Genomic DNA, 662,317 nt, shown 5'->3' on the forward strand with positions numbered 1-662,317 from the left:
AGACAAGATGGTGCCTATGCGACAGGCAAACGATCACACGATAGGCAACATCTACCCGGTCGGCTCGATCCACACAGCCTCTTGAGACTGCGTTCGAGCCGTATTGCCCATCGTCACCTCCGAATGAAATGTCAGTGAAGCGCGAGCTTCTTCATCTTGCGGTGCATCGTCGCGCGACTGATGCCGAGCTGCTGGGCTGCCTGGGAGACGTTGCCGTGGTTGCGCGACAGCACGCGGCGCAGGGCTGCGCGTTCGGCCTCCATGAGGTCTGCGCCATCGTCGCTGCGGTCCTCGTGCAAGGCATCGGATGCCGGCAGTCCAGCCTTTATCCGGGCATCGTCGAGTTTGAGCGCCAGCCTTGCAGCGCGGGTGGCGCCGAGAATGAGGTCGTCCTTGTCGACGGCCAGAAGCGCTGCCGCCGGATTGCTGCCGCTTGGAACCATGACGATCCGGGAGCCGCGAAACGCGCTGCGGAAGAGATTGGTCTCGATGCGCAGCGCGGCATCGCGCACCGCCTGCGACAGGATGGCCAGCGCCATTTCGTTGACGTCCTCGCGGCAGGTCGAAATATCGAGCGCGGCCGTCAGCTGCCCGCGATGGTCGCGGATCGGCGCGGACGTACAGCTGAGATTGATGTTCGAAGAGAGAAAATGTTGGTCGCGGTACACGGTCACCGAACGCTCGTCGGCGAGTGCCGTGCCGATGCCATTGGTCCCGGCACTGGCCTCGCTCCAGACGGCGCCAGGCCAAAGCCCGAGGCTGCGAAAATCCTTGTCCTCGCTGCCGGTTCCGCGCCGCTCCAGCGCAACGCCCTTGCTGTCGGTGAGAAGCAGGCAACAGCCGGCCTTGCCGACCGTCAGGAACAGGCGGTCGAGCTCGTCGGTCGCTTCGACGATGAGTTGCGCCGATTGCTCCCTTGCCAGCCGGAACTCCTCATCCGTCAGCCGCAACGGTGCGCGGTTCTGCTCCGGCGCCAGCTGATACATCGACATGCAGCGGTGCCAGGAGGCTATAATCGGCGAACTCGCCGCAGCCGATTTCAGCTGCGCGCTGGCGTAGACCCGCTCCGCATGAGCCATCTCATTGTGCATGCGCCCCTCCCAAGGCTTCGAAGCTGAAATCTTCGCGCGAAACGCCGGCAAGCGCAATGCCTAAGTGCAGCAGGCAGATGGTATCGGACCTTGCAGGCAAGCTCCGCCAAAAGCCGTCGTCATTTTGCCGGGGTGATCACCTGGCCATTGACGGTGAAGGCGCCATCCTCGGTCACCGTGACATCCCAACGCTGCCGGCCGTCCGGATCGGTCTTGGCAAACCCCTTCGCCATCATCATCCCGAAAGAAATCTGGTTGAGCTCAGCGTCGGTCTTTGCGGCATTCTGGACGAAGGCAATAGTCTTGTCGTAGTCGCGGGCAAGCACGCTCATCTGCAACGCGTAGCGATTGGTTTGCTGGAGATTGGAGACAACCTTGCCGGAGACGGCGATATCATAAACGCTGGAAACCGCGCTGATCTCGGGGAAATCGATCGTCAGCTTGTCGTTTGGAAAGATGGCACTGCCGATCTTCCGGCCGCTTTCGGTGGACAGGCCCTCCGGCGTCGAGAAATCGGTGTTCAGCAGTATGTCGGCAGCCGCCGCGAAGTTCATGTCGGGGATACCGACTTCCACCACGGTCGTGTCGGGCACCAGCGCCTCGTAGCCCTCTGGCACCAGGCCGGAAGCAAGCTTCAGCTTTTCCGCCCTCAGCCCGAAGCCGATGCTGGACGCTTCGGTCAGGCCGTTCATCTTGAAGGAGTAGGTGAGCTTGTCCAGCGACGCCGTCCCGACATCGGTCAGTACCGAGAGATTGCTGGCGACGGCGGTTTCCTCGAGCGAGCCGAACAGCGGCAGCGCATTGCGCACCAGCGTCTGGAATTTTTCGCCACCGCGCTTCGACAGCTTCTTGGCTTCGGCGTGTTCGAAAACAAAGCGGATGAGATCGCGCAATGCATTGATCGGTACGCCGGTCGCCTTGGCGTCGAATGTCATATTGTCCGCCTTGATCTCGGCATTGCCCGAGGCCTGGCCAGCGATCTTCTCGTAAAAGCTGGGCATCGCGCCGCTGGCGAGCATATCGACGGTGCCCGGCCTTGCCGTATCGATGGACGAGAACTTGTAGGTCATGCCGGCAGCGCCAGCCTCGACCTTCTGAGCCCCTGAGATCGAGGACATTCTGAAGTCCCTCGCCGTCGCATCCAGCGAGCGCATGTAACTGATCGCAGGATCGAACACCCCGCTATAGACCATCGACCCCATCTGATATTGGATATCGGTCGCCGGCCCGTCGCCCAGCTTGGAATGAGCGGAAATATCGAGGGAATTGTCGCCATCGATGTTCCACAAGCCCTTCTCCGCAGGCGCCGCGAACATCGTGAGCGGCTTAAGGCCGGAAATCGTGAAATCAGGGGAAGGAAACCGGTCGAGCAACTTCGTGAGGTCGTAGGTAACCTCGTAACGATTGCCTACCGGCTTGACGGAGAGGAACGTGCTGGCGACATCGTGGGGAAGGAACGCGCTGAGCGAGTTACGCAGATCCTTGGCACCCTGCTCGTTCACCTCGGCGCCGTAGGATGCGCCCGAAAGACCGGTTGTCAGAACGATTGCAGCAGCGATGGTCCGGTAACGCATAACAACTCTCCCTATGCCGTTGCACCGGGCGACTGTGAAAGACGACGCTACAACCTGTCAACCGTCGATCCGCTGAAACCCCAACCGCCTCCGATATTATCCCGTGTGCCGCGGATCGGTTCTGAACTTCGGTGAATGCCCAAGTCTCGCATTTCGGAGAAACCGTAACCGATTTTCCGTAGAATACCCGGCGCAAATAGCCTGACATTCCCGCCTCCAGAAGACGAGGCCAAACCGCTTTTCGGCATCAATATCGCGCTTTCGTCGCGATGCGGCCGGTAGTCTTGCGTTTTACAGTCTTTTGCCCTATACGCCACGCGTCCGCGCAGACACCCTTGGAGGCAATGCGGATGGGGCCGGTTTCGGCCGTCCTCCGGTCTTGCCACGCGGTTCACCGCAAAGGCCAAGACTCTCCAGTAATCTTGAAAGGAATTGCCATGAGCAACCAAAGCTATCAGCTCAAGGCCGACGCACGCGAACGGGTCGGTAAGGGGTCCGCCCGTGAACTTCGCCGCAAAGGTCTCATTCCTGCTGTCATCTATGGCGACAAGCAGGCTCCCGTTTCCATCACCTTGAACACTAATGAAGTCACCAAGCGCGTTCACGCCGGTGGCTTCCTGACAACGATCGTAACGGTCGAAGTCGACGGCAAGTCCTACCGCGTCCTGCCGAAGGACTACCAGCTCGACCCGGTCCGTGACTTCGTTCTGCACGTCGATTTTCTGCGCGTCTCCGGCAACACCCAGGTGACCGTTGAAATCCCGGTTCACTTCCTCAACGACGACAAGGCCCCTGGCATCAAGGTCGGCGGCGTTCTCAACATCGTTCGCCACGCCGTTGAAGTTACCTGCCCTGCCGACAAGATCCCGGAATCCTTCTCGGTCGACCTGACCGGCCTGAAGATCGGTGACAGCATCCACATTTCGGACGTTACACTGCCGAAGGATGTACAGCCTGTGATCACCGATCGTGACTTCACGATTGCCACGATCGTTCCGCCGGTAGTCGACGTCGTTGAAGACGAAACGACAGAAGAAGAAGGCACTTCGGAAGAGTAAGCTTTTCCGAAAACGTCGAAGAGATCAGAACCCGCCATCCTCAACGGACGGCGGGTTTTTTCGTGCCTGCAACCAAGTTGGGACCATTGGCCTCGGGCACCGCAGTACCACACCGTTAACCCCGCCGTTTCAGCAACCCTTAACAAATCTGTGAAACTTTACGCCACAGAGTTGCAGCCGTCCGATCGACATCGCTCGAGCGCCACCTCAACCAGGGGAAGATTCGGACGCGATGAACAATTCCGTCGAAAACAGGTTTTTTGCGATCGTCTGCGGCGCCCTTCTGGTCTTCGTCGCACCGCTGTTCGTGCTGTTCCTGTTTCTCTCGTCGGAACGCGCCGAGAAGGAAATCCGCGATCACATCACGGTCTTGCTGGCCGCCAATGCACAGGCGCTTGCCAAGCCTCTCTGGGATCTGGACGAGGATACCATCACCCAGGTCAGCGCCACCACCGTCTCCGAGGGCGAGCAGGTTCAGGTCAATGTCCGCGATACATCCGGCCAGTTGGACATCACCCAGTCGACCATTCCCAAATCCTTCGACGGCAAGCTGGAATCGATCTCCCGCGCCATCACCTACAACACGGTGGACGGCAAGAAGACACTCGGCACCATCACCGTTCTCTACCCGCAACTCGGCATCTTCGACGGCCTGAAGCACGAAGAGATCGTCTTCATCTCGATTTTCATCTTCGCCGTACTGACCGTTTTCGGAACAGCCCTGATCGGCAACCGGATATTCGTCATCCAGCCGCTGATGCGGCTCGCCCATGCCATCGAGGCGACACGCCAGCTCGGCTCCCGCCACCACGTCGACTGGCAGTCGAACGACGAAATGGGACGGCTGGCGCGCAGCTTCAACGAGATGCAGATCAAGCTGGAGCGCGAGGAGACGGAGCTGAAGCTCGCCCATCGCGGCGCAACCGATACCTACAACCTCACCCCCGCCATGCTGTTCTCCCTCGACGAGAACGATTGCATTTCCGCCGTCAGCGATTACTGGCTGGCCGCGACAGGCTACCGAAGGGAGCAGGTGCTCGGCCGCCCCTTCGCCAGCCTGCTGATGGAACAGTCCCGCGAGAAATACATTCAGCGAAAGCAGCAACACGGCCGGGCCGCACCGCAGATCGATGTGACGGTCAAGTTCCCCTGTATCGACGGCCGGATCATGGACCTGCTCATCCTGGAATCGACAGCCGTCAAGGGCGGACGGTCGCTGTCGGTCATGACGGATGTCACCGAACTCAAGCAATCCGAAGACCGCAATCTGCGCCAGGCGATCACCGATCACCTGACCGGCCTCCTGAACCGCCAGGGTTTCGAGACCGCGCTCGATGCCAAGATCAACGAGGCAGACCTGCGTCACCGGGAACTCGCCTGCCTGTTTATCGATCTTGACCGTTTCAAGTGGATCAACGACAATCTCGGCCACGCTGCCGGCGATGCAGCACTGTGCGAACTTGTCGCGCGCCTGCAGGCCCACCTATCGCCGGGTGACATCGCAGCCCGCCTCGGCGGAGACGAATTTGCAATTCTGATCTTGTCCGAAGACGCGGAAGAAAAGGCACTCGCCATGGCAGCCAGCGTCGCAGAGATCTTTGCAGCCCCGTTCGTCGGCGACGCCCGCCTGAGCGCCAGCATCGGTATCGCTATCTATCCGCGCCACGCTGCCAACGCCTCCGAATTGCTGCAGAAGTCCGACATGGCGATGTATGCCAAGAAACGCGAGGGCAAAAATGGCGCGCAGATCTTCGACAACAGCATGCTGGACGACGCACGCGGCCGCGCCGAGGTCGAAACCTTCATCGAGACTGGGCTGACCGAAGACTGGTTCGAGGCTTACCTGCAGCCGATCGTCAACATCGAGGATCGCGCGATCGCCGGCTTCGAGGCGCTCATGCGCCTGCATCATCCGCAGAAGGGCATCCTGCCGCCAAAGCCGATCATCGATATCGCCGAGGAAACGGGATCCATCATCCGCATCGGAACGCGGATCATGGAAAAAGCCATCGCCAACCTCGCCCGCATTTCCAAGCTCGACGGGATGCAGGATGTCTATCTCGCGATCAACTTCTCGCCACTGCAGTTCGAGCCGGCACTGCCCGCCCTGATCGCCGGTTTGCTGATGCGCCACGAAATCAAGCCACAGCGGATCGTTATCGAGATCACCGAGGCGGTCCTGATGGACGACAATCCCGAGGTCCGCAACATCATCAACGAGATCTGCAGTTTCGGATGTCGCATCGCACTGGACGATTTCGGGACGGGCTATTCGTCGCTGAGCTACATCAATCGATTTCCAGTCGACATCATCAAGATCGACCAGTCGTTCACCAAGGCCATCAACGACGCGTCTCCGGACGTCCGTCGCAAAAGCCGGATGCTGGTCGAAAGCATCACGACCCTGTCGCACAAGATGAACTGTACGGTGATCGCAGAAGGAATAGAGACCGAAGACGAGTGTGCGACGCTGATCGCCATGGGTATCGACTATGGCCAGGGCTATCTCTTCCACAGGCCACAGCATCCGGATGCGCTGATGGAAACGCTGGCGGGCCGCATGCCCGGCGGTCGCGGCAGCATGGCCATCGCATCCTGAACCTCGCGCGGGAGAAGCCCATGATCAAAATGCTTTTGCCTCTCCTGATCGCCTCCCATCTCACCGTCACGGCCGAGGCGCAGACCGTATCCTTCGTGACAGAAGAATATCCGCCCTTCAGCTACCGCGAAGGAAGCGACATCAAGGGCGCTGCCGTCGACCAGATCAAGCTGCTGATGCGCGGATTGAACGACTTTACCATCGATGTCGTCCCTTGGGCTCGCGCCTATTCACAAGCCCGCACCACACCGATGAACTGCGTATTTGCAACTGCCCATACAACCGAGCGCGACGCCCTGTTCAAATGGGTGGAGCCGCTGCTGATCGACCGCAATTTTCTCGTCAAGCATACCGGCACCGCGGTAAACGCTGCAACCCTCGAGCAAGCAAGGCAGTTTTCCGTCGGTACCTGGCGCGAGGACTATACGGAGACCCTGCTGCGCAATCTCGATTTCCCGAAGATCGACGTTGCCACCACCATGTCGGCGACGCTGAAAAAACTGATGAACGACCGCATCGACATGATGCCGCTGTCAGAACCTTACATGGACAAGCTGATCAAGGAGGGCAAGCCGCTGGAGCGCGTCGTCCTCTTATCGCGCCAGGTGATTGGCATCGCCTGCCACAAGGATTTTCCGGAGGATTTGCGCCAGAAGATGCAGGTTGCCTTGACCGCACTGATCGCCGACGGAACGCAGAAGCAACTCTTCCAGCAATACGGCATGGCGCTCGAAAACTAACGCTTGGCCCACTCACCCGTCAGAAAATCCGTCTTGACTTGACGACCCATTCGCGTCGATGAACGGCTCCGTCATCTGCGAAAGGACGACAGCCATGCTTCTTATCGCCGGCCTCGGCAATCCCGGCCCCCAGTACAAAGCCAATCGCCACAACATCGGCTTCATGGCTGTCGATGCCATCCACCGTCGCCACAGCTTCTCGCCCTGGACGAAGAAGTTCAAGGCCGTCATTGCCGAAGGTGAACTCGATGGCCAGAAGGTGCTGCTGATCAAGCCGCAAACGTTCATGAACCTGTCGGGCGAGTCCGTCGCCGAGGCGATGCGCTTCTACAAGCTGCAGCCCGCAGATCTCGTCGTCATCTACGATGAACTCGATCTCGTTCCGGGCCGCGCACGGCTGAAGACGGGCGGCGGCCATGGCGGCCACAACGGCATCAAGTCTATCGACGCGCATGCCGGGCGAGAATATCGCCGCCTTCGTCTCGGCATCGGCCATCCCGGCGTCAAGGACCTGGTACAGAGCTATGTGCTCGGCGACTTCGCCAAGTCCGACAAGACCTGGCTCGAGCCGCTCCTGGAGACGCTGGCCGATCACGCCGACATGCTGGTGCGCAACGAGGATTCGCAGCTGATGAACAAGCTGGCACTCGCTGTCGGCGACAAGTCGTCGGAAGAAAAGGCACCGAAGCTGGCCGCATCGGGAAAGCCATCAGGCCAGTCGCATATCCGCGCTGCACGCAATTTCAACCAGCCCAAGGCCCTGCCGACGACCGGCCCGATGGCGGACATGCTGAAGAAGTTGTTTGGCGGTAAGGACGGCGACCAATGACCGGCAGTGGGGAAGCAGGGTTTGCCGTACGCCAGGCCGAAGCTTCGGACCTTGACCAGCTTCTCGCCCTCTACCGGGAACTAAACCCCGCCGATCCCGAACCGACGGCGGATGCGACGCAGACAGCTTACGCAGAAATGCTGGCGCAGCCGGGCCTCCGCGTCTTTCTTGGGACCGCCGACCATCGACCGGTGTCCACCGCAACGCTTCTGATCGTCCCTAACCTTACCCGTGAAACTCGACCTTACGCTCTCATCGAAAATGTCGTGACGCTGGAGGAGCAGCGCGGCAAAGGTTATGGGCGCACTGTTATCCTGCACGCCATCGATGTCGCCTTTACCGCCGGCTGTTACAAGGTGATGCTGCTGACAGGGCGGCAGCGCGAACATATTCATCGCTTCTATGAAAGCTGCGGCTTCACCCAGAACAAGGCCGGCTTCCAGATCCGCAACGATTGAACGTCAAAAGAGGATAGCCTCCCAGGCAATAATGCTCTCCCCGCCTATTCCTCCGGCTCGGTGGTGAACATCAGCGGGAAGCCGGCTTCCTTGCCGTAGTCGGTGGCTTCCTTGGCCTTGGTCTCTGCAATGTCCTTGGCGCATACGACGATGACGCAGGAACCCAGTTGATGGGCTGTCATCATCATCCTCGCTCCGGTTTCCTCGCTCATGCGGAACACGGCCTTCAGCACCATGATCACGAAGTCGCGCGGCGTAAAATCGTCGTTGATCAGGATGACCTTGTACATCTTGGGCTGCTCAAGCTTGGGCTTGGTCACGGTCTTGGGTTTGAGGTTTGTACTGCTGTCACTCATGGAAAATCCGTCTCCTGAAGACGCCGGAGCTCTGCTGGGCTCGACTTGGCCTTATATTGCGCTGCGACAGGCTGTGTTCAAGCGGACAATGTTCAAGAACGAACATGCGTGTCTTACAAGCTGAGGCCCCTGCTCGATAACCAGCGCGGCCGATGGGCAAACCATAGCGCCCCCGATAGAATCGGCTGGCCTTTTGACGTTATCGCGCCGCCGTTCAATCCCATCGCCTCGCCCTGGATTGTAGGGCAAATCCGCCATACCTTCAAGACAACGGCCCTGCAGGTGCCGAAAGGCTTGACCGCCCTGCTCCTTTATCTCATACGCACAGCCAAACATTTCCAGTAAATCAGGTGTCACAGCCATGGGCTTCAAATGCGGTATCGTCGGCCTTCCGAATGTCGGTAAGTCCACACTCTTCAATGCGCTGACCAAGACGGCGCAGGCTCAGGCGGCCAACTATCCGTTCTGCACCATCGAACCGAACACCGGCGAAGTCGCCGTGCCGGATCCGCGCATGCAGAAGCTGGCCGACATTGCGGGCTCGAAGGAAATCATCCCGACCCGCATTTCCTTCGTCGACATCGCAGGCCTCGTACGCGGAGCCTCCAAGGGCGAAGGCCTCGGCAACAAGTTTCTCGCCAATATCCGCGAAGTCGATGCTGTCGTGCACGTGCTGCGCTGCTTCGAAGACGACGACATCACCCACGTCGAAGGCCGCATCAATCCGGTCGGCGATGCCGAGACAATTGACACGGAACTGATGCTGGCCGATCTCGAGAGCCTGGAGCGCCGCACCGAGCAGACTCGCAAGCGCGCCAAGAGCAACGACAAGGAATCGATGACGCTGTTGCCGATGATGGACGCGTCGCTCGCGCTCCTCAACGAAGGCAAGCCGGTCCGCACCCTGCTGCCGAAACTCGACGCCGAAGAGCTGGAGATCCTGAAGGGGCTGAACCTGCTGACGTCGCACCCGGTACTCTACGTCTGCAACGTCGCCGAAAGCGATGCGGTCAGCGGCAACGCTCACACCAAGGCCGTGGAAGAAATGGCCAAGGCGCAAGGGTCGCAATGCGTCATCATCTCGGCTGCTATCGAATCCGAAGTAGCGCAGCTGCCGGATGAGGAATCCAAGGAGTTCCTGGAGGCCCTCGGTCTAGAGGAAGCCGGTCTCGACCGCCTGATCCGCGCCGGCTACAGCTTGCTCGACCTTATCACCTACTTCACTGTCGGCCCCAAGGAAACGCGCGCCTGGACGATTGCGCGTGGCACGAAGGCACCGGCAGCGGCCGGCGTCATCCACACCGATTTCGAACGCGGCTTCATCCGCGCCTTCACCATCAGCTACGACGACTACATCAACTTCAAGGGTGAAGTCGGCGCCAAGGAAGCTGGAAAGGGCCGCGACGAAGGCAAGGAATACGTGGTCCAGGACGGCGACGTCATCCACTTCCGCTTCAACACCTGATCCGGCGCAAGCCGTATCGCGCGAAACGGGAGGAGACCGCGATGGGTGACGAGAGACTTGCATTCGAAGATTTCACCGTCGGCCGCAGCTTTCCGCTCGGCCCGATGGCGGTGACGTCGGCGGAAATCATCGCATTCGCTGAGGAATTCGATCCGCAGCCGATGCATCTTGATGAGGAAGCCGCCCGCGCCAGCATCCTCGGAGGCCTTGCAGCGTCGGGCTGGCATACCTCGTCGATGTTCATGCGGATGATGTTCGACAGCTTCCTGTGCCGTTCGCTCTCCGAAGGCTCGCCGGGCATCGACCTCATGGAATGGCGCAAGCCGGTCCTCGCCGGCGATACGCTGTCCGGCCGCTCCACGGTGCTCCAGTCCCGTCCCATGCGGTCCCGCCCGGGGATCGGTATCGTCAAATTCCGTCACGAGGTGGAGAACCAGCGCGGCGAGATCGTCAGCCTCGGGGAAAACTCCATCATGTTCCGCATTGAGACTGCGGCGGGGGGTCCGGCATGACCATGGCGGAGACCTATGCCATCGGCCATAAAGTCGATATCGGCACCTACACCTTCGACGCGGATCGCATCGTCGCCTATGCGACGCGCTTTGACCCGCAGCCTTTCCACGTCGATCCGGAAGCGGCGAAACAATCGCTGTTCGGCGGCCTCTGCGCCTCTGGCTGGCATAGCTGCTCGGCCTGGATGAAGACCTTCGTCGCCTTCTGGACCGAAGAGACCGTCCGCCTCGAAAGCCAGGGCCTGACGGCGCCGAAGCTCGGCCCCTCGCCCGGCTTCAAGAACCTGCAATGGCTGCGACCGATCTTTGCCGGCGACACGGTGCGCTATTCGGTGACGCTGTTGTCGAGCCGCAGCCTAGCCTCGCGCCCGGGATGGATCATCAACACCATCCTCTGCGAAGGCGAGAACCAGGACGGCATCCCGGTTCTCCGTTTTGAAAGTGGCGTCCTCGAATTCGAGTGACGAGGCTCTCGACGGCTCGGGAACCGACTAGTGGCCCGAGAATTCCACCAGCGTGTGCACGGCCACATCCAGCGCTTCGAGCTTGCGGCGACCGCCGAGATCCGGCAGGTCGATGACGAAGCAGGCTGCCACCACCTCGGCGCCCATCTGTCGGAGCAACTGCGTCGCCCCGACAGCGGTGCCGCCTGTGGCGATAAGGTCGTCGATGAGGATCAACTGTTCGCCAGGCATGACCGCATCGCGGTGCATCTCCATTTCATCGAGGCCGTATTCGAGGCTGTAGGCGATGCTGACCGTTTCATGGGGCAGCTTGCCCTTCTTGCGGATGGGAATGAACCCGGCAGACAGCTGGTGAGCCACGGCGCCGCCGAGAATGAAGCCACGCGCTTCCATGCCGGCGACCTTGTCGATCTTCATACCGGCACAGATCTGCACGAGTTCATCGACGGCACGCCGGAAAGCACGGGGATTGCCGAGCAGCGTGGTGATGTCACGGAACATGATGCCGGGCTTCGGATAATCCGGGATGGAACGGATCGATCGGATGAGTTCATTGTCACGGGTCGTCATTGGCGAAGGAGCCCTGCTGCTGTTCGTTGCAAAAAGCCACCAATAGGGTGGAGCAGCCAGCCATGTCCAGCCGAAAGCGTAATCGTCATTGCGCAAGCAGAGACAGCTTCGAACCTAGCAATGACGAGGCCGCCCGAAGCGGCCTCGTCTTGAACCTACCGTCCTGCTCAGTGCTCGGTCTTGGCGTAGACCGACCGCTTTACCAGGTAGATCAGGACGGTGAAGATGAGCAGGAACACCATGACCATGAAGCCGGTGTGCTTGCGCTCCTCCAGATGCGGCTCGGCGGCCCACATCAGGAAGGAAGAGACATCGTGGGCGTACTGGTCGACGGTCTGGGGCGATCCGTCGTCATAGGTCACCTGGCCATCCGACAGTGGTTTCGGCATAGCCAGCACAGCTGCCGCGTGGAAGTACGGATTGTAGTGCCCGTTCGGCGGCACCTGGAAACCGGCCGGAGGCTCCTCGTAGCCTGTCAGCAGCGAGTAGATGTAATCCGGCCCGTTCTCCTGATATTGCGTGAAAATATCGAAGACGAAGCGCGGGAAGCCGCGCTCGACTTCACGCGCCTTGGCAAGCAGCGAGAAGTCCGGCGGTGCGGCACCGTGGTTGGCAGCCTCAGCCGCTTCCTTGTTGGGGAAAGGCGACGGGAAATGATCGGATGGCACAGCCTTCCGGGTATACATCTCACCTTGCGCGTTCGGTCCGTCCTGCGTCTCGTAGTTGGCGGCGAAGGTCTTTACCTGCGCCTCCGAATAGCCGAGATCGCCGAGCATGCGGAACGGCACAAGGCTCATCGAATGACAGGCGGAACAGACCTCAGCATAGACCTTCAGCCCGCGCTGCAGCTGCGTCTTGTCATAGTAGCCGAAGGGTCCGGCGAACGTCCACTTCTGCTCTCGCGGCTCCTTGAGCGGATAGACCGGCGTCGCCTCGGCGGGCGGCTTGGTGTCCTCGGCATGAAGTGCCGTGCCTGCGCCGGCGAGGAGTGCCAGCGTCAGAAAGCCGGCAGCAAACTTGCTCATCATCGTCTTCCCCATCGCCGCGCTCATGCCCCGACCACGACCGCTGGAGCGGACTTGCGGTTCTGCTTCTCGAGTACCGCCTCGGTGATCGAGTTCGGTATTCGTCGCGGTGTCTCGACCAGGCCGAGGACCGGCATGATCACCAGGAAGAAGCCGTAGTAGAAGAGTGTCCCGAACTGCGAGTAGGCGACATAATTGCCCCTGAGGTCGCCATGGAACAAGAGGCCGAAAAGCCCGGTCCCCTCCGCCGGCATAGCTCCGAGCCAACCGAGAAAGATTGCGTTGGCGACGAACAGCCAAAAGCACACCTTGTACCAGGGACGGTAGACAGCCGAGCGAACCTTCGACGTATCGAGCCACGGTACGAAAAACAGCACCAGGATCGCGCCGAACATGGTGAGCACGCCGGCCAGCTTCGAGTCGATAGGCCCGATGTTGAAGGTAATCGAGCGCAGCATGGCGTAGAACGGCAGGAAATACCATTCAGGCACGATATGCGCTGGCGTTTTCAGCGGATCGGCAGGAATGTAGTTGTCGGCGTGGCCGAGATAATTCGGCAGATAGAAAACGAAATAGGCGTAGACCAGCAGGAACACGGAGACGCCGAGCGCATCCTTCATCGTCGCATAGGGCGTGAAGCGCACCGTATCCGTCTTGGTCTTGATCTCGACGCCGGTCGGGTTCGTCTGGCCCGCAACATGCAGCGCCCAGATGTGCAGCACGACGACGCCGGCGATCATGAACGGCAGCAGGTAGTGCAGCGAGAAGAAGCGGTTCAGCGTCGGATTGTCGACGGCAAAGCCGCCGAGCAGGAACTGCTGGACCCACTCGCCGACGTAAGGCAGCGCCGAGAAGAAGCCGGTGATCACGGTCGCGCCCCAGAACGACATCTGCCCCCAGGGCAGCACGTAGCCCATGAACCCGGCCGCCATCATCAGCAGGTAGATGATGACGCCGAGGATCCACAGAACCTCGCGCGGCGCCTTATAGGAACCGTAATACAGCCCGCGAGCGATGTGCAGGTAGACAGCGACAAAGAAGAACGAGGCACCGTTGGCATGCATGTAGCGCAGCAGCCAGCCATGGTTGACGTCGCGCATGATCTTTTCGACGGAGTTGAACGCCACGGTCGTCTCGGCGGCGTAATGCATCGCCAGCACCACGCCCGTCAGGATCTGCAACACCAGCATCACTGCCAGCATTGCGCCGAACGTATAGGCATAGTTCAGGTTGCGCGGCACCGGATAGGCGACAAAGCTGTCATAGACCAGGCGCGGCAATGGAAGCCGCGAGTCGATCCACTTTTCAAGTCCGGTGGATGGCTCGTAGGTTGATTGACCACTCATGATTCAGTATCCCCCTCAACCGATCTTGATCACTTTGTCGGATGTAAATGCAAACGTCGGTATGGCGAGGTTCATGGGTGCGGGACCCTTCCGGATACGACCGGCAGTGTCGTAGACCGACCCATGGCAGGGACAGAACCACCCGCCATATTCCCCCGACGTGCCGAGCGGCACACAGCCGAGATGGGTGCAGGAGCCGATCATGACGATCCAGTTCTCCTTGCCCTTGCCGGCTGAGCGGGCGATATCGGTTGCTTGTTCTTCGGGAGGCAGGTTGGCGTTGCGCGCGACGGGATCTTTGAGGTCGCCGATCGGGGCGGAATTGGCCTCGGCGATTTCTTTTTCGGTCCGGTTGCGGATGAAGACCGGTTTGCCACGCCATTTGACTGTCAAGGACATGCCGGGCTCAAGGCTGGAAACATCGATTTCGACGGAAGCAAGCGCCAGTGTGGATTGATCCGGCCGCATCTGGTCGATAAATGGCCAGACGGCCGAAACGGCACCGACCACGCCGGCCATGCCGGCTGCTATATATAGAAAATCGCGCCGCGTCGGCTCGCCCAAGGTCTCGCTCTTCGTGTCGTTCTCGCTCACGCGGCCCCTCCTCTTCACGCAGAACCGCGGATGTGCCGCGGCAATCCTTCAACTCCGGCGAATCGCCCAGGCCACAATTCTGCCATAGATTTTCTCCGCCCCCAGCCGGTTTCTAAGCTTGATCGAACGCCATGTCCAGTCTTGCCAGCGGAGGTGGGCACAATGTCGCGGGCAAAACTACAGTTTTATGGGCGCATGACAGATCAAAACCGTCTACGCTTGGGCTATTGTGGTAACCGCATGAATTGCCGACGAATTCGCAAAGCAAATCCTCGCGTTGCACTGCAAAAATAACTATCGCAAACTTGCTGCGTTGCAACAACAGGGGCACCGTGCTAGTCGCTCCGCAGAAGCGCGCATCCAGAGGTTACCCAGGGTCATGAGAGATACCATCTACTGCGTGATATCGGTGGTGACCACCTGTATTCTCGGCATCCTGGCGGCCCGTTATGTCACGCACCTGTGGATCCTCGCCTTCTTCGAGAGCCTGCAGACCCACATCGGCATCGCCTGCATTGTCGGAGCGCTGCTGGCGCTTGCCGTGCGGCGCCACCGGTACGCCATCGCCATGCTGGTCGTGGCGATCGCCATCACCGGCCATTCGATCGTCCTGCTTCAGGCCCGCGCAGAAACGCCAGCGCCTGCTGACGCGCAGCCATCCTACCGGCTGCTGTCGTTCAACATCGACGGCGACAACTTTGCTAATTCGGAAAAAATTGCCGATCTCGTTCTCAACTCCAAGGCCGATGTCGTGGAAATGTTCGAGGCGCCGCCGATGCTGTCGCAGATGACGCGACTGGCTGCCGTCTATCCCTACCGCATCGGATGCGGCGTGATGGAGGACAATTGCGACAGCCTGTTGATGTCCAAGCGGCCGTTCCTCTCGCAGTCGATCGGTAGCCTCAGCGGGCTGTGGAGAAACCGGTTCATTCTGGCGACCATCGACATCGATGGCCAGAAGATCGCCTTCGCCTCCGCCCATCTGAGCAAACCCTATTTCGACGATTTCCATGCCGACGAACTGGCCGCCCTGTCCGATGCCTTGAACGCAGTCCGGGAGCCGCTGCTGCTCGCCGGCGATTTCAATGCGGCCGTGGTCGAACCCGACATGCAGGCGTTTCTCCGCCGCAGCAATCTGGCCCACGTTTTCCCGGAGCCCGCGACCTGGCCGATCGAGACCGGCGCCTTTGGCATCGCTATCGATCACGTATTTGCGAGGCCGCCGCTGCAGCTGAAATCCGTGCGTCGGATCGAGGATGCCATGGGGTCGAACCATTACGGGCTCATCACCGACTTCACCATCGTCCGTTAGTCCGACTATTCCGCATCGACGGCAATGAAGCCTCCGGATTGCCTCGCCCAGAGCTCGGAATAGAGACCGTTGCGCGACAGCAGTTCCGCGTGGCTGCCATCCTCGATGATCCGCCCCTTCTCGATGACAACGAGGCGGTCGAGGGCTGCAATCGTCGACAGCCGATGGGCGATTGCCAGAACCGTCTTGCCCTCCATCATCGCCAGCAGGTTGGATTGCAGCGCGGCCTCCACTTCGGAATCCAATGCCGAGGTCGCCTCGTCGAGCACCAGGATCGGCGCATCCTTGAGCATGACCCTGGCAATGGAGATGCGCTGACGCTGGCCGCCGGACAGCTTGACCCCACGCTCACCGACATGGGCGGAGAAGCCTTTGCGGCCATTCTGGTCCTCGAGATCGGCGATAAACGTGTCGGCCTCGGCCCGGCTGGTAGCCTGCAGCAGCAGGTCGGCGCCCGCATCAGGCCGACCAAACAAGATGTTGTCGCGGATGGAGCGGTTGAGCAGCGCCGTATCCTGCGTCACCATGCCGATCGCCGCGCGCAGCGATTCCTGGGTGACGCGGGAAATATCCTGACCGTCGATCAGGATGCTGCCCGCTTCCAGATCGTAAAAACGCAGCAGCAGGTTGACCAGCGTCGTCTTGCCGGCACCGGAGCGGCCGACGATACCGACCTTTTCACCGGGCTTGATGACCAGCGAGAAATCGTCGATTACGCCGCTGCCACGCCCATAATGAAACCTGACCTTCTCGAAGCGAATCTCCGGCCGCGACACCACCAGCGCCTTGGCGTCCGGCCGGTCGACCAGCCCGATCGGCTGAGAGATCATCTCCGCGGCGTTCTGGATGGTCCCCAGATTGCGCATGATCGAGTTGAACTGCGTCATCATCCGGCCGAACAACATGTTGAGGCGCAGCACCATGCTGAGCGTAAAGGCCACCCCGCCCGTCGTGATTGCGCCGGAGAGCCAAAGCTGGATCGCAAAGGCGGCAATGCTGGTGATCATCACACCCGACAGCAAGGCGAGCGACGAGCGCACCCCGGTCAAGAGCCGCGTGAAAGGCATGACCGCCGCCTGGAAGCGGTCGAAGCCGTCGCGGATATAGAGATCATTGCGATCCTCGCGGCCGAAGAGCTTGAGTGTCTGGATATTGGCGTAGGCATCGACCATGCGGCCGTTGAGCATCGACGAGGCCTCGGCGGCATCGCGGGCATGGCGGCGGATGCGCGGGACGAAAAAGCGTGCCAGCAGGCAGAACAGCCCAATCCAGACGGCAACGATCAGCGCCAGCCTCCAGTCCAGACCGCCAACAAGGGCGACCGTGGACGCCGCATAGATGATGATGAACCACACAACCTGCAGCAACGACACCACGAGATCGCCGGTCGACTGGCCGGCAGACCAGACTTTGGTGACGATCCGCCCGGAAAAGTCGTTCTGGAAGAAGCTCAGCGATTGGCGGGCGACATGCACATAGGCCTGCCAGCGAACCAGGTTGAGAAAGCCCGGCACGACCACCTGCTCCTCGACCAGTGCGCCAAGGCTGACGACGATGAAACGCACGACGAGCACGACGAAAACCATGCCCAGCAACGACCACCCGTGACCGGACAGAAGCCCGTGCCAGCCATCGCCTTTGGGAACCGTGTCGAGGATGTCAACGAGATGGCCGACAAACCAGAACAGCGCCGCCTCGAGCATCGCCACGGCACCACCGAGCACCGCCATCGCCAGAAACGGCCCTTTGGCCTGGCGGACATAGTACCAGATGAACGCGTAAAGCGACTGCGGCGGCCGCAGTTCGTCATTGCGATAGAACGGATCGAGCCATGTCTCGAAAAGGCGAACGACGGTGCGGATCAACATGCGTGCGATATAGGCAGTTTTCTACGGAGGGCAAAGGGTTGGTTGGCCCCAAGCGGCTTCACGTCCGTCACGTTTGCGACCGCCTTTCCGCTCGGGAGCAGCCTGCGAACCTAGCGTGATTTTGCCCCTTTTCGGCACAAATTCGCGGGCAGACCAGTCAGCCGGACATCGAGAGTTCACCAAAATCTGACAATGACGCTTGCACTCGAGCGGCGCGCAAACGAAGACGACCTGCCCATCCTCAAGGAGATTTGCCGATGGCCGACGAAATCCTACTCGCCAGGCCAGACCGCAACACATCCATAGATGCGATGCGCTATGTGTTCTCGTTCGTTATCGTTCTGCTGCATTGCCTGCCTCCGGCGCAGCATCCGCCTCACCCCGCATGGGCAGCCCTCGTCGCCATCGCCTGTCGCGTTTCGGTGCCGTTCTTCTTCATCACCAGCGGCTATTTCCTGAAACCCTTGGCGAGGCTCGATCTATCGGTGGTCGTCAAGCCGCTGAAACGCCTGCTGCCGATCTACCTGTTCTGGATGTTCGCATACTTCGTCTTCCTGCAAATCTGTCCGATCCAGCAATGGTCTTTCGGCCCGCGCGACCTGATCTCGGGAGGCACCGCTTTCCACCTCTGGTTTCTGCCGGCACTGGGACTTGCGCTGGTGCTGGTATCGGCGGGGACGAGCCTCATCGGCATCAGGACCACGGGCGCCCTATGCGTCGTCCTTGCAGCCATCGGCGTGATTTTCAGCAGCTATCACAATGTGCTTCACATGCCAGGCAATCCTCAACGCGGGGGCCTGTTCATAGCACCGCTGTTCGTCTACCTCGGCCTCTGCGCCAAGGTCGGAAACTGGAAGCTGGGCAGATGGGCGGCCCCGGCGATCTGTCTCTCCTACATTGGCCTCATCCTGGAGGAATGGATGATCTACCGCGCTTCAAATGCGGCCGTTTTCATCAGCCACGACTTCACCATCGCCACCTATCTGGTCGGCCTGACGTGTTTTCTCGGGGTGCGCCAGATACCGCGTTCACAGTTTGTGGATCGGCTCGCGTGGGCTGGCCGGATTAGCCTGACTGTCTATGCCAGCCACGTCTTCTTCCTCTGGCTGCTCGCGCCCGTCATCGGCAACGATGAGATCTGGAGAGTTGGGCTCCTGACCCTCCTGTGCTTCGGGCTGGCAACACTTCTGAGCCTTGCGCTCATGCGCGTTCCGGGCCTGCAGCGCGTCATCGTGTGACGACGCGCTGCCTTGTCGTTACCGCGCCTATTCCGCAGCCGCTTCCGTCGAATGGTCGGCAAGGAAGCCGCCGGACTGGCGGTTCCAGAGATCGGCGTAGATGCCGCCCCGGGTGATCAGGTCGGCGTGGCTGCCGGTCTCGATCAGCTTGCCCTTGTCGAGAACGACGACCCGATCCATCTCCGTCAGCGTCGACAGCCGGTGGGCGATGGCGATGACCGTCTTGCCCTGCATCAGCGCGAACAGGTTCTCCTGGATGGCCGCCTCGACTTCGGAATCGAGCGCCGAGGTTGCCTCGTCGAGGATCAGGATCGGTGCATCCTTGAGGAACACCCGGGCAATCGCCACCCTCTGCCGCTGGCCGCCGGAGAGCTTGACTCCACGCTCGCCGACCTGTGCATCCAGACCCTTGCGGCCGTTCAAGTCGACGAGGTTCTCGATGAACTCCCATGCATTGGCACGCTTGGTCGCCTCGATGATCTCGGCGTCGGTGGCATCTGGGCGACCGTAGGCGATGTTATCGCGGATGGAGCGATGCAGCAGCGACGTATCCTGCGTCACCACGCCGATCAGCGCACGCAGGCTCTCCTGCGTCACCCCGGCGATATCCTGCCCGTCGATGGTGATCTTCCCGGACTCCAGTTCGTAGAAGCGCAGCAGCAGGTTCATGAGCGTCGTCTTGCCGGCGCCGGAGCGCCCGACAAGGCCGATCTTCTCGCCAGCGTGGATATCCAGCGTCAGATCCTCGATCACACCCTTCGCCTTGCCGTAATGAAAGCGGATATGATCGAAACGGATCGCCCCCTTCTGCGCCACCAGCGTTGGCGCTGACGGACGGTCAATGATGTCGTGCTTCTTTGTCATCATCTCCATGCCGTCATAGACCGTGCCGATGTTCTCGAACAGCGCCGAGACTTCCCACATGATCCACTGCGACATGCCGTTGACGCGCATCGCCAGACCGATGGCAATTGCAATCGAGCCGACCTCGATGGCGCCGTTCAGCCAGAACCAGATGGAAATCGCCGAGATGACGAAGAGCGCCACGCAGTTGTTGATGTAGACCGACGCCTGGAAAAGGCTGACGTAGCGCATCTGCCCGTAAACCGTCTGCAGGAACAGATCCATGCCCGCCTTGGCATAGGATTCCTCGCGGCCGGCATGGGAGAACAGCTTCACGGTCGCGATGTTAGTGTAGCTGTCGACCACCCGACCGGTCATCGTCGAGCGCGCGTCGGCCTGCGTCGCGGCAATCTTGCGCAGCTTGGGCACGAAAAAGCTGACGATCCCGATATAGATCGCCAGCCAGACCAGCAGCGGCAGCAGGAGCCGCCAGTCCGCCGTTCCGACGATGACGATCATCGTAATGATGTATGTGACGACATAGACGAATACGTCGAGCAGCTTCATCACCGTTTCGCGCACGGCAAGTGACGTCTGCATCACCTTGGTGGAAACGCGTCCGGCAAACTCGTTGGCAAAGAACGTCATGCTGTGGCGCAGCAGGAAGCGGTGCATCTGCCACCTGGCGATCATCGGATAGTTGCCGAGCAACACCTGGTGCATGATGATGGAGTCCAGCACGGCTGCGACCGGCAGGCCGACGAGCACCATCGCCGCCATCCAGAACAGCGTCGCGCCTTCCGTCTGCAGGAAGGTCGCCTTGTCGGCATGCGACAGCCAGTCGACGATCTGGCCAAGAAACCGGAAAAGCGTGACCTCGCCGATGGCTATCAGCATCGTCAGGACGCCCATGGCGGCAAGCCAGGGGGCTGCAGGCTTTGTGTAGTGCCAACAGAAAGCAAATAGCCCGTGCGGCGGAACACTGGGTTCCTCGATCGGGAATGGGTTCAGACGCCGTTCAAACCAGCCAAACATGAAATGCTCCAGAAACGTCGAAGCCGCATCCCGCCGCTGCGTCCAATGGTTTCGCAGCGTCATATGGGAGCGGTCGCGGAAAGAACGAGGCCGTATCAGCCGCGCAATGGTTCAAAAAGGGAGAAAGTCGTCAGATCCTGACGGAGACGACCGGATGAGACACCGGCGTACGCACCGGGAGACGAACAGCCAAAAATCGATCCATTAGCGCCTCCTGCTGGTTTGCGTTGTGAACAAGGCGTCTTTTATCGCAAAAGCGACGTCTGCAAAAGCCCCAAAGGAGGTCCGAACACGCAGAACTTGCGATGGGACGCATCACAGACGTTGATGAAAGCACATTTCAGTTGCGGGTTTTGCTGCCGATCGGATAGTCGAGGAGCCATGACCGCCCTGCACATCGCTCTCTACCAGCCGGATATCGCCGGCAACACCGGCACGATCCTGCGGCTTGCCGCCTGTCTCGATCTTGCCGTCGACATCATCGAGCCCGCCGGCTTCGACATCTCCGACCGCAACCTCAAGCGCGCCGGCATGGACTATCTCGCCGCGGTCTCCCTGACCCGTCACATCAGCTGGACGCATTTCGAGGCGTGGCGACGCGGCACCGGGCGCCGCCTGATCCTTGCCTCGACGAAGGCCGCGGACCGCTACACCGATTTCGTCTTCCGCTCCGACGACATCCTGCTGTTCGGTCGGGAAAGCGCCGGCGTTCCGGATGCGGTCCACGAGGGAGCCGATGGTCGCATCCTCATCCCGATGGTAGAGGGCCAGCGGTCCATCAACGTCGCAATGTCGGCAGCAATGATCGCGGGCGAGGCGTTGCGCCAGACACGCTGGGGCTGACGGCACTCGACCATCAGTGACGCAAATTTGACCCCCAGTTGTCGCTACAAGCGTTGATTTACAGCAGGTTTTGTCCATATAATAGTTAGCCGACGAGCAAATTTTGCCGGGTACGGCTCTCTCCAACGCTGAAATTACGTGCCTTTTCAGTCTCCGGTCGATGCCGGAAGCCTACGGCATGAGAAGGAAATCCCGCGAAAAATGGACTCAACCACGGTCATGATCAACCTGTTCGGCGCAGTGGCGTTGCTGCTGTTCGGCCTGTCGCAGGTAAAGGACGGCGTCACCCGCGCTTTCGGTGCCCGCCTGCGGACCGGGCTGGCGACCGGGACACGCAGCAGCGGCCGTTCCTTCGTCTCCGGCTTCGTCGCGACGATCGCGCTGCAGAGTTCGACCGCGACCGCGCTAATGGTCGCATCTTTCGTCGAACGTGACCTGGTGATCCCGTCCATGGCACAGATCGTGCTGCTCGGCGCCAATGTCGGCACCGCCGTGACCGCATGGATCGTCGCAACCGGCATCGAATGGCTGTCGCCGCTGATCATACTGATCGGCATCGTCCTTTACCGCCGCTCGTCGAGCAATCAGCAGGGCGCAGGCACGGCGCTAATTGGCATCGGCCTGATGCTGCTGTCGCTGCAACTACTGAGCATGGCAACGGCACCGATCCGCGAATCCCAGGCGCTTGCCGCCTTCATCGGCCTGCTCGACGGCGCCCTGCCGGTCGCGTTGATTTTCTCGGCCGCCCTCGCCTTCATCTCGTCGTCCAGCCTTGCCGTTGTCGTGCTGATCCTGTCGCTCGCCTCCACCGGCATCCTGTCGCCCGCTCTCTCCATTGTCCTGGTGCTCGGCGCCAACCTTGGTGGCGCCATTCCGCCCGTCGTCGCGACCATGTCCGGTCCCGCAACCGCCCGCCGCGTGACGCTTGGCAACCTCATCGTGCGCGCCATCGGCTGCGCCATTGCCATGCCATTGGCCGGCCACGCTGGCGCCCTTCTACAAGGCCTCGGCTTTGTGCCCGCAAAACTGCCCGTCGACGCGCATCTCATGTTCAACATCGCGCTTGCCGCCCTCGCCTGGCCGTTTTCTCCCCTGATTTCAAGGCTGATGCTGCGGCTGGTGCCCGCCGATGCCGCGACCGATGACAGCCCGAGGTTCCTCGACGAACAGGCTCTCGGGACCCCTGTGGTTGCCGTCGCCAGTGCAACCCGCGAAGTTCTGGCCGTCGGTGATCTCATCGAACGCATGTTGATCCGCACGCAGACCGCATTCGATAACAACGACCTGGCATCGTTGAAGGAAATCCCGCTGCTGGAAAAGCGCGTCGACCGGCTGCACCAGGAGGTCAAGGTCTACCTCTCCAGGCTAGGCCGTGGCGGGCTCGACGAGGAAACCAGCCGCCGTTCGATCGTCATCATCGACTACGCCATCAATCTCGAACATATCGGCGATATCATCGAGAAAGGCCTTTCGGAGCAGGTAGCAAAGAAGATCGGCCACGGCCTCGCCTTTTCCGACGACGGATTTGCCGAGCTGCAGCGCTTGTTCACCATGACCATCGACAATCTGAGGGTAGCCCAGACGATCCTCGTGACGCGCGATTTCAATCTCGCCCGCCAGATGATGGAAGTGAAGGTCGATGTTCGCCGGCTCGAGAAGCAGTCTTCGGATCGCCATATCGCCCGGCTGCGTGACGGTCGAATGGACAGCCTGCAGACCAGTTCGCTGCATCTGGACATGCTGCGCGACCTCAAGCGGATCAATGCGCACATCGTCTCCGTCGCCCACCCCATCCTCGATGAGAGCGGCCTGCTGATCGAAAGCCGCTTGCTGAACGCAGCTGAGTGATAGCTAGCGGGATGAGCCTGGAAATCGGTTGCTAACGAATGAGCTTCAAACGCCGGCGCAAAAAAGCGATCAGTCTGCGGTCGGCAGGCGGCGCATGGTGAATTCGATGCGGTCGCCTTCGACCTGTCGCCAGCTTTCGACTTCCGTCCAATAGGCGGCCTTCGGAAAATCGTCGAACCATTGGCGGGCTTTTTCGCGCGCGTCGGGGCGGCTGAGGCAATAGGTTTCGCGCACGAAATCTCCCTTGCCGCCTGCAAGCTTGCTGCGGCGGTGGCGGTCGATCTGGCGCTTGAGCCCATCAAGGGGCGGCGATCCCGTAATCTTCATGATAAACCTTGCCTTTGTGCCCAAGATAATACCAGACGGTTCATTTTGCGAGTCGATTATGCCGGTGTTCAAGCGGGGGATGCTGGCTGCCACCTTGCTTTGCTGTTATGCAAAAACCGATTTTGAAGGCCGTGCGAGTCGTGGCCGCTGCACACATGGCGCCGGAGATACTTATGGAAAGACCACAGCTTCCAACCGGATTGCCTGACGACATCGAGGAAAAGAAGCTTGCTGCGCGCGGCTGGTTCGAAAGCCTGCGCGACACGATCTGCACGGAATTCGAGGCGCTGGAAGACGAGTTGACCGGCCCGCTGGCCGACCAGGAACCGGGCCGCTTCGTTGCCAAGGATTGGCAGCGCGAAAGCGATGGCGGCGGCGGCAGGATGTCGATGATGGAAGGCCGCGTTTTCGAGAAGGTCGGCGTCCACACCTCTACCGTGCACGGCGAGTTTGCCCCCGATTTTCGCAGCCAGATCCCTGGTGCCAATGAGGATCCGCGCTTCTGGGCCTCCGGCATCTCGCTCATCGCCCATCCCGTCAATCCCAACGTGCCGGCCGTGCACATGAACACCCGCATGGTGGTCACGACCAGCCGCTGGTTCGGCGGCGGCGCTGATTTGACGCCCGTCCTTGATAGCAGACGAACACAGGAAGACCCAGACAGCCAGCTTTTCCATCGTGCCATGGAGATCGCCTGCGGCCGTCATAAGGTTGCAGACTATCCGCGCTATAAGGCCTGGTGCGAAGAATATTTCTTTCTGAAGCACAGAAACGAATCACGCGGCATCGGCGGGATTTTCTACGACTGGCTTCATTCGAGCGAGGAGGACGGCGGCTGGGAGGCCGACTTTGCCTTCACGCGTGATGTCGGACGGGCATTTTCGATGGTCTACCCGCGGATTGTAAGGTCGAACTTCAACAAGCTGTGGACAGAGCAGGACCGGGACGAACAATTGATTCGCCGCGGACGCTATGTCGAGTTCAATCTTCTGTACGACCGCGGCACGATCTTCGGCCTGAAGACCGGCGGCAATGTAGAGTCTATCCTGTCGTCCCTGCCGCCCGTGGTTCGTTGGCCCTGATGTCAACAAAACGTGAGGGTCTTACAAAGTAACGCGTTGCTACTACTTTAACTTGAACATGGTACAGTCAGAGGAGGATTGTCATGTCTACGAAGAGCAGTGCAGCCCCTACCCCGACCACAGCGAGTGCGATGGATACTCCTGATTTTATCAGGAGGCTGGCGGAGGACCAGCGCATCCGAAGCGGCTCCGATCTACCTTTATCCTGCTTCATCGAGCAGGTGAAGATGCAACTGAAAGGCCGGCCGGCCAACGATGTATCCCGTATTCCGCAGGACCGCATCGCCAGGCGCTCCGTCGCCCATGTCCACCAGACGTCGGAGCTTTTCAAAGCCTGGGCAATGCCTGAATAGGCGGAGCGGGCTTCACGACGCATATCGGGCGCAGCTTCCGCGATGAGGCGGAAGCTGCCCTAAAAATCACACCATTTCCCGCAGCCGCGACAGCAGGGTCGCCTTGTCGGTCGTGAAATTCTCTTCGATCCAGTGGCGTTCAAGATCGCCCAGCACCTCGCCCACACGCGGGCCGGCAGCAATGCCTGCCTTCAGCGCATCGGCTCCGCTAATAGGAAAGACCGGCTTCTGCCAGCCGTCTGTGCGATCCAGCAGCTTGCCGATACGCGCTGTGCGTGCCATCTCGGCAAAGTCGCCCTCCGCCTTGCCCCGTGCCACCGCAAGCGCGAGCTTCAGCCTGGTACGGATACCCTCCGCTCCATGGCGGTACAGCAACCTTTGAAATGTTGTATCGGACATCTCGTCGTCGATGACGGGTGCGGCGGCCCATGCGGCAAGCCTCGCCGCCTCTGCCTTCGACAGGCGCAACCGGATCGCGAGCTTTGCCAGCCTGTCGGCATCCGGCGGCACGATGGAAGCAAGCCGCAGCAATGGATCCGGCGACCAGCCAAGCGCCCGTTCGGTGGAAACAAGCGCCGGGATGGCGTCGATGCCCCACTTCTCCGTTTCCGGCAGGATATCGGTGAGCACGCTGATCTGCCGCATCCAAAGCAGCGCACGCCCCGGATCGGGTGCTCCCAGCAACTTCTTCATTTCCGACCAGATGCGCTCGGCCGACAGCGATCCCAGTGTGGCGCGCGCGCCGGCACAGGCCCTGAGGCCCGCAGCATCGGGCCGACCGGTGCCATAGAAGGCAAAGAACCGGAAAAAGCGCAATATGCGCAAATGATCCTCGGCGATCCGCGTCGCCGGCTCGCCGATGAACCGAATGGTCTTGGTCTCTATGTCCGCGAGGCCGCCAACGAGATCGATGACCTCGCCGCTAGCCGTTGCATAGAGCGCATTGATCGTCAGGTCGCGGCGTTCGGCATCCGCCTGCCAATCCGTGCTGAAAGCCACCTCGGCATGACGCCCGTCGGTGTCGACGTCGCGGCGCAACGTCGTTACCTCGAACGGCTTGCCATCGATCACCAACGTCACTGTGCCATGCGCGATGCCGGTCGGTACGGCCTTAATGCCGGCCGCCTTGGCACGGGCGACGACCGCGTCGGGCAGCAGCGTCGTCGCGACGTCGATGTCGGCGACATCGAGCCCCATCAGGCTGTTGCGGACTGCCCCGCCAACGATGCGCGCCTCACCGCCGTCGCTGTTCAGCAGCGCCAGAACCTGTCCGAGCGCCGCATCCGCAAACCACGTCTCTCCGGCAACAGTCGTCATGCGTAAAGCCTCTCGTACAATGTCCGGACGATCCCGGCGGTAATGCCCCAGATCATCCATTGACCGTAGGGCATGCGGTAGAAATGACGCTCGCTGCCCTTCCACTCCATGCTGTCGCGCATATGGTGCGTCGGGTCCATCAGAAACGACAGCGGCACTTCGAAAGCATCCTCGACCTCGGTCGGGCTTAGCGTCAGCTCGAAACCCGGCTTGACGACCGCCAGGATCGGCGTGATGCGGAACCCGGTCGCAGCCAGATAATGCGGCAGGCGGGCCACAGGTTCGACGAACAGATTGGCAAGCCCGATCTCCTCCTCAGCCTCGCGCATCGCGGCAGCCTCCGGCGACGCATCTTCCGGATCTATGGCGCCCCCCGGAAAGGCGATCTGGCCGGAGTGCTTGCGCAGATTTGTCGTGCGCTGCGTGAAGATGACCCGTGCGTCGTCTCCCTCGTCGATGACCGGCACCAGCACCGCGGCGTCGCGCAGCGTCATCCCCTCGACGTCGAGAATTCTCTCGCGGTTGAGAAGGTGATCGCCGTGCTCACGCCAGGCAAGCTCGACGGGGTTACCCGTCTGGTTGAGCGCGCGGCGGCGGAATTCGGCTGCCGAATAAAGCGGAAACTCACTCATCTGCCAGGGCATTCAGCGTCAGCGCCGGCATGATCGGGAAAGTCGCGCCGCCGGAGCGGACGCAGAACATCGCGACGCCGTCGATGTCGAGCGTTTCGCCGAGAGCCGCCAGATCGTACATGACGGCCCGTGACACCAGCGCCTCCAGCCGACCGCGCACATGCAGATAGGGCTTGAGTTCGTTGTTGTCGCCATGCACGACAAAGCGCAACGGATGGGCCTCGCCTGCCTCCACGACGTCCCCAACGTTCGTCCGGAATGTCAGTAGCGGATGGCCGTCAACCTGCGTCATGGTCATCTCGACCGCCAGAAACGGCGCATCGACGACGCGGATGCCGACTTTTTCCACAGGCGTCACGAGATAGGTCTTACCGTCCTCGTCTTTGCGCAACACCGTCGAGAACAATCGCACCAGCGGCGCACGGCCGATCGGCGTCCCCATGTAGAACCAGGTACCGTCGCTGCGGATTTCCATGTCGAGATCGCCGCAGAAGGGCGGGTTCCACTTGTCGACCGGTGGCGGCCCCTTGGTGTGGTCTCCGGCATCTCCGGCGGCGCGCGAAATCAGGGCAGCCAGGCCTGCCGCGTCGGTCGTCGCGCTGATTTCCTCGGCTGCCATTGTTCCGTCCCGGTTCGTCGCTAGTTCTTGCTGTCACACGAGATAGTCATTCGGGACGCGCTTGTCAGCATTGTTGTGAGGGATAAATTCTCTTGAGTATGGGGCAAATCTGTATGAACTGCGAATCGACAAACCCGTCTTTCAGCCGCCGGAGATGCACATGGGCATGATCAATTCGACAGAGGCTAGCCTCGACGACAAGGCCATGATTGCGTCTGCAGAGCGTGCGCTTGCCGATATCGCCGCAATTCGCGACCAGGTATCGAAGGTCATTTTCGGCCAAGAAAGCGTCGTCGAGAAGACTGTGCTCGCGGTTCTGGCCGGCGGTCACGCGCTGCTGGTCGGCGTTCCCGGCCTCGCCAAGACCAAGCTGGTGACGACGCTCGGCGACGTCCTCGGGCTGGGAGCCAGCCGCGTACAGTTTACCCCTGACCTGATGCCATCGGACATTCTGGGCTCGGAAGTGATGGACCAGGACGACACCGGTCGCCGTTCATTCCGCTTTCTCAAGGGCCCTATCTTCGCACAGTTGCTGATGGCCGACGAAATCAACCGCGCCTCGCCCCGCACCCAGTCGGCGCTGCTGCAGGCGATGCAGGAATACCACGTCACCATCGCCGGCCAGCGCTACGACCTGCCGGCGCCTTTCCACGTGCTTGCCACCCAGAACCCGCTGGAGCAGGAAGGCACCTATCCGCTGCCGGAAGCCCAGCTAGACCGGTTTTTGCTGCAGGTCGACGTCGGCTATCCGGAACTCGCCGACGAGCGCCGCATCCTGCTCGACACGACCGGCATGTCGGAAGCCAAGGCCAGTGCTGCCATCGATGCCGGCAGGCTGTCCGAAATCCAGAAGCTGATCCGCCAGATGCCGATCAGCGACAGCGTCGTCGATGCCATCCTGTCGCTGGTCCGCTCCGCCCGACCGGGCCAGGGCAACGCCACGACAGACAAGCACGTCGCCTGGGGACCGGGCCCGCGCGCCGGCCAGGCGATGATGCTCTGCACCCGCGCCCGTGCTCTATACCAGGGTCGCCTCGCACCATCGCTGGACGATGTACACGCGCTCGCCGAACCGATCCTGCAGCACCGCATGGCGCTGACATTCGTCGCCCGCGCCGAAGGCATGTCAGTGCGCGACGTCATTTCCGACTTGGTCAAGCAGGCCAGGACCTAGGGAGAGAGCGCCGCGTGGCATCCATCGGACAGATCGTCAATCCGACATCCGGCAGTGATGCCCTTTCCCGCGCCCGGCAACGGGCAGCTCTCGTCCCCGATTGCCTGGTCGAGGCGAAACGCATCGCCAACACCGTGATTGCCGGCTGGCACGGCCGCCGCAAGCGCGGCATCGGCGAGAATTTCTGGCAGTTCCGCCCCTACAGCGATGGCGAGAGCCTGTCGCGCATCGACTGGCGGCGCTCGGCCCGCGATGACCATACCTATATCCGTGACCATGAATGGGAAGCGGCGCACACCATATGGCTCTGGGCCGACATGTCGCCGTCGATGATGTTCAGGTCGTCGCTCGGTCATGTCTCCAAGGAAAGCCGGGCGCTGGTCGTCATGCTGGCATTGGCCGAAATCCTCGCCCGCTCCGGCGAGCGCATCGGCTGCCCCGGCATCATGGAACCGATTTCCGCCCGCAACGCTGCCGAACGACTGGCGACGGCACTGATGCACGCGCCGCTGGGCGGTGGGCTGCCGCAGACGGCGATGATCCGCGGCTGGAGCGACGTCGTGCTGATCGGCGATTTCCTCGACGATGCCGATAGCATCATGGCCCGTCTCGGCCCACTTGCCCGGCGCGGATTGCGCGGCCATGTGGTCGAGATCGCCGACCCTGCCGAGGAAACCTTTCCCTATAGCGGCCGCACCGAGTTCACCGATCCGGAAACCGGCGAAAAGCTGGTGGCCGGCCGCGCCGAGACCATTCGCGAGGATTACCAGCGTGCCTACCTGGCGCGTCGCGACAGCCTCGGAGAGACGCTGCGCCACCTCGGCTGGACCTTCGTCACCCACCGCACCGACCACCTCGCCTCCGAGGCGCTTGTCGCCGTGCACACCTACCTGTCCGGCATGCCGACCAGAGCCACCCATGGTGGTCAGTTGTGAGCGCGCTGGGCTTTGCCTATCCGGCGATGCTGGCAGCTCTGATCGCCCTGCCGGCGATATGGTGGCTGCTGCGCATGACGCCGCCGCGCCCGCAGACGGAGGTCTTTCCGCCCCTGAAGATTCTGGCCAAGGTGCTCAGACGAGAGGAAACCCCGGCCAACAGCCCGTGGTGGCTGACGCTGCTGCGTATGCTGATGGCGGCAGCCGTGATCCTTGCAATCGCCGATCCCGTCTTCAATCCGCGCACCAACACCTTGTCCAAGGCGGGACCTCTGGTTCTGCTGATCGACAACAGCTGGGCGAGCGCTGCCGATTGGGATCGCCGCGTGCAGACCGCCGACGCGCTGATCGGCGATGCCGATGCCAGCGAGACGCCCGTCGTCATCGCCTTCACCGCCAACCAGACCAACGATGCGATCCCCGGCACCGCGATGGCAGCGCGCGACAAATTACATGCCGCCGCCCCTATGCCGCTGGTACCGGATCGCCCACGCGCCGTGCAGTCCCTGAAGTCGGCTCTCGCTGGCGCCCATCCCGGTACCCTCGTTTTCCTGTCCGATGGAATTGCTGCCGCCGACAAGGACGATACTGTTCAGCAGCTAGCGTCCCTCGCTCCTGCAGACCTCCGCCTGCTGGAGGGCGATGCCAGCGAAGCCATCGTGCTGACCAGAGCCGCCAACGCCGCCGACGCCATGACCGTTACCGCGAGCCGCCTCGATAGCGCCGGCCCCGCCGGTTTCACGCTCAGCGCGCAGGACGCCCAGGGGCGCCCGATCGCTGCCGGCAAGCTCGCCTTTACCGCTGGCCAATCGGTCGCATCGGGCACGATCACCGCGCCCTTCGAGATGCGCAACGACTTTGCCCGGGTCAGCATCGATGGACACACGACCGCAGGCTCGGTTCATCTCCTCGACGACGGCTTCAAGCGTCGCCGCGTTGCTCTGCTCTCCGGCCAGGCCGTCGACGAGTTCCAGCCGCTGCTTTCGCCGCTCTACTATATCCAGAAGGCACTTTCGCCTTTCGCCGACCTCGTCAATCCGGAGGCCGACGATCTGGCAAAATCGATTACCGAGCTGCTGGCTGGCAATCCGTCTGTCATCATCATGGCCGACATCGGTCGCCTGCCGGCAGACGCCTATGCCCCGATGCAGCGCTGGATCGCCAATGGCGGGACGTTGATCCGTTTCGCCGGTCCGCGCCTTGCTGCAGCACCTGCCGACGATCCGCTGGTGCCTGTGATCCTGCGCCAGGGTGAGCGGGCGCTGGGCGGCGCCATGTCCTGGGCCGAGCCTCAACCACTCGCCGATTTCCCGGCTTTCGGGCCGTTTGCCGGCATGCCGAAACCGTCAAATGTGCTGGTCAAGCGCCAGGTTCTGGCCGAGCCGACGCCAGATCTGGCCGAGCGGACATGGGCAAGCCTTGCCGATGGAACACCGCTGGTCACCGAGAAAAACGTCTCCGCCGGCCGCATCGTGCTGTTTCATGTCAGCGCCGAGGCGTCGTGGTCGGATCTGCCGATTTCCGGCGATTTCGTCGAGATGCTGCGCCGTATCGTGCAGATGTCCCGCTCCGGCGGCGTCACTGCCGCCGATGGCTCCGCCAAATCATCCGCCGGTACGCTGCCGCCGTATCGGCTTCTGACGGCCAAGGGGGCGCTGAACGGTGAGACCGGCAGCGCCCGGCCGCTCGACACCGGCAAGAAGGGGCCTCTGCTCGCAAGCTTCGACAACCCGCCGGGTCTCTACGGCTCGGAAGAAGGGTTTACCGCATTGAATGTCCTGCCCGAGGGCGCCGAACTGAAGCCTCTCGACGCATCCGCTTCCATGGTGGTGCAGCGCGAAGGATTGATCGGCGGACAGGCCTGGTCCGCCAAGCCGGTACTGTTTACCATCGCCCTCCTTCTGCTGCTCACCGACAGCATTGCCGTGCTGTTCATGAACGGCGCCTTCAGCGGCATCCGGGGGCTATCTCGCTCAGCCGCAAAGACCGCCGCAATTCTCGCTATCGCGTTCTCTACGGCGGCTTTCCTGCACCCGGTCGACATGCGCGCCGACGATGCGAGGCCCGGCGACGACGTCAACCAGTCACGACTCGACAAGACGCATCTGGCCTATATCGTTACCGGCGAGGACGAAGTCGATCGGATTTCCGAGCGGGGACTTGCGGGCCTCACCGACTTCCTCACCTACCGCACGACGCTCGAACCCGGACCGCCTGTCGGCGTAGATCCCGCCAAGGACGAACTGGCGCTCTTCCCCGTGCTCTACTGGCCGGTGACCTCGACTGCACCGATGCCCAGCACTGCCACGATGAACCGCATCGACGCCTACATGCGCGCCGGCGGCACGGTGCTGTTCGACACGCGCGATGCATTGAGTTCCGTCGGCGACAATTCGGCTCCCGGCCCGAACGGCGAACGGCTGCAGGCGATCCTTGCCAATCTCGACATACCGCCGCTCGAGCCGGTTCCCGCCAAGCACGTGCTGACGAAATCCTTTTATCTGCTGTCGAGTTTTCCGGGGCGCTACACCGGCAGCCCGCTGTGGATCGAATCCCATCAGGACAACCGCGCAGACACCGGTACCAAGCAGGCAGCCACATCGGACGGCGTGACACCGATCATCATCACCGGCAACGATTTTGCTGGAGCCTGGGCTGTCGACGACAACGGCACACCGCTGCTGCCAACGGTGCCGCAGGACGATATGCAGCGAGAATATGCCTTCAGAACCGGCGTCAACATCATGATGTATATGCTGACCGGCAACTACAAATCCGATCAGGTCCACGTTCCGGATCTGCTGGAACGGCTGGGGCAATAGCATGACGCTGGATTTCCAACCCTTTCTCCCCTGGCCCGTCATTATAGTCTTCGCCGCGGTCGTCGCCGTCATCGCCGCCTTTGCCATCTGGCGTCGCCTGCGTGGGGCATGGCTCCGCGCACTCGCAGCCCTCGCATTGCTGGTAGCACTCGCCAACCCGCTGCTGATGCAGGAAGATCGCGACCGGCTCTCGACCATCGTTCCCGTCATCATCGACCGCAGCCAGAGCCAGCTGACGCCCGAACGCATCAAGATGACCAACGATGCCCTGGCGCAACTTAAAGACCGGCTGGCCGCCTTCCCGCGCATCGAGCCGCGCTATGTGGAGGCCAAGGATACGGCGGAAACCGATGCCCCGGCGACGCGGCTGTTCTCGGCGCTTGCCGGTGCCATCGGCGATGTTCCGCCGGCCCGCATCGGCGGTGCCATCTTCCTCACCGATGGCCAGATCCACGATATCCCCTCGACCGCCCAGTCGCTCGGCTTCAACGCTCCCATCCACGGGCTGATCACCGGCAAGGCCAACGAATACGACCGTCGCATCGAAGTGGTGCGCGGCCCCCGCTTCGGCATCGTCAACGAAGAACAGCAACTGACCCTGCGCGTCGTCGACGATGGCCCGAGCCCCGGCGGCGCGGCCCCCGTTACCGTCAAAATGAACGGCAACGAGATCGCCACTCTTCAGGCGACCCCCGGCCAGGAAACGCCCTTCAGCTTCAAGGTGCCGCGTGCCGGCAACAATGTGCTGGAGTTTTCCGTCGCCGAACTGCCCGGCGAGATCACGCTTGCCAACAACCGCGCCGTCCATCTGATCGAGGGCATCCGCCAGAACATGCGGGTGTTGCTGGTATCTGGCGAGCCGCACGCCGGCGAGCGCGCCTGGCGCAATCTGCTGAAATCCGATGCCTCGGTCGATCTCGTGCACTTCACCATCCTGCGTCCGCCGGAAAAACAGGACGGTACGCCGATCAACGAGCTGTCGCTGATCGCCTTTCCGACGCGGGAACTGTTCGTCGACAAGATCAAGGATTTCGACCTGATCATCTTCGACCGTTACCAGCATCGCGGTGTGCTGCCGATCCTCTACTACGACTACATTGCCCAGTACGTTCAGAACGGTGGGGCACTGCTGATTGCCGCCGGACCGGAACATGCCGGCCAGGATTCAATCGCCCTGACGCCGCTGCAATCCGTCCTGCCGGCAGAGCCGACCGGCGAGATGATCGACAAGGCCTTCTATCCCCGCCTGTCGGAGGAAGGCCGCAAACATCCAGTCACCCGCGGCCTCGACGGCTCGGATGTCGAGCCGCCGCATTGGGGCCGCTGGTTCCGCACGGTCGATGTCGAGCCGCCGCAGGGCCAGACCGTGATGGTCGGTGCCGACAACCATCCGCTGCTGGTGCTGAACCGTGCCGGCGAAGGACGCGTCGCCATGCTGCTGTCCGACCAGGGCTGGCTGTGGTCACGCGGTTTCGAGGGCGGTGGCCCGAGCGTGGCGCTCTACAGGCGCATCGCCCACTGGCTGATGAAGGAACCGGCGCTTGAAGAAGAAGCGCTGACCGCCACCGCATCCGGCCGCACGCTTCAGATCGCCCGCCAGACAATCGGCGACGATCCCGGCAGTGCGACGATCAAATATCCTTCCGGCAAGTCGGAAACCGTCAAGCTGGCACAGGGCGAGCCCGGCCTCTATCGTGCCGAGAAGCACACCGACGAGATCGGGCTGTTCCAGATCACAAATGGCAACTTGTCGACACTCGTCCACGTCGGCGCCGTCGATGCACCGGAATTCAAAGCGATGATCTCGACAACGGAGACGCTGAAGCCGCTGGCCAGCCAGACCAAGGGGCTGGTGACGCGCGTGGCTTCGGCCGGCGACAGCGTCGTCGTGCCGCCGGTCCTGCCGGTGCGGGGTGCAGTGCGCATCGCCGACGACCAGCGCATGAGCATCCGGCTGACAGACGAGACGGTTCTGCGCGGCATCAACACACTGCCGCTGTTTGCAGGGTTCCTCGGTCTCGCCGCCCTGCTCTTCCTGTTGACGGCGACCTGGTGGCGCGAAGGACGATAGCCATGGCAACCCTGGACCTGACCGACGCGCCTCTGGACGGCGACATGGCCGTGATCATGAGCGGGTTGATGTCGTTCAACGCATCGGACGTCGGGCCTCCCGAGCGTCGCTCGCTGGCCGTGTTCATTCGCGGAGACGACGGCAAGGTGATCGGCGGCCTGCTGGGCGTGACCGCCTGGGGCTGGCTGTTCACCCAATGGCTGTTCGTTCCCGAAGCGCTGCGCGGCCAGGGAATGGCCGGCAGGCTGCTCGCCAAGGCGGAAGCCGAAGCCCTGGAACGCGGATGCCACGGCGCCTGGATCGACACCTTCAATCCGCACGCGCTGCGAGCCTATGAGCGCCAGGGCTATGTGGCCTTCGGTGCACTCGCCGACTTCCCGCCCGGCCGCAGCCGGACGTTCCTGCAGAAGCAGCTCGCCGTAACATCCTGATAAGCTATGTTATTCCGTCCAGCCGATGGGCCCCTTGAGCCGCGCATGGACGTCATCAGCCATCGGCACGACGAGCACCCGGCGCGGATCGACCGGCCCCGGAAAGGCAAGCGCGTTATAGGCCACCTTCTCGAAACCGAGCGGCTCGTAGTAAGGCGGATCGCCGACGAGGATGACCGCCTCCGAGCCCTTCCGCCGTGCAGCTTCGACGGCAATGCGCACCAGTTCCCGGCCGATGCCCCGGCTCTTGTGCGACGGCCGGACAGCCAGTGGGCCTAGAAGATGGCCCCTGACGCTACCCGCCAGGACGGCCGTCATCCGGACGGATGCCACTGTCTCACCGTCGTCGGCGCAGATGAACGACAGTGACCGGTCGTGCGGACCCTGCTCGCGGATACGCGCTGCCGCCCGGACGAACCGTCCTGGACCAAAGGCTTCTTCGTTGATGAGTTCGATGACGGCGTCGTGGGACGCGTCCTCGGTGAGGTAGACCAGATCGTGCTTATGCATGAAACGTAACAAACCAGATGACAAAAAGGGATGGGTCTCGGAAACGCCGGATGCGGCGTTCGGGTCCATCAGCGTCGTCGCAGGTCTCTGGTTACGGTCATCGATCACAGTCCTTGAAGTGTGCCGAGGCCGATAGCAGGAAATATTTGCCTCGTCCAACGTAAAATGCGGCAAACGCGACAGCAACGGACTGTTCAATCTTTGCACGCTCGAAAATTCCGCCCGGCAGCGTATGTATCGTTCTGGGCAATTCGAAAGGACGATGACATGGGCATGCTGGTTGACGGCGTCTGGCAGGACGTATGGTACGACACCAAGGAAACCAAGGGCCATTTCAAGCGGGCTGCATCGCAGTTTCGCAATTGGGTGACCGCCGACGGAAGTGCCGGCCCATCCGGCACTGGAGGCTTCAAGGCCGAGGCCGGTCGGTATCACCTCTATGTGGCGCTCGCCTGTCCATGGGCCCACCGGGCATTGATCTTCCGCAAGCTCAAGAAACTGGAAAACATCATTTCCGTCTCGATCGTCGATCCGCTCATGCTGGAGAACGGCTGGGAATTCAAGAACCGCGACGGCGGCACGGTCGATCACCTGTTCGGAGCCAATGCCATGTGGGAGATCTATACGAGGGCGGATCCTCATTATTCCGGGCGCGTCACCGTACCCGTCCTCTGGGACACCAGGACCGGCACGATCGTCAACAACGAGTCCTCCGAAATCATCCGGATGTTCAACGGCGCTTTCGACAGTCTTACCGACATAACGCTGGACTATTATCCGGAGCCCCTGCGGACAGAGATCGACGAGATCAACGCCATCGTCTACGACACGGTCAACAACGGCGTCTACAAATCCGGCTTTGCGACGACGCAGGACGCCTATGAAGAGCACGTGCAAAAACTCTTCGCGACCCTAGACAGTCTCGACGCCCGCCTGGGGAAAAGCCGCTACCTTGTTGGCAACACGATCACGGAAGCCGACTGGCGGCTGTTCACGACACTGGTTCGCTTCGACGCCGTCTATGTCGGCCACTTCAAGTGCAACATCCGGCGTATCGAGGACTACCGCAACCTACCCGGCTACTTGCGCGAACTCTACCAGGTGCCGGGCATCAGTGAGACGGTCAACATGGCGCACATCAAGCGGCACTACTACGCCAGCCACAAGACCATCAATCCAACCGGCATCGTGCCTCTGGGCCCGGCACTCGATTTCAACCGGCCACACGGTCGCGGCGCGCTGTAGCGCCCGGCGCCTACCAGTAGCCGGTGGGTGCGAGGTTGCCGTTGATTTCCTGCAGCCGCCGGTGGGTGGCGGCCGTGGTCGTGGGCGGTAGGGCGTCGAGGGCGAAGAAGCCGCTCTCGACAATCTCCCAGTCAGGGTCGCGCAGCGCCGTCTGCTCGACGTCGGCGCGGTAGAAGGCCACGTGGTCACGGCGGCTGACGGAGCGGTTGAAATAGATGCCTATCAGGGTCGGTGTGCCCAGAATGGCCAAATTGCCTTCCTCCCGCAGCTCCTTGGCCAACGCCTGGTCCACGGTCTCGTGCCTTTCGACACCGCCGCCAGGCATGTACCAGCCGGGCAGGTATGAATGGCGAACCAGGAAAATTCGCCCCTCGCTGTCGAAGCAGGCAGCCCGCACCCCGAGCGTCATGCCGCGCGACAGTGCAAAATAGAGATGCGCAAGGGGGCCGGCAAGCCTGTGCTTCCACCCGCGCCCTTCCTGTACCAGTTCGTCGTCCATGCCATCCCTCTCTTAGCGGCCCGTTGGGGCGGGCCTGCCAAAACTTCCCCTTGTGCAGGCATACGAAGCATTTGATTTGAAACGAGACTGTTCTATGTCTCACCCATGTTCAAACTCGCGCATATCTCCGATATCCACCTCGGCCCGCTCCCACGGCTTTCCCTCTGGGAGCTTGCCTCGAAGCGCATCACCGGATTTGTGAACTGGCACCGGAACCGGCGCAAGCACTTGTTCGGCGGCACTCTGGATCTTCTGCTGGCAGACATCAAGGCGAAGGAGGCGGACCATCTTTGCGTCACCGGCGATCTAGTCAACCTCGGCACAAAGATAGAGATCCGCACCGCTGCGGAGTGGCTTGCAACCATCGGGCCGCCGGCAACGACCTCGGTCGTGCCAGGCAACCACGATGCCTATGTGCCGGGCTCCTATGAGAAATCCGTACGCGCCTGGTATCCCTACGTGCGCGGCGATCTCGCACCCGCTGCCTGGGAGGAAGACATGCACGTCTTCCCATACCTGCGCATACGCGACCGCGTCGCCATCATCGGCTGCTCGACGGCCGTTGCCACCTTGCCGTTTTCCGCGAGCGGATTTTTCGGATCGCGCCAGGCGCGCGAAACTGTACATATGCTGCGGGCTGCAGGCGAAGCCGGACTGTTTCGCGTGCTGATGATCCACCATCCGCCGATCCGCGGGGCCGCGTCGTTCCACAAGCGCATGATCGGCATCCGCCGCTTTGCCGCCGCCGTCTCGACCGGTGGCGCGGAACTGGTGCTGCATGGCCATACCCACCGCAACACGCTTCACTGGCTGCGCGGGCCGATAGGCCGCGTCCCGGTGGTCGGCATTGCCTCCGCGTCGCAAGGCGTCGGCGGGTCCAAGCCTCCCGCCGCCTACAACATGTTTTCGATATCGGGCGGTCCGGGCGCCTGGAGCCTGAAAGCCGAGCGCTTCAGCCTCAACCACCGGGGCGATGGCATCTCGGCTGAGGGCACTGATATATTTGCGTCCTGAAGCAGCCATGATAGCCGCTGGATTCTTGCCGGAAACAACAGTTTTATGGTCACCGCGCCTTTTACTTCGGAAAGACTGCGATATCTCCTGCCAATGGTCGTCTGCATCTGAGATCATCTGTCGCACCGGTCAACGAAGCCTTTATGCCGACTTGCGAAACGGGTCGGGAAGTGGTCATATCGCTGTCATGGATGTCTTCTCGATGCGTGGACCGACATCAGCCTTGCAAGGGCTGGTGCGAACGTCCGATGCATTTATCACGTAGTCGAAAATTCAAACCCGCGTCCGGTGACGGTCACTTCATCGTGGAAAGACAATGCGCGCTCCCATCCCTGCCCCGGACATTCGTCGCGACCTCGTCGGCCTGCTGCCAAAATTGCGACGCTTCGCAGTGACGCTGACCGGAGACGTGGCAGATGCCGACGAATTGCTGCAAAAGGTCTGTCAGCGCAGCGTCGCGAAAATCCATCTCTGGAATACGGAAGAGCGGCTGGACAGCTGGCTCTACGCGATGACACGGCAGGTGTGGGTCGAAGAATCTCGCCGGCACCGGGTCCGCGCCGGCGCTCCGAGAGCCGTCGCCGGCCAGAAAGGCGACACCGCAGTGCAGCAGCCGCGCCCGACCGAAGGCAGCGAAAGCCATCAGGCGATAACAGCGCTCCCAGAGGGCCTTGCCAGCGTCTTCCTGCTCGCCGATGTCGAAGGCCACAGCTACAAGCAGACCGCCGATATCCTCGGTATCCCGCTGTCGATCGTCGCCTCCCGGCTTGCCAATGCCCGCCTGGCCTTTGCCGCCGCCGGGCGCAATCGTCTCAGCCAGAGGTCATGACCATGCAGGATATCCGCAAGACACCGATCGAAGCGCGGCTAGCCGCCTATATCGATGGCGAGGCCAGCCCTGAAGAGAGGCGCACGCTGGAGGATCTGATTTCCGCCGATGCCGACACCGGTCGCGTCTATGAAAACCTTCGGCAGGGATCCGACATAGGACGCAAGGTTTTTGACGACCTCCTGAAGGAGCCGGTGCCGCTGGCGCTCGTCCGCTCGATCAAGAGCGCTCCGGCACCGAAGGTCCGCGAAACGCGGCGGCTTTCGCGGCCGGCCGTCAAACTCGCGCCATCGGGCAAGCAGGCGCTGGCGGCGGCCCTGATCCTCTTCGTCATCGGCGGCGGCATCGGATATCTCTTCGGCACCCAGCCGGGCGCTGGCCGCCTCACCCTCCCCTTGGTCCCGAACCAGGCACGAACCTGGCCCGACGACCTTGCCGCTGCCCAACGCATCTATCTGCGCCAGTCCAGCCATATCGTCGAACTCGGCGCCACAGAGAGCGATGAGATCATGACGTGGCTGACCTCGACCGTCGGCGTCAAGTTCAACCTGCCCGATCTGTCGAGCCAGGGCCTGGTTTTTCAGGGCGCGCGTCTGCTGGTAGCGGGCGGCAAGCCGACCGGACAGCTGGTCTACCGCAACATCGACGGTGAAATCGTCTCGGTCTGCTTCTTCAAGGACAGCGCCGGCACCGATGGCAGCGATTTCAACGAGATCATCAAGGACGATATCGGCATCGTTCCCTGGCACCGCGCCGGGGTCGGCTATGCCATCGTCGGCGCATCCTCGGACGCATTGCTCGACGATATCGCCAACCGCGTGTCGGTGGCGATCTGAACTGTGCCAGACGCAAAAATGGCGGCCTGCCGGGCCGCCATTTCGATGAGATGATGTTTCAAGCTGCGAGCGATGGGCTTCAGGAGCCGGCTTTCAAGGCGAGAACCCGGTTGGCGGCCGAGACTATGGCCTCCAGCGACGCCGCAACGATGTTGGTGTTGACGCCGGCGCCGAACAGTTTTCCACCCGGATAGGACGTCTCCACATAAGAGATCGCAGCAGCGTTAGAGCCGTGCTGGAGCGAGTGCTCGGAGTAATCCTCGACCGACATTTCAACGCCGAGATAGGCCGACAGGGCATTGATGAAGCCATCGATCGGCCCGTTGCCACGACCCTCGATCTTCCTGAGCTCTCCACCGTCGGTGATTTCGGCCGTGATGATCCGTTGCCCCTTGTGCTCGGGATCGGCGAAGATGTGGTGATCGACGAACCGGATGCGGGCATCCGGCTGTTGAACGTAAAGCTCCATGAAGCGATCGTAGATACGCTTGGCCGGCAGCTCCTTGCCCTCGACATCGGTGATGTTCTGGATTTCCTGCCGGAACTCGACCTGCAGGTTGCGCGGCAGGTTCAGCCCGTAGTCCTGCTGCAGGATGTAGGCGATGCCGCCCTTGCCGGACTGCGAATTGATGCGGATGATCGCCTCGTAGGAGCGTCCGACATCCTGCGGGTCGATCGGCAGATAGGGAACTTCCCACACCGAGGTATTCGCGACCTTGCTCGCCTTCATCCCCTTGTTGATGGCGTCCTGGTGCGAGCCGGAAAAGGCCGTGTAGACGAGTTCGCCGACATAGGGATGACGCTCGGCAATGGTCATCTGGTTGGAATATTCGTAGACTTCCTTGATACGCTCGATGTCGGAGCAATCGATCTGCGGGTCTACCCCTTGTGTGAACATGTTCAGCGCCATGGTCACGACATCGACGTTACCCGTACGCTCGCCGTTACCGAACAAGGTACCCTCGACGCGGTCGGCGCCGGCCAGCAGGGCCAGTTCGGCAGCGGCAATGCCGGTACCGCGGTCGTTGTGCGGATGCAGCGAGATGATCAGATTTTCGCGATTGTCGAGGTTGCGGCACATCCACTCGATTTGGTCGGCATAGACATTCGGCGTGGCCATCTCGACGGTCGACGGCAGGTTGATGATCAGCTTGTTTTCGGCTGTCGGCCGGATCTCGGCGATGACGGCGTTACAAATCTCCAGCGCCACCTCCAGCTCGGTGCCGGTGAAGCTCTCAGGCGAATATTCGAAGCGATAGTCGCCGCCGGCCTTGGCCGCCATGTCGGTGATCATCTTGGCCGCATCGACGGCAATCTGCTTGATGCCGTGCACATCCTTGGCAAACACCACGCGACGCTGCAGCTCGCTGGTAGAGTTATAGAAGTGCACGATCGGCCGGTTTGCACCCTCCAACGATTCGAAGGTGCGGGTGATCAGCTCGGGCCGGCACTGCACCAGCACCTGCAGCGAGACGTCGTCGGCTACATTGCCTTCTTCGATGCACCAGCGGGCGAAGTCGAAATCGGTCTGCGAGGCTGACGGGAAGCCGATCTCGATTTCCTTGAAGCCCATTTCCAGCAACAGCTGGAACATGCGCGCCTTGCGGTCATGACCCATAGGGTCGACCAGAGACTGGTTGCCGTCGCGCAGATCGACCGAGCACCAGATCGGCGGCTTGGTGAGCGTCTTCGAGGGCCAGGTACGGTCGGGGATGTTGACCTGCGGATAGGCACGGTATTTTTCGGCAGCTTTGGCCATGCCCTTGAAGCGGGACATGGTTGCAGGAGACTTGCCAGCGGGGGAATGAGTCTGCTCGTCCATCGTCTTTTCCTCGTGCCGTCGATTGCCCGCCTCATAGCCGATCGGCTGGGGCTTGGCGATGACAAAAGCGGCTTTGAATGTGGGCCTTGAATGATTGTCGGATGCTAGGTCGAGGAGCGAATGCCGGGCGGGCTTGTCGGCCGCCGGGCGCTCCTCAACGGACCCGGCAACCGCGCGTAAGGCCGAGGAGAAGAAGCGAGGTGAAGGCGCGCGAGTTGTCACGCAGGGCGATGCGGCCGCGTGCAATCTGGCTGGAAATTTTTGCGCCTGTAGACTTCATGATTGGTTGTATAGCGTCGGGGCAAAAAAGAAGCAAGCCCTGCTCAAGACTCGCGCATCTGCACGACTTCTGGCTTCAAGATACCTTTCTCTAATCCTGAGCGGCGGACAGACGCTCTTCGATCCACAAATTGATCAGTGATTGCCGTGTCAGCCCGAGTCGGGCTGCTTCCTCGTCGAGGCTATTGACCACTGAGGTTGCAAAATCCACGCTGACCTTTTGGGTCGCCATGTTTGGGCGGGTTGCCTTGGTGAGGTCGAGATAGTCGAGTATATCCTCGCCATTGTCGAATTTCTCGTCGAGTTCACTTGCCTTCATAGAGAGCTATCTCCTCTTTCCTCGACCTGCGAACCGAAATGATCCTGATATTGTCATGACGTCTCGTGCAAATCGCGGACCAATGCTTCCCGTCTATTTGACCGACCGCGACAAACCGGCTTTCAAGTCCGCCCCGAGCGGGGAATGAAATCAAAAAGCGATCGATCCAAAGACGCTGCGCCTCCACAAGATCAATACCGTGCTTGATTTTGTTTGTTCTGCTTTTGTCGGGATCAAACTCAAAAGCCATGACCGAGAATAGCACCTAAGCGGCAATGCTTCCAGTCTACTTAGACGCGGGACGGGCAGCCACCAAACGCTGCAGCACCAGCATCAGCCCACCAGCAATCAACCCCCAGAACGCGCCCGAAATGCCGCCGAAGGAGACGCCGGAGGCGGTGACCAGAAATGTCACCGCTGCGGCCTCTCGCGTTTCCACCTGCTGGAAGGCTGCCATTGCGGAGCCGGAAAATGCGCCGATCAGCGCCAGTCCCGCCACGGCCTCGATCAGGATAGGCGGTGCCAGCGCGACGAAGGCGGTGACCGCGCCGGCAAGCAGCCCGAAGACGATATAGACGATGCCTGCGACCACGGCCGCCCAGTAACGACGGTCTGGATCGGCGTTGGCATCCTTGCCCGCACACATGGCGGCCGTTATTGCGGCAAGATTGACCGCATGCCCACCGAACGGCGTGCTCGCCAGCGAAAAAAGGCCGGTCATGGCAAACAGCGGACCGGGTTTCGGATCGTAATGGTTAACCTTGAGCACGGCGATGCCGGGAATATTTTGCGATGCCATGGTGACGATGAACAGCGGCAGCGCGATCGACACCAGCCCGGCCATGGTGAACAGCGGCCGAACCAGTTCGACGCGCGGCATGAGCGACTGCTCGAGCGACGATAGCGCTCCAGCCGGCATCTGCACCCCGAACGCCAGCACGGCGACAAAAGCCGCAAGCGCAGCGGGAACCGCCCAGAGCCGCCGGAAAGCGCCGACGACGACCCAGGCAAGCACGATCGGCAAGCCCAGCAGCGGATCGAAGGCGATGGCCTTCACCGGCGCGAAGCACAGGCCGATCAGCACGCCTGCAAGCATCGCATTGGCGAGAGGTGCCGGGATCGATGCCACAGCCCGCCCCAGCGGCCGGAACAGCCCTGCAACGATAATCAACGCCGCACAGACGACGAAGCCACCCACCGCCGCCTGGAACCCGCCGGCAATCGCGCCGGAGCTTGCCAGCAGCGCCGCACCCGGCGTCGACCAGGCAATGCTCACCGGCAACCGCGTCGTCAGGCTGAGCACAATGGCACAGAGCCCCATCGAGATCGACAGCACCGTCAATCCCGAAGCCGCCTGCCCCGGCGTTGCCCCAACCGCCTGCAGCCCATGCAGCACCACTGCAAAGGAACTGGCAAATCCAACGAAAGCGGTGAGGCAGCCCATAAAGACGGCTTGGGCGGAAAGATCTTTGAGCATGGCGGCGGTAATGACTCGTAAGGGCGTGAGAGCTCAATGGAGCATTACAGGCCGGATTGGCGCAAGAGCACTTCACCGTCATTTTGTAACGAAGATGGCTGTTTGAAACGTAAGATCAAAAGGACGAGACGGTGAGTTCTGTGCAGAATAAACGATGCAGCCGAGCACATTGCCAAAAACAAAAAAAGCGCCCTCGCCCGCATTATGCAGGCAAGGGCGCTTGGTGTGCAACGATCAGAGTTCGCTTTGCGATGTCACGATGCGGGAGACCAGACCGTAGGTCTTGGCGTCTTCGGCCGAGAGCCAGTAGTCGCGGTCGGTGTCCTTGGCGATCTTTTCCAGCGGCTGGCCGGTCGCGGCTGCGAAGATCCGGTTCAGGCGCTCGTTCATCTTGATGATCTCGCGGGCCTGGATCTCGATATCCGATGCCATGCCGCGTGTGCCGCCCGAGGGCTGGTGCAGCAGGAAGCGGGTGTTCGGCAGGCAAAGCCGACGTTCCTTGGGAACGCTGACGAAGATCAGAGCGCCGGCAGATGCAACCCAGCCGGTGCCGATGATCCAGACCTTCGGCTTGATGAACTTGATCATGTCGTGGATCGAATCGCCTGATTCGACGTGGCCGCCGGGCGAACTGACATAGATGCGGATGTCTTCGTCGCTGGCAGCAGCGAGAGCGACCAGCTGCGAGCAGACCTTCTGGGCCAGTTCCTGCGTAATGCCGCCGTAGATGAAGATCGAACGCGACTTGAAGAGGTTCGCCTCCGTTTCCTTGCCGAGCGGCAGTTCCGTCTTCTTGTCTTCCTGTTCGTCGTCGTTCATGAACAACTCTCCACCGTGATTTGTCGTATGCCGCACATAATGCTGTTCCATGCGTAAAACAATGCGGGAAAAAGACAAGCCACGGAACCGGTGAAGATATCCTTGCCGCTTTGCCCGATTACCGACCCGATTACCGAAATGTAACTTGGCAGGGCTTTGAAAAGCCGAAATCCCTTCCTACGTCAGGTGATGCGATCCAGAATCGCGTCAAAGTTTTCATGGAGCCGTCATGTCGCCCGAAGAACGTCAACTGCTTAGCTCTCTCTTCGACCGCGTCAAAGCCGCAGCGGCGACCCCGCGCGATGCAGACGCCGAAGCCTTCATCAACCAGTCGGTGCGCGACAATCCCACCGCGCCCTACCTGCTCGCCCAGGCCGTCATCGTCCAGGAGCAGGGCATGAAAGCGGCGGCAGACCGCATCAAGCAGCTCGAGGATCAGGTCAAGGAACTGCAGGACAGTGCCGAACACCAGCCCGCCGCCTCGCAAGGTGGCGGAAGCTTCCTCGGCGGCCTAGGCTCCATCTTCGGCGGCGGACAATCCGCAGCACCGCAGCCACAGCGTGCCGCCCCGCCCCAGCAGGGTTATGGCCAGCAGCAAGGCTATTCGGCTCCACAGCAGGGCTATGGGCAACCGCAGCCGGGCCCCTGGGGCCAACAGAGCCAACAGCAGCCAGTCGGCCCGTGGAGCCAGCAACCGCAGGCCCAGTCGGGCGGTGGCGGGTTTCTGCGCGGTGCGCTCGGCACGGCAGCCGGCGTTGCCGGCGGCGTGATGCTGGCGGAATCGCTGAGCAGCCTGTTCAGTCCGCATATCGGTGGCGCAGCGGCAGGGCTCGGCGGGCTCGGTGCTGCAGCGGCGGCACCGGCGGCGGCGCCCGCCGTCGAGGAAACGGTCGTCAACAATTATTATGGCGACAGCAACGGCAACAACAACGACCAGAACGCCGGAAACGACGACAACGCCAATGACCAGAACCTGGTCAGCGACGACCTCGACAGTGATTTCGACAATTCCTTCGACAGCGGCGGCGACGACAGCTTCAACGTCTGACGTTTTCGCACAGCCCTGATGCAACGCCGCGCTTCACCCGAAGCGCGGCGTTTTCAATGCGGGTCAGCCGCGACCGCGATAGGTCGGGACGCCCTGGTCCGGCAACCATAGGCCCTCCGGCGGCTTACCGGTCTGCCAGAAAACGTCGATGGGGATGCCGCCGCGCGGATACCAGTAAGCGCCGATCCGCAACCATTTCGGCTGCAGCAGGTCGACGATGCGCTTGGCGATATAGACGGAGCAATCCTCGTGGAAGGCGCCGTGATTGCGGAATGCATGCAGGAACAGCTTTAGCGACTTCGATTCCACCAGCCATTCACCGGGCACGTAGTCGATGACGATATGGGCGAAATCCGGCTGGCCGGTCATTGGGCAAAGCGAGGTGAACTCGGGCGCGGTGAAGCGCACGAGGTATTCGGTACCCTGATGGGTGGCAGGCACCTTTTCGAGGATTGCGGTCTCGGGGCTGGTGGGCGTTTCGGTGTGGCTGCCGAGCATGGACAGGCCGGAAACATCGGTATTGGGCATGGCTTCAAGCCTCCTTGTTCGTTCTGACGCTGCGCCCTGGCTTGACCGCCTGGCGCCGTGCTTGTTACTTCGCGGGTCGCTTGGCTATCCCCTATGGCATCTTCGAGGCGATCGCAAATACAAGCGATAGCCTTGGCAAGGTATCGAACCCCTGCCCGCTGAAAAGTGATATGGCCGAAGCGAAAAGCGAAAATCAGGAGAAATCGCCGTGGCGCATATACTCGACCGGCCTGTCTGGAACACGCTGCAGACGAGCCATGCGCCGCTGGCGATCGGCGGCCCCCTTGCCAAGCGGTTTGCGCCATCGACCGTTCCCTTTGCCGCCGCTGCCGACAACGCGTCGGAAAGCCTTCAGGCGCTGGCAAACCTGCCCACTGGAGACGAAAGGATAGTCCTCGTGGAAGCCGGTCCGATTGTGATTCCCGAGGGAATTGTCGTCCTTGCGGAAGGCGAACTCTACCAGATGACAGCCGACCGGCCGCATGAGCGGATCACCGATCCCCGGATCGAGTTGCTGGACGAAAGCGACGCCGACGAGATGCTGGAACTGGCGCTGCTGACCAAGCCCGGTCCATTCACGCTTGGCGCACAAAGGCTCGGCCCATTCTGGGGTGTCAAGATCGAGGGACGGCTGGTGGCCATGGCCGGCCAGCGCATGCGCCTGCCCGGCTTCGGAGAGCTCAGCGGTCTCTGCACCCATCCGGATTTCCAGGGTCGCGGTCTCGGCAGCCTGCTGTTTCGCTTCGTTGCCGGTGAAATCGCCGCCCGCGGCGAGGTAGCCTTCCTGCATGCCTATGTCGGCAACACGGCGGCGATCGCGCTCTACCAGGCACTCGGCTTCAGCATCCGCGCAACGATGAACATGCGCGCCGTGCAGCGGCAGGAATAGCGGCTCCGTCGAGGCGGCGGGATCGTCCGCCGCCTTTCAGAGAAACCTCAGGCCGCCTTGGTCTTTGTCCGCCGCGCGAGGTTTGCCACGACATTCTCGATCATTCGCATGCCGGCATCGCCACCGAGCGTCATGATCGATTCCGGGTGGAACTGCACCGCTGCAACCGGCTCCTTGATATGCTCGATACCCATGATCGTGCCGTCCTCGCTTTCCGCCGTGATCATGAATTCACGCGGCAGGGTCGAGGGGTCGGCGAAGATCGAGTGGTATCGCCCGACGGTCACTTCCCTGGAAAGGCCTGAAAACACGATACCGGGCTCGAGCACGCGGATGCGCGACGGCTTGCCGTGCATCGGCACGGCCAGTTGCCGGAGATCGCCGCCATAGGCTTCGGCCAGTGCCTGCAGGCCGAGGCAGACGCCGAAGATCGGCAGGTTGCGGGCCCTCGCCTTCTTGATCGTCGCCTTGCAATCGAAATCCTTCGGGTTACCGGGCCCCGGCGAGAGCACGACGAGATCGGGGTCGAGGCGGTCGAAGACTTCTTCCGACACGGGCGTGCGGACCGTCGAAACGGTGGCACCGGTCTGGCGGAAGTAGTTGGCGAGCGTATGGACAAAGCTGTCCTCGTGGTCGACAAGCAGGATGCTGACTCCCTTGCCGACCGCAGCAACATCGCGCTTGGTCTTAGCGGAACCGGCAGACTTTGCATCGCGGATGGCAGAGAGCATGGCAGACGCCTTCAGTTCGGTTTCGGCTTCTTCCTCTTCGGGGATGGAGTCGTTGAGCAAGGTAGCGCCGGCTCGCACCTCGGCAATCCCGTCCTTTATACGCACGGTGCGCAGCGTCAGACCGGTATTCATGTCGCCGTTGAAGCCGACCATGCCGATGGCGCCGCCGTACCAGGCGCGCGGGCTCTTTTCGCGGCTTTCGATGAAGCGCATGGCCCAGAGCTTCGGCGCACCGGTGACGGTGACGGCCCAGGCGTGCGACAGGAATCCGTCGAACGCATCCATGTCGTCGCGCAAGCGCCCCTCGATGTGGTCGACGGTGTGGATCAGGCGCGAATACATCTCGATCTGACGGCGGCCGATGACCTTGACCGAGCCCGGTTCGCAGACGCGGCTCTTGTCGTTGCGGTCGACGTCCGAGCACATGGTCAGCTCGGATTCGTCCTTCTTCGAGTTCAGAAGCTTGAGGATCTGCTCGCTGTCGGCAATCGGGTCCTCGCCGCGCTTGATCGTGCCCGAGATCGGGCAGGTCTCGATGCGACGGCCGGACACGCGCACGAACATTTCTGGCGATGCGCCGACCAGATATTCCTGGTGGCCGAGGTTGATGAAGAAGGAATAGGGCGACGGATTGATCGCCTTCAGACGCTTGGAAATATCCGACGGCTTGGAATCGCAGCGCTCCATGAACTTCTGCCCGGGAACGACCTCAAACAGGTCGCCCTTGCGAAAGCTCTCCTTCGCCTTGTTTACCAGTTCGGCAAATTCGCCCGGGCGATGGTCGCTCTTCGGCGGAATGGTGTCCGTGTGGTGGAAGGGTTCCGGCGGGATATCACCGGCCTTGCCCTCGGTGGTCAGCCCGCCTTTTTCGAAGTCGTAGCGGTCGATCCAGGCCTTGGCGGCGTAGTTGTCGACCACGAGGATCTCGTCGGGCAGGTACAGCACCATATCGCGCTGGTCGGCGGGACGCGTCAGTTTCAGGTCGATGGCGTCGAACTGGAAAGCGATATCGTAACCGAAGGCACCGTAGAGCCCGAGGGCCGCGTCAGCCTGCGAGTAGAACAGGTCGGTGACGGCGCGCAGCACGGTGAACACCGTCGGCATCTTCGACCGTTCTTCCTCGGTAAACACCCGGTCGGGCGCCTTGACGGTGAGGTCGAGCCGACGCGGCGTCGACGCACCGAGGGCCACTTCGCGCACGGTTTGCAGCCGCGCCTCGATAAAACCGAGGATGACCTCGCCACGCTCGTTATAGGCTTCGATCCAGACATTGCGGCCAAAGCAGGAGATGCCGATGGGCGGGTCGACGACGGCAGTGTCCCAGCGCGTGTAGCGGCCCGGATACTCGTAGTTGGAGGAAAACACCGCGCCGCGCCGCTCGTCCAGCTTGTCGATGTAGGACGAGACCGCGTCGTCATAGGGGATTGGCCGACGCTGGCGCGTCACGGTGATGCCGCCCTTGGTCTCGTAGATTTCCGCACCGTCATCCCGCAGGATCGTAACCATGACCGTCTCTCCGCTTCTTCAGGCCCGGATGACAGGCGCTTTACATACAAAAAAAGCCGCCTGAAACTCTCGGGCGGCTTACTCGTCGTCTTTGAACACGATTGATCGAGGCCGCTGTTAGCGAGCCCACCACCAAGATGCACTGTTCGAAGACATGTTCATGGACAAATTGTTAGCGCGAGATGCGGCGATGCGCAAGCGCCAATTCGGCTGAAAGTTTCGGGCGGGCGACCGCCGCCCGAAACCGCGCGAACTCAGGCCGACGGCTGTGCCGAGGCGAAAAACGCCTCGGGTCCATCGACCTCGACCAGCTTTTTTCGCTCGATCTGCCAGAAGCGGTTGCCGACCGCCCTGACGAAGCTGCGATCATGCGATACCAGCAGGCAGGTGGAACCCTCCGCCAGCAATTCGCTTTCCAGTGCCTCCTGTCCTTCGATATCAAGATGATTGGTCGGCTCGTCCAGGAGATGGAAATTGGGTTGGCGCAGGTGCAGCACCAGCATCGCCAGCCGCGCCTTCTGCCCGCCCGAGAGCCGGCCGATTGCCCGTCCCTGCATCTCGACACCGATGCCTGCTCCGGCAAGCAGACTGCGCGCCCGGGGCTCACCCAGCGCAAACAGCCGCGACAGCGTTGCCAGCGGCGTATCGGCGTCGGCAAGATTGGCGAGCGACTGGTCGCTGTAGCCGAGCACCAGCGAAGGCGTGGCGCGCACCGGCGCCGCCCCATCGCCTGCCACCTCTATCGCACCCCTGATCATCTCCATCAGCCGTGTCTTGCCGGCACCGTTGGCCCCGAGCAACACGATGCGGTCGCCCTGGCGGATCCAGAGCTTGCCGGTCTTGAAGAGCGGCGTTCCATCCGGTGTGGCAACGGTGGCGTCGTCGAGGGTCACGAGGATCTTCGCCTGGCTGGCGCTGCTGCCAAGCCTTATGGCTCCGGCCGAGCGCTCACGGTGGCCCGGCCGGGACGCATCCTCGAGGCGGTCGGCCCGCTCCTTCAACTGCCTGGTCTTGACGGTCAGCAAGTCGCTGCCGGAGTTGATACCGATATTCTTGAGCTTGGCCGCCTGCCGCCGTAATTGTTGCGCGGCTTTCACATCCTTCTCGTAGCGCTGCTCCTGCGACGCATCGATATTATCGAGCGCGGCCCTCGCCATGCTGTAGGGAAGCTGGAACTGCTGCGACTGCACGGCCCTGAGGAACAGCGTGCGGTTGGTGACGGCATCCAGGAACGCCCGGTCGTGGCTTGCGACAAGCACCGAGACGGTGCGCGGGAGAGCGTTCAGCCAGTTCTCCAGCAGCGCAATCTTGAACAGGTCCAGATGGTTGGTCGGCTCGTCCAGCAGCATCACGTCCGGCTCGGTGACGGCGACGCGGGCCACCAGCGCCAGCCGCTGCCAGCCACCGCTCAGCTGTGCAAGCGGCCGCTCCCGCAAGGCCTCGGGTACGTCGAGCGCATCGAGCACCACATCGACGCGCCAGCTCTCGCTGTCGGCCTGCCCGGGTGCAAGTGCCTGCGCAACCGCCGCATGAAACGGCAATTTCGCCAAGGCGGGCGCGACGTTCTGTTCGACATACCCGATTGTCAGCCCGCGCGACCGCGTGACGTCGCCCGCCGTCGGTTCGAGACGGCCGGCAATGCAGTTCAGAAGCGTGGATTTACCCCGGCCGTTGGCCGCAACGATGCCGACCCGATCTCCGCCATTGAGGCTGAAATTAAGATTGGAAAACAGCGGCTCGCCAAGGGTAACGGCGAGATTGTGCAAGGTGATCGAAGACATTTTCAGTTCTCTGGTCTGACCGGGCAACGACCACCAACCCGCGTCGGCAGTTCGTCTCGGTCGTTATCAGGATGCAGCGCGAACACGAGAGCTCGGCTGCAGGCCAAAAGGGCAGACCAGAAAGGGTATGGGAAAGTGACAGCCTCTGATCAGCCCTGCAAACGCATCCGCAGGGCATCGGTCGGGCCGAACTGGCGATTGCGCCAGAGTGTCGTGATCATTGCGGCCCTCCTTTCTCAAAAGACTGAACCAGATCGATAGCATTCGAGGGCCCGCGAAACAACTGCGGTCGAAACCGTAAAGCGGCAAAGGGCGGCACCATGGCGCCGCCCTTCACCTGCTGGTTTCTAGAACCTCTGCGAAATCGCCAGTTTGATGTAGCGACCGGATTCCGAGTAGATTTCGGTCGCATTGGTGACGTCCTTGACCTCAAGGGCATCGTAGTAGGTCTTGTTGGTCAGGTTGTAGACGCCTGCCTGGAGGGTCATGCCCTTCAGCGTTTCAGGCTTCCACCAGCCGGTGAGGTTGAAGATACCGTAGCCCGGAGGCTTGGACGATGCCGAGGACTTATCGGAGACGGCCGCAGAGGCGACCATGCTCAGATCCGTACCCCATGTCTCGCGCTCGAAGCCCACACCGAGGATGGCCTTGAGCGGAGCGACGGACGATAGAAGTTCATCGGTATCCATGTTCGTCCCGCGGGCGTAAAATGCTGCGGCGTGGACGTTGATACCGTTGTTGAACTTCTTGTGCCCATCGACCTGGATCCCGTTGATGCGGACATTGTCGATGTTGATGTACTCAGCCGTGCCGACCGCATATCCCGGCGTGGGAATAAAGTCGGAGGTGTCGATGAAGTTCTTGTAGCGTGTGCTGTAGGCGCTGACATGACCACCGAAGTCGTCGTCACCAAGGTTGGCACCGCCTTCGAAGCCCCAGCTGGTTTCAGCCTTGAGATCGGGATTGCCGATCGAGCGGTACATCGGCGTATTGTCGTAGTCGACGTAGAGCTGGTAGGCATTCGGGGCCTTGTAGGCCGTGACGAACTGCGCATAGAGCTCGACATCAGGCGTCGCCTGCCAGGCAGCCCGGAGCTTCGGCGAGAAATGGCTACCATTCTGGCCATCCGGCGTGTTGGTGGGATAGGATGCCGTATCCTGCGGGTCCTGCTTGTACCAGTCGAAGCGCAGGCCGGGCGTCAGCGAGAACGGGCTGCCGCCAACACTGATCTTGTCCTCGGCATAGGCACCGAACTTGTAGCCGTTCACATCTGGCGCATAATTCTGGTTGGTGTGGAAAAAGGCACACGAGCCAACCGGCGGCGTGGTGCATGAATCGACGCCCTTCAGATAATAGCTGCTGCTGGCAAACTGGAAGTCGCTACCGAACGTCAGCTTGTGATCGAGCACGCCGGTCGTGAAGTCCGAATTCGCCCAAGCCGTATAGCCGAGATCGCGCTCGTCGCTTTCCATGATGCGATCGTATTCACCCTTTGGCGTCGTCAGCCGGTTTGCAAGGATACCTTCCTCGCGACCGCTTTTCTGCCAGTAGAGGGTAGCAAAGGCGCTGTCGATCCAGCTGTCGGCGGAGGTCGCATCATATTTGTAGTCGAGCGAAACCCGGTCGCGAGACTTGTCCTGCTTGTATTTGTAGTCGTTGTAAGTCGTGCCGTAGAGCGAATAGGACAGGTAGTCCCGGGTCGAGTTATAGCCATAGTGTTCCGCCGTCAGGCCGATCGTATGACCACCTTCGAGTTCCTGGCGGATCTTGAACAGCAGGTTCCGCTGATTGTAGTCCACCGGATCGGCAACTGTTCTCTTGCTGCCGACACCACCGACATCGCCGTTCGATTCTGACTCGTGCCCGTACTTGTAGGAAGACTGGAACAGCACGGACGTGTTCTCGATCTTCTTGGCGACCGCACCGGAAGCGGTGATCGAGTGATCGGAGCCATCGAAGCTGAGCTTGAACATTCCGCCAAAGGTCTGGCCGTCGCCAATCACGTCGTCCGGCTCCAGCGTATGGAGCATCAGCGCGCCACCCAGCGCACCCGAACCGGCGCGGCTGGAATCGGCGCTGTGCAACACGTCGACGGAAGAAAGCGATGTGAAATCGTAGGTGTCCGCGCCGCCGCCGTAGCTGTAGACGTTGTCGAAGAAGTACGGCAGGGGGATGCCGTCGGTGGTCGTCAGCACGCGATCCGCCTCGAGCCCGCGGATGTTGACGCTCTTCGAAACGTCATTATAGGACACGCTCGGATCGACGGTGTTGCCGAAATCCTTGAGGTCGTCGACCTGCTTCTTCTCCAGGGTCTCCCTCGTGGTGTGCGCCGCCAGTGGCGAGTCCGCTACCGAGCCTTTCTGCACCGTGTTGCGGGCGTTCTTCACGACGATTTTCTGCAGCGTCGTGCTGTCAGTCTGCTCTGTGGCAGTAGACGCCGAAGCCGCAGTCCCTGCCTGCTGGGCCAAAGATGCGGTGGGAATGCCGAGCGCTAGAAACGCCGTGCACGTCAAGAGAACCGAGCGGGATCGCCGGAGCACCATAACCAATTCCTTTCAAGGTGATGTACCGGGCTGGCTGGTTGGCACGCTGCAAGGCGCCCAAGGGGCTGGCTAGGCGGACGGAAAGAGGCAGAAATATCCGCCTCCTTTCTGCCCGATAAAAAACATGACTAAGATTGTCAATATATAGCGTCGATATAATCATGAATGCAATGATCATGTTTTAACGACTGCCCAGCTTGTTGCTGATCTGCAACGAATTTGGCTTAGAAACGTTGCGTCCCGTGAGATATCGAAACGGGTGAAACCATATGCTTTTCCGGATTGCCACCGCTGTCGCCTGCCTGACGCTGCTGACTGCTGCATCGCTGCCACAAACCGGCCCGCTGCCAGAGACGCGACCGGACGACAAGCCTGCGGAGACAGCGCAGCCGGTTGCTCCCATCCCCGAGCCAAAACCGCAGCCGGCACCGGCACCGGAAACACCCGCTGCAAAGCCTGGCACCGAAGCCTCGCCCTCCGATGGCACGACCAGCGGAAAGCAAAGTGGCGACGCGCCTGCCACGAAGGCAACGACACCCGATGCCGATACAGGCAAGCCCGATGCCGACGCCGGCAAGGACGACAAGAAATCACCGGTGTCGAACGCCACCGATGGCAAGGGAAATCCACCGGCCGAGCCGCTCACCATCGAACCGGAATCTGACGCGGAGCATCAGGCCTGCCTGAAAGACCTGCAGGCCATGGGCGCGGTATTCAAGGATCTGCCCCGCATCGACGACGGCGAAGGCTGCGGCATCGACAAGCCCATCAGCCTCTCGGAAGCGTTGCCAGGCGTGAAATTCAAGCCTGAAGGCACGCTGCGTTGCGAGGCGGCGCTGGCCCTCTCCCGCTGGATGAAAGAAAGCGTCATTCCGGCAGGCGAGGCTGCGCTAAAGGCCGCCGGCCCGATCGTCACCATCAACCAGGCGTCGACCTATATCTGCCGCCTGCGCAACAACGCGAGCACTGGCAAGATCTCCGAGCACGCCCGGGGCAACGCCATCGACATCGCGAGTTTCACATTCAAGGATGGTACGACTGTCGAGGTACAGCCGCGCAAGGAGGATTCGACGCTTGCCGGTGCCTTCCAGCGTGCCGTCAGTGCTTCAGGCTGCCTTTACTTCTCGACCGTCCTCGATCCCGAAAGCGACGCCGCCCATGAGCATCATTTCCACATGGACGTCCTGAAACGCAACGGTGACTTTCGTTATTGTCACTGAATATCAGGGACTTGGCAGCGCCGCCAGACTCATTTTGGCAGCGTCTTGAATCGATGGATCAAGCCTAGAACAGACCTTCGATACAGCCCTGCTCGTTCAGCATGATCCGCTCGGCGGCAGGCGAGCGTGGCAGGCCGGGCATTGTTCGGATCTCACCCGTGATGGCGACGACGAAGCCTGCGCCGGCCGACAGTCTCACCTCGCGCACATGCACGACATGGCCTTCCGGAGCGCCGCGCAGATCCGCGTCGGTCGAGAACGAATACTGTGTCTTGGCAATGCAGACCGGCAGGTGGCCATATCCCTGGTCCTCCCAGCTCTTAAGCTGGTCGCGAACGGCCTTGTCCGCAGTCACCTCGCCGGCATGGTAGATTTCGGTCGCCACGACGTCGATCTTCTGCATCAGCGGCAGATCGTCCGGATAGAGCGGCGCAAATTTCGCTTCGCCGGACTGTGTAAGCGCCACGACCTTGTGCGCCAGTTCCTCGATGCCGGCCGAGCCATCCGCCCAATGGCGGCAGAGGATAGCCTCGGCACCGAGACCGGCAACATAGGCCTTGACCGCTTCGATCTCGGAGTCCGTATCGGAGGTAAAGTGGTTGATTGCGACGACGACGGGCACGCCAAACTTCCGCACATTCTCGACATGGCGCCCGAGATTGACGCAGCCGGTGACCAGCGCCTCGACATTCTCGCGGCCGAGATCGTCCTTGGTGACGCCGCCATTCATCTTCAGCGCCCGTACCGTGGCGACGACCACCGCCGCATCCGGCTTCAGCCCCGCTTGGCGACATTTGATGTTGAAAAACTTCTCCGCCCCGAGATCCGCGCCGAAGCCGGCCTCGGTGACCACGTAGTCTGCAAGCGTCAGTGCCGTCCGGGTGGCAATGACCGAATTGCAGCCATGGGCGATATTGGCAAACGGGCCGCCATGCACAAGCGCCGGGTTATTCTCCAGGGTCTGCACCAGGTTCGGCTGCAACGCGTCCTTCAGCAGAACAGCCATGGCGCCGTCCGCTTTCAGATCACGCGCGAAAACCGGCGACCTGTCGTAGCGGTATGCAACGATGATGTCGCCCAACCGCTTTTCCAGGTCGGCAAGGTCCGATGCCAGGCACAGGATGGCCATCACCTCGGAGGCAACGGTGATGTCGAAGCCGCCTTGGCGCGGGAAGCCGTTGGCCACGCCGCCAAGCGACGAAACGATATCGCGCAGCGCCCGGTCGTTCATGTCCATCACCCGGCGCCAGGTAATCCGACGGATGTCGATATTCAGCGCATTGCCCCAGTAGACATGGTTGTCGAGCATCGCCGCCAGCAGATTGTGGGCCGAGGTGATGGCATGGAAGTCGCCGGTGAAATGCAGGTTGATGTCTTCCATTGGCACGACCTGCGCATAGCCACCGCCGGCAGCCCCGCCCTTGGTACCGAAACAGGGCCCGAGCGACGGTTCGCGCACGCAGATCATTGCCTTCTTGCCGATGCGGTTCAGCCCATCGCCCAGACCGACCGTCGTCGTCGTCTTGCCCTCGCCCGCCGGCGTCGGATTGATCGCCGTCACCAAGATCAGCTTGCCGGTCTTCTTGCCCGCCTGCCCGGCAATGAAGTCGGCGTTGATCTTTGCCTTGTCGTGACCGTAGGGCACCAGTTGCTCAGGCGGAATGCCGAGCGCTGCCCCGATCTCGTAGATCGGCTTCTTCGTCGCGGCGCGCGCGATCTCGATATCGGATTTTACCGTAGCCATCAGTCAATCTCCATGCGACCGCGCCGTTTATCTCGCTTGCGCATAAACGAATAGCAAACCGCTGTGAACCGGCATGCCGCAGACTTGGGTGAGAAAAAGTCGGCAGCGGACCAAGGAGCGCCACTGGCTTGTTACGGCATAACCATATGGCTAATGCTGCTTCGGAAAATCAAAACCCGTGAGGTCGTCCGTGAAATCCCTGGAAATAATCGTTGAACGCATCATCCTATCGAGCCGCTGGTTGCTCGTCATTTTCTATCTCGGGCTGGCCGCGTCTCTTGCAATGTACGCCCTCTCCTTCTGCTACAAGTTCTACAAGATCGCCATTAGCGTCTTTTCGCTGGAAGAGTCGGACATGATCCTTGCCATGCTCGGCCTGATCGATGCGGCTCTGGTGGCAAGTCTCGTCGTCATGGTGATGATCTCGGGCTATGAGAATTTCGTCAGCCGCTTCGATGAAGCCAATGAAGAGGACGATGAGGTATCGTTCCTCGGCAAGCTCGATTCCGGCAGCCTGAAAATCAAGGTCGCCTCCTCGATCGTCGCCATCTCCTCGATCCACCTGCTGCAGGTGTTCCTGAACATGGCGCAGTTCGAAACCGCCCAGATCATGTGGATGACGCTGATACACCTCGCCTTTGTCGTCTCGGCCCTGATGCTCGGCTACCTCGAGAAGATCATGGGACAGGCGAAGGGCAAGGATAATGCCTAGGCAGCCCGGCCCGACAGAGAATGGACGACCGGCAGCAAAGCCTGCCGCTCGAGCGGCTGCGGCATGCCAGGCTCGGGCTCGTCGGGCAGCGGCTTGGACTGCGGCGTGCTGGGCGGCGGCGGGGGTGGCGCCGGCATCATGGATACGACGCAGTCGGAGATCGTCTTCTCGCGCGGGCAGGCACCGGCTGCGGCGAGCTGGCCGGCGGAAGATTGCTCGGTCATCATTTTCAGATTGAGCGCCTCGACCTGCGTCAGCAAACGGATCGACTGCGGGTTGGCGCTCATCATCAGGTCGAACAGATCCGGATCGACCCCCATCTTGGTGAGGTAGGCGATCAGCGCCGCCTTCTGCTTGTTGCCGAGCTTCGTGGTGTCGTGTTGCCCAACCATTTTCCGGCCGACTTCGCGTTGCGACAGTATCTTCTTCTTGCCGTTCAGCATTTCGTACTCGGTGCGATACTGAACGCGCATTTCCCGGTATGTGGTGGTGATCTGGTGGACGCCGATCAAGGCAAAGGGACTTGCGATCCGCCTGACGCCTCCGGCCAGTAGCAACGGACAGGCCGACAGGCAAACCGCGCCGTTCGAATAGATCTCGCCGGTCATCGAGCCGTCTTTTTGCCGCGCCGCGTCGCATAGCGGTTCGCTGCCGTCGCAGGCATCGGCGCGTGTCCCGCCAACAGCCACTGAAAGCCCCTGGCGCCGGATGATCAGCCCCATCTGCATGGCGGCCGCAACATCCCCGCCCGGCGAGCGGACGACGATCGGCAGCGATTTCTTGCCGATTTTCTTCAGCAGCTTCTGCAGCTTGCGGGGCGAGTCCGACATGATCTGCCCTTCGGCTGCAATCCAATCGGCACAGGATCCGCCATCCCGGCAGTAAGGCGTTCCGCCATGGATCAAAACGAAGTCCATGGGACGATCGATGGGAGGCTCGGCCGCATTTGCCGCTTCAAGGCCGGCGAGCACGAAAACAACGGTCGCCACAATGCGCAAGACCTGGTTTAACCGCGAAGGAACGGCCCGCGTCAGCGAAGTCAGCATCATCAATCGGCTCGGAGGTGATGTTTCGGAGGACAATCGATAGCAACGACGGCGCTGATTTGCAAGGTTGGCAAGCGATCGGTGACAACAGACACTCAGGATGCCGCCGCCGTCCACCCCACCCGCAAAGAGCTTATTCACAGGGAGCGAACGAGGCACCCTGTTGCAAAAGTTGTTTTTTAGCGCAAATGCACCAATTGCGTTACCGCAAGCTTTTTGACTCGTATTCCGGCCTGTTTCGCGTATTTGATAGCGGTAACACAAACTGAATGAGCCGCGCTCGAATGTCATACATGACAGCTTCTGGACGACAAACGTTTCTGTCCGCCGAATTGGCGGCGGCGCGCACCCGCGCCATGCTTCATCAGGCGCTGAACAGGACAGCGGAGTCGTTCGGATTTGCGTCTTTCATGCTCTACAACGCGCCATCGTCCTCGGACATGCTGCTGACACCGCTGATTATCGAGACGTCGGCCCCAGCCCAGAATTTGCGCGACTTCGATCGCGGCCACCTGCTGCGCATCTACCCTCTGGTCGGTCGAGACCGCGATTCGGCAATTCCGCGCTGCTGGAACCTGGCGGAACGGGCACCCTCACCGGAAATGGAATTCCCCCGCGAACTCCGGACGTTTCTCGAAAGCCGCGGCCTGACGATGGGCATGCATTTTCCGGTCAACGCGTCGGACGGCGAGCGGTTGGCTTTTTCGATGGCGGGAAATCGCAACAACCTCTCCCAGGCTGAACTCAACGAACTCTGCATTATCCTGCTGCATGCCGCCACGGCCTACAACAGCATCAAGCGCAACGGCAACGAGCCCGCAGCCATGCTGTCGGCGCGCGAAATGGAAGTCGTTCGCTGGACTGCGCAAGGCAAGACTTCGGTGGAGATCGGCCAGATCCTGACGCTGTCCGACCACACCGTCAACGCCTACATGACCAATGCCATCAAGAAGCTCAATTGCGTCAACCGCACGCAACTCGTGGCCAAAGCCATCCGGCTCAAGCTCATCAGCTGACATAAGCTTCCCGCCAAGAACTTAGCAGCAGACTACCGCCCGCCGAGTACCGCGCGTGTTTCGACCAGGTTGGAGCGCACCCTCAGGATATAGAACCCCATCGTCGCCAGATGGCTGGGCATGATCAGGCCGTCTTCGCGCCCGTTCGAGACGATCCAAGGCTGGATGCGCAGCGCCGCCTGGAACTGCTTCATCGTATCGCCCCAGAGTGCCCCGACGTTGCGCTCGGCGATGACCTTTGAGAAATCGGCGCCGGCAGCGCTGAGGATGCCGTAATATCCGTAGAGCTGTCCGTAGGCGAACCAGAAGCGGTCGTCGGCGCGCGTGTCGAACCAGCCAAAATTATGGTTCTCGGAGCGCTCGGCCAGCACGTCCGACGTACTGCCGAGATCGTTTGAAATGCGGTCGATGAATTCGATCAGGTTGTCGGCACGGCCGTCGAAGGTGGCGTTGCAGGCGCCGAGATCGACATTGAACTTGCGCAGGCTGTTGATCGAGGCGCGATAGTAGCTCGGGGTCGGCGTTTTAGGCCCGAACGGCTGGAAACCGAAATACCAGCTGGACTCGTCGAACTGGAGATTGCCGCGCGCATTCTGAAGGTCCGAATTGATACCCGATGTTCCGCGTACGCGGCCCAGCGCATCTACCAGCTCGATCGAGGTCCTGCGAACCGCTTGGTTGACACCGCGCTGGAAGGACGCCTTGTTGTCGAGGAATGGCGTATCGTCCCAGCTCAGGCCAAAAAACCCGAGCTTGAAGAGGAGCATGGACGAAATCCACGCATTGCGGTTGACGTTGAAATCCACAAGGTCGGCTGTGACATCGACGATAGCGGATGTCTCGCAACGCTTCGGCGTGGCGGCTGCGACCGGCTTCGCATCGGTCGCGACAGGCACCGGGGTCAGATCCTGGCCGGCAGCCTTGCGGTCGGCAAGCTTGTAGCTGTCGATGTAGTGGGTGTTGAAGCCCGTCCAGGACTGGGTCTGAACGAGGAAGTAGCCGTAGAGGCAGACCAGCAGCACGACGAGAGCGGCAACCGGCACCTTGATGATCCAGTTGCGCTGCCGGTACCAGCCATGCGCTGCAAGAAAAGGCCACGTCACCCAGACAAACAGGAGCCCAAGACCACGTCGAATTGCCTGGAGCATCCGTGCAAAAAAGGCAACGATCGGATCAAGCATGCAATGTCTCCTAACGGGCGTGGTGCTCCAGCAGATATGACCTCCCCGGCCACAGGGCAACCGCGTCGGCTGAATTAAATCGTCGCCGGTTGCTGCTGCGGCGCCGCAGGCACATCTTCCTCGTCGTCGACTGCCGGCTCTCGAGGCGACGGCGCCACCTCCAGACGGCGCGCGAAAGCCTCGTCAGCAGCCTGTTTACGAAGCAGCATATCATGTCCGGCAAGGAGGTTGGCCTCGAACGCGGCAACAAGATCCTCGACCCCGGCCGGCAGGTCCTCGCCTTGCGTCGCCGATTGTTCGTTTGCAGCCTTCAGCAACGCGACGCGCTGTTCGACATCGATCGCGAGCTTGGCAGCCATGACGTTCACAGCCGCGATCCCGCTGTTCAACACATCCAGGAAATCCTCGTCGTCTGTCATCAACCGCAACAAGGTCTCGTGCTCTGACCGCAGCATCTTATCCTTAACCTCGGCCGCCTGCCGATCGAGCGCCAGCTCTTTGCGTTCTTCCTCGGATATCGCATCCAGTGACGGACCACGCTGCGGCAGGGTCGCCGAGGCGCGCTCGTGCGTCCGCGCCTTCAGGGACGAAAGCCGCCGACCCGCCTCGTCCAGCTCGCCGTCCAGCTGCCGCCGACGAGTGACCAGTTGCTGCAGGTGGGCTTCGCAAACGCGGTGATGCAGGGCGAGAAAGGGCTTCGCCTCGCCCAGCATCCTGTCCAGCGCTGCCGATACCGAAAGCAGCTCGACCACATCGAGCGCTATCGCTTCCGGCGCCGCATTGCCGAGATGCACGCGTCGTCTGAGAAAACCCTGAGATTGACGCCCCGCAGTCTCGTCGAACAATCGTTCATATTGCAGCAAGGCTGCGGCCGTCTGGGTATCGAGCTGACGCAGAAGGGCTGCTACTCGGTCCCTCCACTCGCTCCATAAACCAACGGCTTCGCCGAGGAGCGTTTCTTCGAGAGGAAAGTTGATTGCCGTCAGCCGCGCCTCCGGCCGCGAGTGATGCGCCAGCGCCGCCTCGGCAGCAGCTATTCCCTTGCAGGCATCGTCCAGCAGTCGCCGAAGCTGTGCGATGTCACGTTCCGGAAAATGGCCGTGCGCCATGAGGGCTCCTGCTGATCGCGGCGGGTGGGTGGATCCAGAGTAGCGCAAACCATCCCCCGATGGCAGGCCTATTGAGCCGCCGCCGGGTTTTTGAGATAGGCGATCAGATTGTCGAGATCGCTGTCGCTTTTGACGCCGGCAAAGCTCATGCGGGTGCCCTTGACGACAGCCTGTGGGCTCGACAGGTATTTGTGCAGCAGCGCCTCGTCCCACACCTTGCCATCGGCCCCGAAGGTCTTCATCGCAGCCGAATAGCTGTAGGTGGCAACCGACGCCACCGGGCGCCCGACCACGCCCATCAGCGAAGGTCCGACCTTGTTCACCGGCTCGGTCGCAGTGTGGCAGGCGGCGCACTTCTTGAAGACGCCCGCCCCGAGCTTCGGGTCTCCATCGGCGAGGGCAGAGGTCGCCGACAGCAGCGCCGCAACGATAATGGTGGAACAGCAGAACGTCTTCATATCGCCTCCCGATTTCAATCCGCGCGAGCCCTGTGACGCTCAACGATAACGGTCCAGCCGCCAGAGCGTTTGACCTCAGACGTCGCCCATCGCCTCTTCCCAATGGCGACGGCAGAGCGAGACATATCGCTCGTTACCGCCAACCTCGATCTGCGCGCCCTCGTGGAGCACCTTGCCGTCGCTGTCGAAGCGCACCACCATGGTTGCCTTGCGGCCGCAATGGCAGATCGTCCGCACTTCACGCAGCTCGTCGGCGATGGCGAGGAGCTCCTGCGAGCCCGGAAACAGCTTGCCGCGAAAATCCGTGCGCAGTCCGTAGACCATGACGGGAATATTGAGGCGGTCGACGACATGCGCCAGCTGCCAGATCTGCGGCGCCGTCATGAAATGCGCCTCGTCGACGAAGACGCAGGCAAGCGGACCCTCGGCGTGCATTGCTTCGATTGTCGCAAACAGATCGTCATCCCGGTCGAATGGCACGGCATCGGCCTCGAGGCCAATGCGCGAGGCAATCTTGCCGCTGCCGGCCCGGTGATCGAAAGCTGCGATCAGGATCGCCGTGCGCATGCCGCGCTCCTGATAGTTGTAGGAAGCCTGCAGCAGCATCGTCGATTTGCCGGCATTCATTGCGGAATAGTGAAAATACAGCTTCGCCATCAACGTCTCCTTTGCGCACTTCATGGAATCGCGAAGCGCCGAAGGAAAGCCATGGCCGACGTAAGCCACAGGAAATCACGCCGGCTGGCTCCACAGCGTGCAAATGCCTGCGCATCAAGCACTGTGAAAATTGGAGGTGTCGCATTCCATACCGCCAAAGCGCCGCAAATGCAGCGAGACCGCTTGTAAATGTCGGTTATTGGTGATTGCTTGGGAACGTAAAACTGGGAGTACACAATGATGAAATTGACTTTGTTCACTTTAAGCCTCAGCACCGCGCTTTTTTCAGCGGTCATCGCCCCCTCTGTCGCATCGGCGGCGGAGCCGGCAAGTTGTTCGACCGTCCATTTCGCCGAAGTCAGCTGGACCGACATCCAGGCCACGACCGGAACTGCAACTTATATCCTCGACGCACTCGGCTATAAGACGGACATCAAGGATCTCGACGTTCCGATCGTGTTCCAGTCGCTTGCCAACAAGCAGCTCGACGTTTTCCTCGGCAACTGGATGCCGTCGCAGGCGCCGATGATCAAGCCGTATACGGACGCCAAGACGATCGACACGGTTCGCGCCAACCTTGAAGGCGCCAAGTACACGCTCGCCACCAATGAGTTCGGCAGCAAGCTCGGCATCAAGGACTTCTCCGACATCGCCAAGCACGAAAAGGAACTGGACGGCAAGATCTACGGTATCGAGCCCGGCAACGACGGCAACAAGCTGGTGCTGGACATGATCAAGGGTCACAAGTACGGCCTCGACGAGAAGGATTTCAAAGTCATTGAATCCTCCGAGCAGGGCATGCTGTCCCAGGTGACCAAGCTCGACAAGTCGAAGAAGCCTATCATCTTCCTCGGCTGGGCCCCTCACCCGATGAACACCAAATACAAGATGACCTACCTGACCGGTGGCGATGACGTTTTCGGGCCGAATTTCGGCGGCGCCAATGTCTTCACCAACACCCGCGCCGGCTATGTCGCCGAGTGCCCGAACGTCGGCAAATTCCTGCAGAACCTCTCCTTCACGCTGCCCATGGAAAACGAGATCATGGGCCTCATCATGGACAAGGGCCTGCAGGGTAAGGCCGCCGCCAAGACATGGCTGAAAGCCCATCCTGAAACCATCAAGCCATGGCTTGCAGGCGTGACGACCGCCGATGGCGGCGATGCAGAAGCGGCCGTGAAGAAGTCGCTCGGCCTCTGAGCCCGACAGCAGAAAGGGCGGCCCCGCCGTCCTTATTCTTGCCGGAAACAATGCGTGTCACCGCTTCAGCCATCACGGAGTGAAGGCTGTGACGCGCATCTATCCGGTGCTGCAGATCTCAGCGAGGGAACGCGATGGATTGGCTCCATACATGGCTACTTGACGAAAACAACAAGATCCAGATCGGCAAGGGCGCACAGGTCGTCGTCGACTGGCTGACGGGAAACCTTAGCGGCTTCTTCGACACGGTGTCCGCCATCCTCGGCGGCGCTATCGACGGGTTGCTCTACGTGCTGCTCGGCACCTTCACCGAGGGCACCGCCTTCGAGGCCTACTACCCCTTTTTCATGATCGCCGTTTTCTGCCTGATTTCCTGGCTAATCCGCCGCCATGTCGGCGTGGTGATCTTCACCGCCCTCGGGATGCTGCTGATCTACAACCAGCTCTACTGGACGGAGGCGATGGAAACTCTCGCTCTGGTGCTGGCGGCGACGCTCGTATCGATGGTGATCGGCGTCCCTCTCGGCATCCTGGCGGCGCGGCGGGCCTGGTTCTACACCATATTGCGACCGATTCTCGACCTCATGCAGACCATTCCCACCTTCGTCTATCTGATTCCAGCCCTTATCCTTTTCGGCCTCGGCGCCGTCTCTGGCCTGGTGGCCACGGTGATCTTCGCGGTGCCCGCACCGATCCGGCTGACACGACTGGGCATCATCTCGACGCCGCCGGCGCTGATCGAGGCCGCACAGGCCTTTGGCGCGGCCCCGCTGCAGGTGTTGACCAAGGTGGAGCTTCCCTTTGCCCTGCCTCAGATCATGGCGGGCGTCACCCAGACGATCATGCTCTCGCTGTCGATGGTGGTCATCGCCTCGATGGTGGGCGCTGCCGGTCTCGGCGCCCTCGTCCAGCGCGCGCTCGGTCAGATGAACGTGCCCATGGGCTTTGATTCCGGCATGAGCATCGTCATTCTGGCGATCGTCCTCGACCGCACCTTCAAATTCTTCGACGAAGGGGAAACCGTATGACGGCCGTGGTCAAGTTCGACAATGTCAGCATCGTCTTCGGCGACCGCCCGCAGGCAGCCATGGCGCTGGTAGACCAGGGCAAGACGCGCGACGAGATCGGCGCCCAGACGGGTCTCGTTCTGGGTGTCGCCAATGCCTCGCTCGAGATCGAGGAAGGCGAAATCCTCGTGTTGATGGGGCTGTCCGGCTCCGGCAAATCGACGCTGCTGCGTGCCGTCAACGGCCTTGCCCCCGTGGTGCGCGGCGGTGTCACGGTGGAGAGCAAGGACGGACCGATCGATCCCTACAAATGCAGTGCCAAGGCGTTGCGCGACCTGCGCATGCATACGGTCTCCATGGTGTTCCAACAATTCGCGCTGCTACCCTGGCGGACGGTGGCGGACAACATAGGTTTCGGCCTCGAACTCGCCCGGGTGCCGGAGATCGAGCGTAAGGAGCGTGTGGCGGAGCAGCTGGAACTGGTCAACCTGACGCAATGGGCCGGCCGCCGCGTCAACGAACTCTCCGGCGGCATGCAGCAGCGTGTCGGCCTTGCCCGCGCCTTTGCCACCGGCGCGCCGATCCTTCTAATGGACGAACCCTTCTCGGCCCTCGACCCCCTGATCCGCACCCGGCTGCAGGACGAGCTTCTGGAGTTCCAGCGGCGGCTCAAGAAGACCATCCTGTTCGTCAGCCACGATCTCGACGAGGCGTTTCGCATCGGCAATCGCATCGCAATCATGGAAGGCGGCCGGATCATCCAGTGCGGCACGCCGCAGGAGATCGTCAGGAACCCGGCCGACCAGTATGTCGCCGATTTCGTCCAGCACATGAACCCGATCAGCATGCTGACGGCCGGGGACGTCATGCAGCCGGGCGTCGGCCACTCCGCCACGCCGGGCACCGTGACGGCAACGGCAAAGGCTTCAACGCCGCTGATCGACATTCTGGATGCGCTCGCCCGCCAGCCCGGCAGCATCGGCATTGTCGATAACGGCGCGATCATCGGCACCATCACCGCGCAGGACGTGGTGGCCGGCCTCACCAGCCATCGCCGTTAGAGGCAAATTTGGGATAGGCCCAGCCGAAAGCGGAGTATCGGAGGAGACAGTTGGCGACTGAAAAACCACTCTCCGTGCTCCGCAAGACGGATGAGGATGCTCGCAGGCTTGGCCGCATCCTGATGCGGTCCGCGCCCTATGCGGCGATGGCCGTCATCGCCCCCGACACCGGGTTTCCGGCCATCAGCCGTGTGCTCGTCGGCACCGATTGGGACGGCGTGCCGGTGATCCTGGTCTCCACCCTTTCAGCCCACACCAGAGCCCTACAGGCGGATCCGCGCGCATCGCTGCTGATGGGGGAGCCCGGCAAGGGCGACCCCCTCGCCCATGCCCGCCTCAGCGTCGAGTGCCTGGCAGAACAGGTGGCACGCGACATGCAAAGTCACCATCTGCTTCGCGACCGCTTTCTCGCCCGTCATCCCCGCGCCAGGCTCTATATTGATTTTACGGATTTCCAGTTTTTCCGTCTGGTTCCGCAGGCCGCAAGCCTGAACGGCGGCTTTGGAAAAGCCTATCGGCTGAGTGGCGACGACCTGGTGATTCGTGGCGTTCTGCCAGAGGCGGAGACGGCCGTTTGGCGTGCGGGAGTACAAGATTTGCTGGGTGCATACCCACACCTTGCGAGCCATATCGCAGCCACGTTAAAGCTTGAAAAACACGAAGCGTGCCACATATATGGCGCGGATTTGGCTGGTTTCGACCTTTTTTGGGGGGATAGGCTGCTTCGCTACGAGTTTAGCGAGCCGGTACAAGATCTTGCGGATCTAGAATTCGTTATCGCTAAAATAGCAAACCGAGTACCTTAAATTTAGGTATATACAATCTTTGCCGCGATTTAGTATCTTTCGGCGTCAGTTGATTTCGCCAATGAGATATTCACCCGCTTCTGATGTACGATCCGCATTGGGAAGATTTGAAAAAATGAAAACAATTAATTTGTCCGACCATTCCACCGTGGCGGCAGCCCTGCTGTCCGCAATGGCAAATCCGAAAAGACTCATGATCCTGTGCAGCCTGGTCAAGGGCGAGGTACCGGTTGGCGTTCTCGCAACCCAGGTAGGGCTTAGCCAATCCGCCCTGTCGCAGCACCTGTCGAAGCTGCGGGCACAGAAACTAGTCAAGACGAGACGTGATGCTCAAACGATTTACTACTCCAGTTCTTCCGAACCCGTCATGAAGGTTCTGTCGACTCTGGAGGACATTTATAGCGAGGCCGAGAAAAGCAAATCTGCTGCCTGACGGCCGGAGATTGGCTTTCGACGGTGAATTGTTTCAGGTTCGACAACAGGCGCCCGCGCCTGTTTTTGCGCCGAGTATGATTGCAGACTGGACCGGCAAGTTCCCCTTGCCGGTCTTTTTCGTTCAGGCCGATCGATCATCCCAGATCGCGGCGTTATAAATGCCGGCATCGGCTTGACGACCCCGGGCCGGCTGATATTTTGACCGAACGATAAATAATCAGCTGCGTCGCCGATCCGGATGACCAGCGGCCGTGGAGAACAGCATGTCCGACCGTATGAACGCAGCGCCCAACGATCTCAGGGCTTTCTGGATGCCGTTCACGGCAAACCGCCAGTTCAAATCGGAGCCGCGGCTTTTCGTCGGCGCCAAGGACATGCACTACACCACCCACGACGGACGCCAGGTGCTGGACGGAACGGCTGGCCTCTGGTGCGTCAACGCCGGACATTGTCGGCCGAAGATCACCGAGGCGATCCGCCAGCAGGCAGGCGAGCTCGACTATGCCCCGGCCTTCCAGCTTGGCCATCCCAAGGCCTTCGAACTCGCCAACCGCTTGGTCGACCTCGCACCCGGAGGCATGAACCATGTGCTCTACACCAACTCCGGCTCGGAGTCGGTCGAGACGGCCCTGAAGGTCGCGCTGGCCTATCACCGGGTCAAGGGCAATGGCTCCCGCTTCCGCCTAGTCGGTCGCGAGCGCGGCTACCACGGCGTCAATTTCGGTGGCATATCGGTCGGCGGCATCGTCTCAAACCGTAAGATGTTCGGCACATTGCTCACCGGCGTCGACCACATGCCGCATACCCATTTTCCGGACAAGAACGCCTTTACCAAAGGACAGCCGGAATTCGGCGGCGACATCGCCTCCGAACTGGAGCGTATCGTCACCCTGCACGACGCCTCGACCATCGCCGCCGTCATCGTCGAACCGGTTTCCGGCTCGACCGGCGTCATCCTGCCACCGAAGGGCTACCTGAAAAAGCTGCGTGAGATCTGCACCAAGCACGGTATCCTGTTGATCTTTGACGAGGTCATCACCGGCTTCGGTCGCCTCGGCACCCCCTTTGCAGCAGACTATTTCGACGTCATGCCTGACATGATGGTGACGGCCAAGGGATTGACCAACGGCGTCATCCCGATGGGCGCAGTGTTCGTGACCTCGGAGATCCACGACGCGTTCATGAACGGCCCCGAGCACATGATCGAATTCTTCCATGGCTACACCTATTCGGGCAACCCGATGGCATGTGCCGCAGCGCTCGGCACGCTCGACACATACAGGGACGAGGGCCTTCTGACACGCGGCGCCGAACTTGCGTCCTACTGGGAGGAGGCAATCCACTCGCTGAGGGATTGCCCCCATGTCATCGACATCCGCAACATCGGACTGATCGGCGCCATCGAGCTTGCCCCGATCGCCGGCGAGCCGACCAAGCGCGCCTTCAGCGCCTTCCTCAAAGCCTACGAGAAAGGCCTGCTCATCCGCACCACCGGCGACATCATCGCCCTCTCCCCGCCGCTGATCATCGAAAAACACCACATCGACCAGATCTTCAGCACCCTGCGGGAGGTTCTGCAGAACAATATCTGAAGGTAGCCTAGAAGCGGGTCGCGACGAGATCTCGGCCCGCCTTTTCGTTACCAGCGAACGACCTCGATCGCGTTATCGGTCTCCGCTGTCAGGCTTTACTGGCAGGAACTTGCTTCCAAACAATGGGAGCGCTTCATGCTGAACCGAATTTTCATCCTCCTTCTTTTACTCGTGGCTTCTTGCTCGGCCCATGCATCCGACGATGTGGGCTTTCGACAGACAACGCTTGCGGGTGATGAACCCCAACGACCGTTGCAGATCGCAATATGGTATCCGACGGACACGGGACAGCAGGCGACCGTCGTCGGGGAAACACCCGCATTTTATGGCCAGCGCGTTATATTGAACGGGGCAATTAAAGCAGGAATTCGCCCGCTGGTAGTGCTGTCTCACGGCTATGGGGGAAGCTGGCGAAATCTCGCCTGGATTGCAGCGGCGCTTGTCTCCAAAGGCTATGTCGTGGCTGCCCCCGACCATCCTGGCACGACGACATTTGACCGCCGACCCGAGGAGGCCGCAAAACTCTGGAAACGGCCAGAAGACCTCAGTCGTGTTGCCAGTGCGATGCTGCAGGATGCGAGTTTGGGCGGCAAGATTGACGCGCACAGAATCGCTGGTATTGGCCACTCACTTGGCGGCTGGACGGTTGTCGAACTCGCCGGCGGACAGTTCGACCCCGCTCTCCTCATGACCCACTGCGCAGAGCAGTTTGGTACCGTCGCGTGCAAAGTCTTCGAATCCCTTGGCTTGCGAGACCCTGCGAACGCTTCGCACTTGGTCGGCACAGGCATGAAGGACCAGAAATTCAGAGCTGTTGTCTCCCTCGACCTCGGGCCGTCCCGGGGCTTTACTCAGCAAAGCCTCGCTGCAGTACAAGTCCCCATTTTGGTGCTCGCAGCGGGGGAGGATATCGGCACAGACGTCGCAAGGACCGCGATGATCGCGGCCACAAACAAGGACTCCGCGTATCTGGCAGCCCAATTGCCGCAGATATCGACGACCTACATGACGATACCTGGAGCCCTGCACTTCAGTTTTATGCAGTTATGCAAATCTGGCGCCGCTGGGAAGATCGAGCAACAATCTCCGGGCGACGGAATCGTCTGTCAAGATGCCGGCGGGCGGGATCGGGAAGCCATTCATAGGCAGGTGCTGGAGCTCATTTTGGACTTTCTCGGCAAAACGATACCAGAAGAATCTTGAGGCTGACGCTACGGCTGCACCGGCTGGGACACAGCGAGGCAGAGGATGAATTTCTTGAGCAATTGGCTGTCGAAGTGACCGTCTCGCTTGATCATCCACTTCAGCGCCTCTCCCGACGACCAGGGCTTCCGGTAAGGCCTGACCGAGGTGACGGCATCGTAGACGTCGCAGATCGCGGCCAGCCGCGAAAAGTAGGTCAGGCTGCGGCCCGAGAGCTTGTCCGGGTAACCCTTGCCGTCGACGCGCTCATGGTGGTGGCGGCAGATGTCCGTGACCATTGGCTGGATGTCTTCCTGCTGGGTCAGAATATCGTAACCCAGCATTGGGTGGTCGCGCATTACGCGCGTCTCGGCTTCATCCAGCACGCCGGGCTTGCAGAGGATCGAGCGGGGCACCTTGATCTTGCCGATGTCGTGCAACAATCCAGCGACGCCGAGCAATTCGACGGTTGCCTCGTCCAGTCGGAGATAGCGGCCGAAATGGATCATCAGCGCGCTGACCGCGACCGAATGGACAAACGTCGCCTCATCCTTGTCCTTCAGGCGGGTGACACTGATGAAGACTGCGGGGTTGTCATCGACCGACTTGGAGATTGCGCTCGCAATCGCCTTGGTCTGATCGACGCTCACCGGGCCGTCGCTGGCAGCTGACGAAAACAGGTCCTTGAGTTGAGTTACCGACTGTCGCACGGTCTGCATTGCGGCAGCGGCTTGCTGCAGGCAGATCTCGCCAGCCCCGCCATGGCGGCTGTCTGACGCTGGGGCCGATGACAGGTCGGCGCCCCTGGCGGTGTTGATCACGACGCCACTGACCTTGCTTGACCGGAGTTGCCTCGCTGCGACGGCATCGAGAACAAACCGCCTCTTCTGCAGGGGATTGCTGGCCCAACTGCCTTCCATGTCCTCGATGAACATTCCGGCCCGCACCTGATCGAGAGCGATACGCTTCAGCATCGGGAGCACGACAGCGCATCGGCTGAGCCGGCCATCAAATTCGGCGAATCCAAGCCATCGTCAATCATCGGCCTGGCACCCTTCTGCAATCATCAAACCTTCTAAAGGTCGACGTATACAATAGAAAGCTTAACAAGCTTGATATCGAACATCTAATTTAACAGGCATTGAAACAGGAGCAGTCGCGGGGGATGCACGTCAGGGGCCGCCCGGCGCTGACAATATTTCGCTCCCCGGCTGGCTGATTACAGGCTAGACTCGCGACGAACGTCCATACTGATTGAAAGCGTATCGCCATGACCAAGCCTCTCGAAGACTTCATCGACCAGGGTGTCGGCAGAAAGCCTGCAGACATCGTCCTCAAGGGCGGGAGGTTCTTCGATCTGGTGACCGGCGAACTCGTTGCCTCCGACATCGCCATCTGCGGCGACCGCATCGTCGGCACCTGCGGCGATTACAAAGGTGTCGAGGAGATCGATATCACCGGTCGCATCGTCGTGCCCGGCTTCATCGATACGCACCTGCACATCGAATCCTCGCTGGTGACGCCGCATGAGTTCGACCGCTGCGTGCTCCCCTACGGCGTGACGACAGTCATCTGCGATCCGCACGAAATCGCCAACGTGCTTGGCACCGAGGGCATCCAGTTCTTCCTCGATTCGGCGCTCGAGACGATCATGGACATCCGCGTTCAATTGTCGTCCTGCGTGCCCGCCACCCATCTGGAGACTTCGGGTGCCGACCTGCCGATCGAGCGGCTATTGCCGTTCCGCGACCATGAAAAGGTCATCGGCCTTGCCGAGTTCATGAATTTCCCGGGCGTGATCCACAAGGATCCCATCTGCATGGCCAAGCTGGAGGCCTTCCAAGGCGATCATATCGATGGCCATGCTCCCCTCCTGCGAGGTAACGACCTGAACGGCTACATCGCAGCCGGCATCCGTACGGAACACGAGGCGACATCCGCCGAAGAGGCAATGGAGAAAATCCGCAAGGGCATGCACATCCTGGTGCGAGAAGGCTCCGTGTCCAAGGATCTGCACGCGCTGATGCCTATTATCACCGAGCGCCTTTCGCCCTTCATCGCCCTCTGCACCGACGACCGCAATCCTCTCGACATCGCCGAGCAGGGCCATCTCGACTACATAATCCGCACGGCCATCGCCGCCGGCGTCGAGCCACTGGCGATCTATCGCGCCGCCTCGATCTCGGCGGCCCGGGCCTTCGGTCTGCGCGACCGCGGACTGGTGGCGCCCGGCTGGCGCGCCGATCTGGTGGTGGTCGACAGCCTCGAAAGCTGCAAGGCAGGCATGGTCTTTGCCGGCGGCAGGCTGGTGACCGATGCGCTGTTTGCCACCCGCAAAAGCATCGCTCCCGTCGGCCTCGACAGCGTCAAGGCGCGCACGGTCAATGCTGCCGATTTTGGTGTCCCCTTCACCGATGGCGAAACCTCGGTCATCGGCGTGCTGCCTGGCAAGATCATCACCGAGCATCGCCGCTTCCGCCTGCCCTCGGTCGGCAACCAGACGACAGTCGACCTTGCCCGCGACATCATCAAGGTCGCCGTCATCGAGCGCCACGGCAAGAACGGCAATCACGCCAACGCCTTCGTCCAGGGCTTCGGGCTGAAGAAGGGCGCAATCGCCTCCACCGTCGGCCATGACAGCCATAACATCTGCGTCGTCGGCGTCAGCGAGGACGACATGGCACAGGCCGTCCAGCGCCTGAGCGAGATCAAGGGGGGCTTCGTCGTCGTCGAGGACGGCAGGATCACCGGCGAGATCGCGCTGCCGATCGCCGGCCTGATGAGCCTGGAACCCTACGAGCGCGTCCGCGACACCTTGCATTACCTGCGCAACGCTGCTTTCGCGCTGGGCTCGACACTGCAGGAGCCCTTCCTGCAACTGGCCTTCCTGCCCCTGCCCGTCATCCCCCACCTGAAGATTTCGGACAGGGGACTGGTGGATGTCGATGCATTCAGGCTGATCGGGTAAACGGGCCTGCAGGGCCTTCAAGCCATGCTTGTTTGGTGGTATCTTCCGTCCATGTTCATCGTCACCAGGATGCTGGATATCTAACCTACGCCAGCATCGGACTGGCGAGGCCGCTGGAGCACAAATGAAAAAGCTTGAGCATATAGAGCGGACCGTCGAGGAACTCGATCCCACGGAATTCGAGGCCTTCAGTAACTGGTTCGAGGCCTTGCAAGCCAGGCGGTGGGACGGTCGCATTGAGGCAGACGAGAAAGACGGAAAGCTCGATCGGCTGGCAGCTGGCGCCCTTTCCGCATTTCGGTCAGGGAAGACCAGGCCGCTTTGAGGCACGTCGCCACTGCTGAATTCTGGCAGGCATACGAGGCTCTGCCAGAACGTGTGCAGAAGGTGGCTGACCAAAATTTCGAATTATTGAAGACAAGCCCGATGCATCCTTCTCTTCATTTCAAGAAGGTCGGCAACCTTTGGTCCGCCCGAGTGGGCTTGTCGTGGAGGGCTCTTGCAGCGCAAGACGGCCAGACCATCATCTGGTTCTGGATTGGATCCCACACAGACTACGACAAGCTGCTGCGCTGACTTTTTTCACACCAGCCCGCAAAACACATCCATCGCCTCCAGCGTCACTGTCGTCGGTGTCGATTTCGGGTTGAAGCCGGGCATCGGCATGGCAGCCTTGACCGTCAGCCCCTGTGGCAGCGAAAGTTCGATCATCGTCCGTCCGAGATTGAAAACAAAGACCAGCGTTTCGCCATTCTTTTCCCGCGTGAAGGCGAGCACATCCTCGTTTGTGGCGAGGAAAGTCAGGTCGCCGTCGAACAGCATCGGGTGCTGCCGTCGGAAGGCCAGCGTCTGGCGATAATGGGCGAGCACGGAAGATCCATCCTCCTCCTGCCGGTCGACCGCCAGTGTCGCATGCTGGTATGGCACCGGCAGCCACGACTTCTCCGCTGTCGAGAAGCCCGCATGGACGCGGGCAGCTTCCCAGGGCATCGGCGTCCGGCATCCGTCGCGTCCCTTGAACGCCGGCCAGAAGCGGATGCCGTAGGGATCGCGCAGGTCCTCGAAGGCAAGGTCGGCTTCGGGTAGTCCGAGTTCCTCGCCCTGGTAAAGGCAGATCGAGCCCCGCAACGTTGCCAGCAGCGAGATCGCCAGTTTTGCGACCCGTGCCCGCTCGGCCTCCGTCTCTGCAAAGCGGCTGGCATGGCGAACGACGTCGTGGTTGGAGAACGCCCAGCAGACCCAGCCGTCGGTAACGCTCTCCTGGAAGGCGCTGACGCAGCGGCGGAAATGCGCCGGCGTGAATTCCGGCCCGAGCAGGTCGAACGTGTAGCACATGTGCAGCTTGTCGCCGCCGGACGTATAGGCAGCCAGCGTCTGCAACGAGCGGGCGCCATCGCCGACCTCGCCGACCGTCGCGCGGTTCTCATAGGTGTCGAGCAGCGCTCGCAAGCGCTTCAGGAAGTCGATGTTTTCCGGCTGTGTCTTGTCGTAGAGGTGGCTTTGCATGCCGTAGGGGTTGGTATCGGGAGCATCCAGCCCGGCGGCATCGTCGCTCGGCAAGGCAGGCGGATTGTCGCGCAACTGCTTGTCGCAGAAGTAGTAGTTCACCGTGTCCAGACGAAATCCGTCGACACCGCGATCGAGCCAGAATTTGACGGCGGCAAGCACCGCATCCTGGACACGCGGGTTGTGGAAATTGAGATCCGGCTGCGATGTGAGGAAATTGTGCTGGTAATACTGGCGGCGGATACCGTCCCACTCCCAGCCGGGGCCGCCGAAAATCGACAGCCAGTTGTTCGGCGCCGTGCCGTCTGGCTTGGGGTTGGCCCAGACGTACCAGTCGGCTTTCGGATTGTCGCGGCTCGTGCGGCTTTCGACGAACCAGGGATGGACGTCCGATGTATGAGAGATCACCTGGTCGATAATCACCTTGATCCCGAGCGCATGGGCGGCGGTCATCATCTCGTCGAAATCGGCCAATGTCCCGAAAATCGGGTCGACATCGCAATAGTTGGAGACATCGTACCCCATGTCTGCCATCGGCGAGGTGAAGAACGGCGCCAGCCAGATCGCGTCTACCCCGAGCGAGGCGATGTAGGGCAAACGCAGCGTGATGCCCTTGATGTCGCCAAGTCCGTCGCTGTTGGTATCTTGGAAGGATCGTGGATAGACCTGATAGATTACCGCACCACGCCACCAGTCCTTCGCCGCCGTTCCGCTCGTTGAATTCATGTAACAATGCGCCTTCGCTTCAATATCCAGGTGTGTCCGCACACTAGCCTGCGGCCGCAAAATTACAAATCGAAACAATCGCGCTGGTGAATTCCCATCCCAGAACGGTTCGTTAAAGCAACAGAAACGCCGTCCACAGACAAATGCATGTCGTTTTCCATATCGCGGTTTTAGGGGTTGAATCGTCGGTAGGCTGCGATACGTTGCGCTCTTGCTTGCGTGACCAGTTCACCTGCGGGAACAAGAACGACCTTGCTAACAAGGCGAACATAGAAAGATCGGCTCCATGACATATCTGACCAAGGTATTTTACGCGTCCGCGCTCGTCGGATCGCTATTGTCCCTTTCGGCGCATGCCGCCACGCTCAACGTCCAGAACGGTGGCGATCCCCAGTCGCTCGATCCGCAAAAGATGTCCAGCGACTACGAGAACCGCATTGCCGGCGACATCTTCGAGGGCCTCACCACCGAAGACGCCAAGGACAACGCCATCCCGGGCCAGGCCGAAAGCTGGACGATTTCTCCGGATGGCAAGGTTTATACGTTTAAGCTGCGCGACGGCATCAAGTGGTCAGATGGCCAGCCGGTAACGGCCGAAGACTTCGTCTTCGCCTTCCAGCGCCTCGTCGATCCCAAGAACGCTGCCGAATACGCTTATCTGCAGTTCACCATCAAGAATGCCGAGAAGATCAACAAGGGCGAGATCACCGATTTCAGCCAGCTCGGCGTCAAGGCCATCGACCCGAAGACCCTCGAGATCACCCTCGACAACGCAACCCCCTATTTCCTCAATGCGCTGACGCACTACACAGCCTATCCTCTCCCCAAGCACGTCATCGACGCCAAGGGCGCCGACTGGGTCAAGATCGGCAACATCGTCACCAACGGCCCATACAAGCCGACAGAATGGGTCCCGGGCTCCTATGTAACGACGGTCAAGAACGATCAGTACTGGGATGCCAAGAACGTCAAGATCGACGGCGTGAAGTTCTTCGTCATGGAAGACCAGTCGGCCGCTCTCAAGCGTTACCGCGCCGGCGAATTCGACATCCTGACGTCCTTCCCTGCAGACCAGTACCAGTGGCTGAAGACCAACATGCCCGGCCAGGCGCACGTTGTGCCGTTCCTCGGCACCTACTACTACGTCGTCAACGCCACCAAGCCTCCGTTTAACGACAAGCGCGTCCGCCAGGCCCTGTCGATGGCCGTCAACCGCGAAGTCATCGGCCCGAAGGTTCTCGGTACCGGCGAACTGCCGATGTATTCCTGGGTCCCGCCGGGCACTGCCCATTACGGCGAGCCGGCCCAGATCAAGTGGAAGGACGAGCCCTACGCCCAGAAGGTCGAGGAAGCCAAGAAGCTGCTGAAGGAAGCAGGCTTCGGCCCCGACCATCCGCTGCACGCCCAACTCCGCTACAATACCAACGACAACCACAAGCGCATCGCAGCCGCGATCGCCTCCATGTGGAAGCCGCTCGGCGTCGAGATCGAGCTCTATAACACCGAGACCAAGGTGCATTACGACGAGATGCAGCACGGCAAGGTCGAAATCGGCCGCGCCGGCTGGCTCGCCGACTACAATGACCCGATCAACTTCCTCAACCTCCTGTCGACGGGCGTCGACATGAACTACGGCCGCTGGAGCAATGCGGAATACGATGCGTTGCTCAAGCAGGGGAATGCGGAGACCGATCTCGACAAGCGTGCTGCCCTATTCAAGCAGGCAGAACAGATCGCGCTCGACGACAGCGCGGCGATCCCGATCTACTACTATGTCTCGCAGAGCGTGGTGTCGCCGAAGATCGCTGGATATGAAGACAATATCCAGGACATCCACCGTACCCGCTGGCTGTCAATCAAAGAGTAAGGGACACGGGCTCCCTTTGGCCTTGCCGGAGGGAGCCTATCCACGCCCATGATCAAATATGCATTTCGTCGTCTTTTATCGACAATCCCAGTCATGTGGATTGCCGTGACACTGAGCTTTTTCGTCCTGCGCCTGGCGCCGGGCGGGCCTTTCGATGGCGAGCGCCCTTTGCCGCCTGTCATCCTGAAAAATCTGGCGGCTCATTACAACCTCGATAAGCCGCTGATCGAGCAGTACTTCATCTACATGTACGACGTCCTCCACGGCGATCTTGGCCCCTCCTTTGCCAACCAGGACTTCACCGTCACCCAGCAGATCATGTCCGGCCTGCCTTATACGCTGACCATCGGCAGCATCGCTTTTGTCGTCGCCGTACTGGTCGGCGTTCTCGTCGGCTGTCTCGGGGCGCTGTACCAGAACCGGCAGGCCGACTACTGGCTCGGCGGCACCCTGCTGATCGGCCTCGTTCTCCCCGGCTTTCTGATTGCGCCGATCCTGCAACTGCTGTTCGGCATCAAACTCGGAATCCTGCCCGTCGGCGGCTGGGGCGACGGCTCGATCAAGTTCCTGATCCTGCCCGTCACGGTCCTGTCGCTGCCCCACGCGGCGCGGATATCGCGGCTGATGCGCGGCTCGATGATCGAGGTGATGAACCAGAACTTCATCCGTACCGCCAAGGCAAAAGGCATCGGTCCGAGACTTACGGTCATGCGTCACGCGCTGAAACCAGCCCTGATGCCGGTCATATCCTATCTCGGCCCGGCGGCCAGCTACCTGCTGACCGGATCGCTGGTGGTTGAAAGCATCTTCGGCCTGCCCGGCATCGGCCGCTACTTCATCACGGCCGCGCTCAACCGCGACTACGGCATGGTTCTCGGCACGGTGATTTTCTACATGGCGCTGATCGTCGTGCTCAATCTGCTCGTTGATATCGTCTACGCCTGGCTAGACCCGAAAGTGAGAACCCAATGATCCTCAATCTCGCTCGCCGCGAACAGCTGGAAGAGGAATTGCGGGCTGCAGAAGGATTGGCTCCCGAAAGCCGGTCGCTGACCCGCGACGCCATGCGCCGGCTGCTGCGCAACAAGGCTGCTGCCATTTCCCTCGTGGTGCTCACGCTGCTGATCCTGGCTGCCCTCATCGCCCCCGCCCTCATTCCGTACGGCTATGAGGATCCCGATTGGGCAGCCTTCCGCACGCCTCCGGATTTCGCCAGCGGCCATTATTTCGGCACAGACCAGAACGGTCGCGATCTGCTTGCGCGCACCCTCTACGGCACCCGGGTGTCGCTTGCGGTCGCCCTCGTCGCCACCCTCGTCTCGGTGATCATCGGCGTCCTCTACGGCGCCGTCTCCGGCTATTTCGGCGGCAAGCTCGACAGCATCATGATGCGCTTCGTCGATATCATGTATGCCCTTCCCTACATCCTCTTCGTCATCCTGCTGATGGTGATCTTCGGCCGCAATGTCTACCTGCTGTTTGCCGCCATCGGCGCGCTGGAATGGCTGACCATGGCCCGCATCGTGCGTGGTCAGACGCTGTCGCTGAAGCACCGCGAGTTCATAGAGGCGGCGCGTGCCTCCGGCCAGCGCCCGTTCAAGATCATCCTGAAGCACATCGTCCCCAACCTTGTCGGCCCGGTCGTGATCTATGCCGCCCTGACTGTGCCAGAAATCATCGCGACGGAAAGCTTTCTCTCCTATCTCGGCTTCGGCGTGCAGGAGCCCCTGACATCGCTGGGGACTCTGATCGCCGACGGTACCAACGCCATGGAAACCGACCCCTGGCTGCTGGCTTTTCCCGCCGCTTTCCTCGTCGCCCTGCTGATGAGCCTGCTGTTCATCGGCGACGGCCTGCGCGATGCATTCGACCCCAAGGACCGCTGACATGTCGGAAGCCAAAAAGAGCGAGACGCTGCTCGAACTCAAGGACTACTCCATCCGTTTCCAGACCCCGGAAGGGGACGTCGCTGCGGTCAACGGCCTCAACCTGACGATCCGCCGTGGCGAGCGCATCGCCATCGTCGGCGAAAGCGGTTCGGGCAAGAGCCAGACCTTTCTGGGCCTGATGGGTCTGCTGGCGAAGAACGGCCACACCAGCGGCGAGGCGCTGCTGGAAGGTCGCGACGTATTGGCGCTGAAGCCCCGCGAACTCGACCAGATCCGCGGCAAGGACATGGCGATGGTCTTCCAGGACCCGATGACCTCGCTCAATCCGACGCTGAAGATATCGCGGCAGCTGACGGAGCAGCTCGAAGTCCATGGCGGACTGACGGCGCGCGCTGCCTCCGCCACTGCCCTCGACATGCTGAAGCGCGTCGGCATCCCCGACCCGGACCGCCGTTTCAATCTCTTTCCGCATGAGCTCTCCGGCGGCATGCGCCAGCGCATCGTCATCGCCATGGCGCTGCTCACCAAGCCGAAGCTGCTGATTGCCGATGAGCCGACGACGGCGCTCGACGTCACCATCCAGGCACAGATCCTCGACCTGTTCAACGACCTGACGTCGGAGATGAACACCGCTCTTGTCATCATCACCCACGACCTCGGCGTGGTCGCCGGCCTCGCCGAGCGAGTGGCCGTCATGTATGCCGGACGGATCGTCGAGGATGCGCCGGTGGACGACCTGTTCGACGATCCGGCCCATCCGTATACGGCTGCGCTGCATGCCTCGATCCCCCGCCCCGATCAGGATGTCGACGATCTCGCCGTCATTCCCGGCCGTCCGCCGAACCTCAAGCACCTGCCGCGCGGCTGCAGCTTCTCGCCGCGTTGCGCCCATGTCGAGGACAACTGTCTCGATGCGCGCCCGCCGCTTGGGCTTCTGGCACCTCAACGCCGCGCGGCCTGCTTCCATCCGCTTATCGGTCACCAGCAACGGAGCCCTGTCCATGGCTGAACAGACCCTGCTCAAGGTCGAGCATCTCACCACCCAGTTCGAGATCCCGTCAAAATCCTTCTTCAAGCCGGCAACCATGCTGACGGCCGTCAACGATGTAAGCTTCGAGCTCAAGGCCGGGCGCACGCTCGGCATCGTCGGTGAATCCGGTTGCGGCAAGTCTACCCTCGGCCGCTCGATCCTGCGCCTGATCCACGCCCAGAAAGGCCGTATCCTCTGGCAGGGCAAGAGCCTGCTCGACCTTTCCAGCGAGGAGATGCGCGCCGCCCGCCGCGACATGCAGATCATCTTCCAGGACCCGATCGCCTCGCTCGATCCGCGCATGACCGTCGGCGACATCATCGCCGAGCCGCTCACTGTGTTCGAGCCGAAGCTGAGCCGCGCAGAACGGCAGGGCCGTGTCCGCGAGATCATGGCCGCCGTCGGGCTGGTGCCCGAAATGATCAACCGCTACCCGCATGAATTCTCCGGCGGCCAGGCGCAGCGCATCGGCATCGCTCGCGCCGTTGTCACCCGCCCTAAACTGATCATCTGCGACGAGCCGGTTTCAGCCCTCGACGTCTCCATCCAGGGCCAGGTGATCTCGCTGCTGCGCAAGTTGCGCAAGGAATTCGGACTGACGCTGATCTTCATCAGCCACGACCTCTCGGTCGTCCGGCTGATCTCGGACGACGTACTGGTCCTCTATCTCGGCCGCATCGTCGAGGCCGGCGATTGCGCCACGGTGTTCCAGCGTCCGGCCCATCCCTATACCCAGGCGCTGTTCTCGGCCGCCCCCGTGCCGGACCCAAAGGTCGCCCGCACCCGCAAGCGCATCCGCCTGCAGGGCGATCCGCCGTCGCCGATGAACCCGCCGCCCGGTTGCGTCTTCGAGCCGCGCTGCTGGAAAGCCACCGATATCTGTCGCACCGCCATGCCGGCGACAGAGCCTGTCCGCCCCGGCCAGACTGCCGCCTGTTATCACATGGATAGCCCGGAAAACTGATCGCCGCTTCCGGTGCACGGCGGCCTTGCCCGCCCTGCGTCGAAGGCCTACAGCAGGCGCAGGAATGCGATGAGGGAGAGTATCGTGGGCGGACATTTTTTGTCGATCGGCGAGTGCATGGTGGAACTGTCGCAGGCGGGCAACGGCCTGCTGCGCAAAGGCTTTGCCGGCGACACGTTCAACACCGCCTGGTACGCCAAGGCCTGCCTACCATCGGACTGGTCCATCGATTATTTTACGGCCGTCGGTGACGATCCGATGTCGGACGAGATGCTGGCCTTTATGAGCGGCGCCGGGATCGGCACATCCTATATCCGCCGCATCCGGGGTCGCACTCCGGGCCTCTATCTCATCAATCTGAAGGACGGCGAGCGCACCTTCAGCTACTGGCGCGAATCCTCGGCCGCACGCCAGCTTGCCGTCGATGGCGACCGTCTGCGCGAAGCCATCGAAGCCTCCGACGTCGTCTATTTCTCCGGCATTACGCTTGCGATACTCGCCCACGACAGCGCCGAAACCCTGCTCTCGGAACTGCGCCGCGCCAAGGCGATCGGCAAGCTGGTGGTGTTCGACCCGAACCTGCGCCCAAGGCTTTGGACCAGCCTCGACACCATGCACGCAACCATCAGCGAGGGCGCCCGCGCCGCAACGCTTGTCATGCCGAGCTACGACGACGAGGCCGCCCATTTCGGCGACCCATCGATTGCCGCCACCATCCGCCGCTACCGGCAGCTCGGCGCTCCCCTGGTCGTCGTCAAGGACGGTGCCAAGGGCGTGACCGTCAGCACGGTCGCTGGCGACACCCTGGTCGAAGCCGAACACGTTGCCGAGGTCATCGACACAACCAGCGCCGGCGACAGCTTCAACGGCGCATTCCTCGCCGAATACCTGAAGAGCAAGGATCTTGTCGCTGCAGCCCGCTTCGCCGTGAAGATCGCCGCCCGCGTGATCTGCGAGCACGGCGCATTGGTGGAGCGAGAGAAGCTCGGACTTGGTTAAGACGTCTTGCCGTCAAGCTGCGCCTCAATGGCTGTCTTGTCGATGACCGACCAGACATGCCGGATCTTGTCGTTGCGAAATTCGTAGAAGACGTTTTCCGAAAACGAGACCTTCCGTCCGTTCACCGCAAGGCCGAGGAACGTTCCCGCTGGCGTGCAGTCGAACTGCAGTCGTGCGGCGATCCTCGGCGGATCGGCGATCAGTAGATCGATGATGAATTGCAGGTCGGGTATTTGCCGGAAATCGTTTTCCAGCATCGCGCGATAGCCGGAAAGACCGATCTGCCGGCCATTGTGCTCTACATCATCGTCAACGAACTCACCGAGGAGCGTCCAATCCTGCCTGTTGAGACAGTCGATATAGCCTCGGTAGAGGGTCGCAAGTTCGGCATCGGCCATGAGATTGACTTCCTTTGCGCATTCCAGAGTACACCGAAGAGACCTAAAGCTGCATTGCCATCGAAGCAAACCGAAGGGTGTAATATTTTCATCATCGACGGTCGTCACAATGGCTAGGCCCGGAATCATCGGATGGCGTGGGATGTTCCGCGCCGCCGCGATCGACCGGGATGGAACAGTCGACCCATGCTGCAACGTCTATCGAACATCGCCCCCGGGAAATCGCCGGCGCCGGACATGGCCCTGGGCGAACGACTGCTCATCGTCACCGATGCCTGGCACCCGCAGGTCAATGGCGTCGTGCGCTCCATCGAGAACACCAATCGTGAGCTGACGCGCATGGGCGTCACCGTCTCCATGCTGACGCCAGAGGGGTTTCGCAGCATCCCCTGCCCGACCTATCCGGAGATCAGGCTCTCGCTTGCAAGCTATCGGCGCGTTGCCGCTGCGATAGAGGCAACGCAGCCATCCTACGTACACATCGCCACGGAAGGTCCGCTGGGGCTGACGGCGCGGCGCTGGTGCGTGCGCAACGGCATGCAGTTCTCGACCACCTACCACACCCGCTTTCCCGAATATGTCGCAGCCCGCCTGCCGATCCCTAAGTCCTGGCTCTATGCCTTCATCAGGTGGTTCCACAATGGCGGCTTCGGCTGCATGGTGGCGACACCGAGCCTTGCCGCCGAGCTCAAGGCCAAGGGTGTGCGCAACCTGCTGCCGTGGAGCCGCGGCATCGATGCGACGCTGTTCAGGCCTCAGGCACAGGAAGATTCGCCCTTCGGCCTGCCCCGGCCGATCTTCATGACCGTCGGGCGCGTCGCCACGGAGAAAAACCTCCCGGCATTCCTGGATCTCAACCTGCCGGGCTCGAAAGTGGTGGTGGGTGGAGGACCTGATCTGGAGGATCTGAAGAAGCGCTACCCGGACGTGCTGTTCACCGGCGCGAAATTCGGCGAAGAACTGGCCAGCGCCTATGCGCAGGGCGATGTCTTCGTCTTTCCATCGGTGACAGACACCTTCGGCAATACCATTCTCGAAGCGCTTGCGAGCGGCGTTCCGGTCGCAGCCTACCCGGTCACCGGCCCGGCCGATATTCTCGGCGATCATCCGACCGCCGGCGCCGTCGACAAGGACCTCAGGAGCGCCTGCCTGCGAGCGCTCTCATGCTCGCGAGAGGCCGCCCGCAAACTGGCACTCACCTATTCCTGGGAAGCCGCAACGCAGCAGTTCCTCGACAACGTGCGGATCGCAAACGGCAAGATCAGACGGCGCTGAGGACCGACGCAGAGGCGCACCGGTCCCGAAGGATCAGCGTTCCTTCTTGCGCTTGCTCGGATAGGGGTTCTTCCGCTTGCGGTTCTCGAACGGATTTTCCGACGCATGGAAATGGATCCGGATCGGCACGCCCGGCATCTCGAAATCCTCGCGCAACCCGTTGGTCAGGTAACGGATATAGGATTCCGGCAATGAGTCCGGCCGGGTGCACGAGATCATGAAGCCCGGCGGACGAGCCTTGACCTGCGTCATGTATTTCAGCTTCAGCCGGCGGCCGGACACGGCGGGTGGCGGATGCTGGACCTGGCGCGCATCCAGCCAGCGATTGAGCTTGGCGGTGGCGATGCGCTTGTTCCAGACCTTGTCGGTATCGATGATCGACTGCATCAGCCGGTCGAGGCCATCGCCGGTCTGCCCGGCAATCGTCACGGCACGAATGCCGCGCGCCTGCGGCAGCAGCCGGTCGGTCTTTTCGCGCAGGTCGGCGAGCACGGTCTGCCGGTCCTCGATCAGGTCCCACTTGTTGAAGGCGATGACGGCAGCACGGCCTTCGCGGATGACGAGGTCGACGATCTGCAGGTCCTGCTTTTCGAACGGGATCGTTGCATCGAAGACGATGACCACCGTCTCGGCAAAGCGGATTGCCCGCAGCGTGTCGGCAACCGACAGCTTTTCGAGCTTCTCGGTGACGCGTGCCTTCCGGCGCATGCCGGCGGTGTCGAACAGCTTGATGGTCCGGCCGCGCCAGGCCCAGTCGACGGAGATCGAATCGCGGGTGATGCCGGCCTCGGGGCCGACCAGCAGGCGGTCCTGGCCGAGGAAGCGGTTGATCAGCGTCGACTTGCCGGCATTCGGGCGACCGACGATGGCGACGCGCAGCGGCTTCGTCTCGTCGTAATCGGGCTCTTCTTCCTTCTCGTCGTCGAACACATCGTCGCCGTCGAGCGGCAGCGAGACATCCGTCTCGGCCACGTCGTCCTCGTCTTCCTCGATTTCCGGCGGATAGGCGCGGTCCTGGCCGATGGCTGCGACGATTGCGTCGTGCAGGTCGATCATCCCCTGGCCGTGTTCGGCCGAAATCGGGCAAGGATCGCCGAGCCCGAGGGTGAAGGCGTCATAGAAACCGCCATCGGAGCCCTTGGCTTCCGACTTGTTGGCAACCAGCACGACCGGCTTGCCGCGCCGCCGCAGAAGCTCGCCGAACACCTTGTCGAGCGGCGTCAGGCCATATTTGGCATCGACCACGAACAGCGTCAGGTCTGCCTCCTCGATCGCAGCTTCGGTCTGGGCGCGCATCCGGCCCTCGAGCGAATCCTCATGGGCTTCTTCCAGACCGGCCGTGTCGATGATGGTGAAATGCAGGTCCATCAGCTTGGCATCGCCCGGACGACGGTCACGGGTGACGCCCGGGGTGTCATCGACGAGCGCCAGCTTCTTGCCAACCAGGCGGTTGAACAAGGTGGACTTGCCGACGTTCGGGCGACCGACGATCGCAACCGTGAAATTCATGGCGATTGGTGTTCCTTTAGCCCTGGGCCTGCGGGGCTTTGCCCGAAGCTTCGATATTATCAAGCATCATCTGGGCACGATTGGCAATATTGCGGGGTGACTGCTGGTCGCTGACGATGGCCTGGAACCACTGCCGGGCCTTGGCGAAATCGCCGGCCTTGTAAGCGGAAAGACCCAGGACTTCGCGTGCGGAATGGCGGAAGGCACTAGCCGGCACGGCCATCTCCTCGGCGAGCGCGGAGACCTGTTGATAAGTCCCGGTGTCGACCAGCAGGAAGGCGGCGCGCAGGCGGGCGGCGTCAGCGATGACGGAGGGAACGCCGGACTGCTTGCTGATCGCGGTGAACGCGGCCACGGCACCGGCCGTGTCGCCCTTTTGCGCCTGCAGCGAGGCGGCACGCATGCTGGCGAGCAGCGGATAGGCGCCCTTGCCGTCTTTTTCGATGGCAGAGAGGGCTGCCAGTGCATCGTCGGTCTTGTTCTGGTCGGCCAGCGCCAGCGCGGCGAGGAACTTGTCGCCGTTGTCGCCGGCCTGATGGGTTGCCCAGTAGCGATAGCCGACATAGCCGGCCGTCCCGATAACGACCAGCACTGCGAAGCCGATGATCAGGCGGCCGAAACGGCGCCAGACGAACTGCATCCGGTCGGAGCGCAGTTCCTCGTTGACTTCGCGGATGAAGCTGTCGTCGTTGAATGCCATTCTCGTCTCCGGCTCCGGCCAAAACTTGCATGCATAAAAGGGAGCGCGCCGGCAGGATGCAGCGCATGAACGCGCCTTCTACCCGATTTTGCGCCCGTTGTAAGGGGGAACCGCAGAAATCACATCATTGCCAGCGGCGAAACGCCGATAAGCCACTCATGCAGCTTCCAGATGATGGCGCCCCAGAGCACGATGCCGAGGACGACCGCCGCCGCATCGTATTTCACTGACACGAACGGGCGTGGGGTGATTTCGCCGGCCCGAGCCCGGCGCTTCAGCGATATCCGCACGACAACGCCCCAGGCGAGGAAGGATGCAAACAGCAGCACGCCGGCGCTGTCGCCGTTTGCCAGAAGATGAGCGAGCGCCCAGATCTTCACCGCCAGCACCGTCGGATGCTTCGTCCTGGCGGCGATATGACCGGCCGGCAGCAGGCCGGCCACGAGACAGATGCTGGCGATCAGCATCAGCGTCAGCGTGATGTGCGAGGCCCAGGCCGGTGGCGAATACAGCACCGTCGTCTCGTAGCGGGCGATGCTGAAGGCATAGATCAGCAAAACCAGCGTCAGGAGGCTGGCGACCGACTGCAGGACGATCCAGGCGGGACGCCCGAGGCGCTCGATCATCGACAGCCGGAACCCCGGCGCCAGCGCCTGGATCAGGTGAACGCCTAGAAAAAGTATGATGCTGACGACAAGCAAAGCCATGGAGAAATCCTTTGAATCAAGACCACCATCCCTATCGGCTCGGGTTGAAAATTGAAAGCAGCATCAAAGCTTCGCCGCATTCCTCATCCAATGGCGTCCATCGAGCAAACTGACACGGTGCTTCTTTTGCGTTTCATCCCCGCCTCCGCCCTCGCCCTTTCCCTCGTGCTGCCGATAGCAGCCCAGGCAGACGAGAAACCGAAGCAGATCGTGCTGATTTCCTTTGACGGCGCCCATGACAACGCGCTCTGGACGAAGAGCCGAGACATGGCCCGGCGCAATGGCGCTCACTTCACCTATTTCCTCTCCTGCACCTTCCTGATGAACCGCGATCAGGCCAAGGCCTATCAGGGACCGGGACACAGGCCCGGCAAGTCGAATGTAGGGTTCGCCCATAGCAACGAGGAAATCCGCACCCGCATCGCCAACATCTGGGGCGCCCACCAGGAAGGCGCCGACATTTCCAGCCACGCCTGCGGCCATTTCGACGGCAAAGATTTCAGCAAGGCCGACTGGCTGCAGGAATTCAAGGCAGCACAGGTAGCGCTTCGCGATGCCTGGGAGAATTCCGGCGTCCCGACCGACGAACCTGAGGGCTGGGAGGACTTCGCCACCCACGACGTCAAGGGATTTCGCGCGCCCTATCTCTCCACCAGCGATGGCCTCGTTGCCGCCGAGAAGGAAATGGGCTTCGTCTACGACGCCAGCCTCGTCACCCGTGGACCCATGCTGCCGAAGACCGAAAATGGCCTGCCGCGTTTCGGACTGCCCCTCATCCCGGAGGGCCCGGACCATCATCTGGTGATCGGCATGGACTACAATCTCTATGTCCACCACTCAAAAGGCGTCGAGGACCCCGCCAATTCGAAAGTCTATGAGGATCGCAGCCTCAACGCCTACGAAGCCGCGTTCAAGACGCAATATGAAGGCGACCGCATCCCCCTTCAACTTGGTTTTCATTTTGTCGAAATGAACGCCGGCGCCTACTGGCAGGCCCTCGACCGCTTCGTCGGCGACGTCTGCCACAAACCGGACGTCGCCTGCGTCAGCTATTCGGAAGCCCTGCCCATGATCGCCGCACGGGGGGGCAAAACGGCGTCCGGGCTTTGAAGCGTCGTACCGTTTGCAGACTCCACGAAAAAAGGCTCCGTCTCCGGAGCCTTTTTGCATTGTCGCTGGAATTCTCAGGTTTCCGGGTTCTCGCTCTGCGCCTGACGCTCCAGATAATGGCGATCAATCGCCGGCAGGGGCTCGTCGTCGATGGCTGCCTCGAAGGACTTGAGGCGCTTGTGGATCGATAGCAGCTCGATGATCGTCGTCCAGGAGTTGACGAGATACTGGAAGGAGTTGCTGACCTGTCCAAACGCTGTCGAGATCTGCTGGAAGATGCCGTAGGTGATGGTACCGGCGACAATCGTCGGCACGAGCATGAAGACCACGAAAAGCGCGTCCGCCTGGACATAGAAATAGCGGGCGACGTTGAAGTACAGGTAGTGGAAATACATCCGGTAATAATTGCGCCGGACGTTTCCGAACAACTCCGTCAGCGTTGCCGGCTGGGCGCGATCCGCGTGGTCCTCGCCGTAGACGAGTTCCTTGCGATAGGCTGCCTCGACACGCTGGTTGCGGAAGTTCAAGCCAGGCAGCTTGATGCCGGCGACAGCCAGCAGCACGGTCCCGAACACAGACCAGAACAAGGCCAGCCAGAACAGCGAATTTGGCACTTTTCCGATAAATGGCAGATCGGTGACGTAGTTCGACAATGCGAGCAGGATAGGCAGGAACACCACCAGCGTCATGACGGAATTGATGAGCGTGATGCCGAGCCCTTCGAGCGTGCTCGAAAAGCGCATCGTGTCTTCCTGAACACGCTGCGATGCACCTTCGATGTGCCGCAACTTTTCCCACTTGGACGCATAGAAATTGTTCATCGCCGTGCGCCAGCGGAAAATGTAGTGGCTGGTGAAGAAGTCGGTGACGATCGAGACGAACATGCTGAGAAACGCGATCTGCGCGAACACAATCATCAGGTCGTAGAAATTCTCGACTGATATACCGGGTTTCTTGGACAACGCATTCTGCAGTAGGTCCCCGAACGGCCGGCGCCAGTTATTGACGACGACGCTGATCTGGACGCCGAAATAAGTCACGAAGATGATCAGCGCAGAGCCCCAGACCGACCACAGCTTCCATGGGTGATTGATCGCCTTCAGATGCCAAAAACCACAGAAGATTATGCCCGAAAGGAAGAAGTAACCGTAGAACCAGAGATTCTCGCGCAGCAGGAAGAACGACAGGTCGATCGGCTGTTGATCTTCCGGAACGGGTCCGAAGCCTAACGTCACACCGAGATGCGCTGCGCCAAGATACCAGCCAAAGATGGCAACCAGCGTCCAGACGATGAGGGAGGTGAAGAACACCTTGGGCTGAGGAAAGAAGGAATGAAACAAAGAGATCGCTTTCCTGAACGGGAAGATGGGAAGCATCAGCCGATGCTGATTTTGCGGGAACCTAAGACAGTTCCAAAGCAGCGGCAACGCTCTTCCCGCTTTCTTACACATTTGTAACGGCTTGTTCCCAGGATATCATCCGATTGCTGAGCGCATCGGCGCCACGCACCGCCGGGAGGTTGCATCTGGCTTCGCGTGCCCGCGTTTCCGAGCGTACGCGCCGATCGGGGCAGGCGCCTTATTCGTCCGCTAGCGTCAAAATCACGGGCCCGTTTCGGGTGGCGATGACGGTGTGTTCGAACTGTACGGTAGGCGCGCGCGGATCGCTGTAGAGGGTCCAGGCATCGTCGCCGCCCTCGGCCCAGCTGGCGCCGAGCGACAGGAAAGGCTCGACGGTGAAGACCAGCCCGTCCTGCATGATCCGCGTCTCGCTCGGATCGGCCCAGGTCGACACCTCGGCCGGCTCCTCGTGCAGCGAGCGGCCGATGCCGTGGCTGGCCAGATTGGCGATCAGCGTGTAGCGGTGCTTTGCAGCAAAGGCGCCAACGGCCTTGCCGATCTGCAGGAAAGGCACGTCGCTGCGCACCTGGTTGAGGCCAACCCACAGCGCCCGCTTGCCATCGCGGCAGAGACGCTCGATCTTCGGCTTGACCGGCGGCACCGTGAAGGATGCGCCCGTATCGGAAAAGAACCCGTCCTTTTCGGCAGACACATCCAGATTGACGAGATCGCCGGCCGCAATGACGCGTGGGCCCGGAATTCCGTGCGCCACTTCTTCGTTGACGCTGATGCATGTCGCGCCGGGAAAGCGATAGACGGTCTCGGGCGCCGACCGTGCACCGGCGTCTTCAAGCGCCTTGCGGCCGATAGCATCGAGCTCCAGCGTCGTGATCCCCGGCTCGAGAGCTGCAGCCATCACCTTCAGCGCATTTGCGCAGATACGGCCGATGTCCTTCATCTTGGTGAATTCGTCGTCGCTTGAAATGATCATCGAAACAGGATTCCGGCTCTAGCGGCCCTGTCGGGCCAAACGGATGGAGCGCTGGCTTTCGCGCCTCCTCACTCGTCCGTCAATGCCTTTTTCCCTGTGCGCCCGTCATTTGCGGCCTATCCAGCACTCAGAGCGTCGCCACCAGCGACGCCAGCTGGTCGGCGCACTGGCCCCAGCCCTCGTAAAAACCCATGTTTTCATGGGTTTCGCGGTCCTCCGCGCTCCAGTGCAGCGCCCGAGCGGTGTAGCGCGTCTGGCCGTTGCCGATGTCGTCGAACGTGACGATGGCGGTCATGAACGGCTTGGCAGAGGGTATCCAGGCGCTGGTGAAGGCGTCGGTGAAGACCAGCTTGCGGTTTTCGACGACATCCAGGTAGACGCCGCGGTTGGGATACTCCACGCCATCCGGCCCGAGCATCACGATAAAACTGGTGCCGCCCGGACGAGGATCGAGCTCGGCAGTCGTGGTCCTGAACGGCAGCGGGGCAAACCATTGCTTCAGCAGTTCCGGCTCCGTCCATGCCCGGAACAGCTTGTCGGGCGTCGCTGCAATGACCCGCGTCAGCGACAACTCGTGACGGACGATATCGGCTTCGCGGACCGTATCTTCTTCGCTCATGGGACATTCCTCCTCGGTGATTGCCTGGACATATGCAGCAGCGGAAGTCTAGGACAAGTCCGGGATCTCGCCAATGGCTGCATGCCTGGACGCAGTGCTTGCACCTTTCCCCGTCAAGCGCGAGAAGAGGCAGAAATCCAATCGGTGAGACGATGACCAGAAAACAAATTGCCATCATAGGCGCCGGCCCCGCAGGTCTCATGGCCGCTGAGGTGCTGGCCAGTTCCGGCCACGCCGTCACCGTCTATGACAGCATGCCGACGGTCGCGCGCAAATTCCTGCTGGCCGGCAAGTCCGGCCTCAACATCACCCATTCAGAGGACCATGCCGCGTTTGCCAGCCGCTTCGGCGGCTCCATTCCCGGGCTTCGCCCTGCCCTCGACGCCTTTGGCCCGGATGCGGTGCGGCAATGGGCGGCAGATCTGGGCATCGAAACCTTCGTCGGCTCCTCCGGCCGCGTCTTTCCCCGCGCTATGAAAGCCTCGCCCCTGCTGCGCGCCTGGTTGAAGCGCCTGCAGGCCGCAGGCGTCACCATCCTTGCGCGACATCGCTGGATCGGCTTTGCCGATAACGGCCATGTTTTCGAGACGCCGGAGGGCAAACGCACGCTACCGTCAGATGCGACATTGCTGGCATTCGGCGGAGCCAGCTGGCCAAGGCTCGGTTCGGACGGCCAATGGACGACAGCGCTCGCAGACTCAGGCGTCGAGATAGCGCCATTCCGCCCGGCAAACTGCGGCTTCGATGTCGAATGGAGCGAGGATATCGTCACCCGCTTTGCCGGCGCACCGCTGAAATCCGTGACGGCCACCTCGGATGCCGGCACGTCTCCGGGCGAATTCGTTATCGGCCAGCATGGCATAGAGGGTAGCCTCGTCTATGCCCATGCCGCAGCCCTTCGCGACCGCCTCGAGAGAACCGGCCGCGCCAGCCTCACGATAGACCTTGCACCCGGGCGAAATGCAAACCGGCTGGCAAAGGACCTGGCCCGCCAGGGCGCTAAAGCCAGCCTCTCCAATCGCCTCCGCAAGGCAGCCGGCATCGAGGGCGTCAAGACCGCGCTACTGCGGGAATTCGTGCCCGCCGCCGATCTTGCCGATCCGGACCGTCTCCCCGGCTGGATCAAGGCGCTGCCGATCCCGGTTCTCCGGCCGAGGCCGATAGCCGAGGCGATCTCCTCTGCCGGCGGCATCGCTTGGGCTGCCATCGACGAGGACTATATGCTGAAGGCCCGCCCCGGGACCTTCGTCGCCGGCGAGATGATCGACTGGGAGGCGCCGACCGGCGGTTACCTGCTGACGGCCTGCTTTGCGACCGGCCGCGCCGCCGCCACCGGTCTGGATGCCTGGCTCAAGCGCTGAATGAAGCAGTTGAATCGGCCTTCCCGCCGAGTGACGCAAGCGATTCATACGATTCGGTTTTTTTCAGATCCTGCGGGGCTTGAGCTCCCGGCCTGACTACCCGCCGCTCAGGGTGCGACGCACAGCGTCCTTCCAGCCCTTGAGCTTGACCGCGCGCGTCGCCTCGTCCATCTCGGGCACGAATTGCCGGTCGACGGCCCAGGCCTTGGCGAAGGCCTCGCGCTGTGGCCAGACGCCGGCGCGGCTGCCGGCAAGCCACGCGGCCCCGAGAGCCGTCGTCTCGAGAATCGTCGGGCGATCTACCGGCGCATCGAGCAGATCGGCCAGCCGCTGCATGGTCCAGTCGGAAGCGACCATGCCGCCATCGACCCTGAGCACCGTCTCGTCCGCGCGCTTCTTCCAGTCCTTGTGCATGGCGTCGAGCAGATCGCATGTCTGGTAGCAGACTGCTTCCAATGCCGCATGGGCAAATTCGGCAGGGCCCGTGTTACGCGTCAGCCCGAAAATCGCGCCGCGTGCATGGGCATCCCAGTGCGGCGCCCCGAGCCCGGTAAAGGCCGGCACGAGGTAGATATCCTGTCCGGGATCGGCCTTGGCCGCCAACTTGCCCGATTCCTCGGCCGAACCGATCAGGCCCATGCCATCCCGCAGCCACTGCACCGCAGCCCCTGCGATGAAGATCGAGCCTTCGAGCGCATAAGTGGTCTTGCCATCGAGCCTATAGGCGATGGTGGTGAGCAGCCGGTTCTTCGAGCGCACCCTGTCCGAGCCGGTGTTGAGCAAGGCGAAGCATCCGGTGCCATAGGTCGATTTCATCATGCCGGGCTCGAAACAGGCTTGCCCGATCATGGCCGCATGCTGGTCGCCGGCAACGCCAAGAATGGGGACCGCCGCGCCGAAGATGTCGGGATCGGTGACGCCGAAATCGGCGGCGCAATCCTTGACTTCGGGCAGCATCGCCGCTGGCACGCGCAGGATGTCGAGCAGCTCCTCGTCCCACTCGTTGTCGGCAATGTTGAACATAAGGGTCCGAGACGCATTGGTGGCGTCGGTGACGAAACTTTTGCCCCCGGTCAGTCGCCAGATCAGGAACGTGTCTATCGTTCCGAAGCAGAGTTCGCCCCTTGCCGCCCGCGCACGGGCGCCTTTGACATTGGCCAGCATCCAGGAAAGCTTGGTCCCCGAAAAATACGGATCGAGCAGCAGGCCGGTGCGCTTCGTGAACAGTTTTTCCAGGTCCTGGCGTTTCAGCTTGTCGCAATAGGCCGCCGTCCGCCTGTCCTGCCAGACGATGGCGTTCTGGATCGGCTTGCCGGTGTCGCGCTCCCAGACGACAACCGTCTCGCGCTGGTTGGTAATGCCGATCGCGGCGATCTGCCCGGCCTCGATGCCGGCAGCGGCTATGGCATCGCGCACGGTCGAAAGCACGCTTTGCCAGATATCCTCCGGATCGTGCTCGACCCAGCCGGATTGCGGATAGATCTGCGGAAACTCTATCTGGCCACCACCTGCCACCTTCATCTTGTCATCGAAGATGATCGCCCGCGTCGAGGTTGTTCCCTGGTCGATTGCCAGAATATAGCCGCTCATATGATGTCCGTCCTTCTCCCGAGACGACACCAATAGGACAGGCTCGCCCGTCTGAACAGAAAGCAAATGGTAAAATTATTGCCGCCGGCGGCAGGTTGTCAGTTGCAGGACTTTGGGACTAACCTCAAATTAAAGTAGCACCGCACGGACAGAGAGCAGAGCATGGCCAGAACAGTCGTCGTCACCGGTTCCACCAGCGGCATAGGCCTTGCCATCGCCAGCGCCTTTGCCGGCAGGGGCGACAATGTCGTCATCAACGGCTTCGGCGAAGCTGACGAGATCGAGGCCATCCGCGCCCGCCTCGAGGCGCCCGGCGGCAGCGTCCTTTACCATCCGGCCGATATGACGAAGCCTGCCGAAATCGCCGACCTGATCGCCAACGCTGCGGCAGCCTTTGGCGGGATCGACGTGCTGGTCAACAATGCCGGCATCCAGCATGTCGCCCCGATCGAGGACTTCCCGATCGACCAGTGGGACCGGATCATCGCCATCAACCTGTCCAGCGCGTTCCACACCATGCGTGCGGCAATTCCCTTCATGAAAGCTGAGCGCTACGGCCGGATCGTCAACATTGCCTCCGCCCATGCACTGGTCGCCTCGCCTTTCAAAAGCGCCTATGTCGCCGCCAAGCACGGCATTCTCGGCCTCACCAAGACGGCGGCGCTGGAACTTGCCGAATTCGGGGTGACGGTGAATGCCATCTGTCCCGGCTACGTGCTCACTCCGCTGGTGGAGAGCCAGATCCCCGACACGGCAATGGCGCGCGGCATGACGGAGGAGCAGGTGAAGACCGAGGTGCTGCTCAAGGCCCAACCGACGCGCGAGTTCGTCAAAGCAGAGGAGATCGCTGCTTTGACGCTCTATCTGGCCAGCGACGAGGCGCGCCAGGTCACCGGAACGCACGTCTCGATTGACGGAGGATGGACTGCAGCCTAACCATGGCAGGTTGAAAGTTTATGACAAACGGCAAGAGGCTCCATGAACGACACGATCCGGTTCATCCTGAATGGCGAAGACATCGCCCTGTCGAGCCTGCGGCCGACGGAGACGCTGCTGGATTTCCTGCGCATCGGCAGGCACATGACCGGCACCAAGGAAGGATGCGCCGAGGGTGACTGCGGTGCCTGTACTGTGCTGGTCGGGAGGCTGATCGACGGCGGCCTGCATTACGAATCGGTCAACGCGTGCATCCGCTTCGTCGGCTCGCTTCACGGTACCCATGTCGTCACCATCGAGCATCTGGCGGCAAAGGATGGCACGCTCCATCCCGTGCAGCAGGCGATGGTCGATTGCCACGGCTCGCAATGCGGTTTCTGCACACCCGGTTTCGTAATGTCACTTTACGGCCTCTGGCTCGCCAACGAAAAGCCAGGCCGCGCCGCCATCGAGAAGGCCTTGCAGGGCAATCTCTGTCGTTGCACCGGCTACGAGCCGATCGTCAAGGCGGCCGAACAGGTGAGCCTGCTGCGCCCGAGCGCGCTGTTCGATCCTTTGCAAAAGACCCGAGCCGACATCATGGCACGGCTCTGGGCGCTGCAGAGCCGCGAGACGATCACCGTATCTTCGGGCGATGAGCGCGTGATCGTCCCCGGCTCCATGGACGATCTCGCCCGCATCCTGGCACAGGAGCCGGATGCCACCGTGGTTGCCGGCTCCACCGATGTCGGCCTTTGGGTCACCAAGCAGATGCGGGTACTGAACCCGGTGGTCTTCATCAATCATCTCACCGAAATGCAGTCGATCACCTCAGGTGACGGCGGCTTTACCATCGGCGCCGGCGTCACCTATACGCGCGCCTTCGAGACTATCGCCTCCCGCGTACCGACACTCGGCCGGCTGATCGACCGTATCGGTGGCGACCAGGTGCGCAATATGGGCACCATCGGCGGCAACATCGCCAACGGCTCGCCGATCGGCGACAGCCCGCCGCCGCTGATCGCTCTCGGCGCCACCGTCAAGCTGCGCTCCGCTGCAGGAACCCGCCAGTTGCGACTGGAAGACTTCTTCATCGCCTACGGCAAGCAGGACAGGCATCCGGACGAGTTCGTCGAGAGCATCTTCGTGCCCTACCCGGCCGACGATGCCAAATTCGCCGTCTACAAGATCACCAAGCGCCGCGACGAGGACATCACCGCCGTGCTCGGTGCCTTCTACCTGACGCTGGACGCTAACAACGACGTTCACGACATCCGCATCACCTTTGGCGGCATGGCCGGAACGCCGAAGCGGGCCCGCACCGTCGAGGCCGAACTGATCGGCAAACCCTGGACCGAGGCCACCGTCGAGGCGGCGCGTCCCGCCTTCGATGCCGACTTCCAGCCCTTGACCGACTGGCGCGCCACCGCCGAATACCGACAGCTGACGGCCAAGAACCTGCTGCTGCGCTTTTATCTTGAGACCACGGGCGAACCGCAGGAACTCAGGCGCTTCGAGGAGATGGCGTGATGGACAAATCCACATTCGAGAAGCGCAAGATCATCAACGGCGCCATGCACGCGTCGCTGAAGCATGATTCGGCTCACAAGCATGTCACCGGCGCTGCCGACTACATCGACGACATTCCGGAGCCCGCCAACCTCCTGCACGGGGCGCTGGGCCTGTCCGACCGGGCCCATGCGGAGATCGAGGGCATCGACCTTTCCGCCGTTGCCGCCGTCCCCGGCGTGATCTGGGTGATGACCGGCGCCGACGTGCCTGGGATTAACGACGTCAGTTCGAACGGCAAGCACGACGAGCCGCTGCTCGCCGAAACAAAGGTCGAGTTCCACGGCCAGCCAATCTTCGCCGTCATCGCCACGACGCGCGAGATTGCGCGCCGCGCCGCACGGCTGGCCAAGATCGACTATCGCGACCTGCCGCACTGGAGCGACATCGATGGCGCGCTGGCCAACGGCGGCCCCGTCGTCTACGAGCCGATGACCCTCAAGCGCGGCGAACCCGAGACCGAGATGGCAAAGGCACCGCAGCGGCTGAAGGGCCAGATGCGGATCGGTGGCCAGGAGCATTTCTATCTCGAAAGCCATATCGCTATGGCTATCCCCGGCGAGGACGACGAGGTGACCGTCTGGTCCTCGACCCAGCATCCGAGCGAAATCCAGCATATCGTCGGCCACGTCCTCAACATTCCGTCCAACGCCGTGACCGTCAACGTTCGCCGCATGGGCGGCGGCTTCGGCGGTAAGGAGACTCAAGGCAACCAGTTTGCAGCGCTCGCCGCCATCGCCGCGAAAAAACTCAACCGCGCCGTCAAGTTCCGCCCAGACCGCGACGAGGACATGATCGCCACCGGCAAGCGCCACGATTTCCTGGTCGATTACGAGGTCGGCTTCGACGAAGACGGCCGCATCCACGCGCTCGACGCCACCTTTGCGGCGCGCTGTGGCTTCTCCTCCGATCTCTCCGGCCCGGTCACCGACCGTGCTCTCTTCCATGCCGATTCCAGCTATTTCTACCCGCACGTCCATCTGGTCTCAAAGCCGCTGAAGACCCACACCGTCTCGAACACCGCCTTTCGCGGGTTCGGCGGGCCGCAGGGCATCGTCGGCGCCGAGCGCGTCATCGAGGAGATCGCCTATGCTGTTGGCAAGGATCCACTGGATATCCGCAAGCTGAATTTCTACGGTCAGCCAGGCTCCGGCCGGACGCTGACCCCCTATCACCAGGAGGTCGAGGACAACATCATCGGCCGTCTCGTCGACGAACTCGAAGCCTCCGCCGACTACCGGGGCCGTCGCCAGGCGATCGTCGAATTCAACCGCAGCAGCCGCTACATCCGCAAGGGCATCGCGCTGACGCCGGTGAAATTCGGGATTTCCTTCACGATGACCGCGTTCAACCAAGCCGGTGCGCTCGTGCATGTCTATCAGGATGGCTCGATCCACCTGAACCACGGCGGCACCGAGATGGGCCAGGGCCTCTATACCAAGGTGGCCCAGGTGCTGGCCGAGGCCTTCCAGGTCGACATCGAGCGGGTAAAGATCACCGCGACGACAACGGCCAAGGTGCCGAACACTTCGGCCACGGCCGCCTCTTCCGGTTCCGACCTCAACGGCATGGCGGCCTATGATGCAGCCCGGCAGATCAAGGAGCGGCTGGTCGCCTTTGCTGCCGCTAAGTGGAATGTCGAGCCGGCAGACGTCATATTCCTGCCGAACCGGGTTCGGGTCGGCGAGATCGAGATCCCCTTCCCCGATCTCATCAACCAGGCCTATTTCGCCCGCGTCCAGCTTTCCGCCGCCGGCTTCTACAAGACACCGAAAATCCACTGGGACCGCAAGGCAGGGCGTGGCACGCCGTTCTACTATTTCTCCTATGGTGCCGCCTGCTCGGAAGTCTCCATCGACACGCTGACCGGCGAATATCTGATCGACCGCACCGACATCCTCCACGATGTCGGCAGGTCGCTGAACCCGGCCATCGACATCGGCCAGATCGAAGGCGCCTTCGTGCAGGGCATGGGCTGGCTGACAACGGAAGAGTTATGGTGGGACGCCAAGGGCCGCCTGCGCACCCACGCGCCCTCGACCTACAAGATCCCGCTCGCGTCCGACCGGCCGAAAATCTTCAACGTCAAGCTCGCCGAATGGTCGGAAAATAGCGAGCCGACCATCGGCCGCTCAAAAGCCGTCGGCGAACCCCCCTTCGTGCTCGGCGTTTCCGTGCTCGAAGCCCTCTCCATGGCCATCGCCAGCGTCGCCGACTACCGCCTCTGCCCCAGACTCGACGCTCCCGCTACGCCCGAGCGGGTGCTGATGGCCGTAGAGCGGCTGAAAGGCCGATGAGGACGAACGACTTGCCGATATCCCGCCCCGGACCGCAACAACCGTGCCGGGAAGCCGAAGCCGCACCGAAAAACCCTCGGCAAATCAACACCTCCCCTCATTCCTGTGCTGGCAACAGGAATCCAGCCACGGCGCGTCTGCGCCGTGAGGGCACGCTTCCACTAGCAACAGAAGATCTTTCGCGCCCAAAGACTTGGGCGCACTGGATTCCTGTGACAGGCACAGGAATGAGGGTAGTGGGAGGCGCTTGTTCCCCTCTCTCCTTGTACGCCGGGGACGGCCGCATTGCACTTATTGTCCAGATCCGCCGCTTGCGCATCACACCGATAAATCTACGGCACACTCACCTCTTCACTCATTCCTGTGCTCGTCACAGGAATCCAGCCATGGCGCGTCTGCGCCGTGAGGGGATGCTCTTCCGGGCCACGATAAGCCCCCCGCGCCCAAAGACTTGGGCGCACTGGATTGCTGTGACTGGCACAGGAATGAGGGAGACCGGGGGGACTTCCTTGATGCTCTCCGTCTATCCGGAGGCCAGGCCATGATCCCCTCCCTTGCCGCCTTCCTCGCGCAAAATCCCGCTGCCGTCCTCATTGAGATCACCGGCACGCAAGGGTCTGTTCCGCGCGAGACGGGCACGTTCATGCTGGTTTCGCAACACGACATCTGGGGCACCATCGGTGGTGGGCAGTTTGAGTTTCTGGCGATTGCCAATGCCCGCGCGATGCTCGGCGGCGGTGGCATCGAGGTGATGGATATTCCGCTCGGCCCTGAGATCGGCCAGTGCTGCGGTGGCCGGACGCAGTTGCGCTGCCGTCTCGCCAGTGCAGAGACCATCGCGGACCTCCACAGGCGGCTGGATAGGGAGGCGGAAGCCTTCCCGCAGGTGACGCTGTTCGGCGCCGGCCATGTCGGGCGGGCGCTGACGGCGGCGCTGAGACCGCTGCCGGTCGCAACCCTCGTCGTCGAGACCCGCAGGGAAGAACTGGATGAGCTGCCCGATGGCACCGCGACACGGCTGCTCGCCATGCCGGAAGCGCTAGTTGCTGAGCTTCCACCCGGCAGCGTGGTGCTGATCCTTACGCATGACCATGCGCTCGATTTCCTGATCGCCCGGGAGGCTTTGGCACGATCCGACCTCGCCTATGTCGGCATGATCGGCTCTGCCACCAAGCGCGCCACCTTTGCCCATTGGCTGACGCGCGAAGGCGGCGACAAATCCTCGCTCGAACGCCTGACGCTGCCCATCGGCGGCGGGGCCGTCAAGGACAAGCGCCCCGAGGTCATCGCCGCCATGACCGCTGCCGAAATCCTGACCGCGCTCGCCGCTTACCGCAGCCACGGGTCCTGATAGCGCGGATCGCGACCGTCGAGGAAACCGAGATCGCGCTTGACGCGGTCCGGCGTGGCATCGAGGTCTAGCTTCCCGCCAGCAGGCAACAGTCTGGTAAAAAAGTGCAGCAATTTTCCACGAATTGATATCCTCCGTCTTGCCATTCCAAGCGGCGAGACTGCATTGCAGGCCATGACTTCACCTTTGTTTAATTGATCTCAGGGATTGCAGTGTGCCGCCGCAAATGCTGCAGTTCCAATCGAACAACCGTCTGTATGCATAAAGAGATCTGATCCATGAAGTTATCGAGGCAGTTTCCCCTCAATGCGCTGCGCGTGTTCGAAACGGTGGCGCGGCTGGGCAGCTTCACGAAGGCGGGCGAAGAGATCGGCATGACGCAGACGGCCGTCAGCTACCAGATCAAGCTGCTCGAGGAGAATATCGGCGAGGCCCTGTTCCTGCGGCGACCACGGCAGATCAGCCTCACTGAAACCGGGCTAAGGCTGCTGCCAAAGGTGACCGAGGCCTTCGGGATATTGAACGAGGCGATGGCGTCCGTGAGGGAGGCGGCCGAGGAGACGCTGATCATTCACTCAACGCCGACATTTGCGTCGCAATGGCTCGCGCGCAATCTGGGCTCGTTTCAAATTCTTCATCCAACGATCGCCGTTCGGCTTAAGACCTCGGATGACCTCATCGATTTCAGCCGCGAAACTGCGGACGTTGCCATCCGAAGCGGTGGCGGAAATTGGCAGGGTCTTGCTGCCAACCGGCTCATCAAGGTCGATTTTACCCCGATGCTCAGCCCACGCCTTGCGGAGGACATTGGCGGGATCCATGCGCCGGAAGACCTGCTGAAGCTCAGGATCATCGATGCCGGCGATCCCTGGTGGGTTATCTGGTTCAAGGCGGCAGGCGTAGAAAACCCTGACCTGGAAAGCCGGCCCCGCAGCCGGCTGGGCGCGCAGTCGTTCGAGGCGAGCGCCGCAATTGCAGGCCAGGGGGTGGCTATCCTGACACCCGAATTCTACCGGGACGATCTGGCCTCCGGACGGCTGCTGCAGCCCTTTCCGCTGGTTTGCGACGATGGCCACGATTACTGGCTGGCCTATCCCGAAAGCCGGCGCAACACGCCGAAAATCAGAGCCTTCCGAAACTGGCTGATGACCGCAATTCACGGCCCGACCGCATGAAAGGCAGGCGCCATCGGCAATCGCCCGGCACGCGTCGCACCAACGACTGTAACCGAACCGTCACATCTTGCCGCCGCGTGTTCGCAGGCGCAACAAACAGCATGGTATTCGCTGCCTTCCCCTTCCCTCCGGGCTGAAAATTTTCCAATGTGAGGCGACTGCGACAGGGGACGAATATGTACGAATACGCCATCGCGTGGGAATGGCTGGCCTTTGCGGCCCGCTGGTTTCACGTCATCACCGCCATCGCCTGGATCGGTTCGTCCTTCTATTTCATCGCGCTGGATCTCGGCCTGGTAAAGCATGCCAATCTGCCTGCCGGCGCCTATGGCGAGGAGTGGCAGGTGCACGGCGGCGGCTTCTATCACGTGCAGAAATACCTGGTCGCGCCCGCCAGCATGCCTGAACACCTAACCTGGTTCAAATATGAGAGCTATTTCACCTGGCTCTCCGGCTTCCTGATGCTGGCGATCGTCTATTACGGCGGCGCCGACCTGTTTCTGATCGATCGGCATGTGCTCGATGTCAGCGCCCCCGTCGCCATCCTGATCTCGCTGGCCTCCCTCGCCGTCGGCTGGATCGTCTACGACCAGCTCTGCAAATCGCCGCTCGGCAAGAATACCTGGGTGCTGATGGGGCTGCTCTACGTCGTGCTGGTCTTCATGGCCTGGGGCTACACCCACCTCTTTACCGGCCGCGCGGCCTTCCTGCATCTCGGCGCCTTCACGGCGACGATCATGTCGGCAAATGTCTTCTTCATCATCATGCCCAACCAGCGCGTCGTCGTCGCCGACCTCATCGCCGGCCGCACGCCGGATGCGAAATACGGCGTCATCGCTAAGCAGCGTTCGCTGCACAACAACTACCTGACCCTGCCGGTCATCTTCTTCATGCTGTCGAACCACTATCCGCTGGCTTTCGGCACCGCCTACAACTGGATCATCGCCGCCCTGGTGTTCCTGATGGGCGTCACCATCCGCCACTGGTTCAACACCACCCACGCCCGCAAGGGCCGTCCGACCTGGACATGGCTCGTCACCGTCATCCTCTTCATCGTCATCATGTGGCTGTCGACGGTGCCGAAGATCCTGTCCGGCGATAAGGACGCAGCAGCCGTCGCGCCGGCCTTCCAGCAGTTCGCCGCTGACGCCCATTTCCCGGCGGCAAAGGCCATCGTTACGACGCGCTGTTCGATGTGCCATGCGGCAGAACCCGCCTACGAGGGGATCGTTCGGGCACCGAAGGGCGTGATGTTCGAGACCGATAGCGAGATCGCCATGCATGCCCGCGAAATCTACATCCAGGCCGGCCGCAGCCACGCCATGCCGCCGGGCAATGTCACCGACGTGACGCCGGAGGAGCGCAAGGTGCTGGTCGCCTGGTTCGAAAGCTCCGTCAATCAAGGCAAGACGCAATGACCTCCACACTTCTGCGCGGCCGGCTTCTCTCCTTCAGCCGCGCGCCGCACGACCTCTCCGACACCGGAAGCTACGTCTACGAAAGCGATGGCGGCCTGCTGCTCGAAGGCGGCCTGATCGTCGCACGCGGCCCCTACGATGCGATTAAGGCCAAGGCCCCAGTCGATGCGGTCGAAATCGACCATCGACCACACCTGATCATGCCGGGCTTCATCGACACCCACCTGCATTTTCCCCAAATGCAGGTCATCGCCTCCTATGCCGCCAATCTGCTGGAATGGCTGAACACCTACACATTCCCCGAGGAGTGCCGTTTTGTCGAAAGCGCCCATGCCGAGCGTATTGCCACCCGTCTCTACGACGAACTGATCCGCCACGGCACGACCACTGCCGTTGCCTATTGCTCGGTCCACAAGACCTCCGCCGATGCCTTCTTCCGCGAGGCGCTTCGGCGCAACATGCGCATGGTCGGCGGCAAGGTGATGATGGACCGTAACGCCCCTCAGGGCCTGCTCGATACGCCGCAGCTCGGCTATGACGAGACCCGCGCCGTCATCGCCGAATGGCACGGCAAGGGTCGCAACCACGTCGCCATCACGCCGCGCTTCGCCATCACCTCGACACCGCAGCAGATGGAGGCGGCAGGCGCGCTTGCCCGCGAATTCCCCGAGCTGCACATCCAGACCCACCTGTCGGAAAACCACGACGAGATCAAGTTCACCGCAGAACTCTACCCCGAGGCGCTGGACTATACCGACATCTACGCCCGCTACGGCCTGCTCGGCGACAGAACGCTGTTCGGTCACTGCATCCATCTCTCGGAGCGCGAGGCGGATGCCATGAGCGAGGCCGGCGCCATCGCCGTGCATTGCCCGACGTCCAACCTCTTCCTCGGCTCGGGCCTGTTTCCGCTGAAGGCGCTGGCACGTCGTGAAAAACCGGTTCGCATCGGTGTTGCCACGGATATTGGCGGCGGATCGAGCTACTCGATGCTGCGCACCATGGACGAGGCTTACAAGATCCAGCAGTTGCTTGGCGAACGGCTGAACCCGCTGGAGAGCTACTACCACATGACGCTTGGCAACGCTGAGGCGCTTGCTCTTGCCGACCGCATCGGCACGCTCGACCCCGGCAGCGACGCCGACCTCGTGGTTCTCGATGCAGCGGCTACGCCTGCCATGGCGTTGAAAATGGAGGTGGTGAAAAGCCTGGTCGAGGAGCTTTTCCTGCTGCAGACCATGGGCGACGACCGGGCCATTGCGGAGACCTATGTTGCCGGCTTAGCATCAAAGACAGCACTGTGACTATTTGGTACCAAATTTAAAAAAGCTCTTATAAAGCAAGTCAGCATTTACCCTTATTTAAAGCCGGCTGACCTAATGGTCTTAGCGGCAAGGGATCGTTTTCGGCCGCCATGATGGCACCTGCCGCTTGCCATTTCACTCATCATTTCGCCGGATCCCCGAGTTGCCCGCTTCGTCAAGAGCCGGAGGCATCGCCTCCTGCTGCCGACGTTTGCGGCCCATTCGTTGCCCGCCCACTCCTCCGAGGACAAATGTCAATTCTCAAGAACGCCAGCATCCGCACCAAGATCCTGTCGCTGATTATCCCGCTTTGCATCGTCGGCATTGGAGCAACGGCTTTCGTCGCAAGCCGCTATAAGGCCGCCGATACGGACTACTCCAAGTTTATTGCGACCGACAACGTTGCGTCCGTCGAAATGGCAAGGGCAAACCGCAACCTGGGTGCGACCGCCTACAATGCTTATCGGGCACTTACCTACTCCGCGAAGGATCCAGCGTTCGGCGCGGCTGTAAACCTCTACGAAACCAGCAAGTCGCAGCTTTTCGGGAAGCTGGATTTTGTGAAGACCAGTCTTCCGGATCGCGCCCGACAGGTCGATGCGCTGATCGTCAGGATCAAGGAAATCATTGCCCTGACAGACGCGTCGGTGCGTGCGAGCCAGGCGGGCCAGAGCGACGAAGCCAAGGCCCTCATGGGCAAGGCCGACAGCCTGATCACTCCCGTTGCCATGGACACAGTAGCGCTCAACGATGAAATCATAGCGGCGGTCGGCGCCAAGAGCGACGAGCTCACGGACCAGACAAACCACACAATCTTGACGTCCCTAACCGTTGTCGGAATCACTTTCGCGCTAGGTATCCTGGCTGCTCTATTCGTGGCCGCGAAAGGCATCACAGCACCGATCGTTCGCCTGCGCGACCGGATGACGTCGCTGGCCCAAGGGCATACCGAGGCCCCGGTCGAAGGTCAGGATCGCCGCGACGAAGTGGGCCAGATGGCAGAGGCTGTCTCCGTGTTCCGCGACAATGCCATCGAGCGCCTTCGCCTTGAAGCCGAGGCAGAGAGCAACCGCAGCATGTCGGAGCGCGAGCGGATGGCACGCGAGGCACAGAAAGCGGAGGAAGCAGCCAACGTGCAGTTCGTCGTCGATCAGCTGGGCGCAGGGCTGGACCGGTTGGCCGGCGGGGATGTCGCCTATCGCATCGAAACACCGTTCGTCAGCCACCTCGATGGTCTTCGCGCCAATTTCAACGGCTCGGTCGCAAACTTGCAGGAAGCATTGCAGGACGTCGGCCGGAATGCGCGCGGAATTGACGCCGGCGCCAACGAAATCCGCTCCGCTGCCGATGACCTGTCGAAGCGAACCGAGCAGCAGGCGGCCTCAGTTGAGGAAACTGCAGCAGCCCTCGAGGAAATCACCACCACAGTCAAGGATTCGAGCCGCCGCGCGGAGGAAGTTGGAAACCTTGTATCAAAGGCCCGGGACGGCGCGGAAAAATCCGGTGCCGTTGTCCGGGAGGCCGTAATTGCCATGAACGAGATCGAACGGTCGTCGGGGGAAATCTCCAACATCATCGGCGTAATCGACGAGATCGCATTCCAGACCAATCTTCTCGCCCTCAATGCCGGCGTCGAAGCCGCCCGCGCCGGAGAAGCAGGCAAGGGCTTCGCCGTCGTTGCCCAGGAAGTCCGCGAACTGGCCCAGCGGTCTGCCAAGGCCGCCAAGGAAATCAAGGCGCTTATCACGGCTTCCGGCGAGCACGTTCGCTCCGGCGTCCAACTCGTCGGCCAGACGGGTCAGGCCCTCGAGGTCATCGTGACCGAAGTTCAGGAGATCAATCGCCATATCCATGCGATGGTCGAATCCACCCGTGAGCAATCCGTCGGCCTTCAGGAAATCAATACCGCTGTCAACACGATGGATCAGGGCACGCAGCAAAATGCCGCCATGGTCGAGCAATCGACCGCCGCAAGCCACAGCCTGGCGCGCGAGGCTGCATCGCTCAACGAACTCCTGGCCCGCTTCAATGTCGGCGGCGAGGCTGTCAGCGCCAAGCCTGCTGTTCGCAGCGTCTCCGCCTCATCCCGCCCCGCACCCTCTCCCGCGCGAGCCTTGGGCCGCAAGGTCGCCAGCGCCTTTGGCGGACGCGCATCGGCCGCCGCTGAGAACGCCTCCTGGGAAGAGTTCTGAGCCGTTATCAGCCAAACGTGAAAGCGGGCAGACCTTGCCCGCTTTCACAGGGACTACCCATGCGGAAACTGCTTTTCTCGAAGACAACCCCGGAGTCGGCACCAAAGCTCGCATTTGCCCTTGACCCGGCGCTCGCAGCGGAAGAAATTCGGCCAGCAAAATCGCCGGAATTATGCATAGGCGAAGCCACCTTTTACCCATGAAGGCAGTTTTGATGTCCACACCGCTCACGATCGCCGATCTCAAGGCCCTGGCGAAGCGCCGCGTTCCCAAGATGTTTTTCGACTATGCCGATTCCGGCGCCTGGACGCAGTCGACCTATGACGCGAATGAGAGCGATTTCCAGAAGATCAAGCTGCGTCAGCGGGTTCTGGTCGACATGACGAACCGATCGCTGCACACGACCATGGTCGGACAGACGGTGTCGATGCCGGTGGCACTGGCGCCAACCGGACTGACGGGCATGCAGCATGCAGACGGCGAGATGCTGGCGGCGCGCGCCGCAGAAGAGTTCGGCGTGCCTTTCACCCTGTCGACCATGAGCATCTGCTCGATCGAGGATGTCGCCTCGGTGACGACGAAGCCCTTCTGGTTCCAGCTCTACGTGATGCGGGACAAGGACTTCGTCATGAACCTGATCAACCGCGCCAAGGCCGCAAATTGTTCGGCGCTGGTGCTGACGGCAGACCTGCAGATCCTCGGCCAGCGCCACAAGGACCTGCGCAACGGTCTGTCCGCACCGCCAAAATTCACTCCGAAACACATCTACCAGATGGCGACGCGGCCGATGTGGTGCCTGCGCATGGCCGGCACCAAGCGCCGTTCCTTCGGCAACATCGTCGGTCACGCCAAGAACGTATCGGACCTCTCCTCCCTGTCATCCTGGACGGCCGAACAGTTCGACCCCAAGCTCTCCTGGGACGATGTCGCCTGGATCAAGAAGCAATGGGGCGGCAAGCTTATCCTCAAGGGCATCCTGGACGTCGAAGATGCAAGGGCTGCGGCAGAAACCGGTGCCGATGCCATCGTCGTCTCCAACCACGGAGGCCGCCAGCTCGATGGCGCTCCTTCGTCGATCTCGATGCTGGGACGGATCGTCGATGCGGTCGGCGACAAGATCGAGGTCCATCTCGACAGCGGCATACGCTCCGGCCAGGACGTGCTGAAGGCAGTCGCACTGGGCGCCAAGGGCACCTATATCGGCCGCCCCTTCCTCTATGGCCTCGGGGCGATGGGCAAGGAAGGCGTAACACTGGCTCTCAGCATCCTGCGCAAGGAAATGGACGTCACCATGGCACTCTGCGGCAAGCGTGACATCAACGATGTCGATAGGTCGATCATCTCGGAGTTGTCGCAAATCTGAGGCTTCGGCCCAACTGCTACCTCAGCCAGCCCGTGGCAAGGCCGCTCGCCCAGTCCGGCCGTCCGTTGGCGAGCGCGAGCCCTGCAGCGGCCATGTGATCGTAGGCAACATTGCGGAAGGTCGCCGTCCAGCCGGTTTCCAGCTTTTCGAGGATCGCGTAGGACGCCAGCGGATGACCCGCCTCCACCTTGTGCGGATAGGGCGCGTCATGATCATAAGCCGGGCAGCCGACACTGCCGGGATTGACGATCAGGCGACCATCGGGCAGGCGCACCATGCGCGGAATGTGGCTGTGCGCGGCAAGTATAAGAGGCTGCGGGATATCGACGGCCAGGGCTTCGATCGCCTCGCTCGGCTTCAGGGAAACCCTTCCATCCGGCGACACCTGCTCCAGCCAGTATAAATTGTCGTCCTCGGGCGTCGCATGGCAGAGATAGGCCTCGCCCTTATAGACGAGGCTCGTCGGCAGGGCGCGGATCCACTCAAGATGGGCCGGCGACATCTGGCGATAGGCGACGCTGTCGGAGATCTCCATCTCGGATAAGGGACGGTCGATCAGATAGCGATCGTGATTGCCAAGCACGGTGACCATGGGCCTCGCCAGCAGCAGGTCGCCGACCTTGCCGGCGTCCAGCGGCCCGCTGAAGCAGTCGCCGAGATTGACGATATCGGAAATGCCCAATGCCGCGATGTCGGCAAGCACGGCCTCGAGCGCAAGGAAGTTGCCGTGGATATCGGCGATCGCGGCAAATCTCATTCTCAGCTTCCCCGATATGTCGAATAGCCGTAGGGCGAGATCAGCAGCGGCACGTGATAATGGGCAGTCGTATCGGCGATGCCGAAGCGGATCGGCACGACATCGAGAAACGCAGGCTCGGGCAATTGGCAACCCGTGCCGCGCAGATAGTCGCCGGCGTGAAACAGCAGTTCGTAGGTGCCCGCTACGAAACTGTCGCCAACCAGCATCGGTCCGCCATCGACCCGGCCATCTGCGTTGGTGACGAGCGTCTTCAAGACCGTCCGCACCTCCCCGCCGATCCGGGAAAGAACGATGTGCAGGCCTTCTGCAGGCTTGCCGAGCGCCGTGTCGAGCACGTGGGTCGTCAGTCCGGTCATGGCGTCGGTGCTCCGATGATATAGGGGGTCTCGAAAAAGAATTCCTGCAGATTGTTGTCCGGCCCGTCCCGGTCGACCACGAGAAAATCGCTGGCCTCTCCGAGCGTCATCAGCGGATGATGCCAGACATTTCTGGCATAGTTCACACCCTGGTCACCTCGGGCGAGAAACACGCGCGGCCGGCCGGGTCGCCCACCCTCGTCATCGGAAACGACCACGAGGAATGGCCTTCCGGACAGGGGCGAAAAGCTCTGGCTGCCGAATGGATGTCGCTCCATCATGTCGACTGCGTAGGGAAAAGCACGAGGCTGGCCCCGAAACAGGTTGATGATGACAACCGCGCCATCCCCATCGACCTCCGCCGTGGCAAGCGCATGGAACCGCTCCGTCGTGCCGCCATTGATGAGGCGCATCCTGGCAGGATCGGCTTCGATGACATCGCCAAAAGGTGCAAAGGCGGATCGGGTGAGAGGCCGAATATCGAGAGATCGGGAAAGGGTCATCATTCGCCTTGAGCACGCCAGTTGCGCAGGCCTTGCAATTGATCGAGCAACTCGGGAAGCATGGTTGCGGCGGTGTACCAGACGGTATCCAGATCCACCTGGAAATACTGATGGGCAATGCGGTTACGCATATCCCGGATGTCGCGCCACGGAATGTCGCTATGCTGGGCAACAAAGTCGGGATGGCCATTAATGATCTTAACGACGCACTCGCTGATCGCCATGATATTCATCACCACCGCGTCCTGAGTTCTCTCGTCCAGCAGAAAAGCGTCGTGCCCTACGTCGGAGGCGTATTTTGACGCCTTGGTTGCGGCTGACTGCATGCGATCGAGATAGGTGGCGAGCCTGTCACCGCTCATATGGCAACCGCCTCGGCGATGATGCGATCCCTGATCCCGGGCGGAAAATCGCCCGGCACCTTGACGTCTACACGTACACCGAGTGCAGCCTCCAGATCACCCTGCAGGCCGCCAAGCGTCAGCAACGTCGTACCGGGCATCGCGTCGACAAGAATATCGAGATCGCTATCGGTCCTGTCCTCACCCCGCAGCACGGACCCGTAGACGCGCGGATTTGCCAGCCGACGATTGGATACGATTTCTCGTATCACTTGTCTGTTGTCTCGAAGGGCATCCGATGGCTTCATATCTAAGCTCCTGACGCCGACATTATAGGCAACAACCCACAGGAACGAAAGGCACGCCGATCAAGCCTTCGTCCCAAACAACCGCAGCCGCATGATGCCGCCGTCCGGGTGCATCGCCAGCCTGACGTGGGTGACCGGGCCGATGTCGGCCAGTGCCTCGTTGCCGAACGGATGGATGTGATCCATCTGCAGCTTGGTGCGTGGCAGGAGCGGCTTCCACTGTTCGGAGGCGGCGATATCGGCCTCCGTCAGGCTATCGCCGAGGTCGGGCAGATAGGCGCCAAGAATCTCGCAGGTATCGGGGAAATTGCCCTTGTAGAATGCCGTATCGACGATGGCGCGATGGATTCTTCCGGCATGGCCGAGGCGAATGATTGCCCAGTCATGGCCAGGCCCGCGACGACGCTTGGTTTCCCAGCCATCGCCCATATTGCGACCGCGGCCCGGGCCGAGCAGCTTGTCCGGATGGCCGTAATGGGCGTCGGACCAGGCCAGTGCCTTGGCACCGTGGAAGACGTAGGCAAGATCGACTTCCTCGGAAGCGCCGACCTTCGACCAGTCGAAATAGGCTGTGCCGTAGACCCGCAGCCGGGCAATGCCGCCATCCGGATAGATGTGCAGCCGCAGATGCGTCCAGACTTTCTGCTTGTCGTCCGTTTCGAAGAAGTGGTGGGCGCTGGGGCCGAGCGGCGACTTTGCCAGCAGTTCCGTCCAGGCGGTCGTTGCATCCGGTTCGCCTGCCTCGACGAAGGCTGCCTCGATCGAGCAATGGGGCGGATAGTTGCCGGTGAAATAGCCGGTATCGACGTCGAAACCGAAGATCTTGCCCGGCATGGCAAGGCGGATTATCGCCCAGTCATGGCCGGCAACGCGCTTGCGGCGGCTTTCCCAGCCATCCATCCACTTGCCGTTGTCGTCATAAGCCGTCGCATCCCAGTGGGGCGGCTCGTCCTGGAGCATGCGGCTGAGCGGCGCGAAGAATTCGTCGGAGACATCGATACCCTTGGCACCGAGGCGGGCGGAGGCAAGGTTGATGGCACCCTCGGTGAAGGATGGCATGTCGGGCAGGTCGGTGTAGGTCATTCAAGTCTCCGGAAGCATGGTTTTAAGGCGCAGCAGGGCAATCTTCTCCACCTGCACGCAAGCGGTCGCGAACTCCGTGTCGCGGTCGTTGTTGATACGCATCTCGAACGCATCGAGTATGTCGTCCTTGGTCAGGCCTTTAACGGCGATGATGAAGGGAAAGCCGAATTTCGAAACGTAGGCCTTGTTCAGTTCGGAAAAGCGAGCGTGTTCATCAGGGCTCAGCCGGTCGAGCCCCGCTCCCGCCTGTTCCTGCCGGCTTTCCATCGTCAGCTTGCCGGCAATGGCCAGCTTGCCGGCGAGATCGGGATGGGCGCGCAGCACGGCCAGACGCTCGGCATGGGTAGCATCACGAAAAACCGACACCATGGCGCCGTGGATGCCAACCGCCGTCAGCGGCTCCTTGATGATGCCGGCATCGACGGCGCGCTCGGCGATATAGGGCGAATGCTCGAAGACGCCGCCGAAGCGCGTCACGAAGTCGTAGCGCATGATCATCTACAGCGTTCCCGGCTGGTGGTGCGCGTGCCAATGGCGGGCGATCTCGATACGCTGCGGGATCCAGACCTTCTCATGGCCGAGAACATATTCGATGAACCGCTTCAGGGCCGCTGCGCGCGCCGGACGGCCGACGAGGCGACAGTGCAGCCCGACCGAGAGCATTTTTGCGCTGCCGGCCTTGCCCTCCTGATAGAGCGTGTCGAAGGCATCCTTCAGATAGGCAAAGAACTGGTCGCCCGAGTTGAAGCCCTGCGGGGTCGCAAAGCGCATGTCGTTGGTATCGAGCGTGTAGGGGATGATGAGGAAGGGCTTCTGGTCGATGCCCTTTACCCAGTAGGGCAGATCGTCGGCATAGCTGTCGGAGGAATAGAGAAAACCGCCCTCCTCCATGACCAGCCGCAGCGTATTGTCGGACGGCTTGCCCTGGTACATCCCGTAGGGCCGCTCGCCCGTCAGTTCCGTATGCAACCGCACGGCTTCGACGATATGCTTGCGCTCGACCTCCTCCGGAAAATCCTTGTATTCGAGCCACCGGTAGCCGTGGCTGGCAATTTCCCAGCCCGCCTCCTTCATCGCTGCTACGGCCTCCGGGTTACGCGCCATGGCCATCGTTACGCCATAGACGGTCGCCTGCACGTTGAGATCGGTAAACATCCGCCAAAGCCGCCAGAATCCGGCCCTCGAGCCGTATTCGTAGATCGATTCCATGTTCAGATTGCGCTGGTTGGGCCAGGCTGCCGCACCGACGATTTCCGAGAGAAGATTTTCCGAGGCCGGATCGCCGTCGAGAATGGAGCTTTCGCCGCCTTCCTCGTAGTTGATGACGAACTGCACCGCGATACGCGCGTCACCCGGCCATTTCGGATCGGGCGTTGTCCGGCCATAGCCGATCAGATCGCGCGGATAGATATCGGATACCATCGAACCACCTCATGAAGTCAGGCAGACGGTAAGCATCGAAAGCGGAGTTGTCGAGACGGAAAGTGAGCGCCTGCAGCACGGCAGACGACGGTTCGTCAGGCGGATTTCCGCGCACTGACCTTGCCCATCGGATGCAGCGAGTGGACGCGGAACGGACCGTCGTTGCTCTCTTCCATCATCAGCGCGATATTGGAGACGACAATCGGTTCAGCCAGAACAGGCTCGAAGAGATCGCGCAGGACCCGTTCCATGCGCGGCATGTCTGCTGAATGCACTGGTCCCGTCAGCGCCATCCTGAAACGGAATTCATCCATCACGTCGGCGCATCCCCAACGATGGAGGTTGGCGAACTGCGTCGCCGACAGCAGGTCGGGATCGCAGCGATCGATTTCCGCCTCGGTCAGCGGTGCGCGGAAATGATCGAACTCCTGCGTCAGCGCCGAAGCGAGATAATTCAGCGCACTAAGCGGATAAGACGGCACGAGCCCAAAGGCATTGCCGAGCCGTGCGACTTCGAGGCGCGGGATTTGAAATGGCTCGAATGTCCCTGAATAGCGCATGAGGTCGCGCAGCAATGCGGCTTCAGCCGTCGGCTCTGCCAGTCGGAACGGTGCTTTGAGCGCTGCATGGAATCCATAGCGACGCGGCAGGGCGGTATGAAAGGCGACCTCGCGCAGGCCGAGACCGCCGATCTCCGGCTCCTCGACCCGTTCGCCCGTATAGACGTTCCGACCCAGCCAGCTCGCCGCAACCATCGTCAGCGGATCGCGCGGAGGTGGTGTAAATCCAATGATATAGCGCATGATCCCTCCTCCGGGCCGCGGCCACACGGATAGGTCCATGCGCAACGATGCAGATAAGCGATTTGCGTGACAGAATGACGAAGCGCCGCCGGCAAATTTCACGCAGTGCGCGAAGCCACGCGAATGTGATTCACCAGGGTGAAGCTTTCGGGCATTTCAGATGCGAAAGCCGGGGCACCGGAGATCTCGCCGATGGCAATGGCAGCAAGCCGGTGTGCCAGTCCGAAGGTGATCTTGAAGCCGCCGGTCAAAGCGATCAATGAAGGGTGATCCGGATGCGGCCCTACCATTGGATCGCGGTCAATGGCTTTCGGGCGTAACCCGGCCCATCGCTCCACGAGTTCCGCTTGTGCCAGCAGCGGCACCATGGCTCGCACCGATGCCAGCAGGGTATCGAGCAGCGCATCGGTCGACAGGGGATCGTCGAACTGGTTTTCGCTGGTGCTGCCCACCGCCACATGACCGCCCTCGTGCGGCACGATGTAAAGACCGTCGCGAAAGATAACAGGGAGATTGGGGTCGACATCCACCTTCATAAGCGCTGCCTGTCCCTTGACCGCCTGCCCCAGCGGCTTTTGCAGATCCGCCGTCAACTGTCCCAGCAATGGAAAGGCAGCATGTCCGGCCGACAGGATGCAATGTCCAAAGCGAATTTCGCCTGCCGTCGTATGCGCCAAGCCGCGGACAGGATCGAGGTTCTCGACTGCCACGCCCTCGAGGATGCGGACATGCCGCGCGCGTTGCAGGAAGGCCGACAGAACCGCGATCAGCCCACGCGGCGCGACCCGCGCGGCCAGCGTATCATGCACAAAGCCGCTTTCCCCCGATGCCGGATCGATCCAGCCTTCTCCGGGATCGTCGATGACATTCCAGTGGAATTGTCTGTCTCCCTCGCGCCAGTTGGCATCGGCATCGCGCGAGTGGCCTTCGGCGATCTTGCGCAGGTGTGGCTTCGGCAAGGGGATAAAACGGCCGGAGCGACGATAACCTGCCGAAAGGCCGGTTTCGAGCTCGAGTTCGGCGATATCGCCTTCGAGCGCCACGAGCGAGGCCAGCTGGAATTGCTTCTTGTTGTCCCAGCGATCCGGCATGTAGGGCATCAATGCGCCGAGCACGCCGCCGCTGGCGCCGGACCCCAGAAGGCCGCAATCGACAAGCAGCGTCTCGATGCCCTGGCGTTCCGCATGGACCGCAGCCCAGAGGCCCATGATGCCGCCGCCGACGATCAGCAGTGCGGTAGACGATTGACCGGCAGGCTTTGCCGGATTAACGGCTCTTGGCATGACAGATCCAGTTTCCGATGACGCGTCGCAGACGATGAGCCAGCCGCTCGAATGGCGCGACGGCGATATGCCTTATTCGTCTGCCTTTGGCGATCATTTTTATTGCCAGACCGATGGCCGCCTCGAATGCAGCCACGTCTTTCTCGACGGTAACAGCCTGCCGGCGCGCTGGCGCGACCGGTCAGAATTCCGCATCGGCGAACTAGGCTTCGGCACCGCCCTCAATTTTTGTGAGACGTGGCGCCAATGGAAGACGGAGCGTTCGGCTGGCGCGACCCTGCATTTCATCTCCTTTGAACTGTATCCGATGCAGGCACAGGAGATCGACCGGGCTTTGTCCCGCTGGCCGGAAATCGATGACGAACGAAGGGCGCTGGTGACCTGCTGGCCCGAGACGCCGGAAGGCATCGTCTCGCTGCAACTGGACGAACAGACGCGACTGAGTGTCGTTTGCGGCCCCGCGCTAGATGGAGTAGGTGCCGCGGAAACGGGTTTTGACGCGTGGTTCCTCGATGGCTTCGCGCCGTCCCGCAACGGCGACATGTGGTCGCCTGAACTGATGCAACTGGTCCACGACAAGACGTCGCAAGGCGGCACATTCGCCACCTACGCCGCCGCTGGTTTCGTGCGCCGCAATCTGCAGGCTGCTGGCTTCGCCGTCGAACGACGCAAGGGCTTTGCCGGAAAGCGCGAAATGCTCTGCGGTGTCAGGGGCCTATCAGACGCTTGATTGCTGATCGGAGCCTTTGGCGTTTCTCATCCACAGCCCGATCTTCGCTTCAAGCAGTTCCGGGCTTATTGGCTTCGACATGTAGTCGTCCATCCCCGAGGCAATGCACAGTTCACGGTCACTTTCGAGCGCATGGGCGGTGACGCCGATGATCGGCACGTGGCGTCCGGCACCGTCCCCCGCTTCGATATCGCGGATGGCACGGGTCGCCTGCAGCCCGTTCATGATCGGCATCGAGACATCCATCATGATCAGCGACGGAGTGCACCGGCGGTAGGCAGCGACCGCCTCCTCGCCGTTCCTGACAATCAGGAAATGAGCGCCGGCCGCTTGCAGGATTTGCGTGAAGACGATCTGGTTGACCTCGTTATCCTCTGCCACCAGGATATCGACACTCTCCGCTGGCCTATCCGTCGCAAAAACTGCAGCAGCCGAGACGGACTGCCCCGCGACGGCCTCCGGGGCCTCGGACACCAACGGGCGCGGCGCCTCGCCGGTCGAGCGACGCTGACGGGCCGTGCGCACGACCTCGATCACTGTGTTGCGGAGTACATTTGCGCGCGCCGGCTTCATCAGGTGGGCGTCGCCGCTCAGCGCTGCATATTCCCTGTCAGCACCGGCAACATCCATCGATGTCAGGAAAATCAGCGGTACCCCGTCGAAACGTCGATCCTGTCGCATCGTGCGCGCAATATCGGCTCCGGTCATGCCCGGCATATTGTAGTCGAGTATGACGGCATCGACCGCGACCCCGATGTCGGCGGCCTCCGACAGGATCGCGAGGCCCGTCCGACCATCGGCAACCGCGACGCTCCGGAATCCCCATTCGGCAAGCTGTTCGGTGAGAATCTGGCGATTGATGGCGTGATCGTCGATGACCAGAATCTGGGCACCCTTGACGTTGACCGGAACCTGCCCTTTGCCACGCGAGCCGGTTGCAGTCGGCAACGGCAGGTGGATCTTGAAGGTCGAGCCGCTGCCAAGGGCGCTTTCAACTTCCAGATAACCCCCGAACAGATCCACGAGCCCAGCGGTGATCGCAAGGCCGAGGCCGGTACCCTCGTGGCGGCGTGTCGACGACGAATCGACCTGCGAGAATTTGTCGAATATCGAGCCTAGCCGATCCTTCGAGATGCCGATGCCGGTGTCGGTCACACGGATGGTGACCATGGTGGCCCTGCCCGGCCCAGGGTCCGCATCGACATCGACAAGCACATGACCGTGCTCGGTGAACTTGACCGCATTTCCGACGATATTGGTGAGGATCTGACGGAAACGCCCGGCGTCGCCGATCACCATCGACGGCAGGCGCGGTGAGACGCGCACCAGTAGTTCGACATTCTTCTCGCCGGCCTGAGACGAAAGCAGCGTCGCGACATCTTCGACCGCTTCCGCCGGATCGAAGCTCGTCTGCCGCAACTGCATCTGCCCGGCATCGATCTTGGAGAAGTCGAGGATGTCGTTGATGATCGTCAGCAGCGCGTTGCCGGATTTGGAGATGATGTCGACGAACGTCGTCTGGCGCGCATCGAGCCCGGTCTTGCCCAGCAATTCCGCCATTCCCAGCACACCGTTCATCGGGGTCCGAATCTCATGGCTCATGTTGGCCAGAAACTCTGACTTTGCCCGGTCCGCGGCTTCGCTGCGGGCAAGCAGGCGCTGCAATTCCGTCTCGCGGTCTTTCATGTCCGTGACGTCGGTGAAAACCACCAGCCATCGGCCGGAAGGGCCCATGGATGCGTTCATGTGCAGCCACGTCTCGCCACGGATATTGAAGTTTGCCGAAATCGGCTGGTGACGACGGATCCTGTCGGCCCAGGCAGCGAGTGCCTCCTGCGGCGCGGATCCAAGGTCGCCCCGCGCGGCACAATGGCGGAAGATCTTCAGCCATCGCCTGCCGACGGACAGCGATGCCGCCTCGATCTGCAACATACCGGGCAACGCATCGTTAGAGAGCATGATGATGCCGTCCTCGACGATCATCAGCCCTTGCGACATGGCATGCGTCGCGTCGGTCATCAGTTCCCCCAGGCGCTCCAGCGCCTCGCGCCCTTCCGATAGCTCCCTCTCCTTGCGGCACAGCGATGAAACGTCGGCGTAGCAGAGCAAGGTCCGGTTGCCGGAAAGCTTGCGACCATCCACCAGCACCCGGCGGTCCACGCCAAAACTGATTTCGGACTGGAGACTGCCGTCCGGCCCGGAAATCGCCTCGATTCGCGCTTTATAGAGCGTTTCCCAGTCAGGGGCGTCCGGGCCGAAATAGCCGCGCGCATGGTTTCGGCGCATCACCTCGCGAAGCGACGTCGCCTCCCGGCGATCCTCCTCGGACATTCCCCATATCTCGTAGAAGGCATCGTTGGCATATTCGAGGTCGAAATTCTGATCGAAGATCAGCACGCCTGTCGGCAGCGAACCTATGATGTTTTCCAGATCCTGACTAAGCTGCTCGGCGCGCGCGCGCGTCTCCGTAAGCTGCCTCTCGCCCAGCTTCAGCGTCGATACGTCATCCATCGAGCCGACGACATAGTGATTGCCAGTGGAGGTGGAAACACCCTTCAGCCGCGTAACGACCGCATGCTGGCGCCCCGGGGCGTAGGCGACCTCGTCCTCGAATTCGAGATGCTGCTGGCTGCGCAACATGGCTTCGTTTTCCGCGAAGAAGGCCGTTCCCTCCTCGCCGAACATTTCCACTTCTGTCTTGCCGAGCGACGCCTCCGCTGTCAGGCCGGTCATCCGGAAATATGCCTCGTTGCCGTACAGGAGCCGGTGATCGGCACCGCGCACGAAGGCAGAGACGGGAAGATCGTGCAGGAGAGTGCGATAAAGCGTCGCCTCGTCGATCTTGTTGCGCAACAGCGCCTCACCTTCCTTGATCGCCGTCACGTCGATGCGCAGCGCGACGATGGATCCATCCGGCAGGCGCTTGTGGATGCAGCGCAGCCATTCCCCATCCGGCGTCCGCTCTACGAGATCGCTATGCTCGGCGCGAAGGATCGACAGTCGCTTTTCGATCCAGCCCTGCTTGTCCTCAGTGATCGAATCGGGGCTCTTCCCGGACCAGAAATCGAAGACGGACGAATAGACGTCGCGCGCGTTCATGCCGAGCGTCGGCCCGCCCACCAGGCGCCGATAGAGGTCGTTCCAGCGTCCGTTGCAGTAGGCAAGCTGCAGATCGGCAGTGTAGATGCCGACTCCCATGTCGAGGAGACCGAAGATATCCTCGACCACGCCCGAACGAAGCAGCGACGTGTCGGCGGCGGCGATTAACCCGGTTTCCAGAGCAACCGCAGGGTCTGCGAGCTGCATTATCGATGTCGCGACATCACCTGGCGAAACACGTTCCACCGAGCGGCTGGCACCGATCGGGGGCGGCGCCTCGGTAAAGATGCCGAAGATATAAGCCCGGTCTTCCGCCGGCATGAAGCTTTCGATCTGCACCTCGAACGCCGACAGGCGATCCCGAGCGAAGCAGATCGACGTTTCTTCCGTTCCGAAGACGATGGCGCGGCGCTCTTTATCCTCGCGGTCTGCATCTTCGACGCGATGGGAGAGCTCGTGACTGCGACAACCGATGAAATCCGAGATTTCGCGGCCGAAAAATGCCGCATAAGCCTCGTTTACCGCGACATATCGAAGATCGCTGTTTTTGACATAGGCAGGCCGGTCGGTCTCTGTGATCCGATGACAGGCAATATCCAGCAGTTCACCACGGCTCTTCAAGAAAGCCTCGCTCGTTCGACGCATACAGTCTGTCTTTTTACCAAGCAGTCCGCTAACAATGCGTTAACCATACGCGTTCTGGTCTTTTGGGCGTGGATCGATGGCATCGGGCTGCGACACAAAGCGCTGCTGCCGACAGCTGGTTTATCGAAGCTGACAGTTGACTTCAGCGACGAATAGGGCCATATGCCCCTCAGCTTTCACCTTCCCGGCCGCCGCGTGAGCGTGCCCTGCGAAAAAAGACGACCCGCAAGAGAAGGACAAAAGCGCTCGAAAAACGACTGCCGAATGGCGGCAGTCCCATGCGCTGGAAAGCTATTTTCCAACTTACAAGTTCCCACTTCACGCGGGGTTCTTGACGCCAGAGACCGACCGGACCGCAAGACGCGTTCCGGCGAACTCGTTTTTGGCGCCTCGAAAGGCAATTGAATTGACCACTTTTAGCGATCTTGGCTTGTCCGAACAGATTGTGACGTCTCTGACCCAACAGGGATATTCGACCCCTACCCCGATCCAGGCGGAAGCCATTCCGCTCGTTCTCCAGGGCCGCGACCTCGTCGGCCTCGCCCAGACAGGCACCGGCAAGACGGCCGCTTTCGGCCTGCCGATCATTGAAATGCTGATGAAGGACGGCAAGCGTCCTGAACACCGCAGCACCCGCACGCTGATCCTCGCGCCGACCCGCGAACTGGTGAACCAGATCGCTGCCAGCCTGAAGGAATACACCCGCAAGACGCAGCTGAAGATCGGCCTCGTCGTTGGCGGCGCTTCAATCAACAAGCAGCAGATGCAGATGGAACGCGGCGTCGACATTCTCGTCGCAACGCCTGGCCGCCTGCTCGACCTGATTGCCCGTCGCGCCCTGACGCTCGGCCATGTGTCCTACCTCGTCCTCGACGAAGCCGACCAGATGCTCGACCTCGGCTTCGTGCATGACCTGCGCAAGATTTCGAAGATGGTGCCTGCCAAGCGCCAGACGCTGCTGTTCTCGGCCACCATGCCGAAGGCCATCGCCGATCTCGCTGCCGACTTCCTGAGCAATCCGGCCCGTGTCGAAGTTTCGCCTCCCGGCAAGGCTGCGGACAAGGTCGAACAGTTTGTTCACTTCGTTTCCGGCCAGAACCATAAGACCGAGCTCCTCAAGGAATCGATGAACGCCAACCCGGACGGCCGCGCCATGGTCTTCCTGCGCACTAAGCACGGCGCCGAGAAGCTGATGAAGCATCTCGAGCACGTCGGCTTCGCGGCGGCCTCGATCCACGGCAACAAGAGCCAGGGCCAGCGCGAGCGTGCTTTGAAGTCCTTCAAGGACGGTGAAACCCGCGTTCTCGTCGCCACCGACGTCGCTGCCCGTGGCATCGACATCCCGGGTGTCAGCCACGTCTACAACTACGACCTGCCGGAAGTACCGGATGCCTACGTTCACCGCATCGGCCGTACGGCCCGTGCCGGTCGCGACGGCATCGCCATCGCCTTCTGCGCTCCGGACGAAATCCGTCTTCTGCGCGATATCGAACGCCTGATGTCCATCGACATTCAGGTTGCCAGCGGCGAAGCCCCGGCAGACCGTGCTCGTCCTGCCCGTGGTGGCGGTGGCGGCAATCGCTCGGGCGCCGGTGGCAACCGTGGTGGTGGCCAGGGCCAGGGTCGTGGCGCCGGATCTGGCGCTCCCCGCTCCGACGGCCGTCCAGCCCGTCGTCCGCGTCCAGACGGTGATTTCCGCAGCGAAACCCGCGGCGATCGCCCGGCAGCAGCGCGCGAAAACAACCGCAATGCCGATTTCCGTGGACAGCGCCCCGCGGAACGCGCCCCGCGTGAGATCGACAACGATCTGGCCTCGACATCGGACTTCCGCCCAGCCAAGGCGCCGCAGCGTGCTCGGCCAGCCGGCGACAACGGCGCACCACGCAGCCGTCCGCCGCATGGCCGCCCAGCTCACAAGGCTGGCGAAGCCCGCGGTCGTCCAGACGGCAACAACGGCCAGGCCCGCAAGCCAGCCGGCGGTCGCCCAGGCCCCCGTCGCGAACAGGCGTAAGCCAGACCATCTGACCTAACGAAGCGGCGGGAGCAATTCCGCCGCTTTTTCTTTGCCTGGCGCATCGACCTCCGGCTGCTGCCGGCAGGGCATCCTGCAGCAAAAATAGCCAGCTGCGCAAAGGATGTGCAGAGCAAACATGCCAGCCGGAACGCTTCGCATATTAGTTATTCTGTCTATGCCAGCTTTTTCAGCGCTTGCCGGGCTTTCCCATTGGTTCCGAAATTCTATCTCCAACTGCGCATGCTTCTTGCATTGCTTCCGCCATTGTATTCAAATGAGAAAAAACGGGGACCGCAGCTTTGGCATTTGACGAAATGATAACGGCCGGTGAAAGCCCGCGCGCGCCTTATCAAACCTATTCGGAATGGTTCAACAACCAAGATCGCGCCCATCTGATTGCCAAGTCCCGCGACGCCGAGAACATCTTTCGCAAAACAGGCATAACCTTCGCGGTCTACGGACACGAAGATTCATCGGAAAAGCTGATCCCCTTCGATATCATCCCGCGCATCATCTCCGGCCGTGAATGGCGAAAGCTCGCGCAGGGCATCGAACAGCGCGTCATCGCACTGAATGCCTTCCTCGACGACATCTACCACAAGCAGGAAATCATCCGCGCCGGTCGGGTGCCGCGTGAACTGATCGAGAAGAATATCGCCTTCATCCCCGAGATGATCGGCTTCCGGCCTCCGGGCGGCGTTTATACCCACATCGTCGGCACCGACATCGTGCGCACCGGCGAAGACCAGTTCTATGTGCTGGAAGACAATGCCCGCACGCCGTCGGGTGTCAGCTACATGCTGGAAAACCGCGAAACCATGATGCAGATGTTTCCGGAGCTGTTCCATCAGAACAAGGTGCGCCCGGTCGAGGACTATCCGAACCTCCTGCGCCAGAGCCTTGCGTCGCTGGCCCCTCCCGGCTGTTCGGGTAAGCCGCGCGTCGCGGTCCTGACCCCCGGCATCTACAATTCCGCCTATTACGAACACTCGTTTCTTGCCGACATGATGGGCGTCGAGCTGGTCGAGGGCTCCGACCTCCGCGTCATCGACGGCAAGGTGAAGATGCGTACCACACGCGGCTATGAGGCAATCGACGTTCTCTACCGCCGCGTCGATGACGAATACCTCGATCCCCTGACCTTCCGGGCGGACTCTGCGCTCGGCATTCCCGGCATCATGGATGTCTATCGTGCCGGCCACATCACCATCGCCAATGCACCCGGCACCGGCATCTCTGACGACAAGGCGATCTACTCCTACATGCCGGAGATCGTCGAATTCTATACCGGTCGCAAGCCTCTTCTGGAGAACGTGCCGACCTGGCGCTGCTCCGAACCCGACAGCCTCAAATACGTGCTCGAGCATCTGTCCGAACTGGTGGTCAAGGAAGTCCATGGATCCGGCGGCTACGGCATGCTGGTCGGCCCGACCTCCTCCAAGAAGGAATGCGCCGAGTTCGCCGAGAAGCTGAAAGCCAGGCCGAACAACTATATTGCCCAGCCGACACTGTCGTTGTCGACCGTGCCGATCATGGTCAACAAGGGCATCGCGCCACGCCACGTCGACCTCAGGCCCTATGTGCTGGTTTCCGACAAGGTGCAGATCATTCCCGGCGGACTGACCCGCGTGGCGCTGAAGGAAGGCTCGCTGGTCGTCAACTCCAGCCAGGGCGGCGGCACCAAGGATACCTGGGTACTGGAGGACTGATACGGACATGCTTGGAAGAACCGCCAATGGCCTCTACTGGATGTTCCGTTACATCGAGCGCGCCGAAAACATTGCCCGCCTCGTCGATGCCGGAATGCGCATGTCGCTGACCCGCATGGGTGCTGTCGAAGACGATTGGGACGGCGTGCTGCAAAGCGCCGGCGTCCGCGAAACGTATGACGCCGGCCACGCCAAGCTCACCGGCGCCGACGCCATCGACTACCTTTTGCGCGACCGCAACAATCCCTCGAGCGTCATGTCCTGCATCGATGCCGGCCGCAACAATGCCCGCATGGTGCGAACCGCGCTGACACGCGAGACCTGGGAAGCGACCAACGAGTGCTGGATCGACCTCAAGGCGCTGCTCGGCAAACGGCTGAAGGCGGCGGAAATGCCTGAAGTCATCGATGCGATAAAGCGTCGCGCCGGACTGATTCGTGGCGCATTCCACGGCTCCATGCTGCGCAACGAACTCTACAACTTCGCCCGCATCGGCACATTCATCGAGCGAGCGGACAATACGGCACGCATCCTCGACGTCAAATATTACGTCCTGCTGCCATCCGTCTCGGCGGTCGGTTCTTCACTCGATAATGTCCAGTGGGAATCGATCCTGCGCTCCGTTTCCGCCCACCGCTCCTACAGCTGGGTCTACGATGCCGAATACAAGCCGTCGAATATTGCCGACTTTCTGATCCTCAACAGCCAGATGCCGCGCTCGCTCGCCTATTGCTACGAGAAGATCGTCAGCAATCTCAGCTATCTCGCCCGCGAGGATGGCGAACGTCTCGCTGCCCATGACACCGGTGAGAGCATCCGCAAAATGCTGCAGACGCTGGAGATCAAGGATATCATGAACAACGGCCTGCACGAATTTCTCGAGAACTTCGTCTGGCGCAATAACCAGCTCGGCCAGGAAATATCCGACGGTTATCGTTTCAATCAATAAGCGGGTTTGATCATGAGACTGAAGATTAGTCACGTCACCGAATACCGCTACGACGAACCGTCGCAATTCTCGTTGCAGAGGCTACGGCTGACGCCGCTCACCGGCCCCGGTCAGACAGTGGTCGACTGGTCGCTGACCGTCGAAGGCGCCAAGACGGAGGTCGAATATGACGACCAGTTCGGCAATCGTACCAACCTGATGTCGCTCGATGGCGCGCAGGATCGCACCCGCATCGTCGCTATGGGCGAGATCGAGACGCACGAGCTGAATGGTGTGATCGGCCCACACTCCGGCTATTGCCCGCTCTGGCTGTTCCTACGCGACACGCCGCTCACCAAGGCCGGCAAATTGACCAAGGAACTGGTGCGTTCGGCGACCGGCGAGAGCGAGATCGGTCGCATGCACGCGCTGATGGGCACCATCAACCGGACTGTCGAGTATATCCAGGGCACCAGCGATACCGAGACGACAGCCGAGCAGGCGCTGGAGAGAAAGAGCGGCGTCTGTCAGGACCACGCCCACATCTTCATCGCTGCCGCCCACGCCATGCGCATCCCTGCCCGCTATGTCTCGGGCTACCTGATGATGGAAGGCATTACCGAGCAGACGGCGACCCATGCCTGGGCAGAAGCCTACATGCCGGGCCTTGGCTGGATCGGCTTCGACCCGGCAAACGACATCTGCCCGGACGAACGCTATGTCCGGATTGCGACAGGCCTCAGCTACCGCGACGCCGCTCCCGTCTCAGGGATGCGCATCGGCACGCCCGGGGAAAGCCTGACGGTGAAGGTAACGGTCGAAGCAGAACAAATGCAGAGCCAGTCGCAAAGCTGAATGCTGCACCACTTCCTTTAGCAATATCACCGCACCATAATTGTATACGCCTGCCAGAAAACCCCTTAAGTTGAATTTTACCGAATTTCTACTATGGGAAGTGTAAGCGATGTCTTTGGTATTTATTAGCCACGCAGCAGTCGATAAGCAGATAGCGAACCAGTTTCAACAGGACGTCAAGGCTGATTTTTTAGGCTTGTGCGACGTTTTCGTTTCCTCGAACCTGGATAGCATCCAAGCGGGTTTCGAATGGAATCAGGTTATTAAGGCTAAGCTGATTGAATGCTCCATCCTCATTGGTCTGCTTTCACCGATCGCTCTTACGCGCGGGTGGGTGTATGCGGAATTTGGAGCCGGATGGGTGCGCGGAATACCCACTGTTCCTGTTTGTCACTCTGGACTTGATAGAGGTCAACTACCTGAACCGATTTCAGCATTCCAGGCATTGAACCTCTCGGAGCCCGACCATCTCGCCCATCTTTACACTTTAGTCGCCAAGGCGGTCGGATGTAATGTTCCGCAGATCGATTTCGTGGGCCGCACGAGCTCATATCTTGAAACAACGGAAGGAATTCGCACTCGGAGATTGGTCACAGATTGGGCAAAGCAGCTCATAAACTGGAATCCTACAATGATGGAATCTCTCAAATTAAATGGCTCAGAAGAAGGAATCATGGTGCCAGCCAATCTTGATCAAGCTTTCCAAGATTTCGTCACGGAAGCGATGTCGCGCGGCTACTTAGTGATAAAGCGGGCGGGAGTTGCGATAGGAACGCGGGTTGGGCCCCAAGCGTCAGTGTTCGATGTCTCCAGAGGAGAAAAATTTGACGAATTGGTAGCCTCTCTCAATTAATGAAGCGTTCCGCCTCGCTGGAATGCTCCATGACACGGACCAACAATTCGTAACAAGCTGCTGGTCGTGGGGCATTTTGATAATGTCGCAGACAGGCTTCAGTCGACCCGCCGCTTGTTCTAATGTCGCCTCACAACACGAAGCGGAGTGGCATTCATGGCAGAGTTCCCGAACAAGGCGAAGGTCGTTATCATCGGTCTAGGGGGCATCGTCGGTGCCTCCATCGTCCACCACCTGATTGAGCGCGGTTGGGACGATATCGTCGGGATCGACAAATCGGGCGTGCCTACCGACATAGGCTCCACTGCCCATGCCTCGGACTTCTGCTACGCCACCAGCCATGATTTCCTCTCCTGCTGGACAACCCTCTATTCCATCGATTTCTACGAGAAGATGGGCCATTACGCCCGCGTCGGCGGCATCGAGGTCGCGCGTGTCGGCGACGACAGCCGCATGGACGAAATCAAGCGCAAGGTCGCCTCGGGCAAGGCCTTCGGTACCCGCGCCGAATTGATCGGCCCGGCCGAGATCAAGGCGAAATTCCCGCTGATCGAGGAAGACCTGGTCCAAGGCGGCCTTTGGGATCCGGATGCCGGCCTCGTCATTCCTCGCTCGCAGACGGTCGCCGGCAAGCTGGTCGACCAGGCCGAAGCCTCCGGCAAGCTCAAGGTGTTCGCCAATACCTCGGCGCGCTCGCTAGTGGTGGAGAATGGCCGGATCAAGGCCGTCGTCACCGACCGGGGCACCGTCGAGGCCGATTACGTCGTCGTCTGCGCCGGCATCTGGGGCCGCCTGATCGCCGAGATGGTCGGCGAGGACCTGCCGGTCATGCCGATCGACCATCCGCTGACCTTCTTCGGCCCCTACACCGAGTTCGCCGGCACCGGCAAGGAGATCGGCTGGCCGCTGATGCGCGACCAGGGCAACTCCGCCTACATGCGCGACACCGGCGACCCGAAGACAGCCGAAGGTGGCCAGATCGAGTGGGGGTATTACGAGGAAACCAATCCGCGCCTCTGTCATCCCCGTGAACTGCTCGAAAAGCACCAGACCCGCCAGTCCCCATCGCAGCGCGATCTCGACCTCGAGCAGGTGCTGGCGCCGCTGGAACGCGCCATGGAACTGACGCCGATCCTGGCCGAACTCGGCTACAACGAAAGCCATTCGTTCAACGGGCTGCTGCAGGTGACATCGGATGGTGGCCCGTCCATGGGCGAAAGCCAGAAAGTGCGCGGTCTCTGGTATGCCGTTGCCATCTGGGTCAAGGACGGCCCCGGCATGGGCAAGCTGATCGCCGACTGGATGACTGACGGACGCACCTCCATCGACCATCACGCCGTCGACTATTCGCGCTTCTATCCGCACCAGATGGAAGAGCAGATGATCTGGGATCGCTGCTCGGAAACCGCCACCAAGGTCTACAATCCCGCCGTCCACCCGCGCGAGCCCTTCTCCAAGGGCCGCAATGTCCGCCGTTCGCCGTTCTGGGAGCGCGAGAAGGAACTGGGCGGCTACTTCATGGAACTGGGCGGCTGGGAGCGCGCCCATGGCTATGCAGCCAACGAGCATCTGCTGGAAAAATACGCCGACCGCGTACCGGTACGCGAGAACGAGTGGGACAACCGCCATTTCTGGCGCGTCTCCAACGCCGAGCATCTGGCGATGAGCGAGGATTGCGGCATCGTCAACCTGTCGCATTTCGCCATGTTCGATATCGAAGGTCCGGATCACGTCGAACTGATGGAATGGCTCTGCGCTGCCAAGATCGGCGGCGACGGCAATATTGGCAAAGGCATCTACACCCACTTCCTCGACGAGGAGGGCATGGTTCGCGCCGACTTTACGGTGATCCGCATGGCTGATCGCTGCCGGATGATCGACGGCGCCGACGCTGGCCCGCGCGATTTCCACTACATGCGCCGCGTCGCAGAGGACAAAGGCTTCGATGTCACCATCACCGACGTCACCGAGAAATACATCACCATCGGCATCTGGGGACCGAATGCTCGAGAGACGCTGCAGAAGGTGGTCGAAGATCCTGCCGCGCTCGCCCCTGAAAACTTCCCATTTGCAGCCATCAAGCCGCTGAAGATCGGCGGCAAAAACGTTACGGCGTTCCGTATCTCCTACGTCGGCGAACAGGGCTGGGAGTTGCACATGGCCTATGACGACGGCCTTGCCGTCTGGGATGCCTTGCGCGCAACCGGCGTGATGGCCTTCGGCGTCGAGACCTATGCCAACTCCCGCCGCATGGAGAAAAGCCTGCGCTTGCAGAATGCCGATCTTCTGACGGAGTACAATCTTCTGGAAGCAGATCTGGCTCGTCCCAAGGTCAAGGAAGCGGATTTCGTCGGCAAGGCAAAGCATCTGGAATATCGCGCCAGAGACCATCAGCCAGCCATGCTCTGCACGCTCGTGATGACGGACAACATCGATGCCAAGGGCGTGGCGCGCTACCCCGTTGGCATCCTGCCGGTCATGGATCCCGAAACCGGCGAGACGCTGGTCGACGAACTCGGCCGACGCTCCTTCACCACCTCCATCTCCTACGGCCCGACGATCGGCAAGAATATCGCGCTTGCCTATCTGCCATGGTCCCATGCCGAGATGGGTCGCAAACTTATAGTCGAGTATTTTGGCGAGACCTACCCGGTCGAGGTGGTCGCCGTCGGCTACAAGCCGCTTTACGATCCCGACAACCTCAAGCCACGAAGCTGATGGGCAATCGGGCACTCCGCAACCGGAGTGCCCGCGCTGCTAACGCCTTCCGGCAAAGAGCTCTCGTTCTTCCACTTCGAAATGCTCCAGAAGGAGCTGGACATTGCGCCGGTTGGATTTGAAATAGACGTCGAAGAGATCGCCGATCAGCGGCACGCTCCCGGCGACCGTATCGAGCCCGATATTGCCCAGCATTTTCAGAAGCAGCTGGTTCGAAACGCCCAACCGTCTCGCCTCGTTGACGATAACGAGGCCGATCAGCGCACCGCCAGCGTCGCCGATGCCCGGGATAAGCCCCATCACCGAGTCGGCGCCGAAGCTTATGCCGGTGCCCGGTATGCGGATGGCGCTGTCCATCAGCCGGGCAATGCCGTGGGCGCGGCGCAATCGGCTGACCAACTCGTGGCGTTGCATCGCCTGGCCCGTGTCAGTTCTTGTCATGAATACCTCTGTCAGCCGCCAGCACGGCGGCAATTTGTGATAGCCTCACTGGGCGCCGGCGTTCGGCGCCGGCTCTTCCGTGGAGATTGCATCCGTCGTCCGCCCAGGCTTCTCGCCGGACCCGTCCGCATGCTCGACGGTGATCTTCACCGGACCGGGCTCCATTTTGCCGAAGGGAGACGCAAAGGCGATTTCAGCCGCGTCACGCCCGACGCCGATCCGCACCAAACCATCGAGATTGGCCTGGCGGGTGGCATCGAACAGCCACCATCGGCCACCCATGTAGGCTTCGAAAACAGCATGGAAATCGCGAGGCTCGAGCCCGTATGCGTAACAGGACACAAAGCGGGCCGGAATATTCAGAGCGCGGCAGAAGGCAATGCCGATATGCGCGAAATCGCGACACACGCCGGCCCGCAACAACAGGCTTTCGTCGGCCGTCGTCTGCTCGTTCGACGCACCCCGGCGGTAATCGATATTCTCATGGATCCAGTTGCAGATCGCCGTCACACGTCTGTGCCCACCAGGCATCGCTCCAAACTCTCGGTTGGCGAAGGCAGCCAGCCGGTCCGAGGGCACGAACCGCGACGGCAGCAGGAACGGCACGATATCGAGCGGCAGTTCGGACAGCGGCGTCTCGTCGATGGTCTCCGGGTCGGCGCGGAAGACATCGAGCGTCACCTCAGCCTCATATGAAAGGTGGAGCGGACCCGGCGACGCGTCGATGCTGAGATAGCGATTGTTGATATCTGGAACCACATGGGTCCGGCGCTTCAGATCAGGGGTGATGATCAAACGTTCGGTGAGCTGCTGATGACGCATCAGTCTCGCAACTTCCAGATTGAAGATGAACGTCGTCGGCTCGAGAACCTCGTACGACAAATCGCAGCCGAGCCTGTATCGTACGGTCATTTCCAATCCCTGACAGCGTGTGTTGTGCAACGCTCCCAAACAGTTCACCCGCCATTTTGTTCCAGCCGATATCAGCGCATGACCTGCAATTATCAGGGCTCAGCGAGTGGCCTCCTTATATTAGACACTTATCGGCGGATTGAAGGAAAGCGATTTAAAACAACGCCCTATGGAACAAAATTCATCTTCAGGAATTTCTTATCCGCACTGGCCGACACGTCGTCGGCCTACATAATCCTAGGGAGTCCTTTATGAAATTCCGTTCGCTCGTTGCCGGTCTGACGCTCACACTCATCGGTGGTGCAGCCTTTGCTCAGACGTCGGCAGCTACCGGGGCAGATGCCACGATGGCAGGCCCAGGCATCACCATGGGCAAGATGGCTAGCGGCCCCCTGAAGTACGTCAACATTCAGGACACCGACATCGTCACTTCGAAGCTGATCGGCGTCGACATCTACAACAAGCAGAATGACAAGATCGGCGAAGTCTCCGACATCGTCATCGGCGGCGGCAAGTCCGTCATCGGCATCGTCGCCAGCGTCGGCGGCTTCCTCGGCCTCGGCGAAAGCTATGTCGTGCTCGACCCATCGTCTGTCGCCCTCGCCGACGATAACGGCACCTGGAAGGCCTATGTCGACACCTCCAAGGAAGACCTGACGAAGGCTCCGAAGCTCGACTACTCCAAGTTCAAGAAATAATCGCCGACAACCGAATTGGGCCAGCCATTGTGCTGGCCCTTTTCGCGTCTCCCGACCCACCTGAAACGCAGCGGAAAGATTAATCCCATGACCTACAAGACATTGATCCTCGCCACCGTCGCCGCTGCCTTTCTGGTGACACCGGCGCTCGCCCAGACCAAGGAAGATCCTGCAGTGACCGCATGCAAGGCCACCGGCCTGATCGCTCTGCAGGCAAAATCGCCCGACATCACCGACATCGTTTTTGACATGGAGAGCCTGGCCGTCAGCGCCGCGGATACCAAGGTCGAGGATGTTTCGGTGAAAACGGTGCTGCTCGGCGAGGCCTATCTCTCGCGCAAGGGCGTGACCGGTAAATCCGACCGCTTCGTCTGCCTTCTCGGCGACAAGGGCAAGGTCCTGCTGACGTTCTTCACCGCGCAGTAAGGTATCAGGCCAGCCGGACCAACGGCTCGGCAGCGATTTTGAACGTCTGAATGGCATCGACTGCAAAACTGTAAGCGGTGCCATTTTCTGTTGCGCCGCAATATCGAGTCTGGCTATAAGAGCTTATTCGACTGGACCCGGTGAAAATCCGGGTGGCTATTCCGGCCGCCGATCCGCCGGACCACGCAAATATGTGCATGCCAGGATACGACCGCATTTTCAGCGGCGATCGCCATGCTTTGCGAGAATTCATCCCATGATCCTATCGTCCTTCAGCCGGGACTGGTCTGCCCGTCCCACGCGTGAAATGCTGGCCGGTGCAGTTGCCACCTTTGCCCTCATTCCGGAAGTCATCGCCTTTTCCTTCGCGGCCGGCGTCGATCCGCAGGTCGGCCTGTTTGCCTCCTTCGTCATCGGCATCGTCATTGCCTTTACCGGCGGCCGCCCCGCGATGATCTCGGCTGCGGCCGGCTCCGTCGCCCTCGTGGCGGCTCCGCTGGTCCACAGCCACGGCCTTCCCTACCTTCTCGCCGCCGGACTGCTCGCCGGCGTAATCCAGATCCTCTTCGGCCTTCTCCGCCTCGGCGTGCTCATGCGCTTCGTCTCGAAGTCTGTTCGGACGGGCTTCGTCAACGCCCTTGCGATCCTGATATTCTCGGCCCAGATGCCGCAAGTCATCGGCGCCGGATGGGCAACCTATGCGGTGCTTGCCGCAGGCCTTGCGCTCATTTACCTGCTGCCCCTGATAACAACGGCTATCCCCTCGCCGCTGATCTGCATCGTCGTTTTGACAGTCGCGTCGGTGATGCTGCACCTGCCGGTGAAGACCGTCGCCGATCTCGGACGGTTGCCCGACAGCCTACCGATCTTTGCCTGGCCCTCCGTACCGTTGACGTTCGAGACCCTCGGCATCATCGCCGGCCCGGCGCTTGCAATTGCCATGGTCGGGCTGCTGGAATCGATGATGACCGCCAGCGTTGTCGACGACCTCACCAATACGCCGAGTTCGAAGAACCGTGAAGCCACCGGTCTCGGCCTGGCCAACGCGGCTGCCAGCCTGTTTGGCGGCATCGCCGGCTGCGGCATGATCGGCCAGACGGTGAGCAATATCAAATATGGCGGTCGCGGCCGCCTCTCGACGCTGTTTGCCGGTGCGTTCCTGCTCATACTGATGGTGCTCCTGAAACCATGGGTATCGCAGGTACCGGTTGCCGCGCTGGTGGCGATCATGGTCATGGTCTCGATCGACACATTCGACTGGTCCTCGCTCAGGGCCATCGTCATCCATCCGAAAATGTCGAGTACAGTGATGCTGGCAACCGTGGCCGTGACTGTCGCCACGTCGAACCTGGCGATGGGCGTCGCGGTCGGCGTGCTCCTTAGCGGCGTGTTCTTCGCCTTCAAGGTGGCGCGACTGATGGACGTGACGCTGGAACCGGCGGCGGTTGACGGTCAATCCACCTTCCGAGTGACCGGACAGGTGTTCTTCGCCTCGGCCGATCTGTTCGTCGATGCCTTCGACGTCGCGGAGTTTGCCGGCAAGTCGGTCGTCATCGACGTGTCGCGCGCACATTTCTGGGACATTACCGCAGTCGCAGCGCTGGACCGGGTAGTTGCCCGCTTCAGGGCGCAAGGCGCGAACGTGGATGTCCGCGGCATGAACAAGGCCAGTTCGACGCTGGTCGAAACGCTCGACCGGCCATCAACCGACAACGCCTCCTGAGGAGCACATCAACAAAAAAGGGCCCGCTGGCAGTTACCAGCGGGCCCTTTGAAATAAGTCCTAAGCTCAGGCGGCCTGCGTCCGGCGCGGCAGCTTCCAGTTCGGACGGATGAAATGGCACGTATAGCCATTCGGGATCCGCTCCAGATAATCCTGGTGCTCAGGCTCGGCCTCCCAGAAATCGCCGACCGGCGAGACTTCGGTGACGACCTTGCCGGGCCATAGCTTGGACGCATCGACATCGGCGATGGTGTCTTCGGCGATCCGCTTCTGCTCGTCGTTGACATAGAATATCGCAGACCGGTAGCCTGGGCCGACATCGTTCCCCTGCCGGTTCGGCGTCGACGGATCGTGGATCTGGAAGAAGAACTCCAGGAGATCGCGGTAGCTGATTTTCGAAGGATCGAAGTTGATCTCGATGGCCTCGGCATGGTTTCCGTGATTGCGGTAGGTCGCATTGCGCACCTCGCCGCCGGAATAGCCGACGCGCGTCGAGACGACGCCGGGCATCTTGCGGATCAGATCCTGCATGCCCCAGAAGCAGCCACCGGCAAGAACAGCACGTTCGGTCATTGGACTTCCTCCGTCTGGTTGATATAGGCGCCGTAGCCTTCAGCCTCCATCTGGTCACGATGGATGAAGCGCAGCGACGCGGAATTGATGCAATAGCGAAGACCGCCGCGATCTTGCGGCCCATCGGGAAAGACGTGGCCCAGATGGCTGTCGCCATGCTTGGAGCGCACCTCGATGCGGACCATGCCATGCGACGAGTCGTGCACCTCGCTCACATAGGCAGGCTCGATCGGCTTGGTAAAGCTCGGCCAGCCGCAATGGGAATCGAACTTGTCGGACGAGGCAAACAGCGGCTCCCCGGAAACGATATCCACATAGATCCCCGGTTCCTTGTTGTTCAGCAAAGGGCCACTGCCCGGACGTTCCGTTCCGCTTTGCTGCGTCACCCGGTATTGCTCCGGCGTCAGCTTGGCCACGGCTTCTGCCGTTTTCCTGTATTCCGTCATTGTAACCTCCAACGGTTTCTTCTGACCAGAGATGGCGATGCAAAGCCGATTTTTCAATCGCCGATGCCAGCAGGATAATGCAATTGCTTATATGCGACAGCAGTTGTTGCGTCGAAGAAGATGCAGTTACCCCCGGTGATGGCTGGCAGAGACAGAGAAGTATATCGATGGCTAATCCGAACCTCTTACGCTTATGCCATTCAGGAACAAGTCCACCAGATGGCCGATACGCGATTTCGATGGATCGTCATTTTCGATGGCAATGGAGATGGCAGTTACAACGTAGATGAAATCCTCGTAAGTGACATCGCGGCGGATGGTGCCAGCTTCTTGTCCACGCTGCAGCAGCCGACGCCCTTCCGCGGTAATCGCATTACATCCGGGCGTCCCGCATTGGATAACAGTCCCGATCGAAACAGCAAGGCTCTGATACGTGCTCGTGTTCCTGGCAAGATCTTCAAGATAAGCTCGCACCGCATCGCCTGGAGTTAGATCTGGGTCGCGCTTACGGCTGGTCTCGGCCAGCGACAAGAAACGCTCGTTGCTGGTAGCTGCCAAAAGTGCCTCACGCGTGGGAAAGCGACGATAAAGCGTGCCGATACCGACGCCTGCGCGCTTGGCAACCTCTTCCAGCGGAACACCAGCTCCTTTTTCGAGGAAGAGCTCCTCTGCGGCAGAAAGGATAAGTTCGCGGTTTTTTTTCGCGTCAGCCCGGAGGGCGGGTTCATCACTCAACTTATTTTCCTCTATCGCTTGCCAAGTGGAGGCTACCTCCATATTACAAGTGGAGCAATCCTCCACTTGTCAAAAAAGGGCAAATAAGAAATGACAAAACGTTTCGAAAACAAAGTCGTGGTGATAACGGGAGGTAGCGACGGCATCGGCCTCGCAACGGCCAAACTTTTCGCCATCGAAGGTGCGCACGTGTACATCACAGGGCGCCGGCAAGAACTACTCGCCGAGGCCGTGAAAGAGATCGGCCACGGGGCGGTCGGCGTGCAAGGTGACGTCACCAAGTCTGCCGACGTCGTGCGGCTTTACGAACGGATCCAAAGCGACCACCAAAGGGTCGATGTCGTCTTCGCCAATGCGGGCATTTACGAGGTCGTTCCGCTCGATGCAATCGACGAAACGCATTTCGACTCGATCTTCAACGTCAATGTGAAAGGTATGGTGTTCACAGTGCAGAAAGCACTGCCACTGATGACAGCAGGAAGTGCCGTCGTCCTCAACGGCTCCATTGCTGGCAGCAAAGGCCTGCCAAGCCAGTCTCTTTATAACGCCAGCAAGGCAGCGGTGCGCTCGTTCGCCCGAAGCTGGACGAATGAGCTTAAGGAGCGAGGCATCCGCGTCAACGTCGTCTCGCCTGGTGGAACAGAAACACGGCTGATACGCAGCTACCTTGACACGCAACCCGAAGTCGAAGAGGCTCTCAATAGAAGCGTGCCGCTTGGGCGGTTGGGGGAACCGGACGAGGTGGCACGCGCAGTCCTTTTCCTGGCATCAAGCGAGAGTAGCTTTGTCGCTGGACATGAACTCTTCATCGATGGCGGTGTTGCCGCGGTTTAGGCCTCGGGCGTCGCAATGCCATTGCAATCCCGGCCTCGCAACAACTATCTGTGATTGCGCTAGTCCGTCTTGCGGTTCCGCAATGCCTCGGCCTGGGCGTAGAATTTCTTTTCCCACTCCTTGTGGTTGTCGAGACCTTCGCGGATGAACGGGGTGAAGATCGCCAGGTTCATCAGCATCCAATTGATGAAATTGGCCGGGAAACGGGTAGGCTTGTTGAAGTCGACAAACAGCACGACGCGGGTCTTGTCGGTGTGGTTCCAGGCCTCGTGCTCATAGGCGTCGTCGAAAATGAGGACCTTGCCTTCCTGCCAGTGGCAAATCTGGTCCTTGACGCGGATCGCCAGTTTGTCAGCCGGTTCAGGCACGATCAGCCCCAGATGAAGGCGCAACACGCCATTATAGGGGCCGCGATGGGCCGGCAGGTGCTTGCCCGGCTCGAAGATCGAGAACATCGCCGTTTTCATGCCGGGAATTTTCTGCACGACCCGCCAAGTATCCGGGCAGGCCTGGATGTTCTGCTCGGATTTCAGCCCGAAGCCGGCGAGAAAGAATGTCCTCCAGTGGCTGTCCGTCGAGATCGTCTTCACATCCGTGGAAATTTCCTGGAAGGTCGGCAATTCGCTCTGGCGCAGCAACACGCGGTCGAGTTCGGCGCGAATCAGCGGCCAGTCCTTCTCGATCTCGGCGACCCAGGGAAAGATCGCATTATCGTAGACGGGGGGATTGCCGAGCTTGGCATATTTCAGGTTCAGCCGTTCGGCCCAGGCAACGATGCCCATGAAGAAGCGCGTCATGGCTCCCGGGCGCTCCATTGGCGCGATGCCGGTCGTGGCGAAAGTCTGGTCGGAAGGCTTTGGCTCTACGGAAGAGGAATTGGTCAGGGTATCGGTCATATCTATCAATTTCTGCTGGAAAGACGATCGTCGAGCGTCGGAGTTGGGCTTATCGAGCCATTCGGTTTGCGGCTAGTATGTATGCAATCGGCTATGATGCGCAAGCATCGCAGTCCGCGATCCCGGCACGCATCACCGCATTCTGATCGCCTCAGACTTTCAGTTCGCGGCGCTCGAGTTCCGTCACAAGCGCCAGATCCAGGACCTTCTGCAGATTGGCGGCATGGCGGAAATTCGGATCCTGAGGCACGCCGGTCCGCACAGCCTCGACAAAGCGCTGGTAGTTGGTCAGCACCGAGGGTACGTCGACGACTTTCCACTCTGCCGTTTCCACGTCGTCGCCAGTGCAGACACGTAGCTCCGAACCGTCCGGACGGTGGATGACTTCAAGCCCGCCGCGCTCGCCATAGACCCGCAACTTCAGTTCGTTGAGATGCCCCGTCGCCCAGCGCGTCGCATGCACGACGCCGAGGGCGCCGTTGGCAAAATCCACCGACATCGCAAAGCTGTCATTGGCATCGAGCCGGTATTCGCCGATCTGGCCGCCCGGGGCCTTGTTGAAGGTCTTCAGTCGCGCAAACACGTGATCGATATCGGTCGCCGCACCATAGGCGGCAAAATCGAGAATGTGGATGCCGATATCGCCCAGCACGCCGTTAGACCCGTGGCCGGTCGATAGCCGCCATAGCCAGGTAGATTCGCTGCGCCAATCTCCCCAAGCCTTGGAAACGAGCCAGCTCTGCAGATAGGACGCCTCGACGTGCTTGACTGTGCCGATCTCGCCGGCGATCACCATCTCGCGGGCCCGCTGCAGCGGCGCGACGTTGCGATAGGTCAGGTTGACCATGTTGATGACGCCGGCCCGTTCAGCCGCCTCCGTCATCTCGAGCGCCTTTTCGTAGTTCTCGGCGAGCGGCTTTTCACAAAGCACATGCTTTCCGGCCGCCAGCAGGGCGAGCGTCGTCGGGTGGTGCATGCGATCCGGCGTGACGTTCGTCGCCGCGTCGAATTCCCCCCAGGCAATCGCCTCGTCCAGCGACGTGAACCGGGTTTTGATATTGAACCGGTCGGCAAAGGTGGCAAGCCGGGTGGCATCGCTGTCGACAGCCGCGACCACCTCCACGCCGTCTATGCGCGCAAAATGATCGAGCTGGTTCTTGCCCATGACGCCGGTGCCAACGATGATGAGACGCATATTCGACCTCAGCGGTAACCGGCTTCGCCGGCCTGGTGCAGTTTCGGGCCACGTTCGGTAATCGGCTCCAGCGCCTGCTCGACGGGAACGTTCGGCGCGTCATGGATGCCGGTCCATGCCGCCTGCGGATTATAGGCCCAGGCAACGGCGTTGATCAGCACGGTCTTGATATTCGGGTCGTAGTAGGTCGGATAGGTCTCATGACCCGGGCGAAAATAGAAGATGTTGCCGGCGCCACGCTTCCAGGTCATGCCCGACCGGAAAACCTCCCCGCCCTGGAACCAGGAAATGAACACCGTTTCGAGAGGTTCCGGCACCGAAAAGGCCTCGCCGTACATTTCCTCGTTTTCGAGCACGAAATTTTCCGGCAGACCGGTAGCGATGGGATGGCTCGGATTGACGACCCAGACGCGCTCCCGCTCGCCGGCCTCGCGCCATTTCAACGCACAGGGCGTGCCCATCATCCGCTTGAAGATCTTGGCGAAATGGCCGGAATGCAGGACGATGAGCCCCATGCCCTCCCAGACGCGCTTGGCGACGCGCTCGACGATCGCGTCGTCGACGGCTCCATGGTCGGCATGGCCCCACCAGACGAGGACATCGGTGTCGTGCAGCCGCGCTTCGCTCAATCCGTGTTCCGGCTCCTGCAGGGTGGCAGTCGTTGCCTCGATGCGCGCATCGCTATTCAGCGCCGCGGCAATCGCCGTGTGCATGCCCTCCGGATAGACCTTGCGAACCACGTCGCTTGTCTGCTCGTGGATGTTCTCGCCCCAAACCACTGTTCGAATTGTTTTTGCCATAGCATCTCTCCCGTGAGTCTCTGTTGTATTGCGGCATTCCCGCCTTTTTCGGGGCATGCCGCCAGCTCGCATGATGTTGAAGCAAATAGAGCGGCCATCCGAGTTGAGAAAGGGCGCCAGGCCTTGCGCTCAATGCGAAATCGATTTGGAAAACAGGTTGACGACGAGCACTCCGGCGATGATCAGCACAAGCCCGATGACGGCCGGCAGATCAAGCCGCTGACGGAAGAACACCAGCCCGACAACCGAAATCAGCACGATGCCGAGCGCGCTCCAGATGGCATAGGCAACGCCGACGGGTATGGCCTTGAGCGTGATCGACAGACAGTAGAACGAAGCTGTGTAGCACGCGACGAGGACGACGATCGGCCAGGGTCGCGTGAACTGCTGCGACAGTTGCAGCGCCGTCGTGCCGATCACCTCCAGCACGATGGCGACCAGCAGCAGGCCATAAACGGATGCATTCGCCATCGGGCCCTCTTCTTTCTATTTGTGCGTGAGACTGACAAGCCGGTCGACGAGCGCCTGTCGGGATGCGGGTGTTGCATCGCCACTGCCGAGAACCTCGGCAAGCCAGATCCCGTCTATGGCAAACCGCACGATCCGGGCATCGACGGACGAATCCGTACCGACGAAATTCTCGCTCTGCTTTTCCACCCAGTCTCGCCAGCGCTGCCGCAGCGCCGGGTCGGTCAGCAGCGTCAGCGTCGCCTGCCCCCAGTCCCCGGAGGCCTCGGTACGCTCTCTAAGATCGACGACCGCACGCAGATAGCCACGGGTGAAACGGCCATAAGGCACTGGGTCGTTGCGCATCTGCCCATCGATAGCCGCATCCAGCTGGTCCAGCAGGCTGTCGAGCATGGCCTCCAGCAAGCTGGCCTTGGTCGGGAAGTGATGCAGGAGCCCACCCTTGCTGACGCCAGACGCAGCCGCCACGGCATCCAGCGTCACAGAGGCGACGCCGCGCTCAGCCGCCAAACGCGCGGCAACCGCGAGCAGTTGCTGGCGGATAAGCAAGGGTTGCTTTTTTCTGTGATGTGCGTCGGACATTCCGCATGACATACCGTCCAGACGGTTTTGTCAATCGTGTAAACCTGTCAACTTGCCGACCTCACCTCGATGCGCCTTTCCGTCGTGACATCGAAAAGATGCACCTGCGATGGGTCGATGGACAGGCCGATGCGATCCCCCGGCCGTACGCCCCGACGGGAGGTCTCGACGATAGTCAGTTCCGGGACCGTGACTGTCGTCAGGAACGTCGAGGACCCCGTCGATTCGACGGTGTCGATGCGGATATCGAACGTCCCTTGCCCTTCGGGCGCGGTGACGAGATGTTCGGGTCGCAAGCCGGCAAGCACCGGTTGGCCGGGGTGCAACTGGCCGGAGATCGGCAGCGTCCGCTGACCTTCTGCAAAATCGAGCACCACGCTCCGGCCATCGGCAGCGGCGCGTGCCGGCACGAAATTCATCGCCGGTGAGCCGATGAAACCTGCCACGAAGCGATTGACCGGCCGGTCGTAGAGATCGAGCGGGGCACCCTGCTGCTCGATAACGCCGTCCTTCATGACAACGACATGATCGGCCATTGTCATTGCCTCGATCTGGTCATGGGTCACGTAGACGAACGTTGCCTTCAGCCGCTCGTGCAGCATGCGGATTTCCTTGCGCATATGGACGCGCAACGCCGCATCGAGGTTCGACAGCGGCTCGTCGAACAGGAAGGCCTTCGGATGGCGGACGATGGCGCGGCTCATGGCAACACGCTGCCGCTGGCCGCCGGAGAGCTCGCGCGGGTAGCGTTTCATCAACGGCGTCAGCCCGGTCGTGGCTGCAACATCGGCAGCGGCCTTGCGGGCCTCGGCTTTCTTCACGCCACGGATGCGAAGGCTGTAGGTCAGGTTCTCCTCGACCGTCATGTGGGGATAGAGCGCATAGGACTGGAACACCATGGCAATGTCGCGCTTGCGCGGCGGCACGTTGGTCATCAGTTCGCCGGCAATGCGCATGTCGCCCGCAGAGATCTTCTCCAGCCCCGCCAGCGACCGCAGAAGCGTGGACTTGCCGCAGCCGGACGGCCCGACCAGCGCGACGAAGGTGCCATCCTCGATGGCCAGATTGATATCCTTCAATGCGTGGAAGGCACCGTAGTACTTGTTGACGCCGCTGAGTTCGATTTGAAGGGTCATTTGAGGGCTCCCGATGTGAGGCCGGAAACGATGCGGCGCTGCAGAAGAACGAAGATGGCAAGGATGGGCGTCACATAGATCGTCGAATAGGCCATGATCTTGTTCCAGTCGGTGGTGTTGGGGCCCATGAAGCTGTTGAGCCCGACGCTGGCGGGCTGCAGGTCCGCCGCCTGGATCATCGACTTCGAATAGACGAACTCGCCGAAGGCCTGCATGAAGATGAGAATGGCGCTGACGAGGATACCGTTGCGGGCCAGCGGCAGGACGATGTTGAAGAAGGCACCGATGCGCGAATTGCCGTCCACCAGCGCAGCCTCCTCCAGTTCCATCGGCACGCTCATGAATGTAGCGCGCACGAGCACCACGAAGAACGGCATCTTGTTCGCGGCGATGGCGATGATGACGGACAGACGCGGGTAGTCGAGCAGTCCGATCTGCGAGAAGCCGACAAATATCGGCGTGATCATCAGCGACGGCGGCAGCACCTGCAGAAGCAGGATCAGGAACAGCCCGACGTCGATCCAGTGGTTGCGGTACCGCGCCAGCACGTACGCGCATCCGCAGCCGAAGATCGAGATCAGCACCACGGCACCGACGGCGATGACCAGCGAGTTCCAGAGATAGCGGGCCATGTTACGGCTCGCCCACACCTCGCCGTAGATGCTCCATTGGGGATCGTGCGGCCAGAAGCTGGGCGGCGTGACATACATCGCCGAGCCGCTTTTCAGGCTGGTGACATACATCCAGTAGAGCGGGAAGAGGTAGATGACGGCAAGCACGATGGCGGCAAACAGCATCAGCCTGTTGCGGAAAGTGTCACTCATCCCCGCACCTCATGGCGTGTTGACCGGACATAGATCACCGAAGCGACAATGACGAAGACCAGCATGATGACCGAAATTGCAGCTCCCTTGGCGAAGTCGTACTGACGGAACGACAGGTCCCAGGCCCAGAACTGCGCGACGTTGGACGAGTTGTTCGGCCCTCCGTCGGTAATCGCCGCAAACAGGTCGAATTGCTGTAGCGTGAAGATCAGCCCCAGCGAGACCACGGCACCGATGGTCGAGCGCATCATCGGCAGCGTGATCGTCCAGAAGCGCTGGAAGACATTGGCGCCATCGAGTTCGGACGCCTCGAACAGATCCTTCGGGATAGCGGCAAGGCCGACCGACAGCAGGATCATGTTGAACGCCGCGCCCAGCCAGATGTTGGCGAGAATGACGGCCCACAGCGAGAAATTCGGGTCCGATCGCCAGAAGATGTTGCTGCTGATGATGCCGGTTTCGCGGAGTATGAAGTTGAAGATGCCGAAGTCGCCGGACAGCATCCAGTTCCAGACCGCGCCGACAACAAGACCGGGCATCACCCACGACACCAGGAACAGCCCGCGCAGCCAGGAGGCACCGGGAAAATTCACCCAGAAGAACAGTGCGAGGCCAAAGCCGATGGCAAACTGGCCGGCAATCGATGCCACGACGAAGATCGCCGTGTTGAAAAGGATGCTGCGCGTCTGCGGCAGCTGGAACAGGTCGATATAGTTCTGAAGACCGGCAAACGGCCTGATGAAGGTGCCCATGCTGAACATGTCGACCTGCTGGAAGCTCATCAGCACATTGTAGATGAGCGGCAGTCCGGACAGCAGGAACAGGAAGGACAGCGGAAAGACGACAAGGGTGATGTCGAAACCGCGACCATCGGTGAGACTGGATAGGATTTTGCGCATGGTCTCCCTGTGGGTCAGCACGGCGGTGCTGCCTTGCAATCTCGAAATGGGGCCATCTCTACATTGGCGACGAGACGGCCCCTTCCGGGAGGAAACTGTGGGGATGGCGGATCTACACCGCCATCCGGCTAGAGTGCTGGTATCAGCCGAGCGCCTTGATCTTTTGGGCTGCCTGGTCGAGCGCGTCCTTCGGCGACATCTGGCCGGTGAGCGCCGCCTGGATGGCATCCTGGATCGCCTTGGAGATCTTCGCCCATTGTGGCGACGGACCACGCGGCTTGGCATATTTCAGCTGTTCGACGAAGGTCTTCAAAGCTGCGTCTTTCAGAGCATTGCCGGTCGGCGGGATGGTGATGTCGGAGCGGGCCGGCAACTGGCCGAAATCCTTGAACATCGTCGGGTCCTGGGACACGAAATATTCCACCACCTTGAAGGCCTCTTCCGGGTGCTTGCTCTTCGAGAAGATCGCCCAGTTATAGTCGCCCATGGCCGACGAGCGTTGCGCACCTTCCTCAGGAACCGGCAGGAGCGCGGTGCCCCAGTCGAACTTGGCATCCTTCAGCATGCGATCGATTTCCCACGGGCCGGAAATGACCATGGCGGCATTGCCGGAGTTGAACGTGGCGGTCGAATCCCATTGCCCGCGTGTCAGCGAATCGCGCGAGGCAAGCTTTTCGTCGATGATCTGCTTCCAGATGGTCAGTGCCTTTACAGCGCCATCCGTGTTGATGTGGTCGTAGGTGGCGCCGCCCATCTGTGCCCAGGGCAGGAACTGGAACGTCCCCTCTTCACCAGCCTTCGCTGAAAACGCCAGGCCGTAGACGTTCTTTGCCGGATCGGTCAGCTTCTTTGCATCCGCAACCAGTTCGTCCCAGGTCTGCGGCGGCTTGGCGGGATCGAGTCCGGCTGCCTTGAACATGTCCTTGTTGTAGTAAAGCGCGATGGTATTCGTCGCCTTCGGAACGCCGTAGTATTTGCCGTCCCACATCACCGACTTCAGCGGACCGGGGAAGTAATTGGCGGGCTTGACGATCGTCGATTTGGAAATCATGTCGGTGAGATCGAGAAAGGCGCCATGCGAGGCGAACAGCGCATGGTCCGGATTGTCTATGGCAATGATGTCGGGCGCCTTGCCGGTCGAATAGGCGCGCATCGCCTCGCTGACCACGTCGTCGAACTGGATTTCGCGATATTCGATCTTGATGCCGTTGTTGAGCGCATTAAACCGCTTCGCAAGATCGGGGGCCGGTTGCCCATCCTTGTCCAGCGACCAGACGGTGATGACTGTGTCCTCCGCCCTCGCAGACAGCCCGAATGCGGACACGCTGGCCAGAGCCAGGACGCCAAGCAACATGATTTTACGGATACCCATGGTTCTCCTCCTTCTTGGTTATCCATTGGACCGGCGTCCTCCCGCCGGCCTTATGCACGTCTTCAGTATCCTGCTAACCTCAGGCGGCGATCGCGACGAAATCGCCACCGCGGCTCTTCTTCAGGTAATTCAGTCCGTGGACCTGGCCGGTCATCTCCAACTCGTTGCGGTAGACCGGATCATGCCAGCCTTCGATGTCGATCGAGCCGGACCAACCTGCCATCCGCAGCTCGGAGATGATGTCGGTCCAGTTGCTGTCGCCAAAACCGGGCGTGCGCATGAGGACGAATTCTTCCTTACCGAAAATGCCATGCTCCTTGATGACATCCCAGCGGATCGTCGCGTCCTTGCCGTGGACATGAAAGATCTTCGACGCCCACTTGCGGATCTGCGGCAGCGGCTCGATCAGGTAGACCATCTGGTGGCAGGGTTCCCACTCGAGCCCAATGTTTTCATCCGGGGTCTCGTTGAACATCAGCTCCCATGCATCTGGATTGTGGGCAATGTTCCAGTCGCCGGTCGCCCAGTTGCCTTCCATGGCGCAGTTTTCGAAGGCTATCTTGACGCCCTTGTCGGCGGCGCGCTTGGCAAGCTCGCTCCAGATCTGCTTGTAGCGCGGCAGGCTGTCGGTCAACGGCTTGTTGCGGACGCGGCCGGTAAAGCCGGCAACGCAAGTAGCGCCAAAATGATGGGCGTTGTCGATGCAATCCTTCCAGCCCTGCAGCGTCTGCAGGTCCATGTCGCCTTCCTCAAGCGGATTGCCGAACATGCCGAGCGTCGACATGGTGATATCGCGATTGCCGATGGCATCGATACAACGTTTGCCGAGCTCGGCAAGGTTCTGGCCGTTTGTCGTCTGCCAGAAGAACGGCTCGAAACTTTCGAAGCCGAGATCGGCGATCTTGGAGATGCGGGCCGCAGCGTCCTCGTCGGAGGCCTTGACCATGGTGCCGATACGGATGGAATTGGCTGGATTATTCACGATCTCTGTCCTTGTACTGAAGGTCTTCAGGCTGAAATGTCGATGCGTTGGCCGGACCTGGCGCTCTCGATGGCGCCAAGCACCATGGCAAGGCTGCGGATATTGTCGCTGCTCACCGTCTCAGGAGGCCGCCCGGTCTTCACGGCCTCGAGGAAGCTGGCGATGACGCTGGCATGACCATGGGTCTCCGCCTCATGCTCGGGTCCTGGCACCTCGATCGGGGTAAAGCCATGCAGCAGCCCCTCCTCGTTGCCGGCGACCGTCGCCTCGAAAGCGTCCTCGCCATCCCAGGTCAGCATGCCCTTCGAGCCCGTCAGCCGCCACTGGCTTTCCCAGCTCGTCCGCCGCCCCTCGGCACACCAGGAGCCGCGATAGGTGAAAGTGACGTCGTCCGAAAATTCGAAGATGGCGTGGGCAGATGCACCGTCGCGGTACCATGAGCCTTTCGGGTTCGTCTCTACGCAATAGACGGCCAGCGGCTTGCGGTCGGCAACGAAACGCGCCGCATCGAAGGTGTGGATCGCCATGTCGAGCAGCAGCACGTGGTCCATCTCATCGCGGAAACCGCCGAAATGCGGCCCGAGGAAGAAATCGCAGTGTATGCCGGTCAGTTCGCCGATGGCACCGCTTTCCACAAAGCGCCGCAGGCGCCGGATGCCGGCGATATAGCGGCGGTTCTGGATGATGGCGTGCACCTTGCCGGTCTCCGCGGCCAGTTCGATCAGTGCCGCGCCTTCCGCCAGCGATGTCGCCATCGGCTTTTCCGAGAGCACATGGCAGCCGGCTTTCAGCGCCGTCGACACGACGCCGAAGCGCGCAGCCGGAATGACGACGTCGAACACCATGTCCGCCTTCGTCCGGGCGATGACATCGCCGAGATCGGAACCTATGACGGTACCTTCGAGACCGAACTCCTTGGCAAGGTTCTCAGCCGTCTCGCGGTTGAGATCGACGAGGCCGACAATTTTTATGGCAGCGGCTACTGCCGGGTCAGATGCGATGGCGCGCAACCAGCCTTTGGACATAGCTCCGCACCCGCACAAAATGGCATTGAATGTCAAAATCTTTTCCTCCGCCGGAGCGCGTCATCTCCCATGACAATGGCTCCGTAAACGTTTACGAGACTAGTCGGAAATGTTTTGCTGTGTCAAGAGAGGGAAAAACGGAATTTGCCGACCGAAGGAAAAACGCCGCCGATGAAGGGTATCCGACAGCTCGCCAAACACCTCGATATTTCGATCGGCACGGTCTCTCGCGCCCTAAATGGCAAGGCCGATGTCAATGCCGAGACGCGTCAGCGTGTGCTCGCAGCAGCCGTCGAACTCGGCTATGTCGCCAACCAATCCGGCAGAAGCTTGCGCCAGGGAACGACCAACGTTATCGGCCTGATGATGGAATCGAGCAAGGAAACCAACGAGAACGGTGACAACTTCTTCCTAGGCCTGACCAGCGGGCTGCAGAGCGTGCTGTCGCGTCACAAGCTCGACCTTATCATGCTGCCCTGCCCCAGTGAGGAGGATCCGACCGAATACCTGCAGCGCATGGTCGCCCGCGGCATCGTCGACGGCATGATCATCTCTGCCACGCAGCGAATCGACCATCGTCTGGACCTCCTGTCGCGCACCAAGATCCCTTTCGTCACGCTTGGACGCAGCCAGTCCGGCGGTGAATATTCCTGGGTCGATCTCGATTTCGACGGTGTCGCAAACAGCTCAGTCGATCGGCTGATCGCCAAGGGCCATCGCCGCATTGCCGTCGCGGCACCATCGAACGACGTCAATCTCGGCTACATCTTTCTCGACGGCTACCGGAATGCCCTGAAGCGCCACGGCATCGCATATGACCCGTCGCTGGTTTTCAGGGTCAAATCCAGCGAGCAAGGCGGCTACCAGGCGGCACACGAGATGCTGTTGCTTGACGACCGGCCAACGGCGATCATCCTCATCTACGAACTGATGGCGATCGGCCTTTACCGCCGGCTGACGGAGGCAGGCGTCATTCCCGGCCACGACCTCGCCGTCATCGGCTTTCGCGAAGAGCCGCGCGCAAAATTCCTGCAGCCAACGCTGACCTGCTTTCGCATGTCCGTGCGCGATCTCGGTGTCGAACTGGCCGAGACCCTGCTGGCCACCATGCCCGCCTACGCGTCCTTCTATCCGAAAGGCGCCTGCAACACGATATGGCCGCTGGAACTGGTGCCGGGCGAAAGCGATGGCTTCGAGCGGAAACCCTGACCGCAGCGCCGAAACGCCGCAGTCAGCCATCTAAGCTTGCGGGATTGTCGACCGCGCGGCATTTAGGATGCAAAGCAGGAGCCGGCGGTGAGCGAAGAGACGACCACATTGTATGAAGCCATCGGTGGCGCGCCAACGGTGCAGGCGCTGACCGATCGCTTCTATGCGCTGATGGATACGCTCCCCGAGGCCGCCCGCTGCCGCGCCATCCACCCGCCGAGCCTCGACGGCAGCCGAGAGAAATTCTACGAATACCTGACCGGCTATCTCGGCGGCCCTCCGCTCTACACAGACAAGCGCGGCCATCCCCGCCTGCGCAGCCGCCACTTGCCGGCAGCTATCGGACCACTTGAGCGCGACGAATGGCTGCTCTGTTTTCGCCGCGCACTGGATGAGACGATTGCCAGCGAGCAACTCAGGGGCATCATCTGGGAACCGGTCGAGCGCCTTGCCCACCACGTGCAGAACAAGGAATAGCAGCCCGATGAACGCCTATGTCCGCCCAACCCTTCTGCTTATGTCCGGTATCTTCGGCTGCGCAGGCGTTGCCTTGGCCGCAGCCTCCGCGCATGCCGGTGGCGATACGCACCTGCTGGCGTCGGCATCGGCAATGTGCCTTGCCCACGCGCCGGCCCTGCTGGCGCTCTACGTCGGATATCGCAGCCTTCGCACCGCGCCGCTTGGCGGCCTGATGATGGGGCTCGGCACACTGCTGTTCACAGCCGATCTGCTGGCTCTTTATGCAAGGGGAACCGGGCTGTTTCCGATGGCGGCCCCCATCGGCGGCTTTGCAATGATGGGCGGGTGGCTGGTCGTGGCAGCAGGCGCCTTCTTGCGGACAACACCTAAGCCCGATTGAGATCAGCCAGACGGCTCAGATGCCTTGGACCACTTTAAAACCCTCGAACACGGGATGGCCGATATAGACCGCCTTGTGATCGCCGGCATTGCGGTGGGACTTCCGAAAGCTCTCGGATTTGGTCCAGTTGATGAAATCAGCCTCGTTGGCCCAGGTCGTGTGCGAGGAAAACAGGGTGTAGCCCTCTTCCTCGTTTGTCTTGCTGCGCAACAGCCGGAACTCGACGAAGCCCGGAACTTCCGGCAGGCTGGAATCGCGATTTCTCCAGATGGATTCGAATTCCGCCTCGGAGCCGACGGCTACCTTGAAGCGGTTCATGGCGATATACATGGTCATCCCTTTCGAGTCCTACGGGCCTTTCAAGCCTTGGAAGAATATCGCCGATGTTTGCCCGATGCAGCGGCAAAGGCAACCACATTTCTCCCCGTCGCGGCATCGCGTCCGAAGGCTGCGACTGGCACCTCGCCCGGCGGACGGGCGGCCTCACGTGGAAAGACAATGACATCAGGCGCATGGGCCGCTGTACCCCGCCGCGCCATCAGCGCAGAAATCTCAGGCACTGCAGCGCCGCCCTCACCAGTCGGCGCCAGCCTGTGTAGGCCGATCATATTCACGCTGTCGGAGCTATCGGTCATTGTGTCGTGACCCGGTCGTTCATGGTGTGAAGGGCGCGCTCGAGGCTGGATTTGCTGCCGTTGCGCAAGGGGATAAAGGTCTTTCCGTAGCGCTTGCAGCCGGTCTTGACCCTGAGGCAGGCGTCGTGGCTGATACAGTCGATCGGGCAGAAGACGCAGTCTACTGACTGCAGTGCGGTGTCGATGCGCGAAACTGCTTCCCGCAGTCCGCCGTCATGGTGCAACAGTTCGGCGCCGAAATTGCTGGCGATCTGGCGAAGATGGGCAACCTGACAATCGCGTCCGCCGACATAGAGAAAGCTGCGGCCGTCCAATCGGGATTTGCCCGTCGCTAGCGGCGCAGCCTCGGTGATCGCCACCTCGCGGTTATCCCTTTTGCTCTTGCGCGCCATGCCATCACTCCGTTTTTCTGGTTTCATTTCGGCCCGATTTCGGCGGGCCTGGAGCGACCTTATTAAACTGGAGTATTCGAGTAAAGTATAAACTTGATTATTTTACTCATCTTATTTGCCTCCCCTAATTGCCTGTGACCTGCACCTCCTGGGTGAAGGTCCAGCTGGGCTTTCCCCACTCCGGCGGCAGCGATGGAAACGGTGCGGCACGGCGAACGCCGTCGAGCACCACACTATCTATTTCGGGAACGCCGGAACTACGCGCGAGCGACAAAGAGGTCAGCTCACCGCTGACGCCGATGGTCAGCCGCACACGCACTGTCAGCGCTGTCGTGATACGGCGATATTGCGATGGCGGCCGCACCGAGCGGCGGATGCGCGACTGTACCTTGCCGGGATAGTTCGCCACGGCGGCGCTGCCCGATCCCTGGCGATTGCCGACTGCTGCCGAATTGCTGTCGGAGCGGGCTGTTTCGGTGCCTTCCGACGAGCCGCGCTTGGTATCCTGCTCGTTTTCCCCCTTCGAGCCAGACTTCATCTTCGCAGCTTTCGGCGGCGGCTTCTTCACCACGTCCTTCGGCTTCTGTACCTTCGGCGGTGGCGTCGGCTTCTCGATAGGCTTAACCGTCGCCTCCGGCGGAATGATCTCCGCTGGCGGCGCGGGCGGGACAGGAGCACTCGCCGCATCTGTCGGAGGTGCTGCCGGCGGTTTCGTTTCCTCGAGTGGGATCTCGGTCGCTTGCGGCTGGACGACGGTGGGTTCGGCCGGCACTTGCGCCGCCAGTACCTCCGGTTCGGGAGAAACGACGGTCTCCGGAGAGACCTGGCTCAACGCCTGCGTCGGCTGCACCGGATCAGGCTGAATAGCTTCCGGCACCGGTTCAGACGGCTGGACAGCGGGTGCGGGTTCCGTCTGTTGCGGCTCGACCGGCGTGACTTCGGCCGTTTCGGTCTTGCTCGGCTGGACGGCCTGGGCAACGATCTCGTCGGGCTTAGGAGGTTCCTTGTTCTCTTCGCCCGAGGCCTGCTGGTCTGCGTCGCCGTTTCCAAGCATGACGACACTGACACTGTCGCCGGCATCCTCGACAGGATCTTCCGGCAACGTCACGACGGCCGTCATCAGCGCCGAAAAAACCGCTACGTGAAAGAGCAGAGAACAAAGGCTTGCCGCAAAACCTGCCGCCCTCCTTTTCGCGCGGACCGTTCTTGGCGCGTCCGGCAGCGAATCGATCGGCGGCGCTGCCGTGCCTGATTCCGTAGCGGCGTCAGGGTGAGCCGGATAGGAGGCGATGCGGGTAACGCGCGCATAGTGGACGACCGCCTCGGCAGCGGGCGGACGCGGGAGTTCGTCTAGTCCCGACAACTCGTGAGCCAGAAAGGTCGGCGGCGTGTTGTCGTTGACAACGGCTCCCATGCGCGGATCGATGCCGGCAAATGGTCTGGATCGGGACTTGGCTGGACTGGTCATGCGCTGCATCCGCCGTTCGGGGAATAGGCGGGCAGCCGGGATCTACCCCGACGCCCGGGATTTCAACCCTCGAAGGGGATTGGCGTCTGCGACCGGGTCGTCAGCGCTGCCTTGCATTCTCCGGCGGCCGGCCCGTCACAAACCGGCGTGTCGTTGACGATGACCCGGGTGACCGCCTCGCACTTGAGGTTCGGCATATCGAACTGCCGCACCCGCTTCTTGCCCACCGGCAACTCGCGGAAATCGAGCACGGTCACTTTGTCGACGGCGTTCTTTTCGTTGAAAAATGCCAGTTCAAAGGAGATCTTCGCAATCGGCGTCGCCATGTCGTTCTCGGCGACGAAGGTCATCATGCATCCCTTTGCCGATGGCGTAAGGGCATTGAGCTCGACATTAAGCCGAGCGGCAACCGGTGTCTGTTGCTGGGCCGAGGCGGATCCCCCCGCCGCCGCGATGACAACATTGCAGACAAATAAACAGACCATCGTCTTCAAGCGCATAGGGCTCTCCCGCACCGGTTCAGGGCGGCAACGACCATGAGGTGCGTCGCCTGCAAATTTAAACTTGACTCAGTTAGTATCCTATTGCGTCTTTAGAAAACCATGACTATGAGAGTCAAGATAAAACTCCGGGTAGACCGGCCCGATCCCATGATTTTGCAGGCAAAAACGAGCCAGATGATTGCTGATAAGACGCCAGCGACCCCGCCGCCGCATGCGGTGCAGACGGTCAGGACGATCGAGAGCGCGGAGATCTTTCGCGGTCAGAACGAGATCGTCATTCGGCATGAAGATTTCACCTACCGACTGAAAATCACCCGACAGGGCAAACTGATACTCAACAAATAGGGCATTTGACGATGACGACCCCAACCCGACCAAGCCCCGCCGAAATCCGCAGCTTCCGCGCCGAAAACCCGAAGATGCGCGAACGCGATATCGCAGCCCGTCTCGGCATCTCCGAGGCCGCCCTCGTGGCTGCCGAAGTAGGCCTCACGGCCATCCGTATCGACGCCAGCGCCAATCGCTTTCTGGAGCATGTGGAAAGTCTCGGCGAAGTGCTCGCCCTGTCGCGCAACGAAAGCGCCGTGCACGAAAAGATCGGCATCTACGAGAACATCAAGTCTGGCAAGCATTCCGCCATCGTCCTGGGGGAAAACATCGACCTCCGGATTTTCCCGTCACGCTGGGTGCACGGCTTTGCAGTCACCAAGACCGGCGGCGATGACATCAGGCTGAGCCTGCAGTTCTTCGACAAGGCCGGCAGCGCTGTCCACAAGGTTCACCTGCGCCCCGCCTCCGATGTTGCCGCCTATCATGCGATGGTGGCGGCACTGCGTATCGAGGACCAGTCCCAGGAACTCGTCGAGGACATGTCCGGCTATGACAAGGGCAGCGTCGACGGCGAGGTCACGCGTGACGAATTGCGCGACCATTGGGGCCAGATGAGGGATACCCACGAGTTCATCGGCCTGCTGAAGAAGCTGAAGATCGGTCGCCAGTCGGCGCTCCGGACTGTCGGCGACGATTATGCCTGGAAGCTCGACGGCAGCGCCGTCGAAACCATGCTGGAGGCCGCCGCCGCAGATGGCCTGCCCATCATGTGCTTCGTCGGCAATGACGGCATCATCCAGATCCATTCCGGCCCAGTCGCCAGCATCAAGACGATGGGACCGTGGATCAACGTGATGGACCCCACCTTCCATCTCCATCTACGCCTGGACCACATCGCCGAGGCATGGGCGGTGCGCAAGCCGACCGCCGATGGCCATGTCAGCTCGCTCGAAGCCTATGGCGCCGATGGCGAGATGATCATTCAGTTCTTCGGCAAGCGCAAGGAAGGCTCCGACGAGCGCCCTGAATGGCGGAAGATCATCGAGGCCTTGCCGAAAATGGCAGCCGAAAGCGTTGCAGCCTGAGGATACGACGATGAAGTCCATTCGGAATTTGTACCGGATCAAGGCCTGGCAGGCAGCCCTCACCCTCAGCGTCATGCTGATGCCGACGATCCCCGGAGCGACGGCATTCTACCACGTCGCCGGTCAGGCCCGTGCGGAGGAGGCGCGCAAGCTGGACACATCGCGGCTCGTGTCGATCGGCGGCGACATCACCGAAATCGTCTATGCGCTTGGCGAGGAACATCGGCTGATCGCCCGCGATTCGACCAGCGTCTATCCGGAAGCCGCCACGAAACTGCCGGATGTTGGCTACATGCGGGCGCTATCGCCGGAGGGCATACTGGCTGTCAATCCGACTGCCATCATCGCCGTCGAGGGATCCGGCCCGCCGGAGGCCGTCGCAGTGTTGCGCAATGCCAGCCTGCCATTCGAAACCGTGCCGCAGGGCTACGACCGGGACGGCATCCTGAAGAAGATCGCCGCCGTCGGCACCCTTCTCGGCGTTCCCGACAAGGCCCGCGCGCTGGATGACAAGGTCGCCGCCGATCTCGACGCCGCCATCGCGGCATCGGACAAGCGGCCGGCCACCGAGCGTAAGCGCGTCCTGTTCATCCTCAATGCGCAGGGCGGCAAGATCATGGCATCCGGCACCGGGACCGCCGCCGACGGCATCATCACGCTCGCCGGCGCCATCAATGCGGTCGGCGTCTTTCCCGGCTACAAGCCGCTGACCGACGAGGCGATCATCGAGGCCAAGCCCGACGTGATCCTGATCATGAACGGCGGCGGCGGACACGCTTTGAGCGACGAGGACCTGCTGAAGCAGCCGGCCCTCGCCCTGACGCCTGCAGCCGAACACAAGGCAATCGTCCACATGGACGGGCTGCACCTTCTCGGTTTCGGGCCGAGGACTGCCAGCGCGATCCGCGACCTCAACCGCGCAATTTACGGAGGCTGAGCCATGGCGATCAGCGATACCGCCGGACACTCGCTCGGGATCGCGGCCAGGAGCCGCGATTGCCTCGCCCGTTATCGTGCCGGCGATCGGTCGCAGATCGCCGTCGTGGTCATCGGCACGCTGACCGCGCTTGCTGTTTTCGCCCTGCTGTTCTCGATCACGACCGGCGCATCCGATGCCTCCGCATTCGATGTGGTCCACGATCTCTTTCGCGGGACCGGAGCCGCCACCGCGCTCAGCATGCGCGACCACATCATCGTCTTCGACATCCGCCTGCCCCGTGCCATCCTCGGCTTCCTGATCGGCGCCTCCCTCGCCGTTTCCGGCGCCATCATGCAGGGCCTGTTTCGCAATCCGCTGGCAGACCCCGGCCTAGTCGGCGTGTCCTCCGGCGCAAGCTTCGGCGCGGTGGTGATGATCGTTCTCGGTGGCACGCTGGCAGCCCCGATCTACGCAGTGCTTGGCATCTACGCCCTGCCGCTCGCAGCCTTTGCCGGAGGCCTCGTGACCACCCTGCTTCTCTACCGCATTGCCACACGGGACGGCCAGACATCCGTTGCAACCATGCTGCTCGCCGGCATCGCGCTTGGCGCGCTGGCGATGGCGGCCACCGGCGTGCTTGTCTACATGGCCGACGACAGGCAACTGCGCGACCTCACCTTCTGGAGCATGGGCTCGCTGGCAGGCGCCACCTGGACGAAAATCGCTGCCGCCGCGCCAATCATCGTCCTCTCGCTTCTCGCCATCCCGGTGATCGCCAGGGGGCTCAATGCGATTACGCTGGGAGAAGCCGCAGCCTTCCACATGGGCGTGCCGGTGCAGCGGCTGAAGACGGTCGCCATCCTCGTCGTTGCTGCGGCAACCGGCGCATCCGTCGCCGTCAGCGGCGGTATCGGCTTCGTCGGCATCGTCGTACCGCATGCCCTGCGCATGGTGATCGGCCCCGACCATCGCTACCTGCTGCCAGCCTCGGCACTGCTCGGCGGAACCTTGCTGATTTTCGCCGACGTGCTCGCCCGCACCATCGTCTCGCCGGCGGAAATGCCGATCGGCATCATCACCGCAGCCGTTGGCGGTCCTTTCTTCCTGTGGATCCTGCTGCGCAATCGCACCCGGCTCAGCCTGTAAGGACAATAAGTGATCGACGTTTCCAACCTCTCCGTCCGGCTTGCGGGCAAATCCGTGGTCGATGGCGTGAGCTTCACCGCCCGCCCCGGCCAGCTGACGGCAATCTGCGGGCCGAACGGCTCCGGCAAGACGACGGTGATGAAAGCGATCTCCGGCGAGCTTGCCTATGGCGGCTCGATCCGGCTTGGCGAGCACGAGGTCAAGACGATGAAGCCTTGGGCGCTCGCACTCTCCAGAGGCGTCCTGCCGCAGGCGAGCATTCTCTCCTTCCCCTTCTCGGTGCGCGAAATCGTCCTGATGGGCCTTACCGCAGGCGCCAACAGCAAGCCGCAACACGCGGAGAGGATCGCCATGGAGGCTCTCCGCGCCGTCGATCTCGCTGGTTTCGAGGGGAGGCTCTATGAGCAACTGTCCGGCGGTGAGCAGCAGCGTGTGCAGTTTGCCCGCGTGCTCTGCCAGATCCCGCAGCCTGTCGTCGACGGCAAGCCCTGCTGGCTGCTGCTCGACGAACCCGTGTCCAGTCTCGATATCAGCCACCAGCTGGCGATAATGCAGCTGTCGCGCGCCTTCTGTGCGGCCGGAGGCGGCGTCATTGCGATCATGCACGATCTCAATCTGACGGCCCTGTTTGCCGACCAGATCGTCCTTCTGAAGGCAGGTCGGCTGGCCGCCACCGGTGCCGTTTCATCCGTTCTCAGCGACGAAAACCTGCATGCGGTGTTCGGCTGCGAGCTCCGCGTCAACCGTGTACCTGACAAGGCGATCCCGTTTGTTCTGCCACACAGCGTGTTCGCCGAAGCAGGCGCCTGAGATGGAACTTTTCCACCGTCGTCGCGTTCAGTTGTCAACGACATAGGTCAATGCCGACGGCTCAGTTTTGCCGTTGGTAGTGGCCTCCCACAAAGAGACGCATTGGCGCGTTGACAATAAGGAGAACAAAAATGGCAAACTCCCTCCTCGATACCATCCGCAGCAAGCGTAACGGTGCTATGAGCGACATTGAAAACACCATCGAAAATCAGATGGACAACCTGCGCGGCGAGATCGCTGAGCTAACCAAGCTCATCAGCAAGAACGGCGCCAGCCAGAGCAAGCGCATCCGTGCGCAGGCCGAATCCGGTTACGAGGACCTGCTTGCCCGCAGCGAAGACCTGATGCACCAGCTGCAGGATGGCTACGCTCGCAGCGCCAAGGAAGTCCGCGCCACTGTACGCGCGCATCCGACGACCTCGATCGGCGCAGTTGCAGCCATCGGCCTGTTGTTTGTCTTGCTCGCACGCCGCTAAGGAGCATCAATGCTGGGTCCCATCCTTGGCTTGCTGCTATCGGGCTCCGTGAAGAACACCGTTGCGCGTACCAAGCGCAACGGTATTTTCATTGCTATTGCAGCAGTCTTCATCCTCACAACATACGTGTTCGGCCTGTCTGCCCTGGCGCTCTGGCTTGGCACGATCTACGGCCCGCTCCACGCGTCGTTGATCATAAGTGGCGGCTGCCTGCTGATCGCAGTTGCCATCCTCATCGTTATGGCTAGCATCAACGCCCAGGAAGCTCGCCGGGCGCGCGAAAAGCGGCTGGCTGCGCAATCCATGGCCACGGTCGGCCTCGGACTGTTGCGCTCGCAGCCCATGCTTGCTGCAGCGGTTGCCGGCGCGTTTCTGCTCAGCACCGTGATGGGCTCGCGCGACGACGACTGAGCGATCTCGCTCAAGCAATCCCGCTAAGCCAATAAAAAACCCGCCGCACCTTAACGTGCGGCGGGTTTTTTTGTTAGACGTCGAAGCTGAAAACAGTCAGTTGATTAAAAGGCGAACGCCCTTGACGTTAGCGGCGAGGATGTTGCATCCGGGCCGAAGTCTGCCTCACCTGTGATCTGCAACAGTTCCTGCAGACGTTGGCGGGCACGATTGACGCGGCTCTTGATCGTGCCGACTGCGCATTCGCAGATTTCTGCAGCTTCTTCGTACGAGAAGCCCGAAGCGCCGACCAGGATGATTGCTTCACGCTGGTCAGCAGGAAGTTGCTCGAGCGCCTTGCGGAAGTCCTGAAGATCGAGGGCGCCGTACTGCGACGGATGGGTCGCCATCGATTCCGTGAACAGACCATCGCTGTCCTGGATTTCCCGGCCGCTCTTGCGCATCTGGCTGTAAAGCTCGTTGCGCAGGATCGTGAAGAGCCAAGCCTTCATGTTGGTGCCCATTTCGAAGTGGTCCTGCTTGGCCCACGCCTTCATGATGGTGTCCTGGACGAGATCGTCAGCGCGGTCGTGGCGACCGATGAGCGATATCGCAAATGCACGCAGGCTTGGCAGCGCAGACAGCATCTCGCGTTTGAAACTTGGTTGCACTTTATCCATGAGCCTACTCCCGCTCGGCCGACTTTGCGGACGCCATTTCGACCTGGTCGAGTTTCTCAAGCAAATCGAGGAAGCGGTTCGGGATGGCTTCGTCCTGTGCAGCGGCATAAAGGCTGCGGAGACGGCTGCCTATCTGGCTGTTTGGATCGAGGAGGTCCGCAACTCTAACATCGGGCCTTGGCTGTTCCGTGTCTTCCTGATGGGACGCTGTCATATATATTTCACTCTCGGACGTGTTGGCGTTAGGCTTGTTTCCGGGTGACACCGGAAACGCGGATTAGGGATGTCAAGGACCGCATTTACGTTGTCATCGAGGCTGGACATGCTAGATCCAATATCACGTGGACGCATAATGCATGCAGCGAAAAAAAGTTCCAGCACCTCGGAACATTTCTGGTTGCCGCCGGTTATAATCCTATTAAAGACGGTTAAACATGCCACGGCTACTGACGGGAGCTATTTTATGACACTTTCCACTCGAATTGCTCCGCATCTCCCCTACTTGCGTCGCTATTCCCGGGCACTTACAGGCACTCAGACCTCCGGCGACGCCTATGTAGCAGCCGTTCTGGAAGCCATTATTGCCGATATCTCCATCTTTCCGGACACTTCGAACGATCGCGTCGCGCTCTACAAGCTTTTCACCACCCTGTTCGGTTCGAGCTCGGTCCAGGTTCCGGAACCGACTTCGCCTTACGCCTGGGAGAAGCGTGCCTCTGCAAACCTTTCGAAGGTTTCGCCGGTAGCCCGGCAGGCCTTCATCCTGGCATCCGTCGAGAATTTCCGCATGCCTGAGATCGCCGAAATTCTTGGCCTCGACGAAGCCGAAACGGCTCGCCTGCTTGACAGGGCGTCTACCGAGATCTCCCGTCAGGTAGCAACCGACATCATGATCATCGAGGATGAGCCGCTCATCGCCATGGACATCGAGCAGATGGTCGAGAGTCTCGGCCACCGCGTGACCGGCATTGCCCGTACCCACGCCGAAGCCGTTGCACTCTACAATGCGACAAAGCCGAGCATGGTTCTTGCCGACATCCAGTTGGCAGACGGCAGCTCTGGTATCGATGCGGTCAACGACATTCTGAAAAACGCCAGCGTGCCGGTCATTTTCATCACCGCCTTCCCGGAACGTCTGCTGACAGGCGAACGCCCCGAACCGACATTCCTGGTGACGAAGCCGTTCAACCCGGACATGGTGAAGGCACTGATCAGCCAAGCGCTGTTCTTCAACGAATCGACGAAAGTCGCGGCCTGACATTCGATCCACGGAACAATAGAAAAGTGAAAGCGTTCCGTCAGCCCGGAGCGCTTTTACAAAACGACTTGCGATTTGGCTGATGTGCCCGCCTAGTCGGACACCCCGGGTTTCAATCCGGTTAGGCGAAGGAAAGGCATCTTGGTGAATAACGTTGATCCATCGTCCAGCTCACCGCTCGGGTTCGAGGGTAAGGCTGCTATGATGGAACGCGCACTCGGAAGTGCGGGCGTTTCGATAATCTATCAGGACGCCTGTCTTCTGGTATCCTATTTCGAGAACCTTCCCGAACATCTGACCGGCATCGCAGCCCTCGGAATTGACGATATCGCGTTGTTCGGCGAGAAGGATGGAAATCACATCCTGGGCCTGAAGCGCGACGTGCTCAGCAGCGGCAAACAGGCCAAGGCGGAAATCTCGATTCCCTCTGCAGAGGGCATAAAGATCTATGAAATCAAGATGGAACGGACCGATGGTGCCAGCCACGGCATCCTTTCCGTGATCTTCGAGGTGACTGAAAGCCGTCATCGCGAAAAGGTCCTGAAATCGCTTCTGCGCGAGCTGTCGCATCGCTCCAAGAACCTGCTTGCCATTATCCAGGGTATCGCCACCCAGACAGCGCGCAACACCCTGTCGCTCGATAACTTCCTGATCAAGTTCCGGGGACGCCTGCAATCGCTGTCGAACTCGCAGGACCTCATCACCGATTCCAGCTGGCGCGGCGCCTACCTGTTCGAGCTCGCCCAGAAGCAGTTTGCCCCCTACTGGCCGGATGCGAGCATTCCCGTTCCGATCCACGGCATCAACGCCCACCTGACGCCGAACGCCGCCGTCCATCTCGGCCTGGCATTGCACGAGCTGATCGTCAATTCCGCCACCCATGGCGCCATCGCCGCTGGCACGACCAGCATCACGCTGGACTGTCAGGCCGTCGAATGGGAAGGCAAGCAGGCCGTCGAAATCGTCTGGTCGGAAACGATCGTGACACCTGGCGCCGCCAATGATTTTGAAGACAACAGTTTCAGCAAGACGGTGCTGGAGCGCGTCGTACCGACGTCGATGAACGGCCGCGCCAAGCTCGGCGTCAGCCCCGAGCATCTCGACTACCGCTTGACGATTCCGGAAACGGAATACGAGATCCTGAAGCAATCCTGATCTCACAGACGCCCCAGAAATAATGCATTTGAAGACGCAGAAAATCAGCCGTTGCGAGGGCGCGCAACGGCTGATTTATGACTCACCGGGAGGGGGACCGTGAGTAGACGTCCGACGACGCTTTGAAGGGGCGCGCACCTGGGTGGGTGCATTCATCATCAGGACACACTTATAACTGTCCAGCGTACCGCTGGTTCCACCGTATTCGAAATAATTCGCTCTTCTGGACAGGAACCGGCTCGGCGCGTCTGCCGTGCAGGACCCGACAGCCGCATGCGGGGAATGGAGAGCGGAGAGCTCTCTAAACATAAGTCAATAAAAACAGATACCTAGAGAATAAATCCCTTCGCTCGGCCGGATTAAAATCTCCAAAAATTTACCGTTTGATAAATTTTTTTTCCTGAGTTAGCTTTTACGCACTGGCCGTTGATAAGAGGGAACTTAAAATGGGACGACTGGAAGCTGGGATTAAAAGTGGCCGACTGACCGCGGCGGAATACGGTCGAAACTTTTCCGACCTGCATCCGCGGCTCGGCGACCACGAGGCGCTCGTCGAATCCGATCGCTGTTATTTCTGTTACGATGCACCGTGCATGACGGCCTGTCCTACCTCGATCGACATCCCATTGTTCATTCGCCAGATCTCGACCGGGAACCCTATCGGCTCTGCAAAAACGATCTTCGACCAGAATATCCTGGGCGGCATGTGCGCCCGCGTCTGTCCCACCGAGCAGCTCTGCGAGGACGTCTGCGTCCGCAACACGGCCGAGGAACGACCAGTGGCGATCGGCCGCCTGCAGCGCTACGCGACGGATGCGGCGATGGCGGCTCAAAAACAGTTCTATACGCGCGCCGAGCCGACCGGCAAAACCATCGCCGTGGTCGGTGCCGGCCCCGCCGGTCTCGCCTGCGCCCATCGGCTTGCCGTCAATGGCCACGCCGTCGTCATCTTCGATGCCCGTGAAAAGGCTGGCGGCCTCAACGAATACGGCATCGCCACCTATAAGGCCGTCGATGATTTTGCCCAGCAGGAAGTCGATTACGTCCTGTCGATCGGCGGCATAGAAGTCCGCAACGGCCAGATGCTCGGCCGCGATTTCACGCTCGGCGAACTCAGCGCCAAATACGACGCCGTCTTCCTCGGCCTCGGCCTTACCGGCGTCAATGCCTTGAGGGCTGAAGGCGAGGATCTCGAAGGCGTGGCGGACGCTATTTCCTATATTTCGGACCTCCGCCAGATTGCCGACAAGGCGGATATCGCTATCGGCCGCCGTGTCGTCGTCATCGGCGGCGGCATGACGGCAATCGATGTTGCCGTACAGGCCAAGCTGCTCGGTGCCGAAGAGGTGACGATCTGCTACCGTCGGGGCAAGGAACACATGAACGCCTCAGAGTGGGAGCAGGACCTGGCCGCCTCGAAGGGCGTCATGATCCGCCATTGGCTGGCACCGAAGCGCATCATCGAAAAGGATGGCAAGGTAGCCGGCATCGAGGTTGAATATACCGAGCTTCGCGATGGCCGCCTCACCGGCACCGGCGATACCGGCGTCATCGCTGCCGACCAGATTTTCAAGGCCATAGGCCAGACGCTTGTGGCGTCCGGCATCGACACGCTGCAGATGGAAGCCGGACGCATTGCCACCGACGCTGACGGAAAAACCTCGGTCGACGGCATCTGGGCCGGCGGCGACTGCATTGTCGGAGGAGACGACCTGACGGTGTCAGCCGTGGCACAGGGCCGCGACGCTGCCGAATCCATCAACCGCACGCTGGCTGCCGTCGCGCACCCCGCCGCTGCCGTCGCCTAAGGGGAGAGTGAACAATGGCTGATCTGCGCAATAATTTCGTCGGCATCAAATCTCCCAACCCCTTCTGGCTGGCCTCGGCGCCACCGACGGACAAAGCCTACAACGTCAACCGCGCCTTCGAAGCCGGCTGGGGCGGCGTCGTCTGGAAAACGCTCGGCGAGGACGGGCCACCGGTAGTCAACGTCAACGGACCGCGCTATGGCGCCATCTGGGGCGCCGACCGCCGTCTGCTCGGGCTTAACAACATCGAACTCATCACCGACCGCGACCTCCATACGAACCTGCGGGAGATGAAGGAGATCAAGATGAAATGGCCGGATCGGGCGCTGATCGCCTCGATCATGGTTCCCTGCGAGGAGCAGGCCTGGAAGGCGATATTGCCGCTGGTCGAGGAAACCGGCTCCGACGGCATCGAACTCAATTTCGGCTGTCCGCACGGCATGTCGGAGCGCGGCATGGGTGCTGCGGTCGGACAGGTGCCGGAATATATCGAGATGGTCGTTCGCTGGTGCAAGCAATACACGCGAATGCCGGTCATCACCAAGCTGACGCCGAATATAACCGATATCCGCAATCCCGCCCGCGCTGCCAAATCCGGCGGAACCGACGCGGTATCGCTGATCAACACCATCAACTCGATCGTTTCGGTGGATCTCGACAATTTCGCCCCGAACCCGACTGTCGGCGGCAAGGGCAGCCACGGCGGCTATTGCGGCCCCGCCGTCAAGCCGATCGCGCTCAACATGGTGGCTGAGATCGCCCGCGATCCGCAGACCCACGGCCTGCCGATTTCCGGCATCGGCGGCATTACCACATGGCGCGACGCCGCAGAATTTCTGGCTCTTGGCGCTGGCAACGTGCAGGTCTGCACCGCCGTCATGACCTACGGCTTCAAAATCGTACAGGAAATGATTACCGGCCTCTCCGACTGGATGGACGAAAAGGGTCACCGGACGCTCGACGATGTCATAGGCCGTGCTGTTCCGAATGTCTCCGACTGGCAGTATCTCAATCTCAACTACATCGCCAAGGCCAAGATCGATCAGGATGCCTGCATCAAATGCGGCCGCTGCTACATCGCCTGCGAGGACACCTCCCACCAGGCGATCACCAACATGGTCGATGGCATACGGCATTTCGAGGTCAAAAACGAGGAATGCGTTGGCTGCAATCTCTGCGTCAGCGTCTGTCCCGTCGAAAACTGCATCACCATGGAGGAACTCCCGGCTGGCGCTCTCGACACGCGAACCGGCAAGATTGTCGACCCGAACTACGCCAACTGGACGACGCATCCCAACAACCCGATGGCACGCCAGGCGGCCGAATAGGCCCCCGTCGTCAGTCAACTGTTACCGATCTTGGAACGGGCCCCACCACATCGTTTTACAACGTGGGGGCCCTTCCTGTATGGTCGACCCTCACGGGAATGCCAGGCCGATAATCGAGACAGGCCTTATACAATTGATAATTCCATGAAAAGTAACCGAAAACTCGGCTTTGACTGGATATAATCCAGCCCTCAGGTATACCGGGTTCTTGGTGCTCTCACTGGGCAGTAAATATGCTGTTCGGACCGACTGAATGACCTTTCGAAATGCCCTCCGTGCCGGCACTGCCGAGTACCATGATGTTGTCGACCATCTGTTTGGTCGCTTCGACATGACCGATCGCGTCCAATATACTGCATTTCTGGCAGGCCACGCGCGCGCCCTTCCGGCAACCGAGCAAGCTCTGGAGGCCGCCGGAATTGCCCGCATCTTCCCGGATTGGCCGGAGCGTCGCCGTAGCCATCTGTTGCGAGCCGACATGGCGACGCTGGAGCTGGTCATGCCCCCGCCTGTCACCTTGGCTGCCTTCTCCTCCGACGATGAAGTCTGGGGCGCAGCCTATGTCATCGAAGGTTCGAAACTGGGCGGCGCGATGCTTGCAAAGCGCGTACCGGAACATTTTCCCTCCGCATATCTCTCCTACCAGGGACCCAAAGGCGCCATGAAAGCGTTTATGGATAGGCTGGATGCGGCTGCACCCGTTGACAGGGAGCGCGCGATAGCGGCGGCTAGGTCTGTATTTGCCGCTTTCAGGGCCGCCGCCGAACTCGAACTGGAGAAATCCGCCTTTTGACCGATGAATTGCAGCGTATCGACCTAACCAATTGCGATCGTGAGCCGATCCACCAGCTCGGCACGATACAGCCGTTCGGCTTTCTCCTGGCATTGTCGTCCGATTGGTTGATTGCACGGGCCTCTGTCAATCTCGGCGAGTTCATCGGCGTGGAGCACGAGCAGATCCTGGGCCGGCCGCTGACGGAATTGTTTACCCCGGACGCTGTGCACACGCTGCGCAACCGGATGGCCGTGATCCGCGGGCAGGATACCGTCGAACGCCTGTTCGGCGTCGTGCTGCGTGAAGGTGGCGCACGCTTCGACATTGCGCTGCATATTTCGGATAGACAGATAATCATCGAGGCAGAGCCGTCGCCTGCGGCCGACGAAAGTGGGGCGATATCGATTCGCAGCATGACCGCGCGCCTCGACCAGACGGACACACAGCAGGCCTTCTTCCGCGAAGGCGCACGGCAGGCGCGCGCACTGACCGGCTTCGACCGCGTTATGATCTATCGTTTCGACGAGAGCGGCGCAGGCGAAGTCGTGGCGGAAGCGGCGCGATCGGGCATCGGCTCTTTTCTCGGATTGCACTATCCTGCCTCCGACATTCCAGTCCAGGCGCGTGCACTCTATCTCCGCAACCTGTTCAGGATCATCTCCGACGTCGATGCCGTTCCTGTGCCGATCGCACCGCAGCTGACCGAACATGGACAGCCGCTCGATCTTTCCATGTCGGTTCTGCGCTCGGTATCGCCGATCCATATCGAATATCTGAAGAACATGGGTGTGGAAGCATCGATGTCGATTTCGATCGTTGTCGAGGGTTCCCTGTGGGGCCTGTTTGCCTGCCATCACTACAGCCCTCGCCTGCCCTCGCTGGAACGACGCGCCAATGCCGAATTGCTCGGGCAGATGTTCGCCTCGCGCCTGGAAAGCCGCGAACGGCGGATTGCGCTTGAATACGAGCGCAAGGCTAAGCAGATCGGCGATCGCCTGCTGACATCGGTCGCCGGCAATACCAGCTTGCTCGATGACCCCGCTTGGCTGATCGACGCTCTCGCCGATGTCATTCCGGCAGACGGAGTGGGCGTCTGGATCGACGGGCGCATGGCTCTGAGCGGCGCCACCGTCTCCGAAGATCAGGTCGCCGAACTGACGTCGCTACTCAATCGAAATGCCGCAGGCAGGGTCTTCGCGACGGACAGCATTCGCAGCTGGTATCCGGACTGGGACGAGAGCACCCATGTCTGCGGCCTTCTGGCTATCCCGATTTCCCGCTCTCCCCGGGACTATGTCATCCTTTTTCGCCAGGAGATCATCCGCTCGGTACGCTGGGCAGGCGATCCTAACAAACCTGCCGAATATGGTCCGGGCGGTCCACGCCTTTCGCCGCGCAAGAGCTTCGAGAGCTGGTCGGAAATGGTGCGCGGCCACTCCCTCGCCTTCACCACCCCTCAACTGCGCGTCGCCGAGACAATCCGAGTGGCCCTGATCGAAGTGATCCTGCGCCTCTCCGAGGAAGCAAATGCGGAGCGGCGTGTTGCGAGCGAGCGTCAGGAACTGCTGATTGCCGAGCTCAACCACCGCGTCCGAAATATCCTCAGCCTGATCGGAGGGTTGATTCGTCACTCGAAATCCGCCGATCTTTCTGTCGACGGCTACATCGAGCAGCTTCAGGGACGCGTGCAATCGCTCGGCCGCGCCCACGACCAGCTGACCCAGGACCAATGGGCGCCGGCCTCGTTCAGGCAGTTGCTCGAAGCGGAAAGTGCCGCGTATCTCGGCAAGACCTCCGGCCGACTGGATATCAACGGCCAGGAGGTGCTGCTGGACCCGAAAGCCTTTACGACATCGTCGCTGGTCTTCCACGAACTCGTTACCAACAGCGTCAAGTACGGCAGCCTTTCGGCTGCGGGCGTCGTTGCGATCGACTGGGATCGGGATGCCGAGGGCAATCTGCGCATCCAGTGGCGTGAAAGCGGCGGCCCTGCCGTGACCACACCAACGCGCGTCGGCTTCGGATCGACGATCATCCGACGCTCGTTCATCTACGATCTGGACGGCGAGACCAGCATCCGCTTTGCCGAAGGCGGCCTGGAAGCCGATTTTGTCATTCCGGCGAAATTCGTGACCTTTGTCAGCGTCGCCGTCCTCACCGCTCCGCAGAAAGAAATGATCGACAGCCAGATTGCTTCCGCGCCGCTCGGCCAACAACCACTCGCCGGAATGTCAGTGTTGCTTGTGGAAGACAATCTGATCATTGCCATGAACGGTGAGGATATTCTGAAAAGCCTCGGCGCTGCCGAGGTCATCGCCGTCCCCAACGTGTCGCAGGCGCTCGCCGCCCTAGACCAGCAGCCGCTCCAGATGGCGCTGCTGGACGTCAATCTCGGCGTGGAGACGAGCTTTCCCATCGCCGACCGGCTAATAGGCATGAATATCCCGTTCGGCTTCGTGACCGGCTACGGAGACAGCATCCCACAGGGCGACACCTATGCGGAGATCCCCGTCCTGCAGAAGCCCTACACCTGGGAGAGCATCGAGGCATTTCTGGCAGTCGTCCTCAGGCCGCGCGACGAGTGAATGCCGGTGATTACGCCTTCTTCTGCGGGATCATCAGTCCGTTGACGAAAAGCTGCTCGAGATAACGGGCGGCATCCTCGAACCGGCCCTCGCCGGAGCTCCCCTGCCCGAGGACCGCGCGCACCTGGACGTCGAAGTCGGCATAGTGCTGCGTGGTCGACCATATCGAGAAAATCAAGTGATATGGGTCGCATTTGGCGATCTTGCCGGCCTTCGCCCAGGCGCGGATCACCGCCGCCTTCTCGTCGACAAGGCTCTTCAGCGGCCCCTTCAGCTCGTCCTCGACATGCGGTGCACCCTGCAGCATCTCGTTGGCAAACAGCCGGCTTTCGCGCGGAAAATCCCGGGCCATTTCCAGCTTGCGACGGATATAGCTGCGGATCTCGCTCTCGGGATTTCCTTCCGGATTGAAGACGCGCAGCGGTTCGAGCCAGGTGTACATAACGCGATCGATCAGGGCTCGGTGGATCGCCTCCTTGGTGCGGAAATAATAGAGCAGATTGGGCTTCGACATGCCGGCAACCTCGGCAATCTGGTCGATGGTGGAACCGCGAAAACCATGCATTGAAAAGACATCGAGGGCGGCCTCGAGAATGACCTCTTCCTTTACTTCCTGGATGCGGGTGCGGCGCTGCGTCTTCGCCGCTCTGGGGGTGGCCATGTCGATTTCGCTTCTCCTTGAAACCCGCGCAGTTGTCACTTCCGCCACGCGCCGGCGCCAAATCTGATCGTCCGGGTATCTGCCTGTATTTTGTCGCCGCTTTTCGCGATTTTCATCTTGAGCACCGGCGTGGAAGCTGTAATGTTTACCAATCGGTCAAATTATCGATGAGTTGCCATACAAAGGCAACCGTCGATTTTCCGGAGCAAGAAAAACAAAAAACGCTCCGCAGCAAGACCAAGGGAACGACCGGTCATGCCGCTCGCATGGCCGCGACAAAACGGGCGAGGATTATCATATGGTGGCCGCACCAGGCGAAAACATGCGTATCAATGGCGACCGCCTTTGGGATGCGCTGATGGATATGGCGAAGGTCGGACCAGGCATTGCCGGCGGCAACAACCGCCAGACGCTCACCGATTCCGATGGCGAAGGCCGCCATCTCTTCCAGCAATGGTGCGAAGCAGCCGGAATGACTGTCGGCGTCGACCGCATGGGCACAATGTTTGCCACCCGGCCCGGTACCGATCCCGACGCACTTCCGGTCTACGTCGGCTCGCATCTCGACACCCAGCCGACCGGCGGCAAGTACGACGGCGTTCTCGGCGTGTTGGCCGGTCTCGAAGTCGTGCGCACCATGAACGATCTCGGTATCAAGACAAAGCATCCAATCGTCGTCACCAACTGGGCCAATGAAGAGGGCGCCCGCTTTGCTCCGGCGATGCTGGCCTCTGGCGTCTTTGCCGGCATTCACGATCTCGACTACGCCTACAGCCGCAAGGATCCGGACGGAAAGACCTATGGCGACGAACTGAAGCGTATCGGCTGGCTCGGCGACGAGGAAGTCGGCGCCCGCAAGATGCACGCCTACTTCGAATACCATATCGAGCAAGGCCCCATCCTCGAAGCAGAAAACAAGGCGATCGGCGTCGTCACCCACTGTCAGGGCCTATGGTGGCTGGAGATCACGCTCACTGGCCGCGAAGCCCATACCGGCTCGACACCGATGGCGCTGCGCGTCAACGCCGGCCTTGCCATGTCAAGAATTATCGAGATGGTCCAGGCCGTGGCGATGGAGAACCAGCCGGGCGCTGTTGGTGGTGTCGGCCAGGTATTCTTCTCTCCCAACTCCCGCAATGTGCTGCCCGGCAAGGTCGTCTTCACAGTCGACATCCGGACGCCGGATCTAGCCAAACTCGACCGGATGCGCGAAAGGATCGAGACCGAGGCGGCAGGCATCGCCGAAGCCCTCGGCGTCGGCTGCTCTATCGAGGCCGTCGGCCATTTCGATCCGGTCACCTTCGATCCAACATTGGTGTCAGCGGTCCGCAACGCCGCCGAAAAGCTCGGCCTCAGCCACATGAACATCATCTCCGGCGCCGGCCACGACGCCTGCTGGGCCGCAAAGGTGGCCCCTGCCACGATGATCATGTGCCCCTGCGTCGGCGGCCTCAGCCACAACGAGGCGGAAGAGATTTCCAAGGAATGGGCGTCAGCCGGCGCCGACGTACTGTTCCACGCGGTGGTGGAGACGGCGGGGATCGTGGAGTAGACGATGCTGGTCACGTCGAGCGATAGCAAGGCTGCGGGGGCTGTGTCTTCTCCCTTCTCCCCTGCGGGGAGAAGGGGACGCATGCCGCACTCCCGGCGAGGCACGATCCTCTCTTAAGAAAACGTTTGAACACCGAAAATTTCACAATCGGGAACGAAAGCCATGAGCACAGTCATTAAGAACGGCACCGTTGTCACGGCCGACCTGACCTACAAGGCCGACGTCAAGATCGAGGACGGTGTGATTGTCGAGATCGGGCCAAACCTTTTGGGCAACGAAGTGCTCGACGCCACCGGCTGTTATGTCATGCCGGGCGGGATCGATCCGCATGTGCATCTCGAGATGCCGTTCATGGGCACCTACTCGGCCGACAATTTCGAAAGCGGCACGCGCGCAGCGCTTGCAGGTGGCACGACGATGGTCGTCGATTTCTGCCTGCCGGAGCCCGGCCAGTCGCTGCTCGATGCGCTAAACCGCTGGGACAACAAGTCCGCCAGCGCCAATTGCGACTATGCCTTCCACATGGCGGTGACCTGGTGGGGCGAGCAGGTCTTCAACGAGATGGAGACTGTCGTCAAGGACAAGGGCATCAACTCCTTCAAGCACTTCATGGCCTACAAGGGTGCCCTGATGGTCGACGACGACGAGATGTTCCACTCGTTCTCGCGCTGCGCCGAGCTTGGCGCCTTGCCGATGGTGCATGCCGAGAACGGCGATATCGTCGCCCAGATGCAGGCAAAGCTGATGGCGGCGGGTAACAATGGTCCCGAGGCCCACGCCTATTCCCGGCCTGCCGCTGTCGAGGGCGAAGCGACCAACCGCGCTATCATCATCGCCGATATGGCCGGCGCGCCGCTCTATGTCGTCCACACCTCCTGCGAGCAGGCACACGAGGCGATCCGCCGCGCCCGCCAGAATGGCATGCGCGTCTATGGCGAGCCGCTGATCCAGCACCTGACGCTCGACGAGACCGAATATTTCGACGAGGACTGGGACCACGCCGCCCGCCGCGTCATGTCGCCACCGTTCCGCTCGAAGCTGCATCAGGACAGCCTGTGGGCGGGTCTGCAGTCAGGCTCGCTGCAATGCGTCGCGACTGACCACTGTGCCTTCACCACCGAGCAGAAGCGCTTCGGCGTCGGCGACTTCACCAAGATCCCCAACGGCACGGGCGGCCTCGAAGACCGTCTGCCGATGCTGTGGACCCATGGCGTCGCCACTGGCCGCCTGACGATGAACGAGTTCGTCGCGGTCACCTCCACCAACATTGCCAAGATCCTGAACATGTATCCGAAGAAGGGCGCGATCCTAGTCGGTGCGGACGCCGATATCGTCGTCTGGGACCCCACGCGCGCCAAGACGATCTCGGCTGGAAACCAGCAGTCGGCCATCGACTACAACGTCTTCGAGGGCAAGCAGGTCATCGGACTGCCGCGCTATACGCTGACGCGCGGTGTCGTTGCCATCGAGGAGACGACGGTGAAGACCCAGGAAGGCCACGGCAAGTTTGTAAAGCGCGAACCCTTCGCCGCCGTCAACAAGGCCCTCTCCACCTGGAAAGACGTCGTCGCGCCCCGCAAGGTCCAGCGCACCGGCATCCCGGCAAGCGGGGTGTAACTGTGCGCGCCCGCCACCTTCTGGTCACCGCCATTCTGCTCGTCCCGACCTATGCCAACGCCGATGGCCTGGGACTGGCCATCGGCGGCAACTATGGCAGCAAGGAAGGATGCATCTATGCAAAGACCGGAGAATCGAGCGGCGCCGATACATTCCTGCTGCTGACGCCGGATGCCGTGACGACGTCCGTTTCTAGCTGCGAGTTCAAGAAGATCGTCAAGACCAGCAACGACAGGTTCACCGTCACTGCCGCGTGCCAGGCAGAAGGTGAAGACAGCGCTGGAGAAGAGAGAGTTGATATCATCCGTGTAGACAAGAGCAGTTACCGCATCCTTTTCGAGGACGGGACAAAATTGGGACCCGTGAAGAAATGTCGGTAATCGCATCCACGCCAGAACAGAAGATCGCGGCATCCGTCGTGTCTGCCCGAAATCTCTGTCTCACCTACCAGACGAGCGATGGTCCGGTGCATGCGCTGAGCAACGTCGATCTCGATGTCCGCAAGGGCGATTTCATCTCCTTCATCGGCCCTTCCGGCTGCGGCAAGACAACCTTTCTGCGCTGCATCGCCGATCTCGAAAAGAAGACCTCAGGTGAAATCGACGTCAACGGCATGACGCCTGAAGAGGCCCGCAAGGCGCGTGCCTATGGCTATGTCTTCCAGGCACCCGCTCTCTATCCGTGGCGTACCATCGAGAAGAATATCTCCCTGCCGCTGGAGATCATGGGCTACGCCAAGGACGAGCGCGACAAGCGCATCGCCCGGACGCTGGACCTCGTCAACCTCACAGGCTTCGAGAAGAAGCATCCCTGGCAACTGTCGGGCGGCATGCAGCAGCGCGCCTCGATCGCCCGGGCGCTCGCCTTTGACGCCGACCTCCTGCTGATGGACGAGCCTTTCGGCGCACTCGACGAGATCGTCCGTGATCATCTGAACGAGCAACTGCTGAAACTCTGGGCCCGCACCAACAAGACGATCTGCTTCGTCACCCACTCGATCCCCGAAGCGGTCTACCTGTCGACGAGGATCGTCGTGATGTCGCCGCGCCCCGGCCGGGTGACCGATATCATCGAATCGACGCTGCCGGCGGAGCGCCCTCTCGGCATCCGAGAAACGCCCGAATTCCTTGCCATCGCCCATCGCGTCCGCGAAGGCTTGCGCGCCGGCCACTCCTATGAGGAATAAGCCATGAACGGCACCTTCCTCCTCTGGCTCGGCGGCGCCATGCTGATCTTCCTCGGCGGCGCCACCGCATCGCGGGCCTATATCGCCACCAGCAATGTCCTGATCCTCGTGCTGTCCCTCGGGCTCTACTGTGTCGGAAACCTGATGATGGTGCGGCTGATGCGCGAGGGCGGCCTTGGCCTTGCCATCTCCGCCTCGGCCATCGTGCAATTGGTCGCCATCAACATCATCGCCTTTGCCGTCTTCGGCGAACGCCTCAGCTTGGCGCAGATGGCAGGCGTCGGGCTCGGCGTCGTCTCGATGGCGCTGATGCTGCTTCCTTTGCAGGGAAAGGCGTGAGCATGGAGAACGAACAGTTTTTCCGGCACAAGTTCATTCCCGTGACGACCGTTCTCCTCGCCATCCTGGCGATCTGGTATGTCGCCACCGTTATCATGAACGCCCCTTTCCAGATCGACCTCGACAGCCGCGCCGGCGTGTCCACAGGCCCACTGGAGTTCATCGGCAGGACGATGGCGCAGCCGAAGCCGACGCTTCCGGCGCCGCACCAGGTGGCAATCGCGGTTTTCGACAACACCTTCCTGCGCGCCATCGATAGCAACCGCAGCCTCGTCTACAACGCCTGGATCACGCTGACATCCACAGCCGTCGGCTTCGTTTTCGGCACGCTTCTCGGCATCCTCATCGCCATCGGCATCGTCCATGTGGTCACGCTCGACCGCAGCCTGATGCCTTGGATCATCGCCTCCCAGACCGTGCCGGTGCTCGCCATCGCGCCGATGGTCATCGTCGTGCTCGCCGCGGTCGACATCACCGGGCTGATCCCCAAGGCACTGATTTCGACCTACTTGTCGTTTTTCCCGGTGACGGTCGGCATGGTCAAGGGTCTTCGCTCACCCGAAGCCATGCACCTAGACCTCATGCGCACCTACAAGGCCACAGCCACCCAGACATTCTGGAAGCTGCGTCTGCCCGCGTCCGTGCCTTACCTGTTCACCTCGATGAAGGTCGGTATTGCGGCGAGCCTGGTCGGCGCCATCGTCGCTGAATTGCCGACCGGCGCTGTCGCCGGCATCGGCGCAAAACTCCTCGCCGGCTCCTATTACAGCCAGACGATCGACATCTGGGCGGCCCTCGTCGCGGGCTCGGTGCTGGCGGCCCTCCTCGTCGGCATTGTCAGCATTGCCGCCCGCATCGTCGACCGTGCGATGGGGAGGCGCCCATCATGAAGAACCTCCAGTATTCCTGGCAAAGCCTCGTGGCGATCCTACTTTGCATCGGCGCCGCCCTCACCTTTCCGCTGATCGAGCCGGGCAGCGGCGACCCCATCCTGCCCGGTATCAGCGCCCTGATCTTCTTCATGATCATCATCTCATGCTTTCTGTCGCAGTTGACACTGCCGCCGGCGATCAGTGCTGCCATCCTGTTTCTGGCAGCCCATGAAGTCGCCTGGCTGCTGTTGACCGCAATCACCGGCAATGAGGGCGCCGCCAGACTGTCATTCTTCCTTTTGCTGGCATCGGCGTGGCTGCTTGCCTGGCGCTGCGTCAGCATTCTTTCGGATATCCGCCCGCACTCGCGCTTTTCCGGTACGGTCCTGAGGCTGCTTATTCCGGCGATCTTCGGTGCCTGGATCCTGATCATCTGGGAGGCCGCTACGCGTGGCGCCGGCATCCCGTTCATCATCCTGCCGCCGCCGAGTGCCATTGCCGTCCGAATTGCCAGCTCCTTGCCGATCCTTGCCGCCGACGTTCGCCAGACGATCTTCAAGGCGGTGATCGCCGGCTACGTCATCGGCTGCATCAGCGGATTTCTGGTGGCGATCCTCGCCGACCGCTTCGCTTTCCTGAGGCGCGGCCTGATGCCGATTGCCAACCTCGCCTCCGCCCTGCCAATCATCGGCGTCGCCCCGATCATGGTCATGTGGTTCGGCTTCGACTGGCAATCGAAGGCGGCCGTGGTTACCATCATGACCTTTTTTCCGATGCTGGTGAACACCGTGGCAGGCCTTGCGGCATCGGGAGCGATAGAGCGTGACCTGATGCGCACCTACGCCTCGAGTTACACCCAGACCCTGTTCAAGCTCCGGCTTCCAGCCGCAGCACCGTTCATCTTCAACGCATTGAAGATCAACTCGACGCTGGCTCTGATCGGTGCGATCGTCGCGGAATTCTTCGGCACCCCCATCGTCGGCATGGGCTTTCGCATCTCGACCGAAATCGGCCGGATGAACGTCGACATGGTGTGGGCGGAAATCACGGTGGCGGCGATTGCCGGCTCCGTTTTCTATGGCGTCGTGGCCTTGGTGGAAAGGGCAACGACTTTCTGGCATCCGTCGAGCCGTGGTGGCTAGACGGCCTGCTATCCTGGCCAGGGATCGCAGGCATAACTTCAGAGGGAAAAGGGAAGAAAATGAAAAAAATAGTCATGACATTGATGGCCGGCACCATGGCCGTTGCCGCAGCCCAGTCAGCACTTGCTGCCGACAAGGTGACGCTGCAGCTGAAATGGGTCGCGCAGGCCCAGTTCGGCGGCTACTACGTCGCCAAGGACAAGGGCTTCTACAAGGCGGAAGGCCTCGACGTCGACATCAAGCCGGGCGGTCCTGATGTCGCTCCTGAGCAGATCATCGCCGGCGGCGGCGCTGACGTGATCGTTGACTGGATGGGCGGCGCCCTGGTTGCCCGCGAAAAGGGCGTGCCGCTGATCAACATCGCCCAGCCATTCGAGAAGTCCGGCCTTGAAATGGTCTGCCGCAAGGACGGCCCGGTCAAGACCGAAGCCGACTTCAAGGGCCACACGCTCGGCGTCTGGTTCTACGGCAACGAATATCCATTCTTCGCCTGGATGAACAAGCTGAAGATCCCGACATCGGGCGGCACGGACGGTGTCACCGTCCTGAAGCAGAGCTTCGACGTCCAGCCGCTGATCCAGAAGCAGGCCGACTGCATCTCGGTGATGACCTACAACGAATATGGCCAGGTCCTCGATGCCGGCTTCAAACCTGAGGACCTCACCGTCTTCAACTATACCAAGCTCGGCGTGAACCTGCTGGAAGACGGCCTCTACGCCAACGAAACGAAGCTCAAAGACCCGGCCTTCAAGGAAAAGATGGTCAAGTTCGTCCGTGCCTCCATGAAGGGCTGGAAATACGCCGTCGAGCATCCTGACGAAGCCGCCGAAATCGTCGTCGACAATGGCGGCCAGGACGAAGCCCACCAGAAGTTCATGGCCGGCGAAGTCGCCAAGCTGATCGGCTCCGGCAAGCTCGACAAGGCACTCTACGAGCGCACCGAGAAGGCCCTGCTGGACCAGAAGATCATCACCAAGGAGCCAAAGGACGCCTGGACGCACGCCATCACCGATGCCGCGCTGAAGTAGTCTCTGAAGCTCGAAAAATCCTGAAACGCGCGGGTCCTCATGCCTGCGCGTTTCTGCGTTTGAGGGGTGGTGAAATTGCGGCGTCAGATCCCGGATCCCGAGGCAAAATAGGCTCGGAAACGATCGGTTCATCAACCACTTTCGCCCGACCCGGCCGAAATGAAGGCGCACGGGCTGTAAACTGATTGTCACCCGCAGCAGCTATCGTCGCGATATCTGGGTCCTCGACCTGCAGATTTTCATCCTGCGGTGGAGCATCCGCTCGGTAGCGGACTGCGTGTTGCCAGCCGCGCCATTTCCAGCGACACTCGCTTTGATCGCAGCCGAACGAGGAGACCGATATGAACAACATCTCCAGCGAAAACGACCCGGATTTCCGCCCGGCGTCCGCCTGCACGCTCTCGGCGATCTTCGACAGCAGGAGCGAAGCTGCATCGGCAGTCGCCCGCCTGCAAGACGCCGGCATTCCGTCCGAAGCCGTCCATTTCCTGCCCAATATCGCCAGCGAAGGCGACGAGCCGGCAACTGCAGCGGAGCCGGTCGACTTCTGGCACAAGCTCGAAAACTGGTTCTTCGCCGACCACGAGCGAGCCGCCTATTCCGAAGGCCTGCGACGCGGCGGTTTTCTGGTATCGGTGATCGACGTCGACAAGGCGCAGTACGACATCGCCCGCAATATCCTCGACGACGAAGGCTCCATCGACATCGACGAGCGTGCGGACCAGTGGCGTCGGGAAGGCTGGAGCGGCAAGCCTTAACACTTGAGGGCTATGGCGTGTTGCAACCTGGAGAATGACATTTGACACGCGAAATCGAACTGAAGCTCGAATTGTCGCAGGAAGCCAAGGACAGGCTTCTGAACTCGCCACTGCTGGGCGAGCCATTGGCGGTCTTCGAGCAGCGCGCGCTCTACTTCGACACCGCTGACCAGACGTTGCGCAACGCAGGCTTTTCGCTTCGCATCCGGCAGGCAGGCGATGTCCGCACCCAGACGATCAAGGCAACGCACCAGAGCACTGCCGGCCTGTTTGCACGCCCTGAATGGGAATCGACCGTCGAGACGGACGTCCCTGTTCTCGATCACACCGCGCCCATTTCCACAGACCTATGGCCCGATCTCGATGCCGATGCACTGGTGGTCCAGTTCATAGTGCAGGTGCAGCGAAAGAAATGGCTGCACAGGGAGGACGGCTCCGAAATCGAGATCGTCGTCGACGAGGGCATTGTCATCGCCGGGGACCGCCGAAGCCCGGTGTGCGAGGTCGAACTGGAATTGAAGGACGGCAACACCCTCGATCTCTTTCGCGCCGCGCGCACCATCCAGGATATCGACGGCCTGCGCCTCGGGGTGCTTTCGAAATCCGAACGCGGTTACGCCCTGATCGCGCCTTTGCAGCATTTTTATAAGGCCGAGCCCGTGCAGCTCGACCGAACGGCCAACGCCGTGACGGCCTTCCAGACCATTGCCCAATCCTGCTTCCGGCAATTTCGCCTGAACGAGACGGTGCTGGCCGATCGACGAAACCCGGAAGTGCTGCATCAGGGCCGCGTCGCCCTGCGCCGGCTCCGTTCGGCCTTGTCGATCTTCAAGCCTATCCTGGTCGATCCCGAGGCAGGCAGAATTGCCGCCGAACTGAAATGGCTGGCCTCGGTCATGGGCGATGCGCGCAACTTCGACATTCTCGTATCGACCGCAGACAACGGCGAGCTTCGCGACCGCCTGAAGGTTCTGCGCACCGAAAAATACGATCACGCCATAGAGGCGATGGCATCTCCGCGCGCACGGCGGTTGGCCATGGATTTCATCGAGTGGCTATGGTGCGGCGCCTATCTGGAGATGGAGGAAACCCGGGAAGCGCGCCACGCGCCGGCCTCGGAGTTCGCCTCCCATGCTCTCGACCGCCTGCGCAAGACCATCAGGCGAAATGCGAGACTTCTGGCAGATGGAACCGACACGGAGCGCCACGAGGTTAGAAAGGATGCGAAGAAACTTCGCTACGCCGCCGAGTTTTTCGCCTCCTTGTTCAGCGACAAGCAAGGACGAAGGCGCCACAGGGAGTTCGTGAAAGCTCTTGAGAAACTCCAGGAACATCTGGGCGGCGTCAACGATCTCGCCACGGCGCCGGCAGTCCTTCGTGATCACGGCCTGGAAGACCACCCGGATGCCGGCAGGCTATCCCCGACAGGAAAGAAGACCAAGTTGCTCCATGCATCCGCGGATGCGCTGGACGATCTGCTCGATGTCAAAAGGTTCTGGCGATGACGTCATCATTGGTATGGGTCCCATTGAAGGCTCCAGGTATGCGCTGCCATGGATGAGCCGACGGTGAAGCTGCAGACGGGGGCGCCTGCCCTGAAGCAGACTGCACAGCCGCTGTTCGAGCAGGCGGGCGCAATCTGCTATCGCCGGATTTCGCGCGAGGTGCTGCTGATCACCAGTCGTCGGAGCGGGCGATGGGGCATCCCCAAAGGCAATGTCGAAGCTGGCGAAACCTCCGCACAGGCGGCGGAGCGCGAAGCTTTCGAGGAGGCCGGCATACGCGGCACGTGCGCGCCCGAGATACTCGGAGCATTTGCCTACCGCAAGGAGGGCACGAACGCGTCCTACCGTGTTTCAGTCCACCTTCTCGATGTCCGCCTTGCCGTTACGGAGTTTCCGGAGAAAGGTCAGCGCATCATGAGATGGGTACCCTTTCCGGAGGCCATTGAAGCCGTGCACCAGCCCGGATTGAGAATGCTGCTCGGTGTCCTTGGAAAGAGCAGTCTTTTCGCCGAAAATTCATAGAGCCGGAACAGCATCCCGACGCCTTGTGGAAGTCCAACGGAGTGTCGCCACCTCCAATCTGGAGGGCGCTCTCAGGAACTTTCAAACAAGGCGCTTTCAAAACTTATTTTTGCTAGTATTGAACTTCATGATCCGAAGTTTGGAACGGGTCGTAACCTTGTCAAAGGGGTCTACGGCGCGTTTTCACAGGTGAGAGCGCTATTGCAGATGGCGAGTAAACCGAGCATCGAGAACTGCCGCATTTCCAAACGCCCGACGATCGACCGCAACATTCGAAAGAACAGCATGTTCCGCACGCCGCTCAAAGCCCAGACCACCGCATTCCTGCTCTTGAGCTTGCTGCCCGCCTTTGCCGCAAGCGCGGAGGAAACTGCTGTTGCGGCTCCCAAGCAGAACCTTCCAGCCATCGTCGTGACGCAGGCCGTGAAGCGCAACATGGTCGAGAAAATCGTCGCCACCGGAACGGTCAAGGCAGTCGAGGAAGTCTACATCCAGCCGCTCGTCGATGGCCTGCCGATCAAGACGTTGCATGCCGACGTTGGCGACAAGGTAACGGCCGGCAGCACGCTGGCGACGCTGAGCGACGATGCGCTGGTGCTCCAGAAAGCCGAGACGCAGGCAACGCGCGCCAAGGGTCAGGCGACGCTTGCCCAGTTGCACGCCCAGCTGATCGAGGCGCAAGCCAACGACGCCCAGACCGAATTGCAGCGCGCACGCTCCGTCGCCATGGGTGAAAAGGGGACCGTCTCGGTTTCGACCGTCGAGCAGGCAACGGCGTCGGCAGCAGCCAACAAGGCAAGGGTGACGTCGGCCGAACAAGCCATCGCCGTCCAGGAAGCCGATCTCAAGGTGGTCGACAGCCAGATCGCCGACATCGACCTGAAGCTTGCCCGCACCGGCGTCAAGACGCCCGTCAGCGGCACGGTCGCTTCGCGCAACGCCCGCGTTGGCGCCATTGCCAATGGCTCAGGCGATCCGCTGTTTACCATCATCCGGGACAGCGCCCTCGAGCTGGTCACCGACGTCTCAGAGAGCGATATAACCAAGATTCAGGCAGGGCAGAAGGCCACCGTCTCGCTCTCCGGCAGTCGCGAAAAGCTGACCGGCTCGGTGCGTCTCGTCTCCCCGACCGTCGATGCCGTCACCCGGCTCGGCGCGGTCCACATTTACATCGACGATGGCAGCAAGGCACGCGCCGGCATGTACGGCAGCACAGAGATCGTCATAAACCAGACGGACGGCATCGCCTTGCCGCTGACTGCTGTCAACAACGAGCCACAGGGATCGTCCGCCCGCAGGGTCGAAAACGGGATCGTCAAGTTCGTCAGCGTTGAAACCGGTATCCAGGACGGCGCCTACATCCAGATCGTCAAGGGCCTGAATGCCGGCGACGAGGTGGTGGCCAAGGCGGGTGCCTACGTGCGCGACGGCGACCACATTACGCCGGTGCACGATATGCCCGCTGCAACCAACTGAACGGGGCTCAGATGAATTTCTCCGCCTGGTCCATCCGCAATCCCGTCGCACCGCTGCTGGCTTTTGTGCTGCTGCTGTTTGTCGGCGTGCAAGCTTTCAACAAGCTGCCGATCACGCGCTTTCCGAATATCGACGTTCCCGTCGTCAACATCACCGTAACCCAGAACGGCGCCTCACCGGCGGAACTGGAAATGCAGGTGACCAAGGAGATCGAGGACGCCGTCGCCAGCATCAACGGCATCGACGAAATCCAGTCGACGATCAATGACGGCGTTTCCCAGACGGTTGTCGTCTTCCGCCTTGAAGTGCCGACGCAGCAGGCCGTCCAGGACACCAAGGACGCCGTCGACCGTATCCGCGGCAGCCTGCCGGGCAACGTCGACGAGCCGATCGTCTCCAAGGTCGATGTCGAAGGCCAGGCGATCCAGACCTTTGCGGTCTCGTCTCCCAATATGACGCTCGAGGAACTCTCGTGGTTCGTCGACGACACCGTCAAGCGCTCGCTGCAGGGCCAGAAGGGCATCGGACGCGTCGACCGGTACGGCGGTGCGAACCGCGAGGTGCGCATCGAGCTCGATCCCGACAAGCTGAACGCCCATGGCATCACCGCGCTCAGCGTCAACCAGCAACTGCGCGGCACCAATATCGATCTCGGCTCAGGCCGTGGCCAGGTGGCCGGCAGCGAGCAGGCAATCCGCGTGCTCGGCGATGCCCGCGACGTGGCCCAGCTTGCCGACACCACGATTGCGCTGTCAAACGGGCGCTTCGTGAAGCTGTCCGACCTTGGCGCGATCAAGGATACTTACGAGGAGCCGAAATCCTTCTCGCGCTTCAACAACAATCCGGTGGTTACCTTCGGCGTCTTCCGCGCCAAGGGCGCCAGCGAAGTCAGCGTCGCAAAGACCGTGTCCGAAAGCCTCGCGAAGGTCAGGACGGAAAACCCGAACGTCAGCATCGAACTGATCGACGATTCGGTCTACTTCACCTATGGCAACTACGAGGCGGCCATCGACACACTGATGGAAGGCGCGCTGCTCGCCGTCATCGTTGTGTTCCTGTTCCTGAAGAACTGGCGCGCCACGTTGATCTCGGCCATCGCCCTCCCCCTGTCGGCCATTCCCACCTTCTGGATCATGGACCTGATGGGCTTCTCGCTCAATCTGGTGAGCTTCCTCGCGCTGACGCTGGCGACCGGCATCCTCGTCGACGACGCCATCGTCGAGATCGAAAATATCGCCCGCCACATCAAGATGGGCAAGACGCCGTACCGCGCGGCAATCGAGGCTGCCGATGAAATCGGCCTGGCGGTCATCGCCACCACCTTCACCATCATCGCCGTATTCGTGCCCGTCTCCTTCATGCCCGGCATCCCCGGCCAGTATTTTATCCAGTTCGGCCTGACCGTCGCCTTCTCCGTGTTCTTCTCGCTGCTGGTCGCCCGGCTTATCACGCCGATGATGGCAGCCTATCTGATGCGTGCCGAAGACGGCATGGACGATCATCACGACAATGACGGACGCATAATGCGCGGCTACACGCGGATGATCCGGGTGACCACGCGCTGGCGCTATACGACGCTGCTGGCGGCCATCGCCTTCCTGATCGGGTCCGTCTATTTTCTCTTCCAAGTGCCGGGCAGCTTCCTGCCGCCTGACGATGCTTCGCGGATCGTGCTCTCCGTCGAACTGCCGCCAAATGCCCGCCTCGACGACACCGACAAAGCGACTGACGCCGTCTACAAGCGGGTCAAGGATATCGCCGGCGTCGAAAGCGTCTTCGTGCTCGGAGGAGCGTCTCCGAAGGGCGACCTGGAATTGCGCCGCGCGACCGTGACGCTCGGGCTTTTCAAGCGCGACCAGTCGCTGGTAACAAGGCTCGTCAACGACGTCCTCGGCTCTATCCCGATCATCGGCCCACATTTGCCGAAGGTCACGCCGAAGGGCCGCGTTAGGCCACAGTGGGATATCGAGAAGGAAGTCTTTGCCAAGCTGCGTGATATCCCCGATGTCCGGATCACCAAGCTGAACGACCGCGGCGAACGCGATCTGTCGTTCAACTTCCTGTCGCGCAGCTCAACCGATCTCAACGGGGCCATTGCGACGCTGGAATCGAAGCTGCGGGCCGATCCGCTTCTGGCAAATGTCAGCCCCGATGGTGCCTTGCCGCGTCCGGAACTGCAGATCCATCCGCGCAAGGACGAGGCTGCCCGGCTCGGCATCACGCCGCAGGCGATATCCGACACCTTGCGGGTGGCTACCATCGGCGACAGCGATTCGTTGCTTGCGAAGATCTCGCTCGACGACCGCCAGATCCCGATCCGCGTTCAGGCATCTCTCGACATGCGGCGCGATCTCGCCGCCATCCGCGCACTCAGGATCCAGACGGCAACCGGCGGCACGGTGCCGCTATCGACGGTGGCCGACATCGACTATTCTGAAGGCCTGAGTTCGATCAAGCGCAACAACCGTTACCGCGTCGTCTCCATCGGCGCCGACCTGCCGCAGGGAGTCGCGCTGAACAGTGCGTCCGACCGTTTCCGCCAGATCGTCGCCGGCGCGAACATTCCGGCAAGCGTCCACCTGGCCGAAAGCGGCGACGCCAAGGTACAGAACGAAATGCAGCAGGGCTTCATCAATGCCATGCTGCTGGGGCTGCTATTGGTTCTGTCGGTGCTGATCCTGCTGTTCAAGGATGTCATCCAGCCCTTCACCATCCTGTTCTCGCTGCCGCTTGCCATCGGCGGCGTCGCAGCAGCGCTGATCGTCACCCACAACCCGCTGTCCATGCCGGTGCTGATCGGCATCCTCATGCTGATGGGCATCGTGACCAAGAACGCCATCCTGCTCGTCGATTTCGCCATCGAGATGATGCACAAGGGCATGCCGCGCGTCGAAGCCATGGTCGAAGCCGGACGCAAGCGCGCGCGGCCGATCATCATGACTTCGATTGCCATGTCGGCCGGTATGCTGCCCTCGGCATTGGGCGTCGGCGAAGGCGGCTCGTTCCGCGCGCCGATGGCAATTGCCGTCATCGGCGGCATCATCGTCTCAACCGTGCTGAGCCTGATTGTCGTGCCGTCCTTCTTCCTCATCATGGACGACTTGTCGCGTCTGCTCGGCTGGCTCTTCGGACGTCTGGTCGGGCGCAGGGATGCCGACGACGTCGTTGTTACCCAGGAAAGTCTCGCAGCAGCCATGGCGGCGAACCGGGCGGAACTCACCGATCTGGAGCGGCGCTTCGAGCGGCTGGAGCAAAAGGATCCTTCCCACCGGGCGGGCGACGATAAACGGTATATCCTCAACTTGCCGCCTCACGCCGCTGAATAATGTGCGATAGTAACAGGCGGGTACGAAAGCGCTGCGATGGCTGGCCGACAGGGGCATCCTTGATCCAGGTCAAGTTGGTGAAAGCCTCGGGTGGCTATAATGAACATTATATTCTTGGAGGGCTTCGTGCATGAGCAGTCTGCTGCCGATGGGCGAGCGTGAGAAGTCGCTTCTCCGAACAATGCCGTTTATAAGTTCGCTGATCGGAGAAGCCTCGGACCAGCTGGTCGAGAGCGCCTCAGCCGTGCACTGCGAAGCGCGCGATATTATCTTCCGCCAAAATGAGCCGTCGGAATTCTTCTACTGCGTGCTGAGCGGCTATGTTCGCCTCTACCGCCTGAACAAGGACGGCAGGGAGGCGGATATCCGCCTTTGCGGCCCAGGAGACACCTTTGCGGAGTGCGTACTCTATGCAGAGGGCGGATACCGCTACAATGCCCAGGCGACGGACACGACGCTCCTCTGCCGGTTCGAGACGCACTCCGTGCGGCGTCTTGCGGAGCGCTATTGCGCGATCGACAAGGCGATGGTGAGCGTCATATCGAGCCACTTTCTAGACAGCATCGATTGCATCGCCAATGACAGGCTGCAGACGGCCCCGCAGAGGGTCGCCAACTATTTGCTGAATGCCTGCGCCGGCAGCGGCGAAGCCGCCCAGCTCCGCCTTCCCTTCCCCAAAAGCCTGCTGGCAGGAAAACTGGGCCTCGCGCCGGAAGCCCTGTCGCGGGCGTTCTCGACCCTCAGAAGCTCCGGCGTTACAGTCCACGGCCGCCTGATCGAGATCAAGGATCCGGAAGCGCTTCGAAACGTCTGAGCTTCAAAGCCCGCCGTGGAGCTTGAGGAAATCGACGATTGTGCCGACACCGTCGCCGCGCTTCATGTCTGAGAAAACGAAGGGCAGATCGGCCCGCATGCGAGTTGCGTCGCGGTCCATGACCTCGAGATCGGCACCGACATGCGGCGCAAGGTCTTTCTTGTTGATGACCAGCATGTCCGATTTCGTAATGCCGGGCCCACCCTTGCGCGGGATTTCCTCGCCCTGGCAGACCGAGATCACATAGATGGTGATGTCGGCAAGATCCGGAGAGAACGTTGCGGCAAGGTTGTCGCCACCGGATTCGATGAAGACGATATCGAGATCCGGAATCCGCGCATTCAGTCCGGCTATCGCCTGCAGGTTGATGGTTGCATCCTCGCGGATGGCGGTGTGCGGACAACCGCCGGTCTCCACGCCGACGATACGATCGGACGGCAACGCCTGCATCCGTACCAGTGCCTCGGCATCTTCAGTCGTGTAGATGTCGTTGGTGACGACGGCGACGGAATACTCGTCGCGCAATGCCTTGCACAGCTTCTCCGTCAGCGCCGTCTTGCCGGAGCCAACAGGACCGCCGATACCGACGCGCAGGGGACCGTTTCTGGATTTCATGGTTCGAACTCCGATAAAACATCAGGATAGTGAAACGCGACGGTGGCGGATAGAGGCAAATGACGTATCCGCAGCCCGCCCCGCCGGGATGGGAGTGGTAAAACGGCGATCACGAGCGGAACAACCTCACCCGTTGCGTTTCGTGTCTGAGCGCAACGATGTCCGCCTGAACAGCGGCCGAACCCAGATCGTCCAAGGTGGAAAACGCTGCTTTGGCGGCGGTAGTCGCAACCATGGCTTCAAGCCCCGCAAGCACCTCGACGCCGTCCCGCTGGCCACAGACACTGAGCCGGATGGACGCCGAGACGCCCTGCGATACGAAAGCGTGCAAATAGGCCGCGATCGCGTCACGTGCCCCGATCCCATGGGCTGCGGCAACCGCGCCGACGGCAACGGGGTAGGCAAGCCTCTCGGGAACCAGCATCGGCATCTGTGGCCATGCGCTCGCAGCCGCCAAGAAAGCTTCCCCCAGTAGCATTGTCTCCTGATGCCGCTCCCGCGAACCGGCCAAAGCTTCTGCGAGTTCGGCGCAGGCAGTAAGCCGCTCGGGATCAGATGCCGAAGTATGCGCCTCCGCCATCAACACCGCATCGTTCCAAACAGCACCATGGGTAAGGACCGAGGATAACCATGCATCGAGATCCTGGACATTGGTCACCAGTCCGTCGTGCACCGCTCTTTCGAGACCTCCGGAATAGGCAAACGAGCCGATCGGGAAAGCCGGCGAAAGCCAGGCCATCAGCCGCAGCAGGGCAGTTGTTTGACTGACGTCACCCATGACGGTCAGTCGTGTGCCGGATGGCCGTGGTCGTGACCATGCGAATGGTAGGCGCCGCGCGCCGGCTGGAAAGGCTCGGTGACATCGGCAACATCGGCACCCAGGCCTTCGAGCATCGATCGAATGACGTGATCGCGCAGGATGAGGATACGATCTTCCTCGATTTGTGCCGGCAGATGCCGGTTGCCGAGGTGCCAGGCGAGCTCGATCAGATGCAACCGGTTGCGCGGCTTGATCTCGAACAGCTTCTCCGGCGCAGCAACGATCTCGATGAGTTCGCCGTCCTCGCGCACCAGAAGATCGCCGTGTGCCAGCAGAACCGCTTCCTTGAGGTCGAGCATGACCATGTCGCCGCTCTCCAGATGCAGAAGCTTGCGGCGAAGATGGCGCAAATCATGCGGCAGGACGACCTTTTCGATCGGATGGGAAGATGGGGTGCCAGCCGGAAGATAGGAGGTGATGCGTTGCATGGAAGGTTCCGTTTCTGTGAAGCGTGACCATGCAAAATAGTCATCGTCTATGCAACAGGAATGCGAACGCGACGTTTGGTTTCCCAGGCGCCAAACCCGGGCCGAGGCATTGCGGTCATATATGTCATGTCGGGATCGAGCAAACTGGAACAGTGCACGACGGTGTGGGGTCTCTCGTTTTCATGCACGACCCGGTTTCGGCCCAGGGCCTTCGCGAGATAAAGCGCGTTGTCGGCAGCCGCATAGACAGCCTCCGGACTGCGCCCCGGGGTGAAGTCGGCAATACCCGCCGAGATGGTGACGGAGATCGCGCCACAATCGATCAAAATACTGGTGTTGCAGACTATGACCTTCGCAGCTTCGATCCGCGCAATACGATCTTCGGCACTGCCTCCGGATAGCAGAACACCGAACTCCTCGCCCCCGAGACGACCGACCACGGCCTGCTCGCTGAAAATTTTCGACAACACCCCGGAGATCGCAACGATAACGGCATCACCGGCGGCGTGACCATAGCGGTCGTTGACCGACTTGAAGCGGTCGACATCGAAGATGACCAGCGATGCATCTTTATCCGCGCCCGCCATGGATTCGGCGAAGGCGCGACGGTTGAACAATCCGGAAAGCGTGTCGGTGCGGCTCAAGCGTTCGAACTCGGCGCGCGACACCGAAATTTCATGGATCGAATAGCCCGTCAGGACCGCGAGAATGGCGGACACGGTCCCCCTGATCAGCCAGGAGAGCATGATGCCAAGCCGGATGCAGTCCGCCAGCGGCAGCCGCAAAATGCCGAGCCACGACATCACCGGCAAGGCCGTCACGACCACCATGAGCGAGAGGAGAACCGATAGAAAACTCGCCTTTAAGGCGAAGATATAGATCGTCCGGCGTTGATGAAAGTTACCGAGCTCGACCTGTAGCGGTATCCATCTAGACATGCAAACCGCCCTCCCAACTCCCGCGACACCCGCATTTGGGATAGCCGCCGTTCTCATTCCAGAGTGTTAAGGAAATCGATAGAATGCGGCCTATCGATAAGTTGTGAACGACCAGCTAACAAACCATAAGCATTTGATTATAATGTTCTAATTTAGACAGAAACGCAATAATTGCCGAAGGTTACGTGCCGCCAAATCCATGCCGGAATTCTGTCTCGCTACGGCACGCAATCGCCTCAAAACCACGCAAAGTATTTACCGCTACAATATCCCTGGTAAACGAATTGAGCCCCGAAGTCGGGGCTCAATCAAGACAGGATATTTTTTGTTAGGCAGCAACCTGAAGCGACTTGAGGTTCTCCAGGATGTTCTGCGGCGAAGAAATGCCATAGGGATCGTTCTCGGCGTTATCCGAGTAGCCCTCTTCTTCAAACCACTGCTCGACGACACCGTCATTGATAACGGCAGCATAGCGCCAGGAGCGCATGCCAAAGCCGACATTGTCCTTGCAGACGAGCATGCCCATCTTGCGCGTAAACTCGCCGGAACCGTCTGGAATAAGCTTGATGTTGACGAGGTTCTGCGACTTGCCCCAGGCATTCATGACAAATGCGTCGTTGACCGAGATGCAATAGATATCGTCGATTCCCGCTGCCTTGAACTCACCGTACAACTTTTCGAAATCAGGAAGCTGGAAGGTCGAGCAGGTCGGCGTGAACGCACCCGGCAGGGAAAACACGATGACGCGCTTGCCGGCGAAATAGTCGGCCGATGTCACGTCCTGCCAGCGGAAGGGGTTGGAGCCGCCAACAGATTCATCGCGAACGCGGGTGCGGAAGGTGACGGAGGGTACTTTTTTCCCGATCATCATAATCATCTCTCCTTCGAAGGATGGGTCAGCAGCAAGTCTTGGGAGAAAATCTGCTGACCCGATTGAATACCCCTCCGTAGCGAAGAAATTGCGGCAGTGCAGCATAAAAATTGGAGTCCACAGGCCCGCATGACAGTCATGCGGGAAGCGCATGGCCTGCTTGTCAATGGATAGGCTGTGACGGCGTCAGGATGCCTGGAGAGACTGCCATTCCCTTAGATCGTCCGTCTGGATCCAGATCGTGTCCTCGTCGCCGGCGCGGCCATGCTCCAGCTTGAAGGCTGCAACCTCGAGAAACAGGGACTGATATTCAAGCAACCGCGAAAGGGATGCATCCGCAGGCTCGGCGACATCTTCGAGCGCCTCGCGGGTGACAATTACCAGCCAATTCTGGCTTTCGTCGCAGACCGAGATATGGCCGTTCTCATCCGACAGAAAGGGTGGGAAACCGTCTCTCAACGACAGCGTCATGACTTCGCCTCTCTCTTGGCCGGCAGTTCCGGGTATTATTTTTGGCGATTGGATTTGCCGCCTGCGCCGTGCAGCTTGATATCGCCGTTGTCGGGAAAGAACTGCGGACCGACGATACGCACCACCCTACTGGGTCGGGCTTCGTTGCCGGACAGGCTTGTGTCGGCCTGAGCTGTCGTCGGCCGTTCCAGCGCAACACTACCGCCAGCGGAAGCCCCGTACACGCCGACGGTCGTTACAGCCGCCAGGAGACCCAGGATGACAACGGTCGTTTTCGAAAATGTATTCATGGTGAACTCGCCAGGGTTGGTGTGTTTGCTGGCGAAATGGTTGAGCGCTCCATAAGTTCCCGCGACGGGCGACTTAAGCGACAGACAGCGAGGCGCATGCGGAAATACTTAACGAAGCAGCCGTAATTCGCGTCGTTATTGCACTGTCCACCCAGCCCCGCCCGGGTTTGCAATCGTCAACCCACGCATTTTGCATGGCTGCAGTGAAATATGAAGGTATTGTGACAATGCCCCGCGCGGCGTACACGCGGCCTCCTCGGAATAAAAGTATACGCAAATCACATGCTCAATATCAAAACTCTTTTAAGCGCCAAGATAGTCAGGCGCGCGATCTGTCGTGCAAACGTCGTTGGCAGACGCCGTCGACGTGCCGAACTGCTGGCGAAGAACGCCGTGCATCCATCGATGTTCGGAGACAGCCTCGGCTGATAGCCGGTATACGCTTTCGTTGAAAGACAAGGCCCGCCAGCATCCATTTGCGATGCTGGCGGGCCGATATGTTTGTAGCCTAGAACAAGAAGTAGCGCTGCGCCATCGGCAGCACCGTCGCCGGCTCGCAGGTGAGAAGCTCGCCGTCCGCCCGCACCTCGTAGGTTTCCGGATCGACCTCGATATGAGGCAATAGGTCGTTGTGGATCATCGATGCCTTGGAGATGCCGCCGCGGGTGTTCTTGACGGCAACAAGCTTCTTGGCGACGCCCAGCCTGTCCTGAAGTCCGGCATCCAGCGACGCCTGCGACACGAAGGTCACCGAGGAATTCGTCAGGCTTTTGCCGAAGGCGCCGAACATCGGTCGGTAGTGCACCGGCTGCGGGGTCGGGATCGAGGCATTCGGATCGCCCATGGGTGCCGCTGCAATCGTGCCGCCGATGATGACCATGTCCGGCTTGACGCCGAAAAACGCCGGGCTCCACATCACAAGGTCGGCGCGCTTGCCGACTTCGATCGAGCCAATCTCGTGGCTCAACCCCTGCGCAATCGCCGGATTGATGGTGTATTTGGCAATATAGCGCTTGACCCGGAAATTGTCGTTTTCACCGATTTCCTGCGCCAGCCTGCCGCGCTGGCGCTTCATCTTGTCGGCTGTCTGCCAAGTGCGGATGGCCACCTCGCCGACGCGGCCCATGGCCTGGCTGTCCGAGGAGATGATCGAAAAGGCGCCGATGTCGTGCAGGATGTCTTCCGCCGCAATGGTTTCCTTGCGGATGCGGCTCTCAGCAAAGGCAATGTCTTCCGGGATAGATGACGACAGGTGATGGCAGACCATCAGCATGTCGAGATGCTCGGCAATCGTGTTGACGGTGTAAGGCCGGGTCGGGTTCGTCGACGACGGAATGACGTTCGGCTGGCCGCAGATCTTGATGATGTCAGGCGCATGCCCGCCGCCCGCACCCTCGGTATGGAAGGCGTGGATCGTCCGGCCCTTGATCGATCCGATGGTATCCTCGACAAAGCCGCTTTCGTTCAGCGTGTCCGTGTGGATCATCACCTGCACGTCGTATTCGTCTGCAACCGTCAGGCAGCAGTCGATGGCTGCCGGCGTCGTACCCCAGTCTTCGTGCAGCTTCAGCGCACAGGCGCCGCCCAGTACCATTTCCTCGAGCGCGCCAGGCAGCGAGGCATTGCCCTTGCCGGCAAAGGCGAGGTTCATTGGAAATGCGTCGGCAGCCTCGATCATCCGCGCGATGTGCCAGGGACCGGGCGTGCAGGTCGTGGCAAGCGTACCGTGCGCCGGGCCGGTGCCGCCGCCAAGCATACAGGTGATGCCGGACATCAGCGCTTCCTCGATCTGCTGCGGCGCGATGAAGTGGATGTGGCTGTCCATGCCGCCGGCGGTGATGATCTTGCCTTCGGCGGCAATCGCCTCCGTGCCCGGTCCGACGATGATGTTGACACCAGGCTGCATATCGGGATTACCAGCCTTGCCGATGGCCACGATGCGTCCATCCTTGAGGCCGATATCGGCCTTGACGATGCCCCAGGTGTCGATGATCAGTGCATTGGTGATGACCGTATCGACGGCACCGTCGGCGCGCGTCACCTGGCTCTGCCCCATGCCGTCGCGGATGACCTTGCCACCGCCGAACTTCACCTCTTCGCCATAGGTGGTGAAATCCTTTTCGACCTCGATAAACAGTTCGGTGTCGGCAAGCCGCACTTTGTCGCCGGTGGTCGGCCCGAACATGTTGGCATAGGCGGCGCGGGAGATCTTGTAGGCCATCGTCTTTTTACCTCTGGAGCTCGGATAGTTGCGTGTCTCTGGCTTATGCCCTGTCTAGGTCGTCGCTGTCGGTCGATGTGTTACCGTGCCATCCGGGGACACCAGCGGGCCCGGCGGCATCGTTCGACGAAGCTCAATTTCCCAAGCCTTCCGCCATTTCCTTCAGTTCCTTCGTCCGCAGCCGGGTCATCGTCGCCTTGCAACTTGATACGAGCATTGGCTCCATCGATCCGCCGCGCGCCTGGAAGCCCTCCGCGTCGCAGTGACCGTCCCGGTAGGCGATCCAGCCGCGCTGTCCGGCAAGCAGTGCCTTTTCAGCACCCTTCATGTCTGCCTCGAGATCGGCATCGACTGCCTGCAGGGATGCCCGGGTCTTCTTGTATTGCGTGTTGAGCTCCGCATCCGCGGTATCGAAATCCTGTTCCGCGCAGATGTTCATATCCATTTGCGTTTCGGCCTTGCTGCAGTCCGGCGTTTCATCGGCCATTGCCACACCATGGGCCATCGCCATCATCATGCCTGCCGCAGCCATCATCAGGTTAAAACGCATCTGAAGTCCTCGGTTGCGGTGGTATCAGAGCTTGCCCATGACCAGCTGGCGAAAACCGTAGACCTCGCGCTTGCCGGACAAGGGAATGAGCGTCACCGAGCGTGTCTGGCCCGGCTCGAACCGCACGGCCGTCCCGGCTGGAATATCGAGCCGCATGCCCCTCGCCTGCTCGCGGTCGAAGGCGAGCCCGCCGTTTGTCTCGGCGAAATGATAGTGGCTGCCGACCTGCACGGGCCTGTCGCCGGTATTGGAGACATCGATCGAGATCGTCGGGGCGCCGGAGTTCAGTTCGATATCGCCGCTGGCGGCAATGATTTCACCGGGGATCATCGGATGTTCCTCCTCATGCGGCTTCAGCGGGCATGCAGCCCCCGGCCTTCAAGATACGTTTCGTCGAGGCCGGATTGGCCGCAAGCTTGGCGGCCGGCCGCACTGGGCGACGGACCAGTTCGCCACCGCAGTTCGGGCATATGCCGGAGAGCGTGCCGGTGGCGCAATCGGCGCAATAGGTGCATTCGAAGCTGCACATCATCGCCGCGAGGCTATCCGCCGGCAGGTCGCGGTCGCAGCATTCGCAATTGGGCCTGAGCTCGAGCATGACAGTCTACCGGATAGGTTCGTGGACGGTGACGAGCTTCGTGCCGTCAGGGAAGGTCGCCTCGACCTGCACATCGTGGATCATCTCGGCGATGCCTTCCATCACCTGGTCGCGGCTGATGACATTTGCACCGGCCGACATCAGGTCGGCAACGGACCGGCCGTCGCGCGCGCCCTCGACGACGAAGTCGCTGATCAGCGCGATGGCCTCGGGATAGTTGAGCTTGACGCCGCGCTCCAGCCGCCGGCGCGCCACCATCGCCGCCATGGAAATCAACAGCTTGTCTTTTTCTCTCGGAGTGAGGTTCATCGTCTGCCTATCGCTTGAACTAGAGATTCCAGACTTTCGGCACTGGCGCGCCATTGCGCAAGGCCGAAATGATCGGGATGAGGATTTTTCTCAACGCAAAGCCATCTGCCGCCGCAAGCCGGATCACCAGCTTGCCGTTCCAGTGGCTGACGCCGCCGTTGCGCCCCTCCAGCATCGGCCGAACGGTCGAGAGATAGCGCTCCGCCGAAGGGCCTGCGTACAGAACCGTGACGAAGGCAACCTGCCCGCCCAGCACCGCCCGCTCGGCAGTCAGTGCCGCGACATCGCCGTCGAACCGCAAGTCCTCGGCATGGGTCAGCTTGCCGTCGCGACGAATGCGCCAGCGGTCGCGGAAAAGTCCGGTCAGCATCGCCTCGCCCATCGCCTTGCGGCCCAGCAATACGGCTTCGACAGCGAGGAATTCCGCCGTCCCGTCGAGGTCGACATCGAGCGTGCGCGACAGCGCAGCGCGGTCGAAGAGGATCGTTTCCTGCGGCAACCAGTCGACCCGCGCTCGGGCGCCGACCTCGATCCTCGTCCTGATTTCGGCAATACCGGCGGATGCCTTGTAGATCTTCTCGCAGGCCTGGGTCGTCACGTCGATCCGCGTCTGCGCCGCCGCCGTGACGCTCCAGTCCATGCGGTCGCCACCGGTCAGCCCGCCCGCCGTGTTGATGATGACGGCTTCCATCGAGCTGTCGAAGGTGTCTGGCAGCCGTATCTTGGCAGCGCCTTCCTGGAAGAATTCGGCAAGCCGGGTACGTCCGTCGAGCCACTTCGCCGCCAGGTGGCCGCGTCCCTCGGCCCTTTGCGGCCTGGTGCTCGCTGCCATCATCGTCATTATGCGATCCTTGCGGTAAACTTACACAATAGCCGCCATTCAACCTCGCAAGCGTCTGAATGCAAGCTCTTTTTCGTTTCGCCGTATTTCTGAGAAGCTTCCATCAGACCGTCAGGTGGCGTCGGGCTTCCGGCTTATCCAGCGTTTCGGCCAACCCTTCATGAACGATCTCGCCGCGGTCCATGATGTAGACATAGTCGGCAAGCTCCCGGCAGAAATCGAGATACTGCTCGACCAGCAGGATCGCCATCCCGGTCGAATCCCGCAGATACTGGATGGCACGGCCGATGTCCTTGATGATCGAGGGCTGGATACCTTCCGTCGGCTCGTCAAGCACGAGGATCTTCGGCCGCGTCACCAGCGCCCGGCCGATGGCTAACTGCTGCTGCTGTCCGCCCGAGAGATCGCCGCCGCGCCGCGACAACATGGATTTCAGCACTGGAAACAATTGAAAAATGTCGTCCGGCACGGTCCGGTCGCGGCGCGCCAGCGGCGCAAAGCCGGTCTCCAGATTTTCCTTCACCGTCAGCAGCGGGAATATCTCGCGCCCCTGCGGCACATAGCCGATACCCTGCTTGGCCCGCGCATAGGGCGCCAGGCCGTCGAGCTTATGATCGTTGAAGCTGATGCTGCCGGCACTCAGCGCATGCTGGCCGGTGACAGCCCGCAGCAGCGAACTCTTGCCGACGCCGTTGCGCCCCAGCACGCAGGTGATCTTCCCCATCTCCGCCTTGATCGAAATGCCCCGGAGTGCCTGGGCGGCGCCGTAATGGAGATTTGCGTTTTCGACGGTCAGCATGGTGCGGGTTCCTCATTCATCGGGGCGGGCGCCCCCCTCTGTCCCTCCGGGACATCTCCCCCACAAGGGGGGAGATCAGCCGAGACCTTTTGGCCAGAAAGGGAAAAGAAGGATCTCCCCCCTTGTGGGGGAGATGTCAGCGAAGCTGACAGAGGGGGGTAAGCCCACCCCAGACTGTGGATCATGCCGTTCATCACCGCCCCAGATAATTCTCGATCACCTTCGGATCTCTGCTGACGAAATCGATCGAGCCTTCGGCCAGCACGGAGCCTTCCGCGAGGCACGTCACCTTGACCCCGAGGTCGCGGGTGAAGCCCATGTCGTGCTCGACGACAACCACCGAACGGGTCTTAGCGATCTCCTTCAGCAGGATCGCCGTTTCCGCCGTCTCCGCGTCCGTCATGCCGGCAACGGGTTCGTCGACCAGCAGCAGCTTCGGCTCCTGCGCCAGCAGCATGCCGATCTCAAGCCACTGCTTCTGGCCATGGCTGAGGTTGGCCGCCAGCTCGTCGCGCCGATGGTGCAGCCGGACGGTATCGAGGATCTCGTCGATGCGGGCGCGGTCGGTCGGGGTCATCCTGTAGAACAGCGTCGCGAACACGCCGCGACTGCGGTTCAGTGCCAGTTCCAGATTGTCCCAGACCGTATGGCTCTCGAATACCGTCGGCTTCTGGAATTTCCGTCCGATACCGAGCAATGCGATGTCGGCCTCGTCCTTCTTGGTGAGATCGACGGCGCCGTTGAAGAACACCTCGCCTGAGTCAGGCTTGGTCTTGCCGGTGATGATGTCCATCATCGTCGTCTTGCCGGCGCCGTTCGGGCCGATGATCGCCCTGAGTTCGCCGGGCTCGATGACCATCGACAGCGAATTCAGCGCCTTGAACCCGTCGAAGGAGACAGACACGTTGTTGAGGTAGAGCATGCTTGTCGGTTTGCCGTCAGTGATCATGCTCTTACTCCGCCGCCTGAATGGGTTCGTCGCTCTCGCCTTTTTCAGCCGCCGCGGACGCCCGCCGCGACCTGCCGCCGCCGGTACCGTAATGGGCAATCGTGCCGACCACGCCACGTGGCAGGAACAGCGTCACGGCGACGAATAGCCCGCCGAGCGCAAACAACCACACCTCGGGGAATAGTCCGGTAAAGATAGTCTTGCCGCCGTTGACGAGGATCGCCCCGATGATCGGGCCGATCAGCGTGCCTCGTCCGCCGACAGCCGTCCAGATGACCACTTCGATAGAGTTGGCCGGTGCGAATTCGCCGGGGTTGATGATGCCGACCTGCGGCACGTAGAGTGCACCGGCAATGCCGGCCATCATCGCCGAGACAACGAAGGTGAACAGCTTGATGTTCTCGACTCGGTAGCCGAGGAAGCGGGTCCGGCTTTCGGCATCGCGCACACCGACCAGCACCTTGCCGAACTTGGAGCGCACGATACCCGACGCGATCAGCAGGGCCAGCGCCAGAAACAGCGCGGTCAGCGCGAACAGCGCCGCACGGGTGCCGTCGGCCTGAATGTTGTAGCCGAGGATTTCCTTGAAGTCGGTGAGGCCGTTATTGCCGCCGAAACCCATGTCGTTGCGGAAGAAGGCCAGCAGCAGCGCGTAGGTCATCGCCTGCGTGATGATCGAGAGATAGACGCCGTTGACGCGCGAGCGGAAGGCAAACCAGCCGAATACGTAGGCGAGCAGCCCCGGCACCAGCAGCACCATCAGGGCTGCAAACCAGAAATGGTCGAACCCGTACCAGAACCACGGCAGCGCCTTGTAGTTCAGGAACACCATGAAATCGGGTAGGATCGCGTTGCCATAGGAGCCGCGGGCACCGATCTGGCGCATCAGGTACATGCCCATGGCATAGCCGCCGAGCGCAAAGAAGGCGCCGTGACCGAGAGACAGGATGCCGCAAAAACCCCAGACGAGATCGAGCGCCAGCGCCAGTAGCGCGTAGGTCAGGTATTTGCCGAACAGCGACATGATGTAGGTCGGCACATGCAATGCGCTCTGCGGGCTCGTCAGGAGGTTGGAGGCCGGGACGAGGATTGCCACTGCAATCAGCAGCAGGATTGCAATGATGATCTTGCGGTCGAGAGACCGGAGCAGGAAGGCCGTTATCATGCTTCCACCGCCCTTCCTTTGAGTGCGAAGAGCCCACGCGGTCGCTTCTGGATGAACAGGATGATGAGGACGAGCACCAGGATCTTGCCGAGCACGGCGCCGGCATAGGGCTCGAGGAACTTGTTGAGGATGCCGAGCGACATGGCGCCTACCAGTGTTCCCCAGAGACTGCCGACACCGCCGAAGACGACGACCATGAAGCTGTCGATAATGTAGGCCTGGCCGAGATTGGGCGAGACATTATCGATCTGACTGAGCGCGACGCCAGCCATGCCTGCAACGCCCGAGCCAAGCGCGAAGGTGAAGGCATCGACCCAGGCGGTGCGGATACCCATCGAGGACGCCATGCGCCGGTTCTGCGTTACCGCCCGCATCTGCAGCCCGAACGATGAGCGCTTCAGCAGCAGCAACAGGGCGACAAAGACGACCAGCGCAAAGGCGATAATCCAGAGCCGGTTCCAGGTGATATCGAGGCCGCCGAGGTCGAACGAGCCGGACATCCAGTTTGGATTGCGGACTTCCCGGTTGGTCGGACCGAAGATCGATCGCACCGTCTGCTGCAGGATGAGCGAGATCCCCCAGGTGGCGAGCAATGTTTCCAGCGGCCGCTTGTAGAGGAAGCGGATGACCGTGCGCTCGATCAAGAAGCCGACGGCGCCGGTGAACAGGAAGGCGGCGGGCACGGCAAAGGCCAGGGAATAGTCCGCAAGTCCCGGCGCATATCGGGTAATGGCCTCCTGCACGACATAGGTCGTGTAGGCACCGAGCATGACCATTTCACCATGCGCCATGTTGACGACGCCCATGACGCCGAAAGTGATGGAGAGGCCGATGGCAGCCAGCATCAGAACCGAGCTCAGCGACAGGCCGTACCAGATGTTCTGCGCGACATCCCAAAGCGCCAGGGTATCCTTGATCGCATCCATATCCTTTTGGATGGCAGGCTGCAGGTCGGCCGATGCCGTCTGCATCGCTGCCGTCAGGATGGTCAGCGCATCGCGGTCCCCACGGGCGGCGATCATGTCGATGGCAGCCTTCTTGTCGGCCGGGCTGGCGTCGGTCTTCAAAAGCACGACAGCGCGCGCCGCTTCCATGGTCTTCTTGACCTGCGGATCTTTTTCCTCGGCAAGCGCGGAATTGAGCAGATCGATATTGCTAGGGTCGGCGTCCTTCAACATGCCCTCGGCTGCCGCCAGGCGGGCGCCGCGATCCGGGCTCAGCAATGTCAGTTGGCCGATGGCGGCGCTGATTACGCCGCGCAGCGAATTGTTGACCTTGACCTTGACCATCGTGTCCGGATCGACGTCGGCCACAGCCTCGCCGGTGAGCGGATCGGCAAAGGTCGGCGCATCGTCGGTGCCACCCTGCAAAAGTACCGGGCCGCCATCCTGGTTGACGAACAGCAGGCCGTCGCCCAGTTCCTGCAGGATCTTGCCGACATGCGGGTCCTTGGAGGCAACCAGCGCCTTGATCGCCGCTTCGCGTTCCGGAAAATCGCCGACGCCGAGTGCATCGATCAGCGGGTGAATGGTGTCCTCGGCCTTCAGCACCGTCGCAAAAGCCGGCATGGCGAGGCAGAGGGTCACAAGGAAAATCTTGATGGCGCGATACATCGGCTCTTTTGCCTCGGTTATCGTGGGAGCCTTCCGGCGCAGCCTGGAAGGACGGTGCTTCCGCCCGGAATAACCGGACGGAAGTGATTGCGGTCGTCGATCAGGCGATCGAATTACATGCCCTTGCCGCCGCACTTGCCGGTAGCGACGTTGAAGTTGCCGCAGGACATTGGCTTGCGCCAATCGGAGATCAGGTCCTTGGAGTCGGGCAGGTAGTCCGACCATTCGTCGCCAACGACAGCAGGCGTCTGCTGGACGATGTCGAACTGGCCGTTGCCCTGGATTTCACCGATCAGCACTGGCTTGGTGATGTGGTGGTTCGGCATGACGGTCGCATAGCCGCCGGACAGGTTCGGCACGGTGGTGCCGATGATCGTGTCGAGCACCTTGTCGGTGTCGGTGGAGCCGGCAGCCTGAACAGCCTTAACCCAGGCGTTGAAGCCGATATAGGCCGCTTCCATCGGGTCGTTGGTGACGCGCTTGTCGTTCTTGGTATAGGCATGCCACTGCTTGATGAAAGCCTTGTTGGCAGGCGTTTCAACGGATTCGAAGTAGTTCCAGGCAGCGAGATGGCCGACCAGTGGCTTGGTGTCGAGACCGGCCAATTCTTCTTCGCCGACCGAGAAGGCGATGACCGGGATGTCGGTGGCCTTGATGCCCTTGTTGCCGAGTTCCTTGTAGAACGGCACGTTGGCGTCGCCGTTGATCGTCGAGACGACGGCGGTCTTCTTGCCGGCCGAACCGAAATCCTTGATCTTGGAGACTTCAGTCTGCCAATCGGAGAAGCCGAACGGCGTGTAGTTGGTCATGATGTCTTCTTTCGGAATACCCTTCGAAATCAGGTAAGCCTCAAGAATCTTGTTGGTGGTGCGCGGATACACGTAGTCGGTGCCTTCGAGAACGAAGCGCTTTACGCCTTCCTTCTGCATCAGGTAATCGACGGCCGGGATCGCCTGCTGGTTAGGCGCGGCGCCTGTGTAGATGATGTTGCGCGAGGATTCTTCGCCTTCATACTGAACCGGGTAGAACAGCAGCGAGTTCAGCTCCTCGAATACAGGCAGAACCGACTTGCGGGACGAGGATGTCCAGCAACCGAATACGGCCGAAACCTTGTCCTTCTGGATCAGTTCGCGGGCCTTTTCGGCAAACAGCGGCCAATCGGAGGCGGGATCGACAACGACGGCTTCGAGCTTCTTGCCGAGAAGGCCACCCTTCTTGTTCTGCTCGTCGATGAGCATCAGCATGGCATCCTTGAGAGTGGTCTCGGAGATGGCCATGGTGCCGGAAAGCGAATGAAGAATGCCGACCTTGATCGTGTCGTCCGCAGCATAGGCGGCGCCGTTGAACAAAGCCGACGTCGACAGGACGGTACCGATAACGGCACCCGTGACGTAGTTCTTGAAATTCATTGTTTTATCCCCTCTTCGAATTCGACAACACCGGCGAAAACCCGCCGTTAACTGTTGCTTGAGGGACTATGGTTTGGCGCGGGAGAAAACCGTATACGCAATTTGACGTAGGCGGTGGGCGAAACGTGCATCCTTTGCGTCGCGCCGCTTTAAGGCCAGCGATGAACCGTGTTAGCTATCCTCACAGCAAATCGCAGAGGACGTCGACAAAGGCATGGCCGCACGCCAACGCATCATCCCCGTCAGGCGCGAATATAATCGCTGGGTCGCCAACCAGACGCTGGAAGACTACGCCCTGCGCTTTACCGCCAAGAGCGCCCGGCAATTCTCCTCGGCGCGGATTTCGCAGACGGCCATCGGCGCCATCTCGTTCCTGGCGCTGGAGGCAATCGGCGGCGCCATTACGCTGTCATACGGCACCACCAACGCCTTCTATGCAATCATCGTCGCCAGTCTGGTGATGCTTGGCGTCGGCCTGCCGATCAGTCGCTATGCCATCCGCCACGGTGTCGATATCGACCTCCTGACCCGTGGTGCCAGCTTCGGATACATCGGCTCGACCGTGACCTCGCTGATCTATGCCAGCTTCACCTTCATGCTGTTTGCCATCGAGGCGTCGATCATGTCCGGTGCGCTGGAGCTGACGCTCGGGATCCCGCTGTGGATCGGTTATATCATCAGCGCCTGCATGGTCATTCCGCTGGTCACTCACGGGGTCCGCCTGATCAGCCGCTTCCAGCTTCTGACCCAGCCCTTCTGGATCGTCCTGAATGTCCTTCCCTTCGTGTTCATCGCCTTTTCCGACTGGGAAAAGTTCGATATTTGGCGGGCCTTTGCCGGCCTCGACCGGCCATCCTCTTCGGGCGCCCTTGCGCCCTTCAACCTGATCGATTTCGGCGCTGCCTCGGCTGTCATCCTCGCGCTGATTTCGCAGATCGGCGAACAGGCAGATTTTCTGCGCTTCCTGCCGCCGGAAGGCCATCGCAAGCTTCGCCACCGGCTGGCGATCTTTCTTGCCGGTCCCGGCTGGGTGATCATAGGCGCGCCGAAGCTGCTGGCCGGCTCGTTCCTTGTCGTGCTGACGCTAAGCGCCGGCGTGCCGCCCGACCGTGCAGCCGACCCGGCCCAGATGTATCTCACAGCATTTGGCTACATGATCCCCTGGCACAATGCAGCGTTGCTGCTGATGGTCGCCTTCGTGATGGTCTCGCAGCTGAAGATCAACGTCATGAACGCCTATGCCGGCTCGCTGGCCTGGTCGAATTTCTTCTCGCGCCTGACCCATAGCCATCCCGGCCGCGTCATCTGGCTGGTGTTCAACGTCGCCATCGCGCTGCTACTGATGGAGCTTGGCATTTACCGGCTGCTGGAAGAGACGCTCGGCATCTTCTCGATCATCTCCATGGCCTGGCTCTGCACGATTTCGGCGGACCTGTTCATCAACAAGCCGCTCGGCCTCGCCCCAGAAGGCATCGAGTTCAAGCGCGCCCATCTCTACGACATCAACCCGGTCGGCCTTGGCGCCATGACCCTGTCGGCCGGCATCGCACTGACGGCGCATTTCGGCCTGTTCGGCGCGGTCGCCGCATCGCTTGCCCCCTACATCACCCTGATCGTAGCGCTGGTCGCCTCGCCTGCCATCGCCTGGGCCACCAAGGGCAAGTTCTACCTCGCGCGCAAACCGCGCCAGAGCTGGAAGAACCTCACCGATATCACCTGCTCGATCTGCGAGCACCCGTTCGAGCCGGAGGACATGGCCTGGTGCCCCGCCTACGCGGCGCCGATCTGTTCGCTTTGCTGCTCGCTCGACAGCCGCTGTCACGACATGTGCAAGCCGAACGCCAACCTCAACGCCCAGATCGGCACCGTCGCCCGCGCCGTGCTGCCGGCGACGGTCATCGCCAAGCTCACCACGAGGCTTGGGCGCTACGGCATCGCCGTTGTACTCGCGCTCAGCGCCGTCGGCGTCATCCTCGCCCTCATCGCCCACCAGGTATCCTCCGCCTCGCCGGAGACGGCCGAAGTGGTCAACCGCACCATCCTGATCGTCTTCTTCGTCTTCGCCGTTATCGCTGGCATCGTCTGCTGGTTCTACGTGCTGGCCCATGACAGCCGCGTCGTTGCTGAAGAAGAGTCCTCGCGGCAGAATACGCTGCTGCTGAAGGAGATCGCCGCCCACAAGAAGACCGACGCGGCGCTACAGTCCGCCAAGGAAACAGCTGAAAGCGCCAACCGCGCCAAGAGCCGCTATGTCGTTGGCCTCAGCCACGAATTGCGCACACCGCTCAACGCCGTGCTCGGCTATGCCCAGATCCTCGAGCGCGACGAAACGATACCGGCTCCGCGCCAATCCTCGATCCGGGTCATCCGCCGCAGCGCAGAGCACCTGTCGGGGCTGATCGACGGACTGCTCGATATTTCGAAAATCGAGGCCGGTCGCCTGCAGGTCTATTCGAACGAGATCAACATCCGCGATTTCCTCGACCAGATCATCGACATGTTTCGGCCGCAGGCACAGGCAAAAGGCCTCACCTTCATCCATGAGCGCGCCGCCTCCCTGCCGGATTACGTCCGCACCGACGAGAAGCGGCTGCGGCAGATCCTCGTCAACCTGCTGTCCAACGCCATAAAATTCACCGACCGGGGAACGGTGCGCTTCGACGTCGGCTATCGTAGCCAGGTGGCGACATTCTCGCTGTCCGACACGGGACGCGGCATCGCCGAGAAGGATCTCGGACGCATCTACGAGCCGTTCCAGCGTGGCGAGGCCGAAACCGTCCGGCCGATGCCGGGCCTCGGCCTCGGCCTGACCATCACCCAGCTCCTCACCAACACCCTGGGCGGCGAGATTTCGGTGACCAGCGAAAAGGATGTCGGCTCGACCTTCAAGGTGCGGCTGATGCTGTCCGCCGTGCAGCGGCAGATGAAGCCCGTGCCGCAGGAGCGCAAGATCGTCGGCTATGACGGCTCGAGGCGGACAATCGTTGTCGTCGATGACAACGAGGATCACCGGGAGATGATGCGCGAGATATTGGTGCCGCTCGATTTCGTTGTCCTGACCGCCGTCAGCGGCCCGGATTGCCTGACACTGATCGAAGGCATCAAGCCCGATCTTTTCCTTGTCGACATCTCGATGCCCGGCATGAACGGCTGGCAACTGGTAGCAAGGCTGCGCGAAAGCGGACAGGCGGGACCGATCCTTATGCTCTCGGCCAATATAGGCGATGGAACCGCCGGTCGCGAAAACAGCAGCGGCCACGACGACGCCATCAGCAAGCCAGTCGATATCCGGCAATTGCGCGACCGGCTGGCGCTGCATCTCGGCCTCAAATGGATCTATGCCGACACCGTTGCAGTCCCTGCCATCAAGGCACCGCTGCCGATGAAGAGCCCCGGCCTCGATCATATCGGAGAGTTGATAAGCCTTGCCGAAATCGGCTATATCAGGGGCATTGAGGCAAAGCTTACAGATCTCGCCAGGCTGCCCGAGAACCAGCCTTTCATCGATGCGCTGCGGGTCTATGTTCAGGCCTTCGATCTGACCGGCTTTCTGGCATTCCTGCGTGAATTCGACATCGAAAAGGTAGAACCGATTGGCTGAACCCGCCCTGCCCCGCGACATCGTTCTGCTCGTGGATGACTCGCCGGAAGCCCTCGGATTTCTGACCGACGCCCTCGAACAATCGGGCTTTTCCGTTCTGATCGCCACTTCCGGTCCGGCGGCGCTCTCCATCGTCGAGCGTATCACGCCCGACCTTATCCTGCTTGATGCCGTGATGCCCGATATGGACGGTTTCGAAACCTGCCGCCGGCTGAAGGCGAATTCCGGCATTTCGCAGGTGCCGGTGATCTTCATGACGGGGCTGACCGAGACCGAGCATGTCGTCCACGCGCTGGAATCCGGTGGCGTCGATTATCTTACCAAGCCGATCAATATCGACGAGTTGCGCGCCCGCATCCGCGTTCATCTGCGCAATGCCCGCTCGGCGCAAAGTGCAAGGGTGGCGCTCGATGCCGCCGGCCGTCACCTGCTCGCCGTCAGAGGCGATGGCAGCATCCACTGGTCGACTCCGCAGGCAACGCGATTGGTCAATGCCGCCACCGGCAGCGACGATGGCCTTGAGCTTGTCGTGGCTGAAATCAGCGGCTTCATGCGAAAAGGCGGGCGCACCCTTCCCACTCGTGACAACGTTCTGTCCATCAGCCCCAACGGCCATGCAGCGCTGCAACTGGCTTTTCTCGGCACGATTGGTCCCGACGAGCACCTGTTCCGGCTGACCGCTGCACGGCAACATGCCGACGACAGCGTGCTGCGTCAGCATTTTTCCCTCACCCAGCGCGAATCCGAAGTGCTGCTGTGGATCGCCAAAGGCAAGGCCAACCGCGATATCGGCGAAATCCTCGGCCTTTCCGCCCGCACGGTGAACAAGCATCTGGAGCAGATCTACGTCAAGCTCGGCGTCGAGAACCGCGCCTCGGCAGCCGTCAAGGCCGCCCATGTGCTGCGCGAGATGTAGCGACGCAATCGATCCTCCATTTTGCAAGCAAGGACCAGCACGATGAACTACCGTGTCGTTCTCTCCGGCTGCTCAGGCGGCGGCAAATCAACCCTACTCGCCGAACTGAAGCGTCTCGGCCACAGTGTTATTGAGGAGCCAGGCCGGAAGATAGTCGCCGAGGAGCGACAGGGCGAGGGCAAAGCCCTGCCCTGGGTCGATCTCGCAGCATTTGCGCGGCGCGCCTTGGTGATGGCCAGGAGCGACTGGAACACTGCCAGCCAACTTGAAGGCTGGGTGTTCTTCGACCGTGGTCTTGTGGATGCCGCCACAGCGCTGGCATACGCGACTGACGAAAATACGCTTTTGCCACTCATCGACGGCTGGCGCTACCACCATCAGGTTTTCCTGACGCCTCCGTGGCAAGAAATCTTTCAGACCGATGCTGACCGCCGCCATGCGTTTGACGATGCAGTGCGGGAATACGAGCGCCTTCTGATTGCTTATTCGAGGCTCGGATATGAAGTCGTCGTCCTGCCGAGATTGTCTGTGACAGAGCGTGTCCGCTTCGTGTTGGAAACGCTGTCGCCATTCGGCGACACGACGTCTCCGGTCGATAACGGAAAAGGCCCGGACGAGCCGGGCCTTCCCAAAATCAACGACAGAAAATGAGTTACTTCACGTCCTGCGGGAAGTAGCTGATCTTGCCGTCAGGACCCTTCTTCCATTCGTACATGATGTAGCCCGGGATCTTCGGGTCGCCCTTGGCGTCAAACGAGATATCGCCGAGAACGGTCGAGAACGGACCCTTTTCGTGCATGGCCTTGGCAACGGTTTCAGCGTCAACCGAAGCAGCAGCCTTGGCAGCGGCAGCGATCGTCTGAACGGCAGCATACGAATACAGCGTGTATGCTTCCGGGTTGAAGCCGGCAGCCTTGAACTTCGCAACGAGGTCCTTGTTGGCCGGGTTCAGTGTCGGATCGGGACCGAAGGTGTTCAGCGTGCCGATGACGGCGTCGCCAGCGATCGAAGCCAGTTCGTTCGAAACGATACCGTCGCCCGAAACGAGTGTAGCCTTGACGCCCTGGTCGGCAGCCTGGCGAATGATCAGGCCGGCTTCCGTGTGCAGGCCACCCCAATAGATGATCGAGACGCCGGCTTCCTTCATCTTGGCGATGAGGGCCGAGAAGTCCTTGTCGCCTACGTTGATGCCTTCGTACATGACTTCCGTCATGCCGGCGGTGTTCAACGCCTTCTTGGTTTCATCGGCGAGACCCTGACCGTATGGGGTCTTGTCGTGAATGATGGCGATCTTCTTGTCCTTGAAATGGGCAGCGAGATAGGCGCCGGCAACGCCGCCCTGCTGGTCGTCACGACCGCAGGTACGGAAGGTGTTCCACAGGCCGCGTTCCGTGAAGGTCGGGTTGGTCGCGGCAGGCGTGATTTCGAGAATGCCGTTTTCGGCATAGACTTCCGATGCCGGGATGGAAACGCCCGAGTTGAAGTGACCAACGACGTACTTGACGCCATCGGCAACGAACTTGTTGGCAACCGAGATGCCCTGCTTCGGGTCGGAAACGTCGTCGCCGAGTTCGATCTTGATCTTTTCGCCATTGATGCCGCCGGCAGCATTGATGTCTGCTGCGGCCTGTTCGGCACCCTTCTGGAGCTGTGCACCGAAGGCTGCGTTCGGACCGGTCAGGGGACCACCGACGCCAATGATGATATCGGCCCATGCAGTACCGCTGAAAGCGACGAGCGCCGTCAGAGCCACTGCCGAAAGAAGAGATTTCTTCATATTATTACTCCCAATTTTTGGGCGGGGACCGGTCAAGAACCCAACGCATTACCCACCATTGTCCGCGTCGGGGAAGCTGTTCCACTCCAGGCAATTCATGCCCAGTTTCAACGGGCTGTCAATGTTTGTCCTTCCACGAAAACGCGGAAGTCCGTTCGTACAGCCAGTAATAGTTGTTGACCATCTGATTGGTGCGGCGATAGCGGAAACCGGCCATCGAAACGATCAGGAGGACAACGAAATCGATGCCGAAATACAAGGCGCTGAGCATGGGCCCATCGAAGAGCGCATGGTGCAGGAACTGCATCACCCACGCCAGAAGAAACGTATAGGCGATGACCAGGCCGTAGCCATCCCAGTTCTCGGCAACAGCCTTGCCGGCCCGCGACGCGGTCCACAGGCCGAGCAGCAAGACGAGGCCCCGGATGATCATCCGCACGCCGGTGTCGGGCTCGAAGAAAAGTCCCTGCATATTAAAGCTCCCCTTCTGTCGGCCTAATGCCGGCCGCCTTCGAGATAGGCCGCGCGGACTTCCGGATTGGCAAGCAGTTCCCTGCCGGAGCCGCTCATCGTCACCTTGCCGTTGACCATCACATAGGCCCGATGCGAAAGCTTCAGGGCTGCGAATGCGTTCTGTTCGACGAGGAAAACCGTCAGGCCTTCCTTCTCGTTCAGCTGCTTGATCGTCTCGAAGATGCCCTTGACGATCAGCGGTGCGAGACCGAGCGACGGTTCGTCCAGCAACAGCAGCTTCGGGCGGGCCATCAGCGCGCGGCCGATAGACAACATCTGCTGCTCGCCACCCGACAGTGTCCCGCCGCGCTGCGCATGGCGCTCCTTGAGGCGTGGGAACATCGTGAAGATCTTCTCGACGTCTTCCTTAAAGTATTTGAGATCGTCCAGGCCTGCGCCCATCTGGAGGTTTTCCATGACTGTCATGCGCGGAAAGATGCGACGACCTTCCGGTGACTGGGCGATGCGCAGCCGGGCGATCTCGTGCATCGGCAGCTTCGTGATGTCGCGGCCTTCGTAGATGATCGAGCCGGAGCGCGCCTGCGGACTGCCGCAGATGGTCATCATCAGCGTCGATTTGCCGGCACCGTTGGCACCGATCAGGCTGACGATTTCGCCGCTGTTGACGTAAACATCGACGCCGGCGAGCGCGCGGATATTGCCATAGTAGGTTTCGACGTTCTGGACGTGAAGCAAGGGTTGGGTTGTCATGTTACTGGGCGCCCCCTTCGAGGTGCTCGACTTCGGCGATCACGTCTTCCACTTCGTCGTCCTCGACGCCGAGATAGGCGGCAATCACCCTCGGGTCGTTCTTGACGTGGTCAGGCGTGCCGTCGGAAATCTTCTGGCCATATTCGAGAACGATGACGTGGTCGGAGATCTCCATCACCACGGACATGTCATGCTCGATCAGCAGGATCGACGTCCCGGTTTCGGCGCGGATGGCACGCAGCAATGCGTTCAGCACCGCCGATTCCCGCGGGTTCAAGCCTGCTGCCGGTTCATCGAGGCAAAGCAGCTCCGGCTCTGTGCACATAGCACGGGCGATTTCCAGACGACGCTGGGCGCCATAGGGCAGATCGCCGGCAGGATCGTCGGCGCGTTCGATCAGATCGGCCTTCTCCAGCCAGAAGCGGGCCAGTTCGATCGCCTTCTTGGCTTCCCGGCTGTATCCGCCGATGCCGAGCAGGCCGAGGATCGTGTAGCCGGAAGCCTTCATCAGCTTGTTGTGCTGCGCCACCAGCAGGTTTTCCAGCACGGTCAGGCCGGAAAACAACCTGATATTCTGGAATGTGCGGGCGACCTTGGCTTCGCGGGTGATGCGGAAATCCGGCAACCGCTCGAGCTGGAAGGTCTTCCCGCTCTTCTGGTTCATGGTGATCATCCCCATCGTCGGCTTGTAGAAACCGGTGATGCAGTTGAACACGGTGGTCTTGCCTGCACCGTTGGGGCCGATCAGTGCTGTGATATTGCCGCGCTTGGCCTCGAAGGAGAAGTCGTTGATGGCCATCAGGCCGCCGAACTTCATCGACAGGTGCTCGACCTTGAGAAGCGTTTCGCTGGACAGGGTGTTCATCAGCCGTGTCCCTCCTTGGTAAAGCTGCCGGAAACTGACTTGCTTTCTTTCAGGAAGGCCGTCGGCGAGCGAGACCCGACAAAGCCGCGTGGCTTGAAGAGCATCACGATCACCATGGCCAGCCCGAACAGCAGCATGCGGTAGAGTTCAGGGGTGAAATCGGGACCGAAGATCGCTTTCAGGAAGTCGAGTTCGCGCAGGATTTCCGTGCCGCCGACCATGACGACGGCAGCGATGGCAATTCCGGTCAGCGATCCCATGCCGCCGAGGACGACGATGGCAAGGATGACGGCCGATTCCAGGAACACGAAGGATTCCGGCGAGACGAAGCCTTGGCGGGCGGCGAAGAAAGATCCGGCGAAGCCACCGAACATCGCGCCTGTTGCAAACGCCGTCAGCTTTGTCGTCACCGTGTTGATACCGAGCGAGCGGCAGGCGATTTCGTCTTCGCGCAAGGCTTCCCAGGCACGGCCGATCGGCATGCGACGCAGGCGGATGGTGACATAGGCGGTCAGCATGCAGAGCGCCAGGATCAGGTAGAACAGGAAGATCTTGTAATAGGCGGACGAAATCGGCAGGTCGAACATCTTGGCAAAACCGGTCGACGTCGCGTCGAACTTGATGCCGAACAGCGTCGCCTTCGGGATACCGGAGATACCGAACGTGCCCTTGGTAACCTCAGTCCAGTTGATCAGCACCAGGCGGATGATTTCACCGAAGGCAAGCGTGACGATCGCGAGGTAGTCGCCGCGCAAGCGCAGCACCGGGAAGCCGAGGATGACGCCCCACAAGGCAGCGAAGATACCAGACAGCGGCAGCAGCAGCCAGAATGACAGGCCGAAATGTGTCGAGAGAAGCGCGTAGGAATAGGCGCCAACGGCGTAGAAAGCCACGTAGCCAAGATCCAGCAGTCCGGCAAGGCCGACGACGATGTTGAGACCCCAGGCTAGCATGACGTAGATAAGGATCTGGATGCCGAAGTTATCGACGTAGAGCAGCGAGCCCTGCGCGCCCACGAGGCCGACGACGATCATCGGATAGAGGATCATCAGAACCAGGGCAGCCTTGAGAAAGTGCTTTTGAAGAAACGTCTTTTCAGTCGATATCGCGAGTTCGCCGGCGCGCGCCTTGCTGAGCTTGCGCTCGTCCAGGTGCGGGCGGAGAAAGACGATGACGGCAAAGCGGCCAACGGCGGCGATGGCGACGAATATCGCCAGCAAGCCCCAACGCTGGACGATGATCAGCTCGTTGTGGATGTTCTGGTCGGTTTTCAGGCCGATGTAGAGAACGAACATGCCGAACGAGATGAGGGCGGCAAAAAAGGCTTCGATGAGGCCTCTCCGGATCAGGCCCGAGGAGGTCTTGCCGGTATCGGTGGTCGCATTTGCCATGTTATTAAACCTTCTCGACTTCAGGCCGTCCGAGGATACCAGTCGGCTTGAAGATCAGCACGAAGGCCAGGATCGCAAAGGTTGCAACGTCTTTGTATGCGATGGTGAAGTAGGCAGACCATAGCGACTCGATGAGGCCGATGAGTACCCCGCCAAGCACCGCCCCCGGGAGGGAACCGATCCCGCCGAGAACCGCCGCGGTGAAAGCCTTGACGCCGGGGGTGAAGCCATCGGTGAAGGAGGCCACACCGTAATACATGAGGTACATGGTACCCGCGACGGCAGCGAGCGCTGCGCCCATGATGAAGGTGATGGAAATCGTCTGATCGACATTGATGCCAAGCAGTGCGGCCATCTTGCGGTCTTGTTCGGTGGCACGCTGGGCACGACCGAGCGCTGTGAACTTGACGATGTACCAGAACACAGCCAGCAACACCGCAGTGATGATCAGGATGATGATCTGCTTCAGCGATACGGAGATGCCGGCAATGGTGTAGACGTCACGCACAAGCGCGGGGATAGGCTTGTTGCGCGGGCCCTGGGCAACCTGGATGAAGTTCGACAGGGTGATGGACATTCCGATCGCGGTGATCAGCGGCGCCAGCCTGAACGATCCGCGCAATGGCCTGTAGGCAACGCGCTCGATGACCCAATTCCAGAGGCTGACGACCAGCATGGCGACGACCATCATGATCAGAAGGATAACGGCAACCGGCAACCCGATGAAGATCGATGTCAGCACCAGATAGACGATGAGAGCAGCAAACCCGCCCAGCATGAAGACGTCACCGTGGGCAAAATTGATCATGCCGACAATGCCGTAAACCATCGTATAGCCAATGGCGATGAGGCCATAGATGGACCCAAGAGTCAGCCCGTTAAGGAGCTGCTGGATAAAGTACTCCATATATCTCTTTCCCCTGGACGCGAATTTTTTTCGCGTCTCTTATTGGTTAACGTTTGCCTGCAAAAGAGGCATCCATTCCTCAAAATCCATAGCGCTTTCGGCGCGAATGTGAAGACAAAAATACAGTACGTTGATAAATTCTTTTCAGAAAATGAGGGATTGGCGCATTTTAATCCACAGGATGGTCAAAAAAAGCACGCTCCGGCTGAAAAATAACCACTGGTGCGCGTAAAAGCATTTTAGGCTGAAAATATTCAAACAGAAACGGGCCCCGCGAGGCCCGTTCGACAGCAAAGCTCAGTGACAATCAGGACCGCATGCGCGAGCCGTCGGCGTCGAACAGCGGCGCAGACTGAAGGCTCGCCGGCAGCAATTCGCCGAGCAATTCGATCGACCAACCCTCTGTCTCATCCGCGATTTCCTTCGGAACGTAGCCGAGCGCCACCGAGACACCGGAGCCATGGGCAAACCCGCCAGATGTCACCCAGCCCTTCACCTCTCCCTGGTAATAGATCGGCTCGTCGCCGATGACGTCAGCATCCCTAGCCGAAAGGATGAAGGTTTTCAGCCGCATAGAGCCGCCTTCCGCCTTTTCCCTGGCCGCCGCCTGCTTGCCAACGAAATCGGCGCCCTTCGACAGAGCCACGAATCGACCGAGGCCTGCCTCGTAAGGACCGTAAAGTGGCCGGTATTCGCGCGACCAGCTGCCATAGGATTTTTCGAGACGCAGCGCATTGAGGGCGCGAAGTCCAAACAACCCGATACCGTACTCTTTTCCCGCCTGCATGATGAGATCGAAGAGATAGTTCTGGTACTCCGGCTTCATCCACAGCTCATAGCCGAGATCGCCGGTATAGGAGACGCGACCGACGATGGCCGGCGCCATGCCGATATCCATTCGCCTGATTTCCATGAACGGGAACGCTGCGTCGGAGATGTCCTGATGAGTAAGCTTTTCCAGCAGCTTTCTGGCATTGGGTCCGGCAATCGACAGGCCGAGCAGCGACAGGCCGAGCGCCCTGAGTTCGACCGAGCCATCCTTCGGCAGATGATCCTCGAACCACCGCATGTGGTAGGATTCGGCGACGCCGGAGCCGACGAGCAGAAAATCTCCCTCCCCGAGTTTGGCGAGCGTGAAATCGCCGATGAGCTTGCCGTCGTCCTTCAGCATCGGCGCCAGCGTCATACGACCGGTGGCTGGCAGGCGGCAGGTCAGCAGGCCATCAAGCCAGGCCTGCGCACCCGCACCCTTGACGGTATATTTGGCAAAGCCGGATGTCTCCATCATGCCGACGCTCTCGCGCACCGCCTTGGCTTCGGCGCCGACCACGTCGAAATCGTTCGAACGCCGCCATGAGAACGCATCCTCCTCGCCTGCAGGCGCAAACCACAGGGCCTGCTCCAGTCCGTAGTAAGCGCCGAACACGCCGCCGGCAGCTTTCAGCTTGTCGTAGATCGGCGTCGTCAGCAGCGGCCGGCCGGCCGGCAATTCCTCATTCGGATAGCGGATGGAGAAGCGGCGCTGGTAGTTTTCGCGCACCTTGGCGTTGGTATAGGCAAGCGTCGCATAATCGCCGTAGCGAGAGACATCCATGGCGAAGACGTCAAAACCCGGGTCGCCGTAGATCATCCAGTTGGCAAGCGCCAGACCGACGCCGCCACCCTGGCTGAAGCCGGCCATGACAGCGCAGGCCGACCAGTAGTTGGTCATGCCGCGCACCGGACCGACCAGCGGATTGCCATCCGGCGAGAAGGTGAAGGGACCGTTGATGATCTTCTTGATGCCGGCATTGTTGAAGGCCGGGAAATGCCGGAAGCCGACTTCGAGCTCGGGTGTGATCCGCTCGATGTCCTCGGCCAGCAGCTCATGGCCGAAATCCCAAGGCGTATTCAGCGGCGACCACGGGCGACAGGCCTTTTCATAGGTGCCCATCAGCATGCCCTGCCGCTCCTGGCGGAGATAGATCTCGCCATCGAAATCGACGCAGTGCATCAGCTCCTTGCCGGTCGCGGCATTGAAGTCGGTGACTTCCTTCATGTCCTCGGTGATGAGGTACATGTGCTCCATGGCGAGAACCGGCAGCTCGATGCCGACCATGCGGCCGACTTCACGAGCCCAGAGGCCACCGCAGTTGACGACATGCTCGGCGATGATCTCGCCCTGGTTTGTGATCACCCGCCAGCAGCCGTCCTCGCGCTGAACGAGATCCTCGACCTTGGTGTGGAGGTAGATGTCTGCGCCGTTCTTCTTGGCGGACTTGGCATAGGCATGCGTCGTGCCGTAGGGGTCGAGATGACCTTCGACAGGATCGTAGAGCGCACCGACGAACTGGTCGGGGTCGAGAAGCGGCATCATCTCGTGCGCCTCTTTCGGCGACAGCAGCGTCGCCTCGAGCCCGTTGTAGCGACCCTTGGCAAGGATGGACTTCAGCCAGTCGAACCGCTGCGGCGTTGCGGCCAGCATCAGGCCGGAGGTCATGTGCAGGCCGATATCCTGGCCGGAATACTCCTGGATTTCCTTGTAGAGTTCGACCGTGTATTTCTGCAACTTGGCGACATTCGGATCGCCGTTGATCGTGTGCATGCCGCCGGCCGCATGCCAGGTCGAGCCGGATGTCAGCTCCGAGCGCTCCAGCAGAACCACGTCGGTCCAGCCGAATTTCGTCAGATGGTAGAGGACCGAGCATCCGACGACACCGCCGCCGATGACGACGACCTTCGTATGGCTTTTCATGGATAATCTCCGGTTGCATGCGCTGGCTGGCAGCGCAATCGAAACAGTCTGGAATGGGTTGGCGTTCGATGCCGGCGAAAGGCCGTTCGGCAAGACAATCCCCGCCGAAAAACTCCCTTCGATCCGTCGAATTGAGGATCAGCCTAGAGGCAAATTTCAGGCCACATAGCCCGAACTGCGAAGCCGATACTCCCATTTGCGACATGGAGATTGTCCTCATCGCGCCATAATCCTAGTCTGCGAAACCAGCCGTCAGGTTGAATTCGCGACCCATCTCCAGCACCTCGTCAAACACCGTTCCCGCGAAGGAGCGCATCACGGCAATCTCGAACGTATCGGGCCCGGTCCGGGCCACATTGGCGCTGACATGGCAGCAGAGCATGGTGCCCGACTGTCCCTCGGCAAAGACGTCGCGGTGCAGATCGACCGGCACGCACTTGGCAAGGATAGCGCGGACATTCGGCCCGGAGAGACGTAGCAGCGTCCGTCCGTCGCTCTGCTCGAAAAAAGACAGCCGTGCCGCGTCGAGCATGGAAAGATCCCGCGCCAGGCTTTCGGCCCCCAGCGTCTCGGAAATCACCAGCCATTCGCCGGGTCCGACGCTGCGCACCGACACATCCTGCATTGCCCCCAGCGCCGCAAGCGCCCAGGCTTCATGACCCGCGTGCGCGAGAACGGAAAAAATGGCGGCGTGGCGGATGATCGACAGGTGATCGGCGCTTGGCTGCGAATGGAAGCCGGCGATCCGCTCTTCCAGGATATGGCGGTTGGTGAATGCGACGCTCATGGCCCGCTCCTCAAACATGCAGTTTCTGGGCGTCCGGATCGACGAATACCGGACTGCAGACCTCGGCCAGGAACTCCTCTCCGCGCAGCCGATCCCACACCAGCACCTTTTCGCCAATCCGCTCGCGCCCTGATTTGAGCATGGCAAGCGCGATGGAATGACCGAGCACCGGTGAGAAGCAGGCAGATGAGACATGCCCCTGGTCGTGGGCTGTCGACGGCGCAGCGCCTTCTTTGAGGATATGCGCGCCCGCCTTGATTTCCTTGTCATGGTCGACCGGCTTCAGGCCAACGAGCTGCCCACGGTCCGCTGCCGTCAGCCCGAAGCGGGTCGACAGTCGCTTGCCGATGAAATCTGCCTTCTGCGTCGACAGCATCCGCCCGAGACCGACGTCGTCCGGCGTGGTGCGACCATCGAGTTCGTTATGGGTGACGTGCCCCTTCTCGATGCGAAGCACATTCAGGGCCTCGACGCCGTAAGCGCAGATGTCGTGTGCCTTGCCCGCTTCCATCACCGCATCCGCCACCGCCTCACCGAAACCTGCCGGCACAGCCAGTTCGAAGGCGAGTTCGCCGGAAAACGAAATCCGGAACAGCCGCCCCTTCAGTCCGCCCTTGAGCGTCACGCTGGCCGCGGCCAGGAACGGAAATGCCTCATTGGAAATATCGTCGTCGATCAATTTCTCCAGCACCAGTCGCGCCTTCGGGCCGGCAACCGACATCTGCGCCCACTGGTCCGATGACGACACGAAGCGCACGTCGAGATCGGGCCAGAGAACCTGCGCGCAGAATTCCATATGGCTCATGACTTCGCCCGCATAGGCGGTCGTCGTCGTCACGAAGAAATGGTTTTCAGCGAGCCGGCTCGTCGTGCCGTCGTCGTAGACGAAACCGTCTTCGCGCAGCATCAGCCCATAGCGCGCCTTGCCGACCGGGAGCTTGAGGAAGGCGTTGCTGTAGATCCGGTTCAGGAACTCGGCGGCATCCTTGCCGAACACCTCGATCTTGCCGAGTGTCGAGACATCGCAGATGCCGACATTGGCGCGGACGTTGAGCACTTCGCGGTCGACGCTTTCGCGCCAGGTCTTTTCGTCGCCCCTCGGAAACCACGAGGAGCGGTACCAGGCACCGGCCTCGACAAAGATTGCGCCGTTCTTCTTCGCCCAGCCGTGCAGCGGCGATTGCCGCACGGGCCGCGCATGCTTTCCACGCGCCGTCCCCGCCATCGCACCGAAGGAGACCGGCGTGTAGAAAGGCCGGAATGTCGTCGTGCCAACCGCTGCCGGGCTGACGCCGCGCATGCCGGCGATGATGCCGACCGCGTTGACGTTGCCGAGCTTGCCCTGATCGGTCGCCATGCCGTTGGTGGTGTAGCGCTTGGCATGCTCGACATGGCCGAAACCTTCGCGCAGTGCGAGGCCCATATCCTTGGCATGGACATCGTTCTGGAAGTCGATGAAAGCCTTGTCCCGGGCGCCGGGCACGTGCCAGGCGGCAGCGAAGGACGGATCGTACTCGCCCTCAACCTCGGGCAAGTCATGGCCCTGAACACTGAAGCCCAGGCTCTCTATGACGGCGGCAGCCTTCGCCGCACCGTCGGAGAGGCAACCAGCGACGCTGTCGATACCGCCGGCAGCTCCGGCCACCACTAGCCCGCCTGTATCCTCCGGCGCCATGAACGCCTGCCGTTCGTCCGACCAGACGGGCTTGGCGCCGCGCTGGCAGGCGAGATGGATGATCGGCGACCAGCCGCCGGACATTGCCAGCGCATCGCAACCGATGAACTCGTCCAGTCCGCCACGATCGGCAAGCAGACCCTCGATCCGGTATTTGCCCTTGGTGGCAACGACCGTGCCGCCATGGATAACGCGCACGCCATTCGGCGCGACATCCGATGTCCCCGGGCGGGTGTCAATGATCGCGGCGATCTCGACGCCTGCGGCGATCAGGTCGTGCGCCGTGCGATAGCCGGAGCCACCATTGGTGAACACAGCAACCTTCTGGCCGATGGCAACACCGTAGCGGTTGAGATAACTACGCGCGGCCCCAGCCATCATCACCCCCGGCCGGTCGTTGCCGCCGAAAACCAGCGGCCGCTCCTCGGCCCCAGTAGCGACGATGGCCCGCTTGGCAATGATCCGCCACAGCCGCTCCACCGGCAGATCCGCCGACGGCATGGCGATATGCTTCTGCACCTTCTCGACTGCGCCGAAAACATTGTCGTCGTACCAGCCGAAAACCGTCGTGCGCGGCATCAGCGTGACGTTGGGGAAGCCGGCGAGTTCGTCGAGCACGGTTCTCGCAAAAGCATCGGCGCTCACGCCGCCGATGGCGAGCCTTTCCGACAGCAGCGAGCCCCCGAGACGAAAGCCTTCGTCGGCGAGGATGACGCGCAGTCCGGCGCGCGCCGCAGTACGGGCCGCCATCAGCCCAGTAGGTCCGGCGCCAACCACCAGCAGGTCGCAATGGGCCCAGGATTTTTCATATCGATCGGGATCGGCCTGCATCACAGCGCGACCGAGGCCTGCGGCCTTGCGGATGATCGGCTCGTAGACCTTTTCCCAGAAGGCCGCCGGCCACATGAAGGTCTTGTAGTAGAAACCAGCCCCGAGGAACGGCGACAGCAGGCTGTTGAGCGAGCCGATATCGTGCTTCAGCGACGGCCAGCGGTTCTGGCTGACCGCATCGAGCCCCTGGTAGAGTTCGGCAACGGTAGCGCGCGTATTGGGCTCGGTGCGCCCACCCTTGCCAATGGTCACCAGCGCGTTCGGCTCGGCGGATCCCGCTGTGACGATGCCGCGCGGACGATGATATTTGAAACTGCGGCCGACCAGCATCTGGTCGTTGGCCAGCAGTGCCGAGGCGAGCGTATCGCCACCCAGCCCCTGCAGGCGCTTGCCGTCGAAGGTGAACCCGAGGGAGGTGCCGCGATCGACAAGACCGCCGGTGGAAACGCGATAGGCCGTCATTCCACGCCCTCCCGCACAGCATCGGCGACATCTGTCACGGAAAACACCTCGTGCGTGACGTTGCTGCGCTCGACGACCAGCCAGCGGCGGCAGCCGGAGGCGTGGTGCCAGTGTTCGCGGTAGCGACCGCGGGGATTGTCGCGGATATAGACGTAGCGGTTCCACGCGTCGTCGGATGCCGTGGGTGACGGGCGCGATACCGAAGCATCGCCGCGGATCGCGAATTCTTCCTTCGGGCGGATGCCGCAATGCGGGCAGTGTATCAAGCTTGCCATTATCTCATGCCCTCAATGCAGGTTCGGCTGCGGGCCCTTGCCGCCTTCGTCGATCTCGAAGCCATGGGCGAAGCGGTCGAGCCGCAAAAACCGGCTGACGTCGTGGGTCTCGTTCCGGGCGATCAGATGTGCAAAGCAAAAGCCGGAAGCTGGCGTCGCCTTGAAGCCGCCGTAGCACCAGCCGCAGTTCAGATAGAGATTGTCGATAGGCGTCCGGTCGATGATCGGCGAACCGTCCATGCTCATGTCCATGATGCCGCCCCAGGCGCGCAGCACCCGCACGCGCGACAGTCCGGGGATAAGCGACACCCCCTCCTCCAGCGTATGCTCGACCGTCGCAAGGTTGCCGCGCTGGGCATAGGAACTGTAGCCGTCGATATCGGCGCCGAACACCAGCCCGCCCTTGTCCGACTGCGAGATATAGAAGTGGCCCGCACCATAGGTGATGACATTGTCGATCACCGGCTTCAGCCCCTCGGTCACGAAAGCCTGCAGCACATGGCTTTCGATCGGCAGGTCGAGATCGGCCATGCGACCGAGCGTCGAGGTATTGCCAGCAGCAGCCAGTGCCAGCTTGTTGCAGCCGATGAAGCCGCGCGTCGTTTCGACCCCGGTGACCTGACCGTTTTCCCGCCGGATGCCGGTCACTTCGCATTGCTGGATCAGATCGACGCCGCGCGTATCGGCGCCGCGCGCATAGCCCCAGGCAACCGCGTCATGGCGGGCCGTTCCGCCACGCTTCTGCAGCAGACCGCCGAGGATGGGGAACCGGGCCTGGTCGTAGTTCAGGTATGGCATCATCTTGCGGACTTGCTCGCGGTCGAGCAAGTCGGCATCGACACCGTGCATCCGCATCGCATTGCCGCGCCGCGCATAGGCGTCGCGCTGGCCGTCGGAATGAAACAGGTTGACGATGCCGCGCTGGGAGACCATTGCATTGTAGTTAAAGTCCTGCTCCAGACCTTCCCACAGCTTCATGGACAGCTCATAAAACGGCTCGTTGCCAGGCAGCAGGTAGTTCGAACGGATGATGGTCGTGTTGCGACCGACATTGCCGGAGCCGATATAGCTCTTCTCCAGCACGGCGACATTGGTGATGCCATGCTCCTTTGCGAGATAATAGGCCGTCGCCAGCCCGTGCCCGCCGCCGCCGACGATGATTACGTCGTAGTGCGGCTTAGGCTCCGGCGTCCGCCAGACCGGCTTCCAGTCACGGTTGCCGGTAAATGCCTGCTTCAAGATGTTGAGTGCTGAATAACGCATGCGATGTCCCAAACTCGATCCCGTCAGACATTCGCACATGCAGCAAAAACAACAAGCCTCCGAAGGACCTAAAATTCGCTGATAAGGACATGATCCCTTTTCTGACCTCAGAGGCGCTTGGACAATACCTTGGGGTCCATCCATACTGCATTCGGTTCAGATTATGGCAAGAAACTGCATCCATCAGAGATTAGCCTGTCTCATTGCAGGACACGCTTCACCAAGAAAAGCGGAGGACATTCCTGAAGCTCGACAAAGCGGCCAACCGCCTTGCACAACGCGCGTGAGAACGTGCGGCTGAGAACGCTTGCGGCCCTAATCGTGCGCTTATTTTCGTCGACTGAAAGAATAAAAGACATTTGATTGAATTGCCTGATTTGCTCTGCAATATGTAGGCTACGAATAAGGGGAACTGAGGATGGCGGACCCGAATGAAGTTGTTAATGCAGCAGTAGCTGCCGCGAATGCAGCGGCATTTGTGGTTCCAAAAACTGTTGAACAGATCGACAAATTCGGTGCTGACGTTGTTAAGACCGTTCGCCTTCTCACGTTCCCCTTCCAGTTCACTGGAGCGCTACAGGCTCGGTTGGAGAGTTACATCGAGCGGGCGATACGCCAGGTTCCAGAAGAGCGGCGCATCGAACCGGTAGAATCCATAGCATATCCCATCGTGGAAAAGCTTCGATTTCAGACCGAGCATGATCCAATCACGAAACTGTATATTCAGCTACTTTCCAGGGCTATGGACCGAGAGCGGGTTGGAGATGCCCATCCTGCATTTTTCAGCATCATCACGCAGATGGCTCCTGATGAGTTGATATTCCTTCAGGATTTCGCCAGCCGAGACGAGACGCTTATAATGTCGCCCACTGGCCAGAAGATCTACCCCGACCCGGCACGGAGACGGGCAAGGCTGGATAGAAGCGAGATATCAGCGGACATTAGGCGGGAAGTGGAGGATCGCACATTCAGCTACGAGGCTCTAAGCCAGCCAGAGATGTTCCCAGTCTATCAGGAGCATCTGCAGCACCTCGGACTGATTGAATATTGTGGCAATAGTGCATATCACCCGCCGCTCGAATTAAAGCAGAGCGACTACTACGAGTTGTCGGTGTTCCTGATGAAGATCACCCACTTTGGCGGCATGTTTCTAAGGGCCTGCACCAATGGAAACTCCAGTTCCGCTGCCAGCACCGACACATCCAATGGCCCGAATTCTTAAGTGGAATTCTCAGCAAGCATTTGCGTCATTAAGGAACCTTTTCAGGGTTTCGTGCGGTCACCCCCACATTTGCCGAACCGAAGATTAATCATGCGCCACAAAATAGAAAACGCATTCATAGAATTCCTAGCCGTGGAAAATCAGCATTATGACGCGAATTTCACATTACCGCTTACCAATCCCCGGTGCCTTGAAGTAAACGACGGATCTCTGAAATTGGTATCGTGTCATGAATACTGTCGTACCCGGCAATAAGGCGAGCAATCGGAGCTTCCCGATACTCATGTATCATCACATCGCCGATGCTCCGCCGCGCGGGGTGGGGTCGCGATATATGTTCGTCAGCAAGCGGCGTTTTCGAAGCCAGATGCAGGCCTTGAAACTGCTTGGCTATACCGGCTGCTCGATGGCGGAACTGGGCCTCTACATGTCGGGCGAGAAGAAGGGCAAGGCGGTCGGCATCACCTTCGACGACGGCTACCGCAACGTTCATCACAATGCCCTGCCGGTTCTGGCCGAGTTCGGGTTCACCTCCACCACCTATTTCGTCAGCCGCCAGGTCGGCGGCTACAACAAGTGGGACGAAGGGAGGATGCCAGTCGACCCTTGCATGACAAAAGAAGAACTCCGGGAATGGATGGCTGGCGGCCAGGAGGTGGGTGCCCATACCCTCGATCACGCCCGTCTGGGCCTGCTCGGCGAGGCCGAGGCACGCGAGCAGATGGCAGGCAGCAAGGCCGAACTCGAGGATATCAGCGGCAGCGCGGTAACGGCTTTCAGCTACCCGTTCGGAAGCCATAATGATCTCGTCGTGGCAATCGCCCGAGACAGCGGCTTCCTGACGGCAACGACCACCATCAAAGGCAAGGCAAACGCCAGCCTTGACCAGATGCGCCTGCCACGCGTCACGGTGCGCCGAAAGGATATCGTTCCTAAATTTCTCTGGAGCCGGATTCTGTAACGAGCCGGATTTCAGTCGCTTCATTCGCCTCGGGCGCTGTGTCAGTCCAATAGGACTGGCCCGCAACCACCTGCTTGACGATATTGCGCTCTTTCCTCCAACTCCGGCCGATATCCTCGATGTAATAAGCATCGATCTCGCCGACGATCAGGTTCCGATATTGCGCTGCATAGCGCTCCAGCGGGCGGTTGACCCCTCGGCAAAATTGCTTTTCCGGATCGAGAGCGAAATCCATCAGTTCGGCAGACCGGTGAGCGAAGGATCCCCTGAGAAAGGATGGCCCCGTCAGAAATGTCGGCTTCTTCTGGCCGATGGAGCATTTTATGCCAATCAGCCGGAAGTGCTTCAGGGCGTAGCAGAATGACCCATTTTTACGGACATCCCATCGCTTGTTGGCGTGATTGAAGCTGATCTGGCCGATCCATGGGTAGTCTACGAAGGCATGCAGGTGATCCGGGCGAACAGGGCGATTGAGAAGCCAGTCGTCTTCCAGATGGAGGATGACGTCGGTTGAACTGGCCAGCCAGTTACTGGCGACAGCCTTCGCGAAATTCGGCCGCTCGGGAAGAGAGATCAAGGCATTCGGGTCATACTGGCGAATGATGGCTATGCATCTATCTTGATCCGCCTCGCTCCCGAACAGCGGATCGATATTTGCAATGATCCTGCGTATCCTGAAGGCACTGAACAGATTTGCGTGGAAAGACCGAAGTGTCCGCTCCAGCAAATCGGGGCGACGCGTTGCAACAATACAGACGTCGATCCACTTCAATTCTGCTGGCATAACAGAAGTATTGTACTCTTCCTGCTGATACATTTTCGCATTTCTCGTAGAGCAAAATAAAATTTTCTTATTCTATCGATCGCATAGATCGAATGGACCTTCAGAAGTGCGGTGAAAAACTTTTATGTTTTAAAATTTAAAATCATAGAAATCAAATGATACTCTCAAGTTTATTTATATATTCGCGAATTTTTTCTGTCATTTTTTTGTAAAAAATCTAAAATTAAGTTTCACCTCATAAAGTAAAAACAATAAGGTATTTTTCGATAGTGAAGCGAAGCTGATTTTTACTAATATTTTTGGCAACAGGATCTCACTCGCCCATGGCGAGTTGAGGCTGCCGCTGCCCAAGCACTCCCTTGGCACCGAGACGAAGGATGGCGTAAAAGAGGAGCATGCTTGCAGTATTTGAAAAAGCCGCGTTGGAAGCGGGTCAAGCCATTCTGGCCGTCTACCGCTCCGGACATGCGGTGACCCGGAAACTCGACCTGTCGCCCGTAACTGTTGCGGATGAGAGGGCGGAGGTGATCATCCTTGCCCATCTTGCGGCGGCTTTTCCGGACATTCCCGTCATCGCGGAAGAGGCAGTGGCCGCCGGCTACAGTCCGGCAACCGGCACGACGCCGTTCTTCCTTGTCGATCCGCTCGACGGCACACGTGAATTCATCGAGCATCGCGACGAATTTACCGTCAACATAGCCTATATCGTTGACGGCAAGCCTGTTGCCGGAATCGTCTATGCCCCTGCCCTCGGCGTCGCCTTCACAGGCGAGGACGGCGTGGCTGAAAAGCTGGTGGTGGATGCCGACTTCAGGATCGCCAGCCGCACGCCGATCACCGCGCGCCAGGCTGGTAAAACGCTGACGGGGCTCGCCAGCCGCTGCAACGGCAACGACCGAACAGACGGTTTTCTCTCCGACAACGCCGTCAGTGCTTGCACGATGATCGGCTCATCGCTGAAATTCTGCCTGCTCGCCGAAGGCAAGGCGGACGTTTATCCGCGTTTCGCAAGGACGATGGAATGGGACACGGCCGCCGGCGATGCCGTGCTTCGCGCAGCAGGCGGAACGACAGTCACCCTCGATGGCAAACCGCTCGGCTACGGCAAGCGAAACCAGCCGACCGACAGCGACTTCGCCAACCCCGACTTCATCTCATGGGGTGCACGGAATGCAGTTTCGGGGGGATAAACCGTCTGGAAAATCCAGCAAAAACAATGCCGACTAGCGTTTTTCATCCCCGCACTCTCCATCGGCTTTAAACTCGACGGTGAATGACGCCGGCAAGCTGACCTGAAAGCTCCGGCCCACACCGCGGGAGATGCCAATGTCAGACCAGACCGCTAACCTATCGCTACCCTATATCCTGCCATCCCAGGCTCAAAAGCACGTCACCCATAACGAAGCGCTGCAACGGCTGGATGCCATCGTCCAGCTCGCCATCACCGCAACCCGTTCATCGCCACCGCCCGACCCCATCAGCGAGGGCGACTGCTATCTCGTCGCGTCGGCGGCGACAGGCATCTGGTCAGGCAAATCCGGACAATTGGCTCTCAGGCAGGACGGAGCCTGGATTTTCCTGCAGCCGCGCACCGGTTGGCGCGCCTGGTTCACGGCCGACAACCGCCTTCGCGTCCTCGAAGGCGGCACCTGGAGCGAAATGAGCCTTCCGTCCGAGGGCACGATGTCTGCGCTCGGCATCAATGCGTCCGCCGATGCCACCAACCGCCTCACCGTCAGCGCGGCAGCAACGCTGTTCAACAATGCCGGCAACGGCCACCAGATCAAGGTCAACAAGAACTCTTCCGGCGACACTGCCTCACTGCTCTTCCAGACCGGTTGGTCTGGGCGCGCGGAACTGGGACTGGCGGGCAACGACAGTTTCTCCATCAAGGTCAGCCCGGACGGTGGGACATGGCAGACCGGGCTGTCAGTGTCGCCGCAGGGCATCGTCGACATGCCGCAACAACCGGCCGCGCGTGCATCGCTCGCCGTCGGCGCGCTGACACCGTCGAGCGGCAGTCAGACCGGCTTTACACAGCTGAGCGCAGCGCGTGGCGGCTTCGCACTCGGTACCAGCCTCGGTGGCAGCCTCGGCAATCGCCTCGTGGTGCCGGTCGCCGGCCTCTATCTTCTGTCGATGAGCGCAAGCATTCTCACCTCCGGTGGGCATTCCGCCAGCCTTGTCGCCAACGGCAGCACCACGCTTGCCACTACCAGTGCAGTGGCGAGCAGCAACCCGTTTCGCCACAGTGGCGTGGGATTGGCCACCCTTAACGCTGGCGATCTGCTGACCTTGCTTCATTCCGGCACGGCGCAATACGATTTCGGCGCCGGTAAAACGGAGATAACCATAGTCCGGCTTTGAGAAATTAACGGAGGGGCCGGCAGATGCAAAAACTGCCGGCCGATGGCGCGGCTGGCGCTGGACGTATCCTCCGACCTCGCCTCCACACCGGAAAGTACGCCCAGTGGCCCACCGGTTTGCGCCAATCTGTGAGAGATCAGCTGGATGCCATTGAAAAAATACAAAATAATTTCAGCTGTTCGCTGCTGCTCAAAAACACAAAATACTGAATTAGCGACTTAAAAGAAATGCCGAGAATCAGCCAGTTTCTGCGCGAACGTAAGGACTTGGCGGCGATCAGCGACGATTGGAACGCCGCCGCAAATCAATTCGGCGCCACACTCCGTAAAATTGTTATCAAAGTGTTACTGAGGGCTTAGTCAATTTTTAAATGTGGCGAGATACAGTCCTGGAAGTGGTCTTGAGTGTGTGTAGAGAGTCCAATGACCGAAATGATACGTCCCCGGGTGAAATACGTCATCGGCCCCGATGGCAGCCCCCTTACGATTGCTGACCTGCCACCGCCCAATACGCGGCGCTGGGTCATCCGCCGTAAAGCAGAGGTTGTCGCGGCTGTGCGCGGTGGCCTGTTGAGCCTGGAAGAAGCCTGTGACCGTTATACGCTGACGGTCGAGGAGTTCCTGTCTTGGCAGTCCTCCATCAGCAGCCACGGTCTTGCCGGCCTGCGCACCACGCGCATCCAGCAATATCGCCACTGACGCGATAACCTGATCTTCGCAGAACCTATTTTTTCGGGCCCGATCCATTCCTCAGTAGGAAATGGAGGAGGCCCGAAATTATTGTCGAGCCCGCGTAAAACCAGAGACCGGGCTGCGTGAAAGCGCTCGCCAGACCACTGGTCTTGGCAGCCGCGATGACAATTGCCACCAGCATCACATCCATCATCGACCAGCGCGAGAGTTGCGGAACGACCCGCTCGAAAAATGCCCCGCCTTCGCCCCTGCCATCGCTGGACAGGGCCTCCATCGCCAGGGCCACGAGCTTCACGATCGGCAACCCGATCGACACCACCGCCACGACAGCCGAAAGCACACCGTTGCCGCTCTGCCAGAGCGATGCGACGATGGCAAGCAACGACGGCGTCTCGCTGAAAAAGTAGAGCCGGTCGAAACGCACCAGCGGCAAGACCAAACCGAGGGCCAGGAAAAATGGCGCCGCAATCAGGAGAACGGCCCTGACGCTCCTGATGTCCATGACCCGACCCCTCCAAGACGATGCTGCGGGTGCAGCGATAGCCTGAAGCCGGCCCGGGGCGCAACTGTGCCCCGAATGTCGAACCGACAGAAAAACACCAAAAGCCGTGCATGGCTGGCCACCAGGCCAGTCATGCACGGCTCTTCGCGGTGACTTTCACAAACCCCAGCGAAGATGCGATCAGGCGCGGGCTCTCGCCCCACCGTCACGCTCTTCCAGCGCTGCCGCCTTGGCATACTCGGCCTGCATCTCTTCGAGAGTGCTTTCCAAGGCCTCCTCCTGCGTCCGCAGTTCCCGGATCGAGACCTGCAGGTTGTCCGCACGCTGCCGCGCAGCCTTGGCAAAAGTCGGATAGGCAAAGTGGTTCGGGTCCGTAATTCCGGACTTTTTCTCTTCCAAGACGATCTGGCTCTCCAGATCCTTGGTCATCCTGTCGAATTCCGCTGTCATCATTTGCAACTGCTGCAACTGGCGACGTTTTTCGTTTACCTGGAACTCTTTCAGACGGACTAGGCTCTCACGTGACTTCATACGCATTACTCCCGTGATGAGAGACCCCGGATCTCTACACATTACCCGCCCACGTCGATTTGAATCGCAATGGGACAAAAAAATTCCGGCGGCGTTAACAAAAAGCTACCTCTGGTAACCTTTCGTTTACGGGCATCGTTAATGATAGGCCCTATCATTTAAGGGTCGGTAAATACCTCGGACGAAATCGAAACAAAGGCATTATCGATTCAAAAGAATCAGTTGGCTTATTTTCTTAATGTAGAAGTTAAGAAAATCAGAATGCTGATTTACGTGGAAAATCAGGGAAGTGAGAAAAATATTTAATAAAGTCGATACAGCTTGCCAGATGGAATCAGAATTTGTTAACCATTCCGTGGCAGCTTTCAAATCAGGCAGTGGTTGAATCGGTATCGCGTAGGAGGCTTTCGACCTTTCGGCGGCGGTAAAGGGGAATATTATGCGGGTTCTACTCATTGAAGACGACAGCGCGACAGCGCAGAGCATCGAATTGATGCTCAAATCCGAAAGCTTCAACGTCTACACGACCGACCTCGGTGAAGAGGGCGTGGATCTTGGCAAGCTGTATGACTATGATATCATTCTACTCGATTTGAACCTTCCAGACATGTCTGGCTACGAAGTTCTTCGTACGCTGCGTCTGTCGAAGGTCAAGACACCGATCCTCATCCTTTCCGGTATGGCCGGCATCGAGGACAAGGTTCGCGGTCTCGGCTTCGGTGCCGACGATTACATGACAAAGCCGTTCCACAAGGACGAACTGGTCGCTCGCATTCATGCGATCGTCCGTCGCTCCAAGGGTCACGCCCAGTCGGTCATCTCGACGGGCGAACTGATTGTCAACCTCGACGCCAAGACCGTCGAAGTCGGCGGCCAGCGTGTCCACCTGACCGGCAAGGAATACCAGATGCTGGAGTTGCTTTCGCTCCGCAAGGGTACGACCCTCACCAAGGAAATGTTCCTGAACCACCTTTATGGCGGCATGGACGAACCGGAACTGAAGATCATCGACGTCTTCATCTGCAAGCTTCGCAAGAAGCTCGCCAATGCGGCCGGCGGTGCGAACTACATCGAAACAGTCTGGGGCCGCGGCTATGTGCTGCGCGAACCGGAAAGCAGCAGCTACGCCGAAAGCGCCTGAGCTACCCGACGGAACCCGACCACTGCCACATATCAAAAATCCCGCCTCGGCAACGAAGCGGGATTTTTAGTGGCAATCGTTGGGGTGAAGGAGATCGGAAACTTGCCTGCTTGATCCTCAGGCGGCGATGGCGCGGTTGCCGAACACGGCCGTCAGGATCTTGCGGTCGAATGGCTTCAGCAGGAAATCTGTCGCCCCTGCCCGCTTGCCGGCCATCAGCTTCTTGAGATCGGCTTCGACGACGCAATAGTAGATCTTGACGTCCTTGCCCTCAGGCATGGCGCGGATCGCGGCGATAAGCTCGAGCACGCCGTCCATGCCGGCATCGACGATCATGTAATGCGGAATACCGGATTCGAAGCGGCTTAGCGCCTCGTGCGCGTTCGATGCCTCGCTGACAAGGAAATCGAGCTCGGACAGGATGCGCATGCCGACCTTGCGCACGACGTCGGATGTGTCGGCTATCATGAACCGCTGCATGGGCAACTCCTTTGCATCGAACCACCGTCCAAGGAACGCGTCTTCGCGAAAGACGATAGTGGCTCGACGCTAAAGAAATCGTTACTTTTCCCCGTCAGCGCAACGCAGGGTTAAGCCGTCCGCATCTCTGCGACGTAGGTTATCTCTTCGGCCGTTGCGGTGTAGGTGATGTCCATCCCGCTCTCGTCGGCCAGCAGCACCGTGTAATAGGGCTGCACGGAATGGGCATCGATCGCTTCCTCGATGACACCATTGCAGATCTCGGCGAATTTCGCCGGAACGCGCATTAGCTTGCCCTTGACGACAAGTGTGAACTTCGCGTCGAATTCTGGATTTTCGAGCGTCACGTCGATAGTGCCGCCGCGCGGGATGGACGCATAGGCGACCAGGAACAGGTTGAGAAGCAGCTTGACGCGATTCTTGGCGACAATCGCCCGCGGTCCGTTCCAGACGACGGTTGCCTTCTTCTCGGCCTCGGCGAAATCCTTGGCGGCGCGCTCGGCTTCGCCCGTATCGATGGAAGCACCGACAGACCCGGATGCACCGAAGGCGATGCGCGCAAACTTCAGCCGTACCGAGGCATTCAGCGCGCTCGTGCGGATGAGATCCATGGCATCCGCGTCAGCGCCGCCCTCGTCCAGCAGTTCCAGTCCGTTGTTGATGGCGCCGACGGGCGAAATGACATCGTGGCAAACGCGGCTGCACAGGAGCGCGGCCAGATCCGTCCCATTCAAAGTCAGATTCGGATTTCTTGACATTCATTGTCTCCTGTATGCCGGGCGAGGTTTCGTGACCTGAGATTGCCACGGCAAGTTTGCACGGGGATTACCAGTTTCGGCATCTGTTGCGCCATAAAGACACCATATTTGGTAAACCGATTGTTAAGAGGATCAACGCAAAATGCGGCCATCGTCGGGCGCATGCTTTGCGCCCACTGAGATGAACGGATGAGCCTATGCGCAATCAAATCCTACGCAGACTATTCGGCCTCGGAATGGTGGCTGCGTTCGCCGCCCTCGTCAGTGTTTCCTTGCCCATGCGCGCGGCGGAAGCAGCGCCCAACAGCGGCCAGTACACCGTTCAGGAGATCATCGACGCGGGCCATTCTTTCTTCGGCTCCACCAGCGGCGGCCTTGCCAAGGTTGTCGAGACCGCCTTTGAGCGCTACGGCCTGCCGAACGGCTACATTCTCGGACAGGAGGGCTCCGGCGCCTTTATCGCCGGCCTGACCTATGGCGAGGGCCAGCTCAATACCAAGAACGCAGGCGAGCACCCGCTCTACTGGCAGGGTCCATCGCTCGGCTTCGATTATGGCGGCCAGGGCACTCGCGTCATGATGCTGGTCTACAACCTTGCCAACACCGAAGCGATCTACACGCGCTTCGGAGGCATCAGCGGCCAGGCATTCGTGATCGCCGGCGTCGGCATGACCGCGCTGAAAAACAACAACATCGTCGTCGTGCCGATCCGCACCGGTATCGGTGCCCGTCTCGGCCTCAACCTCGGCTATCTCAAGGTCACGCCGCAACCGACCTGGAACCCGTTCTGACCGGGCGATCCCTACCGCGATATTAACTGCGCACAGACATGAAGCTTGCCCAATGGCAGGCTTCCTGCTTAATTTCCACCTCCGCTCTATGCCCAAGTACAGGTGATTGCCGCGCCGTGATACAATTTGCGCTACTGTTCGGTTTAGGCTTTCTGACGGCGGTGATCCTCGTATGCATGGTGGCGCCCGCCATCCATCGCCGCATCGTCCACTTCACGGAAAAGCGCCTGCGCGCCACGATGCCCCTCAGCGCCCAGGAGGTGCGTGCCCAGAAAGACATGGCACGGGCCCTCTATGCCGCAGAAAATGCCAAGACCGAGCAGGCCCTCTCCCGTCAGCGGGAAAAGAGCATCGCTCTTCAAATCGCGCAGGAAGTTGTGAAAAAGGAAGCCGGGCGTCTGGCGACGGAAAACGAACAGCTGCATGCCCAGATAAACGATATGAGCGTGGAGGCCAGCGACTTGCGCGCGCGCCTGCGCCGCGAGGAGAGCAACATCAGCCAGTTGCGGTCGGCCCTGCGCGTTTCCGAGCTGGCCCATGCGGAGAAGGAAGCGGATCTCGACAGCCTGCGTAAACGCATCGACAGGATGGCGGTCGATGCCGACAACACGAAGATCGACCTTGCCGCGCGCGAAGCAGAGATCGAGAACCTGCGTGTCCGCTTCAACGGTCTTCGCACCGAAAGGGATGCGGCGCGCAGTGAGCTCGAGACCTTTACGAGGCGCGCAACCGAAGCCGAGATGCGTCTCGGCGAGGAGCAGAACAAGGTAACCCGGCTCGAGGAAAAACTGAGCCGCGAAGTCGCATCCAACGCCGACCAGCAAAACCTTATCGCGCGCCGGGTCGAAGAAGTGACGCGCCTCAAACAGAAACTGAAGATGGCAACGATCGACGCCAGGGAAGCCGCGAAGTCGTCGAGACGTGCGGCAGGACCTGTGAAGGTGACCGCAGCCGATGGGACGAAAAACGTGAAATCCACCAGTAACGCACCGGCTGACACTGACACCGTTGCTGATGACGCCGAACCCGCTTTGGGAGCCGACATCGCGGTGCTCGCCGACGACGCCCGCAATCGCAGCACGGCCCTCTCGGACAGGCTGCTCAAATCCCGCTCGACCGCCCAGGATGGGGCTCTGCGCGAAGAGATCGCCACCATCGCCGCCAGCATGGTGGCGCTTACGGCGCTTACCGAGGGCAAGCAGTCGCCCATCCATGCCTTGCTTGAGAAAAATGGAGAGAGCGACTGCGGCGACCGCAGGAGCCTTGCCGATCGCGCCTCCGAACTGCTCGAGAAACCGTCGGCCTAGATCCTCCCGGCAGACGATGCCATGGCAAACAGCGCAATGCCGGTGGCCGTCGCCACGTTGAGGCTGTCCAGCCCCGGCGCCTGCGGAATGCGCGCGGTCCGGAAGCGCGAAAGGATGGAGCGGGGCAATCCCTCCCCTTCCGTGCCCACCACCAAGGCCAGCCGATCCGATGGCGGCACAACGGCAATCGACGTTTCGCCGCGTGGCGAAAGCCCCCAGATGGCAAAGCCACGGGCATCGAGCGCGTCGAGAATGGCAAGATCGGAGCCGGCCCGACAATAGGGCAAGGTCAGCACCGAGCCGACCGAGACCCGCACTGCCTTGCGATAAAGCGGGTCGCAACTCGTCTCGTCGAGAAGAATACCGTCGGCACCAAAGGCCGCAGCATTGCGAAACATCGAACCGACATTGTCATGATTGGAAATGCCGCACCCGACCAGCAGCAGGGCCGATTTCGGCAGACTGTCGATGAAGGCAAGCGGATCGTCCGTGACTACACGGCGCCCGAGTGCAAGCACGCCACGATGCAGATGGAAGCCGACGATGGCATCGAGCACCGGCGCCTCCGCCACATAGACCGGCACATCACGCGGCAGCGCCGCGATGATGTCGGCAAGTCCCGCCGCACGGTTGCACAGCAACAGCACCTTTTCAGCGACAAAGCCGCGCTCGGCCCGGTGCGCGTCGGCCAGAAGCCGCAACACCACTGTTCCCTCGGCAATGAAGCGGCTTTCACGGCCGGTCAGGTCGCGCTCGCGGATATCGCGGAATTCGGCGATGCGCGGATCGTCGGCATCCGCGATGATGGTCAACCGGTCCTCGCTCATCGGGCTATCCGTCAGGGCGTCGGCAGCGAGACCGTCGAGACGATGCGGCCAACGCCATAGTCGAACACGATCGCCTGTCGCTGGCCGGATATGGTCACGCCGTAAAACAGCATCTGGTTGCCGGAGAGACTGACCGACTGCACCGAAAAGCCCGCCGGCAGCGCCACGGAGGACGAAACCGGAGCATCCGAAGGCACGCCGCTCGTCGCAACACCCTTGGCCGCCGGCCGCATCGCCTTGTAGACAATGGCACCGAACACCGCCATAAGGCTCACCACCATGACGGCACCCGAGACGATCATCAGCCGTACCATCTTGCGCCGCACATTTTCCATTGCCGGATCGAGAGGCTTTTCGTCCTGGTCGTCTGGCTTGAGACTTGTCATGAATACGTCCTGTTCTTGATCTCGCCGGAGAGAAGCGTTTGAACGACCCCTTTAAAGAAGCCGATGCCATTAGCAAAGTGCTGATCGCCGACGAAGCCGCAGAAGGCCGCCTCGATGCCTGGTTGACCGCGCAACTCGGCGACGACATTTCGCGCAGTCGCGTCAAGGTGCTGATCAAGGAAGGTGCGGTACTGCGCAACGGCGAACCGATGACCGATCCGCAGCGCAAGGTCCGGCCGGGCGAGCGTTTCGAGATCACCATGCCGGAACCGGAAGATCCGACACCCCAGGGCGAGGACATTCCGCTCGACGTGCTCTACGAAGACAGCGACCTCATCGTCATCTCCAAGCCCGCCGGCCTCGTCGTTCATCCCGGCGCCGGCAACTGGACGGGGACGTTGGTCAATGCCCTCATTCATCACTGCGGCGACACCCTGTCTGGCATCGGCGGCGTCCGCCGTCCCGGCATCGTCCACCGGCTCGACAAGGACACCACCGGCGTCATGGTCGTCGCCAAGAACGACATCGCCCACCGCCACCTGTCGGCACAGTTTGCCGATCACGGTCGGACCATGCCACTGGAACGGGCCTACCGCGCCATCGTCTGGGGCCGGCCGCGCCAGCTCAACGGAACGATCGATGCGCCGCTTGGCCGCTCGACCGGCGACCGGACGAAACGCGCCGTGCAAAAGCCCGACCGCGATGATTCGGACGAGGCGATCACCCATTACACGGTGCTCGAACGCTTCCACGAGCAGCCGGATGCAACAGCGCTTGCCGCACTGGTCGACTGCCGCCTCGAAACCGGCCGCACCCACCAGATCCGCGTTCACATGGCCCATATCGGTCACCCGCTGCTCGGCGACACCGTGTATGGCGCCGGCTTCCGGACCAAGGCGAACCTTTTGGCGGATGAACGCAAGGACATCGTCAGCCGCTTCCCGCGCCAGGCGCTGCATGCCTACCTGCTGCAGTTCGAACATCCGCGCACCGGCGAAATCCTGCATTTCGAAGCCGCTCTGCCCGACGATATGCTGGAGCTGGCCGAGGCTCTGCGCAAATAGTGGGTGGATCTGGACATCTGAGCGCGAAGAGCTTATAAAAGCGCTGATTGTTCAGGATCTTCGCCAGCATGCCGGTTATGCGCTGGATAATTTCGATATCGCCGATAATAATTGGCCTTTGGTGCATCTCACCGGTCACACATGCGTGACACAGTTCTTGAATCCCAGTTTCGTCATACTTATTTATAACTAGACTTAGTGCGGGGTCTGCCAGAACCGCACGTGCTGGCCCGCTTTTCGCCATGTTGAATGGCGTCTCGAAGGGGCTGGTTTCCAACAAGGAGGGTGCTTCATGGCCCGCAATAACTTGCCATCCATTACCGCCGGCGAGACCGGCCTCAATCGCTATCTTGACGAGATCCGCAAGTTCCCAATGCTGGAACCGCAGGAAGAGTACATGCTCGCCAAGCGTTATGCCGAGCACGCCGACCGTCAGGCAGCCCATAGACTTGTCACAAGCCATCTCCGTCTGGTGGCAAAGATCGCCATGGGCTATCGCGGCTACGGCTTGCCGATCGGCGAAGTCGTGTCCGAAGGCAATGTCGGCCTTATGCAAGCCGTCAAGAAGTTCGATCCGGAACGTGGCTTCCGTCTGGCCACCTACGCCATGTGGTGGATCAAGGCCTCGATCCAGGAGTACATTCTGCGCTCGTGGTCGCTGGTGAAGATGGGGACGACCGCCAACCAGAAGCGGCTGTTCTTCAACCTTCGCCGCCTCAAGGGCAAGATCCAGGCAATCGACGAAGGCGACCTCAAGCCTCACCAGGTGACCGAGATTGCCACGACGCTGAAGGTATCCGAGGAGGAGGTCATTTCGATGAACCGCCGCCTTTCGGGCGACGCATCGCTGAATGCGCCGATCAAGGCTGCGGAAGGCGAAGGCGGCCAGTGGCAGGATTGGCTGGTGGACAACCACGAGAGCCAGGAAGCGGTTCTGATCGAACAGGACGAACTCGAGACACGTCGCAACATGCTGGCCCGCGCAATGAGCGTGCTCAACGACCGCGAACGCCGTATCTTCGAGGCTCGCCGCCTGTCGGAGGATGCCGTGACCTTGGAAGACCTGTCGTCCGAATTCGATATCAGCCGCGAACGTGTCCGCCAGATCGAAGTGCGCGCCTTTGAAAAGGTCCAGGAGGCTGTCCGCAAGGACGCCCTCGACCGCACCAAGGGCCTGCGCGTCGTGGAAGCAACTGCATAAGCATCCGGTCCACAGACCGGATGTGTTGAACTGAAAAAGGCGGGCCCGTCCGGACCCGCCTTTTCTGTGTGGCTTGGAAATCCGCTCGTTACTGGCCGCTAGGACCGGCGATAGCGGCCCATTCGCCAATAACCTTGTTGAAGGCGTCGGTGCCGGTCGTGCCCTTGTCCATGGTCAAGAGGGCGCGACGGCCGTTACGGTAGGTGATCGGAATGTCGATCCAGTTGCGGTTGCGCAAGAGGTCCAAATTGGTCTTGCGAGCATCCGGGAAGTCGTTCAGCGCCACCATGTGGAAATCGTCTGTGATCTTGGCCGGCACACCGATCAGCGCATCGCCACGATCCTGCTCGGTCGCCTTCATCGCAACGCGCTGGACGCTGTCGATGGCACCGCCTTCGAAATTCGGCGGCAGCGAGAATACCAGTTCGATCAGATGGCTTGCCGGCAGCGACGGGTCGCTGTTGCGCTTGAAGGTCACCAGCGCGGTCATGCCACGTTCGGGCACGTTGATGCTGCCCTGGACAGTCGGAGATGGCTTGCCATCGTCGCCCTTGTCCTCATGGACGCTCCAAGTCACCGTACCCTCGATCGCGGTCGGCGACGTCTGGCCAAGACGTTCTTCGTACAGGAACATCTTCTCACCCGTGCCGACAGTCGCCGTCTGCGTCGCTGCCGGCGGCGTAGCCGACGGAACCATTGCGGTCGGCTGTGCGGGAGCCGGCGTCGGTGCAGCAGCTGTCGGCGCAGGCGTTGGAGCCTGTGCCGGCGGCGCGGATGCTGGAGCCGGTACGGATGGATTGGCAGCAGCCGCAGCGGGTGGCGGCGTCGCGGCTGCGACATTCTGCTGGGCGATGGACTTGCCCTCGGCAGCGACCGGTCCACCTGGGACAGGAGGCACGCCTGCATCCACCTCGCTGCCATCCGCCATCAGGCGCTGGGTAAATTTGCTGTTGACGGTGTTGCCGTCGTCAACCGGTGGAGTTTCCGGCGTCGTCGGCTTCGTGGCGACAGGCGTGGTTGCTGCCGGTGTTGCGGTCTTGTCTGCGACCGTTGCATTTTTCGGTGCGGAACTCACCAGTCCGGCGACCATCTCGTTGAGCGCGGTGCGGTTCATCCAGGCGGCATAACCACCGCCGGCGACAACAGCGACACCAGCCAGAGTAAGGAGGATACCTGCGACGCCAAAGCGGCGGCGCTTCGGCTCCATGCGGTAGCTCTTGCCCTGAAGCCCGGCGACACTGACCTGCCCCAGATCCGACGGTACCGAATCGCTGAAATCGGTCTCGGCGGCGAATTTCTCGTAGCCGGAAAGCTCCTTGATCTCGTTCCAGCCGTCCGACTGCCCGGATTGAACGGCAGGTTTGGCAGCATTACCGTGAACATCGGCAAACAGGTCGACATCGTCGAAGTCACCGGCAGGCGTCGGCGCGGCCTGCTTGACAGGCGCAGGCTCTGCGACGGGACCGGATTTTACCGGCGGCAGATCGTCGAACGTCGCAGCTTCCCAGGCGACGTGTTCGCCAGCATCCGGCATGCGGGCGGAGGGATGTTCCTCAGCCGCAAAGCCGGCATCCGGTGGATAGTGAACGGGAATGGCCGTCGGTGCCGGCTGTCCGCCCGGTGCCGCCGTTGGCCACTCATGATGCGGCGAGCCAGCATCCTCTGGTTCCGGGGTTGCGGTTTTCGCCCAGACGTCGTCGAAATGGCCGGCATTGTCCGAATGAGCGGGATCGCTATGCGTCTCGGTGATGCCGTAGCCGGCGTGGTCGGCGGCATCCAGTTCCGGCGCCGGCTCGTGGACCTCGCGTGGGACCTCGTCGACGGAAGAGGAGTGATATGCCTCCGGCTCCGGCTGCCATTCGGCATGCACGGGCTCAACTGCAACCGGCTCGACCTGCTCACGATAGTGCTCGTGCTCGGGCGCTTCGTAAACGGCCTCCAGCGCTTCCAGAGGCTGCGGTTCCCTGTCCGCCTGCCAGTCATCTTCGGCGCGCCAATTATCGTCGACGGTCGGAGCGGTGTCCGGATGTGCACTCTCTTCTGCGTGGTGCACCTCGGCAGGCGCCACGGGCGCGGGTTCCTCGATATGTGTCGGTTCTTCCTGTGCCGCTGCCGGCTCTGACTGCACCGCCGGCTCTGGCTCCGGCTCTGGAACATGCTCCGCCACCGGTTCCGGCTGATGATATGCCTCGTCCGGCTGGGCGTGGAACTCCTCCGCGGCGGCTTCCTCTGCGATTGCAGGCGGCACTCCGGCTTCGGCATGCTCGGCCTCGACGTCGCGAATGGCGGCTTCGAGCTTCTCGAGCTGGCGCTGCAGCATCGTCTCCGGCGGTCGCGGCTTCATGCTTTCCAGCTGGCGCTGTACGGCACCGCGAGCGCGGGCATAAACTTTCACCCGCATTTCGGGTGTATTGTCGGACAAGCCATCTACGGCACGTCGGATGACTGCTACAAAATCCGCCATCAGTACTTTCTCGTGATGTCCAGCAGTAAGGCCGAACAGCGTTTTATCGTTGGCGCGACATTAATCCTCAAACGGATCAGTCACAAGTATGGTGTCGTCGCGCTCCGGGCTGGTCGAAAGAAGCGCTACCGGGGCACCGATCAGCTCTTCCACCTGTCGCACATATTTGATTGCCTGAGCTGGCAGGTCGGCCCATTTGCGGGCGCCGACGGTCGATTCTTTCCAACCCTCAAGCGTAATATAAACCGGCTCGACCCGGGCTTGCGCACCCTGGCTAGCCGGCAGGTGGTCGATCTGTACGCCGTCGAGCATGTAGCCCACGCAGATCTTCAGTTCTTCCAGTCCGTCCAGCACGTCGAGCTTGGTCAGCGCGATGCCGGTAATGCCGTTGGTGGCGACCGACTGGCGCACCAACGCCGCATCGAACCAGCCACATCGACGTTTACGCCCGGTAACTGTGCCGAATTCATGACCTTTCTCGCCGAGAAACTGGCCAATCTCGTCTGTCAGCTCTGTGGGGAACGGCCCTTCGCCAACGCGGGTGGTGTAGGCCTTGGTGATGCCGAGGATGTAACCGAGCGATCCCGGCCCCATGCCGGAACCGGCCGACGCCTGCCCTGCAACGGTGTTCGACGAGGTAACGAACGGATAGGTGCCGTGGTCGATGTCGAGCAGCGACCCCTGCGCGCCCTCGAATAGGATGCGCGCACCGCGACGGCGCTCCTTGTCGAGAAGAAGCCAGACGGTCTCGCGGAATGGCAGCACGCGGTCGGCGACCGACGTCAGTTCTTCCATGATGGTTTCGTGGCTGACCTCGGCAACGCCGAGACCGCGACGCAGCGCATTGTGGTGCGTAAGGATGCGGTCGACCTTGGCGGGCAGGGTTTCGAGATCGGCAAGATCCATGAAGCGGATCGACCGACGGCCGACCTTGTCTTCGTAGGCAGGGCCGATGCCGCGACGTGTGGTCCCGATCTTGGTGCCGCTGTTGCTCGCAGCATCTTCGCGCAGTGCATCGAGTTCACGGTGCAGCGACAGGATCAGCGTGGCATTGTCGGCAACGCGCAGGTTTTCAGGTGTGATCTTGACGCCCTGGACCGCGAGCCTGTCGATTTCGGCCAGCAGCGCATGCGGATCGACGACCACGCCGTTGCCGATGACGCCCATCTTACCCGGCCGCACGACGCCGGAAGGCAGCAGCGACAGCTTGTAGCTGATGCCGTCGATGACGAGTGTGTGGCCGGCATTGTGGCCGCCCTGGAAGCGGACAACGATGTCCGCGCGCTCCGAAAGCCAGTCAACAATCTTGCCCTTGCCTTCGTCACCCCATTGCGAACCGATCACGACCACGTTCGTCATTTGTCTCTTCCTGCTTCCTGCGCAAAGATGCGCCTTGCCCAAACCCGCGCATCTATAAAGCGTTGCTTTTCGGAAAGCGACCCCGTTGTCGGCGGAGATCGCGCTTTTGCAGGGCAAATCAAGAGGAACGACAACAGCCGGCTAGCGACTTCGCCGTGTCTTTGGCCAGTGAGGGGGATGACGGGACCGACGGAACTCTGGAACAGGGCTTGGAGCCTGGCAGGGTCCGGGTCACGCAACCTTGCGAAACGGACCAGCCTGCGAGGTCTGCAGTCCCAGCGCATGCAGCATTTCGGCAAGTTTTACCGCCGCAGCCACACCGTCGATCACGGGCACGCCGTGTTCGAGGCTAAGCTGCCGGGCAAGATCCGCCATGCCGGCGCAACCAAGCACGATGGCATCGGCATCGTCCTTCGCCAATGCGGTTGCAATCTCGAGCGAGATGGTGCGGCAGGCATCGGAGCCTTCACGCTCGAGTTCCAGCACCGGTACTTCGGAAGCCCTCACCCGGGCACATCGGAGACTGAAACCGTAGGCACGAACATTGTCCTCGATGACAGGCACCGACACGGACAGCGTCGTCACGACGCTAAATCTCGACGCAACCAGCGTGGCTGCATGAAAGGCCGCCTCGCCGATGCCGATCACGGGCCGCGCAGTTCGCCCGCGCGCCTCGTAGAGCCCGGTATCGTCGAAGCAGGCGATGATGACGGCGTCGAAATCCTCGACATTGGACCGCTCGATTTCATACAGCAGCCCAGGCAAGGCCGCCTCGCCGTCCTCGGGTCCCTGAATGCTGACGGGGCCGATAACGGGATTGCGGGCAACGACTTCCGTCCCCGGGCTTGCAACCGCCCGCGCCGCGATGCCGATCTTGTCCGTCATCGACGCCGTCGTGTTGGGGTTGATCACCAGGATCCGCATGCGCTCAGACCCCCTTGCCGGCATCCGAACCCACGGCAGCGCGCCGCCGGCTGACATACATGCCGATGCCGACGCAGGAGAGGATGATGGTGAAGGAGAACAGCGTCGTCACCGTGCCGAGCGCATAAAGAACCGGCGTGGTGACATTGGTGGTCATCCCATAGATCTCCAGCGGCAGCGTATTGAACGAGCCCGACGTCATCAGCGTCCGGGCAAACTCGTCGTAGGAGAGCGAAAAGCCGAACAGCCCGACGCCGATCAGGCTCGGCGCGATCATCGGCAGCACGACGTGGCGGAACGTCTGCCACGAACTCGCACCGAGGTCGCGCGCCGCTTCCTCATACGATGGCGAAAAACGGTTGAAGACGGCAAACATGATCAGCACGCCGAACGGCAGTGTCCAGGTCAGGTGGGCGCCGAAGGCCGAGGAGTACCAGGCCGGCGCAAATCCGAGCTGCTGGAAGACGACGCCGATGCCGAGCGAGATGATAATCGACGGCACCACGAGGCTGGCGACCGTTCCGTAGAAGACCAGCGATGCGCCACGGAACTTGCGCCGGAAGGCAAGACCAGCCAGCAGCGACACCACGACGGTCACGACCATCACCATAAGGCCGAGAAAGAAGGAGCGCTGGAAAGCCGCACCGAAATCACCGACCGACTGCTTTTCGAACAGGTTTGCGAACCAGTGGAACGATACGCCGTTGAGCGGAAACGTCAGCCCGCCGTCAGGCCCCTGGAAAGACAGGATGAAGATCGCCGAAAACGGCCCGTACAGGAACAGCACGAACAGGATGAAGAAGGCGGTGAGCACGTAGAACTCGAGAGGGCGTTTGTCGGCGTTCATCTCAAAGCTCCTTGCGGATGTCGACGACGCGCAGGATGGCGGCAACCATCAGCAGCACGAGGACCAGCAGCACCACGGCGTTGGCGGCAGCGGCCGGATATTGCAGCAGCGACATCTGGTTCTTCATCATCAGCGCCACCGAGGCACTCTGGCCTCCGGACATCACCTGCACGGTGGAGAAGTCCGCCATGACAAGCGTCACCACGAAAATCGAGCCGATGGCGATGCCGGGCTTGGCAAGCGGGATCACCACGTTCCAGAGGATCTGCCAACCGGTCGCCCCGGCATCGCGGGCCGCTTCGAACAGCGAGCGATCGATGCGCATCAGCGTGTTGAAGATCGGCGTCACCATGAACAGCGTGTAGAGATGGACCATGGCGAGTACCACGGCGAAATCGGAATAGAGCAGCCACTCGATGGGCTTTGGAATGATACCGGCACTGATCAGCGCAGAGTTGATCAGCCCGTTTCGCCCCAGCACCGGGATCCAGGAGATCATGCGGATGATGTTCGATGTCAGGAAAGGCACCGTGCAGATGAGAAACAGCACCATCTGCGTGGACGGCTTGCGGATGTGGAAGGCGAGGTAATAGGCAACCCAGAACCCGATGAACAGGGTGATCGCCCAGACGATCAGCATGAATTCTATGGTGTGGAGATAGGTCTTCCAGGTAACCCACGATTCAAGGCTGTCCGAATAGTTGGTGAGCAGCATCGCCGGATAGATGCCGGCAAAATCATAGTCCCAGAAGCTGACGACAGCGATCATCAGGATCGGCAGGATGAAGAAGAAGCCGAGAATTGCAAGCAGCGGCAGCGCCTGAAGATAGGACACGAGACCGAGCGGAACCGTCAAGTTGCGCTTCTGAGGCCTGTCCGTCGATGTCGTTGCTAATGCCATTATTCGGTGTCTCCGATTTTTCCTGATCTCCCCCCTTGTGGGGAAGATGTCGGCAGAGCCGACAGAGGGGTGATGGCCGCAGATCTGGAGTTTGCCGCACCGCCCCCCTTTGTCACTTCGTGACATCTCCCCCACAAGGAGGGAGATGAAAAGGTGCCTTAGGCAGCGATGAATTCGTTCCAGCGCTTTACCATGTAGCGGTCCTCGTCCATGACCGAGTTCCAGCAGGCGACGTGGCCCATGCGCTCTTCGAACGAGCCGCCGTCGCGGACTGCTCCGGCCTTCTCCATGACCTTGCCTTCAGGCGACATGATATCGCCCTGTGCCGGCTTGCCCTCGATCCAGTAGCCCCACTCGTCGGCCGTCATGAAGTTCTTGGCGGTGTCCATGCAGGCAGAGTAATAGCCCTGGCGGTTGAGGTAGCCGCCGACCCAGCCGGACGTGTACCAGTTGATGTACTCGTAGGCCGCGTCGAGTTCGGCGCCCTTCAGGTGCTTGGCAAGGCCGAGACCGCCACCCCACGAGCGATAGCCTTCCTTCAGCGGCTGGAACTTGCAGGCGATGCCCTTGGAGCGCACAGCGGCAACGGCCGGCGACCACATCGACTGGATGACGACTTCGCCCGAGGCCATCAGGTTAACGCTCTCGTCGAAGGACTTCCAGAAAGCGCGGAACTGGCCGGCCTGCTTGGTCTTGATCAGGAAGTCGATCGTCTTGTCGATCTCCGCCTTGGTCATGTTGCCCTTGTCGGCATATTTCAGCTGACCGGAGGCTTCCATGATCATGGCAGCGTCCATGATGCCGATCGACGGAATGTTGAGGATCGCCGTCTTGCCCTTGAAGGCAGGGTCGAGGATGTCGGCCCAGGAGGTGATATCGCGACCGACGAGGTCCGGCCGGATGCCCAGCGTGTCGGCGTTGTAGATGGTCGGGACCATCGTCATCCATTCGGTCGGTGTCTTCGAGAACTTCTTGGAGTCCGGGCCGTCGACGAAGCCGACAGTGTGCGGCGCCGTGCCCTGTGCGATGACGCTGTCGGGCTTCAGCTTGCCGGTGATGAAGAGCGGCACGATCTTGTCGAAGTATTTGAGCTTCTTGGTGTTCATCGGCTGCATCACGCCGGCTGGGTAGACCTTCTTGGCGATCCAGTATTCGATATCGGCGATGTCGTAGGAGTTCGGCTGGGTGACGGCGCGCTGGGCGGCAGCGTCCGAATCCGTTGCCGTCATCTGCAGCGTGATGCCGAGGTCGGCCTTGCACTTGTCGGCGATGGCATTGAGGTTCGACACGCCGGTGCCGAACTGGCGCAGCGTGATCGGGTTCTGAGCCCAGATGGTCGGGAAGCCGGTGACGAGGCCGGAGCCGACGACGGCGCCGAGCCCGGCAGCGCCGGTCTTCAGGAGATTACGGCGGGAAATACCCTTGGCCGGCTTGGTAGACTTTGTGTCCTTGGTCATGCTCAGTTCCCCTTCAGGTGGTTGATGGATCAGCCGCGGCCGAGGAGGACTGCGTCCTCCAGGGCCCAGCTCAGTGACAGTGCATCGCCGACCGAAACCGGCTTGGCGAAATAATCGGTGTCGCGAATGATCGCCGTGAAGTCCTCGCTACCGGCGCCGATGACGGTGATTTTCACGGTGGCGCCGCGATATTCGACGTTGGAAACGATGCCGTTGAAGCCGAGGCCCTTCTGCGATGGCTCGGCGAGGCGAACCCGGTCTGTGCGGATACCGATATCCACGGGCGCGCCGACTTCCTTCTGGCCGCGAACGGAAAATGTCTGGCCCTCAGGCGCTTCCAGCGTCACGACCCCGTCCTGGCTGTGGGTCGCGCGACCGGAGAGAACATTGTGATCGCCCATGAAACGGGCGACGAAGGCGGTGGCAGGCCGCTCGAAGACCTCGCGCGCAGAGGCTGCCTGCTCGATGCGGCCGTTGTTCATCACCACGATCAGGTCCGACAACGCCATCGCCTCTTCCTGACTATGGGTGACGTGGACGAAGGTGATGCCCAGCGTCTTCTGCAGCTTCTTCAACTCGGCACGCATGCGAATCTTCAGGAACGGATCGAGCGCCGACAGCGGCTCGTCGAGCAGCAACGCTTCCGGATCGGTGATCAATGCGCGAGCCAGCGCCACGCGTTGCTGCTGGCCGCCGGAGAGTTGCGCCGGACGCCGGGTGGCATAGGGCTCCATCTGCATCAGCGTCAGCATCTCGAGCGCCTTGGCCTGGCGCGCCTGCTTGTCGACGCCCTTCATCTTCAGGCTGAAGGCGACGTTGTCGATGAGATCGAGATGCGGAAACAGTGCGTAGCTCTGGAACATCATAGCCGTCCCGCGCTCCGCCGGACGGGCGTGGGTGATCTGGCTTTCGGAGAGAACGACATCGCCGCCGGAGACACTTTCATGGCCGGCCGCCATGCGAAGCGTCGAAGACTTGCCGCAGCCGGACGGGCCCAGCAAGCAGCAATAGGTGCCGGCTGGCACTTTCAGATCGATCGCGTCGACGGCAACCGTGCCACCGTAACGCTTGGTCAGCCTGATAAGTCCTAGATCGCCCTTAGCCATCGGCCCCTCTTCCGCTTCTTCACAGGAAAGAGGGATTGCAAGGCCCATGCCAAATCTTAAATATTAATTAACATACTGAAATCGTTGACTTCGAAGATAGGTAGCCAACCATAGCATAAAGAATATGCCCATTTATTAGATGCGGCAAATTCAGCAGATGCACACAACGTAAGCAAATATTGTATACAAAACTCACATGGTATTGGACGCAATAATCAGTTATGCTCTCGGCCAAGATCAATACTCGGATTCCGGCACCGCGCCATGCTTGAAAAATCCATCAGGGCCAGAGCGGCGGGGCAACCGCCAGTGCAACAGTCGCCTGTGTATCTCGGCATTCGCAGCGCCATTCTCGGCCACAGCGTGGCGCCTGGAATGAAGCTGCCGGAAGACGAGTTGGCCGAGATCTATTCTGTCAGCCGCACAGTGATACGCGCAGCCCTGCAGGCACTGGCACTCGACCATCTCGTCACGCTCGAAGTCAATCGCGGCGCTTTCGTCGCCAAGCCGACACGGCTGGAGGCCCGCGAGGTTTTCGAGGCTCGCGCGCTGCTCGAGCCGAAAGTCGCCGCCATGGCTGCCGAGATCGCCAAGCCGGCCGACATCGTCCTGCTGGAGCGCCACATCGCCGAGGAACATGCGGCGGTCGCCGCCGGCCGGGACGGCGAAGCGGTCCAGCTCTCAGGTCAGTTTCATGTGGCCATCGCCGAAATTGCCAATCATTCTATCTACATCGACTTCGTCCGCAGGCTTTGCTCACGCTCGTCGCTGATCGTCGCCCTCTACTGGCGCCGCCGCGATGCCATCTGCGAGCACCACGCTCACCATGCGCTGGTCAATGCGATTGCCAGCAACAAGCCGAAGGACGCGTCCGAGCTGATGGTCAGCCATCTCGTCGACCTGTTTTCGGGCCTCGATTTGTCAGAGCGAGAGCCCGGTTCCCGCCGCCTCGCGGAGATCCTCAAGGCGTGACCGACACTGCTTCGCTTCAATGCTCGCTGGCGACCGGCGCGTAGGCAGCAGGATCGACGAAATCGGGCCGCCCGTCGAGCGACAGCCTTGCGCCTCTCGCCGGCGTCTCGCTGATCACCATGCCACGACGAACGACGAACAAACGCGTTGCGCGCAGCCGGATTGCCTCGATCGGGTCTTTCGCCTGCAGCACCACCAGATCGCCGTTGCAGCCGATATCGAGACCATAGCCTTCCAGCCCCATCAGCTTGGCGGGATTTCTGGTGACCGCGTCGAAACAGAAGCGCATTGCCTCGCGAGCCGACAGCTGTCCGACATGCAGGCCCATATGCGCGACGTCGAGCATGTCGCCGCTGCCAAGCGAATACCACGGGTCCATGCAGCAATCCTGGCCGAAGGCGATGTTGATGCCATGCTCGCGCATCTCCCTCACCCGAGTCATGCCGCGCCGCTTCGGGTAGCTGTCGTGGCGCCCCTGCAGCATGATGTTGATCAGCGGGTTGGCGACCACCTGGACATCCGCCTCGGCTATCAGCGGCAGCAGCTTCGACACATAGTAATTGTCCATCGAATGCATCGAGGTCAGATGGGAGCCGGTCGCGCGGCCCTGCAGTCCCAGCCGCTGCGTCTCACAGGCAAGTGTCTCTATGTGACGCGAAAGCGGATCGTCCGTTTCGTCGCAATGCAGGTCGACGCGCAGGCCCCGCCTCGCTGCGATCTCGCAAAGCGCCCGCACCGACCGCGCGCCGTCTTCCATCGTCCGCTCGAAGTGCGGAATGCCTCCAACGATGTCGACACCCAGATCCAGCGCCCGCTCGAGATTGGCGGCGGCCGTCGGCGAACGGTAATATCCATCCTGCGGAAAGGCGACGAGTTGCAGATCGAGATAGGGCGCGACGGCCTTTTTCACGTGCAGCAGCGCCTCGACAGCCAGAAGCCGGTTGTCGCAGATATCGACATGGGTCCGTACCGCCAGCAACCCTTGCGATACGGCGAGATCGCAATAGCGCAGTGCCCGCTCGACCACCGCCTCCTGCGTCAGCAACGGCTTCAGTTCACCCCACAGCGCGATGCCCTCGAGGAGTGTACCGGACGTGTTCAAGCGCGGCAGGCCCAGCGACAGGGTGGCATCCATGTGAAAATGACAATCGACGAAAGGGCTCGAGACCAGCTGGCCGCCGGCATCGATTTCGCGCCCGGCGTTCGCAGCGATCTTCGGCTCGATTGCAGCGATCCTGCCGCCGGCGATACCGATGTCGATCCCCGTGCGGCCATCGGCAAGCGTTGCGTTTCGGATGAGTAGATCGAACGTCATGAACCGGCCCCTTGCTCGACAGGCGCTGCGCCTGAACGTGACAAATTTTTAGCACGCCGACACCACATGCCAACCGTTGAATACGCCGAACATCATGGACAAACTGCATTTTTTCAAACGAGGGCGAAGCCGGGCGACGCTTCCCGCCTATAGGCGGCGGCGGAAACGCTGTGTATAAGCGCAGGCAATCAACTGCTCCTGAAAGCCGGGACCGCTCTACCACGCTCCCGAAGCGTTGACCGGGTGCGACCGGCGCCATCACGAAGGACCTGACATGCGCTACCTGATCACCGGCACCGGTGGCTTCATCGGATTCCATCTCGCCAAGCGACTGCTTGACGAAGGCAATTTCGTTGTCGGCTTCGACGGCATGACTCCGTATTACGATGTGGCGCTGAAGGAAAAACGGCACGCCATCCTCGCGCGCTCGAACGGTTTCAAGCCGGTCATCGCAATGCTGGAAGACAAGGCGGCGCTCGATCGGGCGGCCGAATTGGCGGAGCCTGATGTCATCGTCCACCTCGCCGCCCAGGCCGGCGTTCGCTACAGCCTCGAAAATCCGAAATCCTACGTCGATTCCAACGTCACCGGTTCGTTCAACATTCTCGAACTCGCCCGCGCCATCAAGCCGAAGCACGTCCTGCTCGCCTCGACCTCATCGGTCTACGGCGCCAACGAGAAGATGCCGTTTGCCGAAAGCGACAAGGCCGACGAGCAGATGACGATCTATGCGGCGACGAAGAAAAGCATGGAGCTGATGGCCCACAGCTACGCCCATCTCTTCGACATCCCGACGACGGCGTTCCGCTTCTTCACCGTCTACGGCCCCTGGGGCCGGCCGGACATGGCGCTGTTCAAGTTCGTCGACGCCATCAGGAACGATCGCCCGATCGATATCTACGGCGAAGGCCGGATGAGCCGCGACTTCACCTATATCGACGACCTCGTCGAGGGCATCGTCCGCCTGATCGCGGTGCCGCCGGCGGAGGCCAACCGCATCGTCTCCGATACCGTCATCGATTCGCTGTCGAGCACCGCCCCGTTCCGGATCGTCAACATTGGCGGCGGCGCGCCGGTCGAGCTGATGCACTATGTCGAGACGATAGAGGCAGCGCTCGGCAAGAAGGCCATCCGAAACATGCTGCCGATGCAGCCGGGCGACGTGCATCATACCTACGCCGAACCCGGCCTGCTCGTCGCCCTGACGGGCTACAAGCCTGAGCTGGGCGTCGAGGAAGGCGTCCGCCGCTTTGTCGAATGGTATCTGGAAAACTACTGAGGGGTCAGCCGGCCGTGTGATAATTTCGGTCGAAATAGACGAGGCCCTGCCCGCCATCGCGACGACGGATCGCCTCGACTTCGCACATCAGCACTTCGTGGGTACCCACCTCCGCGCGCTGGGCGATCCGGCAATCGAACGACACCAGCGCGTCCTCGAGCGCCGGCGAGCCGGTCACCAGTTCGGACCACTCGGCGGCTGCAAAGCGCTCGGCAACCGGCGTCTTGCCGCCGAAGAGGCGCGACAGATCCTGATGGCTCTCCGACAGGACGTTCACGCAGAGCACGCCATTGGCAGCGACAGCGGGATAAACGGAGGCATTGCGGTTCAGGCACACCAGAAGCGTGGGCGGGCTGTCGGTGACACTGCACACGGCAGTCGCGGCAAAGCCGGCAAGACCTCCCGGACCGTTGCTGGTGACGATATTGACGGCTGCTGCCATGCGCGCCATGGCATCGCGGAAGGTGAGCCGCAGCGCTTCGGCATCAGCCACGGGTATCTTCTGGTCGGTGGCTGCAGACGTTTTCATGTTCATCCCCATAATTTCATGCGGCAGGTGCTGTTCCGGGCCGCAAACTAGACGCCGGATCGGTGCGTCTCAAGCAAAAGCATTTCGCCCAACGGCGGGCACGAGACAATACATTCCCCTGAATCCTCCATCGTCAACAGCATACTTCGAAAAATGTTGCGATGCACAATGTCGATGACGGCTCTGAAGCCTTCCGGCGCTCAGCCGGGATTGACGACCATCGGCGCCCGGTTGCGCCGGACCTCCGTGAAAATGTGGCCAAACAATGCGACAAGCACGATCGGCCCGCCGATCATCGTCGCGCTCGATGGCGTCTCGCTGAAGAATATCCACACCCAGAGCGGCGTCAAAGGCACCTCGAGCGCGGTCAGCAGGCTGGCATCGGCAGCGGGAATGAGACGGGATCCGAATGTGTAGAGGCTAAGCCCAAGCGCATTCTGGATCAATCCGAAGGCCACGATCAGCCCGGCGTCACTTCCCGAGACGGACCCTGGCGATGCGAACCAGAAACACACCAGTGAGCACAGCCAGCCGGATGCAGCCATGGCCGGCAGCATCGGCACATCGCGGTGACGGCGCATGACGACTGCAAGTCCGGCTACCATCAGGGTCATGATGGCCGCAAGGGCGCGCCCGAACCAGCTTCCACTGCCGGTGCTATCGCCCATTAGCATCACCAGGACCCCGACCAGCGCCACTCCCGCCGCAATCATCGTCGCGGCACTGGGGCGCTCGCGGATATACAGGAAGGCGACGCCGGCGGTGATGAAGGGCACCGTGGCGTAGATCACCATCGAGTCGGCGACGGAGGTGTAATAGATGGAGCCGATGCCGCTGATCATCGCGCCCGTCGAGAAAAACATCGCGGCAAACGACGGCCCGCGCATCGCCCCGATGATGCGCCACGCGCCACCGCGTTCGATGAACAGGAAAAGCAGGAATACCCCGCCGCCCGAGACGATGCCGCGATAGAAGAGGATGGTCATCAGATCGGCGTGGATCGCCCGCATGAACAGCCCGGCCGAGGACCAGGCCAGCGCAGACAGCGCCACATAGAGAACGCCCAGACGATATTGGCTCTGCTCGGCAAGCGTCACAACGATTCCCCCTGGACTTGAGGGCTGACCATTAGCGAGCTACGCAAACACCTGCAAGCAGGCGTTGCGCCCTTTGGGATAACGGATCAGATAACGGCGATTGGTGGCCCAACTGCCACTGGTGACCGCCGTGCTTCTCCATGTCCACGCAAGGCTTTTCATGGTCTTATCGGCAGCGATTCGGGAGAGTAGTATGAATGCTTTGATGGCTGGGCTTATGGCATGTGGCTGCGTCAGCCTGATCGACGCTCCCCTTTGGCCGCCTGCAAGCGACTACATCAACGCCGCCGTCGATTGCCGCCAGAGCAGCAATGCGACAGGATGTGAAAGCGCGCGCAAAAGCTGGAACGGCGATTTCAGAGATGCGATCGCCGGCAAATATCAGGCACAAAGCACCGTCGCCACGTGCCTCAGCACCGGTTGCGACGGCGCCATCAAGCCCGACCCGATGCTCGGCTGCGCCTGGCGCAAGGTGGCGATCAGGACCGCCCACGGGCAAGCGGATGCGCGCGACACCGCAGGCCTGGAGCAATATTGCAGCCAGCCCTATCTCGACGCGGCCGGCCAGCACGCGGCTGACGAAGAAGCACTGGCGCTCCAGCAAATGCTGAGCGCAAAGTAGAGGTGGCTCGCACCGGCGCAACGGCCCTTGAACCGCAGCGCCGGATTGCAGGCCTCATTCAGGCATAGGCTGCAAGCAGCGTCCGCACCGCATCTATCTCGTTCGGCCGGATATCGTGACCGCCCGGGTGCCATTCGAGCGTCGCATCCGCTTTCTGCCGGACAAAGTAGTCCGCAAGCGCCTTCGTCAGGGAAGCCGGTGCAATCGGGTCTCGCGCGCCGGCCGTGATCAGCACCTTCGAGCCCGCCAGTCCGGCATTGTCGCGCGGTTCGAACGGGATGAGCGGATGCATCAGCACAGATGCGTCGAAAAGTTTGCCTTCCTCGATCAGGACATTGGCAAGGATATTGGCTCCATTCGAAAAGCCGAGGCCTATGACTGCCGACGCCTTGTGCTCATCCGCCAGGCTTTTGACGTAGCCGACCATCTTCGTCGTCGCCCGGGCGAGATCGTCCATGTCATAGACGCCCTCGCCGGTGCGACGGAAAAAACGGGCAGCGCCATGTTCGGTAACGTCGCCGCGCGGCGAGACGATGGTCGCCTCCGGCAGCAGCTGGCTGGCAAAGTCGAAAAACTGGTTCTCATCGCCGCCTGTGCCGTGAAAGACGAAGAATGTCGGCTTCCCCGGCGCACCGGCTCGCAGCCGGTGCACATATGTCGATGTCATGATGACCTCCTGCCTCAAGCGTCGAGTGGCTCGAGATGTTCTTCAAGCAGTGGGCGCAGATGCGCGTGCTGCGGTGGCAGCTTTAGTGCCTCGCCGAGATGTGCCGTATCCTCGTCGCGATCGAAGCCAGGTTCATTGGTTGCAATCTCGAACAGGACGCCGCCCGGTGTGCGGAAGTAGATCGCCCAGAAGTAGTCGCGATCGATGACCGGCGTCACCTGATGGCCGGTATCCATCAGCAGCTTGCGCACTTCGAGTTGCTTGGCGCGGTTTTCGACCGAGAAGGCTACGTGGTGGACCGACCCTGCCCCCGGCAGTGAACGGGCGATGTTCGGCATGGTTTCGAGATCGATGAAATCGGCACCATTGCCGCCTGGGATGACCAGCCGCTTTGTGCCCTCATGGGTGTCGGCAACCTGATAGCCCATGTATCGCAGCAGTTCGTCCGTCGCACCGTCGTCGCGCAGGCGCATCGACACGGAGTGAAAGCCGCGGATGGCATGATCGGCCTCTATGCCTCCATGCAGCCAGGGCTGGCGAAGATCGTCCCGGACCTCGACAAGCGCAAGGTCGTCACCATCAGGACCGGCAAAGTGCAGGCGCTTCTGGCCGAAGGATTCGTCGGCCTTCAAACCCCTAATGCCCTGCGCTGCCAGACGGTCCGTCCAGAAACCCAGCGAACCTTCGGGGACCGAGAACACCGTGGTGCCGACCTCGCCCGTACCGGGACGACCACGCGCCATCTTCGGGAACGGAAAATAGGTCATTACCGAGCCGGGTGCGCCGACTTCATCGCCGTAATAAAGATGATACACATCCGGCGCGTCGAAATTGACGGTCTTCTTGACGCGGCGAAGGCCCAGCGTCTGCGTGAAGAACTTATTGTTTGTGCGGGCATTCTCTGCCATCGACGTGACGTGGTGGAGGCCTTTGATCTGGTCAAGCATGTCAAACCCCTTTGTTCTGCCCGGTCGTATCGACCGGTTCCATGGGGTGAAGATGGTCGCTGTCAGGCTTTTGCGATAGACCGCAAGACCCGGACGGATTGTCTCCAGATCGTGAACGATCCATCGATGTCGTTCACGCTACGCGCGATCCGGAACAGTCCAAAGCGTAGTCGGCGCAATTTGCAGCCTTCGATCAAACGCTTGCAGCTCAGGTGCCGCAGCTTCGGATGACGCAGAACACGAACCCGCCTATTCCTCCTCGACCTCTTTATCGCGCTGGCAACAGATTTCGGCGATGGCTTTCACCATCTGGACTGTGTTCGGACATGTGAGGGAATAGCGGACGTTCTTGCCGCAGCGGCGGCTGCGGACGATGTTGTTGTCACGAAGGATCGTCAGGTGACGCGAGACGCCAACCGGAGTTTCATTCAGCTCCCGCATCAGATCGCGAACAGAATGCTCGCTTTCGAGCAACAAAAACAGGATGTGCAGGCGATGGCGGTTTGCCATGATCCCAAGAAAATCGGATTGCGCTGCAGCGGCCCTCTGCATCTCTTCCCCATATATGCCAAAATCATCGTCCCCCGACGGTACCACCAAGAAATCTCCCCAAATCCCGCCTCCGGAATTTTAAACTATTGCTGCTGTTCCACTTCTATTTTCTATTGATTAGAGGAACAAAAGGCAACTTGGCCTTAGAAAAATAAATATCGGGATTTATAGCTATATTTTATATTTGACATGAAAGTATTTAATCGAAGAATTCGCCAACTAGAAATTATGCGATATCGCGTCCAGAGCATTCAGGATGACAACCACGTTGATCGATTTCGCGGCGTAAAAGATGTTTTGAGCTTTCCTGTTGGTGGTGACGACCCGTCCCCGTCTCAGCTTTGCCAGGTGCATGGAGGTGGCATTTTCGCTTAGCCCAACTTGCGTGGCCAGCTGCCCGACCGATCTCTCTTCCTCGAGAAGAAGTCGCAGGATAGTCAGTCTCGCCGGGTTGGCCATCATCGCCAGGAGCGAGGCTTGATCACGCATCAGTTTTTCCTGCTGCTCGGCACCCATGGTCTGCTCCTGTGCTTGTTTTTAATTTCCAATATCTTCCAGGATGAAACAGAAAAGGCCCAGCTGGGATGCCGGACCTTTTCCGTTCGGACCGGAGGTCAACCGATCAGTCTTTCCCCGCAGGCATTCACCCACGGGATCCTCAGCCTGGCAGACGCCAGGTGTCGGGATTAGAAGTTGCGCTGGACGCGGAGAACGCCTGCCCAAACGCTTTTATCGACGTTGTCATAGTTGACGTAGGTGATTTCCGGCTGGAGCTTGAGGCCCTTGACCGGGAAGAAGGCAAGGTTGGTGGTTGCTTCGAAGGTCTTGTTGTCAGCATATGCCAGCTGCACGTTCCAGCTCAGCTTTTCGCTGAACTTTGCAGTGCCGCCGCCCCAGACAGCCCAGTCACCCGTGGTGCCAAAGGGGTCGCCATTGGCGTACTTGTTGGTCGTGTTGCCGTCGGTGTTCCAGGCACCCATCAGGAATGCGCTGACTGTGCCGAAGTCTGCATCGAGGCGTACCTTGACTGCGCCTTCTTCGGCGACGGAGTCATAACCGCCCGCAACCTTGATCCCGAATGCGCCGGCCTTGTAGCCGAGTCCGGCAACGACGTCGGGAGCATAGTGGTCATAGGCTACGCTGGAATAGGAATCTTCGAGCGAGATCACACCGGTGAAGCCGGTGCCGGAGTCGTAGGAATAGGTGAGCTGGTTCAGCTCGTAAGGTCCATCTCCGATCACATCATCGTTGATGACGTTGCCGGCATAACCCATGTATTCGTTATACTGCGAGTCCTGCCGACCGATGAGGAAACCGCCGAGCGAAATATAGGCGATCAGCGGAGAGGCATCCGAATTTACGCCTTCCGAATAGTTGAAGCGCAGCGTCGTCGCCGTCTTCAAGGGACCATATTCAGTGTCCGTTGCGGAGTTGAACGAGAGTTCAGCGCGGGTGTAGTTCTTGGTCCCAAAGGCACCAAAAGGATTGTAGGCATCGTGCCAGTAAGTATCGTTGCGGATCATGCCGCCGATCTTGAGGCAAGTTTCGCTGCCTGGAATGTAGAAGTAGCCGGCGCCGTATGCGTCGCAGATGCGGACATATTCCAGCGGTTCCGGTTCGGCAGCGACGATTGCGTCGGCCGCATGTGCACCAGATACAACAGCGAGCGCTGCAGCGGATCCGAGAAGAAGAGATTTGATATTCATGAAAGCTCCCGATGTGTTATCTCGGCACAATTCTTCGCTTGCGTAAATCAATACACAATTTTGAAAGCACCAATTTGTTGAGACCCTTACAGATCAAAACCGAAGCAGAAGTCTTCGATTTACAATTCGAATATCATCGCATCACGATAATATGACAACAAAGATTTTGTATTAGGTGCGCACTTGAACAATATAAACTTGGATCTATGTTGCAGCCATGTAACTTATTATTATAGTAAATATGTTTGTTATTCTAATAAATTCCCGTAATTGTATTTTATCAAGTCAATATATCGAAAACAAACATATCTGTATCTCTAATATTTTAATTTTTACTTGAGAATCATCGGTAAGGCTGAGCGCTAGTCCGCATCGGGCTAGCGCTGGCCGCCATGGCGTTCGGCACGCCTGGAATTTCGGTGGGAGATCTCTGGCGTCGATTGCGGCCCTAAGCCTGGCCGGCGCCTGGATTTTCCGGGAGCGCCCAGTCAATCGGCGTGCGTCCGTGTTGCTCAAGATAGGCGTTGGCCTTGGAGAAAGGTCTGGATCCGAGAAATCCGTTATGGGCCGAAAGCGGCGACGGATGTGCGGATTTCAGCACCAGATGGCGCGACGCGTCGACGAATGCGGCTTTCTTCTGCGCATAGGCACCCCATAGAAGGAAGACGACATGCTCGCATTGATCGTTGACGGCCCGGATCACGGCATCGGAAAACCTTTCCCAACCCTTGCCCTGATGGGACGCGGCGCGAGACTCCTCGACGGTCAGCACGCTGTTCAGCAAAAGTACGCCCTGCCGGGCCCAGCTTTCGAGAAACCCGTGGCGTGCCGGTGGAATGCCGAGATCGGCCTGCATCTCCTTGTAGATATTGACCAGCGACGGCGGCGTGCGCACACCCGGCCGGACGCTGAAGCAAAGGCCGTGCGCCTGCCCGAGGCCGTGATAGGGATCCTGACCGAGGATCACCACCTTGACATCATGCAAGGGCGTCAGGTCGAGCGCGCGGAAATATTCAGGCCCGCGCGGAAAGATGGTCTTGACGTTTTGCCTTTCCTCAACCAGGAAGGCCTTGAGCTTTTCCATGTAGGGGCTGGAGAATTCCGCCGACAGCGCATTCTTCCAGCTTTCCTCCAGCTTTACTCCCGCCTCCGGCATTCACTTGGCTCCTTGTTAGGCCTCCACCGTGATGGCGAAATGCTGCCCAAGTCAACAAAACGACGTCGGGGATGTCCTTAAAGCCACAGCCTTTAGGCTCTGATACGAGCCATCTGCGGATCGTAGAGCGGCTTCAGCGAGACAGTACAGGGCACGCGTCGCATCGCAACGTCGAGCGTATAGCGTCCCGACATGACGAAATCGGCTGTGACCCCGGCAGCGTTGCGGACGTACCCGTAGCCGATCGGCCGGTCGACCGTGTATCCGAAGCCACCGCTCGACAGCCACCCGACGCGTTGGCCATCGCGGTAGATGGTTTCCCGTCCGAGCAGCACCGTATCGCGGTCCTCCGGCACGAAACAGGCCAGCAGCTTCTTGACGCCGGACTTGCGCTGCTCCTCGATGGCCGCCCGCCCCCTGAAATCAGCGTTCTTCTTTACGGCCCAGCCAAGCCCGGCTTCGATCGGCGTGTGGTCCGGGCCGATGTCGGCACCCCAGGCCCGATAACCCTTTTCCAGCCGGCAGCTTTCGATCGCCCGGTATCCGGCATTGACCAGATGGTGCGCGGCACCGGCCGTCATCAGTGCATCGTAGACCGCCCCGGCATTTTCCACCGGCACATGCAGCTCGAAGCCGAGTTCACCTACATAGGTAATGCGCAGCGCCCGCACAGGTGCCCCGGCGATACCGATGGTGCGCACTTGGCCAAACGGAAAGGCGGCATTCGAGACGTCGGCGCGGGTCACCTGCTGGAGCACGGCGCGCGATTGCGGCCCCATCAGCGACAGCACGCAGTAGCCCGATGTCACCTCCACCAGTTCGGCCTGCAGACCCTTGGGGATATTGCGGCTGATCCAGTCGAAGTCGTGAGTGGCAAAGCCGGTACCGGTGGTGATGTAGTATTCGTTGTCTGCCAGGCGAGCGACCGTCAGATCGCATTCGATGCCGCCCCGGTCGTTGAGCATCTGGGTGTAGATCAGCGATCCGACCGGCCTCGCCACGTCGTTGGAGGCGATCCAAGTGAGCGCCGCTTCGGCATCTCTCCCCTTCAGCACGAATTTCGCAAACGACGTCTGGTCGAAGATGACGACGGATTCGCGCACGGCCTTATGTTCGCGGCCAACGGCATGGAACCAGTTCTGCCGACCGTAGGTGTAGATATCGCGGGGCTCCTCCCCGGCAAAAAGGTCGGCAAACCAGTTCGGCCGCTCCCAGCCGAGTTTTTCTCCGAAGCAGGCCCCTTGCGCCTTCAGGCGGTCATAGAGCGGCGATTTGCGGCAGGGACGTCCGCTCGCATGTTCCTCGAACGGCCAGGCCATGGTGTAGTGCTTGCCGTAAGCCTCCAGCGTCCGGCTGCGCACGCAGTCGGTGTCGAAATGCGGCCGGCCGAAGCGACGAATGTCGACAGGCCAGAGGTCGTAGGGAGGCTGTCCCTTCGAGACCCATTCCGCCAGAGCCATGCCGGCACCGCCGGCAGATGCAATGCCGAAGGCATTAAAGCCGGCGCCGACGAAAAAGTTACGCAGCTCCGGCGCCTCGCCGAGGATGAAATTGCCGTCGGGCGTAAAACTTTCCGGCCCGTTCAGCAGTTGCTTGATACCTGCCGTTTCCAGTGCCGGAACGCGGGCGAGTGCCTGCTCCATGATCGGCCCGAAATGATCGAAATTGGAATCGAGCAGAGAGAAATGGAAATCCTTAGGTATGCCGTCGACTGCCCAGGCGATCGGGTTGGGCTCGTAGCCGCCCATGACGAGACCGCCGACCTCCTCTTTGTAATAGGTGAGCCGATCCGGGTCGCGCAATGTCGGCAGGTTCGAGGGCACGCCGAAGGATTCGGTGATGATATATTGATGCTCGACCGAGACAAGCGGCACGTTGACGCCGAAGCGGGCCGCGAAATCCCGCGTCCACTGGCCAGCGCAGACGACGACCCGCTCGCACTCGATCCGACCGCGATCGGTGAGGACGGCGCGGATGCGGCCCTTGTCGATTTCGATGTCGAGCACTTCCGTATCCTCGAAGATCGCAGCGCCGGCCATGCGCGCACCGCGCGCCAGCGCCTGGGTGATATCGGAGGGATTTGCCTGCCCGTCGGTGGGAAGGTAGGCAGCACCGATGAGGTCGTCGACCTGCATCAGCGGCCAGAGCGACAGCGCCTCCGATGGCGTCAGCAACTGCATGTCGAGGCCGAACGACTGGGCGGTCGTCGCCTGGCGCTTGACCTCGATCCAGCGCTCCTCGTTGCAGGCAAGGCGCAGACCGCCATTCATCTTCCAGCCGGTCGCAAGACCCGTCTCCGCCTCCAGCCGCTTGTAGAGATCGACGGAATAGCCGAGCAGCTGGGTGATGTTGGCGTTGGAGCGCAACTGGCCGACTAGTCCCGCCGCGTGAAACGTCGTCCCGGACGTCAGCTTCCGGCGCTCGAGAAGAACGGTATCCGTCCAGCCGAGCTTGGCGAGGTGATAGGCGGTAGAACAACCGATGATGCCGCCGCCGATGACGACTGCTTTTGCTGTCCCGGGCAGTTCCTTCATCGACGTTCCTCGATATCAAACAGCTGATAGGCGCGCTCGAAACGCGCCATGTTGTCGGCGGTATAGGCGACGTAGTCGAACTCTATCGTGGAATAGGCTTCGGACACCATGCTCCAGAGCGTTTCGCGCAAAAGCGATGCACATTTCATCGCCTCGTAGCGGCGCTTCAATCCTCTTTCCCCGACGCCGTCGTGGTAGATATCCAGCATGGCGGCCTCCTGATCGGCGGAAAATCCGGCATTGGAGGCAAGCCCGCCGAGATCGAACAGCGGCGTATTGAAGCCGGCATAGTCCCAGTCGATAAGCCAAAGCCGGTGACCGTCGTCAAGAAAATTGCTGGCCAGCAGGTCGTTATGGCAGAAGACGATGTCAAACGGTCCCGCCGCCTTCTCCAGCCTCCTCATCTTGTCCAGCAATCCGTGCATCAGGGGCTCGTAGCGGCTCCCGATATCCCGGAGCGTCGATGCGTAGTCGGCAATGATATGAAACGACCAGAACATCCCGGCAGCGCCGCGCAGGTGGCCGCCAACCCTGCGATGAGCATCGCGCACCAGCAGCACGACACGCTCCAGCATATCCGGCCGCCCGAGCACCTCGGCCGACAGCGCCGGCGCGTCGATGTAGTCGAGTACGAGAATGCCGGGCTCATGATAGACGACATCGGGAGACAAGCCGGCAGCATGGGCAGCCAGGCTGGCCGCCAGCTCGTTGGCACGGACGATATGATGAACCGGAATATCGGAGCCGAGACGCACGACACGGCGCCGCGAACCGTCCCTTACAAGATAGTTGCGGTTGGTGATGCCGCCGGTCAGGGCAGCGATCTCGATTGGCCCATGCCAGATATCGAGCGCGCGAATACGATCCTCGGGCTTGTCGATAATGCCGGTTCTCCCATTGCAGAAGAGCTGACCCGAAATTTCGTCACAATTGCCGGACTGTCAAGGATAATGCCGGAAAGTCAAGCATTCTGACCAATTTGGAGCCGCACCGCAGGCGTCTCAAGAGGCGCTGGCTCGAGGTGTAACAACGCGGCACATCTGTTCCAGCGCGATGGACGCCTTGCTGGCGTGCCGTTCCTTGTGGCGCAGCAGGCGAAAACTGCGGGCCGGTAGCTCGAAGGCCGCCTTCACCAAAAGCCCCTGTTGCAGATAGAGACTGGCCGAGACGCTGGAAATCGCCGCCGCGCAGGCGCCTGCCTGCACAGCCGATAGAACCGCTTCGTTGGATGGAAAGACCAGCGCGACCTGCATGTCCTGCGGCACGATGCCGAAGCCCCGCATAGCCTCCTCGAAGGCCGAGCGGGTGCCCGACCCTTTCTCGCGCATCACCCAGAGACTGTCGGCAACGAGGTTGGCTGCTGACAGCGCCCGGCCATCCGCCCACGGGTGGTCCGGCGCCACCACCACCGATAGCGCATCGCTTGCAACAACGGCGGACGACAGTTCCGGTGCGTCGATCTCCCCCTCCACCAGCCCGAGTTCCGCCTCGCCGGCGATGACTGCATCCGCGACGGTGCGGGTATTGCCGATGGTCAGGCTGAGGTCGATGCCGGGATAGGCCTGGTGGAAGCGCATCATGACCGGCGGCAACCAGTAGCTGGCGATGGTCTGGCTGGCATAGAGATTGAGTTGGCCGCGCTGCAGCCCGCCGAGCTCCGACAGCATCAGTTCGGCCGCGCGTACGCGCGCCAATGTCGCCCGCGCCTCGTTCAGAAACACCCGTCCCGTCTGCGTCAGCTCGATCCGCCGTCCGACGCGATGAAAGAGTTCCACGCCATAGAATGCCTCGAGGTTCTTGATCGAGGCGCTGACGGCTGACGGCGTCAGCCGTATGACTTGCGCGGCGCGGGTCAGGTGCTCCCGCTCGGCAACGGCGACGAAGATGGCCAGCTGTTCAAACGTCATAAGCCAACCGTTCGTTTTAATCGAACGAAACATGCCATAATATTCGATGGAAATCTACAACTCGCTGTAGGACAGTCCGGGCACCAGACCAAAGAAGGTGACCCATGTCTATCGCCTCGCGCTCACGTCACATCCTGCCGGGATTGGCACTTTGTCTTGCCGTCGCACTGGCTGCAGTGGCGGTCGAAAAGCTTGAGGTTGTGCTGCTTGGCGGCCGATGGATCGAAGGTCTCATCCTGGCGATTGGCTTCGGCATCGCCGTTCGAACCGCACTGCCGCACATGCCCTCGATGCGCGCGGGTATCGATTTCAGCGCCAAGATCCTGCTGGAAGTGGCTATCGTGCTGCTGGGTGCATCGATCAGCCTGTCGGCAATCCGGGGTGCCGGGTTACCGTTGATCGGCGCGATTGCCGGGCTGGTCCTGCTGTCGATAGCCATCAGTTACGCCATCGGCAGGCTGCTGGGGCTTCCGGGCAAGCTGGCGACGCTGATCGCCTGCGGCAATGCCATCTGCGGCAACTCTGCCATTGTCGCCGTAGCGCCGGTCATCGAGGCCGACGCCGAGGAAATCACTGCCGCACTGGCCTTCACCGCCGTGCTCGGCGTTTTCGCGGTGTTCCTGCTGCCGGTGCTGTTCGTCAGGGCGGGTCTCAGCCCGTCGCAATACGGCGTGCTTGCCGGCTTGACGGTTTATGCCGTCCCGCAGGTGCTGGCTGCAACGGCACCTGCCGGCTTGCTGGCCGTCCAGACGGGCACCTTGGTCAAGCTCGTGCGCGTGCTGATGCTCGGCCCCGTCATCGTCATGATCGGCACGATGATGAAGGGCGTGAAGACGGAACTCCCGGCACAGCACCACTCCATCGTACCGTGGTTCATCGTCGGCTTCGTGCTGATGATGGGCTTGCGTTCATTCGGCCTCATCCCGGAGGTTGCCTTTGTACCGATGAACCTAGTCTCCAACACGCTGACGCTGGTCGCCATGGCAGCACTGGGATTGTCGGTGGACGTTCGGGTCGTCGGCCACGCCGGTGGCCGGGTGATCGCGGCAGCGACGCTATCGTTGCTCGTTCTCGGCGGGCTGAGTTGGATCGTCATCACGTTTCTGCAGATCCAGTAGAACGCCTGCGTCTTCAGCGTGGTCTATGCGCTGTCTGCTGGCATCTTTGACAGCAGCATGAAGATGTCAGCTGCCGGGCTCGGATAACCCAGAGCAAAACCCTGCAAACCGTCGCAACCGATCTCTCCCAGCACCCGGGCATGCTCCTCGGATTCGACACCCTCGGCAATGACTTCGACATTCAGTGTCTTGGCAATCTCGACGATCGACGCGACAAGGCGCCGCTGTTCTTCCGACACGGTAATGTTGGTGACAAGCTGGCGATCGATCTTCAGCCGCTTCGGCCGCAAGCTGACCAAGCCGATCAGCGACGCATGCCCCGACCCGAAATCGTCTATCTCGATATCGACACCTAGCGTCTTCAGACCCGCGATGTTCGAGACGACGATATCTTCGCAATCATCGAGGAAAATCGTTTCAACCAGCTCGAAAACGATAGATTCCGGAGGGATATCGAGCCTGTTCAATTTCTGGATCAGTTGCGGGTCGTTGAGCCGTTTGGCAGACACATTGACCGCAATGCGCGGCGGCACGATACCTTCCGCCCGCCATCGTCCGTAGTCAGCAAGGGCCTGCTCCAGAACCGCGGCATCAATTTCGGCTTCCAGACCGTATTCCTGGGCAACCTTGAGGAAGGTCCCCGGAAGCATCAGGCCATGCACGGGATGCTTCCAGCGCGCCAGGGCCTCGAGGCCAAAGATGCGCCGCGTGCGCGCATCCACCTGCACTTGATAATAGGGGATGATTTCATGGCGCTGCAGTGCCAGCTTGAGGTCGCCGGCCAATTGCCTTTTGCCCAGCAAATCGGATTGCAGCTTCGCACTGAAAAACTGCACCCTGTTGCGACCGAGTTTCTTCGCCTGGTACAGCGCCAGATCGGATTCCGCCAGAATATTCCCGGCCTTTGACGTCATGTTCCAGGCGATACCGACCGAGGCATTCGTCTGCACGACGCCGGCTGCGAAAGGCACATCGGCGCGCAGCGCAGAGAGGGCGCCGTCGGCCAGCGTCTCCAGCGCGCCGGCCTCGGCCACGTTGGTCAGCAGGATCACGAATTCGTCGCCGCCGATGCGGGCAACCATGCTCGCTCCGGAAACGGCGCCGGAAAGACGCGCGGCGGTGGCCTTCAGCATTGCGTCGCCGGCGGCATGGCCAAGCTTGTCGTTGATCTCCTTGAACCGGTCGAGATCGATATGGATCACAGCGAGGCTCTCGACCGTCGGATCGCTCAACAGTTCGGCAAGACGGCGGTCGAAATAGCGGCGATTGGGCAAGCCGGTGAGATAATCGTGGTTGGCAGCGTGCTCGACCAACCCCTTGCTGCGCTCGACCGCAACCGCCCTCGCCTCTGCCACCGACTTTTGCTCCGCCAACTCACGGGTCAGGATGACATCGGCGGTGACGTCCCACTCGGCGCCGATGATTGACAGGGAACCGTCCGGCCCCTCGTAGAAACGCGCGCTCGAGCGGATGTGGCGCGTCTGGCCGTCGGCGAGAATGATGCGGAAATGTGAGTTGTATCGGCCTCTGGAGGCCACGGCTGCATCGAATTCGGCAGAGGCCCTGTCGCGGTCGTCGGGATGAACCGCATTCAGCCAGATGTCACCGGTCACTCTGCCCGACAGGCCTGTCCCGTAGAGCCTGTGCATGGAAAGGTCCCAGACGACGGTGTCATCCCGAAGATCATGCTCCCAGACACCAATTTGCGATGTCTCCAGCGCCAGCTCCAATCTCCTCACGAGATCCTGGAACTCCTGCTCTGTCCGACCTGCATCGATAGATGGTTTCGCGATCGCCGCTCCTCCCGACGCCAAGGCAATGTGACACGCCTTGCCGACATCAGATCACATAGCTTTTAATTAGCTAATTTTAATAAACACAGGAAACGCGAGCGTCTATCTTCGTGATACATCAGACGGGCAAAGCCATGGCATTCCGTGCCTTGATCCTCAAACGAAGATATATCTTATTCCAGAAACGACAATGGGCGGACCCTTGCGGATCCGCCCATTCTGTCTGTTCGAGGAGGTCAAGCGCCGAACAGGCAACTTTTATTCGGCAGCAATCCGGATGATCTCGGCGTTATGCTCTTCATGCTGCTTCAGCGGACGGTTGCCCGATAGCTTGCGGATCAACACATAGAACACCGGCGTCATGAAGATGCCGAAGAATGTCACCCCGATCATGCCGGAGAATACCGCCACGCCCATGGCCGCACGCATCTCGGCGCCCGCACCCGTCGAGGTGATCAGCGGCACGACGCCCATGATAAAGGCCATCGAGGTCATCAGGATCGGCCGCAGTCGCAGACGGCTGGCTTCCATGGCAGCCTGAACGGGCGTCCTGCCGACAAACTCCAGCTCGCGGGCAAATTCGACGATCAGGATGGCGTTCTTCGCCGATAGCCCGACCAGCACCATCAACCCGATCTGGGTGAAGATGTTGTTGTCACCGCCCATCAGCCACACACCGGTTAGCGCCGCAAAGACACCCATAGGCACGATCATGACGATCGCCAGCGGCAGGGCGAGGCTTTCGTACTGCGCGGCAAGCACGAGGTACACGAGCAGCAAGGCCAGCGGGAAGATGATCAGTCCGGAATTGCCGGCGATGATCTGCTGGTAGGTCAGGTCCGTCCACTCATAGCCGATACCCTTTGGCAGAGTGTCGGCCGCAATCCGCTCGACTGCTGCCTGCGCCTGGCCGGATGAAAATCCGGGGGCTGCGCCGCCGTTGATGTCGGCAGCCAGGAAGCCGTTGTAGCGCGTCGTCCGCTCAGGTCCGGTGCTGGCCTCGACCTTCAGCAGCGCCGAAAGCGGGATCATCTGCCCTGTCGACGAGCGCACCTTCAACTGCCCAATATCACCGGGATGGGCCCGAAACTTCGCATCCGCCTGCACCCGGACGCTGTAGGTGCGGCCGAAAGCGTTGAAGTCGTTGACGTAGAGCGAGCCGAGATAGATCTGCAGCGTGTCGAAGACATCCGTTACCGAGACACCCAGCTGCTCTGCCTTGGCGCGATCAAGGTCGGCGTAAAGCTGCGGCACGTTGATCTGGAAGCTCGAGAACAGACCCGCAAGCTCAGGCGCCTGATAGGCCTTGGCCAGAAACGCCTTGTTGGCTTCGTCTAGGGCCTGGTAGCCAAGCCCCGCCTTGTCCTCCAGCTGCAGCTTGAAGCCGCCGGTGGTGCCGAGACCTTGCACGGGCGGCGGCGGGAACATAGCGATGAACGCTTCCTGGATGCCGCCGAACTTCTTGTTCAACTGCATGGCGATGGCGCCGCTCGACAAATCGGGTGTCGTACGCTCCTCGAACGGCTTCAGCTTGACGAAGATAACGCCGGCATTCGAGGAGTTGGTAAAGCCGTTGATCGACAGGCCGGGGAAAGCGATCGAATGCTCGACGCCCGGTTCCTTCATCGCGATCTCGCTCATGCGCTCGATGACATTCTGCGTCCGGTCGAGACTGGCCGCATCCGGCAGCTGGGCAAAACCGATCAGATACTGCTTGTCCTGGGCCGGCACAAACCCGCCCGGCACCGCCTGGAACAGGAAGTAGGTGGCACCGATCAGGGCGAGATAGACGACCATGACGACGCTTTTCATCGACAGGATGCCGCCGACCCCACGGCCATAGCCATTTGAACCGCGCTGGAAGACCGTGTTGAATCCACGGAAGAACCAGCCAAGGCCCTTGTCCATCACCCGCGTCAGCCAGTCCTTCGGGGCATGGTGGTCCCTGAGCAGCAGCGAGGCCAGCGCCGGCGACAGCGTCAGCGAGTTGAACGCGGAGATCACCGTCGAAATGGCGATCGTCAGCGCGAATTGCCGATAGAACTGGCCGGACAGGCCGGAGATAAAGGCGAGCGGCACGAACACTGCGACCAGCACCAGGGCGATGGCAACGATCGGGCCCGACACTTCCTTCATGGCCCGGTAGGTGGCATCCCTCGGCGACAGGCCGTTCTCGATATTGCGCTCGACATTTTCGACCACGACGATGGCGTCGTCGACGACGATACCGATGGCCAGCACCAGCCCGAAGAGGCTAAGCGCATTGATCGAGAAGCCGAACATATACATGACGCCGAAGGTACCGATGATCGACACCGGCACTGCCACCAGCGGAATGATCGACGCCCGCCATGTCTGCAGGAATAGGATGACGACAACGACAACCAGCGCGATGGCTTCGAGCAACGTGTGCACGACCTTGTCGATCGAGGTGCGGACAAACTCGGTGGTATCGTAGACGATCTCGTACTTCACGCCGTCAGGCATCGCCTGCTGCAGCTCGTTCATGGTCTTGTGGACCTCGTCCGAGATGGTGATGGCGTTGGAGCCGGGCGCCTGGAAAACTGGGATTGCGACAGCCGACTTGCCGTCCAGCAGCGAGCGCAGCGAATAGTCGGATGCACCGAGCTCGACGCGGGCGACATCGCGCAGGCGGGTGATCTCGCCATTGGTGCCGCTCTTGACGATGATGTTGCCGAACTCCTCCTGCGTCTGCAGGCGACCCTGTGCATTGACGTTGAGCTGCACGTCGATGCCGGTAAGGTTCGGAGAAGCGCCGATGACGCCGGCGGCAGCCTGAACGTTCTGCGCCCGGATGGCATTGGCGATATCGTCGGCCGCAAGCCCGCGCTCGGCGGTCTTCTGCGGATCGACCCAGACGCGCATGGCATAGTCGCCCGAGCCGAAGATCTCGACCTGGCCGACGCCCTGGATGCGTGCAAGCCGATCCTTTACGTTAAGGACCGCATAGTTGCGCAAGTATGTGATGTCGTAGCGATTATCCGGCGACACCAGATGCACGACCATCATCAGGTCGGGCGAACTCTTGACGGTGTTGATGCCGAGATCGCGGACGTTCTGCGGCAACCTTGGCTCGGCCTGCGAAACGCGGTTCTGCACCAGCTGTTGCGCCTTGTCCGGGTCGGTGCCGAGCTTGAAGGTGACAGTCAGCGTCATCAGGCCGTTGGATGTGGCCTGGCTGGACATGTAGAGCATGCCCTCGACGCCGTTGATCTGCTCTTCGATCGGCGTTGCCACCGTCTCGGATATGACCTTCGGGTTGGCGCCCGGATATTGCGCGGTAACGACAATCGACGGCGGCACGACTTCCGGATATTCCGAAATCGGCAGCAGCCCCATGCCGATCAATCCTCCGACGAGGATCAGGACCGACAGCACACCAGCAAACACCGGTCGGTCGACGAAAAAGCGAGACATGTTCATGATGTGGCCCTCTCCAGGGATAACGGTGGACGCACTGCGCAGGACCACGCGGCAACTCCGCCGCAGGTCTCATGCCATTTGCAATTTTTAACTGACCGGGAGGCCCCCTCCCGGTCTTCAAGGCGCCTACTTCGAAGCGGCGACCTTCTGCTCGGGCTTCTGTTCAGGCTGCGGATCGACAAGTGCACCCGGGCGCACCCGCTGCAGGCCGTTGACGACGATCCGGTCGCCGACCTTGAGGCCCGATTCGACGATGCGCTGGCCGTCATTGAGATCGCCGAGCGTCACCTGCCGATAGACGAGCTTGTTGTCGGCGCCGACAAGAAACACGAACTTCTTGTCCTGATCGGTGCCCACGGCCCTGTCGTTGATGACGATCTTGTTTTCAGACTTCGGCTGGCCCATTCGCACCCGAACGAACTGCCCGGGGATGAGATGGCCGCCCGGATTGGCAAAGACGGCGCGCACACCGATGGTGCCGCTGGCCGTATCGACCTCGTTGCCGATCAGTTGCAGCTTGCCGGTGATCGGCGTGCCGCTGTCGCGTGTCGTACCGATCTCAACCGGGATCTGCTCGACTGGCGGCGCAACGCCGTCATTGGCCGTCAGTTGTCCGAGGGCGCTGGTCACGGCCTGCTCGTCGGCATTGAAGCTTGCGTAGATCGGATCGACCGAAACCAGCGTCGTCAGCGCCGGCGACGCCGAGCCAGCAGCGACGAGATTGCCAACAGTCACCTCAAGCTTGCCGACACGACCGGCAATCGGTGCGCGGACCTGCGTGTAGTCGAGGTTGAGCTGGGCGGTGTGCAGGGCTGCCTGGGCCGCCTGAACATTCGCCTGCGCTTCTGAATAGGCGCTCGCCCTTGTGTCGAGGTCGCTCTGCGAAATCGTCTTGTTGTCGGAAAGGCGACGACCGCGGTCGAGCTCGAGTTTGGCAAGATCGACGCGCGAAGCGGCGGCCTCGACCTGCGCCTTTGCCTGGGCTACGGCCGCCAGATAAGGCGCCGGATCAATGGTCAGCAACAGGTCGCCGGGTTTGACGAGTGCGCCCTCGCGGAAATTGACCGACTGGATGGCACCGGCAACGCGCGGACGGATGGACACCCGTTCGATCGCTTCGAGCCGCCCGGAAAACTCCTCCCAGGCCGTGACATCCGCAGCCGCAACCGTAGCGACTGTCACCGGAACGGCCGCAGGCGCCGCAGCCTTGGCAGGCTCACTGGCAACCGCACCGCGCGGCAGGTCGAGATAGAAGGCTGCCCCGAAAACGGACGCAGCAAGGCTTATGCCGGCGCCCCACAGGGCCCAGCGCTTGTCTTTGGTTGTCATTGCATTCTCTCCTTTTCAGCCCCGGCTTGGGATCCCGGGCTGCAGATCACTGGCTCTAATCAGCCAGGCCGAACACGAATATCGTCTACGAAGCTCTTGAAACTCTTGCAGATATCACCCTGCCAAGTTTGCTCGTCGGCCGATTGTCCGCCATAAATTCTTGCCCAGCCCATACCGGCGGACAGGATACGCTGCTGGACAGAAACGCCTGCCTTTTCCAGCAATTTTCCATATTCCACGCTCTCGTCGCGCAACGGATCATCCTCCGCCGTCAGCAGCAAGGTCGGCGCCACGCCTGAAAGCCGCGAACAGAACCGCGGCGCGGCATAGGGATGGCAGACACCACCGAGGAAACCCAGATAGTGGTTCCAGCCCTCGCTCCAGCGTTCACGCATCCCGCTCTTGTCGGCGCACTGAAACGACTTGCTGCCCATGAAAGGGTCGAGCAGAGGCGAGATCAGCACCTGTCCGTCAAGCATCCCTGGCATCTGGTCGCGCGCCTTTAGAGCGACGCCAGCCGCAAGGTTTCCGCCCGACTCTTCGCCGGCAACAAGCAATAGCGACTTCTTGCCACCCAGCTCGCGCTTGCGGGCAAGATATTCCAGTACGCCGTAGGCATATTCGAGCGACTTCGGAAAACCGTTGTCGGTCGGCCCACTGCAATCCGCGTCAACGACGATGGCACCGGCATCTGCCAGGCACTCCGCAACCGGACGGCCGACATAGACCGCCTTGTCCAGAAACGCGCCGCCGTGAAGATATAGCACGACCGGCGCATTCTTGTCGTCAAGCGAGTCACAGAACACACGTGCGGAAACCGGACCTGTAGCCACGCCTTCCAACACAACTTCCTTAAACGGGGCACGCATCGAGGGGCTCCCAACTGAGTGGACCGATCAAACGAGATCAATTCCGCCTCATCTCTTGGGTGGAACATATTGTTATTCCGTTTTACAGATAAGTCCCCTATATTCGATCAGACTATTCACGATCTCGAACAATGGGCAGCTTTCCGTAAACCGGCTCAGGATTATTACAGGATGGACCAGCTTTCCGCCATGCGCGCTTTCGCCCGTGTTGTCGAAACCGGCAATTTCACGCGCGCAGCCACGACCCTGTCGATGCCGAAGGCGACGGTAACGACACTCATCCAGGGGCTCGAACAGCACCTGCACACGAAATTGCTGAACCGCACGACCCGCCGTGTCATGGTGACCACCGACGGCGCCCTTTACTACGAGCGCGCGATCCAGATCCTTTCGGAAATCGAGGAGCTCGACGGCAGCGTCAGCAATTCGCAGAGCCTGCCGAGCGGCCGGCTGCGGGTCGAAATGGCTGGCGCCTTTGCCGACGAGATCGTTATCCCGGCGCTGTGCGACTTCCACCTGCGCTATCCCGATATCCGCATCGACATGGGTGTCGGCGACCGGCTGGTGGATTATCTCGCCGAGAACGTCGATTGCGCCCTGCGCGCAGGCACCCCCACGGATCAGTCCCTGATTGCCCGGCGCGTCGGCGAAATTCCGATGGTCACCTGCGCGTCACCGCGTTACATCGAAAAATTCGGCACGCTTCAGTCCCCTCAAGACATCGAAACCGGACACTTCGCCGTCAGCTACTTTCGCGCCCAGACGGGAAAGACGATACCGTTCGAGTTCTCCCGTGCCAATGAGACGTTCGAGATCAGCCCCACATACATCCTGTCGGTCAATGATAGCAGAAGCTTCGTCAACGCGGCTCTGAGCGGTCTCGGCATCATCCAGGCTCCTGCCTTCATGATCCGCGAAGCGTTGGCGGATGGGAAGCTTGTGCGAATGCTTCCTGATTGGCACCGCGACCCCTTGCCCCTGCACATCGTCTATCCGCCGAACCGGCATCTCAGCAACAAGGTCCGCGTCTTCGTCGACTGGCTGGCAAAGCTGCTGGTCACCTCCCGCATCGGCGATCTCTGATACATGGCATCGGCAGCGTCACCTGCGCCGCATCTGGGTGGGGCTGCTGCCTGTCAGGCGTCGGAACATGGCAATGAAGGCCGAGGCGCTGCCGTAGCCCAATTCTTGCGCCACCTGCCGCACCGGCATGTCGGCTTCGAGCATCGCCAGCGCCGCAACCAGCTTCAATCGCTGCCGCCAGTCGTTGAACGACATTCCCAGCTCGTCCTGGCATCGCCTCGAAAGCGTCCGCTCGGTGGTTTTCATCATCCGCGCCCATTCTTCCAGGGACCGGCGATCGCCGGGCGCCTCCTGCAAGGCAGACAAAACGGGTCCAAGCAACGCATCGACGGAAAGCGGCAGATAGCTTTCGCAGCGCTCCGCCAGCCGTATCTGGTCGACCAGCACCTGCGCCAGCCGTAGATCCTCCGTCGTTTGTGGCACGCCGACGTCGCGGATCGCAAAGTCCGCCAGTATAGCCTTCAACAGCGGACTGAGGCTGAGCGTCTGCGGAACGGGCGGCAGATCCGCACACAACTCCCGCGCGACATACACCGTGACGTAGCGAACATCATGCCTGATCCACGCTTCATGCAGGGTGTAGGGCGGCAGCCATATGCCGTAATGCGGTGGGGAGAGATAGCGGATACCTTCGATGTCCAGTTCCGCGACGCCGACAAGCGCATAGTTCAGCTCGCCCCACTCCTGGCTCTTGGCCGGAAAGACCGTACCTCCAACGTAACTCTCGGTTCGGAAGGAAACCGGGGCTGGCGGCTCTCCGTCAAGGCGTGGCGATCGAGCGGACATGGCGGAATTCCGGGACTGGCTTTCTGGAATTCGCTATATACCACTAATCGGACAAACGCTAAACACACCCCTGCAGCAGGCATCTCCCTTATTCGTTTTGCGGGAACATCCATGGCCGACGGAAAATCCATCGAGACAGCGACGCCGCTGACCCCGGCTTCGGCCTTCGCGCCGTTTGCAACCGTGCTGATCTGGTCCGGCAACGTCATTGTCACGGAGGCGGCATTCGGCGTCATCGCTCCGGGATCGATCGCATTCTACCGCTGGCTGATCGCTCTCCTCGTCCTGCTGCCCTTTGTCGCCAAGGTAGCCTGGCAACAGCGAGCCGTCGCGGCGCGTCACTGGTTGCAACTGGCAGTGCTAGGAGCGCTTGGCATGGTCGTCTACCAGAGCCTTGCCTATGAGGCGGCGAAGACCACGACCGCCGTCAACATGGGCGTTATGCTGGCACTGATGCCGCTGATGTCGGCGCTGCTTGCAAGCCTGCTTGCCGCCGAAAGACTGTCGTTCAACCGCCTCGCCGGCGGCGGCGTCTCGCTCGCCGGCCTTGTCTATCTCACGTCGCACGGCGACCCCGCCACGCTTCTGACCGGTGGATTTCACATCGGCGATGGCCTTATGCTGATCGCGATAGCAGCAAACTCGCTCTACGGCGTTCTGCTGAAGCGCTGGACAATTCCGCTGTCGCTCTGGCTGCAGCTGTTCTGGCAGATCGCCTTTGCGACCTTGATGCTAGTTCCCGTCTGGCTGATGGGGACGATTTCGCCGATCACGACGGCAAACCTGCCGCTCATCCTCTACGCCGCCATCCCCACATCCCTGATCGCGCCACTCTATTGGATGACAGCGATCCGCAGCCTTGGCGCCGCCCGCACCGCCCTCTTCATCAACCTGCTGCCGGTCGTCGTCGCCATTCTCGCCTGGGCTATCCTGAAAGAGGAGTTGCACGCCTACCACGCCATCGGTGGTGCGCTTGCACTAGCGGGCGTCGGCATCGGCCTTCGCCAGCGCAAGCCCTCTCGCATAATGACAAAAGCCGTCACCAACCCTGCTCAACACAGGTCGTGATCTTCCACCGAATGCAATCTTAAGGCGATTTTTCTATCTTACCCTCATCTACTTCGACTATGCCTGATAGAGTCGGTAGCGAAAGCAGCAGGCACCGTGGCCAGCGGTGCATCGAGGAAGACGGGCCTCCTCGACCCAGGCGAGGGCCTCGTTACTGAAAACGGAGGTGATCTATGTGGTATATACCGCTTAGTTTCACGTTTGTGGTAAGAAAAACCCGCACAGGCTGGTCAATGACGGTGCGGGTTAACTTTTTATCATAAACAAAACGGTGGGTGGAGTTAGCGCTCCGTCCACCACTCCAAGATATGTCGAAACAACCAGTTTTGCAAGTACAGTATCGAGCTCACCGAGCCGATCCCAAGACCAGCCGCGAATTTAGTTGAACTATAAAATATCTCGTGATCATATGCTTGCGAGACGGCAGGGGACCCCGCCTCAAACCGACCAAACGAAACGGCGCCCCCCCGCGAGACACCCATGAACGCTGCAGCTTCCGACACGACGTTTACCGGCGAAAACGGCTTTCCGGTCGAGGAACTGCGCGGCATGTTTCCAGCACTGCAGAAGGCCGGCGATTTTGTCTTTCTCGACAATGCCGGCGGCGCGCAGGTGCCGCAGGCTGTTGTCGACGCGGTTGCAAACCACCTCATCGACTTCAACGTCCAGCGCATGGCCAAATACCAGCACAGCCAAGGTGTCGACCGTAATCTCGATGAGGCACGCGAGACCGTTGGCTTGCTCGTCAACGCCTACCGACCGGAAGAAATCTCCTTCGGCCTGAACGCCACATCTTTCATCCGGCTCGTTAGCCTTGGCATTGCCAGGATGCTGGAGACACGCAACGAGATCATCGTCACCGACATGGACCATGACGCAAACATCGCCACCTGGATGGCGCTGGAGGCCGATGGCGCAACGATCGTCTGGTGGCACATGCGCGAAGACGGTACGCTGCATACGGATGACTTGAAGCCGCTCCTCTCGGAGCGCACCCGCCTAGTAGCCTGCACCGTCACGGCCCATTCGATCGGCACCATCGTCGATGTCAAGACGGTCGGGCAGCTGGCCCATGCGGCCGGCGCCGAAGTCTTTCTCGACAGCGTCCACTACGGCCCGCACGGCCTGATCGACGTGCAGGACTGGAACTGCGACTATCTCGTCTGCTCCGGCTACAAGAATTTCTCGCCGCACATGGGTTTCCTCTGGGGCCGCTACGATGCGCTGGTCAAGCTGCCGACGTTCAAGGAAGACTTCATTCCGGATGTCCCGCCCTACAAGATCGAGGTCGGCACCTTCGCCTACGAGAACGTGGCCGGCATGAACGCTGCCGTCAAATATCTAGAAACCCTCGGCCGCCGCTTCCTGCCCGCCGGAGAACACTCCCGACGCGCTGCCATAGCCGCCGCCATGGGCGCCATCCGCGCCTATGAAACGACCCTGTCGCGCGAATTGCTGGCAATCCTCAAGCGTCACGGCGCAGTGATCTACGGCATCTCCGACGAGACCAACATTGCCGGTCGCGTGCCGACAATATGCTTCAACATCCCCGGCATCACGCCCCAGCAGATTGCCGGTGAGATGGGCGAAGCCGGCATCGGCCTGCGCGACGGCCACATGTTCGCCCCGCGTCTGATGAGACGTCTCGGGCTGACCATGGAACAGGGTGCGCTCAGGATTTCCATGGTGCACTACAACACCCTGGCAGAAGCCGCCCGCTTCGACCTGGTCCTCGGCAACATCATCGCCCGCCATCGGTGAAATGCATTCTCACATCCGATACCCCGCCTGCTGCAGGATCGGCAGCACGCGGTCGCAGAAATATGGCAGTTCCTGCGTGTAGTTGACGAAGGAAAGGGCTATGCCGGCATAGCCTTTTTCGCTGACCTCGATCATTTCAGCGGCGATGCTCTCCGGCGTCCCGATCAGCGGATAGCTGCCGGCACCGCCTGCAAAGCGTTGGCGATAGCGATCATAGGCTCCGGCATCATGCGATTGTGAGAACTCCTTCTTGCCTGCCATATGGGCATCGACCGCCTCGTGATCGGCCATGTTGACGGCGTAGCGCACGTAATAATCCTGCGCTTCCTGCCGGCTCTCGCGGCAGACGACATGGCAGACGGTGTAGACGCCGACATCTCGGCCTTTGGCCTCCGCCCGCTCGCGGATATCGGCAACCGGCTTTCCGGCATCCGCCATCTCCGTGAACGTGGTGAAGAGGTAATCGCAATGGGCTGCGGCGAAATCTCGACCCGGACCGCCGAATGCTGCATTCATGGTCACCGGGCGAGGTATTTGCAGGCTTGCCGGCCGGCTGACTGCATCCTTCAGGCTGTAGTAGACACCGTTGAAATCGAAGGGCTGATCGGGGCCGTAGGCGCGCTCGACAATATCGAGCCACTCGGCTGCCTGATCATAGCCCTTCTCGACCAGCGGCGTGCCGAACATGCCGAATTCCTTCGGGTTCCAGCCGCAAACGATGTTGAGGCCTGCCCTGCCGCCGCTGACATGGTCGACCGTCGCCAGCGATTTTGCGGCGTAAAGCGGATGAACGAGTGGCACGTGGACTGTCATGAACAGGCCGATCTGCTTGGTCGAGGCGGCCAGCGCCGCTGCCCATGTGAAAGTCTCGAACGACCATTCGCGCACCCGATTGCGGCCACCGAAACCGCGCCAGCGGGCAATCGGCAGCAGGAATTCCAGCCCGGCGCGGTCGGCGATCTTTGCCGCAGCAAGATTATCCTCCCAGCTTGCCGTCCACCGCTCCGGCACATCGGTGATCGCCAGCCCACCATCGGCATTGGTCGAAAACACGCCAAGCTTCAGCCTATTCGGCCCCTTGAGCGGATGCTGCTTGATCATGGTTTCTCCCTCACCTTATCAGTCAGGCTACGTGCAGGATAAAATATTTCAAGCCTAAAATAGATTTCGCTTTCGCAGACTTTGCGTTTAGGTTTATCGGTGAACAAACCAATGCCGCCATCCGGGGATCCACCATGACCAGTTTTCGCCAGCGCTGCCTCGACCGCGCTCCGCTGATCGGCACGTTTTCGGCCATCCCCCATCCTGTCGCGGTGGAAGTCGTGGCGATGGCGGGCGTCGATTTTCTCTGCATCGACTGGGAGCACGCGCAGATCAGTCGCGAGCGCATCGAGGATCTCATTCGCGCCGCCGACGTGCATCGCGTGCCTGCAATTGTCCGGGTGCCCGGCCATGCGCCGGAATCCATCGCCGCCGTTCTCGATGCTGGAGCAGCCGGCGTGCTGGTGCCGCGCATCTCCAATGCCGCAGAGGCCACGGCCGCAGTGATGGCAACGCGGTACCCGCCGGTCGGCGAGCGAGGCGTCGGCCCAGGTCGCGCCGCAGCCTACGGCTACCGCATCCCGGACTACTTGGCGAAAGCCAATGGATCGCTCGTTCTCGCCATCCAGGTCGAGACGGCTGAAGGCCTTGCCAACATCGCGGAGATCGCGGCCGTCGAGGGCGTCGATGTCATTTTCATCGGCCCCGGCGACCTGTCGGTGTCCATCGATGCACTCGGGCCAGATGGCAAGGACAGGCTCGACAAAGCCATCCGCACCATCACCGAAACATCACTTGCAGCCGGCAGGACTGTTGGCATTTTCCGTCCCTCGACATCGGATATCGCGACTTGGTCGGCGGCCGGCATCAGTTTCTTCCTGCTGGCCAGCGACACAATGTTTCTTGGAGCCGCCATGGCGGAAAACGCTGCAAAAGCGCGCAATTCTTGCGCTTAGCAACAACCGATATTTAAGTTAGCAACATCAACGACTTGAAGCCAATTTTCAAACGTCAAAAATATGCTTTTTTCTTAGACTTTTTAAGCTTCAAATTTTTTTCTTGAAATGCCCTTCGTTTTGGATAACCATTCGAAATCAAGGGGTGATCCATGCGTCTTCCGAAACTATCGGCGACGTTCCGACATCTGAATTTCAAGGAAAAGACCGTGCCTTTACGAGCATCACCCGCAGCCGACAACGACCGTTACGCTTTCGACGGCATCCGCGCCCAGATCCGCGACCTGCACACCGAGAATATTGCCGAACTCGCCATGCGCGCCCGCGAACTCGGAGATGTGATCCCGCTCTGGTATGGCGAAGGCGACATGGTAACGCCGGCTTTCATCCGCGATGCCGCCAAGCAGGCACTCGATGACGGCACCACCTTCTACATCCCCAATATGCGCGGCTCCGGTCCGCTCAACGAAGCCCTTTCGGCCTATCAGTCGCGGCTGCACGACCGCGACATTCCGATCCAGCGCACGACGATTGCGCCGGGCGGCATGCAGGCGCTTTATCTCGCCCTCCAGCTGCTGGTCGATGTCGGCAGCAATGTCGTCTACGTCGCGCCGCAGTGGCCGAACATCCACAACGCCATCCATCTGATCGGCGGCGAGCCACGCCCCGTACCGCTCGACTTCGACACCGACTGGCACCTCGATCTCGACAAGCTGTTTGCCCGCTGCGACGCCCGCACACGCGCCATCTGCCTGTCGACACCATCCAATCCGACCGGCTGGACGGCTTCGCGCGACGAGATGCAGGCGCTGCTGGAATTCAGCCGCCGGACCGGCATCTGGATCATCTCGGACGAGGTTTACGCGCGGCTCTATTTCGAAGGCATAGTCGCACCCTCGATCCTCCAGGTTGCCGACGATGGCGACCGGGTGATCTCGGTGAACAGCTTTTCGAAAGCCTGGGCGATGACCGGCTGGCGCATTGGCTGGCTCACCCACCCCTCCGGCGTCGCCGACCAACTGGCTGCGATGACGCAGTATATCAACAGCGGAACGGCCGGCATGATCCAGGCTGGAGCACTGGCTGCCGTCAGGGATGGCGAGCCGCTGGTCGAGGATGTCAGGCAGAAGATCAAGGCCGGCCTCGACCTCGCCTACGAGAAACTTCCGCAGATTCCGGGAATCGTCCTGCCGGTAAAACCGCGCGGCGGCATGTACGCCTTCTTCGCGCTCGAGGGCGAGAGCGATGCCCGCGCTGCCTGCACCCGCATCCTGGAGACCTCGCGCGTCGGCCTGGCCCCGGGCTATCTCTTCGGAGACAGCTCCCGCGCCTTCCTGCGCATGTGCATCTTCCGCGACATCGAACAGATCCGCACTGCGCTCGACCGGATGGTCGGCGCCATGACATGACGGCCAGCCCTTGAGGGCGCGCCGATGCTACCCCCGTGGGCCAACGATGCCTTCGGGTCCATAACCAGAGGGAAACAGACATGAGCCTTACGCGTCGTAATCTATTGGTGCTCGCCGCCGCCATCAGCCTTGCCGGCGGGTCGTCCATTGCCCATGCGGCAGAGACGTTGAACGTCGGTTCCTACCCGAGCAACCCGCCGTTTGAGTACAAGACAGACTCGGGCACCTTCGAGGGCTTCGAGGTCGACATCGTCAAGGAAGCCGCCAAGCGCGCCGAAATGACCCCCGAAATCGCCGACTATGGCTTCCAGGCGCTGTTCGCCGGAACCTCGTCCAAGCGCATCGACGTTGCGATCTCGTCGATCACCATCACGCCGGAGCGGCTGAAGTCGCAGTCCTTCACCCAGCCCTACTACGATTCCGACATGGGCATCGCCGCCAAGGCCGACAGCGCCATCAAGGGCATTGCCGATCTCAAGGGCAAGACCATCGGCGTGCTGTCCGGCTCGACCGGTGCAAAATGGGTCGACGAGCATAAGGCCGCAGATGGCTTCGCAGACGTCAAGGGCTACAATGCCCAGCAGGAAATGTTCCTCGATCTCGGCGCCGGCCGGGTCGATGCCGTGGTCAGCGACGTGCCCGGCATGGAATACCTGTTCGTCAAGATGAAGGGCTTTGCCGTAAAGGAGCGCATCAAGACAGGCGAACAGTACGGCCTGATGATGACGAAGGATTCCCCGCTGCTCGGCAAGCTTAACGATGCCCTGACAGCGATGAAAAAAGACGGCACCTTGCAGGCGATCCACAAGAAGTGGTTCGGCAGCGATGCACCGGCTGGCTCCTCCACGGTCGTCGAAATGCCGATCCCCAAGGCGTGATCGAACCATAACCTGCCATGATCCATGCCGGTCGCCCAGAAGCCGGCATGGATATGACGGACTGAACGCTTGCAAGACCGGTGGATACCATGTCGCTCGTCGAGACCTTCTTCAACTACGACGTCCTGATGTCGTCCATACCGGCCCTGCTGCGGGGTTTGTGGAACACCATCCTGCTCGGCATGATGAGCATCGTCATCGGCGTGCCCTTCGGCCTCGTCATCAGCCTCGTCAGGCTCTATGCGCCGAAACCATTCCGGCTGCTCGCCGTCGGCTATATCGACATCCTGCGGGCAACACCGGTCCTCGTCGTCCTCATCCTGATCTATTATGCCTTGCCGTTCCTTGGCATCAGGCTGACGTCCTGGGCATCGGCCGTCATCGCCTTTTCCATCGTCATGGCCGCCTACTCCGCCGAGGTCTTTCGCTCCGGCATCGAGAGTGTCGCGAGGGGTCAGTTCGAGGCGGCCTCGGCCCTCGGCCTGCCCTTCATCGTCACGCTCTACAAGGTGGTTTTGCCGCAGGCGATACGCATAGTCATCCCGCCGATGACCAGCAATTGCGTGTCGATGTTCAAGGATACCTCGCTGGCCTCAACCGTCGCCCTGCCGGAATTGCTGAAGGAAGCGCAGGACGCCCAGGCCCTCTACGCCAACCCCTCGCCCCTGATCGGCGCAGCACTCGTCTACATCATCCTGTTGTGGCCAATGGTGCGACTGGTGAGCATGCTGGAAAAGCGCTTCAAGACCGAAAAGGCCCATTGAAGGCTGCGGTTGCCTGGACGGCAGACGTAGCCTCTTGGACAGCACCGCCAGCAATCATTGCGGAGTGCCTCCGCAAGAAGGCACTCCAGAGCGGAAAACATTCAGCTCCTACACCGAGCCGACTTCTGCCTTACGGCCAAGCGCGCGTTCGACCACGATCACCAGCACGCCTGCGGCTGCCAGGCATGCGGCAAGGAAGAACATCGGCACGATCTTGCTTCCGGTGGCATCGCTGATCCACGGCACCACGTTCTGTGCGATGAAGCCACCGAGATTACCGACCGAGTTGATGGCGGCCAGGCCTGCTGCGGCACCGGCACCCCGGAGGAAGCGCGATGGCAGGCTCCAGAACACCGGCTGCCCGGCAAAAATCCCCGCCGCGGCGATGCAGAGAAAGATGAACTGCAGCAGCGGCGAAGTAACAAGGGCGGATAGCGTCAGGGCGATGGCGCCGACGAAAGCAGGTCCGGCGATGTAGGGTGTCTTTGCTTCCGTCTTGTCGGCAGCGGCAGGCACGACCCAGAGGGCAATCGCCACGACCACCCAAGGGATGATGTTGATGAAGCCGTTGACGGTGTTGGTAACGCCGAAGCCCTTGACGATGGTCGGCAGCCAATAACTCAGCCCATAGGCTGCCAGCGGGAAGCCGATGTAGCAGATAGCCATCAGCATCACCCGCGGGTTGATAAGCGCCTTGAAACCGTCATCTGCGGTGCCGTCCATGCCCTGGTTTTCCTGCGCCAGCCGCTCTTTCAGCCAAAGCTTTTCAGCGTCGTTGAGGAATTTTGCCTCTTCCGGCCGGTCGTCCAGATAGAAGAACGTTACCAGACCCACCACAACGGCGGGGATACCGGTGGCGAGGAACACCCACTCCCAACCGGCAAGGCCCAGGAAGCCGTGCAGATCCAGCAACATGCCGCCAAGCGGCGCGCCGACAGCATTGGCGATGGCGCTGAAGATCATGAACAGACCGACCATGCGCCCTCGATAGTTCCGGGGAAACCAGAGGGTCAGGAGAAACAGCACGCCCGGGAAGAAGCCGGCTTCGGCGACGCCGAGCAGGAAGCGCAGGATGTAGAACATCGTCATATTCTGTGTGAAGGCCAGCGCAATCGTCACCAGACCCCAGCTGACCATGATCCGCGTGAACCAGACACGGGCTCCGAACCGCGTCAGGAACAGGTTTGCAGGGATTTCGAAAATGAAATAACCGACGAAGAACAGGGACGCACCGAGGCCATAGGCGTATTCGCTCATGCCGAGCGCATCGACCATCTGGAGCTTCGCATAGCTGACATTTTGCCGGTCGATATAGGCGATGAGGTAGAGGAGACCCAGAAACGGCATGAGCCGCCAGGTGATCTTCCTGATAAGTGCCTGTTCCGAAACCATGCCGCGTCTCCTCCTCGCAAAATAACAATCAGCCTCCCGTCACCTAGTGCCGGCGTAAAGGCTGGCAACCCTGTAAGGGAAACTTACAGTTGTGTCGCGGATTTGGTGGAGCGCCGTTTGATGCGTTAGTAGATAGAGCTGATAGTGGCAGCCCAAGTCAAATTCGGAGAGAAGTGTTTCATACGTATATAGTCGTGAAATAAAATAATTAAAGCGATTGAGCGAATGTCGACCTGCTCACTTTATGGCCTGCCAGTAAAGATAATCCGTGTATTCCTCAGTAGTCATCTCCCGATAAACAACACCCATCGGTGAGGATTTCTTCATGAGGGGGCCATCAAGCGAGATGCCGGATTCAAGCTCAACAACACCGGTGGCAACACAAGGCTCCCACTTCTCTGTAACCCCAAATAACCTGTTCAAAACCGCGATCATATCATCCCCTAGCTGAAATTCATGCTTAACAAACAACTAACGCGAATTGCTAGCCATCAGATTTAAGCTGGGGACAAATTTGCAAAAGTGGTATTATTGCAACTATATTTGCAATGCCAAATTTTAGAGATAACAATGCATGTTTCACGAAAATTTTGAGAACAGGCCAGCACCGGCTGTAATTTATAAGCGAAATTATATTTATAATATTATATATAAATGAAACTTATTAGAGTAAATAATACAACAGCAGGCCTGCTAAGGCAAAATATACATAATAACAGAAGAAAAATCCACTATAAACTCTTTAATTGACGCCGCCATGCGACATCGACTGCCAATAACGTCCACTATATTGGGCTGCTGCTCTGCCGCCGACTCTTAATCAAACTCCCCGCCTGAAAGGTGGTTGCTGACGGAGGCCTTGACGGTGCCGATGTCGGTCCAGAGTTCTGCGATGATGGACGGGTCTACGTCTCCCAGCATGTCGCGCAGCCAGCCTTCGTGGGCGGCGGCCATGGCGGTGAACAGCTTTTCGCCCTTGGCCGTCAACTTGGCGACGGTCACGCGCCGGTCGCCGTGGGGCGTTTCGCGCAGAACCATACCGTCGATTTCCAGCCGCTCGACCAGCCCCGTGACGTTGCCGTTGGTGACCATCGTCCGTTTTGAGAGTTCGCCGAGCCTCAGCCCGTCGCTTTCGCGATAAAGCTGCGCCATCAGGTCGAACTGCGGCAGCGTCGCGCCGAATTCGGCCCGCAGCCGGCGGCGCACTTCCTGCGAGATCAGCTTCGTGGTCGACAGCATGCGCAGCCAGAGGCGCAGTTCCTGCTTCTTGCCATCCTGGGCGCCGTGCGCAATCGCCTCCAGGTCGACAGTTTCGCTTTCTGCTTCGGCCATGATCCCCGCTCGAATTCCTGGACCGCAATCCGTGTTCCCATGGCATACGAAGCAATATTTGAAATGTCAAAGGTTTCGGATCGGGCCGTGTCGCACGCCAGTGGATAGCCTCATTTGGCCAGCATCCGGGCAAGCAGGAAGCCGGAGCCAGCTCCCGTTCCAGCCCCCGGCCAGGTGGAAGCACCGCACATGTAGAGGCCGGCGACAGGCGTCCTGTAGCGCGAATATCCGGCGACGGGCCGGAACAGGAAATTCTGGTCCAGGTGATGGCTGCCCGAAAGGCTGTCGCCGCCGATGAGATTGGGGTTTTCGCGCTCGAGGTCCAAAGGCGAGACGACGGTCCGGGCGAGGATCTTGGCCCGCAGGCCCGGCGCATGGGCCTCGATGATATCGATCACCCGGTCGGCATAGTCCTCCTTGGCCGCATCCCAGCTGCGCGCGCCGATCTGCCCGGCGGCATCGCCGAGGATCTCGGCCGGAAGAACCCGCACCTGCACCCAGAGCACATGCTTTCCGGCAGGCGCCCGCGACGGATCGATAGCGGTCGGCTGGCCGACGACCAGCGCCGGCTCTATCGGCAACAGACCGGCCGCCGCTTCCGCATAGACTTTCGACATCATCTCGAGATCAGGCGCGATATGCACATAGGCAAAGCTCTTCAGCGCCTCTCCGGCCGTCCAGTCCGGCAGGCTGTCCAGCGCCAGATGGATCATCATCGTGCCGGGTCCGGCACGGAACCGGCTGACCTTGCGATCGAAATCTCGGCGTTTCGGATCGGCATCGAGCAGCTTGCCGAACAGGTTCTTCGGATTGACGTTGGCGATGACGGCGCGGCTCGCCTCCAGCCGACGACCATCGGCCAGCAGCACGCCGGTCGCCTTGCCGCCGGACACCAGCACCTTGTCCACCGCCGTCCCGAGCAGGATCTCGCCCCCGCGCGCGGTCAGCATGCCCGTCATCGCCTTGATGATCGTATCCGCACCGCCTTGTCCAATGACCATGCCAAAGGCCTGGTTGGCCATCGATTCCAGATAGGGAAACAGCGCACCGCCTGCGACATCCGGTGCAAAATCGAGGTGTAGCCCCCAGGCGGCCATCATCGTCTTCAGCTTCGCGTGACGAAACCGGGCATCGAGGAAACCGCGCGGGGAGGAAAGCAGCATGCGCACCGTGTCGTAGAGCCAGCCGCTGCCCTTTTGCCGCCAGGCCTTCCAAAGGACGTTCGCTGCTGCAAGCGAGGGCATGGGTGCACCGAGCAGCCCGAAGATGTGCCGCGCATCGGTGGTGAATTCGGCAAGCATTGCCCGCCAGGCCTCCGCGTCCTCCGGCGAAAGGGCCGCAATCGCAGCCGCCGTCTTTTCGAGATCGGTGCTGACGCCGAGATACGTGCCGTCGCGGAAGACGCTGGCGAAACAATCGGCGGCCGGCACGAAACCGAGACCGTTGGCGACGAGCTCCTGCCGGTATTGGGCAAGGAATGCCGAGCCCGCAAACATCGAGAGGTTCATGGCGCAGAGATCGTGCCGAAAACCCGGCAGCGTCACCTCCGCAGTCTTGACTGCGCCGCCGGCGGTCGTGCTGCCTTCGACGACCGCAACCTTCCAGCCTTTGGCGGCCAGATGTACCGCTGCCGCAAGCCCGTTATGCCCCGCCCCCACCACCACCGCGTCGTATGCCATGATCCACCTTCCGTTCCCTTATTATTTTATACCTCACATGCATACATTCTGCGCCGCCGGCATCAAGGGCAGCGGCCTCGAAATCCCGTCATGGACTGCAATACGATGCGGAATTTGGCTGGAATAACCCCGTTGGATAGCCTGTTTTATAGGCCATATGTCCGCATTTGCCCAATTGTCGGGCGGCCTGAAACTTGACGCCCGAGCCGCCCCGCAAATGCTTGCAATATCATATGGTGTGACATAGGCTTGCCCCATTCAGCCGCCTGCCTGGGCGCAAGAAGGGTAGATCAATGCCCCATCCAGCACGGCGGTTTTCGTTCAAGGGGAACACAGGAATGACGTCGAACACGCTTGCCAGCCTGGCCACCGCCCTCGTTTCGGGCTCCATCAAGGTCGTCGATCTCACCGCATCGCTCGGCCCCGACACCCCGGTGCTCTACCTGCCGCCGCAGTTCGGCAAGAACACGCCGAAGGTCAAGGTCCACACCATCTCGGAGTACAACGAGGATGGGCCGTTCTGGGCCTGGAACTGGCTGGAACTCGGCGAGCATACCGGCACACATTTCGATGCGCCAAGCCACTGGATCACCGGCAAGGACAACCCCCAGAACACCACCGACACCATCCCACCGCAAAACTTCGTCGCCCCCGTTAATGTCATCGATCGCTCGAAGGAGGCAGCCGCCAATCCGGACTATTTGCTGACCGTCGACAGCATCAAGGAATGGGAAGCCGAGTACGGCGACATCGAAGCCGGATCCTGGGTATTGCTGCGTACCGACTGGTACAAGCGCAACGGTTCGACCGAGACATTCCTGAACGCCGACGAGAACGGCCCGCATTCGCCGGGTCCGACTGCCGAGGCGATCGAATATCTGCTCACCAAGGACATCATCGGCTGGGGCCAGGAAACTATCGGCACCGATGCCGGCTCGGCCGGTGGCATGAACCCGCCCTTCCCGGCCCACAACCTGATGCACAAGAACAACCGTTACGGTCTCGCCAGCCTCTGCCAGCTTGATCTTCTGCCGCCAAAGGGCGCCATTCTCATCGCCGCCCCACTGAAGATCGTCTCCGGCACCGGCTCCCCCGTGCGCGCCCTCGCGCTGATCGCCCAATAGACGACGCCCATGCCCCTAGGCGCTCCCTCTCTCCGCCACCGGCAAGGCTCTTGGCCCGGGAGAGCGTCCGCCAAAGGGCACCGGGCGCTTTCGAGCCCTGCTGCGGTGAAGGGACTGGCGGAAGCAGAATCGCTGCCTCCGCCCTCCGCCGCTAGGCAAGCCGCCGCCCCATACATCCCCCACCCTCATTCCTGTGCTCGTCACAGGAATCCAGCCACGGCGCGTCTGCGCCGTGAAAAAACACTTGACCGTCCGCCACAAGCCCTCCCGCGCCCAAGGACTTGGGCGCACTGGATTCCTGTGACAAGCACAGGAATGAGGGAAACCGTGGCAACCTCCCGCCCTCCCGCAAAAGCCAGACTGGCGGAGACAGTGGAAGCAGAGGCAGCAGAGGCAGCAGAGGCAGCAGAGGCAGCAGAGGCAGCATCATTGCAAGCGCCTATCCCACTAAGGCAAGCCATCGGAAGCGCCACTTCCCTCCCTCATTCCTGTGCACGTCACAGGAATCCAGCCACGGTACGTCCGCGCCGTGAAGGGACGTCTCTGGGCTCGTCATATACCCTCCCGGCCTCGACGAGCGGGCCCCATCCTCCAACCACTCTTTGCGGGACAACGGCATGAGCAGCCATGACTACATAATCGTTGGCAGCGGCATCAATGCGCTGGTTGCGGCGGCCATGCTGGGCAAGAAGGGTCGCAAGGTTCTGATCCTCGAGCGCAACGAGCGTATCGGCGGATGCCTGCGCACCGAGGAGATTACCGAGCCCGGCTTCGTCCACGACGTCATGGCGACAACGATGGTGCTGTTTCTGACCTCGCCGGCCTACGGGGCGCTCGGTAAGGATCTGGAGGCGCGCGGCCTTGCTTTCTCGCATGCCGACCTGCCAACCGGCGTGCTGCGTCCGGACGGATCGAACGTCATCTTTTCCAGGGATCGCCAGCGCAACATAGCCACATTCGAAGCCCTCTCGGCAGGCGACGGCAAGACTTTCTCCGACGAAATGGACAGGCTCGGAGCGGATGCGCCGTTCTTGTTCTCCCTGCTCGGCGGCGCTCTCTGGTCGGGCAATATCTTGAAGACTGTGTCCCGGCAGGCCTGGGGCCGAGGCCTTCGCAACCTTGCTGCCTGGTTCGGTAGCGCGCTGACGCCCGCGCGCGGCTACCTGCAAACGGCCTACGGCTCGGACCTTGCCCGCGCACTTTGGGCGCCCTGGGTGCTGCATTGCGGGCTCAGCCCGGAAGATGCCTATTCCGCAGAAATGCTGAAGGTCATCGGATTTGCCATCGAACTTGCGGGCTGCCCGGTAGCGACAGGGGGCGCCGGCACCCTGGTCACTGCTTTCGAACGGCTGATTGCGGACCAGGGCGGCACCATCCGTACGGGTGCCGATGTCGCAAGCATCCTGCCCGGCCCCGGCAACGTCGCCGGCGGCGTTCGCCTTGTGAGTGGTGAAACCCTCACCGCCACCGGCGGCGTCATCTGCTCGACGACCCCGAACCAGCTTTATGAGCGCCTGATGGCCGACTGGCCCGGGCCGCTGCCGGCACAGATCCGCAAGGATGTCTCCCAATATCGCTATGGCAAGGGCAACATGCAGATCCACTACGCGCTGTCCGCCCCGCCCCGCTGGAAACATAACCCTGAGCTCGGCCAGGTCGCGTTGCTGCACCTGACCCCCGGCCTCGACGGTGTCTCGCGCGCCTGCAACGAATGCGAACGCGGTCTACTGCCGGCGGAACCCACCGTTTGCGTCGGCCAGCCGGTATCCTTCGACCCCAGCCGGGCGCCCGAGGGCAAGTCCATCCTCTGGCTACAATTGCCGGAAGCGCCGCGCCTGCTGAGAGGCGATGCCGCGGCCAAGATCGAGACGCCGGCGGATGGCCGCTGGACGGAGACGGTGCGCGAACAGTATGCGGATCGCATCGAGGCGCTGCTGGCGAGCCACATCGAAAACTTCGCCGAAATCAGGCTTGCCCGCCGCGCCTATTCTCCGGCCGATCTCGAGACGATGAACATGAACCTCGTCGGCGGCGACCCCTATGGGGGCCATTGTGGCCTCGACCAGTTTTTTCTCTGGCGGCCCTTCAAGTCTTCGGTTAATCACCGCACCCACATCAAGGGCCTGTACCACATCGGTGCGTCGTCCCACCCGGGCCCTGGCCTCGGCGGCGGTTCGGGTTTCCTGCTCGCATCCTCGCTGAAATAACAGGAAGACGAGGAGGCGTGTGTACATGGAAGAACGGTTTTCAGGTGTCGTGCTCAGGCGCAAGGACGATGGCTACGATGCCCGCCCGACCATGGGCGAGATCGGCCTGAACCATTTCGCGCCCTATCTGATGAACCGACTGATGTCCCGCTGGAACGCCAACATGGCCGACGAGCTGAAGGAGCTGGACATCTCGACCGCCAAGATGCGGGCGCTGGCGGTGCTCAGCGTCTCGACGTCAGTGACCATCAACGAGCTATCGATCTTCGCCGTAACCGAGCAGTCGACAATGAGCCGGACGCTGGATTCACTGGAAACCCAAGGCTATATCCGCCGGCAACCGCGCGCCGAAGACATGCGTATCCGCGACGTCTCGATCACCGAGGAAGGCCGCGCCGCCTTCGAGAAAGTCTGGCCGACGATGTACGACCTGCTGCTGCAGATGTTCGACGGCGTCGAGGAAGCCGAATACCGCGCCTTCATCGGAACGCTGCACAAGGTGCTGCATAATATCCGCAAGCACGAGATTTGAGGACATTGGAGTGGCCGCGCTGCGTGGTGACAAAATCTGAGGGAGTTGGTACTATCGGACCATGGACCGGAAAGAAGTCATTACCCGCCTGATAGCCACCGAGCCGCAGATACGCGCGCTGGGTGTTGATGCTCTCTATCTGTACGGCTCATATGCCAGCGACAGCGCGCGCAGTGATAGCGATATTGATGTCTTGGTCGATTTCGGTCCGGAGAGCGGCAAGGGCCTAACAGCTTTCATGATGCCTTACCAACTTTTGGAAGACCAGTTCCCAGGCGTCGAAATTAGTTACGGTACGCGGGAGTCAATTTCGCCTGCCTATCGCGCCTCTGTAGAGCAAAGCGCGATCCGAGTATTCTGATGACCTCAGCGAAGAGTGCGCATGTCCGCTTGCTGCACATTCTTGAAAACATCGATGGCATTCTGTCTGCCACAAAGGATGTGAAGCCGGATGCGATCGCCGACGATTTTTTGGTCCTGTGAGCCATCGAGCGCTGCATTCAGATTATATCCGAGGCAGCGAAGGAATTGCCCTCCGAAATGCGTGCGAGCGAACCCGATATTCCCTGGCGTGCCATTATTGGCATCGGCAATCTGCTGAGACATGAATATTACCGCATTCGGCCGGGCGACCTGTGGGACATTATCCACGTCCACTTGCCCAAACTGCGACCAGCCATTGCAAGGCTTCTGTCAGAGGCAGAACAATGACTGCTACGCCAGTCAGTCCAGCAAATTATCACGCCTTAGATCCCAGCCCCAAAAGCATGGGGCCAGAGTGTTGAGGTAGCCGCTACACATGTCCGGTTCGAACGCTGGCGTGCTATTGGGTCTGGGTAGTGACCGCCGGCTGCGGGCTGGATGCATCGGGGGCGTTGGCCTTTCCGACGAAATACATTCCGCCCACAAAGATCACACAGGCAACCACCGTGATCGCTGCCAGCTTGGCAATCGATCCCACGCTGGTCCGTTCCGTACCAAAACCCATCTCTTCTGAAGTCATCGTTTAAAAACTCCTCCGTTGATGCGAGCGCTTCTCCTCTTCGCTCGCATTTGGGAAGGGTAACACAGCTTTCCCCCGGTTACAGCCCCTAAGATGTAACCAGGCATATCTACACGTATTGCGGTGCAACATGCAGTGGCCGGAGAACTGGCGCAGTGCAACATCGACCGGTTTCGGACCGCACGTTAGACTGCTGGTTTGTTGGGGATCAGCGCGGTTGCGCCGGCTGCAATTGCCGCGATGATTGCGAAGATGTAGAAATTTCACTCGGGCGCAACCGCGATGCTGGCGATATAGCCGCCGATCAACGGCCCCAGCAACGCTCCGATCCGCGCGAAGCTCAGAGCCCAACCGGTGCCGGCAGCGCGGACAGAGGGCTTGAGATAGTGGGCGAGACAGCCGGTCAGGATAAGCGATGCCGACACCGTGCCGAAACCCGCCACGGCCACGACCGCGTAGTTCAGCAGGATCGAACCCTTGAAGGCGAGTGCGGCGATACCGATCGCGCCGAGCAGGTACGACAGGGTGACCGTCAGCTTCACGCCGAACCTATCCGCCCATTGCCCGAGCACGATACCACCGATCGCCGACGTAAAGGAAAAGACGGCAAGGAAGAGCAGGCTGTCGCCAAGATCGTACCCGCTCTTGCGCATGATCTGCGGCAGCCATTGCGCCAGCCCGTAGACCAGCAGCAGCCCCATGAACAGCGCCACCCAGAAGCATATCGTCGCAAAGGCGTTCTTCGGTGAGAAGATTTCGCCGAGTGCAGTTCGCCAGCCGACCATCTCCCTGGTGTGGGAAGGTTCCACCGGGACCGGCAGACGGAGCCGCGTGGCCAGCTTCGCAGCCGCTTCGTTGCGCTTGCGGGAGACAAGATAGTCCAGCGATTCTGGCAGCAACCAGGCTATGAGGGGTACGCATAGCAAGGGGAGTGCCCCGATGAGCACCACCGGTCGCCAACCGTAATCCGCAAGCAGCCCCCGACCGACCAAGGCCGCCGCAAACAGCCCGAGCGAATAGCCGGAATACATTATGCCGTAGTTCAGGCTCTTCTTGCTGGCCGGGGAATACTCGATGGTCAACGCGGCGGCGATGGGGATTATGCCGCCGAGACCGAGCCCCGCCACGAAACGGCTGAGGGCAAAGACGGTGGGTGTCGGCGCTGCCGAGGTGACGATCATGCAGACCGCGAACAGCGACAGGCAGCACAGAAACATCGGCTTGCGTCCGTAGAGATCGCTCAGCGTACCGATCAGGATACCACCGACCAGCATGCCGAAAATGGTGTAGCTGCCCATGGCGCCAAGCTGCATCGGCGTCAGACCCCAGGCGCTGTCGGTCGAGAGCGCCGGCAGGATGGCACCGAGCACGCCAACGTCATAGCCCTCAGCAAAAATGGCAAACCAGCACAGGAACACCACCATCAAACCGGTTTTCTGGCGTCTGACAGAGGTCCCCGCGTCGACCCGGGATGCTTGAAGATCGTCCATCCAGTTCCCCTTTATTTGCAACCGTTCCGTCCTCACCCTCATCGCTGTGCTTGTCACAGCAATCCAGCCACGGTGCGCCCTTGGGAAAAGACGTCTCGCCCAACGAATTAGGCACCTGACAACGGTGACGGGCACTAGAACGAGACAAAAGCGCCTCTCCCGCATGCGATGGCCTTCGCCCCAAAGCGTCGGCAATCCCTCCACCCTCTAAAGCGTTGCCACCGTCTTTAGCGCGCCATCGAGCGCGATACCGCTTTCGTCGAGCAGGGCTGCCTGGCGCAGGCGCTTCATCCAGGCGGCACCGTCTTCGCGATCTCGCAACAGCGGCAGCGCCGACATGACCCGGTCGAATTTCGACAGGCCACGGGCGTGGGTGTCGGAGTAGCCCTTGACGAGGCGCCTGTTGTTGAGCACCTCGACGGCCAGATCGTAGTTTGCAGCGAGCAGGCCGGTGGCCATTGCGAGCCAGGCGTCACGATGTGCCATCTCGCGGGAGTGGCGCAATGTTCCCCGGCGTGTGCCGCGCAAGGCCGAGACGGCATAAAGGCTGAGGAACCAGAACAGCGTGCCGGTCTGCACCCTCCGTCCCTTGTTGACGAAGCGATCGAGCCGGGCAAACAGCTTCGGCCGGTTCTCGATCCACATCCCCAGCCGCTTCGGAAGAGTGCCGCAGATCTCCTCCATGCGCGGATGCATATACTCTGTCATGTAGACGATCTGGTCGGCCTTTGCCCCGACCTCCTTGCGAACCCGGTCGAAGCGGGATGAGCGCACCTTGAGGTCGGCAACGCGGATGACATCGTCATAAGCCATAGAGATCGCGACGTATTTCGCTGCCTGAACGGTGAACGCGAAGCCTTTTGCCGCGCCGCCATATCTGCGGTCGAGTTCAAGCAGACTTGCCACGCGGCTCAGATATTCGTCGCCATAGGCCGGATCCTGGAAATCCGTCAGCTTCCTGGCACCGGCGTAGAGCAGTGGATGGGCCTCTTCCGGAAACTCGGCGCGGATGCGGTGGACGATTCTGTCGAGAGAGGGATGGCCTGCCGTCTCGGGCAGCGCCTCGAAATGCTTGTGCGGCGTCGCCGAGACGACATCGTTGGTCCTCGCTGTTGCCCGCTCGAAGGCTGCATTGAAAGCCTTCAGGCTCGGCTCGATGCCTTTTCCGCCGCCGCGAATGGTCGTCTCGAATGCCTCCCTGGAAAAGGGCAGCACACCGGCGGCGGCCAGCGCCCCGAACATGGACGCGGAAATGACGCTGCCGTTTTTGGCCGCCAGCGTATCCATGTCGAAGGCGATAATCCGCTTGGCGGCAAAATCCGTGGCTTCGACGACAACTTCGGGATTGCCGATGCCATCACCCGGCTTCTCCTTCTCGCCGACCGCCAGCGCGCGGTGCGTCGAGGCAATCAGCGTCGTGCGATCCGGCGTCACCAGCCCGCGCAGCACCGAACGGCCCGCTTCCATCAGTTCGGCGGCGAGCACAATATCGACGTCGCCCGGCGTCGGCATCAGCGCGAAGATCGGATGGCGGCCCTCGCGGGCGGGCAACAGTTCGAGATAGTAGATAGTGGCGCCGGTACGCTGGGCAACGCCGGGAACAGACGTCGTCTGTGCCATCCAGCCTTGGCTTTCCGCCAGCCCAACGATCCAGTCGGCAAGCACCCCGCCGCCCTGGCCGCCCATGGCGAGAATGGCAATCGAGATCGGCTTGTCCGTCGACAGGCGAATGGCGCCGACGGCCGTTGTAGCAACATGCTCGTTCATGGCGATCCCCTCAATCTGCAAAGACGATGCGGCTTGCCTTGCGGCGGGCCTGCATCCAGCCGATGACGGCACCGCGCATCCGGGCGAGAAAGCGGTCCCAGCCGGTCGGGTTGTGGATAATATCGGCGCGGTAGAACGACGGACAGAGGATGGCGGCCTCCGCCACCTCGCCGCAATTGCCGCAGCCGACGCAGCTGTTGTCGATGGCAGCGACCGGATCGTCCTTCAGCGGGTCGTCAGTATGTTTCACCGACAGCGACGGGCAGCCGGAAAGACGGATGCAGGCGTGGTCGCCGGTGCAGATGTCTTCGTCGACGCCGAACCGCTCCTTGACCATGCGCTTGCCGTCCTTGACCGCCTTGTTGAAGAGCGGCTTGATCCGGCGCTGCTTGTTGAGCATGCATTCCGACGAGGCAACGATGATCTTCGGGCCGGGCTCCTTGGTCGTCAGCGCCTCGCGAAACGTGTCGCGCATCTTGGCGACATCATAGGTCCGGTCGATCTGGCGCACCCAGGTGGCGCCGATGCCCTTGACGGCATTGACGATCGAGTTGTTGGTCTTGCGCCGCGGATTGTCCGCACGCGACGACAGGATATCCTGGCCGCCAGTGGCTGCCGAATAGAAATTGTCGACGACGAGGATGACGCCGTCCTGCTTGTTGAACACCGCATTGCCGACTGAGGTCGCCAGCCCGTTGTGCCAGAAGCCACCGTCGCCCATGACCGAGATCGAGCGCTTGTCGGCCTCGACATTGAAGGCCGAGGCCGAGGCGGGTCCGAGACCATAACCCATCGTCGTGCCGCCGATGTTGAAAGGCGGCAGGATCGAGAACAGGTGACAGCCGATATCGGCGGCGACATGATGCTCGCCCAGCTCCTGTTCGACCAGCTTCATTGCCGCAAAGATCGGCCGCTCCGGACAGCCGATGCAAAAGCCGGCCGGGCGCGGCGGCACGACTTCGGCGAGCGCCCTGACCTTGGGGTCGTTGAGAACGGGCGACGGATCCGGCAGCGGCGGCTGGTTGCCGAGCAGCACGCGGGCATGGGTCTCGAGGAAGGTCTTGATGCCCTTCATCAGCACCTGCGTCGTATATTCGCCACCCATCGGCAGCGTGTCCTTGCCGGCGATCCGCGTCTGGATGTCGCGGCGGCGCAGGATCGTGTTCAGCGACTGCTCGATATATTCCGGCGCGCCTTCCTCGACCATCAAAACGGCCTTTTTGCTGGCGCAGAATTCGGCCAGCTGGTCATCGATCAGCGGATAGGCGACGTTGAGCACGTACAGAGGCACGGAACAGTTGCCATAGACATCGGCAAGGCCAAGCTGCTGCAACGAGCGCATGACGCCATTATACATGCCGCCCAACAGGATGATGCCGACATCGCCTTCGCTGGGACCGAAATATTCGTTGAGCTTGCGGCGCTTGATAAACTCCACGGCGGCCGGCCAGCGCTGCTCCAGCTTCTGCTTCTCATGGACAAAGGTTGCCGGCGGCAGGACGATGCGGTTGACGTCGCGGACCGGATTTTCCAGCGCCTGGCGCAGCGTGAACTCCGGCCGCTTGTTGTTCTTTGCTTCGAACTGGCCGTGCACATGGCAGCTGCGGATGCCGACCTGCAGCATCACGGGTGTATTGGACGCTTCGGAAAGCTCGAAGCCGGTTTCGACAGCATCGACGATCGACGGCAGGTTGGGGCGCGGATTGAGCAACCACATCTGCGACTTCATCGCATAGGCATGGCTGCGCTCCTGCATGATCGACGATCCCTCGCCGTAATCCTCGCCAATGATGATCAGCGCGCCGCCGGTCACCCCGCCCGACGACAGGTTGGAGAGTGCGTCCGAGGCAACATTGGTGCCGGCCGTTGACTTCCATGTGACGGCGCCGCGCACCGGGTACATCACCGAGGCGGACAGCATCGCCGCCGCTGCTGCCTCCGAGGCCGATGTCTCGAAATGGATGCCGAGATCCTCCATGACATCCTTGGCGTCGGCCAGCACGTCCATCAGATGCGAGATCGGCGAGCCTTGGTAGCCGCCGACATAGGAGACGCCGGACTGCAGCAACGCCTTGGTAATCGCGAGAATTCCCTCGCCGCGGAAGGTGTCGCCCTCCCCCAGCTTCAGGTCCTCGACTTCGCGGGCAAAAGACCGTTCAGCCATTTCAGTTCCCCTTCGCCCTTGTCAGGCGTTTTCTTCAATCATTTGCAAAAGCATATTTTGCGCTTCGACCGGCTGTCAATCAGCAAATGGCCTGAAGCCATCAACATGCGTTACCGCACGCCCGTTTGATCGAAGTAAAAGCAACCTGAGCCGAATAAATATGCAAAAGCATACATTATGCTCAACTTGATCTTGCGCGGTCTCTGGCTGATTCCGGGAAATGGAGACCGACACTGCTATTTTTCTACAACGCCAGAGAATCCGCTTGCGCTTCCCAATGGTTATTTTAAGATTAAAACATTCCGATAATAAATCGCCAGCGGCAGGCCGGCCACAGGTCATCTACCGCTGAACAGGGGAACGGAGTGACCATGGACCATCTGACACGGCGCCAGGCGTTGAGCCTAGGCGCGGCTACTTTCATCACGGGCATTCTCGCTGGCCGGACGGTCGTCGAGGCGGCCGATGTGAATACGCTAACGATCGCATTCAACGTCAACCTGCCGGCCTTCGACCCGACGACAGGCCCCTCGGCCGTCAATCCGACGATCCAGGCGATCTACCGCTCGGTCTTCGACCAGTTCATCGGCCAGGGCCCGGACCTGAAGTTCCAGCCTGGCCTTTTGACGAAATGGGGCTGGAACGACGACAAGACCAAAGTCTGGATGGACGTCCGCGAAGGCGTTACCTGGCACGATGGATCCAAATTCACCCCGGAGGATGTCGTCTGGTCGCTGAACCGCGCCGGCGACCAGAAGGGCGGCAACCCCATCTCCTTCATCTGGTCGACTGCCACCAACTACAAGATCGAGGGCAACCGGATTACCGGGGACGTCGTTCGCTACGAGCCGACCTATTTCATGTGGATGGCCTTCCTGACAGGCTATGTCCTGCCGAAGGATTATTACACCAAGGTCGGCGCAGAGGGCTTCGAGAAGAAGCCGATCGGCACGGGCCCGTATATGGTCGATGCCTACGAGGGCAATTCCTTCCTGCGCCTCAAGGCAAACCCGAACTATTTCGGCGGCAAGCCAGCCTTCGAGACGGTCATTTACAAATTCGTCCCGGATACGACAAGCCGCGTCGCCGAGATCGAATCCGGCTCCTCCGACGTGACACTGGAAGTGCCCTACGAGGATTTCGACCGTCTCAAGAAGAAGAAGGGCCTCGACGGCGTCGCCACGCCTGTCTCCGACATCGGCATGATCTTCATCTCGAATGTCGGCCCTATGCTCGACAAGAACGTCCGCCTCGCCGCCAACATGGCAATCGACAAGGAAGCCATCATCAAGCGTCTGTTGCGCGGCTACGGCAAACCGCTCTCGACGCTCGAGGCCCCAGAATACTCGGCTTACGATGCTGGGATCAAGACGCCTTACGATCCGGAAGGTGCCAAGAAGCTTCTGGCGGCCAGCGGCTTCTCGCCAGAAAAGCCGGTGAAGTTTGCCATCAAGACCACCCGCGGCTTCAAGCCGAAGGACTACGAGATGATCCAGGCAATCGTCGGCATGTGGCGCAAGGTCGGCATCGAAGCGGAAATAGAAGTCTACGAGATCGCCAAGCACTATGAGCTTCGCGCCGCCCACCAGCTCGGTCCTGCCGCCTTCTACAACTGGGGCAATGCCATCGGCGATCCAACGACCTCGACCGGCTTTGCAATGTACAGCAAATCGCCGCATTCGGGCTGGAAGACGGACGATGTCGACAACCTGATCAACCCGCTCTGGGGCGAAAAGGACGAAGCCAAGCGCATCGCGGGCTGGAAGGCGGTCGATAAGTATATTGCCGAAGAGGGATACGTCATCCCGCTGCTGCAATATGCCCAGCCGATCCTCTACAAATCGAGCGTCAAGGTCACCCCGAACGTCTCGGGCGCCCTGCAAGCAGCACAGGTAGCGAAGGCCTGATAGAGGTTTGGACGCAAGCCACGGGCTAATCTCCCCCGTTGTGGGGGAGATGTCGGCCAAGCTGACAGAGGGGGTTGGTCGCCACGCACTTCCACAGTGACGAGCGACACCTGTGCCTTGTCCCGAACATCCGTAGGCGCCCACTCATCAGTCGTTCGGTCATCTTCCCGCCGGCGGGGAGATGAATTCCTCTTCATTGGCCAATTCAGCCTTATTCGATCGAACGGGCACCGACATGAGCCTATGGCGGCACCAGACCATCCTCCCTCACTCCTGTGCTCGTCACAGGAATACAGTGCGCCCAAGTCCTTGGGCGCGGGAGATATCACGGCTAGACGCATCGAGTTCTCTAACGGTGCCCCTATTGCGACGATCAACAGGTGGCAGGATGCCCAGGGCTGATGCCGCCGTGACTTTCACCAGGAAGCGGCCGAGAATTGGCTTATGCCACTGCCTGAGGGCCGGAAGCCATAATCCATGATAGCCATTGCCATTCTCAATCGCCTGCTCATGGCCCTTGTCACGCTGTTCGGTGTGGCGCTGATCGTCTTCGTGCTTTTGCGCGTTGTCCCCGGCGATCCGATTGCCATGATGATCTCGCCAGGCGCGACACCGGCCGACATCGCCGCGATGCGCGCCCATTACGGGCTCGACGCCAGCCTTCCGGTGCAGTTTGGCCTGTGGCTGAAGGCTGTCGCGATCGGTGATTTCGGCACCTCGATCTCGCTGAAGCGCAGCGTCCTCGGCCTGCTCGGCGACCGGCTTCCGGCTACCCTCGAGCTGGCCTTTGCCGCCCTGGTGCTGGCAGTCCTGCTCGGTGGTCTTGTGGCGATTGTTGGCACACTGGTACGCCGTACCATCCTCGAGCCGATCATCGACAGCCTCAATGGGCTTTTCCTCGCCGTCCCCGATTTCGTCTGGGCGCTGGCCCTTGTGCTGGTCCTCGGCGTTGCCTTTCCGCTGTTTCCGCTGTCGGGCCGCATCGATCCTAGTATCGACGCGCAGTTCCACACACCCTTCTACCTGATCGAGAGCTTTGTGACCCTGCGCTTTCAGATCTTTGCCGACGTTGCCGCCCATATGTTGATGCCCGTGCTGGCTCTAGGCCTGCCGCTTGCCGCCATCGTCGCCCGGGTGCTGAAAGCAACGCTTTCGGAGGCGATGCTGCAGGACTACATCCTGCTTGCAAGGCTGAAGGGCATGTCCAACCTGCGGCTGGTGCTGCAGGAGGCGCTGCGCAATGCCGTCGGACCGACCATTGCGCTGACCGGCGTGCAGTTCACCTTCCTCATCGGCGGCACCGTCATCGTCGAGCGCATCTTTGCCTATCCGGGCATCGGCAACATGGCGATCGACGCCGTCATTAATCGCGACCTGCCGCTGATCCAGGGGCTGGTGCTGGTCTTCGGCCTGCTGTTCATCGTCATCAACCTGCTGGTCGACGCGCTCGTCGCGGCCTTCAATCCGAGGCTGGCTCATGGCTGAGATCGTTGCATCCACTGCGCCGAGAACGCCGTCACGCTCCGCAAGACGCCTGCTGGCCCTGCTTCGCGAGCCGAAAGTCCTACTGGGCGGCGGCTTTATCCTTTTGCTGGTCATCCTTGCCGTCTTCGCACCCCTCATTGCCCCGAAGGACCCGCTCGAGCAGGACCTGATGTCCGGCACCCTGCCCCCCGCTTGGATGGATGGCGGCGACCATAACTTCCTTCTCGGCACCGACGATCTCGGCCGCGACGTGCTGTCGCGCATGATATTCGGCACCCGTATCGCCCTGACCGTTGCCTTCGTGGCCGCCGGGCTTTCCGCACTGATCGGCACCTTGCTCGGCCTGTTTGCCGGCTGGTACGGCGGGTGGCCGGACCGTATCATCTCGCGGCTGGTCGATATCTGGATGGCATTCCCGCCGGTGCTGCTGTCGATCCTTCTGGTCGCCGTGTTCGGCTCGGGCGTCCATTCGGTCATTGCCGCCATCGTCATCATCGACTGGACCCGCTTCTGCCGCGTCGTACGCTCGGAAACCCAGGCGCAGGCGCAGATGGACTACGTCACCGCCGCCCGCACCATCGGCTTCTCCAGGCTGCGCATCCTGTTCTCGGAAATTTTGCCGAATGTGGCGCCCGTCCTCATCGCGCTTGTCAGCCTCGAAATGGGCATTGCGGTCATCGTCGAAGCCATCTTGTCCTTTGTCGGCCTTTCCGTCTCCTCGGACACGCCAACCTGGGGCGGCATGATCGCCGAGGGCCGGCAGATTATCCATGACGGCTGGTGGGTATTGGTGGCGCCGCTGCTGGCGCTATTTGCGACTGTGCTGGCCTTCAACCAACTCGGCGATGGCCTGCGCCGCGCCCTCGACCCGGTGATGCGCCGATGACCCAGCCGCTTCTCTCGATAACCGGCCTCAGCGCCGTCTCCGACCGCGACGGCGGCGCGCCGATCCTGCGCGATGTCGGGCTGACGCTGGAGCGCGGCGAGGTTCGGGGCCTCGTTGGCGAAAGTGGCGCCGGAAAATCGACCATCGCCAAGGCGCTGCTCGGCATCCTTCCGCGCACTGTCCGCGTCGTCGGCGGCTTTATCAATTTCGAGGGCCGTGACTTGCTACGGTTGCCGCAGAAGGAACTGCGCTCGATCATGGGCAGCGAGATCTCGCTGATTCCACAGGATCCGCAGACGGCCCTTAATCCGGGACGCCGCATCGAGGCACAACTGACCGACGGTCTTCGCCTGAAGCGCGGCCTGTCGTCGAAGGAGGCCGCTCAGCGGGCGCTAAAACTGCTGGAAGAAGTTCATATCCACGATCCCGAAAGGGTACTGCGCTGCTACCCGCACGAACTTTCCGGCGGCATGCGCCAGCGCGTTCTGATTGCCGCCGCCTTCGCGCTGGAGCCTAAACTTGTCGTCGCCGACGAGCCGACGACGGCCCTCGACGTGACCGTGCAGAAGCAGATCCTGCGGCTGATCCGCCGCCTGCAGGAGGCGCACGGCACCGCCGTCATCTTCGTCACCCACGACCTCGGCGTCGTCGCCCAGATCTGCGACAGCGTCACCCTGCTCTACGCTGGCAAGGTCATCGAGGAAGGTCGTACCGCCGAGGTGCTGTCGACCCCGCGCCACATTTACACGCAAGCCCTGATCGCAGCCGGGCCACGCTACGACCGTCCAAACGCCGGCCTGACGCCGGTGCCGCCCGAAATCTTCGAAGAACTCCGCCGCGAGATTGGCCTTCACGACGGGAGCCGCAGCCATGTCTGAGCCCCTACTCACGGCCACTGGCCTCGAGGTCACCTATGGCGGGCGGCGCACATTGGCCGGCCGTCATGTCGATGGCGTCAAAGTGCTGCACGGCATCGATATCGCCGTCCAGCGTGGCGAGACCATTGGCATCGTCGGCGAGAGCGGTTCGGGCAAGACGACGCTCGGGCGGGCCCTGTTGCGGCTGGTCGACACCTCGGCCGGCGAGATCCGCTTCGACGGGACGGATATCACACGTCTGCCGGATGCCAGGATGCGGCCGTTGCGGCGCCGCATGCAGATGATCTTCCAGGATCCGATGGCCTCGCTCAATCCGCGCCACTCGATCCGTCGCATCCTCGTCGAGCCGCTGCTGCTGCACGGCGTCGCCAGGGATCGGCGTGAAGCCGAGCGCAAGGTCGCTGCGATCCTCGATCGGGTGACGCTGCCGCAGGCCTGCCTCGACCGCAATCCGCACGAACTCTCCGGCGGCCAGCGCCAGCGGATCGGCATTGCAAGGGCGGCGCTGCTGGAACCGGATTTCGTGCTTGCCGACGAGATCGTCTCGGGCCTCGACGTCTCTACGCAGGCTCAGGTACTCAACCTGCTGAAAGAGCTTTCGACGGATCTTGGCCTATCGATGGCTTTCATCAGCCACGATCTCTCCGTCATCCGCGCCATCTGCGACCGCGTCTACGTGATGCGGCAGGGCCGCGTCGTCGAGGAAGGGCCCTGTGAGCGCGTCTTCGCCGCGCCCGCCTCCCAATATACGCGCCTGCTACTCGACGCCATTCCACTGCCCGAGGTCGACCCGGACTGGCTCTGGCGCGTCAGCGAAAACGAGGACTCGGCCTGACCTTAGGCCGAGCAGTATGTGCTTGCCATAGCCATGAGATACGCACCGGGGCCGCGGGCCTTCGGGGCGGAGGAAGACTGGTGCCTTCCGGAAAACGCCCGCCAAACAGGGGAACGTAGAAATGAAGAAGCATATCACGGCCTTCGCATTTGCCATGACCACTGCCCTCTCCAGCGCTGGTATCGCGTATGCCGACGGCATACCCGGCATGCGCGGTCACGACCACACCGGCATCACCGTGCCCGACATGAAGCAGGCGCTTGACTTCTTCGTCGGCGTCGTCGGCTGCGAAAAAGCCATGTCCTTCGGCCCGATCTCCGACGACAAGGGCACGCTGATGACCGACCTCGTCGGCGTCGATGCCAAGGCCAAGATCGACCAGGTGACGCTGGTGCGCTGCGGCTACGGCTCCAACATCGAGATCTTCCAGTACGAGGCCCCCGACCAGCGCGACCTCAAGGCCCGCAACAGCGATATCGGCGCCTTCCACATCGCCCTCTATGTCGACGATGTCGGAGCCGCCAAAAAATATCTCGACGGCAAGGGCATCGCCACCCGCATGGGGCCTGTGCCGATGAACGACGGCCCGATTGCCGGGCAGACGATCATGTATTTCCAGGCCCCCTGGGGCCTGCAACTCGAAGCCATCAGCTATCCCAAAGGCATGGCCTACGAGAAGGAGTCCAAGGTGATCCTGTGGTCACCCAAGGACCCCGCGAAATAGGGCTGCGACACTTTGGCTGCCTGGTTTCGCTGGAAATCGGGCGGCCGGCGGTCACTTCCCGCAATTGCGACTTGACGCCCAGAGGCTGCGTTTATATTTTAAACTTCAAATAACTTGCGACGCGCAGCGACCTGCAACATGACAGGGAAGGATTCACGATGAAAATCGTTTGTATCGGCGGCGGCCCGGCCGGGCTTTATTTCGGGCTGCTGATGAAGAAGCTGCATCCCGGCCATTCCATCCGCATCGTCGAGCGCAACAAGCCCTACGACACCTTCGGCTGGGGCGTGGTGTTTTCCGACGCGACGATGGAATCGATGAAGGTCTGGGATCCGGAGAGTGCCGCCGAGATACAGGACGCCTTCAATCACTGGGACGATATCGAAGTCTGGTTCAAGGGCACGAAACAGCGCACCTCCGGCCATGGCTTTGTCGGCATCGGCCGCAAGAAGCTCCTCAACATCCTGCAGCGCCGCTGCGAGGCGCTGGGCGTCGAGCTCATCTTCGAGACCGACGCAACATCCGACCTCGATTACCCCGACGCCGATCTCGTCATCGGCTCCGACGGGCTGAACTCCAAGATCCGCAACCATTATCCGGAGATCTTCCAGCCGGACATGATCACCCGGCCGAACCGCTATATCTGGCTCGGCACCAACAAGCTGTTCGATGCCTTCACCTTCGATTTCCGCAAGACGGATCACGGCTGGTTCCAGGCGCATATCTACAAGTTCGACGAGAACACATCGACCTTCATCATCGAGACGACGGAAGAGGCCTATCGGGCCCACGATCTCGACACCATGGAACAGCAGGCCTCGATCGACTTCTGTCAGGACCTGTTTGCCGAAGCGCTGGACGGCGCGCCGCTGATGACCAATGCCCGCCACATGCGCGGCAGCGCCTGGCTGAATTTCAACCGGCTGATCTGCGGCAAGTGGAGCCATTTCAACGGCAATTCGCACGTGGTGCTGATGGGCGATGCCGCCCACACGGCACATTTCGCCATCGGCTCCGGCACAAAGCTTGCCATCGACGACGCCATCGAGCTAGCCCGCCAGTTCGAGATCCACGAGCACAGCGCCGACAAGATCCCGGCCGTTCTGCATGCCTACGAGGAGATCCGCCGGGTCGACGTCGCCCGCATCCAGAACGCCGCGCGCAACGCGATGGAATGGTTCGAAGTCGTCGGCACCCGCTATGCCGACGCGCTGGAGCCGGAACAATTCATGTATTCGATGCTGACCCGTTCGCAGCGCATCAGCCACGAGAACCTGCGGCTGCGCGACAGGCACTGGCTGGAAGGCTATGAGCGCTGGTTTGCCGAGAAATCCGGGCTGACGGTGGGCAACGGCCGCTGCCTGCCGCCGATGTTCACGCCCTTCACCCTGCGCAACATTACCCTGCCGAACCGCCTCGTCGTGTCGCCGATGGCGATGTATTCGGCAAAGGACGGCTTGATTAACGACTTTCACCTGGTTCACCTCGGCGCTCGCGCTCTGGGCGGTGCCGGGCTGATCTTTGCCGAAATGACCTGCGTCTCTCCGGATGCGCGCATCACGCCCGGCTGCCTCGGTCTCTGGAACGAGGAACAGGCCGCCGGCTGGCGCCGAGTCGTCGATTTCATCCACGGCAATGGCGATGCCAAGGTCGGGATCCAGATCGGCCATGCCGGCCGCAAGGGTTCGACCAAGCTCGCCTGGGACGGCATCGACCAGCCGCTCACCGACGGCAACTGGCCGCTGATCTCGGCCTCCGCCATTCCCTACCTGAAAAACAGCCAGGTGCCGAAGGCGATGGACCGCGCCGACATGGACCGCGTCAAGGCCGACCACGTCCGCTCGGTGCAGCTTGCCGTCACCACCGGCGCCGATTGGCTGGAGCTGCACTGCGCCCACGGCTACCTGCTGTCGAGCTTCCTGTCGCCACTGACCAACCAGCGCACCGACGAATACGGCGGCAGCCACGAAAACCGCGCCCGCTATCCCCTGGAGATCTTTGCCGCCATCCGTGCCGTCTGGCCGGACGACAAGCCGATTTCCGTGCGTCTCTCCTGCAACGACTGGGCCGACGGCGGCAACACGCCTGAAGACGCAGCCATCTTTGCGCAGATGTTCAAGGATGCCGGCGCCGACCTGATCGACTGCTCCTCGGGACAGGTATCGAAGGAGGAGAAGCCGGTCTATGGCCGCCTGTTCCAGACGCCGTTTTCCGACAAGATCCGCAACGAGATCGGCATTCCGACGATCGCCGTCGGCGCCATCTCGGAGGCCGATCATGCCAATTCCATCATCTCGGCCGGTCGCGCCGATCTCTGCGCCATCGCCCGGCCGCATCTCGCCGATGCCGCCTGGTCATTGCATGAGGCCGCAAAAATCGGCATCACTTCCATTCCCTGGCCAAAACAGTACCAGTCGGCCAAATCGCAGTATGAAAACAATCTCGCCCGTGCGGTTCCCGCCGCGCCGGCCAAGTGAGAGCCTGACATGACCCATTCGGGCAGACTTGGCGGCCGCCATGCGCTCGTCACCGGAGCCGGAAGCGGCATCGGTGCGGCGATTGCTCGTGCTCTGTCCGCCGAGGGTGCCAACGTGACGCTCGCCGGCCGGCGGCTGGAGCCGCTGCAGGCGCTGGCCTCCGAACTTGGCGTGGCGACCTTCGTTGCGGACGGCTTCGACGTCACCAGCGCAGACGCCATCGCCGCAGGCTTTGCAGCCGCGAAGGCTAAATTCGGTCCGGTCGATATCCTGGTCAACAATGCCGGCGAGGCCCCGAGCGCGCCCTTCGAAAAGACCAGCCTCGAGATGTGGTCGCGGGTCATCGCTGTCGACCTGACTGGTGTATTCCTGGTGACGCAAGCGGCAATGACGGATTTGCGCGCCCATGGGCAAGGCGCCCGTATCATCAACATCGCCTCGACCGCCGGCCTCACCGGCTATGGCTATATTTCGGCCTACACCGCCGCCAAGCACGGCGTGATCGGGCTCACCCGATCGCTGGCGGTCGAGCTTGCCAGGACTGGCATCACCGTCAACGCGGTCTGCCCCGGCTTCACGGATACGCCGATCCTCGAGCAGTCAATCGAAAGGATCGTCGAGAAGACCGGCCGAACGCGCGAACAGGCGAAAGCGGAATTCACCAGATCCAATCCGCAGGGGCGGCTGGTGAGACCCGAGGAAGTTGCGGACACCGTGATATGGCTGGCCTTGCCCGGTAGCGCGTCTATCAACGGCCAGGCAATCGCCGTCGCAGGCGGGGAGGTTCTAACGGGATGAGCGAGCGCGACATGACGATGCAGGGCCATCTGCGCCCCTTCAGGGACTATCGGCCGAAGACCTTCCTCTGGGATGTCAGCGAAGACGGACGGGTGGCATTGCTGCGGCTGAATCGCCCGGAACGCAAGAACCCGCTGACCTTCGACAGCTACGCCGAGCTGCGCGATCTCTTTCGCGACCTCGCCTATGCCTCCGACGTCAGAACCATCGTCATCACAGGTGCCGGCGGCAATTTCTCCTCAGGCGGCGACGTGTTCGAGATCATCGAGCCGTTGACACGCATGGCCATGCCCGAGCTGCTGGCCTTCACACGCATGACCGGCGATCTCGTCAAGGCGATGCGCAAATGCCCGCAACAGATCATCGCCGCCGTCGATGGGATCTGCGCAGGTGCCGGCGCGATCCTCGCCATGGCGTCCGATTTGCGCGTGGCGACGCCGGAGGCCAAGACCGCCTTCCTGTTTACCCGCGTTGGGCTTGCCGGCGCCGACATGGGTGCCTGCGGAATGCTGCCGCGCATCATCGGCCAGGGCCGTGCCGCCGAATTGCTCTATACCGGCCGCTCCATGTCGTCGACGGAAGGCCATGCCTGGGGGTTCTACAATGCCCTTCATGCGAGCGCCGATCTTGAGACCGAAGCCACCAAGCTCGCCCGCTCGATCGCCGATGGCCCTTGGTTTGCGCATGGCATGACCAAGACCATGCTGAACCAGGAATGGGCGATGGGCATCGACGAGATGATCGATGCGGAAGCCCAGGCCCAGGCGATCTGCATGGCGACACAGGATTTCCGCCGCGCATTCGAGGCCTTCGCCGAAAAGCGCCGGCCGGAATTCAAGGGAGACTAGGCGATGCAGCCGGTAGCCGCCCTGAAAGGACCGACCCGCGACCATCTCGACTGGCCGTTCTTCGACGCCCGTCATCGGCAGTTCGCCGAACGGCTCGATGCCTTCGCCGCATCGACACCGATGGCTGCCATCGATCACACCGATGTCGACGGCGCCTGCCGCAAGCTGGTACGCGCACTTGGCGATGCCGGCCTACTGGAAGCCGCCGTCAGTGCGCCCGACGACCCGACGCCGATCGATTCCCGCAGCGTCTGCCTCGCCCGCGAAACGCTCGCCTGGCACGATGGACTGGCCGATTTCGCCTTCGCCATGCAAGGCCTCGGCACCGGCGCCATCGGCCTGTCCGGCTCCGGGGAATTGCGGTCGGCCGTATTACCGAAAGTCCGCTCCGGCGAATGGCTGGCGGCCTTCGCTTTGTCGGAAAAGGATGCCGGCTCCGATGTCGCCGCGATGGCCTGTGCCGCCCGCCTGGAAGGCGACCACTACATTCTCGATGGCGAGAAGACCTGGATTTCCAACGGTGGCATCGCCGATGTCTACACCGTTTTTGCCCGCACCGGCGAAGCACCGGGCACGCGCGGTATCTCTGCCTTCGTGGTCTTTGCCGACGACCCCGGCTTTTCGGTCACAGAACGTATCGAGGTGATCGCGCCGCATCCGCTGGCAACGATACGCTTCGACGCGTGCCGCATCCCGGCATCGCGACGCCTGGGCACACCCGGCGAAGGCTTCAAGATCGCCATGCGCACCCTCGATATCTTCCGCGCCTCGGTGGCAGCCGCCGCCCTCGGCTTTGCGCGCCGGGCCCTGGATGAAACGCTCGTTCATGTCCAGGAGCGCCCGATGTTCGGCGCCAGGCTTGCCGACCTCCAGTTGACGCAGGCAGCGCTCGGCGATATGGCGACCGGCATCGATGCGGCGGCTCTTCTGACCTACCGCGCCGCCTGGCGTCGTGACGTGCAGCAGCTGCCGACGACGCGCGAGGCGGCGATGGCCAAGATGACGGCAACGGAGACAGCGCAAGTCGTGATAGATCGCGCCGTCCAGCTGTTTGGCGGGCGCGGCGTGAAAACGGGCGAGATAACCGAGAAACTCTACCGCGAGATCCGCGCGCTGCGCATCTACGAAGGTGCGACCGAAGTGCAGAAGCTGATCGTCGCGCGCGAACTGCTGAAATCAAAGTGATGGGAGAGAAACCAATGGCGCATAGCCGCGAGATATTCGACTGGGCCGACCCTTTCCGTCTGCAGGACCAGCTGACCGACGACGAGCGCATGGTCCACGACACCGCACGTGCCTATGCGCAGGACAAGCTGGCGCCGCGCGTGCTGGAAGCATTTCGCCATGAAAAGACAGACCCGGCGATCTTCCGCGAAATGGGCGAACTCGGCCTGCTCGGCCCGACCATCGCACCCGAATACGGCGGCTCCGGCCTCGGCTATGTCGCGTACGGCCTGATCGCCCGCGAGGTCGAGCGCGTCGATAGCGGCTATCGCTCGATGATGTCGGTACAGTCCTCGCTGGTAATGGTGCCGATCGATGCTTTCGGCTCGGAAGACCAGAAGCAGAAGTACCTGCCGAAGCTTGCCACCGGCGAGTGGATCGGCTGCTTCGGCCTGACGGAACCGAACCACGGCTCCGACCCCGGCTCGATGGCCACCCGCGCGAAAAAGGTCGACGGCGGCTACCAGCTGACTGGATCGAAGATCTGGATTTCCAACTCGCCGATTGCCGACGTCTTCGTCGTCTGGGGCAAGACCGAGGACGGCGTCATCAGGGGCTTTATCCTCGAAAAGGGCTGGAAGGGTCTGACGGCACCGGCCATCCACGGCAAGGTCGGCCTGCGCGCCTCGATCACCGGCGAAATCGTCATGGACAACGTCTTCGTGCCGGAAGAAAACCTGTTGCCCAACGTCACCGGCCTCAAGGGCCCGTTCACCTGCCTGAACTCGGCCCGCTACGGCATCGCGTGGGGCACGCTCGGGGCTGCCGAGGATTGCTACGCCAGGGCACGCCAATACGTCCTCGACCGGCATCAGTTCGGCCGGCCGCTCGCCGCCAACCAGCTGATCCAGAAGAAACTCGCGGACATGACGACGGAGATCGCACTTGGCCTGCAAGGTTGCCTGCGGCTCGGCCGGATGAAGGAGGAAGGCCATCCGCCTGTCGAACTGACCTCGATCCTGAAGCGCAACTCCTGCGGCAAGGCGCTCGACATCGCCCGCAACGCCCGCGACATGCTCGGCGGCAACGGCATTTCCGACGAGTTCGGCATCATCCGCCACATGGTCAACCTCGAAGTGGTCAACACCTATGAGGGCACCCACGATATCCATGCCCTGATCCTCGGCCGTGCCATCACCGGCATTGCCGCCTTCGCGAACTGAGGCTGTCGTGGCATTCAAGACGACAAGACCGTTGCGCTTCGGCGATTGCGATCCCTCCGGGATTGCATATTTCCCGTCCTACCTGAACATCCTCGTCGGTGTTCTCGAGGACTATTTCGCAGCGCTCGGTTTTCCCTGGAAGACGATGATCGAAGAGCGGCGGATCGGTGTGCCGACCGTCCGCCTCGACCTGACCTTCTCGTCACCGGGTTTTCAGGGCGACGACCTGGAATTCGTCGTGATCGTCCGCCGCATCGGCCGCGCCTCCCTCGATCTCGAGCATCAGGTTTCGGCCAGGGGCAAGATCCTCTGGACCGCCACCCACCGCGTCGTTGCCACGAACCTCGACACACAGCAATCGCTTGCCTGGCCGGACGACATCAGGGCCGCGCTGGAACACCATCTGGAGAAGACCGATGCACACGATCCTGCAGCCTGAGGGCTGGGCCAAGCCGATCGGATACGCCAACGGTGTCGCCGCGACTGGTCGCACGGTATTCGTCGGCGGCCAGATCGGCTGGAATGCCGCTTGCGAGTTCGAAAGCGACGATTTCGTCGATCAGGTTCGCCAGACGCTTTCCAACATCGTCGCCATCCTCGCCGAAGGCGGTGCCGGGCCACAGCACATCACGTCCATGACCTGGTATTTCACGGACAAGGCCGAATACCTCGCCAACCTCAAGGGCGTTGGCCAAGCCTACCGCGACATCATCGGCCGGCATTTTCCGGCGATGGCTGCAGTGCAGGTCGTCGGCCTCGTCGAGGACCGCGCCAAGATCGAGATCCAGGCTACCGCCGTCGTTCCGGAATAGGAGAGCGGCGATGTCGGCAATCATCTTTTCGGAGAGCGTCTCGGGCGAGACATCGGACGCCGTGCTGGTTGTCACCCTCGACAACCCGCCGGTCAACGCCATGTCGAGCCACGTGCGCGCCGGCATCATGGCAGCGCTGGATCACGCAGCGGCGACGGCGTCGATTGGCGGCATCGTCGTCACCGGCGCCGGTCGCACATTCGTCGGCGGCGCCGATATCAGGGAGTTCGGCAAGCCATCGATCGAGCCCCATCTGCCAGATCTCATCAATCGCATCGAAGCTTTTGAAAAGCCTGTTGTTGCTGCCGTCAACGGCGCGGCACTGGGCGGCGGCTGCGAAATCGCCCTCGCCTGCCACGCCCGAATCGCTAACCCAAACGCCAGCTTCGGACTGCCGGAGGTCAAACTCGGCCTGGTGCCCGGCGCCGGCGGTACCCAGCGTCTTCCAAGGCTCATCGGCACGGTTGCGGCTCTCGAGCTCATCGGAACCGGGCGGGTGGTCAAGGCTGCGGAAGCAGCATCGCTCGGTCTTGCCGATGCCACCGATGCCGACGAGCGGTCAGCGGCGATTGCCATGGTACAAACGCTTGCCGGAACTGCGCTCCGGCGCACCGGTCAACTGGTCGTTCAGCAACAGGACATCGCAGCGATCGAAGCTGCAGCGGCGAAGGTCGTCGGAAAATCCCGCGGTCAGGCAGCACCCGTCGAAGCCGTGCGGCTTGTCAGGCTCGCCACCTCCGCAACCCTTGCCGATGGCCTGTCGGACGAACGCGCGACATTCCTTGGCTTGCGCGACTCCGAGCAATCGGCAGCCCTCCGCCATGTCTTCTTCGCCGAGCGCGCCGCCGGCAAGGTCGATGGGCTCGCAGGCCTAGCGCCCCGCAGCATCGAGACCGTCGGGATCGTCGGCACCGGCCTCATGGGCTCCGGCATTGCGGTGGCGACGCTTGGCGCCGGCTTCTGGGTCGTCGCCGTAGAGCAGACCGAAGACGCCGCTGACAAAGGTCGCGAGCGCATCGCAGCCACGCTGCAAAAGGCGGTGCAGACCGGCCGTCTCGACGCCAACGGCCTTGCCGATCAGCTGAGCCGCCTGACCGTCACCAGCGACATGACGGCGCTCGCCGATGCCGATCTTGTCATCGAGGCTGTGTTCGACGACATGGCGGTCAAGACGGCGCTGTTCCAGCGGCTCGATGGCATCGTCCGCGCAGATGCCATCCTTGCCACCAACACCAGTTATCTCGATCCCGACGCCATTGCCGCAGAAACGCTTCATCCACATCGAATCCTCGGCCTGCACTTCTTCTCCCCCGCCAATATCATGCGGCTGGTGGAAGTGGTGAATTGCGCGGAGACGGCACCGGATGCGCTGGCCAGTGCCCTGGCCTTTGCCAAGCGCCTCGGCAAGCTGCCGGTCGTCTGCGGCGTCACCGAAGGCTTCATCGGCAACAGCGTCTTTTCCGCCTACCGCCGGGAGGCCGAGTTCATGCTCGAGGATGGCGCGCTGCCCCACGAGATCGACGCAGCGCTCGAAGCCTACGGCTTTCCCATGGGGCTCTTTGCCGTCTACGACATGGCAGGCCTCGAAATCGCCTGGGCCCGCCGCAAGCGTCAGGCAGCAACGCGCAATGCGGATGAGCGCTACGTCCCCATTGCCGACCGGCTTTGCGAGGCCGGCCGATTTGGCCAGAAGTCCGGACGCGGCTGGTATGCCTACCCGGACGGCAAGCGGACCGTCGATCCCGAAGTGACAGCGTTGATCGAGCGGGTGCGGGCCGAAAAAAGCATCACCCCGCGCAGTTTTTCGTCGGACGAAATCGTCGCACGGCTATTGCGGGCGATGGCCGACGAAGGCAAAGCCTTGCTCGAACGTGGTGTTGCCGCCCGCCCGGGCGACATCGATCTGGTGATGATCAACGGCTACGGCTTCCCGCCTCACAAGGGCGGTCCGATGTTTGCCGCCGGCAAGCGCTGAAGCCGCTCAGGCAGCGTGCATCAGCGTGAACAGTTCCTGCGCCCGCTTTACGCCCCGCAACGCGTAGCGGCCGACGGAGACGAGATCGTTGCGCTGCGAGACCTCTGCCGCTGCAACGAAGTTCGACGACATCAGCACGTCGCGGTCGACGGAATGGCACATCGAGGCGATGCGGCTGACCTCGTTCACCGCCGGCCCGATGACGGTGAAATCAAGCCGGTCTTGGCTGCCGATATTTCCGTAGAACACCTCGCCGATATGCAGGCCGAGATAGATCTCCGTCACCGGCCTGCCCTCGACCTGCCGCTGGGCATTGAGATTGCGCAAACGCTCCCGCAGCAGCGATTCTGCCTTGAGGGCCGCCGCACAGGCATCGCGTTCGTCACGCGCCTTGAAGATCGCCAGCGTGCCGTCACCGATCAGCTTCAGCACGTTGCCGCCCGCCTCGTGGATCGACGAGATGACGGCGTCGGCGTAGTCGTTCAGCATCGGGATGATCTCGTCGGGCTCCGCCGTATCCGAGATGCGCGTATAGTTGGCGAGATCTGAAAACCAAAGGGCCGCCGAGATGCGCTCCGTCTTGCCGCGCGTGATCTTGCCGCCGAGCACATGCTGCGCCGCGTCTTCGCCGAGATAGACCTCGGCGATCGTGCGGGCAATCCGGTCGAGCGCGGTGCACTTGATCGCCAGCGCGAGCGCAGGCACCAGCCGGCGCAGTGTGGCGATATCGTCGTCCACGAAGCCATCCTTGTCGGCAGTGGCGAAATGCGCGAAGAAACAGTCCATGTCGCCGATCGTACCGGCGTCTTCGAATGGGTGGGCAAAGGCGATGAAGTCCGTAACGCCCGCCTCCTTCAAGACATCGAGCGTGTAAAAATCGACAGGATCGCCAAAGCCTATTCGGCGGCGAACTTCCGATGTCATGGTTTCCTGCAGATAGTAAAACGCCGATTTCAGCCAGTTTTCCGCAGCGATACCCTGGTTGGTGGAGCCATATTCGAACACAGGCTCGATGACCTCGGTGCTGTCCCAGCGAAACACGCGACCTTCGTAGACCGGATGCAACGTGTCCATCAGCGCCATGCCGCGACTAAGTTGCAGCCCGCTTCGGCGACAGGCCTCGCAGAAGCCGCTCAAAAGATCGATTTCAGTCGCGCCCTTCAGACCTCGCTGCATCAGCCATGCGGTAATATCTGCGATGTCTTTCTCATGCATGGATTGGTGTCCCCGAGGCTTGAAAGCTTGGTCTATTCCCAATTGGCCGCACGGAAAAGGCGAACAACCAAAAAAGATTGGTCACCTATGTATTTTCGACGCGCCACTTCTAGCTCCCGGCCGTTGATTGATACGAAGGCATCCCCATCTCAAGTCATGGTTTTGCTGCATCGCAGTCAAGCGGTGCCAAGAGAATTTGAAAAGGATCCCCTGATGTCCGGCCAGAAGCAAATGAAGCTCGGCGCTTTCATGCGTCCTGTCAGCCTGCACACCGGCGCCTGGCGCTACCCCGGAGCCTATCCGGATGCCAATTTCAACTTCAGGCACATCAAGAGTTTTGCCCGGAAACTCGAAGCCGCCAAGTTCGACGCCTTCTTCATGGCCGATCATCTGGCCGTCCTCAACATGCCCATCGAGGCCCTGAAGCGCAGCCATACGGTGACATCGTTCGAGCCGTTCACGCTGCTCTCGGCACTGGCTGCGGTCACCGAGAAGATCGGCCTTGTCGCCACCGCCTCCACCACCTTCGAGCAGCCCTATCATATCGCCCGGCGCTTCGCCTCGCTCGACCATATCAGCGGCGGACGCGCCGGCTGGAATATCGTCACCACGTCCAACCCCGATGCCGCCCTCAACTTCGGTCTCGAGGATCATGTCGAGCACGACGAGCGCTATCGCCGGGCGCGCGAATTCTATGACGTCGTCACCGGCCTTTGGGACAGCTTTGCCGACGACGCCTTCGTCCGTGACACCGAAACCGGCATCTTCTTCGACCCGGAAAAGATGCACGTGCTCGACCACAAGGGCGAAAGTCTCTCCGTGCGCGGCCCGCTCAACATTGCCCGGACGCCGCAGGGCTGGCCGGTCATCGTCCAGGCCGGCCAGTCGGAGCCCGGCAAGCAACTGGCAGCCGAGACCGCCGAGGTGGTATTTGCAGCACCCCGCGATCTCAAGACCGCAAAGTCGCTCTATGCCGATATAAAGGGCCGCATGCCTCGCGTCGGCCGCAACCGGGACCACCTGAAAATCCTGCCGGCCGCCTTTGTCGTCGTTGGCGACAGCGTCGAGGAGGCGCGCGCCAAGCGGGCCCGCCTCGACAGTCTGGTGCATTACGACAGCGCCATCGCCTCGCTGTCGATCTCGCTCGGCCACGACGCCTCGAAGTTCGACCCCGACGCCCCTCTGCCGCAAATACCCGAAACCAACGCCAGCAAGAGCGGCCGCGAACAAGCGATCCGTATGGCCGAGCAGGAAAACCTGACCGTCCGCCAGCTTGCCCAGCGGCTGGGCGGCTACGGCGGACTGGCCTTCGTCGGCACGCCCGAGACCATTGCCGACGAAATGGAAACATGGCTGTCGGAAGAGGGGTCGGACGGCTTCAACGTGGTTTTCCCCTTCCTGCCGCAGGGGCTCGACGATGTCGCCGACCGCCTGGTGCCGGAGTTGCAGCGGCGCGGTCTTTTCCGAAAGGAATACGAAGGCACCACCCTGCGCGACCATCTCGGCCTGCCACGCCCGGAAAATCGTTTCTTTCCGGCTGTTTCGGAAGCCGCGGAGTGACAGAGTTGCGGAAATCGGCAAAAAGAGTGCGATCCCTCCGAGAGCAGCACCGATGAGCCATCTGTCACACTTCGACTACGCCACAGCATCCGATAAGGCCCGCGCCGAGCATGACCGCGAGGTGATCCTTCGCGGCCGGATGACCAACATGAAGCGGACGCTGCTGCATTCGCCTGTGGCCCACCGCATCTATGCTGAATGGTTTACCCTCCGCGAAGAGCTGCGCCCCGATCTCGACGACCGCGCCGTATGGCTCTTCTGCCAGGCAATCGCCATCGAGTGCCGCTCCATCATCCCCGTCGGCTTTTTCCGTCGCGCGCTGATCAATGCCGGCCTGAAACCCGAGACGATAGAGCCAAGCCCAGATGAGGCCACGCTGATCGCCTTCGGCCAAGCAATGGTCGCGGACTCCAACGCCATTCCCGACGACCTCTGGGCCCGCCTCAAAGCCCGCTACGATGAGCCGACGCTGGTCAACCTCGTCGCCTTCGGGGGCATCATGATCGCCACGGCGATCTTCAACAACACCGTCAAGATCGACATCGATCCCGAACTTGGCCCCTTCCTTGAGGGTTTTGTGATGCCGCCCCGCTAATGGGCCTACCCAACCACCACCGTTGAAAATTCGGGATTGCCGCGGATGGTGTTGCTGACGGTGCAGATCTCGCCTTCGGCGGCGTGAGCGATGGCGTTACGGGTTTTGTCGTCGAAGTCGCCCTTAATGGTGAAGACGATGTGGAACGTCTCGACGCGCGACACGCCCGAGGCTGCCTTCTGCCCCGTTACCTCGGCCGTCACTTCGGATAGCTTGTCCAGCACGCCCATCTGTCCTGCGGCCATGCGGGCGCTGAGCGCGAGGCAGGCGGACAGCGATGCGTAGAGCAGGTCGAGCGGGTTGAAGCCGACCTGCGACGGCGCCGTCACCACGTTGATCTTGCCGCCGGTGACCGACGTCACCTGCGGAAATCCGGTACGACCAAGCACGGCCCTCGCGCCCGTCTGCCGTTCCTTGCCCTTCAACTCAACCATGTCGGAAACCCCTACCTGCAATTCACCTGTCGATGCGAAACAGATAGGCATTTCGCGTCAGGGAAACAATCGCCGTCCTTGCGTCCACCCCGCCGTTGAGGCTTGCAACGCGAGCGGTGTTGGTTCATGCCCGTGTTAACGACATCAGGCAGACAACCATGACCGTCACCGATCCCCGCGCCTTTCTCACAGCCCTGTTCGATGCGGCCGTCGCTGCGGCCGATCCACTGGCCGGCATCCGCCGCCATCTTCCACGGCAGCCGAAAGGCCGAACCATCGTCATCGGCGCAGGCAAGGGCTCGGCGCAGATGGCCGCAGCGCTGGAAAGCTGCTGGGACGGACCGCTGGAGGGGCTCGTCGTCACACGCTACGGCTTTGCCGTTGCCTGCGAGCGCATCGAAATCGTCGAAGCCTCGCACCCGGTCCCCGATCGATCAGGGCTCGATGCCGCAACGCGGCTGCTGCGTCTGGTGCAGGGGTTGAGTGCCGACGATCTGGTGATTGCGCTGATATCGGGAGGCGGGTCGGCGCTGCTGCCTTCTCCGGCCGGAGGGCTGACGCTTGACGACGAGATTGCCGTCAACCGCGCCCTCCTCGCATCCGGCGCGCCGATCTCCGTCATGAACACAATCCGCAAGCATATCTCGACCATCAAGGGCGGTCGGCTTGCCGTCGCCGCCTATCCCGCCAAGGTCGTCACCCTTGTCGTCTCCGATATCCCCGGCGATAACCCGGCGCTCGTGGCCTCCGGCCCGACGATTGCCGGTGCAGGCGACCGCGCCGACGCCCTGGACCTCATCCGGCAATATTCTCTCGCCCTTCCCGCCAATGTCCTCGCCCACATCGCCAGCCCGCAAGCGGATGCACCGGCGACCGACGATCCACGCTTTGCGCGCAACGAAGTCCACGTAATCGCCTCGGCCGGCGTATCGCTGGAAGCAGCCGCGAACGCATCCCGCGCCTTCGGCATCGAAGCAGCCATTCTGTCCGATGCGATAGAAGGCGAGGCCCGGGAGGCCGCCCGTGTGCATGCCGCCATTGCCCGCGAAATAGCAGCGCGCAATCGCCCGTTCGCAAAACCCGTCGTGCTTCTTTCAGGGGGCGAGACGACTGTGACGGTGGCCGGCGACGGCAAGGGTGGCCGAAACTCGGAATTCCTGCTGTCTCTCGCCATCGATATCGACGGTTTTCAGGGCATCGACGCCATGGCGGCCGATACGGATGGTATCGACGGCAGCGAGAATAATGCGGGAGCCTTTGCGGACGGCAGCAGCGCTGTCCGCATGCGCGCGGCTGGTATCGTGCCCGCAGATCACCTGCGCAACAACGATGCCTGGTCGGCTTTTCACGCTATCGGCGATCTCTTCGCCCCGGGTCCGACCGGCACCAACGTCAACGATTTCCGCGCCATCCTGATCCGCTAGCGCAGCACCCCTGCGAGGCTATTGATTTAGGATTTGGAGCAATCGTCGCATCGACCATAGGCAGCGGCGGTGGATGTCCAGCGGAAGAAATGGCTGTGGCAGCCAACGCATTCGATTTTGGTAACGGGACTTTTCTTGGCGGGACGCGCAAGAAATGGCAGGCGATTCTCGGTCTTCCACTGCTCAAGCCTGGTGACGATCATGTCGCCCTCCCGCAAACCGCGTTCTGTCTCGAAACAAGACTGCCCTAGTTTGGAAATTTTGCGAGAGCTGGGACTGTCCAGACACACTAAATTTTTTCAACAGCGTTAACCGATAGTAAAAATGCAATAAATAGCCCGTGAGAAATAACGTTTCTATTGTTGAAATCTGCCGACAAGCACCGCCATACAGCTTTTCACCAGCCGATTTTCAAGCGACTCACATCCCTGCGCCACAGGACGGTATCGCCATTACCTCCGATTCAATTATGACTGGACATATGGGGAAGGCAGCGCTCTTCTGGCGTTTATCCTGTTTCGGAGAACCGACGACATGCACCTGACTGCCAAGCGCTTGACCCTGACCGCCCTGATCCTGACGCTCGACCTGATAGCAGTGATGCCGGCCTTTGCAGCTTCCCCGCAACCGGTGAAGGCAGATCACGGCATGGTGGTCACGGCCCAGCACCTGGCGACGGATCTCGGCGTGGCAGTGTTGAAAAGCGGCGGCAACGCCATCGATGCCGCTGTCGCGGTTGGTTACGCTCTGGCGGTCGTCTATCCGACAGCTGGCAACATCGGCGGAGGCGGCTTCATGACCATCCGCCTGAAGGACGGCAGGACAACCTTCCTCGACTTCCGCGAGCGGGCGCCGCTCGCCGCCACCAAGACGATGTATCTCGATGACAAGGGCAACGTCGTCAAAGGCGCCAGCACCGAGGGCTACCTTGCCGTCGGCGTGCCGGGATCGGTCATGGGCCTCGAGACGGCGCGCGAAAAATACGGCACGAAATCGCGCGAGGAGCTGATGGGGCCGGCAATCCGCTATGCCCAGGAAGGCTTCACGCTCGACCAGGGCGATGTCGTCGAACTCGGCGGCGGCCAGAAGCGCCTGTCGCGCGACCCGGCTGCGGCTGCCATCTATGTCAAGCAAGATGGCAAGTCGTTTGCGGTCGGCGACCAGTTGCGCCAGCCGGACCTCGCCGCCACCTTGTCGCAGATTGCCGAGAACGGCCCGGATGGCTTCTACAAGGGCCGGACGGCAGATGCGATCGTCAAGGCGAGCCAGGACAAGGGCGGCGTCCTCGCCAAGGCAGACTTCGATCAGTACAAGGTCCGCGAACTCGCACCGGTCACCTGCAATTACCGGGGTTACGAGATCGTCTCTTCGCCCCCGCCCTCCTCCGGCGGCGTCATCATCTGCGAAATCCTCAACGTGCTGGAAGGCTATCCGCTGTCCTATCTCGGTTACGGCTCGGCGGAAACAGTACATCTGATGGTCGAGGCCATGCGCCACGCCTATGTCGACCGCAACGCGGCCCTTGGCGACCCCGACTTCGTCGATAACCCGGTCGCAAAGCTGCTCGACAAGGGCTACGCCAAGCAGATCCGCGACAGCATCGATCCCTACCGCGCTGGCGTCTCCAGGGACCTGATGCCGAAGGGTTTTGGCGAGAGCCACGAGACCACCCATTATTCGATTATAGACAATGACGGCAACGCCGTGGCCGTCACCTATACCCTGAACGGCTCGTTTGGCGCCGGCGTCGTTGCGCCCGGTACCGGCGTGCTGCTCAACAACGAGATGGACGATTTCACCTCCAAGCCCGGCGTGCCCAATCTCTATGGCCTAGTGCAGGGCGAGGCCAACGCCATCCAGCCGAAAAAGACGCCGCTGTCGTCGATGAGCCCGACCATCATCGCCAAGGACGGCAAGCCCTTCATGGTCATCGGCAGCCCCGGCGGTGCGCGCATCATCACCATCACGCTCGAGACGATCGTCAACGTCATCGATTTCGGCATGGATATCCGCCAGGCCATCGATGCCCCGCGCATCCATCACCAGTGGCTGCCGGACAAGGTCTTCACCGAGCCCTACGCGCTGTCACCCGACACGATGCGGCTGCTTGCCGCCATGGGCTACAACGTCGCGGTCGACAAGGACTGGCCGATCTGGGGCCAGGCAGCCGGCATCTTGGTCGGCGGCAAGAGCCTTGCCGAAATCGCGGCCGGCGGTGGTGCGCGATACAACGGCGCGATGGACAGCAGGGCCGGTTCCGGCACGGCGAGCGGCTACTAGCGCGGTATCTACCGGCAAAATCCGGCCGTCGCCCGCCAGATCCGGGCAAAACTGTTGCAGGTCTGCAAAATAAGTCTGCCTTTCTAGTTTTGCGGGGTTGATCTGCATAATTGCATATAGCAAAGCTGGAAAACGAGGCGTATACCGGCCCCGTTCAAATGCGGCTCTTGCGCCGTTACCAGATTTGCGGGTCTGCCCCCGGGCTCCCACCGCACCACCGAGAGCGATAACCGACGATGTCGGATCAGACCTATCCGTCCGCCTCCCGGCCGGCGGCACCAAATTTCCGTACGATTGCGCTGATCGTCGCCAGTTCGATGTTCATGGAACAACTCGACGCCACCGTGCTGGCAACGGCCCTGCCGACGATGGCGCGCGACTTCAACGTCAGCCCACCGGCAATGAGCATCGCGCTGACATCCTATCTGCTCAGCCTGGCGATTTTCATTCCCGCCAGCGGCAAGATCGCCGACCGCTTCGGCTCGCGCACCGTGTTTCGCAGCGCCATAGCCGTGTTCGTGTTCGGCTCCATCCTCTGCGCCCAGGCGCCGACATTGTCCTTCCTCGTAGTCGCCCGGCTGATCCAGGGCATCGGCGGCGCCATGATGATGCCGGTCGGCCGTCTCGTGCTGATGCGTAGCGTCGACCGCAAGGATCTGGTCTCGGCCATGTCCTGGCTTCTGGTGCCGGCGCTGATCGGCCCGATCGTCGGACCGCCGGTGGGCGGTATGTTCGTAACCTATCTCGACTGGCGCTGGATCTTCTACATCAACGTGCCCATCGGCATCCTCGGCTTCGTGCTCGTCAGTATCTTCATCGAGGACGTCAAGGGACCGGCAAACGGTCCGTTCGATCTCTCCGGCTTCATACTGTCCGGCATTTCGCTGGGCTCCCTGCTGTTCGGCTTCGAGATGTCGAGCCGATCCGGCGAAGGCTCCATGGCAATCATGCTGATTGCAATAGGCATGCTGTTCGGCATCGCCTATCTCAGACACGCCAGGAAGCACCCCTCGCCGATCATGGATTTCTCGCTGATGCGGGTGCCGAGCTTCGGCGCGTCCGTCATTGCCGGCTCGCTCACCCGCATTACCCAGGGAGCCCAACCGTTTCTCATCCCGCTGATGCTGCAGCTAGGTTTCGGCATGTCGGCAGCCGCTGCCGGCCGGATCGTCATCGCAACTGCCATCGGATCGATGGCCATGAAAGCCCTGCAGTCAAAGGTGCTGAAACGTTTCGGCTTCCGCAACAGCTTGATGGTTTTCGGCGTCATCGGCACGCTCGGCTACGGCACCTGCGCCGCCTTCCGTCCGGATTGGCCGATGCCGCTGATCTTCGTGATCCTGATGCTGTGCGGCTTCTTCATGTCGTTCCAGTTCACGGCCTACAACACCATCGCCTATGACGAGATCGACAGAGACCGGATGAGTGCTGCCACCAGCTTCTACACGACCTTCCAGCAACTGATGCTGTCGCTCGGCATCTGCGTCGCAGCCCTGGCGCTGCACGGCTCGATGTTCATCCAGGATCACCAGCAGGCCGAACTCAACGACTTTTCAGCCGCCTTCATCGTGGTCACGCTGATTTCGCTGAGCGCGACGATCTGGAACTCCCGCTTTTCGAAGACCGCCGGCGCCGAAATGAGCGGCTACAAGAGCAAGCGTCCGTCGCCGATCAGTGAACACTGAGGGCTCGCCGGGCGCATTGATGCCAACCCTCTTTCCGGTCTAGATGAGCTCAGGTCGCAAAGCGGGCAGAGCCCTGGAGCAGAGATGGTCGCCGGTATCCACCACATCACGCTGATTACCCGCAAAGTGCAGGCAAACGTCGATTTCTACGCGGGCTTCCTCGGGCTGCGGCTAGTTAAGCGTACTGGCGGTTTCGAGGATGCGACGCAACTGCACCTGTTTTACGGTGACGCCAGCGGCTCGCCAGGCTCGCTGGTAACCTTCCTCGTCTGGGAAGACGGGTCGCCCGGCCGCGCCGGCTACGGACAGACCGGCGAGATCTCGCTTGCCATTGATCCCCTCAGCATCGGCTTCTGGCTAACCCGATCCCTCACCTTCGGCCTGAAGGTGGAAGGGCCCATGGATGAATTCGGCGAACCGGTGCTGCGGCTGAAGGACCCGGATGGCATGATCGTCAAGCTGGTCGGGAACACCGGATTGCACGCCGGCACGCCATGGGCATCGGACGGCATTCCCGGGGAACACGCCATCCGCCGCCTGCGCGGCGCGACTCTGTTTACCGAGAAGCCCGGGGAGACGCAGTCTTTCCTCGAACGACATTTCGGCTACCGGCCGCAGGCGACCGCCGGCAACATCCGCCGCATGGTCTCGGAGCCCGGCGACATCATTGATGTCCGGGATGCCGCCGGCTTCTGGTCGAGCGCGCCGGGAACAGGCACCGTCAATCACGTCGCCTTCCGCGCCAGCGACGATGCAGAACTGCAGGCCGTTCTCGGCACTCTGCAGGATTCAAATTCGGGCACCGTCAACGTCCACGACCGAAAGTATTTCCGGTCGCTCTACGTCCGCGAGCCCGGCGGTATCCTGTTCGAACTCGCGACCGATACGCCCGGCATGCTGATTGACGAGGAGAGCAGTACACTTGGAACGAAACTGTTCCTCCCGGCCGGCAATGCCGAGCGGGAGCGCGAACTGACGTTGCTGATGCCGCAATTTGCAATGCCCGGCGAGCCGAGGGTGATCTATCGCGACCTGCCCTTCGTCCACCGCTTCTATACGCCCGAAGACGCCGACGGCAGCGTGATCGTGCTGCTGCACGGCTCCGGCGCTAGCGAAACCAGCCTTTTGCCGATGGCCAACAAAATCGCACCACGAGCCACACTGCTCGCCGTCCGCGGACGCGCCGAAGAGGATGGCTTGCCGCGCTGGTTCCTGCGCCTCACGCCCTTCACCTTCGTCCAGAGCGATATCGTCAGCGAGGCCGAAGCCTTCGCCGCCTTCATCGACGGCGCCATCACATCCTATGGCCTCGACCCTCACAGAACCGTCTACCTCGGCTATTCCAATGGCGCCAACCTCCTCAACGCAATGCTGTCGCTGCATCCGCACGTGATCCACCGTGCCGTACTGCTGCGTTCGATGCCGGTCCTCGACCAGCGTCCGCAGGCTGATATGAGTGATGTGGACGTGCTGATGATCTCGGGCGAATTCGACGACTACGGGCGATACGCTGAAACGCTGCGCACCGAACTTGCCACGGCCGGTGCCGACATCGAGCTCCGGATCGTGCCGCATGGGCACGGGTTGACCGATGACGATGTGGGGATCGTGCGGGCTTGGCTCGGTGGGGGTACAGAGTGACTCAGGTCGTTCCAGGCCAGACCCCTCTCTGTCACTTCGTGACATCTCCCCCACAAGGGGGGAGATAAACCGCAAGCTCCCCGGCCGCCTGACAAAAATACGCGCAGGCTTTGATGACGATACGATGCGCGGCTGGCGCTTCAGCTAATCGCCCCCCTTGTGGGGGAGATGTCGGCGACGCCGACAGAGGGGGGCCCTTGCACCGACGTTAAATCCAACCCCTCAGTTCTTCGTCACCGGCTTGGAGCGCATCCGCGATACCGTTTCGCGCTCGGCGCGCTTGCAGCGCATCGGCGGCAGGCCTCGGTCCATGAGGTCCATGTCCTCGATGACCATGTCGCCCATCTTCTTGAAGGCGCTATCCAGGGCGCCGGCACGGTGCGCGGAGCGGATGAAGCCCTTCAAACGGCGCACGGGATGATCCTTGCCCAGCGGCTCTTCCGGATAGACGTCACTGGCAGCGACGATGTGGCCCGAGGCGACGGCTGCCATCAGCGCGTCGAAATCGACGACGTCAGCGCGGCTGAGCAGGATGAAGGCCGCCCCCTTGCGCATGCCGGCAAAGGCCTCGGCGCCGAGAAAGCCCTTATTTTCGCTGGTGACGGACGCGACCACAAAGACGAAATCGCTACTCGCCAACACGTCGTCGAGGCTGGCAGGCTGCACGCCAAAATCCTCGAGAATGGAGCGCGGCATCCAGGGATCGTAGACCTTTATCTTCGCCCTGAAGCCACTGAGGACCCTGTTCAGCGCCTTACCGAGATCGCCGAAGCCGACGATGCCGATATCGGAGCCACTGAGCTGGCGGGCGCCGGCATTGCCATCGCCGCCCCAGAGTTCGTTGCCTTCGCGAAACGCGACGTCCGCATCGACGATACCGCGCGCCAGACTGAGAGCGAAACCGAGACCGATCTCGGCCACGGGCTCTGCAAAAACCTGACCGGTAGTCACAACATGGATGCCACGCTGGAACAGCACATCATAGGGCATGTTGTTCATCAGGTTGCTCTCGACATTGAGAATGCAGCGCAGCTGCGGCATCCGGTCGAGCGTTTCATGCGAAAGCGGCGGCTGGCCGATGATGTAGCGCGCCCGGCCAAGAATATCGTCGCCAAGCCCGGCGATGTTTTCAGGATCGGCCTCGACGATCTCGTAGGTCGCCCTCAGATGCGCAAGCGCCTCGGGCGTGAAGATCAGTTCGAGCGTGCGCGGCTCGGGCGCGCTGATGGCCAGCGGCCGGTCTGTGGTGGGCATATAATCTCCTGTCGTCTGACGCCACTCCCCGGGCGCGTTTCAGTGCAACATGGCGAGTAACGGAAAAAACGCAATGGCCGCGAACGCTCCTCTCGTCCGCGGCCCGCCGCAGGCCGGAAAGCGTTCAGCCGCGGAATGTGTATGTTTCGATCGATTGCGGCTTCATCTCGATCGAGAAGCCCGGCATGCTCGGCGGCATGTAGGCGGCGTCCTTGATCGTGCAGGGATCGAGGAAATGCTCGTGAAGATGATCGACATATTCGATCACGCGGCCATCTTTCGTGCCAGAAACCGCGATGTAGTCGATCATCGACAGGTGCTGCACATATTCGCAGAGACCGACCCCACCGGCGTGCGGCCAGACCGGCAGCTCGTATTTTGCCGCGACCAGCAGCACCGCCAGCACCTCGTTCAACCCGCCCATGCGGCACGAATCGATCTGCACGATATCGATCGCCCCCTCGGCGATGAACTGCTTGAACATGATGCGGTTCTGGCACATCTCCCCAGTCGCCACCTTCACCGGCGCCACGGCTTCGCGGATCTTGCGATGGCCGGCAATATCGTCCGGGCTGGTCGGCTCCTCGATAAAAAACGGTTTGACAAAGGCCAGTTGGTTCACCCAGTCGATGGCCTCGCCGACTTCCCAGACCTGATTGGCATCGATCATCAGATAGCGGTCGGGGCCGATGACCTCGCGGGCAATCGTGAGGCGACGGATATCGTCCTCGAGGTCGCGGCCGACTTTCATCTTGATATGATTGAAACCGGCATCGATCGCTTCCTGGCAAAGACGTCGCAGCTTGTCGTCGCTATAGCCGAGCCAGCCGGCCGACGTCGTGTAGCAGGCATAACCGTCCCGCTCGAGGGTGGCGATGCGCTCCGCCTTGCCGCTTTCGGCTTTTTTCAGAAGCGCCACCGCCTCGTCGCGCGTCAGCACGTCGGTCAGGTAGCGATAATCGACGATATCAGCGATCTGTTCGGCGTCCATCTCGCTGACCAGCCGCCAGACCGGCTTCCCCGCCTGCTTGGCGAGCAAATCCCAGACCGCGTTGACGACGGCGCCGGTTGCCAGATGCATGGCGCCCTTCTCCGGGCCGATCCAGCGAAGCTGGCTGTCGCTGGTCAGGTGCCGCCAGTATTTGCCGGGATTTTCAAGCACGGTCGCAAGGTCCGTGCCGACAACCAGATGCGCCATCGCCTTGATCGCCATGCAGCAGATCTCGTTGCCCCGGCCGATGGTGAATGTCAGGCCATGGCCGGAAAGGCCCGGCTGGTCGGTCTCGAGAATGACGTAGGCCGCCGAATAGTCCGGGTCGGGATTCATCGCATCGGATCCGTCAAGGCTGAGCGAGGTCGGGAAGCGGATGTCGAATACGCGGAGATCGGTGATACGCGTCATGGCGGCTGCTCCTTGGAATCAGCGACTGGGCGCTGGCGCTAACGGGCCGCAAAATCCAGCAGGCGCCCATGCGGATTGTTCTTATGTGAAGAATATTTTCACAGATGGGTCGCGCGTGCAAGATCGCCAAGCGCACAGAGAGGTCGGGAGCGCCCTTTTCACGACACTAAAAAGCCGCCGGTCTTTGCAAACCGGCGGCCTTTCAATCTATCCCGGACCGACCTAGCGGTCGGAAATATCTTCCGCCTGGCGCTCGGCCACTGCGGCAACCGGCACTGCGCTGTCATCGGCCAGAAGCCGCTTGCGCACCAGGACGCTCATTACGCGGGCGGCTGTCGAAAATGTCATCGTGTCGAGCGGGCCTTCGCCTTCCCAGGGTTTTGTGAGACGCTCGGTCACCGCGCCGAGCAGGTTGCTCGGCATGATGTCGGTGCAACCCCGCATCGCCTCGAAGGCAGCACTGATCGGAAAGATCCGGCCTTCAAAGGTGACCAGCGGCTCGGAGCTGTCGGCGCCCCATTCCTCGAAAGCATGGATAGCTTCGCGAAAAAGCTGCTGCAGGGTGATCGGTGCGTGCCCGTCATGGAGGGCTGGCAGTACATTGGTCATGGCTGTCTCCTTCTATGAAGGTCCGAGGACCTCCGGTAAGGCCGGCAACATGGGTAACGAAACGTATTCCCGTTGGCCAACTAACACGACCGAGTCTATAGATTAATCAGGATTAGGAAAGCCCCCAATGGGCAGTTCGTCGATTACGCTTCACTTTCAAGACCTTATTTAGAATATCATGCTGATGAAAGTTGATGCAGCGCACCGGCGGCGCGCCTCCGTGAGGGCAGTTGATGTCACGTCGCCGGGGTGATTTTAATATCATCGACACGATTGGAATAGAAAGCCATGAAGCCCTTTATGGCTGCAACTGCCTCGTGGGGCGTCTCGTAGGTCCATATCGCATTCTCCGAGCGCTCGCCGCCACCGGGTATGCTGTAGTAGGAACAGTCGCCCTTGTAGGGACAATGGGTGCTGTGATCGGTTCTCTGCAACTCCGTCATGTCGACGTCCTCGCGGGGTATGTAGAGCACCGGCGGATATGACGCCTCCCGCAAGCTGAGCGCGCGGCGCGTGTCGGCGATTGTCTTGCCTGCCACCGTAACGACGACATGATCGTTCGTTTGCTCGATCGAGATGGGGTGATCGGGTCCAGGGATCTTGATAGGGTTTTGCGGCATGTGCATTCCTCCACCGTGCCCGGCGCCTTGCCGGGCTATCTTCACGATATAGGGTGGCGCGGCGTCGACGCAATGTACGCCTCGGGCGTACCCTCTTCCCTTGTGGTTACGCGTTAAGGTTTACGGCGGAAGCGGCTGGAAGTAGCAATCGCGCTAGCATAGGGATGCCCGGTAAATAGCTGCAATGATTGCAGTCCACGCCGGGAGGCCCGATCCATGCTCATGACCTCGCGCGAAGCTGCAGATCTCGGTTTTCAGGTAATCCTGGCGATCGGCGCAGTCACCTGGGGCATGGCGGTGGCAGATGTCTCGCTCAGGGGCCGGCAAACGCCAGTGCACATCATAGACATCGGACGTCCCGTCCTCTGGGCAGCTGTGCCCATGCACATCGATCGACTTGATCAGGTGTTTGCCGTCAACGCAGCAACACCGATGGCAGCCCGGCCGGAAAACGGCATCTGTATCGACGCGATCGGGATGAGAATGGCGTGCAACCTCATCGCCCCACGTCCGCGTTCTTCGTAAGCCGTTCAACCCTCGAGCATGGTCCTGAGTTCGGCAGGGTCGCTGATGCCGAACTCGTACCAGTCGATCAGCGAACGTGCGGCCACCTGAGCATCGGCGCTGTGGATGTCGACAGACTTGTCCACGCACCAGGCGTCGAGCACCGCCTGCAGCATGCCGAGATCGCTGGATTGAATGCCTTCCTTGGGCCAGTCTGTCGTTGTCGTCATCTCGCCCTCGCTTTCAATCCCTGAAGCACAGACCTTACCCGCAATCGCCATATTTTCAACAAATTTGCTCAGCCTGCCGGGCTGTTAACTCGGACCCGTGGGAAATTTGCCGCATTCGGGCCAGCCACTAGGCGAGCTGGAACTTTTGCCATGAAATCAGGAACCAACTTTCCACTTGCTAGTTCTTGCAACGGTTGGTCGCGCCACATTTGCGGCAACTCAAGATAAATGCATAAGGCCAGTCATCTGGCAGGAGGTTATTATGGGTCGTGGTATTTTGCTTTGGTTGCTCGGCATTCCGATTCCGCTCATCATCATCATTCTCCTATTCGTTCGATAGGAGGTCGCAGTGACCATTCCAACAACCGGCTACGAGGCGGCTGCGCCAGTCGAATCGTCGGCCTCCGCCGTAAGCTGGGCACCGGTTATCGCCGGTGCTGTAGCCGCTACGGCGATCACCCTGATACTTCTGCTGGTGGGCTCCGGCCTTGGCCTGACGATGGTGTCTCCTTGGGCTAACGCAAGCTCGTCGGCGGCAACTGTCGGCGTCGCTGCCGCTGTATGGCTCATCGTCATCCAGTGGCTTTCGGCTGGCGTCGGTGGGTACCTGACCGGCCGGCTTCGCACGAAATGGACCGGCGTCCATACTTACGAGGTCTTCTTCCGTGACACTGCCCATGGGTTTCTGTCATGGGCACTGGCAATGATCGTCGTCGCCGGCCTGTTGAGCTCGGCTGTCAGCTCCGTCATCGGTGCCGGCGCGCAGGCAACGGCAGTTGTCGCCGGCGGTGCCGCAGCAACGGCTGGTTCCGCTGCTGCCTCGGGTGCTTCCCAGTCTACAAGCACCTTCTCGCCTGCCTACTACACCGATGCACTGCTGCGGCCTTCGCGTCCTCAGGCTGCTCCTGGCAGCGACAGCAACGAGAACGTCACAGCCGAAGTGTCGCGCATCCTGCTGACTGGCGCGGCCGACGGCGGTATTTCGCCTGACGACCGCACCTATCTGCAGCAGGTGGTCGCCTCGCGCGCCGGCCTTTCCGATGCTGACGCCAAGGCCCGCGTCGATACCGTCCTCAAGCGTATCGACGATGCCAAGGTTGCCACACAGCAGGCAGCCGACAAGGCTCGCAAGAGCGCATCGGTCGTCGCTCTTCTTGGAGCCCTGTCCCTGCTTGTCGGCGCCTTCATCGCCGGGGTTGCCGGCGCCGTCGGCGGCCGTCAGCGCGACGAGGACGAAGAACGCATGGCGCTCAACGCCTGAACCAACTTTGCAATTGATCCGGGAGGCGGCCTCAAGCGGGCCGCCTTTTTTATTTGCTCTGCAACCGGTGAGCGTCTTCGGAACAAACTGCGCCTTTTGAGGTTTGACCCCTGTCCCACTGAAAGGTTTCCTATGCAAAACCCATCCCCAACGCCGTCCGGCTTCACGGTGCCGGTCGTCCTCACCATCAATGGCGAAAAGCATGATCTTCAAGTGGCGCCCTGGACGACACTGGTTGATCTCCTCAGGGAAGATCTGCATCTGACCGGAACGAAGAAGGGCTGCGACCACGGCCAATGTGGCGCATGCACGGTGCTAATTGACGGTGTCCGCTTGAATTCGTGCCTCATCCTCGCCGTCACCCGTGACGGCGCTGAAATCACCACCATCGAAGGTGTCGGCGAACGCGACAATCTCCATCCGATGCAGCGCGCCTTCGTCGAAAACGACGCCCTGCAGTGCGGTTACTGCACCCCCGGCCAGATCTGTTCCGCCATCGGCCTCGTCAACGAGGGCAAGGCCAACAACCGGACAGAAATCCGCGAACTCATGAGTGGCAACATCTGTCGGTGCGGAGCGTACACCAACATCGCCGATGCGGTCGAAGACGTGCTATTTGAAGACCACCGGGAGGCAGCCGAATGAACCGGTTCGAATACATCAAGCCAGCCAACGTCAGCGAAGCGGTTGCCGCACTCGCATCGAATGCCGGTGCGCAGGTTATTGCCGGCGGCACCAACATCGTCGATCTGATGAAATACGACGTTGTCGCCCCTTCCGTGCTCGTCGATATCAATGGCCTCCAGCTGAAAGACATCGAAGCGCTGCCCGACGGCGGATACCGGATCGGAGCACTCGCATCCAACAGCGACATCGCCTACCACGAAGGTATCGAGCGGGACTATCCGCTGCTCTCCAGCGCCATTCTCGCCGGCGCTTCCCCGCAGCTCCGCAACGCAGCCACGGCGGGCGGAAACCTGCTGCAGCGGACGCGTTGCTATTATTTCTATGACCCGTCGACGCCGTGCAACAAGCGCGAGCCGGGCAGCGGCTGTTCCGCCATCGGCGGCCTCAACCGTATCCATGCCATTCTCGGCACAAGCGATAGCTGCATCGCAACCCACCCTTCCGACATGTGCGTCGGGCTGGCGGCGCTCGATGCCATTGTCGAGGTCACAGGCCCGGACGGTGAACGCACCATCGAATTCGCCGACTTCCACCGCCTTCCCGGCGATATGCCAGAAAAGGATAACACGCTGATGCACGGCGAAATCGTCACCGGCATCCGGATCGATGGCAAGCCGAGCACCACGCATCACACATACCTGAAACTGCGCGACCGTCTTTCCTACGCCTTCGCGCTGGTATCCGTGGCCGTATCGCTGGACATGGACGCGGGTGTCGTATCCGGCGCCCGTATCGCGCTCGGTGGCGTTGCCCACAAGCCATGGCGTGACAGGGAAGCCGAGGCCGCGCTCATCGGGCGCCAACCTTCGGAGGCCGATTTCCGCGCCTTCGCCGCTACGCTGCTTGCCCCCGCAAAGGGCCAGGGCAGCAATGATTTCAAAATACCGCTGGCAGAGAAGGCCATCGTGCGTGCCCTGAGGCAGGCCGTTGCCGGAACCCCGCAGGTCCAGTCCGTAAAGGCGATCGCATGAAAGAGAGCCCCTTGAGCACTAATACACGCCATATCGGCCATCCCGTCCCGCGCGTCGACGCAGGGCTGAAAGTCACCGGCCAGGCGACGTATTCCGCGGAATATTCCGAACCTGGCCTGCTGCACGGCGCCGTCGTGCTGAGCACCATAGCTGTCGGCAAGATCGTCAGCATCGACACCACGGCCGCGAAGGCCTTTCCCGGTGTCGTGGAGGTCTTCACGCACGAAAACCGGATGGACGTCGCCACGTCGGACAAGAAGTGGCAAGACGATACCGCAGCCCCGGGCCATCCCTTCCGACCGCTCGATTCCGACAAGATCCTCTTCGACGGCCAGCCCGTCGCTTTCGTCGTCGCCGATCGATTCGAGACCGCCCGCGATGCGGCGGCGCTGGTGAAGGTACAATACGAGGCAGCCGAGGCGCATACCGACATCGAGGCGGAGCGCGGCAACAGCTACGTGCCGCCTACCAAGAGAAACGGCATAGCACCTCCCCCGAAGCCGCGCGGCAAGGCAGAAGAAGCCTATGCATCGGCGCCCTTCAAGGTATCGGCGGATTACGCGCTGGAAGGCGAACACCACAACCCAATGGAAATGTTTGCCACCACCGTTCTGTGGGAAAGTGACAAGCAGCTGACCATCTACGACAAGACACAGGGATCGCAGAACTCCCAAAAGTTCGTCTGCAATGTCTTCGGGCTGGAGCAGGACGACGTGCGGGTCATCAACGCCTATGTCGGTGGCGCCTTCGGTGCTGGCCTCCGCCCGCGCCACCAGCTTTTCCTCGCTGTCATGGCAAGCCTGCAGCTGAAGCGTTCGGTGCGCCTGGAACTGACGCGTCGCGAAATGTTCTATCTCAGTTTCCGCCCTCTGATGTTGCAGACAGTGTCGCTTGGCGCCGATGCCAACGGCCAGCTGCAATCCGTCATGCACGACGTGGTTTCCGGCACGTCGCAGTTCGAGGACTACCAGGAAGTCGTCGTCAACTGGTCGGGGCTGGCTTACCGCTGCGAAAACGTCAAGCTGGGCTACGAACTCACCAAGCTCGACACGATGACACCGGGCGACATGCGCGCGCCGGGCGCTGCATCAGGCCTTTTCGCGCTGGAATCCGCGATGGACGAACTCGCCTACGAGATCGACATCGATCCGCTCGAACTCAGGATCCGCAACTTCATCCATTTCGACCAGAACGATGACAAGCAGCTGACCAGCAAGGCGCTGCATGCCTGCTACCGGCAGGGTGCGGAACGCTTCGGCTGGTCCCGTCGTCAGATGCAGCCAGGCTCGATGCGCGACGGCAACGAACTGGTTGGCTGGGGCATGGCCACAGGCTTCTGGGACGCGATGCTCAGCCCCGCCGAGGCCAAGGTTCGCTACACCGGCAATGGCCAGATCGTCGTGGAAGCGGCAGCCAGCGATATCGGCACCGGCACCTACACGATCCTGACGCAGATCGCCGCCGAAGCCTTCGACGTTGCCATGGACCAGGTCGTCGTTCAGATCGGCGATTCCACCCTGCCGACGACCACGGTCGAGGGTGGTTCGTGGACAGCCGCCTCCACGGGTTCAGCCGTACAGGCCGGCTGTCAGGCTGTCATCCAGCAGATCCTGACGCTGGCACAGAAGACCAAGGGATCGCCACTCGACGACGCCAAGATAGGCGATGTCGTCATCCGCGAGTGCCGCCTGGTGCTGAAGACGGACGAAACCAAGGGAGCGGCCATCGCCGATCTCCTTGCCGCCGAGGGGCTGTCGTCTCTCGAGGGCGACGGCTCGGTGGCACCGGACAAGATGCAGATGATGAAGTTCATCAGCTACACCCATTCCGCAGTGTTTGCGGAGGTGCGTGTCGATGCGGAACTGGGTGTCGTTCGTGTCACTCGCATCGTCAGTGCGATCGCTGCCGGCAAGATCCTCAACCCGAAAACGGCACGCAGCCAGATTCTCGGCGGCGTCGTCATGGGGATTGGGATGACATTGCATGAAGAAGGCATGTGGGACCACCGTAGCGGCCGGATCATGAACCACAACCTTGCCGAATATCACGTGCCGGCCCATGCCGACATCGACGATATCGATGTGATCTTTGTCGAGGAATTCGACGACAAGGCAAGCCCCATCGGCATCAAGGGCCTCGGCGAAATCGGTCTCGTCGGCGTCAGCGCGGCGATTGCCAACGCGATCTTCCACGCCACGGGCAAGCGCCAGCGAAACCTGCCCGTGACCATCGACAAGATCATCGACCAAACGATGCCAGCCTGAGGACGACCCCATGACAAAGACCCCACCGCACAATCCGCAAGCCTACCGCGACGATCTGGAAACCGTCGAAAAGGACGAACCGGAGACCGCCCGCGCACTGGCGGAGACCATGCTGTCGATCTCGCACAAGACTTACCGCGACGGGGGCCATGCCATCCGCAGCGTCCATGCCAAGAGCCATGGTCTGCTGGAAGGCGAGTTCCGGGTCATGGACGGCCTGCCGCCCGAACTGGCGCAGGGCCTGTTTGCAAAGCCTGCCAGCTACAAGGCTTTCGTGCGGCTATCGACGACGCCCGGAGACATTCTCCATGACAGCGTCTCGACACCGCGCGGTCTGGCGTTGAAAATCGTCGATGTCGAAGGCCCGAGGCTTGACCCGGAAGACGACAGCGCATCCCAGGATTTCCTGATGGTCAACGGCAAGCAGTTCAACGCGTCGAGTGCCAAGGCCTTTCTCCTCAACCTCAAGGCACTGGCGGCAACCACCGACCATGCCGACGGCCTAAAGGAAGTTGCCTCGAAGGTGCTGCGTGGCATCGAAAGCGTTATCGAGGCTGTAGGAGCAAAAAGCGCCTCGATCATCTCGCTTGGCGGCCACCCCGAGACCAATATCCTCGGCGAAAGTTTCTTTGCACAGCTTCCCCTTCGCTACGGCGATTATGTCGCCAAGTTCGCGCTCGTTCCACAATCCGAAGAGCTGAAAGCGTTGACCGGCCAGGAGCTGGACCTCAACCACAATCCAGACGGGCTGCGCGAGGCCGTGTCCGACTATTTCCGCAGCAACAAGGCGGTTTGGGAGTTCCAGGTGCAGCTCTGTTCGAGTGCGGAAGAGATGTCAATCGAGGATGCCGCTGCTGTCTGGGACGAGGAAAAAAGCCCGTTCATCACGGTCGCCACCCTGACGGTCGAGCCGCAGCCATCCTGGACAACGGAGCGCGACCGCGAGATCAACGACGGCATGTCCTTCCGCCCCTGGAACGGCCTTGCCGCTCACCGTCCGCTTGGCAGCATCATGCGGATGCGCAAGCTTGCCTACGCCCGCTCCGCAGCCTTCCGCTCGGAACGCAACCAGACCCCGGTCGAAGAGCCTACCGAGAAGGCCCTGACCGCCTAGCTAAGATCAGCCTTGCGGCGGCCGCTTTCAGCATCCCTAATTTCAACACTGTCTTCGGCTGATTCCCAGCCGAAGACGCTCCGGCCGCCCCACTCCGCCGAGCGGCGGAATTCGCCGGCGACGATCTCCTTCAGATCGGGGCCGGTAACGTAGCGCTCCAGCTGGCGTGTCTGGTCGTCGAGCCGTTTCAGCGCCTGCATCTCCTCGTCACGACCGAGGCGCCCTTTGCGCACCGCCGATTTCATCACGTTGATCGTCTCGTCATAGACCTTTAGCGGCACCGGAAACGGATGCCTATCCTTGCCGCCATGGGCGAGCGAGAAACGCGCCGGGTCGGAAAACCGGCAGGGCGCGCCGTGCACCACTTCCGCCACCATGGCCAGCGCCCGCACCGTGCGCGCGCCGACACCGGGCACCAGCAGCAATTGCGAAAAGTCCTTCGGACCACGATCGGCCGCAGCAGCTATCGCGCCATGCAGCCGTCGCATGTTGACATCCTCCTGCCGAACATCGTGATGGGCGGGCATTATCAGATGCGGCAGCGTCATTTGATCGGATAGTTTGCGCGGTTTTCCGGCAGCCTCGAGATCGATGACTTCGCGCAGGATGCGGTCGGGACCGAGGGAGGCCAGCAGATCCAGCTGGCCGGAGCGCGATTGGTCCGCTCGCCGGTCTGCAAGATTGACGATCTCGCCGAGGCTATGACCTTCGATAGCGGCGTGCGGCGAATCGAGGAAGCTTTCGAGCCCGGCCGATTGCCAATGGTAGCGCCGCGCCTGCCTCGCCTCGCCGTTCATGCCCTGCTGCACCACCACCCACTTGCCGTCGTCGGTGACGATGAAGCCGTGCAGATAGAGATCGAAGCCGTCCTGCAGCGCTGCACTGTCCACCTTGGCGACGAGCCGGCTGGTCGTCGCCAGTGCTGCGCCATCGATGCCGACACGCCGCCCAATGGCCATCAGCTCGTCCGGCGTCTTGCGCGATTGCGCGCCTCGACCGCCGCAGACATGGATGCCCAGTTCACCGGCCATCGGCGCCAGCCCGCGCTTCAGCGCTCCGATGACGCTCGTGGTGATACCGGACGAATGCCAGTCCATCCCCATCACCGAGCCAAAGGATTGAAACCAGAAGGGATGAGCAAGTCGGCTGAGAAACTCGTCGCGACCGTAATGCTGGACGATGGCCTCGGTGATCAGCGCACCCAGCCGTGTCATGCGCTGCCCCAGCCACGGCGGCACACGACCACCATGCAGCGGCAGATCCGCGCTTCCCGCCCTTTTCGTCACGAACCCATTCCTCTCAGCCGATTACCCCCAAATCACAGGCGACGATGGTTGTCAGCCATCCCAAGCCGTCGCACCGATAAAGATCGCCGCCATCGCTTCGATGCCGGCCTGATCGACACGGTCGAAACGGCCCGGCAGCGGGCTGTCGAGATCGAGCACCCCGAACACCTGGCCATCGCGGATCAACGGCACGACCAGCTCCGAGCGCGAAGCGGCATCGCAGGCGATATGGCCGGGAAAGGCATGGACATCCTCGACCAGCATGGTCTGCGCCTTCTCCACCGCCGTCCCGCACACACCACGGCCCACGGCGATCCGCACGCAGGCAGGCTTGCCCTGAAAAGGCCCGAGCAGCAATTCGTCCTCCGACTGGAGAAAATAGAAGCCGGCCCAATTGATATCGGGCAGCATCTGGAAGATCAGCGCCGAGGTATTGGCAGCATTGGCAATCGCATCCGTCTCGCCGGCAAGCAGGCCGCCCAGCTGCGCCTGCAGCGCATGGTAGAACTCCGCCTTGTCGGCATGTACAATCATGGTTTCCTGGAACATCGCCTATCCCCCGTATTTCTGTCCTGCCGATGGCCGGGGATGCCTTATCCCCATGCCCGCACATGTCGTCTTGCCCTTTTATCGTCCCGGACCGTTTATAGGCCAATTCGCATCACGCTGACAGGGACTGTCGCGGCCGGCCCAACCGCCATAGCCAGCGGAAAATACGATACCCCGCAAATACCGCTGCCAGCACCCACATCAGCCCCGCCAAAAGCCAGCCGGATACGGTTGCAAGAAGGCCTGCCGTGGTCAAAGCGGCGCCGCCGACCAGCACCAGCGCGCCACGGAACCGCGTGCCGAAGCTATCGGCGAGCCGCCGGAAACGCGAGATATCGGCGGGACTGTCCGCAAGCTTCAGCACATCGTGCGTGGCACGGTAGCCCGCGCCCTTCGCGAGGGCGCCGAGTTCGGTCGCGGTGGTCGTTAGCGCCGCCAGCGGTTTCGCCCGCACCGAACGGGAGAGCGCCAACCGGGCCGCGCCAAGATTGCCGGCGGAGGCAAGATCGACCGTTTCCCGCACAGCGTTCGTGTCGATAAGGTCAGTCGCCGCCGAGGTCATCGCGCGGCGGAATGGCGGCCGCAGCAAATCCGCCTTGTCGGCGGCCTTCAGCGCCGTGACGCCGACCCGCGCTGGCGACGCCATGCCGAAACTGGCGATCGTCACGCCTGTAATCACCAGCCCAGCAGCGGCAAGCCCCATCGTCAGCGGACTGTAGACCTCGCCATTGATATAGGAGCGGCCTTCGTGCACGAGGTCGCGGGCGTCGCTGATGCCGGTGAGATCTGCTGTCACGGCACCCGCCAGCGCCTCGGGGCTCCTGGCGTCACCGCCGGCAAGCCCGCTCCAGGCATCCCGCAGGCTGCGTCCGGCATCAAAACCCTGTGCCGCCGCGACACGCTGCCGAAGATCGGCTGGAATGATGACATCACGGCTATCGGCGAGTGCCAACAGGCTTGCAGCCAGATCCGGATCGTCATCGCCAAGCGCCTTGCCGATCGCATCCTGGTAGGCAGTGGCCGGAACCCCGCGCAGGCGATAAGCGACAATCTCCGCCTCGCTCGCCCCCGGCCGCAACACCGCAACCCCCTCCACCGCCTCCGGCACGATGACAACCCCCGCAACCAGCCCGCAAGCAAGGATCACAGAGAGCGCAAAGCGGGATACGGAAGAAAGCAAAACCACGAAAACCTCGCTGGCTCGAAGGCTTCGGCCGTGCGCAGGATATAGGGAGCGTAGGGGAAACGGCAAATTCGGTGGGGAGGTCTGGGCAAGGGTGACCAACACCGTTTGCGCTTTCGCAGACCGCCAGCCGCGATCTTCAGAGCGCGCCCTGACTTGCACTTTGTGACTGAGTGAGCAGGATTTGAAACTTTGCTGTCGTGATCTTGTCCCATAAGCTGCTTGTAGCCACCGACTCGCAGGCCCTGCGCTCTCGAGGGAAATGCTGACGATGATGACCACGAGAATTATAAAACTCGCATCCATCCTGTTGGGCCTGCTTGGCTTCGGTCTATCCTCAGCCGTTGCGCAGGATGTAGCAGCACCGCTCTCGGCGGGATTTGAGGACCTGTGTGTCGCTGATAGCGCCCATCCACCGAAGCTCTGGAAGATCAGCGGCAAACTCGACCCCAATGCATGGAGATCGCGTATTGTCTGCGACCTCTCGTCGCCTGCGCGGCCTGTCTTGCATATCACGGTGCATCCCGGCGACGCGCCTGACCAGAGCGTCGGTGACGCACCGATAGAGCGCGTCGAAATCCAGATCAGGAAGCAGGTCATCAAGTTCGACAAGCCGACCTGGTATCACTTCACCTTCAGGCTCGACGCGCCATGGGCAGGCATCGGCAATCGTACTGTCATCCATCAGGTAAAGCAGAATATCCCGACAGAAGAGACGAAGCCTCTCGGTTCTTGCCAGTCAGCCAACCCGCTGTTCAAGATCGAGGCAATCCCCTCCAAGACCGGCGCAGATTTCGTTGCAAAGGTGAGAGGAACATCGGACTGCAATGCCGGTACGTCCCAGATCGTCTGCGGACCCTGGCCCCTCGAGATCGGCGAATGGACCGATGTCAACGTCATGCTGAAGCCAAGCCTGCAGGAAGGCGCAAGCGCCCTGCAAGTCGCCCTCAACGGACGCGCATGCGCAATTTCCTACACCGGACGCCTCGGCTATCTCGATCACGGCATGCGCGACGAAGACGGACACCCGTACATAGACGTCCAGCCACGCTTTGGCATCTACAGGGACACCCTGCCCGATCTCATCCAATCCATCGACTTCGCCGATATCAAATTCTGGTCCACCGACCCTACCGGCAATCCCGCCTGGTCGAAACAGGCAGGATCCGGCAGGTAAGGAGAGCCGCCGCGAAAGCATTCTTGCTTCACGCTCAGAATGCTCTTGTGGAATTCCTCCTGACTTGATCCACGACCATAGTCGCCAGAGGTGGCACCGATGGTCTCACGCTGGGGGATGTCAAATCGGACGGGAGGTCGGCATTCGGAGCTACGGGAAATAGTGTTTATCGGGTCATCCCCTTAGTTCGGATCTGCCAACTTCAATTTGGCCAGCGCGCTCTTCAGTCCTTTGGGATAGAGTTCAGGGTAGCCATCGCGATCGAGCTCGTCCGGGTGGTACCAGCGCGCGACGTTGGGGGTGCCGTCGCTTTCATGAAAGACGATGTGATCGCCTGTCATGGATTCTTTGAGAGGGAATTTGACCTCGAAGACGAAAATCACTTCATGACCGGGCACGCCGCCAAACGTGTAGAGGTTTTCAAAGACCTGCGGTCCACCGACAATTTCGATCTCGACACCCAGTTCTTCCAGGAACTCACGCTTCAGTGCGACTTCGGAAAGTTCGCCGAACTCGATACTGCCACCCAGCGGACGAACGCCTGCAACGCGACCTTGGCCGTCTGGAACCTCGGCTGCAAGAAGGCGCCCTTGGTGCCAGACCAGGCCTATTGCCTTCACGCTGATTGGCGTCATTGGATGCGATGTGCTCATCGTCGATACAATTAGAAGAGTAAATTAACGGCCGCAAGTCGTCGAAACGCGCTGCGGCGGCAGGTAAAAGACAACCTCCGCCGTTTCCCCGAACCCACTATCTCGCTCATCCCGTTTTGCCGCAGATTTTACTGCTCTTTCTCTGCGGCTTGTGATGTAGTCCCCGCAGGCCGCAATCAGCGAGAGACATCATGGCATCCGACCTCGACCGTAGTTTCCAGACATCCCGTCGCGAAGATCTTGGCCTTACGACGATCGGCAATCCGGCCGGTCTTTCGGTATCGGCGCTTGCCAATGGCGCGCTGTTTGCCATCGAGCACAGCGACGCCGCAGGCGTGCAGGTGATGATCAATCAGGTGCAGGGCTCGCCTATCTATGGCGGCATCGGCCGGCTTTATCTAAGGACCGGCGGCTCCGGGCCAGCAGTGGCCGAGATCGTTGGTCCCCGCGCAGACGTTCGCTTCGCCAGCAGCGACAGCGCCTTTTCTTGGACCGGCGAAACCGGCGGCATCCGTCATCGCGTCCGCCTCGAGTTGCACCCGGCCGAGCCGATCTGGCTTTGGCGCGTCTCGCTGGAAAACACCCGCTCTGAACCCGTCGATGCCGACGTCGTGCTGCTCCAGGATATCGGGCTCGGCGACCGCGGGTTTTTGATGAATAGCGAAGCCTACGCCTCGCAATATATCGACCACCACATCGCGACGCACGAGCGCTTCGGCCCGGTAATCATGAACCGCCAGAACCTCAAGCAGGGCGGCGGCCACATACCATGGCTGGCACAGGGTTGCCTCGAAGGAGCCGCGGCCTTTGCCACCGATGCGATCCAGCTCGTCGATAGCGGCAGGCCGGACGGACAGCTCGTGGCCGCCTTTGGGGTGGCCCTGCCGAGCGAACGGCGCCAGCACGAAGTCGCCTGCCCGGCACTTCAATCGCCATCGATGTCGCTTGCGCCCGCAGCCTCGGGCAGTGCCACCTTTTTCGGCCTGTTTGTTGCCGATCATCCGGAGGCATCGAGCGATGCCGATCTCGCACTCCTGGCACCGCTGGCGGATCTGCCGACCGCCACCACCGGTGCGCTCATCGAAACGCCCCCCGTGCACGGCCTGGTGCAGGATGCGCCGCTGCTGGCGGCGGCGGCCCTCGACGACGCAGCCGTTGCCGATCTCTACCCAAACCGCGAGCTGGAGGAACGTGTGGATGGCAAGCTGCTATCGTTCTTCGTGCCCGGCGGCTTTCAGAACCGCCACGTGGTTTTGCTCGAAAAGGAGCTCCGTGTCGCGCGTCGCCATGGTGCTATCCTGCGCAGCGGACAGAGCATGCTGCCGGACGACAACACGCTGGCGGCAACATGCTGGATGCAGGGCATCTTTGCCGCCCAGCTGACCATCGGCAACACCTCCTTCCACAAGCTGTTTTCCATCTCGCGCGATCCCTACAATCTCACCCGCAACAGCGGGTTGCGGATCATGATCGATACAGGCTCCGGCTGGCAGCTGCTCGGCGTCCCCTCGGCATTCGACATGGGCCTCAGCGACTGCCGCTGGATCTACCGGCTGGCCGACCGCACCATCACTGTCTCGGCAGTTGCTGCCGGCGACGATCCCGCCATGCAGTGGAGCATCGCCGTTGAAGGCCCGGCCTGCCGCTTCCTCGCCTACGGCCAGGTGACGCTTGGCGAGCGCGAATACGAGACACACGGGCGGATCACCATCGATGCCGAAGCCAAACAGATCACGCTGCAGCCGGATCCGAACTGGCTCTGGGGGCAGCGCTACCCCGATGCCAGCTACCGGCTGGTGTCATCGACGAAAGACGCCGTCGATGTCGTCGGCGGAGATGAATTGCTCTATATCGACGGTGTCGCGCGGAACGGACCTTTCATCGCCCTCAGGTCGCATGCGACGCAATCGCTGACCTTCGCCGTCGTTGGTTCGATGGTAGATGCCACTGAGGCCGAAAGCCTTACCAGCCGCTACCAGGCCGGCGTCTCCGAAGCCGCCATGCTCGACCCTGCAGACCGCTTCTGGAAACACGCGACACGCGGCCTCCAAATCACCGGCACCGGCCCGGATCTCGCAGCCCATACAGCGATCCTGCCCTGGATGGCCCATGATGCCATCGTCCATATGAGCGTCCCGCACGGTCTGGAGCAATATACCGGCGCCGCCTGGGGTACGCGCGATGCCTGCCAGGGGCCTATCGAGTTCCTGCTGTCCTACGAGCATGACGCGGAGGCCAAGCAGGTCCTGAAGATCATATTTGGCGAACAGTTCCGCGACCGGGGCGACTGGCCGCAATGGTTTATGTTCGAGCCCTATGCCAATATCCGCTCGAGCGAGGCCCATGGCGACATCGTCGTCTGGCCGCTGAAGGCGCTCTGCGACTATATCGAAGCCACTGGCGATCTCGGCTTCCTCAACGAGACCACGGCCTGGCGCGACGACGGCAGCATGGAGCGGACGTCCGAGAAGGCATCGATCGCCGACCATGTCGAAAAGCTGCTGGCGACGATCCGCACCCGCTTCATCCCCGGCACCAGCCTGATCCGCTATGGCGAAGGCGACTGGAACGACTCGCTCCAGCCGGCCGATCCGCACCTGCGCGACTGGATGGTCAGCAGCTGGACCGTGGCCCTGCTCTACGAGCAGATTGTCCGCTACGGCGCGATCATGGAAAGCATCGGCAAGATCGCCGAGGCAAGGCGGCTGCGCGCCAGTGCGGCGGCGATGCGCAGCGATTTCAACCGCCTGCTGATCCGCGATGGCATCGTCGCGGGCTATGCCATCTTCGATCCTGCCCATGACGGCGTCGAACTGCTGCTGCATCCGGAAGACCAGCGCACTGGCCTGCACTATTCGCTGATCTCCATGACCCAGCCGATGCTCGGCGGCCTGTTCACCGCAGACCAGCGCCACGATCACAAGGCTCTCATCCGCGACCACCTGCTGTTTCCGGACGGGACGCGCCTGATGGAAAAGCCCGCCACCTATTCCGGCGGTCCCGAGACGCTCTTCCGCCGCGCCGAATCGTCGTCCTTCTTCGGACGCGAAATCGGCCTGATGTATGTGCACGCCCATCTGCGCTACTGCGAAACACTGGTGCTCGACGAAGATGCCGATGGTCTCTGGCAGGCTCTGGCGCTCGCCAACCCGATTGCCGTCACCGACCGCCTGGCGCACGCATCCCTGCGCCAGCGCAACACCTATTTCAGCAGCAGCGATGCCGCCTTCCATGACCGCTACAGCGCCGCACGCGAATGGGATGAGGTAAAGGCAGGCTCCATTGCCGTCGATGGCGGCTGGCGCATCTATTCGAGCGGCCCGGGCCTCTACACCAAAGGCCTGCTGCAAAACGTCTTCGGCTTTCAAAGGAAAGCGGGCAAGCGTCTGGCGAAGCCGTTGATCTCGTCATCGATCAACGTCTCCCGTATGACCCAGGACGATATATCATCGGAGAATGCCGGTTAGGGTATCGAGACCTCAAAGCCGATATAATGAAAAAAGGGCCCGCCGGGAGAACTCGGCGGGCCCTTGGTCTGAAACGTCAAGCGGCAGTCCGAACGTTTGAAATCACGCCGATCAGGTCATTGACGATGCGCTCGACCTGAACGCGGTCGTCGCCCTCGGCCATCACCCGGATCAGCGGTTCGGTTCCTGACGGGCGGATGACGAGGCGACCGTTGCGGGAAAGCTCGCTCTCCGCATCGGCGATCGCCTGCTTGACCTCGATATTTTCCAACGGCCGGCCGCCGGTGATGCGCACGTTGCGCAGCAGCTGCGGCACGGGTTCGAAGCGGCGGCAGACTTCGCTGACGGGCTTGCCGGAACGCTTGGCACAGGCAAGGATCTGCAGAGCCGCGACCAGGCCATCGCCCGTCGTGCCATAATCCGACAGCACGATATGGCCCGACTGCTCGCCGCCGACGTTGAAGTCGTGCTGGCGCATGTGCTCGACGACATAGCGGTCGCCGACCTGCGTGCGGGCCAGCTCAAGACCCTTGTCGCCAAGGAAGCGCTCGAGCCCGAGGTTGGACATGACGGTGGCGACGATGCCTTTGCCGCGCAGGCGCTGGGTATCGGCCCAGCTCTCGGCAATGACAGCCATCAGCTGGTCGCCGTCGATGACCGAACCGTTCTCGTCGACGATGATGACGCGGTCGGCATCGCCATCGAGGGCAATGCCGATATCGGCACGCACCTCGTCCACCTTCTTCTGCAGCGCCATCGGGCTGGTGGATCCGCAATTGAGGTTGATATTGATGCCATCGGGCTCGTTGCCGATCGTCACGACCTCGGCGCCAAGCTCCCAGAGCACGGCCGGCGCTACCTTGTAGGCGGCACCGTTGGCGCAATCGATGGCGATGCGCAGGCCCTGCAGCGTCACGTCGCGCGGCAGGGTGCGCTTGGCGTTCTCGATATAGCGGTCATGGACGCCGTCGATGCGCTTGGCGCGGCCGATGTCGTCCGATTTCGCCAGCTGCAGGCTCAGGTCCTGGTCGAGCAGGTCCTCGATCTGCATTTCGATATCGTCGGAGAGCTTGTAGCCATCGGGGCCGAACAGCTTGATGCCGTTGTCCTTGTAGGGATTGTGGGAGGCGGAGATCATCACGCCGATATCGGCGCGCAGCGAGCGTGTCAGCATGGCGACGGCAGGCGTCGGGATCGGGCCGAGCACGAAGGCATCGATACCGGCAGCCGTGAAGCCCGCCACGAGCGCGTTTTCCAGCATGTAGCCGGACAGCCGAGTATCCTTGCCGATCACGACGCGATGGCGATGATTGCCACGGCGGAAGATCGTGCCGACCGCGATGCCGACCCGCATCGCGAGATCGGGCGTCATGGGGAAGACGTTGGACTGCCCACGGATTCCGTCCGTGCCGAAATAGCGACGCTTCATAGTGTCTCCCGCAAATTTAAGCGCCTCCCCCACGGAGGCGCGTCCCGACTTGGTTGATGTCCGGGTCATCGAATGCGACGCTCATGCCACAGATCGCCGTCTTCATCACGTCAATTAACGCAAAGAACTATCACATGTCGTGACCGACGAAAAAGGCCGGCTCCCGCATGACGGGAACCGGCCTGATGTTATGAACGCTATTTTGAGATCAGCGCGGCTGCGGCTCGAGACCGCCTTCGGCTTCGTCGCCCTTGGCACCGATGGAACCGTCCTTCTTCGTGCCAGTCTTCGGCACGGCGGAGCCACGGCTTGGCGGCGTATCGTCGCCCATATCGCGCGCCGGCTTTTCGCCACGGATCAGCGCCTTGATCTCCTCGCCGCTCAGCGTCTCGTATTCCAGCAGCCCTTCGGCCACGATGATGAACGCGTCGTGCTGTTCGGTAAGGATGGTACGGGCCTGAGTGTAGGCTTCGTCGATCAGGCGACGGACTTCGTTGTCGATCTTCTGGGCCGTCGCTTCGGAAACGTTCTTCGACTGCGACACGGAGTGCCCAAGGAAAACCTCCTGCTGGTTTTCGCCATAGGCGACTTGGCCGAGCTGGTCGGAGAAGCCCCACTGCGTCACCATGGCGCGGGCAAGCTTGGTGGCCTGCTCGATATCCGAGGATGCACCGGAGGTAATGTTTTCCTTGCCGAAGGTGAGTTCTTCCGCGACGCGGCCGCCCATCATGATGCACAGACGCGAAATCATCCACGTGTAGCTCATGGAGTAGCGGTCGCCTTCCGGCAGCTGCATGACCATGCCGAGCGCACGACCGCGCGGAATGATCGTCGCCTTGTGGAGCGGATCGGCGACAGCGACGTACAGTGCTGTCATCGCATGGCCCGCTTCGTGATAGGCCGTCAGCTTCTTTTCCGCCTCGGTCATGGCCGACGAGCGACGCTCGGCACCCATCATGATCTTGTCCTTGGCGTCTTCGAATTCGGCCATCGTGACCATGCGCTTGTTGCGCCGCGCCGCCATCAACGCTGCCTCGTTGACGAGGTTCATCAAATCGGCGCCCGAGAAGCCCGGAGTACCGCGAGCAAGAACCTTGAGATCGACATTCGGTGCCAGCGGAACGTTACGGGCGTGCACCTTGAGGATACGCTCGCGACCGATGATGTCTGGATTAGGCACCACGACCTGGCGGTCGAAGCGGCCCGGACGCAGAAGCGCTGGGTCAAGAACGTCGGGACGGTTGGTGGCGGCGATCAGGATGATGCCTTCGTTGGCTTCGAAGCCGTCCATCTCGACCAGCAGCTGGTTCAGCGTCTGTTCGCGTTCGTCGTTACCGCCACCGAGACCGGCGCCACGATGGCGACCGACGGCGTCGATTTCGTCGATGAAGATGATGCAAGGTGCGTTCTTCTTCGCCTGCTCGAACATGTCGCGCACGCGGCTTGCGCCGACGCCGACGAACATTTCAACGAAGTCCGAACCGGAGATCGTGAAGAACGGCACATTGGCTTCACCGGCGATAGCACGGGCGAGAAGCGTCTTACCGGTACCGGGAGGGCCGACCAGCAGCACGCCGCGTGGAATACGGCCGCCAAGACGCTGGAATTTCTGCGGATCGCGCAGGAATTCGACGATTTCCTCGAGATCCTGTTTGGCTTCGTCGACGCCGGCGACATCCTCGAACGTGACGCGACCATGAGCCTCTGTCAGAAGCTTCGCCTTCGACTTGCCGAAGCCCATGGCGCCGCGCGACCCGCCCTGCATCTGGCGCATGAAGAACAGCCAGACACCAAGGATCAGCAGCATCGGCAACAGCGTGCCGAGATAGCTGAGGAAGCTAGACGAACCATCCGACTCCGGACGAGCCGACACGACGACGTTCTTCGCCTGGAGCTTGTCGAGCAGGCCGCTGTCTATGACTGGAGAGTAGGTCTGGAAGGCAGCGCCATTCTCGACATAAGTGCCGACGACGCGGTTGCCGGTGATCACGGCATCGCGGACGCGACCGGAATCAACTTCGCGAAGGAACTGCGAATACGGGATATCCCGCGAACTCGTCTGTGAGGGCGAGGTCTGGAACATGCTGAACAAAGCGATCAGCAACAAAGCGATAATCGCCCAGAGAGCGAAATTACGAAAATTAGGGTTCATTGAACTCCCCAGGGACTGAAACAGCCCGGCCTTTTGGCGACTGCATTACTTGGCTGCTAACATAGGGTTACGCTGGGCCCTTGCCAAGGCAGTCAGCGCAACCACATGCGATTTCCGTCAATAACTCTTAAAACGGAGGTGACACATAGGCTGACCGTCCGAAAGCATCCGCCAGCCGATCAGCGAGACTGAGATCGAATCGTGTCAAAAAGCGGTCGAATGGCGCCAAATACGGTGCAAAACGGACCGGATAATGCTCGTAACGCGGGTCTTCATCGTCGAAACGGATTGTTGGCGCCGACGCCGCTGCGCGCATCGCCGCACCTTTTGGGGTCCCTGCAGCGAAAGCCATCCGCGAAGTTGCGCCGGCTGCGACAATTTGCACCCCGCCATGGCCGTCATTGAAAACCTCGAAACGGCCATCCCAGATGCCCCTCGCCCCCGGGGCAAGATGCAGAGCGTCGATGTTGCGGCTTTCGCGCATCAGGAAGAGACCGTTGCGCCTGAGGTCGAAGACTACTCCGCCCGCCGTTCGCCGACCGGGCTCGTCGGTGTCGATAAATCCAAGGACACGCTCCATCCTTTCCTGCCCAAGGCCATAAGGCTGGCCGCCGAAGATGGCTGCAAGGCAGGAGAGCCCGTAGGCAAACTCGGGCGCTGCAGCATCGATGCCCTCGGGGGAGATGCGGCAGAGCAAACCGCCTTCTATCACGACAGACTGTTCCACCCAGCGCGCCGCTGCCGATGACAGATCGGCCTTAGCGCTCCCGCCGCCATCCGATGCCATGAGGTTGCCGGTGGCGAGACCCGCCCGGACACGGACGCGCTCGTAGTGAAGGTCGAGATTGCTCGGGTCGTCGATCCAGCCGATATTTCGTTCGGTGAGAAAAGCCCGAATGTCATTGCGCAGGCACGACAGAAGCGGGCGTACCACCCAGATGCGCCGATCGAACAGCACCGCATCGGCAATACCGGTCGCAGAAACCCGCCCTGCCCGCACACGCGCAGTGCGCATCGCCAGCGTCTCCTGCTGGTCGTCAAGCGTATGGCCGGTGACGATCAGGTCTGCCTGGACCTCGGCAGCCACGTCGGCCAGGAGGCTGTAACGGGCCTCCCGCGCGGCGGCCATGATGCCGGTCGCAGGCTTCTCACCAAGCCAGCGACGCGTGCTGTGGGCGATGCCCAGTTTCCGGCAGACATTGGCCACAGATTTCGCCTCGTCGGCCGAACCGGGGCGCAGGTCGTGATCGACGGTGGCAGCGGAAAGCCGGTGCGAAGGGTGGCTGTCACGGATCGCATCGGCAAGAGCTATCAACAGCCCGGTCGAATCGCTGCCGCCAGAGATAGCGACGAGGATGTGCGAGGGCTGGCGAAGCGATGCCAGCAGGCGGGCTGCAGCGGCCTGGGGTGAAGAGACCGGACCGCCGGCCATGGCCTTGCCGCTCAGCAGGCGAGACGTTTTTCTTCGCTGGCGACCTTGGCCACGACGGGCTTGGAAGCCTTTGGATATTTCTTGGTCACTTCATGCAGCGTCGCGCAGGCTGTGTCCTTCTTGTCGAGGGCCGCGAGCGACATGCCGAGCTTCAGCAACATTTCCGGCGCTTTCTCGGAGGTGCCGTATTTCTTGTAGGCATTGACGAAAGTCGTCGCCGCATCGTTGTATTTACCCTGCGAGTACAAGGCTTCGCCTAGCCAGAAATTGGCATCCGGCGAGCGTGCGCTTTCCGGATAGGTGCCGAGATACTGGCGGAATTCCTTCTCGGCGATGGAATAATCTCCCGACAGCACATGGCCATAGGCAGCCTTGTAGGTGTCGCCCTCGTTGCCGAGCGACGCAGTCTTGTCGCCGACGGCTGGCGCGGGGCCGGAGCCTACATCATTCGTATTGACGTTGCCGCCGACAGGCTGGCCGTTCTGGTCGAACTGGATCGAGCCGAGCTGTGCAGGCGGTGGCGCGAGAGTGCTGCCCTGCGCAGCGCGGTTGGCATCGGCACCCTGGGGTGTCTCGATCACCTTGGCGACATCGTCGGATTGACCTGTGCCGGACGTGTCTGCCTCGCTCTTCTTGATCGGCGCGCCCGCTGCCGGTGCGGCACCCGTGGCGCCACCCTTCTTTTCCAGCATCTGGAAGCGAATTTCGTTGTCGGCCTGCGCCTTGCGGATGGTCTCCTGCATCTGCAGAAGCTGATAGCTCATTTCCTCAATGCGACCATTCAGCTGCCGCATCTGGTCTTCCGCCTGCTGGAGGCGGATTTCCGCGTCGCCGCTCTGAACCATGATCGGCTGCTGCGGCTGCTCGCGCTGCTGCGAGAGCGGTGCCGGCGGAACCTGGTCGGACGAATTGCGGTCGCCGAGGTGAAGGCCGAACAGGTTCATCGAATAAGCTTCACGTTCCGTGCCGGACAAGGCCACCAGACAAACCATGCCTGCGACGACGAGTTTTCTCATAGGTTCGATCCCGTCTCTTTTTGATTCTTGTGCCCAACGGCACCAGCCGGGGATTTTTAACAATTGCCGTCAAAAAGCAACGGAGTTCGGCCAAAGTGTGGTTGAAAATACAAACCCGCGTTGAAAACGAAGAAGGCGACCTCTCGGCCGCCTTCAAAATCAAGTGATATCGAAGATATCAGGAGCCGGCGCCGTTGAGAACGGTAACTGCGCGGCGGTTCTGCGACCAGCACGAGATGTCGTCGCAAACGGCGACCGGACGTTCCTTGCCGTAGGAAATCGTCTTCATGCGACGTGCGGGCACGCCCTTGGAAATCAGATAGTCCTTCGTCGAGGCGGCGCGGCGCGCACCGAGAGCCAGGTTGTATTCGCGGGTGCCGCGTTCGTCGGCATGGCCTTCGACGGTGATTGCGTAGTTCGGATAGCGGGCAAGCCACTGTGCCTGACGATCGAGCGTCTGGGCAGCATCGGCGCGGATCGACGTCGAATCGGTGTCGAAGAAGATGCGGTCGCCGACGTTGACGGTGAAGTCCTGAGCCGAACCCGGGGTTGCCGAGCCGCCATTGGCACCGTTGAGGCCAAGATCGCCTGCATTGTTCGGCAGGTTCTTCTTGGATGCGCAGCCCGCCAGGGACAGGCCCAGGAAGAGGGCAAGCATCATCGGGTTGCGGGCGAAGCTCTGCATGCGGCTTGTGGCCGAATTGTCAATACGGCTCATGGCCGGTCTCTCCTTACGACATTATCACGGTTGCCAGACTGTAACCGCACGCGGTTAATGCTGTTTCAACGGTTATGGTTAATTTTTTCTTATAGCGTCCCGCCGCATGAAGTCACAGAACTTTTTGCGGCGGGAAGTTGCAGGCGTATTTACGAACTATTCCATCAGCGGCGACCAGGCCGGGTCTGAGGCGAAGGACGGGGTCTTGATCTTCTGCTCGTTATAGCCGGTCAGGTCGATCGAGTAGAGTTGCGGGCCGCTCGATCCGGCCGGCTCGCGGAAGAACATGATGACACGGCCGTTCGGTGCCCATGTCGGGCCTTCATTGTGGAAGCCGGACGTCAGCAGGCGGTCGCCCGAACCATCCGGCTTCATGACGCCGATACCGAAAGTTCCGCCCGACTGCTTCGTGTAGGCAATCAGGTCGCCGCGTGGCGACCAGACCGGCGTCGAATAGGCACCGTCGCCGAAGGAGATGCGGTGCTGGTTGGAGCCATCTGCATTCATCACGTAGATCTGCTGCTTGCCGCCGCGGTCGCTTTCGAAGGCGATCTGGGTGCCATCCGGCGAATAGGACGGCGACGTGTCGATGGCAGCCGTCGAGGTCAGCCGGGTCGTCGTGCGCGAGCGCAGGTCCATCGTATAGATGTTGGCATTGCCTTCCTGCTGCAGCGACAGCACAACGCGCTGGCCATCCGGCGAGAAGCGCGGCGCAAAGGTCATGCCCGGAAAATTACCGACAACCTCGCGCTGACCGGTGGCAATGTTGAGGAGGTAGACCCGCGGCTGCTGGTTGGCAAACGACATGTAGGTCACTTCCTGCTTGTTCGGCGAGAAGCGCGGTGTCAGCACGAGGTCGCTGCCGTCTGTCAGCATGCGAGCGTTGAAGCCGTCCTGGTCCATAATGGCCAGTTGGTTCTTGCGGGCAGTCTTTGGTCCGCTTTCGGACACGAACACGACGCGCGTGTCGAAATAGCCCTTTTCGCCGGTGATCTTCTCGTAGATCGCATCGGCAATGATGTGCGCAACGCGGCGCCAGTTCTCCGGCTGGGTGTAGAACTGCTGGCCGGTCATCTGCGTGCCGGCAAACGAGTCCCAGAGGCGGAACTCGGCGCGCAGGCGGCCGTCGGGCTGCTGCGTGACGCGGCCGGTGACCAGCGCCTGGGCATTGATCGACTTCCAGGACGCGAACTGCGGCGCTGCATCAGGATTGGTGATCTTCTCGATGAACGCGGCCTTGTCGATCGGCGCGAAAAGCCCCGAACGCTTCAGGTCGGCGGCGATAACGCCGGAGATCTGGGCTCCGAGGTCGCCGTTCGAGATGAAATCGGTGATGGCAATCGGCAGGGGCTGAACATTGCCCTTGTTGATGTTGATTTCCACCAGGGCGTAGGCCGGCGAGATGTAGGTCGCCATCAGGCCACCCATCACCAGCATCAGACGAACGAGAGAACGCATTTTCATGTGTACACAGCCTTTCAGCATTTATAGTCCCAGGTCACTGGGGTCGAAATTGACGATAACTTCGTTCCAGGCGTCGTATTTGTCGCGCGGTAGGTTCTTGAAGGGCGAGGACATCATCACCGCCCGAGTGGCACTGCCTGACAGGGCCTGTTGAGCCGACTCGGAGCCGCCCGTCACCTGCACGTCCGGCATTCCGACGATGGTGCCGGATTCGTCGAGCTTCATGTGTACCCGGATCACCATGCCCTCGACGCCCGACATGCCTGCCGGAACATTCCAGTTGTTCTGGATCTGGCTGCGCAGGGCATCGATCTCGCTCTGGCTCAGCTTTGCGCCGTTCGCGGGCTTGTCGGTACCGAGGGCTGCCTGCTGCTGCTGGCGCTTGGCGCCGCCGCCGGTGGCCTGCTGCTTGTTCAACAACGCTGAGATTTCGTCGGCGTCGAAGTCGCTATCCTTGGAGGACGCGGCCTTGGCCATCTCGCGCTTCTTGTCGTCCTTTTTCTTGTCGGTATCGGACGACTTGTCCGCCGTCTGCACAGGCTTTTCGGCCGGCTTTGTTTCCGGCTTCTTCTCCGGCGGCTTTTCAACCGGCTTTTCGGCAACCTTCGGCGGCGCCGGCGGCTGCGGCTTGATTTGCGGCACGGGAACGTTGTCGGGCGTCGCCTGGTCGCTGGGCGCCAGTTCGGCCTTGTCCTGCGTCGGCACGGGCGTTGGCGGCGGTGGAGTCGGGATTGGGGGCGGTGTGGGGGTTGGCACCGGTGTCGGCGTCGGCGTCGGCGGCTTCGGAGCCTCCGTCGGGGTCGGCGGCGGCGGCGCGACGTCGGTCTCTTCCTTTTCGACGGACTTCACGTCGTTCGGGGTCGGATCGACCTTCGGCGTCGGCGCCTCGACTTTTTTCGGCGCACCGGTCGACTGGTTTTCGGTAGGTTTGGGAACCGGCTTCGGCGCCGATTTCAGGTCGACGTCGTTCTCGCCGGCATTCTGCGCGTTGGCAATTTCGGTCTGCTTTGTCGTCGGCTTCGGCGCCGCCTTGTCCTTCTGCGGAGCCTTCTTGTCACCGGTCTGCGTCATCGACACATCAGTCACGATCTCGACCGGCGTCGATTCGTCAGGCTGTACCTCGAAGGATTTGGGAGCGCCAATAGTCACCAGCGCCCAGACGAGGACCAGGCCGTGAACAACCGCCGATGTGACAATGCTGGCCTTCATTGAATGGGTTTACTTCGTCTTTTCTTGCTGGGTTACCAGACCGATGTTCTTAAAGCCTGCAGACGATATCCGCGCCATCACCTTCATGACGGTGCCATAGCCGGCGGCACTGTCGCCGCGCACATATATCCGCTCGTTGTAGCCGGTCTTGGCGATGGCCTGCAGCTTCGGCACGATGTCATCGAGCGCGATCGGGCTCTCCTGCATGAAGATGTCGCCGGCCGGATTGACCGAAACGGTGATCGGCTGCGTGTCCGAATTCATTTCCTTGGCCGCCGTTTCCGGCAGGTCGATCGGCACGCCGACCGTCAGCATCGGTGCCGCGACCATGAAGATGATCAACAGCACGAGCATCACGTCGACCAGCGGCGTCACGTTGATTTCCGAGATAGGTCCACTGCGGCCATGACCGCCACGACGGCTGCCGCGACGACCACCGCCGCCACCGCCACCGCCTCCACCTGACATTCCCATAAGCTTGCTCCGGTTCCGTCTTTACTGCGCGGCCGCGCGGGGCTGCAGCTTCTCATCGATCTGGCGCGAAAGAATGGCGGAGAACTCATCCGCAAAACCTTCCATGCGGCCAGACAGCTTGCCGGCATCTGCGGAGAACTTGTTGTAGGCGATAACCGCAGGAATAGCCGCGACAAGGCCAATGGCTGTCGCCAGCAGCGCTTCGGCGATACCGGGAGCAACGACCGCAAGGTTGGTGGACTTCGATCCGGCGATAGCCTGGAACGAGGTCATGATACCGACGACCGTGCCGAACAGGCCGATGAACGGGCCGGCCGAACCGATGGTCGCAAGCGAACCGAGACGGGCACCGAGATGTTCCGTTTCCCGCGCCAGCGTCACGTCCATGGCCCGGTCGATACGCATCTGCAGGCCGATCGGCGAGCGCGCGCCGCGCTCGAAAGACTTTTTCCATTCGCGCATGGCCGAGACGAAAATCGCCGCCAGCCCGGTATTGGTGCGCTCGGAAAGCGTCCGGTAAAGCTCTTCCAGCGACTGGCCGGACCAGAAAACCTGCTCGAACTGGTCGAACTGCCGGCGAGCCCGGCTGAAGCTCAGATATTTGTCGATGACGATTGCCCAGGTCCACACGGATGCCGCTATCAGTCCGAGCATCACCAGCTTGACGACGAGGCCAGCCTCCATGAAGAGAGACAGAAGCGTCACGTCACTTGTCGCTGCAGCCAATCCAACTTGTTCCATTTGATCCAAATTCCCCGAATCCAAACGCCCGGTGCAGGACCGGGCGGCAAAAAAATGATCGCACAAGAAATGTCTGGCAGCTGCCGCTGAACGCCGTCGTCAGGCTTCCAAGTCTACATCTGCCTTCTTGCCGTCAAATTTGGTCAAAGGAAGGCGTGCACCGCACAATCTCTGACCATAATATTAAGACACTATTATGGTTAAGAGATCGTTAGTGTCCGCGCGATCGGTAATTTTTCTTGGCACGCGGATATACGTTGTAGAGGAACACGAAGCGTAGGCAGCAGCGAACGAGAACCTCCCGCGCACCGCGGGAATTCCTTCTCATGCCAGTCATGTTTTAGCAAGACGCGTTTTCAGGCACCTGCCCCGCGTTTCAGGCAACCGCATCTGATGCATCGACCGACCCTGAAGCCTGCAGCAGCTGTGCCGCCAACGCTTCCGGCAACCGCCGGGGACGGCCGCTGGCGTTGATGACGGCGATGATCACCCTGGCAGCGATCAGCAGAGCGCCGTCGCGGCGGATCTCCTGCGTCAGCACCATTTTGGCACCGCCGGCCTTCTCGGTCACCGTCTGAATGGTGAGCACATCGTCCATGCGCGCCGGCCCCTTGAAGTCGATCTCCATTCGATGGACGACGAACACCAGACCTTCCTCATCGGCGGTAATGAGCTCACGCTGCTCCACGCCGAGGCAGCGCAGATAATCTGTGCGGCCGCGTTCGAGGAAATGCAGGTAGCGGGCGTGATAGACCAGCCCTGAAAAATCCGTATCTTCGTAATAGACACGCTGCAGCAGCCGGTGGCTGCCTTCGATCAGTTCCCCGGCAATCAAAAAGGGACCATTCGTCATCAAAAGCTCCAAAACCTGTGGAGAGCCTGTTTGGCCGAAGTCGGTTTGGCAGGCAAGTATTGAACAATTGTCATACTGCCTAATTATTTGAAAACAAGCGGTCGGCGACCGGCCAACAAGGAGACGATGTGATGAAGATTGCGATCATGGGCGGCGATGGATTTATCGGATGGCCAACATCGCTGCATCTGTCCGATGCCGGTCACGACGTTCACATCCTCGATAACCTGTCCCGCCGCTGGATCGATACCGAGCTTGGCGTGCAGTCCCTGACGCCGATGGACAGCATCCAGGAACGCACCCGGATCTGGCATGCCGAGACAGGTCGCCGCATTCACTTCAACCTGATCGACCTTGCCAAGGACTACGAGCTCCTGAAGAACTGGCTCGCCGAGCACCGCCCGGATGCCATCGTGCATTTCGCCGAGCAGCGTGCCGCCCCCTACTCGATGAAGAGCGACCGGCACAAGAACTACACCGTCAACAACAATGTCAGCGCCACCCACAATCTCCTGAACGCGCTGACGGAGCTGAACCTCGACACCCACCTCGTGCACTTGGGCACGATGGGAGTCTACGGCTATTCAACGGTCGGCGCCGCTATTCCGGAAGGCTACCTGCCGGTCGGCATCGAGACGGTCGACGGCCGCACCGTCAGCCAGGAAATTCTCTATCCGGCCAATCCGGGCTCCATCTACCACATGACAAAGTGCCTGGATCAGCTGCTGTTCCAGTTCTACGCGAAGAACGACGGACTGAGGATCACCGACCTCCACCAGGGCATCGTCTGGGGCACCCACACGGAGCAGACACGGCGGCACGAGCAGCTGATCAACCGCTTCGACTATGACGGCGACTACGGCACCGTGCTCAACCGCTTCCTCATCCAGGCGGCGATCGGCTACCCCCTGACGGTGCACGGCACCGGAGGCCAGACGCGCGCCTTCATCCACATTCAGGATTCGGTCCGCTGCATCGAGATCGCCTTGAAAAACCCGCCGTCGCGCAATTCCAAGGTAGAGATCTTCAACCAGATGACCGAGACGCACCGTGTCCGCGACCTCGCCGAGATGATTGCCGGCATGACCGGGGCCGAGATCGCCTGGCTGCCCAATCCGCGCAAGGAAGCGCCTGAGAACGACCTCGTCGTCAGAAACGAGAAATTCCTCAGTCTCGGCCTCGAGCCGACGACGCTGAAGACCGGCCTGCTTGGCGAGATCGTCGATGTTGCCCGCAAATACGCCTACCGCGTCGACCGCGCGCGTGTGCCCGCCGTGTCCGCCTGGACAAAAGACCTTGCCGCCAAGCTCAACCACGATCCGGAAGGCAAGCGGCTGAAGTCGGTTTCGTGAGCGCCTCCCCCCGGACGACGAGAGCCTACGTCACGCTCGTTACCAATGCCGATTACGCCCTGGGCGCGGCGGCACTCGTCCGCTCCATAAGGCGAACCGGCACGAAAGCCGACATCGTCGTGCTGCACACCGCCGGAGCAACCGTCGACGATCTCTCGCCGCTGGCGTCGCTCGGATGCCGGCTGATGCCCGTGGACCATCTGCCGCTCTCCGATGACTTCAACGCACGCCATGGCCGCACCGCCCTGCATTCGGCCGCTCCCTTTACCAAGGGTCGCAAGCCGTCCTTCCACTCACCGCTCGACAATTTCTGCAAGCTGCGGCTTTGGCAGCTGGTGGAATACGAAGCTTGCGTCTTCATCGATGCCGACGCCCTGGTGCTGAAGCCGATCGACAAGCTGTTCGATTACCCGGAATTCTCGGCTGCGCCGAATGTCTATGAGGGCCTGGCAGATTTTCAAAGGCTGAATTCGGGCGTCTTCGTTGCCAGGCCGTCGCTGCAAACCTTCGATGCGATGATCGATAGTCTCGACCAGCCGGAGGTCTTCTGGAAGCGCACCGACCAGACCTTCCTGGAGACCTTTTTCCCGGATTGGCACGGCCTGCCCGTTTATATGAACATGCTGCAATATGTGTGGTTTACCATGCCCTTGCTTTGGGACTGGAAGAGTATTTCGATCCTGCACTACCAATATGAAAAGCCATGGGAGACGAATCATCCCAAGGCTGACAGACTGGCACCGCTGATCGATCTCTGGCAGCGATTCCATCAGGATCTGGACATTCCGGACATTGCTGCGCTGGCAAACCCGAAAGTGACGACATGAAAGTTTTGGTATCGGGTGGGACGGGCCTCGTCGGTCGCTATATCGTCGAGGATCTTCTTTCCCATGGCTATTCGGTCGCTGTCGGCGGCCGGCATCAGCCGGAGCCCGGCCTATTTTCAAAGCCCGTCAGCTTCGTTCCGCTGCGGCTCGATCCGAACGCAGACCAGGGTCACGCCTTCGACGACGCCTATTTCTTCGTCCACGCCGGCTTCCATCATGTCGCTGACCGTTATCGTGGTGGTGAAGGCGACGACCCCGCAGCCTTCCAGAGGCTCAATCTCGATGGAAGCGTCAAACTGTTCGAGACCGCCCAGCGCGCCGGCATCCGCCGCTGTGTCTTCCTGTCGACGCGCGCCGTCTATGGCGATCGCTCCTCCAGCGAGGTGCTTTTTGAAACCTCGGAGGCCAACCCGAATACGCTCTATGGCCGCGTCAAGCTGGACGCCGAGCGCGCGCTCTCCGCGATCAACGCCCCCGGCTTTGGCGCCGCAAGCCTTCGTCTGACCGGCGTCTACGGCGATCTCCGACCGAACAAATGGACCGACATCTTCGGCAATTACCTTGCCGGCAAGCCCGTCCCATCGCGCGCCGGCACCGAGGTTCACGGACGCGACGTCGGACAGGCTGTCCGTCTCATGCTCGAAACCGACACCGCCCGCATTGCCAATGAAGTCTTCAATGTCTCCGACGTCCTGACGGAAACCCACGAGATCCTCGCCATTCTCCAGCGCGTCACCGGCAGCCCTCACCCTTTGCCAGCCCGCGCACCCGGCAACATCATCAGCAAGATGGACACATCCAAGATCGCAGCACTCGGATGGCGCGGCGGCGGCAGGGCCCTGCTGGAAAAGACGGTTGCCTCGCTGGCGCAGGGACTGCCGCATGCCACCGAGGCAGTTCCGGCCACGGTGTCCAAGCGGGGATAGTCGTTTCGTCAGCGGCGCAGGCTTGTAGCCGTCCGATCTCAGGAGGCAGCCTTGATTTCGGAGTGGCTTTTCAGGACACGCCCGCCGTCTTCCTGTTCGATGAGATAAGCTGGCTCTTCGGCGCTGGCCTTGCGCTTGATCACCGACCCCTCGATAGTTTTCTCCACATCGTCGGTGAAACTCTCCGTCACCTTGCCGGTGCCCGTTCCCTTGCCCCACTTCCACTCGACCTTGGACCCCACGCGAAATTTGTGCATTGCGATGCTCCTCTCGAAGCCTCCCAAATGCAGATGCCGGGCTCGTTGTTCCCTGAACGGGCGCTCACTCCTCTTCCTGGAACAGCCGGAACTGCGCCGCTTCCAGGTCTTTCGGCGGCTGCAGATCCAGATGCCGCCAGGCGGTCGGTGTCAGCACGCGGCCACGGGGCGTGCGCTGGATGAAACCCTGCTGGATCATGTAGGGCTCAATGATATCCTCGATCGCATCGCGCGGCTCGGACAAGCCGGCAGCGATGGTCTCGATACCCACCGGTCCGCCACCGAAGTTAACGGCGATCATGTTGAGATAGCGCTTGTCGAGCTGATCGAGCCCGAGATTGTCGACCAGCAGCCGAGTCAGCGCCTCGTCGGCAATCTGCCGCGTAACGGATTCCGCCCGCGCCACCTCGGCGAAGTCGCGAACCCGGCGCAAAAGCCGGCCGGCGATCCGCGGCGTCCCACGCGCACGGCGGGCAATCTCCCGCGCCCCGTCATCGGCAATCGGCAGCCCCATCAGCCTTGCACCACGCCGGACAATAAGTTCCAGTTCCTCAACCGTGTAGAAGTTCAGCCGCACGGGGATGCCGAACCGGTCGCGCAACGGTGTCGTCAGCAGACCGAGCCGGGTCGTGGCGGCGACCAGCGTGAATTTCGCCAGGTCGATTTTCACGGAGCGCGCCGCAGGCCCCTCGCCGATGATCAGATCCAGCTGGAAATCCTCCATCGCCGGGTAGAGAATTTCCTCGACCGCCGGGCTCAGCCGGTGGATTTCGTCGATGAACAGGACATCGCGGTCCTCGAGATTGGTCAGAAGTGCTGCCAGGTCGCCGGCCTTGGCGATCACCGGTCCTGAGGTCGAGCGGAAATTGACGCCCAGTTCCTTGGCCATGATCTGCGCCAGAGTCGTCTTGCCGAGACCGGGCGGACCGACAAAGAGCACGTGATCCAGCGCCTCGCCCCGGTTCTTCGCCGCCTCGATGAACACTTTGAGGTTGGCGCGGGCATCGGCCTGGCCGGTGAACTCGTCGAGCGACTGCGGCCGCAGTGTCGTATCCAAGTCTTCGCCACGCTTCTCGGGCGTGATCAGGCGGGCGGGTTCGGTCATGCGAGCAGTTCCATTCCCTCGATCGTCTTGGCGGCGCGCTCGTCGAATGTGAAGGTTGCGCTACACCCGGCATTGCGATTGCGGACGGCAATGAACGCGTCTGCAAATTCAGCCTGCGAGCGGCTCATTACGTCAAGAACCGCTTCGACAGCTTCTTCGTCTTCCAGAATTATGTCTTCCGAATCCAGCAGATCCGCAATTCCGTCAGCGATCTGCTCTCTCGTGAGCTTGATACGCTGTCGCAAAAACCAAGCGAATTCCATGAGCGTGATACAGCTTATATACCCGGGACCTATTTCACCGAGACGCGCAAACAGTTCAGCGACCTTAGCGCTTTGCGCCACATCGTCTTTCAAGAAGACGCGCAGCAAGATGTTTGTATCCAGACCGATCATTGCGTTCCAACAATATGGTCGAAAATAGCCTCGCCAACGGCACGTTTCATTTCGTCCACGGGGATCGGAAGCCGATCCGGGTCGTAGAACTTGCCCAGAAGATCGACAGCACGTTTGTTTTTAGCCTTGATAAAGATTTTGCCATCCTGGTGGACATAGCGAATTTTGTCCCCGGGCTTCAAACTCAGTATGTCACGAACTTCTGATGGCACGGTAGTTTGCCCCTTTGATGTTATCGTTCCATAGTAAATCTTCATTGGCAGCATCTCCTTACTTTCCAGCGATAGCAAGGAGTTTTGGGAGCGGCAAGGAATTCTCACTTCGACAGTTCCCTCAGCCCCAGCCTGATGAGCTTGGCGCTGTCGGCACCCTCGCCCGCCGTCTTCATGGCGGCGGCAACGGCGTTGGCGGCTTGGTCACGCGAGTAACCGAGATTGGTAAGGGCCGACACGGCATCCGACACCGGCGCTGCGGCAACGCCCTCGCCGATCTCCTGCTTGAGGCCCATGTTCAGCGCTTCGCCTGCAAACGCCGGAGCCTTGTTCTTCAATTCCAGTACCATGCGCATCGCAACCTTGGGGCCGACACCGGGTGCTCGGGAAATGACGGTCTTGTCCTGCAGGGCAATGGCGTTGGCAAGCTCCGAGGTCGTCAGCGTCGACAGCACCGCCAGCGCCACCTTCGCCCCGACGCCCTGGACGCTCTGCAGCAGAATGAACCACTCCCGCTCCAGCACGGTGAGGAAGCCGAACAGCTTCAGCTGGTCCTCGCGCACATAGGTTTCGATGAACAGCACGCAGGCCTCGCCGACGCCGCCTAATCTTGCCAGCGTCCGGCTGGAGCAATAGGCGACATAGCAAACGCCGTGGACATCGACGAGCGCATAGTCCTCGCCGATTTCCTCGATGGTGCCTTTGAGTTTGCCGATCATGGGATATCCGTCAGGTTCTGGTAGTGGTGACGTATCAAAACGCTATCCGGCGGCCAGCAAGGCCTGTCGCATGCGGTTGCCACCACGATTATGGGCATGACATATGGCGATCGCCAGCGCATCGGCGGCATCGTTGCCCTTGAACTCCGCCTTCGGCATCAGGATCTTCAGCATCATGTGGATCTGCTGCTTTTCGCCGTGGCCGACGCCGATGACCGCTTTCTTGACCGCGTTCGGAGCATATTCGGCGACCGCGAGCCCCGCCCTTGCCGGCACCAGCATGGCGATGCCGCGTGCCTGGCCGAGCTTGAGCGTTGCGACAGCATCCTTGTTGACGAAAGTCTGCTCCACCGCCGCCTCATGGGGCTGATGGGTGTGCACCACATCTGACAGCCCGTCGTGCAGCTGGCAGAGCCTCGACGCCAGATCCATGTCGCCATCCGAAAGCACGGTGCCCGAGGCGACGAACCGCAGGGAGTTTCCGAGCACGTCGATGATGCCCCAGCCCATGCGGCGCAGGCCTGGATCTATGCCGATGATACGAATCGTGTTCTGCATGGTCGTCAACCTACCGTTCATGGCAACCATGTGCCAGAAAAATGTGAACAAAGCAAAAACATCACGATAATTCATCACGCGTCTTTACGTGCGATTAAGCCATTTTGCCGACTCTTCCCCGATATTGCCTACGCAGGTGGTTCGGCAGCGGCCGCACCCCAGTTTAACAACTTTTTCGCTGCACATCGTTTCGCGCTATGGACGAGACGAGAGTCTAGAGGTTACGCCATGTCTCGCCGGTTCCAGTCGCTGTCCTTCAAGGTGATCGCCACCTTCCTGCTGCTGACGCTCCTCTCCGTCGCCGTTCTCGACGGCCTCGCCTACATCGCCAGCAACAGGCTTTCGGACGATCAGGCGCTCGAGGCAAAGAAGAGCGTGCTGGTTTTCCGCGGCGACATGCTGCAGGACCAGTTGCAGCAGATCGGCACGCAGGCGGATTCGATCGCCCGCATCGAGGCGGTACAGATGACGATCACCAGCCTTAGAAGCGGCTGGAAAACCATCGAGAAGACCTCCGGCGACGCCCGCGCGGAATTGCAGAAAGTATTCGTCAGCCAGAACCCCAATCCGGCGGACCAGCGTGAAAAGCTTCTGAAGCCCGGTGGTCCCAGCGGGTTCTATTACTCCAGCCACGAGACCGCCCAGGCAGAAATTGGCCGTGACCTCCAGGGCTCGCCTTTCAGCGACCTGCTGATTGCCGACATGGATGGCGCGGTGATCTATTCCTACAAGAAGGGTCCCGCCTTCGCAGAAAATCTCAAGAGCCCGGCCTGGGTCGCATCGAGCCTCGGGAAAACCTACGCAGATGCTGTCGCAAACGTCGCCAAGGCAACCAACGACACCGCCCCGAGCGCCTTTTCCGGCCTGCGTGTAGACCCCGCGACCCAGAAGGGCGCCGTCTACTTTGCCGTCCCCATCCTCAAGCTTGGCGCACCCAAGGGCGTGATGATTTTCCAGGTGCGCGACGATATCCTCGCCTCCATCCTGTCCAAGGGCAACCCGGCCACGAGCACGGCGAGGTCGGTCGTAGTTTCGGAAGACGGTTCGGTTATCGGCGTCGACGAAGCCGCACACCTCGTAGCTGTCGATGGCGCCGCCTATAGTTTTGCGGCTGAAGCATTGGCCGGCAACGATATCAGCGTCGCCGATCTCACACGTCCCGATGGTGAGGCACGCGCCTATGCCCGCCCGATCGTATTCGGCGGCAAGCATTTCCTGATCGTCGAGAGCCTGCTCAAGAGCGAACTGAATGCCGGCTCGATCGCGATTGCCAAGTTGCTGACACTCATCGGCTTCGGCGTACTCATCCTCGTGGCGCTGGCAACCGGCCTTGTGATGAAGCTTCTCTTTGCGCCGCTTGCCCGTCTGGCCGCTGTTACCCGCGATGTCGCGGATGGCAAGCTGGACAGCGAGATCGGCAGTCAGGATCGCAATGACGAGATCGGCACGATGGCGAAGGCCCTTGCACGCTTCCGCCAGTCGCTCATTGACCAGCGCCTGCTGGAGGCGGCCAGCGCCGAGGCTCATAAAAACGCGGAAGCCGAGCGCCAGGCAAGGCTCACGGAGCGCGAGGCGGAAGCCCGCGTGCTGCAGGATGTCGTCGAAAACCTGGACGAGGGTCTGCACCACCTGGCCGCCGGCGATCTCGCCTACCGCTTCGATACCGCCTTCCCCGCCGAACTCGAAGGCCTTCGGGTCAATTTCAACAAGGCCCTGGCAACGCTCAGCGACACCATGACGGCGATCGGCGGCAACTCCATGGCCGTCCATTCCGGCTCTGAGGAGATGCGCGGCGGTGCCACCGAACTTGCGGGCCGCACAGAACGCCAAGCGGCCTCGATCACCGAGACGGCAAGAGCGGTCGGCGCCATCACCGATGCCGTCCGTCTGCAGATCACCCGCGCGGAGCAAGCCGAGCGCATAGCACGCGACGCACAGGCCGAAACGCAAGGCTCGGGTCGCATCATGCGCGAGACGATCGCCGCCATGGAAGCCATCCAGGGCTCGTCGCGACAGATGAACCAGATCATCAGCGTCATCGATGGCATTGCCTTCCAGACTAATCTTCTGGCGCTCAATGCCGGCGTCGAAGCGGCCCGTGCGGGCGAAGCTGGCAAAGGCTTTGCAGTTGTCGCGCACGAAGTGCGGGAACTGGCACAGCGCTCGTCCAGCGCCGCCAAGGAGATTGCTGGACTGCTGGCGAAATCGACCGGGGAGGTCGAAAACGGCGTAGCGCTGGTCGAACGCGCCGGCGTCGCACTCGACGGCATCAGCACCCATGTCGAGAACATCAACGTTCAGATCCGCGAAATCATGCGCTCGACACACGAGGAAGCCGAGACACTTCGGCAGATCAACCTTGCCGTCACCGATCTCGACGCCATGACGCAGCAGAACGCCGCCATGGTGGAAGAGACGACCGCCGCAATCCATCGCCTCGCCTCAGAGGCGGGCGAGATGGACAACAGGCTCGGCAATTTCACGCTGACAGATCCGGTGCGACGCAAGACCGCCGAGATCCACTTCCTGCACCGTCGCCGCTGAGGCTTCGGGCATGGACGACGGTTTGGCCACTTCTCCAGCTTGCCACAACGGACCTGGCCTCAAAACACAAACACCCACCTTCCGCAGAAGCGGGTGGTGGGTGTATCAACTCGGTAGCCCGCTAAAACGTCAGGCCGACAGCTTGGCCATGACCTCGTCGGAAACCTCGAAGTTAGAATAGACGGACTGGACGTCATCGTCGTCCTCCAGGCTGTCGATAAGCTTCATCACCGACACTGCCTTTTCCTCGTCGACCGGCACTGTGTTCTGCGCCTTCCAGACGATCTTGACGGTTTCCGCCTCGCCCAGCGTTGCTTCCAGCGCCTTGGAGACTTCGTTCAGCGCTTCGAAGCCGCAGATGATGGTGTGGCCTTCTTCATCGGTAGTCACGTCGTCGGCACCCGCCTCGATTGCCGCTTCCATCACCTTGTCTGCATCGCCGACCGCGAGCTTGTAGGTGATTTCGCCAACGTGGTCGAAGGAGAAGGAGACCGAGCCTGTTTCGCCAAGCGTACCGCCGGCCTTGGTGAAGGTCGAGCGGACGTTCGAGGCGGTGCGGTTGCGGTTGTCGGTCAGCGCTTCGACGATCACGGCAGTGCCGCCGGGGCCGTAACCTTCATAGCGGATCTGCTCGTAGTTTTCGCCTTCGCTACCCGATGCCTTCTTGATCGCACGGTCGATGTTGTCCTTCGGCATCGACTGCGCCTTGGCGTTCTGGATAGCGAGACGCAGGGCGGCGTTCATCGTCGGGTCGGGCAGTCCGGCCTTGGCGGCGACGGTGATTTCGCGCGCCAGCTTGGAGAACATTTTCGACCGCACGGAATCCTGACGACCCTTGCGATGCATGATGTTTTTAAACTGTGAATGGCCAGCCATGGCACCCCTGCTCAGTCTTCTGATATGAATGGCGCCTTATAGGTGCGAAGCCACAGGCATTCAAGCGAAAAGCCCTGCCACGCCGGAGGTTGACTGAAGGAACAAAGGTGGCCCACCTCACGTTTCAGGACGCATTATCAAATCGAAAGGATTGGCCATGGCCAGCTTCAGCGAAGCACAGGAACATCCGGCAAAGCAGTTGTGGGAGCAGATCGATGCGGTGCACGCCGGCATGCTGGGTATCGACGGCATCGACATGCACATGCAGCCAATGGCGCCGCACGCCGATCCGACGACAAACACCATCTGGTTCTACACCAAGACCGATGCAGACATCGTCAAGAGCATCAAGACCGGCGCCCGAGCCCGCTTCTGCGTGGTCGGCAAGGATCACGACTATCACGCCAGCCTCGCCGGCAAGATCGAGGTCCGCGCCGACCAGGCAAAGATCGACGAGTACTGGAGTTCGGTGACCGCCGCCTGGTATCACGACGGCAAGAAGGACCCGACCCTGACGATGCTTGCGATGCATGTCGAAGATGCAGAACTATGGATCTCAACCGGCAGCAAGCTGAAATTCGGCTGGGAGATCGCCAAGGCCAATCTCGACGACGACAAGATGCCGGACGTCGGCGTCAAGCGTCATCTGACGTTTGCCTGAACGAGAATAGCCCGGGCCGTCAACGGACAGCCCGGGCTAGCTCATAAGTTAATCATCGGTCAGTTCCAGAACGAGGGAACGGTCTCAGCGAGTCTAGGCCCGATCCGCAGCGGCGCTATCTTTTCCGCCAACCCGGTCGAATCGGAGATTTCCACGCCGACCCCACATATCGTCGCCGGCCCGGATGCCGCCTCGAAGCGGCCTTTCGGCATCTTCGAAATGAACCGGTTGAGCGGTTCTTCCTTTTCCATGCCCAACGAAGAGTCGTAGTCGCCACACATGCCGGCATCGGACATATAGGCTGTTCCGCCGTTGAGGATCTGTGCATCGGCCGTCGGCACATGGGTGTGGGTCCCGACGACAAAGCTGGCGCGGCCATCGACGAAATGTCCGAAGCACTGCTTTTCGCTGGTAGCCTCCGCATGAAAGTCGAAAACGATCGCATCGGCCTGCTCCTTCAGGGGGCAGGCAGCGAGAATGGCCTCGGCCGACTTGAAGGGATCGTCGAGTTCGGGATGCATGAACACGCGGCCCATGATGTTGGCGACCAGCACGCGGGCGCCGTTGCGCGCATAATAGAGGCCGGAGCCGCGTCCGGGCGTTCCGGCCGGATAATTGGCCGGGCGCAAAAACTGGTCGTGCCGGCCGGCAAAGGAAACCGCTTCCTTCTGGTCCCATACATGGTTGCCCGTCGTCACCACGTCGGCGCCGGCATTGATGGTTTCCAGGAAGATTTCTTCGGTGATGCCGAAACCGCCGGCCGCATTCTCGCCGTTGACGATGACAAAATCGAGCTTGAGATCGGACACCAGCCCCGGCAGGCGGTTCCAGACGCTCACGCGCCCGGTCTTGCCAACCATGTCACCCAGAAATAGCAGTCTCATTCCACGTCGGTCTCCGGTCAGAAAATGCGAAGGCCGCTTTCGGTCAGAATGGCGTCAAGGGGAACGTCGTGCGGCTCGGCGGGTACTGATGGCACTTCTTGGCAATCGAATGCAATGCCGATCAGGCGCCGCGCGAGGCCTTTCCGTCGTAAAAGCGCAATCGCCCTGTCATAATAGCCGCCACCGTAGCCAATCCGCCGTCCGGCAGCGTCGAAGGCCGATAGCGGCACCAGCAGGATATCGGGTTCGAGCAAAGCTGCGGTCTCGTCAGGGCCGAGCGTACCGAAGGCACCGGGAACAAGCGAACGGGCATCTGCCAGTTCGCGAAAGACGATTGTTTCCCTGTCGACAACTACAGGAAGACAGACCCGCGCGCCCCGCGATCGCAACAGATCGAGCAGCGGCCGGATGTCCGCCTCGGAGCGGATGGGCAGGAAGCCGGCAATAACCGCTCCCGGCTCGAAGCGAATTTCCGCATCACCACACCGCACCATGGTGGCGCTTTTTTGCGCCCGCAAATCCGCCGGCAGCGCGTCGCGAGCCGCCAGCCGTTCCTTGCGAAGCTGTGCTTTCATCTCACTCGAAGCCATGTCGTCCATCCCGTAAGCCAACGCCCCGGGCGTGGCTGCACCCCTCAGGCGCGCACCACCGACAGTTTTCCGTTGGCGCCGATACGGGCGCTGACGTTATCATAATTGAGGATCGTCGTGTGCGGTGTCTGCATCGGGTGGCTATGCGTCGCGGTGATAACCATGACGTCGGCGCCTGCCGCCTCGCCAGCCTTGATACCAGCCGGCACGTCCTCGAACACCAAGCATTCGGTGACGCTCACGCCCAGCCGTTCGGCACCCAGAATGTAGCACTGCGGATTGGGCTTGCCGACCTTGACGTCCTCGGCAGTCACGATGAAACGCGGCATCGGGATTCCCGCTTCCGCCAGCCGCGCCTTGGCAAGCGCAATCGGCGACGAGGTAACGATGGCCCAGCGGTCGGCAGGCAGCGAGGCAAGGAAATCGATGGCACCGGAAATCGGCACGACGCCGGCGACATCGGCGATCTCGTCCCTCTCGATTGCAGCGGCTTCGACAGCAGGATCTACGCCGGGAAGATTGAGGTTGCGGATCGTATCGATACCGCGGGCGCCGTGCATGGTGGGCATGAATTTCTCGACATCCAGGCCCTGGCGCGCAGCCCAGGCGCCCCAGACCCGTTCTGCGGAGGCGATTGAGTTCATGATCGTCCCGTCCATGTCGAACAGGAAGGCGGCGTAGCTTTTATCGAAGACGGAAACGTTATCAGCGGACAAGGAGTATCTCTTTCGGTTGGCGGATGATCGACCGGGCCGACGCAGGCGTCGCAGGTCGAAGATTGCCCCAGATACCGTCAGCCGCAGTCAGATGCAAAGCTAGATAGTCTCGCCGGGGCACTGCGACAAGCAATGTCCCGGCCGGATGTTCCCTACTCGCCGAGGCGGCTTTTAACGCCGGCGATGATCGTCTTCGACAATGTCTCGTAATCGTCGTCGAAATGGTGACCGCCGGCCATGGCGACGACTTCGGCGCCGGTGCCCTTCAGATCAGGGCAGGCAACGTCCTCGTCGTCATCCGTGCCATACACGCACTGGACGATCTTCGGGTTGATCTTCTTAAGGTCCTTGAGCGGATCGCCGCCCTTGCCCTCGCTGGAAGCGCCGAGCCAGCCCATTACCGAGATGACATAGTCCACCTTGCGCGACAGCGACAGCAGCGACATCTGCACCACCTGGCTGCGTTCCTTCGGCTTCAGCAGATTGTAGCTGGCCGGGATGACGTCGGCACCGAACGAGTAACCGATCAGCACCACGTGCTGCACATTGAAGTGCTTGGTGTAGTAATCGATGATGCGGCCCAGGTCGTCTGCAGTTTCCTGTGGCTTACGCTCCGACCAGAAATAATGCAGCGTATCGACGCCGACCACCGGAATGCCCTGATCCTGGAGATAGGAGCCGACTTCCTTGTCGATGTCGCGCCATCCGCCGTCGCCAGAATAGATGATCGCCAGCGTGTCCTCGGTCGGCTTGGTTTCAAGCACGTTGATGGGCAGGCCAAGCGGTGATTTTTCGGCGCTCAGCGACTTCACCAGGTCGACCAGCGTGTTGCTGAGGGTCGTCATGGCGTCGTCCGTGGAATCGCGGATTTCGATTTCCGGATGATCCTTCTGCATCGCCTCGACATGGTCGCGGCCATCCTTGGGCGCTGCCGGGGTGAAGCTGGCAATGATCGGGTTTGGCAGCACGCCGTCCATCAGTCCGATGACGACGTTGTCGCCGGTCTTGACCTTTTCGGCGGGCGTGCAGAGATCCTTGGTGAGGGCGATGCCTGCGGCAGGATCGACGGCCAGTGTCTGTGACACAGTGGCGTCCGGTGTCTGCGCGGCAATTGCCAGCGCCATGGTGCCACCAGCGCCAACGCCGGCGATGATCGGCAGCTCGTAGGCGCTGTCGGCGACAGACCGCTGTACCTGCTGGCTCAGCGACTCGATGTCGGAAACCATATAGATGCAGCCATCGTTCTGGCTGACATCGTAATTGTTGAGTGCCTTCAGGAAGGAAGGATAGTCGATCCCGATGACCATCGAGCCCTTCGCCAGCAGCGTCTGTGCAACGGCGTTTTCCTTGTCGCCCCAGCCACCGATATCCGAGATCAGCACGACTTCGCCGACCACCTTGCCCGTCGGCACAAGGATGTGCGGCGACGGGATGATGCCGGTGTCGTATTTCTTATTGACCTCGTCCGCGTGGGCGACACCCAGCATGAGCAAGGCCGCCATTGCGAAGGAAGCTGCGTATTTCAAGATCATTTCCTGACGACTCCTCTTAGTCCGCCGCCGATCAGGAACGTCGCGTCCATCAGCGCAATCATCGGACTGACCCCGCCTGAAACCGCGAGATAGCGCGGCTGCCAGTCGGGATGAAATTTTGCTTTGAAGGCTCTTAGCCCTTTGAAGTTATAAAACCGTTCACCGTGTTCGAAAACCGTGCCGCCGATCCGGTCCCAGACCGGCGCCGATTCACGCTTCGACATTCCGGATAGAGGTGCCATCCCGAGGTTAAAGCGCTGAAATCCGGCATTCCTAAGATGCTCGAGGATCTGGACGAAGAGAAAGTCCATGGAACCCTTCGGTGCGTCAGGCGAAAAGCGCATTAGGTCGATCGAGCCCTCTTCGTGGGTCGACGTCACGAGTATGTTTGCAAACGCAACGATGCGGCCGTCCTTCCTGAGAACGCCGACCGGCTGCGATAGGATATAGTCGGGATCGAAGGCGCCGAGAGAGAAGCCCTTTTCCTTGGCGTTGTGGTCTTCCAGCCAGGCGTTCGAGACTGCCGCGAGTTCGTCCAGCACCTCGCCCACGTTCTGCGGCTCGATGACCGAGAATTCAAGCCCGTCGCGCACCGCACGGCTTGCCGTCTGGCGGAGATTGGCCCACTTGCCGCCCTTCAGCTCGAATGTGTTGAGATTGACGACGGCGAGTTCGCCGAGCTTGTAGGCCCGCATGCCGGCATCGGCGCAGTGCGAAAGGAGCCCCGGCGAGATCTGGTAGAACACCGACCGACAGCCCGCCGTACGGGCGGATTCGACAAAGCGCCAGACGAGATCGGCCAGCGCGTGCCGCGGCCCGATCGGATCGAACAGAGCGATCCAGGAGCGACCGCGCTTGCCGTACATGATGAAGGCATCGCCCTTCTCGGAGAACATGATGCTCTTGTCGCGCATCCGAACCAGATTGGCGTCGGCGATGCCGTGCGCTTCGACAATGGCAACGGCCCGCTCGACATCGTCGTCCGAGACCGGCAGCAGCCGCGAGGTCGCCGGACGGAGCAGGCTGAACGCGGCAATACCGGAGGCAACGATGCAAAGGCCGAGCACGGCACGCAGGCCACGCGGCGCCTCGTCGGCAAACTCGAACTGCCACCAGAGCTGGTTGCTGTAGGCGACGTCGCGATAGACGAAGAACAGGATGACGATGGCGCAGATACAGATGACCGCTATCGCCATCAGCCAACCGGCTGTCAGCGCCTGGTTGACGAGCGAAGCCGGGCGATTGAACAGCTTGCGGCTGACGAACAGTCCGAAGATGAAGAACAGCAGGAACGACGCCTCGACGAGCGCGATTGCCTTTAGCAGCGACAGAGTTACCGCTGCAACCGCGCAGCCCACCGAAACCCACCAGGCGCCATCGAGGCGCTGGCCCAGCCCACGGGCTGCGACGACCATGGCAAGGCCGACGAGGCTCGACAGGAAGTGGGCTCCTTCGACCACAGGCAGGGCCAGGTAATCCGACAGGAACTCGAGGTTTTCATCCGGCGTCGGCGTGACGCTCGAAAAGATTAGCATGACGCCCAGCAACAGCGCGAAGGTCGACAGCAACTGCGGCATAAGCCGCCCGCCGACACGCCGCACGCTGGAAGCAGCGGGATGGTCGACGAAGCGGCGCAGTTCGGTCGCCGCAACGACCATGATCGCAAGCAGCAGCGGGATCACATGGTAGATCACCCGGTAGAGCACCAGCGAGCCCAGCACGGCATCGACGTTGACGGCGCTGCCGAGCGAAGCGACAATCACGGTCTCGAACACGCCAAGGCCGGCCGGGACATGGCTGAGGACGCCGAGGCCGACGGCGATGGCATAGACCGCGAGGAATGTCGGCCAGCCGATCGACGATTCCGGCAGCAGCACGTAGAGAACGGTCGCTGACGCCGCGATATCGAAGGCGGTGACCAGGAACTGGCGCGACCAGGTGCGCGAATCCGGCAGACGCAGCGTGAAGCTGCCGATGGAAATCACCCGCCCGCCGCGGCCCATGTAGAGCAAGACCGCCAGTAGCCCCAGGATGACACCGGCGACGCCGCGCAGCACGAGGCTGTCGACATTGATCAACGGCCCCATTTCATCGGCAATGATCATCAGCGCAATCGAACCGACAGCGGCAAGGCCGAGACCGAACGACAGCGTCACGAAGGCGACGATGCGGCCGATGTCTTCCGGCGTCAGCCCCATGCGCGAATAGGCGCGGTAACGGATCGCGCCTGCGCTCAATGCGCCAAAACCGGCAGTGTTGCCGACGGCGTAGGCACTGAATGCCGTCAGCGCCACATGCGGAAACGGCACCTTCTTGTCGATGAATTCGAGCGCGTTGGTATCGTAGAATATCAGCGCGAAGAAACTCAGGCCGGTAAACAGCAGCGCAAGCAGGATCGCACGGGCGGAGGTGTCGCTCAATGCCAGCACGATATCGTCGTAACGGACTTCCGTCGTCAGATGGAAAATCGCATAAGCGACCATCCCGAAGACGACGACGCTGCCCAGCGCCAGCAACTGCGTGCGATAGCGGCGCAACATCGTGACCAGCCAGCCGCGCTCCTCGAGGTCGTCTTCGGCTGGTTCCAGATCGATCGGGCTCGACATACTTTACCTGTTTGAATGGGTCACTTCTGCGCCCCGCTTAGCAGATGTACGTCAACGCGAATATTTCTATTCGGCGGTTGTACGCAGATTCTTTCAAGGCGACGACATGTCGCCGTCACATCTCTCTGAATTCAGGCATTTTTGGCGCAGCGCCTTGATGGGCGACAATATTCTCTTCAAAAAAGGAAGATTATAGTGGGCGCGACGGGCGCGGAGACAGAAGTCGCAAGGCAAATTGCGTAAAACCCGCCCGAAGGCGAAAAGTGCGATCCACGACGACCGGTGGTTTTTTACGATCCTGGGTGCCTACAAACGTAGGTGGGCGCCATATGTCCAAGCCCACGGGCCTGGCCAGGGACAGCTCCCTTTGGATCGAGTATGGCCCCAGGGATTGTGGTACCTGCCGGGAAGCGCAGACCGCAAGTCGACATATAATGCGCTTTGCGTTTGCGCACCAGTGCCATCGGTCGAGAATTAACGCTCGGCGACGTCATCGACGACGCTACCCTCCACGGATTTGCCGTTCAGGGTTTTATCGCCGTCATGTTCAGATGCCAGGGTTCGCAATCGATGCCGGAAAGCTGGCGCGCAATCTGCCGATAGCCGAATTCCGAAAGCAGCACGGTCATCGTCCGCTCCGTATATCCCCATCGATGTGCGTCTTCGCGATTTCCACCACGGCTCTCGTCGCGCCATCCGAAGAACCCGGCAAAGGCGTGCGCCTGTTGATCGGCAAACGTGCTGAAGCTGGAGCCCAGCAACTGACGGCAATGAAATTCCAGATCGGGGACGACGATGTTGAGCGTTCCTCCCGAGCGCAGCGCCTGAAACCAGCGCGCCAGCGTCCGCCGGGCATCGTTCGGATCCAAGTGCTCCAGCATGTGCCGCGTATAGATTTCGTCGACACTGCCGTCGTCGATCGTTTCGAGACCCCAGGCATCGGACACGATGTCAGGCTTGGCATCGGCCCGCACGTCCACGCTCAAAAAGCCTTCACGGCGCGTAGAACCTGCACCTATATTCAGTTTCATCGGCAACCTCCAAAGGGTAGGACCTGGACACTGGGGCGAACAAAGAACCTGGGCCAGGGAGGCACCCTTATATCAACGGCATCAAGTACGGTAACAATGGTGAGTGTGGTGGGCTAAACGCACCGTTATCCGACCTCAGTGCGCTTCCGCGCCCGGCTTGGCGACCAGTTTTTCGGTGATGCCGCGAATGCTGCTGGCGACTTCGTCCAGAACGCCGGCCAGCGCCTCTTCCGTCTGTGCACTGGCGGCGAGCGCGGTGTCGCGATTACCGCGCAAGGCGTCAAGTTCGGCCTCCAGCCCGGTCACCTTGCGCGTCAGGTCGGCCACTTCATCCATGATCATGATGCCGGCCATGACGGTCACCCGGAGATCGCCGATCTCGCCGAACTGCTCCTTCAGGTGGCTGACATAGCGATCGAAGCGGGTGGCGAGATCCGTCAGGTGATCTTCCTGCCCCTCCTCGCAGGCCATGCGATAGGCCTTGCCGTCGATCGTTACCGTTACCTGCGCCATGCGATATTCCGTCCTGTCTTGCCCGATGCGGCAAAGGTTGTCTGCAACGCTGCGTCAGCGATCGAGTACGGCCCTGATCGTTTCCATGGCGGTGACCAGCCGGCGGGAAACCTCGCGGTTTACCTCCTCCAGCCGGTTGGCGCGAAATTCCGCCTGGTCGAGTTCCTGTGCCAGCCTTGAACGGTCGGCGTGGGTCCGGCGAACCTCAGCGTCGATCTCGCTTCGCTCGCGCTCCCGTTCGAAACGCACGTCGACCGCATTATCCAGCGCTGCCAGCGCCTGACGCAGTGACGTGATGGCGGCGTCCACTGTCTTGCCTGTGGGCATCATGTCTTCCCGGTTCCACGCACAATGCTCCGAATCGCCATGGTGGCGCATTGCCCTGATCTGTCACAGTATTCAACTCGGCAACTGGCCGTCAATAAAGGCCTGCATGCGGCAAGGCCGCTAAACTGTGGATGACATGCGACTTTCCTCAGTTCCGGCAGCCTATCAGGCTCATGTCGTCTTTTGTACAAGACAAAAGGCAAATGTTAAATATTTGCGACGGAGGCCGGGTTTGGCCGCCGGATTTATTGACTTGCTCGCCCCAACTGCTATGTCTCAGCCGCCTGAGGCAGACTGCGATCCAGGGTTCCAAGCATCCCTCCCTCGCTGTGCCTTCCAACCGGTGGTCCATCCCTCTCGAGACCGAGACCATCCCAAACCTTGCGGAACGACCATGATCTCTCGCGAAAAACACGACCGGATGGCAAACGCGATCCGTTTCCTTGCCATGGATGCCGTTGAGAAGGCCAATTCCGGCCATCCCGGCCTGCCGATGGGCATGGCTGACGTCGCCACCGTACTCTTTTCCAAATACCTGAAATTCGATCCGAAATCGCCCCATTGGGCAAACCGCGACCGCTTCGTGCTGTCGGCCGGCCACGGCTCGATGCTGCTATACTCGCTTCTGTATCTGACCGGCTATGAAGACATGTCGATCGAGGATCTGAAGAACTTCCGCCAGCTCGGCTCAAAGACTGCCGGCCATCCGGAATACGGTCACGCCACCGGCATCGAAACAACGACCGGTCCGCTCGGCCAAGGTATTGCCAACGCCGTCGGCATGGCGATTGCTGAACGCAAGCTCGCCGTCGAGTTCGGCTCAGAACTGCAGGATCACCACACCTACGTGATGTGCGGCGACGGCTGCCTGATGGAAGGCATCAGCCACGAGGCAATCGCGCTCGCAGGCCACCTGAAGCTCAACAAGCTCATCCTGTTCTGGGACAACAACTCGATCACCATCGACGGCGCCGTTTCGCTGTCGGACTCGACCGATCAGATTGCCCGCTTCAAGGCTGTTCACTGGAACACGATCGAAGTCGACGGCCATGAGCCTGACCAGATCTCTGCCGCGATCGAGGCAGCCCAGAAATCAGACCGTCCGACCCTGATCGCCTGCAAGACGATCATCGGCTTCGGCGCTCCGCACAAGCAGGGCACCCACAAGGTCCACGGTTCGCCGCTCGGCGCCGAGGAAATTGCGGCTACCCGCAAGGCTCTCAACTGGGATGCCGAGCCCTTCGTCATTCCGGCCGACGTGCTCGACGCCTGGCGCGAAGCCGGCAAGCGTGCCGTTCCCGATATGAAGGACTGGCAGTCGCGTCTCGCTGCAGCCGATGAAGCCAAGAAGGCCGAGTTCAACCGCCGCTTCGCCGGCGACCTGCCGGCTGGCTTCGACGCCGCCATCAGCGACTACAAGAAGAAGCTGGCCGAGACCAAGCCGACCGTTGCGACCCGCAAGGCGTCGGAAGACGTGCTCGAGGTCGTCAACGGCTTCCTGCCTGAAACGCTCGGCGGCTCCGCCGACCTGACGCCATCGAACAACACCAAGACCAGCCAGATGGTCTCGATCACGCCGTCGGATTTTGCCGGCCGCTACATGCACTGGGGCATACGCGAACACGGCATGGCGTCTGCCATGAACGGTATCGCTCTGCACGGGGGCCTGATCCCTTACGGCGGCGGCTTCATGATCTTCTCGGACTATTGCCGTCCGCCGATCCGCCTGGCGTCGCTGATGGGCATTCGCGTCATCCACGTTTTGACGCATGACTCGATCGGCGTCGGCGAAGACGGCCCGACCCACCAGCCGGTGGAACAGATGGCCTCGCTGCGCGCCATCCCGAACCTGATGATGTTCCGCCCGGCCGATGCCACGGAAACGGCCGAGTGCTGGCAGATCGCGCTGAAGACCAAGGACCGTCCGTCGGGTCTGGCCCTCACCCGCCAGAACATGGTCGCAGCCCGCCTGGAATACAGCGAGAAGAACCTCTGCGAACTCGGCGCCTACAATCTGGCCGGTTCTGCCGATGCCAAGGTGACGATCTTCGCTTCGGGCTCCGAAGTCGAAATCGCCGTTGCCGCCCGCACTGCGCTTGAAGCCAAGGGCATCACTGTCCGCGTCGTCTCGGTTCCCTCGACGGAATTGTTCTTCGAGCAGCCCGAAGCCTACAAGGCGGAAATCCTCGGCAACTCGCCAGTCAAGATCGCCGTCGAAGCCGGCGTCCGCGAAGGCTGGGATGCCTTCATAGGACCGGAAGGCACGTTCATCGGCATGAAGGGCTTTGGGGCTTCCGGCCCGGCCAAGGAAGTCTACAAGCATTTTGGTATCACGGCGGAAGCCGTCGTTGCCGCTGCGGAAGCCAAGCTTTCCTGATCCCAATACAGGGCGCCACGGCGCCCTGCTTCCATCAAATAGAAAAGTCCTGTCCGATTTGGGAGTGTCCACCATGACTGTTAAAGTTGCCATCAACGGCTTCGGCCGCATCGGCCGCAACATCCTGCGCGCCATCGTCGAATCCGGCCGCACCGACATCGAAGTCGTTGCCATCAACGACCTCGGCCCGGTCGAAACCAATGCCCATCTGCTGCGCTACGATTCCATCCACGGTAAGTTCCCTGCCTCGGTCAAGGTCGAAGGCGACACGATCATCGTCGGCAACGGCAAGCCGATCAAGGTCACCGCGATCAAGGATCCGGCAGCCCTGCCGCATGGCGAACTCGGCGTCGATATCGCCATGGAATGCACCGGCATCTTCACATCGCGTGAAAAGGCCGCCCTGCATCTGACCGCCGGCGCCAAGCGCGTCATCGTCTCGGCCCCTGCCGACGGTGCCGACCTCACCGTCGTCTTCGGCGTCAACGACGACCAGCTGACCAAGGAACACTTGGTCATCTCCAACGCGTCGTGCACCACCAACTGCCTGGTTCCCGTCGTCAAGGTCCTGAACGATGCCATCGGCATCGACCACGGCTTCATGACCACCATCCACTCCTACACCGGCGACCAGCCGACGCTGGACACGATGCACAAGGACCTGTACCGCGCCCGCGCCGCAGCCCTGTCCATGATCCCGACCTCGACCGGCGCTGCAAAGGCCGTCGGCCTCGTGCTGCCGGAACTGAAGGGCAAGCTGGACGGCACGTCGATCCGCGTTCCGACACCGAACGTCTCCGTCGTCGACTTCAAGTTCGTCGCCAAGCGCAATACTACCGTTGAAGAGATCAACCAGGCGATCAAGTCTGCCTCCGACGGCAAGCTGAAGGGCATCCTCGGCTACACCGACGAGCCGCTGGTCTCGCGCGACTTCAACCACGACAGCCACTCGTCGATCTTCGCCTTCGACCAGACCAAGGTCCTTGAGGGCAATTTCGTCCGCGTGCTCTCCTGGTACGACAACGAATGGGGCTTCTCCAGCCGCATGTCCGACACAGCCGTCGCCTTCGCCAAGACCATCTGAGCGACTGCACGGCCACGTTAGAAAAACGGCTCGGGAAACCGGGCCGTTTTTTGTTTAGACACTTGATATTCCACATTTCGCCCAGCTATCGACCAGATTGATCATTAAGCCTTTGAGAGCAAATCTGGATGGCCTACAATCGGCGGGCAATCATTTGCGCGGGGGATTCGGGCGCCGGGGACGGGAGCGCAGGGAGGGCTCGACCGTCGAGCAACGGGCTGCAGTGGGGCGTTCGGTATCTGCCGGATGCGAGAAAAGGGAAGTGTCCGTGGAAGCATTTTATGTCGTCGTCCTGGTCTGCACCGTCCTGATCCTCATTGCCGCCTTTTCCAGCCTTCTCGCCTTCCGCTTCGGCGCCCCCCTGCTGCTGCTGTTTCTCGTCATCGGCCTGCTGGCCGGTCAGGATGGGCTCGGCATCGCCTTCAGCAACAATTACCTCGCCTATATCCTCGGCTCGATCGCGCTCGCCGTCATTCTTTTCGATTCCGGCTTCGGCACCTCGCTCTCCTCCTTCAAGGCGGCCGCCGTCCCGGCTCTGACGATAGCCTCGCTCGGGGTCATCATTACAGCCTCCATTTTCGGGCTGGCCGCATCCTGGCTTCTCGGTTTCAGCTGGATGGAAGGCCTGCTTCTCGGCTCGATCGTCGCCTCGACGGATGCCGCCGCCGTCTTCTTCCTGCTGCGCATCGGCGGCATCAACATCCGCGACAAGGTGCGCTCGACGCTGGAAGTCGAATCCGGCACCAACGACCCGATGGCGATCTTCCTGACCATTGCGCTGGTACAGGCGATCGGCAGCGGCGAAGGCGTCGGCGGCGTCAACATCGCCATGCTCGCGATGTTCGTCCAGCAGATGGGCCTCGGCGTCATCCTCGGCCTGCTCGGCGGCATGATGATCGTGCTGGTCGCGGGCAAGCTCGAAACCGACCGCGGCCTGACGCCGATCTTCGTGCTGGCGCTGGCGCTGCTGGTGTTCTCGTTCACCGGCGCCGTCGGCGGCAGCGGCTTTCTTGCGGTCTATGTCGCGGGCATCTACGCCGGCAACCACAAGATGCCGGCCTCTGCGACCATCAAGCGCTTCCAGGATGGCATGACCTGGCTCGCCCAGATCATCATGTTCCTGGTGCTCGGCCTGCTCGCCTCGCCGTCGGAGTTTCCAGCCATCGCCGTGCCGGCCGTACTGCTGGCGCTGGTGCTGATCTTCGTCGCCCGACCGGTTGCCGTCTGGCTCTGTCTGCTGCCGTTCGACTATACCCAGCGCGAGACAGGCTTCCTCGCCTGGGTCGGTCTGCGCGGCGCCGTCTCCATACTGCTTGCCATCATGCCGATCCTCGGCAATCTCGATTTCGGCCAGACCTACTTCAACGTCGCCTTCATCATCGTGCTCGTCTCGCTGATGCTGCAGGGCTGGACGATCAAGCCGGTGGCAAAGAAGCTCGGGCTCATCATTCCGCCGCGCATCGGCGCCGTCCACAAGGTCGAGGTCGACCTGCCCGGCGCTGCAAACCACGAGCTTCTCTCCTACCGCGTCGTCAAGGACAGCCCTGTGCTGCTGGGAGAGCGTATCCCGCGCTGGGCCATGCCATCGCTGGTGGTGCGCGACGGCAAGTCTATGCGCTATCAATATGCCGGACGGCTGCGGGAAAACGATCTGGTATACCTGTTCATCGCGCCAAGCTTTTCGCGGCTGCTCGACAGGCTTTTCGCCACCCGCGCACCGGTCGATCCGGAAGATACCGAGTTCTTCGGCGCCTTCTCCATTTCGCCGCAGCGGCAGGCAGCGGATCTCGATGCCGCCTATGGCCCGGGCCTCCTGCACGAAAACGAGAAGAACCTGACGATCGCCGAACTGATGCGCCAGCGCTTAGGCGGCAAGGCGGACTATGCGGACCGGGTGCGTCTCGGATCGCTCATATTGATCGTTCGCGACCTCGATGAGAACGACCATATCAAGGCTGTCGGCATGTCGCTCGAAGTGGTCGATTCCACCGATGCGCTGCCGCTGTTTATCAACATGCGCGAGATCGCCCATCGCATTCGCGATGCCCTCAGGCGACGCCGCGCAAGGGCTGCGAAGGCGAATTCAAACGATTCGAGTAGCGACTAAAACCCGGGCTGACAGCCTTGCGTCTCCGACCATCCGTAGTATGGTCGGCGCATCTTCCGACCATATCAATTTGCGGATCTTTCCCATGCCAAGCTTCAAGACCCTCGACGATCTCACCGAAATTGCCGGCAAGCGCGTGCTTGTCCGCGTCGATCTCAACGTGCCGATGAAGGACGGAAAGGTCAGCGACACCACCCGCATCGAGCGCGTTTCCCCGACCATCCTGGAACTGTCGGCCAAGGGCGCCAAGGTCATTCTGATGGCACATTTCGGTCGCCCCAAGGACGGCCCGACACCGGAATTTTCGCTGTCGCAGATCGTCTCCTCGGTGAAGTCGGTGCTCGGCCACGACGTCCTTTTCGCCTCCGATGCCATCGGCGCACCCGCCACGGAAGCGATCGCCAAGATGAAGGACGGCGATATCCTGCTTCTCGAAAACACGCGTTTCCACAAGGGTGAGGAAAAGAACGATCCTGCCTTCATCCAATCGCTGGCAGACAATGGAGACATCTATATCAACGACGCCTTCTCGGCTGCCCATCGCGCCCATGCCTCGACCGAAGGTCTGGCAAAGCTGTTGCCGGCCTACGCCGGGCGGACGATGCAGGCTGAACTTGAAGCCCTCGAAAAAGGCCTGGGCAATCCCGTCCGCCCGGTAGTTGCCATCGTCGGTGGCGCCAAGGTGTCGAGCAAGATCGATCTGCTGATGAACCTCGTCAAGAAGGTCGATGCACTGGTGATCGGTGGCGGCATGGCCAACACCTTCATCGCCGCCCGTGGCACCGAAGTCGGCAAGTCGCTCTGCGAACATGACCTTGCCGATACGGCACGCCAGATCATGCTTGAGGCAGCCCAGTCCGGCTGCACCATCGTGCTGCCGGAAGACGGCGTGGTCGCCCGCGAATTCAAGGCCGGCGCTGCGAACGAAGTCGTCATCATCGACAGCATTCCAGCCGACGCCATGGTCCTCGATGTCGGCCCGAAGACGGTCGAGCAGATCAAGGCCTGGGTCGGTCGCGCCGAAACGCTGGTCTGGAACGGCCCGCTCGGCGCCTTCGAGATCACGCCTTTCGATGCAGCAACCGTGGCGGTCGCAAAGTTTGCCGCCGAATGCACCAAGTCGGGCAAGCTGACATCGGTCGCCGGCGGTGGCGACACGGTTTCGGCGCTCAACCACGCCGGCGTTTCCGACGACTTTACCTACGTTTCGACCGCCGGCGGCGCGTTCTTGGAATGGATGGAAGGCAAGGTCCTGCCGGGCGTTGCAGCGCTGGAAGCTCAAGCCAAGGCATGAGCTGCATGATGGCGGTTCGCCCGTCTAGTTGAAGTTTTGATGACCGTGAAAGCGAAAGCTTTCGCGGTCTTTTCGTTGGTGCTAGTGTAGCCGCAGACATTACAAACGATTGAATTCATTTCAATCGTTTCAGTAGCTTAACCTAGGATTTTCCTTTTAAAATTCTTCTGGTATCGCAGGTCCGGCAGTGTTGGGAGAGCATGAAAGGACCGAACGTCTTGGAGATGCAGATCCATTAGTTTGATCGATAGAGGCGTTGCCGGTCGGTCGTGAAATGAAACAACATCCGTGCGTGCGCAATGCGCCGCTTCGAGGGATAGGGAGTGAACTATGGTAGACGCGAAGATGTTGGACAAGATGAGCTCTGCACCGGGATTCATTGCGGCGCTGGACCAGAGCGGTGGTTCGACGCCCGGTGCGTTGCGTCTCTACGGCATTTCCGAGACCGACTACCAGGGCGACGATGAAATGTATCGCCTGATGCACGCCATGCGCGTCCGCATCATGAGCGCGCCTGCCTTTACCGGTGACAAGATTATAGCCGCCATCCTTTTCGAGCGGACCATGGACGGCGACGTCGACGGCCAGCCAGTTCCCTCATTTCTTTGGGAAAAGCGCGGCGTCGTGCCTCTCCTGAAGGTCGACAAGGGATTGCTTGCTGAAGAAAATGGCGTCCAGTTGATGAAGCCGATGCCGGAGTTGGACGCCCTCCTGAAGCGCGGCCGCGAAAAGGGAATTTTCGGCACCAAGATGCGCTCGGTGATCGGCAATGCCGACAAGGCCGGGATTGCCGCCGTCGTCAAGCAGCAGTTCGAGGTTGCCCGCCAGATCATCAGTCACGGCCTGATGCCGATCATCGAGCCTGAAGTCTCCATCAAAAGCGCAACGAAGACAGAGGCCGAAGCCATTCTTCGCGACGAAATCGCAAAGCAGCTCGATCTGCTGCCTGCATCCGAAACCGTGATGCTGAAGCTGACGATCCCCACGGTCGCCGATTTCTACGCTCCGCTCATCTCTCACAAGTCGGTCGTCCGGGTCGTAGCCCTTTCCGGTGGCTACAGCCGCACGGACGCCTGCGAGAAGCTCAGCCATAACCATGGCATGATCGCCAGTTTCTCGCGCGCGCTGACGGAAAACCTGCGCGTCACGATGAGCGACGCTGAATTCGACGCCAACCTGGCCGAAACGATCGATGAGATCTACTCAGCCAGCGTCAACAAGGCCTGATACTGTCCAGACGCGGCAAGCACTTGAAGGTTGTCTGACCGAATGCTCGTAGACTCCATGGCCCGGCTAGCCACAGCCGGGCCATTTCTATTGCTACATCAGCATCAGAGCGCTTCGCGAAACACCAGCGCGAACGTCCAGATAGCGAAGGCTAAAATCGCGATTTTCCAGAAGTCCGCGCGCCGCCGCAGCCCGGGCAAGCCGAGCGGCCGGATCAGATGCACCACCATCGCCAGAAGCAGCAGCAAGCCTATGAGTTTGGACATAAAATTCTCTGTTGTCTGGTCACGGCCACAGACAGGACATTTTTCTCCTCGAAAAACTGCCCTGAACTGGCCGACCGATGCCTGTCCCCGCCGTCTTATCTGATTTTTAAGCCTGATCAGCGGACAATAGGATATGAAAAGAAATATTCTGCCCGTCCTCGCGCTCCTGTTCGGAACCCTGTTCCTGTTCATGGGCAACGGCCTTCACAGCCTGCTGTTACCCGTTCGCGGCACCGCCGAGGGCTATGCAACGACGACGCTCGGCCTGCTCGGAACGACATGGGCAACAGGCTTCGTGCTGGGTTGCCTGACGGCGCCCAAGCTCGTCCGCCGGGTCGGCCATGTCCGCGCCTTTTCCGGCTTTATCGCCGTCATCGCCATCATCGCCCTGCTGACCGGCCTGATCGTCGATTCCGCCTGGTGGGTGGCGCTGCGGGCCGTCACCGGCTTCTGCACCGCCGGCACTTCGATGATCATCGAGAGCTGGCTGAACGAGCGCGCCACCAACGAAAGCCGGGGGGCGATCTTTTCGCTGTACATCGGCATCACCCTGATAGGCGCCGTCGGCGGCCAGATGATGATCCCCTTTGGCGACATCCATACGCCGATGCTCTTCATGGTCTGCGGCATCTGCTACTGCGTTGCCATGCTTCCCACGACGCTGTCCAACGCCGCCTCGCCGCAGCCCCTGAAGGCCATCAAGCTCGACCTCCCGGCCATCTACAGAAACTCACCCGTCTCGTGCATCGGCATCCTGCTCGTCGGCATCGCCAACGGTGCCTATGGGACGCTTGGTGCTGTCTTCGGCGCCCGTGCCGGCCTTGACGAAGGCAACATTGCCATCATGATGAGTTCGACCATTTTTGCCGGCGCGATGATGCAACTGCCGGCGGGCCGGCTCTCCGACCGCATCGACCGCCGCTACGTGCTGGCCATCATGGCCGCGATTGCTGCCGTCGATGGGCTGCTGTTGTTTATCTTCCAGCCCAGCACGCCCTATCTGCTGATCAGCCTTGTCATCGTCTACGGCGCTGCGGCCAACACGCTCTATCCGATCACCGTCGCCCATGCGAACGACTTCGCCTCGCCGGAGGAATATGTGAAGGTATCGGGCGGCCTGCTGCTGCTCTATGGGATAGGCACCATCATCGGACCGACCATGAGCGGCCCGATCATGTCTGCCATTGGCCCCTACTCACTGTTCCTCATCACCGCGATAGCCCATCTGGCGATCAGCGGTTATTCCATCTTCCGCAGCCGCCAGCGCGCCGCCATTCCAGCCGGGGAGCGCGATGCCTATACGAACATGCCGTCTGCGAATACGCAGATGATCACACCGGAAAGCATGTCGATGGCCAACCCCATGGACACGCCGACCGAAACGGACGATCCTGCCGTCAAATACGGATGAAGGAGAAACCGCGATGAGCCTGTTTGACGACGACCGGCCGAAAAAGCCGGGTATCCACGAGATCGGTAGCGATATCACTCTGCTGTCGGTCGATGAACTGAAGAAACGTATCTCTCTTCTTCAGGAGGAAATCGCCCGTCTCGAACTTGCCTGCAACGAAAAGGCCTCCGGTCGGAAGGCAGCCGAGAGCCTTTTCCGTTCCTGAAATTTACCCGCCGCCTCGGCAATCTGCATAGCAGCAAGTACAATTTCGGGGCGTCTTTAACTAAAAATTAAGCTTTATCATTCATTACTGTGAACATCCGGATTTTGTCTGGACTCAGACAGTTTTTCACCATTTGGCGAATTGGTCTGATTTTTCTCCCTGTTTCACCTTCAGAGCCGCTTTTTGCGGCTCTTTTTTTGTCTTTGCCTGCCGGCGCAGGCCAAGGAAACTGTGGAGATTAACCTTCTATTAAGAATCGACTTGCAGATCTGGGGTAAAACTACCATCTTGAAGCCAATCAGCGCCGCCTAATCGAAACCTTTTGCGACCTGCCGGCGTTACATAAGCAAAACTGACTGTCTGCAACAGGGACTACTCTGATGTCTGAACTTGGATTAAACACCGTTAGCTTTGCAGGTCGTGCCGCCTCGTCGTCGCAATTCAAGGCGCTGTATGCTGAGGGTATGTCCCTCGTGGAAGAAACAGCGGCTTACCTCGATGGTAACGGTCGTGCTGCCTCCAAGGTCCTGCCGCGCATGGCATCGGTGCTTTACGCAGCGGAATCCATGCGCCTTACCACACGTCTCATGCAGATGGCTTCTTGGCTCCTGCTGCAGCGTGCCGTCAACAACGGCGAGATGTCGCGCGACCAGGTCCTCACCGAAAAGAATAAGGTCCGCCTGGACGGTTTCAACGTCGACAAGACGGCGCCTGGCTGGGGTGATCTTCCGGAATCTTTCCGCGACCTCGTCGAGCGCTCTCTTCGTTTGCAGAACCGCGTAGCAATTCTCGATCGCGAGATCTATCGCCCTTCAGAGACTATCGTTCCGGACAACCAGAATAGCGTCAAGGCGCAGCTGAGCCTGCTCCAGACCGCTTTCGGCATGAACTGATCTGATCAGACCTCTCTTTCTTGGAAAGCCGGCCCGCTCATCGCGCGGCCGGTTTTTTGTTGTCAACCGCCTGGCGGCAGGACAAAGAAAAGCCCGGCAAAACCGGGCTCCTCAGAAACATAACGATAAAGCGGCGTATTAAACGCCGAGACCGCCGAAACGCTTGTTGAACTTCGAGATACGGCCACCGCGGTCCATCATCTGCTGATTGCCGCCGGTCCATGCCGGGTGCGACTTCGAGTCGATTTCGAGGTTCATCGTGGCGCCTTCAGAACCCCAGGTGGAGCGGGTTTCATATTCGGTGCCATCGGTCATGACGACCTTGATGGTGTGGTATTCGGGATGGATGTTTGCCTTCATAACAATATTCCTGCCATGCCAGGGTCCATTTGTCGCAAGCCATTGCAGCGACCGACCCGATTGAATAAATGAAGCCGCAGCAGATGGCGGCCACGGCTTCCAATTACGATGCGGTGCCTATACAGCAAGGCCACGCAGATAACAAGGGCCGATCAAGGCCCAAAGCCTGGCTTTACAGGGATAGGAGACGACGTGTCAGAAACGGGAGAGGCAGGCGCCAAGCCACGCAAATCCATTCGACCGCTCGGACGCCTGCTGCCCTATCTGCAGCGCTACCGTCGCATGGTTACGGGCGCCGTCATCGCTCTCGCGCTCGCAGCCATCACCTCGCTGGCCCTGCCGCTTGCAGTCCGCCGGCTGATCGACCACGGGTTTGCACAGAGCGACGGAACCTTCATCAACAGCTACTTCGTCATGCTGATGGTGATGGCCGTCGTTCTCGCCATGTCGAGTGCGCTGCGCTACTATTTCGTCATCACGCTGGGCGAACGCATCGTCTCCGACCTGCGCCGCGAGGTCTTCGACCATGTGACGCGCCTGTCCCCATCCTTCTTCGATATCAACCAGTCCGGCGAGATCATGTCGCGGCTGACCGCCGACACCACGCAGATCAAGTCGGCCGTCGGCGCTACCGCGTCTGTCGCCCTGCGCAACGTCATCCTCTGTTTCGGCGCCATGGGCATGATGATCTTCACCAGCCCGAAACTGTCAAGCATCGTGCTGATCGCCATTCCGCTGGTGGTGTTCCCACTGGTCGCGTTCGGCCGCAACGTCCGCAAGCGCTCGCGCGCCGCCCAGGACATGCTGGCGGACGCCTCTGCCTATGCCAACGAGACGATCGGCGCTACCCGCACCATCCAGGCCTTTAATGGCGAGAGCGCCGCTGCTGCCCGCTATGGCGGCGCCGTCGAGAACGCCTACGAGGCCGCTCGCTCGGCCGTCAAATCCCGCGCCCTGCTGACGGGCTTTGCCATCACCATGATTTTCGGCAGCGTGGTTGCCGTCCTCTGGGTCGGTGCCCAGAATGTTCTGTCAGGAACCATGTCGCCGGGAACGCTGAGCCAGTTCCTGCTTTACTCCGTCATATCGGCCGGATCGCTAGGCGCACTTTCGGAAGTCTGGGGCGAGCTTTCCCAGGCCGCCGGCGCCGCAGACAGAATCGGCGAACTGCTGACAGAACGCTCGGCCATCGCAGAGCCGGAATATCCCCTCCCCCTGCCGACGCCCCGCGTTGGCCGTGTCGAGTTCTCGGATGTGCATTTCGCCTATCCGTCGCGCCCCGGCAAGGCAGCCCTTCATGGCCTGTCCCTCGGCGTCCGGCCCGGCGAGACAGTCGCCATCGTCGGACCGTCCGGTGCCGGCAAGAGCACCATATTCTCGCTGATTCTGCGTTTCTACGACCCGCAGAGCGGCACCGTCTCTGTCGACGGTATCGATACCCGCCAGTTATCTCTCGATGCCCTGCGCTCGCAGATCGCCATCGTGCCCCAGGATGTAACGATCTTTGCGGCCTCTATCCATGACAACATCGCCTTCAGCCGCCCTGGAGCGACGCGCGAGGAGGTCCGTGCGGCCGCCATTGCGGCACAGGCGGATGAATTCATCAGCCGCCTCGACGAAGGCTATGACACGCCCACCGGCGAACGCGGCATCACGCTCTCTGGCGGCCAGCGCCAGCGCATTGCGATTGCCCGCGCCGTGCTCAAAAACGCCCCGATCCTGCTGCTCGACGAAGCAACGTCGGCGCTCGATGCCGAGAGCGAGATGCTCGTGCAGAAAGCACTCGACGACCTCATGGAAACCCGCACTACCATCGTCATCGCCCACCGGCTGGCGACTGTGCTGAAAGCAGACCGCATCCTCGTGCTCGATCATGGCCGCATCGTCGAGGAAGGCACCCATCAGAGCCTCGTCCAACACGGCGGGATCTACGCCAAGCTGGCCCGGCTGCAATTCGACACCGGCATCGAGCAGCGCCTGACCATGGTGAACTGACACCCCGGGCGACTGCGCGGAGGCTGAACCCTCTTCGCAAGGCTGCTCTCGCTTCGTGGCTTGCATTTTGCCGCCCGCTCCATCTTGACAGACCTGCATCTTTCAGGCGGCATTGCTAGGCGCTGCAAGCAGCCGAAAGACGAACGTCCAGACAGGGAGACGAGCATCATGTACAAATTTGAAGTCTACAAGGACAAAGCCGGCGAATTTCGTTTCCGGTTCAAGGCATCGAACGGCGAAACGATGTTCTCGTCGGAAGGCTACAAGGCAAAGGCCTCGGCCATGCATGCTATCGAATCGATCAAGAAGAACACACCCGGCGCCGACATCGACGACCAGACGAGCGCCACTGTCTGAGGCTGACGGTAGCCTTCCCGGAACAGCAAAGCCGGCGCCCGCGCGCCGGCTTTGCTTGATCATGTGTGTCGGTCAGGGAACCAGATCGCGCCGATTACTTCTCGGTCAACTTGAGCTCGATGCGCCGGTTGGTGGCGCGAGCCTCCGGCGTATCCCCCGGCGCAATCGGCTGGAATTCGCCAAAACCTGCCGCTACCAGCCGGTCCGCAGGAACACCTTGCGAGATCAGATATTTGACGACCGCGATGGCGCGCGCTGACGACAGGGCCCAGTTGTCGGCATACTTGCCGGTCCCGGACAGCGGCACATTGTCGGTATGACCGTCGACACGCAGCACCCAGTTGATCTCCGGCGGGATTTCCTTGGCAACGTCGATCAGTGCCTTTGCGAGCTTGGTCATTTCGGTCAAGCCCTGCGGGTTGAGATCTGCCCCGCCTGACGGAAACAGGACTTCCGACTGGAAGACGAAGCGGTCGCCGACAATGCGGATATTGTCGCGGTCGGACAGGATTTCGCGCAGGCGCCCGAAAAAGTCCGAACGGTAGCGGTTGAGCTCCTGAACCTTCTGGGCGAGAGCGACATTCAGCCGCCGACCGAGATCGGCAATCTTCACCTGCGAGGAATCGTCCTTGGCTTCCGATGCCTGCAGGGCAGCCTCGACCGCCGCGATCTGGTTGCGCAGCGCGGCAATCTGCTGGTTCAGCAGGTCGACCTGGCTGAGCGCTCGGCTGCTCGCCTGCTTCTGGTCGTCGAGCTGCTGCGTCAGGCTGCCAATCCTCGCCTGCGAGGCCTCAGTGCTGCCGGATCCGGCAGCCAGCAACGTCTGCAGCCGGGACTTCTCGCTTTGCGCCGAGGCCAGCGACGCCTGCAGGTTCGCAACGGAATCCTCGAGATCCTGCTTGCCGCTCTTTTCCAGCGCCAGCAGTTGCGTCAGCTCGTTGATCTGGCCGTTCAGCCGGGCAAGTACCTCGTCGCGACCGCTGAGCTGGCGGCTGAGGATGAACTGGCCGATGACGAATACCGTCAGCAGGAACATGATCGCCATCAGCAGCGTCGACAGCGCGTCGACGAAGCCGGGCCAATAGTCGATGGTTCGCTGGGTCCGGCGGTTGCGCGAGAGCGCCATGGCTACTTGCTCCCGGTCTTCTCAATGCTACCGATACGATCCGACAGCCGGTCCAGCGTCCGGCGCATCGACTTCGCCTCTTCCTGCTGCGCTTCGATCCAGTCCCGCAGCATCTGCTGCTCGTTGCGCATGTTCTTGACCAATCCCTGGATGCCATCGGCAAGGTTAGCCATGGCCGCGACCGATCGCTGGCCGCTGCCGCCTTCTTCAGCGATCTGGCGCATCTGTTCAGACAAGGCGCGGACATCATCCGCAGAGGCTCCATTGGTAGCGTCGGTCACGGACGACATGTCGGAACCTACATCGGTGACCGATGACAGCCAGTTTTCCAGTTCCGTGTAGAAACGGCTCTGCGCCCGCCCGGCCTGCAGGTCGAGGAAACCGAGGATCAGCGACCCGGAAAGACCGAGCAGCGAAGACGAAAACGCCGTACCCATGCCGACCAGCGGCGCGGCGAGACTTTCCTTCAGCGTGCCCAGGATGTCGCCACCCTCGGCCACATCGAGCGACTGGATGACCTTATTGATCGATCCGATTGTGCCGATCAGGCCCCAGAAGGTACCGAGAAGGCCGAGGAACACCAGCAGGCCGATCAGATAGCGCGAAATATCCCGGGATTCATCGAGCCGCGAGGCAATCGAATCGAGGATGGAGCGCAACGTTGCAGTCGAAAGCGACATCGACTTGCGGCTGCCGAGAAGCGCCCGCATCGGTGCCAGCAGTTTCGGGTTGAGGTCGACCTTGTCGGCATCGCCGACGACGCGGAACGAATTGAACCAGCGGACTTCCGGTCTGAGGGAAAGCACATGGTTGAAAACAAGGATGATGCCGACGACGAGAACGCCGAGGATCAGGCCGTTCAGGCCCGGATTGTGCATGAAGGCTTCCTGCCCCTGGCGGAACAGGATGGCGGCAATGAAGCCGACGATGATGAGAAAAAGGATCATCGTCCAGAAGAAGGCCATCGGGCTCGATAGCCTGTACGCGCGGCTCTGCATCGGATCGTCAGTCGACCCAAGATCCGATAATTTCACATTTTTCATGAATACCTCAGCCACCGCAGATTTTCCGCCTGCGAAGACTAGAGCATCATTGCGCCGAATTGAAGAGTATCGCCCCACAAAACATGTGCGTTGCGGTAGGCTATCCGACCGTCCTAAGCTGCGTGTTTTCTTGGCTTAACGGGTCGGGATCGGCCGTTTGACGACTTCCGACAGCGCCTTCTGGATGTACTCGTTGCCGCAGATGATCGAGCCTTTGGCAAGCATCTCGGTGCCGCCGTCGAAATCGGAAAGGAAGCCGCCGGCTTCGCGGATCAGGAGCACGCCGGCAGCGATATCCCAGGCGTTCAGCCCGGTTTCCCACATGCCGTCGAAGCGACCGGCTGCCACATAGGCCAGATCGAGCGCCGCAGAGCCCAGACGGCGAACACCGGAGACTTCACCCATGACATGGCGCAACTCGACGAGGAACTTGCCGTGACTGCCGCGACCCAGATGCGGTACGCCGCAGGTGATGACGCAATCCGACAGCACACGGCGGCCGGCAACACGCAGGCGACGATCGTTGAGGAAGGCACCGCCGCCACGCTCGGAGGTGTAGAGTTCATCCGTCGCCGGATTGAAGATGACGCCGGCGACGATCTCGCCGTTGCGTTCCAGGCCGATCGAAACCGCAAACAGCGGAATGCCGTGCAGGAAGTTCGTCGTGCCATCGAGCGGATCGACGATCCAGCGATGGGCACCGTCGGTGCCGATGATTTCCTGGCTTTCCTCACCGAGGAAGCCGTAGGTAGGCCGCGCCTTCATCAGCTCTTCGCGGATGATTTTTTCAGCCTTGAAATCCGCCTGCGAGACGAAATCGCCGGGGCCCTTGACAGAGACCTGCAGGTTCTGCACCTCGCCGAAATCGCGGCTCAGGGACTTGCCAGCCTTGAGGGCGGCCTGGACCATGACATTGAGAAGAGCAGAGCGAGCCATATGGCAATTCCTTGAAACACGAAAGACGCCATCCGGACCCGGATCAGGGTCCCGGCGGAGCGGGATCGGCGGCGCGATAAAGATTGGCGGCCTCAAGACCACAAAATCGTGCGCATTTCAAGGGCACAGCCGCATAGCTGCGTTGCGCCGCTCAAGGATCGTTAATTTAACGAGCCCGGATCCCGCCGCTAGAGGCGATTGCCAAATGCGGATGTCGCCGACGCGGGAAGCAGCGCGAGGCGCCAACCACGGTCTCTGCCCCTAGAACTTCTGCTGCGCAATCAGGATTTCGCGGGCCAGCTGGTCAAGCGGCAGGATACGGTCAACGCCACCATGGGCGATGGCTTCCTTCGGCATGCCGAAAACCACGCAACTCGCCTCGTCCTGGGCAACCGTATAGGCGCCGGCCTGCTTCATCTCAAGCATGCCGCGCGCACCGTCGTCGCCCATGCCGGTCATGATGATCCCCATGGCATTCGAGCCGGCAGCCCGTGCGGCCGACCGAAACAGCACGTCGACCGAAGGCCGGTGGCGGGAGACAAGCGGCCCCGGCTTTACAGACACCGAGTATCGGGCACCATGGCGTTCCAGAAGCATGTGCCGGTCGCCGGGCGCAATCAGCACGTGGCCCCGCAGGACAGGATCGCCGTCGACAGCTTCCTTGACCTCGACCTCGCAGAGGCCATTCAGCCGCTTTGCGAAGGCTGCAGTGAATTTCTCCGGCATGTGCTGGACGATGACCATGCCCGGCGCGTTCGCAGGCAGTGCCTCGAGCAGCGCACGCAGCGCCTCCGTCCCGCCCGTCGAAGCTCCAACGCAAACCACCATTTCCGTGGTCTTTGCCATCGCCCTGCCGGTTGGCGGTGGCAGCATGACGTCGGCCGTCAGCTTTGCTGCGGGAGCGCCAGCCCGTGCAGCAATTCCCTCGGCCGCCCGCTTGCTGCCCGGAATTCGAGCATGCGACGCGGCCTTGACGACCTCGCGGATCCGCATCGCTTCGTCGGCCAGATAGTCTGCAGCGCCGATCCGGGGCTTGAGGATGATATCGACGGCGCCCGCTTCAAGCGCCTGCAGCAAGGTCTCCGAGCCCGCCTCCGTCAGCGACGAGCACATGACGACCGGGATCGGCCGCTGCAGCATCAGCTTGCGCAAAAAGGTAATGCCGTCCATCCGCGGCATCTCGACATCGAGGGTGATGACATCCGGGATTTCCTCCTGGATCTTGCGTGCCGCCGCAAACGGGTCGGCAGCCACTCCCATGACTTCGATTTCAGGATCGTCGGACAGGATCGCGGTCAAGGTCTGCCGGACACTGGCGGAGTCATCGATAATCAGAACTCGAATTTTCTTTGGCATACCTTTTCCATGCATTTAGAGGCGCTGAAAGACCGTGTTTGACACCTGCTTCAAGGGCAGGTCGATGCCGGCAAGCGATTCCGAGTGGCCGATAAACAGATAGCCGCCCGGAAGCAGGCAGTCGCAGAGGCGGCCGATGACATCTGCCTGGGTGGGTTTGTCGAAATAGATGAGAACGTTGCGGCAGAAGATAATGTGCATGGGACCACCGACACCGTAGGACTTGTCCATCAGGTTCATCCGGCCAAAACCGACATGCGACCGCAAACGCGGCGCGATGCGCACCTCCCGCCGTTGCTGCTGCTTCGAGCTCATCACATATTTCCGGCGAAGATCGGCCGGCACCGGCTCGACGAGGCTGTCGGCGTAAATCCCGATACGGGCCGCCTCCAGCACGTCGGTGCTCAAATCTGTCGCAAGCACCGAATAGTCGACCCCGGGGACGCGTTCGGCAAACTCTGACAGCACCATCGCCATCGTGTATGGCTCGGCGCCTGTCGAGCAGGCAGAACTCCACGCCCGCAGCCGCCGTTCCCCGCGTTTGACGAGATCGGGCAAGGCCACGGCTTCCATGTATTCGAAGTGCTTCGGCTCGCGAAAGAAGTCGGTCTTGTTGGTGGTGACGGCATCGATCAGGTGCACCGTCTCGGTTTCCAGCCCCTCGCCGTTGAACAGGAAATCGCAATAGTCGTCGAAGGAAGTGATCCCCGTTGCCCGAAGGCGCCGGCGCAGGCGGCCCTCGAGCATCGTCAGTTTCGTTGTCGGCATCTTGATGCCGCTATACTCGTAGATGAACTGGGCAAGCTTTTCGAAATTACGCTTGCTGATATGATCGCCGAAAGCCTGGCTTTCCTGTTGGGCCACTCTCATCCGCTGCCCGCTCACGCTGCTTGGCCGGTGCGCGGGGAAAGCATCGCGGTGTCCTCGCGCGACAGCAATTGCGCCAGGTCGACGATGACGACGAAACCGTTCTCGCGGCGGACGACGCCGGCGATGTAGTCGGAACGCCAGCGAATGCCGATATCCGGAGCCGCTTCGATCTGGTCACGCAAGAACGGCGTTACCTCGAAAACCCTGTCTGCAACGAGGCCAAGCGTCAGGGTTTTCGGACCGATTGGAATGTCGAGAACCAGCACGCGGGTATGCGGTGTCGGGATGGTCTTCGACAGACCGAGCTTCAGCCTGAGATCGATGGTGGGTACCCCCTGCCCGCGCACATCGCGCAGGCCGAGAAGGTAATCCGGACCGTTGGGGATCTTGAAAGCCTCGGCATAATCGAGAATTTCGCGAACCACTTCGACCGGCACGGCGAAGACTTCCTCGCCGAGGCTGAAGGTGACGAATTGCGATTCGAGAGGTGCTGTGGCCATGATTATGCGCTTTCCTTGAAGTCCATGTCGCCATCGTCCGGGCCGCCCATGGAGAGATCGAGTGCGTAGCCCTTCAGCCGTGCCTGCTGGCCTGCGACCGTATTGCTTGCCTTCGAGCCCGGAGACTTGCGGGCGGAAGTGACCGGTGTCCGGGCGGTGGTCCGCACGGCAGGGGCACGGGTAGTTTTCTTCGAACCCTGGTCGACCTTGAAGAAGGCGATCGACGTCTGCAGTTCTTCGGCCTGGGCCGCGAGTTCTTCCGACGTTGCCGACATCTGCTCGGAGGCACCGGCATTCTGCTGGGTCACCTTGTCGAGCTGCTGGATCGCTTCGTTGATCTGCGAGGCACCGATATCCTGCTCGCGGCAGGCGGCACTGATTTCCGAGATCAGCTCGGCGGTCTTGCGGATATCCGGAACCAGGCGGCTCAGCATGTCGCCGGCTTCAGCGGCTGCCTTCACCGTATCGCTGGACATCGAGCCGATTTCGGCGGCAGCCGACTGGCTGCGTTCGGCAAGCTTGCGGACTTCCGAGGCGACGACTGCAAAGCCCTTGCCATGTTCGCCGGCACGGGCCGCTTCGACGGCTGCGTTCAGGGCCAGCAAATCGGTCTGGCGAGCGATTTCCTGGACGATGCCGATCTTCTCGGCGATGGTCCGCATGGCGCTGACGGCGCGGGTGACGGCTTCGCCGGACGCTTCCGCATCCTTGGCCGACTGGCGGGCGATCTTTTCCGTCTGCGCGGCATTGTCGGCGTTCTGCTTGATGTTCGAGGCCATCTCTTCCATCGCAGCCGAGGCTTCTTCGGCAGAGGCTGCCTGTTCGGTTGCGCCCTGGGAAACCTGCTCGGAGCTGGCCGAGAGTTCCTGGCTACCGGAGGAAACGTTATCGGAAGCGGACAGGGCATCGGCAACGACCCCACGAAGGCGGTCGACCATCTGCTCCAGTGCCATGCCGAGCGTATCCTTGTCCGACAGCGGCTTCGGCGCAACCGTAAGGTCGCCGTCCGAGATCTGCGATGCGATCGTCGCTGTGTTGCGAAGGTTCGCCGTCATCCGGCTCATAGAGGTCACCAGATCGCGGATTTCGTCGTTGCTTTTGTGTTCGATCTCCTGATCGAGATCGCCAATGCTGACTGCATCGGCAAGGCTTACCGCGCGCTTCAGGCCGCGCGAGATATTGAGCAATATCCAGAGCGCGGAAATGGACGCCACGATGATCAGTCCAATGGTCATCGAGACCAGAAGATTGCGCGAGGTGGCATACTGGTCGTTGGTGGCCGAATCCGTTTCGGCGACGTTGCCGGTGACGGTGCTGCTCAGCTTCGACAGGACCTGCAGAAGCTGGACGGTGATCTGCTGGCCTTCGCCCATCGAGATGGTGCCAGCCTGGCTGTTGGATTCGGTGGTATTTTCCTTTGCGAGGACGATGACGCGATCCTGCAACGGTAGCCATTTGCCATAGAGATCAGCAAACTGGGTTATGCCGTTGCGGACATCAGGGTCAGGCGATGTGGAAAGACGTTGCACCAGAGTTTTGACCAGTTCGCGCTGCTGCGTGACCTCGTCGACATAACCATTGATCTTGGATGGATCGGTGTTGATGATGGCGTCCTTTTCCGAGCGGATAGAGCGCAGGACGGCATCCGAAAGCTCTCCGGAATCGCGCAGGTTGGCAACGGGGCCTGCAACCATTTCAGAAATGTCGTTGTTGAGCGAGGACAGGTTGTAGATCGACAACCCGGCCATGGCGCAGGTGAGGAGGACGATGAAACCGAACACTAGGCTCAGCTTTAATTTGATCGTGAAACGCATGAGAAGGCTCCAAGCGGGTGGTGTTGTTCGGGACAAGCCTATGACCGGCGGCCACCAAGGCACGCCGGAAGTTGTTGATTAACTGAAGAGCTTGACATCTACTCCCGCGTCGAACGGCTCGAAGCCTTTCACGCATCCAACGGCCACATCCGTTGGCTCAGGCACTTTCGGGGCCGCGTGGACCCCGTATCGGGTTAGCCTCTCGGCTCAGGCGCTTTCGCGGAAGTCGTCGTCTTCTGCGTCAGGTCCGCCCATGGACATATCCAGTGCAAAACCCTTGGCACGAGCCTGCTGCGCGGCAATGCTCTGCGAGGACTTGCCGTAGGACGGTGCGATGGACTTTCGTGCCTGGGTGGGGGCGGAGACGACCTTCGTCGAAGCCCTCACCGGTGTCTTCTTCGAGGCCGAAGCCCTCGAGTTAGACGTCTCGACCTTGAAGAAGGCGATCGACGTCTGCAGCTCTTCGGCCTGGGCAGCCAGTTCTTCCGACGTTGCCGACATCTGCTCCGAGGCACCGGCGTTCTGCTGGGTCACCTTGTCGAGCTGCTGGATCGCTTCGTTGATCTGCGAGGCACCGATATCCTGCTCGCGGCAGGCGGCACTGATTTCCGAGATCAGCTCGGCGGTCTTGCGGATATCCGGCACCAGGCGACCGAGCATCTCACCGGCTTCGGCAGCTGCCTTCACCGTATCGCTCGACATCGAGCCGATTTCGGCGGCAGCCGACTGGCTGCGTTCGGCAAGCTTGCGGACTTCGGAGGCAACGACTGCAAAGCCCTTGCCATGTTCGCCGGCACGGGCGGCTTCGACGGCTGCATTCAGGGCCAGCAAATCGGTCTGGCGGGCGATTTCCTGGACGATGCCGATCTTCTCGGCAATGGTCCGCATGGCGCTGACAGCGCGTGTTACCGCTTCGCCGGAGGCTTCCGCATCCTTGGCCGACTGGCGGGCGATCTTTTCCGTTTGGGCGGCGTTGTCGGCGTTCTGCTTGATGTTGGAGGCCATCTCTTCCATTGCAGCCGAGGCTTCCTCGGCAGAGGCTGCCTGTTCGGTTGCGCCCTGGGAGACCTGCTCGGAGCTGGCGGACAGTTCCTGGCTACCGGCAGACACGTTGTCTGCTGCAGAGATCGCGTCGGCAACGACGCCGCGCAGGCGTTCCACCATCTGCTGCAGCGCGATACCGAGCGTATCTCTCTCCGACAGCGGCTTTGGCGAAACAGTCAGGTCGCCTTCCGCAATCTGGCCGGCGACATCAGACGTCGTCCGCAGGTTGGTGATCATGCTCTGCATGGCAAAGCCCAGCACGTCCTTGTCGGACAACGGCTGCGCCATGACCGACAGGTCACCCTCGGCGATCTTGCTGGCCATAGCCGCCGTGCCGCGCAGGTTGACAGCCATCCGGCTCATCGAATCGACGAGATCGCGGATTTCGTCATTGCTCTTGTGCTGGATCTCCTGGTTGAGATCGCCAAGGCTGACGGCATCGGCAAGGTTCACCGCGCGCTTCAGGCCACGGGAGATGTTGAGCAGTATCCAGAGCGCCGAAGCCAACGCGATGACGATCAATCCGGCGGTCATCGCCACGAGCAGATTGCGCGAGCTGGCATACTGTTCGTTCGTCGCTGTATCTGTTTCAGTCACGTTGCCCGTGACCGTGTCGCTGAGCTTCGCCAGCACCTGCAGAAGCTGCACCGTGATCTGCTGGCCCTCGCCCATGGAGATGGACCCGGCCTGGCTGTTGGATTCCGTAGTATTCTGCTTGGCAAGCCCGGTGACACGATCCTGCAACTGCACCCATTTGCCATAAAGATCGGTGAACTGGGTCATGCCGTTGCGGATATCCGGATCCGGCGAGGCGGAAAGACGTTGCACCAGCGACTTGATCTGATCGCGTTGCTGCGCGATTTCGTCGATGTAGCCGCCAATCTTCGTCGGATCTGTGTTGATGATGGCATCTTTTTCCGACCGGATAGAACGCATGACCGCATCCGAGAGTTCACCCGATTCCCGCAGGTTGACGACGGGGCCGGCCACCATTTCGGAGATATCGCCGTTGAGCGAAGACAGATTGTAAATCGATAGGCCGGCCATCGCGCAGGTGAGCAGGACGATGAAACCGAATACGAGGCTCAGCTTTAACTTGATCGTGAAACGCATGAGGAGACTCCAAGCGGGTGGCATTGATCGGGACAAGTCCTGTGACCAAAAGCCACTCAGGATCGCCAATTTTAGATCGGAGGTAAGAGCTTGACATCTACTCTCGCGTCGAACGGCTCTCGGCCCTTCGCGCATCCAACGGCCACATCCGTTGGCTAAGACATTTCAGGACAAGGTAATTTCCTGAATAAAAACGAGCGCATAAATACGTTGGGTCAGTGCGCCGGCGGCCTTAGTGGCCGCCGGTAACATTCGGTCCGATCAAGCGCTTTCGCGAAAATCGTCGTCGTGTGCATCCGGTCCGCCCATCGACAGGTCGAGTGCGAAACCCTTGGCACGGGCCTGCTGGGCGGCAACGCTGTTCGGCTTGTTGGCGACAGCAGGCCGGCGGGCATTTGCTGCAGCCATTGGCGCCTTGGCGAACGCCCGTACGGCGATCTTCTTGGCGGCAGGCTTGTGAGCGATGCTGTCGACCTTGAAGAAGGCGATGGATGCCTGCAGCTCTTCGGCCTGGGCCGCAAGTTCTTCTGACGTCGCAGACATCTGTTCCGAGGCGCCGGCATTCTGCTGGGTCACCTTGTCGAGCTGCTGGATCGCTTCGTTGATCTGCGAAGCGCCGATATCCTGCTCGCGGCAGGCCGCGCTGATTTCCGAGACCAGCTCGGCAGTCTTGCGGATATCCGGCACCAGGCGACCGAGCATTTCACCGGCTTCGGCCGCTGCCTTGACGGTATCGCTCGACATCGCGCCGATTTCAGCGGCAGCCGACTGGCTGCGTTCGGCAAGCTTGCGGACTTCCGAGGCGACGACTGCAAAGCCCTTGCCATGTTCACCGGCACGGGCCGCTTCGACGGCTGCATTCAGAGCCAGAAGGTCGGTCTGGCGGGCGATTTCCTGGACGATGCCAATCTTCTCGGCAATAGTCCGCATGGCGCTGACGGCGCGGGTAACGGCTTCGCCAGAGGCTTCCGCATCCTTGGCCGACTGACGGGCGATCTTTTCCGTCTGGGCGGCGTTGTCGGCGTTCTGCTTGATATTGGAAGCCATTTCTTCCATCGAAGCCGAAGCCTCTTCGGCGGAGGCAGCCTGTTCGGTGGCACCCTGCGATACCTGCTCGGAGCTGGCCGAGAGTTCCTGGCTACCGGACGAGACGTTGTCGGAAGCGGACAGCGCATCGCCGACCACGCCGCGCAGGCGTTCGATCATGACGTTGACGTTTCCGAGCATCTCGCCGATTTCGTCGCGGTTGGTGATTTCAGCGGTCTTTGTGAGGTCGCCTTCTGCAACATCGCGGACCACGGCGTTGGCACGGGCAAGACCCTTGCCGATCGTGCTGGCGATCCAGTAGGCGGTGATGGCAGCAATCAGCAGCGCCGCGCCGGCGACTGCCAGCATCATCATACGGATATGGGCATACTGAACGTCCGCATCGTCGTCCGCAAACTTCATCTTGACCTTTTCGTCCTCGAGCTTGTCGTTGAGGCTGGCTCCGATGGAGTTGGCGGTCTTGCGAGCTTCGCCGACAGAAACGGCATAGGCGCCTTCCTTGTCGCCGGCATTCAGCAGGTCGCGGATCTGGTCGTCGGCGCGGACGAACATTTGCGCCATCTTCTCGGTTTCGCCCCACGCTGCGCGGCTATCCGGCGACAGGATCTTGTTGAGCGACGCAAAATCGTCTGTCAGGGCCTTGCGGGCTACATCACCGGCAGCAATCGCCGCCTTGCTGTCTTCTGCTGTACGCGCTGCCAGCAGGTTCTTCTGCTGACGGATGATCTGCAGCTGATCGATATTGATCTGCTGTGTCAGCTCAAGCCGTGCGGCCGGTCCCTCGAGGACGTCGCTGATGGTGTCGTTGAAATTGCTTAGGCTCATGATGGCGTAACCGGAGGTGCCGATCAGCATGAGTATGATAAAGGCGAAGGCCCCCACCAGTTTGGCCTTGATCGTGAATCGCATAATATTGTCCCCTATATTTCGTCTCATGGCTGCCTTGGTCAGGCAGCCAGCGCGTGATCCCGTCGCGTCGCGAAAATGGCCTGCAGGTTTGGAAGGATGATGAATTCGCCGCCTCGCTTGACGAGGCAGCTGATGTAGTCCGGCCGCCAGCGCATGCCGACGCTCGGAGGCGCTTCGCTGGAGGCTTTCGCCAGCGTGGTGACTTCATTCACCTTGTCCGTTCGCAAACCGACCAGTGTCGGTTCGTCCTGGATCGTCAGGGAGATGACGACGATGCGGCTGTCGATGGTCGCTGCTGCCGCTTCCATGCCGAAGGCAAGGCGCAGATCGGCGAGCGGAATGACTTTGCCGCGAAAGTTGATGACGCTGGCAACGAAAGGCTGGCTTCCCGGCACCGCAGTTTCCGGCAAGAGATCGAGGATTTCCTGAACCATTGCCGCCTCGAGCGCAAATGTCTCGCCGTTCAGATCAAACGTCAGCACCTCGAGTTCGTCAGTGTCGTTCCAGTGATTATCGTTCTGAAGGGACTGGTTCATCCTGCTGCACGCAACTGCGCCTCCTGTTGCTGACCGGCGGCGACCAGGTGGACGACGTCGAGAATAAGCGCGACATTGCCGTCGCCGAGAATGGTGGCACCGGAGAATGTCGAGACATCCTGATGCAGCTTGGACATCGACTTGATGACCGTCTGGTGGTCGCCGATGATCTGGTCGACGACGAGACCAACCCGTTCCGTGCCGGTCGAGATGACCACCACCTTCTGATGCACATCCGGCTTGGTGCCGGTGCGGAACAGCTCGCGCAACCTGAGGAAAGGCACGAGGCTGTCTCGCAGCGAGATGAAGCTGCGACCGCGCGAGCGCAGATCCTCCTCCAGCGACAGTTCGAGGCATTCCTCGACCGCCGAAAGCGGAATGACATAGCGACCGGTGCCGACCCGCACGAGCAGGCCGTCGATGATCGCCAGCGTCAGCGGGATGCGCAAGGACACTTCCGAGCCCTGCCCGTCATGGCTGGTAACGTCGATGGCGCCGCGCAATGCCTCGACTGTCTTCTTGACTACATCCATCCCGACGCCACGGCCGGAAAGATTGGTGATCTGCGCCGCAGTGGAAAATCCCGGCGCGAAAATAAGCTGCAGCAGGTCGCTGTCGGACAGCACCTGGCCCGGCTGGATAAGCCCCGAGCTTTCAGCCTTGGCACGGACTCGCTGGCGATTGATGCCACGGCCGTCATCCTTGATCGAGATGATAACCTCGCCACCCGATTGCCGCGCCGACAGCGTGACTGTGCCGCCCTCGGATTTGCCGGCGGACAGGCGCTCGGCCGGCGGCTCGAGGCCGTGGTCGATCGAATTGCGCACCAGATGCACCAGCGGATCGGCGAGGCGTTCGATGACCGTCTTGTCGACTTCCGTGGTTTCGCCTTCCGTGATCAGCTCGATGACCTTGCCGGTCTCGCGGGCGAGATCATGCGTCAGGCGGCGGAAGCGGCTGAACAACGTTGCGACCGGCACCATGCGCAGTACCATCATCGTGTCGCGCAACTCGCCGGACAACCGTTCGATTTCTTCCGATACGGAGCGCAGTGCGAGATCGGAACTGGAATTGGCCAGTTGGCGCAGGCGTGACTGGGCGATGACGAGTTCGCCGACCCGATCCATCAGCTCGTCGAGCCGTTCGGCCGGAACGCGCACACTTTCGGATGCCTTGGCCTGCCGGGCATCGGTCGGAGCCGGCGATAGCGTCTCAGGCTTGGCGGGAACGAGCTCGGCAGCGGCCGGTGCTGGTGTAGCGACAGGCAACGACACCACCACGGCAGGCTGTTCGACAACCGCGACGACCGGAGCCGGGGCCGGCGCTGGCGTCTCGCTCAGCGTCTCGACCTCGAGCTGCATGTCGTCCATGACGAAAATGAACACGTCGTCGATGGCGGAGCGCGGCTGGTCGGAGGTCAGAAGCACCTCCCAGGAGAGGTGCAGTTCCGTCGGCACCAGCACGTCGAGCGGCGGAATTCCGGCGGTATCGGCAACGATCCGGCATTCGCCGAGATCGCGCAATTCATCGAGCAGACCGAGCGGGTTGGTGCCGTTGATCATCGCATTGTGCGGCAGGCTGAAGCGGATTCGCCAACGGTTCAATGGTTCCTTTGCAGCAGCCGCGACCGGCTCTGCGGATTTGCCATCGACGGCAGCGCGCAGCAGTTCCAGCAGGCGATCGCCGGCGGCCTGGTGATCGCCGTTCGGCGTCTCGACCAGGGCCCGCATGTGATCCTGCGCCGCCAGCACGGCGGCAACCAGTTCGGCAGTTGCCGGCACTTCGCCCTTGCGGACACGGTCGAAGGCGGTTTCGCAATGATGGGTAAACGCGGCCAGCGCGTCGAAGCCGAACATCGACCCGGAGCCCTTCAGCGTATGCAGTCCGCGGAACACCGCGTCGATCTGCGCCTTGTCGTCGAGCCTGTGGGTAAGGTCGAGGAGGCCGCTTTCGATCTGTTCGAAAACCTCGGCAGCTTCAATGCGGAAGACGGCAACCGGATCGAGCGTGTTCATCGGCCGAGTACCTTACGGGTTATCTTGATCAGGTTTTCAGGATCGAAAGGCTTCGTCAGCCAGCCGGTGGCACCGGCAGCCTTGGCGCGGGCCTTCAGGTCGGCATCCGATTCCGTCGTCAGGAAGATGATCGGCACGCCCATGTGCTCGGGCAGCTTGCGCAACTCCTCGATCATCGTCAGGCCGTCCATGACAGGCATGTTGAGATCGGTAATGATGAGATCGAATGCGCCGCCCTTGGCCTTGGCCAGTCCGTCCGAACCATCCACCGCCTCGGTCACGGTATAGCCGGCATTGGAAAGGGAGATCTTTGTCGTCATTCGAATGCTGGCGGAATCGTCGACCGTTAAAATGTTCGCAGTCATACTCGTACCTCTTGATGTAACCAGAATTGCGCGTCTTCCGCCGACTGGGCGTCGGTGAAACCACCGCGCTTCAATACCTTCAGCACCGACCCTGTCGCAGGAGCCGCCAGCCGCATCGTCTTGCCAGCGGCGCGGGCATCCATGCGGGCGGATTCAACCAGTTGGACAAAGCTAAGATCAGCCTCGGCATCCCCAGGGATCTCAAGCGTAATTTCCGGACTTTCCGTCAGGCGCATATGAATAATTCCATGCACTTCCGCGATATTCTTTATAACCAAAGAATTCGGAAGCTGCACAACGTCCTTATACTTACGATCCGCTGTCAAAATTGCCTCCTGAGTGGACAGATGCATAACCTCTGATAGAGGAATCTCATGACAGCCTTAACAGGCAGTAAACCCGGGTTGCACCGAAGCACAATTACAGCGAGTCCCCATGGTGCGATTTATTACCTGAAATAAATTGGGATTTAGTTTAAGCATTTCAGTAAAATTGAACAATTTCCGTTACTTATGGGATATTGCAATAAAGCTTAGTATAACTGATGAGTGATTGTTAACGATGCTTCGAGATCGATGCCGATACAACGTCTGCGAGTCACCGCAATTTACCGGAACTTTCCATCCTTGAGTCTAGTATTGAGCCACAGAAGACGAGATTCAAGTAAAGGAAGAACAATGACAAGTGGAACAGCTCTGGCGCATCGCCCTTTACAGATGCCGGTCGCCGACGTCCGCGACACATTGGAGTCGGCCCGCAATCAGGTCGAGAAGCGCTTCCTGGACGGCGGCGCAGTGCTGGTTTCGGTGATGGAGGTCATCAACGAGCTGCTTGCATCCCTCGATCGTCTGACGAAATCACTGGACAGCGATGGCACGAGCGACACGGCGGCGGATCTGCTGCAGACCGTGACGACGCTGGTCGACCTGCCCGACCTCGAAGCCAGGCGCCAGGAGAATTTTGCGGTCCTGTCAGCGGCCGGCGCCGTGCTGAGCACCCATGTCATGGATATGCAGGAAACCATGCGCTACCTGCGCACTTTTGCGATTACCGTGAAGATTACCGGCGCCGGCATTGCCGAATTCGGCGGCTTCGCGCAGGAGATACTCGAGCGGATCCAGTCCGGCACCAACGAGGTCAACAGTTTCGCCGACCAGCTGACCACGCTGGAGCGAGACCTCAAGGTTGCGATGAATGTTGGGGCAACAACGACCAAGGACTATGGCCACACCATTCCGAAAGTCGTCGATGCTCTTGAGAAGGACGTAAAAACCATCGCCAGCCACCGCAAGGATCTTGCAGCGATTGCCGGCCAGGTCGGCGCTATCGCCCGCGGGGTCCAGGGCAAGGTCGCCTCCACCCTGTCTGCGCTACAGATCGGCGACATCACCCGCCAGCGTATCGAACACGTACAGAGCGCCTTCACCTTTCTCGAGGAATTCCTTGAAACCGAGGAAGGCCGCGCACTCGACAACGATGCACGCTACCGCCTCGAAAACCTCATTCACCACCTGACGGCGGCGCAAATGCGCGACATGGTCGAAGACTTCCAGCGAGAATCCCGCAATGTCGTCCAGACGATCACCAGCTTCAGCCACGATACCCAGGAAATCCTGAAACTGCGCGATGACATGAAGGGCAGCGGCGAGGAAACCGGCGGCAATTTCATGCGCACGCTGGAAGACAGCGTCTCCACCGCCCTTGGCATCGTCAAGCAGGTGGAAACGGCGCGCACGCAGACAAACCGGATCAGCCAGTCCACCCTCGACACCACATCCAACCTTTTGAAAAGCATCGCCAACATCCGCGCGGTCAAGACCGACATCCACTATATGGCGCTGAATACCAACCTGCGCTGCAGCCGCATGGGCGAAGAAGGCCGTTCGATCAACGTCATCACCGCCGAACTGCGCATCTTCGCAGCCAAGCTCGACGATTCAGCAGACTCCCTCGTGACAGGCCTTTGCGATCTGGAGACTGCCGGCAATGGCGTCGCCTCGACCCATGAGGCCAACGCCCGCCGCCTCGACGAACGGCTTGGCGGCGCTGTCGGCAATATCCGCGCCGGCGCCGACGTCATGGAGAAGGAACTGGCTATCCTGTCCGAGCACGGGCGCGAAGTCGCTACCAAGATCAGCCTGTCGCTCAGCAAGCTCGACTTCCAGAACGACCTCGGAGAGATCCTCGCCACCTGCGCCGATACACTGAGCGATCTGGCAGGCCCGCAGCAGCCCGACGTCAGCGACCTTGCCGACAGCCTGGGGCCGGTCGCAGCCCGGATCCTGAAGGTCTACACCATGGCGCAGGAACGCAATGTCCACCACGACATCGTCCCGGCCCAGAGCGGCGCCATCCTGCATGTCGTTGAAACAGCGTCCGCCACGAACGACGAGGACCTGTTCGAAGACGCGCTTTTCTAGGGCAAGGCCGGCTATAAAATGACGACGTGGGGTATCGAACGCGCGTCTCACCCAGTGTGAACGCTTTGGGCGAACTCAGCGCGCGCTGCGGAATTTGTTGGCCGCGTTGATCGCGGCCTTCTGCTGGTCGTCCTCGATCCCGAGATAGAAATCCTCGAGTTCGGGATCCTTCAGTCCGGCGCGGCGCGAAATGACGTACCATTTGGCAGCCTCGACCGCATCCTGGGGCGTTCCGAGCCCGTTGATATAGAGGTGAGCCAGCTTGTTCTGCGCCACCACGTTGCCGCGATAGGCCGCGACCTTCATCCACTTGAAACCTTCTTCGAGCTCGGTCTTGCCACCGACGCCGTTGATCAGCCAGACCCCCATGTCCAGCTGCGCCGTGTCGAAGCCGGCATTCGCCGCCCGCGCCAGCCACATGCGCGCCTGTGCCTTCTTCTCCGGCGGTACGCTTTCAAGCGACATATAGAGTTGCGAAACGGCGTATTGTGCATCCGCGATGCCCTGGGCGGCAGACTTTTCGTAATAGGGCAATGCCAGCTCGAGGCCCTTGATACCAGCGTTGTCGGCAGTCAGACTCTGTGCCCAGTTAAACTGCGCCGTCGGCTCGCCGGCATCGGCTGCTTTTTTCATCCACTGATCGGCCGACTTGCGGTCACGCGGGACATCGCGGCCTTCCATCTGCGCCAGGGCAAATTTGAACATCGCCGTAGGATTTCCGCCTTCCGCTGCCTTGCCATACCAGAAGGCGGCGTTCTTGCTGTCGCGCCGGACGCCCAGTCCCTGCGACAGCAATTCGGCGATCAGCGTCTGTGCCGCCGGATCGCCGAGTTGGGCGCGCGGCAGGGCTTTCTGGAATGCCGTGAGATAGTAGCCACGCTGAAAGGCACCATAGGCCTCGTCGACCACGCCCGTATAAGGCTTTTCCGGCGGAAGCGCCGGCAGGCCTACGCCCATGCGATCGAGGACGCCGATGCCACCCGAAGGCTTGGTTGCCTTGGGATCGGCAGGCACAGGTGCTGCCTCGCCGCCTTTCTTGAAAGGCTGTGGCTTCGGCTCGTTCGAGGGTAAAATGTGCTCGGTCGGAAAAGCCCCGACATTAGGGGAATTCGAGACCCCGTCCGCAGCAGACTGCGCTCTTGCCATAGGGGGAAGAACAGCAAACCCGGTGAGGAGCGCCAGAAACAGCAAGGGCGGATGATAGCGGTGCGAGATCGACATGAACTGCTATCAATCTTCAAACCGTGGCGCTTTTTCGTCCAGCAAGGCATTCACGGCAGAAACAACAGACGATGCCTGTGCTGCATCGGCAAACACAGCGGATCTCAACGCCACGAACTCCACGCCGGCGAGCGCCACATCGAGCGCGGAGTTCGGGTCGGTGCCGCCCATGACGATGCAGGGGATCTCGATCATCGATGCCCACCATTCGCCGAGATCGACGTTTTTCGGATGTGCCTCGGGCTTGAAGTCGCCGTCGAACTTGCCGAAGAAGATATAGTCCGGCCTCAGTTCACCGATTTCCAGCGCGGTATGCCGATCCTTGGCCGTTCCGCCGCCGACCATGAAGCTTGCCGTCTGCTTTTCCATCGCCTCGGTGAACTCGGCAATATCGGCAGCGATATGCAGCCCATCCGCCTTGGCGCGCGCCGCGACGCGGCTGTCGCCGGCAATGAGGGCTGCGGCACCGGCGGCCTGAACGATCGGAACCAGCTTTTCCGCCGATTTCTGGAAATCGAATTCGTTAAGCCCGTATTGCGGAATGATGACAGAGGCGACGTCGCCGCCCTCCAGCGCCTTTGCCACGAGTGCATGCTGTTCTGCGATGTCGGTCATCTCGGGCACGATGAGAACCAGACGGCAGCGGCTTGGGGGCAAGATCATGCAGGCTTCCTATTCGGCGCATCCGGCCGGAACACGAAGTCCGGCATTCCGGTCTGTGAGTAAATCCGTTGGGACCTGCTGACAAGGGGAGCGTCGCGGAAAACCGCAAGGCCCCTATTGCCCGGGAACGCGAGCGGAGCTGCAATAAGCGCCGTGCCCGCCGCTCTGTCCGTACCGCTGGCCGCAAGGCACGGAAGCTTTCAGCTACCTCACACAAACAGTTGCGCCAACCCCTGCGTTAAAGGAAGTTGGCGCAAAATTTCGTCAATTCAGTGCAAAGTCCGCATTTCAGACGCGACGGAGCAGACTGCCCGATCCGGCCGCAACGCGGCTACGGCATCAGTGTACCGATGTGGCAATACGCTGGATCTGGTCCTTGATTTTCAGCTTCATTCGCTTGATGTCCGCGATTTCACGGTCATCCACTGAGGGGGAGGTCATCGCGGAGTGCAATTTCTCTTCGAGGGCGACATGCTTTTTCTGGAGCGATTCAAGATGAGCCTGAACTGTCATTTGACCTTCCTTCTGCTTGCCTTCCCCAGCCATCCATCGCTGGAGTTCTAGGCTTTAACGACAATAGTGTGACATACTAATTCTTCAATGTCGAAGGCCAAAAAGTGACTTGAACAGGGCAAATTCATGATCACGGATAACTTCCCGTTACCGTTATTTGGTGATAGGAGCTTGCGAAATTAAACCGCTGGATCCAAAGGGTTCCGCGTGACGACGACTGGGGACGAACACCATGCCCGATCAGGATCAAGCCGACGTGAGACTCATCATGGCGCGCCTGCGCCAGGAACATGAGGATTTCGACGTCGCTATCAATGCGATGATCGAAACCGGCTGCGATCAACTCCGTGTTCAGCGCATGAAAAAGAAGAAGCTGGTCATCAAGGACAAGCTGACCAAGCTCGAAGACCAGATCATTCCGGACATTACCGCTTGAGGGGACGCGTCGCCATGACCGAAAGACCGCCTGTCGCCATTATCATGGGCAGTCAGTCCGACTGGGAAACCATGAAGAATGCGGCCGATACCTTGGAAGCCCTTGATATCACATATGACGCCCGCATTATCTCGGCACACCGCACGCCCGATCGGCTGGTACGCTTTGCAAAGGGCGCGCGCGACGAAGGCTTCAAGATTATCATCGCCGGCGCCGGCGGCGCAGCCCACCTCCCCGGCATGGCTGCATCGATGACATCGCTGCCGGTGTTCGGCGTGCCAGTCCAGTCGAAAGCCATGTCAGGCCAGGACAGCCTTCTCTCCATCGTCCAGATGCCGGCCGGCATTCCAGTCGGCACGCTTGCCATCGGCCGGGCCGGCGCCATAAATGCAGCTCTGCTCGCCGCCGCCGTGCTGGCGCTCAATGACGAGGATATCGCCGACCGGCTGGATGCATGGCGGGCGGCCCAGAGTGCTGCAGTCGCTGAATACCCGATGGATGACCTATGACGACACAGACGATCGGCATCATCGGCGGCGGCCAGCTTGGCCGCATGCTCGCCATGGCCGCAGCCCGACTGAACTTCCGCACCATCATCCTCGAGCCGCAGGCCGATTGTCCGGCAGCCCAGGTCGCCAGCCGCCAGATCGTCGCCGCCTATGACGATCCCGCAGCGCTGGCGGAACTTGCAGCAGCATCGGATGTCGTGACCTACGAATTTGAAAACGTGCCCGTCTTTGCCGCACAATCTCTATCCCTGAGCGTGCCCGTCTATCCGCCGCCGAAGGCACTGGCCATGGCGCAGGACCGCCTGACGGAAAAGCAGTTCCTCAACGGGTGCGGCGTCGCCACAGCGCGCTTCCATGCCGTCGACAGCCAGGCCGACCTCGAGGCGGCACTTGCCGATTTCGGCGGACAGGGCGTGCTGAAGACGCGCCGGCTCGGCTACGACGGCAAGGGGCAGCGTGTCTATCGCTCGCTCAATGACAGTCCGGAAGGCGGCTATGCCGCGCTCGGAAACGTCCCCCTGATTCTCGAAAGCTTCGTAGCGTTCGAGCGAGAGATCTCCGTGATCGCGGCCCGCAACCCGGAAGGCACGATCGAAAGCTACGATCCGGCCGAAAATGCTCACCGCGACGGCATTCTGCACACCTCGACGCTGCCAGCCCGGCTCTCGCCGGAAACCGCGTCGACCGCCGCTGCTGCTGCCAAAACGATTCTCACGGCGCTCGATTACGTCGGCGTCATCGGCATCGAGTTCTTCGTGTTGGCCGATGGGCAATTGATTGCCAATGAAATGGCGCCACGCGTGCACAATTCCGGTCACTGGACGGAAGCTGCCTGTGTCGTCTCGCAGTTCGAGCAGCACATCCGCGCTGTTGCCGGCCTGCCGCTCGGCAATCCGGTCCGCCACGCCGATTGCGTCATGCAGAACCTGATCGGCGACGACATCCTCGCTGTTCCGGACTGGCTGGCGCGCGACAACACGCTCGTGCATCTCTACGGCAAGACCGAAGCCCGGCCCGGCCGCAAGATGGGGCATGTCACGACACTTCTTTAGTCTGTGCATGACCTGCAGCATCGGGAAAAAGCCCGGATAGTCGGTTGACAGGGCGAAAGCGACACGGTATCTGCTCCCCACCCTAAAAGAGCGCGCCAAGAGCGCGCTTTTGATTGTTTAAAGATACGGGCGAATGTGACATTCCCCCTAAAACCTCGCGGATCGAAAAAATGAAGATCAAGAATTCGCTCAAGTCGCTCAAGGCTCGTCACCGCGACAACCGCCTCGTTCGTCGCAAGGGCCGCGTTTACATCATCAACAAGCTGAACCCGCGCTTCAAGGCTCGTCAGGGCTGATTTGCGGATGCCGTTTGGTTGTCGGTCGTCCCGCGCCGCGTGTGCGGGCACATCGACGACCAGGTTTCTGACGGCATGACGTTCAATCGAATTTGTTTTGATCTTCTGCGGTGGCGGGCTAACATGCCCGCCATGTTTGTTCGTGCCCTGTTGCTCCCCACCCTGCTGCTGCCGGTCTTGCTTGCTGCTTCTGCCCCGCAGATGGCAGTCGCCGATGACGCGCGGATCGTAGAGCAGCAAACCGAGAGCGTCTCTCCGAAACAGCGCCTCGACGATCTCTTCACGGCACTTAGACGCCAGCACGATCCGGATCAGGCCGCAGGCATTGCCAACCAGATCAAAGTGGAATGGTTGCAATCCGGCAGTGCCACCGTCGATTTGCTGATGCAGTGGGCGGCCAAGGCCATTGCCGAAAAGCGCAACGCCGCCGCTTTCGATTTTCTCGATCAGGTCATCGCCCTGAAGCCACGCTATGTCGAAGGCTGGAACCAGCGCGCGACGCTGAACTACGCGCTTGGCGACTACAACAAATCCATGGCTGATATCGAACAGGTCCTGCGGCTGGAGCCACGCCATTTCGGCGCGCTCGCCGGCATGGCAGCGATTCTCACCGAAAATGGCAAGGACCAGCAGACGCTGGAAATCTGGCAGCGGTTCCTTGCTATCTATCCCGCAAACCGCGCGGCCCAGCAACAGGCCGACCAACTCAGCGAAAAACTTGCGGGCAGCCGTACCTGACTGTGCAACCGGATGCCGCGCTCGACCGTATAGAATCACGAGGCTCGGCGACCGCGTTCCGGGCATTTTTGCGAGTTGCCTGTCGATGCTGAGTTTTCTGGTTCTGGTTGCCCTGCTGCTCGCAGCGGCGTTTGCCTACACCACCTTCAAGAGCCGGGCCATCACCGAGGCCAATCCGAACATCAGCAACCTCATCGACATCGGCGGCTACAGTATCAATGCTCTCCACCTGAAGCGCCCTGACGGCGCGGACCTGCCGCCTCTCGTCTTCATTCATGGCGCCAGCGGCAATCTGCGCGACCAGATGCAGGCCTTCGCCAGCCCTCTCGAAGGCCGCGCCGAAATGCTCTTCGTTGACCGCCCGGGCCACGGCTATTCCGAACGCGGCGGGCCAGACAATGCCTTTCCGTCCGGACAGGCCGATGCCATCGCAAAGTTGATGGATAAACTGCAAATCGGCCCCGCCATAATAGTAGGCCACTCCTTCGGCGGCGCAATTGCCGCAGCCTTTGCGGTTCGCCATCCCCAAATGACCGCTGGCCTGCTGTTTCTGGCACCGGCCACCCATCCCTGGCCCGGCGGTGTCGACTGGTACTACCGGCTGGCGTCTGCGCCCGTCCTCGGCTGGATCTTCGCGCACACGCTGGTCATTCCCGCCGGCCTCCGCAAGCTCGACCAGGGCACCATCGGCGTCTTCAGCCCCAACCCGCGGCCGCACGACTATATCGAAAAGACGGCGCCAGCTCTGGTCTTGCGGCCAGATGTCTTCCGCAACAACGCCCGGGACGTCGTCAACCTGCTTGGCTATGTGACGCGCGAATCGCAGAGATACCGGGAGATCAAGGCGCCCACCGTCATCATCACCGGCGATTCGGACGACGTGGTGCTGGCCGAACTCCATTCCATCGGCCTCGAGCGCGACATCGTCGGCTCCGAACTGATCACCATCCGCAACCTCGGCCACAAGCCCGATTACATCGCCAACGACGTCGCCATTGCCGCCATCGAATATCTCGCCGGTGCGCCACGTGACCTGCAGCAGGTGGCCCGCCTCGCGGAAATACGAATTGCCGCCGAGATCAGTTCGGACCCGTCTCCAGCGACCCGTGCCTGAATGCTGCAAGTGACGGACGCAACGCTTCCAGAATAATGGCAGCGAGGCGCTGGGTGGCGGGACTTTGCTCCGCCGAAGCACGGTGCAGCACGAGGTCTAGCTTCGGCAACGACGGCAGCCCAAGCTCTCCGTCAAACAGCGGCCGCAGCATGCCGGGCAAACCGAGCGGCGTGCGCACCGTTATCCCGAGACCGGCCGCTGTCGCTGCCCACAGGCCGCCGAGACTGGGGCTGACGAAAGCGACCCGCCAGCCGAGGCCAACACTATCCATCGCCTTTGTCGCGGCGGTCCTGAGCAGGCAAGGCGCATCGAGCGTGGCGAGCGGCATCGGTTCGCCGCTATCGGCCATCCAGTCGATCCGGCCGTCCATCGGCCCCACCCAGCACATCGGCACCTCGCCGACAAGCTCGCAATGCGCGGTCCGCTCGCCATTGCTCCACGCCAGTGCCAGATCGAGCCGGCCGGACCGGACCCGCTCCATCAGCTCGACGTTGCGTACCACCCGAGCCTCGATGCGCACTTTCGGATGAGCGCGGGCAAAGCGACCGAGAACTTCGGGAAGCAGCGCCTCGCCAAAATCCTCCTGCAGGCCGAGCCGGACCCAGCCTTCGAGTTCCATCCCCTGCACCGCCGTAACCGCTTCATCGTTGAGGTCGAGCAGCCGGTGCGCATAGCCGAGCAGCGTTTCGCCGGCTTCGGTCAGCGCCAGCCCACGGCCGGCCTTGCGAAAGATCGGCCTCCCCGCCTGCTCCTCGAGCTTCTTGATCTGCGCACTGACGGCTGATGTTGAGCGCCCGACGCGCTCCGCCGCCTTCGCAAAGGTACCGAGCTCGATGCCCGCGACGAAGCTTCTTAGAATATCGAGATCGAAGATAGGCTTGCTCACATCATTGTCCAGTTTATCGGGATCATAAATCTATATATATCTGATTATCCGGACGGATAAAGGGTGCAATAGAAGTTGCGTCAACTTGTTTCAGCCGAGAGAACCCTCATGCCAATTACCCGAATTTCCCTGATGCGCGGCAAATCGCCAGAATATCTCGCGATGCTGTCCGACACGTTTCACCGCGCAATGGTCGAGACTTTCGATGTCCCTTCCGCCGACCGGTTTCATGTCATCCACCAGTGCTCGCCCGGCGAACTGGTCTTCGACCGCGACTACCTCGCCGGACCGCGCTCGGACGACTACCTGTTTTTCGACGTCACCATCGGCAAGCCCCGGACCGCCGAGGTTAAGCAGGCATTCTATCGCCGAGTAACGGAACTGCTCGGCGATACAATGGGTATCCGTGCGGCGGACGTGATGATCGTCATCACCACCACCGGGCGCGAGGACTGGTCGTTCGGCAACGGCCGCGCCCAGATGATAGAGGCGGCATAACGTCATGCCCCAAAACAAATTGGACCGCGTCCATAGAGCCGGCGAGGCTCGGCAGCAGGCACCCGAGGGGATATCCAGCCAGCCATTTTTGCTGGAGACGCTCATCCCGGCGTCTGAGAATGGGCTCGGCGCCATGATCGCCATGCTCAAGCCTGGAACGCTGACCCACTGGCACAGCCATCCGCACGGCCAGATCCTCTACGTGCTCTCCGGCATCGCCTTGGTCCAGTGTGACGGCGGACCGGTCGAGGAACTGCATGCCGGAGACTCCATCCGTTTCGAGCCAGGCGAGCGCCACTGGCACGGATCCGGCGCGACGACGAGTTTGGCTTATCTGAGCGTCCAGGCCGCACACGAAGGCAGCGCCGTCGCCTGGTTCGAGCCCGTTACCGAAGGAGACCGACAGTGATCGCCATGCAATACAGTTTCGTGCTCCCCGCCGACTACGACATGGACATCGTCGACCGGAGAATTCGCGATAAAGGCCCCCTGCTGGACAACTTTCCGAACCTCGTCTTCAAGGCCTATCTCACTGCCCGCAAGGGCGACGCGACCACGGGGTCAAGAGACAATCTCTATGCGCCGCTCTATGTCTGGAACGGTGTCGAGGGACTGAACGATTTTCTCTGCGGCCCGGGCTTTGCGGGCGTCAGCGCGGCGTTTGGCCGGCCGCAGGTGAACACCTGGATACTTTGGAAAACCGCGATTGCAGCAGACGTCCGAAAGGCCCGCTTCGCCACCCGCGAGATTTCCGACATCGGCCTGGATGCCGATCTCGGCAAGATGCGTGCAGCAGGCAGCGCGGATGCGCTAGCCGACATCGAAACGGGTGCAGCACTCGCCTCGGTTTCGGCCTTCGATCCCGATGGCTGGAAACGCCTTCGCTTCCGGCTTTGGCGGGAGATGCCACAGGCGCCGTTGCCGACCGACACTCTTGCCTATCGCCTCGGCCATCTCTCGTTGCCCGAGCGCGCCTGCCCCCTCGACGCCGACCAAAATGCTGTCACCGGGACAATGTCCCTGTTCCATCGGGGCTGACGAGATCCTATGCAAGGGACGCCGCTACCTTTTCGAGATGGAGCTTTTTCTTGGTCGATATTGCAATGATCGAAGCAGCCCGGGTGCGCCTTTCCGGCAAGGTACGGCGCACGCCGCTGCTGTCTTCGCCCTTTCTCGACGAAATCGCCGGGCGGCGCCTGTTCGTCAAGGCTGAGTGCCTGCAGCATACCGGCTCCTTTAAATTCCGTGGCGGTTGGTCGGCTATCTCGGCGCTGTCGCCCGACATTCGCGCGCGCGGCGTCATCGCCTTTTCCTCCGGCAACCATGCTCAGGGCGTGGCCCTGGCGGCCCGCATGCATGGTATTCCCTCGGTCATCATCATGCCGTCGAATGCACCGAAGATGAAGATCGACAATACCCGCGCCTTCGGCGCAGAAGTGGTGCTCTACGACCGGGCCACGGAAGATCGCGACGAGATCGGCGCCCGGCTGTCGAGGGAACGCGGCCTGACGCTGATCCGGCCCTATGACGAACCGATGGTCATCGCCGGACAGGCAACGACGGGGCTCGAGATCGCCGAGCAGGCGCTTGAAAACGATATCGGCGCGGCCGAAGTGCTGGTGCCATGCGGCGGCGGCGGTCTGACGTCGGGGATCGCACTGGCGCTGGAAGCCCGAGCGCCGAAAATGAAGGTGCGTCCCTGCGAGCCAGAGGGCTTCGACGACGCAACACGGTCGCTGGCGTCTGGCCGGATCGAACGCAACTCCTCGCTTTCGGGCTCGATCTGCGACGCCATCATCACGCCGCAGCCGGGCGAGATTACCTTCCCAATCATGCGGCGGCTCTGTGGCACCGGCCTCGTCGTGACGGACGCCGAAGCCCTTGCCGCCATGGCGCTGGCATTTACCCGACTGAAACTGGTGGTCGAACCCGGCGGCGCCGTCGCCTTGGCCGCCGCCCTCTTCCACGGCAACGAACTCGCCGGCGACACGGTGATTGCCGTCACTTCAGGCGGCAACGTCGACAACGACGTCTTCCTGAAATCCCTCGGCCACTAACGGGGAGACTACCTCTCTGGAACAGATGAGCCTTCAGACGAAAAAGCCCGGCGCTGAGACATCAGCGCCGGGCTTTGTTTTACAAGTAGTGCGGCCGCGCCTACTTGGCGGAGACGCGCCAGACTGTGTTGCCGGCGTCGTCGGCAATCAGCAGGCCACCGGTTTTATCAACGGCAAGGCCGACTGGCCGGCCACGGGTCTTGTTGTCCGCACCCATGAAGCCGGTAACGATATCCTGCGGCTTGCCATTCGGGCGACCATCGGCAAACGGGACGAAGACGACCTTATAACCGTTGAAGGTCTTGCGGTTCCAGCTACCGTGCTCGCCGACAAACGCACCGCCCTGATAGGCCGCCGGCAGGTTTGTGCCCGTATAGAACGCCATGCCGAGCGGCGCGACGTGCGAGCTGAGCGCATAGTCCGGAACGACAGCCTTCTCGACCAGATCAGGCCGCTGCGGCATGACACGCGGATCGACGTGCTGGCCGTAATAGCTGTAAGGCCAGCCGTAGAACGCGCCATCCTTCACCGACGTCATGTAATCCGGCACCAGATTGGGGCCGAGTTCATCGCGCTCGTTGATGACAGCCCAGAGCGCATGGCTCTTTGGCTCGAAGCTCAGCCCATTCGGGTTGCGCAGGCCGGTTGCAAACAGCCGCGAGCGACCCGTTTCCCTGTCGACTTCCCAGATCGCAGCACGGTCCTTCTCGGCACCGATACCATTTTCGGTGATGTTGCTGTTCGACCCGACGCCGACATACAACAGCTTGCCGTCATCGCTGTCGACCAGGCTCTTCGTCCAGTGATGGTCGATAGGGCCGCCCGGCAGGTCGACAAGCTTGACACCCGGCTCGGTTATCTTGGTAGCGCCCGGTGTATAGGGAAACCGCATGATCGCATCGGTGTTGGCAACATAGAGATCGTTGCCAACAAGGGTTACTCCGAACGGGGAATTCAGGTGATCGAGAAAGACGTCGTGAACTTCGGCAACCCCGTCCCCATCGGCATCGCGCAGCAGCGTGATGCGATTGCTTGCCTGCTGTGGCGGGCTTCCGGTCGCAAAAGATTGAACCCAGCCCATGATCAGGTCCTTGGGACGTGTGATAGCGGCTGCAGGCGGCGCGACGGATTCGACCACCAGAACGTCGCCGTTCGGCAACGCGTAAAGCGAGCGAGGGTGAACAAGCCCGGAGGCCAGCGCCTTGATCTGCATGCCCTCGGGCACGGTCGGCGTCTCGTCCTTCTGCCAGCCGACCACGGGGGCGACATGCATTGGCGGTACCAGATATTGCGATTGTTCCGGTAGCGTCGGATTTGCACCGATTTCGCTCGTCGGATCCGGATCGCTGCCACCGCAGCCGGCAAGAGCGAACATCGAGGTGCAAGCGAGCGCGACAGCGAGCGAGCGGCGGATGGTTCTCGGGGAAATCACTGTGCGCATCACTCGACTACTCCTAGGTCTTGGCGATAGACCGGCGTGCGGCCGAGCAAACCACCGAGAATCAATACGATCAGCGTGGCTGCGGAGAGGACCAGGCCCATCGGGACAACCGAGGTCCAGGCATCGCGGCTATGGATCAGGGCATTGAAAATGGCGAGCACCAGGGCGATACCGTTACCGAGCACATAGATGGCCGAGAGACGGTTGACGCCGACAAGGCGGCCAACGAAGAAATCAACGAGGCAGACCAGTGCTGCTACCGCGCCGACCATCAGGCCGGCCGTCAGCAACCACGCCGAAAAATTGGCCCACATCATTTCGGCAGTTCGCCAATAGGTGATGTCGGTAATCATCGTGCCGATGAAACAGGCAACGGCGAAATGCCACAGAATGGGAAATAGTGGAGGTTTAACGATCCTTACGGGATAGATAATGGGGTTTGTCATGGGGTTTTCTTCCAATGCCGCCAAATTGCGTCGTTGGCAAACCAGTTAGCCAGCCTTTCGTTCCGACATTTTATAGCCGCTATCTATAGCCGCTGCGTGGGGCACTTGCCGGGCCCTGAAACGAAAAAAGCTCCCGCGAAGGGAGCTTTTGAATGTCTGCCAGAAAACCTCAGCCGCGACGCGCGAGCGAGAACTGGGCGCCGCTGTCGGACGTGCAGTTCAGCTGGTTCGAGTTGACCAGCGCGCAATTGACCTTCGAAGTCGTCTTGCGAAGCATTGACGTCATGTTGATCTCGACAAGGCCGGGCGCAGTGTTGACATAGGTGCCGGAGGCGAGCAGCTGGTTGCTGTCGGTGGTGCGGGTGGAGAAGCCGCCGCCCTGGAATGTCGAGATGATGCCGTTCGGATCGGCCCAGGTGCCGTCTACCGTTTGCGGTGCCTGGCGGGTCGCGACCTGCATCGGCATCTGCCGCGGACCCTGATCCATACAGGAGGCGAGCGACAAGGCCGAGACAAGGAGGGCAAGGCTTGCTTTGATCTTCATGGTTCTTCCCCGAAATTCAGAATCGGCATCTGCCGCACACTTTGCGAAAAGATGGAGCGGCACCCCCCTGAAAGCAAGGCTCGGACCGCCGATCCGCATATTTATCCTTGAGGCGTAACAAAAATGCCCGCACCAACGATGCGGGCATTCCAAGTGCTAATCAGCCAGTCTTATCAACGAACGAGAACGTTCTTGAACTGCCAAGGGTCCTTGGTGTCGATATCTTCCGGGAACAGGCCGGGACGACCGGTCAGCGGCGTCCAGTCCGTATAATGGCCTTCGACCGGACCGAGATAAGGCATCTGCACTTCGAGGCAGCGCTTGTAATCGATCTCGTCGGCCTCGACGATACCGGCTTTTGGGTTCTCGAGAGCCCAGACCATGCCGGCGAGAACGGCCGAGGTGACCTGCAGGCCGGTGGCGTTCTGGTACGGCGCAATGCGGCGCGTTTCTTCGAGCGAAAGGCGCGAACCAAACCAGTAGGCGTTCTTGTCGTGGCCATAAAGCAGCACGCCGAGTTCGTCGACACCCTCGACCAGTTCGTTCTCGTCGAGAACATGCATGACCGGCTGGGCGTTGCCACCATTTCCGAACATTTCATGCAGCGACAGGACGGCATCGTTGGCAGGATGGTAGGCGTAGTGGCAGGTGGGACGGTAGGAGACGTCGCCGTCCTTGTCAGTCACCGTGAAATAATCGGAGATCGAGATCGACTCGTTGTGGGTGACGAGAAAGCCGTATTGCGCACCGGGTGTCGGGCACCAGGTACGAACGCGTGTGTTGGCGCCGGGCTGCTCTAGATAGATCGCCGCCTGGCAACCCTTCTTGTGCTTCTTGGCATTCTTCGGCATCCACTCTTCGTGGGTACCCCAGCCGAGTTCGGCAGGCTGCAGGCCTTCCGAAATGAAGCCTTCGACCGACCATGTGTTCCAGAACACGTTGAGCGGCTTCGGGTTCTTGGTCAGCTGCGTGTCGCGTTCGGCAATATGGATACCCTTGACGCCGACCTTCTTCATCAGCTTGGCCCAGCCTTCGCGATCATGCTGGTCCGGCTCGTCGAATTTGATGTCGAGATCGCGGGCAAGATTGACGAGGCCCTGCTTGACGAACCACGAGACCATGCCCGGGTTTGCGCCGCAGGTGGAAACGGCCGTCGTGCCGCCCGGGTTCTTCTTCTTCTCATGGCGCACGGTTTCGCGCAGCGCATAGTTGGTGCGGTCGGCGTTCTTCATGGTCTTGTCGAAATAGAAACCGAGCCATGGCTCGATGACGGTATCGATGTAGAGAACGTCGAGCTTGCGGCAAAGCTTCATCAGATCGAGCGAGCCGGTGTCGACAGAAAGGTTGACGCAGAAGCCCTGGCCTTCGCCTTCGGTCAGAAGCGGCTTCAGCAGCTCCTTATAGTTATCCTTGGTGACATATTCCTTGATATGGCGGATGCCATGCTCGGCAAGAATAGCCATGTCGCCTTCGTTTTCACGCGGGTCGATGACAACCATCCGGCTCTTGTCGAATTTGAAATGGCGCTCGATCAGGGGCAGCGTGCCGCGGCCGATGGAGCCAAAGCCGATCATCACGATCGGGCCGGTTATTTCGGCATATACCGGGTAGTTTTCCTGCTTCATTCTTTTCTCCTTCAAAGAGCGGAGGCTCTTTGGTGTCTATCGATTCATCAGCAAACGCTTGACGATGGGTGAAGGGCTCTAATCACAAAATCCTGTCACAATAAAGGGTGGATGACCACCTCGCCGAGCGTAACTATAGCCTATCCGTCAAAGTCCCCTGGTGGAAAACCATAAGCCAGCGCCCGTCTTCTTCCTGCCGCCAGATCGAACTGCGCAGGGAATGGACCGCATGGCCCTCCATGGTCTTCCGGATCGATCCGTAAGTCACCAGCGCAACATGCTCCGACAGCATGACTAGCCGCGGATTGTGCAAGGCACGTGACATCACCGGCTCTTCCGTCAGCAAGGCCGAAATGATGTCGTCGAAGCCGAACATACGCCCGGAACTGCCAATCTCCCGGAATTCCGGCGACAGAAGCTCCTCAAGCGTCGCTCTCGACGAACGCACAGCCGGATCGAACAGCCTTTCCTCAAGCTGGCGAAGATATTCGAGCAATCCATCCATGGCTTTATCCCCTCAACAAATCCAGCCCATCCACCTTTGTACGACAAATGCATAAGCGAGCCATGGACGACTATATGCAGGGCAATTCCGCCGACATTTTCGACCGTAGCGTTTCGCACTGAAAGCGGGAGACCAGAAAAGCCCCGACTTGTTGCCGGATGATCCACGCTTTGTTAGACTTAGGACATCGAAGGTGTGGAAAGCGTTTCATGGCTGACAATAAGCTATTCGTGGATCTTTCGGATGACACGAAACAGCGACTGGATCGCCTTTCCAAGGCAACAGATCGCTCCGCGACATCCATTACCGCTGAGGCCCTGGAGCTTTATCTGGCTCAACAGGAATGGCAGATCTCTGCCGTAGACGAAGCCGTTCGCCGTGCAGATCGTGGAGGCTTCGTGTCCCACGAGGCAATAACGTCCTGGCTTGGCTCTTGGGGAACCTCGGGAGAGCTTCCTGCACCGAAGCCGCTCGGCCGTAAGACGGCGCAGTGAACATCATTTGGGCTGAGGCCGCGGTTGCCGATCTGGTGGCCATTCGCGCATTCATAGCCGACCACAATCCTCAGGCGGCAAATAAAATAGCGGCAAAATCCTGCACGCGGCCAACCTCCTCAAAGATAAGCCACGCCTCGGACTTGGCACACATGTCGCAGATGTTCGGAGGTTGATTGTGCACCAGTCGCCGTATTCCATCATCTATCGGATAGTTGGAACGGACCTGCAGATCCTGGAGATCTTCGACGGACGGCGATCGGCACCTCGCACCGATGTGAGAGGCTGATCTTTATCCCCTCAACAACTCCAGCCCCTCCACCGTCCTCGTCAACGCTATCTCGGTGATCTCGTAGCTTGCGATGCCATGCAGCGTAAACGGGTCGGCGGCGACATAGGCTTCCAGATCGGCGCGCTCACCCTTTGCAAAAATCACGCCGCCGGTGCGCGGTACCTTGCGGCCGGACGCGAGAAACCACCCCCGACTGTAGCCTTCCGCTACCCACTCTATATGTGGCTCCATGAACAGATCGGCATCTTCGTTGCTTTTCAGATAGGTAAGCGAGAGAATGAACATGGGCGACCCCTGGGATTGCGATGCCGCGATGTGACACAGATCGAATAGGTTAAGAACCCCGGCCGTTCACATTCTTTTTAGACGTCAACATGATATCAGCATCCTATTGGAAACAGGAAGACCGGAATGGACCTCATGTCTGAACGGTTTGCTGCGCTTCTGTCGACGAGCGCGGCACTGATTGCCGTCTATGACGAAGACGATCGGCTACGCTTTGCCAACGATGCCTTTCGGTCGGCATTCGCGCTGACTGCGGAGGAAACGCCGCTCTGGTCGGAGTTGATGCGCCGCAATACGCTGGCCGGCCTCGGTACCGTCATCCGCTCTCCCGATTTCGAATCATGGCTGGTCTCGGCACAGTCGCGCCGCGGCAAGATCCCGTTCCGCAGCTTCGAAACGGATCTCGTCGACGGTCGCTGGCTGTGGATGAACGAGACTGTCGAGGAAAATGGCTGGATGCTCTGCGTCGCCTCCGATATCACCCATATCAGAACCAGCGAGCGCAACCTCCGCCAGGACCGTGATTTCGCCTTGCGTGCGTCGCAAACGGACGAACTGACGAGCATTTCCAACCGGCGCTTCATGATGGCGGCACTCGACGAACTTGTCCGCCGCCAGGCTGGCGCCCGGCCGATGATGAGTTGCGCCTGCATCATCGATCTCGATTTCTTCAAATGCATCAACGACCGTTTCGGCCACCAGACCGGCGACGACGTCCTCATCGATTTCGCACGCCGCGTCCACATGCTGGTGCGACGGCACGACAGTTTTGGCCGCATCGGCGGCGAGGAATTCATGCTGTTGATGCCCGATACCGATCTTGCCGAAGGCGAGGCGATTATCGGTCGTGTCTTGCAAACCGCGCGTCAGGCCCGACCGATCGTCTCCGATCCGTCCTTTTCCTACACCTGCTCGGCGGGCCTTGTGCAACTTCGCGCCGGTGAAACGACGCGCGAAATCTATTCACGGGCAGATGCGGCACTTTACGTCGCCAAGCGGGCCGGCCGCGACCAGCTGAAAAGCGTGGCCTAGCTAGTCCGACACCAGCACCGCAGGGATAAGCCCGCGCAAAGAATTGCCAACGAAGAGTTTGCCTCTGTCGACATCGGCGAGGGTGAGCCGAGAGGTCCGGGCTTTGCGCGTGCAGATCAGTTCGCTGCGCAACACGCCGGCCAGTAGGCCGCAGGCAATCGGCGGCGTCAGCAGCATGCCGGAGCCGTCTTCGATGAAAACCGAGGTAATGGTGCCTTCGCAAACGTCGCCCTTCTCGTTGAGCAACAGAACTTCATCGGCCTCGTCTGGGCTGAATTCGGCACGGGCGCGGTCATAGACCCCGCGTCGCGTGGTTTTCGCCCTAAGCAGCTTGTTGCTGGAATCGAGACGTGTGGCGGCGATGCGGACCCGCCATGTCACATCGGCAGCCAAAGGCACAAAACCGGCCGTGGTGACCGTAACACTGCCGGTACGGTTCATCGTCAGGCGGACACGCTGCGGGCTGGGGGCGTCGCAAACGGCCGCGTCAAGCGCCGCTTCCACCTGCTCCGGTGCCGCAAAACCAAGGCGTCGGGCAGAACGCTGCAGCCGCGCCAGGTGCAGCTTCAACCTGAGGAAGCCGAGGCCCGGCTCGTAGCGCAGGGTTTCGATCAGCGAGAACTCATCTACCGGGCGATCCACGCGTCCCCCACGGCAAACCGCGCCTTCAGCAGGCATTCCGCGTACTCCGCCTCGGCAGTCGAATCGAAGACGATACCGCCGCCGACATTGAAGACGGCCCTGAAATCGTCGAACAGCGTGATCGTCCGGATGGCTACGGAAAAGCGCATGGCACCATCGGGCGCAATCATCCCGATAGCACCGCAATAGGCGTCGCGCGGACCGACCTCCAGCCCATGGAGGATCTCCATCGCCCACATTTTTGGCGCGCCGGTGACCGAACCGCACGGAAAAAGCGCGGCCAAGATATCCCGGATCGACAGGTCAGGAAGGAGCTTTGCCTGGACGGAACTGACCATCTGATGGACGGTCGGATAGCTCTCGATATCGAAAAGTCTCGGCACCTCGACGCTGCCTGTCTCTGAGATCAGCGAAATATCGTTGCGCAGGAGATCGACGATCATCCGGTTTTCGGCCTGGGTCTTGCCGTCCTGGCGCATCGCCTCGACGATGGCTGCGTCTTCGTCTGGCGTTGGTCCGCGCGGCGCCGTCCCCTTCATCGGACGCGTTTCGATCCAGCCCTCGGCGTCGACCCGGAAAAACAGTTCCGGCGAGCGCGACAGGATGACCGGGCCGGCGAGATCGACAAGCGCTCCATACTTGACCGGCTGTCGTTCGATCAGCGACCAGAAGGCGGCGCGCGGATCGCCATTCCAGCGCGCCTCGATCGGCATCGTCAGATTGCCCTGATAGCAGTCACCGTTCCGGATGTGGCGGTGAAGCTGGTCGAAGCTCTTCTGATAGGCGGCAAAATCCCATGCGGCCTTCGGATCCGTCAGAAAGGCTTCGTTTTCAAGACGACGCTGCGGCTGCGAGAGCGGATGGTCCGCAGCTGCCGGTCCGTCGAACACCCCGAAAACCATCAGCGGCGTCTGGCGTCCCTCCGCGATCAGCGGCGCAAGCTTGTCCTCGACGACGAAGCCCGCCTCATAGGCCATGTAGCCGGCCAGCCAACGACCGGCCGCCTTCTCCCGCTGCATCCGCGCCAGACCGGCCAGCACCTCGGCACCTGTATGGGCAACGATCACATCCAGGGGTTCGGCAAACAGCATCACCTGGCCGGTAGTATCGTCTCGGAAAAGGACTGATGCGGTGCTGGCCATGTGTGCGGCGTGTCTGTCCTGCGTTTACGCTTCGTTGTTTTATGACTCGTCCAGTGCCTCGAGTTCGTCGATAAGCCCCTCGATCATCGAAAGCCCCCTCGCCCAGAACGACGGATCGGTGGCATCGAGGCCGAACGGCTTCAGAAGTTCGGAATGATGTTTTGTGCCGCCGGCCTTCAGAAGCTCGAAATACTTGTCCTGGAACCCTGGCTCTGCCTTCTGGTAGACGGCATAGAGCGAATTGACCAGGCAATCGCCGAAGGCATAGGCATAGACGTAGAAGGGCGAATGGATGAAGTGCGGAATATACGTCCAGTAGGTCTCGTAGCCGTCGGAGATGCGGATCGCCGGCCCGAGGCTTTCCTCCTGCACGGATAGCCAGAGCGCCCCGATATCCTCCGACGTCAGCTCGCCGGCCTTGCGCGCCGTGTGCAGCTTGCGCTCGAATTCGTAGAAGGCGATCTGGCGCACGACCGTGTTGATCATGTCCTCGACCTTCTGGGCGAGCATCGCCTTGCGCTCGCGCTTGTCAGTGGTCTTTTCCAGAAGAGCCCGGAAGGTCAGCATCTCGCCGAAGACCGAAGCGGTTTCGGCCAGCGTCAGCGGCGTCTGGCACATCAATGCGCCCTGCCCGCCGGCCAGTACCTGATGCACGCCGTGGCCGAGCTCATGGGCAAGGGTCATCACGTCGCGCGGCTTGCCGAGGTAGTTGACCAGCACATACGGATGGGCGGAAGGCACTGTCGGATGGGCAAATGCGCCCGGCGCCTTGCCGGGCCGCACCGGCGCATCGATCCACTGCTCGTCGAAGAAGCGGCGGGCGATTGCGGCCATCTCAGGTGCAAAGTCATTGTAGGCCGACAGCACCGTCTCCTTGGCGTCGCCCCAGGGAATCAGCACATTCGAGGTTTCCGGCAACGGCGCGTTGCGGTCCCAGAAGTCCATCTGCTCCATGCCGAGCCATTTGGCCTTCATCTTGTAATAGCGGTGCGACAGGCGCGGATAGGCATCGCGCACCGCAGCGGCCAGCGCATCGACGACCTCGCGCTCGACCCGGTTGGCAAGATGCCGGCTGTCGGCGATGTCCTTGAAACCACGCCAGCGGTCGGAAATGTCCTTGTCCTTGGCGAGCGTGTTTGTAATCAGCGTGAAGACCCGCAGATTGGCCTTGAAGGTGGCGGCCAGCGCCATGGCGGCTTTCTTGCGGACTGCCGTGTCGGGATCCTGCAGCAGGTTGAGCGTCATCTCCAGCGGCAACATCTCGCCGTCGATCTCGAAGCGCAGCTCGGCCATGGTCTCGTCGAACAGACGATTGAAGGCGGCTGCCGACGTCATCGACTTTTCGAGGAACAGTTGCTCGATCTTGTCCTCGAGCTGGTACGGCTTGTCCTGGCGCAGGTCGACCAGCCAAGGACGATAGTGGCCGGCTTCAGGATCGTTCTGCATGCAGGCATCGATCAGCACGTCATCGAGCCTGTTAAGCTCCAGCGCGAAGAACAGCAGGTGCGAACTGGCTTCGGTAATCTTCGCCTGTACATCACCGTAGAGCTTACCGTTGGCCGGATTACTGGTGTCAGAGAAATAAGTCAGGCCGGCGAAGGAGGCGATCCGGCCCATGAGGTCGTCAAGCGCCTCGTATTCGCGCAGCGCCGCACCGATACCGGCATCGCCCGTGCTCATCGCCGCAGTGCCGAGCTTGCCCTTCCACTTTTCCGCGAACGCAACCGACGCTGAAGCAGCCTTTTCCATGTCGGCGAGAAACGCCGGAGACGTTGCCGAGGGATAGAGATCCGCGAGCTTCCAGACGGGCAGATCGCCCAGCGCTGCATCTGCAGGTGCTTTGACGGCAATGTCGCCCGAAAGGTTAAGAAAGGCGTGGAGCGAATGGCGGCTCATGGGCAGTTATCCTCTGCTTTCCTGGTCTGGCACGGTCACCTGTCGTGTCTAATTGGCCCTAACGATGGCGGCAAGCCGATTTTCGCGGCGAAATCACTGCCTCGGGCCAAAGTTGTGCTGATCGTGCATTGATTAAAATGCCGTTATTTCTCAGAACTGGATGTTCAATCCTGTCTGCCAAAATCACCTCAAGTTTCGCATGAGGTGAGGCACCAATGACCATACATAATGACGCCAAGGTCGGCGCGCAAATTCTCATCGTTGAGGATGATCCGGTCCAGCGCCGGCTTCTGAAGAATGCTGTCGAGCGGCATGGCTATGCGACGCTGCTAGCCGAGAACGGGCGGCTCGGGCTGCAGGTCCTCAAAGAGAACAGTGGCCGCGTCAATGTCATCGTGCTCGATCTGATGATGCCGGAAATGGGCGGGCTGGAATTTCTGGCCGCCCTTCACGAGATGGGCACCGACATACCGGTCATAGTCCAGACGGGCCAGGGCGGCATTGAAACGGTGGTGCAGGCAATGCGCGCCGGGGCTTTCGATTTCGTCGTCAAGCCGGTTTCGCCCGAACGCATCGCAAGCGCCATTCACGGCGCCCTGAGGCTCGACCAGCGCGAAGCCAAAGCGCGGGCCGGCCGCAAGACGCGCTCCGGCAGTATCAGCTTCGACGACATCATCTCCGCCAGTCCGGCGATGATCCGCATCACCGACCTCGCCCAGCGGGCAGCGCTTTCGAACATCCCCGTGGTGCTCGAGGGCGAATCCGGCGTCGGCAAGGAACTGGTGGCACGTGCCATCCAATCGGCCAGCGACCGTGCCAACAAGCCTTTCATCACCGTCAACTGTGGCGCCATACCCCACAACCTCGTCGAGAGCATTCTCTTCGGCCACGAAAAGGGTGCGTTCACCGGCGCCACAGAGCGCCATGTCGGCAAGTTCATGGAAGCCGATGGCGGCACGCTGTTCCTCGACGAAGTCGGCGACCTGCCGGTCGAGGTGCAGGTGAAGCTGCTGCGCGCCGTACAGCAGGGCGAAATCGAGACGATCGGCGCCCGCACGACGCAGAAGGTCAATGTCAGGCTGATCTCGGCCACCAACAAGGACCTGATCGAGGAAGTGAAGGCAGGGCGTTTCCGCGAGGATCTCTATTACCGCCTCAACGTCTTTCCGATCACAATGCCGGCGCTGCGCCGGCGCAAGGAAGATATCCCGCATCTGGTGCGCGTCTTCGTCGAGCGCTTTTCCGCCGAGCAGAAGATCGGCCACACGCTCGGTATCAGCGCCGGCGCCATGGCGCTGCTGACTGCCTACGACTGGCCCGGCAATATCCGCCAGCTCGAAAACGCCATCTTCCGCGCCGTCGTCCTGGCGCAGGGCTCCGATCTGGTCGAAGCGGATTTTCCGCAGATCGCCGCTCAACTGCCGGGCTACCTCACCTCGGAACAGATGGCTGCCGGCGGCATCTCCAGGCGTGCCATGGGCGAAGGCGGTCTTTCGCTCGTGGGCGGGCGCGAATCGGACCACGTCGAGAGCGTCACCAACGAATCACCGGCTCCCCAACCGGCTGAAACAGCCGATGTTTCAGTTCCCGACAATCAGATCGCCAGCACCGGCCCGTCCGGCGAAGTGCGGAAACTGGCCGACGTAGAGGAGGAATTGATTCGTTTTGCACTGAAATTTTACCGCGGCCAGATGAGCCAGGTAGCCCGAAAACTAGGCATTGGCCGCTCTACCCTCTACCGCAAATTGAAGGATTACGGTATAGATCCGGACGACCCGCAGAAAAACGCTGCCTGATCGCTTTCTTAACGTTCGGGCAAGCATATTCCGTTACTGGTCGTAAAGCTCTTGTTAGTGGATCGTTCACTATGTAAGAAGTGGTTGAACATGTGTGGCATTTTTGCCATCGTGTGACCGCAATTGACAGACATTTGGAACGTTATGCGGCATTTGCTGTCGGACGGGGATCGACTTGCAGAAACTGAATGGGAATTCCAAGCGTAATGGCTTGAACTGGCGCACCGTATGTTCGGATATTTGCGTGAAGACGGCCAAGGCGCTTGCCATTGGTGCGGTCGCCATCGCAGTTTCGACGCCGGTATTCGTGGGTTCACCTTCACAGGCGGAAGGCGAGACGCGCAGCCTTAAGATCTATTATGTCCATACGGGTGAAAAGGCAGTCATCACCTACAAGCGCAATGGCAAGTTCGACCCGCGTGGTCTTGAACAGCTCAACCGCATCCTGCGCGACTGGCGCAAGAACCAGCCGACAAAGATGAACCCCCGGCTTTTCGACCTGATCTGGGAAGTTTATCGCGAGAGCGGTTCCCATGAATTCATCAACGTTGTCTGCGGCTTCCGCTCGCCCGATACCAACGAGATGCTGCGCACCCGCAATGCCCACACCGGCGTCGCGAAGAAGAGCCAGCACATGCTCGGCAACGCGATGGATTTCTACATTCCCGACGTCAAGCTCGCCAAGCTGCGCGAACTCGGCATGAAATTGCAGACCGGCGGCGTCGGCTACTATCCGACATCGGGCTCGCCTTTCGTTCACATGGACGTCGGCGGCGTTCGCGCCTGGCCGCGCATGGATCGCCAGGACCTTGTCCGCCTGTTCCCGAACGGCAAGACGATGCACATCCCGGCCGACGGCAAGCCGCTTCCGGGCTACGACCAGGCAGTCGCCGACTACAAGCGCCGCATGTCTTCAGACGATATACAGGTTGCCAGCGTTTCGCCCACCAAGCATCGCGGTTTCTTCGCGACGCTGTTTGGCGGCGGTGGGGCTGACGAGGCCGAAGACAATTCCGATGCCGAATCCACGCCGACCAAGGCAGTGGCGACGACAACGTCCACGCCGCGCCAGCAGGCACCGGCAGTCGTCCAGCCAACGGATGACGAAGAAGCACCTCGGACCGCCGTGGCGAGCCTCAATGCACCGATCCCGGCCGTCCGGCCTTCGTTCGGTAACCTTGCCGGCGGCAGCGACGTCGCTTCTGCGCTGGTCTCGCCAAACCATAGTGCCGCCCAGGATGCGCTCTCCGTAGCCCTGCCGGCAAACGGCTCCTCCTCCCTGCCACAGTATACGGACCTGAGCTCGTTCAGCGTGCCCGTGCCATCGCTGCTTGGCCAGAGACGCGCACCGGGCGATGCCGAAACGCAGACGGCGTCTGCCGATCCGCTTAATTCGCAGGCCGACTCGCAGCTGTCGTCCGTCCCGGTTCCGGTGGAGCGTCCTGCCGTGGCTGAAAACCTTCTGGCTTCGGCGCAATCGGATACCGATGCCGAGGAAGACAATGCGGATGAAAATGCGCTTTCGCCTTCGGTCGTTGCCGCGCTCGAGCAGCATCGCAAGGACGAGGAAGTGTTGAATGCGCTCGCAGCAACGCCGATGCCGCCGGCAGCCCAGGCAATCGCCTCGGTGACACCGCAGGTGGTTCCGACACAGCGGCCGGCCCAGCAGCGCCCGACGACGTCGGTACCGATGCAGATGGCGGCACTGGCTCCACAGACGAAGATCGCCCCGTCGGCCAATAATGTCCGCTTCTACGATGCCTTCGATGCGCCGACCGCCGATGACAGCAATATCGCCGCAGGTATCCCGACAAAAGGCGGACGCCCCAGCAAGAAGGACGCCGTTGTCGCAACGGCAGGCCGCGCCACCCTTCGCACCGAACCGAAGCTCACCGAGAAGATGGTCGAGCATTGGGCTCTGAGCAACGCACGGCTCGAAACCGCGAGCCGCCCGGTAAAAGCTCCGCGTTTCGTCAGCCAGCAGCTGCGCGCCCAGCCAACAACCGTCTACACCGAAGGTTTCAAGCAGCAGACCGCAGCCATCGACCCCGAACGCTTCAACGGCTCCGCTGTCAACTTCCTGCCGGTCAAGAAGTTCGACACGCTGCAATAGCCAATACCCAAGCTCATAAAGAAACCCGCCGGATCGCTCCGGCGGGTTTTCTGTTTGAGTGCTGAAGTGCTTTCTGGAGAAAAGCCCCGAGTGGGCTATTCCATGCCGAGTGCGGCCATGTAGGTCTGCAGGATGGTTTCTTCTTCCATGCGCTCGTTGGCGTCTTTCTTGCGCAGGCGGATGATGGTGCGGATGGCCTTGGTGTCGTAACCGCGGCCCTTGGCTTCGCCCATGACATCCTTGATATCGCCGCTGATCGCTGCTTTTTCTTCTTCCAGACGCTCGATGCGTTCGATGAACTGCTTCAGTTCGGCGGCCGCGACCGGCTCTGCGCCCATTACTTCACTCATGGATTTCTTTCCTCGCTAGACAGATGATGCGGGCCGTTAAACGCAAGCAGCTGGCCGACAGCCGTGTCGACGGCAGGCGCCGCGTGTGGGACGGACGGGTGGCTTGATCGCGGGATGACGTGCCGCGAACGGCGCTGGAGGTCAAGCCGATTTGCTAAAGGTTGACCTATTCTTTTGGCTTGCTGGTTTCAAAAGCGGCTTTTTGCACAGGCGTCGCTTCTATCTGGTGGAGGCTCTGCCACTCTCCGTAGGGCATGCCATATATGATTTCGCGCGACTCTTCCTTGCTGAGCGGCACGCCGCGCTCATTGGCCGCCTCGCCATACCAGCGCGACAGGCAGTTGCGGCAGAAACCGGCAAGGTTCATCAGGTCGATGTTCTGGACGTCGCTGCGCTCGGCGAGATGAGCGACCAGCCTGCGAAAGGCGGCAGCTTCGAACTCGGTCTGCTGTTCCTTGCTGAGTTCGGTCATTTTGTCTCCTTAAACCGTTGGATAGGGGCCTGTGCGTGACGGAAACACCTTGTACTCGTGCAAGGCAGGATCGGCATTCATGGCCGCAAAGATCGGTGCCAGCCGATCGGCCCAGGCTGCAACGCCTTCGGCATCGCCGATCAGGTCCTGGCGCACCTCCAGCAGAGTGTGCGGAATGCCGGTCACCATGCAGTGCCGATAGAGCGTATCGCCGCGCAGCGCACCGTCATAGGGTTCGTTGTCTCCGACAACCAGACCTCCGGCGCGGAGCATGGACAACAGCGGCAGGACGGCGCGATCGTCGGTGTCCCAGAGGACCGCCGCATGCCAAGGCCGCGGCACGCCCTTCCAGGCGGGCGTATAGGAATGAAGCGACAACACCAGCGGTGCCTTCCCGCTTTCAGCCGCCACACTGGCGATCACCTCTGCCACGGCATCGTGATAGGGACGGTGATAGGTGGCAATGCGGTTCATCCATTCGGCGTCCGAAATCGGGTGGTTGCCGGGGATGATCGCGCCATCTGAGATTTTCATGATCAGCGTCGGATCGTCTTCGCCGCGATTGGGATCGATCAGCAATCGCGAAAAACCGCTGAGCACGGCGGGCACGCCTAGCATGCGCGACAGCCTCCGGCACAAATCCTCTACGCCGATGTCATAGGCGATATGCCGCTCGAAAGCAGCGGCCGGCAATCCGAGCTGATTATAATGTGGCGGCAGCCTGTTCATGGCGTGATCGCCGAGGATCACCATGCCCCTGTCACGATTGCCGTCTAGGATTTCGAAAGCGTCGAAGTCATGCATGCGCGGGTGCTGCCAGCCTCATTTCGGTCCGCTGCTTGATCGCATGCACGACGCCGAGGTGCAAGGTTTGCATGATATAGTGGCGGGTTTGGGGTTGCCGATGACAATGGCGTGAACGAATATAATCGATTAGCATTGCGTTGACATTCCGGGGATGGCAGCGCAAGAAGACGGGAGAACGAATAATCATGGAGCCCATTGGAAGCAGTGTCCAGCCAAGTCGCGCCCAGTTTCGTTAAGCGGTCAAATCCGCTCGTCAAGCTCGCCCTTTTTGCCCTGGCCGCAGCCTCGCCGTTTATCCTGCCGAATGTTGCACTTGCGGATTTCCGCGTCTGCAACGGCACGCAAAACCTGGTCGGCGTAGCCATCGGCTACCGTGCAAAGCAGGGTTGGGTGACGGAAGGATGGTGGCAGGTCCCAGCCACCACATGCGCCACTCTGATCGAAGGTCCGTTGCAGTCACGTTATTATTATCTCTACGCCGAGGACGCTGCCCGTGGTGGCCGCTGGACTGGCGATGTGGAAATGTGCGTGGCTGAAAACGAGTTCAAGATCGAGGGCGTCAAGGACTGCTACGCACGCGGTCACCAGAAAATGGGATTCAAGGAATACGACACGGGGAGGCAGGCGAGCTGGATGGTTCAGTTGTCCGACACCCCGGGAAGCCAAGAAAGCCAGAATTGATGAAACGCAATAGAAACGTCAAAATCCTCGCCACACTCGGTCCCGCTTCTTCTGACGAAGCGATGATCCAGAAGCTCCATGAAGCAGGCGCCGATCTGTTCCGCATCAACATGAGCCATTCCAGCCATGAGATGATGCGCACGCTGGTGTCTCGCATCCGCGCCGTCGAAGCCCGCTGTGGCCGGCCGATCGGCATTCTCGCCGACTTGCAGGGACCAAAGCTGCGCGTCGGAAAATTCGCCGACACCAAGGTCACGCTCGTCCCAGGCCAGACCTTCACGCTCGACGGCAACGATACGCCCGGCGACAACAAGCGCGTCTTCCTGCCGCATCCGGAAATTCTGGAATCGGTGAAGGCCGGAGACCGCCTGCTGATCGACGATGGTAAGTTGCACCTGCGCGCTGAAACATGCGATGGCAAGACGATCGTCACCAAGGTCATTTCCGGCACCACCATTTCCGACCGCAAGGGCGTCAGCCTTCCCGATACCCTGCTGACGGCAGGCGTGCTTACCGACAAGGACCGCGCCGATCTCGACGCCGTTCTCGCAGTCAACGACGTCGACTGGGTTGCCCTGTCGTTCATCCAGCGCCCGGAAGACCTCACGGAAGTCCGCGAGATCGCCCAGGGCCGCGTTGGCCTGATGTCGAAGATCGAAAAGCCGCAGGCCATGGAGCGGATCGACGAGATCATCGAACTCTCCGACGCCCTGATGGTTGCCCGCGGCGACCTTGGCGTCGAAATGCCGCTCGAAGCCGTTCCCGGTATCCAGAAGCAGCTCATCCGCGCCTGCCGCAAGGCCGGCAAGCCGGTCGTCGTCGCCACGCAGATGCTGGAATCGATGATTTCGGCTCCTGTCCCGACCCGCGCCGAAGTGTCGGACGTTGCCACCGCCGTCTTTGAAGGCGCCGATGCCGTCATGCTGTCGGCCGAATCTGCCTCCGGCGATTATCCCATCGAAGCCGTCGCCACCATGGCGTCGATTGCCCGCACCATCGAGCGCGAGCCTCATTATCCTGGCATCATTTACGCCCAGCGCCCTCAGCCTGAGGCAACAGGCGCCGACGCCATATCACTGGCCGCCCGCCAGATTGCGGAAACGCTGAAGCTGACAGCCATCGTCTGCTACACATCGTCCGGCGGCACAGGTCTGCGCACCTCGCGCGAGCGCCCGAACGTGCCGATCCTGGCGCTCTCGCCGAGCGTCCAGACAGCCCGCCGCCTCTCCGTCGTCTGGGGCCTGCATTGCGTCGTCACCCACGATGCGACCGACCTCGACGACATGGTCAACCGCGCATGCCGCATCGTCGTTGCTGAAGATTTCGGCAAGCCCGGCGACCGCGTGATCATCTCGGCCGGCGTTCCGCTCGGAACACCGGGCGCCACCAACATGCTGCGTCTGGCCTATATCGGCTCGGACGGTCAGGGCGGCATCTGATCGATAGCCTCCGATAATGACGAGCCCGCTGCCTTGCAAAAAGGCGGCGGGCTTTTTTTATGGCTGCGCCCCGCCGACTTTCAAGGCTGCACCGGAGCCGTCACGGGTTGCACCGAAGCCAGAACACCATCATTGTACGACTGCCACGAAGAGGCTCTAGGAGAGACGGCGGGGGCTGCGCCGCAGCGCGACTTTGCCAAACAGGAGAGAGAGATGAGGAAAACCGCCAGGTTCGGTCTTTTGACCATTGCGGTAGTGGCGCTCAGCGCCGGCACGGCCTTTGCCGACTATCAGCTCAATATTCTGCACATCAACGACTTCCACTCCCGCGACGAGTCGATCAACAAATTCGACGCCACCTGCTCGGCAGATGAAGAGAGCAAGAACGAATGCTTCGGCGGCGCAGCCCGGCTGAAGACGGAAATCGACCTGCGCCGCAAGGCGCTCGAAGGCCAGAACGTCATCCTTCTCGATGCCGGCGACAATTTCCAGGGCTCGCTTTTCTACACGACCTACAAGGGCCAGGCAGAGGTGGAACTGCTGAATGCCATGAAGTTCGACGCGATGACCGTCGGCAACCATGAATTCGACGATGGCGAAAGCGCACTGGCGCCGTTCCTCGACAAGGTCCAGTTCCCGGTACTCGGCGCCAACGTGCTAACCGATTCGGAATCGAAACTCGGCGAGCGCATCAAGAAATCAATCGTGCTGGATGTCGGCGGACAGAAGATCGGCATCGTCGGCGTCGTCACCACGGATACGCCTGCCCTTGCCTCGCCCGGGCCGCACGTCAAGATCACCGATGACGCCCAGGCGATCAACGCCGAAGTCGACCTATTGAAGTCGCAGGGCGTCAACAAGATCGTCGCGCTCACCCATGTCGGCTACCACAGGGACCTGGACGCGATTGCCAAGATCCCCGGCGTCGACGTCGTCGTCGGTGGCCATTCGCACACGCTGCTGTCGAACATCGACCCGAAGGCGGAAGGCCCCTACCCGACCATGGTCGACAATCCCGGCGGCTACAAGGTCCCGGTCGTCACCGCCGCCTCCTACAGCCGATATCTCGGCGACATCGTCATCACCTTCGATGACAACGGCGTCGTCAAGGAAGCCAAGGGCGACCCCATCCTGCTCGATTCCTCGGTGACCCCTGATCCGGCCATGCTGGCCCGGGTCCAGGAGTTGGCAAAGCCGATCGCCGAGGTGCGCAAGAAGGTCATTGGCAAGTCCGAAGGCCCGATCGAGGGCGCTCGCGAAGTCTGCCGGGCGCAGGAATGCTCGATGGGCAATCTCGTCGCCGATGCGATGCTCGACCGCACCAAGGCGCAAGGAATGAGCATCGCCATCCAGAACGGCGGTGGCCTCCGGGCCTCCATGCCTTCGGGCAATCTGACCATGGGCGATGTCCTCACCGTGCTGCCCTTCCAGAACACTGTCGCCACATTCCAGCTGACAGGCGCGGACGTTGTCGCAGCACTGGAAAACGGCCTTAGCCAGATCGCCGACGGGGCCGGCCGCTTTCCGCAGGTGTCGGGCATCAAATACACCTTCGACAAGACCAAGCCCCCGGGCAGCCGCGTCGTGTCGGTCGAAGTCATGGAGGGCGATCGCTACGTGCTGCTCGATCCGAAGAAGACCTACGGCGTCGTCTCCAACAACTACATGCGCTCCGGCGGTGACGGCTACACGGTGTTCTCGACAAAGGGCCAGAATGCCTACGACTTCGGTCCCGATCTCGAGCAGGTCGTTGCCGACTACCTGGCGGCCCATAATCCCTACAAGCCTTACCTCGACGGCCGCGTTACGCAGGTGGCCGCCGCCTCGCCCAGCGCCCAGCCGGACGTGGTCAAGCCGACAGACACTCAGATCGCTCCCTCTGGCGAGAAGCCGGCTGAAAAGCCGACGGTGGCAACCACGCCGACACCCGCGCCGATCACTCCGCCGCCTGCAGTGTCGACCACCACAGCGGCTTCACCGACACCGCCAGCTCCGGCTCCGGCACCGGCACCGGCGCCGGCTGCGAACCCGCCGGTTGCTGCAGAGCCAAGCGCCAAACCGAAGCTTCCGACGACCCACGTGATTGCCGCCGGCGATACGCTCTGGGATCTGGCCCAGACGTTTTACGGCGATGGCGCCGACTGGAAAAAGCTCGCCGCCGCAAACCGCCATGCGAGCCCGCGTCGCCTCTTGGTCGGCCGCGAACTGCAGGTTCCGGCCAAATAATGCATCAGGCCATCGCCAACTACCGGTCCGGATTTTCCGGACCGGTTTGTTTCTACGACGTTTGAACCGATCCGCCGGCACTGCGTAGAACGGGTAACAATTTTTGAAATGAACGGACATTTGCCATGACGATAGACGTTTCCGCCCTCCCGCCAGGCCACCCGCCAGTATCGATCGGCAAGGTCGGCGTCCTGATTGTCAACCTCGGCACACCCGATGGCACCGATTACAAATCGATGCGCCGTTATCTGCGCGAGTTCTTGAGCGACAAGCGCGTCATCGAATGGTCGCGCTTCCTCTGGTATCCCATCCTCTACGGCATCGTTCTCAACACGCGCCCCGGCAAGGTCGGCAAGGCCTACGAGCAGATCTGGAACAAGGATCTGAACGAGAGCTACCTGCGCACCTACACACGCAACCAGGCAACCCGCCTCACCGAAGCGCTGAAGGACTTGCCCAACGTCACCGTCGACTGGGGAATGCGCTATGGCCAGCCATCGATCGCATCCCGCATCGACGCACTGAAAGCTGCCGGCTGCGACCGCATCCTGCTTTTTCCGCTCTATCCGCAATACGCCGCGGCAACGACGGCGACCGTCAATGACAAGGCTTTCGAGACGCTGCTGAAGATGCGCTGGCAGCCGGCACTGCGCACCGTGCCGCCCTACCACGATGACCCCGCCTATATCGAGGCTCTGGCCAATTCGGTGACCAACCATCTGGCGACGCTCGACTGGGAGCCGGAGATCATCATTACGTCGTTCCACGGCATCCCTATGTCTTATTTCAAAAAGGGCGATCCCTACCACTGCGCCTGCATGAAGACCGCCCGGTTGCTGCGCGAACGGCTCGGATTCTCCAAGGAAAAGCTGATGATCACCTTCCAGTCGCGCTTCGGTCCGGAGGAATGGCTGCAGCCCTATACCGACAAGACCGTCGAGCGGCTGGCTAAGGAAGGCGTCAAGCGCATTGCCGTCATGAACCCAGGCTTCGTCTCGGATTGTCTGGAGACACTGGAAGAAATCGCCGGAGAGGCAATGGAGATATTCCATCACGCCGGCGGCGAAAAATTCTCCCACATTCCATGCCTGAACGACAGCCCAGGCGGCGTCGCCGTGCTGGAAAAGGTCATCCGTCGTGAACTGCAGGGCTGGGCCTGAGGCTCGCAAGAGGCCAAGTCCATGCTCAGGAGACGCCCTGTCGGTCCATCTTATTGCTGTGGATCGGCAGGCGTTGGCTCGATGACTAGCTACACCGCCTGAAATCTTCGACCAACTCGTTGAGCAACCATCTCGCCGCATTGCCGAGTGGTCGGTTTCGATTGCGGACAGCATAGATCGGGATTGAAACAGGAAGAACGCTGGAATCCTTGACATCGAGCCGGACGAGAGAGCCGTCCTGCAAATGATGTTCGACCAGATGCAGCGGCATCGAGCACCACCCAAAGCCTGCCAAAAGAAACTCCAGTCGGCGAAGCATGTCCACGAACCGCCAGAAACGGGCGCTGACGACGCCATGGCTCGGCCCATCCGGCGCGTGCGGATCGGTCAGGATGAGTTGTACGTAGTCGGCCAGGGTCTCCCGGGTTATCTCCCTACTTTCCGTTGCAAGCGGGTGCGATGGAGCGACGACGGGAACGAGGGTGATCTTCGTCAGGACGTGCGCCTCGAGATCCTGTCCGGCTGTCGGAAAAAGCCCACACAGCGAAATCATCGCCGACCCATCCCGCACGCGTCGTTCTGCCGCCCAGATACTTTCGGTGAAGAGCGTCACGGGAAGATCGGGAAATGTCGACTGCAGCTTCGACAGGGTCCGCAGCACAGGGCCGGTAGGCGTCATGCTGTCGATGGCGATCGTCAGTTCCGGCTCAAGACCCCCGGCAATGGCGCCTGCCGTTCTTTCGAACAGCTCCGCCTGTCGCAGAACCTGCCGCGCCTGCGCAACCAGCACACGCCCCGCTTCCGTCAACCGGGGCGAACGGCCGGATCGGTCGAACAGGAGCACCTGCTGTGTGGTTTCCAGCGTCCGGACCGTATTGCTGATCGCAGACTGGACGCGTCGCAGCTTCCTTCCAGCCGAGGAGAAGCTCCCCGTATCCGCGATCGTCACAAGCACAGTCAACTGGTCGAGCGTCAGGGACCCAATCATCATCTATCTCCGTTAGAGATAGTTCGTATCATCAATCCATCGCTTCTCATACAGTCAGAAGCGTTTACGGTGGGCGCCAATCTCATCTGGAGCAGATAATATGAACACCACCACTCTAAACTCACCTCGAATCCTGACGATCTCGATCTGGGTCTTGCGCGTCCTCGTGGCGTTGATGTTCCTCGCGGCAGCAACGATGAAGCTGACATCGCAGCCGATGATGGTTGCGGAATTCGAACAGGTCGGCCTCGGCCAGTGGTTTCGCTTCCTGACAGGCGGCCTCGAACTGATCGGCGCCATCGCCGTGCTCGTTCCCCGCACATCCATCCTGGGAGCCCTGCTGCTTTTGCTCGTCGATGCCGGCGCTTTCGTCGCGCAGATCGCGGTCCTGCACATGGACTGGGTCCACACGATCGTCATCGGCGCAGTCATCGCCCTGCTGATCTACCTGCAGCGCCGGACCACTGCCTAAGCTCTACCCGCGCGGCAACTAGACGCCGCGCCGGTTTCCCCAGAGGGTGACGTGCAACTGCGGCAAGACGCGGGCGGCAAACCAGCCGTCCTCGGTCACCCGGTCGATAAGCCACAGCATCCTGTCGGTAATGCCGTCGAGATCGATGACGGCATTTTCCTCGGTTCCCTTCGGAGGCGTATGATTGCCGGGCTGAAGGTAGACCGGCAGATGCGGATGTTGCGCTGCCGCATCCCGGGCATAGGCATAGTCCGCGTCGTCGAAGACAACGAATTTCAGCACCGTCTCAGGCCGACCGCCGGCTGCATCCAGACAGTGCTGCAAGGCATCCCAATCCGTATCCATGCCGCTCGAGGGTGGCTTCGGGCTGAGCACCAGCACGTCGAGATCGCTGAACCAGGGCCTGGCGATCGATCCCTGGGTCTCCAGTGCGAAGCGATAGCCTTCGCCATGTCCACGAACGATCAGCGGCGCCAGCGGCTGGATGGCGGGATTGCCGCCCGACAGCGACACGGTGAGCGGGCGATGTCCGGACAGTCGCGTCACCTCCTGCCAGATTTCATCCACGGACATCGGCGCCCACGTGTCGCGAAAGGCGCTGTCCACCGCATGCAGGCTGTCGCACCACGTACAGCGATAATCGCAGCCGCCGGTGCGCACGAAGACGGTGGGCAGGCCGATCAGCACGCCCTCCCCTTGGATCGTCGGCCCGAAGATCTCGCTGATGCGGATGGGTGTCTCGGTTTCCGGTCTCATGGCCGGTATTCCGCCCAGGTCTTCGGCGTCTCACTCACCCTGACTGCCGATGTTTCCGGCAAGACCGCCCGGCACCAGTCAAAGAAGTGCTTCGCCAGATATTCAGATGTGACCGCGTCATGGCCCAGCACATCGTTGAGATGCCGATGGTCAAAGGTCTCGTCGATGTAGCGCTTGAGCGGGGCCAGTTCATGATAATCGCGCACGAAACCGTCTTCGTTGAGATCGGGCGACGAGAGCTCGACGACGACGATATAGTTGTGGCCATGCAGGCGCGCACATTGGTGATCGGCAGGCAGCCGCGTCAGTTGATGCGATGCCGAGAAATGAAATTCCTTGGTAATGCGAAACACGGCTACACCTCCGTCGCCCGGAAGGAGCCCGTGGCGGCAACCCAGAAGTCTGCATCCTCGTAATCGGTTGGATCGACGACGCCGGCGATGGAAAAGGCTTCGCGCCGCTCGACGCAGGTGCCGCAACGACCGCAATGGCGCTCGCCGCCCTTGTAGCACGACCATGTTTCGACGAACGGCGTGCCATGCTTCACGCCATCTATGACGATATCGGCCTTGGACACCGTGACGTAGGGCGCCAGCAGCGCCACGTCTGCATAGCCGTCGAGCGCCTCCGCCTGCATCCGCTGGAAACTGTCGATGAAGCCCGGCCGGCAATCCGGATAGATGAAGTGATCGCCGCCATGGACGGCGACCGCGACTGCATCGGCCTTGCGGGCTGCGGCGACGCCGAAGGCAATCGCCAGCATGATGGCATTGCGATTGGGAACGATGGTGGATTTCATCGTTTCCTCGGCATAATGGCCGTCCGGCACCGCGATATTGTCGGTGAGAGCCGAGCCAGTGAGGTGGCGGCCGATGCCGCTGATGTCGATGATTTCATGCCAGACGCCGAGGCGCTGGGCGCAGGCGGCGGCAAAATCGAGTTCCTTGCGGTGTCTTTGACCGTAGTCGAAGGATAGCAGTCCGAGGAGCGATCCCTCTGCGGCTGTTCTGTAGGCAAGCGAAACGGAATCCAGTCCGCCGGAGCAGACGACGATGGTTTTCATAACAGGTGTCCTTGTTTTTACCGGGTAGGCTGCGACCGGTTAGTTCAATGGGCGTTCTCTAGGGCAAACATCCGCAGCTGGAAACGGCTTTTTTGCGACCTGCGACAAATCGTTTGTCGCAACTTCGTCGGCAACGGGTGTGCTTCCACCATCGGCTGGGCTATGCTGCCGTGGAACAGGGATGGGAAAAATAATGCTGGGTGGATTTGATATCGTTGTAATTGCGATCGTGGTGCTTGTCGTGCTGGTTCTGTTTGCCGGCATCAAGACGGTGCCGCAGGGCTATCGCTACACCATCGAGCGGTTCGGCCGCTACACGCGCACGCTGGAGCCGGGGTTGAACCTGATCCTGCCGTTTATCGAGCGCATCGGCACCCGGATGAATGTCATGGAGCAGGTGCTGGCCGTACCGACGCAGGAGGTCATCACCAAGGACAATGCCAGCGTCTCAGCCGATGCCGTATGCTTCTACCAGGTGCTGAATGCCGCCCAGGCCGCCTACCAGGTGTCCAACCTCGAAAACGCCATTCTCAACCTGACGATGACCAACATCCGCTCTGTCATGGGCTCGATGGACCTCGACGAACTGCTGTCCAACCGCGAGATCATCAACGACAAGCTGCTGCGCGTCGTCGACGAGGCCGTCGGCCCCTGGGGCATCAAGGTAACCCGCGTCGAGATCAAGGATATCCAGCCACCCCGTGATCTCGTCGACGCCATGGGCCGGCAGATGAAGGCCGAGCGCGAAAAGCGTGCCCAGGTGCTGGAGGCCGAAGGCTCGCGAAACGCCCAGATCCTGCGCGCCGAAGGCGCCAAGCAGGCCGCCATCCTGCAAGCGGAGGGCCAGCGCGAGGCCGCCTATCGCAATGCCGAGGCCCGGGAACGCCTGGCCGAGGCCGAAGCCAAGGCGACGCTTGTCGTCTCGCAGGCGATCGCTGCCGGCGACGTGCAGGCGATCAACTACTTCGTCGCCCAGAAATACACCGAGGCCCTGACGGCAATCGGCTCTGCCTCGAATTCGAAGATCGTGCTGATGCCGATGGAGGCATCCTCCATTCTGGGCTCGCTCGGCGGTATCGGCGCTATCGCCCGCGAAGTGTTCGGCGGCGAAGCACCGAGCAGCCGACCCGCTGTCGAGCAAGCGCCTCGACCGCGCTCCACGCCGGCACGCACCACGCCGCTGGTCAATCCTCTGAACCCGCCGCGGGAGACCTGACGCATGCTGAGCGATCTGGTCGTCCAGCTCGGACCCTGGAGCTGGTGGGTGCTCGGGCTGGCGCTACTGGCGGCGGAGCTTCTCGTTCCCGGCGTGTTTCTCGTCTGGATCGGACTTGCCGCAATCGTTGTCGGCGCCCTGTCGCTTGGCCTGTGGGAGGAGCGCATCTGGAGCTGGCAGCTGCAGATGCTGCTGTTTGCTGCTCTCGCAGTCGGCGCAGCGCTACTCGGACGACGGTATGTCTATCGCAACAGGCATGAAACCGATGAGCCGTTTCTCAACCAGCGCAGCGCCGGTCTTGTCGGCCGCACCACGGTCCTCAACGAACCCATCGTCGAAGGGCGCGGACGCGTTAATCTCGACGATACCTACTGGAAGGTCATCGGCCCCGACCTGCCCGCAGGAACCCGCGTCAAGGTCATCGGCAGCGACGGCCGGCAGTTGACGGTGGAGCCTGCCTGATCAGGCAACCCCGATCCGCAACAGATCGTGGAAATGCACCAGCCCGATAGGCCGGCGGTCTTCGTCGACGACCAGCAATGCCGAGATATTGTTGTTGTTGAGAACTGCCATCGCGCCTGTCGCGAGCGTCGTTGCCCGCACCGTCTTCGGGTCGATGGTCATGATATCATCGACATTGAGCTCGGCGAGGCTCCGGCCCAGATTGCGCGCGATGTCGCCGTCTGTGACGATACCGCAGAGCCGTCCGTCAGCATCGAGAACGCCTACGCAACCGAAGCGCATCTTTGACAGCGTGCTGATCGCCTGGGGCAGCGGCGTACCTTGCGGCACGAGCGGCACACGCTCGCCGGTGTGCATGATATCGGCAACGTGGGTCAGGCTTGCACCCAGCTTGCCACCGGGATGGAAGACGTGAAAGTCGCTGGCGGTAAAGCCCCGCGCTTCCATCAGAGCCACAGCCAGGGCATCGCCTATGGCTAGTTGCAGCAACGTCGATGTCGTCGGCGCCAGGCCATGTGGGCAGGCCTCCTGCTCCTTCGGCAGCAGCAGCACCACATCGGCTTCACGGCCGAGCGAGGACGTGGCGCCGGAGGTGATGGCGATCAACGGCACCGAAAAGCGACGGCAATAGTTGAGGATGCCCTTGAGCTCGGCGGTCTCGCCGCCCCACGACATGGCAATGATCACATCGTCATGGGCAATCATGCCGAGATCGCCGTGATTGGCTTCGGCAGAATGCACAAAAAAGGCCGGTGTCCCCGTCGAGGCCAGCGTCGCCGCCAGCTTGACACCGACATGCCCGCTCTTGCCGACACCGGTAACGATGACACGGCCGGTGATATCGCCGATCAGCGCCACGGCGCGTGAGAACGGCTCCGCCAGTCCATCGGCCAAGGCACGCTCCAGCGCCTCGAGGCCCCGTCTTTCGGTTTCGATCGTCCGCATCGCCGATTGGATTGCGCCGTTCTCGACCGGATTGAAAGCTCGCTTGTTCATGGCTACGGGTTAGCGCTTTTTGCCAAATCTGTCCATGCGAGAAAGCTGGCTAAGACCCGGTGCCGACACCGATGCCGGCCTTTCGCAACGAAGCGTTAACCACATGCCTTTACGGTGGGTTAACGACTTCGAGCTTCCGGGCACGGGATAGCATGGCAATTGGCAAAGACAAGGCGGCTGACCACTCGCGCAGCGTGACGGCATATGCCGTCACGGCGGTGCTCGGTTGCGGCCTGTTGATGGCGCCGATGCAGTCAGCCGCGCAGGCCGTGAACCAGCCTGCCACCGCCACGACGCCGGTTGCTGTCGATCCGAATGCGCCCGTTACCCCAACGACGGATACGGCCGGCACCGCAACAGCAACCGCAACGGCTACGACACCGGACGCCAGGACGACCGACGCCGATGCCCGGCCCAATCCCAGGCTGGTCTTCGACGCTCCCGACATACTCAGGACGGGGTCGATCCTCGACGACGACATCGGCCGCGTGAACATGCGCGGCAGCGACCTGAATAGCCTGCGCTCCAAGGCAAGACCAACCGACGACCAGCAACTCGGCATAAAGCTCGGCACCTTCACGCTCCGACCGTCGGTGAACCAGTCCTACAATGTTGAGACCAACAAGGGCGGCGGCACCAACGATCACCGAACCTACCTGCAGTCGGACTTCGAGAACACGCTGACATCGGACTGGGATCGCCACCAGCTGACGATCACCGGCAACGGCATCTGGCAGCGCAATGTCAGCGGCACCGGCGAGGAGCAGCCAAGCATCAATCTCGGCGCCGACCTGCGCCTCGATCTTGCCGAGCAGACCACGGCCCACCTGACAGGCGGATACAAGTTCTTCCGGGAAGACACTGACGATCCGAACGCACTCAGCGGCGCGACAAAGCAATCCAACGTCAACGAGTACGATCTCGGCGCGTCGATAGAGCGTGATTTCGGCCTGCTGCGCGGCACGACCGCAGTGACCCTCGCCCGCACCGTCTATTCGGATGCTACTCTGGCGGATGGCACGCTGGTGTCGCTCAGCGATCGCAACCAGACGGCTGGCACATGGCGCGGTCGGATCGGCTATGAGCTGTCTCCGGCCCTCATCCCGTTTCTCGAGGTCCAGGTTGGCAAGGCGCTCTATGACGACGAGCGCGACAGCGCCGGCTATGAACGCTCGAACAGCAGCTATGGCGCAAAGGCTGGCGTACAGCTCGATCTTGGCGAAAAGCTGAGGGGCGAACTCGGGATAGGCTACCAGCATACCGGCTTCGACGACGCGCGGCTTGCGTCAATCGATTCGCCGACCGTGGATGGCAACATCGCCTGGTCGCCGCAACGAGGCACGGATGTCAGCCTTGGCTTTGCGACAACGGTGCAGCCTTCGACCACCGCCGGCGAGAGCGGCTATGTCGCCTATCAGCTAACCAGCACGGTAGCCCATCAGATCCGCGACACTGTCACCGGCAAGATTACCGGCGGAACTACGTGGCGCAATTATACGGATGGCAGCACCACCAGGGACCAGCAGGTCTACGATGCCGCCCTGGGCTTGACGTGGGGAATAAATCGCTACCTCGATATGACCAGCAATATCGGCTACGAACTGACGACCCAGAACTCTGGCGACGATACGCGTCAATTCCGCGCGGGCCTGGGTCTGACGGTAAAGCGTTAGAAACGCTCGGAAAAGGGAGCCGCCCGCCCCGAAAGGCGAGCAGCGCTTGGTCGTTACTTCAGGGCTGCGAGCAGCGCCTTGAAACCGTCTTCCACAGTCGGACGGATATCGGCACGCGACAGGGCGAAGGCGACGTTGGCGAGGATGAAGCCATCCTTGGCGCCGCAGTCGTAGGTTTCACCCTTGAAGTGGTAGCCAGCGAAATCCTGCTGCTTGGCAAGCTTCAGCATACCGTCGGTCAGCTGGATCTCGTTGCCGGAGCCGCGCTCCTGATGCTCGAGGATGTGGAAAATCTCAGGCTGGAGGATGTATCGGCCGTTGATGAAGAAGTTCGACGGGGCAGAACCCTGCGGCGGCTTCTCGACCATTTCGGTCACCCGGAAGCCGTTGCCGATGCTTTCGCCGACGCCGACGATGCCGTATTTATGGGTCTGGTCCGGCGCGCATTCCTCGACGCCGATGACGTTGCCGCCGCTCTGCTCGTAGAGTTCGATCATGCTTTTCATGCAGCCGACATCGGATTGCATGACCATGTCAGGCAGCAACAGCGCAAACGGCTCGTCGCCGACGATTTCACGCGCACACCAGACCGCGTGACCGAGGCCGAGCGGCTCCTGCTGGCGGGTAAAGCTGGCCGTGCCGGCAATCGGCAGAAGGTTGTTGAGCAGCGTCAACTCGGCCTTCTTGTTACGCTGGCGCAGCGTCTGCTCGAGTTCGAACTGGATGTCGAAATAGTCTTCAATGACGTGCTTGCTGCGTCCGGTGACGAAGACAAAATGCTCGATGCCGGCTTCCATCGCCTCGTCTACGACGTACTGGATGACCGGCTTGTCGACGACCGTCAGCATTTCCTTCGGTACTGCCTTTGTTGCCGGCAGAAACCGCGTTCCAAGGCCAGCGACCGGAAACACAGCCTTACGTACTTTCTTATGCAGTCCCACACGTACCTCCTGGGCGATCCGCCCGTAGTTGATCAGGCAAACGAAGCCATCGCTAATTTAAAATTGCTACGATTTGGCGAAAGATGACCGCGGCCTCGTTGCATGGTAAAGATTTTGTTGACTTTGTTTGTCTAAACTTAAGCTTGGCCTATGCGGCGCAGTGCCGTTACGAGCCATCATGATGACGGACACGGCTTCTATGACCCAAGCTCGCAAACACTCCTTTTCTAGTCTCTCCCTCGCGGTTGCGCTTGGCGTTTTTGCGGGGCTAGCGCCCCATAACGCCTTTGCAGACACAGGGTTCCGGAAGTGGATTACCGGCTTTTACGACACAGCCGAGAAAAGCGGCATCAGCAAGGCGACCTATCAGAGGGCCTTCGCCGGTGTGAACGACCCGGATCCGACCGTGCTGGAAAAAGCCGGCTCTCAAGCCGAGTTCACGACGCAAATTTGGGACTATATGGACTCCCGCGTCAACCCCTATACCGTTGAGGTCGGTCGAAAAATGGCGTCCAAATACGGGACGACGTTGCGCACGATCGAAAAGCAATATGGCGTAGACCGAAACATTCTCCTCGCCATCTGGTCGATGGAATCCAATTACGGCGCAGTTCTGGAGAAGGATGAGCGGCTGCATTACGTGCCCCGCGCCCTGGCGACCCTTGCCTACGCCGACCGCAAGCGGGCCAAATATGCCCGCACGCAGCTGATTGCCGCGCTGAAGATCCTGCAGAGGGGCGAAGTATCGCCGGATAACCTGACGGGCTCCTGGGCCGGTGCCATGGGTCACACGCAGTTCATTCCGACGAGCTACCTTCTCTACGCCGTCGACGAAGACGGCAACGGCCGCCGAGACATCTGGCATTCCGTCCCCGACGCCCTCGCGACATCGGCAAACCTGCTGATGAAGAATGGCTGGCAGACGGGCAAGACATGGGGCTACGAGGTCGTCGTTCCCAAGGGCGGCAGCGCCCAGGCCGGCAAGACCCATACGCTGAAGGAATGGGCGGCGCTCGGTTTCACAAGGCCGGACGGCAAGGCGTTTCGCCTCGCGACCGATCGTGCCCAGCTGAAAATGCCGGGCGGCGCCAACGGTCCGGGCTTCCTGATGACCAACAACTTCTTCACCATCAAGCGCTACAACGCCGCCGACAGCTACGCCATCGCCGTTGGCATGCTGGCTGACGAGATCGCCGGCTATGGCGGCATGCGCCAATCCTGGCCCCGGCCATCCGGCGCCCTCGACGTCAAGGAGAAGTTCGAACTCCAGACGCGGCTGAAATCGCTCGGTTATTACGATGGTATCGTCGACGGCAATTTCGGTTCCGGTTCGAAGGCAGCCATCGCGGCAGTCCAAGGCCGGCTGGGGCTCGGCGCCGATGGCGAACCGTCGATGGAATTGTTGAAGGCATTGCGCCGATAGCACCCGCCGTGCCGTTCGGCCAATGTCGGCCAATATCCCGGAGACGAGCAGGATGCGATCCCGGATGATTCAATCGCTGAAGACGGCCGGAAAAGCCGCGAGGCTGCTTGTTGCGGCGTTCGCGGCGGGCTGCCTTGTGCTTGTCACGGTTATTCCGGCAGGCGCCCAGCAACGCTATGAGCGCCGTACGCTCATGGATTTGCTCTTTGGCCGGCAAGCTCCGCCAGAACGCCAGCCCCGGTATGACGAGTATCCCTCACCACCCCGCCGCCAGCCTCGGCCGCCGAAAAGGACCGCAGCGCCAGTCACGAAAGCAACGACCGCAAAGCCCGACACACCGCAGCCGACCGCCAAGCTCGACTCCGCAAAGACCGTGCTCGTGGTCGGCGACTTTCTTGCCACGGGCCTCGGCGACGGCCTACGGGACGCATTTTCCGCCTCCCCTGGCGTGGCCATCCAGACACGCGGCAATATCGCCTCCGGCCTGGTGCGTACCGATTACTACGATTGGCAGGCGCAACTGCCCAAGATGCTGGATGCCTTGAAGCCGGCCGTCGTCGTCGTCACCATCGGCGCAAACGATCGCCAGCAGATGATTGCCCCTGGCCTCAACGAGAAATTCGGCAGCGATACCTGGTTGCTGGCCTATGAGGAACGGGTGCAGGCCTTTGCAAAGCTCGTTGCCACGCGGCATATCCCGCTCATCTGGGTTGGCCTGCCACCTTTTGGTTCCGACGACATGACCGCCGATGTCGTCAGGCTTAACCAGATCTACCAGAGCCAGGTGGAAAGCACAGGCGGCGAGTTCGTCGATCTCTGGGGTGGTTTTACCGATGAAGACGGCAAGTTCATCGTCACCGGCTCCGACATCAACGGCCAGCAGGTGCGCCTGCGCACTGCCGATGGCGTCAATATGACCGATGCCGGCCGGCGCAAGATGGCCTTCTACGCCGAAAAGCCGATCCGCAGGCTGCTCGGAGATCAGGCAAGCCCCGATATCGTGCGCCTCGACACCGATACGACGATCAATCCGGCTACGATGCCCGAGAAGGAAACGGCTGCGCCGGAAACCCGCACCCCTCCCATCAGCCTTTCCGATCCCGAGCTCGATGGCGGATCGGTGCTTCTCGGAAATGCGGGCCCGTCCACATCTGGCCCGCCATCGCCCCGCGACCTGCTCGTCGAGAAAGGCGAAATCGCCCCCGCGCCTGCAGGCCGCGTCGACGATTACAGGTTGCCGGACGCGACAAAGCCCTGACTCCGTCGAAGTTTACGTTTTGGAGCGTCCGGCCAGCGCCACGAGACACGCCTCGAAGGCTGTGAGGTCCGAGTAGAGCCGGCCAGCATCGGCTGCATGCACGGCAATGTGTCCCCCGCGACGCTCGATGCCACCATGCAGCATCAGGTTTTCGATCATCTCGAAATCCTCCAGAGACATCCCGTCCGGGCCGCGCTTGCGTCCATCGGCCCCTTCGCTGACGGCACCGCCATAGTAATCGCTGGTTCTGGCAAAGTGGTTGGCGGTCATATTTGTATAGGCGGCAACCAGCTTTCCCTGCGCACACATGTAGCCGAGTTCGAAGGCCGTGCCGACATCGGCGGCAATGCCGCGAAACGGCGTCAGGTTGGCAATCACACCATCCGCACGGTTCATCATGTCCTCGTCGACAGCGCTGATCTTCAGGCCGAATTCATGGCGGGTCGGCGCCGGCTCGATCGAGATATCGCCGGGGCAGATCGGTTCGAAACCGTACGTGCGGGTCATCTCCGCCTTGGCATCGAGGATTTCGCGGGCGTTGGGAAGGAAAACCTCCGGCCCCGCAAGGTAGAGTTTCAAAGCCATGGCCGGGTTTCCGCTAAAGGGCTGACAAAAGAAAAACAGCCCGGCGAACCGGGCTGCCAGGGAGGCGATGTATCAGGCCGGAAGCACCGTGCTTCCCATCAGCGCCTCGTCGATGGCGCGTGCCGCCTGGCGGCCTTCGCGGATGGCCCAGACGACCAGCGACTGGCCGCGGCGCACGTCGCCGGCCGTCCAGAGCTTGTCGACCGAGGTCCGGTAGTCCTTATCGTTGGCAACGACGTTGGTCGATCCGCGACGGTCGGTGTTGACCGTCATCTTGCCTTCCATCTCCTTCAGCACTCCGTCCGCGAACGGACCCCGGAAACCGATGGCGATAAAGGCGAGATCGGCGCGGATCACGAATTCAGTTCCGGCGATCGGCTTACGCTTGTCATCGACTTCGCAGCACTTGACGCCGGTGAGAACACCGTCCTCGCCGATGAATTCCAGTGTCGCCACCTGGAACTCGCGAACCGCACCCTCTGCCTGCGAAGATGACGTACGCATTTTGGTAGCCCAGAACGGCCAGACGGCGAGCTTGTCTTCCTTTTCCGGCGGCTGCGGGCGGATGTCGAGTTGGGTAACGCGGACCGCGCCCTGGCGAAAGGCCGTGCCGACGCAATCCGATGCTGTATCGCCGCCACCGACGACGACGACATGCTTGCCGCCGGCAAGGATCGGATCGGATGGCCAGCCGACGCTGTCGATGTTTTCGCGGCCGATGCGGCGGTTCTGCTGCACCAGATACGGCATGGCATCGTGGACGCCGAACAATTCCGTGCCGGGCACGCCGCTTTCGCGCGGCGTTTCAGAGCCACCACAATAGAGCACGGCATCATGCTCGGCGAGCAACTGCTCGACCGGCAGGTCGACGCCGACATTGGCCCCGTAGTGGAAGGTCACACCTTCGCCGGTCATCTGCTCGACGCGGCGGTCGATGAAGTTCTTCTCCATCTTGAAGTCCGGAATGCCGTAGCGCAGCAGGCCGCCGGCCTTGGATTCCCGCTCATAGACATGGACGTCATGGCCAGCACGACCCAGCTGCTGGGCGGCAGCAAGGCCAGCCGGGCCCGATCCGATGATCGCGACCTTCTTGCCGGTATGGACCGTGGCCGGCTGCGGCCGGATGAAGCCGAGCTCATAGGCTTTGTCGGCAATCGCCTGTTCGACCGTCTTGATGGCGACCGGCGCATCTTCCAGATTGAGCGTGCAGGCTTCCTCGCAAGGCGCGGGGCAGACGCGGCCGGTGAACTCCGGGAAGTTGTTGGTCGAATGCAGGTTGCGGATCGCCTCTTCCCAGTTGTTGTTATAGACGAGGTCGTTCCAGTCGGGGATCTGGTTGTGCACCGGGCAACCGGTCGGGCCGTGGCAATAGGGGATGCCACAGTCCATGCACCGGGCGGCCTGTTTCTGGACCTCGGGATCCGACATCGGGATTGTGAATTCGCGGAAATGACGAATACGATCGGACGCCGGCTGGTACTTGCCAACCTGCCGGTCAATTTCCATAAATCCTGTAACCTTACCCATACCCTAGTCTTCCCTTGCCCTCATGACTGCGTTCAGAGCAGCCAGTTTTCAACCTTTAATCCCGGAACGCGGGAAAATTCTCTTTCGTTGTTCGTCACCAGCACCGCATCTAGCGCCAGGGCGTGGGCCGCGATCCAAAGATCGTTATGCCCGATGTTTTTTCCTTGTCGCAAGGCCAGTCTCACCTCAGCATAGCGCTTGTCGCACGGCATGCTCAGTGACGCGACATAGAGCCGCCGCGTGATCGCAAAGACCGTTTTTGACAGCAGTTCAGAACCGCTTTTTTGTACGCCGTAACAGATCTCACCGTAGCTGATGATACTGATGAGCACGTTCTCCTCGCCCACCTCGATCATCTTTTCCAGCACCTTCCCCCGGGGATCACGTACCATCGCCGAAACGATGTTCGTATCGAGCATGAAGCTTGTCAAAGATCCACCTCTCGCAGCGGTCCCTCATCGTCGTGGCCGATGAGGAAGTCCTCGCCATCCCATGCCTCAGCTTGCTGCAGATAGTTGATCAGCCCAGCCGTAACCGCCGTCCTCATCAGGATGGAACCGTCCGGCTGGCGGACTAATATCGCTCGATCTCCCTCGAACTCAAATTCCTTCGGTATGCGCACAGCGCGACTGCGGCCGTTCTTGAAGATGCTGACCGTGACGCCAACGCCCTCGTCTGGCTCATTTACACGTTCGTTCATGTCAACCTCCATCGCCGCCATATGCCAACAGCATATCACGGCGATGAAGTTCGGTAAATCACTCCGCCGCGACGCCCATCCGGCTGCGCTCCATCTCCTCCAGCGCCCGGCGATATTCGACCGGCATCACCTTGCGGAACTTCGGACGATATTCCGTCCAGTTGTCGAGGATCAGCTTGGCGCGGGTGGAGCCGGTGTAGTGCAGGTGGTTGGAGATCAGCTGATAGAGCCGCTCCTCGTCGTGGCGGGTCATATCGCCGGAGACGTCGACGCGGCCCTTATGCATGAGGTCGCCACCGTGATGGTGCAGCTTCTCCAGCATGTCGTCTTCTTCCGGCACCGGCTCGAGCTCGACCATCGCCATGTTGCAGCGCTTGGCGAAATCGCCGGTCTGGTCGAGCACGTAGGCGACACCGCCCGACATGCCGGCAGCAAAGTTGCGGCCGGTTTCGCCAAGCACGACGACGACGCCGCCGGTCATGTACTCGCAGCCGTGGTCGCCGACGCCTTCGACGACGGCAATCGCGCCTGAGTTACGCACGGCAAAGCGTTCGCCGGCGATGCCGCGGAAGTAGCACTCGCCTTCGGTGGCGCCGTAAAGCACCGTGTTGCCGACGATGATCGATTCCTCGGCGATGATCTGCGAGTTTTCCGGCGGACGGATGATGATGCGACCGCCCGACAGCCCCTTGCCGACATAGTCGTTGCCGTCACCGATGAGGTTGAAGGTCACGCCATGCGCGAGGAACGCGCCGAAGGACTGGCCGGCCGTGCCGCGCAGCGTGACGCTGATCGTGTCGTCCTTGAGCCCCTTGTGGCGATAGCGCTTGGCAACTTCACCGGACAGCATCGCGCCGGCCGAGCGGTCGACGTTCTTGATGCCGACTTCGAAGGCGACAGGCGTCTTCGACGTCAGCGCCGGCATGGCCTGCTCGATCAGCTTGCGGTCGAGGATATCGTCGATCGGGTGCTTCTGCCGGGCTGTCCAGTAGGTGTCCTCCTTCGGCGCGTCGACCTTGTGGAAGATGCGCGAGAAATCGAGACCCTCGGCCTTCCAGTGCGCCAGCATCTGGTTCTTCTCGAGCAACTCCGAAGCGCCGATGATCTCGTCGAGCTTGGAGACGCCAAGCGAGGCGAGGATTTCACGCACTTCTTCGGCCACGAAGAAGAAGTAGTTGATGACATGCTCCGGCGCACCCTTGAAGCGCTTGCGCAGAACCGGGTCCTGCGTGGCGACGCCCACCGGACAGGTGTTGAGATGGCACTTGCGCATCATGATGCAGCCGGCGGCAATCAACGGCGCGGTGGCAAAGCCGAACTCGTCGGCCCCGAGCAACGCACCGACGATGACATCGCGGCCGGTCTTCAGCCCGCCATCGACCTGCAGGGCGATGCGCGAACGCAGGCCGTTCAGCACCAGCGTCTGCTGGGTTTCGGCAAGGCCGATTTCCCATGGCGAACCCGCATGCTTCAGCGAGGTCAGCGGCGACGCACCGGTGCCGCCGTCGAAGCCGGAGATGGTGATGTGGTCGGCGCGCGCCTTGGCAACACCGGCGGCAACCGTGCCGACGCCGACTTCCGAGACCAGCTTGACCGAAACATCGGCTTCCGGGTTGACGTTCTTCAGGTCGTAGATCAACTGCGCCAGATCTTCGATCGAATAGATATCATGGTGCGGCGGCGGCGAGATCAGGCCGACGCCGGGGGTGGAGTGCCGGGTCTTGGCAACCGTTGCATCAACCTTGTGGCCGGGCAACTGGCCGCCCTCGCCGGGCTTGGCGCCCTGCGCTACCTTGATCTGCAGCATGTCGGCATTGACCAGATACTCCGCCGTGACGCCGAAGCGGCCGGAGGCGATCTGCTTGATGGCCGAGCGTTCCGGGTTCGGTGAACCGTCACGCAGCGGGAAGTAGCGATCGGACTCTTCGCCGCCTTCGCCGGTGTTCGACTTTCCGCCGATCCGGTTCATGGCGATGGCAAGCGTCGTATGCGCCTCGCGCGAAATCGAGCCGAACGACATGGCACCGGTCGAGAAACGCTTGACGATATCGATGGCCGGCTCGACCTCGTCGATAGAGATCGGCTCGCGGCCGAGCGCTTCGGCACCCTTGATGGTGAACAGGCCACGGATGGTGTTCATCCTAAGGTCGGACTGGTTGACCATTTCCGCAAACTCGCGGTAGCGATCCTGCGCATTGCCGCGCACAGCGTGCTGCAGCGAGGCAATCGCATCCGGCGACCAGGCATGCGCTTCGCCGCGCATCCGGTAAGCATACTCGCCGCCGATATCCAGCGTCGTGGCGAGGATCGGATCCTTGCCGAAGGCTGCGCGGTGGCGGGAAACGGTTTCCTCGGCGATGGCATCGAGGCCGACGCCCTCGATCATAGTGGCGGTGCCGAAGAAGTACTTATCCACCAGTTCCTGCTGCAGGCCGATGGCATCGAAGATCTGCCCGCCGCAATAGGACTGGTAGGTTGAGATACCCATCTTCGACATGACCTTTAGGATGCCCTTGCCGACAGCCTTGATGAAGCGGGTGACGATTTCGCTGGCGTCGACTTCCTTCGGGAACTCGCCCTTGGCATGCATGTCGAGCAGTGTGTCGAAAGCGAGATAGGGGTTGATCGCCTCGGCGCCGTAGCCGGCGAGCAGGCAGAAGTGATGGATCTCGCGCGGCTCGCCGGTTTCGACGACGAGACCAACCGAGGTGCGCAGACCCTTGCGGATCAGATGATGGTGGACGGCCGCCGTTGCCAGCAGCGCCGGGATAGCGATGCGGTCCGGGCCCATCTGCCGGTCGGAGAGCACGATGATGTTGTAGCCGCCCTTGACCGCAGCTTCGGCCCGTTCGCATAGACGCTCGAGCATCTCCTCCATACCGCCGGCGCCGCGCTCGACGTCATAGGTGAAGTCGAGAGTCTTGGTGTCGAAACGGTCTTCCGTATGCCCGATAGAGCGGATCTTCTCGAGATCGCCATTGGTGAGGATCGGCTGGCGAACTTCCAGCCGCTTCGCCTTGGCAGCACCCTCGTGATCCAGCAAATTCGGACGCGGCCCGATGAAGGAGACGAGGCTCATCACCAGCTCTTCGCGGATCGGATCGATCGGCGGGTTGGTGACCTGGGCGAAGTTCTGCTTGAAATAGGTGTAAAGCAGCTTCGACTTCGACGACATCGCCGAGATAGGCGTGTCCGTGCCCATCGAGCCGATTGCTTCCTGGCCCGTTGTTGCCATCGGCGACATCAGGATCTTGGTGTCTTCCAGCGTGTAGCCGAACGCCTGCTGGCGATCGAGCAGCGAAACGTCGCGGCGCAGCGCACGGGGTTCTACCGTGTTCAACTCCTCGAGGATCAGCTGGGTGCGATCCAGCCACTTGCGATAGGGGTGCTTGGTCGCAAGCTCCGACTTCACTTCGTCGTCGGAGACGATGCGACCCTTGTCCATGTCGATCAGCAGCATCTTGCCCGGCTGCAGGCGCCACTTCTGGATGATGTTTTCTTCCGGCACCGGCAGCACGCCGGCCTCCGACGCCATGATGACACGGTCGTCGTTGGTGACGAGATAGCGTGCCGGACGAAGGCCGTTGCGGTCGAGCGTCGCGCCGATCTGCGTGCCATCGGTGAAGGCAACCGCAGCGGGGCCGTCCCATGGCTCCATCAGGGCGGCATGATATTCGTAGAATGCCTTGCGATCCGGCGCCATCGACTGGTTGCCGGCCCAGGCCTCCGGGATCAGCATCATCACGGCATGGGCCATGGAATAGCCGCCGCGAACGAGGAACTCGAGCGCGTTGTCGAAGCAGGCCGTATCGGACTGGCCCTCATAGGAGATCGGCCACAGCTTGGAGATGTCCTCGCCGAACAGCGGCGACGACACGGACGCCTGGCGGGCGGCCATCCAGTTGACGTTGGAGCGCAGAGTGTTGATCTCGCCGTTATGGGCGACCATGCGATAGGGATGGGCGAGCTTCCACGACGGAAACGTGTTGGTCGAGAAACGCTGGTGTACGAGGGCAACAGCCGATTCGAAACGCGGATCTGTCAGGTCCTTGTAATAGGCACCGACCTGATAGGCGAGGAACATGCCCTTGTAGACGATAGTCTTCGACGACAGCGACACAGGATAGAAGCCGCTCTCCTCGCCGTCATATTCGGCATAGATACGGTTGGAGATGACCTTGCGGAGCGTGAACAGCCGGCGCTCGAACTCGTCATGGCTGGCTGCATCGCGGCCGATGCCGATGAACACCTGCACATGGTGCGGTTCCGTGGCGGCAATATGCTCGGCCTTCGACAGCGAAGAGTTGTCGACCGGCACATCGCGGAAACCGAGCAGCACCTGGCCTTCCTCGGCGATGACATCCTCGACGGTCTTCTTGAAATGGGCGATCAGCATCTCGTCCTGCGGCAGGAAGAAGTGACCGACGCCATAATCGCCGATGGCAGGCAGAGTGACGCCCTGCAGTGCCATTTCCTCGCGGAAGAAGCGATCGGGTATCTGCACGAGAATGCCCGCACCGTCGCCCATCAGCGGATCGGCGCCGACGGCACCGCGATGAGTCAAGTTCTCGAGGATGAACAGGCCGTCCTGGACGATCTGGTGCGACTTCTGCCCCTTCATATGGGCGACGAAGCCGACACCGCAGGCATCGTGTTCGTTACGGGGATCGTAGAGGCCCTGTTTGCGCGGAAGAGCGGACATGGAATGGCGCGCCTTGACCGATGCATCCGTCTCGACGGCTGCGGCCAGGCTCAATGTCGTGGATGGCGTTACGTTCGTCATCGTCTTTCCTCCTGCAAACCCCGCGCCGCGGGCGTCCCTTCGTCCCGCGCGCCCAGTATAGGGGCGACACGCGACAGCGCTGTTGCATGTTTAAAGATCCGGCCGCAGACATCGCGTTGGGGGCGATAGATCGGCTTTCCCACCAGTCACAGTTTCGGATGCGCCATCTGGAAGGACGGGCATCGCAAAAACTATAACGTGAAATCCCAGCTCCGCTAGGATTTTTGGCGGGGTGCGGCGTCAAAGACCAAAATAGGACAGCAGCACTGTCCTAATTCATCAGTTCTATGCCAGAAAGCGGAAAGGTTAGCAAGAGCTGAAAACGAAAATATCGACGTAAGATTGCCGCAGCTTCGAATTTCGCGAAAGATAATTTCCTTTAAAGGTAAGAATTATTGCCTTGATTGCGTAGTGCGCCAGATCCACCGTGCGATGTGGCGCCGCAATTGATCCCCTCAGCCAATCCCCTACTCTGCGACGACACCCTTGCATCCCCTCCCTTCAATACGCGGTAGATCTCACATGTTCTTTGCTTCCGATAACTGGGCCGGCGCCCACCCCTCCATCAACGAACGCCTCTCGAAGGAATCGACCCGTTTTGCCGCTGCCTATGGCACCAGTAAACTCGACAAGGCGATCGAAACCCGTTTCAACGAGGTATTCGAGCGCGAGGTCGCGGTCTTCTTCGTTGCCACGGGCACGGCCGCAAACTCGCTGTCGCTGGCCAGCATCGCCCGTCCCGGCGGCCTGACGTTCTGCCACACGGAAGCCCATGTGATCGAAGACGAATGCGGCGCCCCCGATTTTTTCTCGGGCATGCGCATGGTCGGCGTCGATGGCCCCGAGGGCAAGATGCTGCCGGATAACCTGGTGGAGCGCATTGGCCGGTACCCGCAGGACGCCATCCACCACGGCCGCGCCGCTGCCGTGACCATGACCCAGGCGACCGAGGTCGGCACCATCTACAGCCTCGACGAGATCGATACCATTTCGAAGATCGCCAAGAAAAATGGCCTGCCACTGCACATGGACGGCGCCCGTTTTGCCAATGCCCTGGTATCGCTCGGCTGCTCACCGGCCGAAATGACCTGGAAGCGCGGCGTCGACGTACTCTCCTTCGGCGGCACCAAGAACGGATGCTGGTGCGCCGAGGCGATCGTCTTCTTCGACCCCGATCTCGCCAAGGACTTTGCCTTCCTGCGCAAGCGCACCGCCCAGCTGTTCTCAAAATCCCGCTTCATCGCCGCACAGTTCGAGGCCTACCTGCAGGACGACCTCTGGCTCGACCTTGCCCGCCACGCCAATGCCATGGCGGACAGGATGCGAGCCGGCATCGAGCATACCGACAGCGCAAAGCTCGCCTGGTCGACCACTTCGAACGAGATCTTCGCCGTCGTCAAGAAAACCGCCATCGACAACGCGCGGGACAAGGGCGCCCAGTTCTACGACTGGCCGATCTCCGACAGTGCCAAACACCTCGTCGGCCCCGACGAAGGCCTGATCCGCCTCGTCACCAGCTTCGCCACCAGCGACGCCGACGTCGCCGATTTCCTCGCATGCCTCGGCTGATTGGAAACTACAGGGGAAGGCACCATGCGTGATGAGAAGATCCGGATCGGGCTGGTGCTCTTCCCAAATCTCACTCAGTTGGACCTGACCGGACCCGCCGAGGTGTTTGGCTTCATGCCAGGCGCCGAGGTCGTCTACCTCTGGAAGACGCTCGATCCTGTTTCCGCCGCACGCGGCATGAAGATCATGCCGTCGGAGACGTTCGACGACTGCCAACAGCTCGATGTCATCTGTGTTCCCGGCGGTCCCGGGCAGATCGAATTGATGGACGATGAGGCAACCCTGCAGTTCCTGCGTCGAATTGCACCCGCATGTCGGTTGGTAACCTCGGTCTGCACCGGCTCGCTGGTGCTTGCGGCGGCGGGACTGCTTGAAGGTTACCGCGCAACGTCTCACTGGTCGTCGCTGGACCAACTTGCTCTGCTTGGCGCCGAGCCAGTCGCCGCCCGCGTCGTCCGCGATCGCAACCGCATCACGGGCGCAGGCGTGACGTCGGGCATAGACTTTGCACTCGAGGTCGTGGCCGAGCTCTTTGGCCCTGTCGTCGCGCAGGAAATCCAGTTGCAGATGGAGTACGATCCTGAGCCGCCCTTTCAGTCCGGCTCTCCGCGCTCCGCGCCGCCAGAGGTAGTATCTGCTGTGAAGGCCAGGAACGCGGAGTTCATCGAACGAAGACGACAGGCAACAATGCAGGCCGCTGGCGCGCTGGCAAAATCAAAACTCGCCTCCTGAACATGGCTACCGCCCTCTACCCACCCCGCAAATTCCGAACCTTGGAGAGGATGTCGTCGGATAGTGCCTTGACCAGCATCTGGTCGGCGCCCTTGCGGGGGACGAGCACGAATTCGACATCCTCCAGCACGGGCAACCAGCCCGGCGTGATTTCCGTGAGGCCGGATGGTGCCATGCTGCGCGGCTGGACGAGGACGCCCATGCCGGCCCGGGCCGCCGCCGTCAGGCCGCTGAGGCTGCCGCAGGTGCAGACGATTCGCCACGGTATCTGCTGGCGACGCAGCGCCTCCAGCGCCACGGCCCGGGTGACGCTCGGGGCCGGAAAGGCGATCAGCGGCAGCGGCGCGCTGGACGCCCTGATGCGTTCAGGGTCGCGTGCCAGCCAGATTAGCGGCTCGCGGTAGACCAGCGTCCCGCGCGTGTCGCCAAGGCGGCGCTTGGCAAGCACCAGATCCAGCGCCCCGTTGTCCTGCATTTCGTAGAGCGCGCCGCTGAGCGCCACCGTCAGTTCCAGATCGACGGACGGGTGCAGTCGGACGAACTCCTCCAGCACATCAGGCAACTGGCTTGTGACAAAATCTTCAGACACGCCGAGCCGCAGGCTGCCCCGCAGGCTGTTATCGGCAAACAGCGAGCGCATCTCGCCCTCTATCGACAGCAAGGTGCGGGCATGGCCGATCAGCGCTTCCCCATCCCCGGTCAGCACGACGCGGTGGGTATCGCGGGCAAGGAGCTTTCGCCCGACCGACATCTCGAGCCGCTGGATGTGCTGGCTGACCGTCGATTGCCCGAGCCCCAGCCGCTCGGCGGCAAGCGTAAAGCTGCCCATCTGCCCGACGGTAACGAAACTCTGCAACTGCACCAGATCCAGCATTGCGATCATCCCGATTTACGATAACTGTTATTCCTTGCATCGCATATCGCAATAAGGCAATGCTTGCCCGACATATAATTGCTAGGAAGGGCCCGATGCGCCGCTTTTTGCCAGACACCTTTACCATGCTGCTCGTGTTGACCGTGCTGACGGCATCCGTGTTTCCCGTCCATGGCGCAGCTGCCGGCTATTTCAGCATTGCCACCGATATCGCCATCGCCCTGCTGTTCTTCCTGCACGGAGCCCGCCTGTCGCGCGACGTGGTGATTGCCGGCGCCCTGCACTGGCGGCTGCACTTGGCCATCCTGCTCACCAGCTTCGTCATCTTCCCGGTTCTGGGCCTGCTGATGGGCTTTCTGGTACCGACCATCCTGCCGCAGACGCTTTACATAGGCATCCTCTTCCTCACCGTGCTGCCATCGACAGTGCAGTCGTCGATCGCCTTCACCTCGATTGCCGGCGGTAATGTGCCGGCCGCCATCTGCGCCGCCTCCGCTTCCAATATCTTCGGAATGTTCCTGACACCGCTGCTGGTCGGACTGCTGTTTACAGTCGGTGGCCACGGCGGCGGCGGCTTCTCCTGGACCGTGCTGGAGCAGATCGCCCTACAACTGCTGGCGCCCTTCGTCGTCGGTCAGATCCTGCAGCCATGGATCGGCAACTGGATCCGCGCCAAGAAGAAAATCCTCATGCCGGTCGACCGTGGCTCGATCCTGATGGTCGTCTACTCCGCCTTCAGCGCCGCTGTCATCGAAGGCCTGTGGCACACGTTTTCACTCGGCGACATCATCACCGTCATCATTGCGGACATGCTGCTCCTCGCGGTGGTTATCTGCATCACCATGTTCGGCAGCCGGGCACTCGGCTTCTCGCGCGCCGACGAGATCACCATCACCTTCTGCGGCTCGAAGAAGAGTTTGGCCAGCGGCGTGCCGATGGCCAGCGTCATCTTCGCTGGCTCGCCGATCGGCGCCATCGTCCTGCCACTGATGCTATTCCACCAGATCCAGCTCATGGCCTGCGCCGTGATCGCCCAGAAATATGCCGATGCCGCTAGCCGCGCTACCGCACGCAAGGAAGAAGAGGCGCGGCGCCTGCAGGACACTGCCGACGCAACGACACCAGCCTGATCCGATCAAGCGGCGACAAAACACAGAAAAGGCGGCGCCCACCCGGACGCCGCCTTTGTCGTGTGGATGTGAACTCGTTTAGTTGACGTGTGCCTCGATCGACTTCGGTGCATCGACGGGTTCTGCGGCGATGGCGATCTTACGCGGCTTCATCGCTTCCGGGATGTTGCGCAGAAGATCGATATGCAGCAGGCCGTTCTTCAGCGAAGCCGCCTGGACCTCGACATGGTCGGCAAGCTGGAAGCGGCGCTCGAAGGCGCGCTTGGCGATACCGCGGTAGAGATATTCGCTACCCTCGGCAGCATCATCGCTCTTCTCGCCCTTGACGGTCAGCACATGGGCATGCGCCTCAAGGCTGAGCTCGGTTTCGTCGAAGCCGGCCACCGCCATGGTGATGCGGTAAGTTGCCTCGCCGGTGCGCTCGATGTTGTAGGGCGGGTAGGTTTGTGCCTGATCGGGCTGCGACAAGGTGTCGAGCATGGTGAACAGGCGGTCGAAACCGACGGTAGAGCGATAGAGTGGGGAAAAATCAACGTGACGCATTGGTGTCCTCCTGTGAGCGACGATTGCGGTTCATATGCCCCGGGGGCCCCGTTCTGGCAGCCTTGGGACGGTTTTACAGACCCTCTCGGCGTCCGTGAAAAGGAGATGGGAATGGCCTTTGGCGACTTCAAGAGCCCGCAACGCCCCGCGATAATTTTCCGTGAACCGCCGATGAACAGCCGGTTCGGCTGGGGTTCAGCGCCGCGCTGATACAACTCACACATCGGATGACTGTCCGTGACTGGAGTGTATCGTCCCTTCGTCTTCAGTCAGCTCGGCCGGCCTGCGGCCATCTCGATTCCCGTCAGGCCGGCCTTTTTTCCGCTCGCAGTTATACTTATGCGACAATCCATGCGTTATGTTTGGCGGCTTGAGCGAGGCCCTTTCAGCTGTGACGGAATCAATTCTCTTTTCGACCCCCGACAACCCTGTTCCAGACAACAGGACCGAGGGCTATTTCACCACCCATGACGGCCACAAGCTGCGCTATGCCATTTTCCGCAGCAGTCATGCCGTGGCCAAGGGTACGGTCATCCTGCTGCATGGCCGCAACGAGTTTATCGAGAAATATTTCGAAACCATCCGCGAGCTGACGGATCGCGGCCTTTGGGTCGCAACTTTCGACCTGCGCGGCCAGGGTGGCTCCGGTCGGCTGATAAAGCATCCAAGCCGCGGCCATGTGCGGCGCTTCTCGGATTATGAGCACGACCTTGAGGACTTCATGGAGCACGTGGTGCTTCCGGACACGCGCCTGCCGTTCTATCTCGTCGCCCACTCGACCGGCGCACTGATCGCACTTTCCGCAGCACCGCGACTGACGGGCCGCATCGAGCGCATGGTGCTAAGCGCACCTTTTGTCGGCCTCACCGGCCAGAGCGCATCGCCGCGCGTGATCCGGTTCATGGCGAGCGCCGCCTGCGCGGTCGGCCTCGGCAGCATCCCGCTCAATCGAAAATCCAAGGAAAGGCCCTTTGCCACAAACCTGCTGACATCGGACGAGCAACGTTACGACCGCAACAGCGCCATTGCAGCGGCCCGCCCCGACCTCGTGCTCGGTCCACCCTCCGCACGCTGGCTACAGCAGGCCTTTCAAACGATAGACCGTGTCTCGCAGCCCGAGCACCTGTTCTCTATAGCCATCCCGACTTTGCTGCTGGCACCCACCCGCGACGGCATCATCCCCTATGCCGAACAGGAACGGCTCTCGCGCTCCTTCCGCGCAGCCCAGCTAGTGCCGATCGCAGGCGCAAGGCACGAGGTATTCCAAGAAAAAGATGTCTACCGCGCCGCCGCAATGGCAGCGATCCACGCCTTCATCCCAGGAAGCGACGCCGAAGCTAACACCGACCCGGTTGGCTCGGGGCTTTGAAGTTTGATCAGGGCGCCAGTATCCTCAACGCCTCTTCGTGGACCGCTCGGCTGCCGGCTGCGATGATCGAGCCGCCCTGTTCGGGGCGACCGCCTTCCCAGGTGGTGATGATGCCGCCTGCCTGCTCGATGACGGGAATGATGCCGCCGACGTCGTAGGGCTTGAGGACATTCTCGACCACCAGGTCGACATGGCCGGCCGCCAGCAGCGCATAGGCGTAGCAGTCGGTGCCGTAGCGGAACAGTCGCACCTGCTGCTCGATCTCGCGGTATTTTTCCATCTCGATACCGGCGAAAAGGTGCGGCGAGGTCGTGAACAGGATCGCTTTCGACAGACTGCCGCAATCACGGACCTGCAATTGCCTGTCGCCGCCCGGGCCGGTGTAGCTCGACCGGCTGCCGTCTGCAAAATAACGCTCGCCGGTAAAGGGCTGGTCGACAAGCCCCATGATAGCGCGGCCATTGCGGTAAAGTCCGATCAGCGTTCCCCATACGGGCACACCGGAGATGAAGGCGCGGGTCCCGTCGATGGGATCGATGACCCACACATGCTCGCGGTCGAGGCCGACATTGCCGTATTCCTCGCCGAGAATCCCATGGTCGGGAAACCTGTCCGTGATCAGCGCACGGATCGCCAGTTCGGCTGCTCGGTCGCCTTCGGTTACCGGATCGAATCCGACGGCTTCCTTGTTGACGACATCGATGCCGGCGCGAAAGCGGGGAAGTGTCTCTGCCTTGGCAGCGTCGGCGAGCTCGAAAAAGAAGGCGCGGTCAGGGAGCATGGCAAATATCCGATCGATGCGAGAGGCTTTTCATAGACATTAAATTTGACGATGCAAACGCGTCCCGTCCAACTATCGCCTCGCCTTTAAAATAGGCACTTCAAAATATGCTTGACAATTGTGCATCGCAATATTAGACAGGATCTACAGTCTTCTGACTGTAAATACCCTCCTTGGGTGTTTCCTCCCTAGACTTAGCCGCCTTCGGGCGGTTTTTTTTGCTTGAATTTCAGAGCGTTAGCGATTTTGAGGCTTTCTGTTGTCCGATATCCGTCAAATTTTATGGCTTTTGACGGATGTGGGGACTTTAGTATTTTCGCTACTTCTACCACAGGACTATCTTGACCGCCCTTCGTCACAATGATGATCATGAACACGTCATACAAAGGGGGAGCCGTGACGTGGTGCATGTAATTGAACGGAAAAATCTAAATCACCTGTTCCACGAGCTTCGGGATGAATGGCATCACTTCAGAACGCTACCAGAACCGACGATAGCGGAAACAATCGATTACCTTACTAAAATGAGTGACGGAGTCGGCAGGTTGATACCGCTTCTCAACGATGCGCCACCAGCTGCCAACATTTTGAAAGCTTCGGGTACTGGTGATCACATGTCGATTCTCGAAACGAAGTACGCTCAATATCATCGCCAATATGTACAACCAGACACATTGGACCAAATGACGCTAGGTGAACTGAAATTGGCGTCTCATGACATCACAAGTATGCTTGAAACCGCCTCCAAGATGATCCACTCAAGCCTCGCCTAAATTTAAGTGTTCCGGTCGGCAATGCCTCCCACGGCGTGGTACATTCTTGTCCACACAGACAGGATCAAAGCTTCATGGGTTACTTTGCCGAACTATTCAAAAATCAGCGCGCCGCATTGGTTCCGCAAGGCGTCATCGCTGTATCACCATCCGACACCGCCGATCTGACGAAACCGATCCGTGGGTTCATGGTCACATCTGCCGGGAACGTCTCTGTGGTCATGTCCGTAGGTTCTGCGGCTGTCATGCCGGGATGCCTCGTAGGTATCCAGTACATGGGCGCGATTTCCCGCATCAAAGCCACAGGTACGACAGCAACAGGGATTGTCGGGTTTATTTGACCGCCTGGCACTTCCGAAACTCGGCATCCCAGTCAATCGTCGCGGATGCCGTGCGCCGATGTTCGGAACGAAACTCGCGCGCCATGGTCGCAACGTTTGGCACCGGAACAGAGAATCTCTCGCTGATCGCCGTATATTCATATCCTGCGTCATAAAGTTTGAGGAACGTAAGCTTTTGCTGTTCCGTCAACCGCTCTTCTGTTCTTTGCATGCCAGCCAATGGCTGTTCTCCTTATATAGATAGGCCCGCCGCGACAGGGCGACGCAGCGGGCCGTTTGCACGCTGGGAGGACTGGCTGTCTGACGACCATTCTCAGCGCTGCAACTTTAATTAGTGGGACAGGCCGATCTGCCTTGCTTGGACTGCCTGCTTTGCAGCATCTTCCTGATCGTACAATTCCGCAAATTTCTTGTTGTCCATCAGCTTGCGGAAGCTCTGCGTCTCGGTCAGGTCGTGCTTTTCCATATGCAGACGAAGCATATCGTCGGTGGTCTTTGGTGTTTCGCTCATGTTGCGATCCTCACTTTTTCTGAGTTGTTCGGCCATGTATTCATTGGCCCGTCGCCTGACATCGGGCGAGATTTTCATAATTTCTTCGCTGACCTGAGCAGCGGACTTGGTCAGCGCCACGCGAGCATCGACGTTCGCGCCGATGTTGACGAGCGAAAGTTCAGTGATTTCAAGATTTTTCAAAGCCGTTGGTTCGCCAGACTTCATGATGGTCACAAGGGCATTGCTCTGAGCAGGCCTGTCAACACCACTGATTTCGGCGATACGCAAAGAGCGGACGATGCTGCGTTTCATTTGCGCCCCGCCTTCGCTGTCAAATCGCCGAACATATTTAAACGTGCCAAGTCATGCGCCTGCAGCTTCATTGCACCTCTCAACGGTGCGCGAGTAAAGTGACCAACACCACTAGCGGTAATCGCCGAAACAATAACATTAGAATGTTCGAATGCATTTCCGAACCCAATGCGCTCTGGAATGAGTCGCTGAATGTCGCGAGCTAAGTTTCGACGTGTCGCCAGGCGTTCACTGCATTCCAAAAGCAATCGATCAATCGAAGCAGACTCAGCGACCAGCATGCGCGCCATTTCGGTCGCTTCGTCCATCCGCTTGCCGCGATCCGCATCGTCGGCGGCAAGCTTCTGCTCTGCAGATATCCGATCAGCCTGAGCGACCTGTTCAGCAAGCTTGCGTCTGGCCTGTTCATAGAATGCATCGAGCTTCAGCAACTCTTCATGCGGATCGGGGTCGGCGATGGCCTGCTTCGTCATGTACTGTGGTTGCCCTTAAAATCAATATCCACAGTAAATACTTATTTTATAATTGATTGCAAGCGATAAATACGTTGTCACGTGTCAACTATACTTACCATCATGGTGATATATGTCGACATAGTTGACCGGTTCATCCGACCAGCTGCCATATGCGTCCACAAATGAGGGCGGTGCGAAGGTGACGGTGGAGCGATCTGGCTTCATGACCAGTTGAATACAGCCACAGAGGGCGTTGGCAGCGTCGTCCGTACCGTTCTTGGGATGGTCTACGCTTTCACGGCCTGAATTCGCCATGCGACGCTCTAAGTTCTTTAACTCCCGAACTGTTGGCGCTGTGGAGCTATCGGCCATTTCAACACGCCGCTGCATGAACAGTGGCAACGCCTCCAGGTACAGCTGCGACCGGTTCTTCGCTGCCTTGTGATATGTCAGGCCAGCTTTTGTGAAAGCACCTGACACCCATGAACCCGCGAAATTGTCGCCTGTGACTTCGTGAAGATTATATTCTTTACATAGCGCCACAAATTCCAGCGCAACCGAGTTCGGGTCGTGAGGTGCAGGTCGCCAGTAGACCGCATCAGTGATGAATTTTTTGTCGGTCTCATGGCCGATACACAGAACCGACGCGTCATGACGACCAGCGCTCATGTCCACGAACGCGTGGTACTTTCTTACAGTCTTATCGAAGGGCAACACTTCCGGTCGACTGTTGATGATGGCTGCTTCGATGATGTCGTCAGGGAACAACGTTGAAAGGTCGGTTCGCCATGCGGAGAGGTATTCTGACCGTCCAGCTTCAGGGTCGTCAGCTATTGCGGCATCAATGTCACCCTGATCAATGGTCAGATTAAGGTCCGTCGTTTCGGCTTGGATAACGAGGTCAGTCGCCGAATCTTGGCCGTAGTACGATTTCCATCGATCAAACATGAGGCCTGATTTCCGACCTGCCGAACTGATGGCGATCCACAGCCCCTTCGTCGTCAGTGTCGCGGGTGTGATCGCCCTGTACAGTTCAGTATCGTTCGTGTCGCGGAGGAAGCACGATTCATCGATCAATGCGGCGAGCAGTGACTTTGAGCGCACTGTGCGCGGGTCAGCGGCTTGGACGATGATTGCAGTATTGCCCTTCAGCTTGATTTCGTTCGCCGTGACGTTTTCAATTTGCTGTTTGAGGATCGGCGACGATTCGAGGAACGCCAGTGCATAATCGAAGATCGCCGCGCCCTGTTCCTTCGTCGGCGCTAGGATCATGACGTATCCCGTTTCACCAGGCGCAAGCTTGGAACGGTCGGCATAGAGGGCAAGCGCAACACCCACTGCCGCTGACTGACGTGACTTGCCAGAACGTCTGCCGCTCAAGATGTGAAGGCGACGAACCGGCTCGGTCGGAAGGCTGCGGTTGCCCGACACCTTGCGAAAGAACGCGATCTCCTGAGGAAGCAACGTTGAACCAAGACCAAGTGCCGCTTTCCAAACGATGTTCCAATGCCGCCAGTCTTCCAGGTTACCAAGCGCCGCACCGATTAGATGCTTGTCGGTGAGGGCACGAATGATATTCGCCTGTGCTGTCATGGCTGCCCACCGTTGCCGTAGGTCGATCGCATGTAGGCATCCAGGTCGAGGGTCTTGGTCATTTTTGTCATCCCGCCACACATCGCAGCTGTACGATTGCGGGTGTTGGTAAGCGTCGACAGGTCCGACAACTGAACGTGGGGATCACCGGACAATAGGCGAGCGTGCAAGTCGTTGAGCAAGGCGGTCTGGACGGCAACCGTGGCGATCAGTTCGAGCTTCAATGCCGACAGCGTTTCAGCGCCTCCAGCATCCGCAATGATAGCGTCGCGCAAGGCATAGGCGGCGCGTGCGGCGTTCGTCCTGCCGTCCAGATCATCCAGCCCCATCAGTCGCAGCTTGCCGCCTGTGGGACGCTGTGTGGTGACGGGACTCGATGTCACATCAATCGACGCGCGGATGGGCGATGAAACGATAGTATCGGTGCGGCAAACGCCTGGTAAATCCACTATATTTTCTCATTCGTTTGATGATCACAGAGAGCATATCATGACGACGATAAAATAGATAGATATATCAATATGTTAAATCGTATCAAAGCGCATCAAAAAACGCCTAACATGGGCGTTTCATCACTACGGCACGCCAAGGCGTAGAAAAATGTCTTCTGGTCGGCCTGTCCGTAGGTTCACGTTTCAAACGTCAAAAGCTGTCAATGATGACCACAATCCCCAACCGTCACGAACTGCTGTCGCTATGAACAGTGTTTGTCGTCATGATCACAGGGGGAATCTCCCTCACTCCCTCACTCCCTCACGTTTTCCACGACCCTCCGCCTTTGTCTGCCGCCCACTACCTACAAATTATAACTACCCTACAAACTTACCTACTTTATGGGGGAATGAGGGATATAATTCTTAAAAACCTATAATGATCAATAGTTTACATCATACCCTCAAGGCTTTTCCGATGAGGGAGGTTGAGGGAGTGAGGGAACGAAAAACCCCGCCGAAGCGGGGTGATTTATCATAACGTTGTTCCCGGCAATCCAGGTGGGGGAAACATGCGTTCGAAGACGACAGCATCGTTCCGTTTCACCTCCGTCAGCAACCCGTCTCGCTCTTTCCAATATGCAGCGGCTTGCTGAGTCTTAGCGTAGACCGCCACCTTCTTCTTGTTGCCATGTGCAATAGACCAGTTCTTGCCGTCGCGGACGCCGACGCGATGAGCAACGTTTTGAACGACCTTCCGGCACACTCCTTGCCATTCCTCCGGCAAGCGCCAATCATGCGACGGTGCGGCATCTGCAATCAATGCCACAACCTGGGCGGCAGTGAAAACATTCGACGGCATTTCCTCCAGTATCTCCGCAACGGCCCGATCAACGTCAGAAAGCGCGGCGTCCGCCATGTCGAGCTTTGCATCAGTGAGAGGCGGATCGACGTATGGTGAGTAGTCGCCGATATCGAGCGCGCGAAGGTGTTGAGCGAACGCGGCGATATTTGCCGGATCGGAAACCCACTGATGGAATTCAAATCGCAACGCCTGTGGCATTCGGTCACCATTTTGTAGAATGGCAAATCGTCGATCATCTGCAGGGATAGCAATAGCGTCGCGGTGGTTGGTGCAGATGACGTAGCTCGCAAAGGTCCAGGCCGCGCCATTCGAGCCGAACTTGCGCTTCACCCTGATTTGTCGCGCTGCCGGTTCTACAAGCGATTTTAGGGCGTCGTAGGCTTTGCGACGTTGGGAGTAACGCGGCGATGTCCCGTCGTCCGAAGCTTCATCGACTGTCACGATCAGCGAGTCGGCGGCAAAATCGTTGAATTGCGATTGGCCGTCGCGGCCCGTTAGGTCGGATAATTCGACTTTCGACACGTACCGCGATCCAAATAGCGCAGGAAAAAGCTGGTTTGTCAGCGATCCGCGACCTGTGCCGTGAACACCGTGAGCCACCATGATCACACCGACACCCGGAATTGAAGGCTGAAGGAACTTGTGGGCAAGCCACTTTAGAAACCACGTCCGCTCCGCATGGTTCGGCAGCAAGTGTTCGAAAAACCGAAGGGATACGTCAATCGTACCGCCGTTGTCGGTATGGGCGGGCGGGTAATATGTGTTGATGAATGATTTGCCGCCCTCCATGAAGGTTGGGACAGGACGATCAGGGCGCATCATCAACCCGTCCACCGTTAGGCGGTCGCGCCGATATTGCCAAACGTGCGCCGGATTGACGGGCTTGCCGTGATCGTCCGATGTGCAATATTTCATCATATCGCGCTTGAAGTTGTCGAACCCCATACCGGCATTCGCGTCGTCGGTATGCACAGGGACAACGCCTCGCGCTGACGCGGGAAAGTAGGCATATTGCTCGACAAGGTCGTCTACCGTCACAGATTTGGACGAATGGCGATACTTCGGATTAGAATAGACAGTGGTAGTGCGCGCAATCACCTTGGATATGGTTTGCAGGCGATATGTGTCGCGGTCCCACTTCTCCGCCCGGAAGAGCGCTGACTGACGGAAAAGTCTATCGATACGGGCAGCATCGTTACCAGTGTACCACGCGAGCTTCGCAACTAATCCGGCATCTGCTTCCGAGCGATTGAAGGTGTCGCCACTGTCGGATGGAAAGCGAAGGGCGAGTGCCGCCTCGTTACCATCCCACATATCACGGGTGGTCGCGCTGAAGGCACCTTTGATCGACGGATTCTCCGCCCGCATTATTGCGATGAGTTCGGCGTCATCTTCAGGTCCGCACCAATCAGCGATGGGGCCGCTGGAATGTTGAGGCGTGTTGGATGTGACCAATTCATCGGCGGGGAACCTGCTGAGGATATCCTGTGCGGTGGTCACAACGCCACTGAAAGGAACAAGTAGGCTGGCGAGCGAGGGGACATATCCGGCTTGGCGCTTCTTAATAGAGCCATGATTTGTTAAGCCAACGAGTCGGAGAAGACGGTCGCAGTTCCATGTGTGGTCGCCACGGAACGCTGTGCGAAGTCCTTGGTTTGCCTGTTCGGTGACATCCTTGTCGGTGGCCAACGTTGTCAGCCAGATCGCCTGTACGCCACGACCTGAGTCAATGATATATGACGGCGCGAAACGGGTGTGAAGATCGGACAAGACCGCAGTTTTGTCGAATGTTCCACCGTCTTTCGGCGGATCGATATCGACGTGAAACCCACGAATGCCAACGATATCGGCCTTTGTTGGCTTCTGGTTCAGACCAGGCATGACCTTGTTAAATGTGAAGTAGACGTTTCGCCGCACGTTCTGTGCCAACGCCCATGCCGCTGCTGCCTGCCAGTCATCACCGAACCACTTTCCAGTGATGCTCGCTGGTTCTACATCCGCTTCAATCGAAACAAGGTGAATACCGCCTGTCTGTGCGAGGTAGTCACGTAAAAAGATAACGAGGTCATGCGGTATCGGAGACGCGCCGACTTGAAGGTCAGCGCCATTGCTGTTATGTATAGACATATGCACCCTGCATGTTTAGGCCCGCTTTGCGTCTCCGGTCGCTTGCGGGCTATTTTTTTAATTAAGATTTGACCTGAGAGGTCACGACCTTGACGACAATATCGTTCAACGCTTCGCGAACCGCGTGACCCGACTCTTGCCCGACGACATAAACAAAGACCAAATCTAATGTCGGGTTGTAGTCGACCATGGTCACAAAGGCGGGATTGACGTAAAAAATCGACCCGTCATTCGAATTGGTGAGACGGATCATCGTGCTGCACTCCGCGAAACGGTGTCAGTTTTCGATGCAGCAAGCCACGCGTCGACATCGGTTCGTTCGAAAAGCGTCTTTCCGCCAATTTTGGTGATCTTCGGTGCGGCGTGACGATTGATCAGATTATAAACTGTCTGTGGAGTAGCTCGGATGGTCTTCGCCAATTCGGCAATAGTTATAAACTCTGGCATCATTTTTATCCCGATTGTTGAACTCGGGTTGAATGTGACGGCCTTGGATAAATTTCACTAGTTACAGAAAATAGGAGCGTTTTACTTGAGCTTCGATTTTGACCGTTGAATCAACGTACTAGCGCCCATCATATGAGCGTGGGCAACCTCATCGCCTGACTGTGTCTCAGCATCTTCTACCGCCATTCCCATCGCCTTAAGCTCGCTCTTTCGCTGCCGAAACTGCTCCTTGGCCAATTCATGAAATCGCGCCGTTCGCCACGTCTTGCGCGGTCGTCCTTTGCCAACCATTGGGGGCTTCAGCCACATATCGACCGACTCCTCCAAAGTCTGCGAGGCGTGAACGAGATGATGATGTATACGCTGAACAACTGGATGTGGAATTTTGAGGACTTTCTCACCCACCAAAAAGGCTTCCAATTGCTGCAATTCTAACGCCTCGCGAATATCAAGCAACGTCAGCCCGTCAACTGACCCAAGTTCCGACCAGATCGATTCCGGACGCCGCGTCATGCGGCAACCATGAAAACGTCTTCATCCCGTTCGGGGAACGCTTCTTCGATGAATCTTGCATAATGCTGCTCAATCATCTCGACGCCAGTGTCGTGACGCTTCGCAACTAACAGGGTAGGAATACGCATTTCGATGGCGCGGCAAATCGAAGAGTGGCGCAAGGCGTAGGGTGTGACATTTGATGGCAACTGCGCACGATCTCTAATGGAAATCCATGGCTTCGATAGGTCCACAGACTGCCATGGCCCTCGCCCAACTTCGATCCACTCCCACCCCTGCTTCACCATTCGACGCCGCTCAAGCAGCGTAGCGTTACGGGAACGGGAAAGAATTGGCTGCAGGGCAGCGGTAACGTGAGGATCGACACGGCGCTTGGTCGCATCGTCAGCCCGCGTTTCGGATTTGTTGCCCTTGCGCGAGCCGGGGATATTTAAACGATTGGCTGAAATATCCACATCGGACACCCGCATTCTCGCGATCTGTGAAAGCCGCATCCCCGTTACGGCGAGCAACAACACCATTCGGTAGAGGTCGCCACCCTCACCCCTCTCGATGTCGATTTCAAGCGCGGCGGCAATCACCCGTTTGACTTGTTCATCGGTGAGAATTTGATGTCGAATGTCATCGGTTTCCGCGTCGTCCGTGTTCGGCTTTTTGACGATCGCAGGCAGCGTGCCTTTCTTGATCTCAAGACCGATTTGGACGACGCTTGCGAAATTCGATGGCAGTTTGTCGGACCAGCGTTTTCCAGCGGCGTTCAAGGCAGCTTTCATATCATTACGCACTCTCCTGATTGTCGCTGGCGAGATATTTCCGACCATACCTTGCACCCATTCGGACAAGTCCCGATTGGTTAGGCTGAACAGCGGCACAGCGGCGATGGGGGCCGAAAGAACATGATTACTCATGTTCCCGTTGAATCCCGACTTCACGTCATCACGGCCACGCAGTTCGCGTGTTTGATTGTCCCGCCTAGCGCCGTATTCTCGAATAGCATCGGCTACCGACAATGGCGCACCATCAGCGACCATCTTCAGTTTCGAAAGCTCCGAACTACCGATTTCTTCAGCCTGCGCTTTTGCGCTGCTGAAATCCTCCTGATCGGGCTTTGTATCATCAACCAATCCGAATACGCGTTGCTTATATTTACGGTCACCAACGTACCAACGTACCAGCCATGAATCCCCCCGCCGAGACTGTCGATAGCCGAGATGGATGTCCGCCCTGACCTGGTACCAATGCGGCCCCGGACCATCTAACTTGCACAGGGATGAACGCTGTGTTGCGGTCTTGATTTTCGCGTCTGCAAGCGTCTTTGCCATCGAGCAATCCATCGAACGATCTGATATCCGTCAAATAATAGGCCGTTTGATGGGCTTTTACAAGGGTTGAGAGATTTTGACATTAGTCTTTATATATCAATGACTTGATATGGAGAAATATTGACAAATTTGGAAAATGTTGCGGTCGCCGAACGCCGACAGATATACCCTCCTTGGGTGTTTCCTCCCTAGACTTAGCCGCCTTCGGGCGGTTTTTTTTGACCTGATTGTTAACGAGCGGGACTACTCGGCCGCCAGCGCGCGGTCGTTGCCATATCGTGCAACGTGCTCCGCCATCTGCCTGATGAAGGCCGTGATAGCACCCGTCATCAGGCCGAAATCGCTGCGCTTTTCCAGGGTCATCTCATCGACGTACAGCGCCCGGTTGACCTCGACCTGGAGCGCATGCAGACCACGCGAAGGCCGGCCGTAGTGCTCGGTGATAAACCCGCCGGCGTACGGCTTGTTGCGCACCGCATGAAACCCGAGGCCATCGAGAATATCCATCGCCGCATGGGAGAGATCGGCAGACGCACTCGTTCCGTAGCGATCGCCGATGATGAAATCTGGACGCGCGTGGCTGCCGGCGACACGAATATTGCCGGGCATCGAGTGGCAGTCGACCAGCACACCGAAGCCGAATTCCAGGTGGGTGCGGGCCATCAGGCGGCGCAGGGCCGCGTGGTAAGGCTTGTAGATCGTCTCGATCCGGTGGAGCGCATCGGCCACCGGCACCCGGCTCGCATAGATTTCCATGTTTTCGGCAACGATTCGCGGAATGGTTCCGAGCCCGCCGGCAACCCGAACCGAATTGATATTGGCATAGGACGGCAGCGCACCCTCGAACATGCGCGGGTCGAGCTCGTAAGGTTCGCGATTGACGTCGATATAGGCGCGGGGAAAATTGGCTATCAACAGCGGCGCACCGAGTGCGCTTGCGGCCGAGAAAAGCTCGTCGACATAGTGGTCCTCCGAGCGCCGGATGGCAACACCCTGTAGTCGTGATTGCGCAATGAACTCAGGAGGATAGATGCGACCACTATGGGGCGACGAGTAGACAAAGGGGATGGTCTGCGACACCGGTTCGAGTATCTCGAAAATCTCGAAACTTCCTACGTCTGCGGGCATCCACGTCTTTACCATGTCAAGAACTTTTCGCAGGTGTATGTTGCCAGTTGCGCACCACCAAGTCCATAGTATGTATGAACTTCAATGTGACCGTCGGCGCCGCATTCATCGCTTGTTTACGGACCGCGACTAACGTGAACGGCTTATTAGCCGCGAGAGAAGATAGTGATTGACGGTCCAATAATGACTCAGAAGATTTTGCTTGCCGAAGACGACAACGACATGCGTCGTTTCCTGGTGAAGGCCCTTGAAAAGGCCGGCTACAAGGTATCGTCCTTTGACAATGGCGCCAGCGCCTACGATCGGCTGCGCGAGGAACCATTTTCGTTGCTGCTGACCGATATTGTCATGCCGGAAATGGACGGAATCGAACTGGCGCGCCGCGCCACCGAACTCGATCCGGACCTCAAGGTGATGTTCATCACCGGCTTTGCCGCAGTCGCCCTCAACCCCGATTCGAAAGCGCCAAAGGATGCCAAGGTGCTTTCCAAGCCTTTCCACCTGCGCGAACTGGTGGATGAGGTCAACAAACTGCTTGCCGCATAGGCAATCTCGGCGGCTGGATCAGAAAACTTAAAAAAGGCCATTGACGGCCCCCAGGTTTTTTGATCTATGCGCCGCCATCGGATGGGCGTATAGCTCAGCGGGAGAGCACTACGTTGACATCGTAGGGGTCACAGGTTCAATCCCTGTTACGCCCACCATCCTTTTTCAAGGGCTTAGCGAGAGATCGCTGAGCCCTTTGTCGTTGGGCCATAGGCTGCATGGCCCCTGCCTCCCCGGCCCCCTTCGCCTCGCATCTCCCCGGTTCAGTTTCGCGCGTGGCCTTCTCAAAGCCTGATGCCGCTCGTCATTTATTGAAAAGAGATATGCTTAACAAAACAGCTACTCAGGGATGTATTGCAGATCAGGATCGGAAAAATCATCGCACACTAACCATCTCCAAGTATAAGAATAAACTCTATGCTTTCTCCGAGTTAAGATTGTAATTGACTAATTTCAATTATAGAGATTTAGAGCGAATCAATAGCGCATTTGAAAGTGCTAAAGCCGGGTTATTCCGGCCGTTAAATGAAAATTTACAAGTTCTCCAATACATAGTTGTATATCGCGGCACTGCTAATGAAGAATCAGTGCCTTCGATTGTGTGAAAACAGATTCCGGATTGGCACTGCTGCTATTGCGTAGTGTTTTATTCCGTGGCGTGGGGATCAGAGCTGTAACGGCTTTTGACGCATGATGCTCTCCTAACGTGTTGGCTTATACGAGCCATGTTCTGCGTAACATCTATTTCTCCTGACGAATCCCGATGGCTGATGCTCATGACGGCAATCACGCCTGTTAGACGGTGGGAGAACGATGTCTTGCATTCCGTTAACCCGAGGGGCACGTTTCCATGACTTCCATCATTTCTTCCTTGTCAGCCACGCAGATCCAGAATCTTTCCACAGCCACGATAGCGAGCCTGAAAACCGCCGACATCGCAGCGCTGAACTCGACCCAGATCAAGGCCTTGAGCTCCACCCAGCTCGGCGCCATCACCACAGACGACATGCAGGCCTTCAGCTCGACGCAGCTGGGCAGCATTTCGGCAGCTGCCGTCGTCGGCCTTAGCGCCGCCCAGCTCGGCATTCTCTCCTCCGTGCAGGAAGCCGGACTGAGCTCGACCGCGATCGCCGCGCTGACAACCCAGCAGGTCGCCGATCTAACCACCAGCAACGCCGTCGCGCTGACCTACGGGCAGATTGCGGCACTCGGCACGAAGATCTCGGCTCTGACCACCGATGACGTCGCTCTGCTCTCGACCGGCCAGATCAGCGCAATGACGACCGCCCAGGTCGGCGCCCTCACCTCCGACCAGCTTGGTGCCCTGACGACGACCGAAGTCGCCGCGCTGAGCACAAAGCAGATCGCAGCCCTCGAATCGAATGACATCGCAGCACTCTCGTCGGATAACATCCTGGCCCTCTCCAGCGGCGCACTTGCTGCCATCACCACCAAGGCTCTCGCCGGCCTGTCCAGCGCCAATCTCGCCCTGCTCAGCTCCGACAAGATCGGTGCCCTGACGAGCGGCCAGATGGCAGCCCTAAGCACCGACCAGATCGCTGCCCTGACCACCGACCAGACCCCTGGCCTGAAGAGCTCGCAAATCGCCGCTCTCTCCACCAAGCAGATCGTCGCACTCTCCACCGGTGATATCGCTCTCCTCACCACCAGCCAGATCGGCGCGCTCACCACAGCCCAGGTTGGCGCTCTGACCTCCGACCAGCTCGCCGCCCTGACGACAACGGAAGTTTCCGCCCTCAGCAGCAAGCAGATCGCCGCCCTGGACTCCAGCGACATCGCGGCCCTCTCTTCCGACGATATCCTCGCCCTCTCGACTGGCTCTCTCGCTGCTATCACCACCAAGGCCATTGCCGGTCTTGCCAGCGCCAACCTCGCTCTCCTGAGCTCCGACAAGATCGGTGCCCTGACGAGCGGTCAGATGGCGGCCCTCAGCACCGACCAGATCGCAGCGCTGACCACCGACCAGACGCCGGGCCTGAAGAGCTCGCAGATCGCAGCCCTCTCGACCAAGCAGATCGTCGCACTCTCCACCGGTGACATCGCTCTCCTGACAACCAGCCAGATCGGTGCCCTGACATCGGCTCAGGTCGGCGCCCTCACCTCCGACCAGCTTGGTGCCCTGACGACGACAGAAGTCGCCGCCCTAAGCAGCAAACAGGTCGCAGCGCTGGAATCGAACGACGTCGCAGCCCTCTCCTCTGACAACATCCTTGCCCTTTCCAGTGGCGCACTTGCTGCCATCACTACCAAGGCCATTTCCGGTCTTGCCAGCGCCAACCTCGCCCTGCTCAGCTCCGACAAAATCGGTGCCCTGACGAGCGGCCAGATGGCAGCCCTAAGCACCGACCAGATCGCTGCCCTGACCACCGACCAGACCCCTGGCCTGAAGAGCTCGCAAATCGCCGCTCTCTCCACCAAGCAGATCGTCGCACTCTCCACCGGTGATATCGCTCTCCTCACCACCAGCCAGATCGGCGCGCTCACCACAGCCCAGGTTGGCGCCCTGACCTCCGACCAGCTCGCCGCCCTCACGACGACGGAAGTTTCCGCCCTCAGCAGCAAGCAGATCGCCGCCCTGGACTCCAGCGACATCGCGGCCCTCTCCTCGGACGATATCCTCTCCCTGTCGACCGGTGCCCTGGCTTCGATCACCACCAAGGCCATTGCCGGTCTTGCCAGCGCCAACCTCGCCCTGCTCAGCTCCGACAAGATCGGTGCCCTGACGAGCGGTCAGATGGCAGCCCTCAGCACAGACCAGATCGCTGCCCTGACCACCGACCAGACCCCTGGCCTGAAGAGCTCGCAGATCGCAGCCCTCTCGACCAAGCAGATCGTCGCACTTTCCACCGGTGATATCGCTCTCCTCACCACCAGCCAGATCGGTGCCCTGACCTCGGCTCAGGTCGGCGCCCTCACCTCCGACCAGCTTGGTGCCCTGACGACGACAGAAGTCGCCGCCCTCAGCAGCAAACAGGTCGCAGCTCTGGAATCGAACGACGTCGCAGCCCTCTCCTCGGATAACATCCTTGCCCTCTCCAGCGGCGCACTTGCTGCCATCACCACCAAGGCCATTGCCGGTCTTGCCAGCGGCAACCTCGCCCTGCTCAGCTCCGACAAGATCGGTGCCCTGACGAGCGGCCAGATGGCAGCCCTCAGCACCGACCAGATCGCAGCGCTCACCACCGACCAGACCCCTGGCCTGAAGAGCTCGCAGATCGCAGCCCTCTCGACCAAGCAGATCGTCGCACTTTCCACCGGTGATATCGCCCTGCTGACGACCAGCCAGATCGGCGCGCTCACCACAGCCCAGGTTGGCGCTCTGACCTCCGACCAGCTCGCCGCCCTGACAACGACGGAAGTTTCCGCCCTCAGCAGCAAGCAGATCGCCGCCCTGGAATCGAACGACATCGCAGCCCTCTCCTCGGACGATATCCTCTCCCTGTCGACCGGTGCCCTGGCTTCGATCACAACCAAGGCCATTGCTGGCCTTTCCAGCGAGAACCTTGCCCTGCTCAGCTCCGACAAAATCGGTGCCCTGACGAGCGGTCAGATGGCAGCCCTCAGCACCGACCAGATCGCAGCGCTGACCACCGACCAGACGCCGGGCCTGAAGAGCTCGCAGATCGCAGCCCTTTCGACCAAGCAGATCGTTGCCCTTTCCACCGGTGACATCGCTCTCCTCACCACCAGCCAGATCGGTGCCCTGACCTCGGCTCAGGTCGGCGCCCTCACCTCCGACCAGCTTGGTGCCCTGACGACGACAGAAGTCGCCGCCCTCAGCAGCAAACAGGTCGCAGCGCTGGAATCGAACGACGTCGCCGCCCTCTCCTCGGATAACATCCTGGCTCTGACCAGCGGCGCCCTGGCTGCTATCAGCACCAAGGCTATCGCCGGTCTCTCCAGCGGCAATCTCGCCCTCCTCAGCTCCGACAAGATCGGTTCGCTGACGAGCAGCCAGGTCGCTGCCCTCAGCACAGACCAGATCGCAGCGCTGACCACCGACCAAACCCCTGGCCTGAAGAGCACGCAGATCGCCGCTCTCTCGACCAAGCAGATCGTCGCACTTTCTACCGGTGATATCGCTCTTCTGACGACCAGCCAGATCGGCGCGCTCACCACAGCCCAGGTTGGCGCCCTGACCTCCGACCAGCTCGCTGCCCTCACGACGACAGAAGTCGCCGCCCTCAGCAGCAAGCAGATCGCAGCGCTGGAATCGAACGATATCGCAGCCCTCTCCTCGGACGATATCCTCGCCCTCTCGACCGGTTCGCTGGCCGCCATCACCGCTAAGGCGATCACCGGTCTTGCCAGCGAAAATCTTGCCCTCCTCAGCTCCGACAAGATCGGTGCCCTGACGAGTGGCCAGATTGCAGCCCTCGGCACCGACCAGATCGCTGCCTTGACGACAGATCAGACGCTTGGCCTGAAGAGCACGCAGATCGCGGCTTTGACGACCAAGCAGATCGCGGCCCTCTCAACCGCAGACATCGCTCTGCTCAACAGCACTCAGCTCGGCGCCCTGAGCTCCACTCAGATCGCCGCCCTGACAACCGAACAAGTCGAAGCACTGACCTCAACGGAAGTCTCGCAGCTCAGCAGCAAGCAGATCGCGGCCTTCGGCTCTGAAGACATCGCAGTGATGTCGACGGACGACATCGCAGCCCTGACAAGCTCTGGACTGGCGGCCATCAGCACCAAGGCGCTGGCCGGCCTGTCGACGGACGACATCGCGGCGCTGAGCTCCGCCAAGCTGTCCGCCCTCACCACGGCTCAGGTCCAGTCGCTGACCACCACGCAGGTTGACGCGGTCATCGCCGCCTACAACGCAGTGTAATCCAAACGGCGCGGCGCAGGCCGCCCCGACAAGACCAGGACGCCGCGCAAGAAATTGCGCGGCGTCTTCTTTTGTAATGTCGGCTGCAAATTCCCTTCAAGGCTCCGGCAAAGGCGAGCGCCAGCCCGACGCAAGCTAGTCTAGGTAGCAAGACGAAAGCGCCTTGTGCGCCGGCTCAAACGATGGCCGCCAGGCCGCATCTTCGTAGGATCGTCATGACCATCAATGTCGCATCGGCCACGGCTCAGCTCCCCCTGCTCACTAATGCGCTCGAGAAGGCGCGGCAACGACAGCTTGCTCTCGGCGATCTGTTCAACATCGCAACTATCCTTAGCAACGGCGGGCACCAGTCCCAGGCCGTCGAACTCTACAAGGGCTGGATCGCCTATAACGACGGCAATCCGCTGCTGCATCTCGCCTATTTCAACTATGCGGTCGCGGCGAACGTGATGGGCGATCGGGCGGGCGCAATCAATGCCTTTCGCGCCTGCCTCAAGCTCGATCCGCAGTTCGGCCCGGCGCATATCAACCTTGGCCGCGTCCTCGAGGACAGCGGACTGATAAACCCTGCCGTCGAGCAGTGGCGTTCCTACGCCGAGATCACTTCCGATATCACGGCCGACCGTCTCGGCCATCGGCTGATGACCCTCAAGCACATCGGCCGCGTGCTGGAAGGTGCCGGCAGGATGGAGGAAGCGGAAAAGGTTCTGTGGCAGGCCATGGAGCTTCAGCCCGAAAAGACCGACGCAGGCCAGCATTGGACATCGCTACGTCAGCGCCAATGCAAGTGGCCGGTGCTGGTCCCTTCGGAGCATGTCTCGCTTCGCCAGTTGCTGGATGCCGTCTCCCCCCTGACGCTCGGCTGCTACGCCGACGACCCGCTGTTCCAGCTTGCCAAGGCGCATCGCTACAACAAGTCGCTGATCGGGCAGCCCGATCTCGACGAGGCCACTGCCAACACCGTTCCGCGCCACAAAACAGGAACCGGCCAGCGTCTGCGCGTCGGCTATGTCTCGTCGGACCTGCGCGACCACGCAGTCGGCTTTGCCCTCAGAGAAGTGCTGGAGTTGCATGACAAGAGCAGCGTCGAGGTCTTCGCCTACTATTGCGGCGACCGGCGCACCAACGATGCAACGCAGGAGCGCATCAGGAACGCTGTCGATTGCTGGCGCGATATCGCCGAAATGAGCGACGCAGATGCCGCAAAGCTCATCGCCAAGGACAAGATCGACATCTTGATCGACGTCAACGGCTACACCAAGCTCGCACGCACCAAGATTTTCGCCTATCGCCCGGCCCCGGTCGTCGTCAATTTCTGCGGCTATCCCGGCTCGCTGGCCAGCCCGTTCCACCAGTATATCATCGCCGACGAGCACATCATTCCGCCCGCGAACGAGATCTACTATACGGAAAAAGTGCTGCGTATCGCCTGCAACCAGCCTATCGACCGAAAGCGCCAGATCGACGCGCGCCCGACCCGCGCAGAGGCCGGCCTGCCCGAGGATGCCTTCGTCTATGCCTGCTTCAACGGCATGCAGAAGATCACCGCCAACTGTTTCGACCGCTGGATGACGATACTGTCGGAAACGCCCGGCAGCGTGCTTTGGCTGCTTGCCGACGACGACACGGTCAACCAGCGGCTTCGCGAAATAGCCGCGAAAAGAGGCGTCGATGCCGACCGCATCATCTTCGCAGCAAAAGCGCCCAATCCCAAGCACCTCGCGCGTATCGGACTGGCGGACCTGTTCCTCGATACCTTCCCTTACGGTGCCCATTCTACAGCAGCCGATGCCATTACCGTCGGACTGCCGATCCTCACCGTCTCAGGCAAGACATTTGCCTCGCGCTTCTGCGGCAGCATCGTCGCCGCAGCCGGGTTGCCCGAACTGATCTGCGGCGGCCCGGACGAGTATGTCCGCCAGGCGATAGCCTTCGCGCATGATCGGAAAAGCCTGCAGGATGTCAGGGACAGGCTGCAGAGCCAGCGCGAAACGAGCGTGCTGCGCGACATCCCCGGCCTTGCACGCCGTCTCGAGCAATTGTTCTGGGAGATGCAGGACGAAGCCGAACGCGGCGAAACTCCCGTGCCGGATATGCGCAACCTCGAAATCTACTACGAGATCGGCGCCGACATTGTCCTGACCGACGTCGAGTTCGAGGACGAGATCGCCTACCGCAACCGATACCTCGAAAAGCTCGGCCAGTTGAACGCGAACACACCCATTCCGTTCGATCGCCGTTTGTGGACCGAGCCCGCCGAGTAGCAACTATCAGGAGAGGCGCACCGCCGGCCCCCCTCCCTCGACACCTGGCGCCCCGTCATTGAACTACACTCTCGTCCAGAGCGCGTGATCGAGAGGCTTAGAGGAGGCATCGCTCGTGAATTCCGTGATTTTGGCACGATACAACGAATCCCTCGACTGGATTCATCAAATCCCGGATGATTTCGACATCATCATCTACAACAAGGGCGAGAAGATCGTCGCGCCCGAGGTGCTCGATCGCGCCTTCCGCATCATCGATCGACCGAATGTCGGTCGCGAATCGGAGACCTACCTTCATCACATGATGACGCAGGTGGGCAACGACCAGGACTTCACCGTCTATGCGCAGGCGGACCCGCACGCCCATAGCCCCGACTTCATCGAGCTTCTAAAGAACTGGCGCGACTGGGATGATGTGCAGCCCTTGTCGTGGTGCTGGATCGCCGAGAACAATATTCCGCCGATAGCCCTGCTGGACGACTATCAGGCCCAGCTTGGTGGACGGTTGCGCGTACGGCCGGAGCGTTTTTCACTAACGGCCTGGGGCGCTCCCGAATTCGTCGATGCGGGCGCCAATGGCATGGGCATGGTCTATCGCATCCTCCACGGCCTTCCGGACGGCGGCAATATCGCAGCCCACTTCCTCAGGCATTGCAAACTCGATCACATCGCCGAAAAAGCCGACCGCCACTCGCTCGGCGTCTTTTCCTATGGCGCCATCTTCGCTGCCCGGAATGCGCGCGTGGCGGCTATTCCGCCGATCTCGCTGAGACTGGCAATCGATTTCTCAACTGCGGGCGTCGTTGCCCACGGCTACATTCTCGAGCGGATGTGGCTGCATATGCTGGGCGTAGATTTCATCCTGCCGAAAAACCAGCCGTCGAAAATATAATAATCTGGACTGCAAAGTCGGCGCAAAACGCGCCGCCGCCGGCTCTGGCTGGCGACGCGTTTGGAGGTCCGGTTACTCGACAAATGTAACGCATGCGCTTGACGATCGTCACCAGGTCGCCAAATAGCTGTTACATCAGATCGAGGAATAATATGACAGCTGACCTGGACCAGGCCATGACCGAATTCGTCCGCACGGCCGCAATGCACGTGCTTGAGATCGATGCGGAAGATCGGGACGACTATATCAACGGTCTACACGAAAGCTGGGTCAGCATCGGTCTGCAGTCGGGCATGGACGACGCTGCAGCCCATGAAAACGCCGATCTCCTGGCCGACAGCACCCGTGAAATGGTATCCGCGATCGAAAAGAGCGGAGGCGCAGGCGGTGGCACCGCCTGAACCAGGTTGACGTTGTAGCCACTCTCATCGCTTTATCGAGCGGCGCACAGCTTATCTATCGATGAAGTGGTCCAGCCCGAGCGTGATCGGCAGTGCGGAATAGACACCGCGGTCGATGAAATTGTAACGGGCAAGGCAATTCCGCATGGCGACCGTATGGATGTAGCTGTGCACATCGCTGGAGCCGCGGTCGGGCCGGCTGGCTTCAACTGCGCAATAGTCCGACGCCCTGTCGAATTTTGCCGCAAGGGTTGGGGTCTGGTCGACGGGACCGCCAAAATAGTACTGATATTCGCCCGGGCTTGCAGCGGCCGAAACGCAAGCAAGACTTAAGGCAAGTCCCAATCCAAGCATAATCTTCATGATGGCTCTCTCTGTCACGACCGAACGGCACGATTGCCCGGTTCGGAATGCTGACCGCGCTCTTTTGTTCCATTGCAGGCGGCCGGCGCCTGATGTTACTAAGCCGGGGTTAAGGAGTTGTCCATGTCACGCGCCATCGTCTTTTCCGTCATCATCATCATGGCTCTGCTGTCGATCGCCGGCAGCCTCATAGGGTCCGCGCGTCTAATGGGCTGGTTCTAAAACGCCAACCGAGCACCGTTTTCGACGAAATATTTGAAGCCTGTGTGACAACGGAACATCCGCCCGTACCGACGCGTTGCCCTTGCAGTGACTGCCGCTGTCATAATCGAGCCGCGTACGCGAGGAAAGCCAATGCCGGGATTTCGCAAGATGATCGTCGTGACAGCCTTTGACCGCGATGCGGATGGCAGGCTCGAACCAGCCTTCGGCCCGCGACAGATGGAAACGGAAGAATCAGCTGTCTACGCTGCACAGACGCTCATCAACGATCACGCAGGCGTGGTGGCATGGAGCCGCGAGGCAAACCCTGCCGTTGGCGAGGAAGGCCCGACGATCATCCTCTACCAGCATGGCCAGATCCCGGAATTCGATTGAGAGACGCCGCGATGACCACTTTGCCCAAAGATATCGACGAGGCCCTTGCGCGGTATATGGCAGACCATGGGCTAGGTCGTGATGCAGCCGTCTCGAAAATACTCGCTGAATGGCTCGGCGCCCATGATTACATTGGCGACGACGGGACGGCACAACCCGAAGACACGCAGCAAACTGTGCAGTACCCGGAATTTATGGATGACGCGTCAGGCGGCGCAGGCGGCTAGAACCGCAGTCGTGCCAAAACGGCATGCGCGCCTTGGAGCGCACATGCCGGAAAAACATCAATCGAGGCTTGGGCACCCGCGCACGTTGCCGAAAACCATCTCGTCCGGCCCGCGACGGGTGAAGCCATCTACCGTTATCCGACGCGGAGAGACGTCAACGACGTGGGCGTGCCGAAGCCCGTTGCGACTGGCCATGGCGACGGCCTGACGAGGATCGCATCCGCGCCTTCCATAGTCGCGCGGCGGAGGACGATCATAGTCAGGGCGCGGACGATGGTAGCCATATTCCGGCTGCGGAGCATCCTCGTCGTCCTGCTGGTAATCCGGCGGTGGGGGACGGTGGCGTCCGATTTCAAACTGGACGTCCTGCGCTGCGGCCACCGGCGGCAAGGAAACAACTGTGCCCCCCATCAGCATTGCGGCCAAAATGGCCGTCGAAATTCTCGTTTTCATGGTCCCCTCCTCATTGATCCCGACCCGCGGCGAACCGCGTCGAGCGATGATACCCTTTAATCTGAGCGGAATGAACGGGTCTGGAGCAACGCCTTCATTTTCCATTCATGTGCCTGCCTTTAAAGAAACTGCCCTTGCACCATATGGCTGGGCGTATGCATCGTGGTCGGCCTGATGCCGGACGACGCTACAAGTTGAAAATCGGAGACTTTTGAATGCGGACGACAAGCCTGGCACTGGTAACGACCCTGATCGCTCTTACGGCAGGCGCTGCCTCGGCGCAGACCTTTCCCGGCGGGCCCGGCGCCATCGTGCTTAAAGGCAAATGTGCCAAGCTGGTGGTCGGCAAGCTCGACGCTACGAAGAAGTGCAAGAACGAGCTTGCAAGCGTCACCGCCCCTAACGGCACCGTGACCTTCATCTTCACATCCGAGGGCAAGATGCTGGGCTTCGCCGGCGATGGCAAGACGATCAAGGCCGCATCGAACGGCAACGTCCGCCTGGCGCTGAACATGGTCGTTTCCGGCGCCGGCACGACCATGACCGGCCAGGTCAAGGCCGCGGGAACATGCACCTTCGGAAATCCTTACAGCGGTAAGGAAGTGGCGATCGAATGCTCGGCGGAATCGAAGGACTCGAAGTTCACTGGCGGCTTCCGCACCGGTGGCGACACACCTGCAAAGAAGTAGCTTTCGCGGCGCCGGTTAGCCGGCGCCAGTGGGCCAGTTATCGAGAAACGCTGCTTTAGCCTTGCCGGTCGATCCGCTTCGACATCACGGCACCGCTTATCGTTGCCGGCACGCGGAGATCGTCGCGCGGCGCCGACGACAGGGTGAGGTCCACTTGGTGTGGCGGCAGGACCTGAGCCTTCCGCAAGGCGTTGGGTCGGCCGAATTTTCGTGGCTGCACCGCGTCGAATTTCGTTCCTGTCTGTTGAGTGATATGCTCCATGACTGCCTCCTCCGCAATCCGGTTGCGGGATGCAACCTGAGGTTCAACGTCGACCTGTTGATTTGGTTCCCGCTCCGCTCTTGACCACGACGGCAATCTCCTTACCTATGAGGCTCTGCGGATCAAGGACATCTGCCGCGGATAACACTGGTGCCGGGCCCCTCTGGCGAGAGTTTTTACGGCGCTCTCGTGATGTCGGTACCGCCTGCAGACAAGCCGGCGGATTTATCCCCATGAACAAGCTGACCATGCTTTTCTCGCATGCCGTCGAAGGCACGCGACGTCTACCCGCATTTCGCCTTCCCGCGTCCCCTGCCCCACAGGTGCGCCCATGACGCGCCCAACATCAGGCTCAGGGACTGGCCAGGGATCGGGCATGCCGGTCCTGTCCTATTTCAGATGGGCCATTATCGTTACCGTCGTCGGGTTGATCGGCGGCGGATTTCTCGGCTGGAAAATGACGGGAACGCTGGGTGGCATGGCCACCGTGTTTTTCATCTGCGTCGTGCTTGCCGTCCTGGAAATCTCGCTCTCCTTCGACAATGCCATCGTCAATGCCAACAAGCTGAAACAGATGACGCCTGTCTGGCAGCAGCGGTTCCTGACATGGGGCATCCTGATTGCCGTCTTCGGCATGCGGATCGTCTTCCCGCTGGCGATCGTTGCCGTCGCCGGCGAGATCGGCCCATGGGAAGCGCTGCGCATGGCGGCGGTCGAACCCGAACAATATGCCAGCATCATGAAGACAGCCCATCTGCCGATCGCAGCCTTCGGCGGCAGCTTCCTGATGATGGTCGGACTGACCTATTTCTTCAACAACGAGAAAGACGTCCACTGGATCGCTTTTCTTGAAAAGGCCATGGCGCGGTTTGCCACCATCAAGGGCGTCGAGATCTCGATCGTGCTGATCACGATGCTGGGTTTTGCCGCGCTTCTCGATGGCGACGATGCCACTCGCTTCCTCTACGCAGCCATCTACGGCCTGCTGACATTCCTGCTCGTCGAAGTGCTCGGCGGCCTGCTCGATGCATCGCAGCGGACCATGAGCGAGGCTGCCCGAGGCGGCGTCGGCGCCTTCATCTACCTCGAGGTGCTCGATGCCAGCTTCTCCTTCGACGGCGTCATCGGCGCATTCGCACTGACCCAGAACCTGTTCGTCATCGCCATCGGCCTCGGCATCGGCGCGATGTACGTCCGCTCCATGACCATCATGCTGGTCGAGAAAGGCACACTTGCCGAATACCGGTACCTCGAACACGGTGCCTTCTATGCCATCCTCATCCTGGCGGTCATTATGTTCGTCCAGACGTTGGTTCACATCCCTGAGGTAGTGACCGGCCTCGGCGGCGCGGCCCTGATCGGCCTCTCTTTCTGGTCTTCGGTGCGCTATAACAAGCGTCACGAGAATAGCGCACACTCGACGAGCCTGCGTCCAGACGAAACGCCCTGAGACGGATCGAAGCAAGGTTTTGCGCAGGTCGGACTATGCCGAGATCGCAAACTGCCTTAACCTTGCCTTTGATTTAATGACATATTTCAAAACGAACGGTTGGAGAAACAGAAATACCCGGTAGAATCACGCTGCTTTTGGCGGCTAAAAAGGGCCGCAGAGATTTGCGTTAGACGACCTTGCAGGAGTTTTGCAGGGCGGCCAGGGCGGCCTCGCCTGCAGAAATTCATCGACGACAAGTTTTAAAGAGGATCGAATTCATGGCAGCAAAAATCGTCCCGGTCATCATGGCCGGTGGCAAGGGAACTCGATTGTGGCCGCTGTCGCGCGCCACGGCGCCAAAGCAGTTTATCCAGTTCGTGGGAGACCAGACACTGTTTCAGAACACCCTGTCGCGCGTTTCCGACAGGGACCTTTACGAAGCGGCCATCGTCGTCACCAATGAGGAGTTCCGTTTCCTCGTGGCCGAGCAGGCCCGCGAACTCGGCATCGAACTTGCAGCCGTGTTGCTCGAACCGGTTGCCCGCAACACAGCCCCCGCCGTCGCCGCCGCCGCAACGCTCGCCAACGATCTTTTCGGCAACGACACCATCATCCAGGTTCTGGCCTCCGACCACGAGATCACGGCAGACGCCACCTATTTCGATTGCATCCGCATCGCCCGTGCCACGGCGGCGGAAGGCAAGCTGGTCACCTTCGGCATCACCCCGACCGAGCCTGCCACCGGCTACGGTTATATCGAAGTCGGAAAGTCGCTGGCCTCTGGCGCCCATGCGGTCAAACGCTTCATCGAGAAGCCACCCGCCGACAAGGCCGAAGCGATGCTCGCTGCCGGCGGCTTTTACTGGAATTCCGGCATCTTCGTTTTTCCGGTGACGCCGCTGCTGGCGGAGCTGACCGAATTTGCACCGGCCGTGGTCAAGGCGGCCAAGGAAGCCCTTGCCAAGGGCGTTCGCGATCTCGACTTTACCCGTCTGGACAGCGAGGCCTTTTCCAAGAGCCCCGACATATCCATCGACTATGCCGTCATGGAAAAGACGTCGAACGCCGCCGTTGTCCCCTCGTCCTTCCTGTGGTCGGACCTCGGCAGCTGGGATTCGGTTTGGAAGGTCGGCAAGCAGGACGAGAACGGCAACGTGTCGGCCGGCAACACGACGCTGGTCAACACCAAAAACTCTCTCGTCATGACCCACGGTACTCATCTTGCCGTGCAGGGTCTCGAGAACGTCGCCGTCATCGCATCCGAAGATGCCGTCTATGTCGGACATCTGAAGGACAGCCAGGACGTCGGCAAGCTGGTCAAGCTGCTGGCCGGCCACAAGAAGACCGCGACACTCACCGAAACCCATCCCACGTCCTATCGCCCCTGGGGCGGCTACACGTCGCTGATCAAGAGCGACCGCTTCCAGGTGAAGCGCATCTTCGTGACGCCCGGCAAGAAGCTGTCGCTGCAGAAACACCATCACCGCTCCGAGCACTGGATCGTCGTCAAGGGAACGGCCGAAGTCACCATCGGCGACAAGGTGCAGGTCGTGCGCGAGAACGAGTCCGTCTACATCCCGCTCGGCGAAGTCCACCGCATGGCCAATCCGGGCAAGATCCTGCTGGAGCTCATCGAGGTGCAGACCGGCTCCTATTTCGGCGAGGACGACATCATCCGCCTCAACGACGAATTCGGCCGCACCTGAGGCATACGTCTGCAACGGACCAGCGGCGGGCGACAGCCCGCCGTCAGACTACTGCAAATTCCCGAGTGACCTGTAACCGGTTGCCAAACTCTCCTCCCATCCTCCTCGCCCTCACTCCCCCTCTTCCTCGCCCTTGTGGCGGGGATCCAGTCAGCTCAAGTCCTTGAGCTGAAGGAGTCTTTGACCCGACAGACGTCGTATCTCTGGCCACCCGCCACAAGGGCGAGGATCACGGCGAGTGGGGTATCGCCCTCGTCAAACAAAGCTTCTTGAAGTTTGGCAGCCGTCTGACGGCGGGCAAAGGCCCGCTATTGGCGCTTTAGCGCCAGGATGTGGACACGGTCGGTAAAGCGCCTTGCTTTCTGTCGTTGCATTGCACACTATCCCCTCGGGAATAGCTGGCAAAAGAAAAAAATATGTCCATCAAAGCAAGTATCTACCACCTGACGCACTACAAGTATGACACGCCGGTCCGGCTCGGGCCGCAGATCATAAGGCTGAAACCGGCCTCGCATTCGAAGACCCGCGTCATCAGCCATTCGCTGAAGATTTCGCCGGAAAATCACTTCGTCAACCTGCAGCAGGACCCTTACGGCAACTACCTGGCGCGCTACGTCTTTCCCGATCCTGTTACCGAATTCAAGATCGAGGTCGATCTCGTCGCCGACATGACGGTCTATAATCCGTTCGATTTCTTCGTCGAGGAATCGGCGCAGATGTGGCCCTTCGACTATCCGGAGGATCTGCGCGACGACTTGAAGATCTACATGCAGCCGGAACCCATGAGCGACGCGTTGGCGGCCTTCATGGCGACCATCGACCGCTCCCCGACCGGCACCACGAATTTCGTCGTCGACCTGAATGCCCGCCTGCAGCGCGACATCAACTACGTGATCCGCATGGAGCCCGGCGTCCAGACGCCGGAGGAAACGCTGCTGGCAGCGCTTGGCTCCTGCCGCGACACCAGCTGGCTGTTGGTCGAAGTGCTGCGCAACCTCGGCTTTGCCGCCCGTTTCGTTTCCGGCTACCTGATCCAGCTGGCTCCTGACCTGAAGGCGCTCGACGGCCCCTCCGGCACGGAAGTCGATTTCACCGACCTGCACGCTTGGTGCGAAGTCTACCTGCCCGGTGCAGGCTGGATCGGCCTCGACCCGACCTCCGGCCTCCTGACCGGCGAAAGCCACATCCCGCTGGCCGCCACCCCGCACTATCGCAATGCCGCGCCGATCTCCGGCGCCATCTTCGGCCAGGCCAACACCGAATTCGATTTCGCCATGAACGTGACCCGCGTCGCCGAGCATCCGCGGATCACCAAGCCGTTTTCAGAGGAGTCCTGGCAAGCGCTGAACGCCCTCGGCGAGGCCGTCGACAAGGTTCTGGTCGACCAAGATGTCCGCCTGACCATGGGCGGCGAACCGACCTTTGTGTCGATAGACGACCTGCAGGGCGAGGAATGGAACACTGCTGCCGTCGGCCCGACGAAGCGCGATCTCGCCGACAAGCTTATCCGCAAGCTGCGCGAACGCTTTGCACCCGGCGGCTTCCTGCATTACGGCCAGGGCAAATGGTATCCGGGCGAAAGCCTGCCGCGCTGGACCTTCTCACTTTATTGGCGCAAGGACGGCAAGCCGATCTGGCAGAACCCCGCCCTCATTGCCGCCGAAGGCGCCGACACCGGCGTCAAGGCCGAGGATGCCGGTAAACTCCTCACCGCCATCGCCAGGGAGCTGGCCATCGAGCCCGACATGGTGCTGCCGGCCTATGAAGATCCGGCCGAATGGATCATCAAGGAAGGCAGCCTGCCCGAAAATGTCGATCCGTCGAATTCGAAGCTCAAGGACCCCGAGGAGCGCAACCGCATCGCTCGCGTTTTCGAGCGCGGCCTGACGGTTGCGACCGGCTACATCCTGCCGGTGCAGGCGTGGAACGCCAAGGCCAGCGGCCAGCGCTGGATCAGCGAAAAATGGAAGACCCGCCGCGGCAAGATCTTCCTCGTGCCCGGCGACAGCCCCGTCGGCTATCGCCTGCCGCTCGGCACCCTGCCCTACGTGCCGCCTTCGAGCTATCCCTACATCCACGAGGCAGATCCCTCGATCCCCCGCGTACCGCTGCCTGATGTCGTGGTGCCGGCCGGCCGCGCCATGCCGGAAGCCTCCTTCCAGACCGACGACAGCGGCCAATCGCGGGTCGAGCAGACCATCGGTGAAATCGGTGGCGCGGTGCGCACGGCCATGTCTGTGGAGCCGCGCGATGGCCGCCTCTGCGTGTTCATGCCGCCGGTCGAGCGCATCGAGGACTACCTCGAGCTGATCGCTGCCGCTGAAAACGCAGCCGCCGAGCTCAACCTTCCGATCCATATCGAAGGCTATCCGCCGCCCCACGACGAGCGCATCAACGTCATCCGCGTCGCGCCCGACCCCGGCGTCATCGAGGTCAACATCCACCCGGCCGCCAGCTGGCAGGAATGTGTCGCCATCACCACGACCGTCTATGAAGAGGCGCGCCAGACCCGTCTCGGCACCGACAAGTTCCTGATCGACGGTCGGCACACCGGCACCGGCGGCGGTAACCACGTCGTCGTCGGCGGCAAAAACCCCGCCGACAGCCCGTTCCTGCGCCGCCCGGATCTACTGAAGAGCCTGGTTCTGCACTGGCAGCGCCATCCCTCGATGTCCTATCTGTTCTCCGGCCTGTTCATCGGCCCGACCAGCCAGGCGCCGCGCTTCGACGAAGCCCGTCACGACAGCCTCTACGAGCTGGAAATAGCCATGGCGCAGGTCCCCGCGCCGGGAATGGGCGAGCCGCCGCTTCCGTGGCTAGTGGACCGGCTGTTCCGCAACGTGCTGATCGACGTCACCGGCAACACCCACCGCTCGGAAATCTGCATCGACAAGCTGTTTTCCCCGGATGGCCCGACGGGCCGCCTCGGCCTCGTCGAATTCCGTGGCTTCGAAATGCCGCCGAATGCCCGCATGAGTCTTGCCCAGCAATTGCTGGTCCGCGCGCTCATCGCACGCTTCTGGAAGGAGCCGATCGACGGCCGTCTTGTCCGCTGGGGAACGTCGCTGCACGACCGCTTCATGCTACCGCACTATATCTGGCAGGATTTCCTCGACGTGCTGGCCGATCTCAAGGCCCACGGCTTTGACCTCAGGCCGGAGTGGTTCCAGGCACAGCTCGAATTCCGTTTCCCGTTCTCGGGCGAAGTCGAATACGAAGGCAACAAGCTGGAACTTCGCCAGGCACTCGAACCATGGCATGTCATGGGCGAGGAAGGGGCAATCGGCGGAACTGTTCGCTTCGTCGATTCATCGGTCGAGAGGCTGCAGGTCCGGCTGGAGAGCAATAACCCGTCTCGCTACACGGTCGCCTGCAACGGTCGCGCCGTGCCGTTGACACCGACCGGCGTCGCCGGCGTCTCGGTGGCCGGCGTGCGTTTCAAGGCCTGGCATCCGGCCTCCGGGCTGCACCCGGTACTGCCCGTCAACACGCCGCTGACCTTCGATATCTACGATACGTGGTCGCAGCGGTCGATCGGCGGCTGCATCTACCATGTTGCGCATCCCGGCGGTCGCAACTATGAGACTTTCCCGGTGAACAACAACGAGGCGGAAGCTCGCCGCCTTGCCCGCTTCGAACCGTGGGGCCACACTGCTGGCGCCTATCCCCTGCGGCCAGAACTGACATCCCCGGAATTTCCGCTGACCCTGGATCTCAGGCGTCCGACCGGAATTTGAACTGAGAACGCGATGTCCAAGAAACCGGCAACTGTAGGCACGGAAAAGGCAACGGCTGACATCGGCATCGATCCGGCCTTTGCCTATGCCGCCATGCCCGGCGTCGCCGACGAGATGGTCGACAAATCCGGCGCCGTGCGTCCCGTCTGGCAGAAGTTTCTGGCGGGCCTCAGCCGCATGCCGGAAAAGGAGCTGCACGAGCGCTTTGCCCGCGCCGACCGTTATCTCCGCGATGCCGGCGTCTTCTACCGCGACTACGGCACCAAGGGTGTCACTGAACGCAACTGGCCGATATCGCATATTCCAGTGCTTATCGACGAGCGTGAATGGCAGACCCTGTCGGAAGGCCTGGTGCAGCGCGCGAACCTGCTGGAAAAGGTCATCGCCGACATCTACGGCGACAACACCCTGGTCAAGGAAGGCTATCTCCCACCGGCTTTAGTGGGCTCCAACCCGGAATTCCTGAGACCGCTGGTCGGCGTGAAACCGGCGGGCGGCCACTATCTGCATTTCCTGGCTTTCGAGATCGGCCGTGGGCCAGATGGCAACTGGTGGGTGCTGGCCGACAGGACGCAGGCCCCGTCAGGAGCGGGCTTCGCGCTTGAAACCCGCGTTGCCACGACCCGTGCCTTTTCCGATCTCTATGCCGATGCCAGCGTGCATCGGCTCGCCTCGTTCTTCGGCGCCTTCCGCGATACGTTGCAGGCCATGAAGCAGGGCGGTGACGGCAGGATCGCGGTTCTCTCGCCCGGCCCCGCAAACGAAACCTATTACGAGCACGCGTACATCGCTCGCTACCTCGGCTTCATGCTGCTCGAGGGCGAAGACCTGACCGTCGTCAATAACCAGGTGATGGTACGCACCGTCGCCGGACTGAAGCCGATCAGCGTCCTCTGGCGTCGCCTGGACTCAAACTATGCCGACCCCCTGGAACTCGCGCAGCACTCCCATATCGGCACGCCCGGCCTTGTCGAGGCGTTGCGCTCGCAATCGGTGACCATCGTCAATGCGCTCGGCTCCGGTGTGCTCGAGACGCGGGCGCTGCTGGCCTTCATGCCAACGATATCGCGCCACCTGCTGGGCGAAGAGCTGAAACTGCCCTCGATCGCCACCTGGTGGTGCGGCCAGAAGGCCGAGCGCGCCCAGGTCGCCCGCAACATCGAGAAGATGGTGATCGGGCCGGCCTATTCCCGACTTCCCTTCTTCGACGACAACGGACAATCCGTGCTCGGCTCGACCCTGCGCGCCACGGCAAAGGAATCGATTGCCGACTGGCTGAAGAGCGACGGTCGCAAGCTGGTCGGACAGGAGGTCGTCACCCTGTCGACCACTCCGGCCTGGATAAACGGCAAGCTGCAGCCGCGGCCGATGAGCCTGCGTGTCTTTGCCGCCCGCACCGAGAACGGCTGGAAGATCATGCCCGGCGGCTTTGCCCGCATCGGCAGCGGCGACGATGTGGCAGCCATCGCCATGCAGTCGGGCGGATCGGCTGCCGACGTCTGGATCGTCAGCGACAAGCCCGTCGAGCGCCGCACGCTGTTGCCGACGGAGGAAACTTTCACGCGCAACATGCCGGGAAGCCTGCCGAGCCGCGCTGCCGACAACCTGTTCTGGCTGGGCCGCTACATCGAGCGGGCCGAAGGCGCGCTGCGCATCCTTCGCGCCTGGCATGGCCGTTTCGCAGAATCCGCCGATCCCAACCAGCCGCTGCTGGCAGACGTCAGCGACTATCTCGGCATCGTCGACATCGACACCAAGGAGGCTGTGCCGGAAACCCTGCTGCGCAATATCGAGAGCGCCGTCTATTCCGCCAGCAACATTCGCGACCGCTTTTCCCCCGACGGCTGGCTGGCCCTAAACGATCTCGCCAAGACCGCCCGACGTTTCAAGGACCACGTGAAAGCCGGCGACGACGCCAGCCATGCGATGACGATCCTTTTGCGCAAGCTTGCAGGCTTTGCCGGTCTGGTGCACGAAAACATGTACCGCTTCACCGGTTGGCGCTTCCTGTCTCTCGGTCGCTACATCGAGCGTGGCCTGTTCATGACCCGTGTACTCGGCCATATGTCAGGCCCGGATGCGCCGGACGGATCGCTCGACATGCTGCTCGAAATCGGCGACAGCGTCATGACCCACCGTCGGCGCTACAACGTCAATACCGCGCGGCTGACGGTCACCGACCTCCTGGCCCTTGACCCGCTCAATCCGCGCTCGATCCTGTTCCAGCTGAACGAGATCCACCGCGAGGTGGCGCAACTTCCCGGCGCCACAGTCAATGGCCAGATGTCGCCCTTCTGTCGCGAGGCACTCAGGCTACAATCGGGCCTGGCAGTGTTGACGCCTGAAACCATGACGGCCGACGCCTACCAACGGCTTGAGCGCGAACTCGAACATCTGTCGGACCTTCTGGCTCACACCTATCTGGGATAGATCATGCAATACGACCTGTCCCTGAAAATGGGCTATACCTACCAGATCCCGGCCTCCAACGCCCGTCACATGCTGCGGTTGCTGCCCCTGTCGCTGCCGGGCCGCCAGCGGCTGGTAGCGGGTTCCCTGACGATCTCGCCTGTCCCGGAAGAGCAGAGGCTGTTTACCGACTTCTTCCTGCATCCGACGACCTCGCTCCTGGTGCGCAAGCCCCATGAAAAGCTCGAGATCCGGATGAAGGCCCGTGTACACGTAGAAAGCCTCGCAACCACGGCAGATTTCTCGCCGCTTCTGCCGGACCTAGCAGACGAGATCGCCGATTGCTGGTCTGTCGATGCCTTGTCTCCGCACCATTTCCTGAGCGCCAGTCCGCGCCTCTCTGAAAGCACCGAGATCGCCGACTACGCCCGCCAGTGGGCATCGAGCCCGCTCACCGTGATGCAGATCGCCCGCGCCATGTGCTCGAAGATCTACGAGGACTTCACCTATGACGGCAAGGCGACGAATGTCGACACCACGCCGGACCAGGCTTTCAAGCTGAAACGCGGCGTCTGCCAGGACTTCTCCCACATCATGATTATCGCGCTGCGCAGCCTCGGCATCCCCGCCGGCTACGTCAGCGGCTTCCTCCGCACCATCCCGCCACCCGGCAAGACGCGGCTCGAAGGCGCCGATGCAATGCACGCCTGGGTGCGCGCATGGTGCGGTGAAACCGTCGGCTGGATAGAGCTAGATCCGACTAACGATATACCGGCGAGCACAGACCACATCGTCGTCGCCTACGGCCGTGACTATTCCGATGTCGCACCGGTCATTGGCGTGCTGAAGAGCTACGGCAGCCAGAAGATCGACCAGGCAGTCGACGTCATTCCTCTCGGCTAGATTCCCAAAACTGGAATATGCAGCCGGATCGCTCAATTCGTACCTAAGTTGTCAATGCAATGAAAAGGATTACCCGACTAGGGTACCCAGAGTTGTGGGGCAATACCTTAGGTGAACATGATGAGCACCAGTTTCAGATCCGGTTTCGGCTTGCGCCGTTTTTTCAGCGACCGGAGCGGCAATTTCGGCATTCTGACGGCGCTAGCGGTGCCCGTCGTATTTGCCGGCGCCGGAGTGGCAGTAGACGTCTCCAACATGGTGTTGTCGAAGAACCAGCTGCAGAATGCGACCGATGCCGCAGCACTGGCGACGGCCAGCGCATTGGCCGACGGAACGACCACCACGACGAATGCACAAGCCTTCGGCAAGGACTTCGTCTCCGGCCAGATGGCAAATTATCTCGGGTCCGACGCGACCACTCTTGCGGCCCTGAAATCGGGCACCAAGGTCAATGTCACACCCACGACCGATGCTACCACCGGCAGCAAAAGCTATGCCGTGTCGATAAACGGCAGCTTTCCGCAGCAAGTCAACGGCATGACCAAACTGTTGGGATGGAATCAGGTCACGATTGCAACGTCCAGTTCGACTTCCAGCAACAGCGCGACCGCGGCCACCTCGACCGGTCAGGCGCTTTCCATGTTTCTCGCTCTCGACAAGTCCGGTTCAATGGCCTGGGTCACTAGTACGAAGGACACAAGCCAATTGGCTTGCTGGAACTACACGGAATCGTCTTGGCCATACGCCTATTACACAGCGCCTTGCTACGTAAGCAAGATAGCTGCACTCAAACAGGCCGCTGGCGTGCTGTTTGACCAGTTGGACAAGAGCGACCCGACGAAAGTTCTCGTTCGCCTCGGGGGGCTAACCTACACAGACACCACTGACACGGGCAAGCCCGAGCCGCAAACCTGGGGAAGTTCCTCGATGCGCAGCTACGTCAACAGGATTGATGACGTGCCAACAGGAGGCACAGATGCGAGCGGCCCCATGGCCCAAGCATATAGCGCGCTGACGGCAAACGCCGAAGCATCAGCGCAACTGCTGAAGGGTAACAAGACGTTTGCAAAATACATAGTGCTGATGACGGACGGTGAAAACACAGGCCACAGCAGCGTCTGGAACCCGTCGCTGGACACAGCGACCTTGAACAGCTGCAAAAGCGCCCGCGATGCCGGCATAACAATTTACACCGTGGCGTTTATGGCGCCTACTAACGGCCAGAACATGCTCAAATCCTGCGCTGGCAACATCTCCAACTATTACCAGGCAAATGACATGATCAGCTTGGTCGCAGCGTTCAAGTCAATCGGCCAGAAGGCTGCCGACCAAACGGTCCGGATGACCCAGTAAGCCCAGATGGGTCCGATACATCTCACCCAACCACCCCACCCGCTCCACCCCTCGGAGCGGGTTTTCTTTCGCGTTCAGGGTGTCGCTTGCTGCCGAAATCAGCCCTTTGGCGCGCGCAATTGACGTGCCGCACCAACCTCTCCGGCTATTTTCCGCTTTCGCGATATTCCTTTGTTGCAACTGCTCTATATCGGTGCATAAACTGGAGGCAGAGACGCGTTCGGAAAACGATTTATTCAGATTTAACACTCTGATTACAAATCATAAATGGCGAGACCAACCATGAATACGATTTCAAGGGCCTCACTCCCCGCGCCCGCGCCCCGCAGTTCCCGTCCTGAGATTCTGGCCGAAGAAATCATCGAGCGCCTGACCTACCGTATCGGCAAGGATGCCAAGGTCGCCAAGCCGCACGACTGGCTCACCGCAACCATCCTCGTCATCCGGGACCGGATCATCGACCGCTGGATGGAATCCACCCGCAAGACCTACGCATCCGGCGCCAAACGCGTCTATTACCTGTCTCTGGAATTCCTCATCGGTCGCCTCATGCGCGATGCAATTTCCAATCTTGAACTTATGGAAGAGATCACCGAGGCCCTCACCTCGCTCGGTGTCGACGTAAACGTCATCGCCAGCCTCGAGCCTGATGCAGCGCTTGGCAACGGCGGCCTCGGCCGCCTCGCCGCCTGCTTCATGGAGTCGATGGCCACGGTCGACGTGCCGGCTTATGGCTACGGCATCCGCTACGTGCACGGCCTGTTCCGCCAGCAGATGGCAGATGGCTGGCAGGTCGAACTGCCGGAGACCTGGCTGGCGCACGGCAACCCTTGGGAATTCGAGCGCCGCGAGAGTGCATACGAGGTTGGCTACGGCGGTGCCGTGGAAATCGTCGCCGGCAACGAGGATACGCCGCGCTATGTCTGGAAGCCCGCAGAGCGAGTGATTGCCGCGGCCTTCGATACACCCGTCGTCGGCTGGCGCGGCAAGCGCGTCAACACACTGCGCCTGTGGGCAGCCCAGCCGATCGATCCGATCCTGCTCGACGCCTTCAATGCGGGCGATCATATCGGCGCGCTGCGCGAGAGCAACAAGGCTGAGAGCCTGACCCGCGTCCTCTACCCGGCAGACGGCACGCCGGCCGGCCAGGAACTGCGCCTTCGTCAGGAGTTCTTCTTCTGCTCTGCCTCGCTGCAGGACATTATCCGCCGCCACCTGCAGCAGTATGACGACCTGACATCGCTGCCGGACAAGGTCGCTATCCAGCTGAACGACACCCATCCGGCCGTCTCCGTTCCGGAACTGATGCGCCTGCTGGTCGACGTCCACGGCTTCGAATTCGACGCCGCCTGGGACATCACCCGCAAGACGTTTTCCTACACAAACCACACGCTGCTGCCGGAAGCGCTGGAAAGCTGGCCGATCCCCTTGTTCGAACGGCTGCTGCCGCGCCACATGCAGATCGTCTACGCGATCAACACCACAGTGCTGCTCGAAGCGCGCAAGGTGCATAACTTCACCGACGCCGAAATCCGCAGCGTTTCCATGATCGACGAGAGCGGCGAACGTCGCCTGCGGATGGGCAACCTCGCCTTCATCGGCTCGCATTCCATCAACGGCGTGTCTGCTTTGCACACCGAGTTGATGAAGGACACGGTCTTTGCCGACCTGAACAAGCTTTATCCCGACCGCATCAACAACAAGACCAACGGCATCACGCCGCGCCGCTGGCTGATGCAGTGCAATCCGGGGCTGACAAGCCTGATCCGCGAAACCATCGGCGACGCCTTCATGGACGATGCCGAGAAGCTGAAGCCGCTCGACGCCTTCGCCGGCGATGCCGCCTTCCAGGAAAAATTCGCCAAGATCAAGCGCGACAACAAGGCTCGCCTTTCCAATCTGGTCGCCGGCCGCATGGGCATCAAGCTGGATCCGAATGCCATGTTCGACATCCAGATCAAGCGCATCCACGAATACAAGCGCCAGCTCCTCAATATCGTCGAGACCGTGGCCCTCTACGACCAGATCCGATCGCATCCCGAACTCGACTGGCAGCCGCGCGTCAAACTGTTCGCCGGCAAGGCGGCGCCGAGCTATCACAACGCAAAGCTGATCATCAAGCTGATCAACGATGTCGCCAAGGTCATCAACAACGACCCGTCGGTGCGCGGTCTCCTGAAGGTCGTATTCATTCCGAACTATAACGTCTCGCTTGCCGAAGTGATGGTGCCCGCTGCCGACCTGTCGGAGCAGATCTCGACCGCCGGCATGGAAGCGTCCGGCACCGGCAACATGAAATTCGGCCTCAACGGCGCGCTCACCATCGGCACGCTGGACGGCGCGAATGTCGAGATGCGCGACAATGTCGGCGCCGACAACATCGTCATCTTCGGTCTTACCGCCGAGCAGGTTGCCAAGGTCAGGACCGACGGGCACAACCCGCGCCAGGTGATCGAGCAGTCTCGCGAACTGGCACAGGCGCTGGCCGCCATCTCCTCGGGCGTCTTTTCGCCGGACGACCGCAATCGCTACACCGACCTGATCGAAGGTATCTATGCCCATGACTGGTTCATGGTTGCTGCCGATTTCGACAGCTACGCCGCCGCCCAGCGCGACGTCGACCTTCTCTGGGCTGATAAGGCGACCTGGTACAACAAGACCATCTGCAATACGGCGCGCATGGGCTGGTTCTCATCCGACCGGACCATCCGCCAGTATGCGGATGAGATCTGGAGAGCTTGATGAAGAAACGAAAAGCCGGCGCTGAAGGCACGGCCGCAAAGAACGTCTCCGCCGAGACGATCGCAGCGATACTGAACGCAGAGCATACCGACCCGTTTTCGGTCCTCGGGGTGCAGAAGACGGACGAAGGCTTTGTCGTCCGATGCTTCGTTCCCGGTGCCGAGGCAGTCAGCGCGACCACCATCGACGGTACGTTGATCGGCGAACTCGAGATGCTCGATCCAGCCGGATTTTTCGCAGGTCCGGTAACTCTTTCGAAGCTGCAACCGGTGCGCTACCGCGCCCGCCGCGACGATGCGGAATGGGCCGTCACGGATCCCTATTCCTTCGGCCCCGTGCTCGGCCCGATGGACGATTATTACGCTCGCGAAGGCTCCGATCTTCGCCTGTTCGACAAGATGGGCGCCCACCCGCTAAAGCATGAAGGCGTCCACGGCTTCCATTTCGCTGTCTGGGCCCCCAATGCGCGCCGGGTTTCCGTCGTCGGCGAATTCAACGGCTGGGACGGCCGCCGCCACGTCATGCGGCTGCGCAGCGACAGCGGCATCTGGGAAATCTTTGCCCCGGACGTCCGGACCGGCGTCACCTACAAGTACGAGATCATCGGCAAGGACGGCGATCTGCAGCCCCTCAAGGCCGATCCCTATGCACGACGCGGCGAGATGCGTCCAAAGAACGCATCGGTGACGACACCGGAACTGGTGCAGGACTGGGAAGACGACGCCCACAGAAAGCATTGGTCGGATGTCGACCACCGTCGCCAGCCGATTTCCATCTACGAAGTGCATGCCGGTTCCTGGCAGCGCAACGACGATGGCACGATGCTGTCCTGGGACGAGATGGCCTCACGGCTGATCCCCTACGTCGTCGACATGGGCTTTACCCATATCGAATTCCTGCCGATCACCGAGCACCCCTATGATCCCTCCTGGGGCTACCAGACCACCGGTCTCTACGCCCCAACGGCCCGTTTCGGAGAGCCCGAAGGCTTTGCCCGCTTCGTCAACGGCGCCCATAAAGTTGGCGTAAGCGTCATCCTGGACTGGGTGCCGGCGCACTTTCCGACCGACGCCCACGGCCTCAGGCATTTCGACGGCACAGCCCTTTACGAGCATGCCGACCCACGCCAGGGCTTTCATCCTGACTGGAATACCGCGATCTACAATTTCGGTCGCACCGAGGTCGTCTCCTACCTGCTCAACAACGCCGTATATTGGGCCGAGAAATTCCATCTGGACGGCTTGCGCGTCGATGCCGTCGCCTCGATGCTCTACCTCGACTATTCGCGCAAGCACGGCGAATGGGTGCCCAACGAGTATGGTGGCAACGAAAACCTCGAGGCCGTTCGTTTCCTCCAGGAGATGAACAAGCGGCTCTACGGCAGCCACCCCGGCGTCATGTCGATCGCCGAGGAGTCCACCTCGTGGCCCAAGGTTTCGGCGCCCGTGCACGAAGGCGGACTGGGATTCGGCTTCAAGTGGAACATGGGCTTCATGCACGACACGCTGAGCTATCTTGCCCGTGAGCCCGTGCATCGCAAGCACCACCACAGCGAACTGACCTTCGGCCTGATCTACGCCTATTCCGAAAATTTCGTTCTGCCGATTTCCCACGACGAAGTGGTGCACGGCAAGGGCTCGATGATCGCCAAGATGGCCGGCGACGACTGGCAGAAATTCGCCAACCTGCGCGCTTTCTATGGCTTCATGTGGGGTTATCCCGGCAAGAAGCTGTTGTTCATGGGCCAGGAGTTTGCCCAGTGGAGTGAATGGAGCGAGGAGCGAGCGCTCGACTGGAACTTGCTGCAATACCGCATGCACGAGGGCATGCGCAGGCTGGTACGCGACCTCAACTTCACCTACCGCAGCAAGCCGTCGCTGCATGCGCGCGACTGCGAGGGCGAAGGCTTCGAGTGGCTCGTCGTGGATGACGACACCAACTCGGTCTATGCCTGGCTGCGCAAGGCACCGGGTGAAAAGCCGATTGCCGTGATCACCAATTTCACGCCTGTCTATCGGGAGAACTATGCGCTTCCACTGCCAGCGGAGGGGCGCTGGCGGGAGATCCTGAATACCGATGCCGACATCTATGGCGGCAGCGGCAAAGGGAACGGAGGACGGGTGCAGGCCGTTAATGCCGGGGGAAGCATCATGGCCAACATCACCCTGCCGCCGCTGGCGACCATTCTGCTGGAACCGGAATTTTAAGAATCGATTGGGAGGATAAAATGGTAGAGAAACGTATTCAGCCCCTGGCGCGCGACGCTATGGCCTATGTCCTCGCAGGTGGCCGAGGAAGCCGCCTGAAGGAACTGACCGACCGCCGCGCAAAGCCTGCGGTGTACTTCGGCGGCAAGGCACGCATTATCGATTTCGCGCTGTCTAACGCGCTGAACTCCGGTATCCGTCGCATCGGCGTTGCGACGCAGTACAAGGCGCACTCGCTGATCCGCCACATGCAGCGCGGCTGGAACTTTTTCCGTCCCGAGCGTAACGAAAGCTTCGACATCCTCCCGGCCAGCCAGCGCGTTTCCGAAACGCAGTGGTACGAGGGCACCGCCGACGCCGTCTTCCAGAACATCGACATCATCCAGGACTACGGCGTCGAATACATGGTCATCCTGGCCGGCGACCACGTCTACAAGATGGACTACGAATACATGCTGCAGCAGCATGTCGACTCAGGCGCTGACGTCACCATCGGCTGCCTGGAAGTGCCACGCATGGAGGCTGTCGGCTTCGGCGTGGTGCACGTCGACGAGCATGACCGCATCATCGATTTCGTCGAGAAGCCCGCCGATCCACCCGCAATCCCGGGCAAGCCGGAAAGCTCCTTCGCGTCGATGGGCATCTATGTCTTCCGCACCAAGTTCCTGATCGAGGAGCTGCGCCGCGATGCGGCCGATCCAAATTCCAGCCGCGACTTCGGCAAGGATATCATTCCCTACATCGTCAAGAACGGCAAAGCCGTCGCCCACCGCTTCGCCCAGTCCTGCGTTCGCTCCGACTTCGAGAACGAGCCCTACTGGCGCGACGTCGGCACCATCGACGCCTACTGGCAGGCCAATGTCGATCTGACGGCCATCGTCCCCGAACTCGATATCTACGACAAGAGCTGGCCGATCTGGACCTATGCCGAAATCAACCCGCCGGCGAAATTCGTCCATGACGACGAAGACCGCCGCGGCTCGGCCGTATCCTCGCTGGTCGCGGGCGACTGCATCATATCGGGCGCGACACTGTCGAACAGCCTGCTGTTCACCGGCGTCAGGGCGAACTCATATTCGCGCCTCGAAGGTGCCGTCGTGCTGCCGAGCGTCAAGATCGGGCGCCGGGCGCAGCTGAAGAACGTCGTTATCGACCACGGCGTCACCATTCCGGAGGGTCTGGTTGTCGGTGAGGACATCGAGCTCGACGCCAAGCGCTTCCGCCGAAGCGAAGGCGGTATCTGCCTGATCACCCAATCGATGATCGATAAACTGGATATTTGATAATATGAAAGTCCTGTCGGTCGCGTCCGAAGTCTTCCCATTGATCAAGACAGGGGGCCTGGCCGACGTTGTCGGAGCCCTGCCCGGAGCGCTTAAGAGCCACGGCATCGACACCAAAACCCTGCTGCCCGGCTACCGGGCAGTGATGAGCGTCATAAGATCACCCGTCGTCGTACATGTCTTCAGCGACTTGCTCGGCGCCCCCGCCACCCTGCTCGAGGTCGACCATCACGGCATGTCGGTGCTGGTTCTCGACGCCCCCGCCTATTTCGACCGGGCCGGCGGCCCCTATGTCGATGAACGCGGCAGGGACCACCCCGACAACTGGCATCGCTTTGCCGCGCTGTCGCTCGCCGGAGCCGAGATTGCGGCGGGAGTGATTCCGGACTGGAAGCCGGACATCGTCCATGTCCACGACTGGCAGGCCGCCATGGTGCCGGTCTACATGCGCTATAGCGAGACACCGGAAATCCCGAGTGTCGTCACCATCCACAACATCGCCTTCCAGGGCCAGTTCGGCAACGATATCTTCCCGAAGCTGAAGCTGCCGCGCCATGCCCTCTCCATGGAAGGCGTCGAATACTACGGCGACGTCTGCTACTTGAAGGGTGGCCTGCAGGCAGCCCATGCGATCACCACCGTCAGCCCCTCCTACGCCGAAGAAATCCTCACCCCCGAGTTCGGCATGGGGCTGGAAGGCGTCATTGCCAGCCGCCAGAGAGACCTCCACGGCATCGTCAACGGCATCGATTCAGACGTCTGGAACCCGGACACCGATGCGATGATCAGCCAGAACTTCAGCCTCTCGAAGCTCACAAAGAGGGACGAGAACCGGCTGGCGATCATCGACCATTTTCATCTCGACAACGACGATGCGCCGATCTTCTGCATCATCAGCCGCCTGACCTGGCAGAAGGGTATGGACCTCGTCGCCACCACGATCGACGAGATTGTCGGCATGGGTGCCAAGCTCGCTATCCTCGGCGCCGGCGACGCAGCACTCGAGGGTGCATTGCTCGCAGCAACCGCTGCCCATCCCGGCCGCGTCGGCATGGCCGTCGGCTATAACGAACCGATGTCGCACCTGATGCAGGCAGGCTGCGACGGCATCATCATTCCCTCCCGTTTCGAGCCTTGCGGGCTGACCCAGCTCTACGGCCTACGCTACGGCTGCGTGCCGATCGTGGCACGCACCGGTGGGCTGAACGACACCGTCATCGACGCCAATCACGCTGCTCTACAGGCAAAAGTAGCCACCGGTGTGCAGTTTGCACCGGTCACGGTAGACGGTCTTTTGCAGGCAGTACGCCGCGCCATCCGGCTGTTTCAGGATCGAAAACTCTGGACGCAGATGCAAAAGCAGGGCATGAAATCCGACGTATCCTGGGGAAAGAGCGCAGAGCGCTACGCCGCCCTTTATTCCAGCCTCGTCTCGAAAGGCAACTAACCCGATGATCAAAGCGGTTCCGACAACACCCTATCTTGACCAGAAACCCGGCACTTCCGGCCTGCGCAAGAAAGTCCCGGAATTTCAGCAGCCGAACTATGCCGAGAACTTTATCCAGTCGATATTCGATTCGCTGGAAGGCTTTCAGGGCAAGATATTGGTCATCGGCGGCGACGGTCGCTACTACAATCGCGATGTCATCCAGAAGGCCATCAAAATGGCCGCAGCCAATGGCTTCGGCAAGGTAATGGTCGGCAAGGCCGGCATCCTGTCGACCCCGGCCGCCTCCCATGTCATCCGCAAATACAAGGCCTTCGGCGGCATCATCCTCTCGGCAAGCCACAATCCCGGCGGCCCGACCGAAGACTTCGGCATCAAATACAACACCGGAAACGGCGGCCCTGCTCCTGAAAAGATCACCGACGCGATCTTTGAACGCACCAAGGTCATCGACAGCTACAAGATCGCCGACTTCCCTGACGTCAATCTCGACCGCATCGGCAAGGAAGAAATGCCGGGCGGCATGATCGTCTCGGTCATCGATTCTGTCGAGGACTACGCAGCGCTTATGGAAGAGCTGTTCGACTTCGGCGCCATCCGCAACCTGATCAGCCTCGGCTTTCGCATCTGTTTCGATGCGATGAGCGCAGTCACCGGCCCCTATGCCAAGGAAATCCTCGAAAATCGCCTCGGCGCGCCTTCGGGATCTGTCCGCAACTTCAAGCCGCTTCCCGACTTCGGTGGCCACCATCCGGACCCGAACCTCGCCAATTGCCATGAACTCTACGAGGAGATGATGAGCGACGATGCCCCCGATTTCGGTGCGGCATCCGATGGCGACGGCGACCGTAACCTGATCATCGGCAAGGGCGCCTACGTGACCCCGTCCGACAGCCTCGCCATTCTTGCCGCCAATGCGAACCTGGCACCCGGCTATTCGCACGGCATCGTCGGCATCGCCCGCTCCATGCCGACTTCGGGCGCCGCCGACCGTGTCGCCGAGAAGCGCGGCATCGGCATGTATGAAACCCCGACCGGCTGGAAATTCTTCGGCAACCTGCTCGATGCCGGCATGGCGACGATCTGCGGCGAGGAAAGCTCCGGCACCGGCTCGAACCACGTTCGCGAAAAGGACGGCCTCTGGGCGGTGCTGCTCTGGCTCAACATCCTGGCGGTGCGCGGCGAAAGCGTTGCCGACATCATGGGCCAGCATTGGGCGACCTACGGCCGCAACTACTATTCGCGCCACGACTATGAAGGCGTCGACACGGAAGCCGCCAACGGCCTTATCGACGCGCTGCGCGAAAAGCTGCCGACCCTGCCGGGCACCAAGATCGGCAACCTGACGGTGACGTCCGCCGACGACTTCTCTTACCACGACCCGGTCGACAAGTCGGTCAGCAACAACCAGGGGATCCGCATCCTGTTCGAAGGCGGTTCGCGCATCGTCTTCCGGCTTTCCGGCACCGGCACATCCGGCGCCACGCTGCGCCTCTACATCGAGCGTTACGAGCCCGACTCGACCCGCCACAACATCGAAACGCAGGCAGCACTTGCAGATCTGATCGCAGCGGCCCAGTCGGTTGCAGACATCAGCGGCCGAACCGGTCGCCCTGCACCGACCGTCATCACCTGATCCGGCAGATGGCAAAAAAGCTGCAGCAGGGCGGCGTCGTCCTCACAACCGACGGCGCCGAATTTGCGGTATGGTCAAGCCACGCCACCCTGCTCGAGCTCTGCATCTTTGATAAAGCAGGCACCGAAACCGCACGCCTGCCGATGACGCGGGATGGCGATGTTCACCGTGTCATCGTGCCGGGATTGAAAGAGGGTGCGCGCTACGGCTACCGGGCGCACGGTCCCTACGATCCCGACAACGGCCTATGGTTCGATCCGGCAAAACTCCTCGCCGACCCCTATGCCAGGATCTTCGACCGTCCCTTCGTCTACCACAGCCGGCTCGGAATTTTCGGCGAGGATACGGCAGCGCTGATGCCGAAGGCGGTCGTGACAGCCGACATCGCCGCGAGGCGCGAGGCGCCCCGCTTCGCGCCCGGCGGTCTGATCTACGAAGTCGCCGTCAAGCCTTTCACAATCCTCAATACCGATGTCCCCGAGGCCCGGCGCGGCACGGTCGGCGCCCTCGCCCATCCCGCAGTTATCCGCCATTTGAAGCGGATCGGCGTCGATGCCATCGAGCTGATGCCGATCACCGCCTGGATCGACGAGCGACATCTGCCACCGCTCGGGCTGACCAACGGTTGGGGATACAATCCGGTGTCGTTCATGGCGCTCGACCCCCGGCTGGTCCCAGGTGGCATGACGGAGCTTCGCGACACTGTCGCAGCACTGCATGCAGAAGGCATTGCCGTCATTCTCGATCTGGTCTTCAACCACACCGGCGAGAGCGACCGAGAGGGCAGCACCCTGTCTCTGCGCGGCCTCGACAACCTGTCTTTCTACCGTCATGTCGAAGGTAGCCCCGGCGAACTCGTCAACGACACGGGCACCGGTAACACGGTGGCCTGCGACCATCCCTATATCCGCCAGCTGATCATAGACAGTCTGCGTCATTTCGTGCTGCAGGCAGGCATAGACGGTTTCCGCTTCGATCTGGCGCCGATCATCGGCCGTACCGCCGAAGGTTTCCAGCCCCACGGCGAAACCCTCAGCGCCATGCTGGCCGATGACGTACTGGCCGACAGGGTCATGATCGCCGAACCCTGGGATATCGGTCCCGGCGGCTACCAGCTCGGCAATTTCCCGGCGCCGTTTCTCGAGTGGAACGACCGCGCCCGCGACGACACGCGCCGCTACTGGCGCGGCGACCAAGGCATGACCGGCGATCTTGCGACACTGCTCGCCGGCTCGGCACCATCGTTCGAGCGCGACGGCCGCAAGCAGACCCGCAGCGTCAGCTTCCTTGCCGCCCATGACGGGTTCACGCTGATGGACCTCGTCTCCAACACCCAGAAGCACAATGAGGCCAACGGCGAAAACAACCGCGACGGCCATAGCGACAATCTCTCCTGGAACAACGGTGTCGAGGGTGAAACCGACGACAGCGAGATCATCACGAGACGTCGCACTGATGTCATGGCGATGCTGTCGACCTTGTTTGCCACGCGCGGCTCGATCATGCTGACAGCCGGCGACGAGGCTGGACGTTCGCAGCGCGGAAACAACAATGCCTATTGCCAGGACAACGCCATCACCTGGGTGGACTGGGCGGCGTTCGACGACGAACTGGTCAGCCATACCTCGTTTCTTGCAGACGTCCGCAAGCGCTTCGCCATTTTTTCGCAGACCGGCTTCCTGACTGACGAGGACGTCGCCTGGCTCTCGCCCTCGGCAGCGCCGATGACGGTCGAGCAATGGCAGACACCCGATCTATCCACGCTGACGATGGTGTTGAACACGGTCGACCGTCTCGATCGGAAACCGGCGCGTCTCGCCGTCGTGATCAACCGGACGCATGCGGAGCAAGCGTTCGCGCTTCCGGGGTCGGGCTCCAACCCCTGGCGTCTTCTCTCCGCCAGCAGTGAGGCGGAGGTTGCCGGGCATATTTCGGTCCCCTCACGCACCGTCCGTTTCTTGGTCCAGAGGCGATAAACCTAAAGAATTCATATCGCTTTCATCGCCTGAGCGATGTACGTCTTGGTCATCGATACCGATCGAAGGAGAGACAATGCCACGCGAGATTTCACTATCGGACGTCCAGCATATCGTCGGCACGGAAGTCGGACTGTCTGCCTGGATGCTCGTCGACCAGACGATGATCGACGCATTTGCCGATGCCACCCACGACCATCAGTTCATTCATGTCGATCCGGAACGTGCCCGCGCCGAGACCCCGTTCGGCGGCACGATTGCCCACGGTTTCCTGACATTGTCGCTGCTGTCGGCCATGAACTACGATTGCCTGCCGAAAATCCGCGAGCAGACGATGGGTATTAATTACGGCTTTGAAAAAGTCCGCTTCATGTCTCCGGTGAAGCCCGGCAATCGCATCCGTGGCCATTTCATCCTCACCGAAGCCCGCTTCCGCGGCGCCGGCATGATCATGCTCACCTACGAGGTGACGGTCGAGATCGAGGACGAACGCAAGCCCGCCCTCACCGCCACCTGGATCACCATCACCCAGTTCGATCCGAAGGACAGGCCGGAGGACCATGAGTAAATTCATGGACACGGCGCTGTCGCCTCGGCGTAGGCGAAATCACCGAGCCGGGGGCTGAAGGCGATTTTCCAGGAAGGTGCGGATCAACGCGGCGATCTCCGATGCATGCGTCTCAAGCGCGAAGTGGCCGGTGTCCAGCAAGTGCACCTCCGCATCCGGAAGATCACGCTTGTAGGCCTCGGCGCCGGGCGGAATGAAGGCCGGGTCATGCCTGCCCCAGACGGCAAGCAATGGCGGCTGATGCTTTCGGAAGTAGGCCTGAAACTCAGGATATCTCGCAACGTTGGAGCGATAGTCCAGAATGAGATCGAGCTGGATCTCATCGGCACCGTGGCGCGCCATGTAAGCGATGTCGAGCGTGTAGCCATCGGGCGACACCCGCTGCGGCGGGGTTCCTGTGAGATATTGCCAGTCGCGGATGGCTTCGGGGGTCAGCGACGCCCTACAGGCTTCCCGGTTCTCCGGCGTCGGTTCACGCCAATAGGACTGCCAAGGGCCCCACTGGTCGCTAAATCCATCCATGTAGGCATTGCCGTTCTGGCTGATAATGGCCGTGACCCGCTCGGGATGAGCGACGGCGATCCGGTAGCCGGTGGGCGCGCCGTAGTCGAAGACATAGAGCGCATATGATGTCAGGCCGAGAGCTTCGGTAAAGCCGTCGATCGTCTTTGCCAGGTTGTCGAATGTATAGTCGAACGTTCCACGCGGCGGGGCTTTTGTTTGCCCGAACCCCGGCAGGTCGGGAGCGACGAGGCGATAGCGGTCGGAAAGCAGCGGAATAAGATCGCGGAACATATGGCTTGATGTCGGGAACCCATGCAGCAGCAGAATCACGGGCGCATCGGTCGGCCCGGCTTCCCGGTACGCCACTTCGACGTCACCCACCTGTATCGTTCGATAGTTGATGTTCATTCTCGACCTCATGGGTGCTTAAGGAAATTGCGTCACACGCGCTTATCGTTGGCCGGGATCGGCCGGGGCCACACGCAAAAGCCCTTCCACGTCAAATACTACCGAACGGTCGGTTTTATCAAGTGGCTATTTCGTTTATTTCGTGCGAGGAAGATCCGTCGACAATCGGGACCGGAAACCAAAAATGAAAGTGCTGCGAAAAGACATCGTCGCTGCCGCCCGCGAGCTGTTTCGCGACAAGGGATATGCCGGCGCCTCGATGCAGGACCTTGCTGACGTGGTCGGATTGCGCAAGGCGTCGCTCTACGTCCGGTTTCCGAACAAGGAAGCGCTCGTTGCCGACGTCATCGCCATGACACTCGATGAGACGTTTGCCGCCATCGGCGATGATCAAAAGAATGGCAAAGCAGCCTATGAAGCCGTGCTTCGTGCGATTGCCACGACGTTCGCCGACAGAAAGCGATGCGTTGCGCTGCATCTGGCTTACGGCACGGGAGAGGAAACACCGCTGGCAAAGGCATCCGTGCGATCCTTTTTCGCGGGATCCCGGGATCGCCTGGCAGAAACTATCGCCGGCAAGGTAGGCCTGCAGCGAGCCCGCGATCTGGCGACCGACGCACTGGCCCGCCTGGAGGGGGCAACGATTTGGCTGGTGACGGAAGACGATCCCGCACCGCTCGAGCGGGCGCTGACCGCCTCAATCAAAGAACTTGATGCGGCACTCGAGCCGTGAACCGGGGAATGCTGGCGGGGTATCGCCGCAACCGTTGAGCAAAGCCCAACGAAAAATCCCCGCACGAGGCGGGGACAATGGCTTCAGCGAAATGTTTCCTCAGTGCGCGGCGTCTTCCGAGGCTTCGGCCAGAAGCCCGAAAACATACTCCGAAAACGACCGCCAGCACTCGACCTTGAAAGTCTCCGCATCCAGCCGCACCAGCACGATCTCTACCTTTCCGAACAGCGTGCGCGAGCAGGCGCCGACCGGAAAGACGGCGAGCGACAGGTCCTGCGGGCAGCCGGCCGAAAGGCAGGCTTCGGCATCGGGCCCCGACACGACAATGCCGGCGTTGCGGTGGGACACATCGGCTGCCGAATGCAGCACGCCCGAGCCGCCCGCAATGGCAACCAGATCGACTTCGCCGTCGTCAATGACCAGCCATTCGTCCGGCCCAAGCCACAGCGCCATCCGGTTTCCCGTCTGGGCCGACGTCTTCGGGCTTGTCGGCAGGGCCAGGCCGAGCGCGGATGACAGGGCTGCAACGGAGGCATCGGGGGCGCGCAGCGATATTCGGCTGGCGGGCTTGGCCGGTGTCAGGCGAACGCCGGCGGAGCCGCCGTGGCGCCCGGCGAGCGGCGATGTGCGAATTGCCTGATCAACCATGGATCCGGCCTCCTTCCTTGTCAAAGAACACCATGTCGGTCACCTCGACGGCGATTGTCTTGTCGGGCATCGGCACATAGAGCGTTTTGCCGATGCGCTCGCGGCCACCGGCCACCAGCGCGAAAGCGATGGACCGACCGCAATTTTCCGACCAGTAGGCCGACGTCACGTGGCCAAGCATAGTCATCGGCTTAGGCTCGTTCGGATCGGCAACGATCTGGGCGCCCTCCTCCAGAACGACGTTCGGATCCTTGGTAATCAGCCCGACCAGCTGCTTGCGGCCCGGCTTGACGAGATCCGGCCGCTTCAGGCCACGGATTCCGACGAAATCCGTCTTCTTCTTTGAAACCGCCCAGTTGAGGCCGGCATCATCTGGGGTAACGGTGCCGTCGGTATCCTGGCCAACGATGATGTAACCCTTCTCGGCGCGCAGCACGTGCATGGTCTCGGTGCCATAGGCGCAGGCACCGAGTTTCTCCGCACGGGCCCAGACAGCTTCGAGCACCGACTGTCCATAATCCGCCGGCACGTTGATCTCGTAGCCGACATCGCCGGTAAACGAGACGCGGAACAGCCGTGTCGGGACGCCACAGAACTTGCCTTCTGCAACACTCATGTGCGGAAATGCCTCGTTGGACAGGTCGATGCCCTCGACGAATGGCTCGATGATCTCGCGGGCCTTCGGCCCCTGGACAGCGATGACCGCCCATTGCTCGGTCGTCGATGTCAGCCACACCTTCAGATGCGGAAATTCCGTCTGAAGGTAGTCTTCCATATGGTGCATCACGCGCGGCGCACCGCCTGTCGTCGTCGTCACGTGGAAGCGGTCCTCGGCCAGCCGCCCGACGACGCCGTCGTCATAGACGAAGCCGTCTTCACGCAGCATGATGCCGTATCGGCAGCGGCCGGGCTTCAGCGTATCCCAGGCATTGGTATAGATGAGGTTGAGGAATTCCGCCGCATCGGGGCCGACCACCTCGATCTTGCCGAGCGTCGAGGCATCGAAGATGCCCGCAACTGCACGCACGGTGCGGCACTCGCGGTTGACCGCCTGGTGCATCGTCTCGCCGGCGCGCGGATAGAACCAGGCGCGCTTCCAGTTGCCGACATCCTCGAAGATCGCTCCGTGCGCCTCTTCCCAGGCGTGCAGCGGCGTCTTGCGAGCGGGATCGAAGTGATCGCCACGCGAATGGCCGACCAGCGTGCCGTAGGTGACCGGCGTATAGGGGGAGCGGAAGGTCGTCAGGCCCACCTGGGGAATGGGGCGGTCCAGCACTTCTGCGGCAATCGCCAGCCCGTGCATGTTCGACAGCTTGCCCTGGTCGGATGCCATGCCGTTGGTCGTGAAGCGCTTGATATGCTCGATGGAGTGCATGCCCTCGCGCACTGCGAGCCGTATATCCTTGGCGCAGACATCGTGCTGGAAATCGACGAAGGCCTTGGCAGAGGTATCCGGGCCGGCACCTTCGGCAGCGCCGACCATGCCGCCGGTCCACTCGAAGGCCTGTTCGCCGGTCAGCAGGATGTTGCCGTCACCGGTAGCACCTGTTGCCCGCGCCATCAGTTCGCCTGCAGCCAGCGATTCTTCGATGGTCTGCTGCAGGCCGTCGGTACCGTTGCAGGCGCCGATGGACAGGCAATCCTGCGCATAGGTGCCGGGCAGGAAGCGCTGCCCCTCTGCATCGAACCTCAGTTTTCCCCGAGACTGCGAGAACATATGAACCGACGGCGTCCAGCCAGCCGACATAAGCAACGCATCGACGGCAATCTTGCGCTTGGCGCCGCCGCCGTTGCGTGCAACTGTCATCGACGATACCCGAAGCCGGCCCGAGGTATCGATGACCGAATGGCCTGCGAGAACTTCGATGCCGAGACGGCGGGCTTCCGCCAGCACCGCCTCGCCGGGCCGGGTCCGGCAATCGACGATGGCAGACACAGACACGCCGGCCTTTTTGAGGTCGAAGGCGGCTTCATAGGCCGAATCATGGGCCGTGTAGACGCCGATCCTGGCGCCGACAGCGACGCCGTAATGGTTGAGATACTCGCGCGCGGCCGATGCCAGCATAATGCCCGGGCGGTCGTTGTTGGCAAACACCATGTGCCGCTCGATGGCGCCGGTGGCGAGGATGACACGCCGGGCGCGAACCTGGATCAGCCGTTCGCGCGGCAGCTTGCGGTCAGGGCGGGCCATATGGTCGGTGACGCGTTCGGCCAACGCCGCGAAATTGTGGTTGTAGTAGCCAAAAGCCGTGGTGCGTGTCAGCACTTCGACATTCGGCATGGCCTTCAACCGTGCCGCGACGGACTGCGCCCAGTCATAGCCATCGACGCCGTCAATCCGAACGCTGGCATCGAAATGCAGCGCGCCACCGACAGTCGCCTGCTCGTCGCAGAGCATGACCTTGGCACCGGCTTCGGCAGCAGCGAGCGCTGCCGACAGGCCGGCAATGCCGCCGCCGACCACCAGCACGTCGCAATGGGCAAATCGGCTGGCATAGTGGTCCGGATCGGCCTCGGTAGGCGCCACGCCGAGACCCGCAGCACGGCGGATGATCGGCTCATAGAGGTTCTTCCAGGCAGCCTTCGGCCACATAAAGGTCTTGTAGTAAAAACCGGCGGCAAAGAACGGTGACAGGAAATTGTTGATGCCGCCGATGTCGAAGCCGAGCGACGGAAAGCGGTTCTGCGAAAGCACCTTCATGCCATCGAACACTTCCTGCACGCTGGCCCGCACATTCGGCTGGCGTCGTGCCGAATCTCGCGAAATGTCGAGCAGCGCGTTCGGCTCCTCGGCACCCGACGACAGGATGCCGCGCGGCCGGTGATATTTGAACGAGCGGCCGACCAGGTGGACGCCGTTTGCGAGCAGCGCCGACGCGGCAGTATCGCCCTCGAGCGCGGTGTAGGTCTTGCCGTCAAAGGTGAAGCGGGCGGTCTTGGCGGGCGTCAGGCGGCCGGCACCGGGGATACGATTGGCGCCGCTCATCGGGCGTCTCCTTCCGTCGCTTCATAGGTTTCGACGGGCGCGTTTGTGACTGCGGTGGCGTCGATATCGGGCTTCGGTTCGCCGGCCTTGTAGGTCTGCAAGAACTTGTCGCTGACAGTATCGCGGGCCGCGTTGAAGAACCGGCCGCAGCCGTGCATATGCCGCCAGCGCTCGAAAATCAGGCCCTTTGGATTATCGCGCAGGAAGAAGAACTCCTCGAATTCTTCGTCCGAGATCGCGGCAATATCGGCCGGGCGCACGATATGGGCATCGCCGCAGTTGCGGAACTCGAGTTCCGAACGTTCTTCCCGACAGTAGGGGCAGTAGATCAGCAGCATGGGGAACTCCCGGCCCGGTGGGTATGACTTATGTGATATTCGGCGGCAGGATGGAGAGTGGCCCGCATGTGGCGGCCTACCCCCCTCTGTCCCTTCGGGACATCTCGCCCACAAGGGGGGAGATCATTCATTTCCCTTCTGAAAACCAGCGTCGATGGTGATCTCCCCCCTTGTGGGGGAGATGTCACCGACGGTGACAGAGGGGAGTGGCTCCGAACTCGAGACATCAATGCGCCACCGCCGCAGCTGCCGCTTCGTCGATCAACCGGCCGGACCGGAAGCGGTCCAGCGCCAGGCCGGCGGAAAACTTGTGCGGTTCGTCGCGGGCGATCAGGTGGGCAAACAGATGGGCCGAGCCCGGCGTTGCCTTGAAGCCGCCCGTGCCCCAGCCGCAATTGACGTAAAGCCCCGGCACCGGCGTCCTCGACTGGATGGCCGAGCGATCCGGCGTATTGTCGACGATACCGCCCCAGGAGCGCATCATCTTGACGCGCCGGAACATCGGGAAAAGTTCGCAGATCGCATCGAGCGTATGGGTGATGATCTGCAGGCCGCCGGTCTGGGAGTAGGAATTGTACTGGTCGGTACCGGCCCCAATTACCAGCTCGCCCTTGTCGGACTGCGAAATATAGGCATGCACGGTGTTCGACATGACGACGCAGGGGAAAATCGGCTTCAGCGGCTCGGACACCAGCGCCTGCAGCGGCGTCGACTGCAGTGGCACGCGGACATCGGCCATCTTCATCACGGTCGTCGTGTGGCCGGCAGCGGAAACGCCGATCTTCTTCGTGCCGATCAGGCCGCGCGTCGTATCGACGCCGGTGACCTCGCCGTTCGGCCCGCGCCGGATGCCGGTGACTTCGCAATTCTGGATGATGTGCACGCCACGGTCGGCCGCAGCGCGGGCATAGCCCCAGGCGACGGCATCGTGACGCGCAGTACCGCCACGGCGCTGCAGGGCTGCACCGTTGATCGGATAGCGGGCGCTGGCCGAGATATCGAGCGGCGGACAGAAAGCCTTTGCTTGCTCTGGCGTCATCCACTCGTTGTCTATGCCGTAGAGCCGGTTGGCATGGATATGGCGCTTGAACGACTGCTGGTCGTGGACGTTGTGCGACAGCATCATCACGCCGCGCGGCGAATACATGACGTTGTAGTTAAGCTCCTGGCTCAGCCCTTCCCAAAGCTTCAGCGAGTGCTCGTAGATGTGCATGCTCTCTTCGTAGAGATAGTTCGAGCGGATGATGGTGGTGTTGCGGCCGGTATTGCCGCCGCCGAGCCAGCCCTTCTCGATGACAGCGACATTGGTTATGCCGTGCTCCTTGGCCAGATAATAGGCCGCCCCAAGCCCGTGGCCCCCGGCGCCGATGATGACGACATCGTATTCCTTGCGCGGCTCGGGCGAGGTCCACTGGGCGTCCCAGCCTTTGTGTCCACGTAACGCCTCGCGAGCCACGGCAAAAACCGAGTATTTCCGCATTTGCACTTACTCCTTGGGGAAGAGCTCTTCCAATGGGCCATACAAATCGCAAATCGAAAACCGACACAACGGTTCTTTTGCGACGCATTTGACGCAGGTGTCGACACGGCGGAAAATGGGGAAGAATTGCGGGGATTTTTGGGGAGCAGGATGTGCGGCTGGCGGCAGTCTGGCTGAAGAGGAAGGAAATGCAGCCTTCGGTATGCGTGGACAGGTGAGCATACCGGCTTCCCGAACCGCGTGACGCCTATACCCGCAGCGCGCCGGGGGTCAGGCCATCTTCCCGGCGCATGATGGCCGTGAGATGGCTTTGGCTGGAGAAGCCGCAGTTGAGCGCGATCTCGGCCAGCGGCAGCCGTCCATTGACGATCAGTGCGCGGGCCTGATCGAGGCGCAGGCGGGTGAAATACTGGTGCGGGCTCGTCCCCGTCCGGCGCCGGAAGGAGCGCAGCATCTGGCTTGACGAGAGCTCGACCAGCGCGGCCAGGGCATCGAGCCGGACGCCCTCTGTAAGATGCGCCTGCATGTGGTCGCGCACCTGGCGGAACTGCCGGTCCGACAGGCCGCCCAGATCCTTCTGAGGCCGAGCCACGCCATATTGCCGGATAAGGTGGATGCCGAGCAGGTTGAGGAGCGAATCAAGCTCGAGGCTCGCCATTGTCCCGTGCGTGCCCGAACGCAGCTCGTCTCGCAGCATGCCGCCGAGCAGCCCGACACGGCGGTCGACGACCGGCAAGGCGTCCGCGACGACGGTGGCGGCCGGCAGATCGAGGTCGGACTGCGCCAGATCATCGAGCCATGGCTGCGACAGAGAGAACGCCGCCACCTCCTTCGGCTCATGCCAGCGTGCCCAGTAGTCCGCGCCTGCCGGCACGATCTCGCAGCACCCGCTGGCAGCCGAAGCGGTGCGGATCCGCGTGCCGCCGAGGCGCGACTCGCGGTTGCTGAAGGGCTTGAAGGACAAAAGCACGAGATGATGGGGGATCGACTGGCTGATCTCGCCGGCGTTCCGCCGGTTCCACGCAGCCGTCCCGAAATCCGAACGGACGAGCCGGCCCCAGTTCGGCACCGGCGTATCGGCAGTGGCGACATGGGGTGCTTCGGGCGAAATGGCATCTGACATGTCTGTTCTCCGTCCGGCGTGCGGATTTACTAACAACGATGCGCGTATCCTGAAAGCCGCACCACTCCATGTCGCCTACTTCTTGGTCATCAACAAGGAGAAAGACAATGACGACCAACGACACGATCAAAAACATCGATGGCAAGGTTGCAGTGGTTATGGGTGCAACGCGCAACCAGGGCCGGGCCTATGCCGTCATGCTTGCGCGCAACGGCTGCCGCGGCGTGGCGGTCCACTATCACGGCGAAGCATCCCGGGGCGAAGCGGAAGAGACCGCCGCGGAGATCAAGCATTACGGTGCCGAGGCGCTTCTGTTCAGCGCCGACCTGACAAAGGTCGCCGACGTCGTGAAGTTGTTCGACGCGGTCGACGAGACGTTCGGCCAACTCGACATCGTGGTGAACACAGTCGGCAAGGTGGTCAAGAAGCCCTTCGTGGAAATCACCGAGGCCGAGTTCGACCAGAGCTTCGCCATCAACAGCAAGGCGGCGTTCTTCTGCATGCAGGAGGCAGCCAAGCGTATCGCCGACAACGGCCGGATCATCAACATCGGCACGACTCTGCAGGCGGCAACGACCGGGCTCTACGCAATCTACGCCGGCTCAAAAGCACCGCTCGAACACTTCACACGCGCCCTTGCCAAGGAAATTGGCCACCGGGGCGTCACGGTCAATACCGTAGCACCTGGCCCGCTCAACACCTCGTTCTTCTATCCAGTGGAGACGGACGATTCGAAAGCGTTTCTCTCCGGCATGAGCCCCCAGAACCGCCTCGGCGAGATCGACGAAATCACGCCACTGATCGAGTTCCTGGTCGGCCCGGGCGGCGGCTGGGTGACAGCCCAGACCCTCTTCATCAATGGCGGCTTCATCGCCCGCTAAGCCAATGACCAACCGGCGTTCGCCGCAAGCGGGCGCCGACCCCACCTCGAAAAGCGCCGATGAACCATTCGACCGGGCCATAGGCTGCCTCGATTTCGAGCAGCACCGGACAGAGGCAGCACCTCGGCCTTGTCGCTCTTCGGCAACCACGAACCGGCCGCGCGCAGCGCCTCCGACCAGTTCGTCCGGGCGCCCATGTGGCCCCTCACCCTATGACCATATGCGTCCCGCCGATAGAGAGCCGCTTTCGCATTCCGTCGTGCGATCTCCATTGCCTTGACCAGGCCCTGTCCCGGCGCCGAAGCGTACGACATAAAACGGGCATGTCCGTCGCGAGCTATGGCGCCCCGCACTTCCCTTTTTCCCGGCCTGCCCCGTCCCCTCATCTAGACTTCCACCCCCCAATCTGCTATCGCCCACGACCAATCGCCCGGTCTCTGGCTGGGCTAGCGACACAATTTTGCCTTCAGGGTCGGCGACTCGGACCGGCTGGTTGGCGGGGTGCAATCGAACCGGGGAACGGTGTTCTCGTGCAGGTACTTGTCCGCGACAACAAGGTCGACCAAGCGCTCCGCGCGCTCAAGAAGAAGATGCAGCGCGAAGGAAAGATCGGATAGTCGTTATTTCGACGTTTTCGAATGTATCTGTGGCGGGGCGAATCATTCGCCGCCGCCATCTTAGTTTATGAACAAATCTCTCGGCACAGCCCGATCTGACCGCATGGAAAGCGAAATCCGGAATGGCATTTATGACGCATGAACAGTCCCGAACCCCGATCCGGTCCGCTTCTGTTTGCAGGGCCGGCAAGTCAGCATTGCCGCTTCTGGCGCTCGTCGCCGCGATTGGCCTTGCCGGATGCCAGACGAACTCCACGGACGCGGTCATCCGCATCGACAAGGCGCAGGGATCGCAGGAAAACATCTCTTCGCTGAGCTCCGTCATCGCCGCCAATCCATCCGATCCGGAGGGTTACAACGTGCGTGGATCGGCCTATGGCCGCGCCGGCGAATTCTCCAAGTCGCTCGCCGACTTCAACCAGGCGATCCAGCTCAATCCGAAATTCTACCAGGCCTACGCCAACCGCGCGCTGGTCTACCGCAACATGGGCAAGCAGGCGGAAGCCGCCGCCGATTATTCCTCGGCGCTGCAGATCAACCCGAACTACGATGTCGCCTATATCGGTCGCGGTAATATCTACCGCCTCGCCGGACAGGACGACCAGGCCTTCAACGATTTCTCCAAGGCGATCCAGCTCGGCACGACGGACGGCCGCGCATATCACGGGCGCGGCTTGATCTTCCAGAAGCGCGGCCAGCAGGAGAAGGCAATCGACGATTTCTCCAAGGCGATCTCGCTATCTCCGAATTCACCGGAGCCCTACAACGGTCGCGGCATCTCCTACATTGCCAACAAGGATCTCGACAACGCCTTTGCCGACTTCAACCACGCCATCGACCTCGACAACAAGGTGGCGGAATCCTGGTCGAACCAGGCGCTGGTCTACGAACAGCGCGGTGACAAGGCGAAGGCACAGAAGTCCTACCAGCACGCCCTCAATCTCGACCCGCGCTTCCAGCCGGCCAAGGATGGCCTCGCCCGTCTTCGCGGCTGATCGAACGATACCCCCGGCGCAACCAGCGCCGGGCATCCCGAGATCTTGCGATAGGCGTCGCTTCGCAATGCCTGCCTGAGTGACGCACTTTTTATAAAGACGAGACGCCACTGACATGCGAGGCACCGCTTGGCCCAGTCTATATCCGCGTCCCCCAAAATCATTGTCATCGGCGCCGGCATCGTCGGCGCATCCATCGCCTGGCATCTGGCAATGCGCGGCGCCTCCGTTACCGTCGTCGCCACGAAGACCGGTGGCGACGCGACGCCGAATTCCTTTGCCTGGATAAATGCCAGCTGGGGCAACCCGGAATTCTATTTTCGGCTACGGCTGCGCGCGATGCAGGAATGGAAGCGAATGGCCGAAGACCTGCCAACGCTGCCGCTGCAGTGGACCGGCGGCCTGTGCTTCGACTTGTCCGTTGGCCAGCTGGAAGCTTATGCCGTCGAGCATGGTGGCGGGGGCTACGATCTGCGCTCCGTCACCCGCGATGAAATCCGCGCCATCGAACCGCACCTGACTAACCCGCCGGAATTTGCTCTTTTTGCGGCCGAGGAAGGCTCCGTCGAGCCCGAAATCGCTGCTCGCTGCATGCTCGGCGATGCCTTTCGCCTGGGAACGACATTCCTGCCAAATCTCGTCGTTGAAGCGCTCATCGAGAAAGACGGTCGCATCGTTGGCGTCAGAACGGCCGATGGCCCGCTCATGGCCGATCATGTCGTGCTGGCTGCCGGCACGGGATCGGCCGCAATTGCTGCTTCCATCGGCATCCACCTGCCGGTTACATCGCCGCCCGGCCTCATCGTTCATTCGAAGCCATACGCAAAACGCTTGAACGGCCTCGTCATCGCCCCGCATCTGCATATGCGCCAGACAACAGAGGGCCGCATCATCGCCGGCGGCGATTTTGGCGGCAGCGATCCCGGCAGCGATCCTCAGGGCGTCGCCGACCGCCTGTTTGCCGAGGTACGGACGATGCTGGACAATGCTGCGGATCTGGAGCTCGAACAATACACCGTCGGCTATCGCCCGACGCCCGTCGATGGCTTCCCGATCATCGGCGATACCGGGCAAGCGCCCGGCCTATACCTTGCGGTGATGCATTCCGGCGTTACCCTGGCGCCACTGGTCGGCCTGCTGGCTGCCAACGAAATCATCGGCGGCACGCCAGACGCCTCCCTGGCGCCGTTGCGTTTCGGGCGCTTCACGTCCGGTACGCCTCTGAACAAGCACGGCCGCTGACGCGCGCCGGCGAATCGGCACTCAGCGCGTCATGATATATCCGACGACGGCGACAACCACGAAGATGAGCACGCCACCCACCAGTCCCGCGTGGCCGAAAAACCCGCCGGCCATGGCAATCAGCAGTGCCGCCACGAACACGCTCAGCAGCTTGGCGCCGTTCAAGAACAGGGAATAGGTCTTCTCGTGCTCGTTATAGTCCATCGGAGCGCCGGTTTCGGATGGACCGGTCGGATGTTCTGCCATGGTGATTTCCTCCTCTTGCGCGCCAATCGACCTACGCCCTTGCACCAAGGCACGGTCGATGGCTCTCCCGCATCGATGCTCTCATAAAGCGAGACAAGAGGCAATGCGTGACGCCTGCGCGGCAGGAGATGAGGCTCAGGCCTGCCGCAACGCTCCGGCACGGTTGGCGGCAGCAAAGCGGGCCGTCGGCAGAATGGTCAGCGGCGTCGAGCCCATGGCTTCCGAACGCTGGAACATCATGCGACGCTCGTAGGGCTCGGAGATGAAAAAGGGGAAGCGTTCGTAGAGAGCGGTTCGCACCTCCCGCGTCCGCGTCGCCATCAGGGTCAGCGGTATATTGTATTTTCCAACGCCCGTTTGCGCCGGAACCACCGTATCGGCGGAAAATACCCGTTTGTAGAACGGCGCATGTTGCGGACTGACCAGTTGCAGCACCCTGTCGGCATCGAAGTAATCGGCTGCCATCGAAGCGATCCGCAGGGTAAGATACGGCAAGGCCGGCATTTCACCGATGATCTCGGGGGCGGCGGCGAAACGGACGGGATCGATCAGCGTCATGCCGCTGTCGAGAAAAGCATCGATTTCCTTCGGGTACATATCGCGGGTGATGCTGATGCGGTGGTCCGGCGTGACGTGGTGAATACGCACCGTACTGATCAGCCGTTCGTCGAAATAGACGCCGAAGACATAGGCATGATCGTCGAAATCGACGGCATCTATAAGCTTGGCGCCATCGAGTGTCAGGATGTTGGCGAGCTTGTAGGCGCGGTATCGCATCCTTGCCACCTCTTCCATGTCTTCCTGTGTCTCGACGCGGCGGTATTCGATGTGATCCAGAACTTCGAGAAGCTTGTTTGAAAAACTGCTTTGAACAACTTCGTTACGCATGACGCCAACGCCCTGAATTCCTAATAGGAGATTAATGCGTGAGCGCGATCCATCTCGCAATGAGCGATTAAAAATTAATTAAGATACATTTTATTAGGGTTAACGTCTTCCAATAACGCAAATAAAATCAATGACATAGAAACTTCAGTGTATGAAAATGTGATTTTTTAGCGAAATTCGATATCTTTTTACGCGACATATTCTACGACCGTGGTGGCACGTTTTGCATCGAGAACGGCCACCATCGACAGCAGCGTAGCGTTCGAAACTGGCTTCGAAAACACGTAGCCCTGCACAAAATCTGCACAGTAATACTGGTTGATGAGGTGGAGCTGGTCCTGCGTTTCGACGCCCTCGACGACGATCTGAAGGCCCAGTTCGCGGCAGAGATTGACAGTACCGCGCAGCAGCTTGAGCCGCCTTTCGTCCTCGGTGATGTTGCGCACGAACGAGCGGTCGATTTTGACCACATCGATCGGCAGCGAGTCGAGATAGGACAGGCTGGAAAAACCGGTGCCAAAGTCATCGATGGCAATGGTTATACCCATGCTGCGCAGCTCGGTCAGGATGGCCCCCACCGTCGCAAGCTCATCCATAAGGCAGCTTTCCGTCACCTCGAGATGCAGGCGCGCTGGTGGCAGGCCCGATGCCGCCAGCGCCTTGCGCACCACGGAGACGATAGCATTGCTGCGCAGGTCCTGGACGGAAAGGTTGACGGACACAGAAATCGTTTCGGGCCAGGCCATGCAATCGTGGCAGGCAAGGTTGAGGATATGGTGGGTTATGCCGGAAACGATACCCATGTCTTCAGCAATCTGCACGAACGTGTCAGGCGGCACCATGCCCCGTTCGGGATGGTGCCAGCGGGACAACGCTTCGCAACAATCGATGCGGCTGCCGTCGGGCAGGAACATAGGTTGGTAGGCGACCTGCAATTGGCCCTGCTCTATGGCCTCGCGCAGCTCTTCCTTGAGCTTCTGACGCTCTATGTAGCGCTCGTCCATCTCCTCCTCGAACTCCGAGCAGCTTCCCTTGGCGCGGGATTTCGCCTCGAATAGCGCAAGGTCGGCCTTGATCTGCCATTCTTCCGGGCGGAATTCCTGGCTGCCGATGATCACGTAGCCCGCACTGACAGAGATCCGGAAGGTGGTGTCGTCGACCTCGTAGTTGCCGCCGATGGCCGCATGCAGGATGCGTATGCGATGGCCGAGATCTGCGACATCGTCCTCGTTGGGAAAGAAAACCACGAATTGGTCGCCCATCAGCCGCGCTACCAGCGCGACATCTTTCGCCTCCCGTTTCAGACGGGCTGCGATCTCGGCCAGCAGGTGGTCGCCGACGATATGTCCCTTGATATCGTTGACATGCTTGAACTCGTCGATGTCGAGAACGGCAAAGCCAATCGTTCCAGGTTTCGCACGCGCGACAAGGCTTTCCTTGACGCGATCGATGAAATATTCGCGGTTGGGCAGGCCCGTCAGTGCGTCGTAGCGCACCATATGCAGGATCTTGCGCTCAGCGCGGATGCGGGAGGTCACATCCTCGAAGATCAGGATGACGACGCCATCGCCACGACGGCTGGCAGAAAATTCGAGGAACAGGTTTTCGCTGAACTGGATCAGCGTCCGCGACAGCGAACCGTCGACAAGCTGCGCCAGCTGCCGCTGGATCAAGCTAGGTAGCGAGCCGTCGATGAAGGAATTGCGCACGCCGTAGCGCAGCACCACGTCGAGTTCGCAATCCTTCAGCTGCTCCTGGTTTGTTAGATGCAGCAGTTCGCAGGCTTTGCGGTTGACGACCAGAATGCGATTGTTCGCATCCAGCATGAACAGGCCGTGCGTCATGTTATTGAGCGCCGTGTCGAAGCGATCGTTGATCAGCGAGATCTCGCGCGCCGCGAGCACGTTCTTGTAGAGAAACTCCCGCACCCCTGTGGCCATCGACCGCGTCGTCAGCACGAAGGGGATGAGGGTCACCGACAACAGCTGCATATAGGGATCGCGCAAAAGCAGGAAGCCGAGGCTGATCGGCAGCGATGCGGAGATCGTCTGGAGGTTGACCGCCTTCGAAGATCCGTAATTGCGTCCGACAACCGCCACCATCGAGGCAAGCGTGACCGCCACACAGGCAATCTCGGCGAACATGTCCTGCAGGACAAACACGGCAAAGCCGCTGCCGATACCAAGGAGCGTGGTGGTGGAGACGCCCCCGTACAGATAGCGGCGCTCCCACAGCGCAATATCCTCACGGCTCATCGCCGACTTGTCGGCCGTATCGAAGCGATGAAACCAATAGATGCGATAGGCGCAGACGGCGATGAAAACAGCTGTGAGGTAGAGATAGAAGTGCGACCCGGATTTTGAAAAGACGGCAGCATAGGTCATGATCTGCACGATCATGCCCGTGAAAAGCGTGCTGCGATTTCCAAACAGTGAACTTACGAATGACAGGTAGACATCTGTCGGAACGCCGTTCGGGTCTTGAGGCTTCATCCACAGTCCCCCTGATACGCGGCGGACAATAGGTCAAACCCCTTAAAAAATAATTGCCCATTCGCCTGACATTGGACAGGCATTAACGATTGCAACGTCTATCGAACACCGGCGACAGTATTAAAACTTCGCTTTTACCGCGACTTTTTAATGTGCGATCTCGACCTGCCTATAGGCCAGGAACATGGCTCAAAGCTTGCCCGCACGTTGCTGGATCATCATGAATGTGTCGAATGTGTACTCGGAAAGCTGCATCCAGAGATAGGCATCCTTTTTAAAAGCAACCTGATCGTCATAGATCTTCTTGAAATATGGATTTGCCTTTGAAAGATCAGCGTAGATCGCCGCGGCTGCCTGAAAGCAGGCTTCCATAATTTCCTGGCTGAACGGCCGCAGCGTTACGCCTTGGCTGACGACCGCCTTCAGAGCCTGAGGGTTTTTCACATCGTATTTTGCCAGCATGTTGGAGTTGGCAAAGGCGCAGGCGTCGGCAAGGACGGTCTGGTATGACTTCGGAAGCGCATTCCATTTTTCGAGGTTGAAGAGCGCGTGGATGACCGCGCCACCCTCCCACCAGCCTGGATAATAATAGAACTTCGCAACCTTCTGGAATCCAAGCTTCAGGTCGTCATAGGGACCGACCCACTCGCACGCGTCGATCGTGCCCTTTTCCAGCGCCGAATAGATATCGCCAACAGCAAGCTCCTGCTGCGGGACGACGCCCACCTTCGAAATCACCTTGCCGGCCAGCCCCGAGATGCGCATCTTGAGCCCGCGCAGGTCGTCGAGCGTATTGATCTCCTTGCGGAACCAGCCGCCCATCTGCACGCCGGTATTGCCGGCCGGAAGACCGTAGAGCCCCTGCGTCGCATAAAACTCGTTCATCAGCGCATTGCCGTTTCCCTGGTAGTACCAGGCGTTCGTCAGTCGCGCATTGAGACCGAACGGCAGCGTCGTACCGATGGCGTAAGTGGGATCCTTGTTCCAGAAATAATAGGAGCAGGTGTGGGCGGCGTCGACAGTGCCCGCGCTCACCGCATCAGCAGCCTGCAGGCCCGGAACGATCTCGCCGGCTTCGAACGTCTGGATGGTGAAATTGCCGTCAGTGGCATCCGAAACCCGGCTGGCAATGTCATCGATGCCGCCATAGATCGTGTCGAGGCTTTTCGGAAAGGACGAGGTCATACGCCAAGTGACCTTCGGCGTCTGCTGTGCAAGCGCGGGCGCGGCCAGCGCCGTCGAAGCGGTGGCAGAAGCCCCCATCAAACCCGCTTTCCTGATGAAGGAACGACGATCCATCACAATTCTCCCCCGTGGACAAACCGGCAGGGCGTCCACCCGTGCCGGTCTCGGTACGGCCGGTTCGAACTAAACATTTCAACCCCCGCGTTTCAACCCTCAGTATCCCCGCAGACAGCGCGGAATCTTGACTTCGATAGCATTCTACGTTCCTAACGATCTTATAAATCGGGCATTTTTACCGGAGCCTTGCATGTCCAAGCCAATCATCGCCATTCCTGCCGACTTCCGGACGATGGAGGGCGGCGGATGGCACGCGGTCCAGCATCAGTATATCCGCGCCGCTCTCAATGCCGCAGGCCTGATGGCGCTGATCGTGCCCGCCATGGAAGAGGGCTACGACACCGACGCCATACTCGACCGCGTCGACGGCGTGCTGGTGTCCGGCGCCGCGAGCAATGTCCACCCGTCGCTCTATGGCACGGAGCCGACCGAGGAACACGGGCCCTTCGACCCGGCCCGTGACGCGACCTCGCTGCCTATGATCCGCCATGCCATCGATCGCGGCATGCCGCTGCTCGCCATCTGTCGCGGCATCCAGGAACTGAACGTCGCACTCGGGGGCACGCTCGACAGCGAAATCCAGGAGAAGCCCGGCCGCGACGATCATCGTAAACCGCCGGTACCCGAGCGCGACGCCATGTATGCCATCCGCCAGACCGTGCGGATCAGCGAAGGCTCCTGCATCGCCCGCTATCTCGGCAGCGACGATATTCTCGTCAATTCGCTGCATCGCCAGGCCATCGCCACCCCGGCTCCCCGCCTGCAGGTGGAGGCGACGGCACCGGACGGAACGGTCGAGGCCGTCTCGGTGATCGATGCCAATGGCTTCGCCGTCGGTGTCCAGTGGCATCCGGAATACTGGGCCGAAACCGATACGCCGTCGCGGCAGTTGTTCGAAGCCTATGGGGACGCGGTACGCGCCTATGTGGTGGCCCGCACTCCCCGATAGGACAAGCCCCGGATCAGCGCTTGAGTGGTGTTTCCGGGACGGGCGTTACCGCATGACCGTTTTCCAGCCATGAGATGATATTGCCGGCAACGAGGTCCGCCATCGCATTGCGGGTCTGCACCGTCGCGGAACCGAGATGCGGAAGCAAGGTCGCATTCGGCAGGGCCAGCAGCGCTTCGGGAACATGAGGCTCGTTGTAAAAGACGTCCAGGCCGGCTGCACCGAGCGTTCCGTTGCCAAGTGCGGCAGCCAGCGCATCCTCATCCACTGACCAGCCTCGGCCGACATTGATCAGCACGCCCTTCGGCCCAAGCGCCGACATGATTTCGGCATCGATAACCTTGTGGGTCGCGGCCGTCTTGGGAACGATGGCAATCAGCGTGTCGACCGCCTCGGCCATCTCCTTCAACGTCGGATAATAATCGTATTCGACGTCAGGATAGCGGGTGCGCGTATGGTAGCCGATCTTCACCTTGAATGGCGCCAGCCGATGGGCGATCTCCTTGCCGATGCGTCCAAGCCCGAAAATACCGACATGGCGTCCTGTCAGCGAGAACGGGGCCAGCGGATAGGCGCCGTTTTTCCAGTTCCCCTGGCGAAGCCACTGTTCGGCCGTGGGGAATTGCCGAAGCGTGTTCAGCAGCAGGCCGATCGTGGTATCGGCAACCTCGTCGTTCAGCACATCCGGCGTATTGGTGACGACGACGCGCCGCGCCACGGCATGCGCAACGTCGACGCCGTCATAACCGACCCCGAAACTCGCAATCAGTTGCAGGTTTGGCAGCTGGTCCATCCAGGCGGACTCGAACGTGCCTGACGAGGCGACGGTGTGGATCCGCTCGGCAACCGCCGGCTCGATCGCCAGTCGCTGGCTGCGCCCGACGACCAGGACATCGAAACGCTCCTTGAGTTTTTCAGCAACACGAGGATGAACGTCGGAAAGAACGAGGACGGTGGGACGCGTATCTGGCATGGACTTCTCTCGGTGATGGTTCAGGAGCGCGGGCGATAGGGCTCCGTGGATTGGCGGATGCGCATCTCGGGCTTTATGAGATGGATGCCGTCCGGTTCGTGGCTGCCGGCCAGCCTATCCAAAAGCGCGCGCGCTGCAAGCCTGCCGACCTCTGCCTGGCCGTTCCAGACCGTCGTCAGAGCAGGCGTGGCGATGGCCGCTTCCTCCAGATCGTCGTATCCTGTAACGGAAATGTCCTTGCCGGGGACCAGTCCGGCACGGGCGATACCGTTCATCAACCCGATTGCCACCAGATCGTTCCAGCATACGGCGGCGGTCGGCTTTTGCGGCAGGGAGAGAAAGTGGACGGCGGCCTCGAAGCCGCCCTGCTTGGAGCGGGGCCCCGGAATGCGCAGGTCCGGATCGACCTCGATGCCGGCCTTTCGCAGCGCGTTGACATAGCCATGATAGCGATCGCGGCCGGTCGAGGTCTGGTCGGTGCCGCCGATCATGGCGATGGAGCGATGGCCGAGGCTGATCAGGTGATTGGTCGCCAGCGAAATACCGTAGCTGTCGTCGCCCCGGAACGTCGGCAGACCGAGCGCCTCCATCGAACGAGCCACGAGGATGGCCGGCATGCCGTTTTCCTCGGCCAGCGCCAGATCTTCCGGCGGTGTGCCGATGGCAGGCGACATGATGACGCCGTCGCCGCCGAGCTGCAGCAGCGTCTCGATGAAGGTCCGCTGCTTCTCGACCGAATCGTAGTGGTTGGACAGGATGAAGGTATGGCGGCTGCGGTCGAGTTCGGTCTCGATAGCCTTCAGGATCTCGCCGTAGAATGGGTTCATGATGTCGTGCACGACGACACCGATGATGCCTGAGCGCGAGGTTCGCAGGCTGGCGGCGCGGCGATTGTAGATGTAGCCGAGCGCCCGCGCCTGGTCCTTGATGCGCTCCCGCGTGGTAGCCGCGACAAGTGGGCTGTCGCGCAATGCTAGGGATACGGTCGCCGTTGAAATTCCCAGCGTTCCGGCAATCGTCGATAGTTTTATTTTTTGTACCACATCATCTCCCCGGCACGCCGTCATTCGCGCCACCGGGATTTAAAATATTTAGTTCACGATTAAAATCAACGTTATTTTGACGATATATTTGAAATCAGTCCTCGGCTTCGATCTGCTCCTCGCCCTCCCCGGCCAGCAGATTATTGTCTATCGCTTTCAGCAGGCGCACCGCGGTCCTGATTTCCTTTTCGGAAAACCCGCGCGTTGCCAGCGCGTCGCAGGCTTGCGCCGAGGCATTGATCTGCGCCACGGTGTTGCGGCCGCTGTCGGTGAGATAGACCTTCGTCAACCGCGCATCGTCAGCATCGGCGCGGCGTTCGACGAAGCCCTGCGCCTCCATCCGGCCGATGGTCCGGGTGATCGTCGGCGCCTTGACACCGAGCTTGTGGGCGAGGCTGCCCGCCGGCAGGCCGTCTTCCTCGGCAAGCGCCAGGATGACACCGTCCTGCCCGGCATAGAGACCGCTATCGCCGAGATTGCGGGTGATGGCCGTGCGCATCGACCGGGCCGCCTGGGTCAGCGCCGGCGACAGATCGGCCAGCGTGTACTCAGCCTGGTCCTTTTTCTTGGCCGACTTGGTTTTCTTGCTGTCCTTGTTCTTCTTCGCCATTGTGTGTCCGCCGTCTTTCCGCTCTTGCCTCACCGGGATATGACATCGCAAACGACGTTGACATAAACAAGGGGCACGTTCGCACATGACGCGACCGTCATTTCGCTTCGCAGACAATAATACCGACCTGCAGCCGCGGGAACGCGCCGGCTGGATCGCCATCCTGCCACTCGGCGCCCACGAACAACACGGCCCGCACCTGCCGTTCGAGACCGATACGCTGATCGCCGCAGGCATCGTCGATCGCCTCGAGCAACGCTTGCCTAGTGACCTGCCCGTCACGGTGCTGCCGGTGGAACCGGTCGGCTACTCCCCGGAGCATCTGCATGTCGCCGGCACCCGGTCCCTCGCCTATCAGGATGCCATCGAACGCTGGCTCGTCATCGCCGCCGACCTGCATCGCCTGGGCATCCGCAAACTCGTCCTGCTCAACGCCCACGGCGGCAACGCGCCGCTGATGACCATCGTCGCCACCGAGGCTCGCATCCGCTTCGACATGCTGGTCGTCGCCACAAGCTGGACGCGCTTTGGCGTGCCCGATGGCGCGATCTCTCCGGAGAACAAGGCGATCGATATCCACGCCGGCGATATCGAGACGTCGGTCATGCTGGCGCTTCATCCAGACGCCGTAGACATGACCCAGACCGCGGATTTCCCCTCCCGCCAGTCGGGTTTTGCAGGGCGCTTCCGCCACCTTCGCGCCTACGGCCCGCACGCATTCGGCTGGAAAATGTCCGACCTCAACGAACAAGGAGCCGCCGGCAACGCGGCGGCAGCCACAGCGGAAAAAGGCGAGGCGCTGATCGCGCATGCAATTGGCGGACTGATAGAACTGCTGCAGGATGTAGATGCTTTCGAGGTCGCTGAGCTGCGCTAGCCAAAACTTGCGCTGCTGCCATAGATCGCCCATATTGCCTTAGGCTGTATCGCCGAACAGGAGGCGGATATGCGCATTTCCATCGCCGAGGCAGAAGGGCAACTCACCGAGCTGGTGCGTCTTGCGGCACAGGGCGAAGAGGTCGTCCTGACCCAGGCCGGAGGCCCTGCCGTGAAGCTTGAGTTGGTGCCGGAGGTGAGGGTATCGATTACGCCCGAGAAAAAATCGGAATTGATTGCTCGTCTCCAGGCAGAAGTTCGCCGCAAAAATCTTCCGCCGGGACCGGATGCGGCCCGCAGCCAAGACTTTCTCTATGATGAATTCGGTCTGCCGATATGATCGTTATCGACACTTCGGCTCCTGTCGCAATGCTGCTGCTTGAGCCGCAGGCATCGGTATGCAGTGAGGTCTTCAATCGCGAAACCGAAATCTTGATATCTGCAGGAACAGTATTAGAGGCATTGATTGTCGCCAGACGTCGCAACATCTCTAAACAGATGACAGAATTATTAGCATCGCCTTTCATCACGATCGTGGATGTCGATAGGGATCGCGCGCGACTGGCCGGCGAAGCATTTAACCGCTGGGGGAAGAGTATCAACGGCGCCGCCCTCAACTTCGGCGATTGCTTCTCCTACGCCACGGCCCGGGAATTCGGCTGCCCCCTGCTCTTCATCGGCGATGATTTTGCCCGCACCGATATCGTCCCCGCCATCGCGCCGTGACGGGAATGTGATTCTATTACAATAAAAGCCTTTGAACTGCCGGAACCGTATCCTTATATGGTGACCGACCCCATTTCCGCCCTTGCGGCCCCCTCCAGTTCTCGAGGCTCCCATGACCGAACCAGTCGCTCTTAAGCCAATCCCCGTCACCGTGTTGACCGGCTATCTCGGCGCCGGCAAGACGACGCTGCTGAACCGCATCCTGTCGGAAAGCCATGGCAAGAAATACGCCGTCATCGTCAACGAGTTCGGTGAAATCGGGATCGACAACGATCTGATCGTCGAATCCGACGAAGAAATTTATGAAATGAATAACGGCTGCGTCTGCTGCACTGTGCGCGGCGACCTCATCCGCGTCGTTGAGGGCCTGATGCGCCGCCCCGGCCGCTTCGATGGCATTATCGTCGAGACCACCGGCCTTGCAGATCCCGTACCGGTTGCCCAGACCTTCTTCATGGACGACGACGTCCGCACCAAGACCGAACTCGATGCCGTCGTCACATTGGTCGATGCCAAGCACCTTCCGCTGCGCCTCAAGGACAGCCGCGAGGCAGAGGACCAGATCGCCTTCGCCGATGTCGTCATCATTAACAAGACCGATCTTGTCTCGCCGGCCGAGCTTGCCCAGATCGAGGATGTGGTGTGCGCCATCAACCCGGCCGCCCGCGTCTACAAGACCAGCCGCTCCGGAGTCGATCTCGCCCACGTGCTCAACCAGGGTGCCTTCAACCTGGAGCGGGCGCTGGAAAACGACCCGCATTTCCTGACTGCCGGTGACGAGCACGTCTGCGGCCCGGATTGCGACCACGACCACAGTCACGATCATCACGATCACGACCACCATGATCACGGGCACGATCACCATGGACATGATCATCACGGCCACGACCATCATAACCACGGCCCCTCGCCGATCCACGACGTCACTGTCCAGTCTGTGTCCCTGCGCGGCGGCGAGATGATTGCCGACCGCTTCTTCCCGTGGATCCAGAAGATTACCCAGACCGAGGGCCCGAACATTCTGCGCCTGAAGGGCATCATCGCTTTCAAGGGCGATGCCGAGCGCTATGTCATACAGGGTGTTCACATGATCATCGAGGGTGACCACCAGCGCCCTTGGAAGGACGACGAAATCCACGAAAGCCGCCTCGTCTTCATCGGTCGCGAACTTGACCGCGAGAAGCTGGAAGCCAGCTTCAAGGCCTGCCAGGCGGCCGCCTGATGCCGACAGTTGCGCCGATTGATATCGACGGCCATGTCCTGGCCGTCGAGTTCCTGAACGATGTTCCCTATTTCATTGCGGCCGACGGCACGGTTCGCAGGTTCGAGGGTGGCGAAAAAGTGACCGAAGCCCATCAGGGCCTTCTCACCTGCGTCCGCGACACCCATAGCGAAAGCCTGATCGTCGGTGGAGAAAGCGGCAAGGTGCAGCGTATCTCCTCCGATGGCGGCATAACGCAGATTGCCGAAGCACCACGAAAGTGGATCACCCAAGTGGCGGCGGGTCCCCAGGGCGCCATCGCCTATGCACACGGCAAGACGACCTATGTCGTGCTTGCCGACGGGAGCACACGCGAATTTGCCGAGGAGCGCACCGTCGAAGGCATCGCCTTTGCACCGAAAGGCCTGCGGATCGCCGTGGCGCGCTACAACGGCGTGACGCTGCACTGGGTCGGCACGTCGGGTGCCTCAGTCGATCTCGAATGGAAAGGCGCCCATAACGGCGTTACCTTTTCGCCGGACGGCCAGTTTGTCGTCACGACCATGCAGGAAAATGCGCTGCATGGCTGGAAGCTCGACCCCAAGGCAGGCTCGGATGCCCGCCACATGCGCATGACAGGCTATCCCGCCAAGGTAAAGTCGCTGTCCTGGTCCGCGAAGGGAAAGTGGCTCGCTTCATCAGGCGCTCCCGCCGCCATTGTCTGGCCGTTCCAGGGCAAGGACGGGCCGATGGGCAAGGCTCCGCTGGAGCTTGGTACCCGCGCCAACATCATGGCGACCTGCGTGCGCTTCCATCCGGCCGAGGACATCGTCGCCATCGGTTTCATCGACGGCATGATTCTGGCCGTGCGGGTAGCCGACGGCAAGGAGGCGCTTTTGCGCCGCCCGGGTAACGGAGCGATTACCTCGATGAGCTGGAGCAAATCCGGCAAGACGATGGCCTTTGCATCGGCTGCCGGCGATTGCGGTGTCGTCGACATAGCGGCATAGCTGCCAAACGTATCAGTTGGACGCTCTGTCGAGCGTCCAGACTATGGCACGGAAGCCTTATGGTCTTCCTGCGGCAATTCGAAGGTCGTCCCCTTCTTCTCATAGCCGAAGCCGGCGAGTAGAGCCACGGCCGCAGCCACGATGACGGCCACAAGCAGCAGCGCATAGGCGTAATTGCCGTTCCAGTGGCTGGCGAGGCCCGCCTGCAGCGTGGCGTTGCCGGAGGCGAGCAGGTTGCCAAGCTGATAGGCGAAGCCCGGAAAGGTGCCGCGTACCTCTGACGGCGATAGCTCGTTCAGGTGTGCCGGCACGACACCCCATGCGCCCTGTACGAAAAACTGCATGAGGAAGGCGCCCGCCGCCAGCATCACCGGTGTCTGCGCCAGCGTCCATAGCGGCGCGATCGGAATAGCAATCAATGCAGCGATGACGATTGCCTTGCGACGGCCGATCCGCTGCGAAAGGCTGCCGAAGAACAACCCGCCAAGGATCGCGCCTATATTGTAGACGATGGCGATTGCGCCGACTGTGTGGGTGGAATAGCCGCGCTGGGTTTCGAGGAAAGTCGGGTAGAGATCCTGCGTCCCGTGACTGAAGAAATTGAACGCGGTCATCAGCACGACAGACCATATGAACAGGGGAGTGTTTTCGCGCAGAACAGTGAGGAAAGGTCGCCGCGCCCGATCCTTGTTCTTAAGGAATGACGGCGATTCCTCGACATTACGGCGGATATAGAGAACCAGCAGCGCCGGAAATGCGCCGATGATGAACATCCCACGCCAGCCGATCACCGGGAACAGGAAGAAGAACACAAGCGACGCAATGAGATAGCCGCATGGGTAACCCGCCTGCAGCACGCCCGAGACGACGCCGCGCGCCTTCTCCGGGATCGTTTCCATGACGAGCGATGCACCGACGCCCCACTCGCCACCCATGGCGATGCCGTAGAAGACGCGAAAGACGATGAGCATCGTGAGGCTGGTCGAAAAGCCCGACGCCAGCTCGAACACAGAATAAAGCAGCACGTCGACCATGAGCGTCGCCCGCCGGCCGAACTTGTCGGCAGCAAAGCCAAAAATCAGGGCGCCGACCGGCCGCATTGCCAAAGTCAGAAAGAGGGCGACGGAGACCGCCGAAATATCCGTCTTGAACTCCTCGGCAATCGACTTCAGGACGAAGACGAGAATGAAGAAGTCAAAGGCATCGAGCGTCCAGCCGAGAAAGCTGGCGATGACAGTGTTGCGCTGTTGTGGGGTAAGCGAGCGGATATCATCTATGGCGGACATGGGGCCTCCGGTCCGAAGATGGCGGCAAGGCGGGCACTGTCCGGAAGCCGTCTGGTGAGTGAACGGGCCCGTATGACATCCACTGTCGGCGGCTGTCTTGCGCGATCCCCGCAGAAGCCAACGGCACGTCGATACCAAACGCGCTACCGCAGCTCAAACATCGAGGATGGAAGAAAGGTTCCGCCGAACGCGAGATTGACGCGATTGTGTAGCCGCGAACGAGGCGGGTAGTACACGCGCAATAACATGCGGGAGCTGGGACGACGCTGTCCATGCAGCGTCGTCAGTCCGAGATCAGGCCGCGCGGCGCGATTTGGCCTGCGTGAGCCTGCGGCCGCTGGCAACCAGCATGCCTGCAGCACCTTCCAGCCATGCGTCCTTCAGTTCCAGCGCCAGGAAACGATGACGCTCGAATGGGCCGGGCATGACGAGATGGCACGCTTTTTCGGCAAAGAAGCCGAAGCGTTCGTAATAGGCGGGATCGCCGACCAGCAGGATGGCACCATGGCCGCGCTGCTTCGCCTCGAGAATGGCAGCCCGCATCAGGGCCGCACCGATGCCCTTGCCCTCGTGGTCCGAATCGACGGCGAGAGGCCCGAGCAACAGGGCATCGACGGCCTGTGTTTCGCGGTTCACACCGGCCTCGATGTTCCAGAGGCGCACGGTCCCGATAACATGGCCGCTGCGGTCGCGGGCAACAAGTGCCAGGCCTTCGGCCGGAATGCAGCCGCGACGCAGCTTTTCCGAGGATTTCCGTGTGCGACCGGCACCCATGGCGCGGTTCAGCAGGTTCTCGCGGGCAACGACGTCGCCTGCGTTTTCGTGATCGATTGCGAAAGTGGACGGCGCAAAGAGTGCGCGTACAGAATCAAGAACAGCGGCCATGTCGGCCTCCCGTACCCAATACCGTTATGAGCGGCTGTGAATGAAAATTGTGAAGGTGCCGCCCCGGTCTTTCCCGGGGCCGGCGAAGTCGACCTAGATGACGTAGGACTTCAGCGGGTCGAACCCGTTGAACGCCACAGCCGAATAGGTCGTCGTATAGGCGCCGGTGCCTTCGATGAACACCTCGTCGCCGATCGTCAGAGACAATGGCAGCGGATAGAGGTTCTTCTCGTAGAGCACGTCGGCCGAATCGCAGGTCGGGCCGGCAATGATGCAAGGCTCCATTTCGTCGCCGTCGCGCTCGGTGCGGATCGGGTAGCGAATGGCTTCGTCCATCGTCTCGGCGAGACCGCCGAACTTGCCGATGTCGAGGAAAACCCAGCGGGCTTCGTCATTGTCCGACTTCTTCGAGATCAGCACGACTTCCGCCTTGATGACGCCGGCGTTGCCGACCATGCCGCGACCTGGCTCGATGATCGTCTTCGGGATCTGATTGCCGAAGTGATCGCGCAGGCTCTGGTTGATGGCCTTGCCATAGGCTTCGGCAGCAGGAACGTCGCGCAGGTACTTGGTCGGAAATCCACCGCCCATGTTGACCATCTGCAGGTGGATGCCCTGCTTGCCCAGCGAAACGAACACGCGCTTGGCATCGGCAAGAGCCGAGTCCCAGGCATCGACCTTGGTCATCTGCGAGCCGACGTGGAACGACACGCCATAGGATTCAAGGCCGAGCTGATGTGCATAGACGAGGACGTCGACAGCCATCTGCGGAACGCAGCCGAACTTACGCGACAGAGGCCATTCGGCACCTTCGCCATCCGTTAGCACACGGCAGAATACGCGGGCGCCAGGAGCGGCACGGGCCATCTTCTCGACTTCTTCATGGCTGTCCACGGCAAAAAGGCTTACACCGAGTGCATGCGCACGAGCGATGTCGCGCTCCTTCTTGATTGTGTTGCCGAAAGAGATGCGAGCAGGCGTTGCGCCAGCGTCGAGCGCCATTTCGACTTCGGCGACAGACGCGCAATCGAAGTTGGAGCCCATGCCGGCCAGAAGCTTCAACACTTCAGGAGCCGGGTTTGCCTTGACGGCATAATAGATCGAGCTGTCCGGCATGGCGTGGCGGAAAGCGTGAAAATTGTCGCGGACCACGTCGAGATCCAGCACGAGGCAAGGGCCGTCGGGACGTCGGGTTGCGAGAAAGTCGCGGATGCGCTGAGTGGTCATGTTAGTCCCTTCAATACAGGCTCCGGCGGTCAGACCGGAGGACAAAGGGCATACGCGAATCCACGCTAGGACCCAGCCGGTGGAGACCCCGGATCCTTGGCGAACGCACGATGCTCGATCAGTGAACCAACGCCACAGGATGGCATAGGTTCGGCTTTGTCTGCCTTGGATTGGAGGTTTCCCTACCGCACTTCCGGCAATGATGGTGTGCCTCTTCAGTAACCCCGGCTGATGGAAAGCCGGAAGAGAACAAAAAGGCCCGCACCGTCGTTGCTTCAGATGTCCTCGCATTTCTCGGAAGGCCGAGATAGCGACTGGAGGGGTTAATTCCAGGTACCTTACCGTATCCTCACCAATTAGAGGACCAGCGGACACCCATGGGCACGTGCGACTTTGGGCTGACCGGGAGATAAGAACATTCGTTGTAACAATCAAGAATTTTCTTGGCTGAAGTCAAAAAAAATTGCGCGGCGTCAACTGGATGCCGAAAATCGTTAGCGACGAAGGCGAAAAGCCACCCGAATGATGTAGCAGGACACTGGCTCGAAGACCGTCATGCTGGCCTGATGGCATATGGTAAAACTTGACACGATCCCGGGATTCGTCATGGGTCTATCCCGTTGAAGAACAGGATTACCGCGAAAAATGGATACCCTCACCCGCATACGCGCCTTCATCGATGTCGTCGAAGCCGAGGGTTTTTCGGCCGCCGCTCGCAAGACCGGGCGCTCGAAGGCGCTGCTGTCGAAATATGTGCGGGAACTCGAAGACGAGCTCGGCGCGCTGCTGCTCAACCGGACCACCCGGCAATTCTCCATGACGGAAGCTGGCCACACCTATTTTCGCACCGCCTCCGATATCCTGAAAGAGATCGACAATCTCGCCGACCTCGTGCGTGAAAACAATGTCCAGCTCAAAGGCCGGCTGAAAGTTTCGGTGCCGCGCACCTTCATGGATGCGGATGTCGGCCAGTCGCTGATCGACTTTGCCAAGGAAAACCCGGATCTTTCCCTGGAGATCGCTGCAGAGGACCGCTTCGTCGACCTGATCGAGGAAGGCTTCGATGTCGCCGTGCGCGTTACCAAACTCGAGGATTCCGGCATGATCGCCCGGAAAATCTCGGATTTTCGCGTGCATATCTGCGCCACGCAGGAGTTTCTCGACCGCCATCAGCCCCTCGATCATCCGAGCGACCTTTCCCGCATCCCCTTCATCATCGACACCAACAATCGTGCGCAGGGCAGCATCCGATTCTGCAACCCCGACAGCACCTGGTTCAATGTCCCCATCACTGGCCCGATGGAGGTCAACAGCCCGCATGCGACATTACGCGCCGCGCTGGCCGGCATCGGTTTTGCCATCGTACCGGACTTTATCGCCCGCAAGAGCATCGAGAGCGGCGCACTGGTGACATTGTTCAACGACTACATACCGACAGATCGCGGCATCTACGCCGTCTACCCGCATCGGCGCTACCTGCCGGCAAAGGTGCGCATCTTCGTCGACTACCTGCACAACTGGTTTCGCAAGAACGGCTAGGCTCCCTGCCCCACTTGGACCGGTCCCAATTCCGTCTCATTTTTTCACGAAGTTGCACCATGAACGATGACCTGCGATGCGCCGAGGGCTCATGAAGAAAACAACCCTCCTGCTCGCCGCAATGCTGTTGCTGGCGCCCGCCGCAGCATTTGCCCACCCGCATATTTTCGTGCAGGCGCGGCTTGAGGTGGTGGCCGGCGATGATGGCAACGTCAAGGAGCTTCAGAATGTCTGGCGGTTCGACGAGGTATTCTCGTCTTCGGTGCTGATGGATTTCGACAAGAACGCCAACTTGAAGCTCGACCCGGACGAACTGACCGCAGTCGGCGCCACCGTGCGCGATTCGCTTGCCGACTACGATTACTACGTGAACATGTCGTTGAACGGAAAGGCGATTAAGGTGAACAAGCCTGATGTCATTCACGTCGACTACAAGGACGGACAGCTGTTGATGTTCTTCAAGGTCTCGCCGGCGGAGCCGATGCCGATGAAGGGTAACCGACTTTCCTTCGGCATCTACGACCCGACGCTCTACACCTCGATCGACTTCCCGACAGACGGCGACCTCGTGACCATCGGAAGCACCTTCAAATCCTGCACCACGAAGGTCGTGCGCCCCGACCCGGACGAGGTCATCGCCGAGAACAAGTCATCGCTGACCGACGCTTTCTTCAACGACCCGACCGGGACGACCATGTCGAAACTGTTTGCAACACGGATCGATGCTCAATGCTGAACCGCCGCCTTGCCTTTGCGTCGCTTGCAGTTACGCTCCTCCTCGCCGCGACCGGCCTCGCGCACGCCACCGGGTCGCCTCTCGGCATCGGTACCGCCGAACCGAGCTTCCAACCAATCGGCGGCCCTCTTGCGCCGATCTTCCTTTACGTCAACGACCAGCAACAGGCGTTTTATCGCGCCCTGACCCAATCGATCGGCGCCATGCGCAAGGATCCTTGGCAGCTCTCGACATTGATCGGATTATCCTTCGCCTACGGAATTTTCCACGCGGCCGGTCCCGGCCACGGCAAGGCGGTGATCTCGTCCTACATGGTTGCCAACGAGATTCAGTTGAAACGCGGCATCGCGATTTCCTTCGTGTCCGCCTTCGTCCAGGGCGTGGTTGCCGTTGCCGTAGTTGGTGCCGCCTATTTCGTGCTGCGTGGCAGCGGCATCACCATGACCGAAGCGACCAACGCCATGGAGATCTCCTCCTTCGTGATGGTCATATTGTTCGGCTGCTGGCTGCTGTTTCGCAAATTGCGCTCGATGATGCGCGCTATGCCCGAGCGCCGCATGGAAATGGCGACCCTTGCCGGCCCTGTCAGCGTCGCGCTGTTCGACAGCGGTGCCTTCGCCCGCAACGACGCCACCGTGGCGTCTGCCGGCCAGTTCAACTGCGATGCCCCGACCCTTGGAACGGCCGGGGTGGTCTGCGAGGATTGCGGACGTGCGCACCTGCCCGATCCCTTGCTTCTGAAAGCGGAGCATTTCAGCGCGCGTGAAGCCTGGTCGGCCATTGTCGCCGTCGGCCTTCGCCCCTGCTCCGGCGCCCTGCTGGTCATGACCTTCGCAATGCTCAATGGCCTGCTGCTCGGCGGCGTGCTGTCGGTGTTCGCCATGTCGCTCGGCACCGCCATCACTGTGTCGATGCTGGCGATCATGGCAGTCACTGCAAAGGGGCTCGCGATGCGCCTCGCCGGGCCGGGATCGGCAAAGTCCACCTGGGTGGGCAACGGCATAGAGCTTCTCGGCGCCGTCTTCGTGATTGTAACCGGTATCGTCCTGCTGGGCGCGTCGTTGCAGACCTAGAGATCAGGACCGGTTGCGTCGCTGATATCTAGCCCGCAGCCAGAAGATCAGAAAAAAGCAGAGAATGACGGCAGCGCCGAAACCCGTCGCCAGCCAGGGTGAAAATTGACCGATCCACAACACGGCATCCGGCATCAGGTACAGCACCGTACCAGCGCCGAGCAGGATGATCGCTGCAGCGATTGCTGACGATCGGTTTTCCGACTTTTTATCGGTCAAGCAGCTTACCCCTTGAAGCGCCGATGGCGCCACTGCGCTTCGGGAGCGGATCGATGACGAACTGCCGGTCCGATACGGGCCGGCAGTCTCGAACGCGTATCAGCCGCGCAGTGCCGCAGCTTCCGCCGCAAGCTTGGTGATTCCCGCCCAGTCGCCCGAAGCGATAAGCTCCTTTGGCGCCACCCAGGACCCGCCAACGCAGATGACGTTCGGCAACGACAGATAATCGCGGGCATTCTTCAGAGATACGCCGCCCGTCGGGCAGAACATCGTTCCGGCCAGCGGCGACGAAAGCGCCTTGAGATAGCCTGCACCGCCGGCCTGCTCGGCGGGGAAGAACTTCAGCACCTGATAGCCCTCTTCGCGCAGCGCCATGACTTCGCTCGCGGTCGCCGCACCCGGTAGCAAGGGAACGCTCGACTGTCGCGCGACATCGAGCAACTCCTGCGTCGTGCCAGGGCTGACGATGAATTTCGAACCGGCTTCGACGGCCGCTTCCCAATGGGCAACGTTGAGGATCGTACCGGCGCCAACCTCGGCGCCTTCGACTTCGTCGGCCACGGCACGCACCGCATCCAGCGCTGCCGCCGTACGCATGGTGATCTCGATCGCCTTCAGTCCACCGGCGACCAGGGCCCGGGCAAGCAGGACTGCCGACTTCACGTCGTCGACGATCAGCACCGGCACGACCGGTGCATATTGCAGGATGGCTAGCAGCTTTTCGGTTTTTTCACCCATCGCCGACACTCCAGAAAACGATTGAATTTCAGACTTCGATAACCCTCCTGAACATCCTTGTCGAGACAAAAGCGGGCAACTGCCCGCCCGGGTAGGAAATGCCGCAGACATCGGTTAGCCTGCCTGAAACAGGACGAGGCCGGGGGAGGCTGACACCATTGGCAAAAGAGATTGAACGCAAATTCCTGGTCCGGCACGACGGATGGCGGGATCTGGTGGCCGAAACGATCGGACTGCAACAGGCCTACATCGCCTCGATGGAGGATCGATCCGTCCGTATCAGGCTTGCCAACGGGACGCAGGCGACGCTGACAGTCAAGATCGGCAAGCGCATGACCCGCGACGAATTCGAGTATCCCATTCCCCTGGCCGATGCGGAGGAGTTGATGACGAAGGCCGTTGGCGTACCGATTATCAAGACCCGCCACAAGGTGCCGTACAAAGGGTTTACCTGGGAAATCGACGTGTTCGACGGTGTGCATGCGGGCTTGCAGATCGCCGAGGTCGAGATGGGGCACGAGGATGATAATCCCGAGCTGCCGGATTGGCTTGGCGAAGAAGTCACCGGCCAGCACCGCTATTCCAACCAGGCACTGGCGATGCGCTCCGAAGTCTAGGATGCCTGCCCTCGACCACTGTCGAGCCAGCTTTGCCACAGGGGTCGCAAATCGACATTGCGTCAAAGGCCTCAAGGCTGTATTTCGACCACATGACCGACATCACCTCGTCCACGCCCTCAGGCGTCAGCCCCTTTCTGGTGGCAGCGCTCTATCATTTCGCCGATTTCTCGCGGTTTGCCTCCATGCGCGACCCGCTGCAGAGGCTTTGCGAGGAACAGCGCGTCAAGGGCACGCTGCTGCTCGCCCATGAGGGGATCAACGGCACCATCGCCGGCACGGACGCTGGTGTATCGACGGTCCTTGCTTTCCTGCGCGCCCTGCCGGAATTTTCCGCGCTGGAGCACAAGGAGAGCCGGGCGTCGAAGATGCCTTTCGTGCGCATGAAGGTGAAGCTCAAGAAGGAAATCGTCACCATGGGCGTCGAGGACATCGACCCCAACAGCATCGTCGGCACCTACGTCGCGCCGAAAGACTGGAACAGCCTGATTTCCGACCCCGATACCATCCTGATCGACACCCGCAACGACTACGAGACGGCCATCGGCGTCTTCAAGGGCGCCCTCGATCCGAAGACCAAGACTTTTCGGGAGTTTCCGGAGTGGGTTCGGCAGAACACCGGGCTGCACAACAAGCCCAAAATCGCCATGTACTGCACCGGCGGCATCCGTTGCGAAAAGGCGACGGCCTTCATGAAGCAGCAAGGCTTTGACGAGGTCTATCACCTCAAAGGCGGCATTCTCAAATATCTCGAGGAAGTGCCCGAAGAAGAGTCTCTCTGGGAGGGCGCCTGCTTCGTCTTCGACGAACGCGTCTCTGTCGAACACGGGCTGAAGGAAGGCGAGCACAAGCTTTGCCATGCCTGCCGCACGCCGATCACCGCCGAAGAGGTCACCTCGCCCTACTACGAGGCCGGAGTTTCCTGCAGCCAGTGCTACGATGTCAGAAGCGAAAGCGACCGGGAAAGGTTCCGCGAACGCCAGCGCCAGATCGAGCTTGCCCGCAAGACCGGCCGCGCCCACAGAGGCTAGAGTTTCCAGCAAAAGTGCGCAAATGCGCCAGGCCGGATATCAGCCCGAAATGGCGACCCGTTGCCCGTTTTCCTCGGCATCGCGAAGCTCGGCCTGATAGCGCTTGGTAATGTCGGCGGCCGTCATCGGCTTGCCGTGGAAATATCCCTGCAACTCGTCGCAGCCGAATAGCCGCACCGCGATCCCCTGCTCCTCGGTCTCGATCCCCTCGGCGGTCACCGGGATATCCAGCGATCGGGCAAGCGCCACCGTTGCCTGCAGCATGTCGCGGGCGCTCTTGCCTTCCAGCACGCCCATGGTCAGCGATTTGTCGATCTTGATGCGGTCGAAGCCGAACTGGCGGAGATAGCCGATCGACGAGAAGCCCGATCCGAAATCGTCGAGCGCCACCTTGACGCCGAGCGCCTTCAGACGCTCGATGGCCACGCGTATCCGCTTTGGGTTCTGGATGATGTAGCCTTCGGTGATCTCCAGCGTCACGCGCTCGGGATCGATCTCCGTCTGCTTTAGTACATAGCGCACATAGTCGGCGAAGGCCGGATTGCGGAACTGGCTCGGCGAAACGTTGACCGCGATACGCATGCCTGGCCAGGCGACGGCCGCCTCGCAGGCCCGCCGAAGAACCAGCAGCCCCAGCCCCTCGATCAGGCCGCTGGTTTCGGCCACCGGGATAAAAACTTCAGGGGATATCGGCCCGTAGCCGGGGCGATCCCAGCGCACCAGCGCTTCGACCCCGATCATCGCATGCGTCGCCGCATCGACCAGCGGCTGGTAGACCACACCGAGGGTTTCCCCTTCGATCGCAGCACGCAGATCGAGCTCCATGGCATTGCGACCTTCTCGATCGGTGTCCATGTCACTGTCGTAGCACATCATGCGGGAGCGGCCTGCTTCCTTGGCCTTGTACATCGCGAGATCGGCGCGGCGCACCATTTCTTCACGACCGACGCGGCCTTCGGGAGACATGGCGATGCCGATGCTGGCGCCGACCACGATGACGCGGCGACCAATTTCGAGCGGTTCCGAGAGAAAATCGAGCACCTGTTCGGCAAGGCCGAGGGCTGGGCCGTCATTCAGGTCTTCGCCGGGGAAGGCAACGGCAAATTCATCGCCGCCCAGCCGCGCAAGAATGGCGTTTTCCGGCACCAGGACCTTAAGCCCGGCAGCGATGGCGCGGATAAGCTGGTCGCCGGTACCATGGCCGTAGGAATCGTTGATCTCCTTGAAGCCGTCGAGATCGAGATAGAGGAGCAGCACGTTGCTGCGATCAAGCGATGCCTGCTCGATCATCTGGTCGACATGAACCCGCATGCCTTCCCGGTTGAGCAGCCCGGACAGCCGGTCCTGCAGGGCCGCCTCGCGCGCCGCCGCTTCCTCTGCCCGCAAACGTTTGTTGGCAAGCGATCCAAGCATCAGAAGCACGACGAAGAACATGCCGACCAACCCGAGAGCGCCGGCCACCAGAGGACGAGCCTGCTGGTAGCTCATGTCGCCGGGAATGCTCGACTGCCAGACCATCTTTCCGAGCGTCTTGCCGAGCGGATCGACGACCGGCACCGCAATCGCCGATGCCGTGTCCGCTGAAACCAGATGCAGGCCGTTGATGACATAGTTATCTGCCATCGCCTTGATTTGATCGGCGTCGAGGTGGCGAATGAAAACGAGATAGCGCCGCTGGCCTACGGGCACCGGGACGGTCCCCGATTTCTGCCGGACCAGCGCCACGCCGGCAACCGCCACGCCGTTGCTGGTGTGGATAAAGCCGGCCGCTTCCGGCATTGCTCCCGCGGGCGCTGAACGGGCCGTGTCGAGCAAAGACCAGATCGCAGGGTCGAGCATGCTCTTCATAGGTTCGGTGCTGGGCTTGCCGTTCTGGTACGTGAGGACAGGCTTTCCGCCCTCATCGACAACGATCACACCGTCGAAAAGCGGGTTGTTCGCAGACATCCCCCCGAAGTTGCTTGCCACCCAATCCATTCCATCGGGCGCATAGACGAATTTCGCCGCATCGTCCCACGCCGCATAGTCGTTGAGCGTTGCTTTCAGCTGGGTCTGGAATGTCTTCAGCGCGCCAGTCGTTGTCTGGAAGGAGCGCTTCTCATCGAGCCTGTTGGAGTAATCTGCCACCCGGGCGACGGCCGTCAGAACCATCAGGGTCACGACAGCGACCACGAGCGCAAACGAAAACAGCACGGCCATCACGATCGAATGACGATCGCGTCCAATATCCCGCTGAAACAACTTCGAAAACGCGCCCATACGGCACTCCTTGAGCGCGGAATATGCAGAACAGGTCTTCAAGAACCGTTAAGGAAATTGAGAACGCGCGTAAAGACACAGGAATAATACAACCTTTTGCTGCATTTCCCCGCGCCTCTACCCTAGGACCAAGGGGTTAGCACCCCTTGGCGTCGGTGATCATGTCGCGGTATGGTTGCCTTTTGGAAACAGTGCCGCCAGTTCGGAATACCATTTTCCGCTGTTCTTGACGGTGCGCACCTGCGTCTCATAATCGACATGGACCAGGCCGAAGCGCATGCGATAGCCCTCCGCCCATTCGAAGTTATCCATCAGGCTCCAGGCGAAGTAGCCACGCATCGGATATCCGTCCTTGATGAGATCAGCGACGATATTGAGATGGTCGATGTAATAGTCGAGCCGCGGCTGATCGTCGATCACACCGTCCACGACGCCCATGTTATAGGCGGCCCCGTTCTCGGTGATGTAGCATTCCGGCATCTCGTAGCGCCGATAGAGATCCTCGATCAGCAGCTTCAGGCCGGGCGCATAGACTTCCCAGCCGATATCGGTCTTGACGTCGCTGACCGGCGGCGCCTCCTTCGTCCATGGAAAGTCGCCCGATTTTTCCGCATCGTCGAAGACACGATCCGGCTTGTAGTAGTTGATGCCGACCCAATCGAGCTTCTGGTTGATCAGCGCCATGTCGCCATCGGCGACCTCGGGCATGCGATCGCCCAGCGCTGCCAGGAAGGACTCCGGATACTGGCCCTTGAAGACCGGATCGAAGAAAGCGCCATTGTGAAACTCGTGCGCCCGCTCTACAGCCGCATGATCGATCGCGGTGTCCGAGCCTGAAATGATCGACGCAGCGTTGAGCACCAACCCGACCGGCACCTTCGGCGCCTCAGAGCGGATCGCCTCGACACCGAGCCCATGGGCGAGATTGATATGGTGCATGGCCGCAAGCGCCGCTTCCATGTTTCGTTCGCCCGGCGCATGGATACCCCAGAGATGGCTGAGCCAGACGATGCACCAGGGCTCGTTGAATGTAGCGACCGAATCAAGCCGGTCTCCCAGTCGTGCCATGACCGTCTTCGCATAGCGCTGGTATGCATAGGCCGTCGAGCGCGCCGTCCAGCCGCCGTCACCCATCAGCGAAAGCGGCAGATCCCAGTGATATAGCGTCGCGAAGGTCTTGATGCCGCGTGCCTTGCAGCCATCGACAAGCCGGTCGTAGAAATCCAGCCCCTTCTCGTTGATCGGCCCGGTGCCTTCCGGCACGATGCGCGGCCAGGCGATCGAGAAGCGATAGGCCTCAACGCCCATCTCCTTGATAAGATCGAGATCCTCGTCCAGCCGGTTGTAGTGATCGCAGGCGACATCGCCGTTGTCGCGCTGGAAAACTCTGCCCGGCATGTTGCAGAACGCGTCCCAGATCGACGCCTTGCGTCCATCGGTCCTGGTGGCACCCTCGATCTGGAAGGCGGCCGTTGCCACGCCGAAGGTAAAGTCACCGGGAAACCTCGCGGCCATCGTTTTTGGATCGATCATGGAATTTCTCGTTTCTTGAACTTCTGGTGGACGATTTAGACCGGCAACTGCCCGGTTGTACAGATGATGAATGTCAAAACTGCAACGTTGCAGACAAGCCCACCCCGGCCACCTGAAATCGGGCCCTCCATGACCGCATCGATTCGCGACTGGTATCGCACCCCTCACTTGATGTCGGTCAATCCGAACCCGGCAACGGTGGGTTACCTTGACGCCTCTTGAGCTGACCGGGCCTGGAGGGATCGAGGCCTGAAACTGCGGTTCTGAGCCTCCACGGGAGCGAGAGATGTCCATGACCGCTGAGAGAACAGACCGTTTGAAGACCACGCTTCTCCTCGTGGCCATGTTCACACTTGCACTCGGGCTGCTTCTTTACGTCTTGGATCAACCGGATGCTGCAAGGCTTGCATGGCAGGTCGGCGTCGTCCCGGTTCTGGCGGCATTGATCTTCGAAATCGCGCGCAGCGTCTGGCGTGGCGAAGTGGGCCTCGACATCGTGGCCGCATTGTCCATGACCGCAGCGCTTCTCTTCGGCGAGACGCTCGCCGCAGCGGTGGTTGCCGTGATGTATTCCGGCGGCACATTTCTGGAAAGCTTCGCGGAAGGCCGTGCCCGGCGTGAAATGAGCGCGTTGCTAGCCCGTGTCCCCAGAACCGCGACGCGTTATGCCAAGGGTGGTCTGGAAGACGTTGCGCTGGAGATCATCGAACCCGGCGACCTGCTTTTGATCCACCAGGGCGGGATCGTGCCTGCGGATGGCGATATCGAAAGCCCACAGGCGATCCTCGACAAATCGGCCCTGACAGGAGAGTCGATGCCGGCGCGTCTGGACAAGGGTCAGGAGGCGATGAGCGGATCGACCAATGCCGGTGAAGCCTTCGACCTGCGCGTGCGGCATCGCGCCGCCGACAGTACCTATGCCGGCATCGTGCGCCTCGTGGAGGCCGCGCAGGCATCCAAGGCACCGATGGCGAGGCTGGCCGACCGCTATTCGCTATGGTTCCTGTTGGTTACGATCGCGATGTCGGCAGCCGCATGGTGGTTCACCGGCGATCCCATTCGTGCAGTGGCTGTCCTTGTCGTGGCGACACCCTGTCCGCTTATCCTTGCCGTTCCGGTGGCTCTGGTGGCCGGTCTTTCCCGTGCGGCGCATTTCGGCGTTCTCATCAAGGGCGCAAAGCCGCTGGAAGCCCTGGCGCGGATCAGCACCTTGATTCTCGACAAGACCGGAACCCTGACGGACGGGCGCCCGCAGATCGTTTCGATCGAAGCGCACAACGGGATGTCGGACGGTGAGATCCTGTATTTCGCGGCCGCACTCGAGCAGGCCTCGAAACACCCCATGGCACAGGCCATCGTGGCAGCGGCGCGTCGCCAGGGTGTGGTGCTGCCATTGCCGGAAAACGTCATCGAGCGCCCCGGTGAAGGCGTCATCGGAGTGATCTCCGGCCGCCAGGTATCCGTGGGAGGCATCGCGTTCGTCAGCAAACAGGTCGGCGTCCTGTCCGCAGCCAGCCCGATCATGGATGTCGGGACGGTCGTTGTCGCTCTTTCCGTCGACAACAGGATCGCGGGCTACATCACCATGGCGGATGCATTGCGCACGGGAACCGTCGAACTCGTTGCCAACCTGCGCCTGCTTGGCATCAAGCGGATTTTGCTGGCCACCGGAGATCGGCGTGCGGTGGCGGAAACAGTGACCAGGGGCCTAGCCCTCGATGCCGTCAGATCAGACCTGACGCCCGACCAGAAAGTCCTTCTGGTGCTGACCGAGCGCAAGAATGGTTCGGTGATGATGGTGGGTGATGGGGTCAACGATGCCCCGGCATTGGCCGCCGCCGACATCGGCGTTGCCATGGGCGCCCGCGGAGCCGCTGCCTCGGCTGAAGCCGCCGATATCGTGCTTCTTGTCGATCACCTGGATCGCCTGCTGCCCGGCATCGAAATTGCCAAAAGCTCCCGGCGTATCGCCATGGAAAGCGTCATCGCGGGCATCGCCATGTCGATTATCGGAATGATTGCTGCGGCACTGGGTTACTTGACACCGGTGCAGGGAGCCGTACTCCAGGAACTCATCGATGTCGCCGTGATCCTGAACTCTCTCAGAGCCCTGCGGATCACCCCCAGGATCGCGCCCGTCACGGCAGAGGATTGATTACAGGCTGCGCCGCCGGACTATCCTTTTCGGGCACGGACGGACGGCCTGCGAGCTTCTCATGCTTGTCAAACCTGACCTACTTACCCAATCCGAGGATCGGGTATAGCGAGGCTACGAGCAAGAGAGCCATGACTATGTTGAATGCCCTCAGGCGCGCGGAGTTCGACAACCATTGCCTGATCACCGTTCCGAGCCATGCCCATACCGATATCGCCGGAAAGCAGACGAAGGCGATTGCCACGACAAAAACCGAAACCAGGGAGCGTTCCGGAGCGTACAGCGTGATCGCCGAGAGCCCCATGGCCCATGCCTTCGGGTTTACCCACTGAAAGCCAGCGGCTTGAAGAAATGTCATCGGGCGGCTCTTGGAAGCACGCTGTTCGACGGATGCAGAAGTCGCTATCTTGTATGCCAGCCACAACAAATAGGCGATCGACACGACCTTGAGCGCGCCGTACATCATCGGTACGATGTCGAAAAGCGCCATCAGGCCGATGCCCAGCAGAAGCGTCATGATCGAGACGCCTGCCACAATTCCGAGCATGTGAGGCAGCGTTCGGCGAAATCCAAAATTTGCCCCCGACGCCATCAGCATGAGGTTGTTTGGGCCCGGCGTTACCGTTGTGACGAAGGCAAAGCCCAGCAAGGCGACGATCACCGTGAAATTCATCCAATTGCCTCCTCTGATTTTCCTTCGCAATAATAAGGGGAGACGACCGCAATTAATCGTCTAATATGCGTCTAGTATCAACTTCAACGCAATGAATGATGACGATGGATCAGATAGACGACAGTATATTGCGAGAACTGCGACGGGATGGACGCATCACAAACGTCCAGCTTGCGGAACGCGTTAACCTCTCCCCTTCGGCCTGCCTGCGTCGCGTCCAAGAGCTTGAGCGGACGGGCGTCATCCGGGGCTACCGCGCGGTCACGGATCCTGTGCGTCTGGGTCGCGGCTTCACGGTCTATGTCATGGTGGGCTTGTCATCGCACACCAAGGCGGCACTTGAAGGCTTTGAGCGCGCCATGTCGATCGCACCCGAGGTCGTTGAATGCCACAATATAGCTGGCGCATTCGAATATCTGCTGCGCGTGGAAACCGGGGATCTTGCCGACTTCAAACGATTTCACACGGATGTCCTGGGGACGAGATCGTACCTCAGCTCCATCACTTCCCTGATTGTCATGGACTCACCGAAGGACGAGCGCGCAGTCTGACATCGTGACGCGTGACTGAGCCTTCGGATCGCTCGCGGAAAGCGCTCGGTTTTCGCTCCGGGGGAACAGCTGCCGCAAGTCCGGCACTAGGGGGAAGCTACCCGTCTAGACGGCCTGCGCCAGAACGGTTTTGGAAAGGGCACGCTGCAGGGCTTCGATGCAAATCGGATCGTGCGATTGCCCTGCGCCTTCCCAGAGGATCGACATCGCCTTTGTAACGGACATCGCGGGCCTGTATGGCCGATCTGCGGTCAGCGCATCGAACACGTCAGCCGTCGAGACGATCCGGACTTCCATGGGGATATCCTCTGCGTGCAAGCCACGGGGATAGCCCTTTCCGTCCAGTCTTTCATGATGCGCGCCACCGACGACCGCCGCCGCCGAAAAGGCACCGATGTTCGAGAGGATTTTCTCGGACAGCTCGGCGTGGCGCTTCATCTGCTTCCATTCCTTTTCATCCAGCTTGCCGGGCTTGTCGAGGACGCTGTTGCTGACGCCGAGCTTGCCGATATCGTGAAGCAAGGCGGCTCGTTTCAGCAACCGGCGTCCGACGAGATCGAGGCCCATCTCTTCGGCAATCAGATCTGTAAACAACGCGACGCGATCGCTATGGCCCGACGTGAAGGGGCTCTTGGCGTCGATCACCCTGGCGAAGCCGGCTGCGATATCATCCAGATAGTCCTCGTCTGCCATGATCATCTGCTGGCCGGGTTCCAACGCCAGAACGAATTCCTCGACGTCGTCGGCGTTCAGGGCCTCCCAGAAGCCTTCTGTCTGGGCGACGCGGGAGAATGCGTCGATCAACGATGGATCGAACCAGCGGCCTTTGCGCAGGCGAATTTCCTTCAACGCATTCTGTGGTCCACCGCTGCGCTGGAAGACATCGATCACTTGGGCCAGCAAGGCGATGCGAGAGAAGAGCGGGATGTCCTCGCCGGCCAGGCCCTCCGGTTTGCCGCCACCGTTCCAGTGCTCGTCGAGCCCCATGATGCCGTGTGCAACGCTCTCCGAGAAGCGCATCTGCCGGGCAATTTCGGCCCCACGCTGGCAGCGGGTTTGGATGAGTTCGGTGGAAAAGTCCCCGCCGTTCTGAAGGACATGGACAATACTGCGAAAGCGTTCCGCAAGACCCGCCTGCATGCCGGTGTGACCGATGACGAAACGCAGCATCTGGCCGAGACTGCTGTCCACCAGTTTGAAGTCGCGCTTGAAGCTCAGGTCATCGGCGAGATAAAGCTCGCATATCCGGGCCGCATTGCTGCTGCAGCCGAGATCTTTCAGGAGCAGCGTATAGTAGAGATCCTGGAGCTCGCTGTCGCCCAGACCAATTTCGCGGCCTATCAGAGTGCCTATGTAGCAGCAGCGGATGCAGTGCCCCGGAGGCTGTCCTTCCGTCATATCGAGCGCCTGGCTGAGAGCCTCTATAATTTCTGCCAAACGAATGTTGATGCCGACCATCGGATCAGTCTCCTCCGGGCCACAGATTAGCAAAGGAAAATTGACAAAAATTGAACCCGGCGCCAGCGCCATGTGTTGCGGCACTCTCCCGCTCCTACCTGCACGTCACGGGGCAAGGGTGATCTTCGTTTCGTTCGCTGGTTTCAGTTTGCGATCCGCGTCGGGTTGCAGCATGTCGGTAATACGGTCGGCCGCCAATGCTCCGCTGACGAAGAACCCCTGGCCGCTATCGCATTGGATCGAGCGCAGGAATTCCAGCTGATCTTCTGTTTCGATGCCCTCTGCCACCACTTTCATTCCGAGAGTGTGTCCAAGCTCGACGATGGCGTTGACGATTGCGGTGTTCTGCAGCTTCTTGCCTAGCCCCGCGACAAACGATTGGTCGATTTTCAAAGTGTCGATGGGAAAATCGCGGAGATGGGTCAGCGAAGCATAACCAGTGCCGAAGTCATCGAGCGACACGTGCACTCCGGCTTCGCGCAACTCGGTCAGCAGGCGCCCTACCAGCTTCGGGTCGTCCCCCCAGAAGACCGTCTCCGTCACCTCCACCTCGAAGCTTGACCGGGGAATTTTCATTCCGTCGATTTTTCTGATCAGGGAGCTCGCAAAATCGGGATCCTGAAAACTGTATTCACAGGCGTTGAAGCTGATCGTGCCGGGATCGATCCCCATGGCCCGCCATCGGAGGATGTCGCTGACGATGCCATCCAGTATGTGCCTGGTGATCGTCTTGGAACTGGTCGGATCCGCAAAGGCCGGCCAGAAATCCGAGGGACCGCTGATCGTTCCATCCTCATTCTCGATACGAGCCAGCGCTTCGAAGCCATAGACGGACAGATCGTCGAGCCGGAATTTTGGCTGGTAGTAGGGCACAATGCGGTTCGCAGCAGCCGCGCTGCGCACCTTCTCCAATGCCATGCGACGTGTGTCGAAGATCGTCGCGATTTCCGGGCCGAAGAAGCCGATGCTGCCACGGCCGGAGCGCTTGATCTTGTAGAGCGCCATATCCGCACATCTCAGCAATTGGTCCGGTGTGTTCGCGTCGTCCGGAAAGCAGGCAATACCGATCGACGCGGAGACGTGGATCGCTTCGCTCTGAAACCGGATCGGCGATTTCACCTGGGACATGACCTCTTCTGCCAGCGTACGCAGGTCGTCCGTCGCGATCGGTCGTTCCAGGACCAGCGCGAATTCGTCACCGCCGAGCCGGGCAACGAAAGAGCTCTCGCCCGCCACCAACTGCAGCCGCTTTGCGATCCTGGCAATGACCTCGTCTCCCGCCTGGTGGCCGAGCGTGTCGTTGACTTCCTTGAAGCTATCGAGATCGATCAGCAGAAGCCCGACTTTCTGGCTTTCATGCCGGGCCTTCGTCAGCCGCTCGGCCAGGTCTTTTTGAAACCAGTGCCGGTTTGCAAGGCCGCTCAGGTGATCGACGTGGGCACTATGCCAAAGCGTCCGCTCTGCATCGTGCCGTTCGGTGATATCCTGAAAGATGCCGATGATATGGGCCGGCACCCCGTTTTCCATCTCGACATCGCCGCTGCAGCGAATGCGGCGCTTGCGACCGCGCGCAGTTATGAAATTTGCCTCGACCGCAAAGGCACTGCCCAGCTTTACCGCCTCTTCGACTGCGTGCCTGACACGTGTGCGGTCCGGCTCGGGATAAAACTTGAGCCCGTCTTCGAGCGTCACCGTCTCGCCGTCCTCGAGTTCATGGAGAATACGGATCTGATCGGACCAGATGACGGCGTTCGTCGCTATATCGATGCGCCATGCGCCGATGGCAGCCATTCTCTCGACCTGCGTCAGCAGCGCTTCGCGGCGACTTGCCTCCCTGGATTGACGATGGGCTTCGGCGGTCGCCGCCTGGGACGTAACAAGATGACGGTGCGCCAGTAAGAGGCCTTCGACAGCACGCCCCAGACGCACAAGCTGCTGGATTTGCTGTTCGCTCGGCTCCCTGGGGTCCTTGTCGATAACGCAGAGCGCCCCGAGACAAAGTTCGCCATCGAGCGAGAGAGGCACACCGGCGTAGAACCGGATATGATTGTCGCCCGTGACCAGCGGGTTGTCTTTGAAACGAAGGTCCTTCGACGCGTCGTGAACGACAAGCGGCGCATTCTCTTTGATCGTGTAGTCGCAGAACGCGATGCTGCGGGACGTGCCATCGAAGTCGATGCCACATTTCGCCTTGAACCATTGGCGGTCCTCCGCCATCAGCGATATCACCGAAGTCGCACAGCCGAAGATAGTCGCTGCGACTTCGACAATCGCGTCGAACGCTGCGGTTGGTGCCGTCCCGATGATCTGCAGATCCTGAAGGGCCGCTATGCGCCTGGTTTCTTCCACTATGCTTCGCTGAACCATCGCGACGCTCCTCATTCGATAGTCCTTCGGATCAATATTGGGGGTCTGGATGTATTTGCAGGCGCAGTAACGGCATCCCTGCCATCATATGCAGTATCTCTAAAAAATTCATTTCGAAGGCCCCTAAGTCAAAATAGGCATTTTCGATGTATTTTGACAGGGATTTTGAAGACGAATGCGACCTTCGTCCCTACAGATATTTCCTGCGTGGCTAATGACCGGTTTCTTTTGGAGCTTAGTTGATGATTGTCGCGACACTGAATTGGTAGGAGCACTCTAGAAACTGTCTTCGGAAAATCCAAAATTTAATAATTAAAACAACATTCGCTTGCTTGAAATTGAGTTGTATATCGGGGTTGGACATTCATTGGAATTTGGGCTGCTTAAAGCGGCACTGAAATAAAATACCGCAGTCTGGCAACCCAAGAATCTCCACCGTATTTCCCGCAGACTTGCATAAGAAGAATTTAACCTTCTTTCGCGGCGGGTCAAAAACCTGGCATCCGGCGTTACTGGCAAACCACCGCTGTTTCTGTCCAAAAGGTCACAAGCCGAGGCCCTGCCGGCGTGGGCCGACACACCGATCACGCCTGATCCGATTGCCATTTCCCGGCGTACCGCAACCTAGGAAATTGAGTAAGGAAATCTGTCTTGGCCGCCGCTGGAGCATCAATGAATGAGCTGCCGTTTCCGCTGACGCGCACTGCCGCGTTGCAGCGCCTGCGCGAATTTGTACCCGATGCCGGTGCAAGCTACGCCCGCCTGAGAAATTTCGACCACGGGCCAGGTGGCCACGTGAATGTCTCGCGCCTTTCAGCCGCGCTTCGGCGACGCCTGATCGGCGAGGACGAGGTCGTCCGCGCCGTCTTGGCAATGCATGGACCCACAACATCAGAGAAGTTTATCAGCGAAGTCTTCTGGCGAACCTACTGGAAGGGATGGCTGGAGCAGCGGCCGACCGTCTGGACCGGTTACCTGCAATCGCTGGACCGGGCGCGCGAGCACCTCGATGCCGATACGGCCAGGTCGCGGCGCTACGCCGATGCCTGCGCCGGCCACACCGGAATAGACTGTTTCGACGCCTGGGCAGCAGAGCTGGATGCCACCGGCTATCTCCACAACTGGGCGCGGATGCAGTTCGCATCGATCTGGATCTTTACCCTCGGCCTGCCATGGGAACTCGGAGCAGCCTTCATGCTGGACCGCCTGATCGATGCAGATCCGGCATCGAATACCCTGTCGTGGCGTTGGGTGGCGGGACTTCATACCGCAGGAAAAGCCTATCTGGCCGATGCCGAAAGAATCCGCACAATGACCAGCGGCCGGTTCGCGCCCCGCGGGCTCGCCCAACACGCCAGGATAACTGCCGACACCGTCTCGGTTCCGCCCGCCTCGCAGCCCAGAACTTCGCAAACGCCCGACGACACCTCACCCGCCCTGCTGCTGGTCACCATCGAGGATCTGTCGCTCGAAACCTTGCCAGCCTTCGACACCCTCAACGTCAAGGCCATCGCCTTTCTGTCGGAGGACAAGGCTGCCGATCGCACGTCGCTGGAAGATGCCTTCGCGCGCCTCAGGTCGCGCTGGCCCGACGCGGTCGTGCTGGGAGCACTCGGTCCCACTGCGTTTCACGACGCGAAAGCATCGGGATGCCGTCAGGTTGCGACCGGGTTTGCGCCCGTCGGCCCGACAGCCGATCGGTTGCAACGTCTTCGCAGGCAAGCCTTAGACGACGGGCTTCCGTTTGCCGAAAATCTCCGCCCCTGGGATCGTCGCGCCTGGCCGCATTGTCGCCAGGGCTTCTTCGGGTTGAAAGAAAAGATCCCCGAACTCCTCAAAGCCGCAGGCCACCAAGCATGACACGACAGCGTAGCGTCACAGTGCTCAGTTTACGGAGACATTTCCGATGAAAGACCGTTTTCGCCCCGTACCACAGAGCCGTCTTGGCCGTCTGGCGGCCCTTGGCCAGATCGCCGGCGGCGTCGCCACGGGGATGCTGGGCGAAGGCTTGCGCCGTCTGGCAGACGGCGAGCGACCGCATCTGAGCGACCTGCTTTTGACCCCCTCAAACGCCTTGAAGGTTACTGAGCAGCTGTCGCGCATGCGCGGTGCAGCGATGAAGCTCGGCCAGATGTTGTCGCTCGATGCGGGAGACATGCTTCCCCCGGAATTGACCGCGATCCTCGCCCAATTGCGCAACGACGCACACTTCATGCCAACATACCAATTGGAACGCGCACTCTCGGCAGCCTGGGGACCGGGCTGGCGACGTCACTTCGCGGAGTTCGACACGAAGCCCGTCGCCGCCGCCTCCATCGGCCAGGTCCATCGCGCCCGTCTGGTCTCGGGGCGCGAACTCGCGGTCAAGGTCCAGTATCCCGGCATCGCCAGAAGCATCGACGGTGACATCGACAATGTCGCCACCCTTTTGAGGATTTCTGGCCTCGTGCCGGTCGGTCTCGACATCGCACCTCTGCTTGCCGAAGCCAGGCGGCAATTGCACGAGGAGGCCGATTACCTGCGCGAAGCGGCACAGATGCGCCGCTATGGCGAACATCTCAAGGGAGACGGTAGATTTGCGCTGCCGAGCCGTTCGAAGAGCTTCTGAGACCCAACGTCCTGCCAATGGATTTTGTGGCAGGCATCCCGATTGAAAGCTTGGCAAATGCCTCCCAGATGCAGCGCAACGCCGCCAGCGAAGCGCTGCTCGATCTTCTTCTGAAGGAACTGTTCTCGTTCGGGCTCATGCAGACCGACCCGAACTTCGCCAACTATCGCTGGCAGCCCGATAGCGATCGGATCGTCCTCCTCGACTTTGGCGCCACGCGCATCGTCGAGCCGGAAACCGCCGGGGCCTACCGCGATATACTGCGCGCAGGCATAGCAGGCGACGTGGACCATGTCCGCAATGCGCTGGTCGCGATTGGATTCGTGTCGGAGGCGCAGATAGCCCGTCACCGCGTAGCGATCAATGCGATGATCGCTATCGGCTTGGAGCACGCGCATACGAGTAGGGACGGCCTTTTCGATTTCGCCGATCGGCAGTTTGTCGCAGTGATAAGGGATCTGGCTGCACCCGTGATTGACGATAGCGCCAGCTGGCGCCTGCCACCGCCGGACAAGCTCTTCCTGCAACGAAAGATCAGCGGCATGGTTCTGCTGTTCACTCGGCTGCAGGCGCGCCTGCCGCTGCTGGAAAAACTCGGCGCCTACACCTGATCGGAAGCCTAGTCACGCACTACCGCGGATCTAAACGTGCTCCATCCCATTGCTTCGCCCATCAATATACATTATAATTAAATGTATATTGATGGGCGAAGGATGCCGTGATGGCAATGACAAGGGTTACCGAGAAGCTTTCAGTGATGCCGCAACCTGACCTGGGGGACTTCAAGCTCTTCGCAGATCAGGGATTTACGACGCTGGTCAATGCCCGGCCGGATGGGGAGGAGCCATCGCAACCGGGAACGGCGGCCGAAGAAGATGCCGCTCAGCGAGCGTATCTGAAATACGCATTCGTACCCGTTACCGTTTCGACGATCACGGAAGCTGATGTTCGGGCATTTCAGCGGGTCATGGATCAATCGCCTGGCCCCGTCGTCGCCCATTGCAAATCGGGCACCCGCGCATTGCTGCTTTACGTTATCGGTGAGGCCCTGGACGGCCGGATGGCAGTTGCAGATGTCACCGCGTTCGGACAGACGCATGGCATCGACACGTCGGCGGCAGCCAGATGGCTGACCACGCACATCGCGCGGCGTCCCGTGGTCACGGGCTTCTTCGACGAGCGCACCTCCAGCATACAGTATGTGCTGTCGGACCCTGAGACGGGCAAGTGCGCCATTATCGATCCGGTGCGCGATTTCGACGAAAAGGCCGGTTCGACGGGAACCGCCAATGCCGACATCATTCTCGATTATGTCAGGCAGAACCGACTTGAGGTCGAGTGGATCCTCGACACCCATCCCCACGCCGATCACTTTTCCGCAGCTCAATACCTGAAGGAAAAAACCGGCGCTCCGACCGCCATCGGCGAAAAGGTCGTCGACGTCCAAAAGCTCTGGAAATCGATCTACAACTGGCCGGCTCTGGCGACCGACGGCTCCCAGTGGGACAGGCTTTTCGCGCACGGAGAAACATTCCGCGTCGGCTCGATTGACGCGAGGGTCATGTTCTCTCCCGGCCATACCCTTGCATCCGTTACCTACGTGATCGGCGACGCTGCCTTCGTGCACGACACATTGTTCATGCCCGACAGCGGCACGGCGCGGGCCGACTTTCCGGGCGGCGACCCGCATATGCTGTGGCGCTCGATCGGCGACATTCTGGCGCTTCCCGACGAGACGCGGATTTTCACAGGCCACGACTACCAGCCCAACGGCCGCGCCCCCCGTTGGGAAAGTACCGTGGGTGAGCAGAAGCGAGCCAACTTCCACATTGCCGGCGTATCGCAGGAGGCGTTCGTCAAACTGCGCAGGGAGCGCGATGCGACACTCCCCATGCCGAAGCTCATCCTGCACGCCCTGCAGGTCAACATTGTCGGCGGAAGGTTGCCGGAGCCGGAGGCGAACGGCATGCGCTACCTGAAATTTCCGCTGGACGCTCTCGAAAGGACGGTAGCCTGATGACCGCAGATCCAGATAAATCAGCAGCACCGGCACTGACGCCTCAGGATATGGCAGCCCGCGCAGCCACCGTTGCAGGCCTTATGAAGACCCTCGCGCACCCCGCCCGGCTAATGATCGTCTGCACCCTGGTGGAAGGCGAGCGCTCGGTCGGCGAACTCGAGGTGATGCTCGATCTCCATCAGCCGCATCTCTCCCAGCAGCTGACTGTGCTGCGTGAGGCGGAGATTGTGGCGACCCGCCGCGAGGGGAAGCAGATTTTCTACAGCCTGACCGAGGAAAAGGCCGCCCAGCTCGTGGGCGCTCTCTACGAGATATTCTGCAAGCCGGAGGCCGGGCAATGACAACCTACATTCCGTCGCTCATCGGTGGCATGCTCATAGGCCTTTCGGCCGTCATGCTGCTGCTGCTCAATGGCCGCATCGCCGGCATCAGTGGAATTGTCGGTCGCCTAGTGCAAGGAACGGGCATTGCCACGAACATCGCTTTCGTTGTCGGCCTATTCCTCGGCCCTGTCGCCTATTTCGCTTTCGCCGGGCATTGGCCCGCTGTCGAGATTTCAGCCGGCTGGCCGCTTCTGAGCCTCGCCGGCCTCCTCGTCGGCTTCGGATCGCGGATGGGGTCCGGCTGCACCAGTGGCCATGGCGTTCTCGGTCTCGCGCGTCTCTCGCCCCGCTCGATGATTGCCGTTACCACATTCCTGGTGGCCGGTGTCATCGCGACGACGGTGCTTCGAGGGCTCGGACAATGAACCGCACCCTCCTCCGTATCCTCGCGTCTCTGGCGTCAGGCATCGTTTTCGGTTCCGGCCTCGCCCTTTCAGGCATGCTGAACCCGGCGCGCGTGCAGGGGTTCCTTGATGTCTTCGGCGCCTGGGACCCCAGCCTTGCCTTCGTGCTCGGCGGCGCCGTCCTCGTCGCGTTTATCGGCGTGCGCATCATGAAGCGCATGAAACGTCCCGTACTCGACGACAGCTTCCGCCTGCCATCCAGCACAGCGATCGACTCGCCGCTGATTGCCGGTGCTGCGTTGTTCGGCATCGGCTGGGGGCTCGGCGGCTTTTGTCCCGGCCCGGCGATGGCCTCCCTGACGGTCGGCTTCTCCGGGTCTTTTGTCTTTGTGATCGCCATGCTCGTCGGCATGGCGTTGCACGACCGGGTGTGGAGCAAACCGGCGTGACCTATTCAATCGTGTCCGCGGTCGGTTCGGGCAGCCTCGTCGGCTTCATGCTCGGGCTGCTTGGAGGAGGAGGTTCGATCCTCGCCACGCCGCTGCTGCTTTATGTCGTCGGCGTTGCCGAGCCGCATGTTGCCATCGGGACCGGAGCACTGGCTGTTTCGGTCAATGCCTTCGCAAACTTCGGCATACATGCTGCCAGGCGCCATGTCTGGTGGCGCTGCGCCATCGTCTTCTCGGCGCTGGGCATGGTCGGCGCCCTCGCCGGATCGACGCTCGGCAAGTCCATCGACGGGGACAGACTGATGCTGCTTTTTGGCGGCGTTATGGTGGTGATCGGTGCACTGATGCTCAGGCCCAGGAAGCTGAACACGGAGACGCCGCGACCTGTCGATGCCAGGATGTGCCTGATGACGGCAGGCGTGGCCTTGGTCTCGGGGCTGGCATCCGGCTTCTTCGGGATCGGCGGTGGTTTCCTGATCGTTCCCGGGCTTATGCTCGCCACAGGCATGCCGATGATCAATGCGGTCGGATCATCGCTTCTGTCGGTAGGCGCCTTCGGACTGGCGACAGCCATCAACTACGCGGCATCCGGCCTGGTCGACTGGAGGCTTGCATCCGAATTTGTCGGCGGCGGAGTAATCGGCGGCGTCTTCGGCATGCTGCTATCGACGCGGCTCAGCGTTTACAAAAGCTTGCTCAACCGTATGTTCGCTCTGCTGATCTTCGTCGTCGCCGGCTGCGTGCTGTATCGGAGCACGCTGGGGCTGGCGAGCCGATAGCACCGGCCGGCGCCGACGTGGTATCCGATACGCTGATCCTCACGTCCAAAGAAGCGCCCATTGGCGAACACTTGCATCAGCCACCATTCCGCAGGAAAACCGTTTGCATGAGCGTTCCGACAACTTACCCCTTCGACTTCGACCCTACCTACGGCATGCTTGTCGACGACCTGCTGGCGATCAGGCCACCGCCATCGCCGCCAGGTTTCGACGCGTTCTGGAAAGCCCGCTATCGCCGCGCCATCGCTGCCGATCCAAAACCGATATTGCGGCGGAGCAAGGCAGCGCATCGGGACTGGCATGTCCTCGATATCAGCTACACCTCGACTGGTGGCTTTCCGATCGGCGGCTGGCTGCTGTTGCCTCGGACCGGGCCGGTTCGCCGTGGCCTTGTCGTCGGCCACGGATATGGCGGGCGCGACCAGCCGGACTACGACCTTCCGGTCGAGGACACCGCCCTGTTGTTTCCCTGCTTTCGCGGCCTTTCGCGGAGTTCCCGGGCTCCCATTCCAAGCGACGCTGCGGGCCATGTGCTCTACGATATCGACCACCCGGATCACTACATCATCGGCGGCTGCGTCGACGATCTGTGGCTGGGGGTCTCGGCCCTGCTGGCCCTCTACCCGTGGCTTGCGGGCCATATCGGCTATAGCGGCATCAGCTTCGGCGGCGGCATCGGCGCGCTCGCGATCCCTTTCGATACGCGCATCGCCCGTGGTCATCTGGTGGTGCCGACATTCGGCGACAGGCGGGCATGGCTGACACTTCCGACCGTCGGCAGCGCCCATTCTTTGCAGGCTTACGCAACCAGCCATCCGCATGTGCTGGAAACGCTGACCGTCTTCGATGCAGCCGTGGCAGCCTCCAGGATCACCGTGCCGATGCTGACAGCCGTCGCGCTTTTCGACCCGGCGGTGGCTCCGCCCTGCCAGTTTGCAATCGCCAATGCGCTGCCAAAATATAATGAAACTTTCATCCTCGATGCTGGCCATTTCGACTATGATGGCAGCGAGGCTCAGGAAGCCGTCCTGCGCGATAAGGTGAGACAGTTCTTCAAGGACCTATGAACCGCGAATATTTGCGCTGGTATAGCCCGCGCCTGCATCGAGACATGGAGTTGCTGGTGTTCGGGCACGCCGGCGCCAAGGTCCTGATGTTTCCAACGCGCGACGGACGGTTCTGGGAATACGAAGCGCTTGGGCTCGTTGCCAGCCTTGCGGACAAGCTCGAGGCCGGACAGTTGCAGCTTTACTGCATCGAGGGGCTCGCGAGCGAAAGCTTCTACAACGCCCACCGACGTCCAGCCGAGCGCATCGGCCGCCACGCCGCCTTCGAAGACTATATCCTGCATGAAGTGCTGCCACTGATGGCCGCGAAAAATCAGGATGGCTGCACCATCGTCCACGGCTGCAGCCTCGGCGCCTTCCAGGCAGCCAACCTCGTCTTCCGCCACCCGCACCTGTTCCGCAAGCTCGTCGCCTTCTCGGGCCGCTACGATCTCACCATGAAAGTCGATTACTTCGGCGATCTGCTGGACGGCTATTATGACGACCGGGTCTACTTCAACACGCCGCTGCACTTTCTTCCCGGGATGACCAACGACTGGCGGCTGGACAAGCTACGCCAGGTCGAGATCGTGCTGACGATCGGCAAGGATGATCCGTTCCTCGACAACAACCGTCTGCTCAGCCACGTTCTGGCAGACAAGCAGGTCGGCCACCAGCTTCACCTCTGGGATGGCCGCGCCCACCGGGGAAGCGCCTGGAGAAAGATGGCGGCGCTCTATATCTGAGCGACAATCGGCGCCTCTACAGCAATCAATCCGCGCGCGGAAGCGCATTTCTGCGCCACCGCACCGGTAACGACATCGCCGCCCTGTTCAACCTCTGAGCTAGCCTCAGAGCTTGACCCAGGCGCCGTTTCGCTTCGACGAGGCAACGCAGGCGTCGACGAAGGCAACGCCTTTTACACCGTCATCGACGTTTGGATAGACGACATCCTTGTCGACAGTCTTGCCGGCCTTCGCGGCATTGATGGCGTGGGCAGCCTCGGTGTAGATCGTCGCGAAGGCTTCGAGATAGCCCTCGGGATGGCCGGCCGGAATGCGCGAGACGCGGGCGGCGGCCGGACCGGAGCCGGCACCGTTGCGGGTGATCAGCCGCTTGGGCTCGCCGAACGGCGTGAACCAGAGATAGTTCGGATCGGCCTGCACCCATTCCAGCCCGCCCTTGGTGCCGTAGACCCGGATCTTCAGCCCATTCTCATGGCCCGGCGCCACCTGGCTGCACCACAGCATGCCCTTGGCCGGCTTTTCCGTGCCCTTGGCCTTGAAGCGCAGCATGACATGGGCGTTGTCGTCGAGCGGACGGCCGTCGACGAAGCTGTCGAGATCGGCAGCCAGGCTGTCGAGCTCCAGCCCCGAGACGAAGCAGGCGAGATTGTAGGCGTGTGTGCCGATATCGCCGGTCGAGCCACCGGCCCCGGACTGTGCCGGGTCGGTGCGCCAGACGGCCTGCTTTGCCCCGGTCTGCTCGACCGCCTCGGTCAGCCAGTCCTGCGGATATTCGGCCTGTACGACGCGGATATCGCCGAGCTCGCCATTCGCCACCATTTCCCGGGCCTGGCGGACCATCGGATAGCCGGTGTAGTTGTGGGTGAGCACGAACAACGCACCGCTCTCGTCGGCAATTTTCTTCAGCTTCTTTGCGTCGGCAAGATTGGAGGTCAGCGGCTTGTCGCAGATGACGTGAATGCCGCGCCGCAGGAATTCCTTGGCGGCGTCATAATGGACATGGTTGGGTGTCACGATCGACACCGCCTCGATGCCGTTCTTCAGCTTCGCCTCGCGGATCGCCATCTCGCGGTAGCTGCCATAAGTCCGGGATGGCTCAAGACCGAGATCGAGCCCGGAGGCCATCGCCTTTTCCGGCGTCGACGACAGGGCGCCGGCCACCAGTTCGAACTGGTCGTCGATGCGGGCCGCGATCCGGTGAACCGCGCCGATGAACGCCCCCGCCCCGCCGCCGACCATGCCGAGCCGGATGCGCGGTGCACGGGCCTGTTGCTTTGAACCTTCGATTGCCATGGGTTTCTCCTGGAAAATATCTGTTTTCTCTTCTCCCCAGCGGGGAGAAGATGTCCGAAGGACAGATGAGGGGGTGGGCGACGCGAACGCCTCGTGCGCCCTCATCCGGCTCTGCGGGCCACCTTCTCCCCGCTGGGGAGAAGGGGAAATGGACTAAAGCCCCAGCATCCGCCGGTTTGCCGCATCGTCGGTGCCCCCGGCGGCGAAATCGTCGAAGGCATGCTCGGTGACGCGGATGATATGCGCCTTGACGAACTCGGCACCTTCGCGCGCGCCGTCTTCGGGGTGCTTCAGCGCGCATTCCCATTCGACGACAGCCCAGCCGTCGAAATCATTGGCGGTCATCTTGGAAAACACCGCGCCGAAATCCACCTGCCCGTCGCCCGGCGAGCGGAAGCGGCCGGCCCGGTCCACCCAGCTCTGGTAGCCGCCATAGACGCCTTGGCGGCCTGTCGGGTTGAACTCGGCATCCTTGACGTGGAACATCTTGATGCGGTCTTTGTAGATGTCGATATTGTCGAGATAATCCAGGCACTGCAGGATATAGTGCGACGGATCGTAGAGCATGTTGGCGCGCGGATGGTTCTTTACCCGCTCGAGGAACATCTCGAAGGTGACGCCGTCATGCAGGTCTTCGCCCGGATGGATCTCATAGCAGACATCGACGCCGTTTTCCTCGGCATGGTCGAGGATCGGCGTCCAGCGCTTGGCCAGCTCCTCGAAAGCCGTCTCGACGAGACCCGCCGGCCGCTGCGGCCATGGATACATATAGGGCCAGGCCAGAGCCCCGGAAAAGGTTGCATGCGCCGAGATGCCGAGGTGCTTCGACGCTGTCAGCGCCATCTTTACCTGCTCGACCGCCCACTCCTGGCGTGCCTTCGGATTGCCGCGCACCTCCGGCGCCGCAAATCCGTCGAAAGCCTCGTCATAGGCAGGATGCACCGCCACCAGCTGGCCCTGCAGATGCGTCGAGAGCTCCGTCACCTCAACGCCATTCTGGCGCGCCACGCCAGCAAATTCGTCGCAATAATCCTTCGAGCTGGCAGCCTTCTTGAGGTCGATCAGTTGTCCGGCCCAGGTCGGCACCTGCACACCGACATAGCCCACATCGGCCGCCCACTTGGTAATCGAATCCCACGAATTGAAAGGTGCAGCGTCGCCTGCGAACTGGCCGAGAAAGAGGCCAGGCCCCTTGATGGTCTTCATGTCAGATTCCTCCCTGAACAGATACCGTAAACGTTTCCAATGCGGTCCTGCTGCGCCCGGGGGCACGCAGAGGGCTCCTCAACCCACCGCAGAGACTCCAGCCTGATGGCCAGAAGTCAACGTGCAGCGAACTAATCACGGGCGTCCGACATGCGCAAGAGGTACGTACCGCATTTATGGATGCACGACTGTGGGTACGTGGGAATTTTGACCGTGCCGCTTACAACGTCGATCACTCTCGGGCTTCTGGCTAACCACTCAAGAACAGGAGGCAATCACGAAATCGCAAAAGCTGCATTAAATAATTTTAAAGCCTATAGATGTAATTCAGAAAACGTGTTTATATGCCTTGTCGCAACCTTAGGTAATAATCATGCAACTCAACACAACATCCGTTAACTTAATGTCTGCTTCAAAGACCCCCGAAGATGCCGCGAAATTTTTTCTTGGCGCGGTTAGTCAGGGCCTCGCCGCCGTCGTGGCGGACGCGCTTTCCAAAGCAGTGTCGAATACGGTATCGATTTCCACAAAAAACGCATCAATTGTCGGCTGGGAAAGCCTGATTGGCGGGCTCGTAATGGAATTGGCTTGGGCTACGCCACTTGTTGTCGATGCGAAACCCATGGCGAGAGTGACAGGCTATGCACCATGCGTGCCCGCAGGAACCGTGTCGTCGCTCGGCATCAGCGTCGGCATTGGGGTTAGCATCTCAGCAACATTCTAAACACAATGGTAGTGACGATACCTGTCGCCACTACCATCCTCCCAATCGCCCGCTGGGTCCCCGTTGTTCACCAGACCCATCGAGCATCGTCAGCACCTACAGGTCATCAACGCGGCTTTTCCACCAAACCTGATGGAACATGCCCGCAAAAACGGGAGCGTTGTTCACATCTGTGCCGCGTCCCATCCTCTCGCAATAGCGCCCTCCAGGCTTGGCTTCCGTCGATCTAGGTTGCTCGCGGCTATGGCTGTACGCGACTGGCCAAGGCAATTTGCACGACACTTGACAAGTCTCCTGTGCTCCTTAGGGCTACGGTCTGAATTTCGCTTTCAGGAGACCACGGAAATGGCGCACGAACTCAATATCCCGCACGGTACACCGACCATCCTGCGGAACGCGTCGCTGGACACGCCGGAAATCTGGGAGGCTCGCGTCGATCTCGCTGCTTGCCTCAGGAGCGCTGCGCGGCTGGGCCTCGAAGAGGGCATCTGCAACCATTTCTCGGCGCTCGTTCCCGGCCATTCGGACCTGTTTCTTGTCAACCGGCTGGGCTGGGCTTTCCAGGAAGCAACGGCCTCTTCGCTGCTGATCTGCGATTTCGATGGTCACGTGGTCGCCGGGGACGGTGTGCCGGAGGCGACGGCCTTCTTCATCCACGCCCGCCTGCACAAGATGCTGCCGCGCGTCGGCGCTGCCTTCCACACCCATATGCCGAATGCCACTGCGCTCAGCATGGTCGAAGGCGAACCGCTGGTCTGGGCAGGCCAGACCTCGCTGAAATTCTATGGCCGAACCGGCGTCGACGAGCACTATAACGGCCTGGCGCTCGACGAGCGTGAAGGCGACCGGATTGCTGCCACGCTCGGCACCAACGATATCCTGTTCATGAAGAACCATGGCGTCATGGTCTGCGGCCCGAACATCGCCGAAGCCTGGGACGATCTCTATTATCTGGAGCGTGCCGCCGAAGTGCAGCTCAAAGCCATGAGCACCGGCCGCCGTCTGCTCGCCGTTCCAGCCGAAATCGCGTCCGCCGCCGCCCGCCAGATGCGAGAGGGCGACCCCGAAAGCGCCCGGATGCATCTCGAGAGTATCAGGCGGGTGCTGGACAGGCAGGAGCCGGAATATCGGAGTTAGTAACCGCGCTGCTATGGTGCGGCCCCCTCATCCGGCCCTTCGGACCACCTTCTCCCCGAGGGGAGAAGGGGAGACCTGCGCAGATCGCGTATATTGCGGTTAGCCACCGGCTGACTAAATGGCAACCTGGTTCCGAGAGAAAAATTGCCTTACCCTTCTCCCCCTCGGGGAGAAGGTGCCCGGAGGGCGGATGAGGGGGTCTCCCCCCTCAATGCTCACTTGTAGACAATGACCTCAGAACGGCGAATCCGGGAAATAGAAGTCTTTGGCGTTGTCCTTCGTAACCAGCGTCGCATCGACCAGATAGGTGCCGCGCACCGGAACCTGCCCGTAGAAATTGGCGACCGTCAACTCAAGCGCCGTTCCGACCATGGCCGGCGGATAGAGCACGTCGACGGGGATCATCTTGTCGCCGTCCATGACCTTCTTGATCATATCCTTCGAGCCGGCACCGGCGATCACGTATTTGATATCCGTGCGCTTGGCCTGATCGATGGCCTGCAGCACGCCGACAGCCATGTCGTCGTCCTGGCACCAGACCACGTCGATCTTCTTGTACTTGGTCAGGAAGTCCTGCATCACCTTGAAGGCGTCGTCGCGGTTCCAGTTGCCGTACTGGCGATCGAGCACCTTGACCTTGGAGCCGGCAATGCCCTTGTCGAAGCCATCCTGGCGCTGCTGGTCGATCGGGATCGGCAGGCCCCTGATGACGACGACCTCGGCATCCGGCGTGTTGGCCTTGATATATTCGCCGGCGGTCTGGCCGAGCGCCGGATTGTTGCCGGCAACATAGAGATCGCGGATCGTATGGTCGTTGACGCTCGGCGCGCGATCGACGATGGCGACGAACTTGCCCTTGTCCTTGACCTCCTGCATGGCGTTGACCAGCGGATCCGGATCCGATGGCAGGATGACGAGGGCATCGATGCCCTGCGTCGACAGGTCCTGCACCGCATTGGCCTGGCTCGCCGGATCAGCCGAGGTCTTGACGATGATGTTGAGGCCCGGATGTTGGGCCATCAGCAGCTTGGCGACACGGTTGGCATGGAATACCACGCCGGACGTCCAGCCATGGTCGGCGGCCGGGATAGACACGCCGATGGTGACTTTCTTGTCTTCCGCATGGGCAGCGCCCACCAGCGCGGCAAGGGCGACAGTCGTAGCCAACAGGATTTTACGCATATCTGTTCTCCTCCCAGAGAGTATCGGGGTCGATATCGCAGAAGACCGGGCGACCCCACCACCCGGTCCTTTTTCACGACTTGCGTATCAGCGACCGCTGAACGAGCATCGCAATGATGATGATCGCGCCCTGGATGGCGCCGATCAGGTATTCGCTGACGAAATTGGACAACAGCATGATGTTGCCGACGATTTCGAGAATGAAGGCGCCGCAAATTGTAGCCCAAATACGGCCGACACCTCCGCGCAACGCCGTGCCACCGACGACGACAGCGGTGATCGCCTGCAACTCCCACATCATACCAGTCGTGGCTGAAGTTGACCCCAGCCGCGGCACATAGAGCAGCACGGCAACAGCGACGCAGATCCCCTGGATAACATAGGCCATTGTACGCACCCGGTTGACCGAAATTCCGGAATAACGCGCCACATCTTCGTTCGAGCCAACGGCGGCGACATGCCGTCCGTAGCGCGTTCGGTAAAGGATGAAGGCGCCTATGGCAGCCACAGCGAAGATGACGATCACGGGCACGGGCACGCCGAGCACCTGGCCGAAATAGGCCGGCCGGTACATCTTGACAATCTCCGGGTTGCGCAAGGTGATGGCGCCGCCCTGTGACAGGGAGGTGGTAAGTCCACGAAAGATCCCCATCGTGCCGAGCGTCGCAATAAACGGCTCTATACCACCCACAGTCGTTATGAGGCCATTGGCGAGCCCGCAGGCACCGCCGAGAGCGATGGCGAGCAGCATGGCGACAATGAGCATGCCGGCGGGATCGGCGATGACGCCGCTGTTGATGAACAGGATCATCAGGCTCGCAACGAACGCTACCATCGAGCCGACCGAAAGATCGATCCCACCCGCCGAGATGACGAACGTCGCGCCGATGGCAATGATTGCGATGAATGCACTGCGGGTGATGACGTTCAGCAGATTGTCGATGCTGATGAAATTCGGATTGGCGAAGGCGCCGAGCACCAGCAGCAAGGCCAGCGCCACGAAGGGAGCCACAGCGCGTAGATCTATATCCTTCCACGAACGTTGCATTTTGACGGATTCGGTTGTTGTCACATTGCTCATGGTTGCTCCGCTCAGGCGGCCTCTCCGGCACTGGCATCGGTGGCCAGCACGACGATTTCGTTTTCGGTCATCATTTCGCCGGCCACCTCGCCGACGATCCGCCCGCCGCGCATCACCAATATCCGGTCGCAGATGCCGATGAGTTCGGGCATTTCCGAAGAGACGACGATGATCGAGCGGCCCTGTTCGGCAAGGGCTGCGATGAATTTGTAGATCTGTTCCTTGGTGCCGATGTCGATGCCGCGCGTCGGCTCGTCGATGATGACGATATCGGGATCGAGCAGCATCATCTTGGCGAGCAAAAGCTTCTGCTGGTTACCGCCCGACAACTGGCCTGCCAGCATGTCCTTGTCTCCAACCCGGATGTCGAACTCCTTGATGGCGGCATCGAGTGCGGCGCGCTCCTTTGCCCGGTCCACCTGGAAGCGGCGGGCAAACTGGCCGAGCGCAGCAAGCGTCAGGTTGACTCGGAGATCCTTGGTGAGCAGCAGCCCCTTGCCCTTGCGATCTTCGCTGAGATAGACGATCCCGGCCTTGAGGCTGGCATGCACGTCGGCAAAGTGCACCGGTTTGCCGTTGAGCTTCACAGCTCCATGCCCGGTGCGAAGCCCGACTACGCCCTCCATCAGTTCCGTCCGGCCGGCGCCGATCAGCCCGGCAAAACCGAGGATCTCGCCACGATGAAGGGTGAAGGACGCGCGCTCGGCATAGCCCGGCACCGAAAAATTACCGACCTCCAGCACAGTTTCACGAACCGCAGCCGCATGCCGGTCTGGATAGAGCTTTGCCACATCGCGACCGACCATCAACCGCGCCATATCGGCAGGCTCGAGATCGGCAGCCAGATGCGTGGCGACCAGCCGTCCGTCGCGAAGAATAGTCACCCGGTCGGCAATCTCCTTCACCTCCTGCAGCCGGTGCGAAATATAGAGGACCGCCACCCCCTTGGCGCTGATATCACGGATGACCTTGAGAAGCGCCCTGGTCTCGGTTGGCGTCAGCGACGCAGTTGGCTCGTCGAAGATCACGAGCCGGTGCGGCACCAGCAGCACGCGGGCGATCTGAACCAGCTGCCGCTGGGCAATCGACAGACGCCCGACCACCACAGTGGGTTCGATATCGGCGCCAAGATTGCGGATGGCGCTGCGCGCGCCGTCGTTCATGGCGCGGTCGTCGACGATGAAGCTGCGACGCAGTTCACGGCCGAGATAGAGGTTTTGTGCCACTGTCAGATCGGGAGCGAGCAGGATTTCCTGGTGCACGAGCACGATGCCGCGCGCTTCCGCATCGACCGGCCCGGACAGGTGCGCAGGCTCGCCATCGACCCGTACCTCGCCGCGCGTCGGCTGAAGATGCCCCGAAAGAAGCCGCATCAGCGTCGACTTGCCCGCGCCGTTCTCGCCGATGATCGCATGGACTTCACCTGGCATCACGGAAAGGTCGATGTCGCGCAGGACCTCGACAGGCCCGAATGATTTCGAGAGGCCGACGGCTTGCAGAAGCGGCGTAGAAACATCGAGGCGCGGGTTCATTGCGGCGCATCCTCTGCTGCCGCTTCCCGCCCTTTCGCGCATAAACCTTCGGCCCCACAAAGGCCGACAAGGCTCACGCCATCGTCCTCAAGAACTCTCTCCACCCCTGCACTCCTCCAAGCAAGAGGCTAGCGTATATGATGAGGTACGTAAAGCAGTGGGCGAATGTTTTTTATGGATTACAAACAGGACGTGCATGATGAGACGGGCGATGCCGGCTTGATGACTTCTCGCGCCAACTGCTTTATACTTATCCTATGAGCGAAGGCACTCGGACAAATTTCGTACCAGATCGCAGCGATATGGCTCTCGATGCACTGGTGCTTGGGACCGTCAACGCTCCTTATCGACGCTCTGTGTCCTCCACCGAATTGGTTTCAGTTCTTGCCACCGGCAAAATAGACAGCTGGCTCGTGCACATCTCGACGTTTTTCACCGACGTTCGCCCGGATCTGGTGATCGACTTCGCTGATGCCCACGGCATCGGGCATTCCCAACTGCAATTGATGTACGCCCTCGTTAAAGGTGCGACTGGGGAAGCGAGCAAGGAGATGGAGGAAGCCCTTGTCGAACTGGCACAGCCTGCTTGATCGTGCCATCCGTGGACTTGAATCCCTACCGCAAATAACGGTTACTCAGGAGGATTGGACGCTCGGCGGAGGCACCGCCCTGATGCTTCAACTACAACACCGGCTGTCCAAAGACATCGACATCTTCTTCCACGATGCCCAGTATCTGACATTCCTTTCACCCCGCGTCGGAGGCGAAGAAATTTGGGGAGCCGATGCCTATGACGAAGCGGCGCACTATGTGAAATTGATCTACGCGGAAGGCGAGATCGACTTCATCATATCCTCAAATATTACCAACATTTTACCGCACAGGATGAGCGTGGAGGGCGACATAAACGCCGGAATTGCGGCCTACGTTATTCCCATCGAGCATCCCGTAGAGATCGCCCTCAAGAAGCTGTGGCATAGGGGACCGGAACTTAAAATCAGGGACGTTTTCGATATCGCTGTCGTCGCAGAACATCATGAGGCGCTCCTGGTTGCCAATCTTCACCATGTCAAATCGAAAAAGAATGCGATTGTCAGCCGCTTGAGCAATATCGACGGCAATTTCTTTCGCGCATCCATGGAAGAGTTGGACATTCTGCCTGCCTACGCCAGCACTGCGAAATCAGCATTGGCAACAGTGCGCACGATTTTGGATCGTATTTAACGAGCGTCTCCCCGCAACCAGCGGAGAGACGCTCCCAGCCATCAAACGTAACGATTGACGATGTTTTCCAGCAGTTCCTGCTTGCCTGAACGAGGCTGCGGGTTGATATCGTTGCCTTCCACCCACTTGGCGATGTCGTCGAGCGCGTATTCGCCGCGCAGCAGCTTCTGGGGCTCGGCGGCGTTCCAGCCGGCGTAGCGGTCGTCGAGCGGCTTGGACAAAGCCTTGTCCTCGATCATCTTGGCTGCCGCCTTCAGGCCGCGCGCGCAGCAATCCATGCCGCCGATATGGCCGATCAGCAGGTCTTCCGCGTCCAGCGACTGGCGACGCAGCTTGGAATCGAAGTTCGTGCCGCCAGTGGTAAAGCCGCCGCCGGACAGAACCTGATAATAGGCCAGCGTCATTTCCGGCACGTTGTTCGGGAACTGGTCGGTGTCCCAGCCGGACTGGTAGTCATTGCGGTTCATGTCGATGGAGCCGAAAACGCCGAGTGCGTTGGCAAGCGCCAGTTCGTGCTCGAAGGAATGACCGGCGAGGATGGCGTGGCCCTGCTCGATGTTGAGCTTCACCTCATTCTCGAGGCCGTATCTCTTGAGGAAGCCATAGACCGTTGCGACGTCGTAGTCGTACTGGTGCTTGGTCGGCTCCTGCGGCTTCGGCTCGATGAGGATGGTGCCCTTGTAGCCGATCTTGTGCTTGTACTCGACGACGAGGTTGAGGAAGCGGCCCATCTGGTCAAGCTCGCGCTTGAGGTCGGTGTTAAGAAGCGTCTCGTAGCCCTCGCGACCGCCCCACAGGACGTAGTTCTCGCCGCCGAGCTTCTGCGTCGCGTCGAGGCAGGTCTTCACCGTGGCCGCAGCAAAAGCGAAGACGTCCGGATCGGGATTGGTTGCGGCGCCGCTCATGTAGCGGCGGTGGGAGAACATGTTGGCCGTGCCCCAGAGAAGCTTGACGCCAGTGTCGGCCTGCTTCTGCGCAAAGTAGTCGACGATCTCGTGGAGGTTCTTGGTGTTCTCGGCGAAGTTATTGCCTTCCGGCCGGACGTCGGCGTCGTGGAAGCAATAATAGGGCGCGCCGAGCAGGGTGAAGAATTCGAAGGCGACGTCGGCCTTCAGCTTGGCTGCTTCCATCGTGTCGCTGAACCATGGGCGCAAAAACGTCTGGCCGCCGAAGGGATCGCCGCCTGGCCAGGTGAACGTGTGCCAGTAGGCAACGGCAAAGCGGAGATGGTCCTCCATCCGCTTGCCCAGCAGCATCTCGTCCTTGTTGTAATGCCGGAAGGCCAGCGGATTGGTGCTGTCGGGGCCCTCGTATTTTACCTTCTGGATATCTCCGAAAAATCCTGTGGTCATGGGTATTTCCTCCTTGGTTGGTCTGGTGTTGGTTCTGTGGCTCCCCCTCATCCGGCCCTTCGGGCCACCTTCTCCCCGAGGGGAGAAGGAAAGACGAGGCCTCCGCAGTTTCCCCCTCTCCCCTCGGGGAGAGGGTAGGGTGAGGGGGTTTTGTTGCTAATGCGCCAGCGACTTGATCGCCGGATAGAGCGCCCGGTAACGCTCGTAAGCCTCCTCGTAGGCACCGGCGAAGGCGGATACGGGCTCGATCGTCCCGGCCGTCGCCGGCGGCGTGCAGACGGCGACGGGATCAGCGCCGGTGGCAGCGATCAGTCCCAGCCGGGCGGCGCCGAAAGCAGCTCCGAAATCGCCATCGGCCGGCAGGTCGACGGGTACTCCGAGCGCCGTAGCGATCGATGCGAGCCAGTAGCGCGAGCGCGAGCCGCCGCCGATAGCGGTGACGCGGGAGATCTGGGTGCCGGCAGAACGCAACGCCTCGAGGCTGTCACGAATGGCAAAGGACACCCCTTCGAGCACGGCCTGGGTCAGCACGACGCGGCTGCTCTCGTGGCCAAGGCCGATGAAGGCGCCACGGATCGCGGCATCGTTATGCGGCGTGCGCTCGCCGGAAAGATACGGGAGAAATGTTACGCCCGACGGCGCCTTCAGCGTATCGCCGAGTTCGCCGGTGAGGTCAGCCGGCGACTTACCGGTGATCTCGGAATGCCAGTTGAGCGCATCGGTGGCCGACAGGATGACGCCCATTTGGTGCCAGGTGTTGGGAAGCGCATGGCAGAAGGCATGCACGGCGCTCTCCGGCTTCGGCAGATAGGAGCCGTTGGCGGCAAACAGCACGCCGGACGTTCCGAGCGACACAAAGGCCGCGCCATCGCTGACCGTGCCCATGCCGCAGGCCGAAGCCGCATTGTCGCCGGCGCCGCCCGCCAGAACGACCTTGTCGCCCATGCCCCACTTGGCGGCAAGTTCACCGCGCAGGATGCCGGCAACCTCCGTGCCCTCGACCAGGGTTGGCATCTGCGCCTCAGTCAGGCCGGTGGCATCAAGCAGCTCTGACGACCATTTGCGCTTGCCGGTGTCCAGCCAAGACGTGCCGGCCGAATCCGACATTTCGGACATGTGCTCGCCGGTCAGCCAAAGCCGCAGATAGTCCTTCGGCAGCAGCACATGCGCGACCTTGGCGAAAATCTCCGGCTCGTGCCGTGCGACCCAGGCGAGCTTCGGCGCGGTGAAGCCCGGGAAGACGATGTTACCTGTCAGTGCGCGAAAACGCGGATCGGCGTCGAGCGCGGCCGCCTCGACATGGCTGCGCGTGTCGTTCCAGAGGATGCAGGGGCGCAGCACCTTGTCGGCAGCGTCCAGCAGCGTCGCGCCATGCATCTGACCGGAAAGGCCGATACCGCGCACCGCAGAAAGCTCGTTCGGATGAGAAGCCTTGAGGCCCGCAATCGCCTCCTCCGTGGCACGCACCCAATGCGCCGGATCCTGCTCTGACCAGCCGGGATGCGGCCGCGAAACGTCAAGCGCGCCATTGGCGGAGCCGACGATCTTCTGATCGCCGTCGATCAGCATGGCTTTGACGCCGGAAGTGCCGAGATCGAGACCGAGATACATGTGGTTTACTCCTGTTGCCGCCCCTCAGGGCAGATTGTCTTTCAAGAAAATGTCGAGCCGGATGCGCTCCTGGGCCGCGATGACAGCCAGCCCGTCGGCCTTCGCCTTGAGCACTCGGACAGCGCTGCGAACCTCATGGCCTGCATCCTGGTTAAGCACCACGTCGATCAGCCCATCCTGCAGGGCCTCGCGGGTGTAATCGGTCAACTCGTGCGCAACGACTGTCAGAGCCTTGCCTGCAGCCCGCGCCCGCAAGGCTCTGATCAGGCCGCGGTTGCCGGCGCCAATACTATAGATGCCGATCACGTATGGATTGTCCGCCAGTGCTTTCGTGACAAGCCCGTTCACCGTCTCCGGATCGTCGAGCCCCTCCAGTACCGGCAGCAGCGTCAGCGTGGAAAACTCCTGCTCCATCATCGCCGAAAAGCCCTCGAGCCGTTCGCGATGGTCCCGCACCAGCAGGGAACCTGCGAGCACGAGGACTTCCCCCTTCCGTCCGCCGAGAAACCGGCCGAGCAAGCGCGCCGCCGTCCGCCCCGCTGCGATGTTGTCGATGCCGGCGTAATGATGACGTGCGGAACCGGTCAGATCGGAAACCAGCGTCACCACGGGAATTTTCGCTTGTACCAGCCTTTCAACGGCATCCCGGACTTCGGGCGCATCGACGGCAACGAGCGCCACGCCGGCAATATCGGCGCCGGCAAGGCTGTCCAGCGCCGCCACCAACGCTGCGGGGTCGAAAGCCTTGACCTCGATGATGCGGATAGAGCACCGCTCCGATCCGGCGCGTGAAATTGCCTGCCGCGCCTCGGCGTGCAAGCTGTGCATGAAGGAATTATCGCTGGCCGGAAGGATGAAGACGAGCGGGTAGAGACGGCCCTTGGCCAGATTGGCGGCCGCCATGTCGCGCACGTAGCCGATATCGTTGATGACCGCTTCGACCCGCTGCCGGGTCACGCTGCGCACGCCGGCACGCTGGTTCAGCACCCGGTCCACGGTCGCAAGGCTGACGCCCGCTGCAGCGGCGATATCGTGAACGGTTGGCCTCATGTCTCCTCCTTCGAAGACACTTAGCGCCAAATCTGACGTACGTAAATCAGATTTTTCAAGGCGAAGGCTTTCGACGCAAGCTTGCCGCCGAAAGACCGGGCTCAGACGTTATTTTTCGCGGTCGTTGGCGATCCCCGCCTCGACCCGCCGGGCGATAGCCGAGAGATCGCGCTTCTCGCCGCCGAGGGTCTCGATAGCACCCACCGCGACGTCGCTCGCCACGTAGTCGGATTTGTGACCCATATTGTGGATCGAGATCAGTCGGGCGCCGCGTATGGCTTTTGCCAGTTGTCCTGCGTGGATTGTGGGCGAGACGACACTGTCGGTATCGCCCGTTATGATGATGGTGGGCTTTTCTATCTCGGGGTAGCGCGGCGATGTCTTGGCGGTCCAGTTCTTGAGATTGGCAACATCGACGGCGTTGTTGTGAAAAGAACCGGGACGGATCGCCATCAGCGCGTGGGTTTTCGCCACATAGTCCGCAGGCGCGACGTTCGGCGCAAAAACGCCCTTCACGGCACTGTCGATCATCACCACGCCGGCAGGCGGTGCGATGAAGGTCGAAAACAGCCAGCCCGTCACGGGCGTCGATGCCGCACGATAGTACCAGGCGATACCGCCCGGCCAGGGATAGACGGCGGGCGAAAGGAAGACCAAACCGATGACCTTGTCGGGGTGACGCAGCGCAAAGCTGGCAACAACGGCACCACCGAAGGAATGGCCGACGATGATCGCCTTCCTTATCCCGCGCTTATCCATGACAGCGGCTATCGCATCCGCCTGACCATCAGGATAGGCGTTTTCCGCGCCGCCACGGTCCGAGCGTCCGTAGCCGGGGCGATCGACGAACAGCAGATCCGCCCGGCCCTCCAGCTTGCCACGAAACGACAGCATCGGGTCGAACAGGTTGGCGCTGGCACCATGGACGAAGACGACCGGCGGCAGGTCGGGATGACTGGCGCGCAAGTAGACGCTGTTCATCCTGTAGCCACCGACATCGATCAACTCCTGCGGCACGGAATCTGCAGTCGCCGAGGTCGCGCAGGAGGCTCCGAAAGCGAACAGTGCCAGGAGCACGAGTGCACGCCTGACGGTGCAGAAAGTCGTTTTGAACATCGAGACGGGGTCCGGCATGGAGGAACGATGAGAATTTCGATACGTCGCCGACGGCGCGCCGGTTCACCGGCGGGCACGAAAACGCCGCCAGACAGATACGTCGTGGCGGCGAAAAGGTTTCGGTCGAAGTTGCTAGTGGCCGCCGGCCGGCGCACCCTTGGGTGGCGGCTTAGGCTTGCTGATCATCGCAACGCCGATCAGCATCAGCGTGAACAGCACCGTCAGGATCATGAACACGTCGCTGAACGACATCACCATCGCCTGCTGGGTCGTCAGGTTGACCATCGTGCGTACGGCGACATTCGAACCGTCCATCCCGTGAGCATTGTAGTTCGCGGCCATGCTGTTCAGCTGGTCGACGGCAACCGGATTACCCCAGTTGATATTTTCGCGCAGGCGCATGTAGTGCAGGTCCTGCCGGGTGGTCAGCACCGTATTTATGATCGCAAGGCCAACGGCACCGCCCAGATTTCTCGTCAGGTTGAACAGGCCCGAAGCGCCGCGCATGCGCTCCGGAGCCATCGTCCCCAGCGCGATATTGTTGATCGGCACCATGCACAGCATCAGGCCTACACCGCGCAGGATTTGCGGGATAAGCAACTCCCAGAAATCCCAGTCAGTGGTAATCGACGTCATGATCCATGTGCCGGCCGCAAAGAAAATAAACCCGGCCGCCATGATAATCCGCGGATCGAGCTTGCTCGACAGCATGCCGGCGACCGGCGCCGTACAGAACATCGCGAGGCCGGAGACAAACATGGTCTCGCCGATCATCAGCGAATCGTAGCCGCGTATGCGACCGAGATAGAGCGGATAGACGTAGGTCAGGCCATATAGCCCGATGCCCATGACAAAGGAAAATACCGAGCCGAAGGAGAAGTTCTTGTTGGCGAAAGCCTTCAGATCGACAATCGGAAAGGAGGCTGTAAAGGCCCGGAAAAAGAAGATCACCCCGCCTATCGCCGAAGCGATGGCGGCGATGACGATATAGCCGTCGTTGAACCAGTCGTTGGTGTTGCCTTCCTCGAGCACATATTCCAGTGCACCGAGAAACACGGCCATGCCCAACAAGCCCCACCAGTCGAACTTCTTCATCAGCGACAGCTCAGGCTTGTCGAAGTCGATGAAGTTCCATGTGACGAGCGTCACGAGAATACCGGGGCCGATATTGATCAGAAACAGCCAGTGCCAGGAGAAGGCATCGCTGAGATAGCCGCCGACCGTCGGTCCGATGGTCGGCGCCAACGTGGCGATCAAGCCGATGATCGGCGATATGACATTGCGCTTCGATGGCGGAAAGATGGTGAAGGCGGCAGCAAACACGGACGGGATCATGCCCCCGCCGATAAAGCCCTGCATCGCCCGATAAACGATCATCTGGTCGATATTGGTCGCAGTGGCGCAGAGAGCGCTGGATGCAGTAAAGCCAGCAGCGCAGATGGCGAAGAGATAACGGGTGGAGATGATCCGGGCCAGCGTGCCCGACAGCGGGATCATGATGACTTCGGCTATCAGGTAGGCAGTCTGCACCCAGGCGATTTCATCGGAACCTGCACTGAGGCCGGCCTGGATTTCAGCGAGCGATGCCGACACCACCTGGATGTCGAGGATCGACATGAACATGCCGAGCACCATCGCGATGAATGCGATCATCCGGCGCGGATCTACGCGCTCCGAATCGGGAGCGGCAGAACCGGCAGCCGGTCCTGCAGTGGGTGTTGCGGCAGCCATGGATGCTCTCCGAGCGTTACTTGTTCGACTGCGGCGCAGTGCGCGTATCGACGTCGACGACGACGCTGAGGCCGGCACGCAGGCGACCGCTGTCGAGTGCTTCCTGCGGCAGGGCGATGCGGACCGGCACGCGCTGGATCACCTTGGTAAAGTTGCCCGTCGCATTTTCCGGCGGCAGCAGCGAGAAGACCGAGCCGGATGCCGGCGCGATAGACTCGACGGTACCGACAATCGGCTCGTCGCTGTAGGCATCCACATGCACCTCGACCTTGGAGCCCGGAACGACGTGCTGGAGTTGGGTCTCCTTGAAGTTGGCGTCGATGTAGAGCTTGCGGGTCGGGACGATGGACATAAGGCGCGTTGTCGAGGACACGTAATCGCCTTCCTGGACCGAGCGGTTACCCACGATACCATCATAGGGTGCCTTGAGGACCGTGAAGCTCAGGTCGCGGGCGGCCTTGTCCCGCGAGATTTCGAGTGTCCGGACCGTCCCTTCAGCCTGCCTGCGCTGCGCCTGCAGCAAGGCAATATTCGCCTGTGCCGAGGCAATATTGGCGTCGCCGGCGACGAGGTTGGCGTTGGCCTGGTCGAGCGCGATATTGGCGGAATCGACGTTGGCGGCGGTGCCAGCAGACTTCGATTCCAGCTGGGTCGCGCGGCTCTGGGTGATCTGCGCGCCACGCACCGTTGCCTGCAGTGCCACCTTCTGGGCCTGCGCCTGGGCAAGCGAGGCCTGTGCCCCTACGATTTGCGCGTCGATGGTCTGCAATGCAAGTTTCTCTGTATCAACCTGCGCCTGAGCCTGGTCGAGTGCGTTCTGGTAATCGCCGTCGTCCAGTGTCAGCAATACGTCGCCAGCCTTGACCTGCTGGTTGGCAACCACGTCGACCTTGGCCACATAGCCGGCAACCTTGGGCGAGATGACCGCCATGTCACCGCCGATATAGGCATCGTCGGTCGACACCATGAAACGTCCGGTCGTCCACCAGTTATACCCGTACCAGCCGCCGCCGATCAGCGCGATCACGACGATGGTCGGCAGAACGAAGCTGCGGCGCTTTTTGCCGGCTTTTGGCGGATCGACTGTCGTTGTAGCCGAGGGCTCAGCTGGCGCAGGGTTGCTGCGAGCTTCGGCCGCTGCCGGCTCCGCTTGCATAGCCGAGTCAGACTGGGCAGAATTGGCGTCTGCGGGTTCGCTTACAATGCGTGCAACATTGTTCTTTTGAATGGACGACATGTAGAGAGCACCAGATTTTTACGGAATTTGTCGAACCGAACGGTTCGGTTCAGTTGACATAGAGCGTTTAACACATCATATCAAGTCATACCGAACCAATCGGTTCGATTTGGTTAAAGAATCTTCGTTGAATGACAGTGTCTGACAATATAACGGTCAAAAACAATTTGGCGCCTGAGGATAACTCTTCTTCGGCAGGCGGTCGCTGGGCGGCTGGCGAAGATCCGACGAAGCGCGAGCAGATCCTGGATGGCGCCCATCGCGTCTTTATGCGGCTTGGCTTCGACGCCTCGAGCATGAACGATGTAACGCGCGAAGCTGGCGTTTCAAAGGGCACGCTCTACGTTTATTTTGCCAACAAGGAAGAGCTGTTCACCGCAATCATCGAGCGGCAGCGTGCTACATTCATCGCCACGATGCGCATGGCTCTGGCGGAGCATGACGATCTCGAAGGGGGCCTCTACGACTTCGGCGTCACGTTCGTGCGGCATATGACCGACGAAAAGGTCATCACAGCGATGCGCACGGTGCTGGGTGTCCGCGAAAGAATGCCTGTCCTCTGCAAGCGGTTCTTCAAGGGACCAGAAAATCTGCGCACTGTCCTGCAGGACTTTCTGCTGCGGCACATGGCGGATGGCAAGCTGGAGATAGACGATCTCGACCTCGCGGCCGGGCAGTTTCTCGATCTTTCCAGCGGCACTTTCTTCAAACTTCGCCTGTTCGGAAGCATGGATGAGCCCCCTGAACAAGCGGAAATCGAGCGTGTGATCAATGGCGCGGTGAAAACCTTCCTCGCCGCCTATGGAAAGTCTTCAAAGCCTTCGTAAACCAAGGCGCCCTCGCGGCGCTTGCGCTCGAACTTCCAGTTCCTACATTAGCCCGGGTATTTTTCGCCGGTTAGTCAATGTGGGGAACACGATCGATGCAGACACTGATGCCATTGCTACAGGATCCAAGCGCCTGGGTGGCGCTCGTCACACTCGTAGTGATGGAGGTGGTTCTCGGCATCGACAACCTGATCTTCATCTCGATCCTCACCAACAAGCTGCCACCTGAAAACCGCGACAAGGCCCGCAAGATCGGTATCGGCCTGGCTTTAATCATGCGCCTTGCGCTGCTGGGCACGGTCGCCTGGATCGTGCGCCTGACGGAGCCGGTCTTCGACATCATGGGCCATGGCTTTTCTTGGAAGGACATCATCCTGATTGCCGGTGGCCTGTTCCTCCTGTGGAAGGCCACGAAGGAAATCCATCACAGCGTTGATCCCGTCGATCAGAACGGCGATTTCATCGCCAAGTCGACCACGACGGGCTTTGCCGCTGCCATCGGCCAGATCCTTCTGCTCGACCTTGTCTTCTCCGTGGACAGCATCATCACCGCCGTCGGCATGACGCCGCATATTCCGATCATGTTCGTGGCCGTCATCACCGCCGTCCTGGTCATGCTGCTGGCTGCAGCGCCGCTTGCCAACTTCATCGAGAAGAACCCCTCGATCGTCATGCTGGCGCTCGCCTTCCTGCTGATGATCGGCACCACGCTGATCGCCGACGGCATGGGCTTCCATGTGCCGAAGGGCTACATCTACACCGCGATGGCATTTTCTGCCCTGGTGGAGATTCTCAACATGATGGTGCGCAACCGCAGGGGAAAATCCAAGACCCGGCACTGAGCCTACGGACCTTCCCGCAATAGGCCGGATCGGCGCTCGAAAGACTGCCGATCCGGCAGGCCAGCATGCCGCCCTGGCGCACCGTGAATCGGCGGTTTTTCTTGACCTCGACGGTTGAATATGTCCTAAGGCCAGCCAGACGGAAAATGGCTGGCCTGGCAGTGTTTTTGGCGCTGTTTTGAGGCTGTTTCCGAAACTCCGATCCTTGGCGCCGGCCAGTGCCCCGTCTGGATCTCCCGCACGTCATTACGGATAGACATCATGACCACTTCAGGCGTCCGCGTCCGCATCGCACCCTCCCCGACCGGCGAGCCCCATGTCGGCACGGCCTACATTGCGCTGTTCAACTATCTCTTTGCCAAGAAACACGGCGGCGAGTTCATCCTGCGCATCGAGGATACCGACGCTACCCGTTCGACGCCGGAATTCGAGACGAAGGTTCTGGATGCGTTGAAGTGGTGCGGGCTGGAATGGTCGGAAGGCCCTGACGTCGGCGGACCCTATGGGCCTTACCGCCAGAGCGACCGCAAGGACATGTACCAGCCCTACGCCGAGGAGCTTTTGCGCAAGGGCCACGCATTCCGCTGCTTCTGCACGCCGGAGCGCCTGACGGCGATGCGCGAAGCCCAGCGCGCAGCCGGCAAGCCGCCGAAATATGACGGTCACTGCCTTAACCTGTCCGCCGAGGAAGTAACCTCGCGCGTTGCATCAGGCGAAGCCTCCGTGGTGCGGATGAAAATCCCGACGGAAGGCTCCTGCGACTTCCACGACGGCGTCTATGGCGATGTCAGCATTCCGTGGGACAGTGTCGACATGCAGGTGCTGATGAAGGCCGACAACATGCCGACCTATCATATGGCAAACGTCATCGACGACCATCTGATGAAGATCACCCACGTCGCCCGCGGCGAGGAATGGTTGGCGTCCGTGCCGAAACACATACTGCTCTACCGCTATTTCGAGTGGGACCAGCCGGTATTCATGCATCTCTCCCTGATGAGGAATGCCGACAAGTCGAAGCTGTCGAAGCGCAAGAACCCCACCTCGATTTCCTACTACACGGCGCTCGGCTATATCCCGGAAGCGTTGATGAACTTTCTCGGCCTGTTCTTTATGCAGATCGGCGAAGGCGAGGAACTGCTCGATATCGAACAACTGGCTGCCAACTTCGATCCTGAGAACCTGTCCAAGGCCGGCGCGATCTTCGACATCCAGAAGCTGGACTGGCTGAACGGCCGCTGGCTGCGCGAGAAAATGTCGGAAGAGGAATTCGGCCGGCGCGTGCTCACCTGGGCGATGGAAAACAACCGCCTGCAGGACGGCCTGAAGCTGTCGCAGTCGCGCATCACCAAGCTCGGCGAGCTGCCGGACCTGATGGGCTTCCTGTTGAAATCGGATCTGCACCTTGATGCATTGGCCTTCGCCAAGATCAAATCGACGCCTGAAGAGCTGCTGGAAATCTTCAACACGGTGCAGCCGGATCTCGAAAAGATCCTCGAATGGAACGTCGAGTCCATCGAGGCCGAGCTGCGCGCCATCGCCGATCGCATGGGCAAGAAGCTGAAGGTCATCCTGGCGCCGCTCTTCGTTGCCATGTCCGGCTCGTCACGCTCGCTGCCGCTGTTCGACAGCATGTCGATCCTCGGCCGCTCCGTCGTGCGCCAGCGCCTGAAGCTCGCAGCCACTGTGGTGGCGACGATGGCCGGCAGCGGGAAATAGAGGCGGCAGGTCCCTCATCCGGCCCTTCGGGCCACCTTCTCCCCGAGGGGAGAAGGGACTTGCCTCGGGGCACGCCTTCCAGTCCCCTCTCCCCTCGGGGAGAGGGTAGGGTGAGGGGGCGCTGCGGTCACAGTTCTATCTATCTGCGGCAATGCCGCCAAAGAGGTCAAACAATGTCCGACAACAAGACCGAAACTGCCCTGTCCTCCGATGCGACCGAAGTGCGCGCCCAGAAGCTGAAGCTGCTGCGCGAACAGGTAGGCGATGTCTATCCGGCCCATTTCCACCGGACCATGACGAACACCGAGCTGGCGGAGAAGTACAAGGACCTGGAGATCGACGTCGAAACGACCGACACGGTCACGGTCGCCGGTCGCGTCTACTCCTCCCGCAATTCCGGCATGTTCATGGACATCCATGACGCCGGCGGCAAGATCCAGATTTTCAGCCACAAGGACACCACGCCGGAAGAGGCGCGCGCCCTGCTGCCGATGATCGATATCGGCGATATCATCGGCGTGACCGGCGTCGTGCGCCGTACCAAGCGCGGCGAGCTGACGATCTCGGCCCGCGAGATCACCATGCTGACCAAGTCGCTGCTGCCGATGCCGGAAAAGTGGCATGGCCTGTCCGACATCGAGACCCGCTATCGCAAGCGCCATCTCGACATCATGACCAACGAGGACTCCAAGCTGCGCTTCCAGCAGCGCTCGAAGATCGTCTCCGGCATCCGCCGCTTCATGGAAAATGACGGCTTCATGGAAGTCGAGACGCCGATGCTGCATTCGGTCTATGGCGGCGCCACGGCCGAGCCCTTCAAGACCCACCACAACACGCTGAAGCTCGACATGTACCTGCGCATCGCGCCGGAACTGTTCCTGAAGCGCACGCTGGTTTCAGGCCTGACCGACAAGGTCTTCGAGATTAATCGCAACTTCCGCAACGAAGGCGTCTCTACCCGGCACAATCCGGAATTCACGATGATGGAGTGCTATTGGGCCTATGCCGACTACGAGGACATCATGGACCTCGTCGAGCGGCTGTTCGAGACACTCGCCCTGTCCATCCACGGGACGACCGAGTTTGCCTTCGGCGACAAGCAGATCTCCTTCAAGGGCCCGTTCAAGCGCGTGCCCATGCCGGACGCCGTCAAGGAAGCGACTGGCATCGACTTCCTCGCCATGAAGACCGACGAGGAAGCCCGCAGCGCCGCCAAGGCTGCCGGCTTCGCCGTCGAGAAGGACTGGACCTGGGGCGAGTGCCTGGCTTTCATCTTCGAGGAGAAGGTCGAGGGCACGCTGATACAGCCAAGCCACGTCACCCATTTCCCGAAGGACATCTCGCCCTTCGCCAAGGAAGTGCCGGGCGAGCCGCGCCTTGTCGAGCGTTTCGAGACCTATTGCAACGCCTGGGAACTCGGCAACGCCTTCTCGGAACTCAACGATCCGGAAGAGCAGCGCAAGCGCATGGTCGAGCAGCTCGAGCAGGCCCATGCCCGCGGCGAAAAGGACAAACAACTGGACGACGAGTTCCTGGACGCAATCGACCAGGGCATGCCTCCGGCCGGTGGCCTCGGCATCGGCGTCGACCGCCTGATCATGCTTTTGACCAACGCCCCGTCGATCCGCGACATCATCCTCTTCCCGGCTCGCCGCGCCAAGGCTGACTAGATAACGCATATGTCGAAGCGCAGGGGGGGCGACCCCTGCGCCAACAGTCTATCGGCTTGTGCCTGTCACCTGCGGATCGGCCGGCAGGGTGGCCGCAACGGCTTCGCTCGTTGCGGGCAAGGCAGCGTTTACCTGCAGCGACGTGGGTATGATCTTCGGCTCGACCTTCACACCTATGAAACTGCCGGTACTGCCATGCTCCGGCTTGACGTCGGCTGCTGCAGGCGGATGCTCGGCTGGCGGTGCAACAGCCTCCGGTGATTTTTTCTCGCTGCTCTCGCTCTTCGCAGCGCCCTCGGCTGTCGGCGGGGTCTTCGGATGCTTGCCGCCTTCTGGCACCTTGGCAGCTCCCGTGGTGACCGGGTCGGTACAGTCGCTGTGGTCTTTCAGGGAGGCCATCACGCCGTCGATATCCGTGCTCGTCATATCGACCCGGTCTCCGAAGAACAGGCCTTCGTCGCTGGCCCCGCCATTGTAGTAGCGCGCTGTTATCGGCACCTCGACCGAGCCATCGGCAATCTTCTCAGGGTGGGGAATATAGACCACCGTGGCGCCAAGGGCGCGGCCGTGAATGTCGGACTGCAGTGTCGGTCCCTTCTTGTCGAGCACCACGACCTGAACCAGGTCCGGCTTCTGCGCATCATAGACGGCCTTTGCCACGCGCAATGCTGTCTTGACGCGCGTCAGACCGTCAGTCGCATCGGAGGTGATGTACTTGCGCAGCCAGACACGGTGATTCTTGCGGATCGTCACGAGATTGAGGTCGGTGCACTGCATGCCGTTGACGGATGTAGCGGAGGGGCCAAGCAGTCTGTCGCGACCGATATAGAGTGCGAATGCGCCGGAGGAGCCCATCAACAAGGCCACTCCGCCGACAATCATAACCAGCTTCCGGGGTCGCCGGAAAATGCGCAGTAAGGCCTTCAAGCCAACTGCTCCACCATAAAGCACTCCAACACCGCGATAGACACTCGCAAAGCTAGAGATATGACGTTTCAGAATACTTAAGGAGAGCGTAAAACGCCCCTCCATACAGCCACATTTCGATAAAACAGTCGCCGGAATTTCAGAAACGAAACCAATAGCTTCAAGTTTGTGCCGGATAGACGCATCCACCTGAGGCTGCTTCATTTTGAGGCGATTTACAACCTTATGATGCGTCGATAGCTCGCTTGCATTCGTTGATAGGTGACGCTGCGCCCTCCATCGCTCGTTGTACCGCGATCAGGCCGACCGACATCATCATACCGGCGCTGTTCTCAACCGCGCAGGTCCCGACGGATAACGCGGTGCTGGTCACTTTGCTGTCGAATGTGGCATCCTAATATTCTTGACCCCAGGCGACGGCCAGATCGCCGACGGCGGCAACCAATGAAAAGGGAGAACGTCATGGACACTGCAATGCTGATCGGGTCACGCTTCGAGGCCGGCACGGAAAATGAAGAACACGTTCTCAACCCGAAGACCGGCGAGACCGTGCTCGACCTCCCCGAAGCCTCGCTCAGTCAGGTCGACAAAGCCGTCGATGCTGCAGAAGCCGCCTTCAGGACATGGTCGCAGACCACGCCGGCCCAGCGTTCGGCTTACCTGCTGCGGATCGCTGACGCGATAGAGAGGGATGCCGAGGGCTTTGCAGCACTCGAGGCGCTGAATTGCGGCAAACCGATCAACGCAGTCCTCAATGACGAAATACCGGCGATCGTCGATTGCTACCGATTCTTTGCCGGTGCCGTGCGCAACCTGCACGGACCTGTGGCGGGTGAATATCTGCCCGGGCACACCTCGATGATCCGCCGCGACCCGGTCGGTATCGTCGGCTCCATCGCGCCCTGGAACTATCCCCTGATGATGATGGCATGGAAGCTGGCACCGGCGCTGGCCGGCGGCAACACGGTTGTGTTCAAGCCATCTGAACAGACACCGTTATCCGCCCTGAAGATGGCGAAGCTGTTCGCCGAGATTTTGCCCGAGGGCGTGGTCAACGTCATCGTTGGACGCGGGGAGACGGTCGGCAGCGCGCTGATCAACCATCCGAAGATCGGCATGGTGTCGATCACCGGCGACATCGGCACCGGCAAGAAGGTTTTGGAAGCGGCCGCCAAGACGGTCAAGCGGACCCATCTCGAACTCGGCGGCAAGGCGCCAGTCATCATCTTCGACGATGCCGACATCGAGGCAGTGGTGTCGGGCATTCGGACCTTCGGCTACTACAACGCCGGCCAGGACTGCACTGCGGCCTGCCGCATCTACGCCGACGCCAAAATATACGATAGGTTCGTTGCCGACCTGACCTCGGCCGTTTCCTCCATCAAGTTCAACCTTGCCGACGACACCGAGAACGAGATCGGACCTCTGATCTCGAAACGCCAGCGCGACAGGGTGGAAAGCTTTGTCGACCGTGCCGCGGAACATAAGCACATCGAGATCACAACCGGGGGCAAGGTATCGGGCGACAGGGGCTTCTTCTACACGCCAACCGTTATAGCCGGCGCGACGCAGGCGGACGAGATCGTCCGCCGCGAGGTATTCGGGCCTGTTGTCTCCGTCACCCGCTTCAGCGAGGTCGACGACGCGGTCGCCTGGGCTAACGACAGCGACTATGGCCTCGCTTCATCCGTCTGGACAAAGGACATCGGTCGCGGAATGCAGACGGCGGCACGCCTGCAATACGGCTGCACCTGGATCAACACCCACTTCATGCTGACAAACGAGATGCCGCATGGCGGAATGAAACAATCGGGCTATGGCAAGGACATGTCGATCTACGCGCTGGAAGACTACACCACGGTCCGCCATGTGATGATAAACCACGGATGAAGCGGCGATCTCGGCGCACTCCACCTCGGGTGCGCCGGTTGAATTCAGCGACAGTTGGAACTTTTCTTTCGCTGGCGCGTATCCCTGCGACAATTGGCGCAGAGGAAATTTTTCATGCTGAAATGGGCTCTTATATTCTTCGTTGTTTCGGTTATTGCCGGCTTCTTCGGTTTCTCCGGCGTGTCAGCAGCGACCGCAACCATTGCACGCGTGCTGTTCGGCATCGCCCTGATCGTGTTCCTGATCTTTGTCGTTCTGGCCATCATGGCCGGCAACGCAATAGTCTAACGACCTGACTTTGCTCCGCCCCCAATTGGTCGGGCGGAGCATCCGACCTTCAAGGCAGGCAAGCGTCGAAGGTCAGCGTGAACCGCGTTTCTTCCGCGGAAGAGGCAACGGTCAACTCACCGCAATGAGCGCGCGCTATCTCGGATGCAATATAGAGCCCGAGACCCAGCCCCTGGTGGCTGGAATTTGCCGAAGCCCGCACAAAGGGCTTAAACAAGTGCTCGGCGATTTCGCCGAGTATGGGATCTCCGGGGTTCGCGACGGTAAGCTCGAACCGGCCACCCTCGACACGCGCGCCCACGAAAATTTCCCCATCCTCCGACCCGTGCGTCAAAGCATTCGCAAGCAGGTTCGACAACAGCTGGCCTATGCGCGCCGGATCGCAGCGGACGCTGACGTCACTTATGTCCGCCCGGATAATCCGGTCGGGATGAGTGGACGCAAGCTCGCTTATGACCTGCTCGATCATCGGCCGCACTGGCACCACGTGCATGTTGTCCACCAGCAGACCGCTGCCGAGACGTCCGCGTGCAAAGTCCAGTACGTCGTCGATCAGTCCGGACATGCGGCTGACACTCGCCTGCATCAGTTTCAGGATCGAACGCGACTTGTCATCGAGAGGCGAGCGCTGCAGGATTTTCGCACCGGCTTCGATTGAGGCCAGCGGGTTACGAAGATCGTGCCCGAGGACAGCGATGAATTCCTCTCGAAGTGCCGTATTTTCCTGCTCTGTCCGCAGCCTGTCCTCGCTGTCGAGAAGGCGCTGGTTGGCATCGAGATGCAGCGCGATCAGGTCGGCGAACAGCCGGAACATGCTGACCGTCGATTGCGTGCTCAGTGTTCTCGGCACCCGGTCGATAGCGCAGAGCGTCCCAAAAAACGTGCCGTCGGGCAGGATGATCGGCATCGAGATATAGCTCTGCAGCCCGTACATCTGCGGCGTATGGTGCGTGGAAAACATCGGGTCTCTGGCAACGTCGTCGATAACCACCGGCTGGCGGTTCTCACGGATGTCGTGGCAGATCGTTGTCTCGACCTTCAATTCGCCGCCCGGCTCCAGGCCAAAGGCAATGTCGTCCCGCACCCCGCAGGCAATCCAGCGATCTTCTGTGACCCTGGCGACTGCCGCAAATCCCATGCCGGTGGTCTTGCAGACAACTTCGAGAATGGTGGGAACGGCATCGATCCGCGAGATGGCCCGGACTGAGGAGGTCGATAGCTCGTCTGACATTCCACGCTCACTCGCCACGCTTGAACAAGGCGCCTCCCCTTACGCTGCGGGAAGACAAACCAAATTTGACCTACACAGAACATTGGCCCTTGGATAGTAGTCAAGCCCGACAAATTGTTTGCCGGTACAGGGTCAGGCAAGTCTAGCGTTGCATTGCTGAAGTCGCTGCCAAAACAAGCCTAGATGAGGCTGGCACCGACATTGATCGCTAAAGCCAATATCGTGGTATTGAACAGGAACGACAATACGGAATGCAGCAGCGCAGTCTTGCGCATCGATGTCGTGGCAATAGCGACATCGGCAGTCTGCGATGCAACGCCGATCGTGAAGGTGAAATACAGGAAATCCCAATAATTGGGCTCCTTGATATCGTCGGGAAAGCGGATCGGCGGCTTGCCGCTGCTGTCTGCATAGAAACGGTGGGCATAGTGGGTGGTGAACAGCGTGTGCAGGAAGATCCAGGAAATCAGGATCGTCAAAAACGCCGTCCCGGCATTCTCCAGAGCCTGCTCAGGCGAGGCATTCTTGACGCCGCTGAGTTCGATGCCGATACCCCCGATGCTCGCCACTGCGGCTGCGATCGACAGGCAAAGCACCAACACGTCGGAAAAGTCGCAGTCGGCCGATCGCTGCCGGATGCGGCTGACGTTGGAGCGCAGCATGCGATACCAGGTGAAGGCGATATAGACGACAGCACCCCAGTTCCAGCTTGCCAGAAAGTTGCTGGCATTGAACTGCCGGGACGTCGTCAGCGCAAAGACGACCAGGCTGGTCAGGACAGCGAGTACGACGTTCAGATGCTTGCGCACCAGCATCACGACGGGCGATCGCGCCGCCCTTCGCTTCACACTCTGCTGCATGCCGGCGCTCCGTTCCTGGTCACATCGTCCTGATATACAGTGGCGGGGCAATCTGACAAGCCATCCGGCTCAAGCCACCGCACCGGCAAACATGTGCTGTAATCTGCAACTTCAGGGTCTAGATCGGCCGCCTACTGTCAGCCGGTCCAGCCGCCGTCCACAACCAGCGCCTGGCCCGTCGTGAAGCCCGATTCATCCCCGGCGAGATATGTCACCAAGGCAGCAATCTCTTCCGGCGTGGCGATGCGCCCCATCGGTTGGCGGGCAATGAAATCGGTCATGGCCTTGTCGTAGTCGCCGGTGGCCCGAAGGCGCTCGTGAAGCGACGGGCTATCTACCGTGCCGGGGCAAATGGCGTTGGCACGAATGCCCTTGGCCACGAAATCGGCGGCAATAGACTTGGTCAGGCCGATCACGGCAGCTTTGGAGGCACAGTAGGCAAAGCGGTTCGGCACGCCCTTAACGCTTGAGGCGACCGATGCCATGTTGACGATGACACCCTTGCCCTTCTCCAGCATGCCCGGCAAGAATGTACGGCATGTTGTGTACATGGCCTTGGCATTGAGGTTGAAGGAGAAGTCCCAGTCTTTCTCCTCGCAGTCGAGGATGCTGCCCGCGTGTACGAAGCCGGCACAATTGAACAGCACGTCGATGGTGCCGATCTTGCTGGCAAATTCCTTGACGCGATCGCTGTCGAGCACATTGAGGACGTGGGTTTCGGCTCCCTCGAGGCTCGCCAGCGCCGCCTCGTTGATATCGGTCGCAATGACCCGGGCGCCAAGCCCGAGGAAGCGTTCGGCCGATGCGCGGCCGATGCCCTGCGCCGCCGCTGTGATCACGACGGTCTTGCCTTCCAGTCCGTGTCCCATATCGAATTTCCCTGTCCTAAGATCTGCCGGAACGCCTGGCATCAAGCCGGGATCGTTTACACAATGAACGACTTGAGCCAGCCAGTTCGAACTTTATGCCCGCTGACGCGACAGCGTCCAGAGACATTCACACGCCCGCTCAACAGCGATAATATCCACATATGCATGCTTGATTTATCTGTAAACGCCACATTGTCCAGCGTCAAGGTAGCAGCGCATCGCTTGCAAACGTCCTCCATTCATATATGAAAGTTTTCAGTCAAAATTGTAGTGACAGGGACGAGATGGCCAGCGCTGACGAGGAAGGTGACCGGTACAGAGCCCCGGCGCTCGACAAGGGTCTCGATATTCTGGAGCTTCTGGCGCGCATCGACGGCGGCCTGACACAGGCGGAGATCGCCAAGCATCTCGGCAAGAGCCCCAACGAATTCTACCGGATGCTCGACCGGCTCGTGCGGCGCGGCTATGTCCAGCGACAGGAAGGCGACCGCTTTTTACTGACGCTGAAGCTGTTCGGGCTGGCACATTTTCATGCGCCCGTGCGCCGGCTTGTGTCGTTCTCGACGCCGCTGATGCGCGAATTTGCCAACCGCGCCGAACAGGCCTGCCATCTGGCGGTCTTTGATCGCGGTTCCGTCGCCATTATCGCCCAGCAGGATTCGCCGACCTATTGGGGGATCTCGATCCGGGTCGGCGCCCAGATCAGCTTGTTCAACACCGGTTCCGGCCATGTGCTGCTCGCTTTCCGCGACGAAAAGCAGCGACAGATGATGATCGACGAGCAGCAGCGCCGCGACGATGATGTCGCCATGCCCGGCGATCTCATCGGGCGGCTGCAGGTCATCAGGGAGCGCGGCTTCGAGACCATGGACAGCCTGCAGACGACAGGCGTCCGCAACATTTCCGCGCCCATATTGGCGCGAGATGGTAACGCGCTGGCCGCTCTTACCTGTCCCTATATCCAGCCGGTAAGCGACAAGGCACCCAGCTTCGACCAAGTCAAAGCGTTTGTACGCGCCGCAGCAGCGGAGATTTCCGAGACGGTTGCCGGAATGGTGGACGACGCAGGTTGATAACTCTTATATGAATACCCTATTCTTCCGTGAAAAGCCTGACGGCATATCCGGAGGAAACCATGCTGTTCGATAGCCATCTTCATATCGTCGACCGGACAAGGCTGAACTACCCCTGGCTCGCCGGCTCAGGCGCGCTCAACCGTGACAGTCTCTACGACGATTATGCCCTCGAAGCAAAACGGTGCGGCATCACCGGCGTCCTGCACATGGAGGTCGACGTCGATCCATCCGACATTGAGCCGGAAACAGAGTATGTGCGCGAGCTCGGCGCTCGGTCGGACAGTCTCATCCGCGGCGCGATTGCAGCTTGCCGCCCGGAGGATGCGGACTTTCCGGGCTACCTCGAGCGCGTGCTCGCAGATCCTTTCGTCAAAGGCCTGCGCCGCGTCCTGCATGTCGTCCCCGACGAACTGTCCACCCTCCCGCTCTTTCGCGAAAACCTCAGCCTCATGGCGGGGACTAGGCTGACCTTCGACCTCTGCGTCCTGCCGCATCAGATCGAGCATGCGATCGCCCTCATCGACCTCAACACCGAGGTCCGCTTCATCCTCGATCATTGTGGAGTTCCGGCCATTAAGGACGGCCCGAGCGAGGTCTGGCAAAACGGCATTCGGGAAATCGCACGCCGTCAGAATGTCAGCGTGAAGATTTCCGGCGTCGTTGCCTACGCCGATCCACAAAGCTGGACGGTGGAGACTTTGAGGCCATTCATCGAGCACTCGATCGCAAGCTTCGGATGGGATCGTGTCATCTGGGGAAGCGACTGGCCAGTCTGCACCCTCGGCGGCGGGCTATCGACCTGGGTGGCTGCAACCCACGCCCTCATCGCCGGCTGCAGCGAAAGCGAGCGGGCACGGCTCTATCGGCAGAATGCCCAACGGCTCTGGAACCTGTGAACCGACCGCAAAGAAACAGGCCTGGCTGCGTGCTGCGACCAGGCCTTCGAGATCATAGTTCAGTCGTGACGCTTAAGCGGCCTTCAGTTCCTTGGAGACCATTTCACGCAGTGTCACCAGATCCTTGCCGAACTGGCGAATGCCTTCGGCAAGCTTTTCAGTGGCCATGGCGTCTTCGTTCATCATCCAGCGGAAAGTCTTTTCATCGACGTTTAACTTCGGCGTTGCCTTCTTGACATCCGGCGAGAGCTTGCGCTCGAGCTTGCCTTCGTCCTTTGCGAGTTCGTCGAGCAGGTTCGGGCTGATCGTCAGGCGGTCGCAGCCGGCAAGTGCCGCCACTTCCTCGGCGCTGCGGAACGAAGCGCCCATGACGATCGTGTTGATGTCGTTGGCCTTGTAGTAGTTGTAGATTTCACGAACCGAGATGACGCCTGGATCTTCTTCCGAGGTGTAGTCCTTGCCGGTCGACTTCTTGTACCAGTCGAGAATACGGCCGACGAACGGCGAGATCAGGAACACCTTCGCATCGGCGCAGGCAGCAGCCTGGGCCATGCTGAACAGCAGCGTCAGATTGCAGTCGATGCCTTCCTTCTGCAGGACTTCGGCAGCCCGGATGCCTTCCCATGTGGACGCCAGCTTGATCAGGATACGATCCTTCTCGATACCGCGTTCCTTATAGCCGGCAACGATGGCATGCGCCTTCTCGATCGAGGCCTTGGTGTCGAACGAAAGGTCGGCGTTGACTTCGGTAGAAACGCGGCCGGGTACCAGCTTCGACAGCGCGGCGCCGACGGAAACCGCCAAGCGGTCGGCAACAGCTTCTGCAACGGCCTCGGAAGAACCCGACTGCTTCTTGCCCCAGGCAACGGCTTCCTTGATATCGTCGGCAAACATCGGCGTGCCGAGTGCCTTCAGGACGATCGATGGGTTTGTCGTGCAATCCACTGGCTTCAGGCGCGCGACGGCCTCGATGTCGCCAGTATCGGCGACGACGGTCGTCATTTCGCGAAGTTGGTCAAGCTTGGAAGTCATGATGAATATCCTTGTTGATTTCGAACTGAGGGCCGGCGCCGTCTTGCGTGGCGAACGGTAAGGTTGGCAGGCCCTCCCGGACGCAAGTAAACGAGAGGGCAGTGACGATGTTCCGGCGGACGCAAGGGTTCCGCAGATGTATGGCGCGGGCTTTAGGATATGCCGGGGGAGCCATGCGGTGCAAGCGCGGAACTATGTTCCCGGCATCGCCGCTCCAGCACGCAATCATAACAGCTGCCCGCAGATTGCCCTCCTCGCTGGACAAGAGACTCGGTTTTCCAAGGTGGATATCACCGCTCCACCAATGAAAAGTCAAGGACATTTGTGCATTTCAATTGACATAAGTCTCACGCCGCCCAATATCAACCCTGAAAAGCCGGGGTAGCGGCGAACAACATGCACGCGACGTCCGCCAATGTCATCGTGGCGGCAAATTCTCGGCGGCCTTGTTGCCGGAGGACATATGGCCAAGCTCAGACGTGGAACCCACATCGCCTATTCGGAAACGGCATCGCTGCGCCTGAGGGCTGCCTGGCTGTACTACAACCAGAGCCTGACGCAGAAGGACGTAGCCGAGCAGCTCGGCATCAGCCGCACCACCGTCATCCGCCTGCTCGACGAGGCGCGACGGCGCAGCGAGGTGCAGATCTGGATCAACGACGGCATCGACGATTGCGTCGAGCTGTCCATCAAGCTGGAACGTGCTTTCGGGCTGGACGAAGCGATTGTCGTGCCGACGCCCGCAGGCGGCGGCGTCGATGCCCAGGCAAAGTGCGTCGGCCTGGCGCTCGGACAGTTCCTGACCGAAGCCATCCCCGACGATTATACCATCGGTGTCGGCTGGGGCCGGACGATGACGGCATCGCTCGGCAGTTTCCGCCCACCACGCCGCGACAATTGCAAGGTGGTCTCGCTGCTCGGCGGCATCGTTGCCGTCCAGCAGACCAATCCGATCGACTATACGTGGCGACTGGCAAGCCAGCTCGGCGCCGAATGCTACATGTTTCTAGCACCGCTGCTGGTCGACTCGATCGAGACGAAGAGAAACTTGATCGAAAAATGCGGCCTCGAAGCTATCTACCGGCTGGCGGAAAACCTAGATCTGGCCATCGTCAGCTGCGGCGATATCGGCCCGCACTCCACATCGCTCTCGGAAGGCTTCATATCCACGGCCGAACTCGATGAGCTCATCGCTGCCGGCTGCGTCTGCGACACCATGTTCAATTTCCTCGATGCCGACGGAAACTCCGTCGACCACACCATTAACAGCCGGGTGATGTCCGTCGATCTCGATACCCTGAAGAAAGCAAAGCACATCGTTCTCGCCTGCGGCGGCGCGCACCGGGCGACGGCCATCCATGCCACGATCAGGCGTATCGGCTGCAACACGCTCATCACCGACGAAAGTGCAGCGCGAGAGCTGCTCGGCCGCATGGAGCCGGTTGCCGCCTGACCTCAGGCCTTGCCGGCTTCCCAGCCGAGCATCGCACGTTTGCGCGTCAGCCCCCAATGGTAACCGGTCAGCGCCCCGCCCTTGCCCAGCGCGCGATGGCAGGGAACGACGAACGAAATCGGATTTCGGCCGATTGCCCCACCGACTGCCCGCATCGCTGTCGGCTGGCCGATATCCCGGGCGATGTCCGAGTAGGTCATTGCCTTGCCGAAGGGAATTTTCAAAAGACTTTCCCAGACGCGCACCTGAAAATCGGACCCGATCAATACGACACGCAGCGGCTGGTCCGCAGACCACTGGCCCGGCTCGAAAATACGCCTGGCAAAGGGCGCCGTTGCCTGACTATCCTCGACATACCCGGCGTTCGGCCAGCGGCAGGTCATGTCTTCGAGACAGGCGGCCTCGCTGCCGGTATCGCTGAATGCCAGGCCGGCCAGACCTCGATCGGTGACCATGACCAGCGCCATGCCGAACGGGCTGGCATGGAAGCCGTAGCGGATGGTCAGACCACCGCCCTTCGCCTTCCATTCCCCCGGCGACATCGCCTCGTGGGTGACGAACAGGTCGTGCAGCCGGCTCGGGCCGGAAAGTCCGACCTCGATCGACGCTTCCAGCAAAGGCAGTGCCTCCTGCCTCAGCAGCCGCTTGGCGTGATCCAGCGTCACCGCCTGCAGGAAGGCCTTGGGCGACAGCCCGGCCCAGCGGGTGAATGTCTTCTGCAACTGTGTCGGCGACTGCCCCAGCCGCGCGGAGAGATCTTCCAGGGATGGCTGGTCGCGGTAGTCCTCGGTGATCAGTTCGATGACGCTGCGCACGACCTCGTAGTCGGATCCTTCCGGGGTAATGTCTTTCGTAAGCAGCGGCGCCATGTTCATCATCGGTCTCCTTGCGGCCATGATGATGGTTCGCCACCCGTCTCGCCACCCGTTTCTTGCGCCGACGCTAAATTCGCCGCTTCACTGTCGCAAGTGCTGCCCGGAATGCCTTGGCAAAGCTTTCGCGATCCTCCGGGTTGAGAAACGACCCCACATCCGCCCGCCGCCCCTCGCCCGACACATGCATGGAACGGATACCGATGCCGGGTTCCCGCCGGACGAGGAAGCGCAGCCAGAACGGGTTGAAACGATGCTCGACGGAACGGCCGGAGGCCAGCACCTTGCGGATGGAGACATCGGTGCGGGACACCCTGACCTCCTCGCGGACACGACCCGCCCGATAGTTCAGCCAGAAGGCGCCATAGAGAAGCAGGAAATCCGCACCGAGGAAAAAGCCGATCGGCCAAGCGCCGCTGGCAACGAACAGGCCACCATAGAAGAGGCTGAGAAAGCCGGCCATTGCGAGCATGACCTTGAAACCCTTGCGGCCGAGCGAGCGATGCGGAAAAAGCTCCGCAGAAAAAACCAGCTTTTCTTCCGGCGCCCCGCCGTTGCCATCGGTCATTGTCCGCGATTATAGGTCTTTGATGGCAAATCCCAAGATCAAATCCGGCCTTCCGGCCCCGAAAAAGGCCCTTGCGACAGCACGCCGCAAGCCCTCGTTCCGCAGCATCTACCCAAAGTCGGAAGTCGACGAGATCTTCCGCCGCTTCTCGATCCAGCGGCCTGAGCCAAAGGGCGAACTGGAGCACGTCAATCCCTTCACGCTGCTCGTTGCTGTGGCCTTGTCAGCGCAGGCGACAGATGTCGGTGTCAACAAGGCGACGCGCGCCCTGTTTGCCGTCGCCGATACGCCACAGAAGATGCTCGACCTCGGCGAGGATCGTATCCGGGAGTATATCCGCACGATCGGCCTCTATCGTAACAAGGCGAAAAACGTCGTAGCCCTTTCGGCAAAGCTGATCAGCGATTTCGGCGGCGAGGTGCCGCAGACCCGCGAAGAGCTGGTGACACTGCCGGGCGTCGGCCGCAAGACCGCCAATGTCTTGCTATCCATGGCCTTCGGCCATTCCACGATGGCCGTCGACACGCATATCTTCCGTATCGGCAACCGCATCCGGCTCGCACCCGGCAAGACGCCGGACGAGGTCGAGCAGCGGCTGATGAAGGTCATTCCGGACCACTATCTCTACCACGCCCATCACTGGCTGATCCTGCACGGGCGCTACGTCTGCAAGGCCCGGCGGCCGGAATGCGAACATTGCATCATTGCCGACCTCTGTCGCGCGCCGGAAAAAAGCTGCGACATCCCGGCACCGCTGGTCCCCCTACCGCCGCAATTCGTCGGAGAATGAGGGATCGCGGAGGGTCAGCCGCTTGTGCAGATGCACGATCATGGCGCCGGCAAACAGCGGCGTCAGCAGGTTGACGAACGGGATGGCCAGAAACGCGGCAATCACCAGCCCGGCCAGGAAAACCGTGGATGCGTTCTTCTTTCGGAAATTCCGGGCCTGCTGCGGTGAGCGAAAGCGGCTGGCGGCAAATTCGAAAAACTCGCGGCCGAGTAAGTAGCCGTTAACCAGGAAGAAGGCGACGAGATTGACGCCCGGCACGATCAGCAGAATAAGCGCTATGCCGTTGCCGACGATGAGCACGCCGAGGAACTTGATCGAACTGACCATGGCAGGGCCGAAGGGCATCGCTTTGCCGGGGACATCGAGCGGATAGTCCTGGCGTTCGACGACGGCAGCAACGTCATCCAGGAACAGCCCGGCGACCAGCCCCGTCACCGGCGCCAGCAGGAAGGCCGCGCCAAGGCCCACGACTGCCGCCAGCGCCACGGCCAGCCAGTCGACCCAGGCAGGCAGTCCTGAGAAAAAGTAGTGCAGTAAAGACACCCCGTAGGTGGCGACAACCGCCTGCAAAGCCAGCCAGAAGCAGATCAGGACGGCGATGGAGAGGCCGAGTACTTTCCAGACCAGCCGGCGCATGTCCGGTGCCAGCAGATTGGCAACCGCCAGGCGTGCAGATTCTATGATCATGGATGACATTCTCGCGTAAAAGGCTTTTGATCTATGTAAGGGAGGCCAGGCACTCCGACAAGAACTCGGTGTGTACAAGCAACGCCAACATTGTAATAAAGGCTGCACTAATATAAAATGAATGATATTACACGAGACAAACCTTACTTTTGACGAACCTGAAAATTAGGCATTGACGCGCACAGATTGTTTTGTTTGGACAGTGATGGCGCAATAACATTGCGAGGCAGAATGGACGACCTCAGCCAGAAGCTAAAACAATATATCAAATCCGGCACGCCCGCCGAACGACGGATTGCGCGGTACTTTTCAGACCATATGAGCGAACTGCCATACGAGACTGCATCGTCCGTTGCCGACAGGCTGGAACTCAGCCCGATGACCGTCGGCCGCTTCCTGCGTGCGCTCGGCTACCAGGGGCTGGATGGCTTCAAGGTTCACCTGCGCGAAACGGTTCCGCCGACCGCGCTGCAGAAGAACCCGACGACCGTCGAGCAGCTCCACCAGGATGCCGCCGCAGGCCTGCCGCTGGCAGCGTTGATGGCAGAGCAACTGGACATGCTGCACCATGTCTACAATCTCTCCTCCCAGCCGCAATGGGCCGACGCGGTCTCTTCCATCCTCGGTGCAAGCGACGTGTTTGTCGCGTGCCATCTGACCTGCCCTATCGGCCAGTATTTTTGCGATCGCCTCAGCTTTGCCCGCGACAACGTGCGGATGGCCGGCAACGGCAATGCCACCTACATGGAGCTTCTGGCACCATCCACGACGAATTCGCTGCTCATCATCATCGACTCGCACCGCTTCGCGAAATCGCGACTGCTGGCCCGCTCCGCCCGTCGCTCCGGCCTGAAGGTCCTGCTGGTCACCAGCCAGTACACCGACTGGGCCCACGAATTCGCCAACACCACGCTGTCCGTCCCGCCGCCCCGGGTCGGGCCACGCGATAATCTGACTGCGATGTCCGCACTACTGGAGTTCCTGGCAACAGCCGTCATCCACGCGGCCGGCCAGGACGCAGAAGTCCGCGCACGGCGGCTGGCAGAACTCGAGAACATGTTTGCCGAAGCACCGATGCGGTAATCCAAGAGGCGGGTGGAGCGGTTACAGCGAGGCTGCGTATCGACCGCGTCTGGAAGTGAACGAAAACAAAGTGATAGAACATTTCAGCAGCCCATGAGATGCTGAAATGCTCTAATCCAGCATGTCGAGTTCGGCCCTATGGCGGATCATCGCCAGGAACCGTCTGTACTCCCGGTCATAGCCGGCCTTCCTGCTGGCATCGGGCACGCGCTCGTTGCCGCCCGGATACATCGCCGCTCCGGCCGTCGCCAGTGTCTGGTGCATGCCACAGGCGACCGATGCCGCAATGGCGGTGCCGAGCAGCACGGCTTCGTTCATTTTCGGCACGATCACGGTGCAGCCGGTGACGTCTGCGTAGAGTTCCATCAGCACGGCATTCTTCACATGCCCACCAGCAACATGCAGGGTGTCCGGAACGTGCCCGTGTTCCCGCATCTTGTCGAGGATATGGCGAATACCGAGGGCAATCCCGAGGCTCGTGCGCCAGTAGAGCCGGCATAATCCGTCGAACGATGTGTCGAGCGTCAGGCCGCTGATGACCCCGACCGCATGCGGGTCGGCAAGCGGCGACCGGTTGCCGTGGAAATCAGGCAGCACGTGAATGCGGGCACCGAAAGCGGCACCTTCCTTATCGCGCAACTCCGCAATCCGAGCAACGATCTCGGCATGCAGGGCAGCGGTCGGCGCGCCACCGGCAGCGTGCATCCGGACGATATGGTCCAGCAGCCCGCCGGTTGCCGACTGGCCTGCCTCGACCAGCCACCAGTCGGGATAGACGACGTCGAAATATGGGCCCCACATTCCGGTGCTGGCCGGCATTTCGCGGGAAAAGGCGACGACGCAGCTCGACGTTCCCGCGATCAGCGCGAGTTGTCGCTGCAGTTCCCCCGGCTTGCCGACATGGCCGGCAAGCGCCCCCAATGCGCCCGCATAGGCATCGATGACCCCGGCGGAGACATGGCAACTCCTGTCGAGCCCGAGCGCTTCCGCCGCCTCCGCGCTCAACATGCCAATGCTCGAGCCGACCGGCGCCGTGTCCTCCGGCAGGTGTCCACGCTCGAGGAGGTCGGAGAGACCGATCTGGTCGAGAAAGTCGTGCTGCCAACCGGGGCTGCGATGCGCCAGGTAGTTCCATTTCGCCGTCAACGTGCAACGCGAGCGAGCCAGCGATCCGGTCGCCTTGTAGGTCATGAAATCCGCCAGATCGAAGAAGTAGGCGCTCCGGGCCCAGCTCTCCGGCAGGTTCTTCTTCAGCCACATCAGCTTCGGTATCTGCATTTCCGGCGACATTACATGGCCGGAATGGGCAATGACCCGGTGCTGCGTTGCGGTGCAGAGGTCCGCTTCCGCCAGCGCCCGGTGGTCGAGCCAGACGATGGTGTCGAAGCGCGCCTCGCCTCCGGTCGATACCGTCAGCGGCTGGCCATCGCGGTCGCGCACCACCAGCGAGCAGGTGGCATCGAAGCCGATGCCGGCAATCGCTTCTGCCGCCACGCCGGAGGCAGAGCGTGCAGCCCGGACGGCGGCACAGACTGCCGACCAGATATCCTCCGAGCTATGTTCCGCGTGATTTTCCTGCGGCCGGTTCATGAGGATCGGATGCTCGCCCTTGCCCAACATCCGCCCATGCGAATCGAACACGCCGGCGCGCGCGCTGCTCGTGCCGATATCGACCGCAATCACATGATTACGCATTAAGTCCCGGTCCCGTCCGTCCTGTGTTTTTGGACAAGGTGTATCAAATCCGGCATCGCGTCAAACACCACTTCTGGTGCAAGCCGGTCCAGTTCGGCACGGTAGTGGGCCGAGGTGGCATGCGCTCCGCCGGTGAAGGCAAAGACCGTCATCCCAGCGGCCCGTGCAGCGACGATGCCCGCAGGACTATCCTCGACGACGATGCAGTTTTCCGGTGGGACGCCCATCTGCTTCGCCGCATAGAGAAACAGGTCCGGCGCCGGCTTTCCGCGCTTGACCATGCTGGCGCTGAAAATATGCGGCTCAAGCCGATCGAGAAGGCCCGTCAGGCCGAGCGACAGCTTGATCCGCTCCAGCTGGCTGGACGAGGCCACGCAGCGCCTGATGTCGAGACTGTCGAGGGTTTCGCCGATGCCGGCAATCGGCTGCAGTTCGCTGCGAAACCGGGCATAGAGGTCTTCGCGGATACGATCGAGAAAAGCCTGGTCGGCCTGAACGTTAAATTCCGTATCCAATGTGTCGATCAGGGTTGCAAGGCTTTTGCCGAGAAAGCGCTGGTATGCACCTTCAGCATCGATTTCGATACCGCTGTCCCGCATCGCCTGGACGACAACGGCGATGGAGAGCGGTTCGCTGTCGACGAGAACGCCATCGCAGTCGAAGATGACAAGCCCGTTTTCCGCGTCAATCATTGCCGGTCCACCTTCATCCACAGGGATGCCGGCGCCTCTCGGGACGCCGGCCGATGTTTAATCAGCCAGATTGTTGTCGAGGTAAAGCTGCAGCGTTTCGCGCGTACCCTTTTCCCACAGCGTCTTCAGTGCATGCGCAAAACGCTTTCGGAAAAGCTGGGACTTGGCGACCTCGCCGAAAATGTCGTCGAAAACGAGGAAAGCCGCCGGATCTGTCTTCGCCTTCAGTGCTGCTGCATGCAGTCGATCCGAACTGGCATCGTTGAAGACGATTTCCTTGCCGCTGTCCGTCGTGCCGGCGAAATAACGGCACCACAGAGCGGAGACCAGCGACAAGCCGACGATGTCCCTGCCCTGCGCCAGATTATCGAGCGTCGATGGCAGGATGAATTTCGGCTGGCGATTGGAGCCGTCCTGCGCGAGGCGCGGAATGGTATCGGCAATCTTCGGGTTCAGGAGCCGGTGCTCGATCAGCGCGAAATAGTCCTTCAAGTCGGTGTTTGGCACAGGCGGGATGATGGGAATGATTTCTTCGTTCTCGAGCTTGGCGAGAAAAGCCCGGATCAGTGGATCTTCCATCGAATCATGGACGAAATGGATGTCCATCAGTGCCGCCGGATAGGCGATCGCTGCGTGGCCGCCATTGAGGATGCGGATCTTCATGTGCTCGTAGGGCGTGACATCGGGCACGAAGGTGACGCCGACCTTTTCGAGCGCCGGGCGGCCGGCCGTGAACTTGTCCTCGAGCACCCATTGTTTGAACTCTTCGCAATAGACCGGCCAATTGTCCTCGATGCTGAAAACATCTTTCAGCAGGTCGATCTCGCGCTGCCCGGTCGCCGGCGTGATGCGGTCGACCATGGCGTTCGGGAAGGCAACGTTGGCCTTGATCCAGTCGGCAAGGTCAGGGTCCGAAAGCCGCGCAGTGCCAACGACGGCGTTGGTCGCCACCACGCCATTGTGCGGAATGTTGTCGCAGGACATGACGGTGAACGGGACGAGGCCCTTGTCCTTGCGCGCCTTCAGCCCGGCAACGATCAGGCCGAAGACCGTCTTCGGTTCGCCAGGATTCTGGCCGTCGGCGATGATGGCCGGGTGGGCCGGATTGAACTTGCCCGAGGCATCGATGAAATAGCCGCCCTCGGTAATGGTCATGGACACGATACGGATGGCCGGGTCGGCGAGCTTTGCAATGATCGCCGCGGAATCGCCGACTGGCAGGATGTCGATCATCGGACCTGTGACGCGCGCCGACGTCGAGTTGTTGTCCTGCTCGACAACGGTCGTCAGAAAATCCTGCGCCGCAAGCTTTTCACGCATGCTGGCGTCGGACGGCAACATGCCCGCACCGACGATTGCCCAGTCATGATCATGGCCCGCAGTGAACAGGTCGTCCAGATAGACCGCCTGATGGGCACGGTGGAAATTGCCGACGCCGAAATGGACGATACCGGCCGACAGCTGAGATCGGTCGTAGGCCGGGATGGCGGCCGTCTCCGAAATGGCTTTCAGGGTTGCCAGCGAGAGTTTGGTCATTGTCGAAAGTCCTTCCGAAAGGTCCTGATGGTCCATATTGTCGTTGCGCCCGTCGGCCACTGCGCTTCCCGGCTCACTCGCCGGGACATGCGTCATCGCTCCTCGCGGGTGCGGCGTGGCCAGCCTAGGAGGCGATGGCCAGGCCCTTGTCGTCGAACTTGTGGATGCGGGTGCGGTCCGGGGTCATGTAGACGATCTCGCCTGCCTTGACCGGGAATTCGCCGGTACCACGCGCCGTGATGTGGCCGATGCCTTCGACATCGACGTGCAGGAACGTATCGGAGCCGAGATGCTCGGCAACGGTGACCTTGCCCTGCCAAACGCCGCTTTCGGTCGACAGCACGATATGCTCGGGCCGAACGCCAACCGTCGGCGCGCCAAATGGTTCCGCATAGACGCCGGTGACGAAATTCATCCTCGGCGAACCGATGAAGCCGGCGACGAAGAGGTTTGCCGGGTTCTTGTAGAGCTCCATCGGCGAGCCGACCTGCTCGATGTTGCCGCGGTTGAGAACGACGATCTTGTCTGCCATGGTCATGGCTTCGACCTGGTCGTGGGTCACGTAGACCATGGTGGTCTTCAGCTGCTGGTGCAATTCGCTGATCTCGAGACGCATGTTGACGCGCAACGATGCATCGAGGTTTGAAAGCGGCTCGTCGAAGAGGAAGGCCGATGGCTGGCGCACGATGGCACGGCCGATGGCGACGCGTTGGCGCTGGCCGCCGGACAGCATGCGCGGTTTGCGGTCGAGATAATCGGTGAGGTTCAGCACGCGAGCGGCTTCGCTCACCTTGCGGTCGATCTCGTCCTTCGACATGCCGGCCATCTTGAGCGGGAAGGCGATATTGCTGCGCACGCTCATATGCGGATAGAGCGCATAGGACTGGAACACCATGGCAAGCCCGCGCTCGGAGGGTCCGAGGCTCGTGCCGTCCTTGCCGTCGATGATGATCTTGCCGCCGGACACATCTTCCAGCCCGGCGATCAGCCGCAACAGCGTCGATTTTCCGCAACCGGACGGCCCGACGAAAACGACGAACTCGCCGTCCTTGATTTCAAGGTCGATGGAGGGGATGACCTTGGCTTCGCCAAAGACCTTCGAAACCTTCTGAAGGGTAATGCTGCCCATGTCTCTCTCCCAGATATCTTATTTGACCGCGCCAAAAGTCAGGCCGCGAACGAGTTGCTTTTGGCTGAACCAGCCGAGGATCAGGATCGGCGCAATCGCCATGGTCGAGGCGGCCGAAAGTTTTGCATAGAACAGACCTTCGGGGCTCGAGTAGGAGGCAATGAAGGCCGTCAGCGGCGCCGCCTTGGAAGCGGTGAGATTGAGCGTCCAGAACGCCTCGTTCCAGGCGAGGATGACGTTCAGCAGCAATGTCGAGGCGATGCCCGGTATTGCCATCGGCGTCAGCACGTAGATGATTTCCTTCATCAGCGAGGCGCCGTCCATGCGGGCTGCTTCTAGGATCTCGCCCGGAATTTCCTTGAAGTAAGTATAGAGCATCCAGACGATGATCGGCAGGTTGATGAGCGTCAGCACGCCGACGAGACCAATGCGGCTGTCGAGCAGGCCGGTGGCCTGGAAGAGAAGATAGATCGGAATGAGGGCGCCGACCGGCGGCATCATCTTGGTGGAGAGCATCCACATCAGGATGTCCTTGGTCCGCTTGGTCGGCGAAAAAGCCATTGCCCAGGCGGCAGGAACCGCGATGATCAGCCCGATGATGGTCGACCCGACGGCGATGATGACCGAGTTCGAGAAGTGCAGGAAATAGTCCGAGCGCGACTGCACCTCGACATAGTTCTCGGTCGTCCAGTGGAAGAACAGGAACAGCGGTGGCGAGGCAACGGCATCGCCTTCCGACTTGAAGCTGGTGAGGAAGGTCCAGAGGATCGGGAAGAAGATCAGCAGCCCGAGCGCCCAGGCGACGACCGAGACGATGACCTTGTGGCGGGTGGAAACGCTGCGAGCCATCTCAAGCCTCCAGATTCTTGCCGACGATGCGGACGAGGAAGATAGCGACGATGTTGGCAAGCACGACGGCAACGATACCGCCCGCCGATGCACCACCGATGTCGAATTGCAGCAGCGCCTGCGAATAGACGAGATAGGTCAGGTTCGTGCTGTCCGTGCCTGGCCCGCCATTGGTGGTGACCAGGATTTCGGCAAACACCGACAGCATGAAGATCGTCTCGATCAGGATGACCACAGTGATGGCGCGCGCCATGTGCGGCAGGATGATGTAGATGAATTTCGATATCACGCCGGCACCGTCCATCTCGGCGGCTTCCTTCTGCTCTTCGTCGAGCGACTGGAGTGCTGTCAGCATGATGAGCGTCGCAAAAGGCAGCCACTGCCAGGCGACGATGACGATCACCGAGGCCAGGGGGGCGTTGGCCAGAAAGTCGTAAGGCTGTAGCCCGATGGCCTTTGCTGCATAGGCAAATAGGCCGTTCACCGGGTTCATGAACATGTTCTTCCAGATCAACGCCGCGACGGTCGGCATGACGAAGAACGGCGCGATGACGAGGATGCGGACGATCCCCTGGCCGAACATCGGCTGGTCCAGCAGCAGCGCGAAGGCAATACCGCCGACAATGGTGATGAGCAGCGCGCCGCCAACCAGCAGCAGCGTGTTCATCAGCGCCTGTAGGAAGGCCGGATCGGTGAGGAAGTACGCGTAATTGCTAAAGCCGATGAATGGATGATCGCCCGGCATCAGCAGATTGTAGTTCAGCGTCGAGAAATAGATCGTCATTGCCAGCGGCACGATCATCCACGCGAACAGCAGGATCACGGAGGGCGCCATCATCAGGCGGGCAGCGGAACGGGTCTGTAAGGTCGCCATGGAAAGGACCAATCTTGTCTTGAAGCGGGGAGAGTGGCCGCAACAGCGGAATTTTTAAAAGGCCACCAAGTCACGCTTGGGGCGATCGCCGGCGAACAGGAGGGAGGCGCGCAAGGCGCCCCCGCTCCCTAGCCCAGCCGATATCTTACTTGGGATAACCGGCCTTCTTCATCTCGCGGGTCGTCAGTGCCTGGGCACTCTTGAGAGCCTGGTCAACAGTGACCTGGCCGGCAAGCGCTGCAGAGAACTGCTGGCCAACTGCAGTGCCGATACCCTGGAATTCAGGAATAGCGACGAACTGAACGCCGACATAGGGAACCGGCTTGACAGTCGGCTTCGTCGGATCGGCGGAGTTGATGCTGTCCAGCGTCATCTTGGCGAAAGGAGCAGCCTTCTGGTAGTCGGCGTTCGCATAGAGCGAAGCGCGGGTACCGGGAGGTGCGTTCAGCCAGCCGTCTTTCTGAGCAACAAGGTTGGTGTATTCCTTGCTGGTTGCCCAGGCGACGAACTTCTCGGCAGCTTCAATCTTCTTGGAACCGGCCGGGATGGCGAGATTCCAGGCCCAGAGCCAGTTGCCGCGCTTGCCGAGACCGTTGTCAGGAGCAAGTGCGAAACCGACCTTGTCGGCAACCTTGGACTGCTTCGGATCGGAAACGAAGGAAGCAGCAACCGTGGCGTCGATCCACATACCGCATTTGCCGGTCTGGAACAGGGCGAGGTTTTCGTTGAAGCCATTCGAAGAAGCACCTGGAGGTCCGTCTTCCTTCAGCATCTTCACGTAGAAGTCGAGTGTCTTCTTCCACTCAGGCTGATCGAACTGTGCAGTCCACTTTTCGTCGAACCAGCGTGCGCCGAAGGAGTTGGACATGGCTGTCAGGAAAGCCATGTTCTCGCCCCAGCCGGCCTTGCCGCGAAGGCAGATGCCGTAGACTTCGTCCTTCTTGTCGGTGATCTTCTTGGCTGCGTCTGCGATGAAGTCCCAGGTCGGGGCATCAGGCATCTTCAGGCCGGCCTTGTCGAAAAGGTCCTTGCGATACATGACCATCGAGCTTTCGCCGTAGAATGGCGCAGCATAGAGCTTTCCATCCGTGGTCAGGCCGCTGCGGATGGCCGGAAGAAGGTCATTCACATCATAGCTCGCGCCGAGATTGTCGAGCGGCTGCAGCCAGCCTTGCTTGGCCCAGATCGGAACTTCATAGGTACCGATCGTCAGAACGTCGTACTGACCGCCTTTGGTGGCAATGTCGGTCGTGACCTTCTGGCGGAGGATGTTTTCTTCGAGCGTCACCCACTGCAGGTCGATGCCCGGGTTCTTGGTCTTGAAATCATCGGTAAGTTTCTGCATGCGGACCATGTCGCCGTTGTTGACGGTAGCAATGGTTAGCGTCTCTGCAGACGCCATTCCGGCAAGCATCATCACTGAGCAGGCGCTCAGGAGTAGAGTCTTCAATTTCATAATCTTCCTCCCAGAAGAGAAAATATGAGCATTCGCTTAGCTCGAGGGCAATTACTCATAACATGCGACAAGTTGTCAATGCTTAATCGTTGCTGCGACGCCGAACGAAAAAATAAGTCGTTGAAGAAAATGGGTTAAATTTGTTTCAGTCGTCGATCAAGAATGCGGCAGTCGCCTCATCCGTAATCAGGCCGTTGATCAACCGGCCTGTCAGCGCCGCTCTGATAGCCTCAAGTTTGCGTTGCCCCTTGGCAATTCCGATCACGGTCGATGTTTCGCGGCTGGGTATCGGCGCGCTGGCGACACGCTCGTTGACGGCGTTTTCGAGCAATTTGCCCGCCCCGTCGAAGATCCAGCCGCAGATTTCCCCGGTTGCGCCTTTGGCGACAAGCCCGACCATTTCTTCCCGGCCGAGAAAGCCGTCGACGCAGAGTGGCGCGTCGACGCCCATCTCGCCGATCCCGACAAAGGTCACATCGGCAACGGCGCTGATATCGAGCGTCGAGCGCACCAGCGCCTGCGCGTGCAACAACTCACGCTCAGAAGCAGCCGATACAAGAACCGGCAACGGCATGGGATAGTGACGGGCCTTGATCGCGTCCGCCATGCTGAAGATGACGTTGTAATAGGCAGCAGAACCGTCCGGACCGATGTTGCCGGTGAGTGAAACGATCCGATGCTGCGTGCAATCAATGGAGGGCAACTGATCGACGGCAGCCTTCAGCGTACGCCCGGTGCCGATGGCAAGCACGATGGGCTCCGGTCGCTTGAGCCAGCGTTCGATCTCGGCGGCGGCGGCCTCCGCGATGCCGACAGTCGTCGACGTCGATCCGGGATCGCTCGGCACCACCTCGACATGGGAGAGGCTGAATTTCCGGCGCAGATCCTCGGCCAGCTGCAGGCAGGCGGCGATCGGATGGTCGAGACGGACCTTGATCAGCCTTTCGGCAACCGCGAGCGACACAAGCCTCTGTGCCGATTGCCGCGAAATCCCCATGGCCCCGGCGATCTCGTCCTGGGTCCGGCCGGCGACATAGTACAACCACCCGGCTCTTGCCGCATCATCGAGCCTGCCCTGGGTTTCCGACTTCCTGGCCATCCTGTCCCTTCTGTGGCGCTGGCCGCAGCATCCCCGACATCGGGTCGAACATCGCTGCAGCCAGAGGCACGATTGTGACGACGCGAACCTTACGCTGCGTCGGGCGGAATGACGCCCTTGGTCAGGGTGAAGCAGCCGTAAAACCGGCGCTCGCCTGTCTGGATGACGCAATAGGCGCTCTTCGCACGCTCATAGAACGCAAAACGCTCGACCGGCACAAGCGGCCAGTGCTTGCCTTCGGCGCGATCAATCTCTGCCTGCATCTCGACCTGAACAGCCGGCAGTTCATCCGGGGAGCCGACCACTTCCATGCGGGTGGCTGCGTCGTCGATGAACGTATCGAGCGGCATCAGCGACAGGATGGCGGCAGCAGCCTGTGGAGAGGTGACGTTGTCGATCCGCAGCAGATGGCCAAGGCTCGTTTCGAGCGCCACCGACTCAGCCGGGAAGTTGGTATCGACGATGACAAGCATGTCGCCATGGCCCATGGAGGCCAGCGCGTGGAGCACGTCGGCATTGAGAGCAGGTGAAATTCCCTTGAGCATGATAAAGCCTCCTCCAGGCACTTCTTTCAGAATTCGCATTGGTGGCGGGAGACCCCGCACTTTGCGCAGCAGACAAGTAAACGCGACGCCGCAGTCTGTCCAGAGACGCCATGGATGCGCGTTGGCAAGCAAGGCGCCGACGCCAGCTTGATACACGGCTTATTTAAGCCCCGATTGACCGCATAGCTCCCGCCATATTAGGACAGACATCCCCGAGCGTTGCGAGGCAATTGTGAGAATTCTCCTGGTCGAAGACGACGACACCCTCGGCAGCGCTGTACGCGACCACATTGCCGCGAGCGTCCATGCCGTCGACTGGGTGAGAAACCTAGGAGATGCCGAAAGCGCGGCGAACTCGGTTCACTACGGCCTCATACTTCTCGATCTGCAATTGCCGGATGGCACTGGCATCGATTTTCTGAAGAGACTCCGCAAGAATGCCAAGGAAACACCGGTCATCATCCTGACGGCGCGTGACCAGATTTCAGACCGGATCGAGGGTTTGAACAGCGGCGCCGACGACTATCTGGTCAAGCCCTTCAATCTGGGCGAGCTCTCCGCCCGCATCATGGCGGTTGCCCGGCGTTACTCCGGCAGTCCGCAGCCGATGCTCAAGATCGGCGACCTCGAAGTCGACCAGACGCAGCGCCGCCTTATCGTATCGGGCAAGGACGTCGTGCTGACCGGCCGCGAATGGGCCGTTCTCGACCTGCTGGTAGCCCGTCCAGGCGCCATGGTCTCCAAGGACCAGGTGGAAGAAGCGCTCTATGCCTTCGGCTCCGAAATCGAGAGCAACACTGTCGAGGTCTATGTCAGCCGACTGCGCAAGAAGATCGGCCGGGACCGCATCCGCACGGCGCGCGGCGTCGGCTACTCGCTCGGAGAACGATAATGCCGGAGACACTCGGCCGCCTCAGCCGCATCAGCATCACCCGTCGGCTGATCACCACGCTCACAGGGCTCGTCGTGCTCTTCTGGCTGATCGCGGTGGGCCTGGGCGCCTATGTGATGAACCGGGAATTTGCCGAAATCTTCGACGGAACGCTGCAGGAAACAGCGGAAAGACTGATGCCGCTCGTGCTCGACGACCTCGCCCAGCGCGACGGCGCCACCGATCCCCAGGCTTTGCAGGCCGTGCAGCAGGGCCTGAACAAGGAATATCTCACCTATCAGGTCATCGATTCCAGTGGCAAGGTCATCATCCACTCACAGGAAGCGCCGGCCACGCCCTATGACGTACCCCTGAAGGTCGGTTTTCACGACACGCCGAAGCACAAGATCTACACAGAATCGGCGCTCAACGGCACCTTGTTCCTGCATGTAGCCGATGCCTTCCGAAACCGTCGCGAGGCCCTGCGCGAAGGCACCGTGGCGCTGCTCTGGCCGCTGCTGCTGCTGATACCGACGAGCATACTGCTGATCCAGTTCATCGTCAGCCGCTCGCTGGCGCCCATCGACCGGCTGCGCGACGAGATTGCCACCAAGGACAGCGGCAATATGGCAGCGGTAGAAGGCGATACACTCCCCCGCGAACTGCGGCCGATTGCCCGTTCCGTCAACCTGCTGCTCGGAAGGCTGCGGTCGGCACTGGAGGCCGAACGGGAATTTACAGCCAACAGCGCCCACGAGCTGCGCACGCCGATCGCCGGTGCCCTGGCGCAGACACAACGGCTGATCGCCGAACTGCCCGAGGGTCCCCTGACCGTCAGGGCCGGACGCATCGAGACAGCGCTCGCCAATCTCGGACGCCTTGCAGAAAAGCTTCTGCAGCTGGCGCGTGCCGAAGCCGGGATCGGCGCATCCGACAAGCCGCTGGATCTGACGCGCATCGTTGACGCTGTCGTCGGCGACTACGACCGGGACAGCCGCACCGCCGGTCGCGTCACGCGGGACTATGCTGCCGGGGTTACCCTTGCGCGCTGCGTCGACATCGACGCCTTTGCCATCGTCGTCCGCAACCTGATCGAGAACGCACTCGTCCACGGACCGCACGATGGGGTCGTCACCATCTCAGTCACCGGAGATGCCGTCAGCGTCGTGAACGGCGGCCATGTCGTCGCGGCCGAAGAGCTTGCCGGCCTCAAGCGACGGTTCCGTCGCGGGGAAACAAGCGCCGCCGGCTCAGGCCTCGGCCTCGCGATTGCCGACAAGATCGTCACACAGATGGGCGGCCGACTGGACCTGCTGTCGCCGGCCCCAGGTCAGCCAGATGGCTTCGAGGCCCGCATCGTCCTCACACCGCCGCCCGGAAGCTGATCTCTTGCAATGGCTGGAAAAGGATGCGAGCAACGTCGTCTCAATGCCATAGCGAGTGACGGATGATCGTTTCTTTTGACATCGGCGGGTCCGCCATCAAGGGCGGTTTTGCCCGCTCCCAATCCGATATCACGACGCTGCCGCGCCGGGTTACGCCCGGCCATGATTTCGAGGCCTTCGTCACGGTGCTCCGCGAGATTATTGCCGAGGCCCCGGAAAAGCCTGATGGCATCGCCGTCTCCATCGCCGGCGTCGTCGATCCGGACACTCAGACGCTGACCTGCGCCAATATTCCCTGCCTCCACGGTCGCAGGCTTGGCAGCGACCTGGAGACGGCGCTCGGCTATCCGGTGCTGATCGCCAACGACGCCGATTGCTTTGCCATGGCCGAGGCCTTTTCCGGCGCGGGTCGCGGTCACCGCATTGTCTTCGGCGCCATCCTCGGCACTGGGGTCGGTGGTGGACTGGTCGCCGACGGGCGGCTGGTCAATGCATCCGGCGGCTTTGCCGGCGAATGGGGCCACGGACCGATCGTTGCGGCCTTTGCCGGCACACCCCCTGTCGCCATTCCCGCCTACCCTTGCGGCTGCGGCCAAACCGGATGCGTCGACACCATCGGTGGCGCGCGCGGCATGGAACGCCTGTACGCGCTACTCCATGGCACCAGTGTTTCCAGCGAGGAAATCATCGGCCTTTGGCTCGGGGGCGACGATAAGGCGAGTGCAACGCTCGACGTCTACATCGATCTCGTCGCGCCGCCCCTGGCCCTGACCGTCAACATTACCGGCGCAACCATCGTGCCCGTGGCAGGCGGTTTGTCGAATGTCGAGCCGCTGCTGGAGCGCCTGGATGTCGCCGTGCGCCAGCGCATCCTGCGGAAATTCGATCGCCCCCTCGTAGTGCGTAGCCAGTGCCGCATCGAGCCCGGCCTGATCGGCGCCGCCATTCTCGGACTGCGAGATGTCGAGGATCGCCGCCATGTTGCTTGAGGTCTGCATCGAGGACAGCGCCGGCCTTGCAGCCGCCATCGACGGCGGTGCAGATCGCATCGAACTGTGCAGTGCGCTTGCCATCGGCGGCCTGACGCCGAGCGCCGGCCTGATGCGCGAAGCCGGCCAGCGTCAACTGCCTTGCTATGCCATGATACGTCCACGCGCCGGCAACTTCGTCTGGTCCGCGGAGGACATGGAGGTGATGTACGGCGATATCGACATCGCACGCAGCGCTGGATTGGCCGGCGTCGTACTCGGTGCCTCCCTGCCCGATGGCCGGCTGGATCGCGAAAGCCTCGACAAACTCGTCCGCCACGCCGAAGGTCTCGGCCTGACGCTGCATCGTGCCTTCGACCTCGTGCCCGACTGGCGCGACGCCATCGAAATCGCAGTCGATCTCGGTTTCGAGCGGATTTTGACCTCGGGTGGAAAAGTGACGGCTCCTGATGGGATCGAGGCGTTGGAAACACTGGTAGCACTCGCAGCCGGCCGGATATCCATCATGCCTGGCTCCGGCATCAATCCGCAAACCGTGAGCACCTTGATCCCGAGATTGGAGATCACCGACATCCACGCCTCCTGTTCTTCCAGCGCAGCATCGAGCGACCCGCGGCTTGTCTCCCTCGGCTTTGCGCCTGCGCTCGAGCGACGTACGGACGGCGCGGTGGTTCGCGCCCTGAAGGCGCTGGTCACCTAAGACGGGCTGCGTTGCCGACATGGCAAGCCCGATTGCCAGTGGGCTACAAAGAGGGCATGAATGCATCTGTTGCGTAAAAGCGTCCCTTCCGGACAGTCGGGAACTGCTGCTGCGCGAAAACAATGCTTTCACGGCTTGAGTCTCGACAGTGATTTCGCAGAGAGCATGAAATGACGGTTTCACCCCCGCGACGGAAAAGCCGCATCGTTTTCTGGCTGGCCGCGATCCTCATCCTGACGGGCATCGTCGCCACCGCGCTGCTTGCCAACGACCGGCGGAACTTGCGGTTTCTGGCTTACCGCTACCATATCGGATGGCTCGGATATGAAACCGTTATGCCGCCGAAGAAGCTACCGCAAGCCAAACAAGGCCCGCGGCCGGTTGCGCCACCGCCAAGCCCGCCTGCAGTGGTAAAACCGGTCGCGACGCGGCTTTTTACCAACCTGAATTCCGCGCCCAGCTTTTTCCTACGCCGCTGGAAAATCGCCGGCGAGAAGGCCTGCAATGCAATCTCACGAGCGGGCTTCCCCGTCGGCCCTTGGCATCAGGGCGCCATCGACAATTCGACATTCGAATGCAGCTACCAGACGCCGGTGTCGGAGACAGCAGCGGAAGAACAACCTTCGCTCTTCGTCATCGTCCGCGGCACGCCGAAAGGCGAGGTCAGCAGTATCCGGGTCAAGGCGATCCTGCCCGAGACCCCCGCCGGGCAGGAGCTACAGGCAAAATTCCAGGGCCTGGTCCACGCCATCGTCCAGGCTGTCGGCTGGAGCGACCTCAGCGATGCCACGGACCGCATTGGAAGGCTCGAGAACGTCACACAGTCGAGCTTCGGCGCAAGGATTGCATTCTCTCACGAATTCGCCGATCCGCGCCGTTTCAACCTCATTCTCGACATCGACAGGCCCACCGGCGACCGCATCGTCGCGGCCAATTTTTTCGACACGTCCAAGTGGTTGCCGCTGCCCGAAATTACCGCGCGCAAGTGAACCGAATTGGTACAGCAGCGGAGTGCAAACAAGGACAACGCAATTGCTGCGTTGCAACATACTGCCATTGCACTAAGATGGCATCGTTCTACATGTTCGTTTCACCGTTCATTCCGTAGGGGATTTCGATGAGGTAGCAGGCTTGAAGCCAGCCGGTAAAGCTCTGGCATCATTCATGAAACTGATGACATATCAGTTTATCTGTTTCTTGAGCGATTACGCAGGAGCCGGAAATCTGGCCACGTCAGCAACTTCAAATCGACCAACAGAACGCGTTTGCGTTGTCTGAAAAAGAGGAAAATCGATGCGTATCACGATGATCGGGTCTGGTTATGTGGGTTTGGTGTCAGGCGTCTGCTTTGCGGATTTCGGCCATGACATCATCTGCGTCGACAAGGACGAGAAGAAGATTGCAGCCTTGCGGGCCGGCGAGATCCCGATCTTCGAGCCGGGGCTCGAAAGTCTCGTGGCGGAAAATGTCCGCTCCGGCCGCCTGTCGTTTTCGACGGAAGTGGCAGAAAGCGTCGCCGCCAGCGATGTCGTCTTCATCGCCGTCGGCACCCCGTCGCGCCGTGGCGATGGTCATGCCGACCTGTCCTACGTCTATGCAGCCGCCCGCGAAATCGCCACCCACGTCAAGGGCTTCACCGTCATCGTCACCAAGTCGACTGTTCCTGTCGGCACCGGCGATGAAGTGGAGCGGATCATGCGCGACACCAACCCGGACGCAGACATCGCCGTCGTGTCCAACCCCGAATTCCTGCGCGAAGGCGCCGCCATCGAGGACTTCAAGCGGCCGGACCGCATCGTCATCGGCCTCGACGACGATCGTGCCCGGGCCGTGATGACCGAAGTCTACCGGCCGCTCTACCTCAACCAGGCGCCGCTGCTGTTCACCTCGCGCCGCACGTCGGAACTGATCAAATACGCCGCAAACGCCTTTCTCGCCATGAAGATTACCTTCATCAACGAGATGGCCGATCTCTGCGAAAAAGTCGGCGCCAATGTCCAGGAAGTCTCCCGCGGCATCGGGCTCGATGGCCGTATCGGCGCCAAATTCCTGCACGCGGGCCCAGGCTATGGCGGCTCGTGCTTTCCGAAGGATACGCTGGCTCTGGCAAAGACCGCCCAGGATCACGACAGCCCGGTGCGCCTCATCGAAACGACCATCTCGATCAACGATAACCGCAAGCGCGCCATGGGTCGCAAGGTGATCGCGGCTGTTGGTGGCGACGTTCGCGGCAAGAGCGTCGCGGTCCTCGGTCTGACCTTCAAGCCGAACACCGACGACATGCGCGACAGCCCTGCGATCTCGATCATCCAGACCTTGCAGGATGCCGGCGCCAAGGTGGTCGGTTACGATCCCGAGGGCATGGACAACGCACGCGGCCTGATCGAGGGCATGACGTTCGCAGCCGATGCCTACACGGCCGCCGAGGGCGCAGACGCTCTCGTCATCGTCACCGAATGGAACCAGTTCCGCGCACTCGATTTTGCGCGCCTGAAGCGGGTCATGGCCGCACCTGTGCTCGTCGACCTCAGGAATATCTACCGCCGCGACGAAATCACAAAGCACGGCTTCGAATATTCGAGCATCGGACGGCCGAACCAGACCAACGATCAACACTGATCGTCGTCAGCAATCAAAAAAAGGGGGCATAGCTTGGCGCTATGCCCCCTTTTTTATGCGTTACCCAAGCAGCATTGGAAACAACGCCAGCAGGTCTACTGCTTATCTCACACTCACATAAGGTTTGGATTCGCGTATGTGGTGGCGATAGTAGGAGCCCGGAGAATCGGCCGAGATCAGATTGCGGTAAATCTGTTCCGGCACGTTGCTGTAGGGCTCAACTTTGCCATTGTGAAACTCGATTTCCATGCGCGACGATTTCAGATCGTACGCAACAGCCGTAATGAGGCGCGATTTTATTTGAATGCGTTCCATTCCAAAATTCCCTTAGTTGCAAGAAATCAAAAACCAGAGCATGGGCACTGCTTCTACATCCCAGTCAGACGAACTTAGTATCTTTTAACGCTTATATTAAGTATTTAATAATAATAGCAATTCACAAATAATCAACGATGTTTACAGTTGCACTTCGCGGATAACGATTAACAACCTTGGGATGCGAAATGTCTCCGACTATCGAGATGAGTGCTCAGGCTACAGGAAACAGATCCTGCAATCAGCCTCCCCAACTCGCTTATGAAGAGCCCGACAGACCGTATTTCTCGCTATGCTGGGGCAATTTTACGGCAAACGAAGTGCTCGCCAAGAGTTGATCGGTCGCGCCCCTGCGTTGCAGGGTTTTACTTGCCCCGCGTGCGCGCAGTGGTGATATTCACCCTTCCTCCTTGTGCATCATCGCCGACGCCGAAAATGCGGAGCCAAGCCGCGACGGAAAGCCTGAATCAACAGCATGACACAGACTGAAAACGCCCCCTCGGACCCAGGTTTCGCCACCGAGCGCGATCCGCGACTGCGCTTCATCATCCCGGCCGTCGTTGCCGTCGCCTTCCTGATGGAGCAGCTGGATTCGACGATCATCGTCACAGCTATTCCCGCCATGTCCCACAGTCTTGCCGTGACGCCACTCGCCATGAACCTTGCGGTCACGGCCTATATACTGACGCTTGCGATGTTCATTCCGGTCAGCGGCTGGTTCGCAGATCGATTCGGTGCGCGCCGCATCTTTGCGCTGTCACTGCTGATCTTCACCATCGGCTCGGTACTCTGCGGGCTCGCAGTGAATTTCCCGATGCTGATCGCGACGCGTGCCTTGCAGGGCTTCGGCGGGGCAATGATGACGCCAGTCGGCCGGCTCATCCTCATTCGCAGCTTTCCGCGCAGCCAGCTCGTGACCGCCATGACCTACATGACCTTGCCAGCCATCCTCGGGCCATTGGTCGGCCCCATCCTCGGCGGCGTCCTGACGACCTATCTATCCTGGCGATGGATCTTTTACGTCAACGTGCCCTTCGGTATCGTCGGCATCGTCATGGCACTGCGTTACGTCGAGGATACCCGCGCCGACACGTCAAAACGGTTCGACGTTCCGGGCTTCCTGATGGTCGGCTCCGGACTGGTGCTGCTGCAATACGGCATCGAAAATATCGGCCGGCCGGCCATTCCCGTCCCGGCCATCGTTGCCGTCCTTTTCGCCGCATTGCTGCTGCTCGTCTTTTTCGTTCGATATGCGCGAGCCGTGCCGGCGCCGGCCGTCGACCTGACCCTGTTTCGGCTGCGCACCTTTCGTGTCGGGACGCTTGCCGGAGGCCTCTGTCGTGTCGGATTGAACGGCGTGCCCTTTCTGCTGCCGCTGATGCTGCAGATCGGCTTTGGCGTCAGCCCCATCGTCTCGGGCTCGCTGACCTTTGCCAGCGCCTTCAGCGCACTCGTGGTCCGGCCGATCTCGCAACGGCTGCTGCGGGCTTTCGGCTTCGACCGGGTGCTGACGTGGAGCGCCGTCGCCGGCTCGCTGACAGTCGCAGGCTTTTCACTGATGACGCCTCAGACACCCTATTGGCTGATTATCGTCTGGGTGTTTGTCTTCGGCCTTACGCGAGCCGCACAGTTTATGACGTCGAACACGCTCTCCTACTCGGACACGCCGGCAGCGCAGCTCAGCAGCGCCACGAGCCTCGGGGGCGTGCTGCAGCAGCTGAGCGTCAGCTTCGGCGTATCGATCGCCGCCATGCTGCTCGGTCTCGTCACAGCGGGCAGTGGCGCCCTGACGCTCGGCAGCTTTCATATCGTCTTTCTGGTCATGGCTATCATTCCGCTGCTTGGCCTGCCCGGCTTCCTGCAGCTGAAACCTGAAGACGGCCAGCAGGTCAGCGGCCATGTGCGAAGAATAGCCACGGACTAGGCGGATCTTCAGGGTATTCAGGCTGCCACGGCAACCTTGCGGGGACTGACCAGGTGATCCTTCAGCACGATACCCGCCCTGTCGATCTCCTGCAGCACGACATCGTAGCTCCAGAGATCCGCCAGATGCTGCAGCACCTTCCGGGTGTCGCCCTCCTCCAGCAGACTGCCGTTCATAACGGTGTGCCGCAGGATCAGCCGTCGGTCGCCGGGCAAGTCTACATCCACCACCTCGATATGCGGATCGATCCAGCCGATATCGTACTGCCGAGACAGTTCGCGGCGGACGCGCCGATAGCCGCGCTCGTCGTGGATTGCAGCCACCCGCATTCCCTCCTCCTCAGCCGGATCGTCGGTCAGGTGGAACAGCCGCAGCTTGCGCATAAGGTTGGGGCTGAGAAACTGGGCAATGAAGCTCTCGTCGCGATAGTTGGCCCAGAGATCGCGCAGGACCGCCATGGCATCGCCGGTTCCGGCAATCTCCGGGAACCATTCGCGATCCTCCTGCTCCGGCTTGGTGACGATACGTTCGATGTCCTGCATCATCGCAAAGCCGATGGCATAGGGATTGAGGCCGGAATAACGCTGGTCATCGAACTGCGGCTGGAACACCACATTGGTGTGGGATTTCAGAAACTCAAGAAAATCACCGTCGCCGATACCGCCGCGCTCGTGCAGGCGTGTCATGATCTCATAGTGCACATAGGTGGCCGTGCCCTCGTTCATGACCTTCGTCTGACCCTGCGGGTAGAAATACTGAGCTACATGGCGGACTATACGCAGGATTTCCCGTTGCCACGGCTGCAGGCGGGGCGCTGTCTTTTCGAGGAAATAGAGGATATTTTCCTGCGGCAGCCCGGTGATTGCCTGCCGGCGTTCGAGGCTGAGATCCGGTGCGCTCTTGCCGGCCTTGGTCGGCACGGTGCGCCAGAGATCGTTGAAGATGCTTTCGTCATGCGCCCGCCGCTCCTGCAGCCGGACTTCCTCCATCCGCAGGTCGAGCTTCTTCTTGCCGGCATAGCGGTGCACGCCGTGCGACATCAGCGCATGGGCGGAATCTAGCGTCCGCTCCACGGCCGCATGCCCGTAGCGTTCCTCGCAATTGGCAATATAGCCCTTGGCGAAATTCAGGTAATCGAGGATGCCGTCGGCGTCTGTCCACAGCTTGAACAGGTAGTTGTTCTTGAAGAAATGGTTGTGGCCGAAGGCGGCATGCGCAATCACCAGCGCCTGCATCGTCGCGGTGTTCTCCTCCATCAGGTATGAAATGCAAGGGGAGCTGTTGATGACGATCTCGTAGGCCAGCCCACGCAGGCCCTTGCGATAAAATGCCTCGTGATGGGCGAAATGCTTGCCGAACGACCAGTGCTTGTAGAACAGCGGCATGCCGATCGAGGAATAGACATCGAGCATCTGCTCGGCGGTGATGATCTCGATCTGGTTAGGATAGACATCCAGCCCAAGCTCGTTGACGGCGATGTCCTGGCAGGCATCGTGGATGCGCTGCAACGCGGCGAAATCCCAGTCGGCACCGTCGTAGAGACGCTTCATTGCCTTTGCCATTATCAGCCAGCCCTTGTCTCCGCAGCGCGGCGTTGAAAGAGATCATGGAATACCGGATAGATCTGGCTGCGGTCGCTGACTTTGCGCATCGATAGCACCGGCCAGCCGGCCGAAATCCGCTCATAGAGCTGCCAGACCGCCGAGCCGGACGAAATGGCGCCGCTGCGTCCTTCGCCGACTTCGAGATAGGCGAAATATTGCGTCGCCGGCAGAATCCAGTCCTGCATGAGAGCTGCTGTCGTCGTGCTGTCGGAGTAGGCGTTGTCGCCATCGGACGCCTGTGCGGCATAGATGTTCCAGTCGGAAGGTGGAAAACGCTCGGTCATGATCCGTCGCATCGCATCCAGCGCGCTCGATACCTGCGTACCGCCCGTGGCGGGGCTGCGGAAGAATGTCTCCTCGTCGACCTCCTCGGCCGTATCGGTATGGCGGATGAAGACGATCTCGACGCGCTTGTACTGCCTCGTCAGGAAGATATAGAGCAGCATGTAGAAGCGCTTGGCGAGATCCTTCATGTGCTCGGACATCGAGCCGGAGACGTCCATCAGGCAGAACATCACCGCCTGGGCGACCGGCCTCGGCTCGTTTTCGAAACGCCGGTAGCGAATGTCGATCGGATCGATATACGGAATGCGCCGCACCCGTGATTCCAGCGCCGACACTTCAGCCTCCAGTGCCAGCCGCTGATCTTCGTCGACACAATCGGCGATCTCGGCGTGCAGCATGGCCACCGCCTCCGCCTTCGGCCGGTTGAGCGCAACGCGGCGCATCATGGCCCGCTTCATGGTCCGGTTGATGGCGAGATTGGAGGGAGAGCCGTTTACGGAATAGCCTGCCCGCACCGGGTTTGGCTGTTCGGATGTGGCGAGCTTTTTCTTGGCCAGATCCGGAAGCTCGAGGTCGTCGAGGAAGATGTCGAGGAACTCGTCGCGGGTCAGCACGAAGCGAAAGGCATCCTCGCCGTTGCCATCGCCACCGTCGCGCGGCTTGCCTTTTCCGCCCGGCGGGCGGGAGAGAATATCGCCTTCGATGAAGGTCTTATTGCCCGGCAGGATGTGTTCGTGGATGCCGGCCGGGCCTTTCCGGAAGTGCGGCTCCTCAGTACCCCCAAGGGGAATGCTGATCTCGCCGCCTTTGAGAACGTCTTGAATACCGCGGCTTTGCGAGGTCTCGTAGACCGCCTTCTGTACCAGCGCCTTTGCTCGTCGCAGGAAGCGCTGGCGATTTTCGAGACTCTTGCCGCCTGGATTCAGGCGCCGGTCAACAATGTGCATTCCTACTCCTGTGTTGGGACTAGTCTAGCCTGCCTGTTTGACGCGCATGTACCACTCTACCAACCGGCGAACCTGGCGCTCCGTATAGCCGCGCGAAGTCATGCGCTCGACGAATTGCCCATGCTTCTTCTCCGTGTCGCCGTCCTTCTTCGAGCCGAAGGAAATCACCGGCAACAGGTCTTCCACCTGGCTGAACATCCGCTTTTCGATGACTTCGCGGATTTTCTCGTAACTCGTCCAGGATGGATTCTTGCCGCCGTTGCTCGCTCGCGACCGCAGGCAGAATTTTACCACCTCGTTGCGGAAGTCTTTCGGGTTGGCAATTCCTGCCGGCTTTTCGATCTTGGTCAGTTCCTGGTTGAGCAGGTCCCTATCCAGCATCTGGCCGGTATCCGGATCCTTGAAATCGACATCCTCGATCCAGGCATCGGCATAGTCCACATAGCGGTCGAAAAGGTTCTGGCCGTAGTCGCCATAGGATTCGAGATAGGCCTTCTGGATCTCGTGGCCGATGAATTCCGCGTAGCGCGGCGCCAGTTCCCCCTTGATATACTCCATATACTGCTTCTCGATCTCGGCCGGCAGTTGCTCCCGCCGGATCGACTGTTCGATGACATACATCAGATGCACCGGATCGGCCGCGATCTCTGTCGTGTCGTGGTTGAAGGTCGCAGCCAGAACCTTGAAGGCAAAGCGCGTCGAGACGCCGTCCATGCCCTCGTCGACGCCGGCTGTGTCGCGATATTCCTGCACGCTGCGGGCCCGGGGGTCCGTTTCCTTGACGCTCTCGCCATCGTAGACGCGAAGCTTGGAAAACGGCGTCGAGTTTTCATGCCGCGTCAGCCGCGACAGAACCGTGAAGCGCGCCAGGGTTTCCAGCGTCGACGGCGCGCACGGCGCCTGGCTAAGCTCGGACTCCTCGATCAGCTTCTCGTAGATCTTCTGCTCTTCCGTCACCCGCAGGCAATAGGGCACCTTGACGACGCAGATACGATCGATGAAGGCCTCGTTGTTCTTGTTGGCCTTGAAGGTCTGCCACTCCGCCTCGTTGGAGTGGGCCAGAATGACGCCTGAGAACGGGATGGCGCCGATATTCTCGGTGCCGATGTAATTGCCCTCCTGCGTCGCCGTCAGCAGCGGATGCAGCATCTTGATCGGCGCCTTGAACATTTCAACAAATTCAAGCACGCCCTGGTTGGCGCGGTTGAGACCGCCGGAATAGCTGTAGGCGTCGGCATCGCTCTGGGCGAGGCTCTCGAGCTTGCGGATATCGACCTTGCCGACCAGCGAGGAGATATCCTGGTTGTTCTCGTCGCCGGGCTCGGTCTTGGCGATGGCGATCTGGCGGAGCCGCGACGGCTGCATCTTCACCACCTTGAAGCGCGAGATATCGCCGCCGAATTCTTCCAGCCGCTTCAGGCACCAGGGGCTCATCAGCCCTGTCAGCCTTCGCTTCGGAATACCGTAGCGCTCCTGCAGCATGTCGCCCATCGCGGCCGGATCGAACAGGCTGAGCGGGCTTTCGAAAACTGGGCTGAGTTCGTTGCCGGCCTTCAGCACGTAAATCGGATGGACCTCCATCAGCGCCTTCAACCGTTCGGCCAGCGACGACTTGCCGCCACCGACAGGGCCGAGCAGGTATAGGATCTGCTTGCGCTCTTCCAACCCCTGCGCCGCATGGCGGAAGAAGGCGACGATTCGCTCGATCGTCTCTTCCATCCCGTAGAAGCCCTCGAAGGCGGGATAGGTCCGGATGGTCCTGTTGAGAAAGATACGTCCAAGGCGGGAGTCCCTCGACGTGTCTACAAACTGTGGCTCACCCATCGCGGCAAGTAGTCGCTCTGCCGCATTGGCATACATCAGTGGTTCGCCCTTGCAGGCTTCCAGGTATTCAGAGAAAGACATCTCGACTTCGCGCCGCGCTTCAAAGGAACGGGCGAAGGTGTTGAATAGTACATCCGTGTTGTACATGGCGCCTCATCGAGGTTGCTATTGCAAATACGCCTGATCAGCTGGATAACAATCCGCTGTATTCATATTTCGGTGACGTTTCTATGAAAGTGAAATGTGACCGTGAATCAAATGCTACGCTTGATTCGGCAATGCAGCAATATCCGAGGCAATCCCAAGTCACCGATTTAATGATAAAGATGCTCAGGGTTGCGCAATATTGAATGCGAATATACCTGAAGTGGCGAACGCGAGTGTGTGGTATTCAAGCGATATGCGCCATAAAACCGGTACCAAGCCATTGATTTCATAACAATCAATGCGAGTGGCACCGATAGAGGACGGCAAAATTGCCACATGCCGTCCGATTTTTTCCACAGAGCCTGTTTGTTATCAGGCGTTCATCTGGGAGATGAGGCGCGTTTCCAGATAGGAATCCACCGCCTCTGAGCCGCCTTCCGTGCCGTAGCCGGAATCCTTCATGCCGCCGAACGGTACTTCTGGAATAGAGAGACCGTTGTGGTTGATGGTCAGCATGCCTGCTTCCATCCGCTGTCCCAGCGCATGCGCCGTGTTGACTGACGTGGTGAAAGCATACGAGGCAAGCCCGAACGGCAGGCGGTTTGCCTCAGTGATCGCATCGTCGACAGTCGCGAAACGATTGATGATGGCGACGGGACCGAAGGGCTCCTCGTTCATGATGCGCGCATGGGTGGGCACGTCGGTGATGACGGTCGGCTCGAAGAAATTGCCTTCGTTGCCGATCCTGCGGCCGCCGGTGCGCAGCGTCGCGCCCTGCGACACGGCATCGTTGATCAGCGCTTCCAGCGCCGGGATCCGGCGCTCGTTGGCCAGCGGCCCCATCTGCACGTCTGCCTCGAGCCCGTTGCCGACCTTGATGGCCTTGGCGGCCGCGACAAACCCATCGGTGAACTGGTCCATGACGCCGTTCTGCACGAGGAAGCGCGTCGGCGCGACGCAGACCTGGCCGGCATTGCGGAACTTCGCCAGCGACGACACTTCGATGGCCTTGGCGATATCGGAGTCATCGAAGACGATTGCCGGCGCGTGCCCGCCGAGTTCCATCGTCGCCCGCTTCATGTGCAGGCCGGCAAGCGAGGCCAGCTGCTTGCCGATGGGGGTGGAGCCGGTAAACGAGATCTTGCGGATGACGGGGTGCGGGATGAGATATTCGGAGATCTCCGCCGGCACGCCATAGACGAGGTTGACGACCCCGGCCGGCATGCCCGCGTCGGCAAAGGCGCGAATCAACTCGGCCGGCGACGCCGGCGTCTCCTCGGGCGCCTTGATGATGATCGAGCAACCGGTCGCAACCGCTGCCGACAGTTTACGGACGATCTGGTTGATGGGGAAATTCCAGGGCGTGAAGGCCGCGACAGGGCCGACTGGCTGCTTGATCGTCATCTGCAGCACGCCGGTGTGGCGCGCCGGGATGATCTGGCCATAAGTGCGGCGCGCCTCTTCGGCAAACCAGTCGATGGTATCGGCAGCCCCGAGCGTTTCCGCCAGCGACTGCGCCAACGGCTTGCCCTGTTCACGCGTCATCACCCAGGCGATCATGTCCTTGCGCTCGCGCAGGAGATCGGCCGCACGACGCATGATCTTCGAGCGCTCGAAGGCGGACGTATCGCGCCAGACCTTGAAGCCCTTGTCGGCCGCAGCCAGCGCAAGATCCAGATCGCCCCGCTCCGCATAGGCGATCTGCCCGATGGTCTGGCCGGTCGCGGGGTCGCTGACAGGGATCGTCTTCTTCGAAAGCGCATCGCGCCATTCGCCATCGATGAAGAGTTTGACGTCGGGATAGGTATGCATGGAGAACCTCTTTGGATGATCAGGGCCGGCTTTCAGCAGATGCCGCAGGAAGCGGCGGTGCGACAAGCCTCCAACCGACCGTCGTCGATCGATAATGCTTTTATGGGAGCGCTGTACATGGTGTCAACGACGGCACAATTCCAGCCACTGGTCCAGCCACAGGTCCTGCCACTGGCGGCACCGGCCGAGGATCACGAAAACGCGAACAACTCTGGATTTCATTAGAAGAAGCGCCATATTCGTCTCACAAAAGGAGCGAGAACATGAAAAGACTAGCAATTATCGCGGTGTCGCTGATGACGGCATTCACCGCCATCACGCCTGCCGAAGCATTCCCCGTATCCGCTGCGCCGGTAGCCACGATCCAGAATTCGGATGTCGTGAACGTGCAATACAGCGAGTACAGGCACCATGGACGCCGAAACGGCGATCGGCGCAATTACTATCGCGGACGCGGCCACGATCGCCACTATGACCGCGGCTATCGTCGCCACAACAATACGGGTGCAATCATCGGCGGCCTAGCAGCCGGCGCAATCATCGGCGGCATCGTTGCCGGCTCCCGCTCGAACGGCAGCTCCCACGCCCAGTCCTGCGCCAACCGCTACAGAACATACCGCGCTTCGGACAACACGTATCAGCCGAATAATGGACCACGGGTGCAGTGCCGGTAAGCTATCGGTTTGAATGAGTTTGTGTGATGTTAGGCCGCCCGTGACGAGAGTTGCGGGCGGTTCTTTGTGTTTGCAGCCGCGCGAGACCTGCGCTTTTAAAGTCACGTAGTTTATAAAGATCGTCTAACCCCAAGGAGACGATGATAACAGACAAGGCATCCGGGTCCTACCCTGCGGGCACTATACGCCGAGCTAGCGGTCGACCCAAAGAAGACGCGATGCTGTTCGCGATCCGCAGAAATATCCAGAACTAGCTAAGCCGCAGTCGCGTTCGCCTTGACAATTGGTGAGGGTCTGGTGACGAAGAAGGGCGGAGAACTATTTACCGAAGGACTTGTCTAGAATCGGAAGAAGAGCCCGGCCTTTGCTAGGCAGCGCTGTTTTAAGTCAAGAGCTTTTGAGAGCCTATCATGTCTCCAACCGCTTTTGCAGGCGGTTGGTATTTTCCGGGATGACTACTACCGAATACAAGCCTTGGCAGTCGACTTATTAAACAATGCTGACCGCCCAAACGTAGGAATAGTTTGAAAGCGTTTGATGGATGAGGAAGTATCACTGCCAAGAGGAGCGTGGTGATATGGAAAAACAAGAATCGCAAAGGCGGATGAATATTGTCGTGGAGGAGTGGGACGGCATATTACCGTATTTCGAGGCTTTCTACCTTCACTCGATCATGTATGCAGCAGGTCAAGCTGCGATAGCGTTTGAGGGGTACGAGGGAGCCGTTAAAGAAAATCGATCAGCAGCTATCATATTCTCTGAGGTACAGGAGGGGCTTGCCTATTCCGCAGCGTTGTCAAGATTTTTTTGGCCAGTAAAAAAAAGGGAAATACTCTCTCAGATGCTCGTGGCGCTAAGCTGCGCGTGGCATTCGGATTGAATAATCTTTCGCCACTGAAAAGCCGTGAACTTCGAAATGCATTCGAACACTTCGATGAGGACTTGGACCGGTTCTTGCTGGAGAATGATGTGGGCTATTTCTTTCCCGCACCCATGGTCGACGACCATACGCTCGCGAACGAGGCTTCGGGAAAAATATTTAAGCTTGTTGACCCTGCCCACCACATATGTGTGCTTCTAGGTCGAAAATTCGATTTCAAATCCATTCGCACCGAGGTGACGAAGGTGTTGAACCAAGCTATTGCAAAGGACAATGCAGGTTCAAGACTGACAGACCCGAGAAAACGATAGCGCGAGCAGGCCGCACTTGAACGGTTACAAGATCGCCCCTCGGCAGTCGATAGCCTCTTGCCCCGCGACTAGCCGTGTCGCAAAAAACGACCTCTCTATACCTGTGGGCATGAGCGGCCAAAAACCTTTAGATTTATACACCTACAACTATCTGAAGATAGGCAATAACAAATCGGCTGCCCCCTGAGTTTCATCGCTAGGGTTGTGTTTAATGCATTGATAGCGAACGCTTTAGATCAAACATGGGTATTTTCGTTACGGCCTACGACAAAGAACAGTGCTGGATTTGCGGATCAAAGGACAATCTTACTCGGGAGCATAAGTTCAAAGCCTCTGATATCCGTCGCCACTACGGTCGGCAAAACATGTATGTCGCCCGAGAGGTAGAAGATGGCTTTCAAAGCCTTCATGCCCAAGGGCCGAATTCTAAACATCTTAAATTTGGAAGCGTGATTTGCCATCACTGCAACTCTACGCTGACGCAGGCGTCAGACCGCGCGTACGATCAGTTCGCTCACGTTGTCGGAAGCGAGAGTCATGCGGAAATAGCATGTCTACGCGCCTACGAATATCTAGATAAGATTAGGGAGAGCGAGGAATACCTCAATCTTTTTAGATATTTTGCAAAGCTCCTTGGCTGCCATCTAGCGGATCTCGGCGCTCCGATCCCAACACATTTATCCAAATTCGTGGCACGGGAGATCGATAGAAACTGTATTTGGCTTGGGGTGCAGCCAGATCATGGCTACACCGATATGGTATCCCGCGTGGGTAGCCACGGTCCTTACGTTGCACATGGAGGGCTTATCGTGATCACCAAGAAGCCGAAATTGTTGCCATCGAGATTTCATTCGACCTCTACGGTTGGTCCAATTCAATTCGTGTATTATTACAATCTAACTCTACGCGAGCTATTCGAGATGCGAGTAAGACATCCAAGCTTCATCAAATGGTGTGCTGAATACGCAAACGCGGCAATCGTTAACCCAATACTGGAGGAAAAGCTAAAGCATCTAGGCTTCTGACGGAAATCTAATTGTCCGACTGACACTTAGACCAATCATTGATCTGTCGTGTCATCGCCCGCCGCATCGGCCGCGCTTTTTCTGCGGACAATCACCGGCAACGGTCTCAATCACATTTCAAATTCTTCCATCCGCACCGTAAGATTTTGACCGGTGCCGGAAAACCGGTTTTCCCGAATCTGCGTGTCAAATTATGGGACTTGGGCGTCCGGTTACGCGCCTTTGGCTTCGGAAGCCACATCAGGCACACGCACCACAAAACATTGATTTTGCGAAATAAGAGTGGTGCCCGGAGGCGGATTTGAACCACCGACACGCGGATTTTCAATCCGCTGCTCTACCAACTGAGCTATCCGGGCATACCTGCTTCATCCCGAAGGATTTGCCTCGCTTGAAGGCTTGGGGAGCTTGGTTTTCCCCGGAAGCGTGGGCGTTATAACATCTTGTTCGGCCATGTCCAGCATCAATCGCTACTTTTTCGACAGGAAATGCAAGATCGGCAATTGTTGAACGCCATCAATGCCTTGCCGTTCGTTTCCGACAGGTTTGTGACTATTCCTCGTCCTCGTAGTCGGCCTTCGTCTCGTCGTCGGCAACCGGAATGGCATAGGAACCGCTTAGCCAGCGCGACAGGTCCATCTCTCGGCAGCGGTCCGAACAGAAGGGATAATGTTCGCGCATCGAGGGCCGGCCGCATTCGGCGCAGGCGCGCGGCTTGCGCAGGGGCTCGACCTTGGCGCCGAGCTTAATCTCGTTTTCCGACATGGATCATCCTTCCTGCCAATGGGCGTGAACGTCGAATCCCTCGCCTGAAAGCAGCAGCATGGTCTCGTAGAGCGGCAGCCCGACGACATTCGTGTAGGAGCCGACCAGTTTCTGGACGAAACCGCCAGCCAGCCCCTGAATGGCATAGGCGCCTGCCTTGCCGCGCCATTGACCGGAGGCGAGATAAAATTCCATGTCGTTGCCGGAAAGCCGCTTGAAACGGACCTTCGTCTCGACGACCTTCTGGCGCATCTTGCGATCCGGCGTAATCAGGCAGATCCCGGTATAGACGGTGTGGCTCCGACCCGAGAGCAGGTGCAGCGCCGCCGATGCTTCCTCGACGAATTCGGCCTTCGGCAAAATGCGCCGCCCGACGGCAACCACGGTGTCGGCCGATAGAAGATAGCTGCCCTGCCAGGCGACGTCGCCCTTCAGCGCCGCATAGGCCGCCTCGCCCTTCTCGGCCGAGAGACGACGGGCCAGCGAGCGCGGATGCTCGGCCTTTTTCGGGGTCTCGTCGATATCCATCGGCATGAGGCGCGCGGGTTCGATACCCGCCTGGTGCAGGAGATCAACGCGGCGCGGCGAACCGGAAGCCAGTATCAACGAATGTTTCAGCGCCATAAAACCTCGACGTCAGCGGGAAGACGGGGGAGCCGGCGTCAGAACCCGCCGGACTACTTGAAGCGGTAGGTGATGCGGCCCTTGGTCAGATCGTAGGGAGTCATTTCCACCAGAACCTTGTCGCCAGCCAGAACGCGGATACGGTTCTTGCGCATGCGGCCCGCCGTGTGGGCGATGATTTCGTGTTCGTTTTCGAGCTTGACGCGGAACGTTGCGTTCGGCAGCAATTCGGTCACGACACCGGGAAATTCGAGGACTTCTTCTTTAGGCATGTAAGACGGTTCTTCCTGTCGTTTGACGCCGGGGCTGATGCCGCCGGAAAATTTGCGCGGAAACTACACAATCGACGCGGTCTTGTGAACCTCGTTGATCAGGCTTTCTGCATTTGTTTCATGCCGATTGCGCGGCAATTCCATTTCGCCGGGCCAGCCGGCTGTCGATCAGCCCGTACAGATGGTCGCGCACGCCACGATAGGCTTCGACGATCTGTTCGCGCGTTCCGGATATAACCGTTGGATCGAAGGTTGGCCAGTAGATGACCTCGACCGCCTGCGACCGCGTCAGTTCTAGCGCCGTGTGGTGGGCTTCCGGCGAGAGCGTGATGATCAGATCGAAGAAGTCGTCTTCCAGCTGCTCCAGCGTTTGCGGCTGGTGGCGACCAAGATCGAGGCCTATTTCGTCGAGCACCGCATCCACGAAGGCATTCCGCTCGCCGGCCCTAACGCCAGCCGACATGATATAGGTGCCCGATGGCAGAATGCTACGGGCGATGGCTTCCGCCATGGGCGAGCGGATCGAGTTCATCCCGCACATGAACAGCACGGCCTTGGGCGTGTGGCTTGGCGTCGGAAAGCGATCCTGCGTTTCCATGGCGCTTAACCCCGCCAGTAGAGAACGCAGACGAGCGTGAAAAGCCGTCGCGATGTGTTGAAGTCGATGTCGATCTTGCCTTTCAAGCGGTCGCTCAGCGTCTGCGACCCTTCGTTGTGGATACTGCGGCGACCCATGTCGATGGCCTCGATACGGCTCGGCGTCGCCGACCGGATCGCCTCGTAGTAGCTCTCGCAGACCAGGAAGTAGTCCTTGACGATACGCCGGAATGGCGTCAGCGACAGGATATGCGTGGCAACCTGGGGCTCGCCTTCGGCACTGATATCCAGCACCAGCTTGGAATCCAGCAACGACAGTTTCAGGCTGTAGGGCCCACCGGCATGACCGATGGGCTGGAAGAAATTTTCCTCGACGAGGTCGAAGATGGCAACGGCGCGCTCGTGTTCGACGTCAGGGCTAGCGCGGCCGATCGTATCGTCGAGGACCACATCGGTCAGCCGGAAGTCGCCCGCCGCCATCGCCTAGCCTTCGAGGTTGAGCCGGATCGCCACCGAGCGGGCATGAGCATCGAGACCTTCGGAATTGGCAAGCGCGATGGCCGCCGGCCCGAGCGCCCGCAGCTGTTCGGCCCCGAGCTTCAGCACCGAGGTGCGCTTCATGAAGTCAAGCACCGAAAGGCCGGATGAAAAGCGCGCCGAGCGGGCAGTCGGCAGCACGTGGTTGGAGCCACCGACATAATCGCCGATAACCTCAGGCGTGTGCTTCCCGATAAAGATGGCGCCGGCGTTGCGGATGCCGAGCATCAGCGCGTCGGGATCGTCGACCGCAAGCTCCAGATGTTCGGCAGCGATGCGGTTGGCGAGCGGGATCGCGTCTGCGAGGCTCTCGACGATGATGATGGCGCCGAAATCCCGCCAGCTCGCCGCTGCGGTCTCGGCGCGGCCAAGCGACTTCAGCTGCCGCTCGACAGCCTGTTCGACGGACTTGGCAAGCAGAGGATTATCGGTAATCAGGATCGACTGGGCACCCCGGTCGTGTTCCGCCTGGGCAAGAAGGTCGGCCGCGATCCAGTCGGGATTGTTATCCTTGTCGGCAATGACCAGCACTTCGGAAGGACCGGCGATCATGTCGATGCCGACGGTACCGAACACATGGCGCTTGGCGGCCGCCACATAGGCGTTGCCCGGCCCGGTGATTTTGGCGACCGGCGCAATCGTCTCCGTGCCATAGGCGAGTGCCGCGACTGCCTGCGCGCCGCCGACGCGGTAGATTTCCTCGACACCGGCCATGCGGGCAGCAGCCAGCACGGCGGGATTGACCACGCCCTCCTTCGCCGGCACCACCATGACGACACGCTCGACACCGGCGACCTTGGCCGGGATGGCATTCATCAGCACCGAGCTCGGGTAGCTTGCCGTGCCACCGGGCACGTAAATGCCGACCGCCTCGATCGCCGTCCAGCGCGAGCCGAGCACGACACCGAGTTCGTCTTCATAGCTGTCATCGCGCGGCAGTTGGCGGCGATGGTGCGACTCGATGCGTACGGCGGCAACCTTCAGCGCGCCCAGCACTTCCGATGGCACCTCTGCGATCGCAGCATCGATTTCCTCCGAAGTCACCCGCATCGGCGTCGCATCGAAATCGATACCGTCGAAGCGGACGGAATATTCCATCAACGCAACATCGCCACGCGCCCGAACGTCGGCGATGATGTCGCGGACGACGGCGTTCACATCCTCGGACACTTCCCGCTTCGTGGTCAGGAATGCCGCGAACTGCGCCTCGAAACCTTCCGCCGCCTGCTCAAGCCAGATCGCCAATGCCGATATCCTTTGCTTTCAAAAACCGCCGCAGCGGCAAGAACCAGTCTCTGCCACTCAGGCAGCGTCGTCGGGATGCGTCGGTTTCTTGGCCGTTTCCCATGCGCCGCCGATATCGGCCAGCTGCACTTCGATGCATTCCACGTCGAGCGCCAACGTGGCGTTGCCGGCAAGCGTCAGTTCGATCGTGCCATCCGGCCCCTCGCCCTTCTGCTCGAAGCGAATGGCCAGAAGCGAAAGCACCGTCTCGCGCCTACGGCGGTCGATGCCCAGCGTCCGCACGGCCAGCACCCGCTTGAACACGAGCGCCGCGCGATGGCGCTGATAGCCCTTGGCCTTGCCATCTGCCTTTTCCCAGTCGAAGCGGTTTGCCGTCAGGGAAAACTGCAGGCCGCGCGGCTCATAGGCCATGTCGCCGACCTTGAAGACGGCGTCCTGCATATGGGCAGAAACAACCGCCAGGTCTTCGCCATCGAGCGCCACAAGCTTCAGATCTGCCATGCCTTAGTTCCCCACATCGTCAGCCGCCACATCCAGCGGCCCGTTCCACCCCGAGATAGGGTGCCTGGGGCTTGGACGCAACGGCAGATGCGGCTCCCGGCAACGCTTTCAGGGCCTATTCGCTGAGCCGTTCGACGATGGCGCCGCAGCGCGTAAGCTTCTCTTCCAGCCGCTCGAAGCCACGGTCGAGATGGTAGACGCGCGAAACGACGGTTTCGCCTTCTGCGGCAAGCCCGGCAATCACCAGCGACACGGAGGCACGAAGGTCCGTCGCCATGACAGGCGCACCGCGCAGCCGCTCGACACCCTCGATCTTCGCCGTTTGGCCGGACAGCGAGATCCTTGCGCCGAGACGGGCAAGCTCCTGAACGTGCATGAATCGGTTTTCGAAAATCGTCTCCGTGATGTGCGCCGTGCCGGATGCCCGCGTCATCAGCGCCATGAACTGCGCCTGCAGATCTGTCGGGAAGCCCGGGAACGGGTCGGTGACGATATCGACCGGCCGGATGCCGCCGCCGTTGCGGCGCACGCGCATGCCGTTGTTGGTCGGCGTGATCTCGGCGCCGGCGCGACGCAAGGTTTCGAGCGCCGTCTCGAGCAGCGACATGTCGGTATTTTCAAGCGTGACGTCGCCGCCGGCCATCGCAACCGCCATGGCATAGGTGCCGGTCTCGATACGGTCTGGCAGCACGCGGTGGCGGGCGCCAGAGAGGGATGTGACGCCATCGATGGTGATGGTCGAGGTGCCGGCGCCGGAAATCTTGGCGCCCATGGCGATAAGGCAGTTGGCGAGATCGACGACCTCAGGCTCGCGGGCGGCATTGCCGATGACCGTGGTGCCGCGCGCAAGCGTTGCCGCCATCATCATCACATGAGTAGCGCCGACGGATACCTTCGGGAACGTGTACTTGGCACCGATCAGGCCGCCCTTCGGGGCGGTAGCGTTGATGTAACCGGCATCGATATCCATGTTGGCGCCGAGCGCCTGCAGGGATTCGATGAACAGGTCGACCGGCCGCGTGCCGATGGTGCAGCCGCCCGGCAGCGATACGCGTGCCTGGCCTTCGCGGGCGAGCAGCGGCCCGAGCACCCAGAAGCTGGCGCGCATCTTCGAGACCAGCTCGTAGTGCGCCGTGGTATCGACGATCGTCCGGCAGGTGAAATGGATCGTGCGGGAATAGGCGACGTCCTGACGCTCGCGCCGGCCGTTGACCGAGACGTCGACGCCGTGGTTGCCGAGAATGCGCAGCAGCAGTTCGACATCGGCCAGGTGAGGCACGTTTTCGAGCGTCAGTGTGTCGCTCGTCAGGAGCGACGCAATCATCAGCGGCAATGCGGCATTCTTGGCGCCGGAAATCGGAATGACGCCATTGAGCTCATTGCCGCCGACAATCCTGATACGATCCATGTGCGATTACGGGCGAACCCGCCTTTCTGAAATCTTGATGCCTTGCAGAGGAAGGCGGTGTTTAAAGGAAATCGGTCGCCGCTTCAATTCGTTTGCGGCGTGTAAGACCTAATCATTACAATTCGTCCATTTTTGCGGCAGGCAGGCCATCCGTCTCGTCAGCCTCGCCGGCGCGCCGTGCGCGCACCTGCTGCTTGCGGCGAGAAAGATTCTCCTTCAGCTTGGCAGCCGCCCTCGCCCGCCGCCGATCCGCTTCGCTGAGCAAGGGCTGCTGCGGTTTAAGCAAGGGGCCATCTGCGACCGTGGCACTCGTGCCGCCACCACTACTTTGTTCGTCTTCGTTCATGTCTGCCTTGATAGCGCAGATGACGATATTTCAAAAGCCACGCCGACGTTTTCCCGTGCTTGTTTCAAGAAGATGGATTTTGCGGCTTGCGCTTGCCGATCAGCTATGGCAATAGCCGCTTCGCCCGATACGGCGCATCCGCTGCGCCACGATGCTGCTATAGCTCAGGGGTAGAGCACTCCCTTGGTAAGGGAGAGGCCTGGGGTTCAAATCCCCATAGCAGCACCATTTTCCCAAACGATATTGCCGCCTCATCCATCACAGATAGACACATTGCGTCGATCGGCCGCGTGAAAGCGCCTAACTATCTGCCTGCGTCGGCACCGCAGCGGATTGGTACCAGCGCGTCTGCGCCCTGGATCGAGGGACGAGCACGTAGGCGAGGCGCCGGAAGAAATCGACGGTGCGGAAAAGATGGGCCGGAAGGCGCTTCCAGGCAGACAGCTTGGCCGCGCGGTAGTCCCGGCGACGGCCGATCATCGTTTCGCGTTGTGATTTGTTGAAGCCGACGAGATTGGTCTTGCTGGAAAAAACCGAAATATCCATATCCCACCCTCGCTCGATGGCGACGTCCCATGGCAAGGACATGACCGCGAGCGACTGGGCTATTTTCTCTGCACCGCGCCGCGTCACCAGATAGCAAGCCGTGGACCCCTGGGGTCCGAACAGGCAGCGGCCGATAGTGTCACCACGTTCGCTGCGGGCGTGGAAACGGAAGCCTTTCCAGCGGTGATTGACGAGCTTGATCATGTCGGCGCCGGGCACAGCACGGCTGGCGGCCAATGCCCTCGCAATGAATTCACCATCAAGCGCAATATCGTCCTCGATGATCACGGCCGCCTCGTTGCCGCTTGCGATAAACTGGCGTAGCGCCAGCAGGTGGCTTCGGTAGCAGCCGTACTCGCCCGGAAGAATACGCCTGCCATGACGGTTACCGAAGCGCTTCTGGTCGACGTCGACCCATTGCGCCTCTGGCACCAACAACCCGTCGACGCCCTCCACAAGCTCTATGGCGATGCCGAGTTCACGGCCGCGAGAGCAAACTTCCTGCAGTCTCTCCTTCGCCCGAGCGATATTGATGAGATAAACCGGAAGAGGCTGCAGGGTGGACATAAATGGCCTCGGTACGCGTAAATGAAGGTGGACAGAACCGGATGCGCTCAGATCACGCAACCATCCTACGAATCGATCAGGCGGGCTTAGTGCAGGGCACAGTTAAGAACTCGGCCGCTCCATAACAAGCTGGCGGCGAGACCGCCACCCTCACACTTTGTTGTTCAAAGCCACTGAATTTTGTTATCCCGGCAAGGTCGCTGTCAGCACAGATTGCAAAACCCAAACGCCCGTTTGAACAAACCGCTTTCCCTTTCTATAGTCGCCTCGAACGGACATTCCAATGTCGTCCCTTCCGCTACCCTGGCGGCAGAAGCGACGACCCTATCGACAACGGAGGAGAAGACGATGACGAAGATGCGTGCGCTGGTTCTCGAGCGCCAGCACGAACTGGCCTTACGCGACATAGACCTGCCGCAGGAAGTCGGCGCCGGACAGGTGAAGATCAAGATCCACACGGTCGGTGTCTGCGGCTCCGATGTCCACTACTACACCCATGGTCGGATTGGCGGCTTCATCGTCAATGCACCGATGGTGCTGGGACACGAGGCAGCCGGCACGGTGGTCGAGATCGGCGCCGGCGTGACCCACCTCAAGATCGGCGATCGCGTCTGCATGGAACCGGGTATCCCCGATGCCAATTCCCGCGCCAGCCGGCTTGGCATGTATAATGTCGATCCCGCCGTCGTCTTCTGGGCGACCCCGCCGGTCCATGGCGTTCTGACGCCCTATGTGGTTCACCCGGCCAATTATACCTTCAAGCTGCCTGACAATGTCTCGTTTGCCGAAGGCGCCATGGTCGAACCATTCGCCGTCGGCATGCAGGCGGCAAGCAAGGCGCGCATCGCGCCTGGCGATACCGCAGTCGTGCTCGGCGCCGGCCCCATCGGGACAATGGTGGCAATTGCAGCGCTTGCCGGCGGCTGCTCGCGCGTCATCGTCGCCGATCTCGCCCAGCCGAAGCTCGACATCGCCGCGCAATATCAGGGGATCATTCCCGTCAACATCCGCGAGACGAAGCTGCTCGACGAATTGAACAGGTTGACGGACGGCTGGGGAGCGGATGTCGTGTTCGAATGCTCGGGCTCACCAAAGGCCTGGGAGACGATCATGGAACTGCCACGTCCTGGAGGCGCAATCGTTGCCGTCGGCCTGCCGGTTGCACCTGTTGCCATCGACGTCTCGATCGCTACCACCAAGGAGGTGCGGATCGAGACGGTGTTCCGCTATGCGCACCAGTATGACCGTGCCATCGCCCTGATCGGCTCCGGCCGCGTAGACCTGAAGCCTCTGATTTCCGAGACTTTCGGCTTCGAACAATCCATTCAGGCGTTCGAGCGCGCCGCAGAAGGCCGGCCCAGCGACGTCAAGCTGCAGATTGTCATGGACCAATAGGAGAAAGCCAAAATGCCCGCACGACATCCGTGCGGGCATTTGCAGAGAGGCGCTTAAAAGCCTGCTATTCGGCGGCCGCTTTGACGCCGCTGGCGTGTCGACCCATCGTCAGCTGTGCAAGCAGGAATGCAGTGACTGCAGCGCAGGCGATGGCTACCGTCATCGGCACGGCTGTTCCGTTGGCAAACAGGCTGGCCAGCACCATCGCAATCGCGCCGGTGGTGAACTGCAGCGTGCCCATCAGCGCCGAGGCCGTGCCGGCGATGGCACCATGCTCCTCGAGTGCGAGCACCGCCGTCGTCGGGATGACAAGACCGAGAAATCCAAATCCGACGAACAGAAGGACAACCAGCACCGGAAGTTGCTCGAAGCCGAGGCTCATCGCTGCGACCAGAGCCACCATCGACGCAGCAAAGCCCGTAACGGCGAAGCGCATGACACGCACAAGCCCATAACGCTGGCCAAGCCGGCCCGTCAGTTGCGACACCGCAAAGAACGACACCGCGTTGACGGAGAAGGCAAAGCTGTATTCGGTCGGTGTCAGCCCATAGTGGTTGATCAGCACGAAGGGCGAGTTGGCGAGATAGACCAGGAAGCTGGAAATGCCGAAACTGCCGATGAGGGACAGCGTCATGAACGTCCGATCTCCGAGCAGATAGACATAGGCCGCCATCGCGCTGCGGAAACTGCTGCCGGCGCGGTCTTCTCTGGAGCGGGTTTCGGAAAGCTGCGTCGAGAGCAGGACCAGGCCAATGAAGGCAGCGATGGTCACAGCCCAGAAGACACCGCGCCAGCCGAAGAAGGCAATGACCGCGCTGCCGGTCAGGGGCGCCAGGATTGGCGATATGCTGAACACCAGCATCAGCAGCGACATAAGCCGCGCCGCCTGCACACCGACATGCATGTCGCGGACAACCGCCCGTGGCACCACCATGCCGGCGGCACCGCCGATGCCCTGAAGGAAGCGGAAGGCGATCAGCATTTCGATACTGGTAGCCAGAGCGCAGCCGATGCTGGCGACGGCAAACAGACCGATGCCGATATAAAGTGGTGCCTTACGGCCGTACATGTCGGCCAGCGGACCGTAGAGCAGTTGAAATGCAGCGAAGGGAATGAAGAAGGCAAGCAGGCTCATCTGAACCAGATTGTCCGGCGCACCGAGGTCATGGCCAATGGATGGCAGCGCCGGCAGGTACATGTCGATGGCAAAAGGCCCGATTGCTGACAAAAGGCCAAGAATCAGCGCGATGCGAAAGAAGGGTGTCATGGGGCGAATACTCTCGAAAATTGGATATGGGCCGATTTCGCTGGAAGCGCGGTAACGGATGCCGGATGCAGTATAGCCCGGTCACATTTTGGACACTGGTGTCAAATTAGACAGACTTGTCTAAAACGTCAATGCGACTTACTCTCCGATCATGACAAATGCGCGAACTGCACCACCGCAAACCATTTCAGACGTCCGGCGTGGGCTTTCGACCAAGCGGGTCTCCGTTCTCACGGCTGCAACAGAGGTTTTCTGCCGCGAAGGTTTTTCCGGAGCCTGCATTGATGAAATCGCCGAGCAGGCCGGTGTGTCGCGCCAGACGATCTACAACCACTACCGCGATAAGGAAGCACTCTTTGTCGCCATCGTCGAAGACATCACGGCGCGCACCGGAGAGGCGCTTTCATCGACGATCGCCACCTTTCCAGACATGCCAGCCGACATAGAGACGGAAATGACAGCGTTGGTGTCCCTGCTGGTGCGCAACTGCCTCTGCAACCGCGATGGTCGCTTTATGCGCAAGCTGCTGCAATCCGAGGGCGAGCGGTATCCGCAGTTGTTCGCGACGTGGCGCCAAAAGGGCTCGGGCTTGCCGGCCGAGGCGGTCTCTGGCCTTTTCACGCGCATCGCCAAAGCGGGTCTACTGGATATCGACGATGCAGACCTAGCGGCCCGGCAATTTCTGGCGCTCATCCATGCAGACTTGCAGACGACCACCTTGTTCGGCGGCATTCCCGAAGATGAGGATGTGGCGCGAGCAGCCCGCAACGCCGTGCGTACATTTCTCCGCGCCTACTCCGTACCGGCATAAGGCCGCAGTCCGGCTTGAGGTAGGGTAGAAAATAAGGCGCCCATATCGTCGTCACATCGACGAGGATACATCAGGCGCCTGAAAGCATCAGGCGTCCGGCAAGTCGATTTTCAGGGCAGATGCAATTCGCTTGATTTTGAGCGGATCAGTGTCGGTGCCGGCCTCTATGGCGACGATTTCGTCAACTGTCAGTCCAACTGTCTCGGCCAGATCGTCGACGCTGTAGCCGAATGAGCCGCGCGTAATGCGAATTCGCGTTCCGACATCGGCGAGCTGGGCGGACGGTGTGTCATGGATGGGGTTGGACATGGAGTTCTCCTTCGCCGCCGGTGATCGTACTCGACCGCTGGCGACATCGTTTACCAATGCCGACCCTCTTTATTGCCGCAATATCGAATCGGCAAGCAGAATTGCTGCAGAGCACAAAAGGATTGCCCGCCGGTTAACCGGGCCGCCATCGTCCCCAATGTCACCCCGGTTCACCGAATGACGAGGAAAACAACGCCTCTAGACGCTGTTAAAACCAGGCGAAGCCTACTCCGCAGCCATTGCCGGCGGCATCGGTTGTTGCTGTTCGTCCACCGTCCCGGCCTCGTTCTTGCCGGCCTTTAATTTCGGCTCCTTGCCGAAGAACAGGGCATAGGCGGCGGGCAAGACGATGATCGTCAGGACAGTAGCCACCAGGATACCGCCCATCATCGCATAGGCGAGCGGCCCCCAGAACACGCCGCGCGAGATCGGGATCAGAGCCAGAACGGCGGTGAGCGCGGTTAGCATGATCGGCCGGAAGCGACGCACGGCTGAGCCGATGATCGCCTCCTGACGCTCCATGCCAGCAGCGATATCCTGATCGATCTGGTCGATGAGGATGATCGAGTTGCGGATGATGATACCGAGCAGCGCGATGACACCGAGGATGGCAACGAACCCGAACGGCGCACCGCTGATCAGGAGCGCAGCCGCAGCGCCGATGATGCCGAGCGGTCCAGTCGCCAGCACCAGCATCGCCTTGCCGAAGTGCTGCAGCTGGATCATCAGGAGCACGACGATAACGAGCAGCATGATCGGTGCCTTGGCGGCAATGGAGGCCTGACTTTCCGCCGCATCCTCGGTACCGCCCTGCACCTCGATCTGATAGCCGGGCGGTAGGCTGTCGCGGAGCGGCTTCAGGTCGGCGTAGAGTTTTGTCGTCACGTCGTTTGCCTGCACATCGTCGGGCAGCGTAGCCCGCACCGTGATCGTCGGTAGGCGGTCGCGGCGCCATTCCAGTCCCAGTGTCATGGTCGGCACGACCTTTGCCACCTGCGACAGCGGCACGAAACCGCCGGCATCGCTCGGCACGGAGATGGAATTGACCGCCGACAGCAGATGCCGATTGGCTTCCGGCTCGCGTGCCACGATCGACACGGTCTCTTCGCCTTCGCGGAAGTCGCCGAGCGAGGCCCCCGTGACGGCAGCGGCCAGCACCTGGCGAATGCGCTGCGACGTGACGCCGAGGGCCCGTGCCCGATCCTGATCGATCACCAGGCGCATTTCGGGCACCGGCTCGAGCCAGTCGTCGTGGATCGCACCCATGCGGGGATCGGCGGCGAAACGCTGCTTCACCTGGTCGGCGATACGACGAACCTGGAGACGGTCGGGGCCAAGCACCCGCATCTGCACGGGCCAGCCAGTCGGCGGACCGAGGAACAGCCGGTCGACCTTGGCGCGGATGTCAGGGAAGTCGGCGGCGAGAATGCCGCGCAGCTTGACGATCAGCCGCTCGCGAGCGGGTTCATCGTTGGCAAGCACAAGCAATTGCGCGAAATTCGGATTGATAAGCTGCTGGTCGAGCGGCAGGAAAAAGCGCGGCGCGCCCTCGCCGATATAGCTGGCAACAAACCGCTTGTCCTTGTCGTCGGCAATCCGGGCCTCCAGCGCCGCCGCCTGCTTTTCAACCTCGGTGATGCTGGTACCCTCGGGAAGCCAGAGGTCGACAAGGATCTCAGGCCGCGACGATTGCGGGAAGAAATTCTGCGGAATGAACTGGAAGGCCCAGAGACTGGTGCCGAAGGTCAGCAGCATCAACGCCAGCACGATGATCCGATGCCGCACGGCCCAGCCGACAGTGCCGCGCAGGCGACGGTAGAAGCGGGTATCGAAGACGTCGTGATGGCTGCCCGCATGATGCCGCTGCTTGAGGATCATGTAGCCGAGCCACGGTGTGAAATAGACGGCGACGAACCAGGACGTCACCAGCGCGATGCCGACCACATAGAACAGGGTGCGGACATACTCGCCGGCGGTAGACGCTGCAAAGCCGACCGGGATGAAACCTGCCGTGGTGATCAGCGTTCCTGTCAGCATCGGGAATGCGGTTGATGTATAGGCAAAGCTGGCGGCGTCGAGCTTGACCATGCCCTCCTCCAGCTTGCGCTCCATCAACTCGACGACGATCATGGCATCGTCGACCAGAAGGCCCAGCGCGATGATGAGGGCACCCAGCGAAATGCGCTGCAGGTCGATGCCGAATTCGTACATGATGGCAAAGGTCGCGGCCAGCACCAGCGGAATGGCGATGGCAATCACCAGACCCGAGCGCCAGCCGATAGACACGAAGGAGACGATCAGCACGATGACAAGCGCCTCACCCAGCGCATGCATGAACTCGCTGACCGCGTCGGTGACGACATCGGGCTGGTTGGCGATCTGGTCGACGGCAACACCGAGGGGCAGCGACGATTCGAACCGCTGGTAGACGGCATCGACGGAATGACCGACGTCGGTGACCTTATAGCCTTTGGCCATGACCACGCCGACCTGTACGCTCTCATGGCCGTTATATTTGAATTTGGCCGTGTAGGGGTCCTGCAGCCCCGCATAGACGGTGGCAATGTCGCCGAGACGCGTCACCTGGTTTCCGGCCTTCAACCTCAACTCACGGATATCTTCGATCTTCCTGACATCGCCCTCGACGGAAATACGCACCGACCTCAAGCCGGTATCGACGGAGCCGGCCGAATCGACGCTGTTCTGGCCCGTGACGGCAGCACGAAGGGTATCGAGCGTTAGTCCGCGCTCGGCCAGCGCCTTCGACGAGACGTCGATGTAGATTCTCTCCGGCTGGTCGCCGATGATCACCGCTTTTTCGACGCCCGGCACGGTCAGCAGCATGTCCCGCGCCTGGATGGCGAACTTCTTCAGCTCCGGATAGCTGTAGCCGGTGCCGCTGATCGAATGGAGCGTGATGAAGGTGTCGCCGAATTCATCGTTGAAATAGGGTCCGAGGAGGCCCGACGGCAGCTCGCTCTGGATATCGCCGACCTTCTTGCGCACCTGATAGAAAGCGTCGTTCACCTCGGCCGCGTTGGTGTCGCCCTTGACCTGGACAGTGATGATGGCGCTGCCGGCGCGGGTGTAGGATTTTACCCAGTCGAGATGCGGCGTCTCCTGCAGCTTGCGCTCGATCTTGTTGACCACCTGGTCTTCCATCTCGTCGATCGACGCACCGGGCCAGACGGCCTGCACCACCATGACGCGGAAGGTAAAGTCGGGATCTTCCTTCTGGCCCATGTGGGTCAGGCCGAGGGCTCCGGCGATGATGATCAGCCCGAACAGGAAGCGGGCGATACTCGGATGGCCGATTGCCCAGCGCGAGAGATTGAATGGCTGCTTGGGTTCAGTGGGTGTGGTCATCATCTTCATCCGCTTTCGAGTGCGATCAGCGCATGACGGCCGCAGACGCAGCAGCGTCTACAGGCTCTGCGGCGGCGGCCTGCTGCCCACTGCCATCGGGTAGCTTGACCTGCATGTTTTCGGCCATGAACTGCGTGCCTGCGGCGACGACGAGATCGCCGGCTTTCAGGCCATCGGAGACCCGGACGCCGACCCCGGTAAACTCGGCAAGCCTGACGTCCTGCGCATGCACGGTGGCCGTTGTCCTGTCGACCAGCCAGACGACCTTGCGACCGTCCTTCTCGGCAAGCGCACTGAGCGGTATGGACACGAAAGGCACGGCGTTTTCCGCTGTCGCCTCGACGGTAGAAGTCATCCCGAGAAGCACGCGCGGGTCGTTCGGCAGGCTGACCCGGACTGAGAACGTGCGCGATTGGGTATCGGCGCTGCCGGAAACCTCGCGCACCTTGCCATCGAATACGAGGCCGTCGTTCGCCCAGAAACGCGCCTTGACCGTCTTGCCGACGCTGAACTGGCCAACATCGGTTTCCGGCACGGCAATAGCGACTTCCTTCTCTCCGTCGACCGCAACGGTGATCACCGGCGTGCCAGTGCTGACCACCTGGCCGACATCGGCATTGACGGCGGTGACGATGCCATTGAGATCCGATGCGAGACTGGCATAGGCGACCTGGTTCTTGGCCTCATCGAGCGACGAGATGGCCGAATCGCGCGTTGCGACGGCCTGGTCGTAAGCCAGCTGTGCCTGCTCGAGTTGCGACTTCGAGGAGACGTTCTTATCGAACAGCTGCTGGGCGCGATCGCGAGAAAGCGTTGCGGTCTGGACCTGCTTCTCGGCGGAAAGACGATCCGCCTCTGCACGCTTGACCGCCAATGCGTAGTCCGTGGCATCGATTTTCGCCAGCACGTCGCCCGGCTTGACACGCTGACCGATATCGACACGACGCTCGACGATCTTGCCGCTGACGCGAAAGCCGAGATTCATCTCGGTGCGGGCCCGCACGGAGCCGGAATAATCCAGTGTCCGCGTTGTTTCCGCCTTGGCAATCTCGACGACCTTGACGGGGCGGATGACCGGCTTGGTCTCGGCCTGCTTCTCGTTGCAGCCGGAAATGACAGCCGCAGCCACGAGGAGGACAAAGGCGGATGAAAGGCGCAGTTTGATTGGCGAAATCATGATCGCACTCCTCGGGTCGACGGCGGATGGACGGGCAGCAGGCAAATTATCTCAAGGCACGAATGGCGTATTCCACGAGATCGTCGGGCATCGCCCGGTTCTCCTTGGCAAGACACTGCGCCACCATCTGCGGGTGACAGAGGGTAACCGTCGCCGCGCCAAGACACTTCGACGCGATATGGGGGTCCTGTGCGGCAAACTCGCCCGCAGCGATTCCTTCGGAAATGATCCCGGCCATGACGTCGTGGATGCGATCGATATGCTTTTCGATCACATGCCAGTCACGCTCGATGGCGACGACGACCATCTCATGGACTTTCTCCTCATCGAGCATGGTATCGAGGGTGAGCTTGTACTGGCCATGGACGAGCGCACGCAGCCGGTCCGCGGCACTCGCCTGCTTCCGCGCTGCGCCGAGGGCAAGCTCATAACCGGTATCGAGCATCCGCCCGCAGAGCGCCTGGTGGATTTCGATCTTGGAGCCAAAGAAGCGATAGATGTTTGCCGTCGACATGCCGAGATCCTTGGCGATGTCGGCTACCGTTGTCTTGGCATAGCCGTAGTGGCGGAAAAGACGCTCGGCACAATCGAGGATGCGCGCAACATTCTCCTGGCGGTTGACCTCTGAGGAATCGGCGATGGCGTTCATAAGGCACTTTCGATTTACGACTGACGAAATTCTATTTTCGTCATTCGTAAATCGAAAGTCATACTTTGTCAACGCACTACCAGTCACCTGGCGCGGGTTTCACTGTGCGGGAGTTGATAGCCGAGGCGTGCGGGGCTCGGAGTCCACGCTGCATTAAAAAAATGCCGGACCATCGGCTGGTCCGGCATGTCAGGCAGCAGTTTTTCTTAGGAGAACTGCACGTCGAGCGTCATTGGCACGGCGGCAAGCGCCTTGGATACCGGGCAACCGGCCTTCGCCTGTTCAGCCAGTTCCTTGAACTTGGCCTCGTCGGTGCCGGGCACGCTGGCAACCAGGGTCAGGGCGATACCGGTGATGCCGAAGCCGCCTTCGACGCTCTCGAGGGTGACCTTGGCAGTTGTCTGCATGCTCGTTGCCTTCAGGCCAGCGCCATCGAGGATGCCGGAAAGAGCCATCGTGAAGCAACCGGCATGGGCAGCGCCAATGAGTTCTTCCGGATTGGTGCCGGCAACGCCTTCGAAACGGCTGGCATATCCGTAAGGATGCTCCTTCAGAGCGCCGCTCTGGGTGCTGATCTCGCCTTTTCCATCCTTGATTCCGCCAGCCCAGTGGGCCGAGCCCGTGCGTGTGATCTTCATGTGGTGCTCCTTATGATTGGTTGTCGGGAGACGGCGGCTGCCGCTCCAGGGCAATCGATCGGAAAAACCTCAAAAGGCTCCCCCATCGGCAATATAAGGTTTTCCCCGCAAAAGACGACCGCGGCAGCATGAAACTTCAAAAACGGCCAAGGCTTCTTTTCCAAGGCATGAAAAGCCCCGCGATCCGTCGGGATCGCAGGGCTCTTCGAAGACCGTGCTAGACTATGGCTAGTTCCGCCCAGCCTTACTTGTTGAGCGTCGCCTGCAGCTTGTTGACGTCGTCCGTCGACATCTCACCATCGGTGGCGACCTTGCCGTCGGCAATCTTCCAGAGACGGAACGGGCCGGTGATATCCCCGTATTTGTCGAAGGCGACGGGACCGATGACGCCTTCGTAGCGGATCGGTTTGCCATCCTTGATCAGGCCGAGTGCCTTGGTGAACTCTTCCTTGCCGGCATAGATTGGCGTGCCCGAGGGATCGACGGTCTTGTAGATCGCATCCTTGATCTTGGCCGGATCTTCCGAGCCGGCAATGGCGATGGCAAGCCCCGCAATTGCGCCGGCATCATAGGAGCGGTCGGCAGCCGGATTGGAAGGCTCGATGCCGGAGAATGCCTTGTAGTTCTTCATGAAATAATCGGTCGAGGCCGTCGGGCTGGTGCCGGAAGACGTGCCGTAGGCTTCCTTCAGGTAATCGGCGCCGACAGACTCGATGAAGTCAGGGCTGTTCATGCCGTCGTTGAGCAGGAATTTCTGCACCCCGCCCTGCGACACCCAGGTACGGGCAATCGTCGCACCGTCGACCGGGGTGCTGATCAGGTAGAGGCCATCCGGGGTGCCGGACATGGCAGCGGTGACCTCGGAGGCATAGCTCGACTGCTTTTCGTTGTACGGCGTGTCGGAGATGATCGTGCCGCCGAGCGCCTTGTAGGCGCGCGAGAATTCGGCCGACATGTTGACGCCGAAGTCGCTGTTGACGTGGATGATGGCGAGCTTCTTGAAACCCTTGTCGACTGCGTATTTGGCAGCGGCAACGCCCTGCAGCGCATCGGACGTGATCGTTCGGAAGAAGATGCCGTTGGTCTTGCCATCGCGGCCGAGCGCCGTCAGCGTCGGGGACGAGGAGGCAGGCGAGATCTGCACGACTTTGGCAGGCGCCGTCACCGAAGTCAGGATCGGAATCGACACCGACGAGATGATACCGCCGATGATCACAGGCACCTTCTTGACCTGAACGAGCTGGGTTGCCGCATCGACGGCGACGTTGCCCTGGCTCTGGCTGTCGCGGGTATCGGTGACGAGGTCGCAGCCGCGCACGCCGCCGGCAGCATTGAGGTCGCGGAAGGCCATTTCGACCGACTTGGCGCCGGCCTGGCCGTATTCTCCGGCAGGACCGGTCAGTTCCATGACGAGGCCAACAGTAATCTTGCAATCGGCAGCATTGGCAATGCCCGCGGCCGCGATCAGGCCGAGCGCTGTGGTTACGGAAAGAAGCGTCTTTTTCATGATTGTTCCCCTTGTTAGGTACGACTTCTATTTTTACGCAGTAATCCTGTCAGGTCTCCGGTGTCTGCAACCAGGTTTCTTGCAGATGCCGCCATTGGACGCCCGATGGCGCCGATGAACTCGCGGTAAAAAGGGCACTCGCCTGCCGACGGGACCGGACGCCCCTGCGGCACTGCACCTCGACATAGGTGACGACGACAGTATCGTCGGTCTGGAAGCCCGCGCGGATGTCCTCGATGTCGATCGAGAAATCGCCATGGAAGGTGGCGCGATTGGCCCGGATCAGATCAATGGTCGCCGCCCTGTCGAAAACGCGGCCGGTCGGCGGTATCATCTGGAAGCCGTCTCCGAACGCCTGCTCACAGCGTCCGAAATCCGTCAGGTCAGCCGTCGCCGCATCGTACCAGCCGACGAAGAATTCGTGGAAGGCGATGACCTCGGCGCGGGCACACTCGAAGAGTGACTGATCCTGGCTCATACTTTCCCCGCGTTGAGATTGTAGTGCATGATGGAGCCATGCCTGCCGTTTCGGTCGCGCTCCAGCGTGTAGACGTCACCGAGGGGGCCCTTGCTTTCAGCGATGATCGCTTCGATCTGCGCGATGTCGCCTGCCGAAAGCACGACATCCATGATGCCGGCATTGGCCAGCGCATGCGCCTGGTTGCGGGCGCCGACGATGACCGCAGCCACCTGCGGCTGACGCAGCACCCAGGCGCTGGCGACAGTGGCGATATCGACGCCATGTCGGTCGCCAATGACTTTCAATGTCGAAAGCAGCGATTGAAATAGATCCCAGCCGCCGAAATCGTCGATGATCAGCTTGTATTTGACCAGCGACCGGTTCTCCAGCGGCATCTCCGGCTCCGGCTGGCCCAGCCACTTGTCGCTGAGGAAGCCGCCGGCAACAGAACCATAGCACAGGAATTTCACATCATTCGCAGCAGCCAGCGTAGTCAGGCTGTTGGCCGGTCGCTGGTCGAGGACGGAATATTGCAGCTGCTGGCTGACCAGCGGGATGCCCGCCTTCAGGATCTCGGCAACATGCGGGGTGTCGAAATTCGTAGTGCCCACATTGCGGACCTTGCCCTCCCCGTGCAATTCGTTGAGCCAGCCCAGCGCATCGAGATAGCCGTCGAGCGAGTAATCCCACCAGTGAAACTGCACCAGATCCAGGCGCTCCGTGCGCAACCGCCGCAGCGACTGCTCGACGATGCCACGAATATAATCGCGGTTCATGTTGCCGAGCTTCTCGAGATCGGGCACCAGCTTGGTGTGCACCTTCATCTCGGCCGCCGCCTCGCTCCCGCGCTCATGGCGCAGGCGGTCCCGGGCAGCGCCGATCAGTTCCTCGACGCCGGTATAGATGTCGGCACAGTCGTAGGTCCTGATGCCGGCATCGTAGGCGGCGATCAGGTCGGTCACCGCCTGGTCGCGATCGATCGCCCCATGGCCACCGGCCAGCTGCCAGCCACCGCGAATGACGCGGGAAATGGCATAGCCGGGGCGAAGTTCGAAGGTTTTCGTCATGTCATGCAGCTTTCAAATTGGTAGAACTGTGGAGCGCATATTGCTCCCCCTCATCTGCCCTCTGGGCATCTTCTCCCCACGGGGAGAAGAAAGATATCGCTCCTGCGCCGCGCGCCTTCGTTCAGGCCTCGTCACCCGGCAGCGGCACCGCCGTCGTCTCGGCATGGCTGAAGCGACGCTTGCCCGTGCGCACGATCCTTAGCCGGCTAGCGCAGCTCGGGTCGGGACAGGCGATCTCGGCATCCGAGGTCATCCAGTCGTTCCGGTGCGTCGGCCGCTGCTTTGCAGCCAGGAGCGGCAGCACGGCGGAAATCGAATAGATGGAAAATCCCTGGCCTGCAGGCATCGACAGCATCTCGCCTTTCAGTTCGAAATAATCACCCTCGCTGGCACCACAATAGATCGGCTTGCCCTCGGGGATCACCGCCTCGACACGCAGGTCGTAAAGCTCGAAACTGTCGTCGATTTCGCTCACCTCAAACCTCCGTCAGCGCGAAGGTGACGTCGCAGCCGCCGTTGCGGCGGATGATGCCGCAGGCGGCAGCGAAATGCTCGCGCTCCTCCGGCCGCACCTGCGCCATGACGCTGCCGGCCAGCCAGCCGATCGGGAACAGCAACCGCGCACCCTGCCCGTAGAACAGGCCGATGTCGAAAATGGCGTTGGGGCTGCCGCCCCACATGCGCGCCGGCACGTAACTCAGCACAATATCGCCAGGCTGCGGCGTCACCGTAGCGTTCTCGGCCGGCAGCGCGGTTGCATAGGCGGCGCCCTCGAGATGAGCCACCGGTATAGGGCAGGAGATTTCCGGGCCGGTCCACATCGCATGGATGCCGGGCACGATGCGCGGCTCGGAGAGATATTGCATGAAGAAGGCAACGTTCTCCGGCGCCTTGCCGGCCAGCAGCGGCGCGATCACGGACAGTCCGGAACGGGGCTCGGTGATGTGGATCGCATTCTGGCTCATGATCGGTCTCAAATCCTGGCTGCGTCTGTCTGCAGCTTGTTGCGCAAGAAGGTGAAGGGCCGGCTGATATCGGCTACCAGCGCGGCCCGTGCCGCGTCGGCATCCTGGGCGGCCAATGCCGCGACGATGCTGCGATGGTAATGGGCGGTATCGACCTCGCCGGCTTCGGAGAAGGCATAGATCGCCACCCGGATACACGGGCCCGATTGCAGCCACAGGCTTTCGATCATGGGGATGAGCACAGCCGAGCCGCAGGCCCGGTAGATCTCGAAATGGAATGTCTGGTTGAGCGTGACCTCGCGGTCGACGTCCTTCTTCTGCTTCAGGGCGCGCATCTCGTCCCATTCGTGCAGCATGGCCTCGATGACCGTGATATCTTTCGGGCCCATGCGTTTTGCGGCCAGCGCGATGGCTTCGCCCTCTATCAGCATACGGGCGCGCAGGAGATCGTCGATACGCTCCAGCGTGATCGGCGGGACACGTACCGAACGGTTGGGCAGTGCCTCCAGCGCCTTTTCGGTGATCAGCCGCCCGAGCGCCTCGCGCACCGGCATGGTGCTGGTAACAAGCGCATCGGCAAGTCCGCGGATCGTCAGCACCTGGCTCGGCTCGAAAAGCCCGCCGATGAGCGCCCTGCGAAGCTCGGAATAGACACGGTCCTGAACGGTTTCGCGGCCAACCGGGGCCAGTTGGGCGGCAATCAAATCATTGCTTTTTTCGGCTGCGGCCTTTTGCATTGCGATCCCGTTTTTGACTTGCAGAACGGATTAAAGCTGAATAGCGTGATCAATGCAAGTGTGATCACAAATCAAAAATCAGGGTGCGACAACGATCGTTCCCGGCCAGAGGGATCCATGAGTTTACCATCTGAACGGCAGGGTGAGGATACCCGGGAGCCTGTTCTGAGTGCGAAGAATATCGTCCGCCGGTTCGGCGGCATCGCCGCCGTCAACGACGTATCCTTCGAAGTGCGGCACGGCGAAATCCTTGGCCTGATCGGCCCTAACGGCGCCGGCAAGACGACGATGTTCGATCTCCTCTCCGGCAGCGTCCTGCCGACGAGCGGTGAAATCCGACTGAACGGCACAGTCGTTTCCGGCGAATCCGCACACCGGCGCATCGGTCGCGGTCTCGGCCGCACCTTCCAGATCCCCCGCCCGCTGCCCAACATGACGCTGATCGAAAACGTCATGCTGGCCGCCCAGCACCAGACCGGCGAAAAATTGTTTGCGAACTTCCTGGTGCCATGGCGTGTTGCCGCCGAGGAGAAGAGTGCCCGCGATAAAGCGATGGAGTTGCTCGATCTCGTCCTGCTGACGCGGCTGGCCCACGAGCCGGCCCGCGTACTCTCCGGCGGCCAGCGCAAGCTTCTGGAACTCGCCCGGGTGATGATGGCAGATCCCGCGATTATCCTGCTCGACGAGCCGGCGGCCGGCGTCAACGCCACGCTGCTGGAAGTCATCATCGACCGCATCCGCGATATCAACGCCCGCGGCATCACATTCCTGCTGATCGAGCACAATATCGACATGGTCACCAGGCTCTGCAATCGCGTGCTTGTCATGGCTGGCGGCCAGCTGCTCTGCCAGGGAACGGCGGAAGAAGTGGCGCGCGACCCCCGTGTCATCGAAGCCTATCTCGGAGGTGCGGCATGAGCGAACCCGTTCTCCTCGTGCGCGATCTCGTCGCCGGCTACGAGCCCGGCGTGCCGATTGTCCGTGGCGCCTCGATTACCGTCAACAAGGGCGAGATCGTCGTCGTGCTCGGCCCCAACGGTGCCGGCAAATCGAGCTTCATCAAGGCTGTCGCCGGCCTCGTGCCGATCTCCGCCGGCACCGTGCTGCTCGACGGCAGGGATATCACTGCGGCACCGGCCCACATGATGGTTCGCCTCGGCCTTGCCTTCGTGCCGCAGACGGAAAATATCTTTCCGCAGATGTCGGTGGACGACAACCTGAAGGTCGCCTGCGGCATCCTGAAGCCGAATGACGTCCCGTCCCGCATAGAGGCGATGTACACCGCCTTTCCGGACCTTGCCCGCCATCGCAAGATCGCGGCAGGAAATCTTTCCGGCGGACAGCGGCAGATGCTCGCCGTTGCCCGCGCGCTGGTCGTCGACCCCAAGGTGCTCGTCCTCGACGAGCCATCGGCTGGTCTGTCGCCGAAATTCGTGTCGATGGTGTTCCAGATGCTGACCGAGATCCGCAAATCCGGCGTCACAATCCTGCTGGTCGAGCAGAATGCCAAGGCGGCGCTAGCGATCGGCGACCGCGCCTATGTGCTGGTCGAAGGCAAGGACCACCATGAAGGCATCGCCTCCGAGCTTTGGAACGATCCCGTCGTGGCCGAACTCTATCTGGGCCAGCGCCCGAGCCAGCCTGCCAGACCGACCGAGACCGGAGGTGCCGCATGAACCTGCAATTCATTGTCGACGGATTGCTGACAGGCTCGATGGTCGGCCTCGGCGCCATCGGCGTCACGCTGACCTATTCGATCCTGCGCTTCTCAAACTTTGCCCATGGTGACTTCATGGCCTGGGGCACCTACGCCACCCTCACCGCCGTCAGCGCCATCGGCGCTATGTTCGGCAAGATCGCTCCGATCGGTCCATTTTCCTTCGGCTGGGCGCTGATCGTTGCCGTCGTCATCGGCATGGCTTTTACCGGGCTGATGGCGCTGCTGCTCGACAAGATCCTGTTTGCGCGGCTGCGGGCAAAGGGCCAGACGATCATCGTCGTGATGGCCAGTTTCGGCGCCTCGATGGCGCTGCGCAGCCTGCTGGAGTTCATCTTCACCTCGCGTCCGGCCTATTTCAGCCGCTCGATCCAGATCGCCATGCCGGTCGGGTTCGGCATCCGCATTACGCCCGACCAGATCGTGCTGCTGCTGATGACGGCTTTTCTGGTGCTGGCCGTCCACCTACTGATGACGCGCACCCAGATCGGCCGCTCGATGCAGGCCGTCAGTCAGAACCCGGCGCTCGCCCGCGTCGTCGGTATCGACGTCGCCAAGGTAGTGCGCGTGACATGGTTGGTCGGCGGGGCGCTTGCCTGCATGGCCGGCGTCATGATCGGCATCCTCGTGCAGATCCGGCCGCTGATGGGCTTCGACATGATGCTGCCGATGTTTGCCGCAGCCATTCTCGGCGGTATCGGCAGCGTGCCCGGCGCTGTGCTCGGCGGTCTGATCATCGGCCTGACGGAAGCCGGCGCCGTCCAGTTGATCGGCGCAGAATGGCGCGCGGCGGTCTCCTTCGTCATCCTGATGGCGGTGCTGCTGGTCCGGCCGATCGGCCTCTTCGGAGTGAGAGAGAGATGATGGACATTCTTGGCTATGGCGCCTTCTTCCTGACGACGGCGCTGATCTTCTCGCTGATCACCCTCGGCCTCAATCTGCAATGGGGGCTGACGGGCCTTTTCAACGTCGGCCTCGCCGGTTTTGTCGCCATCGGCGCCTATACCTCGGCGCTGCTGACGACACCCGATACCGTCGGCCGCTTCGGCGGCTTCGACATGCCGATTGTAGTTGGCTGGCTCGGTGCGATGATCGTCACGGCTCTGGCTGCCGCCATCACTGGCGTAGCCACGTTGCGGCTGAAATCCGACTACCTTGCCATCACCACCTTCGGCGTCGCCGTGGTCGTGCAACTGGTAGCTCTGAATGCGCAGAAACTGACTGGCGGCCCGTTCGGCATCGGCTTCATCCCGCGCCCCTTCGCAGCACTTGCAGAAACGCCCGTGCTCTTCAACTTCTCCAACCTCGCTGTCGTCGCCGTCGTCACGCTCGTTACCTATCTGGCTCTGGAGCACCTTGCCCGCAGCCCATGGGGGCGCGTGCTGAAGGCCCTGCGCGAAGACGAGCGGGCCGCCATCTCGCTCGGCAAGAGCGCCCGCTTCTACCGGGTCCAGGCCTTTGCCGTCGGCGGCGCGATCATGGGACTGGCCGGCGCGGTGCAGGCGCATTTCATCGGCTTCATCGCGCCAGACAACTACATGCCGACGCTGACTTTCCAGGTCTGGACCATGCTGATCGTCGGTGGTTCCGGCAGCAACAAAGGCGCCATCCTCGGCAGCGTCCTCGTCTGGGCGATCTGGGCGGGCTCCGGCGCGCTGACCAGCGCAGCCTTCCCGACCGACCAGCAGGCCCGCGCCGCCTCGCTGCAGATCGTCGCCATCGGCGTCATGCTCTGCGTCATCCTGCTGGTGCGCCCTAACGGCATCCTCGGCAACATGCCGCGCCGCTTGCGCTGGTTCGGCAAGAAGCAGCCGCCGGCCATGCCCGACCAGAATGGTGCCGCCTCGTGAGCAAAGCAGACACCGCATCGCCGGACGCGCCGTCCCTCTGGCACGTCGTCGGCCGCAACCGGCGGCACCGGCCGCAACTCCAAGGCCCGCTCGATTCTGACCTCGTAATCGTCGGCGGCGGCTTCTCCGGCCTGTCGACTGCGTTGCATGCGGCAGAAAAAGGTCTCTCCGTGATACTGCTGGAGGCCGGGATCATCGCCTGGGGTGCCACCGGTCGCAACGCCGGCTTCGTGGTTCCAAACTTTGCCAAGGTGGACCCGGATAACGTCATCCAGCAACTGGGCCCCGAGCGCGGAAAGCGGCTTGTAGATTTGGCAGCCGGCAGCGGCGACCTGGTCTTCGAGCTGATCCGCCGCCACGCGATCGAGTGCGCCGCGCAGCAGAGCGGCTGGATCCAGCCGGCCCATTCCGCTACCGCCCTCGAAAAAGTACAGTCCCGCGCCTCGCAATGGCAGGCCCGCGGACGCCCGGCGGAAGTCATGGACCGACAGACGATCCGCGACGTGATCGGTGCAGACGGCTATTTCGGCGGCTGGACCGACAAATCCGGGGGCGTGCTCAATCCCGTCGAATATGCGCGCGGCCTTGCCGACGCTGCGGAAGCGGCTGGCGCCCGTATCTTCGAGCGCTCGCCCGTATCAGCCATTGGCCGCGCAGCGGACGGCTGGCTGCTGCAGACGCCGACGGGCAGCCTGCGCGCCGGCAAGGTCGTGGTCGCGACGAATGCCTACGGCGGAAGGCTCAATCCGGAACTCGCCCGCACCTATTTTCCATTGAAGGTATTCCAGGTCGCCACACACCCGCTGCCGGTCGCAATCCGCCAGCGGCTACTGCCGGCAAATCAGTGTGTTTCCGATACCAGGCGCAACCTCTTCACCTTCCGCTTCGATGCCGACAATCGGCTGATTTCGGGCGGTATGCACATCTTCGGCCCCGGCGCCGACGCCCGCGTGCCAGCAACAATCCATCGACGCATGGCCGAAATGCTCGGGCTCCCCGACCTACCGCCGCTGGAATTCAGCTGGTCTGGCCTTGCCGCTGTCGAACCGGATTTCCTGCCGCATCTGGTCGATCTCGGACCCGGACTGATCGCCGGCTTTGCCTGCAACGGACGCGGCATCGCCATGACGACGGCGATGGGCAGGGAGCTTGCCGCCTGGTCTACCGGGGTAGATGCCCGCGATCTCGCGATCCCCTTCGGACCGCCGGCACCGATACCGTTCCATGCTCTCCTGAAGCACGCGCCCAATGCGCTGCTGCCGTGGAGCATGATGCAGGACCGGCTGGACGAGCGAGGCTAACTCCCAAACGCAATGCGCCCGCCGATCCCATGACAGATCGACGGGCGCCCGCTCACTCCTGGCCCCACCAGGAGGAGCTGTTACTCGCGGTCGCCCGTAAAGTTGAGCAACAGCTGGAAGATGTTGACGAAGTTCAGGTAGAGCGACAGGGCGCCCATCACAGCCATTTTCTGCTGCGATTCCTGGTCATAGTTCTCGGCATACTGTTCCTTGATGTTCTGCGTATCCCAGGCGGTCAGGCCGACGAAGACGGCGATACCGATCACGGACACGGCAAACTGCAGGACAGTCGAGCCGAGGAAGATGTTGACGACGCTGGCGATCACGACGCCAATCAGGCCCATCATCAGGAACGAGCCGAAATTGGCGAGATCCCGCTTCGTCGTGTAGCCATAGAGACTTGTCGCGCCGAACATGGTGGCTGCGATGAAGAAGGTACGCGCGATGCTGGCGCCGGTAAACACCAGGAACACCGAGGCGAGCGATAGTCCCATGACTGCGCAGAAGGCCCAGAACATCGCCTGCGCGCCGCTGGCGGACATCGACTGGATCTTGAACGAGAAAAACAGCACGAAGCCGATCGGTGCCAGCATGACGACCCACTTGAGAGGCGACGAGAAGATCGGCACATAGAGCGCCGGCGTCGTGCCGACGACGAAGGCAACGAGCCCCGTCACGACCAGACCGATAGCCATATAGTTGTAGATGCGCAGCATATGCTTGCGCAGTCCTTCGTCGAACAGAGCCTGGGTGCCGGCGTTAACGCCGAAACCGGAGCGGGGATTGATCGGGTTCATGATCTGTCTCCTTGATTGCGTTAATAGAGTGTCCGGGAAAGCCGCTCGGCCTCCCCGTCGAGATTGTTGGCGGCGGCATCGGCAACCAGCGCGTAGGCGACATCGCCGATCTGCCAGTAGGATGCCTGCACGCCGTCGAGGGCGATGTGGTCGACCTTGGCGACGGCAAAACTGCCGGGCCGGACTGCAAACAGCGATAGCCGCTTGCCATTGGCATCGACGGTGACTTCGATGCTGGGTCCGAAAGCCGACGGATAGATTTCGGCATCGGCCACCTTCCAGTCCGCAGGCAACGTCGGCATGACGATCGCCGTGGCTGCCCGGATATCGTCCGGGTTGTAGCTTGCCGACTTCGGCTGCGATGCGACCTGCGCCCTCAATGCCGAGGTCCGGAAAGCCGCAACCGCATCGTCGACGAAAGCCGGCGGCGGCACGGATGCCGAGACCTCGGTGGCCGAGAAAGCGCCGAACGAATTGTGTGCCACCCAGCCCGATGCCACCAGAACGGCAACGGCAGCAATGCGCTGCAATGACTGGAATACGCGACCGTAGGCGAGCCCTCGCTCCAGACGACGGGCGGCCTCGCGGGTCTGCACGCCGCCGGTTACGGCCTCGGTCGCCAGTGCCAGCCGCAATTCGCCGCGCAGGCTCAAGTCGGCCATGACCTTGGCAGCCGTAGCCGGATGCTCCGAAAGGTAGGATTCCACCGCGATGCGCCGCGATACATCCAGTTCGCCGTCGACATAGGCATCGAGATCGGCGTCGATGATCGGATCAACTGACGTCATGATCGTTCCCTCCGATAACACGCAGATGCGACGCGGCAGGCGCCTTGTCCTCGAAATCCCTCAACTGGGCGCGCGCCCGCGAAATCCGCGACATCAGCGTGCCGACCGGAATGCCGAGGGTCGCTGCGGCCTCATTGTAGGACATGTCCTCGATGGCAACGAGATGCAGCGCCGCGCGCTGTTCTTCCGGAAGCCTGAAGAAGGCGTCGCGCACCTGCGACAGCCGGACGGCATGCTCCTGGCCGGCCGCCAGCGACTGCTCCATCTCGACCGCCGCGCCATCATGGCGCCGCGCCATCGACCGGTCCCGACGCAGGCGGTCGATATGGGCGTTGTGGACGATGGAGAGAAGCCAGGAGCGCAGGTTTGCGCCGCGACGAAAAGTCGACTTGCGCTCATAGGCCCGCAGCAAGGCATCATGCACGAGGTCTTCCGCATCGTCGGCGTTGCGCACCAGCGAACGGGCGTAGCGTCTCAGGGATGAGAGCTGTGCCAAGACATCGAATGTGCGTCCGTTGCGTTCCATGACCCAGTATACGGACACCGATGCGAACTTATTCCCGGCACGATCAAAAAAATCGCAATGCGGCCTACATCAGGACGAAATTGGTGGGCGTCGGCAGCGGGGGCAGATCCGTCTCGCCCATGGCTTCGCGCAGATTATGCTCGATAGCATCGGCAAGCGCACCGATAGGCAAAGCATTTGCCTCCTTGCTGAACGGATTTTCGAGCTCGTCACCGAGCGCATCCAGACCGAAGAAGGTGTAGGCGATGACCGCCGCCGCAAACGGCGTTCCCCAGCCGAGCACGTCGACCGAACCGAACGGCATGAGGAAGCAGAACAGATAGGCCGTGCGATGAACCAGCAGCGTGTAGGCAAACGGCAACGGCGTGTTTCGGATGCGCTCGCAGGTCGCCGGCACGATTGCCATGTCGGTGATTGTCCTGTCGAGCATCTGGTACTGGATATCTGTTATCCGGTCGCTCGCCCGCATTCTTGCCAGATCGGCCGACATCAGCCGCATCAGCATTTCAGGCCTGTTCGATGCAGCGTGATAGAGGGGCTGGACATCGTCCGGCAATAGCCGCTCGACCTTGCTCTGGTCGCCGTCCGGCCGAAGATGCTGGACAAGCGCATGCGGCATGGCCATGGCCAGCGTCAGCAGGCTGCGCCTGACCTGCCGCCCCTCCTCGCCGTGCATAGCTTCCAGCAGCATGGTCTGGCGCGAAAACGTCCTTGCCGCGTAGACCAGTTGTCCCCAGCTGTGTCGGGCCTCCCACCAGCGCTGGTAGCAGGCATTGTTGCGGAAAGACAGAAACACCGAAAGCGCCGTGCCGAGCACGGCGAAGGGCACACCGCTGACCGACAGGATCATGCCCGGGCGCTCGTGATGGCCCCAGGTGATGAGGCAGGACATAACGAAAATCACGATGATCTGCGGCAGAATGCGGGGAACGATCGATCCGCGCATGATGAAGAATAGCGGGAGTAGCCCCGGGCGCTCGCGGACGATCATGCTGGATGCTCTGTTGTATCTGCCTGTGGCACCACCCTTACCGGATAACGATAGGCTGCCTAACTGATATTGGCACAAACGATGCACTGGGGGCATGCGCCCATTTGTCGCCTCGCACCAGAGGGACGCCGACCGAGTGAGATATCGGATATACGCTATGCCTCGGATAAATATCCGCCGCCCTTGCGCCAGACCTCAGGAGTGCCAACCGCTCCGTCAGGTCGCGCCTGACGGAGCGGTAGTCGTCGATCAGTTGCTGGCGGTCACGAGTACCGGTTCGGCGCGATAATCCTTGGGGAATAGGCGCTTCAGGTCGTCGATTTTCGGCATGTCGTTAATCGCGATATAGGGATAGGTCGGATGGGTCGTCAGGAAATTCTGATGATAGGTCTCGGCCGGATAGAAGCTCTTCCCAGGCTCTATCTTCGTGACGACAGCCTCGCCGAAGACGTGCGCCTTGTTCAGTTGCTCGATATAGGCCTTGGCGACTCGCGCCTGTTCAGGCGTGGTCGGAAAGATTGCCGAACGGTATTGGGTGCCGCTGTCCGGCCCTTGGCGGTTCAATTCCGTGGGATCGTGTGCGACGGAGAAGTAGATCTGCAGCAGATGGCCAAGGCTGATCTTGTGTGGATCGAACACCACCTTCACGGTCTCGGCATGGCCCGTGCTGCCGGTGCTGACAGTCTCGTATTCAGCAGTATTCTTCGCGCCGCCGGCATAGCCGGACACAGCGCTGACCACGCCGTCGACATGCTGGAAGACGCCCTGCACGCCCCAGAAACAACCCCCGGCAAGCGCGATTGTCTCGGTGCCGGAACCCGGCGCCTCGTCGACAGTGGCTTTCGGAATCTCGCGGGCTTCGCCGGCCTGGGAAGGTGTGAAATGCAGCACAGTGCCGCCGACCAGAAGGACCGCAACAGCGGTGCCGGCCCGTCGGCCATAGTGGGACAAGGCTTCGCGCATGGAATATTTCAAAGGCATGGTCATGGAAGATCTCCCGTCAACCGGAGGTGAATGCGTAGGTCTGAAGTCTAAGCCCAAATGCTGGGCAGAATTGGCGTTTCAGCAGGTGCGTCACGCAGATGACGCCTGGAACGTCATGGCCATGCCGTTCATACAGTAGCGAAGGCCGGTCGGCTTGGGCCCGTCGTTGAAGACATGGCCGATATGGCTGCCGCAACGGGCACAATGCACGGCGTTGCGAACCATGCCGTAGGACGTATCCTTGACAGTCCCGACGGCCTTCGGCAGCGGCTGCCAGAAACTCGGCCAGCCCGTGCCGCTCTCGAACTTGGTTTCCGAGGAAAACAGCGGCGATGCGCAGCCGGCACAGGCGAACCGTCCCTTGCGGTGTTCTTCGAGCAGCGGGCTGGTAAACGGGCGTTCCGTACCCTCGTTGCGCAGAACCTCGTATTGGTCTGCGGTCAAAAGCTTGTGCCATTCCGCATCGGTATGGGTCAGGGGAAACGTCGCGGCAGCCGCAGTTGCCGGCGATCCGTTCCAGTTGCGCGCGGAAAACACCGCCGCACCGGTCGCCACAGTCATCAGCAATGCGCGTCTCGTCTGCATTCCGGTCCTCCCGGTTTTATTCATCATACAGCAGATACGAACGCGGCCGTCGTTTTGTTACACAAAGCCGCGTGAGACACAGAAATGTTACCGCTATCCAGGCGCGGCCCCGGCAATACGGGGATCAGTAGTGCGGCGGTTTTGCGTTGGCCGGTGCGTCGGCAGTTTCTTCCTCGAGCGTCATGAAACGCTCGACCAGACGTTCGAGCTTGTAGCGGGTTTCCTCGACCACCTTCCACTGCGCCGTCAGCTGGTCGGAGAGTTCGTCGATGGTTTTTGCCTGATAGGCGACAACTTCCTCAAGCTGGGTAATGCGGCTTTCCTGGTCGGACATCTCGGCTTCCTTTCGATCGTGCCATTGTCGCGACACACCAGCTTTCGGCCCGGTTGGCAAGAGCAGCTCAAATCTTGCGCGGGAGGCCCGCCACCTCGGTGGAACTGATCGCCTCGAGGCAAGTTACGAAACGCGGCCTTGTGCAAGCGGGAGACGATAATGTCCGACACTCCGAAAATCGAACAGAACGATGCTCCGGCCGGCGGGTGGGGATCAGTCAGATCGCTGGCCCATCAGGCGCGGGAAAACGGCCAGCCGCTCAGCGTCGTCGCCGGTCTCGCCAAGCAGAACAAAACCGATGGCTTTGCCTGCGTCAGCTGCGCCTGGGCAAAGCCCGCCAAGCCGCACACGGCCGAGTTCTGCGAGAACGGCGCCAAGGCGACATTCTGGGAACTGGCCGCCGCGCGCGCCGACGCGGATTTCTTCGCGCAGCACACGGTTACCGAACTGCGCGACTGGAGCGACTACGATCTCGAAAATGCCGGCCGGCTGATGCAGCCGATGCGCTACGATGCCGCGAGCGACCGCTATGTTCCCGTCTCATGGGACGACGCCTTTGAGGCGATCGGCCGCGAACTGAAGGCAATCCGTGCAGTCGACCCCAACAAGGTCGTGTTCTACGCCTCCGGCCGGGCCTCGCTGGAAACGTCTTACATGTATCAGCTCATGGCCCGGGTCTACGGCACAAACAACCTGCCTGACAGCTCCAATATGTGCCACGAATCCACCTCTGTCGCACTTCCTGAGAGCATCGGGATTCCCGTCGGGACGGTGCGGCTGGACGACTTCGAGACGGCGGAAGCGTTCTTTTTCTTCGGCCACAACACCGGCTCCAATGCGCCGCGCATGCTGCACCAGCTGCAGGAAGCAGTAAAGCGCGGCGCCGAGATCGTCACCTTCAATCCGCTGAAGGAACGTGGCCTCGAGCGGTTCGTCAATCCGCAAAGCCCGCTCCAGATGGCCACCAACCATGCCACTGAGATCAGCAGCCAGTATCACCAGGTCAAGGCCGGTGGGGACATTGCCGCTATAGCCGGCATCTGCAAGGCACTGCTGGCAACCGACGACGCCGACCTCGCATCCGGCGGTAACGGCGTCCTCGACCGCGAATTTCTGGCAGAACACACCCACGGCGCCGAAGAGTTCATCGATTATGTCAGGTCTCAGGACTGGGACGTCCTCGTTCGGGAATCAGGCCTGCCGATTGCCGCAATGGTCCAGGCGGCGGATACCTATAGTCGCGCCAAATCCGTGATCGGCATCTATGGCATGGGACTGACCCAGCACAAGCTCGGCGTCCAGGCGGTCCAGATGCTGGTCAACCTGCTTCTGCTGCGCGGCAATATCGGCCGGCCCGGCGCCGGCATCTGCCCCGTGCGCGGCCACTCGAATGTTCAGGGCCAGCGCACGGTCGGCATTTCGGAAAAGACCAAGCTGGTTCCGCTGGACAGGCTGAAGGAACTCTACCACTTTGAGCCGCCTTACGAGGATGGCCTGACAACCGTTGATGCTTGCCAGGCAATCATCAAGGGCGATGTCGAAGGCTTCATCGGGCTCGGTGGTAATTTCCTTCGCGCCGTGCCGGAACGGGAATTGATGGAGGAGCGCTGGCCGGCCATGCGCCTGACAGTGCAGATCGCCACACGGCTCAACCGTGGCCAGCTGTTCAACGGCAGCGTCTCCTACCTCCTGCCGTGCCTCGGCAGAACCGAAATCGACGAGCAGGCAAGCGGTCCGCAGGCCGTCAGCGTCGAGGACAGCACGTCTTGCATCCACGGCTCCAGAGGTTTTCACGCTCCCGCAGGCCCCGGGCTTTATTCCGAGACGAAAATCGTTGCCGGGATTGCCAAGGCCACCCTTCCCGAAAATCCAGACATCCCATGGGACGCCTGGGTCGATGATTACGGCAAGGTGCGCGACGCAATAGAGGCGACCTACCCGAAGATATTCAAGGATTTCAACAAGCGGCTGTTTACCCCCGGCGGCTTTGAAAAACCGCTCGCCGCCCGCGAGCGCGACTGGCAGACGGACACGGGCAAGGCAAATTTCAAGGTGCCGACCGCACTGTCGGCAAGTTTCGCGGAAGACCACGCCGACATCTTCCGGCTCATGACGCTACGCAGCAACGACCAGTTCAACACCACCGTCTATGGCTATAGCGATCGCTTTCGCGGGGTCGAGGGCACACGCATGGTAGTCTTCCTCAACACAGCGGACATGCAGAGGTTCGGCATCGCCAAGGACGACAGTGTGTCGTTGGTCACCGCTACCGATGACAATATCGTCCGCCGGCTGGATGGCCTGCGCGCCGTCCCATACAGCATCCCTGAAGGGTGCTGCGGCGCGTATTATCCTGAGTGCAACTCCTTGATACCGCTTTGGCAACATGCCGAAAAGAGCAAGGTGCCCGCCGCCAAATCCGTCCCGGTGTACATCGTGAAGGACGGAAGCAAGCTCGCGCCGATGCCAGTTTACAGCCGGATTGATGCCAGTCAGCCGGTCGGCATCGAGACCTGACAGCGAGCGATCCGAGCTTCCCGAAACGCGATCCGGGAGCCACTCGCACGACATTTCGCGACAACCCGGCGAAACTTTAAATGGCCGTGCGGCTGTTATTCAACTGACATGAGCGAGCACTAGAGAGAGCGGCAAGAAGCGCCGGCCTCCTCTGGAGCGCCGCTCACCGAAGGCGCTTCCATCTTTATTTCGGAGACGCCGCATGAAAATCATCCAGATTACCGACACCCATGTCAGCCCCGGAAAGCCGCATTTCAACGGCAACTGGGAACCACTGGCACGCTGGATCAACGACAGCGGCGCCGATCTCGTCATCCACACCGGCGACCTCAGCGTCGACGGCGCCGACAAGGACGAGGACCTCGTCTTCTCGATGGATCTGATGCGGCAGGTCGCCGTGCCGATGCTGATTGTCCCCGGCAATCATGATGTCGGCCATCTCCCTGGTTCGGCCCAGCCCGTCAATGCCGAGCGGCTGGCCCGCTGGCGGCGCCTCGTCGGCCCCGACCGCTGGGTTGAAGATCGAGGCAATTGGCGTCTGATCGGCCTCAACAGCCAGTTGATGGGCTTTGAGGATGGCGAGGACGAAGCCCAGTTCGAATGGCTGCAAACAACGCTTGCCAGCCGGGGCGACCGCCGCGTCGCGATCTTCGCCCACAAGCCGCTCTTCGTCGACACGCCGGACGAGGGCGACACCGGCTACTGGAGCGTCCGGCCGACCCCGCGTCAGCGCCTCTACGATCTGATTGCCGCCCATGATGTTGCGCTGTTTGGCAGCGGTCACCTGCACTGGGCCTGGAAGGGCGGCTTCAGCACTACCGCCACCGTCTGGGCACCGCCCGCCGCCTTCATCCTCGACAAGATGGAACGGGAAATGCCTGGCGAACGCTTTGTCGGCGCCGCTATCCACACGTTTGCCGATGACGTCACCACCGAGCTTGTCGCGGTTCCCGGCATGACCGCCTATTTCCTCGACGATGTCGTCGAGGAGGTTTATCCCCAGGCAGCCCACAAGGTCGTCCGGGATGCGGCCCAATGAGCGCGCTCTCCCTTTCTGGCATAACCAAATCCTTCGGTGACACCGCCATTCTCAAGGGCGTCAGCCTCGAGGTCGAGCCGGGCGAGTTCATCGCGCTGGTAGGCCCTTCCGGCTGCGGCAAGAGTACGCTGCTGCGCATCCTCGCAGGCCTCGATCATGCCGATAGCGGCGAGATCGTCATCGGCGGCAAGGAAATGTCCGGGACGGCGGCGGCCGACCGCAACATTGCGATGGTCTTCCAGTCCTACGCCCTCTATCCGCACCTGACCGCTGGCCAGAACATCGCGGTGCCGCTCGCCATGCGCCGGCTGTCTCGCAGCCAGCGCCTGCCCCTCATCGGCAACTTGATGCCCGGCCAGCGCAGCACCCGCAAGACGATCCAGGGCGACGTCGCCGAAATGGCGCGTTCGCTGAAGATCGACCACCTGCTCGATCGCAAGCCCGGCCAGATGTCCGGCGGCCAAAGGCAACGCGTCGCGCTGGCCCGTGCCATGGTCCGCCAGCCGAGCGTCTTCCTGATGGATGAGCCGCTGTCCAACCTCGACGCCAACCTGCGCGTCCATGCCCGCGGCGAGATCGTCGATCTCCACCGTCGCGCCGGTGTGCCGACGGTCTACGTCACCCACGACCAGGCCGAGGCCCTGTCTATGGCCGACCGCGTCGCCGTCATGATCGGCGGCAACTTGCTGCAGCTTGCCACGCCGCAGGTCATCTATGACGACCCGGCCCATGTCGATGTTGCCCGCTTCGTCGGCCAGCCACGCATCAACCTGGTTCCGGCGCTGGCCGAGAACGGCATCGTCTCGTTCGGCGGCATCCGCATGACGCTCGCCGACAGCCACGTCGATGGCACCGACGTCACCATCGGCATTCGCCCCGAGTTCGTGCGCCTGTCGGACGTCGGCAAGGATGCGCTTTCCGCCCGTGTCGAGCGCGTCGAATTCCTCGGCTCCGAGGTCATCGTCTACTGCAAGCTCGACGCCATCGGTGAAATCATGATCGCCAAGCTGACGCCGGCCGAAGCATCCGGCATTGCCGTCGGCAAGCCGGTGGGAATGATCCTCTCACCCGACCGGGCAATGGTCTTTGCTGCTAATGGAAAACGCCTCGCCGCCGCTCACGTCAGCGTCGACGCAGTGCGGGAGCACGCCCATGGCTAGCATCGCCTTCGACGCCGTTCCCGCAAAGAGGACGGCCGACATTCACGCCCGCAGCGAAGCGCGCACCGCCTGGCTGCTCGCCTCGCCGGCCATCGTCTTGATGGTAGTCTTCGTGCTCTTGCCGGTGATTGCCGTCATCGGTCTCGGCTTTACCAATTTCGAACTCGGCATCGACAAGTTCCGCTTCGTCGGCCTGGACAACTACGCCCACCTCTTCAGCGACCGTACCTTCAAGAAGTCGTTGTGGAATACGACGGTCTACACGGCCATCGTCGCGCCGGTCTCCATCATCCTCGGCCTTGGCGTAGCGCTACTGATCGAGAGCGAGACGACGGCGCGCAGTTTCTTCCGCACCGCCTATTTCCTGCCGGTCGCCTCGCTGATCGTCGCCATGGCGACCGTCTGGCAATATCTGTTCCACCCGACCATCGGCCCCATCAACGCCATGCTGGCCATGGTCGGCCTTCCCGGCCCGAACTGGCTGGGCTCTGCCGGCACCGTGCTCTACAGCCTGTCGATCATCGGGGTCTGGCAATCGGTCGGCTTCAACATGGTGCTGTTCCTAGCTGGTCTCACCGCCATCCCGCGCGAGCTCTATGCCGCTGCCGAAGTCGACGGCGCACGCTCGGCGATCGATCGGTTCCGGCTTGTCACCTGGCCGATGCTGGCGCCGACGACGCTGTTCGTCACCACCATCAGCATCATCAATGCCGTCAAGGTGTTCGAGACGGTCCAGACGTTGACAGAAGGCGGCCCAAACCGGGCGTCGGAAGTCCTGCTCTTCACCATCTATCACGAAGGTTTCGTCTACCTGCATGTCGGCTATGCGTCGGCAATGACCGTCGTCTTCCTCGTCATCCTGATGGTGCTCACCTTCCTGCAGTACAACGTCCTCGACAAGCGGGTGCAATACTCATGAGCACAGCCACCTTTTCAACGGGCCGCGCCATCCGCCTGACCGTGCTGTCGCTCGGTGCGCTGGTCTTCCTATCTCCCTACATCTTCATGCTGTCGGCGGCCGGCAAGACGCAGAGCGAGATCTTCACCTCGGCGCTGTCGTTGATACCGCAGACCTTCTATTACGTCGCCAACTTCACCAAGGCGTTCAGCCGGGTGCCGATGGGCACGCTGTTGTGGAACGGCGTTCTCGTCTGCGGCCTGATCTTCTTTTTCCAGGTCATCGTCGCAATCCCCTGCGCCTACGCCATGGCCAAACTCAAGTTCCGCGCTGCAAAACTGATGATGGCGATGGTCATGCTCGGGCTGCTGGTGCCAATCCACGCGACGGCACTGCCGCTCTACGTCGCCTTCGACAGCGCCTCGCTGCTCAACAGCTACACCGCGCTCGTGGCGCCGTTCTCGATCTCGGTCTTTGCGATCTTCATGTTCCTGCAATTCTTCCGCGCCATGCCGGACGACCTGATCCATGCGGCCCGCCTCGACGGCATGTCGGAAATCGGCATCGTCGCCCGCGTCATCGTGCCGAATGCCTGGCCTGCCGTCACCGCCTTCGCGATCTTCTCGGTGGTTGCCCACTGGAACGATCTCTACTGGCCGCTGATCGTCATCAGCAAGCAGGGCTTTGCCACGCCGCCGCTCGGGCTGATGTATTTCCGCGCCGCCGAAGCCGGCGACGACTACGGCGCGCTGATGGCCGCCACCATGGTCATAACCCTTCCCCTCGTTGCCGCCTTCCTGCTCGCGCAAAAGCGCTTCGTCGAGGGAATTACCATGACCGGTCTCAAAGGCTGACCGGTCGTCAAACAGGAGAACGCTCGATGAAATATTTCACCAAGCTCGTTGCCGCCGCTGCCATCGCGATGGCCGTGTCGGTGCCGGCCTATGCCGAAACCACGCTGACGGTGCATTACCCGATGCCCGGCTTCTTCAAGGACGTGATGGACACGATCTCGAAGAAGTTCATGGAAGAAAACCCTGATATCAAGATCCAGTTTGCCAGCCCGTCGGCCACCTACGAAGACGGCATCCAGACGATCCTGCGCCAGGCCGGTACTGACGCCATGCCCGATGTCACCTTCATCGGCCTCAACAGGCTCCGGATGATCTCCGAGCGCAACGTTGCCCTCGACCTCGGACCGCTGATCAAGAAGGACGGCAACATGGCCGAGGAAGGCTTCTCGGACACGATCCTGAAGCTCGCCCAGGTCAACGGCAAACAGCTCGGTCTCGCCTTCGCCACCTCAACCCCGATCATGTACTACAATGCCGATCTGGTGAAGGCTGCCGGCGGTAATCCCGACGTCCCGCCGACCACCTGGGACGAAGTCATTGCTCTCGGCGGCAAGATCAAGGCGCTCGGCAACGGCGTCGATGGTATCGATTTCCGCTGGCAGGGCGACGACTGGATGTTCTCCGCACTGCTGTTCGGCAACGGCGGCACGATGCTGAATGCCGACGAGACCAAGGTCGCATTCAACGGTCCTGAAGGCCTGAAGGCTGCCGAAACCCTGCAGCGCATGGTCAAGGAAGGCGGCCTCCCCGTCTTCACCAAGTCCGCCGGAGAACAGGCCTTCGCCGCTGGCAAGGTCGGCTTCGAGTTCCAGACGACAGGCGCTCTGCGCAATACTATCAAGAATGTCGGCACCAAGTTCGACCTGCGTACCGCCAAGCTGCCTTTGCTCGATCCGGCCAAGGGCCACCTGCCGACCGGCGGCAACGCTGTTGTCATTCTTGCCAAGGACCCGGTCAAGCAGGAAGCCGCCTGGAAGTTCGCCAAGTTCGCCGCCGGCCCCTATGGCGCCTCGGTCGTCGTCCCCGGTACCGGCTATGTCCCGAACAACGAACTCGCCGCCAAGTCCGACAAGTATCTCGGCCAGTTCTACAAGCAGAACCCGCTGTTCCAGGCCGGCCTCAACCAGATGTCGTTGATGATCCCATGGTACGCCTTCCCCGGCTCCAACGGCGTCAAGGTCACCCAGACCATCGTCGATAACCTGTCGCGCATCGTCGACGGTTCGGCCGAACCCAAGGAAGCCCTCGACGACGCAGCCGCCGACGTCGAAGGCATGCTGCCTCGCAGCTAAGCCAGACAGGCTATGGCATGATTAGCGCCGTCTTCCGAAAGGGAGGCGGCGTTTTGCTGGGACCAAGCTGGCTTCGGAGACTGCTGCCTCTACCCGCGGCGCTCCCATCTCTCAAACGGTATGAGACCGCAAAGCACAAGAGACAGAGCCGGCACGAGCGGCAGAATTCATGACGTCGACGAACCGGACGTTGGTATCTTATTTGCGAGCTGTGTAGCTGACCGACAAGAGATCACCGGTCTGGCTGAGTTCGACAACATCCCCCGCTCGCTCCCAGTCGGCGATTAGACCGAGCTCGAATTTGTCGAGCTTGGAGGGCTTGCCGAAATGGGAAAAAAAGGCGCTGAGCAGCGCTGCTCCGTCACCTGGTGCATAAAGCGAGCACGTTCGGGTTGAAACCGGTCCTGTCGAAGTCCAGAACGAGAGGAGGCCGTCGCTATCTTTTGCGCCGCGCCGCCAACCGACAACGTCGACCGATCCGCCGTTGTAGTTCTCGAAGCTCTTCTTCCAAGCCTTGTCCTCCACCGGTTGCCATCCCAACACATCACCTTTCTTCGAGGCCTCGACAACAGTTGAGGATTCGCAGATGTCGATGAGCTGATCGGAAGTGAGAGGCGTGGGTTGCTGTGCGGCCGAAACCGTTGCGGCGACAGCGACTATGAACGAAAGGGTTCTAAGCACACGAAACTCCGGACGGGACCATCTCGCAACGCACCTAGTGCAGACGCGCATCATGTCATAGACAGACAGAAAAATCAGATGGTCTCCTAAACAATGACCCGAGGTAGACCCGCCACGGTTTTGCGCAGGGAGGGACGCCGGCGCTCGTGACAAAAAAGCCCATTCACCGTGAGCCCAAGCGCTCACTACCGATGCGGACGCCGTCCAATGGATGCGGCGCCCCCCTCTGTCGACCTGGCCGACATCTCCCCCACAAGGGGGGAGATCAAGTCGCCGCGCCGGCTATCCGAAACAGTGACCTCAGGAATTCTGCGATGTCGAAGCCAGTGAGACAGGCAATGGCGCTCCAGCCAATCTCCCCCTTTGTGGGGGAGATGCCCGACATGGCAGAGGGGGGTGAAGCCCCAGAGACGATCTCGCCCGCAACCAGCCAAGCCCCAGAACAAAAAAGCCGCCGTCCTTTCAGACAGCGGCTTCATATTAACAGTGAGCCCAAGGTTACTTCCCGGCGCGCACGCCGTCGAGAAGGTGCGGCAGCGTCTTCACGCCGTCGTTGCTGAGTTCCGGCGGCAGCAGGCCGTCCGGGAGGTCCTGGTAGGAGACCGGGCGCAGGTAGCGGCGGATGGCCATGGTGCCGACCGAGGTGGTGCGGCTGTCCGAGGTGGCCGGGAACGGGCCGCCATGCACCATGGCATGGCTGACTTCGACGCCCGTTGGCCATCCATTGGCGAGAATGCGACCAACCTTGCGTTCGAGCACCGGCAGCAGCTTGCGCGCATCGTCATGGTCGGCGGGGTCGAGATGCAGCGTTGCCGTCAGCTGGCCTTCCAGCTTCTCGGCAATCGCCACCATCTGCGCCACGTCCTTGCAATGGACAAGCAGGCTGGCGGCACCGAAAACTTCGTTGCCGAGGCTTTCGTCTGCCATGAAGTGCTCGGCGTCGGTCTCGAAGAAGATCGCCGGGCTGCGGTTGGCGCCTTCGGCAGGCTTGCCCTGGGCGACCGTCTTGACGGCCTCGTTGCCGGCAAAGGCAGCGACGCCCTTGTCATAAGCAGCGTGGATGCCGGGGGTCAGCATCGGGGCAGGTACGCTTTCGGTAAGCGTACCGGTGGCAGCAGCGATGAAGGTGTCGAGGTCGGGGCCGTCGACCGCAAACATCAGGCCCGGGTTGGTGCAGAACTGGCCGGCACCCATGGTCAATGAGCCGACGAAAGCCTTGCCGAGCGCTTCAGCGCGGGCGGCAAGCGCTGCCGGGAACAGATAGACCGGGTTGACGCTGCTCATTTCGGCATAGACCGGGATAGGCTCGGGACGGGCAGCGGCAATGGCTGCAAGCGCCAGGCCACCGGCACGCGAACCGGTAAAGCCGACTGCCTTGATGTGCGGGTTCTTCACGAGCGCAGCACCGGTTTCATTGGCACCGGTGACCAGCGAGAACACGCCCTCCGGCAGGCCGCAGGAGGCAACGGCAGCGCGGATGGCGCGGCCGACCAGTTCGCCGGTACCGGGGTGGGCAAGGTGGCCCTTGACGACAACGGGGCAACCGGCGGCAAGCGCCGACGCCGTGTCACCGCCGGCGACCGAGAAGGCGAGCGGAAAGTTGCTGGCGCCGAATACGGCGACCGGGCCGAGCGGGATCTGGCGCAGGCGCAGGTCCGGGCGCGGCAACGGCTGGCGCTCAGGCAGGGCCGGATCGACGCGCAGGTCGAGCCACTCGCCGGCACGCACGACAGACGCGAAGAGACGCAGCTGGCCGACGGTGCGGCCACGCTCGCCGGTGAGGCGGGCGAGCGGCAGGCCGGTTTCGGCATGCGCACGCTCGAGCAGCTGGTCACCGATCTCGAGGATATTGGCGGCGATGGTTTCGAGGAAGACGGCGCGGGCCTCAAGGCTCACGGCGCGGTAGGCGTCGAGAGCCGCCGCTGCCAGATCGCAGGCACGATCGACATCGGCAACACTGGCGACGGCGAAGGCCGGTTCCAAGTTTTCGCCGGTGGCAGGATTGATGGCGCGCACGGTTCTATTGTCGCCGGTGGAATCGGCGCCGATCAGAAGGTCGCCCTTGATGTCGAATGCCTGGGTCATGAAATTTCCTCGAGTGTTTGGAGGACGCCGCGAAATGCGCCCGGAAGCCGGATATCAATATCGGATGACAGCTATAAGATGATGGCCCGCGCTGCAAGTTCAAGTCGCGCATCGGGGTAAGTCATCGTCAACGATCGCGTGGCGTCAGGGATGGAACTGTGCCGGCGTTCGTGCGACTGTAACGCCAGCTCAGCCTCGGCCGCGCACCTCGTTTCTTTCCGCGTAGACGATTGGTCCCTCATGACGTTCGAAGATATCGCCAATCCGGTCGTCCAGTTCTGTTTCGTCATGATCGTCGGTTTTGTTGTCAGCCGTATCCTGCTGCGCCGCCGGCAGGTCTGGCGTCTGGTTGCGCAGATCGCACTGTTCATCCTGCTGACAGTGGTGCTGCTCCACAACGACATCGTTCCCTATGAGAAAGCCGGACTGGAAACCTCGGTAACGCTGCGCATCTTTACGACCTTCGCCAAGATCGTCTGGTGGATCAATGGTGCCTGGACGCTGGTTGCCTTTGTCCGCGTGTTCCTGATCTTCGAGCGAAAGCCACGCGAGGGCCGGCTGCTGCAGGACCTCGTCGTCGGCGTCATCTATATGAGCGCCGGCCTTTCCATCGTCGCCGACGTCTTCGGTGTCCCCGTCGGCACGCTGCTCGCCACGTCGGGCGTATTTGCCATCATCCTCGGCCTCGCACTGCAGAGCACGCTGAACGACCTGTTTTCAGGCATCGCTCTCAACCTCGGCCGGCCCTATTCGGTCGGTGACTGGGTGGTGCTCGACGACGGGATGCAGGGAAAGGTGATCGAGACCAACTGGCGGGCCACCTATCTGTTGAACGGCACCAACGGCCTGATCGTCATTCCGAACAGCGCGCTGGCCAAGGCGCGGCTGACAAACCTGTCAAGCCCGGATGAACAGCACGGCGTCACCATCACAGTTCGCCTGGTGCCGACGACGGCCCCCAAGTTCATGGCAGAGGTCATGCGGAATGTCCTGCTCAGCAGCAATTCGATCCTCGCAAACCCGGCACCGTCGGTTTCCATAGATGCCCTGGACAGTCAGGCCGTACAGCTCGGCCTCTCCTTCAGCGTCAAGAACATCGCCATGACGACAACGGCCAAGAACGAGATCTTCGACCTGATCTACCGCCACGTCAAATCCTCCGGCTACAGGATGGCGCCGCCGGTGGGCAGCGGCATCTACGGCGATGCGGAGGCCTTGGCGGATACGGACAAAGTCCGCAAGATTAGCACTCCGCTCAGCCTGCTCAGCAATATCCCGCTGTTTGCGCCGTTGACATCGGAGGAAAAGGAGGCCCTTGCAGGCCAGATGACCCGGCGGACCTATCGCAAGGACACTGTCATCGCCGCCCAGGACAGCCAGCTTACGGCATTGATGATCGTGCGCACCGGCGTCGTCAGCATCACGCGCAGCGAGGACGGTCGCGAGATCGAGCTGACCCGGCTCGCGCCTGGCGACTGCTTCGGCGAAGGTGGCGTGCTGATGGGGGCAAACGAAGTCGGCAGCATCCGGGCGCTGACTTTCGTGGTCATCTACGAACTCGGCCAGGAACAACTGTCGCCCCTGCTGAAGGACAGGCCGATGATTGCCGAGGAGCTCGGCCAGATCATGTCGCAACGCATCGATGCTGAAAAACACCTGTTCGCCGGCAGCGGCGCCATCGGCAATGCACAGGGCGGTTCGCTCGCAACCCGCATCCGCAACCTGTTCCAGCTTCCGCACGATTGAAGCTTACGGAAGCAGCGCTGCCATCCAGTAGTTTGATGACGCGGAGACCTGTTAAAGAACAACGGAAAGATCTGCCTTACAGCCCTCTCAACGCAAACGCCCGGCTTCGTTGCCGGGCGCGCATATGTTTTACGGTAATCGGGAAGCGGCCAATCGCCGGCCGCCCGGATGCCCCTGATCAGTTTTGGCCGCGGGTAGCCTCGAACAGGAACCAGGCACGACGCTCGGCAAAATCCGTCCAGGTGTCGATGACGCCGCTGGTGGCGTTGTCCTTGGCGTCGTCGGCAAGTTCCTTGGCCTGGCGCAGCGCCTCGACCAGCGAGAGATTGTCGGCATGTAGCTCCTTCAGCATCGCAACCGGCCCAACGAACTCGGCATCGTTGTCCGATATCGACTGGTGACGCGCGATGTCGCCGACAGAACGTAGCGTGGTGGCGCCGATCTTGCGGACGCGCTCTGCGATGTCGTCGGTCGTGCCGATGATCTGGGCGGCCTGCTCGTCGAGCATCAGGTGATAATCGCGGAAATGCGGGCCCGACATATGCCAGTGGAAATTCTTGGTCTTCATATACAGCGCGAAGGTGTCCGCGAGGATACCGTTCAGCGCATCGGCGACCTTCGTCCTGTCGTTACGGCCGAGATCGGTGGGGGTTGCGAGAGCTGCTGAGGATGCACTGTTCTTGGTCATGATCTTCCTCTGATATTTTGGCGCGGACCATCGCCCGCATCGGTAAATCTGTCATGTTCTCATTCCCGGATATCTGTCGGCGGATTGCGCGAGGGCAAGTGCCGCCATGCCGCTTCTCATTCCGGGTGGACACGCCGATAAGCACGCGACGCGGCAAAAGGTTCCTTGACCTCGAGGCTATATCGTCTTGACCTCTGCCGCAACAATGCCAGCTTTACAACGCATGCCATGCAGGCGCCGGAAAGGCCTTGCAGGCCATTGACGAAACGATCACAACGAAACCGCCACCTCCGATTTCCAATCCCCAAGGAACTGCCGATGTCTGCAACTGCGCCCGAGATACTGGCCGCCAAGGCCGATGACACACGCACCACACCCGCGCCGGCTGATCCCTGCGCTATGGTCCTGTTCGGAGCCGGTGGCGACCTGACCCGCCGCCTGGTCATTCCGGCGCTCTATAACCTGCTGCTGTCGAAGACCCTACCGGACAAATTTGCCCTGATCGGCGTCGACCTCGCCGATGGCAACGTCGAGAGCTGGGCCAAACGCCTGCGCGAAATGCTCGAGACTTTCATAGGCAACCGCTCTTCCGACTTCGACATAACCGCCATCGACGAGGCCGCCTGGACGACGCTGGTGTCGAAAATGGTCTATATCCAGGGTGACCTGACCAAGCCGGACCTTTATGCCGAGATTGGCAAGGCGCTGGAAGCCGCCAAGTCCGGTCATGACACCCAAGGCAACGCCATCTTCTATCTGGCAGTCGCCGGCCAGTTTTTCGGAACCGTCATCGATCAGCTGGGTGCGGCCGGTCTCGTGACCCAATCTGACGGATCGGATGGCGGGGCGAAGTTCTGGAGACGGGTCGTCATCGAAAAGCCCTTCGGCCACGATCTCGCCTCTTCGCAGGCCCTGAACGCGCAGATTCTGAAGGTCCTGAAGGAGGATCAGATCTACCGCATCGACCATTTCCTCGGAAAGGAAACGGTGCAGAACATCATGGCCTTCCGCTTTGCCAATGGCTTCTTCGAGCGCATCTGGAACCGCGATGCCATCGAGCAGGTGCAAATCACCGTGACGGAGACAGTCGGGGTCGAAACGCGCGGCAAATTCTACGAAAACACCGGCGCCCTGCGCGACATGGTCCCGAACCATCTCTTTACCTTGCTGTCGATGGTGGCAATGGAGCCGCCGACCTCCTTCGACGCCGCCTCCATCCGTTCGAAAAAGGCGGAAGTGGTCGAAGCCATCCGTCCGTGCCAGCCATCGGAAGCCGTGCGCGGCCAGTATGACGCCGGTTCGGTGCTCGGCAAGACCGCAGTTCCGTACCGATCCGAGGCCAATGTCGATCCGGCTTCGCGCATCGAGACCTACGTCGCCATGCAGTTGTCCATCGACAATCCGCGCTGGGAAGGTGTGCCTTTCTATGTGCGCACCGGCAAGCACCTGACCGAACGGCGGACCGAGATCGCCATCTCCTTCAAGGCAGCCCCCGGCCAGCCGTTCCACAAGGAAGGCGAGGCCCCGCAGCCAAACTGGCTGGTGCTGCGCACAGCACCCGACGAAGGCATATTTCTTTCCCTGCAGGTCAAGCAGCCCGGCCCGGAAATGGCGCTTGCCAATGTCGGCATGCTGTTTCGCTACGACGACTGGTTCGCCGATTTCCCGAATGTCGGCTACGAAACGCTGATCTATGATGTGATGGTCGGCGACGCCACACTGTTCATGCGCGCCGACATGGTCGAGCAGGCCTGGCGGGTTGTCCAGCCGTTGCAGGACGCCTGGGCGAAGGAAGAACCGTCCTTCCCGAACTACGCCTCGGGCAGCGCCGGTCCGCAGGCATCCGACGATCTCCTCGCCCGCGCCGGCCACGCCTGGCGGACGCTAAAACCCTACGCTCCCAAGACCTGAACCAATCACCCGTAAACAAACCCGGGAGGCCGTACCGGCCTCCCCACGCCTACTCCATGAAACGATAATGCCCTCGAGGGAACGTTCCCTGCGGCAATCCGTTGTCCCGCAATTGGAAGGATGTGGCCATGGAATCCCGGTTTGCACAACGCCTGATGATGACCC

The 662,317-nt window shown here is 60.9% G+C and carries 619 protein-coding genes, 3 tRNA genes, 1 other RNA gene, 3 pseudogenes and 1 other annotated feature (1 of these 627 running past the window's edge); of the genes and pseudogenes, 295 read left to right on the forward strand and 331 right to left on the reverse strand.

Features of this window, described 5'->3' with window-relative positions; translation table 11 throughout:
• Positions 1–131: 131 nt before the first annotated feature.
• The gene (locus tag J5289_RS14095) at positions 132–1,091 is read right to left on the reverse strand and encodes a helix-turn-helix domain-containing protein (RefSeq protein WP_209184318.1); all 960 of its coding nucleotides are present in this window, start codon (positions 1,089–1,091) and stop codon (positions 132–134) included.
• A 119-nt stretch (positions 1,092–1,210) separates the two neighbouring features.
• A complete protein-coding gene (locus J5289_RS14100) occupies positions 1,211–2,665 on the reverse strand; it encodes a hypothetical protein (RefSeq protein WP_209184319.1) in 1,455 nt (484 codons plus the stop codon).
• A gap of 437 nt (positions 2,666–3,102) precedes the next feature.
• Between J5289_RS14100 and J5289_RS14105 the strand changes: the two genes are divergently transcribed.
• The 5 genes from J5289_RS14105 to J5289_RS14125 all read left to right on the forward strand — a co-directional run bounded on the left by J5289_RS14105 (position 3,103) and on the right by J5289_RS14125 (position 8,349).
• Positions 3,103–3,723, forward strand: coding sequence for a 50S ribosomal protein L25/general stress protein Ctc (locus J5289_RS14105; protein WP_142823335.1), 621 nt, complete (start codon positions 3,103–3,105; stop codon positions 3,721–3,723).
• Positions 3,724–3,955: 232 nt separating this feature from the next.
• The gene (locus J5289_RS14110; protein ID WP_209184320.1) at positions 3,956–6,322 is read left to right on the forward strand and encodes a bifunctional diguanylate cyclase/phosphodiesterase; all 2,367 of its coding nucleotides are present in this window, start codon (positions 3,956–3,958) and stop codon (positions 6,320–6,322) included.
• 23 nt (positions 6,323–6,345) lie between these two features.
• Positions 6,346–7,062, forward strand: a complete 717-nt coding sequence (locus tag J5289_RS14115) for a substrate-binding periplasmic protein (RefSeq protein WP_374108278.1) — start codon at positions 6,346–6,348, stop codon at positions 7,060–7,062.
• Between the two features lie 94 nt (positions 7,063–7,156).
• The gene (gene pth / locus J5289_RS14120) at positions 7,157–7,891 is read left to right on the forward strand and encodes an aminoacyl-tRNA hydrolase (RefSeq protein ID WP_209184322.1); all 735 of its coding nucleotides are present in this window, start codon (positions 7,157–7,159) and stop codon (positions 7,889–7,891) included.
• Entirely contained in the window at positions 7,888–8,349 is a 462-nt protein-coding gene (locus J5289_RS14125) for a GNAT family N-acetyltransferase (protein WP_209184323.1), read from the forward strand. Before pth ends, J5289_RS14125 begins: the two co-directional genes overlap by 4 nt.
• 44 nt (positions 8,350–8,393) lie before the next feature.
• On the opposite strand, the gene clpS is transcribed toward J5289_RS14125, so the two are convergent.
• Entirely contained in the window at positions 8,394–8,705 is a 312-nt protein-coding gene (gene clpS / locus J5289_RS14130) for an ATP-dependent Clp protease adapter ClpS (protein ID WP_209206499.1), read from the reverse strand.
• 361 nt (positions 8,706–9,066) lie between these two features.
• Here clpS and ychF point away from each other — a divergent pair, with 361 nt between their 5' ends.
• From ychF to J5289_RS14145, 3 genes are read left to right on the forward strand one after another with little or no spacing between them, the layout of a single operon-like run.
• On the forward strand, positions 9,067–10,170 hold the full coding sequence (gene ychF / locus J5289_RS14135; protein WP_209184324.1) for a redox-regulated ATPase YchF: 1,104 nt from the start codon (positions 9,067–9,069) through the stop codon (positions 10,168–10,170).
• Positions 10,171–10,211: 41 nt separating this feature from the next.
• Positions 10,212–10,682: a MaoC family dehydratase gene (locus tag J5289_RS14140; protein ID WP_209184325.1), complete on the forward strand. Its 471-nt coding sequence runs from the start codon at positions 10,212–10,214 to the stop codon at positions 10,680–10,682.
• The gene (locus J5289_RS14145) at positions 10,679–11,146 is read left to right on the forward strand and encodes a MaoC family dehydratase (protein WP_209184326.1); all 468 of its coding nucleotides are present in this window, start codon (positions 10,679–10,681) and stop codon (positions 11,144–11,146) included. The genes J5289_RS14140 and J5289_RS14145 overlap by 4 nt, the downstream gene beginning before the upstream one ends.
• 27 nt (positions 11,147–11,173) lie before the next feature.
• Here the strand turns inward: J5289_RS14145 and J5289_RS14150 are convergent, their stop codons facing one another.
• From J5289_RS14150 to petA, 4 genes are all read right to left on the reverse strand, one after another.
• Positions 11,174–11,716 carry an adenine phosphoribosyltransferase gene (locus J5289_RS14150; protein WP_209184327.1) on the reverse strand — a complete coding sequence of 181 codons (543 nt, stop codon included), beginning with the start codon at positions 11,714–11,716 and terminating at the stop codon, positions 11,174–11,176.
• Positions 11,717–11,883: 167 nt separating this feature from the next.
• Positions 11,884–12,741, reverse strand: coding sequence for a cytochrome c1 (locus J5289_RS14155; protein WP_209184328.1), 858 nt, complete (start codon positions 12,739–12,741; stop codon positions 11,884–11,886).
• Between the two features lie 23 nt (positions 12,742–12,764).
• Positions 12,765–14,087 (reverse strand): cytochrome b N-terminal domain-containing protein, encoded by a 1,323-nt coding sequence (locus J5289_RS14160; protein WP_142823346.1) that lies wholly within the window; start codon positions 14,085–14,087, stop codon positions 12,765–12,767.
• Positions 14,088–14,102: 15 nt separating this feature from the next.
• Positions 14,103–14,681, reverse strand: coding sequence for a ubiquinol-cytochrome c reductase iron-sulfur subunit (gene petA, locus J5289_RS14165; protein WP_111222689.1), 579 nt, complete (start codon positions 14,679–14,681; stop codon positions 14,103–14,105).
• 379 nt (positions 14,682–15,060) lie between these two features.
• Between petA and J5289_RS14170 the strand changes: the two genes are divergently transcribed.
• Positions 15,061–15,993: an endonuclease/exonuclease/phosphatase family protein gene (locus J5289_RS14170; RefSeq protein ID WP_209184330.1), complete on the forward strand. Its 933-nt coding sequence runs from the start codon at positions 15,061–15,063 to the stop codon at positions 15,991–15,993.
• Positions 15,994–15,998: 5 nt separating this feature from the next.
• On the opposite strand, the gene J5289_RS14175 is transcribed toward J5289_RS14170, so the two are convergent.
• Entirely contained in the window at positions 15,999–17,861 is a 1,863-nt protein-coding gene (locus tag J5289_RS14175) for an ABC transporter ATP-binding protein (RefSeq protein ID WP_209184331.1), read from the reverse strand.
• Positions 17,862–18,118: 257 nt separating this feature from the next.
• Here J5289_RS14175 and J5289_RS14180 point away from each other — a divergent pair, with 257 nt between their 5' ends.
• Entirely contained in the window at positions 18,119–19,099 is a 981-nt protein-coding gene (locus J5289_RS14180) for an acyltransferase (RefSeq protein WP_209184332.1), read from the forward strand.
• A 27-nt stretch (positions 19,100–19,126) separates the two neighbouring features.
• On the opposite strand, the gene J5289_RS14185 is transcribed toward J5289_RS14180, so the two are convergent.
• Entirely contained in the window at positions 19,127–20,977 is a 1,851-nt protein-coding gene (locus J5289_RS14185; RefSeq protein WP_209184333.1) for an ABC transporter ATP-binding protein, read from the reverse strand.
• Between the two features lie 381 nt (positions 20,978–21,358).
• Here J5289_RS14185 and J5289_RS14190 point away from each other — a divergent pair, with 381 nt between their 5' ends.
• Positions 21,359–21,820 carry a tRNA (cytidine(34)-2'-O)-methyltransferase gene (locus J5289_RS14190; RefSeq protein ID WP_209184334.1) on the forward strand — a complete coding sequence of 154 codons (462 nt, stop codon included), beginning with the start codon at positions 21,359–21,361 and terminating at the stop codon, positions 21,818–21,820.
• 201 nt (positions 21,821–22,021) lie between these two features.
• The gene (locus J5289_RS14195; RefSeq protein WP_209184335.1) at positions 22,022–23,668 is read left to right on the forward strand and encodes a Na/Pi cotransporter family protein; all 1,647 of its coding nucleotides are present in this window, start codon (positions 22,022–22,024) and stop codon (positions 23,666–23,668) included.
• Positions 23,669–23,737: 69 nt separating this feature from the next.
• Here the strand turns inward: J5289_RS14195 and J5289_RS14200 are convergent, their stop codons facing one another.
• Positions 23,738–23,995 (reverse strand): hypothetical protein, encoded by a 258-nt coding sequence (locus J5289_RS14200; RefSeq protein ID WP_142823354.1) that lies wholly within the window; start codon positions 23,993–23,995, stop codon positions 23,738–23,740.
• Positions 23,996–24,168: 173 nt separating this feature from the next.
• Here J5289_RS14200 and hemF point away from each other — a divergent pair, with 173 nt between their 5' ends.
• Entirely contained in the window at positions 24,169–25,077 is a 909-nt protein-coding gene (gene hemF, locus J5289_RS14205; RefSeq protein ID WP_209184336.1) for an oxygen-dependent coproporphyrinogen oxidase, read from the forward strand.
• An 83-nt stretch (positions 25,078–25,160) separates the two neighbouring features.
• Positions 25,161–25,430, forward strand: coding sequence for a hypothetical protein (locus tag J5289_RS14210; RefSeq protein WP_209184337.1), 270 nt, complete (start codon positions 25,161–25,163; stop codon positions 25,428–25,430).
• A 66-nt stretch (positions 25,431–25,496) separates the two neighbouring features.
• Here J5289_RS14210 and J5289_RS14215 read toward each other — a convergent pair whose 3' ends face one another.
• From J5289_RS14215 to J5289_RS14225, 3 genes are read right to left on the reverse strand one after another with little or no spacing between them, the layout of a single operon-like run.
• Entirely contained in the window at positions 25,497–26,747 is a 1,251-nt protein-coding gene (locus tag J5289_RS14215; RefSeq protein ID WP_209184338.1) for a CCA tRNA nucleotidyltransferase, read from the reverse strand.
• Entirely contained in the window at positions 26,744–27,379 is a 636-nt protein-coding gene (locus J5289_RS14220; RefSeq protein WP_142823357.1) for a CoA pyrophosphatase, read from the reverse strand. Before J5289_RS14220 ends, J5289_RS14215 begins: the two co-directional genes overlap by 4 nt.
• Complete coding sequence (locus tag J5289_RS14225) at positions 27,372–27,998, reverse strand: DUF1285 domain-containing protein (protein WP_209184339.1); 627 nt, start codon at positions 27,996–27,998, stop codon at positions 27,372–27,374. The genes J5289_RS14220 and J5289_RS14225 overlap by 8 nt, the downstream gene beginning before the upstream one ends.
• Before the next feature lie 160 nt (positions 27,999–28,158).
• On the opposite strand from J5289_RS14225, the gene J5289_RS14230 reads away from it, so the two are divergent.
• The 5 genes from J5289_RS14230 to J5289_RS14250 are packed head-to-tail and all read left to right on the forward strand — an operon-like array spanning position 28,159 to position 35,431.
• Complete coding sequence (locus J5289_RS14230; RefSeq protein ID WP_209184340.1) at positions 28,159–29,172, forward strand: MoxR family ATPase; 1,014 nt, start codon at positions 28,159–28,161, stop codon at positions 29,170–29,172.
• Between the two features lie 14 nt (positions 29,173–29,186).
• The gene (locus J5289_RS14235; protein ID WP_111222677.1) at positions 29,187–30,107 is read left to right on the forward strand and encodes a DUF58 domain-containing protein; all 921 of its coding nucleotides are present in this window, start codon (positions 29,187–29,189) and stop codon (positions 30,105–30,107) included.
• Positions 30,104–32,929 (forward strand): DUF4159 domain-containing protein, encoded by a 2,826-nt coding sequence (locus tag J5289_RS14240; RefSeq protein ID WP_209184341.1) that lies wholly within the window; start codon positions 30,104–30,106, stop codon positions 32,927–32,929. The genes J5289_RS14235 and J5289_RS14240 overlap by 4 nt, the downstream gene beginning before the upstream one ends.
• 1 nt (position 32,930) lies before the next feature.
• Positions 32,931–35,000 carry a hypothetical protein gene (locus J5289_RS14245; protein WP_209184342.1) on the forward strand — a complete coding sequence of 690 codons (2,070 nt, stop codon included), beginning with the start codon at positions 32,931–32,933 and terminating at the stop codon, positions 34,998–35,000.
• 2 nt (positions 35,001–35,002) lie between these two features.
• The gene (locus tag J5289_RS14250; protein ID WP_209184343.1) at positions 35,003–35,431 is read left to right on the forward strand and encodes a GNAT family N-acetyltransferase; all 429 of its coding nucleotides are present in this window, start codon (positions 35,003–35,005) and stop codon (positions 35,429–35,431) included.
• Positions 35,432–35,440: 9 nt separating this feature from the next.
• Here the strand turns inward: J5289_RS14250 and J5289_RS14255 are convergent, their stop codons facing one another.
• The gene (locus tag J5289_RS14255; protein WP_209184591.1) at positions 35,441–36,010 is read right to left on the reverse strand and encodes a GNAT family N-acetyltransferase; all 570 of its coding nucleotides are present in this window, start codon (positions 36,008–36,010) and stop codon (positions 35,441–35,443) included.
• A 198-nt stretch (positions 36,011–36,208) separates the two neighbouring features.
• Between J5289_RS14255 and J5289_RS14260 the strand changes: the two genes are divergently transcribed.
• Complete coding sequence (locus J5289_RS14260; protein ID WP_209184344.1) at positions 36,209–37,186, forward strand: glutathione S-transferase family protein; 978 nt, start codon at positions 36,209–36,211, stop codon at positions 37,184–37,186.
• A 10-nt stretch (positions 37,187–37,196) separates the two neighbouring features.
• Here the strand turns inward: J5289_RS14260 and J5289_RS14265 are convergent, their stop codons facing one another.
• On the reverse strand, positions 37,197–37,685 hold the full coding sequence (locus tag J5289_RS14265) for an NUDIX domain-containing protein (protein ID WP_209184345.1): 489 nt from the start codon (positions 37,683–37,685) through the stop codon (positions 37,197–37,199).
• Between the two features lie 105 nt (positions 37,686–37,790).
• Between J5289_RS14265 and J5289_RS14270 the strand changes: the two genes are divergently transcribed.
• The 3 genes from J5289_RS14270 to J5289_RS14280 all read left to right on the forward strand — a co-directional run bounded on the left by J5289_RS14270 (position 37,791) and on the right by J5289_RS14280 (position 40,364).
• Positions 37,791–38,699 (forward strand): metallophosphoesterase, encoded by a 909-nt coding sequence (locus tag J5289_RS14270; protein WP_209206498.1) that lies wholly within the window; start codon positions 37,791–37,793, stop codon positions 38,697–38,699.
• A 316-nt stretch (positions 38,700–39,015) separates the two neighbouring features.
• Positions 39,016–39,528: an RNA polymerase sigma factor gene (locus J5289_RS14275; RefSeq protein ID WP_209184346.1), complete on the forward strand. Its 513-nt coding sequence runs from the start codon at positions 39,016–39,018 to the stop codon at positions 39,526–39,528.
• A 2-nt stretch (positions 39,529–39,530) separates the two neighbouring features.
• Positions 39,531–40,364, forward strand: a complete 834-nt coding sequence (locus J5289_RS14280; protein WP_209184592.1) for an anti-sigma factor — start codon at positions 39,531–39,533, stop codon at positions 40,362–40,364.
• Between the two features lie 79 nt (positions 40,365–40,443).
• Here the strand turns inward: J5289_RS14280 and leuA are convergent, their stop codons facing one another.
• From leuA to J5289_RS14305, 5 genes are all read right to left on the reverse strand, one after another.
• Complete coding sequence (leuA, locus tag J5289_RS14285; protein ID WP_209184347.1) at positions 40,444–42,186, reverse strand: 2-isopropylmalate synthase; 1,743 nt, start codon at positions 42,184–42,186, stop codon at positions 40,444–40,446.
• A gap of 370 nt (positions 42,187–42,556) precedes the next feature.
• On the reverse strand, positions 42,557–42,784 hold the full coding sequence (brnA, locus tag J5289_RS14290) for a type II toxin-antitoxin system BrnA family antitoxin (protein ID WP_209184348.1): 228 nt from the start codon (positions 42,782–42,784) through the stop codon (positions 42,557–42,559).
• Complete coding sequence (locus J5289_RS14295) at positions 42,771–43,034, reverse strand: BrnT family toxin (RefSeq protein WP_209184349.1); 264 nt, start codon at positions 43,032–43,034, stop codon at positions 42,771–42,773. The genes brnA and J5289_RS14295 overlap by 14 nt, the downstream gene beginning before the upstream one ends.
• A 36-nt stretch (positions 43,035–43,070) precedes the next feature.
• Positions 43,071–44,261, reverse strand: coding sequence for a benzoate/H(+) symporter BenE family transporter (locus tag J5289_RS14300; protein WP_209184350.1), 1,191 nt, complete (start codon positions 44,259–44,261; stop codon positions 43,071–43,073).
• A gap of 234 nt (positions 44,262–44,495) precedes the next feature.
• On the reverse strand, positions 44,496–45,080 hold the full coding sequence (locus J5289_RS14305) for an ATP-dependent Clp protease proteolytic subunit (RefSeq protein WP_142823370.1): 585 nt from the start codon (positions 45,078–45,080) through the stop codon (positions 44,496–44,498).
• 229 nt (positions 45,081–45,309) lie between these two features.
• Between J5289_RS14305 and J5289_RS14310 the strand changes: the two genes are divergently transcribed.
• Complete coding sequence (locus J5289_RS14310) at positions 45,310–46,128, forward strand: DUF2076 domain-containing protein (RefSeq protein WP_209184351.1); 819 nt, start codon at positions 45,310–45,312, stop codon at positions 46,126–46,128.
• 63 nt (positions 46,129–46,191) lie between these two features.
• On the opposite strand, the gene queF is transcribed toward J5289_RS14310, so the two are convergent.
• Positions 46,192–46,656, reverse strand: coding sequence for a preQ(1) synthase (gene queF, locus J5289_RS14315; RefSeq protein ID WP_142823372.1), 465 nt, complete (start codon positions 46,654–46,656; stop codon positions 46,192–46,194).
• Positions 46,657–46,864: 208 nt separating this feature from the next.
• Between queF and J5289_RS14320 the strand changes: the two genes are divergently transcribed.
• A complete protein-coding gene (locus J5289_RS14320; RefSeq protein ID WP_209184352.1) occupies positions 46,865–47,545 on the forward strand; it encodes a GNAT family N-acetyltransferase in 681 nt (226 codons plus the stop codon).
• 47 nt (positions 47,546–47,592) lie between these two features.
• Here J5289_RS14320 and J5289_RS14325 read toward each other — a convergent pair whose 3' ends face one another.
• The 3 genes from J5289_RS14325 to J5289_RS14335 all read right to left on the reverse strand — a co-directional run bounded on the left by J5289_RS14325 (position 47,593) and on the right by J5289_RS14335 (position 54,106).
• Entirely contained in the window at positions 47,593–49,782 is a 2,190-nt protein-coding gene (locus J5289_RS14325) for an anthranilate synthase (RefSeq protein WP_209184353.1), read from the reverse strand.
• Positions 49,783–50,036: 254 nt separating this feature from the next.
• A complete protein-coding gene (locus tag J5289_RS14330; protein ID WP_209184354.1) occupies positions 50,037–51,563 on the reverse strand; it encodes an ABC-F family ATP-binding cassette domain-containing protein in 1,527 nt (508 codons plus the stop codon).
• A 347-nt stretch (positions 51,564–51,910) separates the two neighbouring features.
• Positions 51,911–54,106 (reverse strand): TonB-dependent hemoglobin/transferrin/lactoferrin family receptor, encoded by a 2,196-nt coding sequence (locus tag J5289_RS14335; RefSeq protein ID WP_209184355.1) that lies wholly within the window; start codon positions 54,104–54,106, stop codon positions 51,911–51,913.
• 269 nt (positions 54,107–54,375) lie between these two features.
• On the opposite strand from J5289_RS14335, the gene J5289_RS14340 reads away from it, so the two are divergent.
• Entirely contained in the window at positions 54,376–55,326 is a 951-nt protein-coding gene (locus J5289_RS14340; protein ID WP_209184356.1) for an extensin family protein, read from the forward strand.
• 64 nt (positions 55,327–55,390) lie between these two features.
• Here J5289_RS14340 and J5289_RS14345 read toward each other — a convergent pair whose 3' ends face one another.
• Positions 55,391–57,070 carry a formate--tetrahydrofolate ligase gene (locus J5289_RS14345; RefSeq protein WP_209184357.1) on the reverse strand — a complete coding sequence of 560 codons (1,680 nt, stop codon included), beginning with the start codon at positions 57,068–57,070 and terminating at the stop codon, positions 55,391–55,393.
• A gap of 190 nt (positions 57,071–57,260) precedes the next feature.
• On the opposite strand from J5289_RS14345, the gene J5289_RS14350 reads away from it, so the two are divergent.
• A complete protein-coding gene (locus J5289_RS14350; protein ID WP_142823379.1) occupies positions 57,261–57,782 on the forward strand; it encodes a TIGR00645 family protein in 522 nt (173 codons plus the stop codon).
• Here J5289_RS14350 and J5289_RS14355 read toward each other — a convergent pair.
• A complete protein-coding gene (locus J5289_RS14355) occupies positions 57,779–58,831 on the reverse strand; it encodes a hypothetical protein (RefSeq protein ID WP_209184358.1) in 1,053 nt (350 codons plus the stop codon). The two genes, J5289_RS14350 and J5289_RS14355, sit on opposite strands and share 4 nt — an antisense overlap.
• A gap of 281 nt (positions 58,832–59,112) precedes the next feature.
• Between J5289_RS14355 and J5289_RS14360 the strand changes: the two genes are divergently transcribed.
• Complete coding sequence (locus J5289_RS14360) at positions 59,113–59,844, forward strand: LuxR family transcriptional regulator (RefSeq protein ID WP_209184359.1); 732 nt, start codon at positions 59,113–59,115, stop codon at positions 59,842–59,844.
• Positions 59,845–59,876: 32 nt separating this feature from the next.
• Here J5289_RS14360 and J5289_RS14365 read toward each other — a convergent pair whose 3' ends face one another.
• From J5289_RS14365 to J5289_RS14380, 4 genes are all read right to left on the reverse strand, one after another.
• The gene (locus tag J5289_RS14365) at positions 59,877–61,025 is read right to left on the reverse strand and encodes a DUF2333 family protein (RefSeq protein WP_209206497.1); all 1,149 of its coding nucleotides are present in this window, start codon (positions 61,023–61,025) and stop codon (positions 59,877–59,879) included.
• Positions 61,026–61,099: 74 nt separating this feature from the next.
• On the reverse strand, positions 61,100–62,134 hold the full coding sequence (locus J5289_RS14370) for a hypothetical protein (RefSeq protein WP_209184361.1): 1,035 nt from the start codon (positions 62,132–62,134) through the stop codon (positions 61,100–61,102).
• A gap of 68 nt (positions 62,135–62,202) precedes the next feature.
• Positions 62,203–62,592: a cytochrome c family protein gene (locus J5289_RS14375; RefSeq protein WP_209184362.1), complete on the reverse strand. Its 390-nt coding sequence runs from the start codon at positions 62,590–62,592 to the stop codon at positions 62,203–62,205.
• Between the two features lie 75 nt (positions 62,593–62,667).
• The gene (locus J5289_RS14380) at positions 62,668–63,249 is read right to left on the reverse strand and encodes a thymidine kinase (RefSeq protein ID WP_142829274.1); all 582 of its coding nucleotides are present in this window, start codon (positions 63,247–63,249) and stop codon (positions 62,668–62,670) included.
• Positions 63,250–63,486: 237 nt separating this feature from the next.
• Here J5289_RS14380 and J5289_RS14385 point away from each other — a divergent pair, with 237 nt between their 5' ends.
• The 7 genes from J5289_RS14385 (at position 63,487) to J5289_RS14415 (ending at position 70,553) form a co-directional block, all read left to right on the forward strand.
• Complete coding sequence (locus J5289_RS14385) at positions 63,487–64,449, forward strand: choline ABC transporter substrate-binding protein (protein WP_209184363.1); 963 nt, start codon at positions 63,487–63,489, stop codon at positions 64,447–64,449.
• A gap of 134 nt (positions 64,450–64,583) precedes the next feature.
• Positions 64,584–65,477, forward strand: a complete 894-nt coding sequence (choW, locus tag J5289_RS14390; protein ID WP_142823387.1) for a choline ABC transporter permease subunit — start codon at positions 64,584–64,586, stop codon at positions 65,475–65,477.
• Positions 65,474–66,517, forward strand: coding sequence for a choline ABC transporter ATP-binding protein (gene choV, locus J5289_RS14395; protein ID WP_209184364.1), 1,044 nt, complete (start codon positions 65,474–65,476; stop codon positions 66,515–66,517). Before choW ends, choV begins: the two co-directional genes overlap by 4 nt.
• Before the next feature lie 50 nt (positions 66,518–66,567).
• Positions 66,568–67,323, forward strand: coding sequence for a HugZ family protein (locus tag J5289_RS14400; RefSeq protein ID WP_247749163.1), 756 nt, complete (start codon positions 66,568–66,570; stop codon positions 67,321–67,323).
• Between the two features lie 115 nt (positions 67,324–67,438).
• Positions 67,439–67,756, forward strand: coding sequence for a helix-turn-helix transcriptional regulator (locus J5289_RS14405; protein WP_142823389.1), 318 nt, complete (start codon positions 67,439–67,441; stop codon positions 67,754–67,756).
• Between the two features lie 265 nt (positions 67,757–68,021).
• Complete coding sequence (locus J5289_RS14410) at positions 68,022–69,350, forward strand: aspartate aminotransferase family protein (RefSeq protein ID WP_209184365.1); 1,329 nt, start codon at positions 68,022–68,024, stop codon at positions 69,348–69,350.
• Between the two features lie 135 nt (positions 69,351–69,485).
• On the forward strand, positions 69,486–70,553 hold the full coding sequence (locus tag J5289_RS14415) for an alpha/beta fold hydrolase (protein WP_209184366.1): 1,068 nt from the start codon (positions 69,486–69,488) through the stop codon (positions 70,551–70,553).
• Between the two features lie 8 nt (positions 70,554–70,561).
• Here J5289_RS14415 and J5289_RS14420 read toward each other — a convergent pair whose 3' ends face one another.
• A complete protein-coding gene (locus J5289_RS14420) occupies positions 70,562–71,506 on the reverse strand; it encodes an HD-GYP domain-containing protein (protein WP_209184367.1) in 945 nt (314 codons plus the stop codon).
• A gap of 296 nt (positions 71,507–71,802) precedes the next feature.
• On the opposite strand from J5289_RS14420, the gene ade reads away from it, so the two are divergent.
• Entirely contained in the window at positions 71,803–73,500 is a 1,698-nt protein-coding gene (gene ade, locus J5289_RS14425) for an adenine deaminase (RefSeq protein WP_209184368.1), read from the forward strand.
• A 124-nt stretch (positions 73,501–73,624) separates the two neighbouring features.
• Positions 73,625–73,825: a hypothetical protein gene (locus J5289_RS14430; protein WP_142823394.1), complete on the forward strand. Its 201-nt coding sequence runs from the start codon at positions 73,625–73,627 to the stop codon at positions 73,823–73,825.
• A gap of 257 nt (positions 73,826–74,082) precedes the next feature.
• On the opposite strand, the gene J5289_RS14435 is transcribed toward J5289_RS14430, so the two are convergent.
• A complete protein-coding gene (locus J5289_RS14435; RefSeq protein ID WP_209184369.1) occupies positions 74,083–75,732 on the reverse strand; it encodes an alpha-glucosidase in 1,650 nt (549 codons plus the stop codon).
• A gap of 286 nt (positions 75,733–76,018) precedes the next feature.
• Between J5289_RS14435 and J5289_RS14440 the strand changes: the two genes are divergently transcribed.
• The 6 genes from J5289_RS14440 to J5289_RS14465 all read left to right on the forward strand — a co-directional run bounded on the left by J5289_RS14440 (position 76,019) and on the right by J5289_RS14465 (position 82,481).
• Positions 76,019–77,599, forward strand: coding sequence for a peptide ABC transporter substrate-binding protein (locus J5289_RS14440; RefSeq protein ID WP_142823397.1), 1,581 nt, complete (start codon positions 76,019–76,021; stop codon positions 77,597–77,599).
• Between the two features lie 48 nt (positions 77,600–77,647).
• Complete coding sequence (locus J5289_RS14445) at positions 77,648–78,571, forward strand: ABC transporter permease subunit (RefSeq protein ID WP_111222638.1); 924 nt, start codon at positions 77,648–77,650, stop codon at positions 78,569–78,571.
• Positions 78,568–79,485, forward strand: coding sequence for an ABC transporter permease subunit (locus tag J5289_RS14450; RefSeq protein WP_209184370.1), 918 nt, complete (start codon positions 78,568–78,570; stop codon positions 79,483–79,485). Before J5289_RS14445 ends, J5289_RS14450 begins: the two co-directional genes overlap by 4 nt.
• A 1-nt stretch (position 79,486) precedes the next feature.
• On the forward strand, positions 79,487–80,497 hold the full coding sequence (locus tag J5289_RS14455; RefSeq protein ID WP_209184371.1) for an ABC transporter ATP-binding protein: 1,011 nt from the start codon (positions 79,487–79,489) through the stop codon (positions 80,495–80,497).
• A complete protein-coding gene (locus tag J5289_RS14460; RefSeq protein ID WP_209184372.1) occupies positions 80,490–81,482 on the forward strand; it encodes an ABC transporter ATP-binding protein in 993 nt (330 codons plus the stop codon). The genes J5289_RS14455 and J5289_RS14460 overlap by 8 nt, the downstream gene beginning before the upstream one ends.
• 84 nt (positions 81,483–81,566) lie before the next feature.
• Positions 81,567–82,481: a sugar kinase gene (locus tag J5289_RS14465; protein ID WP_142823401.1), complete on the forward strand. Its 915-nt coding sequence runs from the start codon at positions 81,567–81,569 to the stop codon at positions 82,479–82,481.
• Here the strand turns inward: J5289_RS14465 and J5289_RS14470 are convergent.
• Complete coding sequence (locus tag J5289_RS14470) at positions 82,478–82,879, reverse strand: ester cyclase (protein ID WP_209184373.1); 402 nt, start codon at positions 82,877–82,879, stop codon at positions 82,478–82,480. The two genes, J5289_RS14465 and J5289_RS14470, sit on opposite strands and share 4 nt — an antisense overlap.
• Before the next feature lie 237 nt (positions 82,880–83,116).
• On the opposite strand from J5289_RS14470, the gene J5289_RS14475 reads away from it, so the two are divergent.
• A complete protein-coding gene (locus J5289_RS14475; RefSeq protein ID WP_224127808.1) occupies positions 83,117–84,154 on the forward strand; it encodes a glycosyltransferase family 1 protein in 1,038 nt (345 codons plus the stop codon).
• A gap of 33 nt (positions 84,155–84,187) precedes the next feature.
• On the opposite strand, the gene der is transcribed toward J5289_RS14475, so the two are convergent.
• The 3 genes from der to J5289_RS14490 all read right to left on the reverse strand — a co-directional run bounded on the left by der (position 84,188) and on the right by J5289_RS14490 (position 87,070).
• A complete protein-coding gene (gene der / locus J5289_RS14480; RefSeq protein ID WP_142829266.1) occupies positions 84,188–85,663 on the reverse strand; it encodes a ribosome biogenesis GTPase Der in 1,476 nt (491 codons plus the stop codon).
• 16 nt (positions 85,664–85,679) lie between these two features.
• Positions 85,680–86,363 (reverse strand): tetratricopeptide repeat protein, encoded by a 684-nt coding sequence (locus J5289_RS14485; protein ID WP_209184375.1) that lies wholly within the window; start codon positions 86,361–86,363, stop codon positions 85,680–85,682.
• 119 nt (positions 86,364–86,482) lie between these two features.
• Entirely contained in the window at positions 86,483–87,070 is a 588-nt protein-coding gene (locus tag J5289_RS14490) for an NnrU family protein (protein ID WP_142823406.1), read from the reverse strand.
• 90 nt (positions 87,071–87,160) lie between these two features.
• Between J5289_RS14490 and J5289_RS14495 the strand changes: the two genes are divergently transcribed.
• Positions 87,161–88,180 (forward strand): polysaccharide deacetylase, encoded by a 1,020-nt coding sequence (locus tag J5289_RS14495; protein WP_209206508.1) that lies wholly within the window; start codon positions 87,161–87,163, stop codon positions 88,178–88,180.
• Positions 88,181–88,254: 74 nt separating this feature from the next.
• Here the strand turns inward: J5289_RS14495 and sbmA are convergent, their stop codons facing one another.
• The 3 genes from sbmA to J5289_RS14510 form a co-directional block, all read right to left on the reverse strand.
• Positions 88,255–89,520, reverse strand: a complete 1,266-nt coding sequence (gene sbmA, locus J5289_RS14500) for a peptide antibiotic transporter SbmA (RefSeq protein ID WP_142823407.1) — start codon at positions 89,518–89,520, stop codon at positions 88,255–88,257.
• A 238-nt stretch (positions 89,521–89,758) separates the two neighbouring features.
• Entirely contained in the window at positions 89,759–90,511 is a 753-nt protein-coding gene (gene map / locus J5289_RS14505) for a type I methionyl aminopeptidase (protein WP_111222625.1), read from the reverse strand.
• Between the two features lie 127 nt (positions 90,512–90,638).
• Positions 90,639–91,130, reverse strand: a complete 492-nt coding sequence (locus J5289_RS14510) for an SRPBCC family protein (RefSeq protein ID WP_209184376.1) — start codon at positions 91,128–91,130, stop codon at positions 90,639–90,641.
• Positions 91,131–91,282: 152 nt separating this feature from the next.
• Between J5289_RS14510 and J5289_RS14515 the strand changes: the two genes are divergently transcribed.
• Positions 91,283–92,491 carry a TIGR03862 family flavoprotein gene (locus J5289_RS14515; protein WP_209184377.1) on the forward strand — a complete coding sequence of 403 codons (1,209 nt, stop codon included), beginning with the start codon at positions 91,283–91,285 and terminating at the stop codon, positions 92,489–92,491.
• A gap of 96 nt (positions 92,492–92,587) precedes the next feature.
• Here the strand turns inward: J5289_RS14515 and glpK are convergent, their stop codons facing one another.
• Positions 92,588–94,081 (reverse strand): glycerol kinase GlpK, encoded by a 1,494-nt coding sequence (gene glpK, locus J5289_RS14520; protein ID WP_209184378.1) that lies wholly within the window; start codon positions 94,079–94,081, stop codon positions 92,588–92,590.
• 162 nt (positions 94,082–94,243) lie between these two features.
• Between glpK and J5289_RS14525 the strand changes: the two genes are divergently transcribed.
• From J5289_RS14525 to xdhC, 4 genes are all read left to right on the forward strand, one after another.
• Positions 94,244–95,017: a 3-hydroxybutyrate dehydrogenase gene (locus tag J5289_RS14525; protein WP_209184379.1), complete on the forward strand. Its 774-nt coding sequence runs from the start codon at positions 94,244–94,246 to the stop codon at positions 95,015–95,017.
• Between the two features lie 42 nt (positions 95,018–95,059).
• Positions 95,060–96,526, forward strand: coding sequence for a xanthine dehydrogenase small subunit (xdhA, locus tag J5289_RS14530; RefSeq protein WP_209184380.1), 1,467 nt, complete (start codon positions 95,060–95,062; stop codon positions 96,524–96,526).
• On the forward strand, positions 96,526–98,862 hold the full coding sequence (xdhB, locus tag J5289_RS14535; protein WP_142823413.1) for a xanthine dehydrogenase molybdopterin binding subunit: 2,337 nt from the start codon (positions 96,526–96,528) through the stop codon (positions 98,860–98,862). Before xdhA ends, xdhB begins: the two co-directional genes overlap by 1 nt.
• Before the next feature lie 544 nt (positions 98,863–99,406).
• Positions 99,407–100,213 (forward strand): xanthine dehydrogenase accessory protein XdhC, encoded by an 807-nt coding sequence (xdhC, locus tag J5289_RS14540; RefSeq protein WP_374108277.1) that lies wholly within the window; start codon positions 99,407–99,409, stop codon positions 100,211–100,213.
• Here the strand turns inward: xdhC and J5289_RS29235 are convergent.
• Positions 100,192–100,389: a hypothetical protein gene (locus tag J5289_RS29235; RefSeq protein ID WP_111222617.1), complete on the reverse strand. Its 198-nt coding sequence runs from the start codon at positions 100,387–100,389 to the stop codon at positions 100,192–100,194. The two genes, xdhC and J5289_RS29235, sit on opposite strands and share 22 nt — an antisense overlap.
• Before the next feature lie 102 nt (positions 100,390–100,491).
• Between J5289_RS29235 and J5289_RS14545 the strand changes: the two genes are divergently transcribed.
• From J5289_RS14545 to J5289_RS14565, 5 genes are all read left to right on the forward strand, one after another.
• On the forward strand, positions 100,492–101,388 hold the full coding sequence (locus J5289_RS14545) for a LysR substrate-binding domain-containing protein (protein ID WP_209184382.1): 897 nt from the start codon (positions 100,492–100,494) through the stop codon (positions 101,386–101,388).
• A 176-nt stretch (positions 101,389–101,564) separates the two neighbouring features.
• Entirely contained in the window at positions 101,565–102,806 is a 1,242-nt protein-coding gene (locus J5289_RS14550) for a urate hydroxylase PuuD (protein WP_142823417.1), read from the forward strand.
• Positions 102,803–104,110: a guanine deaminase gene (gene guaD, locus J5289_RS14555; protein ID WP_209184383.1), complete on the forward strand. Its 1,308-nt coding sequence runs from the start codon at positions 102,803–102,805 to the stop codon at positions 104,108–104,110. The genes J5289_RS14550 and guaD overlap by 4 nt, the downstream gene beginning before the upstream one ends.
• Positions 104,111–104,361: 251 nt before the next feature.
• Complete coding sequence (locus J5289_RS14560; protein WP_209184384.1) at positions 104,362–106,302, forward strand: methyl-accepting chemotaxis protein; 1,941 nt, start codon at positions 104,362–104,364, stop codon at positions 106,300–106,302.
• A 214-nt stretch (positions 106,303–106,516) separates the two neighbouring features.
• Positions 106,517–107,665, forward strand: coding sequence for an alpha-hydroxy acid oxidase (locus tag J5289_RS14565; RefSeq protein ID WP_209184385.1), 1,149 nt, complete (start codon positions 106,517–106,519; stop codon positions 107,663–107,665).
• Between the two features lie 16 nt (positions 107,666–107,681).
• Here the strand turns inward: J5289_RS14565 and J5289_RS14570 are convergent, their stop codons facing one another.
• From J5289_RS14570 to J5289_RS14615, 10 genes are all read right to left on the reverse strand, one after another.
• On the reverse strand, positions 107,682–108,422 hold the full coding sequence (locus J5289_RS14570) for a metallophosphoesterase (protein ID WP_209184386.1): 741 nt from the start codon (positions 108,420–108,422) through the stop codon (positions 107,682–107,684).
• 2 nt (positions 108,423–108,424) lie between these two features.
• A complete protein-coding gene (gene uraH, locus J5289_RS14575) occupies positions 108,425–108,781 on the reverse strand; it encodes a hydroxyisourate hydrolase (protein WP_209184387.1) in 357 nt (118 codons plus the stop codon).
• The gene (locus J5289_RS14580; protein ID WP_257625373.1) at positions 108,778–109,287 is read right to left on the reverse strand and encodes an ureidoglycolate lyase; all 510 of its coding nucleotides are present in this window, start codon (positions 109,285–109,287) and stop codon (positions 108,778–108,780) included. Before J5289_RS14580 ends, uraH begins: the two co-directional genes overlap by 4 nt.
• Complete coding sequence (locus J5289_RS14585) at positions 109,284–109,646, reverse strand: DUF86 domain-containing protein (protein ID WP_209206496.1); 363 nt, start codon at positions 109,644–109,646, stop codon at positions 109,284–109,286. Before J5289_RS14585 ends, J5289_RS14580 begins: the two co-directional genes overlap by 4 nt.
• Entirely contained in the window at positions 109,643–109,933 is a 291-nt protein-coding gene (locus J5289_RS14590; protein ID WP_209187523.1) for a nucleotidyltransferase family protein, read from the reverse strand. Before J5289_RS14590 ends, J5289_RS14585 begins: the two co-directional genes overlap by 4 nt.
• Before the next feature lie 60 nt (positions 109,934–109,993).
• A complete protein-coding gene (gene alc / locus J5289_RS14595) occupies positions 109,994–111,016 on the reverse strand; it encodes an allantoicase (RefSeq protein WP_209184391.1) in 1,023 nt (340 codons plus the stop codon).
• The gene (gene uraD / locus J5289_RS14600) at positions 111,017–111,514 is read right to left on the reverse strand and encodes a 2-oxo-4-hydroxy-4-carboxy-5-ureidoimidazoline decarboxylase (RefSeq protein ID WP_209184392.1); all 498 of its coding nucleotides are present in this window, start codon (positions 111,512–111,514) and stop codon (positions 111,017–111,019) included.
• Entirely contained in the window at positions 111,515–112,438 is a 924-nt protein-coding gene (gene puuE, locus J5289_RS14605; RefSeq protein WP_209184393.1) for an allantoinase PuuE, read from the reverse strand. It abuts the gene before it with no gap.
• Between the two features lie 95 nt (positions 112,439–112,533).
• Positions 112,534–113,241 carry a DUF1045 domain-containing protein gene (locus tag J5289_RS14610; protein ID WP_209184394.1) on the reverse strand — a complete coding sequence of 236 codons (708 nt, stop codon included), beginning with the start codon at positions 113,239–113,241 and terminating at the stop codon, positions 112,534–112,536.
• Between the two features lie 98 nt (positions 113,242–113,339).
• A complete protein-coding gene (locus J5289_RS14615) occupies positions 113,340–114,524 on the reverse strand; it encodes an FAD-binding oxidoreductase (RefSeq protein ID WP_209184395.1) in 1,185 nt (394 codons plus the stop codon).
• On the opposite strand from J5289_RS14615, the gene mnmD reads away from it, so the two are divergent.
• A complete protein-coding gene (gene mnmD / locus J5289_RS14620; protein WP_209184396.1) occupies positions 114,523–115,254 on the forward strand; it encodes a tRNA (5-methylaminomethyl-2-thiouridine)(34)-methyltransferase MnmD in 732 nt (243 codons plus the stop codon). The two genes, J5289_RS14615 and mnmD, sit on opposite strands and share 2 nt — an antisense overlap.
• On the opposite strand, the gene J5289_RS14625 is transcribed toward mnmD, so the two are convergent.
• Complete coding sequence (locus J5289_RS14625; protein ID WP_209184397.1) at positions 115,243–118,974, reverse strand: response regulator; 3,732 nt, start codon at positions 118,972–118,974, stop codon at positions 115,243–115,245. The genes mnmD and J5289_RS14625 overlap by 12 nt on opposite strands.
• 454 nt (positions 118,975–119,428) lie before the next feature.
• On the opposite strand from J5289_RS14625, the gene J5289_RS14630 reads away from it, so the two are divergent.
• From J5289_RS14630 to J5289_RS14655, 6 genes are all read left to right on the forward strand, one after another.
• Positions 119,429–121,009, forward strand: a complete 1,581-nt coding sequence (locus J5289_RS14630) for a DEAD/DEAH box helicase (protein ID WP_247750643.1) — start codon at positions 119,429–119,431, stop codon at positions 121,007–121,009.
• Between the two features lie 302 nt (positions 121,010–121,311).
• The gene (locus tag J5289_RS14635; protein ID WP_142823435.1) at positions 121,312–122,721 is read left to right on the forward strand and encodes a circularly permuted type 2 ATP-grasp protein; all 1,410 of its coding nucleotides are present in this window, start codon (positions 121,312–121,314) and stop codon (positions 122,719–122,721) included.
• A gap of 7 nt (positions 122,722–122,728) precedes the next feature.
• Entirely contained in the window at positions 122,729–123,670 is a 942-nt protein-coding gene (locus J5289_RS14640; protein ID WP_209184399.1) for an alpha-E domain-containing protein, read from the forward strand.
• 12 nt (positions 123,671–123,682) lie between these two features.
• Positions 123,683–124,504 carry a transglutaminase family protein gene (locus J5289_RS14645; protein WP_209184400.1) on the forward strand — a complete coding sequence of 274 codons (822 nt, stop codon included), beginning with the start codon at positions 123,683–123,685 and terminating at the stop codon, positions 124,502–124,504.
• 109 nt (positions 124,505–124,613) lie between these two features.
• Positions 124,614–125,357 (forward strand): TIR domain-containing protein, encoded by a 744-nt coding sequence (locus J5289_RS14650; RefSeq protein WP_209184401.1) that lies wholly within the window; start codon positions 124,614–124,616, stop codon positions 125,355–125,357.
• Between the two features lie 156 nt (positions 125,358–125,513).
• A complete protein-coding gene (locus J5289_RS14655; RefSeq protein WP_209206494.1) occupies positions 125,514–128,075 on the forward strand; it encodes an FAD-dependent oxidoreductase in 2,562 nt (853 codons plus the stop codon).
• Between the two features lie 39 nt (positions 128,076–128,114).
• Here J5289_RS14655 and J5289_RS14660 read toward each other — a convergent pair whose 3' ends face one another.
• Both J5289_RS14660 and J5289_RS14665 read right to left on the reverse strand, forming a co-directional pair.
• Entirely contained in the window at positions 128,115–128,516 is a 402-nt protein-coding gene (locus J5289_RS14660; protein ID WP_224127772.1) for a DUF4112 domain-containing protein, read from the reverse strand.
• Positions 128,517–128,561: 45 nt separating this feature from the next.
• Positions 128,562–129,428, reverse strand: a complete 867-nt coding sequence (locus tag J5289_RS14665; protein WP_209184403.1) for a transglutaminase family protein — start codon at positions 129,426–129,428, stop codon at positions 128,562–128,564.
• 251 nt (positions 129,429–129,679) lie between these two features.
• Here J5289_RS14665 and J5289_RS14670 point away from each other — a divergent pair, with 251 nt between their 5' ends.
• From J5289_RS14670 to J5289_RS14680, 3 genes are all read left to right on the forward strand, one after another.
• Positions 129,680–130,126 carry a PRC-barrel domain-containing protein gene (locus J5289_RS14670; protein WP_142823440.1) on the forward strand — a complete coding sequence of 149 codons (447 nt, stop codon included), beginning with the start codon at positions 129,680–129,682 and terminating at the stop codon, positions 130,124–130,126.
• 87 nt (positions 130,127–130,213) lie between these two features.
• Entirely contained in the window at positions 130,214–130,552 is a 339-nt protein-coding gene (locus J5289_RS14675) for a hypothetical protein (RefSeq protein WP_209184404.1), read from the forward strand.
• A 130-nt stretch (positions 130,553–130,682) separates the two neighbouring features.
• Positions 130,683–130,738 (forward strand) — a sequence feature (sul1 is cis-regulatory element that is thought to sense ions involved in sulfur or methionine metabolism; They are found in Alphaproteobacteria).
• Positions 130,739–130,808: 70 nt separating this feature from the next.
• Complete coding sequence (locus tag J5289_RS14680) at positions 130,809–132,275, forward strand: SulP family inorganic anion transporter (RefSeq protein WP_209184405.1); 1,467 nt, start codon at positions 130,809–130,811, stop codon at positions 132,273–132,275.
• A gap of 66 nt (positions 132,276–132,341) precedes the next feature.
• Here J5289_RS14680 and msrA (J5289_RS14685) read toward each other — a convergent pair whose 3' ends face one another.
• From msrA (J5289_RS14685) to J5289_RS14695, 3 genes are all read right to left on the reverse strand, one after another.
• Positions 132,342–132,848, reverse strand: coding sequence for a peptide-methionine (S)-S-oxide reductase MsrA (gene msrA, locus J5289_RS14685; RefSeq protein WP_209184406.1), 507 nt, complete (start codon positions 132,846–132,848; stop codon positions 132,342–132,344).
• Positions 132,845–133,294 carry a peptide-methionine (R)-S-oxide reductase MsrB gene (msrB, locus tag J5289_RS14690; RefSeq protein ID WP_209184407.1) on the reverse strand — a complete coding sequence of 150 codons (450 nt, stop codon included), beginning with the start codon at positions 133,292–133,294 and terminating at the stop codon, positions 132,845–132,847. The genes msrA (J5289_RS14685) and msrB (J5289_RS14690) overlap by 4 nt, the downstream gene beginning before the upstream one ends.
• A 171-nt stretch (positions 133,295–133,465) precedes the next feature.
• The gene (locus tag J5289_RS14695) at positions 133,466–134,029 is read right to left on the reverse strand and encodes a TetR/AcrR family transcriptional regulator (RefSeq protein ID WP_209184408.1); all 564 of its coding nucleotides are present in this window, start codon (positions 134,027–134,029) and stop codon (positions 133,466–133,468) included.
• Positions 134,030–134,119: 90 nt separating this feature from the next.
• Between J5289_RS14695 and J5289_RS14700 the strand changes: the two genes are divergently transcribed.
• Complete coding sequence (locus J5289_RS14700) at positions 134,120–134,863, forward strand: SDR family NAD(P)-dependent oxidoreductase (RefSeq protein WP_209184409.1); 744 nt, start codon at positions 134,120–134,122, stop codon at positions 134,861–134,863.
• Between the two features lie 59 nt (positions 134,864–134,922).
• Here J5289_RS14700 and J5289_RS14705 read toward each other — a convergent pair whose 3' ends face one another.
• The 11 genes from J5289_RS14705 to J5289_RS14755 all read right to left on the reverse strand — a co-directional run bounded on the left by J5289_RS14705 (position 134,923) and on the right by J5289_RS14755 (position 145,078).
• Positions 134,923–135,759 (reverse strand): aspartyl/asparaginyl beta-hydroxylase domain-containing protein, encoded by an 837-nt coding sequence (locus J5289_RS14705; RefSeq protein ID WP_209184410.1) that lies wholly within the window; start codon positions 135,757–135,759, stop codon positions 134,923–134,925.
• A gap of 151 nt (positions 135,760–135,910) precedes the next feature.
• Complete coding sequence (locus J5289_RS14710; protein ID WP_209184411.1) at positions 135,911–136,954, reverse strand: Gfo/Idh/MocA family protein; 1,044 nt, start codon at positions 136,952–136,954, stop codon at positions 135,911–135,913.
• Positions 136,955–136,962: 8 nt separating this feature from the next.
• Positions 136,963–137,754 (reverse strand): ThuA domain-containing protein, encoded by a 792-nt coding sequence (locus J5289_RS14715; protein ID WP_209184412.1) that lies wholly within the window; start codon positions 137,752–137,754, stop codon positions 136,963–136,965.
• A gap of 129 nt (positions 137,755–137,883) precedes the next feature.
• Positions 137,884–138,225 (reverse strand): SMR family transporter, encoded by a 342-nt coding sequence (locus tag J5289_RS14720; protein ID WP_142823450.1) that lies wholly within the window; start codon positions 138,223–138,225, stop codon positions 137,884–137,886.
• Positions 138,226–138,240: 15 nt separating this feature from the next.
• Positions 138,241–138,804, reverse strand: coding sequence for a TetR/AcrR family transcriptional regulator (locus J5289_RS14725; protein WP_209184413.1), 564 nt, complete (start codon positions 138,802–138,804; stop codon positions 138,241–138,243).
• Between the two features lie 47 nt (positions 138,805–138,851).
• The gene (locus tag J5289_RS14730; protein WP_209184414.1) at positions 138,852–139,940 is read right to left on the reverse strand and encodes an ABC transporter ATP-binding protein; all 1,089 of its coding nucleotides are present in this window, start codon (positions 139,938–139,940) and stop codon (positions 138,852–138,854) included.
• Positions 139,937–140,764, reverse strand: a complete 828-nt coding sequence (locus J5289_RS14735) for a carbohydrate ABC transporter permease (protein ID WP_209184415.1) — start codon at positions 140,762–140,764, stop codon at positions 139,937–139,939. Before J5289_RS14735 ends, J5289_RS14730 begins: the two co-directional genes overlap by 4 nt.
• Positions 140,761–141,663, reverse strand: a complete 903-nt coding sequence (locus J5289_RS14740; RefSeq protein ID WP_209184416.1) for a carbohydrate ABC transporter permease — start codon at positions 141,661–141,663, stop codon at positions 140,761–140,763. Before J5289_RS14740 ends, J5289_RS14735 begins: the two co-directional genes overlap by 4 nt.
• A gap of 142 nt (positions 141,664–141,805) precedes the next feature.
• The gene (locus J5289_RS14745; protein WP_209184417.1) at positions 141,806–143,035 is read right to left on the reverse strand and encodes a sugar ABC transporter substrate-binding protein; all 1,230 of its coding nucleotides are present in this window, start codon (positions 143,033–143,035) and stop codon (positions 141,806–141,808) included.
• A gap of 79 nt (positions 143,036–143,114) precedes the next feature.
• Entirely contained in the window at positions 143,115–144,017 is a 903-nt protein-coding gene (locus J5289_RS14750; protein WP_209184418.1) for a sugar phosphate isomerase/epimerase, read from the reverse strand.
• Positions 144,018–144,043: 26 nt separating this feature from the next.
• Positions 144,044–145,078, reverse strand: coding sequence for a Gfo/Idh/MocA family protein (locus J5289_RS14755; RefSeq protein ID WP_209184419.1), 1,035 nt, complete (start codon positions 145,076–145,078; stop codon positions 144,044–144,046).
• A 135-nt stretch (positions 145,079–145,213) separates the two neighbouring features.
• On the opposite strand from J5289_RS14755, the gene J5289_RS14760 reads away from it, so the two are divergent.
• The 3 genes from J5289_RS14760 (at position 145,214) to J5289_RS14770 (ending at position 147,110) form a co-directional block, all read left to right on the forward strand.
• The gene (locus J5289_RS14760; RefSeq protein WP_209184420.1) at positions 145,214–146,251 is read left to right on the forward strand and encodes a LacI family DNA-binding transcriptional regulator; all 1,038 of its coding nucleotides are present in this window, start codon (positions 145,214–145,216) and stop codon (positions 146,249–146,251) included.
• A gap of 87 nt (positions 146,252–146,338) precedes the next feature.
• On the forward strand, positions 146,339–146,728 hold the full coding sequence (locus tag J5289_RS14765; protein WP_209184421.1) for a group II truncated hemoglobin: 390 nt from the start codon (positions 146,339–146,341) through the stop codon (positions 146,726–146,728).
• Positions 146,729–146,735: 7 nt separating this feature from the next.
• Positions 146,736–147,110 (forward strand): DUF423 domain-containing protein, encoded by a 375-nt coding sequence (locus J5289_RS14770; protein WP_209184422.1) that lies wholly within the window; start codon positions 146,736–146,738, stop codon positions 147,108–147,110.
• A gap of 15 nt (positions 147,111–147,125) precedes the next feature.
• Here the strand turns inward: J5289_RS14770 and J5289_RS14775 are convergent, their stop codons facing one another.
• From J5289_RS14775 to J5289_RS14795, 5 genes are all read right to left on the reverse strand, one after another.
• Positions 147,126–147,440: an antibiotic biosynthesis monooxygenase gene (locus J5289_RS14775; RefSeq protein ID WP_209184596.1), complete on the reverse strand. Its 315-nt coding sequence runs from the start codon at positions 147,438–147,440 to the stop codon at positions 147,126–147,128.
• 29 nt (positions 147,441–147,469) lie between these two features.
• A complete protein-coding gene (locus tag J5289_RS14780; RefSeq protein WP_142823461.1) occupies positions 147,470–147,745 on the reverse strand; it encodes a hypothetical protein in 276 nt (91 codons plus the stop codon).
• Positions 147,742–148,137: a DUF2325 domain-containing protein gene (locus J5289_RS14785; protein WP_209184423.1), complete on the reverse strand. Its 396-nt coding sequence runs from the start codon at positions 148,135–148,137 to the stop codon at positions 147,742–147,744. Before J5289_RS14785 ends, J5289_RS14780 begins: the two co-directional genes overlap by 4 nt.
• Before the next feature lie 124 nt (positions 148,138–148,261).
• Positions 148,262–149,605: a TonB family protein gene (locus J5289_RS14790; RefSeq protein WP_209184424.1), complete on the reverse strand. Its 1,344-nt coding sequence runs from the start codon at positions 149,603–149,605 to the stop codon at positions 148,262–148,264.
• Between the two features lie 62 nt (positions 149,606–149,667).
• A complete protein-coding gene (locus J5289_RS14795; RefSeq protein WP_247749191.1) occupies positions 149,668–150,090 on the reverse strand; it encodes a hypothetical protein in 423 nt (140 codons plus the stop codon).
• Between the two features lie 192 nt (positions 150,091–150,282).
• Here J5289_RS14795 and hemP point away from each other — a divergent pair, with 192 nt between their 5' ends.
• From hemP to J5289_RS14830, 7 genes are all read left to right on the forward strand, one after another.
• On the forward strand, positions 150,283–150,453 hold the full coding sequence (gene hemP / locus J5289_RS14800) for a hemin uptake protein HemP (protein ID WP_209184426.1): 171 nt from the start codon (positions 150,283–150,285) through the stop codon (positions 150,451–150,453).
• Positions 150,454–150,464: 11 nt separating this feature from the next.
• Positions 150,465–151,523, forward strand: a complete 1,059-nt coding sequence (locus J5289_RS14805) for a hemin-degrading factor (RefSeq protein WP_209184427.1) — start codon at positions 150,465–150,467, stop codon at positions 151,521–151,523.
• Between the two features lie 10 nt (positions 151,524–151,533).
• The gene (locus J5289_RS14810) at positions 151,534–152,460 is read left to right on the forward strand and encodes a hemin ABC transporter substrate-binding protein (RefSeq protein WP_209184428.1); all 927 of its coding nucleotides are present in this window, start codon (positions 151,534–151,536) and stop codon (positions 152,458–152,460) included.
• A gap of 3 nt (positions 152,461–152,463) precedes the next feature.
• On the forward strand, positions 152,464–153,588 hold the full coding sequence (locus tag J5289_RS14815) for an iron ABC transporter permease (protein WP_209184429.1): 1,125 nt from the start codon (positions 152,464–152,466) through the stop codon (positions 153,586–153,588).
• Positions 153,589–153,597: 9 nt separating this feature from the next.
• Complete coding sequence (locus J5289_RS14820) at positions 153,598–154,398, forward strand: heme ABC transporter ATP-binding protein (RefSeq protein ID WP_209206493.1); 801 nt, start codon at positions 153,598–153,600, stop codon at positions 154,396–154,398.
• Between the two features lie 131 nt (positions 154,399–154,529).
• Positions 154,530–154,874 (forward strand): YqjD family protein, encoded by a 345-nt coding sequence (locus J5289_RS14825; protein WP_209184431.1) that lies wholly within the window; start codon positions 154,530–154,532, stop codon positions 154,872–154,874.
• A 9-nt stretch (positions 154,875–154,883) separates the two neighbouring features.
• On the forward strand, positions 154,884–155,285 hold the full coding sequence (locus J5289_RS14830) for a hypothetical protein (RefSeq protein ID WP_209206492.1): 402 nt from the start codon (positions 154,884–154,886) through the stop codon (positions 155,283–155,285).
• Between the two features lie 104 nt (positions 155,286–155,389).
• Here J5289_RS14830 and J5289_RS14835 read toward each other — a convergent pair whose 3' ends face one another.
• Positions 155,390–155,944, reverse strand: a complete 555-nt coding sequence (locus tag J5289_RS14835) for an RNA polymerase sigma factor (protein ID WP_111222568.1) — start codon at positions 155,942–155,944, stop codon at positions 155,390–155,392.
• 4 nt (positions 155,945–155,948) lie between these two features.
• Complete coding sequence (locus tag J5289_RS14840) at positions 155,949–156,158, reverse strand: NepR family anti-sigma factor (RefSeq protein ID WP_209184433.1); 210 nt, start codon at positions 156,156–156,158, stop codon at positions 155,949–155,951.
• A 249-nt stretch (positions 156,159–156,407) separates the two neighbouring features.
• Between J5289_RS14840 and J5289_RS14845 the strand changes: the two genes are divergently transcribed.
• The 6 genes from J5289_RS14845 to J5289_RS14870 all read left to right on the forward strand — a co-directional run bounded on the left by J5289_RS14845 (position 156,408) and on the right by J5289_RS14870 (position 164,853).
• Positions 156,408–157,202 carry a response regulator gene (locus J5289_RS14845; RefSeq protein ID WP_142823471.1) on the forward strand — a complete coding sequence of 265 codons (795 nt, stop codon included), beginning with the start codon at positions 156,408–156,410 and terminating at the stop codon, positions 157,200–157,202.
• Positions 157,203–157,403: 201 nt separating this feature from the next.
• Positions 157,404–158,357, forward strand: a complete 954-nt coding sequence (locus J5289_RS14850) for a sensor histidine kinase (RefSeq protein WP_142823619.1) — start codon at positions 157,404–157,406, stop codon at positions 158,355–158,357.
• 446 nt (positions 158,358–158,803) lie between these two features.
• The gene (locus J5289_RS14855) at positions 158,804–160,165 is read left to right on the forward strand and encodes an NAD(P)-dependent oxidoreductase (protein ID WP_209184434.1); all 1,362 of its coding nucleotides are present in this window, start codon (positions 158,804–158,806) and stop codon (positions 160,163–160,165) included.
• A 14-nt stretch (positions 160,166–160,179) separates the two neighbouring features.
• Positions 160,180–161,493 carry an NAD-dependent dihydropyrimidine dehydrogenase subunit PreA gene (gene preA, locus J5289_RS14860; protein WP_209184435.1) on the forward strand — a complete coding sequence of 438 codons (1,314 nt, stop codon included), beginning with the start codon at positions 160,180–160,182 and terminating at the stop codon, positions 161,491–161,493.
• A gap of 253 nt (positions 161,494–161,746) precedes the next feature.
• Positions 161,747–162,286 carry a biliverdin-producing heme oxygenase gene (locus tag J5289_RS14865; RefSeq protein ID WP_209184436.1) on the forward strand — a complete coding sequence of 180 codons (540 nt, stop codon included), beginning with the start codon at positions 161,747–161,749 and terminating at the stop codon, positions 162,284–162,286.
• Positions 162,283–164,853, forward strand: coding sequence for an HWE histidine kinase domain-containing protein (locus J5289_RS14870; RefSeq protein ID WP_209184437.1), 2,571 nt, complete (start codon positions 162,283–162,285; stop codon positions 164,851–164,853). Before J5289_RS14865 ends, J5289_RS14870 begins: the two co-directional genes overlap by 4 nt.
• Before the next feature lie 10 nt (positions 164,854–164,863).
• Here J5289_RS14870 and J5289_RS14875 read toward each other — a convergent pair whose 3' ends face one another.
• Positions 164,864–165,514 (reverse strand): TetR family transcriptional regulator C-terminal domain-containing protein, encoded by a 651-nt coding sequence (locus tag J5289_RS14875; RefSeq protein WP_209184438.1) that lies wholly within the window; start codon positions 165,512–165,514, stop codon positions 164,864–164,866.
• Positions 165,515–165,812: 298 nt separating this feature from the next.
• Here J5289_RS14875 and J5289_RS14880 point away from each other — a divergent pair, with 298 nt between their 5' ends.
• The 14 genes from J5289_RS14880 to J5289_RS14945 all read left to right on the forward strand — a co-directional run bounded on the left by J5289_RS14880 (position 165,813) and on the right by J5289_RS14945 (position 181,651).
• Complete coding sequence (locus tag J5289_RS14880) at positions 165,813–167,066, forward strand: Zn-dependent hydrolase (RefSeq protein WP_209184439.1); 1,254 nt, start codon at positions 165,813–165,815, stop codon at positions 167,064–167,066.
• A gap of 162 nt (positions 167,067–167,228) precedes the next feature.
• Positions 167,229–168,683: a dihydropyrimidinase gene (gene hydA / locus J5289_RS14885; protein WP_209187531.1), complete on the forward strand. Its 1,455-nt coding sequence runs from the start codon at positions 167,229–167,231 to the stop codon at positions 168,681–168,683.
• A 2-nt stretch (positions 168,684–168,685) separates the two neighbouring features.
• Entirely contained in the window at positions 168,686–169,063 is a 378-nt protein-coding gene (locus tag J5289_RS14890; protein WP_209184441.1) for a hypothetical protein, read from the forward strand.
• A complete protein-coding gene (locus J5289_RS14895; protein WP_209184442.1) occupies positions 169,054–169,869 on the forward strand; it encodes an ABC transporter ATP-binding protein in 816 nt (271 codons plus the stop codon). The genes J5289_RS14890 and J5289_RS14895 overlap by 10 nt, the downstream gene beginning before the upstream one ends.
• A 3-nt stretch (positions 169,870–169,872) precedes the next feature.
• Positions 169,873–170,208, forward strand: coding sequence for a hypothetical protein (locus tag J5289_RS14900; RefSeq protein ID WP_209184443.1), 336 nt, complete (start codon positions 169,873–169,875; stop codon positions 170,206–170,208).
• Positions 170,209–170,210: 2 nt separating this feature from the next.
• Positions 170,211–171,098: an ABC transporter permease gene (locus J5289_RS14905; protein ID WP_209184444.1), complete on the forward strand. Its 888-nt coding sequence runs from the start codon at positions 170,211–170,213 to the stop codon at positions 171,096–171,098.
• Complete coding sequence (locus J5289_RS14910; protein ID WP_209184445.1) at positions 171,095–172,222, forward strand: ABC transporter permease; 1,128 nt, start codon at positions 171,095–171,097, stop codon at positions 172,220–172,222. The genes J5289_RS14905 and J5289_RS14910 overlap by 4 nt, the downstream gene beginning before the upstream one ends.
• A 59-nt stretch (positions 172,223–172,281) precedes the next feature.
• The gene (locus tag J5289_RS14915; protein ID WP_209184446.1) at positions 172,282–173,250 is read left to right on the forward strand and encodes an ABC transporter substrate-binding protein; all 969 of its coding nucleotides are present in this window, start codon (positions 172,282–172,284) and stop codon (positions 173,248–173,250) included.
• Between the two features lie 341 nt (positions 173,251–173,591).
• Positions 173,592–174,008, forward strand: a complete 417-nt coding sequence (locus J5289_RS14920) for a hypothetical protein (protein WP_142823485.1) — start codon at positions 173,592–173,594, stop codon at positions 174,006–174,008.
• A 41-nt stretch (positions 174,009–174,049) separates the two neighbouring features.
• Positions 174,050–175,513 carry a CHAD domain-containing protein gene (locus tag J5289_RS14925; RefSeq protein WP_209184447.1) on the forward strand — a complete coding sequence of 488 codons (1,464 nt, stop codon included), beginning with the start codon at positions 174,050–174,052 and terminating at the stop codon, positions 175,511–175,513.
• Positions 175,514–175,561: 48 nt separating this feature from the next.
• Positions 175,562–176,035 (forward strand): NUDIX hydrolase, encoded by a 474-nt coding sequence (locus J5289_RS14930; RefSeq protein ID WP_209184448.1) that lies wholly within the window; start codon positions 175,562–175,564, stop codon positions 176,033–176,035.
• Positions 176,036–176,320: 285 nt separating this feature from the next.
• On the forward strand, positions 176,321–177,511 hold the full coding sequence (locus tag J5289_RS14935) for an efflux RND transporter periplasmic adaptor subunit (protein WP_209184597.1): 1,191 nt from the start codon (positions 176,321–176,323) through the stop codon (positions 177,509–177,511).
• A gap of 11 nt (positions 177,512–177,522) precedes the next feature.
• On the forward strand, positions 177,523–180,837 hold the full coding sequence (locus J5289_RS14940) for an efflux RND transporter permease subunit (RefSeq protein WP_209184449.1): 3,315 nt from the start codon (positions 177,523–177,525) through the stop codon (positions 180,835–180,837).
• Between the two features lie 130 nt (positions 180,838–180,967).
• Positions 180,968–181,651, forward strand: a complete 684-nt coding sequence (locus tag J5289_RS14945; RefSeq protein WP_209184450.1) for a Crp/Fnr family transcriptional regulator — start codon at positions 180,968–180,970, stop codon at positions 181,649–181,651.
• A 3-nt stretch (positions 181,652–181,654) separates the two neighbouring features.
• On the opposite strand, the gene ureG is transcribed toward J5289_RS14945, so the two are convergent.
• From ureG to urtA, 18 genes are all read right to left on the reverse strand, one after another.
• A complete protein-coding gene (gene ureG / locus J5289_RS14950) occupies positions 181,655–182,266 on the reverse strand; it encodes an urease accessory protein UreG (protein WP_209184451.1) in 612 nt (203 codons plus the stop codon).
• A gap of 109 nt (positions 182,267–182,375) precedes the next feature.
• Positions 182,376–183,044 (reverse strand): urease accessory protein UreF, encoded by a 669-nt coding sequence (locus tag J5289_RS14955; protein ID WP_209184452.1) that lies wholly within the window; start codon positions 183,042–183,044, stop codon positions 182,376–182,378.
• Positions 183,045–183,049: 5 nt separating this feature from the next.
• Positions 183,050–183,514 (reverse strand): urease accessory protein UreE, encoded by a 465-nt coding sequence (ureE, locus tag J5289_RS14960; RefSeq protein WP_209184453.1) that lies wholly within the window; start codon positions 183,512–183,514, stop codon positions 183,050–183,052.
• Between the two features lie 47 nt (positions 183,515–183,561).
• Positions 183,562–184,452 carry a GGDEF domain-containing protein gene (locus J5289_RS14965; protein ID WP_219276558.1) on the reverse strand — a complete coding sequence of 297 codons (891 nt, stop codon included), beginning with the start codon at positions 184,450–184,452 and terminating at the stop codon, positions 183,562–183,564.
• Positions 184,453–184,780: 328 nt separating this feature from the next.
• Complete coding sequence (locus tag J5289_RS14970) at positions 184,781–185,320, reverse strand: peroxiredoxin (protein WP_142823622.1); 540 nt, start codon at positions 185,318–185,320, stop codon at positions 184,781–184,783.
• A 189-nt stretch (positions 185,321–185,509) separates the two neighbouring features.
• Positions 185,510–185,794: a hypothetical protein gene (locus tag J5289_RS14975; protein WP_209184455.1), complete on the reverse strand. Its 285-nt coding sequence runs from the start codon at positions 185,792–185,794 to the stop codon at positions 185,510–185,512.
• A gap of 35 nt (positions 185,795–185,829) precedes the next feature.
• On the reverse strand, positions 185,830–186,084 hold the full coding sequence (locus tag J5289_RS14980) for a hypothetical protein (RefSeq protein WP_209184456.1): 255 nt from the start codon (positions 186,082–186,084) through the stop codon (positions 185,830–185,832).
• A gap of 508 nt (positions 186,085–186,592) precedes the next feature.
• The gene (gene ureC, locus J5289_RS14985; protein WP_111222539.1) at positions 186,593–188,305 is read right to left on the reverse strand and encodes an urease subunit alpha; all 1,713 of its coding nucleotides are present in this window, start codon (positions 188,303–188,305) and stop codon (positions 186,593–186,595) included.
• Between the two features lie 133 nt (positions 188,306–188,438).
• Complete coding sequence (locus tag J5289_RS14990; RefSeq protein WP_209184457.1) at positions 188,439–188,855, reverse strand: lysozyme inhibitor LprI family protein; 417 nt, start codon at positions 188,853–188,855, stop codon at positions 188,439–188,441.
• 24 nt (positions 188,856–188,879) lie between these two features.
• Positions 188,880–189,185, reverse strand: a complete 306-nt coding sequence (locus J5289_RS14995; RefSeq protein ID WP_209184458.1) for an urease subunit beta — start codon at positions 189,183–189,185, stop codon at positions 188,880–188,882.
• A gap of 13 nt (positions 189,186–189,198) precedes the next feature.
• Entirely contained in the window at positions 189,199–189,453 is a 255-nt protein-coding gene (locus J5289_RS15000; protein WP_209184459.1) for a DUF1272 domain-containing protein, read from the reverse strand.
• Positions 189,454–189,459: 6 nt separating this feature from the next.
• Positions 189,460–189,762: an urease subunit gamma gene (locus J5289_RS15005; RefSeq protein ID WP_142823498.1), complete on the reverse strand. Its 303-nt coding sequence runs from the start codon at positions 189,760–189,762 to the stop codon at positions 189,460–189,462.
• 19 nt (positions 189,763–189,781) lie between these two features.
• Positions 189,782–190,603 carry an urease accessory protein UreD gene (locus J5289_RS15010; RefSeq protein ID WP_209206490.1) on the reverse strand — a complete coding sequence of 274 codons (822 nt, stop codon included), beginning with the start codon at positions 190,601–190,603 and terminating at the stop codon, positions 189,782–189,784.
• Positions 190,604–190,706: 103 nt separating this feature from the next.
• Positions 190,707–191,402, reverse strand: coding sequence for an urea ABC transporter ATP-binding subunit UrtE (urtE, locus tag J5289_RS15015; protein WP_142823500.1), 696 nt, complete (start codon positions 191,400–191,402; stop codon positions 190,707–190,709).
• Between the two features lie 193 nt (positions 191,403–191,595).
• Positions 191,596–192,351, reverse strand: coding sequence for an urea ABC transporter ATP-binding protein UrtD (gene urtD / locus J5289_RS15020; RefSeq protein ID WP_209206489.1), 756 nt, complete (start codon positions 192,349–192,351; stop codon positions 191,596–191,598).
• Positions 192,352–192,355: 4 nt separating this feature from the next.
• Positions 192,356–193,516 carry an urea ABC transporter permease subunit UrtC gene (gene urtC, locus J5289_RS15025; RefSeq protein ID WP_209184461.1) on the reverse strand — a complete coding sequence of 387 codons (1,161 nt, stop codon included), beginning with the start codon at positions 193,514–193,516 and terminating at the stop codon, positions 192,356–192,358.
• On the reverse strand, positions 193,513–195,129 hold the full coding sequence (urtB, locus tag J5289_RS15030) for an urea ABC transporter permease subunit UrtB (RefSeq protein ID WP_209187533.1): 1,617 nt from the start codon (positions 195,127–195,129) through the stop codon (positions 193,513–193,515). Before urtB ends, urtC begins: the two co-directional genes overlap by 4 nt.
• Positions 195,130–195,242: 113 nt before the next feature.
• A complete protein-coding gene (urtA, locus tag J5289_RS15035) occupies positions 195,243–196,538 on the reverse strand; it encodes an urea ABC transporter substrate-binding protein (protein WP_209184463.1) in 1,296 nt (431 codons plus the stop codon).
• A 214-nt stretch (positions 196,539–196,752) separates the two neighbouring features.
• Between urtA and J5289_RS15040 the strand changes: the two genes are divergently transcribed.
• From J5289_RS15040 to J5289_RS15050, 3 genes are read left to right on the forward strand one after another with little or no spacing between them, the layout of a single operon-like run.
• Positions 196,753–200,139, forward strand: a complete 3,387-nt coding sequence (locus J5289_RS15040; protein ID WP_209184464.1) for an ATP-binding protein — start codon at positions 196,753–196,755, stop codon at positions 200,137–200,139.
• Positions 200,132–201,055, forward strand: a complete 924-nt coding sequence (locus J5289_RS15045; protein WP_209184465.1) for a response regulator — start codon at positions 200,132–200,134, stop codon at positions 201,053–201,055. Before J5289_RS15040 ends, J5289_RS15045 begins: the two co-directional genes overlap by 8 nt.
• A gap of 42 nt (positions 201,056–201,097) precedes the next feature.
• Positions 201,098–201,706, forward strand: a complete 609-nt coding sequence (locus tag J5289_RS15050) for an AAA family ATPase (RefSeq protein ID WP_209184466.1) — start codon at positions 201,098–201,100, stop codon at positions 201,704–201,706.
• A 1-nt stretch (position 201,707) separates the two neighbouring features.
• On the opposite strand, the gene J5289_RS15055 is transcribed toward J5289_RS15050, so the two are convergent.
• The 11 genes from J5289_RS15055 to J5289_RS15105 all read right to left on the reverse strand — a co-directional run bounded on the left by J5289_RS15055 (position 201,708) and on the right by J5289_RS15105 (position 215,246).
• Positions 201,708–202,832, reverse strand: coding sequence for a branched-chain amino acid ABC transporter substrate-binding protein (locus J5289_RS15055; protein WP_111222527.1), 1,125 nt, complete (start codon positions 202,830–202,832; stop codon positions 201,708–201,710).
• A gap of 118 nt (positions 202,833–202,950) precedes the next feature.
• Entirely contained in the window at positions 202,951–203,304 is a 354-nt protein-coding gene (locus J5289_RS15060; protein ID WP_209184467.1) for a DUF6867 family protein, read from the reverse strand.
• Between the two features lie 23 nt (positions 203,305–203,327).
• A complete protein-coding gene (locus J5289_RS15065; protein WP_142823508.1) occupies positions 203,328–204,056 on the reverse strand; it encodes an ABC transporter ATP-binding protein in 729 nt (242 codons plus the stop codon).
• A gap of 1 nt (position 204,057) precedes the next feature.
• On the reverse strand, positions 204,058–204,921 hold the full coding sequence (locus tag J5289_RS15070; RefSeq protein WP_142823509.1) for an ABC transporter ATP-binding protein: 864 nt from the start codon (positions 204,919–204,921) through the stop codon (positions 204,058–204,060).
• Positions 204,921–206,312: a high-affinity branched-chain amino acid ABC transporter permease LivM gene (gene livM / locus J5289_RS15075; RefSeq protein WP_142823510.1), complete on the reverse strand. Its 1,392-nt coding sequence runs from the start codon at positions 206,310–206,312 to the stop codon at positions 204,921–204,923. The genes J5289_RS15070 and livM overlap by 1 nt, the downstream gene beginning before the upstream one ends.
• 4 nt (positions 206,313–206,316) lie before the next feature.
• Positions 206,317–207,219 (reverse strand): branched-chain amino acid ABC transporter permease, encoded by a 903-nt coding sequence (locus J5289_RS15080; RefSeq protein WP_142823511.1) that lies wholly within the window; start codon positions 207,217–207,219, stop codon positions 206,317–206,319.
• Between the two features lie 307 nt (positions 207,220–207,526).
• Positions 207,527–209,953: an FAD-dependent oxidoreductase gene (locus J5289_RS15085; protein ID WP_209206488.1), complete on the reverse strand. Its 2,427-nt coding sequence runs from the start codon at positions 209,951–209,953 to the stop codon at positions 207,527–207,529.
• A 232-nt stretch (positions 209,954–210,185) separates the two neighbouring features.
• The gene (locus tag J5289_RS15090) at positions 210,186–210,740 is read right to left on the reverse strand and encodes a sarcosine oxidase subunit gamma (RefSeq protein ID WP_209184469.1); all 555 of its coding nucleotides are present in this window, start codon (positions 210,738–210,740) and stop codon (positions 210,186–210,188) included.
• Between the two features lie 10 nt (positions 210,741–210,750).
• Positions 210,751–213,708 carry a sarcosine oxidase subunit alpha family protein gene (locus J5289_RS15095; RefSeq protein ID WP_209184470.1) on the reverse strand — a complete coding sequence of 986 codons (2,958 nt, stop codon included), beginning with the start codon at positions 213,706–213,708 and terminating at the stop codon, positions 210,751–210,753.
• Complete coding sequence (locus tag J5289_RS15100) at positions 213,705–213,983, reverse strand: sarcosine oxidase subunit delta (protein ID WP_209184471.1); 279 nt, start codon at positions 213,981–213,983, stop codon at positions 213,705–213,707. The genes J5289_RS15095 and J5289_RS15100 overlap by 4 nt, the downstream gene beginning before the upstream one ends.
• Before the next feature lie 12 nt (positions 213,984–213,995).
• A complete protein-coding gene (locus tag J5289_RS15105; protein WP_209184472.1) occupies positions 213,996–215,246 on the reverse strand; it encodes a sarcosine oxidase subunit beta family protein in 1,251 nt (416 codons plus the stop codon).
• A gap of 418 nt (positions 215,247–215,664) precedes the next feature.
• Between J5289_RS15105 and J5289_RS15110 the strand changes: the two genes are divergently transcribed.
• Both J5289_RS15110 and J5289_RS15115 read left to right on the forward strand, forming a co-directional pair.
• A complete protein-coding gene (locus tag J5289_RS15110; RefSeq protein ID WP_209184473.1) occupies positions 215,665–216,468 on the forward strand; it encodes an Abi-alpha family protein in 804 nt (267 codons plus the stop codon).
• A 229-nt stretch (positions 216,469–216,697) separates the two neighbouring features.
• Positions 216,698–217,429, forward strand: a complete 732-nt coding sequence (locus tag J5289_RS15115) for a polysaccharide deacetylase family protein (RefSeq protein WP_247749776.1) — start codon at positions 216,698–216,700, stop codon at positions 217,427–217,429.
• Here the strand turns inward: J5289_RS15115 and J5289_RS15120 are convergent.
• Positions 217,401–218,246, reverse strand: coding sequence for a glycosyltransferase family 2 protein (locus J5289_RS15120; protein ID WP_209184474.1), 846 nt, complete (start codon positions 218,244–218,246; stop codon positions 217,401–217,403). The two genes, J5289_RS15115 and J5289_RS15120, sit on opposite strands and share 29 nt — an antisense overlap.
• A gap of 362 nt (positions 218,247–218,608) precedes the next feature.
• Between J5289_RS15120 and cysQ the strand changes: the two genes are divergently transcribed.
• From cysQ to J5289_RS15140, 4 genes are all read left to right on the forward strand, one after another.
• Positions 218,609–219,403 (forward strand): 3'(2'),5'-bisphosphate nucleotidase CysQ, encoded by a 795-nt coding sequence (gene cysQ, locus J5289_RS15125; protein WP_209184475.1) that lies wholly within the window; start codon positions 218,609–218,611, stop codon positions 219,401–219,403.
• 136 nt (positions 219,404–219,539) lie between these two features.
• Entirely contained in the window at positions 219,540–220,580 is a 1,041-nt protein-coding gene (locus J5289_RS15130) for a DUF2793 domain-containing protein (RefSeq protein WP_209184476.1), read from the forward strand.
• A gap of 23 nt (positions 220,581–220,603) precedes the next feature.
• Positions 220,604–220,789 carry a hypothetical protein gene (locus J5289_RS15135; RefSeq protein ID WP_209184477.1) on the forward strand — a complete coding sequence of 62 codons (186 nt, stop codon included), beginning with the start codon at positions 220,604–220,606 and terminating at the stop codon, positions 220,787–220,789.
• A gap of 213 nt (positions 220,790–221,002) precedes the next feature.
• Positions 221,003–221,278, forward strand: coding sequence for a DUF1153 domain-containing protein (locus J5289_RS15140; protein ID WP_111222512.1), 276 nt, complete (start codon positions 221,003–221,005; stop codon positions 221,276–221,278).
• 25 nt (positions 221,279–221,303) lie between these two features.
• Here J5289_RS15140 and J5289_RS15145 read toward each other — a convergent pair whose 3' ends face one another.
• Together J5289_RS15145 and J5289_RS15150 are read right to left on the reverse strand one after the other, a co-directional pair.
• Positions 221,304–221,774: a paraquat-inducible protein A gene (locus J5289_RS15145; RefSeq protein ID WP_209184478.1), complete on the reverse strand. Its 471-nt coding sequence runs from the start codon at positions 221,772–221,774 to the stop codon at positions 221,304–221,306.
• Positions 221,775–221,954: 180 nt separating this feature from the next.
• Complete coding sequence (locus J5289_RS15150; RefSeq protein ID WP_111222510.1) at positions 221,955–222,305, reverse strand: flagellar export protein FliJ; 351 nt, start codon at positions 222,303–222,305, stop codon at positions 221,955–221,957.
• Between the two features lie 439 nt (positions 222,306–222,744).
• On the opposite strand from J5289_RS15150, the gene ctrA reads away from it, so the two are divergent.
• On the forward strand, positions 222,745–223,446 hold the full coding sequence (ctrA, locus tag J5289_RS15155; protein WP_111222509.1) for a response regulator transcription factor CtrA: 702 nt from the start codon (positions 222,745–222,747) through the stop codon (positions 223,444–223,446).
• A 117-nt stretch (positions 223,447–223,563) separates the two neighbouring features.
• Here the strand turns inward: ctrA and J5289_RS15160 are convergent, their stop codons facing one another.
• Entirely contained in the window at positions 223,564–223,926 is a 363-nt protein-coding gene (locus J5289_RS15160; protein WP_209184479.1) for a PleD family two-component system response regulator, read from the reverse strand.
• A gap of 110 nt (positions 223,927–224,036) precedes the next feature.
• Positions 224,037–224,684, reverse strand: coding sequence for a histidine phosphotransferase ChpT (gene chpT / locus J5289_RS15165; RefSeq protein ID WP_209184480.1), 648 nt, complete (start codon positions 224,682–224,684; stop codon positions 224,037–224,039).
• A 278-nt stretch (positions 224,685–224,962) separates the two neighbouring features.
• On the opposite strand from chpT, the gene J5289_RS15170 reads away from it, so the two are divergent.
• Complete coding sequence (locus J5289_RS15170) at positions 224,963–225,475, forward strand: DUF1134 domain-containing protein (RefSeq protein ID WP_224127810.1); 513 nt, start codon at positions 224,963–224,965, stop codon at positions 225,473–225,475.
• A 116-nt stretch (positions 225,476–225,591) separates the two neighbouring features.
• Positions 225,592–226,782, forward strand: coding sequence for a hypothetical protein (locus J5289_RS15175; protein WP_209184481.1), 1,191 nt, complete (start codon positions 225,592–225,594; stop codon positions 226,780–226,782).
• Here the strand turns inward: J5289_RS15175 and J5289_RS15180 are convergent.
• Together J5289_RS15180 and J5289_RS15185 are read right to left on the reverse strand one after the other, a co-directional pair.
• Positions 226,779–227,609, reverse strand: coding sequence for an RNA methyltransferase (locus J5289_RS15180; protein WP_209184482.1), 831 nt, complete (start codon positions 227,607–227,609; stop codon positions 226,779–226,781). The genes J5289_RS15175 and J5289_RS15180 overlap by 4 nt on opposite strands.
• An 11-nt stretch (positions 227,610–227,620) precedes the next feature.
• Complete coding sequence (locus J5289_RS15185; protein WP_142823525.1) at positions 227,621–227,995, reverse strand: hypothetical protein; 375 nt, start codon at positions 227,993–227,995, stop codon at positions 227,621–227,623.
• A 38-nt stretch (positions 227,996–228,033) separates the two neighbouring features.
• On the opposite strand from J5289_RS15185, the gene J5289_RS15190 reads away from it, so the two are divergent.
• On the forward strand, positions 228,034–229,059 hold the full coding sequence (locus tag J5289_RS15190; protein WP_209184483.1) for an RluA family pseudouridine synthase: 1,026 nt from the start codon (positions 228,034–228,036) through the stop codon (positions 229,057–229,059).
• A 292-nt stretch (positions 229,060–229,351) separates the two neighbouring features.
• Positions 229,352–230,260 (forward strand): RNA polymerase sigma factor RpoH, encoded by a 909-nt coding sequence (gene rpoH, locus J5289_RS15195; RefSeq protein WP_209206487.1) that lies wholly within the window; start codon positions 229,352–229,354, stop codon positions 230,258–230,260.
• A gap of 88 nt (positions 230,261–230,348) precedes the next feature.
• Here the strand turns inward: rpoH and J5289_RS15200 are convergent, their stop codons facing one another.
• From J5289_RS15200 to J5289_RS15230, 7 genes are all read right to left on the reverse strand, one after another.
• Positions 230,349–232,724: a hypothetical protein gene (locus tag J5289_RS15200; protein WP_209184484.1), complete on the reverse strand. Its 2,376-nt coding sequence runs from the start codon at positions 232,722–232,724 to the stop codon at positions 230,349–230,351.
• Between the two features lie 60 nt (positions 232,725–232,784).
• The gene (locus J5289_RS15205; protein WP_142823528.1) at positions 232,785–234,083 is read right to left on the reverse strand and encodes an adenylosuccinate synthase; all 1,299 of its coding nucleotides are present in this window, start codon (positions 234,081–234,083) and stop codon (positions 232,785–232,787) included.
• Between the two features lie 231 nt (positions 234,084–234,314).
• A complete protein-coding gene (locus J5289_RS15210) occupies positions 234,315–235,007 on the reverse strand; it encodes an aspartate/glutamate racemase family protein (RefSeq protein ID WP_209184485.1) in 693 nt (230 codons plus the stop codon).
• A 4-nt stretch (positions 235,008–235,011) separates the two neighbouring features.
• Entirely contained in the window at positions 235,012–235,854 is an 843-nt protein-coding gene (locus tag J5289_RS15215) for an ABC transporter permease (protein ID WP_142823530.1), read from the reverse strand.
• Between the two features lies 1 nt (position 235,855).
• Entirely contained in the window at positions 235,856–236,755 is a 900-nt protein-coding gene (locus tag J5289_RS15220; RefSeq protein ID WP_209184486.1) for an ABC transporter permease, read from the reverse strand.
• Positions 236,756–236,913: 158 nt separating this feature from the next.
• Positions 236,914–238,212 carry a PotD/PotF family extracellular solute-binding protein gene (locus J5289_RS15225; RefSeq protein ID WP_209184487.1) on the reverse strand — a complete coding sequence of 433 codons (1,299 nt, stop codon included), beginning with the start codon at positions 238,210–238,212 and terminating at the stop codon, positions 236,914–236,916.
• A 29-nt stretch (positions 238,213–238,241) separates the two neighbouring features.
• The gene (locus J5289_RS15230) at positions 238,242–239,318 is read right to left on the reverse strand and encodes an ABC transporter ATP-binding protein (protein ID WP_209206486.1); all 1,077 of its coding nucleotides are present in this window, start codon (positions 239,316–239,318) and stop codon (positions 238,242–238,244) included.
• 264 nt (positions 239,319–239,582) lie between these two features.
• Between J5289_RS15230 and J5289_RS15235 the strand changes: the two genes are divergently transcribed.
• On the forward strand, positions 239,583–240,290 hold the full coding sequence (locus tag J5289_RS15235; RefSeq protein ID WP_209184489.1) for a GntR family transcriptional regulator: 708 nt from the start codon (positions 239,583–239,585) through the stop codon (positions 240,288–240,290).
• 16 nt (positions 240,291–240,306) lie between these two features.
• Here the strand turns inward: J5289_RS15235 and J5289_RS15240 are convergent, their stop codons facing one another.
• Complete coding sequence (locus tag J5289_RS15240) at positions 240,307–241,605, reverse strand: amidohydrolase family protein (RefSeq protein ID WP_209184490.1); 1,299 nt, start codon at positions 241,603–241,605, stop codon at positions 240,307–240,309.
• A 274-nt stretch (positions 241,606–241,879) separates the two neighbouring features.
• Here J5289_RS15240 and J5289_RS15245 point away from each other — a divergent pair, with 274 nt between their 5' ends.
• On the forward strand, positions 241,880–242,884 hold the full coding sequence (locus J5289_RS15245) for an NAD-dependent epimerase (RefSeq protein WP_209184491.1): 1,005 nt from the start codon (positions 241,880–241,882) through the stop codon (positions 242,882–242,884).
• 4 nt (positions 242,885–242,888) lie between these two features.
• Here J5289_RS15245 and rutF read toward each other — a convergent pair whose 3' ends face one another.
• Both rutF and J5289_RS15255 read right to left on the reverse strand, forming a co-directional pair.
• Positions 242,889–243,428, reverse strand: coding sequence for an NADH-dependent FMN reductase RutF (rutF, locus tag J5289_RS15250; protein WP_374108276.1), 540 nt, complete (start codon positions 243,426–243,428; stop codon positions 242,889–242,891).
• A 185-nt stretch (positions 243,429–243,613) separates the two neighbouring features.
• Entirely contained in the window at positions 243,614–244,510 is an 897-nt protein-coding gene (locus J5289_RS15255) for a DMT family transporter (protein WP_209184492.1), read from the reverse strand.
• Positions 244,511–244,703: 193 nt separating this feature from the next.
• On the opposite strand from J5289_RS15255, the gene J5289_RS15260 reads away from it, so the two are divergent.
• The gene (locus tag J5289_RS15260) at positions 244,704–245,132 is read left to right on the forward strand and encodes a hypothetical protein (protein WP_209184493.1); all 429 of its coding nucleotides are present in this window, start codon (positions 244,704–244,706) and stop codon (positions 245,130–245,132) included.
• A gap of 58 nt (positions 245,133–245,190) precedes the next feature.
• Here J5289_RS15260 and J5289_RS15265 read toward each other — a convergent pair whose 3' ends face one another.
• From J5289_RS15265 to J5289_RS15300, 8 genes are all read right to left on the reverse strand, one after another.
• Positions 245,191–245,799 carry an alpha/beta hydrolase gene (locus J5289_RS15265; protein ID WP_247749168.1) on the reverse strand — a complete coding sequence of 203 codons (609 nt, stop codon included), beginning with the start codon at positions 245,797–245,799 and terminating at the stop codon, positions 245,191–245,193.
• A 14-nt stretch (positions 245,800–245,813) separates the two neighbouring features.
• Complete coding sequence (locus J5289_RS15270) at positions 245,814–246,746, reverse strand: VOC family protein (protein WP_209184494.1); 933 nt, start codon at positions 246,744–246,746, stop codon at positions 245,814–245,816.
• A gap of 249 nt (positions 246,747–246,995) precedes the next feature.
• Positions 246,996–247,298, reverse strand: a complete 303-nt coding sequence (locus J5289_RS15275; RefSeq protein ID WP_209184495.1) for a helix-turn-helix transcriptional regulator — start codon at positions 247,296–247,298, stop codon at positions 246,996–246,998.
• A 219-nt stretch (positions 247,299–247,517) separates the two neighbouring features.
• On the reverse strand, positions 247,518–247,814 hold the full coding sequence (locus J5289_RS15280) for a helix-turn-helix transcriptional regulator (RefSeq protein ID WP_209184496.1): 297 nt from the start codon (positions 247,812–247,814) through the stop codon (positions 247,518–247,520).
• A gap of 170 nt (positions 247,815–247,984) precedes the next feature.
• On the reverse strand, positions 247,985–249,004 hold the full coding sequence (locus J5289_RS15285) for a porin (protein ID WP_142823542.1): 1,020 nt from the start codon (positions 249,002–249,004) through the stop codon (positions 247,985–247,987).
• Between the two features lie 448 nt (positions 249,005–249,452).
• Positions 249,453–250,160, reverse strand: coding sequence for a uracil-DNA glycosylase (ung, locus tag J5289_RS15290; protein WP_209206485.1), 708 nt, complete (start codon positions 250,158–250,160; stop codon positions 249,453–249,455).
• A 92-nt stretch (positions 250,161–250,252) separates the two neighbouring features.
• The gene (locus tag J5289_RS15295; protein WP_209187537.1) at positions 250,253–252,694 is read right to left on the reverse strand and encodes an FAD-dependent oxidoreductase; all 2,442 of its coding nucleotides are present in this window, start codon (positions 252,692–252,694) and stop codon (positions 250,253–250,255) included.
• Entirely contained in the window at positions 252,691–253,578 is an 888-nt protein-coding gene (locus J5289_RS15300) for a phosphotransferase (RefSeq protein WP_142823545.1), read from the reverse strand. Before J5289_RS15300 ends, J5289_RS15295 begins: the two co-directional genes overlap by 4 nt.
• Between J5289_RS15300 and J5289_RS15305 the strand changes: the two genes are divergently transcribed.
• The gene (locus J5289_RS15305; protein WP_219276559.1) at positions 253,531–253,668 is read left to right on the forward strand and encodes a hypothetical protein; all 138 of its coding nucleotides are present in this window, start codon (positions 253,531–253,533) and stop codon (positions 253,666–253,668) included. The genes J5289_RS15300 and J5289_RS15305 overlap by 48 nt on opposite strands.
• Positions 253,669–253,695: 27 nt before the next feature.
• Here the strand turns inward: J5289_RS15305 and J5289_RS15310 are convergent, their stop codons facing one another.
• On the reverse strand, positions 253,696–254,601 hold the full coding sequence (locus tag J5289_RS15310) for a LysR substrate-binding domain-containing protein (protein WP_209206484.1): 906 nt from the start codon (positions 254,599–254,601) through the stop codon (positions 253,696–253,698).
• A 104-nt stretch (positions 254,602–254,705) separates the two neighbouring features.
• Between J5289_RS15310 and J5289_RS15315 the strand changes: the two genes are divergently transcribed.
• Entirely contained in the window at positions 254,706–255,719 is a 1,014-nt protein-coding gene (locus tag J5289_RS15315) for a YeiH family protein (RefSeq protein ID WP_209184499.1), read from the forward strand.
• Between the two features lie 23 nt (positions 255,720–255,742).
• Here the strand turns inward: J5289_RS15315 and J5289_RS15320 are convergent, their stop codons facing one another.
• The 4 genes from J5289_RS15320 to J5289_RS15335 all read right to left on the reverse strand — a co-directional run bounded on the left by J5289_RS15320 (position 255,743) and on the right by J5289_RS15335 (position 263,154).
• Complete coding sequence (locus tag J5289_RS15320) at positions 255,743–257,533, reverse strand: putative bifunctional diguanylate cyclase/phosphodiesterase (protein WP_374108262.1); 1,791 nt, start codon at positions 257,531–257,533, stop codon at positions 255,743–255,745.
• Between the two features lie 237 nt (positions 257,534–257,770).
• Positions 257,771–260,956: an efflux RND transporter permease subunit gene (locus J5289_RS15325; RefSeq protein WP_209206483.1), complete on the reverse strand. Its 3,186-nt coding sequence runs from the start codon at positions 260,954–260,956 to the stop codon at positions 257,771–257,773.
• Between the two features lie 126 nt (positions 260,957–261,082).
• Positions 261,083–262,285 carry an efflux RND transporter periplasmic adaptor subunit gene (locus tag J5289_RS15330; RefSeq protein WP_209206482.1) on the reverse strand — a complete coding sequence of 401 codons (1,203 nt, stop codon included), beginning with the start codon at positions 262,283–262,285 and terminating at the stop codon, positions 261,083–261,085.
• Positions 262,286–262,344: 59 nt separating this feature from the next.
• The gene (locus tag J5289_RS15335) at positions 262,345–263,154 is read right to left on the reverse strand and encodes an alpha/beta hydrolase fold domain-containing protein (RefSeq protein ID WP_209184501.1); all 810 of its coding nucleotides are present in this window, start codon (positions 263,152–263,154) and stop codon (positions 262,345–262,347) included.
• 171 nt (positions 263,155–263,325) lie between these two features.
• Between J5289_RS15335 and J5289_RS15340 the strand changes: the two genes are divergently transcribed.
• On the forward strand, positions 263,326–264,237 hold the full coding sequence (locus J5289_RS15340; RefSeq protein ID WP_209184502.1) for a LysR family transcriptional regulator: 912 nt from the start codon (positions 263,326–263,328) through the stop codon (positions 264,235–264,237).
• An 18-nt stretch (positions 264,238–264,255) separates the two neighbouring features.
• Here the strand turns inward: J5289_RS15340 and J5289_RS15345 are convergent, their stop codons facing one another.
• Entirely contained in the window at positions 264,256–265,023 is a 768-nt protein-coding gene (locus J5289_RS15345; protein WP_209184503.1) for a helix-turn-helix transcriptional regulator, read from the reverse strand.
• 111 nt (positions 265,024–265,134) lie between these two features.
• On the opposite strand from J5289_RS15345, the gene J5289_RS15350 reads away from it, so the two are divergent.
• Positions 265,135–266,091 carry a DMT family transporter gene (locus tag J5289_RS15350; RefSeq protein ID WP_209184504.1) on the forward strand — a complete coding sequence of 319 codons (957 nt, stop codon included), beginning with the start codon at positions 265,135–265,137 and terminating at the stop codon, positions 266,089–266,091.
• A 480-nt stretch (positions 266,092–266,571) separates the two neighbouring features.
• A complete protein-coding gene (locus J5289_RS15355) occupies positions 266,572–267,852 on the forward strand; it encodes a cysteine desulfurase-like protein (protein WP_209184505.1) in 1,281 nt (426 codons plus the stop codon).
• Positions 267,853–267,861: 9 nt separating this feature from the next.
• Here J5289_RS15355 and J5289_RS15360 read toward each other — a convergent pair whose 3' ends face one another.
• Positions 267,862–268,953 (reverse strand): LLM class flavin-dependent oxidoreductase, encoded by a 1,092-nt coding sequence (locus J5289_RS15360; RefSeq protein ID WP_209184506.1) that lies wholly within the window; start codon positions 268,951–268,953, stop codon positions 267,862–267,864.
• Positions 268,954–269,087: 134 nt separating this feature from the next.
• On the opposite strand from J5289_RS15360, the gene J5289_RS15365 reads away from it, so the two are divergent.
• From J5289_RS15365 to J5289_RS15380, 4 genes are all read left to right on the forward strand, one after another.
• Complete coding sequence (locus J5289_RS15365; RefSeq protein ID WP_209184507.1) at positions 269,088–269,849, forward strand: HpcH/HpaI aldolase/citrate lyase family protein; 762 nt, start codon at positions 269,088–269,090, stop codon at positions 269,847–269,849.
• A 152-nt stretch (positions 269,850–270,001) separates the two neighbouring features.
• Positions 270,002–271,258: a pyridoxal phosphate-dependent aminotransferase gene (locus J5289_RS15370; RefSeq protein WP_209184508.1), complete on the forward strand. Its 1,257-nt coding sequence runs from the start codon at positions 270,002–270,004 to the stop codon at positions 271,256–271,258.
• Positions 271,259–271,338: 80 nt separating this feature from the next.
• Positions 271,339–272,136 carry an ABC transporter substrate-binding protein gene (locus J5289_RS15375; RefSeq protein WP_209184509.1) on the forward strand — a complete coding sequence of 266 codons (798 nt, stop codon included), beginning with the start codon at positions 271,339–271,341 and terminating at the stop codon, positions 272,134–272,136.
• Positions 272,137–272,225: 89 nt separating this feature from the next.
• Positions 272,226–272,900: an amino acid ABC transporter permease gene (locus J5289_RS15380; protein ID WP_209184510.1), complete on the forward strand. Its 675-nt coding sequence runs from the start codon at positions 272,226–272,228 to the stop codon at positions 272,898–272,900.
• A 108-nt stretch (positions 272,901–273,008) separates the two neighbouring features.
• Here J5289_RS15380 and J5289_RS15385 read toward each other — a convergent pair whose 3' ends face one another.
• From J5289_RS15385 to J5289_RS15400, 4 genes are all read right to left on the reverse strand, one after another.
• A complete protein-coding gene (locus J5289_RS15385) occupies positions 273,009–274,292 on the reverse strand; it encodes an MFS transporter (RefSeq protein WP_209184511.1) in 1,284 nt (427 codons plus the stop codon).
• Between the two features lie 237 nt (positions 274,293–274,529).
• Positions 274,530–274,727 (reverse strand): hypothetical protein, encoded by a 198-nt coding sequence (locus J5289_RS15390; protein WP_209184512.1) that lies wholly within the window; start codon positions 274,725–274,727, stop codon positions 274,530–274,532.
• Positions 274,728–275,108: 381 nt separating this feature from the next.
• The gene (locus J5289_RS15395; protein WP_111222465.1) at positions 275,109–275,624 is read right to left on the reverse strand and encodes a MarR family winged helix-turn-helix transcriptional regulator; all 516 of its coding nucleotides are present in this window, start codon (positions 275,622–275,624) and stop codon (positions 275,109–275,111) included.
• Between the two features lie 110 nt (positions 275,625–275,734).
• Positions 275,735–277,306, reverse strand: coding sequence for an NAD(P)/FAD-dependent oxidoreductase (locus J5289_RS15400; protein ID WP_209184602.1), 1,572 nt, complete (start codon positions 277,304–277,306; stop codon positions 275,735–275,737).
• A 335-nt stretch (positions 277,307–277,641) separates the two neighbouring features.
• On the opposite strand from J5289_RS15400, the gene J5289_RS15405 reads away from it, so the two are divergent.
• The 6 genes from J5289_RS15405 (at position 277,642) to J5289_RS29245 (ending at position 281,877) form a co-directional block, all read left to right on the forward strand.
• Positions 277,642–278,427 carry a cyclase family protein gene (locus tag J5289_RS15405; RefSeq protein WP_209184513.1) on the forward strand — a complete coding sequence of 262 codons (786 nt, stop codon included), beginning with the start codon at positions 277,642–277,644 and terminating at the stop codon, positions 278,425–278,427.
• A 617-nt stretch (positions 278,428–279,044) separates the two neighbouring features.
• Complete coding sequence (locus J5289_RS15410) at positions 279,045–280,634, forward strand: NAD(P)/FAD-dependent oxidoreductase (RefSeq protein WP_209184514.1); 1,590 nt, start codon at positions 279,045–279,047, stop codon at positions 280,632–280,634.
• A gap of 25 nt (positions 280,635–280,659) precedes the next feature.
• Positions 280,660–281,166 carry a MarR family winged helix-turn-helix transcriptional regulator gene (locus J5289_RS15415; RefSeq protein ID WP_142830794.1) on the forward strand — a complete coding sequence of 169 codons (507 nt, stop codon included), beginning with the start codon at positions 280,660–280,662 and terminating at the stop codon, positions 281,164–281,166.
• Positions 281,167–281,227: 61 nt separating this feature from the next.
• Positions 281,228–281,527 carry a nucleotidyltransferase family protein gene (locus J5289_RS15420; protein ID WP_209184515.1) on the forward strand — a complete coding sequence of 100 codons (300 nt, stop codon included), beginning with the start codon at positions 281,228–281,230 and terminating at the stop codon, positions 281,525–281,527.
• Complete coding sequence (locus J5289_RS29240) at positions 281,527–281,649, forward strand: hypothetical protein (RefSeq protein WP_257623391.1); 123 nt, start codon at positions 281,527–281,529, stop codon at positions 281,647–281,649. Before J5289_RS15420 ends, J5289_RS29240 begins: the two co-directional genes overlap by 1 nt.
• Before the next feature lie 57 nt (positions 281,650–281,706).
• The gene (locus J5289_RS29245; protein WP_247749170.1) at positions 281,707–281,877 is read left to right on the forward strand and encodes a DUF86 domain-containing protein; all 171 of its coding nucleotides are present in this window, start codon (positions 281,707–281,709) and stop codon (positions 281,875–281,877) included.
• Between the two features lie 112 nt (positions 281,878–281,989).
• Here J5289_RS29245 and J5289_RS15430 read toward each other — a convergent pair whose 3' ends face one another.
• From J5289_RS15430 to J5289_RS15445, 4 genes are all read right to left on the reverse strand, one after another.
• On the reverse strand, positions 281,990–282,169 hold the full coding sequence (locus tag J5289_RS15430; protein ID WP_209184516.1) for a hypothetical protein: 180 nt from the start codon (positions 282,167–282,169) through the stop codon (positions 281,990–281,992).
• Between the two features lie 263 nt (positions 282,170–282,432).
• Positions 282,433–283,659 carry an MFS transporter gene (locus J5289_RS15435; protein ID WP_247749171.1) on the reverse strand — a complete coding sequence of 409 codons (1,227 nt, stop codon included), beginning with the start codon at positions 283,657–283,659 and terminating at the stop codon, positions 282,433–282,435.
• A gap of 207 nt (positions 283,660–283,866) precedes the next feature.
• Positions 283,867–285,426 (reverse strand): indolepyruvate oxidoreductase subunit beta family protein, encoded by a 1,560-nt coding sequence (locus J5289_RS15440; RefSeq protein WP_209187543.1) that lies wholly within the window; start codon positions 285,424–285,426, stop codon positions 283,867–283,869.
• A gap of 10 nt (positions 285,427–285,436) precedes the next feature.
• Positions 285,437–287,590, reverse strand: coding sequence for an indolepyruvate ferredoxin oxidoreductase subunit alpha (locus J5289_RS15445; RefSeq protein WP_209184518.1), 2,154 nt, complete (start codon positions 287,588–287,590; stop codon positions 285,437–285,439).
• 371 nt (positions 287,591–287,961) lie between these two features.
• Between J5289_RS15445 and J5289_RS15450 the strand changes: the two genes are divergently transcribed.
• The 14 genes from J5289_RS15450 (at position 287,962) to J5289_RS15515 (ending at position 303,602) form a co-directional block, all read left to right on the forward strand.
• Positions 287,962–289,497 (forward strand): ABC transporter substrate-binding protein, encoded by a 1,536-nt coding sequence (locus J5289_RS15450; protein WP_209184603.1) that lies wholly within the window; start codon positions 287,962–287,964, stop codon positions 289,495–289,497.
• Between the two features lie 477 nt (positions 289,498–289,974).
• Positions 289,975–290,982, forward strand: a complete 1,008-nt coding sequence (locus tag J5289_RS15455; protein ID WP_209206481.1) for an ABC transporter permease — start codon at positions 289,975–289,977, stop codon at positions 290,980–290,982.
• Positions 290,975–291,868: an ABC transporter permease gene (locus J5289_RS15460; RefSeq protein ID WP_209206480.1), complete on the forward strand. Its 894-nt coding sequence runs from the start codon at positions 290,975–290,977 to the stop codon at positions 291,866–291,868. The genes J5289_RS15455 and J5289_RS15460 overlap by 8 nt, the downstream gene beginning before the upstream one ends.
• Entirely contained in the window at positions 291,865–292,746 is an 882-nt protein-coding gene (locus J5289_RS15465) for an ABC transporter ATP-binding protein (protein ID WP_209184521.1), read from the forward strand. Before J5289_RS15460 ends, J5289_RS15465 begins: the two co-directional genes overlap by 4 nt.
• Complete coding sequence (locus J5289_RS15470; protein ID WP_209184522.1) at positions 292,739–293,581, forward strand: ATP-binding cassette domain-containing protein; 843 nt, start codon at positions 292,739–292,741, stop codon at positions 293,579–293,581. Before J5289_RS15465 ends, J5289_RS15470 begins: the two co-directional genes overlap by 8 nt.
• Positions 293,582–293,702: 121 nt before the next feature.
• Complete coding sequence (locus J5289_RS15475; RefSeq protein WP_374108261.1) at positions 293,703–294,305, forward strand: VOC family protein; 603 nt, start codon at positions 293,703–293,705, stop codon at positions 294,303–294,305.
• Between the two features lie 158 nt (positions 294,306–294,463).
• On the forward strand, positions 294,464–296,782 hold the full coding sequence (locus J5289_RS15480) for a bifunctional salicylyl-CoA 5-hydroxylase/oxidoreductase (RefSeq protein ID WP_209184523.1): 2,319 nt from the start codon (positions 294,464–294,466) through the stop codon (positions 296,780–296,782).
• Positions 296,783–296,791: 9 nt separating this feature from the next.
• Positions 296,792–297,580, forward strand: a complete 789-nt coding sequence (locus tag J5289_RS15485; RefSeq protein ID WP_209184524.1) for an SDR family NAD(P)-dependent oxidoreductase — start codon at positions 296,792–296,794, stop codon at positions 297,578–297,580.
• Positions 297,577–298,428 carry an enoyl-CoA hydratase family protein gene (locus tag J5289_RS15490; protein WP_209184525.1) on the forward strand — a complete coding sequence of 284 codons (852 nt, stop codon included), beginning with the start codon at positions 297,577–297,579 and terminating at the stop codon, positions 298,426–298,428. The genes J5289_RS15485 and J5289_RS15490 overlap by 4 nt, the downstream gene beginning before the upstream one ends.
• A gap of 3 nt (positions 298,429–298,431) precedes the next feature.
• Complete coding sequence (locus tag J5289_RS15495) at positions 298,432–299,613, forward strand: acyl-CoA dehydrogenase family protein (protein WP_209184526.1); 1,182 nt, start codon at positions 298,432–298,434, stop codon at positions 299,611–299,613.
• A gap of 14 nt (positions 299,614–299,627) precedes the next feature.
• On the forward strand, positions 299,628–300,815 hold the full coding sequence (locus tag J5289_RS15500; protein WP_209184527.1) for an acyl-CoA dehydrogenase: 1,188 nt from the start codon (positions 299,628–299,630) through the stop codon (positions 300,813–300,815).
• Positions 300,816–300,822: 7 nt separating this feature from the next.
• Complete coding sequence (locus tag J5289_RS15505; protein WP_209184528.1) at positions 300,823–301,254, forward strand: thioesterase family protein; 432 nt, start codon at positions 300,823–300,825, stop codon at positions 301,252–301,254.
• Positions 301,232–301,627 (forward strand): RidA family protein, encoded by a 396-nt coding sequence (locus tag J5289_RS15510; protein ID WP_209184529.1) that lies wholly within the window; start codon positions 301,232–301,234, stop codon positions 301,625–301,627. The genes J5289_RS15505 and J5289_RS15510 overlap by 23 nt, the downstream gene beginning before the upstream one ends.
• Positions 301,628–301,637: 10 nt before the next feature.
• Positions 301,638–303,602, forward strand: a complete 1,965-nt coding sequence (locus J5289_RS15515; RefSeq protein WP_209184530.1) for a 3-hydroxyacyl-CoA dehydrogenase NAD-binding domain-containing protein — start codon at positions 301,638–301,640, stop codon at positions 303,600–303,602.
• 6 nt (positions 303,603–303,608) lie between these two features.
• Here the strand turns inward: J5289_RS15515 and J5289_RS15520 are convergent, their stop codons facing one another.
• On the reverse strand, positions 303,609–304,817 hold the full coding sequence (locus J5289_RS15520) for an adenylate/guanylate cyclase domain-containing protein (protein ID WP_209184531.1): 1,209 nt from the start codon (positions 304,815–304,817) through the stop codon (positions 303,609–303,611).
• Between the two features lie 213 nt (positions 304,818–305,030).
• On the opposite strand from J5289_RS15520, the gene J5289_RS15525 reads away from it, so the two are divergent.
• Together J5289_RS15525 and J5289_RS15530 are read left to right on the forward strand one after the other, a co-directional pair.
• Positions 305,031–306,377, forward strand: a complete 1,347-nt coding sequence (locus tag J5289_RS15525; protein WP_209184532.1) for an LLM class flavin-dependent oxidoreductase — start codon at positions 305,031–305,033, stop codon at positions 306,375–306,377.
• Between the two features lie 52 nt (positions 306,378–306,429).
• Positions 306,430–306,972 (forward strand): carboxymuconolactone decarboxylase family protein, encoded by a 543-nt coding sequence (locus J5289_RS15530; protein WP_209184533.1) that lies wholly within the window; start codon positions 306,430–306,432, stop codon positions 306,970–306,972.
• Between the two features lie 5 nt (positions 306,973–306,977).
• Here J5289_RS15530 and J5289_RS15535 read toward each other — a convergent pair whose 3' ends face one another.
• Complete coding sequence (locus tag J5289_RS15535) at positions 306,978–307,406, reverse strand: OsmC family protein (protein WP_209206479.1); 429 nt, start codon at positions 307,404–307,406, stop codon at positions 306,978–306,980.
• Positions 307,407–307,564: 158 nt separating this feature from the next.
• Between J5289_RS15535 and J5289_RS15540 the strand changes: the two genes are divergently transcribed.
• The 4 genes from J5289_RS15540 to J5289_RS15555 all read left to right on the forward strand — a co-directional run bounded on the left by J5289_RS15540 (position 307,565) and on the right by J5289_RS15555 (position 314,436).
• Positions 307,565–308,830 carry a glycerate kinase gene (locus J5289_RS15540; RefSeq protein WP_209206478.1) on the forward strand — a complete coding sequence of 422 codons (1,266 nt, stop codon included), beginning with the start codon at positions 307,565–307,567 and terminating at the stop codon, positions 308,828–308,830.
• Between the two features lie 534 nt (positions 308,831–309,364).
• On the forward strand, positions 309,365–311,110 hold the full coding sequence (ggt, locus tag J5289_RS15545; RefSeq protein WP_209184537.1) for a gamma-glutamyltransferase: 1,746 nt from the start codon (positions 309,365–309,367) through the stop codon (positions 311,108–311,110).
• A gap of 236 nt (positions 311,111–311,346) precedes the next feature.
• A complete protein-coding gene (locus tag J5289_RS15550; RefSeq protein ID WP_209184538.1) occupies positions 311,347–312,795 on the forward strand; it encodes an MFS transporter in 1,449 nt (482 codons plus the stop codon).
• 84 nt (positions 312,796–312,879) lie between these two features.
• A complete protein-coding gene (locus tag J5289_RS15555; protein ID WP_209184539.1) occupies positions 312,880–314,436 on the forward strand; it encodes a VOC family protein in 1,557 nt (518 codons plus the stop codon).
• Positions 314,437–314,658: 222 nt separating this feature from the next.
• On the opposite strand, the gene J5289_RS15560 is transcribed toward J5289_RS15555, so the two are convergent.
• The 4 genes from J5289_RS15560 to J5289_RS15575 form a co-directional block, all read right to left on the reverse strand.
• The gene (locus tag J5289_RS15560; protein WP_209184540.1) at positions 314,659–315,690 is read right to left on the reverse strand and encodes a hydroxyacid dehydrogenase; all 1,032 of its coding nucleotides are present in this window, start codon (positions 315,688–315,690) and stop codon (positions 314,659–314,661) included.
• Between the two features lie 124 nt (positions 315,691–315,814).
• Positions 315,815–317,092 (reverse strand): L-fuconate dehydratase, encoded by a 1,278-nt coding sequence (locus tag J5289_RS15565; protein ID WP_209184541.1) that lies wholly within the window; start codon positions 317,090–317,092, stop codon positions 315,815–315,817.
• Between the two features lie 222 nt (positions 317,093–317,314).
• Entirely contained in the window at positions 317,315–317,701 is a 387-nt protein-coding gene (locus tag J5289_RS15570; RefSeq protein ID WP_142830739.1) for a hypothetical protein, read from the reverse strand.
• A 236-nt stretch (positions 317,702–317,937) separates the two neighbouring features.
• Entirely contained in the window at positions 317,938–318,321 is a 384-nt protein-coding gene (locus J5289_RS15575; protein ID WP_209184542.1) for a DUF427 domain-containing protein, read from the reverse strand.
• Between the two features lie 216 nt (positions 318,322–318,537).
• On the opposite strand from J5289_RS15575, the gene J5289_RS15580 reads away from it, so the two are divergent.
• Entirely contained in the window at positions 318,538–318,846 is a 309-nt protein-coding gene (locus J5289_RS15580) for a hypothetical protein (protein WP_209206477.1), read from the forward strand.
• A 5-nt stretch (positions 318,847–318,851) separates the two neighbouring features.
• On the opposite strand, the gene J5289_RS15585 is transcribed toward J5289_RS15580, so the two are convergent.
• Positions 318,852–319,055, reverse strand: a complete 204-nt coding sequence (locus tag J5289_RS15585; protein ID WP_209184543.1) for a hypothetical protein — start codon at positions 319,053–319,055, stop codon at positions 318,852–318,854.
• 349 nt (positions 319,056–319,404) lie between these two features.
• Here J5289_RS15585 and J5289_RS15590 point away from each other — a divergent pair, with 349 nt between their 5' ends.
• From J5289_RS15590 to J5289_RS15610, 5 genes are all read left to right on the forward strand, one after another.
• The gene (locus tag J5289_RS15590; RefSeq protein ID WP_209206476.1) at positions 319,405–320,316 is read left to right on the forward strand and encodes a hypothetical protein; all 912 of its coding nucleotides are present in this window, start codon (positions 319,405–319,407) and stop codon (positions 320,314–320,316) included.
• 132 nt (positions 320,317–320,448) lie between these two features.
• Complete coding sequence (locus tag J5289_RS15595) at positions 320,449–320,961, forward strand: (2Fe-2S)-binding protein (RefSeq protein ID WP_209184545.1); 513 nt, start codon at positions 320,449–320,451, stop codon at positions 320,959–320,961.
• Positions 320,958–321,974, forward strand: coding sequence for a xanthine dehydrogenase family protein subunit M (locus J5289_RS15600; RefSeq protein WP_209184546.1), 1,017 nt, complete (start codon positions 320,958–320,960; stop codon positions 321,972–321,974). Before J5289_RS15595 ends, J5289_RS15600 begins: the two co-directional genes overlap by 4 nt.
• Positions 321,971–324,238 (forward strand): xanthine dehydrogenase family protein molybdopterin-binding subunit, encoded by a 2,268-nt coding sequence (locus tag J5289_RS15605; protein WP_209184547.1) that lies wholly within the window; start codon positions 321,971–321,973, stop codon positions 324,236–324,238. Before J5289_RS15600 ends, J5289_RS15605 begins: the two co-directional genes overlap by 4 nt.
• 10 nt (positions 324,239–324,248) lie before the next feature.
• Positions 324,249–325,352 (forward strand): catalase family protein, encoded by a 1,104-nt coding sequence (locus J5289_RS15610; RefSeq protein ID WP_209184548.1) that lies wholly within the window; start codon positions 324,249–324,251, stop codon positions 325,350–325,352.
• Here J5289_RS15610 and J5289_RS15615 read toward each other — a convergent pair.
• The 3 genes from J5289_RS15615 to J5289_RS15625 all read right to left on the reverse strand — a co-directional run bounded on the left by J5289_RS15615 (position 325,349) and on the right by J5289_RS15625 (position 328,373).
• Positions 325,349–326,638, reverse strand: coding sequence for a DUF763 domain-containing protein (locus tag J5289_RS15615; RefSeq protein WP_143123190.1), 1,290 nt, complete (start codon positions 326,636–326,638; stop codon positions 325,349–325,351). The two genes, J5289_RS15610 and J5289_RS15615, sit on opposite strands and share 4 nt — an antisense overlap.
• Before the next feature lie 51 nt (positions 326,639–326,689).
• Positions 326,690–327,187: a GAF domain-containing protein gene (locus J5289_RS15620; RefSeq protein WP_111222424.1), complete on the reverse strand. Its 498-nt coding sequence runs from the start codon at positions 327,185–327,187 to the stop codon at positions 326,690–326,692.
• Between the two features lie 112 nt (positions 327,188–327,299).
• Positions 327,300–328,373 carry a hypothetical protein gene (locus J5289_RS15625; RefSeq protein ID WP_209187555.1) on the reverse strand — a complete coding sequence of 358 codons (1,074 nt, stop codon included), beginning with the start codon at positions 328,371–328,373 and terminating at the stop codon, positions 327,300–327,302.
• A 268-nt stretch (positions 328,374–328,641) separates the two neighbouring features.
• Here J5289_RS15625 and J5289_RS15630 point away from each other — a divergent pair, with 268 nt between their 5' ends.
• Positions 328,642–329,547, forward strand: coding sequence for a heparin lyase I family protein (locus J5289_RS15630; protein ID WP_209184550.1), 906 nt, complete (start codon positions 328,642–328,644; stop codon positions 329,545–329,547).
• 182 nt (positions 329,548–329,729) lie between these two features.
• Here the strand turns inward: J5289_RS15630 and J5289_RS15635 are convergent, their stop codons facing one another.
• Positions 329,730–330,182 (reverse strand): NUDIX hydrolase, encoded by a 453-nt coding sequence (locus J5289_RS15635; protein WP_247749172.1) that lies wholly within the window; start codon positions 330,180–330,182, stop codon positions 329,730–329,732.
• A gap of 209 nt (positions 330,183–330,391) precedes the next feature.
• Between J5289_RS15635 and J5289_RS15640 the strand changes: the two genes are divergently transcribed.
• Positions 330,392–333,667: a cellobiose phosphorylase gene (locus tag J5289_RS15640; RefSeq protein WP_209184552.1), complete on the forward strand. Its 3,276-nt coding sequence runs from the start codon at positions 330,392–330,394 to the stop codon at positions 333,665–333,667.
• Between the two features lie 76 nt (positions 333,668–333,743).
• Here J5289_RS15640 and glmM read toward each other — a convergent pair whose 3' ends face one another.
• The 10 genes from glmM to ybgC form a co-directional block, all read right to left on the reverse strand.
• Positions 333,744–335,096 carry a phosphoglucosamine mutase gene (gene glmM, locus J5289_RS15645; RefSeq protein ID WP_111222419.1) on the reverse strand — a complete coding sequence of 451 codons (1,353 nt, stop codon included), beginning with the start codon at positions 335,094–335,096 and terminating at the stop codon, positions 333,744–333,746.
• A gap of 208 nt (positions 335,097–335,304) precedes the next feature.
• Positions 335,305–337,248: an ATP-dependent zinc metalloprotease FtsH gene (ftsH, locus tag J5289_RS15650; protein WP_142830713.1), complete on the reverse strand. Its 1,944-nt coding sequence runs from the start codon at positions 337,246–337,248 to the stop codon at positions 335,305–335,307.
• Between the two features lie 127 nt (positions 337,249–337,375).
• On the reverse strand, positions 337,376–338,680 hold the full coding sequence (gene tilS, locus J5289_RS15655) for a tRNA lysidine(34) synthetase TilS (RefSeq protein ID WP_209206475.1): 1,305 nt from the start codon (positions 338,678–338,680) through the stop codon (positions 337,376–337,378).
• A gap of 11 nt (positions 338,681–338,691) precedes the next feature.
• On the reverse strand, positions 338,692–339,696 hold the full coding sequence (ybgF, locus tag J5289_RS15660; protein WP_209184555.1) for a tol-pal system protein YbgF: 1,005 nt from the start codon (positions 339,694–339,696) through the stop codon (positions 338,692–338,694).
• Positions 339,697–339,874: 178 nt separating this feature from the next.
• A complete protein-coding gene (pal, locus tag J5289_RS15665; RefSeq protein ID WP_142830707.1) occupies positions 339,875–340,414 on the reverse strand; it encodes a peptidoglycan-associated lipoprotein Pal in 540 nt (179 codons plus the stop codon).
• A 156-nt stretch (positions 340,415–340,570) separates the two neighbouring features.
• Entirely contained in the window at positions 340,571–341,878 is a 1,308-nt protein-coding gene (gene tolB, locus J5289_RS15670) for a Tol-Pal system beta propeller repeat protein TolB (RefSeq protein WP_209184556.1), read from the reverse strand.
• 21 nt (positions 341,879–341,899) lie between these two features.
• A complete protein-coding gene (locus J5289_RS15675; protein ID WP_209184557.1) occupies positions 341,900–343,087 on the reverse strand; it encodes a hypothetical protein in 1,188 nt (395 codons plus the stop codon).
• A gap of 9 nt (positions 343,088–343,096) precedes the next feature.
• A complete protein-coding gene (gene tolR / locus J5289_RS15680; RefSeq protein ID WP_111222412.1) occupies positions 343,097–343,561 on the reverse strand; it encodes a protein TolR in 465 nt (154 codons plus the stop codon).
• A gap of 21 nt (positions 343,562–343,582) precedes the next feature.
• Positions 343,583–344,302, reverse strand: a complete 720-nt coding sequence (gene tolQ / locus J5289_RS15685) for a protein TolQ (RefSeq protein WP_209184558.1) — start codon at positions 344,300–344,302, stop codon at positions 343,583–343,585.
• A gap of 376 nt (positions 344,303–344,678) precedes the next feature.
• Positions 344,679–345,155, reverse strand: a complete 477-nt coding sequence (gene ybgC / locus J5289_RS15690; RefSeq protein ID WP_209184559.1) for a tol-pal system-associated acyl-CoA thioesterase — start codon at positions 345,153–345,155, stop codon at positions 344,679–344,681.
• Positions 345,156–345,286: 131 nt separating this feature from the next.
• Here ybgC and J5289_RS15695 point away from each other — a divergent pair, with 131 nt between their 5' ends.
• Genes J5289_RS15695 through J5289_RS15705 form a run of 3 tightly spaced genes read left to right on the forward strand, consistent with a single transcriptional unit; the run spans position 345,287 to position 348,260 of the window.
• On the forward strand, positions 345,287–346,507 hold the full coding sequence (locus J5289_RS15695; protein WP_209184560.1) for an NAD-dependent epimerase/dehydratase family protein: 1,221 nt from the start codon (positions 345,287–345,289) through the stop codon (positions 346,505–346,507).
• A complete protein-coding gene (locus tag J5289_RS15700; protein ID WP_209187560.1) occupies positions 346,504–347,334 on the forward strand; it encodes a glycosyltransferase in 831 nt (276 codons plus the stop codon). Before J5289_RS15695 ends, J5289_RS15700 begins: the two co-directional genes overlap by 4 nt.
• The gene (locus tag J5289_RS15705) at positions 347,331–348,260 is read left to right on the forward strand and encodes an NAD(P)-dependent oxidoreductase (protein WP_209184562.1); all 930 of its coding nucleotides are present in this window, start codon (positions 347,331–347,333) and stop codon (positions 348,258–348,260) included. Before J5289_RS15700 ends, J5289_RS15705 begins: the two co-directional genes overlap by 4 nt.
• A gap of 38 nt (positions 348,261–348,298) precedes the next feature.
• Here J5289_RS15705 and J5289_RS15710 read toward each other — a convergent pair whose 3' ends face one another.
• The 6 genes from J5289_RS15710 to ruvC all read right to left on the reverse strand — a co-directional run bounded on the left by J5289_RS15710 (position 348,299) and on the right by ruvC (position 351,506).
• Entirely contained in the window at positions 348,299–348,517 is a 219-nt protein-coding gene (locus J5289_RS15710) for a DUF2945 domain-containing protein (RefSeq protein WP_142830695.1), read from the reverse strand.
• Positions 348,518–348,581: 64 nt separating this feature from the next.
• The gene (gene ruvB, locus J5289_RS15715) at positions 348,582–349,622 is read right to left on the reverse strand and encodes a Holliday junction branch migration DNA helicase RuvB (RefSeq protein WP_111222405.1); all 1,041 of its coding nucleotides are present in this window, start codon (positions 349,620–349,622) and stop codon (positions 348,582–348,584) included.
• Positions 349,619–350,017 (reverse strand): PIN domain-containing protein, encoded by a 399-nt coding sequence (locus tag J5289_RS15720; RefSeq protein ID WP_209184563.1) that lies wholly within the window; start codon positions 350,015–350,017, stop codon positions 349,619–349,621. Before J5289_RS15720 ends, ruvB begins: the two co-directional genes overlap by 4 nt.
• Positions 350,014–350,274: a type II toxin-antitoxin system PrlF family antitoxin gene (locus J5289_RS15725; RefSeq protein ID WP_209184564.1), complete on the reverse strand. Its 261-nt coding sequence runs from the start codon at positions 350,272–350,274 to the stop codon at positions 350,014–350,016. The genes J5289_RS15720 and J5289_RS15725 overlap by 4 nt, the downstream gene beginning before the upstream one ends.
• Positions 350,275–350,333: 59 nt before the next feature.
• Positions 350,334–350,948 (reverse strand): Holliday junction branch migration protein RuvA, encoded by a 615-nt coding sequence (gene ruvA / locus J5289_RS15730; protein WP_142830692.1) that lies wholly within the window; start codon positions 350,946–350,948, stop codon positions 350,334–350,336.
• 42 nt (positions 350,949–350,990) lie between these two features.
• Entirely contained in the window at positions 350,991–351,506 is a 516-nt protein-coding gene (gene ruvC / locus J5289_RS15735; protein WP_142830691.1) for a crossover junction endodeoxyribonuclease RuvC, read from the reverse strand.
• A 228-nt stretch (positions 351,507–351,734) separates the two neighbouring features.
• On the opposite strand from ruvC, the gene J5289_RS15740 reads away from it, so the two are divergent.
• Complete coding sequence (locus tag J5289_RS15740) at positions 351,735–354,050, forward strand: methyl-accepting chemotaxis protein (protein ID WP_209184565.1); 2,316 nt, start codon at positions 351,735–351,737, stop codon at positions 354,048–354,050.
• Between the two features lie 129 nt (positions 354,051–354,179).
• On the opposite strand, the gene J5289_RS15745 is transcribed toward J5289_RS15740, so the two are convergent.
• Positions 354,180–354,926, reverse strand: a complete 747-nt coding sequence (locus J5289_RS15745; protein WP_209184566.1) for a YebC/PmpR family DNA-binding transcriptional regulator — start codon at positions 354,924–354,926, stop codon at positions 354,180–354,182.
• Between the two features lie 157 nt (positions 354,927–355,083).
• Here J5289_RS15745 and J5289_RS15750 point away from each other — a divergent pair, with 157 nt between their 5' ends.
• Positions 355,084–355,587 carry a pyridoxamine 5'-phosphate oxidase family protein gene (locus J5289_RS15750; protein WP_142830688.1) on the forward strand — a complete coding sequence of 168 codons (504 nt, stop codon included), beginning with the start codon at positions 355,084–355,086 and terminating at the stop codon, positions 355,585–355,587.
• Positions 355,588–355,646: 59 nt separating this feature from the next.
• On the opposite strand, the gene J5289_RS15755 is transcribed toward J5289_RS15750, so the two are convergent.
• The 9 genes from J5289_RS15755 to J5289_RS15795 all read right to left on the reverse strand — a co-directional run bounded on the left by J5289_RS15755 (position 355,647) and on the right by J5289_RS15795 (position 363,789).
• A complete protein-coding gene (locus tag J5289_RS15755; RefSeq protein WP_209184567.1) occupies positions 355,647–356,471 on the reverse strand; it encodes a TIGR00282 family metallophosphoesterase in 825 nt (274 codons plus the stop codon).
• Positions 356,472–356,488: 17 nt separating this feature from the next.
• Complete coding sequence (locus J5289_RS15760; protein WP_209184568.1) at positions 356,489–357,061, reverse strand: 5-formyltetrahydrofolate cyclo-ligase; 573 nt, start codon at positions 357,059–357,061, stop codon at positions 356,489–356,491.
• Between the two features lie 44 nt (positions 357,062–357,105).
• Positions 357,106–357,777 carry an HAD-IA family hydrolase gene (locus J5289_RS15765; RefSeq protein WP_209184569.1) on the reverse strand — a complete coding sequence of 224 codons (672 nt, stop codon included), beginning with the start codon at positions 357,775–357,777 and terminating at the stop codon, positions 357,106–357,108.
• Positions 357,778–357,929: 152 nt separating this feature from the next.
• Complete coding sequence (locus tag J5289_RS15770) at positions 357,930–359,309, reverse strand: virulence factor (protein ID WP_209184570.1); 1,380 nt, start codon at positions 359,307–359,309, stop codon at positions 357,930–357,932.
• Positions 359,306–361,849, reverse strand: a complete 2,544-nt coding sequence (gene mprF, locus J5289_RS15775; RefSeq protein WP_247749200.1) for a bifunctional lysylphosphatidylglycerol flippase/synthetase MprF — start codon at positions 361,847–361,849, stop codon at positions 359,306–359,308. The genes J5289_RS15770 and mprF overlap by 4 nt, the downstream gene beginning before the upstream one ends.
• Before the next feature lie 329 nt (positions 361,850–362,178).
• Positions 362,179–362,337: non-coding RNA, 6S RNA (gene ssrS, locus J5289_RS15780), on the reverse strand.
• 102 nt (positions 362,338–362,439) lie between these two features.
• Positions 362,440–362,946, reverse strand: coding sequence for a methyltransferase domain-containing protein (locus J5289_RS15785; RefSeq protein ID WP_209206474.1), 507 nt, complete (start codon positions 362,944–362,946; stop codon positions 362,440–362,442).
• Between the two features lie 135 nt (positions 362,947–363,081).
• Positions 363,082–363,459 (reverse strand): cell division protein ZapA, encoded by a 378-nt coding sequence (locus tag J5289_RS15790; RefSeq protein ID WP_209184831.1) that lies wholly within the window; start codon positions 363,457–363,459, stop codon positions 363,082–363,084.
• Positions 363,460–363,513: 54 nt separating this feature from the next.
• A complete protein-coding gene (locus J5289_RS15795) occupies positions 363,514–363,789 on the reverse strand; it encodes a DUF4164 domain-containing protein (RefSeq protein WP_111222393.1) in 276 nt (91 codons plus the stop codon).
• Between the two features lie 391 nt (positions 363,790–364,180).
• Between J5289_RS15795 and tkt the strand changes: the two genes are divergently transcribed.
• The 5 genes from tkt (at position 364,181) to J5289_RS15820 (ending at position 371,875) form a co-directional block, all read left to right on the forward strand.
• Positions 364,181–366,163, forward strand: coding sequence for a transketolase (gene tkt, locus J5289_RS15800; RefSeq protein WP_209184832.1), 1,983 nt, complete (start codon positions 364,181–364,183; stop codon positions 366,161–366,163).
• A 73-nt stretch (positions 366,164–366,236) separates the two neighbouring features.
• Complete coding sequence (gene gap, locus J5289_RS15805; RefSeq protein ID WP_209184833.1) at positions 366,237–367,247, forward strand: type I glyceraldehyde-3-phosphate dehydrogenase; 1,011 nt, start codon at positions 366,237–366,239, stop codon at positions 367,245–367,247.
• A gap of 268 nt (positions 367,248–367,515) precedes the next feature.
• Complete coding sequence (locus tag J5289_RS15810; RefSeq protein ID WP_209184834.1) at positions 367,516–369,354, forward strand: potassium/proton antiporter; 1,839 nt, start codon at positions 367,516–367,518, stop codon at positions 369,352–369,354.
• Positions 369,355–369,439: 85 nt separating this feature from the next.
• Positions 369,440–370,648, forward strand: a complete 1,209-nt coding sequence (gene pgk, locus J5289_RS15815) for a phosphoglycerate kinase (protein WP_209184835.1) — start codon at positions 369,440–369,442, stop codon at positions 370,646–370,648.
• 330 nt (positions 370,649–370,978) lie between these two features.
• Positions 370,979–371,875 carry a fructose bisphosphate aldolase gene (locus J5289_RS15820; protein ID WP_142830677.1) on the forward strand — a complete coding sequence of 299 codons (897 nt, stop codon included), beginning with the start codon at positions 370,979–370,981 and terminating at the stop codon, positions 371,873–371,875.
• Between the two features lie 104 nt (positions 371,876–371,979).
• On the opposite strand, the gene J5289_RS15825 is transcribed toward J5289_RS15820, so the two are convergent.
• A complete protein-coding gene (locus J5289_RS15825; RefSeq protein ID WP_162854775.1) occupies positions 371,980–372,141 on the reverse strand; it encodes a hypothetical protein in 162 nt (53 codons plus the stop codon).
• A gap of 133 nt (positions 372,142–372,274) precedes the next feature.
• Here J5289_RS15825 and J5289_RS15830 point away from each other — a divergent pair, with 133 nt between their 5' ends.
• From J5289_RS15830 to J5289_RS15840, 3 genes are all read left to right on the forward strand, one after another.
• A complete protein-coding gene (locus J5289_RS15830) occupies positions 372,275–373,552 on the forward strand; it encodes an MFS transporter (RefSeq protein WP_209184836.1) in 1,278 nt (425 codons plus the stop codon).
• A 13-nt stretch (positions 373,553–373,565) separates the two neighbouring features.
• Complete coding sequence (locus J5289_RS15835) at positions 373,566–373,757, forward strand: DUF1192 domain-containing protein (RefSeq protein ID WP_209184837.1); 192 nt, start codon at positions 373,566–373,568, stop codon at positions 373,755–373,757.
• Between the two features lie 380 nt (positions 373,758–374,137).
• Positions 374,138–374,650: a DUF1465 family protein gene (locus J5289_RS15840; RefSeq protein ID WP_111222385.1), complete on the forward strand. Its 513-nt coding sequence runs from the start codon at positions 374,138–374,140 to the stop codon at positions 374,648–374,650.
• A gap of 138 nt (positions 374,651–374,788) precedes the next feature.
• Here the strand turns inward: J5289_RS15840 and rpmE are convergent, their stop codons facing one another.
• On the reverse strand, positions 374,789–375,010 hold the full coding sequence (gene rpmE / locus J5289_RS15845) for a 50S ribosomal protein L31 (RefSeq protein ID WP_111222384.1): 222 nt from the start codon (positions 375,008–375,010) through the stop codon (positions 374,789–374,791).
• A gap of 108 nt (positions 375,011–375,118) precedes the next feature.
• On the opposite strand from rpmE, the gene J5289_RS15850 reads away from it, so the two are divergent.
• Both J5289_RS15850 and J5289_RS15855 read left to right on the forward strand, forming a co-directional pair.
• Positions 375,119–377,005, forward strand: a complete 1,887-nt coding sequence (locus tag J5289_RS15850; RefSeq protein WP_209184838.1) for an ABC transporter transmembrane domain-containing protein — start codon at positions 375,119–375,121, stop codon at positions 377,003–377,005.
• Positions 377,006–377,173: 168 nt separating this feature from the next.
• Positions 377,174–377,362: a YegP family protein gene (locus J5289_RS15855; RefSeq protein ID WP_142830673.1), complete on the forward strand. Its 189-nt coding sequence runs from the start codon at positions 377,174–377,176 to the stop codon at positions 377,360–377,362.
• Between the two features lie 94 nt (positions 377,363–377,456).
• On the opposite strand, the gene J5289_RS15860 is transcribed toward J5289_RS15855, so the two are convergent.
• The 14 genes and pseudogenes from J5289_RS15860 to J5289_RS15920 form a co-directional block, all read right to left on the reverse strand.
• Positions 377,457–378,488, reverse strand: coding sequence for a peptidoglycan -binding protein (locus tag J5289_RS15860; protein ID WP_142830672.1), 1,032 nt, complete (start codon positions 378,486–378,488; stop codon positions 377,457–377,459).
• Positions 378,489–378,490: 2 nt separating this feature from the next.
• Positions 378,491–379,531 (reverse strand): MotA/TolQ/ExbB proton channel family protein, encoded by a 1,041-nt coding sequence (locus tag J5289_RS15865; RefSeq protein WP_209184839.1) that lies wholly within the window; start codon positions 379,529–379,531, stop codon positions 378,491–378,493.
• A 135-nt stretch (positions 379,532–379,666) separates the two neighbouring features.
• A complete protein-coding gene (locus J5289_RS15870; protein ID WP_111222379.1) occupies positions 379,667–380,467 on the reverse strand; it encodes an inositol monophosphatase family protein in 801 nt (266 codons plus the stop codon).
• Positions 380,468–380,728: 261 nt separating this feature from the next.
• Complete coding sequence (locus J5289_RS15875) at positions 380,729–381,823, reverse strand: chemotaxis response regulator protein-glutamate methylesterase (protein ID WP_209184840.1); 1,095 nt, start codon at positions 381,821–381,823, stop codon at positions 380,729–380,731.
• A 15-nt stretch (positions 381,824–381,838) separates the two neighbouring features.
• Positions 381,839–382,693 (reverse strand): protein-glutamate O-methyltransferase CheR, encoded by an 855-nt coding sequence (locus J5289_RS15880; protein WP_209184841.1) that lies wholly within the window; start codon positions 382,691–382,693, stop codon positions 381,839–381,841.
• An 11-nt stretch (positions 382,694–382,704) separates the two neighbouring features.
• Positions 382,705–383,193 (reverse strand): chemotaxis protein CheW, encoded by a 489-nt coding sequence (locus tag J5289_RS15885; RefSeq protein WP_142830663.1) that lies wholly within the window; start codon positions 383,191–383,193, stop codon positions 382,705–382,707.
• Positions 383,194–383,195: 2 nt separating this feature from the next.
• A complete protein-coding gene (locus J5289_RS15890; RefSeq protein ID WP_209184842.1) occupies positions 383,196–385,007 on the reverse strand; it encodes a methyl-accepting chemotaxis protein in 1,812 nt (603 codons plus the stop codon).
• A gap of 207 nt (positions 385,008–385,214) precedes the next feature.
• Positions 385,215–386,249, reverse strand: a pseudogene (locus J5289_RS29835) (methyl-accepting chemotaxis protein); the annotation flags it as partial.
• Between the two features lie 198 nt (positions 386,250–386,447).
• Positions 386,448–387,299, reverse strand: a pseudogene (locus J5289_RS29840) (MCP four helix bundle domain-containing protein); the annotation flags it as partial.
• A gap of 126 nt (positions 387,300–387,425) precedes the next feature.
• On the reverse strand, positions 387,426–389,120 hold the full coding sequence (locus J5289_RS15900) for a methyl-accepting chemotaxis protein (RefSeq protein WP_209184844.1): 1,695 nt from the start codon (positions 389,118–389,120) through the stop codon (positions 387,426–387,428).
• A gap of 38 nt (positions 389,121–389,158) precedes the next feature.
• Positions 389,159–389,656, reverse strand: coding sequence for a chemotaxis protein CheW (locus J5289_RS15905; RefSeq protein ID WP_142830656.1), 498 nt, complete (start codon positions 389,654–389,656; stop codon positions 389,159–389,161).
• Complete coding sequence (locus J5289_RS15910; RefSeq protein ID WP_209184845.1) at positions 389,653–391,671, reverse strand: chemotaxis protein CheA; 2,019 nt, start codon at positions 391,669–391,671, stop codon at positions 389,653–389,655. The genes J5289_RS15905 and J5289_RS15910 overlap by 4 nt, the downstream gene beginning before the upstream one ends.
• A complete protein-coding gene (locus J5289_RS15915; protein WP_111222370.1) occupies positions 391,668–392,036 on the reverse strand; it encodes a response regulator in 369 nt (122 codons plus the stop codon). Before J5289_RS15915 ends, J5289_RS15910 begins: the two co-directional genes overlap by 4 nt.
• Positions 392,033–392,362: a hypothetical protein gene (locus J5289_RS15920; protein ID WP_247749173.1), complete on the reverse strand. Its 330-nt coding sequence runs from the start codon at positions 392,360–392,362 to the stop codon at positions 392,033–392,035. The genes J5289_RS15915 and J5289_RS15920 overlap by 4 nt, the downstream gene beginning before the upstream one ends.
• 351 nt (positions 392,363–392,713) lie before the next feature.
• Here J5289_RS15920 and J5289_RS15925 point away from each other — a divergent pair, with 351 nt between their 5' ends.
• A complete protein-coding gene (locus tag J5289_RS15925) occupies positions 392,714–394,456 on the forward strand; it encodes a chemotaxis protein (protein WP_209184847.1) in 1,743 nt (580 codons plus the stop codon).
• Between the two features lie 75 nt (positions 394,457–394,531).
• On the opposite strand, the gene J5289_RS15930 is transcribed toward J5289_RS15925, so the two are convergent.
• The 3 genes from J5289_RS15930 to J5289_RS15940 form a co-directional block, all read right to left on the reverse strand.
• On the reverse strand, positions 394,532–395,677 hold the full coding sequence (locus tag J5289_RS15930) for an SEL1-like repeat protein (RefSeq protein WP_247749174.1): 1,146 nt from the start codon (positions 395,675–395,677) through the stop codon (positions 394,532–394,534).
• Between the two features lie 9 nt (positions 395,678–395,686).
• A complete protein-coding gene (locus J5289_RS15935) occupies positions 395,687–396,340 on the reverse strand; it encodes a thiamine phosphate synthase (RefSeq protein ID WP_209184848.1) in 654 nt (217 codons plus the stop codon).
• A gap of 339 nt (positions 396,341–396,679) precedes the next feature.
• Positions 396,680–396,853 carry a YdcH family protein gene (locus J5289_RS15940; RefSeq protein ID WP_142830648.1) on the reverse strand — a complete coding sequence of 58 codons (174 nt, stop codon included), beginning with the start codon at positions 396,851–396,853 and terminating at the stop codon, positions 396,680–396,682.
• 232 nt (positions 396,854–397,085) lie between these two features.
• On the opposite strand from J5289_RS15940, the gene J5289_RS15945 reads away from it, so the two are divergent.
• The 6 genes from J5289_RS15945 to J5289_RS15970 all read left to right on the forward strand — a co-directional run bounded on the left by J5289_RS15945 (position 397,086) and on the right by J5289_RS15970 (position 400,998).
• Positions 397,086–397,289: a YdcH family protein gene (locus tag J5289_RS15945; RefSeq protein WP_111222365.1), complete on the forward strand. Its 204-nt coding sequence runs from the start codon at positions 397,086–397,088 to the stop codon at positions 397,287–397,289.
• 14 nt (positions 397,290–397,303) lie between these two features.
• Entirely contained in the window at positions 397,304–397,798 is a 495-nt protein-coding gene (gene purE / locus J5289_RS15950; protein WP_142830644.1) for a 5-(carboxyamino)imidazole ribonucleotide mutase, read from the forward strand.
• Positions 397,795–398,850 carry a 5-(carboxyamino)imidazole ribonucleotide synthase gene (locus tag J5289_RS15955; RefSeq protein ID WP_209206473.1) on the forward strand — a complete coding sequence of 352 codons (1,056 nt, stop codon included), beginning with the start codon at positions 397,795–397,797 and terminating at the stop codon, positions 398,848–398,850. Before purE ends, J5289_RS15955 begins: the two co-directional genes overlap by 4 nt.
• A gap of 170 nt (positions 398,851–399,020) precedes the next feature.
• The gene (gene ykgO, locus J5289_RS15960) at positions 399,021–399,146 is read left to right on the forward strand and encodes a type B 50S ribosomal protein L36 (RefSeq protein ID WP_037069952.1); all 126 of its coding nucleotides are present in this window, start codon (positions 399,021–399,023) and stop codon (positions 399,144–399,146) included.
• Between the two features lie 123 nt (positions 399,147–399,269).
• The gene (locus J5289_RS15965) at positions 399,270–399,884 is read left to right on the forward strand and encodes a hypothetical protein (protein WP_209184850.1); all 615 of its coding nucleotides are present in this window, start codon (positions 399,270–399,272) and stop codon (positions 399,882–399,884) included.
• Between the two features lie 85 nt (positions 399,885–399,969).
• Positions 399,970–400,998: an alpha/beta fold hydrolase gene (locus tag J5289_RS15970; RefSeq protein WP_209184851.1), complete on the forward strand. Its 1,029-nt coding sequence runs from the start codon at positions 399,970–399,972 to the stop codon at positions 400,996–400,998.
• Here the strand turns inward: J5289_RS15970 and J5289_RS15975 are convergent.
• On the reverse strand, positions 400,964–401,884 hold the full coding sequence (locus tag J5289_RS15975) for a LysR substrate-binding domain-containing protein (protein ID WP_209187564.1): 921 nt from the start codon (positions 401,882–401,884) through the stop codon (positions 400,964–400,966). The two genes, J5289_RS15970 and J5289_RS15975, sit on opposite strands and share 35 nt — an antisense overlap.
• 108 nt (positions 401,885–401,992) lie before the next feature.
• On the opposite strand from J5289_RS15975, the gene J5289_RS15980 reads away from it, so the two are divergent.
• The 4 genes from J5289_RS15980 to J5289_RS15995 are packed head-to-tail and all read left to right on the forward strand — an operon-like array spanning position 401,993 to position 404,439.
• Positions 401,993–402,382, forward strand: coding sequence for a tautomerase family protein (locus J5289_RS15980; RefSeq protein ID WP_209184853.1), 390 nt, complete (start codon positions 401,993–401,995; stop codon positions 402,380–402,382).
• Positions 402,383–402,386: 4 nt separating this feature from the next.
• The gene (locus tag J5289_RS15985) at positions 402,387–402,791 is read left to right on the forward strand and encodes a cupin domain-containing protein (protein ID WP_209184854.1); all 405 of its coding nucleotides are present in this window, start codon (positions 402,387–402,389) and stop codon (positions 402,789–402,791) included.
• The gene (locus tag J5289_RS15990; protein WP_209206472.1) at positions 402,788–403,420 is read left to right on the forward strand and encodes a DUF4865 family protein; all 633 of its coding nucleotides are present in this window, start codon (positions 402,788–402,790) and stop codon (positions 403,418–403,420) included. The genes J5289_RS15985 and J5289_RS15990 overlap by 4 nt, the downstream gene beginning before the upstream one ends.
• Before the next feature lie 50 nt (positions 403,421–403,470).
• Positions 403,471–404,439 (forward strand): threonine/serine dehydratase, encoded by a 969-nt coding sequence (locus J5289_RS15995; protein WP_209206471.1) that lies wholly within the window; start codon positions 403,471–403,473, stop codon positions 404,437–404,439.
• A gap of 100 nt (positions 404,440–404,539) precedes the next feature.
• On the opposite strand, the gene J5289_RS16000 is transcribed toward J5289_RS15995, so the two are convergent.
• From J5289_RS16000 to J5289_RS16020, 5 genes are all read right to left on the reverse strand, one after another.
• Complete coding sequence (locus tag J5289_RS16000) at positions 404,540–405,814, reverse strand: sorbosone dehydrogenase family protein (RefSeq protein ID WP_247750645.1); 1,275 nt, start codon at positions 405,812–405,814, stop codon at positions 404,540–404,542.
• Between the two features lie 65 nt (positions 405,815–405,879).
• The gene (locus J5289_RS16005; protein ID WP_209184858.1) at positions 405,880–406,326 is read right to left on the reverse strand and encodes a DUF2231 domain-containing protein; all 447 of its coding nucleotides are present in this window, start codon (positions 406,324–406,326) and stop codon (positions 405,880–405,882) included.
• 169 nt (positions 406,327–406,495) lie between these two features.
• Positions 406,496–406,870 carry an outer membrane lipoprotein Omp10 gene (gene omp10, locus J5289_RS16010; RefSeq protein WP_209184859.1) on the reverse strand — a complete coding sequence of 125 codons (375 nt, stop codon included), beginning with the start codon at positions 406,868–406,870 and terminating at the stop codon, positions 406,496–406,498.
• 173 nt (positions 406,871–407,043) lie between these two features.
• Complete coding sequence (locus J5289_RS16015; RefSeq protein ID WP_209184860.1) at positions 407,044–408,495, reverse strand: homospermidine synthase; 1,452 nt, start codon at positions 408,493–408,495, stop codon at positions 407,044–407,046.
• 133 nt (positions 408,496–408,628) lie between these two features.
• The gene (locus tag J5289_RS16020) at positions 408,629–409,000 is read right to left on the reverse strand and encodes a DUF4440 domain-containing protein (RefSeq protein ID WP_209184861.1); all 372 of its coding nucleotides are present in this window, start codon (positions 408,998–409,000) and stop codon (positions 408,629–408,631) included.
• Positions 409,001–409,209: 209 nt separating this feature from the next.
• On the opposite strand from J5289_RS16020, the gene J5289_RS16025 reads away from it, so the two are divergent.
• Positions 409,210–409,494: a CopG family ribbon-helix-helix protein gene (locus J5289_RS16025; RefSeq protein ID WP_209184862.1), complete on the forward strand. Its 285-nt coding sequence runs from the start codon at positions 409,210–409,212 to the stop codon at positions 409,492–409,494.
• A 292-nt stretch (positions 409,495–409,786) separates the two neighbouring features.
• Here J5289_RS16025 and J5289_RS16030 read toward each other — a convergent pair whose 3' ends face one another.
• Complete coding sequence (locus J5289_RS16030; protein WP_209184863.1) at positions 409,787–410,071, reverse strand: YciI family protein; 285 nt, start codon at positions 410,069–410,071, stop codon at positions 409,787–409,789.
• 126 nt (positions 410,072–410,197) lie between these two features.
• Between J5289_RS16030 and J5289_RS16035 the strand changes: the two genes are divergently transcribed.
• Positions 410,198–411,103, forward strand: coding sequence for a sensor domain-containing diguanylate cyclase (locus J5289_RS16035; RefSeq protein ID WP_209184864.1), 906 nt, complete (start codon positions 410,198–410,200; stop codon positions 411,101–411,103).
• On the opposite strand, the gene J5289_RS16040 is transcribed toward J5289_RS16035, so the two are convergent.
• From J5289_RS16040 to J5289_RS16050, 3 genes are read right to left on the reverse strand one after another with little or no spacing between them, the layout of a single operon-like run.
• A complete protein-coding gene (locus J5289_RS16040; protein WP_209187568.1) occupies positions 411,104–411,781 on the reverse strand; it encodes an aminotransferase class IV family protein in 678 nt (225 codons plus the stop codon).
• Positions 411,730–412,887, reverse strand: coding sequence for an aminodeoxychorismate synthase component I (locus J5289_RS16045; RefSeq protein ID WP_209184866.1), 1,158 nt, complete (start codon positions 412,885–412,887; stop codon positions 411,730–411,732). Before J5289_RS16045 ends, J5289_RS16040 begins: the two co-directional genes overlap by 52 nt.
• 39 nt (positions 412,888–412,926) lie before the next feature.
• The gene (locus J5289_RS16050; RefSeq protein ID WP_209184867.1) at positions 412,927–414,783 is read right to left on the reverse strand and encodes a M3 family oligoendopeptidase; all 1,857 of its coding nucleotides are present in this window, start codon (positions 414,781–414,783) and stop codon (positions 412,927–412,929) included.
• 215 nt (positions 414,784–414,998) lie between these two features.
• On the opposite strand from J5289_RS16050, the gene J5289_RS16055 reads away from it, so the two are divergent.
• Positions 414,999–416,579 carry a sigma-54 dependent transcriptional regulator gene (locus tag J5289_RS16055; RefSeq protein WP_209184868.1) on the forward strand — a complete coding sequence of 527 codons (1,581 nt, stop codon included), beginning with the start codon at positions 414,999–415,001 and terminating at the stop codon, positions 416,577–416,579.
• A gap of 175 nt (positions 416,580–416,754) precedes the next feature.
• Positions 416,755–418,692, forward strand: coding sequence for a DUF882 domain-containing protein (locus J5289_RS16060; RefSeq protein WP_209206469.1), 1,938 nt, complete (start codon positions 416,755–416,757; stop codon positions 418,690–418,692).
• 95 nt (positions 418,693–418,787) lie between these two features.
• Here J5289_RS16060 and J5289_RS16065 read toward each other — a convergent pair whose 3' ends face one another.
• The 3 genes from J5289_RS16065 to J5289_RS16075 form a co-directional block, all read right to left on the reverse strand.
• The gene (locus J5289_RS16065; protein WP_111222345.1) at positions 418,788–419,042 is read right to left on the reverse strand and encodes a DUF2312 domain-containing protein; all 255 of its coding nucleotides are present in this window, start codon (positions 419,040–419,042) and stop codon (positions 418,788–418,790) included.
• Between the two features lie 166 nt (positions 419,043–419,208).
• Positions 419,209–419,514 (reverse strand): DUF1244 domain-containing protein, encoded by a 306-nt coding sequence (locus tag J5289_RS16070; protein ID WP_209184870.1) that lies wholly within the window; start codon positions 419,512–419,514, stop codon positions 419,209–419,211.
• 9 nt (positions 419,515–419,523) lie between these two features.
• The gene (locus J5289_RS16075; protein WP_209187570.1) at positions 419,524–420,318 is read right to left on the reverse strand and encodes an N-formylglutamate amidohydrolase; all 795 of its coding nucleotides are present in this window, start codon (positions 420,316–420,318) and stop codon (positions 419,524–419,526) included.
• 198 nt (positions 420,319–420,516) lie between these two features.
• Here J5289_RS16075 and J5289_RS16080 point away from each other — a divergent pair, with 198 nt between their 5' ends.
• The 4 genes from J5289_RS16080 (at position 420,517) to hemH (ending at position 425,827) form a co-directional block, all read left to right on the forward strand.
• Complete coding sequence (locus J5289_RS16080) at positions 420,517–421,002, forward strand: DUF1036 domain-containing protein (RefSeq protein WP_111222342.1); 486 nt, start codon at positions 420,517–420,519, stop codon at positions 421,000–421,002.
• On the forward strand, positions 421,002–422,441 hold the full coding sequence (gene pyk, locus J5289_RS16085) for a pyruvate kinase (RefSeq protein WP_111222341.1): 1,440 nt from the start codon (positions 421,002–421,004) through the stop codon (positions 422,439–422,441). Before J5289_RS16080 ends, pyk begins: the two co-directional genes overlap by 1 nt.
• Before the next feature lie 213 nt (positions 422,442–422,654).
• Positions 422,655–424,667 (forward strand): 5'-nucleotidase C-terminal domain-containing protein, encoded by a 2,013-nt coding sequence (locus J5289_RS16090; protein WP_209184872.1) that lies wholly within the window; start codon positions 422,655–422,657, stop codon positions 424,665–424,667.
• Between the two features lie 125 nt (positions 424,668–424,792).
• Positions 424,793–425,827 (forward strand): ferrochelatase, encoded by a 1,035-nt coding sequence (hemH, locus tag J5289_RS16095; protein WP_209184873.1) that lies wholly within the window; start codon positions 424,793–424,795, stop codon positions 425,825–425,827.
• Between the two features lie 85 nt (positions 425,828–425,912).
• Here the strand turns inward: hemH and J5289_RS16100 are convergent, their stop codons facing one another.
• Complete coding sequence (locus tag J5289_RS16100; protein ID WP_209206468.1) at positions 425,913–426,818, reverse strand: LysR family transcriptional regulator; 906 nt, start codon at positions 426,816–426,818, stop codon at positions 425,913–425,915.
• A 97-nt stretch (positions 426,819–426,915) separates the two neighbouring features.
• Here J5289_RS16100 and J5289_RS16105 point away from each other — a divergent pair, with 97 nt between their 5' ends.
• Positions 426,916–427,287: a DoxX family protein gene (locus J5289_RS16105; RefSeq protein ID WP_209184875.1), complete on the forward strand. Its 372-nt coding sequence runs from the start codon at positions 426,916–426,918 to the stop codon at positions 427,285–427,287.
• Between the two features lie 18 nt (positions 427,288–427,305).
• On the opposite strand, the gene queE is transcribed toward J5289_RS16105, so the two are convergent.
• Genes queE through queC form a run of 3 tightly spaced genes read right to left on the reverse strand, consistent with a single transcriptional unit; the run spans position 427,306 to position 429,106 of the window.
• Entirely contained in the window at positions 427,306–428,043 is a 738-nt protein-coding gene (queE, locus tag J5289_RS16110) for a 7-carboxy-7-deazaguanine synthase QueE (protein WP_209184876.1), read from the reverse strand.
• Positions 428,040–428,396 (reverse strand): 6-carboxytetrahydropterin synthase QueD, encoded by a 357-nt coding sequence (queD, locus tag J5289_RS16115; RefSeq protein WP_142830598.1) that lies wholly within the window; start codon positions 428,394–428,396, stop codon positions 428,040–428,042. The genes queE and queD overlap by 4 nt, the downstream gene beginning before the upstream one ends.
• Positions 428,397–428,398: 2 nt before the next feature.
• A complete protein-coding gene (queC, locus tag J5289_RS16120; RefSeq protein WP_209184877.1) occupies positions 428,399–429,106 on the reverse strand; it encodes a 7-cyano-7-deazaguanine synthase QueC in 708 nt (235 codons plus the stop codon).
• A 190-nt stretch (positions 429,107–429,296) separates the two neighbouring features.
• On the opposite strand from queC, the gene J5289_RS16125 reads away from it, so the two are divergent.
• The gene (locus J5289_RS16125) at positions 429,297–430,322 is read left to right on the forward strand and encodes an SPFH domain-containing protein (RefSeq protein WP_142830799.1); all 1,026 of its coding nucleotides are present in this window, start codon (positions 429,297–429,299) and stop codon (positions 430,320–430,322) included.
• Positions 430,323–430,325: 3 nt separating this feature from the next.
• Complete coding sequence (locus J5289_RS16130) at positions 430,326–430,784, forward strand: NfeD family protein (protein ID WP_209184878.1); 459 nt, start codon at positions 430,326–430,328, stop codon at positions 430,782–430,784.
• On the opposite strand, the gene J5289_RS16135 is transcribed toward J5289_RS16130, so the two are convergent.
• Positions 430,785–431,780 carry an SIS domain-containing protein gene (locus J5289_RS16135; RefSeq protein WP_209184879.1) on the reverse strand — a complete coding sequence of 332 codons (996 nt, stop codon included), beginning with the start codon at positions 431,778–431,780 and terminating at the stop codon, positions 430,785–430,787. It lies immediately after the preceding gene.
• Positions 431,781–431,932: 152 nt separating this feature from the next.
• On the opposite strand from J5289_RS16135, the gene J5289_RS16140 reads away from it, so the two are divergent.
• A complete protein-coding gene (locus J5289_RS16140; RefSeq protein ID WP_209184880.1) occupies positions 431,933–433,453 on the forward strand; it encodes an outer membrane beta-barrel protein in 1,521 nt (506 codons plus the stop codon).
• 53 nt (positions 433,454–433,506) lie between these two features.
• Here J5289_RS16140 and galU read toward each other — a convergent pair whose 3' ends face one another.
• Positions 433,507–434,394 carry a UTP--glucose-1-phosphate uridylyltransferase GalU gene (galU, locus tag J5289_RS16145; protein WP_142830588.1) on the reverse strand — a complete coding sequence of 296 codons (888 nt, stop codon included), beginning with the start codon at positions 434,392–434,394 and terminating at the stop codon, positions 433,507–433,509.
• A 199-nt stretch (positions 434,395–434,593) separates the two neighbouring features.
• Here galU and J5289_RS16150 point away from each other — a divergent pair, with 199 nt between their 5' ends.
• Both J5289_RS16150 and J5289_RS16155 read left to right on the forward strand, forming a co-directional pair.
• Complete coding sequence (locus J5289_RS16150) at positions 434,594–435,817, forward strand: lytic murein transglycosylase (protein ID WP_209184883.1); 1,224 nt, start codon at positions 434,594–434,596, stop codon at positions 435,815–435,817.
• A 64-nt stretch (positions 435,818–435,881) separates the two neighbouring features.
• Entirely contained in the window at positions 435,882–437,075 is a 1,194-nt protein-coding gene (locus J5289_RS16155) for a DUF459 domain-containing protein (protein WP_247749176.1), read from the forward strand.
• A gap of 12 nt (positions 437,076–437,087) precedes the next feature.
• Here the strand turns inward: J5289_RS16155 and J5289_RS16160 are convergent, their stop codons facing one another.
• The 5 genes from J5289_RS16160 to gltB form a co-directional block, all read right to left on the reverse strand.
• Positions 437,088–437,660 (reverse strand): nucleoside 2-deoxyribosyltransferase, encoded by a 573-nt coding sequence (locus J5289_RS16160; protein ID WP_209184885.1) that lies wholly within the window; start codon positions 437,658–437,660, stop codon positions 437,088–437,090.
• 72 nt (positions 437,661–437,732) lie between these two features.
• Complete coding sequence (locus J5289_RS16165) at positions 437,733–439,187, reverse strand: glutamate synthase subunit beta (protein ID WP_142830580.1); 1,455 nt, start codon at positions 439,185–439,187, stop codon at positions 437,733–437,735.
• Between the two features lie 32 nt (positions 439,188–439,219).
• Positions 439,220–439,606 (reverse strand): type II toxin-antitoxin system VapC family toxin, encoded by a 387-nt coding sequence (locus J5289_RS16170; protein ID WP_209184886.1) that lies wholly within the window; start codon positions 439,604–439,606, stop codon positions 439,220–439,222.
• A gap of 8 nt (positions 439,607–439,614) precedes the next feature.
• A complete protein-coding gene (locus J5289_RS16175) occupies positions 439,615–439,887 on the reverse strand; it encodes an antitoxin (RefSeq protein WP_209184887.1) in 273 nt (90 codons plus the stop codon).
• A gap of 58 nt (positions 439,888–439,945) precedes the next feature.
• A complete protein-coding gene (gene gltB / locus J5289_RS16180) occupies positions 439,946–444,670 on the reverse strand; it encodes a glutamate synthase large subunit (protein ID WP_374108260.1) in 4,725 nt (1,574 codons plus the stop codon).
• Between the two features lie 522 nt (positions 444,671–445,192).
• On the opposite strand from gltB, the gene J5289_RS16185 reads away from it, so the two are divergent.
• Both J5289_RS16185 and J5289_RS16190 read left to right on the forward strand, forming a co-directional pair.
• Positions 445,193–446,239, forward strand: a complete 1,047-nt coding sequence (locus tag J5289_RS16185) for a low specificity L-threonine aldolase (RefSeq protein WP_209184888.1) — start codon at positions 445,193–445,195, stop codon at positions 446,237–446,239.
• A 24-nt stretch (positions 446,240–446,263) separates the two neighbouring features.
• Complete coding sequence (locus J5289_RS16190; protein ID WP_209184889.1) at positions 446,264–446,971, forward strand: DJ-1/PfpI family protein; 708 nt, start codon at positions 446,264–446,266, stop codon at positions 446,969–446,971.
• A gap of 16 nt (positions 446,972–446,987) precedes the next feature.
• On the opposite strand, the gene J5289_RS16195 is transcribed toward J5289_RS16190, so the two are convergent.
• Positions 446,988–447,845 (reverse strand): LysR substrate-binding domain-containing protein, encoded by an 858-nt coding sequence (locus J5289_RS16195; protein WP_209184890.1) that lies wholly within the window; start codon positions 447,843–447,845, stop codon positions 446,988–446,990.
• A 95-nt stretch (positions 447,846–447,940) separates the two neighbouring features.
• Here J5289_RS16195 and J5289_RS16200 point away from each other — a divergent pair, with 95 nt between their 5' ends.
• Positions 447,941–448,975 carry a bile acid:sodium symporter family protein gene (locus J5289_RS16200; protein ID WP_209184891.1) on the forward strand — a complete coding sequence of 345 codons (1,035 nt, stop codon included), beginning with the start codon at positions 447,941–447,943 and terminating at the stop codon, positions 448,973–448,975.
• Between the two features lie 78 nt (positions 448,976–449,053).
• Here the strand turns inward: J5289_RS16200 and J5289_RS16205 are convergent, their stop codons facing one another.
• Positions 449,054–449,518: an Hsp20 family protein gene (locus J5289_RS16205; RefSeq protein ID WP_142830570.1), complete on the reverse strand. Its 465-nt coding sequence runs from the start codon at positions 449,516–449,518 to the stop codon at positions 449,054–449,056.
• Between the two features lie 391 nt (positions 449,519–449,909).
• Between J5289_RS16205 and J5289_RS16210 the strand changes: the two genes are divergently transcribed.
• On the forward strand, positions 449,910–450,887 hold the full coding sequence (locus J5289_RS16210) for an alpha/beta fold hydrolase (protein ID WP_257623388.1): 978 nt from the start codon (positions 449,910–449,912) through the stop codon (positions 450,885–450,887).
• A gap of 7 nt (positions 450,888–450,894) precedes the next feature.
• Here J5289_RS16210 and hisN read toward each other — a convergent pair whose 3' ends face one another.
• A complete protein-coding gene (hisN, locus tag J5289_RS16215; RefSeq protein ID WP_209184893.1) occupies positions 450,895–451,668 on the reverse strand; it encodes a histidinol-phosphatase in 774 nt (257 codons plus the stop codon).
• 401 nt (positions 451,669–452,069) lie between these two features.
• Between hisN and J5289_RS16220 the strand changes: the two genes are divergently transcribed.
• Both J5289_RS16220 and J5289_RS16225 read left to right on the forward strand, forming a co-directional pair.
• Positions 452,070–452,441, forward strand: coding sequence for a hypothetical protein (locus tag J5289_RS16220; protein ID WP_219276560.1), 372 nt, complete (start codon positions 452,070–452,072; stop codon positions 452,439–452,441).
• 74 nt (positions 452,442–452,515) lie between these two features.
• Positions 452,516–452,782: a hypothetical protein gene (locus tag J5289_RS16225; RefSeq protein WP_209206466.1), complete on the forward strand. Its 267-nt coding sequence runs from the start codon at positions 452,516–452,518 to the stop codon at positions 452,780–452,782.
• On the opposite strand, the gene J5289_RS16230 is transcribed toward J5289_RS16225, so the two are convergent.
• From J5289_RS16230 to J5289_RS16280, 11 genes are all read right to left on the reverse strand, one after another.
• Entirely contained in the window at positions 452,775–453,002 is a 228-nt protein-coding gene (locus J5289_RS16230; RefSeq protein ID WP_209206465.1) for a hypothetical protein, read from the reverse strand. The genes J5289_RS16225 and J5289_RS16230 overlap by 8 nt on opposite strands.
• 111 nt (positions 453,003–453,113) lie before the next feature.
• Positions 453,114–453,587, reverse strand: coding sequence for a hypothetical protein (locus J5289_RS16235; protein ID WP_209206464.1), 474 nt, complete (start codon positions 453,585–453,587; stop codon positions 453,114–453,116).
• The gene (locus J5289_RS16240) at positions 453,584–454,060 is read right to left on the reverse strand and encodes a hypothetical protein (protein WP_209206463.1); all 477 of its coding nucleotides are present in this window, start codon (positions 454,058–454,060) and stop codon (positions 453,584–453,586) included. The genes J5289_RS16235 and J5289_RS16240 overlap by 4 nt, the downstream gene beginning before the upstream one ends.
• A gap of 84 nt (positions 454,061–454,144) precedes the next feature.
• Positions 454,145–455,635 (reverse strand): terminase, encoded by a 1,491-nt coding sequence (locus J5289_RS16245; protein ID WP_209206462.1) that lies wholly within the window; start codon positions 455,633–455,635, stop codon positions 454,145–454,147.
• On the reverse strand, positions 455,632–456,018 hold the full coding sequence (locus J5289_RS16250) for a hypothetical protein (protein ID WP_209206461.1): 387 nt from the start codon (positions 456,016–456,018) through the stop codon (positions 455,632–455,634). The genes J5289_RS16245 and J5289_RS16250 overlap by 4 nt, the downstream gene beginning before the upstream one ends.
• 583 nt (positions 456,019–456,601) lie before the next feature.
• Positions 456,602–459,058, reverse strand: a complete 2,457-nt coding sequence (locus J5289_RS16255) for a DUF5906 domain-containing protein (RefSeq protein WP_209206460.1) — start codon at positions 459,056–459,058, stop codon at positions 456,602–456,604.
• Positions 459,059–459,119: 61 nt separating this feature from the next.
• Complete coding sequence (locus J5289_RS16260; RefSeq protein ID WP_209206459.1) at positions 459,120–459,311, reverse strand: hypothetical protein; 192 nt, start codon at positions 459,309–459,311, stop codon at positions 459,120–459,122.
• Positions 459,308–459,508 carry an AlpA family transcriptional regulator gene (locus J5289_RS29845; RefSeq protein ID WP_209206458.1) on the reverse strand — a complete coding sequence of 67 codons (201 nt, stop codon included), beginning with the start codon at positions 459,506–459,508 and terminating at the stop codon, positions 459,308–459,310. Before J5289_RS29845 ends, J5289_RS16260 begins: the two co-directional genes overlap by 4 nt.
• A gap of 78 nt (positions 459,509–459,586) precedes the next feature.
• Positions 459,587–460,018, reverse strand: coding sequence for a hypothetical protein (locus J5289_RS16270; RefSeq protein ID WP_209206457.1), 432 nt, complete (start codon positions 460,016–460,018; stop codon positions 459,587–459,589).
• Entirely contained in the window at positions 460,015–461,340 is a 1,326-nt protein-coding gene (locus tag J5289_RS16275) for a tyrosine-type recombinase/integrase (protein ID WP_209206456.1), read from the reverse strand. The genes J5289_RS16270 and J5289_RS16275 overlap by 4 nt, the downstream gene beginning before the upstream one ends.
• Before the next feature lie 243 nt (positions 461,341–461,583).
• On the reverse strand, positions 461,584–462,468 hold the full coding sequence (locus tag J5289_RS16280; RefSeq protein ID WP_209184894.1) for an N-formylglutamate amidohydrolase: 885 nt from the start codon (positions 462,466–462,468) through the stop codon (positions 461,584–461,586).
• A 183-nt stretch (positions 462,469–462,651) separates the two neighbouring features.
• Here J5289_RS16280 and cpdR1 point away from each other — a divergent pair, with 183 nt between their 5' ends.
• From cpdR1 to J5289_RS16310, 6 genes are all read left to right on the forward strand, one after another.
• Positions 462,652–463,014, forward strand: a complete 363-nt coding sequence (cpdR1, locus tag J5289_RS16285) for a response regulator CpdR1 (protein ID WP_111162680.1) — start codon at positions 462,652–462,654, stop codon at positions 463,012–463,014.
• An 83-nt stretch (positions 463,015–463,097) separates the two neighbouring features.
• Positions 463,098–463,172 (forward strand) — tRNA-Val (locus tag J5289_RS16290).
• Positions 463,173–463,864: 692 nt separating this feature from the next.
• Positions 463,865–467,869, forward strand: a complete 4,005-nt coding sequence (locus J5289_RS16295; protein WP_209184895.1) for an S-layer family protein — start codon at positions 463,865–463,867, stop codon at positions 467,867–467,869.
• Positions 467,870–468,084: 215 nt separating this feature from the next.
• Positions 468,085–470,133: a glycosyl transferase gene (locus tag J5289_RS16300; RefSeq protein ID WP_209184896.1), complete on the forward strand. Its 2,049-nt coding sequence runs from the start codon at positions 468,085–468,087 to the stop codon at positions 470,131–470,133.
• A 115-nt stretch (positions 470,134–470,248) separates the two neighbouring features.
• Entirely contained in the window at positions 470,249–471,025 is a 777-nt protein-coding gene (locus J5289_RS16305; protein ID WP_142832550.1) for a hypothetical protein, read from the forward strand.
• Between the two features lie 152 nt (positions 471,026–471,177).
• Positions 471,178–471,426 carry a hypothetical protein gene (locus J5289_RS16310; protein WP_111222036.1) on the forward strand — a complete coding sequence of 83 codons (249 nt, stop codon included), beginning with the start codon at positions 471,178–471,180 and terminating at the stop codon, positions 471,424–471,426.
• A gap of 51 nt (positions 471,427–471,477) precedes the next feature.
• On the opposite strand, the gene J5289_RS16315 is transcribed toward J5289_RS16310, so the two are convergent.
• Positions 471,478–471,789 carry a hypothetical protein gene (locus J5289_RS16315; RefSeq protein ID WP_142832549.1) on the reverse strand — a complete coding sequence of 104 codons (312 nt, stop codon included), beginning with the start codon at positions 471,787–471,789 and terminating at the stop codon, positions 471,478–471,480.
• A gap of 354 nt (positions 471,790–472,143) precedes the next feature.
• Between J5289_RS16315 and J5289_RS16320 the strand changes: the two genes are divergently transcribed.
• Together J5289_RS16320 and J5289_RS16325 are read left to right on the forward strand one after the other, a co-directional pair.
• Positions 472,144–472,386, forward strand: a complete 243-nt coding sequence (locus J5289_RS16320) for a hypothetical protein (protein ID WP_142832548.1) — start codon at positions 472,144–472,146, stop codon at positions 472,384–472,386.
• A gap of 11 nt (positions 472,387–472,397) precedes the next feature.
• Complete coding sequence (locus J5289_RS16325) at positions 472,398–472,613, forward strand: hypothetical protein (RefSeq protein WP_209184897.1); 216 nt, start codon at positions 472,398–472,400, stop codon at positions 472,611–472,613.
• 57 nt (positions 472,614–472,670) lie between these two features.
• Here J5289_RS16325 and J5289_RS16330 read toward each other — a convergent pair whose 3' ends face one another.
• Positions 472,671–473,066, reverse strand: coding sequence for a hypothetical protein (locus J5289_RS16330; protein WP_209184898.1), 396 nt, complete (start codon positions 473,064–473,066; stop codon positions 472,671–472,673).
• Positions 473,067–473,281: 215 nt separating this feature from the next.
• Between J5289_RS16330 and J5289_RS16335 the strand changes: the two genes are divergently transcribed.
• Positions 473,282–473,755, forward strand: coding sequence for a hypothetical protein (locus J5289_RS16335; protein ID WP_209206455.1), 474 nt, complete (start codon positions 473,282–473,284; stop codon positions 473,753–473,755).
• 55 nt (positions 473,756–473,810) lie between these two features.
• On the opposite strand, the gene J5289_RS16340 is transcribed toward J5289_RS16335, so the two are convergent.
• Positions 473,811–474,017, reverse strand: a complete 207-nt coding sequence (locus tag J5289_RS16340; RefSeq protein ID WP_209184900.1) for a hypothetical protein — start codon at positions 474,015–474,017, stop codon at positions 473,811–473,813.
• Between the two features lie 376 nt (positions 474,018–474,393).
• Here J5289_RS16340 and J5289_RS16345 point away from each other — a divergent pair, with 376 nt between their 5' ends.
• The 13 genes from J5289_RS16345 to J5289_RS16405 all read left to right on the forward strand — a co-directional run bounded on the left by J5289_RS16345 (position 474,394) and on the right by J5289_RS16405 (position 497,416).
• Complete coding sequence (locus tag J5289_RS16345; protein ID WP_209184986.1) at positions 474,394–475,467, forward strand: DUF475 domain-containing protein; 1,074 nt, start codon at positions 474,394–474,396, stop codon at positions 475,465–475,467.
• A 260-nt stretch (positions 475,468–475,727) separates the two neighbouring features.
• Positions 475,728–477,155, forward strand: a complete 1,428-nt coding sequence (locus J5289_RS16350; RefSeq protein WP_209184901.1) for a mannose-1-phosphate guanylyltransferase/mannose-6-phosphate isomerase — start codon at positions 475,728–475,730, stop codon at positions 477,153–477,155.
• A gap of 416 nt (positions 477,156–477,571) precedes the next feature.
• Complete coding sequence (locus J5289_RS16355; RefSeq protein ID WP_209184902.1) at positions 477,572–480,892, forward strand: DUF2126 domain-containing protein; 3,321 nt, start codon at positions 477,572–477,574, stop codon at positions 480,890–480,892.
• A 12-nt stretch (positions 480,893–480,904) separates the two neighbouring features.
• The gene (locus tag J5289_RS16360) at positions 480,905–483,322 is read left to right on the forward strand and encodes a circularly permuted type 2 ATP-grasp protein (protein WP_209184903.1); all 2,418 of its coding nucleotides are present in this window, start codon (positions 480,905–480,907) and stop codon (positions 483,320–483,322) included.
• A 3-nt stretch (positions 483,323–483,325) separates the two neighbouring features.
• Complete coding sequence (locus J5289_RS16365; RefSeq protein WP_209184904.1) at positions 483,326–484,204, forward strand: transglutaminase family protein; 879 nt, start codon at positions 483,326–483,328, stop codon at positions 484,202–484,204.
• 117 nt (positions 484,205–484,321) lie between these two features.
• A complete protein-coding gene (locus J5289_RS16370; RefSeq protein ID WP_209184905.1) occupies positions 484,322–485,557 on the forward strand; it encodes a TadE/TadG family type IV pilus assembly protein in 1,236 nt (411 codons plus the stop codon).
• Between the two features lie 282 nt (positions 485,558–485,839).
• Complete coding sequence (locus tag J5289_RS16375; RefSeq protein ID WP_209184906.1) at positions 485,840–488,299, forward strand: glycogen/starch/alpha-glucan phosphorylase; 2,460 nt, start codon at positions 485,840–485,842, stop codon at positions 488,297–488,299.
• Positions 488,299–490,506: a 1,4-alpha-glucan branching protein GlgB gene (gene glgB, locus J5289_RS16380; protein WP_209184907.1), complete on the forward strand. Its 2,208-nt coding sequence runs from the start codon at positions 488,299–488,301 to the stop codon at positions 490,504–490,506. The genes J5289_RS16375 and glgB overlap by 1 nt, the downstream gene beginning before the upstream one ends.
• A 20-nt stretch (positions 490,507–490,526) precedes the next feature.
• Complete coding sequence (glgC, locus tag J5289_RS16385) at positions 490,527–491,789, forward strand: glucose-1-phosphate adenylyltransferase (protein ID WP_142830536.1); 1,263 nt, start codon at positions 490,527–490,529, stop codon at positions 491,787–491,789.
• Positions 491,790–491,793: 4 nt separating this feature from the next.
• A complete protein-coding gene (glgA, locus tag J5289_RS16390) occupies positions 491,794–493,236 on the forward strand; it encodes a glycogen synthase GlgA (RefSeq protein WP_209184908.1) in 1,443 nt (480 codons plus the stop codon).
• Positions 493,237–493,240: 4 nt separating this feature from the next.
• Positions 493,241–494,872, forward strand: coding sequence for an alpha-D-glucose phosphate-specific phosphoglucomutase (locus J5289_RS16395; protein ID WP_142830533.1), 1,632 nt, complete (start codon positions 493,241–493,243; stop codon positions 494,870–494,872).
• Positions 494,873–494,880: 8 nt separating this feature from the next.
• Positions 494,881–496,848 (forward strand): glycogen debranching protein GlgX, encoded by a 1,968-nt coding sequence (glgX, locus tag J5289_RS16400; protein WP_209184909.1) that lies wholly within the window; start codon positions 494,881–494,883, stop codon positions 496,846–496,848.
• Between the two features lie 76 nt (positions 496,849–496,924).
• Positions 496,925–497,416 carry a MaoC family dehydratase gene (locus J5289_RS16405; protein ID WP_111218770.1) on the forward strand — a complete coding sequence of 164 codons (492 nt, stop codon included), beginning with the start codon at positions 496,925–496,927 and terminating at the stop codon, positions 497,414–497,416.
• 39 nt (positions 497,417–497,455) lie between these two features.
• Here J5289_RS16405 and J5289_RS16410 read toward each other — a convergent pair whose 3' ends face one another.
• On the reverse strand, positions 497,456–498,328 hold the full coding sequence (locus tag J5289_RS16410; protein WP_209184910.1) for an alpha/beta fold hydrolase: 873 nt from the start codon (positions 498,326–498,328) through the stop codon (positions 497,456–497,458).
• A gap of 184 nt (positions 498,329–498,512) precedes the next feature.
• Here J5289_RS16410 and J5289_RS16415 point away from each other — a divergent pair, with 184 nt between their 5' ends.
• Positions 498,513–499,061 carry a TetR/AcrR family transcriptional regulator gene (locus J5289_RS16415; protein ID WP_209184911.1) on the forward strand — a complete coding sequence of 183 codons (549 nt, stop codon included), beginning with the start codon at positions 498,513–498,515 and terminating at the stop codon, positions 499,059–499,061.
• Between the two features lie 99 nt (positions 499,062–499,160).
• Here J5289_RS16415 and J5289_RS16420 read toward each other — a convergent pair whose 3' ends face one another.
• From J5289_RS16420 to J5289_RS16440, 5 genes are all read right to left on the reverse strand, one after another.
• A complete protein-coding gene (locus J5289_RS16420; RefSeq protein ID WP_209184912.1) occupies positions 499,161–499,709 on the reverse strand; it encodes a sarcosine oxidase subunit gamma in 549 nt (182 codons plus the stop codon).
• Positions 499,702–502,695: a sarcosine oxidase subunit alpha gene (locus J5289_RS16425; RefSeq protein ID WP_209184913.1), complete on the reverse strand. Its 2,994-nt coding sequence runs from the start codon at positions 502,693–502,695 to the stop codon at positions 499,702–499,704. The genes J5289_RS16420 and J5289_RS16425 overlap by 8 nt, the downstream gene beginning before the upstream one ends.
• Positions 502,692–503,033: a sarcosine oxidase subunit delta gene (locus J5289_RS16430; protein WP_209184914.1), complete on the reverse strand. Its 342-nt coding sequence runs from the start codon at positions 503,031–503,033 to the stop codon at positions 502,692–502,694. The genes J5289_RS16425 and J5289_RS16430 overlap by 4 nt, the downstream gene beginning before the upstream one ends.
• Positions 503,034–503,259: 226 nt before the next feature.
• Positions 503,260–504,513, reverse strand: coding sequence for a sarcosine oxidase subunit beta family protein (locus tag J5289_RS16435; RefSeq protein WP_209184915.1), 1,254 nt, complete (start codon positions 504,511–504,513; stop codon positions 503,260–503,262).
• Positions 504,514–504,760: 247 nt separating this feature from the next.
• Positions 504,761–505,636, reverse strand: a complete 876-nt coding sequence (locus J5289_RS16440; protein WP_209184916.1) for a helix-turn-helix domain-containing protein — start codon at positions 505,634–505,636, stop codon at positions 504,761–504,763.
• Between the two features lie 107 nt (positions 505,637–505,743).
• Here J5289_RS16440 and J5289_RS16445 point away from each other — a divergent pair, with 107 nt between their 5' ends.
• The 4 genes and pseudogenes from J5289_RS16445 to J5289_RS16460 all read left to right on the forward strand — a co-directional run bounded on the left by J5289_RS16445 (position 505,744) and on the right by J5289_RS16460 (position 509,371).
• Positions 505,744–506,517: an SDR family oxidoreductase gene (locus tag J5289_RS16445; protein ID WP_209184917.1), complete on the forward strand. Its 774-nt coding sequence runs from the start codon at positions 505,744–505,746 to the stop codon at positions 506,515–506,517.
• A gap of 506 nt (positions 506,518–507,023) precedes the next feature.
• A pseudogene (locus J5289_RS29850) lies at positions 507,024–507,122 on the forward strand (30S ribosomal protein S21); the annotation flags it as partial.
• Between the two features lie 143 nt (positions 507,123–507,265).
• Positions 507,266–508,129 (forward strand): tetratricopeptide repeat protein, encoded by an 864-nt coding sequence (locus tag J5289_RS16455; RefSeq protein ID WP_224127942.1) that lies wholly within the window; start codon positions 507,266–507,268, stop codon positions 508,127–508,129.
• Positions 508,130–508,258: 129 nt separating this feature from the next.
• Positions 508,259–509,371 carry an FAD-binding oxidoreductase gene (locus J5289_RS16460; RefSeq protein ID WP_247749179.1) on the forward strand — a complete coding sequence of 371 codons (1,113 nt, stop codon included), beginning with the start codon at positions 508,259–508,261 and terminating at the stop codon, positions 509,369–509,371.
• A 21-nt stretch (positions 509,372–509,392) separates the two neighbouring features.
• Here J5289_RS16460 and J5289_RS16465 read toward each other — a convergent pair whose 3' ends face one another.
• The 4 genes from J5289_RS16465 to J5289_RS16480 form a co-directional block, all read right to left on the reverse strand.
• Positions 509,393–509,617 (reverse strand): aa3-type cytochrome c oxidase subunit IV, encoded by a 225-nt coding sequence (locus tag J5289_RS16465; RefSeq protein ID WP_209184918.1) that lies wholly within the window; start codon positions 509,615–509,617, stop codon positions 509,393–509,395.
• Positions 509,618–509,752: 135 nt separating this feature from the next.
• Positions 509,753–510,505 carry a hypothetical protein gene (locus J5289_RS16470; RefSeq protein ID WP_209184919.1) on the reverse strand — a complete coding sequence of 251 codons (753 nt, stop codon included), beginning with the start codon at positions 510,503–510,505 and terminating at the stop codon, positions 509,753–509,755.
• Between the two features lie 188 nt (positions 510,506–510,693).
• Positions 510,694–512,997 (reverse strand): bifunctional diguanylate cyclase/phosphodiesterase, encoded by a 2,304-nt coding sequence (locus J5289_RS16475; protein WP_209184920.1) that lies wholly within the window; start codon positions 512,995–512,997, stop codon positions 510,694–510,696.
• 189 nt (positions 512,998–513,186) lie between these two features.
• Positions 513,187–514,296, reverse strand: coding sequence for a TRAP transporter substrate-binding protein (locus tag J5289_RS16480; RefSeq protein ID WP_209184921.1), 1,110 nt, complete (start codon positions 514,294–514,296; stop codon positions 513,187–513,189).
• 193 nt (positions 514,297–514,489) lie between these two features.
• On the opposite strand from J5289_RS16480, the gene J5289_RS16485 reads away from it, so the two are divergent.
• Positions 514,490–515,248, forward strand: coding sequence for a gamma-glutamyl-gamma-aminobutyrate hydrolase family protein (locus tag J5289_RS16485; protein WP_209184922.1), 759 nt, complete (start codon positions 514,490–514,492; stop codon positions 515,246–515,248).
• A 13-nt stretch (positions 515,249–515,261) separates the two neighbouring features.
• On the opposite strand, the gene J5289_RS16490 is transcribed toward J5289_RS16485, so the two are convergent.
• From J5289_RS16490 to J5289_RS16500, 3 genes are all read right to left on the reverse strand, one after another.
• Positions 515,262–516,221: a 2-hydroxyacid dehydrogenase gene (locus J5289_RS16490; protein WP_209184923.1), complete on the reverse strand. Its 960-nt coding sequence runs from the start codon at positions 516,219–516,221 to the stop codon at positions 515,262–515,264.
• Between the two features lie 20 nt (positions 516,222–516,241).
• On the reverse strand, positions 516,242–517,264 hold the full coding sequence (locus J5289_RS16495) for a LacI family DNA-binding transcriptional regulator (RefSeq protein WP_111218794.1): 1,023 nt from the start codon (positions 517,262–517,264) through the stop codon (positions 516,242–516,244).
• Between the two features lie 94 nt (positions 517,265–517,358).
• Entirely contained in the window at positions 517,359–517,874 is a 516-nt protein-coding gene (locus J5289_RS16500; protein ID WP_142830496.1) for a MarR family winged helix-turn-helix transcriptional regulator, read from the reverse strand.
• An 85-nt stretch (positions 517,875–517,959) separates the two neighbouring features.
• On the opposite strand from J5289_RS16500, the gene J5289_RS16505 reads away from it, so the two are divergent.
• The 5 genes from J5289_RS16505 (at position 517,960) to J5289_RS16525 (ending at position 521,687) form a co-directional block, all read left to right on the forward strand.
• Positions 517,960–518,751, forward strand: a complete 792-nt coding sequence (locus tag J5289_RS16505; RefSeq protein WP_209184924.1) for a creatininase family protein — start codon at positions 517,960–517,962, stop codon at positions 518,749–518,751.
• A 69-nt stretch (positions 518,752–518,820) separates the two neighbouring features.
• The gene (locus tag J5289_RS16510) at positions 518,821–519,090 is read left to right on the forward strand and encodes a type II toxin-antitoxin system Phd/YefM family antitoxin (protein ID WP_209184925.1); all 270 of its coding nucleotides are present in this window, start codon (positions 518,821–518,823) and stop codon (positions 519,088–519,090) included.
• Positions 519,087–519,476: a type II toxin-antitoxin system VapC family toxin gene (locus tag J5289_RS16515; protein ID WP_209206454.1), complete on the forward strand. Its 390-nt coding sequence runs from the start codon at positions 519,087–519,089 to the stop codon at positions 519,474–519,476. Before J5289_RS16510 ends, J5289_RS16515 begins: the two co-directional genes overlap by 4 nt.
• 112 nt (positions 519,477–519,588) lie before the next feature.
• Positions 519,589–520,698, forward strand: a complete 1,110-nt coding sequence (locus J5289_RS16520; RefSeq protein ID WP_209184927.1) for a GTP-binding protein — start codon at positions 519,589–519,591, stop codon at positions 520,696–520,698.
• Complete coding sequence (locus J5289_RS16525; RefSeq protein ID WP_209184928.1) at positions 520,698–521,687, forward strand: WD40 repeat domain-containing protein; 990 nt, start codon at positions 520,698–520,700, stop codon at positions 521,685–521,687. Before J5289_RS16520 ends, J5289_RS16525 begins: the two co-directional genes overlap by 1 nt.
• Positions 521,688–521,728: 41 nt before the next feature.
• On the opposite strand, the gene J5289_RS16530 is transcribed toward J5289_RS16525, so the two are convergent.
• The 3 genes from J5289_RS16530 to odc2 form a co-directional block, all read right to left on the reverse strand.
• Positions 521,729–522,973: an MFS transporter gene (locus tag J5289_RS16530; protein ID WP_209206453.1), complete on the reverse strand. Its 1,245-nt coding sequence runs from the start codon at positions 522,971–522,973 to the stop codon at positions 521,729–521,731.
• 294 nt (positions 522,974–523,267) lie between these two features.
• Entirely contained in the window at positions 523,268–523,858 is a 591-nt protein-coding gene (locus J5289_RS16535) for a GNAT family N-acetyltransferase (protein WP_111218808.1), read from the reverse strand.
• Positions 523,859–523,951: 93 nt separating this feature from the next.
• Positions 523,952–525,085 carry an ornithine/lysine decarboxylase gene (gene odc2, locus J5289_RS16540; protein ID WP_142830484.1) on the reverse strand — a complete coding sequence of 378 codons (1,134 nt, stop codon included), beginning with the start codon at positions 525,083–525,085 and terminating at the stop codon, positions 523,952–523,954.
• Positions 525,086–525,730: 645 nt separating this feature from the next.
• Between odc2 and J5289_RS16545 the strand changes: the two genes are divergently transcribed.
• From J5289_RS16545 to J5289_RS16555, 3 genes are all read left to right on the forward strand, one after another.
• Positions 525,731–526,624 carry a LysR family transcriptional regulator gene (locus J5289_RS16545; RefSeq protein WP_142830482.1) on the forward strand — a complete coding sequence of 298 codons (894 nt, stop codon included), beginning with the start codon at positions 525,731–525,733 and terminating at the stop codon, positions 526,622–526,624.
• Positions 526,625–526,715: 91 nt separating this feature from the next.
• Positions 526,716–527,360: a DUF1007 family protein gene (locus J5289_RS16550; RefSeq protein ID WP_209184930.1), complete on the forward strand. Its 645-nt coding sequence runs from the start codon at positions 526,716–526,718 to the stop codon at positions 527,358–527,360.
• The gene (locus J5289_RS16555) at positions 527,354–528,433 is read left to right on the forward strand and encodes a nickel/cobalt transporter (protein ID WP_209184931.1); all 1,080 of its coding nucleotides are present in this window, start codon (positions 527,354–527,356) and stop codon (positions 528,431–528,433) included. Before J5289_RS16550 ends, J5289_RS16555 begins: the two co-directional genes overlap by 7 nt.
• Positions 528,434–528,436: 3 nt before the next feature.
• On the opposite strand, the gene J5289_RS16560 is transcribed toward J5289_RS16555, so the two are convergent.
• Positions 528,437–528,652 (reverse strand): hypothetical protein, encoded by a 216-nt coding sequence (locus J5289_RS16560; protein WP_111218818.1) that lies wholly within the window; start codon positions 528,650–528,652, stop codon positions 528,437–528,439.
• Between the two features lie 99 nt (positions 528,653–528,751).
• Entirely contained in the window at positions 528,752–529,390 is a 639-nt protein-coding gene (locus J5289_RS16565) for a 2-dehydro-3-deoxy-phosphogluconate aldolase (RefSeq protein WP_111218820.1), read from the reverse strand.
• Between the two features lie 158 nt (positions 529,391–529,548).
• Between J5289_RS16565 and J5289_RS16570 the strand changes: the two genes are divergently transcribed.
• Positions 529,549–530,007, forward strand: a complete 459-nt coding sequence (locus tag J5289_RS16570; protein ID WP_209184932.1) for a CYTH domain-containing protein — start codon at positions 529,549–529,551, stop codon at positions 530,005–530,007.
• 92 nt (positions 530,008–530,099) lie between these two features.
• Positions 530,100–531,038 carry a rhodanese-related sulfurtransferase gene (locus tag J5289_RS16575; protein ID WP_209184933.1) on the forward strand — a complete coding sequence of 313 codons (939 nt, stop codon included), beginning with the start codon at positions 530,100–530,102 and terminating at the stop codon, positions 531,036–531,038.
• Positions 531,039–531,077: 39 nt separating this feature from the next.
• Here J5289_RS16575 and J5289_RS16580 read toward each other — a convergent pair whose 3' ends face one another.
• Both J5289_RS16580 and J5289_RS16585 read right to left on the reverse strand, forming a co-directional pair.
• Positions 531,078–533,297 carry an EAL domain-containing protein gene (locus tag J5289_RS16580; RefSeq protein ID WP_209184934.1) on the reverse strand — a complete coding sequence of 740 codons (2,220 nt, stop codon included), beginning with the start codon at positions 533,295–533,297 and terminating at the stop codon, positions 531,078–531,080.
• 159 nt (positions 533,298–533,456) lie between these two features.
• Complete coding sequence (locus J5289_RS16585; protein WP_209184935.1) at positions 533,457–534,830, reverse strand: GH1 family beta-glucosidase; 1,374 nt, start codon at positions 534,828–534,830, stop codon at positions 533,457–533,459.
• A gap of 292 nt (positions 534,831–535,122) precedes the next feature.
• On the opposite strand from J5289_RS16585, the gene J5289_RS16590 reads away from it, so the two are divergent.
• Complete coding sequence (locus J5289_RS16590) at positions 535,123–536,985, forward strand: heavy metal translocating P-type ATPase (protein ID WP_209184936.1); 1,863 nt, start codon at positions 535,123–535,125, stop codon at positions 536,983–536,985.
• 79 nt (positions 536,986–537,064) lie between these two features.
• On the opposite strand, the gene J5289_RS16595 is transcribed toward J5289_RS16590, so the two are convergent.
• Positions 537,065–537,658 (reverse strand): LysE family translocator, encoded by a 594-nt coding sequence (locus tag J5289_RS16595; RefSeq protein ID WP_209206452.1) that lies wholly within the window; start codon positions 537,656–537,658, stop codon positions 537,065–537,067.
• A 104-nt stretch (positions 537,659–537,762) separates the two neighbouring features.
• On the opposite strand from J5289_RS16595, the gene J5289_RS16600 reads away from it, so the two are divergent.
• Positions 537,763–538,209: an Lrp/AsnC family transcriptional regulator gene (locus J5289_RS16600; RefSeq protein ID WP_142830462.1), complete on the forward strand. Its 447-nt coding sequence runs from the start codon at positions 537,763–537,765 to the stop codon at positions 538,207–538,209.
• Positions 538,210–538,314: 105 nt separating this feature from the next.
• Here the strand turns inward: J5289_RS16600 and J5289_RS16605 are convergent, their stop codons facing one another.
• Together J5289_RS16605 and J5289_RS16610 are read right to left on the reverse strand one after the other, a co-directional pair.
• Entirely contained in the window at positions 538,315–539,667 is a 1,353-nt protein-coding gene (locus J5289_RS16605) for an HD-GYP domain-containing protein (RefSeq protein WP_209184938.1), read from the reverse strand.
• 105 nt (positions 539,668–539,772) lie between these two features.
• A complete protein-coding gene (locus J5289_RS16610) occupies positions 539,773–542,034 on the reverse strand; it encodes an EAL domain-containing protein (RefSeq protein ID WP_209184939.1) in 2,262 nt (753 codons plus the stop codon).
• A 672-nt stretch (positions 542,035–542,706) separates the two neighbouring features.
• On the opposite strand from J5289_RS16610, the gene J5289_RS16615 reads away from it, so the two are divergent.
• The 10 genes from J5289_RS16615 (at position 542,707) to J5289_RS16655 (ending at position 550,409) form a co-directional block, all read left to right on the forward strand.
• Complete coding sequence (locus J5289_RS16615) at positions 542,707–543,894, forward strand: FAD-binding domain-containing protein (protein WP_209184940.1); 1,188 nt, start codon at positions 542,707–542,709, stop codon at positions 543,892–543,894.
• Positions 543,895–543,940: 46 nt separating this feature from the next.
• Complete coding sequence (locus J5289_RS29720) at positions 543,941–544,642, forward strand: AarF/UbiB family protein (protein WP_307877408.1); 702 nt, start codon at positions 543,941–543,943, stop codon at positions 544,640–544,642.
• 17 nt (positions 544,643–544,659) lie between these two features.
• Complete coding sequence (locus J5289_RS29725; RefSeq protein WP_307877409.1) at positions 544,660–545,253, forward strand: AarF/UbiB family protein; 594 nt, start codon at positions 544,660–544,662, stop codon at positions 545,251–545,253.
• Between the two features lie 110 nt (positions 545,254–545,363).
• On the forward strand, positions 545,364–546,659 hold the full coding sequence (gene blh / locus J5289_RS16625; RefSeq protein ID WP_209184942.1) for a bifunctional sulfur transferase/dioxygenase Blh: 1,296 nt from the start codon (positions 545,364–545,366) through the stop codon (positions 546,657–546,659).
• Positions 546,659–547,003, forward strand: coding sequence for a sulfite-sensing transcriptional repressor BigR (gene bigR, locus J5289_RS16630; protein WP_209184943.1), 345 nt, complete (start codon positions 546,659–546,661; stop codon positions 547,001–547,003). Before blh ends, bigR begins: the two co-directional genes overlap by 1 nt.
• Entirely contained in the window at positions 547,000–547,410 is a 411-nt protein-coding gene (locus J5289_RS16635; protein WP_209184944.1) for a YeeE/YedE family protein, read from the forward strand. Before bigR ends, J5289_RS16635 begins: the two co-directional genes overlap by 4 nt.
• Complete coding sequence (locus J5289_RS16640; protein ID WP_209184945.1) at positions 547,407–547,838, forward strand: YeeE/YedE family protein; 432 nt, start codon at positions 547,407–547,409, stop codon at positions 547,836–547,838. The genes J5289_RS16635 and J5289_RS16640 overlap by 4 nt, the downstream gene beginning before the upstream one ends.
• Positions 547,820–548,617 carry a sulfite exporter TauE/SafE family protein gene (locus J5289_RS16645; RefSeq protein WP_209184946.1) on the forward strand — a complete coding sequence of 266 codons (798 nt, stop codon included), beginning with the start codon at positions 547,820–547,822 and terminating at the stop codon, positions 548,615–548,617. The genes J5289_RS16640 and J5289_RS16645 overlap by 19 nt, the downstream gene beginning before the upstream one ends.
• Before the next feature lie 107 nt (positions 548,618–548,724).
• Positions 548,725–549,684: an acetylxylan esterase gene (locus tag J5289_RS16650; protein WP_209206451.1), complete on the forward strand. Its 960-nt coding sequence runs from the start codon at positions 548,725–548,727 to the stop codon at positions 549,682–549,684.
• The gene (locus J5289_RS16655) at positions 549,681–550,409 is read left to right on the forward strand and encodes an esterase family protein (RefSeq protein ID WP_209184948.1); all 729 of its coding nucleotides are present in this window, start codon (positions 549,681–549,683) and stop codon (positions 550,407–550,409) included. Before J5289_RS16650 ends, J5289_RS16655 begins: the two co-directional genes overlap by 4 nt.
• A gap of 105 nt (positions 550,410–550,514) precedes the next feature.
• Here J5289_RS16655 and J5289_RS16660 read toward each other — a convergent pair whose 3' ends face one another.
• Both J5289_RS16660 and J5289_RS16665 read right to left on the reverse strand, forming a co-directional pair.
• Entirely contained in the window at positions 550,515–551,702 is a 1,188-nt protein-coding gene (locus J5289_RS16660) for a Gfo/Idh/MocA family protein (RefSeq protein WP_209184949.1), read from the reverse strand.
• A 153-nt stretch (positions 551,703–551,855) separates the two neighbouring features.
• A complete protein-coding gene (locus J5289_RS16665; RefSeq protein ID WP_209184950.1) occupies positions 551,856–552,908 on the reverse strand; it encodes a sugar phosphate isomerase/epimerase in 1,053 nt (350 codons plus the stop codon).
• Positions 552,909–553,281: 373 nt separating this feature from the next.
• Here J5289_RS16665 and J5289_RS16670 point away from each other — a divergent pair, with 373 nt between their 5' ends.
• Both J5289_RS16670 and J5289_RS16675 read left to right on the forward strand, forming a co-directional pair.
• Complete coding sequence (locus tag J5289_RS16670; protein WP_244615377.1) at positions 553,282–553,632, forward strand: hypothetical protein; 351 nt, start codon at positions 553,282–553,284, stop codon at positions 553,630–553,632.
• Between the two features lie 345 nt (positions 553,633–553,977).
• Positions 553,978–554,769 carry an aldolase gene (locus J5289_RS16675; RefSeq protein WP_209184951.1) on the forward strand — a complete coding sequence of 264 codons (792 nt, stop codon included), beginning with the start codon at positions 553,978–553,980 and terminating at the stop codon, positions 554,767–554,769.
• Between the two features lie 234 nt (positions 554,770–555,003).
• Here the strand turns inward: J5289_RS16675 and J5289_RS16680 are convergent, their stop codons facing one another.
• The 3 genes from J5289_RS16680 to J5289_RS16690 form a co-directional block, all read right to left on the reverse strand.
• On the reverse strand, positions 555,004–555,951 hold the full coding sequence (locus tag J5289_RS16680) for a substrate-binding domain-containing protein (RefSeq protein ID WP_142830434.1): 948 nt from the start codon (positions 555,949–555,951) through the stop codon (positions 555,004–555,006).
• Between the two features lie 73 nt (positions 555,952–556,024).
• A complete protein-coding gene (locus J5289_RS16685) occupies positions 556,025–556,999 on the reverse strand; it encodes an ABC transporter permease (protein WP_374108289.1) in 975 nt (324 codons plus the stop codon).
• Between the two features lie 44 nt (positions 557,000–557,043).
• Positions 557,044–558,564 carry a sugar ABC transporter ATP-binding protein gene (locus J5289_RS16690; protein ID WP_209184953.1) on the reverse strand — a complete coding sequence of 507 codons (1,521 nt, stop codon included), beginning with the start codon at positions 558,562–558,564 and terminating at the stop codon, positions 557,044–557,046.
• Positions 558,565–558,866: 302 nt separating this feature from the next.
• On the opposite strand from J5289_RS16690, the gene J5289_RS16695 reads away from it, so the two are divergent.
• Together J5289_RS16695 and J5289_RS16700 are read left to right on the forward strand one after the other, a co-directional pair.
• On the forward strand, positions 558,867–559,154 hold the full coding sequence (locus J5289_RS16695; RefSeq protein ID WP_142830428.1) for a hypothetical protein: 288 nt from the start codon (positions 558,867–558,869) through the stop codon (positions 559,152–559,154).
• On the forward strand, positions 559,129–559,788 hold the full coding sequence (locus J5289_RS16700; protein WP_142830427.1) for a nucleotidyl transferase AbiEii/AbiGii toxin family protein: 660 nt from the start codon (positions 559,129–559,131) through the stop codon (positions 559,786–559,788). Before J5289_RS16695 ends, J5289_RS16700 begins: the two co-directional genes overlap by 26 nt.
• Positions 559,789–559,829: 41 nt before the next feature.
• On the opposite strand, the gene xylA is transcribed toward J5289_RS16700, so the two are convergent.
• The 6 genes from xylA to J5289_RS16730 all read right to left on the reverse strand — a co-directional run bounded on the left by xylA (position 559,830) and on the right by J5289_RS16730 (position 567,885).
• Complete coding sequence (gene xylA / locus J5289_RS16705) at positions 559,830–561,140, reverse strand: xylose isomerase (RefSeq protein WP_209184954.1); 1,311 nt, start codon at positions 561,138–561,140, stop codon at positions 559,830–559,832.
• Positions 561,141–561,296: 156 nt separating this feature from the next.
• Entirely contained in the window at positions 561,297–562,751 is a 1,455-nt protein-coding gene (gene xylB, locus J5289_RS16710; RefSeq protein WP_209184955.1) for a xylulokinase, read from the reverse strand.
• A gap of 24 nt (positions 562,752–562,775) precedes the next feature.
• Positions 562,776–563,801, reverse strand: a complete 1,026-nt coding sequence (locus J5289_RS16715) for a LacI family DNA-binding transcriptional regulator (RefSeq protein ID WP_209184956.1) — start codon at positions 563,799–563,801, stop codon at positions 562,776–562,778.
• 108 nt (positions 563,802–563,909) lie between these two features.
• The gene (locus J5289_RS16720; RefSeq protein ID WP_209206450.1) at positions 563,910–564,917 is read right to left on the reverse strand and encodes an alpha/beta fold hydrolase; all 1,008 of its coding nucleotides are present in this window, start codon (positions 564,915–564,917) and stop codon (positions 563,910–563,912) included.
• 132 nt (positions 564,918–565,049) lie between these two features.
• Positions 565,050–566,648 (reverse strand): DHA2 family efflux MFS transporter permease subunit, encoded by a 1,599-nt coding sequence (locus J5289_RS16725; protein ID WP_209187580.1) that lies wholly within the window; start codon positions 566,646–566,648, stop codon positions 565,050–565,052.
• Positions 566,649–566,664: 16 nt separating this feature from the next.
• Positions 566,665–567,885, reverse strand: coding sequence for an HlyD family secretion protein (locus J5289_RS16730; protein WP_209184959.1), 1,221 nt, complete (start codon positions 567,883–567,885; stop codon positions 566,665–566,667).
• Between the two features lie 131 nt (positions 567,886–568,016).
• Here J5289_RS16730 and J5289_RS16735 point away from each other — a divergent pair, with 131 nt between their 5' ends.
• The 4 genes from J5289_RS16735 (at position 568,017) to lysS (ending at position 572,943) form a co-directional block, all read left to right on the forward strand.
• On the forward strand, positions 568,017–568,712 hold the full coding sequence (locus J5289_RS16735; protein ID WP_142830413.1) for a TetR/AcrR family transcriptional regulator: 696 nt from the start codon (positions 568,017–568,019) through the stop codon (positions 568,710–568,712).
• Positions 568,713–568,807: 95 nt separating this feature from the next.
• Positions 568,808–569,554 carry a TerC family protein gene (locus J5289_RS16740; RefSeq protein ID WP_209184960.1) on the forward strand — a complete coding sequence of 249 codons (747 nt, stop codon included), beginning with the start codon at positions 568,808–568,810 and terminating at the stop codon, positions 569,552–569,554.
• Between the two features lie 261 nt (positions 569,555–569,815).
• Positions 569,816–571,273, forward strand: coding sequence for a glutamate--tRNA ligase (gene gltX / locus J5289_RS16745; protein ID WP_209184961.1), 1,458 nt, complete (start codon positions 569,816–569,818; stop codon positions 571,271–571,273).
• 173 nt (positions 571,274–571,446) lie between these two features.
• Positions 571,447–572,943, forward strand: coding sequence for a lysine--tRNA ligase (gene lysS, locus J5289_RS16750; RefSeq protein ID WP_209184962.1), 1,497 nt, complete (start codon positions 571,447–571,449; stop codon positions 572,941–572,943).
• A 48-nt stretch (positions 572,944–572,991) separates the two neighbouring features.
• Here the strand turns inward: lysS and J5289_RS16755 are convergent, their stop codons facing one another.
• Entirely contained in the window at positions 572,992–573,825 is an 834-nt protein-coding gene (locus J5289_RS16755) for a hypothetical protein (protein ID WP_202617175.1), read from the reverse strand.
• Between the two features lie 507 nt (positions 573,826–574,332).
• On the opposite strand from J5289_RS16755, the gene J5289_RS16760 reads away from it, so the two are divergent.
• Positions 574,333–575,760 (forward strand): gamma-aminobutyraldehyde dehydrogenase, encoded by a 1,428-nt coding sequence (locus J5289_RS16760; RefSeq protein WP_209206449.1) that lies wholly within the window; start codon positions 574,333–574,335, stop codon positions 575,758–575,760.
• Positions 575,761–575,874: 114 nt separating this feature from the next.
• Complete coding sequence (locus J5289_RS16765; RefSeq protein ID WP_111218870.1) at positions 575,875–576,048, forward strand: DUF1328 domain-containing protein; 174 nt, start codon at positions 575,875–575,877, stop codon at positions 576,046–576,048.
• A 49-nt stretch (positions 576,049–576,097) separates the two neighbouring features.
• On the opposite strand, the gene J5289_RS16770 is transcribed toward J5289_RS16765, so the two are convergent.
• The 3 genes from J5289_RS16770 to J5289_RS16780 form a co-directional block, all read right to left on the reverse strand.
• Positions 576,098–577,279: a GAF domain-containing sensor histidine kinase gene (locus J5289_RS16770; protein ID WP_209206448.1), complete on the reverse strand. Its 1,182-nt coding sequence runs from the start codon at positions 577,277–577,279 to the stop codon at positions 576,098–576,100.
• Positions 577,280–577,458: 179 nt separating this feature from the next.
• Positions 577,459–578,139 (reverse strand): DUF1345 domain-containing protein, encoded by a 681-nt coding sequence (locus tag J5289_RS16775; protein ID WP_209184965.1) that lies wholly within the window; start codon positions 578,137–578,139, stop codon positions 577,459–577,461.
• 137 nt (positions 578,140–578,276) lie between these two features.
• On the reverse strand, positions 578,277–579,008 hold the full coding sequence (locus tag J5289_RS16780; protein ID WP_209184966.1) for an SDR family oxidoreductase: 732 nt from the start codon (positions 579,006–579,008) through the stop codon (positions 578,277–578,279).
• A gap of 284 nt (positions 579,009–579,292) precedes the next feature.
• On the opposite strand from J5289_RS16780, the gene J5289_RS16785 reads away from it, so the two are divergent.
• A complete protein-coding gene (locus J5289_RS16785; protein WP_209184967.1) occupies positions 579,293–580,081 on the forward strand; it encodes an IclR family transcriptional regulator in 789 nt (262 codons plus the stop codon).
• A 62-nt stretch (positions 580,082–580,143) separates the two neighbouring features.
• Complete coding sequence (locus tag J5289_RS16790) at positions 580,144–580,980, forward strand: amidohydrolase (protein ID WP_209184968.1); 837 nt, start codon at positions 580,144–580,146, stop codon at positions 580,978–580,980.
• Between the two features lie 72 nt (positions 580,981–581,052).
• Here the strand turns inward: J5289_RS16790 and tal are convergent, their stop codons facing one another.
• A complete protein-coding gene (gene tal / locus J5289_RS16795) occupies positions 581,053–582,012 on the reverse strand; it encodes a transaldolase (protein ID WP_142830392.1) in 960 nt (319 codons plus the stop codon).
• Positions 582,013–582,475: 463 nt separating this feature from the next.
• On the opposite strand from tal, the gene J5289_RS16800 reads away from it, so the two are divergent.
• Entirely contained in the window at positions 582,476–583,465 is a 990-nt protein-coding gene (locus J5289_RS16800; protein WP_209184969.1) for a sugar-binding transcriptional regulator, read from the forward strand.
• Between the two features lie 2 nt (positions 583,466–583,467).
• Here the strand turns inward: J5289_RS16800 and J5289_RS16805 are convergent, their stop codons facing one another.
• Both J5289_RS16805 and J5289_RS16810 read right to left on the reverse strand, forming a co-directional pair.
• A complete protein-coding gene (locus J5289_RS16805; RefSeq protein WP_209184970.1) occupies positions 583,468–584,340 on the reverse strand; it encodes a bifunctional helix-turn-helix domain-containing protein/methylated-DNA--[protein]-cysteine S-methyltransferase in 873 nt (290 codons plus the stop codon).
• A gap of 67 nt (positions 584,341–584,407) precedes the next feature.
• On the reverse strand, positions 584,408–584,905 hold the full coding sequence (locus tag J5289_RS16810) for a DUF2244 domain-containing protein (protein WP_209184971.1): 498 nt from the start codon (positions 584,903–584,905) through the stop codon (positions 584,408–584,410).
• A gap of 22 nt (positions 584,906–584,927) precedes the next feature.
• Between J5289_RS16810 and nth the strand changes: the two genes are divergently transcribed.
• Positions 584,928–585,695, forward strand: a complete 768-nt coding sequence (gene nth / locus J5289_RS16815; RefSeq protein ID WP_209184972.1) for an endonuclease III — start codon at positions 584,928–584,930, stop codon at positions 585,693–585,695.
• On the opposite strand, the gene J5289_RS16820 is transcribed toward nth, so the two are convergent.
• A complete protein-coding gene (locus tag J5289_RS16820) occupies positions 585,669–586,382 on the reverse strand; it encodes a sulfate transporter family protein (RefSeq protein WP_209206447.1) in 714 nt (237 codons plus the stop codon). The two genes, nth and J5289_RS16820, sit on opposite strands and share 27 nt — an antisense overlap.
• A gap of 231 nt (positions 586,383–586,613) precedes the next feature.
• On the opposite strand from J5289_RS16820, the gene J5289_RS16825 reads away from it, so the two are divergent.
• Positions 586,614–587,465, forward strand: a complete 852-nt coding sequence (locus tag J5289_RS16825) for a MurR/RpiR family transcriptional regulator (protein ID WP_209184974.1) — start codon at positions 586,614–586,616, stop codon at positions 587,463–587,465.
• A gap of 111 nt (positions 587,466–587,576) precedes the next feature.
• On the opposite strand, the gene J5289_RS16830 is transcribed toward J5289_RS16825, so the two are convergent.
• From J5289_RS16830 to J5289_RS16870, 9 genes are all read right to left on the reverse strand, one after another.
• The gene (locus J5289_RS16830) at positions 587,577–589,160 is read right to left on the reverse strand and encodes an FGGY-family carbohydrate kinase (RefSeq protein WP_209184975.1); all 1,584 of its coding nucleotides are present in this window, start codon (positions 589,158–589,160) and stop codon (positions 587,577–587,579) included.
• The gene (locus J5289_RS16835) at positions 589,160–589,852 is read right to left on the reverse strand and encodes an HAD family hydrolase (RefSeq protein ID WP_209184976.1); all 693 of its coding nucleotides are present in this window, start codon (positions 589,850–589,852) and stop codon (positions 589,160–589,162) included. The genes J5289_RS16830 and J5289_RS16835 overlap by 1 nt, the downstream gene beginning before the upstream one ends.
• A 57-nt stretch (positions 589,853–589,909) precedes the next feature.
• Positions 589,910–591,388, reverse strand: a complete 1,479-nt coding sequence (locus J5289_RS16840) for a mannitol dehydrogenase family protein (RefSeq protein WP_209184977.1) — start codon at positions 591,386–591,388, stop codon at positions 589,910–589,912.
• A gap of 124 nt (positions 591,389–591,512) precedes the next feature.
• Positions 591,513–592,517, reverse strand: a complete 1,005-nt coding sequence (locus tag J5289_RS16845) for an ABC transporter ATP-binding protein (RefSeq protein WP_142830375.1) — start codon at positions 592,515–592,517, stop codon at positions 591,513–591,515.
• An 18-nt stretch (positions 592,518–592,535) separates the two neighbouring features.
• Positions 592,536–593,366 carry a carbohydrate ABC transporter permease gene (locus J5289_RS16850; RefSeq protein WP_142830374.1) on the reverse strand — a complete coding sequence of 277 codons (831 nt, stop codon included), beginning with the start codon at positions 593,364–593,366 and terminating at the stop codon, positions 592,536–592,538.
• Between the two features lies 1 nt (position 593,367).
• On the reverse strand, positions 593,368–594,240 hold the full coding sequence (locus tag J5289_RS16855; RefSeq protein WP_209184978.1) for a carbohydrate ABC transporter permease: 873 nt from the start codon (positions 594,238–594,240) through the stop codon (positions 593,368–593,370).
• A 145-nt stretch (positions 594,241–594,385) separates the two neighbouring features.
• A complete protein-coding gene (locus J5289_RS16860; protein ID WP_142830370.1) occupies positions 594,386–595,696 on the reverse strand; it encodes a sugar ABC transporter substrate-binding protein in 1,311 nt (436 codons plus the stop codon).
• A 145-nt stretch (positions 595,697–595,841) separates the two neighbouring features.
• On the reverse strand, positions 595,842–596,795 hold the full coding sequence (locus tag J5289_RS16865) for a sugar-binding transcriptional regulator (protein WP_209187584.1): 954 nt from the start codon (positions 596,793–596,795) through the stop codon (positions 595,842–595,844).
• Between the two features lie 89 nt (positions 596,796–596,884).
• The gene (locus J5289_RS16870) at positions 596,885–597,340 is read right to left on the reverse strand and encodes an RbsD/FucU family protein (RefSeq protein ID WP_142830366.1); all 456 of its coding nucleotides are present in this window, start codon (positions 597,338–597,340) and stop codon (positions 596,885–596,887) included.
• A 232-nt stretch (positions 597,341–597,572) separates the two neighbouring features.
• On the opposite strand from J5289_RS16870, the gene J5289_RS16875 reads away from it, so the two are divergent.
• From J5289_RS16875 to J5289_RS16900, 6 genes are all read left to right on the forward strand, one after another.
• Positions 597,573–598,232 carry a response regulator gene (locus J5289_RS16875; protein WP_209184980.1) on the forward strand — a complete coding sequence of 220 codons (660 nt, stop codon included), beginning with the start codon at positions 597,573–597,575 and terminating at the stop codon, positions 598,230–598,232.
• Positions 598,232–599,596 (forward strand): HAMP domain-containing sensor histidine kinase, encoded by a 1,365-nt coding sequence (locus tag J5289_RS16880; RefSeq protein ID WP_209184981.1) that lies wholly within the window; start codon positions 598,232–598,234, stop codon positions 599,594–599,596. The genes J5289_RS16875 and J5289_RS16880 overlap by 1 nt, the downstream gene beginning before the upstream one ends.
• A 62-nt stretch (positions 599,597–599,658) precedes the next feature.
• Positions 599,659–600,585 (forward strand): ROK family protein, encoded by a 927-nt coding sequence (locus tag J5289_RS16885; protein ID WP_209184982.1) that lies wholly within the window; start codon positions 599,659–599,661, stop codon positions 600,583–600,585.
• Complete coding sequence (locus J5289_RS16890; protein WP_209184983.1) at positions 600,557–601,285, forward strand: copper homeostasis protein CutC; 729 nt, start codon at positions 600,557–600,559, stop codon at positions 601,283–601,285. Before J5289_RS16885 ends, J5289_RS16890 begins: the two co-directional genes overlap by 29 nt.
• A 170-nt stretch (positions 601,286–601,455) precedes the next feature.
• The gene (locus J5289_RS16895) at positions 601,456–602,274 is read left to right on the forward strand and encodes a DUF6030 family protein (RefSeq protein WP_209184984.1); all 819 of its coding nucleotides are present in this window, start codon (positions 601,456–601,458) and stop codon (positions 602,272–602,274) included.
• A gap of 304 nt (positions 602,275–602,578) precedes the next feature.
• Entirely contained in the window at positions 602,579–603,904 is a 1,326-nt protein-coding gene (locus tag J5289_RS16900; RefSeq protein ID WP_111218918.1) for a UDP-glucose/GDP-mannose dehydrogenase family protein, read from the forward strand.
• Between the two features lie 102 nt (positions 603,905–604,006).
• On the opposite strand, the gene J5289_RS16905 is transcribed toward J5289_RS16900, so the two are convergent.
• Positions 604,007–604,219, reverse strand: coding sequence for a KTSC domain-containing protein (locus J5289_RS16905; RefSeq protein ID WP_111218920.1), 213 nt, complete (start codon positions 604,217–604,219; stop codon positions 604,007–604,009).
• 475 nt (positions 604,220–604,694) lie between these two features.
• Here J5289_RS16905 and J5289_RS16910 point away from each other — a divergent pair, with 475 nt between their 5' ends.
• Positions 604,695–606,143 (forward strand): DHA2 family efflux MFS transporter permease subunit, encoded by a 1,449-nt coding sequence (locus J5289_RS16910; protein ID WP_209184988.1) that lies wholly within the window; start codon positions 604,695–604,697, stop codon positions 606,141–606,143.
• Between the two features lie 17 nt (positions 606,144–606,160).
• Here the strand turns inward: J5289_RS16910 and J5289_RS16915 are convergent, their stop codons facing one another.
• From J5289_RS16915 to J5289_RS16930, 4 genes are all read right to left on the reverse strand, one after another.
• Positions 606,161–607,705: a SpoVR family protein gene (locus J5289_RS16915; protein WP_142830352.1), complete on the reverse strand. Its 1,545-nt coding sequence runs from the start codon at positions 607,703–607,705 to the stop codon at positions 606,161–606,163.
• A gap of 2 nt (positions 607,706–607,707) precedes the next feature.
• A complete protein-coding gene (locus J5289_RS16920; RefSeq protein ID WP_209184989.1) occupies positions 607,708–608,979 on the reverse strand; it encodes a YeaH/YhbH family protein in 1,272 nt (423 codons plus the stop codon).
• A 24-nt stretch (positions 608,980–609,003) separates the two neighbouring features.
• Complete coding sequence (locus J5289_RS16925; protein WP_209184990.1) at positions 609,004–610,950, reverse strand: PrkA family serine protein kinase; 1,947 nt, start codon at positions 610,948–610,950, stop codon at positions 609,004–609,006.
• Positions 610,951–611,322: 372 nt separating this feature from the next.
• The gene (locus tag J5289_RS16930) at positions 611,323–612,762 is read right to left on the reverse strand and encodes an NAD-dependent succinate-semialdehyde dehydrogenase (RefSeq protein ID WP_209184991.1); all 1,440 of its coding nucleotides are present in this window, start codon (positions 612,760–612,762) and stop codon (positions 611,323–611,325) included.
• 15 nt (positions 612,763–612,777) lie between these two features.
• Here J5289_RS16930 and J5289_RS16935 point away from each other — a divergent pair, with 15 nt between their 5' ends.
• The 4 genes from J5289_RS16935 to J5289_RS16950 all read left to right on the forward strand — a co-directional run bounded on the left by J5289_RS16935 (position 612,778) and on the right by J5289_RS16950 (position 615,652).
• Positions 612,778–612,987: a hypothetical protein gene (locus J5289_RS16935; protein ID WP_209184992.1), complete on the forward strand. Its 210-nt coding sequence runs from the start codon at positions 612,778–612,780 to the stop codon at positions 612,985–612,987.
• A 38-nt stretch (positions 612,988–613,025) separates the two neighbouring features.
• Entirely contained in the window at positions 613,026–613,436 is a 411-nt protein-coding gene (locus tag J5289_RS16940; RefSeq protein WP_209184993.1) for a BA14K family protein, read from the forward strand.
• A gap of 577 nt (positions 613,437–614,013) precedes the next feature.
• On the forward strand, positions 614,014–614,316 hold the full coding sequence (locus tag J5289_RS16945; RefSeq protein ID WP_209184994.1) for a hypothetical protein: 303 nt from the start codon (positions 614,014–614,016) through the stop codon (positions 614,314–614,316).
• A 553-nt stretch (positions 614,317–614,869) separates the two neighbouring features.
• On the forward strand, positions 614,870–615,652 hold the full coding sequence (locus J5289_RS16950) for a hypothetical protein (RefSeq protein WP_209187588.1): 783 nt from the start codon (positions 614,870–614,872) through the stop codon (positions 615,650–615,652).
• Between the two features lie 283 nt (positions 615,653–615,935).
• Here the strand turns inward: J5289_RS16950 and J5289_RS16955 are convergent.
• The 10 genes from J5289_RS16955 to J5289_RS17000 form a co-directional block, all read right to left on the reverse strand.
• Positions 615,936–616,011, reverse strand: a tRNA-Phe gene (locus J5289_RS16955).
• Positions 616,012–616,204: 193 nt separating this feature from the next.
• On the reverse strand, positions 616,205–616,417 hold the full coding sequence (yacG, locus tag J5289_RS16960; RefSeq protein ID WP_111218937.1) for a DNA gyrase inhibitor YacG: 213 nt from the start codon (positions 616,415–616,417) through the stop codon (positions 616,205–616,207).
• Positions 616,418–616,420: 3 nt separating this feature from the next.
• Complete coding sequence (locus tag J5289_RS16965; protein WP_111218939.1) at positions 616,421–617,041, reverse strand: Maf-like protein; 621 nt, start codon at positions 617,039–617,041, stop codon at positions 616,421–616,423.
• Positions 617,042–617,094: 53 nt separating this feature from the next.
• The gene (gene infA, locus J5289_RS16970) at positions 617,095–617,313 is read right to left on the reverse strand and encodes a translation initiation factor IF-1 (protein ID WP_004117876.1); all 219 of its coding nucleotides are present in this window, start codon (positions 617,311–617,313) and stop codon (positions 617,095–617,097) included.
• A 118-nt stretch (positions 617,314–617,431) separates the two neighbouring features.
• Entirely contained in the window at positions 617,432–617,911 is a 480-nt protein-coding gene (locus J5289_RS16975) for a low molecular weight phosphatase family protein (protein ID WP_209184995.1), read from the reverse strand.
• A 5-nt stretch (positions 617,912–617,916) separates the two neighbouring features.
• A complete protein-coding gene (locus tag J5289_RS16980; protein ID WP_142830337.1) occupies positions 617,917–618,390 on the reverse strand; it encodes a UPF0262 family protein in 474 nt (157 codons plus the stop codon).
• Between the two features lie 3 nt (positions 618,391–618,393).
• A complete protein-coding gene (gene hisD / locus J5289_RS16985) occupies positions 618,394–619,692 on the reverse strand; it encodes a histidinol dehydrogenase (protein WP_209184996.1) in 1,299 nt (432 codons plus the stop codon).
• 57 nt (positions 619,693–619,749) lie between these two features.
• Positions 619,750–620,193, reverse strand: coding sequence for a DUF2948 family protein (locus J5289_RS16990; protein WP_111218945.1), 444 nt, complete (start codon positions 620,191–620,193; stop codon positions 619,750–619,752).
• Positions 620,194–620,308: 115 nt separating this feature from the next.
• Positions 620,309–621,601: a UDP-N-acetylglucosamine 1-carboxyvinyltransferase gene (gene murA, locus J5289_RS16995; protein ID WP_209206445.1), complete on the reverse strand. Its 1,293-nt coding sequence runs from the start codon at positions 621,599–621,601 to the stop codon at positions 620,309–620,311.
• A gap of 115 nt (positions 621,602–621,716) precedes the next feature.
• Positions 621,717–621,947, reverse strand: a complete 231-nt coding sequence (locus J5289_RS17000; RefSeq protein WP_142830333.1) for a hypothetical protein — start codon at positions 621,945–621,947, stop codon at positions 621,717–621,719.
• Positions 621,948–622,100: 153 nt separating this feature from the next.
• Here J5289_RS17000 and J5289_RS17005 point away from each other — a divergent pair.
• Positions 622,101–622,175: transfer RNA gene (locus J5289_RS17005), tRNA-Thr, on the forward strand.
• A gap of 72 nt (positions 622,176–622,247) precedes the next feature.
• On the opposite strand, the gene J5289_RS17010 is transcribed toward J5289_RS17005, so the two are convergent.
• Complete coding sequence (locus J5289_RS17010; RefSeq protein WP_209184997.1) at positions 622,248–623,060, reverse strand: glycosyltransferase family 25 protein; 813 nt, start codon at positions 623,058–623,060, stop codon at positions 622,248–622,250.
• A gap of 348 nt (positions 623,061–623,408) precedes the next feature.
• Between J5289_RS17010 and J5289_RS17015 the strand changes: the two genes are divergently transcribed.
• Entirely contained in the window at positions 623,409–624,455 is a 1,047-nt protein-coding gene (locus J5289_RS17015) for an NAD(P)-dependent alcohol dehydrogenase (RefSeq protein WP_209184998.1), read from the forward strand.
• 64 nt (positions 624,456–624,519) lie between these two features.
• On the opposite strand, the gene J5289_RS17020 is transcribed toward J5289_RS17015, so the two are convergent.
• Positions 624,520–625,722 (reverse strand): multidrug effflux MFS transporter, encoded by a 1,203-nt coding sequence (locus J5289_RS17020; protein ID WP_209184999.1) that lies wholly within the window; start codon positions 625,720–625,722, stop codon positions 624,520–624,522.
• Between the two features lie 151 nt (positions 625,723–625,873).
• Here J5289_RS17020 and J5289_RS17025 point away from each other — a divergent pair, with 151 nt between their 5' ends.
• Entirely contained in the window at positions 625,874–626,533 is a 660-nt protein-coding gene (locus J5289_RS17025) for a TetR/AcrR family transcriptional regulator (protein WP_209185000.1), read from the forward strand.
• Positions 626,534–626,620: 87 nt separating this feature from the next.
• Here J5289_RS17025 and J5289_RS17030 read toward each other — a convergent pair whose 3' ends face one another.
• The 11 genes from J5289_RS17030 to J5289_RS17080 form a co-directional block, all read right to left on the reverse strand.
• The gene (locus tag J5289_RS17030; RefSeq protein WP_142830324.1) at positions 626,621–626,842 is read right to left on the reverse strand and encodes a helix-turn-helix transcriptional regulator; all 222 of its coding nucleotides are present in this window, start codon (positions 626,840–626,842) and stop codon (positions 626,621–626,623) included.
• Positions 626,843–627,067: 225 nt separating this feature from the next.
• Positions 627,068–630,208: an efflux RND transporter permease subunit gene (locus tag J5289_RS17035; protein WP_209187589.1), complete on the reverse strand. Its 3,141-nt coding sequence runs from the start codon at positions 630,206–630,208 to the stop codon at positions 627,068–627,070.
• Positions 630,209–630,233: 25 nt separating this feature from the next.
• Positions 630,234–631,385: an efflux RND transporter periplasmic adaptor subunit gene (locus J5289_RS17040; RefSeq protein WP_209206444.1), complete on the reverse strand. Its 1,152-nt coding sequence runs from the start codon at positions 631,383–631,385 to the stop codon at positions 630,234–630,236.
• A gap of 46 nt (positions 631,386–631,431) precedes the next feature.
• Positions 631,432–632,034: a TetR family transcriptional regulator gene (locus J5289_RS17045; RefSeq protein ID WP_209185003.1), complete on the reverse strand. Its 603-nt coding sequence runs from the start codon at positions 632,032–632,034 to the stop codon at positions 631,432–631,434.
• Positions 632,035–632,240: 206 nt separating this feature from the next.
• Positions 632,241–632,672, reverse strand: a complete 432-nt coding sequence (locus tag J5289_RS17050) for an OsmC family protein (protein ID WP_111218961.1) — start codon at positions 632,670–632,672, stop codon at positions 632,241–632,243.
• A 244-nt stretch (positions 632,673–632,916) separates the two neighbouring features.
• Entirely contained in the window at positions 632,917–634,179 is a 1,263-nt protein-coding gene (locus J5289_RS17055; protein ID WP_209185004.1) for an ABC transporter substrate-binding protein, read from the reverse strand.
• Positions 634,180–634,228: 49 nt separating this feature from the next.
• The gene (locus tag J5289_RS17060) at positions 634,229–634,657 is read right to left on the reverse strand and encodes a hypothetical protein (protein WP_142830312.1); all 429 of its coding nucleotides are present in this window, start codon (positions 634,655–634,657) and stop codon (positions 634,229–634,231) included.
• On the reverse strand, positions 634,654–635,706 hold the full coding sequence (locus tag J5289_RS17065; protein ID WP_209187591.1) for an aldo/keto reductase: 1,053 nt from the start codon (positions 635,704–635,706) through the stop codon (positions 634,654–634,656). Before J5289_RS17065 ends, J5289_RS17060 begins: the two co-directional genes overlap by 4 nt.
• A 121-nt stretch (positions 635,707–635,827) precedes the next feature.
• Positions 635,828–636,181 carry a TIGR04076 family protein gene (locus J5289_RS17070; RefSeq protein ID WP_209185006.1) on the reverse strand — a complete coding sequence of 118 codons (354 nt, stop codon included), beginning with the start codon at positions 636,179–636,181 and terminating at the stop codon, positions 635,828–635,830.
• Position 636,182: 1 nt separating this feature from the next.
• The gene (locus J5289_RS17075; RefSeq protein ID WP_209185007.1) at positions 636,183–636,671 is read right to left on the reverse strand and encodes a DUF3830 family protein; all 489 of its coding nucleotides are present in this window, start codon (positions 636,669–636,671) and stop codon (positions 636,183–636,185) included.
• 8 nt (positions 636,672–636,679) lie between these two features.
• Positions 636,680–637,408 (reverse strand): GntR family transcriptional regulator, encoded by a 729-nt coding sequence (locus J5289_RS17080; protein ID WP_209185008.1) that lies wholly within the window; start codon positions 637,406–637,408, stop codon positions 636,680–636,682.
• Between the two features lie 117 nt (positions 637,409–637,525).
• On the opposite strand from J5289_RS17080, the gene J5289_RS17085 reads away from it, so the two are divergent.
• The 5 genes from J5289_RS17085 to J5289_RS17105 are packed head-to-tail and all read left to right on the forward strand — an operon-like array spanning position 637,526 to position 642,276.
• Positions 637,526–638,326: an ABC transporter ATP-binding protein gene (locus J5289_RS17085; protein WP_209185009.1), complete on the forward strand. Its 801-nt coding sequence runs from the start codon at positions 637,526–637,528 to the stop codon at positions 638,324–638,326.
• Positions 638,323–639,084 carry an ABC transporter ATP-binding protein gene (locus J5289_RS17090; protein ID WP_209185010.1) on the forward strand — a complete coding sequence of 254 codons (762 nt, stop codon included), beginning with the start codon at positions 638,323–638,325 and terminating at the stop codon, positions 639,082–639,084. Before J5289_RS17085 ends, J5289_RS17090 begins: the two co-directional genes overlap by 4 nt.
• On the forward strand, positions 639,081–639,989 hold the full coding sequence (locus tag J5289_RS17095) for a branched-chain amino acid ABC transporter permease (RefSeq protein ID WP_209206443.1): 909 nt from the start codon (positions 639,081–639,083) through the stop codon (positions 639,987–639,989). The genes J5289_RS17090 and J5289_RS17095 overlap by 4 nt, the downstream gene beginning before the upstream one ends.
• A complete protein-coding gene (locus J5289_RS17100; RefSeq protein WP_209185012.1) occupies positions 639,986–640,975 on the forward strand; it encodes a branched-chain amino acid ABC transporter permease in 990 nt (329 codons plus the stop codon). Before J5289_RS17095 ends, J5289_RS17100 begins: the two co-directional genes overlap by 4 nt.
• The gene (locus J5289_RS17105; protein ID WP_209206442.1) at positions 640,972–642,276 is read left to right on the forward strand and encodes an FAD-binding oxidoreductase; all 1,305 of its coding nucleotides are present in this window, start codon (positions 640,972–640,974) and stop codon (positions 642,274–642,276) included. The genes J5289_RS17100 and J5289_RS17105 overlap by 4 nt, the downstream gene beginning before the upstream one ends.
• Positions 642,277–642,356: 80 nt before the next feature.
• Here the strand turns inward: J5289_RS17105 and J5289_RS17110 are convergent, their stop codons facing one another.
• From J5289_RS17110 to J5289_RS17140, 7 genes are all read right to left on the reverse strand, one after another.
• Complete coding sequence (locus J5289_RS17110) at positions 642,357–643,073, reverse strand: Bax inhibitor-1/YccA family protein (protein ID WP_142830295.1); 717 nt, start codon at positions 643,071–643,073, stop codon at positions 642,357–642,359.
• 20 nt (positions 643,074–643,093) lie between these two features.
• Complete coding sequence (locus J5289_RS17115; RefSeq protein WP_209185014.1) at positions 643,094–643,861, reverse strand: anti-sigma factor; 768 nt, start codon at positions 643,859–643,861, stop codon at positions 643,094–643,096.
• The gene (locus J5289_RS17120; protein ID WP_142830554.1) at positions 643,848–644,387 is read right to left on the reverse strand and encodes a sigma-70 family RNA polymerase sigma factor; all 540 of its coding nucleotides are present in this window, start codon (positions 644,385–644,387) and stop codon (positions 643,848–643,850) included. The genes J5289_RS17115 and J5289_RS17120 overlap by 14 nt, the downstream gene beginning before the upstream one ends.
• Before the next feature lie 64 nt (positions 644,388–644,451).
• Positions 644,452–645,378 (reverse strand): bestrophin family protein, encoded by a 927-nt coding sequence (locus tag J5289_RS17125; RefSeq protein ID WP_209185015.1) that lies wholly within the window; start codon positions 645,376–645,378, stop codon positions 644,452–644,454.
• 249 nt (positions 645,379–645,627) lie between these two features.
• Positions 645,628–646,365, reverse strand: a complete 738-nt coding sequence (msrA, locus tag J5289_RS17130) for a peptide-methionine (S)-S-oxide reductase MsrA (RefSeq protein WP_209185016.1) — start codon at positions 646,363–646,365, stop codon at positions 645,628–645,630.
• Positions 646,366–646,452: 87 nt separating this feature from the next.
• Entirely contained in the window at positions 646,453–646,947 is a 495-nt protein-coding gene (msrB, locus tag J5289_RS17135) for a peptide-methionine (R)-S-oxide reductase MsrB (RefSeq protein WP_209185017.1), read from the reverse strand.
• A gap of 124 nt (positions 646,948–647,071) precedes the next feature.
• On the reverse strand, positions 647,072–647,281 hold the full coding sequence (locus tag J5289_RS17140) for a SlyX family protein (RefSeq protein ID WP_209185018.1): 210 nt from the start codon (positions 647,279–647,281) through the stop codon (positions 647,072–647,074).
• 159 nt (positions 647,282–647,440) lie between these two features.
• Between J5289_RS17140 and J5289_RS17145 the strand changes: the two genes are divergently transcribed.
• From J5289_RS17145 to J5289_RS17170, 6 genes are all read left to right on the forward strand, one after another.
• The gene (locus tag J5289_RS17145; protein WP_209185019.1) at positions 647,441–649,798 is read left to right on the forward strand and encodes an FdhF/YdeP family oxidoreductase; all 2,358 of its coding nucleotides are present in this window, start codon (positions 647,441–647,443) and stop codon (positions 649,796–649,798) included.
• A 202-nt stretch (positions 649,799–650,000) separates the two neighbouring features.
• Positions 650,001–650,837, forward strand: a complete 837-nt coding sequence (locus J5289_RS17150; RefSeq protein ID WP_209185020.1) for a metallophosphoesterase — start codon at positions 650,001–650,003, stop codon at positions 650,835–650,837.
• Positions 650,834–651,997 carry an ABC transporter ATP-binding protein gene (locus tag J5289_RS17155; RefSeq protein WP_209185021.1) on the forward strand — a complete coding sequence of 388 codons (1,164 nt, stop codon included), beginning with the start codon at positions 650,834–650,836 and terminating at the stop codon, positions 651,995–651,997. Before J5289_RS17150 ends, J5289_RS17155 begins: the two co-directional genes overlap by 4 nt.
• The gene (locus J5289_RS17160) at positions 651,990–652,916 is read left to right on the forward strand and encodes a carbohydrate ABC transporter permease (RefSeq protein WP_209206441.1); all 927 of its coding nucleotides are present in this window, start codon (positions 651,990–651,992) and stop codon (positions 652,914–652,916) included. The genes J5289_RS17155 and J5289_RS17160 overlap by 8 nt, the downstream gene beginning before the upstream one ends.
• Positions 652,913–653,749, forward strand: a complete 837-nt coding sequence (locus J5289_RS17165; protein ID WP_209185023.1) for a carbohydrate ABC transporter permease — start codon at positions 652,913–652,915, stop codon at positions 653,747–653,749. The genes J5289_RS17160 and J5289_RS17165 overlap by 4 nt, the downstream gene beginning before the upstream one ends.
• Positions 653,750–653,775: 26 nt before the next feature.
• Positions 653,776–655,041, forward strand: coding sequence for an ABC transporter substrate-binding protein (locus tag J5289_RS17170; RefSeq protein ID WP_209185024.1), 1,266 nt, complete (start codon positions 653,776–653,778; stop codon positions 655,039–655,041).
• Positions 655,042–655,239: 198 nt separating this feature from the next.
• On the opposite strand, the gene J5289_RS17175 is transcribed toward J5289_RS17170, so the two are convergent.
• Both J5289_RS17175 and J5289_RS17180 read right to left on the reverse strand, forming a co-directional pair.
• Positions 655,240–655,722, reverse strand: a complete 483-nt coding sequence (locus J5289_RS17175) for a hypothetical protein (protein ID WP_209185025.1) — start codon at positions 655,720–655,722, stop codon at positions 655,240–655,242.
• Between the two features lie 498 nt (positions 655,723–656,220).
• Positions 656,221–657,807, reverse strand: a complete 1,587-nt coding sequence (locus tag J5289_RS17180; protein ID WP_209185026.1) for an aldehyde dehydrogenase (NADP(+)) — start codon at positions 657,805–657,807, stop codon at positions 656,221–656,223.
• A 240-nt stretch (positions 657,808–658,047) separates the two neighbouring features.
• On the opposite strand from J5289_RS17180, the gene J5289_RS17185 reads away from it, so the two are divergent.
• Positions 658,048–659,553: a cyclic nucleotide-binding domain-containing protein gene (locus tag J5289_RS17185; RefSeq protein WP_209185027.1), complete on the forward strand. Its 1,506-nt coding sequence runs from the start codon at positions 658,048–658,050 to the stop codon at positions 659,551–659,553.
• 178 nt (positions 659,554–659,731) lie between these two features.
• Here J5289_RS17185 and J5289_RS17190 read toward each other — a convergent pair whose 3' ends face one another.
• On the reverse strand, positions 659,732–660,241 hold the full coding sequence (locus J5289_RS17190; protein ID WP_209185028.1) for a Dps family protein: 510 nt from the start codon (positions 660,239–660,241) through the stop codon (positions 659,732–659,734).
• A 318-nt stretch (positions 660,242–660,559) separates the two neighbouring features.
• Between J5289_RS17190 and zwf the strand changes: the two genes are divergently transcribed.
• Positions 660,560–662,152, forward strand: coding sequence for a glucose-6-phosphate dehydrogenase (gene zwf / locus J5289_RS17195; RefSeq protein ID WP_247749811.1), 1,593 nt, complete (start codon positions 660,560–660,562; stop codon positions 662,150–662,152).
• A gap of 128 nt (positions 662,153–662,280) precedes the next feature.
• On the forward strand, positions 662,281–662,317 hold the 5' end (the start) of the coding sequence (locus J5289_RS17200) for a hypothetical protein (RefSeq protein WP_209185029.1). It continues 110 nt past the right edge of the window; only the first 37 of its 147 coding nucleotides appear in the window; it begins with the start codon at positions 662,281–662,283; its stop codon lies beyond the right edge, outside the window.

Origin of the sequence: Rhizobium sp. B230/85 (genome assembly GCF_019355735.1) — a bacterium.
In the GTDB taxonomy this organism is placed as follows: Bacteria; Pseudomonadota; Alphaproteobacteria; order Rhizobiales; family Rhizobiaceae; genus Rhizobium; species Rhizobium rhododendri.

Coding starts and splice junctions, on each gene's coding strand:
- J5289_RS16845 (WP_142830375.1), bottom strand. CDS start 592,517: ATGGGCAGCATTACCCTTCAGAAGGTTTCGAAGGTCTTTGGCGAAGCC.
- J5289_RS15525 (WP_209184532.1), top strand. CDS start 305,031: ATGTCCGGCCAGAAGCAAATGAAGCTCGGCGCTTTCATGCGTCCTGTC.
- J5289_RS15285 (WP_142823542.1), bottom strand. CDS start 249,004: ATGAATATCAAATCTCTTCTTCTCGGATCCGCTGCAGCGCTCGCTGTT.
- cpdR1 (WP_111162680.1), top strand. CDS start 462,652: ATGACTCAGAAGATTTTGCTTGCCGAAGACGACAACGACATGCGTCGT.
- J5289_RS16255 (WP_209206460.1), bottom strand. CDS start 459,058: ATGTCTATACATAACAGCAATGGCGCTGACCTTCAAGTCGGCGCGTCT.
- ureC (WP_111222539.1), bottom strand. CDS start 188,305: ATGGCCTACAAGATCTCCCGCGCCGCCTATGCCAACATGTTCGGGCCG.
- J5289_RS14795 (WP_247749191.1), bottom strand. CDS start 150,090: ATGGTCTGTTTATTTGTCTGCAATGTTGTCATCGCGGCGGCGGGGGGA.
- J5289_RS15675 (WP_209184557.1), bottom strand. CDS start 343,087: ATGAAGGCCAGCATTGTCACATCGGCGGTTGTTCACGGCCTGGTCCTC.
- ruvC (WP_142830691.1), bottom strand. CDS start 351,506: ATGCAGAACACGATTCGTATCATCGGCATAGATCCAGGCCTGCGCCGC.
- glgC (WP_142830536.1), top strand. CDS start 490,527: ATGGTAGAGAAACGTATTCAGCCCCTGGCGCGCGACGCTATGGCCTAT.
- J5289_RS16690 (WP_209184953.1), bottom strand. CDS start 558,564: ATGAACCCGCGCCTCGATGTTTCTACGCCGCTTCTGCAAGCCGTCGGC.
- J5289_RS14415 (WP_209184366.1), top strand. CDS start 69,486: ATGCTGAACCGAATTTTCATCCTCCTTCTTTTACTCGTGGCTTCTTGC.
- yacG (WP_111218937.1), bottom strand. CDS start 616,417: ATGTCGGAAAACGAGATTAAGCTCGGCGCCAAGGTCGAGCCCCTGCGC.
- J5289_RS15070 (WP_142823509.1), bottom strand. CDS start 204,921: ATGAACACCCTGTCCAGCGAAACGCTTCTCAAGGTCGAGCACCTGTCG.
- J5289_RS16775 (WP_209184965.1), bottom strand. CDS start 578,139: ATGCAGCAGAGTGTGAAGCGAAGGGCGGCGCGATCGCCCGTCGTGATG.
- ureG (WP_209184451.1), bottom strand. CDS start 182,266: ATGAAATCCAGAAACGGTCCCCTGCGCGTCGGTATCGGCGGTCCTGTT.
- J5289_RS15215 (WP_142823530.1), bottom strand. CDS start 235,854: ATGAACGCCGACAAACGCCCTCTCGAGTTCTACGTGCTCACCGCCTTC.
- J5289_RS17075 (WP_209185007.1), bottom strand. CDS start 636,671: ATGAGCCAGAATGCGATCCACATCACCGAGCCCCGTTCCGGACTGTCC.
- mnmD (WP_209184396.1), top strand. CDS start 114,523: ATGACAGATCCAGTTTCCGATGACGCGTCGCAGACGATGAGCCAGCCG.
- J5289_RS15550 (WP_209184538.1), top strand. CDS start 311,347: ATGTCGGATCAGACCTATCCGTCCGCCTCCCGGCCGGCGGCACCAAAT.
- J5289_RS14215 (WP_209184338.1), bottom strand. CDS start 26,747: ATGACGACTGTTGCCGGAGAGACGTGGTTTGCGGATGCGGCGCTCGGA.
- J5289_RS15610 (WP_209184548.1), top strand. CDS start 324,249: ATGACAAAGACCCCACCGCACAATCCGCAAGCCTACCGCGACGATCTG.
- J5289_RS16820 (WP_209206447.1), bottom strand. CDS start 586,382: ATGATCATAGAATCTGCACGCCTGGCGGTTGCCAATCTGCTGGCACCG.
- J5289_RS15520 (WP_209184531.1), bottom strand. CDS start 304,817: ATGCATGAGAAAGACATCGCAGATATTACCGCATGGCTGATGCAGCGA.
- J5289_RS15605 (WP_209184547.1), top strand. CDS start 321,971: ATGAAAGAGAGCCCCTTGAGCACTAATACACGCCATATCGGCCATCCC.
- J5289_RS14640 (WP_209184399.1), top strand. CDS start 122,729: ATGCTTGGAAGAACCGCCAATGGCCTCTACTGGATGTTCCGTTACATC.
- gltX (WP_209184961.1), top strand. CDS start 569,816: ATGACCACTTCAGGCGTCCGCGTCCGCATCGCACCCTCCCCGACCGGC.
- J5289_RS16760 (WP_209206449.1), top strand. CDS start 574,333: ATGGACACTGCAATGCTGATCGGGTCACGCTTCGAGGCCGGCACGGAA.
- J5289_RS16925 (WP_209184990.1), bottom strand. CDS start 610,950: ATGTACAACACGGATGTACTATTCAACACCTTCGCCCGTTCCTTTGAA.
- J5289_RS17155 (WP_209185021.1), top strand. CDS start 650,834: ATGAGCGCGCTCTCCCTTTCTGGCATAACCAAATCCTTCGGTGACACC.
- J5289_RS15245 (WP_209184491.1), top strand. CDS start 241,880: ATGCGCTACCTGATCACCGGCACCGGTGGCTTCATCGGATTCCATCTC.
- J5289_RS14995 (WP_209184458.1), bottom strand. CDS start 189,185: ATGATCCCCGGTGAAATCATTGCCGCCAGCGGCGATATCGAACTGAAC.
- rpmE (WP_111222384.1), bottom strand. CDS start 375,010: ATGAAGGCAAACATCCATCCCGAATACCACACCATCAAGGTCGTCATG.
- J5289_RS15740 (WP_209184565.1), top strand. CDS start 351,735: ATGTCTCGCCGGTTCCAGTCGCTGTCCTTCAAGGTGATCGCCACCTTC.
- J5289_RS15580 (WP_209206477.1), top strand. CDS start 318,538: ATGCTCATGACCTCGCGCGAAGCTGCAGATCTCGGTTTTCAGGTAATC.
- J5289_RS17040 (WP_209206444.1), bottom strand. CDS start 631,385: ATGATTTCGCCAATCAAACTGCGCCTTTCATCCGCCTTTGTCCTCCTC.
- J5289_RS17110 (WP_142830295.1), bottom strand. CDS start 643,073: ATGAACCCGATCAATCCCCGCTCCGGTTTCGGCGTTAACGCCGGCACC.
- ybgC (WP_209184559.1), bottom strand. CDS start 345,155: ATGACGAATGGTCCCTTTTTGATTGCCGGGGAACTGATCGAAGGCAGC.
- J5289_RS15050 (WP_209184466.1), top strand. CDS start 201,098: ATGAACTACCGTGTCGTTCTCTCCGGCTGCTCAGGCGGCGGCAAATCA.
- J5289_RS14365 (WP_209206497.1), bottom strand. CDS start 61,025: ATGCTTGATCCGATCGTTGCCTTTTTTGCACGGATGCTCCAGGCAATT.
- der (WP_142829266.1), bottom strand. CDS start 85,663: ATGAATTTCACGGTTGCGATCGTCGGTCGCCCGAACGTCGGCAAGTCC.
- J5289_RS15185 (WP_142823525.1), bottom strand. CDS start 227,995: ATGACAAGTCTCAAGCCAGACGACCAGGACGAAAAGCCTCTCGATCCG.
- J5289_RS15380 (WP_209184510.1), top strand. CDS start 272,226: ATGTCGCTCGTCGAGACCTTCTTCAACTACGACGTCCTGATGTCGTCC.
- J5289_RS16855 (WP_209184978.1), bottom strand. CDS start 594,240: ATGGCGACCTTACAGACCCGTTCCGCTGCCCGCCTGATGATGGCGCCC.
- J5289_RS14880 (WP_209184439.1), top strand. CDS start 165,813: ATGGTGGCCGCACCAGGCGAAAACATGCGTATCAATGGCGACCGCCTT.
- J5289_RS14385 (WP_209184363.1), top strand. CDS start 63,487: ATGATGAAATTGACTTTGTTCACTTTAAGCCTCAGCACCGCGCTTTTT.
- J5289_RS15475 (WP_374108261.1), top strand. CDS start 293,703: ATGAAGAAGCATATCACGGCCTTCGCATTTGCCATGACCACTGCCCTC.
- J5289_RS15180 (WP_209184482.1), bottom strand. CDS start 227,609: ATGAGCGAGGACCGGTTGACCATCATCGCGGATGCCGACGATCCGCGC.
- J5289_RS16340 (WP_209184900.1), bottom strand. CDS start 474,017: ATGGAGCATATCACTCAACAGACAGGAACGAAATTCGACGCGGTGCAG.
- pal (WP_142830707.1), bottom strand. CDS start 340,414: ATGAGCCGTATTGACAATTCGGCCACAAGCCGCATGCAGAGCTTCGCC.
- J5289_RS15375 (WP_209184509.1), top strand. CDS start 271,339: ATGAGCCTTACGCGTCGTAATCTATTGGTGCTCGCCGCCGCCATCAGC.
- J5289_RS15940 (WP_142830648.1), bottom strand. CDS start 396,853: ATGACAGTTCAGGCTCATCTTGAATCGCTCCAGAAAAAGCATGTCGCC.
- J5289_RS14875 (WP_209184438.1), bottom strand. CDS start 165,514: ATGGCCACCCCCAGAGCGGCGAAGACGCAGCGCCGCACCCGCATCCAG.
- J5289_RS29235 (WP_111222617.1), bottom strand. CDS start 100,389: ATGGCCTGCAATGCAGTCTCGCCGCTTGGAATGGCAAGACGGAGGATA.
- J5289_RS15335 (WP_209184501.1), bottom strand. CDS start 263,154: ATGCGTGCCCCGTTTAAGGAAGTTGTGTTGGAAGGCGTGGCTACAGGT.
- J5289_RS14195 (WP_209184335.1), top strand. CDS start 22,022: ATGGACTCAACCACGGTCATGATCAACCTGTTCGGCGCAGTGGCGTTG.
- J5289_RS14225 (WP_209184339.1), bottom strand. CDS start 27,998: ATGGCAGCCGAGGAAATCAGCGCGACGACCGACGCGGCAGGCCTGGCT.
- J5289_RS16045 (WP_209184866.1), bottom strand. CDS start 412,887: ATGGCCAGCACCGCATCAGTCCTTTTCCGAGACGATACTACCGGCCAG.
- J5289_RS14160 (WP_142823346.1), bottom strand. CDS start 14,087: ATGAGTGGTCAATCAACCTACGAGCCATCCACCGGACTTGAAAAGTGG.
- J5289_RS16170 (WP_209184886.1), bottom strand. CDS start 439,606: ATGCTCGATACGAACATCGTTTCGGCGATGGTACGTGATCCCCGGGGG.
- J5289_RS17140 (WP_209185018.1), bottom strand. CDS start 647,281: ATGTCCGACCAGGAAAGCCGCATTACCCAGCTTGAGGAAGTTGTCGCC.
- chpT (WP_209184480.1), bottom strand. CDS start 224,684: ATGTCAAGAAATCCGAATCTGACTTTGAATGGGACGGATCTGGCCGCG.
- guaD (WP_209184383.1), top strand. CDS start 102,803: ATGACCTCCACACTTCTGCGCGGCCGGCTTCTCTCCTTCAGCCGCGCG.
- msrB (WP_209185017.1), bottom strand. CDS start 646,947: ATGCAGACGAGACGCGCATTGCTGATGACTGTGGCGACCGGTGCGGCG.
- J5289_RS16980 (WP_142830337.1), bottom strand. CDS start 618,390: ATGGCGGCGGGCGACTTCCGGCTGACCGATGTGGTCCTCGACGATACG.
- J5289_RS15240 (WP_209184490.1), bottom strand. CDS start 241,605: ATGACGTTCGATCTACTCATCCGAAACGCAACGCTTGCCGATGGCCGC.
- J5289_RS16870 (WP_142830366.1), bottom strand. CDS start 597,340: ATGCTCAAGGGAATTTCACCTGCTCTCAATGCCGACGTGCTCCACGCG.
- J5289_RS17060 (WP_142830312.1), bottom strand. CDS start 634,657: ATGAGCCAGGATCAGTCACTCTTCGAGTGTGCCCGCGCCGAGGTCATC.
- J5289_RS15515 (WP_209184530.1), top strand. CDS start 301,638: ATGTCGGCAATCATCTTTTCGGAGAGCGTCTCGGGCGAGACATCGGAC.
- choV (WP_209184364.1), top strand. CDS start 65,474: ATGACGGCCGTGGTCAAGTTCGACAATGTCAGCATCGTCTTCGGCGAC.
- gap (WP_209184833.1), top strand. CDS start 366,237: ATGACTGTTAAAGTTGCCATCAACGGCTTCGGCCGCATCGGCCGCAAC.
- J5289_RS15235 (WP_209184489.1), top strand. CDS start 239,583: ATGCTTGAAAAATCCATCAGGGCCAGAGCGGCGGGGCAACCGCCAGTG.
- J5289_RS17115 (WP_209185014.1), bottom strand. CDS start 643,861: ATGACGTCAGTTGATCCGATCATCGACGCCGATCTCGATGCCTATGTC.
- puuE (WP_209184393.1), bottom strand. CDS start 112,438: ATGGTATCCGATATCTATCCGCGCGATCTGATCGGCTATGGCCGGACA.
- J5289_RS15710 (WP_142830695.1), bottom strand. CDS start 348,517: ATGCACAAATTTCGCGTGGGGTCCAAGGTCGAGTGGAAGTGGGGCAAG.
- J5289_RS14745 (WP_209184417.1), bottom strand. CDS start 143,035: ATGGGTATCCGTAAAATCATGTTGCTTGGCGTCCTGGCTCTGGCCAGC.
- J5289_RS16135 (WP_209184879.1), bottom strand. CDS start 431,780: ATGAACAAGCGAGCTTTCAATCCGGTCGAGAACGGCGCAATCCAATCG.
- J5289_RS14845 (WP_142823471.1), top strand. CDS start 156,408: ATGACACTTTCCACTCGAATTGCTCCGCATCTCCCCTACTTGCGTCGC.
- J5289_RS15275 (WP_209184495.1), bottom strand. CDS start 247,298: ATGCAGAGGGCCGCTGCAGCGCAATCCGATTTTCTTGGGATCATGGCA.
- J5289_RS15205 (WP_142823528.1), bottom strand. CDS start 234,083: ATGACGAACGTGGTCGTGATCGGTTCGCAATGGGGTGACGAAGGCAAG.
- J5289_RS15395 (WP_111222465.1), bottom strand. CDS start 275,624: ATGGCCGAAGCAGAAAGCGAAACTGTCGACCTGGAGGCGATTGCGCAC.
- J5289_RS14780 (WP_142823461.1), bottom strand. CDS start 147,745: ATGACCGATAGCTCCGACAGCGTGAATATGATCGGCCTACACAGGCTG.
- purE (WP_142830644.1), top strand. CDS start 397,304: ATGACCGAAAGACCGCCTGTCGCCATTATCATGGGCAGTCAGTCCGAC.
- omp10 (WP_209184859.1), bottom strand. CDS start 406,870: ATGAAGATCAAAGCAAGCCTTGCCCTCCTTGTCTCGGCCTTGTCGCTC.
- J5289_RS15265 (WP_247749168.1), bottom strand. CDS start 245,799: ATGACATCGACATATGTGCACCGGCTGCGAGCCGGTGCGCCGGGGAAG.
- queC (WP_209184877.1), bottom strand. CDS start 429,106: ATGAAAACCATCGTCGTCTGCTCCGGCGGACTGGATTCCGTTTCGCTT.
- J5289_RS15065 (WP_142823508.1), bottom strand. CDS start 204,056: ATGACAACCCAACCCTTGCTTCACGTCCAGAACGTCGAAACCTACTAT.
- J5289_RS16355 (WP_209184902.1), top strand. CDS start 477,572: ATGTCCATCAAAGCAAGTATCTACCACCTGACGCACTACAAGTATGAC.
- J5289_RS14145 (WP_209184326.1), top strand. CDS start 10,679: ATGACCATGGCGGAGACCTATGCCATCGGCCATAAAGTCGATATCGGC.
- J5289_RS14760 (WP_209184420.1), top strand. CDS start 145,214: ATGAAGGGTATCCGACAGCTCGCCAAACACCTCGATATTTCGATCGGC.
- lysS (WP_209184962.1), top strand. CDS start 571,447: ATGTCCGACAACAAGACCGAAACTGCCCTGTCCTCCGATGCGACCGAA.
- J5289_RS15885 (WP_142830663.1), bottom strand. CDS start 383,193: ATGGCCACAGCACCTCTCGAATCGCAATTCGTCACCTTCAGCCTCGGC.
- xylA (WP_209184954.1), bottom strand. CDS start 561,140: ATGACCACAGGATTTTTCGGAGATATCCAGAAGGTAAAATACGAGGGC.
- J5289_RS14775 (WP_209184596.1), bottom strand. CDS start 147,440: ATGTATATCGCCATGAACCGCTTCAAGGTAGCCGTCGGCTCCGAGGCG.
- J5289_RS15410 (WP_209184514.1), top strand. CDS start 279,045: ATGAGCAGCCATGACTACATAATCGTTGGCAGCGGCATCAATGCGCTG.
- J5289_RS17160 (WP_209206441.1), top strand. CDS start 651,990: ATGGCTAGCATCGCCTTCGACGCCGTTCCCGCAAAGAGGACGGCCGAC.
- J5289_RS14740 (WP_209184416.1), bottom strand. CDS start 141,663: ATGCGCAAAATCCTATCCAGTCTCACCGATGGTCGCGGTTTCGACATC.
- J5289_RS14260 (WP_209184344.1), top strand. CDS start 36,209: ATGGGCATGCTGGTTGACGGCGTCTGGCAGGACGTATGGTACGACACC.
- J5289_RS15965 (WP_209184850.1), top strand. CDS start 399,270: ATGCCCGCCATGTTTGTTCGTGCCCTGTTGCTCCCCACCCTGCTGCTG.
- J5289_RS14665 (WP_209184403.1), bottom strand. CDS start 129,428: ATGACCGTACGATACAGGCTCGGCTGCGATTTGTCGTACGAGGTTCTC.
- J5289_RS14515 (WP_209184377.1), top strand. CDS start 91,283: ATGACCAGAAAACAAATTGCCATCATAGGCGCCGGCCCCGCAGGTCTC.
- J5289_RS16930 (WP_209184991.1), bottom strand. CDS start 612,762: ATGCATACCTATCCCGACGTCAAACTCTTCATCGATGGCGAATGGCGC.
- xdhB (WP_142823413.1), top strand. CDS start 96,526: ATGGACAAATCCACATTCGAGAAGCGCAAGATCATCAACGGCGCCATG.
- brnA (WP_209184348.1), bottom strand. CDS start 42,784: ATGAAGGCAAGTGAACTCGACGAGAAATTCGACAATGGCGAGGATATA.
- murA (WP_209206445.1), bottom strand. CDS start 621,601: ATGGATCGTATCAGGATTGTCGGCGGCAATGAGCTCAATGGCGTCATT.
- J5289_RS15485 (WP_209184524.1), top strand. CDS start 296,792: ATGACCCATTCGGGCAGACTTGGCGGCCGCCATGCGCTCGTCACCGGA.
- J5289_RS15005 (WP_142823498.1), bottom strand. CDS start 189,762: ATGAACCTCACTCCGAGAGAAAAAGACAAGCTGTTGATTTCCATGGCG.
- J5289_RS16270 (WP_209206457.1), bottom strand. CDS start 460,018: ATGACGCGGCGTCCGGAATCGATCTGGTCGGAACTTGGGTCAGTTGAC.
- J5289_RS15910 (WP_209184845.1), bottom strand. CDS start 391,671: ATGAACACGCTCGATCCGGTTGCCGTCTTCCGCATTGAAGCTGCCGAG.
- rpoH (WP_209206487.1), top strand. CDS start 229,352: ATGGCCCGCAATAACTTGCCATCCATTACCGCCGGCGAGACCGGCCTC.
- J5289_RS16035 (WP_209184864.1), top strand. CDS start 410,198: ATGGACCTCATGTCTGAACGGTTTGCTGCGCTTCTGTCGACGAGCGCG.
- J5289_RS15980 (WP_209184853.1), top strand. CDS start 401,993: ATGCCAATTACCCGAATTTCCCTGATGCGCGGCAAATCGCCAGAATAT.
- urtE (WP_142823500.1), bottom strand. CDS start 191,402: ATGCTGACCGTCGAAAACGCAAATCTCCATTACGGCGCCGCCCAGGCA.
- J5289_RS16580 (WP_209184934.1), bottom strand. CDS start 533,297: ATGGGCGCGTTTTCGAAGTTGTTTCAGCGGGATATTGGACGCGATCGT.
- J5289_RS15010 (WP_209206490.1), bottom strand. CDS start 190,603: ATGACGATGATGGCAGCGAGCACCAGGCCGCAAAGGGCCGAGGGACGC.
- J5289_RS15445 (WP_209184518.1), bottom strand. CDS start 287,590: ATGGCTGAACGGTCTTTTGCCCGCGAAGTCGAGGACCTGAAGCTGGGG.
- J5289_RS16780 (WP_209184966.1), bottom strand. CDS start 579,008: ATGGGACACGGACTGGAAGGCAAGACCGTCGTGATCACAGCGGCGGCG.
- urtD (WP_209206489.1), bottom strand. CDS start 192,351: ATGATCACTGACGGCAAACCGACAAGCATGCTCTACCTCAACAACGTG.
- J5289_RS15420 (WP_209184515.1), top strand. CDS start 281,228: ATGGACCGGAAAGAAGTCATTACCCGCCTGATAGCCACCGAGCCGCAG.
- J5289_RS14900 (WP_209184443.1), top strand. CDS start 169,873: ATGAACGGCACCTTCCTCCTCTGGCTCGGCGGCGCCATGCTGATCTTC.
- J5289_RS14580 (WP_257625373.1), bottom strand. CDS start 109,287: ATGATGACCCTTTCCCGATCTCTCGATATTCGGCCTCTCACCCGATCC.
- J5289_RS15955 (WP_209206473.1), top strand. CDS start 397,795: ATGACGACACAGACGATCGGCATCATCGGCGGCGGCCAGCTTGGCCGC.
- J5289_RS15880 (WP_209184841.1), bottom strand. CDS start 382,693: ATGAGAGTGGCCCAACAGGAAAGCCAGGCTTTCGGCGATCATATCAGC.
- J5289_RS14965 (WP_219276558.1), bottom strand. CDS start 184,452: ATGTCTAGATGGATACCGCTACAGGTCGAGCTCGGTAACTTTCATCAA.
- J5289_RS16155 (WP_247749176.1), top strand. CDS start 435,882: ATGATTCAATCGCTGAAGACGGCCGGAAAAGCCGCGAGGCTGCTTGTT.
- J5289_RS15620 (WP_111222424.1), bottom strand. CDS start 327,187: ATGTTCCAGGAAACCATGATTGTACATGCCGACAAGGCGGAGTTCTAC.
- queE (WP_209184876.1), bottom strand. CDS start 428,043: ATGAGACCGGAAACCGAGACACCCATCCGCATCAGCGAGATCTTCGGG.
- alc (WP_209184391.1), bottom strand. CDS start 111,016: ATGACCTACACCGACCTGCCCGACATGCCATCCTTCACCGAGGGTGCC.
- odc2 (WP_142830484.1), bottom strand. CDS start 525,085: ATGACCACTCAGCGCATCCGCGACTTTCTCGCAACCCGACGTCCCGAC.
- J5289_RS16655 (WP_209184948.1), top strand. CDS start 549,681: ATGAACCGCGAATATTTGCGCTGGTATAGCCCGCGCCTGCATCGAGAC.
- J5289_RS15210 (WP_209184485.1), bottom strand. CDS start 235,007: ATGCGGATCCTGGTGATCAACCCCAACACGACGGCGTCGATGACGGAC.
- J5289_RS15110 (WP_209184473.1), top strand. CDS start 215,665: ATGGCGGACCCGAATGAAGTTGTTAATGCAGCAGTAGCTGCCGCGAAT.
- J5289_RS15040 (WP_209184464.1), top strand. CDS start 196,753: ATGGCCGCACGCCAACGCATCATCCCCGTCAGGCGCGAATATAATCGC.
- J5289_RS16975 (WP_209184995.1), bottom strand. CDS start 617,911: ATGGAAACGCAGGATCGCTTTCCGACGCCAAGCCACACGCCCAAGGCC.
- J5289_RS15495 (WP_209184526.1), top strand. CDS start 298,432: ATGCAGCCGGTAGCCGCCCTGAAAGGACCGACCCGCGACCATCTCGAC.
- J5289_RS14865 (WP_209184436.1), top strand. CDS start 161,747: ATGACCTTTCGAAATGCCCTCCGTGCCGGCACTGCCGAGTACCATGAT.
- J5289_RS16555 (WP_209184931.1), top strand. CDS start 527,354: ATGCTGAACCGCCGCCTTGCCTTTGCGTCGCTTGCAGTTACGCTCCTC.
- J5289_RS14655 (WP_209206494.1), top strand. CDS start 125,514: ATGGCAGAGTTCCCGAACAAGGCGAAGGTCGTTATCATCGGTCTAGGG.
- J5289_RS16445 (WP_209184917.1), top strand. CDS start 505,744: ATGACGACCAACGACACGATCAAAAACATCGATGGCAAGGTTGCAGTG.
- J5289_RS15795 (WP_111222393.1), bottom strand. CDS start 363,789: ATGATGCCCACAGGCAAGACAGTGGACGCCGCCATCACGTCACTGCGT.
- J5289_RS15840 (WP_111222385.1), top strand. CDS start 374,138: ATGTCTGAACTTGGATTAAACACCGTTAGCTTTGCAGGTCGTGCCGCC.
- J5289_RS17050 (WP_111218961.1), bottom strand. CDS start 632,672: ATGAAGATCACACGCACGGGCTCGGCCCACTGGGCTGGCGGAATCAAG.
- J5289_RS16260 (WP_209206459.1), bottom strand. CDS start 459,311: ATGATCCGTCTCACCAATTCGAATGACGGGTCGATTTTTTACGTCAAT.
- J5289_RS15915 (WP_111222370.1), bottom strand. CDS start 392,036: ATGACTGCGAACATTTTAACGGTCGACGATTCCGCCAGCATTCGAATG.
- xdhA (WP_209184380.1), top strand. CDS start 95,060: ATGAACGACACGATCCGGTTCATCCTGAATGGCGAAGACATCGCCCTG.
- J5289_RS14545 (WP_209184382.1), top strand. CDS start 100,492: ATGAAGTTATCGAGGCAGTTTCCCCTCAATGCGCTGCGCGTGTTCGAA.
- J5289_RS16765 (WP_111218870.1), top strand. CDS start 575,875: ATGCTGAAATGGGCTCTTATATTCTTCGTTGTTTCGGTTATTGCCGGC.
- J5289_RS14140 (WP_209184325.1), top strand. CDS start 10,212: ATGGGTGACGAGAGACTTGCATTCGAAGATTTCACCGTCGGCCGCAGC.
- J5289_RS17145 (WP_209185019.1), top strand. CDS start 647,441: ATGTCCGACACTCCGAAAATCGAACAGAACGATGCTCCGGCCGGCGGG.
- J5289_RS15390 (WP_209184512.1), bottom strand. CDS start 274,727: ATGATCGCGGTTTTGAACAGGTTATTTGGGGTTACAGAGAAGTGGGAG.
- J5289_RS14100 (WP_209184319.1), bottom strand. CDS start 2,665: ATGCGTTACCGGACCATCGCTGCTGCAATCGTTCTGACAACCGGTCTT.
- J5289_RS14375 (WP_209184362.1), bottom strand. CDS start 62,592: ATGAAGACGTTCTGCTGTTCCACCATTATCGTTGCGGCGCTGCTGTCG.
- J5289_RS15925 (WP_209184847.1), top strand. CDS start 392,714: ATGACAAGTGGAACAGCTCTGGCGCATCGCCCTTTACAGATGCCGGTC.
- J5289_RS14720 (WP_142823450.1), bottom strand. CDS start 138,225: ATGGCGAATGCATCCGTTTATGGCCTGCTGCTGGTCGCCATCGTGCTG.
- J5289_RS15345 (WP_209184503.1), bottom strand. CDS start 265,023: ATGTCCGCTCGATCGCCACGCCTTGACGGAGAGCCGCCAGCCCCGGTT.
- J5289_RS14495 (WP_209206508.1), top strand. CDS start 87,161: ATGGCGTCCATCGAGCAAACTGACACGGTGCTTCTTTTGCGTTTCATC.
- J5289_RS15100 (WP_209184471.1), bottom strand. CDS start 213,983: ATGGCAAGCTTGATACACTGCCCGCATTGCGGCATCCGCCCGAAGGAA.
- ychF (WP_209184324.1), top strand. CDS start 9,067: ATGGGCTTCAAATGCGGTATCGTCGGCCTTCCGAATGTCGGTAAGTCC.
- J5289_RS16065 (WP_111222345.1), bottom strand. CDS start 419,042: ATGAGTGAAGTAATGGGCGCAGAGCCGGTCGCGGCCGCCGAACTGAAG.
- J5289_RS15935 (WP_209184848.1), bottom strand. CDS start 396,340: ATGATCTTGCCCCCAAGCCGCTGCCGTCTGGTTCTCATCGTGCCCGAG.
- J5289_RS15280 (WP_209184496.1), bottom strand. CDS start 247,814: ATGGGTGCCGAGCAGCAGGAAAAACTGATGCGTGATCAAGCCTCGCTC.
- bigR (WP_209184943.1), top strand. CDS start 546,659: ATGACCGCAGATCCAGATAAATCAGCAGCACCGGCACTGACGCCTCAG.
- J5289_RS16830 (WP_209184975.1), bottom strand. CDS start 589,160: ATGCGTAATCATGTGATTGCGGTCGATATCGGCACGAGCAGCGCGCGC.
- hisN (WP_209184893.1), bottom strand. CDS start 451,668: ATGCTCCCTGACCGCGCCTTCTTTTTCGAGCTCGCCGACGCTGCCAAG.
- J5289_RS14105 (WP_142823335.1), top strand. CDS start 3,103: ATGAGCAACCAAAGCTATCAGCTCAAGGCCGACGCACGCGAACGGGTC.
- J5289_RS15985 (WP_209184854.1), top strand. CDS start 402,387: ATGCCCCAAAACAAATTGGACCGCGTCCATAGAGCCGGCGAGGCTCGG.
- J5289_RS16935 (WP_209184992.1), top strand. CDS start 612,778: ATGATCAGGGCCGGCTTTCAGCAGATGCCGCAGGAAGCGGCGGTGCGA.
- J5289_RS16905 (WP_111218920.1), bottom strand. CDS start 604,219: ATGGAACGCATTCAAATAAAATCGCGCCTCATTACGGCTGTTGCGTAC.
- J5289_RS16130 (WP_209184878.1), top strand. CDS start 430,326: ATGCTGAGCGATCTGGTCGTCCAGCTCGGACCCTGGAGCTGGTGGGTG.
- J5289_RS16415 (WP_209184911.1), top strand. CDS start 498,513: ATGAAAGTGCTGCGAAAAGACATCGTCGCTGCCGCCCGCGAGCTGTTT.
- J5289_RS16050 (WP_209184867.1), bottom strand. CDS start 414,783: ATGAGCCGCCATTCGCTCCACGCCTTTCTTAACCTTTCGGGCGACATT.
- blh (WP_209184942.1), top strand. CDS start 545,364: ATGGCAATGACAAGGGTTACCGAGAAGCTTTCAGTGATGCCGCAACCT.
- J5289_RS16550 (WP_209184930.1), top strand. CDS start 526,716: ATGAAGAAAACAACCCTCCTGCTCGCCGCAATGCTGTTGCTGGCGCCC.
- glgA (WP_209184908.1), top strand. CDS start 491,794: ATGAAAGTCCTGTCGGTCGCGTCCGAAGTCTTCCCATTGATCAAGACA.
- J5289_RS14855 (WP_209184434.1), top strand. CDS start 158,804: ATGGGACGACTGGAAGCTGGGATTAAAAGTGGCCGACTGACCGCGGCG.
- J5289_RS15595 (WP_209184545.1), top strand. CDS start 320,449: ATGCAAAACCCATCCCCAACGCCGTCCGGCTTCACGGTGCCGGTCGTC.
- J5289_RS14680 (WP_209184405.1), top strand. CDS start 130,809: ATGATCCTATCGTCCTTCAGCCGGGACTGGTCTGCCCGTCCCACGCGT.
- nth (WP_209184972.1), top strand. CDS start 584,928: ATGGCAAATCCCAAGATCAAATCCGGCCTTCCGGCCCCGAAAAAGGCC.
- J5289_RS15870 (WP_111222379.1), bottom strand. CDS start 380,467: ATGGCTCGCTCTGCTCTTCTCAATGTCATGGTCCAGGCCGCCCTCAAG.
- J5289_RS15500 (WP_209184527.1), top strand. CDS start 299,628: ATGGCGCATAGCCGCGAGATATTCGACTGGGCCGACCCTTTCCGTCTG.
- J5289_RS15430 (WP_209184516.1), bottom strand. CDS start 282,169: ATGACTTCAGAAGAGATGGGTTTTGGTACGGAACGGACCAGCGTGGGA.
- J5289_RS16205 (WP_142830570.1), bottom strand. CDS start 449,518: ATGCGTCACGTTGATTTTTCCCCACTCTATCGCTCTACCGTCGGTTTC.
- J5289_RS17055 (WP_209185004.1), bottom strand. CDS start 634,179: ATGAAAAAGACGCTTCTTTCCGTAACCACAGCGCTCGGCCTGATCGCG.
- J5289_RS16245 (WP_209206462.1), bottom strand. CDS start 455,635: ATGACAGCACAGGCGAATATCATTCGTGCCCTCACCGACAAGCATCTA.
- J5289_RS15130 (WP_209184476.1), top strand. CDS start 219,540: ATGTCAGACCAGACCGCTAACCTATCGCTACCCTATATCCTGCCATCC.
- J5289_RS15365 (WP_209184507.1), top strand. CDS start 269,088: ATGACCAGTTTTCGCCAGCGCTGCCTCGACCGCGCTCCGCTGATCGGC.
- J5289_RS17125 (WP_209185015.1), bottom strand. CDS start 645,378: ATGATCGTCCGCGAGCGCCCGGGGCTACTCCCGCTATTCTTCATCATG.
- J5289_RS14805 (WP_209184427.1), top strand. CDS start 150,465: ATGACGACCCCAACCCGACCAAGCCCCGCCGAAATCCGCAGCTTCCGC.
- J5289_RS16440 (WP_209184916.1), bottom strand. CDS start 505,636: ATGTCAGATGCCATTTCGCCCGAAGCACCCCATGTCGCCACTGCCGAT.
- J5289_RS14250 (WP_209184343.1), top strand. CDS start 35,003: ATGGCAACCCTGGACCTGACCGACGCGCCTCTGGACGGCGACATGGCC.
- J5289_RS16735 (WP_142830413.1), top strand. CDS start 568,017: ATGACAGTGTCTGACAATATAACGGTCAAAAACAATTTGGCGCCTGAG.
- J5289_RS15135 (WP_209184477.1), top strand. CDS start 220,604: ATGCAAAAACTGCCGGCCGATGGCGCGGCTGGCGCTGGACGTATCCTC.
- J5289_RS14295 (WP_209184349.1), bottom strand. CDS start 43,034: ATGGCTTTTGAGTTTGATCCCGACAAAAGCAGAACAAACAAAATCAAG.
- J5289_RS16030 (WP_209184863.1), bottom strand. CDS start 410,071: ATGTTCATTCTCTCGCTTACCTATCTGAAAAGCAACGAAGATGCCGAT.
- J5289_RS29845 (WP_209206458.1), bottom strand. CDS start 459,508: ATGATGCCAGAGTTTATAACTATTGCCGAATTGGCGAAGACCATCCGA.
- leuA (WP_209184347.1), bottom strand. CDS start 42,186: ATGGACGAGCAGACTCATTCCCCCGCTGGCAAGTCTCCTGCAACCATG.
- J5289_RS15565 (WP_209184541.1), bottom strand. CDS start 317,092: ATGACGCGTATCACCGATCTCCGCGTATTCGACATCCGCTTCCCGACC.
- J5289_RS16325 (WP_209184897.1), top strand. CDS start 472,398: ATGACCACTTTGCCCAAAGATATCGACGAGGCCCTTGCGCGGTATATG.
- J5289_RS15415 (WP_142830794.1), top strand. CDS start 280,660: ATGGAAGAACGGTTTTCAGGTGTCGTGCTCAGGCGCAAGGACGATGGC.
- pyk (WP_111222341.1), top strand. CDS start 421,002: ATGAAACGCAATAGAAACGTCAAAATCCTCGCCACACTCGGTCCCGCT.
- J5289_RS16240 (WP_209206463.1), bottom strand. CDS start 454,060: ATGACGAAGCAGGCCATCGCCGACCCCGATCCGCATGAAGAGTTGCTG.
- J5289_RS15535 (WP_209206479.1), bottom strand. CDS start 307,406: ATGGTTGAGTTGAAGGGCAAGGAACGGCAGACGGGCGCGAGGGCCGTG.
- J5289_RS16330 (WP_209184898.1), bottom strand. CDS start 473,066: ATGAAAACGAGAATTTCGACGGCCATTTTGGCCGCAATGCTGATGGGG.
- J5289_RS16590 (WP_209184936.1), top strand. CDS start 535,123: ATGACCGCTGAGAGAACAGACCGTTTGAAGACCACGCTTCTCCTCGTG.
- J5289_RS15385 (WP_209184511.1), bottom strand. CDS start 274,292: ATGGTTTCGGAACAGGCACTTATCAGGAAGATCACCTGGCGGCTCATG.
- J5289_RS16525 (WP_209184928.1), top strand. CDS start 520,698: ATGCCGACAGTTGCGCCGATTGATATCGACGGCCATGTCCTGGCCGTC.
- J5289_RS16520 (WP_209184927.1), top strand. CDS start 519,589: ATGACCGAACCAGTCGCTCTTAAGCCAATCCCCGTCACCGTGTTGACC.
- J5289_RS16585 (WP_209184935.1), bottom strand. CDS start 534,830: ATGATCGATCCAAAAACGATGGCCGCGAGGTTTCCCGGTGACTTTACC.
- J5289_RS16530 (WP_209206453.1), bottom strand. CDS start 522,973: ATGTCCGCCATAGATGATATCCGCTCGCTTACCCCACAACAGCGCAAC.
- J5289_RS16315 (WP_142832549.1), bottom strand. CDS start 471,789: ATGAAGATTATGCTTGGATTGGGACTTGCCTTAAGTCTTGCTTGCGTT.
- J5289_RS16345 (WP_209184986.1), top strand. CDS start 474,394: ATGCCGGTCCTGTCCTATTTCAGATGGGCCATTATCGTTACCGTCGTC.
- J5289_RS15875 (WP_209184840.1), bottom strand. CDS start 381,823: ATGCCAAAGAAAATTCGAGTTCTGATTATCGATGACTCCGCCAGTGTC.
- J5289_RS16740 (WP_209184960.1), top strand. CDS start 568,808: ATGCAGACACTGATGCCATTGCTACAGGATCCAAGCGCCTGGGTGGCG.
- J5289_RS17095 (WP_209206443.1), top strand. CDS start 639,081: ATGAACCTGCAATTCATTGTCGACGGATTGCTGACAGGCTCGATGGTC.
- ruvB (WP_111222405.1), bottom strand. CDS start 349,622: ATGACCGAACCCGCCCGCCTGATCACGCCCGAGAAGCGTGGCGAAGAC.
- J5289_RS15570 (WP_142830739.1), bottom strand. CDS start 317,701: ATGACCAATGTACTGCCAGCCCTCCATGACGGGCACGCACCGATCACC.
- J5289_RS16070 (WP_209184870.1), bottom strand. CDS start 419,514: ATGACCGAACTCAGCAAGGAACAGCAGACCGAGTTCGAAGCTGCCGCC.
- J5289_RS16665 (WP_209184950.1), bottom strand. CDS start 552,908: ATGAAGACCATCAAGGGGCCTGGCCTCTTTCTCGGCCAGTTCGCAGGC.
- J5289_RS16950 (WP_209187588.1), top strand. CDS start 614,870: ATGGGTATTTTCGTTACGGCCTACGACAAAGAACAGTGCTGGATTTGC.
- J5289_RS16075 (WP_209187570.1), bottom strand. CDS start 420,318: ATGCATGACTTCGACGCTTTCGAAATCCTAGACGGCAATCGTGACAGG.
- J5289_RS17190 (WP_209185028.1), bottom strand. CDS start 660,241: ATGACCAAGAACAGTGCATCCTCAGCAGCTCTCGCAACCCCCACCGAT.
- J5289_RS15055 (WP_111222527.1), bottom strand. CDS start 202,832: ATGAAGAAATCTCTTCTTTCGGCAGTGGCTCTGACGGCGCTCGTCGCT.
- J5289_RS15865 (WP_209184839.1), bottom strand. CDS start 379,531: ATGAAAAATGTGAAATTATCGGATCTTGGGTCGACTGACGATCCGATG.
- J5289_RS14585 (WP_209206496.1), bottom strand. CDS start 109,646: ATGAGCGGTGACAGGCTCGCCACCTATCTCGATCGCATGCAGTCAGCC.
- msrA (WP_209185016.1), bottom strand. CDS start 646,365: ATGACCATGCCTTTGAAATATTCCATGCGCGAAGCCTTGTCCCACTAT.
- J5289_RS16565 (WP_111218820.1), bottom strand. CDS start 529,390: ATGGGTGAAAAAACCGAAAAGCTGCTAGCCATCCTGCAATATGCACCG.
- J5289_RS16040 (WP_209187568.1), bottom strand. CDS start 411,781: ATGCCTGCTGAAGGCGCGGTTTGCCGTGGGGGACGCGTGGATCGCCCG.
- J5289_RS16575 (WP_209184933.1), top strand. CDS start 530,100: ATGACCGACATCACCTCGTCCACGCCCTCAGGCGTCAGCCCCTTTCTG.
- J5289_RS14125 (WP_209184323.1), top strand. CDS start 7,888: ATGACCGGCAGTGGGGAAGCAGGGTTTGCCGTACGCCAGGCCGAAGCT.
- J5289_RS14700 (WP_209184409.1), top strand. CDS start 134,120: ATGACAAAACGTTTCGAAAACAAAGTCGTGGTGATAACGGGAGGTAGC.
- J5289_RS16785 (WP_209184967.1), top strand. CDS start 579,293: ATGGCCAGCGCTGACGAGGAAGGTGACCGGTACAGAGCCCCGGCGCTC.
- J5289_RS16640 (WP_209184945.1), top strand. CDS start 547,407: ATGAACCGCACCCTCCTCCGTATCCTCGCGTCTCTGGCGTCAGGCATC.
- J5289_RS14275 (WP_209184346.1), top strand. CDS start 39,016: ATGCGCGCTCCCATCCCTGCCCCGGACATTCGTCGCGACCTCGTCGGC.
- J5289_RS16005 (WP_209184858.1), bottom strand. CDS start 406,326: ATGACAAACCCCATTATCTATCCCGTAAGGATCGTTAAACCTCCACTA.
- J5289_RS15480 (WP_209184523.1), top strand. CDS start 294,464: ATGAAAATCGTTTGTATCGGCGGCGGCCCGGCCGGGCTTTATTTCGGG.
- J5289_RS16185 (WP_209184888.1), top strand. CDS start 445,193: ATGTTCTTTGCTTCCGATAACTGGGCCGGCGCCCACCCCTCCATCAAC.
- glpK (WP_209184378.1), bottom strand. CDS start 94,081: ATGAGCGGCTATATTCTGGCAATCGACCAGGGAACAACCTCGACGCGG.
- J5289_RS14895 (WP_209184442.1), top strand. CDS start 169,054: ATGTCGGTAATCGCATCCACGCCAGAACAGAAGATCGCGGCATCCGTC.
- J5289_RS16920 (WP_209184989.1), bottom strand. CDS start 608,979: ATGCACATTGTTGACCGGCGCCTGAATCCAGGCGGCAAGAGTCTCGAA.
- J5289_RS14570 (WP_209184386.1), bottom strand. CDS start 108,422: ATGAGATTTGCCGCGATCGCCGATATCCACGGCAACTTCCTTGCGCTC.
- zwf (WP_247749811.1), top strand. CDS start 660,560: ATGTCTGCAACTGCGCCCGAGATACTGGCCGCCAAGGCCGATGACACA.
- infA (WP_004117876.1), bottom strand. CDS start 617,313: ATGCCTAAAGAAGAAGTCCTCGAATTTCCCGGTGTCGTGACCGAATTG.
- J5289_RS17010 (WP_209184997.1), bottom strand. CDS start 623,060: ATGTCCACCCTGCAGCCTCTTCCGGTTTATCTCATCAATATCGCTCGG.
- J5289_RS15140 (WP_111222512.1), top strand. CDS start 221,003: ATGACCGAAATGATACGTCCCCGGGTGAAATACGTCATCGGCCCCGAT.
- J5289_RS14670 (WP_142823440.1), top strand. CDS start 129,680: ATGAAATTCCGTTCGCTCGTTGCCGGTCTGACGCTCACACTCATCGGT.
- J5289_RS14565 (WP_209184385.1), top strand. CDS start 106,517: ATGTCCACACCGCTCACGATCGCCGATCTCAAGGCCCTGGCGAAGCGC.
- J5289_RS16695 (WP_142830428.1), top strand. CDS start 558,867: ATGGCTCTCGATGCACTGGTGCTTGGGACCGTCAACGCTCCTTATCGA.
- J5289_RS15305 (WP_219276559.1), top strand. CDS start 253,531: ATGCCAGATATCGAGCGCGCGAATACGATCCTCGGGCTTGTCGATAAT.
- J5289_RS14300 (WP_209184350.1), bottom strand. CDS start 44,261: ATGCTCAAAGATCTTTCCGCCCAAGCCGTCTTTATGGGCTGCCTCACC.
- tolQ (WP_209184558.1), bottom strand. CDS start 344,302: ATGGAACAAGTTGGATTGGCTGCAGCGACAAGTGACGTGACGCTTCTG.
- J5289_RS14450 (WP_209184370.1), top strand. CDS start 78,568: ATGATCCTCAATCTCGCTCGCCGCGAACAGCTGGAAGAGGAATTGCGG.
- J5289_RS15095 (WP_209184470.1), bottom strand. CDS start 213,708: ATGACGGCCTATCGCGTTTCCACCGGCGGTCTTGTCGATCGCGGCACC.
- J5289_RS14330 (WP_209184354.1), bottom strand. CDS start 51,563: ATGTCTTCGATCACCTTGCACAATCTCGCCGTTACCCTTGGCGAGCCG.
- J5289_RS14660 (WP_224127772.1), bottom strand. CDS start 128,516: ATGACAAGAACTGACACGGGCCAGGCGATGCAACGCCACGAGTTGGTC.
- J5289_RS15970 (WP_209184851.1), top strand. CDS start 399,970: ATGCTGAGTTTTCTGGTTCTGGTTGCCCTGCTGCTCGCAGCGGCGTTT.
- J5289_RS15850 (WP_209184838.1), top strand. CDS start 375,119: ATGCGGTGCCTATACAGCAAGGCCACGCAGATAACAAGGGCCGATCAA.
- J5289_RS14590 (WP_209187523.1), bottom strand. CDS start 109,933: ATGAAGCCATCGGATGCCCTTCGAGACAACAGACAAGTGATACGAGAA.
- J5289_RS17045 (WP_209185003.1), bottom strand. CDS start 632,034: ATGAACGCCATCGCCGATTCCTCAGAGGTCAACCGCCAGGAGAATGTT.
- J5289_RS16670 (WP_244615377.1), top strand. CDS start 553,282: ATGCAACTCAACACAACATCCGTTAACTTAATGTCTGCTTCAAAGACC.
- J5289_RS15295 (WP_209187537.1), bottom strand. CDS start 252,694: ATGAAGGAACTGCCCGGGACAGCAAAAGCAGTCGTCATCGGCGGCGGC.
- J5289_RS14370 (WP_209184361.1), bottom strand. CDS start 62,134: ATGGCGCACGGCCATTTTCCGGAACGTGACATCGCACAGCTTCGGCGA.
- J5289_RS15530 (WP_209184533.1), top strand. CDS start 306,430: ATGAGCCATCTGTCACACTTCGACTACGCCACAGCATCCGATAAGGCC.
- J5289_RS16600 (WP_142830462.1), top strand. CDS start 537,763: ATGGATCAGATAGACGACAGTATATTGCGAGAACTGCGACGGGATGGA.
- J5289_RS16805 (WP_209184970.1), bottom strand. CDS start 584,340: ATGAACATGGCGCCGCTGCTTACGAAAGACATTACCCCGGAAGGATCC.
- uraH (WP_209184387.1), bottom strand. CDS start 108,781: ATGACCGGACTGACGACCCACGTGCTCGACACGGCGCTCGGCAAGCCT.
- J5289_RS16455 (WP_224127942.1), top strand. CDS start 507,266: ATGACGCATGAACAGTCCCGAACCCCGATCCGGTCCGCTTCTGTTTGC.
- J5289_RS16940 (WP_209184993.1), top strand. CDS start 613,026: ATGAAAAGACTAGCAATTATCGCGGTGTCGCTGATGACGGCATTCACC.
- J5289_RS14410 (WP_209184365.1), top strand. CDS start 68,022: ATGTCCGACCGTATGAACGCAGCGCCCAACGATCTCAGGGCTTTCTGG.
- J5289_RS17000 (WP_142830333.1), bottom strand. CDS start 621,947: ATGAACGAAGACGAACAAAGTAGTGGTGGCGGCACGAGTGCCACGGTC.
- queF (WP_142823372.1), bottom strand. CDS start 46,656: ATGCCCAATACCGATGTTTCCGGCCTGTCCATGCTCGGCAGCCACACC.
- gltB (WP_374108260.1), bottom strand. CDS start 444,670: ATGACGAACGTAACGCCATCCACGACATTGAGCCTGGCCGCAGCCGTC.
- J5289_RS16465 (WP_209184918.1), bottom strand. CDS start 509,617: ATGGCAGAACATCCGACCGGTCCATCCGAAACCGGCGCTCCGATGGAC.
- J5289_RS14730 (WP_209184414.1), bottom strand. CDS start 139,940: ATGACCCTTCAAATCGAACTCAGCGGCGTCAACAAGTACTACGGTGCC.
- J5289_RS14470 (WP_209184373.1), bottom strand. CDS start 82,879: ATGGCCGATGCCGAACTTGCGACCCTCTACCGAGGCTATATCGACTGT.
- J5289_RS14615 (WP_209184395.1), bottom strand. CDS start 114,524: ATGCCAAGAGCCGTTAATCCGGCAAAGCCTGCCGGTCAATCGTCTACC.
- J5289_RS15325 (WP_209206483.1), bottom strand. CDS start 260,956: ATGAACATGTCTCGCTTTTTCGTCGACCGACCGGTGTTTGCTGGTGTG.
- J5289_RS16890 (WP_209184983.1), top strand. CDS start 600,557: ATGTCGAGGATCGCCGCCATGTTGCTTGAGGTCTGCATCGAGGACAGC.
- J5289_RS14190 (WP_209184334.1), top strand. CDS start 21,359: ATGACCGCCCTGCACATCGCTCTCTACCAGCCGGATATCGCCGGCAAC.
- J5289_RS16800 (WP_209184969.1), top strand. CDS start 582,476: ATGGCCAAGCTCAGACGTGGAACCCACATCGCCTATTCGGAAACGGCA.
- glgB (WP_209184907.1), top strand. CDS start 488,299: ATGAAGAAACGAAAAGCCGGCGCTGAAGGCACGGCCGCAAAGAACGTC.
- J5289_RS14675 (WP_209184404.1), top strand. CDS start 130,214: ATGACCTACAAGACATTGATCCTCGCCACCGTCGCCGCTGCCTTTCTG.
- J5289_RS14405 (WP_142823389.1), top strand. CDS start 67,439: ATGAAAACAATTAATTTGTCCGACCATTCCACCGTGGCGGCAGCCCTG.
- J5289_RS14610 (WP_209184394.1), bottom strand. CDS start 113,241: ATGCGCTATATCATTGGATTTACACCACCTCCGCGCGATCCGCTGACG.
- J5289_RS16535 (WP_111218808.1), bottom strand. CDS start 523,858: ATGGCCGCTGTTCTTGATTCTGTACGCGCACTCTTTGCGCCGTCCACT.
- J5289_RS15600 (WP_209184546.1), top strand. CDS start 320,958: ATGAACCGGTTCGAATACATCAAGCCAGCCAACGTCAGCGAAGCGGTT.
- J5289_RS15785 (WP_209206474.1), bottom strand. CDS start 362,946: ATGAAACTGAATATAGGTGCAGGTTCTACGCGCCGTGAAGGCTTTTTG.
- xylB (WP_209184955.1), bottom strand. CDS start 562,751: ATGTATCTCGGTCTCGATCTCGGCACTTCCGGCGTCAAAGCCATGCTG.
- hemF (WP_209184336.1), top strand. CDS start 24,169: ATGGAAAGACCACAGCTTCCAACCGGATTGCCTGACGACATCGAGGAA.
- J5289_RS14255 (WP_209184591.1), bottom strand. CDS start 36,010: ATGGACCCGAACGCCGCATCCGGCGTTTCCGAGACCCATCCCTTTTTG.
- ruvA (WP_142830692.1), bottom strand. CDS start 350,948: ATGATCGGCAAACTCAAAGGCACCATCGAGGAAATCGGCGAGGACTAT.
- J5289_RS15830 (WP_209184836.1), top strand. CDS start 372,275: ATGAAAAGAAATATTCTGCCCGTCCTCGCGCTCCTGTTCGGAACCCTG.
- ybgF (WP_209184555.1), bottom strand. CDS start 339,696: ATGAGAAAACTCGTCGTCGCAGGCATGGTTTGTCTGGTGGCCTTGTCC.
- J5289_RS17030 (WP_142830324.1), bottom strand. CDS start 626,842: ATGTCCAACCCCATCCATGACACACCGTCCGCCCAGCTCGCCGATGTC.
- urtA (WP_209184463.1), bottom strand. CDS start 196,538: ATGAATTTCAAGAACTACGTCACGGGTGCCGTTATCGGTACCGTCCTG.
- J5289_RS17180 (WP_209185026.1), bottom strand. CDS start 657,807: ATGACCCAGGCATTCGACATCAAGGGCGACCTTCTGATCGGCGCCGAT.
- J5289_RS16755 (WP_202617175.1), bottom strand. CDS start 573,825: ATGATTGTCGGCGGAGTGGCCTTGTTGATGGGCTCCTCCGGCGCATTC.
- J5289_RS14920 (WP_142823485.1), top strand. CDS start 173,592: ATGAACAACATCTCCAGCGAAAACGACCCGGATTTCCGCCCGGCGTCC.
- msrA (WP_209184406.1), bottom strand. CDS start 132,848: ATGACCGAACGTGCTGTTCTTGCCGGTGGCTGCTTCTGGGGCATGCAG.
- J5289_RS16650 (WP_209206451.1), top strand. CDS start 548,725: ATGAGCGTTCCGACAACTTACCCCTTCGACTTCGACCCTACCTACGGC.
- J5289_RS16165 (WP_142830580.1), bottom strand. CDS start 439,187: ATGGGTAAGGTTACAGGATTTATGGAAATTGACCGGCAGGTTGGCAAG.
- J5289_RS17035 (WP_209187589.1), bottom strand. CDS start 630,208: ATGACCACACCCACTGAACCCAAGCAGCCATTCAATCTCTCGCGCTGG.
- J5289_RS16720 (WP_209206450.1), bottom strand. CDS start 564,917: ATGTTCAAAACGACTTTCTGCACCGTCAGGCGTGCACTCGTGCTCCTG.
- J5289_RS16730 (WP_209184959.1), bottom strand. CDS start 567,885: ATGTCGTCCATTCAAAAGAACAATGTTGCACGCATTGTAAGCGAACCC.
- preA (WP_209184435.1), top strand. CDS start 160,180: ATGGCTGATCTGCGCAATAATTTCGTCGGCATCAAATCTCCCAACCCC.
- J5289_RS16025 (WP_209184862.1), top strand. CDS start 409,210: ATGGCTGACAATAAGCTATTCGTGGATCTTTCGGATGACACGAAACAG.
- J5289_RS14975 (WP_209184455.1), bottom strand. CDS start 185,794: ATGACGCTGTCGTTGAGAGACGGTTTCCCACCCTTTCTGTCGGATGAG.
- J5289_RS15000 (WP_209184459.1), bottom strand. CDS start 189,453: ATGCTCGAGCTCAGGCCCAATTGCGAATGCTGCGACCGCGACCTGCCG.
- J5289_RS16910 (WP_209184988.1), top strand. CDS start 604,695: ATGACACAGACTGAAAACGCCCCCTCGGACCCAGGTTTCGCCACCGAG.
- J5289_RS14420 (WP_209184367.1), bottom strand. CDS start 71,506: ATGCTGAAGCGTATCGCTCTCGATCAGGTGCGGGCCGGAATGTTCATC.
- J5289_RS16090 (WP_209184872.1), top strand. CDS start 422,655: ATGAGGAAAACCGCCAGGTTCGGTCTTTTGACCATTGCGGTAGTGGCG.
- urtB (WP_209187533.1), bottom strand. CDS start 195,129: ATGTATCGCGCCATCAAGATTTTCCTTGTGACCCTCTGCCTCGCCATG.
- ftsH (WP_142830713.1), bottom strand. CDS start 337,248: ATGAACCCTAATTTTCGTAATTTCGCTCTCTGGGCGATTATCGCTTTG.
- J5289_RS16915 (WP_142830352.1), bottom strand. CDS start 607,705: ATGGCAAAGGCAATGAAGCGTCTCTACGACGGTGCCGACTGGGATTTC.
- J5289_RS15170 (WP_224127810.1), top strand. CDS start 224,963: ATGCGCGCGGCGGAAGCAGCGCCCAACAGCGGCCAGTACACCGTTCAG.
- J5289_RS29725 (WP_307877409.1), top strand. CDS start 544,660: ATGGATTTTGTGGCAGGCATCCCGATTGAAAGCTTGGCAAATGCCTCC.
- J5289_RS29245 (WP_247749170.1), top strand. CDS start 281,707: ATGCGTGCGAGCGAACCCGATATTCCCTGGCGTGCCATTATTGGCATC.
- J5289_RS16200 (WP_209184891.1), top strand. CDS start 447,941: ATGCGCCGCTTTTTGCCAGACACCTTTACCATGCTGCTCGTGTTGACC.
- J5289_RS14990 (WP_209184457.1), bottom strand. CDS start 188,855: ATGCGTTTTAACCTGATGATGGCTGCGGCAGGCATGATGATGGCGATG.
- J5289_RS15440 (WP_209187543.1), bottom strand. CDS start 285,426: ATGAACGAGCATGTTGCTACAACGGCCGTCGGCGCCATTCGCCTGTCG.
- J5289_RS16470 (WP_209184919.1), bottom strand. CDS start 510,505: ATGCGTAACGAAGTTGTTCAAAGCAGTTTTTCAAACAAGCTTCTCGAA.
- J5289_RS17025 (WP_209185000.1), top strand. CDS start 625,874: ATGACAAATGCGCGAACTGCACCACCGCAAACCATTTCAGACGTCCGG.
- J5289_RS17080 (WP_209185008.1), bottom strand. CDS start 637,408: ATGCAAAAGGCCGCAGCCGAAAAAAGCAATGATTTGATTGCCGCCCAA.
- J5289_RS14550 (WP_142823417.1), top strand. CDS start 101,565: ATGTACGAATACGCCATCGCGTGGGAATGGCTGGCCTTTGCGGCCCGC.
- J5289_RS15745 (WP_209184566.1), bottom strand. CDS start 354,926: ATGGCTGGCCATTCACAGTTTAAAAACATCATGCATCGCAAGGGTCGT.
- J5289_RS17120 (WP_142830554.1), bottom strand. CDS start 644,387: ATGGAACGCAACGGACGCACATTCGATGTCTTGGCACAGCTCTCATCC.
- J5289_RS16945 (WP_209184994.1), top strand. CDS start 614,014: ATGGAAAAACAAGAATCGCAAAGGCGGATGAATATTGTCGTGGAGGAG.
- J5289_RS14170 (WP_209184330.1), top strand. CDS start 15,061: ATGAGAGATACCATCTACTGCGTGATATCGGTGGTGACCACCTGTATT.
- J5289_RS14175 (WP_209184331.1), bottom strand. CDS start 17,861: ATGTTGATCCGCACCGTCGTTCGCCTTTTCGAGACATGGCTCGATCCG.
- J5289_RS14825 (WP_209184431.1), top strand. CDS start 154,530: ATGGCAAACTCCCTCCTCGATACCATCCGCAGCAAGCGTAACGGTGCT.
- J5289_RS16140 (WP_209184880.1), top strand. CDS start 431,933: ATGGCAATTGGCAAAGACAAGGCGGCTGACCACTCGCGCAGCGTGACG.
- J5289_RS15635 (WP_247749172.1), bottom strand. CDS start 330,182: ATGACGCCAATCAGCGTGAAGGCAATAGGCCTGGTCTGGCACCAAGGG.
- J5289_RS14310 (WP_209184351.1), top strand. CDS start 45,310: ATGTCGCCCGAAGAACGTCAACTGCTTAGCTCTCTCTTCGACCGCGTC.
- J5289_RS16990 (WP_111218945.1), bottom strand. CDS start 620,193: ATGGCAGATCTGAAGCTTGTGGCGCTCGATGGCGAAGACCTGGCGGTT.
- J5289_RS16840 (WP_209184977.1), bottom strand. CDS start 591,388: ATGACCAAACTCTCGCTGGCAACCCTGAAAGCCATTTCGGAGACGGCC.
- J5289_RS15225 (WP_209184487.1), bottom strand. CDS start 238,212: ATGACCAAGGACACAAAGTCTACCAAGCCGGCCAAGGGTATTTCCCGC.
- J5289_RS14785 (WP_209184423.1), bottom strand. CDS start 148,137: ATGGCGCGCAAGAGCAAAAGGGATAACCGCGAGGTGGCGATCACCGAG.
- J5289_RS17170 (WP_209185024.1), top strand. CDS start 653,776: ATGAAATATTTCACCAAGCTCGTTGCCGCCGCTGCCATCGCGATGGCC.
- glgX (WP_209184909.1), top strand. CDS start 494,881: ATGGCAAAAAAGCTGCAGCAGGGCGGCGTCGTCCTCACAACCGACGGC.
- uraD (WP_209184392.1), bottom strand. CDS start 111,514: ATGATCATGCGCTACGACTTCGTGACGCGCTTCGGCGGCGTCTTCGAG.
- J5289_RS15905 (WP_142830656.1), bottom strand. CDS start 389,656: ATGAACCAGTCCCTTCAGAACGATAATCACTGGAACGACACTGACGAA.
- J5289_RS15725 (WP_209184564.1), bottom strand. CDS start 350,274: ATGAAGATTTACTATGGAACGATAACATCAAAGGGGCAAACTACCGTG.
- J5289_RS16545 (WP_142830482.1), top strand. CDS start 525,731: ATGGATACCCTCACCCGCATACGCGCCTTCATCGATGTCGTCGAAGCC.
- ung (WP_209206485.1), bottom strand. CDS start 250,160: ATGCCGGAGGCGGGAGTAAAGCTGGAGGAAAGCTGGAAGAATGCGCTG.
- J5289_RS14455 (WP_209184371.1), top strand. CDS start 79,487: ATGTCGGAAGCCAAAAAGAGCGAGACGCTGCTCGAACTCAAGGACTAC.
- J5289_RS14220 (WP_142823357.1), bottom strand. CDS start 27,379: ATGAGTGAGTTTCCGCTTTATTCGGCAGCCGAATTCCGCCGCCGCGCG.
- J5289_RS15080 (WP_142823511.1), bottom strand. CDS start 207,219: ATGGAGTACTTTATCCAGCAGCTCCTTAACGGGCTGACTCTTGGGTCC.
- J5289_RS15270 (WP_209184494.1), bottom strand. CDS start 246,746: ATGCTTGACCAGATCAAAGGCCTCCACCACGTCACGTCGATGGCAGAG.
- J5289_RS16195 (WP_209184890.1), bottom strand. CDS start 447,845: ATGCTGGATCTGGTGCAGTTGCAGAGTTTCGTTACCGTCGGGCAGATG.
- J5289_RS16410 (WP_209184910.1), bottom strand. CDS start 498,328: ATGAACATCAACTATCGAACGATACAGGTGGGTGACGTCGAAGTGGCG.
- J5289_RS14560 (WP_209184384.1), top strand. CDS start 104,362: ATGTCAATTCTCAAGAACGCCAGCATCCGCACCAAGATCCTGTCGCTG.
- J5289_RS16965 (WP_111218939.1), bottom strand. CDS start 617,041: ATGGCGCTGAAACATTCGTTGATACTGGCTTCCGGTTCGCCGCGCCGC.
- J5289_RS17090 (WP_209185010.1), top strand. CDS start 638,323: ATGAGCGAACCCGTTCTCCTCGTGCGCGATCTCGTCGCCGGCTACGAG.
- J5289_RS16505 (WP_209184924.1), top strand. CDS start 517,960: ATGACGCGACCGTCATTTCGCTTCGCAGACAATAATACCGACCTGCAG.
- J5289_RS14970 (WP_142823622.1), bottom strand. CDS start 185,320: ATGATCGGGAAAAAAGTACCCTCCGTCACCTTCCGCACCCGCGTTCGC.
- J5289_RS16615 (WP_209184940.1), top strand. CDS start 542,707: ATGAATGAGCTGCCGTTTCCGCTGACGCGCACTGCCGCGTTGCAGCGC.
- J5289_RS16360 (WP_209184903.1), top strand. CDS start 480,905: ATGTCCAAGAAACCGGCAACTGTAGGCACGGAAAAGGCAACGGCTGAC.
- J5289_RS14940 (WP_209184449.1), top strand. CDS start 177,523: ATGAATTTCTCCGCCTGGTCCATCCGCAATCCCGTCGCACCGCTGCTG.
- J5289_RS14735 (WP_209184415.1), bottom strand. CDS start 140,764: ATGAGTGACACTTTCCGCAACAGGCTGATGCTGTTTGCCGCCATCGTG.
- J5289_RS16660 (WP_209184949.1), bottom strand. CDS start 551,702: ATGGCAATCGAAGGTTCAAAGCAACAGGCCCGTGCACCGCGCATCCGG.
- J5289_RS14200 (WP_142823354.1), bottom strand. CDS start 23,995: ATGAAGATTACGGGATCGCCGCCCCTTGATGGGCTCAAGCGCCAGATC.
- J5289_RS14830 (WP_209206492.1), top strand. CDS start 154,884: ATGCTGGGTCCCATCCTTGGCTTGCTGCTATCGGGCTCCGTGAAGAAC.
- J5289_RS14380 (WP_142829274.1), bottom strand. CDS start 63,249: ATGGCGAAGCTGTATTTTCACTATTCCGCAATGAATGCCGGCAAATCG.
- J5289_RS16235 (WP_209206464.1), bottom strand. CDS start 453,587: ATGAAACGCAGCATCGTCCGCTCTTTGCGTATCGCCGAAATCAGTGGT.
- J5289_RS14715 (WP_209184412.1), bottom strand. CDS start 137,754: ATGGCAAAAACAATTCGAACAGTGGTTTGGGGCGAGAACATCCACGAG.
- J5289_RS14335 (WP_209184355.1), bottom strand. CDS start 54,106: ATGGTGCTCCGGCGATCCCGCTCGGTTCTCTTGACGTGCACGGCGTTT.
- J5289_RS14510 (WP_209184376.1), bottom strand. CDS start 91,130: ATGAGCGAAGAAGATACGGTCCGCGAAGCCGATATCGTCCGTCACGAG.
- J5289_RS15060 (WP_209184467.1), bottom strand. CDS start 203,304: ATGCAGGGACTTTTCTTCGAGCCCGACACCGGCGTGCGGATGATCATC.
- J5289_RS15200 (WP_209184484.1), bottom strand. CDS start 232,724: ATGGCGGATTTTGTAGCAGTCATCCGACGTGCCGTAGATGGCTTGTCC.
- J5289_RS16675 (WP_209184951.1), top strand. CDS start 553,978: ATGGCGCACGAACTCAATATCCCGCACGGTACACCGACCATCCTGCGG.
- J5289_RS15695 (WP_209184560.1), top strand. CDS start 345,287: ATGAAGATTGCGATCATGGGCGGCGATGGATTTATCGGATGGCCAACA.
- J5289_RS16430 (WP_209184914.1), bottom strand. CDS start 503,033: ATGCTGCTGATCTACTGCCCCTACTGTCGGGAAGAACGTTCGGAACTC.
- tolB (WP_209184556.1), bottom strand. CDS start 341,878: ATGAAAATGCGTTCTCTCGTTCGTCTGATGCTGGTGATGGGTGGCCTG.
- J5289_RS16885 (WP_209184982.1), top strand. CDS start 599,659: ATGATCGTTTCTTTTGACATCGGCGGGTCCGCCATCAAGGGCGGTTTT.
- J5289_RS15835 (WP_209184837.1), top strand. CDS start 373,566: ATGAGCCTGTTTGACGACGACCGGCCGAAAAAGCCGGGTATCCACGAG.
- J5289_RS16225 (WP_209206466.1), top strand. CDS start 452,516: ATGGGTTACTTTGCCGAACTATTCAAAAATCAGCGCGCCGCATTGGTT.
- J5289_RS16880 (WP_209184981.1), top strand. CDS start 598,232: ATGCCGGAGACACTCGGCCGCCTCAGCCGCATCAGCATCACCCGTCGG.
- tolR (WP_111222412.1), bottom strand. CDS start 343,561: ATGGGAATGTCAGGTGGAGGCGGTGGCGGTGGCGGCGGTGGTCGTCGC.
- J5289_RS15220 (WP_209184486.1), bottom strand. CDS start 236,755: ATGGCATTAGCAACGACATCGACGGACAGGCCTCAGAAGCGCAACTTG.
- J5289_RS15490 (WP_209184525.1), top strand. CDS start 297,577: ATGAGCGAGCGCGACATGACGATGCAGGGCCATCTGCGCCCCTTCAGG.
- J5289_RS17100 (WP_209185012.1), top strand. CDS start 639,986: ATGATGGACATTCTTGGCTATGGCGCCTTCTTCCTGACGACGGCGCTG.
- J5289_RS16320 (WP_142832548.1), top strand. CDS start 472,144: ATGCCGGGATTTCGCAAGATGATCGTCGTGACAGCCTTTGACCGCGAT.
- J5289_RS14440 (WP_142823397.1), top strand. CDS start 76,019: ATGACATATCTGACCAAGGTATTTTACGCGTCCGCGCTCGTCGGATCG.
- J5289_RS14280 (WP_209184592.1), top strand. CDS start 39,531: ATGCAGGATATCCGCAAGACACCGATCGAAGCGCGGCTAGCCGCCTAT.
- glmM (WP_111222419.1), bottom strand. CDS start 335,096: ATGAAGCGTCGCTATTTCGGCACGGACGGAATCCGTGGGCAGTCCAAC.
- J5289_RS14915 (WP_209184446.1), top strand. CDS start 172,282: ATGAAAAAAATAGTCATGACATTGATGGCCGGCACCATGGCCGTTGCC.
- J5289_RS29240 (WP_257623391.1), top strand. CDS start 281,527: ATGACCTCAGCGAAGAGTGCGCATGTCCGCTTGCTGCACATTCTTGAA.
- J5289_RS14095 (WP_209184318.1), bottom strand. CDS start 1,091: ATGCACAATGAGATGGCTCATGCGGAGCGGGTCTACGCCAGCGCGCAG.
- J5289_RS14490 (WP_142823406.1), bottom strand. CDS start 87,070: ATGGCTTTGCTTGTCGTCAGCATCATACTTTTTCTAGGCGTTCACCTG.
- J5289_RS15770 (WP_209184570.1), bottom strand. CDS start 359,309: ATGATCTTGAAATACGCAGCTTCCTTCGCAATGGCGGCCTTGCTCATG.
- J5289_RS17020 (WP_209184999.1), bottom strand. CDS start 625,722: ATGACACCCTTCTTTCGCATCGCGCTGATTCTTGGCCTTTTGTCAGCA.
- J5289_RS16715 (WP_209184956.1), bottom strand. CDS start 563,801: ATGAGGCCAACCGTTCACGATATCGCCGCTGCAGCGGGCGTCAGCCTT.
- J5289_RS15435 (WP_247749171.1), bottom strand. CDS start 283,659: ATGGACGATCTTCAAGCATCCCGGGTCGACGCGGGGACCTCTGTCAGA.
- J5289_RS14815 (WP_209184429.1), top strand. CDS start 152,464: ATGGCGATCAGCGATACCGCCGGACACTCGCTCGGGATCGCGGCCAGG.
- J5289_RS15945 (WP_111222365.1), top strand. CDS start 397,086: ATGCCCGATCAGGATCAAGCCGACGTGAGACTCATCATGGCGCGCCTG.
- J5289_RS15340 (WP_209184502.1), top strand. CDS start 263,326: ATGGACCAGCTTTCCGCCATGCGCGCTTTCGCCCGTGTTGTCGAAACC.
- J5289_RS14725 (WP_209184413.1), bottom strand. CDS start 138,804: ATGTCCGACGCACATCACAGAAAAAAGCAACCCTTGCTTATCCGCCAG.
- J5289_RS14840 (WP_209184433.1), bottom strand. CDS start 156,158: ATGACAGCGTCCCATCAGGAAGACACGGAACAGCCAAGGCCCGATGTT.
- J5289_RS16015 (WP_209184860.1), bottom strand. CDS start 408,495: ATGAAGCAGGAAAACTACCCGGTATATGCCGAAATAACCGGCCCGATC.
- J5289_RS14910 (WP_209184445.1), top strand. CDS start 171,095: ATGAAGAACCTCCAGTATTCCTGGCAAAGCCTCGTGGCGATCCTACTT.
- J5289_RS15900 (WP_209184844.1), bottom strand. CDS start 389,120: ATGCGATTCACGATCAAGGCCAAACTGGTGGGGGCCTTCGCCTTTATC.
- J5289_RS16605 (WP_209184938.1), bottom strand. CDS start 539,667: ATGGTCGGCATCAACATTCGTTTGGCAGAAATTATAGAGGCTCTCAGC.
- J5289_RS16310 (WP_111222036.1), top strand. CDS start 471,178: ATGACAGCTGACCTGGACCAGGCCATGACCGAATTCGTCCGCACGGCC.
- J5289_RS14650 (WP_209184401.1), top strand. CDS start 124,614: ATGTCTTTGGTATTTATTAGCCACGCAGCAGTCGATAAGCAGATAGCG.
- J5289_RS15790 (WP_209184831.1), bottom strand. CDS start 363,459: ATGGCGCAGGTAACGGTAACGATCGACGGCAAGGCCTATCGCATGGCC.
- ureE (WP_209184453.1), bottom strand. CDS start 183,514: ATGCAACGCATCACCTCCTATCTTCCGGCTGGCACCCCATCTTCCCAT.
- hemP (WP_209184426.1), top strand. CDS start 150,283: ATGATTGCTGATAAGACGCCAGCGACCCCGCCGCCGCATGCGGTGCAG.
- J5289_RS15820 (WP_142830677.1), top strand. CDS start 370,979: ATGGTAGACGCGAAGATGTTGGACAAGATGAGCTCTGCACCGGGATTC.
- J5289_RS15705 (WP_209184562.1), top strand. CDS start 347,331: ATGAAAGTTTTGGTATCGGGTGGGACGGGCCTCGTCGGTCGCTATATC.
- J5289_RS16370 (WP_209184905.1), top strand. CDS start 484,322: ATGATGAGCACCAGTTTCAGATCCGGTTTCGGCTTGCGCCGTTTTTTC.
- J5289_RS16100 (WP_209206468.1), bottom strand. CDS start 426,818: ATGATGATTGGGTCCCTGACGCTCGACCAGTTGACTGTGCTTGTGACG.
- J5289_RS14430 (WP_142823394.1), top strand. CDS start 73,625: ATGAAAAAGCTTGAGCATATAGAGCGGACCGTCGAGGAACTCGATCCC.
- J5289_RS16595 (WP_209206452.1), bottom strand. CDS start 537,658: ATGAATTTCACGGTGATCGTCGCCTTGCTGGGCTTTGCCTTCGTCACA.
- J5289_RS16160 (WP_209184885.1), bottom strand. CDS start 437,660: ATGGCTTTGAAACTCTACCTTGCGGGGCCGGAGGTTTTCCTTCCCAAC.
- J5289_RS15105 (WP_209184472.1), bottom strand. CDS start 215,246: ATGCGTTATTCAGCACTCAACATCTTGAAGCAGGCATTTACCGGCAAC.
- J5289_RS16420 (WP_209184912.1), bottom strand. CDS start 499,709: ATGGTTGATCAGGCAATTCGCACATCGCCGCTCGCCGGGCGCCACGGC.
- J5289_RS16515 (WP_209206454.1), top strand. CDS start 519,087: ATGATCGTTATCGACACTTCGGCTCCTGTCGCAATGCTGCTGCTTGAG.
- J5289_RS14945 (WP_209184450.1), top strand. CDS start 180,968: ATGAGCAGTCTGCTGCCGATGGGCGAGCGTGAGAAGTCGCTTCTCCGA.
- J5289_RS14645 (WP_209184400.1), top strand. CDS start 123,683: ATGAGACTGAAGATTAGTCACGTCACCGAATACCGCTACGACGAACCG.
- pgk (WP_209184835.1), top strand. CDS start 369,440: ATGCCAAGCTTCAAGACCCTCGACGATCTCACCGAAATTGCCGGCAAG.
- J5289_RS16635 (WP_209184944.1), top strand. CDS start 547,000: ATGACAACCTACATTCCGTCGCTCATCGGTGGCATGCTCATAGGCCTT.
- J5289_RS16850 (WP_142830374.1), bottom strand. CDS start 593,366: ATGGCTCGCAGCGTTTCCACCCGCCACAAGGTCATCGTCTCGGTCGTC.
- J5289_RS16480 (WP_209184921.1), bottom strand. CDS start 514,296: ATGGATCGTCGTTCCTTCATCAGGAAAGCGGGTTTGATGGGGGCTTCT.
- J5289_RS14475 (WP_224127808.1), top strand. CDS start 83,117: ATGGCCCTGGGCGAACGACTGCTCATCGTCACCGATGCCTGGCACCCG.
- J5289_RS17015 (WP_209184998.1), top strand. CDS start 623,409: ATGACGAAGATGCGTGCGCTGGTTCTCGAGCGCCAGCACGAACTGGCC.
- J5289_RS14930 (WP_209184448.1), top strand. CDS start 175,562: ATGGATGAGCCGACGGTGAAGCTGCAGACGGGGGCGCCTGCCCTGAAG.
- J5289_RS14810 (WP_209184428.1), top strand. CDS start 151,534: ATGAAGTCCATTCGGAATTTGTACCGGATCAAGGCCTGGCAGGCAGCC.
- ctrA (WP_111222509.1), top strand. CDS start 222,745: ATGCGGGTTCTACTCATTGAAGACGACAGCGCGACAGCGCAGAGCATC.
- J5289_RS14180 (WP_209184332.1), top strand. CDS start 18,119: ATGGCCGACGAAATCCTACTCGCCAGGCCAGACCGCAACACATCCATA.
- J5289_RS16770 (WP_209206448.1), bottom strand. CDS start 577,279: ATGTCAGACGAGCTATCGACCTCCTCAGTCCGGGCCATCTCGCGGATC.
- J5289_RS14265 (WP_209184345.1), bottom strand. CDS start 37,685: ATGGACGACGAACTGGTACAGGAAGGGCGCGGGTGGAAGCACAGGCTT.
- J5289_RS16000 (WP_247750645.1), bottom strand. CDS start 405,814: ATGTTCGCTCTTGCCGGCTGCGGTGGCAGCGATCCGGATCCGACGAGC.
- J5289_RS17185 (WP_209185027.1), top strand. CDS start 658,048: ATGACGTTCGAAGATATCGCCAATCCGGTCGTCCAGTTCTGTTTCGTC.
- J5289_RS16895 (WP_209184984.1), top strand. CDS start 601,456: ATGACGGTTTCACCCCCGCGACGGAAAAGCCGCATCGTTTTCTGGCTG.
- J5289_RS15575 (WP_209184542.1), bottom strand. CDS start 318,321: ATGCCGCAAAACCCTATCAAGATCCCTGGACCCGATCACCCCATCTCG.
- J5289_RS15370 (WP_209184508.1), top strand. CDS start 270,002: ATGCGTCTTCCGAAACTATCGGCGACGTTCCGACATCTGAATTTCAAG.
- urtC (WP_209184461.1), bottom strand. CDS start 193,516: ATGATAACGGCCTTCCTGCTCCGGTCTCTCGACCGCAAGATCATCATT.
- J5289_RS14770 (WP_209184422.1), top strand. CDS start 146,736: ATGAACGCCTATGTCCGCCCAACCCTTCTGCTTATGTCCGGTATCTTC.
- J5289_RS16810 (WP_209184971.1), bottom strand. CDS start 584,905: ATGACCGATGGCAACGGCGGGGCGCCGGAAGAAAAGCTGGTTTTTTCT.
- J5289_RS16475 (WP_209184920.1), bottom strand. CDS start 512,997: ATGAAGCCTCAAGACCCGAACGGCGTTCCGACAGATGTCTACCTGTCA.
- J5289_RS16490 (WP_209184923.1), bottom strand. CDS start 516,221: ATGCCAGATACGCGTCCCACCGTCCTCGTTCTTTCCGACGTTCATCCT.
- J5289_RS16280 (WP_209184894.1), bottom strand. CDS start 462,468: ATGCCCGCAGACGTAGGAAGTTTCGAGATTTTCGAGATACTCGAACCG.
- J5289_RS14935 (WP_209184597.1), top strand. CDS start 176,321: ATGTTCCGCACGCCGCTCAAAGCCCAGACCACCGCATTCCTGCTCTTG.
- J5289_RS15360 (WP_209184506.1), bottom strand. CDS start 268,953: ATGATCAAGCAGCATCCGCTCAAGGGGCCGAATAGGCTGAAGCTTGGC.
- J5289_RS15085 (WP_209206488.1), bottom strand. CDS start 209,953: ATGAAAAGCCATACGAAGGTCGTCGTCATCGGCGGCGGTGTCGTCGGA.
- tilS (WP_209206475.1), bottom strand. CDS start 338,680: ATGGCCGGCGGTCCGGTCTCTTCACCCCAGGCCGCTGCAGCCCGCCTG.
- J5289_RS16610 (WP_209184939.1), bottom strand. CDS start 542,034: ATGGTTCAGCGAAGCATAGTGGAAGAAACCAGGCGCATAGCGGCCCTT.
- pth (WP_209184322.1), top strand. CDS start 7,157: ATGCTTCTTATCGCCGGCCTCGGCAATCCCGGCCCCCAGTACAAAGCC.
- J5289_RS15115 (WP_247749776.1), top strand. CDS start 216,698: ATGAATACTGTCGTACCCGGCAATAAGGCGAGCAATCGGAGCTTCCCG.
- J5289_RS16425 (WP_209184913.1), bottom strand. CDS start 502,695: ATGAGCGGCGCCAATCGTATCCCCGGTGCCGGCCGCCTGACGCCCGCC.
- J5289_RS16510 (WP_209184925.1), top strand. CDS start 518,821: ATGCGCATTTCCATCGCCGAGGCAGAAGGGCAACTCACCGAGCTGGTG.
- hydA (WP_209187531.1), top strand. CDS start 167,229: ATGAGCACAGTCATTAAGAACGGCACCGTTGTCACGGCCGACCTGACC.
- J5289_RS14210 (WP_209184337.1), top strand. CDS start 25,161: ATGTCTACGAAGAGCAGTGCAGCCCCTACCCCGACCACAGCGAGTGCG.
- J5289_RS16375 (WP_209184906.1), top strand. CDS start 485,840: ATGAATACGATTTCAAGGGCCTCACTCCCCGCGCCCGCGCCCCGCAGT.
- J5289_RS16350 (WP_209184901.1), top strand. CDS start 475,728: ATGGCAGCAAAAATCGTCCCGGTCATCATGGCCGGTGGCAAGGGAACT.
- J5289_RS16790 (WP_209184968.1), top strand. CDS start 580,144: ATGCTGTTCGATAGCCATCTTCATATCGTCGACCGGACAAGGCTGAAC.
- msrB (WP_209184407.1), bottom strand. CDS start 133,294: ATGACGGAATACAGGAAAACGGCAGAAGCCGTGGCCAAGCTGACGCCG.
- J5289_RS17150 (WP_209185020.1), top strand. CDS start 650,001: ATGAAAATCATCCAGATTACCGACACCCATGTCAGCCCCGGAAAGCCG.
- J5289_RS15630 (WP_209184550.1), top strand. CDS start 328,642: ATGATGACCACGAGAATTATAAAACTCGCATCCATCCTGTTGGGCCTG.
- J5289_RS15930 (WP_247749174.1), bottom strand. CDS start 395,677: ATGTCGATCTCGCACCGCTATCATCCGCCCTTGCTGTTTCTGGCGCTC.
- J5289_RS15470 (WP_209184522.1), top strand. CDS start 292,739: ATGTCTGAGCCCCTACTCACGGCCACTGGCCTCGAGGTCACCTATGGC.
- tal (WP_142830392.1), bottom strand. CDS start 582,012: ATGACTTCCAAGCTTGACCAACTTCGCGAAATGACGACCGTCGTCGCC.
- J5289_RS15160 (WP_209184479.1), bottom strand. CDS start 223,926: ATGCAGCGGTTCATGATAGCCGACACATCCGACGTCGTGCGCAAGGTC.
- J5289_RS16865 (WP_209187584.1), bottom strand. CDS start 596,795: ATGGCCAGGAAGTCGGAAACCCAGGGCAGGCTCGATGATGCGGCAAGA.
- J5289_RS14110 (WP_209184320.1), top strand. CDS start 3,956: ATGAACAATTCCGTCGAAAACAGGTTTTTTGCGATCGTCTGCGGCGCC.
- J5289_RS15510 (WP_209184529.1), top strand. CDS start 301,232: ATGCACACGATCCTGCAGCCTGAGGGCTGGGCCAAGCCGATCGGATAC.
- J5289_RS14150 (WP_209184327.1), bottom strand. CDS start 11,716: ATGACGACCCGTGACAATGAACTCATCCGATCGATCCGTTCCATCCCG.
- J5289_RS14270 (WP_209206498.1), top strand. CDS start 37,791: ATGTTCAAACTCGCGCATATCTCCGATATCCACCTCGGCCCGCTCCCA.
- J5289_RS14230 (WP_209184340.1), top strand. CDS start 28,159: ATGGGCATGATCAATTCGACAGAGGCTAGCCTCGACGACAAGGCCATG.
- J5289_RS16680 (WP_142830434.1), bottom strand. CDS start 555,951: ATGCGTAAAATCCTGTTGGCTACGACTGTCGCCCTTGCCGCGCTGGTG.
- J5289_RS16190 (WP_209184889.1), top strand. CDS start 446,264: ATGCGTGATGAGAAGATCCGGATCGGGCTGGTGCTCTTCCCAAATCTC.
- J5289_RS16175 (WP_209184887.1), bottom strand. CDS start 439,887: ATGAACGAACGTGTAAATGAGCCAGACGAGGGCGTTGGCGTCACGGTC.
- J5289_RS15455 (WP_209206481.1), top strand. CDS start 289,975: ATGATAGCCATTGCCATTCTCAATCGCCTGCTCATGGCCCTTGTCACG.
- J5289_RS15720 (WP_209184563.1), bottom strand. CDS start 350,017: ATGATCGGTCTGGATACAAACATCTTGCTGCGCGTCTTCTTGAAAGAC.
- J5289_RS14355 (WP_209184358.1), bottom strand. CDS start 58,831: ATGATGCTGACTTCGCTGACGCGGGCCGTTCCTTCGCGGTTAAACCAG.
- J5289_RS14850 (WP_142823619.1), top strand. CDS start 157,404: ATGATGGAACGCGCACTCGGAAGTGCGGGCGTTTCGATAATCTATCAG.
- J5289_RS16020 (WP_209184861.1), bottom strand. CDS start 409,000: ATGGATGGATTGCTCGAATATCTTCGCCAGCTTGAGGAAAGGCTGTTC.
- J5289_RS15260 (WP_209184493.1), top strand. CDS start 244,704: ATGAATGCTTTGATGGCTGGGCTTATGGCATGTGGCTGCGTCAGCCTG.
- J5289_RS15230 (WP_209206486.1), bottom strand. CDS start 239,318: ATGGCTAAGGGCGATCTAGGACTTATCAGGCTGACCAAGCGTTACGGT.
- J5289_RS15090 (WP_209184469.1), bottom strand. CDS start 210,740: ATGAGCGTCGCATTCACCAACCGCCATATCCTGGAAGAGCGGATCGCC.
- J5289_RS14345 (WP_209184357.1), bottom strand. CDS start 57,070: ATGGCTACGGTAAAATCCGATATCGAGATCGCGCGCGCCGCGACGAAG.
- J5289_RS15145 (WP_209184478.1), bottom strand. CDS start 221,774: ATGGACATCAGGAGCGTCAGGGCCGTTCTCCTGATTGCGGCGCCATTT.
- J5289_RS14525 (WP_209184379.1), top strand. CDS start 94,244: ATGGCCAGAACAGTCGTCGTCACCGGTTCCACCAGCGGCATAGGCCTT.
- J5289_RS16405 (WP_111218770.1), top strand. CDS start 496,925: ATGCCACGCGAGATTTCACTATCGGACGTCCAGCATATCGTCGGCACG.
- J5289_RS14155 (WP_209184328.1), bottom strand. CDS start 12,741: ATGAGCAAGTTTGCTGCCGGCTTTCTGACGCTGGCACTCCTCGCCGGC.
- J5289_RS15860 (WP_142830672.1), bottom strand. CDS start 378,488: ATGGCGCTCTCGCGCAACCGCCGGACCCAGCGAACCATCGACTATTGG.
- J5289_RS29720 (WP_307877408.1), top strand. CDS start 543,941: ATGAAAGACCGTTTTCGCCCCGTACCACAGAGCCGTCTTGGCCGTCTG.
- J5289_RS16835 (WP_209184976.1), bottom strand. CDS start 589,852: ATGATTGACGCGGAAAACGGGCTTGTCATCTTCGACTGCGATGGCGTT.
- J5289_RS16300 (WP_209184896.1), top strand. CDS start 468,085: ATGACCATCAATGTCGCATCGGCCACGGCTCAGCTCCCCCTGCTCACT.
- J5289_RS16335 (WP_209206455.1), top strand. CDS start 473,282: ATGCGGACGACAAGCCTGGCACTGGTAACGACCCTGATCGCTCTTACG.
- J5289_RS15560 (WP_209184540.1), bottom strand. CDS start 315,690: ATGCCCACCACAGACCGGCCGCTGGCCATCAGCGCGCCCGAGCCGCGC.
- J5289_RS15450 (WP_209184603.1), top strand. CDS start 287,962: ATGGACCATCTGACACGGCGCCAGGCGTTGAGCCTAGGCGCGGCTACT.
- J5289_RS15460 (WP_209206480.1), top strand. CDS start 290,975: ATGGCTGAGATCGTTGCATCCACTGCGCCGAGAACGCCGTCACGCTCC.
- choW (WP_142823387.1), top strand. CDS start 64,584: ATGGATTGGCTCCATACATGGCTACTTGACGAAAACAACAAGATCCAG.
- J5289_RS14185 (WP_209184333.1), bottom strand. CDS start 20,977: ATGTTTGGCTGGTTTGAACGGCGTCTGAACCCATTCCCGATCGAGGAA.
- J5289_RS15330 (WP_209206482.1), bottom strand. CDS start 262,285: ATGACAACCAAAGACAAGCGCTGGGCCCTGTGGGGCGCCGGCATAAGC.
- J5289_RS16485 (WP_209184922.1), top strand. CDS start 514,490: ATGTCCAAGCCAATCATCGCCATTCCTGCCGACTTCCGGACGATGGAG.
- J5289_RS15465 (WP_209184521.1), top strand. CDS start 291,865: ATGACCCAGCCGCTTCTCTCGATAACCGGCCTCAGCGCCGTCTCCGAC.
- J5289_RS15750 (WP_142830688.1), top strand. CDS start 355,084: ATGGCCAGCTTCAGCGAAGCACAGGAACATCCGGCAAAGCAGTTGTGG.
- J5289_RS14980 (WP_209184456.1), bottom strand. CDS start 186,084: ATGAATACATTTTCGAAAACGACCGTTGTCATCCTGGGTCTCCTGGCG.
- J5289_RS16500 (WP_142830496.1), bottom strand. CDS start 517,874: ATGGCGAAGAAGAACAAGGACAGCAAGAAAACCAAGTCGGCCAAGAAA.
- J5289_RS14435 (WP_209184369.1), bottom strand. CDS start 75,732: ATGAATTCAACGAGCGGAACGGCGGCGAAGGACTGGTGGCGTGGTGCG.
- J5289_RS16725 (WP_209187580.1), bottom strand. CDS start 566,648: ATGGCTGCCGCAACACCCACTGCAGGACCGGCTGCCGGTTCTGCCGCT.
- J5289_RS16860 (WP_142830370.1), bottom strand. CDS start 595,696: ATGAAATTGAAGACTCTACTCCTGAGCGCCTGCTCAGTGATGATGCTT.
- J5289_RS15825 (WP_162854775.1), bottom strand. CDS start 372,141: ATGTCCAAACTCATAGGCTTGCTGCTGCTTCTGGCGATGGTGGTGCAT.
- mprF (WP_247749200.1), bottom strand. CDS start 361,849: ATGTTGCGCCGCTATCGCACGCAGTTGCTGGCGCTGGGCAGCGTCGTC.
- J5289_RS15350 (WP_209184504.1), top strand. CDS start 265,135: ATGGCCGACGGAAAATCCATCGAGACAGCGACGCCGCTGACCCCGGCT.
- J5289_RS16395 (WP_142830533.1), top strand. CDS start 493,241: ATGATCAAAGCGGTTCCGACAACACCCTATCTTGACCAGAAACCCGGC.
- J5289_RS15855 (WP_142830673.1), top strand. CDS start 377,174: ATGTACAAATTTGAAGTCTACAAGGACAAAGCCGGCGAATTTCGTTTC.
- livM (WP_142823510.1), bottom strand. CDS start 206,312: ATGGCAAATGCGACCACCGATACCGGCAAGACCTCCTCGGGCCTGATC.
- J5289_RS14245 (WP_209184342.1), top strand. CDS start 32,931: ATGACGCTGGATTTCCAACCCTTTCTCCCCTGGCCCGTCATTATAGTC.
- J5289_RS14445 (WP_111222638.1), top strand. CDS start 77,648: ATGATCAAATATGCATTTCGTCGTCTTTTATCGACAATCCCAGTCATG.
- J5289_RS16105 (WP_209184875.1), top strand. CDS start 426,916: ATGAACACCACCACTCTAAACTCACCTCGAATCCTGACGATCTCGATC.
- J5289_RS15355 (WP_209184505.1), top strand. CDS start 266,572: ATGAACGCTGCAGCTTCCGACACGACGTTTACCGGCGAAAACGGCTTT.
- ykgO (WP_037069952.1), top strand. CDS start 399,021: ATGAAGATCAAGAATTCGCTCAAGTCGCTCAAGGCTCGTCACCGCGAC.
- J5289_RS14460 (WP_209184372.1), top strand. CDS start 80,490: ATGGCTGAACAGACCCTGCTCAAGGTCGAGCATCTCACCACCCAGTTC.
- J5289_RS16685 (WP_374108289.1), bottom strand. CDS start 556,999: ATGCAACGTTCGTGGAAGGATATAGATCTACGCGCTGTGGCTCCCTTC.
- J5289_RS14305 (WP_142823370.1), bottom strand. CDS start 45,080: ATGAACGACGACGAACAGGAAGACAAGAAGACGGAACTGCCGCTCGGC.
- J5289_RS15150 (WP_111222510.1), bottom strand. CDS start 222,305: ATGAAGTCACGTGAGAGCCTAGTCCGTCTGAAAGAGTTCCAGGTAAAC.
- ggt (WP_209184537.1), top strand. CDS start 309,365: ATGCACCTGACTGCCAAGCGCTTGACCCTGACCGCCCTGATCCTGACG.
- tkt (WP_209184832.1), top strand. CDS start 364,181: ATGATCTCTCGCGAAAAACACGACCGGATGGCAAACGCGATCCGTTTC.
- J5289_RS14340 (WP_209184356.1), top strand. CDS start 54,376: ATGCTTTTCCGGATTGCCACCGCTGTCGCCTGCCTGACGCTGCTGACT.
- J5289_RS14705 (WP_209184410.1), bottom strand. CDS start 135,759: ATGACCGATACCCTGACCAATTCCTCTTCCGTAGAGCCAAAGCCTTCC.
- ade (WP_209184368.1), top strand. CDS start 71,803: ATGACCAAGCCTCTCGAAGACTTCATCGACCAGGGTGTCGGCAGAAAG.
- J5289_RS17085 (WP_209185009.1), top strand. CDS start 637,526: ATGAGTTTACCATCTGAACGGCAGGGTGAGGATACCCGGGAGCCTGTT.
- J5289_RS15540 (WP_209206478.1), top strand. CDS start 307,565: ATGACCGTCACCGATCCCCGCGCCTTTCTCACAGCCCTGTTCGATGCG.
- J5289_RS14790 (WP_209184424.1), bottom strand. CDS start 149,605: ATGACCAGTCCAGCCAAGTCCCGATCCAGACCATTTGCCGGCATCGAT.
- J5289_RS16150 (WP_209184883.1), top strand. CDS start 434,594: ATGACCCAAGCTCGCAAACACTCCTTTTCTAGTCTCTCCCTCGCGGTT.
- J5289_RS16275 (WP_209206456.1), bottom strand. CDS start 461,340: ATGGCAAAGACGCTTGCAGACGCGAAAATCAAGACCGCAACACAGCGT.
- J5289_RS14955 (WP_209184452.1), bottom strand. CDS start 183,044: ATGGGTGACGTCAGTCAAACAACTGCCCTGCTGCGGCTGATGGCCTGG.
- J5289_RS17165 (WP_209185023.1), top strand. CDS start 652,913: ATGAGCACAGCCACCTTTTCAACGGGCCGCGCCATCCGCCTGACCGTG.
- map (WP_111222625.1), bottom strand. CDS start 90,511: ATGATCATTTCAAGCGACGACGAATTCACCAAGATGAAGGACATCGGC.
- J5289_RS16365 (WP_209184904.1), top strand. CDS start 483,326: ATGCAATACGACCTGTCCCTGAAAATGGGCTATACCTACCAGATCCCG.
- J5289_RS16435 (WP_209184915.1), bottom strand. CDS start 504,513: ATGCGGAAATACTCGGTTTTTGCCGTGGCTCGCGAGGCGTTACGTGGA.
- cysQ (WP_209184475.1), top strand. CDS start 218,609: ATGCTTGCAGTATTTGAAAAAGCCGCGTTGGAAGCGGGTCAAGCCATT.
- J5289_RS15405 (WP_209184513.1), top strand. CDS start 277,642: ATGACGTCGAACACGCTTGCCAGCCTGGCCACCGCCCTCGTTTCGGGC.
- J5289_RS15310 (WP_209206484.1), bottom strand. CDS start 254,601: ATGACGTTTGAACAGCTGGCCATCTTCGTCGCCGTTGCCGAGCGGGAG.
- J5289_RS16825 (WP_209184974.1), top strand. CDS start 586,614: ATGGACGACCTCAGCCAGAAGCTAAAACAATATATCAAATCCGGCACG.
- hemH (WP_209184873.1), top strand. CDS start 424,793: ATGACGATAGACGTTTCCGCCCTCCCGCCAGGCCACCCGCCAGTATCG.
- J5289_RS16295 (WP_209184895.1), top strand. CDS start 463,865: ATGACTTCCATCATTTCTTCCTTGTCAGCCACGCAGATCCAGAATCTT.
- J5289_RS14835 (WP_111222568.1), bottom strand. CDS start 155,944: ATGGATAAAGTGCAACCAAGTTTCAAACGCGAGATGCTGTCTGCGCTG.
- J5289_RS15555 (WP_209184539.1), top strand. CDS start 312,880: ATGGTCGCCGGTATCCACCACATCACGCTGATTACCCGCAAAGTGCAG.
- J5289_RS14325 (WP_209184353.1), bottom strand. CDS start 49,782: ATGGTTACGATCCTGCGGGATGACGGTGCGGAAATCTACGAGACCAAG.
- clpS (WP_209206499.1), bottom strand. CDS start 8,705: ATGAGTGACAGCAGTACAAACCTCAAACCCAAGACCGTGACCAAGCCC.
- J5289_RS15315 (WP_209184499.1), top strand. CDS start 254,706: ATGTCTATCGCCTCGCGCTCACGTCACATCCTGCCGGGATTGGCACTT.
- J5289_RS14485 (WP_209184375.1), bottom strand. CDS start 86,363: ATGGCATTCAACGACGACAGCTTCATCCGCGAAGTCAACGAGGAACTG.
- J5289_RS15760 (WP_209184568.1), bottom strand. CDS start 357,061: ATGGCTTCGAGTGAGATGAAAGCACAGCTTCGCAAGGAACGGCTGGCG.
- J5289_RS15890 (WP_209184842.1), bottom strand. CDS start 385,007: ATGCGTTTCACGATCAAATTAAAGCTGAGCCTAGTGTTCGGTTTCATC.
- J5289_RS16900 (WP_111218918.1), top strand. CDS start 602,579: ATGCGTATCACGATGATCGGGTCTGGTTATGTGGGTTTGGTGTCAGGC.
- J5289_RS17065 (WP_209187591.1), bottom strand. CDS start 635,706: ATGACGAAAACCTTCGAACTTCGCCCCGGCTATGCCATTTCCCGCGTC.
- J5289_RS14905 (WP_209184444.1), top strand. CDS start 170,211: ATGGAGAACGAACAGTTTTTCCGGCACAAGTTCATTCCCGTGACGACC.
- J5289_RS15120 (WP_209184474.1), bottom strand. CDS start 218,246: ATGTATCAGCAGGAAGAGTACAATACTTCTGTTATGCCAGCAGAATTG.
- J5289_RS14710 (WP_209184411.1), bottom strand. CDS start 136,954: ATGCGTCTCATCATCGTTGGCACCGGCGTCATGGGCAAGAACCAGCTC.
- J5289_RS16055 (WP_209184868.1), top strand. CDS start 414,999: ATGACCATACATAATGACGCCAAGGTCGGCGCGCAAATTCTCATCGTT.
- J5289_RS15585 (WP_209184543.1), bottom strand. CDS start 319,055: ATGACGACAACGACAGACTGGCCCAAGGAAGGCATTCAATCCAGCGAT.
- J5289_RS14360 (WP_209184359.1), top strand. CDS start 59,113: ATGTCATACATGACAGCTTCTGGACGACAAACGTTTCTGTCCGCCGAA.
- J5289_RS15755 (WP_209184567.1), bottom strand. CDS start 356,471: ATGAGACTGCTATTTCTGGGTGACATGGTTGGCAAGACCGGGCGCGTG.
- J5289_RS15640 (WP_209184552.1), top strand. CDS start 330,392: ATGGCATCCGACCTCGACCGTAGTTTCCAGACATCCCGTCGCGAAGAT.